The sequence below is a fragment of the Bradyrhizobium sp. AZCC 2176 genome (assembly GCF_036924645.1).
Taxonomy (GTDB): Bacteria; Pseudomonadota; Alphaproteobacteria; order Rhizobiales; family Xanthobacteraceae; genus Bradyrhizobium.
In genome coordinates, this window is record NZ_JAZHRX010000001.1 from 1486850 (window position 1) to 2404980 (window position 918131).

General features: G+C 62.1%; 839 protein-coding genes, 6 tRNA genes, 1 other RNA gene, 30 pseudogenes and 2 riboswitches (2 of these 878 running past the window's edge). Of the genes and pseudogenes, 403 read left to right on the top strand and 473 right to left on the bottom strand.

The window, feature by feature from the left end; all coding sequences use genetic code 11:
- From V1288_RS06700 to V1288_RS06710, 3 genes are all read right to left on the bottom strand, one after another.
- Positions 1-298, bottom strand: partial view of a PQQ-dependent dehydrogenase, methanol/ethanol family gene (locus V1288_RS06700; RefSeq protein WP_442893916.1) — the start only. It extends 1463 nt beyond the left edge of the window; 298 of the gene's 1761 nt are visible here — the first part of the coding sequence; the start codon lies at positions 296-298; its stop codon lies off the left edge, out of view.
- A 147-nt stretch (positions 299-445) separates the two neighbouring features.
- Positions 446-955, bottom strand: a complete 510-nt coding sequence (locus V1288_RS06705) for a copper chaperone PCu(A)C (RefSeq protein ID WP_334356317.1) — start codon at positions 953-955, stop codon at positions 446-448.
- Between the two features lie 262 nt (positions 956-1217).
- A complete protein-coding gene (locus tag V1288_RS06710; RefSeq protein ID WP_334356318.1) occupies positions 1218-1475 on the bottom strand; it encodes a DUF7662 domain-containing protein in 258 nt (85 codons plus the stop codon).
- Between the two features lie 230 nt (positions 1476-1705).
- On the opposite strand from V1288_RS06710, the gene V1288_RS06715 reads away from it, so the two are divergent.
- The gene (locus V1288_RS06715) at positions 1706-3151 is read left to right on the top strand and encodes a sensor domain-containing diguanylate cyclase (protein WP_334356319.1); all 1446 of its coding nucleotides are present in this window, start codon (positions 1706-1708) and stop codon (positions 3149-3151) included.
- Between the two features lie 106 nt (positions 3152-3257).
- On the opposite strand, the gene ltrA (V1288_RS06720) is transcribed toward V1288_RS06715, so the two are convergent.
- On the bottom strand, positions 3258-4634 hold the full coding sequence (gene ltrA, locus V1288_RS06720; RefSeq protein WP_334355225.1) for a group II intron reverse transcriptase/maturase: 1377 nt from the start codon (positions 4632-4634) through the stop codon (positions 3258-3260).
- Between the two features lie 557 nt (positions 4635-5191).
- Positions 5192-6073: a UTP--glucose-1-phosphate uridylyltransferase GalU gene (galU, locus tag V1288_RS06725; RefSeq protein ID WP_334356320.1), complete on the bottom strand. Its 882-nt coding sequence runs from the start codon at positions 6071-6073 to the stop codon at positions 5192-5194.
- Positions 6074-6314: 241 nt separating this feature from the next.
- On the opposite strand from galU, the gene V1288_RS06730 reads away from it, so the two are divergent.
- Together V1288_RS06730 and V1288_RS06735 are read left to right on the top strand one after the other, a co-directional pair.
- Positions 6315-7676 carry a lytic murein transglycosylase gene (locus V1288_RS06730; RefSeq protein WP_334356321.1) on the top strand — a complete coding sequence of 454 codons (1362 nt, stop codon included), beginning with the start codon at positions 6315-6317 and terminating at the stop codon, positions 7674-7676.
- 203 nt (positions 7677-7879) lie between these two features.
- Positions 7880-9665 (top strand): annotated as a pseudogene (locus V1288_RS06735) (SGNH/GDSL hydrolase family protein).
- An 88-nt stretch (positions 9666-9753) separates the two neighbouring features.
- Here V1288_RS06735 and V1288_RS06740 read toward each other — a convergent pair.
- From V1288_RS06740 to V1288_RS06750, 3 genes are all read right to left on the bottom strand, one after another.
- Entirely contained in the window at positions 9754-10128 is a 375-nt protein-coding gene (locus V1288_RS06740) for a CsbD family protein (protein WP_334356322.1), read from the bottom strand.
- Between the two features lie 100 nt (positions 10129-10228).
- Positions 10229-10963: an SDR family NAD(P)-dependent oxidoreductase gene (locus tag V1288_RS06745; RefSeq protein ID WP_334356323.1), complete on the bottom strand. Its 735-nt coding sequence runs from the start codon at positions 10961-10963 to the stop codon at positions 10229-10231.
- Positions 10964-10990: 27 nt separating this feature from the next.
- Positions 10991-11509 (bottom strand): GNAT family N-acetyltransferase, encoded by a 519-nt coding sequence (locus V1288_RS06750; RefSeq protein ID WP_334356324.1) that lies wholly within the window; start codon positions 11507-11509, stop codon positions 10991-10993.
- Positions 11510-11599: 90 nt separating this feature from the next.
- On the opposite strand from V1288_RS06750, the gene V1288_RS06755 reads away from it, so the two are divergent.
- Together V1288_RS06755 and V1288_RS06760 are read left to right on the top strand one after the other, a co-directional pair.
- The gene (locus V1288_RS06755) at positions 11600-12379 is read left to right on the top strand and encodes an SDR family NAD(P)-dependent oxidoreductase (protein WP_334356325.1); all 780 of its coding nucleotides are present in this window, start codon (positions 11600-11602) and stop codon (positions 12377-12379) included.
- A gap of 202 nt (positions 12380-12581) precedes the next feature.
- Positions 12582-13469: a TauD/TfdA dioxygenase family protein gene (locus V1288_RS06760; protein ID WP_334356326.1), complete on the top strand. Its 888-nt coding sequence runs from the start codon at positions 12582-12584 to the stop codon at positions 13467-13469.
- Between the two features lie 400 nt (positions 13470-13869).
- Here the strand turns inward: V1288_RS06760 and V1288_RS06765 are convergent, their stop codons facing one another.
- Entirely contained in the window at positions 13870-14520 is a 651-nt protein-coding gene (locus V1288_RS06765; protein WP_334356327.1) for a YqgE/AlgH family protein, read from the bottom strand.
- A 136-nt stretch (positions 14521-14656) separates the two neighbouring features.
- On the opposite strand from V1288_RS06765, the gene V1288_RS06770 reads away from it, so the two are divergent.
- On the top strand, positions 14657-15493 hold the full coding sequence (locus V1288_RS06770; RefSeq protein ID WP_334356328.1) for a protein-disulfide reductase DsbD domain-containing protein: 837 nt from the start codon (positions 14657-14659) through the stop codon (positions 15491-15493).
- 168 nt (positions 15494-15661) lie between these two features.
- Here the strand turns inward: V1288_RS06770 and V1288_RS06775 are convergent, their stop codons facing one another.
- Positions 15662-15916, bottom strand: coding sequence for a hypothetical protein (locus V1288_RS06775; RefSeq protein ID WP_334356329.1), 255 nt, complete (start codon positions 15914-15916; stop codon positions 15662-15664).
- 229 nt (positions 15917-16145) lie between these two features.
- On the opposite strand from V1288_RS06775, the gene V1288_RS06780 reads away from it, so the two are divergent.
- Together V1288_RS06780 and V1288_RS06785 are read left to right on the top strand one after the other, a co-directional pair.
- Entirely contained in the window at positions 16146-17504 is a 1359-nt protein-coding gene (locus tag V1288_RS06780) for an oligosaccharide flippase family protein (RefSeq protein WP_334356330.1), read from the top strand.
- A 285-nt stretch (positions 17505-17789) separates the two neighbouring features.
- On the top strand, positions 17790-18620 hold the full coding sequence (locus tag V1288_RS06785; protein WP_334356331.1) for a sulfite exporter TauE/SafE family protein: 831 nt from the start codon (positions 17790-17792) through the stop codon (positions 18618-18620).
- 26 nt (positions 18621-18646) lie between these two features.
- Here the strand turns inward: V1288_RS06785 and V1288_RS06790 are convergent, their stop codons facing one another.
- From V1288_RS06790 to cysG, 12 genes and pseudogenes are all read right to left on the bottom strand, one after another.
- Positions 18647-19435 (bottom strand): 3-hydroxybutyrate dehydrogenase, encoded by a 789-nt coding sequence (locus V1288_RS06790; RefSeq protein ID WP_334356332.1) that lies wholly within the window; start codon positions 19433-19435, stop codon positions 18647-18649.
- Between the two features lie 5 nt (positions 19436-19440).
- A complete protein-coding gene (locus tag V1288_RS06795; protein ID WP_334356333.1) occupies positions 19441-20616 on the bottom strand; it encodes a DUF3734 domain-containing protein in 1176 nt (391 codons plus the stop codon).
- Between the two features lie 136 nt (positions 20617-20752).
- Complete coding sequence (locus V1288_RS06800; protein WP_334361215.1) at positions 20753-21301, bottom strand: CAP domain-containing protein; 549 nt, start codon at positions 21299-21301, stop codon at positions 20753-20755.
- 164 nt (positions 21302-21465) lie between these two features.
- On the bottom strand, positions 21466-22509 hold the full coding sequence (locus tag V1288_RS06805; RefSeq protein ID WP_334356334.1) for a sulfate/molybdate ABC transporter ATP-binding protein: 1044 nt from the start codon (positions 22507-22509) through the stop codon (positions 21466-21468).
- On the bottom strand, positions 22499-23473 hold the full coding sequence (gene cysW, locus V1288_RS06810) for a sulfate ABC transporter permease subunit CysW (protein ID WP_334361216.1): 975 nt from the start codon (positions 23471-23473) through the stop codon (positions 22499-22501). Before cysW ends, V1288_RS06805 begins: the two co-directional genes overlap by 11 nt.
- Before the next feature lie 10 nt (positions 23474-23483).
- Positions 23484-24290 carry a sulfate ABC transporter permease subunit CysT gene (gene cysT, locus V1288_RS06815; protein WP_334361217.1) on the bottom strand — a complete coding sequence of 269 codons (807 nt, stop codon included), beginning with the start codon at positions 24288-24290 and terminating at the stop codon, positions 23484-23486.
- Between the two features lie 69 nt (positions 24291-24359).
- Positions 24360-25349, bottom strand: a complete 990-nt coding sequence (locus tag V1288_RS06820) for a sulfate ABC transporter substrate-binding protein (protein WP_334356335.1) — start codon at positions 25347-25349, stop codon at positions 24360-24362.
- A 137-nt stretch (positions 25350-25486) separates the two neighbouring features.
- A complete protein-coding gene (locus V1288_RS06825; protein ID WP_334361218.1) occupies positions 25487-26212 on the bottom strand; it encodes a phosphoadenylyl-sulfate reductase in 726 nt (241 codons plus the stop codon).
- A gap of 2 nt (positions 26213-26214) precedes the next feature.
- On the bottom strand, positions 26215-26730 hold the full coding sequence (locus V1288_RS06830; RefSeq protein WP_334356336.1) for a DUF934 domain-containing protein: 516 nt from the start codon (positions 26728-26730) through the stop codon (positions 26215-26217).
- Positions 26717-28373: pseudogene (locus V1288_RS06835) on the bottom strand (nitrite/sulfite reductase). The gene V1288_RS06830 and the pseudogene V1288_RS06835 overlap by 14 nt, the downstream one beginning before the upstream one ends.
- 12 nt (positions 28374-28385) lie before the next feature.
- Complete coding sequence (locus V1288_RS06840) at positions 28386-28697, bottom strand: DUF2849 domain-containing protein (RefSeq protein ID WP_334356337.1); 312 nt, start codon at positions 28695-28697, stop codon at positions 28386-28388.
- Positions 28694-30130 (bottom strand): siroheme synthase CysG, encoded by a 1437-nt coding sequence (cysG, locus tag V1288_RS06845; RefSeq protein WP_334356338.1) that lies wholly within the window; start codon positions 30128-30130, stop codon positions 28694-28696. Before cysG ends, V1288_RS06840 begins: the two co-directional genes overlap by 4 nt.
- 253 nt (positions 30131-30383) lie before the next feature.
- Between cysG and cysD the strand changes: the two genes are divergently transcribed.
- From cysD to V1288_RS06865, 4 genes are all read left to right on the top strand, one after another.
- Entirely contained in the window at positions 30384-31178 is a 795-nt protein-coding gene (gene cysD / locus V1288_RS06850; RefSeq protein WP_057854570.1) for a sulfate adenylyltransferase subunit CysD, read from the top strand.
- A 24-nt stretch (positions 31179-31202) separates the two neighbouring features.
- Complete coding sequence (cysC, locus tag V1288_RS06855; protein WP_334356339.1) at positions 31203-33119, top strand: adenylyl-sulfate kinase; 1917 nt, start codon at positions 31203-31205, stop codon at positions 33117-33119.
- Positions 33120-33250: 131 nt separating this feature from the next.
- Entirely contained in the window at positions 33251-35413 is a 2163-nt protein-coding gene (locus V1288_RS06860; RefSeq protein ID WP_334356340.1) for a malate synthase G, read from the top strand.
- 76 nt (positions 35414-35489) lie between these two features.
- Entirely contained in the window at positions 35490-35690 is a 201-nt protein-coding gene (locus tag V1288_RS06865; protein ID WP_334356341.1) for a CsbD family protein, read from the top strand.
- Between the two features lie 62 nt (positions 35691-35752).
- On the opposite strand, the gene V1288_RS06870 is transcribed toward V1288_RS06865, so the two are convergent.
- A complete protein-coding gene (locus V1288_RS06870; RefSeq protein ID WP_247519384.1) occupies positions 35753-35908 on the bottom strand; it encodes a Thivi_2564 family membrane protein in 156 nt (51 codons plus the stop codon).
- Between the two features lie 208 nt (positions 35909-36116).
- Between V1288_RS06870 and V1288_RS06875 the strand changes: the two genes are divergently transcribed.
- Positions 36117-38210 (top strand): methyl-accepting chemotaxis protein, encoded by a 2094-nt coding sequence (locus tag V1288_RS06875; RefSeq protein WP_334356342.1) that lies wholly within the window; start codon positions 36117-36119, stop codon positions 38208-38210.
- Positions 38211-38269: 59 nt separating this feature from the next.
- Here V1288_RS06875 and V1288_RS06880 read toward each other — a convergent pair whose 3' ends face one another.
- Together V1288_RS06880 and V1288_RS06885 are read right to left on the bottom strand one after the other, a co-directional pair.
- Entirely contained in the window at positions 38270-38908 is a 639-nt protein-coding gene (locus V1288_RS06880; protein ID WP_334356343.1) for a DUF2865 domain-containing protein, read from the bottom strand.
- 35 nt (positions 38909-38943) lie between these two features.
- Positions 38944-39714: a L,D-transpeptidase gene (locus tag V1288_RS06885; protein ID WP_334356344.1), complete on the bottom strand. Its 771-nt coding sequence runs from the start codon at positions 39712-39714 to the stop codon at positions 38944-38946.
- Positions 39715-39948: 234 nt separating this feature from the next.
- Between V1288_RS06885 and V1288_RS06890 the strand changes: the two genes are divergently transcribed.
- The 3 genes from V1288_RS06890 (at position 39949) to V1288_RS06900 (ending at position 42189) form a co-directional block, all read left to right on the top strand.
- A complete protein-coding gene (locus V1288_RS06890; RefSeq protein ID WP_442894013.1) occupies positions 39949-41109 on the top strand; it encodes an AI-2E family transporter in 1161 nt (386 codons plus the stop codon).
- 102 nt (positions 41110-41211) lie between these two features.
- The gene (locus V1288_RS06895; RefSeq protein ID WP_334356345.1) at positions 41212-41574 is read left to right on the top strand and encodes a DUF883 family protein; all 363 of its coding nucleotides are present in this window, start codon (positions 41212-41214) and stop codon (positions 41572-41574) included.
- Positions 41575-41742: 168 nt separating this feature from the next.
- Positions 41743-42189 (top strand): hypothetical protein, encoded by a 447-nt coding sequence (locus V1288_RS06900; RefSeq protein WP_334356346.1) that lies wholly within the window; start codon positions 41743-41745, stop codon positions 42187-42189.
- Positions 42190-42866: 677 nt separating this feature from the next.
- Here V1288_RS06900 and V1288_RS06905 read toward each other — a convergent pair.
- Entirely contained in the window at positions 42867-43406 is a 540-nt protein-coding gene (locus V1288_RS06905; RefSeq protein WP_334356347.1) for a disulfide bond formation protein B, read from the bottom strand.
- 170 nt (positions 43407-43576) lie between these two features.
- Here V1288_RS06905 and V1288_RS06910 point away from each other — a divergent pair.
- From V1288_RS06910 to V1288_RS06920, 3 genes are all read left to right on the top strand, one after another.
- Positions 43577-43661 (top strand) — tRNA-Leu (locus tag V1288_RS06910).
- A 130-nt stretch (positions 43662-43791) separates the two neighbouring features.
- Positions 43792-44175 carry a hypothetical protein gene (locus V1288_RS06915; protein WP_334356348.1) on the top strand — a complete coding sequence of 128 codons (384 nt, stop codon included), beginning with the start codon at positions 43792-43794 and terminating at the stop codon, positions 44173-44175.
- Positions 44176-44216: 41 nt separating this feature from the next.
- Positions 44217-44399: a hypothetical protein gene (locus V1288_RS06920; RefSeq protein WP_334356349.1), complete on the top strand. Its 183-nt coding sequence runs from the start codon at positions 44217-44219 to the stop codon at positions 44397-44399.
- A 328-nt stretch (positions 44400-44727) separates the two neighbouring features.
- Here the strand turns inward: V1288_RS06920 and V1288_RS06925 are convergent, their stop codons facing one another.
- Positions 44728-45072, bottom strand: coding sequence for a hypothetical protein (locus V1288_RS06925; protein ID WP_334356350.1), 345 nt, complete (start codon positions 45070-45072; stop codon positions 44728-44730).
- A 542-nt stretch (positions 45073-45614) separates the two neighbouring features.
- Here V1288_RS06925 and V1288_RS06930 point away from each other — a divergent pair.
- Positions 45615-46124: an adenylate/guanylate cyclase domain-containing protein gene (locus V1288_RS06930; RefSeq protein ID WP_334356351.1), complete on the top strand. Its 510-nt coding sequence runs from the start codon at positions 45615-45617 to the stop codon at positions 46122-46124.
- A 406-nt stretch (positions 46125-46530) separates the two neighbouring features.
- On the top strand, positions 46531-47508 hold the full coding sequence (galE, locus tag V1288_RS06935; RefSeq protein WP_334356352.1) for a UDP-glucose 4-epimerase GalE: 978 nt from the start codon (positions 46531-46533) through the stop codon (positions 47506-47508).
- Between the two features lie 165 nt (positions 47509-47673).
- On the opposite strand, the pseudogene V1288_RS06940 reads toward galE, so the two are convergent.
- Positions 47674-48069: pseudogene (locus V1288_RS06940) on the bottom strand (transposase); the annotation flags it as partial.
- A complete protein-coding gene (locus V1288_RS06945) occupies positions 48066-49316 on the bottom strand; it encodes a glycosyltransferase family 4 protein (RefSeq protein WP_334356353.1) in 1251 nt (416 codons plus the stop codon). The pseudogene V1288_RS06940 and the gene V1288_RS06945, both read right to left, overlap by 4 nt.
- A gap of 153 nt (positions 49317-49469) precedes the next feature.
- Here V1288_RS06945 and V1288_RS06950 point away from each other — a divergent pair, with 153 nt between their 5' ends.
- The 4 genes from V1288_RS06950 (at position 49470) to V1288_RS06965 (ending at position 56429) form a co-directional block, all read left to right on the top strand.
- Positions 49470-50846, top strand: coding sequence for a glycosyltransferase family 4 protein (locus tag V1288_RS06950; protein WP_334356354.1), 1377 nt, complete (start codon positions 49470-49472; stop codon positions 50844-50846).
- On the top strand, positions 50847-51980 hold the full coding sequence (locus V1288_RS06955; RefSeq protein WP_334356355.1) for a radical SAM protein: 1134 nt from the start codon (positions 50847-50849) through the stop codon (positions 51978-51980).
- A 245-nt stretch (positions 51981-52225) separates the two neighbouring features.
- Positions 52226-54355 carry a type I secretion system permease/ATPase gene (locus V1288_RS06960; RefSeq protein WP_334356356.1) on the top strand — a complete coding sequence of 710 codons (2130 nt, stop codon included), beginning with the start codon at positions 52226-52228 and terminating at the stop codon, positions 54353-54355.
- A gap of 58 nt (positions 54356-54413) precedes the next feature.
- Positions 54414-56429 (top strand): HlyD family type I secretion periplasmic adaptor subunit, encoded by a 2016-nt coding sequence (locus tag V1288_RS06965; RefSeq protein ID WP_334356357.1) that lies wholly within the window; start codon positions 54414-54416, stop codon positions 56427-56429.
- A 118-nt stretch (positions 56430-56547) separates the two neighbouring features.
- Here V1288_RS06965 and V1288_RS06970 read toward each other — a convergent pair whose 3' ends face one another.
- Both V1288_RS06970 and V1288_RS06975 read right to left on the bottom strand, forming a co-directional pair.
- Positions 56548-57909 carry a DUF4910 domain-containing protein gene (locus V1288_RS06970; RefSeq protein WP_334356358.1) on the bottom strand — a complete coding sequence of 454 codons (1362 nt, stop codon included), beginning with the start codon at positions 57907-57909 and terminating at the stop codon, positions 56548-56550.
- A gap of 42 nt (positions 57910-57951) precedes the next feature.
- A complete protein-coding gene (locus V1288_RS06975) occupies positions 57952-59247 on the bottom strand; it encodes a class I SAM-dependent methyltransferase (RefSeq protein ID WP_334356359.1) in 1296 nt (431 codons plus the stop codon).
- 173 nt (positions 59248-59420) lie between these two features.
- Between V1288_RS06975 and V1288_RS34045 the strand changes: the two genes are divergently transcribed.
- Both V1288_RS34045 and tnpB read left to right on the top strand, forming a co-directional pair.
- Positions 59421-59951, top strand: coding sequence for a transposase (locus V1288_RS34045; RefSeq protein ID WP_442893917.1), 531 nt, complete (start codon positions 59421-59423; stop codon positions 59949-59951).
- On the top strand, positions 59921-60043 hold the full coding sequence (gene tnpB / locus V1288_RS34050; RefSeq protein WP_442893918.1) for an IS66 family insertion sequence element accessory protein TnpB: 123 nt from the start codon (positions 59921-59923) through the stop codon (positions 60041-60043). The genes V1288_RS34045 and tnpB overlap by 31 nt, the downstream gene beginning before the upstream one ends.
- Positions 60044-60079: 36 nt before the next feature.
- Here tnpB and V1288_RS06985 read toward each other — a convergent pair whose 3' ends face one another.
- From V1288_RS06985 to rfbF, 6 genes are all read right to left on the bottom strand, one after another.
- A complete protein-coding gene (locus tag V1288_RS06985) occupies positions 60080-60661 on the bottom strand; it encodes a dTDP-4-dehydrorhamnose 3,5-epimerase family protein (RefSeq protein WP_334356360.1) in 582 nt (193 codons plus the stop codon).
- A gap of 1119 nt (positions 60662-61780) precedes the next feature.
- Positions 61781-63244, bottom strand: coding sequence for an undecaprenyl-phosphate glucose phosphotransferase (locus tag V1288_RS06990; RefSeq protein ID WP_334356361.1), 1464 nt, complete (start codon positions 63242-63244; stop codon positions 61781-61783).
- Positions 63245-63296: 52 nt separating this feature from the next.
- The gene (locus V1288_RS06995) at positions 63297-63953 is read right to left on the bottom strand and encodes a Crp/Fnr family transcriptional regulator (protein WP_334356362.1); all 657 of its coding nucleotides are present in this window, start codon (positions 63951-63953) and stop codon (positions 63297-63299) included.
- A gap of 401 nt (positions 63954-64354) precedes the next feature.
- Positions 64355-65095: a response regulator transcription factor gene (locus V1288_RS07000; protein ID WP_334356363.1), complete on the bottom strand. Its 741-nt coding sequence runs from the start codon at positions 65093-65095 to the stop codon at positions 64355-64357.
- 1033 nt (positions 65096-66128) lie between these two features.
- Positions 66129-67187, bottom strand: coding sequence for an NAD-dependent epimerase/dehydratase family protein (locus V1288_RS07005; RefSeq protein WP_334356364.1), 1059 nt, complete (start codon positions 67185-67187; stop codon positions 66129-66131).
- A gap of 21 nt (positions 67188-67208) precedes the next feature.
- Entirely contained in the window at positions 67209-68045 is an 837-nt protein-coding gene (rfbF, locus tag V1288_RS07010) for a glucose-1-phosphate cytidylyltransferase (RefSeq protein ID WP_334356365.1), read from the bottom strand.
- 145 nt (positions 68046-68190) lie between these two features.
- On the opposite strand from rfbF, the gene V1288_RS07015 reads away from it, so the two are divergent.
- The 5 genes and pseudogenes from V1288_RS07015 (at position 68191) to V1288_RS07035 (ending at position 74340) form a co-directional block, all read left to right on the top strand.
- Complete coding sequence (locus V1288_RS07015) at positions 68191-68415, top strand: hypothetical protein (RefSeq protein ID WP_334356366.1); 225 nt, start codon at positions 68191-68193, stop codon at positions 68413-68415.
- 408 nt (positions 68416-68823) lie between these two features.
- Positions 68824-69843, top strand: coding sequence for a glycosyltransferase family 2 protein (locus V1288_RS07020; protein WP_334356367.1), 1020 nt, complete (start codon positions 68824-68826; stop codon positions 69841-69843).
- A 697-nt stretch (positions 69844-70540) separates the two neighbouring features.
- Complete coding sequence (locus V1288_RS07025) at positions 70541-71839, top strand: lipopolysaccharide biosynthesis protein (protein ID WP_334356368.1); 1299 nt, start codon at positions 70541-70543, stop codon at positions 71837-71839.
- Positions 71840-71901: 62 nt separating this feature from the next.
- Entirely contained in the window at positions 71902-72834 is a 933-nt protein-coding gene (locus V1288_RS07030) for a glycosyltransferase family 2 protein (RefSeq protein ID WP_334356369.1), read from the top strand.
- Between the two features lie 507 nt (positions 72835-73341).
- A pseudogene (locus tag V1288_RS07035) lies at positions 73342-74340 on the top strand (GDP-mannose 4,6-dehydratase).
- A 185-nt stretch (positions 74341-74525) separates the two neighbouring features.
- Here the strand turns inward: V1288_RS07035 and V1288_RS07040 are convergent.
- Both V1288_RS07040 and V1288_RS07045 read right to left on the bottom strand, forming a co-directional pair.
- A complete protein-coding gene (locus V1288_RS07040) occupies positions 74526-75251 on the bottom strand; it encodes an FkbM family methyltransferase (RefSeq protein WP_334356370.1) in 726 nt (241 codons plus the stop codon).
- Positions 75248-76774, bottom strand: coding sequence for a hypothetical protein (locus V1288_RS07045; RefSeq protein ID WP_334356371.1), 1527 nt, complete (start codon positions 76772-76774; stop codon positions 75248-75250). Before V1288_RS07045 ends, V1288_RS07040 begins: the two co-directional genes overlap by 4 nt.
- A 204-nt stretch (positions 76775-76978) precedes the next feature.
- On the opposite strand from V1288_RS07045, the gene V1288_RS07050 reads away from it, so the two are divergent.
- The 4 genes from V1288_RS07050 (at position 76979) to V1288_RS07065 (ending at position 82683) form a co-directional block, all read left to right on the top strand.
- Positions 76979-78202 (top strand): O-antigen ligase family protein, encoded by a 1224-nt coding sequence (locus V1288_RS07050; protein WP_334356372.1) that lies wholly within the window; start codon positions 76979-76981, stop codon positions 78200-78202.
- A 38-nt stretch (positions 78203-78240) separates the two neighbouring features.
- Positions 78241-79560, top strand: coding sequence for an Ig-like domain-containing protein (locus tag V1288_RS07055; protein ID WP_334356373.1), 1320 nt, complete (start codon positions 78241-78243; stop codon positions 79558-79560).
- Positions 79561-80951: 1391 nt separating this feature from the next.
- Complete coding sequence (locus V1288_RS07060) at positions 80952-81206, top strand: hypothetical protein (RefSeq protein WP_334356374.1); 255 nt, start codon at positions 80952-80954, stop codon at positions 81204-81206.
- A gap of 757 nt (positions 81207-81963) precedes the next feature.
- Entirely contained in the window at positions 81964-82683 is a 720-nt protein-coding gene (locus V1288_RS07065) for a response regulator transcription factor (RefSeq protein WP_334356375.1), read from the top strand.
- A gap of 274 nt (positions 82684-82957) precedes the next feature.
- Here V1288_RS07065 and V1288_RS07070 read toward each other — a convergent pair whose 3' ends face one another.
- From V1288_RS07070 to V1288_RS07080, 3 genes are all read right to left on the bottom strand, one after another.
- Positions 82958-83377: a hypothetical protein gene (locus V1288_RS07070; protein WP_334356376.1), complete on the bottom strand. Its 420-nt coding sequence runs from the start codon at positions 83375-83377 to the stop codon at positions 82958-82960.
- A 684-nt stretch (positions 83378-84061) separates the two neighbouring features.
- Positions 84062-85036 carry a hypothetical protein gene (locus V1288_RS07075; RefSeq protein WP_334356377.1) on the bottom strand — a complete coding sequence of 325 codons (975 nt, stop codon included), beginning with the start codon at positions 85034-85036 and terminating at the stop codon, positions 84062-84064.
- 460 nt (positions 85037-85496) lie between these two features.
- Positions 85497-87206, bottom strand: coding sequence for an Ig-like domain-containing protein (locus V1288_RS07080; RefSeq protein ID WP_334356378.1), 1710 nt, complete (start codon positions 87204-87206; stop codon positions 85497-85499).
- 596 nt (positions 87207-87802) lie between these two features.
- Between V1288_RS07080 and V1288_RS07085 the strand changes: the two are divergent.
- Positions 87803-88471 (top strand): annotated as a pseudogene (locus V1288_RS07085) (transposase); the annotation flags it as partial.
- Positions 88472-88728: 257 nt separating this feature from the next.
- Here the strand turns inward: V1288_RS07085 and V1288_RS07090 are convergent.
- Positions 88729-88869 (bottom strand): hypothetical protein, encoded by a 141-nt coding sequence (locus tag V1288_RS07090; protein ID WP_334356379.1) that lies wholly within the window; start codon positions 88867-88869, stop codon positions 88729-88731.
- Positions 88870-89379: 510 nt separating this feature from the next.
- The gene (locus V1288_RS07095) at positions 89380-89553 is read right to left on the bottom strand and encodes a hypothetical protein (protein ID WP_334356380.1); all 174 of its coding nucleotides are present in this window, start codon (positions 89551-89553) and stop codon (positions 89380-89382) included.
- A 163-nt stretch (positions 89554-89716) separates the two neighbouring features.
- Here V1288_RS07095 and V1288_RS07100 point away from each other — a divergent pair, with 163 nt between their 5' ends.
- The 3 genes and pseudogenes from V1288_RS07100 to V1288_RS07110 all read left to right on the top strand — a co-directional run bounded on the left by V1288_RS07100 (position 89717) and on the right by V1288_RS07110 (position 93690).
- Positions 89717-92626 carry a hypothetical protein gene (locus V1288_RS07100; protein WP_334356381.1) on the top strand — a complete coding sequence of 970 codons (2910 nt, stop codon included), beginning with the start codon at positions 89717-89719 and terminating at the stop codon, positions 92624-92626.
- 34 nt (positions 92627-92660) lie between these two features.
- Positions 92661-93080 (top strand): annotated as a pseudogene (locus V1288_RS07105) (IS91 family transposase); the annotation flags it as partial.
- 400 nt (positions 93081-93480) lie between these two features.
- Entirely contained in the window at positions 93481-93690 is a 210-nt protein-coding gene (locus V1288_RS07110) for a hypothetical protein (RefSeq protein ID WP_334356382.1), read from the top strand.
- Between the two features lie 194 nt (positions 93691-93884).
- Here V1288_RS07110 and V1288_RS07115 read toward each other — a convergent pair whose 3' ends face one another.
- Both V1288_RS07115 and V1288_RS07120 read right to left on the bottom strand, forming a co-directional pair.
- Positions 93885-94037 (bottom strand): hypothetical protein, encoded by a 153-nt coding sequence (locus tag V1288_RS07115; protein WP_334356383.1) that lies wholly within the window; start codon positions 94035-94037, stop codon positions 93885-93887.
- 397 nt (positions 94038-94434) lie between these two features.
- Positions 94435-95319 (bottom strand): LysR substrate-binding domain-containing protein, encoded by an 885-nt coding sequence (locus tag V1288_RS07120; protein WP_334361220.1) that lies wholly within the window; start codon positions 95317-95319, stop codon positions 94435-94437.
- Positions 95320-95566: 247 nt separating this feature from the next.
- On the opposite strand from V1288_RS07120, the gene V1288_RS07125 reads away from it, so the two are divergent.
- The 3 genes from V1288_RS07125 (at position 95567) to V1288_RS07135 (ending at position 98402) form a co-directional block, all read left to right on the top strand.
- Positions 95567-96085: a nuclear transport factor 2 family protein gene (locus tag V1288_RS07125; protein WP_334356384.1), complete on the top strand. Its 519-nt coding sequence runs from the start codon at positions 95567-95569 to the stop codon at positions 96083-96085.
- Positions 96025-96969, top strand: coding sequence for an MBL fold metallo-hydrolase (locus V1288_RS07130; RefSeq protein WP_334356385.1), 945 nt, complete (start codon positions 96025-96027; stop codon positions 96967-96969). Before V1288_RS07125 ends, V1288_RS07130 begins: the two co-directional genes overlap by 61 nt.
- 266 nt (positions 96970-97235) lie before the next feature.
- Positions 97236-98402 carry a Kelch repeat-containing protein gene (locus tag V1288_RS07135; protein ID WP_334356386.1) on the top strand — a complete coding sequence of 389 codons (1167 nt, stop codon included), beginning with the start codon at positions 97236-97238 and terminating at the stop codon, positions 98400-98402.
- Positions 98403-98435: 33 nt separating this feature from the next.
- On the opposite strand, the gene V1288_RS07140 is transcribed toward V1288_RS07135, so the two are convergent.
- Positions 98436-99743 carry an MFS transporter gene (locus V1288_RS07140; RefSeq protein WP_334361221.1) on the bottom strand — a complete coding sequence of 436 codons (1308 nt, stop codon included), beginning with the start codon at positions 99741-99743 and terminating at the stop codon, positions 98436-98438.
- A gap of 337 nt (positions 99744-100080) precedes the next feature.
- On the opposite strand from V1288_RS07140, the gene V1288_RS07145 reads away from it, so the two are divergent.
- On the top strand, positions 100081-100899 hold the full coding sequence (locus tag V1288_RS07145) for a lytic transglycosylase domain-containing protein (protein ID WP_334356387.1): 819 nt from the start codon (positions 100081-100083) through the stop codon (positions 100897-100899).
- Positions 100900-101018: 119 nt separating this feature from the next.
- On the opposite strand, the gene V1288_RS07150 is transcribed toward V1288_RS07145, so the two are convergent.
- From V1288_RS07150 to V1288_RS07170, 5 genes are all read right to left on the bottom strand, one after another.
- The gene (locus tag V1288_RS07150; protein WP_334356388.1) at positions 101019-102809 is read right to left on the bottom strand and encodes a peptide ABC transporter substrate-binding protein; all 1791 of its coding nucleotides are present in this window, start codon (positions 102807-102809) and stop codon (positions 101019-101021) included.
- 241 nt (positions 102810-103050) lie between these two features.
- Positions 103051-103212, bottom strand: coding sequence for a hypothetical protein (locus tag V1288_RS07155; protein WP_334356389.1), 162 nt, complete (start codon positions 103210-103212; stop codon positions 103051-103053).
- 432 nt (positions 103213-103644) lie between these two features.
- Entirely contained in the window at positions 103645-104469 is an 825-nt protein-coding gene (locus V1288_RS07160; protein ID WP_334361222.1) for a substrate-binding domain-containing protein, read from the bottom strand.
- Between the two features lie 22 nt (positions 104470-104491).
- The gene (locus tag V1288_RS07165; protein WP_442893919.1) at positions 104492-105214 is read right to left on the bottom strand and encodes an energy-coupling factor ABC transporter ATP-binding protein; all 723 of its coding nucleotides are present in this window, start codon (positions 105212-105214) and stop codon (positions 104492-104494) included.
- 2 nt (positions 105215-105216) lie between these two features.
- Complete coding sequence (locus V1288_RS07170; RefSeq protein ID WP_334356391.1) at positions 105217-105909, bottom strand: ABC transporter permease; 693 nt, start codon at positions 105907-105909, stop codon at positions 105217-105219.
- An 88-nt stretch (positions 105910-105997) separates the two neighbouring features.
- Here V1288_RS07170 and V1288_RS07175 point away from each other — a divergent pair, with 88 nt between their 5' ends.
- Together V1288_RS07175 and V1288_RS07180 are read left to right on the top strand one after the other, a co-directional pair.
- The gene (locus V1288_RS07175; RefSeq protein ID WP_334356392.1) at positions 105998-106885 is read left to right on the top strand and encodes a helix-turn-helix transcriptional regulator; all 888 of its coding nucleotides are present in this window, start codon (positions 105998-106000) and stop codon (positions 106883-106885) included.
- 157 nt (positions 106886-107042) lie between these two features.
- On the top strand, positions 107043-107435 hold the full coding sequence (locus V1288_RS07180; protein WP_334356393.1) for a hypothetical protein: 393 nt from the start codon (positions 107043-107045) through the stop codon (positions 107433-107435).
- Positions 107436-107551: 116 nt separating this feature from the next.
- On the opposite strand, the gene V1288_RS07185 is transcribed toward V1288_RS07180, so the two are convergent.
- Positions 107552-108817 carry a threonine ammonia-lyase gene (locus tag V1288_RS07185; protein ID WP_334356394.1) on the bottom strand — a complete coding sequence of 422 codons (1266 nt, stop codon included), beginning with the start codon at positions 108815-108817 and terminating at the stop codon, positions 107552-107554.
- Positions 108818-108976: 159 nt separating this feature from the next.
- On the opposite strand from V1288_RS07185, the gene V1288_RS07190 reads away from it, so the two are divergent.
- On the top strand, positions 108977-109654 hold the full coding sequence (locus tag V1288_RS07190; RefSeq protein ID WP_334356395.1) for a response regulator transcription factor: 678 nt from the start codon (positions 108977-108979) through the stop codon (positions 109652-109654).
- Positions 109651-111600: a sensor histidine kinase gene (locus V1288_RS07195; protein WP_334356396.1), complete on the top strand. Its 1950-nt coding sequence runs from the start codon at positions 109651-109653 to the stop codon at positions 111598-111600. The genes V1288_RS07190 and V1288_RS07195 overlap by 4 nt, the downstream gene beginning before the upstream one ends.
- 15 nt (positions 111601-111615) lie before the next feature.
- On the opposite strand, the gene V1288_RS07200 is transcribed toward V1288_RS07195, so the two are convergent.
- On the bottom strand, positions 111616-111906 hold the full coding sequence (locus V1288_RS07200) for a hypothetical protein (RefSeq protein ID WP_334356397.1): 291 nt from the start codon (positions 111904-111906) through the stop codon (positions 111616-111618).
- A gap of 245 nt (positions 111907-112151) precedes the next feature.
- Between V1288_RS07200 and V1288_RS07205 the strand changes: the two genes are divergently transcribed.
- Complete coding sequence (locus V1288_RS07205; RefSeq protein ID WP_334356398.1) at positions 112152-112394, top strand: cysteine rich repeat-containing protein; 243 nt, start codon at positions 112152-112154, stop codon at positions 112392-112394.
- A gap of 153 nt (positions 112395-112547) precedes the next feature.
- On the opposite strand, the gene V1288_RS07210 is transcribed toward V1288_RS07205, so the two are convergent.
- From V1288_RS07210 to V1288_RS07220, 3 genes are all read right to left on the bottom strand, one after another.
- Positions 112548-113288, bottom strand: a complete 741-nt coding sequence (locus tag V1288_RS07210; protein WP_334356399.1) for a hypothetical protein — start codon at positions 113286-113288, stop codon at positions 112548-112550.
- A 108-nt stretch (positions 113289-113396) separates the two neighbouring features.
- Positions 113397-114110, bottom strand: coding sequence for a hypothetical protein (locus V1288_RS07215; RefSeq protein WP_334356400.1), 714 nt, complete (start codon positions 114108-114110; stop codon positions 113397-113399).
- A gap of 129 nt (positions 114111-114239) precedes the next feature.
- Positions 114240-114488, bottom strand: a complete 249-nt coding sequence (locus V1288_RS07220; protein ID WP_334356401.1) for a hypothetical protein — start codon at positions 114486-114488, stop codon at positions 114240-114242.
- Positions 114489-114635: 147 nt separating this feature from the next.
- On the opposite strand from V1288_RS07220, the gene V1288_RS07225 reads away from it, so the two are divergent.
- Entirely contained in the window at positions 114636-115289 is a 654-nt protein-coding gene (locus V1288_RS07225) for a hypothetical protein (protein WP_334356402.1), read from the top strand.
- Here V1288_RS07225 and V1288_RS07230 read toward each other — a convergent pair.
- Positions 115286-116209: a DMT family transporter gene (locus V1288_RS07230; RefSeq protein ID WP_334356403.1), complete on the bottom strand. Its 924-nt coding sequence runs from the start codon at positions 116207-116209 to the stop codon at positions 115286-115288. The genes V1288_RS07225 and V1288_RS07230 overlap by 4 nt on opposite strands.
- A gap of 95 nt (positions 116210-116304) precedes the next feature.
- On the opposite strand from V1288_RS07230, the gene pdxR reads away from it, so the two are divergent.
- A complete protein-coding gene (pdxR, locus tag V1288_RS07235; RefSeq protein WP_334356404.1) occupies positions 116305-117741 on the top strand; it encodes a MocR-like pyridoxine biosynthesis transcription factor PdxR in 1437 nt (478 codons plus the stop codon).
- Between the two features lie 156 nt (positions 117742-117897).
- Here the strand turns inward: pdxR and V1288_RS07240 are convergent, their stop codons facing one another.
- Both V1288_RS07240 and V1288_RS07245 read right to left on the bottom strand, forming a co-directional pair.
- Positions 117898-120234, bottom strand: coding sequence for a mechanosensitive ion channel domain-containing protein (locus tag V1288_RS07240; protein ID WP_334356405.1), 2337 nt, complete (start codon positions 120232-120234; stop codon positions 117898-117900).
- A 235-nt stretch (positions 120235-120469) separates the two neighbouring features.
- Positions 120470-121450 carry an NAD(P)H-dependent flavin oxidoreductase gene (locus tag V1288_RS07245; RefSeq protein WP_334356406.1) on the bottom strand — a complete coding sequence of 327 codons (981 nt, stop codon included), beginning with the start codon at positions 121448-121450 and terminating at the stop codon, positions 120470-120472.
- Between the two features lie 97 nt (positions 121451-121547).
- Here V1288_RS07245 and V1288_RS07250 point away from each other — a divergent pair, with 97 nt between their 5' ends.
- Both V1288_RS07250 and V1288_RS07255 read left to right on the top strand, forming a co-directional pair.
- The gene (locus V1288_RS07250; protein WP_334356407.1) at positions 121548-123110 is read left to right on the top strand and encodes an AMP-binding protein; all 1563 of its coding nucleotides are present in this window, start codon (positions 121548-121550) and stop codon (positions 123108-123110) included.
- A gap of 117 nt (positions 123111-123227) precedes the next feature.
- Entirely contained in the window at positions 123228-123368 is a 141-nt protein-coding gene (locus V1288_RS07255) for a hypothetical protein (RefSeq protein WP_334356408.1), read from the top strand.
- 81 nt (positions 123369-123449) lie between these two features.
- Here the strand turns inward: V1288_RS07255 and minE are convergent, their stop codons facing one another.
- Genes minE through minC form a run of 3 tightly spaced genes read right to left on the bottom strand, consistent with a single transcriptional unit; the run spans position 123450 to position 125279 of the window.
- Entirely contained in the window at positions 123450-123746 is a 297-nt protein-coding gene (gene minE, locus V1288_RS07260) for a cell division topological specificity factor MinE (RefSeq protein ID WP_334356409.1), read from the bottom strand.
- Positions 123743-124558 (bottom strand): septum site-determining protein MinD, encoded by an 816-nt coding sequence (gene minD, locus V1288_RS07265; RefSeq protein ID WP_334356410.1) that lies wholly within the window; start codon positions 124556-124558, stop codon positions 123743-123745. Before minD ends, minE begins: the two co-directional genes overlap by 4 nt.
- A gap of 19 nt (positions 124559-124577) precedes the next feature.
- Complete coding sequence (gene minC, locus V1288_RS07270; RefSeq protein WP_334356411.1) at positions 124578-125279, bottom strand: septum site-determining protein MinC; 702 nt, start codon at positions 125277-125279, stop codon at positions 124578-124580.
- A 640-nt stretch (positions 125280-125919) separates the two neighbouring features.
- Here minC and V1288_RS07275 point away from each other — a divergent pair.
- Positions 125920-126471, top strand: a complete 552-nt coding sequence (locus V1288_RS07275) for a hypothetical protein (protein WP_334356412.1) — start codon at positions 125920-125922, stop codon at positions 126469-126471.
- Positions 126472-126537: 66 nt separating this feature from the next.
- Positions 126538-128106, top strand: a complete 1569-nt coding sequence (locus V1288_RS07280; RefSeq protein ID WP_334356413.1) for an ABC transporter substrate-binding protein — start codon at positions 126538-126540, stop codon at positions 128104-128106.
- 54 nt (positions 128107-128160) lie between these two features.
- On the opposite strand, the gene V1288_RS07285 is transcribed toward V1288_RS07280, so the two are convergent.
- The 7 genes from V1288_RS07285 to V1288_RS07315 all read right to left on the bottom strand — a co-directional run bounded on the left by V1288_RS07285 (position 128161) and on the right by V1288_RS07315 (position 133317).
- Entirely contained in the window at positions 128161-128934 is a 774-nt protein-coding gene (locus V1288_RS07285; protein ID WP_334356414.1) for a thioesterase family protein, read from the bottom strand.
- 123 nt (positions 128935-129057) lie between these two features.
- Positions 129058-129792 (bottom strand): SDR family NAD(P)-dependent oxidoreductase, encoded by a 735-nt coding sequence (locus V1288_RS07290; RefSeq protein WP_334356415.1) that lies wholly within the window; start codon positions 129790-129792, stop codon positions 129058-129060.
- A gap of 48 nt (positions 129793-129840) precedes the next feature.
- A complete protein-coding gene (locus tag V1288_RS07295) occupies positions 129841-130809 on the bottom strand; it encodes an NAD(P)H-dependent flavin oxidoreductase (protein ID WP_334356416.1) in 969 nt (322 codons plus the stop codon).
- Positions 130810-131011: 202 nt separating this feature from the next.
- Positions 131012-131527 (bottom strand): hypothetical protein, encoded by a 516-nt coding sequence (locus V1288_RS07300; protein ID WP_334361223.1) that lies wholly within the window; start codon positions 131525-131527, stop codon positions 131012-131014.
- A gap of 112 nt (positions 131528-131639) precedes the next feature.
- Positions 131640-132221: a YqaA family protein gene (locus V1288_RS07305; protein ID WP_334361224.1), complete on the bottom strand. Its 582-nt coding sequence runs from the start codon at positions 132219-132221 to the stop codon at positions 131640-131642.
- A gap of 63 nt (positions 132222-132284) precedes the next feature.
- A complete protein-coding gene (gene hisE / locus V1288_RS07310; protein ID WP_334356417.1) occupies positions 132285-132767 on the bottom strand; it encodes a phosphoribosyl-ATP diphosphatase in 483 nt (160 codons plus the stop codon).
- 124 nt (positions 132768-132891) lie between these two features.
- Complete coding sequence (locus V1288_RS07315; RefSeq protein ID WP_334356418.1) at positions 132892-133317, bottom strand: hypothetical protein; 426 nt, start codon at positions 133315-133317, stop codon at positions 132892-132894.
- Positions 133318-133558: 241 nt separating this feature from the next.
- Between V1288_RS07315 and V1288_RS07320 the strand changes: the two genes are divergently transcribed.
- The 6 genes from V1288_RS07320 to V1288_RS07345 all read left to right on the top strand — a co-directional run bounded on the left by V1288_RS07320 (position 133559) and on the right by V1288_RS07345 (position 141240).
- Positions 133559-134647 (top strand): ABC transporter substrate-binding protein, encoded by a 1089-nt coding sequence (locus V1288_RS07320; RefSeq protein WP_442893920.1) that lies wholly within the window; start codon positions 133559-133561, stop codon positions 134645-134647.
- An 82-nt stretch (positions 134648-134729) separates the two neighbouring features.
- Positions 134730-136508 carry a glucan ABC transporter ATP-binding protein/ permease gene (locus tag V1288_RS07325; RefSeq protein ID WP_334356419.1) on the top strand — a complete coding sequence of 593 codons (1779 nt, stop codon included), beginning with the start codon at positions 134730-134732 and terminating at the stop codon, positions 136506-136508.
- 212 nt (positions 136509-136720) lie between these two features.
- On the top strand, positions 136721-138139 hold the full coding sequence (locus V1288_RS07330) for a D-alanyl-D-alanine carboxypeptidase family protein (RefSeq protein ID WP_334356420.1): 1419 nt from the start codon (positions 136721-136723) through the stop codon (positions 138137-138139).
- Positions 138140-138315: 176 nt separating this feature from the next.
- A complete protein-coding gene (locus V1288_RS07335; protein ID WP_334356421.1) occupies positions 138316-139998 on the top strand; it encodes a long-chain fatty acid--CoA ligase in 1683 nt (560 codons plus the stop codon).
- A gap of 18 nt (positions 139999-140016) precedes the next feature.
- Positions 140017-140568: a DUF924 family protein gene (locus tag V1288_RS07340; protein ID WP_334356422.1), complete on the top strand. Its 552-nt coding sequence runs from the start codon at positions 140017-140019 to the stop codon at positions 140566-140568.
- Between the two features lie 186 nt (positions 140569-140754).
- Positions 140755-141240 (top strand): peroxiredoxin, encoded by a 486-nt coding sequence (locus V1288_RS07345; protein ID WP_057854710.1) that lies wholly within the window; start codon positions 140755-140757, stop codon positions 141238-141240.
- A gap of 109 nt (positions 141241-141349) precedes the next feature.
- On the opposite strand, the gene rnhA is transcribed toward V1288_RS07345, so the two are convergent.
- From rnhA to ispH, 3 genes are read right to left on the bottom strand one after another with little or no spacing between them, the layout of a single operon-like run.
- Entirely contained in the window at positions 141350-141823 is a 474-nt protein-coding gene (gene rnhA / locus V1288_RS07350) for a ribonuclease HI (protein WP_334356423.1), read from the bottom strand.
- Positions 141811-142791, bottom strand: a complete 981-nt coding sequence (locus V1288_RS07355; RefSeq protein ID WP_334356424.1) for a homoserine kinase — start codon at positions 142789-142791, stop codon at positions 141811-141813. Before V1288_RS07355 ends, rnhA begins: the two co-directional genes overlap by 13 nt.
- A gap of 5 nt (positions 142792-142796) precedes the next feature.
- Positions 142797-143780: a 4-hydroxy-3-methylbut-2-enyl diphosphate reductase gene (gene ispH / locus V1288_RS07360; protein ID WP_334356425.1), complete on the bottom strand. Its 984-nt coding sequence runs from the start codon at positions 143778-143780 to the stop codon at positions 142797-142799.
- 220 nt (positions 143781-144000) lie between these two features.
- On the opposite strand from ispH, the gene V1288_RS07365 reads away from it, so the two are divergent.
- Positions 144001-144696 carry a DUF1013 domain-containing protein gene (locus tag V1288_RS07365; protein WP_334356426.1) on the top strand — a complete coding sequence of 232 codons (696 nt, stop codon included), beginning with the start codon at positions 144001-144003 and terminating at the stop codon, positions 144694-144696.
- Positions 144697-144786: 90 nt separating this feature from the next.
- Here the strand turns inward: V1288_RS07365 and V1288_RS07370 are convergent, their stop codons facing one another.
- The 6 genes from V1288_RS07370 to V1288_RS07395 all read right to left on the bottom strand — a co-directional run bounded on the left by V1288_RS07370 (position 144787) and on the right by V1288_RS07395 (position 149122).
- Complete coding sequence (locus V1288_RS07370; protein ID WP_334356427.1) at positions 144787-145047, bottom strand: SemiSWEET transporter; 261 nt, start codon at positions 145045-145047, stop codon at positions 144787-144789.
- Between the two features lie 63 nt (positions 145048-145110).
- The gene (locus V1288_RS07375) at positions 145111-145329 is read right to left on the bottom strand and encodes an alkylphosphonate utilization protein (protein ID WP_334356428.1); all 219 of its coding nucleotides are present in this window, start codon (positions 145327-145329) and stop codon (positions 145111-145113) included.
- Positions 145330-145542: 213 nt separating this feature from the next.
- On the bottom strand, positions 145543-145749 hold the full coding sequence (locus V1288_RS07380) for a DUF6494 family protein (RefSeq protein WP_334356429.1): 207 nt from the start codon (positions 145747-145749) through the stop codon (positions 145543-145545).
- Positions 145750-145762: 13 nt separating this feature from the next.
- Positions 145763-146023 carry a hypothetical protein gene (locus tag V1288_RS07385; protein WP_334361226.1) on the bottom strand — a complete coding sequence of 87 codons (261 nt, stop codon included), beginning with the start codon at positions 146021-146023 and terminating at the stop codon, positions 145763-145765.
- 138 nt (positions 146024-146161) lie between these two features.
- Entirely contained in the window at positions 146162-148072 is a 1911-nt protein-coding gene (locus V1288_RS07390; RefSeq protein WP_334356430.1) for a propionyl-CoA synthetase, read from the bottom strand.
- Positions 148073-148357: 285 nt separating this feature from the next.
- Complete coding sequence (locus tag V1288_RS07395) at positions 148358-149122, bottom strand: tetratricopeptide repeat protein (protein WP_442893921.1); 765 nt, start codon at positions 149120-149122, stop codon at positions 148358-148360.
- Positions 149123-149335: 213 nt separating this feature from the next.
- On the opposite strand from V1288_RS07395, the gene V1288_RS07400 reads away from it, so the two are divergent.
- Both V1288_RS07400 and V1288_RS07405 read left to right on the top strand, forming a co-directional pair.
- A complete protein-coding gene (locus V1288_RS07400; protein ID WP_334356431.1) occupies positions 149336-150106 on the top strand; it encodes a hypothetical protein in 771 nt (256 codons plus the stop codon).
- Between the two features lie 62 nt (positions 150107-150168).
- Positions 150169-151713, top strand: a complete 1545-nt coding sequence (locus V1288_RS07405; RefSeq protein ID WP_334356432.1) for a cation:proton antiporter — start codon at positions 150169-150171, stop codon at positions 151711-151713.
- Positions 151714-151728: 15 nt separating this feature from the next.
- Here the strand turns inward: V1288_RS07405 and V1288_RS07410 are convergent, their stop codons facing one another.
- Both V1288_RS07410 and V1288_RS07415 read right to left on the bottom strand, forming a co-directional pair.
- Positions 151729-152535 (bottom strand): SDR family NAD(P)-dependent oxidoreductase, encoded by an 807-nt coding sequence (locus tag V1288_RS07410; RefSeq protein WP_334356433.1) that lies wholly within the window; start codon positions 152533-152535, stop codon positions 151729-151731.
- 575 nt (positions 152536-153110) lie between these two features.
- On the bottom strand, positions 153111-154265 hold the full coding sequence (locus V1288_RS07415; protein WP_334356434.1) for an IS110 family transposase: 1155 nt from the start codon (positions 154263-154265) through the stop codon (positions 153111-153113).
- A 275-nt stretch (positions 154266-154540) separates the two neighbouring features.
- Between V1288_RS07415 and V1288_RS07420 the strand changes: the two genes are divergently transcribed.
- The 3 genes from V1288_RS07420 (at position 154541) to V1288_RS07430 (ending at position 159239) form a co-directional block, all read left to right on the top strand.
- Complete coding sequence (locus V1288_RS07420) at positions 154541-156568, top strand: TRAP transporter permease (protein WP_334356435.1); 2028 nt, start codon at positions 154541-154543, stop codon at positions 156566-156568.
- Between the two features lie 26 nt (positions 156569-156594).
- Complete coding sequence (locus V1288_RS07425) at positions 156595-157560, top strand: TAXI family TRAP transporter solute-binding subunit (RefSeq protein ID WP_334356436.1); 966 nt, start codon at positions 156595-156597, stop codon at positions 157558-157560.
- A gap of 461 nt (positions 157561-158021) precedes the next feature.
- Positions 158022-159239 (top strand): EAL domain-containing response regulator, encoded by a 1218-nt coding sequence (locus tag V1288_RS07430; RefSeq protein ID WP_334356437.1) that lies wholly within the window; start codon positions 158022-158024, stop codon positions 159237-159239.
- Between the two features lie 7 nt (positions 159240-159246).
- Here the strand turns inward: V1288_RS07430 and V1288_RS07435 are convergent, their stop codons facing one another.
- Positions 159247-159726, bottom strand: coding sequence for a hypothetical protein (locus V1288_RS07435; protein WP_334356438.1), 480 nt, complete (start codon positions 159724-159726; stop codon positions 159247-159249).
- 199 nt (positions 159727-159925) lie between these two features.
- Between V1288_RS07435 and V1288_RS07440 the strand changes: the two genes are divergently transcribed.
- The gene (locus tag V1288_RS07440; protein WP_334356439.1) at positions 159926-160231 is read left to right on the top strand and encodes a hypothetical protein; all 306 of its coding nucleotides are present in this window, start codon (positions 159926-159928) and stop codon (positions 160229-160231) included.
- Between the two features lie 44 nt (positions 160232-160275).
- On the opposite strand, the gene V1288_RS07445 is transcribed toward V1288_RS07440, so the two are convergent.
- From V1288_RS07445 to V1288_RS07455, 3 genes are all read right to left on the bottom strand, one after another.
- Positions 160276-161472: a hypothetical protein gene (locus tag V1288_RS07445; protein WP_334356440.1), complete on the bottom strand. Its 1197-nt coding sequence runs from the start codon at positions 161470-161472 to the stop codon at positions 160276-160278.
- Between the two features lie 89 nt (positions 161473-161561).
- Positions 161562-162542 (bottom strand): Bug family tripartite tricarboxylate transporter substrate binding protein, encoded by a 981-nt coding sequence (locus V1288_RS07450; protein WP_334356441.1) that lies wholly within the window; start codon positions 162540-162542, stop codon positions 161562-161564.
- Positions 162543-162683: 141 nt separating this feature from the next.
- Positions 162684-163310 carry an NUDIX hydrolase gene (locus V1288_RS07455; protein WP_334356442.1) on the bottom strand — a complete coding sequence of 209 codons (627 nt, stop codon included), beginning with the start codon at positions 163308-163310 and terminating at the stop codon, positions 162684-162686.
- Between the two features lie 79 nt (positions 163311-163389).
- Between V1288_RS07455 and V1288_RS07460 the strand changes: the two genes are divergently transcribed.
- From V1288_RS07460 to V1288_RS07470, 3 genes are all read left to right on the top strand, one after another.
- A complete protein-coding gene (locus V1288_RS07460) occupies positions 163390-163815 on the top strand; it encodes a PaaI family thioesterase (RefSeq protein ID WP_334356443.1) in 426 nt (141 codons plus the stop codon).
- A 127-nt stretch (positions 163816-163942) separates the two neighbouring features.
- Positions 163943-164965 (top strand): aldo/keto reductase, encoded by a 1023-nt coding sequence (locus V1288_RS07465; RefSeq protein WP_334356444.1) that lies wholly within the window; start codon positions 163943-163945, stop codon positions 164963-164965.
- A 112-nt stretch (positions 164966-165077) separates the two neighbouring features.
- Entirely contained in the window at positions 165078-165323 is a 246-nt protein-coding gene (locus V1288_RS07470; RefSeq protein WP_334356445.1) for a PilZ domain-containing protein, read from the top strand.
- Positions 165324-165412: 89 nt separating this feature from the next.
- On the opposite strand, the gene V1288_RS07475 is transcribed toward V1288_RS07470, so the two are convergent.
- Complete coding sequence (locus tag V1288_RS07475; protein WP_334356446.1) at positions 165413-165703, bottom strand: hypothetical protein; 291 nt, start codon at positions 165701-165703, stop codon at positions 165413-165415.
- A 317-nt stretch (positions 165704-166020) separates the two neighbouring features.
- A complete protein-coding gene (locus V1288_RS07480; RefSeq protein ID WP_334356447.1) occupies positions 166021-166209 on the bottom strand; it encodes a hypothetical protein in 189 nt (62 codons plus the stop codon).
- Between the two features lie 167 nt (positions 166210-166376).
- Between V1288_RS07480 and V1288_RS07485 the strand changes: the two genes are divergently transcribed.
- Complete coding sequence (locus tag V1288_RS07485) at positions 166377-166847, top strand: YciE/YciF ferroxidase family protein (protein ID WP_334356448.1); 471 nt, start codon at positions 166377-166379, stop codon at positions 166845-166847.
- A gap of 436 nt (positions 166848-167283) precedes the next feature.
- Here the strand turns inward: V1288_RS07485 and V1288_RS07490 are convergent, their stop codons facing one another.
- The 15 genes from V1288_RS07490 to V1288_RS07560 form a co-directional block, all read right to left on the bottom strand.
- Positions 167284-169935, bottom strand: a complete 2652-nt coding sequence (locus V1288_RS07490) for a bifunctional diguanylate cyclase/phosphodiesterase (RefSeq protein ID WP_334356449.1) — start codon at positions 169933-169935, stop codon at positions 167284-167286.
- A gap of 810 nt (positions 169936-170745) precedes the next feature.
- Entirely contained in the window at positions 170746-171168 is a 423-nt protein-coding gene (locus V1288_RS07495) for a DUF1810 domain-containing protein (RefSeq protein WP_334356450.1), read from the bottom strand.
- Positions 171165-171635: an NUDIX domain-containing protein gene (locus tag V1288_RS07500; RefSeq protein ID WP_334356451.1), complete on the bottom strand. Its 471-nt coding sequence runs from the start codon at positions 171633-171635 to the stop codon at positions 171165-171167. Before V1288_RS07500 ends, V1288_RS07495 begins: the two co-directional genes overlap by 4 nt.
- A 405-nt stretch (positions 171636-172040) precedes the next feature.
- Positions 172041-172116, bottom strand: a tRNA-Phe gene (locus tag V1288_RS07505).
- Between the two features lie 137 nt (positions 172117-172253).
- Positions 172254-172475 carry a DNA gyrase inhibitor YacG gene (gene yacG, locus V1288_RS07510; RefSeq protein ID WP_334356452.1) on the bottom strand — a complete coding sequence of 74 codons (222 nt, stop codon included), beginning with the start codon at positions 172473-172475 and terminating at the stop codon, positions 172254-172256.
- Positions 172465-173088, bottom strand: a complete 624-nt coding sequence (locus V1288_RS07515) for a Maf-like protein (protein WP_334356453.1) — start codon at positions 173086-173088, stop codon at positions 172465-172467. The genes yacG and V1288_RS07515 overlap by 11 nt, the downstream gene beginning before the upstream one ends.
- A gap of 215 nt (positions 173089-173303) precedes the next feature.
- Positions 173304-173768, bottom strand: a complete 465-nt coding sequence (locus tag V1288_RS07520) for an arsenate-mycothiol transferase ArsC (RefSeq protein WP_334356454.1) — start codon at positions 173766-173768, stop codon at positions 173304-173306.
- Positions 173769-173854: 86 nt separating this feature from the next.
- Positions 173855-174358: a UPF0262 family protein gene (locus tag V1288_RS07525; RefSeq protein ID WP_334356455.1), complete on the bottom strand. Its 504-nt coding sequence runs from the start codon at positions 174356-174358 to the stop codon at positions 173855-173857.
- A complete protein-coding gene (gene hisD / locus V1288_RS07530) occupies positions 174355-175650 on the bottom strand; it encodes a histidinol dehydrogenase (protein ID WP_334356456.1) in 1296 nt (431 codons plus the stop codon). Before hisD ends, V1288_RS07525 begins: the two co-directional genes overlap by 4 nt.
- A 190-nt stretch (positions 175651-175840) precedes the next feature.
- Positions 175841-176296: a DUF2948 family protein gene (locus V1288_RS07535; protein ID WP_334356457.1), complete on the bottom strand. Its 456-nt coding sequence runs from the start codon at positions 176294-176296 to the stop codon at positions 175841-175843.
- A 15-nt stretch (positions 176297-176311) separates the two neighbouring features.
- Positions 176312-177601 carry a UDP-N-acetylglucosamine 1-carboxyvinyltransferase gene (gene murA / locus V1288_RS07540; RefSeq protein WP_334356458.1) on the bottom strand — a complete coding sequence of 430 codons (1290 nt, stop codon included), beginning with the start codon at positions 177599-177601 and terminating at the stop codon, positions 176312-176314.
- 200 nt (positions 177602-177801) lie between these two features.
- Entirely contained in the window at positions 177802-178626 is an 825-nt protein-coding gene (locus V1288_RS07545) for an alpha/beta fold hydrolase (RefSeq protein WP_334356459.1), read from the bottom strand.
- A 92-nt stretch (positions 178627-178718) separates the two neighbouring features.
- The gene (locus tag V1288_RS07550; RefSeq protein ID WP_334356460.1) at positions 178719-179219 is read right to left on the bottom strand and encodes a hypothetical protein; all 501 of its coding nucleotides are present in this window, start codon (positions 179217-179219) and stop codon (positions 178719-178721) included.
- Positions 179220-179487: 268 nt separating this feature from the next.
- The gene (locus V1288_RS07555; RefSeq protein ID WP_334356461.1) at positions 179488-181194 is read right to left on the bottom strand and encodes an FAD-dependent oxidoreductase; all 1707 of its coding nucleotides are present in this window, start codon (positions 181192-181194) and stop codon (positions 179488-179490) included.
- 78 nt (positions 181195-181272) lie between these two features.
- On the bottom strand, positions 181273-181491 hold the full coding sequence (locus V1288_RS07560; RefSeq protein ID WP_442893922.1) for a hypothetical protein: 219 nt from the start codon (positions 181489-181491) through the stop codon (positions 181273-181275).
- Positions 181492-182074: 583 nt separating this feature from the next.
- On the opposite strand from V1288_RS07560, the gene V1288_RS07565 reads away from it, so the two are divergent.
- Positions 182075-182149, top strand: a tRNA-Thr gene (locus V1288_RS07565).
- A 135-nt stretch (positions 182150-182284) separates the two neighbouring features.
- On the opposite strand, the gene V1288_RS07570 is transcribed toward V1288_RS07565, so the two are convergent.
- Positions 182285-183049 carry a Crp/Fnr family transcriptional regulator gene (locus V1288_RS07570; RefSeq protein WP_334361229.1) on the bottom strand — a complete coding sequence of 255 codons (765 nt, stop codon included), beginning with the start codon at positions 183047-183049 and terminating at the stop codon, positions 182285-182287.
- A gap of 390 nt (positions 183050-183439) precedes the next feature.
- Positions 183440-184480, bottom strand: coding sequence for an HD-GYP domain-containing protein (locus V1288_RS07575; RefSeq protein ID WP_334356462.1), 1041 nt, complete (start codon positions 184478-184480; stop codon positions 183440-183442).
- 322 nt (positions 184481-184802) lie between these two features.
- Between V1288_RS07575 and V1288_RS07580 the strand changes: the two genes are divergently transcribed.
- The gene (locus V1288_RS07580) at positions 184803-185753 is read left to right on the top strand and encodes a glycoside hydrolase family 16 protein (protein ID WP_334361230.1); all 951 of its coding nucleotides are present in this window, start codon (positions 184803-184805) and stop codon (positions 185751-185753) included.
- 12 nt (positions 185754-185765) lie between these two features.
- Positions 185766-187229: a GH1 family beta-glucosidase gene (locus V1288_RS07585; RefSeq protein ID WP_334356463.1), complete on the top strand. Its 1464-nt coding sequence runs from the start codon at positions 185766-185768 to the stop codon at positions 187227-187229.
- Positions 187230-187234: 5 nt separating this feature from the next.
- Here V1288_RS07585 and V1288_RS07590 read toward each other — a convergent pair whose 3' ends face one another.
- On the bottom strand, positions 187235-187468 hold the full coding sequence (locus tag V1288_RS07590; RefSeq protein ID WP_334356464.1) for a hypothetical protein: 234 nt from the start codon (positions 187466-187468) through the stop codon (positions 187235-187237).
- Between the two features lie 101 nt (positions 187469-187569).
- On the opposite strand from V1288_RS07590, the gene V1288_RS07595 reads away from it, so the two are divergent.
- The 4 genes from V1288_RS07595 to V1288_RS07610 all read left to right on the top strand — a co-directional run bounded on the left by V1288_RS07595 (position 187570) and on the right by V1288_RS07610 (position 192393).
- Positions 187570-187890 carry a helix-turn-helix domain-containing protein gene (locus V1288_RS07595; RefSeq protein ID WP_334356465.1) on the top strand — a complete coding sequence of 107 codons (321 nt, stop codon included), beginning with the start codon at positions 187570-187572 and terminating at the stop codon, positions 187888-187890.
- A gap of 223 nt (positions 187891-188113) precedes the next feature.
- Positions 188114-188839, top strand: a complete 726-nt coding sequence (locus V1288_RS07600) for an outer membrane protein (RefSeq protein WP_334356466.1) — start codon at positions 188114-188116, stop codon at positions 188837-188839.
- Between the two features lie 224 nt (positions 188840-189063).
- The gene (locus tag V1288_RS07605) at positions 189064-191187 is read left to right on the top strand and encodes a methyl-accepting chemotaxis protein (protein ID WP_334356467.1); all 2124 of its coding nucleotides are present in this window, start codon (positions 189064-189066) and stop codon (positions 191185-191187) included.
- A 144-nt stretch (positions 191188-191331) separates the two neighbouring features.
- Entirely contained in the window at positions 191332-192393 is a 1062-nt protein-coding gene (locus tag V1288_RS07610; protein ID WP_334356468.1) for an MBL fold metallo-hydrolase, read from the top strand.
- A 67-nt stretch (positions 192394-192460) separates the two neighbouring features.
- On the opposite strand, the gene V1288_RS07615 is transcribed toward V1288_RS07610, so the two are convergent.
- On the bottom strand, positions 192461-193852 hold the full coding sequence (locus V1288_RS07615; protein ID WP_334356469.1) for a malonyl-CoA decarboxylase: 1392 nt from the start codon (positions 193850-193852) through the stop codon (positions 192461-192463).
- A 4-nt stretch (positions 193853-193856) separates the two neighbouring features.
- Positions 193857-195560: a malonate decarboxylase subunit alpha gene (mdcA, locus tag V1288_RS07620; RefSeq protein ID WP_442893923.1), complete on the bottom strand. Its 1704-nt coding sequence runs from the start codon at positions 195558-195560 to the stop codon at positions 193857-193859.
- Positions 195561-195668: 108 nt separating this feature from the next.
- Between mdcA and V1288_RS07625 the strand changes: the two genes are divergently transcribed.
- The 3 genes from V1288_RS07625 (at position 195669) to V1288_RS07635 (ending at position 201602) form a co-directional block, all read left to right on the top strand.
- Positions 195669-196547, top strand: a complete 879-nt coding sequence (locus V1288_RS07625; RefSeq protein ID WP_334356470.1) for a LysR substrate-binding domain-containing protein — start codon at positions 195669-195671, stop codon at positions 196545-196547.
- Positions 196548-196687: 140 nt separating this feature from the next.
- Positions 196688-197917: a 5-aminolevulinate synthase gene (gene hemA, locus V1288_RS07630; RefSeq protein ID WP_334356471.1), complete on the top strand. Its 1230-nt coding sequence runs from the start codon at positions 196688-196690 to the stop codon at positions 197915-197917.
- 172 nt (positions 197918-198089) lie between these two features.
- Positions 198090-201602 (top strand): hybrid sensor histidine kinase/response regulator, encoded by a 3513-nt coding sequence (locus V1288_RS07635; RefSeq protein ID WP_334356472.1) that lies wholly within the window; start codon positions 198090-198092, stop codon positions 201600-201602.
- A 135-nt stretch (positions 201603-201737) separates the two neighbouring features.
- Here the strand turns inward: V1288_RS07635 and V1288_RS07640 are convergent, their stop codons facing one another.
- The 3 genes from V1288_RS07640 to V1288_RS07650 form a co-directional block, all read right to left on the bottom strand.
- The gene (locus V1288_RS07640) at positions 201738-202412 is read right to left on the bottom strand and encodes a response regulator transcription factor (protein ID WP_334356473.1); all 675 of its coding nucleotides are present in this window, start codon (positions 202410-202412) and stop codon (positions 201738-201740) included.
- A 183-nt stretch (positions 202413-202595) separates the two neighbouring features.
- A complete protein-coding gene (locus V1288_RS07645; protein ID WP_334356474.1) occupies positions 202596-204728 on the bottom strand; it encodes a DUF294 nucleotidyltransferase-like domain-containing protein in 2133 nt (710 codons plus the stop codon).
- 63 nt (positions 204729-204791) lie between these two features.
- Entirely contained in the window at positions 204792-205400 is a 609-nt protein-coding gene (locus V1288_RS07650) for a hypothetical protein (protein WP_334356475.1), read from the bottom strand.
- A gap of 289 nt (positions 205401-205689) precedes the next feature.
- Between V1288_RS07650 and V1288_RS07655 the strand changes: the two genes are divergently transcribed.
- From V1288_RS07655 to V1288_RS07680, 6 genes are all read left to right on the top strand, one after another.
- Positions 205690-205968 carry a DUF4212 domain-containing protein gene (locus tag V1288_RS07655; RefSeq protein WP_334356476.1) on the top strand — a complete coding sequence of 93 codons (279 nt, stop codon included), beginning with the start codon at positions 205690-205692 and terminating at the stop codon, positions 205966-205968.
- Positions 205969-205981: 13 nt separating this feature from the next.
- Positions 205982-207961, top strand: a complete 1980-nt coding sequence (locus tag V1288_RS07660; protein ID WP_334356477.1) for a sodium:solute symporter family protein — start codon at positions 205982-205984, stop codon at positions 207959-207961.
- 89 nt (positions 207962-208050) lie between these two features.
- Positions 208051-208455, top strand: coding sequence for a hypothetical protein (locus V1288_RS07665; protein WP_334356478.1), 405 nt, complete (start codon positions 208051-208053; stop codon positions 208453-208455).
- Positions 208452-208775 carry a hypothetical protein gene (locus V1288_RS07670; protein WP_334356479.1) on the top strand — a complete coding sequence of 108 codons (324 nt, stop codon included), beginning with the start codon at positions 208452-208454 and terminating at the stop codon, positions 208773-208775. Before V1288_RS07665 ends, V1288_RS07670 begins: the two co-directional genes overlap by 4 nt.
- Before the next feature lie 83 nt (positions 208776-208858).
- Positions 208859-209227, top strand: a complete 369-nt coding sequence (locus V1288_RS07675) for a hypothetical protein (RefSeq protein WP_334356480.1) — start codon at positions 208859-208861, stop codon at positions 209225-209227.
- 227 nt (positions 209228-209454) lie between these two features.
- Positions 209455-211104: an MFS transporter gene (locus V1288_RS07680; RefSeq protein WP_442894015.1), complete on the top strand. Its 1650-nt coding sequence runs from the start codon at positions 209455-209457 to the stop codon at positions 211102-211104.
- A gap of 81 nt (positions 211105-211185) precedes the next feature.
- Here V1288_RS07680 and V1288_RS07685 read toward each other — a convergent pair whose 3' ends face one another.
- The 4 genes from V1288_RS07685 to V1288_RS07700 all read right to left on the bottom strand — a co-directional run bounded on the left by V1288_RS07685 (position 211186) and on the right by V1288_RS07700 (position 214291).
- A complete protein-coding gene (locus V1288_RS07685; protein ID WP_334356482.1) occupies positions 211186-211659 on the bottom strand; it encodes a secondary thiamine-phosphate synthase enzyme YjbQ in 474 nt (157 codons plus the stop codon).
- A 355-nt stretch (positions 211660-212014) separates the two neighbouring features.
- Positions 212015-213043 carry an IS110 family transposase gene (locus tag V1288_RS07690; protein WP_334356483.1) on the bottom strand — a complete coding sequence of 343 codons (1029 nt, stop codon included), beginning with the start codon at positions 213041-213043 and terminating at the stop codon, positions 212015-212017.
- Between the two features lie 187 nt (positions 213044-213230).
- On the bottom strand, positions 213231-213770 hold the full coding sequence (locus V1288_RS07695) for a hypothetical protein (RefSeq protein ID WP_334356484.1): 540 nt from the start codon (positions 213768-213770) through the stop codon (positions 213231-213233).
- Positions 213771-213982: 212 nt separating this feature from the next.
- Positions 213983-214291, bottom strand: a complete 309-nt coding sequence (locus V1288_RS07700) for a DsbA family protein (RefSeq protein ID WP_442893924.1) — start codon at positions 214289-214291, stop codon at positions 213983-213985.
- Between the two features lie 275 nt (positions 214292-214566).
- Here V1288_RS07700 and V1288_RS07705 point away from each other — a divergent pair, with 275 nt between their 5' ends.
- The 5 genes from V1288_RS07705 to V1288_RS07725 all read left to right on the top strand — a co-directional run bounded on the left by V1288_RS07705 (position 214567) and on the right by V1288_RS07725 (position 217150).
- Positions 214567-214938, top strand: a complete 372-nt coding sequence (locus tag V1288_RS07705; protein WP_334361232.1) for an AtpZ/AtpI family protein — start codon at positions 214567-214569, stop codon at positions 214936-214938.
- 69 nt (positions 214939-215007) lie between these two features.
- Positions 215008-215763 carry a F0F1 ATP synthase subunit A gene (locus V1288_RS07710; protein ID WP_334356485.1) on the top strand — a complete coding sequence of 252 codons (756 nt, stop codon included), beginning with the start codon at positions 215008-215010 and terminating at the stop codon, positions 215761-215763.
- Positions 215764-215817: 54 nt separating this feature from the next.
- Entirely contained in the window at positions 215818-216048 is a 231-nt protein-coding gene (locus V1288_RS07715; RefSeq protein ID WP_016847054.1) for a F0F1 ATP synthase subunit C, read from the top strand.
- Between the two features lie 59 nt (positions 216049-216107).
- Positions 216108-216656, top strand: a complete 549-nt coding sequence (locus V1288_RS07720) for a F0F1 ATP synthase subunit B family protein (protein ID WP_334356486.1) — start codon at positions 216108-216110, stop codon at positions 216654-216656.
- Positions 216657-216664: 8 nt separating this feature from the next.
- Complete coding sequence (locus tag V1288_RS07725) at positions 216665-217150, top strand: F0F1 ATP synthase subunit B family protein (RefSeq protein ID WP_334356487.1); 486 nt, start codon at positions 216665-216667, stop codon at positions 217148-217150.
- A gap of 51 nt (positions 217151-217201) precedes the next feature.
- Here V1288_RS07725 and V1288_RS07730 read toward each other — a convergent pair whose 3' ends face one another.
- The 5 genes from V1288_RS07730 to V1288_RS07750 form a co-directional block, all read right to left on the bottom strand.
- Complete coding sequence (locus tag V1288_RS07730; RefSeq protein ID WP_334361233.1) at positions 217202-217810, bottom strand: hypothetical protein; 609 nt, start codon at positions 217808-217810, stop codon at positions 217202-217204.
- Positions 217811-217941: 131 nt separating this feature from the next.
- Positions 217942-218529: a GNAT family N-acetyltransferase gene (locus V1288_RS07735; RefSeq protein ID WP_334356488.1), complete on the bottom strand. Its 588-nt coding sequence runs from the start codon at positions 218527-218529 to the stop codon at positions 217942-217944.
- A 65-nt stretch (positions 218530-218594) separates the two neighbouring features.
- Positions 218595-219884 (bottom strand): M16 family metallopeptidase, encoded by a 1290-nt coding sequence (locus V1288_RS07740; protein ID WP_334356489.1) that lies wholly within the window; start codon positions 219882-219884, stop codon positions 218595-218597.
- Positions 219881-221299, bottom strand: coding sequence for a threonine synthase (thrC, locus tag V1288_RS07745; protein ID WP_334356490.1), 1419 nt, complete (start codon positions 221297-221299; stop codon positions 219881-219883). Before thrC ends, V1288_RS07740 begins: the two co-directional genes overlap by 4 nt.
- A gap of 344 nt (positions 221300-221643) precedes the next feature.
- Entirely contained in the window at positions 221644-222915 is a 1272-nt protein-coding gene (locus V1288_RS07750) for a lipoprotein-releasing ABC transporter permease subunit (RefSeq protein ID WP_334356491.1), read from the bottom strand.
- Between the two features lie 467 nt (positions 222916-223382).
- On the opposite strand from V1288_RS07750, the gene V1288_RS07755 reads away from it, so the two are divergent.
- Positions 223383-224210, top strand: coding sequence for a Crp/Fnr family transcriptional regulator (locus V1288_RS07755; protein WP_334356492.1), 828 nt, complete (start codon positions 223383-223385; stop codon positions 224208-224210).
- 389 nt (positions 224211-224599) lie between these two features.
- Here the strand turns inward: V1288_RS07755 and V1288_RS07760 are convergent, their stop codons facing one another.
- The 4 genes from V1288_RS07760 to paoA all read right to left on the bottom strand — a co-directional run bounded on the left by V1288_RS07760 (position 224600) and on the right by paoA (position 228952).
- Positions 224600-224995 carry a (R)-mandelonitrile lyase gene (locus tag V1288_RS07760; protein WP_334361234.1) on the bottom strand — a complete coding sequence of 132 codons (396 nt, stop codon included), beginning with the start codon at positions 224993-224995 and terminating at the stop codon, positions 224600-224602.
- 151 nt (positions 224996-225146) lie between these two features.
- Positions 225147-227351, bottom strand: coding sequence for an aldehyde oxidoreductase molybdenum-binding subunit PaoC (gene paoC / locus V1288_RS07765; RefSeq protein WP_334356493.1), 2205 nt, complete (start codon positions 227349-227351; stop codon positions 225147-225149).
- A gap of 3 nt (positions 227352-227354) precedes the next feature.
- The gene (locus V1288_RS07770) at positions 227355-228305 is read right to left on the bottom strand and encodes an FAD binding domain-containing protein (protein ID WP_334356494.1); all 951 of its coding nucleotides are present in this window, start codon (positions 228303-228305) and stop codon (positions 227355-227357) included.
- The gene (gene paoA / locus V1288_RS07775; protein ID WP_334356495.1) at positions 228302-228952 is read right to left on the bottom strand and encodes an aldehyde dehydrogenase iron-sulfur subunit PaoA; all 651 of its coding nucleotides are present in this window, start codon (positions 228950-228952) and stop codon (positions 228302-228304) included. The genes V1288_RS07770 and paoA overlap by 4 nt, the downstream gene beginning before the upstream one ends.
- Before the next feature lie 226 nt (positions 228953-229178).
- Here paoA and V1288_RS07780 point away from each other — a divergent pair, with 226 nt between their 5' ends.
- Positions 229179-230072, top strand: a complete 894-nt coding sequence (locus V1288_RS07780; protein ID WP_334356496.1) for a LysR family transcriptional regulator — start codon at positions 229179-229181, stop codon at positions 230070-230072.
- A 194-nt stretch (positions 230073-230266) separates the two neighbouring features.
- On the opposite strand, the gene V1288_RS07785 is transcribed toward V1288_RS07780, so the two are convergent.
- On the bottom strand, positions 230267-230479 hold the full coding sequence (locus V1288_RS07785; protein WP_334356497.1) for a hypothetical protein: 213 nt from the start codon (positions 230477-230479) through the stop codon (positions 230267-230269).
- Positions 230480-230740: 261 nt separating this feature from the next.
- On the opposite strand from V1288_RS07785, the gene V1288_RS07790 reads away from it, so the two are divergent.
- Positions 230741-230971, top strand: a complete 231-nt coding sequence (locus V1288_RS07790; RefSeq protein WP_334356498.1) for a hypothetical protein — start codon at positions 230741-230743, stop codon at positions 230969-230971.
- Positions 230972-231101: 130 nt separating this feature from the next.
- On the opposite strand, the gene V1288_RS07795 is transcribed toward V1288_RS07790, so the two are convergent.
- Complete coding sequence (locus V1288_RS07795; protein ID WP_334361235.1) at positions 231102-231746, bottom strand: response regulator transcription factor; 645 nt, start codon at positions 231744-231746, stop codon at positions 231102-231104.
- Positions 231747-232316: 570 nt separating this feature from the next.
- Here V1288_RS07795 and V1288_RS07800 point away from each other — a divergent pair.
- Positions 232317-233129: pseudogene (locus V1288_RS07800) on the top strand (histidine kinase); the annotation flags it as partial.
- Between the two features lie 147 nt (positions 233130-233276).
- On the opposite strand, the gene V1288_RS07805 reads toward V1288_RS07800, so the two are convergent.
- The 9 genes from V1288_RS07805 to coxB all read right to left on the bottom strand — a co-directional run bounded on the left by V1288_RS07805 (position 233277) and on the right by coxB (position 240632).
- A complete protein-coding gene (locus V1288_RS07805) occupies positions 233277-233747 on the bottom strand; it encodes a nuclear transport factor 2 family protein (RefSeq protein WP_334361236.1) in 471 nt (156 codons plus the stop codon).
- A 96-nt stretch (positions 233748-233843) separates the two neighbouring features.
- A complete protein-coding gene (locus V1288_RS07810; RefSeq protein ID WP_334356499.1) occupies positions 233844-234611 on the bottom strand; it encodes an SURF1 family protein in 768 nt (255 codons plus the stop codon).
- Positions 234608-234994: a DUF983 domain-containing protein gene (locus V1288_RS07815; RefSeq protein WP_334356500.1), complete on the bottom strand. Its 387-nt coding sequence runs from the start codon at positions 234992-234994 to the stop codon at positions 234608-234610. The genes V1288_RS07810 and V1288_RS07815 overlap by 4 nt, the downstream gene beginning before the upstream one ends.
- Positions 234995-235217: 223 nt before the next feature.
- Positions 235218-236114 (bottom strand): cytochrome c oxidase subunit 3, encoded by an 897-nt coding sequence (locus tag V1288_RS07820; RefSeq protein WP_334356501.1) that lies wholly within the window; start codon positions 236112-236114, stop codon positions 235218-235220.
- 104 nt (positions 236115-236218) lie between these two features.
- Positions 236219-236845 (bottom strand): cytochrome c oxidase assembly protein, encoded by a 627-nt coding sequence (locus V1288_RS07825; protein ID WP_334356502.1) that lies wholly within the window; start codon positions 236843-236845, stop codon positions 236219-236221.
- 35 nt (positions 236846-236880) lie between these two features.
- Positions 236881-237045: a CoxF protein gene (locus V1288_RS07830; RefSeq protein WP_108522215.1), complete on the bottom strand. Its 165-nt coding sequence runs from the start codon at positions 237043-237045 to the stop codon at positions 236881-236883.
- A gap of 18 nt (positions 237046-237063) precedes the next feature.
- The gene (locus V1288_RS07835) at positions 237064-238044 is read right to left on the bottom strand and encodes a heme o synthase (protein ID WP_334356503.1); all 981 of its coding nucleotides are present in this window, start codon (positions 238042-238044) and stop codon (positions 237064-237066) included.
- A gap of 57 nt (positions 238045-238101) precedes the next feature.
- Positions 238102-239721: a cytochrome c oxidase subunit I gene (gene ctaD, locus V1288_RS07840; protein ID WP_334356504.1), complete on the bottom strand. Its 1620-nt coding sequence runs from the start codon at positions 239719-239721 to the stop codon at positions 238102-238104.
- 74 nt (positions 239722-239795) lie between these two features.
- Positions 239796-240632, bottom strand: a complete 837-nt coding sequence (gene coxB / locus V1288_RS07845) for a cytochrome c oxidase subunit II (RefSeq protein WP_334356505.1) — start codon at positions 240630-240632, stop codon at positions 239796-239798.
- A gap of 549 nt (positions 240633-241181) precedes the next feature.
- Between coxB and V1288_RS07850 the strand changes: the two genes are divergently transcribed.
- On the top strand, positions 241182-241706 hold the full coding sequence (locus tag V1288_RS07850; protein WP_334361237.1) for an invasion associated locus B family protein: 525 nt from the start codon (positions 241182-241184) through the stop codon (positions 241704-241706).
- A 24-nt stretch (positions 241707-241730) separates the two neighbouring features.
- Here the strand turns inward: V1288_RS07850 and V1288_RS07855 are convergent, their stop codons facing one another.
- From V1288_RS07855 to V1288_RS07865, 3 genes are all read right to left on the bottom strand, one after another.
- Positions 241731-242063: a DUF5615 family PIN-like protein gene (locus tag V1288_RS07855; protein ID WP_334356506.1), complete on the bottom strand. Its 333-nt coding sequence runs from the start codon at positions 242061-242063 to the stop codon at positions 241731-241733.
- The gene (locus V1288_RS07860; protein WP_334356507.1) at positions 242060-242284 is read right to left on the bottom strand and encodes a DUF433 domain-containing protein; all 225 of its coding nucleotides are present in this window, start codon (positions 242282-242284) and stop codon (positions 242060-242062) included. The genes V1288_RS07855 and V1288_RS07860 overlap by 4 nt, the downstream gene beginning before the upstream one ends.
- Before the next feature lie 161 nt (positions 242285-242445).
- Positions 242446-242940 (bottom strand): GNAT family N-acetyltransferase, encoded by a 495-nt coding sequence (locus V1288_RS07865; RefSeq protein ID WP_334361238.1) that lies wholly within the window; start codon positions 242938-242940, stop codon positions 242446-242448.
- Positions 242941-243028: 88 nt separating this feature from the next.
- On the opposite strand from V1288_RS07865, the gene tldD reads away from it, so the two are divergent.
- The 3 genes from tldD to V1288_RS07880 all read left to right on the top strand — a co-directional run bounded on the left by tldD (position 243029) and on the right by V1288_RS07880 (position 245938).
- Positions 243029-244453, top strand: coding sequence for a metalloprotease TldD (tldD, locus tag V1288_RS07870; protein ID WP_334356508.1), 1425 nt, complete (start codon positions 243029-243031; stop codon positions 244451-244453).
- Positions 244453-245241 carry a signal peptidase I gene (lepB, locus tag V1288_RS07875; RefSeq protein ID WP_442893925.1) on the top strand — a complete coding sequence of 263 codons (789 nt, stop codon included), beginning with the start codon at positions 244453-244455 and terminating at the stop codon, positions 245239-245241. The genes tldD and lepB overlap by 1 nt, the downstream gene beginning before the upstream one ends.
- 124 nt (positions 245242-245365) lie before the next feature.
- A complete protein-coding gene (locus V1288_RS07880; protein ID WP_334356509.1) occupies positions 245366-245938 on the top strand; it encodes a nucleotidyltransferase family protein in 573 nt (190 codons plus the stop codon).
- 36 nt (positions 245939-245974) lie between these two features.
- Here the strand turns inward: V1288_RS07880 and V1288_RS07885 are convergent, their stop codons facing one another.
- The 3 genes from V1288_RS07885 to V1288_RS07895 form a co-directional block, all read right to left on the bottom strand.
- On the bottom strand, positions 245975-246529 hold the full coding sequence (locus V1288_RS07885; RefSeq protein WP_334356510.1) for a PAN domain-containing protein: 555 nt from the start codon (positions 246527-246529) through the stop codon (positions 245975-245977).
- Between the two features lie 233 nt (positions 246530-246762).
- A complete protein-coding gene (locus V1288_RS07890) occupies positions 246763-248133 on the bottom strand; it encodes a glutamate--cysteine ligase (RefSeq protein ID WP_334356511.1) in 1371 nt (456 codons plus the stop codon).
- 96 nt (positions 248134-248229) lie between these two features.
- A complete protein-coding gene (locus V1288_RS07895) occupies positions 248230-248718 on the bottom strand; it encodes a MarR family winged helix-turn-helix transcriptional regulator (protein WP_334356512.1) in 489 nt (162 codons plus the stop codon).
- Between the two features lie 123 nt (positions 248719-248841).
- Between V1288_RS07895 and gstA the strand changes: the two genes are divergently transcribed.
- Entirely contained in the window at positions 248842-249456 is a 615-nt protein-coding gene (gene gstA / locus V1288_RS07900) for a glutathione transferase GstA (RefSeq protein WP_334356513.1), read from the top strand.
- Positions 249457-249649: 193 nt separating this feature from the next.
- On the opposite strand, the gene V1288_RS07905 is transcribed toward gstA, so the two are convergent.
- The 4 genes from V1288_RS07905 to V1288_RS07920 form a co-directional block, all read right to left on the bottom strand.
- Positions 249650-251863 carry an FAD-dependent oxidoreductase gene (locus tag V1288_RS07905; RefSeq protein ID WP_334356514.1) on the bottom strand — a complete coding sequence of 738 codons (2214 nt, stop codon included), beginning with the start codon at positions 251861-251863 and terminating at the stop codon, positions 249650-249652.
- Between the two features lie 159 nt (positions 251864-252022).
- Positions 252023-253231, bottom strand: coding sequence for an acetyl-CoA C-acetyltransferase (locus V1288_RS07910; RefSeq protein WP_334356515.1), 1209 nt, complete (start codon positions 253229-253231; stop codon positions 252023-252025).
- A gap of 64 nt (positions 253232-253295) precedes the next feature.
- The gene (locus V1288_RS07915; protein WP_334356516.1) at positions 253296-255086 is read right to left on the bottom strand and encodes an acyl-CoA dehydrogenase C-terminal domain-containing protein; all 1791 of its coding nucleotides are present in this window, start codon (positions 255084-255086) and stop codon (positions 253296-253298) included.
- Positions 255087-255263: 177 nt separating this feature from the next.
- Positions 255264-255650 carry a nuclear transport factor 2 family protein gene (locus V1288_RS07920; protein WP_334356517.1) on the bottom strand — a complete coding sequence of 129 codons (387 nt, stop codon included), beginning with the start codon at positions 255648-255650 and terminating at the stop codon, positions 255264-255266.
- A gap of 128 nt (positions 255651-255778) precedes the next feature.
- On the opposite strand from V1288_RS07920, the gene V1288_RS07925 reads away from it, so the two are divergent.
- The 5 genes from V1288_RS07925 (at position 255779) to V1288_RS07945 (ending at position 263054) form a co-directional block, all read left to right on the top strand.
- Positions 255779-256384: a PadR family transcriptional regulator gene (locus V1288_RS07925; protein WP_334356518.1), complete on the top strand. Its 606-nt coding sequence runs from the start codon at positions 255779-255781 to the stop codon at positions 256382-256384.
- Positions 256385-256674: 290 nt separating this feature from the next.
- A complete protein-coding gene (locus V1288_RS07930) occupies positions 256675-260022 on the top strand; it encodes a hypothetical protein (protein WP_334356519.1) in 3348 nt (1115 codons plus the stop codon).
- 234 nt (positions 260023-260256) lie between these two features.
- Complete coding sequence (locus tag V1288_RS07935) at positions 260257-261060, top strand: hypothetical protein (RefSeq protein WP_334356520.1); 804 nt, start codon at positions 260257-260259, stop codon at positions 261058-261060.
- Positions 261061-261348: 288 nt separating this feature from the next.
- Positions 261349-262275 (top strand): sulfite exporter TauE/SafE family protein, encoded by a 927-nt coding sequence (locus tag V1288_RS07940; protein ID WP_334356521.1) that lies wholly within the window; start codon positions 261349-261351, stop codon positions 262273-262275.
- The gene (locus V1288_RS07945) at positions 262272-263054 is read left to right on the top strand and encodes a TIGR02186 family protein (protein ID WP_442893926.1); all 783 of its coding nucleotides are present in this window, start codon (positions 262272-262274) and stop codon (positions 263052-263054) included. Before V1288_RS07940 ends, V1288_RS07945 begins: the two co-directional genes overlap by 4 nt.
- Positions 263055-263082: 28 nt before the next feature.
- On the opposite strand, the gene V1288_RS07950 is transcribed toward V1288_RS07945, so the two are convergent.
- The 3 genes from V1288_RS07950 to V1288_RS07960 form a co-directional block, all read right to left on the bottom strand.
- Entirely contained in the window at positions 263083-264441 is a 1359-nt protein-coding gene (locus V1288_RS07950) for an NRAMP family divalent metal transporter (protein ID WP_334356522.1), read from the bottom strand.
- Between the two features lie 99 nt (positions 264442-264540).
- Positions 264541-265323, bottom strand: a complete 783-nt coding sequence (locus tag V1288_RS07955) for an MBL fold metallo-hydrolase (protein ID WP_334356523.1) — start codon at positions 265321-265323, stop codon at positions 264541-264543.
- A gap of 15 nt (positions 265324-265338) precedes the next feature.
- The gene (locus V1288_RS07960) at positions 265339-266259 is read right to left on the bottom strand and encodes a DMT family transporter (RefSeq protein ID WP_334356524.1); all 921 of its coding nucleotides are present in this window, start codon (positions 266257-266259) and stop codon (positions 265339-265341) included.
- Between the two features lie 96 nt (positions 266260-266355).
- Between V1288_RS07960 and V1288_RS07965 the strand changes: the two genes are divergently transcribed.
- Positions 266356-267219: a LysR family transcriptional regulator gene (locus tag V1288_RS07965; protein WP_334356525.1), complete on the top strand. Its 864-nt coding sequence runs from the start codon at positions 266356-266358 to the stop codon at positions 267217-267219.
- A gap of 173 nt (positions 267220-267392) precedes the next feature.
- Here V1288_RS07965 and pdeM read toward each other — a convergent pair whose 3' ends face one another.
- The 4 genes from pdeM to V1288_RS07985 all read right to left on the bottom strand — a co-directional run bounded on the left by pdeM (position 267393) and on the right by V1288_RS07985 (position 273082).
- The gene (gene pdeM, locus V1288_RS07970; protein ID WP_334356526.1) at positions 267393-268064 is read right to left on the bottom strand and encodes a ligase-associated DNA damage response endonuclease PdeM; all 672 of its coding nucleotides are present in this window, start codon (positions 268062-268064) and stop codon (positions 267393-267395) included.
- A 42-nt stretch (positions 268065-268106) separates the two neighbouring features.
- Complete coding sequence (locus tag V1288_RS07975) at positions 268107-270686, bottom strand: ligase-associated DNA damage response DEXH box helicase (protein WP_334356527.1); 2580 nt, start codon at positions 270684-270686, stop codon at positions 268107-268109.
- Positions 270687-270818: 132 nt separating this feature from the next.
- The gene (locus V1288_RS07980) at positions 270819-272048 is read right to left on the bottom strand and encodes an ABC transporter substrate-binding protein (protein WP_334356528.1); all 1230 of its coding nucleotides are present in this window, start codon (positions 272046-272048) and stop codon (positions 270819-270821) included.
- A gap of 107 nt (positions 272049-272155) precedes the next feature.
- Entirely contained in the window at positions 272156-273082 is a 927-nt protein-coding gene (locus V1288_RS07985) for a class I SAM-dependent DNA methyltransferase (protein ID WP_334356529.1), read from the bottom strand.
- 146 nt (positions 273083-273228) lie between these two features.
- On the opposite strand from V1288_RS07985, the gene V1288_RS07990 reads away from it, so the two are divergent.
- The 5 genes from V1288_RS07990 (at position 273229) to V1288_RS08010 (ending at position 278416) form a co-directional block, all read left to right on the top strand.
- Positions 273229-274269 (top strand): ligase-associated DNA damage response exonuclease, encoded by a 1041-nt coding sequence (locus V1288_RS07990; RefSeq protein WP_334356530.1) that lies wholly within the window; start codon positions 273229-273231, stop codon positions 274267-274269.
- On the top strand, positions 274266-275918 hold the full coding sequence (locus V1288_RS07995) for an ATP-dependent DNA ligase (RefSeq protein ID WP_334356531.1): 1653 nt from the start codon (positions 274266-274268) through the stop codon (positions 275916-275918). Before V1288_RS07990 ends, V1288_RS07995 begins: the two co-directional genes overlap by 4 nt.
- Positions 275919-276019: 101 nt before the next feature.
- Entirely contained in the window at positions 276020-276322 is a 303-nt protein-coding gene (locus V1288_RS08000) for a DUF6460 domain-containing protein (protein ID WP_334356532.1), read from the top strand.
- Positions 276323-276344: 22 nt separating this feature from the next.
- The gene (locus V1288_RS08005; RefSeq protein WP_334356533.1) at positions 276345-277079 is read left to right on the top strand and encodes an MBL fold metallo-hydrolase; all 735 of its coding nucleotides are present in this window, start codon (positions 276345-276347) and stop codon (positions 277077-277079) included.
- A gap of 2 nt (positions 277080-277081) precedes the next feature.
- Positions 277082-278416: an MATE family efflux transporter gene (locus V1288_RS08010; RefSeq protein ID WP_334356534.1), complete on the top strand. Its 1335-nt coding sequence runs from the start codon at positions 277082-277084 to the stop codon at positions 278414-278416.
- On the opposite strand, the gene V1288_RS08015 is transcribed toward V1288_RS08010, so the two are convergent.
- Both V1288_RS08015 and V1288_RS08020 read right to left on the bottom strand, forming a co-directional pair.
- Entirely contained in the window at positions 278417-279514 is a 1098-nt protein-coding gene (locus tag V1288_RS08015) for a quinone-dependent dihydroorotate dehydrogenase (protein WP_334356535.1), read from the bottom strand. It lies immediately after the preceding gene.
- Positions 279511-279855 (bottom strand): DUF952 domain-containing protein, encoded by a 345-nt coding sequence (locus V1288_RS08020; protein ID WP_334356536.1) that lies wholly within the window; start codon positions 279853-279855, stop codon positions 279511-279513. The genes V1288_RS08015 and V1288_RS08020 overlap by 4 nt, the downstream gene beginning before the upstream one ends.
- Before the next feature lie 242 nt (positions 279856-280097).
- On the opposite strand from V1288_RS08020, the gene V1288_RS08025 reads away from it, so the two are divergent.
- Both V1288_RS08025 and V1288_RS08030 read left to right on the top strand, forming a co-directional pair.
- A complete protein-coding gene (locus V1288_RS08025) occupies positions 280098-280748 on the top strand; it encodes a helix-turn-helix transcriptional regulator (RefSeq protein WP_334356537.1) in 651 nt (216 codons plus the stop codon).
- Positions 280749-280769: 21 nt separating this feature from the next.
- On the top strand, positions 280770-281279 hold the full coding sequence (locus V1288_RS08030) for a mismatch-specific DNA-glycosylase (RefSeq protein WP_334356538.1): 510 nt from the start codon (positions 280770-280772) through the stop codon (positions 281277-281279).
- A 154-nt stretch (positions 281280-281433) separates the two neighbouring features.
- On the opposite strand, the gene V1288_RS08035 is transcribed toward V1288_RS08030, so the two are convergent.
- The gene (locus V1288_RS08035) at positions 281434-282216 is read right to left on the bottom strand and encodes a class II aldolase/adducin family protein (RefSeq protein ID WP_334356539.1); all 783 of its coding nucleotides are present in this window, start codon (positions 282214-282216) and stop codon (positions 281434-281436) included.
- A 200-nt stretch (positions 282217-282416) separates the two neighbouring features.
- On the opposite strand from V1288_RS08035, the gene V1288_RS08040 reads away from it, so the two are divergent.
- Positions 282417-283172 (top strand): carbonic anhydrase, encoded by a 756-nt coding sequence (locus tag V1288_RS08040; protein WP_334356540.1) that lies wholly within the window; start codon positions 282417-282419, stop codon positions 283170-283172.
- Between the two features lie 109 nt (positions 283173-283281).
- Here V1288_RS08040 and V1288_RS08045 read toward each other — a convergent pair whose 3' ends face one another.
- From V1288_RS08045 to V1288_RS08065, 5 genes are all read right to left on the bottom strand, one after another.
- Positions 283282-284925, bottom strand: a complete 1644-nt coding sequence (locus V1288_RS08045) for a lysine--tRNA ligase (protein WP_334356541.1) — start codon at positions 284923-284925, stop codon at positions 283282-283284.
- Positions 284926-285091: 166 nt separating this feature from the next.
- Positions 285092-286009: a transporter substrate-binding domain-containing protein gene (locus V1288_RS08050; protein WP_334361241.1), complete on the bottom strand. Its 918-nt coding sequence runs from the start codon at positions 286007-286009 to the stop codon at positions 285092-285094.
- Positions 286010-286101: 92 nt separating this feature from the next.
- Complete coding sequence (locus tag V1288_RS08055; protein WP_334356542.1) at positions 286102-286692, bottom strand: SCO family protein; 591 nt, start codon at positions 286690-286692, stop codon at positions 286102-286104.
- Between the two features lie 22 nt (positions 286693-286714).
- On the bottom strand, positions 286715-286966 hold the full coding sequence (locus V1288_RS08060; RefSeq protein WP_334356543.1) for a hypothetical protein: 252 nt from the start codon (positions 286964-286966) through the stop codon (positions 286715-286717).
- Between the two features lie 142 nt (positions 286967-287108).
- Entirely contained in the window at positions 287109-287579 is a 471-nt protein-coding gene (locus V1288_RS08065) for a hypothetical protein (protein WP_334356544.1), read from the bottom strand.
- 288 nt (positions 287580-287867) lie between these two features.
- Between V1288_RS08065 and V1288_RS08070 the strand changes: the two genes are divergently transcribed.
- Both V1288_RS08070 and V1288_RS08075 read left to right on the top strand, forming a co-directional pair.
- Positions 287868-289526: an FAD-binding dehydrogenase gene (locus V1288_RS08070; protein ID WP_334356545.1), complete on the top strand. Its 1659-nt coding sequence runs from the start codon at positions 287868-287870 to the stop codon at positions 289524-289526.
- Positions 289527-289737: 211 nt separating this feature from the next.
- On the top strand, positions 289738-290088 hold the full coding sequence (locus V1288_RS08075; RefSeq protein ID WP_334356546.1) for a RidA family protein: 351 nt from the start codon (positions 289738-289740) through the stop codon (positions 290086-290088).
- A 67-nt stretch (positions 290089-290155) separates the two neighbouring features.
- Here V1288_RS08075 and V1288_RS08080 read toward each other — a convergent pair whose 3' ends face one another.
- Together V1288_RS08080 and V1288_RS08085 are read right to left on the bottom strand one after the other, a co-directional pair.
- Entirely contained in the window at positions 290156-291298 is a 1143-nt protein-coding gene (locus V1288_RS08080) for an alpha/beta fold hydrolase (protein WP_334356547.1), read from the bottom strand.
- Between the two features lie 110 nt (positions 291299-291408).
- Positions 291409-292473, bottom strand: a complete 1065-nt coding sequence (locus V1288_RS08085; protein ID WP_334356548.1) for an aromatic ring-hydroxylating dioxygenase subunit alpha — start codon at positions 292471-292473, stop codon at positions 291409-291411.
- Positions 292474-292598: 125 nt separating this feature from the next.
- Between V1288_RS08085 and V1288_RS08090 the strand changes: the two genes are divergently transcribed.
- From V1288_RS08090 to V1288_RS08110, 5 genes are all read left to right on the top strand, one after another.
- Complete coding sequence (locus tag V1288_RS08090; RefSeq protein WP_334356549.1) at positions 292599-293519, top strand: LysR family transcriptional regulator; 921 nt, start codon at positions 292599-292601, stop codon at positions 293517-293519.
- An 81-nt stretch (positions 293520-293600) separates the two neighbouring features.
- The gene (locus V1288_RS08095) at positions 293601-293963 is read left to right on the top strand and encodes a nuclear transport factor 2 family protein (RefSeq protein WP_334356550.1); all 363 of its coding nucleotides are present in this window, start codon (positions 293601-293603) and stop codon (positions 293961-293963) included.
- A 116-nt stretch (positions 293964-294079) separates the two neighbouring features.
- Positions 294080-294766, top strand: a complete 687-nt coding sequence (locus V1288_RS08100) for an RNA polymerase sigma factor (protein ID WP_334356551.1) — start codon at positions 294080-294082, stop codon at positions 294764-294766.
- Between the two features lie 91 nt (positions 294767-294857).
- Positions 294858-295379, top strand: a complete 522-nt coding sequence (locus tag V1288_RS08105) for a DUF4142 domain-containing protein (protein WP_334356552.1) — start codon at positions 294858-294860, stop codon at positions 295377-295379.
- Positions 295380-295390: 11 nt separating this feature from the next.
- Entirely contained in the window at positions 295391-295711 is a 321-nt protein-coding gene (locus tag V1288_RS08110) for a cupredoxin domain-containing protein (protein WP_334356553.1), read from the top strand.
- Positions 295712-295739: 28 nt separating this feature from the next.
- On the opposite strand, the pseudogene V1288_RS08115 reads toward V1288_RS08110, so the two are convergent.
- From V1288_RS08115 to V1288_RS08135, 5 genes and pseudogenes are all read right to left on the bottom strand, one after another.
- Positions 295740-297814: pseudogene (locus tag V1288_RS08115) on the bottom strand (methyl-accepting chemotaxis protein).
- Between the two features lie 119 nt (positions 297815-297933).
- On the bottom strand, positions 297934-298494 hold the full coding sequence (locus tag V1288_RS08120) for a hypothetical protein (RefSeq protein ID WP_334356554.1): 561 nt from the start codon (positions 298492-298494) through the stop codon (positions 297934-297936).
- 104 nt (positions 298495-298598) lie between these two features.
- On the bottom strand, positions 298599-298841 hold the full coding sequence (locus tag V1288_RS08125) for a hypothetical protein (protein ID WP_334356555.1): 243 nt from the start codon (positions 298839-298841) through the stop codon (positions 298599-298601).
- Between the two features lie 97 nt (positions 298842-298938).
- Positions 298939-299299: a transfer-messenger RNA gene (gene ssrA / locus V1288_RS08130) on the bottom strand.
- A gap of 47 nt (positions 299300-299346) precedes the next feature.
- Entirely contained in the window at positions 299347-299712 is a 366-nt protein-coding gene (locus tag V1288_RS08135) for a hypothetical protein (protein ID WP_334356556.1), read from the bottom strand.
- 723 nt (positions 299713-300435) lie between these two features.
- On the opposite strand from V1288_RS08135, the gene V1288_RS08140 reads away from it, so the two are divergent.
- A complete protein-coding gene (locus V1288_RS08140; RefSeq protein WP_334361242.1) occupies positions 300436-301029 on the top strand; it encodes a DUF1579 family protein in 594 nt (197 codons plus the stop codon).
- Positions 301030-301128: 99 nt separating this feature from the next.
- Here the strand turns inward: V1288_RS08140 and V1288_RS08145 are convergent.
- Positions 301129-301202: transfer RNA gene (locus V1288_RS08145), tRNA-Gly, on the bottom strand.
- Positions 301203-301428: 226 nt separating this feature from the next.
- Here V1288_RS08145 and V1288_RS08150 point away from each other — a divergent pair.
- The 6 genes and pseudogenes from V1288_RS08150 (at position 301429) to V1288_RS08175 (ending at position 304921) form a co-directional block, all read left to right on the top strand.
- Positions 301429-302007 carry a methylated-DNA--[protein]-cysteine S-methyltransferase gene (locus V1288_RS08150; protein WP_334356557.1) on the top strand — a complete coding sequence of 193 codons (579 nt, stop codon included), beginning with the start codon at positions 301429-301431 and terminating at the stop codon, positions 302005-302007.
- A gap of 9 nt (positions 302008-302016) precedes the next feature.
- Positions 302017-302856, top strand: coding sequence for a helix-turn-helix transcriptional regulator (locus V1288_RS08155; protein ID WP_334356558.1), 840 nt, complete (start codon positions 302017-302019; stop codon positions 302854-302856).
- 52 nt (positions 302857-302908) lie between these two features.
- Positions 302909-303269 (top strand): annotated as a pseudogene (locus V1288_RS08160) (VOC family protein).
- A gap of 173 nt (positions 303270-303442) precedes the next feature.
- Positions 303443-303844 carry an SRPBCC family protein gene (locus tag V1288_RS08165; protein ID WP_334356559.1) on the top strand — a complete coding sequence of 134 codons (402 nt, stop codon included), beginning with the start codon at positions 303443-303445 and terminating at the stop codon, positions 303842-303844.
- Positions 303841-304371, top strand: a complete 531-nt coding sequence (locus V1288_RS08170; protein WP_334356560.1) for a hypothetical protein — start codon at positions 303841-303843, stop codon at positions 304369-304371. The genes V1288_RS08165 and V1288_RS08170 overlap by 4 nt, the downstream gene beginning before the upstream one ends.
- A 97-nt stretch (positions 304372-304468) precedes the next feature.
- Complete coding sequence (locus tag V1288_RS08175) at positions 304469-304921, top strand: hypothetical protein (protein WP_334356561.1); 453 nt, start codon at positions 304469-304471, stop codon at positions 304919-304921.
- Between the two features lie 165 nt (positions 304922-305086).
- Here the strand turns inward: V1288_RS08175 and V1288_RS08180 are convergent, their stop codons facing one another.
- Positions 305087-306526, bottom strand: a complete 1440-nt coding sequence (locus tag V1288_RS08180; RefSeq protein WP_334356562.1) for an MATE family efflux transporter — start codon at positions 306524-306526, stop codon at positions 305087-305089.
- Positions 306527-306736: 210 nt separating this feature from the next.
- On the opposite strand from V1288_RS08180, the gene V1288_RS08185 reads away from it, so the two are divergent.
- The 6 genes from V1288_RS08185 (at position 306737) to V1288_RS08210 (ending at position 312246) form a co-directional block, all read left to right on the top strand.
- Positions 306737-308077 carry a PQQ-dependent sugar dehydrogenase gene (locus V1288_RS08185; RefSeq protein WP_334356563.1) on the top strand — a complete coding sequence of 447 codons (1341 nt, stop codon included), beginning with the start codon at positions 306737-306739 and terminating at the stop codon, positions 308075-308077.
- Positions 308078-308232: 155 nt separating this feature from the next.
- A complete protein-coding gene (locus V1288_RS08190) occupies positions 308233-309456 on the top strand; it encodes an acyltransferase family protein (RefSeq protein WP_334356564.1) in 1224 nt (407 codons plus the stop codon).
- Between the two features lie 12 nt (positions 309457-309468).
- Positions 309469-309675: a hypothetical protein gene (locus tag V1288_RS08195; RefSeq protein WP_334356565.1), complete on the top strand. Its 207-nt coding sequence runs from the start codon at positions 309469-309471 to the stop codon at positions 309673-309675.
- A gap of 76 nt (positions 309676-309751) precedes the next feature.
- Positions 309752-310603 (top strand): ABC transporter permease, encoded by an 852-nt coding sequence (locus V1288_RS08200; RefSeq protein WP_334356566.1) that lies wholly within the window; start codon positions 309752-309754, stop codon positions 310601-310603.
- A complete protein-coding gene (locus tag V1288_RS08205; protein WP_334356567.1) occupies positions 310600-311334 on the top strand; it encodes an ABC transporter ATP-binding protein in 735 nt (244 codons plus the stop codon). The genes V1288_RS08200 and V1288_RS08205 overlap by 4 nt, the downstream gene beginning before the upstream one ends.
- A 15-nt stretch (positions 311335-311349) precedes the next feature.
- On the top strand, positions 311350-312246 hold the full coding sequence (locus V1288_RS08210) for an alpha/beta hydrolase (RefSeq protein WP_334356568.1): 897 nt from the start codon (positions 311350-311352) through the stop codon (positions 312244-312246).
- Positions 312247-312262: 16 nt separating this feature from the next.
- Here the strand turns inward: V1288_RS08210 and V1288_RS08215 are convergent, their stop codons facing one another.
- Positions 312263-313369: a 2'-deoxycytidine 5'-triphosphate deaminase gene (locus tag V1288_RS08215; RefSeq protein ID WP_334356569.1), complete on the bottom strand. Its 1107-nt coding sequence runs from the start codon at positions 313367-313369 to the stop codon at positions 312263-312265.
- A 109-nt stretch (positions 313370-313478) separates the two neighbouring features.
- A riboswitch (SAM riboswitch) is annotated at positions 313479-313558 on the top strand.
- Positions 313559-313628: 70 nt separating this feature from the next.
- Between V1288_RS08215 and V1288_RS08220 the strand changes: the two genes are divergently transcribed.
- Entirely contained in the window at positions 313629-314822 is a 1194-nt protein-coding gene (locus V1288_RS08220) for an O-succinylhomoserine sulfhydrylase (RefSeq protein ID WP_334356570.1), read from the top strand.
- Positions 314823-314888: 66 nt separating this feature from the next.
- Here the strand turns inward: V1288_RS08220 and V1288_RS08225 are convergent, their stop codons facing one another.
- Genes V1288_RS08225 through V1288_RS08235 form a run of 3 tightly spaced genes read right to left on the bottom strand, consistent with a single transcriptional unit; the run spans position 314889 to position 317914 of the window.
- Complete coding sequence (locus V1288_RS08225) at positions 314889-315902, bottom strand: SGNH/GDSL hydrolase family protein (RefSeq protein WP_334356571.1); 1014 nt, start codon at positions 315900-315902, stop codon at positions 314889-314891.
- Positions 315903-315914: 12 nt separating this feature from the next.
- Complete coding sequence (locus V1288_RS08230) at positions 315915-316676, bottom strand: SGNH/GDSL hydrolase family protein (RefSeq protein ID WP_334356572.1); 762 nt, start codon at positions 316674-316676, stop codon at positions 315915-315917.
- Positions 316673-317914: an OpgC domain-containing protein gene (locus V1288_RS08235; protein WP_334356573.1), complete on the bottom strand. Its 1242-nt coding sequence runs from the start codon at positions 317912-317914 to the stop codon at positions 316673-316675. The genes V1288_RS08230 and V1288_RS08235 overlap by 4 nt, the downstream gene beginning before the upstream one ends.
- 236 nt (positions 317915-318150) lie before the next feature.
- Here V1288_RS08235 and apaG point away from each other — a divergent pair, with 236 nt between their 5' ends.
- On the top strand, positions 318151-318543 hold the full coding sequence (apaG, locus tag V1288_RS08240) for a Co2+/Mg2+ efflux protein ApaG (RefSeq protein WP_334356574.1): 393 nt from the start codon (positions 318151-318153) through the stop codon (positions 318541-318543).
- Positions 318544-319233: 690 nt separating this feature from the next.
- Here the strand turns inward: apaG and V1288_RS08245 are convergent.
- From V1288_RS08245 to V1288_RS08255, 3 genes are all read right to left on the bottom strand, one after another.
- Positions 319234-320238: an Hsp33 family molecular chaperone gene (locus tag V1288_RS08245; protein ID WP_334356575.1), complete on the bottom strand. Its 1005-nt coding sequence runs from the start codon at positions 320236-320238 to the stop codon at positions 319234-319236.
- Between the two features lie 105 nt (positions 320239-320343).
- Positions 320344-321270 carry an ornithine carbamoyltransferase gene (gene argF, locus V1288_RS08250; RefSeq protein ID WP_334356576.1) on the bottom strand — a complete coding sequence of 309 codons (927 nt, stop codon included), beginning with the start codon at positions 321268-321270 and terminating at the stop codon, positions 320344-320346.
- Positions 321270-322478, bottom strand: a complete 1209-nt coding sequence (locus tag V1288_RS08255) for an aspartate aminotransferase family protein (protein ID WP_334356577.1) — start codon at positions 322476-322478, stop codon at positions 321270-321272. Before V1288_RS08255 ends, argF begins: the two co-directional genes overlap by 1 nt.
- 504 nt (positions 322479-322982) lie before the next feature.
- Between V1288_RS08255 and V1288_RS08260 the strand changes: the two genes are divergently transcribed.
- Positions 322983-323492 (top strand): GcrA family cell cycle regulator, encoded by a 510-nt coding sequence (locus V1288_RS08260; RefSeq protein WP_247832989.1) that lies wholly within the window; start codon positions 322983-322985, stop codon positions 323490-323492.
- 255 nt (positions 323493-323747) lie between these two features.
- On the opposite strand, the gene phoB is transcribed toward V1288_RS08260, so the two are convergent.
- The 6 genes from phoB to pstS all read right to left on the bottom strand — a co-directional run bounded on the left by phoB (position 323748) and on the right by pstS (position 329147).
- Positions 323748-324452: a phosphate regulon transcriptional regulator PhoB gene (phoB, locus tag V1288_RS08265; protein ID WP_057853529.1), complete on the bottom strand. Its 705-nt coding sequence runs from the start codon at positions 324450-324452 to the stop codon at positions 323748-323750.
- 10 nt (positions 324453-324462) lie between these two features.
- Complete coding sequence (gene phoU, locus V1288_RS08270) at positions 324463-325179, bottom strand: phosphate signaling complex protein PhoU (RefSeq protein WP_334356578.1); 717 nt, start codon at positions 325177-325179, stop codon at positions 324463-324465.
- 106 nt (positions 325180-325285) lie between these two features.
- Positions 325286-326107, bottom strand: a complete 822-nt coding sequence (gene pstB / locus V1288_RS08275) for a phosphate ABC transporter ATP-binding protein PstB (protein WP_334356579.1) — start codon at positions 326105-326107, stop codon at positions 325286-325288.
- Positions 326104-326949, bottom strand: a complete 846-nt coding sequence (gene pstA, locus V1288_RS08280) for a phosphate ABC transporter permease PstA (RefSeq protein WP_334356580.1) — start codon at positions 326947-326949, stop codon at positions 326104-326106. Before pstA ends, pstB begins: the two co-directional genes overlap by 4 nt.
- A gap of 1 nt (position 326950) precedes the next feature.
- Positions 326951-327949: a phosphate ABC transporter permease subunit PstC gene (pstC, locus tag V1288_RS08285; RefSeq protein ID WP_334356581.1), complete on the bottom strand. Its 999-nt coding sequence runs from the start codon at positions 327947-327949 to the stop codon at positions 326951-326953.
- Between the two features lie 187 nt (positions 327950-328136).
- Positions 328137-329147, bottom strand: coding sequence for a phosphate ABC transporter substrate-binding protein PstS (gene pstS / locus V1288_RS08290; RefSeq protein ID WP_334356582.1), 1011 nt, complete (start codon positions 329145-329147; stop codon positions 328137-328139).
- 306 nt (positions 329148-329453) lie between these two features.
- Between pstS and V1288_RS08295 the strand changes: the two genes are divergently transcribed.
- From V1288_RS08295 to V1288_RS08305, 3 genes are all read left to right on the top strand, one after another.
- A complete protein-coding gene (locus tag V1288_RS08295) occupies positions 329454-329780 on the top strand; it encodes an ArsR/SmtB family transcription factor (protein WP_334356583.1) in 327 nt (108 codons plus the stop codon).
- An 82-nt stretch (positions 329781-329862) separates the two neighbouring features.
- Positions 329863-331065 (top strand): MFS transporter, encoded by a 1203-nt coding sequence (locus V1288_RS08300; protein WP_334356584.1) that lies wholly within the window; start codon positions 329863-329865, stop codon positions 331063-331065.
- Positions 331062-331586, top strand: a complete 525-nt coding sequence (locus tag V1288_RS08305; protein ID WP_334356585.1) for a hypothetical protein — start codon at positions 331062-331064, stop codon at positions 331584-331586. The genes V1288_RS08300 and V1288_RS08305 overlap by 4 nt, the downstream gene beginning before the upstream one ends.
- 68 nt (positions 331587-331654) lie before the next feature.
- Here the strand turns inward: V1288_RS08305 and V1288_RS08310 are convergent, their stop codons facing one another.
- Entirely contained in the window at positions 331655-331978 is a 324-nt protein-coding gene (locus V1288_RS08310; RefSeq protein ID WP_334356586.1) for a YnfA family protein, read from the bottom strand.
- Positions 331979-332036: 58 nt separating this feature from the next.
- Complete coding sequence (locus V1288_RS08315; RefSeq protein ID WP_334356587.1) at positions 332037-332756, bottom strand: hypothetical protein; 720 nt, start codon at positions 332754-332756, stop codon at positions 332037-332039.
- Positions 332757-332857: 101 nt separating this feature from the next.
- Between V1288_RS08315 and V1288_RS08320 the strand changes: the two genes are divergently transcribed.
- Positions 332858-333301, top strand: a complete 444-nt coding sequence (locus V1288_RS08320) for a MerR family transcriptional regulator (protein ID WP_334356588.1) — start codon at positions 332858-332860, stop codon at positions 333299-333301.
- Positions 333302-333494: 193 nt separating this feature from the next.
- On the opposite strand, the gene V1288_RS08325 is transcribed toward V1288_RS08320, so the two are convergent.
- The 4 genes from V1288_RS08325 to V1288_RS08340 all read right to left on the bottom strand — a co-directional run bounded on the left by V1288_RS08325 (position 333495) and on the right by V1288_RS08340 (position 337879).
- Complete coding sequence (locus V1288_RS08325; protein ID WP_334356589.1) at positions 333495-334802, bottom strand: ATP-binding protein; 1308 nt, start codon at positions 334800-334802, stop codon at positions 333495-333497.
- Positions 334803-334842: 40 nt separating this feature from the next.
- Positions 334843-335907, bottom strand: coding sequence for a lysylphosphatidylglycerol synthase domain-containing protein (locus tag V1288_RS08330; protein WP_334356590.1), 1065 nt, complete (start codon positions 335905-335907; stop codon positions 334843-334845).
- 278 nt (positions 335908-336185) lie between these two features.
- Positions 336186-336482 (bottom strand): hypothetical protein, encoded by a 297-nt coding sequence (locus V1288_RS08335; protein WP_334356591.1) that lies wholly within the window; start codon positions 336480-336482, stop codon positions 336186-336188.
- Between the two features lie 2 nt (positions 336483-336484).
- On the bottom strand, positions 336485-337879 hold the full coding sequence (locus V1288_RS08340) for an OmpA family protein (protein ID WP_334356592.1): 1395 nt from the start codon (positions 337877-337879) through the stop codon (positions 336485-336487).
- Positions 337880-338047: 168 nt separating this feature from the next.
- On the opposite strand from V1288_RS08340, the gene V1288_RS08345 reads away from it, so the two are divergent.
- Positions 338048-339106: a polysaccharide deacetylase family protein gene (locus V1288_RS08345; protein ID WP_334356593.1), complete on the top strand. Its 1059-nt coding sequence runs from the start codon at positions 338048-338050 to the stop codon at positions 339104-339106.
- A gap of 104 nt (positions 339107-339210) precedes the next feature.
- On the top strand, positions 339211-340011 hold the full coding sequence (locus V1288_RS08350; protein ID WP_334356594.1) for an SDR family NAD(P)-dependent oxidoreductase: 801 nt from the start codon (positions 339211-339213) through the stop codon (positions 340009-340011).
- Between the two features lie 48 nt (positions 340012-340059).
- Here V1288_RS08350 and V1288_RS08355 read toward each other — a convergent pair whose 3' ends face one another.
- From V1288_RS08355 to V1288_RS08380, 6 genes are all read right to left on the bottom strand, one after another.
- Positions 340060-341310, bottom strand: coding sequence for an IS4 family transposase (locus V1288_RS08355; protein ID WP_334361243.1), 1251 nt, complete (start codon positions 341308-341310; stop codon positions 340060-340062).
- A gap of 350 nt (positions 341311-341660) precedes the next feature.
- Positions 341661-343097, bottom strand: coding sequence for a benzoyl-CoA 2,3-epoxidase subunit BoxB (gene boxB, locus V1288_RS08360; RefSeq protein ID WP_334361244.1), 1437 nt, complete (start codon positions 343095-343097; stop codon positions 341661-341663).
- 106 nt (positions 343098-343203) lie between these two features.
- Positions 343204-344892, bottom strand: coding sequence for a 2,3-epoxybenzoyl-CoA dihydrolase (boxC, locus tag V1288_RS08365; protein ID WP_334356595.1), 1689 nt, complete (start codon positions 344890-344892; stop codon positions 343204-343206).
- A gap of 106 nt (positions 344893-344998) precedes the next feature.
- On the bottom strand, positions 344999-345466 hold the full coding sequence (locus V1288_RS08370) for a DUF309 domain-containing protein (protein WP_334356596.1): 468 nt from the start codon (positions 345464-345466) through the stop codon (positions 344999-345001).
- Positions 345467-345548: 82 nt separating this feature from the next.
- Positions 345549-346367, bottom strand: coding sequence for an alpha/beta fold hydrolase (locus V1288_RS08375; RefSeq protein WP_334356597.1), 819 nt, complete (start codon positions 346365-346367; stop codon positions 345549-345551).
- A gap of 101 nt (positions 346368-346468) precedes the next feature.
- The gene (locus V1288_RS08380; RefSeq protein WP_334361245.1) at positions 346469-348004 is read right to left on the bottom strand and encodes a benzoate-CoA ligase family protein; all 1536 of its coding nucleotides are present in this window, start codon (positions 348002-348004) and stop codon (positions 346469-346471) included.
- A gap of 135 nt (positions 348005-348139) precedes the next feature.
- Here V1288_RS08380 and V1288_RS08385 point away from each other — a divergent pair, with 135 nt between their 5' ends.
- The gene (locus V1288_RS08385) at positions 348140-349045 is read left to right on the top strand and encodes a helix-turn-helix transcriptional regulator (protein ID WP_334356598.1); all 906 of its coding nucleotides are present in this window, start codon (positions 348140-348142) and stop codon (positions 349043-349045) included.
- Positions 349046-349173: 128 nt separating this feature from the next.
- On the top strand, positions 349174-349629 hold the full coding sequence (locus V1288_RS08390) for a hypothetical protein (RefSeq protein ID WP_334356599.1): 456 nt from the start codon (positions 349174-349176) through the stop codon (positions 349627-349629).
- Here the strand turns inward: V1288_RS08390 and V1288_RS08395 are convergent.
- Positions 349610-350401 carry an IclR family transcriptional regulator domain-containing protein gene (locus V1288_RS08395; RefSeq protein WP_334356600.1) on the bottom strand — a complete coding sequence of 264 codons (792 nt, stop codon included), beginning with the start codon at positions 350399-350401 and terminating at the stop codon, positions 349610-349612. The two genes, V1288_RS08390 and V1288_RS08395, sit on opposite strands and share 20 nt — an antisense overlap.
- A 96-nt stretch (positions 350402-350497) precedes the next feature.
- On the opposite strand from V1288_RS08395, the gene V1288_RS08400 reads away from it, so the two are divergent.
- Complete coding sequence (locus V1288_RS08400) at positions 350498-351856, top strand: aromatic ring-hydroxylating dioxygenase subunit alpha (protein ID WP_334356601.1); 1359 nt, start codon at positions 350498-350500, stop codon at positions 351854-351856.
- Between the two features lie 114 nt (positions 351857-351970).
- Positions 351971-353407, top strand: coding sequence for a glutamine synthetase family protein (locus tag V1288_RS08405; protein WP_334356602.1), 1437 nt, complete (start codon positions 351971-351973; stop codon positions 353405-353407).
- A 130-nt stretch (positions 353408-353537) separates the two neighbouring features.
- Here V1288_RS08405 and V1288_RS08410 read toward each other — a convergent pair whose 3' ends face one another.
- The 7 genes from V1288_RS08410 to V1288_RS08440 form a co-directional block, all read right to left on the bottom strand.
- On the bottom strand, positions 353538-354251 hold the full coding sequence (locus tag V1288_RS08410; protein ID WP_334356603.1) for an ABC transporter ATP-binding protein: 714 nt from the start codon (positions 354249-354251) through the stop codon (positions 353538-353540).
- On the bottom strand, positions 354244-354999 hold the full coding sequence (locus V1288_RS08415) for an ABC transporter ATP-binding protein (protein WP_334356604.1): 756 nt from the start codon (positions 354997-354999) through the stop codon (positions 354244-354246). Before V1288_RS08415 ends, V1288_RS08410 begins: the two co-directional genes overlap by 8 nt.
- Positions 355000-355027: 28 nt before the next feature.
- A complete protein-coding gene (locus V1288_RS08420; RefSeq protein ID WP_334356605.1) occupies positions 355028-355975 on the bottom strand; it encodes a branched-chain amino acid ABC transporter permease in 948 nt (315 codons plus the stop codon).
- Positions 355972-356889 carry a branched-chain amino acid ABC transporter permease gene (locus V1288_RS08425; RefSeq protein WP_247782881.1) on the bottom strand — a complete coding sequence of 306 codons (918 nt, stop codon included), beginning with the start codon at positions 356887-356889 and terminating at the stop codon, positions 355972-355974. Before V1288_RS08425 ends, V1288_RS08420 begins: the two co-directional genes overlap by 4 nt.
- Before the next feature lie 147 nt (positions 356890-357036).
- Positions 357037-358212 (bottom strand): ABC transporter substrate-binding protein, encoded by a 1176-nt coding sequence (locus tag V1288_RS08430; RefSeq protein WP_334356606.1) that lies wholly within the window; start codon positions 358210-358212, stop codon positions 357037-357039.
- A 253-nt stretch (positions 358213-358465) separates the two neighbouring features.
- Positions 358466-359353 (bottom strand): sigma-70 family RNA polymerase sigma factor, encoded by an 888-nt coding sequence (locus V1288_RS08435; protein WP_334356607.1) that lies wholly within the window; start codon positions 359351-359353, stop codon positions 358466-358468.
- A 19-nt stretch (positions 359354-359372) separates the two neighbouring features.
- On the bottom strand, positions 359373-359681 hold the full coding sequence (locus tag V1288_RS08440) for a hypothetical protein (RefSeq protein ID WP_334356608.1): 309 nt from the start codon (positions 359679-359681) through the stop codon (positions 359373-359375).
- 208 nt (positions 359682-359889) lie between these two features.
- Between V1288_RS08440 and V1288_RS08445 the strand changes: the two genes are divergently transcribed.
- Positions 359890-361164, top strand: coding sequence for an NAD(P)/FAD-dependent oxidoreductase (locus V1288_RS08445; protein ID WP_334356609.1), 1275 nt, complete (start codon positions 359890-359892; stop codon positions 361162-361164).
- 21 nt (positions 361165-361185) lie between these two features.
- Here the strand turns inward: V1288_RS08445 and V1288_RS08450 are convergent, their stop codons facing one another.
- The 4 genes from V1288_RS08450 to V1288_RS08465 all read right to left on the bottom strand — a co-directional run bounded on the left by V1288_RS08450 (position 361186) and on the right by V1288_RS08465 (position 365825).
- Positions 361186-362766 carry a tannase/feruloyl esterase family alpha/beta hydrolase gene (locus V1288_RS08450; RefSeq protein WP_334361246.1) on the bottom strand — a complete coding sequence of 527 codons (1581 nt, stop codon included), beginning with the start codon at positions 362764-362766 and terminating at the stop codon, positions 361186-361188.
- A gap of 191 nt (positions 362767-362957) precedes the next feature.
- Complete coding sequence (locus tag V1288_RS08455) at positions 362958-364172, bottom strand: ABC transporter substrate-binding protein (RefSeq protein ID WP_334356610.1); 1215 nt, start codon at positions 364170-364172, stop codon at positions 362958-362960.
- 83 nt (positions 364173-364255) lie between these two features.
- A complete protein-coding gene (locus V1288_RS08460) occupies positions 364256-364579 on the bottom strand; it encodes a 2Fe-2S iron-sulfur cluster-binding protein (protein WP_334356611.1) in 324 nt (107 codons plus the stop codon).
- A gap of 10 nt (positions 364580-364589) precedes the next feature.
- Entirely contained in the window at positions 364590-365825 is a 1236-nt protein-coding gene (locus tag V1288_RS08465; protein WP_442893927.1) for a cytochrome P450, read from the bottom strand.
- Positions 365826-365905: 80 nt separating this feature from the next.
- Here V1288_RS08465 and V1288_RS08470 point away from each other — a divergent pair, with 80 nt between their 5' ends.
- On the top strand, positions 365906-366436 hold the full coding sequence (locus V1288_RS08470; protein ID WP_334356612.1) for a MarR family winged helix-turn-helix transcriptional regulator: 531 nt from the start codon (positions 365906-365908) through the stop codon (positions 366434-366436).
- A gap of 255 nt (positions 366437-366691) precedes the next feature.
- Here the strand turns inward: V1288_RS08470 and V1288_RS08475 are convergent, their stop codons facing one another.
- Positions 366692-367912: an ABC transporter substrate-binding protein gene (locus V1288_RS08475; RefSeq protein WP_442893928.1), complete on the bottom strand. Its 1221-nt coding sequence runs from the start codon at positions 367910-367912 to the stop codon at positions 366692-366694.
- Between the two features lie 112 nt (positions 367913-368024).
- Between V1288_RS08475 and V1288_RS08480 the strand changes: the two genes are divergently transcribed.
- The gene (locus V1288_RS08480; protein WP_334356613.1) at positions 368025-368540 is read left to right on the top strand and encodes a MarR family winged helix-turn-helix transcriptional regulator; all 516 of its coding nucleotides are present in this window, start codon (positions 368025-368027) and stop codon (positions 368538-368540) included.
- Positions 368541-368552: 12 nt separating this feature from the next.
- On the opposite strand, the gene V1288_RS08485 is transcribed toward V1288_RS08480, so the two are convergent.
- Positions 368553-370415 (bottom strand): feruloyl-CoA synthase, encoded by a 1863-nt coding sequence (locus tag V1288_RS08485; RefSeq protein WP_334356614.1) that lies wholly within the window; start codon positions 370413-370415, stop codon positions 368553-368555.
- Positions 370416-370586: 171 nt separating this feature from the next.
- On the opposite strand from V1288_RS08485, the gene V1288_RS08490 reads away from it, so the two are divergent.
- Both V1288_RS08490 and atzF (V1288_RS08495) read left to right on the top strand, forming a co-directional pair.
- A complete protein-coding gene (locus V1288_RS08490) occupies positions 370587-371102 on the top strand; it encodes a MarR family winged helix-turn-helix transcriptional regulator (RefSeq protein ID WP_334356615.1) in 516 nt (171 codons plus the stop codon).
- Between the two features lie 210 nt (positions 371103-371312).
- Positions 371313-373121, top strand: a complete 1809-nt coding sequence (gene atzF, locus V1288_RS08495) for an allophanate hydrolase (protein WP_334356616.1) — start codon at positions 371313-371315, stop codon at positions 373119-373121.
- A gap of 124 nt (positions 373122-373245) precedes the next feature.
- On the opposite strand, the gene V1288_RS08500 is transcribed toward atzF (V1288_RS08495), so the two are convergent.
- The 10 genes from V1288_RS08500 to ugpB all read right to left on the bottom strand — a co-directional run bounded on the left by V1288_RS08500 (position 373246) and on the right by ugpB (position 384218).
- Positions 373246-373950 (bottom strand): GntR family transcriptional regulator, encoded by a 705-nt coding sequence (locus V1288_RS08500; protein ID WP_334356617.1) that lies wholly within the window; start codon positions 373948-373950, stop codon positions 373246-373248.
- Complete coding sequence (gene hpxZ / locus V1288_RS08505; protein WP_334356618.1) at positions 373947-374345, bottom strand: oxalurate catabolism protein HpxZ; 399 nt, start codon at positions 374343-374345, stop codon at positions 373947-373949. The genes V1288_RS08500 and hpxZ overlap by 4 nt, the downstream gene beginning before the upstream one ends.
- A 2-nt stretch (positions 374346-374347) precedes the next feature.
- Positions 374348-375724 carry an AtzE family amidohydrolase gene (locus V1288_RS08510; protein ID WP_442894016.1) on the bottom strand — a complete coding sequence of 459 codons (1377 nt, stop codon included), beginning with the start codon at positions 375722-375724 and terminating at the stop codon, positions 374348-374350.
- A gap of 34 nt (positions 375725-375758) precedes the next feature.
- Positions 375759-375941: a DUF4089 domain-containing protein gene (locus tag V1288_RS08515; RefSeq protein ID WP_334356620.1), complete on the bottom strand. Its 183-nt coding sequence runs from the start codon at positions 375939-375941 to the stop codon at positions 375759-375761.
- 18 nt (positions 375942-375959) lie between these two features.
- Entirely contained in the window at positions 375960-377759 is a 1800-nt protein-coding gene (locus V1288_RS08520; RefSeq protein ID WP_334356621.1) for an ABC transporter ATP-binding protein, read from the bottom strand.
- A gap of 109 nt (positions 377760-377868) precedes the next feature.
- Positions 377869-378768 (bottom strand): ABC transporter permease, encoded by a 900-nt coding sequence (locus V1288_RS08525; protein ID WP_334356622.1) that lies wholly within the window; start codon positions 378766-378768, stop codon positions 377869-377871.
- Between the two features lie 9 nt (positions 378769-378777).
- Positions 378778-379791, bottom strand: coding sequence for an ABC transporter permease (locus V1288_RS08530; RefSeq protein WP_334356623.1), 1014 nt, complete (start codon positions 379789-379791; stop codon positions 378778-378780).
- A 123-nt stretch (positions 379792-379914) separates the two neighbouring features.
- On the bottom strand, positions 379915-381534 hold the full coding sequence (locus tag V1288_RS08535; protein ID WP_334356624.1) for an ABC transporter substrate-binding protein: 1620 nt from the start codon (positions 381532-381534) through the stop codon (positions 379915-379917).
- A 239-nt stretch (positions 381535-381773) separates the two neighbouring features.
- Positions 381774-382727, bottom strand: coding sequence for an aminoglycoside phosphotransferase family protein (locus V1288_RS08540; protein ID WP_334356625.1), 954 nt, complete (start codon positions 382725-382727; stop codon positions 381774-381776).
- A gap of 114 nt (positions 382728-382841) precedes the next feature.
- Positions 382842-384218: a sn-glycerol-3-phosphate ABC transporter substrate-binding protein UgpB gene (gene ugpB, locus V1288_RS08545; protein ID WP_442893929.1), complete on the bottom strand. Its 1377-nt coding sequence runs from the start codon at positions 384216-384218 to the stop codon at positions 382842-382844.
- A 576-nt stretch (positions 384219-384794) separates the two neighbouring features.
- Between ugpB and V1288_RS08550 the strand changes: the two genes are divergently transcribed.
- The 13 genes from V1288_RS08550 (at position 384795) to V1288_RS08610 (ending at position 397702) form a co-directional block, all read left to right on the top strand.
- Positions 384795-386789, top strand: coding sequence for a sensor histidine kinase (locus tag V1288_RS08550; RefSeq protein ID WP_334361249.1), 1995 nt, complete (start codon positions 384795-384797; stop codon positions 386787-386789).
- Entirely contained in the window at positions 386759-388504 is a 1746-nt protein-coding gene (locus tag V1288_RS08555; RefSeq protein WP_334356627.1) for an ATP-binding response regulator, read from the top strand. Before V1288_RS08550 ends, V1288_RS08555 begins: the two co-directional genes overlap by 31 nt.
- A complete protein-coding gene (locus V1288_RS08560; RefSeq protein ID WP_334356628.1) occupies positions 388501-389241 on the top strand; it encodes a response regulator in 741 nt (246 codons plus the stop codon). The genes V1288_RS08555 and V1288_RS08560 overlap by 4 nt, the downstream gene beginning before the upstream one ends.
- Before the next feature lie 268 nt (positions 389242-389509).
- Positions 389510-390121 (top strand): sigma-70 family RNA polymerase sigma factor, encoded by a 612-nt coding sequence (locus V1288_RS08565; protein WP_334356629.1) that lies wholly within the window; start codon positions 389510-389512, stop codon positions 390119-390121.
- A 176-nt stretch (positions 390122-390297) separates the two neighbouring features.
- Positions 390298-390498, top strand: coding sequence for a hypothetical protein (locus V1288_RS08570; RefSeq protein ID WP_334356630.1), 201 nt, complete (start codon positions 390298-390300; stop codon positions 390496-390498).
- 233 nt (positions 390499-390731) lie between these two features.
- Entirely contained in the window at positions 390732-391421 is a 690-nt protein-coding gene (locus tag V1288_RS08575; protein ID WP_334361250.1) for a cytochrome c biogenesis CcdA family protein, read from the top strand.
- A gap of 16 nt (positions 391422-391437) precedes the next feature.
- Positions 391438-392004 (top strand): thioredoxin family protein, encoded by a 567-nt coding sequence (locus tag V1288_RS08580; protein WP_334356631.1) that lies wholly within the window; start codon positions 391438-391440, stop codon positions 392002-392004.
- Between the two features lie 85 nt (positions 392005-392089).
- A complete protein-coding gene (locus V1288_RS08585) occupies positions 392090-393058 on the top strand; it encodes a hypothetical protein (protein WP_334356632.1) in 969 nt (322 codons plus the stop codon).
- A 147-nt stretch (positions 393059-393205) separates the two neighbouring features.
- Positions 393206-394615 carry a cytochrome ubiquinol oxidase subunit I gene (locus V1288_RS08590; protein WP_334356633.1) on the top strand — a complete coding sequence of 470 codons (1410 nt, stop codon included), beginning with the start codon at positions 393206-393208 and terminating at the stop codon, positions 394613-394615.
- Positions 394612-395619: a cytochrome d ubiquinol oxidase subunit II gene (cydB, locus tag V1288_RS08595; RefSeq protein WP_334356634.1), complete on the top strand. Its 1008-nt coding sequence runs from the start codon at positions 394612-394614 to the stop codon at positions 395617-395619. Before V1288_RS08590 ends, cydB begins: the two co-directional genes overlap by 4 nt.
- Positions 395619-395747 carry a DUF2474 domain-containing protein gene (locus V1288_RS08600; protein ID WP_334356635.1) on the top strand — a complete coding sequence of 43 codons (129 nt, stop codon included), beginning with the start codon at positions 395619-395621 and terminating at the stop codon, positions 395745-395747. The genes cydB and V1288_RS08600 overlap by 1 nt, the downstream gene beginning before the upstream one ends.
- Positions 395748-396008: 261 nt before the next feature.
- A complete protein-coding gene (locus V1288_RS08605) occupies positions 396009-396608 on the top strand; it encodes a L,D-transpeptidase (protein ID WP_334356636.1) in 600 nt (199 codons plus the stop codon).
- Between the two features lie 53 nt (positions 396609-396661).
- The gene (locus V1288_RS08610) at positions 396662-397702 is read left to right on the top strand and encodes an amino acid ABC transporter substrate-binding protein (protein ID WP_334356637.1); all 1041 of its coding nucleotides are present in this window, start codon (positions 396662-396664) and stop codon (positions 397700-397702) included.
- Between the two features lie 101 nt (positions 397703-397803).
- Here V1288_RS08610 and V1288_RS08615 read toward each other — a convergent pair whose 3' ends face one another.
- A complete protein-coding gene (locus V1288_RS08615) occupies positions 397804-398943 on the bottom strand; it encodes an acyl-CoA dehydrogenase family protein (RefSeq protein WP_334356638.1) in 1140 nt (379 codons plus the stop codon).
- A 128-nt stretch (positions 398944-399071) separates the two neighbouring features.
- Positions 399072-400256, bottom strand: coding sequence for an acyl-CoA dehydrogenase family protein (locus tag V1288_RS08620; protein WP_334356639.1), 1185 nt, complete (start codon positions 400254-400256; stop codon positions 399072-399074).
- Between the two features lie 159 nt (positions 400257-400415).
- On the opposite strand from V1288_RS08620, the gene V1288_RS08625 reads away from it, so the two are divergent.
- Both V1288_RS08625 and V1288_RS08630 read left to right on the top strand, forming a co-directional pair.
- On the top strand, positions 400416-400961 hold the full coding sequence (locus V1288_RS08625) for a carboxymuconolactone decarboxylase family protein (protein WP_334356640.1): 546 nt from the start codon (positions 400416-400418) through the stop codon (positions 400959-400961).
- Positions 400962-401029: 68 nt separating this feature from the next.
- A complete protein-coding gene (locus V1288_RS08630) occupies positions 401030-401524 on the top strand; it encodes a VOC family protein (RefSeq protein ID WP_334356641.1) in 495 nt (164 codons plus the stop codon).
- Between the two features lie 12 nt (positions 401525-401536).
- Here V1288_RS08630 and V1288_RS08635 read toward each other — a convergent pair whose 3' ends face one another.
- Positions 401537-402001: a DUF2938 domain-containing protein gene (locus V1288_RS08635; protein ID WP_334361251.1), complete on the bottom strand. Its 465-nt coding sequence runs from the start codon at positions 401999-402001 to the stop codon at positions 401537-401539.
- 31 nt (positions 402002-402032) lie between these two features.
- Positions 402033-402914 (bottom strand): class I SAM-dependent methyltransferase, encoded by an 882-nt coding sequence (locus V1288_RS08640; RefSeq protein ID WP_334356642.1) that lies wholly within the window; start codon positions 402912-402914, stop codon positions 402033-402035.
- Positions 402915-402992: 78 nt separating this feature from the next.
- On the opposite strand from V1288_RS08640, the pseudogene V1288_RS08645 reads away from it, so the two are divergent.
- Positions 402993-403438, top strand: a pseudogene (locus V1288_RS08645) (helix-turn-helix domain-containing protein).
- A 32-nt stretch (positions 403439-403470) separates the two neighbouring features.
- Here the strand turns inward: V1288_RS08645 and V1288_RS08650 are convergent.
- From V1288_RS08650 to V1288_RS08665, 4 genes are all read right to left on the bottom strand, one after another.
- The gene (locus V1288_RS08650; RefSeq protein WP_334356643.1) at positions 403471-404691 is read right to left on the bottom strand and encodes an MFS transporter; all 1221 of its coding nucleotides are present in this window, start codon (positions 404689-404691) and stop codon (positions 403471-403473) included.
- Between the two features lie 181 nt (positions 404692-404872).
- Positions 404873-405235, bottom strand: coding sequence for a nuclear transport factor 2 family protein (locus tag V1288_RS08655; RefSeq protein ID WP_334356644.1), 363 nt, complete (start codon positions 405233-405235; stop codon positions 404873-404875).
- A gap of 125 nt (positions 405236-405360) precedes the next feature.
- Positions 405361-406605 carry an MFS transporter gene (locus V1288_RS08660; RefSeq protein WP_334356645.1) on the bottom strand — a complete coding sequence of 415 codons (1245 nt, stop codon included), beginning with the start codon at positions 406603-406605 and terminating at the stop codon, positions 405361-405363.
- A 228-nt stretch (positions 406606-406833) separates the two neighbouring features.
- Positions 406834-407328 carry a type II toxin-antitoxin system HicB family antitoxin gene (locus V1288_RS08665; RefSeq protein WP_334356646.1) on the bottom strand — a complete coding sequence of 165 codons (495 nt, stop codon included), beginning with the start codon at positions 407326-407328 and terminating at the stop codon, positions 406834-406836.
- Between the two features lie 92 nt (positions 407329-407420).
- Between V1288_RS08665 and V1288_RS08670 the strand changes: the two genes are divergently transcribed.
- Positions 407421-408290 (top strand): protein-L-isoaspartate O-methyltransferase family protein, encoded by an 870-nt coding sequence (locus tag V1288_RS08670; protein ID WP_334356647.1) that lies wholly within the window; start codon positions 407421-407423, stop codon positions 408288-408290.
- A 15-nt stretch (positions 408291-408305) separates the two neighbouring features.
- On the opposite strand, the gene V1288_RS08675 is transcribed toward V1288_RS08670, so the two are convergent.
- Together V1288_RS08675 and V1288_RS08680 are read right to left on the bottom strand one after the other, a co-directional pair.
- Entirely contained in the window at positions 408306-408992 is a 687-nt protein-coding gene (locus tag V1288_RS08675) for a DUF938 domain-containing protein (RefSeq protein WP_334356648.1), read from the bottom strand.
- 58 nt (positions 408993-409050) lie between these two features.
- Complete coding sequence (locus V1288_RS08680; RefSeq protein WP_334356649.1) at positions 409051-409416, bottom strand: ArsR/SmtB family transcription factor; 366 nt, start codon at positions 409414-409416, stop codon at positions 409051-409053.
- A gap of 131 nt (positions 409417-409547) precedes the next feature.
- Between V1288_RS08680 and soxC the strand changes: the two genes are divergently transcribed.
- The 10 genes from soxC to V1288_RS08730 all read left to right on the top strand — a co-directional run bounded on the left by soxC (position 409548) and on the right by V1288_RS08730 (position 417591).
- The gene (gene soxC, locus V1288_RS08685; RefSeq protein ID WP_442893930.1) at positions 409548-410879 is read left to right on the top strand and encodes a sulfite dehydrogenase; all 1332 of its coding nucleotides are present in this window, start codon (positions 409548-409550) and stop codon (positions 410877-410879) included.
- Positions 410863-411534, top strand: a complete 672-nt coding sequence (locus V1288_RS08690) for a c-type cytochrome (RefSeq protein ID WP_334356650.1) — start codon at positions 410863-410865, stop codon at positions 411532-411534. Before soxC ends, V1288_RS08690 begins: the two co-directional genes overlap by 17 nt.
- A gap of 65 nt (positions 411535-411599) precedes the next feature.
- On the top strand, positions 411600-411923 hold the full coding sequence (gene soxX / locus V1288_RS08695; RefSeq protein ID WP_334361253.1) for a sulfur oxidation c-type cytochrome SoxX: 324 nt from the start codon (positions 411600-411602) through the stop codon (positions 411921-411923).
- Positions 411924-411998: 75 nt separating this feature from the next.
- Entirely contained in the window at positions 411999-412487 is a 489-nt protein-coding gene (gene soxY / locus V1288_RS08700; RefSeq protein WP_334356651.1) for a thiosulfate oxidation carrier protein SoxY, read from the top strand.
- 12 nt (positions 412488-412499) lie between these two features.
- The gene (soxZ, locus tag V1288_RS08705) at positions 412500-412811 is read left to right on the top strand and encodes a thiosulfate oxidation carrier complex protein SoxZ (protein ID WP_334356652.1); all 312 of its coding nucleotides are present in this window, start codon (positions 412500-412502) and stop codon (positions 412809-412811) included.
- A complete protein-coding gene (soxA, locus tag V1288_RS08710) occupies positions 412808-413674 on the top strand; it encodes a sulfur oxidation c-type cytochrome SoxA (protein ID WP_334356653.1) in 867 nt (288 codons plus the stop codon). The genes soxZ and soxA overlap by 4 nt, the downstream gene beginning before the upstream one ends.
- Positions 413671-413988 carry a hypothetical protein gene (locus tag V1288_RS08715; protein ID WP_334356654.1) on the top strand — a complete coding sequence of 106 codons (318 nt, stop codon included), beginning with the start codon at positions 413671-413673 and terminating at the stop codon, positions 413986-413988. Before soxA ends, V1288_RS08715 begins: the two co-directional genes overlap by 4 nt.
- Before the next feature lie 84 nt (positions 413989-414072).
- Entirely contained in the window at positions 414073-415827 is a 1755-nt protein-coding gene (gene soxB, locus V1288_RS08720; protein ID WP_334356655.1) for a thiosulfohydrolase SoxB, read from the top strand.
- Positions 415824-416285: a DsrE family protein gene (locus V1288_RS08725; RefSeq protein ID WP_442893931.1), complete on the top strand. Its 462-nt coding sequence runs from the start codon at positions 415824-415826 to the stop codon at positions 416283-416285. The genes soxB and V1288_RS08725 overlap by 4 nt, the downstream gene beginning before the upstream one ends.
- A 265-nt stretch (positions 416286-416550) precedes the next feature.
- Entirely contained in the window at positions 416551-417591 is a 1041-nt protein-coding gene (locus tag V1288_RS08730; RefSeq protein WP_334356656.1) for an MBL fold metallo-hydrolase, read from the top strand.
- 110 nt (positions 417592-417701) lie between these two features.
- On the opposite strand, the gene V1288_RS08735 is transcribed toward V1288_RS08730, so the two are convergent.
- The 3 genes from V1288_RS08735 to V1288_RS08745 are packed head-to-tail and all read right to left on the bottom strand — an operon-like array spanning position 417702 to position 420360.
- A complete protein-coding gene (locus V1288_RS08735; protein ID WP_334356657.1) occupies positions 417702-418538 on the bottom strand; it encodes an ABC transporter substrate-binding protein in 837 nt (278 codons plus the stop codon).
- Positions 418538-419320, bottom strand: a complete 783-nt coding sequence (locus V1288_RS08740; protein ID WP_334356658.1) for an ABC transporter ATP-binding protein — start codon at positions 419318-419320, stop codon at positions 418538-418540. Before V1288_RS08740 ends, V1288_RS08735 begins: the two co-directional genes overlap by 1 nt.
- The gene (locus tag V1288_RS08745) at positions 419317-420360 is read right to left on the bottom strand and encodes a FecCD family ABC transporter permease (RefSeq protein ID WP_334356659.1); all 1044 of its coding nucleotides are present in this window, start codon (positions 420358-420360) and stop codon (positions 419317-419319) included. The genes V1288_RS08740 and V1288_RS08745 overlap by 4 nt, the downstream gene beginning before the upstream one ends.
- A gap of 145 nt (positions 420361-420505) precedes the next feature.
- A riboswitch (cobalamin riboswitch) is annotated at positions 420506-420704 on the top strand.
- 113 nt (positions 420705-420817) lie between these two features.
- On the opposite strand from V1288_RS08745, the gene V1288_RS08750 reads away from it, so the two are divergent.
- The 4 genes from V1288_RS08750 to V1288_RS08765 all read left to right on the top strand — a co-directional run bounded on the left by V1288_RS08750 (position 420818) and on the right by V1288_RS08765 (position 424017).
- Positions 420818-423091 (top strand): TonB-dependent receptor, encoded by a 2274-nt coding sequence (locus V1288_RS08750; protein ID WP_334356660.1) that lies wholly within the window; start codon positions 420818-420820, stop codon positions 423089-423091.
- A gap of 86 nt (positions 423092-423177) precedes the next feature.
- On the top strand, positions 423178-423366 hold the full coding sequence (locus tag V1288_RS08755; RefSeq protein WP_334356661.1) for a hypothetical protein: 189 nt from the start codon (positions 423178-423180) through the stop codon (positions 423364-423366).
- A gap of 114 nt (positions 423367-423480) precedes the next feature.
- On the top strand, positions 423481-423720 hold the full coding sequence (locus V1288_RS08760; RefSeq protein WP_334356662.1) for a transcriptional regulator: 240 nt from the start codon (positions 423481-423483) through the stop codon (positions 423718-423720).
- Positions 423721-423726: 6 nt separating this feature from the next.
- Positions 423727-424017 (top strand): hypothetical protein, encoded by a 291-nt coding sequence (locus V1288_RS08765; protein WP_334356663.1) that lies wholly within the window; start codon positions 423727-423729, stop codon positions 424015-424017.
- Positions 424018-424111: 94 nt separating this feature from the next.
- Here the strand turns inward: V1288_RS08765 and V1288_RS08770 are convergent, their stop codons facing one another.
- Complete coding sequence (locus V1288_RS08770) at positions 424112-424354, bottom strand: hypothetical protein (protein WP_247833125.1); 243 nt, start codon at positions 424352-424354, stop codon at positions 424112-424114.
- A 74-nt stretch (positions 424355-424428) separates the two neighbouring features.
- Here V1288_RS08770 and V1288_RS08775 point away from each other — a divergent pair, with 74 nt between their 5' ends.
- Positions 424429-424677, top strand: a complete 249-nt coding sequence (locus V1288_RS08775) for a hypothetical protein (protein ID WP_334361476.1) — start codon at positions 424429-424431, stop codon at positions 424675-424677.
- Between the two features lie 155 nt (positions 424678-424832).
- Here the strand turns inward: V1288_RS08775 and V1288_RS08780 are convergent, their stop codons facing one another.
- Positions 424833-426086: a hypothetical protein gene (locus tag V1288_RS08780; protein WP_334356664.1), complete on the bottom strand. Its 1254-nt coding sequence runs from the start codon at positions 426084-426086 to the stop codon at positions 424833-424835.
- A gap of 174 nt (positions 426087-426260) precedes the next feature.
- Here V1288_RS08780 and V1288_RS08785 point away from each other — a divergent pair, with 174 nt between their 5' ends.
- Positions 426261-427475, top strand: a complete 1215-nt coding sequence (locus V1288_RS08785) for an MFS transporter (protein ID WP_334356665.1) — start codon at positions 426261-426263, stop codon at positions 427473-427475.
- Between the two features lie 99 nt (positions 427476-427574).
- Positions 427575-429317 (top strand): N-acyl-D-amino-acid deacylase family protein, encoded by a 1743-nt coding sequence (locus V1288_RS08790; RefSeq protein ID WP_334356666.1) that lies wholly within the window; start codon positions 427575-427577, stop codon positions 429315-429317.
- Between the two features lie 145 nt (positions 429318-429462).
- Here V1288_RS08790 and V1288_RS08795 read toward each other — a convergent pair whose 3' ends face one another.
- Together V1288_RS08795 and V1288_RS08800 are read right to left on the bottom strand one after the other, a co-directional pair.
- Positions 429463-430122: a glutathione S-transferase family protein gene (locus tag V1288_RS08795; RefSeq protein ID WP_334356667.1), complete on the bottom strand. Its 660-nt coding sequence runs from the start codon at positions 430120-430122 to the stop codon at positions 429463-429465.
- A gap of 5 nt (positions 430123-430127) precedes the next feature.
- Entirely contained in the window at positions 430128-431426 is a 1299-nt protein-coding gene (locus V1288_RS08800) for an MFS transporter (RefSeq protein ID WP_334356668.1), read from the bottom strand.
- A gap of 262 nt (positions 431427-431688) precedes the next feature.
- Between V1288_RS08800 and V1288_RS08805 the strand changes: the two genes are divergently transcribed.
- From V1288_RS08805 to V1288_RS08820, 4 genes and pseudogenes are all read left to right on the top strand, one after another.
- Positions 431689-432363, top strand: coding sequence for an ABC transporter ATP-binding protein (locus tag V1288_RS08805; RefSeq protein WP_334361255.1), 675 nt, complete (start codon positions 431689-431691; stop codon positions 432361-432363).
- Positions 432360-434823, top strand: a pseudogene (locus V1288_RS08810) (FtsX-like permease family protein). Before V1288_RS08805 ends, V1288_RS08810 begins: the two are co-directional and overlap by 4 nt.
- On the top strand, positions 434813-436000 hold the full coding sequence (locus tag V1288_RS08815) for a lipocalin-like domain-containing protein (protein WP_334356669.1): 1188 nt from the start codon (positions 434813-434815) through the stop codon (positions 435998-436000). Before V1288_RS08810 ends, V1288_RS08815 begins: the two are co-directional and overlap by 11 nt.
- Positions 436001-436029: 29 nt before the next feature.
- A complete protein-coding gene (locus tag V1288_RS08820) occupies positions 436030-436422 on the top strand; it encodes an MAPEG family protein (protein ID WP_334356670.1) in 393 nt (130 codons plus the stop codon).
- A 198-nt stretch (positions 436423-436620) separates the two neighbouring features.
- On the opposite strand, the gene V1288_RS08825 is transcribed toward V1288_RS08820, so the two are convergent.
- The 3 genes and pseudogenes from V1288_RS08825 to V1288_RS08835 all read right to left on the bottom strand — a co-directional run bounded on the left by V1288_RS08825 (position 436621) and on the right by V1288_RS08835 (position 442347).
- Entirely contained in the window at positions 436621-437814 is a 1194-nt protein-coding gene (locus V1288_RS08825; protein ID WP_334356671.1) for an ABC transporter substrate-binding protein, read from the bottom strand.
- Between the two features lie 252 nt (positions 437815-438066).
- A pseudogene (locus V1288_RS08830) lies at positions 438067-441220 on the bottom strand (efflux RND transporter permease subunit).
- Positions 441217-442347 (bottom strand): efflux RND transporter periplasmic adaptor subunit, encoded by a 1131-nt coding sequence (locus tag V1288_RS08835; protein WP_442894017.1) that lies wholly within the window; start codon positions 442345-442347, stop codon positions 441217-441219. The pseudogene V1288_RS08830 and the gene V1288_RS08835 overlap by 4 nt, the downstream one beginning before the upstream one ends.
- Positions 442348-442890: 543 nt before the next feature.
- Here V1288_RS08835 and V1288_RS08840 point away from each other — a divergent pair.
- The 7 genes from V1288_RS08840 (at position 442891) to V1288_RS08870 (ending at position 451537) form a co-directional block, all read left to right on the top strand.
- A complete protein-coding gene (locus V1288_RS08840) occupies positions 442891-444045 on the top strand; it encodes an iron-containing alcohol dehydrogenase (protein WP_334356672.1) in 1155 nt (384 codons plus the stop codon).
- A 16-nt stretch (positions 444046-444061) separates the two neighbouring features.
- Entirely contained in the window at positions 444062-445612 is a 1551-nt protein-coding gene (locus V1288_RS08845; RefSeq protein WP_334356673.1) for an AMP-binding protein, read from the top strand.
- Positions 445613-445976: 364 nt separating this feature from the next.
- The gene (locus V1288_RS08850; protein WP_334356674.1) at positions 445977-447572 is read left to right on the top strand and encodes an ABC transporter substrate-binding protein; all 1596 of its coding nucleotides are present in this window, start codon (positions 445977-445979) and stop codon (positions 447570-447572) included.
- Positions 447573-447689: 117 nt separating this feature from the next.
- Positions 447690-448637 carry an ABC transporter permease gene (locus tag V1288_RS08855; RefSeq protein WP_334356675.1) on the top strand — a complete coding sequence of 316 codons (948 nt, stop codon included), beginning with the start codon at positions 447690-447692 and terminating at the stop codon, positions 448635-448637.
- A 4-nt stretch (positions 448638-448641) separates the two neighbouring features.
- A complete protein-coding gene (locus V1288_RS08860) occupies positions 448642-449535 on the top strand; it encodes an ABC transporter permease (RefSeq protein WP_334356676.1) in 894 nt (297 codons plus the stop codon).
- A complete protein-coding gene (locus V1288_RS08865) occupies positions 449535-450548 on the top strand; it encodes an ABC transporter ATP-binding protein (RefSeq protein ID WP_334356677.1) in 1014 nt (337 codons plus the stop codon). Before V1288_RS08860 ends, V1288_RS08865 begins: the two co-directional genes overlap by 1 nt.
- Positions 450545-451537, top strand: a complete 993-nt coding sequence (locus tag V1288_RS08870) for an ABC transporter ATP-binding protein (RefSeq protein WP_334356678.1) — start codon at positions 450545-450547, stop codon at positions 451535-451537. The genes V1288_RS08865 and V1288_RS08870 overlap by 4 nt, the downstream gene beginning before the upstream one ends.
- A 96-nt stretch (positions 451538-451633) precedes the next feature.
- On the opposite strand, the gene V1288_RS08875 is transcribed toward V1288_RS08870, so the two are convergent.
- From V1288_RS08875 to V1288_RS08905, 7 genes are all read right to left on the bottom strand, one after another.
- On the bottom strand, positions 451634-453589 hold the full coding sequence (locus V1288_RS08875; protein WP_334356679.1) for an acetyl/propionyl/methylcrotonyl-CoA carboxylase subunit alpha: 1956 nt from the start codon (positions 453587-453589) through the stop codon (positions 451634-451636).
- Between the two features lie 11 nt (positions 453590-453600).
- Positions 453601-455217: an acyl-CoA carboxylase subunit beta gene (locus V1288_RS08880; RefSeq protein WP_334356680.1), complete on the bottom strand. Its 1617-nt coding sequence runs from the start codon at positions 455215-455217 to the stop codon at positions 453601-453603.
- A 97-nt stretch (positions 455218-455314) separates the two neighbouring features.
- Complete coding sequence (locus V1288_RS08885; protein ID WP_334356681.1) at positions 455315-456181, bottom strand: 3-keto-5-aminohexanoate cleavage protein; 867 nt, start codon at positions 456179-456181, stop codon at positions 455315-455317.
- Between the two features lie 66 nt (positions 456182-456247).
- Positions 456248-457069, bottom strand: a complete 822-nt coding sequence (locus V1288_RS08890) for an AraC family transcriptional regulator (protein WP_334356682.1) — start codon at positions 457067-457069, stop codon at positions 456248-456250.
- Between the two features lie 171 nt (positions 457070-457240).
- Positions 457241-457897, bottom strand: coding sequence for a glutathione S-transferase family protein (locus tag V1288_RS08895; RefSeq protein ID WP_334356683.1), 657 nt, complete (start codon positions 457895-457897; stop codon positions 457241-457243).
- A gap of 35 nt (positions 457898-457932) precedes the next feature.
- Complete coding sequence (locus V1288_RS08900) at positions 457933-459084, bottom strand: acyl-CoA dehydrogenase family protein (RefSeq protein ID WP_334361257.1); 1152 nt, start codon at positions 459082-459084, stop codon at positions 457933-457935.
- A gap of 163 nt (positions 459085-459247) precedes the next feature.
- On the bottom strand, positions 459248-460402 hold the full coding sequence (locus tag V1288_RS08905; protein WP_334356684.1) for an acyl-CoA dehydrogenase family protein: 1155 nt from the start codon (positions 460400-460402) through the stop codon (positions 459248-459250).
- Positions 460403-460618: 216 nt separating this feature from the next.
- Between V1288_RS08905 and V1288_RS08910 the strand changes: the two are divergent.
- Positions 460619-461831, top strand: a pseudogene (locus V1288_RS08910) (ABC transporter substrate-binding protein).
- Between the two features lie 66 nt (positions 461832-461897).
- On the opposite strand, the gene V1288_RS08915 reads toward V1288_RS08910, so the two are convergent.
- Complete coding sequence (locus V1288_RS08915; protein ID WP_334356685.1) at positions 461898-462608, bottom strand: Bug family tripartite tricarboxylate transporter substrate binding protein; 711 nt, start codon at positions 462606-462608, stop codon at positions 461898-461900.
- Positions 462609-462624: 16 nt separating this feature from the next.
- A complete protein-coding gene (locus V1288_RS08920) occupies positions 462625-462879 on the bottom strand; it encodes a hypothetical protein (protein WP_334356686.1) in 255 nt (84 codons plus the stop codon).
- A 162-nt stretch (positions 462880-463041) separates the two neighbouring features.
- Between V1288_RS08920 and V1288_RS08925 the strand changes: the two genes are divergently transcribed.
- Both V1288_RS08925 and V1288_RS08930 read left to right on the top strand, forming a co-directional pair.
- Complete coding sequence (locus V1288_RS08925; protein WP_334356687.1) at positions 463042-464616, top strand: winged helix-turn-helix domain-containing tetratricopeptide repeat protein; 1575 nt, start codon at positions 463042-463044, stop codon at positions 464614-464616.
- Positions 464617-465216: 600 nt separating this feature from the next.
- Entirely contained in the window at positions 465217-466770 is a 1554-nt protein-coding gene (locus tag V1288_RS08930; RefSeq protein WP_334356688.1) for an acyl-CoA synthetase, read from the top strand.
- Positions 466771-466887: 117 nt separating this feature from the next.
- On the opposite strand, the gene V1288_RS08935 is transcribed toward V1288_RS08930, so the two are convergent.
- Both V1288_RS08935 and V1288_RS08940 read right to left on the bottom strand, forming a co-directional pair.
- Positions 466888-467097, bottom strand: coding sequence for a cold-shock protein (locus V1288_RS08935; protein WP_057841312.1), 210 nt, complete (start codon positions 467095-467097; stop codon positions 466888-466890).
- 178 nt (positions 467098-467275) lie between these two features.
- Positions 467276-468043, bottom strand: a complete 768-nt coding sequence (locus V1288_RS08940) for a helix-turn-helix domain-containing protein (protein WP_334356689.1) — start codon at positions 468041-468043, stop codon at positions 467276-467278.
- Positions 468044-468231: 188 nt separating this feature from the next.
- Here V1288_RS08940 and V1288_RS08945 point away from each other — a divergent pair, with 188 nt between their 5' ends.
- From V1288_RS08945 to V1288_RS08955, 3 genes are all read left to right on the top strand, one after another.
- Positions 468232-470505: a marine proteobacterial sortase target protein gene (locus V1288_RS08945; protein WP_334356690.1), complete on the top strand. Its 2274-nt coding sequence runs from the start codon at positions 468232-468234 to the stop codon at positions 470503-470505.
- 222 nt (positions 470506-470727) lie between these two features.
- Positions 470728-471306 carry a class GN sortase gene (locus V1288_RS08950; RefSeq protein WP_334356691.1) on the top strand — a complete coding sequence of 193 codons (579 nt, stop codon included), beginning with the start codon at positions 470728-470730 and terminating at the stop codon, positions 471304-471306.
- Between the two features lie 166 nt (positions 471307-471472).
- Complete coding sequence (locus V1288_RS08955) at positions 471473-473692, top strand: acetate--CoA ligase family protein (RefSeq protein ID WP_334356692.1); 2220 nt, start codon at positions 471473-471475, stop codon at positions 473690-473692.
- 85 nt (positions 473693-473777) lie between these two features.
- Here the strand turns inward: V1288_RS08955 and V1288_RS08960 are convergent, their stop codons facing one another.
- Positions 473778-474551 carry a S1 family peptidase gene (locus V1288_RS08960; protein ID WP_334356693.1) on the bottom strand — a complete coding sequence of 258 codons (774 nt, stop codon included), beginning with the start codon at positions 474549-474551 and terminating at the stop codon, positions 473778-473780.
- A 110-nt stretch (positions 474552-474661) separates the two neighbouring features.
- Here V1288_RS08960 and V1288_RS08965 point away from each other — a divergent pair, with 110 nt between their 5' ends.
- The 3 genes from V1288_RS08965 to V1288_RS08975 all read left to right on the top strand — a co-directional run bounded on the left by V1288_RS08965 (position 474662) and on the right by V1288_RS08975 (position 477732).
- Positions 474662-475294, top strand: a complete 633-nt coding sequence (locus V1288_RS08965) for an HAD-IA family hydrolase (RefSeq protein ID WP_334356694.1) — start codon at positions 474662-474664, stop codon at positions 475292-475294.
- A 107-nt stretch (positions 475295-475401) separates the two neighbouring features.
- Positions 475402-476349: an AAA family ATPase gene (locus V1288_RS08970; RefSeq protein WP_334356695.1), complete on the top strand. Its 948-nt coding sequence runs from the start codon at positions 475402-475404 to the stop codon at positions 476347-476349.
- Positions 476350-476355: 6 nt separating this feature from the next.
- Entirely contained in the window at positions 476356-477732 is a 1377-nt protein-coding gene (locus V1288_RS08975) for a vWA domain-containing protein (protein ID WP_334356696.1), read from the top strand.
- A gap of 6 nt (positions 477733-477738) precedes the next feature.
- Here the strand turns inward: V1288_RS08975 and V1288_RS08980 are convergent, their stop codons facing one another.
- Genes V1288_RS08980 through V1288_RS08990 form a run of 3 tightly spaced genes read right to left on the bottom strand, consistent with a single transcriptional unit; the run spans position 477739 to position 481858 of the window.
- Positions 477739-479973, bottom strand: coding sequence for a xanthine dehydrogenase family protein molybdopterin-binding subunit (locus V1288_RS08980; RefSeq protein ID WP_334356697.1), 2235 nt, complete (start codon positions 479971-479973; stop codon positions 477739-477741).
- On the bottom strand, positions 479970-480467 hold the full coding sequence (locus V1288_RS08985) for a (2Fe-2S)-binding protein (RefSeq protein ID WP_334356698.1): 498 nt from the start codon (positions 480465-480467) through the stop codon (positions 479970-479972). The genes V1288_RS08980 and V1288_RS08985 overlap by 4 nt, the downstream gene beginning before the upstream one ends.
- On the bottom strand, positions 480464-481858 hold the full coding sequence (locus V1288_RS08990) for a cytochrome c (protein WP_334356699.1): 1395 nt from the start codon (positions 481856-481858) through the stop codon (positions 480464-480466). Before V1288_RS08990 ends, V1288_RS08985 begins: the two co-directional genes overlap by 4 nt.
- A 239-nt stretch (positions 481859-482097) precedes the next feature.
- Here V1288_RS08990 and recQ point away from each other — a divergent pair, with 239 nt between their 5' ends.
- Positions 482098-483954, top strand: coding sequence for a DNA helicase RecQ (recQ, locus tag V1288_RS08995; protein WP_334356700.1), 1857 nt, complete (start codon positions 482098-482100; stop codon positions 483952-483954).
- Between the two features lie 4 nt (positions 483955-483958).
- Here the strand turns inward: recQ and V1288_RS09000 are convergent, their stop codons facing one another.
- On the bottom strand, positions 483959-484972 hold the full coding sequence (locus V1288_RS09000; protein ID WP_334356701.1) for a 1-aminocyclopropane-1-carboxylate deaminase: 1014 nt from the start codon (positions 484970-484972) through the stop codon (positions 483959-483961).
- 159 nt (positions 484973-485131) lie between these two features.
- Between V1288_RS09000 and V1288_RS09005 the strand changes: the two genes are divergently transcribed.
- Positions 485132-485596, top strand: a complete 465-nt coding sequence (locus V1288_RS09005) for an Lrp/AsnC family transcriptional regulator (RefSeq protein ID WP_334356702.1) — start codon at positions 485132-485134, stop codon at positions 485594-485596.
- Between the two features lie 7 nt (positions 485597-485603).
- Positions 485604-486272 (top strand): hypothetical protein, encoded by a 669-nt coding sequence (locus V1288_RS09010; RefSeq protein ID WP_334356703.1) that lies wholly within the window; start codon positions 485604-485606, stop codon positions 486270-486272.
- Positions 486273-486436: 164 nt separating this feature from the next.
- Here V1288_RS09010 and V1288_RS09015 read toward each other — a convergent pair whose 3' ends face one another.
- Positions 486437-486706 carry a hypothetical protein gene (locus V1288_RS09015; RefSeq protein ID WP_334356704.1) on the bottom strand — a complete coding sequence of 90 codons (270 nt, stop codon included), beginning with the start codon at positions 486704-486706 and terminating at the stop codon, positions 486437-486439.
- A 468-nt stretch (positions 486707-487174) separates the two neighbouring features.
- On the opposite strand from V1288_RS09015, the gene V1288_RS09020 reads away from it, so the two are divergent.
- Positions 487175-487477, top strand: coding sequence for a hypothetical protein (locus V1288_RS09020; RefSeq protein ID WP_334356705.1), 303 nt, complete (start codon positions 487175-487177; stop codon positions 487475-487477).
- Between the two features lie 121 nt (positions 487478-487598).
- On the opposite strand, the gene V1288_RS09025 is transcribed toward V1288_RS09020, so the two are convergent.
- Positions 487599-488816, bottom strand: a complete 1218-nt coding sequence (locus V1288_RS09025) for a S1C family serine protease (RefSeq protein WP_334356706.1) — start codon at positions 488814-488816, stop codon at positions 487599-487601.
- Between the two features lie 319 nt (positions 488817-489135).
- On the opposite strand from V1288_RS09025, the gene V1288_RS09030 reads away from it, so the two are divergent.
- Both V1288_RS09030 and V1288_RS09035 read left to right on the top strand, forming a co-directional pair.
- Positions 489136-490362, top strand: coding sequence for a glycosyltransferase family 87 protein (locus V1288_RS09030; RefSeq protein WP_334356707.1), 1227 nt, complete (start codon positions 489136-489138; stop codon positions 490360-490362).
- A 260-nt stretch (positions 490363-490622) separates the two neighbouring features.
- Positions 490623-491615: a Bug family tripartite tricarboxylate transporter substrate binding protein gene (locus tag V1288_RS09035; RefSeq protein WP_334356708.1), complete on the top strand. Its 993-nt coding sequence runs from the start codon at positions 490623-490625 to the stop codon at positions 491613-491615.
- 50 nt (positions 491616-491665) lie between these two features.
- Here V1288_RS09035 and V1288_RS09040 read toward each other — a convergent pair whose 3' ends face one another.
- The gene (locus tag V1288_RS09040) at positions 491666-492532 is read right to left on the bottom strand and encodes a tetratricopeptide repeat protein (protein WP_334356709.1); all 867 of its coding nucleotides are present in this window, start codon (positions 492530-492532) and stop codon (positions 491666-491668) included.
- Between the two features lie 119 nt (positions 492533-492651).
- Positions 492652-493302: a FecR family protein gene (locus tag V1288_RS09045; RefSeq protein WP_334356710.1), complete on the bottom strand. Its 651-nt coding sequence runs from the start codon at positions 493300-493302 to the stop codon at positions 492652-492654.
- Positions 493303-493786: 484 nt separating this feature from the next.
- Between V1288_RS09045 and V1288_RS09050 the strand changes: the two genes are divergently transcribed.
- On the top strand, positions 493787-496921 hold the full coding sequence (locus V1288_RS09050) for a VCBS domain-containing protein (protein ID WP_334356711.1): 3135 nt from the start codon (positions 493787-493789) through the stop codon (positions 496919-496921).
- A 49-nt stretch (positions 496922-496970) separates the two neighbouring features.
- Here V1288_RS09050 and V1288_RS09055 read toward each other — a convergent pair whose 3' ends face one another.
- Positions 496971-497963 (bottom strand): Bug family tripartite tricarboxylate transporter substrate binding protein, encoded by a 993-nt coding sequence (locus V1288_RS09055; protein ID WP_334356712.1) that lies wholly within the window; start codon positions 497961-497963, stop codon positions 496971-496973.
- Between the two features lie 221 nt (positions 497964-498184).
- Here V1288_RS09055 and V1288_RS09060 point away from each other — a divergent pair, with 221 nt between their 5' ends.
- The 7 genes and pseudogenes from V1288_RS09060 (at position 498185) to V1288_RS09090 (ending at position 504801) form a co-directional block, all read left to right on the top strand.
- Positions 498185-499099: a 2-dehydro-3-deoxygalactonokinase gene (locus V1288_RS09060; RefSeq protein WP_334356713.1), complete on the top strand. Its 915-nt coding sequence runs from the start codon at positions 498185-498187 to the stop codon at positions 499097-499099.
- 11 nt (positions 499100-499110) lie between these two features.
- Entirely contained in the window at positions 499111-499749 is a 639-nt protein-coding gene (locus V1288_RS09065; RefSeq protein ID WP_334356714.1) for a 2-dehydro-3-deoxy-6-phosphogalactonate aldolase, read from the top strand.
- A gap of 97 nt (positions 499750-499846) precedes the next feature.
- Positions 499847-500767 carry a PaaI family thioesterase gene (locus V1288_RS09070; RefSeq protein ID WP_334356715.1) on the top strand — a complete coding sequence of 307 codons (921 nt, stop codon included), beginning with the start codon at positions 499847-499849 and terminating at the stop codon, positions 500765-500767.
- A gap of 114 nt (positions 500768-500881) precedes the next feature.
- Positions 500882-501622, top strand: a pseudogene (locus V1288_RS09075) (aldehyde dehydrogenase family protein); the annotation flags it as partial.
- Positions 501623-501716: 94 nt separating this feature from the next.
- Positions 501717-502790: a sugar phosphate isomerase/epimerase family protein gene (locus V1288_RS09080; protein ID WP_334356716.1), complete on the top strand. Its 1074-nt coding sequence runs from the start codon at positions 501717-501719 to the stop codon at positions 502788-502790.
- Positions 502787-503926, top strand: coding sequence for a Gfo/Idh/MocA family protein (locus V1288_RS09085; protein WP_334356717.1), 1140 nt, complete (start codon positions 502787-502789; stop codon positions 503924-503926). The genes V1288_RS09080 and V1288_RS09085 overlap by 4 nt, the downstream gene beginning before the upstream one ends.
- Before the next feature lie 117 nt (positions 503927-504043).
- Positions 504044-504801: pseudogene (locus tag V1288_RS09090) on the top strand (SDR family NAD(P)-dependent oxidoreductase).
- 436 nt (positions 504802-505237) lie between these two features.
- On the opposite strand, the gene V1288_RS09095 reads toward V1288_RS09090, so the two are convergent.
- The gene (locus V1288_RS09095) at positions 505238-506224 is read right to left on the bottom strand and encodes a methyltransferase (protein WP_334356718.1); all 987 of its coding nucleotides are present in this window, start codon (positions 506222-506224) and stop codon (positions 505238-505240) included.
- Positions 506225-506628: 404 nt separating this feature from the next.
- On the opposite strand from V1288_RS09095, the gene V1288_RS09100 reads away from it, so the two are divergent.
- Positions 506629-506889 carry a hypothetical protein gene (locus V1288_RS09100; RefSeq protein ID WP_334356719.1) on the top strand — a complete coding sequence of 87 codons (261 nt, stop codon included), beginning with the start codon at positions 506629-506631 and terminating at the stop codon, positions 506887-506889.
- A gap of 1039 nt (positions 506890-507928) precedes the next feature.
- Here the strand turns inward: V1288_RS09100 and V1288_RS09105 are convergent.
- On the bottom strand, positions 507929-508189 hold the full coding sequence (locus V1288_RS09105) for a hypothetical protein (protein ID WP_334356720.1): 261 nt from the start codon (positions 508187-508189) through the stop codon (positions 507929-507931).
- An 80-nt stretch (positions 508190-508269) separates the two neighbouring features.
- Between V1288_RS09105 and V1288_RS09110 the strand changes: the two genes are divergently transcribed.
- Positions 508270-510360, top strand: coding sequence for an MASE1 domain-containing protein (locus V1288_RS09110; RefSeq protein WP_334356721.1), 2091 nt, complete (start codon positions 508270-508272; stop codon positions 510358-510360).
- A gap of 25 nt (positions 510361-510385) precedes the next feature.
- On the opposite strand, the gene V1288_RS09115 is transcribed toward V1288_RS09110, so the two are convergent.
- From V1288_RS09115 to V1288_RS09160, 10 genes are all read right to left on the bottom strand, one after another.
- Complete coding sequence (locus tag V1288_RS09115) at positions 510386-510766, bottom strand: response regulator (protein ID WP_334356722.1); 381 nt, start codon at positions 510764-510766, stop codon at positions 510386-510388.
- A gap of 146 nt (positions 510767-510912) precedes the next feature.
- On the bottom strand, positions 510913-511221 hold the full coding sequence (locus tag V1288_RS09120; RefSeq protein ID WP_334356723.1) for a hypothetical protein: 309 nt from the start codon (positions 511219-511221) through the stop codon (positions 510913-510915).
- A 295-nt stretch (positions 511222-511516) separates the two neighbouring features.
- The gene (locus tag V1288_RS09125; RefSeq protein WP_334356724.1) at positions 511517-513340 is read right to left on the bottom strand and encodes a sensor histidine kinase; all 1824 of its coding nucleotides are present in this window, start codon (positions 513338-513340) and stop codon (positions 511517-511519) included.
- A 111-nt stretch (positions 513341-513451) separates the two neighbouring features.
- Positions 513452-513805 carry a response regulator transcription factor gene (locus V1288_RS09130; RefSeq protein ID WP_334361258.1) on the bottom strand — a complete coding sequence of 118 codons (354 nt, stop codon included), beginning with the start codon at positions 513803-513805 and terminating at the stop codon, positions 513452-513454.
- 176 nt (positions 513806-513981) lie between these two features.
- On the bottom strand, positions 513982-514338 hold the full coding sequence (locus tag V1288_RS09135) for an HdeA/HdeB family chaperone (RefSeq protein WP_334361259.1): 357 nt from the start codon (positions 514336-514338) through the stop codon (positions 513982-513984).
- A gap of 312 nt (positions 514339-514650) precedes the next feature.
- Positions 514651-516156, bottom strand: a complete 1506-nt coding sequence (locus V1288_RS09140) for a DUF1254 domain-containing protein (protein WP_334361260.1) — start codon at positions 516154-516156, stop codon at positions 514651-514653.
- A 144-nt stretch (positions 516157-516300) separates the two neighbouring features.
- Positions 516301-517728, bottom strand: coding sequence for a DUF1254 domain-containing protein (locus V1288_RS09145; RefSeq protein ID WP_334356725.1), 1428 nt, complete (start codon positions 517726-517728; stop codon positions 516301-516303).
- A 56-nt stretch (positions 517729-517784) separates the two neighbouring features.
- Positions 517785-519224 carry a DUF1254 domain-containing protein gene (locus V1288_RS09150; protein ID WP_334356726.1) on the bottom strand — a complete coding sequence of 480 codons (1440 nt, stop codon included), beginning with the start codon at positions 519222-519224 and terminating at the stop codon, positions 517785-517787.
- A 50-nt stretch (positions 519225-519274) separates the two neighbouring features.
- Positions 519275-520888, bottom strand: a complete 1614-nt coding sequence (locus V1288_RS09155; RefSeq protein ID WP_334356727.1) for a DUF1254 domain-containing protein — start codon at positions 520886-520888, stop codon at positions 519275-519277.
- Complete coding sequence (locus V1288_RS09160; protein ID WP_442893932.1) at positions 520803-521483, bottom strand: hypothetical protein; 681 nt, start codon at positions 521481-521483, stop codon at positions 520803-520805. The genes V1288_RS09155 and V1288_RS09160 overlap by 86 nt, the downstream gene beginning before the upstream one ends.
- A gap of 359 nt (positions 521484-521842) precedes the next feature.
- Between V1288_RS09160 and V1288_RS09165 the strand changes: the two genes are divergently transcribed.
- The 4 genes from V1288_RS09165 to V1288_RS09180 all read left to right on the top strand — a co-directional run bounded on the left by V1288_RS09165 (position 521843) and on the right by V1288_RS09180 (position 525511).
- A complete protein-coding gene (locus V1288_RS09165; RefSeq protein WP_334356728.1) occupies positions 521843-522823 on the top strand; it encodes an HlyD family secretion protein in 981 nt (326 codons plus the stop codon).
- 204 nt (positions 522824-523027) lie between these two features.
- Positions 523028-523669 carry a response regulator transcription factor gene (locus tag V1288_RS09170; RefSeq protein WP_334361262.1) on the top strand — a complete coding sequence of 214 codons (642 nt, stop codon included), beginning with the start codon at positions 523028-523030 and terminating at the stop codon, positions 523667-523669.
- A gap of 146 nt (positions 523670-523815) precedes the next feature.
- Positions 523816-524259, top strand: coding sequence for a helix-turn-helix domain-containing protein (locus tag V1288_RS09175; RefSeq protein ID WP_334356729.1), 444 nt, complete (start codon positions 523816-523818; stop codon positions 524257-524259).
- A gap of 184 nt (positions 524260-524443) precedes the next feature.
- Positions 524444-525511 carry a SphA family protein gene (locus V1288_RS09180; RefSeq protein ID WP_334361263.1) on the top strand — a complete coding sequence of 356 codons (1068 nt, stop codon included), beginning with the start codon at positions 524444-524446 and terminating at the stop codon, positions 525509-525511.
- A 15-nt stretch (positions 525512-525526) separates the two neighbouring features.
- On the opposite strand, the gene V1288_RS09185 is transcribed toward V1288_RS09180, so the two are convergent.
- Both V1288_RS09185 and V1288_RS09190 read right to left on the bottom strand, forming a co-directional pair.
- On the bottom strand, positions 525527-526855 hold the full coding sequence (locus V1288_RS09185; protein ID WP_334356730.1) for a TAXI family TRAP transporter solute-binding subunit: 1329 nt from the start codon (positions 526853-526855) through the stop codon (positions 525527-525529).
- A gap of 5 nt (positions 526856-526860) precedes the next feature.
- Positions 526861-527352, bottom strand: a complete 492-nt coding sequence (locus V1288_RS09190) for a DUF992 domain-containing protein (RefSeq protein WP_334356731.1) — start codon at positions 527350-527352, stop codon at positions 526861-526863.
- Positions 527353-527631: 279 nt separating this feature from the next.
- Here V1288_RS09190 and V1288_RS09195 point away from each other — a divergent pair, with 279 nt between their 5' ends.
- Positions 527632-528066 (top strand): DUF2721 domain-containing protein, encoded by a 435-nt coding sequence (locus V1288_RS09195; protein ID WP_334356732.1) that lies wholly within the window; start codon positions 527632-527634, stop codon positions 528064-528066.
- A 4-nt stretch (positions 528067-528070) separates the two neighbouring features.
- On the opposite strand, the gene V1288_RS09200 is transcribed toward V1288_RS09195, so the two are convergent.
- Both V1288_RS09200 and V1288_RS09205 read right to left on the bottom strand, forming a co-directional pair.
- Complete coding sequence (locus tag V1288_RS09200; RefSeq protein ID WP_334356733.1) at positions 528071-528379, bottom strand: hypothetical protein; 309 nt, start codon at positions 528377-528379, stop codon at positions 528071-528073.
- 648 nt (positions 528380-529027) lie between these two features.
- Entirely contained in the window at positions 529028-529393 is a 366-nt protein-coding gene (locus V1288_RS09205; RefSeq protein ID WP_334356734.1) for a hypothetical protein, read from the bottom strand.
- A gap of 39 nt (positions 529394-529432) precedes the next feature.
- On the opposite strand from V1288_RS09205, the pseudogene V1288_RS09210 reads away from it, so the two are divergent.
- The 6 genes and pseudogenes from V1288_RS09210 to V1288_RS09235 form a co-directional block, all read left to right on the top strand.
- Positions 529433-529615 (top strand): annotated as a pseudogene (locus V1288_RS09210) (helix-turn-helix domain-containing protein); the annotation flags it as partial.
- A 193-nt stretch (positions 529616-529808) separates the two neighbouring features.
- Entirely contained in the window at positions 529809-530768 is a 960-nt protein-coding gene (locus V1288_RS09215; protein ID WP_334356735.1) for a fatty acid desaturase, read from the top strand.
- Positions 530769-531196: 428 nt separating this feature from the next.
- On the top strand, positions 531197-532105 hold the full coding sequence (locus V1288_RS09220) for an NrtA/SsuA/CpmA family ABC transporter substrate-binding protein (RefSeq protein WP_334356736.1): 909 nt from the start codon (positions 531197-531199) through the stop codon (positions 532103-532105).
- Between the two features lie 113 nt (positions 532106-532218).
- Positions 532219-532881: an ABC transporter permease gene (locus tag V1288_RS09225; RefSeq protein WP_334356737.1), complete on the top strand. Its 663-nt coding sequence runs from the start codon at positions 532219-532221 to the stop codon at positions 532879-532881.
- On the top strand, positions 532869-533744 hold the full coding sequence (locus V1288_RS09230) for an ABC transporter ATP-binding protein (protein ID WP_334356738.1): 876 nt from the start codon (positions 532869-532871) through the stop codon (positions 533742-533744). The genes V1288_RS09225 and V1288_RS09230 overlap by 13 nt, the downstream gene beginning before the upstream one ends.
- A 68-nt stretch (positions 533745-533812) precedes the next feature.
- Positions 533813-534538, top strand: a complete 726-nt coding sequence (locus V1288_RS09235) for a Crp/Fnr family transcriptional regulator (protein WP_334356739.1) — start codon at positions 533813-533815, stop codon at positions 534536-534538.
- On the opposite strand, the gene atzF (V1288_RS09240) is transcribed toward V1288_RS09235, so the two are convergent.
- Positions 534535-535917: an allophanate hydrolase gene (gene atzF, locus V1288_RS09240; RefSeq protein ID WP_334356740.1), complete on the bottom strand. Its 1383-nt coding sequence runs from the start codon at positions 535915-535917 to the stop codon at positions 534535-534537. The genes V1288_RS09235 and atzF (V1288_RS09240) overlap by 4 nt on opposite strands.
- A gap of 251 nt (positions 535918-536168) precedes the next feature.
- Here atzF (V1288_RS09240) and V1288_RS09245 point away from each other — a divergent pair, with 251 nt between their 5' ends.
- On the top strand, positions 536169-537203 hold the full coding sequence (locus V1288_RS09245; protein WP_334356741.1) for an Rv1681 family radical SAM protein: 1035 nt from the start codon (positions 536169-536171) through the stop codon (positions 537201-537203).
- A 47-nt stretch (positions 537204-537250) separates the two neighbouring features.
- On the opposite strand, the gene V1288_RS09250 is transcribed toward V1288_RS09245, so the two are convergent.
- Positions 537251-538096: a phosphate/phosphite/phosphonate ABC transporter substrate-binding protein gene (locus tag V1288_RS09250; RefSeq protein ID WP_334356742.1), complete on the bottom strand. Its 846-nt coding sequence runs from the start codon at positions 538094-538096 to the stop codon at positions 537251-537253.
- A 123-nt stretch (positions 538097-538219) separates the two neighbouring features.
- Positions 538220-539365 carry an acyl-CoA dehydrogenase family protein gene (locus tag V1288_RS09255; protein WP_334356743.1) on the bottom strand — a complete coding sequence of 382 codons (1146 nt, stop codon included), beginning with the start codon at positions 539363-539365 and terminating at the stop codon, positions 538220-538222.
- A gap of 317 nt (positions 539366-539682) precedes the next feature.
- Between V1288_RS09255 and V1288_RS09260 the strand changes: the two genes are divergently transcribed.
- The 5 genes from V1288_RS09260 (at position 539683) to V1288_RS09280 (ending at position 544410) form a co-directional block, all read left to right on the top strand.
- Positions 539683-540492 (top strand): nucleoside phosphorylase, encoded by an 810-nt coding sequence (locus V1288_RS09260; RefSeq protein ID WP_334356744.1) that lies wholly within the window; start codon positions 539683-539685, stop codon positions 540490-540492.
- Positions 540489-541193: a TIGR04282 family arsenosugar biosynthesis glycosyltransferase gene (locus V1288_RS09265; protein ID WP_334356745.1), complete on the top strand. Its 705-nt coding sequence runs from the start codon at positions 540489-540491 to the stop codon at positions 541191-541193. Before V1288_RS09260 ends, V1288_RS09265 begins: the two co-directional genes overlap by 4 nt.
- Positions 541194-541703: 510 nt before the next feature.
- Positions 541704-542564, top strand: a complete 861-nt coding sequence (locus V1288_RS09270) for a hypothetical protein (protein WP_334356746.1) — start codon at positions 541704-541706, stop codon at positions 542562-542564.
- Complete coding sequence (locus V1288_RS09275; RefSeq protein WP_334356747.1) at positions 542561-543640, top strand: radical SAM protein; 1080 nt, start codon at positions 542561-542563, stop codon at positions 543638-543640. Before V1288_RS09270 ends, V1288_RS09275 begins: the two co-directional genes overlap by 4 nt.
- A complete protein-coding gene (locus V1288_RS09280) occupies positions 543637-544410 on the top strand; it encodes a glycosyltransferase family 2 protein (protein ID WP_334356748.1) in 774 nt (257 codons plus the stop codon). The genes V1288_RS09275 and V1288_RS09280 overlap by 4 nt, the downstream gene beginning before the upstream one ends.
- Position 544411: 1 nt before the next feature.
- On the opposite strand, the gene V1288_RS09285 is transcribed toward V1288_RS09280, so the two are convergent.
- The 9 genes from V1288_RS09285 to V1288_RS09325 all read right to left on the bottom strand — a co-directional run bounded on the left by V1288_RS09285 (position 544412) and on the right by V1288_RS09325 (position 553057).
- A complete protein-coding gene (locus V1288_RS09285; RefSeq protein WP_334356749.1) occupies positions 544412-545158 on the bottom strand; it encodes a class I SAM-dependent methyltransferase in 747 nt (248 codons plus the stop codon).
- Positions 545159-545184: 26 nt separating this feature from the next.
- Positions 545185-545766: a DoxX family protein gene (locus V1288_RS09290; RefSeq protein ID WP_334356750.1), complete on the bottom strand. Its 582-nt coding sequence runs from the start codon at positions 545764-545766 to the stop codon at positions 545185-545187.
- A gap of 196 nt (positions 545767-545962) precedes the next feature.
- Positions 545963-546319, bottom strand: coding sequence for a hypothetical protein (locus tag V1288_RS09295; protein WP_334356751.1), 357 nt, complete (start codon positions 546317-546319; stop codon positions 545963-545965).
- A gap of 48 nt (positions 546320-546367) precedes the next feature.
- A complete protein-coding gene (locus tag V1288_RS09300) occupies positions 546368-547156 on the bottom strand; it encodes an ABC transporter permease (RefSeq protein ID WP_334356752.1) in 789 nt (262 codons plus the stop codon).
- Between the two features lie 28 nt (positions 547157-547184).
- Complete coding sequence (locus V1288_RS09305) at positions 547185-547994, bottom strand: ABC transporter ATP-binding protein (protein ID WP_334356753.1); 810 nt, start codon at positions 547992-547994, stop codon at positions 547185-547187.
- 17 nt (positions 547995-548011) lie between these two features.
- Positions 548012-549028, bottom strand: a complete 1017-nt coding sequence (locus tag V1288_RS09310; protein ID WP_334356754.1) for a taurine ABC transporter substrate-binding protein — start codon at positions 549026-549028, stop codon at positions 548012-548014.
- A gap of 38 nt (positions 549029-549066) precedes the next feature.
- Positions 549067-550377 (bottom strand): M20 family metallopeptidase, encoded by a 1311-nt coding sequence (locus V1288_RS09315; RefSeq protein ID WP_334356755.1) that lies wholly within the window; start codon positions 550375-550377, stop codon positions 549067-549069.
- A gap of 291 nt (positions 550378-550668) precedes the next feature.
- Positions 550669-552039: an allophanate hydrolase gene (atzF, locus tag V1288_RS09320; RefSeq protein WP_334356756.1), complete on the bottom strand. Its 1371-nt coding sequence runs from the start codon at positions 552037-552039 to the stop codon at positions 550669-550671.
- Positions 552040-552055: 16 nt separating this feature from the next.
- Positions 552056-553057 carry a taurine ABC transporter substrate-binding protein gene (locus V1288_RS09325; protein WP_334356757.1) on the bottom strand — a complete coding sequence of 334 codons (1002 nt, stop codon included), beginning with the start codon at positions 553055-553057 and terminating at the stop codon, positions 552056-552058.
- Positions 553058-553132: 75 nt separating this feature from the next.
- Here V1288_RS09325 and V1288_RS09330 point away from each other — a divergent pair, with 75 nt between their 5' ends.
- On the top strand, positions 553133-553774 hold the full coding sequence (locus V1288_RS09330) for a RidA family protein (protein ID WP_334356758.1): 642 nt from the start codon (positions 553133-553135) through the stop codon (positions 553772-553774).
- 50 nt (positions 553775-553824) lie between these two features.
- On the opposite strand, the gene V1288_RS09335 is transcribed toward V1288_RS09330, so the two are convergent.
- From V1288_RS09335 to V1288_RS09380, 10 genes are all read right to left on the bottom strand, one after another.
- Positions 553825-554676, bottom strand: coding sequence for a Crp/Fnr family transcriptional regulator (locus tag V1288_RS09335; protein ID WP_334356759.1), 852 nt, complete (start codon positions 554674-554676; stop codon positions 553825-553827).
- Between the two features lie 396 nt (positions 554677-555072).
- Complete coding sequence (locus V1288_RS09340; protein WP_334356760.1) at positions 555073-555414, bottom strand: TetR/AcrR family transcriptional regulator; 342 nt, start codon at positions 555412-555414, stop codon at positions 555073-555075.
- Positions 555415-555541: 127 nt separating this feature from the next.
- Entirely contained in the window at positions 555542-556003 is a 462-nt protein-coding gene (locus tag V1288_RS09345; RefSeq protein ID WP_334356761.1) for a VOC family protein, read from the bottom strand.
- 156 nt (positions 556004-556159) lie between these two features.
- On the bottom strand, positions 556160-556498 hold the full coding sequence (gene fdxA / locus V1288_RS09350; protein WP_334356762.1) for a ferredoxin FdxA: 339 nt from the start codon (positions 556496-556498) through the stop codon (positions 556160-556162).
- Between the two features lie 61 nt (positions 556499-556559).
- The gene (locus tag V1288_RS09355; RefSeq protein ID WP_334356763.1) at positions 556560-557537 is read right to left on the bottom strand and encodes a HEAT repeat domain-containing protein; all 978 of its coding nucleotides are present in this window, start codon (positions 557535-557537) and stop codon (positions 556560-556562) included.
- Positions 557538-557539: 2 nt separating this feature from the next.
- Entirely contained in the window at positions 557540-557773 is a 234-nt protein-coding gene (locus V1288_RS09360) for a 4Fe-4S dicluster domain-containing protein (protein WP_334356764.1), read from the bottom strand.
- A 33-nt stretch (positions 557774-557806) separates the two neighbouring features.
- Positions 557807-559549, bottom strand: coding sequence for a fumarate reductase/succinate dehydrogenase flavoprotein subunit (locus V1288_RS09365; protein WP_334356765.1), 1743 nt, complete (start codon positions 559547-559549; stop codon positions 557807-557809).
- Between the two features lie 162 nt (positions 559550-559711).
- Entirely contained in the window at positions 559712-560485 is a 774-nt protein-coding gene (locus tag V1288_RS09370; RefSeq protein ID WP_334356766.1) for a ferredoxin--NADP reductase, read from the bottom strand.
- 140 nt (positions 560486-560625) lie between these two features.
- Entirely contained in the window at positions 560626-561288 is a 663-nt protein-coding gene (locus V1288_RS09375; protein ID WP_334356767.1) for a YeiH family protein, read from the bottom strand.
- Complete coding sequence (locus V1288_RS09380) at positions 561185-561637, bottom strand: putative sulfate exporter family transporter (RefSeq protein WP_334361264.1); 453 nt, start codon at positions 561635-561637, stop codon at positions 561185-561187. The genes V1288_RS09375 and V1288_RS09380 overlap by 104 nt, the downstream gene beginning before the upstream one ends.
- Positions 561638-561791: 154 nt before the next feature.
- Between V1288_RS09380 and V1288_RS09385 the strand changes: the two genes are divergently transcribed.
- From V1288_RS09385 to V1288_RS09410, 6 genes are all read left to right on the top strand, one after another.
- Entirely contained in the window at positions 561792-562097 is a 306-nt protein-coding gene (locus tag V1288_RS09385) for a gamma-butyrobetaine hydroxylase-like domain-containing protein (RefSeq protein ID WP_442893933.1), read from the top strand.
- Positions 562098-562198: 101 nt separating this feature from the next.
- Positions 562199-562981: a Crp/Fnr family transcriptional regulator gene (locus V1288_RS09390; RefSeq protein ID WP_334356768.1), complete on the top strand. Its 783-nt coding sequence runs from the start codon at positions 562199-562201 to the stop codon at positions 562979-562981.
- A 163-nt stretch (positions 562982-563144) separates the two neighbouring features.
- Positions 563145-564566 carry an ABC transporter substrate-binding protein gene (locus V1288_RS09395; RefSeq protein WP_334356769.1) on the top strand — a complete coding sequence of 474 codons (1422 nt, stop codon included), beginning with the start codon at positions 563145-563147 and terminating at the stop codon, positions 564564-564566.
- Positions 564563-565468, top strand: a complete 906-nt coding sequence (locus V1288_RS09400; RefSeq protein WP_334356770.1) for an ABC transporter permease — start codon at positions 564563-564565, stop codon at positions 565466-565468. The genes V1288_RS09395 and V1288_RS09400 overlap by 4 nt, the downstream gene beginning before the upstream one ends.
- The gene (locus tag V1288_RS09405; RefSeq protein ID WP_334356771.1) at positions 565465-566337 is read left to right on the top strand and encodes an ABC transporter ATP-binding protein; all 873 of its coding nucleotides are present in this window, start codon (positions 565465-565467) and stop codon (positions 566335-566337) included. The genes V1288_RS09400 and V1288_RS09405 overlap by 4 nt, the downstream gene beginning before the upstream one ends.
- Before the next feature lie 79 nt (positions 566338-566416).
- A complete protein-coding gene (locus tag V1288_RS09410; protein ID WP_334356772.1) occupies positions 566417-566611 on the top strand; it encodes a hypothetical protein in 195 nt (64 codons plus the stop codon).
- A 180-nt stretch (positions 566612-566791) separates the two neighbouring features.
- Here V1288_RS09410 and V1288_RS09415 read toward each other — a convergent pair.
- Positions 566792-568271 (bottom strand): annotated as a pseudogene (locus tag V1288_RS09415) (SulP family inorganic anion transporter).
- A 69-nt stretch (positions 568272-568340) separates the two neighbouring features.
- Between V1288_RS09415 and V1288_RS09420 the strand changes: the two are divergent.
- A pseudogene (locus tag V1288_RS09420) lies at positions 568341-568487 on the top strand (DUF5681 domain-containing protein); the annotation flags it as partial.
- Between the two features lie 109 nt (positions 568488-568596).
- A complete protein-coding gene (locus V1288_RS09425; protein ID WP_334356773.1) occupies positions 568597-568851 on the top strand; it encodes a hypothetical protein in 255 nt (84 codons plus the stop codon).
- Between the two features lie 490 nt (positions 568852-569341).
- Here the strand turns inward: V1288_RS09425 and V1288_RS09430 are convergent, their stop codons facing one another.
- The 4 genes from V1288_RS09430 to V1288_RS09445 all read right to left on the bottom strand — a co-directional run bounded on the left by V1288_RS09430 (position 569342) and on the right by V1288_RS09445 (position 571327).
- Positions 569342-569722 carry a hypothetical protein gene (locus V1288_RS09430; protein WP_334356774.1) on the bottom strand — a complete coding sequence of 127 codons (381 nt, stop codon included), beginning with the start codon at positions 569720-569722 and terminating at the stop codon, positions 569342-569344.
- 96 nt (positions 569723-569818) lie between these two features.
- Positions 569819-570748, bottom strand: a complete 930-nt coding sequence (locus tag V1288_RS09435; protein WP_334356775.1) for a restriction endonuclease — start codon at positions 570746-570748, stop codon at positions 569819-569821.
- Between the two features lie 6 nt (positions 570749-570754).
- Positions 570755-571066 carry a hypothetical protein gene (locus tag V1288_RS09440; protein WP_334356776.1) on the bottom strand — a complete coding sequence of 104 codons (312 nt, stop codon included), beginning with the start codon at positions 571064-571066 and terminating at the stop codon, positions 570755-570757.
- A gap of 171 nt (positions 571067-571237) precedes the next feature.
- A tRNA-Ser gene (locus V1288_RS09445) sits at positions 571238-571327 on the bottom strand.
- Positions 571328-571524: 197 nt separating this feature from the next.
- Here V1288_RS09445 and V1288_RS09450 point away from each other — a divergent pair.
- A complete protein-coding gene (locus V1288_RS09450; protein ID WP_442893934.1) occupies positions 571525-571869 on the top strand; it encodes a hypothetical protein in 345 nt (114 codons plus the stop codon).
- Between the two features lie 160 nt (positions 571870-572029).
- On the opposite strand, the gene V1288_RS09455 is transcribed toward V1288_RS09450, so the two are convergent.
- The 3 genes from V1288_RS09455 to V1288_RS09465 form a co-directional block, all read right to left on the bottom strand.
- The gene (locus V1288_RS09455) at positions 572030-573490 is read right to left on the bottom strand and encodes a trehalose-6-phosphate synthase (RefSeq protein WP_334356777.1); all 1461 of its coding nucleotides are present in this window, start codon (positions 573488-573490) and stop codon (positions 572030-572032) included.
- A gap of 197 nt (positions 573491-573687) precedes the next feature.
- Positions 573688-574524 (bottom strand): trehalose-phosphatase, encoded by an 837-nt coding sequence (otsB, locus tag V1288_RS09460; RefSeq protein ID WP_334356778.1) that lies wholly within the window; start codon positions 574522-574524, stop codon positions 573688-573690.
- Positions 574525-574530: 6 nt separating this feature from the next.
- Positions 574531-576039 carry an MFS transporter gene (locus tag V1288_RS09465; RefSeq protein ID WP_334356779.1) on the bottom strand — a complete coding sequence of 503 codons (1509 nt, stop codon included), beginning with the start codon at positions 576037-576039 and terminating at the stop codon, positions 574531-574533.
- A 273-nt stretch (positions 576040-576312) separates the two neighbouring features.
- Here V1288_RS09465 and V1288_RS09470 point away from each other — a divergent pair, with 273 nt between their 5' ends.
- Complete coding sequence (locus V1288_RS09470) at positions 576313-576666, top strand: DUF3175 domain-containing protein (protein WP_334356780.1); 354 nt, start codon at positions 576313-576315, stop codon at positions 576664-576666.
- 70 nt (positions 576667-576736) lie between these two features.
- Here V1288_RS09470 and V1288_RS09475 read toward each other — a convergent pair.
- Positions 576737-578709, bottom strand: a pseudogene (locus V1288_RS09475) (methyl-accepting chemotaxis protein).
- A 537-nt stretch (positions 578710-579246) separates the two neighbouring features.
- Between V1288_RS09475 and V1288_RS09480 the strand changes: the two are divergent.
- The 5 genes from V1288_RS09480 (at position 579247) to V1288_RS09500 (ending at position 585757) form a co-directional block, all read left to right on the top strand.
- On the top strand, positions 579247-579732 hold the full coding sequence (locus V1288_RS09480; RefSeq protein ID WP_334356781.1) for a (2Fe-2S)-binding protein: 486 nt from the start codon (positions 579247-579249) through the stop codon (positions 579730-579732).
- A gap of 84 nt (positions 579733-579816) precedes the next feature.
- Positions 579817-582156 carry a xanthine dehydrogenase family protein molybdopterin-binding subunit gene (locus tag V1288_RS09485; RefSeq protein WP_334356782.1) on the top strand — a complete coding sequence of 780 codons (2340 nt, stop codon included), beginning with the start codon at positions 579817-579819 and terminating at the stop codon, positions 582154-582156.
- Between the two features lie 14 nt (positions 582157-582170).
- Positions 582171-582971 carry an FAD binding domain-containing protein gene (locus V1288_RS09490; protein WP_334356783.1) on the top strand — a complete coding sequence of 267 codons (801 nt, stop codon included), beginning with the start codon at positions 582171-582173 and terminating at the stop codon, positions 582969-582971.
- A gap of 160 nt (positions 582972-583131) precedes the next feature.
- Positions 583132-584244 (top strand): CaiB/BaiF CoA transferase family protein, encoded by a 1113-nt coding sequence (locus tag V1288_RS09495; protein WP_334356784.1) that lies wholly within the window; start codon positions 583132-583134, stop codon positions 584242-584244.
- A gap of 223 nt (positions 584245-584467) precedes the next feature.
- Positions 584468-585757, top strand: a complete 1290-nt coding sequence (locus V1288_RS09500) for an IS4 family transposase (protein WP_334356785.1) — start codon at positions 584468-584470, stop codon at positions 585755-585757.
- A gap of 129 nt (positions 585758-585886) precedes the next feature.
- Here V1288_RS09500 and hppD read toward each other — a convergent pair whose 3' ends face one another.
- Complete coding sequence (gene hppD, locus V1288_RS09505) at positions 585887-587005, bottom strand: 4-hydroxyphenylpyruvate dioxygenase (RefSeq protein ID WP_334356786.1); 1119 nt, start codon at positions 587003-587005, stop codon at positions 585887-585889.
- A gap of 122 nt (positions 587006-587127) precedes the next feature.
- Between hppD and V1288_RS09510 the strand changes: the two genes are divergently transcribed.
- Positions 587128-587595 carry an Lrp/AsnC family transcriptional regulator gene (locus tag V1288_RS09510; RefSeq protein ID WP_334356787.1) on the top strand — a complete coding sequence of 156 codons (468 nt, stop codon included), beginning with the start codon at positions 587128-587130 and terminating at the stop codon, positions 587593-587595.
- Positions 587596-587680: 85 nt separating this feature from the next.
- Positions 587681-587992 (top strand): DUF1272 domain-containing protein, encoded by a 312-nt coding sequence (locus V1288_RS09515; protein ID WP_334356788.1) that lies wholly within the window; start codon positions 587681-587683, stop codon positions 587990-587992.
- Positions 587993-588124: 132 nt separating this feature from the next.
- Here the strand turns inward: V1288_RS09515 and fahA (V1288_RS09520) are convergent, their stop codons facing one another.
- The 5 genes from fahA (V1288_RS09520) to V1288_RS09540 all read right to left on the bottom strand — a co-directional run bounded on the left by fahA (V1288_RS09520) (position 588125) and on the right by V1288_RS09540 (position 593751).
- Positions 588125-589396 (bottom strand): fumarylacetoacetase, encoded by a 1272-nt coding sequence (fahA, locus tag V1288_RS09520; RefSeq protein WP_334356789.1) that lies wholly within the window; start codon positions 589394-589396, stop codon positions 588125-588127.
- Positions 589397-589549: 153 nt separating this feature from the next.
- A complete protein-coding gene (gene hmgA / locus V1288_RS09525) occupies positions 589550-590896 on the bottom strand; it encodes a homogentisate 1,2-dioxygenase (protein WP_334356790.1) in 1347 nt (448 codons plus the stop codon).
- A 2-nt stretch (positions 590897-590898) separates the two neighbouring features.
- Complete coding sequence (locus tag V1288_RS09530; RefSeq protein WP_334356791.1) at positions 590899-591855, bottom strand: MBL fold metallo-hydrolase; 957 nt, start codon at positions 591853-591855, stop codon at positions 590899-590901.
- A 33-nt stretch (positions 591856-591888) separates the two neighbouring features.
- Positions 591889-592116 carry a DUF2783 domain-containing protein gene (locus tag V1288_RS09535; protein ID WP_334356792.1) on the bottom strand — a complete coding sequence of 76 codons (228 nt, stop codon included), beginning with the start codon at positions 592114-592116 and terminating at the stop codon, positions 591889-591891.
- A gap of 21 nt (positions 592117-592137) precedes the next feature.
- Positions 592138-593751 carry an FAD-dependent oxidoreductase gene (locus V1288_RS09540; RefSeq protein WP_334356793.1) on the bottom strand — a complete coding sequence of 538 codons (1614 nt, stop codon included), beginning with the start codon at positions 593749-593751 and terminating at the stop codon, positions 592138-592140.
- A 265-nt stretch (positions 593752-594016) separates the two neighbouring features.
- On the opposite strand from V1288_RS09540, the gene V1288_RS09545 reads away from it, so the two are divergent.
- A complete protein-coding gene (locus V1288_RS09545; protein WP_334356794.1) occupies positions 594017-594505 on the top strand; it encodes a MarR family winged helix-turn-helix transcriptional regulator in 489 nt (162 codons plus the stop codon).
- 5 nt (positions 594506-594510) lie between these two features.
- On the opposite strand, the gene V1288_RS09550 is transcribed toward V1288_RS09545, so the two are convergent.
- Genes V1288_RS09550 through V1288_RS09560 form a run of 3 tightly spaced genes read right to left on the bottom strand, consistent with a single transcriptional unit; the run spans position 594511 to position 596568 of the window.
- Positions 594511-594855, bottom strand: coding sequence for a RidA family protein (locus V1288_RS09550; protein WP_334356795.1), 345 nt, complete (start codon positions 594853-594855; stop codon positions 594511-594513).
- Positions 594856-594867: 12 nt separating this feature from the next.
- Entirely contained in the window at positions 594868-595749 is an 882-nt protein-coding gene (locus tag V1288_RS09555) for an NAD(P)-dependent oxidoreductase (RefSeq protein ID WP_334356796.1), read from the bottom strand.
- A gap of 12 nt (positions 595750-595761) precedes the next feature.
- Complete coding sequence (locus tag V1288_RS09560) at positions 595762-596568, bottom strand: N-acyl homoserine lactonase family protein (protein WP_334356797.1); 807 nt, start codon at positions 596566-596568, stop codon at positions 595762-595764.
- A gap of 483 nt (positions 596569-597051) precedes the next feature.
- Between V1288_RS09560 and V1288_RS09565 the strand changes: the two genes are divergently transcribed.
- The 4 genes from V1288_RS09565 (at position 597052) to V1288_RS09580 (ending at position 603587) form a co-directional block, all read left to right on the top strand.
- Positions 597052-598515, top strand: coding sequence for a caspase family protein (locus V1288_RS09565; protein ID WP_334356798.1), 1464 nt, complete (start codon positions 597052-597054; stop codon positions 598513-598515).
- A gap of 147 nt (positions 598516-598662) precedes the next feature.
- The gene (locus tag V1288_RS09570; RefSeq protein WP_334356799.1) at positions 598663-599331 is read left to right on the top strand and encodes an OmpA family protein; all 669 of its coding nucleotides are present in this window, start codon (positions 598663-598665) and stop codon (positions 599329-599331) included.
- A gap of 171 nt (positions 599332-599502) precedes the next feature.
- Positions 599503-600426, top strand: a complete 924-nt coding sequence (locus V1288_RS09575) for an efflux RND transporter periplasmic adaptor subunit (protein WP_334356800.1) — start codon at positions 599503-599505, stop codon at positions 600424-600426.
- Positions 600426-603587 carry an efflux RND transporter permease subunit gene (locus V1288_RS09580; protein WP_334356801.1) on the top strand — a complete coding sequence of 1054 codons (3162 nt, stop codon included), beginning with the start codon at positions 600426-600428 and terminating at the stop codon, positions 603585-603587. Before V1288_RS09575 ends, V1288_RS09580 begins: the two co-directional genes overlap by 1 nt.
- A 244-nt stretch (positions 603588-603831) precedes the next feature.
- Here the strand turns inward: V1288_RS09580 and V1288_RS09585 are convergent, their stop codons facing one another.
- Positions 603832-604506, bottom strand: a complete 675-nt coding sequence (locus V1288_RS09585) for a Crp/Fnr family transcriptional regulator (RefSeq protein WP_334356802.1) — start codon at positions 604504-604506, stop codon at positions 603832-603834.
- A gap of 219 nt (positions 604507-604725) precedes the next feature.
- Here V1288_RS09585 and V1288_RS09590 point away from each other — a divergent pair, with 219 nt between their 5' ends.
- A complete protein-coding gene (locus V1288_RS09590; protein ID WP_334356803.1) occupies positions 604726-606780 on the top strand; it encodes an AsmA family protein in 2055 nt (684 codons plus the stop codon).
- Between the two features lie 265 nt (positions 606781-607045).
- On the top strand, positions 607046-609517 hold the full coding sequence (locus V1288_RS09595; RefSeq protein ID WP_334356804.1) for an adenylate/guanylate cyclase domain-containing protein: 2472 nt from the start codon (positions 607046-607048) through the stop codon (positions 609515-609517).
- 803 nt (positions 609518-610320) lie between these two features.
- Here the strand turns inward: V1288_RS09595 and V1288_RS09600 are convergent.
- The 3 genes from V1288_RS09600 to V1288_RS09610 form a co-directional block, all read right to left on the bottom strand.
- Positions 610321-610587 (bottom strand): DUF1127 domain-containing protein, encoded by a 267-nt coding sequence (locus V1288_RS09600; protein WP_334356805.1) that lies wholly within the window; start codon positions 610585-610587, stop codon positions 610321-610323.
- Between the two features lie 215 nt (positions 610588-610802).
- Positions 610803-611030 carry a tautomerase family protein gene (locus V1288_RS09605; RefSeq protein ID WP_334356806.1) on the bottom strand — a complete coding sequence of 76 codons (228 nt, stop codon included), beginning with the start codon at positions 611028-611030 and terminating at the stop codon, positions 610803-610805.
- A gap of 124 nt (positions 611031-611154) precedes the next feature.
- Positions 611155-612735 carry a winged helix-turn-helix domain-containing tetratricopeptide repeat protein gene (locus V1288_RS09610; RefSeq protein ID WP_334356807.1) on the bottom strand — a complete coding sequence of 527 codons (1581 nt, stop codon included), beginning with the start codon at positions 612733-612735 and terminating at the stop codon, positions 611155-611157.
- 265 nt (positions 612736-613000) lie between these two features.
- Here V1288_RS09610 and V1288_RS09615 point away from each other — a divergent pair, with 265 nt between their 5' ends.
- The gene (locus tag V1288_RS09615; RefSeq protein WP_334356808.1) at positions 613001-613876 is read left to right on the top strand and encodes a class I SAM-dependent methyltransferase; all 876 of its coding nucleotides are present in this window, start codon (positions 613001-613003) and stop codon (positions 613874-613876) included.
- Positions 613877-614050: 174 nt separating this feature from the next.
- Positions 614051-614947 (top strand): efflux RND transporter periplasmic adaptor subunit, encoded by an 897-nt coding sequence (locus V1288_RS09620; protein WP_442893935.1) that lies wholly within the window; start codon positions 614051-614053, stop codon positions 614945-614947.
- Between the two features lie 178 nt (positions 614948-615125).
- Here the strand turns inward: V1288_RS09620 and V1288_RS09625 are convergent, their stop codons facing one another.
- A complete protein-coding gene (locus V1288_RS09625; protein WP_334356809.1) occupies positions 615126-615965 on the bottom strand; it encodes a caspase family protein in 840 nt (279 codons plus the stop codon).
- 374 nt (positions 615966-616339) lie between these two features.
- On the opposite strand from V1288_RS09625, the gene V1288_RS09630 reads away from it, so the two are divergent.
- From V1288_RS09630 to V1288_RS09665, 8 genes are all read left to right on the top strand, one after another.
- Positions 616340-618070 (top strand): hypothetical protein, encoded by a 1731-nt coding sequence (locus tag V1288_RS09630; RefSeq protein WP_334356810.1) that lies wholly within the window; start codon positions 616340-616342, stop codon positions 618068-618070.
- Positions 618071-618218: 148 nt separating this feature from the next.
- The gene (locus V1288_RS09635) at positions 618219-618950 is read left to right on the top strand and encodes a thermonuclease family protein (RefSeq protein ID WP_334356811.1); all 732 of its coding nucleotides are present in this window, start codon (positions 618219-618221) and stop codon (positions 618948-618950) included.
- 155 nt (positions 618951-619105) lie between these two features.
- The gene (locus V1288_RS09640) at positions 619106-619942 is read left to right on the top strand and encodes an LssY C-terminal domain-containing protein (RefSeq protein WP_334356812.1); all 837 of its coding nucleotides are present in this window, start codon (positions 619106-619108) and stop codon (positions 619940-619942) included.
- Between the two features lie 148 nt (positions 619943-620090).
- A complete protein-coding gene (locus V1288_RS09645; RefSeq protein ID WP_334356813.1) occupies positions 620091-621275 on the top strand; it encodes a pyridoxal-phosphate-dependent aminotransferase family protein in 1185 nt (394 codons plus the stop codon).
- Positions 621276-621570: 295 nt separating this feature from the next.
- A complete protein-coding gene (locus V1288_RS09650) occupies positions 621571-622641 on the top strand; it encodes an ABC transporter ATP-binding protein (RefSeq protein WP_334356814.1) in 1071 nt (356 codons plus the stop codon).
- Positions 622642-622664: 23 nt separating this feature from the next.
- The gene (locus V1288_RS09655; protein WP_334356815.1) at positions 622665-623732 is read left to right on the top strand and encodes an ABC transporter substrate-binding protein; all 1068 of its coding nucleotides are present in this window, start codon (positions 622665-622667) and stop codon (positions 623730-623732) included.
- Between the two features lie 142 nt (positions 623733-623874).
- Positions 623875-625593, top strand: a complete 1719-nt coding sequence (locus tag V1288_RS09660; protein WP_334356816.1) for an ABC transporter permease — start codon at positions 623875-623877, stop codon at positions 625591-625593.
- Between the two features lie 152 nt (positions 625594-625745).
- Complete coding sequence (locus V1288_RS09665; RefSeq protein WP_334356817.1) at positions 625746-627863, top strand: S9 family peptidase; 2118 nt, start codon at positions 625746-625748, stop codon at positions 627861-627863.
- A gap of 50 nt (positions 627864-627913) precedes the next feature.
- Here the strand turns inward: V1288_RS09665 and V1288_RS09670 are convergent, their stop codons facing one another.
- The 7 genes from V1288_RS09670 to V1288_RS09700 all read right to left on the bottom strand — a co-directional run bounded on the left by V1288_RS09670 (position 627914) and on the right by V1288_RS09700 (position 635864).
- Positions 627914-629356, bottom strand: a complete 1443-nt coding sequence (locus V1288_RS09670) for an aldehyde dehydrogenase family protein (protein WP_334356818.1) — start codon at positions 629354-629356, stop codon at positions 627914-627916.
- A 52-nt stretch (positions 629357-629408) separates the two neighbouring features.
- Positions 629409-630128 (bottom strand): ribonuclease activity regulator RraA, encoded by a 720-nt coding sequence (locus tag V1288_RS09675; protein ID WP_334356819.1) that lies wholly within the window; start codon positions 630126-630128, stop codon positions 629409-629411.
- Positions 630129-630239: 111 nt separating this feature from the next.
- Positions 630240-631331, bottom strand: coding sequence for an SMP-30/gluconolactonase/LRE family protein (locus V1288_RS09680; protein ID WP_334356820.1), 1092 nt, complete (start codon positions 631329-631331; stop codon positions 630240-630242).
- Between the two features lie 155 nt (positions 631332-631486).
- The gene (gene araD, locus V1288_RS09685; protein ID WP_334356821.1) at positions 631487-633223 is read right to left on the bottom strand and encodes an L-arabinonate dehydratase; all 1737 of its coding nucleotides are present in this window, start codon (positions 633221-633223) and stop codon (positions 631487-631489) included.
- Complete coding sequence (locus tag V1288_RS09690) at positions 633220-634083, bottom strand: ABC transporter permease (protein WP_334356822.1); 864 nt, start codon at positions 634081-634083, stop codon at positions 633220-633222. Before V1288_RS09690 ends, araD begins: the two co-directional genes overlap by 4 nt.
- 12 nt (positions 634084-634095) lie before the next feature.
- A complete protein-coding gene (locus tag V1288_RS09695) occupies positions 634096-634860 on the bottom strand; it encodes an ABC transporter ATP-binding protein (RefSeq protein ID WP_334361268.1) in 765 nt (254 codons plus the stop codon).
- A 5-nt stretch (positions 634861-634865) separates the two neighbouring features.
- Entirely contained in the window at positions 634866-635864 is a 999-nt protein-coding gene (locus V1288_RS09700; RefSeq protein ID WP_334361269.1) for an ABC transporter substrate-binding protein, read from the bottom strand.
- A 107-nt stretch (positions 635865-635971) separates the two neighbouring features.
- On the opposite strand from V1288_RS09700, the gene V1288_RS09705 reads away from it, so the two are divergent.
- The 3 genes from V1288_RS09705 to V1288_RS09715 all read left to right on the top strand — a co-directional run bounded on the left by V1288_RS09705 (position 635972) and on the right by V1288_RS09715 (position 640945).
- Positions 635972-636691, top strand: a complete 720-nt coding sequence (locus V1288_RS09705) for a GntR family transcriptional regulator (protein WP_334356823.1) — start codon at positions 635972-635974, stop codon at positions 636689-636691.
- Between the two features lie 254 nt (positions 636692-636945).
- The gene (locus V1288_RS09710) at positions 636946-637371 is read left to right on the top strand and encodes a response regulator (RefSeq protein WP_334356824.1); all 426 of its coding nucleotides are present in this window, start codon (positions 636946-636948) and stop codon (positions 637369-637371) included.
- Between the two features lie 67 nt (positions 637372-637438).
- Positions 637439-640945, top strand: a complete 3507-nt coding sequence (locus V1288_RS09715; protein WP_334356825.1) for a PAS domain S-box protein — start codon at positions 637439-637441, stop codon at positions 640943-640945.
- A 149-nt stretch (positions 640946-641094) separates the two neighbouring features.
- On the opposite strand, the gene V1288_RS09720 is transcribed toward V1288_RS09715, so the two are convergent.
- The gene (locus tag V1288_RS09720; protein ID WP_334356826.1) at positions 641095-641736 is read right to left on the bottom strand and encodes a response regulator transcription factor; all 642 of its coding nucleotides are present in this window, start codon (positions 641734-641736) and stop codon (positions 641095-641097) included.
- Positions 641737-641877: 141 nt separating this feature from the next.
- Here V1288_RS09720 and V1288_RS09725 point away from each other — a divergent pair, with 141 nt between their 5' ends.
- Entirely contained in the window at positions 641878-642120 is a 243-nt protein-coding gene (locus tag V1288_RS09725; RefSeq protein WP_334356827.1) for a hypothetical protein, read from the top strand.
- Positions 642121-642135: 15 nt separating this feature from the next.
- Here V1288_RS09725 and V1288_RS09730 read toward each other — a convergent pair whose 3' ends face one another.
- The 7 genes from V1288_RS09730 to V1288_RS09760 form a co-directional block, all read right to left on the bottom strand.
- Positions 642136-642456 carry a PilZ domain-containing protein gene (locus tag V1288_RS09730; protein ID WP_334356828.1) on the bottom strand — a complete coding sequence of 107 codons (321 nt, stop codon included), beginning with the start codon at positions 642454-642456 and terminating at the stop codon, positions 642136-642138.
- A gap of 3 nt (positions 642457-642459) precedes the next feature.
- On the bottom strand, positions 642460-643332 hold the full coding sequence (locus V1288_RS09735) for a CheR family methyltransferase (RefSeq protein WP_334356829.1): 873 nt from the start codon (positions 643330-643332) through the stop codon (positions 642460-642462).
- Between the two features lie 28 nt (positions 643333-643360).
- Complete coding sequence (locus V1288_RS09740) at positions 643361-643750, bottom strand: response regulator (protein ID WP_334356830.1); 390 nt, start codon at positions 643748-643750, stop codon at positions 643361-643363.
- Positions 643751-643779: 29 nt separating this feature from the next.
- Positions 643780-644253 (bottom strand): chemotaxis protein CheW, encoded by a 474-nt coding sequence (locus tag V1288_RS09745; RefSeq protein WP_334356831.1) that lies wholly within the window; start codon positions 644251-644253, stop codon positions 643780-643782.
- A 33-nt stretch (positions 644254-644286) separates the two neighbouring features.
- Positions 644287-647022 carry a hybrid sensor histidine kinase/response regulator gene (locus V1288_RS09750; protein ID WP_334356832.1) on the bottom strand — a complete coding sequence of 912 codons (2736 nt, stop codon included), beginning with the start codon at positions 647020-647022 and terminating at the stop codon, positions 644287-644289.
- Positions 647023-647223: 201 nt separating this feature from the next.
- On the bottom strand, positions 647224-647409 hold the full coding sequence (locus V1288_RS09755; protein WP_334356833.1) for a hypothetical protein: 186 nt from the start codon (positions 647407-647409) through the stop codon (positions 647224-647226).
- A gap of 230 nt (positions 647410-647639) precedes the next feature.
- Positions 647640-648056, bottom strand: a complete 417-nt coding sequence (locus V1288_RS09760) for a response regulator (protein WP_334356834.1) — start codon at positions 648054-648056, stop codon at positions 647640-647642.
- An 812-nt stretch (positions 648057-648868) separates the two neighbouring features.
- On the opposite strand from V1288_RS09760, the gene V1288_RS09765 reads away from it, so the two are divergent.
- The 3 genes from V1288_RS09765 to V1288_RS09775 all read left to right on the top strand — a co-directional run bounded on the left by V1288_RS09765 (position 648869) and on the right by V1288_RS09775 (position 650614).
- Positions 648869-649594 (top strand): Crp/Fnr family transcriptional regulator, encoded by a 726-nt coding sequence (locus V1288_RS09765; protein WP_334356835.1) that lies wholly within the window; start codon positions 648869-648871, stop codon positions 649592-649594.
- Between the two features lie 287 nt (positions 649595-649881).
- The gene (locus V1288_RS09770; RefSeq protein WP_057838002.1) at positions 649882-650274 is read left to right on the top strand and encodes a response regulator; all 393 of its coding nucleotides are present in this window, start codon (positions 649882-649884) and stop codon (positions 650272-650274) included.
- 94 nt (positions 650275-650368) lie between these two features.
- Positions 650369-650614: a hypothetical protein gene (locus tag V1288_RS09775; RefSeq protein ID WP_334356836.1), complete on the top strand. Its 246-nt coding sequence runs from the start codon at positions 650369-650371 to the stop codon at positions 650612-650614.
- A gap of 111 nt (positions 650615-650725) precedes the next feature.
- On the opposite strand, the gene V1288_RS09780 is transcribed toward V1288_RS09775, so the two are convergent.
- Positions 650726-651298 carry a response regulator transcription factor gene (locus V1288_RS09780; protein WP_442894018.1) on the bottom strand — a complete coding sequence of 191 codons (573 nt, stop codon included), beginning with the start codon at positions 651296-651298 and terminating at the stop codon, positions 650726-650728.
- A 457-nt stretch (positions 651299-651755) separates the two neighbouring features.
- Here V1288_RS09780 and V1288_RS09785 point away from each other — a divergent pair, with 457 nt between their 5' ends.
- A complete protein-coding gene (locus tag V1288_RS09785) occupies positions 651756-652193 on the top strand; it encodes a hypothetical protein (protein WP_334356838.1) in 438 nt (145 codons plus the stop codon).
- Between the two features lie 48 nt (positions 652194-652241).
- On the opposite strand, the gene V1288_RS09790 is transcribed toward V1288_RS09785, so the two are convergent.
- From V1288_RS09790 to V1288_RS09800, 3 genes are all read right to left on the bottom strand, one after another.
- Positions 652242-652448 carry a hypothetical protein gene (locus tag V1288_RS09790; protein ID WP_334356839.1) on the bottom strand — a complete coding sequence of 69 codons (207 nt, stop codon included), beginning with the start codon at positions 652446-652448 and terminating at the stop codon, positions 652242-652244.
- Between the two features lie 100 nt (positions 652449-652548).
- A complete protein-coding gene (locus V1288_RS09795) occupies positions 652549-653232 on the bottom strand; it encodes a glycoside hydrolase family 3 N-terminal domain-containing protein (protein ID WP_334356840.1) in 684 nt (227 codons plus the stop codon).
- Entirely contained in the window at positions 653183-653551 is a 369-nt protein-coding gene (locus V1288_RS09800; protein ID WP_334356841.1) for a hypothetical protein, read from the bottom strand. The genes V1288_RS09795 and V1288_RS09800 overlap by 50 nt, the downstream gene beginning before the upstream one ends.
- A gap of 338 nt (positions 653552-653889) precedes the next feature.
- Between V1288_RS09800 and V1288_RS09805 the strand changes: the two genes are divergently transcribed.
- From V1288_RS09805 to V1288_RS09820, 4 genes are read left to right on the top strand one after another with little or no spacing between them, the layout of a single operon-like run.
- Positions 653890-654639, top strand: a complete 750-nt coding sequence (locus V1288_RS09805; protein ID WP_334356842.1) for a tetratricopeptide repeat protein — start codon at positions 653890-653892, stop codon at positions 654637-654639.
- A 15-nt stretch (positions 654640-654654) separates the two neighbouring features.
- The gene (locus tag V1288_RS09810; protein WP_334356843.1) at positions 654655-655860 is read left to right on the top strand and encodes an efflux RND transporter periplasmic adaptor subunit; all 1206 of its coding nucleotides are present in this window, start codon (positions 654655-654657) and stop codon (positions 655858-655860) included.
- Between the two features lie 5 nt (positions 655861-655865).
- Entirely contained in the window at positions 655866-657104 is a 1239-nt protein-coding gene (locus V1288_RS09815) for an ABC transporter permease (protein WP_334356844.1), read from the top strand.
- A complete protein-coding gene (locus V1288_RS09820) occupies positions 657101-657820 on the top strand; it encodes an ABC transporter ATP-binding protein (RefSeq protein ID WP_334356845.1) in 720 nt (239 codons plus the stop codon). The genes V1288_RS09815 and V1288_RS09820 overlap by 4 nt, the downstream gene beginning before the upstream one ends.
- A gap of 51 nt (positions 657821-657871) precedes the next feature.
- Here the strand turns inward: V1288_RS09820 and V1288_RS09825 are convergent, their stop codons facing one another.
- Positions 657872-658258 carry a hypothetical protein gene (locus V1288_RS09825; RefSeq protein ID WP_334356846.1) on the bottom strand — a complete coding sequence of 129 codons (387 nt, stop codon included), beginning with the start codon at positions 658256-658258 and terminating at the stop codon, positions 657872-657874.
- A 194-nt stretch (positions 658259-658452) separates the two neighbouring features.
- Here V1288_RS09825 and V1288_RS09830 point away from each other — a divergent pair, with 194 nt between their 5' ends.
- Both V1288_RS09830 and V1288_RS09835 read left to right on the top strand, forming a co-directional pair.
- Positions 658453-659052 (top strand): TetR/AcrR family transcriptional regulator, encoded by a 600-nt coding sequence (locus V1288_RS09830; protein WP_334356847.1) that lies wholly within the window; start codon positions 658453-658455, stop codon positions 659050-659052.
- 85 nt (positions 659053-659137) lie between these two features.
- Positions 659138-659710 carry a DUF308 domain-containing protein gene (locus V1288_RS09835; protein WP_334356848.1) on the top strand — a complete coding sequence of 191 codons (573 nt, stop codon included), beginning with the start codon at positions 659138-659140 and terminating at the stop codon, positions 659708-659710.
- Positions 659711-660189: 479 nt separating this feature from the next.
- Here V1288_RS09835 and V1288_RS09840 read toward each other — a convergent pair.
- Both V1288_RS09840 and V1288_RS09845 read right to left on the bottom strand, forming a co-directional pair.
- Positions 660190-660537: pseudogene (locus tag V1288_RS09840) on the bottom strand (PIN domain-containing protein); the annotation flags it as partial.
- Positions 660526-660675 (bottom strand): annotated as a pseudogene (locus V1288_RS09845) (PLP-dependent aminotransferase family protein); the annotation flags it as partial. The pseudogenes V1288_RS09840 and V1288_RS09845, both read right to left, overlap by 12 nt.
- Before the next feature lie 141 nt (positions 660676-660816).
- Here V1288_RS09845 and V1288_RS09850 point away from each other — a divergent pair.
- On the top strand, positions 660817-661788 hold the full coding sequence (locus V1288_RS09850; RefSeq protein WP_334356849.1) for a Bug family tripartite tricarboxylate transporter substrate binding protein: 972 nt from the start codon (positions 660817-660819) through the stop codon (positions 661786-661788).
- 131 nt (positions 661789-661919) lie between these two features.
- Here the strand turns inward: V1288_RS09850 and V1288_RS09855 are convergent, their stop codons facing one another.
- The 10 genes from V1288_RS09855 to V1288_RS09900 all read right to left on the bottom strand — a co-directional run bounded on the left by V1288_RS09855 (position 661920) and on the right by V1288_RS09900 (position 674642).
- Positions 661920-663668, bottom strand: coding sequence for a peptidoglycan D,D-transpeptidase FtsI family protein (locus tag V1288_RS09855; RefSeq protein WP_334356850.1), 1749 nt, complete (start codon positions 663666-663668; stop codon positions 661920-661922).
- Between the two features lie 9 nt (positions 663669-663677).
- Positions 663678-663959 (bottom strand): hypothetical protein, encoded by a 282-nt coding sequence (locus tag V1288_RS09860; RefSeq protein ID WP_334356851.1) that lies wholly within the window; start codon positions 663957-663959, stop codon positions 663678-663680.
- 535 nt (positions 663960-664494) lie between these two features.
- Complete coding sequence (gene maiA / locus V1288_RS09865) at positions 664495-665130, bottom strand: maleylacetoacetate isomerase (RefSeq protein ID WP_334356852.1); 636 nt, start codon at positions 665128-665130, stop codon at positions 664495-664497.
- The gene (gene fahA / locus V1288_RS09870) at positions 665127-666437 is read right to left on the bottom strand and encodes a fumarylacetoacetase (protein WP_334356853.1); all 1311 of its coding nucleotides are present in this window, start codon (positions 666435-666437) and stop codon (positions 665127-665129) included. Before fahA (V1288_RS09870) ends, maiA begins: the two co-directional genes overlap by 4 nt.
- Positions 666437-667732 (bottom strand): homogentisate 1,2-dioxygenase, encoded by a 1296-nt coding sequence (gene hmgA / locus V1288_RS09875; protein WP_442894019.1) that lies wholly within the window; start codon positions 667730-667732, stop codon positions 666437-666439. Before hmgA (V1288_RS09875) ends, fahA (V1288_RS09870) begins: the two co-directional genes overlap by 1 nt.
- 71 nt (positions 667733-667803) lie before the next feature.
- Positions 667804-669168, bottom strand: a complete 1365-nt coding sequence (locus V1288_RS09880) for an MFS transporter (RefSeq protein WP_334356855.1) — start codon at positions 669166-669168, stop codon at positions 667804-667806.
- Positions 669169-669447: 279 nt separating this feature from the next.
- Positions 669448-671139 (bottom strand): thiamine pyrophosphate-dependent enzyme, encoded by a 1692-nt coding sequence (locus tag V1288_RS09885; RefSeq protein ID WP_334356856.1) that lies wholly within the window; start codon positions 671137-671139, stop codon positions 669448-669450.
- A 240-nt stretch (positions 671140-671379) separates the two neighbouring features.
- On the bottom strand, positions 671380-672813 hold the full coding sequence (locus tag V1288_RS09890) for an FAD-binding oxidoreductase (protein WP_334356857.1): 1434 nt from the start codon (positions 672811-672813) through the stop codon (positions 671380-671382).
- A 159-nt stretch (positions 672814-672972) separates the two neighbouring features.
- Entirely contained in the window at positions 672973-674415 is a 1443-nt protein-coding gene (locus V1288_RS09895; protein ID WP_334356858.1) for an aldehyde dehydrogenase family protein, read from the bottom strand.
- Positions 674412-674642 carry a hypothetical protein gene (locus V1288_RS09900; RefSeq protein ID WP_334356859.1) on the bottom strand — a complete coding sequence of 77 codons (231 nt, stop codon included), beginning with the start codon at positions 674640-674642 and terminating at the stop codon, positions 674412-674414. Before V1288_RS09900 ends, V1288_RS09895 begins: the two co-directional genes overlap by 4 nt.
- 233 nt (positions 674643-674875) lie before the next feature.
- Here V1288_RS09900 and V1288_RS09905 point away from each other — a divergent pair, with 233 nt between their 5' ends.
- The 3 genes from V1288_RS09905 to V1288_RS09915 all read left to right on the top strand — a co-directional run bounded on the left by V1288_RS09905 (position 674876) and on the right by V1288_RS09915 (position 677589).
- Positions 674876-675703 carry an IclR family transcriptional regulator gene (locus tag V1288_RS09905; protein WP_334356860.1) on the top strand — a complete coding sequence of 276 codons (828 nt, stop codon included), beginning with the start codon at positions 674876-674878 and terminating at the stop codon, positions 675701-675703.
- Between the two features lie 251 nt (positions 675704-675954).
- Positions 675955-677148, top strand: a complete 1194-nt coding sequence (locus V1288_RS09910) for an FAD-dependent monooxygenase (RefSeq protein WP_334356861.1) — start codon at positions 675955-675957, stop codon at positions 677146-677148.
- Positions 677149-677205: 57 nt separating this feature from the next.
- Positions 677206-677589: a hypothetical protein gene (locus V1288_RS09915; protein WP_334356862.1), complete on the top strand. Its 384-nt coding sequence runs from the start codon at positions 677206-677208 to the stop codon at positions 677587-677589.
- A gap of 54 nt (positions 677590-677643) precedes the next feature.
- Here the strand turns inward: V1288_RS09915 and V1288_RS09920 are convergent.
- The 3 genes and pseudogenes from V1288_RS09920 to V1288_RS09930 all read right to left on the bottom strand — a co-directional run.
- Positions 677644-677808: pseudogene (locus V1288_RS09920) on the bottom strand (DUF2130 domain-containing protein); the annotation flags it as partial.
- Positions 677786-678679 (bottom strand): LysR family transcriptional regulator, encoded by an 894-nt coding sequence (locus tag V1288_RS09925; RefSeq protein WP_334356863.1) that lies wholly within the window; start codon positions 678677-678679, stop codon positions 677786-677788. The gene V1288_RS09925 and the pseudogene V1288_RS09920, both read right to left, overlap by 23 nt.
- 178 nt (positions 678680-678857) lie before the next feature.
- Positions 678858-679499 (bottom strand): TetR/AcrR family transcriptional regulator, encoded by a 642-nt coding sequence (locus V1288_RS09930; protein ID WP_334356864.1) that lies wholly within the window; start codon positions 679497-679499, stop codon positions 678858-678860.
- A 418-nt stretch (positions 679500-679917) separates the two neighbouring features.
- Between V1288_RS09930 and V1288_RS09935 the strand changes: the two genes are divergently transcribed.
- The 3 genes and pseudogenes from V1288_RS09935 to V1288_RS09945 form a co-directional block, all read left to right on the top strand.
- Positions 679918-681591, top strand: a complete 1674-nt coding sequence (locus tag V1288_RS09935; protein WP_334356865.1) for an AMP-binding protein — start codon at positions 679918-679920, stop codon at positions 681589-681591.
- Position 681592: 1 nt separating this feature from the next.
- Complete coding sequence (locus tag V1288_RS09940) at positions 681593-682321, top strand: nitroreductase (RefSeq protein WP_334356866.1); 729 nt, start codon at positions 681593-681595, stop codon at positions 682319-682321.
- A 61-nt stretch (positions 682322-682382) separates the two neighbouring features.
- Positions 682383-682493 (top strand): annotated as a pseudogene (locus V1288_RS09945) (3-hydroxyacyl-CoA dehydrogenase); the annotation flags it as partial.
- Positions 682494-683431: 938 nt separating this feature from the next.
- Here the strand turns inward: V1288_RS09945 and V1288_RS09950 are convergent.
- Positions 683432-684343, bottom strand: a complete 912-nt coding sequence (locus tag V1288_RS09950) for a LysR family transcriptional regulator (RefSeq protein WP_334356867.1) — start codon at positions 684341-684343, stop codon at positions 683432-683434.
- Between the two features lie 116 nt (positions 684344-684459).
- On the opposite strand from V1288_RS09950, the gene V1288_RS09955 reads away from it, so the two are divergent.
- The 3 genes from V1288_RS09955 (at position 684460) to V1288_RS09965 (ending at position 687004) form a co-directional block, all read left to right on the top strand.
- Positions 684460-685392, top strand: coding sequence for a ring-cleaving dioxygenase (locus tag V1288_RS09955; RefSeq protein WP_334356868.1), 933 nt, complete (start codon positions 684460-684462; stop codon positions 685390-685392).
- Positions 685392-686057, top strand: coding sequence for an alpha/beta hydrolase (locus V1288_RS09960; protein ID WP_334356869.1), 666 nt, complete (start codon positions 685392-685394; stop codon positions 686055-686057). The genes V1288_RS09955 and V1288_RS09960 overlap by 1 nt, the downstream gene beginning before the upstream one ends.
- A gap of 308 nt (positions 686058-686365) precedes the next feature.
- Positions 686366-687004 carry a hydrolase gene (locus tag V1288_RS09965; protein WP_334356870.1) on the top strand — a complete coding sequence of 213 codons (639 nt, stop codon included), beginning with the start codon at positions 686366-686368 and terminating at the stop codon, positions 687002-687004.
- Positions 687005-687208: 204 nt separating this feature from the next.
- Here V1288_RS09965 and V1288_RS09970 read toward each other — a convergent pair whose 3' ends face one another.
- Complete coding sequence (locus V1288_RS09970; protein ID WP_334356871.1) at positions 687209-687439, bottom strand: DUF2798 domain-containing protein; 231 nt, start codon at positions 687437-687439, stop codon at positions 687209-687211.
- 425 nt (positions 687440-687864) lie between these two features.
- Between V1288_RS09970 and V1288_RS09975 the strand changes: the two genes are divergently transcribed.
- Positions 687865-688191 carry a tyrosine-type recombinase/integrase gene (locus tag V1288_RS09975; RefSeq protein WP_334356872.1) on the top strand — a complete coding sequence of 109 codons (327 nt, stop codon included), beginning with the start codon at positions 687865-687867 and terminating at the stop codon, positions 688189-688191.
- A gap of 250 nt (positions 688192-688441) precedes the next feature.
- The gene (locus V1288_RS09980; protein WP_334356873.1) at positions 688442-689815 is read left to right on the top strand and encodes a (Fe-S)-binding protein; all 1374 of its coding nucleotides are present in this window, start codon (positions 688442-688444) and stop codon (positions 689813-689815) included.
- A gap of 200 nt (positions 689816-690015) precedes the next feature.
- On the opposite strand, the gene V1288_RS09985 is transcribed toward V1288_RS09980, so the two are convergent.
- Positions 690016-690255, bottom strand: coding sequence for a DUF1127 domain-containing protein (locus V1288_RS09985; protein WP_334356874.1), 240 nt, complete (start codon positions 690253-690255; stop codon positions 690016-690018).
- A gap of 151 nt (positions 690256-690406) precedes the next feature.
- On the opposite strand from V1288_RS09985, the gene V1288_RS09990 reads away from it, so the two are divergent.
- Together V1288_RS09990 and V1288_RS09995 are read left to right on the top strand one after the other, a co-directional pair.
- Positions 690407-691042: a winged helix-turn-helix domain-containing protein gene (locus V1288_RS09990; RefSeq protein ID WP_334356875.1), complete on the top strand. Its 636-nt coding sequence runs from the start codon at positions 690407-690409 to the stop codon at positions 691040-691042.
- Complete coding sequence (locus tag V1288_RS09995; protein ID WP_334356876.1) at positions 690972-691904, top strand: tetratricopeptide repeat protein; 933 nt, start codon at positions 690972-690974, stop codon at positions 691902-691904. Before V1288_RS09990 ends, V1288_RS09995 begins: the two co-directional genes overlap by 71 nt.
- Positions 691905-692555: 651 nt before the next feature.
- Here V1288_RS09995 and V1288_RS10000 read toward each other — a convergent pair.
- The 13 genes from V1288_RS10000 to V1288_RS10060 all read right to left on the bottom strand — a co-directional run bounded on the left by V1288_RS10000 (position 692556) and on the right by V1288_RS10060 (position 707569).
- Positions 692556-693626 (bottom strand): IS110 family transposase, encoded by a 1071-nt coding sequence (locus tag V1288_RS10000; protein ID WP_334356877.1) that lies wholly within the window; start codon positions 693624-693626, stop codon positions 692556-692558.
- A gap of 86 nt (positions 693627-693712) precedes the next feature.
- Complete coding sequence (locus V1288_RS10005; RefSeq protein ID WP_334356878.1) at positions 693713-695290, bottom strand: winged helix-turn-helix domain-containing protein; 1578 nt, start codon at positions 695288-695290, stop codon at positions 693713-693715.
- Between the two features lie 721 nt (positions 695291-696011).
- Complete coding sequence (locus V1288_RS10010) at positions 696012-696950, bottom strand: aldo/keto reductase (protein ID WP_334356879.1); 939 nt, start codon at positions 696948-696950, stop codon at positions 696012-696014.
- A 59-nt stretch (positions 696951-697009) separates the two neighbouring features.
- Positions 697010-697492 (bottom strand): YybH family protein, encoded by a 483-nt coding sequence (locus V1288_RS10015; RefSeq protein ID WP_334356880.1) that lies wholly within the window; start codon positions 697490-697492, stop codon positions 697010-697012.
- A gap of 35 nt (positions 697493-697527) precedes the next feature.
- Positions 697528-697971: a cupin domain-containing protein gene (locus tag V1288_RS10020; protein WP_334356881.1), complete on the bottom strand. Its 444-nt coding sequence runs from the start codon at positions 697969-697971 to the stop codon at positions 697528-697530.
- A 22-nt stretch (positions 697972-697993) separates the two neighbouring features.
- Positions 697994-698419 (bottom strand): OsmC family protein, encoded by a 426-nt coding sequence (locus V1288_RS10025; RefSeq protein WP_334356882.1) that lies wholly within the window; start codon positions 698417-698419, stop codon positions 697994-697996.
- 70 nt (positions 698420-698489) lie between these two features.
- The gene (locus V1288_RS10030) at positions 698490-700667 is read right to left on the bottom strand and encodes a xanthine dehydrogenase family protein molybdopterin-binding subunit (RefSeq protein ID WP_334356883.1); all 2178 of its coding nucleotides are present in this window, start codon (positions 700665-700667) and stop codon (positions 698490-698492) included.
- Between the two features lies 1 nt (position 700668).
- Positions 700669-701139: a (2Fe-2S)-binding protein gene (locus tag V1288_RS10035; RefSeq protein WP_334356884.1), complete on the bottom strand. Its 471-nt coding sequence runs from the start codon at positions 701137-701139 to the stop codon at positions 700669-700671.
- Positions 701140-701206: 67 nt separating this feature from the next.
- The gene (locus tag V1288_RS10040) at positions 701207-702055 is read right to left on the bottom strand and encodes an enoyl-CoA hydratase/isomerase family protein (protein ID WP_334356885.1); all 849 of its coding nucleotides are present in this window, start codon (positions 702053-702055) and stop codon (positions 701207-701209) included.
- Between the two features lie 61 nt (positions 702056-702116).
- On the bottom strand, positions 702117-703430 hold the full coding sequence (locus V1288_RS10045; protein WP_334356886.1) for an epoxide hydrolase family protein: 1314 nt from the start codon (positions 703428-703430) through the stop codon (positions 702117-702119).
- A gap of 171 nt (positions 703431-703601) precedes the next feature.
- Positions 703602-703802, bottom strand: a complete 201-nt coding sequence (locus tag V1288_RS10050; RefSeq protein ID WP_334356887.1) for a hypothetical protein — start codon at positions 703800-703802, stop codon at positions 703602-703604.
- A gap of 34 nt (positions 703803-703836) precedes the next feature.
- On the bottom strand, positions 703837-704517 hold the full coding sequence (locus V1288_RS10055; RefSeq protein ID WP_442894020.1) for a VOC family protein: 681 nt from the start codon (positions 704515-704517) through the stop codon (positions 703837-703839).
- 199 nt (positions 704518-704716) lie between these two features.
- The gene (locus V1288_RS10060; RefSeq protein ID WP_334356889.1) at positions 704717-707569 is read right to left on the bottom strand and encodes an ATP-binding protein; all 2853 of its coding nucleotides are present in this window, start codon (positions 707567-707569) and stop codon (positions 704717-704719) included.
- A 353-nt stretch (positions 707570-707922) separates the two neighbouring features.
- Here V1288_RS10060 and V1288_RS10065 point away from each other — a divergent pair, with 353 nt between their 5' ends.
- The 8 genes and pseudogenes from V1288_RS10065 to V1288_RS10100 all read left to right on the top strand — a co-directional run bounded on the left by V1288_RS10065 (position 707923) and on the right by V1288_RS10100 (position 715307).
- On the top strand, positions 707923-708630 hold the full coding sequence (locus tag V1288_RS10065; protein WP_334356890.1) for a hypothetical protein: 708 nt from the start codon (positions 707923-707925) through the stop codon (positions 708628-708630).
- 204 nt (positions 708631-708834) lie between these two features.
- Entirely contained in the window at positions 708835-709533 is a 699-nt protein-coding gene (locus tag V1288_RS10070) for a type 1 glutamine amidotransferase domain-containing protein (RefSeq protein WP_334356891.1), read from the top strand.
- A gap of 285 nt (positions 709534-709818) precedes the next feature.
- A pseudogene (locus tag V1288_RS10075) lies at positions 709819-710190 on the top strand (GlcG/HbpS family heme-binding protein); the annotation flags it as partial.
- 42 nt (positions 710191-710232) lie between these two features.
- A complete protein-coding gene (locus V1288_RS10080; protein ID WP_334361270.1) occupies positions 710233-710829 on the top strand; it encodes a VOC family protein in 597 nt (198 codons plus the stop codon).
- Positions 710819-711874 carry an alpha/beta fold hydrolase gene (locus V1288_RS10085; protein WP_334356892.1) on the top strand — a complete coding sequence of 352 codons (1056 nt, stop codon included), beginning with the start codon at positions 710819-710821 and terminating at the stop codon, positions 711872-711874. The genes V1288_RS10080 and V1288_RS10085 overlap by 11 nt, the downstream gene beginning before the upstream one ends.
- A 175-nt stretch (positions 711875-712049) precedes the next feature.
- The gene (locus V1288_RS10090) at positions 712050-713810 is read left to right on the top strand and encodes an MOSC and FAD-binding oxidoreductase domain-containing protein (protein ID WP_334356893.1); all 1761 of its coding nucleotides are present in this window, start codon (positions 712050-712052) and stop codon (positions 713808-713810) included.
- A gap of 38 nt (positions 713811-713848) precedes the next feature.
- Positions 713849-714454 carry a redoxin domain-containing protein gene (locus V1288_RS10095; RefSeq protein WP_334356894.1) on the top strand — a complete coding sequence of 202 codons (606 nt, stop codon included), beginning with the start codon at positions 713849-713851 and terminating at the stop codon, positions 714452-714454.
- A gap of 115 nt (positions 714455-714569) precedes the next feature.
- On the top strand, positions 714570-715307 hold the full coding sequence (locus V1288_RS10100) for a hypothetical protein (protein WP_334356895.1): 738 nt from the start codon (positions 714570-714572) through the stop codon (positions 715305-715307).
- A gap of 7 nt (positions 715308-715314) precedes the next feature.
- On the opposite strand, the gene V1288_RS10105 is transcribed toward V1288_RS10100, so the two are convergent.
- Positions 715315-718209, bottom strand: coding sequence for an ATP-binding protein (locus tag V1288_RS10105; RefSeq protein WP_442893936.1), 2895 nt, complete (start codon positions 718207-718209; stop codon positions 715315-715317).
- 317 nt (positions 718210-718526) lie between these two features.
- On the opposite strand from V1288_RS10105, the gene V1288_RS10110 reads away from it, so the two are divergent.
- On the top strand, positions 718527-718775 hold the full coding sequence (locus V1288_RS10110) for a hypothetical protein (protein WP_334356897.1): 249 nt from the start codon (positions 718527-718529) through the stop codon (positions 718773-718775).
- A gap of 423 nt (positions 718776-719198) precedes the next feature.
- Positions 719199-719639: a hypothetical protein gene (locus tag V1288_RS10115; protein WP_334356898.1), complete on the top strand. Its 441-nt coding sequence runs from the start codon at positions 719199-719201 to the stop codon at positions 719637-719639.
- Positions 719640-719926: 287 nt separating this feature from the next.
- Here the strand turns inward: V1288_RS10115 and V1288_RS10120 are convergent, their stop codons facing one another.
- The 4 genes from V1288_RS10120 to V1288_RS10135 form a co-directional block, all read right to left on the bottom strand.
- Complete coding sequence (locus V1288_RS10120; protein WP_334356899.1) at positions 719927-720064, bottom strand: hypothetical protein; 138 nt, start codon at positions 720062-720064, stop codon at positions 719927-719929.
- Positions 720039-720761, bottom strand: a complete 723-nt coding sequence (locus V1288_RS10125) for a type IV toxin-antitoxin system AbiEi family antitoxin domain-containing protein (protein WP_334356900.1) — start codon at positions 720759-720761, stop codon at positions 720039-720041. The genes V1288_RS10120 and V1288_RS10125 overlap by 26 nt, the downstream gene beginning before the upstream one ends.
- Positions 720762-721382: 621 nt before the next feature.
- A complete protein-coding gene (locus tag V1288_RS10130; protein WP_334356901.1) occupies positions 721383-721604 on the bottom strand; it encodes a hypothetical protein in 222 nt (73 codons plus the stop codon).
- A gap of 96 nt (positions 721605-721700) precedes the next feature.
- A complete protein-coding gene (locus V1288_RS10135) occupies positions 721701-722024 on the bottom strand; it encodes a hypothetical protein (RefSeq protein ID WP_334356902.1) in 324 nt (107 codons plus the stop codon).
- A gap of 454 nt (positions 722025-722478) precedes the next feature.
- Between V1288_RS10135 and V1288_RS10140 the strand changes: the two genes are divergently transcribed.
- Together V1288_RS10140 and V1288_RS10145 are read left to right on the top strand one after the other, a co-directional pair.
- Positions 722479-722769 carry a hypothetical protein gene (locus V1288_RS10140; RefSeq protein ID WP_334356903.1) on the top strand — a complete coding sequence of 97 codons (291 nt, stop codon included), beginning with the start codon at positions 722479-722481 and terminating at the stop codon, positions 722767-722769.
- A 203-nt stretch (positions 722770-722972) separates the two neighbouring features.
- Entirely contained in the window at positions 722973-724991 is a 2019-nt protein-coding gene (locus V1288_RS10145; protein WP_334356904.1) for an AAA family ATPase, read from the top strand.
- Positions 724992-725048: 57 nt separating this feature from the next.
- On the opposite strand, the gene V1288_RS10150 is transcribed toward V1288_RS10145, so the two are convergent.
- From V1288_RS10150 to V1288_RS10175, 6 genes are all read right to left on the bottom strand, one after another.
- A complete protein-coding gene (locus V1288_RS10150; protein WP_334356905.1) occupies positions 725049-725954 on the bottom strand; it encodes an alpha/beta fold hydrolase in 906 nt (301 codons plus the stop codon).
- 39 nt (positions 725955-725993) lie between these two features.
- The gene (locus V1288_RS10155) at positions 725994-726293 is read right to left on the bottom strand and encodes an Ada metal-binding domain-containing protein (RefSeq protein WP_334356906.1); all 300 of its coding nucleotides are present in this window, start codon (positions 726291-726293) and stop codon (positions 725994-725996) included.
- Positions 726294-726297: 4 nt separating this feature from the next.
- Entirely contained in the window at positions 726298-727134 is an 837-nt protein-coding gene (locus tag V1288_RS10160; protein WP_334356907.1) for an alpha/beta fold hydrolase, read from the bottom strand.
- A 25-nt stretch (positions 727135-727159) separates the two neighbouring features.
- The gene (locus V1288_RS10165) at positions 727160-728008 is read right to left on the bottom strand and encodes an isocitrate lyase/PEP mutase family protein (protein WP_334356908.1); all 849 of its coding nucleotides are present in this window, start codon (positions 728006-728008) and stop codon (positions 727160-727162) included.
- 73 nt (positions 728009-728081) lie between these two features.
- On the bottom strand, positions 728082-728645 hold the full coding sequence (gene ogt / locus V1288_RS10170) for a methylated-DNA--[protein]-cysteine S-methyltransferase (RefSeq protein ID WP_334356909.1): 564 nt from the start codon (positions 728643-728645) through the stop codon (positions 728082-728084).
- 63 nt (positions 728646-728708) lie between these two features.
- Positions 728709-729461, bottom strand: coding sequence for a glucose 1-dehydrogenase (locus tag V1288_RS10175; RefSeq protein WP_334356910.1), 753 nt, complete (start codon positions 729459-729461; stop codon positions 728709-728711).
- A 148-nt stretch (positions 729462-729609) separates the two neighbouring features.
- On the opposite strand from V1288_RS10175, the pseudogene V1288_RS10180 reads away from it, so the two are divergent.
- Together V1288_RS10180 and V1288_RS10185 are read left to right on the top strand one after the other, a co-directional pair.
- Positions 729610-729810: pseudogene (locus V1288_RS10180) on the top strand (Ada metal-binding domain-containing protein); the annotation flags it as partial.
- A gap of 90 nt (positions 729811-729900) precedes the next feature.
- A complete protein-coding gene (locus tag V1288_RS10185) occupies positions 729901-731238 on the top strand; it encodes a DNA-3-methyladenine glycosylase 2 (protein WP_334361271.1) in 1338 nt (445 codons plus the stop codon).
- Here V1288_RS10185 and V1288_RS10190 read toward each other — a convergent pair.
- The 4 genes from V1288_RS10190 to V1288_RS10205 all read right to left on the bottom strand — a co-directional run bounded on the left by V1288_RS10190 (position 731217) and on the right by V1288_RS10205 (position 734960).
- Positions 731217-731465, bottom strand: coding sequence for an amidohydrolase family protein (locus V1288_RS10190; protein ID WP_334356911.1), 249 nt, complete (start codon positions 731463-731465; stop codon positions 731217-731219). The two genes, V1288_RS10185 and V1288_RS10190, sit on opposite strands and share 22 nt — an antisense overlap.
- Positions 731466-731528: 63 nt before the next feature.
- Positions 731529-732458 carry an amidase family protein gene (locus V1288_RS10195; protein ID WP_334356912.1) on the bottom strand — a complete coding sequence of 310 codons (930 nt, stop codon included), beginning with the start codon at positions 732456-732458 and terminating at the stop codon, positions 731529-731531.
- A gap of 343 nt (positions 732459-732801) precedes the next feature.
- A complete protein-coding gene (locus V1288_RS10200) occupies positions 732802-734193 on the bottom strand; it encodes an ATP-binding protein (RefSeq protein ID WP_334356913.1) in 1392 nt (463 codons plus the stop codon).
- Positions 734193-734960, bottom strand: a complete 768-nt coding sequence (locus V1288_RS10205) for a response regulator (protein WP_334356914.1) — start codon at positions 734958-734960, stop codon at positions 734193-734195. The genes V1288_RS10200 and V1288_RS10205 overlap by 1 nt, the downstream gene beginning before the upstream one ends.
- Positions 734961-735151: 191 nt before the next feature.
- Between V1288_RS10205 and V1288_RS10210 the strand changes: the two genes are divergently transcribed.
- The 4 genes from V1288_RS10210 to V1288_RS10225 are packed head-to-tail and all read left to right on the top strand — an operon-like array spanning position 735152 to position 738346.
- Positions 735152-735394: a hypothetical protein gene (locus V1288_RS10210; RefSeq protein ID WP_334356915.1), complete on the top strand. Its 243-nt coding sequence runs from the start codon at positions 735152-735154 to the stop codon at positions 735392-735394.
- 50 nt (positions 735395-735444) lie between these two features.
- Positions 735445-736602 (top strand): ABC transporter permease, encoded by a 1158-nt coding sequence (locus V1288_RS10215; RefSeq protein ID WP_334356916.1) that lies wholly within the window; start codon positions 735445-735447, stop codon positions 736600-736602.
- A complete protein-coding gene (locus V1288_RS10220; protein WP_334356917.1) occupies positions 736599-737342 on the top strand; it encodes an ABC transporter ATP-binding protein in 744 nt (247 codons plus the stop codon). The genes V1288_RS10215 and V1288_RS10220 overlap by 4 nt, the downstream gene beginning before the upstream one ends.
- On the top strand, positions 737342-738346 hold the full coding sequence (locus V1288_RS10225; RefSeq protein WP_334356918.1) for an efflux RND transporter periplasmic adaptor subunit: 1005 nt from the start codon (positions 737342-737344) through the stop codon (positions 738344-738346). The genes V1288_RS10220 and V1288_RS10225 overlap by 1 nt, the downstream gene beginning before the upstream one ends.
- Before the next feature lie 254 nt (positions 738347-738600).
- Here V1288_RS10225 and V1288_RS10230 read toward each other — a convergent pair whose 3' ends face one another.
- A complete protein-coding gene (locus V1288_RS10230; protein ID WP_334356919.1) occupies positions 738601-739002 on the bottom strand; it encodes a winged helix-turn-helix transcriptional regulator in 402 nt (133 codons plus the stop codon).
- A 109-nt stretch (positions 739003-739111) separates the two neighbouring features.
- Here V1288_RS10230 and V1288_RS10235 point away from each other — a divergent pair, with 109 nt between their 5' ends.
- Positions 739112-739510 carry a hypothetical protein gene (locus tag V1288_RS10235; RefSeq protein WP_334356920.1) on the top strand — a complete coding sequence of 133 codons (399 nt, stop codon included), beginning with the start codon at positions 739112-739114 and terminating at the stop codon, positions 739508-739510.
- 10 nt (positions 739511-739520) lie between these two features.
- The gene (locus V1288_RS10240; protein ID WP_334356921.1) at positions 739521-741173 is read left to right on the top strand and encodes an amidohydrolase; all 1653 of its coding nucleotides are present in this window, start codon (positions 739521-739523) and stop codon (positions 741171-741173) included.
- Between the two features lie 146 nt (positions 741174-741319).
- Here V1288_RS10240 and V1288_RS34055 read toward each other — a convergent pair.
- The 10 genes and pseudogenes from V1288_RS34055 to V1288_RS10290 form a co-directional block, all read right to left on the bottom strand.
- Positions 741320-741499, bottom strand: a pseudogene (locus tag V1288_RS34055) (amidase family protein); the annotation flags it as partial.
- Between the two features lie 229 nt (positions 741500-741728).
- Positions 741729-742412: a DUF2848 domain-containing protein gene (locus tag V1288_RS10250; protein WP_334356922.1), complete on the bottom strand. Its 684-nt coding sequence runs from the start codon at positions 742410-742412 to the stop codon at positions 741729-741731.
- Complete coding sequence (locus V1288_RS10255; RefSeq protein ID WP_334356923.1) at positions 742396-743088, bottom strand: ABC transporter ATP-binding protein; 693 nt, start codon at positions 743086-743088, stop codon at positions 742396-742398. The genes V1288_RS10250 and V1288_RS10255 overlap by 17 nt, the downstream gene beginning before the upstream one ends.
- On the bottom strand, positions 743088-743834 hold the full coding sequence (locus V1288_RS10260; protein WP_334356924.1) for an ABC transporter ATP-binding protein: 747 nt from the start codon (positions 743832-743834) through the stop codon (positions 743088-743090). Before V1288_RS10260 ends, V1288_RS10255 begins: the two co-directional genes overlap by 1 nt.
- Positions 743831-744754, bottom strand: coding sequence for a branched-chain amino acid ABC transporter permease (locus tag V1288_RS10265; protein WP_334356925.1), 924 nt, complete (start codon positions 744752-744754; stop codon positions 743831-743833). Before V1288_RS10265 ends, V1288_RS10260 begins: the two co-directional genes overlap by 4 nt.
- A complete protein-coding gene (locus tag V1288_RS10270) occupies positions 744754-745653 on the bottom strand; it encodes a branched-chain amino acid ABC transporter permease (protein WP_334356926.1) in 900 nt (299 codons plus the stop codon). Before V1288_RS10270 ends, V1288_RS10265 begins: the two co-directional genes overlap by 1 nt.
- A 47-nt stretch (positions 745654-745700) precedes the next feature.
- Positions 745701-746996 (bottom strand): ABC transporter substrate-binding protein, encoded by a 1296-nt coding sequence (locus V1288_RS10275; protein WP_334356927.1) that lies wholly within the window; start codon positions 746994-746996, stop codon positions 745701-745703.
- Positions 746997-747064: 68 nt separating this feature from the next.
- The gene (locus V1288_RS10280) at positions 747065-747445 is read right to left on the bottom strand and encodes a cupin (protein ID WP_334356928.1); all 381 of its coding nucleotides are present in this window, start codon (positions 747443-747445) and stop codon (positions 747065-747067) included.
- 16 nt (positions 747446-747461) lie between these two features.
- The gene (locus V1288_RS10285) at positions 747462-748931 is read right to left on the bottom strand and encodes a 4-hydroxyphenylacetate 3-hydroxylase family protein (RefSeq protein WP_334356929.1); all 1470 of its coding nucleotides are present in this window, start codon (positions 748929-748931) and stop codon (positions 747462-747464) included.
- Positions 748932-748952: 21 nt separating this feature from the next.
- Positions 748953-749471: a flavin reductase family protein gene (locus tag V1288_RS10290; RefSeq protein ID WP_334356930.1), complete on the bottom strand. Its 519-nt coding sequence runs from the start codon at positions 749469-749471 to the stop codon at positions 748953-748955.
- A 148-nt stretch (positions 749472-749619) separates the two neighbouring features.
- On the opposite strand from V1288_RS10290, the gene V1288_RS10295 reads away from it, so the two are divergent.
- Complete coding sequence (locus V1288_RS10295) at positions 749620-750225, top strand: MarR family winged helix-turn-helix transcriptional regulator (protein ID WP_334356931.1); 606 nt, start codon at positions 749620-749622, stop codon at positions 750223-750225.
- Between the two features lie 568 nt (positions 750226-750793).
- Here V1288_RS10295 and qatD read toward each other — a convergent pair.
- The 4 genes from qatD to V1288_RS10315 are packed head-to-tail and all read right to left on the bottom strand — an operon-like array spanning position 750794 to position 755571.
- Positions 750794-751651: a Qat anti-phage system TatD family nuclease QatD gene (gene qatD, locus V1288_RS10300; protein ID WP_334356932.1), complete on the bottom strand. Its 858-nt coding sequence runs from the start codon at positions 751649-751651 to the stop codon at positions 750794-750796.
- Complete coding sequence (gene qatC, locus V1288_RS10305; RefSeq protein ID WP_334356933.1) at positions 751555-752829, bottom strand: Qat anti-phage system QueC-like protein QatC; 1275 nt, start codon at positions 752827-752829, stop codon at positions 751555-751557. Before qatC ends, qatD begins: the two co-directional genes overlap by 97 nt.
- Positions 752826-753710 (bottom strand): Qat anti-phage system associated protein QatB, encoded by an 885-nt coding sequence (qatB, locus tag V1288_RS10310; protein ID WP_334356934.1) that lies wholly within the window; start codon positions 753708-753710, stop codon positions 752826-752828. Before qatB ends, qatC begins: the two co-directional genes overlap by 4 nt.
- Positions 753691-755571, bottom strand: a complete 1881-nt coding sequence (locus tag V1288_RS10315) for a KAP family P-loop NTPase fold protein (protein WP_334356935.1) — start codon at positions 755569-755571, stop codon at positions 753691-753693. The genes qatB and V1288_RS10315 overlap by 20 nt, the downstream gene beginning before the upstream one ends.
- Before the next feature lie 213 nt (positions 755572-755784).
- On the opposite strand from V1288_RS10315, the gene V1288_RS10320 reads away from it, so the two are divergent.
- Positions 755785-757548, top strand: a complete 1764-nt coding sequence (locus V1288_RS10320; protein WP_334356936.1) for a hypothetical protein — start codon at positions 755785-755787, stop codon at positions 757546-757548.
- Positions 757549-757668: 120 nt separating this feature from the next.
- Here the strand turns inward: V1288_RS10320 and V1288_RS10325 are convergent, their stop codons facing one another.
- From V1288_RS10325 to V1288_RS10340, 4 genes are read right to left on the bottom strand one after another with little or no spacing between them, the layout of a single operon-like run.
- Positions 757669-758874, bottom strand: coding sequence for a Wadjet anti-phage system protein JetD domain-containing protein (locus V1288_RS10325; RefSeq protein WP_334356937.1), 1206 nt, complete (start codon positions 758872-758874; stop codon positions 757669-757671).
- Complete coding sequence (locus tag V1288_RS10330) at positions 758871-762371, bottom strand: SbcC/MukB-like Walker B domain-containing protein (RefSeq protein WP_334356938.1); 3501 nt, start codon at positions 762369-762371, stop codon at positions 758871-758873. Before V1288_RS10330 ends, V1288_RS10325 begins: the two co-directional genes overlap by 4 nt.
- The gene (locus tag V1288_RS10335; protein WP_334356939.1) at positions 762368-763009 is read right to left on the bottom strand and encodes a DUF4194 domain-containing protein; all 642 of its coding nucleotides are present in this window, start codon (positions 763007-763009) and stop codon (positions 762368-762370) included. Before V1288_RS10335 ends, V1288_RS10330 begins: the two co-directional genes overlap by 4 nt.
- Positions 762999-764414, bottom strand: a complete 1416-nt coding sequence (locus tag V1288_RS10340; RefSeq protein WP_334356940.1) for a Wadjet anti-phage system protein JetA family protein — start codon at positions 764412-764414, stop codon at positions 762999-763001. Before V1288_RS10340 ends, V1288_RS10335 begins: the two co-directional genes overlap by 11 nt.
- A gap of 247 nt (positions 764415-764661) precedes the next feature.
- Between V1288_RS10340 and V1288_RS10345 the strand changes: the two genes are divergently transcribed.
- The 6 genes and pseudogenes from V1288_RS10345 (at position 764662) to V1288_RS10370 (ending at position 768795) form a co-directional block, all read left to right on the top strand.
- Positions 764662-765066, top strand: a complete 405-nt coding sequence (locus V1288_RS10345) for a hypothetical protein (protein ID WP_334356941.1) — start codon at positions 764662-764664, stop codon at positions 765064-765066.
- 34 nt (positions 765067-765100) lie between these two features.
- On the top strand, positions 765101-765550 hold the full coding sequence (locus tag V1288_RS10350; RefSeq protein ID WP_334356942.1) for a hypothetical protein: 450 nt from the start codon (positions 765101-765103) through the stop codon (positions 765548-765550).
- Between the two features lie 3 nt (positions 765551-765553).
- Positions 765554-766280: pseudogene (locus tag V1288_RS10355) on the top strand (SOS response-associated peptidase).
- A 126-nt stretch (positions 766281-766406) separates the two neighbouring features.
- On the top strand, positions 766407-766679 hold the full coding sequence (locus tag V1288_RS10360; RefSeq protein WP_334356943.1) for a hypothetical protein: 273 nt from the start codon (positions 766407-766409) through the stop codon (positions 766677-766679).
- 42 nt (positions 766680-766721) lie between these two features.
- A complete protein-coding gene (dinB, locus tag V1288_RS10365; RefSeq protein ID WP_334356944.1) occupies positions 766722-767828 on the top strand; it encodes a DNA polymerase IV in 1107 nt (368 codons plus the stop codon).
- A gap of 70 nt (positions 767829-767898) precedes the next feature.
- Positions 767899-768795: a 3'-5' exonuclease gene (locus V1288_RS10370; RefSeq protein WP_334356945.1), complete on the top strand. Its 897-nt coding sequence runs from the start codon at positions 767899-767901 to the stop codon at positions 768793-768795.
- Between the two features lie 128 nt (positions 768796-768923).
- On the opposite strand, the gene V1288_RS10375 is transcribed toward V1288_RS10370, so the two are convergent.
- From V1288_RS10375 to ku, 4 genes are all read right to left on the bottom strand, one after another.
- The gene (locus V1288_RS10375) at positions 768924-769109 is read right to left on the bottom strand and encodes a DUF3606 domain-containing protein (RefSeq protein WP_334356946.1); all 186 of its coding nucleotides are present in this window, start codon (positions 769107-769109) and stop codon (positions 768924-768926) included.
- A 65-nt stretch (positions 769110-769174) separates the two neighbouring features.
- Positions 769175-769657: an NUDIX domain-containing protein gene (locus V1288_RS10380; protein WP_334356947.1), complete on the bottom strand. Its 483-nt coding sequence runs from the start codon at positions 769655-769657 to the stop codon at positions 769175-769177.
- Between the two features lie 14 nt (positions 769658-769671).
- Positions 769672-770292 carry a cell envelope biogenesis protein TolA gene (locus V1288_RS10385; RefSeq protein ID WP_334356948.1) on the bottom strand — a complete coding sequence of 207 codons (621 nt, stop codon included), beginning with the start codon at positions 770290-770292 and terminating at the stop codon, positions 769672-769674.
- Between the two features lie 67 nt (positions 770293-770359).
- The gene (gene ku / locus V1288_RS10390; protein ID WP_334356949.1) at positions 770360-771292 is read right to left on the bottom strand and encodes a non-homologous end joining protein Ku; all 933 of its coding nucleotides are present in this window, start codon (positions 771290-771292) and stop codon (positions 770360-770362) included.
- Between the two features lie 576 nt (positions 771293-771868).
- Here ku and V1288_RS10395 point away from each other — a divergent pair.
- From V1288_RS10395 to V1288_RS10420, 6 genes and pseudogenes are all read left to right on the top strand, one after another.
- A pseudogene (locus V1288_RS10395) lies at positions 771869-772309 on the top strand (hypothetical protein); the annotation flags it as partial.
- A gap of 12 nt (positions 772310-772321) precedes the next feature.
- The gene (locus V1288_RS10400; protein ID WP_334361272.1) at positions 772322-773050 is read left to right on the top strand and encodes an SOS response-associated peptidase; all 729 of its coding nucleotides are present in this window, start codon (positions 772322-772324) and stop codon (positions 773048-773050) included.
- A 486-nt stretch (positions 773051-773536) separates the two neighbouring features.
- Positions 773537-775546, top strand: coding sequence for an anti-phage ZorAB system protein ZorA (zorA, locus tag V1288_RS10405; RefSeq protein ID WP_334356950.1), 2010 nt, complete (start codon positions 773537-773539; stop codon positions 775544-775546).
- A gap of 5 nt (positions 775547-775551) precedes the next feature.
- Positions 775552-776541: an OmpA/MotB family protein gene (locus tag V1288_RS10410; RefSeq protein WP_334356951.1), complete on the top strand. Its 990-nt coding sequence runs from the start codon at positions 775552-775554 to the stop codon at positions 776539-776541.
- Positions 776541-777938: an EH signature domain-containing protein gene (locus V1288_RS10415; protein ID WP_334356952.1), complete on the top strand. Its 1398-nt coding sequence runs from the start codon at positions 776541-776543 to the stop codon at positions 777936-777938. Before V1288_RS10410 ends, V1288_RS10415 begins: the two co-directional genes overlap by 1 nt.
- A 3-nt stretch (positions 777939-777941) precedes the next feature.
- Positions 777942-781283, top strand: a complete 3342-nt coding sequence (locus V1288_RS10420) for an SNF2-related protein (RefSeq protein WP_334356953.1) — start codon at positions 777942-777944, stop codon at positions 781281-781283.
- 60 nt (positions 781284-781343) lie between these two features.
- Here V1288_RS10420 and V1288_RS10425 read toward each other — a convergent pair whose 3' ends face one another.
- The gene (locus V1288_RS10425) at positions 781344-782597 is read right to left on the bottom strand and encodes a hypothetical protein (protein ID WP_334356954.1); all 1254 of its coding nucleotides are present in this window, start codon (positions 782595-782597) and stop codon (positions 781344-781346) included.
- Between the two features lie 3 nt (positions 782598-782600).
- Entirely contained in the window at positions 782601-782873 is a 273-nt protein-coding gene (locus tag V1288_RS10430) for a helix-turn-helix domain-containing protein (protein ID WP_334356955.1), read from the bottom strand.
- A 440-nt stretch (positions 782874-783313) separates the two neighbouring features.
- On the opposite strand from V1288_RS10430, the gene V1288_RS10435 reads away from it, so the two are divergent.
- The 5 genes from V1288_RS10435 (at position 783314) to V1288_RS10455 (ending at position 787358) form a co-directional block, all read left to right on the top strand.
- Positions 783314-783889, top strand: coding sequence for a hypothetical protein (locus V1288_RS10435; protein WP_334356956.1), 576 nt, complete (start codon positions 783314-783316; stop codon positions 783887-783889).
- 198 nt (positions 783890-784087) lie between these two features.
- Entirely contained in the window at positions 784088-784537 is a 450-nt protein-coding gene (locus V1288_RS10440; protein WP_334356957.1) for a hypothetical protein, read from the top strand.
- On the top strand, positions 784534-785313 hold the full coding sequence (locus V1288_RS10445) for a metallophosphoesterase (RefSeq protein ID WP_334356958.1): 780 nt from the start codon (positions 784534-784536) through the stop codon (positions 785311-785313). The genes V1288_RS10440 and V1288_RS10445 overlap by 4 nt, the downstream gene beginning before the upstream one ends.
- 96 nt (positions 785314-785409) lie before the next feature.
- Entirely contained in the window at positions 785410-785793 is a 384-nt protein-coding gene (locus V1288_RS10450) for a DUF6634 family protein (protein ID WP_334356959.1), read from the top strand.
- Complete coding sequence (locus V1288_RS10455; protein ID WP_334356960.1) at positions 785790-787358, top strand: AAA family ATPase; 1569 nt, start codon at positions 785790-785792, stop codon at positions 787356-787358. The genes V1288_RS10450 and V1288_RS10455 overlap by 4 nt, the downstream gene beginning before the upstream one ends.
- Positions 787359-788475: 1117 nt before the next feature.
- Here the strand turns inward: V1288_RS10455 and V1288_RS10460 are convergent.
- Together V1288_RS10460 and V1288_RS10465 are read right to left on the bottom strand one after the other, a co-directional pair.
- Positions 788476-791016: a hypothetical protein gene (locus tag V1288_RS10460; protein WP_334356961.1), complete on the bottom strand. Its 2541-nt coding sequence runs from the start codon at positions 791014-791016 to the stop codon at positions 788476-788478.
- Positions 791013-792641 carry a hypothetical protein gene (locus V1288_RS10465; RefSeq protein ID WP_334356962.1) on the bottom strand — a complete coding sequence of 543 codons (1629 nt, stop codon included), beginning with the start codon at positions 792639-792641 and terminating at the stop codon, positions 791013-791015. The genes V1288_RS10460 and V1288_RS10465 overlap by 4 nt, the downstream gene beginning before the upstream one ends.
- Positions 792642-792885: 244 nt before the next feature.
- Here V1288_RS10465 and V1288_RS10470 point away from each other — a divergent pair, with 244 nt between their 5' ends.
- The gene (locus V1288_RS10470) at positions 792886-793869 is read left to right on the top strand and encodes a hypothetical protein (protein ID WP_334356963.1); all 984 of its coding nucleotides are present in this window, start codon (positions 792886-792888) and stop codon (positions 793867-793869) included.
- Between the two features lie 38 nt (positions 793870-793907).
- On the opposite strand, the gene V1288_RS10475 is transcribed toward V1288_RS10470, so the two are convergent.
- The 8 genes from V1288_RS10475 to V1288_RS10510 all read right to left on the bottom strand — a co-directional run bounded on the left by V1288_RS10475 (position 793908) and on the right by V1288_RS10510 (position 809107).
- Complete coding sequence (locus tag V1288_RS10475; RefSeq protein WP_334356964.1) at positions 793908-795554, bottom strand: hypothetical protein; 1647 nt, start codon at positions 795552-795554, stop codon at positions 793908-793910.
- Positions 795555-795711: 157 nt separating this feature from the next.
- Positions 795712-797031, bottom strand: coding sequence for an exonuclease domain-containing protein (locus tag V1288_RS10480; RefSeq protein ID WP_334356965.1), 1320 nt, complete (start codon positions 797029-797031; stop codon positions 795712-795714).
- Between the two features lie 124 nt (positions 797032-797155).
- Entirely contained in the window at positions 797156-797926 is a 771-nt protein-coding gene (locus V1288_RS10485) for a TIGR02391 family protein (RefSeq protein ID WP_334356966.1), read from the bottom strand.
- Between the two features lie 80 nt (positions 797927-798006).
- Positions 798007-801045 (bottom strand): DEAD/DEAH box helicase family protein, encoded by a 3039-nt coding sequence (locus V1288_RS10490; protein ID WP_334356967.1) that lies wholly within the window; start codon positions 801043-801045, stop codon positions 798007-798009.
- A complete protein-coding gene (locus V1288_RS10495) occupies positions 801042-802847 on the bottom strand; it encodes a phospholipase D family protein (protein WP_334356968.1) in 1806 nt (601 codons plus the stop codon). The genes V1288_RS10490 and V1288_RS10495 overlap by 4 nt, the downstream gene beginning before the upstream one ends.
- Positions 802844-804079, bottom strand: a complete 1236-nt coding sequence (locus V1288_RS10500; RefSeq protein ID WP_334356969.1) for a DUF6361 family protein — start codon at positions 804077-804079, stop codon at positions 802844-802846. Before V1288_RS10500 ends, V1288_RS10495 begins: the two co-directional genes overlap by 4 nt.
- Positions 804080-804195: 116 nt before the next feature.
- Positions 804196-807594: a TM0106 family RecB-like putative nuclease gene (locus V1288_RS10505; protein WP_334356970.1), complete on the bottom strand. Its 3399-nt coding sequence runs from the start codon at positions 807592-807594 to the stop codon at positions 804196-804198.
- A 268-nt stretch (positions 807595-807862) separates the two neighbouring features.
- Positions 807863-809107 carry a DUF6538 domain-containing protein gene (locus tag V1288_RS10510; RefSeq protein ID WP_334356971.1) on the bottom strand — a complete coding sequence of 415 codons (1245 nt, stop codon included), beginning with the start codon at positions 809105-809107 and terminating at the stop codon, positions 807863-807865.
- A 254-nt stretch (positions 809108-809361) separates the two neighbouring features.
- On the opposite strand from V1288_RS10510, the gene V1288_RS10515 reads away from it, so the two are divergent.
- The 4 genes from V1288_RS10515 (at position 809362) to V1288_RS10530 (ending at position 812679) form a co-directional block, all read left to right on the top strand.
- Entirely contained in the window at positions 809362-810546 is a 1185-nt protein-coding gene (locus V1288_RS10515) for a tyrosine-type recombinase/integrase (protein WP_334356972.1), read from the top strand.
- 791 nt (positions 810547-811337) lie between these two features.
- The gene (locus V1288_RS10520; protein WP_334356973.1) at positions 811338-811532 is read left to right on the top strand and encodes a helix-turn-helix domain-containing protein; all 195 of its coding nucleotides are present in this window, start codon (positions 811338-811340) and stop codon (positions 811530-811532) included.
- A 72-nt stretch (positions 811533-811604) separates the two neighbouring features.
- Complete coding sequence (locus V1288_RS10525; RefSeq protein ID WP_334356974.1) at positions 811605-812378, top strand: hypothetical protein; 774 nt, start codon at positions 811605-811607, stop codon at positions 812376-812378.
- A gap of 13 nt (positions 812379-812391) precedes the next feature.
- Complete coding sequence (locus tag V1288_RS10530) at positions 812392-812679, top strand: hypothetical protein (RefSeq protein ID WP_334356975.1); 288 nt, start codon at positions 812392-812394, stop codon at positions 812677-812679.
- A gap of 134 nt (positions 812680-812813) precedes the next feature.
- On the opposite strand, the gene V1288_RS10535 is transcribed toward V1288_RS10530, so the two are convergent.
- The 7 genes from V1288_RS10535 to V1288_RS10565 form a co-directional block, all read right to left on the bottom strand.
- Positions 812814-813770: an MrcB family domain-containing protein gene (locus tag V1288_RS10535; protein ID WP_334356976.1), complete on the bottom strand. Its 957-nt coding sequence runs from the start codon at positions 813768-813770 to the stop codon at positions 812814-812816.
- Positions 813771-814196: 426 nt separating this feature from the next.
- Positions 814197-814928: a hypothetical protein gene (locus tag V1288_RS10540; RefSeq protein ID WP_334356977.1), complete on the bottom strand. Its 732-nt coding sequence runs from the start codon at positions 814926-814928 to the stop codon at positions 814197-814199.
- Entirely contained in the window at positions 814918-815793 is an 876-nt protein-coding gene (locus V1288_RS10545; RefSeq protein WP_334356978.1) for an HAD family hydrolase, read from the bottom strand. The genes V1288_RS10540 and V1288_RS10545 overlap by 11 nt, the downstream gene beginning before the upstream one ends.
- 624 nt (positions 815794-816417) lie before the next feature.
- Positions 816418-816657, bottom strand: coding sequence for a hypothetical protein (locus V1288_RS10550; protein ID WP_334356979.1), 240 nt, complete (start codon positions 816655-816657; stop codon positions 816418-816420).
- A 162-nt stretch (positions 816658-816819) separates the two neighbouring features.
- Complete coding sequence (locus V1288_RS10555) at positions 816820-817392, bottom strand: thermonuclease family protein (RefSeq protein ID WP_334356980.1); 573 nt, start codon at positions 817390-817392, stop codon at positions 816820-816822.
- Positions 817349-817735, bottom strand: a complete 387-nt coding sequence (locus V1288_RS10560) for a hypothetical protein (protein ID WP_334356981.1) — start codon at positions 817733-817735, stop codon at positions 817349-817351. Before V1288_RS10560 ends, V1288_RS10555 begins: the two co-directional genes overlap by 44 nt.
- A gap of 18 nt (positions 817736-817753) precedes the next feature.
- Positions 817754-818422, bottom strand: coding sequence for a hypothetical protein (locus V1288_RS10565; protein ID WP_334356982.1), 669 nt, complete (start codon positions 818420-818422; stop codon positions 817754-817756).
- 160 nt (positions 818423-818582) lie between these two features.
- On the opposite strand from V1288_RS10565, the gene V1288_RS10570 reads away from it, so the two are divergent.
- Positions 818583-818891 carry a hypothetical protein gene (locus V1288_RS10570; protein ID WP_334356983.1) on the top strand — a complete coding sequence of 103 codons (309 nt, stop codon included), beginning with the start codon at positions 818583-818585 and terminating at the stop codon, positions 818889-818891.
- Positions 818892-818982: 91 nt separating this feature from the next.
- Here the strand turns inward: V1288_RS10570 and V1288_RS10575 are convergent.
- Together V1288_RS10575 and V1288_RS10580 are read right to left on the bottom strand one after the other, a co-directional pair.
- A tRNA-Ser gene (locus V1288_RS10575) sits at positions 818983-819072 on the bottom strand.
- Positions 819073-819379: 307 nt separating this feature from the next.
- Positions 819380-820477, bottom strand: a complete 1098-nt coding sequence (locus V1288_RS10580; protein ID WP_334356984.1) for an ROK family protein — start codon at positions 820475-820477, stop codon at positions 819380-819382.
- Between the two features lie 414 nt (positions 820478-820891).
- Here V1288_RS10580 and rplU point away from each other — a divergent pair, with 414 nt between their 5' ends.
- From rplU to V1288_RS10595, 3 genes are all read left to right on the top strand, one after another.
- The gene (gene rplU / locus V1288_RS10585; protein ID WP_334356985.1) at positions 820892-821353 is read left to right on the top strand and encodes a 50S ribosomal protein L21; all 462 of its coding nucleotides are present in this window, start codon (positions 820892-820894) and stop codon (positions 821351-821353) included.
- Between the two features lie 124 nt (positions 821354-821477).
- The gene (rpmA, locus tag V1288_RS10590; RefSeq protein WP_028348532.1) at positions 821478-821747 is read left to right on the top strand and encodes a 50S ribosomal protein L27; all 270 of its coding nucleotides are present in this window, start codon (positions 821478-821480) and stop codon (positions 821745-821747) included.
- 127 nt (positions 821748-821874) lie between these two features.
- On the top strand, positions 821875-822471 hold the full coding sequence (locus tag V1288_RS10595) for a GNAT family N-acetyltransferase (RefSeq protein ID WP_334356986.1): 597 nt from the start codon (positions 821875-821877) through the stop codon (positions 822469-822471).
- 183 nt (positions 822472-822654) lie between these two features.
- Here V1288_RS10595 and V1288_RS10600 read toward each other — a convergent pair whose 3' ends face one another.
- Positions 822655-823569 (bottom strand): DMT family transporter, encoded by a 915-nt coding sequence (locus V1288_RS10600; protein WP_334356987.1) that lies wholly within the window; start codon positions 823567-823569, stop codon positions 822655-822657.
- A 222-nt stretch (positions 823570-823791) separates the two neighbouring features.
- Between V1288_RS10600 and V1288_RS10605 the strand changes: the two genes are divergently transcribed.
- The 15 genes from V1288_RS10605 (at position 823792) to V1288_RS10675 (ending at position 837608) form a co-directional block, all read left to right on the top strand.
- Positions 823792-824271, top strand: a complete 480-nt coding sequence (locus V1288_RS10605; RefSeq protein ID WP_334356988.1) for a MaoC family dehydratase — start codon at positions 823792-823794, stop codon at positions 824269-824271.
- Between the two features lie 113 nt (positions 824272-824384).
- Positions 824385-825437 (top strand): GTPase ObgE, encoded by a 1053-nt coding sequence (obgE, locus tag V1288_RS10610; protein WP_334356989.1) that lies wholly within the window; start codon positions 824385-824387, stop codon positions 825435-825437.
- A gap of 92 nt (positions 825438-825529) precedes the next feature.
- A complete protein-coding gene (gene proB, locus V1288_RS10615; protein WP_334356990.1) occupies positions 825530-826672 on the top strand; it encodes a glutamate 5-kinase in 1143 nt (380 codons plus the stop codon).
- Between the two features lie 114 nt (positions 826673-826786).
- Entirely contained in the window at positions 826787-828079 is a 1293-nt protein-coding gene (locus V1288_RS10620) for a glutamate-5-semialdehyde dehydrogenase (protein ID WP_334356991.1), read from the top strand.
- 31 nt (positions 828080-828110) lie between these two features.
- Complete coding sequence (locus V1288_RS10625) at positions 828111-828740, top strand: nicotinate-nucleotide adenylyltransferase (protein ID WP_334356992.1); 630 nt, start codon at positions 828111-828113, stop codon at positions 828738-828740.
- Between the two features lie 237 nt (positions 828741-828977).
- Positions 828978-829331, top strand: coding sequence for a ribosome silencing factor (gene rsfS / locus V1288_RS10630; protein ID WP_334356993.1), 354 nt, complete (start codon positions 828978-828980; stop codon positions 829329-829331).
- A gap of 107 nt (positions 829332-829438) precedes the next feature.
- Positions 829439-829921, top strand: a complete 483-nt coding sequence (rlmH, locus tag V1288_RS10635; RefSeq protein WP_334356994.1) for a 23S rRNA (pseudouridine(1915)-N(3))-methyltransferase RlmH — start codon at positions 829439-829441, stop codon at positions 829919-829921.
- A 39-nt stretch (positions 829922-829960) separates the two neighbouring features.
- The gene (locus V1288_RS10640; RefSeq protein ID WP_334356995.1) at positions 829961-831340 is read left to right on the top strand and encodes a murein hydrolase activator EnvC family protein; all 1380 of its coding nucleotides are present in this window, start codon (positions 829961-829963) and stop codon (positions 831338-831340) included.
- Positions 831337-832695, top strand: coding sequence for a S41 family peptidase (locus V1288_RS10645; protein WP_334356996.1), 1359 nt, complete (start codon positions 831337-831339; stop codon positions 832693-832695). Before V1288_RS10640 ends, V1288_RS10645 begins: the two co-directional genes overlap by 4 nt.
- Before the next feature lie 279 nt (positions 832696-832974).
- On the top strand, positions 832975-834171 hold the full coding sequence (locus V1288_RS10650) for a divergent polysaccharide deacetylase family protein (protein ID WP_334356997.1): 1197 nt from the start codon (positions 832975-832977) through the stop codon (positions 834169-834171).
- A 96-nt stretch (positions 834172-834267) separates the two neighbouring features.
- Positions 834268-834774, top strand: a complete 507-nt coding sequence (locus V1288_RS10655) for an RNA pyrophosphohydrolase (protein ID WP_334356998.1) — start codon at positions 834268-834270, stop codon at positions 834772-834774.
- Between the two features lie 54 nt (positions 834775-834828).
- Positions 834829-835326: an RNA pyrophosphohydrolase gene (locus V1288_RS10660; RefSeq protein ID WP_334356999.1), complete on the top strand. Its 498-nt coding sequence runs from the start codon at positions 834829-834831 to the stop codon at positions 835324-835326.
- 781 nt (positions 835327-836107) lie between these two features.
- Positions 836108-836560, top strand: coding sequence for an Hsp20 family protein (locus V1288_RS10665; protein ID WP_334357000.1), 453 nt, complete (start codon positions 836108-836110; stop codon positions 836558-836560).
- Positions 836561-836652: 92 nt separating this feature from the next.
- A complete protein-coding gene (locus V1288_RS10670) occupies positions 836653-837153 on the top strand; it encodes an Hsp20/alpha crystallin family protein (protein ID WP_334357001.1) in 501 nt (166 codons plus the stop codon).
- Between the two features lie 80 nt (positions 837154-837233).
- The gene (locus V1288_RS10675) at positions 837234-837608 is read left to right on the top strand and encodes a hypothetical protein (RefSeq protein WP_334357002.1); all 375 of its coding nucleotides are present in this window, start codon (positions 837234-837236) and stop codon (positions 837606-837608) included.
- On the opposite strand, the pseudogene V1288_RS10680 reads toward V1288_RS10675, so the two are convergent.
- From V1288_RS10680 to V1288_RS10705, 6 genes and pseudogenes are all read right to left on the bottom strand, one after another.
- Positions 837551-837778 (bottom strand): annotated as a pseudogene (locus V1288_RS10680) (trypsin-like peptidase domain-containing protein); the annotation flags it as partial. The gene V1288_RS10675 and the pseudogene V1288_RS10680 overlap by 58 nt on opposite strands.
- Positions 837779-838069: 291 nt before the next feature.
- Positions 838070-838477 carry a F0F1 ATP synthase subunit epsilon gene (locus tag V1288_RS10685; protein ID WP_334357003.1) on the bottom strand — a complete coding sequence of 136 codons (408 nt, stop codon included), beginning with the start codon at positions 838475-838477 and terminating at the stop codon, positions 838070-838072.
- A 137-nt stretch (positions 838478-838614) separates the two neighbouring features.
- The gene (atpD, locus tag V1288_RS10690) at positions 838615-840057 is read right to left on the bottom strand and encodes a F0F1 ATP synthase subunit beta (RefSeq protein WP_334357004.1); all 1443 of its coding nucleotides are present in this window, start codon (positions 840055-840057) and stop codon (positions 838615-838617) included.
- 51 nt (positions 840058-840108) lie between these two features.
- Positions 840109-840987 (bottom strand): F0F1 ATP synthase subunit gamma, encoded by an 879-nt coding sequence (locus V1288_RS10695; RefSeq protein ID WP_334357005.1) that lies wholly within the window; start codon positions 840985-840987, stop codon positions 840109-840111.
- A 145-nt stretch (positions 840988-841132) separates the two neighbouring features.
- On the bottom strand, positions 841133-842662 hold the full coding sequence (gene atpA / locus V1288_RS10700; protein ID WP_334357006.1) for a F0F1 ATP synthase subunit alpha: 1530 nt from the start codon (positions 842660-842662) through the stop codon (positions 841133-841135).
- Complete coding sequence (locus V1288_RS10705; protein ID WP_334357007.1) at positions 842662-843222, bottom strand: F0F1 ATP synthase subunit delta; 561 nt, start codon at positions 843220-843222, stop codon at positions 842662-842664. Before V1288_RS10705 ends, atpA begins: the two co-directional genes overlap by 1 nt.
- A 645-nt stretch (positions 843223-843867) precedes the next feature.
- Here V1288_RS10705 and V1288_RS10710 point away from each other — a divergent pair.
- Positions 843868-844356 (top strand): septal ring lytic transglycosylase RlpA family protein, encoded by a 489-nt coding sequence (locus V1288_RS10710; RefSeq protein WP_334357008.1) that lies wholly within the window; start codon positions 843868-843870, stop codon positions 844354-844356.
- A 222-nt stretch (positions 844357-844578) separates the two neighbouring features.
- Here the strand turns inward: V1288_RS10710 and V1288_RS10715 are convergent, their stop codons facing one another.
- Positions 844579-846789: a primosomal protein N' gene (locus tag V1288_RS10715; protein ID WP_334357009.1), complete on the bottom strand. Its 2211-nt coding sequence runs from the start codon at positions 846787-846789 to the stop codon at positions 844579-844581.
- Between the two features lie 155 nt (positions 846790-846944).
- Here V1288_RS10715 and V1288_RS10720 point away from each other — a divergent pair, with 155 nt between their 5' ends.
- On the top strand, positions 846945-847916 hold the full coding sequence (locus V1288_RS10720) for a tyrosine recombinase XerC (protein ID WP_334357010.1): 972 nt from the start codon (positions 846945-846947) through the stop codon (positions 847914-847916).
- 132 nt (positions 847917-848048) lie between these two features.
- On the opposite strand, the gene V1288_RS10725 is transcribed toward V1288_RS10720, so the two are convergent.
- From V1288_RS10725 to V1288_RS10750, 6 genes are all read right to left on the bottom strand, one after another.
- Positions 848049-848201, bottom strand: coding sequence for a hypothetical protein (locus V1288_RS10725; RefSeq protein ID WP_334357011.1), 153 nt, complete (start codon positions 848199-848201; stop codon positions 848049-848051).
- A gap of 200 nt (positions 848202-848401) precedes the next feature.
- Entirely contained in the window at positions 848402-849163 is a 762-nt protein-coding gene (locus V1288_RS10730; RefSeq protein ID WP_442893937.1) for an SDR family NAD(P)-dependent oxidoreductase, read from the bottom strand.
- 129 nt (positions 849164-849292) lie between these two features.
- Entirely contained in the window at positions 849293-850210 is a 918-nt protein-coding gene (locus V1288_RS10735; protein ID WP_334357013.1) for an MBL fold metallo-hydrolase, read from the bottom strand.
- Between the two features lie 109 nt (positions 850211-850319).
- The gene (locus V1288_RS10740; RefSeq protein ID WP_334357014.1) at positions 850320-851525 is read right to left on the bottom strand and encodes an NAD(P)/FAD-dependent oxidoreductase; all 1206 of its coding nucleotides are present in this window, start codon (positions 851523-851525) and stop codon (positions 850320-850322) included.
- A 106-nt stretch (positions 851526-851631) separates the two neighbouring features.
- Positions 851632-851919 (bottom strand): hypothetical protein, encoded by a 288-nt coding sequence (locus tag V1288_RS10745; RefSeq protein WP_334357015.1) that lies wholly within the window; start codon positions 851917-851919, stop codon positions 851632-851634.
- Positions 851920-851951: 32 nt separating this feature from the next.
- Positions 851952-852782 (bottom strand): alpha/beta fold hydrolase, encoded by an 831-nt coding sequence (locus V1288_RS10750; protein ID WP_334357016.1) that lies wholly within the window; start codon positions 852780-852782, stop codon positions 851952-851954.
- Between the two features lie 345 nt (positions 852783-853127).
- Here V1288_RS10750 and V1288_RS10755 point away from each other — a divergent pair, with 345 nt between their 5' ends.
- Both V1288_RS10755 and V1288_RS10760 read left to right on the top strand, forming a co-directional pair.
- Positions 853128-854078: a helix-turn-helix transcriptional regulator gene (locus V1288_RS10755; protein WP_334357017.1), complete on the top strand. Its 951-nt coding sequence runs from the start codon at positions 853128-853130 to the stop codon at positions 854076-854078.
- 245 nt (positions 854079-854323) lie between these two features.
- Positions 854324-854914, top strand: a complete 591-nt coding sequence (locus tag V1288_RS10760; protein WP_334357018.1) for a DUF4337 domain-containing protein — start codon at positions 854324-854326, stop codon at positions 854912-854914.
- Between the two features lie 136 nt (positions 854915-855050).
- Here V1288_RS10760 and V1288_RS10765 read toward each other — a convergent pair whose 3' ends face one another.
- The 12 genes from V1288_RS10765 to V1288_RS10820 form a co-directional block, all read right to left on the bottom strand.
- Positions 855051-855581, bottom strand: a complete 531-nt coding sequence (locus V1288_RS10765; RefSeq protein ID WP_334357019.1) for a hypothetical protein — start codon at positions 855579-855581, stop codon at positions 855051-855053.
- Between the two features lie 139 nt (positions 855582-855720).
- Positions 855721-857124 carry a dihydrolipoyl dehydrogenase gene (lpdA, locus tag V1288_RS10770; protein WP_334357020.1) on the bottom strand — a complete coding sequence of 468 codons (1404 nt, stop codon included), beginning with the start codon at positions 857122-857124 and terminating at the stop codon, positions 855721-855723.
- Positions 857125-857158: 34 nt separating this feature from the next.
- The gene (locus V1288_RS10775; protein WP_334357021.1) at positions 857159-857905 is read right to left on the bottom strand and encodes an SDR family oxidoreductase; all 747 of its coding nucleotides are present in this window, start codon (positions 857903-857905) and stop codon (positions 857159-857161) included.
- Positions 857906-857989: 84 nt separating this feature from the next.
- Positions 857990-859222, bottom strand: a complete 1233-nt coding sequence (gene odhB, locus V1288_RS10780) for a 2-oxoglutarate dehydrogenase complex dihydrolipoyllysine-residue succinyltransferase (RefSeq protein WP_334357022.1) — start codon at positions 859220-859222, stop codon at positions 857990-857992.
- A gap of 146 nt (positions 859223-859368) precedes the next feature.
- On the bottom strand, positions 859369-862326 hold the full coding sequence (locus tag V1288_RS10785; protein WP_334357023.1) for a 2-oxoglutarate dehydrogenase E1 component: 2958 nt from the start codon (positions 862324-862326) through the stop codon (positions 859369-859371).
- Positions 862327-862460: 134 nt separating this feature from the next.
- Positions 862461-863345 (bottom strand): succinate--CoA ligase subunit alpha, encoded by an 885-nt coding sequence (gene sucD / locus V1288_RS10790; protein WP_334357024.1) that lies wholly within the window; start codon positions 863343-863345, stop codon positions 862461-862463.
- Positions 863346-863391: 46 nt separating this feature from the next.
- Positions 863392-863868, bottom strand: coding sequence for a DUF1579 family protein (locus V1288_RS10795; RefSeq protein ID WP_334357025.1), 477 nt, complete (start codon positions 863866-863868; stop codon positions 863392-863394).
- A 2-nt stretch (positions 863869-863870) separates the two neighbouring features.
- Positions 863871-865067 (bottom strand): ADP-forming succinate--CoA ligase subunit beta, encoded by a 1197-nt coding sequence (sucC, locus tag V1288_RS10800; protein WP_334357026.1) that lies wholly within the window; start codon positions 865065-865067, stop codon positions 863871-863873.
- Positions 865068-865200: 133 nt separating this feature from the next.
- Entirely contained in the window at positions 865201-866169 is a 969-nt protein-coding gene (gene mdh, locus V1288_RS10805) for a malate dehydrogenase (protein ID WP_334357027.1), read from the bottom strand.
- Positions 866170-866430: 261 nt separating this feature from the next.
- The gene (zapE, locus tag V1288_RS10810; protein WP_334357028.1) at positions 866431-867615 is read right to left on the bottom strand and encodes a cell division protein ZapE; all 1185 of its coding nucleotides are present in this window, start codon (positions 867613-867615) and stop codon (positions 866431-866433) included.
- Between the two features lie 191 nt (positions 867616-867806).
- Complete coding sequence (gene thpR / locus V1288_RS10815) at positions 867807-868343, bottom strand: RNA 2',3'-cyclic phosphodiesterase (protein WP_057861536.1); 537 nt, start codon at positions 868341-868343, stop codon at positions 867807-867809.
- Positions 868344-868525: 182 nt separating this feature from the next.
- Positions 868526-869254 (bottom strand): arylesterase, encoded by a 729-nt coding sequence (locus V1288_RS10820; protein ID WP_334361273.1) that lies wholly within the window; start codon positions 869252-869254, stop codon positions 868526-868528.
- Here V1288_RS10820 and V1288_RS10825 point away from each other — a divergent pair.
- From V1288_RS10825 to V1288_RS10855, 7 genes are all read left to right on the top strand, one after another.
- Positions 869253-869966, top strand: coding sequence for an ABC transporter ATP-binding protein (locus V1288_RS10825; RefSeq protein WP_334357029.1), 714 nt, complete (start codon positions 869253-869255; stop codon positions 869964-869966). The genes V1288_RS10820 and V1288_RS10825 overlap by 2 nt on opposite strands.
- Positions 869963-872533: an ABC transporter permease gene (locus tag V1288_RS10830; RefSeq protein WP_334357030.1), complete on the top strand. Its 2571-nt coding sequence runs from the start codon at positions 869963-869965 to the stop codon at positions 872531-872533. Before V1288_RS10825 ends, V1288_RS10830 begins: the two co-directional genes overlap by 4 nt.
- Positions 872534-872775: 242 nt before the next feature.
- Positions 872776-873567, top strand: coding sequence for a Bax inhibitor-1/YccA family protein (locus V1288_RS10835; RefSeq protein ID WP_334357031.1), 792 nt, complete (start codon positions 872776-872778; stop codon positions 873565-873567).
- Between the two features lie 130 nt (positions 873568-873697).
- Positions 873698-874228 carry a GNAT family N-acetyltransferase gene (locus tag V1288_RS10840; RefSeq protein ID WP_334357032.1) on the top strand — a complete coding sequence of 177 codons (531 nt, stop codon included), beginning with the start codon at positions 873698-873700 and terminating at the stop codon, positions 874226-874228.
- A 250-nt stretch (positions 874229-874478) separates the two neighbouring features.
- Positions 874479-874751: a hypothetical protein gene (locus tag V1288_RS10845; protein ID WP_334357033.1), complete on the top strand. Its 273-nt coding sequence runs from the start codon at positions 874479-874481 to the stop codon at positions 874749-874751.
- Between the two features lie 8 nt (positions 874752-874759).
- Complete coding sequence (locus tag V1288_RS10850) at positions 874760-875086, top strand: nucleotidyltransferase family protein (protein ID WP_334357034.1); 327 nt, start codon at positions 874760-874762, stop codon at positions 875084-875086.
- A gap of 5 nt (positions 875087-875091) precedes the next feature.
- A complete protein-coding gene (locus V1288_RS10855; RefSeq protein ID WP_334357035.1) occupies positions 875092-875589 on the top strand; it encodes a hypothetical protein in 498 nt (165 codons plus the stop codon).
- A 240-nt stretch (positions 875590-875829) separates the two neighbouring features.
- Here V1288_RS10855 and V1288_RS10860 read toward each other — a convergent pair whose 3' ends face one another.
- The 4 genes from V1288_RS10860 to acnA form a co-directional block, all read right to left on the bottom strand.
- Positions 875830-876201: a DUF2794 domain-containing protein gene (locus tag V1288_RS10860; RefSeq protein ID WP_334357036.1), complete on the bottom strand. Its 372-nt coding sequence runs from the start codon at positions 876199-876201 to the stop codon at positions 875830-875832.
- Between the two features lie 539 nt (positions 876202-876740).
- A complete protein-coding gene (gene ltrA / locus V1288_RS10865; RefSeq protein ID WP_334355225.1) occupies positions 876741-878117 on the bottom strand; it encodes a group II intron reverse transcriptase/maturase in 1377 nt (458 codons plus the stop codon).
- 473 nt (positions 878118-878590) lie between these two features.
- Positions 878591-879352, bottom strand: a complete 762-nt coding sequence (locus V1288_RS10870; RefSeq protein WP_334357037.1) for a DUF1223 domain-containing protein — start codon at positions 879350-879352, stop codon at positions 878591-878593.
- A 159-nt stretch (positions 879353-879511) separates the two neighbouring features.
- Positions 879512-882232 (bottom strand): aconitate hydratase AcnA, encoded by a 2721-nt coding sequence (gene acnA, locus V1288_RS10875; protein ID WP_334357038.1) that lies wholly within the window; start codon positions 882230-882232, stop codon positions 879512-879514.
- 224 nt (positions 882233-882456) lie between these two features.
- Between acnA and ccmA the strand changes: the two genes are divergently transcribed.
- The 6 genes from ccmA (at position 882457) to V1288_RS10905 (ending at position 885772) form a co-directional block, all read left to right on the top strand.
- A complete protein-coding gene (gene ccmA, locus V1288_RS10880; protein ID WP_334357039.1) occupies positions 882457-883059 on the top strand; it encodes a heme ABC exporter ATP-binding protein CcmA in 603 nt (200 codons plus the stop codon).
- Positions 883056-883724: a heme exporter protein CcmB gene (gene ccmB / locus V1288_RS10885; protein ID WP_334357040.1), complete on the top strand. Its 669-nt coding sequence runs from the start codon at positions 883056-883058 to the stop codon at positions 883722-883724. Before ccmA ends, ccmB begins: the two co-directional genes overlap by 4 nt.
- 92 nt (positions 883725-883816) lie before the next feature.
- Positions 883817-884548, top strand: coding sequence for a heme ABC transporter permease (locus tag V1288_RS10890; protein ID WP_334357041.1), 732 nt, complete (start codon positions 883817-883819; stop codon positions 884546-884548).
- A gap of 4 nt (positions 884549-884552) precedes the next feature.
- Positions 884553-884729, top strand: coding sequence for a heme exporter protein CcmD (gene ccmD, locus V1288_RS10895; RefSeq protein WP_334357042.1), 177 nt, complete (start codon positions 884553-884555; stop codon positions 884727-884729).
- Positions 884729-885316: a DsbE family thiol:disulfide interchange protein gene (locus V1288_RS10900; protein WP_334357043.1), complete on the top strand. Its 588-nt coding sequence runs from the start codon at positions 884729-884731 to the stop codon at positions 885314-885316. Before ccmD ends, V1288_RS10900 begins: the two co-directional genes overlap by 1 nt.
- A gap of 102 nt (positions 885317-885418) precedes the next feature.
- The gene (locus V1288_RS10905; RefSeq protein ID WP_334357044.1) at positions 885419-885772 is read left to right on the top strand and encodes a ComEA family DNA-binding protein; all 354 of its coding nucleotides are present in this window, start codon (positions 885419-885421) and stop codon (positions 885770-885772) included.
- Positions 885773-885963: 191 nt separating this feature from the next.
- Here the strand turns inward: V1288_RS10905 and V1288_RS10910 are convergent, their stop codons facing one another.
- Complete coding sequence (locus V1288_RS10910) at positions 885964-886566, bottom strand: septation protein A (RefSeq protein WP_334357045.1); 603 nt, start codon at positions 886564-886566, stop codon at positions 885964-885966.
- A 1-nt stretch (position 886567) separates the two neighbouring features.
- Complete coding sequence (gene ftsY, locus V1288_RS10915) at positions 886568-887515, bottom strand: signal recognition particle-docking protein FtsY (RefSeq protein ID WP_334357046.1); 948 nt, start codon at positions 887513-887515, stop codon at positions 886568-886570.
- Positions 887516-887714: 199 nt separating this feature from the next.
- Between ftsY and V1288_RS10920 the strand changes: the two genes are divergently transcribed.
- Complete coding sequence (locus V1288_RS10920) at positions 887715-888350, top strand: RluA family pseudouridine synthase (RefSeq protein WP_334361274.1); 636 nt, start codon at positions 887715-887717, stop codon at positions 888348-888350.
- 38 nt (positions 888351-888388) lie between these two features.
- On the opposite strand, the gene mtaB is transcribed toward V1288_RS10920, so the two are convergent.
- Positions 888389-889654: a tRNA (N(6)-L-threonylcarbamoyladenosine(37)-C(2))-methylthiotransferase MtaB gene (gene mtaB / locus V1288_RS10925; protein WP_334357047.1), complete on the bottom strand. Its 1266-nt coding sequence runs from the start codon at positions 889652-889654 to the stop codon at positions 888389-888391.
- A gap of 4 nt (positions 889655-889658) precedes the next feature.
- On the bottom strand, positions 889659-890531 hold the full coding sequence (dapF, locus tag V1288_RS10930; RefSeq protein WP_334357048.1) for a diaminopimelate epimerase: 873 nt from the start codon (positions 890529-890531) through the stop codon (positions 889659-889661).
- 184 nt (positions 890532-890715) lie between these two features.
- Between dapF and V1288_RS10935 the strand changes: the two genes are divergently transcribed.
- A complete protein-coding gene (locus V1288_RS10935) occupies positions 890716-891414 on the top strand; it encodes a GyrI-like domain-containing protein (RefSeq protein ID WP_334357049.1) in 699 nt (232 codons plus the stop codon).
- Between the two features lie 5 nt (positions 891415-891419).
- Entirely contained in the window at positions 891420-892118 is a 699-nt protein-coding gene (locus V1288_RS10940) for an SIMPL domain-containing protein (protein ID WP_334357050.1), read from the top strand.
- Positions 892119-892132: 14 nt separating this feature from the next.
- Here V1288_RS10940 and V1288_RS10945 read toward each other — a convergent pair whose 3' ends face one another.
- From V1288_RS10945 to V1288_RS10955, 3 genes are read right to left on the bottom strand one after another with little or no spacing between them, the layout of a single operon-like run.
- Positions 892133-893584, bottom strand: a complete 1452-nt coding sequence (locus V1288_RS10945) for an HlyD family type I secretion periplasmic adaptor subunit (RefSeq protein ID WP_334357051.1) — start codon at positions 893582-893584, stop codon at positions 892133-892135.
- Entirely contained in the window at positions 893571-895712 is a 2142-nt protein-coding gene (locus tag V1288_RS10950; RefSeq protein ID WP_334357052.1) for a type I secretion system permease/ATPase, read from the bottom strand. Before V1288_RS10950 ends, V1288_RS10945 begins: the two co-directional genes overlap by 14 nt.
- Before the next feature lie 39 nt (positions 895713-895751).
- Positions 895752-898583, bottom strand: a complete 2832-nt coding sequence (locus V1288_RS10955; RefSeq protein ID WP_334357053.1) for a beta strand repeat-containing protein — start codon at positions 898581-898583, stop codon at positions 895752-895754.
- Between the two features lie 177 nt (positions 898584-898760).
- Here V1288_RS10955 and V1288_RS10960 point away from each other — a divergent pair, with 177 nt between their 5' ends.
- Positions 898761-900326: a winged helix-turn-helix domain-containing tetratricopeptide repeat protein gene (locus V1288_RS10960; protein ID WP_442894021.1), complete on the top strand. Its 1566-nt coding sequence runs from the start codon at positions 898761-898763 to the stop codon at positions 900324-900326.
- Between the two features lie 51 nt (positions 900327-900377).
- Here V1288_RS10960 and V1288_RS10965 read toward each other — a convergent pair whose 3' ends face one another.
- Positions 900378-901442 carry an MBL fold metallo-hydrolase gene (locus tag V1288_RS10965; RefSeq protein WP_334357055.1) on the bottom strand — a complete coding sequence of 355 codons (1065 nt, stop codon included), beginning with the start codon at positions 901440-901442 and terminating at the stop codon, positions 900378-900380.
- 378 nt (positions 901443-901820) lie between these two features.
- On the opposite strand from V1288_RS10965, the gene ffh reads away from it, so the two are divergent.
- From ffh to V1288_RS11005, 8 genes are all read left to right on the top strand, one after another.
- Positions 901821-903368, top strand: coding sequence for a signal recognition particle protein (ffh, locus tag V1288_RS10970; RefSeq protein WP_334357056.1), 1548 nt, complete (start codon positions 901821-901823; stop codon positions 903366-903368).
- A gap of 48 nt (positions 903369-903416) precedes the next feature.
- Positions 903417-903746, top strand: a complete 330-nt coding sequence (gene rpsP / locus V1288_RS10975) for a 30S ribosomal protein S16 (protein WP_334357057.1) — start codon at positions 903417-903419, stop codon at positions 903744-903746.
- 19 nt (positions 903747-903765) lie between these two features.
- Positions 903766-904284 (top strand): ribosome maturation factor RimM, encoded by a 519-nt coding sequence (rimM, locus tag V1288_RS10980; RefSeq protein WP_334357058.1) that lies wholly within the window; start codon positions 903766-903768, stop codon positions 904282-904284.
- 104 nt (positions 904285-904388) lie between these two features.
- Positions 904389-905120 carry a tRNA (guanosine(37)-N1)-methyltransferase TrmD gene (gene trmD / locus V1288_RS10985; protein WP_334357059.1) on the top strand — a complete coding sequence of 244 codons (732 nt, stop codon included), beginning with the start codon at positions 904389-904391 and terminating at the stop codon, positions 905118-905120.
- A gap of 108 nt (positions 905121-905228) precedes the next feature.
- Complete coding sequence (rplS, locus tag V1288_RS10990) at positions 905229-905609, top strand: 50S ribosomal protein L19 (RefSeq protein ID WP_334357060.1); 381 nt, start codon at positions 905229-905231, stop codon at positions 905607-905609.
- 245 nt (positions 905610-905854) lie between these two features.
- Positions 905855-905989, top strand: coding sequence for a hypothetical protein (locus V1288_RS10995; RefSeq protein WP_334357061.1), 135 nt, complete (start codon positions 905855-905857; stop codon positions 905987-905989).
- Positions 905990-906063: 74 nt separating this feature from the next.
- On the top strand, positions 906064-907470 hold the full coding sequence (gene leuC, locus V1288_RS11000; RefSeq protein WP_334357062.1) for a 3-isopropylmalate dehydratase large subunit: 1407 nt from the start codon (positions 906064-906066) through the stop codon (positions 907468-907470).
- A gap of 161 nt (positions 907471-907631) precedes the next feature.
- Complete coding sequence (locus V1288_RS11005; protein ID WP_334357063.1) at positions 907632-907841, top strand: hypothetical protein; 210 nt, start codon at positions 907632-907634, stop codon at positions 907839-907841.
- 73 nt (positions 907842-907914) lie between these two features.
- Here the strand turns inward: V1288_RS11005 and V1288_RS11010 are convergent, their stop codons facing one another.
- Both V1288_RS11010 and V1288_RS11015 read right to left on the bottom strand, forming a co-directional pair.
- Positions 907915-908544 (bottom strand): hypothetical protein, encoded by a 630-nt coding sequence (locus V1288_RS11010; RefSeq protein WP_334357064.1) that lies wholly within the window; start codon positions 908542-908544, stop codon positions 907915-907917.
- Positions 908545-908721: 177 nt separating this feature from the next.
- Positions 908722-909012: a hypothetical protein gene (locus V1288_RS11015; protein WP_334357065.1), complete on the bottom strand. Its 291-nt coding sequence runs from the start codon at positions 909010-909012 to the stop codon at positions 908722-908724.
- Between the two features lie 152 nt (positions 909013-909164).
- Between V1288_RS11015 and V1288_RS11020 the strand changes: the two genes are divergently transcribed.
- The 4 genes and pseudogenes from V1288_RS11020 to V1288_RS11040 all read left to right on the top strand — a co-directional run bounded on the left by V1288_RS11020 (position 909165) and on the right by V1288_RS11040 (position 912093).
- Entirely contained in the window at positions 909165-909488 is a 324-nt protein-coding gene (locus tag V1288_RS11020) for a hypothetical protein (protein ID WP_334361477.1), read from the top strand.
- 600 nt (positions 909489-910088) lie between these two features.
- On the top strand, positions 910089-910487 hold the full coding sequence (locus V1288_RS11030) for a metallopeptidase family protein (protein WP_334357066.1): 399 nt from the start codon (positions 910089-910091) through the stop codon (positions 910485-910487).
- A 137-nt stretch (positions 910488-910624) separates the two neighbouring features.
- On the top strand, positions 910625-911230 hold the full coding sequence (leuD, locus tag V1288_RS11035) for a 3-isopropylmalate dehydratase small subunit (RefSeq protein WP_334357067.1): 606 nt from the start codon (positions 910625-910627) through the stop codon (positions 911228-911230).
- A 72-nt stretch (positions 911231-911302) separates the two neighbouring features.
- Positions 911303-912093 (top strand): annotated as a pseudogene (locus tag V1288_RS11040) (hypothetical protein).
- A 60-nt stretch (positions 912094-912153) separates the two neighbouring features.
- On the opposite strand, the gene V1288_RS11045 reads toward V1288_RS11040, so the two are convergent.
- Entirely contained in the window at positions 912154-913032 is an 879-nt protein-coding gene (locus V1288_RS11045; protein WP_334357068.1) for an HpcH/HpaI aldolase/citrate lyase family protein, read from the bottom strand.
- Between the two features lie 115 nt (positions 913033-913147).
- On the opposite strand from V1288_RS11045, the gene V1288_RS11050 reads away from it, so the two are divergent.
- Positions 913148-913804, top strand: a complete 657-nt coding sequence (locus tag V1288_RS11050) for a carbonic anhydrase (protein ID WP_334357069.1) — start codon at positions 913148-913150, stop codon at positions 913802-913804.
- Positions 913805-913869: 65 nt separating this feature from the next.
- On the opposite strand, the gene V1288_RS11055 is transcribed toward V1288_RS11050, so the two are convergent.
- A complete protein-coding gene (locus V1288_RS11055) occupies positions 913870-914904 on the bottom strand; it encodes an aspartate-semialdehyde dehydrogenase (RefSeq protein ID WP_334357070.1) in 1035 nt (344 codons plus the stop codon).
- A 117-nt stretch (positions 914905-915021) separates the two neighbouring features.
- Here V1288_RS11055 and V1288_RS11060 point away from each other — a divergent pair, with 117 nt between their 5' ends.
- Both V1288_RS11060 and V1288_RS11065 read left to right on the top strand, forming a co-directional pair.
- Positions 915022-915816 (top strand): hypothetical protein, encoded by a 795-nt coding sequence (locus V1288_RS11060; RefSeq protein WP_334357071.1) that lies wholly within the window; start codon positions 915022-915024, stop codon positions 915814-915816.
- A 217-nt stretch (positions 915817-916033) separates the two neighbouring features.
- Positions 916034-916417 carry a hypothetical protein gene (locus V1288_RS11065; RefSeq protein ID WP_334357072.1) on the top strand — a complete coding sequence of 128 codons (384 nt, stop codon included), beginning with the start codon at positions 916034-916036 and terminating at the stop codon, positions 916415-916417.
- Between the two features lie 127 nt (positions 916418-916544).
- On the opposite strand, the gene V1288_RS11070 is transcribed toward V1288_RS11065, so the two are convergent.
- Together V1288_RS11070 and leuB are read right to left on the bottom strand one after the other, a co-directional pair.
- Entirely contained in the window at positions 916545-917189 is a 645-nt protein-coding gene (locus V1288_RS11070) for a DapH/DapD/GlmU-related protein (protein ID WP_334357073.1), read from the bottom strand.
- Between the two features lie 131 nt (positions 917190-917320).
- On the bottom strand, positions 917321-918131 hold the 3' portion of the coding sequence (leuB, locus tag V1288_RS11075) for a 3-isopropylmalate dehydrogenase (protein WP_334357074.1). The gene runs 302 nt beyond the window's last position; the window shows 811 of its 1113 coding nt (coding positions 303-1113); its start codon lies off the right edge, out of view — the gene reads right to left on this strand; its stop codon occupies positions 917321-917323.

Sequence of the window (918131 nt, forward strand, 5' to 3'; positions counted from 1 at the left end):
TCTCGGCAATGGGCGTGCCTTCCAGCCCGCCATGGCTCCAGATGCCGCCGCCTTCGATGCCGCCGAGGTGCATGGTCCAGGCGACCTTCAGGTTCTTCACGTTATCGCGGTTGACCTCCTTCAGGCTGGAGAACCGGTGAGCCGAGTAATTCTGATGATGATGAAGCCAGTTGCCCGGCTCCTTGTCGACGTTGAGCAGCCGTTCCTGATTGACCTGGTCCGCGGCGGAGACAGGAAGTGCGCCCATCACGCTTGCGGCAGCCACCGCTGCGGCAAGCCGACAGGCTCGCGTCAACATTTTTGTGTGACCTGAAGATCGCTCCATGAGTAATGCCTCCTTGCTGGCAAGTTCTTGTTCGCAGATCATGTTGGATCGAACGTCCGGCATATCCGGGCGTTCGCTGACGGGCCCCATTCAACGGGCTTCACCAGTCCGCTGTCGCGATCATGGCGTTCGTGAAACCTGCACCTCCGTTTCCTTGGTTCCGGCTTTCTGGAAAACGACGGCGCATGTGAACGTCTCGCCATCGACGAGCTTCTGCCGCGTCTGCAGCAGCATGACGTGATATCCGTCGTGCTTGAGTTCGATCGTCTTGCTCTCCGGGATCGGAATGGACTTGATCTCGCGCATGGCGGGCGCGCCTTCGCCGCGATCGACCGTATGCTTTACGACGAAATTCGCGAACGGACAGCGGACGCGCAGGATGGCATCGGCTTCGGCAGCATCGTTCCTGATCGTCATCAGCAGCGGGAGATCGATACCGACTTCGTCGGACGCCGGCACCCGGGCGTTCGTCAATTGCAGCGCATCGCCTGCGAAGCCGGGCGTCAGCCCAACTCCGGCAACAAGTTCGGCAAACAGTCCGAGCGCCAGAAGCCGGGATCTGCCGGGCAGCGCAGCCCACCCTGCCCGATCAAGAACACCATCAAGACTCGATGCCGCTATGGCGCTCATCGGCTATCGCCGCGGCCATCAGAGATTTGCAGGCGTGGGACGCCCAAACGACCATGTCGTCGGAACCATCGGCGCCATCCTCCCACGATCGATTTTTCTTCTTGTCTTATAAGTTGCGCCCCAAATTGAGGCGGCGGTAGGGCCGGTGTCTGTGGAAAATGATTCCAGCGGGAGACTCGCTTGGCGTATTCCATACCAATCGATATCCTGCACGGAAACGCGGCGCTGCATGCACCGATGATGACGGGTGAGCGGCACGCGCTCACCGCCTCGCGGGCATCTTCTTGAACTTCACGCTTTTCCCATCCGCCTGCCGCGTCGCGATGTAGCCGGCTTCCAGGCAGGCCTCGCGCTGTGGCATTTTCTCCTGCGGGCTGCGCAGCGTCTCCCACCAGGATGCGCGCTGCGCGGCGCGCGGCAGGGCGGCGTCGATGATCTCCTCGATCTGTTCGAAGCTCAGCACGAATTCGGCACGCTTCTGCGCCTTCAGATAGTCCCGCAAGGGATCGTAAACGTTCACGCGTGTCCTCAATGGTGATTTGCACAAAACCGTCGACGCCGGCAACCCGGCGTTAACTCTCTATCATATCGCCGTCGTCGTTTAAGGCCGCAACAACATATCCGGCCGCATATCCGAAGGCTTGGAGCGGACGATGCTATTCGGACGGCAAAGCGACGTGGCCGGGAAAGATCTGACCGGGAAAGGGCTGGTTCAGGAAAGCTTCCAACCGCCGGCCCTGGCGCTTGTCCGTGAAGCTGTTGATCGCGTCGTCGATCGCGACCGTGATCGGCTTTTCGGCGATTTGCGCCAGCGTGATGCTGGACATGCGCCGCGGCGAGGAAGAACTCGCCCGCCAGACTCTCGAAAATCTCGCAGCCGGCATCGATGCCGACATCAGCCGAAACATCGAACTCTATGACCTCTCGCTGCGCAACGTCGCCAGCAATCTGGTGATGCCGGAGATCAGCGCCGTCGGCAGGGAGATCCAGCACCTGATCCTGTTCGATCATGCCGCCACCGCCAGACATTTCGGCGTGATCCAGGTGTTCGACGCACAGGGCAAGCTGACGCACGACGCGGCAAGCCTCGATCCGGCGCCGGAGGATCGCAGCGACGAGGAGTATTTCCAGGTCCATCGCGCCAATCCCGATCTAGGCCTGTACATGAGCCGGCCGATGCTGCGCCGCGGCGCCTATTCGATCGTGCTGAGCCGGCGCATCAACGATACCGACGGTGGTTTTCTCGGCGTCGTGGTGGGTTCGATCCGTTTCACTTATTTCCATGACCTGTTCGGAAGGCTGACCCTCAACCCCGGCGATACGATCACGGTGCTGCGCCGGGACCGGACGATCATCATGCGGACGCCGTTCGACCTGGATGTGATCGGGAAGAACCTGGCGGAGCGGCCAAAATGGCGCGCGGACAATTTGAAGCAAGGCGCGGCCTATGCCGGCGTCGGACCGGTCGATCCGACGCCGCGGCTCTACGTTCGAAGCGGCAGCACGAATTTATTCTTTGTCGTGGTTGGAAAGCCGCTGGCGAGCATTCTGAATCTTTGGCACAGGGAAGTGATCCGGATCGGAGCGATCATGACGGTGCTGATCCTGTTCGTGGTCGGCACTGCGCTGTTCCTCGCGCGCGAGATCGGCCGCCGCGCGGAGGCCGAGGACAAGCTGGAAGAGCTGGCAACCACCGATGCGCTCACCGGCCTGAAGAACCGGCGCAAATTCGATACCGAGATCGATGCGGAATGGCGGCGGGCAGCGCGCAACAACACGCCGATCGCGGTCCTGATGATCGACGCCGACCATTTCAAATCCTACAACGACACTTATGGCCATCAGGCCGGCGACCAGGTGCTGGTCGGCATTGCGATCTGCATTTCGGACGCGGTGCGGAGGGCGGGCGACTGTTCGGCGCGCTACGGCGGCGAGGAATTCGCGGTGCTGCTGCCCGGCCTATCGGCGGTGGAAGCGTTCACCGTCGCCGAAACCATCCGCATCAAGGTCGAACAGTGGGCCGAGGACCCCAATGTCATGACGGTCAGCATCGGCGTGGCGAGCATGACACCCACGGCAGCCATTGATTGGCCCTATCTCGTCGAAGCGGCCGACAAGGCGCTCTACGCGGCCAAGGCCAGCGGCCGCAACCAGTCGGTGGTCGCCGCGATCCCGCAGCTCGCGCTGGTGGCGTGAGCATCTGCGCCAGCACCGTCATTGCGATCGGGATAGGGGGGAGCCTCTCGGCTCCTCCCCTCCCACACCACCGTACGTACGGGTCCGTATACGGCGGTTCGGTGGATTATGCATGTCGTAGTTCTGTGATGGAAGTCAGGCCGAGTGAACCGAAGAAAGCAATTGGCATTGCAGTGGTGAGCGCGGGGCTGCTTGCGAGCCGCCAAGGGCCACGCGGGCTTCCGGCGGTTCGCGCCGCCAGGTCCCGGCCGACGCCGCAGCGTCGCAGCTCGGCAAAGCGAGCAGGTCCACACTTCCATTGCTTCCAGGCGATGGCGCGCAACCGCCGCCTGATCCATTCCTCAAGCGCGCGCAACACCGACGGGGTTTGGCAGAAGCCGAAGTAACCCCGCCACCCGATGAGGTAGACCGACAGCTCCTTGACGATCTGCGCAAGGCTTCGTCCACGCGTGCGCCGCGTCAGCTCCCGAATTCTCGCCTTGAAGCGGGCGATGGCCTGCGGCGCAACGCGCCGTCGCGGCTTTCGTCCACTCGTGTAGCTGAAGCCCAGGAACTTGCGAACGCTCGGTTTGGCAACCGCACTCTTGGCTTTGTTGACCTTGAGCTTGAGGCGCTTCTCGATGAACCGCTCGATCCCGGCCAGCACCCGCTCGCCCGCCTTCTGACTGCGCACATAGATGTTGCAATCGTCGGCGTAGCGCACGAAGCGATGGCCGCGTTTCTCCAGTTCCTTGTCCAGCACATCCAGCATCAGGTTCGACAACAGCGGCGAGAGCGGCCCACCCTGCGGCGTGCCTTCCTCCGTCGGGCTGACAAGGCCTCCTTCCATCGCACCCGCGGTCAGAAAGCCGCGGATCAGCTTCAGGATGCGTTTGTCGGCAACCCGCTTGGCAACAAGCCCCATCAGGATATCGTGGTTGACCCGGTCGAAGAACTTCTCCAGGTCGATGTCCACGACGATGGCGTGTCCGGACGCAATATACGTCTGCGCCCGCTCTACCGCCTGATGCGCCGAGCGCTTCGGCCGGAAGCCGAAGCTCGTCTCGGAGAACGTTCCGTCCCAGTCGGCTTGCAGCACCTGCATCACCGCCTGCTGGATAAAGCGGTCGAGCACCGTCGGAATGCCGAGCAGCCGCATGCCACCCGACGGCTTCGGTATCTCGACGCGCCACACCGGCTGCGGCTTGTAGATGCCTTCAAGCAACTGGACCCGAACCGTAGGCCAGTGCTCCTTCAGGTAGGCCGACAAGTCATCGACATTCATACCGTCAATGCCTGCCGTACCTTTGTTGCGCTTCACTCGCGCCAACGCTTTCTTCAGGTTCTCACGCTCAACCACGTCTTCCATCGACGGTCCCGCAACCGCCGGGCGTTCGGGACAGGCTCTCGCCGGGCGCGCTTCGGGCTCTCGGGCGGCGGCGCTTCGGGCTTCACCCTCCGCTCCGGTGCCCAAGTTCAGCTCGACCTGGTTCTTCTGCCGCATGGCTCGCACGAGATCGCCGCTCTACTAACCGCTTCCACCGTTCAGGCCTTCGGCGGCGCGCTGCCGCCTACTACGCCCTCTGCTGACTTCTGCGCTGCGGTCAGGCCGCCTTGCGGCGGCCTCAGTCCCAAAGCTGGGACGCAGCGCAGACCTCCCGAGGTAAGACCGACCGCCTTCACCGCACGCCCGCCGGATCTACCACCCCGACCTTTGATAACCATGGACTTCGCGATTGGCTGCTCGCTCGTCCGGCCGGGCAGGCCTCGTTATCCGGTGTTTGTCCATCGGGCCGCGGCTTTGCTCCACGCTTTCTTCAGACCCCACCTCGCGGTGACGCCCTTGCGCTTCGCTAGTCCTTCGCCGTCATCAGGCTAGACAGAGGACTTCCACCTCCAAGCTGTCGTTCATACTCGGCACACAGCCAACGGGTCGCGCGAATGCGCGCCCGATGACAGGCTCCGCGAAGCAATCCATACGTCAGCGTATGCGGAGCGATGGATTGCTTCGTCGCTACGCTCCTCGCAATGACGGGGGAAAGGCCGCTACGCCTTCGCCCGTCACTTCTCCAGATACTTCTTCATCTCCGCGCGCAGGCCGTCGCGCAGATCGTCGCGCGCCATGCCGTAGGCGATGTTGGCGCGCAGGAAGCCGGATTTGGAGCCGCAATCGTGCCGCTCGCCTTCGAACTCCACGCCATAGAATCTTTGCGTCCTGGCGAGAGTTTTCATCGCATCGGTGAGCTGGATCTCGTTGCCCGCGCCGCGCTCCTGGGTCTCCAGGATCTTGAAGATTTCCGGCTGCAGGATGTAGCGCCCGGTGATCGAAAGGTTGGACGGCGCCGTGCCCTTCGGCGGTTTCTCCACCATGCCGTCGACCTCGAACATGTTTTTGGCGAGCCGCTTGCCGACGCCGCAGATGCCGTATTGATGGGTGAGATCGTCGGGCACCGCCTCGACCGCCAGCAGGTTGGACTTGCTGCCGAGCTTGCTGGCAGCCTCGACCATCTGCTTCAGGCAACCGGGGCTGTTCAGCACCAGCTCGTCCGGCAGCACCACCGCGAACGGCTCGTCGCCGACGATATCGCGCGCGCACCAGACCGCATGCCCGAGCCCGAGCGGCGCCTGCTGACGGGTGAAGCTGGTGGCGCCGGCTTTGGGCTGGTCGCGCGCCAAAATATCCTGCTCGGCCTTCTTGTTGCCGCGCGCAGCCAGCGTGGTGTCGAGCTCGAACATCCGGTCGAAATGATCCTCAATCACGCCCTTGTTGCGCCCGGTGACGAAGACGAAATGCTCGATGCCGGCCTCCTTGGCCTCGTCGACCACGTACTGGATCAGCGGCTTGTCGACGATCGTCAGCATTTCCTTCGGCATCGCCTTGGTGGCGGGCAGGACGCGGGTGCCGAGACCGGCGACCGGGAAGACGGCTTTACGGATTTTCATGGGTATCGCGAGCCTTGACATTGAGAAATTTGGAAATGAGGAAAGTGCTTTGATTGCACGTTGATAGCCGGTTTGCACCCCTGAACAAAGGCGGATCTATGGTGGCCATCTCGCCTCCCCTTGCGCACCCCGGCCGCGACAACAAAATCCCCTCTGTTAAACTATTGGAAACCGTGACAGGGCCTTCTGGCACGGGGTTGGCTGCGACGGACGGCACGGCATGGGTCTGATGGAACGAGTGATGAGCAATCGAACCGGCGCGATGCTAATCGCGGCCGCGCTGTTGTGTTCCAGCGGGCAATCGCAAGCCCAATCCTCCGGCAATGGGGTTTCGAACTTTTTCGGCAACATCTTTTCCGGGCAGAAAGCCGCGCCGCCTCAGGCCACGCCCGGCCCGGACGGCAATCCGCCGCCCTGGAGCGGCGAGGACGGCGCCTCCGGCCATCCGCTGATGACGGCTTCCGCGATCCGTGAGGCTGCCGCCAACTTTCAAAATTGCGTTGCCTCGATGTGGCCTGATGCTGCACGCCGCAACATCACCCAGCAGAATTTCGAGCGCTTCACCGCAGGGCTCGAGCCTGATTTGCGCATCATGGACCTGATGGATTCGCAGCCCGAATTCACCAAGGCGATCTGGGACTATCTCGACATCCTCGTGAACGACAACCGCCTGGCCAAGGGGCGCGAGATCCTCGCGACATACAAGCCGCAGTTCGATGCGGCGGAGAAAGCCTACGGCGTCGACCGCTACGCGATCGCCTCGATCTGGGGCATCGAGTCGAACTACTCGACGCAGATGGGCGACCGCAACGTGGTGCAGTCGACGGCGACGCTGGCCTGCGTCGGCCGCCGGCAGGCCTATTTCAAGGACGAATTCCTCACCGCACTGGAAATCCTCAACCGCGGCGATCTGCGTCCCGAACAGATGCGCGGCTCCTGGGCCGGCGCATTCGGGCCGACGCAGTTCATGCCGACCGCCTTCAAGCGCTACGCCGTCGACGGTGACGGCGACGGCCGCCGCGACGTCGTCGACAACGCCGCCGACCTGATCGCCTCCACCGCCAACAACCTCAAGAAGGACGGCTGGCAGACCGGGCGGAGCTGGGGCTACGAGGTGGTGCTGCCGGAAGGTTTCAATTTCATGCTGGCGGACAAGTCCAAGGCGATGACGATCGCGCAGTGGCAACAGCAGGGACTGAAGCGGGCCGACGGCAAGCCGTTCCCTGACACAACCGAGAAGGCCTATCTGCTGGCGCCTGCCGGCGCGCAGGGGCCCGGCTTCCTGATGCTGCAGAATTTCCGGGTGATCATGAAATACAACCCGGCGGAGGCCTATGCGCTGGCGATCGGCCATTTTGCCGACCGCCTGCGCGGCGGGGCGCCGTTCGTGCAGCCCTGGCCGCGGCAGGAACGGGTGCTGTCGCGGGCGGAGCGGCTGGAACTGCAGCAGCTCCTGGCCCAGCGCGGCTTCTACCGCGGCACGCCGGACGGTCAGTTCGGCGGCCAGACGCGGGAGGCGCTCCGCGGCTTCCAGGCCTCGATCGGGGCTCCTGCGGACGGATTTGCCTCTTCGGACGTGCTGGAGCGGCTGCGGGGGCGCTAAATCCCTTTGGTTTGACGCGTTTTCTTCGCGCGAACAGGTCCGATTTCGCTCGAAAACGCTATGAAAATAACCCTGAAAACCACGATTCGGCAGAAGCCTTGACGGTCAGGCCGGAACCCAGGTTCATGGGGAAAATCTGCCCGCTTGCGGCCCGATTCCAGTACTATGTTTGACACCTCACGATCCATTGCGACCCGAGCCGGATGCGAAAGCCAAAGTCCTTCTTGCGCGTTTTCACCGACACCGGCCCGCTGGTGGCGCTGGCGGTTGCGATCGCGCTTCTGGTCGGGATCGTCGGCCCTGCGTCGGCGCAATTCTTCAATTTCGGAGGGCCCTCCCGTCCTGCCCCGCGCACCGGCGGCGGCTGGTTCGGCGGCGATTTCTTTGCGCCGTTCCAGCAAACGCCTCAGCAGCAGGCGCCGCGCCAGGATTTTTCCCGCGCGCCGGGGCCTGCCAAGCGTGACACGGTGCCGGAACGTAATGTGCTGGTGCTGGGCGACGCCATGGCCGACTGGCTCGGCTATGGCCTGGAAGATGCCTATGCCGAGCAGCCCGACATGGGCGTGATCCGCAAGCACAAGACCGTCTCCGGCCTGATTAAGTATCAGCCGCGCGGCGAGCCCGCCGACTGGGCCGCGGCTGCCAAGGGCATCCTCGCCAGCGAAAAGCCTGATGCCATCGTCGTCATGCTCGGCCTCAATGACCGCGTGGCCATCCGCGAGGCAGCGCCTGAGAAGAAAAGCGACAAGAAAGACGACAAGAAGGACGCGCGCGCCAAGCCAGGCGATGCAAAGCCCAAGCCCGAAAGCTCGACTGATGCTGGCAAGGCTGATGGAACCAAGGCAGACACGGCTAAGGCAGATACTGCCAAGGCTGATACTGCCAAGGCAGATACCGCGAAGGCTGATACCGCGAAGGCTGATACCGCCAAGGCTGATACCGCGAAGGCTGACGATGCCGAGGACGATGATGCGCTGCAAACTCGCCGCCCCCGAGAAGAGCGCGCGCGCGGGCGGCGGGCTTTACGAGTTTCGCGACGAGCGCTGGGTCGAACTCTACGCCAAGAAGATCGAAGAGTTGATTGGCGTGCTGAAATCCAAGGGCGTGCCGGTGTTGTGGGTCGGCCTGCCTGCGATCCGCGGGCAGCGCGGAACGGCCGACATGCTGTTCCTCGATGCGCTGTATCGCGACGGCGCCGGCAAGGCCGGCATCACCTATGTCGATATCTGGGACGGCTTTGTCGATGAAGCCGGCCGCTTCCTGCAAAAAGGTCCCGACTTCGAAGGTCAGATCCGCCAGTTGCGCACGGCCGACGGCGTCTTCTTCACCAGGCCCGGCGCGCGCAAGCTCGCGCATTATGTCGAGCGCGAAGTGACGCGCCTGCTCGCTTCACGCTCGGGTCCGATCGCCGTGCCGATCGAGCCGGCAACCCCGGAGGCCAATGTAGCGCCCGGCCAGCCGGCGCCGCGTCCGCTTGCCGGACCGGTCATGCCGCTGGTGGCTTCGTCCGTCGGCACCGATCAGTTGCTCGGCGGTCCCGGCACGCGCCCGGCGGCGGTCGATGCGCTCGCTGCGCGCACGCTGGTGAAGGGTGAAGCGCTGGCAGCGCCGGCCGGCCGCGCCGACGATTACGCCTGGCCTCGCCGGGAAATCGGCCGCGAGCAGGCCAAGGGCGATACGCCGGTTGCGGCCGCCTCCCCGGGCGGAACGGTGACGGCAGTGCCCGGACAGAGGCAGCTTTTGCTTCCACCGCCGCAACAAACGTTACAACAACAGAAGAAGCAGCCGCCGCCGATGCAGATCCGACCCGCGCCAAACAACGGGCCGTCGCTGCGCGATTTCTTCGGCGGGTTCGGTGCGGCGCCGCGTCAGCCCGCGCCGCCCGCGGCCGCACCGCCGCGCGGCCCCGTAGCCCCGGGCGTTCCGCGCCCGCCGGGTAGTGTCGGACGATCGGCCGAGGTCCCGCCGGGCAATCTCACGCGATTCTGACGCCTTGCGGTGAGACGCGCGTTTTCGGACGACGCATCGCCGGGTCCGAACGATGCAGGCATCGCCCGGCAAACCAATGAGGACCGCTCTATCCGTAATAGCGCCAGCGCGGCGGCGGGCGGCGCGGCGGGCGCGTCATCAGCAGCGCCAACGCAAAACCAATTCCACCCGCGACCAGCAGCGCGCCGAGCGGATTTTCCTGCACGGTTTTCGCTACCGCTTTCTGGCCGCTGCGAACAGTGTCGCCGCTGTTCTCATAGGCGTCCTTGGCATAGTTGACGGCGGCATCGGTGGCGTCGCGGGCGGCATCCTTGGCCTGCCCGTAGAGATTTTGCACCGTGCCGGCCGCTTCACGCGCGCGGCCTTCGGCCTGCGTCTTCGCGTCGCCGGCGATGTCGCCGACAGTGCTTTCGACCTTACCCGCAAAATCCTTGGCCGAGCCGGCAATCCGATCCTTGTCCATCGGGTCACTCCTGTTTTCCCTGTGTTTTCTTGGGAGCTAACCGGCGAGGCCCGTTCGGGTTCCTGAAGCGCTGAAGACGCCTCGGTTCAGAATGCTTGGCTCAAAGTATAAGCCCGCCATCGACCACGATGGTCTGGCCGATGATGTAGGACGCCAGCGGCGAGGCCAGGAACAGCGCGGCACCAGCCATGTCGGCGGGCGTGCCGAGCCGCTTCAGCGGGATCCGCTCCAGCGCGCCTTCGAGCCGTTTCGGATTGGCAGTCGTCGCCTTGGTCATCTTGGTGTCAACCAGCCCTGGCGCGATGCCGTTGACGCGGATGCCGTTCTCGGCCCACGCCTCGCCGAGCGTGCGCGTCAATCCCACCGCACCGGTCTTCGAAGCGTTATAGGCCGGGTTGCCCATGGTGGAGTGATAGGCGGCAGTCGAACTGACGATGATCAGCGAATCCTTGCTAGCGCTCAGCATCGCCTGGAATTTGGTTGCGCACGCCATCAGACTCATCAAATTGACTTCCACCACCTTGCGAAAGCCATCCATCTCGAATTCGCCGCGGCGGTAGATCACTGCGCCTTGCGCCAATACCAGCGCGTCGAGCTTTTCGAACGGCGGCTTCAAGGCCTCGATCGCCTGCGCATTGCTGACGTCGAGCTGGAAATAATCGAGGCCTTCGAGATGCGACCCTTCGTCGGGCGAATAGTCAGCGGCGGCAGCGCGGGTGCCGCTGACGGCGACGCGCGCGCCCTTGGCGCGGAACGCCTGCGCAATGCCGTTACCGATGCCGCTGGAGCCGCCGACCACCAGCACCTGCTTGCCGCTGAAATCCAGTTCGTTCATCGCTCGCGATCCTTTTTTGATTGCGTTCTAACTCAAACCTTCGTCGAGGAATTTGACCATCAGAACCTCGTCGTAATATCGCCCGTCGTGCTTGAGAGCTCGCTTTTCGTAGCCGTACTCGACAAAGCCCATGGCGTCGTAAAGCCGGCGCGCAGCTCCGTTCTCGCTCACCACAGTCAGTTGAACCATCTCCGCGCGCTCGCGCGCATGGTCGAGAACTGCCTGAACAAGCCTTTTTCCAAGGCTCGCGTTTCGGCCCGCGGCTCGAACATACATGCCCCAAAGCCGCCCTTTATGCGCCTGCTTCGAACCTTCCGGCGCGGCATATCCGGCTATTCCGACGAGCGCCTCATCAAGGAATGCGCCGAAGACATCTGCGCGGGCCACGACCGCTTCGAACCACGATAGCGGTTGCGCATTTTCGCTCTCAAACGTGCTGCCGAGGGCCTCGGGATTTCCCTGCAGACCTTCCAGCCGGATCTCCCTGTACAGGGCAGCGTCCGCAGGCTCCAGACGGCGAATCCGTAGATCGCTAACCTTGGTCACGTTTGCACCTCGCTCGGCTGGTTTGACCTGTCTGCGGATCGGTGCCAGCCTTGTCAATCCTGCACCGCGCATCTCTGTCCGGATACCATCATGTCGGATTTCAAAGAGCTCAGCCGCTCGGTCAAAGGCCTGACCGTTCTCGTCACCGGCGCCGGCAGCGGCATGGGCCGCGCCACGGCGCTCGTATTCGCGGCCGAGGGCGCCAATGTCGCCGTCACCGATATCAGCGCCGAGACCACGCAGGCCGTCGCCGGCGAGATCGCCGCAACCGGCGGTTCTGCAAAGGCATGGACGCTCGACGTCGCAAAACCTGACGACATCATCAAGGTCGTCAACGACGTCGCCGCGCATTTCGGCTCCCTCGATATCGTCATCAACAATGCCGGCATCTCCGTGCGCGTCGCGATCGACGACGAGGGTTATGAAGCCGCCTGGGACAAGGCGCTTGCCGTGATGCTGACCGCGCATCCGCGCATCATCCGCGCCGCGTTGCCGCATCTGCGCCGGTCGAAGAGCCCGCGCATCGTCAACATCGCGTCGACCGAAGCGCTCGGCGCGACCGCATTGCACAGTCCCTATTCGGCGGCGAAAGCCGGCGTCACCGGCTTGACGCGTTCGCTCGCCGTTGAACTCGGCCGCGAGGGCATCACCGTGAACTGCATCTGCCCGGGCCCGATCCGCACCGCGATCACCGAGCGGATTTCCGAAGAGCACAAGACGATCTACGCCAAGCGCCGCACCGCACTCGGCCGCTACGGCGAGCCTGAGGAGGTGGCGCATATGACGCTGAGCCTGTGCCTGCCGGCGGCCTCCTTCCTGACCGGCGCGGTGATCCCCGTGGATGGTGGGCTGATGGCGCGGAATGCGTAACCTCTCGTCATTGCCGGGCTTGCCCCCGCAATCCATCCGGCTCGAAAACCCTTGTGAAGATTGATGGCCGCCCGGATCAAGTCCGGGCATGACAGCCGTGTGTGCCACACAGGCTCTGTCGCGTTGACACGGCGCGAGCAGGGAGTAATTTTTCTCACAAAGAGAGCGGGGCGAACCGCCCGCCGCATCCTGGAGAGACGCCATGACGGTCACGATCCGGCAGCTTCATCCGCATTTTTTCGGCGAGGTTTCGGGCGTTGATTTGCGACAGCCTCTGACGCCGCAGGAAGCGGCCGACATCGAAGCCGGCATGGACAAGTATGCCGTGCTGCTGTTTCGCAACCAGGACATCACGGACGAACAGCAACTGGCCTTTGCGCTGAATTTCGGCGAGCGCGAGAAGGCACGGGGCGGCACCATCACCAAGAAGGAAGACTACCGGCTGACCACGGGGCTGAACGACGTTTCCAACCTCGGCAAGGACGGCAAGCCGCTGCCGCGCGACAGCCGCACCCATCTGTTCAATCTCGGAAACTGCCTGTGGCATTCCGACAGCTCGTTCCGCCCGATCCCGGCAAAGTTTTCGCTGCTGTCGGCGCGGGTGGTGAACCCCAAGGGCGGCAACACCGAATTCGCCGACATGCGCGCGGCCTATGACGCGCTCGACGACGACACCAAGGCCGAGATCGAGGACATGATCTGCGAGCATTCGCTGATGTATTCGCGCGGCTCGCTCGGCTTCCTGGATTATAGCGACGAAGAGAAAGAGATGTTCAAGCCGGTGCTGCAGCGGCTGGTGCGGACCCATCCGGTGCACCGCCGCAAGTCGCTGTATTTGTCGTCGCATGCGGGAGCCATCAAGGGCATGAGCATGCCCGAAGCGCGGCTGTTGCTGCGCGATCTCACCGAGCACGCCACGCAGCCGGAATTCGTCCACGTCCACAAATGGACCGTGCATGACCTCGTGATGTGGGACAACCGCCAGACCATGCATCGCGTCCGCCGTTACGACCAGTCGCAACCCCGCGACATGCGCCGCGCAACAGTGGCGGGGACCGAGCCGACGGTGCAGCAGCAGGCGGCGGAGTAGTACTCTCCGTCGTCCCCACGAACGCAGGGACCTCCGCGTGAGCGCCCCGCGCTCATCGCGATACCGCGTGATCCATCAATGAGGTGCGGTCGTAGACGCGCTGCGTTAGCCGGTTGCTGTTGTGAGTTGTTGAAGCGAAGCCGTCGTCCAGTGTGCCCACTACGCAGGCCGCGGCGCATGGGTCCTTGCGTTTCGCAGAGACGACCGTGGGAAAGGCCAGAACACATCAGCTCGTCGCCCCTGCGGAACGCAGAGGCCCATACCCTGCAGCCGGGGTAATGGGCAGGAAGGGAGACGACTTTGCTTCAGCGATCTGCAGCGGTCGTTGGCAGAGCGTCAGCCACCGCGCTGCGTTCGCAGGGACGACGTTGTACTTGAGTGAATGCTCGCTAAAACACGCCTACGCGTGCCCGGCCTCGTTCGAGAGCATGCCGGGGTCGATGCCGATCTTGCGCAGCGCGCGCTGGTATTTTTCATCGACGTCATCGCCGAAGATCAGATCCGGATCGGCATCGCAATGCAGCCAGCCATTGTGCTGGATCTCGTTCTCGAGCTGGCCCGGCGCCCAGCCGGCATAGCCCAGCGCCAGGATCGCGTGCTTCGGTCCGGTGCCCTTGGCGATCGCCTTGAGGATGTCGACGGTTGCGGTCAGGCAGATACCCTCGTCGATATTGAGTGTCGCGTCCTGGATGAAGAAATCGCTCGAATGCAGCACGAAGCCGCGGCCGGTATCGACCGGACCGCCCTTCAGCACCTGCATGGTCTCGGCGTTTTCCGGCAACTTGATCTGGTCGGCCTTCTGGATGATGTCGAGCTGCACCAAGAGTCCGGGAAAATCGATGCTGCCGGCCGGACGGTTGACGATGATGCCCATCGCCCCTTCCGATGAATGCGCGCACATGTAGATGACGGAGCGCTCGAAGCGCGGATCGCCCATGACCGGCATGGCAATCAGCAGCCGGCCGTCCAAGTAACCGGCGCCGGACGAATTATCGCCAAAGCCGGCGGCTTTGCGGCGGACGGGCTTCGATGTCTTGCCTTCAGGGCTCATCCGCAAAGGCCTCTCTTGCTGAATTCATATCCTGATATCGGGTGCGGTTTCTGTCAATCAAGCTTCCGGCGGCATTCGGCGGCCGATCACACGCAATTCAATGGTTTGCGCCGAGACTTGCCTGTAAAGACGTCCCATGATCGTGATGGTTCCCCTGCGCGCCGCGCTCGGCGTCGCCGCCGTGTATGTCGCGTGTGCGACGTCGGAGGTTCGCGCCGAGGATGCCTCGCCGTGGCAACATGACGCGCATTCCGCGGTGCGGTTGCTGGCGGGATCGCGCAGCGGCGCGGTGCTGCTCGGCGGCGTCGCCATCCAGTTGCAGCCGGGATGGAAGACCTATTGGCGAACGCCCGGCGATTCCGGCGTTCCGCCGCGCTTCGATTTCTCCAAGTCGGACAATGTCGAAGCCGTGACCGTGTTGTGGCCGGCACCAAAGAAATTTGACGATGGCGCCGGCGGCACCGCGCTGGGATATAAGCAGCAGGTGGTGCTGCCGTTGCGGATCGTCGCCAAAAATGCCGACAAGCCGGTGACGCTGCGGGTCAATATCAGCTACGCGGTTTGCGACAAGATCTGCATTCCGGTCGAAGCCCATGCCGAACTCGCTTTTGCCAGCGTGGCAAGCACCGAGGACGGCAACCTGTCCGATGCGCTCAATACCGTGCCGAAGCCCGCCAATGTCGGCGACCCCAATCCGCTGACCATCCGCGACGTCAGGCGCGAGGGAAAGAATAATGTGCTGGTCGACGTGACCGCGCCGGAGGCCAAGGAGGTCAGCCTGTTCGTCGAGGGGCCGACGCCCGACTGGGCGCTGCCGGTTCCCAGGCTGGTCGAGCAAAGCCCGCCCGGCGTCAAACGCTTTACCTTCGAACTCGACGGTCTGCCGCCCGGCGCCAGCGCTGATGGCGCCGCACTCAAGCTGACGCTGGTCGGCGGCGACCGGGCCTACGAGTTCAATGTCAATCTGAATTGACCTGAATTGACGTCCGCCGGCGGTAGCGCAGCCGCCGACCATCGGCGCCAGCTTCCGCCAGCGCGCAGGAAGCACCTGCTCGCACCGGCGGGCTTTTCCGAGACAGTTCAGCGAATGCTTTCTAGCCGAGGAGAACCGGCTGCGCCGGCCCTCCTCGGGAACAATATCCTAACTTTTCTGCCCGCTCATCTGCTGGGCGCGCATATAGCTCTTGCAAGCCCCCCGCATATCGCCCTTCGCCATGGCGGCATTTGCCGCGCCCATCTCCTTCATCATCGCCGCTTTGCCAGGCGTGTCAGGCATGGTGTTACTGGACGTGACGAGCTTGGCCATGTTCTCGCTCGTGCAAGCCATCTTCGCCGCGAAAGCCGGGCTGAAAGCCATCGCAGTGGTGACTGTAATAGCGGTAACAAGCAGTTTCATATTTCTCCTCCCCGGCCGCACCATGCGGCCGGAACTAAAAGTTGGAAAAGGCCGAAAAAGTTCCAGCGAGCTCGATTGCGTAGGCGGGGCGATCTCGGCAACGAGTCGTTAGATGGCGGGTAACGGCGCCCCGGGACCCCAATCCAACCGAATCTTAACGAATGGTTGATACATCCGGCCATCGCCGCCGCCTCGCGGCACGTTTCGGGGATGTACCCTTGTGGCCGTGATGGATACGCAATCCGCAACCGCTCCGCCTGCCGGCGTGATCGCGCGCCTGCGTGCGTTGCTTGGCGGCTCCAATGAAGCCTCCGTCACCAGACGGCTGGCCGGCACGATCTTCATCATCCGGGTCTTCAGCGCAGCGCTCGCCTATTTCGCCCAGATCCTGCTGGCGCGCTGGATGGGCGGCTCGGATTACGGCGTCTATGTCTATGTCTGGACCTGGGTGCTGCTGCTCGGCAGCATGATGGATTTCGGCATCTCGGCATCCGCGCAGAAAATCATTCCGGAATATCGAACCCACGGCGAGCATGCCCTGCTGCGCGGCTTCCTCTCCGGCAGCCGCTGGATGACGTTCGCCGTCTCCTCGACCGTCTCGCTGCTGCTGGCGGGCGTGGTGACGGGAATGTCGCCCTGGATCGACGCCAACGCGATCGTTCCCCTCTATATCGGCTGCCTGACGCTACCGGCATTTGTCGTCGCCAACACCCAGGACGGCATCGCCCGCTCGCATGACTGGATGCAGCTCGGCCTGATGCCGCAATTCATCGTGCGGCAGTCGTTAATCATTGGCCTCACGGCCGGCGCCTTCGTGCTCGGCTTCAATCTCGGCGCCACCGCCGCAATGTGGGCCAGCGCCGCCGCGGTGTGGATCGCGATGATCGGCCAGATGATCGTGCTGAACCGCAGGCTGGGCGGCCACATCAAGGCTGGCCCCAAGGCCTATGATTTCCGCGGCTGGCTCGCGGTTTCGCTGCCGATCCTGCTGGTAGAAAGCTTTTATCTGCTGTTGTCCTACACCGACGTGCTGGTGCTGCAGCAGTTCCGCTCCTCCGAAGAGGTCGGTGTCTATTTCGCCGTGGTGAAGACGCTGGCGCTGGTCTCCTTCATTCACTATGCGATGGCGGCGACGACGGCGCATCGCTTTGCCGAGTATCACGCGCAGGGCGACACGCCGCGGCTGTCGGCCTATGTGGCGCACGCGATCCAGTGGACGTTCTGGCCGTCGCTGGCCGCCACCATCCTGCTGCTGGCGCTGGGCAAGCCGCTGCTGTGGCTGTTCGGACCGCAATTCGTGGTCGGCTACGACATCATGTTCATTGCCGCTGTTGGACTCGTGGTGCGATCCGCTATCGGCCCGGTCGAGCGGCTCTTGAACATGCTCGGCCATCAGCACATCTGCGCGCTGGCCTATGCACTTGCTTTCGTCATGAATGTCGTGCTGTGCGTGACGCTGGTGCCGCGCTTCGGCGGCCATGGTGCTGCGGCGGCGACCTCGATCTCGCTGGCGTTCGAGACCGTGCTGCTGTTCTGGATCGTGCGCCGGCGGCTCGGGCTGCACGTGCTGGCGTTCGGGAAACGCTGATCGCACACCAATAGGGCAGTAACTGCGCCACATCGCCCCCAACCGTTTCAGGTTGCGGACGGCTGTCGGCGCATTTCCCATGACCTCTCCCATGGCCTCGCGTTCCGTAATGCCCTGCGGCCGCCGCATTTGAGGCCTCAGAACGTCACCATCGTCGTATCGGCATAATGGAGAAAATCTCCGGCGATTCCGGCGCACACATAAAACGTTCTTGTTTCGCTCGATCAGGACGCCCATGCCGTCATTGCTATATAACTCTGTGGAATCAAAGATCTGATCTTGGAAATGATTGATCCTCTCTACGTTGCATCGGGATTCGGCGTCGGCCTGCTGGTCGGGATGACGGGCGTCGGCGGCGGCTCGCTGATGACGCCGTTGCTGATCCTGCTGTTCGGCGTCCATCCGTCGACCGCTGTCGGCACCGACCTGCTATATGCCGCGGCGACCAAGACCGGCGGCAGCCTGGTGCATGGCTGGTCGCAGAGCATTCACTGGCCGGCGGTGATGCGTCTCGCCAGCGGCAGCATTCCGGCGAGCGTCGTCACGCTGCTTGTGCTGTGGCAACTCGAACTCAACGGAGAGGCCGCGCGCAGCCTGGTCAATCTGGTGCTGTGCTTTGCGCTCATCCTCACGGCGACATCTCTGATCTTCCGCAAGGCGATCATGGATCGATACCGTCGGCGCATGGAACGGCTCGACATTTCGGCGACCGGCCGTGCGACCGTGGCGGTCGGCGTGGCGCTCGGTGTGCTGGTCTCGATTTCGTCCGTCGGCGCCGGCGCCGTCGGCGTTACCGCGCTGTTGTTGCTCTATCCGCGCCTGCCGATGGCGAGCATCGTCGGCTCCGACATTGCGCACGCCGTGCCGCTGACGCTGGTCGCCGGCATCGGCCACTGGGCGCTGGGTTCGGTCGATTGGGCGCTGATGGGCGTGCTGCTGATCGGCTCGCTGCCCGGTATCATTATCGGCAGCTATTGCGCGGTTCGCGTCCCGGAGACGGTGCTCAGGCTGCTACTGGCCACCGTTCTGATTCTGGTCGCCGGCAAGCTTGCCTTCAATGAGTTGCACCTGTCCACGGCGAGCATCGCGGCCATAACCGGGAGCGTCGCCCATTAGGCGCGCTCCCGGGCCGTTCGCAATTCCTACGCCGCGGTCCAACCGCCGTCGATCGATAGATTGGCGCCGGTGATCTGGGCGGCATCGTCACCGCACAGGAACAGCGCTAACGCTGCGACCTGTTCCGACGTGACGAACTCCTTGGTCGGCTGCGCCTCCAGCAACACGTCGTTGATGACCTGCTCCTTGGTCATGTTGCGCGCCTTCATGGTGTCGGGAATCTGCTTCTCCACCAGCGGCGTCCAGACATAGCCCGGGCTGATGCAGTTGCAGGTGATCTTGAAGGTCGCAAGCTCCAGCGCCACTGTTTTTGTCAACCCGGCGATGCCGTGCTTGGCGGAGACATAGGCTGCCTTGAACGGCGAAGCGACCAGCGAATGCGCGGATGCCGTGTTGATGATGCGGCCCCAGCCGCGCTTCTTCATGCCGGGCACCGCGGCCCGGATGCCGTAAAACGCCGACGACAGGTTGATGGCGATGATGGCTTCCCACTTCTCCGGCGGAAACTCCTCGATCGGCGACACGAACTGGATGCCGGCATTGTTGACGAGGATGTCGACCGAGCCGAAAGTCTTCTCGCCAAGCGCGATCATTTCGGCGATCTCGGCGGGCTTGGTCATGTCGGCGGGCGAGTGTACCGCGCGGACCTTGAAGTCGGTCTCGATACCGGAACGCTCCCGCTCGATATCGGCCGGCACGCCCATGCCGTTGAGGACGACATTGGCGCCGGCGGCGGCGAAAGCGCGCGCATAAGCCAATCCGATGCCGCTGGTCGAGCCGGTCACGACGGCGGTCTTGCCTTTTAATGTACCCATTCCATTCACTCCTGCTTGGCTCCGGGGGTCTTCGAAGCATCCCCCGTCATATCGTAGGCCATCATGGTCTGGCCGGATTGCGGACGCTCCAGCACATCCTTGTGACGCATCGACCGATGAACGTCGCGGACCCCCGCGTTCCAGTGCTCGACCATCGCGACATGCGAAAAATCGTAATCCTTCGACGATGATTCGTAGTTCTTGCTCTTGTAGATCAGGTGCACCACGGTGACGGTGTTTTCCCTGGCTGCGTTGCAGAGGACTTCCACCGACGGATCGTTCTTGAGATTGTCGGGTAATTTTCCGAGCAGTTCGCGCAGCGCCTTGCGCGTGTTGTGTAGCTGCTTGTTCTTGTCGGTACTCATGCGGGTGCGGCTGGAATAGCGGATGTCCTTTTCGCGCTCGGCGGCTTCCAGCAGCGACGTCGGCAAGTCGCCCCGCGCGCTGAACAGGTCGACCTGGAAGATCAGGAGATCGCGGTTGTTTTCCTCACCCAGCACGTAATCGAGCGGCGTGTTGGAGGCGATGCCGCCGTCCCAGTAATGCTCGCCTTCGATTTCCACGGAAGGAAATCCGGGCGGCAGCGCGCCGGACGCCATGATGTGCTCCGGTCCAATTTTCTTGCCTAGTTTCCTGAATTCGAAATTGTCGAAATATTTGAGATTGCCCGAGGCCACGCCGACTGCGCCGACGCTGAGCCGTGTCTTCAAATCGTTGATGCGATCGAAGTCGACCAGCCGCTCCAGCGTCTTCTTCAAGGGCGCGGTGTCGTAATAGCTCTGCGATTGCCGGCTGCCGGGCGGCCACAAGGGCGCAGGTGGAACGCGCGGCGTGAAGAATCCGGGCACGCCGAAAGTGGCGATCAGGGCAGCTGAGGTTTCGTTGAACAGCGAGCGGGCGCGGTCGCCCGGCGTCACCGGACTCCACGACACCGGAGACGACACCATCTCCCAGAATTCCTTGAGCCGATCGACGCGCGTTTCAGGACCATTGCCGGCAATGATCGCGGCGTTGATGGCCCCGATCGAAATGCCCGCAATCCATTCCGGCTCGAACCCCGCGCGGCACAGCGCCTGAAAGGCCCCTGCCTGATACGAACCGAGTGCGCCGCCGCCTTGCAGCACCAGCACACGCTGCGCTTTGGCGGGCGTGGTGGCTGGTGCAGAGGCGGAAAGATCCATCGTAACCGTCGGCTAGTAGACAATGACAGCGGCACCGTGGCGACAGTTCGCGACGGCGTCAATCAGCGAGATCGAAGCAAGGATCACGCCGAGTTTATCGCCTTGTGAGGCGCCGGAGCCCTTAACCGGACCTGCTTCAGGTTGATGCAAGGATGAGCGTCCAGAACACCTTGTATTTGGTGTTTGGAGCATAAGCCGCCGCGATGCCCAATTTTGTGACACCGTTTTTGAGCATATTGGCCTTGTGCGGCGGCGAGTCGCGCCAGCCGGAGAAGGCTTCGGCCAGGGTATGATATCCGGCCGAGACATTTTCAACCGCTAGCTTCGCCGGATAGCCGGAGGCTCCCAACCGCTTCTCCAGCGGGCCCTTCACATTGTGGTCCATCTTGTTGCGTGCGGCCATCGCCTGGGACTGCTGCTCGGCGAGCCTGGTCAGTTCGGGATCGACCACCACGGTGCCGAGGCCGTTGTTCTGGCGGTATTGCGAGATCATGATCGCCGCCGCGGCCGGATCGAGCGTGGCGCCGGGTTGGGCCATGTCGAGATACATGGCCGGCTGATCCGGGATTTTGACGTCTGCCGAGCAGCCGGCAAGCAGCAAAAGCCCGATAATCGCGGTAGTCGCCCGTTTCACTGAAAGAATCCCCCAAAGAATCCCCGAAGATTGGAACGGCCGTTGTTGCATACCAACCGTGGCTGAATGGTGAACGGGGGACGTTTTGATGTCATTCCGGGGGCGCGGTAGCCCGGATAGAGCGAAACACAATCCGGGAACGGTCCATCCGCGTCGCAAACAGCCCCGAATTGCGCTGGCGCTCCATCCGGGCTAACGGGTCACCGGATTCAATCCTACGCGGCAAAAATCCGGTAGCGACGGGGCTGCAGGCCGATGATCTCGCCGGCCTGAAGTTCCCGGTCCCGCGGGGCGTCGATCTCGATCACGGTCTTGCCCTCGCCGCTCGAGAGCGCGACCTCCGCCCGCTGGATCGGGCCGAACGAGCGGACATGGCGCACCGCGCCCTCCAGCGAGCCGGTTCCGGCCGGCCCGATCTGCATGTCGTGGCGCCGGACGAACAGTTTTGAGGCGCCGGAGGCCGCGCCGTCGGCCGCGATATTGAGCGGCTGGCCGCCGAGCCGCACCGAGCCGCCGGCAACCTCCACCGGCAGCACGATGGATTCGCCGATGAAGCCGTGGACGAAGGCGGTGGCGGGATTGTCATAGACATCGCCCGGCGTGCCGATCTGTTCGATGCGGCCCTTGTCCATCACCACCACGCGGTTGGCGACTTCGAGCGCCTCTTCCTGATCGTGGGTGACGAAGATCGAGGTGACGTGGATTTCGGAATGCAGCGAGCGCAGCCATTGCCGCAACTCTTTCCGCACCTTGGCATCGAGCGCGCCAAAGGGCTCGTCGAGCAGCAGGATGCGCGGCTCGATCGCGAGCGCGCGCGCCAGCGCGATGCGCTGCCGCTGGCCGCCGGACAACTGGCTGGGATAGCGGTTGGCCAGCCAGTCGAGTTGCACGAGATCAAGCAATTCCTTGACGCGGGCGCGGATGGTGGCCTCGTCCTTGCGGATCGCGCGCGGCTGTACGCGCAGGCCGAAGGCAACGTTTTCGAACACCGTCATGTGGCGGAACAGCGCGTAGTGCTGGAACACGAATCCGACATGGCGCTCGCTGGCGCCGTGTCCCAGCGCATCCTCGCCGTCGATCCGCACCTCGCCGGCGTCGGGCCAGTCGAGGCCTGCAATGATCCGCAACAATGTCGTCTTGCCCGAACCGGATGGACCAAGCAGCGCCAGCAATTCGCCCTTGCCGACCTTCAGATCGACATTATCGAGCGCGGCAAACGCGCCGAACTTCTTGACGATGTTTTTGACTTCAATGGTCACTTGGAAAGTCCCTTGGGGTTTGCCCTTCGTCCAGACGCTGTTCGAGAACGGTCTTCGCGACCAGCGTGATCAGGGCCAGCATCGCCAATAGCGAGGCAATCGCAAACGACGCCACGAATTGATACTCATTATAGAGAATTTCGACCAGGAGGGGCATGGTGTTGGTCTCGCCGCGGATGTGGCCCGACACGACGGACACCGCGCCGAACTCGCCCATGGCGCGCGCGTTGCACAGCAGTACGCCATACAACAGGCCCCATTTGATATTGGGCAGAGTGACGCGGAAGAAGGTCTGCAGGCCTGACGCTCCGAGCGAGATCGCGGCCTCCTCCTCCTGCGTGCCCTGCTCCTGCATCAGCGGGATCAGCGAACGGGCCACGAACGGAAACGTCACGAAGATGGTCGCGAGCGCAATACCGGGCACCGCGAACAGAATGTGGATGTTGTGCGCCTGCAGCCACGTGCCCCAATAGCCTTGCGCGCCAAACAGCAGCACGAAGACGAGGCCCGAAATGACCGGACTGACGGAGAACGGCAGGTCGATCAGCGTGATCAGGAAAGTCTTGCCGGTAAATTCGAACTTTGCGATCGCCCAGGCCGCGATCACGCCGAACACGAGGTTGAGACCGACCGAAATCGCCGCCACCAGCAAGGTCAGTTTGATCGCCGATAGCGCCTCCGGCTCGACCAGCGCGGCGGAATAGGCGCTGATGCCTTTCGAGAGGGCTGATGCGAACACCACGACCAGCGGCAGCACGACAAAGACGGTGAGGAAGGTCACGGCAAGCGCGATGATGACGACGCGGACGGGTGTGGGCTCGGTCCGCAGATCCTTCGGCGAAGCAACCGCGCGAGGCCGGTCGCCCGCCTCGCGGTGCGACGGCGGGGAGATCGCGAGGTCCGCCGTCGACGCGTACGCCCTTAGCGGCGCCGCCGGAGTCACAAAGCTCGTTTGCGTCGACATCATCAGGCCCTCAATGCGCGGGAATGCGGGTTTGCGCCCAGCGTTGCAGGCGATTGACGGCGAAGATGATCACGAAGGAGGCCAGCAGCATGACGACGGCAATCGCCGTCGCATCGGCGTAGCGAAATTCGGACAGCCTGATCACGATCAGGAGCGGCGCGATCTCCGACACGTTCGGCAGGTTGCCGGCGATGAAGATCACCGAGCCGTATTCACCGACCGCGCGTGCAAATGCCAGCGCAAAGCCGGTCAAGAGCGCCGGGATCAAGCTCGGCAGGATCACCCGGAACACCGTGTGCCAGCGGTTGGCTCCGAGGCTCGCGGCCGCCTCCTCGATTTCGGGATCGAGATCGATCAGGACGGGTTGAACCGTGCGCACCACGAAGGGGATGCCGATGAAGACCATCGCAATGAAAATTCCGATCGGCGTGAACGCGACCTTGATGCCGAGTTCGGCGAGCGGCGCGCCCAGCCATCCCTTCTGCGCGAACAATTGCGTCAGCGCCACGCCCGCGACCGCGGTCGGCAGCGCAAAGGGAATATCGACGATGGCATCGAATATCCGCCGGCCCGGAAAGCGGTAGCGCACCAGCGCCCACACGATGATGGTGCCCATCACCAGGTTGACACAGGCTGCGGCAAAGGAGAGACCGAACGAAATCCTCAGCGCATTCAGCGTGCGGCGGCTGGTGAGAATTTCCCAGAACTGTCCGGGCGAAAGCTCGAGCGTCTTGAGAAACAGGCCGGCGAGCGGGATGAGGATGATAACGGAGAGCCATGTCAGGGTCAGGCCCATGGTTAGCCCAAACCCCGGCAAGCTGCTGCGCCGCGCCACCGCTGTGTTCACAAATCCCCCTGCTTCCGCTACGGCCGGCGGTCGACCAGATCAGTTCTTGTAAATCTGGTCGAAAATGCCGCCTTCGCCGAAGTGATCTTTCTGCGCCTTGGTCCAACCACCAAAAACGTCGTCGATCGTGAAAAGTTCGACCTTGGCGAAGGATTTTTCGTATTCCTTCGCAATCTCCGAATCGCGCGGACGGTAGGAATTGCGTGCGGCAATTTCCTGCCCCTCCTTGGTATACCAATATTTCAGGTAGGCCTCGGCAACCGCGCGGGTGCCCTTTTTGTCGGCAACCTTGTCGACGACCGCAACCGGCGGCTCGGCGAGAATCGACAATGGCGGCGCCACGATCTCGAACTTGTCCTTGCCGAATTCGCGCTGCGCCAGGAATGCCTCGTTCTCCCACGCCAGCAGCACGTCGCCGACGCCGCGCTCGACGAATGTCACCGTCGAGCCACGCGCGCCGGTATCGAGCACCGGTACATTCTTGAAGAGATCGCCGACGAACTTCTTCGCCTTGTCGGCGGAGCCGAATTTCTTTTCCGCAAAGCCCCACGCCGCCAGATAGTTCCAGCGCGCGCCGCCAGATGTCTTCGGGTTCGGCGTAATCACCTGCACGCCGGGCTTGATCAGATCGTCCCAATCCTTGATCGCCTTGGGATTGCCCTTGCGCACCAGAAACACGATCGTCGACGTATAGGGCGACGCATTGAGCGACAGGCGCTTCTGCCAGTCGGGCGCCACCAGGCCCTTGGCGGCGATGGCGTCGATATCGTAGGCCAGCGCCAGCGTGACGATGTCCGCCTGCAGTCCGTCGATCACCGCGCGCGCCTGCGATCCCGAGCCGCCATGCGACTGCTTGATCTCGACGCTCTTGCCGGTTTCTTTTTGATAGGCCGCGACAAACGCCTTGTTGAAATCCGCGTAGAGTTCGCGCGTCGGATCGTAGGAGACGTTGAGCAGGGTATGATCGGCAGCGAAGGCCGAACTCGCCCAGAGCAATCCGGCGACGAGCGGCAGAATGCGACGGATCATCGTTGATCTCCATTCGGCTGGATGAAGCCTATCATCAAACACGAACGTATAAGTCGCGACGAAAGGCCGCTTCGTCAACGAAACCGCATTTCATTGTTTGCGGTTCCGCAGCCTCAATGTCCTATGAAGCCCGCCTTCTAGGAAGTTTTCATCGTGTGGATGCCGCATTCGGTCTTTTGCCTGCCGCGCCAGCGGCCGGCACGGGCGTCCTCGTCCGGCGCGGTCCGGCTCGAACACGGCATGCAGCCGACCGAAAGGTAGCCGGAGGCGACCAGCGGATGCGGCGGCAATTTGGCGAGCTTGTAGATCGCCTCGATCTCTTCGCGCGACACGTTGGCGAACGGATTGAATTTCAGCTTCTCGCCGTCGTCCTCGACCACGGGAATCTCGGCGCGCGCGCCGCCCTGAAAACGCTTGCGACCGTTGATCCAGCCCGAAAACGGCTTGAGCGCCCGCGCCAGCGGTTCCACCTTGCGGATACGGCAACAGGCGTCGGGATCGGAAAACCACAATTCGCGATCGGGATCCTGGCGTGAGAGCGCCTCTTCCAGCGGCTTGATCGAGCGGACGTCACGAAGGCCGAGGGCTGCGATCAGCGTGTCGCGATAGGCCAGCGTCTCCTCGAACAGCCACCCGGTATCGAGGAAGATGACGGGAATGGCGGGATCGACGTCCGACATCACCTTGAGCAGCGCCGCCGATTCCGTGCCGAACGACGATACCAGGGCAAGCCGTTCGCGGCCGATGGTCTTCAGCGCGGTTTCAATGACATGCGCCGGCGAAGCGTCACGCAAGGTATGGTCAAGCGTCTGCGCCGATTGAAGGTTCGCCGGGTCAGCGGCGAGGCCGTGCTGTACGATCATGCTCACTGGCCGGCACTCTCCGAATGACGCAACTGCATCCGCCGATGGAGTGCGGTGACGCGGCCATCGCCGGTCGGCTGGTAGAACACCGAATAGCGTTTCATGGTCTCGGCGAAGGCATCGGCGTCGGCGTCTTTCTTCACCTCGAAGGCGTCGAACCCTGCGCGAGACATGAACACGAACTGGTCACGCAGCACCTGGCCGGTGGCGCGCAATTCGCCGTCATAGCCGTGACGTTCGCGCAGCAGACGCGCCTGACTGTAGGCGCGGCCATCGCGGAAGCTCGGGAACACCAGCGCCACCGCGGCGAGACGATCGAGATATGGGACGAGATCGTCGAGATCGCGATTGTTCGGCCAGATCACGCCGACCTTGCCAGCGTGCTTCAGGACGGCTTCCGGATCCTCGAGGAAACGCGCCGCCGGAACGAGGATCGCTCCATCGCCCGGCAATTCGGCGCCTTCGGCAATATGGACGAACAGGTCGCTGGTAATTCTTCCGTTCTTAACGAGTGGCATAGACCCGCTCCTTGAAAGGCTCGACGCCCAGTCGCTTCACCGTATCGACGAACAGTTCTTCGGGACGGTCGCGCAGCGCGAGATAGGCTTCGACGATGTCTTCGATCACGTCGGCAACTTCCGCATAGGGAACGGCTGGACCGATCAGCGCACCCATTTGTGCGTTCTCGTCGGCGCGGCCGCCGATCGTGATCTGGTAGAATTCCTCACCGTTCTTCTCGACGCCGAGAATGCCGATGTGGCCGACATGGTGATGGCCGCAGGCGTTGATGCAGCCGGAGATGTTGATGTGCAGACGGCCGATCATCTCGGCTGTGTCGTGATTGGCGAAGCGCCGGGTCAACTCCTGCGCGATCGGAATCGAGCGCGCATTGGCCAGCGAGCAGTAATCCAGCCCCGGGCAGGCGATAATGTCGGTGACCAGGTTGACGTTCGGCGTAGCGAGCCCAAGGCGGTCGAGCGCCTTCCAAAGCTGCGGCAGGTCGCGCTTGGCGACATGCGGCAGCGCCAGGTTCTGCTCATGGCCGACGCGGATTTCGCCGAATGAATACTTGTCGGCGAGATCGGCAACCGCATCCATCTGGTCTGCCGTGGCGTCGCCTGGCGGACCGCCCACCGGCTTCAGCGACAGCGTTACGATCGAATAGCCCTGAACCTTGTGCGGGGCCACCGAGTTCTTGCGCCAGCGTTCAAACAACGGATCATGCGCCGCCTGCTTTAGCTCGTCCGGCATGTGCGGCAGCTTTTCGTAAGGAGGATAGAAAAAGCGCGAGCGTACCTCCTCGATGGCGGAATGATCGAGCGTCAGGGCGCTGTGCCCCATCTGCTTCCATTCCTCCTCGACTTCGCGGGCGAACTTCTCGATGCCGAGTTCGTGGACGAGGATCTTGATGCGAGCCTTGTAGATGTTGTCGCGGCGGCCGTACTGATTGTATACGCGCAGTATTGCCTCGACATAGCTCAGAATATCGCGGCCGTGCACAAACGGCTTGATGGTCTTGGCGATGAACGGCGTGCGGCCAAGGCCGCCGCCGACCAGCACCTCAAAGCCGGTTTCGCCGTCCGCATTCTTGTGCAGGCGCAAGCCGATGTCGTGAACCTTGATCGCGGCGCGGTCGTGCTCGGACGCCGTGATGGCGATCTTGAACTTGCGCGGCAGGAACGAGAATTCCGGATGCAGCGTGGTATGCTGGCGCAGGATTTCCGACCAGATGCGGGGATCCTCGATCTCACCCGGCGCGACGCCCGCCCACTGGTCCGAGGTGACGTTGCGCATGTTGTTGCCCGAGGTCTGCATGGCGTGAATGCCGACTTCGGCAAGATCGGCCAGCGCATCGGGCAGATCGGAGAGCTTGATCCAGTTGAACTGGATGTTCTGCCGCGTGGTGAAATGGCCGTAGCCGCGGTCGTAGCGGCGCGCGACATGGGGCAAGCCGCCGCAACTGCTTCGACGACAGCGTGCCGTAGGGGATGGCGACGCGGAACATATAGGCGTGCAGTTGCAGATAGACGCCGTTCTGCAGCCGCAGCATCTTGAATTCGTCCTCGGTGAGTTCGCCGGAGAGACGGCGCTTCACCTGGTCCCGAAATTCGGACACGCGTTCATTGATCAGCGTGCGATCGAGTTCGTCATATGCGTACATGATGGATCAGCCTTAAGCCGGAAGCAGGTCGATGGTGAGACCCTTCGACCGGATGCGTTCGCGCAAATTACCGGGTTTGATCTCCCCGCCATCCTTGAGCTCGACCGGCGCGATATAGGCGCCGACCGCGCCGACGTCGTCGGCATTGGCTTCGGCCAGCAGCGCCCGCGCCTCATCGGAGGTACGAACGATCGCGGCGTCCGACAAGCTCGCCGACCAGCCCTGCTGCGCGGTGCGATAGATCACGATGCCATCGGAAGTGCGATTGGCGGTAATCATCGAGGGACCGGTGATCTTGATTTTTTGTTGAAGCGGAGAGGTCATTCGGCAGCATCCAGCAGTTTGGAGATGACTTGATTGAGATTGGACTGACGCCACGGCGCGGAATGCGCGACGACGTCACCGATGATGAGGACGGCGGGACCGCCATCGATTTTTTCGACCAGCGCGGGCAGGTTTTCGAGCGTACCCACCACGGCCTGGGCATCCGGCCGCGTCACCCGTGCGAATATGCCGACGGGGGTTTGCGGCGACCGGCCCGCAGCCAACAGGCCTGCGCGGACCGACGGCGCCGCGGTCATGCCCATATAGACCACGATGGTCATCTTCTTGTCTGTCAGCACCGACCAGTCGACGGTTTCGGCATCCTTTGCCTTGTGCGCGGTCAGGAAGGTGATGCGTAGCGCCTCGTGCCTAAAGGTCAGCGGCGCCTCGAACTGCGCGGCGGCGCCGAGCCCAGCGGTAATGCCGGGCACCACTGAATAGGCGACGCCGGCTGTGCGCAGCACTTCGATCTCCTCGCCGCCGCGGCCGAAGATGAAGGGATCGCCGCCCTTCAGGCGCACCGCGCGCTGTCCGGCCTTTGCAGCATCAATCAGCAGCTTGTTGATCGCATCCTGGCCGATGCCGGGCTTGCCGACGCGGCGGCCGACCGGAATGCGCGAGGCGTCACGGCGGATGCGATCGAGAATTTCCGGCGACACCAGTTCGTCGTAGAAAACGACGTCGGCATCCTGCAGCGCGCGCAGCGCCTTGATGGTGAGCAGATCCGGATCGCCCGGCCCGGCGCCGACCAGCGTCACCCGGCCCTCGGCCTTGCCGTCCTTGCTCGCGCCAGCGAAGGCGGAGGGGTCGGCGATTTCGTTCAGCGCTTTTTCAGCCTCGTCCTTGCGGCCGGCGAGCACCAGCGCACCGATCGGGCCGTCGATCACGCGCTCCCAGAAGCGACGGCGCAGCGGGAATTCGGGAATGCGCGCATGCATCGATTTACGAAAGCAGCCGATGAAGGCGGCGAGATCGCCGATTCGCGCCGGCAGCACCGCTTCGATGCGCTCGCGCACGCGGCGCGCGACCACCGGCGACGCGCCACCGGTGCCGACGGCAACGACGACGTCGCCGCGGTCGACGATCGCGGGAAAGATGAAAGTGGAATGCGCGAGGTCGTCCATCACATTGACGGGCAGCCCGACCGCCTTCGCGCGCGCCGACATCGCAACGCCGATATCGGCGGCGCCGGCGCAAAGGATCGCAATCACACCGGAGAGATCGGCCGTGAGCGGATCGCCGGAGGCACGTTCGATCCTGCTGGCATCAGCCGCTTCGAGCCCGGAAACGTCATGACTGCCGTCGGTCGCATACCAGCGGATGTTGGCCCCGGCCGATGCCAGCAGGCGCAACTTCGCGCGCACGAGTTCGCCGGCTCCGACGAGCAGCACCACGCCGCTTTGCAGATCGAGAAACACGGGCAGAAATCGCATACGAAACTCGCTTCCCCCACTTCGGGGTTGACTGGAATTATTTTCTATATATGTCTCGTTCAACGCCCGCAAAGAGAAAATTCTTTCTTCTCTATTGCGTCGCAACTATAGAATTTTCGCCCCCGAAGGCCAAGGCCCAGAGATGCATCTTCTCAATCCCGACTCCGCCAAAGACCGCTTGCGTGGCGCCGACCTTCCGAACGGCTCCGCCGTCGAAAAAATTTTCGCCGATGGACGACTGCCGCCGCCCTCGATGGACCATCTCGACGAACTCGAGGCGCAGAGCATCTACATTCTGCGCGAGGCGTTCGCGCGGCTGAAAAAACTCGCGCTGCTCTGGTCGCTGGGCAAAGATTCCAACGTGATGATCTGGCTGGCGCGCAAGGCCTTCTTCGGCCGCGTGCCGTTCCCGGCGCTCCACGTCGATACCGGCAAGAAATTTCCGGAGATGTATGCGTTCCGCGATCGCTTCGGCAAGGAGTGGGATCTCGATCTCAAGATCGAGCCCTGCCCGCCGATCGACGCCGTCGATCCGACCTTGCCGCCGGCCGCGCGCTCTGCCGCGCGCAAGACCGAAGGACTGAAGTGGGCGCTGACCAAATATGGTTTCGACGGACTGATCGCCGGCATCCGCCGCGATGAAGAAGCCACCCGCGCCAAGGAGCGCGTGTTCTCGCCGCGCGGCCTCGAAGGCGGCTGGGACGTGCGCGATCAGCCCCCGGAATTCTGGGACCAGTTCAACGCCTCACCGCCGCCCGGCGCGCATCTGCGCATCCATCCGATCCTGCATTGGACCGAGGCCGACATCTGGGCTTACACCAAGCGTGAGAACATTCCGATCATCCCGCTCTATCTGTCGAAGGACGGCAAGCGCTATCGCTCGCTGGGCGATCAGGACATCACCAACCCGGTGGCTTCGACGGCGTCCAGCATCGACGAGATCCTGACCGAACTCGACGGCACCAAGGTGCCGGAGCGCGCCGGCCGCGCGCTGGATCACGAGACCGAAGACGCTTTCGAGCGGCTGCGTGTCGCCGGCTATCTCTGACGGACAATTGGTGTGAGCGTCGCTATGAACATGATCCTCCCTGCCAGCGTTTCGGCCACGCCGAACGGCACCACCCGCCCACAGGTCCGCATCGTCATCGTCGGCCATGTCGATCACGGCAAATCCACTTTGGTCGGCCGGTTGCTGCACGAGACCGGCAGCCTGCCCGAAGGCAAGCTTGAGATGCTGAAGGCGGTCAGCGCGCGCCGCGGCATGCCGTTCGAATGGTCGTTCCTGCTCGATGCGCTGCAGACCGAGCGCGACCAGGGCATCACCATCGACACCACGCAGATTCGCTTCCGCACCCGCTCGCGTGACGTGGTGCTGATCGACGCGCCCGGTCACGCCGAATTCCTCCGCAACATGATCACCGGCGCCTCGCAGGCCGACGGCGCGGTATTGATTATCGACGCGCTGGAAGGCGTGCGCGACCAGACAAGGCGTCACGGCTATCTGCTGCATCTGTTGGGAATCAAGCAGGTCGCGATCGTCGTCAACAAGATGGACCGCGTCGATTTCAGCGCCGATCGTTTCAAGGAAATCAGCGACGAGATTTCGGCGCACCTGATCGGCCTCGGCGTGACGCCGTCGGCGATCATTCCGATTTCGGCGCGTGACGGCGACGGTGTTGCCGAACACACGCCGCGGATCGGCTGGTACCAGGGACCGACCGTCGTCGAGGCGCTCGACGCGCTCGAACCGGCGCGGCCGCTGGAGCAACTGGCGCTGCGCCTGCCGGTGCAGGCGATCTACAAATTCGACGACCGCCGCATTGTGGCCGGCCGCATCGAGTCCGGTCATCTCTCGGCCGGCGACGAAATCGTCATCATGCCGGCCGGCAAGATCGCGAAGATCAAGACTGTCGAGAGCTGGCCGGTGACGCCGCTCGGCGGCAGCCATAGCGCTGGCCGTTCGGTCGGCATCACGCTCGACCGCGAATTGTTCATCGAACGCGGCGACGTCATCGCCCATGCCGGCGCGACCCCGCGCGATACGCGGCGAGTTCGCGCGCGCATTTTCTGGCTGCACGACAAGCCGCTGTCGAAGGGCGATCATATCCTGATCCGCCTCGGTACGCGGGAAAGCCGCGCCAGCGTGGTCGCGATCGAAAAGGCGGTCGATCCCGGCGAACTCTCCAACGAGGAAACCAAGGCGATCGCGCGCAATCATGTCGGCGAGATCGACATCTCGCTGGCGCAGCCGATCGCCGCCGACCCCTATCAGGACAATCCGCGCACCGGGCGGCTGGTGATCGAAGTGAATGGCCGCATCGCCGGCGGCGGCCTCGTGCTGTCGGTCGACGCCGGGCAGCGCGCTGTCCCGATCGACATCGTGCCGGTCGAATCCGCCTTGCGCCCTGAGGAACGCTCGGCGCGCTATCGCCACAACGGCGCGGTGATCTGGCTGACCGGCTTGCCGGGCTCCGGAAAATCGACGCTGGCGCGCGCGCTCGAACGGCGATTGTTCTCGCGCGGCGGCTCGCCGATCCTGCTGGATGGTGACACCTTGCGTGCTGGACTCAATGGCGACCTCGGTTTCTCGGCGCAGGACCGCACCGAAAACATCCGGCGCTTGGCGGAAGTCGCAACGCACCTGGCGCGCAACGGACACATCGCCGTTGTCGCCGCAGTTTCGCCCTCGGCAGAAGACCGCGCAGCGGCGCGTCGCATCGCCGACAATTCGTTCCGCGAAATTTACGTCGCGACGCCTGCGGAAGTCTGCGAGAGCCGCGACCCCAAGGGCCATTACGCCAAGGCGCGCGCCGGCACGCTGCAGGCGTTCACCGGAATCGGCAACGACTACCAGCCGCCGGCCCGAGCGGAGCTGAGCATCGACACCTCGGCTAAAACGGTTTCGGATGCCACCGACGAGATCGAGCGGATGCTGGCGGAGACCGGCATTCTGTTCGACGAATTGGTGGATCTGGCGGCCAATATCTAGGCCTTTTAGGCACTTCTCATCGACCCGGCTTTAGGGCTAAAAGGGCGGCCAACGCCGCCCCTTTGGCGCGTTTTTTGCTGCTTTTCGCTGAAAGCAGCCTGTAAGCGCCATTTCTTTTGAGAAAGCCCGTCATGAATCGTGTCGACGCCCACGGATTGAAGATCGCCCCTGTCCTGTTCGATTTCATCGCCAAGGAAGCGACCCCCAAGACCGGGATTTCCCCCGACGCGTTCTGGGCCGGTGTGGCGGCCATCATCAAAAAGCTGGGACCGAAGAATCGCGAGCTGCTCGCCTTCCGCGATGCGCTGCAGGTCAAGATCGATGGCTGGCATCGCGCCAACAAAGGCAAGGCGTTCGACATGAACGCATATACGGCATTCCTCAAGGAGATCGGCTATCTGCTGCCGGAGCCGGCGACGCAGAAGGTCGAGACCGCTGATGTCGACGAGGAAATCGGCAAGATTTGCGGACCGCAGCTCGTCGTTCCCCTGACCAATGCCCGCTACGCACTGAACGCGGCGAATGCGCGCTGGGGCTCACTCTACGACGCCTTCTACGGCACCGACGCAATCCCGCATGATCCGAGCGAGAGCGGAAAGGGCTACAACAAGGCGCGCGGCGACAAGGTGATCGCCAAGGCAAAGGCCTTCCTCGATGCCGCCGTGCCGCTCGCGACCGGCAGCCATACCGACGTGACGTCGTACAGCGTCATCGCCGGTCAACTCGCCGTGAAACTGAAGAGCGGCAACGCCACCGCGCTGAAGTCCGCATCGCAGTTCGCCGGATATCAGGGCGACGCCGCGTCACCGACCGCGATCCTGCTGGTCAACAACGGTATGCATGTCGAGGTGAAGATCGACCGCAGCCATGCGATCGGCAAGGACGATCCGGCCGGCGTCGCCGACATGATCCTGGAATCAGCGGTCTCGACCATTCTCGACATGGAAGACTCGGTCGCCGCCGTCGATGCCGAGGATAAGGTGCTGGTCTATCGCAACACGCTCGGCCTGATGAACGGCACGCTCTCTGCCGATTTCGAAAAAGGCGGCAAGACCCTGAAGCGCGCGCTCAACCCCGACCGCGTCTACAAGACGCCCGACGGCAAGCATCTCACGCTGCACGGCCGCAGCCTCTTGTTGATGCGCAATGTCGGCCACCACATGTTCACCGACGCCGTGCTCGACGAGAAGGGCGAGGAGATTCCGGAAGGCCTGCTCGATGCCGCAATCGCAGGTCTGCTCGCGATCCATGACCTCAAAGGCTCTTCGAAGACCAAAAACAGCCGCACCGGCTCCGTCTATATCGTCAAGCCGAAGATGCACGGCCCCGACGAGGTTGCGTTGACCTGCGAACTGTTCGGCGAGGTCGAGAAGCTGCTCGGCCTGCCCGAGAACACCATGAAGGTCGGCATCATGGACGAGGAGCGCCGTACCACGGTCAACCTCAAGGCCTGCATCCAGAACGCCTCGAAGCGCATCTGCTTCATCAACACCGGCTTCCTCGACCGCACCGGCGACGAGATCCATACCTCGATGGAAGCGGGGCCGATGATTCGCAAGAACGACATGAAGGCGCAGCCCTGGATCAAGTCCTATGAAGACTGGAACGTCGACATGGGCCTGATCGACGGCCTGCCCGGCCATGCCCAGATCGGCAAGGGCATGTGGGCGGCGCCGGACAAGATGGCGGACATGCTGACCCAGAAGCTCGGCCACCCGCAGGCCGGCGCGACCACCGCATGGGTGCCGTCGCCGACCGCCGCCACGCTGCACGCGCTGCATTATCACCAGGTCAACGTGGTCGCCCGCCAGCAGGAGCTCGCCAAGGGTGGCCAGCGCGCAAAACTCTCCGACATCCTCACCATTCCGGTGTCGCAGTCGAACTGGGCGCCCGATGACGTGAAGCAGGAGATCGACAACAACTGCCAGGGCATTCTCGGCTATGTCGTGCGCTGGATCGACCAGGGCGTCGGCTGCTCCAAGGTGCCCGACATCCATGACGTCGGCCTGATGGAAGACCGCGCCACCTTGCGCATCTCCAGCCAGCATCTGGCGAACTGGCTGGCGCATGGCGTCGTCAGCAAGGACCAGGTGATGGAATCGCTGAAGCGGATGGCGGTCGTGGTCGACAAGCAGAATGCCGGCGACCCGCTCTACAAGCCGATGGCGCCCTCGTTCGACGGCGTCGCCTTCCAGGCCGCGTGCGACCTCGTCTTCAAGGGCCGCGAGCAGCCGAACGGCTACACCGAATACATCCTCACCGCGCGCCGCCGCGAAGCGAAGGCGGCAGGCTGATCAGCGGTCACGATGCCGCAGGAACGCGTGCGATCTCCGTCCGTTGTTGGACATCCCAGCATGGAAGGAGACAGCGATGGATTGGAACAGGGTTGAAGGCAATTGGAAGCAGTTCAAGGGCTCGGCCAAGGAGAAGTGGGGCAAGCTCACCGATGACGATCTCAACGTCATCGAAGGCCGCCGCGAACAGCTCGAAGGCAAGCTGCAGCAGCGCTACGGTTTTGCCAAAGACCAGATCCACAAGGACGTGGACGACTGGTTCCGGACCTTGAAGTAGGTTACGCTCTGAGCATGAAAAGCCCCGGCAGTGCCGGGGCTTTTTCGTTCTGGTGATCGGCTCTAGATGACGGCGATGTATTTCAACAGCGAGATCACACCGAGGATGATCACGACGACGCGGGCAATCTGCTTGGCGCGGCCATCGAGCGGCAGCAGGTTGATGAGATAGAGAACGAGAATAACGACCAGGAACGTGATGAGTACACTGACGAGCATGCGGGGTCCCCCTCGGCATTTGCCGAAAAATGCGCTGGTAGTGTTTTGTTAACGTGAAGGGGCGCGTCGGGTTCCCGCTGGCGGAACCTCCAATCGCTCGGGAAGCCGCAATCATTTTCAATAATCCTAGTATTTATACGGCAACAGCGCTGTCCAACTATTTACCGTTTTCCCGCCAAATGGCCCACGAGCCTCTGGGGGGAGCATCATGTTGAACCGTCTGACTGTGTCGACGCTGCTGAAGACCGTCATCTTCGCCACGTCTTTCTGCCTGGTGATCGGATTTTCGCTCAATGCCTGGGATTCCTGGGGCCGCCTGCAGGCGGCGAGCCGCATTGCGGTGATCGCCGACGCCTCCGCAAACATGTTCAAGGCGATGCACAATCTGCGCACCGACCGCTCCACGACCAACCGGCTGCTGAATTCCGATGCGCCGATGGACGCTGATATCGAGAAGTATCTGCGCAACATCCGCGATACCGAAATGCCCGCGATGGGCAACGCGCTCGGCCTGCTCGCCGGCCTGGAATTCGCGCAGCACCAAACGCTCGTGCCCGAATTCGATCGCGTGTTCAAGACGATGACCACGCTGCAGAAGGAGTTCTGGGAAGCGGTGGCCAAGCCGAAGGCACAGCGCCGTCCCGAACTGGCCAAGGAATACATGGCTGCGGCGAATGCGATGCTGGAGGTGCTCGAAAAGCTTTCCGGAGCCCTTGCCGCCGCCGTCAATCACCAGGACGCGACCATCGACCAGTTGCTGGCGATCAAGCAGATCGCCTGGCTGCTGCGTAACACCGCCGGCGAAGCCTCGCTGATCGTCTCGACCGGACTGAGCTCCGGAAAGGTCTCGCCGGAGGGAAGGCTTGCCTACACGAAATATAGCGGCGGCATCGACGCTGCGTGGGGTGCCCTGGAGCTGACTGCGTCGGGCATGAAACTGCCTCCGGCGATTTCCAGCGCGACCGCCGCGACCAAGATCGCCTATTTCGAGCCGTCCTATCTCAGCCTGCGCGACCGGCTGCTGACGCAGATTGCGGCCGGCGAGAAGCCGGAATTGACCGCCAACCAGTGGACCCCGGTCACGGTCGGACGTCTCTCGGCAGCCGTCACCGTGGCTGAAGCCGCGCTCGACGCCGCCAAGGATCACGCCGCGCACCTGTACTCAACCGCCCGCGGCTCGCTGGCGCTGCAGCTCGCATTGCTTACCGGCGCGCTGGCGCTCGCGTTCGGCGCCATGACGATAGTCACCCGCCGCGTCATCAAGCCACTGCACAACATGCGCGACGCCATGCTGAAGGTCGCGGCCGGCGACCTCCACGTCGATACCGGTTACGCCGCGCGTCACGACGAAATCGGCGCGCTGGCCGGCGCGCTGGAGACCTTCAAGCAGCAGGCCGCCGACAAGGCCCGGATCGAGGCGCAGGAGCGCGAGCGCAACGCCGGCGCCACGGCGCGGCAGCAGGCGATCGAGAGCTATGTCGGCGAGTTCGAGAGCATGGTGCGCCAGACGCTCAACCAGCTCGGCGACGCTTCCGGCCAGATGCGGACCACCTCCGCCGGCCTGTCGACGATTTCGCGCCAGACCAACGAGCGCGTCCAGGTTGCCGAGAAGGCGTCGGGCGAGGCCTCGATGAGCGTCGAGACGGTCGCCGCCGCTTCCGAGGAGCTCAGCGCCTCGATCAACGACATCAGCCAGCAGGCAGCGCACGCCGCCGGCATCGCCAGCCGCGCCGTCGGCCAGGCGCGTGACACCGACGGCACCGTCCAGGGGCTCGCCCAATCGGCGGGGCGGATCGGCGAAGTCGTAGGCCTCATCAATACCATCGCCGCCCAGACCAACCTCCTTGCGCTCAACGCCACCATCGAGGCCGCGCGCGCCGGCGAGGCCGGCCGCGGCTTCGCGGTGGTCGCCTCCGAAGTCAAATCGCTGGCGAGCCAGACGGCGAAGGCGACCGAGGAAATTTCCGAGCAGATCTCCGATATCCAGCGGGTCGCCGGCGAAGCCATCGACGCCATCAAGGGCATCGGCAGCATCATCGGCGAGGTCAACGAGGTCGCGACCGCGATTGCCGCCGCCGTGCAGCAGCAGGGCGCCGCCACCCAGGAGATCACGCGCTCGACGCAATTTGCCGCGCAGGGCACCAAGAACGTGTCCGACAACATTACCGGCGTGAAGGCCGATGCAGACGCCGCCGCCGCTGCCGCCGAGGATGTGAAGCACGCTTCCCAGACGCTGGAGACGCAGAGCCAGCAACTGGGCAATCAGGTCACTCAATTCCTCGGCAAGATCCGCGCGGCGTAAGGACTCGTCATGCCCGGGCTTGTCCGGTCAAGCCCGGCCATGACAGCCGGCAATCACCTTCACTCCCTCGCCACGACGGGCACACGGCCGTACTTGGCGCGGACCTTGTCGGAGGCGGGCGAGAAATTCAGTTCCGCGCCGCGCCTGTCGCCGCTGCGGCCTGCGACCAGAAGGCCGTTCTCGCCGGCGACGATGTCGCCCTTGCGCAGCGTCGGGTCGTCCTCGATCTTGACCGGCGCGAGCCCAACCTGGTCCTTGCCGTTGCAGGTGCAGCCGCTGACGAGTTCGTTGCGATAGCGGAACGCGTTCGGCAGCTCCGAATAGGCCTTGCCGTTTTCGGCGGTCGCATGGTCGATGCTGCTGCCGTAGAACAATTTGGTCTCGCTCGCCGGGCAGAAGCTGTTGCAGGACGCCGCGCGGCTCGCATTGTCTGAGGCGGTGACCGGGAAATAGCGCCCGTCGCAGGTCCGCACGCAAAACGCCTGGCCTCCACCGCCGCCATAGCGCGAACGCCCCTCGCCCCGCTGGACAGCGCCGTCGTCATCGCCGAACGGCATCTGGACATAGGGCTGATGGCGCGGCCGGGCGAACCCGCCGAACAATTGCGAGAAGAAGTCCTGGGCCTGCGCGGCAGGCGCCAGCACCGAAGCGCACACCAGCGCGGCTGCCGCCCATGCCGCCAGTTTTCTCGATCTCATCAAGCTTCTCCGCTCATGCAACACAACGCGTCCATTCAGTTGAACCGTGGCGCCGTCAGGTTCATCGCCTGGTGGCCCGACGGCGCAGCCGCGACCGGGCGCAGATGCGCGCCGGCTGGACGGGCCGCGATGCCGGGCCTGCTATCGCCGCCGCGCGCCATCACCGGCGCGTTCTTCGGCAGCACCACGACTTTCGTTCCGACATCGACCCGGCTGAACAGATCCGTGATGTCCTCATTGGTCAGGCGGATGCAGCCCGACGAGACGAATTTTCCGATCGTCGAGGGATCGTTGGTGCCGTGAATGCGGTACTGGCTGGTGCCGAGATACATCGCGCGGGCACCGAGCGGATTGCCGGGACCGCCGGCCATGAAACGCGGCAGATAGGGCTGGCGCGCGATCATCTCGTGAGGCGGATACCAGTCCGGCCATTCCGCCTTGCGGCTGATGGTCTGCACGCCTGACCACGTAAAGCCGTCGCGCCCGACGCCGACACCGTACCGGATGGCCCGGCCCTGGCCGAGCACGTAATAGAGCGTGGTGTTGCTGGTATCGATGATGATGGTGCCCGGCGCCTCCGTCGTACCGAAAGCGACGACGGCGCGGCGAAGCCGCTCGGGCGTCGCGCCCTCGTCGGACGCGATCACCTCATCGGTGGGATACGCATTCGGCTGGGTCGAAGCGTAGCCGGGCGTCTGCGCATTCGCAGCGCTTGAAGCCATTAACGGCGTCAGCGTGACGACACTGACGAGGACGAGCGCGCCTGCCACGCACGACGAAAGCCGGCGATCGGAGAACTGTGTCATGGGACTGCCCCGCTGGAGGTGTGCATCGCTGGATGCTCTGGTCCAACAAACGCCGCCGCAGGCCGGCAGTTCCGTGCGGCCAACGCTGCGCTGCTTCACATCAAGTGCGCCACCGCTCACGCCCGCGCGATGGAACCCGCGGCTCCGCGCCGCGTTGTGATCGCTGTCCGGTTCACGACGTCGCTGTTGCCGTGTCATCGCCGTTTCGGGCGAGGGGAAACCATTGTGAGCGTCATTCCCGACAAGCCTTCGCCCACCAGGCCTTCGGCGAAATCCCCACCGGCAAAACCTTCGCCCAGCGCACGCCGGCTTGCCAACGCACGGGAAGGTGCGCCGGTCCCTGACAACAACAGCGAATTGCCGCCGGTCATCCGCCACGCGGAAGTGATGACCATCGCCCTCGTCGGCCTGCTGATCATCTGCGTCATTGCCGGCCTCTATCTCGCCAAGGCGTTCTTTCTGCCGATCACGATGGCCTTCATCGTCGGGACCATGCTGTCGCCGGCGGCAAGCTTCCTCGAACGCTACCGTATTCCGCGCGCGGTCGCCGCCGTGCTCATTGTGGCGGCCGCCAGCGCCGGGGTCGCTTTCATGGTCGGCCTGGTCGCCTCGCCCGCGGTGGAATGGAGCGCCAAGCTTCCGGAGTTGGGGGGACTGCTGAAGGAGAAGCTGCACGTGTTCGACCGACCGCTCGCGCTCTGGCAGGAACTGCAAAGCATGCTCGGCGGCCCCGACACGCTCACAACATTTCATCTGCCCAAGATCGAGTGGGTGCAGCCGACATTGGAATTCCTGTCGCCAACCTTTGCCGAATTCCTGCTGTTCATCGCAACGCTGATCCTGTTCATCGCGAGCTGGCGGGACCTGCGGCGGGCCTTGGTCATGAATTTCGGAAAGCGAGCGTGGCGGCTGCGGACGCTGCGGATCCTCAACGAGATCGAGGAGCATCTCGGCAATTACATCTTGATGTTGACCACGATCAATGTCGGCGTCGGCATCGCTACCGGCCTGATCTGCGCGCTCACGGGCATGCCCAATCCGGCCAGTCTCGGCGCGTTGGCCGCGATTCTCAATTTCATTCCGATCATCGGCCCGGTGGCGATGTTCGCCGTCCTGGTCGTGGTCGGTCTCGTCGCGCTCCCCACTATCGGTGCCGGTCTGCTGGCGTCGGCCATGTTTGCGGTGATGACCTTCCTGGAAGGTCACTTCCTGACGCCGATGATCGTCGGCCGCCGGCTGGCGCTGAACGCGCTCGCCGTGTTCATGGCGCTGGCGTTCTGGACCTGGCTGTGGGGCCCGATGGGCGCGTTCCTGTCGTCGCCGCTCCTGATCGTCGCGCTGATCGTGAAGGAGCATTTGATGCCGCCGGATTCGCCGCAACTGCCGCAGGATTAGGCCTGGAATTAGGCTTGGAAGTAAGCCTGCGACTACACCTTGGAACTTCCCATTCGACGGGACGTTTGTTCGACAGATGAATTCGGTATCCGGGAGCTTTCGATGTCGATGAACGAAGCCACGAAAAATCTGACGGACAAAGCAACCTACGAACGCCTGGAAAAGGATGTAATCGCCGTGAAAAACGATATCGCAGCCCTGACCGAGCAGATCACCGATGCGCTGAACAGCTTTGCCGGCACCGCCGGCAAGCAGGCGCGGCGTGGCTACAAGCAGGCGCGCGCCAATGCGGAGCAGGCGGTCGAGGACATGTCGGAGCGCAGCAGCGCGATGATGGACGCCGCTCACGACGCCGCCTCCTCGATCGAGGAGACGCTGGAAGACGCCATCACACAGCGCCCGTTGGCAACCGTCGCGCTGGCGCTGGGTATCGGTTTTCTGATCGGCGTGACCTGGCGAAGGTAGTTTTGGCGCAGGTAGTTCTGGCGCAGGTAGCTTTGGCGCACACGGTTGCGGCGCCGATCTTCTTCGATGGCGCGCGCCCGCGAGCCGGCCGCCGCGGCGCCATTGCGTATTGCGGCTTGTTTGGTTGACGTCGTTTTCGGATCGAGGCTTTCGGATCGAGGTTTGGCCATGTTTCAGCGACTGATCGATGACGTCAAGCAATCGACCGGCTCCGCGCTGCGGCTGACTTCGCTGGCGGCAGCGGCGGCCATGGCGTTGCTGGTCACGATCGCGTTTCTGTGCGCGGCGGCCTTCGTGTTCGTGCTGCAGAACTACGGTCCCGTGCAGGCCTGCCTGACTGGGGCTGCCATCTTCTTCGTCGTCACATTGATCGCGGCCGGCTGCTACATGGTGCGCAAGAAGCAGATCGAGGCGCGCGCCGAACAGGCGGCGAAGATGGCGAAGTCCACCGCGCAGACCGTGCTGTCCGATCCGGTGCTGGTCGCAGCCGGCATCCAGGTGATCCGCGCCATCGGCGTCAAGAAGCTGATCCCGATCCTTGCGGTCGGCGGACTGGCGCTGGGATTTCTCGCAAGCCGCGCCAGCACAAGCGGCGGTGAAGCCCCGGCGGAGTAGGCAAGGGCTGCGCGCCTTCCATAGTCACGCCTTCCGTAGCCCTACGACATGACTTCGCGTTCTCGCGGCGCATCTCGCCCGAGGTTTTGCATCTCCGTTTGCCCTCTTCGAAATTAGAGGGCGCAGGGAAGACCGGGTGCTTGCTGCACCCGCGGTCTCGCGTGCGATTTGCGCAAACAAAACTGCACACGAGCATACAGGGCAGCGGGAGCATTCCGGCCTTCCCTGCGCAATGGCTCTACGGCTTACTTCGTGCTCTTCCCGGAGAACGGCTCTGTTGCCTCCGTCGCTGCGCAAACAGTTTCACGCAACTTAACGCCAGCACCGCGGCGTCCGAACCACACGACTTCGCCGTACGCCTCCGGCGCGTACGTCTAGCGCGCCATCAGCGTCCATCGCATCTCACCGCGCGTTCGTGACGATGGCCAACGCCCCTCATCTGCCGCGAGACGGGCGGAGTTATGCGGCTGATTTGGGTGAGAACGAAAGCAGAATATTTTTGCGCGAAGGGCTGGACAGGTTTTTACTGATTTGCCCGACAAGTGGCTTTGTCGCGGTTCTTCCGCCGTCATTCCGGGGCGATGCGAAGCATTGAGCCCGGAATCCATCGGGCCACATACTCTGCGGTGAAATGGATTCCGGGCTCGCGCCGCGCGCGCCCCGGAATGACGGAGGAGCTACGCCCGCTTCGCCGACATCATGCCCCATGCGGCGATCGCCGCCATCAACAGCGAGATCAGCACGTTGTAGCCGGCGAGCGAGAGGCCGAGGAAGCGCCACTGCACCTCGTCGCAGCGGATCACTTTTACCGTGTCGAGGCGCTGCAGCAGCGTGCCGGCGCTGCCGAGATCGGCCACCGGGCCCGAGCAATCGGTCGGCCCCTGCCAGAATTGCCATTCGACGCCCGCGTGATAGCCGCCGAGCCCGGCATTGGCCAGCGCCGCGAGCGCGAGAATGGCGAGCCCGGCCAGCACCACCGGCCGCGGCGCCCCGCGCGCGGCCCCGAACGCGACCACGAGGCCGAGCGGGAGAGCCAGATAATAGGCGTAGCGCTGTTCGAGGCAGAGCGGACAGGGCCGGATATCCAGCACGAGCTGGAAGAACCAGGCGCCCGCCAGCGTCGCGGCAGCAATGCCGGCGACGGCCAGCGCCGCCATCAGCGCCGGATCGGTGGAATGGCGCGTCGGCGAGAAATGGGCGGCGGCATCTGATGTCACGGACGTTCTCCGGAGCACAATCCATGCTCAAACAGGCAACAGCGTCCTATCCCGCTGCCGCCGGCCTGTCGAGGCGGGCCACAATCACATCCGCGCGGGTTGACCCGCGCAGGCGGCCCGCTATATTCCCGCCCGCTTCGCCGCACCGGGCATCTACCCTGTGTCCGAAGGCCCCTGTGGCGGAACTGGTAGACGCGCTCGACTCAAAATCGAGTTCCGCAAGGAGTGCTGGTTCGATTCCGGCCAGGGGCACCAATTGGGCTGTCCAAGCCCGTTCCAAAAGCGTCCGCAACCGTCCGCGCAGTGCTCCGCGCCTCGCGTAACCGTCACGCGCGGGATGTCCTGAGTTCAACGTGTTGTCGGCCGCCGCATCGTGCTGGTCGCGATGCCGGAATTTTCCGCGTGGGTCGCCGCAGCCGATGCGATTGAACGGGCCTCGATCGGAGACAGCTTCTATCTCGCGCTGTTCACCGGGCAGCTCCAGACCGATCGTCTGACTATGCGCGACGAGAGCGACGTCGAGGGACGGCACGCGTTCCGGCAAAGCAAGACTGGCGAACTCGTCGACATCAAGGACGAGCCACAACTTAGCGCACGGCGAAACGCTTCTCGCGCACGGATAAAGGTGCTTAAGCTGCGGCTGCGGCTTCAGCTTGAGACGGCACCGCTCGAACTCGTTGTCAACGAGGACAATGGCGAGCCTTATGATGAGAGCACCTATCGCCATTGCGTGTCGACGCGCGCGCCGTCGCCGTGTTCGGCGTTCTAGCACGCGATACCGTGCGCCAGGCGATCGTTCGCGCTGAGCGATTGACCACCGAACTGATCAGAGCCGTCGACGGGCTGTTCGCGCCTTTCTCGCTCGATGAAGAGAACAAGGCGCAGCGCGCTCGCGCAGTCGATCAGCGCGCGCGTGTGCTAGCGGAATGGCTGGATGCGCAGGCGGCGCGCGACAGCAATGGCGAGGTACGCAAGGAAGGGATGAAGGGCTGAATCGTCTGACCGGCCGAATCTCAGTTCGGTGGCGGCTTGTAGCTAAGGTGCTTGGCGTAGTAGTATTCCGGGTGGATGACGAACGCCATCTTCTCGATCGCCGTGCCGAGGCCACCGACGGCTCGCAACGCGCCCTGAATCCGAGTTGGGCGCTGTGAGTGTAACTCCGCAGCCGACACTCAGCTTCAGCATCTCCTGGTCAAAGACACTCCGCTACGCGCGGCGCTCAATCTCCTTCCTGGCGATGATATTCCCTGCCTCCTGTCAGTCGACCAAACAAGCGGACGATCAACGATTAGTCGTGCACAAAGATTGCGTTCTTGCCGGATCAGGCCCGTTCGGGTCCGACCGCTACGACCATCACACCGTCGATCCCGATCAGGAAAGTCATTGTCGGTTCATCGCACTGTGGTGCCGCTTCGATCGCGTGCTTGAACACCTCTATTTCTGTTTGCATTGCCAGCCGGGTACTAATCCCTGACTCCGCGGAGCAAATCGAATGTCCGTTTGACCTAAGTCCCATCAAATCTGTCCTCAAGTCAGCATCGCCACAAATTTGAAGAGCTTCTGCAAAATCACGTGCTTCAAAGGCAAGTGTCGGCCTCCCGTCGATCTCGAGCACAAAAACCGCAACAACGCCGTCCGATCCCAACATGCGTTCTCGCTCGGACACGAGAATCTCCTTCAGAATTGATCCCAGTGATCTTGCTCCGGTTCTGCGGCAGTTCCTTCTCCAATCCCTGAGCGGCTTACCTTCGACATGAAACTTTATGCCCGGCATGTGTCAGATGATTTCTGATCTCGATGGCCGATTTACACCTCGCGCTAGGGAACGCTCACAGAAACGCCCTGTTCCTCGGAAGCTTCTTAATAACCCTCGCGGATCAACATTCACGCTTGGAGCGAGCCCTTGAGCTTGCTGCTCCCTGTAAGGAGCCGCGTATAGGAACCGCAGTCGTTCATAAGGTTTTACTATGCTTACTTTTCCCTGTTTAACCGAGGACCTCGCCAGGGAGAGCCGGGTACCCGACTTAGATTAAGCAGTAGAGAAGCAATTGTTCGCGCTACGGCGAGCACATTTTAGCGTTCCTACGATGAAGTGACTTGCGTAACCTCCGACGCCGAACCGCTGGAGTTGACCCTGGTCCAGCGCAGGGCTCGCCGGTCACGACCCTTCGTGGTTTGATCGCTACTCGCTTTGGTCCTGGGTAGCAGATGGCGCAGATTTCGAGTCACCGGCGCATGCCAACTATACTCGCAGCCGATGTTGCGGGCTTTTCTGCGCTCATGGAGCACGATGACGTAGGTACCTATGTGCAAGTTGCGCTCCTTCGGCGCGAAATTGTTGAGCCGATCGTGGCTGATAATCGTGGCAGCCTGATCGAATCTATGGAAGGTGGCTTTCTTGCGGAGTTCGGAAGTCCTCTCGAAGCGCTACGCTGTGGGATTTATATTCAGCGCACTCTTGCCGATGCAACCGACAGTATTCATTTTCGCGTCGGATTGAATTTGGGTGACGCAATAGCTGAAAATATCCATGTAGCGGCTCGCCTGGAGGCGCTCGCCGATCCAGGCGACATCTTGATTTCGCGCGACATTTACGACGAAGTTATTGGGAAGATTGATGCTCGATTTGAGGATCGTGGCGAACTACGATTAGAAAACACTTCGCAGGTCATCCGCGTGTACGCCGTGATTGCCAGAGCCAGAGGCTGTACGTTCTAACTTCACTGGCAGAAGCAGGTAAAAGGTGTGTATGCGGCGCAAGTCCAGGAGATCCACACCTGGAGCGAGGATAGAAACTGGCGCGCGCGAGCGTCTCACCTTTGCATTGCTGTTCTACGCGGGCAGCGCTGGTCTGCGCTGTTGATCGCATTCCGATTGGGATCGCAGCTGTCCGGTCCGAAGCCGTGTTCGCCAAGCACAATGTCGTAGGCACACTAGATTGCGGTTAACAAAGATTCAAACGCTTACCCGCAAAGACATGTGCGCGCCTCGGCCATACGACCGATTCCGCCAATGTAGCGGTGTGGATAGTTGACGGCCGTCAATATCAGGTTTGAGAGCTGATGTTGAATTGCGGGCTGACGACTTGACGATCTCATCTTACCAACCATGGAAAGCTAGCTAAATGGCCGTCCTAGTTACCGGTGGTGCCGGCTACATTGGTAGCCAAACAGTTCTGGAGCTTGTTGATGCGAGCGAGAACGTTGTCGTTCTGGACGACCTTTCTAATGGTTTTGAGGCGGCCGTTCCTTGTAGCGCCAAATTGGTCGTTGGCGACATCGGCGACACAACGTTGCTGGCTAGTATAATTGCCGAACATGAAGTTGATGCGATCATCCATTTTGCCGGCTCGGTAGTGGTTCCGGAATCGGTCGCGAACCCGCTGGACTACTACCACAATAATACCTGCAAGACACGGACACTGTTGGAATTGGCGGTTAAGGGACGTGTTCCGTATTTCATTTTCTCATCAACGGCGGCCGTGTATGGAGCTGGCGGGCTTGAACCGGTCAAAGAGAACAGTCTTCTGCGACCGCAGTCCCCTTACGGGCGATCCAAGTTGATGTCGGAATGGATGTTAGAGGATATCTCTAAGGCACATCCCCTCAGGTATACGGTTCTGAGATATTTCAATGTCGCGGGCGCAGACCCGCGGGGGCGAACTGGGCAGGCGGCTCGGGGCGCTACGCATTTGATAAAGGTGGCAAGCGAAGCTGCGTTGGGTATACGCAACTTCGTGGAAGTCTTCGGTACCGACTATCCCACGACGGACGGAACGTGCATTCGAGACTACATCCACGTCAAGGATTTGGCTGTTGCGCACAAACTTGCACTTAGCCGCCTCCGAGCAGGTGGACAAAGCGTCACGGCAAATTGCGGCTACAGCCACGGATATTCCGTCCTTGAGGTCTTGGAGGCAGTTCAGCGCGTCAATGGGAGGAAACTTGACATCCGATTTTCGAACCGACGGCCCGGAGATCCTGCCGCGGTACTGGCAGACTCCAGTTTCGCGCGATCTGAGTTTGGATGGATCCCACAGTTTGACAATCTCGATACGATCGTGAGCAGCGCGCTCAATTGGGAGCGAGCTCCCTTGTATTAGTTGGGCAGGCAATCGGTGCCGGCGCGGTGAGTGCCGTATATCGGCGCAGAGCCGCAACGGTCCTGGCTTGCCTATGCTGCGGGACGACACGTCGCCGTTCGCGCCACGCCCGGGATCGCCGATAAAGCTGGTTTGCGCCAAGCCACTAGTGGCTCTGCACAGTGATTATGACTCTTTGGAAGTCGCGGGATAGGCGCGGCCCATTTTGGCCCGGGCCTTGTCTGTTGTGAACATCCATTTGATGCGGGAGCGGGCAGCATTTCGCTTCCGTTCCCAAGCGGCGATTTCGCGGCGCAGTCGCTTGGGATTGTCGATCCTGCGATCCAGGCACTGGCCGCGCAGGACGCCGATCTCGATCTCGACCATGTTGAGCCAGCTTGCGTGCCTGGGGGTGTAGTGGAACTCGAGCCGTCGCAAAATCCGCCTGGCTTCGGCGGGCGAGAACGCCTGATACAGGGCACCGGCGGAGTGGGTCGATAGATTGTCTTGAACGACCCGGATGATCTCGGCGTCGGGATAATGGATGTCGACGAGGTCGTGCATGCATCGTTCGACGCTCAGGCGCCTTTGCCCCACCCCTGCGGGCGCTGGCGAGCAGGACCGAATGATCGCCGAAGCCTATCCCACATCGTGCTCCGTGGCCTGTCTTGCAGCGGGATCTGAACCGAGCGCGGGAGTGAAGTGGCCGGCGTGAAACCGGCGAGATCGTCGTATGCTGCGGACGTTTTCAGGGCGATCTCGGTCCAATCAAAGCGGCGGGCACAATCACGCCTGATGGCTTCGCGCTCTGGCGCTTCCAACTTCAGACCGCTCAAGGCACTGATCTTCGCGCTCAACTCCGCGATATCGCCCATTTTAAAAACCCGCGCTGCATCATCAACCACTTCCAGATTGGAAGGAATATCGCTGACCAGCACGGGCACTCCGTAACTCAGTGCCTCAAGGAGTACGATGGGTAATCCTTCATGCGAAGACGGTAACACAAACAGGCCCGCGTGAGCGTATAGCTGGCGCAGCCTTTCGCCGCTCTGGAAGCCGGCCATCACGACGTTATCTGCGAGAGCCGCTTCGGACGCGAGAAGGTCGGCGTATTTGTTCTTGTGATCGATACTACCAACGATTGCAAGTTTCCAATCACCGAGTTCCGCATCTGAAAAGGCCCGCAATAGATCCAATTGCCGCTTCTCGGGAACAAGCCGACCTACCGTCAAGACATATCGATGGGGTTCCAGGCCGAGTTCGACTACTTTGTCCGTCTGGGATGGCAGGTCCGGAAGCACGACTCCGTTGGGAATGACCTCGCAACGCTTGCCGTATTTGGTAGCGATCAGCTTTTCAATGCTGCGGCTGATGGCAATCCTTTTGTGCGCGAAGCGCATTCCTAGTGCCTCGCCGAAACGTAGCACACTGCGAGCCACCCAACCCCATTTCTCGCGGTTGTAGTCCTCGCCGTGATGAGTGACGATAACGCGCAGGCCGAGAAGGCGAAGCAAAGGCGTGACGAGCGCGGGACCGATGCCCTGAACATGCACAACCTGCGGCCTGCGAACTCCCGCCACCAGCGCGCAGATCAGCGAGTGTAGCAACGCCTCGAAATACGTGCTGCGTACCGTCCAAAGCCTAAGCAACCGAACTCCCTTCCATTCCACACCACTTTTCTTGTCAACGTACGGCGAACGTACGCACGCGGTTACGTTATGCCCCATCCTGACCAGTTGCGGGGCAAGTTTTTCGACATGGGTCTCGACACCGCCTTGCACATCCGGAAAACCTCGAAAACCGAAAATGTAGATCTCGCCATTAGCCATTGCGTGTACTCCTGCAAGCCCGCCTGCCAATCGCTATCCGGCTCAGAAACTGTGCAGCATCTTGTACGACGGACCTCCGCGCGACTTGACGATCGTCAATATCAACTTGCCAAGCCAAGATATGCTTCCTGAAGTCATCGATCGGATAAGCCGATGAGCGAACCATCGATAGGTCACAGCGTCGGCATAGTGGCTGGATTATCCGGTCTTCGCGGGCGCCGTCTGGAATGGAGTACCGATAGGTCCGACCAAGCCGGGCGCGACGCGCCAGGACGAGGTAATAGGCCTCAACAAGCGCCCTTGAAAATCTTGTTTGCCAACAAGTTCTTCTTTTTAAACGGCGGCTCTGAGGTCGTTATGTTCGACGAAATGGAGCTGATGAGAAAGTACGAGCTCGACGTTGTCGAGTTCTCCATGCAAGATCCGCGTAATTTTCGATCGAAGTACGAATCCTATTTCGTCTCGCATAAGGGTTACCGGTCGAACTCGCGAAATGGTCAAATCAAATCGGCGCTGTCGCTCATTCATTCGCGAGAAGCGGTGAAGCAGATTACCAATCTAATTCGCGATGAACGACCGGACATAACGCACTGCCATAACATCTACCACCAGCTGACGCCCTCCATTATCAACGCGGCCTCGCGGCTAAAGACCCCGGTCGTCCTCACTCTTCACGACTACAAGCCGGTGTGCCCGGTTTACACCCAGCTCTGGAAGGGTGGATTGTGCACGAAGTGCTCCAACGGCCGGTTCGAAGCGTTGCTCATGCAGCGCTGCGCCGATGGTTCAATCGGACGGAGCGCCCTGCTTTGGGCCGAGGCTCGTTATCACGCGGCTGCCCGCAGCTATCAAAGGGTAGATATGTTTATCGCCCCCAGCCGATTCATGCAAAATGCCGTTGTCCGTCGCTTCGGCGAAGACAAGGTAATCCATATACCGAACGGCATCGACACCTCCCGCATTGAGGTATCGGGGCAGGACGAACGGTTTGTTCTCTATCTCGGCCGTCTTTCGCCGGAAAAAGGAGTTGAGACCCTGCTGCGGGCGCATGCCTCGGACAATGCGGCTTGGCGGCTTGTCGTCGCAGGATCGGGTCCGCTGCTGGAAGATCTTCAGACGCGTTTCCCATTGGCAGAATTCACGGGCTACCTGACAGGAGACGCCCTCGAGACCAGACTGAGGGAAGCGTCTGTCGTCGTCGTGCCTTCCGAGTGGCACGAAAACAGTCCGCTTTCGATACTCGAAGCGATGGCACATGCAAAGCCGATTGTAGCGTCGCGCATAGGCGGAATACCAGAACTGGTCAGAGAGGGCGAAACCGGCTTGCTCTTCGAACCCAACGACTCGCAGCAACTCTCTAATTGCATCAGGACGCTGTTGAGAGATTCCGATCTGCGAAAGAAATTTGGTCGTCAGGCGCGACGGATTGCAGAAACGGAGTATTCACTCGAAAGGCATGGGGCCGCCCTGCTCTCGCTTTATCGAAGTTTGACTGCAAACCGCAAAATATCCAGCAAGGTTCGATCATAAATGGACATCACAGTCATTTCAACCTTCAGATGCAACTCAAAATGCCAGATGTGCTACATCTGGAAGAATCCGACCGAGCCGAAGGAAGAGATTTCCCTTGAGACGTTGTCGAAGCTGCCGAGAGGCTTCGATAACCTCAACGTGTCCGGCGGTGAACCAACCCTTCGCAAGGACCTCGGCGAGATCGCCGACCTTCTCCATCCAAAAGCCAGGGTCATGGAGATCTCTTCCAATGGACTGCATCCCGAACGGCTCGTTCCGATTATCAAGAAGTATCCCAATATCAAGGTTCGCTTTTCCCTGGAGGGCAACCAGGCAACAAACGACGCAATCCGCGGCGAAAAGGGCGGCTATGCAACCAAGGTCGCCGGACTGCGCATGCTGAAAGAGGCTGGCGGTACTGACCTTGGCTTTGCAATGGTTATCCAGGACGAGAACGTCGACCAGCTCGTCGGTGTCTACGAGTTTGCTCGAAAAGAGGGTTACGAACTTGCAACGTCAACGCTTCACAACGCCTGGCAGTTCTACAAGAACGATAATTACTTCTACGAACGCAAGGTCGTTGCCCGAAAGGTGGAAGGACTCATAGAAGCGATGCTGCGGAGCTCAAAGCCGAAGAACTGGTTTCGGGCCTATTTGAATCTCGGTCTTATCGAGAAGATTCTCGGACACGACCGTCTGATCCCCTGCAGCGCGGGAAAGGACTTCGCATTCATCGATCCATGGTCGGACGTTTGGGCCTGCAACGTGCGGTCTGACCTGCCGATGGGGAATCTCGCTCGACAATCTTGGGACGAGATCATCAATAGCGAGACCTCTCAACGGACTCGCCGGAAGGTCGCAGCCTGCGATCAGAATTGCTGGATGGTTACGACGGCTCGCACTGCGATGCGGTCGAACATAGTACCTCAGATGCCCAAGGCCAGGCCGCTCCTGTGGGTCCTGAAGAACAAGCTGAAGGTATCGCTCGGTAAAAAAATCTGTTTCGACAGTTACATCAATTATTCGGACGTGAGACCCTCGCCTATCGTGAAACGCGAGTCCTACCTGGAAAAGAAAGACAAAGCGCGATTGATCAAGGGGCGTTTGACGCCGGACGAGCATTATCCGCTGAAGACTTTCCTGAACAACTGAAGCAGACCGCTTGACAGGCAAGCTCCGTCAAAGTCTGGCCTTGTTCGGACTGAATGGTCGGTCATTAACGGACTGCATCATCACAGTACCAAGTTTGAGGTGATGAGGATCAGTGTGCACTGTTGCGGGCACACCCTCGGAACTCGTCACCAAGCAAATCCTCCCTTTGGCAGGTTCCATTTGGGTTGGGTTTCGGCGAACAACATTCATTTTGGTCGGGGAAGGGGCGTGCATGCGCACGACGTATGAACTTGTCACCAGCTGATCCGGGTCTCATCGCGCTGGTGATGATGCTTCGGTTTCAGGGTTTGGGAGTCGATCCCGAACAGATTCGTCACCAGTTTGGCAACGTCACGATCGGCCTGCCCGAGATGCTCCGCTGCGCGAAGGCATTTGGGTTGAAGGCCCGCGTCTCTGCGACAACATGGACTCGGCTTGCCAATACACCGATGCCTTCGCTGGCCACCCTTAAGGATGGCGGCTTTTTGCTGCTCGGCAAGGTCGCCGAGGACAAGCTCATCGTACTTGAGCCAGGTCGCCCGCAGCCGATCCAGATGGCGCAAGCCGAGTTCGAAGCCGTATGGGATGGCCGGCTTCTGATGATGACGAAGCGGGCCAGCCTCACTGACCTGTCGTCCCGGTTTGATATTACCTGGTTTCTTGGAGCGATTCATAAGTACAGGCGGATGCTCGGCGAAGTCCTGCTTGCCTCGTTCTTCCTTCAGCTCTTTGCCTTGGTCTCGCCGCTGTTTTTCCAGGTCGTTGTTGACAAGGTGCTCGTGCATCGCAGCTTGAGCACCCTGGAGGTTCTTGCGGTCGGTCTTGTTGCGATCGCCTTGTTCGAAACGATCCTTGGCATCCTTCGTACCTATCTGTTTTCCCATACGACCAATCGAATCGACGTTGAACTCGGCGCACGGCTGTTTCGGCATCTGCTCGGGTTGCCGATCGGATACTTCCAGGCAAGACGGGTCGGTGACTCGGTTGCCCGAGTGCGCGAACTGGAAAATATCCGCAATTTTCTGACCAGTTCGGGTCTCACCCTGGTGATCGACCTGTTCTTTACGAGCATCTTCATCGCAGTACTGTTCTACTATTCTCCGCTGTTAACCTGGATCGTCCTCGCCTCCTTTCCGTTCTATATCGGCATATCCACAGCCGCGACGCCGCTATTCCAGCGGCGCCTGGATGAGAAGTTCAAACGCGGCGCAGAAAATCAGGCTTTCCTGGTCGAAAGCGTAACCGGGATCGAGACGCTCAAGGCGATGGCGGTTGAGCCGCAGATGCAGCGGCGCTGGGAGGAACAACTGGCCGGCTATGTGGCTGCCAGCTTCCGGGTCACCAGCTTGGGAAATGTCGCGAGCGAAACCGTTCAGTTCGTAAGCAAGCTGGCTAGCGCCGCGATCCTGTTTTTCGGGGCGAAGCTCGTCATCGGCGGCGAGCTCTCGGTCGGCGAGCTCATCGCTTTCAATTTGCTGGCAGGCCGAGTAAGTACTCCGGTGCTACGGCTAGCGCAAACATGGCAGGATTTTCATCAGGCGCGCCTGTCGGTCGACCGCCTCGGCGATATTCTCAATACCGCGCCTGAGCCGGTCTACAACCCCGGCAAGATGGCGCTCGCTGCGATCCGCGGCGACATCAGGTTCGAGAACGTCAGCTTCCGCTATCGCATCGATGGCCAGAGAATTCTGCACGACATCAATCTCGAGATACCAGCCGGCCAAGTGATCGGAATCGTCGGCACTTCCGGATCGGGCAAGAGTACGCTGGCCAAACTTGTGCAGCGCCTTTACCTGCCCGAAAGCGGACGCGTGCTGGTTGATGGAGTCGATATAGCCCAGGTCGATCCGGCCCGTCTGCGCCGTCAGATAGGCGTCGTTCTCCAGGACAGCACGCTGTTCAATTGCTCGGTCCGAGACAACATCGCCCTCGTAGATCCTGCTATCCCGGCCGAAAACATCATGGCCGCCGCCAAGCTCGCAGGAGCCCACGATTTCATCCTCAAGCTTCCGGAGGGCTACGACACCATCGTCGGCGAGCGTGGTGGCACCCTGTCTGGCGGACAACGTCAACGCGTCGCTATTGCTCGCGCGCTCATCGCGGATCCCCGCATACTCATTTTCGACGAGGCGACGAGTGCGCTCGATTATGAAAGCGAGAGTATCGTGCAAAAGAATATGGCGCAGATGGCGCGCGGACGGACCGTGATCATCATCGCGCACCGTCTCTCGGCGCTTCGACTTGCAGATCGTGTAATCACCGTCGAGCGCGGTTGCCTGATCGAGGATGGCTCTCATCAGGAGCTAATGAAAGCCGGCGGTCGATACTCAAAGCTGCATCGCCTGCAGGGAGGCTTGCAGGAACAGTATTCCTAACGGCTGCAAAACCCCGCTTTGGGCCATGTCCACACCCGATGCATGAAGGCTAAGAGCAATGGAAGCAAATGCTAAGGCTCCGATCGAGGATCCGGGTTTATATATCCTGGATCTATTGCTTCGTCTGATCGGTGCTGGCGTCGAATCCGAGCATCTCCGCCGGAACATAGTTTCTCCCGTGGGCGTCAAGGAGATGGTCCGCTACGCCAGGACGGCCGGTCTTACGGCCCGCTGCTCGAAGTTGGCTTGGACGCGGCTGGCCGGCGGTCCGCTGCCAGCAATCGCTGTCCTTCGCAACGGAAGCTTCTTGTTGCTTGGAAAAGTGACGGGCGATACCGCCATCGTTCTGGCGCCGCATGCCGAGCGGCCAACCCTCATGACGCAGGGCCAGTTCGAGGCGGTATGGGACGGCCGGCTTGTCTCCGTGAAGAAGCGCGGAGCCCTGGCTACTCAGGTCGAGCAGTCCCGCGAGACCGCAGTCAGACAACTGCAACAGCTTTGGAAGACCTCACTCACACGCGCGAACGATATCTCGCGCAATCTCCTTGAAGGTGGCCGGAATATCATCAAGCCTGACGCAGAGAAGGAAACGCCGTCGAGCGCATCGATGGCCGGCGCCGGGATCATCATATTTGCCGATCATGCCCGTAAGCTCGGGCGGGCAGTCGCACGTATCAGGCCCGAAGAGGAGCGCCGGCGGCACGACGAACTTGCCTTTCTGCCGGCCGCCCTCGAGATCGTTGAGACTCCGCCCTCCCCGCTTGGACGCGCAACAGCGTTCAGCATCATTGCCGTCTTCGCTGTTGCGGTCGCCTGGGCATCTCTGGGCACCGTCGATATCGTCGCGATTGCCCCGGGCAAGCTTGTTCCGAGCGGCCGCACCAAGACAATCCAGCCGTTCGAAACCGGGGTCGTGCGCTCGATCAAGGTTCATGACGGGCAAGCCGTCAAGAGCGGCGACGTGCTGATCGAACTCGATACAACGATAACCGCGGCTGAGCTCAGCCATTTGAAAGGCGACCTGGTGGCGGCTCAACTCGACGCCGCCCGGACGAAGGCGGCATTGGCCGGAAACGAAGACCCGCTAGCGGCCTTCAAACCGCCCGCGGACGCAACCCCCACCCAGATCGAGATGCACCGCCGCTTCCTGGTCAGCCAGACCGCTGAGCAAAATGCCAAACTGGCCGCTATCGACCAGCAGGTGAAGCAAAAGGAGGCTGAACGCGCTACGTTCGAGGCCTCGATGGAGAAGATCAAGGCTACTCTCGCGCCGTTGCAACAGCGCGTCGAAATTCGCCAACAGCTGTTTCAGAAGGAATTGGGATCCAAGCTCACATACCTGACCGAATACCAGGAGTATGTTGCTCAGCAGCAGGACATTTCTGTCCAGCAACGCCGATCCAGCGAAGCTGATGCTGCTATCTCTGTCTTGATGGAAACTCGGGCGAAGGCGGTGGCCGAGTACGAGCGCGGCCTGTTCGAAAGCCTGGCCAAGGCCGAGGAGAAGGCGGCTGGGCTGACCCAGGATGTCATCAAGGCCGAGCAGCGGACCAGCCTGCAAAAGCTGACGGCGCCCATCGATGGCACGGTTCAGCAGCTCGCGATCCATACCATAGGCGGCGTCGTGACGCCGGCGCAGATGCTCATGCTCGTCGTTCCAACCGAAAGCCGGCTTGAGATCGAAGCTATGGTCTCGAACCGCGATATCGGATTCGTGGAGCCAGGCCAGGATGCGGCGATCAAGATCGATACGTTCAACTTTACCAGGTACGGCCTGCTGCAAGGCAAGGTTCTCAGCGTTTCCCAAGATGCCATTACGCGCAACAAGCCTCAGGACAAAGGGAACGAAGCCATAGGTGCGGAAACAACCAGCAGTGAGCCGAAAGGCCAGGAATTGGTTTATGCCGCGCGTATTTCAATCGACCGCAGCCAGATGGAGATCGAGAACAAGCGCGTCAATCTCTCGCCGGGCATGGCCGTAACCGTTGAAATCAAGAACGGCTCCCGTCGTATCATCAGTTACCTGCTATCCCCGCTCGCTCGCTACAAGCAGGAGAGTTTGCGCGAACGATGAGTGTGATCGGAGAACAGCACAGCGCGATGCGCCCCCGGTCTCACTCAGAGAAGCACCCGCTGTCGCACCGCGTGCGGCGGCGGCCGCCGGGAAGTTTCCGCGCCCCACTTGCGTTGACCTAGGTCAACTCCTCGACCGGCTTGAGCAAACCTGCCTCGCCTAAAGCCCGTACGGCTTCCTTGATTGTTTTCCAAGGAAGATTGCAGCGCGCAGCAATATCAAGCAGGGAGTTCGTGCCATCAGACATATTGAGCAGCCATAGAACGGCCATTTGGAAGTCGCCGGCCGAGCGTCCTCCGATTGAACTGTACAGACCATAGTCGCCCAGCTTCGGCTCGCAGAACGGCTTCTGATTGAGGTATTTGCGATTCTGCTCGATGACGTCGATCGTCGTCAGCGCCTTCGTGACGGAGTCGCTTAACGAAGCCGGGTTCACAAAATTAGGGTCATCGGCAGAGGTATGATACTCTGGGAATTGGCCGTGCGGGGTACGCATGAAACATCCAACCGGAAGATTAAGTCCCGGAGAACAGTATTGCCGCTCATCGTAACCGAATGGCGAAAACGGCAGAATATCGAAGGCGCTTCCGCTCTGTTTCAAGACATACGTCCACGCTCGATCGATTTCAGCATCGCCGCGTCGGCTCGTCTTATAGCTCGGAGAGCCCTTATCACCCACGCAGGTCAATACGAAACCGTGTTTGATGTGGTTCAAATGGGATCGACGGATTGCGGCCCACGTAATTGAGCCGATGGTGCCGGGGATAAACAAGAAGCGGTACGAGTACCGCAGATTCATGCGACTGAGGTGCTGTGCGAGCGCACAAGCCACAGCGATACCAGACAGATTATCGTTGCAGAGCGACGGGTGGCATATGTGGCAGGATACAAGCACCTCATCCGGCGATCGGCCACGCAGGACAAGTTCACCATAAGTCAGGTGACCGGGTTCGAGCGTGGATTCGATACACACCTCATACTCGTCTTCCGGCAATGCCAGCAGCTGCCGGTGCGGCAGACAAAACCCCCATGCCGGCTCGTAATATGACGTGCGATACGGAATCCAATCCGGGTGCTGTGGATCAGAAAACAGATGTTCCCTGAGTTCGGAAAGACCGATACGCTTGTGAACGGGAACGCTGTAGCCAACGACATGCAGATTGGACGCCCGGAAATCGACAATGCGTTCGCCGGCGCTGTTCTTAATGTACGCGTCTCGAATGTTCCATTCGGGTGGAACAGTCCAATCAAAGACCTGCAAGCCGGAGGGCACTTCGCAGATGGTGAGCGGTATGTGGTCCAGTATCCGATTGAGCGTCTTTCGAACCCCGTCGCCGGTAATACTTCGACAAATCGGGTAGAGCTCTGATATGAAGCGGTGCATCGATCCGCCGCCATCGTCAGCAGACAGATCCATGGACACTGGGCGCCAGTCGGGCTCCTCCTCCTCCAACGTCAGGTTCTCGATCGCGCCGTGCATCGCACTATCGCCCTCAGATTGCGTTGATGGGCCGTGAGCAGTTCATTGAACGATGCGGGCCTCCGGGATCGGCACCACGAACTGCGCGCCCCAAGTCCGAGCAAATGATAGCTGACCGATGATCTCATCCTGGAGATTCCACGGAAGGATGAGAATGTAGTCGGGTTTTGTAGCGTTGATTCGTTCCGGCTCATAGATCGGAATGTGAGTCCCCGGCAGAAATCGCCCTTGTTTGTGCGGACTGCGGTCTACCGTATATTCAACGAGATCACTGGTAATGCCGCAATAGTTCAGCAGCGTATTCCCTTTGGCCGGCGCGCCATATCCAACGACGCGCTTTCCTGCCTGCTTGGCAGTGACCAGAAACTCGATGAGCTTCTCTCGCAGTTGCACGGCGCGCTTTTCAAATGCAAGGTATCCGGAAAGATCTGCGTATCCAGCCTTTATCTCTCGCTTCCGAAGCTCCTCGACACGCTTCGAGATTGGCTGGCGGCCCCCGCTGCTGTGCTGCGCAAAGATGCGTAGCGATCCTCCGTGCGTCGGCAATTCCTCAACGTCAAACAACATCAGTCCATGGGCAGCGAAAATCTTCTCCACCGCTAAGAATGAGAAATAGGAAAAATGTTCATGATAGATGGTATCGATCTGACAGTCTGCGCACAGACTCATCAAAAGGGGAAATTCCATTGTGATAATCCCCTGCTCGGCCAGCACGATCTTCATCCCCGTAACGAAGTCGTTTAAATCGGGGACATGGGCGAGTACGTTGTTCCCAATCAGGAGATCGGCGCGTAAACCCTCTTTGCGCAAATTTCGTGCGGTGGTCTCGCCGAAGAAATCCACACGGGTAGGAATTCCTCTGCTCCGAGCTACCTCAGCAACGTTTCGCGCAGGTTCTATTCCGAGCACAGGAACTCCGCGCTCAACGAAAAACTGCAGCAGATAGCCATCATTGCTTGCGATTTCGACCACTTTACTATCCGGGCCGAAGCCGAACCGCTCCATCATTCTTCCAACATATGTTTTCGCATGACGGAGCCAAGATTCGCTATATGAGGAGAAGTAGGCATAGTCTCCAAAAATATTCTCCGGACTTTCCCATTCTTCCAGCTGAACCAGGAGGCACTCGTTGCAGACATAAACCCGCAGCGGAAACCGCTTCTCCTCATGCTGCAAGTCTTCCTCCTTCAGATAAGTGTTCGCCAGCGGCGACAGCCCGAGATCAAGGAAAACGTGCTGCAGTTCCGAGCCGCAAAACCGGCAGCTACTATGTCGGTCGTACTGGGCGTTCACTGCCGCAGTATTAAGTGAACGGAGCTGAAATTGGTGATTCAACATCAAGTGGCTCCCGTTGTGCAGCGAAGGCTCGTACAGCGAAGGCTTCAAGGACTCTGATTTACGCTCCGGCGAGTACGGCCACTTGACGACCGTCAAGTCGCTCGCGTCTTACACGGTAATCCTCCGGTGAAGACCGCCTTCCGGACGGCTACCTTGGCTGCGAAGTTTGCGGATTGATTTGCCAGCGACTGAACAAACGTGAGCAAGGTTGCGGTTCTATCCGGTCCGGAGCGACAGCGGCGGCGGACGACGCCGAGAAGCGTCGGATGGTTGAGGAGAGCCTGGGGCCAGGGGCAAGCGTCATCGAGGTGGCGCGGCGGCATGATGTGCATCCGCATTTGCTGACCGGCGGCGGCGGGCGCGAACAGGCGCCTTCGGGCCCGCACCGGCATTGCGGCGGGAGGACGAGGTGCAAGTTGCGGCAGTCTCAGTTACGCCGGAGCTGCCGGCCTGGACGGCTCATGTTGGAACTGGTGGGACGATCGAGATCGCGTTTGCAAACGGAATGCAGCTTCGGATCACAGGCGCAGTCGATCCCGCGACTTAGAGGGCGGCGGTGGCTTCGCTGTCAAGTGGACGGGCCCGATGATCCCGTTGCCGACAGGGGTGCGGGTGTGGCTTGCCACGGGCCATACCGATATGGGGGAAAGGCTTCGCGAGCCCGGCATTACTGGTGCAAGAGGTACTACGACGGGATCCGCTGAGCGGCCATCTGTTCTCCTTCCGGGGCCGGCGCGGCGATCTGTTGAAGGTGATCTGGCATGACGGCCAGGGCGCCTGCCATAAGTCTCCGTAAGCGCCCTCTTCGATCGGGTCTGGGCACCGCCTAGCACTAATTGTATGTGACAGCCTCAAGACTCATGCGCATCCTTAACTCGTCTTCAACCTGGGAAATCAATCTCCATGCGGTGTCGCGTTGCGAGATAACCCGCGCCGAAAGCGGCCAATCCACTCCTAGCATCGGATCGTCATACCGCAGGCCCCCCTCGGCATTCGTTGTATGGGATTCGCCAATGAGGTAACTCACCTCGGTGTCGTCTTCGAGCGTAATAAAACCGTGCGCGAAACGTTCCGGAATATATAGTCCGCGACCGTTCTTTGCCGACAGAACGACAGAAAAATGCTCCAGATAGTTGGGCGACTCCGGACGCAGATCTACTATCGCGTCAAAGATAGCACCGCTCGTGCAGCGAACGTACTTCGTTTGCACCGCGGGGGGATATTGGAAGTGCAAGCCGCGCAATGTTCCGCGCTTCGCGTTGAAGCTGACACTTGCCTGTGCGACCGTTGGTTTCAATCCGTGCTCGGAAAACTCGTCTGCGCAGAACACACGAGCGAAGTGCCCGCGGTTATCTTCTCGACGGTCAAGGTCAACCAGATATGCACCCGCAAGCTTGATCTCTGAGAATATCATTTCTCAGAGTCCGAAGTAGCGAGAGATCCCGGTCTAACGATCACATCGTCATCCCCGAACTAACCATGCAGTCCTTTCCAAGGACGATCCCTAAACTAGGGCTCTGGCATCAAGTTGAGATTCGTCAAGTTAGCGAGCCGCGCCAACATGAGTATTACCCGTGTTTACGTGAGGACAATCTGAAACACGCGCACAAGCGCCCACACCAAGAGCGAGATCCAGGCTAGCGTGCAGCCTAAGGCCAATGTGACCACGAGAACGGCCCAATCCAAGCTCTTCCTGCCGATGCCCTTTGTGATCGTGCCGTCGATTGGGTGCTGGTAGTTGGATCCCAGTTCATCTGCGTGCGACATTGGCTGAGTCCTAGCCAGCGAAGGGCTAGCAACATAGCCGCTGTTCAATTGCACCAATCTGAGATTCCTCAATAACGGCGCGAGGACGTGAAAGGATTCCGAGGCCCATCGATCGGACCGGTCCGAGGTGCACGGTATCTGCCGCCGGCTTCCGCTGCGAGCCGGGCAAAGCTTCGCGCGCAGACGACCTAGTATTCTCGAAGTTGGATTCTGGATCGCTAAAAGTGTGGGGTGGTAACCTGTGGGGCTTCGACGCCAGTCGCCGGGTCCCGGTCCTCCGGGTCTGCAAAGCAGCGTATTCTCCGCCATTCCTTTTCCAGCAGCACCGCAGCCCAAAGCATATGGGCCAAGATCCATATCGCAAAGAAGTGTTGCAACCAGGGCATACTTGCCAATCCTGAAAAGGCACGGGAGTCTGGTTACTTTCACAGGAAGGCGGTTCGACCGCCCATGCATATGCTGTTCTGGCTAGTCCACCGACCACGCCACCATAATCTCGTCCTATGGGTATGTGCCGCCTGCTCAGCCACGCCGGGAAGCATCGCCATACAAACCAGTTCGACTTCCCTGTCAACCCGAGCAGGTTGAACAATCACGCATTTCTCGGGAACTGCCTGAAGCTCTCGTTTTCTGTGCTATGCAAAGTTTCGAGAGTTATCTTCTCTTAACGCCGGGATCAGCGCCCTTGTAAGTCGTGTCGACCAAGGCTGGACCAGGCGCAAGCGAGCGCACTCGCGATAGAAACAAACGGATCAATCCGGCCGCATCAATAGACGTTATTCGGTTTCAAAACCCGCACGATAGTTAGCAGCAAAATGCGGATATCGAGCCACAGCGACCAGTACTCGATATACCAGAGGTCGCTCTCAACGCGCTGTTTCATCATCCCTAATTCCGGCGTCTCGCCTCGGAATCCATTGACCTGCGCCCAACCGGTGATACCGGGCTTCATCTTGTGCCGAATAGCGTAGGTCGCAATAAGCAGATCATATTCATTGTCATGGGCAAGAGCATGCGGCCGCGGACCGACCAACGACATCTCGCCCCGCAAGACATTGAGCAGTTGCGGGACTTCATCAATGCTAAGCATCCGCAATAACCTGCCAAGATGGGTGACGCGCCTGTCGTTCCTCGTGGCCTGAGCAATGACCGGGCCGTTGTCGAGCGTAGACATCGTCCTGAACTTGAAAATCCTGAACGCCCGCCCGTTGAACCCAACACGAGTCTGAAGAAAAAACGCAGGTCCCGACGACTCGAGCCGTATCGCTGCAGAGATCACCGCGAAGAAGGGCATCAGAGCAATCAAGGACATGGCCGCAAGAATTCGGTCCATGCCCTGCTTTAAACTACGCTGCGCCGCGCTGAGCGGTGCGCGCTGAAGTTGTACCGCCTTTGTAGGACCTAGTTCGAGCACCGGGCGATTTAGCATACGGCACGTCATTGCATCCGGAACAAGCTTGACTGGAACCGGAAGCACTCGTAGCCCGCTTTCAACTTCGCTTATCAGATCCGCTGAACTCCACGGAATGGCTACGATTATTTCGTCGATGCTCTTTTCCCGGACGTAGTGAATTATTTCCCGCAATCGGGTCTTCAATGTCTCTTGGTCGCAGATCCCGTCCTGGATCGGTAGAGGAAAGGCATGTTCTACGACGTATCCATATTTTTCCAAGACGGTTAGCGCCTCATTGCCAGTAAGCTGGTCCACCGACCCGACTAGGATTATCTGGTTGGGCTTTAGTACTCCGGACGAGATGACCAGAGCACAGACATGCGCAACGGCAAGGCGCATCACCGCGGTGAGAATAACCCCGCTGGAAAAGAACACGAGCATCTCACCACGCGAGAATGCGGCTCCGGTCTTCAGCAAGAATGCAAGGGTCGCGAGAAATACAAATGTCATCAGCCAAGTGACCGTGGAGCGTCGAACCTGCCATCTAACTCGAAGGAGGTTCGGCGCACGATAGAGTTGAGCCGCATGACCAAATGCGGAATAGAGTATGGCAACAGCGATGCCCGAACCGACATAATTTTGTACCGCCCCCTGACTCTCACGGACCGCGGCGTCGTACAGGACCCCTGCCGCAATTCCCAACAGTACTATCCAGGTCAGGTCAAAGATCGCAACGAGCGGTGACATGACATTAAGGGAACTGGGAACGGCCGGTTGGTCGCGAGTATTTGAAAGACTGAGATCGGCCAGGATGCTGTTATCGCGCGCTAGAGACATTCGACACCTCTCGACCGCGGGAATGGCTAAATGGACAGATAGCTGTCGCGGGCTAGTCGCCGGCTATTCGCGAGAGCCCCGGCAAGTTGACGAATCGAATTGTCTTGCGGTTCGGCAAGTCAATGAGCCCCTTCATCTTGAACTCGGCCAGAGTACGGCAAACGGTTTCGAGCGACGTACCCAGATGATCCGCGATATCGGCTCTCGGAAGCAGGAGTGTAAGCGCGAACGGGCGTGTCGGGTCCGCAGGCAAGTGACTTCGAATGCGTAAGAGGAAGCTCGCAATGCGGGCCATGCTGGTTTTCTGGCTCATGGTAACGAGAAGAGACAATGTCTCAGCAAGGACCTGATGAGCGCCGCAGGGTTCGTCCTGTTGGCAGATGCCGGAAGCGAGGGTACGCTGCACCCGACAATTGGTTACGGCTTCAGCCGTTATCCGCTGACATGATGATTGAGTGGGCATGACCACGTCGCCGGGCCAATAAAACACCACAATCTGACGGTTACCGTTTTCGAGCAGTCGAACAGCCCGGACAACGCCCTCGACGATTGTGATTTTCTGAGCTTGATGCTCGCCCTCCCAAAAGAGCGCGCGTCCACGCGGTATAAGCGATGTTGTGGATTGGCGACGTTGCTCGACGCATTCTGCTCGTCGCAAGCCGTATGGAAATGGCGTAGCGCGCCCAGTACCGATCGGTTGAATACTCATTTCGCCCAACCCTCATTGCGCAATACGCATCGGAAGGTTGCACATAGATATATTTAAGAAAATTCGACTACATGCACTAGACATTCGGCGGTGCCTGCTTAGGCCATCTGGCTTAGACCCAAAAGGTGGAAAAATTGCGTGTGGTCAGCCTTCATGCTGTCGATGATCTCTGGTTGGGCATTCCGGGGCATCTCTGGCTGAAATTTTGAGCGCAACGGAGATGTGCCCAATCGCGGTTTTGGGACCACGCGCTTCGATCATCTTAACCGTTGCGGCTCTTGCCGGATCATGCCGCGCCGGCGCCGCGATCGCCTTCATCTCTTCAGCAATGCCATTTTGGCGATACCAGCTTCTGTTCTGCCGCTCAGCTGCCGAAGCGAAATCCAGTCAACGACTGTAGCTTATCGAGCGCCGTGCCGCAGCGATCTGTCAAAAACCGAGCTCCACCCCTTGTTGGACGTGCTCAAATCCTTCACGAGCTTTTTTTGCTTGACTCGAACCTCAGCGCGAACCGTCGATCCGACCAATTTCGCAGCCATGAAAGCTGCTTCTGTTCGGTTTCGGGCACCGAGGGCACGCAGCAGCGCAGCTGTGTGACTTTTAGTTGTCGCTTCGGCTATGCCCAACTGAACCGCAATTTCCTTGGTAGACATTCCTTGCGCGATCATCGGCAGAATCTCCTTTTGCCGAGGCGTTAGCTGAGGCATTTGCATCCGCGGGTTAACTGACGAGGGAATCTCAGGTGTGTCACCATCACCATCGGCGATCCACCCTGGAACGTATATTCGCCCGGACAGCAAATCTTTGATCGCCGAGAGAAATCCTTCGTCCGACTGAAGCTTGTAGATGAAGCCATGAAAGCCGACGGAAAGACAGTTCAATACGTCAGCTCTCGTGTTCGAGGCCGACATGACCGCAAAGCGCGTCCCCGGATAAAGTTCGTGTGCTTCCTTCAGCAAATCAAGCAAGTGATGGCTGAGGGATCCCGAGTCGATCAGAACCAGGTCAGGGTACTGGCTCTCTGCCAACAATTCGAGTCCCGTGGCCTCGAGCACCTGTGTATGCTGAATTCTCGCCTCGAGTAATTCCCGGACACCATTCCGGTAAACGCTGTGCTCGTCGATCACCAGGATCACAGACACAGTTACGATCCTTCAAGTAGAAAATGCCCGCTCTCGAATGTGCCCCCCGTCCCACAATTAATTATGCAAGTTCTTTGGACGCGTCTCAAGGATATTTATCGCCGCCCCTGGTCGCGTCTCGGCTGAAACGTCCGCTATCCGACTCACGCAGCAACCCTGCCGGTGGAACTCCAAAAATAGGCAAAGCTCGACACCTTCTTCATCGGCGGAGAAGTAGTCCCCTCTCGGATATCAGTCACTTAGCAAAAGCTAGGCACCACTGAAATCGTTGCTCGAAGACTCATGACGCGTTGTTCGATACCGGACATTAGATCGAACCAGGTCACTGTCTGAAGCAGTGGCGCGCGAAAAGCCGGCCCCAGCGGGGACCGGCTGGGGCCGTAAAGGGCTGTGCGCCTGTGCCGAGGAACAAACTGGCTTCGGCACATCCATTTGATAGCCTCATATTGTTGAGCGAAATTGACGCCTATCAATTCCTGCTCGAAGACAAGCGCCCTTCTTAAAGAATAGGGACCCCGTAGCGTGAACCCGCGGGCCGTGTCATATCCACATGGCATTGGCATTGCAGTCTAGTAGATTACTGGAATTTGGACCCCAGCTTGATACAGGGCGCTGCCGGGGCAGCATATTGCGACCCCCGGCCACATATTGCGAACCCGGCAACGTATCTTTTTGAGACTTATCCGCAAACGTGAACCGGTGGACTCTTTTCATTCCTTACCAGATGATTTTTGCGTGGGTGTATCAGGAACCCGTTTGGCAACGGGAGACACGGCGGCTTCAAACCCCGTGGAAAGATTATCCAGGACAACGGTTTCCCGGCCTCAATCAACTCGAGGACTGTGTGACTGCCGATGTCGCCCGCACCACCTGGTGACCAAGACGGGCATGCGTCGCTTTCCATTGCTCGTTAGGCAGACCGCCGGATCCAAGCAATCGCAGTCTGATGAGTTCTACCGTTCGCCATCTCCGACTCGTTCCGTAGCAGCACCAGACGCGCGCACTCGACGCCACAAAGATCGAGCCTCAACTCTCAATAGTTTGCCGCGGCGGGAAGCTGTTCCTCGATCGGCGTCCACAGAAGTCGTGGATCGAGCTGCTCCGTATGTCGGAGGTGACGCAATTCAGACAAGCGTGTGAACGGCGCGGAGTTGAACATCGCCTCATCGAGCTGAATCCGCTGGAAAACCGTCCTCAATTGCAACGCTCCCCTCTCCGCGCTCCACTGACATTTGAACTTCGGCAGTCGCTCCTTGATCTTCGCGAACGATACCCGATAGCTGCGGTTGTCCGGACCGCTTGGGCCATATGTAACCGCGCAGCCTGGAAACGTGTTACGGACGATTTCCGCAATCTCGCGCACAGTGTAGTTTTGTGTTTCGGTGCCGACGTTGAATGCTTCGCTGCATACGGCCTCTCTCGGGGCTTCGAGCGCGCACAGGATCGCCTGGCAAATGTCGTCGACGTGGACCAGTGGACGGCATGGTGACCCGTCGCTCATCACGCGAACCATACCCGTCGTAAACGCAAACCCCGCCAGATTGTTGAGGACAAGGTCAAAGCGCTGCCGCGGCGACGCTCCGAACGCAGTCGCGTTGCGTAGGAAGACCGGCGTGAAGCGTGTGTCCGCCATTGAGGTCAGTTCGCGCTCGACCAGCACCTTGCAGTGCGCATAGGCGGTCTGCGGATCGACCGTAGAGGTTTCGGATTTTAGTTCGGAGCCGGCCGCTCCATAGATACTGCAGGACGAGGCGTACACAAACCGGGCAACGCCGGCGGCTTTGCATTTTTTTGCAAACTCGACTGACCCACGATGATTGATTTCCATTGTAATTTCGGGATCGTTTTCTCCCAGGGGGTCGTTCGAAAGCTCGGCGAGATGAACTACCGCGTCCAGTCCCGCGAGTTCCGGCTGCGATATTTGACGGACGTCTTTGGAGATGACCATTGGCCGGGTACGGCCATCATCAAACAACCAACCGCGCCTATAGAGCCCGGTATCGATGCCCGTTGCCTCATGACCACGATCGAGCAACTTGGGACCCAGGACTGCGCCGATATAACCGTCAGCTCCCGTATAAAGAACGCGCATGAGTGTTCCTTCGTACGTGGCCTAAGCAGCCGTCAGAGGTTGGGGAGCATGGGAATTGTCTTTCGGAGAGATCGCTGGTTCGTTGTCCCATACGCGCCAGGGTGGCTTTCCGCTGTCCCACTGCTCCTGCAGGACCGTTTTGTCCCGAAGCGTGTCCATGTTCTGCCAGTAACCGTGATGCCGATAGACCGCCAATTGATCTCGCTCACTCAACCGATTGAGCGGCTCGTTCTCCCAACTCGTGCTATCATCATCGATGAGATCGAGCGCCTCTGGTTCCACAACGAAGAAGCCGCCATTGATCACCTGTCCGTCCCGCGCATCCTTTTCGCGGAAGCGGGAGGCCCGCGGGCGATCGGAAGACAGGTTGATCGCGCCGAAGCGGCCTGGTAGCTGGACGGCTGTGACCGTCGCAAGCGCGCCTTGCAGATGATGAAAACTGATCAGCTCTCGGATGTTAACATCGCTCACCCCGTCGCCATAGGTGAGGCAAAACGTCGAGTTCCCAAGATAGTCCCTAACCCGCTTGATCCTTCCGCCGGTCATCGTCTTTTCGCCGGTATCAACCAGCGTGACCTTCCAAGGCTCGGCTCCGTTTCGGTGAGTCTCAATCCGGTTGCGTTGGAGATCGACCGTAAAGTCGCCTTGGTGAGCCATGTAATCAAGAAAGTAGTCTTTGATGATCGCGCCCTTGTAACCGCAGCAAATAACGAATTCGTTGAGACCGTGATGTGAATAGAGCCGCATAATGTGCCAGAGGATCGGCCGGCCGCCGATCTCAACCAATGGCTTCGGGACTACAGACGTATGTTCGCTAAGCCGCGTTCCATAGCCTCCGGCAAGAATGACTACCTTCATCCGGTTCTCCTGCCTGTTCGTTGTTGGTTTGGCGTTGACCCGGATTGCTGCTGGCCGACGCTTCGGAGGAAGGTCTAGGCGAAGCCGCGAAAAACCGACTTGATAACCGTCAACTCCAAGCCCAGTGGCCCGACGTGTCGAGCCCTTGATCTTCAACCGTGGACAAATCGGCTTGCCGCTCTTCATTGCGCTCGCGTTCCCGACTGCCAAAAGAACGGCAGGAGTAAGCTCGCCGTTTCGGCATGTACAAGTAACGGAACCGAAAGGCTCGAACGGAGCCAATGCCGGCGAGACCTGCGGCGGTCTTGACCAGAAAATCAGCCAAATGAGCGTGACGCTGGAGAACCTCAGTTTGGCCGAGTTCGCATAAACCCACCGCGCCAACCACAGCAGGGGCAGCAGAAGCGAGCGGTGCCGTTCTCCACGAATCTGGTATCTGTGCGACTCTTTTTGGGTTGAGATCTTCCGTGAAGACCGGGAATTGGCGGCAGACTACCGAAGTTTAACCTCGCGATTGGGAGCGGCGAGAGGGGAAGTTGACAACCGTCAACTCGGGCGCGCGCGAAGTTCGCATTACTTGCACACGTGGCGCCTTGAATGACGCTGTCCGTCATCCAGACTTCGCACCTCGGAGGATTGACAGTGGAATGGAGAATGGTCGTGCAAGTCAGCAGGTCTAGCTACGATCACATACTCACTGGTAATCTGCCGATCATTTGGCGCCGGCGGGGATTAATGTTGCATTGCGTGCGGCATTCCCTGACCCATGGGTGATGCAATGACCGATTCAGCCCGGGCCGACCCCTCCTATCCGTTCATCACGATCGCCATTCCGACGTTTAACCGGGCGGCGCTCTTGAAGGGGTGCGTCGCTGCAGCGCTCTCGCAAACCTATCGGCATTTTGAAGTCGTCGTGTCGAACAACGCCTCGCCGGACGATACCAGAAACGTCCTGAGCCGATTCAGCGACGCCAGATTGCGCGTCATCAATCAGGACGCGAATATCGGCATGATCCCGAACTGGAACGCTTGCCTTGCGAATGCGAAAGGCGACTACATCGTCTTTCTGTCCGACGACGACAGGATCGCGCCAGAGATGCTCAGGCGATGCGCTCACCTCATCAGGCAGCAGCCGCAACTTTCGACCGTCATTGCGCTCAGCAACATTCATGCAGCCTCGCTCGGACGAACGAAGCCAGCGCACGCCAGCCGATTCCACGACACCGGCATCTGGGACGGCACCGAGATCCTGATGGACTACTTGACCGATCAGATCACGGTGACGATGTGCAGCGTCTTGATGCGGACCGAACTCTTGCGCGCGCACGGCGGTCTCCCGCTCAACCCGGGGAACACCGCCGATGTCGCCGCCTGGGCGCCGCTGCTGTTGCTCGGCAAGTCGGGCTTAGTCAACGAGGCCTGCGCGACGTACACATGTCACCACGATTCCGCGACGGCACGATCGGGCGTCGAACAGCTTCTGCACGATGGACGGAAGGTGCGCGACCTCATCGCGCACGCGGCGGAGATCCACGTCACTGACCCGCAGCAGCGCAAGGCGATCCAGATCGAGGCCCAGCGCCATTTCGCGCGCCGAGGGCTTATCGTCTTGTCCGACTTTCGCAGGGGCGGCGGTGAGGTTCAGGTGCTGTTGAACGTCCTGTGGCGGTTCCGCCACGACTTGCACAGTGCCAATTTGAAGGCCATCTTGCGCTCTACCGCCGTTGCCTTTTGTCCGCACCCGCTCGCCGCGCGGCTGCGCCAGTTCAGGTATAGTATATCGGAGCGCATAGCCTGACGACGCATCGCCCCTGCGGGCGTACCGCCCCCGCACGGGGCGCATGCGTAGAGCTGCGATTGCATGGTTGATCTTACGAGTTCATATTCAATTTCGTGCCGGCTGAACAGCGTGGTCAGCGGCGGCGCATGATCCTTCTAGACGGATTTCAGCGCGTCGCCACCGAGCTGATTACCGGCCCGCTTCTGCGGGCCGCCCGGCAGATTACCGGGTAGGCGTCGACCTCGCCGATGGCTGTGGCGACCCGAAGTCAGGGCCTGTGTGACGTTCATGCCCAGCGGTACCGAACTGTCGGAACGGGACCGGTTCGCATGCGCAGTTTGTATTTGATCTACGACGAAGTACGCCCGTAGCTTTGAGAGGCCGGATTGCTCAACGGCGGCGGACTTGGGGCGCGGTTGAACGTCTGATACTAGTTCCGCCTCGACCTGTGCGGCGTCAGTACGGCGGTCCTGCGCTTCATGGCGGTCATCTTGTTCCGCAAACGCTCGCCGCCCAGCTGCGCCAGCATCCGTTCCGCTTCTGACCCTTGCTCTTATTGATAACCATCAACTCGCCCGCAAGCCGTATCCGTATAGCTTCAGTTGCGGGAGCGATTGCATGGTCTTCGGCTCATACGAGTTCATCTTCAATCTGTCACTAACTGAACAGGGTGGACGGTTCGGAGGCGTAATCGCACGACGAGATTGGAACATGCATGCGCTTCGCTCACTCTGATTCGTCGACGCCCGCTTCGGTTAGCAAGCTCCTCGTCCTTTTGATGACCATGGCCATGCGGGCCAGCGTAATGGGTTCAAGGTTTGCCCTTGCCATCTTCATTGCACGCTATCTCGATTTATCATCACTGGGCGTATACGGGCTCGCCACCGGCGCGATCGCAATTCTGCCGGTGGCGGTCAATCTCGGGATGAACCACCTGCTGATGCGCGATGCGGTCACTGCCTCCACCGCTGAGTTGACCTATAGCTTGCGCCACTATTGGACCTTCGTAGCGACGACTTACATCATCCTGCTGACGCTTTCTGTTTTGCTCACGATTTTGTTCGAAACCCCCGCTCTATGGATCCTTATCGTCGCCGTCATGTGGTTTGAGCATGTCGGCAACGATGTTTTCTATCTTCTCTCCAGCATAAAGCACCACCTTTCGGCGAATACGAACGCCTTCCTTCGCGGCGCGGCATGGATTCTCGTTTATGTCCCGCTCGCCATCTGGGAGCCAAACCTCAGAACGCTTCAGCACCTATTCGGTTTCTGGCTGGTGGGAGGGGTGCTCTCGTTTGTGCTTTTCGTCTGCATGAGCTGGTCGTGGCCGTGGAGGGCATCCCTTACCCTCCCATTCAAGCTGTCCATGATTACAACGACTGCCCGGCAATCCTTTCATCTTTGCGTCAGCGACGTAAGCTTTTTTGCGAGCCAGTACCTCGATCGCTACCTTGTAACATTGTTTCTAGGGATAAAAGCCGCTGGCATTTACTTTCTTTTCTGGACTGTGGCGAGCGCGGCGGGCAACTTCCTCGCATTGGTCGTCCAGCAGCAGCAGCGCCCTCACCTCATCCACGCTCATAGGGTCGGAGGGTTGTCCGCGCACTGTCAGCTCGCCTGGCGTTTTATGCAGACAACGGCCTTGACCACCGCGGCGCTCAGCATTGCGGTTGGTTTTGCTTTCCAAATTTGCTCGCCCTGGCTGGGTCAGCCCGCACTTGCTGACCATTTGCCAGCGTTCTGGTTGATAGTTGCCGGAATGGCCGTCCGCTGCTTGGCGGATTTTGCGGCGATGGGCCTGTTTACTGCAAACCGCGATCGCATCATGGCTCTGACCAACGTAGTATCGGTAGGTGTATTGGCCATTGCCCAGATATTACTCCTGCCGTTAGCGGGACTTTACGGTGCTGGTGGCGCGATCCTGATCACGTTTCTCGGAGCAATGCTTTGGCGTTACCGACTGTTGTTCGGTTTCTCACTCGCGAGCCCCGAGCCGCGGCAAGTCGGAGCCTAGTGGGGGAGGTTACCGGCGATCCGTTCTACCTCGAGCTCGCCACAAACAAGTGAAATGGCGTCATGAAGATACTCAGCATTTGTTGCGTTCGGGACGAGGATGACATTGTTGGGGAGACGCTGGAGGATGCTCTAGGCTGGAGCGACAGAATATTCGTGTTTGACAATGGCAGCGTCGATGGAACGTGGGAGACGGTACAAGACGTTGCGAGAAGCAATTCGAAGATCGAGATCGTCGGCCACGATGACCGCACTTTCACCGACGAGCTGCTCGGGGAAATATTCGAATCCTATAGGAGCGTAGCGTCTCCTGGAGACTGGTGGTGCAGACTCGACTCTGACGAAATATATATTGATGACCCTGCGCGCTTTCTTGCGGGCGTTCCCGACAAATACGGCCTTGTGCTCTCCGCTTCATTTAACTTCTATTTCACTGACATTGATCTTCGGAGCTATGAACAGAGCCCGTCGGAATGGCTCGCGCGACCAGTTCGCGAAAGGCTCAGGTTCTATCAAAACAACTGGAGCGAGCCCCGATTTGTCCGCCATCGGAACGACCTCCTTTGGGCCGGCCTGGTTTGGCCCGACAACCGCGGCCGGACGTTTCCTTCCCGGATTCGGCTCAAGCACTTTCCGTACCGATCCCCAGCGCAAATAGCCAGCCGACTTGCGTTACGCCAGAGGCAACCGGCACTGTTCAAACATGAGGCCAATCGATCCCTTGCGGTGCCAAAATTCATGCGGCCGGATTGGTCGGACCAATATCTCAAGACGGCCGCGTTTGAAGCAGCTTCCTGGCGAGATCGAGTGAGGAAAGCTGATGAATGCGATGTAGATCTTGGAGATGGTGCTCTTATCACTCGCAACGAGCTGATGCCGCCGCTCCCGTCGCCAGCCGTCGACCTGGTTAAAGCCAGCTTGCGGGAAACTCATATTGGGCGAGCCATATTGTCACCTATTATAAAATTGCGTCGAAACCAACAAAGTCGCCAGTGATCAAAAGGTCAGAGAGCTCCCGAGGAGACGTCCGCACTTCGCTCGCCCGCGCACACCCAACAGCCGAGCCGCGCCATCATCGTGGAGTCTTTCGGCGCCATCAAGCGCGAGCCGGCTTGTAGAGCTGGGGCTGGCCTAACGGCAGTGACGCCCTTTTTGGCGATCCTGTTAGTTGTTGTTTGCTAGGCCTCACGTGTTTCTTCTTCCCGCCCGTCTCATTCCACGCCGTAAAGGCCACCGTTTTCAAACTCCTGTTGTGGACCAAACTTGACGATCCTCAAAAACGCCAAGCGTGACCCGGGCTCAACTGCGCCCCCACGCAAGCAGGACTCACCGCGTGGCCTCTAAGCTTTATAGGCCCCTCAGCCTGGTGCAACCTGGCGGCGCTCCGGTGGTGTTTACCCTGATAATAGAACCGACTGCAGAAGTTGCGTAAATTTCCAACGCCCGATGCAAGACGCGCACTTCCTGTCCATTTGAAAGCGTCGAGGGAGTATGCAAATGAGTATGTTCTGGCAAGACAAGTCGGTTTTGGTGACTGGCGCCACTGGTTTTCTGGGCGGCTGGCTTATTCATCATCTGCTTGAACACGGTGCCAACGTCACGGCGCTCGTGCGGCGCAATAGACCGGACTCTCAGTTGTTCCTTTCTGGGCTTGCCCAGCGGGCTAAGCTTATTAACGGCAATGTATGGGACAGGGAACTGCTCGAGCACACCCTCAATCACTATGACATCGACGTGATCTTTCATACCGCCATGGCAAGTGGACGAGTGCAGGCAACACTCGCTGATCCGATTGGATGTCTGCGCTCGACCGTCGAGAGCACATGGCATCTGCTCGACATAATCCGGCAACATCGTCCGGAGTGAGCAATGGTCGTGTCCTCATCCGACAACGCTTACGGCGCCCAACAACTGCCCTACCGCGAGACTCAACCGCTTATGCCTCGGCATCCTCAGGAGGTAGCCAAAGCCTCGCAGGATATGCTGACCCAAAGCTTCGGCAAGATCTATGGTTTGAATGTTGCGGTAACACGCTGCGGAAATTTTTTCAGCCCCTACGATTTCAATTTTGCCCGCATTATTCCATATGTGGCAAAATGCTGTGCCTTTGGAGTACAACCGGAACTACGTTCCGACGGGCGGTTCGTGCGAGATTTTCTGGCTGTCGAAGAGGCCGCGCATGCGCACCTCATGCTGGCGGTGCAGCTTTCAAGCGGGCCGGAACTGCGGGGTGAGGTTTTCAATTTCTCTCATGAGGTTCGAATGTCAGTCATCGACCTCGTTGACAACATTCTTGAAATCGCACGGTCCAACCAAACGCCTACGATCGTCAACACCGTCACCCACGAGATACCATCTATGTCGCTGTCTTGCGACAAGGCCCGGAAGATCCTGGGTTGGGAGCCTCAACGGAGCTTTGAAAGCAAACTAGCTGATACTGTGAACTGGTATTTGCAATGGTTCCGCGCGGCCGGGCGTGGATGTCAAGCAGGTGCGAGTTGATCCGGCCCATGACCGCCTGGGTGAGAAAATGCAGGCGATGTGCTTGACGAATATGATCCAATAGTGTGCCCTGTTCACGATCGCCTCGACTGGAAGCCACTGCAGCCAACGAAGCGACAATGCTGCCAACAACTAGATACTGGCGGGACTGAACGTCACAACGGCTTGCAGCCTTTGACCGGAGGTCAAAGAGACTTGCTGCCATCGGCATAATCGGTTCGCCTGAATACGCAATCGACTTCGAGCAGGGATACCGGATCCTCCGAATAGTAAGTCACCGGGCGCATCTGGCTTAACGTAAATCCGGCTTCCCGCATGAAGCGCAGCGCCTCATCGAAGTTCCAGGTCTCCTGATAGAGATGGACAAGAGGCAATTCCAGTTGCACGCCAAGCAGACGCGGAACGGAGTTCCTGCCGCCCTTGAGTACATTCTGCTCGAAACCTTGCGTATCGACCTTCAAGAACACACGGTTGTCGGTGAACTCCGAGAATATGGTGTCAAGCGTCACAATCTGAACCGTGTCAATACGGATCACATCGGTCTCATAGATACTGTTTCGGCCAATGTCTGTCTGATCGGCAATCGAACTCATTGCCGTGTTCTTGCTGACGTTGATTTCTATGGTGCCGGTGAAATCGCCAAGTGCCATGTTTCGGCAATGCCAATTTTTGTCCGATGCGCAATTCTGTTGAAGCCGACCGAAGACCTCAGCGACGGGTTCGAAGGATACGATCTTCCCCTTGTAGCCGCGCAACCTGAGTTCTTGTGCGAACTGGCCCTCGTTGGCGCCAACGTCCAGAACGAGATTAACAGAACGAGATTTGAGGAACTGCATCAGGTCCGGGTGCCGGTGACGAATTTCGTAGCCAGTCGACCTGACAATGTACTTTAGCCGCTCTTTCACTGTCATATCGCTGCTCTAGTGTTTCCCTCACCCAACGTACCTGCGGTCGACATCTCGGCGGATTGGGGATCCTTCGATCCTCCCCGTTTTCGCCGGGCGACCAAAAGGTCCACGAGGTCATCGGTCCCGACGTCAAGTCCGGCGTTCCGGTAGGCGTGGGCGTGCGTCGCCCCTCTCGCGAGCTCCGGCCCAACGATGAGCGCAAAGCCAAGCAAAATGCCACCGGCTAACGCCAAGCCAATGAGATGCGGGAACTGCGGAAACACAGGCCGCGTTGGAGTAACCGCCTTCTGAACGACTCTTAGGCTTGAGAGTTGGCTCTTCTTGGCGACCTCGGAACTGATCTCTTCCTCGAGGATCCGAGTTGCATAGTGCGCGGCGGCTGCCGATGCTGTCGTTAGGTTACGCTTCAACCTGCCATATTCTGCCTCGTTCGCAGAGAGCAACGCCAGCTCCTTGTTCACCTGATCGAGCTCCGTGCCGAGCCCCTTCAACAGCTCCGTAGACCCATTGAGATCAGCGTTGACCTTCATGAGTGCAGCCATGTTGTCCTGATAGACCTTCACCAGAAGCAAAGGAGGAATTTCGTCAGCCTGTTCCTGCTCCTTCGCGGCGCTTTCCGCAGCTTTTCGGGGATCCTGCCCTCCGAGCGTCTTCACCATCCGGCTTACAGTTTTCGACTGCGTAACCGGCCGCAGCACCTGCAATTGCTCCACGATCGACTGTTTCTGCCCCTTTTTGTCTTCGACTGTTGCGCGCGTCGTGGAGATGGACGTGGCCAGGTCATTCGCCCGCTTGAGCAGAAGCGCCCGCTGCTCGTCAACCGAATAGATCGATGCGTTGACGGAGAAGCTCTTTAGGTTAGCAGCCGCCGCCTGGGCCTCTTCCTCAAGGCGTGTCGTCTGTTGCTGGAAAAATTCTTGCGCTCCCGGCATTTGAACCTCAGTACCCTGAACAGCGACCAGTGCGTTTGCAAGCTCGTTCAGGTAACTTGCCGCGATCGCCGCATCCCTGTGACGGAAGGTTACTCTCAACAGGTCTGATCTGCCTTCTTGCTTCGCAGCGACACGGTCCCGCAAGCCGAGAATGCGCGCCTCATTGCGCTCTATTTCGTCCTCCGGCTCAAGCCCTTGCGTTGCTGGCTCGCCAACGAAAGCGTGCGCAAGGTTGATTTCCTTCGCCCACGCCCAAAACCTGTTCATGAGCGTCGGGTTCGTATTAGCGGATAATCGATCGTACCCAACCGCCCTTCCCGCCTCTAGAACTACCTGATCGATTTTAGCAATGCGCGACAGCGACTCCATCCGGCTTTGAAGATCAAGGCCTTCCCCAAGAGGCGCGCTTGAATTGCCTGAACGCTCCTTAATGCCCTGCCCCGCGCGCAAGATAGTATACGCCTCGTAGCGGTCCCCGACCGCTGCGTAATATAGGAAGGCCACGCCGGACGTCAGAAGCAGGCACAGATACAGGATCCATTGGCGGCGCCAGAAAAAACGGAAGGAGAATATTGCACTTATGCTGCGTTCCACTGTGGACTCGCTTGTTCCTGTACCTACCCGCTATAGCCTCTACGCGAAGCGCCCGGAACGATATTGACAACCGTCAACTCGGATTTTGACCGTGCATCTATATGCTTGTCACGGCTGCTACTCTTGGCACCAGATCTACCAGGTTACTGAGATATCCCGGCCTAGGCAGGAACCTGCGACTACGAGAGGTGGGGTTACTTCGTTGTGCAAAGTCTGACTGTAAGCAGAGAAAGACCGCCATACATCCTTCCCGCGTCGGTGGCGATCACGAACCAGTTTTTCCTGGTGACCTGCCTGGGCCTCGTGTTGCTCAATTTTCTGACGTTCGCTTATCACCTTACTGGCTCGACTCTATTCAACGCGCTTAGCAACGCCGTGAGCCTGTTGCTTATTTCGTGTTCAGTCTATGTTGCGCTTGTAGGCAGGGAAGAAGCCGGTTTTTACAAGATCTTTTTGGTACTGGCCTGTGTTTTCGTCGGCGCGAGCTATTTGGCCAACTATGGGAGTTTCGAGATAGCAGATGCCCTGAAGTTCTTGTCGCTCTACACATTCTATATAGCTGGCCGAAGCGCGCCGGGGCATTGGCGGCCAGCTGAGAAGTGGTGCATCTACGCGCTCGCCGCGTTGCCTTTGATCTTCAAGTTGGCCGGCGACACAAAAGTCTACGTGGGCGCCGAGTTTCCTGACGTGTTCGCCTACTTTCCCAATACAAATACCGCGGCGCTGTATTTTGCTGCTTTGTGCTTTTCCCTATCGCATTGGTTCGGAAACAAGATGCTGGTAGTGCAGTTCATCAATGCCGCGGTGATGAATAGAGTCGGCGCAGCATTGGCCACCATTCTTGCCATCGTCATGTGGTCTTTCTTTCCACTGAGACCACAAGTATTAGTCGCTTTCTTTATAGGGGGGATAGCTGGCTGTATTGCCTACGCTTTTGGAGCAATGGATCGGTTGCTGACGGGTCTTGATAGCATGGCTTTGATTTGGAGCTTGAACCCCGGCACGGTCGCACGCATGACCTACAAGCAACTGATCGACTTGACGGGCACGACCGACCTGTCAGCATTTTTTCGCATCATCCATTGGACAAACATATTTGAATACTATTCGACGCAAGGCCTCGGCGTGATCTTGTTTGGTTACGGCGCAGGTCAGAGCGGCATCATAGCGGTCATGCCCATGCCGCCGCACAACGATTACCTTCGTGTCCTGGCGGAATATGGATTGCTCAACTTCCTGGTATTTGCCTTTTTTGTCGTCAGCATCCTGCTTTCGCTGAAGCTGCAGGCGGCGAAGATTCTCTTCACTGTGCTGCTCATATATTTCTTCTCCGAAAATCTGCTGGACAACTTTACATCGATGGCACTGTTTTTCTCGTTTGCTGGCAGGCTTACATCCCAGCAGTCGTCTGGCAGCAGTCACGCGTAGCTGGCGTATCGCCGGCTGGTTGAACACGGGATCAACCGATGGACTTCTCGATTTCCGAAGCAATCAGACAGAACACGCTTGGACGAAGCGAAGGATTTCCCGCCGGAGTGCCTAAGAGCTACGATTGGTACAAAGGCTGGAACGACGATGGGTTGCATACGCCGCCAGCAAATTTCACCGCCCTCACGGGTTGGGGCCAAGTCTATCAGAAGGTGGGGGCTCCCGCGTCCTCGAATGCAGCTGCAGATGTCGAAGTTGCCAACGCGAAGACCTATGTCCGTCTCAGGGAAACGGGCCAATGGGTCTTGGCCCAAGATCAGTCAAGAACCCCAATAGTGGGGGGGCATTTCGTCACTGACTTCGCTGGAAATGCAGGATACCCGATGGTCGTGACCCCTCTGGCGGGCGGGGGCACGTCTTTCAGTGCCCCTTCGGCCGGGCATAATGATCATTTTTGGCACAAGGCGCGAGGCACCTACGCGGCTGGAACGGTCGACGCCGTCTATGTCCAGATGGATATGAGGGTTACGGATCCGAACTTGAAGCTGGTCGCCATGGTGGGCGCCGACTGGTGGCGCGACGCAGACGCCCCTTTTCTTGCAGACCACAGCAACAATCCGGGCATCGGCGGCAGCAACTGGATTGAACTTTCGACGCAATGGAGGACGATTGCCTACTACTCCCTGAGCACCGCGGAGTTTCAGAGCAATCTGCCGCCTCCGTTCCGCGGAACTGTCGACACGGCCCCGGTCACCAATCCGGACATCACGCCTCCCGCCGCGCCCACGATTGCCTCGTTCACGCCGGACACCGGCACCATTGGCGACCAGATCACGGGCGCGAGCGTTCTGACATTGTCTGGCACGGCAGAGGCCGCCAGCATCGTCAAGCTGTTCGATGGGGCAACGCAGATCGGTACGGCAAGTGCGAATTCGAGTGGCGCCTGGAGTACCGAGACCAGCCAATTGGCGGCGGGCACACACAACTTTACGGCGACGGCCACGGACGCGGCCGGCAACACCAGTTCGGCATCATCGCTGTTGAATGTAATGGTGGACGCGGCGGGAGCATCCCCGCCGGCGGCGTCACCAAGGGCGACGCCGAGTGGCGAAAACCTCTTGGAGATGTTTGACGCAACGTCCGTGGGAGTAGACGAGTGGGCGGGCCTCACCGACAATGACGGATCCTATCGGACCCTGCAGACCGTTGCACGGCAGGGCCACAACCTATCCCTTGATGCGCGTTCCCTTCCTGGATTCACCGACACGACCACAACGATCGAGGCCTTGTCGAATGATTCGTTCATTTTGATCGCCTTGCTTTTCGCGACCATAGTCAAGATTGGTCGAAATAGCTGATCGACCGCAGGATGCGAGATCTTCTCAAGCCAAAGGGAACGTTGTTCCTGGAGTATCCCAACGCGTGGGGCTCTTCCAGATGTCCAAATCGATCTTCATGCCCCGATTCGTCTACAGATCGCTGCGATCCGCCAATCATTGCTCAAAGGCTCACCTCATCGCCCCGCCGACTACGAATTTCCTACAAGCGTGTGGCGTGTGATGACAATCCTTCGCGAGCTGGGTTTTGAGAACATAAAATGCTATCCGCACACACGGCATATCCGACAATCAGTGAGCGCAAGCATCGGATTTACTGCTCGCTGAGCGGCTCCAAATACGCAAATATCACGACTATCATTATATGCTAAGCGCCGTGCGGGCCTGAAATACCCTACACCGGAGCGCTTCGAGAAAGCGGCACTTACCACGTTCAGCACGTGACTGGCGATCAACGTTCGCCCTCGGGCTGCAAGGGGCGCGCAATCTCCGGCCTGTATTTGTCGCGAGATGGAACGTCAGGAATATCCTCCGTTACAGCGAGGAGAAACGACGCCTGATATCAGGGCTCTTGGAAGCGGAAATCTGGCTGCGCGCCTCGATCCAGCACCCGTGGCGGCCGCCTACAAGGCTTTTCGACCTGGCTTAGGAGAATGAAGGCCAATCATTCTAGCTTTGGTCGCAACTAGTCGGTCCAACTGCGATCCCCACACTCGCATTTGAACATATGGATGACATCCCCGTTTTCGGAATCTATGACTGTTCGGACTAGTTCTAGCTTTTTCTTGCAGAAACGACACCTTCGGTCGGATGCATCTGGCAGATGTGCAATCGTCTTGGCCTTCAACAGATCCATTGTTCACCCTCCGCGAGAGGCAATACAGATAGACCGTTGGGCGGTCGGGACACGGCCTCAGCACGGGAGAGCATCGAGCCGATATTATCGGCTAAAGCTGGGAGCTCTGTAGCCGAGCTTAGCTAGGTGCATGTGGCTGCCGGTCCCTAGGAAAACACCAAGTATCCAGCCTGTATTGACGACCGTCAACTTACGGTGCCTAAACGAAGTTTCGCATCAGCTCCTGCGTTCGAACGGCAGAACGCAAGAACAGTTCGCTCTACTCGATCTTGCAGTATCTCATTACGGCTCTGGTGACTGGCCAGAATGAAGCGCGCCGGTTTGCTGATAGCCAGTGGCGGCATTGGCGACGAGTAGCATCCAGCCGGCGTAGCTGCGGCTGATGTGTGGCCGACGCTTCTCTGACGATTCAATTATTGACGGCCGTCAATTCAATGACGAGCAACACATTTATTCTACAGGCGGGCGAGGCCTTTCCGCGGCGTGAAACTGCCGTCAAAGAGTCGGCCCCACGAATGAGGAAAGAGCGGCACTTGTTTCAAGAGGAGAGCGTGTTTTGCAATCCGACGCTTACATCCTCGATAAGTATCGGCGGCGGGTTCTTGCCGGTCTGACGCCGGAGGAAACGAGTGAGTTCGAAATTCTAGACGCACAGCTTCCGTTCGATGGAAAGCCAGTCTCGACTCCCACCCCATCACCTCTTTCTCCAAAAGAGCAGCGATGGCTGGAACTGCACGAAAAGATGGAAACAGCTCGCGAGAATAATCTTGCGCGTGGATACTGGCGTTGTCTGACGAAGGTTGGCGGATGAGATATATCGAATGATATATCGCCGAACTTGGATGGGCATAATGCCCGCGCCGGCTCGAAACCTGTTCTCTGGTCAATCGAAGGAGCGAGGGAGAGATAGTTCCGAATCTCATTCTTGCGATGGAACTACCATTTGCGGCAAGGACCGCCATCTCGCGCCTGCTCGGGCGTGGGCGCATGTAAGGTCAAATGCCGGCGCCTGGAATCGTTCACGGCGGAACCGACGGCGGAGGCATTCGTGATCAGGCCGCGATCTGCAGCCGGCGCGTCTATGAAGGAAGCCGACTGAATGCGGAGCGCGACGGAGCAAGCAAACCTTTGCGGTTGGCTCATTGCGACTGAGCGCATTGGAAAAAAGACATGCCAGGTCAAACTCAGCGATGTGGACCAACGTTGCGATGCAAATCGCAGCAGTAGCGAGTGCGATCAATCGGCACGTTTTTTGCTCATCCTGGTCATCTGATGCGCTCCTTCGAGGCCGGCCTACCTTTTTAGGGGTGCCGGTCAAGAGCTGCCCGCGACCCTTCACGCTGGCGGTCAACTGGGGCAGCGACGGCTGTAGGTGCCTTTATGCATGGTACTGGGTGGATGGGGCTGCACGATCATTGAGGAACTAAGTGATCGGATCAGAATTGAAAACTGCTTGTGAAAACGCTGGATAACACGGTGTGCGGCTTACCATCAAACTGAAACGTCCGCCTGGATCCAGCGAAAGGGAGTGTTGAGACTGCGAGTGGTATCCGTAGAGGACGAGTGCCGTGTCAGTAATTCTCGTGGTCGACGAACACAGCATCTATCGAAGTGGACTCAGGAAGGTCATAGAAACGCGTTTTCCGCATTTTCGTGTCGTTGAGGCGTCAAGGCTCCCCCACTCAGACATCAGCGAAGCTTTCAACTTGATTCTGATCGATTCCGGCAGCCTGAGCTACGGCACCATGGAGCTGCTAGCTGAATGGCATGAGGTGAGGCCGAAGGCACGTATTGCCGTTCTTTCTGGAGCCAAGAGCAGGGTCGAAGCACTGCACTATCTTTCAGTTGGCTTTCACGGCTTTTTGCACAAGCTTCAGTCAGAGGAGGAGTTGCTTGACGCCATCCACGATTTGCTCTCGGGTCGCATTTACATTCCGATCTGGGTTGTCGAAGGCGATGCGGACGACGATGATGACATTTCATTTCGCGAAGATGTTGAGCAGGAAACCCTAAAATTGACGCGCCGCCAGAATGAAGTCCTGACCCTGCTTGCTCGGGGGATGTCCAATAAGGAGATCGCGCGAGAACTAAATATTGCCGAAGGCACGAGCAAGATTCATACTGCCGCGCTACTGCGCGTCCTTGGCGCACGAAATCGGACCGAAGCGGCTTTCAAGGCAGCGAAGATCGTAAGATCAAGAGGGCATGACAAGAGCCTCCAGAACGGGACCCCTGCAATCCACAGGTCGTGGCTTGATTGGGGAAAAGCTCGCAAATTCTCCGCCTAATCGAGAAGCCACGGGAATCGCTCAAGACCGAATGCGGGACCGGTCCGGCCTCCGCGTTGTCGCCGAGGCTTGCGTCCCGATTATCCATTAACTGACAATCCCTGCCGCGGCGATCCGACAGCCCTTCTCTCGTTGTTCGATAACCACCCCTGCCTCAACGAGCGGCTCGAGGTGGCATTTCGGGATCGAAGGTCGAGTAAGGGTTGTTTTGCCGGCATCGGCGCTCTGAGGTGAAACCGGTATGGCCGCAAAATTCCCGCCGGTTTCATTGTCCTCAAGCAGATTCCTGAAGTCCTGCAATTAACTGGCGGATCCGGGCCACCACCGCTTTCGCAGAGGCTTCGCCTTCAGTTACTTCGTAGGAGTGCTCGGCGAACAAGCTAACAGCCTGAGCTTGGTCGAGTTCGAAGAAAGTCTTCACTGCACTCCAACCTTCCAGATCACGGAACGTCGGAGTGAGTTCGCCATTTTGCTTGCCCACCTCCCATGACAAACCATCTTCTGCGAAGATGCCTGAGCAGCACGCAAGACCAATAGCGCACGCCGCTGTGTTGCACGACCGCTCGCCAAGCCAGAGAAATCCGCCTCGTTGAATCTTGGATTTGCCCCAACCTTGAAGGTTGAAGCGAGGGGAGTTACCGTCGCGGTAGTCCTCCAAGAGTGCCGCCAGGCGTGTCAGGCGTTCGCGGTTCATTTTCCGTCCGTAGCCTCTTTCCGGAATCGAAGCAATTCGCTAGCTAAAAATGCGCTGGCGGTGTCCACACCGTATCGTCATGATCGTGCGGCTCCTCGCCCGCTACCAGATCAAGCGCGCAACTCTAGAATTTCAAGCCTTGGTCGATCGATGTATCAACGCAAGGGATGTCACATTGATACATGCCGCCGCGCATCCGATCAATCCATGACTGCGCCGAACCCTTCCTTGTCAGCTCAGCGCGGTCTCATGGGCGAGAATGTTCCTCCTACAGCACCATGCCGTATTTGATGCCATGTTCCTCCAACTGGACCAGGAACGATTGGAACCGCTCGGGCGGGCGGCGATGACCATCTCGTTGACCGCTAGTGTCCTAGAGCCTCCGCCTTCTGGCGAACCAAGATTTGTTCGCTGGCCCGCTTCAACATCTGCATGCGCTGATGCGGCTGCTCTGTTCGCGTGACAGGCCGGAGACGCTCGAAATGCTGTCGCGTAGCCCTTCCAGTACGATGCGGATCTTCTCTTTGGCCGAGTACTGCCGACATGTCTGGCGCCGAATGTCCTTCAGCACTTTGTTCTGCCGGTGCTTTATCCTTTATCCGGGCCGGATTTCTGTTTCATCTTCGCTCCTTGCGGCTACGATGATCTAGGAATTCCTCCCTCCGTGAAGCCCCTCAGTTTATCTCATGGGCGCTGACGGGGAACAGGGCGCAGGCAAGGTGATGGCATGTTCGCAGTGCGTCGCGCGCTGGTCGGCTTTACGGAATTGGCAGCTTCGGCAAGTGGCGGAGGCGGATCTGCCCGAAGCTCCGAAGGGTCGCCGGAAAAGAAGATTAGGATGGACCAATCCGTCGATAGCTCAAGCCAGTTGCTGTTGCCGGCTCCTTGATTGCTACCTGAGCCTGGCTCAACTGCGGCGTCCGGGTCGCGCCACCAGACCGCTCCAACGTTGGCTACGAGTCTCAGTTTCGGATCGGTCGTTTTCATGTCCATTTGGACGTACACGGCGTCCACGCTTCCGGCTGCATAGGCGCCTCGCTTCGCTATCCATAACACTCGATTGCGGCCAGGCGAGGGGGTGTCGATGACGATTACCCCGTTCGGTTGGGTCTCAATTTTCATTTCGGTGGCAGTATTTCTGGCACTGGTAGCGGCGAACTGGGCTCCCGTGATTTCGTCTTGGCTCTGGTCCTGTACTAGGTTCCATTCCTTGCTGCCGCGGAGGTGCACGTACGTTTTTGCGTTTGCGACAATGATTTTTGCATCGGGGCTGGAATAGGCGGGCGCACCAAACATTGGATAGATCGTTCCCAAAGCTGTAACGGCCGTAAAATTCGAAGGCGGGGCACTGCCTTGGGGTGGCTTGTACGCGCCGCTGCACCAGGAGTAGGTGCTGGGCACTCCAGCGGGAAATGCTTCACTGCCGCCCGGGGTGTTTTGCGCGATGGCATCCAGCGTAGGTGCGGTCTCTGTAGCTCCGCTCGAAGGCCTCATCGGTTCGTTTGCCGAAACGGGGCCCCTCGCCGCAACACCAAGAATCACCGCCACTCCGACCCGCAAGAACAAGGTCGGCAGCTTCCGCAGGAAGCGGACGGCGCCATCTCCAAACATTGCAAGCCGCGAGAGCAAAGAGGCAAATTCACTAGAATTGGACAGCATGAGAATGATCCTTCACGCTGGATAGGCCACTTTGCATATAGGTTAGGCACAGGATCAGTAGCCCCGACTTGACCAATCTCAAAAGCAGCTGGTTTTGTTCGCGTAAGTCCATGCGGACAGCTGAGTGCTCTCCTTGCTATGGCCAGCTGGACGACCCGGTCGGACGGGCACATGGGCCGAAGGATGCCCGCTACCCGAAAGAAAGGCACATCGGACGGACGTATACCCCGCAAAGGGGCTGTGCGGTCGTGTCCCGGTCCGCTCTTAATTGATCATGGCTGATCGCTCAGGGGCAAGCGTGAGACATCCGGGTGGGATGCAACACCGTCACTTCCGCTACTCAACCCAGCGAAAGAATGGAGGAATTTCGATTGTGATCTGGACTTGGCAGCGTGTCCTCCCGCCAGCGAAGCCGAACCGTGGCCGTGCTGACGGGAGAAACGGTACGCTACCGGTTCGGCTAGCTCGCTTTAGCCAATGTCTGAGCCAATGTTGCCGACAAGTCGGTCCGATTTAACCCTCCGCTGAGACCAGCTCCAGTGTCGGCAAAACTTGTCGCCGCAAACTGGTTCACCAAATTCATCGGCTGTAGGCTGATGGCACTTTGCTGGACTGCGCTGGGTTTGCTGACCAGGCTGACGTTGTCATAGAGCGCGCCGTGGCCGTCGGCACCTTGGCCTGCGGCCTCGCGGAAGGTGAGGCGGTCTTGACCGCCGGTGCCGGTCACCGAGAAGTGGTGGGTTTGCCAGTTGCTGCCGGGCGGGACAGTGGCGACTACCTTATCGTTCCACAAAACTTCGATCGTGTTGGTGCTCAGGCCGGAGTCGGACCGCGACCGCGCATCGAAAGAGAGATCGTAGCTCTGCCCCGCAGTGGTCTTCACGGCTTGGTAGAGACCGTCACGAGCGCCTTGATAATCGAGTTCCCCAAAGTTCGACCCGTTGGTGGCCTTGACGTTGTTGAGATTGTTCCACAACTCGATCGTCCCGCCGCTTATCGCCGTCCAGCCCGGTATCGAACTGAATCCGGCCCAGCGGCCCGCAGCCAGGGATGAGGCTTCGAAGGATCCGTTCACCAGGAGGTTCTCGCCACTTGGCGCTGGCGTCTGCGTTGGGGGTGTTGGCGACGACGGAGATGAAGGAGCTCCCGCGCCGTCCACCTTCACACTTAACAGCGACGACGCCGAACTGGTGTTGCCGGCTGTGTCAGTGGCCTTCGCAGTAAAGTTGTGCGAGCCGGTCGCCAAGTTGCTCGTCGCGACGCTCCAGGTGCCGCTCGCGTTCGCCTTTGCCGTGCCGATCTGCGTCGACCCATCGAACAGTTTGACGGTGCTGCCGGCCTCTGCCGTGCCAGATAACGTCAGAACGCTCGCGGTTGTGATCTTATCCCCGACCGCGCCGGTATCCGGCGTAAACGCTGCAATCTTGGGCGCTGCGGGAGCCGTGGTGTCCGGATTGGTTGTGACCGGAGGCGTGTTCACAGCTCCGCGCAACGGAGGAGGCAGATTGCCCTGAAACTCCGCTGTGGTCGTGGAATAGTAGCCAAGCGTCTTCCATTGCGTCGAGAGCTCAACCCAGTTGGTGCCACCGATGCCTGGATTGTTGCTGTGGTCCTGAAGATAAGGGGCGTTCGCGTCGCGCCACCAGTCGGCGCCCACCATGGCAACCAGGTTTGCGTTCGCATCCGTTGTCCTCATGTCCATTTGGACATAGACGGCGTCAATCGTTCCGGCCTGGTAGGTGCCTCGCGACTGAAACCAGAAGTGATCATTGTACCCGTTCGGCGGGGCATCGAAAGATGCGCCTCCGCCCGACAGGGGGCTCACGTTCATCGCGTATCCACCGTTATTAGTGAAGTCGGTGACGAAATGACCGCCGGTTATTGGAAGTTTTGACTGGTCCTGGACCAAGACCCATTCGCCCGTTTGTTTGATGCGGACATAGGTCTTCGAATTGGCAACCTCGACGTTTGCGTTTGGATTTGTGAGGGGTTGTCCCTCCTGGTGATAGACCTGTCCCCACCCTTCAACTGCGGTGAAGCCTGCGGGCGGCGTATGCAGCCCGTCGTCGTTCCAGCCTTTGTACCAGTTCCAGCTGTGCGGTACGCCCTGTGGAAAGCCTTCGCTCATGTTGAGCGTGTTTTGCGTGACGATGTCCGATAGTGATGCCATTTAGAAATATTCCCTTGTTATTTTGCATTCCCCCAAGTTCTGAGCATTGCCTGCACATTGTTCATGTGTGCAGCGAAAGCGGCCGGACGCTGGCAACACAATTTGTCGCGAATGTGTTGGATATCTCATACACGTGTATAGCCGAAAATGCAGGCAGCGCGCCTCGCCAATATCCTTTGAGTTCAAAGCATGTTGCATTGGCCGCGGCAAAACGTCCGTAGCGGTTTTCAAACCCGAGACAGCGCTCACCGCGGTCAAGCGAGAATGGGTATTTGCAGATTTTTGGGCCGGTCCGCGCAGCGAGCCATAACGACGGCGATAGTTGGGCCAATATTAGCCACTCTGTGTTGGCGAGAGGCCTCAATCATGATCGTTTGCGGCGAGTCGGAGGCATCTCATTCCGGATGGATCATCATCCGACGTAACGCCTGAAGGGGGCGATGAGTGCCGTCGGCGCCGATGCACCGCTTCGTCGCAGCGACGAGGATGACGCTTCGGATTCAATTTTCATGTGTTGACGGCCCCGGCGGATCAAGATGTTTTTGACGGTTTGAAAGTGAGGGGACGGTAGCGGTCATGTGTCCGGCCGCCGCCGTACCAAGCACCATCTGATTGTGACGCATGAGGTGACGAACAGCGGCTCACATCGGGCTCAACCGGCCAATATGGCCAAGCAGGCCAAGGCTGTTCTCAAGACCGAGACGCTCGATGCCGTGGCCGATCGCGGCTACTTCAGCAGCCTGGAGATCCTCGGGTGTCACGAGGCCGGCATCACAGTGACTCTGCCCAAGCCGATGACGTCGGGTGCCAAATCGGAGGGGCGCTTCGGCAAGCAGGACTTTGCCGATTTGCGAGAGGAGGACGCCTATCGCTGTCCAGCCGGAGAGCAACTGCCATATCGCTTTACGAGCGAGGAGGACGGCAAGCGGCTACGGCGCTACTGGACCACAGCTTGTCAAGTTTGTTCGCTCAAATCGCAGTGCACGACAGGGCCAGAGCGGCGGATTCCGCGATGGGAGCATGAGCATCTGCTCGAAGCTGTGCAGCAGCGCCTCAATGCAAACCCACAAGCCATGCGCCAGCGTCGCGAGACGGTCGAGCATCCGTTCGGCACGATGAAGGCCCGCATGGGAGCGACACACTTCCTCACCAAAACGCTTCCAAAAGTAGCCGCCGAGATGGCTCTCTCGGTCCTCGCCTATAACCTGACACAAGTGATGAACATCGTCGGGACCAGGCCGCTAATAGCTGCAATCGTGGCCTGAGACCGAACCGGTCTTGGCTTCTCACCGACTCCCTGGAAAAGGTGTTTTTACACGGCCAAGACCCATCTCCGACATCACCCCGCCCGCAGGCCCTCACAGAACCGCTCCTGCCCTTTGGTGGCGCCGCGGGTTTTGGTTCGGGCTGCGCAAAGCACTCCTTTGCAAGACGAGAAACGGCAGACGCGCTTCAAGACCATGAGTTACGACGTCAGGGGTGGTGTTGAGGGTGACGCAAAACTTTCGGTGATGACAGGCCTTTAACCGCCATACTTCAAAATCATGCCCATAATGCCGACGAGCAGCAAAGGCACGACGAGCCACAGCGGCTCGCTTCTCAACTTCGCGATTGGGCCAAACACCACAATACAGACGGCCAGGCTGATCCAAAACAACGCCATTCCTGGGAACCTTTTTTCGCTCCGAAGGGTCCTTAACCAGCTCTCACCTTCGCAGCAATCACCATTTGCCCCGTTGGAAAATCACTGCACCGAAAACCCGCCGCGCAGGATGCTGTGCTGCTTCAGCCAGTCGATTCCTCGGCGGTCGAGCTCGTGACCAAAAACGGAAAGCCACAGCGCTCGAGGTGGTCGCGCATCGCTTCCTGCGACGACGACAACCGGCCAGAGCCGCGCCGTTTCAATTCGAGGAAAACCATCTGCCGCCCAGGTCCGGCAAATTGCAAGTCAGGCCAGCCGGCGACGACGCCGAGCCGCCTGCACCGGTTCGCCTTCACCGGTATTGCCGCTGGTGGTATGGATGCACCGCAAGCGCGGACTAAGCTAGCGGCGGGTCACGTCGAGCAAAAACGCATGGCTCTGGAATTCGGTCGGGTGCCGGCGCGATCCGGCCGCGCTGCCGTTTGCCATGAAACAGGTGCAATTGCCGCGCTGGCGCCGCCGTCACGACGCTCACCCGATGATCGCCCGCAGCCTGGCCGGCGTTGATGCCGCCGCCGCCGCACTGCTGCGCTCGGCCAGCCGGCCGCGAAGCTCGGCAAGTTCGAGCCGGAGCGCATCGACCTCGGCCCGCAGTTGCTCTCGTGCCTGCCGCTCCTCGCCAATGAGGGTACCGGCCGCCGACATGGCCGCTTTCAGGCTTGTCGTGAACGATGAACACCATCTCCCCCACAACCGCGAATGCCTCCAACGGTGCGCAATTCTTATATTGACGAGCATCAAGTCAGAGGCGCCGCTCCCAGCGGAGTATCCAGCTCCGTGCTACTCGCAGAATAGGCGTCTTTTTACCATGCGCCACGCGATTGAGACCGCACCGAGAGATGGGAAAGTCGTCATTCTCGAAGATGACGCGAGGGAGAACTGCTGCGTCGCCTACTGGTCGCTTGAGGCGGGTGAATGGGTCGGGGGAGACGGCAAAACCAGCAAGATCACGCCGACCCATTGGCATCCAATACCGCGCGACAATGGATCGAGCACCTTCTTTCAGGTCGGGCCATCGACGCGGCGCCGTCTTAACTACTTCGTCGCGGCCATGGCGGCGGCGGTCATCGGCCTGTTTCTCTCTGCGACCTTGGACACCCGTCAGCCGGGTATCATTAGGATCAGCGCAATCGAGCAGGTCGTCGCGCAAGGCAGCCAATTGCCGAGCCAGAACCCGAAGATTGCGCTCCCGGCGTCTGACCCCATCGAGGCCGATCACGCCAACGCGTCCGAGAAAACGCAGCAGGTCTGGCAAGTTTCAGTTGGGGCCGAACCGGAAGCCGAACAATCCTTAAAGCGGGATCCTGCCAAAGCCTTGGCGCAAGAGCTGACCGAAGCCCGGCGTATCATCGAGGAACGCGATGCGCAGCTGCGGGCGGAAACCGCGAAGAGCGCACAATTGCTCGAACAGGAGCGAGAGAAAACGACAGCTCTCGCGCAGGAGGCCGCGGTCGCGCGACAAAAGCTGACCACAAGCACAGCGCAACATCAACGAGCGCTCGCCGAGGCACGGCGCGAAATTGACATGCAAGCGGCGCAATTGCGCAAGGCAAGCGAACTCGCCGCGGCGCGGGAACAAATTGAGATGCAGGCGTCGCAATTGCGCAAAGCGAGCGAACTCGCCGCGGCGCGGCGCGAAATTGAGATGCAGAAACAATCGGTGCAATTGCGCCAGGCGAGCGAAACCGTGCAGCTCAAGCAGGCAGAAGCCACAGAGAGCGCAACATTGCTCAAACAGGAGCGCGAGAAAACGGCGGCCCTCGCGCAGGAAGTCGCAGTCGCACGCCAAGAGCTGACCACGAGCACGGCGAAACAGCATCAAGCGTTGGATGAGGAACGCCAGCGCCGCGCCGCACTATGGAGCGAACTCGCTGCGGCAGAGCGCAAAGTTGAGACGCAGTCGGCGCAATTGCGCCAGGCGAGCGAAACCGTGCAGCTCAAGCAGGCAGAAGCCACAGAGAGCGCAACATTGCTCGAACAGGAGCGCGAGAAAACGGCGGCCCTCGCGCAGGAAGTCGCGGTCGTGCGGCAAGAGCTGACCACGAGCACGGCGAAACAGCATCAAGCGTTGGATGAGGAACGCCAGCGCCGCGCCGCACTATGGAGCGAACTCGCTGCGGCAGGGCGCGAAGTTGAGACGCAGTCGGCGCAATTGCGCCAGGCGAGCGAAACCGTGCAGCTCAAGCAGGCAGAAGCCACAGAGAGCGCAACATTGCTCAAACAGGAGCGCGAGAAAACGGCGGCCCTCGCGCAGGAAGTCGCAGTCGCACGCCAAGAGCTGACCACGAGCACGGCGAAACAGCATCAAGCGTTGGATGAGGAACGCCAGCGCCGCGCCGCACTATGGAGCGAACTCGCTGCGGCAGAGCGCAAAGTTGAGACGCAGTCGGCGCAATTGCGCCAGGCGAGCGAAACCGTGCAGCTCAAGCAGGCAGAAGCCACAGAGAGCGCAACATTGCTCAAACAGGAGCGCGAAAAAACGGCGGCCCTCGCGCAGGAAGTCGCGGTCGTGCGACAAGAGCTGACCACGAGCACGGCGAAACAGCATCAAGCGTTGGATGAGGAACGCCAGCGCCGCGCCGCAGCGGCGAGCGAACTCGCGACCGCGCAGCGCGAAATTGAGATGCAAGCGACGCAGTTGCGCAAGGCAAGCGAGGAAACAGGGCAGCCCGAGCAGGCAGAAGCCACAGAAAGCGCAACATTGCTCAAACAGGGACGCGAGAAAACGGCGGCCCGCGCGCAGGAAGTCGCGGTCGCGCGGCAAGAGCTGACCACGAGCACGGCGAAACAGCATCAAGCGTGGGATGAGGAACGCCAGCGCCGCGCCGCACTATGGAGCGAACTCGCTGCGGCGCAGCGGGACGTTGAGACGCAATCGGCGCAATTGCGCCAGGCGAGCGAAACCGTGCAGCTCAAGCAGGCAGAAGCCACAGAGAGCGCAACATTGCTCAAACAGGAGCGCGAGAAAACGGCGGCCCTCGCGCACGAAGTCGCAGTCGCACGCCAAGAGCTGACCACGAGCACGGCGAAACAGCAACGAGAGCTCGCCGAGGCACGGCGCGAAATTGAAATGCAAGCGGCGCAATTGGGCAAGGCGAGCGAAACCGTGCAGTTCAAGCAAGCGGAAGCCACGGAGAGCGCAACATTGCTCAAACAGGAGCGCGAGAAAACGGCGGCCCTCGCGCAGGAAGTCGCAGTCGCACGCCAAGAGCTGACCACAAGCACGGCGCAACAGCAACGAGCGCTCGCCGAGGCACGGCGCGAAATTGACATGCAAGCGGCGCAATTGCGCAAGGCGAGCGAACTCGCCGCGGCGCGGAAACAAATTGAGATGCAGGCGACGCAATTGCGCAAGGCAAGCGAGGAAACAGGGCAGCCCGAGCAGGCAGAAGCCGCGGAAAGCGCACGATTGCTCGAAGAGGAGCGCGAGAAAACGGCGGCCTTCGCGCAGGAAGTCGCGGTCGCGCGACAAAAGCTGACCACGAGCACGGCGAAACAGCATCAAGCGTTGGATGAGGAACGTGCGCGCCGTCCCGCAGTGGGGAGCGAGCTTGCGACGCAGCGCTCGTCCCCAATCCCAAGAAAGCCGCCAAGGCTCAATAGAGGACACAACGCAAGACAAAGCTGGGGGCCAGTGCTCTGGCTATGGGGCCTTGATCCTGGCGCTGCCTCCCGGTGGCAAAGAACAACCCGCTCGAGACGGCAGCCGGCTGGCTAACCGCCGACGTGACGCGGGCGACCGAAGTCGACTTCGGATCAATGCGGTCCACAACGCCGGCCACCCGAAGTTCTTCGGCGATCATGCCGCTCTCGCCGACGCGCAGGCGTTCGCGGCCTATCTGGCACCGCTACGCTGAGCCGAATGGGTGGTCTATGCCAAGCGCCCGTTCGGCGGGCCACAGGCCGTGCTGGCCTATCTGGCGCGCTATACCCATCGCGTCGCCATCGCCAACAGCCGACTGATCGCCTGCGATCGCACCAGTGTCACCTTCCGGTGGAAAGACGATCGTGCCGATGGTCGCGATCGCCAGAAGCTCATGACACTCTCAACCGGCGAGTTTATCCGCCGCTTCCTCATCCACATCCTGCCGCACGGCTTCCACCGCATCCGCCACTATGGCCTGTTGGCCAGCGGCACGCGCGTCGACAACATCGCCCGAGCCCGCCGCTTGAATAGTCTGCTAATGTCGGCAGCAAATTCCCCAAGCGTGCGATGGCGCTGATACACCGCAAGTTGCCCAACGGGGCCAAGTGAGCGCGGGGGCGGCAGGCTACGAGCTTGACAACAGCGCTTCGGTCCGTTCGATTTGCACGCTACAGCGCGCAGGAGTTAGCGGCGGCATCAGAGAGCCTTTTATTTGGCACCGTAGGCGATATAGATCACGGATCTCCGGCAAATGAGCTACGCGTAGGTGGCGTCGAACAAGTTAGCAGGAGCCTCGTCAGCTACCACTAAGGCAGCGCCTCCTTGTAAGCCCGCGTCGACGGCAACGTCGCGGCATGAAATGCCCATCTCGCTCAGCGGAGCTTGATTCGATCGTGGGGGGTTCATCGAAGCACATGCAGAATCCCATGGTTGACAATGATAACAACAAACGGCGCCGGCTCGTCGAGTTCAAGGACGGTTGCCGCTATGGTAAATTCGGAAGGACTAAGGCTTATGAGTTGATCGCCCACGAGAGGATCAGGGCCTACAAGATGGGAGGCAAGACGATGATCGACCTCGATAGCGTTGATGAATATCACACTTCGCTGCCCAGGGTCGAAACGAAGGCAAGCTAGGCCGCCGATCTGCGCAGCGAGACGGCGGTGCGCAGGCTATCGAGGCGATCAGACTAATGCTGCATTAAACGCACGCGTTCGGCCCAAAAGGGCACGGCTATAGATGCCGGGATCTTGTTCTTGTCGCCCTTGCCAAGCTGACGCCGTACCATCTCGTCGCGCCGCGGCGTTTTTTTCTCCGTTTCGTGGGCGAGTTAGGCTTCCACTACATCGTCGTTGAACGCGCCTACTCGTTGAGCGAGGTCGACGCGGTCGAGCGGAAGCCGTGCGCGCAGTCGTCGCCGCCAGGGGCTATCGCAGCCCATGATCCCCAGCGCCTTGTTCAGCGTGTTGTCGGACATTGGCATGCCATTTTCTTTGGACGTCCAGCAGATCGCGGATCAGCGGCGCGCGATCGGCGCTTTCGGCGCCGGCGTTGCGTGCGCATGACAAAGACCCGCCCTTGACCTCGCAATATCATGTTAGGTCGATCCCGCCTGGATTTCGAGTCAGAGCCGGGTTCGATTCCGGTCGGGGCGATTGTGCAGACCGGATCGGCATGGAGCGTGACTGCTGCCGTGGCGGCCTCCCATTTTATTTTTTGCCAGCTAATGGCGCGCGTCATCTTGTTGGTATTTCTGTTGGTATCGGCAGCCATCGACGATGAAAATTACTGCAAATTCAGATTGTTATGGTATTAGGCAATTGCCGGCCAGGGGCACCAAGCGGGCATCCGCCCTCATCCGCCAACGTTCATTTTCATTGTTAAGAGGCTCGCAGCGCGTTCGTCAGTGCAGACAGCGCAGCCGGCTGATGCTGACGACTTGGGTAATACATGAAGAATCCGGGAATTGGTGGCGTCCAGTCTTCCAGCACACGAATAAGGCGACGCTTGGCAACATACTCTGAGACCTGCTCTTCGAATGCGAGCCCCAGGCCGGCGCCAGCGAGTGCCGCCTGAATCACCAGATGGGTATCATCGATGATAAGCGGGCCATTCACGCCGACCGTGACCGCCTTTCGTCCTTTCTCGAATTCCCACCGATATGGACCGCCCGGAAGACGCAGGCCTATGCATCGATGGTCATTTAGATCCTTGGGCTTCCGAGGAATGTTTCGTGATGAAAAATAGCTGGGCGATCCGACCACCGCCAATCGCAGCTCCTGGGTGACCCGCACTGCGATCATGTCCTTTTGAATGTACTCACCGAGTTGAATACCGGCGTCGAACTCGCCCGCAACGAGGTCTACAGGGCCAGTGACAGTAACAACGTCAAGAACGATGTCAGGGTAGGCCTCCGCGAATGCGGTGAGCCGCGGCAACAATACCATCACAGCAGCCGACCGGGACATTACAATTCGAAGGCGTCCTGCAGGTCGGTGCCGAACGTTTCGGGCTTCATTGATAGCACGAGCAATTTGCTCAAGTGCCGGAGCCAATTCTTTCAAGAGAGCTGCCCCTGCAGCTGTTGGTGCGACGCTCTTGGTTGTTCGAGCAAGAAGCTGCAGCTCAAGCCGCTGCTCAAGTCCCCGGATCGTGTGGCTCAGGGCAGACTGAGACACACCAATCTTTGCCGCCGCCCGCGTAAAGCTTCGTTCTCTGGCGACGATTGCAAACGTAGCGAGTTCGTTCAGTTCGTTTCTCATGATTTATGAATATCATTCATAACCCCATGTTGTCCAACGCGGCTAGTTTCATAAGCTACTTTGTCCTAGGTTTGGGCAACAAGGAGACTTGAGGCAACTTTCCGCGCGTTTTGGCCGGCTTGGCGCTCGGCACAGGTAGCTGGGGCTATGAGCTGTTCGTTGTAACAACTTGGGACGGATATACCCGGCAATTTCAGCCTTTATCTGAAGAACGCAACTTAAGTTCACGGGGACTTTTTGGAAAAGCAAAATGGATCGACGAGCATTTTTGAGCCGATCTGCCAGCGTGACTTTTGGAGCTACGCTCGTCAGCGCTCCTGGTTTGATGCTTGGAGACCGGACTTTCAGCCATGCGCAGTCTCCTCCCGTTCCAAACAACAACCTCATGGATAGCAAGCTTATGGATACCGATGCTCGTGCCTTGCGCTCTTTAGCGCAGACCTATTTCGACGGTGCCTACGAAATGGATGCTGACAAGTTTGCGTCCATATTTCACCCCTCGAGTTCCGTGACCAAGGTCGGCGACGACGGCAACGTGAGCGTGACGCCAATTGCGACGTGGCTAGCAGCCGTCCGCAACTTGAAAGCTCCGAAACAACAGGGCCTGGAGCGCCACGATCAGGTCCTATCGATAGACGTTGAAGGAGAGCTCGCGCTTGTGAAGTTGAAATTGCAGATTCCGCCGCGTTACTTCACGGACATGTTGTCATGCTTGAAGGTCAACGGAACCTGGAAGATCGCTCAGAAAGTGATGACTTCGAAAACCTAACGGTTCAGTGCTACTTTACAAAATTTCATCACACGCTTGGCAGGTTGTCCGTGGAATTTCTGTCACAAGGCGCCAATACCTTCGGCTGCGCTTCGGGATCGTGGAAGATTTGGTCACTCTCTGACGGATATGTCGACCTGCCCGCAGAATCTCTCAGGCATCCCAACAACAAAATGTGCAAGCCGGCCGAATCGCCACAGCAGGACGATTCGCTGGTTCGATTGTCGGTCAACTGCTTCCTATTCGATCGCTCTGGCATCGACCGCGTATTGATTGATTGTGGAGCGGGTGGGAGTTGGGACCCGTCCATGGGTCACCTCGTGGAGGCGATGGCGGAGGCAGGCGTCGAAACGTCATCGATCACTGTGATCGCCCTCACTCATGCTCATGGCGACCACATCAATGGTCTCCTAATGCCTGACGGTCGACGAGCATTTAACAGCCTGAGGAAGATTATGATAGGGCAAGACGCCGTTGAGGAGTTTCTTGCCGAGCCAAAGCTAGAGGAGTTTCGTCCTCTCCTTGCCCCCATTAACGGAGGAGACCGGCTGGCCGATCATTTACTGGCGGTGGCAATACCTGGCCATGCTCCGGGCCATATGGGTTATCTCCTCAGCGCTGGCGACGACGATATCTTATTCTGCGGCGACCTGATCCACGTTCCTGCTGCACAGTTTGCCCGTCCCGAGCTTACTTGGGCCCATGACGATGACGAGTCCATAGCGAGGGCTAACCGGATCAAGTTGCTTCAAGGTGCAGCGGATACACATATTTGGCTAGCCGGCGCTCACCTAGGTCGACCAGGTATCGGTAGAGTAGTTGAAGAGGGGGAAGGATTTGCGTTTATTCCGGCCGCGAAGCCGCCGACTACCGAATTATCTTGATACTGGTGCGTTTGCGCAGCCGCGCGATCGTCAAGACGGTGGCGACGGGCTATCTTCTGATGTGCGAAATTCCTTGCCGATTTCCTGCCATCGCTTCGATCCCTTGGCGCGGCTGCGATCGCCGCCAGCGCCGAAGCTGAAAGCCAGGCCGTAACTTCACCTGCAATTGAGTGCATCGGCGCGGCAGTTCCCGCCGTTGTCGTCTTGACCGCGATCGCCTTTGTTACGACCATTGATGATCCAGCCACGCCAGCTCAGGAGTTCTCATGTCGTCGACTTCCGATCTGCCGCGTCTGAACAGGAGGGCTTTCGTTGCCGGCGCTGCGAGCGCAACCATCTGCTGCACGCCGGCACTGGCTCAGCATTCCGGCCATGGCACGCCGCCAGGCGCGGCGCTACCTGAAGCAGCACCCGCGTCCGACCCATTCGCCAGACTGCAGGGAGGCACGCCGCATCACCTCACGACCGAGCAGATGGCTCAGCGAAAGATCGAAAGCCCCGCGCCGAAGGGCCCGCCGGGACACTGGATGCCCAAGGCGGCGTTGCCGCTGCCGCGAAGTGAAATGGCCTGGGCCACAGCCTGGGCGGGGCGGATGCATATTGTCGGCGGCTATGGCGAAGGACGCGTCGACCGCGCCTATCATCATGTTTACGATCCCCGTGATGACCGATGGTTCAACGCCGCGCCATTGCCGCGCGGCGCCAACCACGTCGCTGTCGTGGCGGATGCCGGCCGGGTCTACGCGCTTGGCGGCTTCATCGAACAGAATCGCAATCCGGATCCGAATGCGTATGCCTACGATGTGGCTGCCGACAAGTGGACGACCATCGCGCCCCTCTCGCGTTCGCGCGGCGCTGCCGCAGCGCTCGCGCTTGACGGAAAGATACATCTGATCGGCGGCGCCGGGGCTCCCACCAATGAGCGAGCGAGCGTCGGTTGGCATGAGGTCTATGATCCGCAAGCCGACAAGTGGGAAATCCGAAAAGCGCTGCCGGCGGCGCGCGACCATGTCGGAGCCGTTGCTTACAACGGCATGATCCATATCATCGGCGGCCGCTTCAACACCTTTGAATACAACACCGATCTTCACCACGCTTACCTGCCGTCACTCGACACATGGAAGGAGCGCGCGCCGCTACCTACGGCGCGTTCCGGCCACGGCCTCGTTGTCTACCGCGACCGCTTCTTCGCGATGGGCGGCGAATACGGCGTGCAGGACAGAGGTCAGATTACGCAAGCCGCCGTATTCGGGCAGATGGAGAGTTACGATCCCCAGACGAACACCTGGCAGTCTCATGCACCGATGACGACGCCGAGGCATGCGGTGGGCGCTACCACCATTGGCGATGCGATCTACGTTGCCGGCGGCGGAGCGGTGACAGGCGGCTCGGTCCAGTCGTCCGTGCACGAAGCTTTTACGCTGGCGGCTTGACTGCGGCCGGACCGCGTTGACTTAAGGCAACCGTCATCGAGTTGCGGTCGTATCGCGGCGGCGCAAGGGTGCTGGTTCCCGCGCGTCGGTAAAGCCAAACCAGACAAGCGGCACGGCGATGCCGCAGAGAATGGCCATCACGACGAAGGCCCCGCCACCATAGCTGGCATAGAAAAAACCTGAAAACAGCGTCAGGGCCGCGGTCACCGCGCCTGCCCCAAAGGCGTAAAGCGCCTGTGCCGTCGCAGCCAGGTGAGTGGGAACGAGCGCGGCCATCATGCGCATGCAGGCGAGATGGAGCAGCGCGAAGGTCAATCCGTGCAGCGGCTGCAGAAGCGCGAGCACCGTGACCGAATTCGTTACGCCGGCGATCGACCAACGCAAGATTCCGGCCGCGGCGGCGAGCGCAGCCGCATTACGCGCCCCGAACCGCCTGAGCAACGCCGGACCGGCCAGAAAGAACACGATGACTTCTGCGGCAACCGCTTCCGACCACAACAAGCTGATGACGGACGTGTCTATTCCAGCATTGCTCCACCGGATCACGGCAAATGCATCATGCGTGGCGTGGCTGCCATAGATCAGCGCCGAGACGAGAAGCAGAATTCGAAACCGCGCGATCGCAACAAGCCCGCGAACCGCGCGCGCAATCTGCGATGTACCGCCATGCCGCGCCAGTTGATTGGGGACCTTGGGAACCAACGCGGTTGCGCCGGCGGCGGCGATCAGCAGCGCAGCGTTCAGCCAGATCACCCGCGTGAGGTCGGTTGGGCTTATGAGCTGCCCGACGAGCAGCGTGCCGCAAACGAAAGCCGCGGACGCCGAACCGCGAATCCAGCCGTATTCAAACGGCCTCCCCGCCCTCTGTGGCCTGGCTGCGTTGACCGACAACGCGTCGGCGATCGATGTCGTCGGCGCCAGCGCTGCTGCTTGAACCAACGCCACCAGAAGCAACAGCCAGAAGCCATCGGCCCACAGCAATGCAACGGCTGTTGCGGCCGCTAAGCCAATGCAGGATGCGAGCACAAGGCGCAACGATTGCACGACATCGGCGAAGATTCCGACAAGGGGACCGGCGACAAGCCGCATCAACAATGCAGCCGCCAGGATGATGCCGATCTGCTCAGGCGCCAGCGCTCTGGTCTCGAAAAATTTCGGCCAGAACGGCGAGGCCACGCCAAACGCACCATACAGCGCCGCGTAAAGAGCGATGTAGGCAATCGGCCCACGAGAACCTGTTCCGTTCCGATTACATCGGAACGGGTCTCTCGATTCTTGATTTAACGCGTTTTCTTTACGCGAACCGGCTTCCACTTCGCTTGAAAACGCTCTCACGCGCATTGCCAAGTTCCCTCGGTAGAATTACGGGCACGAAAGCCATCGCTCTGCCGCAGTTCATCCGCGAAATGTCCACATCCAACTTCTATCCGGCCGGCCATCACCCACCATGGATGGAAAGTTGATGCGATATCTTTTCGCCGCTGTGATTGCTGCGTTTGCAGTCGCCGCGGATTTTGAAAGTTCCAATATCAAGTCAGTATGGACGGAACCATCTTTCGTCGTCGCCGAAGCGGAACCCGCCGCACCATCGAACTCCCAAGCCGGAACTGTGACTGCGTCGGCTGAATCTTCGCAAGGAGAGAAGCCAACAAGTGTTGCCGCGTCATCCGAGACGATGATGGCGGCCGATGCCGCAGTTCATGCCGCTGCGTCGATCAACGAGGAACCCGCGCCATCGAATGTGATCTGCGAAGCGGTCAGGACTGCCGCTGAGGAAAACGAGATCCCGATCGGATTTCTCGTGCGCTTGCTGTGGCAGGAAAGCAGGTTTCGTTCCGAAGAAGTCAGTCATGCAGGCGCGCAGGGCATTGCGCAATTCATGCCGCAAACGGCGGTCGAAATGGGCTTGAAAAACCCGTTCGATCCGCTGCAGGCGATTCCTGCATCGGCAAAATTTCTTCGCAAGCTTTACAATCAGTTCGGAAATCTTGGGCTTGCGGCGGCCGCCTACAATGCGGGCGGCGGCAGGATCGAGAGGTGGCTTTCGCGACGCGGCGCGCTCCCGAAGGAAACGCGCGCTTACGTCAAGATCATCACCGGCCACAAGGCCGAAGCCTGGACCGACGAAGAGAGCACCGTCCACATGCCGACCGATCTGCCGCAGAAGGCGCCATGCGAGGGCGTCGGCGGCCTGTCACGACAGGACCAGATCGCGGCTGTGAATGTCGACCTGACGCCTTCCGCCAGCGCGCTGTTGCGCAAGGCAGAGGCTGACGAGGCCGAGGAGAAGAGGAACGCGGCTGCGAGGAAGCTGCGCGTTGCCGCTAGTTCGGCGGCCGGACGTGGCGGCGTGGCATCCCGAAAGACAAATGCCCGCGCGGTCCTGCTGGCGGCCAAGGCATCGGCGCGCAAGCCGGGAAAACAAGCCGTGCGTCTCGCGTCGGCTTCTTCTACCGCTGGCCGCACGAAGTCATCGAGGGCCGCGCGGGAATTGTAGCTATCGATCTATCGCCAAATGAAAAGAAGCCCGCGTCGCCCGCGGGCTTCTTTTTGTGGACTTGCGGTGACGGTGCACGCGATCGACACGTGACGCCCGCCACATCCGAAGGCCTGATCTCACGCGTCCCGGTACCAGCTCGCGAGCTGCCACAGATCGTTGTCCCAGCCCGAGATATGCGCGGTCAGCTTGGCGCCGAGCGCAGCGACCCGGGTGCGGGAGATGATGGGCTGGATGTAATTGTCTGTTACGACGAGGTCGTTGAGCTTGATGAACAAAGCCGCGCGCTTCACCGCGTCGAGCTCCCGTTCGACCTGCTTGTAGATCTCGTCGTATTCCTTGCTTTGCCAGCGCGAGACATTGCGCCCCTGCCACTTGTTTTCCTTATTCGCCACCTGCCACGACACATACTGGTTCATGAAGAACTGCGGATCGGCCTGCGGCATGGTGGTGTTGTACATCTGCGCGTCGCAATAGAAATGCGTGTAGGTGTCGGGATTGGCAGTATCGGAGGAGAAGAACACCGATCCCACCACCGACTTCAGTTCGACGTCGATGCCCGCTTTCTGGCACGCCTGCTTGAAGATGGCCTGGGTCTTCTGCCTGGGCGCATTGATCGAGGTCTGGAACACGAACTTCAGCGGCTTGCCGTCCTTGGCGCGAATGCCGTCGCCGCCCTTTTTCCAGCCGGCGGCCTCGAGGATCTGGTTGGCCTTCTCGATGTTGAATTCGAACTTGGTGTTTTTCGATCGGAAGCGCTCCGGATTGTTGAGGAAGTTGGCGGTGGCCAGGGCCGTTCTGCCATAGATGAATTTCTCGATCGAGGCGCGATCGATCAGGAGATTGATGGCCTGGCGCACGGCCGGATCGCTGAACAGCGGATGTTTGGTCTTGATGCTGGCGCGCTCGCCGTCGACTTCGACCGCAGGATCGGTCGAGTTGAGCGACATGAATTCGACATTGCCTGACGGCGTGATGCTCACCTTGCCCTTGCCGACGGCTTCCAGCTTCTGCAGGATCTCGTCTTCGACCAGCATATTCCAGGCATAGTCATATTCGCCGGTCTGCAGCACCGCGCGCGCCGCCGACACCGCGTCGCCGCCGCCCTTGACCTCCACCTCATCGAAATGCGGCCGGTTGGCGACGTGGTAGTTGGGATTGATCTTGCCGCGGAGCATGTCGCCCGGCTTGAAATCCACGAACATATAAGGGCCGGTACCGACCGGCTTCAGATTGTGCGGCGCCTCGCGCGACCTGGCGCCGACGTAATCCTTGAACAGGTGTTTCGGGATGATCATGCCGTAGTTGCCGACAAAGGCATCGGCCCAGAACGGCGTCGGCTTGGCAAAAATCAGGCGGACGGTGAAGTCGTCGATCTTCTCGACCGTGATGTCCTTGTAGTTGGCGATCGAGACCGCCGCGGTCTCCGGCGTTCTGGCATATTCCCAGTTGAAGACGACATCATCTGATGTGAACGGCATGCCGTCATGCCATTTGACGCCGCGTTTCAGCTTCCAGATCACCGAGCGACCGTCCTCGGCCAATCCGTCATTCTCCTTGCTCGGTATCTCGGCAGCGAGCATCGGAACCAGATTGCCGTCGCCATCCCATCCCGCCAGCGGCTCGTAAAAGAGCCGGCAGCCTTCCTGGTCCTTGGTGCCGACGGCGAAGTGCGGATTGAGCAGGGTCACGGCCTGCCAATACATCAGTTTCAAGACGCCGCCGCCGCCGGCCTTGGTCGGCTTGTAGGGCAGTGCGGTCGCAGCCATCGCGACCCCGGACTGGCTCAGCATCATCCCGGCCATCGGCGCCGAAAGGCCTACGGCAATCATTCGCTGGACAAAGGCCCGCCGCGACAACCGGCCGGTCTTGACGTCTGCAATCAGGTCTCGAAGTTCCCGCTCTTTCATGGGGCCGGCTCCCTCACTGGTGGTGACTGCCTGGGTCACGCTCGACGATGGAAATGGATCAGGTCAGCGCGAACCTGTCAAAGCAGGATACGGGCCATCCCGTCACGTCAGGTCGATTTTTCCAAGTCGATTTTTGCCAGATCCGACCGAGGCAAGATGACGCGGCGTCAGCCGGCAATGGGGAGCGCCCATAAAAAAGCCCGCGTAGCTCGCGGGCTTTTTGTTTGACCTCCTGGTCTTCTTACCAGCCGCGATAGCCGCCGCCGAAGCTGAAGGTGACACCGGGGCCGCCGCCGTAGTAGCGGGGACCGTAATAGCCGTACCGGCGCGGGGCATAGTAGTTGTACGCTCCCGTAGTACGGCCGGTAATGATGGTGGCGCCAGTGGTGATGGTGATGGCCATGCCAATGGCGATAGCGGTATTGCGCGCTGATGTCGGTCGAGGATTGCCGGGATTGCGCCGTATCCGTCGAGGGCTTCGACTTCACCGCGTTGTCGGCAGCGTAGGCGGAGCCTCCCATCACGGCGGCAGCACCAACGGCAAACACGATAGCTAGCTTCTTCATCATCGAACTCCAGTGAACGTGTCGTGGCTAACCGGCCGGCACGCGTGACGTTCCGGCGTGCGACATAAAGCCCGAGACTGCTTGCTTAAACGGATGTTCATGTAGATTAACGCGAGAGCGTCTGCGACGAGAGTGCCGACCTATCGACCGTGCAGAGCGGTGATTGCAACGCTATCGCGCCGGAGCGAGCGAGCGTGACCGCGATGGTGTCCGGCGCCACGCCGCTCACCTGCAGCACGACCGGGCTCGCGTCGAAATCCGCATCGCCATCACGCGCCGGAATCGCCGGCGTTGGGATAGAACAACTGCTCACCGTTGACCTTGTAGTCGGCGATCGCCTTCTGGCCCTCCGCCGATACCAGCCAGTCGATGAACTGCTGGCCGAGATCCTTGTTGACGCTCGGATGTTTTTCCGGGTTCACCAGCATGACGCCATACTGGTTGAACAGGCGCTTGTCGCCTGCGACCGCGATTGCGAGGTCGCCGCGGTTCTTGAACGACAGCCAGCTGCCGCGATCGGCGAGCACATAGGCGTTGGAGGCGGAGGCTGTATTCAGCGCCGCGCCCATGCCCTGCCCGATCTCCTTGTACCAGGGACCCTTGTCCTTGGCGATGTCGATGCCGGCGACCTTCCAGAGGTTGAGCTCGGCCTGATGGGTGCCGGACTTGTCGCCGCGTGAGATGAAGTCGGCGCCCTTGGCCTTGATCGCGGTGAGCGCTGCAACGATGTCCTTCGTTCCCTTGAGGCCGGCCGGATCGCTCTTCGGGCCGACCAGGATGAAGTCGTTGTACATCACGGGGTGGCGCTTGACGCCAAAACTCTCGGCGACGAATTTTTCTTCGGCCGGTTTGGCGTGGACGAACACGACATCGGCATCGCCGCGGCGCGCGGTATCGAGCGCCTGTCCGGTGCCCTGCGCCACCACCTTGACGTCGATGCCGGTCTTGGCCTTGAACATCGGAAGTAAGTGGCCGAACAGGCCGGAATCCTGCGTCGAGGTGGTGGAGGCCACCACGATCGATTTATCCTGTGCGAAGGCGTGGCCTGCGAATACGAGGGCGGCCGCTGCGATCACCAGACGGCGGGTGAGCATCTTCATGGGTATCTTCCTTCCATCAAACCAGTAGCTCGCCTGCGAGGAACGTTTTGGCCTCGGCGGTTTGCGGCCTATCGAAGAACGGCGCGCCGGCGCCGGTCTCCACGATGCGGCCGCGGTGAAGCATGACGATGTCGCCGGCGAGCCTGCGCGCCTCGCCGAGATCATGGGTCGCCATCACGACCTTGATGTTACGTTCGCTCACAGTGCGGATGATGTCCTCCACCGCCTTGGTGGCTACCGGATCGAGGCTGGCGGTCGGCTCATCGAGAAACAGCACGGCGGGATCGCGCGCGAGCGCCCGCGCCAGCGCCAGCCGCTGCTGCTCGCCGCCGGATAGCCTTCGCGCGGCGCGGTCGGCCAGGTGTCCGAGGCCGACCAGTTCGAGCAGTTCACTGACGCGGCGCGCATGCTCCGCGCGCGGCACACCGGCGGCGCGCAGCGCAAAGCGGATGTTGGCGGCGGCGCTGCGCCGGAGCATCGCCGGGCGCTGAAACACGATCGCGCGCTTGAGCGGCGGGACATGTTCCAGGCCGCCCCAGGTGATGCGGCCGCGCGAAGGCGCGAGTAGCCCCATCGCGACGCGCAGCAGCGTGGATTTGCCCGAGCCGTTGGGACCGATCAGCATGGTGGGTGGGCCCGGCAGCAGCGTCAGCGCGATATCGTCGAGGATGGTAACGGGACCTGCCGCAACCGTGACGCCATCGAATTCAATCGGCAGTTCGCTCGAAGGTGCGCGCATGGTCATCCCGCCAGTCGTTCGCCGGCGCGGCGGGCAGTCCAGGCCAGCGCGTTGACGGCGATCACGATCGCGATCAGCACGAGGCCGAGGCCGACCGCGAGCGGCAGGTCGCCCTTGGACGTTTCCAGCGCAATCGCCGTCGTCATGGTGCGGGTAAAGCCTTCGATATTGCCGCCGACGATGATGATGGCGCCGACTTCCGCCGCCGCACGGCCGAAGCCGGCGAGCAGCGCGGTGACCAGGCTGAAGCGCGCGTCCCAGATCAGTGCCGTGACGCGGCCCACGGGACCGAGATTCATCGCGGTGAGTTCGTCGCGGTATTCGATCCAGAGATCCTCGATGGTCTGCCGCGTCAGCGCGGCGATGATCGGCGTGACCAGCACGGTCTGCGCGATGATCATCGCGCCCGCCGTGAACAGCAGGCCGAACGCGCCGAGCGGCCCGGAGCGCGACAGCGCCAGATAGACCGCGAGACCGACGACGACCGGCGGCAGGCCCATCAAGGCGTTGAGCAGGACGATGACGCCCTGGCGCCCGGGAAATCGCGTCAGCGCGATCCAGGCGCCCAGGGGAATGCCGATCAGCGCGGCCAGTACCACCGCGGACAGGCTCACGTAGAGCGACAGCCGCACGATGGCAAACAGCGCGGGATCGCCGCTGAGCACGAGTTGAATAGCAGAAACATCGTTGGGCATGGAAACTCCGTTCGGCGGGCATCTTGCGCAGATGGTACTGATATGGTCAATTTTCGTATCACCTGCATTCATATGCATACAGGTTCCTATGCCGGAATTGTTCACCACGGACGAAGCGGCCGAGTATTTGCGGCTCTCCGAGCGCAAGCTCTACGAGCTGGTGGCGAACCGCGCCGTGCCCTGCAGCAAGGTGACCGGGCGCTGGCTATTTCCGCGCACCGCGCTGGACCGCTGGGTGTCCGCCGGCCTGCTCGCGCCCGCCGCGCTGGCGCAGGTCGCAGCACCCCCGATCATCGGCGGCAGCCACGATCCGCTGCTGGAATGGGCGCTGCGCGAAAGCAATTCCGGCCTCGCCAGCCTGCCCGAAGGCAGCGAGGAAGGCCTGCGGCGGCTGACGCGTGGTGAGGTGATGGTCGCGGCGATCCATCTGCATCGCCTGGATGGCGACGACGAAACGGCCAATCTCGACGCGGTCGCCGATGCGGCGGGATTGCACGACGCCGTGGTGCTGAGTTTTGCACGGCGCGAACAGGGCATTCTCGTTGCGCCGGGCAATCCGCTGGACTTGAGCGACATGGCCTCGATCGCGACAACGCGCGTGCGCATGGCGCAGCGCCCCGCCGGCGCCGGCGCGCAATTGCTGTTGCTCGCGCTATTGGCGCGCGCCGGCATCAGCCTCGACGATTTGAAACTGGCAAAACCCGCCTTTCCGACCGGCCCCGACATCGCCCAGGCGATCCGGGCCGGTCGCATCGATTGCGGCATCGCCACGCGATCGGTCGCGCGTTCGGCCGGGCTCGATTTCCTGCCGCTCGCCTGGGAGCGCTTTGATCTGGTGCTGCGGCAGCGCGACTACTTCATGAAGGGACCGCAGGCACTGTTCGACTTCATGCGCCAGCCGAGCTTCCGCGATCGCGCCGCCGAGCTCGGCGGCTACGATGTCAGCGACACAGGCGCGGTGCGGCTGGTGAATTAGGGCGTGGCATTCTTAGTGCGCATATGACAGTCGAAGTTTAACCGGGGTAGACCGGAAACTCGAGCCTGACCATGGATCGCCACCGCCACGCCACCAAATCGCCTAACGACTCAACGACGACTATTGCAGCGGGCCGGGGGCACGAAGGGAGAAGCTGATGGATACCCCAACGTCTGCCGCACCCGACGAGAAAACGCCTCCGCCGGAGGAGACGCTGGCGACACAACCCGGCAAAGAGAAATCGAATCCCGCTGGTCCGTTGGAGATCAGCACCGAGCGATTCAACTCGTCCGTCGCCCGGTTGACCTCAAATTCGATAGACGAACTTCACAAGCTGGCTTCCGAACTCCAGAAAATGCAGGAATTCCTGAAGTCCGAGGTCGACAGCGTGCAGCGCCAGATCGAAAGCGCGGTGGCCGGAATTAATATCATCGTCGAAACGATTGGTCCGTGGAAAAGCTTCGCGGGCTCACAAGCCCATCCATCAGGCACTCGCAACGTGCGCGCGGGGGGACCGGCCGCCAACATCGAGCAACGCATTCGCGGATAGCAAGGCGCCGCAGTCACTGTTCGGCTTCATGCGCCAGGCAGGTTTCCGCGATCGCGCCGCCGAGCTTGGTGACTATGAAGTCAGCAACACTTGCGGTGCGACTCGTAAACTGAGGACTATCGCCGCCCCGGCAACCACGCGATAAATCCGGCCTCTTCGAGCCGTTTCATCACCTCGTCGAGATGCACCCGATCCCTCGTTTCGATCACGACTTCGAGCAGGGTGCCCTTGGCGGGAAGATCCGAGAACGTGCGCTGATGCGAGACCTCGATGATGTTGGCGCCGGCTTCGGCGAGTAACGCCGAAACGGCGGCGAGCTGTCCGGGCCGGTCGACGATGTCGATCGCGATCTGCGTCAGCCGTCCCTCGCGCGCGAGTTCGCGGGTCAGCACCGAGGCGATCAGCCGGGTATCGATGTTGCCGCCGGTCAGGACGAGGCCGACGTTGCGCCCTGCAAAACGCTCCGGCGCTGCAAGGATCGCGGCAAGGCCGGCCGCGCCGGCACCCTCGACCACGGTCTTCTCGATCGCGATCAGCATCGCCACCGCGCGCTCGATCTGGTCTTCGGTGACGAGAACGATGTCGTCGACGAGACGGCGGATGATCTCGGTGGTGATCCGGCCCGGCGTCTTGACGGCGATGCCTTCGGCGAGCGTATCGCCGCGCATCGGCAGGCGCTCGTCCTTGATGGCATTGTACATCGAAGGATAGAGCTCGGCCTGCACGCCTATGATCTGCAACTCCGGCTTCAGCGATTTGGCGGCGACCGCCATGCCGGAGATCAGCCCGCCGCCGCCGATCGGAACCACCAGCGTATCGAGCTGCGGCACGGAAGCGAGCATTTCGAGCGCGATGGTGCCCTGCCCCGCGATGATCAGGGGATCGTCATAGGGGTGGATCATGGTGAGGTTCTGCGCCTTGCCATGCGCGCGCGCAAATTCCGCGGCCTCTTCCAGCGTCTTGCCGGAAATGATCGTCTCCGCGCCGTGGCGCCTGGTGTTCTCGATCTTCACCATCGGCGTCCCGACCGGCATCACGATCGCGGCGGGAATGCCGAGCCGGTGCGCATGATAGGCCACGCCCTGCGCGTGATTGCCGGCCGACATCGCGATCACGCCGCCCCGCCGCTCGTCCGGCGACAGCGCCAGCAGCCGATTGAGCGCGCCCCGCTCCTTGAAGGTCGAGGTGAACTGCAGGTTCTCGAATTTGAGCCAGAGATTGCAGCCGCAGATCTCGCCCAGCGTCCGGCTCTGGTCGCATTCGGTGACCATGACCGAACCGCGGATCGCGGCCGCCGCGGCTGTGACGTCGCTGGGCGTGACGGCAAGGCCGGGCTGTGAAGCGTGCGGGTCCGGCGGGGCGTTCTTGGGGGCTTTCGGCATTTCGGGGGCCTCGTTGGGAGGCAATCGTATAAGCCTTTTCTGCCGGACGCGCCTCCTCCGAATCTCGTAAAATCCCGCCCCATGAACATGGGTGTCGCAAAAAGCCGCCGCGGCGTTACACTTGCGCGGGCTGCAGGGACAGGCGGCCGGAGTCTTCAGATGAATTCATTGAGCGATGGACCGAAGGCGGAGGCTATTACGGTCGTGCTGGTCGAGGACGACGCGCCGACGCTTTGGCGGCTGCAGGACGCGCTGGCCAAGGCCGGGTATCAGGTCAGGGCCGCCGGCACACTCACCGAAGCCCGCGCCTGTCTCGCGCAAGGCGCACCAAAAGTTCTGCTGACCGACCTTCAACTGCCGGACGGCCATGGCGTCGACCTGATCCGCGAAACCCGGCAGCGCTTTCCCGACACCGAGATCATGGTGATTTCGATTCTCGGCGACGAGGAAAGCGTGATCTCGGCGATCACCGTCGGCGCGACAGGTTATCTGCTCAAGGACGCCTTCCCGACCGATATCGCCGCCACCGTGCGCGACCTCGTCGCCGGGCACTCGCCGATCTCGGCCTCGATCGCGCGCTTCATCGTGCGGCGGACCCAGACCACGCCCGAGCCGCCGCCCGGTCCCGCGCTCAACACCGCCAAGCTGACGCCGCGCGAAATCGACATCCTCTGGGGCATCGCCAAGGGTTTCAGCTATGCCGAGATCGCCAGCCATCTCGGCCTGTCGCGCCAGACGGTGCCCGGGCATATCAAGAACATCTACCGCAAGCTCGAGGTCCACACCCGGGGCGAAGCGGTGTTCGAGGCGGTCCAGCAAGGCCTGATAAAGTTGTGAACGACCACGACGAGGACGCGACGGCGGAACAACTGCCCGTCCGCGAACGGCGGCGGCTGCAGACGTCCCGCCTCGTCCAATACCTGTTGCTGCAGGCGCTGATCGTGGCCGCATGCATTTTCGCGTTGCGACAGTCGCTGCCGCAGCCTCCGGCCGAATATCTCGTCGCAACGTTTGGGCTCTCCGAGCGCGGCGCCGAGCGCGCGGTGACGCTTCCGCATTTTTCTTCCCTGCGCCATGCCATGGACGACCCGCCGCGCTTCACCGCACAATTCAACCGGCCGGCCGGCGAAGCCGGGCGCGCCTGGTCGGTGTTTCTGCCGCGCTTCACCAATGGCGTCGAGGTTGCCGTCAACGGCGCCGTGATCCTCGACAGCCGGCGCAATCCCACCGCCAACCGGCCCGACCGCAACACGCCGGAGATCGCGGTGATCCCGGCGTCGGTGCTGCGCGACGGCACCAACACGGTTTCGATCCGGTTGTTCATCTGGGGCCCAATCACCGGCTTCCTCGACCGTGTCTGGGTCGGCCCCGACGAATTGCTGCGCCCGAGCTACGATCTGAGAACATTGATCTTCGTCACGCTGCCGGTGGTATTCTCGTCGTGGCAGGCGATCCTCGCGGTCATTCTCGGTATCATGTGGGTGATGCGGCGCCATGAGCCGGCCTATGGCGTTCTGGCCGCGGCAATGGCGGTGGGTGTCGGCCAGGCGTTCCTGCAAACGCCGATGGGCGAGACGCCATTTTCCCGGCTCAACGTAATCCTGATTTCCTCCGCACCGATCGAAAGCGCGCTGGTGCTGACATTCGCGTTGTTGTTCGCGGGCTGGAAGTGGCAGCGCTATGGCTGGATCCTTTTCATTCCCGGCGTGCTGCTGGCGCTGGCCGGCGTGTTCGGAAATCAGGCGATGGTGCGTGCGCTGTTCCTGATTCTCGCCGTTCCGATGGTTGGCATCTCGCTGGTCATCATGGCGATCGTGACCGCACGCTCGGTTCTGAAACGGCAGAATGTCGCGAGCCTCCTGCTCGGATGCGCGGTCACGATCATGCTGACCTGCTGGATTGCCGACCTGCTCTCGGTATTCCAGATGACGCCGAACCGCATCTTCACCGCGCGGCTGTCCTATTCGGTGATGCTCGTGGCAATCGGCGCGGGGCTGACCTGGCGGTTCGCACGCGCGCTGAACGAGGTTGACGGCTTTGCCGGCCGCCTGGTTACCCAGGTGCGCGAGGCGGAGGAAAAGCTGAAGGCCAGCTTCGTGCGCGAGGAGGAACGCGCCCGCGCCGCGGCGCTGGCGCGGGAACGCACGCGGCTGATGCGCGACCTGCATGACGGGCTCGGCGGCCAGCTCGTCAGCATCGTGGCCTTGAGCGAGCGCGGCAACGGCAGCGCGGGAATCGGCGATGCGGCGCGCGCGGCGCTGAAGGATCTGCGTCTCGTCATCGATTCCATGGACGACATCGGCGGCGATCTGATGCTTGCGCTCGGCTCGTGGCGCGAACGCGCCATGGCGCAGTTGCGTCCGCACGACATCGCGCTCGACTGGCGCGCGGGCACGGCGCAGGGCCTGCCGGTGCATCCCGAACTGCGGCCATGGCACGTCATCCAGATCGTTCGGCTGCTGGATGAAGCCGTGACCAATGCCGTCAAGCATGCCAATGCGCGGCGTATCACGGTGAGGATAGAAACGCTCGCAGGCGCCGACGGCTTCGATCGCGGCTGCATCACCGTCGAGGACGACGGCAAGGGCTTTGAGATCACGTCGGATGGCGCGGCGGCAGGCGCGATAAAAGCGGCACGCGGCTTGCGCAACATGCGAAGCCGCGCTGCGCGCTGTGGCGCGGAGCTGGAACTGAGCTCCTGCGCCCAAGGGACGGACCAAGGGACTCACGTCAGACTAACATTGCCCCATCGCTTTCCCGACAGCGACGGCGCTGCCGGTTGACCTGCGCGTTGCGCCTCAGCGGCGGCCGACGCGATTGACCGGGCCACCGCGGTTCATGGGGGTGCCGGCACGAACACCGACGCCGGGAGCGCCGACGCCGACACGGGCGACGCCGACGGCCGGTGTAGCGACCACCGCTGCCGCGACTGGCGTCGGTCGCGCCACGCAGCCCTTCGGCACGCCGACCGTCTTGCAGTAAACCACCGCGGCCTGGGCCGAACCCACACCGCCCACCGCAAACGAAGCCACGGCCGAGAACGCCGCAAGCGCCAGACCAGCGCTCAGCCAACCTGTCTTCTTCAACATCTGTCATCTCTCCCGAATTGGGCGTGCAGCTCCTTGCGATGTGCCGATTGGTCACCGCAGCCGACGCGAGATGTACATGGTCCATTGAGGGGCGCGGCAACATCCCATGAAAATGGTGTGACGCGCGCGCTGGCGATTGGAGCGCCGATTTCCGACGCCATGAACATGGCATGGACCAGGAGCGCAACCTCGACGAGCTTCCGCGCGCTTTCAACCCTCACATTCCCATCGAAAGGTGATCCACGATGAAATCGATCCACGTCCCGGCCGCAGCAGTCGCCGCGCTGATCCTGTCGCTCGCCGCCGGCTCGCTGGCTCAGGCGCAATCCGGACCCTCCCCGCAGGAGCAGATGGCCTGCCGTTCGGATGCCGGAAAATTCTGCGCCGAACATATTGGCAAACCGCCGCAGATGAATGCCTGCCTGAAGGCGAACAAGGCGAAGCTGTCGGATGGCTGCCGCAAGGTGGTGGAATCGCGCGGCGGCTAACGCCTCATCCGATAAGTCGTTACCGGCTTTCTCTCGGGACAACACGAAGCGGCTGCCCGGAGATCATGCTCAAACAGAAGGAGCGCGATGACGTTTCAAAGTCATCACGCTCCAATATGCCGGGCCCAAGATGCCGGCGCGATCGCCGAAAAATCAATCATCCTGATCGAACAACCTGATCCGGGGCATTTCGCCTCTCGCCGGCTCGGCGAACATGTCCCTTCTCCTGGGCTCGACGAACACGTCCCTCGGCTCGCCTTCTTCCCGGATTCTAATTCGCCGTGGCTCGGTCACTTCCCGGACTCTCTCTTCGACCGCCTCGAGCTCCTGATCACGGGGCTGCTTCAATCGGCGCTTGTCGACCCATTGCTGCCGCCGTTCCGCGCGCCGTTTTTCGGCGTCCGCCCGTTTGATGTCGGCGTCGCGGGCCCTGGCGAAGGCATCGCGCGGCGCGGCGGCCTTTTCCTCGGCCTGCTCGGGAGGCTTTGAAGATTGCGGTGGTGGCTGCACGGGCTGCGCGGCCGCTACGTTGCTGATGGGCTTTTCTTCGGCGCGGGCAGAATTGGCGGACGGAGCCGTCGCCCCTGTTTGCGGCTGTGGCTGCTGCTGCGTGTTCGGCTGCTGCTGGTTTTGTGTTTGCGGCTGTTGCTGCGTTTGTGGCTGTTGCTGGGTCTGCTCCTGGGCAGCGGGATTCGTCGCGGCCATATGCGGCACCGGCTCCGCTGGTGCTGTCGAGACAGTTATCGGTTCCGCCGACATTCTGCGTTCCAGCTTGGAAACCGTCTGCGAGGGCGGGCTGGTAATGTTCGCAGCCAGATAGCCACCGCCAAGACCGGCGCCGAGCGCCACGACCACGGTTCCCACCCCTGCAAAATAAGCCGTCGATGTCCGCATGATTCGGCTCCATCATCCACGCGGGAAACGCGTGGCATGGGCCGATGTTCCGGCGGGCCATGGTGAGGGAATCGGAACCGGCGGCGCTGCAATCGCAGCGCGCGCCGCTCAAATCATCGCGGCGACTTTTTCCAGGCCGATGATGCGCGCGAGCGAACGGACCTCGCTCTTCTGGTCTTCACGCAACTGGAACAACAGCGGCATCGCAGCCGATTTCAACTGCTGGACTTCTGCGGATTCGGGATCGATCGGCACGCCTGAAGCGTTCGGGTTGGCCTGCCGGCCCGCATGAATCTTGCGGGCGACGGCGCGCAGTGCGGTTTCCACCGGCGGCCAGTAGGACTCCTGCGACGCCGACAGTTTCAGGCGGTCCTTGATTCCGGCGATCTGGACGTCGCTCAGCAGCGCGTAGTTTTTCTGCGGCTGCGGCTGCGGCTTGGCGACGGCCTTGGGCTTCGGTGGCGCGACAGGCGATGATGCGGCGGGCGCCATCGGCGCGGTAGGCGCAACTTCCTTCGGCAGCCCGATATCGGCGGGCGCGGTCGAGGCATAGGCCTGGCGCAACGGCTCGCTCAGCGCCGCGGTGGTCTGCGGCGGCTCATAGGCCGCCAGCGCGTAGCTCACGACGGCAAGCCGGTCCTTCTTGCTTTCCTTGTTCGACACCGGCGTCTGGACAGAAGCGGGCGTTTGAACGGTAGCAACGGACGCAGAAGCCAGTTGGGGCAGCGCCGCAGGTATGCTGTCCCGGCCGAGAATGGCGGTGGCGGCGGCGCCGACCACGAGAAAGCAGATCAGCGCGACGATTGTCAGGGTTTTGGTCAAAAAGGTCTCCATTCCCGCCGATGTGTGGCCCTTTTGCCGAAAACTGGACGACAATTGAGGCTTTACGATGCCAACGGGAGGCCTAACGCGATCGAAAAGCTGGGGAAATCGTCCCGAAACAGCCGGAAATCAGGCCGCCGCGGCCAGTTCGTAGGCGTCCTGGATATCGGCCACGATATCGGACGCCTCCCACAGGGCGTCGGGAGCGACCGACTGCAGGGTGACGGTCCAGTTGCTCTTGCGGCTGCGGGGCAGGCTGACGACCTCGAATTCGATGCCGCGGCACAGCGGATGCCGATCGAGCGCAAACATCACCCGCCGCGTGATCTCGTGGAGGGTCGCCGGGGTTTTGGCGGTAAGATATTGATCGAGATCCATTCCTTTACCCCTTCGATTTGCCGTCCGTCGCGCCGTGGCGGCGGACCATCCTCTGGGGCTATTGTTGGGGCTGATATGGTTAACGGCGCGTTAAGGGCGACAGGGCAAGGGCTGCCGCAGCAGACGGCGGAAGCGGAACACGGGGCGATGGCGGGACCGACACCAGCGACGACGATGACCGCGGACGGCCCGCCGGTCCGCGCCCCGCTGGTGGCGGCCGCGCTGGTCTCGGCGGTCACGCTGTCGGTCGCGACCTTCGAACTGGCGATGGCGGACTGGCCTTCCGGCTTCGTGCTGCTCGTGGTCATGCCGCTGATGGCGCTGATCTACTGCGGCTGCGCGCTGTGGTCGGCGACGCTGCTGCTCCGTATCCGAAAAGGCGGGCTGAAATTCGCCCTGCCCTTCCTGATCTGCGCGCTGACGCTCGCCGTCCTCGTTTATGCGCCGCTGCACCAGATCGCCCTGCAGCAGAATTTCCACTGGCACCGGCAGGCTCGCGAGCGGATCGTGGCGCGGGTCGAGGCCGGCGAACTCAAGCCGAACGTCAGCCACAACGAAAACCTGATCGCGCTCGGCGACCGCGAGCCCAACGTTTCCGCTGCTGGTAACGACATCGTGGTCGATCAGGCTGACGAAGGCACCTATGTGCTGTTTTTGACTTCGCGCGGCCTAAAACACCATTTCACCGGCTTCCTGCACGTGCCGCCGGGCGGCGACCCCAACAAATTCTTCGAGTTCGAGGACAAGCCACCAAGCCAGCTCGTCCGCTACGACAAGGACTGGTATTTCGTGGCGAATTAGGATGACGGCTTGACGAGCATCGCCGCTCGCGGCCATCCGCCCGCGACGGTGCCGAGCGCGATCCCGCCGATGATCAACGTCATCGCCAGAAACAGCGACGGCTCCAGCGGCTCGTTCAGCATCAAGGTCGCGCTGATGATCCCGAGCAGCGGCGTCGCAAGCAGGCACAGCGACGTGGTGACGGCGGGCAGGCTCCGGTTCACCATCGTCATCGCCCAGTTGGCGAACGCCGTGCAGATGATTCCGCCATAGAGCATCAAAGCCGCAAGACGCGCCGTCCACACAATATGCGGCGCGCCTTCGGTAATCCAGGCGATGGCCGAGAGCAGCGTGGCCGCCAGCAAGACCTGCCAGAATACCAGTTGGAAGGGCGTCGAAATCCATTTGTGCGCCCTGACATAGACGATGTTGCCGGCCCAGCAGAATGCTGCGAGCAGAATCAGGCCGCTGCCGAACAGCGCGTTGCGGTCACCCCAGTTCAGCGTCTGCGGATTGAAGATCACCGCAAGCCCCGCCAGGCCGCAGCCGATCCCGATCGCCCGCCTTCGCGTGATGGGCTCCGACAGCAACATGGCGGCTCCCATCGCGACCCATAGCGGCGTGGTGTAGCCGAGCACGATCGCCCTGCCCGCCGGCACGAATTGCAGCCCGGCCGCGACGAGCGCCGAAAACGCCACCAGATGCAGAATCGACGTGCAGAACACGACCGGCAGGTCGCCACGCTTCGGGACGATGAAAGTCCGTTGCGCCCACAACATCGGCGCCAGCGTCGCGGCGGCGATCATGCAGCGCAGTGCCGTCGCCCACAGCGGCGGCACGTCCTGCACGATCATCTTCGTCACCGGCCAGTTGGTCCCCCACGCCAGCACGACGCCCGCGAGGAGCACCGCCGCGCTGCGGGTTGAAAGTCCACTGGCCATCTCGAACGTGTCCTGTCATGAGCCGATCCGCATTGCCTAGCCTTCCAACTGGCTCTAATGAAAGAACCAGTCTTGGCAAATTTGCGGTGCCAGTTATGGACGACCTGTTGCCCGGAATGCTCGGCCTCGCCCGTGACGGCGGCGAAACGCTGACGCGCCAACTGACCGATCAGTTGCGAGAGCTCATCGCCAGGGGACGCCTTGCGCCCGGCCAGCGCCTGCCGTCGAGCCGGCAGCTCGCCCAATCGCTCGATGTGTCGCGGAACACCGTTTCGTTTGCGATCGAGCAATTGGCCGCGGAAGGTTACCTCGCCCTTTCCGCCGGACGCCGTCCAGAAGTGGCTGCAGGCCTGTCGCTCGATCGCCGCAGGATTTCACCGCGAAGCACCCGCGCCGGGCTCGTGCAGATAAGCCTGTCGGCCTGGGCAGGCAGCCTGCACCGGGCAGGCTGGCCGCCCGTTCATGACGGACGGCCGCGGCCGTTTCAGCCCGGGCTCGCGGATGAACGCGAGTTTCCGCACGACGTCTGGAGCCGTTGCCTGCGGCGCGCGGCGCGAAATGCGCCGCTGCGCCGCGACCGGCCGATCAACCATCCAGCACTGCAGGAAGCCCTCCTCAGGCATCTCGTGGTTCATCGCGGGATCAAGGCCAAAGCCGGCCAGATCCTGATCCTCCCGACGGCACAAGCCGGCCTGACGCTGGCCGCCAATGCGCTGCTCGCGCGCGGCGATCATGCCTGGATCGAAAGCCCGGGCTATGGCGGCGCCAACGTCGCATTGCATGCCGCCGGCGCCATCGTTTCCGCGATAGCGCTCGACGCGCAAGGCATCGCCATCGCCTCGGCCAAGGATACGCCACGGCTGATCTTCGTCACCCCCTCGCATCAGTATCCGACCGGGCGATTGATGCCGATCGGCCGCCGCCTCGAACTGCTTCGCTTTGCCGAAGCGGCGGGCGCCTGCATCATCGAGGACGACTATGACGGCGAATTCCACTATGAGGCGCGTCCGGTGGCCGCGCTGCAGGGGCTCGCGGCGTCACCGCGCGTGTTCTATCTCGGCACCTTCTCGAAATCGACCTATGCGGACATCCGCATCGGCTACCTCGTGGTGCCCGAGGCGCTGATCGACGTTTTCGAAGTCGCGCAGCGCCACATGGGAATGTTGACGTCGATCACGATGCAGGATGCGCTGGCCGATTTCATCAGCTCAGGCGCCTATCTCGGCCACATCAGAAGGATGACGCGGCTCTACAAGGGCCGCCGCGACCGCATGCTGCGGGCGCTTGCCGCTGAGGCCGGCGACAAGCTCGGCATCGAAGCGCCGGCCGGCGGGATGCAATTGCTGGCAAAGTGCCAGGCTAACGACCGGCAATTGTCGGCGCGGCTGCTCGAGGCCGGCGTCGTCAGCCGGCCGCTGTCGGGCATGCTGTATCACAAGACCGGTGAGCAGGGCCTGTTTCTCGGCTTCGCGGCGTGGAATGAAAAGGAGATCGACCGCGCCGCGCGCATCCTCGGCCGGATTGTCCACTGAGATTCGCGGATGGCATTTCGTGGCGAACTAGAGCGGGATGACGTTTCTTCGAATCGTCATCCCGCTCTATCTCTTTGACTTGAGCATGATTTCCGCGCAAACGCGTTTCGCGTTTGTCGCGAGGGAAAGCCGGTATCCACTTTTCCGGATCATGCTCTAGCTGGCCGCGCGCCTCGGCGTTGCATTCTCGGTCATTTCGGCGGGCGCAGGAACCTGCATCAGAATGGTTTGGGCTGCGGGTGCGATTTCCATGCCGCATTCCTGGAATCGCCGCTTCATGCGGCGGTTGAATTCCCGCTGCACCGGCCAGCGGCCGGCATCACTGCAGCGGATCTGGCCGACGATCGAGGCCATCGAGCCGTCCACCTTGTCGACGCCCCACAATTCGAGGTCGCCGCGGATCAGGTGCTGGAATTCCGGCTCGCGGCGCATCTCGGCGACGATGTCCTTGAGGATCTGGCCGGCGCGGTCGGTATCTTCCTTGTAGGACACGTTGACGCTGACGGCCGCATTGCCGGCGCCGCGGCTTGAATTGGTGATCGTCGTCACCGCGCTGAACGGCACGATGTGCACCGAGCCGTCGCCGGAGCGCAGGCGAAGGGTGCGAATCGAGACGTTTTCCACCACGCCTGACAGGCCTGATAGCGTGACGTTGTCGCCCACCTGGACGGTATTTTCGAGCAACAGAAACAGCCCGGTGATGAGGTCCTGCACCAGCTTCTGCGAGCCGAAGCCGATGGCGATGCCGACGATGCCGGCGCCGGCGAGCAATGGCGCGACGTTGACGCCGATTTCGCTCAGCGCGGTGAGGCCAACGACGATGACGATCACGCACAACAGCGCCGTTCGCAGCATCGGCTGAAAGGTGCGCAGCCGCGCCGCGCGCGCGTAATGGCCCTCGCGCGAAAGCGTATTGATCTTGCGATCCAGCAGCGCGTTGCTGATTTCCCAGATCGCCGCCGCAGCCAGAGCGGCAATGCCGACGGTCACCACCGCCGACAGCAACCGGCTGCCGATCTGGCCGCCATAGAACCAGACGATGGCGTCGACGCCCCAGACCTCCAGCAACGCAACAAAGCCGATGAAGGCGATCACCGCCGAGACGATGTTGCGCAACAACGGCAGATAGCGGTTGGCGCGGGTCTCCAGGCCGGGGAAGCGGCGCAAGAGATCCGGGCTGATACGAAAGCCGCGGTCGATCAGGCTCAATACCACGATGGTGGCGAGACGCATGATCAGCGCAACCGCGATGGTGCCGACGAAATACTGCAGCAGCAGCGCGTAGCCGTTGCGGATGTTCAGGGCCCATACCGCCCACAAGGCGAGATCGAGTGCGATAGCCAAATAGTGCCAGAGGCCGGCGACGCGATTGCGTATCCTGGCCGCGGCACCGTCGCGACCGGCCGGCGCGCGAATGGTGTCGGCGACGGGCCTTCGGCACTGCAGGATGACGACGACGACAAAGAGATGCACGACCAGCATCACCAGGCGAAGCAACGCGGCGTAGCCGGCGCGATGCAGGCCCAGCAGCAACGCCACATTGGCGAAGGCGATGCCTGAGACGGCGACGGTGACGATGCGCCGCGCCCATATCTCGATATAGGCGGCGGTCTCGGCGCGAACGCGAAACAGGCCGAACGGCCCGGCCAGCGCGCGCACGACGCAGATCAGCGCACGCGACAGCGCATAGGCATTGACGACCGCAAGGATCACGAGCCGGGTGGTTGAGAGATCGCCGATCCCGGTGCCCAGCAACATCGTGGCGACCCCGATGAAGACAAGCACCGGAAGCAGTTCGAGCGCGAGACGTCCGAGGACGAAGGGCAGCCTGACCAGGGACTGCCAGGTGCGCGCCAGGCTGAGTCGCCGCTGCTGCAGCTTGGGTTCCGCGACGACATCAGCCGCCGACGATGGCGGATCGGCCACGGCCAGCGTCTGCACCGGGGCGCGCGCGGTTTGCGGAAGCCGCGCTTCCAATAGCGCCACCGGCCGCTTGATGAGGCGGAACACCAGCCACTCGGCAGCGAAGGCGCAGAGGAACACCAGCGCCAGTTTCCACGCAATATCGAACAACTGATGATAGGCGGACGGATCGTTGGCGGTCCGCACGAACCAATAATAAAACGCCCGAAAATGCGTCAGTGTCCGCACGACGTCCGCGACCTCGCGCGAGATCTCGCCGACCTGCTCGGACACCGTCAGCAGGAGCTGCGCGCCAAGGCTGTCCGCCGTGAGCGGGATTGCAGATTTCGTCTCCGGCGCGGCGCCTTGCGGTGGCTGTGAGGCGTTGGAGATCGCGCGCAGCGTCTCGATGACCTGCGCGCGCTTCTTGTCGTCGGAAAGCGTATCAAGCGCCCGCTTCGCCTGATCGGGCGAAAGCACGTCAGCCTTGTCGGCGGCAGGGGCAACCGGCGCCGCGCCGGGCTGAGCGAAAGCCGGAAGAATGAATAAGGCGCTGGCGAAGAGGATCGACGGCAGGAGTCTGAGCGACACGAAGACCTCTTTGAAAAAATGCACCCCGACGGCGAAACCGGGATCGGCCTCGCCCTCGTGCGTGTGTCATGTCGGATTGCCTGTTTTCGCCGTCATCCTGTGTCGGAAGTTTGCCATAGCGACGGTTTTCTTTTGGCATTTCGCCTTGGCATACCGCATCACAAAAATGCCGCAGCGCTTAATCGCCGGGAACTTTTGCAATCGCCACAAAATGCGGGGACGAGAGCGCAGCGCCTTAATCAGGCCTGACGCGTGCGGCGGCGTCGCGATATTCCGCAAGCGTGCGCGCCACCAGCTCGTCGACCGAAAGCACTTCCGTCACACCCGAAACGGAATGCCCCGCACTCCAGATATCCTTCCAGCGCTTGGGGCGGTTTTCGCGCGCGCCGATGTCGATGTCCTTGCCGATATCGATTGCGCCGCGCAGCGGCAAATTATCCGGATCAAGGCCGGCCGCCTCGATCGACGGCCGGAGCATGTTGGTCTGCAATCCCGTGAATGCGGTGGTCAGCAGAATATCGTCGGCGCTACTCATGACCAGCAACTTCTTATAGCGCACATCCGCCGTGCTCTCGCGCGTGGCGATGAATTTTGTGCCCATATACGCGAGGTCGCAGCCCAACGCCTGCGCGGCGCGAAGGGCGTGGCCGTCGACGATACCGCCCGCCAGGACCAATGGCCCATCGAAGAAGGCCCGCACCGCGCGCACGAACACGAAGGGGTTGAGCCAGCCGGTCTGGCCACCGGCGCCGGCCGTCAACAGCACCAGCCCGTCGGCGCCCGCAGCAACGGCCCGCTCGGCGTGGCGGATCGAGGCAACGTCGGCAAACACCAGCGCGCCGGCCTGATGCAGCGGCCCGATCACCGGCGCCGGCGATCCGACCGAGGTGATCACCATTTCGGGGCTGTGCCGCAGCAGCACCTGCAAATCCTGCTCCAGCCGCGCATTGGAGCGATGCACGATCAGGTTGGCGCAGACCGGCGCTGACGGTTTGCCGCTGGCATCCGCATGCGCCTTCAACCTGATATCGATATCCCTCAGCCATTCGTCCAGTTGTTCGGAGCCGCGGCAATTCACCGTGGGAAACGAACCGATCACGCCGTTGCGGCAGGCGGCCACCACCAGTTCAACACCCGAGACGAGAAACATCGGCGCCGCGATCAGCGGCAAATTGAGGCGATCGCGAAAGCGCGAGAGGAGGTCGATTGTTGGCAAAGTGTTTCTTCCCGGCTTGAGCAGACTTCTTGTTGTGCTAGCGTTACCGGAATATTGGCACGGGCGAATGCCAATTACAAAACAGCGGGAGAAAAGAATGAGCAATCCGCTCTATGCGTTTCCGGCGGTATGCGAGCAGACCTTGCGGGCGCTGGCACGCTACCCTGAGCGCACGGCGTTCAGTTGGCCGGGCGGATCGCTCACCTACCGCGGCGCGACCGACCTGATCGGACGCATGCAAAGCGTCTTCATGCAACTGGGCTTTGCGCCCGGCACCCGCGTCGCGTTTCTCACCGCCAACCGCGCCGACGCCTGGTGCGCCGGCTGCGCCGCGCAATTGTCGCGGTTTGCGATCACCTGGCTGCATCCATTGGGTTCGCTGGACGATCAACTGTTTCAACTGGAAGATTCCGAAGCGCAGATGCTGGTGGTCGACGGTGTCACCTTCCGCGATCGTGGCGGCGAACTCGCGGCGCGTGCCACCGGTTTGAGAACCGTTTTCACGCTCGGTCCCGCCGGTTACGGCGCCGATCTGCTGCGGGCGATCGAAGCGGCCGGCAGCGCCACGGCGCGCAGCTTTGCCGGACCCGACGATATCGCCGCGCTCAATTACACCGGCGGCACGACCGGCAAATCCAAGGGCGCGCTGCGGCACCACCGCGAATATGGCGGCTTTGCCAACGCGATCCTCGCCGATTTCGAAATTCCGGAAACGCCGCGTTATCTCACCGTCGCGCCGATCAGCCACGTCGCGGGAACAAAAGTACTGCCGACGCTGATGCGCGGCGGCACCGTGCACATGCTGAAAGGCTTTGACCCCGAAGCGGTGTTCAAGACCATCGAACGCGAGCGTATCAATTTTACCCTGTTCGTGCCGACCATGATCTACGTGATGCTGGATCATCCATCACTCGACAAAACCGACCTCTCCTCGCTCGAACTTCTGCTGTATGGCGCGTCCGCGATGTCGCCGAGCCGGCTGGTCGAGGGCATCGAGCGGATCGGGCCGGTGTTCTCGCAGCTCTACGGCCAGACCGAATGCTATCCGATATCGGTGCTGCGCAAGAAAGACCACGATTCCAGGACGCCGGAACTGTTTTTATCCTGCGGATTCCCGATCGCCGCGTGTCGGGTCGAAATTCTCGACAATGACGACCAGGAAGTCGCCACCGGCGAGGCCGGCGAGATCTGCGTGCGCGCAAGCCACGTGATGGCCGGATACTGGCAGCGGCCGGACACCACGGCGGAGACGCTGAGGAGCGGCTGGCTGCACACCGGCGACATCGCGCGCGCCGATGAGCGCGGCTACATGTTCATCCTCGACCGCAAGAACGACATGATCGTCTCCGGCGGCTTCAACATTTTTCCGCGCGAGATCGAGGATGTGTTGTCGCAGCATGCCGACGTCGCGATGGTCGCCGTGGTCGGCGTGCCCGACGACAAATGGGGCGAGGCCGTCACCGCCGTTATCGTGGCGCGCGAAGGCGCCAAGCCGAACGAGGACGAGCTGATCAACCTGGTGAAGGCCAAGAAGGGCTCGGCGCACGCGCCAAAACACATCAAGTTCGTTACCGAGCTGCCGATGACCGGCGTCGGCAAGGTCGACAAGAAGGTGCTGAAGGCCGGCTTCTGGACCGGCCGCGACCGGATGGTGGGGTAGACACAGTTTCGTGTCCCGGACGCGGTGCAGCGCGCCATCAGCGCGTTTACGCGCGTCTTCGACGTGCTAAGGCTGCTCCGCAGAGCCGGGATCTATACCCACGACCGAGCTGCTTGCTTGGTCGCGACCAGCGGCGCATCACGCCGTAAGAACGGCGTGCTGCGCAGCGTCCGGGACACCGGCGAAGTGCAAACCGACCTGTTCAGCGCAAACGCGCCGCCGGACGCCGCCTGGCAATCCGTACAATTGCAGATGTAGCCCGGGGCGAGACGATCTTGGAGCGGATCGCGATACGAACGTCCATCCGTCGTGGAAGCACGGGCGGGACAGCGTCCACGATCAGCCCGCCATGCGCCTTTCGGCCTGCGCTTTCGCCTTGTCGAAGTTGTTGGGCACTTCGATGTCGACTTCCAGCGTCGAGACGGTCTTGCCCCGCTCCAGCTTGACGATGACCTTGTCGGGATCGAGCACCACGTGTTTCGCCACCACGGCGAGAATTTCCTCCCGCAGGGTGGCCAGCAAGTCGGACTGGCCGAGCAGCCCGCGCTCGTGCGACAGCAGAATCTGCAGCCGCTCCCGCGCAACCGGGGCGGATGCGTTGCGGCTGCCGAACAGCCGCAGCAGGTTCATGCTCATGCAGCTCTCCGTCCCAACAGCCGGTTCATGAAGCCCTTGCGCTCCAACGGCACGACCATGGCGACTTCCTCGCCCATCAGGCGGCGCGAGGCATCGATATAGGCGCGCGCTGGCGCGCTCTCGGCATTGTTGAGCGTCACTGGCGTGCCGACGTTTGACGCTTTCAGCACTTCCTGGCTTTCGGGAATGATGCCGAGCAGCGGAGTTGCGAGGATTTCGAGGATGTCGTCGATCGTGAGCATCTCGCCGCGCGCGGCGCGCGCCGGATCGTAACGGCTGATCAGCACGTGCTTTTCCACGCGTTCGCCGCGTTCCGCCCTCACCGTCTTCGAATCGAGCATGCCGATGATGCGGTCGGAATCGCGCACCGAGGAAACTTCGGGATTGGTGACGATGACGGCCTCGTCGGCGTAGCGCATGGCGAGCGTCGCGCCGCGCTCGATACCGGCGGGGCTGTCGCACAGGATCCAGTCGAACCGGCTCTTGAGCTCGGCGATAACGCGGCCGACGCCCTCGTCGGTGAGCGCATCCTTGTCCCTCGTCTGGGAGGCCGGCAGCAGCCAGAGATTTTCGAGGCGCTTGTCGCGGATCAAGGCCTGCGGCAGCTTGGCGACGCCTTGCACCACGTTGATGAGGTCGAACACCACGCGGCGTTCGGCGCCCATCACGAGGTCGAGGTTGCGCAGCCCGACGTCGAAATCCACCACCACGACGCTTTGCCCGCTTTGCGCAAGCGCCGCGCCGAGCGCGGCCGTCGAGGTGGTCTTTCCAACGCCTCCCTTGCCTGAGGTAACGACCAGGACCTTGGCCATACGTGATCTCCTTAGCCGGTTAATTCAGCGGGGTAATTTTCATGGTATCGCCTTCCAGCCAGGCCTGCGCCGGGCGGTTGCGAAGCGAGACGTCGATTTCTTCTGCAGTCTGGTAGTAGCCGTCGATCGCAAGCAACTCGGCCTCGATTTTCTGGCAGTAGATCCGCGCATTGGAATTGCCGTTGACGCCCGCCATCGCGCGGCCGCGCAGCGTCCCGTAGATGTGAATCGATCCGCCGGCGACGATCTCCGCACCGGAGCCAACCGAGCCAAGCACGGTGACATCGCCCTCCATGAAGACGATCGACTGCCCCGAACGCACCGGGCTTTCGAGCAACAGCGAGGTCGGCTTCGGCTTGGCTTCCGGTTCGGATTTCTGCACCGGCTCGTTTCGCGTGATCACGCAGGCGCGGCCGCCGGTCAGCAAGGGCGGCATGTTCGCCGCGAGGCGCTCTTCGTCCACGCCCTCGATGCCGAGAACGCGAATGCTGCGCTCGTTGAGGCTGCAGACGAGATGAGCGATGGCAGCGCTGGAAAGGTCGACGGCCGCGAGATCGAGCACGATCGGCTTGCCGACGAAGTAGCCCGGCGAGCGCGCGAGCGTAGCGTCGATCTCGGCGAGCCATTCCACGATCGGCACGACAGGGCTGAATACGAACGCGACATAGGAACGGCCGCGCAGCCGGACCAGTTGACGCGTGGGATCCGCTCGGACGTCCATGATGTTCGACTCGCCTTTCTTATTGAATGGTTAACAATCGGCGAACTTGGTTAACGAGTAATTAATGCGACAACGCGCGCTGCGCGCAGAAAAGCGCGCAACGGACGGCAAATCCGGCGCATTTGTGGCCGATTCTTGCTGCGGAGCGCGGGCAATGCGCTGCAAAGCCTTTGCAAACAAGGGTCTCGCGAGTTGTAGTTAACAAGAGCTCAACTTACTTTCGTCACGTTTCCGACCTAAATTAGTCCTCGCGCGGATCCAACAAACTTATGTGTGGCTGACGGGCTCCCTGAGTCTGGCGGCTCATTCCGTCGGGCAGACGGACATTTGCCGGCAGGGGACTAAGGCAGTGGAAGCCGTGGGGATGGTGTGGTCGCGAGACAGTATCTCGCAGACAGGTGTCGTCGAACGCACGGACGACGCCGAACATTTTGATTCAAATTTTCTAACCAAACTTAGCGGTGGGTGGAGAGCGGACGTGGATTCCTCCGCACACCTCCTGCATGAGCTGGAGCTCCTGTCCGATACGCCCGAAGCCGTTTCGCCGCCAACCAATCCGCCGGGTAATCCGTCAAGTACCAACCCGCCAAGTGCTAATTCGCCGAATGCTAATCCGCCAAGTGTCATGAGGAGTAAGCGTATGAGTAGTGTGAGTGAGCAGGAGCATCTCAATCCCCGCGATCCGCTGTACTACGCGCCGCGCTGGCTACGTGAACGGTCGGCTCTGCGCGGCGCGGGCCCCGAGACGCCGTTTTCTCCGGCGTCGTTCGACTCCCAACTCGAGAGCGCAGTATCCGACGCGCTGCGCCATCCCCTCGATCCCGAGGTGATGCACGAACCCGACCTGGAGTCGAAGAAGGCATTGTGGACCGTTGCGGCACGCTTCGCCGGCGCCATCGGCGTCGCCGCCCTCGTGGCGCTGTTCTTCGTCGTCGCCGTGCCCGGCTCGCGGCAGAGCGACGGCGAGCCGTCGACGTCGACGTTCTCCAACGTCGCGCAGTCGATCAAGACCACTTTGTTCCAGTCCAGCGAGGCTTCGCCAAAGGCTGCGATCAACGAATTCCAAGCCCTGCTCGCCTCCACGCCGCCGAGCGCTCCGGCGGCGTCCGAGCAGGACAGCCAATTGCTCAAGCAGTTCATGCAGTGGCGCGAGAGGCCGGATCCGGCCACGCCGCAACGTACCAACCCATAATCCAGACGGAGGGCTGACCATGCCCGAGAACCGACTTACGGCGATCTTGTTCTCAAGGAGTCTGCCATGACCTCGCACCGGATGACCTTGCTGGTCGGGGCTGTGCTCATCGGCATTGCAGGCAGCGCCCAGGCTGCCGGCGACATTGGGATCGTGCGCGACCTTGCAGGCCGCGTCGGCCCCGTAATCGGTTCGGCGCAGGCCTGCCGCGACATTGCGCGTCCCCGCATCCAGACCATCGCCGACAAATTTTCGCAGGTGATCCGGGAAGCTTCGTCGAACGAGGCAGAGCGTTCCGATCTCACGCAGGTGTTCGATCGCAGCGTGGCTGAGGGACGTACCGCCGTTACCTCAGGCAAGATCGACTGCATCCGGGCCGACCGCCAGTTGGCCGATCTCGAACGCTCGATCTCCGGACCGAGCCTCTCCAGCGTGATCGGCCCGTCGCCAGCGGCCGCCGCGACCGCAGCGAATGCCGCAACCGCGCCGACGGCCAATGTGCCGGCAGGCCCGCTGCCGCGCGGCATCGGCGAAAAGGAAATCCGCTTCGGCATCGCCGCCCCCTTCTCCGGCTCGGCCCGCGAGTTGGGCCGGCAGATGAAGCTCGGTATCGAGACCGCCTTCAACCGGATCAACGATTCCGGCGGCGTCGACGGGCGAATGCTCAAATTGTTCGCTGCGGACGACGGCTACGAGCCATCGCGTACCGGCGAAGCCATGAAGCAGCTCTATGAAAAGGACCAGGTGTTCGGCATCGTCGGCAATGTCGGCACGCCGACAGCGGCGGTGGCGATCCCCTATGCGCTCGAACGCCGGATGCTGTTCTTCGGGGCCTTCACCGGCTCCAACATCCTGCGCAACGATCCGCCGGACCGCTACGTCTTCAATTATCGCGCCAGCTACGCCGAAGAAACCGACTCTGTCGTCCGCTATCTCGTCAAGATTCGCCGGCTGCAGCCCCGGCAAATCGCGGTCTTCGCGCAGCAGGATTCGTACGGCGATGCCGGATTTGCCGGGGTCGCCAAGGCGTTTCGCGCGATGGGCGTCAACGACAGTGCCATCGTCCGCCTCAACTACGCGCGAAACACCGTCGACGTCGACGATGCGATCAACCAGTTGAAGCTCGCCAAGCCGCCGATCAAGGCGGTTGTCATGGTTGCCACCTACCGGGCCGCGGCGCGGTTCATCGAGAAGACGCGCGACCTCTATCCCGGCATGATCTACTCCAACGTTTCATTCGTCGGCTCCACCGCGCTTGCCGAAGAACTGAAGCTCCTGGGACCGCGTTACACCAACGGCATCATCGTGACGCAGGTGGTGCCGGCGGTGTCGGGCTACTCGTCGGCGGTGCTCGAATACAAGAACGCGCTCGCCAAATATTTCCCTGGCGAGGCGCCGGACTACGTGTCGCTCGAGGGCTACGTCGCCGCCAACGTCCTGATCCAGGGCATCAAGCGGGCCGGGCCGCAACTCGACACCGAGCGGCTGATCGACACGCTGGAGACCATGCGCAACCTCGACCTCGGTCTCGGGACCTCGCTCGGGTTTGGCCGCTCCGAGCACCAGGCCTCGCACAAGATCTGGGGCACGGCGCTCGACGAAAGCGGGCGCTACCAGCCGCTCGATCTCGAATGATTGGCGAAGCCGCGATCCCCGTGATCGCGGCTTCTCCAAGCTGTCTGGGCACAGTCAGCGCCTCTCGATCACCAGACTCTGGATGGCGCGGCCGAAATGGCCGCGCGCATCGGCGAGCCGCGCCATGGCCAGCCCCGCACCGTCGGGGCCGATCCAGGATTCGGCATCGAGCAGGATCCAGTCGCCGACCGGCTCCCGCGAAAAATTCACGGTGAGATCGGCGTTGAGAAACGTCCACTCGCGAAAATCCAGCACCGCCGAAGTACCGTTGCAGAAATCCGCCGCCGCCATCGCGCGCATCGCCTGCGATACCGACGATCCCGCCACGATCGGCCGGTCGACGCGGTACCAGATCGCGCCGGGACCGGGCGAGCCGAACCGGCCGCGGGCGGCACGCAGCGACATGCCGGTCACGAAAGGACTGGAGGAAAAATCCGCGGGCTCGACCCGCGATTGATCCGGCCCCGGAAGCTCGACCGGCAGGATCGTGGCCTCGGGGGGCAATTTGTGGGCCTGCACCTTGATCTTCAGCACGGTCGCACTGACCACGACCACGCCCCTGGCGAGCAGCCTGACGGCGCAAAGCTGGATCTTGCGCCCCTCGCGCAACACCTCGCTTTCGATCGTCAGCGGCGCCACCGGCACGGGGCGCATCAGGTCGACGGTCACGCGGGCGACCCGCATCGCGACCGGCGCGGGAATCCGCTCCGCCGCCCACACGACCAGCGCCGCCGGCGGCGAACCGTGCTGCATGCTCGGGTCCCACGGTCCCGCAGCAAACGGGCTGGTGACGACGTCGTTGCCGTCAACGCGAAAGATGGCATCCATGAATGAGAGATCCTGCCGATCAAAGGAAGCCACTTCTTGCCTGCTTCGACCGAACGAGTCGAGGCCGCGACAGGCGGAGCGCCGCGCGCCGTTCGCAGGAGATGGCGAGCAAGGCAGCGCGCGTCAAATGAAGGCCATGCCGCCATTGAGGACGATGGTCTGTCCGGTCATGTAGCTGTTGCCGAGCACCATCGCGACGGCCTGCGCCACTTCCTCGGCCTGGCCCATGCGGCCGAGCGGGATGTTACGGGCCAGATCAGTCCGGCCGCCCATCATGTCGGTTGCGATCAGCGACGGCGCCACCGCGTTGACGGTGATGCCTTCCTTGACGAGCCGCGCCGCATAGCCGCGCGTCAGCCCCTCCATGCCGGCCTTGGAGGCGTTGTAGTGCACGCCGATGGCGCCGGCGCCGCGCGCCGCACCCGACGAGATGTTGACGATCCGGCCCCATTGGCGCGCGCGCATCGCGGGCAGCACCGCCTGCGTGCAGAGGAACGCCGATTTCAGGTTCACCGCGATGGTGCGGTCGAAATCATCCTCAGTGAGGTCGTCGACGCCGCGAACGATCGCGACGCCGGCATTGTTGACGAGAATGTCGATCGGGCCGAGCGCGTTGGTGACCTGCTCGACCAGACCGGCAACGGAAACGGCCTGCGCGACGTCGGCCGCAACCGCAATGGCGCGGCCGCCGCCGGCCTTGATCCGGGCGACGATCGTCTCGGCATCATCGACGCGCTCGCGGTAGTTGACTGCGACCGCGGCGCCTGATTCCGCAAGCGTCAGCGCAACCGCCGCGCCGATGCCGCGGGATGCGCCCGTCACCAGCGCGACATGCGCGCTCAGATCCTGTACGGCCATGCTCGATCCTCCGTCGTAGTTGCGACGGCGCGCCCCGCGCAGGACGCATCACAATGCGGGGTCGACCGCCTCATCATATTCTTGTCTGAACCGCGCGATCAATTCAGCGGCCGGCAAAACCTCGGCGACGCTGCCGACGCCCTGGCCGGAGCCCCAGATTTCCTTCCAGGCTTTCGGCTTGGCGCGCTCGCCGGAAGCATCAGTGCCGAAGCTCATTTTCGACGGATCAGAGGTCGGGAGGTTGTCGGGATCCATGCCGGCCGCGACGATCGACGGTTTCAGATAATTGCCGTGCACGCCGGTGAACAGGTTGGAATAGACGATATCTTCCGCAGTCGAGGTCGTGATCATCTGCTTGTAGCCCTCGACGGCGTTGGCCTCCCTGGTGGCGATGAAGGCGGAGCCGATATAGGCGAAGTCCGCGCCCAATATCCGCGCCGCGCGGATGGCACGGCCGTTGGCAATCGCCCCCGACAACGCGATCGGACCGTCGAACCAGGCGCGCGTCTCCGCCACGAAGGCCAGCGGCGAAATCTCGCCGGCATGTCCGCCGGCGCCAGCCGACACCAAAATCAATCCATCGGCGCCCTTCTCGACCGCCTTGTGCGCGAACTTCTGGTTGATCACGTCGTGAAAGACGATGCATCCCCAGCCATGCGCCGCCTGATTGAGTTCCTCGCGCGCGCCGAGCGAGGTGATCATCATCGGCACCTTGTGCTTCTCGCAGAGCGCCAGATCCTGATCGAGCCGGTTGTTCGACTTGTGCACGATTTGGTTGACCGCAAACGGCGCCGACGGCCGCTCGGGGTGCGCCTTGTCGTAAGCGGCGAGTTCTTCCTTGATCCGCGCCAGCCACTCGTCGAGCAGCGCCGGCGGGCGCGCGTTGAGCGCCGGGAACGAGCCGACCACACCCGCCTTGCATTGCGCAATCACGAGATCCGGCACGGAAATGATGAAGAGCGGCGCACCGATCACGGGTAGCGACAAACGGCCCTTGAACAAGGCAGGCATGGACATTCGAAACGATCCTTCAGTTTATTCCGGAGAGCAAGGCACGGTCCCAGGGATGCCAAACATCATACCAACAAGGCAATCTTTCCAGTGTCAAGTATTGCGTTTTCACGCTGGCGTGCGACGGCTTTTCCTCGAACTTCCACCCCAAGGTTTGTTTGAGCACGATCTTTTCCGGAAGCCGGTCCCGCGTCCGAAAGATGACGCGCTACTGGCAGAGCGCCCTCGTTACGTAATTTTCGGTCTTGCAGTCGCCCGGCTGGCGCTTGTAGCCCGGCAGGTACACTTTCGGCGAGCATTTCTCGGCCGCGTCGGTGTCGAGGCTCTTGCCTTCCTTGTAGCCATTGCTCTGGCACAGCCGGTCGGCGCCGGCTTTGCAGTCCGGCGCGCCGTTGGCCGCCACGAGACACGCTGCCCGCCCGCTCACCATGGCCGACGGCTTGGCGATATTCGACAGGCTCTGGCCGGCATCCCTGGTGCGCGCGTTGAAATCCTCGAAGGTCTCGCTCGGGCCCTTCAGCGGCGGCAGCAGCGCTTTGGATTTCTCGAACAGCTTTTCGATTTCGTTGATCAGTCCCGGATTTTCCTCGCGTCGCGGCGGCGCCGGTTCGATCTGCTGCGGCTCGGGCTGAGCCGGCGCCGGTTGCTGGGCCGGCGACTGCACGCCGAGCGAGGGCTGGGGCGCGGCCTGCGGCCAGGCAATTTCGGGAGCGATCGCCAGCATGGATGCAACGAGGCCCACGGTCGCGCGTTGCGTCCCGAATAGCTTGAATAAACGGCCGGTTCGATCGGACATGAGCAGAACGTAGCCTTAAGCCGGCATGCCGGCAAAGCGGCTAGACCAGCTTGAACGCGATGTAGAAGCCGAGCACCAGCACAACCGCGCCGATGGCCACCCACAGGCCGAGCCGCTTTTCCAGCTCGCTCCGGATCAGGTCGCCATAGCGGTTGAGCAGGACGGCGACCACGAAGAAGCGCCCGCCCCGCGCCACGATGGAGCACAGGATAAACAGCCAGATGTTATAGCCTGCGAAGCCCGAGGTGATGGTCACGAGCTTGTAGGGGATCGGCGTCAGGCCCTTCAGCAGGATGATCACCGCGCCCCATTCGGCATAGGAGGCCCGGAAGGTCTCGACCTTGTCACTGAGACCGTAGATGGTGATGAGCCAGTGCCCGATCGAATCGTAGAGCAGCGCGCCGATCGCGTATCCGACCACGCCGCCGGCCACGGAAGAGATCGTGCAGACGGTCGCGAACCACCATGCCTTCTTCGGCCGTGCCAGCGACATCGGCAGCAGCATGATGTCGGGCGGAATCGGGAAGAACGAGCTTTCCGCGAAGGATACGGCCGCCAGAATCCAGAGCGCATAGGGCTTGTCGGCGGCGTCGATGCACCAGTCGTAGGTCCGTTTGAGCATGCGCGCATGAACCATCATGCGGCAGATTTGTCCATGCCGGAAAAGGACGGAATTCGGGAAGAATTAGTGCCGTTTACGCGAGGAGCGGCCTTCCAGCGCGACAATTCGCCGCCGGACCGCAGGGGACGCCGTCGCCTTCGGCAAACTCTTGGGCAAAGTCTTGGGCAACGCCTTGGCAGGTAGCGCCTTGCTCGCCGGGGCCTTGGACATTAGGGCTTTGGGCATTTTGACCGCCGACTTCGGCAGCTTCTCGGCGATGCCGAGCAGATCCTCGCGGCGCTCCATTTCGCGCCAGACGTCCTCCGGCTTCACGCCGGCCGAAGCCCACAGGACGGTCAGGTTGTAAAGCAGGTCGGCGCTCTCGCGGACCACCGCCTCGGTCTTGCCGTTGACGGCGTCGATGACGACCTCGATGGCTTCCTCGGCGAGCTTCTTGGCCATCTTGGAGGGGCCGCGCTGAAACAGCCGGGCCGTTCGCGACGTGGCCGGATCGAGATCCCTGGCCGCGATGACAGCCTGATAAAGCCGCTCGAGCGAATCACTCATCCTGCAAACCTAATGCAAAGCCGTGGCAAGCGTGTTAACGGCCAGGCCTGCAACCAGAAAAAAATCCACCGGCCGAAGCGACCGGTGGATTCATCTTTAACGCCTGCTTTAACGGCGGTCACAATTACCAGTCGGCGAGAGGATGCCCGCGATAGTGGGGCACGCTCGATCGATAGTAACCGCCGCCATAGTAGGGGCCGCCTCCGTAATAGACCGGTCCGCCATAATACGCCGGCACCCCACCGTAGTAGCCGTAGCTGTCATAATAATAGTCGCGCCGGTTCTGGGCGGCCGCGATCGCAAGCCCCGTGCCGACGATGCCGGCAAAGGCCGCCGCTGCCGCGGCACCACCGCCGCCGCGATAATATCTGCGGCGCGCGCTGATATCGGTCGCGTCGCTGGTCCCGGCCGACGCCGCGACGCCCTTGCCTGAAGTCGCGGAGTCGGCGAAGGCCATCGACGGCTGGACAGCCGTCAGCGCCACCGCTGCGATCGTCGCCACCGCGCCGGCGCGGCCGATCGATGAAAACAAACCCTTTCGCGCAAACATCTCGACATCCTCCGTGGGAGCTGGCCCGACAGGCCTCAAATAGCTAACCACTGGGCGGATACTAGGTTCCCCAATCCGAACGGCGGCTGAACGATCTCTGGCAAAATCGTGGCAGTCATCGCCCGTTCAGGTTAGACGCTGCAGAATGGCTCGCCCAAGGGCGATTCATGCCGTTGGCGATGTCACGAAACAGTCATCGCCGGCGCGGCAACTTGTCCTACCTCGTGCTGATGTAACCTCGATGCGTGCTATCAGGACCAACGGCATCCGCTCCCGCCTGAGCGCTCTCTCGAGCGCTCTCTTGGCTTCCCTTGCCGGGCTGTGCGCGATTGCGGGCTTGATGGCGAGCAATGTGGTGGCCGCGGATGAGCCCCGGCCGCCGCTCGCGATCCAGTTTTCGCTCGATCGTCCGATCGATGCCGCAGCCGCGCCGTTCGTGATGGCCGCAGCCGGCGGCCTGTTCAGCGCGGAAGCGCTTGCGGTCACGATCAACATCGCCAGCGGATCGTCGGATGCGATTGCGCGCGTCGCGGCAGGCACCAGCGATTTCGCCCTCGTCGACATCAACGCTCTTATGCGGTTTCGCGACAAGGACAAGCAGGGCGGCCCCAGGATCAAGGCGGTGTTCATGCTCTCCAACAAGGCGCCCTATGCCATCATCGCCCGCAGGAGCCGCGGCGTCCGCGCGCTGACCGACATCGAGGGCAAGAATCTCGGCGTCGCCGAAGGCGACCTGTCGGTGCGGCTGTGGCCGGCGGTGGCACATCTGAACGGCATCAAGATCAAGAGCGTGAAACAGAGCAGCATCAGCGCCGCGGTGCGCGAGCCGATGCTGTCGGCAGGCCAGATCGATGCCGCGACCGGATTCTCCTATCTGTCCGCGATCAATCTGCGGGACCGCGGCGTGCCTGCCGATGATCTGGCGGTGCTGAAATTCGCCGACTATGGCTGCGAGGCCTATGGCTTCGCTGTTATCGTCAATCCGGCGCTGGCGGCCGCCAAGCCCGAGGCGGTGAAGGGCTTCGTGCGGGCCGTGATCGGCGGCCTGCATCAGACCATAAAGGACCCCGCGGGCGCCGCGGCCGAAGTCGCCAATCGCATGGACGGCGGCTCAAGGGACCTCGAACTCGAGCGCCTGCAAGCCATCCTGCGCGACAACATCCTGACCAGCGAGGTGAAACGCAACGGCATCGGCGCGATCGATCCGGCGCGCTTCGAGCGCTCGATCGACCAGGTCGCGGAAGATTTCAAGTTTCAGAAGCGCCCGCAGGCCTCCGACATCTTCGACGACCAGTTCCTGCCGCCGCTCAACGACCGTTTGATTAATTGATCCCGCTCTGGTTCTGAACCGCGATCCCTGATTAGAATGCGTCTCTGATCGCTTCCCCATTGCTGCCGAGTCGCTAAACCTGATGTCCATGCTGCGCCTTTACACTCGCGTCCTCGAGCTGCTCGGCAAGGAGGCGCGGCTGGGCTGGATTCTCGCCATCGCCAACCTGCTGCTGGCCGGCGCGCAATTCGCCGAGCCGGTGCTGTTCGGCAAGATCGTCGACGTGCTCTCGGGCAGGCCGCAGACCGGGCCGCTGGCTTCGAACTCGGCCTGGCCGCTGCTGGCGGCCTGGGTGGCGTTCGGCCTGTTCACCATCGGCTGCAGCGCCATTGTCGCGCTCCACGCCGACAAGCTGGCGCATCGCCAGCGTCAGGCGGTGCTGACGGATTACTTCGAACACATCATGCAGTTGCCGCTGACCTTCCACACCGGCACCCATTCCGGCCGGCTGATGAAGGTGATGCTGAACGGCACCGACTCGCTGTGGCGGCTTTGGCTCGCCTTCTTCCGCGAGCACTTTGCCGCCATCCTGTCGCTGGTGGTGCTGCTGCCGCTGGCGCTTTATATCAACTGGCGGCTGGCGATCCTGTTGTTCGTGCTGTGCGTGGTGTTCACCGTGCTGACGACGCTGGTGGTGCGCAAGACCTACGGCATGCAGAGCGAGGTCGAGGCGCAGTACAGCGATCTGTCCGCGCGCGCCTCCGACGCGCTCGGCAATGTCGCGCTGGTGCAGAGCTTCGTGCGGATCGACGCCGAAGTTCAGGGGTTGCGCTTCGTCGCCGACAAGCTGCTCGCCGCGCAGATGCCGGTGCTGGGCTGGTGGGCGCTAGTCACCGTCATCACCCGCGCCTCTACCACCATCACTGTGCTCGCGATCTTCACCGTCGGCATCTACCTGCACGCACAGGGACAGACGACGGTCGGCGAGATCGTGATGTTCGTGAGCTTCGCGACCATGCTGATCCAGAAGCTCGAACAGGTGGTGAGCTTCATCAACAGCGTGTTCATGGAGGCGCCGCGCTTGCAGGAATTCTTCGACGTGCTGGACGCAGTACCCGCGGTACGCGACCGGCCGGGCGCCATGGATACCGGGCGGCTTTCCGGCCTCGTCGAATTCCACGACGTCTCGTTTTCCTATGACGGCAAGCGGCCCGCGGTCGAAGACGTTTCGTTTACCGCTTTGCCCGGCCAGACCATCGCCCTGGTCGGCCCGACCGGCGCCGGCAAATCCACCGCAATCGCGCTGTTGCACCGCGCCTTCGATCCGCAATCCGGCATCATCAAGATTGACGGCATGGATATCCGCGGCCTGAAGCTGACCGCGCTGCGGCGGAACATCGGCGTCGTGTTCCAGGAGGCGCTGCTGTTCAACCGTTCGATCGCCGAGAACCTGCAGGTCGGCAAGCCGGACGCGACCGACGAGGAAATGCGCATTGCCGCGAGCCGCGCGCAGGCGCTCGAATTCATCGAACGCAGCGACAAGAAATTCGAGACCCATGCCGGCGAGCGCGGCCGCATGCTGTCCGGCGGCGAACGGCAACGGCTGTCGATCGCGCGCGCGCTGTTGAAAGACCCGCCGATCCTGATCCTCGACGAGGCGACCAGTGCGCTCGACGCCGTCACCGAGGCCAAGGTCAATGCGGCCCTCGACGAGGTCATGAAGGGCCGCACCACCTTTGTGATCGCGCACCGCCTTTCAACCATTCGCAACGCCACCCGTATCCTGGTGTTCGACAATGGCCGCGTGATCGAAAGCGGAACTTTTGATGAACTGGTGACCAAGGGCGGACGCTTTGCGGAACTCGCGAAGGCCCAGTTCATGGTGCAGGAGAATGCGCGCGCCGGAATCGAGGCCAAATAGGGCCTGCGTGAGCGCGATCACGGTTTGGGCATCGCCGAATTTGCGACGATTTCGTTCACCATTTAATCGCCCGGGCTCTGTTCTGGCCCGCCAAGCCGGTATAGGTTTGCGCCTGCCGCAAAGCGACGGCACCGGACACGCTTGAAACCCGATCGTTAGCTTCTCAAGGACCTCCTTTTCGAAGGCGGGTCTCAAAGGACCGGAACGGAAAAGTGCATTTTCTTCGCCTGCTGCCTCGCCATTCGTCGTTGAACTGGATCTTCCTCGTGGCGGCACTTGCCGTCGTGACGCCGCGCGCCGTGCACGCCGAAGCGTTGCTGGTCGTCGAAGCCGATACCGGCAAGGTCCTGCAGGCCGACAACGCCACCATGCCCTGGTATCCGGCATCGGTGACCAAGATCATGACGGCCTACGTCACGCTGAAGGCAGTGAAGGAAGGGCGTCTGTCGCTCGACACGCTGCTGACGGTGTCGCCGGTCGCAGCCTCGCAGTCGCCGTCCAAGATGGGTTTTCGTCCGGGCATTCAGGTCACCGTCGACAACGCGCTGAAGATGATGATGGTGAAATCGGCCAACGACATGGCCGTGGTGCTCGCCGAGGGCGTCGGCGGATCGGTCGACGGTTTCTCGGCGATGATGAACCAGACCGCCTCGAGGCTCGGCATGACGCAGACGAGCTACGTCAATCCGAACGGCCTGCCGGCGGACGGACAGATCACCTCCGCGCGCGATCTCGCGATCCTGGCGCGCGCCGTCATTCGCGACCTGCCGGAATACGAATACTTCATGCACATCCCCTCGATTCGCTACGGCCGCAGGGTGACGCCGAACTTCAACAAGCTGATCGGACGCTATCCGGGCGCCGACGGTTTCAAGACCGGCTTCATATGCGCTTCCGGCTACAATCTGGTCGCTTCCGCCACGCGCAACGGCAAGCGGCTGATTGCCGTCGTGCTCGGCGCTTCCTCGGGACAGGCGCGCGCGGTTCGCGCGGCGCAATTGCTGGAGCGTGGCTTCGGCGGCAACGGGCTGGGCTGGCTGAAGCCCGCGCTCGGCACCGTCGACAATCTGGTCCCGATCGATGCGACGCCGCCGAACCTGCGCGAGGAGATGTGCAACGGCAAGCGCAAGCGACCGGCCACCGACGAGGATGCCGACGTCGTCGCCGCCAATGGCAGCGCGTCGAGCGGCGAGACCGCGGTCACGTTCTTCACCGCCGGGCTGCAGCCGCCGATTGGCAAGCCCTCGGAATTGCTGGCTGCCGCGGCGGAGCCGTCCGAGCCTGTTCCGGTCTACACCGGCCCGACCAAGACCGGCCCTGCCTTGATCGCGGCCATTGCGGCTGAGGCCGAGAAGCAGACGCCGGCCAAGCGCGCCAAGAAATCGAAGATTGCAGCGAAGAAGCCTGACGCCGCGGCGCCCCAGGCTGAAGCCAGCGCGAAGCCGGCAGCCAAGCCTGCTGCGGTCAGGCATGCGAACGCCAGACCGGACGCTGCCGCCAAACCGGCTGCCTCGGCCGAAAAGAAGCCGGCCGCCGCCAAGCCGGTCGCCGCCGGAGACAAGCCCGCGCCGAAGCCGGCCAAGCCGAAGGCCGCCGCTAAACCCAAGGGCGAAACCAAGCCGGCTGGTTAACGGCCTGCGAAGCCCCTTAATCAGGCAGTTTTTCTACCGTTCGGCCGAACTATTCGAGATCGCTGAAATGCGTCGATAGCACGCAGCCGCTTGCCATCGGCGGCGGCATTCACAATACTGCCCAAAACAAGGCGTGCCCGGCCAAGAAACAGGGAAGCAACCAGAGGGGAGATACCATGGAGCGGATCTGGCTCAAGCAATATCCGGCCGGCGTGCCAGCCGATATCGACGTTACCCAATATTCGTCGCTGGTCGAGCTGTTGGAAGAAAGCTTTGCGAAGTTTGCCGACCGCAAGGCGTTCATCTGCATGGACAAGTCGATCAGCTACCGCGATCTCGACGATATGTCGGCCGCACTCGGCGCCTATCTGCAGAGCAAGGGCCTGCAAAAAGGCGCCCGCGTCGCGCTGATGATGCCGAACGTGCTGCAATATCCGGTCTCGACAGCGGCCGTGCTGCGTGCCGGCTATGCGGTGGTGAACGTCAACCCGCTCTACACCCCGCGCGAGCTCGAGCACCAGCTCAAGGATTCCGGTGCGGAAGCGATCGTCGTTCTGGAGAATTTCGCCACCACGGTGCAGCAGGTGATCGCGAAGACCGCGGTCAAGCATGTGATCGTCGGCAGCATGGGCGATCTCTTGGGCTTCAAGGGTGTGATCGTCAATCTGGTCGTGCGCAAGGTGAAGAAGATGGTGCCGGCCTGGTCGATCCCGGGTGCAGTCCCGTTCAACGAGGCGCTCGCCGCCGGCCGCAGCCTGAAACTGAACAAGCCGCAGCTCAACCGCGACGACGTCGCCTTCCTGCAATATACCGGCGGCACCACCGGCGTCTCGAAGGGCGCCACGCTGCTGCACAAGAACATCCTGGCCAACGTGCTGCAGAATGACGCCTGGCTGCAGCCGGCGCTGAAAAAACCGCCGATTGTCGACCAGATGGTCATCGTCTGCGCGCTGCCGCTTTATCACATCTTTGCACTGACCGCGTGCTACCTGCTGGGCGTGCGGGCCGGCGGCACTAATCTGCTGATTCCCAACCCCCGCGACATGGCTGGCTTCGTCAAGGAGTTGATGAAACACCAGGTCAGCTTTTTCCCGGCCGTCAACACGCTCTACAATGGCCTGTTAAACACGCCGGGCTTCGACAAGCTCGATTTCTCCAAGCTGAAGGTCTCCAACGGCGGCGGCATGGCGGTGCAAAGACCGGTCGCCGAGAAGTGGCTGAAGGTAACAGGCTGCCCGCTGGCGGAAGGCTATGGCCTGTCGGAAACCTCGCCGGCGCTGACCTGCAACCCCGCCGATACCGACAAGTTCTCCGGCTCGATCGGGATTCCCGTGCCCTCGACCTATATCTCGATCCGCGACGACGACGGCAAGGAAGTGCCGCTCGGCGAAGCCGGCGAGATCTGCGCCAAGGGCCCGCAGGTGATGGCCGGCTACTGGAATCGGCCGGAAGAGACCGCGAACGTGATGACCGCGGACGGCTTCTTCCGCACCGGCGACATCGGCGTGATGGACGAGCGCGGCTACACCAAGATCGTCGACCGCAAGAAGGACATGATCCTGGTCTCCGGCTTCAACGTCTATCCGAACGAGATCGAGGAAGTGATCGCGAGCCATCCGGGCGTGCTGGAATGCGCCGTGATCGGCGTCGCCGACTCGAAATCGGGCGAGGCGGTGAAAGCCTTCATCGTCAAGAAGGACCAAAACCTTTCGGCCGACGAAGTCATCAAGTATTGCGGCACCCAGCTCACCGCCTACAAGGTCCCCAAGCAGATCGAATTCAGGACCGACCTGCCCAAGACCAATGTCGGCAAGATCCTGCGCCGCGAACTGCGCGACGAAAAGAAGGCCGCGGCCTGAGGGGCATACGGGCCCCTCATGGTTGAAGCTTCCGTCACGCCGGCCGGGATTCTGACGTTCTGGCGTGACGCCGGCCCCGAGCGCTGGTACAGCCGCGACCACGCGTTCGATGCGGAGGTGCGCCGGCGCTTTTTCGGCCTGTGGCAGCGCGCGGCCGCCGGCGAGCTATCCTCATGGGAAGCCAGCGATGACGGTGCGGTGGCGCTGGTCATCGTGCTCGACCAGTTTCCCCGCAACATGTTCCGCGGCGACATCAGGACCTATGCCAGCGATGCCGAGGCGCGTGAGGCGGCGCATCGCGCCATCGATCGCGGCGTGGACGCGCGGATCGATCCCGCTTTACGTGAATTCCTCTATCTGCCGTTCATGCATTCGGAGCATCTCGCCGACCAGTTGCGCTGCATCGAATTGCAGCGCGCGGCCGGCCATACCGAAAGCCTGAAATGGGCCGAGCATCACGCCGAGATCATCCGGCGCTTCGGCCGCTTCCCTCACCGCAACCGCCTCCTGGGCCGCGCGACCACGCCAGAGGAGCAGGCCTTTCTGGACGAAGGCGGCTTTTCGCCGTGATGACGCAAGCGTGAACGGCCTTCACCGTTGCCGTTTCGAGCCTGACGAATATTGTGCCGGTCACCTGCCCGGTCTAGAGCATTCGCTCTAGATTCTTGTTCTGACGCGTTTTCTTCACGCGAACCGGTATCCACTTCGCTCGAAAACGCTATAAGACACCACCCGCTCATTGAGGGAGAACTGACGATGACGATCCAAGTTGGCGACAAGCTGCCGGAAGCCAAGTTTCGCGTGATGACGGCGGAAGGGCCGCAGGTCAAAACCACCGACGATATTTTCAAGGGCAAGAAGGTGGCGCTGTTCGCGGTGCCCGGCGCCTATACCGGCACCTGCCACAAGATGCACCTGCCCAGCATCTTCCTCAACGCCTATGCCATCAAGGACAAGGGCGTGAACACCATCGCCATCGTCTCCGTCAACGACGCCTTCGTCATGAACGCCTGGAAGCGCGACACCGACCAGCGCGACGAGGCGGTGTTCCTCGCCGACGGCAATGCCGATTTCACCAAGGCGATCGGCATGGAGCTCGACGCCTCCGGCAACGGGCTCGGCATCCGCTCCAAGCGCTACTCGATGCTGGTCGACGACGGCGTGGTGAAGAAGCTCAACCTCGAGCCCGCGCCCGGCAAGGTCGAGGTCTCCGGCGGCGACACGCTGCTGGGGCAGCTTTAAGAGTAAGCGCCTTCGCCTCAGGGAATTCGTCATGGCCGGGCTTGTCCCGGCCATGACGGCGAGATGGTGGGTTTCGCCGCGGCTCTCTATCCACCCTACGAATCCAGCCCTACTTCCCCACCCTCTCCTGCAGCCGCGCCATCGCGATACCGTCGCGTGCGAGTTGATCGGCGCGCTCGTTTTCAGCGTGGCCGGCGTGGCCCCTGATCCAGTGCCAGCGCACCTGGTGCGGCTTCAGCGCGGCGTCGAGACGCTGCCAGAGATCGACGTTCTTGACCGGCTTCTTGTCTGCGGTGCGCCAGCCGTTTTTCTTCCAGCCATGAATCCAGCCGGTGATGCCCTGGCGGACGTACTGGCTGTCGGTGGTGAGATCGACCACGCATGATTTCTTCAGCGCTTCCAGCGCCGAGATCGCCGCCATCAGTTCCATGCGGTTATTGGTGGTGTGCGTCTCGCCGCCCTTCAATTCCTTTTCGGTCTCGCCGAATTTCAGGATGGCGCCCCAGCCGCCGGGGCCGGGATTGCCCGAGCAGGCGCCGTCGGTGAAGACCGTCACGTGGGGCAGTTCGCTCAAGCGGCGCATCCTGATTGAGTCAAGCCGTAATCGCGCACGCTTCCGACGTTCTGGTGGAAGCGCAGCTTGCGGACGTATTCGAGCGGGTCCTTTGGCTTAACCAGCGCGCCCGGCGGCACGTTGAGAAAATCGACCAGCCGCGTCAGCAGGAAACGCAGCGCCGCGCCGCGCGCCAGCAGCGGCAACGCCTCCTGCTCGGCATCAGACAATTGGCGCTCGCGGCCATAGGCGTTGAGCAGTGCGCGGGCCTTGGTGACGTTGAAGGAATGATCCGCCTCGAAGCACCACGCGTTCAGGCAGATCGCGACGTCGTAGGCCAGCATGTCGTTGCAGGAAAACGGGAAGTCGATCAGTCCCGACAGTCTGTCGCCGAGGAAGAACACGTTGTCGGGAAACAGATCGGCATGGATGATGCCGGGAGGCAGATCTTTCGGCCAGCACGCTTCAAGGTGATCGAGCTCGCGCGCGATGAAGTCCTGCAAGCCGGGCGCGACGCTATCGGCACGCGGGGCTGCGAGATCGAACATTGGCCGCCAGCCCTCGACCGACAGCGGGTTCTTGCGGAACATCGGGAAGTCGCGCCCCGCCAGATGCATTTTGGCGAGCGCCTCGCCGACGCCGGCGCAGTGCGCGGCATTGGGCCGCCGCGGCCACATGCCTTCGAGAAAGTTGATGATCGCCGCGGGACGGCCCGCAAGCTCGCTATAGACTTCGCCCTTGCGATTGCGCGCCGGCTGCGGGCAGCGCACGCCGCGCTCGGCCAGATGCGCCATCAGCGACAGGAAATACGGCAAATCGTCTACTGCCACGCGCTTTTCATAGAGCGTGAGGATGAACGCGCCCTTGCTGGCATGCAGCAGGAAGTTGGAATTCTCGACGCCCTCGGCAATGCCCTTGTAGGAGAGCAAGTCGCCGATGTCGTAGCCTTTCAGGAACTCCGCGAGGTCTTCGGCGGCGACGTCGGTGTAAACCGCCATCGCGACTACTCGGCGGCAGCTTCGGGCCGCAGCGAACGCGGCAGCGGGAAGAACTCGTTCTCCTCCGCGGCCGACACCGTCTCCACATGCAATTCGAAGCGCTCGGCGAAGGCGCCCATGATTTCCTCGACGATCACTTCCGGCGCGGACGCGCCCGCCGTGATGCCGAGGCTCTTGATGCCCTCGAAGCGCGACCAGTCGAGATCCGAGGCACGCTGCGCCAGCACCGAGACCGGGCAGCCCTCGCGCTCGGCGACTTCGCGCAGGCGCTGCGAGTTCGACGAGTTCGGCGCGCCGACCACGATCAGCGCATCGACCACCGGCGCCACCTTCTTGACCGCGAGCTGGCGGTTGGTGGTGGCGTAGCAGATGTCTTCCTTGTGCGGCCCGTTGATGTTCGGAAAACGCTCCTTGAGCAGCGCAACGATCTCCGCGGTGTCGTCGATCGACAGCGTCGTCTGGGTCACGAAAGCGAGGTTGTTGGGATCCTTCGGCGTGAACGTCTTGGCGTCTTCCGCGGTCTCGATCAACGTCACTGCGCCGGCCGGCAACTGGCCGAGCGTGCCGACCACCTCGGGGTGGTGGGAATGCCCGATCAGCAGGATTTCGCGGCCGCGCTTGAAATGGATCGCCGCCTCGCGGTGCACCTTCGTGACCAGCGGGCAGGTCGCATCCAGCGAGAAGAAATTGCGGGCACGGGCATCGGCCGGAACCGATTTGGGAACCCCATGGGCCGAGAACACCACGGGGGCGTTGGTATTGTCGGGGATTTCGGCGAGTTCCTCGACGAAGATCGCGCCCTTGGTCTTCAGGCTGTCGACCACGTAGCGGTTATGCACGATTTCGTGACGGACATAGACCGGGGCCCCGTAGATGGCGAGCGCCCGCTCCACGGTGTCGATGGCCCGCACCACCCCGGCGCAAAAGCCCCGGGGGGAACAAAGCACGATTCTGAGGTCCGGTTTCGCTGGCGTCGACACAGAGGGCATGGGGCTATCTCGGGGACCGAATCACCCCTAGCCGGCGGGCTGGGAACGGCCAATTCGTATAAGGACTTGGGACTGCTTTCAGGCTCTGTCAAGGCACTTTAGCAGACCATTGCGCCAAAGGGGTTGGAAGGCGTATATAGCCCCCTAATTCCCGTCATCACCGATGACCACAGGCTTCGCCTCCAAAAAAGGGGTGGGCGAGGCACAAAGGAGATTTGCCATGAGCAATGCACCGCTGATGCCCAAGGCGACGGCCGTGTGGCTGGTTGATAACACCGCGCTGACCTTCGACCAGGTGGCTGATTTCACCAAAATGCACCCCCTCGAGGTCCGCGCCATCGCCGACGGCGATGCCGCCCAGGGCATCAAGGGCATGGACCCGATTTCGACCGGCCAATTGACCCGTGACGAGATCGAAAAGGGTGAAAAAGACCCGAATTACCGTCTCAAGCTCGGCGAGAGCAAGGTTGTGCTGCCGCCGGCCGCCAAGAAGAAGGGCCCGCGCTATACCCCGGTGTCGCGCCGCCACGAGCGGCCGAGCGCGATCCTGTGGCTGGTCCGCAACCACCCGGAGCTGAAGGACGCGCAGATCATGCGCCTGGTCGGCACCACCAAGACCACCATCGCAAGCGTCCGCGACCGCACCCATTGGAACGCCTCGACGCTGACCCCGATGGACCCGGTGACGCTCGGCCTGTGCTCGCAGATCGAGCTCGATTTCGAGGTGCAGCGCGCAGCCAAGGAAAAGCCGGTGCCAGCGGCCTACGGCGGCGCCACCCTGCTGCCGGCCTCCGAAACCACCAAGAAGGAGCCGGAATTCGAGCCGAGCGAGAGGAAGGAAGACGATCTCAATGTCGACGCCGTGTTCGCCAAACTCAAGACGATCGGCGGCAAGAAGCAGGACGACGAGGAGTAAGGTTATCGGCTACGGCTGATGCCGAACGCGGCGGGGCAACCTGCCGCGTTTTTGTTTGCGGGGTGAACACGGCGGGCCGGCAAACGCGCCTCAACCGTACTTCAGCTTCATGAACAGGATTCCGCCGGCCAGGACGATCGTAACCGCATTCGCGACGATCAGCGGCGCATCTCCGGAAAGCAGGCCGTACAACAGCCACAGCAGGATGCCGAGCACCATGACGAGGAACATTCCAAGCGAAATGTCGTCGGTGGAGCGGGTTCTCCAGACTTTCACGAACTGCGGTGCGTAAGCGAGGGTCGTGCACGTTGCGGCCGCAAACCCCAGCAACTTGATGGCAAGTTGTTCCATGGCGGTCTTATAGCATCGATTCGAAGGTGGATTGCGAGGGACAACGGTGTGAGCTGCTACGACTCACGCCTTCTTCAAAAACTCGGTGCGCAGCACCAGGCCCTTGACCTTGTCGGTGCGGCCTTCGATCTCGTCGGGATCGTCGGTGAGATGGATGTTCTTGATCACGGTGCCGCGCTTGAGCACGGTGGACGAGCCCTTCAGCTTCAAATCCTTGATCAACGTAACGGTGTCGCCCTCGGCGAGCAGTGCGCCGTTGGAATCCCTGACCTTGATATCCATGTGATGCTTTCTTCTGCAATGTTCGCAAGACGCTCGCTTCTTCCTTCTCGCCTTGTGGGAGAAGGTGCTCATCGCGGGAGCGAAGGCGGATGAGTCTCTACCCGCGGAGACAGATCCCTCCCGTCTCAATCGCGCTTCCGGCGCGATTGATCCACCCCAAGAGCGAGCTTCGCCCGTCTCGCACCCACAAGGGGAGAGGGGACGAGACCCTCCTTAGCCCAATTCGATCTCGTCGTCGATCTCATGCGAGAGGCCAACGCCGCCGATGGTCAGAACCATCTTGGCCTGCAGCTTCTCATGGCCCTTCAGCGTGCCGGCCTCGATGGCGTCGCGCACGGCTTTTTCGATCTCGCGCTGCGAGGTGATGCCGACCTTTTTCAGAAACTTGCGCAGGCTGGCGTTGAAGACATCTTCATTCATGATGGCCTCCTCGTTACGGCCTGGTCGGATTATTCAGCATTTGCTCGGCGAGGTTTCGCTGGGCGCGGTCGGCCCGGGCGTTGGCATTGCCGCGCTGCACGTCGCGGTTCTTGCGGCAAATGACGTAATCATTCGAGCCCACCGCGACATTGTTGGCGCGGCAGAACGCATCGTCGTCGGCGCTGGTATCGGCCATGGTCGGCTGGCCGCGTTCGAGGCAACCGGTGAGAAGCGGCGCGATGAGGAGGAATGCGAGTCGCAAGTTACGTCGCATGCTCTGTCCCTTCCAGTTTTCGTCATTGCCGAGAGCCTGTCCCTGACCTGATCGGGGATGACCCGGCAATCCATCGAAAAGATGGCAGCCTGCTTTGACGAGGATGGATGCCCGGGTCAAGGCCGGCATGAGGAACAATCATATCCTGCCTTTCAGCGCGTCGCCGATTTCATCGAGCACCTTCGGGTCCTCGATGGTCGCCGGCATGCTCCAGCTCTCGCCGTCGGCGATCTTCTTGATGGTGCCGCGCAGGATTTTCCCGGAACGCGTCTTCGGCAATCGGCCGACGGTGATCGCGAGCTTGAAAGCCGCGACGGGGCCGAGCTTGTCGCGCACCAGCGCCACGATCTCCCTTTCGATCTCGGCCGGCTGGCGCGAGACGCCGGCCTTCAGCACCAGGAAGCCGCAGGGCACTTCGCCCTTGATGGCGTCCTTGATCCCGAGGACGGCGCATTCGGCGACGTCGGGATGCGAGGCCAGAATTTCCTCCATGCCGCCAGTGGAGAGCCGATGACCGGCGACGTTGATGATGTCGTCGGTGCGGCCCATCACCCAGACATAGCCGTCGTCATCCTTGTAGCCGGCGTCCGAGGTCTTGTAGTAGCCGGGAAACTCGGTGAGGTAGGCTTCCTTGAAGCGCGCTTCCTGTTGCCACAGCGTCGGCAGGCAGGCCGGCGGCATCGGCAACTTGATCACGATCGAGCCCATGGTGCCCGCGGGCACCGGCCTGGATGCCTCGTCGACGACGTCGACCTGATAGCCCGGCATCGGCACCGTCGGCGAACCGTGCTTGACCGGCAGCATGCCCAGCCCCACCGGATTGCCGGCGATGCACCAGCCGGTTTCGGTCTGCCACCAGTGATCGATTACCGGCACCTTCAACTGCGCTTCCGCCCAGTCCACCGTCGGCGGATCGGCGCGTTCGCCGGCCAGGAACAGCGTGCGGAATTTCGACAGATCGTATTTCCGGATGAATGCGCCGTCGGGATCTTCCTTGCGGATGGCGCGGAAAGCGGTCGGCGCGGTGAACAGGGCGACCGCCTCGTGCTCTGATATCACGCGCCAGAACGCGCCGGCATCCGGCGTGCCGATCGGCTTGCCCTCATACATGATCGAAGTGGCGCCGTGAATCAGCGGGCCGTAAACGATATAGCTGTGGCCGACCACCCAGCCGATGTCGGAGCCGCACCACCAGACCTCGCCGGGCCTGACGCCGTAGAGGTTGAACATCGACCATTTCAGCGCGACCAGATGCCCGCCATTGTCACGCACCACGCCCTTCGGGATGCCCGTCGTGCCGGATGTGTAGAGAATATAGAGCGGATCGGTTGCCAGCACCGGCGTGCACGGCGCGGACTTGCCGGCCGCGAGCGCCGCGCTGCGCAACGCGGCCCAGTCGTGATCGCGGCCGGGCGTGAGTTCGCAAGCCCGCTGCGGCCGTTGCAGGATGATGCAGCCTTCCGGCTTCACACTTGAAAGCTTGATCGCCTCGTCGAGCAGCGGCTTGTATTGCACGATGCGGCCGGGCTCGATGCCGCAGCTCGCCGAAAAAATCAGCTTCGGCTTGGCGTCCTCGATCCGTGTCGCGAGCTCTTTCGCGGCAAAACCGCCGAACACCACCGAATGCACCGCGCCGATCCGCGCGCAGGCCAGCATGGCAAACACCGCTTCAGGCACCAGCGGCATATAGAGGATGACGCGGTCGCCCTTGGCGACGCCGAAATCGGCCATCACGGCGGCGAGCGTCTGCACCTCCTTGAGCATCTCGGCATAGGTGAATTTCGAGATTGAATCGGTAAGCGGCGAATCGTGGATCAGCGCCACCTGCTCGGCGCGTCCGCCCGCGACATGGCGGTCGAGCGCGTTGTAGCAGGTGTTGACGACGGCACCGGCAAACCAGCGGCCATACGCGCCCATCGCGGGATCGAATATCTTTTTCGCCGGTTCGATCCAGTCGATCTCGCGCGCGGCCTCGGCCCAAAACCCTTCCGGATCGGCCAGCGACCGGGCATGGACCTCGTGATAGCGGCTTTTGTCTCGGATGTTCATGGCGCACTCCCCGCTAGCCTGCCTGTGTCGTCATGCCTGGCTTGTCCCGGGCATCCACGTCCTTGCTTCACCTCGAAACTGGCGAGGCGTGGATGGCCGGGACAAGCCTGGCCATGACGGCTGGGCAAGCATTTATTTCAGGCATTGTCACGGGAAGTTGCGCCAGATCAAGCCGGGAATGACTTGACCGTTCGATTAAGCTCTACTGCCGAGCGATGGTATTGAACTTCTCACCGACAGCCATCGCGCCGCGCTGGCGTATCCCCTCATCGGGCCGAAAACGGCCTAGTATCCATCGATTCCGTTAATCTGTTGCAGGCGGTCGCGCATCGCTTTTTTCAGATCGTAGCCGGGCCGGCCGTATTCCGCATTGCGCCGGGCAAGGTAGTCCTGCTGCTCTCGGCGCAGCTTGCGCGCCTGTTGCGGGGTCCTCTTCTCGGCGGCCGCCCGGACAAACGAGCCTTGGACCTCCCGATCGAGGTCGGCAAGTTCGGGATCGGCGCAAATCGCCTTCTCCACTTTGCGGCGCGCGGTCGCGCAATTGAAGCTCGGCTTGCCGGCGACCGCCTTCAGCACGCCCTGCCGCTCCGCCTCCTGCGCTAGCGCCCGGTGGTTGGCTCTGGCGGTGACGTGGTCGGGGTTCAGCTTGATCGCCGCGGCAAAATCCGCCACCGCCTTGGGCAGGTCGCCCTTCCTGCGCCAGAGTTCGCCGCGCGCGTTATGAACATCGGCGAGCGCCGGATCGAGCCGTAACACGCCGTCGTAGTCGGCGATGGCGCGGTCGATCATGTCCTTGCGCTCGTAGGCGGTGGCGCGCGCGATCAGCGCCTTGATGCGGTCGGCCTTTTCGGTCTTTGCATTGTCGATCAGCGCGCCGCAGGTACTCACCGTCCTGTCGTGATCTTGCGCAAGGGCGGCGGCAAGACAGGGCGCAGGATCGACCCGCAAATCCTTTGCTAGCTCGGTCCCGGTCGCCGACGCATCATGCGCAAACGCCATCCACAGCAGAGAGGCCGCGACCAGGCTGCGGATATCGGGATTGCCTCGCATCAATTGATCCGGAAAAGCGCTATCGATTGCTACGCGATCCTAGCAAGCGACCTGCGTTTTCGACAAGCCGCCTGCAAATTTCCTGTTCGCACGAGAACGGATTTTGGCCGAAACGTGACCTGCGGGAAACGTAATCCTCTTCACAGACGGAAGAATACGATCCGTGAGAAAATCTGCTGTGAACCTTTTGCAGTTCTCGCGGACTCAACAACCATGACCACATTAACCGACTTCAATCCGCCGCGCGCCATCGCGCAATCCCAAACCGGCTACTTTTACTTCTACATGGCGCTGGCCTGCACGGCCGTTGCCTTTCTCGGCTTCGCGCCGACCTACTGGCTGCCGCTGGCGAAGCGGTCGTTTTCGGCTTCGCCGGTCGTGCATTTTCACGGGCTGCTGTTTTTCGCCTGGTTGCTCTATTTCGCATTCCAGAGCTGGCTGGCCGCGTCAGGCAAGGTCGCCCGGCACCGCACCATCGGCATGATCGGCGTCTCGCTGGCTACCGCGATGACGATCTTCGGCTTCCTGGTCGCGGTCAACGCGATGAAGCGCTCGGCGGCGGCGGGACTGACCGACGACGGAATCGCGTTTGCGATTGTTCCGCTCAGCGGAATTCTGTTCTTTGCCGTGGTTTTTGCGCTCGCCATTGCGGCCATCCGCAAGCCTGAAACGCACAAGCGGCTGATGCTGCTGGCCAGCATCTCGCTGTTGGACGCCGCGGTCGCGCGCTGGTTTCTCACCTTCCTGGCGCCTCCCGGACCGCTTGGTCCGCCCCCGGTGCCGGTGACCATCCCGCCCGCCTTTGTCGCCTATCTCCTGCTGGTCGCCGCCATGGTTTTCGACTGGCGCACACGCGGCCGGCCGCATCCGGTCTATGTCTACGGCGGCATTGCGCTGATCGCGGTCAAGCTCCTGAACTGGCCGATCAGTGCCACGCCGCTCTGGCATTCCTTCGCGGGCGGCATATTGGCGATGGCGCAGTAGACTTGCCGGTTTTGGTGCTAGATTGATGGCGACATCGATCTCGGCTGGCAGGAAGCCCGGATTTGCTGACATTCGAATGGATCATCGGGCTGCTGCTTGGCGCGGTGCTGCTGTCCGCGCTGGCGCGGCGGCTCAAGGTGCCGTATCCGACATTTCTTGCGATCGGCGGCATGTTACTGGCGTTCGTGCCGTCGGGTCCATCGTGGACGCTGCAGCCTGATCTGGCACTGGCGCTGTTCGTGGCGCCGATATTGCTGGATGCGGCTTTCGATACCTCGCTGCGCGACCTCCGGAACAACTGGCTGCCGGTCTCGACGCTGGTGCTGGTCGCGGTTGGGGTCACGACTGCCGCCGTCGCGGCGGTCGCGCACTGGCTTCGCCCGGACATGCCATGGGCGGTCGCGATCGCGCTCGGCGCCATCGTGGCACCGCCCGACGCCGCGGCGGCCACCGCGATCCTGCGTCAGGTCAACCTGCCCTACCGTATCCAGAAGATCCTCGAGGGCGAAAGCCTGCTCAACGATGCCAGCGCACTCCTGATCTACCGCGTCGCGGTCGGCCTGGTTGCCGCCGAGCACATGAAGGTGCGCGAGTTCGTGCCGTCCGTTGCGCTGGCGCTGTTCGGAAGCCTCATTGCCGGCTTCCTGTTCGCGCGGGTCTGGACGCAGATCACGCGCCGCATCACCGAGGCGCCGAGCGCAATCATCACGCAGTTCGCCGGCACGTTCATGGTGTGGATCGTCGCCGAGCATATCGGGCTGTCCGGCATTCTCACCATCGTCGCCTATGCGATCACGATCGCCCGCACCGCGCCCGAGCGTACCCCGGCGCGGCTGCGCGTGGCCTCCTATGCGGTGTGGGAAACCGTCGTGTTCGTGCTCAACGTGCTGGCGTTCATTCTGATCGGCATGCAGCTCAATCCGATCTGGTCCGGGCTCAACGACGAAGTGCGGTTCAGGTATTGCAGCTTTGCCGCCGCGATCCTCGCCGTCGTGATCCTCGCCCGCATCGCCTGGGTGATGCCCTATGGCGCCTTCCTGCGCGCCTTGAACGCCTACGGCCTGCTTCCGCCGCATGTATCTTCCGCCGTACCGACGGTAGAACGCGGCATCATCGTGTCGTGGTGCGGGATGCGCGGCATCGTCACACTGGCGGCCGCGTTCGCGTTGCCCGAGAGCTTCCCGTATCGCGATCTCATCCTGCTGACGGCCTTTGCCGTGGTGCTGGGGTCGCTCTTGATCCAGGGCCTGACGCTGCGGCCGGTGATCCTCGCGCTGAAATTCGAGGAGGACGATCCGGTCGCGCGCGAGGCCGCTCATGCCCGCTGCATCGCCTATCGCGCCGCACTCAAGGCGATCGACTCCGATCCATCCGAGGAGGCCGAGATCCTGCGGCTCGAATACCGCGCCGTGCTACTGCGTGCCGAGAGCGAACCCGACGTCGGCATCGCGACCAGCGAACTGCCGGCCGATCCGCTGCGCCGCCGCGCCATCGGCGCGGCGCGAGAGGCGCTGTTGAGGATGCGTCATTTCGACGAGATCGGCGACGACGCCTTCCACCAGGTGGAAGAAGAGCTCGACCGCGCCGAACTGAGTGCACAGGCATAACGGGGCAATCGCGCGTCAAGCGCCCGACTTGCTCGTGATACCGCCATCGACCACGAGCTCGATGCCGGTGACATATTTCGATTCATCGGACGCCAGAAACAGCGCCGCATTGGCGACGTCCCAGGCATCGCCCATGTGCCCCATCGGCACCTGCGCGTCGCGCGCGCGCCACATCGCCTCGATGTCGCCCGCCGAATAGCTGGCTGCGAGCCCGGCGGAGTGCTCGACCATCGGCGTCTTCATCAGGCCCGGCAGAATGCAGTTGACCCGGACATGGTCGCGCGCGAATTGCACGGCGGTCGTCTTCGTCATCTGGTTCATCGCCGCCTTCGAGGCGCCATAGGTCACATAGGAAATGCCAAGGTGACGGATCGAGGCGATCGATGAGATGTTGATGATCGAGCCGCCGCCCTGCTTCTGCATCACGGGAATGACGTGCTTCATCGCAAAATAGGCGCTCTTGAGATTGACCGCGAAGACGTGATCCCAGCTCGCCTCGTTGACCTCGACGACATTTCCCATCTCGGCAATGCCGACATTGTTGTCGAGCACGTCGATACGGCCATAGGCCTTGAGGCACGCCGCCACCATCGCCTCCACCTCGGCTTCGCGCGAGACGTCGGCGGTAAAGGCGGCCGCCTTGCCGCCCTCGCCGCTGATGATCTCCACGGTTTCCTTTGCTGCCGCCGCGTTGCGGTCGACGCAAAATACCTGCGCGCCCTCGCGCGCGAAGGTGACGGCGGCCGCTTTGCCGTTGCCCCAGCCGGGGCCGATCGATCCCGCACCCACCACCATCGCCGTCTTGCCCTTGAGCCGTTCCATCGACTTCTTCTCCCTTTCAAACTGTTTTCGTGTAGCCCGGGTGAAGCGAAGCGAAACCCGGGAGTCTCGTTCGGCTTTTCCTTGGATTGCGCTTCGCTCCACCCAGGCTTGTATGGGGTAGTAGTTGTCAAGGGGATTGATCGATCAGGGCATGGCTTTGCCTTTGGCATGTTCGGTGGAGGGCGATGCGCCCTTTGATCCCGATGGATAGCCGCTGCGCCGGACGCAGCCACCGTCAAGGTTGGCCGCAGGCCACCGCCGGAGGCGGCGCGGAGCGGCCTTGACGGTGGCGAGGCCGGAGCAAAGCTTTCGGATCGGGACGTTTCGAGGCGCGCGATTGACGGCTTGACGTGATGTCCGGGACTGGGCCGTGACGTCGTTATGCGGCCAACACCGCATCAACTTGTATCCGGTCGGGTGTGGTGGCCCGAACCCTGATCTTTCATGCACGGGTGAAGGTAAGGCCCAGAAGAGACGGGACCCATCTACGAAAGCGGAATCCGAAGACCCAAGCCCGGGTTCGGTCACACGTCTGTCCTGGGTCACGTCGGTCGTCATTGGCGCACCGGCGTTGCTTAAAAGCTCGGACGCATGACGGCGCCGCTCGGCACGAGGCCGGTCTCCAGATAGCGCCAGAGGGCCACCATCAGCTTGCGCGCCAGCGCCACGATGGCGATCTTGCGGATGCGGCCCTTGAGGTTACCAACCCGCTCGCGGAACCAGCGGCTCAGCTCGGTGTCGGGCTGATGCCTCAGCCACAGCCAGGCGAGCTCGATTGCGGTGGTTCGCGCACGGCGGTTGCCAGCTTTGCTGATGCCCTGTTGTCGACGGCGGGCGCCGCTGTCGTAGGGCACGTCGGTTAGTCCGACGCAGCTGCCGAGCTGACGGCGGTTCTTAAAGTCACGGTAGAAGACCTCGTTGGCCAGGAGCTGGGCGATGTGCGGGCCAATCGCCTTGAGTTGGGCAAGCTGAACCGCCTTCGCCTCTGCCGAGTCCTTTGCCGGGGTCCGATGCGCGGCCGCATTCGCTGCCTCGAGCCCCTTGATCTGCTTGTGTACCAATACCAGCCGCTCATGCTCGCGACGGATCTCGTCCTTCAGCCGTGGCGGCAGAACGCGGCCATCGCCGGTACGCATCGCATCCAGACTCGCCAAGAAGCCCGGCTTCAGGGGCATGACATCGCGGATGCCCTGGCCATGCAGCAGCCCCTTGATCCGGTTGCTGTGCCCGGTGCGCTCCTGCAGCAGCCGCTCGCGCTCGCGCGTACGCCGCTTGCGATCCTCGTCCTCAGGCGTGGGAACCCGAACCATGCTGCAAACCCGCGGTTCGCCGCGCAGGTAAGCCAGAAACGAGCGCATCAACTGCGCCAAGTCGATCCGATCGGTCTTGGCCCGCCGTGCCCGCCGGTTCACCTCGATGCTCGACGCATCGATCTCGTGATTGAGCACCTCGTTGTCGGCCAGCCAGCGGTGCAGCCAATGACCGTCGAGACCGGCTTCATAGCACGACAGAATACGAACCAGCTTCCCCGTCTGCTCCGCCTTCGATCGAGCCTTGACCAGCAAAGCTGCCAACGCCGCCAAGTCGCCACCGTCAATCCGGTAACGGCTCATCTTCTCGGTACCGGGCAGCATGATGCCTAGCTGCCATTTCGCCTTGCTCAGTTCGAAAGCAACGTAAACTGTGGCATACTTGCAGCCGGCGGGTGTGTCAGCGTGATCTGTGCACATCGTGGATCCTCTGGGTGAGTGGGTGGTCGCAAACTCAACTTACCCCCTGACCACCTGCCACCCCATAGGATCTACGGATTGTTCTCGCCTGAGAAATTGGCCGGGAAATTGGACGGACGAGGATCTCGGGTCAACCGGTCCGATAGATTAAAAAAGATGCCCGGACATAGGCCGAAAAGCCCCTTGCCACGGCTACTCAAATTGGACTGAATGCGCCCCGCGAAAGACCCGGGGGACACCGGGTCTAAAGAGTTAACGGGGTCCCCGGGGAAAGCATGGCTGCAGACAAGACAACGCCGCCCAATGACGAGATCGTCGCGGTATCCGACGAAGCCCTCCAGAAGGCAGAATCCTTCGTCGAGGCAGAAGAAGGCGCGGCCAATCGCCTGATGGGATGGGCGGGCAGGATATCGACCACGATTGCGGTGGTCATGAGCCTGTTTCACCTCTACGCGGCCTACGCCATCGTTCCGACCCAGGAACTGCGCTACACCCATGTCGCCTTCACGCTGGTCCTGAGCTTCCTGCTGTTTCCGCTGGCGACACGCTTTCGCAACCGCGTGCGCTGGTGGGACATTGTCCCCGGGATCGTCGCGGTCGCCACCATCGTCTATGCGCTGTGGGGCGGCGAGGATTTCACCGACCGCGCCACCATGCCCGACCGCTGGGACGTGATCGTCGGCATCGTCTTCATCGTGCTGCTGCTGGAGGCGACGCGGCGCACCACCGGCGCGATCATGCCCGTGGTGTCGCTGCTGTTCATCGCTTACGCCATGCTCGGTCCGTATCTGCCGGCGCCATGGACCCATCGCGGCTACGACCTGGCCCGGCTGGTCGGTCATCTCTTCATCACGCTGGAGGGCATTTTCGGCGTCGCCGTCGACGTATCGGCGACGCTGATCATCCTGTTCACCATCTATGGCGCGTTCCTGCAGCATTCCGGCGCCGGCAAGTTCTTCATCGATTTCTCGCTGGCCCTGATGGGCGGAAAGCCCAACAGCGCCGGACGCACCGTGGTACTGTCGTCATTCCTGCTCGGCGGCCCTTCCGGATCGGGCGTAGCCACGACAGTCATGATCGGCACCGTGGCCTATCCGATGATGGCCAAGGCCGGCTTCGAGAAGAACGCGGCGGGCGGATTGCTGGCCGCCGGCGGGCTGGGCGCGATCCTGTCGCCGCCGGTGCTGGGGGCGGCAGCGTTCCTGATCGCCGAGTTTCTCAAGATCAGCTATCTCGACGTGATCTGGATGGCGACCATCCCGACCTGTCTCTATTACATGTCGCTCTTGTTCATGGTCGAACTGGACGCCAAGAAATTCGGCGCGAAGGATGTCACCTTCAAGCCGGAGCTAACGCTGGGCGAGATGACGAAGCGTTACGGCTTTCACTTCATTTCGCTGCTCGCCGTCGTCGTCTTCATGGTGATCGGCTACTCGCCGACACTGTCGGTGTTCTATGCCATTGTCGTTACCTTCGCGCTGAGCTTCCTGCGCCGGGAAACCGCGCTGGTGCCGACCAAGCTGGTGAAGGCGCTGGCCGACGGCTCGATCGGCGCGCTCAATGCCGCGGCCACCTGCGCCTGTGCCGGCATCGTCGTCGGCGTCGTGACGCTGACGGGTCTTGGCCTGAAATTCTCGGCGATCGTCATCAGCTATGCCGGCGGCAGCCTGTTGCTGACCGCGATCTACACCTCGCTGATCGTCTGGATCATCGGCCTCGCGGTGCCGGTAACCGCCTCCTACATCATCTGCGCGGTCATCGCGGCGCCCGCGCTGATTAAGCTCGGCGTGCCCGATTACGCCGCGCACATGTTCATTTTCTATTATGCCGTGTTGTCCGAGGTGTCGCCGCCGACCGCGCTTTCGCCATTCGCGGCCGCCGCCATCACCGGCGGCGATCCCTACAAGACCACGCTGCAATCCTGGAAATACACGCTGCCGGCGTTCCTGGTGCCGTTCGTGTTCGTGCTCGACCCGCAGGGCCCTGGCCTTTTGCTGTCGATCCCGAAGGGCGGGTCATGGGTCGATATTGTCGAGATCACGATCAAGACGACCTTCGGCCTGTTGGCGCTGGCGGCATTTGCCCAGAACTGGGCGCTGCGACAAAATACGCCGGTGGAGCGCGGGCTGCTTCTGCTATCCGGGTTGCTGCTGGTGTTTCCAAGCCTGATCGAGGCGATCGTCGAATGGATCATCGGCCGCGATATCAGCTACACCTATGTGCCGGGCCTGATCATCGGTCTCGGCGTGGTGCTGTGGCAGGCCAGAACGCGGTCGCCAACGCGACCGGCGCTCACAACTTAGTCAGGAAGCGATTGAGGATGAAAACAATGAAGAAGACCGTAGCCATACTGGCCATGACGATTTCTGCTGGTCTCGCCTTGGCGGGCGCAGCCCACGCCCAGCAGAAGACCATGTCGATCGGGACCGGCGGCACCGGCGGCGTCTATTACCCGCTCGGCGGCGCGGTTGCCAACGTGCTCTCGAAGAACCTTCCCAACATGCAGGCCACCGCCGAGGTCACCGGCGGCTCCGTCGACAATCTCAAGCTGATCGGCGCCGGCAAGAGCGAGCTTGGCTTCACCATGGCCGATGCCGCGCTCGATGCGCTCAAGGGCGAGGACAAGTTCAAGAGCGGCAAGCTGCCCTTGCAGGCGCTGCTCGTGGTCTATCCGAACCGGATGCATGTGGTGACGGTGGAAGGCACGGGCATCCAGACCATGGCAGACCTGAAGGGCAAGCGCGTTTCGACGGGATCGCCCGGCAGCGCCACCGAAGTGATGGCGTTCCGCGTTATCGAGGCCGCCGGTCTCGATAAGGACAAGGACATGAAGCGCGAGCGGCTTGGCGTTGCGGAATCCGTCAACGCCGTCAAGGACCGCAAGATCGACGCGTTCTTCTGGGTCGGCGGCATCCCGACCGCCGCCGTGACCGATCTCGCGGCGACGCCCGGCATCAAGATGAAGTTGATCGACCATGGCGACCTGGCCGAGAAGATGAACGCCAAATACGGCAAGCTCTATTCGCCGAGCAAGATCAAGGCGGGCTCGTATCCCGGCTACGACAAGGACAATTCCATCACCGAGGTCTGGAACCTGATCGTCACCGGAGACAAGATGAGCAATGAGGACGCCTACAGCATCGTCAAGACGCTGGTGGAGAAGAAGGCCGATATCGTCGCCGTGCACAAGGAAGCCGAGAGTTTTTCGCTCGACAACCAGGTGCAGGAGCGTTCGCCGATCCCGTTCCATCCCGGCGCGCTGAAATACTTCAAGGAAAAGGGTGTCGGCGGCTAGACGTCAGTCTTCACCGCCCGACGGCGGGAAGCGCTGTCCGGATGCGGGCTTTAGTGACCGCGGCCTGCCAAGGGCCGCGGTCTTTTTTTGCTGAAGGAAAGTTGTGCATCGCGTCATTGCTGCTCCTGCGAAGAAGCACGAAGGCTTACGACGGAGGTGATCTCAAATCGCGAACATCGCGGCGCCGACAAGCGACCACAGGCGTTAACACGCGGCGCTGATCAAATGTTGCCCAGCTCGACGCCACTTCATTGAAGCGGCCCGTCGCCTCCACGAAATCGACGAATGCGCTTGTCTGGCCTGGCGGCGCGCCACCATGGCGGGGGCAATTTCGCTAAAATTTTATTCGTGTCGGCGGCTTTAACCCTACTGAAGTAATCATGTGGCCTCCCGCAAAATTCCATCATTGCGACCTCAACGCGGATGTACCACTGGCGCGGGGTATCTGTCGGGAGGCGACCATGGAGCAGATCAATTTTAACGAGCATTCACGCGCAGCACACTTCGGGCATCGGAAGCTGACGCCCAGGGCCTGCGTCGTCGACAGCAAAAAGCACCTCCGGTTGTTCCTTTCCGACGCTCTCGAGGATCTTGGATTCGTGACCTGCGAATGCGGTCAGGCCGGCGATCTGGCAGGCGTATTGCAGGCGGAGCAGCCGGACCTGATTGTGCTCAGCGTGTGTGTCGACGGGATCAATGTCGGCGAAATTCTCGAAGTCATTGTCCGGAAAAATTTCGGCGGCAAGGTTCTCGTCATCGGTCAACCGGACTCGATCATGGTTAAGGCCGTCAGGCAAATTGGCGAGGAATACAATATTGCCATGCTGCCCTCGTTGCAGACGCCTTTCGGCGCGGCGAGCCTGCGCGCCAGCGTCGCGACGCTGCTGCCGGCCGAGCCGGCGCCAAGTCCCGCCGTCGATGTCGCCGAGGCATTGAAGGCCGGCTGGCTCGAATTGTGGTATCAGCGGAAGATCAACACCCGCACGCTGGTGCCCAGCGGCGCTGAGGCGCTGGTGCGGATGCGGCATCCTGCCTGGGGCGTAGTGCCACCGGCCTATTTCATTCCCGACGACAAGGACCCGCATTTTCGCAGCCTGTCCGAATTCGTGGTCGGCCGCGCCATCGAGGACTGGCGCTATCTGCTGGAGAGCCAGGGTCCGGTCGACCTTTCGATCAACCTGCCGGTATCGTTCTTCGGCAATGCGCCGGCGGTGCGCGATCTGTGCCGCGCCATGCCCGCCCACCCGGCCTTCGGCGGACTGTTAATCGAAATCAACAGCAGCGAGGTGGTCGAGCATCCGGACCTGGCGGTGGACGCTGCAAGGCGTCTGCGCCTGCACAATATCGCGATCGCCATCGACAATGTCGGCGCGGAATGGCCGTCTCTGCTGGAGCTCCGCAGCTTCCCTTTCGTCGAGCTGAAAGTCGACCAGCAATACGTCAACGGCTGCGCCGACGACCGGCTGAAGCAGACGATCTGCCGGCGCATTATCGAGCTGGCCCGGGACAACGGCGCCCGCGCCGTCGCCCAGGGCATCGAAAGCCGCGCCGACTACCTCGCCGCGCACGATATGGGGTTCGATCAGGTCCAGGGCTACCTGTTCGGCAAGCCGGTGGCGGTGCGGAAGTTTGCTCGCTCCCGCCCCCAGCTCGCGACCGGCGCCGACAAGATGCCCTGAGCGGGGCTTACTCGAACTTCATGTCGATGCATTTCGAGATATCGGAGCCGAGGCCGGACGAGATGATGATGCAGCCGCGCACCTTCAGATTATTGTTGTCGCTGGCCCACACCGCATAGCCGCCGGGACCGAAGAACGAATTGGTATTCGGCGGCTCGGTTTCGGTGGCATCGAACGAATAGCTCGAATCGGTATCGAAGATCCGCGGCTTCTTGGTGCAGCCGCCGTCGGCCTGCACGTTGATGACCTCCTTGTTGTCCCGCGTCAGAGCCAGCGAGACCTGGCAGCGGAAATATTCCGAGGTCTTGATGTTGAACACGTAAGCATAGGACTTGCAGGTCGAGGTGTTGAGCTTGCCCGCGCTCAATCCCCGGCTGCAGGCAATCCGCTGGTTGTTGCTGAGCTTGAAATTGTCGGCCTCTGCCGCGGAAGCCAGCGTCATGAACGACAGCGCAACACCCAGACCGATCTTCATGACGTAGTTCATCCTGACCATCCCTATGACGTTTTTCGCAATGCATGCTTGTAGCTGGAAAGGCGAACATAGTCGCGAAGTCGAACGCGGGAAATCACAAAGTCTCAAGGGCGGTGTGATGCGTCGAAGGTGCCAATTGACGGCGCAATACCGTTCGTGATTTGTTCAAAGCGTGGGGTAAGAGGCCGAAGGCTCATGGGGAGAATGGATGATGACGAGTGTTTCAACGAAGACGATTGTGGCGGTAGCCGTCCTGGCGGGGTTTTCGACTTCCGCATTTGCGCAAGGCGCTGCGCCGACACCGTGGGAGCTGAAGTCTGACATGGGCTATGCCTACGGCAAGGACGGCAAGACGCTTTCCTACAAGATGGGCACCAACAATGCAGGCCTGCTGCTCAAGGGCGCCAAGAAGGTGCCGAAGGGCACCTTGTTTTTCATCGGCCAGAACGGACAGCTCTATATGCGCTCCGGCCCCTATCTGGAGAGCGACGGCAAGTTCATGTTCGGGAGCGAATGAGCTTTCTCCCCTTCTCCCTTGTGGGAGAAGGGAAGAGAGGAAACCTAAAACGCCGCCGCCAATTCCTTCGCGCCGGGCTTGGCACTGTTGAAATCCATGCGCTCGTCGGTCACCGCGAGCAGCTTCGCCACGGTGTTGTGGCGGATCGCGACGGGGTTGCGCTCGTAGCCGCCGCGCTGGAAGAAATTCGAGGTCGGCACCCGCTCGCGCATCGCCTGCGGCATGGTCACCATGTCGAGACCGGTGCCGTCGCCGGTCAGGTTCATCATTTCGAGCTCGGCGGCCGAGAGCGCGCGATTGTAGCCCTTGGCGCGCGCGAAGATCACCGATGTCAGCAGCTTGTGGGTCTGCAGCATCGGCCCGACGTCGATATCGAGCACCATGGCGTGCACCGCCCAGCCCTGCGGGGTGTTGGCGAGTTTCTCATGCTCGGACCATGTGTCCGGCACGGTGCGCGTAAAGGCCACCATCTTTTTCAGCACGGCAAGCTTGTGGTCCATCGCCCTGCGCGGCGCGCCCGACAAATTCGCAGCCCTCGCCGTCAATTCCCGAATGAATTCGTGGCCCTGTTCGGCCAGCAATTCGACGCTGTTGGTGGTGAGCAACTGATTGTAGCCGATCGCGGTCGAGATCGCGCGGGAGCCCGGCCGCGAGGCGCTCAAACCCGACTGCATGTCGTAATCGCCGTTGCCACCGGTCTCGAACGAATAGACCCGCACCACCTGCTCGCGCGTCAGGCCCGCGGCCAGCGCGTAGCGGGCATAGGCGCGCTTGAAGGTGACTTCGGATGACGGCCGCTGCGGCACGAACTCGAAATGGTCGGCGGCCGCTTTCAGGAAATCGGCGACCACCGGCAGCGGCTTGCGCTCGCGCGGCGGCTTCTCTTCTTCCGGCTCCGGACTAACCGGCCGGTTCGGACCGGTGTAGACCGGCGGCTGCGTCAACACGTAATCGTCCAGCGCGATGCTCTGGCGTTCGCGCCGCTTGGCGTTGCGGCCCTTTCGTTTCTCGGAGATCGACGACCAATAGGCTCCGGCCTCCTCCTCAAACGCGGCGCGCGCTTCCTGGTATTCCCTGAGCTTCCGGCGATATTCGGCAATCGCCTGCGGCGAGGCCGCTTGCGCCATCGCGTCGGCGGTTGAGGGTGAGGGTGTGCCGGCATCCATCGCCATTGCAGGCGCGCCCGCGACCAGCGCGAGCGCGACGAATCCGGAACCCAAGCGAATCAACGGCAGGCGCATCGGCCCCTTGTAGCAAGCGCGCCCGCGATGTCAGCCCCGAAACGGCCCGACTTTTCTTGCCTTCTCTCTTGTGGGAGAAAGTGGCTGTCCTACTCCTGCTCGACGCCGCTGGCTTTCACGAGCTGCGACCATTTCTTCTCATCCTTGTCGATGAAGGCGGCATAGTCTTCCGGCGTGCCGGGCGTGATCTCGGTGCCGTCATTGCCCAATTGCTTCTTCACCTCGTCGGAGGCGAGCGCGTCGCGCAGCGCCTTGTTGAGCTTGTCGATGATCGGCCGAGGCGTGCCGGCGGGCGCGACGAGGCCGTAATAGAGCGAGGCGTCGAAACCGGACAGGCCCGCTTCGATCATCGTCGGCACCTCAGGCAGCAGGCCCGATCGGGTGACGCTGGTCACCGCGAGCGCGCGCAGCTTGCCGGCGGAGACATTGGCATGCGAGGCCGGGATCGGAGCGAACGCCATCGGGATGTGGCCGCCCAACAGATCGGTCAGCGCCGGACCGGTGCCCTTGTAGGGGATGTGCACCAGCTTGATGCCGGCGGCGCGCGCGAAATATTCGCCGGTGATGTGGCTGGCGGTGCCGGCGCCGGCCGAGCCGAAATTGACCTTGTCGGGATTGGCCTTCGCATAGGCGACCAGTTCGGCGACGGACTTGGCCGGGAATGACGGATGCACGACGAGCGAATTCGGCGCATTGCCGATCATGCCGATCGGCGCAAAATCCTTGCGCGGATCGTAGCCGGGATTCTTGTAGAGCGAGGGACCGATTGCGAGCGTGCCGGTGTAGCCCAGCAGCAGCGTGTAGCCATCGGGATCGCTTTTGGCAACCGCCTTGGTGCCGACCGTGCCGCCGGCGCCGGGGCGGTTGTCGACCACGACCTTCTCGCCGAGCAGTTCGCTCATCTTGTCGGCAATGGCGCGGCCGACGATCGAGGTGCTGCCGCCGGGCGCGAATGGAATGACCAGCGTGATGGCGCGGGCGGGATAATTTTGTGCTCGCGCTGAATCGAAGGCTACGCTCACACCGAGCAGTGCGACGACGACATAAATGCGTTTGATCCACGTGGACATGATGAGCGCGCTCCCAAGACTGTTCTTATTGTTGGCGCGGCCATCGTCGCTGAAACAACTGGCATTCGCAAGTTGACTTCCGAATGAGGCGCTCACGTCGTCACCGCATCGCATCTCGCATGGTGAGATGGATGCGCGATCCTACCTCCACGCGAATACCGGCTGCTCCAGCTCGGCCACGCGGGTGTCACGGCCCGCCAGCACTTCGGCAAATTGATAGATCAGCGCCGCCGTCGGCGCGTGGATGTGCTGGCCGGCATGACGGAAGCGGATCACGCGCCGCGTGCTTTCAGGGATCGTGGTGAAGCTGAAGGCGTCGCTTCGCTCGATGTCGGCAAGCGCTATGCGATGCACCGACGCGACCTCCGCGGGGTTGAGCACGAAATCGGCGCTGTTGCTCACCCAGACCACCACAGGCGTAATGAGATAGCCTGATCGCGTCGGGTAATCGTCGAGCAGGCCGAGCACATCGGCCTCGGCGAGACCAACGCCAAGCTCTTCGTGAAGCTCGCGCAGCGCGGCCTGCGCCTGCGTCTCGCCATGGTCGCAGCGCCCGCCCGGCAACGCCCATTGGGCGGCGTGCGAACGCAAGGTCGCGGCGCGGCGGGTCAGTAGAAACGTCGTCCCCGCGCCGGCCTCGGCTTCCGTCAGCGCAATCGCCACCGCGGCCCGCTTCAGCTCAGGCGAGGCCCCGGACGGTGCCCGCGTGAACGCTGCGCAGAGCTCTGCGATATTCCGCCTTGTGGTATCGTCAAATGACCGGGCCATCCCGCTTGACTACAACACCAGCGCATCAGATGAAATGACCCGGACCGCATGACAACCCGCAGGAAACGGAACACACGACATGACAGCCAAGGCCGCGGACAAACTGAAATCCGACGGCTGGAAGATCGCCGAAACCACCGGCTTCCTGCACCTGATCGGGCCGCTATGGCAGCGCGTGGTCGACGGCACGCACGAATACGCGCTTGCTACCGAGGACAAGCACCACAACCGCCGCGGCCTGGTGCAAGGCGGCGTGATCATGACTTTTGCGGATCGGACTTGCGGCATGACCGCCCGCTTCGTCTCGGGCAGGCCGACGCTGGCGACCGTGCAGCTCGATACGCACTTCGTCGAAGCCGGCAAGATCGGCGAGGTTTTGGTGTCGAAGCCGCATGTGGTACGCTCGACCCGCAGCCTCATCTTCATCACGACGGAAGTAACAGTCGACAAGCGCTGTATCGCGATGGCGAGCGGTGTGTTCAAGATATTGAAGAATGAGGGTTGAGACACACCGTCATTCCGGGATGGTCCGAAGGACCAGACCTCAGATGCGCAATTGCGCATCGGGGAATCTCGAGATTCCGGGTTCGATGCTACGCATCGCCCCGGAATGACGAAATCATGGAGGACCCATGCAATACCGCCAACTCGGCCGCAGCGGCCTGAAGATTTCGCCGATCTGCCTGGGCACCATGATGTTCGGCGGGCCGACCGACGAGGCGACGTCGTCGCGCATCATTGCGAAAGCGCGCGAGGCCGGCATCAACTTCATCGACTCTGCCGACGCCTATAATGGCGGCCAGTCCGAGCAGGTGGTCGGCCGAGGCATCTCCAACAACAGGCACAACTGGATTTTGGCGACCAAACTCGCCAACCAGGTCGGCGATGATCCCAATCGCGGCGGGCTGTCGCGGCGCTGGGTGCTGCAGGCGGCGGAAGAAAGTCTGAAACGGCTCGGCACCGACTTCATCGATATCTACTATTTGCACAAGGAGGACCACGCGACGCCGCTGGAGGAGACAGTGCGCGCGATCGGCGACCTGATGCGCCAGGGCAAGATCCGCTATTTCGGCGTTTCGAACTATCGCGCCTGGCGCGTCGCCGAGATCTGCAACATCTGCGACCAGAACGGCATCGACCGCCCAATCGTCAGCCAGCCCTATTACAACGCCATGAACCGCATGCCCGAGGTCGAGCACTTCCCGGCCTGCGGCTATTACGGCCTCGGCATCGTGCCCTATAGCCCCTTGGCGCGCGGTGTGCTGACCGGCAAGTACAGACCGGACGCCGCGCCCGACAAGGAGACACGCGCCGGCCGCGCCGACAAGCGCATGATGCAGACCGAATGGCGGCCGGAATCCCTGCAGCTCGCCCAGCAGATCAAGCGGCACGCCGAAGCGCGCGGCATCACCGCCGGGCAGTTCGCGGTGTCATGGGTGCTGAATTCGTCGTTTGTCTCGGCGGTGATCGCGGGCCCGCGCACCGAGGAACAATGGGACGACTACCTGAAGGCGCTCGACTATCGCTTCACGGCCGAAGACGAGGCGCTGATCGACCGCCTGGTGGTGAGCGGCCACCCCTCGACGCCGGGGTTCAATGACCCGGCCTATCCGATCGAGGGGCGGCGGGCGCGGACGGATGGCCAAGCCCGATAGGCTGATAGAACCGCCCTCTGGCAGCCCACCATTGTATCGTGGCTTGGATGAACGGTAACGGGATAGTAACCTCGACCGACGAAACTTCCCCATTCAGGTGGAGGTCCAAGTGGTGGACGAGCACAGAACAGCACCACGGCGACGGTTTTTGAAGGCGGGCAAGATTTCGTTTGGCGGCGGCGCGGCCATCGATTGCACGATCCGCAATCTTTCCGAAACCGGCGCCGCACTCGAGGTGATCTCCCCCGTCGGCATTCCCGAACGCTTTACGCTGGTGATCGAAGCCGACCACCTCCATCTGCCGTGTCGCGTGGTCTGGCGAAAAGAGAAGCGGATCGGGGTTCATTTCGAAGCCTGACCGGCGCCGGCGCCATTGGCACAATCGCGGCGGATCCGGCCGCGTGACCGGACCCGCCGCGAAAGAATCGCTTCTCACAGAAGCAGCGCTCAGTGTCTGGATTCGAGGCTGACGATCACGCCAGTGGGCTCGGGCTCGTGCGGCGACAGTTTCGTCAGCGTCTCATCGCTCCAATAAGCAAGGTTGACAATCATGCCGACCGGCGTATCCGGCTCGGAAGCCTCGGTCGGTTCCAGGACATTGAGCCCGCCGCTGTCGATAAAGAACGTGTGATCGCCAAACATGCTGGCCAGTTGCGGGACCACCGGATGATCGTCGGGAAGCGCCTGGGCTTCGAATTGCATCAAGGCGCGTTCCACCTGTGCCGAGTTCAATTTCATGCACGACTCCTTAACATGGCTTCTGGTTGATTGAGGGCCGCGCAACGGCTTGACCGCACACGGCTGCTTCCTGCGGAGGATACGAAAAGCGTCAAGCGTGTTGGATCCTGATCGCTCGTCCCCGCCAGCGCAGCGCGCTGGTCCGCAAGTTCTCTTTTCAATCCGCGCGCACCGCGAATTGAACCCGGGACAGTGGTGCCTGTTTCCGCCCGTTCAACCCGGCAACGAAATTAAATTGGCAATGTTCCGCAGAAAGGTTGTTTCCTGCGGCTGTCGCGTGGAACCGCGCGGAACGCCACGGCTACGCCGACAGCTTGCTATCTTGCGTCGGGAATCGGATGCCGCCTTGCCAGTTCGTCGAGCGGCAGATGCGCTTCCTCGTCGCTCAGCGCGAAACGAACGATGACGTCCTGACGGCCGACCTGCCCCCAAAGCCCGTCCGATGACCATTTCTGCGGCATCGGCCCGCGCAGGCCTTCGACCCAGACAAAGTACCATTCCGTCATCAAACACCTCTCCGGCTCCCCGAGGGCGGAACCAGATGCGCCGCGGCCCCGTTGAAAGGACATCGCGAGGCCTCGAACGCGACGCCGACCGGTTCGCTGCCGGTTCTTTCCCGAACAAGGGATGCCATCATAAGGATCTCGCCATGGAAATCAGCACTTTCAAGGACATGTATCTCGCCGAATTGCAGGAGCTGGTGAGCGTCGAGGAGCAGCTTGCGGAAGCGCTGCTGCGCATGGCGGCCGCCGCGTCGCACCCGGCATTGAAGGACGCCCTGGTGGACCATCATGCGGAAACCATCGCGCAGAAGGAGCGCCTTGTGGCCATCCTTCGCACGCATGGCGCCGACCCGGCGGCGCATGTCGATCAGGCCATGCAGGCCCTGATCCGTGAAACCCGCAAGATGCTCAGCATCGTTGAGGGCGACGATCTTCGCGATGCGGGCCTGATCGCATCCGCGCAGAAACTCGAGCACTACGAGATTGCCGCTTACGGCTCGGCCGCAGCGCTAGCCGGCCAACTCGACCTGCGTGATGAGCAGAGGATGTTGCACGACAGCCTGCTGGAAGAGAAAGAAGCCGACGCCGTTCTCACCGACATCGCCAAGGGCGAAGTCAATCCGGACGCGCTGGCGGCGTGAGGGCGGCAGACGGACCGCACCCGCAAACATCTCGTTTACGACAGTGGCTTGAACCTTCGGGCGACGACACGCACCCTCGTCATGGATCATTGTTCGGATTCAACTGTCAAACAGCGAGAGGGTACGCGTCCGCGTTCTCGCGGCATAAAGCGCCCGAGCTTTGCATCACTTTCGCCCTTAACCGAAGCAAAGGGCGCAGGGAAAGCCGGGTGCACGCTGCACCCGCGGTCTCGTGTGCAATGCGCAGAAGCAATGGCGCACACGAGCATACAGGTCCAGCGGAGGCATCCCGGCTTTCCCTGCGCGATGGGTTACGGCTTACTTCGTGCTCTTCCCGGTGAACGGCTTTCTTGCCACCGTCGACATGCGGGATCGGCGCAGCCAAAACCCGGATGTCGCTTCGCTCATCCGGGCTACACTTACTTTGTTGAACCTGCTAGGCGACGGCTTGCCGCTCGCGCTCGGAGAGGACTTGTAGCAACAATTCGCCGAACGGCACGGGCTTGCTGAAGACGTAACCCTGGCCCAAGGCAATTCCGAGCGAGCGAATCTTTTCGATCTGCTCGTATGTCTCGACGCCTTCAGCGACGATCGAGAGGTTCAACGTCTTCGCAAGCTGGACGATCGATCCGAGGACGGCAACGGTCTCGGAGCGACCGATCCGGTCGATGAAGGACTTGTCGATCTTGACCTTGTTGAACGGAAAAGCGGTCAGATAAGACAGCGATGAATAGCCGACGCCGAAATCGTCGAGCGCAATGGAAACGCCAAGCCTCTTCAGGCGTTCGAGCGTCTTGAGATTTTCCTGGCTGTCAGCCAGAAAGACGCTCTCGGTGATCTCGAGCTCCAGCCGTGTTTCCGCAAGTCCGCTGTCTGCCAACGCGTCCATCACGAAATCGACAAGATTGCCGCCCGCAAATTGCAGAGCGGACAGGTTGACCGCAACCTGGATATCATCGGGTAGCATCACGGCATGGCGACACGCCTTGGCGAGCACCAGATTGCCGAGCTCGCCGATCAGCCCACTCTCTTCCGCAAGCGGAATGAATTCAGCGGGAGGGATCAAGCCTCTGGTCTTGTGGCGCCAGCGCGCCAGCGCCTCAACCGACGTTGCGCGGCCCGTAGAGAGCTCGAACACGGGCTGATAGAAGACCTCAATCTCTTCGCGCCAGATCGCCTCGCGAAACTCGATTTCAAGGATGTCGCGCTGGTCGGCTTCGGCCTTGAGCTCCGGCGAGTAGAGATTGAAACAATTTCGACCGGCATTCTTCGACTTGTAGAGCGCAAGGTCGGCATTGCGAAGAATTTCATCGGTGCGCGTGCCATGCTCCGGTACCAGGGCGACGCCGATGCTGCATCCGATCCCGACCGGGTGGCCGTCTATTTCATAGGGTTCGGCAATTGCCTGGACCAACCGCGCGGCCAGTGTTGCGGCGCCGTCCTGCAGCGCGGACGGCCCCGGCGCCACGATCAGCGCAAACTCGTCACCGCCGATCCGCGCCGCCGTATCGACGTCCCGGGCCTGCGCCTTGATTCGACCAGCGACTTGCTTGAGAAGCGCATCGCCGCATTGGTGGCCGAGCGCGTCGTTGACGGACTTGAACTTATCGAGATCCAGGAGGAGCACTGCGAACGGCGCATTGTGCAGAAGATACTTGTCCAGCGCTTCGTCAAGGGACCCCTTGAACAGGTTACGGTTCGCAAGGCCGGTCAGGCTGTCGTAGTGAGCCAGCCGCTCGATCCGGTCTTCGGAAGCCTTGCGTTCGGTGATGTCTTCATGCGTCGCAACCCAGCCGCCGCTCTCGCGACGTCCATAGGAAATATAGATGACGCGTCCGTCCGGAAACTGCAGCGTGTTCGAGGTGTTTTCCGATTTGGCGAGCCGGTCCTTCAGGTCAGCCAGATAGGCGTCGAGATCGCGCACGGCGTCCTGGTTTGCAAACACCTCCCGGAAATTCATGCCGATCCGGACGTTGTCAGGCGAAAGCTCATAGGCGTCGAGCCATTGTCGATTGAACGCGATCAGGCGATCGTTGCCATCGAACATGCTCAGCCCTTGCGGCAGGTTTCGCAGAGCGTCCTCGAATTTGCTCACGGAGTCGCGCAATTCGCGCTGTGCGCCGTCGAGAGCCTTCTGTCTTCGCCAGTGGAGCGCGGTCGCCACCAGGATGATGAAAGTGAGCAGAAGCGCTCCGCCGAGATAGATTTTCTGCCTGGCTTGAGCGCGCGAATAGATCGCCTGCTCCGAAATGCCGGCTGTAAAGATCAGCGGAAAAGCGCGCGATCTGCGCGCGGTGATCAATCTGTTGCTCCGATTCGGCCGACCTTCGCGCCCGCTCCAATTCCAATATTGGCTATAGGAGCCGTCCTGTAACTCGCCTCCAACGTGGCCGGGACTGCGCCGTCCCAGCACCGAGCCTTGGTCTATTCCCCGCGCGGCGAGCACGATGTAGTCGGCATTCCTGAGAACAAGGGTTCCTCCGACACCGAGCTTTGCGGTGTCGTAGAACCTGCCGACCACGTCCACACTGATCGAGCCGACGACGACGCCCGCCGGATTTTTTCCGCGGTCGAACAGCTTTCTTGCGAGCTGGATGGTCCATTTGTTCGACGCCCGCCCGAGCACCGGCTTTGCGACATAGAGCCGATCTTCGGCCAGCTCCATCGCCTTGATGAAGTGCTCCCGGTCTCCGAGATAGAGCGGCGGGCCGGAGTAGCCGGTCGTCGTATCGAGCAAATAGCCGTCCGGTCCGATCAGCGCGAACTGAACCACGTCGCCGGTCGCCATCTGCGCTTTGTCGGCCCAAAATTTCAGGCTGAAGGCGGCCGGATCCTGTGCGTAGAGCGAGCGTGCAACCCGCAGTGACTGATCTACCCGTTCGAATATCCGCTCGGTATTTTCCTCGAACAATTCAGCGACACTATTTCCGTGCGCCCGCGCTTGTTGCAGCGCTTCCTCCCGTTCCGAAGACGTGATCGCAAAGTAGCCGATCCACACAAGCGGCAAGAAGAACAGCGCGATTTGCAGCGGGGCATTTCGCAGGATTGCTTTTGCAGCTTTGCGGACCAATCTGCGGGCGTGAATCACGGCGCGTGATTCCGCACGAACCGGAACCGGACAGTTACGCGCTCTAAGCTTGGCAACGCCGTCAAATATGACATCGACTATCTTTGCCTGAAGCGCCCGAGGTCCGCATGGCCGCGGCCGGGCACTGCCGAGATCTTGCAATCCAGGGAAGGTAGGGTCAGCAGCCTTAAGTTTTGGTTTCGCGCAGGCGCAAGGTTTATGTTTAAAGCCCCGTAAGACCACGGAGATAGCTGCAATCCGGCGCCCTGGCTGATCTCTATATTGCCGACCAGCGCGTTTGGGCGCGGAGCCTACAAAACGACACAGCGAGTAGCCCGCATGAGCGAAGTGACATGCGGGACGGTGCCCCCCGCGGCAGCAGGGATTGAATGGGAGCAGCCGCCCGTCGATCGTCCTTGGTATCTCGTTAGGATACTAAAGCATTGCAATACGTATCGCTGCGTTCTGGATGAACATCCAGGCGCGCTACGATCTCGAAGCAGCCGAAGACGTGCTCGCGCCGGAGATCAAGAAGATCGCGTCTTACAAGGCGGCGTGAGAGGCGTCGCTCAAATTACAATTACGATGACAGTGCACTTTAGCGGAAATGTTTAGATTCAGACTTCTATTGTTTACTCTTTATGGTTGCGTCAGTATGCGAGCATGAACCGGGGGAAGAATCACCGTGATCGACATTGCAGACGCCGACGCGAACTTGCTTTTTAAATCAGTCGGCAGCAAGTAGCCCGCATGAGCGAAGCAACATGCGGGGATCGGTACTACCTCAACCTGGATATCGCTTTGCTCATCGGGGCTACGTTTGCTTAGGCCCTAACCGCCAAGTAGCTCCAGCGTTCGGCAATCGGCCACACCGCCATAGTATTTGGCGATCGCGGCAGGAAACGCGGGATCGGAAGATACCGCGGCGAACAAGGTCATCGACGAGCGAAACTTCAGATCGTCAGGGCTGCCGAGAATCTCCCGGATGGTCTTGCCTTCAACGGCGTTGACGAGAGCGGTGCATTCGAGAAGCCGAGGCCCCAGGATATCGTGCTTGAGATAGGCGATCGCCTCGTCGCGCGAGACGATCGCATAGCGCTGCGCCATTTCGCTAAAGCCGAGACCGGCGAGCTGAGGGAAGATGAACCACATCCAGTGGCTTTGCTTGCGGCCACGGCTCAACTCGGCCACGACGCGCTGGTAAACCGGCGCTTGCGCATCGACAAAGCGCTTCAGATCAAACGGACCATTCATGGCGGCGTTCCTGATTGGCCGACAAGCTCGGCAAGGCGATCGAGCAGCGGCCGCTGGCCTTCGAGAATCTTCGCCCGTGCCGCAGCCAGGTCAAACCATTCCGCGCGATCGATCTCCGGGAATGTCTGCATCTTGCCGCTTCTCGGCGGCCATTCGATCTCAAACGTATTGCTCCGGATGGCGTGAACATCGAGATCGCCTTCGACGGCGAAGGCGATCACCCGCTTTCCAGCACGCTGGCGAATTTCGCCCAGTGGTTCGAGTGGCTGACCCGCAAGCACCGCGCCAGTCTCCTCGGCGAATTCACGCCTCGCAACGGCGCTGGCATCCTCCTCTCCGTCCACCTCTCCCTTCGGGATCGACCATGCGACCTCGTCCTTGCGTCGCCAGTAAGGTCCGCCCGGATGCACGAGGAGGACTTCCAGCCCCGTCCCGCTGCAACGGTACATCAGGATGCCCGCGCTCAAGTGTGATCGACGTGCCGCCTTCAATGATCCTTGCTCCAGCAAGTAGCCCGCATGAGCAAAGCGATAGCGGGTATCGGTACAACCAAAACCTGGATGTCGGTTCAATCATCCGGGCTGTGCTCGCTGTCGAGCCGCTGGCTAAACCGCTCCGCCAAGCTTGGCATGTGGGCCAGGTATCGAACAACCGCTCGGTCTCACAGGATTTTTCGGTCCTACCCATGATTGATCGCGCTGCAGCGCACCGTGGCAGCGTGCTACGTAATTCAGATTGATTGGTAATGGAACCAAGGGAACGGTGCGTAGGGACGAAAAGTCCATCTTCGCTTTCGCTCACGCGTCGCCGGACACGCTTCGCCATTGTGATCTTACGTCGCCACGCCACGCGGAGCCCGGGCGGGCGAAGCATGGTGCCCAGGGGCGGGATCGAACCACCGACACTGCGATTTTCAGTCGCATGCTCTACCAACTGAGCTACCTGGGCTTACTCGAAGGCCCAAAGGCCGGGCGAGCGGGCGGTTTATAGAGAGGTCGGGCGGTCATGTCCACCCAGCTTCGCCTTCGGCTTCGCTGGGCGCGGCCCGGTTTCGGAGCTCTCCCCAAGTTATTGGGGGATATCCCTTATTCGGCGTCTTCGGGGTCGGTGTCGCGGCCGGGGATGACGTAGCGGCCGGACAGCCAGCGGTTCAGGTCGACGTCGCGGCAGCGGCTGGAACAGAACGGCAGCGTGTCTGGATGGGCCGGCTTGCCGCAGACCGGGCAGGGTTTTGGCGGCGGCCTTCCGCCGGCATCCCCGCCGGCGTCCCTGGGCCCTCCGGCATCTTTGGGCGGCTCAGGTGGCATTCAACCAGCCGAAGCGGATCGGAAAGCCCTCGCCGCCCAATAGCGTGACCGATTCGTAGAGCGGCAGGCCGACGACGTTGCTGTAGGAGCCGACCATCTTGACCACGAACGATCCGGCGATGCCCTGCACGGCGTAGCCGCCGGCTTTGCCGCGCCATTCGCCGGAGCCGATATAGGCCTGGATGTCCTCTTCACTGAGCCGCTTGAAGCGCACGCGGGTTTCGATCAGCCGCTGGCGAAACGCCTCCTTCGGCGTCACCAGGCAGATCGCGGTGTAGACGCGGTGATTGCGCCCCGAGAGCAGCCGCAGGCACTGCGCGGCCTCATCCACCAGATTGGCCTTCGGGAGAATGCGGCGGCCGACCGCGACCACTGTATCGGCGGCCAGGATGAAGGAGCCGCGCAGTTCGTCGTCGAGCTGCACCGATTTCAGCGCCGCGTCAGCCTTGGCGCGGGCGAGACGATTGGCGCAGGCGCGCGGCAACTCGCCCCGCTTCGGGGTCTCGTCGACATCGGCCGGACGCAGCGCGTCGGGCTCGATGCCGGCCTGGTTGAGCAGGCTGAGCCGTCGCGGCGAACCGGAAGCGAGAACGATTTTGGGGCGGCCAAGCATGCGGGATGTGTCGGGGATTTGGATTCGAGGGGTGCGCGCGCGGAACCTATCGGATGGCACTCCATTCCACAACCGGGGAACAAGTGATTGTTGAAGCTCTACTATCTCTGTCGCCCCTGCGGACGCAGGGGCCCATAACCACAGGCCGTTGTCATGGGAATAGCAAGACGACTGGCACTTCCTGAAATCGCACGGCCGCGGCGTATGGGTCCCTGCTACCCACTCGCCGCGCCAGCCTTGGCAAACCGGCGGCGGATGCGCATCGACAGGCCGTCGCAGACCTCGCGATAGGCGGCGAGCTTCTGCTCGCGGTTGCCTTCCATGCCGGTCGGATCAGGCGTCGGCCAGTATTCGACATCGGCGGCCATGGTGCGCGTCAGCTCCAGCGCCTTGTGATGGGCTTCCGGCGACAGCGTGATGATGAGGTCGAAATTGAGCCCTTCCCAGTCCTCGAGTTCCTCGAACGTCGTGGGCTTGTGGCCGGAAATATCCTGGCCGAGTTCGGCCATCACAGCGACCGCGAACGGATCGAGCTCGCCCTTCTTGACGCCGGCGGATTTTACGTAGAGCGCCTGCGGGAACATCTGCTGCAACAGGCTCGCCGCCATCGGCGAACGCACGCTGTTCAGCCCGCATGCAAACAGCACGGCCTGCGGATTGCGCGCGCGGGGCGCATCCATGCGTCACGAAATCCTTGCGGCAAGGGGCGTCATGCCGTCCTTTTTGCGCATGACGTGATCCGAAAACCGCTTCGCACTTTTCGGCGTCATGCGTCCTGCCCCTTCCAGTGCAGGACGCAGATCAGCGTGAACAGGCGGCGCGCGGTTTCGAAATCGACCCGGACCTTGCCCTTCAGCCGCTCCTGCAACGTGCGCGAGCCTTCGTCGTGGATGCCGCGGCGGCCCATGTCGATCGCCTCGATCTTGTCGGTCGTGGCGGTGCGGATCGCCTGGTAGTAGCTGTCGCAGATCATGAAATAATCCTTCACGATCCGCCGGAATGGCGTCAGCGACAGCAAATGCGCCACTACCGGCGCGCCATCCTCGCGGCGAATGTCGAACACCAGCCGGTTGCCCGTAATGGCGATGTGCAGCGTGAACGGTCCCTGCGCATCGCCTTCCGGCGCGAACAGGTTCTGCTCGATCAGGTCGTAGATCGCAATCGCCCGCTCATGCTCGATGTCGGGCCCGGAACGTCCGATCGATTCCTCGTCGAGCGTCACCGCGACGATGCGGTTGTGCTGGTCATCGTCTGGTGGCGGCTTGTTCATGGCAAATTGAGGCGCAATCCGACGGAGCGTGAGTGGGCATCCAAACCCTCGGCCTTGCCCAAGGTCATCGCTGCAGGCCCCAGCGCGCGCAACTGGTCCGGCCCGCATTTGAGAATCGAGGTGCGCTTCATGAAGTCTAGCACGCCGAGCCCGGACGAAAACCGCGCCGAACGCGCCGTCGGCAGCACGTGGTTGGAGCCGCCGACATAGTCGCCGATCGCCTCCGGCGTATGGGACCCGAGAAAGATCGCGCCGGCGTTGCGGACTTTTGCAGACAAGCCTTCCGCATCCGCGGTCATGATTTCCAGATGTTCGGCCGCGATCGCATTCGCAAGCTCGACCGCCTCGTCGAGTTGCCTCACCATGATGATGGCGCCGAAATCGTTCCACGAGGCCCGCGCGATGTCGGCCCGCGGCAGCGTGGCGAGTTGCGATTCCACTGCGCGCTCGACCTCAGTGGCCAAGCCTGCGCTGTCCGTGATCAGGATCGACTGCGCGCTCGCATCATGCTCGGCCTGCGCCAACAGATCGGCGGCGATCCAGCCGGCGTTGCCGGTGTCGTCTGATATCACGAGCACTTCCGAGGGGCCGGCGATCATGTCGATGCCGACCTTGCCGAACACCTGCCGCTTGGCAGCGGCGACATAGGCATTGCCGGGGCCAACGATTTTCGCCACCGGCGCGATCGTCGCCGTGCCGTAGGCGAGTGCGGCCACCGCCTGCGCACCGCCGACGCGGTAGATCTCGGACACGCCGCCAAGGTGGGCCGCCGCCAGCACCAGCGGATTAAGCTTGCCGTCGGGCGACGGCACCACCATGACCACTCGCGGCACGCCGGCGACCATGGCCGGCACCGCATTCATCAGCACCGAGGACGGATAGGCGGCGGTGCCGCCGGGCACGTAAAGGCCGACCGCATCGACCGCGCTCCAGCGCCAGCCGAGTTCGACGCCCAGCGCATCGGTGAAGCGCTCGTCCTTCGGCAGTTGCCGCCGGTGAAATGCCTCGATCCGGTCACGGGCGAATTTCAGGGCATCGACGGTCGCGGAGTCGCAGGCCCCGACCGCGGCATCGACCTCGGCCGCGGTGACGCGCAGGCCGGATGCCGTAAGCTCGAGCCGGTCGAATTTTCTGGTCGCCTCGATCAGCGCGGCGTCGCCGCGCGCGGCCACGTCATCGACAACGGCGCGGGTGGCGCGCTCGACATCGGCCGAAACCTCGCGCTTGGCGGCGAGGAATTGCTTGAAGCGTGGGTCGAAATCGGCGCTGCTGGTATCCAGGCGAACGGGCATGGTGGCTTTCTGAGAGACAGCGAAGGCCCCTGCTCAATGGCGCGGCGGCCCATGGCCGTCAACCCTTCGGGCGCAGGATTGGACTGGGCGTGGTCTGGATACGCCGTCATTCCGGGGCGATGCGCAGCATCGAACTCGGAATCTCGAGATTCCGGGTTCGGGCTTCGCCCGCCCCGGAATGACGGGTCCCTCACCCCTCCGGCCCTGCGGGCGCGATGGCGAGTTCGCTGGTGCCGAGATCGTCGGTACGAAGGTCGGTCAGCTCGCATTCCAGGCATTCGACGTCCAGCCGCAGCGCCTCGCCATGGCTGAACAGCAAAAGCGCGCTGCCGCCGGGGGCTTCGCCGGGATGGAATTCGATTCCGACCAGTTCCAGCACCGCCCTGGGCTGCGCCAGATCGATGTTGCGCGACTTGCAGGCCAGAACGCGGTCGAAGCGCAGCGCCGCGATCGACCGGCGCGGCTCGGTTCCGCCTGATAGCGTCTGCTCCCAGTCCAGCCGGTTCATGCCGACCACCAGCCGCTTTTCGTCCTGCCGCCAGACGATGTCGGAGGCCTGCACGCGGGCGTCCTGCACATGGGCGGATATGACAGCGAGATCGTCGGCATCAAGCGCAATCAGTTTGAGCGGATCGGGCGCCGGCATTCTCTGGAGGTTCCTCTAGTCGCTGATGCGCTGGATCGACGCGCCGCAGGCCGAAAGCTTTTCCTCGAGCCGCTCAAAGCCGCGGTCGAGGTGGTAGATGCGGTTGACCATGGTTTCACCCTCGGCGGCAAGCCCCGCGATGACCAGCGATACCGAGGCGCGCAGATCCGTCGCCATCACGGGCGCGCCGCGCAGCCGGGCGATGCCGTCGATGGTCGCGGTCTCGCCATCGAGTGATATACGCGCGCCGAACCGCGCCAGTTCCTGGACGTGCATGAAACGGTTCTCAAAGATCGTCTCGGTGATCTGCGAGGAACCGTCGGCGCAGGCCATCAGCGCCATCAATTGCGCCTGCAGGTCGGTCGGGAAACCCGGGAACGGCGCGGTCGACACCGTCACCGGCCGGATTTCGGCGCCGTTCCTGGCCACCCGGATGCCGTCATTGTTGACGCTGATGTCGGCGCCGGCCTGCGCCAGCACGTCGAGCGCCGACTGCAGCAGCTCGGGTCGCGCGCCGGAAAGCTGCACGTCGCCGCCGGTCATGGCGACCGCCATCGCATAAGTGCCGGCCTCGATCCGGTCAGGCAGCACGGTATGCCGCGCGCCGTGCAGTTTTGCGACGCCCTCGACCGTGATCCGCGGCGTGCCCGCGCCCGCGATGCGCGCCCCCATCTTGTTCAGGCAATCGGCGACGTCGGCGATTTCAGGTTCGCAGGCCGCGTTGGTGATGATGGTCGTGCCCTTGGCAAGCGTGGCCGCCATCAGGGCTACATGGGTGCCGCTCACCGTGACCTTGGGGAAATCGATTCCCGCGCCGCGCAGGCCGCCGGGCGCCTTCGCCACCACATAGCCGCCGTCGATGGTGAGCTCGGCGCCGAGTTTTTCGAGCGCCATAATGAGAAGGTCAACCGGCCGCGTGCCGATCGCGCAGCCGCCCGGCAGCGAGACCTTTGCCTCGTGCATCCGCGCCAACAGCGGCGCGATCACCCAGAAGCTGGCGCGCATCCGCGACACCAATTCATAAGGTGCCGTGGTGTCGATGATGTTGGCGGCCGAAATATGCAGGGTCTGGCCCTGATATTCGCCATCGCCCGGCCGCTTGCCTGCCGACATGATGTCGACGCCGTGGTTGCCGAGGATGCGCTGCAACTGCGCGACGTCGGCAAGCCGTGGAACATTATCGAGGATGAGCGTGTCCTCGGTCAGCAGGGCCGCGATCATCAGCGGCAGCGCGGCGTTCTTCGCGCCCGAAATGGCAATGGTGCCGTTGAGCGGGCTGCCGCCGATAATACGAATGCGGTCCATGCCACCCTCCCTTTTGCGATGCGCGCATTTATGAACAGTGCGACACGGCAGAAGCCGCGATGTTTGCGGCGATTTGATGGGGTGTGCCGTAACCACCGGCCGTCATTCCGGGGCGCTCACGAAGTGAGCGAACCCGGAATCTCGAGCTGATAATCTCGAACTTCCGGGTTCAGCCCTGCGGGCTGCCCCGGAATGACGCCTCAGGCTTTGATGAACGCGAGCAGATCCGCATTGATCGTGGCGGCTTCGGTAGTCGGCATGCCGTGCGGAAAGCCCTTGTAGGTCTTCAGCGTGCCGTTCTTCAACAGCTTCGCCGACAACGGCGCGGAGTCTTCGTAGGGAACGATCTGGTCGTCGTCGCCATGCATCACCAGCACTGGCACGGTGATCTTCTTGAGGTCTTCGGTGAAGTCGGTCTGCGAGAAGGCGACGATGCCGTCATAATGCGCCTTGGCGCCGCCCATCATGCCCTGACGCCACCAGTTCTGGATGATCGCTTCCGAGGGCTTGGCGCCCGGCCGGTTGTAGCCATAGAACGGACCCGACGGCAGCGCGCGATAGAATTCCGAGCGGTTGGCGGCAAGCTGCGCCTGCAGGTCGTCGAACACCGATTTGGGCAAGCCGCCGGGATTGGCCGCTGTCTGGACCATCAGCGGCGGCACGGCGGAAAGGATCGCCGCCTTCGCCACCCGGCTCTCGCCGTGGCGGGCGATATAATGCACCACCTCGCCGCCGCCGGTGGAATGACCGACATGAACGGCATTCTTCAGGTCGAGATGCGCCGTCACGGCCGCGAGATCATCCGCATAATGATCCATGTCGTGGCCGTCGCTGGTCTGGCTGGACCGGCCATGGCCGCGGCGGTCGTGCGCGATGACGCGGAAGCCGTTGTTGACGAAGAAGAGCATCTGCGTGTCCCAGTCATCTGATGACAGCGGCCAGCCATGGCTGAACACGATGGGCTGACCCTTGCCCCAATCCTTGTAAAAGATCTCGACGCCGTCTTTGGTGGTGATGGTGGGCATGGGAATTCTCCTCTTGCTTGGTTGCAGTCAACGGAACACGGCTCGGCGAACGGGCGTTCGCCGGACGGCAGGCGATACTCGGTGGAGTCCGGTCACGCGGGGCGGAAGCGCCGCCACACGCCGATGATCATGACGGCGAAAAACACCAGCACGATGCCCTGGGCCACCGCGAACACCGGTCCTGAGGGCGGATTGCCCGGCGCCAGCGCCGTCAGCGCGGGTATCTTGAGGAAGCTCTGAACCACCAGCACGAACACGTTGAGATAAAGCGAGGCCAAGGCAGTGACTACATAGATCCAACGCCACGCGCCGGCGAGTTTCATGCCATACAGCGCGATGCAGGCGATCGCGAGCAGGATGAAGGAGAGGATGCCGAACAGGTGCGACGGCAGCAGCTTGTCGAACAACAGAGGCGGAATCACAAAGCCTGTGGCGCTGGTCAAAATGGTGAACAGCAGGAAGGTCGCAGTCAATCCCGACATCCGGTTTGAGCCGAGCATGCCGAACATCACGATCAAGCCAGCGACGATGGCAATCAGGCTGATGACCACATGGACCATCACGAATGTCGCCACACTCATACCCAGTATCATGATGCGCCCCCTTCGTTGGAAACCTTCTAAAGGTTACGACGCGGCGCGGAGAATTTCCACACGCATCGCGTGCGGCGGCAGCATTACAGGCATGTGCATGCATGAATGACGCATCAACCAAAATAGAATGATGCTCGAAATATTTGCACACTTATCATAAATGCCAGCAGCGACGGCGAAGAATTGAATCTAATGATAGCGCGGGACTGGACCGTTGTGCGGCGCCTTGCGGTTCGACAGATCGAACAGCACCCGCCACTACGCCGCATCATAGCGACGGTTTCGCGGCGTCGCCGAGATAGCCGTGCAGCGCGGCCACCACCTGCGCGCCCTCGCCGATCGCGCCGCCGACGCGCTTGACCGAGCCGGCGCGCACGTCGCCGACCGCGAACACGCCGGGCACCGAAGTTTCCAGCGTCGGCACCGGGCGGCCGAGATTCTGCTCGGACTGCGCTCCCGTCACCACAAAACCCGCGCGATCGAGCGTCACGCCGCAGCCGTTCAGCCAATGCGTTGCCGGGTCGGCGCCGACGAACAGAAACAGGTTCCGGACATCGAAATGGTGCTGTTCAGGCGCCAGCCGGCTCTTCCAGCGCACGCGTTCGAGCGAACCATCCTCGCTGCCCTCGACCGCAACCACCTCGGCGTTGAAGACCAGTTCGATATTGGGGGCCGCCTCGATGCGCTCGATCAGATAGCGCGACATGCTGGCCCCCAGCCCGCCGCCGCGGATGATCATGTAGACCTTGCGCGCGTGGCCGGACAGAAACACCGCGGCCTGGCCTGCCGAATTGCCGCCGCCGACCAATACGACGTCCTGGCCCACGCACAACTTGGCCTCGATCGGCGAGGCCCAGTACCAGACGCCGCGGCCTTCGAACTTCCCGAGATTTTCGATTTCCGGCCGCCGGTAACGCGCCCCGCTCGCCACCACGATGGATTTCGCGCGCAACGACTGCCCGCATTCGGTCGCCAGCGCAAACACGCCGTCGCGCTGCGAACAATCCAGCGACCTGACACAAACCGGGATCAGCATGTCCGCGCCGAATTTTTGCGCCTGGGTGTAGGCGCGGCCGGTGAGCGCCTGCCCGGAAATGCCGGTCGGAAATCCCAGATAATTTTCAATGCGCGCGCTGGCGCCGGCCTGGCCGCCGAACGCCCGCGCATCGAACACCGCGACCGACAATCCTTCGGACGCGGCATAGACCGCGGTGGCGAGACCAGCGGGACCGCTCCCGACGACAGCCACGTCGTAGAGCTTCTCATGCGCCTGGTTGGCGATCATCCCGACCGCCAGCGCCAGCGAGGTCTCCGACGGATTGCGCAGCACGGTGCCGTCGGGGCACACCACCAGCGGCAGATCGGCGCGCGAAGGCGAGTAGCGCGCGACCAGATCGGCGGCGTCCTTGTCGGTTGCGGGATCGAGCACATGGTGCGGCTGGCCGTTGCGCACCAGGAAATTCTGCAGCCGCGCCGTGTCGCCGAGCGAACTGGGCCCGATCAGCACCGGACCGCCGACGCCGCCCTGGATCAGGCTGACCCGGCGCAGGATCAGCGCGCGCATGATGCGCTCGCCGAGTTCGGCTTCTGCGACCAGAAGCGCCCGCAACTGATCCGGCGGGATCAAGAGCGTTTCGACATCGCCCTCGGCATGGCCATCGACCAGCGCGACGCGGCCGGAAAGCTGGCCGATCTCGGCCAGAAACTGCCCCTCGCCCTGCTCGATGACCGGGGTGACATGGCCAAGGCCGTCGCGCTGGGTGATCGCGACGTGGCCCGACAGCACCACGAACATGCCGGGGCCTGGCTTGCCGGTTTCGAACAGCGCTTCGCCTGACTTGTAGCTTCGCAGCTCCCCGAACCGACGCATGCGCTCGATTTCGTGATGCGTCAGCGTCGGGAACGTCTGCTCGTGACGTGGAAACGCGTAAGCATTGGCACCGGTCGCCGGACCGGCCGTGGTGTCTGCACTCATTGTCGCCGCCTAAAAAAGAAACAGAACTGTGCAGAGCGTGCTGTGCCACCCGGCGAGCGGTCGGGATTTCCCTCTGCGCTATCGGCTCGGCTTTTCTCCGCTGGCGTCATCTAGGGAGGCATCGGCGGTTTCGGAAGGTGCACCGACATCGCTGCGCCCGCGGGCCTGCGACTTCCGCCGCTTGAGATTTTCGCGCAACGCCAGCTTCAGCCGGTCGCGGCGTGAATCCTTCACATCCGCGCCAGTCTTTCCCGCAGCCCTGTCTCGATTGTCCTTCATCGTCAGCCCGTCGAACACGCCTTGATCGAAACGACGTCAGGGGACGCCATCGCCGGAAGATGATGGGGTTCGATCATCCATACTGCAATCGTGCGCCCGGCACATCGGGCGGATGGCCGAACAGCCCTTTCACCGAGGCCGGATCGAGCTGATCGATGCCCTCGAATTCCTCGGAATGCGGTGGTAGGTGCATCGCTGCACCGGACTCAAAATTGCGAAAACAACCCCATGCAAAGTAGGAATGGGCCTTACGTCATCCGAAAACGCAAGACCTGGTAGGGCGTGGACTCATGAGAGGGCAGCATACCCGGGATTGGGCCGGGCATCACGAGAATTGGAGCGAGTTGGAGACCAGGCGGCTTACGCCACAAATATTCGACAGGCCTCCGCGACCCGCAGTCCGGCCGCTCAGGACGAGATCGGGAACCAGAGTAAGGCCCAAACTTGCCGAATTGCCTGATGTAGCGATCCTCAGCGCCGGTTTTTCACGATTTTGAGCCCTTTCCGGCCTGCCCGCATGCTTGCGCCAGAGGGGCCCTTGTGGCAAGAACCGGCCGCCTAGTGGGCGGCCGTTTGGGTCGATTCCCCCAATACCGGGCATGCTGCCGTAGCTCAGTGGTAGAGCACTCCATTGGTAATGGAGAGGTCGACAGTTCAATCCTGTCTGGCAGCACCAGCTTTTCCTCTGAACCATCAGCCACAAGGCCCCGGCGCGTCGGGTTGCGGTGGTCATTCGCTTCCCTCGAAAACATTGCGATTTCTTGAGCGTCGTCGTGGTCGTCTGCAGGAGCTTATGTAAGCTTGAAAACGATCATGCACGGTGGAGTTTGTCGGCGGACGCAAAATGCGGATGCGATCCCACGGCTTCGTGCGGGACGATCCGGTCGGTTGCACAACGTATGATGTCGTAGCATTCACAGGTAGCTTCCTCGAGCCGCGCCCTGTCGATTTCAACCATGCCCCGGCGAGCGGATCTGATGGCACCTAAGGCGCGGAGTTTGGCAATCACCTGCGTCACGGTCGTTCGTCGCACCCCGAGCAGCTGCGAAAGTGTCCCCTGCGTTAATGATAGGATGTTGTTGCCCTCGGTTCGATCGTGCAGGTGAAGCAGCCACCGGGCCATGCGGGCCTCGACCGAGTGCAGTCCGTTGCAGGCTGAGACGTGCTGGAACTGCATGAGTATCGACCTCGTGTGCGCCTCGACCACATGTCTGATGGCGCCGCTCTCCATATAGGCTGCATGAAAGCGCGACACGGAGATTTGCGATGCGGTGCCGCCGACCCGCACGACCGCGGTCACGGACGACAAGAAAGAGGGTCCCAGCACCGATAATGCCCCGATCGCTCCCTCGCGCCCGATTACCGCGGTCGCGATCGTTTCTCCGTTCGGAAGGCCGAGCATGAAGGAGATGGCCCCGCTATGGGGAAAGTAAACGTGGTGGCGTCGATCTCCCGCTCGTATCACCACGGCGTCCTGTTCGAGCGACACCTTCTGGAGATGAGGGGCGAGCAGCGCGAGATCTGTCGGCGGCAACGCGGTGAGAAGACGATTACCGGCGCTCGCCGGACCTCCCATCACGAGAGACTTGCTCCCTCAGAAGAACACGGAGTTCTCCTGGAATGCCTTTGGCAGGAATGTTTTCTGCGCTGCGCCGACACTAACTCCACTTTCATCGTGCATCGTTCCGGCTTTGAGCTGCCTTCTTGGATACGATACTTGCTGAGTACCTTACGGCGACGCGCCGGTAAAGGTACGGCGAGTCCTTGGGTGATCGGGCGGAACCGCTCGACACCAGCCTCAGGACGGCTGGCGAGGCGAAAAAGCTCAATAAATTCAGTTGGCGGGGTGTTTCTCGCGACATTCCTGTCTGGCAGCAACGTCCCCTTCCAATAAGATGGCCGACCTCAATCGAGAAATCAGCCCGGGATCGCGATCATTTCCGCATAGATTGTCAGCCGGCGCTGCTCACGCTCCCAGCGCCACTTTCCGGAACGCCCTGACCAGCGCCCCTTCCAGCTTGCCCTCCATGCCGCAGAGGATCTGGTAGGCGTCCTGCCGCGACATCGGCGGCCGGTAGGGCCGGGACTCGACCAGCGCGGCGAAGATATCCGAGATCGTCAGCAATCTGACAAGATCGGAAATCTGCGAGGCCGCCAGTCCATCCGGATAGCCGGAGCCATCAAGGTATTCGTGATGATGCCTCACGCCATCCAGAATTTCCGGGCTGACGCCCGACACGCCCTTCAACAGGTCATATCCGATCACGGGATGGCGCTTGATAATCTCCTCCTCCTCGGGGTCGAGACGTCCCGGTTTATCCAGGATCGATAGCGGAATGCGCGCCTTGCCGATGTCATGGAGCGTCGCCGCGATTCCAAGCCGCGAGACGTCCCCGCCGGAGAATCCGACATCGAGGCCAAAGGCGACCGCCACACCGGTCACCAGCAGGCAGTGCTGAAACGTGCCCTCATGATAGCGACGCACCTCGTCGAGCCACGTCGAAAGCCCGTCCTGCCCGACGCGGGTGATGATCTTCGACGTCGCACGCTTCGCATCGACAAGCTTCAGTGGCCTGCCATGGCGCACATTCGAAAACATCGAGGCGAAGGCAGCCACGCCTTCGTCCATCGCCGGTGTCGGATCGGCTGCGTTGTTTTCCTCGGCGGCTTCCGCCGCTTCGATCTGCGCGACCTTGAGAATTGCTTCCTTGGGGCGTGAAATGATCGCGGTCGCGCCGAGTGCATAGGCCTGCGCCATCATCGAACGGGAGAGATTGTGAACGACGAACAGCTTCTCGGGAATTCTCGCAAGCTCTTGCAATATGAACCTGAGCTGCTCGACGCGAGCCATCTGCCGCAGGTCGATGTCGACCATCAGCACGCCGTGCGACCTCAGCCCGGTGCCGTCGCCGCCCAGCACCCAGGGCACCACGGCGTGTTGCGGCTCGAGCATCGCGCGAATCGCCGGCAACTTCGTGGGTTCATCCGTGACAAAATAGACGAGCATTCCAAAACTTCCATGCGCCGTCGTAGCGAGTTAGCTGCCCTTTAAAATTGAAGCACTGAAAAGAAAATGAACTCTTTTGCTAATGGTGGACAACCGAGCCCCGCACTCGGCGCCATCGGCATCTCAAGCATTTTAATCAACCTCAAACTTGGCTACCTTGCCGTTAAGCATCCACCTCGTATAACTACGTACCTCAAACAGGTGAGCACGTCGGTCGGGCTCCGAAGGAACCAGCAGATCGAGGGCATCGTCAGTGAATGATCTCCTGTCGTCCCGAAGCGACCCGGGGACCGAGAGCTTGACGCTGCGCGCTTTGATCTCGATGGTCTGCCTGTTCGCCGGCCCGGCGTTCGCGCAGGCCGATCTCGCCGGCGCGACAACCAAGCTTACGCTGCAGGTCGCGACCGCCATGCTCGGCGAAAAATGCCGCCGCATTGAGGCGCCGGATTCCGCGTCGCTTGCTTCGGTATCACTGCACCGAACCTTCCACGATGACTTCGACAGCCATCCCCTGCTGAACCAAAGGTGGGCGCCGTATTACGCCGGCGGCGCCGCCTGGCCGGAGGCGCGCTATTGGGGCGGCGACGGCTCCGACTTCAGGCGCAAGAGCAGCTATAATGGCGAGCAGCAGATCTATGTCGATCCGCGTTATGGCGGGCGGGAAACAACGCCGCTCGGCCTCGATCCGTTCAAGGTCAACGACGGCATTCTCTCGATCATAGCCAGCCGCATCCCGCCGGCGCTGAAGACCGTGCTGTTCAACAATGAGTATATTTCGGGCATCCTGACGACGCAGAGCCGGTTTTCCCAGAAGTACGGATATTTCGAAATCCGCGCCAAGATACCGGTCGGCGTCGGCGTGTGGCCGGCGTTCTGGATGCTCGCCGATGACGGCGGCTGGCCGCCGGAAGTCGACATCATGGAAGGCCGCGGGCAACGACCGGGCGACATCGTGATGACGACGCATTGGCGGATACCGGCCACGCAGCGCGTGGAACGCTGCGGGTTTGACTTCCGGGTACCGGACGCCCCGACCGCATTTCACGACTACGGCGTGCTGTGGCAGCCGGATCGCATCACGTACTTCATCGACCGCCAGCCGGTCTCCGAGATCAAGGTCCCCATCGGCTTCGGCGAGCCCATGTACATGATCGTGAACCTCGCGATGGGCTCGAAGACTCTCGAGGGCGTGGGATTCGTCGACGGCGAATCGCCCGCGACCGTCGCCTTCGAGATCGACAGGATATCCGCCTACCAGATCGACGAACGCTGACCGGAGATGACGATGTTCGGAAAATTCTCGCGCCGGCATTTTGCCAAGCTTGCAGGCTTGTCCGCGCTCGGAATGGCGCCGCGATCCTCTGACGCCATGGCGCAGCCGGCAGCCGAACGGCCTCTGCCTGCGAGTTTTCCGAAGGATTTTGTGTGGGGCACCGCCACGTCGGCCTATCAGATCGAAGGCGCGGTGAACGAGGACGGCCGCGGCCGCTCGATCTGGGATACGTTCGCGCACACGCCGGGCAAGATCGAGGACGGCACCTCCGGCGACCGCGCCAACGAACACTACCACCGCTACAAGGAAGACATCGGCCTGATCAGGGAGTTGGGCGCCAAGGCCTACCGGTTTTCGATCGCGTGGCCGCGGGTGTTTCCGGAAGGAACGGGCAAGCCGAACCCCAAGGGCCTCGACTTCTACGATCGCCTCATCGACGAAATGCTCAAGCAGGGCATCGAGCCGTATGCGACGCTGTATCACTGGGATCTGCCGCAGGCGCTCGAAGACAAAGTGGGCGGCTGGCGATCCAGCGAAACGTCGAAAGCATTCGGGGATTATGCCGGCCACGTGGCGGCGCGCATCACTGATCGCGTCAGGTCGATCTTCACGGTCAATGAAGCCGGAAGGTTCGTGAATTTCGGCTATGGATGGGGCATCGACGCTCCCGGCCTCAAATTGCCGGATGCGGATGTCAACCAGGTCCGCCACCATGTGACGTTGGCGCATGGTCTCGCGGTACAGGCGATCCGCGCGCATGGACGTTCAGGTACCAAGGTGGGCCCGGCCGAAAACATCGCGGCCTGCGTGCCGGCGTTCGACACGCCGGAAAACGTTCGCGCCGCCGAGATCGCCACGCGCGAATTGAACTCGGGCTTTCTCGGCGTCATCCTGGAGGGCAAATACACCGACGGATTTCTTCGGTTCGCCGGCCCGAACGCGCCGAAATTCACCGATGCCGAATTGAAAATCATTTCGCAGCGAAACGATTTCGTCGGCCTCAATATCTACGCGCCGCAATTCTACATCGCCGCCTCCGACAAGGCGCCGGGCTGGAGCGTGTTGCCATTCCCGGCCTCGTTCCCGCACATGAATTCGGAATGGCTGCGCGTGGGGCCTGAGACGATCTACTGGGCGCCACGGCTGGCGGCAAAGGTCTGGAACATCGAGACGATCTATATCAGCGAGAACGGCACCTCGTCGGAGGACAAGCTTCGCGCCGACGGCCAGGTCTACGACCTCGATCGCATCATGTACCTGCGCAACTATCTCAGGCAGTTGCAGCGTGCGACGTCAGAGGGCGTGCCGGTCCGCGGCTATTTCCTCTGGAGCCTGATGGACAATTTCGAATGGATCTACGGCTTCGAAAAGCGCTTCGGGCTCTACCACGTCGACTTCGAGACGCAGCGCCGGACGCCGAAGTTAAGTGTCGCCTTCTATCGCGACGTGGTGGCGCGGAATGCTATCGGCGTCTGAATACTTCAATACCGCGCGGCTTGCCGCATGGACGCCGGGGTCTCGGTGATGGAGCGCTGCTTGCCGTCGATTGCCACAGTCGTGGCGGGTTCATGCGCCAGCTTGCGCGATGATTCGTGACCGACGAATACACCTGCCGCGGCGAGCAGCAGCACGACATAAAGTGCGAACATGCCGCCGACCCATTTCCAATAAATCTGGCGGGCCTGTGGGGTAAGGCTTTCAAGTAATCGGCGCATGGTTACCTCCTCATCAGGAAACCTAATGGGCTGCGTATAGCCCCCACGCCCGATGCGGTGTGTGACGCACTTCACAGAAGTAGATTTGTAATGGAGAACCCGTGACCGGAGCGGAACTGAAGAAACTTCGCGAACATCTCGGTGAGGCCATCGGCCAGCCGCTGTCGGTGGCCGACATGGCCAAACTCTGCGGGCTGCCGCCGTCCGATGGCGCCGACACCATCCGCCGATGGGAGGTCACCGGCCCGACCGGGCCCGTGGCGGAGTTGCTGCGCATCCTGGCGATGGCCAGCGACCACTATCCGATCCTTGAAATGTTCAACGTGTTCGACCGCCACGACGTCCCGGTGAAAGACCGCCCTGCCCGCCGGCAGGCCTTCCGCGAACAGATGCGCGGCGACGTGCGGCGCCGCATTGGTTAAGCAAAGCTTGCTGAAAGGCTTCGGGGGCTTCGAAAATTAAGCCTTTGCTTACCTTTGATTAGGCCTTCATTAAGTACAAAAAACGTTTGTCCGCCAATAGGTTGGGTTAGCATTCGCTGTCACCTCCAGGTGACAGCATTTTAGTCAAATGCCGTCTATGTGCGTGGTCATGGATGGCGCCCCGCACGAGGGTGTCGCCGAACGGTTTTCGGAGACCAGCACAATGAAGAAGATCCTCGCAGCCCTCGTGGCGTTCGCAGCCCTCACCGCCGCCGCGCCCGCCACCGGCGCCGATCTCGGCGCGCGCCCCTACTACAACAAGGCACCTGTCTATGCGGCGCCGCTCTACAACTGGACCGGCTTCTATATCGGCGGCCATCTTGGCGGCGCCTTCAGCGGCAGCAACGACTTCAATGGCGCGGTGCTGAGCGATTCCAGCGCCCGCCTGCTCGGCGGCGTTCAGGCCGGCATCGACTGGCAGTTCGCGCCGAACTGGGTGCTCGGCACCGAGGGCCAGTATTCCTGGCTCGGCAAGAACAACCTCACCGCCACCTTCCCCGGCGGCTACGTTTACACCAACGATCAGCGCGGCCTCGGCTCGATCACCGCCCGCATCGGCTACACCTGGGGTCCGGGTCTGGTCTATGTCAAAGGCGGCTATGCCTATTCCGACAACCGCGAAACGCTGACCCTGGTCGGCGTTCCGACCGCCTTCCTGCTCGATGGCAACCACAGCCACGGCTGGACCGTCGGCACCGGCGTCGAATACATGTTCGCCCCGAACTGGGCGGTCAAAGGCGAGTACATGTATTACGACTTCGGCAGCAGCCGCTTCGTGACCCCTGCCGCGCTGGCGCCGTTTGGAAACTTCCACACCGACGACCACACGCTGAAGCTCGGCGTCAATTATCGCTTCAACTTCGCAAGCCCGGTGGTGGCGCGCTACTGAGCGATTTCAACTGCGAATCGCAGAAGGCCGGCTTTCACGCCGGCCTTTTTATTTTTTGGGCTTTCGCTCGCGTTTTCCGGCTCGCGAAAAATCCAATGCGGCAGCGTCCTGCAACTAAAATTATGGCGAAAAAGGTTCCGGTTTTCCAAACTTGTTAACCGGGTATCGCGATACTGCCGCGCGAGGAAACATCCCAAGGTAGCGTAGACGGGGCAGCGGGGCAGATGGCACGACAGAAATTGCAACACAAAGGTTTCCGCTTCGGCGTCAGAGGCAGCCTGTTTGCCGCCTTCGCCGTCATCGCCGGCATGGCGATCGTCATCTCTGCCGGCGCCGGCCTGATGCTCGGGCGGCTCGGCGGGACCATGGTCGATCTGAGCGGACGCGACATTCCCCGTCTCGCCGCCAGCCTGCAACTGTCGGCGCAGAGCGCGAGCCTCGCCAGCCAGGGGCCGGCACTGCTGGCTGCGCGCAGCGAAGAGGCGCTGAACGATCGAACCAGGAAAATGAAGGAAACCCAGGCGGTCGCGCTGCAGAAGCTCGGCGAGATCGTCGAGCTCGGTGCCGACAAGGCGGTCGTTGCAGCGCTCACCGAGAACATGAAGAACATCGATGAGGTGATCAAGAGCCTCGGCTCGGCCGCGCGCGAGCGGCTCGAACTGGCCGCCCAGCACGAAAAGCTCTACGACGCGGTGCGCAAGGCGCAGCGGCGCTTCGTGGCCGCCGCCGGCCCTGCGGCAATCGACGCGCAGACCGAGCTCTACAGCATCTACGCTGCCCCCAACTTCTCGCAGGCCGAAGCCATCCGGGCACACAAAACCGCCGACCAGCTCGCCGACATCGCCGCCAGCGGCAATCTCATGGCGTTCGACATGATCGCGGCGCTTTCGACCAACAGCGGCGACGTACTCGAAGCCACCGCCAGGGACTTCCGCACCGCGCAGGCGCGCGTGAAGTCGAATCTCGAAGCGCTGCCCAAGACCACGGCAATGCGCTCCGTTCAAAACACCACCTTGAGCCTGCTGGCGCTTGCCGACGGCAAGACCGGCATCTTCAAGGTCCGCCAGCAGGAACTGGATGCGGACGATTACGGCCAGACCATTCTGGAGGAAACCCGCAAGCTCAATGTCGGCCTCGGCATCAGCGTGCAGCAACTGGTCGACGGCGTGCAGAAGGAAACCGACGCCGCGGCTTGGCAGGCGCGACAGGAAATCTCGTTCGGGACCATGGTCATGGCTGCCCTCGGCATCATGACGCTGGTCGGTTCAATCCTGTTCGTCTGGCTCTATGTCGGCCGCAACATCCTGCGGCGCATCAGCAACCTGCAGCGCTCGATGCAATTGCTGTCCAGCGGCGACCTCGAGACGGAGGTCTATCAGACCCACCACCAGGACGAGATCGGCGTGATGGCGGATTCGCTGCATGTGTTCCGCGAAAGCATGATCCAGAGCCGCGCGCTCTCCTCCGAGCAGGACAAGGACCGCATCGCCAAGGCCGAGCGCGCCAACCGCATGGAAGCCCGCATCGTCGAGTTCGAGAGCACCGTTCGCGCCGCGCTCGACAGCCTGCAGACCGCCGCAGGTTCGATGCAATCGACCGCGCAAAGCATGTCGGCGACCGCCGATCAATCGAGCGCACTGGTGACCGCGGTGGCGACGGCTGCCGAGCAGACTTCGGCCAACGTGCAGACGGTGTCGTCGGGTACCGAGGAATTGTCCTCTTCGATCGAGGAGATCGGCCGTCAGGTCATCACCTCGGCGGAAATCGCCCGCAAGGCGGTCGACGACGCCGGCGCGACCGACGCCACCATGCAGGGGCTCGCGGATAACGCCGCCCGCATCAGCGTGGTGGTCGATCTGATCCAGACCATCGCCTCGCAGACCAACCTCTTGGCGCTGAACGCCACCATCGAGGCGGCACGCGCCGGCGACGCCGGCCGCGGCTTCGCCGTGGTCGCCTCCGAGGTGAAGAGCCTCGCCAACCAGACCGCAAAGGCGACCGACGAGATCCGCCAGCAGATCGTCAGCATGCAGACGGTGACGACATCGGCCGTCAGCGCGATCCGGAACATCAGCAACACGATCAGCGAGATCAACGAGGTGACCACCGCGATCGCGGCGGCGGTCGAGGAGCAGGGTGCGGCGACGCGCGAGATCGCGCGCAACATCCAGCACGCCGCCGGCGGCACCAGCGAAGTTTCCACCAACATCGTCGGTGTCTCCAGCGCCTCGTCGCAGGCCGGAACCGCCGCCGGCCAGGTGCTGACCGCCTCCGGCGCACTGCGCCGCGAGGCCGATGTGCTGCGCGAGGAGATCGACGCGTTCCTGTCGAATATCCGGGCGGCGTAGTCACCCCGCACTCGTCATTCCGGGGCTATGCGAAGCATAGAACCCGGAATCTCGAGATTCCGGGTTCGTCCTTCGGACGCCCCGGAATGACGGCCAACACTTTTTCGGCTAGCGCGGCGCCGCCTCTACCGCTAAGCCGGTAGCATGCATTCGAAAACCGACACGGTGCAGTCCTCGGCCGAGGCACTGCGATACCCCTTCGAAAACCACCCCGGCCACGATCAGGTCGTCGAGGTGGTGCCCGGCGTGCTTTGGGTCCGCCTGAAGCTGCCGTTCCGGCTCAATCACGTGAACATCTATCTGCTCGCCGACGGCGACGGCTGGGCGATGATCGATTCCGGCTTCGGCAATGAGGAATCCATTGCGGCCTGGACCACGCTGTTCGAGGGGCCGCTTCGGCATGTGAAGATCACGCGGCTGATCGTCACCCATTCACATCCCGATCACGTCGGCCTTGCCGGCTGGATCACGGAGCGCTTCGACTGCCCGCTGCAGATGTCGCAGGTCGAATATCTGCAATCGGTCTATCACCAGAACCGCGGCACCGAGGAACGGCGCAACGCGCAGCGGCTGTTCTTTCGCCGGCACGGCATGGACGAGGGCCTGACCGACAGATTGCTCGGCCGCGGCCAGGACTATTTGAAGCGGGTATCGGTGCTGCCGCCGTCCTATCGCCGCATCTCGCATGGCGACGAGGTCGTGATCGGCACCCGCCGCTTCAAGGTGATCACCGGCGGCGGACATGCGCTCGACCAGGTGATGCTGTATTGCGCCGCCGACAAATTGTTCCTCTCCGCCGACCAGGTGCTGAGCAAGATTTCGCCCAATGTCAGCGTCTGGGCGGTCGAGCCCGACCAGAACTCGCTCGGCGAATATCTGGCCTCGCTGGCCAGCCTCACCACCACGCTGCCTTACGACGTGATGGTACTGCCCGGCCACGGCGTGCCGTTCTACGGGCTGAAGACCCGCATCAAGCAGCTCGCCGACCATCACGAGGACCGCTGCCGCCTGATCGCGGAAGCCTGCCGGGAAGTGCCGCAGACCTCGAAGGATCTGGTGCCGGTCGTATTCCACAAGCACGTGCTGGATGAGCACCAGATGGGCTTTGCCGCCGGCGAACTGGTCGCGCATGTCAACTACATGCTGGTCGAGGGCCGCCTGACGTCCGAGGTCAGCGACGGCGTGCTGCGGTTCCGCACCACCTGAGCAGCCTGCGCTGCCGCCTTGCGCAAGCCGGCCTGGCGGACGCAGGCTTCCCCAAACGGACGATGCGTCACCGGGCATCTACAGCCGGCGATTCGCGGCGTTGCCGGGCCATGATCAGCGTGTCGACGTCCGACGACCGTACCACCGTCCCGTCATGGGCGAAGGTCTCGTGGTTGGCCTCGATCGTCCCGGGGTCGTAGAGGTAATTGACCATGATGCCGAAGGATTCCTCGATGCCGCGCGGCGCGGCATTGCCGAGCCAGTTGATGCGCTCCAGCCGCGCGCCATTGCCGAGATGGAAGCGCGCGACCGGATCGATCGGCGGCTTCGATGCGACCGGTCGCGTCAGATAGCTCGCACAATGGCGCATCAGCCAGGGACGCAGCGCCTCGCTCCGCGACGCGTCGCGCCACCAACCGTCGGTCTTCAGTTCAGCCAATGCCGCAGCGTCGACCTCGCTCGCATCCGCCAGCGTGGCCGCCAGCCAGCGTCGAAAGCCCGGCACCGGCGACAGGGTGGAGAAACGGGTCAAATGCGGCAGCTCGGCCTTCAACTCCTCCACTACCTGCTTGATCAGGAAATTGCCGAACGAAACGCCGCGCAGGCCATCCTGGCAGTTCGAAATCGAATAGAAGATCGCAGTGTCCGCGCGCCGCGCCCGCTGCCGCGCGGCATCGTCGTCGCCGTCCTGGACCAGCAGCGGCTGCACCGCTCCGGCGAGCCCCTGCACCAGCGCGACTTCAACAAAGATCAGGGGTTCGCCCGGCAGTGCCGGATGAAAGAAGGCAAAGCAGCGCCGGTCGGGCGCCAGGCGGCGGCGCAGATCATCCCAGCCCTGAATCTCGTGCACCGCCTCATAGGCGATCAGCTTGTCGAGCAGCGCCGCCGGCGACTGCCAGTCGATCCGCCGCAGTTCGAGAAAGCCGCGGTTGAACCAGGATGCGAACAGATGCTTGAGATCGCCATCCAGCGACTTCAGGGCCGGCTCGTCGCGCAGATGCGCCGTCAGCTCCTTGCGCATGGCGACGAGCGCGCTGGTGCCGCCGCTTGCCATGTTCATTCGCCGCAACAGCTCCTGCCGCGGCGGATCGGCGGCTTGCGCAAGCCGCGCTGCGTTCTCGGCCGTGGCGCCGGCAAGATAGGCTTGCGCGGCCGTCCGCAACGCGGCGGCGTCGGGCAGGAAGTTGGTGGCGAGATGGCGGTGGAAGCGGCGGCGATCGTCGGCATCGAGGCCCCGCAGGACGTCGTGCAGCTCGCGCGCGACCATCGCGCCGGAGGCTTCGCCGCGTTCGGACAGCAACGCTGCCGCGAGCCGCTTCGCCTGATCGAGCGGCGCGATCACATCGTGCGCCGATCCGGCGTCGGCGCTGCTGCGCAGGCCGAGCGAAATCCGAAGCCGCTCCAACCAGGACGACCCCGGCCGCGCGTCGCGAAGACTGCTGGTTCGGGCGTTCTTCATCACACTATCCTTCTGCGGAATCGAGCGCCGGCGTCGCCTGGGCGTCGGCCGTTGCGGGCTTCGCGATTGCCGGCCGAAGGAATTTCGCCGGCGGCGCATAAAGTCCGCCGGAGCAGACGACGAGATCGCCGAGCGTCTGCGCGGCGAGCAGATCGCGCGTTGCCGTCGTGGCATCGATGCCGAGATCGGACGGCCGCATCACGATGCCGCGCCTGCGCAGCTCCTCGGTCACGCCGGCCGACCGCGCGCGTCCGAATTCGGTATCACCGGCAACGGCCCGCAGCGCTGCCGCGCGTTCCTCCACGGAGCGGCAAAGCAGGAGATTTGCGACGCCTTCCTCGGTGATCACATGCGTGACGTCATCGCCGTAGATCATCACCGGCGGCAATGCGAAGCCCGCGGCCGTCGCCAGGTCGAACGCATCCAGCCGTTCGACAAAGCTCGGCGCGCCATTGGGCTGCCGGGTCTGGACCATCTGCACGACAAGCTTGCGCCCGCGGATGGTTTCGCCGGCCTCCCTACCCGCGCGCAACCAGGCCGGACTGTCATGCCGTCGTCCGCGCGCATCGGCGCCCATATTCGGCGCGCCGCCGAAACCGGTGATCCGGTCCTTCGTCGCCGTGGAGCTGTTGCCCTCAGCGTCGATCTGCAGGGTGCCGCCGACGAAGAGGTCGCAGGCATATTGCCCGGCGACCTGGGCCAGCGCGCGGTTCGAGCGCAAATTCCCGTCATTGCCCACCGGAAACACATCGGCACGCGCCGACATGTATCGCTCCATGCCGAGCTCGGAGCCGAAGCAATAGACGTTGTCGACGAAGCCGGCCTCGATCGCGGGGATCAGCGTCGGATGCGGATTGAGCACGAAGTGTCTTGCGACCTTCCCCTTTAATCCGCGCATCGCGGCGAAGGTCGGAAGGATCAATTCGATCGCCGCCGTGGCGTAACCGATGCCGTGATTGAGCCGCTGTACTTGGTAGGGCTCATAGACGGCGGCAATCGCCATCATCGCCATCAGGATATTCTGGTCGCGAACTTTTGCGGGATCCCGCGTGAACAGCGGCTCGATGAGGTATGGCTTTGGGCCCGGGACGACGAAGTCGACCCAATCGCCGGGAATGTCGACCCGCGGCAAGCGATCGACGATCTCATTGACCTGTGCCACCACGATCCCGCCACGGAAGGCGGTCGCCTCCGTGATGACCGGCGTGTCCTCGGTGTTCGGACCCGTGTAGAGGTTGCCGTCGCGGTCGGCCTTGTCGGCCACGATCAACGCAACGCGCGGCGTCAGGTCGACCAGCATCCGCGCGTAAAGTTCGAGATAGGTGTGAATCGCGCCGATCTTCAGCGAACCCGTCGCGACCAGGTCGGCGAGCTTGCGGCTTTGCGGGCCGGCGAAGGCAAAGTCGAGCCGGCCGGCGATGCCGCGCTCAAACACCGCGAGGTGATCGGGCAAGGCCAGCACCGACTGCACCATGTGCAGATCATGCAGCCGCGCAGGATCGGCTTTGGCGAGTGCGGCAGAGAGAAAATCGGCCTGCTTCTGATTATCGCCTTCGACCGCGACACGGTCGAAGGGCTCGATGACGGCCTCAAGCAGTGCCGTGGCGCGATCGGGCGGACAGATTTTTCCGCCGCCGCAGACCGATTGAGCCCTGCGCAAACGATCGCCGCGGTTTGTCGATCTCGGGGTTGGCTGTTGTGACATCATGAGCCCTTCCGTGGTCCGGGGTACCGACGACGAAAGTTAGGGGCGGGGCATTGATTATAGAAACGATATTTTATAATATAATTGATTGCTAAACCTGATCAGTTGGCCATGCTCGAATTCGACCTCCTCCGCACCTTCGTCGCCGTGGCCGATTGCGGCGGCTTCCATCGTGCGGCCGAACAGCTCCACCTCACGCAGTCGGCGGTAAGCCAAAAGATCAAGCGCCTCGAACTCGAAACCAAGCGGCCGCTATTCCGTCGCACCACGCGGACGGTCGCGTTGACCGACGACGGCGAGATGCTGCTGGATGACGCGCGGCGGCTCCTGCAGCTTGAAGAAGCGGCGCGGCGCCGCCTCAACGCCCCGCAACTATCCGGCATGGTGCGCCTGGGCGCGGTCGAGGAAGTCGCCAGCGGTTCGCTGCCGCCCGCGCTCGGCCGTTTCGCCAAATTGCATCCGCATGTGAAGCTCGAGGTGCAGATCGGCGTCAGTTCCGAACTGATCGGAGAGCTCGACGCCGGACGGCTCGACGTGGTGCTGGCCAAGCGTCCGCTCGGCACATCACGCGGGCGTCTTGCATGGCGCGAGCCGCTGTTATGGACCGCCGCAGACACCTTCGAGCTCGCTCCCGGGGCCCCGTTGCCGCTGGCACTGTACCGCGAGCATTCGGTGTCGCGTGAGGCCGCCCTTCAGGCGCTGCGCACCAGCGATCTTTCCTGGGAGATCGTCTACACCAGCCCCAGCCTGACCGGTGTCCGCGCCGCGGGCCTCGCCGGCCTTGCCGTCACGCCCCTGCCGGTGAGCGCCATCGTCGGCGGCTTACGCGTGCTCGGCGCCGCGGAGGGCCTGCCGCGGCTTCCCGATCTCGAATTCGCGATCTTTGAGCGGGATCGGCCCGCGGCCGCAGCGGCGGCGCTGGCTGCAACGCTCGCGTCACTTGCGCCGGCTGCAGAACACCCCGTTCGCAGGGCCAGGAAGCGCAACTAGCGCCTTGATCCCGATCAACATTTGCTCCGCCTGGGTAGCATCCCGGAGCCGCGCCAAAATGTGGGGATTCGCATAGACATCAAAGCTGGAAAGGCTCTAAAAAGGCGCGAAGCCAATCCGGCCGGTTCCAGGTCCTTGTGATGGATTACAGCAAATTCTTCAGTGCCGCCCTCAACCGCCTGCATGACGAGCGGCGCTACCGGGTGTTCGCCGACCTCGAGCGGATCGCGGGCCGCTTCCCGCATGCGGTGTGGCACTCGCCAAAAGGCCCGCGCAATGTCGTGATCTGGTGCTCCAACGACTATCTCGGCATGGGCCAGCACCCCAAGGTGGTCGGCGCCATGGTCGAGACCGCCACAAGGGTTGGCACCGGCGCCGGCGGCACCCGCAACATCGCCGGCACCCATCACCCGCTGGTGCAGCTCGAGCAGGAACTGGCCGATCTGCACGGCAAGGAAGCCTCGCTGCTGTTCACCTCGGGCTACGTCTCGAACCAGACCGGCATCTCGACGATCGCCAAACTCATTCCGAACTGCCTCATTCTCTCTGACGCGCTGAACCACAATTCGATGATCGAAGGCGTCCGTCAGGCCGGCTGCGAGCGGCAGATCTTCCGCCACAACGACCTCGCCCATCTCGAGGAACTCTTGATCGCGGCAGGTCCCGAGCGGCCCAAGCTGATCGCCTGCGAGAGCCTTTATTCGATGGATGGCGACGTCGCGCCGCTTTCGAAAATCTGCGATCTCGCCGAGAAATACGGCGCCATGACCTATGTCGACGAGGTCCATGCGGTCGGCATGTACGGCCCCCGCGGCGGCGGCATTGCCGAGCGTGACGGCGTCATGCACAGGATCGACGTGCTCGAAGGCACGCTGGCCAAGGCGTTCGGCTGCCTCGGTGGCTATATTGCGGCTAAGGCCGAGATCATCGACGCGGTCCGCTCCTACGCGCCGGGCTTCATCTTCACGACCGCGCTGCCGCCGGCGATCTGCTCGGCCGCGACCGCGGCGATCCGGCATCTGAAGACCTCGAACTGGGAACGTGAGCGCCACCAGGACCGCGCCGCCCGGGTCAAGGCGATCCTCAATGCCGCCGGCCTGCCTGTGATGTCGAACGACACCCATATCGTGCCGCTGTTCGTCGGCGACCCCGAGAAGTGCAAGCAGGCGTCCGATATCCTGCTGGAGGAACACGGCATCTACATCCAGCCGATCAACTATCCGACGGTGGCCAAGGGCACCGAGCGGCTGCGGATCACGCCCTCGCCCTACCACGACGACGGGCTGATCGATCGGCTCGCGGACGCGCTGCTGCAGGTCTGGGACCGCCTCGGCCTGCCCGTGAAGCAGAAATCGCTGGCGGCCGAGTAACCCTACCCCTCCCAATCCTTCCGAATTGGGCCGGTAGCGCGGTGCGCTGGCGGCCCAAAGCGTTTATACTGCTCTCTTCCGGCCATTTGTCCGGCTATGGCGCTTGCGCGCTTCCGGCCGGCGTGGAGACAGCACGTCCGCATCAAGTGCCGGGAGAGGGAGACCCGCAGCGATGCTGCACGACTGGGGCGTAATCGCCGCCGCGTTCGCCTATATCGGCTTGCTGTTCGTCGTCGCCAGCTATGGCGACCGCCTGTCGCCGAGCCAGCGCGGCCGCGCCAGCATGCTGATCTATCCGCTGTCGCTGGCGATCTACTGCACCTCCTGGACCTTCTTCGGCTCGGTCGGCTTCGCCACCCGCACCAGCATCGACTTCCTCGCGATCTATGTCGGCCCGATCCTGATGATCGGGCTTTGCACGCCGCTACTGCGGCGCGTGATCCAGCTCGCCAAGTCGCAGAACATCACCTCGATCGCCGACTTCATCGCCGCGCGTTACGGCAAGAGCCAGGCGGTCGCCGCCACCGTGGCCATGATCGCGATCGTAGGCTCGGTGCCCTACATCGCGCTGCAGCTCAAGGCGGTGGCGTCCTCGCTGGAGACGATCCTGACTGAGGACAAGCTGTTCTCCTCGATTCCGCTGATCGGCGACATCGCGCTGGTCGTGACCCTGGCGATGGCGGCATTCGCCGTGCTGTTCGGCACCCGCCAGACCGACGCCACCGAGCACCAGCACGGCCTGATGCTGGCGATCGCCACCGAATCCATCGTCAAGCTGGTGGCCTTTATCGCCGCCGGCGCCTTCGTCACCTTCTGGATGTTCACGCCCGTTGAGCTGATCGAGCGCGCGATAAAGACGCCGGAGGCGGTGCGCGCGATCAGCTATGTGCCGTCGATCGGCAATTTCCTCACCATGACGCTGCTGTCGTTTTGCGCGATCATGCTGCTGCCGCGGCAGTTCCACGTCAGCGTGGTCGAGAATTCCAGCCTCGAGGAGGTCCGCCGCGCGCGCTGGCTGTTCCCGCTCTATCTGGTCGCCATCAACCTGTTCGTGATTCCAATCGCGATCGCCGGCCTCGTCACCTTCCCGTTCGGCGCCGTCGACAGCGACATGTATGTGCTGGCGCTGCCGATCGAGGCCAATTCCGCCCTCCTCAGCATTGCCGTATTCGTCGGCGGCCTGTCGGCCGCGACCGCGATGGTGATCGTGGAATGCGTCGCGCTCTCCATCATGGTCTCCAACGATATCGTGTTGCCGATGGTGCTGCAGGGAAGCCCCGGGGCGCGCGACGGCAGCAAGGATTTCGGTGACTTCCTGCTCAAGATCCGGCGCTTTGCGATCTTCGCCATCATGGTGATGGCGTATTTCTACTATCGCGCGCTCGGCAACACCCAGTTGGCGGCGATCGGCCTGCTGTCATTCGCAGCGCTTGCGCAACTGGCACCGGCCTTCTTCGGCGGCCTGCTGTGGCGGCAGGGAACCGCGCGCGGGGCGATGGGCGGCATGCTGCTGGGCATCGCGGTGTGGGTCTACACGCTGTTCCTGCCGAGTTTTCTGGAAGGCAGTCCCGCCGGTCTGCTGCTGTTGCAGCAAGGCCCGTTCGGCATCACGGCGCTGCGTCCGCAAGCGCTGCTCGGCACCGATCTGCCGCCGCTGATGCACGGCGTGTTCTGGTCGCTTTCGCTCAACATCCTGACCTATGTCGTGATGTCGCTCGCGCGCCAGCCCTCCTCGATCGAACGGCTGCAGGCGGACCTGTTCGTGCCGAACACGCTGACGCCGACCGCCCCGACCTTCCGGCGCTGGCGCACCACGGTGACCGTGCAGGACATCCAGAGCACGGTGGCGCAATATCTCGGCCCCGAGCGCGCTGCCCAGGCCTTCGAGACCTTTGCCGCCAATCATCCCGGCAATCTCGATCCGGCCGCTCCGGCCGATTTCGAGTTGCTGCAATACGCCGAACGCCTGATCGCCTCCTCGATCGGGGCGGCGTCCTCGCGCCTGGTGATGTCGCTTCTGCTGCGCAAGCGCACCGTCTCCGCCAAGGCCGCGCTGAAGCTGCTCGACGATTCCCACGCCGCGCTGCATTTCAACCGCGAGATCCTGCAGACTGCGCTCAACCATGTGCGCCAGGGCATCGCAGTGTTCGACGCCGATCTGCAACTGATCTGCTCGAACCACCAGTTCGGCGAAATTCTCGCGCTGCCGCCGCATTTGGTTCAACTCGGCATTCCCTTGCAGGAAATCCTGGAATTCATGGGCGCAGTCAGCGCCTCAGGCGCCGGCGATCTCGATACGCTGCTGGAGCGGCGGCTGGCCGCCTACACCACCGAGGGCGAGCCCTATCTGGAGCGCCTGCCCGACCGGCACATGGTGATCGAGGTCCGCTCCAACCGGATGCCGGGCGGCGGCTTCGTCATCACCTTCTCCGACGTCACGCCGAGCTTCGAGGCCGCCGAAGCGCTGGAACGCGCCAATGCGACGCTGGAAAAGCGCGTGCGCGACCGCACCGAGGAACTCACCCGCCTGAATTCCGAACTGGCGCAGGCCAAGAGCACCGCCGAGGACGCCAATATCTCGAAGACCCGGTTCCTGGCGGCCGCCAGCCACGACATCCTGCAGCCGCTCAACGCGGCGCGGCTTTACGTGACCAGCCTGGTCGAACGACAGAACGGCGGCGAGGATTCGCGCCTGGTCGAGAACATCGACGACTCGCTGGAGGCGATCGAGGAGATCCTCGGCGCGCTGCTGGACATCTCGCGGCTCGATGCGGGGGCGATGACGACCTCGATCTCAAGCTTCAAGATGGCTGACCTGATGCGCTCGCTCGAGATTGAGTTCGCGCCGATCGCCCGCGCCAAGGGGCTGGAACTGGCCTTCGTGCCCTGCTCGCTGCCGGTGCAATCCGACCGCTCGCTGCTGCGCCGGCTGCTGCAGAATTTCATCTCCAACGCCATCAAATACACCCCGCGCGGGCGCGTGCTGGTCGGTTGCCGCCGCCACGGACAGTCGCTGCGGATCGGCGTCTACGACACCGGCGTGGGTATTCCCGTGACGAAACGCGGCGAGATCTTCAAGGAGTTTCACCGCCTCGAACAGGGCGCGCGGATCGCCCGCGGCCTCGGTCTTGGCTTGTCGATCGTCGAGCGGCTGGCGCGCGTGCTCAACCACGGCATCGCGATCGACGCTAACGTCAGTGGCGGCTCGGTGTTTTCGGTGACGGTGCCGATCGCCAAGGCGATCGACCACACCGCCGCGGTCACCAGCGCCACGCCGCTCTCCAGAACGCCGATAAGCGGCGCGCTGGTCGTCTGCATCGAGAACGACCCGGCGATCCTCGACGGTATGAAGACGCTGCTGACGGCGTGGGACGCCGAGGTGATCGCGGTCACCGACCCCGACGCCGCGATCGCGGCGGTCGAAGCCTCCGGCAGCAGCGTGACCGGCCTTCTGGTCGATTATCATCTCGACCGCGGCAACGGCGTCGCCGCGATCCGCGAGATCCGCCGCCGCTTCGGCGAAAATATTCCGGCCATCCTGATCACGGCGGATCGCAGCCCGAACGTCCGAGCCGCCGCGCGCGAGGAAAACATCGCGATCCTCAACAAGCCGGTGAAGCCAGCTTCACTTCGCGCCCTGCTCGGCCAGTGGCGGGCGCAACAGATGGTGGCGGCGGCGGAGTAGCTCCGTCATTTGCGGGATGGTCCGAAGGACCAGACCTCAGGGGTGCAATTTCAATTCGGGGAATCTCGAGATTCTCAGGTGCGCAATCGCGCACCATAGTTCGATGCTGCGCATCGCCCCGGAACGACACTGACATCACCCCGTCGGCGTGCCCTGGCGCCACTGGCCGCCGGAGATTTTCGCGGCCGCAATCACGGCCTGCGTCCGGCTTTCGACGCCGAGCTTCTGCAGGATCGCCGAAACATGCGCCTTGATCGTCGCTTCCGACACGCCGAGCTCATAGGCGATCTGCTTGTTGAGCAGGCCCTCCGACAGCATCATCAGCACGCGCACCTGCTGCGGGGTCAGCGTGACGAGACGATCGCGCAGCCGCGCCATGTCGGGATCGTCGGCCGACGAAAGGTCGGTGTCCGGCGGGACCCAGACGTCGCCCTCCATCACCTTCATGATGGCGTCGCGCAGCGTTTCGACGCCGAAGCGCTTGGGGATGAAGCCCGAGGCGCCGAAGTCGAGCGACCTTCGGATCGTGCCGGCATCGTCGCTCGCGGACACGATGATCACCGGGATCGCGGGAAACTGTGCGCGCAGGTAGATCAAGCCGGAGAATCCCGAGATCCCCGGCATGGTGAGATCGAGCAGGATCAAATCGACGTCGGAATCCCGTTCCAGCAGCGCGGTGAGATCATCGAACGACCCCGCCTCGCTGATGACGGCCGACGCCACGACACTGCCAACCGCCTGCCGCAAGGCGTCGCGGAATAGCGGGTGGTCATCGGCGATGACGAGGTGGGTATTGGCAGCAGCAGTCATCTACTTCTTGCGAAAAGCGTTGCGGCAAACCGGTGACCATTTTTCCGCAGGCCTGCCAAGCGGTTTGGCAATTGTCCCCTGCCCGGCTGTCGCATGCAAGCGCCCAATTCTCTCACGCGGTAAAGCAGTTAACCGCCCGATTTGTGCACCGCAACAAGGTGACGGGATTCCGTGCGTCCTTAATCAATCCCCGAACAGCAGATCGCGGGTCAGCTTGTCGACGGCGCGGACCGCCTGGAGCGCCACACGCAAACGGTCGTAATCGCGGGCCGGCAATTGCTTGACCGAGACGGTGTTGGCAGGCGGTGTCCCGTGAGCGATATCCTCAATCTGCTGCGACAGGATGAGATCGAGAAATATGCCCTGAGCCTCGACCAGCGTATCGAGATCGGTCTCGCTCACGTGAACAAGCGCCTTCACGCCAGCGAGCCGCGCCGGCGTCGATCGGTCGGTCACATGGTAACGGATCGCCATGGCCCGCGCCGCGGCGACAATGCCGAACAGCCCGGCTGCCTTGAGGTCGATGCGGCCGCCTTCGGTACGGATGCCGCCGAAGAATTTCAGGCTCACGGGAACGCTGACACTTTCGACCAGGAGCTTGGCGAACGCGGCCTGGCCTTCGGCCGCGGCGAAGGCCGCCTGCCTCACGGCCACGGCCAAGCCGCCTTCGCCGTGAACCGCCCGCAGGTCGAAGAAGATATCGACGGACAGCAGATCGCTGGGGTTAGAGCGCATGATCCAGTGGTCGATCCGATTCCGCCACGTTGCGACGGAACCACGCCACGGCGCGTTCTTCGCCATCACGCCGCCCTTGCAATACGGCACGCCGGCCTCGTGCAGGATGTCCGCGACATGCGTGCCGAGCGCCGCGAACCAGCGATCCTCCTCGCTATCAGGTTCGCCGCGCTCGAAAATCACGGCATTGTCCTGGTCCATCGCCAGCATGCTTTCGCCGCGGCCGGCCGAGCCGAGCACGACCACGGCATAGCCGCACGGGGGCCCGCCCTGGCCGCGCTCCCGCATGATCCGCTCGGCGATCACGGCGGCCTGACCGGTGAGCGCGCCGAGTTCGCGGGAAATCACTTCCGCGATATCGCGACCGGAAAGTCCTTCCGCCATCAGAGATTCCGCGACCCGCGGCAGCTTGGCCCAGGCAAGCGCCAAGGCGTGCGCGTCCGCGGCATCGTCAATCTCTTCGCCGAGCGAAATGGCCTCCCCGGCGCGTAACCGCAGCAGGTCTCGCGCGGACAATGCCCCGATCACGCGGCCGGCTTCGTCGATGACACCGAGATGGCGGGTCTTGAGACGGTTCATGCGGCCGATGGCGCGATAGACAAAGGCGTCCGCGGAAACCGCTGCCAGCGGATGGCTCATGATCTGCCTGACCGGCAATTCGAGCGCGGCGGCGCCGAAGCGGGCGATCGCGCGCAGCACGTCGTGTTCCGTGACAATCCCTGCCTCCGCGGCCTTCACGTCGCCGGAAGCGGCGTTGGGCGCCACATACAGCGCCGACGTTCTCTCGCTCGCCAGCCGCGCGAGGACCTCGTGGACCGAAATGCCGGATGCCACAAAGACCGGAGGCATCCGCATGATATCGCGATTGCGGTGCCGATAGGCGTAGCTGTCGAAACGTTTCAGCGTTCGTTCCGCGTCGGCGCGTTCCGGAGCTTCGACGGCCTGGATCCAGCCGGCCCGCGCCTCATCGTCGAGTACGGAAGTAAGGGCGAGGCACGCCCGTTCGGCCTCGGCAATGGTACGGATGCCGTGGTCGCGCAACTTCGGCACCAGCGCCACAAACACCCGCGCCGCCGTTATGGCGTCGCCGAGCGCGGAATGCCGGTCGACGACGTCGACACCCATCCAGGCGGCGAGTTCGTCGAGCGAATAGCCAGCCAGTTCGGGTGCGGCGATCTGCGCCAACTGCCGCGTGTCGAGCGTGCGTGGCCGTATCCAGGGCAGGCCGGCGAGATCGCATTCGCGCTTCAGCACCGCAAGGTCGAACCCTACCGCGTGCCCGATCACCGGTGCCTGGCCGAGAAACGAACGGAAGCCCGGCCAGACATCGGCAAACAACGGCGAGCCGGCGACCATGGCGTCGTCGATGCCGTGAATGCGCGTCGTTTCGACCGGGATCGATTGACCGGCCGGCCGCAGCAATTGACGGAAGGATTCGCCGGCAACCAGCTTTCCGGCCGACAGTCGCACTCCGGCAAGCTCGATCACCCGCGCCTTGCGCGGATCGAGGCCAGTGGTCTCGGTATCGATGACAACGGCGTCGAGCGACAAAAGCGGGGCGCCGCCAATCGTCCTGTCCATCGCCCCTCCCTTTCGCGCGGCGGCCGCGCGATCGGCCCGGCGCCGGGACGGCCGAATGCCGTCCTACTTCTGCAGCGCGGCAGTCAATGCGGATGCATCGATCCGGTCGACCAGTTCATCATGGATGTTGCACAGGCTGACACGAAGGTAGTTGCGCGTGGTCTGAAAATCCCGCCCGCGCAGCTTTTCGTGGATCGGCATCATGGCAAAGTAGTCCTCCGCCAGCGGTTCGGGAATGTCCATCACCCGCTTCGGCGCGTGTCCCCCCACCAGGTCGAGCCGGTGCTCGAGCTCGCGCCGCGCTTCCTGCCAGCCGGCCTCGCCGATCGACGGCGGCACCGGATAACGGTCGAAAACCGAAAGCACGACTGCGATGATCCGGTCGAGCACCACCCGGCGATTCTCGCCGGCGTGCGGGCGCAAAACCACGTCGACCGTCTCGCCCACCATCGAAAGACCGAGCGGAAACGCCCGCCAGCGCGCATGTTCGACCGATTTGGCGAACCCTTCCTCGGCAAACAGCACCTTGGCGTAGTGGCCCGCGCGGGCACGGGAATATTCGTAGATTCCCTTCTGCACGATGAAAGCCGACTGCGCATTGATGAAGTCGGCAAGCGCCTCACGGTCGCGAATTGGCGGGCGCGGGCGAAAGAACTTTTCGAACAGCTTCATCGCGGGCCTTCCTGCCAGATGGACCAAGTTAGTTCGCCAGCATTTCCGGCATTTGCCAAGCTCGCATCCTGAAGGGGCGCATCACTCTTAGCAGTTGCAGCAACTTTATTCCCCCAAAGTACTATTAAGGTGGAACCGACCCAGGTGTTAACCTTCGTTGACTCCAAACCGGCACCAGACCGGTTGGAGGGGTGGCACGGGGGGCGCCGCGCTGACGGGATTTCATTCCCCTCGATCATTCAACCCCGGCTCGTTTGCTGGCCGGCGTTTTGAGGAGGAATTGTAGCCCATGCCCGACTCGACAAGCCTGAAAGCGAAAGAAGAAGCCCACTGGGCGAGGACATCGCGGCTGATGTTCACGCATCTCGCGGTCTGGTTCTTCTTTGGCTTCATCATCCACATGTTCGTGAAGCCGCTCAACGCCATCATCATTCCGATCCTCGGTTTCCCGCTCGGCTTCTACATGGCCGCGCAGGGGTCGCTCATCGTGTTCGTGGTCATGCTGTTCATGTTCGCAAAACAGCAGGACAAGATTGATCGCGAATACGGCTTTGCCGAGGAAGATTGAGGGGGAATCGATCATGGCTACACAAGGCGCTGCCAGCACCACGGATTTCATCAAGAACCTGGGGAAGATGTACGGTACGTATACCGGCGGCTTCATCGGATTCATCCTCTTCCTCGCGGTTCTCGAGCAAGTCGGCGTTCCGAACAAGATCCTTGGCTATCTGTTCGTGTTCTTCACGCTCGCGGTTTACGCGATCATCGGGGTGATGACGCGAACGGCGGAAGTCTCCGAGTATTATGTCGCCGGACGGCGTGTCCCGGCTTTCTACAACGGCATGGCGACCGGTGCCGACTGGATGTCGGCGGCATCTTTCGTCGGCATGGCCGGCACTCTGTTCCTGCTCGGCTATGACGGCCTGGCCTGGGTGCTCGGATGGACCGGCGGCTTCGTGCTGGTATCGATCCTGATCGGACCATACCTGCGCAAGTTTGGCGCCTACACGGTGCCCGACTTCCTGTCGTTCCGGTACGGTGGCAATTTCGCTCGTTCTCTAGGCGTGATTGTGCTGGTCGCCTGCTCCTTTACCTATGTGACGGCGCAAATCTACGGCACCGGGATTATCGCCTCACGATTCCTTGGAATGCAGTTCGAGATCGCGGTGTTTGCAGGCCTTGTCGGCATCCTGCTCTGCGCGATGCTGGGCGGGATGCGGGCGGTGACCTGGACGCAGATCGCACAATACATCGTGCTGATCATCGCCTATCTGACCCCGATCGTTATCCTGTCCACCAAGAAGTATGGAATTCCGATCCCCGAACTCACTTACGGACAGGCGATTGCGGATATTACCGCGCGCGAGCAACAAATGCTGGCGACGGGTCTGACGACAGCCGCAGCGCTGAAGCCGCACATCCAGCCCTTTATCAACTACAGCCCGCTCAACTTCTTTGCGATCATCATGTGCATGATGGTCGGTACTGCATCGTTGCCACATATTCTGATGCGTTACTTCACCACCCCGTCGGTGCGTGAGGCGCGTCAGTCCGTCGCCTGGTCGCTGCTGTTCATCTTCCTGCTGTATTTCTCCGCGCCGGCCTACGCGGCATTCTCGAAACTGGAGGTGTACACCAACATCATCGGGCGGGATCTGTCCGCCATTCGCCCCTGGCTGTTCAGCTGGGGTGAACTCGGTCTGATCCAGATCTGCGGCAAGAATGCCGCCAGCATCGACGCCATCGTGGCGGCGTGCAAGGCGATCGCAGGACATCCCGGCGTCGTGAGACTGCAGGACTTCGTCATCAATACGGACGTGATCGTGCTTTCCACGCCAGAAATCGCGGGACTTCCGTATGTGATCTCGGGTCTGGTGGCAGCGGGCGGTCTGGCCGCTGCGCTGTCGACGGCGGACGGGCTGCTGCTCGCCATCGCAAACGCCCTCTCGCACGACGTCTATTACAAGATGATCGACCCCAACGCCCCGACGATGCGTCGGCTCACCGTGGCGCGCGCTCTTCTTGTGGTCGTTGCCGTGATCGCAGCCGCGACCGCCGCAACCAAACCCGGGGATATCCTGGCCATGGTCGGCTGGGCGTTCTCGCTGGCGATGGCGGGTAACTTCCCGGCGCTCGTGATGGGCGTCTGGTGGAAGCGGACAACGGCGACGGGGGCGGTCTGCGGTATTATCGCCGGCTTCGGACTGTGCCTGTTCTACCTCGTCACGACCCGGTACTTCCCGGGCGCGGGCGTGAAGTATTTCGGCATGACGTCGCTGACCAACCCGCTGACTGGGGCGCCGCTGGTCGATATCGCCAAAGCCATGACGTTGCCCAATGCCATGGAAAGCTTCCCGACCCTCGCCCACCCGATGGCGAACAAGGTTGGTTGGTTCGACCTGACCAACATCGCCTGCGGGTTGTTGGGAACGCCGCTGGGCTTCGCGGTCATCTACATCGTCAGCAAGCTCGGCAAGGAGCCATCGGCGGAAATGCAAGCCTATGTCGACGACATCCGGAAGCCGCGAGGCAGGACGGTGCTCGAGGAGAGGACCATTTAAGAAGCGACCGATAGATATCGGCAAGCGGGGCCCCTCGGGGCCCCGCTTTGTTTTCGAGGAAGCCATGACATCGCTTGCCGGGAAAGTCGTTGCTTGCCATTGTTGGGCTCAATCGTGGTGTCGTCACCCATCCCGGTTCGTCGACTACTGAAGCGCTGCGGGAGCACCGGACTTTGGATACTGCAACTTCATTTGCCGGCTATTGGTATTTCCATCTGCCGAACTTCATCCTGGCGGCGTTGATGTACACGATGCTCGGACGGTTCCTGCTCGGCCTGATGGTCGACGCGGATTCGCCGAACTATATCTGGCGATTCTTTTGCCGGATCACCGATCCCGCGATCGGCGTCATCTCGATCGTAACCCCGAAGATCACCCCTCCCGCCGTGCTTTGGCTGTTCGGCTTCGTCTGGCTGTTCTGGCTGCGCGTGGTGTTTCACTACACGTTGCTGGTGTTGAATCTCGCGCCCCGGCTCGGCGGAGCGGCATCATGAACCGCAATTTCTATTTCATCGGAATTGCGTTTTTCGGAATGATCAACGGCATCTTCAACCAGCTCGCGCTGATTTTCACGTTGCTGTACGTCCAACTACTCGCCGGGCCGCTGCTGTTTGGCAGCCTGTCCCTTACGCTGATGTTCGCGTCGCTGATGGTCTCGACCGCGACCGTCATTCTCGGCGGAATTCCGGCGGCGATTTACGAGCGCGTCACCGGCGCCTCGGAGTCGAACAACGCGTCGCTCTGGATCTGGCTTGCCGGAACGGCGCTTCTGGCGCTGCCAGCCGCCGGCAATTTTCTTAAAATCGGCCTTTAGCGCATCGGTTCCGGAGGTTGAGGCCGGACGGCCCAGCGGTTACGCTGGGCCTTCATTGGCTGCTGACGACGGAGTAGCGGATCATGGATGAGATGAGCCGTATTGCCTATGAAACGGTGCTGCGTGCCTGCGGCTTCGCATCGCTTGCCATATTCTGCATCATGATCGGCCTGTCTTTTCTTCCGCGATCTGCTTTCCAGGCCGGCGGCTTTCTCAGCATGATGATGACGCTCGTGCTCATTTTCAAGGCACGCGAAGCAAGGACCAAGGACCATCGGCGGACCGAGATGTGGCTCTATCTGCCCAAGGAGAGTCGGCCGCCGCAGGCTTTGGCCCAAAAGATGATTTCAAGCGTCATGCGGGAGACATATTTGTCGTTCGCGCGCTGGACTGCCATCATCTCGATTGTGATGTGGACCATCGCACTTATTTTCTCGGCCATTGGACTTTAGTCAGGGCCGCGCTCCACACGGGCAGATTCATTCAACAATTGCCGCGGCTTGATCGACGCAAAGCGGTGTTACGCCCCACCGAAAGTACTATTGGGCCATTACTCCCAAACATGTAGTGAGGCCTGCAATTACGCGTCGACTGACGCAACGCACATTTGCGCGATCATAAAAAGGGGAGCGAATCGGAAATGTCCACAATGACTGCCACGTCCGGCAAGGCCGCCGGGATGACGAAGGACGAACGTTTCGTCATTCTCGCGTCTTCGCTCGGTACCGTCTTCGAATGGTATGACTTCTACCTGTTCGGTTCGCTTGCCAGCATCATCGGCGCGCAGTTCTTCGGCGTCATCGATCCCGCAACAAATCAGCCGATGTTCAACCAGGCCACGCGCGACATCTTCGCGCTGCTGGCGTTCGCCGCGGGCTTTATCGTTCGCCCGTTCGGCGCCATCGTGTTCGGTCGCGTCGGCGACATCGTCGGCCGCAAATACACCTTCCTCGTCACCATCCTGATCATGGGCCTGTCGACCTTCATCGTCGGCATATTGCCCAACGCGGCGACCATCGGCATTGCGGCACCGATCATCCTGATCGCATTGCGCCTGCTGCAGGGCCTCGCGCTCGGCGGTGAGTACGGCGGTGCGGCGACGTACGTGGCGGAGCATGCCCCGATGGGCAAGCGCGGCTACTACACCTCGTTCATCCAGACCACGGCGACGCTCGGCCTGTTCCTGTCGCTGCTGGTGATCCTGTTCACCCGTTCTGCACTCGGCGAAACCGATTTCGCGAAATGGGGCTGGCGCATTCCGTTCCTGGTCTCGGTGTTGCTGCTCGGCATCTCGGTCTGGATCCGGCTGCGGTTGAATGAATCGCCGGTATTCCAGAAGATGAAGGACGAGGGCAAGGGCTCCAAGGCGCCGCTGACCGAAGCCTTCGCCAACTGGAGCAACGCCAAGATCGTCATCCTGGCGCTGATCGGCGGCGTGATGGGCCAGGGCGTGGTCTGGTACACGGGCCAGTTCTACGCGCTGTTCTTCATGCAATCGATCCTCAAGGTCGACGGCTATACCGCGAACCTGCTGATCGCCTGGTCGCTATTGTTCGGCACCGGCTTCTTCGTCGTGTTCGGCGCACTGTCCGACAGGATCGGCCGCAAGCCGATCATTCTGGCGGGCTGCCTGATCGCGGCGCTGACCTTCTTCCCGATCTTCAGGATGATCACCACCAACGCCAACCCGGCGCTGGAGAAAGCCATCGAGTCAGTCAAGGTGGAAGTGGTCGCAGACAAGGCAGGCTGCGGCGATCTGTTCAACCCGGTCGGCACCCGCGTCTTCACGGCACCCTGTGACACCGCCCGTGCCTACCTCGCGCAGCAGTCGGTCAAGTATTCGACCAGCTACGGTGCGGCAGGCTCCGGCGTGAAGGTCGTCGTCAACGGCAAGGATGTGCCGTACACGGCAGCGGCGGCTTCCAACCCGCAAGTGCTGGCGGCGGTGCAGGGCGCAGGCTATCCGAAAGCAGGCGACGCCCAGATTGTGAAGATGTCGCATCCGTTCGATATCTTCCAACCGCGGATCGCGGCTGTGATCGGGCTGCTGTTCATCCTGGTGGTCTACGTCACCATGGTGTACGGGCCGATCGCGGCGATGCTGGTCGAACTGTTCCCAACCAAGATCCGCTACACCTCGATGTCGCTGCCCTATCACATCGGCAACGGCTGGTTCGGCGGATTGCTGCCGGCGACCTCGTTCGCGATCGTGGCCTCGACCGGCGATATCTACGCGGGTCTCTGGTATCCGATCATCTTCGCTTCGATTACCGCGGTGGTCGGCTTCTTCTTCCTGCCGGAAACCAAGGACGTCGACATCACGAAGTAAACGACCCCATCCGGCGGCGGCCGGACGGAAACACGAACCGGCCGCGGAGCGATCCGCGGCCAGTTTGCTTTTGTGGGAGCCTCAATTTGTGGCGCCGATGAACTGCAGCACGATCTCGCGCCGGTGCGGCCGCGCGCGGTGCTCGACCAGGTAGATCGCCTGCCACGTGCCCAGCGCGGGCGCGCCCTGCAGCACCGGGACGTGCAGCGAGGTCGCGGTCAGCATGGTCTTGATGTGCGCCGGCATGTCGTCCGGTCCCTCGGTGTCGTGGCGCCAGCCGGCGTTTTCGGGCGCGAGCCGGTTCAGCGCCGTCGTCAAATCGACGAGCACGGTCGGATCGGCATTTTCCTGGATCGTCAGCGACGCCGAGGTGTGGCGGATGAACAGCGTCACAGCGCCTTCGCGCGCCCGGGCGTCGCGCACGAATTTCGCGACCTCGGCGGTGAGGTCGGTAAAGCCTGCGCCTGAGGTCTGCACGGTCAGCAGCGAGGACACAATGGTGTTGGCGGCGACGGCGGAGGGCGTGGTGCGGGAAACAGATTTTGGTGAGGTCATCTCAGCGATCTTCGTAGATGGTGGGCAAAGGCGCACTTCGCGCCGTGCCCACCAGTTTCTTGCTCGATAAAATTGGTGGGCACGCTTCGCTTTGCCCACCCTTCTGTAACGGGCCTCGATTAGTCAATCCCTTTTGCGTTGTCCGCTCGCCGGGGTCTCGCTTCTGTACGGGGTCGGCGCAGGGCCGCCACCTGATGGGGTTGGAAGAGGATAGGTCGACCAATCTACGTTGAGCGTGCTCACGAGGGCAACCTGGTGGGCAACGGCCTGACCTGATCCATCGTCCCGGCGAAGGGACTTCGCTTCGAGAAGGCCTGGTGTCGTGACCCGCCCGAAAACGGTTGCGTCTCTCCTGTCAGGCTGCCGTCGCAGCGGCGTTAAAGGGGGTTCCGTCGGCGAGCATGCGATGCATGATCACCGCGAGCCGGCGCGCCAGCGCCACCTTGGCTTTGCTCATGCCGGCGCGCTTTTTGATCCGCATGGCCCAGCTCTTCAATTGCGAACAGCCTTTGACCGGCTTGGTCAGCATGACGTTGGCGGCCTCGTAAAGCGCCGTGCGCACCGAGGCGTCACCGATCTTGCTGATCCGGCCGGTGTAGTTGGTCTCGCCGGATTGGTGCTTCTTCGGGGTCAACCCGAAATGGGCTCCTGCCTGCTTCGACGATTTGAACCGGGTTGGATCGTCGATGGCGCTGGCATAGGTCAGCGCCACGATCGGGCCGACCGCCGGGACCGACGTCAGCAGCCGCGCCTGCATGTCAGACCGCACCATCCTGCAGGTCTGTTTCTCGAAAGCTGCGAACTCGGTCCGCAGCACCGCCCGCACCGCCAGCAGCGCCTTGGCGATCATCTGCAGGTGCGGGTGGCCGTCCACGAGTTCCTCGATCCGTCCCGCGAACTTCTGCCCGGTCGTCTTGCCAACCTTCAGGCCAAAACCGCGCAGGATCCCGCGCAGGCTGTTCTCCACGTCGAGAAGCTTCGATTGCACCAGCTTGCGCGCCGTCAGCAGCGATCGGGTCTCTTGCGCACTGATCGATTTGCAGTGGACCGGTCGGAACCAGCCCAGCCGCATCAGTTGCGCAATCCCTCGCGCGTCGTTGCGATCCGACTTGACCGGCATCGCCTCAAACGCCTTCCGCACGTGCCGCGTCTCCAGCAGCTCAACGGCGAGGCCGGCGGCCTTCATCCCCGCAAACAGCCATTGCGACAGCGGCCCGGCCTCCAGCCCGATCCGCTCAAACTCAAAGCCAGACGACCGGAACCAGGCGATCAGCGCCTCCGGCTCGCTGGCCACCCTGGCCTCGCGCAAAATCTTGCCGCTTGCGTCAACAACACACACGCTCGAGCATTCCAATGACACGTCGATTCCGGCATAGTAGTTCATGGTCGTCTCTCCTCGATGTTTGGAGCGAGGCTCATCCCTCGACTCCGTCACACCATCAATGTGAGGGACGACCGCCCGCCCTCCAAGCAAGCCGCGCGCAGCGCGCCATCAAATAGCGCCGTAGCAAGCGCGGCTTGCTTGGAGGGCAGACCCGGGCCCGTTACCCCATCTACAAATTCAATGGCTGTCAAATCTTGCCGTTGACGTCCCGCTGCACCCGGTTGGCCATCTCGATCAGGCGCCGCCAGGCCCGCTCCAGGAACGACATCACGCGGTCCATGTCGCGGTCGCTCGGCAGCGGGATTTCAATCTTGCGCTCGCTCTCCGTGACCTTCGGCTCGCCCTTCTTCAGCGAGTCCGATTTCGGCAGCGGCTCCTCGATCTTGCCGGGCACGGTGGGCTCGCGCGAGGCGAGCTCTGCCTTGAACCTTTCATTCTCGGCCTGCAGCCGGACAATGTCGGCCTGCAGACGGCCGATTTCCGCGTCCATCGCCGCGCGCTCGTCGGGCACGGCATAGCAGGCCCAGCCTGTACCTGAATTGTTACAGGTCGAGACTGCGCCGGTGCGGGTGTCGAGACGGAGTACGCCATCGCCCGCCGGCGACAGTGCGTAACGGCCGTTTTCGGTCTCCGGCATCGCGCCCGCCAGCGCGTGACCGCAACCACCGAGGCAACCCGCCAGTATGATGGCGACCGATAATTTCGAGGACGATTTCGCTGTGCGCATGGCCTTGCTCCCGCCTCAAGGAGTTACCGGTTTCCTCGACCGCCGAGGCGCTTTCAAGGCGCCCCTGGACTGTAGAGCTATAGGGCGCACGCCCGGACTTCAACGCATCCTCAAGCAATTCGAGACGGTCCTGCCCCCAGAACACGTCGCCTTCCAGCGCATAGACCGGCGAGCCGAACACGTCGGCCGCCAGCGCATCCGGCCGGTTCTGCTCATAGGCCGCGCTGATTTCCTTCGAACCGGAGCGCTCCATCAGTTGCTTGCCGGGTAGCCGGCTGCAGATGAAATTTCAGTCCGCGCTTGTCGCGCCAGCGCTGCAATTCGACCATCCGGCAGCGCTGCCGTACCGGTGGCCCTTCATCAAGGGCAAGCCGCCGGTTTCCGAAAAATAGATCGACCAGCACTGCCGGCTTGTGATTAAGCTTGAGATCGTAAGTACTTATCAGGTCGCGAAAGGACTGATGGCCGATGTAGGCCCAGGGCGATTGGAGCGAGAAATAGGAATCGACCTGACGCGGCATGCGGGCTCCGGGGAGGAGGATTGTCGTTTCACGCGGAGCATCCCTGAAGACCGCCCAGCTGGGCGCAAGATCGATCCGCGCGGGAATAGCTGCTGCACTGCGATGACGGTCCACAGCGTCGCAGGCGACACCTGAATAAACCCAATTAAATCAACGAACTAATTGGTTACGGCCTAATCTTGACTTGATTAGACGCGGTAAGTATGGTCCGCGCGGCTTTCAAGGGTGACGGGCGTAATTTCCATCAACCGTTGGCATCGTTTAATGTCTTGGGCATGGCCCAAGACAAGAACGACAACGCAAGTGGAAATCGCGATCAGCCGTCTTCCGACGAAGCTGCGCTTTCCGCAAGGCTCGGAAGTCTGGATCAACGGTTGTCCGAAATTCGCGACAGCCGGAAACCCAGGACTGATCAACCCGGAACTGAAAGCGGAGATTCGGCTGCCAGAGCATCTGCGATGGCGCTGGGTTTCCGGCTTTCCTCGGAGTTGGTCGCGGGCGTTGTCGTCGGAGCGGCGATTGGCTGGGGGTTCGACCGTTTATTGTCGACATCGCCGTTCGGTTTCATCGTGTTTCTTCTGCTCGGCTTCGTCGCCGGCGTGGTCAACGTGGTGAGAACTGCAGGCGCAGGTCCAGGCAGGCGCTGAGCGTCGTCGGGAAGTCACGACATTTGAAATTCGAGTGCCGGCCAGGCCGGTGGATAAAGAGCCGCGCGGATGAAAATCGACCCGATCCACCAGTTCAATATCGAACCCCTCTTCACGATCGGCCATATCGGCAACCACACGATCGCCTTCACCAACTCTTCGCTCTACATGTTCCTGTCGGTAGCGGTGATCTCGCTATTGATGATCGGCGGCATGGCGGGACGGCAACTGGTTCCCGGGCGGCTGCAGTCGATCGCCGAAATCTCCTACGAGTTCGTCGCCTCGACGATCCGCTCTACCGCCGGCGCGGAAGGCATGAAGTTCTTCCCGCTGATCTTCTCGCTGTTCATGTTCATCTGCATCTCGAACCTGATCGGCATCATCCCCTACACGTTCACGGTTTCGAGCCACATCATCGTCACCGCGGCGCTGGCCTTCCTGGTTTTCTTCACCGTCCTGATCTACGGGCTCTACAAGAACGGCTTCAAGTTCTTCAAGATTTTCGTGCCCTCCGGCGTGCCGATCTACATCCTGCCGCTGGTCATGTTCATCGAAATCCTGTCGTTCTTCCTGCGGCCGGTCTCACACAGCGTGCGTTTGTTCGCCAACATGCTGGCCGGCCACATCGCGCTGAAGGTGTTCGCGGGCTTCGTTGCCATGCTCGGCGTCTCGCTTGGCGCGCTCGGCTGGGCCGGCGGCATGCTGCCGCTGGCGCTCACGGTGGCGCTGACCGCGCTCGAACTGCTGGTCGCATTCCTGCAGGCCTATGTGTTCGCGATCCTGACCTGCATCTACCTCAACGACGCCATTCATCCGGGACACTAAGCGGTCCGGGGAATTTCCACCCACACTTTGTCTTATCCTCAAGGAGCTCTAGAAATGGAACCGGCAGCAGCTAAACTTATCGGCGCGGGCATCGCATGCATCGGCATGGGCGGCGCGGGCGTCGGCGTGGGCATCATCTTCGGCAACTACCTTGCCGCTGCCGTGCGCAATCCTTCCGCAGCACAGGGCCAGTTCGGCAACCTGATCTTCGGCTTCGCCGTGACCGAAGCGCTCGGCATCTTCTCGCTGCTGATCGCGCTGCTGCTGCTGTTCGTTCCGCTCTGAGCTGCACCCTATCGCGCCGCCCGGTCCGGGCGGCGCGCTGACAGCAACAGGAGAACCCCGTGGCTGAGAAAAGTCATGGTACCGGCGCCCACACCGAGGCAGACGGCGGACACGGCGGAGGATTTCCTCCGTTCGAGTCGAGCACGTTTGCTTCGCAACTGGTGTCGCTCGTTATCGCGTTCGTCGCGCTCTATGTGATCGTGTCCCGCTTTGCGCTGCCGCGCGTCGAAAGCGTGATCGACGCACGTCAGAACGCGATCGAGGGCGATCTGGCGGCCGCGCAGAAGCTGAAGGACGAGTCGGATGCTGCGCTGAAGGCGTATGAGACCGAACTCGCTTCCGCTCGCTCCCGCGCGCAAGCCATCGGCAGCGAGACCCGCGAGAAGCTGAACGCGGCCGCGGAAGCCGAGCGCAAGAAGCTGGAAGACCAGCTCGCCACCAAGCTTGCCGCCGCCGAGAAGCAGATTGCGGCGACCCGCGAGACCGCGATGAGCAATGTCCGCGGCATCGCCGCGGATGCCGCCGGCGCGATCGTGCAGCGGCTCACCGGCGTGCTGCCCGACGGCAAGACGGTGAGCAAGGCCGTCGATGCCACGTTGAAGGGATAGACAGACCGATGTTCACCGAACCGGAAACCTGGGTCGCGATCGCTTTCGTCATCCTCATGGTGCTGTTTGCCTATCTCGGCATCCACAAGACGGTGCTGACGGCGCTCGATCATCGCGCCCAGCGCATCAAGGCCGAACTTGACGACGCCCGCCGTCTCAAGGAGGAGGCCGCCAAGCTGCTCGGCGAATACAAGACCCGCCGTGCCAGCGCCGAGCGCGAGGCCGAGGAAATCATCGCCAACGCCAAGGCCGAAGCCGAGCGCATCGCGATCGAGGCCAAAGCCAAGATGGAAGACTTCGTCGCCCGCCGCACCAAGACCGCCGAGGGCAAGATCGCCCTCGCCGAAGCCCAGGCGCTGGCCGATGTCCGCGCCGCCGCCGCCAACGCCGCAGTCGAAGCCGCCTCGACCATCCTGTCGCAGTCGGTCAAGGGCTCGGTCGCCGACGACCTGCTCGCCAAGGGCATCGCCGAAGTTCGCGCCAAGCTGAACTGAGCGCTTTCAACCACCAATCAAAGCCGGCGCGAGGCGATCGCGCCGGCTTTTTTATTGCTTCTTCTTTTTCGGCGCCGGGCGTTCGGGCTTCAGCGCCTGCGGGTCGAACCCGATATAGAAGATGTAGCTGTCGCCGTCGGCGCCGGGAGGGGCGGGATAGGTGAGATCTTCGGCCACCAACGTGAACGGCTCGCTGCCGCCTTCCGTCATAGTGACGGTGGTCTGATAGGCCTTGGTGGCGATGGTCTTCTCAGAGATGCCGCCGTGCACCACTGCGACGCGAATCGGGACCTGGACCGAGGGCGGTGCGCCGGCCGGGCCGGCAATGACGCGGCCCTGAATGCCGATCCGCGCCGTGATCACGCCGCCATTGACGCTGCATTCGCGGGCCATTTTGGAGATCGTCGCCTGAAAGCGCAGGTCGTTGCCGACCGGCTGCTTGCCGGGCGCCGCCACGGCATAGGTGGCCGCCCCGGCCCTGACCGTGACCGGCGGACAGGTCAGATCGCCGGTGTCCTGGGGCACCGCCGGCGCATTGGTGGCCGGCTCCTCGTCCGACTTACCGCCAAACAGGCTCTTGAAACGATCGGTGAGCGATTGCGCCGATGCCGGCGCCGCCGTCAGGCAGGCCAGCCCGCCCGCAACCGCCGCCGCGGCCATCACCTTGGCCAAACGAATTTTACCCATGCGACGTCCCCGAATCCCATCGTCCACGTCATTGTTCCCGGCGGCGTTATAGCAGCCCAATGGCGGCGAACCCAAGGCACCTAAAAGGCTTAGAAATCAACGGTTCAGCCGCGGAAATCCTCATGCAGCAGGCCGAACAGCAGATGGTCCTGCCAGACGCCGTTGATGCAGAGATAGCGCCGCGCCAACCCCTCGCGGGTGAAGCCGCATTTCTCCAGCACCCGGATCGAGGGCGAATTGGAGGGAATGCAGGCGGCCTCGATGCGGTGCAAATTGAGCTCACCGAACAGCGTCGGCAGCAGCACCCGAAGCGCCGCGGTCATGTAGCCGCGATGGGCGTAGGGCTCGCCGACCCAATAGCCGATGGTGCCGGCCTGCACGATGCCGCGGCGGACATTGGCCAGCGTGATGCCGCCGATCATGGCGCCGTCGGACTCGCGGAAGATGATGAACGGATAGGAGCGGTCGGCGGCGATATCCTCGGCGTAGCGGCGCAACCTTCGGCGAAAGCCGGCGCGGGTCAGATCGTCCGACGGCCAGATCGGCTCCCACGGCGTCAGGTAAGCGCGGCTTTGTTCGCGCAATTGCGCCCATTGCAGGAAATCCGCCATTTGCGGGGCGCGCAGCAGGAGACCGTGACCGCGCGGCACGAGCGCGGCTGGTCCGCTGGTTGGCAAACGAAACAGGGCCATGCCCGTTACTCTCCCGCCCGTACTACCTCTCCCTTGCCCCGCTCTTGCCGGGAGAGGTTGAAGCGCTAATGCAGCAGCGTCTTCGCCTTCGACTTCGTCAATCCTTCCGCAAAAGACACCGCCGTGTCCAGACCCCTGCCGCTGCCAAGCGCGACAACCGCCGGCCGGCTGCGGGACAACAACGCGTGCGCCGCATTGCGGGTCGATTCGACGCTGACCGCGTCGATCCGCGCCACCAGCTCTTCCACCGTCTGGGGCCGGCCATAGGCCAGCACGTGCCGCGCGAGCTGCTCAGCCCGGGAGGAGCAGCTTTCCAGCGCCATCAGCAGCCCCGCCTTCATCTGCGCCTTGGCGCGGGCAATCTCGGCCTCGGTGAGGGTCTCGACGGCGTCATTGATGACGTCGACGATGACCTCCATCATTTCGGGCGCGTCGCCGGGATCGGTGCCGGTGTAGAGGCCGAAAAAGCCGGTGTCGGAATACGGCGCGTGGAAGGTATAGATCGAATAGCACAAGCCGCGCTTTTCGCGCACTTCCTGGAACAGCCGCGACGACATTCCGCCGCCGAGCGTGTTGGTGAAGACCTGCAGCGAGAACAGCGACAGATCGGTCTGCGGCACGCCTTCGAGCGCCAGCGTCAGATGCGCCTGCTCGAGGTCGCGGTGCACCACCCGCGAGCCGCCCTTGCCGAACAGCGCCGGCACCGGCTTCGGCGCGGGTGTGGCGTCGAAGCTGGCAAATCTTTTCGCCACGTCCTCGACCACGCGCTTGTGGTCGACCGCACCCGCGGCGGCCACCACCATGTCGGGGCCGCGGTAATGCGTCGAGAGATAGCCGCGCAGCATGTCGCGATCGAAATTCTTCAGCGTCTTCGCGGTGCCGAGCAGCGAACGGCCCATCGGCTGCTCTGGAAAGCAGAGTTCGTTGAGGTGTTCGAACACGACGTCATCAGGCGTATCCTGCGCCGCGCCGATTTCCTGCACGATGACGCTCTTCTCGCGCTCGAGTTCATCCGGCACGAAGGACGGATTGGCCAGGATGTCGGAGAGCACGTCGAGCGCGAGCGGCACGTCGGCCTTCATCACCCGCGCATAATAGGCGGTGGTCTCCGTCGAGGTTCCCGCATTGAGGTCGCCGCCGACCGCCTCGATTTCCTCGACGATCTCGCGCGAGGAGCGCCGCGTCGTGCCCTTGAAGGCCATGTGTTCCAGAAGATGCGAGATGCCGTGCTCGTTCGGCTTTTCGTCGCGGCCGCCGACGCCGGCCCAGACGCCGAGCGCGGCCGTTTCCAGATGCGGCATGGTGTCGGTGACGACGGTCAGACCGGACGGCAGCTTGGTCACGTCAACGCTCATCCGGCAACTCCCTGCTTCGCGGCACGGCTCACCGAGCGCACGAATCGCTCCACTTCTGCTGAATCGTTTTTCATCACCGTGATGTGTTCGGACTTGGTCATGAGACCGTCGAGCCATGCCGGCAGTTGCGGCCGCACGCCGCAGGCGGCTTCCACCGCATCGGGGAACTTGGCCGGATGCGCGGTCGACAGTACGATGTTGGGTATTCTCGAATCCGAGGTATCGCGATCGGCCACCGCCAACGCCACCGCGGTATGGGGATCGACGAGGTCGCCGGCCTCACGCCAGGCGGCGCGGATCGCGGCGGCCGTCTCGGTCTCGTCGGCGCGGCCGGCGTCAAATTCCTCGCGGATCGCAGCCAGCATGGCATCCGGCAGCACAAAACGTCCGGATTGTTTCAGCGAGCCCATCAGCCGGCGAACGCTGTCGGCATCGCGGCGGCTCGCCTCGAACAGCAGCCGCTCGAAATTCGAGGAGACCTGGATGTCCATCGAGGGCGAGGCGGAGGCGTGGACCTCGCGTACCTCATAGATGCCGGTCTTGAGCGTGCGCGGCAGGATGTCGTTGACGTTGGAGGCGATGCGCAGCCAGCGGACCGGCAGGCCCATTTTCTTCGCGACATAGCCCGCAAAAATGTCGCCGAAATTGCCGGTCGGCACCGTGAAATCGACCGTGCGCGCGGGCGCGCCGAGAGCTGTGGCAGAAGTGAAATAATACACCACCTGCGCGACGATCCGCGCCCAGTTGATCGAGTTGACGCCCGACAGCGAGACCGCATCGCGAAAACCGTGATGGTTGAACATCGCCTTCACGATCGCCTGACAGTCGTCGAAGGTGCCTTCGATCGCCAGCGCATGCACGTTGGACGCGCCCGTCGTCGTCATCATCCGCCGCTGCACGTCGGAGATGCGCCCGTTCGGGAACAGCACGACCAGATCCACATTGTCGAGACCCGCGAACGCATCGACCGCGGCGCCGCCGGTATCGCCTGAGGTTGCGACCACGATGGTGGTGCGCTGGTTGCGTTTGGCCAGCACGTGATCCATCAGCCGCGAGATCAACTGCATCGCGACGTCCTTGAACGCCAGCGTCGGGCCGTGGAACAGCTCCAGCACGAATTGATTGGGCCCGACCTGGTTGAGCGGCACGACGGCCGGATGGCGGAAGGTGGCGTAGGCCTCGTTCGCCATGCGGCCGAGATCGGCGTCGGAGATTTCCCCCGCAGTAAACGGCTTGATCACGTCGACGGCGACTTCCCAATAGGGCCGGCCGAAAAATCCGGCGATAGTCTCATGCGAGAGTTGCGGCCAGACCTCAGGCACGTAGAGGCCGCCGTCGCGTGCAAGCCCGGTCAGCATCACATCGCAGAAACCCAGGACGGGGGCCTCCCCCCGTGTCGAAATATAGCGCGTCAAACCACCCTCCAAAGGCGCAAGCCCTATGCCAAGCCTTTGATATTGATCATGAATTCAATTTCGCCAAATGCGAAGCGAGCGGCACCATAAAGCGTTTTTGCGCGAAGGGGAAATGGCATGAGGGTGAAAAGACAGGGGTGGGGTCTCGCCAAGCAACTGCTGTCGTCCCTGCGGAAAGCAGGGACCCATACTCAGCGGCGGAAATTATTGGGTGCGCTGGTCGACGGTTTTCTTCAACAACGCAAGCCGGTGGTTATCGGTCCCTGCGCCCGTGCGCAATTGCGCACTAGGCAGGGACGACGATGGACCGTCGTTCCAGGGCAACGCTGAGGCCGCGCGTTCAACTACCCATAGCGAAGCGCGTCGACCGGATCGAGCCGCGCGGCGCGCCAGGATGGATAGAGCGTCGCGAGGAAGGACAGCGTCAGCGCCATGACCACGACGCCGGCGGTTTCGCCAAAATCGACCTCCGCCGGCAGCTTCGACAGAAAGTAGAGTTTTGGTGGAAACAATTCAGTGTTGGTGAGCCAGGACAGGAATTGCCGGATCGATTCGATGTTCAGGCAAACCAGCATGCCGACGAGCAATCCGGTCAGCGTGCCGATCACGCCGATCGCAGCGCCTGCGATCAGGAACACCCGCATGATCGCCCCGCGCGATGCGCCTATCGTACGCAGAATGGCGATATCGCTGCCCTTGTCCTTCACGAGCATGATCAGACCCGAGACGATGTTCAGCGCGGCGACCAGCACGATCAAGGTCAGGATCAGAAACATGACGTTGCGTTCGACCTGAAGCGCTGCGAAAAACGCCGAGGTGCGCCGGCGCCAGTCGACAAGGAACACCGGCCGCCCGGCGGCGTCTGCCACCGGCCTTCGGAATTCGTCGACCCTGTCGGGACTGGCGTCGATGAATATTTCGATGGCACTCACATCATCGGCGCGCTTGAAATAAGCCTGCGCCTCGGCGAGCGGCAGAAAAACCATCACGGAATCATATTCCGACATGTCGAGGCTGAACACCGCCGCGACCTTGTACGGCTTGATACGAGGCGCCGCACCCTTCGACGTCACGGCGCCGTCTGGCGCAACCAGCGTGATGTTGTCGCCGACACGCAGCGACAATTGATCAGCAAGCCTGCGCCCGATGGCGACCCCCTGTCCCTGCTCAAATGCGTCCAGCGAGCCCTGCTGGATGTTGCTGGTGATCGAGGCAAGCTGGTTGAGATCATCGGGGCGAATGCCGCGAATCAGTACGCCTGAGGCATTCTGCGCCGACGATGCCAGCGCCGGACCATCCACCACGGGAGCGGCCAGCCGTATGCCAGGAACCTGACGGATGCGTTCAGTGACGTCCTTCCAGTCGGTCAGCGACGATTCGAGCGGTTGCACCACAAGATGGCCATTGAGGCCGACGATCTTGTCGATCAATTCCTTGCGAAAACCGTTCATGACGGCCATCACGATAATCAGCGTCGCAACGCCGAGCATGATGCCGAGGAAGGAGAAACCGGCAATGACGGAGATGAAGCCTTCCTTGCGGCGCGCCCGCAGGTAGCGCCCGGACACCAGCCATTCGAATGCTGAGAAAGGCAATGGGCGCGGGGGATTTTCCATGGCGCCACTTTAGCGCGTTTTTGGTACGATTCGAGCGGCTCGCTTCGATGAACAATCCTCATCCACCGCCATATTCCCGCCATGCCGGACCGGGCGCGGCGAACACGCGGGCGTGGAATGAAGCCGGTGACGAGAATGATCGACCGCGCTGCGGCCGGCATGAAGCACGGCGTCGATGGCGACGTGGGCTTACGGTCTCAGAACGATCGCGCCGGCCGACCTTCGTGTTCGAGAATTATGACATCTTCGGCATAGAAGGAAACCGAGCCTGGGATGTCGCCTGGTGGGCCATAACCGGACATCGGAGATGCCTTCGAGACTACGCGCCAGGCTCTAGAATTCAGGGTCGATGAGCGGGAAAAATGCTGAAAAAGTTGACGATTTTCCCAATAGTTCTGCCAAATATTGGCGTTTCGACTTCGAGGTTTACCCGACGAATTCCGACGGCTTTGCGGGGGGAGTATCTGATGAACTCGAGCAGCAACGCAGATTTTTCGACAATACTAAACCGCATTCTTGATACGGCGGCGGACAATCTCAGGATCGCAAAGATTCTGGTTCAAATGGGTCTCGATCCCAACAACATCACCTACGATGCCCTACTCAACCGGCTGCTAGAAATTGTGCTGGCCAACATCACGCTTGCCAATATGTTCGCTGTGATTGGTGCCACCTTTCTTGTAGCTACGTTGCTGATGCATACAATGGTGCCGCTGCGCATCGCGAACATGGTCGGCTGTACATTCTTCGTCGTCTTTGGCGCGCTCTCCGGAAGCGTCGGGACTTTTATCCTGTATCTGCTTTTCCTGCCGATCAATGCAATTCGCCTCCGCCAAATGCTCAAACTGATCAAGAGGGCACGCATAGCCACAGAGGGCGATACCTCATTGGAATGGCTCAAACCTTTCATGACCCAGCGCAAATATCGCAAGGGCGACAAATTGTGCAGCAAGGGCGATGCAGCCAACGAAATGTTTTTGATCATCACCGGAAAATTCCTGGTCACCGAATTCAGCGTAGAGCTTCCGCCTGGAAGTCTGATGGGCGAGCTTGGCTTCCTGACGCCGAAAAATCGACGGACGGCGACGATCGAGTGCATCGAGGGCGGTCATGTGCTGACAATTGAGTATGATAAGTTGCTGGAGATCTACTTTCAAAATCCGGAATTTGGTTATTACTTCCTCATCCTCACCAGTCACCGCCTGCTGGAGAATAATGCAAAGCTTGAAGAAATCATCGCACAGAACAAAATCGCACCGCCGATTGCAGTCGCGAGCGGTACGGTTGAACTTTAGAGGATGCTGAGCGAACAAGCCGATGTCCGCTAATCTGATGGTCCGGCCGTGCTCCTGCCCCGCCCGCGATACGCTTTGCAGCGGCGGCCAAATACTCTCGATGTCGCAAATGGGGTCACTAACAGACATCGGCGCTCATGGCCGTGGTTGTCTGCTTTACCTCCGTGAGCAGGCATCGTCGGCTTCGCCGCCATGTCTGAGAAGTGGCACTCAACGGAGATCTTGAGCGTAACCGCCGACGTCCGTTTACACGGGTGAACCGGACATGCCGGGCCTATGCCGCAATCTCCGCCAATGACATTTCAGTGCGATGCGGAATTTGATCGCGAGCGAGGCATAGCGGACATCCCATCACCGCGCTGATCAAACCTCAAGACAACCGCGTTCATTCAAGCCCGGTATTGCTCGTCACTGACCTTCTCCATCCAGTCGACTGTCTTGCCGTCGAGCCGCTCCTGGACGGCGATGTGCGTCATGGCCGTGGTCGGCGTCGCACCATGCCAGTGCTTTTCGCCTGGCGGAAACCAGACGACGTCGCCCGGGTGAATTTTCTCGACGCGCCCGCCCCAGACCTGCACCCAGCCGCGGCCGGATGTGACGATCAGGGTCTGTCCCAGGGGATGGGTATGCCATGCGGTCCGCGCGCCGGGCTCGAAGGTGACACTGGCGCCGGCGACGCGCGCGGGATCTGGAGCCTGGAACAGCGGATCGACGCGCACGCTGCCGGTGAAATATTCGGCGGGCCCTTTGCCGGATGGTCGCGAGCCGCTTCGCTTGATTTCCATTGTTCCGTTCCTTGGCTTGGCCGTGACAGCCGGCATGGTACCCGCTGCCAACACCGCGAGGCCGGTGGTGGCGAGCAGGCGTCTTCGCGTGAACATGGTGTGCTTCCCCTAACGTGCTTGCTTGGAGATACGTGGCCGCGCGAACCCGCGTTCAACCCACGTCCGGCATTTGCTCCAGCAGCTTGTCGAGCGTGATCGGATAATCCCGGACGCGCACGCCGGTAGCGTTGTAGACCGCGTTGGCAACCGCTGCCGCCACGCCGCAGATGCCGAGCTCGGCGACGCCCTTGGCCTTCATCGGCGACGACATCGGATCGGTCTCGTCGAGGAAGAACATTTCCTGATGTGGAATGTCGGCGTGGACCGGCACCTCGTAAGCAGCGAGATCATGATTGACGAAGAAGCCGGCGCGCTTGTCGACCACGAGTTCTTCCATCAGCGCCGCGCCGACCCCCATGGTCATCGCCCCGATCACCTGGCTGCGGGCGGTCTTGGGATTGAGGATGCGGCCGGCGGCGCACACCGCGAGCATCCGCCGCACGCGGATCTCGGCGGTCGCGGCATCGACGCCGACTTCAACGAAGTGCGCGCCGAAGGTCGATTGCTGGTACTTCCTGGCGAGGTCGCCGTACTCGATTTCGTCTTCGGCCGTGATGCCGCCATCGGCCGCGGCCTGCGCCAGCGGCACGCTGCGATTGCCCGCGCGCACCTCGCCATCGACGAACGCCGTTTCGGTGGAGTTGAATCCGAGTTTCTGCGCGATCGCCTCGCGCAGCTTGACGCAGGCGGCATAAACGCCGGCGGTGGAGTTGTTGCCGCCCCACTGCCCGCCGGAACCTGATGACACCGGGAAGGCCGAGTCGCCGAGGCGCACCTTCACCTTCTCGAGCGGCACGCCCATCATCTCGGCCGCGGTCTGCGCGATGATGGTGTAGCTGCCGGTGCCGATGTCAGTCATGTCGGTCTCGACGGTGACGACACCTTTGTTATCGAGCCGAACCCGCGCCGCCGACTTCGTCAGCAGATTGTTGCGGAAAGCCGCGGCTGCGCCAATGCCGACTCGCCAGCGTCCGTCGCGGACCCTGCCCGGCTGCGGGTTGCGCTTGCTCCAGCCGAAGCGCTCGGCGCCGGTACGCAGGCACTCGACGAGCTGACGCTGCGAGAACGGCCGCTCCGGCTTTTCCGGATCGACCTGGGTGTCATTGAGGATGCGAAACTCGATCGGATCCATGCCGAGCTTCTCGGCCATTTCGTCGACGGCGATTTCCAGCGCCATCATGCCCGTCGCCTCGCCCGGCGCGCGCATGGCATTGCCTTCAGCCAGATCGAGCGTCGCGAGCCGCGTGGCGGTCATGCGGTGGGCGCCGGCATAGAGCAGCCGCGTCTGGCTCACCGCGCCGTCCGCCTTGCCGCCTGGCAGATCGCCCGACCAGCTTTCATGACCGATCGCCGTGATCTTGCCGTCCCGCGTCGCGCCGATGCGGATGCGCTGGATCGTTGCCGGCCGATGCGTGGTGTTGTTGAACATCAGGGGACGCTGCAGCGCGACCTTCACCGGCCGTTTCGCGGCGCGGGCACCGAGCGCGGCCAGCAGCGCGTCAGCGCGCGGGAACAGCTTGCCGCCAAATCCACCGCCGATGAACGGCGAATCGAGGCGAACGTTCGCCGCCTGCATGCCCAGGATCTTGGCCATCTCGGCCTTGTTCCAGGCGATCATCTGGTTGGAGGTCCATAGTGTGAGCTTGTCGCCCTCCCATGCGGCGATCGTCGCATGCGGCTCCATCATGGCATGCGCTTCATCGGGCGTTGAGTAGCGCGCATCGAGCCGGACTGGTGCTGCCGCAAACGCAGCGGCGAAGTCGCCGACCGCGGTATCGGCAGGACCGTTCGTGATCGGATTGGGCTTTGCCGTGTTCAGCAACGAGGCGAGATCGAAGGCGCCCTTTTCGGGGGCGTAGTCGACGCGGATCAGTTGCGCGGCGGCGCGCGCCTGTTCAAAGGTTTCGGCGACGACGACCGCGATGGCCTGATGATAATGCTGGATCTCCGGACCGCCGAGCAGCACCGCCGTGTTGAGCCTGCTCTTGTCGAGCTTGCCGGCGTTATCGGCCGTGACGATGGCCAGCACACCAGGCGCGGCCTTGGCCTTGCTCAGATCCATCCCGGCAATTCGGCCCTTCGCGATCGCCGAGCCGACCACGTAGCCATAGGCCGGGTTCGAAACGACGTCGTGGCGCTCGTAGGCATAGGGCGCCGTGCCGGTCGTCTTGAGCGGGCCATCGATGCGGCTGAAGGCTTTGCCGACGACCTTCATCTGGTCGATCGGATTGGTCGTCGCTGATGTCTCGAACTTCATGGGTCAGCCCTTCGCTTCGGTCAGCACCGCGCCGAGCGTGCGCTCGGCCAGCGACAGCTTGAATGCGTTCTCGCGCGTCGGCTTCGCGTCGGCGAGCAATTGCGCGGCGACGGCCTTGGCGCCGCGCGGCATCTGGGCCTCCGCCGCCTCGATGCGCCACGGCTTGTGGGCAACGCCGCCGAGCGCGACACGCCCGGTGCCGTCGCGCTGCACGATCGCGGCGACCGAGACCAGCGCGAAGGCGTAAGAGGCGCGATCGCGCACCTTGCGATAGGCCTGCCTGCCGCCGATGGGCCTTGGCAGCGTCACCGCGGTGATCAACTCGCCCGCCTGCAGCGTCGTCTCGATATGCGGCGTATCGCCCGGCAGGCGGTGGAATTCGGCGATCGGGATCGTTCGCGTGGCGCCGTCCGGCCGCACGGTTTCCACCACAGCATCAAGCGCGCGCATCGCCACCGCCATGTCGCTCGGATGGGTGGCGATGCAGGCTTCGCTGGCGCCTACCACGGCGTGCTGGCGGCTGAACCCGCCGATCGCCGCGCAGCCGCTGCCGGGCCGGCGTTTGTTGCAGGGCTGGTTGGTGTCATAGAAATAAGGACAGCGCGTCCGCTGCAGCAGATTGCCGGCCGTGGTCGCCTTGTTGCGCAACTGGCCCGAGGCGCCCGCAAGCAGCGCGCGCGACAGCACGGCGTAGTCGCGCCGCACGCGGCTATCAGCGGCGAGATCGGTATTGCGCACCAGCGCGCCGATCCGCAATCCGCCCTCTTGCGTCGGCTCGATTCTGTCAAGCGCGAGGCCGTTGACGTCGATCAGATGCGCCGGCGTCTCGATCTCGAGCTTCATCAGGTCGAGCAGATTGGTGCCACCGGCAATGAATTTGGCGTCCGGCTTGCGTAGGGCGGAGGCAGCAGCCTCAGCGGGGTTGCGGGCGCGCTCGTAGCTGAATGATTTCATGCCTGTCTCCCGGCAACTTCTGTGATCGCCTCGGCGATGTTGGAATAGGCGCCGCAGCGGCAGATATTGCCGCTCATGCGCTCGCGAAGCTCGGCATTGGTCAGTTGCGCCGGCGCGTTGAGGTCGGCGCTGACATGGCTCGGAATGCCGGCCTTGATCTCGTCCAGCACGGCAACCGCCGAACAGATCTGCCCCGGCGTGCAATAGCCGCACTGGTAGCCATCATGCTTCACGAAGGCGGCCTGCATCGGATGCAGGTTTTCCGGCGTGCCGAGCCCTTCGATCGTCCTGATCTCGTCGCCCTCGTGCATGACCGCCAGCGTCAGGCACGAATTGATCCGCCGTCCGCCAACGATGACTGTGCAGGCGCCGCATTGGCCGTGATCGCATCCCTTCTTGGAGCCGGTGAGGTGCAGGTGCTCGCGCAACGCGTCGAGCAGCGTCGTCCGCGTGTCGAGCGCGATTTCGTGCGGCTTGCCGTTCACGCTGAAGGAGACTTTCGACATCGAGACAGCTTCGGAAGCCTGCGCAGGAACCGCGGCTGTTTGCGCATTGGCCATCGGGGGCGCTGCGCTGAAAGCCACTGATGCGGCGGTTCCCAGCAACAGTTTCCGCCGCGATAGATCGAAGTCGCTCGGACCTTGCATGTCGTGTTCCCATTTTGATGTCATTCGATGATGTTCGGCGCGACCGCGTCGGCCTCCGCATCAAGAGTCCGTAACTGCGCCACCGTTGCGGCTGTTCCTCCCCGGCGTTCACGTTTGAAAGAGCGATGCGGGAGGACTGCGCCGGCCGGCCCGCAACAAGCTAACGGCTGCCCAGGGCTTCGATTAGATGGTATAATCAGCTTGCACTTATGAAATGGATTCATGAATGGCGCGCCAGAACATCAACGATCTGCTCGCCTTCCTGGTGGTGGCGCGGGAGAGAAGTTTTACCCGAGCGGCGGCGCAGCTCGATGTTTCCCAATCAGCGCTCAGCCATACGATCCGCGGGCTGGAGGAGCGGCTCGGCCTGCGGCTGCTGACCCGCACCACCCGCAGCGTCGCGCCGACCGAGGCGGGCGAGCGCCTGCTGCGGACGGTGGCGCCGAAGCTGGAAGAGATCGACGCCGAGCTTTCCGCCCTGACCGAACTGCGCGACAAGCCGGCCGGCACCATCCGCATCACCGCAGCCGAGCATGCGGCGGCAACGATCCTCTGGCCTGCGCTGGCAAAGCTGCTGCCCCGATATCCCGACATCAAGGTGGAAGTGAATATCGACTACGGTTTCACCGACATCGTCGCGGAGCGCTACGATGCCGGTGTTCGCCTCGGCGAGCAGGTGGCCAAGGACATGATTGCGGTGCGCATCGGCCCTGATTTCCGCATGGCGGTGGTCGGCACATCAGGCTATTTCGCTGTTCACCCCAAGCCCGCCAGGCCGCAGGACCTCGTGGCCCATAGCTGTATCAACATCCGATTGCCGACCTATGGCGGGATCTACGCCTGGGAGTTCGAGAAGCGCGGACGCGGACTGAAGGTCCGGGTCGACGGCCAGTTGGTATTCAACAACATGGCGCTGCGGATGAACGCGGTGCTGGCCGGGCTCGGCCTCGCCTATCTGCCGGAGGACCAGGTGCAGGCGCACCTTGCGGACGGACGGCTGGTTCGCGTGCTGGCGGACTGGTGTCCGCCCTTCTCGGGCTATCACCTCTACTACCCGAGCCGCCGCCAGGTGACGCCGGCATTCACGTTACTGATCGCGGCGCTGCGTTACCGCGGCTGATGCGCACCAAACGGAAAAAGGCCGCAAGCTGAACTCGCGGCCCTCTCTCCTGGAAGCGTTCCGATCATCAGAAATTTCTTCAAGGCGCCCTCCTCCAGCTTCCTGAAGCTTCCTGATGATGCAGCCGGCAACGCGCAGGGGGAACGATTGTTCCGTTTTTTCCCGACAATGTTCCGTTCGCCGTCCGGCGTGACCTAATCCATCGACGATCCCTCCAGACTCTTGAGATATTTGAGGCCCTCAACCGCCAGAAGCTCGGCCTCGCCGTTACCGGCTTCCCATCGCTGCCGAAGGAAGCGCTTCAGTGAAGCACGCCGCGCGTCATTCTCATCGATGCCTCTGTTGATCATGCGGTAGACACTCCACGCCCGGGCGACGGCAGTCTCCACGATTTCCGGCTCAGCCATTCGCACGCCTCCGATCGCCCCAGCGGGTTCGCATTTTGCCAAGTTTTCCCGTCAATGACCATGACGACGCCACGAACGGCATCCTCTGCGGGAGCCGTGCGGAACACGCCGCGTGCCCGCGGTCGCGCGGCGGATCAGTCCAGGATGAAAAGGAAAGGCGGCTCGAATACCCATTGTCATGTACTTCATGCGCGCCGGAACAAAACGTTCCACAGGGAACTTGTGCCTGACGTCGCAATCACGCGAACCGGAGGACACTGGATGAGACGCATCGTTCTGATTGGTGCTGCACTGCTTGCCTCGCTTGCCATGACCGTATCCGCTTCCGCCAGACTGGGCATGGCGCCGATGGCCGCGACGGACGGCGGAGTCATCGAGGTCAAGCATGGACGCGGCCACGGTCACGGACACAAGCACCGGGGACGCGGGCATCATTACGGATGGTACAGGGGCCGCGGTCACCACAAATGGCGCCATCATCGCCGCTGGTAGGCTCTCGCTGCCTTCGCTTTCGTCATTCCCATTGCCCTGACGATACGCGAATGACAGCGATGCGAACGGTCGCGCCGCCGAGGGCGCGGCCGTTCGGTGATTATAAAGAAGGACTGATTCAACCGGCGGGTCAGCCGAGCCCCATCTCCACCGCGATCCGGATCAGGTCCGAATGATTCTTGGCGCCGAGCTTCTGCTTGAGCAGCGAGGTGGTGTTGGCCACCGTCTTGTAGGAAATCTCCAGCGCATTGGCGACTTCGACGATCTTGTCGCCGCGGCCCAGCAGCCGCAGGATTTCCAGCTCGCGCGCCGTCATTTGCGACGCCGGATTGGCCTTGATCGAAGCGCCTGAAAAAGTCACCGCCTCCGCCAGTTGCGGTGAAATGAAATTGTCGCCAGCGGCCACTTTGCGGACGGCCTTCACCAGCATCCTTGGATCGTCGCCCTTCGAGACATAGCCCTGCGCGCCCATCTCGATGGCGCGAACCACGAACGCCGGATCGTCATTCATGCTGAACATGATGATCCGCGCGTCCGGATCATCCTTGCGGATGCGGCGCATCAGTTCGAAACCGGAAACATCGGGAAGCTTGATATCGATCACCGTGACGTCGGGCTTCCTGGCGAGGTAGGCGCGATGGCCGGACTTGGCGTCAGTAGCCTCCTCGATCTTCACGGTGTTGTCCGACGCAAACAGCGACCGGCAACCCGACAGCACCACCGGATGGTCGTCGACGATCAGGACCTTCGTTGCCGATTTGGCGGAATTCTGCATCATCCAACCCCTTTCGGGAATAAATAGGCGGTTGGCGACATTTGGAAAGAGAAATCTTGAGTTGCGGGGATTAGAATATTCAATATGTGGGAAAGACTTTCTCTTCGAACGCGGCTGTTGCTGCCGCTTGGCCTGATGTTCGTGGCGGCCCTGCTGGCCGGAGGCGTTTCGCTGCAGATTTTCTCCTCGGCGCAACTTATGGAAGAAACCGAGCCGGCGGCTCGCTCGGCCGGAGCGGTTGCAGCCGCGCTCAACGGCGCGCTTCAGACATCTGCCAATCCGCAGGCGACGCTGGAAGCGTTCGTGCAATCGCTGGGCGCCTCCGAGGCCATCCGGTTTCGGCGCCTCGGGACCGACCTCGACGTGCATCCGCCCGAGATGCAGACCCCGTTGGGAGCGGTGCCCGACTGGTTCGTCCGCCTCCTCGCCATCCCCGAATTCAAGGCGGCCTTCCCCGTGATGATCGAGGGAAAGCAGGTCGGCGACATCGTCTTTGCCCCCGACCTGTCCGCGGACGTCTACGAAAAGTGGATCGGACTTCTGGCGATCGCTTGCTCCGGAATTATCTTGATGCTGTTGACGGGGCTCATTGCCCACTTCACCTCGCGTTCTGCGTTGCGTCCGCTGCAAAATCTGGGCGAGGGCCTGACTCGCATGCGAACGGGCGATTACGAGCAACGGATTGCTCCCGCCGGTCCGCCCGAAATACGCAAGAGCGCGCAGGAAGCCAATGAACTTGCCCGCACCCTCAACCGCCTCAGCCAGGATAATCGCAGCCTGCTGCGCCGGATCGTGTCGCTGCAGGACGACGAGCGGCAGGACATGGCGCGCGAGCTTCATGACGAGCTCGGGCCGCTGCTGTTCGGGATCCGCGCCAACACGGTGGCGCTGCTGGAATCGATTCCGACCGGCGAGGCGGAGTTGATGGGCGCCGCCGAGGGCATCCTGCAATCGGTCGAAACGTTGCAACAGGCGAACCGCCGTATCCTCGACCGGCTGCGGCCGCTCTATATCCAGGAGCTCGGCCTGGAGAGGAGCATCCAGACGCTGCTGCAGAACGTGAAGGCGCAGGCCCCTGATCTCAAGGTGACGTCGCAGATCGACACGACGCTGAACAAGGTCGATGGCTTGCTGTCGCAGACAATCTATCGCGTGATCCAGGAAGCGGTGACAAACGTGCTTCGGCACGCCAAGGCGCGCGCGATGCGCGTCGCGGCTGATATCGATGGCCGCGATGTGCTCGTGGAAGTATCCGACGACGGTATCGGCTTTCCGGCGGATCGGCGGTTCGGCCGGGGATTGACCGGAATGCTGGAGCGCGCTCGGGCGCTGAGCGGGACGCTTGAACTGCTGCGCGAAGAAGGCCGCACCTGCGTTCGTTGCCGGCTTCCGGCGGGAGACTCCGCGCGCGGATGTGCGAGGCGAAAGACGCGAGCCCTAGATTCTGGTTTGACGCGTTTTCTTCACGCGAACCGGTATCCACCCCGGATCAAGTCCGGGGCAGGCTTTCGCTCGAAAACGCTACGACGGTCAGCCAGCCTCATCCGCAACGCCGGCAACTTCCCGGCGCAATGCTTGCTCCACCGTAAGGCAAGCGGTGCGCTGGACCTTGCCGTCACGCGAAAAGGCGAACGCGATACGCACCGGCTCGCCTTCGTGGCTCAAATAATCGAGCACGACGCCCTCGGCGGTCGGCGTGATTTCCTCCAGCCCGAAGGCGGTGGGCGCGAGCCCATCGAGGCGCGGTCGCCAGTAGGATTCGAGCCCGGCGCGGCCTTCACTGACCTTGGCCTCGCCGCAACGGCATTCGAGCGTGGCGTCGTCGGCATAGAGGTCGAGCAATGTCGCCAGGTCGCGATTGCGGCACGCGTCCAGCCAGTCGACCACCAATGCGATCTGATCGAAATTGTCCGTCAAGTCTGCGATCCCATCCACGCCAACATGCCTTGTCTCGGGCGCTGACGTGGGTGACGGAATATGGCGATCGTCGTGAATGGACACTGAACGGCCTATCGTCCTGTACGCACCGTGGAACTGAAAACGATTGTGCGGAACAAAGGTTCCTGCGCGCTAGTCCGGTTGAATACGGGGAGGAACTCAGCCGCGGCGCTGGGCGCGCCACCAGACGCCGAAGGCGATGATCACCGCAAACGCCAGCGTGAACCAGGTGATGGCGTACTGCAGGTGATCGTCCTTGAAACGCACGGAGAGCGGGCCGGGTTTTGGAATGCCGCTTTCGGGCACAGGCGTTTCCAGATCGACATAGAACGGCGCGACGGCCTTGCCGCCCTCGACCCAGCCGAGCGCGCGCGCCATCGCGAGATGGTCGCGGGTGAACCAGAGCCGCTTGGCCACGCTCTCCGGTGGCGTCAGCGTGCCCGCGCTTTCGGGAAACCGGATATAGCCGCTGAACTGCACCGGATCACCGGTGATGAGCCGTCTCACGGCGCGATCCTGCTGGGCGCGGTCCTGCATCGTGTTCTGCACGAAGCCGGTATTGACCACGATGGTGTTGCCATCGACGAGGCGGGCCGGCAGGAAGGCCCAGGTGCCGGGGCCGGAGACATCGTCGCGGACCGCGGAACCCGCGCTATAGACCATCGCGTCCGGCAATGGCGCGTAGGTGGCGGTAAAGCTGACGCGGCGGAATTCGTCCCTGGCCGCCGTCAGCGCATTCCACTGCGCTTGCGCCGGCAGTGCCTCGGGCGCAGCGGCGAGTCGCTCGTTCAGCATTGCGATCAGCGCGTGCTTTTCGACCCGGCGCTGCAATTGCCAGATCCCGAGGCCCGTGAAGGCCGCCACCATCAGCAGCGTGAAAATGGCAAAGCCGGCAACCGCCGGCCGCCGTGACAGGGGGCCGGTCATTTCGGCTCGCGGTCGATCAGCCGGCCCGGCGCCGCCTTGTGATGGAATTGCAGCGCGATCAGAAGCGACTTCATCGAGCGCAGCGGCAGCAGCGTGGTCGCGATGATCAGCGGCAGCCACAGCGCCGCGTGCAGCCAGAACGGTGGCTGATACTTGATTTCAACGATCAGGGCCGCGGTGACGACGATGGCGCCCGCCAACATGATGATGAAGATCGCAGGCCCATCGCCGGCATCGATGAAGGCGTAGTCGAGCCCGCACGCTTCGCAATTCGGGCGCAGGTTGAGAAAACCCGCATAGAGCTTGCCCTTGCCGCAACGCGGGCAGCGGCAGGCGATGCCGCGGAGTGCGCTCTGGGTGAGGGTAGGTGGCGTGTTATCCATCAGCTTTTCCTTCCCCTCTCCCCTTGTGGGATCGAGACGAGCGAAGCTCGCTCTTAGGGTGGCGCCTCACGAAGTGAGGCGACGGGTGGGGGGTTCTCTCGGTGGAGACAGACCCCTCATCCGCCTTCGCTTCGCGAAGGCACCTTCTCCCACAAGGGGAGAAGGGAAGAAAGAAAAAGGGGCGGTGCTTCCGACCGCCCCTTTTATCACGTTAGGTCTGCGATCAGTGCGCGGCCTGCGCCACGGATTCCCCGCCGCGGAACCAGACGTAGATGCAGATGAACAGGAACAGCCAGACCACGTCGACGAAGTGCCAGTACCAGGCGGCGAATTCGAAGCCGAGATGCTGCTTCGACGTGAAGTGGCCGGCATAGGCGCGGATCAGGCACACCAGCAGGAACACGGTGCCGACCAGCACATGGAAACCGTGGAAGCCGGTCGCCATGAAGAACGTCGCGCCGTAGACGTTGCCGGAGAAGCCGAACGTGGCGTGGGCGTATTCATAGGCCTGCACACAGGTGAAGGCGGCCCCCAGCAGCACGGTGAGGATCAGTCCGTATTTCAGGCCCTGACGGTCGTCCTCGAGCAGCGCGTGATGCGCCCAGGTGACCGTGGTGCCCGAGGTCAGCAGCAACAGCGTGTTGAGCAGCGGCAAATGCCAGGGGTCGAAGGTCTCGATCCCCTTCGGCGGCCAGGTGCCCGGCACGCTGCAGGCGCCCATTGCCGTACCCGGGCCGCAGCCGAACACCGCGTCGCGGGTGGCGTGGACCGCGTCGGCGGGGAACAGCGCGGAGTTGAAGAAGGCCCAGAACCAGGCGACGAAGAACATCACCTCGGAGGCGATGAACAGAATCATGCCGTAGCGGTGGCTGATCTGCACCACGCGGGTGTGGTCGCCCTTGTACTGGGCTTCGCGGATCACGTCGCCCCACCAGCTCGCCATGGTGTAGAGCACGCCGATGGTGCCTGCACCGAAGATGACCGGCGCTGCGGCGAACATGTGATGCATCCAGGCAATCGCGCCCACCGCCATGATGAAGGCCGAGATCGAGCCGACGACCGGCCACGGGCTCGGATCGACGAGGTGGTAGTCATGGTGCTTCGCGTGCGCCGTAGCCATTGCGGTCTCTCCGTTGGATGCGCCGTTCCCTTCGGCACATATTCGTCTCAAATTTCAAATCCGAAATCCCGTTAGATACGGAATTCGTGGTTCACAAGTTTCTGTCACAGATTTCCCTTGCGCTTGTCGCCTTCGCCGGCCGCCAAGGGCTTCGGCGCCGGGTCGCGCACGGGATAGAAGGTGTAGGATAGCGTGATGGTCTTCAGTCCGTCGTTCTCGCTGTCCTTCGCAAGCGCCGGATCGACGTAAAACACCACGGGCATTTCGCGCTTCTCGCCCGGGCCCATGGCCTGTTCGGTGAAGCAGAAGCAGTTGATCTTCTGGAAATAGGCGCCGACCGTCAGCGGTGCGACATTGTAAGCCGCAACGCCAACCGTGGCGCGCGCGGCCTGGTTGGTCACGGTATAGAATACGGTGACGACCTCGCCGATCCGGACCTCGATCTCGTTCTGCTCGGGCTCGAATTTCCAGGGCAGGCCGGGGCCGACATTGGCGTCGAACCGTACCGCGATCTTGCGCTGAAGCGGCGCATCCGAAGGCGCCGAGGTCGCAACCTGGGTGGTGCCGTTGAAGCCGGTGGCGCGGCAGAACCAGTTGTAGAAGGGCACGGCGGCATAGGACGCGCCGACCATGAACACCACGACCAGGCCGCAGATCGAGGCCACGACCGCATCGCGCGTGAGCGTACGGCGCGCAGCGGTCTTGCCGCTCCCCGTCACTCCCTGGCGCATCTGCGGCTCGTTTTCCATCTCAGCTACATTCAAGACTACATGGGCCGCACGAGGACGGCCGGCCCCTTGACCATGGTGACGGCGAAGAACAGCACGACGAGGACGCCGAGCGCGAGCGCAATCGCGATCGAGCGCTGGCGGCGGCTTCTTTTCTGCGCCTCGGTGAGGACGATTCCATCTGGCTTCCGATTGTCGTCCATGCGTTCGCCATGCGCCCCCTACCCGAACGCTGGCGCGACGGCGCGGATCGCCGGTGCGACGGCGCGGATCGCTGGCGCGACCGCGTGGACCACGACCTCAAGCAGCAGCGTCGCAAACAGCGCGAACAGATACAGGATCGAGAAAGCAAACAGCCGGCGCGTCGCGCGGAGTCCTTCCTTGCCCTCGCGGTGGCGATAGACCTCGATCGCAAGCCACATCATGCCGGCGCCGAGCACCAGCGAGGTGACGCCGTAGACCGCGTCGAAATAGCCGAGCGGCCAGGGCGCCGCCGCAATCGCGACCAGCACGATCGTGTACAGCAGGATCTGCAGCCGCGTTGCATCGGGCCCGGCGACCACGGGCAGCATCGGAATGCCGGCGCGGGCATAGTCGTCGCTGCGGAACAGCGCCAGTGCCCAGAAATGCGGTGGGGTCCAGAAGAAGATGATGAGGAACAGCAGCAGTGGCTCCATCGACAGCGAGCCGGTGGCCGCGGCCCATGCCACGACGGGCGGCAGCGCGCCCGCGGCGCCGCCGATCACGATGTTCTGCGCGGTCCAGCGCTTCAGCCACATGGTGTAGACCACCACATAGAAGAAGATCGTGAACGCCAGCAGCGCGCCGGCCAGCCAGTTGACGAGGATGCCGAGCGTCAGCACCGAGAAGAACGACAGGATCAGGCCGAACGCCATGGCTTCGCCCGGCGTGATGCGTCCGCGCGGGATCGGCCGGTTGGCGGTGCGCGACATCAACGCGTCGATGTCGCCCTCATAGGCCATGTTCATCGCGCCGGAGGCGCCCGCCCCGACCGCGATGCAGAGGATCGCGGTGAACGCCAGCACCGGATGAACGTGGCCGGGCGCGATCATGAGACCGACCAGGGCGGTGAAGATCACGAGCGACATCACCCGCGGCTTCAGCAGCGCGAAGTAATCACCGACTTCCGCCTCGGAAATCCGAGGGAGAACATCGATGGCGTTGTGATCGACTACCGACAAGATCTATCTCGCTTCATCAAAGCCGCGGCGCGCGAACGAAGCGCGCCGCGAACGACATTACTGTACGCGCGGCAGCACTTCGAACTGGTGGAAGGGCGGCGGCGACGTCAGCGTCCATTCCAGCGTGGTGGCGCCTGCGCCCCACGGGTTGGCTTCGGCCGCCTGCTTGCGCATGAAGGCGTCGACCACGCCATAGATGAAGATCAGGACGCCGAAGCCCGAGATGTAGGAGCCGAGCGAGGACACCAGGTTCCAGCCCGCGAACGCATCCGGATAGTCGACGTAGCGGCGCGGCATGCCCGACAGGCCGAGGAAGTGCTGCGGGAAGAACACCAGATTCACGCCGATGAAGGTGAACCAGAAGTGCAGCTTGCCGATGGTTTCCGAGTACATGTAGCCCGACATTTTCGGGAACCAGTAGTACCAGCCGGCGAAGATCGCGAACACCGCGCCGAGCGACAGCACGTAATGGAAGTGCGCGACCACGTAGTAGGTATCCTGCAGCACGCGGTCGACGCCGGCATTGGCCAGCACGACGCCGGTGACGCCGCCGAGCGTGAACAGGAAGATGAAGCCGATCGCCCACAGCATCGGCGTCTTGAACTCGATCGAGCCGCCCCACATCGTGGCGATCCACGAGAAGATCTTCACGCCGGTCGGCACCGCGATCACCATGGTGGCGGCGACGAAATAGGCCTGCGTCGCCGACGACATGCCGACGGTGTACATGTGGTGCGCCCACACCACGAAGCCGATGCCGCCGATCGCGACCATGGCGTAGGCCATGCCGAGGTAGCCGAACACGGACTTGCGCGAGAAGGTCGAGACGATCTGGCTGATCATGCCGAAGCCCGGCAGGATCAGGATGTACACTTCGGGGTGGCCGAAGAACCAGAACAGATGCTGGAACAGCACCGGATCGCCGCCGCCGTCGGCGGAGAAGAAGGTGGTGCCGAAATTACGGTCGGTGAGCAGCATGGTGATGGCGCCGGCGAGCACCGGCAGCGACAACAGCAGCAGGAACACCGTCACCAGGATCGACCACACGAACAGCGGCATCTTGTGCAGGGTCATGCCCGGCGCGCGCATGTTGAAGATCGTGGTGATGAAGTTGATGGCGCCGAGGATCGACGAGGCGCCGGCCAGATGCAGCGACAGGATCGCGAAATCCACCGCCGGTCCCGGATGGCCCGAGGTCGACAGCGGCGCGTAGATCGTCCAGCCCGCGCCGACACCGTTGGCGCCCGGTTCACCCTCGACGAAGGTCGACATCAACAGCAGCGCGAAGGAGGCCGGCAGCAGCCAGAACGAGATGTTGTTCATGCGCGGGAACGCCATGTCGGGCGCGCCGATCATCAGCGGCACGAACCAGTTGCCGAAGCCGCCGATCATCGCCGGCATCACCATGAAGAAGATCATGATCAGGCCGTGCGAGGTCACGAACACATTATAGGTGTGGGATTCGTGGAAGAACTGGACGCCGGGATACATCAACTCGATGCGGATCGCGATCGACATCGCAGCCCCGATGACGCCCGCGCAGATCGCGAAGATAAGGTACATCGTGCCGATGTCCTTATGGTTCGTCGAATAGACCCAGCGCCGCCATCCGGTCGGATTGGCATGGGCGTGGTCATCATGGGCGTGATCGTGGTGTGTCGCTGCGGTCGTTGCCATTTTGAAATCCTGCCTTGCAGTCCCGTTTCGGACCTTTTCAGGTCCCGTCGCCCTTGTCCCTTGCTAGCCGCGCCTTACTGCGCGGCCTGACCACCAGCCGAAGCGAAGGTGTTCGCCGGGTTGGTCGCATATTTCTTTTTCGCCGCCTCAACCCAGGCCGCGAATTCCTGATCGGACACCACCTTCACCGCGATCGGCATGAAGGCGTGGTCCTTGCCGCACAGTTCCGAGCACTGGCCGTAATACATGCCGGTCTTGGTGGCCTTGAACCAGGTCTCGTTCAGGCGGCCCGGGATCGAGTCGATCTTGATGCCGAACGACGGCACCGCGAACGCGTGAATGACGTCGGCGCCGGTGGTCTGGACCCGGATCACCTTGTTGACCGGCACCACCATCTCGTTGTCGACGCCGAGCAGACGCGGCTGCTTGTCCTGCGCCATCAGCGAATCGAATTCGAACTTGCCGTTGTCGGGATAGGCGTAGCTCCAGTACCACTGCTTGCCGGTGACCTTCACCGTCAGGTCGGCCTTGGGAACGTCGAGTTGCTGAAACAGGAGGCGGAACGACGGCACCGCGATGGCGACCAGGATCAGCACCGGGATCAGCGTCCAGGCCACCTCGATCAGCGTGTGGTGGGTGGTCCTGGAGGGAACCGGATTGGCCTTGGCGTTGAACTTCACCACCACGATGACCAAAAGCGCCAGCACGAACAGGGTGATCACCGTAATGATCACCAGCAGCAAGTTATGGAAGCTGATGATGTTTTCCATCACGGGAGTCGCGGCTTCCTGCAGCGTGATTTCCCACGGCCTGGGCTGATCCCCAAAAGCCGCCCCGCCGGCGGCGAGCGCCATGCCCGCTACCGTCAACCCCAGCAACCGCCGGCCCATCTGGCCACTCGACATCTTCATGCCGCTCGCGCTCCCTTGAATAAGTCCCCAAAGCACCCCCGCCGAATGGCCGGGAATGCCGCACGATCCGCCCTCACAAACGGCCTACCGGAGGTACTTTTGGAAGTACACCTTCAAAAGTACCTGCAACAGTATTGCTACAGTACCTCGGGCCAGATCGTTAGAACGCGTCGAAATCCAGCTTCTCAAACCATAATTCCAAGGCTCTCGCAATGCAGTAGTGGGGCGCAAGGCCATGCGTCACCTGCTATTCGCCGGATGTCGGATTTTCCTGACAAATCAGCAAAAACCCGCCGTTTTGCAAGCCAGCGCAGCTTGACAGCCCGGTTGCCGGATGTAGGCACAGTCACGGCGCTTCTGAGCGACGTGATTCGCCGCGGCCCGACGGCGCGGATCGGCTGCCGGCCCGCCTTCAAGGCGCCGTCATTGCGTATCAGTCCGGTAAGCCCAGTCACAATGTGGTGCCGGCTTGGGCCGGAAATGTCGCCGGCGCTGCCGGAAAGATTAAGAGGATCGACCCGGATGGGGCGTTCGAAACAACAGGCGGGAATGCCTCAGACGGGATTTGGCCTGGAACCGGCCCGCTGGCTTGCTGGCCTGCTCGCCGCCGCACTCCTGCTCGGCCTGACCCAGGCGGCGAGCGCGCAAGGCGCGGTGCGCTCGGTCCATGGCGACTGGCAGATCCGCTGTGACACCCCGCCGGGCGCGCAGGGCGAACAGTGTGCCCTGATCCAGAGCGTGGTGGCCGAAGATCGCTCCAATGCCGGCCTCACCGTGATCGTGCTCAAGACGGCCGACCAGAAGAGCAAGCTGATGCGGGTGGTGGCCCCGTTGGGCGTCCTGCTGCCGTCCGGGCTCGGACTAAAACTCGACAACCAGGACGTCGGCCGCGCCGGGTTCGTCCGCTGCCTGCCGAATGGCTGCGTGGCCGAAGTGGTGATGGACGAGAAGCTGCTCGGGCAGCTCCGGTCGGCCAAGACGGCGACCTTTATTATTTTTGAGACGCCCGAAGAGGGAATTGGCTTTCCGCTCAGCCTGAACGGGCTGGGTGAGGGATATGACAAGCTGCCGTGAGCGGGCCGGCTATACTTGCTTGGACTAGTAGATTTCCAGACAAGCTGCGCCGTCGTCATTCCCGAACGCCAGTATCAATTCGGCATGGTGCCGCAACTTGGTTGCAATGGCCGCGGTCGATTGGTTGCCACCCCGCAACCAGATCACTTTCGGCGGCGTGCCCAACAGGGTCACCATTTCGGCGAAATCGGCATCCTGAGAAACGATCGCAAAACCGTTGGCTTTGGCGTAGTCCCAAGCATCGTGATCGCCGGCTTCCGACAACCCCGATCGCCCAACATGATCCGATTCCGGGAACAGGTCGGCGACAGACTGGCATAGCTTGAAGCTGAGGTTCTGGTCGAACAGCAGCTTCATGTCGAAGCTGTCACAAGCCGCCTTTCACGGTCGGCGGCATAGGCCAAGCAAGCCCGGATGTCGTCCTCGGTCAATTCAGGGAAGTCGTCGAGTATTTGCTCATGGGTCCGGCCTGCGGCGAGCCAACCGAGCACATCCGCAACCGCAATCCGCATATGCCGAATGCACGGACGGCCGCCCCGCTTGCCCGGCTCGATGGAAATGATGTGCTGGTAGTTCATGGCGGAAGTCTAGCATCATTCCAGGCTCGACGCAGCAATGTTTCGCGGGGGCATTTCGGCCATCGCGAAACATTGTCCACGTTGCGCCCGATAAGGCATCGGCTTCCCGCTCAGCGTGAACGGGCTCGGCGAAGGGTATGACAAGCTGCCGTGAGGGGGCGCTAAAACAGTATCCCCATGAGGACGTGGTTTTCGAAGGCGCCATCGACCAGAATGCGGTGGCGCTGCAGTCCTTCGGTTGCAAAGCCGAATTTTCTGTAGAGATCGATCGCGACCGCGTTGTTTTCCCGAACCGTCAGCTCGACTCGGCGCAGTCCAAAATCCCGCACCGCATCGAGCGTCTGCCGGATCAAACGCCCGCCTATTCCCTGTCGGCGGAATTCCGGCAGCAGGCCCATGCCGAGAACGCCGACATGGGCGCGAACCGGCCTTTGGTTGGGCATGACGTCGCACCAGCCAACAACCTCTCCAGCCGACACCGCGACCAGTTGCGGATAACCCTGCTTGATATTGTTGAGAATGAAGTCCCGTATCGATTCGAGCGGCGGGGCTTCCAGAAACGCGAGATAGCGACGCTCCCGTGCGACGGAGTCGAGGGACCGATGATAGCTTTCGATATGGTCTTGCGTTATCGGAACAATTTCGACTGAAGCCATCGTCTCGGCAACGTGTTGATCCCGCCCCTCGCGGAATGGCCGGGAAACAACTATCTTGGATGCGCCCCTCCGACAACGGACTGATTTGATGACCAATCCCGCCACGACCTCCCTTCTCGACCGTGCCAATCTCGACCGTGATGCTGTCCGACGCGAGATCGCGCGGGGACTCGAAGGGGCCGACGATGGCGAGCTGTTTCTGGAATATGGCCAGACCGAAGCGCTCGGTTTTGACAATGGCCGGCTGAAGCAGGCGACCTACGACACCAGCCAGGGGTTTGGGCTGCGCGCGGTCAAGGATGATGCGGTGGGCTATGCGCACTCCTCCGACGTCTCGCTGCCGGCGCTGATCCGTGCCGCCGACGCCGTGGCTGCCGTGCGCGGCGGCTACAGCGGCAATTTCGCTGCTGCGCCGGCGCATACCAATGTGCGGCTCTATGGCGATGAGAATCCGCTGGATGCGCCGGGGTTTGAAGCCAAGGTAAAGCTGCTGGCCGAGATCGACGCCTATGTGCGCGACAAGGACCCGCGGGTGCGGCAGGCTTCCATCAGCCTGGGCGCCACCTGGCAAGTGGTCGAAATACTGCGCCCCGACGGCGAGAGCTATCGCGACATCCGCCCGCTGGTGCGGGTCAATATTTCGGTGGTCGCAGGGCAAGGCGACCGGCAGGAAAGCGGCAGCAAGGGCTATGGCGGCCGTGAGGGTTATGCGCGCTTCATCGAGACCAAGGCGTGGCGCGAGGCGGCTGACGGCGCGATCCGCGAGGCGCTGGTCAACCTGGAATCGGTCCCCGCCCCCGCCGGCGAGATGGACGTGGTGCTGGGCGCCGGCTGGCCCGGCGTGATGCTGCATGAGGCGGTCGGTCATGGCCTGGAAGGCGACTTCAACCGCAAGCAGACCTCGGCCTTTGCGGGATTGATGGGCAAGCAGGTCGCGGCCAAGGGCGTCACCGTCGTCGACGACGGCACCATGGCCTCGCGGCGCGGCTCGCTCTCAATCGACGACGAGGGCACGCCGACCAACCGCACCGTGCTGATCGAGGACGGCATTCTGGTCGGCTACATGCAGGACCGGCAGAACGCGCGGCTGATGAACATGAAGCCGACCGGCAACGGCCGCCGCCAGAGCTACGCCCACGTGCCGATGCCGCGCATGACCAACACTTACATGCTGGCGGGCGAGCGCGATCCGGCTGAGATCTTGGCTTCGGTGAAGAACGGCGTCTATGCCGCGAATTTCGGCGGCGGCCAGGTCGACATCACCTCCGGCAAATATGTGTTCCAGTGCACCGAGGCCTACAAGATCGAGAACGGCAAGCTCGGCGCGCCGCTGAAGGGCGCGATGCTGATCGGCAACGGGCCGACCGACCTGCATCGGATCACCATGGTCGGCAACGATCTGGCGCTTGATACCGGCATCGGCACCTGCGGCAAGAACGGCCAGGGCGTGCCGGTCGGCGTCGGCCAGCCGACGCTGCGGATGGAAAAGATCACGGTCGGAGGAACGGGTTAGTGAGCGACGAAAAGGTGGTGAGCGAAGAGGAGCAACTGCCCGCGGCCAAGCCGGTGAGCTGGCGCGGCCAGGCCGTCCAGCTCGCGGCCATCGTGGCCGTCGTACTCGTCGCCAAGGGCGCGATCGCCGAGCCGTTTTATGTTCCGTCCGGTTCGATGGAGCCGACGCTTCTGATCGGCGACGCGCTGGTGGCCTCGAAATTTCCCTATGGTTACGGCGCGGCGTCGCTGCCGATCCAGATCACGCTGCCGGAAATCGGCCGCGTTTTCGGCGAGACGCCCAAGCGCGGCGACGTCGTCGTGTTCCGCTGGCCGGGCGACCGCTCGCAGGCCTGGGTCAAGCGCGTGGTGGGATTGCCGGGTGACCGCATCCAGTTGCGGCAGGGCCAGCTCTTCATCAACGATCACGCGGCGGCGTTGAAGCCGGATGGCACAGGCGAGGCCGAAGACGACCGCGGCAACACCGAACGGGCCTATCGCTTCGTCGAGACGCTGCCGAACGGCGTCAGCCACGCGATCTTCAAGATGCGCGACAATGGAAGGCTCGACAACACGCCCGAGGTGACAGTGCCGCCGGGCCAACTGTTCGTGCTCGGCGACAACAGGGACAATTCCGCCGACAGCCGCGTCCCGGTGCGCGACGGCGGCGTCGGATTGCTGCCGATCGACAATCTCATCGGCCGCGCTGATGCCGTGGTCGGCTCGTGGGATCTCGGCATGCGCAGCCAGCCGGTATGGACCTGGCTGTCGGGCTTTCGGCTAGCGCGGTTTTTCACCTCGGTGCATTGAGGCGCAATGTTCTCTCCGTCGGAATTCGATCTCGGAGTGTAGGTGGGCAAAGGCGCGTTTGCGCCGTGCCCACCATGTTTCCACGATCGTGAGAGACGTGGTGGGCACGTGCCACAGCAGTACAATGAATCAAGTCGAATTCCTGACCGCCGCCTTGCAAAATCCCGCTAACGAGATCGTTGCCGAAGAACTGTTCCGGCTGGCGCTGCCGGATGCGTGGCTGGTTTCCGGATGCCTGGTGCAGACGGCGTGGAACGTGCTGACCAAGCGCGCGGTCGATTACGGCATCAACGATTACGACGTGTTCTATTTCGATCCGGATACGTCGTGGGGGGCGGAAGACCAGGTCATCCGCGCGCTCTCAGAGCGGCTTGCAGGCCGCGGCATCGCGGTCGAGGCGCGCAACCAGGCGCGCGTTCATCTCTGGTACCCGGAAAAGCATGGCCTGCCCTATCCGGAGCTGCGGTGTTCGACGCAAGGCATCGACCGATTTTTGACCAAGAATACGCAAATCGGAATCCGGCGCACGCAGGATGGCTACGAGGTTTATGCGCCGAACGGCTACGACGATGTCGCCGCACTGATCGTGCGTCCCAATCCGGGGCCGAATTTTTCCGCGGCGAATTACGAAGCGAAGGCTGCGCGATGGAAGACGCTGTGGCCGGAGATCACGGTGCTGCCGGCGGCGATGTCGTAACAATCATCGTCGTCCCTGCGAACGCAGTATGCCGCCCTACCGCACCACGCCCGAGGTAAACCCCGCCTTGCGCCGCGGCGGCTTGATGTCCTTCTTCAGGAAGCAGTGCGCTTCCTTGCCGGCATAGCCGGGCCGCGCATAGGTCCAGGCGCGGCATTTATTGTCGGCGGCGCAGGCGGCCTTGCAGGCGTCGTCACCGTCGCTGCTCTTGAGATCAAAACTCTTGTAGTCGCCGCCGAAGCGGTCGATCGAGGTTTCGATGGTGTCGTTGCGCCGCTCGACCACGCCGGCGCCGCGCACGCCGGAGACACAGCAATCGCTCTGCACCCGCGCCGGCACGTTGCTCTTGAGCCAGCACACCGCGCGGTTGGTCAGGTCGGTCGGATAGTTGAAGCTCCAGGCCCGGCAGCGGCGGTCGCGCTCGCACACCAGCGCGCATTCGGCCGGATCGCCCGAGATCACGGGCGCATTGAGATAATCGCTGCCGGGGCGGTCGAAATTGGCCTGCGCCAGCGCCGGGCGCGCAGCCACGGCCGCCGCCAAAAAGGCGAGCGTCACCACACACGCCCTGAGCAGGCGAACAGTCCCCATTCGCAGGTGCTTTCGAGTACGCGTTTTCCAGCGCGGGATGACTTTTTCTTCGAAAGTCGTCCCGCCCCAGCCCTTTGATTCGAGCATGATTTCTTTGGAAAACCGGCGCCGGCCTTCGCTCGCGACAAACGCGAAACGCGTTGGCGCGGAGATCATGCTCCATCCGGCCGTCATTTGAGCGCCATCAACCTGTACGGTGGATGAACGGCCCAAAACCAAGGCAACCCTTTTAATTAAAACGCGTATTCCTGATAGGCGGGCTCCACGGAACCGCCCCACTCGCCGTTGAATTTGTCCAGCATCTCTTCCGCCGGCGTGCGGCCCGATTCGAGGATCCGTTCCAGCGGTTCGAGGTAACGGCTCTCGTCGCGGCCGGAATGATCGACGCGGTTGCGCCGCCGCAGCCCCGCATACGACAGCTTCAGGCATTCCTTCGCGATCTCGAACAGATAACGGTCCTTGATCCTGGCCTTGAAGCCGAAGCGCGGCACGTCATCGCGCAACGCCTGGCGCTCCTGGGCGGTCCAGTGCCTGACCAGATCCCAGGCCGCGTTCAGGCTTTCGTCGTCATACAACAGCCCGACCCAGAATGCCGGCAACGCCGGCAGCCGGCCCCACGGTACGCCATCGGCGCCGCGCATTTCCAGATAACGCTTGAGGCGGACTTCCGGGAAAATCGTCGACAGATGGTTGGCCCAGTCCGACAAGGTCGGACGCTCGCCGGGAAGCGAATTGTTGCGGCCCTCGAAGAAGGCGCGGAACGAGGAACCTGCGACGTCGATATAGGTGTCGCCGCGCTTGACGAAGTACATGGGCACGTCGAGCGCATAGTCGACCCAGCGCTCGAACCCCATTCCGTCCTCGAACACCCAGGGCAGCATGCCGGAGCGCGCATTATCCGTGTCGCGCCAGATCTCGGAGCGGAACGACAGGAAGCCGTTCGGCTTGCCTTCGGTGAACGGCGAATTGGCGAACAGCGCGGTCGCCACCGGCTGCAGCGCGATCGACACGCGCAGCTTCTTGACCATGTCGGCTTCGGAGGAGAAGTCGAGATTGGTCTGCACCGTACAGGTCCGGTACATCATGTCGATGCCATACTGGCCGACCTTCGGCATGTAGTTGGTCATGATCTTGTAGCGGCCCTTGGGCATCACCGGAATCTGCTCCCGAGACCAGGACGGCGTCATGCCGAGCCCGAGAAAGCCAATGCCCAACGGCGTCGCGATCTCGCGGACCTGCGCCAGATGCGCCATCAGCTCGGACTGGGTCTGGTGCACGTTTTCGACCGGCGCCCCCGACAATTCGAACTGCCCGCCCGGCTCCAGCGAAATCGCGCCGCCTCCGGTGACGTCGTAGAGGCCGATGATCTTGCCGTGCTCCATGATCGGCTCCCAGCCGAGCAGAAGCTGCATGCCTTCGAGCAGCGCCCCTATACCGCGCGCGCCTTCGTATGGCACGGGCTGACGGCCCTCCAGCGTGAACGGGGTCTTCTCGTGCTCGGTGCCGATGCGGAACTCGGACGGCGGCTTGGTGCCGGCCTCGAACCACGCGACGAGCTCGTCACGCGATTGCAGCGGCGTCATATCGATCTGGTCACGCGCCATGAAAAAATCCGGATAACTGGCGATTCGACCGAACGCGCCGTGTGGCCAAGGGAATGCGGACGGCGTCGCCCGCATCAACGAAACGTATCAGGGCAGTCATCGCGCCGGCACGCCGTCGCGGGCAGTGGCCGCCTTGACGTCGGAGCAGGAGCAGCCCAGCCGGTCGAGCAGACCGCAAAGCTTCATGGCGTCGGCATCGGACAGTTTGGAGCCGACATGCTTTTCGATCGCCGCCGAATAGGCGCTCCACATTTTCTTCTGCAGCTCGCGCCCGGCCTCGGTGATCTCCACGAACTGGCCGCGCTTGTCGATCTTGCATTCGCGCCGCGCCGCCAGGCCCTCGTCGACCAGGCGGTCGATCAGCCGCGAGGTGGAATATTGCGGGATCAGCATCTGCTTTTCCAGCTCTACCGGGCGCATCTCGCCGGAGGGAGCGCGCGACAGTTCCAATAGCGCGTCATACCACGCCAGCGGCGGAAAGCCCGCTTTCTTCAAATCCTGCTCGACGGCATCAAGTACCCGGCTCTGCACCCGCATCAAGCGGATCCAGGCGGCCGTCGCCTCGGTCGATGGTTTGCGTTTCATCATCCAGTCCGTATCTGTCACAGATCAGTGTACCGCACTAAATGCAGCTGCATCAATCTTGACTATTCCATGCAAATGCATTTAGTCACTCCACCCAATAATATCGAGGGAAGGGAAAAGCCGATGAAACTGTATTATACGCCAGGCGCCTGCTCGCTATCCCCCCATATCGCGCTTCTCGAGGCCGGTCTGCCCTATGACCTGGTCAAGGTCGACCTGCGCGCCAAGAAGCTGGAGAACGGTGACGACTTTTTGAAGGTCAACCCGAAGGGCCAGGTGCCGGTGCTGGCGCTCGATTCGGGCGAGCTGGTCACCGAGGGCCCGGTGATTGTCCAGATGATCGCCGACAAGGCCGCGGCCAAGAACCTCGCGCCCGCCCGCGACAGCGCCGACCGCTACAAGCTGCTGGAGTGGCTCAACTTCATCACCACGGAACTGCACAAGAGTTTCGGCCCGATGTTCTCGCCGCTGCTGGCCGACGACGCCAAGGCGTTCTTCAAGGATCGGGTGATGGGCAAGTTCAAGTATGTCGACAGCCAGCTTGCGGGGCGCGACTACCTGATGGGCAGCCAGTTCACCATCGCCGACGGCTATCTGTTCACGATGCTGACCTGGGCGGACCGGATGAAGTTCGATCTTTCCGAGATGCCGAACCTTCTGGCCTACAAGGCCCGCATCGCCGCCCGCCCGAAGGTGCAGGAAGCGCTGACCAAGGAAGGCCTGATGAAGGCGGCGTGAGTTCTTGCGCATAGCGAATGCGAAAAGGGCCGGATCGATGATCCGGCCCTTTTTCTTCGTAGATGGGGTAACGGGCCGCGGTCTGCCCTCCAAGCCAGCCGCGCTTGCTACGGCGCTATTGGGTTGCGCGCTTCGCGCGGCTGGCTTGGAGGGCGGGCCGGGCCCGTTACCCCATCTACAAGTTTGCACCGCCTTACGCCGCCTGCTTCTTCGGCGGGAAGCGGCCGTAGAAGGTCTCGCCGCTGGCGGCCATGTCTTCCAAAAGTTTCGGCGGGGTGAAGCGCGAGCCGTATTTGGCCTCCAACTTGTGGCAGAGCTCGACGAACTTCCGCGTACCCATGAAGTCGATATAGGACAGCGTGCCGCCGGTGAACGGCGCAAAGCCGAAGCCGAGGATCGAGCCGACATCGGCCTCGCGCGGATCGGTGATGACGTGATCCTCGACCGTGCGCGCGGCTTCGACCGCCTGCACCACCAGGAAACGCTGCTTCAATTCCTCGATGTCGAGCGTATCGGGATCGAGCTGCTTGGGCTGCAGCGCCGACAGGCCCGGCCACAGGCTCTTCTGGCCCTTGCCCTTCTCGGGATAGTCGTAAAAGCCCTTGCTGTTCTTGCGGCCGAGACGGCCCTGCTTTTCCACCAGCTCCACCATCAGCTTCTTCTGATCCGGATTGATGGCGTTCGGACCAAGATCCGTCTCGGTCGCCTTGATGACCTTGAGGCCGAGATCGAGGGCGACTTCATCCGACAGCGACAGCGGACCGACCGGCATGCCCGCCATCTTGGCGCAGTTCTCGATCATCGCCGGCGGCACGCCTTCCAGGAACATCTCGTTGCCTTCGGCGATGTAGCGGCCGACGCAGCGATTGGCGTAGAAGCCGCGGGAGTCATTGACGACGATCGGCGTCTTGCCGATCACCCGCACATAGTCGAGCGCGGCGGCGAGCGCGACGTCACCGGTATTCTTGCCGAGGATGATTTCGACCAGCATCATCTTCTCGACCGGCGAGAAGAAGTGGATGCCGATGAACTTGCCTTGCTCCTTGAAACCTTCGGCCAGCGAGGTGATCGGCAGCGTCGAGGTGTTGGACGCGAAGATCGCGTCCGGCTTGAGGTACTGCTGCGCCTTGGCAAAGGTCTCTGCCTTGACCTTGCGGTCCTCGAACACGGCCTCGATGACGAGGTCGCAATCTCCGAGCGTAGCGTAATCAGCGGTTGGCGTAATGCGGGCCAGCAGCGCATCACGATCTGTGGCCTTGGCGCGGCCCTTGGCGACCTGCACGTCGATTACCTTCTGTGCATGCGCCTTGCCCTTGTCGGCGCTTTCCTGGTCGCGGTCGATCAGCACGACGTCGAGGCCGGCGCGGGCCGAGACGTAGCCGACGCTGGCGCCCATGAAGCCGGCGCCGATCACGGCGATCTTCTTGATCTTGGTCGGCGGCACGTCCTGCGGACGCCGCGCGCCCTTGTTCAGTTCCTGCATCGACAGGAACAGGCTGCGGATCATCGCCGCGGCTTCCTTGGAGCGCAGGACTTGCGTGAAGTAACGCGACTCGACGCGCAACGCGGCGTCGATGGGCAACTGCAGGCCCTCATAGACGCAGCTCATGATGGCGCGCGCCGCCGGATAATTGTCGTAGGTCTCGCGGCGATAGATCGCGTTGCCGGCCGGGAACATCATCATGCCGTTCTTGGAGAACACCGGGCCGCCGGGCAGCTTGAAGCCCTTCTCGTCCCATGGCGCGACCGCCTTGCCGCCGCCCTTGATCCAGTCCTTCGCCGCCCTGACCAGATCGGAGGCCGGCACGATGGCGTGGATCAAATTGAGCGCCTTGGCCTTGTCGATCGTGACCGGATCGCCCTTGAGCAGGATCGTCATCGCATCCTGCGGCGGCACCAGGCGCGGCACGCGCTGGGTGCCGCCGGCGCCCGGGAACAGGCCGACCTTGACCTCGGGCAGGCCGAGGCGAGTTTTGGGATTCTCGGCCGCGACGCGATAATGGCAGGACAGCGTCACCTCGAAACCGCCGCCGAGCGCCAGCCCGTTGATCGCGGCCGCCCACGGCTTGCCGCAGGTTTCGATGCCGCGCAGCACCAGCGAGAAACGGCGGCTCTGGTCGAACAGCATCTGGTTGGCCGCGACCTCGCCCTTTTCCTTGAAGACCTTGGCGTACTCCTTGTTCATGCCTTCGAGCATGGAAAGGTCGGCGCCGGCGCAGAATGCGTCCTTGCTCGAGGTGATGACGACGCCCTTCACGGCGGCATCTGCTGTGGTCTGCTTCAATATCTCTTCGAGCTCCGTGGTCGAGGTCTCGTCCAGCACGTTCATCGAACGGCCGGGGATGTCCCAGGTGACGAGCGCAATGCCGTCGGCGTCGGTCTCTAGCTTGAAATTCTTGAAGGCCATATTGGTGCTCCCTCGATGCCGGCAGCCGATGTCAGGCGCGGCGGTTGGATGTGATTTCGTAGGTCTTGTAGGGTGGGCAAAGCGCAGCGTGCCCACCCTTCCCGGCGGAGTTCGTGATGGTGGGCACGGCGCAAGAGCGCCTTTGCCCACCCTACGGGCTCAGACTCTTTCAATGATCGTAGCTGTCCCCATGCCGCCGCCGATGCACAGCGTCACCAGCGCGGTGGACTTGTTGGTGCGCTCCAGCTCGTCGAGCACGGTGCCGAGGATCATGGCTCCCGTGGCGCCGAGCGGATGGCCGAGCGCGATCGCGCCGCCGTTGACATTGATCTTTGCATTGTCGATCTCGAACGCCTGGATGTAGCGCAGCACCACCGAGGCAAAAGCCTCGTTGAGCTCGAACAAATCGATGTCCGACTTCTTCATGCCGGAACGCTCGAACAGCTTTTCGGTGACGTCGACCGGACCGGTCAGCATCATCGCGGGCTCCGAGCCGATATTGGCAAAGGCGCGGATCTTTGCACGCGGTTTCAGGCCATGTTTCGCGCCCGCTTCCTTGCTGCCGAGCAGCACCGCGCCGGCGCCATCGACGATGCCGGAAGAGTTGCCGGCGTGGTGCACGTAGTTGACGCGCTCGATTTCCGGATGCGACTGGATCGCCACCGCATCGAAACCGCCCATCTGGCCAACCACGGTGAACGCCGGCTGCAGTTGCGCCAGCGACTGCATGGTCGTGGTCGGGCGCATGTGCTCATCCTTGGCGAGAATGGTCAGGCCATTGACGTCCTTGACCGGCACTACCGACTTGTTGAAGCGCCCCTCGTCCCAGGCCTTTGCGGCGCGCTGCTGGCTCTGCACGGCATAAGCATCAACGTCGTCGCGCGAGAAACCGTATTTGGTCGCAATCAGGTCGGCAGAGACGCCCTGCGGCATGAAATAGGCCGGCACCGCCATCGAGGGATCCATCGGCCACGCGCCGCCGGAGGCGCCGATGCCGACGCGGCTCATCGATTCGGCACCGCCGCCGATCACGAGTTCATGCTGGCCGGCCATGATCTGGGCGGCGGCGAAATTCACGGCGTCGAGGCCGGAGGCGCAGAAGCGGCTGATCTGCACGCCGGGAACGGATTCGCCGAGACCTGCCTTCAGCGCCGCGAAACGCGCGATGTCGGAGCCGGCCTCGCCGACCGGATCGACCACGCCAAGGATCACGTCATCGACCACGTCTTCGGCCAGGTTGTTGCGTTCCTTCAGCGCCTGCAGCGGCACGGTGGCGAGCGCCAGCGCGGTGACCTCGTGGAGCGCGCCATCGGACTTGCCGCGGCCGCGCGGGGTGCGAACGTGATCGTAGATATATGCCTCAGGCATGACGCCCTCCTGGTATGAGGATCATAATATTATAGGCGAAAGGACAGCGCGGTGGCGGATAATTTCAGAACGCTTCCGCCGCCAATTCCATGGTGGTCGCGCATCCGGTCTGGATGCGCGCAAGATGGACATGGGTTTCCGGCAGCATCCGCTCCATGAAGAAGCGGCCGGTCACCAGCTTGGTGGAGAGATAGGGCGTGGCGCCGGAGGCCGCAATCTTGTCCTGAGCCACCTTCGCCATCCGCGCCCACATATAGGCGAAGGTGACGAGGCCGAACAATTGCATGTAGTCGGTGGCGGCGGCGCCGGCATTGTCGGGTTTTGTGAGTGCATTCTGCATCAGCCAGCCGGTGGCCTGCTGTAGATGGCCCAGCGCTGCCGAAAGCGGGGTGACGAACGGCTTCATCGCCTCGTCGCCGCCATGCTCCTTGGCGAAGGCGCCGACTTCGGCAAAGAACGCCATCACCGCACGGCCGCCGTCGCGCGGCAGCTTGCGGCCGACAAGATCGAGCGCCTGAATGCCGTTGGCGCCCTCATAGAGCATGGCGATGCGCGCATCGCGCACGAACTGCTCCATGCCGTGTTCGGCGATATAGCCGTGGCCGCCATACATCTGCTGCGCCAGCACCGCGTTGGAGAAGCCGACATCGGTCATCACGCCCTTCATGACCGGCGTCATCAGGCCCATGTGGTCGTCGGCCTCCTGGCGGTCCTTGGGATCGGAGGAGCGGTGGGCGACGTCGCTCTTTAGCGCCGTCCACACCACCATGGCGCGCGCCGCTTCGTTGAAGGCGCGGATGGTGAGCAGCACGCGGCGCACGTCAGGATGCACGATGATCGGGTCGGCCGGCTTGTCTGCCGCCTTTGCGCCGGTCAGGGAGCGGCCCTGCAGGCGCTCGCGCGCGTAGTTGACGGCGTTCTGATAGGCGACCTCGGACTGCGCGAGACCCTGGACGGCGACGCCGAGGCGGGCCTCGTTCATCATCACGAACATGCCCTGCATGCCCTTGTTCTCTTCGCCGATCAGCCAGCCGGTGGCGTTGTCGTAGTTCATCACGCAGGTGGAATTGCCGTGGATGCCCATCTTGTGCTCGATCGAGCCGCAGGACACGCCGTTGCGCTGCCCCAGCGAGCCGTCGGCATTGACCAGGATCTTCGGCACCACGAACAGCGACACGCCCTTGATGCCGGCCGGTGCGCCTTCGATCCGCGCCAGCACCAGGTGGATGATGTTTTCGGCAAGGTCGTGCTCGCCGGCGGAGATGAAGATCTTGGTGCCCGATATCTTGTAGCTGCCGTCGGGCTGCTTGACCGCCTTGGTGCGCAGCAGGCCGAGATCCGTGCCGCATTGCGGCTCGGTGAGGTTCATGGTGCCGGTCCACTCGCCCGCCACCATCTTCGGCACGAACATCTTCTTCTGCTCGGGCTTGCCATGCACCAGCAGCGCCGCGGTCGCGCCCATGGTGAGGCCGCCATACATCGAGAACGCCATGTTGGCCGCGCTCTGGAATTCGGTGACGACCTGGCTCAGCGTCACCGGCAGCCCCTGCCCGCCATATTCCGCCGGCGCCGACAGGCCGAGCCAGCCGCCTTCGGCGACCTGCTTGAAGGCTTCCTTAAAGCCCTTCGGCGTCGTCACCGAAGCGTCGTCGTGCCGCTTGCAGCCTTCGAGATCGCCTGTGCGGTTGAGCGGCTGCAGCACCTCTTCGGAGAGCTTTGCGGCTTCGCCGATGATCGCTTCGCGCACATCGGCGGAGGCATCGGTGAAGCCGGGCAGATTGTCGTAGCGATCGATCTGGAACACGTCGTTGAGCAGGAAGGTGACGTCTTCCACGGGGGCTTTGTAGATCGGCATGATGTTCTCCCGGCAGCGGCGAAAGTGGCGAAGGCGCTTGAAATGAAATTCGTAGTGGCGATCCGGAACGAGACCTTATCCGGTTCCGGGGATTCGAGGGAGTGAGCGGGCCGGCAAAATATCTCGTCAGCCATTGCGACATAAACGGCGCCGAAGATGGTCGCGCGCTTTGCTCCCTCACCCCTTGGCGAGTTGCTCCCCCATCAAGCGGTGCAGCAGATTGATTCCCTTCAGCGGACGCACCATCACCTTGAAATGCGTGATCTTACCGTCATCGCTGAAGGTGATGATGTCGACGCCGTTGATCTTGATGCCCTCGATCTCGTTTTCGAATTCGAGGACCGCGCCATCAGCGCTGCGCCATTCGCCGACATATTTGAAGCCGGGGCCGCCCAGCACCTTTTCGGCGCTCGCGAGATATTTGAAGGTGATGTCGCGCCCGCGCTGCGGCGTGTGGACGACGGGGCTTTCGAACACCGCGTCGGGGTGCAGCAGGTCCCACAACGCCGCCGTGTCATGGGACTTCATGTAGCCGTACCACTTGTCGAGGCCGCTCATGGTCATCATGTCTCCTCTGGCGGGCGATGACGGGCTGGCGCCGGGGAACGGATCTCCCCGGAGCTTATGCGCGTTGACGCATATGCAACTTTATGCATAATGTCAATCAATCCTGAAAGCCGGAGGCCGGCGTCTTGGCGCTTGGTGACGCGATCCTTGCCTGCCTGACCGAACGTCCGATGACGGGCTACGAGCTCGCCAAGACGTTCGACAACTCCATTGGATTCTTCTGGAAGGCCGACCACCAGCAGATTTATCGCGAGCTCACCAAACTTCGCGACCGCGGCCATATCCAGGGCCGCGAGGTGGTCCAATCAGGCAAGCCGAACAAGCTGGTCTACACGCTCACGCCGGAAGGACGGGCCGCGCTCAGGCATTGGGCCGCGCGGCCGAGCGTTCCGGCCTCGATCAAGGACGACCTTTTGGTGCGGCTCTACGCGCTCGACGATGTCGATATCGAACCGTTGCGCACCGACCTGATGGCGCGGCTGGAACATCACCGCGACCGCTTTGCCCGCTACGAGCGCCTGCTCAACAAACGCTTTCCCCAAGGTACGGCGCCGCCGGCCGATGTCGGCAAACTGCTCGGGCTTCGCATCGGCCTCGCCCACGAGCGCGCCGTGGCGGAGTGGTGCGAGGAGGCGATCGAGGCGTTGTCGGCGCTGTCTTCCAGCGCGGAGCGGACCAATGTCGTACCCCTCGAGGACGGCCCGCGCGAAAATCGCGAAAATAGCGGTTAGAGCTTTTCCGTTCCGGTGGAATCGGAACGGAGCTCTAGATTTTTTGTTTGACGCGTTTTCTTGACGCGAACCGGTCCCCACTTCGCTGGAAAACGCTCTGAAGCCGGCCGATTTGGCGCCCGGTAACTTTTGCGGCCGTCCGTCCAATTCCTTAACCCGTTATTTACCGTAAGGAACAAAAGTCAGGTTCTGAGGCAGACGACCTGCGCGAAATTCGATTGTCTCCTCACGGGGACGCGCGGGGAGGCTGATGGCGCAGGTGGAGCGCCGGAGCGGAACCGGACGAGAGCATGAATTCGCGCGTATCGTGGAGTGTTGACGGCATCGATCCATCCGTCCGCGAAAGGGCGGAGGCCGCCGCGCGGCGCGCCGGCATGACGCTGAACGACTGGCTCAATTCCACCATCGGCGAACCGGCCCCGCCCAGCTTCAGCGCGCCTTCCAATCAGCGGCCGGCGATGCATGGCCGGCAAGGCCCCGACGTTGCCGACATTCACCAGCGGCTCGATTCGATCACCCGGCAGATCGAGCAGATCTCGCGGCCTGCGCCACGCGGCGACGCTTCGCGTGGCGAGGTAGCCCGCGGCGAGCCGACGGTGGCCCGCCAGCTCAACGACGCGATTTCGCGCCTCGACGCGCGGCTGTCGCAGATTTCCAACCCCGCGCCGACCCGGCAGGCCCAGATGCACGAAAAGCAGCGTCAGACCGAGCTGGTCGAGCGTGCCGCAGCCCAGGTCTACCGCCCCGCGCCGCCGCTCAGCCCGGCCTCGATGGATTTTGCGATCGCCGAAATCGCCGCGCGCCAGAACGAGCTCGACAGCCCGCCGCCGCGCCAGATGCCGCCGCGCAACGGCGCGCCGACAGCTTCTCCTGCCCAGCCCATGATGCAGGAAGCGCCGGCCGGCCCGGACTTTTCGTCGCTCGAGCGGCACCTGATCAAGATCACGAGCCAGATCGAGTCGCTGCAGCGTCCCGATCACGTCGAGCAGTCGATTGCCGCCTTCCGCAGCGAACTCGCCGAAATCCGCCACGCCATTACCGAGGCAGTGCCGCGCCGGGAGATCGAATCGCTCGAGAACGAAATCCGCTCGCTGTCCCGCCGCATCGACGACAGCCGCCAGCACGGCACCGACGGCCAGACGCTGGCCGGCATCGAACGCGCGCTCGGCGAAATCCGCGAGGCGTTGCGCTCGCTGACGCCGGCCGAGCAGCTCACCGGCTACGACGAGGCGATCCGCAATCTCGGCGCCAAGCTCGATCTGATCCTGCGCTCGAACGACGATCCGTCGACCGTGCAGCAGCTTGAAGGCGCGATCGCGGCGCTGCGCGGCATCGTCTCCAACGTCGCCTCCAACGACGCGCTGGCCCGGCTCGCCGAAGACGTGCACACGCTGTCGGCCAAGGTCGACCAGCTTTCCCGCTTTGACGGCAACAGCGATGCCTTCGGCATGCTCGAGCAGCGCCTCGCCGCGCTGACCTCGACGCTGGAAACACGGCAGCCGCCGGCCGCGAGCGACAATTCGGAATATCTCGAAAACGCGCTGCGCTCGCTGTCGGAGCGGCTCGACCGTATCCCGGCCGGCAACGACAATGCGTCGGCGTTCGCCCATCTCGAACAGCGCGTGTCCTATCTGCTGGAGCGCCTGGAAGCGTCCAACGACAGTTCCGCCGCGCCTGCCATCGATCTCGGGCGGGTCGAGGAAGGGCTGCACGATATTCTGCGTTCGCTCGAACGCCAGCACGCCAGCCTGGTCGCGCTCGCCGAGTCCAACCGCAATTCCGGCGACGCAGTGCAGCCGATGGACTCCGGTATCGTCGATCTGGTCAAGCGCGAACTGTCCGACATCCGCTTCAGCCAGTCGGAAACCGATCGCCGCACGCAAGATTCGCTGGAGACGGTTCACAACACGCTCGGCCACGTGGTCGATCGCCTGTCGACGATCGAAGGCGATCTGCGCACGGTTCGGGCCGCACCGCCGGCGGCGCCCCAAGCTTCCCCGCCGCCGATTGAAATGCGCGAGGAAGCGCCCCGCATAACCACGCCGCTGCAGACCTATCTGCAGCAATCGAAGCCCGAGTTGCCGAACCCCGCCGCGCTGCAAGCGAGCCCTCAAGAACATTTTGCCGCCGCGCCGCGTGAATTCCACGCGGTCCAGCCGGCAACGCCGGTGGCCCCGCCATTGCCGCCGCGCGCGATCAGCGAAATCCTGGAGCCGCATGCCGCCGCCCCGCGTACTGCGATCGCGCCGGAATTGCCGCCGGATCATCCGCTCGAGCCGGGCACCCGGCCGACCGCGCGCATGTCCTCGCCGTCGGAACGGATCGCGGCTTCCGAGAACGCGATCAGCGAGATCGCTTCCGGACCGAAGGAGCCCGTGAGTTCGTCGAGCTTCATTGCCGCCGCGCGCCGCGCCGCGCAAGCCGCGGCCGCCGCGCCGCCTCCCGAGAAAGCGGGACGTTCGGCAAAGGCCGCGCCCAAGGACAAGGGCGGCGACAGGCCGAAGGGCGGTGACGACAAGAGCGCTTTGAACATTTCCTCCAAGATCCGCTCGCTGCTGGTCGGCGCGAGCGTGGTCGTGATCGTGCTCGGCACTTTCAAGATGGCGATGACGCTGCTCGACACCGGCAGCGGGCTGCAACTGCCGATGATGGAGTCCAACCAGCCGGCCGCACCAGTGCATGCCCCTGCACCATCGGAGAGCAGCGCCAGGCCCGCAATGCCCGCAGCACCCGGGCCCTTGATGATCTCGCCGACGCCGGTCGAAAAACAGTCGAACAATTCTTCCGCACCGAACACGCTGGATAGCGCGCGGATCGCGGTCCCGCCCCAGGCCGCGCCAGCGCCGGCTGCCGCCAGCGACATCACCGGCGCAATCACGACAATGCCCGCCACCGGCGGCAAGCTGGCCATGATCGCGGTGCCATCGACCGAGCGGCTGCCTGACGGCATTGGCGGCCCGGTATTGCGCGCCGCCGCGCTGAAGGGCGACCCGGCCGCGGCCTACGAGATCGCCACGCGCTTTGCCGAAGGCAAGGGCGTTGCCCCGGATCTCGACCAGGCCGCCAGATGGTACGATCGCGCGGCGCAGGCCGGCGTGGTGCCCGCAATCTTCCGGCTCGGGACCTTCTACGAGAAGGGCCTCAGCGTGAAAAAGGACGTCGATATCGCGCGGCGTTATTATGCGCAGGCGGCCGAGCGCGGCAGCGCCAAGGCGATGCACAATCTAGCTGTGCTCGACGCCGATGGCGGCGGCAAGGGCGCCAATTACAAGACCGCGTCGATCTGGTTCCGCAAAGCCGCCGATCGCGGCGTCGCCGACAGCCAGTTCAACCTCGGCATCCTCTATGCCCGCGGCATCGGCGTCGAACAGAACCTCGCGGAATCCTTCAAGTGGTTCAGCCTCGCCGCGGCCCAGGGTGACGCCGACGCCGGCCGCAAGCGCGACGATATCGCCAAGCGCCTCGACGTCCAGTCGCTGGCGGCCGCGAGACTCGCGATCCAGACCTTTACGCCGGAGCCGCAACCCGACGATGCCGTCAACGTGGCCGCCCCGGCTGGCGGCTGGGATTCGGCGCCGGCCACGACCAAGCCAGCCGCCAAGCCGGCCGCGACCAAGCGCACTGTCGCCTTCCAGTAAGACAGGCCGCGATGCCGCCGGCGTCGCCGCCATACCCTCGGCCACAAATTTGTATAATGGTTCGGGCGAGAGCCTTTTCGGTTCTGATTAGATCAGAATCGGGCTCTAGATTCTTGTATTGACGTTTTCTTGACGCGAACCGGCGCCCACCCACGGATCAAGTCCGAGGGCATGCTTCGTTCGAAAATGCTATAAGTCCGATCCTGAAACGGGTCGGCGCGCAACGAGGACCAATTGTCGACCGAAGACCACCAGAGCGGGGAAAATCGCTTCCGTAGATCGCCGACAGGTCCTGCGGTCACGCCGCCGCGCCTACCACCCGGTCAGGGCCCGACACCGCCGGTCCAGCTACCCCGGTACAAGCGGCATTACTGGTCGATCGCCATCTTCATCCTGCTGGTCGCCGGGGTCTGCATTCGCGCCTACCGGGACCTGTCACAGCCGGAGGCCTGGCACTACTGGAAGGACCAGTACGTCTCGCCAAGCCTGACAGCCCAGGTGATCGATACGCTCACTCTCGATGGTTCGAGCAAGGGCCAGCGAGCGCTGTTCGTCAGCGGGACGATCGGCCCTGCCGCCGCGAACTGGTTTCGCGGCAGGCTGGACCAGGCCAATCTCGCGGCGGGCGACATCGTGCTGCTGGCCTCCCCCGGCGGCGATTTGAACCAGGCCGCAATCATGGGCGAGATCATCCGGCAACGCTCGCTCGCGACCGCGGTCGGCAGCGCCGACGCCTCCGGCCGCGTCAAGCCCGCCTATTGCGCCAGCGCCTGCGTGCTGGTCTATGCCGGGGGGAAGACCCGCTTCGGCGTCTTGGGCTCAGCACTGGGCGTTCATCGGTTTGTCACAACCAGGCCCGTGGACGACCCCGTCGCGGAAGCCCAGCGGATCGCCGGCGCCGTGCTGGGCTATATGACCAAGATGGGGGTGTCGTCCTCCATCGTGGAAGCGATGTCCGAAACCCGGGAGATTCGCTGGCTCAGCCCGAAACAGGCGCTGGCGATGAACCTCGTCACCGACCCGCTCGGAAAGCCCTGAGCCGGCCGGGCCGCCAGGCTCCACGAACCGAACTGCGCCCCGCTGATTTGTAACGGCGTTTCAATGTCCTGAGGGACGGGCGGGCATGTACGGCAAAAATTTGCCTTCCCGGGCATTTTTAGTCCCTCATCCTCCCGAATTCAGTTATGCAAAGGCGCGGGAACCGGCCCTGCGCACGCAAAGGTGCATGCGCGAACCGGATTCCACTGCCGGCAAATACAACAGAAACCATGCCCTGAGCGGCCGCCCGGCCGTCTCTGGCGGCAAAGCCACAAAAAGCAGACGCGCGTGCAGCTCTACCTTCCGATCGCCGACATTCCGGTCAATGTTTTCCTCATCCTGGCGATGGGCGCGGCGGTTGGGTTCGTCTCCGGCATGTTCGGGATCGGCGGCGGCTTCCTGATGACGCCGCTGTTGATCTTCGTCGGCATTGCGCCGGCGGTCGCGGTCGCCTCCGTCGCCAGCCATATCGCCGCCTCCTCGTTTTCCGGCGCGCTCTCCTATTGGCGACGGCGCGCCATCGATCCGCTGCTGGCGGCAGTGCTGTTGACCGGCGGCACTTTGGGCACCGCGCTCGGGGTCTGGACCTTCACGCTGCTGCGCTCGCTGGGTCAGCTCGATCTCATGATCGCGATGTCCTACGTGATCCTGCTGACCACCGTCGGCAGCCTGATGTTTTGGGAGGGTCTGCGGGCGCTGTTGCGGGCCCGACGCGGCGGGCCGATCACCACGCGCCGCCCGGGCAGCCATGTCTGGATCCATGGATTGCCGCTGAAGATGCGCTTCAAGCGCTCGAAAATCTATCTGTCCGTCATCCCCGTCGTCGTGATCGGCCTGATCATCGGCTTCATCGGCGCCGTGATGGGAATCGGCGGCGGCTTCATCCTGGTGCCGCTGCTGATCTACGTGCTGCGGGTGCCGACCTCGACAGTGATCGGCACCTCGATGGTACTGACCCTCGTCACGATGGTGTTCGCCACCATGCTGCACGCGGTCACCAACCATCTGGTCGATGCCGTGCTGGCGCTGATCCTGATGGTCGGCGGCGTCACCGGCGCGCAGTTCGGCGCACGGGCCGGGCAGAAGATCCGCGGCGAGCATTTGCGGCTGCTGCTCGGGCTCCTGGTGCTCGCCGTCGGCGTCCGGTTTGCCGTCGAGCTGGTGATCCGGCCCGAGGACCTCTTCACCATCCGCGAAACCGGGGTGACGGGATGATCGCGCGCCTCATCCTCATGCTCGGATGGCTTGCGCTGGGCTTAGCGCTCGCGGCCTCGCCCGCGCAGGCCGAACGGCTGATCGTGTCGGTGTCGAACCACCGCGTCACCGTGACGCCGAATTATTCCGGCGAGGAGCTGGTGCTGTTCGGCTCGGTGGAAAAGGACGCCGCCACGCCGGCCAACCGCACTTACGATCTGGTGGTGACGGTCGCCGGCCCGCGCGCCGACATGGTCACCCGCCGCAAGGAGCGCCGGTTCGGGATCTGGATCAACACCGACTCCCGGCAGTTCCTCAAAGTGCCGTCCTACCTGGCGCTGTTCTCCAACCGGCCGTTCGACGCCATCGCCTCGCCCGAGGTGCAACGGCGGCAGCAGCTCGGGCTGAACAACGTCTTGCTGACCCAGCGTGTCGGTGGCGATTACGCCGACGTGGTGCCGGACGACGCGTTCCGCAGCGCCTTCGTACGGCTGCGCCGGCAGCACGGCCTCTATCGCGAGGAAACCTCGGCGGTGACGTTCCTGACGCCGACGCTGTTCCGCACCGGAATTCCGCTGCCGGCCGAGGTGCCGATCGGTCTCTATAACGTCGAGATCAAGCTGTTCGCCGACGGCGCGCTGGTGGCCAAGACCGACACCGCGTTCGAAATCGTCAAGGTCGGCTTCGAGCAATTCGTTGCCACCACCGCGCAGCAGCACGGTTTTGTCTATGGGCTCGTCACCGCCTTCATGGCGCTGATGACGGGATGGATGGCGTCCATCGTGTTCCGAAAGGATTGAGGCGAACCCCATCGCGCCCGGGACACGATCACGACTTCCCGACAAAAAGCCCGATTCCCATCGCCACCACGCTGAGCACCATCGCGGCCGTCGACAGCCAGCCCAGCCAATAGAGCCGGCCCCCGACGACGAAGGTGCCCATCACGTCCCTGCGCCGCGCCATGAACATCAATAGCACCATCACGGGCACGGCGAGGACGCCGTTGATGACGGCGCTCCAGTACAGCGCCGAGATCGGGTTGATCGACGTGAAGTTCAGCGCGATGCCGATACCCGCCGACAGCGTCAGCACGGCGTAGAAGGCCGCGGCTTCCTTCGGCTTGCGCGCGAGGCCGACCTGCCATCGCCGTCCCTCGCCGACGGCATACGCCGTGGCACCGGCGAGGACTGGAATCGCCAGCAAGCCGGTGCCGACGATGCCGAGCGCAAAGATCACTTCCGCGAACGCGCCGGCAATCGGACGCAGCGCTTCGGCCGCCTCCGCCGAGCTCTGGATATCGGTCTTGCCGACCGCATGCAGCGTCGCCGCCGCGGTGACGATGATCGACAGCGCGATCAAATTGGAAAACGCCATGCCGATGATGGTGTCGGCGCGGATGCGACTAAATTCTCGCCGCGCGCCGTAGTGCTTTTCGATCAGCGGCCGCTTGGTGGTGTCGACACGCTGATCCTCGGCTTCCTGCGAGGCCTGCCAGAAGAACAGATAAGGCGAGATCGTGGTGCCGAGGATCGCGACGATGGTCGTGAAATAGTCGAGGCTCCAGTCAGGGCGCGGAACGAGAATGCCGACGAGGGCCTCGCCCCACGATACTTTTGCAAACGCCAGCGCCGCCACATAGGCGAACAGGCTGAGCGTCAGCCATTTCAGCACCGCGACGTAGCGCTTGTAGTCGAGGAATATCTGGGCCGCCACCGACGTCATGCCGAACAGCAGCACGTAAACGATGCTGTGGCCGCCGATCAGAAGTTTGCTGACGTCGGCCATGGCGCCGAGATCGGCGGCGATATTGATGGTGTTGGCGATGAACAGCAGCGTCACCACGACCTGGAGCAGCCACGCCGGATAATGCCGGCAGGCGTTGCCCGCAATGCCATGGCCGGTGACGCGGCCGACCCGCGCGGAAATTTCCTGGATCGCCGCCATCAGCGGAAACGTCAGCAGCATGGTCCAGCCGATGCCGTAGCCGAGCTGCGCGCCGGCCTGGCTATAGGTGCCGATCCCCGACGGATCGTCATCGGACGCGCCGGTGATCAGGCCGGGGCCGAGCGCCTTCAGCGCATCGGCGAAACGAAACGGCCGCGCGGGCTTGGCCCCCGCGGCCGGCCTCTCACTTCCGGCATGCTTGTTCGCGTGACGCTTCCGATCCGATTTGCTGTGCTCTGCCATGCCGGGTCCAGCCGCAGCGACAACGAACCTGACGTGAGCAGGTTCCAGACCGCGACCTTGCCCGAGGACACCTTGACAGACAAGCAGCCATCGATGCCGTCACGCGGCGCGCGACGGCTCGATGATAGTCGCAACCCCGGGCTCCAGAATCCGCAATCGCGATCCAAAACCCAGCGTATCGAAGGTGGCGCGCAAATCCTGCGCGCTCTGGCGGAAATGTTTCCATCCCTCTGTATGAACGGGGACGATCACCGCGTCCGGAAACGCGCGCGCGGTCTCGATCGTGTCGTTGGTGTCCATCGTGATGTGGAAGGGCCCGCGGGTTTGCGCGGCGCCGGCGAAGGGCAGCACGATTCCCGCCTTGAAGCGCTTGGCTACGTCCGCCACGCCGTCGTACCAGACGGTGTCGCCGCTGATATAGATCGGACGACTGCCGGGCTTGTTTGAGGCGACCACGAAGCCGATGACATCGCCCGCCAGCGGTTCGATACCGGCCGGGCCGTGGCGCGCGGGCGTCGCGGTAATCGTGAGCGAGTGCCCGTTTTTGCCGGTCAGTTCGGTGGCCTGCCACGGCGCAAAGCCTTCTGCATGGCCGCCAAGCCGCTTCGCGCCGACTTCCGTTGTCAGCACGCGCTTGGCTGATTTAAGAAAGTCGCGGCCGGAATTGTCAAGATTATCCGAATGCTGGTCATGGCTGAGCAGCACGGCATCGACGATGCCGATCGCATTCGCGCTCAGCGCGGGGCCGACCAGCTTTTCGAGCTTCACATGCGGGAGTTGATAGGCGCCGGGCTCGTCGAAGGTCGGATCGGTGAGCAGGCGGAAGCCGTCGATTTCGATCAGCGCGGTGGGGCCGCCGATCAGGGTGATGGTAACTGTCATGACTTGCTCCTTTTATCAAGATTGATCGGTAGCCGCGGCGGGGCGGGTCACTAGATAAATGCCGAGAGCCACCGGAACGATCCCGAGCAGATCGCGAAACTCGACGTGTTCGCCGAGCACGAGAAACGCGAACAGCATGCCGAGCGGCGGCATCAGGAAGTGATAGGCGCTCGCGGCCGTCGCGCCGCACACCTTCAAAAGGTGAAACCAGAGCAGATAGGCGAGGATCGAGCCGCCGAGGACGAGGAAAGCGAACGCACCCAACAGCCGCGCGCTCGGGACAATGTCGCCGACGCTGGACAGCGTGAATGCGAAAGGCAGCAGAACGATGCCGGCCGCAAGATTTTGCACGCCGTTGCCGACCCAGAGGCTGCCCTTCGGTGCCAGCACCTTGAACAGGATGGTGCCGGCCACGATCGAGGCCAGCGATGCCAGCGTGAACAGGATGCCGTGAAAACTGTCTGTCCCGACCGACATGCGGTGCCAGACGATGAAGCCGACGCCGATGATCCCGAGCAAGAGGCCCATCACCTTGCGCCAGGTGAGCGCGTCACCGAGAAAGGCTGCCGCGAGCACGGCGGTGAACACCGGATTGGCGCTGACGATCAGGCCGCCGAGGCCGGCGGATACGGTCTGCAGCCCGGTATAGCCAAGGCCGAGATAGAGCGCGTTGTTGGCGACGCCGAGAATCGCGAAAACGGCGGCATCGCGCCAGGTGAGCGAAGACCACGCTTCACCGCGCAGCGCGGTGACGCCGAGAATCAGGATGCCGGCCAGCGAAAATCGCGCGGTGAGCAGGATCAACGGCGGACAATCGGTGACGCCGATCTTGCCGGCGACGAAAGCGAAGCTCCAGAGCAGGCAGAACAGGCCGATATAGAGCGGGAGCGGATTGAAGGTGGCGCGGGGAACCGCGACCGAGGGCGCGAGCGACATGGGAAGTCTCCTTTCCCATTCAGGTAGACCCTCGCCTTGATATTTGGAAATTAAATGATAAACTGGCGTCCAGTGGATTTACGAATGGAGCATTGCATGCTCGATCTGGAGCTCCTGCGCAGTTTCGTCAGTGTCGTCGATGCCGGCGGCTTCACCCGCGCCGGCGAACGCGTCCACCGCACCCAATCGACCGTCAGCCAGCAGATCAAGCGGCTGGAGGACGATGTCGGCCAGCCGCTGCTGAACCGTAACGGCAAGGATGTGACGCCGACCGAAGCCGGCGAGCGGCTGTTGTCCTACGCGCGGCGCCTGCTGGCGCTGGCGGAAGAGGCGCGCGATGTGGTGGCGCGCCCCGAGAGCGAGGGCGCGGTGCGGCTCGGCATCCCCGAGGATTTCGCCGCCTACCGCCTTGCCAAGCTGCTGGCAACGTTTTCGCGCTCCCGTCCGGGATTGCGGCTCGATGTCCGCGCCGACCAGAGCACGTATCTGCGGCGCGACATCGAACGCGGCGATCTCGATCTCGCGCTGCTCAAGCGTGACGCCGGCGAGAAAGGCGGGATCGCGGTGTGGCCGGAGCAAGTGCACTGGGTCACCAGCAAGACCCATCCGATCGATATCGTCGCCGGCTCGGTACCGCTGATCGGCTTTCCCGCCGGCTGTCTTTATCGGGCGCGCGCCATCCATGCGCTCGAAAGCGCCGGGCGTTCGTGGCACATGGCCTATACGAGTTCAGGCCTCGCCGGCATTCAGGCCGCGGTCGCCGCGGGCCTGGGTTTGAGCATTCTGTCCGACATCGCCATCCAGCCCGGGCACCGCGTGCTCACGGCGAAGGATGGCTTTGCGCCGATCGACAAGACGGAAGTGGCGCTGATGGCTTCCCCTGATGCAAGCCCGGCGACGTTGCGGCTCGCGGATCGTCTGGCCGAATTCTGCGACAGCGTGGAAGCGAAGGCGGCGTAGCGGCACGAAGAATCGTAGGGTGGGCAAAGGCGCTCTTGCGCCGTGCCCGCCATCCAGCGCACTGCTCGCGATGGTGGGCACGCGGAGCCTGTCATCGGGCGCGCATTCGCGCGACCCGTTGGCTTTGCCCACCCTACGCTGCTGTGGCTCGGTGCCGGCGCGCAGCGAAATTCTCAATAACACCGCGAGGCAGCAATGCTGTGCACGCGGTTGTCGCCGAGCACATGCGCCATGAAGCCGGGCGCACCAAAGATTTTCGCAAACGCCACATCACGAATGCTCAAGCCGCCAGTGTAAGCGCCGAACGCCGGCATCACGGCGCGCTCGCCATCGGAGGCAAAGCATCGCCGCTCCATCGATCGTCCCCTTGTGGCGACGCGCGCCTTGGGATGCAGGTGGCCGGCGATTTCGCCCGCCGCCCCTGTCGGCTCGTGGCGGAACGCAATCGGGCCGATCGCGACTTCGCTCGCCACCACGCCGCCGAGATCGGACGGCAGGGCCGGATCGTGATTGCCCGAAATCCAGATCCAGTCGCGCCGCGCCTGCATCGCCGAGAGCGCGTCCCGATCAGGCGCCGACAGCCGTTGATGCGCGGCGCGGTCGTGAAAACTGTCGCCGAGCGCAATCACCATGCGCGGGTCATGCCGCGCGATGACGGCGGCAAGACGGCCGAGCGTCGCCACCGTGTCATAGGGTGGCAGCAGCACGCCGCGCGCAGCAAAACTGGAGCCCTTTTCCAGATGCAGGTCGGAGACGACGAGCAGGCGCTGCTCCTGCCAGAACAGCGCGCCGGAGAGGTCGGCAACGAACGTGACGTCGGCAACCATGACCTTCGAGGCGCGCATCTCTTGATCGTCTCCCGAAGATTGCGCCCCTGCCGTCACGTCCTACCCCATCGCCTCTTTGATGAGTTCATCGGCGGCTTCCGCCAGCAACTCATCCGATGCTTCGCCATAAACTGACTCGCGACCGATTTCCAGCATCACGGGAACGGCGAGCGGCGAAACATGTTCGAGTTCCCGATGGGTGATTCGCCCCTGAATGCGCGAGAGCATATCACCCAGACGCTTGAGATCGAGCAGGCCGGCGGCGGCGTCCGCGCGCGCGGCGCGGAGCAGCACGTGGTCGGCCTGATGCTTGCGCAAGACATCATAGACGAGGTCGGTCGAGAACAGTACCTGGCGGCGGCTTTTCTCCTCGCCGGTGAAGCGGCGCGGGATCAGGCCCGAGATCAGCGCGCAATTGCGGAAGGTCCGCTTCATCAGCGCGGATTCCGCCAGCCACGCCTCGAGATCGTCGCCAAGCATGTCGGGCGCGAACAGCGCAGCGAAATCGAGCTTGCCGTGGCGAACCATGAAGGAGATGTCGCCAAGCCCCCAGATCGCCAGCGCATATTCGTTGGCGACGAAGCCGAGCGGCCGGGCGCGGGCGCGCTCCAGCCGGCGCGTCAGCAGCATACCGAGCGTCTGGTGCGCAAGACGGCCCTCGAACGGATAGCACACCATGTAATGCTTGCCGCCGCGTGGGAACGTTTCGATCAGAAGCTCGCGCACGCCGGGCACGCGGGAAAAATCCCGCTGCAGCGATAGCCAGTCGCGCACCTGTTCCGGCAGCGCATTCCATTGCCGCCGGTCGTCCAGCAGTTTCCGCACGCGTTCGGCCAGATAGGTCGACAGCGGAAACTTGCCGCCCATATAGGACGGCACCTTGGCGTCTTTGTCGTTGGCGCGGGAGACATAAACCTGGTCTTCGACCAGCGCCTCGTAACGCACGATCTCGCCGCCGAACACAAAAGTGTCGCCGGCGACCAGCCCCTCGATAAAGTATTCCTCGATCTCGCCCAGCATCCTGCCGCCGCGGCCGATCATGCCGGTGGAGCCAGCCCCGCCGCCACGCCCGCGCACCAGCTTTACCTTCAGCATCGCCTCTTCGACGATGGTGCCGACATTGAGACGATAACTCTGCCGCACCTTTGGATTGGCGACGCGCCAGCGGCCCTGCTTGTCCTGCTTGATGCGGGCGAAACGCTCGTAGGTCTTCAGCGCATAGCCGCCGGTGGCAACGAAATCGACCACGTCGTCGAAATCGATTCGGGTCAGCGACGCGTATGGCGCCGATGTCAGAACTTCCGCGTAGAGCTCGTCTGACAGAAACGGCTCGCCGCAGGCGCAGCCGAGCACGTGCTGCGCCAGCACGTCGAGCGCGCCGGTGCGCAATGGCGGCGTGTCCTGCGCATTCTCCGCAATCGCATCGATCGCGACGCGGCATTCCAGCACTTCGAAGCGATTGGCCGGAATCAACACCGCGCGCGAAGGCTCGTCGAGCCGGTGGTTGGCGCGGCCGATTCGCTGCATCAGGCGCGAGGCGCCCTTGGGCGCGCCGACATTGACGACGAGATCGATGTCGCCCCAGTCGATGCCGAGGTCGAGCGAGGACGTACAGACCACGCCGCGCAGCTTTCCGGCCGCCATCGCGTCCTCGACCTTGCGGCGTTGGGCAACGTCGAGCGAGCCGTGATGCAGCGCGATCGCAAGGCCGTCGTCGTTCATGCGCCAGAAGTCCTGGAACAGCATTTCGGCCTGGCTGCGGGTGTTGACGAAGATCAGCGTGGTCTTGTTGCGCCTGATCAGCTCATACATCTCGCCGAGCGCATGGCGCGCGGTATGGCCGGCCCACGGCAGGCGCTCTTTGGTATCGAGCATCTCGACGACCGGTGCCGCCGCGCCGCCCGCCACGACGATATCGGCGGAGATTTCCTTGCCGCCTTGCTGCGGCACCAGAAAGCGCGCCAGCGATTCCGGCTCGGCCACCGTTGCCGACAGCCCGATCGCGCGCATTTCGGGCGCCAGCCGCCAGAGTCGCGCCAACCCGAGCGACAAGAGATCGCCGCGTTTGGAGGTAACGAGGGCATGCAATTCGTCGAGCACAATGCGCTTGAGGGAAGAGAACAGGAACGGCGCGTCGTCGGATGACAGCAGCAGCGCCAGTTGCTCAGGCGTGGTGAGCAGAATATCCGGCGGATAGCGCCGCTGCCGCTGCCGCCGCGACACCGGCGTATCGCCGGTGCGGGTCTCAACCTTGATCGGCAGGCCCATCTCGGCAATCGGCGTTTCCAGATTGCGCGCGATGTCGACCGCGAGCGCCTTCAGCGGCGAGATGTAGAGAGTGTGGAGGCCGCCGGTGCGCTTCACGGCGCGGCCGGTGGAGATGAGGCTTTTTGCGCCTTGGCCCTTTGAAGCCGTGGAAGTAGACAGCTCCACCAGCGTCGGCAGAAAACCGGCCAGCGTCTTGCCGGCACCGGTCGGCGCAATCAGCAGCGCCGAAGCGTCATCGCTGGCTTTGGCGAGCAGCGCCAGTTGGTGCTCGCGCGGCGACCAGCCGCGCGCCGCGAACCAACGGCGGAAGCGGTCGGGCAAGAGCGCAGCCGTTTCAAGCGGCGTGAAGGGCAAGGGATCGGGCGACGGCACGGAGAAGAGGTAAGCCGTCAGAGAGGGTTCGTCGAGGTGGCTTGCGCGTCATTCCGGGGCGATGCGCAGCATCGAACCCGGAATCTCGAAGTTCCGGGCTCGCGCTTTCGCGCGCCCCGGAACGACGGCTTCCTACTCCGTCACCGGCTTGTCGGAAATATCCCAATCCTTGCCGTTGAAGATCGAGATGTAGAGCGTTTTCATCGGCGTGTAGTCCTCGGGTGTGTAGCTGAAATTGACGCCGTCGAGGAAATAGGGCGAGTGGAATCCCGCCAGCGTCGTCGCCTGCTTCAGCACGTTGGCGCGGGTGAGCTCGTCGCCGCAACGGCGCAGGATTTCCGCCATGCTCGCGACCTGGCCATAGCCGGCAAAGGCGATGGTATTATCGGGATCGACATTGGGCAGGTATTTCTTGCGCAACTCCTCGAACGCCATCACGTCGGGGTCCTTCTCGAAGCGCGGCACGCCGACTTCCTTGGCGTAGCGGATGGCGACGATGCCGGTGGCATTCTCGAGGCCGGCAGCCGCGAGAATCGAGCGGCCGGTCGAGCCCGCCGACAACAGATGCAGCGGCTTCCAGCCGAGTTCGGCGACCTTCCGGATCGACTGTGACGATGCCTTGCCGGTCGAGATATTGTAGAAAACATCGGCGCCGGATTTCGAGAGATTGATGAGCTGCGAGTCGATCGTCGGATCGGTGAGATCGTAGGTCTGCTCCAGGATCACCTTGGCAGCGCCGCCGGCATCCGCCAGCACCTTCTTGAAGGGCGCGAGAAAGTCGCGGCCGAAATCGTCGTTCTGGTAGAGGATGCCGATCTTGGCGTCCGGCTTCACGCTCACGACATGCCGGGCGAGAATGCGCGCTTCGGTCGGATAAAGCGGCAGGCCCGCCATGGTCCATTTGAAGTTCTTCGGATCGTTCCATTTCGACGCGCCGGTATTGAGCAGGAGCTGCGGCACGCCCTTCGCGTTGAGATATTTATGCACGGCGGTCTGCGGCGCGGTGCCGAGCGAGCCGTACAACGCCAGCACCTCTTCCTGCTCGACCAGCCGCCGCGTCGCCTCGACGCATTTCGGCGCGCTGTAGGCGTCGTCCAGGGTGAGGAACTTCACCTTGCGTCCGTTGATGCCGCCCTTTTCGTTCAGCATCTGGAAGTAGGCCTCGCCAACGCGCCCCAGCACGCCGTAGAGCGAGCCGGGGCCGGAATGTGGCACGGTCTGTCCAAGCTTGATTTCGGTGTCGCTGGCGCCGGGGTCGTATTTCTTCTCCGCCGCCCAGACAAAGGGGGCAGGCGTCGCGGATGCGAGAACGGTGGCAAGCGCGGTGGCGCCGAATTCGCGCCGGGTCTGTTTGTTCTTCATTGTTGTTTCTCCCTTGTGGGAGCCTTGATCAGGCATTCCGGCATCACTGGCAATAGCTGACATGTCGCACGCAATGCCGCCATTCGCGGCGTGCGTAGCGTCTAGACTCAAGTTTTCGCGGCGACGGCGACGAGGCCGGGAACAGGAGTGCCGTCCTCGTTGCGGGCGGAGCGATCTTCCAGCAGGGACAATGTGAGGCCGGCGGATTCGACCACGGCGCGCAAATAGGCTGCAGAGTGGGCGTAGCGCAGCCCTTGACCGATGATGACGCCTTCGCCGTCATGGGTTTCGGCGGTGAAGGCGAGCAGCCCGCCGGGGGCCAGTACGCGAGCGGCTTCCTTCAGCACTGGCGCGAGTTCGGCGACGTACACCATGGCATCCGCGGCGAGAATGAGATCGGCGCCGGCATCCACCCTCGCCCGCAGACCCTGCAGCATGTCGGCGACATCAAGATCGGCATAGAGGCCGGTGGCGCGCGCCCGCTCGATCATGCGCGGCGACAGATCGACGCCGATGAAATGATCGACCCCCCGGGCGAAGGCCGATGCCGCCAGCCCGGTGCCGCAGCCGAGATCGATCGCGCGCTTGAAGAACGCCGGCTTGCGGGCGGCCGCGCGCACCGACAGCACCGCCTTGAATAATAGCGCCGGGCCGCGATAGCCGAGATCATCGACCAGCGAGGATTCGAACCGCGGCGCATATTGATCGAACAGCGTTTGCACATAGGCCTGCGGCATGCCGGCCAATGGCTCGGCACCGAGCCGCATCAATCGCAAGCCTGCGCCGTGGCGATCATCGGAATCGCTGGCCTGGGCCTGGCGAAACGCCGAAATCGCGGTGTCACGTTCGCCGAGTTCTTCGCGGATTTGGCCCAGCGTGAACCAGGCGGACGTGAAACCCGGCGCCAGCTCGATCGCCTGCAGCAGGAGATCGGCGGCGGCGGGCAGATCGCCCTTCAATTGCAGATCGCGAGCAAATTCGAACCGGCGGTCGGCCATCAGATCGCCGGAGGAGAGAAAAAGGCGGGCAGGCATTTCAGGAACCAGTTGTCGCCGGGCGTGACCCGGCCGTCTATCAAAAACAGAAGATTCTCAAAAGATGGATGCGCGGGTCAAGCCCGCGCATGACGGCTAAACATCGCACCGCTAAACATCGCTGCCGGACCGCCTATATAGAAGGCATGCGCCCGCAAGACATCCTGATGCCCGTCCCCGCCGGCCTCTGCTGCAAGCCCGGCGGCGGCTTCCATATCGACCCGGTCCGCCCGGTCGAGCGCGCGGTGATTACCCACGGCCATTCCGATCATGCCCGGCCCGGCCATGGCGCCGTGCTCGCCACACAGGAAACGCTCGACATGATGCGGCTGCGCTATGGCGACAATTTCGCTGCGTCCACGCAGGCGGTGCGCTATGGCGAAGCAATCCGGCTCGCCGACGTCACGATCAAATTCCATCCCGCGGGTCACGTGCTCGGCTCGGCGCAGATCGCCGTAACCTGCAAGGATACCTGCATCATCGCCTCCGGCGACTACAAGGACGCCGTCGATCCGACCTGCACGCCGTTCGAGGTGGTGCCCTGCGACGTCTTCATCACCGAGGCGACGTTCGGCCTGCCGGTCTTTCGCCATGGCGATGCGGCCGATGAGGTGAAGAAGCTGCTGGCATCGGTGGCGCTGTTTCCGGAGCGTGCGCATCTGGTCGGGGCCTATTCGCTTGGCAAGGCGCAGCGCGTGATCGCGCTGCTGCGTGAGCAGGGCTACGACGCGCCGATCTATCTGCACGGCGCGATGGAAGACATCACCCGCTACTATGAGAGCCGTGGCATCGCCCTCGGCGAACTTCGCGCGGTCAAGGGCGTCAGGAAGGCCGATCTCGCCGGCACCATAGCGCTGGCGCCGCCGTCGGCCACCTCGGACATCTGGACGCGACGCTTCCCCGATCCGGTCACGGCATTCGCCTCGGGCTGGATGCGCGTGCGGGCGCGCGCCCGCCAGCGCGGCGTCGAGTTGCCACTGGTGATCTCGGATCATGCCGACTGGGACGGCCTGACCGCGACCATCGCGGCCACCGGCGCCGGCGAGATCTGGGTCACCCACGGGCAGGAAGATGCGCTGGTGCATTGGTGCAAGGCGCGCGGGCTTGCCGCGCGGCCGCTTGATCTCGTCGGCTATGGCGACGAGGAGGAGCACGAGGTCGTTGCGGCCGTCGAGGCCGAAGCATGAACCGCTTCGCCGAACTGCTGGATCGCCTCGCCTACGAGCCCGGCCGCAACAACAAGCTGCGGCTGATCACGGCGTATTTCCGCGACACGCCCGATCCCGACCGCGGCTACGCGCTGGCAGCGCTGACCGGCGCGCTGTCGTTCAAGCACGCCAAGTCCGGACTGATCCGCGATCTGATCGCCGATCGCACCGATCCGGTGCTGTTCGGATTGTCGTATGATTATGTCGGCGATCTATCCGAGACGGTCGCGCTGATGTGGCCGAAGACCCAGCCGCCCGGCCACAACAAGCCGCCTCCCCCGACCCTCGCCGAGGTCGTCACCACCCTTCGCACGCTCGGCAAGACCGAGCTGCCTGCACAACTCGCGCGCTGGCTCGACGAACTGGACGAGACCGGCCGCTGGGCGCTGCTAAAGCTCGTTACCGGCGCGATGCGGATCGGGATTTCGGCGCGGCTGGCGAAGACCGCTGCGGCCGCGCTCGGCGACAAGGATCCGCACGAGATCGAACTGATCTGGCCGGGGCTGTCGCCGCCCTATCTCGAGCTGTACGCCTGGCTGGAGGGCCGCGGCGACAAGCCCGTCAATCGCGATCCCGCGCCGTTCCGCCCGGTGATGCTGGCGCACGCGATCGAGGATACGGATTTCGCCAGTCTCGATCCTGCGGACTTCATTGCGGAATGGAAATGGGACGGCATTCGCGTGCAGGCAGTCTCGGGCCGCGACGAGCGCGGCTACATGCAGGCGCGGCTTTATTCGCGCACCGGCGAAGACATCACCAAAAGCTTTCCCGACCTCTTGCCGTCGCTGCATCTGCCCGGCGCCGTTGACGGCGAGCTATTGGTGCTGCGCGAAGGCCGCGTGCAGACGTTCAATGTATTGCAGCAGCGGCTGAACCGAAAAGTCGTTTCGCCGAAATTGATCAAGGATTTTCCCATTCACTTACGCGCCTACGACCTGCTCGGCGACGATGAGAACGATCTGCGCGAGCTGCCGTTCGTCGAACGCCGCGCGCATCTCGAGGCATTCGTCAGGAAGCTCAACGACCCGCGCATCGATTTGTCGCCGACGGTTGCCTTCGAAAGCTGGGAGGCGCTGATGGCCGCACGCGCCGATCCCTCAAGCGCTGGCGCGGGTGAGGATGCCGAGGCGGTTGAAGGCGTGATGCTGAAGCGGCGCGACGCGCCATATCTGCCCGGCCGTCCCAAGGGCCAGTGGTGGAAATGGAAGCGCGACCCGCACATCATCGATGCCGTCTTGATGTATGCGCAGCGCGGCCACGGCAAGCGCTCGTCCTATTATTCGGACTACACCTTCGGCGTCTGGACCGCGGGCGAGGACGGCGAGCAACTGGTGCCGGTCGGAAAAGCCTATTTCGGCTTCACCGACGAGGAACTCCTGCAGATCGACCGTTTCGTCCGCCGCAACACCACGGAAAAATTCGGCCCCGTGCGGCACGTCGTGCACGAGCCGGACCAGGGCTTGGTGCTGGAGGTCGCCTTCGAGGGGCTGGCACGCTCGCCGCGGCACAAATCCGGCGTCGCAATGCGGTTTCCGCGCATCAGCCGGCTGCGCTGGGACAAGCCGCCGCGTGAAGCGGACCGGTTGGAGACACTGGAACGGATGCTGAAGGAGGTGACGGCAAATTAACATTCCGAGGATGCATGGCGGCCATTGACTGACACGAGCGGGTTCCCCATCTGCCCCGCCGTGTCCTATACTGTTGCGGGGACCTTTCGCGGGAGAAACCGATGCCCAACGACGTCAGAGACCTGCCGGCCAGCAATGACGGCCTGTACCGCTTCCTCGGCGGCTCGCCGCTGTCGGTCGCGTTCCGGCTGATCCTGCTGTCGATCCTGGTCGGCGTGGTGCTCGCCGCCATCGGCTTCGATCCCTGGAATATCTTGCACAGCATCCAGACCCTGTTCCGGCGGCTGTGGGAGCTCGGCTTCGACGCGGTCAACTGGCTGTGGCGCTACTTCCTGCTCGGCGCTGTTATCGTAATCCCGATCTGGCTGCTGTCGCGGCTGTTCGGTAGTCCCCGCGGCAGATAATCACCCACAGGCGGAGCAGCCGATGCAATTGCGATTTGTCGGCTGCGGCGACGCGCTCGGTTCCGGCGGCAGGTTCACCACCTGCTTTCATGTCACGGGCGCCCGCGCCAATTTCCTGATCGATTGCGGCGCGTCGTCGCTGCCCGCGCTGAAGCGTCTCGGGATCGCGCGCAACGACATCGACCTGATTCTGATCACGCATTTCCACGGCGACCATTTTGGCGGCCTGCCGTTCCTGCTGCTGGACGCGCAGTTCACGCGGCGTGCCCGCCCGCTCGTGATCGCCGGGCCGCAGGGCATCGAGACCAAGCTCGCCAACCTGATGGAAGCGCTGTTCGAGCATTCCTCGAAAACGCAGCAGCGCTTTGATCTCTCGGTCGTGGCGCTCCAACCGGAGCAGGGCCGGACGTTTGGCGAGGTCAAGGTAACGCCCTATCCGGTGGTCCACGGCGAATCCGGCGGACCATTCCTGGCCTACCGCATCGAGGCCGAGGGCCGCATCATCGCCTACAGTGCCGATACCGAATGGACGGATACCCTGATCCCGGCGGGACGCGACGCCGACTTGTTCATCGCCGAAGCCTATTACTACGACAAGATCGTCAAGAATCATCTCAGCCTGAAGACGCTGGCAGCACAGCTCCCCGTGATCAATCCGAAACGGCTGGTGCTGACGCATATGAGCGACGACATGCTCGGCCGGTTGGCCGAACTGCCCTACAAGGCCGCCCATGATGGCATGGTCGTCGAGCTCTAGGCATGCATTCGCCCGTAGTTCCGTCGAAGGTCACAACGGCACGGGTATTTGCGATCGCCGGTCCCGCGATGGTCGCGAACCTGACCACGCCGCTGATCGGCATCGTCTCGACCACGGCGATCGGCCGGCTCGGCGACGCCACGCTGCTCGGCGGCGTGGCGATGGCATCCGTGCTATTCGACTGCATCTTCTGGCTGTTCGGATTCCTGCGCATGAGCACCGTCGCCTTTACGGCGCAGTCGCTCGGATCAGGCGACACCTCTGAATTGCGCGCGATCCTGCTGCGCGGGCTGATCGTCGCCGCACTGGTTGGAGCTGTTCTCATCGCCCTGCAGGTACCGCTTGCTGCGATCCTGCTGGGCGCGATGGGTGGCAGCGAAGGTGTCACCCGCGCGGCCAAAATCTACTTCACGATCCGGATCTGGTCGGCGCCGCTGGCGCTCGGCAATTATGTCGTACTGGGATGGCTGATCGGACAGGCCCGCGCCAGACTGGCCCTCGGCACGCAGATCACTATCAACCTGATCAACATGGCGACAACGATGCTGCTGGTGCTGGTGCTCGACTTCGGCATTGCCGGGGCTGCGATCGCGGCCGTGATCGCGGAAGCGGCCGGGCTCCTGTTGGGCATTTTGATCGCGCAGCGTCTGTCCGGCGGCCAATCGGCCATCTCGCACGCGACCCTGTTCGACCGCACAAAGCTGATGCGGATGCTGACCGTCAATCGCGACATCCTGATTCGTACCGCGGCGCTGATCATAGCCTTCCTGTTCTTCAACGCGCAGGGCGCCCGTGCCGGCGATGTGACGCTCGCGGCCAATGCGGTTTTGAACAATTTTCTGATGATCAGCGGCTTCTTCCTCGATGGCCTGGCGAACGCGGCCGAGCAGCTCTGTGGCCGGGCCTATGGCGCGCGTGACAAGAATGCTTTCGCCGGTGCGGTCAAGCTCGTCGTCATCTGGGGCTTTGGCTTCGCGCTCGCGGTGGCCGCCTGTTTCCTGCTGTTCGGGCCAGCGCTGATCGACATGATCACTGCGAGCGTGGACGTACGCCGCATCGCGCGCGACTATTTGCCGTTCGTGATCTTCGCGCCCCTGCTCGGCGTGTTCGCCTTCGCCTTTGATGGCGTCTATATCGGCGCGACCTGGGCGCGCGACATGCGCAACCTGATGGTGCTGGCGCTTCTAATCTTTTTCGCTGCGTGGTTTGCGCTGCGTTCGTTCGGAAATGCCGGGCTGTGGGCCGCGTTCCTGGTGCACTACGCCGCCCGCGGCGGGCTGGAGGCGCTGCGGTATCCGGCGCTGCTGAGGAAGTCGTTCGGTCCGCAGCATCAGTAACTACCTCGCCGGCCAGTCCTCGGCGGTGATCGTCGCCGCATCGGCGCCGACGATTTCCGACAGCGAGTCGCGCCCCGTCCGCAGCAACGTCGAGGCCAGATCGTTCTTGATATCGTCGACCAGCCCGAGGCCCTTGTAGACCAGCGACGAGTAGAGCTGGATCAGGCTGGCGCCGGCGCGGATTTTCGTCAGCGCCGCACCGCCGGTATCGATGCCGCCGACGCCGATCAGCGGAAACGCGCCCTCGGTGCGGACATAGGTCTCCGCCACCATGCGCGTCGACAACCGGAACAGCGGCCGTCCGGATAACCCGCCCTGCTCTTGCGCGCGCGCCTGCTCGCGCAACGTCGAGGGCCGCGCCAGCGTGGTGTTGGCGACGATCATACCGTCGACCCGGCGCGAGCGCGCGATGTGCACGACATCGTCGAGTTCGGTCAAACTCAGATCCGGCGCGATCTTCAGCAGCACCGGGGAATCGCCGGCATTCCTGCGCACCCTCTCGCGCGCATCGATCACCTTGGCGAGCAGTTCGTCGAGCGCTGCCGATTGCTGCAGGTTGCGCAGGCCGGGCGTGTTCGGCGAGGAGACGTTGACGGTGAAATAGCTAGCGACCGGCGCGAACGTCTCGATCAGCTTGACATAGTCGGCGACGCGGTCGGACGAATCCTTGTTGGCCCCGACATTGACGCCGACGATGCCGCCATGGTGGGCGCGCGCCGCAAGCCGGCGCAGCGCGGCCTCGGCGCCGTCATTGTTGAAGCCCATGCGGTTGATCACGGCTTCATCCCGTTCCAGCCGAAACAGCCGCGGCCGCGGATTGCCGCCCTGCGGCTTCGGCGTCACCGTGCCGATCTCGACGAAGCCGAAACCGAGCCGCAACAGCGCGTCGGGCACCTCCGCGCTCTTGTCGAAGCCCGCGGCCATGCCGATCGGATTGGGAAAATTCAGGCCGAAGGCGCGCACCGCCAGCTTGTGGTCGTCGGCGCGCGGCTTGATCGGCGGCAGCAGCCGCAGGCCGTGGATCGCCATGCGATGCGCGTCTTCCGGATCGAACCAGCGCAGCAGCGGCAGCGAAAAGGCGTCGAAGGCGCGGATCACGAGGTAAGCTCCGGAATGTCGTGCGTGCCGTCGGACCGCGCGCGCATGTCGAGGATGGCGGTCACCGCGCCGAGATCGAGTTCGCCGTACAGATGCGGGAACAGTTCATCGTTGCGCGAAGGCTCCCAGCGCAGCGCATCGCCGAGCGCGTCCGCGTCGACCGCAACCAGGAACAGGCCGGTCTGGCCGAAATAATGCTTTCGCGCCGTCTCGGCGACCTGGGAGGCCGTGGAGAAATGAATGTAGCCGTCGCGCAGATCGTCCGAACTGCCCCGGTAAACGCCCTGCCGTTCGGCCTCGCGCCAGGCCGAGGCGGGAGTGATTTTATAAATGGTCGGCACGGCCTTTCCCGGGCTTGTCGTTGAGTCTCTTGGGATTTTCCCGGAAATGGCCGGGTGGCGGCAGACCGTAAAGGCCGCAGGCCGGTAACTCAAGCGCTGCGCAACAGGGCGCGGCGCTGATTTCTTGTTTTGACGCGTTTTCTTCGCGCAAACCGGTAGCCACTTCGCTGGAAAACGCTACGCACGATTTGCGCAAACGGGCCGAATGAGGCAATAATTCCTAGGCGATTCCAGGATTTTCGATGGCCAGGCACTCCAAGGCACAGCGCATTTTGACCCACAGCCAGGTCTGGACCGCGCTCGACCGGCTAGCCGAACGGGCCGGCATGTCGCCCTCAGGCCTCGCCAAACGGTCCGGTCTCGACCCCACCACCTTCAACAAATCCAAGCGCATCACCGCCGACGGCCGCGAGCGCTGGCCTTCGACCGAATCGGTGTCCAAGGCGCTAGCCGCGACCAATTCGTCGATCGACACCTTTGTGCAGTTGATCGGCGACGGCGCGCGCGGTCTGCAATCGGTGCCGCTGCTCGCCCTGGCGCAGGCTGGCACCGGCCATTTCGATGAGCGCGGCTTTCCCACCGGCCGTGGCTGGGACGAAGTGGCGTTGCCACAGGCCTCGGACGAGCATGCCTACGCGCTGGAGATCTCAGGCGATTCGATGAAGCCGACCTATCGCGACGGCGACATCATCGTGGTGTCGCCGGGCACGCCGATCCGGCGCGGCGACCGCGTGGTGCTCAAGACGTCGGACGGCGAAGTGATGGTCAAGGAATTGAAGCGCCGCACCACCAAGACGCTGGAACTGCAATCGCTGAACCTGGCCCAGGCCGACCGCACGCTCGACGCCGACGCTGTGGCGTGGATCGCAAGGATCGTATGGGCGAGCCAGTAGGATTGCCGCGCCGTGACGGATGTGCTGAGCGACCTGCTGCGACATTCCCTTCGCATCGTGTTGTGCGGGACCGCCGCGGGGACGACGTCCGCCGCAGAGAGGGCCTACTACGCGCACCGGCAAAACAAGTTCTGGAGGATTTTGCACGAGACGAGGCTCACGTCCGAGCCGCTGCTGCCGCATCAATATCGCAGCCTGCTGCAGCATGGGATCGGCCTGACCGATCTGGTGAAAGCAGGCGCGGGGATGGACCGCGCCACGCTTCCGAAACTGACGGCCGCGGATCGCGCCCGGCTGAGCAAGACAATCGCGACGTTTCGTCCGCAGTTCCTCGCCTTCACCAGCAAGACGGCGGGGCAGAAATTCTTCGATGGCAAGCGAGACTATGGCGCGCAGGTGGAGCTGATCGGCGATACCAGGGTGTGGATATTGCCGTCGACCTCGGGGGCGGCCAATGGAAGCTGGCGCCCGGAAATCTGGCACCGGTTTGCGGATGAGGTCAGAGCGGCGGGCGCGCGGGTGAGCTACTAACTCCACCACAGCGTCGCCCCTGCGAACTCAGGGGCCCATAACCACAAATGTTGGTGGTGGAGGATGACGTCTCCCCGCCTGCCCTTTCCGCCGGTCGCGGCGTATGAGCCCCTGGTTTCGCAGGGACGACGGAAAGACTGCGGGCGACGGAAAACTACGTCGCGTAATCAGGCTCTTTGCGGTCGAGCATCCGCTTCAGCGCATCAAAGTGCCGCTGGGCCGGGGTCGGTCCCTTGTAGAGATGCTCGTCCTTGTAATCGCGCTTGGTTTTCTCCACCACAGGCGCCGGAAGCTGTTTCAGTTTCTGCCCGGTCCACATCGCATAGATCTGCACCTGGGCGGCGCGCTCGACGTAATACAGCATGTCATAAGCTTCCGCGACCGTCGCGCCGACGGTGGAGATGCCGTGGTTGGCCATGAACAGCACGGTCTTGTCGCCGATGACCTTTGCGAGCCGCGCGCCTTCGGCCGGATCGAGCGCCGGGCCGGTATACTCGTCGTCATAGGCGATGGCGCCTGACAGCCCGACCTCGGTCTGGCCGATTTCCTTGATGCGCGGGTCTTCCAGTCGCGTCAGCGCGCTGGCGTGCGGCATGTGGGTGTGAAACACCGCCTTGGCCTGCGGCAGCGCCTTGTGGATCGGCGCGTGGATACAATAGCAGGAGCGCTCGACCTCGCCTTCGCCGCGCTTGACCTCGCCGTCGTCGATGCCGACTTCCATGAAGCAGGAAGCCGTGACTTCGGACCAATGGGTGCCGAACGGAATCTGATAGTAACGATCCGGGCTGCCCGGCACCACGAAGGTCAGATGGTTGAAGATGCCTTCGGAAAATCCCTGGATGAAGGCCAGCCGATGCGCGGCCGCGAGGTCGACCCGCGCCTGCCATTGCTCGGCGCTACACTCGCTGAGCGTCTTCGGCGAAACCCTGAACTGCATGAGCTTTCTCCCTGATCCGCTATGTTGCCCGCGCCTCGGCGGAGGCTTTGACGGCTGTTATGTCAGGCATTGTACCCCAATCCGGCGCGTGCTGCGGCTGAAATTGCGGCGGGCCTGCCATCCCACTTTGTGGGCGTTGCCCATCGATCCGTAGCCCGGAATCAGATACTGCACAGCTTTCATCCAGGCAGGGGAATCACATGAATCGTCGAAATCTTTTGAAGGCGCTCGCCGGGCTCGCGGCTTGCCCGGTCTGCACGACCGCGGGATTTGCCGCCGAAGGCGCCCATTGGAGTTACGAGGGCGCGGGCGCCCCTGCCAAATGGGGCGACCTTGACGCCGCCAACAAGGCTTGCTCGCTCGGCGCGCAGCAATCGCCGATCAATATCGCAGCTCCCATCAAGTCGCAGCTCCCAGCGCTGAAGCTGTCATGGGGCAAGAGCGCCGATACGATCGTCAACAACGGCCACACCATCCAGCTCAATTTCGCCGAGGGCTCGACGCTGAAGCTCGGCGATACCACCTACAAACTCCTGCAGGTGCACTTTCACCGGCCGAGCGAACATCTGATCGGCGGCAAAAGTTTTCCGATGGAAGCGCATTTCGTGCACCGCGCCGATTCAGGTGCGCTCGCCGTGGTCGGCGTGATGTTCTCGGAAGGAAAGCCGAATGCGACCTTCAGCAAGATCGTCGCCATCATGCCGGCCAAGGAAGGGTCGGCCGTGAAGGCGGAGGGCGGCATCAATCCGAACGGGCTGTTGCCGGCGAAGCTCGGCTATTACCGGTATCCAGGCTCGCTGACGACGCCACCCTGCGCGGAAGTCGTCGAATGGCTGGTGCTGACCGATCCGATCCAGGTCGCAGCAAGCGACGTCGCCGGTTTCGCAAAGCTCTATCCGATGAACGCCCGCCCGGCGCAGCGGGACAACCGCCGCTATGTGCTGCAGTCGGTTTGAGTGGACCGTCATTGCCGGGCTTGACCCGGCAATCCATCAAAAAAAGACTCTTGCGAAGCAAGATGGATGCGCGAGTCAAGCCCGCGCATGACGACTTTTGGTGTGGCGCCTACGCGCTCCTTGCCAGCGCGCCATCGATCATCGCGACCGCATTGGTCACGCCGTACACCGCGACGAACGAGCCGAAGCGCGGGCCCTTCTCCTGACCGAGCAGCACCTGGTAGAGCATGTTGAACCAGTCGAGCGAGACGCCGGGCCGGCCGTCCTTGCCCTTCTTCACGGGATCCAGAAACGGCTCGCGGCGGCCGATTTCATAGACGACGTTCTGGATGTCTTCGGCGCTCGCTCCTACCGGCAATTGCGACAGCGCATCGCGCAGGTCCTGCAGCGCGGCGCGCTCGTTGTCGGTCGGCTCGCGGAACTGCTTCGTCGGCGCCACGAAGTCGCGATAGTAGTTGATGGCGTAGCCGACCATCGCGTCGAGCTTCGGATGCGTCTGCGGCGTCACGCCGGCGCGATAGCGGCCGATAAAACCCCATAGCGTTTCGGCGTTCTCCGCGTTCGACGACGACACCAGCGTCAGCAGAAGCTGGAAGGTGACCGGCATGTCGGCCTTCGGCGGCTTGCCGGAATGGATGTGCCAGACAGGATTTTGCAACTGCTGCTTCGCGTCCTGCCGCGTGAAGCCATCGAGGAACTGCTGATAGTCGTCGACGTTGCGCGGGATGACGTCGAAGTACAGCCGCTTCGCCGCCTTCGGCTCGCGGTACATGAACAGCGACAGCGATTCCGGCGAGGCATAACGCAGCCATTCGTCGATGGTGAGGCCGTTGCCCTTCGACTTCGAAATCTTCTGGCCCTTCTCGTCGAGGAACAGCTCGTAATTGAATCCCTCGGGCGGCGTGCCGCCGAGCGCCGCACAGATCTTGCCCGACAGCTTTACGGAATCGATCAGGTCCTTGCCGGCCATTTCATAGTCGACGCCGAGCGCGAACCAGCGCATCGCCCAGTCCGGCTTCCATTGCAGCTTGCAATGGCCGCCGGTCACGGGGACCGTGACGCGCTCCTTGGTCTCGGGATCGTCATAGGAGACCGTGCCAGCCTTCACATCATGTTCGACGATCGGCACATACAGCACCATGCCGGTGCGCGGGCAGATCGGGAGAAACGGCGAATAAGTCGCGGCGCGTTCTTCGCGCAAGCTGGGCAGCATGATCTTCATGACCGCGTCGAGCCGTTCCAGCATGCGCAACAGCGCGGCGTCGAACCTGCCCGACGTGTAGTAATCGGTCGAGCTGGCGAATTCGTAGTCGAAGCCGAAGGTATCTAGGAACGCGCGCAGCCGCGCATTGTTGTGCGCGCCGAATGAAGGATACTCGTTCGAAAACGGATCCGGAATTCGCGAAAGCGGCTTGCCGAGATAGGCGGTAAGCATCTCTTTGTTCGGCACGTTATCGGGCACCTTGCGCAGGCCGTCCATGTCGTCGGAAAACGCCAGCAGCCGCGTCCTGATCTTGTCCTCGGTGAGCACGCGGAAGGCATGGCGCACCATGGTGGTGCGCGCGACCTCGCCGAAGGTGCCGATATGCGGCAGCCCCGATGGGCCGTAGCCGGTCGAGAACAGCACCTCGTCCTTCGGGCTTTTCTTCAGCCGCGCGACAATCGCCTTGGCCTGCTCGAACGGCCAGGCGTTGGATTGTTCGGCGAGCGCACGCAAATCGCTCGGGCTAGCGGCAAGGTCGATGACGGACATTTAAGAGGCTCTCCAAGAGGCGCGGAAACTAGCGCTTCCGCGCAAAAATGCAAAATGGCGGCCGGGAATCGTAGGGTGGGCAAAGCGAAGCGTGCCCACCATTGCATTCCGAGCAGGACGTGGTGGGCACGGCGCAAGCGCCTTTGCCCACCCTGCGAAGCAACTCCTAGAACGGACTAATAGAAAAATACCGCAGCCACAGATCGGTGAAGCGGCCTTTTTCCCAGAGCCGGAACAGCGCCCAGTTCAGCGAGGTCCGCAACAGATCGTTGCCTTTGCGAACGGCGATGCCGATGCCCTCGCCGAAATAGCGGCTTTCGACAAAGGGGCCACCCGAGAACGCGCAGCATTCGGCCGAGTCGGTGCCGTTGATCCAGAACGCCAGCGAGATCGCGTCGCCGAAGATGAAATCGACCTCGCTGCGCCGCAAGGCCAGCCGCAGCGCATCGTCGTTCGGATAGGACTTGATCTCGGCGTCGGTGAACATTGCCTTCAAATAGGCCTCGTGCGAGGTGCCAGCGATGACGCCGACCTTCTTGCCTTCGAGATATTCCGGGCGAACCTCCGGCATCACGGCGTCACGCCGCGACACGAAGCGCGCCGGCGCGCGGTAATAGGGGTCGGTGAAATCGAGCCTTGCGCGCAGGGCCGGCGTCACCGCCATCGAGGCGATGATGGCGTCACCGCGATTGCTCGATATCGCATCGACCAGCGTCTCGAAGCGGCGCATCTGGATGGTGCAGCTAATCTTGATCTCGTCGCACAGCGCGCGCGCCAGATCGACATTGAAGCCAGCGGGATTGCCATCGGCACCGGTGAAGTTGAACGGCGGGTAGTCGGTCTCGGTCAGGAAGCGGATCACGGTGAGGCGCGACATGTCCGGCCGGTCCGGACGCCGCCGCGGGTCCCAGAAGCCGGGCACCGCCTGCGGGGCGGCCTCGACCGCCGGGCGGGGCTGGGTTTGCGCCTGCACCGCGACACCGCCAACAGCCGTCAATGCGAACACGATCGGCAACCCGGCCAGCCAGGCGCGGACAGTTCGATGCAGTTTTGCATTGGTTAACGGGGCGTTAAGGTATGGCATCTTCGGCAATATGTTGCGGAATTTCACGGCCTTATAGACCATCCGGCCCGCGATGCGAGGGCCGTTTTGCAGCTTTTGGCCGGCCTTGCCGCTCAGAGATAGCGCTTTAGATCCTTGGCGGCTTCCTCAGGCGACCGTTTCAGGTTGAACGGCGCTACGAAATTGCCGTCGCGATCCATCAGATAGACCAACGCGGTATGATCCATGGTGTAGTCGCCGTCCTTGAGCGGGACCTTCCTGGCATAGACCCGGTAGGCCGAAATCACCTTGGCTACCGCCTGTGGCTCGCCGGTCAGCCCCTTCAAATGCGGATCGAAGCTGGAGAGATAATCCTTCATCGCGGCCGCCGTGTCGCGCTCGGGATCGACGGATACGAACCAGGCGTTGATCTTGTCGGCGTCCGTGCCCATCGCCTTCAAGACCTCGGAAATCTCGAACAGCGAGGTCGGGCACACGTCAGGGCAATGGGTGAAGCCGAAGAAGATCAATGTCGGCTTCCCCTTCAAATTCTGCTCGGTGACGGCCTGGCCGGCCTGGTCGGTCAGTTGAAAAGGCCCGCCGATCGCCGCCGGCGCGGTCACGGTGCGCAGGCCGCCCATCGCCCACAGCATGATCACCAGCCCGACCACAAGGCTCGTGGCGAAGGCAGCGATAATCACCAGCGGGCGGATCGTCCGGTCCATCGTCGATTTCCTTTTCGCCGTATCAGAAGCAGGCCGAGATGCCGGCGGCGATCATCTCAAAAAACACCGCGGTGCCGTAATGGAACCACAATGCCGCCGCGCCAAGCACGCCCAGCGCACTGATGCCGGCAGCGCTCCAAACGATCAAGGACGCCACCCTGCCCTGCGACCGAGCGGCCGCCGTCAGGCCTTGGTGGGTGGAAATCGGCTGAGCCATGCGTTTCAGATAGGGCCAGTTCCCGGGACAGGCAAGCGGAATGGCCGCGCCCGACATCACGTCATGCGGAGGGGCAAGCCAAGGAGGAGGCACGGGAGGAGGTTCACAAAAAGTAAATGGCCGAGACATCTGCGCGAAGACGCGCTTCGCGCTTTTGCCCGGCCACGACGTCGCTTTCCGGCAAAACGGCGGCGCTTAATCAGCGCGAGGCCGGCTTGTTGGAGGAGGCTTGCGCGTCGAGATAGCAGGGCTTGTACATCGCCTGCAGTTGCTTGCCGCGCAGGAAGATCATGTTCCGGGTCAGACCGCCGCGCGCCGCAATCCACTTCCGGACCGGCGGCGGATACATCGAATACAGCATCTGGGTGGCTTCGGCGTTGGTGACGGCGCGGCCGTTGGCGCCGAAATCCCAGGCGGCATGAAAGCCGAGATTGGCATGCGAGGTCACGCAGATCCGGTCATGGGGAACCGCGCCGAGCACGATGGTGCAGGCAGAGGCGCACAGGCCATCGATGATGACGGTTTCGCCCGAGGTGCGCAGGCCCTGGTATCTGTCGACGTAGGTGCCGATCCGGCCGCCGCGATCATCGGCTATCCGCACCACCGCTTGGCTCGCCCCTACCCCCGCCAGCAGCAGTACCGCCGCAAGCAACCCCGTCACCAGCTTCATATCCCAGCCCCAGTCGAAGAAATGTCGAAACCGAATCTGATCGTCTTTGTGATGCAAGACGGAATGTAGCGTCGTTTGAGATCGCGTTTTTGTCTAGGCAGCGAAGGCCGCTCAAAACAAATTCAAATTAAGTGTTGCCGGGCCGCTGCACCCTCCGCGCGAAAAGGTCCCAAACTGGAACACGCCACGTTGCCGACGTGACGACGCGGTCACAGACAGGAACCCATTTGCCGTTGACCGCGCGCGAAGACGCAGGCTTGAATCAAAAATGGCACGGGGGAGGAAACGATGGCTGAAGATGCAGACGTAATCGTGGTCGGCGCAGGCTTGGCCGGGCTGGTCGCGGCAACCGAAATCGCAGATGCCGGCAAGCGCGTCGTCGTCGTCGACCAGGAAGGCGAGCAAAGCCTTGGCGGACAAGCCTTTTGGTCGTTCGGCGGACTCTTCCTGGTGGACTCTCCCGAGCAGCGCCGGCTCGGCATCAAGGACTCCTACGATCTCGCGCTGCAAGACTGGATGGGGACCGCGGGCTTCGACCGCGACGACGACCTTTGGCCGAAGCGATGGGCGGAAGCCTATGTCGCGTTCGCGGCCGGCGAAAAGCGCGACTGGCTGCGGGCGATGGGCCACCGTATTTTTCCGGTAGTCGGCTGGGCCGAGCGCGGCGGCTATGACGCGATGGGTCACGGCAATTCGGTGCCGCGCTTTCACGTCACCTGGGGCACCGGCCCGGGCATCGTCGAGCCGTTCGAACGCCGCGCGCGCGAAGCGGAGAAGAGCGGCCGGCTAATGTTCAAGTTCCGCCACCGCGTCGACACACTTGTGATGACGAACGGCGCAATCGAGGGCGTCGGCGGCTCAATTCTCGATCCTGATTCCGTCGAACGCGGCAAGAGCTCCTCGCGCAAGGTGGTCGGCGACTTCAGCTTGCGTGCGCCGGCGGTGATTGTCGCTTCCGGCGGTATCGGCGGCAATCATGAGATGGTCCGGCAGAACTGGCCGAAGCGGCTGGGCGAGCCGCCGAAATTCATGATCTCCGGCGTGCCCGAACATGTCGACGGCCGCATGATCGGCATCACGGAAGCCGCCGGCGCGCGGCTGATCAACCGCGATCGGATGTGGCACTACGTCGAGGGCATCCGAAACTGGAATCCGATCTGGCCGCGCCACGGCATCCGCATCCTGCCCGGCCCGTCCTCCATGTGGTTCGACGCGGCAGGCAAGCGGCTGCCCGCGCCGCTGTTTCCCGGCTCCGATACGCTCGGCCAACTGCACTACATCATGTCGACCGGCTACGATTATTCCTGGTTCATCCTGACCCAGAGCATCATCAAGAAAGAGTTTGCGCTCTCCGGCTCCGAGCAAAACCCCGACCTCACGGGAAAAAGCTGGCGCCTGACCATCAAGCGCGCCACCAACAAGGGGGCACCCGCGCCGGTAGAGGCGTTCAAGCAGAACGGCGCCGACTTCATCGTGCGCGACAATCTCGCCGACCTGGTCAGCGCGATGAACGCGCTCGCCGGCAGCGATCTGCTCAAGCTCGAACACATCAAGGCGCAGATCGAGGCGCGCGACCGCGAAATCACCAACCCTTACGTCAAGGACGCGCAGGTAATGAACCTGCACAACGCGCGCCGTTATATCGGCGACAAACTGATCCGCACGGCCAAACCGCATCGCATCCTCGATCCCGGCCACGGCCCGCTGATCGCGGTCAAGCTCAACATCCTGACGCGGAAGACGCTGGGCGGATTCGAGACCGATCTCGACTCGCGCGTGTTCGGCAACAATGGCGAGATCATCAAGGGGCTCTACGCGGCCGGCGAAGCCGCCGGCTTCGGTGGCGGCGGCGTGCACGGCTACCGTTCGCTGGAAGGCACCTTCCTCGGCGGCTGCCTGTTCTCAGGCAGGAATGCGGGACGCGCGGCGGCGAAAGCGGCATCTTAATTCGCTTTGTCGTCGTGGCCGGGCATAGCCGTCTGAAGGACGGCGTCGCTTCCGCTCGCCTATGCCCGGCCATCCACGTCCTGCCTGCTTACCTCGAGCAAGACGTGGATGCCCGGGCATGACAACTCCCTCCAGGTTCAATGCAAATAACGCAGTAGCCCTCAAGACGCGAGCGCGCTAAGAAGCCGCCGCCCCTCATCAGGAGAACAACATGACCATCCAGCGCTTCGAAACCGGACCTCGCATGAGCCAGGTCGTCGTCCACGGCAACACCGTCTATCTGGCGGGCGTTGTCGCTGGCAAGGCCGCCGGCAAGGGCGTGACCGAGCAGACGCAGGACATCCTTTCGATCATCGACGGCCATCTCGCCAAGGCAGGCACCGACAAGTCGAAGCTGCTGTCGGCCACGATCTACATCACCGACATGAAGACGTTCCCCGAAATGAACGCGGTGTGGGACGGCTGGGTGTCGGCGGGCAACACGCCGGCGCGCGCCACCGTCGAGGCCAAGCTCGCCGCGCCGCAGTACAATGTCGAGATCATGGTGATCGCGGCGAAGTAAGGCCATCCACCGCGAAGAGTCTCGCCCCGGATTGCGGACGCGATCCGGGGCGTTTTCATTTTGGATCTCACGCGCGGATTTTTGCGCCGGCGACATCGCCGATGTCGGTCTGAAGCCACCGGGCGATCCGGCGCCAGGAATGGCCGAGCGCCTTGCGCCCCATGAAAAGGCTGAGGTGTCCGCACGGCTCGCAGGCCCGTTCCAGCCACGCCGGCCGCGTGCCCAACAGCCCTGCGGTGGCGAACGCCTGATCGCGCGGAACGACGATGTCATCCGCTCCGGCCAGCAGGAAGACGGGCACACGTACTTCAGTGAGATCGATTCTGCGGCCGAGCGCGACGAAGCGGCCTCTAGCGATCAGGTTCTGCCGGAAAACCCGCTCGGTCACCTCGAGATAGTAGGCCCCCGGCAGATCCAGCGTCGCGCGATCCCAGCGCTCGAAACGATCCAGCAGCATCTGCGCCTCGTCCGATCCATCGCCGAGGTCTCGTTGCAGCACGGCTTCCACGTCATGCTGGCTGAACGGAATGTTCCAGAACCTGAGCATGTGCTCGCCGCTGACGAGGCCGTCCCCCTGCTGCACCATCTGCTCGAAAGCCTGATGCGGAAGTGCGGCCACCATCTTCGAGAGCTCTGATGGCGTGGAGATATCGACGGGCGCACCGGCGAGCACGAGCCGCCGCACCTTGCCGGGAAAACGCGCGGCATAGACCAGCGACAGCCATCCGCCCTGACACAGGCCGACCAGATCGACCGGCGCGCCGATCTCATCGACCGCCACATTGAGATCGGCCAAATAATTGTCGATCGACAGATAGCGCATGTCCGGCACAGCCGAGCGCCAGTCGGGAACATAGATCCGGTTCACGCCGTCTTTTTGCAGCGCCTCGACCAGACTATGGCCAGGCGCGAAATCCGCGATCAGCGTGCCGTGCAGCGCATAGGGCGCGCAGACGACAACCGGCTGACCAGTGTTCCCTCGCGAAAACTCCCGCAACCGCATCGACGGAAGCTGCAGCGCAACCTCGTTCGGCGTGGTCCAGGCCAGCGGCATCTGGTCCGGCGCGGGGGAAGGCGCGGGCTTCGGGTCGGTGAACCATTGCGCGTAAGCGTGCAGCGCCAACCGCGTGGCTTCCAGCGGCCACAGCCAGACCTGCTGCGCCCAGTCGGCGCCCGCGCGCTGCTCCGGCGTCTTGGGTTTCTCTGCCACCGAATGATCGTCCCATATGATGACGAGGTCGAGATCAGCTTTTTACGCCAGATCCGGCGCAGGCCCCAGCGCGATCAATGGTCACACTTCCCGCGGCTGCGGCGCGGCCGCTATGCCGCCCGCGCCGCGCTCCCCTCCGCCTCGATCCGCCGCGCCAGCAGCCAGCGGAAATAGGTCAGCGCCGCATCCGCACCGATCGCCAGCAACTGATAGTTCGGATCGGCGTCGAACACCTTCTGCTGCGCCTCGATGATCGCCAGATCCTCGTGAAAAGCCTCTTCGAGGCTGTTGCGCAGCGACAGCGCGATGTTGGGGTTGTCGAGATCAAAATCGTGCAGATAGTTCCAGAAGAAATGCGTGGTGCTGCGCGTTTCCGGCGTCATGAATTGCGCGTTGCGGTATTGCCTTGTGCCCGGCACCGGCACGCCCTTTTCTGCGCCCTGGCCGGCTGGCGCGAACATGGTGTCGAGCAGGAATATGCCGGGAACGATCATGCGGCCGATATTGCGGCGATCGATCTTGTCGGTCTTGTTCGCGATCACCTTGCAATGATAGGGCGGCGGATCGGCGCTCATGTGCCAACGCTCGACGCGAAAGCCGTCGTCGAGTTTCTCGATCGCCACCGGCTTGGTCTTGTAGGCATATTCCTCCGAGCCGCCGAGCGTGTGCGTGTGGACGAAGGCGAGATGGGCGAAATCGCTCAGATTGTCGACGATCAAGAGCCAGTTCGCCTTGTAGTGCATGTAACCGGGCAGGCCCCGCCACTTGGGATCGGCGAGCGGCGGATAGTCCACGATCAGGTTGGGATCGGCCTTTTCGATATCGCCCATCCAGATCCAGATCAGGTTGTAGCGCTCGACCAAGGGATAGCTGCGCACGCCGAGCTTTGGCGGGATCATGTCCTGGCCCGGAATCTGGATGCACTTGCCGCCCGGCTCGAATTTCATGCCGTGATACATGCAGCGAATGTCGTCGCCTTCGATCCGGCCCATCGAGAGCGGCGCCGCGCGATGGCAACAGCGGTCGTCGAGGGCGACAACCCTGCCGCTCGTGCCGCGATAGATCACGATGGGCCGTTCGAGAATGGTGCGGGCGAGCTTTCGGCCGTCGATCAACTCATGATTCCAGGCCGCGACGTACCAGGAATTGCGCAGAAAGATCCCGTCATCCGACATGCCGTTTCTCCCTCTGGGTGTTTTGCGAACCGCGCGGCTGCTATGTCATCTTCTACGGGATCGGCGGTTTGCCTTGTATCCGGATTTTCTGGACACACCGTCCCGTCACATGGACGATGGCCCCGATGGACTGGCGCGATTGGGAGCTGTTTTGCGAGGTGGTGCAGCATGGCGGCTTTAGCGCCGCCGCGCGCGTGCTCGGCCATCCCAAATCGAGCCTCAGTGCTGCAGTGCAGCGGCTGGAAGCCAATCTCGGCCTGCGGCTGATCGAGCGGACCACGCGCCATTTGCGCCTGACGGACGCCGGCGACACCATCTATCAGCGGGTGCGGCCGCTGTTCATTGCGCTGCACGATACCCATGGCGAGGCGCTGGCGATGAGCAGCGCTGTCGCAGGCACGCTGCGCATCAAGTCGCCCTACGAGTTCGGCGCGCACCACGCCGGACCGGTCGCCATCGAACTGATGGACCGCTATCCGGATCTCGTGATCCGGATTGACGTCGAGCACGAGATCGTCAGCCCCGTGGCCGAAAATTACGACATCGTGTTTGCAATGCTGGACTCACCGCTGCCATCGACCGGAATCGTGATCCGCAGAGTTTCCTCGCTGGAACGCGGCCTGTATGCCGCGCCTGCGCTGTTGGAAAAATTCGGCGAGCCGCGCACGCTGGAAGAGCTCGCTCGCCTTCCGATGCTGACCGGTCCGAACGACGCGCCCTGGGCGCTGAGGACTCCGGCCGGCGTCACCGAACATCTGACCGCGCAGAAGGCACGGTTGATCAGTTCGAACGCCGACATCCGGCTACAAGCGGCGCTGGCCGGACTCGGCGTGTTGCGGGTGACGGCGAGCTTTACCAATGCCGCGATCGAGGCGGGAGTGCTGCGGCGGATCCTCACCGATCACATCTGCGAACCGCTCAATATTCACGCGCTGCTGCCGGCTCGCCAGTTCGTTCCGGCCAAGGTACGCTGTTTCCTCGATGCGCTGGACGCCCATGGCCGCAGCACCAGCGCGACGGAAGACCCGCAAAATCGAAATCCTTGACCTCTGAGGTAATCGATTGGCGCGTGCGATTTTTCGATAGTCGGTCAGCCGATCAATCCGGCGTAACCGAAGGAGAGCACGATGACCGACGTCAACAAGATCGCCCGCAACTACATCGATTTGTGGAACGAGCGGACCCCAAGCCGCCGGCGCGAAATCCTTAGCCAGAACTGGGCCAGCGATGCCCGATATGTCGACCCGCTGATGTCGGGCGACGGCCATGACGGCGTCGACGCACTCGTCGCCGGGGTGCAGCAGCGCTTTCCGGATTTCCGGTTCAGGCTGATCGGCGAGCCCAACGGGTTTGGCGACCACGTCCGCTTCTCCTGGGGGCTCGGGCCCGATGGCGGCGAAAGCCCGATCAAGGGCACGGATTTCGCCGTGCTCAGCGACGGCCGCATCCGCAGCATCACCGGGTTCCTGGATCAGGTGCCGGCGGCGTGACGGGTATGTAGATGGGGTAACGGGCCCCGGTCTGCCCTCCAAGCAAGCCGGATTTTTTCGGGAACCTGTTTCTCCCTGGCGCATCCAACTCCAATACCCTGCTATTGGTGAACATCATGCGCCAGGCCCAGATACCGCAAATCGCGCCCGTCGAATCCGGCGACACCGAGCTGGTGCGGCGGGCGCTGGCCCGCGACGAAACCGCGGTTCGCGCCATCATGCAGGCGAACAACCGCAGGCTCTATCGCCTCGCCCGCGGCATCCTGCGCGACGACGGCGAAGCCGAGGACGTCGTGCAGGAAGCCTACGTCCGCGCCTTCACGCATCTGGAAAGTTTTCGCGGCGATTCCAGCCTGTCGACATGGCTGTCGCGGATCGCCCTGAACGAGGCGCTGGGCCGGCTGCGCCGCCAGCGGCCCTCCGTCGAATTGAACTCATTGCCGCAAGGTGTGCTCGAAGCCCAAATCATTCAATTTCCCCTCGCCGCCGGCGACGATCCGGAAAAATCCATGGCCCAGCGTGAAATCCAGCATGTCGTCGAGCATGCCATTGACGAATTGCCGGAAGCGTTCCGTCTCGTCTTCATCACCCGCGTCATCGAAGGCATGAATGTGGAAGAGACCGCCGAGATTCTCTCACTCAAGCCGGAGACGGTGAAGACCCGGCTGCACCGCGCCCGCACGATGCTGCGCGACAACGTCGAGAGGAAGATCGGCCCCGTGGTGATGGAAGCGTTTCCCTTCGCTGGCAAGCGCTGCGAACGGCTGACCGACGCCGTGCTGAAGCGGCTGGGTTTCGATTAATTTTTTCCGGGAACCTCTGCGCGTTGCCGCCATCCAACTCCTGTGCATCAACAACGCGCGGCCTGCGTGCCGCGCCACAGGAGTGTCAGACATGTTCGTTCGACTGAGCGCGGCGATCGCCGCATTGAGCATCCTGGGCAGCGCCGCGCTGGCGCAAGGTGCGAAGCCCACCGATCCCCAGATCGCGCATATCGCCTACACCGCAGGGGTCATCGACATCGCCGCCGCCAAGCAGGCGATCGAGAAGGCCGGCAACAAAGACGTCAAGGCGTTCGCGCAAGACATGGTGCGCGACCACGAGGCCGTGAACAAGCAGGCGCTCGACCTCGTCAAGAAGCTGAAGGTGACGCCGGAAGACAACGACACCAGCAAGACGCTGTCGAAGCAAGCCACTGAGAAGCTCGCCGAACTCGCCAGGCTGAAAGGCGCCGAATACGACAAGGCCTATGTCGCCAACGAGGTCGCCTACCACAAGGCCGTCAACGGCGCGCTGGAGACGCAGCTGATTCCGTCGGCCAGCAATGCCGAGCTGAAGAGCCTGCTGCAGACCGGCCTGAAGATTTTTCAGGGCCACCAGCAGCACGCCGAACAAGTCGCCGCCAAGCTGAAATAGGAGTGCCCGCCATGCATCCGGGACGCTATCTGCCTGTGATGGCCGCTCTGATGTTCGGCATGATAGCCGTCCCGGCGCAGGCGGCAACGATCCAGATCACGGTCGACAATCTGGTGTTCGCGCCGGCCGAAGTTTCGGCCAAGGTCGGCGACACCATCGAATGGATCAACAAGGATGTGCTCGCGCACACCGCGACCGCCCGCAACGGCGATTTCGACGTGACCACGCCGCCGAAAAAGACGGTGACGTCGGTTCTCAGGAAGGCCGGCACCTTCGAATATTATTGCCGGTACCATCCAAACATGAAGGCGGTGCTGACGATTGCGCCCTAGCAACGTCCGCTTTTGCGATGGCGACGGCTCAGGCCGCCCGCACCGAGGTGAGGAATTTGCCGACCTCGCGCTTGAGCCGGTCGCTCTCGCCGGACAATGACTTTGCCGCCGTCAGCACCTGAGCGGAGGCGGACCCGGTTTCGCTGGCGCCACGCTGCACGTCGGTGATGTTCGAGGAAACCTGCTGCGTGCCGTGCGCGGCCTGCTGCACGTTGCGGGAAATTTCCTGGGTCGCCGCGCCCTGCTCCTCGACCGCGGCAGCGATCGTAGAGGCGATCTCCGACATCCGTCCGATGGTGTCGCCGATCTCCTTGATGGCGCCGACCGATTCCTGCGTCGCCGCCTGGATGCCCGATATCTGCTGGCTGATCTCGCCGGTCGCTTTGGCCGTCTGCTCGGCCAGCGCCTTCACCTCGGACGCGACCACCGCGAAACCGCGTCCGGCTTCGCCGGCCCGCGCCGCCTCGATGGTGGCATTGAGCGCCAACAGGTTGGTCTGGCCGGCGATGGTGTTGATCAGCTCCACCACGTCGCCGATGCGGGCGGCCGCCTTGGCGAGTTCGGCGACGCGGGCGTTGGTCTTCTGCGCCTGCTCCACCGCCTCACCGGCGATCCGCGCCGAGCCCTGGACCTGACGGCTGATCTCGTTGACCGAGGAGGCCATTTCTTCGGTGGCGGATGCCACCGATTGCACATTGGTGGAGGCTTCCTCGGATGCCGCCGCAACCGTGGTGGCGAGCTCCTCTGAACGCTCCGCGGTCGCCGTCAGCGTGCCGGCGGAGGCTTCCAGTTCGGTCGAGGCCGACGACACGATTTCGACGATCTCTCCGATCATCGCTTCGAAGTCGCTGGTGATCTGGTCGACGCGCTGCCCGCGCCGGATCTTGGCATCCGCTTCGACCGCGGCCGCCGCATCGGCGGCCTCTTGGCGATGAGGGCGTCCTTGAAGACCTGCAGCGAGCCGGCCATGGCGCCGATTTCATCGGCACGCTCGACGGTCGGGATCGTGACGTCATGCCGGCCGGCGGCGAGATCGCCGACCACGCCCGTCAGCGTCGCCAGCGGGGTAATCACGCGTCGGCGCAGCATCATGGTGACGCCGGCAAGTACGCCGAGCAGCGCCATGACGGCAAGGCCGGCCAGCGCGAGCATGGTCAGGGCAGTGTCGCGCGCGGCGCCCGCGCGTTCTCCGGCCTCGGCCAGCGCGGCATCGCGCACGGCGAAGAAGGCCTGCACCGCCGGCACGATCGTGCTGGCGAGTTGATTGGAGTCGATGGCGAATTTGCCATCATTGCGGCCGGCCGCCAGTTCCTTTTCAAGCCATGGCGCGGCCTTTGCGAAATAGGCCTCGATCGCGTCGTTCATCGCTTTCGCAAGGCGCGGCGGGCTGCCGATCTGATCCACACCGGCCTCGATCCGCTCGCGGTCGAGATCGACGCGGCCCTGGGCGCGGTCCATGCTGGATATTTCAGCCGCCGTCAGCGGACGGCGGGTGCTGATCGCAAGCGAAACCGTGGCAGCGCGGCCGCCGGCCGAGATCCGCAGATCCTGCGACGTGCGGGCGACATTCAACAGCGCCGTCAACGATGCGTCTGCCATCGCGACCTGATTTTCAAGCTGGTTCAACAGCGGTTCGAGAATCCCGACAACCGCGGCAATGCCCGGCAGGAAGCCCTTGATCGCCGCAGAATCGCGCGCGCTCATCGGCAAGCCCATCGCGCGATCGCTCGCGGTGCGAACCTCGGCCAGCTTGGCCGCCGCCTGGTTGAGGCCCTGGACGATGACAGCGCCATCGCTGAGCGCGCCGACGGCGGTCCGCGCCTTCGCGAACGCGGCATCTGCCGTCTGCACGGCCTTCGCCGCCACCTCGAGTTGGGCTGGCGTCGCGGCGCCTTCCTGAAACAACGGACCGACGTAAGGTGCGCGGTAGCCGGCGACCTGCTGGCCAACCGCCAGCACCGTGCCATAGGCCTCCACCGCCTTGATCGCCTCAGTCTTGCCGGCAAAGGTCCGGTATTGCGGGATCAGGACCCCGGCACCAAGGATGGCCGCGAGGACCGTCACCGAAAGCATCGATACCGCAAAGAGACGACCGATCCGCATGTTGTGATTCCGCTGGGTAAAGGGAGCGGTCAACGTAGGCGGAACCCGGCTAAGGCAGCCTTAATGCAGGCTTTAATGCAGGCCGGTAGAACTACGGTGCTGCACGCGGCGCCGTGCCGTCAGGACCGCAGCGCCATCACCAGCCGCACCGCGACTGCCGCCTGCCAGACCGGATAGAGAAACGAGGTCTGATCGAGGCCGAGCGCATTGTCGAGCGCGAGCAGCGTGCCGGTGAGCGTCCCCGTGATTAGCATCGGCCACCATGCGGTGGCCGCACGTGGCCCTGCCGGCAGCAGCCCGATTCCTAGCGCCATCACGGCAGAACCGACGAGACCGCCCGTCAAACCGGCGAGCAGATAGCGCATGACCGCGACAGCCCCCGCGGTCTGTCCCTCGATAAAGATCGCCGCGTTCACCGCGCAGACAAAAGCGACCATGGTGACGATCGCGGCAAGTAACGCCGCCCACCATGGATTGGCGCTGAAGCGCCGCACCTGAATGAAGACGAGCACGGCGAACGGCACCGCGATCAGCGAAATGCGAAGCTGGCCGGGCAAGCCGAGGATATGGTCGATCAGTGTAGGCAGCAGCGGCGTGAGAACGCCGGAGACGATGCCGCCGGCGGCAACTATCAGCAGAATGTTGCGGGAGCTGTCAGGGGAAGCAATCGCCTGGGTCAACGCTCAACTCCATTTGTGACGTCTCTTTACGCTGGCCTACCCGTTCTCGCCATCCTGCCGCTTCGGCGTAATAGTCCCAATGATGGTCAATATCGGCGAGAACCTCAGGCGACCAAACAATCGCCGGCCTTTGCTCTGCCATGTCGCGAATTCTTTTCGCGAAGGAAAGCTTCCATATCGAGGGCGCGGCCCTCGCCCGCATCGAGCGACCGCATGCCCTTGTCCAACTCGGCGCGAAGCGCCTTGAGCCTGTCGACATGCTCGAGCAGTTTTCGGCCGATCTGTTCCTGATCGGCGTCCGGGAGCCGGGAAATCTGCGCGATGGCTTGTTCGAGTGTTCTAACCATGAACCCGGACTAGCACATCAGACATGGAAATTGAAGGCGACGCGCGAGGAGTGAGTCGGGCCGCAAATAAAAGCCGCGCCAACCCGAGGGTTGACGCGGCGATGGCCGTTCTGTTGCTAGGTGGACCAACCCCGAACGGTTACGCCGCGAGGCGCACTTCGTTCAATGCAACGTTATCGTTTGCATTTAGGTTTTTGACCCGATAACGGCGGTATCATGCCGAGCACAATTCAGAGCTTCTTTGCGACCATCGATCCTGGTTCGCCCCCGCCCTAGCAGCCCTGGGATTCGGCCTTTCGGCAGAATCGATCTCACCGAGATGAGACCTTTAAGCTCAAGCTGCTAAGGTGGAGGCGCCGGGTACTGCCCCCGGGTCTGCCCGCAGTCCACTCTAAGGTTCAGCGCCATCGTCTTGCGACGAAGCGACCCTACGCGTGATCGCCGGTGAAAGATAGGCCTGTGTTGCTCAAAGTCGATGGGTCGAACTGGCGACAGGCCTAAAGCGTCACAGTCCACCCTTCGGCACGAAGAAGCAGAGCTCGTCGCCGGTGCGCTTGTTTATGAACAGCACGGGCAAATGATCTGGCGTGTCTTCAGACTTGATGATGTCGGGTGGGATGACTTTCCATTGGCCGTCTTTGAGGTATTGCCATTGGTCCGAATGGTCGTCTGCAACGCGAAAGCGTGTTTTGAATACGTCGCCGTTGTCGCAACACGATTTCCATGGAACACCGAGCCGGTGTTGGGCGGCTGGGTTCATTTCCTGTCTGTTGAACCACTCGTGGTGCGGCATCGACGCATCGTGAGCGTCAGCACGAAAAGACACCAGAAGAATACCGAACATCGTTAGTACGCGACCGAACGCTTTCATGGCAGCCTCCATTGTGGACTGTCATTAATTCGCGAATCACACGAACTCTCCGGCAACTAAGGAGGCCAGATTCCTGAGAAAATGGGAGCCCATTTTCTGAGCGATTAGCTTTTTAGACAAGACTGTTGCTCTCCTGTTCGTGCGGGAAGTCGAAGGTCCAGCGAGTGCAGCGAAAAAGCTCTCGGCGTTCTTCGTCAGCGCACCGCTTTACCATCAAGCGAACTGCCCAACCGTAGTAACACGGGGGGAGCTGAAGTGCGGACAGCACTCGTCGTGGCAATCACGCTTGCATTTACGATTGGCGCACAGGCGCGAACGAGGGCCGACCGGTTCCCATCGGGCGGATCTGTGCAGGCGGCCTACAAAGGGCGCATTGAAGCACAGGCACAGTGTGAGGCGCGGCTGCAGCAGATGCGCGACCCTGTTTCCGGCATCCGTATTCAGGCGGGGTGATGCGGCGCGGTTCTGTAACAGACAACGGCCGAGGCGATGAACCCGATGCGGGGATAGGGATGCATCCTGAAGTGGAGCGGGCGAAGCGAATCGAACCCTCCTATGCAGCCTGGGAAGCTGCCGTTCTACCATGGAACTACGCGCGCACGCCCTGTCGGTTACCGCAAACGAGGGCAGCTCCGTCGCCGCACCAAAAGTATCGTGCGCCATGGGAACGCCGTTGTCGACGGCGACTTATTCCGCATGCGGAACGCTCTCACCTTGCTGGTAATGGTTCTGCTCGCGGTCGCAGCGATGCTCGGTGGTGTAGATAGGGCGGCGGCGGAGCAGAATGCGCCGTCTGCAATCGCTCGGATGATGGTGCCTGGTCCGGAGTATGACCTGATCCGCGCACTGGAAGGCGACTGGAGTGTGCAGCAGCGGGTATGGCCCGGGCCGGGGGCAGAGCCCATTGCCTTGGCTCCCATGGTTGCGGAGCGACGGCTGATCGGCGGGGCCTTTCTTCAGGAGATCATGAAACCGGCGCCTGGCAGCGAGCAGGAGCCATTCGCCCGCCACGCCTACCTGTCATTCAACAATGTCGATCGGCGCTATGAGTATGTGAGCCTCGATACTCGCTATCCCAGGACGATGTATGAAACGAGCTTCGACGGCGAGCGCCCGCATCGCGACCGCATCATTGAGGTATTCATCGAAGCGTTTACCCACCCCGGTTGGGGAACGGAGTTCGTCGGACAGGCCATGAAACAACGGCGCGAGATCATCGTCGAGAGCGATCGTCGCAACGTCGTACGTCAATTCTGGACGCCGCCAGGCGGCAGCGAGTTCCTTGCCATCGAGTATGTTTATGTCAAGCGGCAGTAAGCGCGCAGCCGTGACCGTAGCCGGCCGTTCCGTCGATCCCGGACCACGGCCTACGGGAACGCCGTCGCGAAACCAGCTTCCCCACGCGGCGATGAGTATTGGAGCGGGCGAAGGGAATCGAACCCTCGTATGCAGCTTGGGAAGCTGCCGTTCTACCATTGAACTACGCCCGCGGGTCGCTCTTTTGCTTCGAGCATGATCTCCGCGCAAACGCTACCGCGTTTGTCGCGAGGGAAAACCGGCAACCACTTTTCCGGATCATGCTGCCATGATTAGCCGACATCGCGCGATCCGCCAAGCTGTTCCGTTCGTCGTCTCGCCTTACTGTTAACTTCCGCAAAAATTCCAGATGCGCTCTCTCAAGCCGGTGCTATGATCCGTTCAGGGGCTTGGTGGCGTATGACGGGGCGTAGCTACACTATTTTCGATTCGGGGATCGGCCGGTGCGGCATCGCGTGGGGGCCGTCGGGCATCATCGGCGTGCAGCTTCCTGAAGTGCGCGAGATCGATACGCGGCGGCGGCTCTATCAGCTCTATCCGGATGCGCGCGAACTTCGCCCTCCCAAAAATGTCCAGGTCGCAATCGAAGGCATCACCGCCCTGCTGCGCGGGGCTAAGTGCGATTTCGCCGAGGTCGCGCTGGATATGACCGGCATTCCTGCCTTCAGCCAGCGCGTCTACGCCTATACGCGCGCGATCCCGCGCGGGGAGACCCGGACCTACGCGGAAATAGCGTCGGCCTTGCGCGCGTCCGGCGCGGTCCATTCGGTGGCGCAGGCGATCGGCCGCAACCCCTTCATGGTCATCGTGCCCTGCCATCGCGTGCTGGAAGCGGGCAATTATGCCGACAAGATTTCGCCGCACGGCGGGGCGATCTCCAAGCGGCGGCTCCTCTCGATCGAGGGCGCCAGCCCGACCACCAGTAAGACGCTGTTCGATGTGCTGCTGCCGGTTGCACCGCCGCGTGCGCATACTTAAGTCTGCGGGATGACGGCGAGCTCGCTTCTCGAACGCAAATCCATTTCCGTTTCCGATTACCGCTGCACTGCAGCGCCCGGCGACAAGCCGTTTGCGGAGCAGCATAGCCGTCATTCGATTTCCTATGTGCGCAAGGGCAGTTTCGGCCTGCATTGCCGCGGCAAGTTCAGCGAGTTGGTGGCGGGATCGGTGCTGATCGGCCATCCCGGCGACGAATATATCTGCACCCACGAGCATGTCTGCGGCGACGAATGCCTGTCGTTCTTCCTCGCGCCCGAGCTGGTGGATGCGATCGGCGACAGCCAGGCCCCCTGGCAGATCGGCTCCGCGCCGCCATTGCCGGAACTGGTGGTGCTGGGCGAACTGGCGCAAGCGGCAGCAGATGGCAGCAGCGACATCGGCCTCGACGAGATCGGCCAGGTGCTGGCGAGCCGCTTTGTCGAGGTGGTTTCCGGCAAGCCGCGCAGATCCGGCCCGGATGCTGCGCGCGACCGCCGCCGCGCGGTGGAGACCGCGCTGTGGATCGACGCCAACTCGCACCAGCAGATCAACCTGGAGGATGCCGCCGCCCAAGCCGGGATCAGCCCGTTCCACTTCCTGCGGCTGTTCTCGGAAGTGCTCGGCGTTACCCCCCACCAATATCTGGTGCGCTCGCGGCTGCGCCATGCCGCCCGACGTCTGGCCGATGACGACAGCCCGATCACCGATATCGCCTATGATGTCGGCTTTGCGGACTTGTCCAATTTTGTGCGCACGTTTGGCCGAGCCGCCGGCGCCTCGCCGCTGAAGTTCCGCCAGGCCTCACGGGGCAAGCGCAAGATTTTCCAAGAACGGCTGGCCCTCCATTGACTAGGCTTTCTCCACGACGCGCGCATTCGCGCGCTAATGACTGGAGAGACTCATGTACGACCACATCGGTTTACGCGTCGGCGACCTCGACGCCAGCGTTCGCTTCTATACGGCAGCGCTCGCCCCGCTCGGTTTCGTGCTGTGCTCGCGTGACGATTCCGGCGCGGGCTTTGGCCCGAAGGGCGAACCGGCGCTTTGGCTGCATCTGCAAAAGGGATCGGCCGGCTCGGCCGCGCATGTCGCGTTCCGCGCCAAGGATCATGCCGCGATCAAGCAATTCCATGCCGAAGGCCTGAAATGCCGGCGGTCGCGACAATGGCGGCGCCGGGCCGCGCGCGGATTACAGCCCGACCTATTACGCGGCGTTCCTGATCGACCCTGATGGCAACAATGTCGAGGCCGTGTGCACGTAGCATAGATCACGCCTCACCCACGGCCTCATCCTGAGGAGACCGCGAAGCGGTCGTCTCGAAGGATAGCCGCAAACACCGAACCAGTCATCCTTCGAGGCTCGCAAGAGCTCGCACCTCCAGCAACAACGGCAAAGCCGTTGTGCAGGGATAACGAGACGCAAAGGAAAATCACCATGGCCTCCATCCAGAAAGACATCATCATCGACGCATCCCCCGCCGACGTCTGGGACGCGCTGCGCGATTTCGGCGCGCTGCATACGCGGCTGGCGCCCGGCTTCGTGACCGACACCAAGCTCGACGGCGACACGCGCATCGTGACGTTTTCAAACGGCACGGTGGCGCGCGAAATCCTGGTCGATTGCGACGACACCAAGCGGCGGCTGGTCTATGCCGTCGTCAGCGAACGCATCAGACAGCACAGCGCTTCGGCGCAGGTTTTTGCCGAAAGCGACGGCCGCACCCGCTTCGTGTGGATTGCGGATGTGCTGCCGAACGAGATCGCGCCCTATATCGACGCGCAAATGGATTTGGGCATCCAGGCCATACAGAAGGCCTTGGGACGCAACGCGGCATGACATCAACATTTCTCGACGCCCTCGGCGCGGACGGTCCCTCGGCCGACCGCGCCGGCAGGATGGATCTCTACGGCCGCTTCGTCGGCTCCTGGGATCTCGATGTCAGGCAGTTTTCCGAAGACGGCACGGAGCGCCGCCGCGCCGGCGAATGGCACTTCGGCTGGGCGCTGGAGGGGCGCGCGATCCAGGATGTCTGGATCGTGCCGCCACGCGGCGAACTGCGGCACGGCGATGCCGCGACCAGTTTCAACTCCTACGGCACCACGCTGCGGGTCTACGATCCCGATATCGACGCCTGGCGGATTCAGTGGAGTGACCCGGTGACGCGAAATTTCCTGCAGATGATCGGTCGCGCGGAAGGCCGCGACATCGTGCAGCTCGGCACGCGCCCGGATGGCCAACTGGCCCGCTGGAGTTTTCTCGACATCGCCGCCGATTCATTCCTCTGGCGCGGCGAAGTCTCGGCGGATGCGGGCGCAACATGGCGCGTCGTCACCGAGTTCACCGCCCGCCGCAGGAAAGCGTGATCTTTCTCACAGATCAGCCCACGCCCCACTCCTAGCCTCAGCGGGTGCGTCCGAATGGCGCCGCGCCCGCGGTCGCCCGCGCATGAGGAACAGAACCATGACGGGAGCTGACAAGTTCGTCTGCCACGCAGCCACGCTGCTTTTGCTGTTCACCCTGACTTCGATGCCGGCCAAGGCGCAGTTCGTCGGCTTTGGTGGCGGCGGAGGCGGCGGCCAAGACATGATGACGCAGATGGCGCCGATGCTGGAGATGATGAAGGCCAGGATGGGCAAGCGCCGCTTCGCCATGATGATGCAGACCATGGGCCCGATGATGAGCCGCATGATGGAAGGCGGCGGCGGAATCCCCGGCGAATTTGGCGGCGGCTATGTACCCGAGGGTTACGGCGTGAACGCTGGCGGCATGAATTTCGGCAGCATGGGCGGCGGAGATTTCATGGGCATGCTCGACAGCGGTGGTGGCGGTGAGCTGATGAGCATGGTCCCGCAATTGATGCGCATGGCCAGTACCGGCGGCAGCCGTCACGGCCGACGTCACCGGCGGCGCTGACCGTTTCAGTCGACGCGGTTCTCTCGGACCGCCACCCTGAAGAGCGCTCTCGCGCGCGTCTCGAAGGGCGACGGCCACAACTCGAGCCGTTCATCCTTCGAGACGCGCTTCGCGCTCCTCCAGCGACACCGGCGAAGCCGTTGCGCGGGGATGACGGGTGAAGGGTCACGACAGCGCCGGCTTCACCACGGGCACGCGCGGCTTCGGCCCCCAGCGAGTCAACATCACGCTGACGCACGACAGCACGCCGAGCAACACCATGGAAGCCGCCGCCAGTTTGAAGAAGTCCTGTGCGGTCGCATCATGCGTTGACAGCCACCAACCGCCGGCGCCGATAAACAGCAACCGCACGGTCTGCGCCAGCACCGGGCCGATCACCTTGGCCGCGCCTTGCGATGAAAAATAGCACGTCGTGGCAAGGCCGAGGAAAGCATACATCGGTGCCGCCGTCGACAAATACTGCCGGCTGGCGGCGCGCACGCTCGCATCATCGGTGAAGAGATTGACCCAGATGTCAGGGAAGATCGCAATGACACTCGCAACCGTACCGACCGATACGAATGCGACGACCCCTGCGATCCAGCAGATCCTGCGGGCCCGCGCGATGCGTTGCGCGCCGACCGCCATGCCGACCATCGGCACCGAGGCGATGCCAACCGCAAATGAGATCGACGTCAGCATGAATTCGAGTCGCGCGCCGATGCCGTAGCCGGCGAGGATTTCGGTGCCGAAACTCGCCAGCATGTGGGTGAAGATGCTGATGGTGAGCACCGACTGCAACGGCGAGAAGCAGGCGATGGCGCCGACCTTCAGGATGTCGATGAAGATCGGCATCCGAATGTGAAGGCCGCGGATCTTTGGAATGACGCGCGCGCGGCCGGAGAACAGGTACCAGGACATCACGGAGATGCTGATGAGATAGGCGATCAGCGAGCCCGCGGCGACGCCGCGCATGCCGAATTGCGGGATCGGGCCGAGGCCTAAGCCAAGCGTCCCGCCGAGAATGATCTGGCAGACGGCGGATGACAGCATCATGAGCGACGGCAGCTTCATGTTGCCGGTGCCGCGCAAGATACCGGACATCGTGTTCATCAGCCACGGCACCACCGCGCCGCCGAAGAAAATCTGCGTATAGGCGACCGCCTGCGTCAGTACGTTGCCGCGACCGCCGAGCAATTCCAGCAGCGCGGGGCCGAAGATCAGCATGCCCAGCATGAATACAAGCCCGAAGCAGAGGCCGATCAGGAGCGCATGCGCGGCCAGCGTCGAGGCACGGTCGGTATCGCCGGCGCCGAGCGCACGCGCGATAGCCGAGGCCACGCCGCCGCCCATGGCCCCGCCCGACATGGTCATGGTCAGGATCACGATCGGAAACACCAGCGCCATCGCAGCCAACGATTCCACGCCAAGCCGGCCGATATAGGAGGTCTCCGCGATCACGACGCAGGTGCCAGCGGTCAGCGCGATCACGTTCGGCCAGGCCAGCCACAGCAGCGTGCGCAGGATCGAGCCGTCGAGCAGCGCGTTCTTCAACGGCGCTTTCGGCGCCGGAAGCGGGCGCTCCTTCTCGTCGACAGGAATTTCGGCAGCGCCGAGGTCGGACATTTCTGCTCCCCGCGCGCGGGCTTGGGTGGCCGCGGCGCGCGCCTTCCTAGCATGGCGAGGGGTGATTCCACGTGCGAAAGGCGCAATGGGGGCCTGCGGGATTGCAGGCGGGGCGTCGCCGGCCGCCCATTTCACGCGAAATTCATGCCGGATCACACGAACGTTCAGGCGAGCGCCGCATTGACCGGTCAACCTCCCGAGGAACCCGCCATGCGCAACAACCGCGTTCTTCAGGCAATGTGCGTCGGCGCGCTGGCGCTGCCGCTGGCCGCCTGCAACGATCCCAAGGACACCGCGACCGTGACGCAAAGCTACGGTCCTTCGCCCAACCTGCCGCCGCCGGAACATTCGTGGATCCCGACGGTAGATATCGCCTCGGTCAACCGCTGGCCCGACGGCGCCAAGCCGATCGCCGCCAATGGCATGACGGTCAATGCCTTCGCGAGCGGGCTGGACCATCCGCGCTCGGTCCATGTGCTGCCGAACGGCGACGTGCTGGTCGCCGAGAGCAATGCGCCGCCGAAACCGGACGACGGCAAGGGCATCAAGGGTTTTGTCTACAAGCAGGCGCAGAAATGGGCGGGTGCGGGAGTGCCGAGCGCCAACCGTATCACGTTGCTGCGCGATGCCGACGGCGATGGCGTCGCCGAAACGCGCAGCACTTTCCTCAGCGGGTTGAATTCGCCGTTCGGCATGGTGCTGGTCGGTGAAGATTTCTATGTCGCCAATTCCGACGCGATCATGAAATTCCCCTATTCGACCGGCGACACCAAAATCAGCGCGCCCGGCGTCAAGCTTGCGGACCTGCCGGCCGGCACGCTCAATCATCACTGGACCAAGGACCTCACCGCCAGCCGCGACGGCAGCAAACTTTACGCAACCGTCGGCTCCAACAGCAATGTCGGCGAAAACGGCATGGAGGCGGAGAAGGATCGCGCCGCAGTTCTGGAAGTCGATCGCGCCAGCGGCCAGTTGCGGCTGTTCGCCTCGGGCTTGCGCAATCCGAACGGTCCGGCATGGAATCCGCAAACCGGCGAGCTCTGGGTCGTCGTCAACGAGCGCGACGAACTCGGCAACGATCTCGTCCCCGATTACATGACCTCGGTGAAGGACGGCGCGTTCTACGGCTGGCCGTACAGCTATTTCGGCGATCACGTCGACACCCGCGTCGAGCCGCGGCGGCCCGACCTGGTGCAGAAGGCGATGGCTCCCGATTATGCGCTCGGCGCGCATACGGCCTCGCTTGGGCTCGCCTTCAACACCGGCAATCTGTTTCCGCCCGAGATGAAGGACGGCGCTTTCATCGGCCAGCACGGCTCGTGGAATCGCAAGCCCCGCGCCGGCTACAAGGTGATCTTCGTTCCATTCAAGGACGGCAAACCTTCAGGCCCGCCGCAGGACGTGCTGACCGGCTTCCTTAATGACAAGGGCGAAGCGCAGGGCCGCCCCGTCGGCGTGCGGCTCGACAATCAGGGCGCGCTGCTGGTTGCGGACGACGTCGGCAACACGATCTGGCGTGTGACGCCAGCGGCGAAATCGGCATCGCGCTGACGCGAAGCGCCGCCTCAGTCGGGTAACCGACATGGAGCGGCGTCCGCGCCGACCAAACGATATAAGTTCTGTCGGTTAACGGGAACAGGCGAGACGGCTCCACGTTGAACCCTGCGGGTTCCGGTCGGTTCCGGTGCAGCGCGGGACAAATAGCCGTGTCATCACAGGTTAACGTGCCCCTCAGCAACTTGCGCGCGGTCACCATTGTTATCGTGGTCGCGTTCCATTCCGTACTGCCATATCTCGCGTCACAACCATCCCATCCCTTTCAATTCGACGCGCCGCCCTATCGCTGGATTGCATTTCCGATCCTTGACCGGGAGCGCTGGTTCGGCTTCGACCTGTTTTGCGCGTGGCAGGACGTCAGCCTGATGTCGCTGATGTTCTTCCTGGCTGGCTTGTTGACGCCGCCCAGCCTGGGTCGTAAGGGGCCGCGCACCTACATCTTGGAGCGTTCGTGGCGGATCGGCCTGCCGTTCGTCTTCGCCGTCGGCATTCTCAGTCCTCTCGCCTACTTCGCGTCCTATCGGCTGACGGCGGCCGATTCCTCCATCACTGCTTTCTGGCAACATTGGCAGGCGCTCCCGATGTGGCCTGCCGGGCCGCAATGGTTCTTGTGGCAAATTTTCCTTCTGGGCGCGGTTGCGGCCGCGCTCCACGCGCTCGCCCCACATTGGCTCAAGGCATTGAGCGTGCTGGTGGCCCGCCTTGCCGACGATCCGCTGAGGTTTTTCATCGGGCTCACAATGCTCTCCGCGTTGGCCTATGTGCCACTGGCGATGGCCTTCACGCCGTGGGAATGGACCTTCCTTGGCCCATTTTCATTTCAACTCAGCCGGCCATTGCACTATGTCGTCTATTTCTTCGCGGGATTTGCGATTGGTAGCCATCGACCCGAACACAGCATATTGCGTCCCGATGGTCCGCTTGCACGTCATTGGCTGGCCTGGCTTACCGCGGCCGTGGCCAGCATGTCCCTATGGGGCGGGCTCACATCGCTGACCATGCCAGACTGGCAGGCAAGCGCGCCGATTTCTCGCGTGGCTTCGGCGCTCGCGTTTCCGGTTGCTTCCGCGGCCGCCGCGCTGTGTCTGGTCGCGATCTGCCTTCGGTTGTTGCGGTCGCGCCATCGCGTGCTCGACGGCCTCTCGAGCCATGCCTACAGCATCTATCTGGTGCATTACGTCATTGTGGTGTGGCTGCAATACGCGCTGCTCGACGCCGACCTCGCTGCCATTGGCAAGGCCACTATCGTATTTGCCGCTGCGCTCAGCCTCAGCTTGGCTGCAAGTGCCGGTGTGAAGATCGGAGTTAAGGCGCTCGTTTTGCGCTATTCCGAGCTGCGAGGCGAGCACGCCATGGCCGATCAATCGCAATAGACGGGGGCCGACATGTCGCTGGTACTGACACTTGCGTCCCGCAACCTGTTTCACGATCGGCTTCGCTTCGTCGCGACCCTCGTCGGAATCGTCTTCTCGGTGGTCCTTGTCATGATCCAGATGGGCCTGTTTCTCGGATTCGGCCGAATGGTCACCACGATGGTTGACAACGCCTCGGCTGATTTCTGGATCCTGCCCAAAGGGGGCCAAATGCTTTGAGGATCCTTCGCTCCTCGACGTCAAGCTGCGTGACCGCGTTGCAACGGTTGAGGGCGTAAGTTCGGCGGTCCCGCTGGTGATCGGGTTCTCGGACTGGCGCCTGGAAAGCGGCGAAGTGACGCCGGTGTTCATAGTGGGATCCGACCTGCGCGACGGCAGCTTGCAGCCTTTCAATGTCGTGGACGGCAACGTACAGACGTTAACGCAGGGCGCGAACGTTGCGGTCGATCGCTCCTATTTTGACAGGCTCGGCGTAAGCGGCGTCGGCTCGACCGCGGAAATCCGCGGCCGCAAGGTGCGCGTAGTCGCCATCACGGACGGAATTCGCTCGTTCGCCACGACGCCTTACGTGTTTGTCGACCAGAAGAACGTGCGCAATTACACCGGGACGCCGCGCGATCGCGCCAGCAGTATTCTTGTTCGGCTGAAAAGCGATGCCGATCGGGAGAAGGCTCTCAGCGCCATCCGCGCGCAGGCCGGCGAGGCGGAAGTTCTTACTTCAGACGATTTCCGCAGCCGCAGCCGGTCATTCTGGCTGTTCGGCACCGGCGCCGGAGCCGCGCTGTTTGCCGGTGCATTGCTTGGGGTGATCGTCGGCACCGTGATCGTCGCGCAAACGCTCTACTCCAGCACCAAGGACCATTTGAGCGAATTCGCCACGTTGCGTGCGATGGGTTCCTCGAACGCCTATATCTACGGTGTGATCATCTATCAGGCGCTCATCAATGCCGTGATCGGCTTCTGCGTCGCCGCGGGGATCGGCTCGCTCGTCGTCCAGATGACCGCAAAAAGCGCATTGCCGATCGTGATCACGCCATGGCTGATGGCGGCGCTGTTCGTCCTGACTGTCGTGATGTGCGTAGCGTCGGGCATCGGGGCGATCGTCCGTGTGGTGCGCATCGATCCGGCCACGGTGTTCATGCGATGAATGATTACGTAATTGAAGCCAAGTCGGTCGAGAAGACGCTGGGTCGCGGCGCCGGCGAGGTGCAGGCGCTGCGCGGCATTGATCTCGCGCTGCGCCGGGGCGAGCTGACATTGCTGATGGGCCCGTCGGGGAGCGGCAAGACCACGCTGCTGCTGGTTCTTGGATGCATGCTGACGCCGAACTCGGGCAGCGTCACCGTATGCGGTACGCCGACGTCCAACGCCGACAAGGAAGCACTCGCCAGGATTCGGCGCGAGCATGTTGGTTTCGTGTTCCAGTCCTATCATCTGTTCCCGACACTGACCGCGGCGCAGAACGTGCAACTGGCGCTGGATATCCGCGGCGAGCACGGAAGGAGAGCCGCGCAGAAGTCGCGAGAGGCTCTTGCAATGGTTGGGCTCGAGCAGAAGACGGATAGTTTGCCGGGTGGGCTCAGCGGCGGCGAGCAGCAAAGGGTCGCCATAGCGCGCGCGCTCGTCGCAGACCCTTCTGTCGTCCTGGCCGACGAGCCGACCGGTGCGCTGGACGGAAAGAACGGTCAGAGCATCATGCGCATTCTCGCCGATACCGCCCATGAGCGCGAGCGAGCGGTGCTCGTTGTCACCCACGATCCGCGGGTCGTCCCGTTTGCGGATCGCATCGTCGAGATCGAGGACGGTCTGATCGTGACAGAGCGACCTGGCGAGACGGCCCGCCCGCGTTTGCCCAGGGCCGCGCCGTTCAGGGCTTGAGGGCAAGGACGAGCCATGAGCCTGCGGGCGGAAATTCTGCGCGTCGGTATTCGGATGTTTCTCAAGCGGCGCAGCGGAGCACTCGACGTCGAGCAGTGGCGGAAAGAGATGCGCGCGATCGAGCGGTTTCTGCCGCGCCCGCCTGCCAGGAGCGAAACCATCACGGTCGAGGCCGGCCGGCTTACGCTGCACCGGGTAAAAACTTCGGCATCCCGGCCGGAGCGCAACGTGCTTTACCTCCACGGCGGTGCCTACGTTTCCGGCGCGCCGGTCTATTACCGACATTTCCTGTGGCGGATTGCCGACGCCTTGCAAGCGCGCGTCTGGGCGCTCCAATACCGCCTGGCTCCCGAACACGCCTTTCCGGCGGCGCTTGATGACGCCGTCGAGGGCTATCATTGGCTTGCCGATCACACACCGGATATTCGCCAGTTGTTCGTGGTGGGAGATTCCGCGGGCGGAGGTCTCGCGCTGGGCCTGCTGCTGAAACTTCGTGACGACCGCAAAGCTCTTCCCGCCGCGGCTGTCGTCCTGTCGCCCTGGACCGATCTGGCCCTGACCGGTCCCTCCTTGAAGTCGAATGCAGCGGCCGATCCGATGCTGAATGTCGATGATCTCCCTGACCTGGCGCGGCTCTATCTCGCCGGCACCGATCCACGTACGCCCTACGCTTCGCCGCTCTACGGCGATCCCGCCGGGCTGCCTCCGGTCCTCATTCAAGTTGGCAGCGATGAAATTCTCCGAGACGACGCTGTCCGAATGGCGGCGCTGCTGTGGTCAGAGAATCCGCGCAGCAAGCTCGAGGTCTGGCGCCGCATGCCGCATACTTGGCAACTGTTTGTGCCGGTGCTGCCTGAAGCTCATCAGGCGATTGCGCGGATCGGGGAGTTTATCTCGAAGGTCGGCAGCTAAGCCGACCTGTTCGCGGTCACACCCGGAAATGCTTGCTTAGCTTCAACCCCTGCGCCTGGTAGTTCGAGCCGATGCGCTGGCCGTACATCGCGTCGGGCCGCGACAGCATTTTCTCGTAGACCAGACGGCCTACGATCTGGCCGTGCTCGAGGATGAACGGCACCTCGCGCGAGCGCACTTCGAGCACGGCGCGCGCGCCCTGCCCGCCGGCGCCGGCATAGCCGAAGCCGGGATCGAAGAATCCCGCATAGTGCACGCGGAATTCGCCGACCAGCGGATCGAACGGCACCATTTCGGCGGCGTAATCCGGCGGCACCTGCACGGCCTCCTTGGAGGCCAGGATGTAGAACTCACCGGGATCGAGAATGAGGCTGCCGTCTGGACGCGCCGGGATCGGCTCCCAGAATTCGTCGACGGCGTAGCCGCCGCGACGGTCGATATCGACCACCCCCGTGTGGCGCTTGGCGCGATAGCCGACGAAGCCTGATGTGTTCTCACCGGAGAGATCGACCGAGAGCGCCACGCCATTGGCCAAATCTGCATCGTCGATATCGACCAGCCGCTCGGCGCCATGCAGCGCATCGAGTTCGTCGGCATTGAGGATGGCGTCACCGGCGCGGAAGCGCACCTGAGAGAGCCGCGAGCCCTCGCGCAGCAGCACCGGAAACGTCTTCGGGCTGATCTCGGCATAGAGCGGGCCGTGATAGCCGGCGCCGATCATGTCGAAGCGGCGGGTGCCGTCGGCGATCACGCGGGTGAAGACATCGAGCCGCCCGGTCGAACTCTTCGGGTTGGCGGCCGCCACGATCTCCCGCGGCAGAGCGAGGCTTTCCAGCAGCGGCACGATGTAGACGCAGTTGGTCTCCAGCACCGCGCCATCGGAGAGGTCGATTTCGTGCAGCTTCAGCTCGTCGATGCGCTCGGCAACCGTGGCGCCGGGACCGGGCAGAAAGCTCGCGCGCACCCGGTAGGCGATGTCGCCCAGCCGCAAATCGAGGCTCGCCGGCTGGATCTGGCTTTCGACAAAGGGATATTCCGGCAGGATCAGGCCCGCATCCGCCATCGCCGCGATCATGCGGTCGGGCAGAATTCCGTTGGCGTCGGGCGGAAGCGTGAACGGCACGGCGCGATCCTCAATACGGCCCAATTGTCATCCAAACCTCGTAAATATGGGCTTTTAGGGGTTATCCGATGGCCGCCTTGACGGGAAGGGCGCGAGGTAATATCAGCATGACTTATCCCGTGGTGATTTGAGCCGGCCGGCTTGCAGCCACGTTAAATAAATCGCTAAACAGGCCGGGGACACGTGTGATCCCGGCCTGTGGAAATTTTTCCAGGCCGGTTTTTTGTGACCATTTTCCGGTGGTCACGGCGGAGGTCACATGTCTGAGACTGGTTCTACCAAGCGCTATCGTCCCGAAACCAAGCTGGTGCATGCCGGCGCCCTGCGCTCGCAATTCGGCGAGACGTCCGAGGCGCTGTTCCTGACGCAGGGCTTCATCTACGACACCGCCGAGCAGTGCGAGGCGCGGTTCAAGGGCGAGGATCCCGGCTTTCTCTATTCGCGCTTTTCCAATCCCAACATCTCGATGTTCGAGCGGCGCATGATCGAGCTCGAAGGCGCCGAAGCCGCGCGGGCGACCGCGACCGGCATGGCGGCGGTGACGACTGCGATCCTCGCCCCGCTGAAGGCCGGCGACCACGTGGTGGCGGCGAAGGCGATGTTCGGCTCTTGCCGCTATGTGGTGGAAGATTTGCTGCCGCGCTACGGCATCCAGTCCACCCTCGTCGACGGCCTCGACCTCGACCAGTGGAAGCGCGCGATGCAGCCGAACACCAGGACGTGCTTCCTGGAGAGCCCGACCAATCCGACGCTCGACGTGCTGGATATCCAGTCGATCGCCGAGATCGCGCACAAGGGCGGCGCGCGGCTGATCGTCGACAATGTGTTCGCCACCCCGATCTGGCAGAGCCCGCTGTCGCTCGGCGCCGACGTCGTGATCTATTCCGCGACCAAGCACATCGACGGCCAGGGCCGCTGCCTCGGCGGCATCATCCTGTCCTCGGAAGCGTTCATCGCCGAGCACATCCACAATTTCATGCGCCAGACCGGTCCGTCGATGTCGCCGTTCAACGCCTGGGTGCTGCTGAAGGGGCTGGAGACGCTCGGCGTCCGCGTGCGCGCGCAGACCGAGACGGCGGCGAAGGTCGCGGACAGCCTTGCCAAGCATCCGAAGATCTCGCGGCTGATCTATCCCGGCCGCGCGGATCATCCGCAGGCTGCACTGGTGAAGCGGCAGATGCGTGCCGGCTCGACCCTGATCGGCTTCGAGGTCAAGGGCGGCAAGCAGGCCGCGTTCCGCTGCCTCAACGCGCTGCAGATCTCGCGCATCTCCAACAATCTCGGCGATGCCAAGAGCCTCGTCACCCATCCTGCGACCACGACGCATCAACGGCTGACGCCGGAGGCGCGCGCCGAACTCGGCATCAGCGAGGGTTTCATTCGCTTCTCGGCCGGGCTCGAACATGCCGATGATCTGATCGAGGATTTTGCGGCGGCGCTGGAGAAGGCGTGAGGGCGAATGGCGAATAGCGAATGGAATTCATCCCATTCGCTATTCGCTACTCACTATTCGCCTCTCTCACATCGGCCGGTACGCGCGCACGTTCGCGGGCACGTTGACGCCGAGCTTGATCTGGCCGACCGACTTGATGATGTCGTCGCCGAGCAGTTGGGCGAAGCAGGCGTAGCCCCAGTCGCTCATATGCAGGCCGTCGGCGATCACGAAATTCTCGATCGGAATCGCCTGCTTTTCGTGCCAGTCCTTCATCACCGCAAACCGCGGGAAGACGCCGACCTTGCGAAGCTCGGCGACCTTGTTGAGCAGGCGCATCATCTTGCCGGCGCTTTCCGCATGCTCGTTGACCCGTGGCGAATATTGCGGATCGATCAGCACAACGTCGGCGCCAACCATCTGAATGCGCGAGATGCCTTCCTCGACGAGCTTTGCCGTCTCACCCGGATCGAGGTTGCGCAGCACCGCGTTGGTGCCGACCTGCCAGATCACCAGATCCGGATGCAGGTCGATGACGGCCGTCTGCAGCCGCTTCATCATTTCCGGCGCATCCTCGCCGCCCTTGCCGGCATTGATGACGGAGATATCGGCCGTCGGATATTGCCGGCGCAATTGCGCGGCGAGCCGGTTGGGATAGTTGAAATCCGGCGAAGTCGCGCCAAAACCAGCGGTCGACGACGATCCGAACGCGACGATCACCACCGGCTGCCCCGCAACCAGCTTGCTCGCGACGCGCGGCAGCGACCCCATCGATTTGGAGGCGCCCTTTGGCGGCAGGCACGGAACACGGCTGAAGATGTCGCCGGCCGATTTCGCGACTTCCCTCACCTTGTCGATGGCCTTGCCAGTGATGCCCTTCTGCGCCGCCGCATTGGCGGCGGCCGGGGGCGCTGCCTGCGGTGGGGCGCTCTCGGCCTTGTTGTCGGTCTTGTTGCTATCGGACAGCGCCGCCTGCTGGCCGCTCTGCTGCGGAGCCGTCTGCGCGTGCAGCGGCAGCACCGAGGCAGGCATCAATAGCGCCAGGCTCGCGGCAAAGATGGTCGGCAATGTCGACAAACGAAAAGGGTAGTGAGAACTCATTAACGCTGGTCCCTAATTCTGCTGCGCCTGGTCGAGGCGGGCCGCATCGAGCACAAATTTCGACAGCGCGCGGCCGAGGCAGCCATGAACCCGTTTGGCCATGTCGGTGCCATGAAAAGTACTGAACAGATCGAAATCTCCGGCGTCGTTCCAGTGACGCATGATGGCAAACCGGTCGAACAGCGGAACATTATGCTGCTGCGCCACCACGCGCATATTATCTAGGTATGGCGGCGCAGAAATCATCGTTTCCGTCCGCGGGCTGTATTGCAGATTGACCAGAACCACATCGGCTCCCGCATTTTGCAGCGCAACAATTCCTTCGTCGATGGCACCGCGAAAATCGTCGGGATCGACGGATCGCATAGCATCGACGGTTCCCGTCTGCCAGATGACCAAAGTAGGTCTTTTTGCTTCCACCAGCTTAACGAGGTTGGCGTCCACCTCCTCGGCCGTCTTCCCGTTCTGTAGTTCTACGGAGAGGTTGACGGTGATCGAAGGCAGCTTCTCCTTCAGGGCCGCCTGCAGCTTGGCCGGATAGGCGCTGGCTTCGGAGGACAGGATGGTCGACGACCGGCTCCCCACCACCAGGACGGTCAGCGGCCGGGCGTTCTTGACCGCCTCGGCCACCTTCGGAAGCGTGCTCTCGGTGGAGAGGAGATGGCCCGGGACTTCGCAGGTCTGAGGGGCGGCGTCCTCGGCACGAGCAAAACCAGCGGCTGCAAGACCGGCAAACAGCGTCAGAACCAGCACAGCTCGAGAGCCGGACCTCATACGCTTCCTCCCGCCATGTCGGCATTGCCACCGGTGATTTTCGTTTTCGAGGCTCCTTTGTCGGCCGTATGCTTGTACCACGAAATCACCCACGCCACGCCCCACATGATGAGGATTCCGGCAACGCTGACCAAGGCGTGCGTGACGGCACCGCCGCCAACTTCGGCCAGCACGAAGTGCCCGGCAAAGGCCAGGAAGACGCCGAGGCAGAATATCTCAAGCGAATGCTGGCCGCACAGGATCAATGGTCGCAGCCAGCGCGATTTGAGCCCCGACCAATCCTTGGGCAGGAAGCGCACGGTGAGCGCCGCAAGCGCCAGGAAATGGGCAAAGCGCAGCACGTCCAGATCGGTCTTGGTGATCGGATACATCCACTGCTCGAGCCGCTTCGGCATCAGGAAGCTGAGCTGCGGCAGGTGCCAGGTCAGCGTGACGAAGAACGAGAAAAGCAAATAGCCGGCGCAGATCCACAGCGTCACCGGCGACGACAGGACCCGCGACATCCGCGCGGCGCCGCCCAGTGCGCACCAGGCGCCGAATACGAACAGCAATTGCCAGCAGAACGGATTGAAGATCCAGAAGCCGCTCGGATAGGCGGTCAGATACCAGTCGAAATGCCAGGTCAGCACGTACAGCAGCACCGAGAGCGCCAGCGCGACGTCGGCCCGCCATTTCATCAGCCACAGGATGATGGGCAGAAACAGCATCAGCACGATGTAGAGCGGCAGCACGTCCATGTTGACGGGCCGGAATCTCAGGAGCAGCGCCTGAATGATGGTGACATCAGGTTGCTTGAGAAAATCCATGATGCCCATTTCTTCGCTGTAGAGCGGGTTCTCGAAACGGGTGGCGACATAGGAAATTTCGGCGAGGAAGATCGTGAACAGGAACACATGCGCGACGTAGATCTGCCAGACCCGGCGCATGATCCGCGCGGTCGCCACCACGAAGCCGGCGTCCAGCATCGCCCGGCCGTAGACGAAGGCCGCGGTGTATCCGGAGATGAAGATGAAGATCTCGGCGGCGTCGGAAAATCCATAGTTGCGGATGGTGAACCAGGTCAGGATATTGGTCGGCAGATGGTCGATGAAGATCAGCCACAGCGCCATTCCGCGAAACAGGTCGAGCCGCAATTCGCGCTCTCCGGCAACGGGTAGCGTGATCGCCGGCGCGGAAGCCACCGCGGCCTTGGTATCGCTGAGAGGCCTTCCGGCAACTGGATCGGCAATGGACGACATCTGGCACCGTTGGTTGAGCTTTTACGCGTGCACCGTCCGGGAAAGATAATATCGGCCCGCAGCTTGCACACAAGGATACGCAAACAGGTACGGGGCCGGACCGCGCGCGGCTGCGCTCTAGAACGGAACTATGTTGAAACCGCGATGAAACAAGCGGCAACCCCGGCGGAGCGGAGATTGTTCCCCCGGCATTCTTGGCTATGATACGAAACAGGGTTTTCCGGAAGCTTTTTCCCATGTACCGCGCCGTCACCCGCCAGATCGAAGTCACTGTCGAACCGAACTTCCTCCCCGGGCGCTCGTCGGTCGACAAGGGCCAGTATTTCTGGTCCTACACGATCGTCATCACCAATACCGGCGCCGAGACCGTGCAGCTCCGTACCCGGCACTGGATCATCACCGACGCCACCGGCCGCAAGCAGGAAGTCCGCGGCGAAGGCGTGGTCGGCGAGCAGCCCGTGCTGGCGCCGGGCGAGCGCTTCAAATACACCAGCGGCGTGCCGCTGCCGACCGCGTCGGGGTTCATGACCGGGCGCTATCAGATGGTCAGCGAAAGCGGCGAGCGGTTCGAGATCGACGTGCCGACGTTCTCGCTCGACAGCCCGGATAACAAGCGGGTGTTGAACTAGGGCATTGCGCGCTCTCTGTAGCCCGGATTCTCTTCGCTCGTCATTCCCCGGTGCGCAATTGCGCACCTGGGGATGCGCCTCTTGGCGCAGACCCGGAATCCATTTCACCATTCGGTTTGCGGCTCAATGGATTCCGGGCTCGCGCTTCGCGCGCCCCGGAATGACGACTGAGTATGACTTCGCGATCTCGCGGCGCATTGCGCCCGAGGTTTGATCTTCGTTGTCCCTCTTCGAAATAGAGGGCGCAGGGAAGACCGGGTGCTTGCTGCACCCGCGGTCTCGCGTGCGATTTGCGCAAACAAAACTGCACACGAGCATACAGGGCAGCGGGAGCATTCCGGCCTTCCCTGCGCAATGGCTTTACGGCTTACTTCGTGCTCTTCCCGGAGAACGGCTCTGTTGCCTCCGTCGCTGCGCAAACGGTTTCACGCAACTTAGCGCCAGCACCGCGGCGCCCGAACCACACGACTTCACCGTACGCGTCACGCACCTTCGTCTTTGCGCGCTTCGCGTCCATCGCATCTCACCGCGCGTTCGTGACGATGGCCAACGCCCCTCATCTGCCGCGAGACGGGCGGAGTTATGTCGCTGATTTGGGTGAGAACGAAAGCAGAATATTTTTGCGCGAAGGGCTGGACAGGTTTTTACTGATTTGCCCGACAAGTGAAATGGCCGCGAATTGTAGTGCCCCTACTCCTCCACGCCGGCTTCGTGCGGCGTGAACTCATACACCGATGAGCAGAACTCGCAGGTCACCACCACCTTGTCGTCTTTCACCATCTCGGCGCGATCTTTCGGCGCAAAGCTCTTCAGCATGGCCGAGACCGCATCGCGCGAACAAGAGCATTGCGCGCGCAGCGGCAGCGGCGTGAACACGCGCACGCCGCGTTCGTGAAACAACCGGTACAGCAGCCGCTCGCCCGACAGATCGGGATCGATCAGTTCGACATCCTCGACGGTGCCGATCAGCGACTGGCCCTCGACCCAGGCATCGTCCTCGGCAACGGAATGCGGCACCGCGCCGTCAGGCGCATCGCCGGGATGCAGGTCGGCCTGCCGCGCCCGCTCGGGCGCCTTCGGCAGGAACTGCAGCAGCATGCCGCCGGCGCGCCAGCGATGTTTTCCGCCGTCGCCGCCGCGCCATTCCTCGCCGACCGCGAGCCGCACGCGGGTGGGGATCTGCTCGGAGCGCAGGAAATATTCATGCGCGGCATCTTCCAGGCTGCCGCCGTCGAGCGCCACCAGGCCCTGGTAGCGGCTCATGTCCGCCCCCTGGTCGATGGTCATCGCGAGATGACCCTTGCCGAGCAGCGCGCCGGAATCCTGGCCGTCCTTCAGCCGCCTGGCATCATAGCGCGCATAGGCGCGCAGGCGATCGGGTGCCTGGAAATCGACGATCAGGAACGACACCGGGCCGTCGGTCTGCGTCTGCATGATGAAGCGGCCGTCGAATTTCAGCGCCGAGCCGAGCAGCGTCGCCAGCACGATCGCCTCACCGAGCAGCTTACCGACGGCGGGCGGATAATCGTGCTTGGTCAGGATGTCATCGAGCGCGGGGCCGAGCCGGGTCAGCCGTCCGCGCAGATCGAGCGCTGCGACCTCGAACGGCAGCACCGCGTCGTCAACGGGAACGGACGACGGCGCGCGAACGGGCGCCTCGGTCGTGATTTTGATGTCGGGGGATTGTGAGATCATGGCGCTCTATCTGGGGTCTGAAGGTGCGAAACGGAAGGGGCTGAAGGCGGCGAAACGATCTCCGCACGTCGTCCCTGCGTTCGCCTGCGTTCGCAGGGACGACAATCACGCCACTTCGTTAAAGCACCAGGCCAGAATGCCCTTTTGCGCGTGCAGGCGATTTTCGGCCTCATCGAACACGACCGATTGCGGGCCGTCGATCACCTCGTCGGTGACTTCCTCGCCGCGATGCGCGGGCAGGCAGTGCATGAAGATCGCATCCTTGCTGGCCAGCGACATCAGCTTCTCGTTGACCTGATAAGGCTTCAGCACGTTGTGGCGGTGCTCGCCGTCCTTGTCGCCCATCGACACCCACGTGTCCGTGACGACGCAATCGGCGCCGCGGACCGCGGCCTCGGGATCGTTGCCGAGCACGATCGGGGCTTGCGTTGCCTTGATCCAATCCTTCATCGCCTTGTTCGGCGCGAGTTGCGGCGGGGTCGCGACATTGAGCTTGAACTTGAAACGCTCGGCTGCATGCGCCCACGACGCCAGCACGTTGTTGTCGTCGCCGGTCCAGGCGACCGTCCTGCCCTCGATCGGTCCGCGATGTTCCTCGAAGGTCATCAGATCGGCCATCACCTGGCAGGGATGCGAGCGCCGCGTCAGGCCATTGATCACGGGCACGGTGGCGTGCGCCGCCAATTCCAGCAGCGCGTCGTGATTGAGGATGCGGATCATGATCGCATCGACATAGCGCGACAGCACGCGCGCGGTGTCGGCGATGGTCTCGCCGCGGCCGAGTTGCATTTCCGCGCCGGTCAGCATGATGGACTCGCCGCCGAGTTGGCGCATGCCGACGTCGAACGACACCCGCGTGCGGGTCGACGGGCGTTCGAAGATCATCGCCAGCGTCTTGCCTTCGAGCGGCTTCCCGGCCTTTTCATGCGCCTTCAGCTTCGCCTTCATGTCGGCGCTGGCGGCCAGCATGTTGCGCAATTCGGCGAGCGGCAGTTCGCTGATGTCGAGGAAGTGACGGACGGACTTGCTCATCATCCCGCCGCCTTCTTCAACTGATTGCCTGATAGCGCGACGCAGGCGCGCTCGAGCATCTGGACGGACTCGTCGATCTCAGCCTCGGTCACGATCAACGGCGCCAGGAACCGCACCACATTGTCGCCGGCGCCGACGGTGAGCAATCTCTCGCCGCGCAATGCATTGACGAGATCGCCCGATGGCACCACAGCCTTGACGCCGACCAGCAGCCCCTCACCGCGCACTTCCGAAAGCACGGCGGGATAGCGATCGACCACGGAAGCCAGTTTCTGTTTCAACAGCAGCGACATCTTCTGTACGTGGTCGAAGAAGCCGGGCTTCAGCATCACGTCGAGCACAGCGTTGGCGGAAGCGATCGCCAGCGGATTGCCGCCGAAGGTCGAGCCGTGCGAGCCGGGCGTCATGCCGGAAGCAGCTTCCGCGGTCGCCAGCACCGCGCCGATCGGAAAACCGCCGCCGAGCGCCTTTGCCAGCGACATCACATCCGGCGTCACGCCGACGCGCTTGTAGGCGAAGAGATCGCCGGTGCGGCCCATGCCGGTCTGCACCTCGTCGAACGCCAGCAACAGGCCATGCTCGTCGCAGAGCTGGCGCAGCGCCTTGAAGAAAGATTGCGGCGCGGAGCGCACACCGCCCTCGCCCTGCACCGGCTCGATCAGGATGCCCGCGGTGTGCGGCCCGATCGCTTTCTTCACCGCTTCGAGATCGCCATGCGGCACCTGGTCAAAACCGTCCATCGGCGGCCCAAAGCCTTCGAGATATTTGGCGGAGCCGGTCGCGGCGAGCGTGCCGAGTGTGCGGCCGTGGAACGCGCCCTCGAAGGTGATGAGCCGATAGCGTTCGGGATGTCCCTTGGAGAATTGATAGCGGCGCACGACCTTGATCACGCCTTCCATCGCTTCCGCACCCGAATTGCAGAAGAACACAAGGTCGGCAAAGCTCTGCTCACAGAGCCGCGCGGCGAGCTTCTCGCCATCCGGGCTCCTGAACAGGTTCGACATGTGCCAGAGCTTTGTCGACTGTTCCTGCAGCGCCTTGATCAGATGCGGATGGCAGTGACCCAGCGCATTGACCGCGACGCCCGAGGTGAAGTCGAGATAGCGCTCGCCATTGGTTGCCGTAAGCCAGCAGCCTTCGCCGCTTTCGAAGCCGAGATCGACCCTGGCGAAGACGGGGAGCAGATGCGACGTGGCGCTATTGGTCATGGCAATTCACTGAAGGTTTGAGACCTGCTTTTGAACCTGCCGCGGAGCACACGCGTGCATTGGCGCGAAGGCGGCAACAGCCGGTCTTGCGAAAACGAAACGTGCCGCCTCTTAAGGGCGGCACGGGAGAGGTATTCTATGTGGGCGGGGGGCGCTGTCAACACACCACGAAGCTGCCTTTCCTGCACCGCAAGATAAGGAAATCCGTACGATTGCGGTGTGGTGGAAAACACGCAGTGCAATGCCTAGATGTCGGAACATGTGGACGCGCAGGCCCGGACTCTTGCGCCCGAGTCCCGCCATATTGTAGCTTTTGGGCCGTCGGGTACGACATCTCGTGCGGCAGTTCTGATCCCTGGAGTCCATTTTGTACGGCGTAAACGTTCGGGCGCGGTTTTCGCGCCCGGCGAGGGCTAAGGGATTCTGACCGCAGGGATTTTTGAGACGAATGACGTCGCCAGCGCTGCCCCTGATTGGCCGGCGCGATGCGAAGGGAAGAATACGATGACGGTATTGACCTGGTCAGACGATCGCGTCGAGCAGCTTAAGAAGCTCTGGGAAGCCGGATTATCGGCGAGCCAGATCGCGGCGGAACTCGGAAATGTGACGCGAAACGCCGTGATCGGCAAAGTGCACCGGCTGGGCCTGTCCGGCCGTGCCAAGAGCCCCTCCTCGGCCGCCCCGCGGCAGCGCAAGGCACGCCCGGCCCAGCAGATGATGCGGGTGTCGCGGCCGGTCTCGCGCGGCAACACCGCGCTCGCGCACGCCTTCGAGGTCGAGATGGAGCCTGATCCGATCGCCTTCGACAATGTGGTGCCGATGAGCCAGCGGCTGTCGCTGCTCGAACTGAACGAGGCGACCTGCCACTGGCCGGTCGGCGATCCCTCGAGCCCGGAATTCTTCTTCTGCGGCGGCAAGGCGCTTTCGGGACTGCCCTACTGCGCGCATCACTCGCGGATTGCGTATCAGCCGGCTGCCGACCGGCGGAGGCAGCAGCCGAAGCCGACAAGGTAAGCCACGGTTTGTCGTAGATCCTATGGGGTGGCAGGTGGTCAGGGGGTAAGTTGAGTTTGCGACCACCCACTCACCCAGAGGATCTACGAACTAAATCGTTCGTCGTCCCTGCGAACCGCAGGGACCCATAACCACGGATGTCAGTGGTTATGCTTCGCTGGAGCTCCAGCGCGTTTCAACAATCGAGATTTGTGGTTATGGGTCCCCGCGTTCGCGGGGACGACGCCGGAGTTTGCTGAGACAACCAGCAGAGCGTTACGGCTCCACCTTCGCAAACCGGTCGTCCAGTGCATAACCCGCGCCGCGCACAGTGCGGATGGGATCCTGTTCTCGGCCCGGATTGAGCAGCTTGCGCAGGCGGCCGATATGGACGTCGACGGTGCGCTCGTCGATATAGATGTCGCGGCCCCAGACGCTGTCGAGCAACTGCTCGCGGCTGAAGACGCGGCCGGGATGTTCGAGGAAAAATTCCAATAGCCGATACTCGGTCGGGCCGAGATCGATCTGGCGGCCGGAACGCGCAACGCGCCTTTTCTCACGATCCAGTTCGATATCGCCATAGGTCAGCACCGTGGCGAGCCGCTCGGGGCTTGCCCGCCGCAACAGGCCCTTCACCCGCGCCAAAAGCTCCGGCACCGAGAACGGCTTGACGATGTAATCGTCGGCGCCGGTCGCCAGCCCCCGCACCCGCTCGCTCTCCTCGCCGCGTGCCGTGAGCATGATGATCGGCAACTGCTTGGTCTCCGGCCGGGCGCGCAGTCGGCGGCACAGCTCGATGCCGGACAGTCCCGGCAGCATCCAGTCGAGCACGACGAGATCGGGCACGCGCTCCTTCAGCCGCGTATCCGCATCGTCGCCGCGGGCGACGGTTTCGACATCATAACCTTCTGCGTCGAGGTTGTAGCGCAACAGCGTGGTCAGCGCTTCCTCGTCCTCGACCACCATAATGCGCGCGCTCATTCTGCTTTCCTCAAGTATTAGGCAGGGTCGTGGCGAACGTCGTCATGTCGCCCTTCGGGCGCTTGTCGAGCATCTGCTGTCCCTCGATCATGTAGAACACGGTTTCGGCGATGTTGGTGGCGTGGTCGCCGATCCGCTCGATGTTCTTGGCGCAGAACATCAAATGAATACAGAACGAGATGTTGCGCGGATCCTCCATCATATAGGTCAGGAGCTCGCGGAACAGCGAGGTGCAGATGGCGTCGACTTCCTCGTCGCCCTTCCACACCGCCATCGCCGCCGGCAGATCGTGCGCCGCATAGGCGTCCAGCACCGACTTGACCTGCGACAGCACCAGATCGGTCATGTGTTCCAGGCCGCGCATCAGCTTGAGCGGCTGGAAATCGTTCTCCAGCGCCGCGACCCGCTTGCCCATGTTCTTGGCGAGGTCGCCGATCCGCTCCAGATCGGTGGCGACCCGCATGGCGCCGACGATTTCGCGCAGGTCGATCGCCATCGGCTGGCGCCGCGCAATCGTCAGCACCGCGCGCTCCTCGATCAGATGCTGCAGCCGGTCGATCTCGACGTCGGCTGCGACGACGCGCTTGCCGAGGGCGACGTCGCGGCGGACCAGCGCGTCGACGGATTCGGTGATCATGCGTTCAGACAGGCCACCCATCTCGGCGACGAGACGGGTCAGTTCCTGAAGGTCGCTGTCGAACGCCTTGGCGGTGTGCTCGGATGCCATCTCTTATCTCCTCAAATCATGGTCCGATTCTAATCGGATCATGATTTTATTTCCTCGTTTGAGCATGATCTCTTCGGAAAACCGGTTCCCACTTTTCCGGATCATGCTAGCCAAACCGGCCGGTGATGTAGTCCTGGGTGCGTCGATCGCTCGGCGAGGTGAAAATCTTGTTGGTGTCGTCGAACTCGATCAGCTCGCCGAGATACATGAAGGCGGTCTTGTCGGAGACGCGCGCCGCCTGCTGCATGTTATGGGTGACGATGGCGATGGTGTAGTCCTCCGCCAGCTCCTGGATCAGTTCCTCGATCTTGGCGGTCGAGATCGGGTCGAGCGCCGAACAGGGCTCGTCGAACAGGATCACCTCGGGCCGCACCGCGACGGTGCGGGCGATGCAGAGCCGCTGCTGCTGGCCGCCGGACAGCGACAGGCCCGAGGCATTCAGCTTGTCCTTGACCTCGTTCCACAGCGCGCCGCCGCGCAGCGCCTTTTCGACGCGGCCGTCCATCTCGGACTTGGAGATCTTTTCATACAGGCGGATGCCGAAGGCGATGTTTTCATAGATCGTCATCGGGAACGGCGTCGGCTTCTGGAACACCATGCCGACGCGGGCGCGCAGCAGATTGAGGTCGAGCTTGGGGTCGAGGATGTTGGTCTGGTCGAGCATCAACTGGCCGGTCGCCTTCTGGCCGGGATAGAGGTCGTACATCCGGTTGAAGATCCGCAGCAGGGTCGACTTGCCGCAGCCGGACGGGCCGATGAAGGCGGTGACGCGGTGGGTGCCGAGCGTCAGGTTGATGTTCTTCAGCGCATGGTGCTCGCCATAGTAAAAGTTCAGGCCGCGGGCGGTCACCTTGGGCGCGGCCTCGGGCAGCGCCACCTGCGGAACGGGTCCCGTCGCTGAGCTCACGGATACGGAGAGATCGGTCATTTGGATGTCCTCTCGGCGCCAAGAATGCGCGCGCCAATATTCAAGGCAAGTACGGTGAGCGTGATCAACAGGGCGCCGGCCCAGGCGAGTTGCTTCCAGTAGGCATAGGGGCTCTGGACGAAGTTGTTGATGGTGACCGGGAGGTTGGCCATCGTCTTGGTCAGGTCGAGACTGAAGAACTGGTTCGACAGCGCGGTGAACAACAGCGGCGCGGTTTCGCCGGCAACGCGGGCGGTGGCGAGCAGGACGCCGGTGATCAGGCCGGACCGGGCAGCGCGATAGGCGATCCGCCGGATCACCAGCGAGCGCGGCAGCCCGAGCGCGGATGCCGCCTCGCGCAAGGGATTGGGCACCAGCCCCAGCATGTCCTCGGTGGTGCGAACCACCACGGGGATCACGATCACGGCCAGCGCCAGGCAGCCGGCGATCGCCGAGAAGCCGCGCATCGGCACGACGACCGCGCCATAGATGAACAGGCCGATGATGATCGAGGGCGCGCTCAACAGGATGTCGTTGATAAAGCGGATCACCGAGGTGAGCCTGTCGTGCTTGCCATATTCGGCGAGATACGTGCCGGCGAACAGGCCGAGCGGCGCGCCGATGCCGACCCCGATCACGGTCATCATGATCGAGCCGATGATGGCGTTGCGCAGGCCGCCATCGGTCGATCCCGGCGGCGGCGTATCCTGGGCGAAGACGGCGAGGTTGATGCCGGAAAGGCCGTTGTAGAACAGCGTGAACAGGATCAGCGCCAGCCAGGTCACACCGAACAGCGCGGCGCCGACGCAGAGCGTGCGGATGATGATGTCGTTGCGGCGGCGGGCGGCGTAGATCGGGTTCATGTCAGTTCCCCGCCTTCTTTTCCAGCCGCATCAGCATCAGCCGCGCGGCAGCGAGAACGAAGAACGTCAGAATGAACAGCAGCAGGCCGAGCAGGATCAGGCCCGACTGGTGCAGCCCGTCGCTCTCGGCGAATTCGGATGCGATCGCCGCCGAGATCGTGGTGCCCGGCGCGAAGATCGAGGACTGGATCTTGAACGAATTACCGATGATGAAGGTCACCGCCATGGTCTCGCCGAGCGCCCGGCCGAGCGCCAGCATGATGCCGCCGATCACGCCGACCCGGGTGTAGGGAATGACGACGTTGCGGACGACTTCCCAGGTGGTGCAGCCGACGCCATAGGCCGCTTCCTTCAGCACCGGCGGCACCGTCTTGAACACATCGACCGAGATCGCGGTGATGAAGGGCAGCACCATGATCGCGAGAATGAGCGCAGCGTTGAACAGGCTGAGATAGGAGGGAGGACCTGCGAAGATCGTTCCCAGCACGGGGATGCCGTCGAACACGCTGATCATGAATGGCTGGAACGTGTTGGCCAGGAATGGCCCCAGCACGAAGAAGCCCCACATGCCGTAGATGATCGAAGGAATGCCGGCGAGCAGCTCGACGGCAAGGCCGATCGGACGGCGCAGCCAGATCGGGCAGATTTCGGTGAGGAACACCGCAATGCCGAGGCCGACCGGAATGGCGATCATCATCGCGATCACGGAGGTAACCAGCGTGCCGTAGATCGGGCCGAGCGCACCGAGTACCGGCGGATCGGCCGACGGCGCCCAGCGCTGCGTCCACAGGAAGGCCGCGCCATATTCACGGATCGCGGGCCACGCGCCGACGATCAGCGAGATGATGATGCCGCCGAGGATGAGGAGAACCGAGATCGCGCAGGCGCGCGTGATCCAGTAGAAGGTGATATCGCCGAGCTTGAACGCGCTGAGGGCCCGTGCGCGATCGTAGGGTCCGGCAGCTTCCATTACGTCGCTTTCAACCGCCATTTCTGCCACGCCAATCCCCTGTACTTTTACTCGATCCGGTTCGATCCGTCTCGTGCCCCCGATGCGGTGCAGCGCTTGCGGTGCGCCGCTATTCCGGAGCCTATTTTCTTCTTGATTGGTCGCCCAATGGGTCCCGGCTCTGCGGTGCATCGTCAAGAGACGCTGCACCGCGTCCGGGACACAGAGTACTTGGACCTCAGCTCTTGATCTCTGACGACCAGGTCTTTTCGATCAGCTTGACCACCGATTCCGGCATCGGGATGTAGTCGAGTTCTTCGGCCATCTTGGCGCCCTTCTCGAACGACCATTTGAAGAACTTGATGGCTTCCTGGGACGCCGCCTTGTCGGTCGCATCCTTGTGCATCAGGATGAAGGTCGCCGCCGTGATCGGCCAGGAGGCTTCGCCGGGCTGGTCGGTCAGGATCACGTAATAGCCGGGCGCCTTGGCCCAGTCGGCGTTGGAGGCGGCCGCCTGGAACGCTGCGATGGTCGGCTGCACGGTCTTGCCGGCCTTGTTGATCATCGCCGCATAGGTCAGCTTGTTCTGCTTGGCGTAGGCATATTCGACGTAGCCGATCGCGTTCTTGGTCTGGCCGACATTGCCGGCAACGCCTTCATTGCCCTTGGCGCCAACGCCGGCCGGCCATTCGACCGCGGTGCCGGAGCCGACCTTGGCTTTCCAATCGGCGCTCGACTTCGAGAGATAGTCGGTGAAGTTGAAGGTGGTGCCCGAACCGTCGGAGCGGCGCACCACGGTGATGGCGTCAGCCGGCAGCTTCAGCTTCGGATTGAGCTTTGCAATCGCGGCATCGTCCCACTTCTTGATCTTGCCGAGATAGATGTCGCCAAGCACTTCGCCCGAGAGCACGAGTTCGCCCGGCTTGATGCCTTCGAGGTTCACGACCGGCACGATCGCGCCCATCACCATCGGCCACTGCACCAGGCCGTCCTTCTCGAGCGTCTCATGCTTGAGCGGCGCGTCGGTGGCGCCGAAGGTCACGGTCTTGGCCTGGATCTGCTTGATGCCGGCGCCGGAGCCGATCGACTGGTAGTTCAGACCGTTGCCGGTCTCCTTCTTGTAGGCGTCGGCCCACTTCGAATAAATCGGGAAGGGGAACGTGGCGCCCGCGCCGGTGATGTCGGCAGCGAAGGCCGACGTCGAAGCGGCGACCATGCCGGCAGCGACGATTGTCCTGAGGAAATTCATGGTTGGTCTCCATCTGGTGAGCGAAGCGCCTGTTGCGCCCGATCGCGCTCACACCCCGCTCGTCTAGGAGCGGTCGATAGAGCTTTTACGAAGGTTCGATGACAGTTGGATGACACAATCAAGCGCTTGAAATCGCTTAAATTTATTGCGCTGACGGGGCCTTGAACTGGGGAAAACAGGGGTAAAGACCGCGCGGTTCCCTACCCCCAATTTCCGATAAAAGTCCGCAGCGACGGCTCAGATTGTATATAACCATAAAACTAGTATTATGGTTGTCAACTCCATGCCGTTGCGTTATGAAGCACCATGGACCGAGAGCTCGCCGCACGCTGCCTCGCCGAACTGGGCAACCTGACTCGCCTGGACATCTATCGGCTTCTCGTTCGCGCCGGCCCGCCGGGGCTCAACATCAGCGAAATACAGACCCGTCTCGACCTGGCGGCATCGACCTTGGCCTTTCATCTGCGAGGCCTGGTTAGCGCAGGCCTTGTCGCGCAGGAAAAGATCGGGCGGGAGGTAATTTGCCGCGCCCAGTACCATCGCATCGACTCGATTATCGGGTTCCTGCGCGAGCATTGTTGCGAAGGGTTTGCGGACGATTTGCCGGCAGAGGCCGGGCGCCGGGCGGGTTGACCTACCGCAGCCGGTTAGCGCGAAGTTGCCGACCATTCACTACGGTTGGGTCATATTGGGGGCGGGCACATTCGGCTCCTTCATGACGCTGCCCGGCCAGACGGCGGGCGTCTCCGTTTTCTTCGATCCGATCACCGCCGAACTCGGCATCTCACGCACGTCGGCGTCGATCGCTTATGCAGCCGGCACGCTCGCAGGGATTCTGCCGGCGCCAGTGATCGGCCGCTGGATCGACCGGCTTGGACCACGGGCCACCGCCACCATCATCGCCGCTGGACTTGCTTTGGCCTGCGCGTTCATGGCGAGCGTTCAGTCCGCCCTCATGCTGTTGATCGGCTTTGCGCTCCTGCGTGGCGCTGCCATTGGCGGCCTCAGCCTCGTGAGCCAGCAAGTCGTCAATCTGTGGTTTGTGCGACGGCGCGGGATCGCCGCAGCCGCGGCCAGCCTCGGGCTCGCGGCCGGATCAATGATTTTTCCGCAAGTAATCGATTTCCTCATTTCGCTGTTCGGTTGGAGAGGCGCCTACCTTGCGCTTGCCGGATTTGTCGCGCTGACCATTCTGCCGGTCGCCGCTCTGCTATTCCGGGATCGCCCGGAGAAATTCGGTCTCAGCCCGGACGCCGGGCTTGCGCTGACAGCGAAAGACCCGCGGCCGGAGCCGTCATTTTCGCGACAGCAGGCGCTGCGCACGGGCGTGTTTTGGTTGCTGTGTGCCGCCGGCTTCCTGACCAATGCGGTCGGCACGGCACTCTTGCTCAATCACTTCTCGATCATGCAGACCGCCGGAGTAGCTTACGTGGATGCGCTGACGCTGCTGGCGATTGCTGGCGGCGTTCAGGCTGCCGCTACCCTCGGCACGGGACTCCTGGTGGATCGCTATGAACCACGACGTCTGGTTCCGCTGGCGATGGGCATGCTTGCGCTCGCCTCGGCCCTTCCGGTGTTCGGTGGCGGCGTTGCCGTGAGCTGGCTCTACGCGTTGAGCCTGGGCGCCGCTTACGGTTCGCAGCAAGCGATCAACGCCGCCGGCTTCGCACAGTATTTTGGCCGCGATCATCTCGGCGCAATCAGGGGAACTTCGTTCGTATTCGGTGTTGCGGGCGCTGCGTTAGGGCCGCTTCCGTTCGCTGCAAGCATCGACTGGACGGAAAGCTACGGAGCCGTGCTGACAGTCTGCTGCGGGCTTTCCCTCATGTGCGGGGCGGCAGCTTTCGTCGTGTGTTGCCCGTCAGCGGCGGCAAATACAACGGCGATTCCGTCTCCGATGACGGAGCGAACGTCATGACGGCAGGGGAAACAACCGTTGTGGCGGGCATCGAGATTCCCTCGACCGATCCTGTCTTTCTGACAGTCATTTTCGGATTGCATATTCCCCTTGGCCTTGCGTGCGTTGGCATTGGCGCGATCGCGATGTTGAGCGAGAAGCATCGCGGCCGGCATTCGAAGTTGGGGACGATCTATTTCTGGTGTCTGCTGGCACTGTTCGCGTCTGCGACGTTCCTGTCGCTGATGCGCTGGGACGAAAATTATCACTTGTTCATTCTTGGAGCGATGTCGTTCGCCTCCGCTTGGAGCGGGCGCATGGCGCTCAGGCGGCGGTGGAAAGACTGGGTTAGGCTCCACATCATGGGGATGGGTCTGTCGTATATCCTGATGCTTATTGCCTTCTACGTCGATAACGGAAAGCAACTGCCGATCTGGAAAGAATTGCCACATTTCATGTATTGGGCGATACCTCTCGCATTCGGCATACCGCTCATCGTACGCGCGCTTCTTTGGCATCCGCTGGCGCGAGCGCGCACCTAAGTTCCCAGTTAATGCGGCAAGATGCGACATGCGTTTGCCAAGAGCCGCGGCGCGAGCCCTTCCATTCTTCAGCCGCGCGGTCCCGCTAAGATGATGGCCGCACCAAACAGACAGATTGCAGCGCCCGTGACATCCCAACGATCCGGCCGGACGCCCTCAATGCTCCACAGCCAAAGCAACGAGGAAACGATGTAAATGCCGCCATACGCGGCGTAAGCCCTGCCTGCGGCCTCGGTTTCGACCAGCGTCAGCAGGTACGCGAATACGATCAGGGAAACGACACCCGGAATCAGCCACCAAGTCGGCTTGCCGAGGCGCAACCAGCCCCAGAAAGCAAAGCAACCTGCGATCTCGGCAATGGCGGCCCCAATATAGACAACAGTCGTCTGCATCCCTGATCGTTTCACACCTTCCGCTGCTAAGTTCAATGCTCCAGAACCGAGCCTCCTGTTATGCCCTCAGGACGCGGGCAAGCTGATGCTCGATAAGTGGCCAGAGCACCGCGACACTCAACAAGACGGTGGCTACGGCCATCATGTAAAGAGTCGACGCGGCTGGCCACCGTCGTGCTCGCATTGACTGCCAAACAATCCAACTCCAGGCGCCGACGACAGCGAGCACCGCCAAGCCCGTCACCCAAACGTGCGCGCTGGCCACGAATGCGAGTATGCTCCCTGTTCCTGCGGCTGCCACCGCAGGCAAGGCAAATGGGAGCACGCAACACGCGCCGCATGCCACTGCTCCAGTAGCGAGGGTGACGGCGGTCAATCCGGCGGCTTTCTCGCCGGGCCGCTGCTCGGCAATCAGGGGCGTCGTATTCGATGGTGCTGCGCACCCGCATCCCGATGGGGCTTGCGCTCCCGCAAGGAACTGCTCAAACAGCGGGTCGACAGCGTCGCGGGACGATTCCGGCGCTGTGATCGAAAGGCGGATTTCTTCCGTTGCGGACCGGACATCGAAGGTTAGAAATGCGCAACACACTTGCTCCTTTCGAACCATCTCGCTGACGCGCTCGGCGGCTTCCAGGGCGTAATAAAGATCTAGAACCAAGCCCCGTCGCTCGTGGCGACGCAGCGCATCACGGGTCAAGGCACGGATCGATGCCAATCGATCCTTATATTCACCAGCGGTTAACGTGCAGGCGATCGGCGGGGCTTCAATCGTAGTCATTTCTTGCAGTCTCCTCTCGGCCTCCTGACGAGGTCCTTGCCTGTAGGCTACTTCCTCAAGTAACTTGAGGTTCAAGAGGAAAAACCGCAGTGAGCCCAGGAATGTCGAATTTGAAGATTGGAGCCCTTGCGAGGCGGACGGGCACCAACGTGCCGACTATTCGTTACTACGAAGAGATTGGCTTGCTTCGTCCAGCGGACCGGCAGGCCGGCGGTCAGCGCGTGTATGACGATGCTGACGTGAAGCGGCTGACATTCATTCGCCGCTGCCGAGATTTCGGGTTCCCGATCGAACAAGTTCGCTCACTCGTCGAGCTAGTGCAGGACCCGCAAAGCTCTTGCATGCATGCGCGCAATATGGCGGAAGCGCATCTCGCGACCGTACGCGCGAAGCTCGCTGAGTTGAAGGCGCTTGAGCGCAGCATCGCCGCATTCGTTGTGAACTGCGATTCTTCCTGCGCCGGCGGGCCGGGACCCGACTGCGTGATCCTTGATGATCTCGCAAGCGGCCCTTGCAAGACCTCTGTTATGCAGCGGGGCTGTTAGGCAGGAAGACACGCGAACTGCGGCGCGGCTCAGCGACAACAAGCGCCCTTACCGTTCTCTTGGATCGGCGTGCACGGCACGGTCCTGCAGGAGAAGACGCAGCAGTGGCCCGGCCTAATCATTTCCTGCTAAACGCAGCACGATAGCCAGCTGAAGAGCGACCTTCGAGGGACCAGATTTCAAAACTGAGACACTACTCCTGGCTTACGGAGGACGTCTTGGCCTGGGGAAAACAGGCGGTAAAGACCGCGCCGTTTTTCGGCACGCTTTCGATCAAAAGCCGGCCGCGATGACGGTTAAGAATATGTTTCACCAGCGATAACCCGAGCCCGGTTCCACCCTGCGCCCGGCTGTCGCCGACGTCGACCCGGTAGAAGCGTTCGGTCAGCCGCGGCAGGTGTTCCGGCGCGATCCCGGGGCCGAAATCCCGCACCATGATACGGACTTCCGGCGCGCCCTCGCCCGAGGCTACCTCGGTCAGGGAAACGATCACGCGCCCGCCGGATGCGCCATATTTGAGCGCGTTCTCGATCAGGTTTTCGAACAGCCGCAGCAGTTCCTCGCGATCGCCCGCGATCGTCACCGGCACGGTGGGCAGATCGATCTCGATTTCGACCTGGCGCTCCCGGGCGAGCGGCTCCAGCCCGTCGGCGACCTGGCGGATGATCGGCACGATATCGACGCAGGCATCGGGCCGGACATGGGCCGACAATTCGACCCGTGAGAGCGACAGGAGATCGTCGATCAGCCGCGCCATCCGGGTCGCCTGCGTATGCATGATCGACAGAAAGCGCTCGCGCGCCTTGGCGTCGTCCTTGGCAGGCCCCTGCAGCGTGTCGATGAAGCCCGACAACGCCGCAAGCGGCGTCCGCAGTTCGTGGCTGGCATTGGCGACGAAATCGGCGCGCATTTCCTCGACCCGCCGCAGCGGCGTCTGGTCGTGGAAGGTCATCAGCATGCACTTCTCGGTGCCGCCGAACAGCGTCGGCACCGGCACCGGCGTGATGATCAGTTCCATCCAGCGGTCGACCGGCACCTGGTCGAGATAGGTCGCCCGGCGCGGTTCGGTGGTCGCGATCGCCTCGCGCAATGCGGTGATGATCTCGGGCGAGCGCAGCGCAAACTGCGCGAGCTCATTCTTGCGGAGCGCAGGCGCGAGCTGGGCGGCCGCCGCGTTGAGATGCAGGACGCGGCCGGCGCGGTCGAGCAGCACGGCCGGATCCGGCATGCCGGCAACGACGGCGCTGACGGCGGCGGACTCGACCGGACTGACGGCGCGGACATCGTCACGGGAGGCCGTCACATGGTGCAGCCGCCACGGCACCAGCGCCGCGGCGGCGATACAAATGAAAACCGCCATGGCACGCGCCAGCGACAGATCGGCCAGCACCACGAGCGCGCAAAGCGCGAGGCCGGCGGCCAGCAGGATGATGGCCGAATGCCGCAACCGGTCCGGCCACGGCGCGAAAATCGAGGAACTGCTGGAATCGTCTATCGCCATGGCGCAGGCTTTTTTCCTCTATTCGCGAGGCCCCGCCGCGTCATCCGGTGCCCGTGTCGCCACGCTCGCGCACATAGACGGCGGCCTCATGCCTCGTCGGCTCGGCGTCGGCGCCCGCTGCCAACTGGCGCAGGCGCTTCGATCGCGCGCCGATGATAATCTCCCGAAGCGTCAGCAAGATTACAGATATGACAAATGGCCCGATATAATAGAGGACGCGGAACAGCAGCATGCCGGCGAGCAGTTCCTCCCGGTCCATTTGCCAGAGGCCGACCAGCATGGCGGCATCGAAAACGCCGAGCCCACCCGGCGAATGGCTGGCGAACCCCAGCAGCGTGGCCGAGACGAAGATGACAGCCACGACAACGAAACCCAGATTGGGCTCGTCCGGCACCAGCACATACATCGCCAGCGCGCAGAAACCGAGATCGATAATGCCGATGGCGATCTGCAGCAGCGTCAGTGGCCCGCCCGGCAGCGTGACCGTCCACGGCCCGCGGCCGACGCTGCGCGGCTGGGCCCAGACCCAGACCACATATCCGATCAGCGCGATGATGATGCCGAACGCCGCGACGCGGTTGAGCCAGACCGGCAACTGATCGATCGAGGCGGCGGCTTCCGGGTGATAGGCGATGCCCAGTCCCAGCACCGCTGCATTGCCGAGCCAGAAGGTCAGCCCGGCGAGGAAACAGATCTTGGCGACGTCGATCGCGTTCAGCCCCCAGGCCGAATAGATCCGGTAGCGCACCGCGCCGCCGGTGAAGACGCTGGCGCCGACATTGTGCCCGATCGAATAGGAGGTGAAGGCGGCCAGCGCGTTGACGCGGTAGGGAATGCGGCGGTGGCCGATCGCGCGGACGGCAAACCAGTCATAGAAGGTCAGCGTGAAATAGCCCGCCGCCACGAACAGGGCCGCCAGCGCAATCTGGCGCGGCTCGGTGCTCTTGATGGCCTCGATCACCTCATTGGAGTCGATGCCCCGGAGCATGTGATAGAGCACGTAGCACGCAACGGCGATGACCGTGATGCTGATCAAAACCCCGAGCTTGTGCAGGACCTGCTTCTGGCGCAGAAACGAGATCGCCCTGCGTATTGCTTCCAGCATCTACACCTCGAATTGCGCTTCTGCGACGACAGTAACGGCGTAAACCCTGCCGGCGCTACGCTGCTCCCTTGCTCCTCTGGTAGCGCGTTTTGAGCCGGAGTGGAATTCGTCTGACGACAATAAAACACGCTTCTTCAACATATTAGGCGCCAGTTGACGACGGTAGAAGTACGGTTTTGCAGCAATCCTGCCGCCCGACGGCGATTCGTGACCATAGCCGGGGCCGGTCAACAACACGTGACAATGACAGCGGTGGAGCTGGCGGGTTCATGGTGCGGTCAGGCCGACGGCGCGCTGCGCGAGACCACCCAATCGCGCAACCATGAGCCGACCGCACAGAAGCAGAGATAGAGCGCGAACATGATCAGGCCGAGATCGAGCCAGTAGCCGAAGCGCCCGGGCACGACACGCGCGAACGCGGCGGCGACCAGCGCCGCGACCAAAGCCGAAAGCGCCCACCGCAGCTTCCGCGGGACACCCTCGCCATGCTGAACCACGGATATCCAGCCCATGGCGAAGCCGAGCAGCGCCGATCCCAGCAGCCAGCCCCAGTAGAATGTGGTCAGATAGGCCATGCTCACTTCACCACGAAATCGATGCGGCGGTTCTGCGCCTTGCCCTGGTCGGTATCGTTGCCCGCAATCGGCTGGGTCGAACCATAGCCGACGGCGCTGAAGCGGTTGGCCGGCAACCCTGCCTTGACCAAATAGTCGGAGACCGCCTGCGCACGTTTCTCGGACAGCGCCTGGTTGCCCGCCTCGTCGCCGTCGGCATCGGTATGTCCTGATATCTCGATATTGGCGGTCGGACAGCGCAACGCGGTTTCGATCAGGCGGTCGAGCAGGCCGGCGGAATCCGCGACGATATCGGCCTTGCCGGCCTCGAAGCGAATCCGGGCCTTGCCCAGTAACTCCGCGAATAATTGCTGGCAGACCGTCGCATCCACCGGCGCCGCGGCCGGCTTGACCGAGATTTCCGGCTTGAACTGCCAGCCCTGCGGAAAGTCCTTGCCGAGGCCGGCGCGGATCTGGCCGGCGGCGGCTTCATAAAACGCGTCGCCCGACAGCTTGACCTCCCGGTCGGACACGACGAGCGTGCCGGTCGACAGCCGCGACAGCGCGCCGAGCGCCGGCACCACCGCGTTGGCAAAACCTACAGGGGCGCCGATGCTCGCCTTGAGGTTGTCGACGACCTTTTCGCTGAAGAACTTGCGTCCCGCCGCCGCCACCAGCGCGGCATGGACGTTGTTGTCGGGCACGTTGCCGGTCAGTGTCAGCGTCACCGCGACCGGATCCTTGTAGGCCTGGAAGATGTAAGGCGGCGCCTTGACCTCGTTGGCTGAAACTGAAAAGCCCTCGGGCAGATTTTTCAGCGCGGCGGCGATGGCTTCCCGGCCGCCGAGCTCGCGCGCCATGCCGGACAGGCTGACCTTGGTGTCCGACAGCGTGATCTTGCCGTCCTTCAGCTTGCCGACCTGGTCGAGCAGCAACAGCGCGGCATTGTCGAAACGCGGCGGCGCCCCGCGCGACAGATTCATCCGGTCGACCACTTCGACGCCGCCGAGATTGGCGCGGGCCGCTTCCATCAACCGGCCCTTGCTCGCCGGCAGGGGCGAACTGCCCGACAGCGTCACCCGAAGGACGTCGCGTTCGGCCGACCAGACAAACGGCTTGGCTTCGGGAACGAGCCGGGTGTCATCGTTAACCAACCGCACACCCGGCACCGCCTCCACCGAGGCCACCGCACTCTGCCGGCCGTCTTCCGAGAAAGCGTCCGCCGCAAGCGTCACATCGCGGCCTGCGACCGAGATTCGCCTCTTGTCGAGGACGGTGTCCTTGAGGGCTACGGTCGAACGCTGCGCCAGGTCGGCTTCAAGCAGTTCGGTGCTCGTCCAGGCCGCGATAGCCCAAAACATGACCAAAGGAATGATGCCCGGCCACCATTTGCCACTCCACCTGAAAAGTCCGTGCATTCGAGTTCCTGCCGGGGTCCGGAACGGAGAGAAAACAAACCCTTGCGAGGCTGTCAAACCCGAAATGTCGCAGGAGCCGAAACGCTCTGAAATTGGTCAGGCTAACTGTTTCTTCAGCGGTCTTTCGCTAATTTTGCTCCGTAAATAACCGGGCGGCCCTGCATCTCGATGAAACTGCTTCGCAACACCGTCATCCGCGCCGGACTGGAAGCGCTGTACTTCTCCGGGGCGCATTACCTGCTGCGACCAATCTTCGCAGGTGTCGGCGTCATTTTCATGCTGCATCACGTCCGCCCGAGGCGCGACGGCGAGTTTCAGCCCAATCATCATCTCGAGGTCGAGCCGGAATTCCTGCGGGCAATGCTGGCGCATCTTCGCACGCTCGATGTCGACATCCTCACCATGGACGAGGTGCATCAGCGACTCCAGGCGCGCAATTTCGCGCGGCGCTTCGCCTGCTTCACCCTCGACGACGGCTATCGCGACAACCGCGATTTCGCCCTGCCGGTAATGCGTGAATTTGACGCGCCCCTCACCGTCTATGTGACGAGCGATTTCGCGGAAGGCACCGGGAAGTTGTGGTGGGTCGCGCTCGAGCGGGCGATCGCCAAGGCGTCCTCGATCGAAGTCCCGATCGGCGGCGTAAAGACCCGCCTCGACGCCTCGACGCCGGCGGCGAAGCAAGCGGCCTTCGCCCGCATGCACGACTGGCTGCGCGCGCTGCCGACCGAACATGATATGCAGCGCGAAATCTCCGCGCTGTGCACGCGATATGACGTCGACGAGACGCCGATCGCCCGCGAGCTCTGCATGTCCTGGCAAGAACTGAAGGCATTCGCCGATGATCCGCTGGTGACGATCGGCGCGCATACCATCACGCATTGCAATCTGGCGCGGCAGAGCGAGGAGACCGCGTCGCTCGAACTGGCCACCAGCCGCGCGCGGATCGAAGCGGCGTTGCAGCGGCCGGTGCTTCATCTCGCCTATCCCTATGGCGACCGGATCGCGGCGGGCCGGCGCGAATTCAAACTGGCGAAAATGGCAGGATTCAAGACGGCGGTGACGACGCGGCCGGGCATGATCTTTCCGGAAAGCGCCGAGCACATGACCGCGCTGCCGCGGGTTTCGCTCAACGGCAATTACCAGGATGCGCGCATCATCCCCGTGCTGACCTCCGGCGCCGCCACCGCCATGTGGAACGGCTTTCGCCGCATCGACGCGGCGTAGTTCTTACTTCCCTTCTCCCACAAGGGGAGAAGGAAGAACAGCGCCTTCCTTGACTCACCGCCCTCCCCCGCCCAAAACCGGTGGCAAAGCAAATGGAGGCACGCATGTTCAAGGATCTGTTCTCGCTAAACGGCCGCGTCGCGCTGGTGACGGGTGGCTCGCGCGGCATCGGCAAGATGATCGCGGCCGGTTTTCTCGCGCAGGGCGCGGCAAAGGTCTACATCACGGCACGCAAGGCGGGCCCCTGCGAGGCGACCGCGAAGGAGCTGTCCGCCGCCTATGACGGCGAATGCATCGCACTGCCGATCGACATCTCGACGGTCGCGGGCTGCGACAAGCTCGCCGCTGAGATCATCAAGCTGGAGCCGAAGCTCGACATCCTCGTCAACAATGCCGGCGCGGCGTGGGGCGCCGAATTCGACGAATTCCCCGAAAGCGGCTGGGACAAGGTCATGGACCTCAACGTCAAGTCGCTATTCTTCCTGACCAAGGCGCTGGCGAAACCGCTGCGCGCGGCGGCTTCGCACGAACGACCTGCCAAAGTCATCAACATCGCCTCCGTCGACGGCATTTTCGTCAACCCCAGCGAGACCTATTCCTACGCCGCGAGCAAGGCCGCCGTGATTCATCTGACGCGGCGCATGGCGACGAAACTGGTCAAGGACAACATCAATGTCACCGCGATCGCGCCGGGCGCATTCAAGTCGGATATGAATCGCGCCGCGCGCGACCACTCGGACGAAGTCGCAAGGCGCATTCCGGCGCGGCGTATCGGAACCGATGAGGACATGGCGGGAATCGCGATCTATCTCGCCTCGCGCGCAGGCGATTACGTGGTCGGTAATACCATCGCAGTCGATGGCGGCGTGGTCTACGCCAATGCGGGGCTCGAGATCGCGGGGTAAAACCCAGCCCGTGATGCCAATGTCGTCCCTGCGAATGCACTAGGGTTTCTACACATTTTCGAGGGCTCTGCCAGCGACGATGATTTGGAAGCGAGCCATTCCATTGTGGAAGGTGATTGGTCCGGGTGGCCGATGCGAGGCGTAGCCGGTCCATCCGCCGAGCTTGGCGATGATCCATGCCGCCCATTGAAGAGTATAGGGGTGATGAGGGTTCTTCTGAAGCTCGGTCCTGCCTTTCATGGTTTTGTTGATGGCGGCAAGTGCCTCGATTTCTTCCGGCGTGAAGGCGCATTTGACCGACAATTGTTCACCACCATTGCGGGCCTGAACGAGCTGAATGACGATACATGCCGCTTTTGTGGCGATCGTCACGAGCTTGATCAGAGCCTCGGCGCTTTCGAGCTGACTGTCCTCGATACGCAGACCTTGGTTCTTCAGCGAGCGAAAGAGCTGTTCGATGATCCAGCGCTGCTTGTACCAGGAGACGATCCGCCAGGCATCGGCCGTATTGGCGATCGAATGAGTGGTCAAGAGCAGCCAATGAACGGGCTCAGCCCCCTTCGGGGGATGCAACTCGACGACTTCCACGAAGCTGACTTTGACACCCTCCGGCAGGTCCTTCACGCCGGGTCGCGCCGGCCGCTTGAGCACGACGGTTCCGAAGCGCAGCGAGAGATGGGCTTGGCGACCGCGGCGATCCATCCGCTGCGGCAGATCGAGCACCGCCTTGTCGCCGAAGCGGGCTCGCTCCACCGCTTGATAAAGTGTTTTGCCGTTGGTCAGCGCATGATCATGCATGGCCCGCGTCAGCAGGTGGACGTTGTCGCCGGGCGTCAACGCCCAGTGCGCAAAGAACTCCCCCTCACGGTCATTGATTACGGTGATCATGCGCGCCGCAGCCAGAACCTCGCAGCCCTGATCGGCCGTGGTAACCCAGCGCGCCGACTCTTTGTTGGCCAACTCCCGCTCGTCGTGAGGGGTCTTAACCTTGCCCCTGCGCGTCCACACCTTGCCGCCGGTGAGGCCGAGACAGGCCCCGCTGTCGGCATCGACCGCCATCATGGCATGCAGCAACACGCCGCGGGCATTGCCTTTGCCGACTTTGCCCAGTTCACGCCGACGTCCTTGCCGCGTCTGGAACTTGACCTCGCTGGTGTCCTGGATCGCCAGCACATGGCGCCCGTTGACCACAGTCGCCGTCTGCCTGCTCCAGCCTTCAATCAGTTGATCGGTCGTGACTTGCGGGTTGTTCACGAACCGCCAGTAGGCCATGTACGCGGCCCAGTCACCCTGCGCCATCTGGCGCAAGCAGACGCTGCGCGTGCAAAGCATAGCCCGCACAAACGCCGCCCCCTTTTATCGAGGCGAACGTCGCCAAACTCACCCAGTGACAAATCCGGCTCTCGCTGCATCTCCGACGCTCCTTCGAATCAAAGCGTCAGAAACAGAATCATACAAACCGCAAAAGCGGCATAACATCATGACACACCGAGTCAATCTGTCGCGCCAGACGTGTAGAAACCCTAGTGCGAATGCAGGGACCCATACCGCGTGATGCATCAGTTATCGCACGATGGCAGATGCCGTGCCAGAACAACGGCGTCCGGTGGCTATGGGCCCCGGCTCAAGGCCGGGGCGACGTCGAGAGATCACGTTTCGATTTTCACGTACTCGAAATCGCCGGGCTTGTTGTCGATGCCGACTTTCGGCGGCGAAATCCAGTTGGCGTAGACGCCGACTTCGGTTACCGGCTTCATCAGCGAGGCGATAAAGTCGCCGTCCTGGGTCGAAGGCAACCATTCGCCCTTGCGTTGATTCCAGGTGGCGTCATCGATCAGGATGCCTTCCGGCGTGGCGTTGATATCCTTGAACTCGCCGATGTTGCGATGGAACGCGACGTTCGGCAGCGTCAGCTTGTACTGATAACCCGCGGTCGAAATCACCTTGTTCCAGCGCAGCATGCCCTTGACGCAGTCCTGCGTGTAATCGTCGCGCAGCCGCATGTTGAGCGCGGTCAGCGCCGGCTCGTCGACGCGCTTGATCACGCCGTCGACCAGCTTGAGCACCGGATAGGTGGCGCTCTTGAGCTGATGGTCGTCGTCGATCTGGGTTTCCTTGTAGCGGCCCTTGATGCCGGCGTTGAAGGCATTCGCCGCGTTGGTCGAGACTTCCGAGCCGAACAGGTCGAGCGACAGCGAGTAATGCAGGTTCAGCTTCTTCTGGATGGTCGGCAGGTCGATGACGCCGAGCGCGCGGACTTTGGCGACGTCGGTGGGATCGGTGATGCCGGCTTCCTTCATCGCCTCGCAGGTGCGCTGCACGACGCGGCTGATGCCGGTCTCGCCGACGAACATGTGATGGGCTTCTTCGGTCAGCATGAAGCGGCAGGTGCGCGACAGCGGATCGAAGCCGGACTGCGCGAGCGAGTGCAATTGCATCTTGCCGTCGCGGTCGGTGAAATAGGTGAACATGAAGAACGACAGCCAGTCCGGCGTCGCCTCGTTGAAGGCGCCGAGCATGCGCGGGCTGTCAGCATCGCCGGAGCGGCGGCGCAACAAATCATCCGCCTCCTCGCGGCCGTCGCGGCCGAAATATTTCTGCAAGAGATAGACCATCGCCCAGAGATGGCGGCCTTCCTCGACATTGACCTGGAACAGGTTGCGCAAATCATAGAGCGAGGGTGCGGTCTTGCCGAGATGGCGCTGCTGCTCGACCGAAGCGGGCTCGGTGTCGCCCTGGATCACGATCAGGCGGCGCAGCGTCGCACGGTGCTCACCGGGGACTTCCTGCCAGGCCGGCTTGCCGTAATTCTCACCGAAGGGAATGACGCGGTTCTCTTCCTGCGGCGCCAGCAAAATGCCCCAGCGGTATTCCGGCATCTTGACGTAATCGAACTTGGCCCAGCCGCGCGGATCGACCGAATAGGCGGTGCGCAGGTAGACCAGCGACTGCTGAAAACCCTCCGGCCCCATGTCGCCCCACCAGTCCATGTAACCGGGATGCCAGCCCTCGAGCGCTTTCAGGACCTGGCGATCCTCGCTGAGATTCACGTTGTTGGGGATTTTGGTCGAATAGTCGACGTTCATGTAATTCATTGGGGCCTCCCGTGCCGGGGTGTTTGGCGAATGGCGAATGGCGAGTAGCGAATGGAAGAAGCGCAACTATTCGCCACTTCCTGTTCGCTATTCCCCCTTAGACTCTCGTCATGTCGAATTGCGCCTTCTGGCCGGTGCCGTAGCGGCGCAGCGCGCCGTCTTCGCCGACCGCGTTGGGGCGCTGGAAGATCCAGTTCTGCCACGCCGTGAGGCGCGAGAAGATTTTCGATTCCATGGTCTCGGGCCCGACGAAGCGCAAATTGGCTTCCATGCCGGTGAGGCCGTCGGGCGAGAACGACGTGCGCTCCTCCAGGAACACCCGCACCTCGTCGTCCCAGTCGATGTCGTCGAGCGCGAAGGTGACGAGGCCGAGTTCTTCGGCCTCTTCGGCGTCGAGTGTCGTACCGATGGTGGCTTCCGCGCGCTCCAGATCGGACGGATCGGCCTGGAAGCGCGATTGCAGCCGGGTCAGGCCGTGGCACATCGGATAGGGACCGAAATTCATGGCGGTGAGCTGGATCGCCGGGGGCTGGCGGTTGTCGCCCTGCCGCGAGCCGATCAGCATGTAGGATCGGTCGGCAGCGAACACGAGTTCGGCGAGCGTGCCGGCGAAACAGGAGCCGGGCTCCACCAGCGTCACCAGCGTGCGCGAGGTGACGTCGATACGCTTCAACACCCGCTTCCAGTAGTGCCTGATCTCGTTGACCAGCCAATGCGCCTTGTTGGCTTCGAGGAAAGCGTCGCAGGCCGCCACATTGGCGGCATCGCCATGTGACTTGAACACCAGCATCGCGATTTCGAGTTCGTTGATGCGCAAGTGAAGAATCGCGTCATCGAGCTCGCGCGCCACCTGCAGCGGCCAGAACGACGCGCCTTGCGCGATCAGACCGTCGATGTCGGCCGGCGGGGTCGACTCAGGCGCCTTGATCGAGATGGTGGCGATCCGCGCCGCGCGGTCGATGTCGGCGCTGACAAAGCCGTAGCGGATGCCGCTGTCGTCGATGGTGCGATCGAGCGGGGTCAGCGTAATGCCCTTGCCGTTGCCGTCGCGCTTCGAGGCGGCGGCAAATTCTTTTGCCCGATCGGCGACCTTGGCCTCCAGCTTGCTGTTGGGCACGATCTCATCGACCAGCCGCCATGCGACGGCCCGCTTGCCTTTGATGCCTTCCTCGATGGTGCAGAAGAAGTCGGCATGGTCGCGGCGCACCTTGCGCTTGTCGACCACGCGGGTCAGGCCGCCGGTGCCCGGCAGCACCGCGAGCAGCGGCACTTCCGGCAGCGACACGGCGGCGGCGCCGTCGTCGGCCATGATGATGTGGTCGGTGGCGAGGGCCAGTTCGTAGCCGCCGCCGGCCGCGGTGCCGTTGACGACGGTGATGAAGCGCTGTCCGGAATTCTCCGATGAATCTTCCAGGCCGTTACGGGTCTCGTTGGTGAATTTGCAGAAGTTGACCTTGTGGGCGTGGGTGGCGCCCGCCAGCATGCGGATATTGGCGCCGGCGCAGAACACGCGGTTCTTAGCCGATCGCATCACCACGGCCTTCACCTCGGGATGCTCGAAGCGCAGTCGCTGCACGGCGTCGGCGAGTTCGATGTCGACGCCGAGATCGTAGGAGTTCAGCTTGAGCTGATAGCCCTCGAACAGGCCGCCATTCTCGTCGACGTCCATGGTGAGCGTCGCGACGTCGCCTTCGACGCCCAGCTTCCAGTGCCGGTAGCGCGACGGATCAGTTTGAAAATCGATGTATTTCGCGCCGCCTGCGAGGACGCGATCTTCACCGGCCATGAGCCACCCTCTGTCGTTTTCTCAGAATTTGCTTGGTTCGTTAGATGCACAATAGTGCATGTTTTTGCTCAAGTCTAGCTCAAACCGCCGGAACATGCATTTTGTTTCATGTTCGGGCGGCCGCTCCGAATGCCACCCAATCGGCCTTGGTGAGCATCGGCAGGGCCAATTTGGCCTTGATCCGCGCTGCCAGCGCCGCGACCGGAAAGCTGTCGGCAAACCCGTCGCCGCCGGCACTGCGCATGCCTAACGCTTCGAACTCGCCGAGCGCTTCGCCGAACAGGCGCGTCGCCACGTGCGCCTTCTGCATGCGCAGCCGCAAATTCGCGGTCGCGATCAGGATACAGGCGCGCAGCAGGATCCGCTCGCGGCCGCCCTGCGGCGCAGCCGCCCACACCGCCTCCAGGATCTCCTGCGCCTCCCAGAAGTAGCCGCGATCGTTGAGCGCGAGGCCGTAGCGCAGCGCCGGATTGCGCGCCGCGCACGTAGCCGCCGAAGCGCGGCGGCACCAGAGCTGTGATCTGCGCCAGCGTTTCGTAATCGGCGCTGGATTTCTCGGATTCGCCGGGCACATAGGCCCATCGCGGCAGCGGCAGATTACCTGCGGCTGGCGGCGGCGTGGTCATCGGGGCGCGGCCCCGGAAAAAAGAAAAGCGTTACGCGGCCGGTCCCTGCGAACCGTCATCGGCGTGCAACACCGCGTTTGCGAATTCCGAAATCGCATCGAGCGTCAGCCCCGGCGCTTCGCGATGCGGCTGATGTCCCGCTCCCGGGATGACGGTCACATCGACCGGACAATAGCACTCTTGCTGCGCGATCTCGACCTGCCGCATGGTCCCATACTGGTCGTCCACACCTTGCAGGATCGCCACCGGTACGCGGATATAGGCGAGGTATTCGGAAATATCCCATTTGCGGAAATCAGGATCGAGCCAGGCGCCATTCCAGCCATAGAAGGCGTTGTCGACATCCCTGTGCCAGCGCGACAGCTTCCCCTTCAGGTTCGTGGTCTCGTAGGCGTTCCTGATCTGCGCAATCGAGGCGACGGAAACGTCCTCGACGATGAAATGCGGGGCGATCAGCGCAAGGCCCTGCACGCGGTGATCCTGATGCGAGCCTGTATAGATCGCCGCGATCGAGGCGCCATCGGAATGCCCGAGCAGGAGACCGCGGCGAAAGCCGATCTTGTCGAGCAGCTTTGGCAGCACGTCGAGCGCCTCGACATGCATGTAGTCGAGCGGCCGCGGCAGTTTCACCGGCGTCGATCCGCCGTAGCCCGCGCGTGAATAGACGAACACGCCCACGCCGGTCGCGGCCTGAAGCTGATCCGGAAAGTCGCCCCACAGCTTGGTCGATCCAAGGCCTTCATGCAGCATCACGATAACAGGCGCGCTCTCGGGCGACGGGCCGATCATGCGGTATTCGAGATGCGAGGCGCCGACGGTAAGGAAGCCCGAGGGGGAAAGGGTAGTCATGTCCTGATCTCACTCCGTCATTCCGGACAGATCGCGAAGCGAGCTGATCCGGAATCTCGAGATTCCGGGTTCGCGCTGTCGCGCGCCCCGGAATGACGACGTCAATTATGTTCCCGCAGCTTGAACCGCTGAATCTTACCCGTCGCCGTCTTCGGCAGATTATCCACCACGTCGATCCAGCGCGGATATTTCCACGGGCCGATCTTCTGCTTGACGTGCTCCTTCAGCGCCTCATGCAGGTCATCGGTCCTGGCGCCGGCGCGCAGCACGACGAAGGCTTTCGGCTTCAACAGCCCTTCGGGGTCGGCTTCGGGCACGACGGCGGCCTCCAGCACCGCGGGGTGGGTGATCAGCGCGCTCTCGACCTCGAACGGCGAGACCCAGATGCCGGAGACCTTGAACATATCGTCGCTGCGGCCGCAGAAGGTGTAACGGCCGTCGGCGTCGCGGATATATTTGTCGCCGGTGCGGGTCCAGTGGCCTTCGAAGGTCGAACGGCTCTTGGCGCGCTGATTCCAGTAGCCTTCGCCGGCCGAGGGCGCGTCTACCAGCAATTCGCCGACCTCGCCGTCGGGTACGTCAGCGCCGGCCTCATTGACCAGCCGCACCTTGTAGCCCGGCACCGGACGGCCGGAGCAGCCGTATTTGATGTCGCCGGGCGCGTTGGAAAGGAAGATGTGCAACAACTCGGTGGAGCCGACGCCGTCGAGAATGTCGACGCCGAAGCGCGCCTTCCAGGCGTTGCCGACCGATTCCGGCAGCGCCTCGCCCGCCGAGGTGCAGATGCGCAAACGATTGCCGGCGCGGGCATCCTTCACCGTCTCATCGTTGAGCATCGCGGCGAACAGCGTCGGCACGCCGTAGAAGATGGTCGGGTTATACTTGTTCATCAGCGCGAACATCGCCGCCGGCGTCGGCCGCTCGCTGTGCAGGACCGTGGTAGCGCCGACCGACATCGGAAACGTCAGCGCATTGCCGAGGCCATAGGCGAAGAACAGCTTTGCCGCCGAAAGGCAGACATCGCTTTCGCGAATACCGAGCACCTGTCTGGCGTAGGTATCCGCCGTCGCCGCGAGATTGGAATGCAGATGGCGCACGCCCTTAGGGCTCCCGGTCGAGCCGGATGAATAGAGCCAGAACGCAGGCTCATCGGGATGCGTCGCGGCGGTCGCGAATGTCTCGCTCTCGCGCGCCAACTCGTCGGAAAGTTTCTTGTGACCGTGCGCGTCCTTGCCCGACACGACGACATGCTCGAGATCGGGCAGCCGCCCGACCACGTCCTTCACCACAGGCAGCAGCGCCTCGGAAACGAACAGCACGCGCGCGCGGCAATCTGCCAGCACATAGGCGTATTGCTCCGAGGTCAGCAGCGTGTTGAGCGGCACCGGCACGATGCCGGCCCGGATCGCGCCGAGAAACACGGCAGGAAAGTCGACGGTGTCGAGCATGATCATCGCCACGCGCTCTTCGCGGCGAGCGCCGAGACGGCGCAGCATGTTGGCCACCCGGCGGCTTTGCCGCTGCAGATCGCCGTAGGTAAGTTCAGCGACGGTATCGGTGAAGGCGAGCTTGGCCCCGCGGCCCTCGTCGACATTGCGATCGAGCAGCCAGGTCACCGCATTGTACGAACCGGACATGCCGCCCACGACGCTTCTCCCCTGAGTTTTAAGAATTATAATTCATACAAAGACACCAGCGCCGCTTGCTGTCAATCCTCATCGGCATTATGTTTCCGAAATCCGTTCACCAGCAAATAAAGCCGAACGAGGGAAATGACCGAGGCCAGCGACCCCGAAACCGGCTTTCTCGAGCAGCTCGGCCAGCGTGTGCGCACCATGCGCGCCCTTCGTGGCATGTCGCGCAAAGTGCTCGCGAAAGTGTCGGGAATTTCCGAGCGCTATATCGCGCAACTCGAAAGCGGCAAGGGCAATGTCTCGATCGTGCTGCTGCGGCGCGTGTCGAACGCAATGGGTGCGCATCTCGAAGACCTGATTCCTTCCGCCGAGCCGGCGCCCGATTGGGCGGTCATCCGCGATCTCCTGCGCAAGGCGACGCCGGCCCAGATCGCGCAGGCCAAGGAGGCGCTCGCCGGCGGCGGCATGTCGGCACAGCGGCGGATCTCGTTCGCCGGCATCGCCCTGATCGGCCTGCGCGGCGCCGGCAAATCCACCCTCGGCAGGATGCTGGCGAAGAAGATCGGCTGGAAGTTCGTCGAGCTCAACAAGGAGGTCGAGGCGCAGAACGGATTATCCGTCGCCGAGATCATCGCGCTCTACGGCCAGGAAGGCTTTCGCCGCATGGAGCAGGCGGCGCTTTCGCAGTTGCTGGCGCGGAAGGAGCTGATGGTGCTGGCGACCGGCGGCGGCATCGTCTCCGAGCCGTTGACGTTCGACCTGATCCTGTCGTCGTTCTACACCATCTGGCTCAAGGCCGAGCCGGAAGAACACATGGCGCGCGTCCGCAGCCAGGGCGATTTGCGCCCGATGGCGGATGATCGCTCCGCGATGGCCGAGCTGCGCAACATCCTGGTCAGCCGCGAGCCGCTTTATGCGCGGGCTTCCGCCGTGGTCGATACCGCAGGGCTTTCCGTCGACGCCGCGGCGGCGCGGCTGAGCGATGCCGTGGCGCCGGTGCTGCACGACAAGCACGCATTCGGCCTGCGTACCGCGGTGTCGTAATCGCACTCGAACTCCCCCGCTCTTCGCGATACAGAGCATGCATGAAACTGCTTTTTCTCCATGGTTCGCCCGCGGTCGGCAAGCTGACGGTTGCAAAAGCGCTGCTCCGGATCGTACCGGGGCGGCTGATGGACAATCACGCCGTCATCGATCTGGCGCTCACGGTCTTCGAGTTCGGCGCGCCCGGATTCTGGGAGCTCGTCCATGACGTCAGATGTTCGGCCATCGACGCCGCTGCCGCGAACGGCGTCCCGCTGCTGGTCACAACCTTCTGTTACGCCGAGCCTGACGACCGTGAGCAGTTCGGCAAGTTTGAGGAAATCATGCACCGACACGGTGGCGAATTGCTTCCGGTCTTCCTGCACTGTTCGCGCGAGGAAGCCTTGCGCAGGGTGGGCAATCCCGACCGGGTGGCGCGGCGCAAGATAAGTTCAGGGGAACACCTGATCCGGGAGCTCGACCGCTACGACCTCACCGCCGTGCCGCGGCCCGATTGCCTCAAGCTGGATACCGCGATGATTCCGGCTGATATGACCGCACAGAGCATCGTCAATCATTTCGGACTCACACCAGCATTGATTTGACCGAGGCCGCCGCCTCGCGCAATTGCGGCAGGAAGCGTTCGACCATTTCGGCTGATGACACGCGGTCGACATGCGCGCCCATGTTGATGGCGGCGACGATTCCGCCGTCATAGCGGCGGACCGGCACGGAGATCGAGCGGAAACCCGGCTCGGCTTCGCGATCGACCAGCGAATAGCCTTGGGCGCGATCGGCGATGATCGTCTTCAGCAGCCGCTTTTTGTCGGTCACGGTGAACGGCGTCAGTGGCGCGAGGTCCATTTTATCGAGCGCCGCGGCCAGTTCGTCGTCGGGCAGCCGCGACAGCAGGACACGGCCGACCGAGGTGCAGAACGCCGGCAGACGGTAGCCGATATCGATCCCTGCGGAAAATATCCGCGTCGGGCTGGCGCGGGCGATGAAGACGACGTCGTTGCCGTCGAGGATCGCCATCGACGAAATTTCCTGTGCCTCGCCTGACAGCCGGTCGAGCGCGGGCTGCAGCACCGAGACGACATGGTTGGAAGCGAGATAGCTCGAGGCCAGCACCAGCACGCGCGGCATCAGCCGGAACAGCTTGCCGTCGGTAGCGACGAAGCCGGCGCGTTCGAGCGTGAAGAGAATCCGCCGCGCGGTCGCGCGCGGCAACTCGGCGGCCTTGGCAAGGTCGCTCAACGTCATGGGCTGCCGGCTGCCGCCGAACACCTCCAGCACGCGCAATCCGCGATCGAGGCTTTCGATGAAATCGGTCGCGCCGCGGTTGTCTGCGTCCCCCACGCGCTTAAGCTTCGGCATCGCTGCCTCCATAATCCGCTTGCCTAACGCTAAGCTTACGCTAAAATCGCACAAACGTTCAATAGGCGAACAAATGGATATGCGGAGATCCTCGCCATGATGAGCCAGGAAGCGAACGACCTGATTACCCGCACCGGCCGCAAGGACCCCTGCGGCAAGCTGATGCGGATGTATTGGCAGCCGGCGGCGCTGGTCGACGAGTTGCAGGGATCTCGCGCGGTTCGACCGGTGAAACTGCTCGGCGAGAACCTCGTGCTGTTTCGCGACGAGGAAGGCCGCTACGGCCTGATCGACCGCCACTGCGCCCATCGCGGCGCCGACCTCGCCTTCGGCCGTCTCGAGAATGGCGGGCTGCGTTGCGCCTTCCATGGCTGGCTGTTCGATGTATCAGGCCAATGCCTGGAAACGCCCGCGGAGCCGAAGGACTCAAAACTGTGCCAGGGCATCAAGCAGCGCGCCTATCCCGTGGTCGAGAAGAGCGGCATCCTCTGGGCATATCTGGGCGAAGGCGAGCCGCCGGCATTTCCGGAAATCGACTGTTTCGTCGCCCCCGACAGCCATACGTTTGCTTTCAAGGGCCACATCAATTGCAATTGGCTGCAGGCGCTCGAGGTCGGCATCGATCCGGCGCACGCCTCCTTCCTGCATCGCTTCTTCGAGGATGAGGATACCTCGACCGCCTATGGCAAGCAGTTCCGCGGTGCTTCCGCCGGAAGCGACATGCCGATGACCAGGATTTTGCGCGAATACGACAACCCGATCATCAATGTCGAGCACACCGAATACGGGCTGCGCCTCATTGCGCTGCGCGAGATCGACGAGGAGCGCACCCATGTGCGCGTCACCAACCAGCTCTTCCCGCACGGCTTCGTCATCCCGATGAGCCAGGAGATGACGATCACGCAGTGGCATGTGCCGGTCGATGACGAGAACTGCTACTGGTACGCGATCTTCACCAGCTACACGGCGCCGGTCGACAAGAAGAAGATGCGCGACCAGCGCCTCGAATTGTACGAGCTGCCGGACTACAAATCGCGCAAGAACAAGAGCAACGATTACGGTTTCGATCCGCACGAACAGGCGACCGAGACCTATACCGGCATGGGCAACGACATCAACGTCCACGACCAGTGGGCGGTGGAATCGATGGGTGCGATCCAGGACCGCACCAACGAGCATCTCGGCACCTCGGACAAAGCGATCGTGCAGTATCGCCGCCTGCTGCGGCAGGAGATCGAAAAGGTTGTCGGCGGCGAGAAGCCGTTCATGTTCCTGGACGCCGCGCATGCCCGCAGCATCCAGGGCCCGGCGACCATGGACGGCATCGGGCCAACGCGCGGCTGGGAAATCTACTGGATGGAAGTCGACGTCAAGCGCCGCCGCGGGGCACCGTGGGCGGCGCCGGTGCCGGGCGAGATCGCCGGCAAGGTTACGCACCTGACGGCGGCGGAGTGAAGTTTGTGGCACCGTCATTCCGGGGCGATGCGCCAGCATCGAACCCGGAATCTCGAGGTTCCGGGTCTGGTCCTTCGGACCATCCCGGAACGACGGCCAGCAGGGAGCAACGCGTTGAGTTTCGTCGCACGTCACGGTCTTTGGTCGAAGGAACAGCAGGAAGCCGCCAGCCGCCTTCGCAAGATCGTCGAAGAGAAAAATCTCGAAGTCATCAGGCTGTCGTTTCCCGATCAGCACGGCATTTTGCGCGGCAAGACGCTGGTGGCCGGCGAAGCGATCGCCTCGCTGGAAAGCGGCTGCTCCATCACTACCACGATGCTCGCCAAGGACACCTCGCACAAGACGGTGTTTCCGGTGTTCACGGCCGGCGGCGGCTTTGGCATGAAGGAGATGGAGGGCGCTGCCGACGTGTTGATGGTGGCGGATCCAACCACCTTTCGCGTGCTGCCCTGGGCGCCGACCACGGGATGGCTGCTGTGCGACCTCCATTTCAGCGACGGCCGCCCGGTGCCGTTCGCCACGCGCCATCTCTATCGCAAGGTGCTCGGTCAACTGGAAAGCCGCGGTTACGATTTCGTCGCGGGGCTCGAAGTCGAATTCCACCTCTTCAAGCTCGAAGACGAGCATATGGCCCCTGAAGATGCCGGCCAGCCCGGGCGGCCTCCGTCCGTCAGCCTGCTGTCGCACGGCTATCAGTACCTGACCGAGCAGCGCTACGACCAGATGGAGCCGGCGCTCGAAATCATCCGCCGCGACGTGCTGGCGCTCGGCTTGCCGCTGCGGTCGGTCGAGGTCGAGTTCGGCCCGAGCCAGTGCGAATTCACTTTCCAGCCCAGCAAAGGTCTCGCCCCTGCTGACAACATGGTGCTGTTTCGCTCGGCCGTAAAACAGATCGCCCGCCGCCACGGCTATCACGCCACCTTCATGTGCCGGCCGAAACTGCCGAATGTATTCGCCTCCGGCTGGCACCTGCATCAATCGCTGGTGTCGCGCGCAAGCGGCACGAATGCCTTCATGACGAAAGCGGCCGGCGAAGCGCTGAGCGAGTTCGGGCAAGCCTATCTCGCCGGGCTGCTGGAGCACGCCCGCGCGTCGACCGTGTTCACGACGCCGACCATCAACGGCTACAAGCGCTACCGCTCCTACTCGCTGGCGCCGGACCGCGCGATCTGGGGCCGCGACAACCGCGGCGTCATGATCCGCGTGCTCGGCGGCCCGGGCGATGCCGCCACCCGACTGGAAAACAGGATCGGCGAGCCGGCGGCCAATCCCTACCTCTACATGGCCTCGCAGATTCTCTCAGGGCTGGATGGCGTCGATCGCAAGCTCGATCCGGGGCCATCGGCCGATACGCCTTACGAGACCAAGGCGGCGCCATTGCCGAAGAGCCTGCGCGAGGCGGTGTTTGCGCTGCAGGATGATCCGTTCTTCCGGCAGGCGCTGGGCGCAGAGTTCGTGGACTACTACGTCCACATCAAGAACGCCGAGATCGAGCGGTTTCAGGCCGAGGTGTCGGACTGGGAGCACCGCGAATATTTCGAGATGTTTTGAGGCTTCCCTCTCGACTCGTCATTGCGAGGAGCGAAGCGACGAAGCAATCCATGCCTCAGCAAGCGGAAGGATGGATTGCTTCGCTGCGCTCGCAATGACGGCGGAAGGACCGCCGGTCGATCGCCTCCCCTCAAATCCCCAAATACCTATGCTGCAGGTCCGGCTCTGCGATCAACTGCTCGCTGGTGCCCGTCCATACCGTCCGCCCGCGCTCGATGATGTAGTGGCGGTCGGCGATGCGGGAGAGGTTGGCGACGTTCTTGTCGATGACGAGCACGGATTGGCCACGGCCCTTCAGCATCGACAGGCAGTTCCAGATTTCCTCGCGGATCAAGGGCGCAAGGCCTTCGGTGGCTTCGTCGAGGATCAGGAGTTTCGGATTGGTCATCAGCGCGCGGCCGATCGCCAGCATCTGCTGCTCGCCGCCGGACAGGGTGACACCCATGTTGTTGCCGCGCTCGGCGAGCCGCGGAAACAGCGCGTGGATTTTTTCGATGGTCCAGGGATCGGGATTGCCGGCGCGGTTGCCCGAGGCCGCCACCAGGTTTTCGTACACCGTCAGATTCGGAAAGATCTGGCGGCCTTCCGGCACCAGGCCAATGCCGAGCTTTGCAATCTTGTAGGACGGCAGGCTGCGCACTTCCTCGCCGGCGAAGCGGACCTTGCCCGCGCGGGCCGGCGTCATGCCCATGATGGAGCGGATGGTCGTGGTCTTGCCCATGCCGTTGCGGCCCATAAGGGCGACCATCTCGCCCGACTGGACCTTCAACGAAAGCCCGAACAGCACCTGGCTGAGGCCGTAGCAGGTTTCGATGCCGTCGATTTCCAGCAGGGTTTCAGCCATGACCGACCACCACATGCTGGTCGCCGAGATAGGCGCGCTTCACTTCCTCATTGCTCCGGATCGCGTCGGGATTGCCGGAGGCGATGACGCGGCCATAAACCAGCACCGTGATGCGGTCGGCGAGTGCGAACACCGCTTCCATGTCGTGCTCGACCAGCACGATCGTCACTTCCTTCCGCAGCTCCTTCAACAGCGCCACCATGCGCGCGGATTCGGTGACGCCGAGGCCGGCCATCGGCTCGTCGAGCAGCAGCAGTTGCGGTTTTGTCGCGAGCGCTACCGCGAGCTCCAGTTCGCGCTGCTCGCCGTGGCTCAGCTCGGACACCGGCACGTCGGCGCGTTTTGCGAGCCCGACCCGCGTCAGCGCCGCCTGTGCCGCGTCGCGCAGATGCCTCTCCTTGCGCGCCGCGCCCCAGAAGCGGAACGAGTGGCCGTCATGGGCTTGCGCGGCGAGCGCGACATTATCCGCCGCGGTGAAATCCGGCAGCAGGCAGGTGATCTGGAACGAGCGCGCCAGGCCGAGCCGGCTGCGCTGATAGGACGGCAGCCACGTGACGTCGCGGCCGGCGAAATGAATGGCGCCGGAATTCGGCATCAACTGCCCGGTCAACTGGCTGATCAGCGTGGTCTTGCCGGCGCCGTTCGGGCCGATGATGGCGTGCAGTTCGCCCGGGGCAACGTCGAGCGAAAGATTGTCAGTGGCTTTGATGCCACCAAAGCTGCGGACCAGGTTTTCAACGCGGAGCAAGGGATCACCTGAGGAATCAGCCAAAGAATCAACCACGGCTAAACCTCCCGAGTACGCCCATGATGCCGCCACGCGCGAACAGCACGATCAGCAGCAACAGCGGGCCCATGATCAGCGCCCAGTATTCGGTGAATTGCGACAGGACTTCTTCCAGCAGGAGGAATACGATGGTGCCCAGGACAGGGCCGAACAGCGAGCCCATGCCGCCGAAGACCACCATCACCATGAGTTCGCCAGAGCGGGTCCAGTACATCCCGGCCGGGCTGATGAAGTCGGTATTGTTGGCGAGCAGTGCGCCGGCGAGGCCGCAGATCGTGCCGGAGATGACGAAACAGACGAGACGATATCTGTTGGCATGAAAGCCGATCGCCTGCATGCGCTGCTCGTTGGAACGGACACCCTGCACCACCATGCCGAAGCGCGAATTGATGATACGCCAGATCAAATAGACGCCGCCGAACAGGCAGGCGAGGCAAAGGTAGTAGAACTGCACGCGGTTCGACAGGTCGATCAGGCCGCCGAAAGTGCTGCGCTTGTAGATCGTGAGGCCGTCGTCACCGCCATAGCGCGACAACCCCGAGGTGACGTAGTAGGCCATCTGCGCGAAGGCGAGCGTGATCATGATGAAATAGACGCCGCGGGTGCGGAGCGACAGCGCGCCGATCACGAGCGCATACAGCGCCGACGCCGCCAGCGCCACCGGCCACTGGATGAAGCCGGAGCCGATGCCTTCATAGGCCAGGATGCCCACCGCATAGCCGCCGATGCCGAGATAGGCGGCATGACCAAAACTCATCATGCCGCCATAGCCCATGATGAGGTTGAGGCTGGCGGCGGCGAGCGCAAAGATGACGATGCGGGTGAACAGCGTCAGGATAAAGATGTTGCCGGTCAGCGCGGAATAGACCGGCAGCAGCGTGAGGCCAAGTGCGACGAGCGCCACGACGACGTTGCGGACGTTGAGCTGAGATTTCATCGCTTGGCGGCCGGAAACAGCCCCTCCGGCCGCACCACGAGAACGATGGCCATCAGGAGATAGATCAGCATCGACGACAGGGCGGGTGCGGCGGTCGAAGCGGCGGCGGAACTCAGCACCATGCGCAGCAGATCGGGCAGGAAGGCGCGGCCAAGCGTATCGATCATGCCGACAAAGATCGCTGCCAGGAACGCGCCGCGGATCGAGCCGATGCCGCCGATGACGATGATGACGAAGGCGAGAATCAGGATGTTCTCGCCCATGCCGATCTGCACCGTGAGGATCGGTGCCTGCATCAGCCCGGCGAGGCCCGCAAGCGCCGCGCCAAGCCCGAACACCAGCGTGAACAGCAGCTTGATGTTGATGCCGAGCGCGCCGATCATTTCGCGATTGGAGGCGCCGGCGCGGATCAGCATGCCGATGCGGGTGCGCATGACGACGACATAAAGCAATGCCGCGACCGCCAGCGCGACCACGATGATCGACAGCCGATAGGCCGGATAGAACACGCCGGGGACGATCTGCACCGGCACGGTCAGCCAGGCCGGCAGCGGCAGCGACAGGCCGGCCGGGCCCCAGATCAGCCGCACGGCGTCATTGAAAAACAAAATCAGCCCGAAGGTCGCCAGCACCTGATCGAGATGGTCGCGGCCGTAAAGATGCCGGAGCGCGATGAATTCGAGCGCGATGCCGAGCAGCAACGTGGCACCGAGCGCCAGCAGGATGCCGAGCACAAAACTGTTCGTCCACGCCACGAAGGTGGCGGCGAAATAGGCGCCCATCATGTAGAGCGAGCCGTGCGCCAGATTGACGAAATCCATGATGCCGAACACCAGCGTCAGGCCGGCCGCCAGCAAAAACAGCAGCAGGCCGAACTGCAGGCCGTTCAGCGATTGTTCTACGAGGACGAGCATGAATCCTAAACTCTAGGCCTAACAAAACAGCGGCAGCACATCTGCGCCGCCGCCATTTTTCTTGTTGGGCGGATGATCTGTCGCAAACCGCCTCCGGGTCAAGCCCGGGGGCGTGTCCGCGAGATCATGCACCGGCCATGCCAACCATCACTTCTTCATCGGACATTTGTCGGCGAAGCGGTCCTGGTCGTCCTTGACGATGGTCGCCACCGTCTTGAGGGCGAGCTGGCCGTCGGCGTCCTTGACCACGTCCTGGAGATAGAAATTCTGGATCGGGATGTGGTTGTTGCCGTATTTGAACGGACCGCGCACCGACTTGAAGTTGGCCTTCTCCATCTCGGCCTTCATCTCGTCCTTCTTCGAGGTGTCGCCCTTCGCGGCGATAACCGCGCTGTTGATCAGGTTGGCGGCATCATAGGACTGCGCGCCGTAGAAGGTCGGGCGCAGGCCGGTGTACTTTTTGCGGTAATCTTCGACGAACTTCTTGTTCTCGGGGAACGGCAAATCGTTGACCCATTGCTGCGCGCCGGGCACGCCGATTGCGTTTTCCTTTTGCAGCGGCAGCGACAATTCGTCGATGGTGAACGCCGTATAGAGCGGGATCTGCCCCTTGAGGCCGGCCTGGGCGTATTGATTGAGGAACTGCACGCCGGCAGCGCCCGGATAGAACACGAAGATCGACTCGGCCTTGGAGTTCTTGGCCTTGGTGAGCTCGGCGGAGAAGTCGAGCTGGCTCGGCCACACCGTGTATTCCTCGCCCACGACCTGGCCCTTGAACGTGCTCTTCACGCCGGCCAGCATGTCCTTGCCGGCGGCGTAGTTCGGACCGATCAGGAATACCGACTTGACGCCCTTCTGGTTCATGTAGGTGCCGACCGCCTGCGGGGTCTGGTCATTCTGCCAGGAGGTGGAGAAGACGTAAGGCGAGCAGAGTTCGCCGGCGAGCTGCGAGGGTCCGGCATTGGCCGAGATCAGGAAGGTTTTTGAATCGACCGCGGTCTTCAGCGAAGCCAGCAGCACGTTCGACCAGATATAGCCGGCGATGAAATCGACCTTGTCGGACTGGATCAGCTTTTCGGTCTTCTGCTTGCCGACATCGGGCTTCTGGCCGTCGTCCTCGTAGATCACCTCGACCGGCTTGCCGCCCATCTTGCGGCCGAGATGGTCGAGCGCCAGTTCGAATGAATTGCGCATGTCGTTGCCGATCACAGCGGTCGGGCCGCTGAAGGTCGAAACGAAGCCGATTTTGATGGTGTCGCCCGCGGACGCGGGCTGCGCCAGCGCCAGAAAAGCCGCGCCCGCCAGCCAGAATGCCTTTTTCATAATATCACTCCCCTCCTCGTTATCGTACCAGACCCGGTCGACCGGGCGACCGCGCTTGTCCCGCACGCCTCATTATCAGGTGAGGTATTTTGTGCGCGAAATCGCCGGTCTGCGGCAAGCATGAACCGCTGGCCCGGCTTTGGACCTTCGGCTCATCCTCCCGATGGCCTGCACCATAATTCGTGGATGGCGAGGATGGCAAGAACTATAGTGCCGGTTGCCAAGGCAACAATTGTCGCACCCTGGGGCTGGGTTAGACCAGATATTCCGCGCCGTCGATTACGTACGCCGCATGGCGGAAATCACGGATGGTCGCGACTTGGCCGGCCGCCCAGCCCAGCAGCATGAAATATTTCGGCCCTTGGTCAGGCGCGTTCGGATCAAACACCAGGATGGCGGGATGTCCCTCCACCAGGCCCGGCACCAGATGCCAGTCGCTTACCTTGGCGTAATTGCCGAAATAGCGGGACACTTCGGCCTTGCCGTTCAGGCGGGACTTGCTGACGAGATCAAGCCTGACGTCGTCCGAGATCATGGCGCGGATCGCGTCGAAATCGCGGGCGTTGAAATGGGCGACATAGGCGCCCAGGCGCGCGCGATCGGCATCCGATAATCGCTGCTGCGGCGTGTCCTCCGGCTCATCGGCGATTTCCCGCAACTGCGCGCGTCCGCGATGCAGCGCGGCCTTGGCCGCCGGCAGGCTGCAATCCATCACTTCGCAGATCTCCTTGAGCGAGCAGCCGAGCACGTCCATCAGGATCACGCTTGAGCGCTGCGCCACCGGCAGGCGCATGAAGGTGCGCAAGGAGGTGGCGGCGATCTGGCGGCTCTCCACGGCATCGAGTTGGTCAACGATCATGTCCACCTCCGCTGGTCCCCGCAGCGCCTCCTGACGGTTGCGCCGGCGCAGGAAATCCAGCGCGGTGTTGTGCGCGATCCGGAACAGCCAGCCTTCGGGATTGCCGACCTCGCCGGCACCAGCCTGCGCCTCCACCGCTTTGATCAGCGCATCCTGCAGCACGTCCTCGCCGTCGATGACCGAGCCGACCATGCGCGCGCAATAGCGATGCAGCCTTGGCCGCATCGCCACCAGCAGGCGTTCGATGTCAAAGACGGCGGACGTCTCGGGCACCCCTGTCATTCGACCTCCGGCAGGCGGTTCAGTTCTCGCCCAGCATGCGATAATTGCCGACGATGGTGGCGCCTTTAGGCAGCGGCGGTTCGGCGCAGCGCTCCCGAATGCCGTTCTGGAATGCCGCGAACGCCGGCAGCTTCGGCAACGGGCTCGAGCCATCATCGGCCGCGGTCTCGACGACGTGGATGAAGGTGTCGTCCTCCAGCCGCAGCGACATATAGCGCAGGCCTTCCGGCTGCGCCGCCTTCAGTTCCGCAAACACCGCCGCGACCAGTTCGGCGTTCCTGTCGGCCATTTCCGGCTTTGCCTTGTATCTTACCACGGTCCGTCGCATGGGCTTCTCCTCGTTGGCGGCTGCAAAGGCAGCGCTTCGACCCCAAGGACGTTTGGAGCCAGCCAAAGGATGCGGGCCCGGAAAAATGTTTTTGGGGCCTGCGCGATACGCTTTCGCTATCGACCGATTAGCAAACGCGCCTTGGACCGGAGCCGCAAATGGCTACATAATCCAATATGTTGAAACATCTGAAACCGGGCCGCATCCGATGACGACAACTCCGAAACAGCCCCATCACGTGGTGATCGTTGGCGCCGGTTTCGGCGGGCTGGAAGCGGCCTTTGGTCTCGCCGGTGCGCCGGTCAGGATCACGCTGATCGATCGCCGCAATCATCATCTGTTCCAGCCGCTGCTCTACCAGGTCGCGACCGCTTCGCTGGCGACCTCGGAAATCGCCTGGCCGATCCGCTATCTCCTGCGCGGACGCAAGGAGGTGACGACGCTTTTCGCAAATGTCAGTGGCGTCGATGCTGCGGGCAAGCGTGTGCTGCTCGAAGACGGCGATGCGATCGCCTATGACACGCTGATACTCGCCACCGGCGCCCGCCACGCCTATTTCGGCCATGACGAATGGGAGCCGTTCGCGCCCGGCCTGAAGACACTGGAGGATGCCACGACGCTGCGGCGGCGCATCCTCGTCGCCTTCGAGCGCGCCGAGCGCGAGACCGATCCGGCGCGGCGCGCGGCGCTGTTGACCTTCGTCATCATCGGCGCCGGCCCGACCGGCGTCGAAATGGCTGGAACCATCGCCGATCTCGCCAGGGACACGCTGCCGCCGGACTTTCGCAACATCGACACCCACAAGACCCGCGTGGTGCTGGTCGAGGCCGGCCCGCGCGTGCTGGCTGGCTTTCCCGAGGACCTCTCGGCCTACGCGCAGCGCTCGCTGGAGCAGATCGGCGTCGAGGTGGTGCTGGGGCAGCCCGTCACCGAATGCGCCATCGATGGCGTGGTCTATGGCGGCAACAAGCTGGAAGCCAGAACCATCGTCTGGGCCGCTGGCGTGCGCGCCTCGCGCGCGGCGGAATGGCTGAACGCGCCGGCCGACCGCGCCTACCGTTTGAAGGTCGAGCCCGACCTCACCGTGCCCGGCCATTCCGACATCTTCGCCGTCGGCGACACCGTGACCATTGCCGGCCCCGACGGCAATCCGGTGCCGGGCATCGCGCCGGCGGCCAAGCAGCAGGGGCGCTACGTGGCGGCGCTGATCAAGGCGCGCCTGAACGGCGGCACGCTGCCGGCGTTCCGCTACAAGCACGCCGGCAGTCTCGCGCAGATCGGCAAGAAAAAGGCGGTGATCGACTTCGGCCGCATCAAGCTGCGCGGCAATCTCGCCTGGTGGATCTGGGGCATCGCTCACATCTACTTCCTGATCGGCCTGCGCAACCGCCTCAGCGTCGCCCTCAGCTGGCTGTGGATCCACGCCCGCGACCAGCGCGCCGCACGGCTGATCACGCAGGGCTCGAGCAAGGTCACGGGCTAGGTTTCCGGAACGAAAGACACCTCACGGCGCGCAGAAAAAGCTGGCCGCCCGATCGACCGGCCCCGATTTGTAGTGCGGCCATGCCGGCCACTGGCACAATGGCAGCGCGCGCGTCACTTCGAACGCCGGTGCCTCGACCTTCTGCTCGGTCACCGCGATATCGCCGGGCGCCTTGCCATTCTCGACCCAGTCGACCAGCACGGCCAACATGTCGACATTGGCGGGCGCGCCGGAGCCGACATGATCGACGCCGGGCGCCGTGTAGAGCCGCACGAACTCCGCCGTCTTTTCCTTGCCCAACGCGCGCTGCACGTTTTCGAAGTAGCGGATTCCCGCATAAGGGCTCTGGGCGTAGTCGGCCATGTGCTCGAGGATCACGAGCTTGCCTCCGCGCGCGGCAAAGCGGCTGAGGTCCGGATTGGTCGAATCCATCAGCTTGGATACCTGAAGCAGGCGCTCCTTGTGATCTTCGGGCTTGTATTTTGTGACATCGAGCTGAGGGTCGCGCGCAAAGACATACTGGATGCCGCCCGCGCCGTAGATCCAGGCGATGCCGTTGGCCGGCACCGGCGGCTGCGCCGGTGGTGCCTTGCCGAGCCACCAGGAGCTCCAGCCGCCGGTCGGACCGAACGCGGGAATATTTTCGCCCGACACCCCCCAGCCCGGATAATCATCGAGGCCATTCTCCAATGCGAACGGAAATTTGTAAGTCGAATGCAGCGTCTTGATCGCCGTGATCTGGGCGGCGCTCAGGCACTGGTCGCTGCTTTGGCCCTCCGGGCATCGCAACGACTCGGGCCGGAATTTGGCCTTGCAGCCGACCGGATCCTGAACCAACTGGTCGTCCGAGCCGTCGGCCGTGTCGCACGCCTGCAGTACCGCTTTCGCCACAAGTTCGACTTGCGCAGGACGGATCCAGCCCTCGCCCATCGTCGCTAGCCCCGACCGCGTCCCGGCGTGCTGCAGTCCAACCCAGTTGATCACAGGGACGCGCGCGAAGAGGCCGTCAAAGTCATCGGGATAGCGCTGCGCCATGGTGAGCGCCTCGCGGCCGCCTTCCGACGATCCCATGAAGTACAGCTTGGCCGGCGGATTGCCGTAGGCGCGCACCATCAGGGCCACGGCGGCGTCCCGCACCCGCTTGTAGGATCGATGCGCAAAATTCTCGAAAGCCTCGTCGTTGAGCGCGAACACCTGCGGCGGCTCGCCCGCCTTGGTCTCATGGCCGGAATCCGTGCCATAGGTGACAAAGCCGCGCGCCAGCGGCGACGGCGCGCCGAACGGATAGGCCGGCGGCAGAGCGAGGCCGGTGATCAGCACGCCGTTGAAGCCGCCGCCGCCATATTGCAGCGAGCGGCCGTTCCACTCGACCGGGAGATTCACCTGGAATTTGATCGGCGGCGCATTGGGATCTGATGGCGCGATCTGGCCGAGCACCTTGCAGAATTCCGGATTGGCCGGCGTGACGCGCGCCGCCGGCGTCGGTCCTCTTTCGGCGACCGTGAGTGGTGTAGGCGCGACGATGGAGGCGGAGTCGACCCGGACGGCATTATCGGTCGGCCGGATAAGGTCGCCGCAGGTCGCAGCCGGATCGCCGGCCATCTTCGCGGCTATCGCATCCGCACTGCAGAGCGGAGCAGCCGCGAGCAGCGAAGCGAACTGAACCCACGCGCGCATATCTAACTTGAGGCGTTGCATTGTTTCCCCCCTCGCTATCGTCTTGCAGCCACATTTTGGGCCGGCCGTCAGGCCTACAATGATTTGCGACGCGCGGACGTCAATCGAAATAAGCCTCACTTCACCAGCGAGCAACCGCCTTCGGCAAGCGGACGGAAGGCCTGATCGGCCGGAATCGTCGAAACCAGCTTGTAGTAATCGTAGGGATATTTCGACTCTTCCGGCTTCTTCACTTCGAACAGGTACATCGGGTGAATGACGCGGCCGTCCTGGCGGATGGTGACGTCGCCGAACAGCTTGTCCTTGCCCTTGAACTTCTTCATCTGCGGCACCGCGTCCTTGGCATGATCGCTGCCGGTCGCCGCGACCGCGTTGAGATAGGCCAGCGTGGAAGCATAGACGCCGGCCTGGTTGCCGCTCGGCATCTTGCCGTTCACGCCCGGCCGCGCCGCGAAACGTTTGGCGAAGGCGCGGGTGTCGTCGTCCTTGTCCCAGTAGAACGCCTCGAACAATTGCAGGCCCTGGCCGACCTTCAAGCCCATGCCATGGACGTCGTTGATGAACAGCAGGAACGCCACCATGGTCTGGCCGCTTTGCTGAAGACCGAACTCGGCAGCTTGCTTCACGGCATTGACGGTATCGCCGCCGGCATTGGCAAGCCCGATCACCTTGGCCTTGGAATTCTGCGCCTGCAGCAGAAGCGAGGCAAAATCCGGCGTGTTGAGCGGATGCTTGGCCGAGCCCAGCACCTTGCCGCCGTGCTTTTCGATGTAGTTGGTGGCCTCGGCCTCGATGCCCTGGCCGAGCGCAAAATTCACCGTGATGAAGTACCATTCCTTGCCGCCGCGCGCCATCATCGCCGCTGCCGTGGAATTGCCGGTCGCCCAGGCATCGTTGACCCACTGGATGGTGTTGGGCGAGCAGGCCTTGCCGGTCAGGTCGGAACTCGCGGTCGACGACGCGAGAAACGTCATGCGGCTGTCGCGCAGCAGCGAATTGATGGTGAGACCGACCGCCGAATTCGGCACGTCAACCACGGCATCGACGCCGTCGACATCGAGCCATTTGCGCACGATCGCCGATCCCACATCGGCCTTGTTCTGGTGGTCGGCATAGACGATTTCGACCTTGATGTTCTTGCCGCCACCGTTGAAATCTTCCGCCGCCATCCGCGCGGCCTCTACCGAACCCATGCCGTTGGTGTCCTGGAAGATGCCGGAGATGTCGTTGAGCACGCCGACGCGGACAACGTTATCTGATATCTCCGCACGCGCGGCGCCCCACGTCGCGCACGATAAGGCAAGCGCCAGACCGAATCTGCAAACCTTCATTTGTTTCTCCCTTGAATTTGATTCTGGGTTTCCCGGACTTCGCCGGGTTTGACTTCGCTGTGCGATATCGGGCGATGCCGCCGTTACAATTGCCGGTCCGGCAGGCTAAGGACCAAACCATCGAGATCGGCCGCGAGCTTGATCTGGCAGGACAGGCGGCTGTTGGCCTGCCGCTCGGCGGCCGCGCCATCCAGCAGCGCGTCCTCGTCGCCGCCCATGGCCGGCAGACGGGCGAGCCAATCCTCGTCGACATAGACATGACAGGTGGCGCACATGGCGTTGCCACCGCATTCCGCCAGGATTCCGTTGATATCGTTGCGCGTCGCGGCCTGCATGACGCTTTCGCCCACGCTCGCCTCGGTGTGCTGCCGGCGGCCGTCGGGATGGATAAAGATGATGCTTGGCATAAGCGGTCCGTCAGGCCGGAGAAATCGTGATGGGGAGACTTTCGAGGCCGCGCAGCGTGTTGTTGTAGCGGCGCTTCACTGGACCGGTGATCTCGATGCTCGCGACCTTGCGCGCGATCGCCGCCAGCATCACCTCGCCTTCGAGGCGCGCCAGAAGCTGGCCGACGCACATATGGATGCCCGAGCCGAATCCGACATGGCCCGAGGTCCGACGGGTCACGTCGTAACTATCCGGGTTTTCCCAACGCCGCGGATCGCGGTTGGCAGCGCCGAGGAACATCAGAACCTTCTCGCCTTCGCCAATGCGATGGCCTGCGAGTTCGACCTCCCGCGTCGTGGTACGGAAGAAGGTCTGCACCGGACTTTCGAAACGGATCGCCTCCTCGAATGCGTTGCGCGCCAGCGTTGGATCGCCGCGCAGCCGCGCAAGCTGATCAGGGAAGCGCGCAAGACAATAGAGCGCGGCGCCGATGCCGTTGACGGTGGTATCGAGCCCCGCGGAAAGCAGCGAACGCACCAATATCTGTGCTTCTTCCGCCGTGATGTCGCCCGCATCGGCACGGGCATGGACGCAGGCGCCGAAGCCGCCGGGCGCGAGATTTTCACGCTTGCACTGCGCAGCGACATAGGCCTGGTGCGGCGCTGAGCGCTCTATCGCCTCCTGCCGCAACTGGTTCGGCGGCCCGAAGGCGTTGAACACCAGGCTCGCATAGGGAAGAAGATTCTCCCGGCCTTCCTGCTTCAGGCCCACCGCATCGGGGAACACCGACAGCGGGTAGGCTTCCGCGAGATCAGCAATCGCATCGAAACTGCGGCACGCCAGCAGTTCGTCGACCTTGGCGGCGGCCATCGCCGTAAATTGTTCTCGGACCCCTTTCATTGCGGTTGGCGACAGCACGTTGCTGAGCACGGCGCGGGTCCTGGTATGGGCCGGCGGGTCGGCCTCGAGGATGATGCTTGGCGGCCGCCACGGCTTTTCCTTGGCGAAATCGCTCAGTCCCACACCGCGGCTCGAACAGAACGTCAGGGGATCGTTGAGGACAGCGTGAACCTCGGCATAGCGCGCCACGCCATAGACGCTCCATTTGTCGAGCCAGACCACCGGCCCGGCCTCGCGGAGGACTTCGTGAATCGGGTACGGCTCCTCGAAGAATTCGGTCGAGAACGGGTCCACGTCCAGCCTCAGTACGCCCGCCGGCGGGCGCTGCGTTGAGGTTGCTTGGTCCATCGGGGCGTTCGCGCTCATGTGGGCCTCCTGCATAATGTTCTTGCAGAGCGGTGTGCGCTGTCTCTATGTCTGGGGCGCTGAAGCAGCTTTGGAAGAGCATGAGCAGGAACAGACAGGCGCGGCCCCCTCGCGCGGGCGCGGCAGGCAAGAGCGGACGGGCCGAACAGGTGCTCGACCTCGACCGTTACGTTCCGGCGCTCATCACCTTCATCGCCAACAAATTGTCGCGCAGCGCGACCGTGGTTTATCAGAAGCGCTTTGGGGTCAACGTCACGGAATGGCGGATCCTGTCGTTGCTTGCGATCGAGCCGGAAATTTCCGCGGCGCGCATCTGCCATGTGATCGGTTTCGACAAGGGGCCGGTCAGCCGGACCTTGGCAGGAATGGAAGAGCGCGGGCTGATCAGCATCAGGGCCGACCGACAGGACGGACGCACCCATTCGATCTCGCTGACCGCGAAGGGCTATACCATCCACGACCAGGTCATTGCGGTCGCGCTTGAACGCGAACGCCGCCTGCTTTCCTGCCTGAGCAAGCCGGAACGCGAGACCCTGATCGCCCTGCTGTTGCGGGTGCATGGCAATCTCGATGCCGTGAAAGGCGCTGGCGAAGTCGACGAGCGCGCCTGAACGGAACGCACTGGCCGCAGCGCTCTCAGGCGCGGCCGCAGAACCGACGCGCGCGCATCGATGCATTACGTCGTGACGATCTGACCGTCCGGACATCCGTTTCTCCCCCGCACGGCCCGGCAATCTCTGTGCTCTTCGATCGGCCGCTTGTTCCAAAACAGGCTCGCACAAATTAGTTGCCTTGGCAACATAAATAGCGGACCACGGCAGATGAATTCCGCGAACGGCCCCGGGCCATTCGCGGGTTCAGGTTACTTACTTGACCAGCGGGCAGTTGCCCTCGCTCTCGGGACGAAACGCCTGATCGCCTGGAATGGTTGCGACGACTTTCAGAAGATCCCATTTCGACGTGGATTCGTCGGGTTTCTTGACCTCGAGCAGATAGAGCGGGTGAATCTTGCGGCCGTCGCTGCGGATGGTTCCCTTGCCGAACAGCGGATCGTCGGTCGGCATCGCCTTCATCGCCGCGACTACGGCCTTGCCATCGGCAGCGCCGCCGACCTTGTCGACGGCCTTCAGATAATGCAGCACGGACGCGTAGACGCCGGCCTGCATGTCGTTCGGATAATTCTTCTGCGGATGGCGTTCGGCGAACCGCTTGGCAAAGGCGCGCGTACCATCGTTCAAATCCCAGTAGAACGGATTCATGATCTGCGCGCCCTGCGCCGCCTTCAGGCCGAGCGCGGGAATGCCGTTCATGCCGAGGATCAGGCCGACCAGTTTCTGTTTCTGCGTCAGCCCGAATTCCGCCGCCTGCTTGATCGAGGTGATGGTGTCGTCGCCCGCATTGGCCACGCCGACGATATCGGCGCCCGAGGCCTGCGCCTGCAGCAGGAAGGAGGCGTAATCGGCGGTGCCGAGCGGGTGGCGCACAGCGCCGAGCACTTCGCCGCCGGAGGCCTTGACGCCTTCGACAGCCTGCTTCTCCAGATCGTGGCCGAAGGCATAATCGGCGGTGAGGAAGAACCATTTCTTGCCGCCCTGCGCGACCACGGCTTTGCCGAGGCCGCGGCCATAGGCATAGGTATCGTAGGTCCAGTGCACGGTATTCGGCGTGCACCTTTCGCCGGTGAGCAGCGCGGTGCCGGCGCCGGAGCCGATGAAGACCTTGTTCTTCTGCTCGCTCATATTGGCGACCGCGAGCGCGATCGCCGAGTTCGGCAAGTCGAAGATGGCATCGATGTTTTCGGTGTCATACCAGCGCCGCGCGATGCCGACGCCTGTGTCGGTCTTGTTCTGGTGATCGGCGGTGATGACGTCGACGGGCTTGCCGGCGGCCTTGCCGCCGTAATCCTCCACCGCCATTTGCGCGGCAATGACCGAACCTACGCCCTGGTAGGTCGAAAATACGCCTGACTGGTCGTTAAGCACGCCGATCCGGACGCGATCCTGGCCATAGGCTTGGCCTTGGGCGGTGCCGACGAATATGCCGCCGAGCGCGGCAACGAGCATTCCCGTACGAAAAAGCTGTCGCATGCATTCCCTCCTGGATGGAAAAGGCGGCCTTCGCGACCACTCCGAAATTACTTATAACTTATAAGTATTTTGAGGATTGTCAATTCACGTGGTGCCGTGCGAGCTATTGCCCATGGGAAGAATCGCCAAAGCTTCGACGCGCAGGGGCAACGGGGCCGCCAGACCTGCCGAGCCGGGCGCGGGCCGAGAGCTCGATCTCACCGCGCTACAGCAGACCCCGGGATTCATGATCCGGATCCTGCAATTGCAGAATTTCGAGGCGTTCTATCCGTATTTCGAATCGCTAAAGCTCTCGCCGCTCGAATACGCCATCCTCGTCACCGTCCGCGACAACAAGACGGTGACGCAGAGCGAGTTGGCCGGCGTGCTGAAAATGCAACTGCCCAACCTGGTAAAAATTCTGTCGCGGATGGAAGAGACCGGCGTCTTGAAGCGCAAGCGGTCCACGCGGGACAAGCGGGCGGTCGAGCTCAGCCTCAGTGCGACGGGCGAGAGGCGCGCCGACGAGGCCAGCCGGCTCGGCGAAAGTTTCAACGCGCAGACGCTTTCCGCGCTGAGCAAACCCGAGCAGGCAGCCTTTCTCCAGATGCTGGTGCGGCTGGTCGAAGCGCACAAAAACGGGCTTTGAGACGCCTGCGTCTCAGCCGTCGCAGCCGATCCATTCGGCCGACGAATCATCGTCCAGTGCTGCCACCGCGATCGCGCGCCGCGTCAGCACCGCGCGCTGGTTGATGTAGCCCTTGTCGGTGATCTCGCCGCCGTCGACCGAGGGCGGCTCCGCCAGCAGCAGCGCCCGCGTGGCGTGACCGGACGAGTTGCCGCTCTGGGCCTTCAGCTTTGCAAGACCCTGCGCGATCGCGCTGCGAACCTTGTCGTGGCCGATCACGTCTTTCACATCGGCATCCTCTGACAGGCCGGCATGCGCCCGGCAGGCCGCGACGTTCGGAAATACCAGAAAACGGACCTCATCGCCGCCGTGACCGGTCACCACGATATCCTGCGCCAGCGGCGCCAGCGCGGCGATGCCGGCGACGCGCAGGGTGCCGACGCTGACCCAGGTGCCGGAATTGAGCTTGAAATCTTCCGCGACGCGGCCGTCGAAAAACAGTCCAAGTTCGGGGCGCGCCGGATCGGCAAAGGTGGCGGCGTCGCCGATCAGGTAAAAGCCTTCCGCATCGAACGCCTGCGCAGTCAGTTCCGGTGCCTTCCAGTAGCCGGGCGTGACGTTCGGGCCGCGCACGCGCACCTCCAGCTTGTCGCCCGACGGCACCAGCTTCAATTCGGTGCCGGGGATCGGCACGCCGATATTGCCGGAACGTTTCGCCTGAAAATGGCAGTCGGTCGCGAGCGGCGAGGTCTCGGTCGAACCCCAGGCCGACACCATCGGCATCGCGCGGCCGACGGTCTTGATCGAAAGTTCTTCCAGAGCGTCCCAGAGATTCTGCGGCAGCGCAGCGCCCGCGTAGAAGGCGAACTTCACCTCGCGGAAGAATTTCTTGCGCAACGCCTCATCGCTTCGCAGCGCCGCGATCAGCATGTCAAAGCCGCGCGGCACGTTGAAATAGACCGTCGGCATCACGCTGCGCAGATTGGCCAGCGAGGTCGCAAACAGCCCGGGCGCCGGCTTGCCGCCGTCGACATAGAGCGTGCCGCCGTTGCGCAGCACCAGATTGAAATTGTGGTTGGCGCCGAAGGTATGGCTCCAGGGCAGCCAGTCGAGGATGACGAGATCCTCGCCGCTATCCGCAAGGAACGTCCAGGTCTGCGCCTTGGCCTGCTGGCTCGAGGTCAGCATGCGCTGGGTGTTGATGACGGCCTTTGGCGTGCCGGTCGAACCCGAGGTGAACAGAAATTTTGCGATCGTATCGGGCGTGATCGCGCCGAAGGCCTTCTCGACGTCAGGCATTTCCGGCGTGGCCGCGATACTGCGGAAGGAGATCGCGTCGGTATCGGCGGCGCTGCCGCTGACGATCGTAGCCGAATGGTGCGGCTTGATCGCCGCCAGCGCCGCCGCAAACGGTTTCATGCTGGAAACATAGATCGCGCCGGGCCCAAGCAGCCTGACCATGCTCTTGAGCTTGTCGAAATCCTTGGACATCAGCGAATAGGCCGGCGAGATCGCAGCCGATGGCACGCCGACATGCTGGGCCGCGAGCGCGAACAGCGCATGCTCGACGCTGTTGTCGGACAGGATCACCAGCGGACGCTCGATGCTCAGGCCTTGCGCGAGTATCCACGCGGCCGCCGCGCGCACCTGCTTCAACGCATCCTTGTAGGTGACTATCGACCACGGCACATCGACACTGGCGCGATCGGCGAGAAAAACCCGCTCCGGCGCCTGCCGCGCCCAATGCTCCAGCCAGTCGCCGATGCAGCGAGCCGCTGGCTGAAGTGGTGTGGTCGACTTCACCAGAATGCTGCCGTCGGCGCGGCGATCGGCGACAATTGCGGGTGCCGCGAACAGACTGCGGGAATTGTCACCGCTTGCGGCGGCGATGGTCATGGTTTCCTCCTGTCCCGAATGGTTACGGGATTGCCGCGCATCGTGCCGGCGTGCAGCTCGAAGGGCTGCTTGACCCTAATGTTGAGCACAACAATTGTTGTCGTCAACAACAATCTTCCCCTGAAGCCCGCGAAGCGCTAGAAAAAGGAAACGATGGCGGGGAACGGTCTAATGCCCAGAACGGCCAAATCGCGCGCGAGCACGCGGCCGCGTCCCGGCCGGACGCGGCATGAAGCCGGCAACGCGCAACGCGACGCCGGGGAAGACGAGATTGGCCTCGACGCGCTGGCCGGCCACGCCGGTTATGCGGTGCGGCGCTTCCAGATCTGGATTTTTCAGGATTTTATCCGCACGCTCGCCGCCGTCGATATCCGCCCGACGCAGTATTCGGTGATGACGGTGATCGGTGCCAATCCCGGGCTGAGCCAGATGGCGGTCGCCAAGCGGCTCGGGATCGAGCGCGCCAGGCTGGTGCATCTGTTGGACAGTCTCGAACATCGCGACCTCGTCAGCCGCGTCAGATCCGCGACCGACCGGCGCTCCCACGCCCTGCACCTGACCGCGCGCGGCAGGACGGCGCTGACGCAGTTCAGGCGGCTCGCCGCCGAACATGAGCGCCATGTGGCCGATAAAATCGGCAAGGAAAACCGCGAGCGGTTGCTGCAAATCCTTTCCGCCTTCACCTGAGCGCGGCCGTAGCCTCGCCGTGGGTCCGTTCGCCTAAATATTGGGCAACCACTCGACCGCACCAGACTCGCAAACCGCGCCCGCCAATATCTTAAATACTTGATATTACGTACCTATCCCTTACGGTCGGTACCATTCCGCCATTGTACACAATGGCACATCGCTTGCTTCATTCCCGGTAAAGCCTTGCTCGCTGGAGTTTTGCTCGCCATGGGGTCTGACGTGCCTGAAACCGTTGCCGCCATCGTCGCCGCGCACCGCGCCGCGACCATGACCCCGGCGCAAACCGTCGCGCGCAGTTATCAGCGCATCCGCGCCTATAACGATCCGGCCGTGTTCATCAGCCTGCGCGACGAGAAGGAGGCGCTGGCGGAGGCCGAAGCGCTGGGCGCAAAGGACGCCGCGGCGCTTCCGCTTTTCGGCGTCCCGGTCGCGGTGAAAGACAATATCGACGCGCAGGGCATGCCGACCACGGCGGCCTGCCCGGCCTTCTCGTATTCGCCTGCGCAGGATTCGACGGCAGTGGCAAAATTGCGGGCGGCCGGCGCCATCATCATCGGCAAGACCAATCTCGACCAGTTCGCGACCGGTCTGGTCGGCGTCCGGTCCCCCTACGGCATCCCCGTCAATCCGATCCGCGCCGATTTGATTCCGGGCGGATCGAGCTCGGGATCGGCGGTCGCGGTTTCCGCAGGGCTGGTGCCGCTGGCCCTCGGCACCGATACCGCGGGTTCGGGGCGCGTGCCGGCGATGCTCAACAACATCGTCGGGCTGAAGCCAAGTCTCGGGCTGATCTCCAACGCCGGCCTGGTGCCGGCATGCCGGACGCTGGACTGCATTTCGGTGTTCTCGCTCACCGTCGACGATGCGATGGCCGCGCTGGCGGCGATGGCGGGACCGGACGGCGCCGATCCGTTTTCGCGCGACCGGCCGCTGGAGAAAATGTCCGCGTTTCCAAGCCAATTGCGACTGGGCGTGCCGCGCAACGGCCAATTGATCTTCTTCGGCGACCGCGCCGCGGAGAAGGCCTATGGCGAGGCGCTTGCGCGCTGGACATCGCTCGGCGCCACGCTGGTCGAATTCGACCTGGAGCCGTTCTACGAGACCGCGCGGCTGCTCTATGAGGGCCCGTGGGTCGCCGAGCGATACCTTGTCATCCGCGACCTCTTGGCGTCCGCGCCGGATTCGATCCATCCGGTGACGCGCGAGATTACGGCCGCCGGCGCGCGGCTGACCGCCGCGGACACCTTTGCCTCGCTCTATCGGCTGCAGGCGCTGCGCCGCGTGGCCGGGCGTGCTTTCGCCAATTTCGACGCGATGGTGCTGCCGACGGCGCCGACCGCCTATTCGACTGCGCAAGTGCTGGCCAATCCGGTCGAACTCAACTCAAGGCTCGGCACCTACACCAATTTTGTGAATCTGCTCGACCTCTGCGGGCTGGCGCTACCGGCCGCGATGCGCGCGGATGGCATTCCGTTCGGCATCACGCTGCTGGCGCCTGCAGGCCACGACGCCAAGCTCGCCAGTATCGGCCGCGTATTCCATGCCGACACCAAATTGAAGATGGGAGCCAGGGGCCTGACGCAGCCCGCGCTCGCGCCATGGCCGGAGGACGCCTCCGGCGACGAGATCACCATCGCTGTGGTCGGCGCGCATCTCTCCGGTATGGCACTCAACGGCGAACTGCAGGCGCTCGGCGCGCGCCTGATCGAGGCGGCCACGACCGCGCCGGATTACAAACTCTATGCGCTCGACACCACGCCGCCGAAGCCCGGCATGCTGCGCGTCGACGCCGGCGCGGGAAGCGCGATCAGGCTGGAGCTATGGGCGTTGTCGGCAGCGGCGTTCGGCAAATTCGTCGCCGCGATCCCGCCGCCGCTCGGAATCGGCACGATCCGGCTGGCGAATGGAAGAGGCGTGAAAGGTTTTCTGGTCGAGCCCGCCGCGATCGATGGCGCGCGCGATATTTCCGCATTCGGCGGCTGGCGCGCGTTCATGGCGGAGAAGGCGGGGGTTTAGCCGTCGTTTCGTAGGGTGGGCAAAGCGAAGCGTGCCCACCATCAAATGCAGCGGCGGAAAGATGGTGGGCACGGCGCAAGTGCGCTTTTGCCCATCCTACGATCTTGCGCAAGCGGCGAACGTCTTACACCGACACCGCGTAGAGTTCGTACTCCCCGCGCACCAGCTCGATATGGGCGCGCATCGCGGCCGCAGCACCCGACTTGTCGCCGCGCATGATCGCGACCACGACGCGGTCGTGTTCGGCGTGGGATTTCGCCAGCCGTCCGAGGTTGCGGAACTGGGCGCGGCGGAACGGCTGGACGCGCACCCGCGTCGCCAAGGTCATCTCGGCGATGTAGCCGTTCTGCGAGCCGGCATAGATCGCGTTGTGGAAGCGCTCATTGACCTCGTGAAAGCGCTCGGGATTGCCGGCGTGGCTCAGCACCCGCAATTCCTCGTGAATCCCTTCCAGCTTCTGGCGATCGGCCGGCGGCATCCGCTCGGCGGCGAGGCCGGCGCACAGCGCTTCCAGCTCCGCCATCGCCTCGAACATTTCAGTCAAGCGATCCAGCGAGGGCTGCGCGACGACGGCGCCGCGATGGGCGCGGGCTTCGACTAGGCCGCTCGCCACCAATTGCCGCAGCGCCTCGCGGACCGGCGTGCGCGACACGGAGAAGCGCCGCGCAATATCCGTCTCGTCGAGCGCCGAACCCGGCCGCAGCACGCCGCGCACGATCTCGTCGGCCAACTGCAGCCGCAGTTCTTCCGCGCGCGTGACCTTGTCGCGTTGCAATGACGGCCGATCGACGCGGCGAACCGTGGTTTCCGGGAGATCCTCCAGGCTCATGTCGCTTGACCCTGTGCTTCGTTGATGATGCTGACATGGGCGGCGACGACCTTCCAGCCATCGGCAAAGCGCACCCAGGTCTGCATCTGCCGTCCTACCTTGCCGGGTAAGGATTCGGGATAGAACAGCGTCGAGGCGACGGCAGTGTCGCGGCCATAGGTCGTGATCACGGTCTTGTCGGTCCTGCGGCCGAGCCCGACCGGCGAGCGCGCCGCGCGAAACGCCATGATCTCCTCGTAGCCATAGAGATTTTCACCGACGCCGTAGCGCAGCGTGCGGGGATCGTTGCGGAACAATTCGTCGAGCACCGCAATGTCATTCGACACCAGCGCCTTTTCATAGCGCGCGAATTGCGCGGTGACTTCGGCCAGCACGTCGGGAAGATCGATCTCCATCGCTACAATCCTCTCGGCGGCGGCGCAGCGGCAACGCCCATCTGTTCCAGCGCGTGCGCGACGCGCAGCGCAATATCCTCCCGCCACGGCGCAGCAATGATCTGCACGCCGATCGGCATCGGCTCCAGCGGCACCGGCACTGCAACCACGGGCAGGCCGATGAACGAGATCGGCTGGGTATGGATGCCGATATTGGCGCGCACCGGCAGTTCGACGCCGTCGAGCACGAAGTTTACCTGCCCGAGCTTCGGCGCGATGCAGGGCGTGGCCGGCGCGATGATCACGTCGACCGATCTGAACAGCTCCAGTACCTTTGCGCGATACCAGCGGCGGAATTTTTGCGCGCGATCGACCAGTGGCGCCGGAACCATCGCCCCCGCAATCAGGCGGTCGCGCACCGCCGGATCGAAATCGTTCGGACGCTTGCGCAGGCGGTCGAGATGCAGCGAGGCACCCTCGGTCGTGGTGATCACGTAAGCCGCAGCGCGGGCGCGCGCGGCCTCGGGAATTTCAATCGTTTGCGCGGCATTCAGCGCCTTGGCGACGCGTGCGACAGCCTCGACCGCTTCCGGGAAAACATTCTTCTGGAAATAACCGCCGGCCACCGCGACCCGCAAGCCGTCGATGCCCTGGGCCAGCCGCGAGGCGACCGGCTCAACCGGTCGCGTCGTGCAGGCCGCGTCATCGGCGTCAGGACCCTGCATGGCGTCATAGGCCAGCGCGAGATCGCCGACGCTGCGCGCGAACGGGCCGAGATGATCGAGGCTCGCGACAAAGGGAAACGAGCGCGCGCGCGACAGCCGGCCGTAGGTCGGCTTCAGGCCAAAGATGCCGCAGAACGACGACGGCACCCGGATCGAGCCGTTGGTATCGGACCCCAGGGCGATCGGAACGAGCGCACCGCCGACTGCACTGCCCGAGCCACCCGAAGAGCCGCCGGTCATCCGCGTCGGATCGTGCGGATTGCGCGACGGGCCGTCATGCACATTCTCGCCCGTAAAATCGTAGGCGTATTCGCCCATGTTGAGCGCGCCGACCAAAACGGCGCCTTGAGCCTCCATGCCCTCGATCAGCGTGGCATCGCGCGGCGAGGCTGCGAGATCGCGGTTGATCTTCGAGCCGGCGCGGGTAGCGAGCCCCTTGACGTCAAAAAGATTCTTCACCGCGAACGGCACGCCGGCGAGCGGACCGATCTTCTGACCGGCGGCGACCTTGGCATCGATTGCTTTGGCCGTGGCACGCGCGCGATCCGCGGTGACATCGGTAAAGGAGTTCAGCACAGTATCGTGTTTGGCGATCCGCGCCAGTGCGGCTTCCGTCGCATCGAGCGCGGAAAGCTTGCGATCCGTTACGGCTTGCGCGATCTGTTGCGCCGACATTCCATCTGATTTCACGGTCACGGTCATGGCGCCATCACGCAATGTAGACGCTGGCCGGCTCGGTTTCATCCGGCAGCGGAAACTCGTCGACCAGCCGCGCCAGCCTCAGCGACACTTCGAGGTTCGCGCGTATGGCGGGACGCCAGGCTTCCTCGACCGGCAGCGCGAGCGCTTTCGCAACAGCGTCGATGTAATTATTCAGGGGGTCGGCAGCCATTTCGCTCCCACTCGATTTCTAGTGAACCGGCAACGGCGGATGCGGGATCGCCGTCAGCAATTCCTTCGTATAGGCATCCTGCGGATCGCCGAGCACGCGCTCGGATGTGCCCTGCTCCACGATTCGTCCCGCGCGCATCACGATGACACGATCGCACAGCAAACGCACCACATTCAGATCATGCGACACGAACAAATAGCTCATGCCCATCGATTGCTTGAGATCCTGCAGCAGATTGAGCACCACCGCCTGAACCGAGACGTCGAGCGCCGCCGTCGGCTCGTCGAGGATCACGAGCTTGGGATGCAGCGCAATCGCGCGCGCGATGCCGACGCGGGCCTTCTGGCCGCCGGACAATTGGTGCGGAAAGCGATCGAGCAGGTTGACCGGCAGGCCGACCAGCCCGGCAAGCTCCTCGCAGCGGGCGCGCAAGGCGTCGCGGCCTTTGACATCGCCAAGCTGCAGAAGCGGATCGGCGATGGCTCGCACAGCGGTGAAGCGCGGGTTGAGGCTGTCGGTCGGGTCCTGGAACACCATCTGGATACTCTTGCGCAGCGGCAGCCGCGCAAATGCCTGCGGCAGGATGGCGCCGATCTCTTCGCCGTCGAACAGGATGCGGCCGGAGGTCTGGTCGAGCAGACGCATCACCATCATCGAGGTCGTCGACTTGCCGCAGCCGGATTCGCCGACCAGGCCGACGCTCTCGCCATGGCCGACGGTGAAGCCGATGCCGTCAACCGCGCGGAATATCGCGGCTTCGACCGGCGGCTTGCGGGAGAACAGTTTTGACAACACCGCGCTGGCGCCCTGGCGCGGATATTCCTTCACCAGCTTTTCGACGAGGAGGAGGGGCTTGGTGATGTCGTCACCCCCGGGCTTGACCCGGGGGTCCATCACTGAAGAAGAGCCTTCTGAAGAGTGATGGATGGCCGGGCATTGGCGAGCGGAAGCGACGCCGTTCTTCGGACGGCTATGCCCGGCCATGACAGGAGTCTCGTCCTCCGGCAGCAGATCCCGCAACGACACCCCGATCCTCGGCGTCGCGCGCATCAGTTTCTTGGTATAGGCGTGCTCGGGCCTGGCAAAAATATCCGCCGACTTCGCCGTCTCCACCACCCGGCCCTTTTCCATCACCACCACGCGGTCGCAATAGGCGGCGGCGAGCCCGAGATCATGCGTGATCAGGATCGTCGACATGTGCCGGCGCTTCGTTAGTTCCACGATCAGATCCATCACCGCCTTCTGCGTGGTGACGTCGAGCCCCGTGGTCGGCTCGTCCGCGATCAGGAGCTGCGGATTGCAGGCCAGCGCCAGCGCGATCACCACGCGCTGGCACATGCCGCCGGAGAGTTCGAACGGGTAGGCATGGTAGCGCTCGCGCGGGCGCGCGATCTTGACCTGCTCCAGCGCCTCGATCGCCTTTTCGCCGCGGTCGCTGGCCGCGCTCTGCACGTGCTGGCGCAGCACATCCTCGATCTGATCGCCCACTTTCCGGATCGGATTGAGTGCGGCGCGCGGGTTCTGAAAAATCATCGAGATTTCGCGGCCGCGCAGATCGCGCATCTCGTTTTCACTCGCGGCCTTGACGTCGATGCCGGAGAACATCACCGAACCGTCGGCGATCCTGCCGGCACGGTCGAGAATCCGCATCACGGCATACGACGTCACCGACTTGCCGGAGCCGGATTCGCCGACGATGCCGAGCGTCTCGCCCTTGGCCACGGAAATGTTGACGTGCTGCACGGCTTTCACGATGCCGCGTCGCGTGGTGAATTCGACGGTGAGATCGCTGACGTCGAGCAAAGGCTGGGCGGTCATGACGACCTCCGCAAAAATATCGAAAACAACCCCATGCAAAGTAGAACGGTCAGGACCCCTGTCGCATTCCCCTTGCGGGGGCCGAGACGAGCAAAGCTTGAGTCAACCATCACGTCCTCCGCTGCGGATCGACGATGTCGCGCAGGCCGTCGCCGAGCAAATTGAAGCAGAACACCGCGATCATCAGCGCAAGCCCGGGGAACAGCGCGATCCACCATTCGCCCGAAACCATGAAGCCTGCGCCCTCCGCGACCATGATGCCCCATTCCGCCGTCGGCGGCCGCACGCCGAGCCCGATGAAGGAGAGCCCGGCGGCGTTGAGGATCGCATAGCCCATGGTCAGCGACATCTGCACGATCATGATCGGCATGATGTTGGGCAGGATGTGCACCAGCAGAATCCGCATTTCGCCGTTGCCCGACAACCGCGCCGCCTGCACGAAGCCGGCATCGCGGCGCACGTTCGCTTCGGCCCGCGCGACGCGCGCGTAGAGCGGAAAGTTCACGATCGCGGTCGCGATGATGATGTTCTGTACGGTATTGCCGAGCGCCGCCACGATGCCCATTGCCAGCACGAACAGCGGAAACGCCATGATGGTGTCGGCGATGCGGCCGACGATGCGGTCGGTCCAGCCGCCGAAATAGCCGGCGGCGATGCCGGCAAGGCCCCCCATCAGGAACACCAGCGCCACGGAGGCAACCGCGATGAACGTATCGAGCCGCGTGGCGACGACGACGCGACTGAAAATGTCGCGGCCCAACTGGTCGGTGCCGAACCAGTGCGCCGCCGACGGCGGCTTCAGGGCTGACGCGGTATCGCTGGCGAGCGGATCGTAGGGCACGATGGTGGGGCCGAAGATCGCCGCGAACAGGATGATGATCAACAGGCCGAAAGCGAACGCCGTGACGCGGTTTTCGCCGAGCACGTAGCGGGTATGTTCGAAGACCGCAGCCAATCCCGAGGTACGTGCGGGACCGGCGGGTTCAACGGCAGGCGCAACGCTACTCATGTTCCAACCTCACCCTTCCAGCCGCACGCGCGGATCGATTACGCCGTAGAGAATGTCGATGATCAGATTGAGCAGCACGTACATGACCGCCATGGTCAGCACGAAACCCTGCACCGGCGCGAAGTCCGATGAGATCAACGCTTCCACCGCGTAGGAGCCGATACCGGGCCAGGCGAAGACTTTTTCGACCAGCACGTTGGCGCCCAGCAGGAACGAGAACACCATGCTGAGCGTGGTGATCACCGGCAGCATGGCGTTGCGAAACGCGTAGGTTACGATCACGGTCGACGGCGACAGCCCGCTGGCGCGCGCGGTGCGGACGAAGTCGGACGCCAGCACCGCCAGCATCGAGGCCCGCGTCATGCGCGCGATCGGCGCCAGCGAGAAGATCGCCAGCGTCGCCGCCGGCAGGATCATCTGGCTCAGCGCCGAGCGAAACGTCTCGAATTCGCGCGCAATCAGCGCGTCGATCAGATAGAGGCCGGTCACGGCCGGTGGCGCGCTGTAGAACACGTCGAGCCGGCCGAGCGGCGCCGGCGACCAGCCGAGCCTGAAATAGAAGACATAGACCAGCACGAGGCCTGTAAAGAACACCGGCAGCGATACGCCGGCCGTCGTGGTGACGCGGCAGAGATGGTCGATCCAGGAGCCCGGCCGGGTGGCGGCGAGCATGCCGAGCGGAATCGCGATCGCGATCGAAACGACGAGGCCGAGCAGCGTCAGTTCGGCGGAAGCCGGCAGGCGGTTGCGGATTTCGGTCGCGACCGGCTGGCCCGTGGTCAATGAGTTGCCGAAATCGCCATGCGCGAGATCGTTGGTGTAGCGCAGGAATTGCTCGATCAGCGGCTTGTCGAAGCCGAGTTTCTTGCGGATCTGCTCGATCGCTTCCTTGCTCGCCGCGGGCCCGGCGAAATAAGCGGCCGGGTCACCCGGCAGCGCGCGCGTCAGGAGGAATGTCACGATCACGACCCCGATCAGCGACGGGATCGCGAACATCAGCCGCTTGCCGATCATGGTCAGCATGGGGTGCGCTCCTTGCTCCGCAAGGAGCGCGCGAATAGCGAATGGCGAATGGCGAATAGATATCCGCGGCCGTTCGTCACCATTCGCTGCTCCCTATTCGCTGGCCACTCGCCATTCGCCCGCTCACGCCTTTACCAGCGCGCGATAATCCAGACGCCGGTGGAACCAGTATTGATAGCCCGACACATTCTTCTGCATCGCGACGTTGACGTAGGGCTGATACAGCGGAATGCGCGGGATGTCCTTGAAGGCGAGATCGACAAAACCTTTTACATCGGTGTCGTATTTGCTGGTGTTGCCGGTGGCCGCGGCGTCGACGGCGCCGCTGATGAATTCGTCCATCGCCTTCGACTGGTAGCTCATGGTGTTGAAGATCGAATTCTTGCCGTCGTAGCACCAGATGAAGAAATATTCGGGGTAGTCGAGCCAGCCGGAGAACACGTTGGTGTAGAGCGGCAGCACCTTCTTGTTGAGTTCGGTGCGCCAGTTGGCGCCGGGGATCTTGTTGATGGTGGTCTTGATGCCGATCTGGGCGAGGCTCTCCTGCACCAGCACGCAGAGTGGTTCGTTGACGCCGGCAAAGCCGAGATCGAACGACAGCGTTGTCTCGAAACCGTTGGGATGACCGGCCTCCGCCAGCAGCGCCTTGGCCCTGGCGATATCGGTGACGTATTTGGTCGGCTGCGGCCACGCTACTTCGGTCGCCTTGTCGGCAGCGGCGCCGAACATTGGCTTGGCGAGACCGAACAGCACCGCATCCATGATCTTCTGGTAGGGGATCGCGCAGGCGACGGCTTCGCGAACCTTGGGGTTGTCGAACGGCGGGATCTTGACGTTCATGCCGATATACTGGACGCCGTTGGAATACGGCACCGAGACGATGTTGAGCTTGCCGTTGTCCTTCAGCTCGACGAAATCCTTGTTCGGCAGATCGTAGGAGATGTCGGCATCGCCGCGCTCCAGGAGCGCGCGCCGGTTGCCGGCCTGCGGTACCATGCGCCAGATCACGCGCTTGACTTTCGGCATTGGGCCGCCAACCCAGGCGTCATTGCGCTCCATGATGACTTCGGTACCGGCGGTCCACTTTGTCACCTTGTAGGCGCCGGAGCCCGCGGTCTGCTGCTTGGTGTATTCGAGTCCCCAGGGATCCTTCTCGGCGGCGTTCTTCTTCACCAGTTCCGAGTTGACGACGCAGGGCACGATGACCGCAAGGTCAGGAATCGTGAGACGGTCCTTCTTGGCGAAATCGACCCGCACGGTGTTGTCGTCGACGACGACGAACTGGTCGGTCTTGGTCAGAGAGCCTGCGCCCATCTGGAACGTCGGGAAACCACCGACGCTCACCGCGCGATCGAGCGACCACTTGACGTCCTTGGCCGTGACCGGCGTGCCGTCGTGGAACGTGGCTTTCTTCTTCAGCTTGAAGGTGACCGACATGTCGCCGACGTTCATGTCCTCGGCGAGTTCGGGCTTGAACTTGTCGCGATCGTAATACGGCACGCCGCCCGGACCGCTCTTCATCTCGTGGCTGATCAGGCGGTCGTAGCAATTCCACGACACTTCATAGCCGGGCACGTTGGTGCCGACGCCATGAATGTCGAGATTGTTGGGGCCGCTTTCCGAGACGATCAATAGCGTCTCAGACCGCGCATCAGCCTTGGCCGCGGACCAGATCGCCGGCGCGGGCACCATCGCGCCCGCGGCAACTCCGGTGACGGATTTCAGGAAATCGCGACGCTTCATGGGTGATGCTCCAAACGCCTGAGGAAAATGGCTTTGGAACTGGAATCGCAAGGTTTGTGCCAATCCTTAAAGGAAAGCTAACCCTCACCTAAGATACTGATCTATCTAACGGATCGGCGATTCTCCGGAATTTCTCGGCAGTCGATTCGGACCTGGATTGCATACAAAGAAGCATATTTGCCTATTTTTCTTGCAGCTATTTGACCCGCTCCTTTGCTGTGCGGCCTCCGGCGCTCCCTTCAAATCGGCCAAAGCAAATCCTGCAATTCGAGGAGGTCAGCGGCCTTCTCTTGCCATCCCTCGATACAGACGTGCCTGACGGGATCGCTCGCCCGATGGAGCAGCATCAGCGCCATCAGCCGCCGCTTCAGGTCGGAATTGATCTCCGCGGCTGAATATCCGTACCCCACAAAAAGACTTCGCACGCGACGCGGCATGCCGGCGGTCATGAAGGCGCTCGGGCCAAGCAGGTCATATTCGCCCCACCCGGTCATCACGTCGCCGAAATCGAACAGGCCCGCGAGGTGCCAGCGGTCGCCATCGCGCCTCAACAGGAAATTCTCCGGAATATATTCGCCGATCAGAATCACCGGCGGCTTGTCGAACGGAATGAGCGCCGCCGCATCGCGCAGCAATTCGTCCAGCCCATCCAGGAATTTCTGCGGCAATCCGAGGCGCTCGTGCCGGGCGCGGCATCCCGCGATTTGCCCTCGCATGAAACCGCCCCAGTCCGGCTCGATCCGGGCCAACGCGCCGATCGGGGCGCGCTGCACCTCGGCAACGGTCTCGCCGATTTCCGCCAGCACACGCTCCTTTTCCTGTTCCGGCAGAGACGGCCACGCTTGCGCGCCCAGGATGCCCGGCAGCCGCGTGATGACGAGATAGGGCCATCCGTCGCGCTCGCCTTCGGCGACGATTTCGGGGATCGCGATCCGAAGCCGTCCGCGAAGCTGCGCGAGCGAGCCGCGTTCCGAGACGCATTGGGAACGAAGAAAGGGCGGGAAAATCTTCAGGATGAGTTTCTCGTCAAGCGCCATGACGACGTTGGTGCCGGTGGCGAAGACATGCGGTGCCGCGCACGCCAGGCCGTGGCTGCGGGCGATGTCGAGCGCGATCGGCACCCATTGCGCCGGCTCTTCGCGCCAGGCCCGGAAGGGCTCGTAATCTGTGAATGCCGGCAGTGATGCAGTCATGGTGGCCTGACTTCGTTTGTCGTCATTGCGAGGAGCGAAGCGACGAAGCAATCCATGTCTCCGCAAGTGGCGCCATGGATTGCTTCGCTTCGCTCGCAATGACGGAGAGGATGGCTATCTATCCGGGTTCGCCCGCTCGAACTGGCGCAGCAGGCGGTTGCCGCGCTCGACGGCGAGATCAAGCGCTGCCTGCGCGGACTGCTTGCCGCTGAAAACCTGCTCGAGTTCTTCGTCGATCACGCCGCGGATCAGCACAAAGGACCCAAGCCGGATTCCCTTCGAGTTCTCGGTCGGCGGCTTCAAGGTCAGTTGCTCGATACCGATCGCCGCGCCGGGATCGCGATCGTAAAAGCCCTGTGCGCGGGTGAGGTCGAAGGCGGCGCGGGTGATCGGCAGATAACCGGTGTTCTGATGCCAGGCGGCCTGGACTTCCGGCTTCGAGAGATAGGCGAAGAATCGCGCGACGCCGGTGTATTCGGTACGCGGCCGGTCGCGCAGCACCCATAGGGTGGCGCCGCCGATGATGGAGTTTTGCGGGGCACCGGCGATTTCGGGCCGGTACGGGACCATGCCGTAACCGACCTCGAATTTGGAATTGGCCTTGATGTCCGCGCGCGTCCCGGACGAGCCGATGAAGATCGCACATTCGCCTTTTTGAAAGCGCGGCTCGGCAGATTGCCCGCGGCCGCCATAGTAGAAAACTTTCGTCGCCTGCCATTCTGCAAGCTGCGCGATGTGCCGCACCACGTCCTGGTTATTGAAAGTCAGCTCCGCATCGAGCCCGCCAAAGCCATTGGCCCGGGTCGCCAGCGGCAGATTGTGGAATGCGGAAAAATTCTCGACATGGACCCAGGAGGGCCAGGAGGTGGTGAGCCCGCAGGGCGAACCGGCCGCGCGCAGGCGCTTCGCCGCAGCGCCGACCTCGGCCCAGGTCTTCGGCGCCACCTCCGGATCGAGACCGGCGGCACGGAACAGATCCTTATTGTAATAAAGGATCGGCGTCGAGACATTGAACGGGAACGACAGCATGTTGCCGGCGACGTCGGAATAATAGCCGGTCACGGCCGGCAGATACGCCTCCGGCGCGAACGGCTCCGACTGGTCGCGCATCAATTCGTATACCGGATAGATCGCGCCCTTTGCCGCCATCATGGTCGCGGTCGCGATCTCGTTGACCTGAACGATGGCGGGCTGGCTTCGCGAACGGAATGCAAAGATCGCCGCTGTCACCGTCTCGGTGTAGTTGCCCTTGTAGGTCGGCACGATCCGGTAGTCGGCCTGCGACGCATTGAAATCGGCCGCCAGCTTTTCGAGCTGCTTGCCGAGTTCCCCCGACATCGCGTGCCACCACATGATCTCGGTGGCGGCCTGCGCCGGAGACGCAAGCGCGGTGGCGGCGAGCGCTGCGAATTGCAAGAATCTCAAGACCAATTTCACGGTGACTATCCTGCTCTGCCGCGCCGGCGATGTACCTGCTCGCCGCACCCTCATAAATCCCTCAGACCGCGGCTTCAATCCGCTCGGCATCACCGCAGCGCACAACACAATTTAAGATTGCAGCGAGATTATCAGTATTACCCACCGCATATCCCCCGCCAGCCCAGCCTTCAATAGCCAAACATCGGTAAATTCTGCTAAAAATGCGTTGAACCTTTTCTCCCCGCCGCAGACTCCATCTCTAAGGGGATTGTCGCCTGTGTATCGCCGCGCCGACCTTTCGCGGACCGTCGTGCTTGTTGTCGCGCTGTTGCTTACGGCGGTTTCAACGAGGGTTTTTGCGCGCGAGTTTCGTATCCCAGATCCCCAGAGCGAGAGGCATCCGATCGATGCGTTCCATTCCCGCCGGTCCGGCGCGGAACAGGAAGCCCGAGAACATATCAGGACCGGCGCAGCCGACCTCAACCGTACCATCGTTGCATTGATCGGGGGGACGACGCCGGTATTGATCGCGCATCTTCGTGGAGTGGAGTGAATTTGACCGGCGCACCGCAACAACAGCGAGCAGCGGAACGGCCGGCGAGTTTCGCCGCGCGCGGCCGGTTTCGCGTCGTGCAGTGGCTGCGCGCGGTGCCGATCCGCTGGCGCATCCTGTCGATCGCGGCATTGAACTCCGCCGTCGTCGTGGTGCTCGCCGTATTGATCTGGAACGGCGCCAAGGTGCTGGATTCGGCCTGGGACGACGTCCGGCAGGTCCGGGAGTCCGACAAGATCCTGGCGCTGCTGGAAAGCGAAACCAGCCGGCTGCAGAACCTGATCCACCGCTACATCAACCAGCCGAGCCCGGAGCTGTTCGCCGAGATCCTGCTGCTGCGCGAAGCGGTGCTCGGCACCCTCACCACGCGCGCCGCCAACGACCCGATGCTGTCAGGATCGGTCGCGCGGCTCGAGCACGTCACCGACCGTTTCCTCAACGGCTTTGGCGAATTGCGCGCCGTGCAGGCCACCATCACCAAGACCTATGAGCAGCAGGTGCTGGGCCCCGCGCGCGAAATGGCCGGGCTGTATTCGATCATCGAGGGCGCCACCGGCCATCGCGACGCGCAGATCTGGCCGTCGCTCGGAAGATCCCGTGAAGCGTTCACGGCCATGCTGGTCGCCGCCAACGCCTATTATCTGTCGCCCGCCTCGGCCTCCGCTGAGGACGCCCGCAGAAATACCGAGACGATCGAGAAGACCATCCCCGTGATGACCGACCTCGCCGACAACGACCTGCAGCGCATGGCGCTGACGCGGCTGCAGGCGCGCACCGTGGCGCTGCGCGAGGGGATGGCCAAGCTGACCGAGCAACTCGCGATCCGGACCGAACTGCTGCGCAACACCATCGACGCCAGCCAGGCCGAGGCCATCGGCGTCATCGACGAGTTGTCGGGCAAGATGCGCCAGCGCGAGCAGAAGGCGCAGGAGACATTCGACAGGACGCTGTCGGCCATCTCGCGCCGGGTGCTGTCGATCGCCGTGATGTTCCTCGGCGTCATCCTGTCCGCCGGCGTTCTGATCGCGCTCTCGATCCGTCTGCCGCTGCAGCAGATCCTGGCGGCGATGCATGCGATCACCTCCGGCAACTACGATCGCCGCGTCCAGGGCACCACCGCCAGGGACGAGGTCGGCGCCATGGCGCGCGCGGTGGACGTGTTCCGCGAAAACGCCATCGCCAAGCGCAAGACCGAGGACGAGCTGCGCGCCTCGAAGGAACGGGCCGAAAGCGCGCTGCTCGAACTCAACACCGCGCAGCAGAACCTGATCGACGCCGAACGGCTGGCGGCACTCGGCGGGCTGGTCGCCGGCGTCGCCCATGAGGTCAACAACCCGATCGGCATCAGCCTGACGGTGGCCTCGAGCTTCGCGCGCCGGGCTGAGACGTTCGAGCAGGAATTGCGCACCGAGCCGCTGCGCCGCTCCAAGCTCGACGAATTCGTCAAGAGCTCGCGCGATGCAGCAGGGCAACTGGTGGCGAACCTGCACCGCGCTGGCGAGCTGATCCAGTCGTTCAAGCAGGTGGCGGTGGACCGCTCGCATGCCGAGCGCCGGCAATTCAACCTGAGCGAGGCCACCGACCAGATCGTCGCCAGCCTGAAGCCGGTGCTGAAGAAGGCGGCGATCACGCTGTCGGTGGACGTGCCGGAAGGGCTTTTCATCGACGGCTATCCCGGCTCCTACGGCCAGATATTAACCAATCTCTTCCTCAACGCCGCCAATCATGCCTTTACCGACGGCCGTTCCGGGGCGATCTCGATCTCGGCACGGGGGCGCGGCAGCGACGATGTCGAGATCATTTTTGCCGACAACGGGGCCGGAATGACGCCGGACGTGCAGCGGCAGGCGTTCGACCCCTTCTTTACGACGCGCCGCAACGAAGGCGGTACCGGGCTGGGCTTGCATATCGTCTATAATCTTGTCACTCAACAGCTCGGCGGCCGGATGATGCTGGAGTCAAGGCTGGGACAAGGCACCACCTTCCGCATTATCATGCCGAAAGTCGCCAAGGGCGGATCCACGAGTACAGACCAGACAGCAGCCGACGGAACTTCTCAATGGCCGAACAGGACGATGTCCTCCACCTGATCGACGATACCGGAGTAGCTCCGGAGGACTCGTCCGCCCGCAAGTGGAAGATCGCCGTCATCGACGACGATGCCGCGGTGCACGAGGGCACCCGCTTTGCGCTGAGCGACTACAATTTGCACGGCGCGACGCTGGAAATCCTCTCCGCCTATTCCGCGGCCGAAGGCCGCACCTTGATGCGCGACAATCCTGATGTCGCGGCCGTGCTGCTCGATGTCATCATGGAAACCGACGTCGCGGGGCTGGAGCTCGTCGAATACATCCGCAACGAGATCAAGAACGAAACCGTCCGCATCATTCTGCGCACCGGCCAGCCGGGACAAGCGCCCGAGCGCCGCGTCATCGTCCAGTACGACATCAACGACTACAAGGCCAAGACCGAGCTGACGGCCGACAAGCTGTTCACCTCGCTCACCGCGGCGCTGCGCAGCTACCAGCAGCTCGAGCGCATGGTGCAGACCAGGCGCGGGCTTGAAATCATCATCGACGCCGCCTCGACGCTCTACGACTTCAAATCGATGCAGCGGCTTGCGGAGGGCGTGTTGACGCAGCTCGCCTCGCTGCTCAATGTCGACTGCGCCGGCATCCTGGTGCTGCGCGACGACGGCGCCTCGGGGAGCGAATTCTCGGTCCTCGCAGGCTCGGGCTGCTACAGCCGCTTTATCGGCACCACGAGTTCGAAGGCGCTCGATCCGGATCTGCGGGTGATGGTGGAAGCCGCCTTCCAGCGCCGCAAAAACGAGTTCGCCGACCACCGCAGCGTGCTCTATTTGCGCACCGGAAGCGGTCGCGAAGTGGTGGTGCTGCTGCAGGCCGAGCGCCAGCTCTCCGACACCGATCGCGCGCTGGTCGAGATTTTCTCCAGCCGGCTGTCGATCGCATTCGACAACGTCATCCTCTACCGGCAACTGCACGAGGCCAATACCCAGCTCGAGGACCGCGTCGCCCAGCGCACCCGCGCGCTGATGCAGGCCAACCGAAGACTCTCGGCGCAGTGGCTGCGGCTGCAGCGCGCCAACGGCTTCAAGAACGAAATTCTCGGCACCGTCGCCCACGATTTGAAGAATCCGCTCGGCGTGATCCTCGGCCGCACCGAAATGCTGACCGAGCTGATCGGCGCCGGCTCGCCCAAGGAGAACGTCACCGCCCAGGTCGAGCATATCCGGGACGCCACCAAGCGCCTGACCTCGATGGTCGATCACCTGATTTCGGATGCGATGGCGGATGCCTTCGACATCACCATCCGTCGCGAACCGGTCGATATCGCAGCGCTCGTGACCGAGGTCGCCGATTCCAACCTGCCCTCGGCGGTCAACAAGCAACAGGCCATCACCGTATCCGCCCCGCCGAATATCGTCACCATGTGCGATGCCGACCGGATCCGCGAGGCGATCGACAACCTCGTCAGCAACGCCATCAAATACTCGCCGATCGGCGGCAAGATCACGGTGGCCGTTGCCCATGAGGGCGGCGACACGGTGATCCGAATCGCCGACCAGGGCGCCGGCCTTTCGCCGGAGGATCTCGGCCGGCTGTTCGGCCGCTTCCAGCGGCTCTCGGCCAAGCCGACGGCCGGAGAAAGTTCGACCGGCCTGGGACTGTCGATCGTCAAACGTATCATCGACATGCATGGCGGCCATGTCACCGCCGATAGTGCCGGCCCCGGACAGGGATCGACGTTTACCGTTACACTGCCTGCGACAGAAACGACATGACCAAGAGCCCGCACATCATCATTGTCGATGACGAGGCACCGGCCCGCGAGATGGTCGGTGATTACCTCAAGATGCACGGCTTTGGCGTTACGCTGTGCGACGGCGGCAAAAGCCTGCGCGCCGTAATCGAGACCAACGTGCCCGACCTCGTGGTGCTCGACCTCAACATGCCCGAGGAAGACGGGCTGTCGATCATCCGCGACCTCAAGAGCCGCATCAACGTTCCCGTCATCATGCTGACGGCCACCGCAAGCCCGATCGACCGCGTCGTTGGCCTCGAACTCGGTGCCGACGACTACATCGCAAAGCCCTGCGAGCTGCGCGAACTGATGGCGCGCATCCGCTCGGTACTTCGCCGCAGCACGCCCGCCAGGGCCGCGGCTGCGCCTGAGGCTGCGGCTGCAAAGGCGGAGAAGGAACAGCTAGTGCGGTTCGGCACCAAATGGCTCGACCTCGAAGCCCAGGCGTTGCGCGACGACGAAGGCAACGAGCATCCGCTGACGGCGTCCGAATTCGGCCTGCTGAAAGTGTTCGCCGCAAATCCGAAGCGCGTGCTGTCGCGCGAGCGGCTGCTGGAATTGGCCAATGCGCGCGATGCCGAAGCCTTCGACCGCGCCGTCGACCTGCGCATCATGCGCATCCGGCGCAAGATCGAAATCGACCCGACCAAGCCCGCCGTAATCCGCACGATCAGAGGCGGCGGCTATCTGTTCTCGCCGACGGGCGAGAAGGGCTAGGTCTTTCTCCGTCGTCCCTGCGAACGCATGCGTTCGCAGGGACGACGATCGCCTGCTCGGAACTAATCCGCATCTGAAATCCTCCAATTTTCCGCATATTGAAATTACTGGCATTTTCGCCCCGAATGTTTCGTCGCAGGCCCCGCGACGAAACAATTCTCTCCTGCACGAAACCATTTTTCCCTTTTGGTGCAGACGTCCCGAAACCGAGCCTAATTAACAATCCTCCCAACGAAACGCCGCCCGGCGTCGGAATTGGGAGCCTGTCATGTCGAACGTCATCGCCATCAACGCCGCAGCCAAGAAGTCGATTGCCGCCGCCCGTGCGACATCCGACGAAATGCTGCTGCAGAGTATTGCCAAGGGCGACCGCACGGCGATGCATGTGCTTTATTCCCGTCATAACGTCCGGGTTTACCGCTTCGTGCTGCGCATGGTGCGCGACACCACGATGGCGGAAGACCTCGTCAGCCAGGTGTTCCTCGACGTGTGGCGGACCGCCAGCCAGTTCGAGGGCCGCTCGCAGGTTTCGACCTGGCTGCTGTCGATTGCCCGTTTCAAGGCGCTGACCGCGCTGCGCCAGCGCAAGCATGAGGACATCGAGCAGGAAGACGTGCTCGAGATCGCCGATGGGGCCGACACGCCGGAGGCCTCGCTCGACCGCAGCAACACCAGCGCGATCCTGCGCGCCTGCGTCGCCAAGCTGTCGCCGGCCCATCGCGAGATCATCAATCTGGTGTACTACCATGAGAAGTCGGTGGAAGAGGCCGGCGCGATCATCGGGATTCCCCAGAGCACGGTGAAGACCCGGATGTTCTATGCCCGCAAACAATTGGCCGAGTTGCTTAAGGGCGCCGGCGTGGACAGCCTCGCTGCATAAAGCGACGCTGTTTCAATAGGTTGACACAGCATTGGGAGCGAAAAACGGGTCGATTTCGGCGGACAAAGCTTACCTCCGACGAAACAAATGAAACAATCGGCGACATCACCCGGAAAAACTCGGCCCCTATACCTTTCACCAACACCGCAACACCAACGCCGAACAGGAGAGCGAACGTGCTGAAGCCGTCCTTCCGCCTTTTCATCGTCCCGCTCGGCGCCGTCGCGACCCTCGCCACCCTCTCGGCCCAGAACGTCCAGCCCCGCGCCCAGCGCGACAGTGGTTCGACGTTCGTGCGTGAACAGGTGGTGGACTGCGGCACCAAGAGTCCCAAGGAGATCTGCGTGATTTCCTACGACAGCGAGACCCCCCGCTGAATTTCTAGCCTCCCAAGCTCTGGACCTCCCAAGTAACCTCCAACGACCCGGCCGGGATGCCCCCCAGCCGGGTCGCTCTGTTTTTGGCGCCTGATTTCGTGTGCGTCGCGCGAAAAAGTCTCACAGAGACGTGACGCCGCCCAGGCCGTCGCGCACGTAACGCCCTGCCCCATCACCGCGAATTTCATCAAGCACCCGGCAATGTCGCGCCGGGACCGGTGATGGACTTTTCGATGCTCAATCTCGTTCTCGCGCTGCTCGCAGGTGTCGTCACCGTGGCTGCCCCTTGCACGCTCCCGATGCTGCCTATCCTCCTCGGGGCATCGGTCGGCCAGTCCGGCAAGGTACGGCCGGCGATGATCGCACTCGGCTTTGTGATGTCATTCTCGATGGTGGCATTGCTGCTGAGTGCGATCACGCGCGTGTTCGATTTCGACCCCAATCATCTGCGAAACGCTGCGGCGGTCGTTCTGGTCGGCTTCGGTTTGCTGATGATCTGGCCGGCACCGTTCGAATGGCTCTCGGTCCGGATCGGCGCCTTCAGCGCCCATTCGGCCGCGTCCCGTCAGGGCGTGATTGGCGGCTTCGTTCTGGGCACCACGCTCGGCCTGGTCTGGACGCCTTGCGCCGGCCCGGTGCTGGGTTCGATCCTGACCGTCATCGCGACATCGAAAGACACTGCCTGGGCGAGCCTGTTGCTCGTCGTCTATGCGATCGGCGCGGCGCTGCCGATGCTCGCGATCGCCTATGGCGGGCAGGCCGTCACCACCCGCGTTCGCAGCGTCGCGCGGATCGCGCCGCGACTGCAGCAAGGGTTCGGCGTCGTCGTGATCGCCTTCGCGCTTCTCTCCTACTTCCAGTACGACACGCTGATCGTGGCGTGGCTGACCGGATTTTACCCCAATGGCCAGATCGGCCTCTGATCCAATGGAGACCACTATGACCCTACCCTCACTCGCCGCATCCGCTGTGATCGCCATGCTTTCTCTCGCGGGCTCGGTAGTACCTGCCTTCTGCGGTGATGCGGCACACGCGACGGAAACGCCGTTCGCCGTCGCCGCAACGCAGGCCACCGCGCCCGATTTCGTCGGCCTCGGCAACTGGTTCAATTCCGCGCCGCTCAAACTGGCCGATCTCCGCGGCAAGGTGGTGCTGGTGAATTTCTGGACCTATGGCTGCGTCAACTGCGTGAACACGCTGCCGCACGTCACCAAGCTCTACGCCAAATACAGGGATCGCGGCTTCGTTGTTATCGGCATCCATACCCCGGAGTTTCCGTTCGAACGTTCGGCGTCCAATGTCCAGACCGCGCTGAAGCGGCACGGCATCACCTATCCGGTGGCGCAGGACAACGATTCGCAGACCTGGAACGCCTACCGTAACCGCTATTGGCCGGCGCAATATATCGTCGACCAGAACGGCAAGATCGTGTTCCAGCACGATGGCGAAGGCCAATACGAGGAGATCGACCGCACCGTGGCGCGGTTGTTAAACGCTGCGAGCTGAGATCACGCAACTCAGGCTGTCACATTACGGCCGCACACTTTGCCGCTTGACGCGGCCACGCCGGCCGTGATGTTTGCCGCCAACGATGGATACCGCGGCAAGCGAGAATGAAGTCAGGCTGCGCAAGGGCACGTCGCTCAATGAGCGGCTCATCCTCGCGGGCGTTGCCGTACTCATGTGTTTGATTGCCTTGCCTGGCCTTAGTCACCTGGCGGACGAATATTGGCTTGGCATCGCCGCCCTGTTTGCGCTGCTGTTCGGATGCGTCCTGCTGGGCGCAGCCTTGCTTGATCGCAACGTCGTCTGGATCATTACGCCAGGCGAAATCCTGATCGGCGAACAACGTCCGTTCGGAAAGTTGCACCGAAGATTGATCAGGGATGATGAAATATCGGGGATGCGTCTTCGAAGGAGCAGCGGCAAATCAATCGAGTTCAGCCTCCTATTCGAGACTGAATCGGGCGATTTGCTTGCCTCGCCCCCGTTGCCGGACATCACGCAGGTGCACCAAACCACTGTCCGAATTGCCCGGCTGCTGCGGCTTCCTAATCCCGCGCCGATCGAGAATCCGCTCGACGCCGCAAATGCCGGGATTCAGCTAGGCAAGCCGGTCAACCCCAAACGGGTGCGAGCATACAGGCTTCTCATCGTGCTGCTTGCCTGCATGCTGAGCATTCCGTTTATCCATGCGCTCTGGAACGACACATTGTCCGCCTTTGGGATCGCCGTCTGGTCGCTCGGCGCGATCGTCGTCTTCGTACTGCTCAGATCCCTCAATCGGATGGCTGCATGCTGGACCGTCCGCGATGGCGCCATCAGGATTGAACGACTGTCGTGGAATGGCACGATGGAAGTGGAAACGATCGGCGGTGACGACGTCGCGACCGTCGACGTCGAGAGCGGCGGTCGCAAGGATAGCCTCTACGTGATCGCAATCCGGCTTCGCACGGGGAAGAAAATCCGAAGCCCGGCGCTGGCCGGCAAGGATCAGACCCGCGCCGTGCAAGCCGAGATCATCCGGCGACTGGGACTGAATCCATCGGCTGCCGGATAGGCTTGCACGCCTGTTCCGCGCGGCACGCAGGTATAATCGTCGCATCGAGCATGGTAAGGTACACGCCTGGTTCGGACGCAATTTTCGAAAACTCCAGTTCGGTTTTTCGAGATCGCGCCTGACGAAACTTGCGACAGGTGGTTGCCGATGTTCGAAGGCTGGGATGCGGTCGTATTGGCCCGGGCGCAGTTTGCATTCACGATGTCGTTCCACATCATATTCCCTGCCTTCTCGATCGGGCTCGCCAGCTATCTCGCCGTGCTCGAAGCGCTGTGGCTTTGGACCGGGCGCGAAGTCTTCATCAACCTGTTCAACTACTGGCTAAAAATCTTTGCCGTCGCCTTCGGCATGGGCGTGGTATCGGGCATCGTGATGTCCTACCAGTTCGGCACCAACTGGTCGGCCTTTTCCGACAAGACCGGCCCGGTGATCGGGCCGCTGATGGCCTATGAGGTTTTGACGGCGTTCTTCCTCGAAGCCGGCTTCCTCGGCGTGATGCTGTTCGGCCTTAAGCGTGTCGGGCCAAGACTGCATTTTCTGGCGACGCTGATGGTCGCGATCGGCACGCTGATTTCGGCGTTCTGGATTCTGTCCGCCAATTCCTGGATGCAGACGCCGGCCGGCCATGCCGTCAATGCCGACGGGCAGTTCATCGCCGCCGACTGGCTGAAGGTGATCTTCAACCCGTCATTTCCCTACCGCCTCGTGCACATGGTGCTGGCGGCGTATCTGACCACCGCGCTGGTGGTCGGCGCGGTCGGCGCCTGGCATCTGCTGCGCGACCGCCATCTCGCGGGCCCGCGCGTGATGTTTTCGATGGCGATGTGGATGGCGACGCTGGTGGCGCCGATCCAGATCCTCGCCGGCGATCAGCACGGGCTCAACACGCTGGAGCATCAGCCGGTGAAGATCATGGCGATGGAGGGGCATTTCCAGAGCCACAAGGACGGTGCGCCCCTGGTCCTGTTCGGCCTGCCCAACCAGAGTGCCGGCAGGGTCGACTACGCGATCGAGGTGCCGAAGCTGGGATCGGTGATCCTCAAGCATTCGCCTGATGCGCCGATGGCCGGCCTCGACACCGTGCCGCGCGAAAACTGGCCGCCGGTGCCGATCACGTTCTGGTCGTTCCGCATCATGGTCGGCATGGGACTGCTCATGCTGGCGCTCGGCCTGTTCAGCCTGTTGATGCGCATGCAGGGCAAGCTCTACGATTCCCGGTTGCTGCACATGTTTGCGGTCGCGATGGCTCCCGCAGGCTTCATCGCCGTGCTGGCGGGCTGGATCACCACCGAGACCGGGCGGCAGCCCTACACGGTGTACGGATTATTGCGGACGCTTGAATCGGCGTCGCCGCTGGCGGCGCCCGCGGTCGCCTCGTCGCTGATCGCCTTCATTATCGTCTATTTCGCCGTGTTCACGGCCGGCGTAATCTATTTGCTGCGCCTGATGGCGGCCCCGCCGCATCCCGGCGAAGAGGGACCGTCGCACGACGTTCCGATCCGCTCGGCCGGCATCACGCCTGCCGCAGGCGCGGCAACCGAGGGGGCCGCCCGATGATCCCGATCGACCTTCCGACCATCTGGGCCTTCATCATCGCTTTTGCGGTGTTCGTCTACGTCGTGATGGACGGCTTCGACCTCGGCCTCGGCATCCTGTTTCCGCTGTTTCCGGAGAAGCGGGATCGCGACGTCGTCATGAACAGTGTCGCGCCGGTCTGGGACGGCAACGAAACCTGGCTGGTGCTCGGCGGCGGCGGCCTGATGGCGGCCTTCCCGCTGGCCTATGCCGTGCTGATGCCGGCGCTCTATACGCCGATGATTGCCATGCTGCTCGGCCTGGTGTTCCGCGGCGTCGCCTTCGAATTCCGCTGGCGCACGACAAGGGAGCGAAACAGGTGGGACATCGCCTTTTTCGGCGGCTCGTTGCTGGCGACGCTGGCGCAGGGCATCGCGCTCGGCGCCATCCTGCAGGGCGTGCATGTCGAGGGGCGGTACTATGCCGGCGGCTGGTGGGACTGGCTGACGCCGTTCAGCATTTTGACCGGCGTGTCGCTGGTGATCGGCTATGCGCTATTAGGGGCGACATGGCTGGTCATGAAGACCGAAGGCGCATTGCGCGACCGCGCCTATCATCTGAGCTGGGTCCTGTTGCTGGCGATGCTGGGCGCCATCGGCGCGGTGAGTATCGCAACCCCGTTCCTTCATGTGCAGTACACGCACCGCTGGTTCGCCTGGCCGAACATCCTCTTTACCGCGCCGGTACCGATCGCAGTCGCCGCGGTCACCGTCCTGTTGCTGCGCAGCCTCGCCAACAAATACGACTACCAGCCGTTCTTCCTGGCGCTGGCGCTGTTCGCGCTGTCCTATGCCGGGCTCGGCATCAGCATGTATCCCTATATCGTACCGCAGAGCATCACGATCTGGCAGGCGGCGGCGCCGGCGAACAGCCAGCTTTTCATGCTGTTCGGCGTCGCCGCGCTGATCCCGCTGATCCTCGGCTATACCGCCTGGGCCTATTGGGTGTTTCGCGGCAAGGTCAAACCCGAGAGCGGATATCATTGATGCCGACAGAGCCAAACCCGCGCCCGCTGACACAGCGCCTGCTGTGGTTCGTCGCGCTGTGGCTTGGCGGCGTCGGCACCGTGGCGCTGATTTCGTTTTGCCTGCGGCTGTGGATCGCGCCGAAATAAGGCAGCGGGGACCTCCCATGAATTGGGCAGTTGACGGAAACAGAAGACATTTCAACTACCTATTCGCCCCACTCGCCCTAAACTTGCCATCAAGCCGGCCCTGAGATTTGATGGTTCCCGAGCGCGATCAGCAAAAGTGGGAACCGGTTTTGCGTCCGATCGCGCTCTGACCTAAAAATGGCGCATGATCTTGTCGCCAAACCGCTCACACTTTGGCGGATCATGCGCATTTGGCCAGCGCGCCACGAGGAGAGTTCTTCGATGACTAAATTTCGGCACGTGATCTGGATGGTGATCGCTGCAAGCGGTCTGGTCCTTTCGGCCCCGCAGAGCCAGGCGCAGATGCGACAGCCCGACGTCGGCGACCAGCCGGGGCTTATCCCTGACGAGTCGATCGAACTCGATCCGCAGTTCAAAAAGACCGCGGTACTCTATCGCACCAACGAAGCGCCGGGCACCATCATCGTCGTCACGGCCGAACGTCATCTCTATCTCATTCAGGGCAACGGCCGTGCGCTGCGCTATGGCATCGGCGTCGGCCGCGAGGGATTCCAGTGGCAGGGCCTGGTCAACATCACGCGCAAGGCGGAATGGCCGGACTGGACGCCGCCGCCGGAGATGATCGCGCGCCAGCCCTACCTGCCGCGCTTCATGGCCGGCGGTCCCGGCAATCCGCTCGGGGCGCGCGCGATGTATCTCGGCACCACCGTCTACCGCATCCACGGCACCAACCGGCCTGACACGATCGGTACCGCCGTCTCCTCCGGCTGCTTCCGGCTGGTCAACGCCGACGTTGCCGACCTCTACGAGCGTGTGCCGGTCGGCACCAAGGTCATCATCCGGCAAAAGCCGGAATTGTAATTGCGACACGGCCTCTCCTGCGGATCCATTCCCTGAAATTAGTGAGTTAAAAAATGCTACGGACATTTCGAGGCGGCCTCCTGATCGGGCTGGCGGTCGCAGTCGCGATCGCGGCTATCGCAATCACCTATGAGCGTTACGACACCAAGACGCTGAAGCGGACTATCCGCCGCGGCGACGTGCTGTGCGGCGTCAACAAGGGCCTGCCCGGCTTCTCAATCCCTGACGACAAAGGCGACTGGACCGGCTTCGACGTCGACTTCTGCCGCGCGGTGGCCGCGGCGATCTTCGACGACCCCAAGAAGGCGAAGTTCATCCCGCTCGACGCCAATGAGCGTTTCAAGGAACTGCAGAGCCGCAAGGTCGACATCCTTTCCCGCAACACGACCTGGAGCATGTCGCGCGAGAGCAACTACGCGCTCTATTTCCCGGCCGTCGCCTATTACGACGGCCAGGGCTTCATGCTGCCACGCTCGCGCAACATCGATTCGGCGCTGGACCTCAACAACAGCAAGGTTTGCGTGCAGGAGGGGACGACGACGGTACTCAACGTCGCCGACCATTTCCGCGCCAACAACATGAAATACACCGAGGTCAAATTTCCCAAGCTGGAAGACGTACTCAAGGCCTATGAATCCGGCAAGTGCGACACCTTCACCGCCGACGTCTCTCAGCTCTACGCGCTCCGCTTGAACCTTATCCAGCCGAGCGACCATGTCATCCTGCCAGACGTCATCTCCAAGGAGCCGCTCGCGCCCGTGGTGCGCCAGCGCGACGACGACTGGATGATGCTCGTGAAGTGGACGCTGTATGCGATGATCAACGCCGAGGAACTCGGCATCACCTCGAAGAACATCGACGAGGCGCTGAAGTCGAAGAAACCCGACGTGATGCGGCTGGTCGGCACCGAGGGCAGCTATGGCGAGGACCTCGGGCTGCCCAAGGATTGGGCCGCCCGCATCATTCGCCACGTCGGCAATTACGGCGAGGTCTACGAGCGCAATGTCGGCGAAGGATCGAAGCTGAAGATCCCGCGCGGGCTGAATTCGCTCTGGAGCAACGGCGGCATCCAGTACGCTCCGCCGATACGGTGACGGCCGCGAGGCCGTCATTCCGGGGCGCGCTTAGCGCGAACCCGGAATCTCGAGATTCCGGGTCTGGTCCTTCGGACCATCCCGGAATGACCGGGTAGCCTTCAATACCCCTTCATCCGCGCCAGTTGATCCGCGTGGTAGTTGCTGTCCCCGAACAATTCCTGGCAGACCCGCGCGCGCTTCATGAAGAAGCCGATGTCGAACTGGTCGGTCATGCCCATGCCGCCATGCATCTGCACGCCCTCCTGCACCGCCAGCGTCGCGGTGGTGCCGGCGCGTGCCTTGGCAACTGCGACCACGGCACCCGCGTGATCGAAATCGCCGTCCAGCGTTTGCAGCGCCCTCAGGACGGCCGCGCGGGTGATCTCGATATCGATATAAAGCTGAGCCGCGCGGTGCTGCAGCGCCTGGAATTCGCCGATCAGTTTGCCGAACTGCTTGCGTTCCTTGAGATAGGTGACGGTGCGGCCGAACACCTCCTCGCTCAGGCCCACCATTTCGGAGGCCACCGCACCGCGGCCGATATTGAGCACGCCGTCCAGCAGCGCCCCGCCCTGATCGACCTCGCCGAGCACATGATCAGCATCGACCTCGACATTGGCGAATTCGATTCTGGCGGCGTTATGCACATCGACCATCACGGTGCGTTCGATGGCGACTCCCCTGGCCTTGGGATCGACCAGAAACAGCGTCAGCCCGTTGCGCTCGCCGGCCGCGCCGCCGGTGCGGCCGGCAACGATCAGAAGATCGGCGGCGTGGCCATCGACCACGAGGGCCTTGGCGCCGTTCAGTTTGAACCCGTTGCCGGAACGCACCGCCTGCAACCTTGTCTGCAGCGGACGATGTTTTGCGCCTTCGTCGATCGCGAGCGCAGCCAGCAGCGAGCCGTCGGCGATCTTCGGCAGATGCGCCGATTTCTGCGCCTCGCTGCCGCCGCGCGACAATGCCGAGGCCGCCAGGATCGCCGTCGACAAGAACGGCGACGGCATCAGGGTGCGGCCGATTTCCTCCATCACCACGCCGGCCTCGACACAGCCGAGCCCGCTGCCGCCGAAATTTTCGGGCACCAGCAATCCGGAAAAGCCCATCTCGGCAAACGCCTTCCAGAGGTCGCGGGAAAAGCCCGTGGCGTCTTTGCTGTCGCGCAAGCTGCGCAGATGCGACACCGGCGCCTTGTCGCTGATGAGACCGCGCGCGCTGTCGCGCAGCATGGATTGTTCTTCGGTGAGGACGAGGGGCATTGGCTGTTCCAGTTCAAAAGTAGCGCGTGAATTTTGAGGCGTCATTCCGGGGCGATGCGCAGCATCGAACCCGGAATCTCGAGGTTCCGGGTTCACGCTCCGCGTGCCCCGGAACGACGGAAAGAGCCTCACGCCCCCGGCAGATCGAGGATGCGCTTGGCGACAATGCCGAGCATCACCTCGCTAGTACCGCCTTCGATCGAGTTGGCCTTGGTGCGCAGCCAGGCGCGCGGACGGGCGCCGCCCCTGGAGCGCCCGCTTTCCCATTCCAGCGCATCGATGCCGCCGGCCGACATCAGGATTTCGTGGCGGCGCTTGTTGAGCTCGGTGCCGTAATACTTCATCGCCGAGGAAAACGCCGGATGCGACTGCCCGGCCTTGGCGAGATCAACGGCGCGCTCGGCCACGGCCGCAAACGCCGCCTCGTCGATGTCGAACGCGGCGATCTGGCCACGCAGCATGGCATCATCGAGCCGGCCGGAATCATCGCTACCGACGGAGTCAGCGGCGACCTGCCCAAGCGGACGGCCAATACCGCGCTCGCCAGTGCCCGAGATCATCGCGCGCTCATGCTGCAGCAAATATTTCGCGACATCCCAGCCGCGGTTGACTTGGCCTACCACATGCGACTTCGGCACGCGGACATTGTCGAAGAAGGTTTCGCAGAACGGCGAATAGCCCGATATCAACAGGATGGGCTTGGTTGAAACGCCCTTCGAGGCCATGTCGAACAGGATAAAACTGATGCCGTCGTGCTTCTTCGCCGCGGGATCGGTCCGCACCAGGCAGAAGATCCAGTCGGCGTAGTTCGCGTATGATGTCCAGATCTTCTGACCATTGATGATGTAATCGTCGCCGTCGCTCTCGGCACGGGTCTGCAGCGAGGCGAGGTCCGATCCGGCGTTCGGCTCGGAATAGCCCTGGCACCAGCGGATCAGGCCCGCGGCGATTTTTGGCAGATGCTCCTTCTTCTGCGCCTCGTTACCGTACTTCAGCAGTGCCGGCCCGAGCATCCAGATGCCGAAACTCGACAGCGGCGACCGCGCGCCCATTGCCGCCATCTCCTCGCGCAGCACCTTGTGCTCGGCGCGATCGAGCCCTCCGCCGCCATATTCCTTCGGCCAATCCGGCACGGTCCAGCCCTTGTCGCGCATCCGCTCGAACCAGACGCGCTGCGGCTCGGACGAGAATTTTGCGTTACGTCCGCCCCAATAGGTATCGTTCTCCGAGGTCATCGGACGCCGCATCTCCGGCGGGCAATTGGCCTCCAGCCAGGCGCGGGTTTCACGGCGGAATGTTTCCAGATCGGACATGATGGCGTTTCCATGTGGGATGTTGAGGTGACCTTAGCCCTCGCGTTGCGGAATTCAATATATGTCTGACGTCAGCCCATGCCGCGCCGACGGTAGTCATGACGCCCGATCGGGTGTATGCGCAAAGCCGTAACGATTGAAAAACAACAGGAAACCGGCATGCGCCTGAAATTGCTTTCGCCTGGCGAAATGAGCGCCGACCAGAAAGAAACCTACGACGAAGCGATATCAGGCAAGCGCGGCGCCCCGCCGGCGCCGATGATGGCCTGGCTCAACAGTCCCGAGATGGCGCGGCATGCCACAAGGCTCGGCGAGCAACTTCGGTTCAACACGATGTTTCCGGCAAAGCTTTCCGAGATCGCGATCCTCGTCACCGCGCGGCACTGGACCTCGCACTACGAATGGTTCGCGCACAAGCGCCTGGCGTTGAAGGGCGGTATGGATCCCAAGATCATCGAGGACATCCGCGACCGCCGCACGCCGACCTTCGACGATCCCAAGGGCCAGATGATCTACGACGTCGCCAAGTCGCTGCATGAGGGCAAAGGCGTGTCGCAGCCGCTGTATGACGAGGCCGTGAAGGTGCTCACCGAACGCGGGATCGTCGAGGTGATCGGGCTGTGCGGCTATTACACCATGGTATCGATGACGCTGAACACGTTTGAGTTCGGACTGCCTGACGGAGAGGTGTCAGATCTTGCGTGAGCGCGTACGGTGCGTAACTCTCCCTCTCCCGCAAGCGGGCGAGGTTGAGATCAACAAGCGGAGACAACATGCCCGAGAACCCACCCATCATTGCCGGCACCCGGATCGGGCATGTCCACCTCAAGGTCGCTGACCTCGAGCGCGCGCTCGGCTTCTATTGCGGCGTGCTTGGCTTCGAGGTGATGCAGCGGATGGGCGCCAGCGCGGCATTCATTTCGGCCGGCGGCTATCATCATCACATCGGCCTCAACACCTGGGAAAGCAAAGGCGGCCATCCGCCGCCGCCGGGCACCACCGGGCTGTTTCACACCGCCATTCTCTATCCGACGCGCCCCGCGCTGGCGGATGCGCTGTATCGCGTGATCGAGGCCGGCATCGAGCTCGATGGCGCCAGCGACCACGGCGTCAGCGAGGCGCTTTATTTGCGCGATCCCGACCAGAACGGCGTCGAGCTCTACCGCGACCGGCCGCAGGAAGAATGGCCTCGCGCACCGGATGGATCGCTCGCGATGTTCACGAAAAGGCTGGATCTGGAGGATCTGTTGCGGCAGCGGGAGGCATAAGACGGCACATCGTCAAAGCATATTCAACAAACTTGCGAGCCAACCGGATACATAGAGACCGAGACCGAAGATCGCGTGCGTGAGGAGGCTATGCAGGCGAGCGGCCATCGGGCGCGACGTGCGGCTGGCGGCGACGCCGAGGCCCATTCCGGGCTGCATCAGCAGAAACGGGAAGGTCACGCTGCCGACGCCGACAACCAGCGGAGGGCCGATGGTTGGATGGTGGACCCAGTCGAGGCCCCAGATCGCAAGCAGCATGGCCGCGAGCACGATGCCGATCAGATAGTGGGCACCCCACCCGATCAGGCGTTCGCCCTCTACCGGCGGAGAGACGGCGATTTGATCGTGGCGAAAGCGCCCGCGCAGCAGATGGCCGATCCAGCGGCCCACCAAACCATAGTCCAATGGGGCAATGCCGAGCAGCCGCTTCCGCAGCGCGGTCCAGCCGTCCATGATCGCCGTCGCACCTGATCCCATCAAGACCGCGTCTATGAGATAGTTCGTTGCCTCAACCACGCGCCGTCTCCGCCGCCGCGTCCGATGCAGCCCCTGCTCGAGCGCGCACCATCCAGCAGGCGGCTGTAAAGCGAACCTCTGCTTCGTGCACAAAAGGAGAAAAGGCGGCGCGAACCGTCTCGATGACCTGCGCACGGACCCGGCTGTCCGTCTCCTGCAGGATCAGGCCGACGGGACCAAGCTGCGACAAGTAACGGACCAGTTCCTTCTCGGATAACGTGCAGGTGACATCGATGGGCCGGATATCGATTTCGGCCCAGCCGCTCTCTTGAAGGATGGCGTTGACCCGGTAGCGGTCGGCGAAGGCGAACTGTCCCGGTGCTCCCGGCCGGCGGGCGGGTAGATTTGGCAGCAGCGGTGCCGCGGCACGTTCGGCTGTTGTCATGAACGTATTTTCCGCGGGCTCCCGCCAGGCAACGAATCGCATCTCGGCGTCATTCTTGGCGGCGCGCCGCAGGTTCGAGAAGGCGCGAACCGGATTTCCAACGAACATCACGCCGAAGCGCGAGATGATCGTATCGAATCTGTCGGGCTGGAACGCATACGTCTCTGCGCTGGCGCAAACGAAGCTCGCCGGCACGCGCTCCGACTCGGCGCAGGCTCGGGCGGCCGCGATCATCGGCTCCGAAATGTCGATGCCGGTGCAGCTTCCCTTTGTTGCGAGCCGCCGCGCGACCGCGAGCGTTGTGCCGCCCGCGCCACAGCCGACGTCGAGCACGCAGGCACCGGATCGGGAGGCAACCGCTTCGACGAGGATTTCCTTGAACGGTTTGAATATCCGTTCGATCACATCCTGAGTTCCAAGCCAGGCGCGTCCCGCGGGACCGTTCCAAAGTCTCATTTGTTCGTCATCGCTCAGGTGCGCTGCATCCATGATCCGTCTTCCTTGTTGCTTGCCTTCACCGAAGGGAAGGCTCCATGATGCCAGTTCAAGTCAACTTGAGGTCAAGAGATGGATGGCATTGATATCGCGGAGGTGGCGCAGCGTTCCGGCGTTCCCGCCTCGACGCTGCGGTTCTACGAGGAAAAGCGGCTGATCGCCTCGATCGGGAGGCGTGGTCTGCGCCGCTTGTTCGATGCGACCGTGCTGGAGCGGTTGGCGCTGATAGCGGTGGGGGGCGCGCCGCCGGATTTTCGCTCGACGAGATTGCGCGGATGTTCGCGCCCGACGGACGGCCGCGTATCGATCGGAAGATGCTCGTGGCGAAGGCGGAGGAGCTAGACAGGACAATTCGCAGACTGAACGCCATGCGGGACGGCCTGCGCCATGCTGCGGCGTGCCCCGCGCCAAGCCACATGGAATGCCCGACCTTCCGTCGCATTCTGCGGGCCGCCGCGTCAGGTGCTATTGGTCGACGGGAGAGGGCTCGGCGGCCATCGCGGGCACTAGTCCGGTAACGGCAATCGTCACCGTTCAGCCGAAAGCCTCTTCACTTGGACGTTCCGCGAATCATGACCAGCACCGCCGCCGTCAGCTCCACCGCGACGCAGCCGTAGAACGGCAGCGTATAGCTGCCGGACAGATCGCGCAGCAGGCCGACCACGCCGGGACCGAACGCGTAAGTGATCTGGTTGACTGCCGTGATCAGGCTGACCAGCACGCCGAACGAACGCGGATCGAACTCGCGCTGCACGATCAGCGCCGGCAGCGTGATCAGATTGCCGACCGAAAAGCCGAACAGCGCACAGGCCGCGATCAGCGCGTAATCATGATGCACGTTGATGATGATCAGCAGCGCGATCGCCTGGCTGACGAACGAAAGCGACGACGCCAGCCGCTGATTCATCCGGTCGATCACGAACGAAAACAGCACGCGGCCGACCACCGCCATCGCGGTCAATAGCGCCACCGCAATCGCCGCCTGCTGCCGCCCGATCACCGAATCCAGAAACGAGATCAAATGCACGATGAAGCCGACCTGTGCGAACAGCACCAGCGCGAACGCCGCTGACACCGAGAGGAAGCCGATATCGCGAAAGGCGCGTGCGCGAATTTGCGTCGGCGACGGCGCGTCCGCGGCCTCGACATCGCCTGCGCTCGAATGGGCCGGCGGCCGTCCGACGGCCAGCAGGATCACCGGCACCATCACCGCGACCATCACCACCGCGGACGCGGTCATCGCGCGGGAAAAACCGAAATGGCCGATCGCCATGACCAGCAAGGGGACGCCGGCGATGCCGCCAAAGCTCGCGCCGTTCAGCGCCAGGCTGATCGCCATGCCGCGCTTCTTGTCGAACCAGAGGCCCAGCACGTTGGTGATGATGCCGAGGCTGGTGCCGGCCCAGCCGAAGGCGAGCACGGCATTGGCAAGGTAAAGCTGCCAAGGCTCGCGCACCTGCCCGATCGAGATCGCGGCGGCGGCCATCGCGAACGTTCCCGCGATCAGGCAATTGCGCGGGCCGAACGCCTTGATGGCTTCGCTGACGAACGCCACCAGCGCGGCGCCGAACAGATAGAAGAACGTGGTGCCGGACGAGATCAGCGACGCCGGCCAGCCGTGCAACCGCTGCAGTTCGGCGACATAGACGCTCTGGCCATAGAAGCCGAGCCCCCAGCCGAACGTCGCCAGCAGGAAACAGACGACGACGATGCGCCAGCCGTCGTAGCGGATCGAGGTCTCGTCGCGAGCGGTGTAGTTGAGAGCGTCCAAGAGAGGCCTCTTCGTTTCTGTCGCGTCATTGCCGCGCTTGCCGGGCACATGTCGGCAACAGCGAACAAAGCTGCAAGGGCGATCAATTCGACGGACACCGAACTGTCAGCAGATGGCAACAATAGCGTTTTCGAGCGAAGTGGATCCCGGTTCGCGTAAAGAAAACGCGTCAAACAAAAAGCTAGCCTGCCGGCTTCGACGGATCGTAGAAGAACCGTTCGCGGAAAACCCTGTCGCCGCGCCATTCCTGCAGCGCAACTTCGTCGAACCGGCCGGTCTTGCCGGAATGGTAGACGAACTCGAACACCCAGTTGATCGCGACGCGATCGCCCTCGACGATCGACGTCACGCAAGTCGACGTGACGCTCTTCACGCGTTCCAGCACCGCGCGCTCATGCGCCACCAGAACATCGCGGCCGACCCGCGGCGTCGCCGCGTTCTCCTGCATGCTGGCGTCCTCGGTATAGAAACGCTCGATCGCCCCGGCGTGATCGCCAGAGACGACGGCTGCAATGAACTCATCGAGCCGGGCGCGCGTCGGCATGGGACCTCCAGCAATTGACGTGAGAATTATAGCGTTTTCGAGCGAAGTGGGCACCGGTTCGCGCGAAGAAAACGCGTCAAACATGAATCTGCAGCTTCGGTTCTGATTCAATCAGAACCGAAGCTCTAAATACTCAGATCGGGAATCTCGTCGACCGCCCGCAATTTTGCGCGCTGCTTGGCGAATGACGCAAGCGACAAAACCGCAAGACCCAGCAGCACCGGCGGAAACACCACCATGTTGACCATCGACCAGCCGTAATGCGCCAGCAACTGGCCGGACGAGAACGAGCCCAGCGCCATCATCCCGAACACCAGGAAATCGTTGAAGGCCTGCACCTTGTTGCGTTCCTGCGGCCAATGCGTCTCCAGCACCAGTGCCGACGCGCCGATAAATGCAAAGTTCCACCCCACCCCGAGCACGATCAGCGTCGCCCAGAAATGCATCGCGGTGATGCCGGCAAGGCCGATTCCCGCCGCAGCCGCTTCCAGCAGCAGGCCGAGCGCCACGATCCTTGGCGCGCCGAAGCGTGCGATCAGCGAGCCCGTGAAGAAGCTCGGCCCGTACATCGCCACGATGTGCCACTGAATGCCGAAATTGGAATCGCTGACCGTCAGGCCGCACATCTTCATGGCGAGCGGCGCCGAGGTCATCACCAGATTCATCATGGGGTAGGCAATCACCCCGCACATCGCGGCCGCAATGAAGCGCGGCTGCCGCGCGATCGTCCACAGCGGCCGGCCGCCATGCATATCCGACGGCGCCGGCTTCGGTGCATCGACACCCCACAGCACCGCCATAGCCACCAGCGCGACAAAGGCCTGCACCACGAAGCTGCAGGCAAACAGATAAGGCGGCCAGATATCCATGGTCCACTGCACGAGCTGCGGACCGAGCACGCCGGCGAATACGCCGCCCGCCATCACCCAGGACAATGCCTTGGGACGGAATGCGGCACTGGCGCCGTCGGCGGCGGCAAAGCGATAGGATTGCGCCACCGCGCCGTAGAAACCGCCGAGGAACGTCGCGCCGCAGAACAGCCAGAACGAAGCGTACAGGACGGCGACGGCGGCGAACGCGCCGGTCAGCACGCCGCAGAACGTACCGATGATGAAAGCTGCGCGGCGGCCATAGGCGCGCGAGATCGCGCCAGTGGGCAGCGTGCCGGCGGCGAGCCCGAGCACATACATCGAGAGCGGCACGGTGGCGAACGTGATGCTCGGCGCCAGTGTCGCGCCGACGATCGAGCCGGTGGCGAAGATGACCGCCGAATTGGCGCCGGTCAGCGCCTGCGCCGCGGCAAGCCTCAGCACATTGGCGCGCGCGCGTGCGTCGTTAGTTACCTCTACGGTAGCAGTCGTATCCAGCATCGGCCTTCCCGCCCGGCAGGCCCCGGGCAGGGAGCCTTATCGATTCATTGCGGGCCACTATGAAGACGTGAGGAGGCGCGATCAACCGGCGCAAACGGGCGCAGGCCATGCGAAGCGCGCACCCGCTCGTCGCGGAAAATGCGTCCTCGGGCCGAAGGGCAGACCAGCGCCGCGCACCCGCTCGCGCGAGCGAGCGGACAGCAGACTACGTTACGCGAAAGCGTCCTTTCACGGCCGCTTCTTGCCCGGTTTCCTTTCGGCTCGCACCGCACCGGTCTTGTGGACTTTTGAGCGAGGATCGGCCACGCCGGGGCGCGGGAAACCTGGATTCCAATCAAGCGTAATCGTGGCGGCGAAGCCGAAGAAGCTGGAGCGGCTCATGCCGAGCTCTGTGGCGCGCTTGTCGACCCGCGTAATCAGGCTCTTCGGCAAATAGACGTTCACCCGCTCGGACGGATCGGGCGGATCGACCCCGACAATAAAATAGGCGACGACGTCGGCGCCCTTGGGCAACGCGATCTGCTCGATCGGCGTCGGCTCCGGCAGCGGCCTGCCCTGCTCTGCCATTCCGTCCACCGCTCGCGCCAGCGCGCCCTCCGCTTTCTCGATCGCCTCTTCCTGCGAACGCCCGCCGGCCACGCAGCCCGGAAAATCGGGAAACCATGCGCCGAGCGCACCGCGCGGACCGCGCTCCAGCACTGCCGGATAATGCCGCTTCTTCAATCTGGCCTCCTCGCGAGTGGTATGCTATTTAACACACACGGGGTGTGTCAAATCACACAATGATGATAGCATGGGCCAGGATGGCGGGCAAAATGGACACGCAGGCTGAACTCCGCATTATCCGTGCGGCCTACGCCAAACAGGTGCTTGCCGCCGCAAACGTGACCGATGCGCGCGTAGCCCAAGCGTTTGCGACCATTCCGCGCGAGGATTTTCTCGGCCCGGGTCCGTGGCTGGTAAGACGGTGGATGCGCGACTATGTGTCGACGCCCGACGCCGATCCCGTCTATCTCTATACCGACGATCTGGTCGCGCTGGTGCCCGAGCGTGGCGTCAATAACGGGCAACCGTCGCTGCACGCCCATCTCATCCATCAGGCCTTGCCCGCGGTCGGCGGGCACGTGGTGCATGTTGGGACTGGCACGGGCTATTACACCGCCATCCTCGCACATCTCGTCGGGCCGTCCGGGCGGGTAACGGGAATCGAATATGATGGGAGCCTTGCCGCGCGTGCCGGAGCCAACCTGGCACCCTATCCGAATGTCGCGGTTATTGAAGGCGACGGCACGCAGGTGCCGTTCGATGCCGCCGACGTGATCTATGTCAATGCCGGCTGCACGCGACCGGCGACATGCTGGCTCGATGGCCTTGCCGATGGCGGCCGCCTGATCATGCCGATGACGTCGGATCGGGGATTTGGCGGCGTTACGCCGGAGCGCATGGCGAGTGCCGGCGCCGTGTTCCGAATTGAGCGAAGAGCGGCGGACTATTTTGCATATTGGGTCTCGCCCGTTGCGATCTTTCCCTGCGCCGGCAGCCGCGACGAGGCGTCCGAACGGGCGCTGGCCGAAGCCTTTGCCCGTGGCGGCTTGCAAAAGGTGACGCGGCTGTACCGCGACCAGGACGTTTCCGACGAGCGCTGCTGGCTTCGCGGGCCGGGCTGGTGCCTCGCCTTCAATTGACGCGCCAAAGGGCGACTACGCTGACAGGTCCGATCGCTGAAAAGCCAGGATCATATTGTTGGCGGGCATTTGCACGGTTTCGATCAATGCAAGGCCAACGTCTGCCGCGAGCTTCTCGACATCGGCGACGTCGCGCACGCCCCATTCGGCGTCCTGCTGGCGAAGGCTGGTGTCGAACACGGCGTTACTCATCGCGGTGTGCTTGCCGTCGCGCTTGAACGGGCCGTACAGAAACAACCGACCGTCAGCGCGCAGATATCGTCCCGCGCCGGCGAACAGGCCCTCGGCGACGCGCCAGGGCGCGATGTGGATCACGTTGGCGCAGAACACCGCCAGCAATTCCGCCGGACCGCCGCCGTCTCGCATCGCCGAAGACCAGACGGGATCGGTGAGATCAATGCGGTGCGGCGGACGAATGTTGGGCATGCCGGCATAGGCGCGCCACGCTTCGATGCTCTTCAGGTGCCGCTCGTTGAGATCGCTCGGCCACCAGGTGATGTCGGGGGTGTGTTTTGCAAAATGCACCACATGCTGGCCGGTGCCGCTGCCGGCCTCCAGCACGTCACCGGATTTGCCGGCGAGAAATTTCTGCAGCACCGCCCAGATCGGCACATGATTGCGGTGGAATGCCGCCGCATCGAGCCGGCCGTCCGGTTCGACCGGCCGGCCATCCTTGCCGAATTCCACGACATATTCGGCCATTACCGCCTCGCCCGAAAATCGTTGCAGAAATCGTTACACGCCTGAAACGCGGGAAGCGTCACTTCAGTTCGCCGCAATAAATCTCTTTCAGCACCTGCAGCAGGCGCAATGCACGCTCGTCGGCCACCCGATAATGCAGCGTCTGCGACGTCCGCCGGAATTCGACCAGACCATCGGCGCGCAATTTCGCCAGATGCTGCGACAATGCGGACTGGCTCAGCTTGACGATGCCGACGAGTTCCCCGACCGTCATCTCGCCGCGCACGGCAAGAAAACAGAGGATCAGCAAACGCTTTTCGTTGGCCAGCATTTTCAGGAGTTGGGCGGCTTCGCCGGCCTGCTTCGCCAGTTTCTTCAGCGCCGCCGCCTCGTCGGCGCCAGGGGCGATTTGCGTCTCTTTGGCTGCCGCCGCGGCTGCTCTCATAGCGTCAAATCCGGGATGGTTTTCCGTGCCTGCGAAGCACAGATAACATATTAGCGTCTCATCCTTTCTTTAGCATTGACTAAATTAGCAAATGTCGATACCGGTTCAAAAAAGCAAGAAATGATGCGGCGATGTGGCCGCGAGGGGAAGAAAACGTGCGGCCTGACCCGTTACGCAGCAAAGCTATTCCCTCTGGTTTCGCCGGCACGGACGCGCCTTTGGGACGACGCGGCTTTCTCACGCTAGGCGCGGCGCTGACCGGCGGCCTCGCCCTTGGCGGCAAACCCGTCATCGCCGCCCCCGCGCAGGAGGCTCCGCCCGCCGACGCCCCCTGGTCGCAATCGATCGGCGCGGGCGTGGTCGACCGGCCCTACGGCCGGCCCGCGGATACCGAAGCCTCCGTGATCCGGCGCAACGTCCCCTGGCTCACCGCCAGCGCGGAATCTTCGGTGAGCTTTTCGCCGTTGCAGGACCTTCACGGCATCATCACCCCGAACGGACTGTTCTTCGAGCGCCACCATGCGGGACGGCCCGATGTCGATCCGGCGCAGCACAAGCTGATGATCCACGGGCTGGTCGAGCGCCCGCTGCTGCTCACCATGAAGGACATCCTGCGCTTCCCGTCCATATCGCGCATCCATTTCATCGAATGCCCGGCCAATGGCGGCATGAACTGGCGCGCCGCGCAGATGAACTCGCTGCAATTCAGCCACGGCATGGTCAGTTGCGCCGAATGGACCGGCGTCAGGCTGTCGACGCTGCTGGAGGAAGTGGGCGTCAAGAAAGAGGCGAATTGGGCGATGGTCGAAGGCGCCGACGGCGCGCATATGAACCGAAGCCTGCCGCTCGAGAAATGTCTGGACGATTGTCTCGTGGTCTACGCGCAGAACGGCGAGGCGCTGCGGCCCGAACAGGGCTATCCGCTGCGGCTGGTGGTGCCGGGCTGGGAAGGCAACGTCAACATCAAATGGCTGCGCAGGATCAAGCTCGGCGACAAGCCATGGCATTCGCGCGAGGAAACCTCGAAATACACCGACCTGATGCCCGACGGCACCTCGCGCGGCTTCACCTGGCTGATCGACGCCAAATCCGTCATTACTTTTCCCTGCCCGGAAAAGCCGCTCGACCGGCCCGGCCTCTATGAGATCAGGGGACTGGCCTGGACCGGTAACGGCAAGGTCAAGCGTGTCGACGTCTCGATGGACGGCGGCGTCAACTGGCAGAGCGCGCGGCTGCACGAGCCGGTGCTATCGAAGGCACTCACAAAGTTCACCCTGCCCTGGCGCTGGGACGGCCGTCCGGCGCTGGTCGCATCCCGCGTCATCGACGAAACCGGTTACGTGCAACCGACAATTGCGGAGCTGCGAAAGCAGCGCGGCTCGAACTCGGTCTATCACAACAATTCGATCCAGACCTGGCAGGTCAAATCAGACGGAAGCGTCTTCAATGTACAGCTCGCGTAAGATTTGCCTGCCGATCGTGGCCATCGTGCTTGCGGCCGGAAACCTCGCCGGCGCGGCCGAGCCCGGCTCGTTCGGTTACGGCACCGTGGCGAGCCCGGCGCAGATCGCGGGATGGGACATTGACGTGCGCGGCGAGGACGGTGCAGGCCTGCCGCCGGGCAAAGGCACGGTCGACAGGGGCGCCGACGTCTACGCCGAGCAATGCGCCGCCTGCCATGGAACCTTCGGCGAAGGCGAAGGCCGCTTCCCCAAGCTGGTGGGCGGCGTCGGATCGCTCCGGGACGAGCGCCCGGAGCCGACGGTCGGCAGCTACTGGCCGTTTGCCCCGACCCTATGGGACTATATTAACCGCGCCATGCCGATGCCCGCGCCGCACACATTGTCAGCGGATGACGTTTATGCTTTGACCGCCTATATTCTGAGCTTGAACGACCTCGTTCCCCATGAATTCGTTGCCGATCGCAACAGCTTGCCGAAAGTCAAAATGCGCAATCGCGACAATTTCATCTGGACCGACCCGCGCCCCGATACGATGGCAAAACCCTGCATGAACGCTTGCGTCAACGCCGCCGATGTCAGGATATCGTCGACGGCCGAAGGCAGGGACCTGACACCGCGCACGACCGGCCCGCTCGACACGATGCAACCGAAATAGAGACTACGGAAACGCCTGTGACCGATCATTTCAAGACGAAATCCGCAAAGCTCCCGGCGTTCACGCTGGCACTGGCGATCGGCGCTTTCGCTTCCACTGGCACCGCGCACGCCCAGTCCGCGGTGGACGAAGGCCGCAAGCTCGCCTTCGACCGCAGCAAGGGCAACTGCCTGACCTGTCATGTCATCAAGGGCGGCAATCTGCCCGGCACGATCGGGCCCGAGCTGATCGACATCAAGAGCAAATATCCCAAGCGCGAGGATCTCGTCGCCATTCTCAACGACGAAACCCTGCGTAATCCGCTGACCGTGATGCCTCCGTTCGGACGCAACCGGATCCTGACCGAAAAGGAAATCAACGCAGTGGTGGATTTCCTGCAGACGCTGTGACGCAAGACCAAGAGATTCAAGACCAAGAGATTTAAGGCTGTGACGTGCGCGCGCACGCTTTAGGAGACGATAGACATGACTGACGTCGGATTTTCGGCCACGCGGCGGCTGATCTTGCAGGGTGCAGGCGCGGTCGCGCTGTTCGGCCTCGGCAATCCACTCTTCGGCCTGACACCGGCGCTCGCCGCGGCCAACGACAAATATCCCGAGGATGCCTTCAAGGCGAAGAGCGAAGCCGATGCGATCAAGGCGCTCTACGGCAAGACGGCGGAGCCTTCAGACAAGGTCAAGATGGACGCGCCCGAAATCGCGGAGAACGGCGCAGTGGTTCCGATTTCGGTGACGACGACGCTTGCGGACGTGACCTCGATCTCGTTCCTGGTCAGCGAAAATCCGGTCGCGCTGGTGGCATCCTACAAGATTCCGGCAGGCACGCTTCCAAACGTTGCCAACCGCATCAAGATGGCGAGAACCAGCAACGTCATCGTGGTCGTGGAAGCCGGCGGCAAGCTCTACAGCGCCACCAAGGAAGTCAAGGTCACCGTCGGCGGTTGCGGCGGTTAAGGGAGAATTCAGATGGCATCGACCATTCGTGTGCGCGCCACTTCGAGCGGCGAGACCACCGAGGTGCAGGCACTGATCCAGCACCCGATGGATTCCGGCTTCGTCAAGGACGCCAAGGGTGAGATCATTCCGGCGCATTTCATCCAGCAACTCACCTTCGAACATGACGGCAAGAACGTGTTCGCCGCGGACTGGGGCGGCGGCGTCTCCAAGGACCCCTATGTCAAGTTCGCCTTCAAGGGGGCCAAGAAGGGCGACGAGCTGAAGATCAGTTGGGTCGACAACAAGGGCGCGACCGACACCGCCACGGCGAAGATCCAATGAAGCTGCGATCCGCGATCTATCTGGCGTCCGCAGCCGTTGCGCTCGCGGCGTTGACGCTTGTAAGCACGCTGCCCTCGGGCGCCGCCGACAAGGTCGATCCCGTCGCCGACGCCAAGGCGTTCCAGAAATTCTTCACCGACAAATTTCCCAAGGTCAAGTTCGAGGATTTCGTCAACGGCCCCTATTCGATGAACGAGGACCTGCACCGGCAGTGGCAGGAGAAGGAACAATTCCCGCCCTACGAGTTTTCGCTCGAAATGGGCAAGGAAATGTTTTCCAAGCCGTTCAAGAACGGCAAGACCTATGCGGATTGCTTCCCGAACGGCGGCATCGGCATCCGCCAGAACTACCCTTACTTCGACGAGAAGGAAGGCAAGGTCATTACGCTTGAACTGGCGCTGAACCGCTGCCGTGAGGCCAATGGCGAGCCGCCGTATTCCTATGTGAAGGACGAAATGGCGGCCTTGACTGCCTATATGGCCTTTACCTCGCGCGGCAAGCCGATGGACATCAAGATCCCGAACGATCCCCGCGCGCTGGAAGCCTACCAGAACGGCAAGGAATATTTCTACACGCGGCGCGGCCAGCTCAATTTCTCCTGCGCCACCTGCCATGTGCAAAGCCCGGGCGAGCGCATCCGTGCCGAAATCCTGGCGCCCGCGCTCGGCATCGTCAACGCGATGCCGATCTATCGCTCCGAGTGGAGCGGCATGGGCACCACCAGCCGGCGATTCACCACCTGCAACAGCCAGATCCGCGGCGTGCCGCTCAGCCCGCAGGACGATGAGTACCGCAACGTGGAATATTACTTGTCCTATGTCAGCAACGGGCTGCCGATATCGGGTCCGGGAGCGCGGCCATGAGGAACACGACGCTCACCTCCGCATTGATTCTGGGGCTGCTGGCGGCAGGCGCAACGACCGCGCTCGCCGCAGGATCCGAGGACGAATTCAAGGCCGCCTACGCCGCGGCCGAAACCGCCAACAAGGAAGCCGGCAAGCTGCGCAACCAGTGGACCACCACGGCGAACACGCTGGCGGCGGCGAAGAAGGCGGCCGAGGTCGGCGATTTCGATAAAGCTACCGCGTCCGCCAAGGAAGCCGAGGCCCTGGCCAAGGCTTCGATCTTCCAGGCCACCAGCGAGAAGACCCGCTGGAAGGACATGGAAATTCGCTAGAGCATGGTCCCGAAAAGTGGAAACCGGTTTTCTGCCAAGATCATGCTCAACAATTAAGAGTCTTTACGACGCGCGGAGACCCGCATGACCATCCGCCGCCGCGATTTCCTGACGTTAGCGGGCGCCGCCACCCTGTCCGGCAGCCTGCCGCGGCTCAGTGCGCATGCCGCCGATAACAATGCAGGCGTTTACGATCTCGAACGCTTCGGCAACGCGCGCATCCTGCACATCACCGATACCCATGCGCAGCTTCGGCCGGTGTTCTTCCGCGAGCCGAGCGTCAATCTCGGCGTCGGACCGATGCGGGGCAATCCGCCGCATCTGGTCGGACGCGCCTTCCTCGATCGCTTCGGCATCCGGCCCGACAGTGCCGACGCCTACGCTTTCACCTGCATCGAATTCGAGAAAGCTGCCGGGAGATTCGGCAAGCTCGGCGGCTTCGCGCATCTGAAGACATTGATCGACCGGATGCGCAGCGAGGCTGGATCGGGACGTTCGCTGCTGCTCGACGGCGGCGACCTATGGCAGGGTTCCGGCCTTTCCAACACGCTGCAGGGCGCCGACATGGTGGACGCGGCGAACCTGCTCGGCATCGAAGCCATGACCGGCCATTGGGAGTTCACCTACGGCGAAAAGGCGTTGCGCGCCAACCTCGAACGCTTCAAGGGCGAATTCCTGGCGCAGAACGTTTTTCTCACCGAGGAAGCCGCCTTCAACGATGCCAAGGCGTTCGATCCGGCGTCGGGACGCGTGTTCAAGCCGTCCGTCATCAAGGAGATCGGCGGGCACCGCATCGCCGTGATCGGTCAGGCGTTCCCTTACGTGCCGATCGCGCACCCCAAGCGCTTCACACCCGATTGGAAATTCGGCATTCGCGACGAGGAACTGCAAAAGCTCGTCGATACCCATCGCAACACCGACAAGGTCGATGCCGTCATTCTGCTGTCGCATAACGGCATGGATGTCGACCTCAAGCTCGCCAGCCGCGTCACCGGCATCGATGTCATTCTCGGCGGCCATACCCACGACGCCGTGCCGCAGCCGATTGCCGTAAACAATCCGGGCGGCGTCACGCTCGTCACCAATGCCGGCTCGAACGGCAAGTTTCTGGCGGTGCTCGATCTCGACATCGGCAAGGGCAAGGTCAGCAATGTGCGCTACCGGCTGCTGCCAGTGTTTTCGGAGTTGCTGAAGCCCGATCCGGCGATGCAGGCGCTGATCGACAAGGCCCGCGAGCCGCATGCGGCTGCCCTGAGCGAGAAGGTTGGGTCTGCCGATCGCCTGCTCTATCGCCGCGGCAATTTCAGCGGCAGCATGGACCAGTTGATCTGCGATGCGCTACGCGACGAACTGAACGCCGAGATCGCGCTGTCGCCGGGATTTCGCTGGGGCACCACCGCACTGGCAGGCCAGCCGCTGACGATGGAGGACGTGATGGCGCAGACCGCCGTCACTTATCCCGAGACCTACATCCAGACCATGACCGGCGGCCAGATCAAGGACGTGCTGGAAGACATCTGCGACAATCTCTTCAACACCGATCCCTATTACCAACAGGGCGGCGACATGGTCCGCGTCGGCGGCCTCGCCTACACCTGCACGCCGGCCGAATCCGTGGGCAAGCGGATTTCCGATCTGAAGCTCGACAGCGGCCACGCGCTGCAAGCCGGCAAGCGCTACAAGGTGGCGGGCTGGGCCTCGGTCAACGAACAGAGCGGCGCGCCGGTCTGGGATGTCGTCGCCAGACATCTGCAGTCGGGCAAGCCGCCCAACAGGGCCGCGCCGGGCGTCACGCTGAAAGGCGTTGAAGATAATCCGGGCATTGCAGGACAGGGATGAACGGTTTTTCGACCATCATTCGCGCCATGCTGGCGGCAGCGCTGATCGCAGTCGCCACGTCCGATGCTCGCACCCAGCAGGTGCCGCTGCAGGACAAGCCGTTTGCCGAGCACAAGATCGTGCTGCAGCTCTCCGACAATGACCCGCGGAAACAGGGCCTCGTGCTCAGCGTCGCCAGCAACCTGATGAAGCATTACGATCCCGACAAGGTCGCGATCGAGGTCGTGGCGTTCGGTCCCGGCATCGATCTGCTGCGCCCGGAAAACCCCAACCGCAAGATGGTCGAGAGCCTGGCGGCGCAGGGCGCGCGTTTCGATATCTGCCTCAACACCGTCGATACGCTCGAACGTGAAGCGGGCAAGCGGCCGGAGTTCATCGCCGCGGCAACGCCGGTGCAGGTCGGCGTGGCGCAGATTCTGTTTCTGACCGAGAACGGGTATACGCTGGTGCGACCGTGAGGACGCGGGATTTCAATTCTGCCTGATGCCACCATCGTACCGTCAGGCGTGGTACAATCGATGGGAATTGCAGGAGCAGGGCCGGAGCAACGTCCGGCCCCAGGGTCATTTCCGATCCGTCATCTCAGGAATAAGCGCAATTGCGCTTATTCCGAAGGCGCTCGCGTAGCGAGCCCCGAAGGATAGACGGCCGGGCTGTCGCCCTTCGAGACGGTCGCGTTGCGGTCTCTTCAGGGTGACGGGAGCTAGTCTAGGGAAATCAGCCATGATCTTTCGTCAACTCTTCGACAGCGTTTCAGGCACCTATAGCTATCTGCTGGCCAGTCGCGCCGGCGGCGAGGCGTTGATCCTCGACCCCGTGCTGGAGAAAGCCGACCGCTACTGCCAGCTCCTGCGCGAACTCGATCTGCGGCTGGTGAAGGCGGTCGACACCCATCTGCACGCCGACCACGTCACCGGCCTCGGTGAACTGCGCGACCGCACCCAGTGCATCACCATCATGGGCGAGCAGAGCAAGGCCGACGTGGTGTCGATGCGGGTCTCCGATGGCGACAAGGTGATGGTCGAGGGCCTGAGCCTCGACGTCATGTACACGCCTGGCCACACCGATGACTCCTACTCTTATCTGATGGGCGACCGCGTCTTCACAGGCGATACGCTGCTGATCCGCGGCACCGGCCGCACCGATTTCCAGAACGGCTCTTCGCGCGCGCAGTACGAATCGATCTTCAACCGGCTGCTGAAACTGCCGGATGAAACCATGGTATTCCCCGCCCACGACTACAAGGGCGACACGGTTTCCACCATCGGCGAGGAGCGGCGTTACAATCCGCGGCTGCAGGTGCGCTCGGTCGATGAATATATCGAGCTGATGGCCAATCTGAAGCTGCCGAACCCGAAGATGATGGACGTCGCGGTGCCCGCCAACATGCATGTCGGCCTGCACCAGGAAGAGCTTGCCAAACAGGGGCTCGCGCTCTCCGCGCGCGACGCCATCAACAGCCTCGGCCGGCCCGACATCCTGCTGGTCGATCTGCGCGAAACCAGCGAGCGCGCCAAGCACGGCACGATCTCGGGCGCGCTGCATGCGCCCTACCCCGGTATCGCCGAGAGCCTCAAGCCGGGCGGCATGCTGCGCGAAGTCGCCGCCGCCACCGGCCGCCGCGTGGTGTTCTTCTGCGCCTTCGGCGAACGTTCCGCGATGGCGGTGACCGCCGCGAAGCGCGCAGGGCTAGCCAACACCGCGCACATCGAAGGCGGTATCGATGCGTGGAAGAAGGTCGGCGGACCGGTGGTGATGGGGTGAGAAGTCCGTAGGGTGGGCAAAGGCGCGCTTGCGCCGTGCCCACCATCTATCAACACATTCGCTCTGGATGGTGGGCACGCTTCGCTTTGCCACCCTACGAAACTACGAATTTACTTCCCCACCCGCTTCACTTCCGCCGCCAGCGCATCCAGCGCATCCGCCAGCATGACGCCGCCGCACTCGGTCAGCCGTTCCGGAATCACGATGCGCTTTTCCGGCGGATAGAAGCGCTCCAACGCCGGGTGCAACAGAAATGCCTGGCCGTCGTCCTTCGCAGTGTCGCCGGCCTGCGAAACCACGATGAAGTCCGGCCGCAAGTTGACAATCGCCTCCAGCGAGGCGAATCCACCGAACGCAAAACCGAGATCGCCGGCCGCGCTGCGCAAGCCAATTTCGCCGAGCAGCGAACCGACAAAACTGTCGCTGCCCGCCACCCAACCACGCCGCGACAATGGCAGCACGCGATAGTGCTGTTCCGAGACCGCGCGGCGGGCGCGCGCCAGCGCCGCATCAAGCCGCGCGATTTCCGCGGCTGCGCGATCGGGATGTCCGGTGATATCGCCGGCCTCGCGGATCTGCTGCCGCGCTTCGTCGAGGGTTCGCGGCACGGCAAGCTCGGCAAGATGAAGTCCCTTGGCCTTCAACAGCTCCCGCGTCGATCGCTTGTCGAACGCACTTGCGACGACAATGTCGGGTCTGATCAGCAGAACGTCCTCGGCACCTCCGGACAAAACCGGATACCGGCTGATGTCGGCCGCCTGCGATTGCCACCCGTCCCGCGAAAACCGACTCAATCCCAGAATCTGTTCGGGATCGGCCAGCGTCAGCAGCAATTGGTCGGTGCAGACATTCATCGATACCAGGCGCGGCAGATTGGTTGCAAGCGCAGCGCCGCCCGGCAATGCGAGCGTCATCATCGCGACCAGAAATGCCAGCCGTCGTCGCATCAGATATCCGCCCAGGGGACGATGACGGCCTCGCGCTGGAATTCCGCGCGATAGGCCGAGATCCGGAACACATCGGCCATCACCTGCTCGGACAGCGCCACGGCCGGCGCGCCCTGCGACACCAGCCGGCCTTCGCGCAGCACCAGCACATGGTCGGCGAACCGCGCTGCGAGTCCCAGATCATGCGTCACGACAATGACGAGCACGCCCTTGTCGGCGGTCGCGCGCAAATTCTTCATGACGTCGATCTGGTGCCGAGGGTCGAGCGAGGCGGTCGGCTCGTCGGCCAGGATGACCGGCGCCTCCACCGCCAGCGCGCGGGCCAGCGCGACGCGGCTGCGCTCGCCGCCGGACAATTCCGTGACGCGGCGATCGCTGAACGCCATCACATCGACCGCCTGCATCGCGCGCAAAACCGCCTCCGCATCCCGAGGCGACAGCCGCGCCGGATCGGTGGCGCCGTGCGGGTAGCGGCCGAGCGCCACGATATCGCGGGCCGGTAGCGGCCAGTGCACGACATGGCCTTGCGGCAAATAGCCGAAGCGTTTTGCGCGCTCGCGCAGCGGCAGCGAAGCCAGCGCCTGGCTGCCGATTTCGATCTCGCCCTCGGACGGGATCAATCCCGCCAGCGCCCGCAACAGCGTGGTCTTGCCGGCGCCGTTCGGCCCGACCAGCGCCACCAGATGTCCCGGCGAGAGCGTCAGCGAAACGTCTTTCAGCACGACGCGACCGGCGAGCCGCACGCAGAGTCCCGTTGCGGTCAGCAGCGCCGCATCGCTCATGCGACACCTCCGCCGAGCGCGCGGCGTTCGCGCATGATCAGGTAGAGGAAGAACGGCACGCCGATGATCGAGGTCAGCACGCCGACCTTGATGTCGGAGGTCGAGGGAATGATGCGCACCGCGATGTCGGCCGCCAGCAGCAGCGCCGAGCCGGCGAGCGCGCTTGGCACCAATAGCCGACCCGGATCATGCCCGATCAGCGGCCGCATCAGATGCGGCGCGACCAGGCCTATGAACCCGATGGTGCCGGTGACGGCGACCGCGCCACCGACACCGAGCGCCACGCCCGAAATCACGAACAGCCGCAAACGTCCGACATCGACGCCGAGGCTTTGCGCGGTTTCTTCGCCGAGACTCAGCGCGCGAAACGCATGGCGCTGGCTGAACAGCATGATCGCGCCGGCGATGATGAACGGCAGCGCCAGCATCACGTGCTGAAAGCTGCGGTCCTCCAGCGAGCCGAGCAGCCAGAACGCGATCTCCAGGACCACAAAGGGGTTGCTAGAGAGGTTCATCACCAGCGCGGTGGCAGCCCCGGCAAAACTCGAAATCGCCAAGCCCGACAGGATGAGGATCAGCAGCCCGGCATTGCGGCCAGCGATGGTCAGCAGCACGAATACTGAAGCGAACGCCGCGATGATCGCCGCCACCGGCAGGGCATAGGAGCGCACATCGGCCAGCCCCAGCGCGATCACCAGCACCGCGCCGAACGCGGCGGATTGCGGCGCACCGAACAGCGAGGGCGAAGCCAGTGGGTTGCGCAGCAGGCCCTGCAGCGACGCGCCCGACAGCCCGAGAATGGCGCCGATCGCCAGCGCCAGCAGCGTCCGCGGCAGGCGGATCTCCCGCACAATCACCTGTGCCACGTCGCTGCCGCCGCCGAACAGCGCTTCCGCCGCCGCAAGCGGCGACAGCCGCACCGGGCCAATACCCAGCGAGATCAGCACCAGCAGCACAACGAGGGCGGCAAGCATTGTGGTCACGCCGATCCTCCGGCGCGCGGCATCCTCGTTGGTCACGGCAACGGTCTCAACACTCATCGATCGTCCTAAAGCAGTTTTACCCGCCCCGGTACAGGAGTTCAGGCAAGGAGCAGGCAGCGTGCTCATGCGGCAAAAATAGCGCACTCGTCCAGTGAGGAATGCTGTGGGCGCCCAAGGCGGATTGACTCGGACTTTGACAAACTTCTACCATAGTTCCGACGGTTCCCGCTTTGGGGATCAAAAGGGAATGCGGTGCGGGGAATCTCCCCAATTCCGCGGCTGCCCCCGCAACTGTAAGCGGCGAATCCTTCGTCATAGGCCACTGGGAATCTCGGTCCTGGGAAGGCGACGAAGGGTAACGACCCGCGAGCCAGGAGACCTGCCGTCAGCCGTGGTCACACGCGAAGATGTCGGTCGGGGAGTACAGGCATTAGCTTCACCTAAGCTGCTCAAAGCACATGGTGAGACTTGGTTCGCTGTGACGTGCCACTGACGTCATACCGAGGCTCTAACTATGTCTTCCACGCTAGCCACAACCATACAGCGGCGTCGCGCCATTCTGTTGGCTTCGACTTTTCTCATACCGGCTCTCTTGCTGGGCGTCTCTGCAGCGCATGCACAGCAAACCACATCGTCGGATGAGTTGCCGCCGATCGAGGTCAATCCGCCCGGCGACGCGAACCGGACCCGAGCCAAACCCGCCACCGACCAGACCTCGACCTCGCGCCGCATCGTGCCTCGCACATCTTCGAGGCCCGACCCCAACGCTGTTCCAGCGCCCGGCCCGGCGGCGGACTCGTTCTCGACCGGCGTAGGCGCTGTCCGGCAATTCAACGGCATCGTCGGCGCATCGACCGCGGTCATAACAGCGCAGGATATCGCGCGTTCGCCGGCCTACACCGTACAGGAAATCATCGCTCAGACACCGGGCGTGCAGCTAACGACCCTGTTTGGCGGCGTTAATGGCGCAAGGACCAGTGTCGACCTCCGTGGCTTCGGTGCGTTCGCCTCCTCCAATACCCTGCTCCTCATCAATGGACGCAGGGTCAATGACGTCGATATGCAAGGCGTGGATTTCTCGACCATTCCGCGCGATTCGATCGAGCGCATCGAAATCACCCGCGGCAACAGCGGCGCGGTACTGTACGGCGACAACGCCATCGGCGGCGTCATCAACATCGTCCTGAAGAACGGCGTCGGCGGCCCGCCCGTCGCGATCCGCGCCGAAGCCGGCGTCGGATCGTTCAACCAGCGGCAGGCCTCTGTTTCGGCCGCGACCAATTACGGACCGTGGTCGACGTCGTTCTACGGCAACGGCATCAAGTCCGACGGCTATCGGGTCAACAACGCCCTCGACCAGCGCAACGGCGTCGGCAATTTGAATTACACCACGCCCGGTCTCACCGCGTTCCTGACGCTCTCGGGCGACGATCAGAAGCTGGGTCTTCCCGGCGGCCGCACGGTTGATCCGGCGACCGGCCTGAACCAGCTCGTCACCGACCGCCGCGGCACCAATACCCCGTTCGACTACGCCAACCAGCAAGGCGCCAACGCCACTGCCGGCTTCACCAAGACCCTGACGAACGGCGTTGACCTCATCGTCGATGGCGGCGTGCGGGACAAGAAGCAGCAGGCCGGATTCTTCGGCCTGTTGCCAACGATCCCGTTCAACTATGTCGACAGCCATCTGCAGACGTGGTCGATCACGCCGCGCTTGAGCATCAAGAACGTGATCTTCGGAATGCCTTCGACCATCCTGACCGGCGTTGATTATTATGACGCGACCTATCACTCAGAGCGTCCGGTCGCCAAAGGCATGATTCCCATTCACACCTACGATTTGTCGCAGCAAACGCTCGCCGGGTACTTTCAGCAAACCATCGGACTGTTACCGACGACAGATTTTTCATACGGCGGCCGCCTTCAACGGACCACCCTGAAAGCCCGGGACATCCTTCAGAACGATCCGAACTGCGCGATTTTCTTCACGTGCAGCGCCCAGAACCTCCCGCTTGACAGCGAGGAAGGCCAATACGCACTGCATATCGGCGTCGAGCATCGCTTCAACAACGTCTTTTCGGTATTCGGTCGCGCCGCGCGCGCGTTCCGCACGCCGAACGTCGATGAAAGGCTCTCCTCGGGTCCCGCCTTCGATCCCTTCTTCAACGCGCTTCCCGGTGACTTCAGGCTGAAGACCCAGACCTCTCATGACATCGAGGGCGGCGTTCGCATCAAGTCTGGACCGCTCGAAGTTCAATCGAGCATCTACAACATGGACCTTGAGAACGAACTTCATTTCAACCCGGTACAGCGCTTCAACGTCAATCTCGACCCGACCCGCCGCTATGGCTCGGAAACCAGCGCGTCGTTTCGTGTCAGCGATACCGTGCAGTTGCGCGGCGGCATGGCCTATACCCGTGCGGTGTTCCGCGAAGGCCCGTTTGCCGGCAACGACGTTCCGCTGGTGTCCCGCTACACCGGCAGCGCCGGCGTCAGTTGGAACATCTGGCAGAACTATCTCGTCGCCGACGCCACCGTGCGTGCCTGGAGCGAGCGCTTCATGGACAACGACCAGGCCAATATTCAACGCTTGATTCCAGCGAGTGCAACGGTCGATTTCAAGCTGAGCGGCGCGTACGAGCGCTTCTTCTGGTCAATCTCCGTCAACAATATTCTCAATGCGCAGTACTACGACTACGCCGTCGAGAGCCTGTTCACGCCCGGCCGCTTCTCGGCCTATCCGCTGCCCGGACGGACCTACATGGTGAAGGCCGGCGCGACGTTCTGACCGCAATAGCCGGCTCGGCGCCACGGCGCACCGGCTTGTCCTGACCTGACGAGACGGTATTCTCCTTCGGGCGATTGCCCGGGAGAATGCTTTTTCATGCTGAACCGCTTCCGTTCCGCGCCAACCGCCATGGCCGGATCAGCGTCCGCATTGCGTTGCGGCAGATGAAGGCCGAAGGACATGCGTCAGCGGCGCTGGGCGCCTGGCTTGCCAGCTTCGATCAAGCCAGCCCCGAGCTGGACGAGGATGACGCGGCCTTTCATCCTGATGGCTGATTTCGCAAGAAAGTGCGCCTTTTTCGACCGAAAATAACGTCCTCTGCGCCCCGATCCGTGGTAAACCGGCCACAGACCGCCCGACGATATCAGTCGTGATTTCAGAGGTATAAGATGGACGATGAGCCGAAGAGCGCTGCCGAGCTGAAGGAAATTCGGCTAAAGCGTAAGCGCGACCAGGAAGTCGAGGGCATCAAGGCGATGGCCGAGATCGCGGCCGCCGATATCGCGATCCGGAAGCGGACAGAGAAGCTGCGCGCGCTCCGTCTGGCGAAGGAAGCGGCCGACCGCGAAAACCCGCCGGAACCTGTGGCCAGAAGCAAGACCAAGACCAGGACCGCGAAAAGAGGCTGACCTGACATGACGAAAGAGGATCGCGATCGGGCCCAGGCGCGTATCGACAAGGCGACAAAGGCGGCCCAGGACGCAAGGTCCGGCAAGGCCGAACGCGACGCCGCGGCCAAGGCCGTGCTCGACAATATGGCGAAGCTGAAGGCGTTGCGGCTCGCGCGCGAGGCAGCCGAGCCACAACGTGCGCCGGCCGCAAGGGCCGCAAAGAAGGCGCCCGCCGGCACCAAACGGCCAGCCGAGAAATCGGTGGCCCTGTCCGAGTGGCTGGCTAGCCAGCAGAACGGCGGACGGCGAACCTGAGGCCGGATTTACCGGTGTCATCATGCCCGGCAAAAGCGCGAAGCGCGTCTTCGCGCTAAACGACCCGGGAAAGTTAAGTCAGATATCCGCAGCGTTATGCCGGACCTGGCCAGTCGATCAGCGACCGCGTCTTGTTCTCGGCGTCGTAGACCTGCACCTGAAGCATCTGGAATCGATTCTTCAGGGCCATGCCGGCCTCTTCGGCCGCCTCGACCGTCTCGTGATGCGATTTGAAATGACCGTCCACCACCAGCGAGTAACCGGTGGTCGGCGCCTTGTCGGCTCGGATCATTTTTCGCGGCTGCGGTTCGTCCGCCGCGATGCGGGGCTTCTTCATGCTTACTCCGTGTGAACGCCCCTTGGACTGAACGCCGCAAAAAGGGCAGGAAAATTGGTGTGGCCAGCGTTAAGATGCCGGCCAAGCGCAACAGGATTGAGGTCATGCCGTTACTCCGAATCGGCATGCAGAGCAAACGCCGATTCAGCCGGCGAAAAAGGCATCACATGGGCGGAACTGGCAGAAAGAGCGAGCCTCCGAAAAAACCCGACGACAAATCGAAAAAGCCGGAACGTGCGCCGGTCGAGGATGACGACTACGAGGACGGCGATATCGCCACGCCGAAGCGCGACCGCCACGGCAATGACGACGAGCCGTTGTAGCGCGGCAAGCAAAGGTGTCATCGCCCGCCAACGGGTCGCGCGAATGCGCGCCCGATGACGGGCTCCGGCGGTCGATCCAGTACGCCGAGGCCTTTCCGTACAACATCGGCACCGCGGAATACTGGATCGCCCGGTCAAGGCCGGGCGATGACGATCTATGTTTGGCCAAACCCCTCCTCCTCAATCGTCCGGATACTCCCGAGATCGAGCAGATGCGCACCAAAGCCGCCACGCGCGAGTTTGACCGCTGATTTCGGCGAGGCCAGCAGCCATGCCGCCGTCACCGCAAGCGGAACGGCGCAGATCCAGTCCGACCGCACCGGCGTGAGTTCTTCGGTGCTCCCGGCATAAGGTCCGCTGTGCGCAAACAGGCGCACGCATTCCCTGGCGATGTCGCGCCGCGTACCACAGCGCGCGCTGCATCCGAGCAGCGCCTGCATCGCCAGGTGCGTGAGCACGCCCTCGCGTCCCTCGGGCGATGCTGCCGGCGCCTCGCCCAGCGATATCAGAAGCAGGAGCCCGACCAGATCGACGCCGGCACGATATGCGTTGACGGGCTCGACCAGGCGCGGATTGCAATCGATCAGCAGTGGCGCGCCGCCGCCATCGGGCATGATGTAGTCGATCGACAGCGCACCGTGCCAATCGAGCGCTTGTCCGACCTTTTCGAGATGAGCGCGAACGGCAGGCCGCCTCACGCTCTGCTTGATCGCCTCGCCGCCGCCCACGCCAGGCATGACCTGCCGATAGGCATGAAAGCCGACCATTCGGCCACGGCAAAACACCGACTGCGCCTTCTCGGTCGTACCGGCGATAAGGTCCTGCACCAGCACCTCACCAGCGAACGCGTCGCCGGCGCCGAGATCGTGCAGCGCGCCTTCGAGATCGGCGGCATTGCGAATGAACCAGATGCCGCGGCTCGCGGTGCCGATCGACGTCTTGATGACAGAGGGAAAGCGCACAGCTTCACGCAATGGCTGCGACGATCTCACAATCTGCGTCAGCGGTTGCGGCAGTCGCAGCCGGTCGAGCAGCCGGCTGAAGCCGGCCTTGCTGTGCGCCGTGCGATAGCTCGCAAAACTCGGCAGCGCGATACCGGCACGGCCTTCGATGCGCTGCTTCGCCCGGGCAAACAAAAATCCCTGCTCATGCGTCGGCAGCAGCACGTCGAATTTCGCCTCAGCCAATCGCTGCTCGATGAAGGCCAGATAACCGGTGGGGTCATCACGCAGTCCAGGGCAGCGATGAAATTTTCGGACGAAGCCCGAGAACCGCGAAAGGCACCATGGCGAGGGATCGCAGACTTCGATCTCATGACCCGAAAGACCCAGAATCGTAATCGCCTCCCGGGCCGAGGTGGAGGAACCTTCGGAGACGAGCACCCGGAGCGGTTTTGCGGGATCAGGCATGTCGGATCATTGCCGAGCCGGACCGCCTTTGTCTCCCGATTTTATGATGCCTTTGGCGTGTCCCTGCCCTCCGCCGGGGCAGCCATGCAGCGGCATTCATGGACAAATAACGGCTGGACGATAATTTCACCACCGCCCTGCCGGGCCGTAAATGACACGGGATTTTGAACTGACATGGTCGACATTCTGGCCGCACCGCAACAAGCCAAAGCGGACACTTCGCTGCGTACGCTGGCTGCGATTTCGGCCGCCCATTGGGTCAGCCACTTCCATCTCTTCGTGCTGCCGATGCTGTTTCCGTTCCTTAAGGAACAGCTCGGCGTCGGTTATATCGAGCTCGGTTTCGCGTTGACCGTGTTCGGCGTCGTCTCGGGCCTGACGCAAGCCCCGATCGGCTATCTCGCCGACCATATCGGCGCGCGAAAAGTGCTGCTGATCGGCCTCACCGCAGGCGGCCTCGCGCTGATCATGCTCGGCCTGCATTTGAGCTACGCCTCGCTGATCGTCTGCGCCGCGCTGCTCGGGCTCGCCAACAGCGTCTATCATCCGTGCGACTATGCGATCCTGTCGACGCATATGGACGAAGCGCGGATGGGCCGCGCGTTTTCGGTCCACACTTTTGCGGGCTTCCTCGGCGGCGCGGTGGCACCCGCGATCATGGCTGCACTGGTGGCAACTGTCGGCGGTCTCGGCGCGCTGATCGTGGCCGGCGCCGTCGGCCCTGCTGTGGCGCTGCTGTTGATCGCGGTCAGAATTCCGGATGCGAGTTCGGCCGATCGCAAGACCGATGGCGCGCCGGTACCGCAGCAGAGCATCGTGACGCCTGCCATCATCGTGCTGACGATTTTCTTCATGCTGCTCGGCCTGTCGAATGCCGGCATCAGCAATTTCGGTGTCGTCGCGCTGATGAGCGGCTATGGCGTGACATTCTCGGCCGCCAATATCGCGCTGACCGCCTTTCTCGGCGCCAGCGCGGCCGGCGTGCTGGCCGGCGGCTATCTCGCCGACCGCACGAAACGCCACGGCAACGTCGCCGCCGCATGCTTTGCGATCAACGCCGTTATCATATCAATCATTGCGACGATCAACCTGCCGTCGGCCGTGCTGACCGCCGCGATGGGGCTGGCCGGATTCCTCGGCGGCGTCATCGCGCCGTCGCGCGACATGCTGGTGCGCAACGCCGCACCGGCAGGCGCGGCCGGCCGCGCGTTCGGCATCGTCTCGACCGGCTTCAATTTCAGCGGCATTCTCAGCCCGCTATTGTTCGGCTGGATCATGGACCAGAGCCTGCCGCATTGGGTGTTCGGCGCATCCGTTGCCTTCATGGTGCTGACGGTCCTGCTGGCGCTGGTGACCGACCGCAAGCCGGCGGAACCCGCTCGGGCCTAACTACCTGCCGATGCATTCCTGAGCCTCATCCCCGGCGGTTGACTGTGCGGGGGCACGTTGGATGATGCGCCAACAAAAACCAGAACCGGGATGGAAGCCATGACCTCGACCCCCGACCTCGTGATCCGTGGCGGCACCGTTGCCGATGGCAAGGGCGGCGAATTGTTCGAAGCCGATGTGGCGATCTCCGGCGGTCGCATCACCGAAGTCGGCAAGGTGGCAGCAAAGGGCAACGAAGAGATCGACGCCAAAGGCAAACTGGTCGCGCCCGGCTTTGTCGACGTCCACACCCATTATGATGGCCAGGTCACCTGGAGCCAGGATATCACGCCTTCGTCGCAGAACGGCGTCACGACAGCGATCATGGGTAATTGCGGCGTCGGCTTCGCGCCCTGCCGTCCGGCCGACCATGTCCGGCTGATCCAGTTGATGGAAGGCGTCGAGGACATCTCCGAGCCGGTACTGAGCGCCGGCATTCCCTGGGCCTGGGAAAGCTTTCCGGATTACATGGAGTGGCTGTCGAAGCGAAGCTTTGACATGGATATCGGCGCGCAACTGCCGCACGCAGCACTGCGCGTCTATGTGATGGGCGAACGCGGCGCGCGGCGTGATCCGTCGACACCAGAAGACAACAAGGCGATGGCGGCACTGGCTGCCGATGCGGTGCGATCCGGCGCGCTCGGCTTTTCGACGTCGCGCACATTGAATCATCGCACATCGACCGGCGATTTCACGCCGACTCTAAAGGCCGGCGAGGACGAACTGACCGCGATCGCGGCAGCGATGCACGCGCAAGGCCGCAGCGTCTTTCAGTTCGTGCTCGATCTCTCCGGCATCGACGAAGACCTGCCGATGATGCTGCGGGTGGCGGAAAACACCAATATCCCGGTATCGTTCTCGATCACGCAGAACGACAAGGCGCCGCAGCGCTGGCGCCAGACGCTGGATACGATCCGCGACGCTTCGGCGCGTGGCCTGTCGATCACCGCGCAGATCGCCGCCCGCCCGGTCGGGCTGATGCTCGGTCTGGAATTGTCACGCAATCCGTTCCAGACCCATCCGAGCTACCAGGCGATCGCGCATCTGCCGCTCACCGAGCGGCTCGCGCGGCTGCGCCGGCCGGAAGTGCGTAAAGCCATTCTGAGCGAGCATGCCACCGCGACCGACGACCCACTGTTCTTCCGGCCGAATTACGACAAGATGTACCTGCTCGGAAACCCGCCGGATTACGAACAGCCGCCGGAAAACACGCTCGGCGCGCAGGCCCGCCGCCAGGGCAAACAGCCGGAAGAACTCGCCTATGATGCGATGCTGACGGACGAAGGCCGCGGCATGCTCTACGTGCCGTTCCTCAATTATGCCGACGGCAATCTCGATGCGACGCGCGAGATGCTGCGTGATCCCAATGCCGTGCCGGGCCTCTCCGACGGCGGCGCGCATTGCGGCATCATCTGCGACGCCAGCTTCCCGACCTATCTCCTGACGCACTGGACGCGCGACCGCAGCCGCGGCGAAAAATTGTCGATCCCGTTCGTGGTGGCGGCGCAGTCGCGCAAGACCGCGCTCTCGGTCGGCCTCTACGACCGCGGCGTCATCGCCCCAGGCTTCAAGGCCGACGTCAACGTCATCGACTATGACCGGCTGCATCTGCATCCGCCGAAGGTTCACTACGACCTGCCGGTCGGCGGCCGCCGCCTGATGCAGCAGGTCGACGGCTACGAGGCCACCATCGTCTCCGGCGTGGTGACGCAGCGCGGCGGCAAGGCCACCGCTGCACGCCCAGGCAGACTGGTGCGCGGCGCGCAGGGGACCAAGCCGCAATTCGACGCGGCGGCGAGTTAAGGGAGCGCGAAAGTAGCCCGGGTGCAGCGAAGCGTAACCCGGGAATCTTGCAGGCGGATCGACCGCCCCGGATTGCGCGGAGCCTGTCATCGGGCGCGCATTCGCGCGACCCGTTGGCTCCATCGGGCTACGAAACTCTGCAGGTTTATGCGGGTCGGAGCATCGAGAGCCGCAGATCCGATCCCACCGGCATCAGCTCGTAGGGCGGTTTCCAGCCCGGCAACGCCGCGAGGCGCTCGCGCCAGGCATGGAGCGCCGGAAAATCCGCCGTGATGTCGAAGCCGGTCTCCTCCTTGGGGTAATAGACATATCCCGCCAGGGAAAAATCCACGATGGTGGGCTTGTCGCCGAGCATGAAGGCGCGATCGGCGAGGTGCTTTTCAGCGATCGCAAAGCTCGCCTCGGTACGCGAGCGCAGGAACGACAGGATGGCCGGATGCACCGGCTCGGGCATGAATGACCTCTGAAACCGGTGCATCGCATGGTTGTTCGTGAACTTGTGATTATCGAACATGATCCAGCGCAAGGCCTCGTATCGCTGGTCGGTGCTGGGCGCAAACTTGCCGGTAGTTTCCGCGAGCCAGATCAGGATCGCGCCCGACTGCGACATAAGCTGCCCGTCGACTTCGAGCACCGGGACCTCGCCCATGGCGTTCGTAGTTGCCCGCCAGCCCGGATCGCGGGTCTGGCCGCCAGCAAAATCCACCCCTACCGGCTCCCAGTCGAGGCCGGCGCAATTCATATAGAGCGCCAGCTTGTAGGAGTTTCCGGAGGCGCCAATGCAATGGAGCTTGTATCGGGCCATTCCGCTCACGCGAACTTCGGCTGCACGGTCGCCTGGGCCATCAGCCTCTTGCGCTCCGTGTTCGGCCAGAGCAGCAACAGCCCGAGCAGGCCCGACGCCGCCATGATCACGGCGTTGATGGTGAAGCCGGTCATGTAACCGTCGAGCGGCACCACGGCGTTCTGGATCACGACGCCCATCACGGAAGGGGCAATCATGCCCGCCAGCGTATAGATCGCCCCATAGATCGCGAGCACAGCGCCACGCTGCTGTACCGGCGTGAATTCGCCGAGCATCGGCGGGCAGACCACATAGATCGAGCCGCAGAGCCCGGAGCCGACCACGAGGAACGCGATCTGCAGCCCGGCGCCGTCGACATGCGGCATCACCGTGAGGATCAGCCCGCCGATGATCAGCGGCACCGAACCGAGCACGCCGCGCGCACCCCGCGTCGTGAAGCCGCGCGCCAGCATCACCTGCGAGATCCATCCCGTCAGCAGCACGATGGTGGCGCCGAACACCCAGGGCAGCACCGAAACCCAGCCCGCATCCTTTTGCGAAAAGCCGAGCCCCTTGACGATGAACGGCGTGAACCAGGTCAACCCGAGCGACAGCGCCCAATAGGCGCCGAAAGTCGCCGCACAGCAGCCGATGAACGTTCGCGAGGTCAGAAGCTGCAAATAGGGTACGCGCGGGTCGGCTGCTGCCGCCGCGACCGTCTGCACCAGCGGCCCTTCCTTGCCCATCACCAGCCACGCCACCGCCCACATCAGGCCGACCAGGCCGAGTGCACCGAAGGCGTAGTGCCAGCTATGATTGACGATGATCCAGTTCAGCGCCGGCACCGCGAGGATCACGCCGAATGCGGAGCCCTGCGAAAGAATGGCGGTGGGCAGCGTTCGCTTCTCGTCGGGAAACCATTTGTAGACTGCATGCGCCGCCACCGCAAACGCCGGCCCCTCGCCGGCGCCGAGGATGATGCGGCAGATCACGAGCGTGGTGAAACCGACGGTGCCGACCATCGGAAACTGCGCCACCGACCAGATCACCGCCATCGCCAGCAGCACCCAGCGGGTGTCGACGCGGTTGACGATGAAGCCGACGACGATGGCCGAGATCGAAAACAGGATGAAGAACGAAGAGCCGAGGAAGCCGAACTGTTCCGGCGAGAGCTTCAGCTCGTCCATGATCGGGGCGCCGGCGAGGCCGACCACGATCTTGTCGGCAAAGTTCACCAGCATGAACAGGAACAGTAGGAAAGTGACTTTCCATGCGCCCTTGGGCGTCGCCTTGAACGTCCCCTCGGGCGTCTGTTGCGCGGTCATGGCTGGTTTCCCCGTTTAATCTTTGCAGGCTCTGTAAGATCGGCCGGTTCCGATGGTACAAGGGGGATCGCGCGCAAGGCAACCCGGATTTTTCCGCAGATGCCCGCTCCGCAACTGCCGGCTGCTGTGGCAGGCGTGTGCCACAACCGGATCACGATCACGTCGCGGCGCGATTGAGGCCGTGATCCGGGGCGCCCGCCCTGATATGTTGCATGCCATCACGTCAGGGGATTTTCATGGTCAGATCGGTCCATCGTCGCGCATGACCAACGGCAATCCCAACGTGCTTCATGTGGCGGGCCTGACCAAGAGCTACCGTACGGCCGGCGAGGAAGTCGCGGTGCTGCGCGGGGTGAACCTGACGGTCGCCGCGGGCGAGAGTGTCGCGCTGACGGGTGAATCCGGTAGCGGCAAGAGCACGCTGTTACACCTGATCGCAGGCCTCGATGCGGCCGATGGGGGCGAGATCAGGCTGGCCGATGCACAGGTCTCCGAACTTAACGATGCTGCCCGGGCGGAATTGCGCCGCGACCGGCTCGGCCTGGTGTTTCAGCAATACAACCTGATCCCGAGTCTCACGGTGGAGCACAACCTCGTCTTCCAGTCGCGCATCGCCGGCCGCCACGACGCGGCCTGGCACCGCGAACTGGTGGAGCGGCTGGGACTCGGCCGTTTCCTGAAACGCTATCCCGAGCAATTGTCCGGCGGCCAGCAACAACGCGTCGCGATCGGCCGGGCGCTAGCCGTAAAACCGCTGCTGCTGCTGGCGGATGAGCCGACCGGCAATCTCGACGAGGACACCGCGGACGAGGTGCTGGCGCTGGCGCGCGATCTGGTGACGCGCAGCGGCTGCGGTTTTCTCATGGTGACCCACAGCGAACGGCTCGCCGCCACGCTCGACCGCCAGGTCAACCTCCATGCCGGGGTGATCGCGTGAAGCGCGCGCTGTGGACGCTGGCCGTATTGCTGAGCCATTGGCGGCGGCATCCGATGCAGCTTGCTACCTTGCTGATCGGATTGATCTCGGCAACCGCGCTGTGGAGCGGCGTGCAGGCGCTCAATCAGCAGGCGCGCAACTCCTACGATCGCGCCGCCGCCACGTTTGGCGGCACGCGCACCGCCATGCTGGTCGCCCGCAGCGGCGCAAGTTTTCCGCAACAACTCTTCGTCGATTTGCGCCGCGCCGGCTGGCCTGTCTCGCCGGTACTCGAAGGCCGGATCCAGATCGAGCGGACGCTCGTTCCGCCTACTGGGCATCGAACCGGTGACGCTGCCCGCGGAAGTCGGCAATGCGCCTACGATCGGCAGAGCCGATCTGCTGTCCTTCATGACACCGCCGGGCGCGACGCTGGTGGCACCGGAGACGCTTTCCGACCTCAAGCTCGCGGAGGGCGCCCGCCCAGAGGCCAATGGCAGCGCGTTGCTGCCGCCGCTTCGCGTGCAGCCGAATCTCGCGCCCGGCGTATTGGTCGTCGACATCGGCATCGCGCAGAGCCTTTTGAAAATGCCGGATCAGCTCTCGCGCCTGCTGATCGGCAAGACGGCGGGCAAGCGCGCATCTCTTGAAAGCATTGCCGGCGACAGGCTTCGCCAGATCGAACCCGATGCGGAGACCGACCTTGAGCGCCTCACCGACAGTTTTCACCTGAATTTGACCGCGTTCGGGTTGCTGTCGTTCTTTGTCGGACTCTTTATCGTCAATTCCGCGATCGGGCTCGCCTTCGAGCAACGCCTGCCGGTGTTGCGCACCTTGCGCGCCTGCGGCGTCTCGGCGCGGATGCTCAACGGCGTGCTGGTGCTTGAGCTGGTGTCGCTGGCGCTGATCGCGGGGCTGATTGGTCTGGTGTGCGGCTACTTTATCGCCGGTGCGCTGCTGCCCGACGTCGCCGCATCGCTGCGCGGACTTTATGGCGCGCAAATTCCGGGGCACCTGACGCTCAAGCCGCAATGGTGGTTTGCGGGCATCGCCATCAGCATTCTCGGCGCGCTCGCCGCCGCTGCCGCCAGCCTGACCAAGGCGCTGCGGTTGCCGTTGCTTGCCACCGCCCAGCCTTTCGCCTGGCAACAGGCGCAGCGGCGCTGGCTGACCTATCAGAGCGCGCTGGCGCTCGCGGCATTCGCCGCTGCGGCATGCTTTCTCTTGTTCGGCGATTCCCTGATTTCGGGCTTTGCCGTGCTCGCTGCATTGATGCTGGGCGCGGCGCTGATCCTGCCGATGTTCCTGGAATTCATGCTGTCGCTGGGTCAGCGCTATGCGCGAGCCCCGGTCAGCATCTGGTTCTGGGCCGATAGCCGTCAGCAACTATCCGGGCTGTCGCTCGCCCTGATGGCGCTGTTGCTTGCACTTGCCGTCAATGTCGGCGTCTCCACCATGGTCGAGAGTTTCAGCCGCACGTTCCTGGTCTGGCTCGACGGGCGGCTGGCGGCGGATGTCTATGTCAGCGCGGTCAACGACGCACAGGCGAGCGAGATCAGGGCGTGGCTGCGCGAGCGTCCGGAGGTCGAGGCGGTCCTCCCCGGCGGCCGCGCCGATACGCAATTGGCGGGCGCGCCGATCGAGGTGCTGGGCCTGCCCGATCACGCCATCTATCGCGACAACTGGCCGCTGCTGCAGTCTGCCGACAATGCCTGGGTCAGGCTCCGTCCCGGCAATGCGGCCCTTGTCAGCGAACAACTGGCGCGGCGGCTGAAGCTTTCCGTCGGCGACCGCATCGAAGTGCCCGCGTCAGGCGGAAACTGGACGCTCGACGTGGCCGGCATCTATGCCGATTACGGCAACCCCAAGGGCCAGATCGCGGTGAACTTCGCCGCGCTGACGCGGCGCTTTCCGGAAGTCCCGCTGACGCGCATGGGATTGCGGGTCACCTCACCAAAGATACCGGCACTGATCTCGGCACTGCAGGAAAAATTCGCGCTCGACGACCGCAATGTCGCCGACCAGGCGACGATGAAGGCGGAATCGACGCGGATTTTCAACCGCACTTTTGCGGTAACCGCCGCGCTGAATGCCTTCACGCTTGGGGTGGCCGGCATCGCGCTGTTGACGAGCCTGCTGACGCTTGCCAATTCCCGGCTGCCGCAACTGGCGCCGCTATGGGCGATCGGCATCACGCGGCGGCGGCTCGCGGTGATCGAACTTCTGAAGACGATGTCGGTGGCGCTGATCACCACCATCTTCGCGCTTCCGCTCGGTCTGCTGGTCGCGTGGTGTCTGCTTGCGATCGTCAACGTCAAGGCATTCGGCTGGCGGTTGCCGTTCCATCTCTTTCCGCTGCAACTGCTGTGGCTCACGGGCGTCGCGATGGCGGCCGCGCTCGCCGCGTCTGCGCTTCCCGTCATCAGGCTGGCGCGCATGCAGCCGGCCAGCCTGATCAGGATTTTTGCCAATGAACGGTAGAGCGTTTTCGAGCGAAGTGGGAACCGGTTCGTGTCAAGAAAACGCGTCAAATCAAGAATCTAGAGCCCCGTTTCGATTCCATCGAAGCGGAAAAGGCTCTAGCGGCCCGATCACCCGGCGCGGCTTCGTCGGCGGCGCACTCCTCGCGGCGCTCAGTGGCAAGGCACTCGCGCAGGGCTTCGCGGGGTTGGGTGAAAGCGCGGAGGGATTTGCGTCGGTCGTGCCCGGCAGGACATTCGCATTTCCCGCCGACCACGGACCACATCCAGAATTCCGCATCGAGTGGTGGTACGTGACGGCCAATCTCGCCGACGCGCATGGGGCGGCCTACGGCGCCCAATGGACGCTGTTTCGACAGGCTATCGCTGCCGGCGGGCCGCCGGAGGGCTGGGCCAACCAGCAGATATGGATGGGCCATGCCGCCGTCACGCGCGCCGATACCCATCGCTTCAGCCAGGCGTTCGCGCGCGGCGGGGTCGGCCAGGCCGGTGTCGACGCAAAACCATTTCACGCCTGGATCGATGCCTGGGAGATGCGTGGGCTCGATCCGGCGACTGACGAAAATATTGCGCCGTGTGAGCTGAAAGCGTCGGGCTCGGACTTCAGCTATACGCTGCGCCTCGGTGCGGAGCGTCCGCTGGTGCTGCAGGGCGACGGCGGCTACAGCCGCAAATCGCTGCGCGAACAGGCCTCCTACTATTACAGCCAGCCGCATTATACGGCGGCGGGCATCCTGACCATCGACGACAGGCCTGTCGATGTCACCGGCATGGCCTGGCTCGATCGCGAGTGGAGCAGCCAGCCGCTGGCCTCGGATCAAAGCGGATGGGACTGGCTCTCGTTGCATTTCAACGCCGGCCACAAGCTGATGCTGTACCGGATGCGCCAGACCGACGGCCAGCATTACGGCTCCGGCAAATGGATCGCGCCCGACGGCAGCACCGAACAGCTCGCCTCCGCCGACATCACGATGACGCCGCTGACCTTTACCGAGATCGAGAAGCGAAAGATCCCGACGATTTGGCGTATCGCTATCCCGAGGATGGCGGTTTCGATTGAATGCAGGCCGCTCAACGCCAGAAGCTGGATGGGGACGAGCTTTCCCTATTGGGAAGGCCCGATCAGTTTCAGCGGCAGCCATTCGGGACTGGGTTATCTGGAAATGACCGGCTATTAAGCCGTCGCACGAACAGGGAAAATTCTGCGATGTATCACTTTACCGCGCTCATCACCTTGCTGGCGATCCTGGTCTACTTCTACTCGTCCATTCTGGTATCGCGGGCGCGCGGCAAGTTCGGCGTCAAGCTGCCGGCGATTTCGGGCAATCCGGATTTCGAGCGCGTGTTTCGCGCGCAAATGAATACGCTGGAGTGGCTGCCGATCTTCCTGCCGTCGCTGTGGCTGTTCGCGATCTATGTCGGCGACGGCATCGCGGCCGCACTCGGGCTGGTCTGGGTGATCGGCCGGATTCTCTACGTGTTCGGCTATGCCAGGGCGGTCAAGGACCGCAGTACGGGCTTTGCTATCCAGGCGCTGGCCACGATCGCGCTATGGCTGGGAGCCTTTGGCGCCATCGTATGGCGGCTGGTGCAGGTGTGAGAAGAACGCAAGCCCCATCCCCGTCGCCCCTGCGAACGCAGGGGCCCATACGCCGCGGACGGCGTATGGGCACATTGGAAGAGAGCTTCGCTTCAGCAACTCGCTGCGGCAATTGGCCAACGCAAAGCATCAGCTACCGCGCGTCATCGATAGATCACGCGGTATGGCTCCGTGCTTTCGCAGGGACGACGGAGAGAGCTACTTCACCAGCGGGCAGCCGGAATCCTTCGCCGCCGGAAACGCCTTGTCGCCGGGAACGACCGCAAGCTGCTTGTAGTAATCCCACGGCTTCTTCGATTCCGACGGCTTCTTGACCTCGAACAGATAGAGGTCGTGCACCATGCGGCCGTTCTCCAGCACCTTGCCGCCTTGCGCGAAGTCGTCGTCCACCGGAAGCTCCTTTAATTTCTTCGCCACCGCCTCGGTGTCCTTGGTGCCGGCCGCCTTGACCGCCTTCAGATATTGCAGCGTCGCCGAATAGGTGCCGGCCTGGATCATGTTCGGCATACGGCCGGTGCGCTTGAAGAAGCGTTCGGCGAGGTTGCGGCTCTTGGCGTCGCGGTCCCAGTAGTAGCCTTCCGTCAGCACCAGGCCTTGCGCGGCCTCGAGCCCGAGGCCGTGGACTTCGGCGAGCGTCAGCAGCAGGCCGGCGAGCTTCTGGCCGCTCTTGACGATGCCGAATTCCGCCGCCTGCTTGATCGAGTTTGTCGTGTCGAGGCCGGCATTGGCGAGACCGATGATCTTGGCTTTCGAGCTCTGCGCCTGCAGCAGGAACGACGAGAAGTCCGACGAGTTCAGGGGAATGCGGACCGCGCCCAATACCTTGCCGCCCTTGGCCTTGACGAAATCACCGGTGTCCTTTTCCAGCGCATGGCCGAACGCATAGTCCGCGGTCATGAAGAACCAGCTATCGCCGCCGGATTCCACCAGCGCGCCGCCGGTGCCGTAAGCGAGCGCGTGGGTATCGTAGGCCCAGTGGAATCCGTAAGGCTGGCAGGCATCGCCGGTCAGGCGCGATGTCGCGGCACCCACGACGATGTCGATCTTCTTCATCTGCTTGGAGAGATCGTGGATCGCGAGTGCGACCGAGGACGTCGTCAGTTCCGTGATCATGTCGACGCCTTCGACCTCATACCAGCGCCGCGCGATGGCAGTGCCGAGATCTGGCTTGTTCTGGTGATCGGCGGAGACGACTTCGATCTTCTGGCCCAGCACCTCGCCGCCGAAATCCTCGACCGCCATCTTGGCGGCCTCGAAGGACCACTTGCCGCCGTAATCGGCATAGACGCCGGATTGATCGTTGAGAATACCGATCTTGACGCCCTGCGCCGAGGCCGGCCCGGCGAGCAAAAGGCCACCCACCGCCACGGCGGCTAACAATCCCGACTTCATTCTTTTCTCCCGGAATTTTTTGTCAGAGGAACTTTGTCAGAGGAACTTGGCAACACTATTCAATAACCCCGCACCTGCCCATCCATTTCGGATCGGCCAAAAGTATGGGGAACTCTATCCGTCATTCCGGGGCGCGACGAAGTCGCGAACCCGGAATCCATTGGGCCGCATCATGTGCCGTAAAATGGATTCCGGGCTCGCGCTTCGCGCGCCCCGGAATGACGGCAGGGGCCAATCGTCCGATCCGCCAACTCACGCTTCAGCCGGCTTCTTGCCCTTACCGTCCGCCAGATTTCGCACGATCACATAAAAGATCGGCGTGAAGATCAGGCCGAACAGCGTCCACCCCGAGCATGCCGAAGAACACCGCGACGCCGACCGCCTGACGCATCTCCGAGCCTGAGCCCGACGAGATCACCAGCGGCAGCACGCCGAGGATGAAGGCGAACGACGTCATCAGGATCGGCCGCAATCTCAATCGGCAGGCTTCGATCACCGCATCCAGCCGCGACTTGCCTTCCAGCTCGATATCGCGCGCGAACTCGACGATCAGGATGGCGTTCTTGGCCGCCAGCCCCACCAGCACCACGAAACCGATCTGGGTCAGGATGTTGACGTCCTGCCCCATGATCCGCACGCCGATGGTGGCAGCGAGCAGGCACATCGGCACGATCAGAATGACCGCAAACGGCAGGCTCCACGAGCCGTATTGCGCCGCCAGCACCAGGAACACGAACAGCACGCAGATCGGAAACACGTAAAGGCCGGTGTTGCCGCCGGTGACCTGCTGATACGAGAGGTCCGTCCACTCGAACGAGAAGCCGCTCGGCAACGTCTCCTCGGCCAGCTTCTTCATGGTGTCGATCGCGGTCGCCGAACTGGTGCCCGGCAGCGTGTCACCCTGCAACTCGGATGCGGGGTACAAATTGTAACGCGCGACGCGGTCGGGGCCGGAGATGTCGCTGAAACTCACGACGCTGCCAAGCATCACCATGTCGCCAGCGGCGTTGCGGGTACGCAGTCGCGCGAGATCGGACGTCTCCTTCCGGAACGGCAGGTCGGCCTGCGCCGTGACGTGGTAGGTGCGGCCGAACAAATTGAAGTCGTTGACATAGGACGAGCCGAAATAGGTCTGGATCGTGTCGGTGATATTGGCGATCGGCACGCCAAGCTTTTGCGCCTTGACGCGGTCGATGTCGACGAACAGTTGCGGCGTGTTGGCGGCGAACGTCGAGAACACCTGGGTCAGTCCGGGCGCCTTGCGCGCGGCGCCGATCAGCTCGTCGGTTGCCGCCGCCAGCATTTCCGAGCCGCGACCCTGGCGGTCCTGGATCCGCATCGTGAAGCCGCCGCCGGTGCCGATGCCGGGCACCGCGGGCGGCGGGATGACGATGATGAAGGCTCCCTTGATGCTCGCCAGCCGACCGCGCAGGTTGTTCGCGATCACGCCTGCGGAAAGTCCCTTCTTGTGGCGCGCTTCTGGATCTTCGAATACCGGGAATAGTGCCGCAGCATTGCTCGCCTGCGTTCGGGTCGCGCCCGAGAAGCCGGCAAACGCTGCGACACGGACGATGCCCGGCGTATCGAGCGCGATGCGCTCGATCTCGCGCACGACCTCGGTTGTGCGCGCCAGCGACGCCGCGCCCGGCAACTGCACCGAGACGATGACGTAACCGCGGTCCTGCGCCGGAATGAAACCTTGCGGCGTGGTCATCAACAGCCAGCCTGCGCTGCCGATCAGCGCCGCATAGAGCACCAGCATCACCACCGCGTGCCGGATCACGAAATCGGCGGCGCTGGCATAGCCATGCGCCAGCCGGTCGAAGCCGCGGTTGAAAACGCCGGTAAAAGCGTCCCAGCCGCGCGCGATGAAATTCCATCTCGCCGGCGGCCGCTTGTCCTCATGCGGCTGCAGGATCAGCGAGGCCAGCGCCGGCGAAAGCGTCAGCGAACAGAAGCAGGAAATCGCGGTCGCGACCGCAATGGTCACGGCGAACTGCTGGAAGAACTGCCCGGAGATGCCGCCGAGGAACGCCGTCGGGACGAACACCGCGCACAACACCAGCGCGATCGACACCAGCGCGCTGCCGACCTCCTCCATGGTGCGCAATGCCGCATCGCGGCGGCTCATGCCGTGTTCGAGATGGCGCTCGACATTCTCGACCACCACGATCGCGTCGTCGACCACGATACCGACCGCCAGCACGAGGCCGAACAGCGTGAGGTTGTTGATCGAAAATCCCAGCGCCGCCATCACCGCAAAGGTGCCGACCAGCGACACCGGGATCGCGATGATCGGAATGATGGCCGGCCGCCAGCCCTGCAAAAACACCAGCACCACGATCACGACCAGCGCCATCGCCTCGTAGATCGTCTTGATCAGCTCGCTGACGGACTGTGCGATGAATTCGGTCGGATTGTAGCCGATATTGTAGTCGAGCCCTTTCGGGAAACTCGCCTTCAACCGCTCCATCGTGTTCGAAATGCTCTTGGCGGTCGCGAGCGCATTGGAGCCGGGCCGCTGCGTCACCAGCATGGCGACCGCGGATTTCCGCAGCAGGAAGCTGTTGGTCGAATAGGCCAGCGCGCCAAGTTCGATCCGCGCGACGTCGCGCAGCTTGACCGTGCGCCCGTCGGCGCCGGCCTTGACCACGATCTCTTCAAACTGCTTTGGGTCCTTCAGACGGCCGGTAAAGGTGAGATTCGGCGAGAAGGCGCGGTCGGCAATCGGCGGCTCCGCGATCTGCCCGCCTGCGATCTGCACGTTTTGCGAGCGGATCGCCGCCACCACCTCGCCGGCCGTCAGGCCCAGCGTGGAGATCTTGTCGGGATCGAGCCACAGCCGCATCGAATAGTCGCGCGCGCCGAAAATCTGGATGTCGCCGACGCCGTCGAGCCTGAGCAACTGGTCGCGGACCTGCAGCAGCGCATAGTTGGAGATATAGAGCTGGTCGAATGTGTCGTCCGGCGACAGCATGAACACGACCATCAGAATGTCGGGGCTGTTCTTGCGGGTGATGACGCCGTTGCGCTGCACCTCTTCGGGCAGCCGCGGCTGCGCGATCGCGACGCGGTTCTGGACCAGCACCTGGGCCTTGTCGAGATCGGTGCCGAGCTTGAACGTCACCGTGATCGTCAACTGCCCGTTCGAGGTGGCCTGGCTGTAGAGATACAGCATGTCCTCGACGCCGTTGATTTCCTGCTCGATCGGAGCCGCAACCGTATCGGACACGGTTTGCGCCGACGCACCAGGATACTGCGTGGTGACCACCACCGTCGGCGGCACCACTTGCGGATATTCCGAGACCGGCAGCGTCGTATAGGCGATCGCGCCGACGATCAGCAGCACGATCGACAGCACCATCGCCAAAATGGGCTGGTTGATGGAGAGCCGGCCGAGATTCATGTCTTGCCACCGGCCGGCTTGACCTCAGCCGTCTGCGGGGTGACTTTCGCGCCGACGCGCGCCCGCTGCAAGCCGTCAACTATCACCCGGTCTTCAGGCTTAAGGCCCTCGCGGATCACGCGCAGCCCCTCGTCGAGCGGCCCAAGCGTTACGGGCCTGGCCTCGACCGTATTGTCGTCCTTGACCACAAAGACGATCTTGCGCGACTGGTCGGTCGCGACAGCCGTGTCCGGCAGCAGCAGCGCCTCATACGGCGCACTGCCGATGATGCGCACCCGGCCGAACTGGCCGGGCAGAATCGAGAGATCCTTGTTCGGGATCACGGCGCGGCTGCGCAGCGTCCCGGTGGAGACGTCCAGGCGGTTGTCGAGGAAATCCATCTTGCCCTCATGCGAGGGCTTGGTCTCGCCGGTCAGCATCACCTGCACCGGGTTCGGCGTGTCGCGCGAACTCGGGCGCTTGCCTTCGAACCAGAGCCGGCTATTCCGCTGGTAGGTCGCCTCGTCGACATCGAAATAGATGTAGATCGGATCGAGCGAGACGATCGAGGTGAGCAGCGTCGCGCCGCCCTCGCTGCCCTGCACGAGGTTGCCGGGCGTGACCAGATGGCGGCTGACGCGGCCGGTGATCGGCGCCATCACATGGGTGAACTCGATATTGAGCTTGGCGGCCTTGAGCGCGCCTTCGGCCTGCATTTCCGCGGCGCGCGCCGCCTGCAAAGTCTGACGGCGTTGGTCGACGATGGAATCGGACACGGCTTGCGTCTGGTTCAGCGTCAGCGCGCGGTCGAGTTCGCGCCTGGCGAGTTCTGCCTTCGCGCGGGCGTCCGACAACTGGCCGTCGGCCTGCTCGGCGACTGCCTCGAACGGACGGGCGTCAATCACGTAAAGCAGATCGCCCGACCGCACGATCGCGCCATCGCGGAATTCGACACTGGTGACGAAACCGCCGACGCGGGCGCGAACCTGCACTTCCTGAATTGCCTCGAACCGTCCGGTGAATTCATCCCAATCCGTGACGGTGCGCTTCACCGGCTGCGCGACGGTGACCGGTGGCGCCGCGGGAGCCGCCTGCTGCGGCGGTTTGTTGTCACAAGCCGACAGCGCCAGCGCAAGCAGCGGGGTCAACCATCTGAGGCTACGAGGTGAGCGAATGTCGGCCCCCGCCGGCAAGGCCGGACGTTTCAATTGCTCAGTTGCAGTCAAACCCCATCTCCCCTCTCGACATCCCTGATGGATGAAAGCCGCCGTGGAACTTATGGCGGAGGCCACAGATGTGATCAGTTCCCAGTCTCGTCAAGAACCCGACGGGATCAAGCACAATCGTTATGCATCCGCGCAGGCAACGCTCTGCACCATCCGGATCTCATGCTTTCCGCACTGCGACGAAGGTGGAACCGGCAGCAACGAACGATCAGCTAATCGTCGACTGATGACGAAAACGTGACATCGCAAAGGCCTACTGCCGCGCAGTTGTAGGACGGGTGGAGCGAAGCGATAGCCCCTCAACTACCGGTGCACATGGCGATGGGTATCGCGGAGCCTGTCATAAGGCCTGACGGCCTTTGCGCACACCATCACCATCTTCGGACATGACGCCGGGAATTTCCTCCGCTAACCTTGCCGCCAAGGCCCGCAACAAGGGCCAAAAAATGTCCGGGGAGGACAAGCGTGCACAAAGGGCGTGTCGTTTTCGGCGCCATGGATGAGGTCGTGTTCGGCCGGCCGGCATCCGAGGCGCTCGTCGAGCAGTTGAACCGGCTCGGCACCACCCGCGCCTTCCTGATGGTCAGCGGCACGCTGAACCGCGAAACCGATGAGATCGAGATCATCCGCCGCGCGCTGGGGTCGCGCTGCGCCGGCGCCTTCGGCGCGATGCCGCCGCACACGCCACGAGCCGCCGTCATCGCTGCCAGCGAACAGGCCCGCGCCGCGAAAGCCGATCTCATCGTCACGATCGGCGGCGGCTCGATCACCGACGGCGCAAAAGCAGTGCAGCTTTGCCTCGCCAACGACATCCGCAACACCGATGACATCGACAGGATCAGGGCCGGTCGCGGCGCCCCGCCGCAGCTCACCGCGCCGACGGTGCGCCAGATCAGCGTGCCGACGACAATCGCCGGCGGCGAATTCTCCGCCACGGCGGGGGTCACCAACGAGAAGACCAAGGTCAAGGAAGCGCTACGCCATCCGCTGTTGATGCCGCGCGCAGTGATCCTCGATCCCTGGCTGAGCCAGCACACGCCGGAATGGCTGTGGCTCTCGACCGGCATCCGCGCCGTCGATCATTGCGTCGAGGGCATCTGCGCGCGCGAGGCTCATCCTTACGGCGACGCGCAGGCGCTGAAAGGGCTGTCGATGCTGGCGCAGGCGCTGCCGCGGGTGAAGGCCGATGCCGGCGACCTCGACGCACGGATGGATTGCCAGATCGGGACCTGGCTTTCGACCGGACCGCTGGCTTCCGGCGTGCCGATGGGGGCGAGCCACGGCATCGGCTACGTACTCGGCGCGGAGTTCGGCGTGCCGCACGGCTACACCTCCTGCGTAATGCTGCCGTCGGTGATGCGTTGGAACAAGTCTGTCAACGCCGAGCGGCAGGCGCAGATCGCAGCCGCGATGGGGCATCCGAACGAGGACGCCGGCGACGTGCTCGCCGCCTTCATTCGCGGCCTCGGCATGCCGCGCAGCCTGCGCGAGGTCAACGTCGAGCCTGAGCATTTCGACCGCATCGCGCAAGCCGCGATGGCAACGCCCTGGGTGCCGCGCAATCCACGCAAGATCGAGGGGCCTGCGCAGGTTCGCGAAATTCTGGATATGGCCGCGTAAGGAGACCAGAGCCAACATGTACACCGGCAAGCATGCTCATCTTCGACCGCTTCAGCCCGCCTTCATTATGGCAAGCACAGGCGAAGCCGTCACCTATCGCGAGCTGGACGCGCGCTCCAACCGGCTGGCGCATCTGTTTCGCAGCCGTGGCCTCAAGCGGCTTGATCACTATTCGATCTTCATGGAGAACAACAGCCGCTACTTCGAAGCCTGTGCCGCGGGTGAACGGAGCGGACTTTATTATACCTGCGTGAATTCATACCTGACGGCGGGCGAACTCGCCTACATCCTCACCAACAGCCAGTCGCGCATCCTCATCACCTCGCAAGCGAAGCTCGATGTCGCGCGCGCGGCGCTGAAGGAATGCCCCAAGGTCGAGCTTTGCATCGTCGCCGACGGCGACGGCGAAAGCGACCGCGTCGTCGGCCTGCAACAGGCAACGTCGGAGCTGCCGAAAACCCCGATATCGGACGAAAGCGTCGGCACCGCGATGCTCTATTCGTCGGGTACCACCGGTCGGCCGAAAGGCATTCTGCGGCCGCTGCCGGAGCAGCCGCCGGTGCAAAACCTGCCGATCTTCGATTTCCTGCACGCCATCTGGCAGTACCGCGAAGGCATGATCTATCTCTCACCTGCCCCGCTCTATCATTCGGCGCCGCAGGCGGCCGTCAACCTGACCATCCGTGCGGGCGGCACCGTCATCATCATGGAAAGTTTTGATCCGGAAAAATATCTGGAACTGGTCCCGAAATGGGGCGTCACGCACACCCAGCTTGTGCCCACGATGTTCTCGCGCATGCTGAAACTGCCGGAACAGGTGCGAACGCGTTACGACCTGTCATCCCTCGAAATCGCGATCCACGCCGCTGCGCCCTGCCCTGCGGCCGTAAAGGATGACATCATTAAATGGTGGGGGCCGATCATCCATGAATATTATGGCGCCACCGAAGGGCTCGGCTTCACCGCCTGCAACAGCGAGGAATGGCTGGCCCATCGCGGCACCGTCGGCCGGGTGCTGCTCGGCGACCTCCATATTCTCGATGAAAACATGCAGCCCTGCCCGGTCGGCACATCAGGCACGGTGTGGTTCAAGACCGCGACCCCGTTCGAATATTTCAACGATCCGGCCAAGACCAAGGAGGCCCGTTCGGCCGACGGCAGCATGAGCACGGTCGGCGACGTCGGCTATGTCGACGATGACGGATTTCTCTATCTGACCGATCGCGCCACGTTCATGATCATCTCCGGCGGCGTCAACATCTATCCGCAGGAATGCGAGAACCTCTTGATCACCCATCCGAAGATCGCGGACGCGGCGGTGTTTGGCGTGCCAAATCCGGATCTCGGCGAAGAGGTGAAGGCCGTGGTGCAGCCGATGCCAGGCGTTTCGGTAGGCCAGGAACTGGCCGACGAACTGATCGCCTTCTGCAGCCAATCGCTGTCCCGCCAGAAAGTGCCCCGCTCGATCGATTTCGAAGCGGAATTACCGCGGCTGCCGACCGGCAAGCTCTACAAGCGCCTGTTGCGCGATCGTTACTGGGGCAACAAGACCTCGCGGATCGTCTAGAGCACGATCCGGAAAAGTGGGTACCGGTTTTCCCTCGCGACAAACGCGTGACGCGTTTGCGCGGAGCTCATGCTCAAATCAAGGAGATAGAGCGAGATGACGATTCGAAGAAAGGTCATCTCGCTCTAGCGAGATGGGTCATCTTCAGACGAAGCCATGTAGCGAGTTGCGATGCAACGACCGCGCTGCAACGAAGCGGCAGAACTCCGGCAACAGCCGGCAAATCGTCGCAAGTTCCGCTACGCGGATTTCGCTTAGTCCGAATTGCCAATCCTCGCATCGGCTTGGCCGGTTGCCCCAACGCTGCGCCGTGGTATCGTCGATACCAATCGGCCAGTTGAGACCGAAAAATGTGGAGGGGATCATGCGGAGCGTGCAAGCGCTTGCCGTTACGGCATTGTTGTTGCTGCCGGCTTTTGATGTTGCGTCGGCGGGCGAGCCGAAGCAGGGCGGCGTCCTCAGGGTCTATCATCGTGACAGCCCGGGCAGCGCCTCGATCCACGAGGGCGCGACCTACTCGATCAACATTCCCTTCATGCCGGTTTTCAACAACCTCGTCGTGTTCAAGCAGGACGTGGCGCAAAACAGCGTGGATTCGATCGTCCCCGATCTCGCGGAGAGCTGGGCGTGGAGCAGTGACAACAAGAAGTTGACCTTCAAGCTGCGGCAGGGTGTCAAATGGCATGACGGCAAGCCGTTCACGTCGGCCGACGTCAAATGCACCTTCGACATGCTGATGGGAAAGTCGCAGCAGAAGTTCCGCCAGAACCCGCGCAAATCCTGGTACGATCAGGTCAGCGAAGTGACCGTCAACGGCGATTTCGAAGCGTCATTCGAACTAAAGCGACCGCAACCGGCTTTGCTGTCGCTGCTCGCCTCGGGCTACACGCCGGTTTACCCCTGCCACGTCTCCCCGGCCGAGATGCGCACCAAGCCGATCGGCACCGGGCCGTTCAAGTTCGTCGAGTTCAAGGCCAACGAATCGATCAAGCTGACCAAAAATCCCGACTACTTCAAGAAAGGCCTGCCGCATCTCGACGGCATCGAATTCACCATCATTACCAACCGATCGACGGCGATTCTCGGATTTGTATCCGGAAAATTCGACATGACCTTCCCGACCGAAGTGTCGATCCCGCTGCTCAAGGAGGTCAAGTCGCAGGCGCCGAACGCGGTCTGCGTGGTTGAGCCGATCAACGTCTCGACCAACATCATCGTCAATTCGTCCTCCCCGCCGTTCGACAATATCGACATTCGCCGGGCACTGGCGCTGGCGCTGGACCGCAAGGCGTTCGTGCAGATCCTGTTCGAGGGACAGGCCGATATCGGCGGCACCATGCTGCCGGCGCCGGGCGGATTGTGGGCGATGCCGAAGGAAATGCTGGAATCGATCCCGGGCTACGGCCCCGACATCAACGCCAACCGGGAAGCGGCGCGCAAATTGATGCAGAAGGCGGGTTACGGCCCGGACAAGCGTCTCGCCGTCAGGGTCTCGACGCGCAATATTCCGGTCTACCGCGATCCCGCGGTCATCCTGATCGATCAGATCAAGAGCATCTATATCGACGCCGAACTCGACGTCGTCGATACCGCACAATGGTTCCCGAAGGTCGCGCGCAAGGATTACTCGCTCGGCCTCAATCTTACCGGCAACGCGGTCGACGATCCCGACCAGTCGTTCTACGAAAACTATTCCTGCGGCTCGGAGCGGAACTACACCAACTACTGCAACAAGGAAATCGAAAAACTGTTCGACCAGCAATCCGCCGAGACCGACGTCGCCAAGCGCAAGAAGCTTGTCTGGGAGATCGACAAGAAACTGCAGGAGGACGTGGCGCGCCCGATCATCTTCCACGCCCGCCAGGGCTCGTGCTGGCAGCCTTACGTCAAGGGCATCACCATCATGGTGAACAGCTCCTATAACGGCTATCGTTACGAAGACGTCTGGATGGACAAGTAAGCCGAGTCGCGGGTTAGTTCGCCAGCCGGGGTCTATTAACTTGCGTAACTTGCGCGTATTCCGATCGCAAAACCGGTACCCACTTTTGCGGAACACGCTAACGGGAGAACCGCCTAGGTGTTTGCTTATATCGTGCGACGCCTTGCCTTGATGCTCGTGACCCTGGTCGGGATCTCGATCATCATCTTCGTGCTGTTGCGCGTTGTTCCCGGCAACATCGTCGACATCCTGTTCGACGCTGCCGGCTTCGTCGATCCCACCGACAAGGCCAATCTTGAAAAGGAGCTTGGCCTCAATCTGCCGATCTACCAGCAATATCTGAACTGGATTGGCGGGCTGCTGCATGGCGACCTCGGCTATTCCTACGTCTCGGAAAAGCCGGCGCTGCAGGAGATCCTGCCCCGCATTCCGATCACCGCGCGGCTCGCGGCGCTGGCGCTGCTGTTCTCCGCCTCCATCGGCATTCCCTTGGGCGTGCTGAGCGCGGTGCATCAGGGCTCGCGCCTCGACTATACCTTGCGCGTCGTCAGCCTGAGCGGCCTGTCGCTACCTTCCTTCTGGCTCGGCCTATTGATCCTGATGGCGTCGGTTTCCCTGTTTGGCAGCATGCCGATCTACAATCCGAATCCAAAAACCTGGACCGAAGCCTTCGCGATCTATGCGGTGCCTGCGATGGCGGTCGGCTTTCGCAGTGCCGCGCTGACCATGCGCATCACGCGTTCCTCGATGCTGGAAATCCTGCGGCAGGACTACATCCGCACCGCGCGCGCCAAGGGTGCGTCCGAGGCGTCGGTGAATTATCGCCACGCGCTGAAGAACGCCATTCTCCCGGTCATTACCGTAATCGGCATCGAGGCGGCGTTCCTGATCGGCGGGCTGATCGTCACCGAAACCGTGTTCAATATCCCCGGCGTCGCCCGCTTCCTGGTCGAGGCGCTGCGCTGGCGCGACTACCCGATCGTTCAGAACCTGGTGATGCTGATCGCCGTGGTCGTGGTGGTCGCAAATTTCACCGTCGACATGCTTTACGCCGCGATCGACCCGCGCATCCGGTATGGAGATTAGCCGCTTGGCCACGATCAATTTCGATAGCGAACTGAGACGAGCGGGCGCCTATTCGAACCGTGGCTGGCGCCGACTGCTGTTTCTGGCGCAGCGCTATCTGCTCGGTACATTCGGCCTCTTCATCATGGTGCTGTTTGTGTGGGTCGCGATATCCGCCGACCTGATCTGCCGCTTCGATCCGCTCAGCGTCGATTCCGCACATCGGCTGGCTTCGCCGAGCGCCCAGCACTGGATGGGAACCGATTCATTCGGCCGCGACGTCTGGAGCCGGATCGTCCATGGCGCACGGGTCTCGCTGGCCGTCGGCATCGGCGCCACGATGCTGGGATCGTCAATCGGCGTCATCGTCGGCCTCGCATCGGGCTACCTGTCAGGCTGGGTCGACCTCCTGTTCCAGCGCATCACCGACATTCTGCAGGCCCTGCCCCTGCTGGTGCTGGCGCTGGTAATGACGGCGGCACTCGGGCCGTCGCTGCCGAACGTGATCATCGCGATTGCGATCCCGCTGATCCCAACGGTCGCCCGTGTGATCCGCGCCAACACGCTGGCGCTGCGAGAACTGCCGTTCGTCGAGGCCGCCAAATCGATCGGCATGAGCGAGACGCGCATCGCGCTCCGCCACGTGCTGCCCAACACGCTGGCGCCCCTGATCGTACTGGCGACCGCGCAGCTCGGCTCCACCATCCTCACCGAGGCCTCGCTGTCGTTTCTCGGCCTGGGGATTCCCGAGCCCTATCCGTCCTGGGGACGCATGCTGTCGGAATCAGCGGCGGAATATGTCCGCACCGCGCCGTGGCTGGTGATCTTCCCCGGCGTCGCCATCAGCCTTGCGGTGTTCGGCACCAATCTGTTCGGCGACGCCTTGCGCGACATCCTCGACCCTAGGCAGCGCGGCTGATGACGGAGACGAAGAAGGCAGAAACGGTTCTCGATGTGAAGAACCTGCAGACGGTGTTCTTCACCAATTCGGGACTGTTCCGCGCGGTCGACGACGTCTCGTTCACCGTACGCCGCGGCGAGACACTGGCGATCGTCGGCGAGTCCGGCTGCGGCAAGAGCGTGACCGCGCTGTCGGTGATGCGGCTGGTGCCGGACCCGCCCGGCCGGGTGGTCGGCGGCTCGGTAACGCTGGAAGGGACCGACCTTCTCGGCCTCGACGAGGCCGAGATGCGCCAGATCCGCGGCAACCGGATCTCGATGATTTTTCAGGAGCCGATGACCTCGCTCAATCCGGTGATGCGGATCGGCGACCAGATCACCGAAGTGCTGCGCCTGCACCGGGAAATGACGTCCAAAGAGACGTGGGCGAAGGCCGTCGAGATGCTGCGCCTGGTCCGCATTCCCGAGCCGGAACGCCGCGCGCTGGAATATCCGCATCAGCTTTCCGGCGGGATGCGGCAACGCGCGATGATCGCGATGGCCCTGGCGTGCCGGCCGGCTTTGTTGATCGCGGACGAGCCGACGACCGCGCTCGACGTGACGATCCAGGCGCAGATCCTGGCGCTGATCGTCGATCTGCAGAAGACGCTCGGGACTGGATTGATCCTGATCACGCACGATCTCGGCGTGGTGGCGCAGACCGCCCAGCGCGTCATCGTGATGTATGCCGGCAAGAAGGTCGAGGAAGCGACTGTGGAAGACTTGTTCGCAAATCCGAAGCACCCGTATACGCGCGGGCTGATGGCCTCGATGCCGGCGGTGATTTCGTTTGGTGCCAAGACCGACGCGCGGCTGAACGAAATTCCCGGCATGGTGCCGTCACTGACCAACCTGCCGCCGGGCTGCGCCTTTGCGCCGCGCTGCAGCCTCGCCATCGATCGCTGCCGCGCAGAATACCCGCCGCTGCAGGAAGTCGACGGCGATCACTTCGCGGCGTGCTGGCGGGCGGCTGAATTGGTGGGCGTGCCATGACCGATCAACGCCCGTTGCTGGAGGTTACCGACCTCGTCAAGCACTACCCGGTGCGCGGCGGCGTGCTGCGACGTCGCGTCGGCACCGTGCATGCCGTCGATGGCGTCAGCTTTTCCGTCGGCAAGGGCGAGACGCTCGGCTTGGTCGGCGAATCCGGCTGCGGCAAATCGACGGTCGCGCGCAGCGTGTTGCGGCTGGTGGAACCATCCAGCGGCGCCATCAAGCTCAACGGCACCGACATCACGGGCTTAAGCAAGGCCGAGATGCGGCCGCATCGACGCTCGATGCAGATCGTGTTCCAGGATCCATTCGCCTCGCTCAATCCACGCATGACGGCAGGCGATATCGTCGGCGAGCCACTCAGCGTGCACGGGCTCGCCACCGGTCGGGCGCAACAGGAGCGCGTTGCCGAACTGTTCGCGCAGGTGGGCTTGCGGCCCGACCAGATGAAGAACTATCCGCATCAGTTCTCCGGCGGACAACGGCAGCGCATCTGCATTGCCCGCGCATTGTCGCTCGGGCCGAGTCTCATTGTGTGCGACGAGCCGGTCTCCGCGCTCGACGTCTCGATCCAGGCGCAGGTGATCAACCTGTTGATCGACCTGCAGCGGAAGAATGATTTCTCGTACCTGTTCATCGCCCACGACCTCGCCGTCGTCGCCCATATCAGCCACCGCGTCGCGGTGATGTATCTCGGGCGCATTGTCGAGATCGCGGACAAAAGCGAATTGTTTGCCAACCCGCGCCATCCCTATACGCAGGCGCTGCTGGCCTCGGTCCCGATCGCCGATCCCAAGGCAAAGCGCCTTGCGCCCATGGTCGACGGCGACGTCCCGAGCCCGATCAATCCACCGTCCGGCTGCGCCTTCCACACCCGCTGCCGCTACGCAATGGACCGTTGCAAGCTGGAGCGGCCGGCGCTGCTGGAGGCCGGTGCAGGACATCAGGTGGCATGCTGGCTCAATGACGGCACAGGACGGCCGGAGTAGAATCCGTAGGGTGGGCAAAGCGCAGCGTGCCCACCGTCTCTCGCACGGCACGAATGGTGGACACGGCGCAAGCGCGCCTTTGCCCACCCTACGCAGCTAAGCCGCCGCAATCTCCACAACGATCCTGCCCGTCGTCACCTGCTCGCCTTCGGCTACATCGATGGCCGACACCGTGCCGGCGACGCCAGCCGTATGCACATGCTCCATCTTCATCGCCTCCAGCGTCATCACCGGCTGCCCAGCGGCAACCTGCTCGCCCGGCTTGACCAGCACCGCCACCACGCGGCCGTTCATTGCCGCTCGCACCTTGCCGTCGCCGGCCGCCGCAGCCGACACCGGCGCAGCAAGGGTAAAGTCGCGGACGGCAATCGTGGCGCCGCGATGCAGGATGTGGAGCCGGTCGCCGTCGCGCAGGAATCTTGCCGATTCCATCATGCCGTTGGTGCGGAAGCGGATCGCATCGCGGCCGAGTTCGTCAATCTCGAAACGCTGTTCGCCACCATCAAGGTTTGCCAGATAACTCCCATCGCGCTCCCGCACGATATCCACCTCGTGCACACCATGGCCAAGATCAATTCGTGTCGTCAGCGGAAACGTCGCAGCCAAACTGCGTCCGCCGCGCCACCGCGGCGCATGTCGATTGGTGACGTACAGCAGCAACGCCGCCAGCGCGGCGTCTGCCTTGTCGTTCGCGCGAGCCAACAGTTCATCGCGATGATTGTCGATGAAAGCCGTCGTCGCTTCGCCCCTGGCAAAGGCGGAATGACGCAGACAGGAAATCAAAAATCCCTGATTGGTGGGGACGCCGAACGCAGCCGTCTGCTCCAGCCCACAAATCAGCCGGCCCCGCGCCTCGCTGCGGTCGGCGCCATGGCTGATGATCTTGGCGATCATGGAATCATAGAACGGCGGGATTTCGGAGCCGGATTGTAGCGCGTGCTCGACGCGGACGCCGTCCGGCATCTGCCACAGCGCCATCCGACCCGACTGCGGCATGAAGTCATGGCCGGCATCTTCTGAACACAGCCGCACCTCGATGGCATGGCCGGAGAATTTGACATCCTCCTGCTTGAGCCCCAGCGGCTCGCCCGCGGCGATGCGCAACTGCAGTTCGACCAAGTCCAGGCCGGTGATTGCCTCGGTGACGGGATGCTCGACCTGCAGCCGCGTGTTCATTTCCATGAAATAGAACTCGCCGCCTGGATCGAGCAGGAATTCCAGCGTGCCGGCCCCCTCATAACGAAGCGACTTGGCCGCTGCGACGGCGACCGCGCCCATCCGCGCCCGCAATTCCGGCGTCACTCTTGGCGACGGCGCTTCCTCGATCACCTTCTGGTGCCGGCGCTGTACGGAGCAATCGCGCTCGCCGAGATGAATGGCGTTGCCGTAGCGGTCGCCGAACACCTGGATCTCGATATGGCGGGGATCGACGATGGCGCGTTCGAGGATGACGGTGGGATCGCCGAACGCACCCTGTGCCTCCGACCTCGCGCTGCGCAGCGCATCCGGAAATGCCGCGGCGTCCGTGACCAGCCGCATGCCGCGCCCGCCGCCGCCCGCGACCGCCTTGACCATGACGGGGAAGCCGATCTTTCGGGCCTCCGCCAGCATCGCGGCGTCGCTCTGGTCCGCGCCCTGATAGCCGGGCACGGTAGGCACGCCCGCCTTCTGCATGATGTCCTTGGCACCGGCCTTGTTGCCCATCGCCCGGATCGCCTCCGGCGACGGACCGATGAACACCAGTCCGGCATCGCGGCAGGCCTGCGCAAAATCCTCGTTCTCGGCGAGGAAGCCATAGCCTGGATGCACCGCGCCGGCGCCGCTGGCTTTGGCGGCAGCGATGATCGCATCGATCTTGAGATAAGATTGAGCTGGCAGCGCTTCGCCAATTCTTACCGCCTGGTCCGCCTCACGCACATGCTGCGCATCATGATCGGCATCCGAATAGACCGCGACGACGCCATAGCCGAGACGTCGTGACGTCCGCATGATCCGCAGCGCGATCTCGCCCCGATTGGCGACAAGAATCTTGAAGAACGGCGTTCGCCTCATGGCCAGCCCGCTCATGGCCGCGCGACCGAAAATTGCATACGCTGAGGCGTGCGGGCCTCGGCCTCGCGGCAGATCGCCAGCACCTCGGAAAGCACGCCGCGGGTATCGCGCGGGTCGATCACGCCGTCGTCGAGCACGCGCGCACTGGTCGAGAACACATCCATCTGGCCGTCGAACACGCCGGTGATCTGCGCCTTCATCGCATCCAGCTTTTCCTTCTCGATCGGCTTGCCGCGCCGGGCCGCGGCAGCCTCGGTCACGATCGCCATGGTTTCGGCGGCCTGCTCGCCACCCATCACGGCGGTCTTGGCATTCGGCCAGGAGAAGCAGAAGCGCGGGTGGAAGCCGCGGCCGCACATACCGTAATTGCCGGCGCCGAACGACGCGCCGCAATAGATCGTGATCTGCGGCACCGTCGCCGAGGTCACCGCCTGGATCATCTTGGAGCCGTGCTTGATCATGCCGGCCTCCTCGTAGGCCTTGCCGACCATGTAGCCTGTGGTGTTGTTCATATAGAGGATCGGCGTGCGCGACTGGCAGCAGGCCTGGATGAAATGCGTCGCCTTGTTGGCGCCGGGCACATCGAGCGGGCCGTTGTTGGTGATGATGCCGATTGCCTGCCCCTCGATGCGGGCGTGGCCGCATACGGTTGCGGGACCGTAATTGGCGCCGAACTCCGTGAAGTCGGAACCGTCGACAAAGCGCGCAATCGCCTGCCGCATGTCGACGGGACGCTTGTGGTCCATCGGCATGATGCCGAGCAGTTCCTCGGCGTCATAGCACGGCGGCTTGAAGGTGGCCCCCGCCGGCCTCAGTCGATCCCATTCCAGATTGGCCATGATGTCGCGCGCGATGCGGAGCGCGTCGCGATCGTCTTCGGCCAGATAATCGCCGAGACCTGAGATGGAGGTGTGCATCTCGGCACCGCCGAGTTCTTCCTCGGTCGCAATCTCGCCCGTCGCGGCTTTCAACAGCGGCGGCCCGGCGAGAAATGCCCGGGTGCGGCCACGCACCATCACGATGTAATCCGAGAGGCCCGTTTGGTAAGCGCCGCCCGCGGTCGACGAACCATGCGTCACGGTCACGACGGGCAGCCCCGCCGCCGACAGCCGCGCCAGATTGCGAAAAATGTTGCCGCCGCGGATAAAATCCTCGACGCGGTAGCGCAGCAGGTTGGCGCCGGCGCTTTCGACCAGTTGCACGTAAGGCAGCTTGTTTTCCAGCGCCAGCTCCTGCACCCGCAACGTCTTGTCGAGGCCGTACGGTTGCAGAGCGCCGGCATCGATGCCGGAATCATTGGCGCTGACCATGCAGCGGATACCTGAGACAAAACCAATGCCCGCGATCACACCGCCGCCGGGCACGCTCTTCTCCGCATCCGGCACGTCGAACATGTAGCCGGCGAGCGTCGACAGTTCGATGAAGGGCGAGCCGGGATCGAGCACCAGCGCCACGCGCTCGCGCGGCAGCAACTGTCCGCGCTTGTGGAAGCGGTCCCTGGCCGCGGCCGACGCGGCGCGCGTGCGATCTTCCAGCGAACGCATCCGCGCGATCAGCGCCAGCATGCCGTCACGGTTGGCCTTGAAGGCGGCGCTGGAGGGAACGATCGTTGATTCGAGGATAGCCATAAACTAATTCACTCCGTCATTCCGGGATGGTGCGCAGCACCAGACCCGGAATCTCGAGATTCCGGGTTCACGCTTCGCGTGCCCCGGAATGACGACCTCAATGCCTGGTCCCAAAGATCTGCCGGGCCTCCGCAGGGCTCGCGATCTCGCGGCCCGCGCGCCGCGCGCAAGTGGCAATCGCTTCGATCAACTGCCCGTTCGAGGTCACCTTGGTGCCGTCGGCGAGATAGAAAGTATCTTCCAATCCGGTGCGCAGGTGTCCACCGAGATCGGCGCAGCGCTGGTGCAGCGGCCAGATTTCGGCGCGGCCGATCGCGGTCACCTGCCAATGCGCTTCCGGCAATTTCAGCTTCAACAGGATCGGCAGCAGCTCCGGATCGGCCGGCATGCCGGACGCCACGCCCATCACGAAGTTATATTCGAGCGGCCCGGAATACATCCCGGTCTGCCGGTACATGCCGACGCAGCGCACGATGCCGACGTCAAAGCATTCGAACTCCGGAATCGTGCCGGCTTCCTTCATCACATCGAGATAGTCCTGCACCTTCTCGACCGCGTTATCGAACATCATCGGCGGCCACGCCCAGGTGTTGTCGGACTTCACCTTGAGATAATTCAGCGATCCTGCATTGCAGGCGGCGATCTCAGGCATGGTCTCGCGCACGCAATCCAGCGCGCCCTGATATTTGGGCCCCGAGGTGCCCGTGGTGTGGTTGATGATGACGCCGGGGCAGGCCTCGCGAATCGCCTGCTGGATTTCCTTGCTGACGCTGACGTCCCAGGACGGCAGATGCCCCTTGTTCGGCTCCTGCTGGCGCAGATGGATATGCATGATGCTGGCGCCGGCATTGAACGCGGCCTTCGCCTCGCGCGCCATCTGCTCCGGTGTAACCGGCACATTGTGCTGCTTCGGATCGGTCAGCACGCCGTTCAACGCGCAGGTAATGACGGCCTTGTCGCCCATGGATCAGCCTTCGATTGCGGGACGCGAGGAGCCGCGAACATATCCGGCGCGATCATGCGTCCCGCATCAGCCGGCTTCTTGCGTCCACCCGCTATTGTCGGCGGTGACACGGCGGTGGCTGTAGATCGCCAGATCGCGCGAACCCGAAAAAATCGCGCGCGGCTTCAAGCCATAGAAGCGGCGGATCGAGTGGCTGAAATGCGTGGAGTCGGGATAGCCGATATCCTGCGCCAGATGCGCAAGATTGATGTCCTGGTTGGCGAAATGCAGCAGATGCCGCGCGCGCTTCCAGGCGCGGAACGAACGGAAAGATATTCCGGTCTCTTCCTTGAACAAATGCAGGAAGCGCGATGGGGACAGACCAGCCTCCGCGGCGCAGCTCGCCGCCGTCACCGGCTCGCCGGAGAATTTCCCGATCTGCAGAATCGCGCGCGCCACGCGCGGATCGAGCCCGCGCTGTGGCAGGGCCTCGCCAAGACATAGAAGATCGAATTCGGCGCTGGAAAAATCGTTGCCGGCGTGATGCTCGCGCAATTCGCGATAGGCGGCGCGAATGCGGCTGGCGAAAGCCGTGCCTTCAGAGCCCGAGAGGCGCCTGGCGAAATCTTCAAGCGCACCCGGGCAAACACTCTCAGGCTCGATCACGATGCTCAGCACCGAGCGATAATCGCTGGCGATGGTGTGCCTGACGTTTGGCAACAGGGCGACCATTTCGCCGTGGGTTTCCCGGCCATCGGCGGTGGTGAGCCAGAGACCGCCCTCAAGCGCGACATAGATGTTGAACCCGCCCGAGCAGCGTTGGCGGGGCCTACCGAGCAGGCCGGCGTAGAACACGCGCTCCGGGGTGATCAGCATCAGATGGCCGGATTTGTGGCCGGTGTCGTCCATGGCTCGTCCTCCTCGCGCGGCTCTCTGGCCACTGCGACGGGGTCAACCATAGCGGAAAATCGGGGACTGACCAGACGACGCTGCTGTCATTCCGGGGCGCGAAGCGAACCCGGAATCTCGAGATTCCGGGTTCGATGCTACGCATCGCCCCGGAATGACGGAGGTTTCCCTTCAAGCCCGTATCCGCGGCGCCACGTTCTGCTCGATGCCGGCCTTGCGTTCCGCCGCAACTGCCCGCTGGTAGCCGTCGCGTTCCTGCAACCGCGCCCAATAGGCCGCGACATTGGGGCCGAAATCCTTGGCCAAGCCGATGTTGCCGGCCAGCCGCAACGCATAGCCGTTGACGATGTCGGCGGCGGTGAACCGGCCGGCGCACAAGGTTTCGGCATTTGCCGTGGCTGCCTCGACCGCGCGCAGCCGGCCGAGGAACCATTTGGCGTAATCGCCGGCCACCTGCGGGTTCCGTCGTTCTTCCGGTTCGAGCTGGCTGTATCTCAGCACCAGCGTCTGCGGAAAGGTGAGCGTGGCGTCGCTGAAATACATCCAGTTCAGGAAGGCGCCGTAGGCGGGGTCATCCAGCCCGACCACCAGCGACGTCGGCCCATATTTGGTGCCGAGATAATAGCAAATGCCGGAGGACTCGGTCATTTTGGTCTCGCCATCGACCATGAACGGAATGGTGCCGAGCGGATTGATCGCAAGATATTCCTTGGCGAACACGCGTGGCGGGAACGGCAGCATCTTCAACTCATACGGCAAGCCCATCTCTTCCAGCATCCAGAGCGGACGGAACGAGCGTGCACCGTCGCAGTGATAGAGCGTGATCATCAGGCATTCCCCTGTCGTTACCCTGATTGTTCTTATTAGCTTTTCGGCAGCGTGCCCATCATCTTGCACAGCACGGTCAGCATCACCTCGTCGGCGCCGCCGCCGATCGAGGTCAGGCGGCTGTCGCGATAGGCCCGGCTGACCGGTGTCTCGTTCATAAAGCCCATGCCGCCCCAGAATTGCAGGCAGGCATCGGTGAGTTCGCGGCCCAGACGCCCGGCCTTCAGCTTGGCCATGGTCGCGAGCCGCGTCACGTCCTCGCCCGCGATCAGCGCCTCGGCGGCGCGGTAGACCAGTGCGCGCAACAGCTCGACCTCGGTCTGCATCTCGGCCAGCTTGAAATGAACCGTCTGGTTATCGAGGATCGACTTCCCGAACGCCTTGCGGTTACGGGTATATTCGATCGTCTCGGCAATGATGAATTCATGCGCCTTGAGGCAGGCCGCCGCGCCCCACAGCCGCTCCTCCTGGAACTGCACCATCTGGTAGGTAAAGCCCTTGCCCTCCTCGCCGATCCGGTTGCGCTTCGGCACCCGAACATTGTCGAAGAAAATCTGCGCGGTGTCGGACGAGCGCATGCCCATCTTGTCGAGTTTGCGCGCGACCTGCACGCCCTTGCTCTTCATCGGCACGCAGATCAGCGACTTGTTGCGGTGGACCTGGTCGTCGCTGGTATTGGCGAGCAGGCAGATCCAGTCGGCCTGCACGCCGTTAGTGATCCACATCTTGCCGCCATTGATGACGTAATCGTCGCCATCGGCGCGCGCCTGCGTCTTGATCGAGGCGACGTCGGAGCCGGCCCCGGGCTCAGAGACGCCGACGCAGGCCACCGCATCTCCCGCAATCGCGGGGCTCAGAAACTCGCGGCGTACTTCATCAGAACCGAACCGCGCCAGCGCGGGAGTAGCCATATCGGTCTGCACGCCGATCGCCATCGGCACACCGCCGCATTTGATGGCACCGAGTTCTTCGGCCATCATCAGCGCATAGGAGTAATCGAGTCCCTGGCCGCCGAACTCGACCGGCTTGTTGAGGCCGAGAAAGCCGAGATCGCCGAGCTTCTTGAACAGCTCGTGCGCCGGGAAAATGTCGTTGCTCTCCCATTCGTCGACGAAAGGATTGATTTCGGCAGCGATGAATTTTTGCAGGATACGGCGGGGTTCGTCGTGGTCGGCGGTGAAGAGCATCGTCTCATTCATCCTTCGTCATTCCGGGGCAGCCCAAAGGGCTGAACCCGGAATCCATTTCGCTATAGTACTTGCTGCCCAATGGATTCTCTGATGTGCATTGCACATCATAGCTCGCTCGCTTCGCTCCCGCCCCGGAATGACGCGGAGCTAAGAGAAATCATCACAGCCCCATCTGCCTCGACGCGAGATCCTTCATGATCTCCTCGGTGCCGCCGCCGATGGCGTTGACCTTGACCTCGCGGTAGATGCGCTCGACCTTGACGCCGCGCATGAAGCCGGCGCCGCCGAAAATCTGCACCGCCTCGGAGGCGCAGAATGCCATGGTCTGGGTGGCCTGGTTCTTCATCATGCAGATTTCGGCGATCGGGCTTTCGCCCTGCCCGAGCCGCCATGCCAGCATTTCCAGCATCGCCTGCGATGCCGCGACCTTCTGCGCCATGTCGACGATCTTGTGCCGGATCACCTGGTGCTGCGCAATCGGCTTGCCGAAGGTCTTGCGTTCCTTGGCATACGCCATCGCCTCCTCGACGCAGACACGGGCATAGGCCGTGCAGCTCGCCGCCATGCCCATGCGCTCGCTGTTGAAATTGTGCATGATGATCTTGAAGCCCTGCCCCTCCTCGCCGATCAGGTTTTCGACAGGCACCCGGCATTCATCGAAGTGCAGCGTGGCAGTATCCGACGCCCACCACCCCATCTTCTTCAGTTTCGTCCGCGACAGGCCCGGCGTGTTGCCCTCGATCAGCAACAGACTGACGCCACCCGGCCCCTCGCCGCCGGTGCGCACGGCAACCGTCAGATAATCGGCCCGCATGCCTGAGGTGATGAAAGTCTTCTCGCCGCTGACGACATAATGGTCACCGTCACGCCGCGCCTTGGTGTGGAGATTGGCGACGTCGGAACCGCCACTCGGCTCAGTGATCGCGAGCGCGGAAATTTTCTCGCCCGACAGCACCTGCGGCAGCACCCTCGCCTTGACCTCGGGCCTCGCGGCGCGCGCGATCGGCGGCGAGCCGATGGTGTGGCTCATCAGGCTCGAACTGACCCCACCGGCGCCGGCGCGCGCCAGTTCCTGCGACGCCACGATCTTCATGAACTGGTCGGCGGGCACGCCGCCATGTTCCTCCGCGAAGCCAAGCCCGAGCAGTCCGATTTCGGACGCTTTCCGATAAAGCTCGCGCGGAAACTCGCCGGCCTCATCCCATTCATGGGCGTAGGGCTCGATCTCGCGCGCCACGAAGCGGCGCATCACGTCGCGGAAGGCCTCGTGTTCGGCCGTATAGAACGGGCTTTGCACTTTCGTTCGCTCCAGCATGGCTTCCTCCCGAGAGATCACGATGCCCCGATTTGGCCCGCGCAAACTTGCGTTGAGCGGCTGGCATTATCGTGCAGACGCGGCCATTGGCGCCGGTCGCTTTCCGGCGCATCACGCGTCCAGCAACTGAACGCAAGACCGGTTGCCCGAGCATGCCCTAGCCTTGGTTCAAAACCAATAACAACATTGCCGGCCATTCGCCGGGGAGGATGAAGCATGATCCGATCGAGCAAGTTCGTCCCGGCCTTCTTTTCAGCGTTGCTCTCCCTCACTGCTGCGACGACAGTCTCAGCTCAGCAACCCGGCATTACCGACACCGAGATCAAGTTCGGCAACATCATGCCGTATAGCGGCCCGGCGTCGGCGCTCAGTGTCACCGGCAAGGCGTTTGCGGCCTATTTCGACCTGGTCAACGAGAAGGGCGGCGTCAACGGGCGCAAGCTCAACATGATCTCGCTCGACGACGGTTTTTCGCCGCCGAAGACGGTCGAGGCGACGCGCCGATTGGTCGAGAATGACGGCGTCGCGTTCATGTTCGGAACCATGGGCACCGCGCCGAGTTCGGCAACCGCAAAGTATCTCAACGGCGCCAAGGTGCCGCATCTGTTCCTGATCAGCTCCGCATCGAAATGGAACGATCCGGCCAATCAGCCCTGGCTGATGGCGCTGCCCTGGGCACCCAACTATGTCGAGGAAGCCGGCATCGAGGTGCGCTTCGCCCGCTCCAGGAATCCCAATGCGCGCTTTGCGATCCTTTATCAGAACGACGACGCCGGAAAGGATTATCTGCGCGGCGTCAAGGAAGCGCTGGGAACGGACGCCGACAAGGTGATCGCCATGGCGGCGAGTTTCGAAGTCGCCGATCCCACGGTGGATTCGCAGATCCTCACGCTCGCCAACACCAGGGCCGACGTCTTCCTGATCTACAGCGTGACACCGCGTGCGTGTGCGCAAGCGATCCGAAAGGCGCACGAAACCGGCTGGCGTCCGATGCGTTTCATTTCCTCAGGCTGCGCCAACAAGGAAACGGTGATGGTGCCGGCCGGGCTCGAAGCCGCGACCGGCATCATGTCGGTCGGGGCGCTAAAGCCCTACTCGGCTGACTCAAAAGATGCCGACCTCGTCGACTACCGCGACTTCATGAAGGCGCGGCTGCCCAATATCGATCCGGCCAACATGGCGGCGGGATATGGCTACATGGTTGCCCAGGCGCTGGTCGTGGTGCTCACCCAGTGCAAGAACGATCTCAGCCGCGAAAAACATCATGGCGCAGGCGGCCAGCCTCAAGGGCGTAGCGCTGCCGATGCTGATGCCCGGGGTCAAGCTCAACACCTCGCCGACGGACTACCGTCCGATCAAGGACGGCTATATGGTCGAGTTTCGCGACAACCAGTTCAACGTGATCAGCGAATTGCTGCGCGGCTCGTGAACTGACGACTTGTTCCGGTTGTGGCGCGCTTTTCGAACAGGATGAAAGCCCTTCGCCACCGGACCTTCAATTGGTCGGCGTGAATCCGGTTGCTTGCACGATCGCTTTCCACCGTTCCGATTGGGATGCGATCAGCCGGGCAAAGTCTCCCATAGAGATTGCGTCGAGCTCAACTGCCAGTCTTGCCATGCCGGACCTTACCTCGTCGGTACGCAGGGCCGCTTGGATGGCACTATTGAGCCTTTCGACGATATTCGCTGGCGTCTTCGCCGGAACAAAAAATCCGTACCAAGTGAGGTCCTCAAGCGAGGGATAACCGGCTTCCGCCACCGTCGGCACAGCGGGAAGAAACGAGCTGCGGCGCGGCCCGGTGGTAACGAGCGCGCGAAGATCTCCGGATTGGACGAGGCCCAGGGAACTGCCGATTGGCATAACGGCGGATGCGATTTCGCCTTTGAGCAGATCCTGGATCGAGCCGTTGCCTTGATAGGGCACGTGAAGGAATTCGAAGCCGGCTGTGTGTCCCAGCATCGCACCGAGGAAATGCAGCGTGGTCCCGACACCCGCCGTGCCGTAGGCGGCTTGCTTTGGGTTGGCGCGGCACCAGGCGACGAAATCTGCAAGGGTCCTCACGTCACCCGGCACCTTCGGACCTACCGTCAGCAATGTCGGGGTTGAGGCGACGGTCGACACCGGGGTAAAATCCCGCGGCTCGTATCTGAGCGTCTTGTAGACGTGCGGAAAGAGCATCATGAATCCAAGCGGCGCGAGCAGCATCACCGATCCGTCGGCGTCAGCGGCCTTCACCGCCTCCACCGCGACACGACCGCGCCGCACCCGGCCGGGTCTCGACGACGATCGTCTCGGCATAATCTTTCATCTGGCCGGCGACGAGCCTTGCCAGAGCGTCCTGCAGCCCGGGCGTGAAGCCCGTCAGTATATGCGCGGTTCTTGCGAGCGGTTGTGCGACGGCCCGCGGCACGCGACCGGCGGCGCATAACGCGACACTGGCCGCCGACACGGCCAACAAATCACGACGTGTGATCATCAACTGTCTCCCTGACTAATTTGTCCGCGCGGGGCTCTACCTTTGGATGTACCACGGCAACGATCGATATGCTTGGTCTCCAGCTTACTTTTTCCTTACCGTCAGCTTATTCTTGCGCTTAGGCATAGGGATTTCGACGATTGACCGCCGCGGGGAAGTGGCTTGCGCTATCTCTTTGAAAATTATTCATTCGATACCGACCGGCGCGAGCTGCGTCGCGGGACGGATGTGATCGCTATCGCGCCCCAAGTGTTCGACTTGCTTAACTACCTGATCGGCAACCGGGAACGCGTCGTTAGCAAGGACGACCTCACAAGAGCCATTTGGGAAGGCCGCGTTGTCTCGGATGTGGCTCTGACGACCCGTCTGAATGCAGCGCGGAAGGCAATTGGTGATTCCGGAGATGAGCAACGTCTCATCAAAACCCTTCCGCGCAAGGGCTTTCGTTTCATCGGCACGGTGCACGAAACACCCGGGCCGGCCAGTGCGACCGTCACGAGCGGCTCGCCGAGCCCAGCCTTTGTTGCCGTCTCTGACAAACCCTCGCTTATCGTTCTGCCGTTCGCGAATCTGAGCCCTGATCCCGAGCAGGAATTTTTCGTCGATGGCGTGACCGAGAGCCTGACCACAGATTTGTCGCGCGTAGTCGGCGTCTTCGTGATCGGTCGCAACACTGCTTTCACTTACAAGAGAAAGCATGTCGATTTGAGGCAGATCGGTCGAGAACTCGGCGTTCGCTATGTCCTTGAGGGCGCCATGCAGCGTGGTGGAAGCCGCATGCGCATCAACGTCCAGCTCATCGATGCCGAAACCGGCAATCATCTATGGGCCGAACGATTCGACAAACCGATCGCCGATCTCTTCGACATGCAGGATGAAATTGGCGCGCGTCTCGCCAACGAGTTGGGAACGGAACTGGTCACGGCCGAGGCGCGGCGAGCGGCGCGGGCGCCGCATCCAGATTCGATGGACCTGTATTTCCAGGGCATGGCGAGTGTGCACCGGGGATCGGACCCCGCAAACCTATCGCAAGCGCGTAAGTTCTTCGAACAGGCCCTCTGCCTGGACGCCGGCAACGTTGAAGCGATGGTTGGCATGGCGTTCGTCGATGCCATGCGGGGAACTTCCATGCAGACCGGCGATCGGACTGCACGCCTCCTGGCGGCCGAAATGTCTTTGGCCAAGGTGCTTGCGTACCTGCCAAACCACGCCATGGCGCATTGCCTCCTTGGCGTCGTCCAGATTTTTACCAAACGTGCCGCTCAGGGCATCGCCGAATGTGAGCGCGCGCTGGCGCTAGATCGAAATCTAGCCACCGCTTACGCTTGGATTGGGCTTGGCAAATGCTATCTGGGTCGAGCCGAGGAAACCGAAGCCTACATCATGCAGGCATTTCGGCTTTCTCCCCGCGACAACAGGGCGTTCACTTGGGCGATTAATGCCGGCGTCGCGCAGTCATATCTTGCGGCCGATGAAGCTGCTGTCTACTGGTTCAAGCGGGCCATCGAGACCAATCCGAATGTCGCCGCGTTCGTTCACGTCTACCTTGCCGCGGCATTGGCTCATCTCGGCCGGATCGAGGAAGCGCGGGCTTCGATACAGACAGGACTGGCCATCGATCCCAATTTCACTCTCTCCCACTTCTATGCCAGCACGCCAACGGACAATTCGACCTGTCTCGCACAGCGTGCGCGGATTGGCGAGGGCATGCGCAAAGCAGGGCTGCCGGAAGGGTGAATCGGGGAGGATGGAGTTCGGACAAATTTCTGTTTTTCCGAAATTTCGTTTGACGACGGACCCAAATCAGCAATATATCGATTTCGTCCCGTCCCGATACGAGGGGCGTTTCGCGATCGTCACAAGCGCGGGATGGGATGCGGTGGACGCGGATGTGCCTTTGACGAATGGTGCGGATGCGTACGGTGAAGTCGTGTGGTCCTGACGCCCCGATGCTGGCGTCAAGTCGGTGGAAGCAATTCCTCCGGCGACGGTGACAACGAGCCCGGCCCGACCGGGGAGAGCACGATATAAGCCGTAAAGCCATTGCGCAGGGAATGTCGGATGCCTCCGCTGCCCTGCATGCTCGTGTGCGCCTCTATCTACCTATTGCACACGAGACCGCGGGTGCAGCGTGCACCCGGCATTCCCTGCGCCCTCTGACTTGAGGGTCGAGGAAATTCGATAGCAAGCCTCGGGCAAATCAGGCCGCGAGATCGTGAAGCCGTGTCATCTCCCAGCCACTCCACGCAAGACAACATCCCATATGACCCCTCATCTGCCAGACAGAATGCCATCAAGCAAAACAGGCGGCGCAAGACCGCTGGACGTGGAGGAAGCATGCCCTCAGTACGTTATTACGACTGGATCGCGCATTTCGGCCGCCGCACGCCGAACAAGATCGCGGCGATCGATCTCGCGAGTGACCGTCGCCTCTCCTACGCGCAGTTCGACGCGCGCATCTCACGGCTTGCCACTCACCTGCGCGACAAACTCGGTGTCACGCGCGGCGACCGCGTCGCGGTGCTGGCGCTGAATACGACCGATACGCTCGAAGTGCAGTTCGCCTGCGGCCGCATCGGCGCCGTGTTCCTGCCGCTGAATACGCGGCTTACGGTTCCCGAATTGCAGTTCATCGTCGGCGATTCCTCGCCGAAGGTGATGATCCACGACACGGATCTCGCCGAAGTCGCGCTGACGGTCACAAAGCTCTGCAACGTCTCTTCCGCGCTGCTGCTCGGCGCCGGCGGCTCCTACGAAGCGGCGATCGAAGCGTCCAGGCCGATCGACCGGTTCGAGGACGTCACGCTCGATGACATCTCGACCATCATGTACACCTCCGGCACGACGGGCCAGCCGAAGGGCGCGATCATCACCCACGGCATGACGTTCTGGAATTGCGTCAACCTCGGCGGCCCCGCCTACGTCTCGCCATCGACAGTGTTGCTTACCGTGCTGCCGCTGTTCCATACCGGCGGGCTGAATTGCTACACCAACCCGGTGCTGCATGCCGGCGGCACCGTCCTGATCATGCGCACATTCGATCCCGGCGTGGCGCTGCAACTGATCAGCGACGCATCCTACGGCATTACCCAATTCTTCGGCGTGCCGGCAATCTACCAGTTCATGGCGCAGCATCCATCGTTCGCGACGTCCGATTTCAGCCGCCTCGTGATCGGCGGCGTCGGCGGCGCACCGATGCCGGTGCCGCTCCTGAAGGTGTGGGAAGAACGCGGCGTCGCCCTGCAGCAAGGTTACGGCATGACCGAGACGTCTCCGGCGGTGCTGGCGCTCGACCGCGAGGACGCCGCGCGCAAGGCCGGCTCGTCCGGCAAGCCGGTGCTGCATACGGAAGTGCGGATCGTTCGTCCTGACGGGACGGACGCGGATGTCGGCGAACTCGGCGAGCTCTGGGTCCGGGGACCGAACGTCACGCCCGGCTACTGGAACAGGCCGGAGGCCAACCAGTCGTCCTTCACCGACGGCTGGCTGCATACCGGCGATGCCACCCGCGTCGACGAGGAAGGCTTTTACTACATCGTCGACCGCTGGAAAGACATGTACATTTCCGGCGGCGAGAACGTCTATCCGGCCGAAGTCGAGAGCGTGCTGCATCAGCTCACGGCAATCGCCGAGGCTGCCGTGATCGGCATTCCCAACGAGCAATGGGGCGAGGTCGGCATGGCGATCGTCGCCGTGAAGCCCGGCCACACGCTGACGCCTGCCGAGATTCATGCGCATTGCGCGGCCAATCTGGCGCGGTTCAAATGCCCGCGGCTGATCGAGTTCGTCGACGCCCTGCCGCGCAACGCCACGGGGAAAATCCACAAGCCGACGTTGCGACAGAATTTCAGCGCGCCGAAGCCGACCGACAAAGCGGCCATTGCTTCATGATCGTGCGCCGGCATGCGACAAGCGAAAAGCCCGCCGGTTCATCACCGGCGGGCTCTTGTATCGGAGGCCAATTAGAGGATCCCAGTACATCCGTGGAAATCCTTAAATCGGCAACCTTTAATCGACGCGAAGGTTCTCGGCGCTGGTCTTGCCGCGCATCGGGTCCTTCTTTGCTTCGAACGAGATCTTCTGACCTTCGTTGAGCGAGCTCAGACCTGCGCGTTCGACGGCGCTGATGTGGACGAAAACGTCGGTGCTGCCATCATCGGGCTGAATGAAGCCAAAACCCTTGGTCGCGTTGAACCACTTAACTGTTCCGGTAGCCATGTAACTATCTCCAAGATGCGCGAAAGCGCTTTGCCCGCACGACCTCCGCGCAGGCTTGATCCGATTTCAACGATGTCTTGGGGATTGGAGCCGGTTCGGCGTAGTCAACAAGGCAGAGCGATAAGTTCGAATAAGAGCCATATAGTCTGTTTCGCCGGGAATGCAAGGCTGCAGAGCGCTATCTCGGCAGGAACAGCGCGAACGATTCATCAGTCGTCCGCCGCAAATGCTGGCGGTACAGCGAATAATTGGGATCGTCGGACGAAACCCTGCCAAAGGTCGGATGAGCTACCATCTTGATCGGCAAATAGGCGATTGGTGCCGCGATCGGCGTCAGCAACGAGCCGCGACCCGCGAGCAGCGTCGTGATGATCCCGTACATCTCGCCCGAAATCGCCAGATGCGCCACTGTGATCAGGCGATGCTGGCCGTGCCGGTTGGTGACGAGATAGATATGTCTCGACTGGTTCGGCACCGCCACCTCGCCGAACTGGGTGAAGGCCGCGTCCTGCCGCTCGCTTTCATGAAACACCAGCGACGAGGCCGCATTGTCCCAGGTGATCTCAGTGCGGTAGACGAAGATCGCGTCCTTGTCGCCGAACGAGGGGCGCACCGTGACATAGGTTCCTTCGATCCACGCCACCGCGCGGCGCGAGTAGGCACCCAGTCCATCCGGCGCAACCTCGCCGTTGATGGCGGCGGCAGGCGCCGGCGGCGCCTCCGTTGTCTTGCGCAGGGAGACGCCGAGCGCCTGCTCCAACCGCACCGTGGTCGCCAGCGTGAACGGGCGGCGGCCACCCAGCACCTTCTCCAGGGTCGAGAGGCTGAGTTTGGCGAGTTCGGCCAGCGATTGCCGGGAGATGCGGCGGCGGGCGATCTCCTCGCGAATGGTGTCGGCGATCTGCCGGCTTTGCTCGGCGGAAAGCTGCTTGTCCGGCGTCGGCATCGTCACCTCTGGCTAATCCACGCCAGTCTAGCAGACGCACAATCCATCACAAACCCGCACAAGGCCGCCGTGGCGGTGGCGTGCCGCGCTGGCCGGCGGCTGAACAAGGCCGATCATTCCGCTCGCGCCAAATTGCTGAAATCCGCACCCTTCCAGGCGGCGAAAATCGCCGTTCGGGAGTGAGCAACATGACGACATGCGACGAAATTGAGGCCGACAAACGCAGCGAACGCCCCAGCCTGGTCAGGCTGCTGCTGTTCTTTGTGATGCAGGGCATTGCCGCAATCCTGGTCGGGTTTGCGGCATTATTTTTGAGCTTTGAGCCGGTGTGGTCGGCCGAACGTCTGTCGGCGGCCTTCCTCAAGCCCGGCGACGCGCGCTCCGGCTCGCTGCTCCTGAAGACCGAAGAAGGCTATGCCGATGCGTCGCGTCTCGGCATCGATGTCGATCTCACCGTATCGGGTCCCACGGTCCGCGCCCGCGTTACCCAGATTTTCCGCAACCCGACCCAAGACTGGGTCGAGGCGGTCTATGTCTATCCGCTGCCGTCGGGCGGCGCGGTCGATACGCTGAAGATGGTGATCGGCGATCGCGTCGTGGTCGGCAACATCAAGGAGCGGCAGCAGGCCAAGATCATCTACGAACAGGCGAAGCAGAACGGACAGAAAGCGGCGCTGACCGAACAGGAGCGGCCGAACATCTTCACCAACTCGGTCGCCAATATCGGCCCCGGCGAAACCGTGCTGGTGCAGATCGAGTATCAGGAGCCCGTCGCACAATCCGGCAACGAGTTCTCGCTGCGGGTGCCGATGGTGGTGGCTCCGCGCTACAATCCTGTGCCGGTCGTCCAAAGCGTCGACTTCCGGCCCGATGGTGGCGGCTGGGGTTCGGTCAAATCCGACCCCGTGCCGGATCGCGACCGCATCTCGCCCGAAGTGCTCGACCCCACGACGAACGCGCCGGTCAATCCGACCCGCATCACGGTGCGGCTACAGGCCGGCTTCCCCCTCGGCGAGGTCAAGAGCCACCATCATGCGATCAAGACCGAAGAACCCGACGCCGACACCAGCATTATCCGCCTTGCCGAAGGCCCGGTAGCGGCAGATCGCGATTTCGAGCTGACCTGGAAGCCGGCCGCGGAGAAAGCGCCCTCGGTAGGACTATTCCGCGAGCGCGTCGGCGACAGCGATTACCTGCTCGCCTTCGTCACGCCGCCGTCGGTCGAACAGGCGCAGCAAAAACCGCCGCCGCGTGAGGTGATTTTCGTGATCGACAATTCCGGCTCGATGGGCGGCGTCTCGATTATCCAGGCCAAGGCCAGCCTCTCTTACGCCCTCGGCCGCCTGCAGCCGAACGATCGCTTCAACGTGATCCGGTTCGACCACACCATGGACGTGTTGTTTCCGGCGGCCGTGCCCGCTGACCGGGAGCATATCGGCCGAGCCACCGCCTTCGTCGACGCGCTGCAGGCCAATGGCGGCACCGAAATGGTGCCGGCGATGCGCGCAGCGCTGTCCGACAACGCCGGCGATGCGAACTACATCCGGCAGGTCGTATTCCTGACCGACGGCGCCATCGGCAACGAGCAGCAATTGTTCGAAGCCATCAATGCGCTGCGCGGCCGCTCGCGCATCTTCATGGTTGGCATCGGCTCGGCCCCGAATACCTACCTGATGACGCGCGCCGCCGAACTCGGGCGCGGCGCCTTCACCCACATCGGGTCAGTCGAGCAGGTCGAGGAGCGTATGCGCGGGCTGTTCGCCAAGCTGGAGAATCCCGCGGTGACCAATCTCACCGCAAAATTCTCCGACAGCCACGCCGACATGACGCCGGCTGCAATCCCCGACGTCTATCGCGACGAGCCGCTGGTTCTGGCAGCCAAGCTCGACAAGCTTACAGGCTCGGTCGAGATCAAGGGCCGCATCGGCGACCGTCCCTGGGCCGTGACACTTCCGCTGACGAATGCCGCCGAAGGCAAGGGACTCTCCAAACTTTGGGCGCGGCGCAAGATCGCGGATGCGGAAGTTGCACGCACCACGCGGCAGGCGAGCCCGGAAGATGCCGACAAGACCATTCTGGCGCTGGCGCTCGAGCATCAGTTCGTCACGCGGCTGACCAGCCTGGTCGCGGTTGACAAGACCCCGAGCCGTCCCCAGGGCGAGCCGCTCAAGGTTTCGGAACTGCCGATCAACCTGCCGGCAGGCTGGGATTTTGAAAAGGTGTTCGGAACGCGGCCACGCCTTCCCGCAACACCGACGGAACGTCGCGCGGCTACGGAGGAGGCGCGGGTTCAGATCGCGGCGCTGAAACGGGCGCAGCCTGTCGTTACCCAGACACCCAGCACAGTCACGCTGCCGAGGACCGCGACTGATGCCGAACTGAAGATGATTGCGGGTGTGATCTTCCTCACAGTCAGCCTGATCCTGCTCGTGTTCAATCGACGTCAGATGTCACACCGTTGACGTCGGCTGAAAAGAGGAGACCTCCCCACCCTCCTCTTTCCAGAGCGCGCGCGGCTCCACCCGTCCCCCAAGGCCGCGCGCGCCGTTTTTCCAAAGCCGTCATTGCGAGCGAAGCGAAGCAATCCATGCCTTCTTTTCGCGGTGAGACGGATTGCTTCGTCGCTTCGCTCCCTTGCGCAAACGCTTCGCGTTTGTCGCAGGCAATGATAGAGAGAGTGTCCAGTGCCCCGCTTCGTACTCCCGCTCCTCCTCGCTCTCATCGGCCTGATCCTGTTCGGCCAGGGCGCCTACATCCACGCCAAGGCGCGGCTCGCGCAAGTCTTGCTGGAGCGGGCCTTTGAGAAAACCATTACCACCGGGCGCGAGATAAAGCCGTGGTCATGGGCAGATACATGGCCTGTCGCTCGTATCGAGGTGAAGCGGATCCATGCCAGCGCGATCGCACTCGTCGGCAGCAGCGGCCAGGCACTCGCCTTCGGCCCGGGCCATGTCGAACGAACGCCCAATGCCGGCGAACGCGGCGTCGCCGTGTATTCGGCGCATCGCGATACCCATTTTGCTTTCCTGAAGAACGTCGTCGTCGGTGACGAGATCGAGGTGACGCGAAGTGACGGCAAACACTTCCGCTACCGTGTGGACGCCGCCTCCGTCGTGCACTTCGATGCCTCCGGCATCGATCCGCTCGCGGACGGATATCAACTGGTGCTGTCGACCTGTTGGCCGCTCGACGCGCTGACCCAGGGACCGGAGCGCTATCTTGTGCACGCCACCATGATTGGGCTCGTTCCGGATCCGCACTGAATTCTCCGCGAGCCGGGATATCGCGCGCGGAGCGAATGGCGCTGCTCGTGCAACGCGTGTTGCCACCCTGGCCAAGTCCCAATAGAAAGGCCTCAATCACAAGAAAATCATGGCGCGGTGATCATTCTCGTCGCGCCACAGGAAGCTATGGAGTTAAGAGGCGTCCATGGATCAGATCAACACCGCATCGCATCAAGCCGAAAAATGGTCGCCTCCGTCTGACGCCAGCGAGATCGTCAAGCGTATCCATGCGATGCTGCACCCGCGCAACATCGTTCTGGTCGGCGCCACCGACAAGCCCGGCAACTATGCCGAGCGCATCTGGAACAATCTGATCAAGTACAAGTACGAAGGTGGGCTGTTTCCGGTCAACGCCAGGCGCGAAACGATCTGGGGCGTGCCCTGCTACAAGGATTTCGCCAGCCTGCCGGAAACGCCCGATCATGTACTGGTGCTGGTGCCGGCGCGTTTCGCGGTGCAGGTGATCCGTGACGCCGCAGCGGCCGGCGCGCGTTCTGCCACCATCGTCACCTCGGGCTTCAGCGAGTTGCAGGACGAGGAAAGCCAGCGGCTGGCGGTCGAACTGAAGCAAGCCGTGAAGGAGACTGGCCTTGCCGTCACCGGCCCGAACTGCCTCGGCAATCTGAGCGCGGGCGAAAAGCTGTTCACCAATATCGACGACCGCATCGTCACCATGGAAGCAGGTCCGGTGGCGATTGCCGGGCAATCCGGCGCGATCGTGATGGCGATCCGCCAGACGCTGGAAGATCGCGGCGTCGGCGTTGGCTACATGGTCACGACCGGCAACGAGACCGGCCTCGAGACGCCCGACCTGATGGCCTATTTCGCGGCCGATCCGTCGATCCGCGTCATCGTGGTCTATCTCGAAGGCGTCCGGAATACGAAGGTGTTTCGCGAAGCCTGCAAGGCCGCGCGTGCCGCCGGCAAGCCGGTGATCGCGCTCAAACTCGGCGCTTCCGAGGGCGGCCGCGCCGCCGCGATGGCGCATACCGGTGCGCTCGCCGGCTCGATCGAAACGTTCGATGCGATCTCGACCCGCGAAGGCGTGATCCGCGTCCGCGGCCTCGACGAATTGATCGAGACCACCGAATGCTTCGTTCATGCCGAGCCACCCAAGGGCAACCGGCTCGCCGCCGTGTCGCTATCCGGCGGCAAGCGCGGCCTCCTGATCGACGCGTTCTATTCGGCCGGCTTGAATTTTGCCTCGCTCAGCCCGAATGTGACCGAGCAACTGGCAAGGATGCTCGGTCCCGGCAGCATTGTCGGCAATCCGCTCGACGCCGGCTTTGCCGCGGTCGTTGATCCCTCGGTCTACATGAGCTCGATCAAGATCATGATCGACGATCCCGACACCGACATCGTCATCATCGACGCCGAACTGCCGAAAGCGCCGCATGAAATGCGCGAGCGCAACTTGCGGATCGTCAACGAGATGGCGGGCGCCGCCAGCAAGCCCGTGGTCTACATCAGCGCGATGTCGATCGGGTTTACCGAGTTCACCAAGGCCTTACGCAAATCGCTGCCGAACATCGCGGTCATGCAGGGGCTCGACCGTGCGGTCGGCGCGATAAAGTCGTTGATCGAGTATGCGTCCCTGCGCAAGGAGGTGCCCGATATCGTGTCGAGCTCGAAAGCTTCCGCGCGCGCGGTGTTGGAAAAGACGCTCAAGGCGGCCAACGGCGCCGCCGCACTCGATGAGGTCGCATCGAAGAAACTGCTGAAGGCCTACGGCATCCCGGTTTCAAAAGAGGAAATCGCGCAGACCGCATCTGAAGCGGTGAAAATCGCGAAGAAGATCGGCTTCCCCGTGGTCGCCAAGGTCGTCAGCGCCGACATCCTGCACAAGTCAGACATTGGCGGCGTAGTGCTGAACCTCAACAACACTGCCGAGGTGAAAAAGGCATTTAACGACATCACGGCGCGGGTGAAGAAGATCAAGAGCAAGCCGAAACTCGAAGGCATCTTGATCGCGCAGCAGGTCAAGGCCGACCTCGAACTGGTGGTCGGCGCCTCGCTCGACGCCGAGATGGGGCCGGTGGTGCTGTTCGGCACCGGCGGCGTTGATATCGAACTGATGAAGGACGTAGCCCTCGCCGGCGCCCCGTTGGACGAGGCCGAGGCGAAGCAGTTGATCGCCAAGACGAAGGCCGGCGTGAAGATGAAGGGCTATCGCGGCAAGCCGGCGCTGCACGAACCCTCCGCCGTGAAGGCGCTGGTCGGCCTCTCCAATCTGATGGCCGATGCCGGCAGTCGCATCGCGTCGATCGACGTCAATCCGTTCCTGATCAACAGCAGGGTCGGCGTCGCCGTCGACGGCCTGATCGTGCTCAACAACGCCGCCGCGAACAAGGCGGCGAAGCATTAGGCGGGCCGGTTCAAGTGGTCATTGTCGTCCCTGCGAACGCATGCGTTCGCAGGGACCACGAAGGATTGCGGGACGACGGATGTGGCTACAACCCCACACCCCACTTCTGCGCGGTCTGCAAAATCCAGTCGCGATAAAGCGTCAGCGGCGTGACGCCGGTCATGCCGCCGCAGCCGGCGCTTCCGTTCGGCCCGGTCGACCAGCTCACCACTCCGACGATCATGGGGCCGCCCTGCTTGTCCTCGAAAACAGGCGCGCCGGAATCCCCCGTGCAGGCGCCAAGTCCCTCACGCGAGCCCTGCCCCGCGGGATCGACCAGCCTGATCTGCAACGTCCCCGGCCTGCCGGTCGCGACCAGGCCGGCGAGGCGGATGGTGCCGCCGCTCTTGCCGTCGCCGCGCACGGTCACGCCGATGCCCGCAACGGTGAAACGGCTGCCGACATTGATCGGGATATCAGGCAATCCGAGCGCGGCCGGCGTCTTTGCCTTAGGCGGCGCCGTCAGTTGCAGCAGCGCGACGTCCGCTGTCGCGCGATGTCCCGACATCGCCTGCATGTTGAAACCGGGATGAATGGCAACCGCTTTGACGTCCTGCAGCGACGGCTGCCGGTCCGCGCCGTATTCGACGATCTTGTAGTCCGCGCCGGGCTGCACGCAATGCGCAGCCGTCAGCACCAGTTTCGGCGCGATCAACGCGCCGGTGCAGAAATTACCGCGCGAGCCGACGATGGTGATGACCGAGCGGGCGACGCCTTCCGTCGACGGCGCACCGCCGCCGACAATGGCGTGCGCGGGAACGGATAGCAGCAGGGCAAGGTTGGCAACAAGGCCGGCAATCAGGCGAGGCAGGATGTTCATCGGCGCAGCAATAACCCGCGCTGCGCATGTCGCCAAGCACCCGATCGCACTGGTTCCAGCCGGCAATTCGTGTTAGCCGCTCGCCAACCCATTTGTTTCAGGCAGGGCATATGATCGAGGCAGTGATCTGGGATTTCGGCGGCGTTCTGACCACCTCGCCGTTCGAGGCGTTTACGCGGTATGAGACCGAGCGCGGGCTGCCCGCCGATATCATCCGGCGCACCAATGCGGCCAATCATCTGGAAAATGCCTGGGCCAAATTCGAACGCGCCGAGGTCGACATCGAGGCCTTCGACGAATTGTTCGCGGCCGAGTCGCTGGCACTGGGCGCGGCGGTTCGCGGCAAGGACGTGCTGCCGCTGCTGTCAGGCGACCTCCGGCCCGAAATGGTCGAGGCGCTCAAGCGCGTGAAGGCAAAGTTCAAGACCGGCTGCATCACCAACAACCTGCCCGCCAACGCCATCCGCACCCACAGCGGCCGCACGCTCTATATCGCCGAGGTGATGGCGCTGTTCGACCACGTCATCGAATCCGCGAAGATCGGCCTGCGGAAGCCCGACCCGCGCATCTACCGCATGATGGTCGAAACATTGAAGGTCGATCCCAAAAACTGCGTCTATCTCGACGACCTCGGCGTCAACCTGAAGCCGGCGCGCGAGATGGGCATGACCACGATCAAGGTAGTCAACGCCGCGCAGGCGATTAACGAACTGGAAGCAGCGACCGGGCTGGCATTGCGCTAGGCGGAAATAGCGGAAAACTGCAGCCTCCCATGACTAAACGGCGCTTGTCCTTTGCCGGGAACGCAGGCAGAACATTCTGAAATCTATCGAATTCGGAGTTGAAACCCGTGGCTGATATCAGGCCGTCGGCCTCGATCGAGGCAGTGGAAAGCGGTCTTGCGGCGCAAGGCTATATTGCGAGCCGCCAGATCGCGACCGCGGTCTATCTGGCGCAACAGATCGAAAAACCCATCCTGGTCGAAGGCCCCGCCGGCGTCGGCAAGACCGAGCTTGCGAAAGCGATCGCGGCGTGGCGCGGCATGAAGATGATCCGCCTGCAATGCTACGAGGGACTCGACGAGGCCAAGGCGCTCTACGAGTGGAAATACGCCAAACAGCTTCTGTACACGCAAATCCTCAAGGACAAGCTCGGCGAAGTGCTCGGCGGCGCCCCCACGCTGGAGGCGGCGCTCAATCAGCTTCACGATTTCGGCGACGTGTTCTTCTCCAAGGAATTCGTCGAGCCGCGGCCGCTGCTGCAGGCGCTGGAGCAGCCCGCGGGCTGCGTGCTGCTGATCGACGAAATCGACAAGTCGGACGCCGAATTCGAATCGCTCCTGCTGGAAATTCTCAGTGATTTCCAGGTGACGATCCCGGAGCTCGGCACGGTGGTCGCGGTCGCGCCGCCGACCGTGATCCTGACCTCGAACAGCGAGCGCGATCTCGGCGATGCGCTGAAGCGGCGTTGCCTGCATCTTCACATCGGCTTCCCCGAGCAGAAGCTGGAAGAGCGGATCGTCGAAAGCCGCGTGCCCGGTATTTCGCAAACGCTACGCAGACAGATGGTGAGCTTCATCCACGAGGTTCGCACACTCGATCTGAAGAAGCTGCCGTCGGTCAGCGAAAGCATCGACTGGGCGCGCGTGCTGGTGCTGCTGCAGGCGCGCGAACTTGGCCATGAGGTGGTCAAGGATACGCTGAACGTTCTTCTGAAATACGAGGCGGATATCGAGGCCACGACGCCTCAGGTCTCAACCTTCGTCGCCAAGGCCTCGCGTCAAAACGTCTTCGGGTGACGGCCAATGCGAGAGAACCTGCATCGCTTCTTTCGTGCGGCGCGGGGCGCAGGTGTGAGGCTCTCGCCGGCCGAAAGCATCGACGCGATGCGGGCCGTCTCCAAGGTCGGCTTTACCGACCGCACCATCCTTCGTGACACTTTTCTGCTGACGCTCGCCAAGACGCAGGACGAGAAGAAGGCGCTCGGCGATTGTTTCGATCTGTTCTTCGATCAGCCCGAGCCGCAGTCACCACCCGAGGACGGCGAGGCCGACGGGCAGCACGCAGAAGAATCCAACGCGGCGTCCGATTCACCCGGTGACGCCAGCGACGGCGGCGAGCAGACCGAGCGGCTCGGACAGCTCGCGCAGATGCTGCTGGCGCAGGACCGCAACCAGATTTCGGCGGCGATCGCCAACGCCGCGGGCGCGGCCTCGCTGTCCGACATCCGCTATTTCACGCAGCGCGGCATCTTCTCCGGCCGCATCCTCGACCAGATGGGCATCGAGCGCCTGCGCGACGATCTCGACAGTCTCGCCGCCACCAACCCGGCGCTGGCGGAACGGCTGACCAACGCGCTGGACGGCTTGCGCGGCACAGTCCGCGAAACCGTCTCCCAGGCGCTGATGCTATACGGGCGCGAGGAAGCGGAAAACCTGCGTAACGAAATTTTGCGCAACGCGCCGTTGTCGCGGATCGAGCCGCGGCAGGTCGAGCAGATGCGGCATCTGATCCGACAGATCGCCCGCCGCCTGCGCGAGCGCTACTCCAAGCCGCGCAAGCGTCAGCGCCGCGGCCATCTCGACGTGCGCCGCACCATCCGCCGCAACGCCGCCTGGGGCGGCGTGCCGTTTCTCACTGCCTGGAAACGCCGGCACCGCGACAAGCCGAAGATTATCGCGCTCTGCGACGTCTCAGGTTCGGTGGCGCGGGTATCGGATTTCTTCCTGCTGCTGATTCACAGCCTGCACGAGGTTGTGGACGACGTCCGCTCGTTTGCGTTCTCCGGACACCTGATCGAGGTCAGCGACATCCTGGAATCCAAGTCGCCGGAAGAGGCGATGGCCGAGATCATGTCGAAGGTCGGCTTCGGCTCGTCCGATTACGGCAGTTCGCTCGACGATTTCGAACACGGCTGGATGAGCGCGATCACGCCGCAAACCACGGTGATCGTGCTCGGCGACGCCCGCAGCAACAACCTCGATCCCCGCGCCGACATCCTTCGCCGTATCGCCGAGCGATCGAAGCGGCTGGTGTGGCTCAATCCGGAGGGCCGCATGGCCTGGGGCTGGGGCGACTCCGAAATGCCGCGCTATTCGACCTTCTGCACCGTGGTCCGCCAATGCGCGACCGCCAAGCAGCTCGAACGCGCGGTGTCGGATATCGTGGCGAGCTATCAATAGGCGCCTTCACGCATCGATCGCCTCCTTGATGCGCTTGCGCGTCAACGGCAAATTCCGCAGCCGCTTTCCCGTGGCGTTGGCAATGGCGTTTGCAATCGATGCTGCCGCCGGCCCTTGCCCGGTTTCGCCACTGCCGAGGAACGGCTGCCCCGGCCGGTCGATGATGTGAACCTCGATGCTTTCCGGCACGGCATCGAAACGCAGGATCGGATAGGTCTGCCAGTCGATACTGGTTATCCTGGTATCGTCGAAGGTAACGCTTTCGTACAATGTCCAGCTCATTGACTGCACGATTGCGCCTTCGATCTGGTTGATCAACCCATCCGGATTGACCACCTGCCCGCTATCAACGGCTGCCACCGCGCGGACCAGACGTGGACGGCCGGTCTCCCGATTTACCTCAACCTCGGAAGCAATAGCGCAATAGGCCGCCAGATTCTTGTAACGCGCAAAGGCAAAGCCGAAGCCGCGATCCTGCGGCGCTTTCTGGCCGCTCTTCCATCCGAAGCTCAGGGCCGCCTTTTCGATCACGGCACGGCCACGCTGATCCTCAAGATGTCTCAAACGGAATTCGACGGGGTCGACCTCGGCGAGGCTTGCGAGTTCGTCCATAAAGCTCTCAATCGAGTACACGTTGTGATAGGCGCCCAGCGCGCGCATCGCCGAAATCCGCAGCGGCATCGCCGGAATGAAGTGGTGCACCACCTGCGCGTTGGGAAACGCGTAAATCGGGATCGCATTGCGGTCACCGCCGCCTTCCGGTAGCGGCAACGGCCTGGGAGCAGGCACCGCAAAAGGCTGCGCCATGTGCTGCGCCGCCAGCATCGCTCCGGCGCCGCCCGGCCGCATCGAGTGCGTGTTGCTCCAGACATCGAAATGCCAGTCGGCGATCTTGCCATTGCTGTCGAGCGAGGCCTTGAGTTTCGTCACCATCGCCGGGCCGAACGGCTCCCAGGCATGTTCCTGTTCGCGCATCCATTGCACGCGAACGGGGCGGCCGGGCAATGCACGGGCGATCAGCGCAGCGTCGGCCGCGGCATCGTCGGCGCCATTATGGCCATAGCAGCCAGAGCCTTCGACATGGATCACGCGAACACTGGCCGGAGGCATGCGCAGCATTTCCGCGATGCCCTGGCGATCAGGATAGACACCTTGCGTATGCGTCCATACCGTCATCGCGCCATCGATCAATTGTGCCACGGCACACGACGGACCGATTGATCCGTGCGCCTGATAGGGTCGCGTATAGGTCGCTTCGATGGTGTTCTGGCCGGTGACCGCGGGATTGCTGCGCTCAAAGATGGTCGTGTTCTGCGAAGGCAGGCCGGTCAAGACGCGAGGTAGATCATCCTGCTTCGGCAAGCTTGCGGTTTCCTGCCACTTCGCGGCGGCGGCAAGCGCATTCATCGCCTTGATCGACTGGAACTCCTTTTCCGCGACCACCGCAAGGAAATTGCCGTCGCGCACCACCTTGACGACGCCGGGCAACTTTTCGACAGCGGCGGTATCGCATTCGGTCAGTTGCGCGCCGTAGCTCGGCGGCCGCACGACCCGGGCGTGCACCATCCCGGGCAGCCGCATGTCCTGGACATAGGCCGCACCGCCAGTGACCTTGGCGGGGATATCGACGCGCGGCACAGGCCGGCCAATGACCTTGAATGTCGCCGGGTCCTTCAGTTTCGACTTCGGCTGCGCCTGGACATGCAGCATGTCGTCCCGAACGAGTTCACCATACGGCAGGCGTTTGCCGTCCGGTGCGATCACCGCACCGTCTGCTGTCCGCAGATTTTCGACCGCCAGACCAAACCGCCCTGCTGCTTCTGCCATCAGCAGTTCGCGCGCCTGGGCCGCGGCATTCTGGATCGCGGTGCCGCTGTCCTTCATGGAGTTGCTGCCTGCCGTATAGCCCTCGTTCGCGGTCAGGCGCGTGTCTGCGGTCGTCACCTTGAGGGATTCGAAGGCCACGTCGAGCTCCTCAGCCGCGATCTGCTGAAACGCCGTCTTGAAGCCCTGGCCGAGTTCGGCTTTGCCCGTGAACACCTCTATACTGCCATTGGCGTCGATGCGGATCCACGCGTCGAGATAGGGCGAATTTTTCAAGCTGCCGGGCGGGCTCGGTGCTGGAGCCGGGGCAGGCGCGTCCTGTTGCTGCGCCAAAGCGCCTGACAACGAGAAGCTGACAATCAGCGCGCCGCCACCTGCCAGCAAGCGACGGCGATCGATCATCGCCGCGGCGCTCATCGGGCTCTCCCGTTGGCCGTCGATGACGCATCCGCGCTGTCCATCAGCCTCGCAGCACGATGCACCGCCCGCAGGATGCGCATGTGGGTGCCGCAACGACACAGATGAGGCTCAAGCTCGGAACGGATCTGCTCATCGGTCGGCCTGGAATTTCTCTGCAGAAGCGCCAGCGCCCGAATCATGATTCCGGCGATGCAGTAACCGCATTGTGCGGCCTGCTCTTCCATAAAGGCGCGTTGGATCGGCGCGGGCTCCGAGGCCGTGCCGAGGCCTTCGAGCGTCGTTACCTGCTTGCCTTCCAGCAAAATCATCGGCGTCACGCAAGAGAGCACGGCCTTGCCGTCGACGATCACCGTGCATGCGCCGCATTGGCCTAGTCCGCAGCCGAATTTGGCGGCGTTGAGCTTGATGTCTTCGCGCAGCACATAGAGCAGCGGCGTATCCGGATCGGCGTCCACCTGGTGCTCCCGACCGTTGACCTTCAATGTCATCATGGCTTTTCTCGCTGCTGAGGACCGGCAGGTTCGTTACGCGGCGCGGACGATGTCAGAAGAAATACGGTCTGCGCGCGGCGTGCGTCTTGAACCGTCTTTTCAACGCCAGACCATGGCGGCTGGTTGCTGAACCGTGCGCGCAGATAGCGCAACAAGGCCGAAACCTGCGCATCGGTCATGCTGGCGGCAAATCCGGGCATGATCGGGCTGCGTTCGCCTTCGATGGCCTGGACGCCGGACAGCACGATATTGGCGAGATTGCGCGGATCAGGGCTGGCGATCGCGGTACTGAGAGCCAGGTTGACCCCGCCATAAGGCAGTGGCCGTCCGCTCGCATGGCACGACGCGCAGGCAGCAGCGTAGATCGACGCACCGGCCGCGTTGGCTTGGGAAGCAGGGATTGAAGATGGCTCGACTGAAGACGACTCGACTGAAGATGATTTGGCTTGTTCCAGCGCAGCCTCGCCCTGACGTTTGCGCTCCGGCGTCGGCGTTCCCGATATACCGGCCATGTAGACCGCGATCGCGCGGACGTCGCTTGACGGGACCGAGGACAGATTACTGACCACCTCCGCCATCGGTCCGCGCGCCGTGCCGTGGTCGGGGTGCCAGCCGTCGCGCAAATAGGCGAACAAGGCATCAGCATCCCAGGGCACCGGCGCGTGGGACTGATCGTTGAGTGCATAGGCGCGCCAGTTGTCGACATCGCCGCCGGCAAACTGTGCGCTGCCCCGTTCAGCACCCAGCGCATTGCGTGGCGTGTGGCAGGCGCCGCAATGCGCCAGCCCTTCGGCCAGATAGGCGCCGCGGTTCCATTCGGCGCTTTGCTTCGGATCGGGCTGATAGGTGTCGTGACGAAGGAAGAGCAGTTTCCATCCGGCAATGGCGAACCGCTGGTTGAACGGGAAGGAAAGCTGGTTTTCGCGCGCCGACGCGCGGACGGGCTGCCGCGTCATCAGGAAGGCATAGAGCGCCCGGTCATCCTCGTCGCTGACATTGGTGAAGTGATCGTATGGAAATGTCGGATAAAGGTGCTGGCCTGCACGATTGACGCCGGAGCGCATCGCACGCCGAAATGCTGCTTCCGACCATCGCCCGATTCCCGTCTCCGCATCCGGCGTGATGTTCGAAGAGAAGATCGTGCCGAACGGGGTCGGCACCGGCAGACCGCCGGCAAAGTTATTAGCCCCGCGCACGGTATGGCAATTGCCGCAATTGCCGATCGCTGCCAGGTCGCGACCTCGTTTGACGAGGGTGGCATCGAAGGCCAGCGGCCCGGGAGGCTCGACCGCCGCAATCGCCGGGCGCCATACGATTGCAAAGGCCGCCGCCGCGCCACCAAGCAGCACGATGGCAACGATGCTGGCGACAATTCGGGACGGTGCCGTCATGCGGTCCCTTGCGCTCCCTTTGCGTTTATTGCTGTTGGGTTGTATTTAAACACAGTTCACCCGCTATCGTTCAGCCGCGAAAGCATCAATTACCGCAAGTCTGCCCTGCAGAGAGCTCGCACGGCCGCTCACCGGTGGGAGTGTCGAATCTGGACTGGACGTGCCATGATCAATGTTAATCTCAACTTCCCGTCTCAAGAGCGCCTGCGCGCAAACCCCGATCGGACGACATGATCGCCATGCCTGCTCCCGCCGCCCTTCACCGCGACGATGTTCCCGACGCGCTGTCCGTGCTGAACTCGGTGTTCGGCCTGCCGGCCTTTCGCGGCGCGCAGGAGGAAATCGTCCGGCACGTGACTGATGGCGGCAACTGCCTGGTGCTGATGCCGACCGGCGGCGGCAAGTCGCTGTGTTACCAGTTGCCATCCTTGCTGCGCGAAGGCTGCGGCATCGTGGTGTCACCGCTGATCGCGCTGATGCGCGACCAGGTCGCGGGACTGCTGGAAGCCGGCGTCAACGCGGCGGTGTTGAATTCCACGCTGTCGTTTGATGAAGCCTCGGAAGTCGAGCGGCGGCTGCTGGCCGGCGACCTCGACCTGCTCTACGTCGCGCCCGAGCGGCTTCTGACGCCGCGCTGCCTGTCCTTGCTCGGTCAAGCCGATATCGCACTGTTTGCGATCGACGAGGCGCATTGCGTATCGCAATGGGGACACGATTTCCGCCCTGAGTATATCGGCCTGTCCACGCTCGCCGAACGCTTTCCCAACGTGCCGCGCATTGCACTGACCGCGACCGCCGACGAGATGACGCGCAAGGAGATCGTGACCCGGCTCGGGCTCGCCGGCGCGCCGAGCTTCATCTCGAGTTTCGACCGCCCGAATATCCGCTACGAAATCGTCGAAAAGCAAAATGCGCCGGCCCAGCTCAAGGCCTTTATCAGCGAGCGTCACGCCGGCGATGCCGGCATCGTCTACTGCCTGTCGCGCGCCAAGGTCGAGGACACCGCGGAAGCGCTGACCAGCGCCGGGATCCCCGCCCTGCCCTATCACGCCGGCCTCGACGCCGGCGTTCGTGCCCGCAACCAGGATCGCTTCATCAACGAGGACGGCGTCGTGATCGTCGCCACCATCGCGTTCGGCATGGGCATCGACAAGCCGGACGTGCGCTTCGTAGCGCATCTCGACCTGCCGAAGAGTATCGAGGCCTATTACCAGGAGACCGGGCGTGCCGGGCGCGACGGCAAGCCGTCCAGCGCCTGGATGGCCTATGGCCTGTCCGACATCGTGCAGCAGCGCCGCATGATCGACGAATCCACCGGCTCCGACGCCTTCAAGCGCGTATCGATCGGCAAGCTCGACGCGCTGGTGGCGCTGGCCGAAACCGCGGGCTGCCGGCGCAGCCGCCTTCTCGGCTATTTCGGCGAGGAAGCGACCTCCAACAATTGCGGCAATTGCGACAACTGCCTGTCGCCGCCGCAGCTTCGCGACGGCAAGGTCGCCGCGCAAAAGCTCTTGTCCTGCGCCTACCGCACCGGGCAACGTTTTGGTGCCATGCACCTGATCGACGTGCTGGTCGGCCGCCTGACCGAGCGCGTCACGCAGTTCGGCCATGACAAGCTGTCCGTGTTCGGCATCGGCACTGATCACAACGAAAAGCAATGGCGCGCCGTGATCCGCCAGTTGGTCGCCATGGGCCATCTCAAGGCAGACAGCGAGGCCTTTGGCGCGCTGAAGCTGACGGAAAGCGCACGTGGCGTCCTGAAAGGCGAGACCGAGGTGATGCTGCGCGAAGCGGCGCCCGGCACGCGCATCCGCGCCGGCCGCGCCAAATCAAGGCGCGGCGATCTGGCGCCGCGCGCTGAGACGAAGCCGGCCGATGCCGGCCTGCAGGCGGCGCTACGCGCCTGGCGTGCCGACATCGCGCGCCAGCGCAGCGTGCCGGCCTATGTCGTGCTGCATGATTCGACCATCGACGGGATCGCTGCGGCACGGCCTTCGACGCTCAACGAGCTCCGCAACATCCCGGGCATCGGCGACAAGAAGCTCGAGCATTACGGCGACGAGCTGCTCGCACTGGTGCGGGCGGCCGACGCTTGAGCCGTCATCCGTTACGGAAGGTGTAAGCGTATCCGTTGATGGCGGGCGCACCGCCGAGATGGGCGTAGAGGACCTTCGAGCCCGCCGGGAAATAGCCCTTGTTCACGAGGTCGATCATGCCCTGCATGGATTTGCCCTCGTAGACCGGATCGGTGATCATGCCTTCGAGGCGCGCGCACAGCCGAATGGCTTCCTTGGTCTCCTCGGAGGGAACGCCATAGGCCGGATAGGCGTAGTCCTCGATCAGCACGCAATCGTCGTCGACGATCTCGCGGCCGAGCTCGACGAGGCCTGCGGTGCTACGCGCGATGTCAAGCACCTGGGCCTTGGTCTGGGCCGGCGTAAAGGAAGCGTCGATGCCGATCACCTTGCGCGCGCGGCCGTCCTTGGCAAATCCCACCAGCATGCCGGCATGGGTCGAGCCGGTAACCGTGCAGACCACGACGTAGTCGAAGGCAAAGCCGAGCTCTTTCTCCTGCGCCCGGACCTCTTCGGCGAAACCGACATAGCCGAGCCCGCCATATTTATGCACGGAGGCGCCCGCCGGGATCGCATAGGGCTTGCCGCCCTTGGCCTTCACATCCGCAATCGCCTCTTCCCAGCTTTGGCGAATGCCGATGTCGAAACCTTCGTCCACCAGGCGCACGTCGGCACCCATCACGCGGCTGAGCAGGATGTTGCCGACGCGGTCGTAGACGGCGTCCTCATGCGGCACCCAGCTTTCCTGCACCAGGCGGCACTTCATGCCGATCTTGGCTGCAACCGCTGCGACCATGCGGGTGTGGTTGGACTGCACGCCGCCGATCGAAACCAGCGTGTCCGCATTGGAAGCGATCGCATCGGGAATGATGTATTCGAGCTTGCGCAGCTTGTTGCCGCCGAAGGCAAGCCCCGAATTGCAGTCCTCGCGCTTGGCGTAGAGCTCGACCTTGCCGCCGAGATGCTGTGACAACCGCTCCAGCTTTTCGATATGGGTGGGCCCGAAAGTGAGTGGATAGCGTTCGAATTTTTCCAGCATCGTCGTCCCCTTTGATGGTCTGAGATCCGGGAACGCCCTACCACCAAGCTTCGGAAAGGTGTTCTCAAAGTTGAGGCCGGTTTTATGCTGATATTGCACTTTGCCCCTATAGCATTATCTTCTCATCCGAAATTCTGCGTTATCTCGAGAGATCCTTTCATGAGCGGCAGGCTCGACCGCACAGACCTTAAGATATTGCGTTTGCTGCAAAATAACGGCCGGCTGACCAATGCCGAGCTGGCCGAAACGGCCGGCGTCAGCGCCGCAACCTGTCACCGCCGCACCCAGCGGCTGTTCGACGAAGGCTATATCGCCCAGGTCAGGGCGATGGTGGCGCCGCGCAAGGTCGGCAAGGGGGCCCTCGTCATGGTCGGCGTGGTGCTCGACCGCTCCACGCCGGAGAGCTTTGCCGCCTTTGAGCGGGCGATCGCGCAACTGAGATTCGTGCTGGATTGCCATCTGGTCGCCGGCGATTTCGACTATTTCCTCAAGATCCGCGTCGGCGACATGGAGGATTTCAACCGCATCCATGGCGAACAACTGATCGCGCTGCCGGGCGTCCGCCAGACCCGGACCTTCTTCGTCATGAAGGAAGTGGTCGACAACGCGCCGCTCGATTTCTGATTGCCGTTTGGCGCCGCAAAACAGGGCTATCTTACCTCGGTACTCTACCGAACCCTGCGAGACTCTGGTCACACAGCGCTTGATGGCCTATCAACCGGGCATGACCATGAAGCTTTGCCGGCAGGCTTTCGCCCTTGCCATCATTTTCATCGCATTGCCGGCCCGTGCTTCTGACGAACTTCAGCGGCAAGAGCCCGATACCATCATCTTCGCCATGATGTCCGGAAAGTGCAGCACGCTCAACGTTGCGGGGCGGGATTTTGCCTGCCGGGCCGTTGCCTTCTTCCAGACCGAGGAAGGCCGGGCGAATTTTACCGTCGCGCTCGATGACCCCGGCGACGACAGCCACATCATCACGTTTTCCGGCGACAACGGGCGAAGGCCGGAAGCCAATCTGTACGAATTGCCGATCGACCGGATGCTGCTGAAGTCCAAGGACCGGCCAAAGGCCGATGGCCTGCCGGTGCCATCGGTCGAATCTAGTGCCGGCCTGTGCAAACAGGTTGGAAACTTCGTGACGCTCGAACTTTCCAGCATTACCTGCACGGCGATTGACAAGAACGGCAAGACATACGAACTGCAGTACCAGTCCGATGGCACGCCGATGGCGGTGCGCCGCATCAAGCGGATGCGCGTCGGCAGCCCCGCGGTGTCACCGTTCGACGACGTGAAATAGAGCGTGGGCGTAAAATGAAAGGCCGCCGGCGGAAACCCGACGGCGGCCAGTGTCGATCCGCGCATGGCTCGCGACTGCGCGGACAAGCTCATGCTAACCTAAAAGTCCTCCCAGGGAGTGGAGGCCATCCATCAAAGTCGAGCGATTGCCTTCACTCGGGCGCTTTACCTTGCGCCGCCTCGCTCCCGCCCGCTCCTCGTCGGCAGGATGGAGCTCGCGATATCAAATGCGATCGCCCATCTCGGCTTCTCTTCTTCGGCACCGGGCACGTTGATCTGAACGCCGCCGCCGTCGCCGATGGTATAGGACGCGGCCAGTGCGGCGGCTTCGAGGGCGGCGCCCCGTGAATCGTAGACGCCGCCGATCTTGACATTATCGGCAAATACCGACCAACCCAGCGGCGCCTTCACGATTTCGAATACCGATCGTTCCATCAGATCACCCTGTATCGCTTCACCTGTATCGCTTCCGCCCCTCGCCCACGCGGCGAATCCTGGCGAAGGTAGCGTGGCGTCGGGACGTTGGCTTGTCGGCGGCGGCCTTTCGCTCGCCGAAAGCCCGCAAGCCACTCAACGAATGCACCGCCGGTGCATGCGCGATTTCCTTCCGCACGGCATCGACAATTCGTTCGAACTCAACTTCGCTCATCGCACGCTCCATTGCGCCGGGCCGGCATTCTGCCGCCAGGATGATAAGAGGGACCGCGCTGAGCACAGATCGCCATGCAAGTTTGTTGTTTGAAGGCTCGCCCGCGGTCGCTTCGATGGCAAAAAAGGGCCGAAATCGGGAACGGCCGGACCGTCCCTCGCGAAACCCAGTGGGCCCCGATGGCCCGCCGGCGTCCCCCTTGGCCCAACTTGCCTCATGCGTGCTAGATTCGGCCACGAATCAGGAGGGTTTGCATGCCGGTAGACAGTGACAGCGCCATTGCGTGGCACCGCGCCCAGCTCAAGAAGCTTCGCGAGACCTTGAAGAACATCGAGACCGCGAGGTTCATGGTGGGCGAGCCCGCCCTAGCGAACAGGACCGGCAAGACGCAGAAGACGATTGCCGAACTCGAGCAGAAAATCCGGCAGTCGCAGCACATTATCGCTGCCTATGAACGGCAGACCCGGCGGCCGCTTGCAACCGACCAGCGAAGCCTCGCCAGCGTGAGTTGGAGTAGCTGGAATGCCCAAACAGCGCATGGCCGCAATTCGCGGTAAGCGTTGAATGGCCTGAAGACCGCCGGCCTTCAGGCGGGTCCTGCGCCCAGGCTCCGAGCTAGCGGATCGTCATGTTGGCGCGCTGCGAATGCGTTCGCGGCTGAGCGCCGTCAGGCGCGCTCTAGTTCTTTGCGGTCTCTTTTTCTTTCGCCTTGGCCTTGCAGGAAATCAGGAAGGTAAACGCCCGCGCATTGCGCGCGATGTCCGCCGTCTTCAATTCGGCCTTGGCGTCGGAGATCTGATACGGCACCACGCTGTTATCGAGAAAATCTCGCAGGGCCCCGGTCTTGATGGCGAAATTGATATTCTCGGGAATGTTGCCCGTTGCCCTCACGAATTTCAACGCATTCAGTTTGGCCGCAACCACGCCGACCACGTCGCCACTCGAGGCCAATAGCGGCCCGCCGCTGTTGCCGGGTTGAACGGCCGCGCTGATCTGCAGGAAGCGCGTGTCGTTCAGGATGCCGCTGAGCGAGCTCACGATCCCGGTCGTCACGGTGAAATCGGACGTCAGCAGTCCATGAAAGGGATAACCGATCGCCACCACGCTGTCGCCGGACTGGATCGCCTTGTCCCTGATCCTGGCAACATCCTTGAACGAGCCGGTCACCTGCAGCAGCGCAAGATCGTTGGTCTCATCGCTCGACACCAGCCGCAATTTGGCGGGTGCCTCGCCCGACAGATTGCCCTGGATGTCGCCGACACAGCCCTGCACGACATGCGCATTGGTCACAAGGTGCCCGTTCGTGCTCACCAGGAAGCCCGTGCCGGTCTGGTCGAACAACCTGTCTGGCTTGGCCGGCGCGGAATCCGGCGCCGCCGCGGCGACCGGCTTGGCTGCGGGAAGAACCGAGAAATCGCCGGCGTTGGCTACACCGGATTGCTTGGTCTTGGCGACGCAGTTCGCCAAGACCGGCAATAGCTGCCCGCTCTGGTCGAGGTTGAACTGGAAGAGCTGTCCCTGCGTATAGGCGGTCATGGCCTTCGCCCGCCGGAACTGGCTGATGAGCGCGGAATTGCTCGGCATCGGCACGCGGACCAGCTTGTCGGCGATCGGGACGCCGTGAACATTGAACGGCTGCTGGCCATCGAAGGTCAGGGTCAGCGGAAACGCCTCCCCCGTCCTCAGCCGCCATTGTTCATGCATGAAGCCGAGGCTCCACCCGCCACCACCGTCGATCATCACGACAAAATAAACACCGCTGGCGTATTGGGCGCCCGCTGCACAATGCGAGAAAGATCCGGCCTGGTCGTTGGTGTAGGCCCCGCCCTTCCAGTTGCCGACGCTGATCGAGCCGTAGGGCCCGCGCGCCGCCGCATTCGAATTGGCAAAAATCATACACAATAGAGCTGCGACCGCAGCAGCACGGCATTTCATAAGCGTCTTCCCCACACCCAAGGTGAGCATATTGGTCTTTGCAACCGGAGTCTATTTGGACCAGGCGGGGAGGTCTGAAATTTCCGACCGTTGGAGCGGAAAAATCAGCTCGGGATCGGTTGATGCCCGCGGGCAACCTAACTGCCGCAGCCCTTTCGTTAAGGTCTTTGCCCGATCATTCGGCACATCGTCCCGGTCGTCGTGAGATTGATGCCGATTCGCATCAGCCCGCAGCAGGACAGCTCATCGTTTGGCGGGAAAACTGACAGGACTACGATACATGGACGTGGCACACGGCGGAGGCAATTTTCAGCAGAGGGACGTGCTCCGGCCGCCCGCGGTCGTGCTGATCCCGGGCCTTGTGATGTCATTTTACGTGTGGCTGAATCTGCTCACGACCATTCCATATCCGGGCAGGATCGGGCTCGACTACAATACGCTCGGTACCGACTGGATGGTCTTCTACGGCGCGATCCGCTCGGTCCTCGACGGCAACGCGCCGTTGATCTTCGACGGCGATCGTTTCACCGACTTCCTCAACACGAATTTTGCAGGCTGGCTCTCCAAGCCGCTGGAATTTCGGCCATGGGCCTACCCGCCGAGCTTTCTGCTGATGCTGCTGCCGTTCGCGCCGTTGGGGTTCTTTGGCTCCTACGTGGCGTTTCAGATCGTGACCGGCGCGTTGCTGGCACTCGCGCTGCGATCGAGTACGCCAGCCGCTCTGACGTCGTGCGCCCTGCTCGTTGCCGCGCTGATTTGCCCGGCATCGGCCATCAATGCGATTGACGGTCAGGCCGTCTTTCTGGTCGCAGCCTTGATCGTCGGCGGGTTTGGCCTGCTCGAACAGCGTCCCTTTCTCGGTGGACTGGTGCTGGGACTACTGACGTTCAAACCCCAGTTCTGCATCCTGGTCCCGATCGCCTTGATCGCGGCCGGGCAGTGGCGCGCACTTTTGGCGTCGGGCCTGTCCGCGCTCGCCATGATGATCGCGAGCGGATTGATTTTCGGATGGGACCTGTGGCTGCGCTGGTTTCCACTCATCCTCGAGAATCTCGTCAGCCCGAGCGAGAAGTGGATCGAGTTCGGTCGCATGTGGGGCCATAGCGTCTACACCTGCGCGGTTCTGCTCGGCGCGCCGCAATGGCTGGCGTCGTGGATTCAACTGCTCGCCACGCTCGGCGCCGCGGCATCCGTCGTCATTGCGTTCCGATCGCGGTTGGGGACGCGGGAGAAGACGGCGGTCTTCCTGGCCGCCACGGTCCTCGCGGCCCCGCATTCCGGACCCTATGATGTGACGCTGCTGGTGATCGCGGCGGGATTCTGGTTGATGGCGCGCAGCGCTCCGCTGCCGCTGTGGTGCTGGACCTTGGCGTTCATGATCTGGCTGATGCCGCTGCTGAGCCCGCCCTTGCTGTTTCCCCTGGCCAGAATCGCCCCGCTCTTGCCTGTGCTGCTGATCGTGCTCCTGCTCCGCCCCGGAGTCCCGGTCTCCGTACGCGCCCGATAAGAGCGTACGCCCGCCCCCTTCCCGGATATTTTGGCAGAACCGTGCCGGAAACGGGCGGCTCGGATGACCGAGGGAGCGACCAAACGTCCCGGTGCCTGCCCGCGTCCGACCGATCATTTTAATGGATCACGTGTGGCATCTTGCATACGGTGGGGCCCGTCGCCTGCCCATTTCCGGATTTAAACCGGAACCAGGGAGCAAAAACGACGACCGCGCCGCTGACCGCGGACGCCAACCTGCAATATCCGGAGGAAAATGCTGTGAAACCAAGAGTTGTCCGGTACGCCCTGTTTACGCTTCTGGCGATCGTTTCCGCCGTGGCCGCCCCGGCCCAAACCCCAGCCAAAGCCCAAACATGGCCGGACAAGCCGATCACGTTCATCGTGCCGTTCGCGGCCGGCGGCGGCACCGATGCTTTTGCCCGTCCGCTGGCGGCCCAGCTCGATGCGCAGCTCGGCAAGCGCGTGCTGATCGAAAACCGCGCGGGCGCCGGCGGCACGGTCGGCGCATCGGCGGCATCGAAGGCAGCTCCCGACGGCTACACCTTCTTCATGGGCGCGGCGCATCACGCTATCGCCCCTTCGCTCTATCCCAACCTCGATTACAATTTCGAGAAGGATTTTATTGCGGTGGCGCTGATCGCGCGGCCGCCGCAGGTGGTGGTCGTCAATCCGGACAAGGTTGCCGCCAAGACGCTCGCCGAGTTCATCGCCTACGCCAAAGCCAATCCGGGCAAATTGAACTACGGCTCGGCCGGCGCCGGCACCACGCATCACCTCGCGGGCGAGCTGTTCAAGATCCTGACCAAGACCAACATCCAGCACGTCCCCTATCGCGGGGCCGGCCCTGCAATGCAGGATCTGATCGCCGGCCACGTGCCTGTTGTCTTCGACGGGCTCGGCTCGTCGGCAGCCCCCGTCAGGGCCGGACAGTTGCGCGCGCTTGCCGTGGCCGCGCCGAAACGTGTGCCGGCCTTCCCCGACCTTCCGACCGCTGCAGAAGCCGGCCTGGCCGGATATGAAGTATCGACCTGGTACGGCCTGTTCGCACCGAAGAATACGCCTCCGGCGATCGTCGATCGGATGGTCAAGGAATTGCAGAAGGCCATGCAGACGCCTGCCATCAAGGAAGCCTGGGAACGCAACGGCTCCGATGTCCCCGACGTCACGGGTCCCGCGTTCGCCAAAATGGTGTCCGCGGAAATCGAGCGCTGGCGCAAGGTCGTGACGGAAGCAAACGTAAAGCTGGATTAGCCTGGCAGTGCAGGCGCGGCGGCCGCTTTTCGTCGCGCCGACCCCACTGATCAGTTGCTGGCGCTCACGCCATAGCGCATGAAGTCGTCATCGATTCCGGCCTGGATCGTCTTTGCCGCGGAAATATCGGCATCGCCGCCAGCCTTGTCGCCGTTCTTGAGCCTGGCGAGCCCGCGCCCATAGAGCGCGCTCGCCAGCTTCGGATCGACTCGAAGCGCGGAACTGAAATCGTCGATCGCCGCGTCAGCCTGTCCCATCTTCAGGTGGATCAGTCCACGCGAGTCATAGGTGGCGGCATCGTTCGGTTTCGACTGAAGTGACTTGTTGCAGTCCTCAAGCGCGGCCTGCAGCGAACCGAGCAGGGCTCGGGTCCAACAGCGTCCACTCCATGCAGCTTCCAGACTAGCCCCCAGACGAATGGCCTCGTCGTAGTCTCGCGCCGCGCGCTCATATTCGTTCTTTTTCAGGTAAGCTCCGGCACGGTTGACGAAAGCCCTGCCGTAGTTCGGATTCAGCTTGATCGCCTCATCGAGAGATTTGAGAGCGAGGTCGTATTCGCCCTTCCGCAGGTAAGCCGCGCCGCGGTTGTTGAAAGGCTTGGCGTTAGTTGGATCCAGCTTGATCGATTGATCGAAATCAGGGATGGCGCGGTCAAAGTCTGCGTTTGCGGTATAGGCATTGCCACGATTGTTATACGCAATAGCCAAGGCCGTCGTGCCTTGACTGGAATCGATCAGCGCTGTGCAACCATTGATCCGGGCTGCAAGCGATATGCGATCGGAACCGTTGCACAGATCAACATTGCTGAGATAGTCACCCTTCTTGGGGGTCTGCGCCGCAGCTTGCGATCCGAGCAGCAGCAAGACAAGAATAGGCGCTGCGCCGTGAATGAGGGATCCGCTCGCATGAAATTTCATACCGGGCTTTCCGATTCTGGTACCACTAAAGGAGCGGCCGATGACCTGGACGCTCCACGCCCGGAAGTCGTTTGGCTGAACAGTTGCCTGCACCGGGAACGGCTTGCGCCTCACAACGGCTAGCACCCTCGACAGATGTTTAGGTTCGACTTCGGAAGAGTCCTTTGATCGGGTTGCTGCACTGCCGGTGCCTTTCTCGTGACCCGGCTCTTGCCCTCTTCAATGAGCGTAGAAAATCTGACTGTCCCATCATCAGAAATTTCGACGCGTGGCGTAGTACCTCGAACGCCCATGGTCGCGACAGGCGTGTCGACCTTCATATCGCCGGTCTTCGCGACTTTGCCTGCGACGAAGGTGAAGGTTCCCTTGGTTAGATTGAACAGGCTGGCGTTGGACGTACTATTTGGATCGTACACGAACTCGTTCAAAACCATGCGCGCGTTGTTCGACAGATTGAAGGAAGTGCCATCGGTAAAGTTGATACCGACCCGGCCGTCAGCGCCGGTTGCGACGGCATCGCCCTGGTAGACGAGATCGCCTACCTTCGCCTGACCCGCCTGGCCCGCGGTACTCGCCTGAATGACCACCGCGCTTGCACGTTCAAGCGTGACCGAACCCGTGGCGACAACAACTTTTCCAATTGGTTTTGGTGCGAGATCCTGAACGGCGGGCTTGGCGATATCGCGTTGCGCGTGAGCCGGTCCGGCGAAAAGCCCGCCCGCCGCCAGAACGAATCCTGCCACCAATACGGCAATCGCATGCGTGCGCATGATCCCTCTCTTCCGAGAAGATCTTGTCCGAGAAACCGCTCGCCGACGCTTTGAACCGTCGGCCAAGGTGACATTGTACCCCAACATTAGACCCGATGTCGGGAGAAGGCATCATCTGTCATCGGCTCAAAAGGATTACTCCTTTTGAGCCTAAAGCCTAGCGCCCAGGGATTGGGTAGCGTGGATCAGGAGGTTTCGGCGGCCAGCCTTCGGCTGACGGCGCCGGGGTATTTTGACCTCATGGCCTGGGCAAAGCCAGGCCGCGAAGAATTGCACGAGGTAAGTGGCAGGCAGGGTTGGAGCCATGCTCGTCGGGTCCCACGCCGAGACTGGGGGCGAACGGAAGGCCGCTGCGGCCCCGCTTCCTCAAATCGGCAACGATCAGGCCGCGGCCGGTTCCGGCACCCTCAGGCGTGCGACCTGCACGGCCGCTCAGGCTACAGTGGGCGATTCCCGAAGCCGGGCTCGTGCCGGTGGGTTCGGCATGCTGTGGCTTACAGCACTGACCTTCTCGCTTGTGAAGAAGGTCCAGGCTGCCGACCCGAACATCACATTTCTGGACGACGGCAACATCACCTACAAGGACCTCGAACATGGCGCCTTCGAGCTGGTCACCAAGGAGGTGATCCCTCGACACTTCCTCGTTGAAGATCCTGGACAGACCGTCGTTCTGCGTTCGCAGGGGTCCTCGATCAGCGTTGCGCAGATCACGAACTCGGCGGCGCGAATGGCCGAGTTACAGGCGGCACAGCAGGACGCGCTCGCCACCTTCGAGAAAGGGCTGGGGTCGACCGGGTCGAGCACACCTCCGCCCCTGGAACGGCTGCCGGTGCAACCGATCAATTTCATTCAGATTGATCGTCCTCCCCCGGCGCAGGACTTGCCTGCTCTGCCCCCATCGATCTTCGCCTCGGTCCCGGAGACCATTTTCGGACAGCTGCCGCCTCCGCAGCCATCGCCGCCGACGCTGACTGCGGTGTTGGGGCCGACTGAAACCGACACCGTGGTCTTTGACGTCTTCGCTGCGACAAGCGGCACTTTCCTTGCCAGCAGTCCCAATAGCGGCGCCACATTGACCTTCGGCATCGATGGCGGAATCGCCGGCAGCACTGTCATCGACGGGGTGACGTACGATGTATCAAGGGTTGGTCCCTACGGGACGCTCTACGTGGATAGCACGACCGGCGCCTATACATTCGTTCCGGATAGTAACGCGATCAATGCGCTAACGGCGCCCACGACCACGGACTTCACCATCACCGTATCCGACGGTACGCTCTCGGCCGATCAAACCTTCACGATCGCCATCAACGGCACCAATGACGCGGCCATCATTTCCGGCACCACATCCGGCGCGGTTATCGAGGCCAGTGGCGCCGCCAACACCGCGCTCGGCACGCCAAGCGCCACCGGCACGCTTACCAACACCGACGTCGACGATGCGCCCAATACTTTCACGCCGGTGAGCGCACCGACCGCGAGCGCAAGGGGCTTCGGCACCTTCACGATGACGGCGAATGGCGTGTGGGCCTACACCATCGACCAGGCCAACAGCGCGGTGCAGGCACTCAATGTCGGTGATACGCTGACCGACACCTTCACGGTGACCACGATCGACGGCACCGCGCAGATGGTGACAGTCACCATCCACGGCGCCAACGACGCGGCAGTGATTTCCGGCGCCACGACCGGCTCGGTGACCGAGGACAGCGGCGCCAACTGCGACAAGCCGACCGCGACCGGCACGCTCACCGATACGGACGTCGACAACACGCCCAACCGCTTTACGGCGGTGAGTTGCCCGACGGCCAGCGATGGCGGCTATGGCACCTTCACGATGACGGCAGATGGCGTGTGGACCTACAAGCTCGACGACGCCAACTGCGTGGTGCAAGCGCTCGACGTTGGCGACACGCTGACCGACACCTTCACGGTGACCACCATCGACGGCACCGCGCAGGTGGTGACCATCACCATCCACGGCGCCAGCGACGCAGACCCGAACGATTTCGACTACCTGGCGACAGGGAACGCCGTGATATGCGATCCGCCCTATGTCTACGGGACCCCCAGAGGCGACAGCATCGCGGGTGGCGGTGACCGCGGCCAAATCATCTATGGCGGCGCCGGTAATGACACCATCAATGGCACCGGCAAGAGCGATCTGATCTACGCCGGCTCGGGCGATGACACGGTCAAGGGCAATGACGGGGATGACAAGATCTACGGCGGCTCGGGAAGCGATACAATCAACGGCAATAATGGCTGCGATACCATCATCGGTGGATATGGCGCGGACAATCTCAGGGGCGGCAACGGGGACGATCGTTTCGTTTATTTGTCCGCCGCAGATTCCAACGCGGCCCGGTTCGACGTTATCACCGATTTCAGATCGGGGTCCGACAGGATCGATTTGACGGCTCTTGCCGCTCTTGCCTTCTTGGCGCTGACGTCCGCAAGCACATCCGTCCCGGCGCATACGGTCGCCTGGTTCTATGACGGCACGACGAATCAAACCATTCTGTTTGTCAATCCGACAGCTCAAGTCCTCGATATCGGCGATTCCGCGCTGCTCGAAGTTCATCTGGAAGGACTTGTAACCGTTCAGGCTTCGGATTTCGTCCCCGAACCGAAGGCGGCGCCGGTCGTGGTCGCGGCCGAGCCTATCAGTCCCGAGCTGGCCGCGACGGCGGAAACCGACGACGCTGTCACAACGGTCGCCGCAGACGCTTCGCTTGATGGGCCCGACGGCGACGGCGCGCATGTCAACGGCGGAAGCTGGGCGTTGCGAACAGCGTGGAACGGCGACCACTTCGACTTTTCCCGCTTTGACGAAGCACGGACGCAACCAACCGAATCCACCCATGATGACGGAGCTGTTACTCTAACAAGCGGACCATCGCTCGAACCACAGCGTATTCACCTTACGGCACCGGCGGACAGTGACCTCGCGCTGGATCAGACTTCGACGCACGATGCCGTCGTTCACACCACGTCCAGCGCCATGCTGGACGACGATAGAGACGCGCCGCGGCGGATCGCGCATGACCGAACGCCGGATAGCGATGACTGGCTCGCGCGATCTTCCGACGATTGGTCGTTGAATTCTGTGGTGCACTCCAGCATCCGATGGAACAACGAAGATCATGGACGATGGGACGATTACAGGCCACCGACCATGGAAGACGCTGATGATGCTCATGTCGATGGACACGGTCACCATTGGGGCTCAAGCGCACTGAACAGGCATAGCACCGCGTCCCAGCATGGAGCCCATGATTTCGAGCCAACAATTGCCGATGCGGCATTTGGCTCAGCGACTCTCCGCGCGCATGGGCATGGCGACTCATTCCACTTCAAGGACAAGATTTCCGTTCTGGACGTTTCGAGTGTCGCAGACGTGGATCATGCCTCGGCGTCGGTCGGTCACGGCGGATACATTGCAAAAGCCGACGAACCACCAGCCATTTCAGAACCAGCACAAGCGATTGAGATGGCTTCATCAAGCCATCACGCGCCCGACAGTTCGGAACATCACTGGTTTGATAACATCAGCAGCGGCCCGAACCATGCGTGGAGTGGCGCCAGCAGCCATGCGCCGCACGATCTGATGGTGTGATGGAGCCGACCGATTTCGGCCCTGCCCTTCCCGCATCGCGCGAGCCGCCCTACTTCGCTTCGCTCGCCTTGATCCCCGAGCTTTCAACGAGCTTGGCCACCCGTGGCAGGTCGCTGGCGAACAGGCGCGCGTGCGCCTCGGGCGTCAGCTCGTTTTCGGGGAATGGCAGGGTTCCGAGCTGCTTCAGCTTCTCCAGCAGGACCGGCTCGGCCAGCGCCGCGCGGAGCGCGGAATTCAGTGCAGCAATGGTTTCCTTGGGCGTGCCCTTCGCCACGTAGAGCCCATGCCACATCGAGTAGCTGACCTCGGGCATGCCGAGCTCGGCGGTGGTCGGCACATCCTTCAACTGTTCCAGACGTTGCGGCGACGTAATGGCGATGCCGTGAAGGGTCCCGGCCTGAATTTGCGGCAGTGCGTTGGTTACCTGATCCCACAGCAGGTCGATCTGCCCTGCCAGCAGATCGGAAATTGCCGGAGCCGAGCCGCGATAGGCGGCGACCGTCGGCTTGAAGCCGAGCACATTGCCCATCATCACGGCGCACAAATGACTGTTGGTCCCGAGACCGCCATGCGCGAAGTTCGCCTTGTCGCCCTGCGCCTTGATCCAGTCCACAAAATCCTTCGGTCCCGCGCCGGGAATCGACTTGCGGCCGATCAGGACCATCGGCGCGTTGTTGACGAGGCCGACCGGCTCAAACGCCGTTTTGGTATCGTAGCGCAGATTGATGAACAGGCTGGGCGCCGCAAGCAGCGCGACGTGGTTGATCAGGACCGTCGAGCCGTCGGGTGCCGATCGGGCAACACGGTCATTGGCCAGCGTGCTGCCGCCGCCGACCACATTCTCGATGATGATGGTCTGGCCGAGCGTGCGCGACATCCGCTCGCCGATCAGACGCGCGACGGTATCCGTGCCGCCGCCGGCCGCGAACGGGACCACCAGCGTCACGGTCTTCGGGGTCGATTGCGCATGGGCCTGCGGCACAAGCGCCGCAATCAGCAGACCAAGACCCGTGACGGCGCTTCTAAAGGGAAGATTGATCACGATGGCGTCCTCCAAAGTCTTTGTTTTTTGTTGTTATGCCGCATTGTTGCGGACGTGCGCTCGTTGGCGAAGCCACACCGCCAAAAACAGCATAGCACCGCATGACTTCGATCATGCTGATTGCGGCCCCGCAAATCAATTGTAAAGCAAGCGTAGCTCGCCGGCGGACTGGCGTGATACTATGGCCCCCGCGATGCGAATGACACTGGGACGGATTTGAAATGAGCGAGGCTGCATACGTCGCGGTCGATTGGGGCACAAGCAGTTTTCGGCTTTGGCTCGTCGATCGGGCCGGCAATGTCCTGGGAGAACGACGCAGCCACGAGGGCATGCTGGCGGCAGCCAAGCTTGGCTTCGCGGCCGTGCTGCAATCGCATCTGGATGCCGTCGGCGCCGCGCCCGGGTTGCCCATTGTCGTCTGCGGCATGGCCGGCGCCCGGGGCGGGTGGATTGAAGCCGGTTATGTCGACACGCCGGCGCGGCTCGCATCGATCCTGAAGCAGGCCGTCGCGGTGCCGGGACAGGACCGTGACATCCGCATCCTCCCGGGAATCGCGCAGCGAGACCGCCAGGCGCCGGATGTGATGCGCGGCGAAGAAACCCAGTTGCTCGGTGCCTTGGGCATGGACGCGGCGGACGATGCGGTCGTCTGCATGCCCGGCACCCATTCGAAGTGGGTCAGGGTCAGCGGCGGGACCGTCGAACGCTTCGCGACGTTCATGACGGGAGAGCTGTTCGACGTCGTGTCGCGCGAAACGATTCTGTCCCATGCGGTGACCGGCGCCGATGACGCGGAAGACATCGAGACATTCAAGTCGGCGGTCATCGCCGCGTTTGGGACGCCTGCGTTCGCCGCCAATCTGCTATTCCAGGTGCGATCGGGTCAGCTTCTCTACGGCGGCACGCCATCGTCGGCCCGGGAAAAAATATCGGGGACCCTGATCGGTCTCGAACTGGCGGCGGGCCTCGCCGGAGAGATACCGAAGACCGGCATCACATTGGTGGCGTCAGGCAGGCTTCAGATGCTTTATCAGTTGGCGTTTGAAGCGGTTTCCGTTCCTGTCCGGTCAATCGGAGCCGAGGATGCGGTTCGTCGCGGCCTTTCGATGGCCGCGCAATCGATTTGGAACGTATGAAGGATCAGGCGATGAGCGTTATCCCATTCCCCCCGATGAAGCGTCCGCTGGTCGCGATCCTGCGCGGCGTGAGGCCCGAGGAAGCGGAGGATATCGTCAGCGTGCTGATCGACAACGGCATGACGGCGGTCGAGATCCCGCTCAACTCGCCGGATCCCTTCCGCTCTATCGAGATCGCCGTGAAGAAGTCTCCTGCCGGAATCCTGGTTGGCGCCGGCACCGTGTTGACGCTGGAAGCTGTCGAGCGGCTCCATGACGTTGGTGGACGGCTTCTGGTGACTCCCAACGTCGATCCCGAAATCATTGCCAGCGCCCGGGCACGCGGCATGGTCACGATGCCCGGCGTCTTTACCCCGACGGAGGCGCTGCTGGCCGCCAAGGCGGGCGCATCGAGCCTAAAATTCTTTCCGGCGAGCGTGCTTGGCGCCGCGGGGATCACCGCCATTCGTGCCGTTCTTCCCGCAGACCTGACGATCGCCGCCGTGGGCGGCGTCTCCGACAAGAACTTCGCGGACTACACCAAGGCCGGTATTCTTGCGTTCGGCCTCGGCAGCAGCCTCTACAAGCCGGGCATGACGGCGAAGGAAGTCGCCGTACGCGCCAAGGCGACGATCGACGCGTACGATATGGCCATTCAACAGGCGGGGTAGCGCGACGGCACTCTGCCTTGCCTGAGGCCCAGAACCGCCATGGGCTGTCCGCGCCGGCGCCTTTGCCCACGCCGCAGCGTTGGTCTAGAACGTCCGCATGACCAAATCAGTGAATGCGCCCCTGCCGTTTGACCAACTTGCCAAGGCCATCGAAGCGCGCCGTTCTGTCTATGGATACATCAGCGGACTTCGGCTTGACCGCGCCGCCCCTGGAGAGGCCTGGTCAAGCCTGCCCTACCGTCCCGTCTTCGTCGGTGACACCGAGACAGGCGTTCTTCACGGCGGCGTCGTCACGGCCATGCTCGACGAGAGCTGCGGCATGGCCGTCCAGCTTGCCCTCGATGGGACGCGATCGATTGCCACGCTGGACCTGCGCATCGACTATCAGAAACCTGCGACACCGGGCCTCGACATCAAGGCGCATTCGTTCTGCTATCGCGTCACCCGCTCGATCGCCTTCGTACGCTCAGCCGCCTACCAGGAATCCGAGGATGATCCGGTCGCCACCGCGACGGCCTGCTTCATGATTGGTGCGAACCGGACCAACATGTTGACCGACAGGCCGATACACGATGGCGCGCCACCGGCGCTCGAAGTCCCGGAGGATCCGACAAGCCCATTTGCCAACAGCCCCTTCGCGCGCTGTCTTGGTATCCGCTTCGGCGAGAATGACACGCTTGTCATGCCTTTCTCGCCAAAGATCATCGGCAACCCGGTGCTGCCCGCCATCCACGGTGGCATGACCGGCGCCTTTCTGGAAACGACCGCGATCGTGGGTGTGACGCGCGAGCTCGGCGTACTGGCACCGCCCAAGCCGATCGGTCTGACCATTAATTACTTGCGTTCCGGCCGCGCGCTGGACAGCTACGCCAAAGTTTCGATCGTCAAGCAGGGCCTGCGCATCGTCGCCTTCGAAGCGCAGGCATGGCAAGACGACCCGACCAAGCCTATCGCTTCGGCGTTCGGGCATTTCATGCTGAGGAGACGCCAGACGCAAGTTGACGCGACATCGAAATAATCGCATCCGCGGTCTCTGCCGGCTGCAGCGTAGGATGCAAATGCGTGCCTTGCAGTTTTGTAACCGGCCAGCCGCGTCGCTGTGCTTCTGTGAATGCGTGATCATGACCGGAGTGGCCGCCACCTCCTCGCCGAAGCAGCCAAGCACGTCATCTCGTGCTCGATGGAGCTCGGCGGCAACGCGCCGTTCATCGTCTTCGACGATGCCGATCTCGAGGCTGCGCTCGACGGCGCGATGGTAGCGAAAATGCGCAACGCCGGCGAAGCCTGCACCGCCGCAAACCGCATCTATGTGCAATCCGGCATCCACGACGCCTTCGCCGAAGGGCTTCGAAAGCGCATGACGGCGCTAAAAGTGGGCGCGGGCGTCGAAGCCGCCACCGAATGCGGTCCGATGATCACGAAAAAGGCCGTCGATAAGATCGATCGGCTGGTTCAGAACGCCGTCGCGGGTGGCGCGCGCGTTCTGTGCGGGGGCTCGGTCGGGAGCGGGACGGGATTTTACTATCCTCCGACAGTCCTCTGCGACGTGCCGGCCGACGCCGCGATGGCGCAGGAGGAAATCTTCGGTCTTGTGGCGCCGATCTCGCGCTTCGAACGGGAGAGCGAGGCGATCGAGCGGGCGAACGACACGGAATACGGGCTCGCTGCTTACATCTATACCCGCGATCTTGCCCGCGGCATGCGTGTAGCCGCGAAGATTGAAACGGGTATGATCGCGCTCAATCGCGGCCTCATGTCGGATCCGGCCGCCCCGTTCGGCGGCGTCAAGCAGAGCGGCATTGGACGCGAAGGCGGGCACGGGCACGGCATCGCCGAGTTCATGGAAGCGAAATATCTCGCCGTCACCATGTAGACGGGTGCAGCGCGATCCCTTCAACCGTGACCATGGGTCCGGGCCGTCAGGCTAAGGCCCTTCGAAGACAAGAGAGAGAGAGAGGAGATTAATTGTGCGCACCATCAAGGGACCGGCAATATTCCTGGCTCAGTTCGCCGCCGAAGCTGCTCCGTTTGATACCTTGGATAACATATGCGCCTGGGCAGCGGGTCTTGGATACAAGGGCGTGCAGATACCTAGCTGGGTTTCCAGCTTTATTGACCTGGAAAAGGCTGCGACGTCGAAAACATATGCGGATGAACTGCGTGGCACAGTCAATCGTCATGGACTCGAGATTTCTGAATTGTCGACGCACCTTCAGGGGCAACTGGTGGCAGTGCATCCGGCCTACTCCAGTGCTTTTGATGGTTTCGCGCCTGTTGCGGTCCATGACAATTCCTCCGCTCGGACGGCGTGGGCAATTCAACAATTGAAATGGGCCGCAAGGGCTTCGAGCAACCTTGGCCTGAACGCCCATGCAACTTTTCCGGGTGCGTTCGCGTGGCCCTTTATCTACCCTTGGCCCCAACGCCCACATGGCCTGGTCGACGATGCCTTTAGTGAGCTTGGCCGCCGATGGTTACCGATTCTGGATGAGTTCGATCGCAACGGCGTAGACGTTTGCTACGAGTTACATCCCGGCGAGGATCTGCATGACGGGGCGACTTTCGAAATGTTCCTCGATCAAGTGAAGAACCACGCTCGCGCCAATATTCTTTACGACCCAAGTCATTTTGTGCTGCAGCAACTCAAGTATCTCGATTTCATCGATATCTATCACCAGCGCATCAAGGCGTTCCACGTCAAGGATGCCGAATTCAATCCAACCGGCAGGCAGGGGGTCTATGGAGGATTTCAGTCGTGGGTTAACCGCGCCGGACGTTTCCGATCGATTGGAGACGGTCAGGTTGATTTTCGATCGATCTTTTCGAAGCTCACGGCCTACGATTACGCGGGGTGGGCCGTGCTGGAGTGGGAATGCGCACTAAAGCATCCGGAGGATGGCGCTCGGGAAGGAGCCCGGTTGATCTCCGATTACATCATACGGGTAACCGAGCGAGCTTTCGATGACTTTGCAAGCTCCGGCATAGACAGGGAAGCAAATCTGAAAATGCTTGGTCTGCAGTCAGATGAGGGCACGCCATGAGAGACGGCGAGACGTCGCGCATCCGATTGGGAATGGTCGGTGGTGGGATCGGCGCCTTCATCGGCTACGTGCACCGAATTGCATCGCGAATTGACGACGATTATGAATTGGTTGCAGGAGCGCTGTCCTCCGACCCTGCCCTGGCTCAAGAATCTGGTAGAAGCCTTGGGCTGGCCGAAGACCGGATATATACAAGCTTCGCCGAGATGGCGGCGAAAGAGTCTGCCCGCGAAGATGGCATTCAGGCCGTCTCAATCGTTACACCCAATCACCTGCATTTTGCGCCGGCCAAGGCATTTCTTGAAGCCGGAATTCATGTGATTTGCGACAAGCCTCTCACGTCAACGCTCGATGAGGCTCGTGCGCTGGCCAAGATCAAGCCCAAGAATGGCGCGAAGTTTTTGTTGACGCACAATTACACGGGTTATCCTCTGGTACGACAGGCGCGTGCCATGGTGGCGAATGGTGACTTGGGCAAGATTCGGGTCGTTCAAGTCGAGTATCCGCAAGATTGGCTAACTCGCCCACTTTCAAACAAGCAGGCGGATTGGCGCACGGATCCTGCTCGTTCAGGATTAGGCGGTGCCATCGGAGATATCGGTACGCACGCTTACAACCTTGCACGATTTGTGACGGGTCTAAAAACGGCGGCGGTAAGTGCGGACCTGTCGACTTTCGTGGAGGGCAGACGGCTCGACGATAACGTGCATATACTGCTGCGTTTTGAAGGCAATGCACGCGGGATGCTGTGGGCCAGCCAAGTTGCCGTAGGCTGCGAAAACGGTCTGCAGCTTCGCGTCTACGGCGAAAAAGCCGGGCTTGAGTGGCGCCAGGAGAATCCAAACCAGATGTGGTTCACCGGATTTGGCAGGCCCAAGCAACTTCTTACGCGAGGCGGCGCGATTTCCGGCGACGCTCCTCCGATTCAGGTTCGACTGCCGAGCGGGCATCCCGAAGGTTATCTCGAGGCGTTCGCCACACTTTACAGTCAGTTTGCTCAGCTGATCCGCTCTGGAGATGCTGCCTGTCCCGACCTGCCATCGCTCGCTGACGGACTTGAAGGAATGGAATTCATCGCTGCCGCGGTCCGATCGAGTAACAATCAGAGCATGTGGACGAGCCTCAGCGACGTGTAAGGCGCGCGGCTAGATCCAACGCCAAAAGAACTCACGACGCGCATCCTGGTGCATCGCGGCCTGCATGATCGCCGAAACCCCGCCTTCAGCCACACGCGCACCGCTTGGGAGGAAGCCATGGTCGCCATCTATCCCGATCTCGCCGGCAAGGTCGTGCTGGTCACCGGTGGTGCATCCGGCATCGGGGAAGCGATCGCGCGCGGCTTCGCGCACCAGAAATCGACCGTCATCTTCTTCGATATCGCGGACGGGGCAGGCATCAGTCTCGCGCGGGACCTTTCCGGCCAAGGACTTGCTGCCCACTTTGCGCATGTCGACGTCACGGATATCCCCGCGCTGCGCGCAGGCATCGCGGAAGCCTGCAAGGTCCACGGGCCGATCACGATTCTCATCAACAACGCGGCGCATGACGAACGGCACGCGGCCGAACAGGTGACGCCGGAATATTGGGACGACCGGATCGCAGTGAATCTCAAGCATCAATTCTTCGCGGCACAAGCCGTGCTGCCGGGCATGAAGGCCGCCCGGCAAGGCGTCATCATCAATTTCGGGCTCGACCTCCTGGATGGCAACGCAAGGCGGCATGGCGGCCTACACGGCGAGCAAATCCGGTGTCATCGGATTGACGCGCTCGCTCGCACGCGACTACGACCCCTCCAATATCCGCGTGAACGCGATCGCCCCGCTGGATCATGACCGAGCGCCAGCTCGAAAAATGGCTGACTCCGGAAAGCGAGGCCGAGCTCATGCGCCGGCAATGCCTGAAGCGGAAGCTCATGCCGGACGAGATCGCGAGATTCACCGTCTTCCTGGCATCCGACGAAGCATCGGCCTGCACCGCGCAGCATTACGTGGTGGACGGTGGCTGGGTGTGAATGCGCAGAGAAAGCAAGTGCGGTGGTCCCCCGTTCGAAGAGCGAGAGCCTCGTGCCGGTTCGTCAGGGCGTTGCATCTGACCGGCCGACTTCAGACCGGCCAGCGTCATGGTCGACGGCCGCGCCACCGGCTGCCGACGCAGGGCGGGCGGCGAGGGCGGCCGGCCCGAATCCACAGTCATCGTCTCCTGCGCGGGAGCGCCAAGCGGTTCCAGGTTTTCAAGCAGGCCGAGCCGCCGCAGGCAGGACACATCGGCAGGCTGTATGAAGCGGCCCGACATCGTGTCGCTCGGAAAGGTCGTGCGGTCGATGGCGAGTAGGTTCAGTCCGTCGCAGCGCGCCGATGATCACGACGTCGTACATTTTGGAGATCCTTTGGAGTCGGTTATTCTCGGAATTTGAACTGCAGGGCGCCTATTCCACTCCGCTTTGCGCCTTACGGCTTGCGGCCGATCACGGCGCCGTTCGCGGCGGGTGCGTCGAACCAGACCGTCTCGATGTCCCGGAATCCGGCTTCCTCGAGCCACGCCGAATATTCGGCCGGCGTGTAGTTTCGCCCTTCCGTCTCGATCAGCATGTTGAGGCTCATCAGCGCAGCCGGCGCCGGCCCGGTCTTTTCGTCATTGACGAGAAGCTCGCTGATCACGACTGCGCCGCCGCTCGGCAAAGCCTCGAAGGACCGGCGCAGCAGGGCGCGGTTCTTCGCCTCGTCCCAATCGTGCAGGATCATCGACAGGAGATGCACGTCGTGATCCCCGGGAAGCTGTTCGAAGAAGTTGCCGCCAGCGGTCTCGATGCGGTTGGTCAAGCCGGCCTCGGTAATTTTTCCCGCGGCGATCGCGGCCACGTGCGGCAGATCAAACGCGGTCGCGCGCAGCTCCCCATACTGTTTGCAAAGCTCGATGTCGTACGCGCCCGATCCGCCGCCGATGTCCAGAAGGCGGCGGAAATGACTGAGATCCACGGCTTCGCCGAGCTTGCGCGCGGTCATAGTGGAGACCGAATGCATCGCCTCCCAGAAGAGTGCCAGCATCGTCGGATCCTCGCCGTCGAACATCGAGGATTGCACTGCCGGGTCCCACGTGGTTGGCCGGTTCGTGCGCAGCGCCTCTGTAAGCCTCCCCCAGCCCGCGTAGAGCCGCTTGTCGGCCATCTGCACGAAGCCACCGAAGTAATACGGTTTCCCGCGCACGAGATAGGCTTCGCTTAACGGCGTATTGCGATAACGGCCGTCCGTTTTCTCCAGAAGCCCGAGTGCAGCGCAGCCGGTCAACAGCATCTCGGCCGGGCGTGGATGCAGGCCGAGGGCTTCCGCCAGCCCGGCAACCGTGATGCCGGCGCCGCCCGCAAGGCGGCTGAAGAGGTCCAACTCGTGCGCAGCGGCCAGAGTCTTGAAGGCCCAGAAACCGGTCGAAAGCGCCATCAGCGGGACGGCGGAAGGAAGCTCCGGCGTGGCGGCAGGAGTTTTTGTTCGAGGCATTTCGGCCTCCCATGTTCCAGACTACGACCGTGGCTTGCATGACCGTGTTGGCGAACATTGCCATCGTAGTATCGTAAGAAATTGCAGGACTGGTAGAAGTGCCAATTCATGGATTCTCGGCCAGTCCAATTCTCGTTTGGCATCGCTACGCCTTCAGGAGCGACGGAAGAAAGCTCGGGCGTGGCGGCAATCGGCTGGACGTTTGCATGCTTGGCCGGAGGCGCTGTCCGCGAAAGCTGACTGCCCATAATCACCTCTTTCAGAGCGAGTCACAGCCGCGACCGGCTGGCTTGTGGCCATCCACTCGGCGAGCTGTGGCTACCGTCTGCTGAGGTGCGAATCTGGCGGTGCGAAGTTACGCTACGATTTCAGAAGGAGCAAAATTCGCCCGCGCCATCCATACGCTCCAGGCGACCGGCGACGTCGGGCGGGTGGCGCTCTGGCTTGGTCATAGCAGTGTCGTCAGCACTGAAATCTATCTGCGCATCGATCCAGCCGAAAAGCTCGAAATCCCTGATGCCGGCGCGCCACCGCTGATCAAGAAGGGTACTTTCACTGGGGTGTCCGACCGGCTGGCGGCGATGCTCGCGACTGCGCGGGCCTCATAGTTATGTAAAGCGAGCTGGCCCTTTGACCCTCAACGGTCAGGGACCGGATGGCCGTCGCAACATAACTTCTCGCTCGACATAGTTCGGGTTATGTCGAGTTCGACATAAGCCAAACAGAGTCCAAGTTTCAGTAGCGCGAAGCAACTCCGTCGATTTTGGGGGCTTATCTGGGACCAACGCGAAATTCGATCTAAAATTTGAAATATTATCAACGACATAGCTTGATAAAGTGGCGGAGAGAGTGTCAGTCAACCCCCATTGAAAGATAATGCATTTTCGACCTTCCTGGGCCAAAATCCACCATTTGAGCTACGGCCGGAAAATGGGGTTTCGCCATAGCGCAGTTTCGCAAGGCAACCTGACACGGAGTAAGGAGGCGCGCTTTGGCACGTTGCGCGGGCGCCAGCTTTTCTTTATTTTGCAACGCGATATGCGCGCCCGAACCGAAACTCCAGTTCTGTCTCATTCGAGCGAGTAAGCAACCTGGAGAAAATCGTCGCCGAGTGCAGATAGCTTGGCAACTGACGATGTCGGCCAGAAGCTCAAAAAACAATTGCTTCCATAGGTCGTAGGATTGGCGCTGGCAGGCCGCCGCGAGACCAGCTGGGCACGCGGCGGCACGCATGCGCTGGGCGCCGCCAGATGCGCGGCGGGCTTCTGAGAGCTGACCTTAGCCAGCGGTCCGGTCCAGGCCAGGCGGCCTCGAACAGAACGGAATTGATCCGCCGATCATTCATGTGCTGCCGGGCACGCGCCTGACGTGCGGTTGAGCGCGGTTCAGCTTGAGGCGTTGCGGTCGCGCTGGGCCGATGCGGGTGAAGCTATGAGCCCAATTAGCCCCACTCCCAATGCCGCAGTTCTGAGGTAGCCAATTTTGCAATCGCTCATCGCTTTCATGACCTCTCCCCGACATCGATCAGCATCGCATATTATGCATTTCGCAGGGCAGTAAATCGCTTGCTGGTAGTAGCTTAGCAGCCTCAACCGCTGACGCCAGAAGCCAGAAGCCTCCCGCGAGGTTGCAGCGCCCAATTCAGTTTCAGCGCCTCCCGACACGATTAACCGGACCCCCGCGATTCATCGGTGTCCCAGGCCGTACTCCAACTCCGGCAGCACCGACGCCGGGAGTGACCACGGCTCGCGCGACCGGCCGCGGCCGCAGCACCACGCCGGGCCGTGCGACGCATCCCACCGGATACGCAACATATTGGCAATACACTACCGCCCCGGCCGGTTCAGTGCTTGCCGTGATGAACCCAGCCATCAGCAACGCAGATAGCGCGATCGAAAGCTTCTTCATCGTTACCTCCGCCCTTCTGACTAAACGGTTCATTGAACAATCCGCGCTGACATACGCCGCGCGACATCGCAGGCGATAAGGTGAACCTTCTTCATACCGGTGACTATGCAAAATCGGACAGTTTCTGGGGCGGCCTGAGCGGTTCAGCTTTCGGCATTACCGACTTCGGTTGCGCGCTGGCAATAGGGCTTAATATCGCTTGCGTCGCACGTTTTGTGCTACATGCGGGGTTCGAGAGAGGCTGCCGCGTGCTTCAGGATCTACGAAATCAGGTCCAGCGCCGAGTGCTCCCTGTCGCTGATCCGACGCGGCGATGGGTCAGCGTGATCGGGCTCGCTGTGGCGGTCGGCATCGCCTATTTCCTGGCGGCGCGACTGAGTCTTTCTCTACTGACAAAACCTGACGGCGTAGCCGTGTTCTGGCCGGCCTCCGGTGTTGCCGCCGGCGTCCTGATAGCGGTGGGCCGGAGTGCACGATGGCCGGTGGCAATCGGTACGATGGCGGCAACGATCGTAGCCAATCTGTTGGGAGACCGAACCTTCGCCGGCGCTATCACCTTCGCCTTATGCAATGCTGGAGAAGCGATCCTCACGGCTGTCCTTGTCGAGCGCCAATTTGGTTCGGATTTCGGCCTCGACCGGCTGCGCCACGTCCTGGGATTACTTTCGGCAGCGGTCTTCGCGGCGGCCGTCTCCGGGATCGGTGGGGCTCTGGGGTTCAAACTGTTCCACGGCTCGACGGCACCGATCCTGACCATTTGGCAGCATTGGTTTGCGGCCGACGCCCTCGGCATCGTCACGGTTGCACCGGTGTTGGTCGGAGTTGCCGCGGCCGTGCGCAACCCGCCGCCGCAGAGCGAGGCCATCGAAGGTGCCATGGCGCTCGTGGCGATAACCGCGACAAGCGCGATTAATATCTTTCTACCCCGCGAATCATGGGCGACTTTGGTGCCGCTCGCCTTGCTGTTCCCACTGTTGCTGTGGCTTGCCGCCCGCTGCCGGCCGGCGTTCGCCGCGGCGGCCGCGTTCATCGTTGCACTGACAATAGTATGGACGACTACCTTCGGCATCGGGTATTTCGGCGACCCCGATCTCCCGATCGCCGACCGCATCCTGGGTGCCCAAGCCGGCATCCTGACGACGTCGCTCTGCACGTTCGTTCTTGCCGCGCTGTTCGCAGAGCGGCGTCTGCACGAGGCAGCGCTCAGTGAGGGCGCGGCGCGGCTGCAGGAGGCGTTGACGGCCGGGGCGGTGACGGCTTTCGAATGGGATGTCCGCACCGGTTCGTCGCACCGCAGCGATAACGCGGCAAAGATTCTGGGATACGACCCGCAAGCGCCCTTTACCGGGACCGATTTTCTTGCGTCGATTCATCCGGCGGACCGCGCGCACTTCAAAGCGCACGTGAGGAATGTCCGCCCCGACAGCCCTTCGTATGCGGTCACCTTCCGTGTGATGCGTCCTGACGGCCAGGAAATGTGGCTTGAGGAAACAGCGACGGCCGAGTTCGACGCAGCCGGCCACTGTGTGCGCATCAAGGGCCTGACCCGCGACATTACCGAGCGCAAGCGGGCTGACGAGCACCAACGCTTGCTGATCGCGGAGCTTGACCACCGCGTCAAGAACGTGCTCGCGCGCGTTGCCGTGGTCGCCATGTATACGCGGCAGGCCAGCAGTACGATGGACGAGTTTATCCAAGCACTCGATCGCCGCATCCAAGGCATGGCAGTCGCTCATGAGCTACTGAGCCAAGGTCACTGGCAGGGCGTTCGCCTCGCGGATATTGTCCGCCGCCAGCTAGCTCCCTACGCGACGGACGCAAATACGACGACTGGCGGCCCCGACATCACACTCACCGCCGCGGCATCCGAGGCGCTTGGGATGGTGCTGCAAGAGCTTGTGACGAACGCCTCCAAATACGGCGCGCTGTCGATTCCGGATGGCCGGGTGTCGGTAAGCTGGGAGTGCGGCAACAGCGACGATACGGCGGCAAGTGCGACGATCGTGTGGCGTGAGACGGGAGGCCCGCCGGTATCGGCTCCCATTCAATACGGGTACGGAACCAGCCTCATTTGCGATCTCATCCCTCATGAGCTCGGCGGTACGGTCGACCTCGCGTTTTCGTCCGAGGGCGTGTGCTGCACAATCGAGATACCCCTCAAGCGCAGATGAGCGACCATCGCACGGGAGAACCCCTTCATCGATCCACCTTCCTGGCAATGATCGGGCGCAAGTTCGCAAGAAGCTGTTCCTTGCTGACGGGTTTCTGCAGAATGGCCTCGGCCTTTCCTGGGGCTAGAGAAACTACCGCGTAGCCAGTGAGCACGATAACTGGAATGCCTTGTTCATGCAGCCGATCGATCAAGCCGTCGGCCCGCTCTCCTTCTCGGAGATTAATGTCGACGATGGCTACATCCGGGGTGCGCTCGGCAACCAGGCGCTCGGCGTCCGCCGTGGTGGCGGCTGGTCCGGCCACGTCCGCTCCCAATACATGAAGCAAGGTCTTCAAGGCTTTGCCGATGTACCAGGAATCCTCGACCAACAGGATAAACACGCCCTGCAGTTCCAAATTTTCCATCCGGTCTTCCGTCAAAAGCACCCCATAATCGGAATTTTACCAATCAAAGCACACCCGGCCGCTGGCGGGCTAGTGAGCATGATGGGTTGGAGTTGAATCGACTAGCTGTAAGCGCGACGCACAGTACGAAAGGCCAGACTGAGCAATCATCGGGCCCATTGGTCCAGTTGAAGGCAAGTCAACAGGCTGACGTAGCTCGGCGTGCCGCCAACGCTTTCGTTCACGGTACAGTTTGCTCTGTTGGCCGCGGGAAACTTCGACCACCGGCTGGCCAGCTGCCGGCGGGCTTGCTGTTCATCCCTTATGCAGCTTTTTAACGATTGATCGACGGAGAGCCCGGCGGTAGCGGCAACATCGAGCTTGCAATTTCGGGCAATATCGAACTTTGGCACATTGTCAGCCACTGCAACAACCAACTGAGAACTCACGACAATCATCGAGATCGAGATAGGCATTGTGGCCTCCAGCTCGCAGTGGCTTCACGGCATTCTAAGAAACGTGCCCTCAGTCAGCTCTTCGTTCGATTTCTATGCAAGTCGGGCGCGCGTCGTCTATGCGAAAACGGATAGGCGTCCATAGAAGTCCATGTCTGATTTTTGCATAGCCGGATGCGCCCGCTTCGATAATCTTTGACTTCATCAGCGGTGAGGCGGTTCTAGTACGTAACGCATCGCCCGCGTGCCAGCGATGGACAGATGAAATCATCACGGCAGGTCATATGGGCGCAACGAATGTGACCGCTCATTTTGCCTAAGCGCTGGCCACCGGAAGCCTAAAGGAGAACACCGCGCCCCCGGTGCGGTTCTCGGCCCACAGCTCGCCGCCGTAGCTTTCGAGTATCGTTCGTGCAATTGGGAGTCCCAGCCCCGTCCCTTGCGGCTTCGTTGTGACAAACGCATTGAAAATGCTGACCAGTTTATCGTTGGGGATACCCGGGCCGGAGTCGGATATTCGGGCCTCGACCCAGTCGGTATCAGCCAGGTTTGTTCGGATCGTCAGATTATGCGGGTTGGCCACCTCTTCCATCGCGTCCACGCCGTTCATCACGAGATTGATGATGACTTGCTGCAGATGAATCGGATCGCAGCGCACCCGTAGTGGCTGCGGCGCAAGAATGGTACGTAAAATCACTCCCCGCCTCGTCACTTCAGGAGACACAATCTTGACGACGTCGCGCACGGTGTCGTTCAAATCGAGCGTCTGCAGATCGGCTTCCGTTCTGTTGTTGAGCAAATTCCGCAGGCCGCTGATGATCTCGCTCGCACGTTGCTCATCCCGGACGATATCGGAAAGGATTTCGCCAAGCTGAGCCACGTCGAGTGGATGAGCCTTGAGCAACATCTGCGCGGCCTCGGTATTGCTCAAGATAGCTCCGAGCGGCTGATTGAGTTCATGAGCGATCGAGGACGACAGAACGCTTGCGGTCGTGACCCGATTCAGACGGACGACCTCCTGACGGCGACTGGTCGCCTCCGCTTGGGCGACAAGGCGTCGCCGCCGCTCGACGAGCAGCAATGCAATGATGCCCGCCTGCAGCAGGATGGCCGCCATAACAGCCGTCAGTTGCGGGCGATATTGCTCCCAGAGGCTGGGCACGCGAAAAACAACTTCGCTGCCCGGCGGCAATTGGCTTTCACTGATGTTCCAGCGCTTCAGCTCCCTCCAGTCGTATCTGGGCGATGCCGCTGGAATCGGAGGCGTCTTGATGCTGCCCGGCGACTCTCCGCCGAGAATGCGCACGGCAACTGCGGCGGTCTGGCGGCTGACGTCGGATATGTTCGTCATCCGGCCGCCGACGATCCCTCGGCCGAAGAACGTGTCCTGTTCTGAAAAGATTGGCGCATTTGCGACCGCGTGAATCCGGTCTATGGCTCGACCGCCTTCGTGCACGACGCCGGCGGCGTCCACCAACATCTGCGCGTAGACGATGATGGTCCGGGGTGGCAGGACAGCCACCTGCTTGAGGATCTCTTCCAGCGACAGTTCATTGGAATAAGTGATCTCGACCCGGCTTGTCAGCGGTTGGAACAGCTTGCGCATCTCCTCCAGCCATCGCTTCTCGATCGGAGAACTCCCGTGCACGACGAAGACCTTGGTCGTCTCCGGAACCAACTTCAGTATCTGTTCGAGAGTGCCTAATACGTCGATAGATACGGAGACCATCGCATCGGTCGCCGGCGCATCCGGAGAAATCCGCTGCTCGAGGGCCGCGTACAAGGTTGGGACCGAAGGAAAAATCCGCTGACGGTTTTGCTGAAAGAATCGTGCCGCGGGGCCGCCGATCGTCATGATCAGGTCGAGTTTGCGCTCGGAAAACACCGCATTCAAATAGCTGACAAAGGCATCTTCGTTCCCGTCGGGGAAGCGGGCCGTCGACAGGGAGGCCTCGAAGATATCGATGGGATCTTTCGACTGAAGCCTCAACTCCTCCCGGATCTTTCTTGCGTAGTCATCCCACGGCGAGAAATCGCGGCCGACGGAATGGACAATCAGCACCCGCTTTGGCTGGGAAAAAGCCGCACCGGTCATCGCCAGGAGCAGAACGATCGAACTGAGAAATATTCGAATTATCATGCGATAAGGCGGTCCGTTTACGCGGGATGTCACGATATGACCCGGAACCCAATCCTACTCGACTTGCCCAGTACCTATTCCTGCAATCGTTAAGGAATTGGGCTCCCTTCCTCAGGGAATCCTGCCGACGGCATCGATCAGCAGCTTTGACAGAAATGGCTTCTTCAAATACGCAATGCAGCCCGCGTCGAATGCCTCCTGCCGGGTGACCTCACTATCGATGGCCGTCATGATAATGACCGGCAATTCCCTACCTGACGCGATCAACTGCCGTTGCAGGTCGATGCCGGAGATTCCGCCAAGGTGAATGTCCAGCAGCAAACAATCCGCTTCGCACTCGGCCTGGGCCTCCAAAAACGACTCTGCCGATGCAAACGTCCGGACGCGGTAGCCATGGGCCGACAAAAGGCGGTTTAGACCTTGCAGCATGCTGGGATTGTCATCGACGACAGCTATGGTGCGCATGACGAAACGATCATTGGCTGTTTGCAGTTTCGGCAAGAAAAGCAATTCCCAGTTACGGATCGCGATCAGGACTGGTTCCAGCGCGCCGCTTGCTATAGCAATCTGCCTCGGCCCTCCCTAGGACGCTATGCACAATCCGCTCCTTGCGCAGGGTCGCCGAGATCGTTGTGAAACCGCTAGGGCTTCATTTCAATCCCCAGCTTCGCCCGCATGTCCTTGAACACGACGGCGACCGCCTCAATGATCAATTGACCGGGGTTCGCCTTGCAATAGACAATGATTTCGTGCTCGGCCTCCTTTGATTTGACGATATCCATATAGTGCTTGCGAGCAAGTCCGTTGTACCAGCCGCTATACCAGGCTGTCAGGCGGTCGGCATCGCCTTGCCAGGTCCCGGCGAGTTGAGCGCATGTCAATTTCTGGACATTCAAGAACCCGTTGGCGTCGGCATAGGTGCTGAGATCGACCTGGGCGCGGGCAACCGGAATCGCCGTCGCAGACAGTATCGTTGCGAAAATCTGGGCCCTGTACATCTTGCGCTCCATTCCATTCTCCTGCTGAGCTCGTCGCCTGGTCGCTGAATTGAAGCGGGAGAAGTCAGCATCTCCCCCGCTTCCTCTCAGTAGAACGCGGATAGCGGTAGTAGCCGCACACAGGCAGCACGTACGCTCCCAACGGTCTAGGCCATCAAGGCCTGGTACGACGGTGCGATGAAGAGTTCATCCGCACGGCGAACGAGGCCGCTCCACTGGCCGCGAAAGAAGAGAAGAAGTAACCCGCAAGAGACGACATCCTCCGCACCGATGCGGAGCGGCAAGCGCCTAGCCTGCCGCTCCGTTACCGCATCACTGCACGAGCTCGATCTCGCCCGGCTTCCATGTCTTGTTGAACCACGGTTCCAGCGGACCGTAGAGGCGAAGGATCATGAACCAGCCCTTGCCCGGAATCGTCTGCACCCAGTTGCTCTCCATTCCCCCCGGGGCCTTGGGTCCGAAGTAGACATCCACCGAGCCGTCCGTATTGACCTTGACACCCTTGTTCTGGCTACTGACGCTCGGGGCTTGCTGGTCGGTTTGCACCATCGAGCGGGTCTGGTTGTCGTAGACGATGACCGACCAGAAATCCTTGACCGGGATATTTGGCGGCAGGCGCAGCTTGTAAGTGTTGCCGCCATCAAAGGGATTGCCCTTCGCATCCTGAACCGACCAGGGATATTGCGAGCCCCGGCCCACCATCTTTTCCTCCATCGCCGGCGTCACGGCGATGGCAAAGTAATAGTAGAAGACTGCACCGTCCAGGTTGCTGACACCGGGCGCCACCTCGAACTTGTAGCCGCCGAAAAACGGCAGGCGCCACGTACTGTCCGGATAGAAATACGCATCCTTCGCGCGAACCTTGAAGGCGATCGTCCGCGCCGTCACGGCGCCAATATTGGCGGCGTCGATGAGGATCTTCTTCATCCGCTCATCGGGATTGAAGGGCTGGCCCTTGACGATGCCGATCGAGGCGAACAGGCCCAGGGTGGTGGGATCGGAACCGTTGGCCGGCTCTTCCTGGATGACCTGGTTCAACAAACTCCAGAACGAGTAGTCACCCGGCGAGACGAAGTTCGAGGGAATGCCGGAAGCATTGACGAATTTCATCGGCGGCGGGTTGGCGGCCTCGGCCAAGGGATAGATCCGCAGGTTCTTCTTGACCGAATCGACCGCAGGCTGAGTGGAGCGGTCCACAACGAAGGCGCGAAATACGAGGTAGCTGCCGAAAGTGCTCGGCCGCACGACGTGATACCCCGGTGGTATGTCGCCCTTGAATCCAGGCGGCAACAGGAGGTATTTGCCGCCCTCACCCTTGTCGGCCCCGGTGATGCCGATGTCGCCCACCCACTTGTACCAGAAGTCGTCGATCATCCCCAGCACCTTGGGCGGAATCTCGGCCACCAACGGTCCCTTGCTGGTGTCGACCCACATGAAGTTGTAGATCGTGTTGTCGTTGCCAGTCAGGGCGACCGTCTTCGAATCCATCAGATTTTCCCAGATCACATTGGTCTGGTTATCGGGTCCGAACTTGCGCAGCGAGTCGCGCATGCCGGCCTGATTGACGATCGGAATCGCCAGCAGATAAGCCTGGAGCGCGCGCGAACGGTCCAGGTTGTCGTAGATCTTGTCGACCGTATCGGCCGACGGGTAGCCGTGATTGAGATTCAGCGTCCCGATCGAGGACTCGATCTTGTCCGGCACGGCGACGCCCGGCGCGATAGGCGTCGTCATCTTGTAGGTCTGTGCGGAAGCGGCGCCCAAGCCCATCAGTACCACTGCAACGGTGGCGCAAAGCAGTCTCGTCGTACGCATCACAGCTCTCTCCTCGTCGACAGCCACTGCAAGAGTAGCGCTGGCCAATCTCAGGTAGCGTTTCATGGTGCTTCGTCCCTTGTTGCAGTCCGGGCTGCGCGGCGCCTCATCCGGCGGCACCGTGCATCGGCGGGTCGGAGATAATTACTACGCGGCAATGATACCGGGTGGCTGCCATGTCCCTTTGCCGACCGGCAGAATTGAAGGCGCTTCTGTTTTCGGCCAGTAGAGCCGCATCACGAGGTAGATCGGACCGTCCGGCGCCGGCAGCCAGTTCGATTCCTTGTCCGCGCCCGGCGATTTGTGCTGGATGTAGAGCGTCAGCGACCCGTCCGCGTTCTTCTTCAAGGACGAGAGCATCGGCGAATTGATCAGGTAGCGGTTGATCGGATTCTCGATCAGCAGTTGGGTCTTGCCATCGTACATCGTCACCGACCAGAAGGCGTTGACCGGCGGCAATTGACCGGCCGGGAAGGTGAGCGTGTAGTTGTGCTTGGCGCCGTCGAGCGTCTTGCCCTCGGCGTCGACGCGCGTGAGCGGATAGACCGCCTCGACCGAATCGTTGCCGTAGATGCCCGCCTTGGCGCCCGTGGCGCGTTTCAGCCAGTCGCCGTTGTAGAACGCGGCATTGCCAAAGAAGGAGTGGACCTGCCATCCGTTGAGCGATACGCCGCCCTTTGCGACGGCCTCGTCGACTTTTCGTTCGCCTTGCTTCATTCCGACGAGAATCTCCGCCTTATGCTCAAGCGGGAGATCCTTGAAGCTGAAGGTCTTTCCCGGCCCCACGCCGATGCGCGCAAGCTTCGCGCGGATATCCTTCTCGCTCTCGAGCGCCGGCGCGAACTGCAGGCAGAAATCGAGATACTCGAAGAAGTTCGTTTTCGCGAGTTCCTTGTCGATCTTCGGAAAATTCACGGGCGAAGCGGGCGGCGCCAGCTGCTTCAGATAGGCGGAAAGCGGCTGCGCCTTATAGCCGGCTTGCACCTTCATCACGTTGTCGATGTCGCCCGGATCAAAAAGCTGGGTGCGGAAGAGAACGAACGAAAACTGCGTGGTCGACTGGAACACGTTCTTGACTCCGGCGGGAGTTGCTCCCTTCCACTCCGGTCCGACGACCATGTAGTCGCCAGCCTCGCTTCCAGTGGCGCGGCTGCCGATATAGCCGTAGTTGAATGTGTTGCCGTCGATCAGCTGGACAGCGTAGTAGCGCTTCGGGTCCACCGCCGGGACCGAAACCACCATCGGCTCCGCCCTCAGGTCCACCCACAAAATCGAATAGGGCGTGTCGCTGTTCGGCGTAATGACGGCGGTGTCCTTATAAGTAGCGACGTGGGATAAGTTGTTGATCTGATTGAACGGCGCCTTGAACTGCCCCGAATTCCGATCAACGGCAAATTCGTACATGGTGCCGTAGTTCATCACGATCGGCAGGCCGTAGATGAAGCCGGCCTCGGCGATGTCCTTGGCCTCGATGATACCGGGATAGCTTTGCGCCATCAGCAGGCTTGGCCTGGCAATCGCGGCGCCGGCGGCGATCGCCACAGTGGAACGAAGTAAATCTCGCTTCGTCAACATTTGCACTACTCCTTAACTCGATTGAATTGTCGAATCGATCTGCATTCGGACGTCTGTCAAACCCGCTTGACGCCGGGCGGCTGCCAGGTGCCTTCGCCGGCCGGCAGGATGGACGGCGCTTCCGTCTTCGGCCAGTACAAGCGCATCACGAGATAGATCGTGTCATTGGGCGCAGGCAGCCAATTTGCTTCCTTGTCCGCGCCGGGGCTGTCCTTCTGGACGTAGAGGGTGAGCGAGCCATCCTCATTCTTCTTCATGCCGGGCAACATCGGCGAGTTAATGAGGTAGCGGTTGATCGGGTTCTTGATCAGGAGCTGGCTCTTGCCGTCATACATCGTCACCGACCAGAAGGAGTTCACCGGCGGCAGTTGTCCCGCCGGGAAGGTCAGTGTGTAATTGTGCTTGCTGCCGTCGAGCGTCTGGCCGTCGCTGTCAACGCGCGTGAACGGATAGGTCGCTTCCGCCGGGTCATTGCCATAAATGCCGGCCTGAGCGGCGACGGCACGCTTCAACCAGTCGCCATTGTAGTGGGCGCTATCGCCCGGAAGACCGCTAACCCGCCAGCCATTGATCGCCTTGCCGGCATTTGCGACGGCCTCGTCGACCTTCCGCTGGCCCTCCTTCATGCCGAGGCCAAGCTCCAGCTTATGCTCCAGTGGCAGGTCCTTGAAGTTGAGGGTCTTGCCCGGCCCGACGCCGATGCGTGCCAGCTTGGCGCGTATCTCCTTCTCATTCCCCTGTTCCGGCGCGAATTGCAGCGCGAAGTCGAGATAATCGAAGAAGTTGGTCTTCACGAGTTCCTTGTCGATCTTGGGGAAGTCGATGGTTGGCGCGGCCGGCGGCGGCGTCTGCTTCAGATAGGTCGAGAGCATCTGCACCTTGTAGCCAGCTTGCACCTTCTTGACGTTGTCGAGGTCATCCGGGCCGAAAAGCTGGGTGCGATAGCCCGCGAGGGAAAACTGTGTGCTCGAACGAAACACCTGTTTGATGCCCGCCGGGGTGTCGCCCTTCCAGTCGGGCCCGACCACCATGTAGTCGCCGGCCTCGCTCCCTGTGGCTCGGGTGCCGATATACCCGTAATTGTAGGTATTGCCGTCGCAGAGCATGACCGAGTAGTAGCGCTTCGGGTCGATTGCCGGCACCGAGAGCACCACCGGCTCCGCCCGCAAATCCAGCCACACGAAGGAATAGGGCGTGTCGCTGTTTGGCGTGACGATTGCCGTGTCCTTGTAGGTGTAGACGTTGGGTTCGTTCTTGATCTGGTTGAACGGCGCCTTGAACTGCCCCGAATTGCGATCGACCGCGTACTCGTACATGATGGCATAGTTCATCACGATTGGCAGGCCGTAGATGAACCCTGCCTCGGCGATGTCCTTGGCCTCTAACGGCCTGGGCCAATCGGCTTTGTTCTGCGCAATTGCCGGGGTGGACTTCGCCGTTGTGACGGCGAGCGCAGTCATCGCAGCGGAACGAAGCAGATCGCGTTTCGTCAACATGGTGTCGGCTCCTTGTTTGTTGATTTGTGCAGTTGTTGTTCGCGGCTGGTTCAACTCTCCTTCTTCACCGCCGGAGGTTTCCACGAGCCGTTCAGGATCGAAGGCCCGCTGTCCTTCGGCCAGTACATCCGTATCATCGGAAGGAAGTCGCCCTTCGGAGCCGGGAGCCAATTGGCTTCCTTGTCCGCGCCCGGCGACTCGTTCTGGAAGTAGAGCGTCAGCGAGCCATCGGCATTGGGCTTCGGATTGTTGCGCATGCTGACGGTGAACTTGTTCAGCGGGTTGGGAACAAACCACCAGCCCTGGTCGATCATGTACATGGTGATCGACCAGAAGCCGTTGACCGGCGGCGTCGCGTCCTTGGCGAAGGTCAGCGTGTACTTGTTTGCGCCGTTCAGTTTCTGCCCGGCGGAGTCGACCTCGGTGTAGGGATAGACCGCGTCCTTCTCCTGGTTGGCGGGCCAGCCGAAGGCCGCCACCGTGGCGCGCTTCAGGTAGTCTGCGGGGCCATAGGTGCCGAGCCCCTTCGACACGATCCAGCCGTTGACGATCTCGCCCATGCTGTCCTTGTTGGCTTCGATCTTCTTCAGCGCGGTCTGCGGAAGGTCTTTCAGCGCTGCCTGCACGGCGGGATCGAGCTTGCTCAGCTCGAACGGCTTGCCGGGCACGATGCCGAGTTTCGCCATGCGCGCGAGCATCGGCGCATCTTCCGTCGCGGGTGGCGCGGCACCGCCCATCAGCTTGGCCATCAGGTTGAAATAACCCTCCGTTCCCATCCCAAGAATGACGGTCTGCGGCTTGTCGGTCATGCTGAAGCCGGGATTGGGATTCACCGGCGGTGTCACCGGGGTATAGGGCTTGCCCCAGGACGAGAGCGGCGTGATCTTGTACTGCGCTTGCAGCGCGTTGACGGCTTTGTAGTCCTGTTCGGTGCCGTCGGCGTAGGTCCGGCCGAGGATGACCATGTAGCGTGTCGCGACCGGGAAGTGCTTCATCCCTGCCGGTACTTCGCCCTTCCAGCCCGGGTCGGAAAACAAATAGTTTGCGGCCTTCCCGTCGGCCGTGCGTTTGCTGGGCGATTCCTGCGAGTCCGACATCCACAGGTCCGTCACCTCGAACAAATAGAACCGGTCCCCCATGTCGGGATGGCTGAACACCTGCGGTTCGCTAAGATCGAGCCATGTCACCGAATACAGCGTATCTGCATTGGGCGCGGAAACGCCGCGGTAGTCCGCCGGTGGGTACTTGGGCACGTTGACGAACTGTGCGGTCGGGCTGCTGAATTCCCCGACCTTTGGCACATTGCTCATCTGGACGCGCGTGACCTCGGTTGTGATGAGCGAATAGCCGTACACGTAGGCGTCGGTGGCAATCTGCTGCGCTTCTGCAGGCGTTAACGCCTGGGCTTTCGCAGGTAAACTCAAAGCGAAGCAGGATGCTGCAGCCAAACTGCTTGCAAGAGCTGCGCGAACAAAAAATCGTCTGCTGGATTGCATGATGAAAACTCCCGATTGCGCATTGAAGCCGAACCAGTCGATGGAACACGGGGAAGCGCGCCTCCCAGTGTCGTCATCCGTTTCAGTAACAAGGCGGATATGGGTAATAGCCGCAGGCCGGACGGGGGTACGCGTATGCGTACGGGTGGTAATACGCAGCCGCGCCATACGCTGCCGCCCCGACGGCGCCGGCATACATCGCGCCCCTGAACGCCGTGCGGCGGGCAACGCCGGCAAACGACAGCGGCGTGAACGGCCGGCCAATGATGTCGATGAAGAGCGCGGCCGCGCCGTCGGCGCCGGCCAGATCGCCTTCAAGGACCTGGACGTTGAAGGTGAGCTTGTCGCCCTCGAGCTTCGGGTTCTTCAGCACCACAACGGCGTCCTTTACCGAGCCGTCCCTGCCGAGTACCGACACGGTCGCGTTCGGCGGGTTCTTGGCAAAGCTGTCGTCACCAGATCCCCATTCCGCGATCACGTCCGCGGTTGGCTGGTGACCCGCGGCGCGCACCGGACGGTCCGCGAAGATGATCGAGCTCGGTGTCACGCCGGTCAGGGTCAGCGCGTCGCCCTGCAGGGTAGCACCGCGCGAATTAAGCACGAACAGCGACGGCACGAGCTCGGACTTGGCTTGCCCTGAAGCTGCACCGATTGTTTTCATGTTGTGGGGCACCGGGGCCGTCTGTCCGAAGGCCGCCCCCGGGCCAATCAACGCCGAAACCACGAGCAGTCCCGCAATCTGTGCCTGCCTTGCGCGCTTCATGTCTGCCTCTCCTGTTGTGAATGGGATTGACCACGTCTCGCATGGTCACGCTCGTCCACGACTATGAGAAGGCTTCGCGCGATCGACTATGCAAAAACCGGCGACGCAAAGAATTTGCTGAGATGATCTGAAAATAAAGAGTTCTCGCCGCGAGCCGATTTTGCATAGCGCGTTCCGGCGCACATCCGGCAAATGAGCGGTTGGCGCCGCGAAACGAGAGGGGGCCGCCCGTGGTTATTATCCTGTGCCTTTATGTGCTCGCGATGTGGGCGATATTTTCCAGGCTCAAGCTGGTCCGCTGGGGCTGGTTGTCGGGAACGATTTCGACACTGATCGGCGTGTTCATTCTCGCGACCTTCATGGCGCTGTTCAATTATCTCACGCCATCCGGCAACGTCACAGTTACCGGCCGCGTCGTCGAGGTGACACCCAATGTGTCCGGACAGATCGTCGCTATTCCCGTCAAGCCGAACGTGCCTGTGAAAACGGGAGACATCCTTTTCCAAATCGATCCAGCCCCCTTTCACTACAAGGTCGCGCAATTAAAGGCGTCGCTCGCCGCGGCACAGCAACAGACCGAGATACTGAAATCGAACTACGAACAGGCCACCGCGAACGTTGCCGGGCTGGAGGCGCAACAGAAATACAATGCGAAGCGCCTTGATGACATCCAGCGGCTCTATGCCAGCGGCGCCAACACCGAGTTCAAGGAACAGGATACGCAAGTTCAGTACGAAACGATTTCAGCTCAACTCAACGCCGCCAGGGCCACCCAGCACAGCGCGAAGCTGGCGCTGGATTCCGAAATAGGCGGTATCAACACAACTGTGGCGCAAATCCAGGCGCAGCTCGAGAATTCCAATTGGGAGTTGTCACAAACTGCCGTGCGCGCCCCTGCCGACGGCTACGTGACCGTCGTAGCGCTTACTGTCGGCGATCGCGCCTTGCAGGCCCGCTCGGCGATGTCGTTCATCGTCGAAAATGAGATTACAATTGTCGGGATGTTTTCGCAGAACGGCTTCCAGACCATCAAGGTCGGGGCACCCGTCGACATAGTCTTCAACAATGCACCGGGGCGGATCTATCATGCCAAGGTTACAGCCATTCCCAAAGGTATCGGCCAAGGCCAGATTGCTGTCTCCGGGACGCTTGCCCGCACCACGGCGCTTGGCGGCACATCATCCTTCCCTGCAGAGATTTCCGTTCCGGATGGGATGAGCCGCGACTCGCTTCGGCTCGGCATGTCCGGCGGCGCCACGGTATTTGCCTCGAATGCAGGCGTGATCGGACTTCTTGCTTCCATCCTGGTCTGGGTCAGCTCCTACACGGCCTATCTGTAACCGGAAAACCCGATCTGTGCCTTCTTTACCACAGATTGCTTGGTGCGCCGCGTAACCGCGGCCAATACCCTCGTCGTTGACTGATATCGCACGTCAAAGCTATTCTCCCTAATCTGATTTTTTCCGAATTGCTGCAAGGGTTTGGCATTCCGGTGAATGCTGCGCGACGCGCCCTTTGCGAAAAGTAAAAGATTGCGTGCTGCCATGACAGGAGCGCCTGTAATTCATATCGTGGACGACGACGCATCCTTTCGCGGTGCGCTATCCCGTTTATTGAGCGTATCGGGCTACGAGGTCGCGGATTATGATTCTGCGGCCACTTTCTTGCGGGGCCTCGCCGACGCCAGACCGGGCTGCGTGCTGCTAGACGTCGAAATGCCGTCTTTCAACGGATTGCAATTACAAGAAGAACTCGCAAAATCGGCCCATGACTGGCCTATTATTTTCATGACCGGCCACGGCGATATTCCCACCAGCGTCCGCGCCATCAAGGCCGGCGCGGAAGACTTTCTCGCCAAGCCGCTTTCCAGGGCGACGCTGCTGGATGCGATCGAACGCGCGCAAGCTCGCTACGCCAAGGCAAGAAAAGGCCTGAACGAGCTTAACTTCTTCAAGACCCTGATCGCATCGCTTACTCCCCGCGAGAACGAGGTGTTCCTGTTGATGGTGCGCGGCAAACTCAACAAGCAGATTGCCCATTTGCTGGGTACGTCCGAGCGGACGGTGAAGGCTCACCGGCACATGGTGATGCAGAAGCTGCAGGTTCAATCATTCGCAGAGGCGGTATCCATTGCAGAGCGCCTGGGGCTGTTGACGCCGCTGCTCTCGCCCGGCTCCTCCGCCTAGCAGCAACGACCAGCCCTTCTCATTGCGTGCGCAATTGAGGGTAGTGAAACGGCTGTCCGACTTCCCCAAAGGACAATATCGCCCGGCCGCTCTCCGTGATGAGGTCAGCCCTGTCGAGCCATTCTACCGAGTTCATGGGGCGTCCAATGACCATCCATCGCCAGATCTCAGGTGTGGCGGATTCGTTCGTCACCCCGACGTGCAGAGCCTACTACGATCTCGTCGAACAGGCCGAATCACTTGCCCTTACTGGTTCTGATCAGTCGCTTCACATTTCGGCCCTCTGTCGCACTCTCGGCGTCAGCGAACGAACGCTTCGGAAGGCATTTCACCAAATCCACGGTGTGCCGCCGTGCCGGCAGCTTCGAATGTTGCGGTTGTCCCGGGCGAGACATGCGCTCTTATCGGCGGATGTTGGCTCCGCCACGGTCACGGAGATTGCGATATCGTTCGGTTTTGTGGAGCTAGGCCGATTTTCGGTGGAATACCGCGAAGCTTTCGGAGAAAGCCCGTCGCAAACCCTTCAGCGTGCTGGCCGGACGGAAATCCTGCGATCGGTGGTTCCGGCCGCGGCGGCAGCTCTTGTTTGAGCGCTTGAAGCCGGAATCGCAACTGCCCGCTACAGCGCATAGGCCGGTGTTCAAGTGGCATCGACGCAACATCTGCGACGAATTTTCGATGCGGACCGATTCTGCATAGTGAACGCCGACAGCACTGCATCAATCTATGCGAACCTGTAGTTGACGGACGGAAATTTGCGATAGGGGCATGCAGATGACACGCAACGAACGAACATCGAATCCTCCGCTTATTCGTTCGGGCGCCTGCCTCGCGATTGCGGTACTGGCTTGCCTTCCGAGCGTGTCCCGCGCCGACGAAGGCGGCGTTTCGTACTGGCTGCCTGGCCGGTTTGGCAGCCTCGCGGCCGTCCCCGCCGTGCCGGGCTGGTCGATGGCTGCAGTCTACTATCATACCACCGTGGAAGCGTCCGGCGCGGTGGCCGCAGCCAGGCAGATTCAGATCGGCAGGATCCCCGCCAACGTCGCTGTCAGCCTGGACGCAAGTCTGAGTGCGCAAGGCGATCTCATTCTGCTCAATCCTACCTATACATTCGCAACGCCGGTGCTCGGCGGACAACTGGCGATCGGCGTCACCGGCCTGTTCGGGCGTTCGAGCGCCAGTGTCGACGGCACGCTGACGGCAGCCCTCGGTCCGCTGGCGGTGACCCGAACCGGCTTCATCCAGGATTCAATCACGTCGGTGGGCGACCTGTACCCGCAGGCAACGCTGAAGTGGAATGCCGGCGTGCACAATTTCATGACCTATGTAACCGGCGACATCCCCGTCGGCGCCTACAGCTCAACCCGCCTTGCCAATCTCGGCATCGGCCATGCCGCCATCGATGGCGGCGGTGGCTATACCTATTTCAACCCGGCGGCGGGCCAAGAGTTTTCGGCCGTTGCGGGACTTACCTACAATTTCAAGAATCACGACACCAACTACCAGAACGGAATCGACTTCCATGTCGACTGGGGAATGTCGCAATTCCTCTCCAAGCAGTTTTTCGTCGGTTTCGTCGGGTATGGCTACCAGCAGATCACCGACGATTTCGGCCAGCACCCGATCCTCGGAGGTTTTCGCTCGCGCGTGTTCGGCATCGGCCCCCAGGCCGGCTTCCTGTTTCCCGTCGGCGACATGCAGGGATACGTCAACCTGAAAGCCTATGGTGAGTTCGCGGCGGAGAACCGACCGTCGGGATGGAATGCCTGGCTGACGTTCTCGATCTCGCCGATGGCGCCGACCAGCACCGTGACACCGACGAAGCATCGAATTGTGAAGTAATCCGGTAGGCGGATTCTACTGTCGGGAGGCCGCTGTCGAACGGACCAGCATCCGGCGATGGCTCATCAGATACTGTAGCCTGTGGGCCGCGAGGCCTAGCGCGGCCATCTCGGCACTGTCGGCGCTCTCGCTCGCGCTCCTGGCAAGCTCGTTCTTCAGGATATCGTCAATCCGCTTTTCGATATCCTCAAGTTCGGCTTCGCTTTTCGCATTCCTGATTTCGTTGCCGAGTTCGTAGAGCGGCGCCAGCATGCTCTCGGGCCCGGTGCCGGATCGGGCGAAGCGCCAGGCTGCCGCGAGGACGGAGATCAGCGTGCCCAGCAGCAGCGAGGCGTAATAGAGCTTGTCATCATACCTATCGAGAAAGCTCTGCTGGTTGCCATTGTAATAGGTCGCGGCCCCCGGATGGATCGGGATCAGCGCGTCCGCGTCCGTGCTTGGTGCTGCGGCCTGGCCCAGTATCGGAAATTGCGACAGCAGGTCCCGCTTCGCATCGACCAGCGACTGCGTCAGGTCGGTAATGGCGTCGGCGTTGACTGACTTGTTGGCGACGAGAAAGTACGAAACGCGCAGCGACGTCAGGTCATCGGAGGGGACCGGCGGTGCGCCCCGCAAGGTTCCCTTCGGAATGTCATAGCTCTCGTAGTACTGCGCGACATCGGCGACCGCGCCGGCCGATTCGATCTCGATCAGCTTTGGCGCCGATCCCTTGGCGCGTTCCTGCTGAAAGAATTGCCTGACCTTCACGAGATATTTTTCCGTCAGCGGAATGACGGCCAGCAAAGCGTGAACTTTTCCCGATGCGAGCACTGCTGCGGCATCGTTGACGGTAACATCCTGAAAACTGACCCTGGCGCGGTCGAATTGATACACCTGCTTCAGTGCCTCGACTGCCGGCTGGTTGATCGCTCCGCCGATGACGCCGATCGTCGTATTGCGGAGATCGCCCAGACTGTCGGCGCTTGCAGCCGATGGGGTCATGATCAAGACCACGCCGTGGGTAAGGAGCAACACGCTCCTGGCATCGGCCAGACCGCCTGTGTCGCCGCGGACAACGGCGAGGTCCACCTTGTGCGCGGCCAACATTTCGGCAGCCTTTGCCGATGTACCGGCATCGCTGACCTTCAACCGGACATGCGAGTTCGATGCCGTCAGGCGCGCTGATATCGCCGAGATCAGCGCCAGCGCCTCGCCATCCGCCGACCCGGCGGCCACCGTAAGCACAACGGGCTTGGCGAAGTAGCGATACGCGAACCATCCGCCGCCGACCGCCGCGGCTGTCGCTGCTCCAACAATCGATATCCTGAGCCATCGCGGCCACAGGTTGATCGCTGGACTTGCCATCGGGTTCAGGGCGCCAAAGCCAGCGTGAGGCCCGACACGCCCAGCGATACGTTCAAACCCGCCTGCCCCTCGACCGATAATGGTTGCAGGGCAATCGTCCGGTTTGAGCCGCCAAACAGGACATTGGCTCCGACCCCTACCCCGACCGCAACGTCGCCACTGGCGCCCACATACTCGCCGGCCAACGCCCCGATCGGGGCTCCGTGACTAGGAGCAAACACGCCCCATGCCATCACTCCACCTGCGCTGATCCCGAGCTCGAGCCCGACGGTATTCATCACCCCATTATAGTCCTGAGGCGGATAGGCCCCGTTGGGTGCATACCTGCAACTCATGCGCTGCCTCTCGGCGACAATCAGACCGATGCTCGGAGCAAGGTTACAGGTCAGCATGCCGGCCTGGACGCCCGGAGGCGGCTGCTGGGCCGAAGCAAACGCGGGAGCCAGAAGCATCGTCGCGGCCAGGCTTATTACCCGAACAAAATGATAGCTGGGCATGATCGATCACTCCCCGCGAGGCTCACACCGCTCGCTGTTATAGATGAGCCCACTCGGGCTGATGTGCGGGAGTAGTTATACGAACCGGCGTAGCCGCCTGCCTATGCAAGATCGGACCGCGATCGACGCGCACGCTGATTATCTGTCCCAATGAATCGACGGCTCAATGCAGACGACGCCGATTTTGCATAGTCGATCCATCGGATGATGCGTTACGTGCGACGAACAAGTCGGGCGGCCCAAAAGACGCGGCCTGATCGTGAACCGGAAGCCCGCTCAATGTTGACAGATACGCCATCCGTAACTCAGCTATCTCACGTTATCTCGCAGTCAGCGGCCCCCGCCTTCCTGCTGGGCGCACTGGGCGCCTTCATCGCTATCCTGATCTCCCGCCTGAACCGGATCGTTGACCGGACGGTGATCCTGAACGGGATCCCCGATGACGATACGGTCCGATGCCGGCTGAAGGCCGATCTGCCGCGTCTGATGCAGCGCGCGGCGATGATGAACCGGGCGATCTTCTGGGCAGTGATCGCAAGTATCTCGGTGACGCTTCTCGTGATCGTCGCTTTTGTAACGGCGTTCTTTCAGATACAGCATGAACGCGGAGTCGCCGTCTTCTTCATGATTTCGCTCGGCGCGTTCACCATCTCGCTGGTTGATTTTGCCCGTGAAGTCCGGATTGCGCTGAGCGAATATGATCACTACGGCTGAGCTGCTACCGCGCCCACTGTCCCATTTGGAGGCAGGTCTGTAAACTGACGTAACTCGGCGTGCCGCCAATGCTCTCTTGCGAGACACAGCTCACCCGGCTTGGCGCAGGAAATTTCGACCATCGGCTGGCGAGTTGTTGCTTGGCTTTCTGTTCGTCATTGATGCAGCTCTTTAGGGACTGATCAACGGAGAGGCCAACGGTGGCAGCGACATCGAGCTTGCAACTCCGCGCGATATCGAATTTCGGCACACTGTCAGCCACCGGCATGACCAACTGCGAGCTCAGAACGATCATTGAAATCGAGATGGGCATCTCTTCTCCTCATTCGTGTTTGGCTCAACGGCCACGACGAGACCGCTTTCGCCAATCATGTCTGTCCAGGCATGGCCTCGTCTATGCAAAATCCGACCACAGGATGACGACTCCCACGATATCGAAAAGAAGGCTGGGAGCCCTATCAGATCGGAATTTGGTTTCTCTCATCCGAATAATTTGACCTCCGCGACCTGCCGATTTTGCATAGCGGGCGACGTAACATCTTGAAATTTGGCTGAACTACAAGGCCCCGCCATGACCAAGGTGATCAGCAATGCCGCTTCCGAAATCCTTTCGCTCGGTGGACGAGGCAGCCCACGCACAGCCGGCGAAGAGCGGCCGGTTTGAGCCGCCTGGTTCTTGACTGTGAATAAGCACCCGAGAGTGACCCCTCCACCGCAAATTGGATCAATAGCTTAACGTGCCGACCGGCGTCGGGACCCCGCGCCGATTCACATCTTGGTGTTGAGTACCTTGTCACCGGGAGAGGCAGAGGAAGACAGAGCTTCCTCGCTAAACATCAGCCCGCATAGAGGCTGGAAGGATCAGACTTGCCGGTGCAGCCTGAAGGGGTTGCATCGGTATTTTTCGGATCGGAGCGAAGGCAGCACGTGATTAGCGCACTGCCTTTGCCCGAACGGCACACTAACCGGCCGCGCTGCGGCGCTTTCGGGCCTTCGGAGCCTTCCTGCCCTTCGGGCGGGCTATTTGCTTGCGGTAGGTGCTGTGGACCTCGAAGAAGGGCACGCCAAACCTGTCCGCCATCTTCTCCAATGACCCGCCGACTTCATTGGCGAGAGCGTCAAGGTCCTGACTGAGCTTGCTAGCGGCCTGCATCAGCCCCAAAAGCGTTGCGAGGTCAGCAAGCTGGTGCTTGCCATCGGGAGGGCGGGTGTGGTCTTCGGGTGTGGTTTTACGATTTGCCATTTTCGAGAAGTCCTTCTGCCGCAGGGGTTTCTTGGACTTCTTTGAGCGGCCCGAGACATAGGTGACATTTCGTACCGGACACATGGGTTACACTTTTTCGCTTTTTGCAAGCGGGAGGTGTGGATGCCGTGGAAAGCGAGTTCGGTGATGGAAGAACGGCTTCGCTTTGTTGCCCGCCTGCTGGACGGGGAGGCCATGACGGATGTGTGCCGGGAATTCGGCGTCTCCCGCAAGACCGGCTACAAGATTTTCGATCGCTACAAGGCGCACGGGCTTGAGGCGCTGAGCGATCGCTCGAGGCGGCCGGCGACGATTCGTCGCCGGCCGATGCGGTGGAGCGAGGGCCGAAAATCTCGGGATGCCCGGCGGCCAACGCCCGTGAAATTAATTGCTTCTGCATTTGCGGCGTCGCTCCCTAAGATCGGTCTGCGCTTGACGAATTCCAACGTCCGCAAGAGCACGGTCAAGCGTGTGATCCCGGAAAGAGGCGACTACGATCATGAGCAATGCCATCACTGCCACCGGAGAGAAGCCGCTGGTTCCGGCCATGCTGCGCGAGTTGTCGATGCGGTGCAATTGGAGAGGTCTGGTCCGTGCGGCCAGCCACTACGGCGTCATCGTCGTTGTCGGCGCGCTGATCTGGCTGGTCTCGTCGCGATACGGAATCGTGTGGGCGTTGCCGCTGGTCGTCGTCCAAGGTTACTTCGTCGCATTCCTGTTCATGGTGGTACACGAGACCGCCCACAAGACGGCGTTTCGCAGCCGCGCTCTCAATCTCGCCTTCGGTCATCTCTCCTCGTTCGCGGTCGGCTTGCCTTACGAATATTACTGCCTGTTCCACTGGGATCATCATCGGTATACGCAGGATCCAAAGAGGGACCCAGAACTGCTGTCGGTTCCGATCCCGACCTCGGACGCGCAACTGGTGATCGTCTACAGCGGCTTGCGGCAGGTTGCCTTCCGGGCGCGGCTGATGCTTCGCCATGCGTTGACCGGCAATGCCACGTCACCCTGGATTCCGGAAAGCAAGCGCCACGTTGTCGTGAGGGAAGCGCGCCTCTATCTGGCAGGCTACGTCGCGCTGCTGCTGCCATCGGTCGCGCTGCACACCTTGTTCCTGTTGTGGGTCTGGGTCGTCCCCGTGATCGTCGGTCAATTGTTTCTGCGTCCGTATCTCCTTGCCGAACATACCGGTTGCGATCGCACGCGCAGCGCCTTCCAGAATACCCGCACCACCTATACCGCCATGTTCGTGCGCTGGTTTGCATGGAACATGCCCTATCATGTCGAGCACCATGCCTATCCTTCGATTCCGTTCCATGCGCTGCCGAAACTGAACGGGATCGTCGCCGATCAGATCGTCTACCGGGGCCCGGGCTATATCGCAGTGACGCGGCAGACGTGGGCTTGGTTTCGCCGCGCACGCAACGGCATCGAAAGTCCGATCGGTTCTGATTGAATCGGGATCAGGGCTTGATCAAAGCCAGCAGGGTGCAGTTACTGCAGCCGGCGGCGCCTAGATGCCGCCCGCGCTGCGAACGCGGGTCGCACCAGGCGCCTTCTCCGTTTCTCAGGAGGCGGTTCCGGGCCCGAACAGATCAGCCTCGGCTACGATGCGCCCAAGGTGTGGGCAGCTTGATGAATTTTATTGCCCCGGTCACAGTCGGAAGCTGGTCTGCTTGCGGAAAAATTGGACAGCGTCGAGCCTTGTCGATTAATTGCTTCACGGTCTCCCGTCTTCAGACGACCCTCTCGTCACGGTGATCACTCCGATCGCCGGCATCACAGGGGTTTGGCATGCGATCGACAACCGCTCTTCGCTCTGCCGCGTTCGTCCTATCTGCGTCCTTCCTGTTTGCGACGCCCGAGCGCGCGACAGCCGAAGAATTGCTGAAGGCGCGGCTCGCCCAGAATCTTGGGCCGATCTCGGGACTGACGATCGTCGCCAATGCGAAGGGCATTTTCGCCAAGCAGGGGCTCGACATCTCGGTCTCCAATTTCACCAGCGGGAAGCAGTGCCTCGATACCGTGCTTGGGGGAGGGGCGGATATCGCGACAACCGCCGAGGCGCCGGTCACGGCGGCCGCGATGGCGCAACAGCCGATCGCCTTCGTGGCGGGGATGGAATATTCGGATCTCAAGACCATGACCGCGGCTTCTGCTGGGATCAAGACGACGGCCGATCTGCGTGGAAAGCGAATCGCCTTTACGGCCGGAACCGGCAGCGAAGTTTACACGTCGGTTCTGTTGAAAGCGGCGGGCCTGACGTCGAAGGACGTGACGCTCGTCAACCTGCGACCTCAGGAGATGCTTCCCGCCATGGCGGCCGGCAGCATCGACGCGTTCGATACCTGGGAGCCGCACGTCGCGAATGCGAAGAAGGCTCTTGGCGAAGGCGCGATCCCACTTGAGACCAAAGGTCTCTACTCGGAGACCTTCAATATTGTCGTTACGCAGTCTTACCTCGCGGCCAACCCGGCGATCGTCAGTAAGTTCCTGGCGTCCCTCATCGAAGCCGAGGGCTGGCTCAAGGCGCATCCGGATGAAGCGATAGACGTCATCGCCGCAGCGACCGGGATGAAACGCGACGAATTGGCTGCGATCTGGCCGGACTATGTTTACCATGTGCGCCTCGACGACAAGCTTCTCGCGACTCTGAAAACCCATGCCACCTGGCGGCTCGAGACCGGCAATCATCCCCCTGGAGCGAGCATGCCCGATTTCTCGAAAGTCTTGGTGACGGCGCCGCTGAAGGCGCTCGATCCAGCTCGCGTCACACTGGAGCCGCGCCCGTGAGCGTCGGGGGATGCAGCAGCGCGAGCGCGACCGCACGGCTGAGCGTACTGGTCGCCGTTCTCTCCGTGCCCGCCTTCACAGGCGTGTGGGAACTGGTTGCGCGCTCCGGCATCGTGAACGCCGTGCTGTTTCCGCCGCCAACGACCGTCGCTGTCGCCGTTCTCGAATGGATCCGCAGTGGACAGTTTTTCGGCGACCTGATGGCGAGCCTCTCGCGCGTGGCCGCGGGATTTGCGATCGGGGCCGCGGGCGGGATCGTGCTCGGCGTCCTGACTGGCCGGTTCCGGCTGGTGTCCAGCCTGCTTTCACCCTTGTTTCACATCCTTCGTCCAATTCCTCCCATCGCCTTCGTGCCGATCGTCATCCTTTGGTTTGGCCTCTCGGAGACAGGCAAGCTCTTCCTGGTCGTTTGGGGCGTGTTCTTCACGGTATGGCTCGCGACCCACATAGGGGTGCAGAAAGTCGACCGCGGACTTATCCGTGCCGCCCAGATGCTCGGCACGCCGCAACCGCAGATGCTGTGGGAGATCGTCCTTCTTGGCGCGCTGCCCTATGTCACAGTCGGTCTTCGGACCGCGGTGAGTATCTCTTTCTACACGCTGGTTGCCGCGGAGTTGGCGGGAGCGTTCGCCGGTATCGTCTACCGTATCGAAATTGCGCAACAGAACATGCAAACGGGTCAGGTTATGGGCGGGTTGGCGGCTCTCGGGCTGCTTTCCTTCGTCGCCGACCGTTCCTTCGCGATTCTTGCCGAACGAGCCGTGTGGTGGCGATGACCCCGAGCCTGCTTCGTCCAGAACAGCCGCTCAGGCTCGTGGATACGTACTCGCCTTCCGCCCCGGCGCGTCAGGCGATCATCCGGGTCGAGGACTTGAGCATCGTCTTCGATGCGCCGAGCGGACAGGTCATCGCGGTCGACCGCGTATCCTTGGCGGTAGCCCAGGGGGAATTCGTCTCGATCGTCGGTCCATCCGGCTGTGGCAAGTCCACGCTCCTGAATGCGATGGCCGGCCTCGAGCGGCCATTCGAAGGCCAAGTCCTCATAGCCGGCGAAGCAATGCTCGCGCCACGGCCCGAGATCGGGATGGTCTTCCAGCAGCCACATCTGTTTCCGTGGAAATCGGTGCGCCGGAACATCGCGCACGGGCCGCGGGCCCTCGGCAAGCCGAAAGCGGAGGCGCTGCGGACTGCCGACGACCTCATCGAGATGATCGGACTGACCAAATTTGCGTCGGCATATCCGCACACGCTATCGGGAGGCATGCAGCAGCGGGTTGCGATTGCCCGTGCCCTCGCCAATCAGCCGCGCGTGCTGTTGATGGACGAGCCTTTCGGAGCGCTGGATGCGCAGACCCGGGCGGTCATGCAGGACAATCTGCTCGAACTCCGCGAGCGGATCAACGCAACAATCGTCTTCGTCACACACGACATCGATGAAGCGATCCTTCTCTCTGACCGCGTGCTGATCATGAGCGCCGGACCAGGCCGCATCCTCAAAGATCTTCAGGTGAGCCTGCCGCGACCGCGCTCCAGCGCCATCGTTGCGGAGGCTGCCTATCTCGCCCTCAAGCGGGATTGCCTTGACCTGATCCGCTCGGAAGGCCGCAGGGCCTTCGAGCAACTGGAAATCAGGACGTAGGCGCCTGACGACATCGTTTGGCATGGCTCTTGAATGGTTTTCCTTGCGGCGGCAAGGGGAGCGAGCAGATGTCAGCGGCAAGTCTCAGGAATACGACCAGCATCATGCTGGCGGGGTCGGATGCTCTGGTCGGGTCGCTGCCCGGCTTGTTGGATCCGTTGTGTGAGGCTGACCGGCGTCGTATCCTCGCCATCGGTCGCGAGGAGGTCCTGCAGGCAGGCAAGCATATCTGGCGGCAGGGCGACCTGCAGAACGGCATTTATCTGATCGAAGAGGGGCGTATTCGCAGCTACTACGCGGCTCCTTCCGGACGTGAGGTGACGCTGGCCTACTGGTTCGCTGGCAATTTCGTCGGCGGCCCGGATCTGTTCGGTACCGGTGCCCACGTATGGTCTTCGGTTGCGGTGGAGCGGAGCCAGGTGACGTTTTTGCCCGGCCCAGCCCTGCGCGCGCTAGCGCTTCAATCGGCCAGCATCGCGGTCGCGCTCCTGGATGCACTCGCGTTCAAGGCAAGGTGCTACTCGGCCATGGCGCAAATGCTGGGGACCCGCTCGGTTACCGAGCGGTTGCACCGTCTGTTGGTGTTTCTCTCGAATATCTACGGCTCGCAGCAAGGTCGTGAGATCGTGATCGGGATCCCGTTCACGCATGGTGATCTCGCCAATCTGATCGGCTCAACCCGCCAATGGGTTACGGTGCAGCTTTCCCGCCTGCAGGCAAGGGGCGTCATCCGTTACCACCGAGGCTTGATTGTGATCCTCAATCTACGCGCTCTCGATCTCGAAGTCGTCTAAGGCGCGGCCTTCGGATAAACTTTTGGATCGAACAGTGCTGCCTTCGCATCGGGCAGCCATCGCTCGGCAAGGTCGAGAAGAGCATGGTCACGCCACGCAGGCGCTAGCAAAGTGATGCCCATTGGCATGCCGTTGCCGAGCGTTGCGTTGGGAACTGCCACCGCGCACAAGTCCACGAGATTGGCAAAATAGGAGTAAAAACCGAGGCGACTATTGAGCGTGATAGGATCTTCCATCATCTCCGAGATCGTGAAGGGGCGTGGCGCGGTAGGTACCACCAAGACATCGATCTCCTCGAAAAGCGATTGGATCTGGCGTCGCAGCTTCAAGAGCCGATGTTGCGCGGCGAACGCATCTATGGCGGAAAACGGGGCAGCTGCGCTCAGCACGTTGCGGGTGACTTCAAGCAGTTCTCCATGATCGAAGTCCAAGAGCTTACTGATCGCCGCATAACGTTCAGCAATCCAAGGCCCTGAGAAGAGCATTTCACCGGCTTCGGCGAAGGGGGTGAAGTCAATCTGTCTGGCTTGACCTCCCAGTCCCGAAAGCCTCGCGCAGGCCTGCCTGTAGAGGTCATTACATTCCGGCATACCGAATGAATTCAAATGACCGACAGAGACCTGGCCGAACCGGAATTTGCGAGGAAGTGGGGAGGACGAGGCAATCCGTGGGCGGCTAAAAGGATCGGTGTTGTCGAATCCTTCGATCAACCCGAGCAGAATTCGACCTTCGGCAATGGAATTGCAGAAGATCGAGGGACAATCGAGCGTCGGACAGTTCGGCACAAGCCCCAGGGATGAGACGAGGCCGACGGTTGGCTTGATCCCAATGATCCCATTGAAGCCCGCGGGAATCCGGCCCGAGCCGCCGGTATCTGTGCCGAGAGCGAAGGCAATATGGCCGGATGCTACAGCAGCAGCCGAACCGGAACTCGAACCGCCGGAAATATACAGATCGTTGGCAGCGCTGGAACAGGCGCCATAAGGGGAGCGGGTGCCGGACAGTCCGGTTGCGAATTGATCTAGGTTGGTTTTGCCAAGACAGATCGCACCCGCGGCCGTCAATCTCTCGACGCATCTGGCCGATTGCGCAGCCACATATTCGAATGACGGACAGGCTGCTGTCGTTGGCATGTCCTCAACGTCAATATTGTCCTTGACGCCGAATGGCACGCCAAGGAGCGGCAGGACTTCACCCTCCTCCGCTCGCCGCACAAGGGCATCAGCCTCCGCGAGCGCTTCTTCCATGGGCCGCACATAGATCCAGCAGTTGCGGCGCCGGTCCCGTTCGATGCGCTCATAGACGGTTGTGATGATGGAGGCTAACTCGGCAGGCGAACGTAGAGGCCGGCTCTGCGCGGATAAGATAGCTTGCGGCACGGAATAAAACTCCTGAGGGGCATGACCCCATAAATAATGAAGCCGCTGCCCAGCAATGAAAGCAACTAAGCGCCTCTGTCGCACCGGCGGGACTCGAACCTGCAACCAAACCGTTATGAGCGGGAGGAACAAGCACGCGATCGTTGATTTTGCTGCATTTTCGTAGGAAATTGATGGTGTTCGTTGCGCTCTAGTGAGATTGTTTCTGGAGCGAAGCTGGTGCGGTAGATTGGAGGACCGAGGATTTATGCATGAGGACGAACGCGAACGTTGAACTCGACGCCGGCAGCAAGACATTTGCCTCCGGTCTGTTGCCGGATTTGATAGCTGCATTACGCCATAGCCGTAAGGGCGATATGGTAGCCGTGATCAGCGGCGATCCAAGTATCGGCCCCGAGCTCGAGGCATGGTGTCGCTTCACCCGCAACAGTTTGGTCGACACAGCAGTCGAAGACGGCCGCACGCGATGGGTGCTTCGGTACGGAGAGGCTCCCGAGAATGTCGGAGAAGATCGGCTTGTCGGCTCTCGTCTGTGGCTTTATACCAACTTCGACTGCAACCTGAGCTGCGACTATTGTTGTGTACGCTCGTCACCCAAAGCTCCGCGGCGGGCTCTCGGTATCGAGCGGGTGCGACAGATCGCTACCGAGGCAGCGGAACTCGGCGTAGGTGAAATCTTTGTGACCGGCGGCGAGCCATTCATGCTGCCGAATATTGGCGAGATCCTTGCCGCGTGCGCTGCGGCGGCGCCGACGACAGTTCTCACCAACGGCATGCTGTTTGCCGGAAGTCGGCTCGCAACGCTGCGCTCGCTGCCGCGCGAGCGCGTAACCTTCCAGATTAGCCTCGATAGTCCCACGCCGGAGCGCCACGACAGCCATCGTGGAAGGGGGACATGGGCACGCGCCTGGAAGGGAATCGAACGGGCCCGCGCTGAAGGATTCCGGGTGCGTTTGGCGGCTACAGTGTCGACTGACGCAGAGGCCGATGAGTTCCGCAGCTTCCTTGACGCTCATCATATTAGCGAGGAGAACCGGGTGATCAGGCGGATTGCGCTGCGAGGCTCGGCCACGCAGGGCATCGCTTTGGCAAGGGCGGATCTGGTTCCCGAGATAACGATTACGGCGGAGGGCGTGTTTTGGCACCCGGTTGGAGCCGAGGATGACGACCTGCTGGTCAGCCGTGAAATCTTTCCGCTCGCCGAATCGTTCGCAGCCGTGCGCCGCGCCTTCGATCGCGAATCCGAGCATCAGCGCAGGTTGGCGATGATTTTCAATTGCGCCTGACGAAGGCGCGGCGCGCTCAACGCCGGATCGGGGCTTTGGCTCGGCTGCTAGGCCAAAGGCCGCGTTAGGAAACCTTGCTGCGTCGACGCTTCCCGTAACTGCGCATACGCATCAAGCTGCGGTGCTATCCATTGGCGCAACCCTTCCGCTTCTAGCACAGGACGATGGGCCGGGTTATCGTAGCTCATCCCAAATAATGCTTTGGCAAACTGCTGCTCCAACGTGGGGTCCAGATCGGACCGAGCAGTGAACATGCAGTGGTTATAGGGCTGCGAGGTCCAGATCTCGGTCAGCGCACCTTGCGGCACTAGACGCTCGGTACGCACCGCGTTCAAGAATGGGCTGCCGATTGCGCCGGCATCGGCCCGGCCGTCGAGAACCGCGCGAACGACCTCGGACTCGCTTGTACCCGTGTCACCGTGCTTGCCAAGGTCGGTGTTGAAGCGCAGCGTTTGGTAGTCCTTCCCCTCAACCAGTCCCTCGCGGTGCAGAAAATAAACCGGGAGGATTGCCGCATGGCCGCTGTCGCGGCTGCCGAGAGCGAGGGTGCGGCTCTTAAGATCGGCAAGCGCAGCGACCGGCCCCCCGGTTACCGCAACGATCTTGGTCATCCAGCCCACATCCGTATCGCGCATCGCGATCGGTCGGCAGCGATGGTCGCTCCAGGCATCGGCCTGGATATAGGCGAGGTTCGTATTCCATCCGATGTCGATGCGCGGCAGCCGTTCGCTCGGCGAGGCCAGGAGGGCAGCGACCTGCGTCTCGTAACTTTGAAACAGCACCACCTCGACGGCGAGACCCGCTTCCTCGTGAAAGTAGTGTCGCATGCCTTCCCAGATACCAACCACCTTCGGGTCATATGCGACGGCGCCTACCCAGATCGTCGGGCTCATGATTGCATCTCGCTTCCCGAGCTCAATATTCCAAATGCGATCACTATAGTTTGCCAGTGGTCCTTTGATCCTAACGCTCGCAAACGTGGTTCCGAATGGAATGCGAATGTTAGGATCGGACCACTAGAACAGCGGTATTCCCAAAACGGCTTTGCCGATGAACTCGCGCAGCACATCGCCCGTCGGCGCCATGACGGCGCCTGCATGTGCGTCGCGGAACAATCGCTCGATGGCCAGATGCTTGGAAAACGCAGCGCCTCCGCACGCCCGCATCGCCGCCGAGGTGACGGCGATAGCAACATCACCCGCCGCCGCCTTGCTCTCCAGCACGCGCAGCATAGTGGTGTCTCGGGGGCGCTCAAGATGATCAACGAGATCGTCGATGCGCGCTGCAAGCCCATCGGTGTCGATCTGCATCGTTGCAAGCTGTGCGCGAAGCGTCGGCAGGCTCTCGCCGAGCGTCTGGCCCAAATGCTCGAAGCGAGCGCCGTTGAGATGTGCTGCCGTCCCCGACACCGCAGCCCGGCAAAGACCAAGCGCGACCGCCGATGTTCCGAGGTTGAATAGCGGAAGCACGACCTCCAGCATCGCCTTGAACCCGGCGCCGTCGTCCGTGAGTTGGCGATCGGCTTCAATCTTGCAATCATCGAGGATCATCGGCGCGGAAGCGTTGGCGCGCATCCCGAGACCATCCCATGGGCCGGCGACCGACAGTCCGGCCGTGTCACTGGCGACAAGATAAATGGTCGAATCCGTTGGGCTCTTGCCTTCAGGCGCGAGCGCCGAGACGACATAGCTTTGCGCGTGACCGGCGCTTGTCACCCAGGATTTCTTGGCCGTGAGATGCACGTTGACGGCGTTGCGCTTCGCTCGCGAAACGGGCGCCCAGAAGTGGCTGCGCGATCCGGCTTCGCTGAATGCCAGGGTAGTTAGATGTTTTCCGGCTGAAATATCCTTTAGCGTCTGCGCAACCGTGGCACCCGGACGGGCCGCCGCAATCGTTGCGGTAGCGCTCATGTGCATCAAATAAACCATCGCGGCGGACGCGTCCGCTTCTGCGAGCGCCGCAACGACGGCAGCGAACGTCCGCGGTCCCAGGGCCGAGCCGCCGACCTCGGCGGGCAGCATCACCCCCAGCAATCCGGCCGAACCGAGCGCCGCGATTGCCTCGGACGAAAATCGAGCTTCCTTGTCGTTTTGCCTGGCCGCCGGTGCGAGAATGCGATCGGCGATTTCTTTGGCATTCGAAACTGCGGTCTCGTGATTCATGGCGACCCTCGACGCTTAGGTGTTGCGTACCAAAGTTCGAAAATCTCGCATCCGCTACCTTTGCGACCAATGCTACGCCACGCGCACCATCGGATCAACACGACTGGCTTAGGGCATGGCAAGCCCTTGCCATGCCAGCAGCGAGTACGGGCCGCGGTTATTACGTTCTTCAAGGCCATCTTGTTACACCACCTGAAATCTTTTTTTTGACGTCGCCGAAACCTTGGCGGCGCTTGCCCGCTGTTGCGGAGAGCTTGCCCGTTGCCGGAGAGAAAGCTACCAATGACCGGCAACCGGGTGACGAGGCTTGTCTGGTGATGGCAGTCAATGAGGGCGGGGTCCCGCCCATCCTCGCGCAAAAGCACTATGCGCAGCCGTCCGCCTTCACGCCGGAAAATCTGCTGCGCGAAGCGCGCAGGCAAAAGCGGATTACGGACGCCGGCATCCCGAACATCTGCATCCTCGATCCGGACGGCGACATCGTGCGCAGCCTGCTCGCCCGTGGCGAGGCCCGGCTTGAAGCGGGATGGGCCTGCTATCACACGCAGCTCTACAGCTTCAGTCGCGACGGGATTGAGTTCGGAATTGTCGGCTGCGCCGTCGGCGCCTCGTACGCGGTGCTGATCGCCGAGGAATTGTTCGCATCGGGCTGCAAGCTCCTGATCAGCGTCACGTCCTCGGGGCAGATCGTGCCGATGCGCCCGCCGCCTTATTTCATCATCATCGAACGCGCGCTGCGCGACGAAGGCACCAGCTATCACTACATGGCGCCGTCCGACTATTCGGATGCGGATGCCGGATTGATCGCGGCGCTCAACGGCGCATTCGGTGGATTTCCCGTGCCGGTGCTCACAGGCGCGACCTGGACAACCGACGCGCCGTTCCGCGAGACCCAGCCGGCGATCGACGCCATGGTCAAAAGGAATCTGATGGCAGTCGAAATGGAAGCAGCCGCGCTCTATGCGTTCGCACAAGTCAGGCAAAAGCCCGTCCTGTGCTTTGCACATGTGACAAATCAAATGGGGCGCGTCGACGGCGATTTTGAAAAGGGCGAAGCAGACGGCAGCCATGACGCGCTGCAGTTGATCGCGATCGCCGCTGATCGCCTGCTGTCACGGCTGCCATGAGCGTCGCGGCGATCGGGATTGTATGCAAGGCGCCGCTGCCCGGCCGCTCAAAGACGCGACTTGCGACGGTCATTGGCGACGTTGCAGCATCAGAACTGTCCGCCTGCTTTCTGCGCGACGTGGCCGCGGCAATCGAAGCGGTCCCTGAGGCACTCGGCAGGCGCGGCTATGGCGTCTACGCGCCGGCGGGCACCGAAGACGTCATGCGGCAACTGCTTCCGGCAGGGTTCGGACTGCTACTGCAGCCTGGCGATGACCTGGGACAGGTGCTGCTTGGCGCGACACGCGCTCTCCTGGACGCCGGACATGACTGTGTCCTGCTTGTCAATGGCGACAGCCCGACGCTGCCGATCCATTTGCTGGTACAGGCTATTGAAGCCATGCGCGAGTCCGGAGATCGGATGGTCCTTGGGCCAGCAAGCGACGGTGGCTACTATCTCATCGGCTTGAAGCATCCGCACAAGCACCTGTTTACGCAGATCGCGTGGGGAACTGAAACCGTAGCTCGCAGGACGCGCGAGCGCGCTGCCGAAATCGGGCTTGCTACGATCCTGCTACCGGAATGGTACGATGTCGACGATATCGAAACCTTGCGCTGGCTGCAGGACGAACTGGCCGGGCATTCGACCCGCTTTCGCGGCGGCGGATTTGCCGCGGCGAGCCGGGCCTTTTTGAAGGACGCGCCGCAGGTAAGCCAATGAAGCCCTTGCCAGGAGCGATCGCTGGTCAATTCGGTCGACTGGTGCGTTCCGACCACAAGATATCCCCACTTTGCCTGTTGGCCGGCATCGGTGTTGTCCTGAGCGGTCTTACCCTGGTGACTCCTTATGCCTTCGAGGCTGCCGGCGACAATGCCTTCATTGCTCTGGGCATACTTGCAGGTTTGCTGACGATCGTGGCGACAAGTCTGGCGGAACGTTCGCCAACTGGTCGCGCACTATGGCTTATCGTTGGACTTGGGATCGTGCTGAGAGCTTATGTGCTGCTGTTCGATCCACTTCTGTCCAGCGACGTCTATCGCTACGTCTGGGATGGCAGGGTTCAGGCCGCAGGAATCAATCCTTATCGCTTCATGCCGGCCGATGAGTCGCTGGCGTTTCTGCGCGACAGGATGGTCTTTCCTCAAATCAACCGCGCTGATACGGCCGTAACCATCTATCCTCCCGTGGGCGCAATTCTTCTTCCTCATTGTCACGCGGATCGGCGAAAGCGTGACGACGATGCGTCTCGCGCTGCTGGGGTGCGAGTCCGTCACAGTGATACTGATCGTGGTCCTGTTGCGGCGTTTGGATCGCCCGGTGACGCGCATAGTTGCCTATCTCTGGCATCCGCTGCCTGTGTGGGAGATTGCCAACAACGGCCACATCGACGCGCTGATGGTTGCGCTGATGCTGCTGGGCATGTGGATCGCCCTGACCGGCCGTGCTCTCCGCGGAGCCGTGGTGATCACTCTTTCAGTGCTGGTCAAGCCCTATGCGGCGCCGGTGCTGGCCGGGATCTGGCGCCCCTGGGACGTCAAGATGCCGCTCGTCGTGATCGCTACCGTCGCGCTTTGTTATCTTCCCTATCTGTCGGTCGGCTCGGGAGTTTTCGGATTCCTGACCAAAGGCTATCTGACAGAACAGGGCATCAGTGGCGGCAACGATCTCTGGCTGTTGTCACTTTGGCGCCTTGTGTTTGGCTATCATGAAGGTGATGTTGCCGCCTACGTCGCACTGGCCGCGCTGGTTCTTTGGTTCACAGGGCTCTCCGTGGCCCGCAGCGCTCATCACAGCATCGCATCCCGTCTTGCCGACATCAACATGCTGTTACTTCTGGCGCTCCTGTTGTTGTCGCCCAACTATCCCTGGCATTTTCTAGTTATAATGCCGTTTGTCGCCCTGTGTGGATCCGCGCCTACGTGGGCCGTTTCGATCGGAGCGCTGTTGCTGTCCGAACAGCTCGACTGGGATTTCTACATTCCGCGAATTGTGAGCAAATCAATTCTGTTCGGAGGTCTTTTCCTGGCTTGCGCCTTTACGGCGTGGAGAGCCCGCATGCAGCGAATTGCAGATTCCGGGGCATCGCAATGAACGTTTCCGGCGAAGTGCAGGGCACTCGCGCGGCGTTCGATCCGCGCCGCTATCACGAGACGGTCACGGGCGAGCGCGCCGAGGTCGCCCAGCGTCCGCCGGTCTGCGCTTATCTGGAAGTGACCAACCGCTGCAATCTGCTGTGCACGACCTGTCCTCGCACCTACGAGGAGCTCGAGCCGCCGGCAGACATGAGCTGGGGTTTGTTCACGTCGATTGTCGACCAGCTTCCCGATCTGGCGCGCGTGGTTCTGCACGGCGTTGGCGAGCCGATGCTGGTCCCGAACCTGCCGCGAATGGTCAAATACCTGAAAGAGCGCGGCGTTTACGTCTTGTTCAACACCAATGGAACGGTCCTCAGTGAGCGCAACGGCCGTGCGCTGATCGACGCCGGGCTTGATGAGCTGCGTGTATCGCTCGACGCGTCAAATCGCGAGAGCTTCAAGGCGATTCGTGGTAGGGACTATTTCGGTCGGATCGTCCGCAATGTTCGTACATTTCGCGAGCTACAGGAGCGGGAGGGGCACGCAAGGCCGCAAGTTTCCGTTTGGCTCACCGGTCTGAAAGAGACTGCCGAGCAACTGCCTGCATTTGTGAAAGTTGCGGCGGAGATCGGTGTCAAAGAGGTTTATCTGCAACGGCTCGTATTCTTCACTGAATCCGCCATTGGCATGGCGCGACCGGATCAGGCCCTGTTCGAGCGCCTGACGCAGGCAGAAGCGGCCTACTTGAAAGAGGCGGAGGATCTGGCGCATTCGCTCGGCGTGACCTTCAGCGCGTCGGGCGCGGCGAGCGAGCCGGGACTAAGCCTAAAGGGCAGTGGTGACGGTTCGCCGTGGTCACTCTGCCGACGGCCGTGGTCGTTGATGTATTTCACGGCCAATGGCCGTGCCTTGCCATGCTGCATCGCGCCATTTTCGCAACATGGCTACGAGAACTACACGCTTGGCCATGCAGGGCAGCAGTCCTTACACGACATCTGGAACGGGTCCGCGTATCGGGAGTTTCGTGCGGCCCTGCTATCGGACAAACCACCTAAGTGCTGCGCCAATTGCGGCCTACGCTGGAGCTTATGAACGAGGTGACCCACGGGACCGGTTGGAAGCGGCCCGTGTTTTGCCAACCGCCGGTCGTTTCGGCGATCATTCCATGCCTTGACGAGGAAACGGCAATCGGCCAGGTCGTAGCTGCAGTGCTGGCACAGAACGTGAGTGAGGTCGTCGTTGTCGACGGCGGTTCGCGGGACCGCACGGCCGAGCGGGCACGGGCTGCCGGAGCTCGCGTGATTGTCGAGCCGCGACGTGGCTACGGTCGCGCCATCCAGGCAGGCATCGCCGCTGCGCGCGGTGACGCCGACATTCTGGTCTTTCTCGACGGCGACGGCAGTGATCCTGCAGAGCGCATCTCTGATCTTGTATCGCCGATTGTGGCTGGGCGGGCCATCTTCGTTGTCGGCTCGCGCGTTCGCGGTTCACGCGAATCCGGCAGCCTGTCGCCGCAGCAGCTCCTCGCGGCCCATGTCGCCAGGCTGCTCCTGCGCCTCGTCTATGGCGCAGGCTTCACCGACCTGTCGCCGTTTCGCGCCATCCGGCGGGATGAGCTCAGACATCTCGGTATGAAGGAGGAGACATATGGCTGGAACCTGGAAATGCTGATGCGGGTTGCAGCCGCTCGCTTGCCGGCACTCGAGATCGCCGTGGGGCAGCGGCGCCGGATCGGTGGGGTATCGAAGGTCTCCGGCAATCTCATTGCCGGCATCAAGGCAGCTTGGTCGATTTCGACGACATTTGTTCGCCTCGCGATTAAGCTGCGACACCAAAGGGGTCCGGGAGAGAGGCGTGGCTAGATCAGCGAGTGCCGGCACCCCGACAAGCAACGATGTCCCGGGGGGCTTTTCGATCCCGTGGCTCCGGTGGCGAAAACACCGCCAGGTATCCGCCGTCGCCTGCGAGCTGATGTGTGGCGACCTCGCGATAGCCAATGGCGGTGAGTTCGCAACGCAACAGCTCGATTGGCGTGCCATGCTCCGACGTCTGACGCTCGAGGTCGACAATTCCGACCCGCGCGCCCGACCTAAAGGCGGGCGCCAGATTGTAGAGGAAGGCGTAGGGCTGAGCTATTTCGTGATACATGTGCACGAGGATGGCAGCGTCGAGCGAGGAGCCGGGAAGGCGCGGGTCGTGTGGTTTGCCCAGCGCGAATGTGACATTTGTCAGCCTCAGGCGTTGCGTTCGCCTGGCGAGCGCGATGAGATATTTCCGCGTGACGTCCTGGGCGATGACGGAGCCGGTGGGACCGACGAGACGGGAGAGACGCACCGTGTGGTAGCCGCTGCCTGCACCAATGTCGCCGACGGTCATGCCTGGCTTGAGTTCAAGAAGGCGGGCGATCTCACCGGCCTCATTCAGGGAATCGCGGTGCTCCTCGGAGGCACGGCCTGGGCTGACGATCTGCGCAACCGGGCGCTGAGGCGCGGGAAACTCCTTTGCAGGGACACCCGGCGGAGCCAGATAGCCAATGTCAGCGGCGTGTCCGCAACTTGCGCCTAGGCCTAGGCCCACAAGAAGCGTCACCGCGCGGGCCAGTGCTATCATGCTCGTCTCCCGTAGAACGACAACGACTAACCGGCGATGTTGAAGAACCGGCCAACAGGTCCCTTCCCATCGCGCACGGCCGGGATTTTGCGGCGCAACCAGGCATCAAGGCCGAGACTGCGGCCGGCGCCCTCGAGCACAAACAGGAACATCAGCATGGCCAGGAACATGTACGTCCACGGCCACTCGGCCGGATCGCCCGGCCGATAGATGCCAAGCCAAAGTTGCAGCGTATAGGCGATGGCCAGCACGCCCACGAACCGTACCGCAAGCCCGAGGATCATCGACGCGGCAAACACGAGCTCGGCAAGAAAAACAATTGGCCCAAAGACGCTCATGTAGGGCAACACAACATCCTTCACGAAGGTGCCGTGAAACTCGAACGCTGCGCGGGTCGTTTCCTGTTCGGTCCAGTATTGCAGACCGCCGGACACGGGTAGCGGGAGTTTCCACAACATGCCTTCGAACCACATGCAGCCGATCAGGACCCGAACCAGCCAGATTCCAAGATGTCGCCCGCTACGTTGCGCCGAATCCTCCCGCCAATTCTGGAAGGCCACTGCAATGCCGGCGAGCAGCAGCGCCCAGAACAGCGCCAGGATCAGCAAGCGCCAGTTTCCGAGCTGAAGATAGTCGCCGGTAGTCGCGGTCAGGAACTGCCAGACGTCGGTAAATGGATTCTTGGGCATAGGCGCGTGCTCCAATGAATTGAATAGTTGCTCTACCTATCGGCCAGTTGGTGCACCGCCGCGTGGGCGATCGAAGGACACCTACCAGGTCATTACGCAGTAGAACGCGTGGTTATTACGCTGGAAGGGGCGCCGGCATCAAAAGCTTTATCCGCGGGGTGCGGCAGCTCTGGTTTGATCGGTTGCGGCGATTGCCGTTTGCCATATTGAGCTCCGGAGCGGTATTCATGTCGATATTCCTGGCACGCGCGTCGGAAGCGCGCGCGGCACGCCGCTGCAGCCCTTTGGCACGAGCAATGGCTTCCTCGGCCGGCACAAGTGCGGTGAAAATGCAGTCCTCTGCGGCGGCACGGGCGCGCCGGCACGCTTCAGCGATCAGATCACCCGCCCGCGCGCCAGCGCGGCCAGCCTCGCGAACGGACGCCAGGGTCAACGGGTTATCGAAAGATTCGACATGGCTGTCGCGGAACATGTCACAGCGTGTTTCCCTTAGAATGGAGGCCAGATCGGGAACGCCAGATCAGCTCTTGCCTTCCCAATGCACGATGCGGCGCGCGAGATAGGCAATGCCCCGGTCACTGATAAGACCGATCAGGCCGATCAGAATGATGCCCGCAAAAACATAGGTGGTGCGGAAGAAACTGCTGGCATCCAGGATCACAAAGCCAAGCCCGCGGTCACCGCCGAGCAGTTCGGAGGCAACGAGGATCGTCAGCCCCGCGCCCATGGAGATGCGAAGGCCGGTCATGATCTGCGGAAACGCCGATGGCAGCACGACAAAGCGGAACGTCTGCCAGCGGCTGGCGCCCATCGATTGCGCCGCCCTGAGCGCGTCGAGCGCGCAGGAGCGCGAGCCGGCCTGCGCGTTGACCATCATGATCAGGAAGACCGAAAGGAAGATCAGCAGGATCTTCGACAATTCGCCGATGCCGAACCACAGGATAAAAAGCGGAATGAGGCCGAGTGGCGGGATCGGCCGCACCAACTCGGACGGCACGATGAAAAGCGCGTCGATCGCCGGAACGCGGCCGCGCAACAGTCCCAACGCAATACCGAGCACCGAGCCGGCCACGAACGCGATACCGACCCGCCAAAGGCTGGCGCCGATATGGGTCCAGATTCCGACACCGGAATAACCTCGCTGAATCATGTCCAGGAAACTGGTCGCTACCGCTCCCGGCGACGGCAGAATCGTCGCCGGCACCGCTCCCTGCATCGTCACGAACGTCCAGAGCAGGAAAATCGTGAGCGGCGAGAGGATTGCCAGCGCCACATACTGCCGCCTTGCCTTGATCGCGGTGGAATTCATGCGAAGCCCTCACGGCAAATGAAAATGGTCAATGGCGCATCTTCCGGTAGATCATCTCGCGCAGGCGAATGAACGCCGGATGCAAGCGGTTTTCGCCGGTATCGCGCGGAGACGGCAGATCGACCGCCAACTCGTCGAATGAACCGTCCTTCAGATCGGTGAGCAGAAAAATCCGGTCGCCGAGGAATACCGCCTCGTCGATACTGTGGGTGACGAAGAGGATCGTGCAGCCGGTGCGCTCGCGAATGCGCAGCACCTCCTCCTGCAATACCTCCCGGGTCTGCACGTCGAGGGCGGAGAACGGTTCGTCCATCAGCATGACTTTGGGTTTCGCGGCGAGTACGCGGGCAAGGCCGACCCGCTGCCGCATGCCGCCGGACAGCTGGTACGGATAGGCGTTCTCGAAGCCCGAGAGCCCGACCAGCGCCGCCATCTCCTCCGCGACCTGCTGCCGCTCCGCCTTCGGGCGGCCTGCGCAGCGCAGGCTGAACGAAATGTTGTCCGCGACGGTCATCCAGTTGAATAGCGCGGCCGCCTGAAATACGACGCCGCGATCCGGACCCGGCCCGGCGATCTCGCGGTTGTCGATGAACGCGACGCCCTCGGTCGGCTGGATAAATCCGGCGACCAAATTGAGTATCGTGGTCTTGCCGCAGCCAGATGGTCCGAGCAGCGCGACGAGTTCACCGGGGCGGACGGCGAAGGAGACGTTGCGCATGATCGAGCGGCCGTCATACTCAAAGCCGACCCGTTCGAACTTGAGCATCGGCTTGGCCGGCGCGGGTGCGCCGGTTTCGTCCACCGTCAATTCCACGGTCTTGTCAGGTACGATGCTCAAGACGCGGGCGCCCGGGTTCATTTGAGGCCCGCAACGTAGGCCTGAACCGGCTTGGTATAAAGCAGTCCCGACCAGTCGGCGGGAGCGGCCTGGATACGCTTCTCCTCGACAAGGAAGGCCGCAATGCCCTGCAGATGCTTGCCGAGCCGCGAATTCGCCTCCTGGCCGGGAGGTCCGATGAAATCGGCGGTCAAAATCTGCTCGAAAGTCGGATGGGCTGCACCCTGCCCCTCGATGAGTTTGTCGAACTGCTCCGGGGCCACGTCTACCCGCTTGGCTTCATACTGGCGCACCTCGGCGGGCTTGGCCTTGTAGTCCTTTTGAGCCTGGTCCCAGATCTTTAGGAAAAGCTGCAACGTCGCAGGGCTGCCGTCCGTGAACGCCTTCCGCGCGGCCCATACGCCACCGGTGATCATGCCGAGACTCTTCGTCGTCGCGATCGGCTTTGCCCCGGCGCGTTCGATGGCGCCGACGTTCGGTTCCCAGACAAAGGCGGCATCGATCTGCCCCGCCACATAGGCCGGCGGCATGTTCGCCGGCGTGAGGTTGATGAGGGTGACGTCGGTTGCTTTGAGGCCGGCTTTCTCGAGCGCCCGCAGCAGATGGTAATGGCTCGTCGATCCCGTGGCGACGCCGATGCGTTTGCCCTTGAGGTCGCTCAACTCCTTGATGCCCGCCGCTGGGTTGGCCGCAAGGCGCACATTGGTTGCGTCGATCCGCTCCATGAAAATGATCTGGATCGGAAGACCGTTGGAATAGCCGGTGACGGCCGGAAATTCACCCATCCAGGCAAGATCAACCTCGCCTGCAGCTATTGCCGGAAGCATGGCCGGGCCGGCCGGAAATTGGGCGGTCTTCACATCGAGGCCATTTGCCTTGAACAGACCGGAGCCCAGTGCATAGGAAAGGATGACGTTAATCTCACCGGTCTGGAATCCGATTCTGATCGGCTTCATATCCTGGGCCGACGCGGCGTGAAGCGGTGCAAGGGCAAGACTGGCGACAAACAACAGCGATCGGGCGAAGCGGATCATGGGCCGTCTCCTGAACAAAGAGAGGAATGCGTGGTCCGTCATGCGACTGGACCGACGAGGTCGAGAACCGTGAGCGCGAGGATTTTCGTTGCCGCGACCGACTTGCCGATGTGGATGTATTCGTTGATGGGCGGCCAACCGTCCTCGCCGGGGCCGAAGGTGATGGCGGCACGCCCCCGCTCCGCGAACCGGATGGTGTCGTTGAAGGCGTTCTTGCGGTAGATCGCCGGCGCTTCGCCGTAGATCCGCTTGTAGGCGCGCCCGAGCGAGGCGGTGGGATTCATATTCTCGTCCTGCTCCAGCGTGCCATCGACGAACAGCGCACCGGGATAAGGCCGCGCCGTCGCCTTCAGCTCCGGATCCCTCGCCGTCTCGGTATCGATCAGGGCCTGCACGTCCGCCATTACGCTGTCGGGCGTCATACCAGGCAGGATGCCGACGACTGCGATCACCGCACGGGCCACGTCGGGCGTGAACTGCATCTCCCGTTTGACGCCGCCATGCACCCGGACCAGCGCCGTCATCGGCCGCGTACCACCCGCAATTCTCGCGGGCGTATGGCTGAATGTCATGGTCTCCAGCGCCGTGAGCAGCCGCGCCATCTTGGCGACGGCGTTGACCCCGGTGTCAGGGCGCCAGATATGGGTCTTGACGCCGCTTGTTTCGATCTCGACCAGGAAGTTTCCGCCGTTGGCGACCGCAATGCCCATGCCCGATCGGCCGTCAGGCCTGGTCCAGCCGGTCGGCTCGCAGACGATGGTGTAATCGGCATCGAGCCCGCATTCGTCCAGCAGGAAGATCGACCCGTCAGGTCCGTTCTTTTCTTCATCCGCGGTGTAGACGCATTTGAGCGTGCCGCGCAGTTTGACGCCGGCTTCGCGGATGGCGCGCGCGGCCAGCAGCGTGCATGCAAGATTGCCCCGCGTGTCGGACGTGCCTCGCGCGTAAAGCCTGTCGCCATGGCGGGTCGGACGAAACGGATGACCGCCGGTCATCGTCCAGGCGTTCCAGTCGCCTGCCGGGTAGGTGTCGAGATGATCGTTGAGGATCAGGGACGGACCGTCGCCGGCACCTTCAAGGATTCCAACGACGTTCGGTCGGCCCTCGCGCTTGGTCGGGAACGAGACCGCAAATCCCATCTCCTGCAGCTTGCCCGCGATGAAGATGGCAGCGCCCTCTTCCCGCGCGGGCGCCTCGTCCGGATCGAGCGGGTTCTCGGCTTCCGGCTGGCCCGCGGGAACCAGTTCGCAGGTCAGATCGAGCCAGGCTTTTTCGGTGACGCGCTCCAGCACCCGCCGCTCGATCTCGGAAAGGCCGTCCTGCTCCATCACATCTGCCGTCGTCTGCATGGCTCTCCCCTGGCTGCTTCACCAGATCTAAGAGCAAGGCATATGCCAGCGGCGCCGTTGCAGCATGCGAAGCGCCGGGCGGACGGTAGCCCTCTATGATTCCAGCATAAAATGGCTCCGGGGCACCGTCTGCCCCTTGTGTCAGAAAATTTCATACAGGCTTCCGATGCGGGCCTGGTGGGCAGCGGGAGCGTCAGGTGATGTAGGATGTCGCTGAAGGTAGATTGAGGCGAAGCGAACGGTGCCGGTCGTCAAAGCAGGCACAGGGACCCTAGGCGACCATGCAGACCCTCAGGATGAAGGTACGCCGTCATGAATCATGCGGGAGGCAAAACGTTGTGCGAACATCGCAAGCTTTCGATCGTGCCAGGCAGGGGCGACAAATGTCACGCCAGTTGGCATCCCATTCGGAAGAAAGCCATTCGGCACGCTGATCGCACAGAGATCCAGCAGGTTGACGAAATATGAATAATAGCCGACTTCGATATTTCGCTCGATCGGCGACGCCCGAACTTCTTCAACCGTAAAGGGACGCGGCGCAGTAGGAACGAGCAGAAAATCGATGTGTTTGAATATCCCCTCCGCCTGACGTCGTAGCGACATCAATCGATACGTCCATTCAAAGACGTCTACTGCCGACCACTGATCGGCGCGCTCGAAAATTTTTCGGACGACGTCCAGCAATGCATCGGAATGCTTCTCGAAAAATTCGCTTATCCCGGCTTTTCGTTCGGCCACCCACGGACCATTCAGCATCATATCGCCGGCCTCGCGAAACAAGGAATAGTCGATCTCGCTCTTTTGCCCGCCCAGATCGACCAACCGCTTAATGCCTGCGGCGAACGATCTAGCCGAGTGTTCATTGCCATACCATTCGCATAGGTCCGACGCCGGCGTCGCGAAACGGAATCGGTCAGCCCCTCCATGAGGGACTGAAATGGCGCTAGCCTCGCGCTTGGAGAATGGATCGCTCTCATCAAAACCGCAAACCACATCAAAGATTTCTGCGGCATCGGAACTCTTGAGCGCGAAGATCGACGGACAGTCAAAGCAGCGCGAATTCGGTACCATGCCGCTCAACGACACGGCCCCGATCGTTGGTTTCAGCCCGACGACGTTGTTGAATCCAGCGGGGATGCGTCCGGAACCACCGGAGTCGGTCCCCAAGGAAAAGCTTACCAATCCCTTCGCGACGGCGACGGCCGACCCCGAACTCGAGCCCCCTCCGATATAGCGGCCGTCGTACGCAGACGTACATATTCCATACGGGGAACGCATACCTGTGAGGCCCGTGGCGAACTGATCCATATTTGTCTTACCAAGGCAAACGGCCCCGAGTTGAAGAAGCCGATCGACGATCGTCGCCGATTTCTCGGGATGATACGCGAATTCTGCGCAGGCGGCCGTGGTCGGCATCCCCGCGACGTCGATATTGTCTTTGACTGCAAAGGGCAGCCCGAATAGCGGGAGCCTCTCCCCGCTCCTCCTTCGTGCAAATTGCTTTTCGACGCTGGCCAGAATTTCATTGGAAGGTGCGCGATAGATCCAGACCGACTGAGTTGAGTCCTTTTCCAACAGAGCCAGAATCGCGCGGAAGACGTCCCGAACTGACTGATCATCGCGGCGATACGCTTCGCGCAACGTCGAGAAGCACAGGTTCATCGGCCGATCCTTCAGGCTACTTTCCCTTGCTCTGTACGAAAGTGGCCACCGGCGCTTGATTGATCAACGGGGCGAACTCCGGCAGTTGATTGATTCGCTGGATATTGAGCAAGAACCGGCCGATACCGCTGACGTGAGCCAGCAGGCGAGAATCCGACGGAGTATCCTTCGAGCCCAAATAGTCCGGAGACAATTGTTGCTCTACCGGCGGGAAGATCGCGCCTTGCCGCGCGATCAAGCTCGACAGCTCGCCAACCGTCTGGTTCAAACGCTTGGCTTCATAGGCCAGCACGGCGTTCGGATCCCTGGAATAGTCGGACAGCGCGATCGACCAGCCCAGCAGAAACTTCTGGAACTCGGCGGAATTGCCGGACAGGTAGTTCGTATTGATGACGCCAAACAAGCCGGTCATCGACCCCAGGCTCTTGGTTGTTGCCAGCAGCTGACCGCCTTGCTTCTCGAGTTCACCGCTGCCGGGCTCCCAGGTGAACGCTGCATCGATCTGACCCGCTGTATAGGCCGGAACCATTGCTGCCGGCGCCAAGTTGACGAGCGTTACGTCCGTTTCGCTCAGCCCCGCGGATGCAAGTGCCAGCAGCACATGGTTGTGACTTGTCGATCCGATCGTCACGCCGATCTTTTTGCCCTTCAAATCCTTGAGGTCTACTATTTTGGCTGCCGGATTGGCGACAAGGCGGACATCTGTCGGCAAGATGCTTTGTGTAAGCACAATTTGAATTGGCAGGCCGTTGGCGAATCCGGCCGTTGCAGGGAATTCGCCCATCCAGCCGAAGTCGATCTCGCGTGCCGCGAGCGCCGGCAGCATCGCGGGTCCGGCAGCAAACGGCTTCAACTGGACCTTGACACCCTGCTGTTCGAATTTTTTCGTCTCTACCGCGTATGTCAGGATGGCATTGACGACACCGGTTTGCCATCCGACGTTTACGTCCGCCCTAGCGGACGTGGACAGCACGATTGCCGCGCCGATCAACACCGTAAATATAGCTGGTTGAAACATGCTGCTCTCCTATATGAGAGCACATCTAGGCAATACCTGTGCCAATGAGCCCTCCAAGGAGTTACGCGGCTGAAGATGCGTGATTTGGCGAATCGCCGGTTCATTAATGAACGACATTCGCCGCTGCATCGAACGTTCGAAGCAAAATCGCGAAGCGATTTGGCCGGCCGCGAGGCGCCGACGGCTGCAATGTCAGATAATTTCCTCGGGACTCGAGAATGGCGCGTTAAGCGCCAAGCTGCACAAAGTCGCAACTTGATCGCACCAACGGCTTCTACAAGATATTACCTCCAATCGCGTTCATCGCACTCCGTGGAGGCTCTTTGGAAAATGGAGAAAATTGTCGCACACGTTCCAGAACTGGAGCGGAGTCTTGAGGGTTGGTATTCGCCCGGTATCCGTGTTGGAAACCTCGTATTTCTGAGCGGCCTCGCGGGGAAAGACCGGAGCACCGGACACATTCTCCCATCCGTGGAAGACCAGATTCGACAGATCTTCGAGGACATGTCGGCAATTCTGACCGCTCACGGAGCGACGCTTTCTAACGTTGTCAAAATGACGATGTATTTTACCAACCGGAAGCGGGACTGGCCAATATTCGACCGGATCAGGCGAGAGCTCTTCCCGGTCAATCCACCATGCTCAATCGGTGTTGGCGTCACCGAAATCGCGTTGGACGCCGCAATAGCGATCGATGCAATCGCGGTCGTCAGCTAGGTCTACGTTGCAAATTCGAGCAAGCTCGGCATCGAGTAGGCGCAATCGGACTACTCGTCGGCGGCGGATGCGGCCGCTGAAAGCAGATCAAGGCGCCGGATGACGAGCATGCCCCGCTTCTGGCGAAGGACACCCTCCTTCTGCATGCGGTTGAGGCTGATCGTCACCCATTGCCGCGTCGCACCGATGAGATTCGCTATCTCGGCGTGGGTAAAGGCGGCAGCTATCACAATGCCGCCGTCGCCGGCTTCCGCGTCGAACCCATAGGTATTCGCGAGGTGCAGCAAGACCTGCGCCAGGCGTTGGGACAGCGAGCGCGTGCCGAGCATCTGAGCCAGCGAGGAATAGCAGCGCGCCTTGAAGCTGAGGGCATCAATGATCTCAAGCGCAAGGTCCGGCACTTCGCGGGCCAGATCGCGTAACCCTGCGCCGGGAAGATGCGAGACCGTGCTATTCTTCGCTGCAACGGCGGACCAGACCTGAACCCCGCCGTCAAAGATTTCCGGCCCGCCGACGAAATTCCCGGGCAGCCAGTAGGCCAGGGTAATCTCCCTTCCCGAAGGCGCGGTGTAGTAGCTGCGGATGAGGCCGCTTTCGATGATCACGATCCCATCATGCGGATCGCCTTGAAGGAACAGCGTCTCGCCACGCTGATAGGATTGCTTTCTGCCATGGCGTTCGACCCGATCGCGCGCGGCCTGCGGAAGGCGGCCGATCAGGCTCTGTTGGCGGGTGACGGCGGCGTCGGCCTCGGTGAGCAGAATGCCAGCCGTCTTGTCTCCGATGTCCGACATCGCATCCTCTGCACCAGGACTGTCGTCCGCCCCGCAGTCTAACATAGCGGCTTCCGGCTGGTTGCGGACAAGATTGTTCGAACGGCGCGATCTCGGATCGTCCAACATGGAGACGCTCGACTGCGCCGGTCGAACACTATCATCTTCTCGACCCGCATTGAGACAGCGGCACATCAACGGCCGCTTTACGCCAGAACCGTTCCTTGCGGCTTGATTCCAAGCGGGGACATGGCCTTCCGCCGGCCGCTGGGTTCAAGAAGCTCTCTCGAGTAGCACCCGAATTTCGCGAAGCCATTTCTTGAGGCGCTTAACCTCACCTTCAATGAAAGACGAATCATTCTGCGCATAAGCCAGAAGTATTGAGCCGTGATAGCCGGCCATCAAGGCGCAGGAGTTTTCCTTAGCAACTCCCATCGACATACCTGCAAGCCTGAGTTGCTGCGTGAGCCACCGAAACTGTACCGAATATATCTTCGCAACATCAGCTTTAAGCGCATCGCTTTCCTAGCGGAGATCACGGGTCAATCCCGCCAGCGGACAACCCAGCGTGACATACGACTCGCTCAAGATGTGGGCCTGTTCGACGAAGGCGTGGAGACGCCGCCGGGGGTCGTCGGTCTGCTCCTCAAGGACGGCGAGATATCGGGCGAGCCGGGCGCACCATTCGTCAATCACGGCTCTGGCCAGATCGTCCTTTGCCTTGAAGTAATAGAAGACATTTCCGGCCGACAGGTCCGCGGCCTTTGCTACGTCGACGAGAGAGGTCCGTGCGTAGCCATTCTGGTGAAATTGTTCAATCGCCGAGAATACGAGTCTTTCGCGCTTGTCGCTGGCTGGACGGCCCATAGTATGCGGCGCCCCTGAATAGTGAGTTGACCAACAAACTATCATTCGACTGGGGGTACGGCCACCGTTAAGCTTGATGGTCGCGGACATGCCAATATTAACGCAATTGCCCAGAATCCGACCTCGCCTACGGGTTAGAGTGAGGTTCGTAAACCACCTCGAGTTTCACCCCATCGGGATCGGCGTAGAATGCCGCATAGTATCTCTGGCCGTATCCGGGCTGGCCTGAATAGTCTGCAGGAGCGTCCAAGACTTCTGCGCCAGCCGCGAGCATGGCGGCGTGGACCTGATCCACTTTTTCAATGGTTTCGGCGTGGAAGGCCATATGGTGCGGACCTGGTTTGTATCGATCATAGCGGAGATCGCGGTCCTCTAGACGGGAGGGCCGAACCTCGATTCCGAACGTAACGCCCCCACTAGTTTCAAGTCGCGAGCCGGCGCGCGTCGGGTTCGCGCTGGTGAACTCGGACGTGAACCCCTCGGTTCGATGAAATCCAAGAGCCGTGAGCAATGCATCATAGAAGGCAATTGATCGCACAGGATAGCCTACTGAAATGTCGAGGTGGCTAAGCGGTCCAGTGACAGGCATCACAAGCCTTCCTACTTGCTAGGACAAGCGACGACAGCAAATGTAACTCGCAACAATCGCTACAGACAACAAGTTCTGTGATTCTGAGCGGAGCCAATAGCTATTGTGATGCAGAGTTTGTCAGTTGGACGACCTACTGGCACATGCAACGTTGAATCAGTTTCCTGGACAGGGAGACTCGCTGAAGAATTTACCGAATTTACCCTCGGCGCCCTGGTATTCTTCAGCGTCGACAGGCGGCTCCTTCTTGTCAGAGGTGTTGGGCCAAACCGCAGCAAGCTTGGCATTCAGCACTAGCCATTTATCCAGGCCCGGCTCGGTGTCAGCCTTGATGGCGTCAGCGGGACACTCGGGCTCGCAGACGCCGCAATCGATGCATTCGTCGGGGTGGATAACGAGCATATTATCCCCTTCGTAGAAGCAATCGACGGGGCACACCTCAACGCAGTCGGTGTATTTGCACTTGATGCATGCTTCGGTGACGACATACGTCATCTGAGGCTCCGAACTATCGCCAATTTTACTCGTTACCCAGATTATCCCGCGGTTTGGAACGCTAAGAACTTGTCTTCGCTTTCCTGGCAGCGATCTGCTGCAACGCCCAGCGCGAATTTTTCCTGACCTCCGGATCGGGATCATTTGCGACAAGGACGAGAAACGGTTCTGCGGCGGGATCGGCAATTTCTCCCAACGCCGCCGCAGCTTCCTTGCGCAGATTTGCCTGCTCGTGCGTGATACACTTTCCGATCGGACGAACCGCCCGGTCGATTTTCATCTTGCCAAGGCTTCTGATCGCCTTGAGCCGCACTTGCCAGAAATCATCCGTCAATGCGGCAATCAACTGATCCGCCGCGACCATGCCATTGGCGTTCTGGCCCAGCGTCTCCGCCGCCATCTCGCGGACCATCCAGTCTTCGTCCCCGAGCGTACGGGTGATCGATTCAGCCGCAGGCTTCATCTGCGAAAATGCCAGCGCACTAACCGCCGCTCGCCTGACATGGGCATCCGGATCGCCCGTGGATGCAGTGAGCGCGGGTATCGATTCCTCAAGCTTCAAGAAGCCGATCACCCCTATCGCCTGTACGCGGACGGCGGCATCGCTGTCCCTGAGCGCCTCCAGGGCCGGCTTGAGCGTGTCCTTGCGCCGTAATTCCTTCAGCGCACGGAGCGCGCCCATGCGGACAAACGCGTGTCCGTGCTTGACCAGAGGAAGAATCGCGTCGGCGCATGCCGGGTCTTTGAATTCAGCCATGCTGTCAGCCGCGGCGGAAGCGACCGCCGGCTCGGGATCTACGAGCAGTTTCGCCAGGGCCGCGGCCGACTCCGGGCCGTCGAATTCCCCTAGCGCCATCGCCACTTGCTGACGTACGCCAATATCAGGATCGGCGACCATGCCGCTAAGATGCCCAACGGCCGCCGGATCCCCGGAATGTCCAAGCGCTATGATCGCGACCCGGCGCTCGCCCGGATCGGCGGCCCCGAGCCGCTCGTCGGCGTCTTCGAGATCGTCGTAGGATTCGAAAGGACCCGACATGATTACCTCAGGAGGTAGGGAATGTTGACGCTAACGGCGCCGGTCGGGCAATCGGCTTCGCATGGCATGCAATACCAACACTCGTCGTAGGCCATGAAGGCCTTTCCGGTCATGTCACTTATGCGAAGCACGTCGAGCGGACAAACATCGACACACACGGTGCACCCCTTGTCTGCGATACACTTGGCATCGTCAACGACGACCGGCACGGAGGTTTGATAACTGGCGAGAGGCATTGCTAAATCTCCTGTTGCTTCGTGGCTAGGCCGTTACGCGCTGGCACGGATACGTTGCTTGTCGTAGAGATCCTTCTCTTCGTCGGCGATCGGAACGACGTACGGCTCCACATCCCGCTTCTCGCTGGTCATCTTGCCGTCCTTCTTGCTTAGAAGCGTGTGGCAGAACCAGTTCTCGTTGTCCTTCTCCGGGAAATCGGTGCGAAGGTGATACAGGCCCCAGCGGCTTTCCTCACGGTAAAGCGAGGCGTACGCGGCCATGTCGGCACAGTCCAGTATCGACTGGGTCTCGAGCGCGCGCAGTAGTTCGTGCGAATTCCGCGCGATCATCTGCTGTTCCATATCCTCTCGAACCTCCGCCAACCGACGCTGACCGAGTTCGAACTTGCGCGTGACCTTCGGCGGCTGCAGATAATCGTTCACAAGGCGACGGGCCTTGTATTCGATCTGGTTCGGCGGAATGCCGTCTTCCCGCTTGGTCGGCGCCATCACCCGGTCGCGCTCCTTGGCGACATCGGCGGTATCGAACGCGGCGAAGTCATGGTTGTCCGCAAACTCCATCGCGTCGGTGCCCGCGACCGAGCCGTTTGTAAACGCGCCGAGCATGTAGTTGTGAGGTACGCTGGCCATATCGCCGGCGGCATAGAGGCCAGGCACGGTCGTGCGCGCAAAATCATCGACAAACACACCGGACGCGCTATGTCCTGAACAGAACCCGATCTCGGAGATGTGCATCTCAATCGATTCGGTCCGATAGTCGGTACCCCGTCCTTTCTGGAACAGCCCGCGCGTCGGGCGCTCGACCTTGTGGAGCGTGGACTCGATCTCCTCGATCGTCTTCTCGTGAAGATGCGAGAGCTGAAGAAACACCGGTCCCTTGCCCGACGACAATTCGTTGTAGAACTCGAGCATCATCTGGCCAGACCAGTAATCACATTCGATGAAGCGCGATCCTTCATTGTTGGCGGTGAACGCACCGAAGGGACCGGCGACATAGGCGCAGGCCGGTCCGTTGTAATCCTTGATCAGCGGATTGATCTGGAAGCATTCGAGGTTCGCGAGTGCCGCGCCGGCATGATAGGCCATCGCATAGCCGTCGCCTGAATTGGCGGCATTCTCGTAGGTACCGAACATGTAGCCGGAGGTCGGAAGGCCGAGGCGTCCCGCCGCACCCATGCAGAGGATGACAGCTTTGGCCTTGATGACCAACATCTCCGCTGTGCGCGCATTGACGCTGATGGCCCCCGCCACACGTCCGTCGCTCGACGTCAGCAGGCGCGTCGCCATATACCGATTCGAGATCAGGATTCTCGCGCGCCGGAGTTGCCGGTAGATCGCCTTCTTCACCGTCTCGCCGTTCGGCATCGGCAGCACATAGGTGCCGATATGATGTACCTTCTTGACCGCGTAATCGCCGTTTTCGTTCTTCAGAAATCGGATGCCGAAGCTGTCGAGTTCCTCGATGATCTTATAGCAATTCTGCGCGTACTTATAGACAGCCTTCTGGTCGACAATGCCGTCGTTCGCGATGGTTATTTCCTTGGTGTATTGCTCCGGCGTCGCGTAACCGGGAATGACGGCGTTGTTCAGCCCGTCCATCCCCATTGAGATCGCACCCGACCGCTTGACGTTCGCCTTTTCAAGCAGAACGACATTAGCCTTCGGATTTTTCAGCTTGGCCTTGAGTGCAGCCATCGGACCGGCCGTACCGCCGCCGATAACGAGCACATCGCAGGAAACTTCCGAAAGCCCGTCGATGATCTCATCCATTGCCATCACTTGCTCCTGTTCGGCGTGTTCGCCGTCTTAGCGCTTAGGTTTGTTCGGTTGGCCCTTCGACGATAGCAATTAGTTGTCGCCGGTGAGAGAAACCCAATGTTTGGGCCTGCTGCCGAAATCGAAGTCAGCCCTTGAACAACAAATAGGCAGGCGCGGCCATTATCGTTCAACAAAGGCTTTCTCGACCACGAAATGCCCCGGCTCGCTGTGATTGCCTTCGACAAAGCCGCGCTCCATGAACATCACACGGAGTTCCTCCAGCATGCCGGGGCTGCCGCACAACATGACGCGGTCGGCTTCCCGGTCCAGCACGGGTAGCCCGACATCGTTGAAGAGTTGACCCGATTCGATCAAGTCGGTGATGCGGCCACGGTTGCGAAACGGCTCGCGGGTCACGGTCGGATAGTAGATGAGCTTGTCGGCGAGCAGCGGCCCGAACAGTTCGTCCTGTCGAAGCTTCTCCACCAGGCGTTCGCCATAGGCCAATTCGGAGACCTGGCGGCAGCCATGAGCGACAATGATCGTCTCATAGGACTCATAGACGTCGGGATCCTTGATGAGGCTGGCGAAGGGCGCGATTCCGGTACCGGTCGAAAGCAGCAGCAGGCGCTTTCCCGGTATGAGGTTTGCGGTGATGAGCGTACCGGTCGGCTTGCGGCCAACGAGAATGATGTCGCCCTCCTTGATCTTCTGCAGGCGCGAGGTCAGCGGTCCATCGGCAACCTTGATGCTGAAGAATTCGAGGGCGTCCTCGTGATTGGCGCTGGCCATACTATAGGCACGGACAAGCGGACGCCCTTCGACCTCCAGCCCGATCATCGCGAACTGTCCATTCTGAAAGCGAAAACCCGGATCGCGCGTGGCTGTAAAGCTGAACAGGGAATCGGTCCAGTGTTTCACTGAGAGAACCGTTTCCTTCTGAAAAGCGCTCATCGTCCTTCTCCTCCTTCGATCGCTTGATCGCCACAACGCGCATGAGAGCGCGATGATGGAACGTTGGGTGAGAAGCGAAAATGCCGCAACGACAGACTTGAGTTCTTGGTCGATTAGTTTCTAATTTTTCGCCGACTTCATCAGAACGAACGATATTTAACGTAAGTTAACGACAATCCGATCAGGATCGCAGAAAGAATAAGCAGAAGTATGATGGGTCTTAAGCCGAAGGCGCGGATGCTTCTCCAGGGTAACGTCAATCCGATTGCCGCCATCGACGTGACGAGACAGAAACGCGAAAGCGGCGTGGTCACCTGAGATAGTTCGTGCGGGACAAGCCCCGAAGCATTGAGCAACGCCGCCACGACAAAGCCGATCAAAAAGACTGGCGGCAACGGCAAAAGGGGCTTTTGCGAAACTTCCCCACCCGTTGCGATGAAGGATACAGCGATGCACGCTGGTGCAAGGAGCGCCACACGTAGAAGCTTTGCCACCGTGGCCATATCGCCGGTCTCGGGATTGACGCTGTAGCCGGCGGCAATCGCGTGGGCCACTTCGTGAACACTCCCACCGAGAAAGATGCCGCCTGCAGCCGAGCCCAGTCCGGCCATGTGAACCAGGAGCGGATATAGGATCATCGCCACGGACGAAATGATGCTGACAGCGCCAATAGTGCAGGCAACATCTCTGTTAGCCGAATCATTGCGCATGACGACACAGGCAACCGCGGCGGCGGCCGAGGCGCCGCAAATGGCGACGGAAGCGGCGGCGACCAGTGACAACTCCCTTGTGATTCCGAGCATCGGGCCTGAACCAGCCTATCGCCAGAACGATCGCTACGTTGATCGCGAGGGCAGCGACATCAGCCACGTCCAGAATCTGAAGGGTCGCGAGCGAGATTTGAAATCCAAGCAGCGCGACGCCGATGCGCATCACCTGTCTTGCAGCAAACGAAATACCCGTTTGAAACAGTGCCGGGGGCGACCAGATCGCGGCGAGAACGAGACCGAGGATCAAGCCCCAGATGACGGCCGACCCGGCCAGAAGCGCCATCCAGGTCGCAGCGCAGGCGATAAGCGCGCAGAGGACGATACCCGGGATATCTCTCCAAAGCCAGTTCGGTTCAATGACCCCTCCCGACCGGTGCAACATTGTCCTACCCCGCGCGATGTTCGCGAAGTGGTGCTCGCGATACTGACGCGGAACAAGCAAGTAATTTCCAGAACCGGCATTCGGCGCCCGCCGGCAATTAGTTGCTATCTGTGCGATCGCTCGGAAAGTAGCCTGCCCCAGGATGGATTCGCCGATGTTGATGTCACCACCGATTGCCGTAGAAGGACCGAGTTGCGAGGTAAGCGCCGATCTCGCCTCAATATCTGTGATCGCAAACGGCGGATTGTGGGTGACCGTTACGGCGGAGAAGCTTCGGCTATCCTGCAAATGCGCGCATTGCACTCGCGCGCGCTTCGACGAACGCTTCCCCGAACGTTTCCCCGGCATCGCCATCGTGGAGGTCGCGGACCTCGGCTACGGGCTGAATATTTCGTTCTCGGATGGACACAATCGGGGCATCTACCCCAAAAGCTATTTGGCCAACTTGGCTGAGCCTTGATTTTATTTGGGTTTTTCGCCCGCGTCTTTGACGGCAAAGACCAATCTGGCACGAAGATTGCTGCTTTTTAGATCAGTTCTCAAATGATCTGGAGACCGGCAATGTTGCTGCAGGCTGGAAATGGGGTGCGCGGAAGCTCGCCTTCGACCGCGGCTGCCGCGGCGAAGCCAACCTCATCCCTGCTTCTCACCGAGAACCAGCAATTGATCGGCGGACCGCCGTCCCTGATGGAGAAACTGACGATACGCGAGCGGGAGATCGTCCTGAAGCAGGGGCGCCGCAAGGTCCTCAGTCGGGGGCAGACTATCTTCAGTCAGGGCGCGAAGCATGACGGTATTTTCCTGATTGAAAGCGGCCGAATCCGCGTATTTTATTCCTCACCGCTCGGGCGCGAAATCACCCTCGCCTATTGGCATGCCGGCAATTTTGTGGGCGGGCCAGAGGTTTTCGATACCGGCATTCATCAATGGTCCGGCGTCGCCTCCAGCAATTGCAGCATCGTGCAGCTTCCCGGGAAAGAACTGCGCGCGCTCGCCGTCGAAATTCCCAATCTTGCGATCGGGCTGATTGAGGGGCTCGCGTTCAAGGGCAAATGCTATTCGGCGCTTGCGCAGATGCTGGGTACACGATCGATCACGCAGCGGCTCGCGCACCTTCTGTTGCACCTGATGGATCTATACGGCGTCGAGGATGCCGACGGTGTCGTTATCGCCGCAGCTTTCACGCACGCCGACCTGGCGCACATGGTAGGCGCGACCCGGCAATGGGTGACGATCAGCCTCAAGCGAATGCAAAAAAAGCGGATTGTGCTGACGAAGCGGTCGCAGATCGTCGTCTGCCTGCCAAATATTCTGGAAGAAATGCGCGGACAGGCGTCGGATTGAGTTTAGATGCACACGTAAGCGGCTTTGCACAGCAGAACTGCCCAACGAGTATGCAAACGGCCTTTAACGGCAACTAATCTACTCCGATGGCAAGTCCGCATTTGCCTGGAACGGTGGCCCAACCAATCATGGGTGCAGTGCTTCCAACCGAATGAGGATGAACATGGTCCGCCAAGTCAACTCACTCTCGATAGCGATATCCGTAGCGTCCGTGGCTTTGGCTCTCGCGCAGCCAGCCAGAGGCGAAACGGTCACAATCGGCATCGGCACCCAGGACACTACGACCAATACCGTAACGACCGGTATCGTCATCCGCCAATTGCGCCTCCTGGAGAAGTACCTTCCGACGGACGGCAAGTATGCCAACATCAAGTTCGAACTCGAATGGCAGAACTTCACCTCGGGTCCTCCGGTCACCAACGGCATGATGGCCAACAAGCTGCAATTCGGTGCGATGGGAGACTATCCTCTCGTCGTCAACGGGTTCACGTTCGAGAAGAATCCTGAAAGCAAGAGCCGCCTGATCGCGGTCGCGGCTTACAGCATGTCCGGCTCCGGCAATGGTCTCGTCGTCCATAAGGACTCGCCGTATTACGAGTTCGCGGACCTCAAGGGTAAGCTGGTCAGCGTCCCTTTTGGGTCGGCCGCCCATGGCATGATGCTGAAGGCGATGCAGGACCGGGGCTATCCGGCGGATTTCTTCCAGTTGGTCAGTCAAAGTCCCGAGGTCGGCTCGACGAACCTTCAGGAGAAGAAGATCGACGCCCACGCTGACTTTGTCCCGTTCGCAGAGCTGCTGCCGTTCCGCGGATTTGCCCGCAAGATCTTCGACGGCGTGGAAACGAACCTGCCGACCTGGCACGGCGTCGTAGTCCGTACCGACTTCGCCGAGAAGTATCCCGAGGTCGTCGTCGCCTACATGAAAGCGATCATCGCCGCCAACCAGTGGCTCCGCGCCGATCCCAAACTGGCGGCGGAAAAAATTGCGGAATGGACCGGCATCAGCAAGGAAGTCGTCTACATCTTCCTCGGTCCGAGCGGCAACATGACTACCGATCCCACCATCAAGCCAGCCTTGATCGACGCGGCAGAAGTCGATGTCAAGGTGCTGCAGAACCTTGGACGAATGAAGGAATTCGATCCGATGAAATGGGTTGACGACTCTTTCATCCGCAAGGCCTATGCCGACATGAAACTGGACTACAACGCCCAGCTCGCCAGTACCAAGAACTACGAGATTTCCGGCGACGACAAGTTCTGCAAGAAGCCGATCTCCGATCCCCGCAAGTCCGGTGAAGTCTGGGTCGATGACACCGGCATTCTTCCGTTCAGCAGCGCCACCTGCACGCTCGGCGCCTACGCGGATTTCAAGGCCAAGGGAAAGAAGATCAACGTCACGTACGTCTTCGATACTGCGCGCGGCATCAAATTATTTGCCGACCAGGCCTTCTTTGCGGTCGCGGGCGGCGATATCGCACCGTTCCTGCTGAAGAAGGACGCCGAAGCTTACGCCGCAAAGAACAACGGCAAGGTCCTCGGCTTCGAGGAGGCGGTGAAGTCGGCCGTTGGCGGGGGCAAGACATGAGCAGCAGCCCTGCGCGTACGCTGCATCCGACGGTACGCGAAACACCCGCGCTCGCGGCCGAACCGGCTCTCAGCGCGGAGCCAGCCCACAAGGCCGTCACGGTCGGCGCGTTCGCCGCGCGCTGGTTCCGGCTCAACAAGGGCCGTCTACGCGCCACGCTGATCGGCGCGCTTTCCCTGGTCGCATTTCTGATCGTCTGGCACCTCCTTACGAAATATCGCGTCGTGTTCTTTGTGCGATTCACCAACGTACCCTCGCCGCTCGCCGTCTACGACAGCTTCACAAAAGCAATGCACGACCCAAAATTCCTGATGCATGTCCTGCTGAGCTGTCGCAGAATTATATTCGGTTTTTCGTTGGCAGCACTTGTCGCGGTGCCGCTCGGTCTGGTCATGGGCCGTTTCAAGCTAATCCACGAAGTAGTGTTCCCGGTTTCCGAAGTCCTTCGTCCAATCCCTGCTATCGCCTGGGTGCCGATGGCGATCATGCTCTGGCCGACTAACGAACAGAGCATCGTCTTCATCACTTTCCTTGGTTCGTTCTTTCCAATCCTGGTGAATACACTGCACGGCATGGTTCTGGTCGATCCGGTTCTGGTTCGGGCCGCGCGATGCCTCGGAGCCAGGGAAACCTCGATCTTTCGCGAGGTCTATTTTCCGGCTTCACTTCCGCACATCTTCACCGGGCTCACCGTCGGGATGGGCGTGGCGTGGGTTTCGCTGATCGCAGCCGAGATGATCTCCGGCCAGTACGGAATCGGCTATTTCACTTGGGAAGCCTATTCGCTGGTCCAGTACGCCGACATCGCACTCGGCATGATCGCAATCGGCGTGCTCGGCCTGACGTCCAGTGTGTTGATCCGGTCTGCTGGAAGGCTCGCAATGCCTTGGGGGCGCACATGAGTCTAATCGAGGCAAAGGCGGGCGAAGGCCATATCGAGGTCAAGAATTTCGCGCTGAGCTATGAGACGATCGACGGGTCCGTTGCCGCCGTTACGAACACGCAGATCCACGTGAAGCCTGGTGAATTTGTTTCCATCGTCGGCCCATCAGGTTGTGGCAAATCTACCCTCTTGAATGCGGTCGCAGGCTTCCTGAAGCCGACCGCGGGAACGGTCACGGTCGACGGCGAAGAGGTAAAGGGTCCAAGCGCCGAACGCGGGATGGTCTTCCAACAGTATTCACTTTTCCCCTGGAAAACCGTGCAGGAAAACGTCGAATTCGGACTGAAGATGCGCGGAATGGATCGTTCCCGTCGTGATAGGGCTGCCCGCACCCTGCTCGGGCTGGCCGGACTTGAAGCGTTCGGAAAGCAATACCCCGACCGCCTTTCTGGCGGCATGAAGCAACGGGTTGGTATCGTGCGAGCCTTGGCGACAGGACCGAAAGTTCTTCTTATGGATGAGCCATTCGGCGCTCTGGATGCCCAGACGCGAGTCATCATGCAGCAAATCCTCAATAACATGTGGCAACGCCTGAAAATCTCAGTCCTGTTCGTGACCCACGACATCGACGAAGCGATCTTCCTTTCCGACCGCGTCTATTGCATGACGGCTCGCCCCGGCTCAATCAAGGCGGAAATTCCCATTCCGCTGGAACGGCCGCGTCAGCAGTCGATGATGATGTCGTCGGAATTCCTCGCGTTGAAACGTGGCCTGATGTCGTTGATTCGCGAGGAAAGCCTGAAAGCAATGGGAGGCGAAATCAGCGACCAAGGTTTGCAGGGGCTGAATATAGACTTGCACGGGCAGTCGTTGGCTGACGTACTTTGAATAGCCGTTCCTGGAGAGAACCGTTCAGCGACCGAAATTTCGGCCGCTCGCTCAACGGCTTGTGTCCGGTGAGGATGCCATGACATTCGCCATTCACGCATCACGAGACGGACAAAGCGCCGTCACCATTCGCATCAACCCTGTTGCTGCTGTCGACAAGGCTCGTCTGCTCGAACGCCTTGGTTGGCGGGTTCATATTACAGACTCGGCTGGGCACCAGTTCGACACATCTGACTTTTGTCTGCTGCTTATGGTTGATCGAGAGACGGCTTAAGCGCCGATAGCTCGCTACCCTCGTATGCTTAATTCCCGAAAGCGGAGAGTTCGCGCGAGAACAGCGACGTCCCATGAGCGCCCAAAAGGCGACGGTCGGGTTTTGGTGACCGCCAACCTCCCATCTGGTTTGCTCGCTGGGGGTCAAGAGTCTGGGGGTCAAGTCCCCTCCCGACCATCGTCAGTGCGCCAACTTCTGCCGCGCATTTGGCTTGTGGTGAGTGCCGAATCGCTCGACCATAGTTGCACTCGCCTCGTTCAGGCCGATCACCTCAACATGCGCTCCGTGGCGACGAAGCTTCAGAACTATATCGTCTAGCGCTCCGATTGCGGTGATGTCCCAGAAATGCGCGTCACTCACGTCAATGCAGACGCGCTCGGGGACGTCCTGGTAATCAAATGCATCGACAAGGCTATTGGAGGACGCGAAAAACACCTGCCCGGTTACAAGATAGGTGATCTCGACCGTCTTCCGACAGCTCGGTGACGATCCCGAGCAACCGGGCAACTTTTGCGGCAAAGAAGACACCGCTCAGGACGACCCCGGTGAGAACACCCATCGAAAGGTCGCCTGTGGCCACCACGACCACGACGGTTGCCAACATCACCACGCTTGAACTCAATGGGTGCGACCGCAAGTTGGTGACGGACGACCAGTTGAAGGTGCTGATCGAGACCATGATCATAACAGCAACCAGCGCCGCCATCGGGATTTGCTTGACCCAATCGCCCAGAACAACGATCAGGAACAGCAGGAATGCACCGGCGAAGAATGTCGAAAGTCTCGTCCGGGCACCAGCGGTGACATTGATCACCGATTGGCCGATCATCGCACACCCGCCCATCGCGCCCAGGAAGCCCGTGACGAAGTTGGCGACACCCTGGCCGACGCATTCCCTGTTCTTGTTGCTGCCCGTGTCGGTCATGTCATCCACGATCGAGGCGGTCAGAAGGCTCTCCAGCAATCCCACCGCAGCCATCGTCAACGAATAAGGCAGGATGATCTTCAGCGTCTCCAGATTGAGCGGGACCTGAGGCACCGCGAAGAAGGGAAGGGTTGACGGCAATTCACCCATATCTCCGACAGTGCGCAGCTTGATGCCGGAATAGATCGTGAAGCCAGTCAGGACGACGATGCTGACAAGCGCCGACGGCACCCGCTTTGTGACGTACGGGAAAAGATAGATGATCGCGAGGCCGACGCCAACCATCGCGTAGGCTTCCCAACCGACGTGCATCAGCTGCGGCAACTGGGCCAGGAAGATCAGGATGGCAAGAGCATTGACGAAGCCAGTCATCACCGAGCGCGATACAAACTTCATCAGCAGACCGAGGCGCAAGGCTCCGGCCACTATCTGGATCGCACCCATGAGGACCGTGGCTGCGAACAGGTATTGCAGGCCGTGGTCTCGCACCAGCGTGATCATGAGAACGGCTGTAGAGGCGGTTGCCGCCGAGATCATGGCCGGTCGGCCACCTACGATGGCGGTTACGCAGGCAATCGAGAAGGAGGCGTAGAGGCCGACCTTGGGATCAACGCCGGCAACAATCGAGAACCCGATTGCCTCTGGGATAAGCGCCAGTGCGACGAGCGCGCCTGACAGCAGTTCGGTCGGGATGTTCGTCAGCCACTCGCGGCGCAACGATTGGAGGAACTTCATTCTTAGAACCAAAATGACCAGCGCGGCGACGGGCAATGCCCTGTCGGCCTTGATCAGGCGCGTGAAAATATAGGCCGACAACAGGCGGGCCGGTTTCAGAAAGGCAGAAGCGGCAATCCACGGGGCCGCCCCAAGGGTGCGCGCAACGCCGCCACCATCGCATGCGAACGGCTGCTTGACGGTCAGGCGGCGGCGTTGACACAGAAAGCCATCCAGATGGCGCTATCAGGGGACAATGTAGCGCTTCGGCTCTGCCTCGACCGAATTTGCCCGCCGCGCAAAGATAGACCGACGATGTTCCACTTGCCGCCGATCACTAGTGCCCGTGCTGCTGCCGATCTCATGGCCGCCGTCACGGAAGCGGTGGCGGCCGGTCATATCACGCCGGGTGGAAGCTGGCGAAATTGGCAAGCTGATCGATGTCTACGTGAAGGCGTATCAAACCGCCGAACTGGACGACCGTATCGCGCGTGTTGAGCAGTTGAGCGACGCCGAACTGATGCACATCGCCGCAGGCGGGTTGACGGACGCCGTGTCTACGCAGCGACCTCAGAAACTAATGCTTCTCAATTCGCGCTGATAAGGCTGGGTGTGCCCTGCCAATGGTAGGCAATTCAACGCGCCTTCGTCTTGGGATAATTATCCCTCCTTCTCGACGCAAGCGGCCGTCGCGCCCCCACTCATCATGCAGTTCCGCCAATCGATGTCCTATCTGAACGGTGGTGTCGATGGCGCCCCGCGAGTAAATGAACGAAATTGGCGGCCGGAACGTCTTGTTGGCTCTTTCCGCGATGGGTGACCCGAAGCGGAACTTGCCATAAACGTCAGGGATTTCATCGGCGAATTGAGACAACGAACAGATTAGAGCGATCCGCCCGAACACTCCGCTCATGGTCAATGCGTTTTCACTTGGCGGCGTGTCCAATCCCATGGGCCAGTCTTTATGGTCTGGATCGTTGTTGCGTATCAGCGCAACTGCCAACACCATGTCATTGCGCACTTCGTTAAAGGCCTCAGACGTGACCACTCGCTCACGGAGCGTGTAGCGGCGTGTGTAAACACCTTCCGGCTTATTGGTTCTTGCCGTCCATTGAAGGTCCCTCAAACTTCCACAGCCAGCGCACGAGAAGTTCAGCGTCATCCTCGCTGATGGCTGCTTCCCGATCCAGTTCGCGGAATATCTCAGCCACCCGACCTTCTAGGGCATTCCCAAAACCTTCGTTGCATTCCTGGCAGAGCGGAATGGTTGCCTTGTCCGGGTCAATGGTTTGCTCGTCGAGCCACGTAATGCCCTCGTGGTGAACTTCGGCGTGTTCAATCAGCCATTTTGGAAAAAAGTGTTCTTTGGTCATCCTTAGACCAACCCGGTCGCAGCCAGAGCAACGTAGTCTCAGCAGTCGCAGCGATTTACGCTCGACCGCCTGTGCCTTGCGGCGCTCATGTCGGTTCATTTGGCTCCCAGCTGCCTCCCCTCGGGCAGGAAAATATTCGAATTGGAACGCAGTATTCATTCAGCAAGGACAACGTATATCTGGGCCCACAAGGCCTCATTCCTCTGGGAAGAATTCGTCATCAATTTTTTTGTAGTGCAACGTCTCGACAATGCGAACACCAACTGAATGATGGATCATCAGCCGCGCAAGCATATCGCCGTTGATTAAGACGACCTTATATTCATGGCGCTTCGCAAAATCTTCTGCGGGTCGCGTGAAATATGACGTCGTCACGAAAACGCCTTTCGAAGCCTTGTTTGCGCCAAGGCTTCCGCAGAAATTTCGGACTTCGGGTTCGCTGACTGCCGTGTTGGCGTCGTATTTTTTTGCCTGGATGTAGATGCGGTCAAGCCCAAGCTGATCTTGATCGATTACTCCGTCAATTCCCCCGTCACCTGTTTTACCAATTGCTCGGCCCGCTTCTACGCGTGAACCGCCGTAGCCCATCTTCAACAGCAATTCGACCACGAGCCTTTCAAAGAAGGCTGGCGATGCTGCGCATATGCGTTCAATTAATTCGCTCGCAAGTGCGCTCTCGACTTCCTTGATGGTGGAGCGCAGCAATTCGTCGGGCGTGCTCTTAATTAAGACTTCCTCTCCAGATGGAGAAGCGACGGGGGATGCCGAAGGGGCGCCATTATTCCCGCCAACAAATGCATTGAATTCGTCGAACCGCCTCAAAAATTTAGCGTCAATACGTTCAACGTTCTCGGCAAGCACGCCACGCCCTCGATCCGTGATCTTGAAAAAGCCCCGCCTAGTCCTCGCCAGCAATTTTGCTTGGGAAAGATAGGTCTTCGCCCAATGAACCCTATTGTTGAAAACTGGTTGCTTGCCGCTGGGCAGTAGTTCATCGCGCTCCGAATTGGTGAGCCTAAATTGCGCTGCTAATGCGCTGACCACCTCGGAAACGCGATGTTCATTGTCGTCGCTTGCCAGTTTTAGCACTGGCAACATCAGCGATTGATAATCGGGGATTGGCACGGGCGTCTAACCTGCTGCTGCGCGTTCGCGGATCAGCGCCAGCGCGGCGTTGATTGTCTCGGCTGCTGCTTCGAGAGCAATGATTGCTGCATGGGCGTCGCGACCCGCGATGTAAGGTCCGGGCGGAGGCAGTTTGTCGTCGGGCGCTGCGACAATTTCCCGGAATTTCGCCCCGGTTGCAATGTCGTTGATCCGTCCGGGATTTACACCGAACCACGCCGCTATGTCGTGCTGCCGATCGCCCCTTGCTATCATGCCCTTCGCAATTGCTGCGTCGATCGCCGTTAGCGAAATGCCGCTCGGCTCTGCCCTTGCCATTCCGTGCCCCCACTACCTCCGATGGAACCGCACATTATTGGCTCAGCGGCCGGAAGCGCCGCAAGGCAAAAAGGGCTTTCTGGGGACAATTGCGATTGGGGACCTGATTGGGGACTGCCTCACCAGTTCGGAATAAAAATCCAATTATATCAATAGCTAACCGATCGCCTCTGGCGGAGAGAGTGGGATTCGAACCCACGGTACGGTTTCCCGCACACACGCTTTCCAAGCGTGCGCCTTAAGCCACTCGGCCATCTCTCCGGAGGCCTCCTCTTGAAGGGACAGGACTGATTTTGCAAGGGACGCCGGGCGCGGTCGCCAAAATTTCTCCAATTCATTGAATTTATTTGATAATTTTGATCGCTCGCCATCGGATGAATGGCGCCTTGTCGGACCTTGAACCGGAATCCGGCCACGATCGACGACGATAAGTGGCAACTGTTTCGGCGGAGGACGGCATGATGATCGCGCGCGCGCTTCAATTCTCCATCCTGGCATCGGCACTTGCGCTAGGCGCCGCCGGCCCGGCGATGGCGCAGTCCTGTACCCGCCAGGGCGTGGACGTGACCTGCGACGACGGCAGGCGCGGAATATTCGCGGGCGAAACGATCATCTGGGCGGACGGCACGCGATCGAACCTGGCCTCGCCGCATCCGAGCGTCATCATCGGCAACAAGTCGTCCGTCGTCATCGGTCCCGGCGTGTTCGTCGGCAAGGGCAATGGTTACGTGCCGATGGAAAATCCGAGCGCGCCGAACAAGGCGCGCTGCCCGGTGCTGGATGGCGTGTCGTATTGTCATTGAGATGAGTGCTTGGACTCCCCCATGGTGAGAAGCGCGTAGCGCGTCTCCGGACGATGCTGCGCATCGACGGGAGCACCATGAGGCCACAGACGGGCCTTCATCCTTCGAGGCGCGGGCGTCGGCGCCGCCCCTCAGGATGAGAGGAGATAGCTTGCCAATTCTAGTGATACCGCGCGCCGTTATGGGTGCCGGAGCGCAACGGCCACAGCGCGGGCTCGGTCACCACGGGCGCCAGTTCTTCCCGGTCCAGCTGGCTTTCGCGCAGCGCGTCAGTGAAGTCGGCGAACCATTGCTGGATCGTATGGCCGCGCAGCTTCGCCATCATCGCTTCCCAGCGCATCCGCCGTTCGGTCAGCGGCATCGACAGCGCGATCGCAATGGTGCGCGCCATGCCGTCGATATCGTGCGGATTGACCAGCAGCGCAGTATCGAGCTCGTTGGCGGCGCCGGCGAATTTCGACAGCACCAGCACGCCGGGGTCGACCGGGTTTTGCGCGGCGACATATTCCTTGGCGACCAGATTCATGCCGTCCTGCAGCGGCGTCACCACGCCGACCTGCGCGGTGCGATAGAGACCCGCCAGCACGGCCTGGCCGTAACCCTTGTTGAGATAGCGGATCGGCGTCCAGTCGACCTCGCCATGCATGCCGTTGACGTCGCTGACGAGCTTGGCGACCTCGCTCTGCAGGTTGCCATAGGCCTCGATCGCGCCGCGCGAGGGCGTTGCGATCTGCAGCAGCGACGCCGTGCGCGCCAGCGACGGATGTAGCGTCCACATCCGGTCGAACGCCTTGATGCGGTTGATCAGGCCCTTGGAATAATCCAGCCGGTCGACGCCGATCGCGAGCTTCTCGCCGTTCAGGCTGCGCCGCAGCCGCGAGACGTCCGGATGGGTCGACGCCCTCGTCGCCAACTGGGCGAATTGCTGCGGATCGATGCCGATCGGAAATACCGCGGCGCGCGTCCGGCCGTGGCGCGAAATGATGACGCCGTCATGCACGACGAGGCCGAGGTCGGCCTGCGCGTAAGACAGGAAGTTCTCGCAATCTTCCTCGGTCTGAAATCCAATAAGATCATAGGCCAGCATCGCCTCGATCAACTCGCGATGATGCGGCACGCCTGATATCACCGAGCGCGACGGCCACGGTGTATGCAGGAAGAAGCCGATCGGCTGCGTGACGCCGAGATCGCGCAACTCAGCGCCAAGCGCGAGGAAATGGTAGTCCTGAATCCAGAACCCGGAATCTGGTTTTCGGAATCGCAACAGCGCACGCGCCATGAAGGCGTTCACTTCGCGATAGCTGAGATAGTCCTCCTGCGAGGCGCGGATCAGATCGGCGCGCGAATGCAACGCCGGCCACAACGCGGAATTCGCAAAGCCTTCGTAATAGCCGCCGTAATGCGCGGCCGGCAGATCCAGCATCGCCAGTGCGCCGGCGCCAAGCGCCTCGATTTCAGCGAAAGGTTCCTTCTGGTTCCCATCGCGGACCCGTCCGCTGGAACCGACCCAGATCGCGCCCGACTTCTCGACGATCGGCAACAATGCCGCCGCGAGTCCCCCCGTCATGGGTTCATTGGGTTTTCCGCGCGAAACGCGGTTTGAGACGACGACGAGGTTCACCAAGTCCCCTCCTGTTGGTTCGCTCGCGTTAACAACCGTTCATCAATATGGTTCCTGATCACCCTTTCAACGAATTGAAACCAAATTCGGGCTGCGGCGTGCAGGAACTCACCGGAACTCACGAAAAATAAAATTTACCGCGAACCTCGGCATCAAGCGTGAGAATCTGTGTTCGAAAGCCGTCGAGACGAAAAACATTATGGCAGTGATGCGTCCCTTTCGTCATCAAGCAGGTGTGCAAGGAATTCCCTGACATCGCTAGGCGCATCGAAGTGTCCGGCAACGCCCTTGGCGCGGCGGCCGACGGAGAAAGCGAGGCCATCGAGATCCGGCATGATCGCAAAAACGGTCTCGTCGGTGACATCGTCGCCGATGAAGAACGGCCGGCGGCCCTTGAAAGGCTCGCGCGTCATCAACTCGCGCACGCCGCTCGCCTTGGTGAAGCCGGAATGCTTGATCTCGCAAACGCATTTGCCGGGCAGCACCTCGATCGGCGCGTTGGGCAGATCGGCCCTGATCAGCGATACCGCGGCATAGATCGCCTTCTCGGCGTGCGGCGCGAGGCGATAATGCAGCGCCAGCGAGTAGCCCTTGTCTTCCAGCAATATTCCGGGGCTGAGCTTTGCGATCGCCGCCAGCCGGCGCTTCAGCTCCTTGTCCATCGGCGGGGCGTGGGCTGCCACCGACTCGCTGTCGGCTTCGATCCGCATTTCGGCGCCATGGCCGCCGACGGCCGGAAACTGATCGGGCGCAAAAATCAAATCGATATCATTGAGCGAGCGTCCACTGACCAGTGCCAGCGCGCCGCTGGTTCGCACCAGCAGGCGATTCAAGGTCTTCGCCAGGCCCGGCGGCACCCAGACTTCGCGCGGCGTCGGCATCAGATCGAGCAGCGTGCCGTCGATGTCGAGCAGGATCGCGGTTTCGCTCAAGTGCGGCACCAGCGAGCTCGGCACCGGAACGGTCTCCGGCGCGGCGTCGTCTTCGCGGACGATATCTTCTTCCAATGGCATTTCCAACAGATCCTCATTCATCTCATCCTACTCCACAAATGCGAGCGGCCGTGCGACAGATTCGAGCGACTTGCGCTCGGCCGCGATGGCGTATTTCCAGGCCACGATGGCGGCCACGATCATCAATGTCGACCCGAACAGGTAACCGGCGAAGACACTGTTGCGCGATCCGGTATCGACCAGCGCACCGAATAGCGCAGGCCCCGCCACGCCGCCGATGCCCGTTCCGATCGCGTAGAACAGTGCAATTGCCAGCGCGCGCACCTCCAGCGGAAACGTCTCGCTGACGGTGAGATAGGCGGCACTCGCCGCCGGCGAGGCAAAGAAGAAGATCACCATCCAGGCGATGGTCTGGGTCTGCGCGCTCAGGACACCGATCGAGAACAGATAGCCCGACAGCGCGAGCAGGACACCCGATACGCCATAGGTGGTCGCGATCATCGCGCGCCGGCCCAGCGTGTCGAACAGGCGGCCAAGCAGCAGCGGTCCGAGGAAATTGCCCGCCGCAAAGGGCAGGATGTACCAGCCGACATCATTTGACGGGATACCGAAGAAGTCGGTCAACACCAGCGCGAAGGTAAAGAAGATGGCGTTATAGAAGAACGCCTGCGACGCCATCAGCACCAAGCCCACCAGCGAACGCTGCCGGTACCTCGTGAACAATGTATGCGCCACTTCTCCAAGCGGCGTGTGGCTGCGCATCTTCAGCCTGATCTTCGGGAAGACCTCGTCGGCCGGATGATCCGAATGTCTTGTCGATGCCCTCTCGATATCGTCGACGATCGCGTGCGCCTCCTCGGGACGGCCGTGGATCATCAGCCAGCGCGGGCTTTCCGGAATCCACATCCGCATCACGAAGACGATCAGGCCCAGCGCTGCACCGATGAAATAGGCCAGCCGCCAGCCGAGATCCGGTGCCAGCACCTTGGGATCGAGCAGCACGATGGCGGCGACCGCGCCGATCGCGGCGCCAATCCAGAAGCTGCCGTTGATCACCAGATCAGTCCAGCCGCGATAGCGCGCCGGCACCAGTTCCTGGATCGTCGAATTGATCGCGGTATATTCGCCGCCGATCCCCGCGCCGGTCAGGAAGCGAAACAGCGCGTAACTCGCCACGTTCCACGACAGCGCGGTGGCTGCTGTTGCAGTGAGATAGAGCGCGAGCGTGATGAAGAATAGTTTCTTGCGCCCGATCCGGTCCGTCAGCCAGCCGAAACCAAGCGCGCCGAGCACGGCGCCCGCGAGATAGGCGCTGTTGGCGAGGCCAACATCGAAATTCGAAAATTGCAGCGTCGGGCTTTCCTTCAGCGCGCCCGACAAGGCGCCGGCCAGCGTCACTTCCAGCCCATCCAGAATCCATGTGATGCCGAGCGCGGCGACGACACGGGTATGAAAGCCGCCCCAGCGCAAGCAATCGAGCCGCGCAGGGATGCTGGTCTCGACGACGCCGTGGTCATCCTGCCGCAGAGAAGTGGAAGCACTTTCACCCACTGCAGCACCCTGCCGTATTGCTGTCACATCCATCGGATTGGACATCAGATTGGACCAATGAAAAACACCCCGGAACGCCCCAGCCCCAGGGTTTTCACGTCAAATTGCGGCAAACTTGATGCCCGCCACCAAGATAACACCCTCGCGGGATGGGGGTTCCGCGGGCATTCGCATAGCTAAATTGCATAGCTGTCGCAGTGAGCAGGCACTCGCAATGACGTGGCGATTAGTGACATTGCGAAGAACGACAAGGGAACCGAACGATCGGACGTCTGTTTTCGGCAAAACAAGAAATCAAAACAAGAAATGGAGCCGAACATGGCCGAACGCAGCAAGACCACACGCCCGCGGAAGACCGCGGCCCGCAAAAGCAGCCGCACGATAACCGCGAAGAAATCATCGCCAAAGCGATGGTCGCAACGGGTAACACAGGAAAGCGACGCACTCGATCTTAAACGCGGCGTCTTCAAGCTGACCAGCGCAAAGAAAATCGCGGCATCGCTCAAGCGATCCGCCAAACATAGTTCGCGCCGCAAGGCCGGCGCCTATCGTTCGGCGCTGTCGATGCTGACCTTCTATATCAACCGCGCCGGCAAGACTTTGCCCAAGACGCAGCGTGCGCGGCTGGAGCGCGCGAAGGTGGAGTTGAAGCAACAGTTCGGGAAAGACTAGTTTCGACGCTGTCCCTGCCTAGTGCGCAATTGCGCACGGGCGCAGGGGCGACGACAGAGTGCAAACGTCCTCACGCCGCCCTGATATTTGCCATGAAGCGGTCGAGCTCTTCGCGCAGGCGGGTGCTTTCGCTCGACAGCGTGCGCGCCGAATTCAGCACTTCCTCAGACGCCGAGCCGGTTTCGGTCGCGCCGCGATTGACGTGCATGACGTTGGCGGCGGCCTCCTGCGTGCCTTGCGCGACATTCTGAACGTTGCGCGCAATTTCCTGCGTCGCCGAGCTCTGCTGCTCGACGGCGCTGGCGATCGTCGAGGCGATGTCGGAAATTTTTCCGATGGTGCCGCCGATCTCCTTGATCGCGGCGACCGATTCCTGCGTCGCGCCCTGCATGCCCGAGATGTGATTGGAAATTTCGTCAGTTGCTTTCGCCGTCTGGCTGGCAAGCGATTTGACTTCCGATGCCACCACGGCAAAGCCGCGGCCGGCATCGCCCGCACGCGCGCCGCCTCGATGGTAGCATTCAGCGCCAACAGGTTGGTCTGCTCGGCGATCGCCGTGATCAGCTTGACGACGTCGCCGATCTCCTGCGCAGCGCGCGAAAGTTTGCCGATCCGCCCGTCGGTCTGTTCGGCCTGACGGACGGCGGATTCCGCAATCTGGCTGCTTTCCTTGACGCGCCGCCCGATCTCGTCGACGGACGCCGACAATTCCTCGGTCGCTGACGCTACCGACTGCATGTTGGTGGAGGCTTCCTCCGAGGCGCCGGCGACCTGGCTCGACAGGCTTTGGGTGGTTTCAGCGGTGCGCGTCAGTGTGCCTGCCGCGGCTTCGAGCTGCACGGCTGACGAAGAAACGTTGGCGACGATGGCGCCGACCGCTTCTTCGAACTCGTCGGCGAAACGAATGAGTTCGGCGCGGCGCGCGGCGCTCGCGGCCTTGTTCTGCGTTTCCTGGGTGGCGGCGTCGCGCTCGGCGCGGGCGATGGCCTGCACCTTGAACTCCTCGACCGCGCTCGCCATCTCGCCGAGCTCGTCCTTGCGGCCGAGGCCGGGCAGCACGACTTCGAAATTGCCGGCCGCGAGTTTGCGCATCGCGTTGCACATCGCCGTCATCGGACGGGAAATGCCCTTGCCGAGCAAGAAAGCCCAGACACAGCCGAGCAGGAAGCCGCCGGCGGCGAGGATTGCGATCAGCCGTTCGGTCTCGCCGATGGCCGTATCCGATTCGGCTTCGAGCCGTTTCTGATCGGCCAAGAGGTCCGACTTCATCGCGCCCGAGCCCTTGTTGATGGCCGCGGCCGACTCCGTCATCTCCAGCGTCAGCTCATCGATCTCCTTGGCATTATCGACCAGCTTCGTCAGCGCTTTCTGATATTCTTCGAGCAGACTCGAGATGTCCTGAACTCCTTGGCGAATCTTGTCATTGTTCGCCGGGATCGCCTTCAACGAGTTGCCGAGAAATTTCAACCGCGCGAGTGCGCTGGATGCGACTGTCTTGTCCGAATTGATGACGAACGTATTGGCCAGCCCGACCACGGCCTGAAACTCATCAGCCACTTTTTTAGCGCTGAAGGTGACCGCCTGAAGCTCGGATTCATCGGCGTCACTGGGCAGATCGTCGAGCTTGTAGTAGAGCGACTGGCCGCTGCGCATGAGTTGGTTCTGCGCGATCCGCGCGCTCTCGTCCTTGACCTTGAGGATGTCGGCGAAAATCTTGGTGAAGGCGCGGAACTCCCGCTCCAGTTTCGCGACCTGCTCGAGCCGCGTCGGATTGGTGGTGCTCTTCATCGAGGCGATGATCGCTTCCTTCAGATTGGCTTCGGCCGCCAGCGCGGCCTTGCCGTCCTCGTCCTTCCCCGTCGCCACGAAATAGCGAGCAAGCGACCGGTAGGAGATCAGCTCGCGATCGATGTCGCGCGCCAGATCGGCTTCCTGCACGCTGCGCCGGTAGGAATCCACCCCGGCCGAAACACGCTCGAATCCAAGATAGGCAAAACCCATGCTGGCGGCCGAAATCGCCAGCACGACGGCAAAGCCGAGCATGATCTTGGCGCGGAACCGCAGGGTTGGGAGCCTGAAAGACGAACCGCCACGTTTCAGAAATCGCACGTCATCCCCCCGTTTTCGTTCTGAAAAACAGGCATCGGGAGGCCCACCCCCCAATCCGGTGCGCAAACTTAAGGCAGAATGGATAAGGGTGCGTAAATCTGGGCAAAAGTTGCAGGGGGCCTCGGACGATCGTCCCAGGCTCACCCTCGCCTGGAGGGGTCCGAGACGAGCGAAGCTCGCTCGAGGGTAGGCTCACATTGAGCAAAGCGAAATGTGAGACGGGGTGGGGTGATCTCTCCACTCGGACACTGTTGGATGTGGAGAGACCGTCACCCCACCCTGGCGCGCATCTGGCGATGCGTGCCGACCCTCCCCCTTCAGGGGAGGGCAGGAAATTCGTCGAGAGTTTTCCTCACGCCCGCGCGCGGCGAATGTCATCACAATGACGGGCCCCATCAAAATCTTGGTTGCAAGTTCCGGCTCCGCTGTTTCTAATTGGAATAATTATAAAACATTGGGGAGGTACCACGCGTGTCTACAGTCAAGCTGACGGTAAACGGCAAGGCCGTCTCGGCCGAGGTCGAGGACCGGACCCTTCTTGTCCATCTCCTGCGCGACCATCTGAACCTGACCGGCACCCATGTCGGCTGCGATACCAGCCAGTGCGGCGCCTGCGTCGTCCATATCGATGGCCGGGCGGTAAAGTCCTGCACCGTGCTGGCCGGCCAGGCGGCCGGCTCGAACGTCACCACTATCGAAGGCATCGCAAAAGGCGACGAACTGCACCCCATGCAGGCGGCGTTCCGCGACAATCACGGCCTGCAGTGCGGCTACTGCACCCCGGGCATGATCATGTCGGCGATCGATATTGTGCACCGCCATAGCGGCAAGCTCGACGAGGCGACCGTCCGGCACGAATTGGAAGGCAATATCTGCCGCTGCACCGGCTACCACAACATCGTCAAGGCGGTGCTCGATGCGGCCGGGCGCATGAAGGTCGCGCAGGCGGCGGAATAAAGCCGCCGGCCAGCAATTTTTCGAATTCAACACCGCGTTTCGATGGAATCGCGGGAACAATAACTCCGGTTGGGAGGACAGGACATGGGCGTTGAAGGCATTGGCGCAAGCGTCGTGCGCAAGGAAGATCGCCGTTTCATTACCGGCAAGGGCCGCTACGTCGACGATATCAAGCTGGTGGGGATGACCCACGCACACTTCATCCGCAGCCCGCATGCGCATGCCAAAATAAAGAGCATCGACACCTCGGCGGCAATGAATATGCCGGGCGTGGTCGGGGTGCTGACCGGCCAGCAACTCGTGGACGACAAGATCGGCAATCTGATCTGCGGCTGGGCCATTACCTCCAAGGACGGCACCGGCATGAAGATGGGCGCATGGCCGGCGATGGCGCCGGAAACCGTGCGCTTCGTCGGCCAGGCGGTTGCGGTCGTGGTCGCCGAGACCAAGAACCAGGCCAAGGATGCGGCCGAAGCCGTGGTCGTCAACTACGAAGAGTTGCCCGCCGTTCCGGACATTCGCGCCGCGATCGCGCCGGGCGCACCGCAGTTGCACCCGGAAGCCCCGGGCAATGTAATCTACGACTGGACCATCGGCGACGAAGGAGCAACGGACGCTGCCTTCAAGTCAGCGGCCAATGTCGTGTCGCTCGACATCACCAACAACCGGCTGGTGCCGAACGCGATGGAGCCGCGTGCGGCGATCGCGGAATATAACGAGCCGGAAGAGCATTTCACGCTCTACACGACCTCGCAGAATCCGCATGTCGCCCGCCTGGTGCTGTCGGCATTCTACAACATCGCGCAGGAGCACAAGCTTCGCGTGGTGGCCCCCGACGTCGGCGGCGGCTTCGGCTCAAAAATCTTCATCTACCCTGAGGAGATGGTAGCGCTATGGGCCTCCAAGAAGGTCGGCCGTCCGGTGAAGTGGACAGGCGATCGCAGCGAAGCCTTCCTCACCGACGCCCACGGGCGCGATCACCTGACCAAGGCGGAGATGGCGTTCGACAAGGACAACAAGGTCACCGGGCTGCGGGTGAAGACCTACGCCAACCTCGGCGCCTATATGTCGCTGTTCTCGTCGTCAGTGCCGACCTATCTCTATGCGACGCTGCTGTCAGGCCAGTACAACATCCCGAACATCTTCGCCGAAGTGATCAGCGTCTACACCAACACCGTGCCGGTCGATGCCTATCGCGGTGCGGGCCGCCCCGAGGCAAGTTTTGTGGTGGAACGGCTGATGGAAACCGCGGCGCGGCAGTTGAAGGTCGATCCGGCCGAACTGCGCCGCAAGAACTTCATCACGCAGTTCCCGCATCAGACGCCGGTGATCATGGCCTATGACATCGGCGATTTCGGCGCTTCGCTCGATGCGGCGATGAAGGCGATCGACTACGCCGGCTTTCCGATCCGCAAGGCGACGGCCAAATCCGAGGGCAAGCTGCGCGGCATCGGCATCTCCTGCTATATCGAGGCCTGTGGCATCGCGCCGTCAAAGGCGGTCGGCAGCTTAGGGGCCGGCGTCGGCCTGTGGGAATCTGCGGAAGTGCGCGTCAATCCGGTTGGCACCATCGAGATCCTGACGGGCTCGCACAGCCACGGTCAGGGCCACGAGACGACGTTCTGCCAGCTCGTTGCCGAACGCCTCGGTGTTCCGATCAGCCAGGTGCAGATCGTGCACGGCGACACCGATAAGGTGCAGTTCGGCATGGGCACCTATGGCTCGCGCTCCGCGGCCGTCGGCCTCACCGCGATCCTGAAGGCGATGGAGAAAGTCGAATCGAAGGCCAAGAAGATCGCAGCCCATCAACTCGAGGCATCCGAAAACGACATCGTCATCGAGAACGGCGAGTTCAAGGTCACCGGCACCGACAAGTCGATTGCGCTGCCGATGGTCGCGCTCGCCGCCTACACCGCGCATAACCTGCCTGACGGCATGGAGCCGGGCCTGAAGGAGGGTGCGTTCTACGACCCCACCAACTTCACCTTCCCGGCCGGCGCCTATATCTGCGAACTGGAAGTCGATGCCGCCACCGGCAAAACTTCCTTCGTCAACTTCGTGGCGGCGGACGATTTCGGGCGGCTGATCAACCCGATGATCGTCGAAGGCCAGGTCCATGGCGGCCTTGCCCAGGGCATCGGCCAGGCGCTGCTGGAGGGCGCGGTGTATGACGCTTCCGGCCAGCTCGTGACCGCATCGTTCATGGATTACACCATGCCGCGGGCTGACGATCTGCCGTCCTTCAAGCTGTCGCACACGACCACGCTGTGTCCGGGCAATCCGCTCGGCGTCAAGGGCTGCGGCGAAGCCGGCGCGATCGGCGCTTCGGCTGCCGTCATCAACGCGATCACGGATGCAATCGGCAACAACAAGCTCGAAATGCCGGCGACGCCCGATCGCGTCTGGCATGCGATTCACGGCTAAGAGGAGCAAGCATCATGTATCAGACAACCTATCACCGCCCCTCTTCGGTCGACGAAGCAGCAAGCCTGTTCGCCAAGGGCGCGGACGCGAAATACCTGGCCGGCGGCCACACGCTGATCCCTGTCATGAAGCAGCGGCTGGCCTCGCCATCAGACGTCATCGATCTCGGCAAGATCACGGAGCTTGTCGGCATCGAGCCGACCGGTGACGGAATCATGATCAAGGCGGCGACGACCCATTCCGACGTGGCCACGAGCGATACCGTGCAAAAGGCGATTCCCGCGCTGGCCTACCTCGCCTCGCTGATCGGCGATCCGGCCGTGCGGCATCGCGGCACCATCGGCGGCTCGCTCGCCAACAACGATCCCGCGGCCGACTATCCGGCGGCGGTGCTGGCGCTCGGTGCCACCGTGAAGACCAACAAGCGTTCGATATCGGCGGATGATTTCTTCAAGGGCCTGTTCTCCACGGCGCTTGAGGATGGCGAAATCATCACCGCCGTGTCGTTCCCGGTTCAGGCCAAAGCGGGCTACGCAAAGTTCAACCATCCCGCGTCGCGCTTCGCCCTGACCGGCGTGTTCGTGGCCAGGACTCCGGCAGGTGACGTCCGCGTCGCAGCCACCGGCGCCTCGCAAAGCGGGGTGATGCGGGTACCGGCGATCGAGGCGGCGCTGAAGTCGAACTGGTCGGCGGGCGCGCTTGACAACGTCAAGATTTCCGCTGACGGCTTGATGAGCGATATCCATGGAACATCGGACTATCGCGCCAACCTGATCAAGGTGATGGCGCAGCGTGCGGTGACCGCTGCGGGCTGACAGCACCTCAACACAACATTTTGGGCGAGCGGCGCGCAGCAATGCGCGCCGCTTTCTCATTTGGTTCGATTCTCGGCAAAAGATACTTGCCACACTCTCGCTTCGGCGTGACAATTTAGCTAATCAACTAATTAAGACGGCCCCTTGGGAGAGAAAACAAGTGCTCGACAAACCAGCCACCCAATCCGCTACCCGCACGTCCGGCCCGCTCGCCGGCTTCCGCATCGTCGAATTCGCCGGCATCGGCCCGGGTCCGTTCGCCTGCATGATGCTGGCCGACATGGGCGCGGAGGTCGTCACGCTCGATCGCGTCGGCGCGAAGAAGAATTTGAAGTCGGTCGCCGGGCGCGGCCGCAAGGTGGTCGAGCTGGATTTGAAGGATAAGGCCGCTATCGCGCAGGTGCTCGACCTTCTCGCTGGCGCCGATGCGTTGATCGAAGGTTTTCGCCCCGGCGTGATGGAACGGCTCGGCCTCGGACCCGATGTCGTGATGGCGCGCAATCCGCGGCTGGTGTTCGGCCGCATGACCGGCTGGGGCCAGGAAGGCCCGCTGGCGCACGCGGCCGGCCATGACATCAACTACATCTCGGTGACCGGCGCGCTTGCCGCGATCGGAACGAAGGAAAAGCCGGTGCCACCGCTCAACCTCGTCGGCGATTTCGGCGGCGGCGCGCTTTATCTCGTGGTCGGCGTGCTGGCCGCGCTGCTGGAGGCCTCGAAATCCGGCAAGGGCCAGGTGGTCGACGCCGCGATGTGCGACGGCGCGGCGTCGCTGATGTCGATGTTCTTCGACATGACCGCGATCGGCCGCTGGGTCGAAGGGCGCGAGCAGAATTTCCTCGACGGCGGCGCGCACTTCTACGGCATCTATGAATGCTCCTGCGGCAATTTCATTTCGATCGGCTCGATCGAACCGCAGTTCTACGCGCTGTTGCGCCAGCATGCCGGCCTCAGCGACGCCGATTTCGACGCCCAGATGGACCGCGAGGCCTGGCCGGCGCTGAAGGACAAGCTGACCAAGGTGTTCAAGAGCAAGACTCGCGAGGACTGGTGCAGGATCATGGAAGGCACCGACATCTGCTTCGCGCCGATCCTGACCATGGCGGAGGCGCCGAAGCACCCACACAACGCCGCACGCAATATCTTCGTCGAGCGTCACGGCGTGACCCAGCCGGCGCCCGCGCCGCGGTTTTCACGCACGCCATCGGCGATCAGGGATGCGGAGAAGGCCGATATCGGCGAACTGACAAACGCGTGGAAGGCGGGGAGATAAATTCTCCGTCGTCGTCCCCGCACACGCGCTAGTTGATGCACACATCGTGGCTGCGACTGAATGACTCGGCCTTTTGATTTGGCCTTCCGTAGGGAGAAGTTAGTGTGATTCTATGTCTGGCACTTCGATTCTGTTGAGGTGCCAAGATGTTGAACGAACAATTCAGGCTTGGTCGGTTCGGGGACGGTCGTCTCGATAAAGGGGGGCGGCCCTGCTCGAAGGAATGGTCACGCGCGCCAGTTCGTGCTTGCGGCGAGTGGCGGAGGGTGATCGGGCCAAGATCGTCCAATTCGGCCGATTTCTCGCCAATGAGAACGTGACCCTGGAAGCGCTGCTCGCAGGCTGGGGGGAACAAACGGCCGTTGCAGTGGCTGGCCGGCACGTGCTGGCGATCCAGGATACAAGCGAGATCAACTTTAGAACCAAGCCCGAGCGCCGGCGCGGGCTGGGTGAGATCGGCAAAGGGACCGGCCACGGTTTGCTGTTGCATGCAATGGCCGCGGTGGATGCCGACAGCGACGCATGTCTGGGTCTGGTTGCCGGCAAGATCTGGACGCGCCAGGGCCGGGTAACGGTGCCGCATGACAAGCGGCCGCTGGAGCAGAAGGAATCGGAGCGTTGGATCAGCACGGCCAATCGGGCCAAGCAGGTATTGTCTGCGGCCGCGAGGGTCACGGTGATCGACGATCGCGAGGGCGATATCTATGCCAAATGGGCGAGCGTATCGGCCTCAAACTTCCATCTGCTGACGCGGAGCATGCATGATCGCCTGCTGGCGGACCGGGCGAGCATGTATGCCACCACCGCCAGCTGGCCCATCATCGACACCGCGACCATTGATGTTGTGGCGCGTGCCGATCGACCCGCCCGGCAAGCCAAACTCGTGCTGCGTTTCGGTCGGGTCACCCTCAAAAGGCCGCAGAACGCATCGTTCGATTTACCCAAGACAGTCGAGCTTACTCTGGTCGAGGTCGCTGAAGTCGATCCGCCAGCAGGCGTCGAGCCGCTGCATTGGTACCTGCTGACGACCCATGACGTGAGCGATGTCGCGTCCGCCTGGCAGATCGTCAATTGGTACAAAAGGCGCTGGATTATCGAACAGCTGTTTCGCCTGATCAAAACTCAGGGTCTCCAGCTCGAGGACAGCCGGATCGAAACGGCCGATCGGCTGCTCAAGCTCACCGCGATTGCCGCCAAAGCTGCCGTCATGATCCTGCAGCTCGTTCAAGCGCGCGACGGACGCAGCACCGAGCCAGCCAGCAACGTGTTCAATGAAGAGCAGATCAAACTCCTCGCCGCGCTTGCCACCAAATACGAGGGCAGGACCGCACTCCAAAGCAATCCACATCCCCCGCAAAGCCTGGCTTGGGCCTCATGGATCATCGCTCGCCTCGGCGGATGGGACGGTTACCCACGCACCAAACCGGGACCCATCACCATGCGGCACGGCCTCCAATACTTCTTGGGCGTGGCGGCGGCGTGGGAGACCCTCAAAGATGTGCGAATCAACTAGCGCACACGCGGGGACCCATAACCACCGGATTTGGTTGTTGGACGAAAGCCGTCGAGCGACCGCTCTCAATACAAGCAACACGGCGTATGAGCACCGGCTCGCGCTTCGCCTGGCCGGGACGACAACGGCCTACGCCGCATTCCCTACCTTCAACACGCCTCTTCGAATCTGATCCTCTTCGATCGATTCGAACAGCGCCTTGAAATTGCCCTCGCCAAATCCATCATCGCCCTTGCGCTGGATGAATTCGAAGAAGATCAGCCCGATCGCATTCGCCGAGAAAATCTGCAGCAGGACTTTTGTGTGGTCGCCGTCGACGACGCCCTCGCCGTCGATGAGAATGCCGTCGCGCTGAAGCCGCGCGACGTCCTCGCCATGCTGCGGCAGCCGCGCGTCGATCCTCTCGAAATAGGTATCGGGCGGCGACGGCATGAACGGCAATCCTGCTTCGCGGAGCGACTCGACGGTAGCGTAGATGTCCCGCGCGCCGCAGGCGATGTGCTGGATGCCCTCGCCGCAATAGATGTTGAGGTACTCCTCGATCTGTCCGGAATCGCCGGCGTCCTCGTTGATCGGAATCCGGATCTTGCCGTCCGGGCTGGTCAGCGCGCGGGAGAACAGGCCGGAGGCGCGGCCCTCGATGTCGAAGAAGCGAATCTGGCGGAAGTTGAACAGTTTTTCATAGAATCCAGTCCAGACATCCATGCGGCCGCGATGGACGTTGTGGGTGAGGTGATCGATGTAATAGAGCCCCGCGCCCGTGGGACGCGGATCCCTCGCGCCGAGCCATTCGAACTCGATGTCATAGGCCGAGCCCTTGGCGCCGTAGCGGTCGACGAAATAAAGCACGCTGCCGCCGATGCCCTTGATGGCGGGAACATCGAGCGTCTTCTGCGCGGAAGAGACATCAGCCGCCTCCGCACCGAGCGCGAGCGCCCGCTCATAGGCCTTTCTCGCATCGACCACGCGAAACGCCATCGACGGCGCGCAAGGACCATGCGCGGCGACGAAGCCATGGCCATGGGTGCCCGGCTCCTCGTTGACCAGATAGTTGATGTCGCCCTGGCGATAGACCGTGATCTTCTTGGTCTTGTGGCGGGCAACCGGCACATAGCCCATCAGCTCGAACAGCGCGTGCAGCTCTTCAGGCTTCGGGTGGGCATACTCGACGAACTCAAAGCCGTCGGTGCCCATCGGGTTGTCGGCGCTGATGGTGGCGGCCGGTGCATCGTGCGGAAACGGACCCATGGCGAATCTCCCGAAAATTGATCTGGATCAATATCGATCGAAACCGACGCAAAGTGCATGCAAACGGGCTCGCGCTAGGCTAGGATGGCGCACATTTCGTGCACAAAACAGGTAATTTACGCATGACACCTGTAGACGCCTTCGACCTCAGAATGCTGGCCGCGCTGCAGGACGATGGCCGGCTGACCAACCAGCAGCTCGCCGACCTCGTCGGCCTGTCGGCCTCGCAATGCTCGCGGCGGCGGATGCGGCTGGAGGAAGAGAAGGTGATCGTGGGCTACCACGCCGACCTCGCCGGCGAAGCCCTCGGCTTCAACCTGATCGCCTTCATCCACGTCACGCTGGCGACGCATTCGCCCGACAACTCCAAGAAATTCCGCGCGCTGGTGGGCCGCGTCGACGACATCCAGGAGGCCTACTCGCTGACCGGCGACGCCGACTACGTGCTCAAGGTCGTGCTGCGCGACCTCAAGGACCTCTCCGGCCTCGTCAATGACGTGCTGATGCCGCACCAGAGCGTCGCGCATGTGCGCTCATCGATCGTGTTAGACCGGCTGAAGGAGAGCGCGAGGCTGCCGTTGAAGTCCTAACGTGGCGCGATTCGAGGGAAATTTGTCATTCGCGTTTTCCCTCCGATTTGCGATGATCCCCTGCGATTCACATCACGAGACCTCCATGGCGCTGCAACTCCGGCCGAACTGCGAATATTGCGACAAGGACCTGCCGCCAAATGCGATGGACGCGCGGATATGCTCCTACGAGTGCACGTTCTGCGCGGATTGCGTGGAGAACAAGCTGCACAATGTCTGCCCGAACTGCGGCGGCGGTTTTGTGCCGCGGCCAATCCGGCCCGCCACCGAGCGGCGGCCCGGCGTGTGCGTCACCAAGCAGTTGCCCTCGGACAAGCGCGTGCATTTGAAATACAGCGTAGAGGACATCGCCGCGCATTCGGCGAAGCTGCGGGATATACCGCCGCAGGAGCGGTGAACGCGGTCGCGTAGGGTGGGCAAAGGCGCCCTTTGCGCCGTGCCCACCACTCCCATCTCGATACATTGCTTGAAATGGTGGGCACGCTTCGCTTTGCCCACCCTACGACTCTTCGCAATGACGGAGAGAGTGTCACTCCGCCGCCAAAATCGTCCCTTCGACCTCGCCAAATCCGACGCGGTAGCCGTTGCCCTGGCACCAGCCGCGCAGCACGAGCGAGTCGCCATCCTCCAGGAACGAGCGCTTCACGCCCTCGGTCAGTTCGACCGGCTCGGTGCCGTTCCAGCTTATCTCCAACAGACTGCCGCGCTGGTCCTTCTCCGGACCGGAGATGGTGCCGGACCCCAAGAGATCTCCGACGTTCATGGCGCAGCCGCACGCAGCATGGTGCACGAGCTGCTGCACCGACGACCAGTACATGTATTTGAAATTGGTGCGGCTGATATTTTTCGGCGCATTCATCGGCGCCGCGCGCAAGTCCACCTCTAGCGCCATATCGTAATTGTTGGGCTGCGCCTGCTGCAGATAGGCCAGCGGCTTCGGGTCCTGCGCAGGGCCGTACAGGCGAAACGGCTCCAGCGCCTCGCGCGTCACCACCCACGGGCTGATCGAGGTCGCGAATACTTTTGCCTGGAACGGCCCGAGCGGTACATACTCCCACTGCTGGATGTCGCGCGCGCTCCAGTCGTTCAGGATCACGAAGCCGAAGATCATTTCCTCGGCCTGCTTTTCGGTGAGCATTTCGCCCATCACCGACGGCTGGCCGACCACCGCGCCCATTTCCAGCTCGAAATCGAGCCGCTTGCAAGGCCCAAAACTGGGCAGATCAGCGGTCGGCGGCTTCAATTGCCCACGCGGACGGCGCACCGGCGTGCCGCTGACGACGACGGTCGAGGCCCGGCCGTTGTAGCCGATCGGCATATGCAGCCAGTTCGGCTGCAGCGCATTGTCCTTGCCGCGGAACATCACACCGACGTTGGTGGCATGCTCCTTTGACGAATAGAAGTCGGTGTAGCCGGAGACCGCGAATGGCAGATGCAGCTTGACGTCGGCCATCGGTACCATCGCCCGCTTGCGCAGCTTCTCATTGTCACGGAGTTCGGGATGATCATCCCGCAGAAGCTCGCTGATCCGCGCACGCGTGCTCGACCACGCCCTGGGCCCCAGCGCCATGAACGGGTTGAGCTGCTGCGCGGCGAACACCGCGGGTTCGACGACGTCGAACCGGCAATCCTGCGCGAGCTGCCAGAGATCGAGCACGTAATCGCCGATCGCGACGCCTATGCGTGGAGCAAGGCCGTCCTTCGCGGAGAACACGCCGTAAGGGAGATTCTGGATCGGAAAATGGGAATCGGGCGCGACTTCGATGAAGGAGCGGAGTTTGGGGTCGTTGGGATGGGGCATGGTTTCCTGCCGAGTTTCTGACACGCTCTATCCGCCGCCATTCCGGGATGCGCCGAAGGCGCAGGCCCGGAATCCATTGGGCCGCGGAAGCCGCCGGAGAAATGGATTCCGGGCTCGCGCTTCGCGCGCCCCGGAATGACAACGAGTGTTACCTCACGGCTTGTTCGGATCGAACCGCTTCTCCAGGCCCTTCCAGCAATCGGCATAGTCATCCTGCAACGTCGCCGACGTCGCCGCATGCTGAGTAACGCGCTGCGGGAAACGCGTTTCGAACATGAACGCCATAGTGCCGGTCAATTTCACCGGCTTCAATTCGCCGTTGCTGGCGTGATCGAAGGCCTGGCGATCCGGACCATGTGGCAGCATCATGTTGTGCAACGAAATGCCGCCGGGGACAAAACCTTCCGGCTTGGCGTCGTAGACGCCGTAGATCAGCCCCATGAACTCCGACATGATATTCATGTGATACCAGGGCGGACGGAACGTGTTTTCCGCCACCGCCCAGCGTTCCGGGAAGATGACAAAATCGATATTCGCGGTGCCCGCGGTTTCCGATGGCGAGGTCAGCACCGTGAAGATCGAGGGATCGGGATGGTCGAAGCCGATGGCGCCGACCGGCGAGAAGGTGCGCAGATCGTATTTGTAGGGCGCGTAGTTGCCGTGCCACGCCACCACGTCGATCGGCGAATGCGGCAAGATGGCCTTGAACAGCGAACCGCCCCACTTCACGTAGAGTTCGGTCGGCGCATCCTTGTCCTCGTACGCCGCTACGGGGGTAAGAAAGTCGCGCGAATTGGCTAGGCAGTTGGCGCCGATCGGCCCGCGCTCCGGCAGCGTGAAGGCGCCGCCGTAGTTTTCGCAGAGATAGCCGCGCGCGGGCCCTGACGGAATCTCGACGCGGAATTTCACGCCGCGCGGGATCACGGCGATCTCGCCCGGCTCGATATCGATACGACCGAACTCGGTGACGAGGCACAGATTGCCCTGCTGAGCCACGAACATCATCTCGCCGTCGGCATTGTAGAAGTGCTGATCGACCATCGACTTGGTGATGAGATAAACATGCGCCGCCATGCCCGCCTGGGTGTTGGCGTCACCTGCGGTGGTCATGGTCTGCACGCCCTGCAGGAAGGTCACGTCTTCCTTCGGAATCGGCGCCGGATCCCAACGCAGTTGCGCGATCGGCAGATCATATTCGTGGCACGGCGCGGTGCGCCACAGCCCGGCGTCGGCTTTCGCAAACCGGCCAGAATGCTTCACCGACGGGCGGATGCGATAGAGCCAGGAGCGCTCGTTGCTGCCGCGTGGCGCGGTGAAGGGCGAGCCTGAAAGCTGCTCGGCATAGAGCCCGTAGGCGCAGCGCTGCGGCGAGTTGCGCCCCATCGGTAGCGCGCCGGGCAGCGCTTCGGTCTCAAAGCTGTTGCCGAAGCCGGACATGTAGCCCGGCGTCAGTTGCGCCGAGCTTCGAACGATCTGATTGGGCGAGGTGTTGATATTCATGGTCATCCTCCTCCTTGCAGGGCGGCCCACATTTCCTGGTCGCGCTTGTCGGTCCAGATTACGGGATCGTCGATCCCGGACGCCTCGTCGAACGCGCGCGAGACGTTGAACGGCAGGCAGTGTTCGTAAATGGCAAAGCTGGAAAACTTCGGATCCATTACCTCGCGCGTCGTGGCAAAGGTCTCCTTCAGCGTGCGGCCCTTGGCGACCGAGCTCTCCGCCGCGCCGTAAAGCGAGGTGACGAAATCGCGCGTCATCGCGATCGCGTCGCGCCCGGTTGAAAGTCCCTTCAGCGCATCGCCACGGCCCGGCGCGATCGCTTTGGGATTGAAGGCGCGGATTTCATTCAGCGTGGCCGGCCATTCGCGCAAATGCGCGTCGCCGCAATAGCAGGCCGAGTGATATTCAATGAGGTCGCCGGAGAACATCACTTCGGCATCCGGCACCCAGGCCACGATATCGCCCGACGTGTGCCCGGCGCCTAGCTGCATCAGCCGCACCTCGCGTTTTCCCAGATAGATCGACATCTCGCCTTCAAAGGTCAGCGTCGGCCAGGTCAGGCCGGGAATGCTCTGCGCATCCTGGAACAGGCGCGGGAAGCGGCCATACTCGGAATCCCAATCCTGCTGGCCGCGCTCCCCGATCAGCCGGTGGGTTTCGGCCGAGGCCACGATGCCCTGTGCCTTGTAGGCAGAGGCGCCCAGCACGCGCACGGCGTGATAATGCGACAGCACGACATATTTGATAGGCTTGTCGGTAACGGTGCGAACGCGCTCGATCACTTTATTCGCCATCGCCGGCGTCGACTGCGCGTCGAACACCAGGCAGCCGTCGTCGCCGACGATGATCGCGGAGTTCGGATCGCCCTCGGCGGTGAACGCGTAGAGGTCAGTGCCGATTTCGGAGAAGGTGATCTTCTTCTCCGCCAGATCCGTGGTGGACGCGAAACCTTTGGCCATCAATTCGATTCCTGACTTCGTTCGAGACTTGAATTATTGCTGCTGTTGTTGCTGCTGCTGGCTCGCATCGAGCATCCGCCGCTTGGCGAGCGCGATGGCCTCGTTCAGCACATCGAGATCGCCGATGTGATTGGCGAGCACGAGCACCAGCGCCGCGTCGAGATCGGCGCTCTGCTCGTCGTTCAGCCCGCGGTGCGCCTCGACGATGGCGCGGAACGCATCATCGGGTTTGGCAAAATTCGAAGCGGTCGACAGCGCCATGAGAAACCTCAGTTCGAAACCTCAGTTGATGCCGGCAGCACGCGCCAGCGCAGCGTCGAGCCCCTCGCGGGTTGGATGCCGGAACCGCGCTGCGACATAGCCGTCGGGCCGCAACAGATAGGCGGTGCCGGGTTCGGCGTCGTAGCGCGTGGCGGCGAGGCCTGCAGAATCGGTCAGGCCATCTGTGCCGCCAATCCTGATCGCGCCCAGTCCTTCGGGCAGTTCCGGCGCGGCGCCATTATTAAACTCCAGCAGCGTGAACCGCGTTCCGGCGCCGATGAAGGCATCGGTGAGGAACATCGGTTCGCCGCGCCGGGCTGCCACCGGCGCGTCCGGCATCGAGGCGCCGGGACGCGGGCCGCCGCGCCAGGAATCGCCGTCGGCGGTCGAGAGCGGCGTCGCATAGACCGACGGCGTGGAGAGACGCCCGCCGTTCACCATGCGTTTGCCGAACTCGGTTTCCCTGGCGAGCGACAGCACCGCCTTGCGCAGCCGCGCTTCCTGGTGCGAGTTGGGCGCCATGAAGTCGGTCGAGCGGGTCGATTCGCGGATGTTCTCGTCCGCCGCCGCGCTGCGCTCGGTGTGGTAGCTCTCCAGCAGCGCCTCGGGCGACGTGCCCCGCAGCACGCGATCGAGCTTCCACGCCAGATTCTCGGCGTCCTCGAGCCCGGAATTGGCGCCGCGGGCGCCGAATGGCGAGACCTGATGCGCGGCATCGCCGGCAAAGATCACCCGGCCATGGATGAACTTGTTCATCCGCCGGCACTGGAATTTGTACAGCGAGATCCATTCGAAATCGAACTTGTCATGCCCGAGCATGCGGGCGATGCGCGGCCGCACGTTCTCCGGCTGCTTTTCGACTGCCGGATCGGCAGAGCGATCGAGCTGCAGGTCAATCCGCCAGATGTCGTCGGGCTGCTTGTGCAGCAGTGCGGAGCGTCCGGCATGGAACGGCGGATCGAACCAGAACCAGCGCTCAGTCGGGAACGCCGCCGTCATCCTGACGTCGGCGATCAGGAACTGGTCCTCGAACATCTGGCCTGCGAATTCCGCGCCCACCATTTGCCGCACCGAGGACCGGGCACCATCGCAGGCGATGACGTATTGCGCGGCCAGCCGGTAGGCACCATCCGGCGTCTGGACCGTCAAAGCCACGTGGTCGTTGCGCGGCTCAAGCGCCGTCACCTTGTTACGCCAGCGCAGGTCGACAGCAGGCAGTTCTCCAACGCGATCGACCAGATAGGCTTCGGCGTAGAATTGCTGCAGGTTGATGAAGGCTGGCCGCTTGTGGCCCTCCTCCGGCAGCAGATTGAACTGGTAGAGCTGCTGCTCGCCGTGAAAGATCTTGCCGACGCTCCACACCACGCCCTTGTCGACCATGCGTTGGCCGATGCCGAGCCGGTCCCAGAATTCGAGCGAGCGTTTTGAGAAGCAGATCGCTCGCGAGCCCTCGCCGATCCGGTCGGCGTCGTCGAGCAGCACCACGGATTGCCCGCGCTGCGCCAGATCAATTGCCAGCGACAGCCCCACCGGGCCTGCGCCGACCACGACGATCGGGTGTTCGGCGATATCAGTGCCGGCCCGATCCTGATCGGGATGGCGGCGATAGCCGAATTGGGTCTTAGTCAGCGCCATGCGGGCTCAACCCCGTGACTAGAGCTTATCGGTTCTGATTGAATCAGAACCGATAAGCTTAGATTCCTGTTTTGACGCGTTTTCTTGACGCGAACCGGTATCCACTTCGCTCGAAAACGCTGGCTAGTGGCGTGCGACCCTGCTAAATTAGTCGCACCTGCAACTATCTTAAATCCCGAGCCGACCCCGGCGTCAACTCAAATTGAGGCGATCCTTGCCAAAAGCGATTTCAGGCGAAGTAGCCGCCGGCCAGCGCGAAGGAGGCGTGTCCAAGCGAAGTCCCAGGCTGGACCTGTTCGGATTCGTGCCGTTCCGCCTGAACCGGCTGGCCGCCGAAGTCAGTTCGGCGCTCTCGGTCGAATATGCCACGCGCTACGGGCTCGATATTCCGGAATGGCGTGTGCTGGCGACGCTCGGCTTCCGCCACGATGCCTGCAGCGCGCAATACATTGCCCACTGCACCCGCACGCATAAGTCCACCATCAGCCGCGCGGTCACGTCGCTGATGAAGCGGCAGATCATCGAGCGCGTCGAGAACGAGGACGACCGCCGCGAATTCCGCCTGCGCCTGACGCACAAGGGCGCGGCGCTCTACGAGGAACTGATCCCGCGCCTGTTGCGCAAGGAGCAGGAAATCCTGTCAGGCCTCTCCGCGCAGGAGCGGCGCGATTTCGCGCGGCTGCTCGGCAAGATCGAGCAGAGCCTCGATCTGGTGCAGACCAGCGAGGAGGTGGACGCGAAGGAAGCCTACTAAATCACTCACTTCACTGCCGTCACCACAATCTCCACGATGTGCGGCGGCTCGAGATCGACACCGAGGCAAGCGCGCATCGGCGGGTTCTTGGTATCGACCCATTCATCCCAGGCGCGGTTCATCTCGCCCTTGCGCGTGATGTCGGTGACATAGACGATGGCCGACAGGATCTTGCTCTTGTCCGTGCCACACAGCGCGAGGCTTTCGTCGATCCGGGCGAGCGCCTTTGCGCTCTGCTCATACATAGAGGAACTGACCGGATCGGGCGCGACGGCTACCGTGAAAACCAGGTCGTCGTGAGCGACGGCGCGGCTGCGGGTGGGTGTGAGCCCGGCAAAGCGATGGATCATGAGAATCTCCGGTTAGCGGCCTGCAATATGCTTCGCGATGACAGGGAAATAATTTGCCCCTGAACCGGCATCGATGGCTTCCTGCAACACATTGGCCATCAGTTCCGCGCCGCGAATCCTGATGCCGGCGTCGGACGCCAGCTCCAGCGCGTAGGACAAATCCTTCAGCGCATATTCGGTCGAGAATGCACGCTCCGGAAAATCACCCGGCACGATCGCCTTCATGCCGTGATTGCGCAGCGCAAAACTGTCGGCCGAGCCCTTCGAAAGCGTATCGAGCAGCAGCTTGGGATCGACGCCATTATGGCTGGCGACCGCAACCGCTTCGGCCAGCGCATTGACGGTTTCGAACAGCACCATGTTGTTGAGGATCTTCGTCACCTGCCCGGCACCGACATCGCCACAGAGCGTGACATCGGTGGAAAAGCACCGGATCAGCGGCTCGATATCGGCGTAAAGCGCAGACGCCGCTCCAACCATCACGCTGAGCGTGCCGTCCTGCGCCGCCTGTCGCGTCCGCGCAATCGGCGCATCGGCCCAGGACGCGCCCTTGGCCTGCAACTGCTTGGCAAAATCGCGGGTCTGGTTGACCGAGGACGTGCCGAGATCGACGACGATCTGCCCGCTCCGGATGTTCTTGAGAATGCCGTCGCCCTCGAATACCGCGCGGACATGTTTGGCGCTCGGCAGGCAGAGGAACAGCAGTTCGCTTTGCTTGATGACATCAGCAACGGAGGCCGCGACGACGGCGCCGCCGGCATGCAACCGCTCCAAAGGCTCGGGCGACAGGTCAAATGCGAGCACCCGCCTGCCGCTCTTCTTCACGAGATTGCGGCAGATCGGCTCGCCCATCACGCCGAGGCCGATGAAACCGATCGTCTTGTACGTTGACATCACAACCATCAGCTATTTTGCGAACGAGCGTGATGGCGCAAGGTGCAGCGCGAACGCATCGACCTTATCGCTGGCGCGCGGATAGATCTCGCTCACGATCGGATCATGGCCGGGGATGAAACGGTCGGGATGGCCGGCCAGCCGCTCGACGATTTCCCAGCCCAGCGCCATGTCGCCGACATTGTAGACGATCGGAAACGGGCTGCGCTTGTGCAGATTGGCGTAGTAATGCGAGGCGTCCGACGCCAGCACCACCGGCCCGCGCGCGGTCTCGACGCGGACCACCTGCAGGCCATCGGAATGGCCGCCGACGCGATGCACCGTCACGCCGGGCGCGATCTCGCCGTCACCGGAATGGAAGGTGACGCGCTCGCCATAGACATGGCGCACCATCGTGGTGACGTGTTCGACCGAAAACGGATGCCGCAGCATGCCGTTGCACATGCAGCGCCCGGTCGCGTAGCTCATCTCGCGGTCCTGCAGATGAAACCGCGCGTTCGGGAAGCGATCGAGATTGCCGGCGTGGTCGTAATGCAAATGGGTGACGATCACATCGCGAATCGTGTCGGCGGCGACGCCGAAATTCGCCAGCGCGTCGACCGGATTGAGCGTCAGCTTACGGGCGCGCGCCTTCGCCTCGTCGGCATTGAAGCCGGTGTCGACCAGGATGTCGCGGCCACCCCCTCGGATCAGCCAGACGAAATAATCCAGATCCTGCGCCGTGGTCTCGTGCGGATCGGGGATCAGAAAATTCAAATGGGGGGTGCGCGGCGACATCGTCGCATAGCGCAACGCATAGATTTCGTAGGCATTTCCCATCGGTGTCACCTTCTTCTTGAATGTTTCTTGGATGCGTGGATGTTGGCCGATCCCGGCAACAAGCCATTGTCATCCGCAAAGGTCAAACCGGGACGCCGATGACGGCCGTGACAACGCAGCGCGCTGTGTGAGAGGGATCACATTACCATCGACGGAATCGCGCGCGCGGCGGACATGATCCCCGCCAAAGCCCGTCGTCGGGCTCGCCTAACAGCGAAGCCCAATGGCAGGGCATAACGGCCAAGCAGGAACTCTGAAGAAAGCCTCACGATCTGTGGCCGACCGTTGCCGGGGCGCCACTTACTCCCTTCATCCGCGATGGCGTGTCGCGGTTAATTGTCGCAATTAGTGACGACATCGCAAGCGGTTGACGGGCTGCGGGCGCGGTTTGATAATGCCGATAGCGTAGAGTAAGGTCGCCGCGGCGCGAGCTGGCATCGGCGCTATTTTGGCTGGACTGCCGTGATCTGGACTGCCGTCATTATGAAAATCCGCCTCGTATTGCTCCTCACATTGCTTTTGTCAGTCGCGTCGGTAGCCCCGTCGTTGGCCGCCGGTGAACGCTATGCGCTGGTGATTGGCAACGCGAAATATCCGGACGCCGAGGCGCCGCTGAAGGAGCCGATCAACGATGCCCGCGACATCGCCGAAGAACTCAAGCGCGACGGCTTCAATGTCGATATCGGCGAGAACCTGACCGGCGAGCAGATGCGCCGCGCCTTCGAGCGCCTGTACGGCAAGATCAAGCCGGGCTCCGTCGCGCTGATTTTCTTCTCCGGCTTTGGCGTGCAATCGAGCCGCCAGAGCTACATGATCCCGGTCGATGCGCAGATCTGGACCGAGCCGGACGTTCGCCGCGACGGTTTCAGCCTCGAAACTGTGCTGGGCGAGATCAACAGCCGCGGCGCCGGCGTCAAGATCGCGCTGATCGATGCCTCCAGGCGCAATCCGTTCGAGCGCCGCTTTCGCAGCTTTTCGGCCGGCCTTGCGCCGGTGATTGCGCCGAACGGCACATTGGTGATGTATTCGGCCGCGCTCTCGTCCGTCGTTTCCGACAATGGCAGCGACCGCAGCCTGTTCGTGAAAGAACTGCTGAAGGAAATCCGCACCCCCGATCTGATGGCGGAGGAAACGCTAAATCGCACCCGTGTCGGCGTGACCCGCGCCTCGCGCCAGGAACAGGTGCCGTGGATTTCGTCGTCGCTCGCCGAGGATTTCTCCTTCATTCCCAGCGGCTCAGGCCCGCGGCCGGCGAGCCCGCCGTCGACTCCGGTGGCCACGGCGCCTGCAACGCCACCTGCTCCCGCGCCTGCGCCTCCTGCACCTCCCCCGGTGGCCGCACCGGCACCGCCGCCTCCTCCAGCGCCAGCGAAACCGGCTGAAGCGATTCCGCCGCCTCCACCACCGGCCAAGCCGGCCGAAAGCCCAAGCCCGACCGCGGTCGCACTTAACGACGACCCGACCATCAAGAGCCTGACCGCCAAGCTCAACGATAATCCGGACGATGCGGCCGCGCTGTACCGGCGCGGGCAGGTCTATGCAAGCAAGGGCGCCTACGAACTCGCCATCAAGGACTTCAACAATTCGCTGCGGCTGAACCCGAAGGACGTGGAAGCCTTCAATAACCGCTGCTGGGCGCGCACGGTGATCGGCGACCTGCAGGCGGCCCTGAAGGATTGCAACGAGGCGTTGCGGCTACGCCCGAATTTCGTCGACGCGCTCGACAGCCGCGGCCTCGTCAACCTGAAGAGCGGCCAGAACAAGAATGCAATTGCTGATTTCGATGCCGCCCTCAAGATCAACCCGAGATTGACCTCGTCGCTGTACGGTCGCGGCCTTGCCAAGAAACGCAACGGCTCGATTCCGGAAGGCGACCTGGACATCAACAATGCGAAGGCGATGGACCCCAATATCGTCAAGGAATTTGCCGATTACGGGGTGCAGTGACGATTTTTTTTAGATGAAGGCTGACGCCCCCTCGAACCCTGTGGCGGGCGTCCAGACTAAATTAAAGCAGCCGGCCGCAACCTTAAGGTCCGGCGGCTCATTTGAATGATTGGAACCGCGCGGGAAGCCCGCAGGAGGGGACTGGCAATGGCAACTATCTCAGCAGCGAGAACCTTTACCGCAATCGTCTCGGTTGCGGCGCTCGGCGCCGCAATTTCCTTTGGTGCGGGAACCGCCCTGGCCCAGAATGTCACCGAGGATCAGATCGTCCGTGCGCTGGCACCCGAAAAAAAGCCGCTGACCCGCGGCCTTTCTACCGGTCCGCAGACCGTCGCCGACCCGGCCGTAGCCGCCGCCGAGGGCAAGTTCGTCCAGAAGATCCGCGGCCGCTCCACGCGTTCGCTTTCGATCGCCGAACGCGAAGAGATCGCCGCCATCGTCAAGGACAAGCCGAAGATCGATCTGGAGATCAACTTCGACTACAACTCGGCCGATATCAGCGCGAAGTCGATGCCGTCGGTTCAGGCGCTCGGCCGCGCACTCACCAACAATGATCTCAAAGGCTCGACCTTCGTGGTCGCGGGCCATACCGATGCGGCCGGCGGCGAAGCCTATAACCAGGACCTCTCCGAGCGCCGCGCCGACGCGATCAAGCGCTATCTCGTCGACAAATACGGCATCAACGGCACCGATCTCGTCACCGTCGGATACGGCAAGAGCAAGCTCAAGGATCCGAGCCAGCCGATGGCGGAAGTGAACCGCCGCGTCCAGGTCGTGAACATGGAAAACAAGGCCACGGCGAACGCGTCCAAGTAAGAATTGCAAGTAAGGGATTGCAAGTTAAGGGCGTGGCGTCGACCAATAGTTTCCGGCTACAATACGTCCCGCAGCCATGCGGGACGTATTCGTTTTTGGGCGCCATTGCAGGTCTTCGGCCAGCCAAATGCGCCCTGTTTGATTTGACTTCCAGTCTGGATTGATCCGGCGATGAAATTCTCCGAATACCTCAAACCTGCGCTCGGAGTGGCTTTCGTTGCCGCTCTGGCCGTCGGCTATTACTGGTTCGAACACCGTCCGCGCGCCGAAGAAAAAGACACGCCGGGCCAGGCGCTGGTGATCGTGACCAAGTCTACCAATGCCTGCTTCTCCGACATGGTGCGGGTCACCGGCTTCATCGTGCCGCGCCGCGAGGCCCAGGTCGGTGTCGACCAGGAAGGCTCACGGGTGACCGACCTGTTCGTCCGCGAAGGCGACATGGTCACCGAAAATCAGGAACTGGCGCGCCTCACCGCTCCGCCGCAGCAGCCGGGAGCCCCCGGCGGCCGAACCGGGCCGATCTCGCTGCGCGCGCCTGCGGCCGGGCTCGTCACCGAAGCCAGGACCGCGGTCGGCGCTCCCGCCTCGCCGCAGGCAGGCCCGATGTTCCGCATTTCCGTGAACAATGAAATCGAACTCGAGGCCGAAGTGCCGAGCGTTCATCTGCTCAAGCTCAATCCGGGTGCTACGGTGCGCATCAGCCGTGACGACGCACCCGACGTTGTCGGCAAGGTCCGGCAGATATCGCCGCAGATCGACCGCACGACCCAGCTCGGCAAGGTCCGGATTTCGCTGAACAACAATCCATCCCTCAAGGTCGGCATGTTTGCCCGCGCCAATATCGACGCCAAGCGTTCCTGCGGCGTCGCCGTGCCGCGCACCGCCATCGACCGCCTGACCTTGCAGGTCGTGAAAGGCAACACCATCGAGACGCGACGAGTGCGCGTCGGCCTGACCTCCGAAACCTCCACCGAAATTCTTGAAGGCCTCGACGTCGGCGAAATCGTCGTGGCCGATGCTGGTACCTCGCTGCATGACGGCGACCAGATCAAGATCATGTTCGCCGACGAACTCGAGCGCACGCGGGCACGCTAATGGCTTTGAATATCTCGGCATGGTCGATCCGGAACCCGCTGCCTTCGATCGTCTTTTCGATCATTCTCCTGGTGCTGGGCTGGGTCAGCTTCACCAAGCTCGCGGTGACGCGGTTGCCGAGCGCCGACATCCCCGTGATTTCGGTCGCTGTCGCGCAATTCGGCGCCGCGCCATCGGAGCTGGAATCGCAGGTCACCAAGACCATCGAGGACGGCGTATCCGGCGTCGAGGGCGTGCGGCATATTTCGTCGTCGATCACCGACGGCTTGTCCGTGACCACGATCCAGTTCGCGCTGGAAACCAACACCGATCGCGCACTCAATGACGTCAAGGATGCCGTCACCCGCGTTCGCGCCAACCTGCCGCAAAACGTCAACGAACCGCTGATCCAGCGTGTCGACGTGATCGGCCTGCCGATCGTCACCTATGCCGCGATCTCGCCCGGCAAGACACCCGAACAGCTTTCCTATTTCGTCGACGACGTCGTCAAGCGCGCATTGCAGGGCGTGCGCGGCGTGGCGCAAGTCGAGCGCATCGGCGGTGTCGAGCGCGAGATTCTCGTCTCGCTCGATCCCGACCGGCTGCAGGCCGCAGGCCTCACCGCCGTCAATGTCAGCCAGATCCTGCGCGGCACCAATGTCGACGTCGCCGGCGGCCGCGCCCAGATCGGCAAGAACGACCAGGCGATCCGTACGCTCGCTGGCGCCAAGACACTGAACGAACTTGCCGGCACCATGATCCCGCTGTTCGGCGGCGGCGAGGTGCGCCTCGACGACCTCGGCACCGTCACCGACACCATCGCCGATCGCAGCACCTTTGCCCGGTTCAACGGCGAACCCGTGGTCGCACTCGGCATCAAGCGCTCCAAGGGCGCCAGCGACGTGGTGGTGGCCGCCGCCGTGCAGAAGCGTATCGATGCGCTGAAGGTCGCCTATCCCGACGTCGACCTCAAACTTATCGATACCTCGGTCAACTTCACCAAGGGCAATTACGATGCAGCGATCTCGACCTTGTTCGAGGGCGCGATCCTCGCGGTGGTTGTCGTGCTGTTGTTCCTGCGCGACATCCGCGCCACCATCATCGCCGCGATCTCGCTGCCGCTGTCGATCTTCCCGGCGTTCTGGGCGATGGACCTGCTCGGCTTCTCGCTGAACCTGGTCTCCTTCCTCGCCATAACGCTATCGACGGGTATTCTGGTCGACGACGCCATCGTCGAGATCGAGAACATCGTGCGCCATATGCGCATGGGCAAGTCGCCCTATCGCGCAGCGCTCGAAGCCGCCGACGAAATCGGCCTCGCGGTGATCGCGATTTCGCTGACGATCATCGCGATCTTTGCCCCCGCCAGCTTCATGTCCGGGATCGCCGGGCAGTTCTTCAAGCAGTTCGGCATTACGGTGTCGGTGCAGGTGTTCTTCTCGCTGCTCGCCGCCCGATTTGTGACGCCGGTGCTGGCCGCTTACTTCCTGAAGGATCACCCGCACGAGGATCCGCCGCCCGGGCGCATTCTGCAATCCTACACCAGGCTCGTGACCTGGTCGGTGAGGCACTATTTCATCACCGTGCTGATCGGCTTCGGCATCTTCGCGGCCTCGATCTGGAGCATCACGCTGCTGCCGCAAGGCTTCCTGCCGGCACAGGACACTGCGCGCTCGCTGCTGGCGATGGAGCTGCCGCCGGGCTCGCAGCTCGCCTACACCGAGAAGGTGACGGAGGAAATCGTCGCCCGCCTGCGCAAACGGCCCGAGGTGAAGAGCATCTTCGTCGATGGCGGAAGGGTGCCGCCGGGAACGCAGGAAGTCCGCCGCGCCGCGCTGATCATCAATTACACGCCGAAGGCCGATCGCAAGATCACGCAGCGGCAGCTCGAACTCGAGATCGGCCAGGAGCTCGAGAACGTTCCCGACATTCGCTTCTGGTTCCTCGACGAGAATGGCCTGCGCGCGATTTCGCTCGTCGTGACCGGCGTCGACAGCAACATCGTCAACAACGTCGCCAGCGAGCTGGCGACGCAGATGAAGCGGATTCCGATTATCGCCAACGTGATTTCGGAAACCTCGCTCGACCGGCCTGAGCTGCGCATCCGGCCGCGAGCCGAACTCGCGGCGCGGCTCGGCGTCTCCACCGAAAGCCTGTCACAGACCATCCGTGTCGCCACCATCGGCGATGTCGGCCCGGCGTTGGCAAAATTCGACGCCGGCGACCGTCAGGTGCCGATCCGCGTCCAGCTCGAGGACAGCGCGCGCAGCGATCTGCAGATGCTGCAGCAGTTGCGGGTGCCGCTCGGACAGCGCGGCGAACGCGGTGGCGTGCCGCTGTCGGTTGTCGCCGACATCCAGCTCGATCAGGGCCCGACCAGCATCAACCGCTACGACCGCGAACGGCAGGCGACGGTGGCCGCCGACCTTGTCGGCACCGCGGCGCTGGGCGACGCCACCAAGAAGATCTACGACCTTCCGGTCATGAAGAGCCTGCCGAAGGGCGTGAGGGTGAGCCCGTCGGGCGACGCCGAGAGCCTCAACGAATTGTCGGAAGGCTTTGCCACTGCGATCACCGCCGGCCTGATGATGGTCTATGCGGTGCTGGTGCTGCTGTTCGGCACCTTCCTGCAGCCGATCACCATCCTGTTCTCGCTGCCGCTGTCGATCGGCGGCGCGATCGCGGCGCTGCTGCTGACCGGCAAGCAGCTCACCACGCCGGTGTGGATCGGCATTTTGATGCTGATGGGCATCGTGACCAAGAACGCGATCATGCTGGTGGAATTCGCGGTGGAAGCAATCCGCGAAGGCAAGAAGCGCGACGAAGCCATCATCGACGCCGGCATGAAGCGGGCGCGCCCGATCGTGATGACGACGATCGCGATGGCCGCGGGCATGATGCCGTCAGCACTCGCGTTCGGCGCCGGTGGCGAATTCCGCTCGCCGATGGCGCTCGCCGTGATCGGCGGCCTGATCTTCTCCACCATCCTGTCGCTGGTGTTCGTGCCGGCGATGTTCATGGTGATGGACGATCTCGGTGCTCTGTGCTGGCGCTTCGGCCAGAAGCTGCTGGTTTCCAGCGGCGAGCCAGAGCCCGCCGGTCATGGACCGGATCATCACAACGAGCCGCCAGCCAAGGGCCCCCCATCCGCACCGCCGGCGATGTCACCCGCGGCGAAGTAGGTAACTTGTCTGCGATGGCCGGCGAGAGAGACCTCTACAGACCATCGATAGATGATAGATTCTGCCTCAGGATTCCGGCGCTCGGAATGTCAACTGACGATCCCGAAATTCGTCAGGTCGTAATCTGATCCGCTTCGGCGCATCAGGCTACATCGTACGTTACGTCGTTCTTCCTGAGACGGCTGATGTTCTCGTCACGAGGATCTGGCATGGCCGCGAAGCGCGCACGTAACGGCTCGCGGTCCTACTCGTTCCTAGCCACCGCCGTCAGCTTGGTCATGTTCTGCAGCAAGATACGTCCGCGCTGCAGGTCCAGAATGCCGTCCTTGCGCCAGAGCTGCAGTTGACGGTTGACGCTTTCGCGGGCGGCGCCGACGAAGACGCCGAGCTGCTCCTGCGAGATGTGCACCTCGGAACCGAAATCGGAGGCGAGTGCGCAGAGCCGCCGCGCCAGGCGGACCGGCAGCGGCTGCAGCACGGATTCTTCCATCCGCTCGCTCTGCCAGCGGATGCGCTGGCACAACAGCATCATGATCTTGATCGCGACCTTGGGCTCGCGTTCGAGGAAGGCGAGGAAGTCCTCGCGCCGCAGCACGAACAGCTCCGACGGCTCGCCGGCGGTGGCGTCCGCGGTGCGGCTTTGGCCGTCAAGCACGGCGACCTCGCCGAACAGATCGCCGGGGCCCATGAAATTCAGCGTCAGGCGGCTGCCGTCGGAGGCGCCGGTCTCGATCCTGATCTGGCCGCGGCGGACCCCGTAGAGGGCATTGCCCGCATCGCCCTTCTGGAACAACATTTCGCCAACGCTGAGCTGCTCGGTGTGGCAAAGGCCGGAGATGCGCTGCAACTCGTCGGCGCCCAGATCCGCAAACATCGGGTTCATTTTCAGAATGACCGCAAATTCGGCCTGTTTGCTCATTGTATTACCTTCCAAATCGGCCCGGACCCGCCCCTCAAGGCCGTTAGCAAGATTCTCATGCCAACGAGTGTGTCATAAGTCACATAACTTTGCAGTAGCCTCGGAATATTTTTGGCTTCTTTGGGCCCCACCCCTTTCCGGGATAAGCTCGCCTGACCGGTTGCGCCCGCGTATCGCGCCACCGAAATAAGTGCCGTTTGCGCGGTCTGGAATGTCGATATGAAAGCACTGAAAATTGCCGGCGCCGCCATTGGCGCCGTGGTCGTCGTCATCGTGCTGCTGCTGGTGATCGGCATCCCGTCCAGCTTCCTGACGGCGCAAATCCAGGAGCGGGTCGAGCGCGAGACCGGCTACACGCTCGCCATCAATGGCGGGGCGAAGATCGGCCTGTGGCCATCGCTCAACATCACGCTGAACGATGTCACGCTGCAGGATCCGAAGGACCGCGACATCAACCACCGCTTCACGGCCTCGAGCATCGAGGCGGACGTCACGCTTGCGAGCCTGTGGGCCGGCCGGCCGCACATCACCGAACTCGTCGTCATCCGCCCGGTGGTGAACTTGCCGCTGAAACGCGAGCGCGTGAGAGAGGTCAGCCCTCCTTCGAAGCCCGCTGCCGGCAAGGCGACTGACAAGGCGACCGATGCCCTTTCGATCGAGCATATCAGCGTCACCGGCGGCACCATCGTGTTCGCCAACCTGCGCGACCGCGTCGAGAACAGGATCGAGACCGTCAACGCCGACGTCACCATCGATGCCGACCGCAAGGTCGTGCTGACCGGCAGCGCCCGCAGCAGCGGCAATCCGCTGAAATTCGAGATCAAGGCGGCACCGCCCGCGGCTCCGGTCGAGCGGCAGAATATCCCGGCCGAGATCAAGATCGATGCGCCCGGCCTGTTGCGCGCCCCGCTCGCGGCCAAGGCCGAAGTCCGGCTCAACGGCTCGGTCGTGATGATCAACGGCGTCACCGGCGCGCTCGGCGACGGCGCGTTCAACGGCTGGGCCTCGGTCGATCTGTCGAGCAAGCCGCTGGTGAAGCTCGACCTCGATTTCCAGAAGCTCGCGGTCGCGATGTCGCGCAGCACCGACAGTTCCGCGGGCCAGCCCTGGAGCAGTGCCACGATCGACGTCAACGGCCTCAACTATGTCGACTTCCAGGCACGCATTTCCGCGGCCGAGCTCAATGTCGGCGACGCGCGCTTCACCCCCGCCGCGATCGACGCCACGCTCACCAGCGGCGTGCTGAAGGCGCAGGTTTCCAACCTCGGCGCCTATGAGGGCAACGCCAATGGCGATCTGACCGTCGACGTCTCCGCGGCCAATCCCACCTACACGATGCGGGCCGACCTCACCAGCGTGCGCGCGCTTCCGCTGCTGCATGGCCTCGCCGACTTCGACCGGATCGACGGCCGGATGCAGGCGAAGATCAGCGTGCGCTCCACCGGCACCAGCCAGCGCGCGATCATGTCGAATGTGGCCGGCACCGCCTTCGTCGTATTCCAGGACGGCGCCATCAAGGGCCTCAATATCGCGCAGATGATCCGCTCGCTGACGGCGAGCACCTTGTCCGGCTGGCAGGAGAGCGAGGAGAAGGCGACGGATCTTTCGCAATTGTCGGCGTCGTTCAGGATCGACAAGGGCCAGGCGCAGACCACCGATCTCAATCTCGTCGGCCCGCTGGTCAAGCTGACCGGCGCAGGCACCATTGATCTCGGCACCAAGCAGATCGGATTCCGCGTCGAGCCGAAGCTCGTGATGACCACCGAAGGCCAGGGCCGCGCCACCGACCCGCTCGGGCTCGGCATTCCCGTGATGATCGAGGGCCCGTGGGGGAGCCCACGGATCTATCCGGAGATGCAGGGCATTCTCGACAATCCCGACGCGGCCTATGCCAAGCTGAAGGAGATGGGCAAGGGCCTGTTCGGCCAGAACGGCGCCGGGCTTGGCGCTGCGATCGGCAATCTGCTCGGCGGAAGGCCCGGGGCGACCGACGGACAGCAAGGCGGCGCCGGCGGCCAGCAGCCGGGCAATCCGCTCGGCGGCCAGCTCGGCGAGACCATCGGCAATCTGTTGCAGCAGGGCCTGGGCGGATTGAATCAAGGCGGCGCGCGGCCGGGCGGCCAGCGCAGCATCCCGAGCCCCGCCTCGCCCGCACAGGCGCCGACCGAGGCCGCCCCGGCCGAGCCCGCGCCCTCCGCGGTGCCGAGCGATACGACCGCCCAGCAGGACAGTCAGCCAATGAACGAGGTCTTGCGGCAGTTGTTCAACCGGTGAGCTTCCTTCTCCGTCACGGCCGGGCTTGTCCCGGCCATCCACGTCTTTGCTGAGGCGATCGAAGAGCGTGGATGCCCGGGACAAGCCCGGGCATGACGATTCCTCCAGGGATTCCTGCCCATAATTGGGGCTAACCATGTCGGCGGGCTCACAGCCCAGCCCGCCAATTCGTGCTAAAGAGCCCCTCATGCCGGGCTGCCGAGACAGACCGGCGCCAGTGACAAACGGATGCGCGCGCCCCGCGTGGGCCGGCACGAGGGTCCGGATGGACGAGGTCAAGGACAGAGTAAACTTCCTGCGCGAAGGCCTGTTCGCCAAATACGTCGTCGCGCTGGTCGGCCTCGTCGTGTTCGTGCTGGCGGTCAACGGCGCGATGGAAATCTGGATCACCTACCGCGGCATCAGGAGCTCGCTCAACGACGGCATGAGCGAGAAGGCGGAGGCGACCGCCAAGCGGATCCAGCAATCCTTGTCCGACCTCGAGCGGCAGATCTCCTGGGTGACGCGCGCCAGCGCCACCAAGATCACCGAAGCCGCAACGCTGGAGCAGCACCGCGAAGACTATGCGCAACTGCTGCGCCAGGTGCCGCAAGTCAGCCAGCTCTCGTTCCTCAACGCCCAGGGCCGCGAGCAACTCCGCCACACCCGCCAGACCGTCACGCTCGGCAGCGACGCCGATTTTTCCCGCGATGTCAGGTTCATCGAGACCGTCAGGCGCGGCACCAGCTTTGCGCCGGCCTACTTCCGCGACCAGCGGCCGTTGATGTCGATCACGCTGCCGCATGCCGATGGCAGCGTCACCGTGGCCGAGATCGACCTCGGCTTCCTGGCCGACTTTTTTGACGATGCGCAGGTCGGCAAGTTGGCGTACGCCTATGTCATCGATCCCAAGGGCGAGGTGCTGGCGAGCTCCGCGAAGGGCCCTGAAACCGGCAAGACTCTCTCGGCGCTGCCGCAGGTCGCCGCCGTCATCGCGCCCGGCGGCAAGGCGCCGGCGTCCGGCACTGATATTCGCGGCGATGCGGTGCTGACGACGGCCGCCAGGGTGCCGAAGCTCGGCTGGCATGTATTCTTCGAACAGCCGACCGCGCAGGCGCTGACGCCGATCCGGGATCAACTGGTGCGGATCGCGCTTTTGATCGCGCTCGGCCTCGTGGTCGCGCTCATCGCCGGCACCATCATGGCCCGCCGCATGCTGGTGCCGATCACGGCGCTGCAGGCCGGCGCCAGGCGTCTCGGCGCCGGCGATTTCGGCCACCGTATCGAGGTGAAGACATCCGACGAGCTGGAGGAGCTGGCCAACCAGTTCAACGGCATGGCGGGCCAGCTCGCCGCGACCTATTCCGACCTCGAAGACAAGGTGAACGAGCGGACGCGGGATCTGGCGCAATCGATCAACGAACTCAAGGTGCTCGAGGAAGTCGGCCGCGCGGTCGCCTCCTCGCTCGATCTCAATGCGGTGCTGCCGACCGTCGCCGCGCGTGCGCTGGAGATCACGCATGCCGACGCGGTGCTGATCTATGGCTATGACGCCGGCAATTACCAGTTCAGCCTCGCCGAATCCATCGGCATCGACAAGGCGGCCGAAGGCGTCCACCGCGCCATCGACGCCGACAACTCCCCGCTCGGCGAGGCCGCAACGCAGGGCGAGCCGATCACGATTCCCGATCTCGACGCCACGCCGGCGCATCCGCTGCGCGATCTCGCCGTCGAGGCCGGCTTTCATTCGGTGCTGGTGGTGCCGCTGGTCGACCAGACCGGCATTCTGGGATCGCTGGTGGTGCTGCGGCGGAACGCCGGCGAATTTTCACCGAACCTGACCGGGCTGATGAAGACGTTTGCGCACCAGGCGGTGCTGGCGATGCGCAATGCGCGGCTGTTCACCGAAGTCGACTACAAGAGCCGCGAACTCGAGACTGCGCACTCCACGGTGCGCCAGCAGGCCGACAAGCTGCAGGAACAGACCGACCAACTCAAGGATTGGAACCGCTCGCTGGAGGAGCGCGTGGAAACCCAGCTCGGCGAGATCGAGCGCATCCGCAGGCTGGAGCGCTTCCTCGCGCCGCAGGTGGCACAACTGATCGCCTCTTCCGACGGCCATGAAGGCCTGCTCGACAGCCACCGCCGCGAAGTCACCGTCGTGTTCTGCGACCTGCGCGGTTTTACGAGTTTCACCGAGACCACCGAGCCGGAAGAGGCGATGAACGTGCTGCGCGAATATCACGCCGCGCTGGGCGAATTGATCTTCAAGTACGAAGGCACGCTCGACCGCTATGCCGGCGACGGCGTGATGATCCTGTTCAACGCGCCGATCCAGTTCGAAGATCACACCGCGCGCGCCGTCCGCATGGCGGTGGAGATGCGCGACACCATCGGGCAACTCACCGAAAAATGGCGCAACCGCGGCCACAATCTCGGCTTTGGCATCGGCATCGCGCTCGGCTACGCCACGCTCGGCCAGATCGGCTTCGAGCAGCGGCTGGAATACGCCGCGATCGGCAGCGTCACCAACCTTGCGTCCAGGCTGTGCGACGAGGCCAAGGCCAACCAGATCGTGGTGTCGAGGCGCGTCTACGGCATGGTCGAACAGTGGGTGGAAGGACGGCCGATCGACGATTTGAATCTGAAGGGGTTCAATCATCCTATCCTGGCGGCGGAGATTTTGGCGTGGCGCGAGGCGGTCGACAATGTGGTGGATGCGGCTGCAGCGGCGGCACGAAGGAAGAAGATGCAGTAGTTTCTGTCGTCCCTGCCTCCGTGCGCAATTGCGCACTAGGCAGGGACGACGCGGAGTGTTAGGCGCGCGCTCGCTCTGCATTTCAAACAGCAGCAAATCTCCCGCGGCGCCACGCGCCCGAGGATTTGCAATTTCGTTTCGCCCTCGAAAAGCGAGAGGGCGCAGGGAAAGCCGGGTGCCCTCAGCACCCGCGATCGTGCGCACAAAATGCACACGGGTGACCGCAAGGTGCGCCGGAACACCCGGCCTTCCCTGCGCAATGGTGTTACGGCTTATAGCGCGCTCTTCCCGGCGACGAATTCCTCTTGCCACCGTCGCTGACGGATTGGCGATCCGCCGAAGCCCGGTTGGGCCCGACAAATCTCCATCAGCTTGACACCAGCCACGGGTGCCAGAACCACACGCCTTTGCCGTCCGCGGCTTCCTCTGCCAAAACGCCTCGACCGGCTCATGTGCTGCCGATCGAAATCCTGGCGAAGGCGTTTAAGCGCCGGTCGTCTGCGCGCCGGCCGATCGCTCACAAGCCGAAGCCCGCCCTGCGACCCCTTGCGCGCCCGACGCTGCCGCGTCCATCGCATCCCGCACCCAACGTCCGTGACGATCGCGATACGCCCCTCTCATGGGTGCGGGATGCGCGGAGTTGTAAGGGTGATTTGGATCAATCGGGAAGCGAATTATTTTCGAGGGCGAGACTGGACGGGGCAAATCACGTTGAAACCGTTGGAAAAATTTGCTCGACAGCGCAAGCGCCGCTGCAACCGTTGCGGCCGACAGACAACAAGCGGCGACGCCGTACCCGCCGGTCAGTGCCAACCGGGCTGCTGCATTCGCGCGCGGGTCTGCGCCAGTTCTTCGAGACTGTTATCGATCTGCTCGCGGTACATGCCGATATCCTCGAGATGGCGATCGTCGAGCATGCGCAGGGCCTCACGCGCGGCGTGACGCTCGTGGCGCGCGATCACCGCTGCGAGGAAGCGGTTGATGTGACGGCGCAGGCGCGCCAGCCAAACCGCGGTGCGCCAGGCAAATGGCCTGGTGGCGGAGGTCGGAATGGTGGTCAGCATAGTCATGGCTATTTCTTTCAAACAGTAGCCGGAATCCGGTGAGCTTGCCGGGTCCCCTTTTCTATCGAAGGCCTGCTGCCAGCATAGTGTTAGCAGCGTTCGGCGCGCACGCCTAAAGGCGCGACGAGCACCGGGCACGGCTGGATCGAGGATCCAAACGCGGAAACGATGAGCCGCACCGCCGGCAGGGCCAGCCCGCCGCCGATGCAAGGCGAGGCTCGTCAGGCCACCTTTCGGCCGGCCGCGAGATCCTTGACGGCTTCGGTGGTCAGCGGCTGGCCGCCGACGCCCCAATCGCCGCTCGCGACCTCGGAAATCTTGACCCAGGTAACGCCGCGCATGTTCTCGCCTTCGATCGACACCATGGCGTCCGTGAGCTTCCGGATCATCTGGCTCTTCTGCTCGGAACTGAACACGTTCTCGATGACGTGAACCTCTATCAATGGCATGCAGTTCTCCTTGATGCTTTCCTCGCAAAACCGAGGGCAGCGTCAACATGCCTGTGACAGCGGACCGAGACTTTGAGACAGCTATGATTTGCGGTCCAGACCCGCTTGAGATGTCGCCGCGCAGCTATTGCAGGCCGGCGCGCTGAAACCCCTCCAGATAATGCGCCTTGTCCGCCTCGTGCTCGAACGGCAGTCCGCTGGCGAGCCAGGCGAGCGAGATGTTGGGCTGGGCGCGGCGGAGGCCGTCGAGGGCTGCCTTGGCGGCATCGCGGCCGCCGGCCATGCCGAGGGAGGCGGTCAGCACGCGGTGGGCGCCGACAAAGTCGGCGCGCTGCCGCAGCGCTTCACGCGACAGGCGGATCGCCTCCGCGTAATTTTTGCCGACATACTGGCAATAGGCGGCGACGCCGCAATAGATCGCGGCAAAGGGATCGCGCGGTGAGAGTTTCAGCGCCTCGCGCGCGGCGCGATCGCCGTCCTCCCAGCGCCCGCGATAGGACAGCGCGACGCCATAGAGGCCGCGCGCGGGCGAAAAATTCGGATTGAGCCGCAACGCGAGCTCGAATTCGGCGATGCAATCATCGAAGCGCCGGTTGAACAGATAGACGCTGGCCAGCGCATAGTGCGCCCACGCATCCTCGCTGTCGGCCCGGATCGCCGCCAGCGCCGCGCGCTCCGCTGTCGGCACGGCGCTCGACATTTCCTGCCAGCCCATATGGGCAGAGAACATGTGGCAGGCAGCCAGCAGGCTGAGCGCCTGGCCGTAGGAAGGATCGACACTGATCGCCTTTTCCAGAAGCGCCTGCGCGACCAGATTGTCCTGCCGCGTGACGCGCCAATAGTGCGACAGCGCGCGCATCACCAGGTCCCACGCATCCATGTTGTCAGGCGTCTTGCGCCGGGCCCGGAAATCCTCCGCCGCATAGAGTTGCGGCTCGATCGCCGCGACGACGGCCTGGGTGATTTCGTCCTGCACCGCGAACACGTCGGCGAGATCGCGGTCGTAACGCTCCGCCCAGAGGTGACTGCCGGTGGCCACATCGACGAGCTGGGCCGTGATGCGCACATGGTCGCCGTCCTTGCGCACGCTGCCCTCGACGACGTAGCCGACACCGAGCTCCTCGCCGATCTGCTGGTGATGGACGGATTTTCCCCGGTAGCTGAACGAGGAATTCCGCGCGATCACATAGAACCAGCGCAGCTTCGACAGCGCGGTGATGATGTCCTCGCTGATGCCTTCCGAAAAATATTCCTGCTCCGGCTCGCCGCTAAGATTGACAAACGGTAGCACCGCGATCGCGGTGCGATCGAGCACCGGGAGCTGCGGGTGCAACGGTTCGCCGGTGAGGTCGAGCGGCTGGGGCGCACCGGCGCGCACTGCGCCGCCGTTCGCGGCTTTCGGCTGCACGTCGCCGACGAAGCGAAAGCCTTTTCGCGCCAGGGTGCGGATCATGATCTGATCCTTGCCGCTGTCGCCGACCGCCTTGCGCGCGGCGTTGATCCGGCTCGTCAACGTGGATTCGGAGACAATGCGGCCATCCCACACCGTCTCGATCAGATCGTCCTTGGTGACGACATGGTCGCGGTTTTCGATCAGGTGAACCAAGAGATCGAACACCTGCGGCTCGACCGCCACGCTCTCGCCGCCGCGGGTCAGCTCGCGAAGGTCGACATCAAGCACATGGTTGGAAAAATGAAATTGCACGGCTTCATCCCGGTTAGAACATCATAAGTCTTTTCAGACCGGCAGGTAATTTCCGGTCACTTTCGTCCCGCACGCGAGGAAGGTAGAGCGAATTTACCTTCGCGAATGTGTGCGAAATCTCACAGAAAAAGAAATCTCACTGAAAAATCAGGATGGTCTCAAGGCAAAATCAGCCCGGCATCACAGTCTTTAGGTCCTGACAGGGCCATGTTTGGTTCATCGCGGCCCCTTCCGTGGCCGCATGATCCCGATCAAGGAGACCCCGATGACCGGCCAGACCGCGACCGCAGCGACCCAGATCCAAGCCGATTCTGCCCAAACCAATTCTGCCCAACCTGCTCCCGACCTTGCCGCCCTCAAGACGCGTCAACAGGCCGCATGGTCGTCGGGCGATTACGCCATTGTCGGCGCGACGCTGCAGATCGTCGGCGAGGAACTCTGCGAGGCGCTCGATCTCAAGGCCGGCTCGAAGGTGCTCGATGTCGCCGCCGGCAACGGCATGGCGAGCCTCGCCGCGGCACGGCGGTGGTGCGACGTCACCTCGACCGACTACGTGCCGGCGTTGCTGGAGCGCGGCCGGGCGCGCGCCGCCGCTGAAGGCATGGCAATCGAATTCAGGGAAGCCGACGCGGAAAACCTGCCGTTCGACGACAACAGGTTTGACACCGTGCTCTCCACCTTCGGCGTCATGTTCACGCCGAACCAGGACCGCGCGGCGGCCGAGCTGATGCGGGTCTGCAAGCCCAAGGGCAAGATCGGCCTGGCGAACTGGACACCGGACGGTTTTATCGGACAGGTCTTCAAGACGCTCGGCAAATATCTGCCGCCGCCCGCCGGGACCAAATCGCCGGCGCTGTGGGGAACGAGCGCGCGGCTGACCGAAATGTTCGACGCTGACGCACGCTCGATCAGGGCGGAATCGCGCCTGTTCAAGTTTCGCTATCGCTCGCCAGCGCACTTCCTCGACATCTTCAAGACGTACTACGGCCCGGTGCTGAAAGCGTTCGCAGCCCTCGAGCCCGCGAAACAGGAAGAGTTGCATAACGATCTGCATGCCCTGATCGTTCGCATGAACCGCTCCGGCGACGGCACGATGGTCGTGCCCAGCGAGTATCTCGAGGTCGTCATCACCAAGCGGTGAAGCCGAACGCCGGCAAGATCGGCGGAGCCATTGGCGTGGCTCCGCTGGTGGCGGGTGCGCGGGCCTGACGCTGATCGAGCCGATGCTGCGGGCGGAGGGGTGACATTCTTGGCGCTTGGCTTTCCCGTCGGCCTTCTGGTATCGGTTAAGACCGAAACCGGGAACAAAACGCAGATGACCACCTTCCGCGCGCGCGGCCTTTCACTGACGCTGCCCCCCCTGATTGCCGTCGGCATGATCTGCTTTTCCAGCCACCCCCTGCTCGCCGCCGACGATGAAGCCCCGGCGAAGGGCGCCGCCGTCACCGTGCTCAAAGCCGCAAAGTCCTGCTTCGCCAATATCGTCGAGGTCTCCGGCACCGTCATTCCGCGCGAGGAGAACCAGGTGCGCCCCGAACGGATGGGCCTGAAAGTGGCCGAGGTGATGGTGGATGCGGGCGACAGCGTTACCGCAGGCCAGGTGCTGGCGAAGCTGAGCCTGCCCGAGGGCGGGCAGATCACGGTGCAGGCGCCGGTGGGCGGGGTGATCTCGGCCTCCACCGCGTCGGTCGGTGCGATGGCCTCGGGCAAGGGCGAGGCGCTATTCTCGATCATCGCGCGCGGCGAGTTCGACCTGGTCGGCATGGTGCCGACGCGCGACATCCAGAAGCTTCAGGTCAACCAGACCGCGCGGATCAAGGTGATCGGCGCCGGCGAGGTCGATGGAAAAGTGCGGCGGCTGTCGACCACGGTCGAGCCGAACAGCCAGCTCGCGCAGGTGTTCGTCGGCGTCACCACCAACCGGCGGCTCCTGGTCAATTCCAGCGGCCGCGCGCAGATCAAGACCGGGCAGAGCTGCGGCGTCTCGGTGCCGCTCACCGCGATCCTCTACGGCTCCGCCGGCACCGTGGTGCAGGTGGTGCGGCGCGCGCGCGTCGAAACCCGGCGGGTGGAGACCGGGCTGATGGCGGCCGGCCAGGTCGAGATCACCTCGGGCCTGCAGGAAGGCGACATCGTGGTGGCGCGCGCCGGTGCGCTGCTGCGCGAAGGCGATCCGGTGCGGCCGGTGACCGCGAGCGCGGATGTGAAATAGGTATCGCCGTCATGCCCGGGCAGAAGCGCGAAGCGCGTCTTCGCGCTAGATGTCCCGGGCATCCACGTTCTACACTTCGGCGGATGCAAAGACGTGGATGGCCGGGACAAGCCCGGCCATGACGAAGAGAGCGATGTCTTGATGATGCGCGGGTCAAGCCCGCGCATGACAGCCTGAATTACCCGCCGATGCGGACGTCTTCCAGCAGGGACGACGACACCTGCGGCACCTGCTCGCCGTCGGAGGCGCGGGAGACGGAGATGCGGGTCTTGTTGAAGGCGCTGGCTGCGCCGGACTGCGAATTCAAATTGTTGAGCAGCTCGGTCACCAGCACGCTGTACTGGCCCTTGCCGTCATCGGCGACCTTGCCCGGGGTCGCCGAGGTCAGGATCAGCGCGTTCTCCGGCGCCGAGATCGGGGCGAGGCCATGGGAGTAGGAACGGAAGCGGCGCTCATAGGGGTTACGGCGGGAGGCGTCGACGACGACGAGCTTGGCCTTGGCGCCCTTTTCGGTCATCGCGTCCAGCACCTGTTCGATCGAGACGCCGTCGCGGCGGACGTCAGCTTCCTTCCAGATCGCGGCATCGACCGGAATCATGAAGCTCTCGCGGCCTACCTGCACGCCATAACCGCCGAAGAACAGCATCGCCACGGTGTCCTGCTTGATCTTGGCCTTGAGCCGGACGATGGCGCGGGCCATGTCGTCCTTGGTGGCGTCCTCGACCACGTCGACGTCAAAACCCTTGGCGCGCAAGGCGGCGGTGAGGCCGCGGGCATCGTTGATGGGCTGGGCGAGCGGGGCTGAGGCATCCGGGTAATGGCCGTTGCCGATCACGAGCGCAACCCGGCTGGCAGACGTGCCGATCGAGCCGGTCTGTTCGGTTCCGATCGCCTTGGCGGCGTCGAGCGAGCGCTTGTTCAACGCCGCATGGGCGCCGATAGCCAGCGACACCAGGCCGACAAACGCAACGGCAATGGTGAGGCTGCGGCGGGAGATGCGGAGCTGACCGAGGTTCATCGCGTTACCATCCCAAGTTTGTCCAAAGGCACCAAGCAAGACCGGCGCCAGTTAGTCGCGTGAGGACCGTTCAGGTTTGAAGGGGTTGCCGGGTGTGTGCCGTCCAATTGCGCTCAATTTGCGGCACCGCAACAGGCGGGCTTTTAGCCTGCTGGGCCCTCCCGAACAACCTCATTTGGTGCATGGAGCCAATTGCCGTCGACTATGGCGGAGTGTTAGTTCCCGTTAAGTGACCTACATCACATTTGTGTTTTTCGTCGATTTATATAGTTTTCAAGGGCTTGCGGGCCCGATCCGGCCGGCGGTGGCCGCCTTAAGTAATATGCCATGCTTAATGGGGCCCTTCCTTCACCGTTCCGGCGGAAAGAAATTGCATGGGCTTCCACACCATCGCCGGCGCCGCATTTCGGGCGCTGACCGCGCGGAAAGACGGCCCCTCGCTGTACGACGTCTGCGATCCCGTGCTGCTGAAATACCGCGACGGCGACCCCCATCTCGGCAAGTTCTATCGGACGGCGCTCGGCAATCCGGCGCTGCGGCCGCTGTTGCGGCGGACCGGGCTGCCCGCGCTGCGGGACGAGAAGCGGCTTGGCGCCCTGCAGGAGGCGCTGCGGCAGGCGCGCGACGAGGCCGAGCCGGACTGGGCCGCGGTCGGCGCCCCGATCGCCGAGCTGATGGCCGATATCGGAGTGCGCCACCCCTCCCCGCAGCCGGTGGCGGCCGCTGGCCGGGCGCCCGACGGAAGCGAGATCGACCGGGTGATCCGCCGCTGCGGCGCGCATCTGCTGGGCTCGTTCGCCAAAAACGGCTTCATCCCGACCTATGCGGCATTCAACCTGATCGGCGACCCCGACATGGGCGGGCGCGAGATGCTGATGGCGCTGACCGGGCTGAACTCGCGCGGCTACAAGAACTCGACGCTGCTGTTCAGCCTGGCGCGGATCTTCATCGCGCATTCACCGGCCCGCGCCCTGATCAACCCGCCGTGGACGGGGATCGCCGAGCCGATGTGGGAGCCGATGCAGATCCGCCACCGCTCGGCCTATTACGACGCCTTCTTCACCGAGGCGCTGCTGAGCTATGTCGAGACCGGCCTGGCCTCATCAGATGAGGCTGCGGCGTCGCGGCGCGCGATTTCGGAGATGGTCGATTTCTGCCTGAAGACCTCGGCCGAGCAAGTGGCCTCGCATGACGGCTCGACGGTGCGTGTGGTCACCGCGCTGGCGCCGCTGCCGCATCCGCGCTTCTCGCGCTTCTTCGCTCAGATCAAGCAGGATTTGGGCTTCGGCATCTACGTGCCGGACTGCGACACCACCGCCTGCTCGTTCTCGGCGGCGACCCAGGCTGGCTCCGCCGATCCGATCCTCGACCAGCCGCTGCTGGATTTCTACCGCGGTTATCAGGTGCGCGAGGGCGCCAACGAGCCGCGCGTCACCGTGCCCTTGAACGACAATATCGATTACGAGGGCGGCGTCGTCACCTGGATCGACAATCTCGCGGGCGACCGGCCCTACGGCAACGACCTCGATCCGACCCTCAATCTCGACATTCTCGAAGTCTCGTTCCGGAATCTAAAGCGCTGGAAGATTCTGGTGACGCCGCAGCGACTGGAGACGGTGCATCGCATCCTGGGCTTCCAGCGGCGGCTGGTGGAAAGCGGCGCCTTCGCCAATCCGCGCTCGCACATCTATTATCTGCCGGAACTCTACTCCGCCTATTTCGGCCGCTGCCATGCCGCGTTCATGGCGTTGCCTGAAGCCGCGCGACAGGCGATCGATCCGGACGGCACCTTCGAAGTTATCCGCGGACGCGTGCTGGCCTATGTCGAGGGGGAATTGATCGCGCGCGAGATGAACGTGTTCGACGCCGCGCTGGCGCTGATGGCGCTGGCGCATCTCGGCGCCGACGTCTCGACCTTCGCGCCGGCGCTGAATTGTATTACGGCCCATTTCGGCGAAGGCGGCAGGCACGGGCCCTACAAGGCCTATGAGTGGAACAAGATGAAGACGCCGACGCGGATCCTGGTCGGCGGCCCCGAGGTGACGTCGGCGTTTGTATTGATGGGCTTGGCGCTGGCGCGAAGAAAGTTGGCGAGTAGCGAATAGCGAGTGGCGAGTAGCTTTCCATTCGCCATTCGCTACTCGCCATTCGCTCCTTCAATGACGGGAAGTTGAAAGCGATGCGACGCTGCGGCTCTGGCAAGACGGCCCCATTGTCCGCACTATCCGCATCATTACGCTGCTGGGACCGTCGATGAATTTACGGAAATTGCTGTTCGCCGTTTTGCTGCTGTCTTTCCCCGCCATGGCGCAGGCGGCCGACATCACCGGCGTCCCGAAAATCCGCGAAGGCGATCAGCTCCAGATCGGCACCCACCGCATTCGCCTGGGTGGCATCGACGCGCCGGCGGTCGATCAGCTCTGCCTCAACACCAAGGGCGAGCGCTGGACCTGCGGCGCGGCTGCGCGCGACGAACTGATCAAACGCTTCGGCGGCAAGAGCTGGACCTGTCATACCAGGCCCGTCACCGACCGCCGCGGCCGCACGGTGGCGCGCTGCGATGCCGACGGCGAGGACATCCAGAAATGGCTGGTGTCGAACGGCTGGGCGCTGGCGCTGACGCGCATCTCGCGGGACTACGAGGCCGACGAGAAGGCCGCGCGCGAGGCCAAGGCCGGGATGTGGCAGGGCGCGTTCATCGCGCCATGGGACTGGCGCATCCGCAACAAGAAGACCGCCGTTCTCGGCGCCATCAAGCCGCCGGAGAACGCCAAGGCGATCCTGCTGGCATCGGCATCCGGATCGGTCGCGCCCTCGCCCGATTGCACCATCAAGGGCAACGTCAACCGCTCTGGCGAATGCATCTATCATCAACCGACGAGCCGCTGGTATGCGAAGATCGAGATGAAGATCTCAAAGGGCACCCGCTGGTTCTGCTCGGTCGAGGAGGCCGAAGCGGCTGGCTGTAGAGAGACGCGGCGCTAGATCTTTTCTTAACCTCGCCCCGCTTGCGGGGAGAGGTCGGATCGCCCTTCGCGATCCGGGGTACCGGTCCATCCATCGGCATCAGAATTTGCGGAGAGAGCCCCTTACCCCGACCCTCTCCCCGCGAAGAGCGGGGAGAGGGAGAAGCAGCTACGGTGACTAATTCTCAATCGGATCGACGATTGCCGCGGCGCAAGCGCGGCGGGTTGCGGCGCGCCCTTACGCTCACGTTCGTCATCCTCGGCGGCTACGGCCTGCTCGCCTATCTGGTGCTGCCGGGGTTCTGGACGCATTACGAGCATCAGCGCGGGCTTGCCGAGATGCCGATGGTGACGCGCACCGCGCAGGGTATTCCCGGCGATCCCATGAATGTCGGGCTGATCGGCGACATCGGCGACGTGGTCTGTGCGATGCACGCGGCCGGCTGGTATCCGGCCGACCGGATCACGCTGAAATCCTCGATCGAGATCGTCGGCAGCGTGCTGCTGGACCGTCCCTACAAGGACGCGCCGGTGAGCAATCTCTATTATCTCGGCCGCCGCGAGGATCTCGCCTATGAAAAGCCGATCGGGACCAGTGCCGACCAGCGCAACCATGTGCGCTATTGGAAGGTGCTGGAGAGCGGCGCGGAGAAGCGGCCGGTCTGGCTTGGGGCTGCGACGCAGGATCGCGGCGTCGGCGTCAGCAAATACACCGCTGAAGTCACGCACCACATCGGCCCCGATCTCGACGCCGAGCGCGCGCTGCTTGCAGCCGATCTGGAAAACGCCGGCATGGTCGAGGCGAAATATCAGGTCACCGGCATCGGGCCGACGATTGCGGGCCATAATGGCGGCGGCGACCTCTATTACACCGACGGCGAAATCTGGGTGCTGCGGCTGGTCGAAGCCTGCAAGAAGCGCGAGGGGCCTGCGGTGACGATCCCGAGCCCGCCGGCGACCGAATTGAAGGACCAGATCTGGCGCGCCATCGCCAATGCGGTGGGGAAATAGCCCGCGCTGTCACGGTCAGGGGCGGAGCAATGAGTGCAATCAACTCTTTTTGCGGCTCTGGATTGCTGCAGTGCGCTCGCAATGGCGGCGTCAATCGCCTATTGTGACGCCGAGCTTTGAATCTCCTGCCGACAAGGAAAACCAACAAATGACCGTTCGCGCGGGCCGGGAATTTCTGGCCATCCCGGGACCCACCACCATGCCCGACGAGGTGCTGCAGGCGATGCATCGCCCGGCGCTCGATATCTATTCCGAACAGATGCTGGAACTGACCGACAGCCTGCTCGCCGACCTGTCGAAACTGTTCGCCACCAAGGGCCAATCCTACATCTACATCGCCAACGGCCATGGCGCCTGGGAAGCAACGCTTTCCAACGTGCTGTCGCGCGGCGACAAGCTGCTGGTGCTGGAAAGCGGACGCTTTGCGATCGGCTGGGGCCAGGCCGCCGCCGCCATGGGCGCCGAAGTCGAGGTACTGAAAGGCGACTGGCGCCGGGCGATCCGTCCTGCCGAAGTCGAGGCGCGGCTCCGGCAAGACAAGGATCACACCATCAAGGCGATCGTCGCGGTGCAGGTCGATACCGCCTCGGGCGCCTATAACGACGTCGAAGCCATCGGCAAGGCGATCAAATCGACCGGGCATCCGGCGCTGTTCATGGTCGACACGGTCGCTTCGCTCGGCTGCATGCCGTTCGAGATGGACAAATGGGGCATCGATGTCGCGATGTCCGGCTCACAGAAGGGCCTGATGACGCCGCCGGGCCTGGGCTTCGTCGCCGCCAACGAGCGCGCCCGCGAAGTACACAGACGCGCCAACCTGCGCACGCCCTATTGGGACTGGACCGAACGTGAAGGAGCTGAGCACTACCGCAAATATGCCGGCACCGCGCCGGTGCATTTGCTGTTCGCGCTGCGCAAGGCGATCGATATGCTGCATGCCGAGGGGCTGGAGAACGCGCATCTGCGCCACCGGCTACTCGCCGAAGCGGTGCGCCGCGCGGTCGCCGTCTGGAGCGAGGGTCAGGTGATCGGCTTCAACATCGCGGAAGCCAATGAGCGCTCCAACACGGTGACGACGGTGACGATGAACGGCTTCGATCCGGCCGCGCTGCAGCGCTACTGCAAGGAAAAATGCGGCGTGGTGCTCGGCACCGGCATCGGTGATTTGTCCGGCCAGGCTTTTCGCATCGCCCATATGGGCCATGTGAATGCGCCGATGATCTTGGGCACGCTCGGCGTCGTCGAGGTCGGCCTCAACGCGCTCAATATTCCCCACGGCAAGGGCGGAACCGAAGCCGCGATCGAATATCTCGGCGAGAACGTCGGGGCGTAAGCTCGACTATCGCCGGCTCGCGTACCGCTAGCGGTCGTCCCTGCGAAAGCAAGGGACCCATACCGCGTGATCCATCGATGAAGCGCCATGGCTGACGCTTTGCGTTGGCCAGCTAGCGCTCTGAGTTCTTGGGGCAGAGCCGTCTCCCGCTGTGCCACTTTCGCGGACAGCGGCGTCCGCAGGGACGACAAAGTCGTTAGTTCGTTTCCGAACTCAACTCCCTTTCCCATCCCGTTTTTGTCCGTATACTGGCATACCAAGCCGGGCGCTGATCCGTGCACGAACAAGAGTGGGAGTGAGGCGATTGGCGTCCGTTGATTTGCGCGGCCTGACCAAGCGATTTGGCTCGCTTGCGGTGGTCGATAACGTCTCATTGAAAATCGACCATGGACAACTGGTCTGCCTGCTTGGGCCCTCCGGCTGCGGCAAGACCACCACACTGCGGCTGATCGCCGGTTTCCTGGAACCCTCCGACGGCGAGATCCATGTCGGCGACCGGCTGGTGTCGTCGAAGGCGCGCACGCTGCCGCCCGAGCAGCGCAACATGTCGATGATTTTTCAGAGCTACGCGCTGTGGCCGCACATGACGGTGACGGAAAACATCGTCTACGGCCTGCGCCTGCGCAAGCTCGACCGCGATACGATTGCAAAGAAGCTCGCGGCGATCCTTGCTACCACCAAGCTCGAAGCGCTGGCGCAGCGCTATCCCGGCGAACTCTCCGGCGGACAGCAGCAGCGCGTGGCGCTGGCACGCGCGCTGATCGTCGAACCGCAGACGCTGCTGCTCGACGAGCCGCTCTCCAACCTCGATGCCAATTTGCGCGAGGAGATGCGGTTCGAAATCCGCCGCCTGCATGATGAATATCGCTACACCACCGTCTATGTTACCCATGACCAGTCCGAGGCCATGACCACGGCCGACCTGATCGCGGTCATGAATGGCGGGCGGATCGACCAGCTCGGCACACCCGAAGACATCTATGCCCGCCCGGAATCCGAATTCGTCGCCCGCTTCATCGGCGCCAGCAACGTCATCAAGGGCACCGCGCGCGATGCCAACCATGTTGCCTTTGCGGACGCGACGCTGAAGGTGGTCGGCGCACCGCTCACGGCTGGTGAGGGCGCCGTGGTCGCGATCCGCCAGCACGACATCGGGCTATCGACGCAGACGCCGGCTTCGCCTGAAAATGCGATCAAGGCGGTCGTCACGCGCCAGGTCTATCTCGGCGCTGCGCGCGACTACATGGTCGAGGTGGCCGACGGCACCAGTTTGCGCGCCACCACGCCGACCGAAACCAATGTGCCAAAGGGCAGCGAGGTCTGGCTGACACTGCCACCCGAGCGCTGCCGGGCGCTCAGCCGATAAACAAGAAACGACGGAAGGACGCGATGAACGGACGAAAACTTTCGCGGCGCGACATCCTGCAAGGCTCAGTGGCGCTGGCGGCCGGAACCGTGTTCGCCTCTCCCGTTCGCGCGCAGGCGCCGGAACCGGTCGCGATCACGCCGGCGCTGGTCGAGGCCGCGAAGAAGGAAGGCAAGCTGATCTTCTATTCATCGATGGACCTGCCGGTCGGTGAAAAACTCGGCAAGGCGTTCGAGGCCGCCTATCCCGGCATCACCATTCAGATCGAGCGTTCCGGCTCCGAGCGGTTGTTCCAGCGGATCGACCAGGAATTTGCCAGCAACATTCGCGCCGCCGACATCGTCAACTCCTCCGACGCCTCGCACTTCATCGTCTGGAAGAAGAACGGCTGGCTGATGCCGTTCGTGCCCGAGGACGTCGCCAAGCATTTTCCGGAAAGCTATCGCGACCCCGACGGCATGTTCACGACCTCGCGCGTCTGGCTGTCGTCGATTGCCTATAACACCAACCTGGTCAAGCCCGAGGATGCGCCGAAGAGCTTTGCCGACCTGCTCGATCCCAAATGGGCGGGCAAGATGGTGAAGGGGCATCCCGCCTATAGCGGCACCATCATGACCGCGACGTTCCAGACGGTGCGCGAGCTCGGCTGGGAGTACATGGAAAAGCTCGCAAAACAGCGCGTGATGCAGGTCCAGTCATCGACCGACCCGCCGAAAAAGCTGTCGCTCGGCGAGCGCGCGGTGATGGCCGACGGCAACGAATACGGCATCGTGCTGTTGAAGGAAGCCGGACAGCCGGTCGAACCGGTCTACCCGACCGAAGGCACGCCGACGATTTCCGGACCAACCGGCATCTTCAAGACCGCCCAGCATCCCAATGCCGCAAAACTGTTCCAGGCCTGGCTGCATACCCGCGAGACGCAGCAGTTCTTCATCGACTTCACCGCGCAGTATTCGGTGCACGCGCAGGTGCAATCGAAGCCGGGGCGACGGAAGATTTCGGACATCAAGCTGATGAAGGAAGATGCGGAGGGCGTGGAGAAGATGACCGAAGAGATCAAGACGCGCTATGCGCGGCTGTTCAGGGTTTGAGGATGGTGTTCGCCACACATACCGCTGTCATTCCGGGATGGTCCGAAGGACCAGACCTCAGATGCGCACTGCGCATCGGGGAATCTCGAGATTCCGGGTTCGATGCTTTGCATCGCCCCGGAATGACGGAGAGAAAATTCGCATGACGGCAATCATCACCACCGCCGACACCCCAAAATCCCGCATCGACCTCACCCGCCCGGTCCTGTGGCTGTTTGCCGCCTTCATGATCGTGCTGATCGTGCTGCCACTATCGTGGCTGGCGGTGTTCGCGTTCACCGACAAGGCGCGGCATCCGACGCTGCAGAATTTCGTCACGCTGTTCACCGACCCGGCGTTCCTCGATCCCCTGCTGACGACTGCGATCATCGCCACCACCTCGGCGGTGGTCTGCTGCCTTGTCGCCGCTCCGATCGGCTGGCTGGTGTCGCGCACCGATATGCCGGGGCGGCAGATCATCCGCGCGCTGGTGACGGCGTCCTTTGTCACGCCGCCCTTCCTCGGCGCGGTCGCCTGGGAATTGCTGGCGGCGCCCAACAGCGGACTGCTGAACCAGCTCTATCGCTATCTCACCGACGCAGAGGATCCGCTGTTCGACATCTATTCGCTGACCGGGCTGATCTTCGTGATCTCCTGCTACACGTTTCCGTTTGTGTTCGTGCTGGTCGCCAATGCGCTCGACAACATGCCGGGCGAGCTGGAAGACGCCTCCGCCATTCTCGGCGGCAAGGCCTGGACCACCGCGCGGCGCGTCACGATACCCTTAGCGCTGCCCGCGCTGGTCGCCGGCGCGCTGATCGCATTCCTGCAGGCGATGACGCTATTCGGATCGCCTGCGATCCTGGCGCTGCCGGCCGGCTTCCACACCATGACGACGAAAATCTGGAGCCTGTTCCAGTATCCGCCAAAACTCGAACTCGCCGCCGCCGCCGCCGTGCCGCTGTTGCTGCTCACGATATTGCTGCTGCAGGGCCAAAAATTCCTGCTCGGCCGCCGCGGCTTTTCCGTGGTCGGCGGCAAATATGGCGCGCCGCGTCCGATCGAGATGAGGGGATGGCGCTGGGCGGCGCTGGTGTTCTGCCTCATCGTGCTGCTCAATCCGGTGTTCCTGCCCTATTTCGCGCTGCTCAACGCGGCGTTTTCGCCGAACGCCACCACGCTGGTGACGCCGTCGACGGCGACGCTGCACAACATCGTGTTCGTCTTCACCGAACTGTCGTCGACCCAGCTCGCACTCAAGAACACCGTGATCCTGGGCGCATCGACGGCGACCATCGGCACGATCCTGGCGCTCGTCGTTGCCTATGTCACGACGCGCCGCGTGATCGCGAGCCACCGCGTGCTCGGCTTTCTCGCGACCGCACCGGTTGCTGTGCCCGGCATCGTGCTCGGCGTCGGGCTGTTCCTGAGCTACACGCGCCCGCCCTTCGTGCTGTACGGCACGCTGTGGATCCTGCTGCTGGCATTCCTCACCATCAATTTACCGTCGGCCTACCAGCAATTGCAGGCGGCGTTCGCGACGATTCATCCCGAGCTGGAAGACGCCAGTCGCATCCTCGGCGCGACGCGGCTGCAGGCGTTGCGCCAGATCACCGCACCCTTGCTGCGCACCGGCGTGATCGCGACCTGGTGCTTCATCTTCATCGGCGTGATGCGCGAACTGTCGGCTGCGATCGTGCTGTTCACCTCGCAGACCAAGGTGCTGTCGGTTTTGATCTACGACCTCAACGAAAGCGGTGACCTCGCGGCGATTTCGGTGCTGGGTATCGCGATGCTGGTGATTACGTTCGCGGTGGTGCTCGCGGTGAACCGGATCCCGGTGTTCGGCGGCGGCGCCGCCGCGAGGTTAAGGAATAGTTGAACCGTAGGGTGGGCAAAGCGCAGCGTGCCCACCATTCGGCGATAGATGGTGGGCACGCTTCGCGCTTTGCCCACCCTACAGGTCAGCACATCTGGTAATCCGCCCCATTCGCCCCGATATAAGGCACGATCACTGAACCCAATGAGGACCGCGTGACCCAAGCCGCCGCCAAAAAGCCTGTCCTGTCGCCGCCGATCGCGCCGCGCCGCCCGCATTCCTTCACCACGCACGGCATCACGGTGACGGATGATTACGCATGGCTGAAGGACGCCAGATGGCAGGAAGTGCTGCGCGATCCCTCGATCCTGGACCCGGATATCCGAAAGTATCTGGAAGCCGAGAACGACTACACCGAAAGCCTGCTCGGCCATACCGCGCCGCTACAGAAGAAGCTGGTGGCGGAAATGCGCGGGCGGATCAAGGAAGACGATTCCAGCGTGCCGGCGGCGGATGGTCCGTTTGCCTATTTGCGGAAATTCCGCGAGGGCGGGCAGCATGAGTTGTTCGGCCGCACACCGCGCGACGGCGGCGACGTGCAAATCGTGCTCGATGGCGACGCGCTGGCCGCCAACCAGGAATACTTCAAGTTCGGCGGCGCACGGCATTCGCCGGATCACAAACTGCAGGCATGGAGCGCCGACACCAAGGGCTCGGAGTATTTCTCGATCCGGGTGCGCGACTGGCAGACAGGGACCGATCGCGACGACCTCGTCGAAGAGACCGATGGCGGCATCGTCTGGAGCAAGGATTGCAACAGCTTCTTTTACGTCAAGCTCGACGACAACCATCGACCGATGCAGGTCTGGCGCCACCGGCTCGGCACCAAACAGGTAGACGACACGCTGGTCTATGAAGAAAAAGACTCCGGCTGGTTCACCCATCTGCATGAGAGCTCTTCCGGGCGCTTCTGCGTGATCGCCGGCGGCGACCACGAAACATCAGAGCAACGGCTGATCGACCTCGAACATCCCGAAGCGCCGCCGCGGCTTGTCGCGACGCGCGAGGAAGGCGTGCAATATTCGCTCGCCGACCGCGGCGACGAGCTGTTCATTCTCACCAACGCGGATGGCGCGATCGACTTCAAGGTCGTCACCGCACCCCTCGCCGCGCCCGAACGCGCCAACTGGCAAGATCTCATTCCGTATCGGGAAGGCGTCTATGTGCTGGATGTCGAGCTCTATGCCAATCACATGGTGCGTCTGGAGCGCGCCAACGCGCTGCCCGCGATCATCATTCGTGATCTCACGAGCGGCGAAGAGCACGCCATCGCCTTCGACGAGGCCGCCTATTCGCTCGACACCATGGGCGGCTACGAGTTCGAAACCACGAATTTGCGATTCTCCTACTCGTCGATGACGACGCCGGCGGAAGTCTATGACTACGACATGGCGACGCGGGCACGGGTGTTGCGCAAGCGGCAGGAGATTCCGTCCGGCCACAACCCGGCCGACTACGTCACCACGCGCATCATGGCCACGTCGCATGACGGCGCGCTGGTGCCGGTCTCGATCCTGCACCGCAGGGACCTGGTGCGCGACGGCAAAGCGCCGCTGCTGCTCTACGGCTACGGCTCCTACGGCATGGCGATGCCGGCGTCCTTTGCCGCCAACCGGCTGTCGCTGGTCGATCGCGGCTTTGTCTACGCCATCGCACATATCAGAGGGGGCGCCGACAAGGGCTGGGGCTGGTATCTCGACGGCAAGCGCGAGAAGAAAACGAACTCGTTCGATGATTTCGCGGCGGCCGGACGCGCGCTGATCGAGGCGAAGTACAGCAGCGCAAAACGCATCGTCGGCCATGGCGGCAGCGCCGGCGGCATGCTGATGGGTGCGGTCGCCAACCGCTCAGGCGAACTGTTCGCCGGCATCGTCGCCGAGGTGCCGTTCGTCGATGTGCTCAACACAATGCTCGACGACACGCTGCCGCTGACGCCGCCGGAATGGCCGGAATGGGGCAACCCGATCGAAAGCGAAAAGGATTTTCGCACCATTTTGTCGTACTCGCCCTACGACAACCTCGCCGCCAAGGACTACCCGGCGATCCTCGCGATGGGCGGACTGACCGATCCGCGCGTCACCTATTGGGAGCCCGCGAAATGGATCGCGCGGCTGCGCGCGACCATGAGCGGCGGCGGCCCGGTATTGCTGCGCACCAACATGGGCGCCGGCCACGGCGGCGCGTCGGGGCGGTTCAACCGGCTGGATGAAGTGGCGATCGCGTATGCGTTCGCGCTGTGGGCGGTGGGGCTGGCGGAGAAGGGTGGGGTTTAGTTGCTCCCTCACCCGGCGCTACGCGCCGAGCGAGGTAATCCGGCAACTCATTACGGCATCGTATAGGCCGTCTTGACTGTCGTATAGAACTCGGCAGCGTAGCGGCCCTGTTCACGGGCGCCGAAGCTGGAGCCCTTTCGGCCGCCGAACGGCACGTGGTAATCGACGCCGGCGATCGGCAGGTTCACCATCACCATGCCGGCTTCGGAATTGCGCTTGAAGTCGCTGGCGTACTTCAGACTGGTGGTGCAGATGCCGGATGACAGGCCAAAATCGGTGTCATTCGCGGTCGCCAGCGCTTCGGCATAATCCTTTACCCTGATGACCGCGGCCACCGGCCCGAATATTTCCTCGCGCGCGATCCGCATCGTGTTGGCCACGCCGGTGAACAATGCCGGTTGCAGATAGAAGCCGGGCGCCGCGCGATTGAGACGCTCGCCACCGAAGGCAAGGTTGGCGCCTTCGTCCTTGCCGATGCTGATATATTTGAGATCCTGATCGAGCTGGCTCTGATCGACCACCGGGCCGATATCCGTGCCGGCCTTGACGGCGTCATCGACCTTCAGGCCGCGCATTCGCTCGGTGAGGGCCTCCACGAATTTGTCGTGGATGCCGGCGGTGACGATCAGCCGCGAGGCGGCGGTGCAACGCTGCCCCGTGGAAAAGAACGCGCTATTGGTGGCACATTCCACCGCGACCTTCAGATCCGCGTCATCCAGAACGACCAGCGGATTCTTGCCGCCCATCTCCAGCTGAAACTTCTTCATCGGCCGCGAAGCAATGCAGGCCGCCGCGATCTTCTGGCCGGTGGCCACCGATCCCGTGAAACTGATGGCCGCCACATCGGGATGCTCCAGCAACACCGCGCCGACTTCAGAGCCGCGTCCGATCACGAGGTTGAGCACGCCCTTGGGCAGGCCCGCCCGGTGTAGAATATCGACCAGCGCCCAGGTCGAGCCCGGGACGAGATCGGCTGGCTTGATCACGACAGTGTTGCCATAGGCCAGCGCTGGCGCGATCTTCCAGGCCGGAATCGCGATCGGGAAGTTCCATGGCGTGATCAGGCCGACAACGCCCAGCGCTTCGCGCGTGATCTCGATGTCGATGCCGGGGCGCACGGAAGCGAGTTTCTCGCCCGCCATCCGCAGGCATTCGCCGGCAAAGAACGCAAAGATCTGGCCGGCGCGCGCGACTTCGCCGATGCCTTCCGGCAGCGTCTTTCCTTCTTCGCGCGACAACAGCCGGCCCAGCTCGTCCTTACGCGCTAGGATTTCGTCCGAAGCCTTCTTCAGGACGTCGTAGCGCAGTTGCGGCGTGGATCGCGACCACGTCGGAAATGCGGTCTTTGCAGCGGTAATCGCAGCCTCCGCTTGCGCGCGCGTGCCGCGCACCGCTTGACCTACGATGTCCTTGGTATCGGATGGATTGACGTTCGGTGCGCGCGCGCCATCGGACAACCATTCGCCGTCGATCAGATTGTTGAACATCAGCATGATGTGGACTCACTGTTGGAGAAAAAGCGTTCGGCGCCGGTCAGCGGACATTTTATCGCCCATTCGCCTTCCGCCAAGCTGCAAAATCCCTTGACGTCTGCTCGTCGGTTGCGGGATAGAGGCCAAGGATCGAGCGGCCCTTGCGGACTTCCTCCGTGACAAAATCCTCGAACGCGGTCATCTCGACTGCCTCGTCGGCGATCTCGTCGGCGAGGTGCGCGGGGATCACGATGACGCCGTCGGCGTCGCCGAGGATGACGTCGCCGGGAAACACGGGCGCATCGCCGCAGCCGATCGGGACGTTGATCTCGATCGCCTGATGCAGCGTCAGATTGGTCGGCGCACTCGGGCGATGGTGATAGGCGGGGAAGCCGAGATCCGCGATTTCGGCGGAATCGCGAAAGCCGCCGTCGGTGATCACGCCGGCGCAGCCGCGCTGCATCAGCCGCGTCACCAGGATGGCGCCGGCGGATGCGGCACGGGCATCCTTGCGGCTGTCCATGACCAGCACGGCGCCGGGCGGGCAATCCTCAATCGCCTTGCGCTGCGGGTGCGCGCGATCACGAAACACGTCGATCTTGTTGAGATCCTCGCGCGCCGGCATGTAGCGCAGCGTAAAGGCCTCGCCGACCAGCACCGGCTGATCGGGACCGAGCGGATGCACGTCCTGGATCATCTGGATGCGAAAGCCGCGCTTGAACAGCGCGGTGGCGACGGTGGCGGTGGAAACCGTCTTCAGCTTGTTGCGGGTGGCGTCGCTTAGTTTTGTCATGGTTCTCGCATTCCTTTCATCCGTCATTCCGGAGCGCTCGCGACAGCGAGCGAATCCGGAATCTCGAGATTCCGGGTCTGGTCCTTCGGACCATCCCGGAATGACGATTGCTCACACCGCCCCATGCGACTCCACATAGAGCGCGTAGACCGAGTGGCAGCTCGTCATGTAGAGGCGGCTGTTCTTCGGGCCGCCGAAGGCGAGATTGGCGCAGCGCTCCGGCAAGCGGATGTGGGCGAGCGGCTTGCCGGCGGGGCTGAACACCATGACGCCGTCGAGATCCTCCGGCTTGCCCTTGAGCTGGTACACCCTGCGGCCGCCGACATCCGTGGCCTCGGATTGCAGCGCGCCGTTGGATCCCCAGCCGCACCACAGATTGCCGTCACGGTCGACGCGGAAGCCGTCGAGCGCGCCCTGGTCCGCGGCATCGATCAGCTTGGTCTTGCCGCCGACCGTGCCGTCGGCATTGACGTCAAAGCTCCAGATGCTGCGGTTCGGCGTGCCCTTCCACTCCACGACATAGAGCTTCTTTTCGTCCGGCGAGAACGCGAGCCCGTTGGGATTGACGATGTCGGTAATGACGGCGGTAAGCTTGCCGTCCTTGGTCAGGCGGTAGACGTTGGTGGTGGCCTGCTCGGGCTTTTCCTTCTTGCCTTCCCACTCGCCATTGATGCCGAACAGCGGATCAGTGAACCAGATGGTGTCGTCGGATTTGACCACGATGTCGTTCGGCGCATTCAGCCGCTTGCCCTCGAATTTGTCGGCCAGCACCGTGATCTTGCCGTCCTTCTCGGTGCGCGTGATGCGGCGGGTGACCGAGTGCTCGCAGGTGACGAGCCGGCCCTGACGGTCGCGCGCGTTGCCGTTGGCGTAATTGGCATTGGCGCGGAAGACGCTGGTCTGGTTGGTCTTCTCGTCGAACTTCATGATGCGGTTGTTGGGGATGTCGGAGAACAGGAGATAGCCGCCTTCAGGGAAGTAGGCCGGGCCTTCGGCCCAGCGCATGCCGGTCGCGACCTGTTCGACAGTCGAGGAATAGATCCGGTATTTGGCGAAGCTCGGATCAAGAATCTGCACCGCCGGATCCGGATAGCGCTGGTTCGGCGTGAACGGGAACGATTGCGCGCCGGCAGCGCGGCCGAGAAGCGTCGAAGCGGCGGCGGCGCCTGCCCCTGCGAGCAGATTGCGTCGTGACATGTTCATTGGTTGGTCCTCCCCTGGGATATTTTCTGTTTTGTTCGGCTCTCTGACCTCATTGCGAGGAGCGAAGCGACGAAGCAATCCATTCTTCCCTTGTGCCGTGAGATGGACTGCTTCGCTGCGCTCGCAATGACGTATTACCGCTAGTCGGATTACGGCTAGTAAATCGAAGGCTCCTCCACCGGGGCGCCAAATCCGGTCTCCAGAAAATCGAAATCGCAGCCTTCATTGGCCTGCTTGATATGCCTGGTGAACATCCAGCCATAGCCGCGCTCGTAACGCGGCTCCGGCGCCTTCCATGCGGCGCGGCGTTTTGCCAGTTCGGCCTCAGGCACATCGAGGTTGATGGTGCGTGCGTTGACATCAAGCGTGATCTTGTCGCCGGTTCGCACCAGCGCCAGCGGCCCGCCGATATAGGATTCCGGCGAGACGTGCAGGATGCAGGCGCCGTAACTGGTGCCGCTCATGCGCGCGTCCGACAGCCGCACCATGTCGCGCACGCCCTGTTTCACGAGTTTTGTGGGAATCGGCAGCATGCCCCATTCCGGCATGCCCGGCCCACCCTGCGGACCGGCATTGCGCAGGATCAGCACATGGTCGGCGGTCACATCCAGATTCGGATCGTCGATCGCCTTCTTCATGGAGGGATAATCGTCGAACACCAGCGCCGGGCCGGTATGCTTGAGGAAACGCAGCTCGCAGGCACTGGGCTTGATGACGCAGCCGTCGGGGGCGAGATTGCCCTTGAGCACGGCGAGCGCGCCCTCGGCGTAGATCGGATCCTTGACGGTGCGGATGACGTCGTCGTTGTAGACTTCCGCGCGCGCGATATTCTCGCCGAGAGTCTGGCCGGTCACCGTCATGACGTCGAGATGCAGATGCTCCCGGATGCGGCTCATCAGGCCCGGCAGGCCGCCGGCATAGAAGAAATCCTCCATCAGATATTTGTCGCCGCTCGGCCGCACATTGGCGATCACGGGCACCTTGCGGCTGGCCTTTTCGAAATCGTCGAGCCCGATGTCCTGGCCGGCGCGGCGCGCCTGGGCGATCAGATGGATGATCGCATTGGTCGAACAGCCCATCGCCATCGCGACCGTGATGGCATTCTCGAACGCCTCGCGGGTCTGGATCTTGTCCGGCGTCAGATCTTCCCACACCATTTCGACGATGCGGCGACCGCATTCCGACGCCATGCGGATATGACCGGCGTCGGCGGCGGGGATCGAGGACGCGCCTGGCAAGGTCATGCCGAGCGATTCCGCGATTGCCGTCATGGTCGACGCCGTGCCCATGGTCATGCAGGTGCCGTAGCTGCGGGCGATACCGGCTTCGACATCAACCCAGTCCTTGTCGGAGATTTTCCCCGCCCGCCGCTCGTCCCAGTATTTCCAGGCGTCCGAGCCCGAACCCAGCGTCTTGCCCTTCCAGTTGCCGCGCAGCATCGGGCCCGCGGGCAGATAGATCGTCGGCAGGCCCATGCTGGTAGCGCCGAGCAGGAGGCCCGGCGTGGTCTTGTCGCAGCCCCCCATCAGCACGACACCATCGACGGGATGGCCGCGAAGCAATTCCTCGGCGTCCATCGCCAGCATGTTGCGGTAGAGCATGGTGGTCGGCTTCAAAAACGATTCCGACAGCGACAGCGCCGGCAGCTCCATTGGAAAGCCGCCCGCCATCAGGATGCCGCGCTTGACGTCGTCGACGCGCGATTTGAAATGCATGTGGCAGGGCTGCGCGTCGGACCAGGTGTTGAGGATTGCAATGACCGGCCGGCCCTTCCATTCCTCCGGCGCGTAGCCCATCTGCATCGCGCGCGAGCGATGACCGAAGGCGCGGAGATCGTCGGGCGCGAACCAGCGCGCGCTGCGGAGTTCGGCGGGGTTCTTTTTGTTGCTCATGATTGTGTGCCCCATTTCTGGACGGTGTTGCGCTCGATCGTGCGGAAGATCAGGTTCTCCACGATCAGGCCAATGACGATCACGGTCAACAGGCCGGCGAACACGGCAGGTATATCCAGGAGGTTGCGGTTCTCGAAGATGAACCAGCCGAGCCCGCCCTGCCCCGACGACACGCCGAACACCAGTTCGGCGGCGATCAGCGTGCGCCAGGCAAACGCCCAGCCGATCTTAAGTCCGGTCAGGATCGAGCCGAACGCCGCCGGAATGAGAATGCGCGCGACATAAGGCAAACCGCGCAGGCCGTAGTTGCGGCCGACCATGCGCAGGGTGTTCGACACGCTCTTGAAGCCGGAATGGGTGTTGAGCGCGACCGGCCACAGCACCGAATGGATCAGCACGAACACGAGGCTGCCGTTGCCGAGGCCGAACCAGATCAGCGCCAATGGCAGCAGCGCAATCGCCGGCAGCGGGTTGAACATCGCCGTGATGGTTTCGAGAAAATCCGTGCCGATCCGGGTCGAGATCGCAAGGACAGTGAAGATCGCCGCGAGCACGATGCCGGCAGCATAGCCCATGAACAGCACCTTTAGCGACGCCCAGGCGCGCAAGGGAATGGTGCCGTCGCGCACCCGGTCGAACATCGTCAGGATCGTGTCGTGGAAGGTCGGAAACAGCAGCGGATTGTCGAGAACGGTGCCGTAGAGTTCCCACGCCAGGGCGAGGAAGATGATGATCACGGATTTGCGGACGAAGCCGTCGTTCCACAACAGCTCCGGCACCGTCAGCCTGCGCTCGACTTCGGCCGGAATGACCGCCGCCAAATCAGCGGCATCGCGCAGCAGGATTTTTGCCTCGCCCATCGCGCGCTCCCCTCAATGTGCCGTGACAGCGTCGGCGAACAGGAGATCGTGGATCTGTTTCTCCAGCCGTGCAGCGCTGCCGTCCTCGCCGGATACCCGATCGACGTCGATGACCTCGGCCTTGACCCGGCCGGGATGCGGTGACAGCAGCAGGATGCGGTTGCCGATCTTGATCGCTTCCGCGATCGAATGGGTGACGAACAGGACGGTGAATTTGGTTTCCGCCCAGAGCTGCAGCAACTCGTCCTGGCAGGTGCGCCGCGTCAGCGCGTCGAGGGCAGCGAACGGCTCGTCCATAAGCAAAATGTCCGGCTCCATCGCCATGCCGCGCGCGATCGCCACGCGCTGCTTCATGCCGCCGGACAGCGTGTGCGGATAGGCATCGACAACACGGGTGAGGCTGACCTTCTCGATATAGGCGCGCGCCCGCATCTCGGCGTCCTTGCGCGGCAGGCGGCGCGTCATCAGCAGCGGAAACATCACGTTTTCCAGCACCGTCTTCCACGGCAGCAACTGGTCGAACTCCTGGAAGATCATCATCCGATCGGCGCCGGGCTCTGAAATCTCCCGGCCTGAAATCTGCATCTTGCCTTCGCTTGGCTTCATGTAGCCGCCGACCGCTTTCAGCAGCGTCGACTTGCCGCAGCCGGAAGGGCCGAGCAGCACGAAGCGATCGGAACGATCGACCGTGAAGCTGACCCGCTCGGTCGCGGTCACCACCGCGCTCGAAGTCTTGTAGCGCAGCGTTACGTCACTGACATCGAGAAGCGCGGCCATGTCGATCAATTGCCCTTCAGGTCGTGCGCGACCGGCAGATAGTAATCGGTGAAGGCTTTGGGCATGGTCTTCAGCGTGCCGACCTTGAACAGATGGGCGGCAAATTTCATGGTGCCCTGCGGCTGCAGGTTCCACTCCATCATGCCGGGCTCCTTGAGCCATGCCAGGAGATCGTCGACGCTGGTCTTGTCGCCGGTGACCTCCTTGTAGATCTCGACAGCAGCCTTGGTGTCGCTGCGGATCAGGTCCTGCGCCTCCTTGGTGGCGTCACGCACCGCCTGCACGATCTTCGGGTTGGCGTCGGCAAATTTCGTCGTGGTGAAGAACTGCGCCTGGCTGAGCGGACCACCCATCACGTCGGGTGACGACAGCACCACATGTGCGCCGGGGACGTTCTTCAGTTCGAGGAACGTGAACGGCGGGATCGAGAAATGATTGCGCACTTCGTGCTGCGTGTTGGTCAACGCCACATAGGCGTCGGGATGGCCGAGCTGCACGGTACTGGAATCGAGCTTGGACCATTGGTCGGCGCCGAAGGTTTCGGCCGCCGCGATCTGCAGCACGATCGCCTGCGTCGAGACCTTGACGGTGGGCACCGCGATCTTGTCGTTCGGGCCGAAATCCTTGATCGACTTGATATTCGGATCGCGACTGATCAGCGTCATTGGCTGCGCCGAGGTGGCGACGATGCCCTTGACGCCGCCGCGGGTGCGATCCCACAGCAGCAGGAGATTACCGGTCCCGGTGTTGAGGATGTCGACGCTGCCGGCGAGCAATGCATCGGTCTGCGCGCCGCCCCCACTCAAGTTGATCCATTTGGTGGTGACGCCGGGAACGCCGAGGGAAGCCGCATGCTTCTCGATCAGCTTGTTCTTTTCCATGATGTGCGAGGGCATGTAGAAAATGCCAGGCTGCCGCGACAACGTGACCTCCGACTTCTGCTGGGCCGATGCCTGAGAGCCCGGCAGCAACATCAGCATCGCAACGGCGCCCGCGCTCCACATCCTGCTTTTCATTGTGCATCTCCTCCGGTGTCTCGTTGACGCTTCTGGGGAGATGCACTAATGTATTAGTGCATCTGAAGCAAGTCCCCTAACCGGCCGGTCGCCTGATGGCTCCCCCGCAAATCGTCTCCCGCCGCACGACGGCGCGGTCCGTCGACCGGCTTGATCGCGATCGCCAGGCAGCGCCACAAGTGTTCGAGCGCCTGCGCAGCATGATTATTTCGCTGGAACTGCCGCCGGGATCGCCATTGTCGCGCGCAGCCTTGGCCGGCCAGTTCGGCGTCAGCTCGACGCCGATCCGCGATGCGCTGATGCGGCTCGAGGAGGAAGGCCTCGTCGAGGTGTTCCCGCAATATGCAACTGTGGTCAGCCGGGTCGACGTGCGGCTGGCGCAGCAGGCGCATTTCCTGCGGCAGGCGGTCGAACTCGAAATCGTGCGCGGGCTTGCGATCCAGCACGATGGGACGCTCGTCGCCGAGCTTCACGCGACGATTGCCCGCCAGCAGCAATATGCAAAAGCCGGCGACTTCGAAAAATTCATGGCCGCCGACAACGAGTTCCACAGCCAGCTCTATACGGCCGCCGACAAGCAGGACATCTGGGGGCTGGTGCGCAGCCGCAGCGGGCATATCGACCGGCTGCGCCGGATGCATCTGCCCTCGCCCGGCAAGGCGCAGGATATCGTGCGGCATCACAGACTGATCGTGAAGGCAATCGATGCCGGCGAGCCTGACGAGGCGCAGAAGCATCTGCGCACGCATTTGTCGGGCACGCTCAGCGAGCTCGCCCGGATTCGGGCGCGTTACCCGGAATATCTCAGCAACTGATCCTTGCTTATTCCCTGCCGCGCCTTGCGGCCTCGCTGCATGCGCAGGCCTCACACGGGCGAATCACGCTGCCCACGCAGCGCTTCATATTTGTCCGCCCGGCAAGATGCGGATAACTGCGTTTTTATCCCGGCTTTTTGACGGCCGGCCGGAACGTTCCTGCCGGCGAAGCAGTTGCGACAGGGCGAGAATTCGGCAAAACTCGCAACCTGCCGTTGACTTGACCCCAGCGGGGGCGCGGAGAACTTTTTACTTTGGCAAGAATACTGGTCGTGGATGACGATGTGGCGGTCCAGATGACCATCCGCCTGTTGCTGGAACGCGCAGGCCATAGCGTGGTCACTGCCGGTGACGGGCGAAAGGGCCTGGCATTGTGTCAGACCGGAGATTTCGACCTGTTGTTCCTCGACATTTTCATGCCGGGAATGGACGGATTTGAAACCATGCGGATGGTTCGCCTGCAGCAGCCGGAGATTCCGATCATCGTCATTTCCGGGCGGCCGGTCTCTTCGGAAGCAGACTCGGCGCCGGACTTCCTGACCATGGCGACCAAACTCGGAGCGGTCTCCAGCCTGCAGAAGCCGTTCCGGCCAGCCGACCTCCTGGCAGCCGTCACGGGCTCCCTGGAAGCCGCCGGGCGCGGTTCGCCATCGCGCGGCGGTGTTGCTTCCTCCCCGTAATGCGCCATAGCATCCGATTCGTCCGGCGGCTCGCCGGGCCGGAGCGGGAGGGCGAGCGAACAGCGACATGACGCTCACAACCAGGCTTGCCATCGCTATGGTTGCGCTGGTCGCGATCGCGGTTACCGCGGTCGGATGGCTGAGCTATCGCAACCTCGAACAGGCGCTGCTGCAGCGGGCCCGCGACCGCATCGAGACGCATTCGCGGCAGGTCGCGACCGATCTCGAATACTACGCGGCCAGCGCGACCGGAGATGTTGCGGGCTTTCGTTCGGCGGTGGCGCTAAATGGACTGGTCCGCGCCCGCCAGGCGGGCGGCATCGATCCGATCGACGGCGTCTCCGAAAAAACCTGGCGCGACCGGATCGCATCGCGTTTCGCGGCGGAACTCGAAGCCAAGCCCACCTACGCGATGTTTCGGATCATCGGCCTCGACGACGGCGGCCGCGAGTTGGTCCGCGTCGACCGCAATGGACCGAACGGCACGGTGCGCATCGTTTCCGAAGCCGCCTTGCAGAAGCGAGCCGACCGCGTCTACTTCCAGGAAACGATCCGGCTCGGTCCCAACCAAATCTACGTCTCGCCGCTGGATCTCGGTCGCTTCAATGGACTGATCGAGGAGGTGCACCGGCCGACAATTCGCGTCGCGACGCCGATCTTCGCGAACGACGGCAAACTGTTCGGCATTTTCATGGTCAATGTCGACATGCGGCGCGCGTTCGACCGTGTCAGATCATCGGTGTTGCCCGGCGAGACGATCTATGTCGTCAACCAGTCAGGCGACTATCTCATTCATCCGGATCGCTCGCGGGAATTCGGCGCGCTGCTCGGCAAGCCGAATGATTGGAAAGCAGACTTCCCTCATCTGGCGTCGCGGGCAGGAGCAAAGCAAGGCAGTGCCGAGATCGTACCGGACCATACCGCCCGATCCAACGGGATCGCGTTTGCACCCGCCATCCTAGCCGGTTCCGAATGGGCTGCGGTGATCGAGACCACCCCTAACGCCGTGATCATGGCGCCGGCTGCGAGCATCAGGAACACCTCCCTTCTGGTCGGCGCGATCGCGGTGTTGTCAGCTGCCATGCTGGCGCTGCTGATCGCGAGGTCGCTGACCCGGCCGATCGTCCGGCTGACCGAAGCCGTTCAGGGGGTGGCCCGCAAGGGGAAGGTCGCCATTCCGGTCGACGCAGGCGGCGAGACCGGCGTGCTCGCGCGCGCGTTTGCGCAAGCGATCGAGGAAGTGAATGCGAAAACGGTTGCGCTCGAACAGGAGGTCCAGGAGCATCGTCGCACCGTAGCGGCGCGCGACCATCATGCCGAGCGGGAACGGCTGTTCAGCGCGGCGGTCGAGTCCTCCAACGACGCCATCATCACGATGTCGCTCGACGGCACCATCACCGGCTGGAACTCGGCGGCGGAGCGGCTGTTCGGATACAGCGCGGCGGAAGCCGCGGGCAACAACATCACGCTGCTCGTGCCCGAAGATCGGCTGCCGGAGCTGCAGGATGCGCTGCGCCGGATCGGCTGGGGCGAAAGCATCGAGCACAGTGAAACGGAGCGGATGCGAAAAGGCGGCCAGCGGATCGAAGTCTCGCTCAGCATCTCCCCGATCAAGTCGCCCTCAGGCGCGACCATCGGCATCTCGAAGGTGGCGCGCGACATCACCGAAATCAACAAGACCAGGCAGGTGCTGCGGCAGCAGACCGAAGAGCTTCGCCGCATCTTCGAGACCTCGCAGGATCTGATCATGGTGATGGATTGCCGCGGATTCCTGGTTCAGATCAGCCCGAGCTGCGAGGCCATATTGGGTTATCGGCCGGCGGAAATGATCGGCCGCAGTGGCGAGGATTTCATTCATCCCGACCATCTTGAGACCTCCCGCCAGGAAATGCGCGCGGCACGGCGCGGGCAGCGCCCGAAGATTTCCGATACGCGCTGCATCCACAAGGACGGGCGGGAGGTGTGGCTGTCATGGCTCGGAACATGGTCCGAGCCGGCCAAGCGCTTCTTCTTCGTCGGCCGCGACATGACCGAGAGCCGGCTGGCGCAGGAGGCGCTGCGCGAAAGCGAACGACTGGCGCGCGGCATCGTCAACACGGCGCTCGATGCCTTCGTCCAGATCGACGAGCAGGGCTTCATCCGGGAATGGAATGCACAGGCCGAAAATATCTTTGGATGGTCGCGCGATGAAGCGCTCGGGAAGAACGTGTTCGAACTGATGGGCCAGCCGGACGGGCAAGGCCCTCTCAAGAAAGCCCTGCAATCCTTCCTGCTTTCCGGCAACGAGGTGGTCCGTCAGCCCCGCCGCGAACTCGAGATAAGGCGACGGGACGGAAAGAAAATCACCGCGGAGCTGAGCATCGCCGCGCTGAGGACGCGCGGTGGCTTCGTCTTCAACGGATTCGTCCGCGATCTCACCGACAGGATCGCGGCCGAGGAGCGGATCAGACAGGCCGAGAAAATGGAGGCGATGGGCCAGCTCACCGGCGGCATCGCGCACGACTTCAACAATATCCTGACCGTGATCACGGGAACGATCGAAATCCTGGCCGATGCCGTCAAGGGCGAACCGCAGCTTGCCGCCATCACGCGAATGATCGACGAGGCCGCCTCGCGCGGCGCCGACCTCACCCAGCACCTGCTCGCGTTCGCGCGCAAGCAGCCGCTCGAACCGAAGGTAACCGACGTCAACACGCTGATCATCGACACCGCGAAACTGCTGCAGCGGACGCTCGGCGAGCATGTCGAGATCGAATCCGTGTTCGATGAAGAGGCCTGTCCGGCGATCGTCGATCCCAATCAGCTCGCCACCGCGATCCTCAATCTGGCCCTCAACGCCCGCGACGCGATGCCTGACGGCGGCAAGCTGATCATCGAGACCGGCTTCGTCGTGCTCGATGACAATTATGCGCGGATGCACAGCGACGTCCGGCCCGGCCGCTACGCGATGATCGCGGTGAGCGACACCGGGAACGGCATCCCGGCCGCGATGCTCGACAAGGTATTCAATCCGTTCTTCACGTCGAAGGGTCCCGGCAAGGGCACCGGCCTTGGGCTGAGCATGGTATACGGCTTCATCAAGCAATCGGCCGGCCACATCATGATCTACAGCGAGGAAGGCCACGGCACGACGATCAGGATGTATCTGCCGCCGGCCACGGGCGCATTGCCGGCGGCCGAACTGTCACTGGCGCCGGCCGTCGAGGGCGGCCACGAAACGATTCTGGTGGTGGAGGACGACAAGCTGGTGCGCGACTACGTTTTGGCGCAACTGCATTCGCTCGGTTACGTCACGCTGGATGCGGCGAACGCGACCGAGGCGCTTGCGCTGGTCCACGCCGGGCATGCGTTCGACCTGCTGTTCACCGACGTGATCATGCCCGGCATGAACGGCCGCCAGCTCGCCGACGAAATATTGAAGGTCAAGCCCGGCCTGAGCGTGTTGTTCACCTCGGGCTATACCGAGAATGCCATCATTCATCACGGCCGGCTCGACGAAGGCGTATTGCTGCTCGCCAAGCCCTACCGGAAATCGGATATGGCGATCATGATCCGCAAAGCGCTCGCCGATTGATGACGGCGCCGCCGCGTCCGGCGCAGACTTGATCCGACACGCGCTTGATCCGACGCAGAGATGATCCGACACACCGAGATGATCCGACGCATTGCGTTGGATCAGGCTTGCCTGCGATCAGGCCTGTGTGCCTGCAATCAAAGCTCCAATCAAACCTGACCCTGACGCTGGGTAGTCATCACGATCCGGACCAGGTCGGCGGCATTTCGCGCGCCGAGCTTCTTCATGATATTGGCGCGGTGATCCTCGATCGTGCGCGGGCTGATCCCGAGATGCCGCCCCGCTTCCTTGTTGGAAGCGCCGGCGGTGAACTGTTCCAGCACCTCGCGTTCGCGCCGCGTGAGCGGTTCGCGTCCGGGAAAATGCAGGGTTGCAATCCGCGATGGCGCGTTTTGCGCCTGCCGGCGCACGTAAGCCTCGATCGCCTCATCGAGCCGCGCCACGATTTCGCTGCCGCGAAACGGTTTTTCGATGAAGTCCAGCGCGCCGCTCTTGATGGCGCTGACCGCCATGGCGATGTCGCCCTGCCCCGAGATCATGAAGATCGGCGCGGGGTAATCCTCACCATGAAGCTCTTTCAGGATATCGAGGCCGGACTTCCCGGGGATATGCACATCGAGCAGGATGCAGGATGGCGTCCGGGTTCGCGCAACCGCCAGCAGCGCGGCGCCGTCGGCGAAACAGATGACCTGATAGCCACCTGCCGTCAGGACCATCGACAGCGTGTCGCGAACGGCAGGGTCGTCATCAACTACAAAGATCTCCCCACGGGAGGGGGCTTTTTCAGCCATGTTCCATCGTCCATGCGTGGTTGAATGTGACGCACACTCGGATAACGGTATTCAACTCCATACCGGACCGTATTTGTACGGGACCACAGCTTAACGCACAAGTAGCAACGCGCCCCTAGAAAATGACTGAGGAGTGCACCCATGCAGAATGGAGCAGGCGACGGCGTCGCACAGGCGCCCTACGACCAGAATGACGGCTACCGCGCCGTGGTTTCGGACCTCGTTAGCCTGGTCGAGCACGTCCAGAACAGCCTGCGGCTGATCGAACAGATGATCGCAAAGGAAACCTCACTGGAAACTTCACCGGAAACTTCGCCTGGCAGTTCCGAAAGTTCCACCAACTTTTCAATTCCGATGGGATCGAAACGGGCTCTGGATTTCTAAGCGGCACAATCGACCTCAGTGCATCGCCTCTTCGGCCTTCGAAGCACCCGGCCGCTTCTTGGCGTGCTTGCCCCTCAGGAAGCGGATGTCCATTTCCGTGCCGTTGACGCGAACGAGCTCGCACCGGCGATAGGCGAGGCCGGTTGACGACAGCAGCAGGAAGAACTCCTTGAGATTGAGGCCCTGAATGGAGCCTTCCACGGTCAGCGTGGCGTCGGTGTCCGAGATCGCGTTGAGTTGGCAGTCTCTGCGCCAGGTTCCGTCGATCGCCATGATGCAGACATCATAGCCCCGGCTGAATGTAACCCGCTCCGCGCCTTTGCTGTCCTCCGTCATCGCTCACCGTCCCGCCATCGCCGCGATTTTTGGCATCGACACTGCGGCCAGCGGAGACGCGGCACGCGCGCCGCTCGGCCGATAGAGACCGCGCTTGTCCGGGAACGGCTTGAAGACATCCGTCAGGCCGACGACGGTTTCCGCCGCGCCCAGCACCAGGAAGCCATCGCCTTCCATCGCCTTGGCGAGACGGCCGAAGATACTGATCTTGGTGTCCTGATCGAAATAGATCAGGACGTTCCGGCAGAAGATGACGTCGAAGACGCCGAGCTGGGAGAAATCGTGCAGCAGGTTCAGTTGCCGGTGCTGAACCATGGCGCGCAGCTCCGGGCCGATCTGCCAGAGCTCGCCGTTCTGCCTGAAATACTTGACCAGCAGTTGAATCGGAAGGCCGCGCTGCACCTCGAACTGGCTGTAGACGCCCGACTTCGATTTCTCGAGCACTTCCGTGGACAGGTCGGTCGCGATGATTTCGATGCGCCATCCGGCAAGCACCGCGCCCATTTCCTTCAGCGACATGGCAAGCGAATACGGCTCCTGGCCGGTCGAGCCGGCAGCGCACCATATCCTGATGCTCTTGCGGTTGGCGCGCGCCTTTAACATCTCCGGCATGATCGTATCGCGAAAGTGTTCGAACGGCACCTTGTCGCGGAAGAAGAAGGTTTCATTGGTGGTCATGGCTTCGACCACCTGGGCAATGATCGACGACGACCCGGCCTTCATCTTCTGCACGAGTTCGCCGATACCAGGCACACCGCATTTGCGCGATAGCGGCAGCAGACGGCTTTCGATCAGATATTGCTTGTCTGCCGACAGGTCGAGGCCGGAATGATCCTTCAGGAGCTTACGCAGATACTCATAGTCTGGCGGGGTCACGGGGGCCTCTCAGGGCAAGCGGATAAGATTAAACCGGGCTCTGTTCCGTGAACTCGATCAGGCCGACTTCCAGAAACTTCGCCGCGACGATGTCCCGGTCGAACGGCTTCATGATGTATTCGTTCGCACCGGCATCCAGCGCGCGCGAAATATGATCCATGCCGTTTTCGGTGGTGCAGAACACCACCTTGGGCACATCGCCGCCGGGCAGGCGGCGCAGATGGCCGAGGAATTCGTAGCCGTCCATGACAGGCATGTTCCAGTCGAGCAGGACGGCTGTAGGCATGGCGCTCCTGCAGGCCTCGAGCGCCTGCTCACCGTCCTCGGCCTCGGTGATCTGAAAATCCATTTCTTCCAGGATGCGGCGTGCGATCTTTCGCACGACGCTGGAGTCATCGACCACGAGACAGGTTTTCATTTTGAGGCCTCCTTGCTTGACGAGCGGCGCTACGCTGCGAGGGTTGTTTTCGGCACGATTTCGAGAACGCGATCGACGTCGAGGACGACCATGAGCTGGCCGTCGAGACGGTGGACGCCGCCGGCGAGCTTGGCCATGCGGGGATCGAGGTTGACGGGGTTTTCCTCGCGGCCGTTATCGTGGAGTTTCAGGACCTCGCCGATCTGGTCGATCAGGAGGCCGTAGGACTCGCCGCGCAGATCGACGCCGACCGCCATCGGCGGCTTGCCGTCGTCGTTCCTGGGCAGGCCGAGGCGGGCGCGCATGTTGACCACGGTGACGATGCGGCCGCGCAGGTTGAGCACGCCGGCGATCTCGGCGGAGGACAGCGGCACCCGGGTCAGCCGTTCCGGCATGAACACGTCCTGCACCCGCGAGATCGGCAGGCCGAACAATTGCCCGCCGATCACGGCGGTGACGTATTCGGCCACGGTGCCCTCGATGGTCTCGGTCTTGGTTGTCATGGTCTTGCTTCCTTATGCCCCGGCCAAGCCCGCTTACGCCGCGTGCCGGGTCTCGGCGGTCTGTTCCTTCAGCGCCGCGATCAGGCCGGGACGGTCGAACTTGGCGACGTAGTCGTGGAAGCCGGCCTGCCGCCCGCGCTCGATCGCCGCCGGCGACACCAGCGAGGACAGCGCGATGATCGGCATCGTGCTCAGATTGTTGTCGGCGCGGATCACTTCGGCGAACTCGAAGCCGTTCATGTCCGGCATCTCGATGTCGGTCAGCACCACGTCGAAGCTGTGGCCGGAGCGCAGCGCCGACAGCCCCTCCTGCGCGTTGACCGCGACCCGCACCTTGTAGCCGGCCGCCTTCAAGACCGGGGCCAGCATGTTGCGGAAGAAGGCACTGTCGTCGACCAAGAGCACCGACTGCGCCGTCGATGACGCCCGCATCTCCTTGCGCGAGAACCAGTCGGCAAACGCCATCGGCAGGAAATGGCCGACGTCGATCACCTCGGTAGCCTGGCCCTTGATCACCGCGGAACCCAGGATGCCGTCCTGCTGGCCGGCGACCTCGATGTGCAGCCGCTCCTCGACGATGTCGATGATCTCGTCGACCACGAGCCCCATCGAGCGGCCATCGTCGGCGAACACCAGGATCGGCTGCGAGCCCTGGGTCTGGACGGTGACCCCGTTCATCTGCACCAGCGGCATCAATTGCTCGCGGTACTGCACCATGTAGCGGCCGTTACTGAGCTCGATCTTGTCGGTGGCGATCTCCTCCAGCCGAGTGACGAGGCCGAGCGGCACCGCCTTGGGCTGCGCGGAACCGGCGCGGAACACCAACAGCGAGGTGAGCTGTTCGCCGGACATCGCATGCGCGGCGGAGGCTTCATCGGCCATCTCATGGGCCGAGGAACCGGAGGCGCCGAGCGCCTTGGCAATGCCGTTGGGGTCGATGATCATGATGACCGCGCCATCGCCCAGAATGGTGTTGCCGGAGAACATGTCGATGTGCCGCAGCTTGGTCGACATCGGCTTGACCACGATTTCTTCGGTGTGGAACACGCCGTCGACCACGATGCCGAAGGTCTGGCTGCCGACCTGCGTCACCACGATAAAGCCGTTCTCGGGGTCGCTCGAGGAGCCGTCGTCGATCTTCAGGAGCTTCTTCAGGTGCATCAGCGGCAGCAGCTTGTTGCGCAGCCGCAGGACCGCGGTGTCCTTGATGCGCTCGATGCGGTGTTCGGAGTTGGCGCGGGCGCGCACCAGCTCGACCACCGACAATTGCGGGATCGCAAAGCGGTCGCCGGCGGCTTCCACGATCAGCGCCGAGACGATCGCCAGGGTCAGCGGGATCTTGATGGTGACGGAGGAACCCTCGCCCGCCACGCTCTTGATGTCGATGGTGCCGCCGATCTGGTCGATATTGGTGCGCACCACGTCCATGCCGACGCCGCGGCCGGAGACCGAGGTGACGGTGGCCGCGGTGGAGAAGCCCGGCGCGAAGATGAACTTGTGGATCTGGGCCTCGGTCATCTTCTCCAGCTCGGCCTCGCTGACGAGACCGTTCTGCAGCGCCTTGGCCTTGATCCGCTCGGTGTTGAGCCCGCGGCCATTATCGGCGATGCAGATGATGATGTGGCCGCCCTCGTGATAGGCCGACAGGCGGATGGTGCCCTGCTCGCCCTTGCCGCTGGCCAGCCGCTCGGCCGGGGTCTCCAGGCCATGGTCGGCGGAGTTGCGCACCATGTGGGTCAGCGGATCCTTGATCAGGTCGAGCACCTGGCGGTCGAGCTCGGTGTCGGCGCCGTGCATCTCCAGATCGATCTGCTTGCCGAGTTCGCCGGAGAGGTCACGCACGATCCTGGGCAGCTTCTGCCAGGCATTGCCGATCGGCTGCATCCGCGTCTTCATGACGCCTTCCTGCAGTTCGGCGGTGACGTTGGAGAGCCGCTGCAGCGGCACCTTGAACTCGGTGTCCTCGTTGCGGCGGGAGATCTCCAGCAGCTGGTTGCGGGTCAGCACCAGCTCGGAGACCATCGTCATCAGATGTTCGAGCGTGTCGACGTTGACGCGGATCGACTGGTTGGCGATCTTGTCGGCGACCTCGCCGTCGGCATCGGTGGCCGCGGCGCGCTTGGCCGGCTTGGGCTTGACGATTTCTTTGGCGACTTCCTTGGCGCCTTCCTTGACTTCCGGCTCGGGCTGTTGCGCAACCGGCGCGGGCTTCGGCGCGACGTCGGTTTCGGTCTCGCGGAAGGCGCGCTCGAGGTCGTCGAGCGAGACTTCGCCGGGACGTAAGGGGCGTTCCAGCACCTGGTCGACCAGCGTGCCTGCCGTCACCGCGGGCGGAGCCGGCGGCGCGACGGGGACGGGCGCGGGGGCGGCCTCAGCCACGGCTTCGGCATGCCGGGCGCCTTCGGCCATCGCATGCAGCTTCTCGATCAGGTCTTCGTCGGTGCCTTCGGGCTCGGTCTCGGTGGCCTCCAGCCCGGCGAGGATTTCCTTGATGCGGTCGATCGAGGACAGGATCAGCGTCACGGCCTCGGCCTTGACCGGCATGCCGTCGCGGAATTTGCCCATCAAGGTCTCGCCGGCATGGGCGAGCGCTTCGAGCCGCGGCAGGCCTAGAAAGCCGCAGGTGCCCTTGATGGTGTGGACCAGCCGGAAGATGTTATCGAGAATCTTCGCGTCGCTCGGGTCCTGCTCGAACCGCACCAACTGATTGTCGACCGTATCCAGGCTCTCATTGGTCTCCGTCAGGAACTCCCGCAACAGATCATCCATATGAGCACGCCTTCCAAAGATTCAGAAACTGGTCGCCTCTCAGGCATAACCTTTCGGGTTTCACAGCCACGTTAATTTCACTGTCCGTGCTAATACGGATAGGGTGAATAATGTCGTTACGAGCTGGCGCACCGGCGTGCTCGGGGCGCCGACCGGGACGTGGCAACGACAGCTGAGAGCCTCCACGATAAACGGGTGACGTCACCGGCTGGCGGTTTTATGGAAGAGCGCGCGGCGAAGATCGAAGCCGTCAGGCCGCGAGGTCAAGGTTTTGCCGGAGAGGCGGCCGGGGGCCGCAGTGCGGTTGGCGGTGAAGCTGGTGCCGGCTCCGGGGTTACCGGTGAGTCCGAGCGACGAGAGCGCGCTGCCGGTACCGATGATCGACATGCCGCTCCGTACAAATACGCGAGACCAAGAAAACCTTAGCCAATTTCATTTATGATAAACAGAATCTTACCGACGCAGGCCGCGGTTTCATTGCAGGCCTTCCGACTGCGGATACGGCATCGTCGATCAATCGCGAGAGGCACCGATGACTGCACGACGTTCGATCGAACACTCGATCGCATCGAAGAGATTGCCAACGCGCATCGCGATGACGCTGGACCAGCTGGCAGCTAGCCCGACTGAACGACACCCGGGAAATGGGACCGAGCTTCGGCAAGACATTCGTTAACGACCGCCAGCAGCGCCCCGGGCGTGAACGGCTTGCGCAGGCAGCGCGCGGCACCGAGTTCGATCGCCATGCGCAGGAAGTCCGGCGCCGGGGAGTCGAGGTTGGCAAAGGCGTATCCCGACATCGCAATCAGGGGAACCGTCGGCGCGCGCTCGTGGAATATCCTGATCGATTCGAAGCCGCGCATGTGCGGCATGAAGATGTCGACGAGCATCAGGTCGAAGCACGAGTCTTCCAGCGCACGAAGCCCGGCTTCGCCGCCGTCGGCTATCGTCACGTCAAAGCCGTGACGCTCGAGATAGATCTCGATGGCCGCGCAGACCATGGGGTCGTCATCGACGACCAAGATGCGGCGCATTGGCCCCCTCCCTCCCAGCGTCGGACGCGCCGTGTCGGCGATCCCCACCAGGGACAGCCCTTCACTCAATCGCACTGCGGTTTGCGAATCAGTACACATTTCCGCCCCAATCGACCCGACCTGTCTGCCCTCCACAGTGTATAAGGCCGGTTCCACAACCTGATCCTCGCATGCTGAGAACTCATACCTAGCTCGGCATACCAAACGCCGTGCCGTGATTGATGCGAGACGTTCGAGCTCCCCGCCTTCGATGCGAACGGGAATCGCGCCCTCCCCCATCGATTGCTGAAGGTCCTGTGTTGCAGGTCCTGTGTTGCACGTCTCGTCGGCGGCGGAGTTCGCGTCGCCCTATCTCGAATCAGCGGCGGACTGCCGCTGACCAATGCGAGCGTCGTGACGCCGGGCACGACCCCGTCGCCGACGTCGCGGATTTTCGTATCGAGCGCGGCAGCGCACTTCGAAAGCAACTCGCCCCTGTAGCTGCAGGCCCGGCAATCTGCTCCACGCCATGCGTCACCGGCCAAATCGCACGCGTCACGCCCGTCATTGCATGCGCGGGAATCATGCGACAGCGAGGCGCTGTTGCCGACCCGGGAAATTGCCCGCGCCAATGATCGGCGAATAGCTGCCGCCCGGGCACCTGCTCAACGATGCTCGCATCCTGGAAAGGCCGATGCAGCGATGACCACGTGCGTCCATTTTGCTAATTTTTCTTGCCAATGAAATGTGCAAGGATCATCCTGCATTTCGGATCGTACGCAGCAGGCGCCAGACGCCAGCGACCGGCTTAGCCCGTAAGGCAGGAGACTGCTTTGGATTCAGCCCCTCGTTCTCCGAATGGATTTTTGTCCTCGCTGACCGCGGACGACTTCGAGTTGATTCGCCCGCATCTGCGCAGCGCCGATCTCAGCCCCGATATGGTGCTGGTCGAAGTCGACGAAACGCTCAAGCGTGCGTACCTCCCGCACAAGGGCGTCATTTCGCTGGTCGTGAAGCTCGCGCGCGGCGAGCACGTCCAGATCGCGATGATCGGCCGCGACAGCATCTTCGGCGCGTTCTCCGCGCTCGGCGACCCCGTTGCGCTGAACACCGCGGAGGTGCTGGTGCCCGGCGCCGCCTCGACCATCGATCTCGACCAGCTTCGTATTGCCGCCGACCAGAGCGCAACGTTGCGTACCGCGCTGACGCGCCATGGCCTCGCCGTCTATGCGCAAATCCAGCAGACTGCCGGCTGCAACGCCTCGCACACGGTAGAGTCGCGGCTGGCGCGGTGCCTGTTGCATACGCGCGACCTCTCCGGCAGCGACAAGCTCGTGCTGACCCAGGAAGCGATGGCGCAGATGATCGGCGCCCGCCGCAACAGCGTTTCGCTGGTAGCCAACACGCTGCAGCAGGCCAATTTCATCCACTACAGCCGCGGGCATATCGAAATCACCAACGTGGACGGCCTGATCAAGACATCCTGCGAGTGCTACGCGACGGTCAAGGCGCAGTACACGCGGCTGCTGCATCCGCGCGTCCACAGCGCGGCCGCTTGACCGCTTGCGGCGATCAGCGGCGGCCGCAGCCCGATCTGTGATACGCATCGCACCGTCGCTGCGCGCGAGGATTGCGAAATCCCCCGACACCCCACCGTATTAATACGGCCAATCGCAACTCCTGCAGCGTTTCGGCCGGCATCGAGTTAACGCGCTGTTCAACGAGCCCTGATACTTGTCGCGGTGCTGACGGGTGCGGGTTCGAGAAAAGGCAATCGAGACTCTTTTCGCGTGCGACGCGCATTCACCTGTGTTCGGCGGCTTGCTGTTTGCGCGGAGTTAAGGACATGGCTTTTGATTTGTCGATGCCGATCCTGGTGGTCGATGACTACAGCACCATGATCCGCATCATCCGCAACCTTCTCAAGCAACTCGGATTCGAGAACGTCGACGAAGCCAGCGACGGATCGGCCGCGCTCGCCAAGATGCAGACCAAGCGCTACGGCCTCGTGATCTCCGACTGGAACATGGAGCCGATGACCGGCTACGATCTGCTCAAGGAAGTCCGCGCCAGCCCGGAATTCTCCAAGACGCCTTTCATCATGATCACGGCTGAATCCAAGACCGAAAACGTCATCGCGGCGAAGAAGGCCGGCGTCAACAATTACATCGTCAAGCCGTTCAATGCCGCAACGCTGAAGACCAAGATGGAAGCAGTGTTCCCCGACGCTGCCGGCTGACATCGCGCCGACTAACCGTACTTCTACGGCTTGGGATTTTCACCTCCGGATAACGTTGACTGAGGATAGTTGCGTGGACCAAGGGAGTGCCCTCATGTTCACGTTTGAAACGAGCGATCAGAAAGAAGTGCGGCGTTTCCGTATCGCCCAGTTCAATGGCAGGACCGCAACCGCGCGTTCGGCCGGATCGGCAGTCACCGGCCACGTTCGATCGATCGTGGAAAACAAGTCGAGCGTTCCGGCAGCGTGGACCATCACGATCATCCCGGAAGAGCCCAGGCCGACGCTCGCGTTGCGGCCCGCACCGCGCCCCCGCTCCTTCATGGAAGACTTCTGCTGAACGGCAGAACGCGCGATCCCCAAAGTCCTGCCCGGCTTGCCCGCTTCCGGCACATCGATAGCTCGAAGCCGCGCGCAAGGCCGCGCATCGCAGGCATCATTTCGGGAAAAATCAGGCAGGCTGCAGCAGCGCCTTGCGGACCAAATCCGCAGTGTTGCGGGCGCCCAGCTTGCGCATGGCCTCGGCGCGGTGGCTTTCGAATGTCCTTGGGCTGATATTCATCCGCAAGGCGCCTTGCTTGTTGGAGCACCCTTCGCTGATCAGGCTCAGCACCTCGCGCTCGCGCCGGGTCAGCGGCTTCTGGCCGGACCCCGGCGCCAAAGTCAGATTCGGCTTGCGGGCGCCATCCGCGGAGCGGCGGGACTGGCCCTCGCCGGCCTGCTTGCAGACGACATCGGAAGCCGGCGCCGGGTGATTGTCCGACATCTGCTTCACCAGCGCGCAGACGCGTTCGGTTTGCTGAAGCGCGTTCTCGACCACCTGCTGCAGGTAGAGCCGGTTGCCGGGTGCCTGCGAAAACTGGTGGCTGTGCTGCTTGATCTCATTCATGTAGAGCAGCAGCGCCGTCAGGGGTCCGTTCAACTGCCGGGCAATCGCAGCGCTCGCCTCTGCCGCGGCACGCGAGCGCGCGGCGGACAGTTGGACGATCTCAGGATTCTCTTCGAGAGGTGTGATGCTTTCCATCCACTTCGTGAAGTGCGAATCAGCGGCGTGATGGTCTTGTCCTGACATATAACCGTTTTATCGGCTTCACCCTCGTTCATGGTTAATTTGCCCACCAGTAAGACTACGGAGAACTTCATCCGCGCGCCCTGTTGGCAGGCGTAAATCGGCTAAAAACCCCTCGAATCGGGTCAGTATCGGCCGTTTTTGGGCGCAAATTCATGATCCAAACGTGAATACCGTAGCTCGCTACTCCCGCATTTTTACGGTGGATCCATTTACTTTGTTAATGGATCACAACCGTTCTCAGTCGGCTTTCCGAGTCCTTCGGCACACGTGCGTATGATGTGCTAGCCGGCCGCGACAACGCGGGGGCGAAGTCGCCATTTTTTGCCGATTTCCGATTTACAGGCCTCGGCAGCCTCGCAATGATCGGGGCCCAAAACCATCCCGCAACGAATCCAAAAAGGAGACGGCGATGTCGCAGGCAAAGGGATCATGGATGACGATGGCGGCGCTGGCCGGCGTCCTGGCATTCAGTTCGGGCGTGGCGGCACAAACCGCGCCGCCACCAACTGCATCGCCACCGGCGGAGAACGCGGCGCCAACGGCCGACAACGCCGTGATGCTGACCGTATTCCTGAAACACGACCAGTCGCGCCCCCTGAGCGAACTCAACGCGCAGCTTCAGCGCCAGGGCTATTACAAGGCCTTCCCGCCTGAAGGCGTCGAAGTCGTGAGCTGGTATGTGATGATGGGAATCGGGCAGGTGGTGACGCTGCGGCTGCCGGCATCGCGGCTGCGCGAAGTCAACCGCATCCTCGAGAACACCGCCTGGGGCAGCTACCGCACCGAGTTCTATCCGACCTATGATTACAAGGCGATCGGCACCGCGGCTCACGAAAAGGCGCAGTAGGGCGGCGCTGAACAGTTCCGACCGGAATGAGGCAACGATTCCGAGGAATCAGCCAAGCCTGGAGATCTGTTCCTCGGTTACGACCCGCTCGATGTTCTCGGTCTTGCTCTTGATACGATAGCGCGGGCGGCCGTCGGCCTCGATCGGCAGGCAGGTGACGATGGTGTAGACGCTGCGCTCCTTCGCCATGGCGCGGCCCTGCGGGCCCTGCTGCTGGTGATGAACGTCGTCATTGATCGCGAAGTTATGGGCCATCGTCGGTCTTTCTGTTGAAAAAAGGCTTGTAATCTCAACAGCCTCGCAAGGCAACAGGTCGTTCGGCGGATTTTGACAAGACGATCTCGGGTTCCGCCCGTCAGGCCACCAAGAGCGCCTTTCGCCTGCCAATCCGCGCGATCGATTTCTCTATGGCCGACCCGGACAAGCTCTTACCGCGCAGGCTCCGTTCGACGTATTCGGCGATACCGGCTATCTCCTGTTCCTGATCGAACAGGTTGTTGCCGATGCAGAGCATGTCCATGCCTGCCTGCAGCGACTGCAGGCTGGCCTCCCTGGTGCCCAGCGCCTTCTGTAATCCCTGCATCTGCATGTCATCGGTAATCAAGAGCGTGTCCGGAAGGCGCTTGCGCAAACGGCCAATTGCCGCCGCGGACAGCGTTATCGGGCGATCCCTGTCCCATTGCCTCACGATGGCATGGCTGACCAGCACCGCATCGCCGAACATCTTTGGCGCGAGCGAATAGAACAGCTCTTCCTGCTCATCCCGAAGCGCATCTGAGATATCCATGAACTCCTGATGCGAATCGACGAGCGCGCCGCCGATGCCAGGGAAATGCTTCAGGCACAGGCCGACGCGCTGCATCCGTGCCACCTCGCTTGCCAGCAACGCGTTGGCTTCCACTTCCGCAATGTCGGCGGAGTAGGAACGCTTGATCTTTCCAATATTCGGATTGTCGGGGTTGTAATCGACGTCGATGACCGGCGCGAAATCATAGTGGATGCCGAGCCGGCGCATCTCGGCAAAGCTCGCGGCGAGCATCGCGCTTCTGATCCGGCGCGAGATGATTGAATTCCTTTGCGCTCGGCAGGGGCGCAAAGCCGCAGGCCTCCTTCAGCCGCCGCACCAGGCCGCCCTCCTGATCGATGAACACCATCGGCGCGGAAGGCAGCGCGGCAATCTCCGCGCAGAGGCGCTGCACCTGCTCCGGCGATTCAATGTTGTTGTCGTAGGCTCGCGTCTGGCAGGAATAGTCGAACAGGATCACGCCGCCGAGACCGTAGCGGCCAGCGAACTCCTTCAGCCATTCCGGAACGATTTTGCCGAAGAAGCCGAGGATGAAGAGTTCGCCGATGGGCATGGTGGCAGTTCCAGGCAGCAATCCTGCGACGCGCATCGGCGCCAGGCAAGATGGCGGAGGGTTTCGGAGAAGGCCTGCACCAACCCGCCCGGCCGCGGCAAGCCAGATATGTGACGCGACGCACATTTGTCCGCGCGCAGGTGGGCTAGGCTTCAGTTCGCGAGAGGTGCTGTGGGGGAGACTCAGCCCGCGTCAACCGCTCGAACTCACATGAGATGTGGTGCCTGCGTAACAAGCAGGCGATCGTCAAAGCTGAAAGCGTACGAGCAATGCGGCACATCAACCCAATCTCAAACCGATCGTTGCGGCGGGGATTTCGCTGCGCGATTTCGCAGACCATGAAGCAGGCAGTTGTCATCCTGGCTTGCGGCTTCGCTCTGCTGAGTGGCCTCCGCCCTGCCCTTGCCGACGCCGCATCCGACCGGGACATGGCCAATCGCTACGAGCAGGCCGCGCAAGCGGGCGATGATGATGCCCAGTTCTACCTTGGGGCACTTCATTCAGCAGGCGTCGGCCGTTCGCGCAGCGACGCGGAGGCATTTCGCTGGTTCTCGCGCGCCGCCGATCAGGGACATGCCCACGCCATGTTGATCGTTGCCGGCCTCTATGCGAGCGGGCGCGGCATAACCAAGGACAATGTGAAGGCCTATAGCTGGGCCTACATCGTCGCTTCGGCGAGCAAAGCCGACGAGGATCGCAACGGTGCGCGGCAATTGATGTCGCTGCTCATGAAGAAGATGACGAGCGATGAAATCGGCCGCGCCGTGGTGGCCGCAAGAGCCTGGCGCGCCGTTCGGGCTGCCGGCGCGGGCAAGGCTCCGAGTATCGAAAAAGCTGTGGAGTCGGACCAGCCCGCGCCCGCCGCGCCCCCATCAGCACCCGCGGTCGTACAGCCGGCGCCCGCAGCCCCGTCGTCTTCCGCGGTCACGCCACCAGCGGTCTCGCAGCCGGCGCCATCCAACGTCACGGTATTGCCGGCATCTCCCAAGGTCACATCGGCGGCTCCGGTGAAGAATGCAAGGCGAGACGATGCTCGTGATCTGCTCGACCAGGTTCCACCGGGCCTGCGCAAGCGGTTTGGTTTTTGATTAAGGGGACGCACCATGAGATTGCAGCATCTCGTCACAACCGGAATTCTGGCTATCGCCGCAGCAGGAGCCGGCTATTACGGCTATTCCCACTTGCTTCGTCCGCCGCTGGTGACCACCAGCATTGCGGGCCTCGCGCCGGTTTCCGAAGCGGTTTACGGAACGGGCACCGTCGAGCCCGAGCGCTGGGCCAAGGTGGTGCCGCTGCAGCGCCGCCGGCTGGTCGAGCTTTGCCGGTGCGAGGGACAGGTGGTCAAGAGCGGTCAGATCCTCGCCCGCCAGGACGACGCCGAGGAGCGCAGCGCGCTGGATCAGATGGAAATCAATCGAGGCCAGCTCGAACGCGATCTGGCGCGCGCCGAGAAGGATCGCGACAAGAACGATGCCACGCGCACCGAGTACGAGCAGCGCTGGACCAAGCTTGAGGAAGCAAAATCGAAGATCGCCGCGCAGAAGGTGCGGCTGGACTCGCTGCTGCTGAGAGCGCCGCTCGACGGCATGGTACTGCGGCGCGACAGCGAGGTCGGCGAGATCGCCGGTCCCACCGATGTCCTGTTCTGGGTGGGACCGCCTGCTCCGATGCAGGTCGTTGCCGAAATCAACGAGGAGGAGATCAACCGCATCGCGGCCGGCCAGAAGGCTCTTCTGCGAAGCGAGGCTTTCCCCGGAAGGGCCCTGCGCGCCACGGTCGCCCAGATCACGCCCAAGGGCGATCCGACCCGAAAAACCTTCCGCGTCTATCTGCGGCTGCCGCAGGATACGCCGCTGCGGATTGGCATGTCAGTCGAGACCAATATCATCTTCCGCGAGAAGCAGGCGGCCGTCGTCGTACCGGCAGAGGCCGTCGCAGGCGAGTCGGTCCAGATGGTTGATGACGGCCGGGTCAGACGCGTGGCCGTGAAAGTCGGCATCCGCGGCAGCCGCAACATCGAGATCATCGGCGACGTATCCAAGGGCACCCCTGTGCTTTCGCCCGCACGCATCGATCTCGCTGACGGCGCCAGGATTCGCATCGACAACAGCCTGACCAGGGCTGTGGAACCGGCGGCAGCGAGTGAACCGACCGATCAGCCAGCCGCAACACCCGAAGCCACCGTGGTAGCCTCGGCCACCACAGCTCCATCGGATCCCGATGATGCGGTGATTTCGGCAGCCATGACCGCCCACATCGATTCCGTCGTCAATGACGCCCGTCGCAACATGATCAGCAACAGCCGGTAGCCGCCGTGAAGCTTCTGTTCAACATCGCATGGACTCACGTCAGCACCCGGGTGCGGCAAACCCTTGTGGGCATGGCCGGCGTGTCCATGGGGGTCGGCTTCACCATCATGATGGCGGGCCTGATGCAGGGTTCGCAGCTCGACTTCCTGCGGCAGCTCGTCGACACCATGCCGCATATCACGGTCGAGGACGAGCGGCGCTCCGTGCCGACGCAACCCGCAGAGCAGGAATATGCGGCGGTCCAGATGTCCGACATCGCCAATGTCGGCAAACGTCCCGGAATCAAATATTCGGAATCGGTGATGAGCTCGCTGCGCTCCTGGATACCCGGCGACGTGGCTCCCTCGGCGAAGACCACCGCGATCATCAATCACGGCGGCGCGCGCATCGGCATCACCCTGACCGGCATCGACCCCCGCCGTGAGGTTCAGGTCTCGAAACTCGCCACTCAAATGCGTGAGGGAAAGCTCGACGACCTTTCACGCGCGCCGAACGGCATCATCATGGGCGAGGCCCTGGCCGAAAAACTCGGCGTGAAAACCGGCCACACCGTCCTGCTGATCGGCGGCCAGGGCGTCCAACTGAATTCGACGGTCGCTGGGCTCTATCTCTCCGGCCTGAAGCGCGTCGATGAGAGCCAGATCTATTCGCTGATGGGGCCGGCGCAGGTCATGATGGGGCAAAGCGGGGTCGTCAACCAGCTCCGACTGCGGTTGAACGATCCCATGCTGGCGCAAAAGGTCGCCGCCCAGGTCGAAGCGCAGACCGGCTACAAGTCGGTATCCTGGCAGGAAGCCAATGCCGACTTGCTGTCGTCCTTTACCGTGCGCGATTTCATCGTGCTCACCGTGATGGGCGCGATGTTGCTGACATCGTCCTTTGCGACCTACAACATCATCTCGACGATCACGCACGAGAAGCGCCAGGACATCGCGATCATGAAATCGCTCGGCATGCGCGAGTATGCGGTGCGACGGATCTTCATCATCGAAGCCGCCATCATCGGCGTGGTCGGCATCCTGTTCGGGTGGATCCTCGGTTACCTGCTCTGCTACGGCTGGTCGAAGATCACGATCTTCAATCCGCTAACGGGCACGACCGTTCCGCTGCAGATCTATTACTCGCTGACGCACTATTTGATCGCCGGCGGCATATCTCTTGTTTGCTGCGCAGGGGCGGCCTACTTCCCGGCGCGCAAGGCAACCTGCGTGCATCCAGTTGAAATCATCCGGGGGGCATCATGACCGAGGTCGCTTTGCAGGCGGTTGAACTGGTTCGCCGCATCGAGGGCGCGGTGTCGCATACCCTCGTCAACGGCATTGACCTTGCGGTGAACAAGGGCGAATTCGTCGCCATCACCGGGCCGTCGGGATCGGGCAAATCGTCGCTGCTCTATCTCCTGGGCCTGCTCGATGCGCCCAGCGAAGGCGAAGTCATGATCTGCGGGCAGCCCACCTCGAAACTATCGGAGTCAGACCGGGCCGATGTCCGCCTCACCAAATGCGGCTTCGTGTTCCAGTTCCATTTCCTGCTGCCGGAGTTCACCTCGCTCGACAATGTGCTGCTGCCGATGCGCGCCGCGGGCAAGATGACTGAAGGCGAGATGCGCGAGCGCGGCCTTGCTCTCTTGGGCTCGCTCGGGCTTGGCGAGCACGCCAACAAGCGCCCCAACCAGCTCTCCGGCGGCCAGCGCCAGCGGGTCGCCATTGCGCGTGCGCTAGCCAACCGCCCCGAGATCATCGTCGCTGATGAGCCGACCGGCGCACTCGATACGGCATCGACGGAGCAGGTGTTTTCGATCCTTCGCGACATCGCGGACCAGGGCCAAACCGTGGTCGTGGTGACCCACGATCCAGCGCTCGCCGCCCGCGCCGACCGCCGCATCCATATCGTCGACGGCAAGATCGCGGAGGTTACGGGGCGGGGTGGAGGCGAGCTGGTTTGCGCGGCGGGAAGTTAATCAGGGGTGGCGGAGAGGGAGGGTTTCTGGGTTCCTCTCCGAGGAGCACCGTCAACCCTGATCCAATTCCCCGGTGAAGCGGTCTCGTCCCTTCCAATACGGGCATTGGGGACAAGACTCGCCCATCGGATAATCGATCCCTTCTTCGTGAGGACAGCCCATGATCCCATCCACCATCGCCACCGACCGCGCCGAATGCTGGCGCAGATACGCGGCGATCTCGACCAGAATGGTCTTGTCTGTCCGCACGTCGCCGGCTTCCGAAAACCACCGGTGCAACTTGGGCTCGGCTCCCTCACATGGAATCACAGACACGGCAACTTTCGAAGCGCGCTGGTTATCAGGACCATAGAAGGCGATCGTGCCGACGGGATAGCCGCGCATTCCTTGCTTGGCTTTCTTTCTGAGCCATTTGTCAGGCTGCGGTCCAATCTTCATTTTCGCTCCTTGCACTCATTGGCATGACAGCTTGGACGATTTCTTGGAAAGATGCAGCATGCTGGCGGGCCACGAAAAGATGGGCATTATGTCTTCCACGCCATAGCTACCTAACTCCACGCTGCCGCTCTTTCTGTTTGTCGCTCCGTTACAAACGGGCTTAACGATCATCCTACCAGAAGGTAGATTAAGATATGAGCAGCTTGTCTACCACCGCTGACGACATCCTGGCTTGTGCGCGTTCACTGATCGTCGCTGGCGGCTACAACGGTTTCAGTTATGCCGACATCGCTGATGTGGTCGGGATTCGCAAGGCGAGCATCCATCACCATTTCCCAGGCAAGGTCGATCTGGTCCGAACGCTGGTTGCGCGGTATCGGGAAGAAGCTGAAGCGGGGATGGCGAATCTCGAACGTCGGGTATCCGATCCGCTCGAACAGCCTCGGTTCTACGCTGGGTATTGGGAGGCCTGCATCGCGGATGCCAGCGCTCCGTTTTGTGTCTGCGCGCTGTTGGCAAGCCAGCTCCCCGTTCTGCCCGACGAAGTTGGCCTTGAGGTCCGGGCGCATTTCCGTTCCCTGTCAGCGTGGCTGACATCCGTGCTGGAGCGCGGCGCGCGGCACGGCCAACTTCAACTGATGAGTAGCCCTCGTGCCGAGGCTGAAGCGTTCATGGCGACGGTTCACGGTGCGATGCTTTCGGCGCGGGCCTATGGCGATCCGAAGATATTCGGCGCCGTGACAGGCCCGCTCTTGCTGCGACTCGCTGCGCGTCCCCTCCAGAGCGGGTCCTAGATCTCAAATAACCATCACCGTGGTCGCTCGGCGAAGTTCGTCGACAGACGTCTCTACCTACTAGTCGAAAGGAATATCGATCAAAATGACGGTTCACAGTTGCGATCTTTCTCGCGCCAGCCAGGAACAATGGCTCAAGCTCTATTACTTCGCTCGGACAGCGTTCTCGGCTGTCTGGGTGGCGGCTGCCTTTACGGTGGGACAGCATTCCTGGGTGATCGCGGCGGCTTTACTCGTGGCTTATCCTGCATGGGATGCCCTCGCCAATCTTGTCGACGCATCGCGCAGCGGAGGATTGGGACAGAATCGCACGCAGACCATCAACGTCGTCGTCAGTGCGGCGACAACGCTCGCGGTTGTTGTCGCGCTGGAGATCAGCATGAACTGGGTGCTCGCGGCATTCGGCGTATGGGCGATTCTGTCTGGCCTGCTTCAATTCTGCACCGCAGTCCGCCGTTGGAAGAGCTATGGCGCGCAGTGGGCGATGATCCTGAGCGGAGGGCAATCAGCGCTGGCAGGCACGTTTTTCATCGTGCAGGCGCGGATGCCGATGCCGCCATCCATCACCAACGTGGCTGGCTATGCCGCAGTAGGCGCCTTCTACTTCCTGGTTTCGGCGGTGTGGCTGAGCGTGAGCCAATTGCGGAAGGCTGCATAGAGGGTCGAGGACAAGGAGGTCCGCATCGTGTGGTCAAGAGCAGCCCGCTCCGAATCTTGGTGGCGATCTTTAGCTCAGGCGTGAAATCGGATACCCTGGGCGTGCCCAGTTTTGTTCCGAAGTGGCGGAGAGGGAGGGATTCTCAGCCACTCTCCGGATCATATCGAAAACTGCATAAATATCAGCGTTTTCCAGACAACCCGCCGGGATGTGTGTACCAAGAGTTTGTACCGAATCATCGTTCACAGCACAAGCGTGGGGACTAGTTCTATCGCAAGCCGACGCCGAGACCACGTGGTAGGTCCTCGCGCGCGTAGTGCCGGCATCGTTATGCTGAGACCGCCCGGCTCGAGATCGACGCTCTCACCGATCGGTGCCGCGCCGGCTGGGGCCCGGGATATCCGGACAAGATTGATCCGGAGGTTCCGCAGCGAACACTCCGGCGCGCCCGGTTCGGCGTCGACCTGCTCCGCTATCCGGACGACGACGAGTTCTACAGCCTTGGCATGGCCGCCGATCTGCATGTCGTGCGGACCACTGGGCGTTCCCGCGCGCTCGAGTTCTGCCCGGCCCTGACCATAGTGCGCAGCCGCTTTCTCGGCAAACGGCAGCACATCGAGACGCGCTACGAAATTCTCGATTGCCGTTAGGTTATGAGCGCGGCGTGCGGACTTCTCCGCGGCATAGTGCAACTCGCCGAGCGCGATGCCGGAGATGCAGAGCTGTTCAGCCAGCGCATTGAACTTTTCACGTAGCTCAAGCGGATAGTTCTGCTCGCCCTTGGGGGACCTGCGGAGGTAGCCGCAAGAAGTCTGAGCCGAGCGCAGCGCGGCCGCGAACGGCCATGCCGAACGGGTATCAGGCACCACAACATATGCCGCGCGAAGCCCGGCGCCGATGCATTTGGCTAGGCCGGCGACGTGCCAGGTAAGATCCGGTGCGATCGCCGCGAAAGGAGCGTGCCCGCCCGGCATTTCATCATTGTACAATTCGATTTGACATTATGAATGCTTCAATGTGGTACGACCGAAAAGGCGCTCGGGCGCTGCTGCAAGACGTGCGGCCCGCCCCACCAAAAACGCTCGATACGCAGGAGGAACACCACGATGATCGATCGACGTTCACTGTTGCTTGGCGGCGCGCTTGCTTCAATCGCGCGTCCGGCGCTCAGCCAGACGAAGTACCCCAACCGCACCGTCACGATGGTGTCTCCATTTGCTGCGGGAGGCCAATTGGAGCCAATCGGCCGTATCATCAGCAAGCACATGCAGTCAGTGCTCGGACAAGCTTTCGTCATTGAGAATAGGCCCGGCGCGGGCGGGACTATTGGCGCTCAGTATGTGACACGCTCGGCGCCGGACGGGAGCACTCTTTTGCTCGGAACGACAAGTACCTTCGTGATTGCTCCGTACATCTTCAAACCGCAGCCCTACGATCCCCTCGTCAGTCTAGCGCCGATCATCGCCTTAACCGAAAACGCCACCGTCTTGATCGCTAGCGAAAAGAGCGGGTTCAAAAGCCTCAAGGACCTTTTGGAAGCCGCCAAGCAGAAGCCCGCCAACGTGACCGTCGCCTCGGCAGGCAACGGAAGCTTCCCGCACGTGTTCTCCGAACTATTCTCCTCGCTCACCGACGTTAAGCTAACTCATATCCCGTACCGCGGCGGCGCGCCTGCGATGAACGACCTGATCGGTGGACAAGTCGACATCTTCTTCGAAGTCGTGCCGAGCGCGATCCCTCAGATCCAGTCCAAGCAGGCTTTTCCTCTTCTCGTCAGCGGCAACAAGCGCGTGCCGCTGCTTGCCGACGTGCCCACCGCAGCGGAAATGGGCTATCCGGATCTCAATCTCACGTCTTGGAATGGGCTTGCCGCACCTGCCGGTACGCCAGCGTCGGTTATAGAAATACTAAACAAAGAATCAAATGAAGCGCTTCGATCCGAAGAGATGACGGTTTACCTCGACCGTTTGGGAATTTCGGCGATTGGCGGATCTCCCAAGGACATGGCCGCGCGCATGGCGCAGGAATCCGCGATCTACAAGCGACTCATCGAGAGTAGAGGGATCACTGTCCAGTGACGAAGTCGCGCGGATCGCGACCATCGTGACAAGGCAGGCCGCGTTTCATTGCCTTCCAGAGACATGCCGAGCCGAAGAGCCGCACCGTCGGATAATCCGAGCCAGGCAGCAGTTACGGCCCAGCTGGTTGATTAGTGGGTCGTCTTGGATACTTCAAGAATAAGGCGGTCGGACCGGGGCAGGTCGAATCGGGGCTCGATGCCCAGCAGCGGCGCGATCCGCTCGATCACCTTGCCGCCGGTGGGCACCGCGTTCCAGCCCGAGGTGATGAAACCATGGGTTTCCGGCAGCGCCTGCGGCTCGTCCAGCATGATCAGGATCTGATATTTCGGATCGTCGCAGGGCATGATTGCGGTGAACGAGTTCAGAACGCGCTTTTTGGCATAGCGGCCGTTGATGACCTTCTCGGACGTGCCGGTCTTGCCCCCGATGTAGTAGCCCTTGACGTCCGCCTGGCGCGCCGACCCGACCTCCGCATTGAGCCGCATCAGATACCGCATCTTGTCGCTGGTCTCCGGCTTGATGACGCGCTTGGCCATCGCCGCCGCTTCGGATTCGCTGCGCTTCATGAATGTCGGCGGAATCAGATAGCCGCCGTTCATCAACGCGTTGATGCCCATCACCGCCTGGAGCGGCGCCACCGACAGGCCCTGGCCGAACGCGATGGTGACCGTGTTCAGCTCCCCCCAGCGTCGCGGCACCAGCGGCGCCGCGCTCTCCGGCAACTCGGTGCGCAGCCGCGTCAACTGGCCCATCTTGGCCAGGAACGCCTTGTGCGCCTCGACGCCCTGGCTGAGCGCGATCCGCGCCGCACCGATATTGGACGAATAGGTGAACACTTCCTTGGTGTTGATGAACCGTCCGAGCGAGTGGCTGTCGTGGATCGTGAACTTGCCGTAGTGCAGATTTCCCCGCGCATCCCACGACGAATTCAGGTTGATCTTGCCGGAATCGAGCGCCATTGCCAGCGTGAACGCCTTGAAGGTCGAGCCCATCTCGTAGAGGCCGGTGGTCAGGCGGTTGATGCGGTCGGGATCGTGCGCTTCCATCGGATTGTTGGGATCGAAGTCCGGCAAGGAGACCATCGCGACGATCTCGCCGGTCTTGACGTTGGAGACGATGCCGGAGGCGGCCTTGGCGTGAAACTTGTCCTTGGCCTTCAGCAGTTCGTCGCGCAGCGCATGCTCGACGCGCAGATCCACCGACAGCTCGATCGGCTTCTGCAGCCGGTCGGTGGCAAAGCCGGCGCGGTGGAGATCGGCAAGTCCTTGGTTGTCGAGCCACTTCTCCAGGCCGGCGATGCCCTGATTGTCGATGTTGACGAGACCGATGAGATGGGCGACCTCGTTGCCGGTCGGGTAGACGCGCTTGTTCTCGCGCAGGAAGCCGATGCCGGGAATACCGAGCCTGTGGATGTCCTGCTGCTGCTTCGCCGTAATCTCGCGCTTCAGCCACACGAAACCCTTGCGCGACGACAGGCGCTCGCGCACCTCGGCTCCGTCGAGATCGGGCACGGTCGCGGTCAGAAGCTCGATCGCCTCGTCCTTGTCGATGATGCGGCGCGGCTCGCCAAACATGCTGGCCGCCTTGACGTCGGTCGCGAGGATCGCGCCGTTGCGGTCGACGATATCGGGACGCGCGGTCGCAACCACTTCCTGCGAGGCGACGCGACGCGCGCTGTGCGCGTCGGCGCCGATCGCAAACATCACGAGCCGGCCGCCGATCAGGGCGTAGACCAAGGCAAAGACGAGCATCGCAAGGCCGACACGCGCCCGCGCCTTTGCGGCGCGATCGACGTTCCGCCCGTAGAGCAGACTGCGGATCAGCCGCTGCCGCCAGGGCTCGGTTGGCGTGGACTTGGCCGGCGTCGGAGCGCTCATTTCTTGTCCTCAGGTTGCGCCACGCTCGCGGCTTTGATGGGCTTGAGCCCCAATGGGCTCTGGCTTGCCAGGTCCGAACTTCCGCGGCGGACGCTCCGGCCCGTTCTTCAGCGGGTGACATTGCGCTCGGTTGACCGCTTTCAGCGACAGATGCCGCTCGGCAAGGCCTTGCAGGCGCAACGCCGCATCGAGCTTGGGCCATCGGGAGCGCAGCGATGCGATCGCATCGCGTTGCTCGCGGAATTCCGCGTGCAGCCGCAGCCCCTTCTCGGCGCGGGTGCTGGCGTCCATTTTGATCCAGCAGAGATACTCCGCCGAAGAGACTATCCCGCGATGACCAGGAATTGGATGATGCGCATGCGCTAACCAAATCGTATGGGAGCTGGGGTTCTCCCTCTCCCGGTCGGCGGCGCTTCCGGGCGTGGTCCGCACCGATCGGCACTCGGGCCGAGGTGGTGCTGCAAGGCCACGTACGCCGTCGTACCGCCGTGCTGAAGGCGGAAGGTCGGTGCTCGGACGATAGGGGTCGGCCGCTCCTACGTCTGCGGCGTCGCCGCGGCCGGAGAGCAAGGACCAAGCGGCATCCTTTAGAACTTCCGTACGGGGATTGGAGGCCTAGCATTGACCGGCTACGCAGCGTTCCCCGAGTTGGACCAAGCATGGGTCCTGATCGGCAGGCGGCGGGAGATCCAGAATTCTTTGTATCGGACTCACCGCTGTGGACCACCGCGAAGCATCGGCTAACAGGCTCGAATTTACAGAATTGCTGCACTGACTTTGAGGACAGTCTCTTTAGGCCCCGCTTGGAGATCATGACATCGAAAGCTTATTCAGCGTCTGATTGACGTGACGGATGTGCCGTTTGGAAGGCCGGATGAGCCGTTGCTGAAGACACGACACGATTGATTCGCGGGAAGTTGGAGAGCGATACGCCGAAGCGCTGGGCGGCGTAGACCTGCGGAATCAGGTAAACATCCGCGAGGCCGGGCGCTGGACCGAAGCAGTAATCTTTGCCGATAATCAGCGACTCGACCGCAGAGAAGCCTTCGCCGATCCAGCGCGCGATCCAGGCGCCAACCTCCTCCTCCGAGCGGCCAAAGTTCCGACGCAGGTGGTTTAGAGGGCCGATATTGTGCAGCGGATGGACGTCGCAGCCGATGATCGCCGCAACGGCTCTAACTCGGGCTCGCGCTACCGGATCCTGCGGCAAAAGCGGCGGATCTGGAAAGACCTCCTCCAGATATTCAATGATGGCAGGCGACTGGATCAGCACGCGTTCGCTGTCGAGCGCCAGACAGGGGACTCGTTGCTGCGGGTTAATCTGGCGATACGTCTCGGTCCGATGCTCTCCGCCGTTGCGCACGAGGTGGATTGGCACCTGCTCCGGTGCCAAGCCTTTGAGGGCCAGCACTATGCGAAGCCGGTAAGACGATGTCGAGCGCCAGTAGCCGTAGAGTTTCACCCGACAGCTTCCCGGATGACTGCTCGGCATTCGCCAAAACCGATAGTGACGAAACCCTCGCGCACCCCGCGGGCTCGCAGGATGATCTCGTCGCCATCCTCCAAAAATCGCCGCTCCTCTCCAGAGGCAAGGCGGATCGGTTGTTGGCCCCCGACGGTGGCCTCGACGAGGCTGCCGCAAGACTGCAGGTCTGGGCCCGATATCGTGCCAGTCCCTAGTAAGTCGCCTGGCTGCAGGTTGCAGCCGCCGCAGGTATGATGAGCGATCATCTGCGCAACCGTCCAATACATGTGGCGCGTGTTAGAAGCCGAGACCCGGTGGGGAGCCAAACCAGCCTTGCTCATCCCCGGCGTCAGCATCAGCACGTCAAGCTGGATGTCGAAGCCGCCTTCGCGCTGGTCCGTGTCATCGATAAGGTAGGCCAGTGGTCGCGGATCGCCCTTCGGCCTGGGAGGAAGAGCGATACGGAATGGCGCGAGCGCTTCGGGCGTGATGATCCAGGGCGAGATCGTCGTAGCAAAATTCTTGGCCAAAAAGGGTCCTAGCGGCTGGTACTCCCAAGCCTGAATGTCCCGGGCTGACCAATCGTTCAGGAGGCAGCATCCGGCAACGTGCGCGGCAGCCTCGCCGACCGGGATTGGTTCTCCGAGCGCGTTGCCGGGGCCGATCCAGACTCCAAGTTCAAGTTCGAAATCGAGCCGGCGAGAGGGACCGAACGCAGGCTCGGTCGCACCCGGCGCGTTGGATTGCCCATGCGGGCGGCGCACAGCGGTGCCGGACGGGCGGATTGACGAAGCGCGGCCGTGATAGCCGATTGGCAAGTGCTTATAGTTCGGCAAGAGCGGATTATCCGGGCGAAACTGCTTGCCGATGTTCTCCGCATGGCGGATGCCGACATAGAAGTCGGTGTAGTCGCCGATTGCGGCTGGCAATTGCAGTGTGCAGGCCGATGCTTCGTACAAGAGAGGCGCGATCGTCCCGCGTTCGGGCTGCCCTTCTGCGAGCAGCTCAGAGAGGCGGGCCCGCAAAGCTCGGCGCGCCCCACCCCCGAGCGCAAGGAGGCGGTTGAGCGACGTGCCCGCCGCAGCTTCAACTGCTGCTGCTGCTTCGCCGGACAGGAGGTTGGCTGCTAGCACGGCCGGCAGGTCGAGGATGGCCTCGCCAATCGCGATGCCCGCTCGCGGAGTCTCCCCTCGCGGCGAAAATACGCCGAGCGGCAAGTTCTGGATCGGGAAGTCCCGATGCCCGTTGGCGGTGGGCACCCAAGAGCGCAGGCCCGCATCGTGGGTGCGGTCGAGTTCCGTCATCAACGGGCCTCCGACAGCCGCGGATCGAACTTTCTTTTGAGCTTGCGACCATACTCGCCGTACTGCTTCTGCAAAGCCTGGTGCTCGGCCGCAAAGCGGCTGACCTTCTGTGGAAAGCGCGTCTCAAACATGAAGGCGAGCGTACCCTCAAGCTTGTGGGGCTTGAGCTCAGCATCAGAGGCCTTCTCGAAGGTATCCGCATCTGGGCCGTGCGGCAGCAAAGTGTTGTGAAGGGAGGCTCCCCCGGGCTGGAAACCACCTTCAGTCTTGGCGTCATAGACCCCGTAGACCAATCCCATGAATTCACTCATGACGTTGAGATGGTACCAAGGCGGCCTGAAGGTGTTCTCCGCTACGAGCCAGCGGTCAGAGAAGATCACGAAGTCGACATTAGCGGTGCCGGGTGTTTCGGAGGCTGAGGTGAGCACCGTGAAAATCGACGGATCGGCATGGTCAAATAGAATAGGCCCGACCGGAGAGAACTTGCGTAAATCGTACTTGTAGGGTGCGTAGTTGCCATGCCAAGCGACCACATCGAGAGGTGAGTGGTCGATCGCCGTCGCCCAGATGTTGCCGCCCCACTTTACCAGCAGGGTACCGGGCTCATCGCGATCCTCGTAAGCGGCCACCGGTGTGAGAAAGTCGCGCTGATTGGCGAGGCAATTAGCTCCGATCGGCCCGCGCTCTGGTAAGGTGAACGCTCCACCGTAATTCTCGCAGATGTACCCCCGGGCGGGGCCACCTTGCAGGTCAACTGCAAACTTTACTCCCCGCGGTATCACACAGATCTCGCCGGGTTCGACTTCGATGATGCCGAATTCAGTGCGGAAGAGGAGCCGCCCCTCCTGCGGCACAATCAGCATCTCGCCATCGGCATTGTAGAAGTATTCGTCTGGCATCGAGCGGTTGACAAAATAGAGGTGTGCGCCCATGCCCGCTTGTGCGCCCGCGTCTCCCGCCGTCGTCATCGTGCGAATGCCCTCGACGAAGGAGAGCGGCATGGATGGCATCGGGACAGGATCCCAGCGCAAAGGCGCAATCGGAGTCTCCGCCTCCTGGGCGGGCGCTGTACGCCACAGACCAATCTCCGCCTTTTTGAACGCGCCCCAGTGCATGACGGTTGGACGAATTCGGTAAAGCCAGGAGCGCTCGTTCACAGTGCGCGGCGCGGTAAAGGCCGAGCCCGAAAGTTGCTCGGCATAAAGGCCGTAGGGACATTTTTGCGGCGAGTTGCGGCCAATCGGAAGCGCGCCGGGGAGCGCCTCGGTCTCGAAGCCGTTGCCAAAGCCGGACATGTAGCCGGGCGTGATACCCGAGCCACTCGCAAGCTTTCCATGGGCGGATGGCGTCTGTGCGTTCATGTTGGCTACCCTTCCTGTTGATGTCTGCGAACGGCCGCGTTCGCGAAAGGTGTGACAGCGATCAATGTTGCACCAAGGATCAGGAGCACCGCTGCGAACAGAAGGCCCGCCGCAAAGTTTCCTGTGAGATCGCGCAATACTCCAATGACATATGGACTGACGATCGATCCCATGATTCCGGCCATGGTGATCAGCGCCAAACCCGCGGGTTTTGCCGCAGCACTTAGGTGGCTCGCGGGGATGGCCCAAAACACGCCCAGAGCTCCGTAAGCGCCTGCCGTGGTCAGGATCAGCCCAAGGAAGCGGAAGATCGGATCCGAACCAAATCCCGCCATCAGCCATCCTAGCGCTGCGAACAGCATTGGCAGAACCGTGTACATGCGCCGGGTGCCGGCGCGGTCGGACATGCGGCTGAGCCAGAGCATGACGAAGCACGCGCATACGGCAGGAATGCTGGCTAGAAGAGTGGCTGCCGTCGGCGTCCAACCACTTGAAACGTCCTTTACGATCTGTGGAAGCCATGTCGAGATTGCGTTAAGGGACGTGACGAGACAGAAGTAGATCAGGGCAAGCGTCGCAATCACGGGTCTCCAGAGCGCCTGGACAACCGCGCGGGTGCTCTTGTCGCCGCCTGTTCTGGAGCCTCCCTCCTCATCCGAGATCGCTCGCTCCAGAACCTCGGCCTCGCGTTGGGTGAGCCAGGATGCCTTGGAAGGCCTATCGCTGAGCACGAACCAAGCCGTCACCCCCAGGATGACCGAGGGCGCGCCCTCGATGATGAACAACCATTGCCAACCCTTGAGGCCGGCGGTGCCGTCGAGCTGCAAGATCAGCCCCGAGATCAGCGAGCCGGTAGCAATCGTGAAGGGCTGCCCCACGAGGAACAGGGCGGTCGCACGTGCCCGTCGATGCGCCGGCACCCAATAAGTCAGATAGAGAAGCACGCCAGGCATGAGCCCCGCCTCGGCGATGCCGACGATAAAGCGCAGTGCGTAGAGACTATGAGGGCCGACTGCGAGACACGTCAGGCAAGCAGCGATGCCCCACGTCACCATGATTCTCGGGATCCAGATCCGCGCGCCGTACTTTGCCAAAGCCAGATTGCTGGGCAGCTCGAAAGCGACGTAGCCGATATAGAAAAGCGAGTTTGCCATTCCGAACTGGCTGGCAGTCAGGCCGAGATCGCGGTTCATCGTCAGCGCAGCGAAACCGATATTGATTCGATCGATAAAGCCGACAACGAAAACAATGAACAGGAAAAATATCAGCCTGCGATCAACCTTGCGCAGTATGGTCTCGATCTCGTCATCAGGGGGAGCCCAACTAGCCAAACTTGAATCGCGATATGCGTGGTTCATCGCCGTCGTCATGCAATTCCTCCCAATCGTTTTTCAATTCGTTAGTTGTTTTGGCATTGCCTTTCTCGACGACTTCCCAGGGCAGCCGTTTCGCACGCGGGCCGGCAATCTGTCGAAGGGCAAGGACTCCCTATCCGCCACAATCGCTCGTAGGAGGTCCTGACCGCGAGGGCACATTCGGCTCCTAAGGAAATCGCAAACGCAATCTCAGCACTGCTTTGGCCTACGGCGCCTGACGGCATACCGGATGCGACGTACCGCGCCGCCGTTACCTCTGCTCCTGAAGGTGTGTCATCGCTCAATCGGAGCCCGAACCGGAGGATCGCCCAGCGGATTCGGCGGCGCCGGCCGGGGCGCCTTGGCGAAGGGCGGCTGTTGGAGACGCATGAGATGCCAGGGACTGGGCATCTCTCCGACAGAAACCTCGATGACACTCGGGCCTCCCGCCGCGAAGGCCGATCTGAGGAGCGCTGTGAGACGGCCAGGCGATTCAGCTCGCTCGTATGGAATCGAGAAAGCCTTAGCGAGAACCGAAAAGTCGGGATTGCACAGATCGACGCCGAACTCGGCCCCAAACAGATCCTTTTGCATCGTCCTGACGTTTCCGAAATGACCATCGTTGAAGATCACGGCGGCAACGTTCAAGTTGTATTTCCGGGCCGTTGCCAATTCCTGCATGTTCCAACCGAAGCCCCCATCGCCGTTGAGGCTGATGACGGGTCGGCCCGGATTTCCGACCGCCACGCCGAGCGCCGTCGGGTAACCGAATCCCAGCGTCCCCTGGTAGCCCGGTGTGATGAAGGTGTTGGGTCCGTAGACCGGGAAATGAAAGCGCCCGAGATAGCCAACTTGAGTCAGATCATTCACAAAGAAACCGTCGTCCGGAAGCGCCTCTCGGAGCGCATGCAGCCATGAGGCCTGCGGCTGAATGAGGTTTGCTTGTTCATCGGACCAGGCGCGGACCCGGCCAAGGTCAGCCGCGATCACTGAGGGACGCCGCGCGACTGCAGCAGCGAGCGCCTTCAGTCCGAGGGCCGCATCAGCCACAATAGCCACATCGGCGCGGCGGGGCGGCTTCCAGGCAGAGCGATCGAGGTTGATGTAGATATACCGCGCTCGATCTGATGGCCAGGCGGGCTTTCCAACCTGCGTGTCGACGAAACGGCTTCCGACCACGACGACCACGTCGGCATGAGGAAATACGGCGCGTCCGCCAAGTGCGTTCAGCGCAAGCGAATGCCGGTCTGAGACCGCACCCCGACCGTTTTCACCCATAACGATCGGCGCATCGAGGCGTTCGGCCAATTCGGCCAGCGGTCCGGAAGCCTTCGCCGCCAATGCGCCGCCGCCAACGTAGATAACGGGAAAAGATGCCTCGTTGAGTAGCTGCGCGGCTTTCTCTATCGCGAGTGTTTCGGGCTCGTCGAAGCTAGATACCAGCGGAGTGTCAACGAGCGGGATGTCATCCTCCACGTTGAGCAGGTCCTGCGCAACCTCGAACGCGACTGGCCGAGGTTGGCCGGAGGAGGCTTGCTGCAACGCTTCATGAAGAACAGCTGGGATTTCGACCGTCGCGCTGGGGCGCCCCTGCCACTTTGTTACCTTTGCCAAGATTTCGGTTTGGCCATTGACCTCATGCAGCAGCCCAACCCCCTTGCCGCGCCCTCCAAAGTTGATGTCACCCGCTATGCAAACGACTCGTGAATTGCAGGCGTACGCTGTCGCGAGGCCCGCCATAGCATTGAGGACACCCGGACCAGGAACGACCATGCACGCACCGATGCGCCCGGTGGACCGAGCATAGCCGTCGGCCATGTAAGACGTCGCCTGTTCGTGACGTGGGACAATGACGCGGATATTGTCGCGGCATTGCCTCAGGCCCTCAAAGGCCCAATCCAGCTGAATACCTGGGATGGCAAAAACATCCCTGACGCCCTCAAGCGCGAGCTGTCTTGCAAGGGCCGTCCCACCAGTCTGTCTCATTCCACACCCTTCGTTGGCTCGCGCTTTGACAAGGAGGTACTAATGCGGTTGACGTACAATGTCAAATATAATTCATAATAATCAAATCACACGCGAGGCCGGCAAACTTGCCAACCCTTGCGAGGCCGTAGGGCAGACTTCCACACTGGGCCGCGTTCTTGCCGATAGTGGATCGAGAGCGGCGAGTAACCGCGCCTCGCCTACCAGATCACTAATTAAACAATGTGATAAGCTATTTGATTAGATACTAGTTGCTATTGTGAGCTTTTGTGGAGGCAGCGATGACGGCTCAGAACCGATTTTGCCGGGATTCATTATTCCGCGCGGATCGAGCGCACTTTTGATGAGGTGCATTGCGTCGAGTGCCGCCTCGCCGTGCTCTTCCAAGAGATATGGCAGCTTCGCGATACCGATCCCCTGTTCGCCACTTACCGTGCCTCCGTACGCGATGGCCCGGTGGTTCAAGCGCTCGATCATCGCGCGGACCGCTTCCCTCTGGCTCGGCAACTCCGGGTCGACGAGGTAGGCAACGTGAAAGTTGCCGTCGCCGACATGACCAAGGATCTTGCCATCGATCCCGGAAGCTTCGATCTCTGACTGCGCGGCCGCGATGTTATCCGCCAAACGCGAAATCGGGACGCAAACATCCGTGCGCCAGACTTCTGCACCCGGCTTCCAAGCACTCGTTGCATAGAGCGACTCATGCCGAGCCTGCCAAAGCCTGCTCCGTTCGGCAGGGTCTCGCGACCAAGCAAAGTCGAGTGCCCCGCACGTCGCCGCGATCTCGCCGAATGCGCGCGCCTGCTGATCCACATGATCAGGCGCACCGACGAACTCAACGAACAGGGTGGGCGCCACCGGTAATCCAAGCTTCGAGTAGCTGTTCGCCATCCTGATGGACAGCGAATCCATAAATTCAATGCGCGCGACATCGAGCCCCATGTGCATCGCGTCGACCACTGAAGCGATTGCACCCGCGGTCGCTCCAAACGGGCAAGCTCCAACACACACCGCTTCCGGGATCGGGTGCAGGCGAACGGTAAGTTCCGTGAAGATGCCGAGTGTGCCCTCCGATCCGACGAAGAGCCTGACCAAATCGTAGCCACTTGAAGATTTCCGCGCGCGCGACCCCACTCGTGTCACCCGCCCGCCGGCCAATACAACGCGGGCGGCGGTCACGGTTTCGCGCATCGTGCCATAGCGCACCGCATTGGTGCCGGACGCGCGCGTCGAAGCCATCCCGCCGATGGTAGCGTCCGCACCAGGATCGATTGCGAAGAACAGGCCCTTGTCGCGCAGATGCTGATTGAGTTGCTTGCGCGTCACGCCAGGCTGCACCACCGCATCAAAGTCGTCCTCATTCACAGCCAAGACCTGGTTCATGCGCGTCAGGTTCAAAGCTATTCCGCCTCGGACGGCCAGGATGTGCCCTTCAAGCGAGCTCTGATTGCCGTGCGCGACGATCGGCACGCCGAACTCGTGGCAAGCCTCAAGCACCCGGCAGACGTCGTCCTCGCTCTCAGCGAACACGACTGCATCCGGTAGAGCGGGCGGCAGTCGGGACCAATCTTTGCCGTGTTGTTCGCGCACCGAGCCGCCGGTGGCTAAGCGCTCCCCGAGAGATGCCCGCAGGCGTTCGAGACATGAGGTCAAGCCTGTATTGTGAAGTGTCATGCTTTTGATAACCTTGCTCGAGGCCGTCGTGATCGATTCAGCGGTCAGAACGGCGCGGGTTGACGCGGATACAGCGGTTCTAGCCGGTCATGCGCAGTCGCAGAGCGCACTTTCGCAATCTTCAGCATTAAAGATCTTTAGCCGCATGCGTTTAGGGCCCTACAGCGGCAAGCCAGGTGGCGTCTGGACCCCATGCACCGCTTTGTACTGGAGAAAGCTCTCGATGCCATAGCGACCATTCTCGCGCCCGAAACCGGACCAGCCGCAGCCACCAAAGGGCGTGGCGTAGTTTTGCGGGGCGCCGTTGATCGAAACTTGCCCAGTCCTCAGACGTCTAGCGACTTCAACACCGCGTTCCCGGTTCGAAGTCCAAATTCCGCCCGAGAGTCCGAACCTCGTCGCGTTGGCGAGTTCGACTGCCTCGTCGAGACTGCTGTAGTGCAGCAGGCTGAGGACAGGCCCGAACGCCTCCTCTCGCACGACCTCCATGCCGGCCGTCAAATCTGTTAGAACAGTCGGGTACATGTAGTAGCCGCGCGTGAGCCCCTCCGGTGCACCAGGGCCGCCGATGATCGCGCGAGCTCCCTGCGAAAGCGCTTCCGTAATCATTCGCCGGACGCGATCGCGCCCCGCTCCGCTTGCCAGTGGCCCGATACGGGTTTCCGGCGCGAGAGGATGTCCCATGACCCAATCTGCACCCAACGATTGACAGAGAGCCTCGATTTCAGTTCTGGCCTCCATCGGTACGATCAGACGGGTCTGGGCAACACAGACCTGCCCACTGTTGCTGAAACAGGACCGCAGCACGCCAGCTACTGCCGCTTCGAGGTCGGCGTCGTCCAGTATGACGGCTGCAGATTTGCCACCAAGTTCGAGCTTGACCTGCTTGATATGCTCCCCCGCCAAGGCGGCTACTTTACGTCCGGCCCTCACAGAGCCCGTGAAGCTCACGAGATCGATCTCGGGATGCTCCACCAGAGCGCGGCCAGTCTCGCCGTCTCCGAAAACCACATTCACGACCCCGGCCGGAACACCAACCTCATCGAGCACTTCCACAAGGGCCCGTGCTGTCGACGGGGCTAGCTCGCTCGGCTTCACGATGACAGTGCATCCCGCGGCGATAGCTGCGCCGACCTTTGCGATTATCTGATGCAGCGGCGCATTCCATGGCGTGATAGCGGCTATTACGCCGACTGGTTCGCGCCATACGACTGAGCTCGCGGCGTTCTCCTCGAACGCAATCGCCTGAAGCGCCTCCACCATCGCAGCAAGGTTCCGGATCGGCATCGGGACCTGAAATTGCCTGCCGAACCACAACGGGCTTCCAATCTCACGTGCAAGGGTCTCGGCGAAAAGCTCGGTTCGGGCTTCGAGCCTCTGGGCAATGTGAAGAAGCAATGCAGCCCTGTTCTCCAGACTGGAGCCGCGCCAGACGGCAAGTGCACGCCGCGCAGAGCTGACTGCTGCGTCCACTTCAGCCGGCGACGCGCAGCTCACCTCAGTCAGGATCTGCTCTGTGCTGGGATCGATGACCGGGAGCATGCGGCTGGAGGTCCCACGGTGCCAGCCCCCATCTATCCAATGCGCATCGACAGGTCTCACGGGCGCACCTCGTCCGGAGCATTGAAGCGTGCGAACAGGGCCGGCAATGCGCAGCGCAAGGTCGTGACGAACGTCGACAGACGCATCGAGTGCCTTGCCCCTTGCACCTGCCCGAGCAGCACCTCGAGCTTGTTCGGCTCGCGTGTGCCCGGCAACAAGCGCTGGAATTCAGAAGGGTGACGGAGACCAGGGGCCATGTTCCGAGCGGCCGAGTCCAGCATGCTCATGCAGGTCTCAAGACCAATTGAGCTGACGTACACGTCTGCCCCAACCCGGAACGCCCTAGCGACCGCTCGGCCCATGGTACCCTCCTCGTTCATCGAATGCGGTTCTGTGGATCGCTACTATGATCCGAGGATTTTGTCAAATTTGATTATACTATTACAAATAATGCGGTTTGCTATGCGCTTTGACCGCGCGAAGTGTTAAATGTTGTGCCAGAGGGTGGGACGAGGTGAACATGAAGACGGTCGAGAAGGAACAGCGCCATATCCAATCGATCGAGGTCGGCTTTCGTCTGATCGGGGTTCTTGAGGCGGCGCGGGCCAAGCTTCCTCTGAAGACAATTGCCGAGCGTGCCGGCATGCCGGCCAGCAAGGCTCACCTTTACATGGTGAGCTTTCTACGGCTCGGCCTGGTGGCGCAGGATCCTGCCACAATGCGCTACGGCCTTGGGCCTTATGCCGTTCAACTCGGCCTTGCGGGATTGCGGCAACTGGATGTTGTCGATCTCGCCCGAGGGCCAATGGAGGAGTTGCAGCAAAGCGTCGGACTGTCGGTCCACTTATCCATCTGGGGAAACATGGGACCGACGATAGTCGCGAAGTCCGATGGTGAACTCGACGTCCCGATGATTATCAAGGTCGGCCATGTACTTCCGTTGCTCACGTCGGCTACGGGACGGGTCTTCCTGTCACTGCTGCCCGCAGCGTCGTTGGCGCCGATACTTCACCGTGTTCCCACGCCCTCGGCGGCGGCCCGCGCGGTGATCGAAGAGGCAAAGCGAGAGATGGGTCGTAACGGCGTGACCACGTCGGACAGCCGCGTGCACGAGGGATTTGCCGCCGTCTCTGGCCCCATATTCGACCATTCCGGCGCTCTCGCCGCGAGCATGACGCTCATTGGGCAACGCTCGCACGTGCCGCTCGACGGGCGCGGCTCAATTGTCGAGAAGCTGAAGGCCGCCTGCGACCTAGTTACGCGCGCGATGGGGCGGGAAGCCGCTGCTTCCGATGCCTTACAGGAGGACCCTGGTCCCAGACGGACGGCTAGATCGACGCGCGCCTGACTCTGACAAATGGGCACCATCCAAGTGCTGCACTGTCACTTCAGCCGCCTGCAGCGCGAGCCGTCATTTGACATTGACTAATTGAATTCGTTAATATACGACGGCTTTCCAGCCGCTATCAGGTGCGCATGACGCTCCAGTAAGGACGCATCCGGCAGGCCTCGCGAAGCGCGCGGGCGCTCGGATCACCGAGCACCCCATCATGTCGTTCGTGAACGCGCACGGTCGCGCCAATTAATTGGGAGAATGCGATGAAGCAGCAAAGAATCACTGTTATCGGCGCCGGCATCGGCGGGCTGGCCGCCTCATGTGCGCTCTTGCAGAGAGGGTTCGATGTCGAGGTTTACGAGCAAGCAGAGGTTCTCGGCGAGGTCGGCGCAGGGGTGCAGATCTCGGCGAACGGCGCAAAGGCGCTAATAGATCTGGGACTGCGCGACAAGATCAGCGCGGTCGCTTGCGAAGCCTCTTCGAAAGCCGTTCGCATTTGGAATACCGGAAAGGAGTGGAAGCTGTTCGACCTTGGCGTCGACTCGATAGAAAGATTTGGCGCTCCGTATTGGAGCCTCCATCGCGCAGACCTGCACGGCGTTCTCCTCGATGCAGTCCGTGCAAGGAAAGCCGACGCCATTCACACGGGAAAGAAGTGCGTCGAAATCAAGAGCGAACCGGGCAAGGTCCATGTTCGCTTTGCTGATGGTTCGTCCGCAACTTGCGATGCGCTGGTCGGCGCTGACGGTGTCCATTCGCAGATTCGACAATCGCTATTAGGCCCCTCCAAGGCACAGTTCACTGGCCTTATGGCTTGGCGCGGAACCATACCTATGGAGCGCTTGTCAAAAGAACTTCGAAGACCGATTGGCCTTAACTGGATCGGTCCTGGAGCGCATGTCATCACATACCCGATCCGAAGCGGAGAGCTTCTAAACTTTGTTGGCATCGTCGAGCGACCGGAATGGCAGGTTGAATCATGGTCGACGCGCGGCACAAAAGAGGAATGTGCGGCAGATTTCGAAGGCTGGCACCCGCTCGTTCTAGAAATTATCAGCCAATTGGGCACTCCATACAAATGGGCACTTTGTGGTCGCGAACCGCTGCAGCAATATGCCTATGGGAACATCTGCTTGATTGGGGATGCGGCGCATCCGACTCTTCCATTCCTTGCTCAGGGCGCTGTAATGGCCCTTGAAGATGCCATAGTGCTTGGCCGGTGCTTCGTGAAATACCCCTCGCCCGAGCACGCATTTAAAAGATTTGAAGAACTCCGCGTTGAGCGCACATCTTCCATGGTCCGCGGAGCATCGGAAAATGCTTCGCGCTTCCATAGCGCCGATCTGGCGGATCCCAAATTGGCAGAGAATTACGTTGCAAGAGAGTGGCAGCCGGAACGCGTGAAGAAGCGTTATGATTGGCTCTTCGAATACGATGTAAACACAGTCACCGTTTAGTGCTCGGCATGAGCGCAGCCCCCTTCCAAGGGGGGTCGAGTCGCCTCGACCAAAGCAATGTCAACAAAGAAGCCCCAGAATCAGAAATATGTACCGTCCCTCGTGACGCTCACAGGGCTGGTTGGCGAAGAGCTTGCCTTCAGCAACGCACAGCGTTTGACCTGCAAAGTCTACATGAGCAGCGCCTCATCCTCAAAAATTGCCAGACCATGTTCTGATCAAGAAGCTGCACCAAAACACCTGAGCCTTCCGACGCGCCCGATCGCCGGCACGGGATCAGCCGTCGTCCGGATGATCGAGGGATGGCTATCGATGCGAGCCAAGTCATGCAGCGATGGCATTTCCGTTCGTAACGAATTCGTCATCAAAGACTTCGGGCTGGCTCGACTGCTCGTCGCGAAAGCTAAATCGACAGCACCGGACAGATCTCGCCTCTCATAGCCACAGTCGGTCCGTTCGGTTGGCGATGAACCTTAAATCGTGAACGCGATTACACGATTTCATGTCCTTCAAGCGCTCGATCGCGTCGTCGCGATCCTTGATCTGCGTTTCGTACTCGTCCTTGAGCGATTGCTCGGAGAGCTGCTTTTCAAGCTGCACCTGCTTGATCCCGTTCTTCAGCTCATCGCGCTCCTTTTCAATGGCGCCAACCGCTTCGGTCTGCTCCTTGAGAGAAGAGCAAGATATGCCCGCCGCAATCCTGTGGTCTTGAATTCACAGAAAAATTTGAGCCGTTCGCACGCTCGGCCATTTCGCCACCTATCGGAGTCAATCGACTGATCAGCGCTGCCTGCGTAGTCAAGACTGCCGTAACCGCCCCGGTCGGGCCCGGCTTCCAGCAATGCATGCTGTCGCCCGATCGGAGCGAGCCGCGGGCGACGACCGTCTCCTTTTCGGCCCCGTCCGACAATCGCCATTTAGGAAAGGTCGTCAGCCTCGGAAATTCAAGGCAATTGTGCCGCTCCAGATCGCGCGGCCGGGCCGGCTTTCCGTGGCGCTCGAGGTAGCTGGGTGATGCGCATACAATGCGCTGATGGTCGCCCAGCTTGCGCGCGACGAGCCGGTTGTCGCTCAGGGTGCCGATACGTACGGCGGCGTCGAAGCCATCTCCGACCAGATCCAGAAATCGCTCGCTGTAGTCCACCTCGACGTGGACGGCGGGATATCGGGACAGAAACTCCGGAAGCAGCGGCGCGAGCCACATGCGTCCCATGGCCGCCGGAAACGCGAGACGTAGCCTGCCGTGTCTCTCAGTAGCGCCGGGGGATGCCTCCGTTTCCACTTCCCTGATCAGGTCGCCCGCGGCTTGGAGCTTCTCGCACAAACGTCGTCCCGCCTCCGTTATCCGGACCTGACGGGTCGTGCGTTCGACGAGACGCACTCCAAGACGCGCCTCCATCGCCTGTATCCGCTTCGAAACGGTCGTCGGATGACGCTGCAGCGCACGGCCCGCCAGGATGAACGAACCGGTGTCCACCACCGCGAGCAATGCCGCGAGCTCCTCTGCGTGAGCCCTCTGCGATTGGTTCACCGATTATCCGGCCGCCGAATGGTCAGAGCCCATCCTTATGAGTGAAAAAACCTGAAGAGTGCAAGAGCCAGTGGACCTCTCCAAAATGGTAGCAGATATTCCGGCAGAAGCGGCAGCCGTTCCACTGTCCAAGAGCGAATGTCCAATTGCCTCCGCCGTAGCGGTTGAGGCGCCGCCCCTAATCTCGTCGAGGTTTCCACATTTCCCCGCTCGCTCCACGCACGCAGAAGGCGACGATTGCTTTGGCTTGGCGCTGACGCTCAACAGTAGTGAGACTGTCCCGGGCCAGAGGACCTACGAGACCTTCGAATAGCGATCCGACGATGCATGCGGCGGAGGCTTCCACGTCCTGATCGGGGAATTCTCCGTCACGAATTCCCTGCCCGATAATTCCCTCGAACACCCGCGCAAGTTTCCTCCGATATTTGAGGCGCGCCGACTCGATTTCCGGCTCAACCGGCTCGGCAACGAGTGCATGTGCGAGTTTGCGGCCCAGGAGCGCGCGGCTCGCGAAGACCCACGCGGAGGCCGAAAGGCGTTCAGAGGCCGTACCATCCTGCTCGGCGACCGTCGCGACGGCATCCACCTCACGCTGGGCCACGTTGGCGACGACCTCGACCATGAGTTCGGCCTTCGACGGGAAATTGCGGTAGAGCGTGCCCAGCGCAACGCCGGCGGTCTCGGCGACCGCATTCATCTGGGTGTCCCGGAATCCGACGGCGGTGACCAACACCCGAGCCGCACGCAGAATGGATGCGCGTTTGTCCGGAGACGGAGTTCTGGTCCGTACCCTGCGCGCCGCCTTGCTTGCACCTGACATGTCGCTGATCCGGTAGGGTTTCGGGCTGGGCTCAAGATAGACTGTCTTTGCCGTCCGAATGCAAGTCTGGTTCTAGCTGAAGCGACGCGCGACGGCATAGGCGGCGCGAGACGTGTGCGTTGCGCTGCTTTTCCCGCGATTTTGGCTGTACCACCGCCCCCGGATTCTGCTTGACAAACTAGAATTAGAATTCTAATTTCATGTTCGGAAATTTGATTGACTTGCCTGCTTCAAGCTGTCGGCAGAACAGCGGCGATAGGAAATTCAGGTTCTAGCTTCCGCAGACATGCACCGCGAGGATGCCGAAGAAGGTTGGCGGCGCGTTCGCCCTTTCACGAATTCTCTCGATGCGATGCTTTTGCCGCGGCGGACGGACCGATCGACGTGCAGCAAGCCAGCTCACACGGAGGAAGCCATCTTGTCGTCTCATCAGCACGCAGCCGCGCTATCCCGGATCGAAGAACTTGTGTCGCTCTACAGCGATCCGAAAGCGTGCGCCGCCGAACTTCTATGCGACCGGTACGCGCGCGACGCGCTGGCCTACCGGATTGTCGGAGCGGATCTCGAAGCGACCGACATCACCTACGGGCGCCTGCGCGAGGAGTCCGAGAAGTTTGCCGCTGCGCTCGCTGACCTCGGAGTCGGGCCGGGGGACCGCGTCGCCACGCTGATGGGAAAGAGCCTGGAATATCTCGTTGCCCTCGTCGGCATCTGGCGACTTGGCGCGGTGCATGTGCCGATCTTCACGGCCTTCGCTCCCGCAGGCGTCTCTTTTCGACTGATCCGCAGCCAGGCGAAGGTCGTCGTCTGCGACGAAAGCCAGCAGAAGAAATTGCTGCCCGGTGATGACATGCCCGCCGACGGAGGCTGGAAGATCGTGACCACGGCCAGCGAACGGGCCGGCATTCCCGGCTCGCTGCGATTCTCCGAATTGATGGCCGCTCACGCGCGTGGCCGGACAGCGGCGCGCTTGGGAGGCGATGCGCCGATCATTCAGATCTACACCTCCGGAACCACGGGAACACCAAAGGGAGTTCTGGTGCCCACGAAGGCGCTTGCCGGTTTCCGGGCTTATGCCGAGTTCGGACTGGGGCTCCGCCCCGACGATCTCTACTGGTGTGCGGCCGACCCGGGCTGGGCTTACGGCCTGTACTTCGGAATCCTGGGCTCGCTCACCACCGGTACGCCTAGCCTGCTTCTGACCGCAGGTTTCGACGCGGCAAGCACGTTCGAAGTCCTGTCGCGATACAGCGTGACGAATTTTGCCGCAGCCCCGACCGTGTACCGGGCGATGCGTGCATTCGAAGGGCCGCGGTCGAAGATCACAAAGCTGCGCCACGCGTCGAGCGCGGGCGAACCTCTCACTCCGGAGGTCAATCTCTGGGCCGGCGATGCCTTGGGCGTCGCCGTCCACGATCACTACGGTCAGACGGAGGCCGGCATGCTGATCAACAACCATCATCATCCCGACCTCGTCGCCCCCCTGAAGCCGGGGTCCATGGGCGTTCCGCTGCCCGGCTGGTCAGCGCTGGTGCTCAAGGAAACGGAAGATGCTCCCGCTCCCGACGGGGAGCTCGGTCGAGTGGCGATCGAGCTGAAGGATAGTCCTCTCGCTTGGTTCAGCGGCTACATCGACGACGCGCAGAAGAGCGCAGAAAAGTTTTCCGGAAACGGCCGATGGTATCTCACCGGGGACGCGGGCTGGCGCGATGACGAGGGCTACTACCATTTCTCCTCCCGCGACGACGATGTCATCATCATGGCGGGATATCGGATCGGCCCCTTCGAGATTGAATCGATCGTTGTGACGCATCCCGCCGTCAGCGAATGCGCCGTCATTGCGGTGCCAGACACCACGCGCGGCGAAGTACTGGAATGCTTCGTCGTCCTGCGATCAGGCGAAAAGCCATCCGCACAGACGGTCAAGAGCATCCAGGACTGGGTGAAAACCCGCTACGCCGCGCACGCCTATCCCAGACAGGTGCATTTCGTCGACAGCCTTCCAAAAACGCCGAGCGGAAAGGTCCAGCGCTTCGTGCTGCGCCAGAGGCGGCGTGAAGAATTGGGGACTCTCGCGACGGAAACGCGCTGACATGGACGCCGATGCCTCGCTCCCGCCTTCCCCGCCGCGCATTCACCGATCAGAACCATACCTGGTTTCGCCGGTGATCGAAGCGGTCGTTAACCGGCGCTCCGTGCGCAGTTTCTTGCCTACTCCGGTGCCGTTGCGCGTGGTGAAGGAGATCCTTTCGGCTGCCTCGCGCGCCCCGTCAGGCACGAACTTCCAGCCTTGGAAGGTCCACGTGACGACCGGAGCAACGCTAGCCCGGCTCTGCCGGGCGGTCACGCAGGCCGCAATGGCGGGAGAGCGGTCCGACGAATATTTCTATGCTCCGGCCCCTTTGATGGAGCCCTACCTCTCGCGTCGACGCAAGGTCGGATACGACCTTTACGAGCTGTACGGTATCGCACGTGACGACTACCCGGCGCGCAAGCAGGCAATGTTGCGCAATTTCGAATTCTTCGGCGCACCGGTCGGTCTGTTCTTCACCATGGACCGGCGGCTATTGGTCGGCTCCTGGCTCGACTGCGGCATGTTCATGCAGAATGTGATGATTGTGGCGAGAGCGTTCGGACTGGGGACCTGCGCGCAGCAGGCCTGGTGCGAGTACGGCGGCGTCGTGCACGAACAGCTCGGCATTCCCGCCAGCCAGATCATTCTGTCGGGAATGGCGCTGGGGCATCCAGATCCCGACTCGCGCGCGAACACTCTAGTCAGCGATCGCGTCGGCGTCGACGATTTCACCGTCGTCCACGAATAAGTGGCGAGGCGCCGCCGCAGCTACCAGCCCACTATCCGCCACCGATCCGGGATCTTCCAAAGTGCAAATCGAACAGCGTGTATTTCTCGTAACTGGCGCCGGCTCGGGACTGGGCGCCGCCGTCGCCCGACGTCTCACGGCGGCAGGCGGCTTCGTCGTCATTGCCGATGTGAAGGAGGGATTCTCAGCTCCTCTCCGGAGACCACCGAAAACGGCAGTAAAAACAGCGTTCTCCAGACAACCTCGGCAGGTTGTGTGTACCGACAGTATGTACCGGAACCGATGTCCAGCTCAAGTGGATCGAGCAGATGGTAAACGATTTCCATCATCCCGAACATCGATCGCAAATCACACCGGGCCTGCTCGCGGACACAGCTGCCTCGCATCAATCCAGCGCGAGGGCTGCGCGTTGGGGTTAACTCATGCGCGAAATCCGCGTAAGCACTGCGTAAGCAGTAAGCACCCGTAGCTCAGCTGGATAGAGCGTCGCCCTCCGAAGGCTTCGGAGGGCAGCTCTTCGGCACTTAGCTGACATGAAGGTCTCGGCGAACGTCCGCTTCGCGCCAGAAGAGGTCGTTCGCCAGAGGGCAGCTTATGACCCACACCGAGGCGTTTGACAGTTCAGGTCGGATCCTGTTGGGCGACTGGTACTTCGCTTCAAATTGCCGCCGCTAAGGCGCCCGCGGCTATGTGGAAGATGGTGGCTGACTGTGAAGTACTTTATATCCCTGTGTTCTCGGCCCAGGCTAAGATTGGGTAAGGCTTCTTACTTTGAAGGAGGCATCCGATGCTCGCGACAATCAAATGGAACTCCCGATACAACGTTCGCGAATGGATGATGATGGCTGGAGCTCTCGTCGTCCAACTCAGCGCACTGAATGCATTACGACAGAGGGGTGAAAGCAAACCAAGGCGGCCACTCTGGAAACACTTCGACGACACCCATCATTGGGACTCAAACGCGGAGGAATGGGTGCCCAACGTTGATCAGTGATCGTGCAAGGTGTTAGGCGTCCCGAAGGCCAGATTCCAAGACTTCAAGATCCTCTCGCTGACGGGCCAGTCGAGGGCTGCCGTCGCGTACCTAGGCTCGTTCGATCGGATGATGGATCATGGTTCTACTAGATCCCCTGGTGGCTGGCTCGCGAAGCGTTCGACCAGAAAATCGATGAAAAGTCGCACCTTGACTGCCAAGTGCCGCGTCGGTGGATAGATCGCGTAAAGGTGCAGTGGCGGTGCCTGATATCCTTCGAGGAATCTCTGTAGCGCGCCTTCGCGCAGGGCATCGCCGGCGATGAAGGTCGGCAGCAACGCAACGCCCCTGCCCGCGATCGCGGCGTCGCGCAGCACCTCGGCGTTGTTTGCGCACAGCGTCCATTCCGGCTGAACCCAGTGGTCCCCATCGGGGCCAGTCAATTTCCACTGATTGCCGGTCAGCAGAAAGCCATAGGTCAGCAGCGCGTGACTCCGCAATTCGTTGGGATGTTTCGGCGTGCCATACTGCTCAAGATAATCCGGCGCCGCGCAGATTGCCCGATCGATCGCCAGGATCTTGCGCGCAATCAGGCTCGACGATTCAAGATCAGCGATGCGCAAGGTGACGTCATAACCACCCTGCACCGGATCGATCTGCTCGTCGCTGAGCACAAGGTGAATACGGAGCTCCGGATACAGCGCCATGAAATCCGCGACGGCCGGGCCGAGCTGGAGCGTGCCGAAGGACATCGGCGCATTGACGCGCAACAGGCCGCGCGGCGTCGCCTGCGCCTGCGCGACGGCGTGATCGGCTGCGTCGAGGTCGGCAAGAATCACGAGTGCGCGCTCGAAATAGGCCTGGCCGTTTTCGTTCGGGCTGGCGTGCCGGGTGGTGCGGTTCAGGAGTTGTACGCCGAGGTCCTGCTCAAGATCGCTGACATACTTGCTGATCGCTGAGCGCGAGAGCCTGAGTTGCCGGCCGGCTTCCGAGAAGCTGCCGAGTTCGACCACTTTGACGAAGGCGCGGAGGCTGCTGAGCTTATCCATGATTGTCATCAAATCATAGACAGTCATGTCATGAAAGACCGGATTGTCCTTGAGTTAGCCTATGCCAATTATCCCTGACAACGGAGGCCGGGCGCCTCGTAATCTAGGAGAAGACCATGTCAGGCATCCATCATGTCACCGCCATCGCAGGTAACGCCCTGCGAAACTTCGACTTTTACACCCGTTCGCTCGGTCTCCGCTTCGTCAAGAAGACCGTCAATTTCGACGACCCCGGTACCTATCACTTCTATTACGGCGACGAGACCGGCCATCCCGGCACAATCCTCACCTTCTTCCCGTGGGAAGGCGCAGCGGCAGGCCGCGGCGGTGTCGGCCAGACCCAGCAGACCGCGTTCCGCGTGCCGGCTCGCTCGCTCGGCTATTGGACGCACCGTTTCATTGAAAAGGGCATCGCCCACGAGGCACTGGAGAAGCGCTTTGGCGAAGCCGTGCTGCCCTTCACCGATCCGGACGGCATGAGCCTCGCACTGGTCGGCGTCCCCGGCGCCGAGAACGAGGCCGGCTGGAGCAACGGTGACGTGCCGGGGGAACATGCGATCCGCGGTTTTCATGGAGTCACGCTGCTGCTTGAGAATGCCGCCAAGACCAGTTCGATCCTGACCGACGTGTTCGGCTTCAAGGAAACCGCCCGCGAAGGCTCAATCATCCGTCTCACGGCGGACAATGCCGCCGGTGGCATCGTTGACATCTATGAGGCCAAGGGTTTCCTGCCCGGACGCCAGGGCACCGGCTCGGTGCATCACGTCGCCTTCCGCGCCGTCGACGACGCCGACCAGGCCGAGATGTCGCGCAAGCTCGTGGAAACCCACGGCCAGCATCCGACTGAACAGAAGGACCGCAACTACTTCCGTTCGGTCTATTTCCGCGAACCCGGCGGCATTCTGTTCGAAATTGCCACCGACATCCCCGGCTTTGCCGTCGACGAGCCTGTCGATTCGCTCGGCGAACATCTCAAGCTGCCGGCGTTCCTCGAGCCGCACCGCAAGGACATCGAAGGAGTGTTACCGCCATTGGAAAGGGCTGCGTAATGAGCAAGGACCTCTCCTTCATTCATCGCGTCGAGCCGGGCAACCGGCTCGAAGCACCGCCTCTCCTGCTGCTGCACGGAACCGGCGGCGATGAGAACGATCTGCTCCCGCTTGGCGAGGCCATTGCGCCCGGTGCGCCGCTGCTGTCAGTGCGCGGTCAGGTTCTGGAGCACGGCATGCCGCGCTTCTTCCGCCGGCTGGCCGAAGGCGTGTTCGACGAAGACGACGTGCGCCGCCGCGCCAACGAACTGGCGGATTTCGTTGTCGCCGCGCGTAGTCGCTACGGCCTCGCGGCGCCGATCGCACTCGGCTACTCCAATGGCGCCAACATCGCCGCCGCGGTCCTGCTGCTGCGCCCAGACGTGCTCGCGGGCGCCATCCTGCTCCGGGCAATGGTGCCGCTGCGCCAAGCGCCGACGCCAGATCTCGCCGGCAAGCCTGTACTGATCGTGTCGGGGAAATCGGATCCGATCATTCCGCGCGACAACTCGGCACGTCTCGCCACAATGCTGCAGCAGACAGGTGCCGAGGTACAGCACAGTACGCTGCCAGTCGGACATCAGCTTTCGCAGGCTGATCTCACCCTGGCAAAGACATGGGTACAAGGTCTACGGCACTTCTCCATCCAGCGGGATCCTGAAAAGCCTGTTGCGGTGTCCGGTTAGGAAAGTCGATGACTCCGATGTCCAACCGACGCCGATATGGGACGCTGCTGCGCACTGAACGACGCTCCGCTGCTTGTCACATTGTTCGTCGCTTCACACTCGCAAGAAATCCGCCTAACCACCGCGTAAGCAAAAAGATGCAGGTAGCTCAGCTCGATAAAGCGCCACCCTCGGAATGCGGAGGTCAGGTTCGAATCGTGTCGGGTACGGTGGAGAGGATGAAACTGGGAACCGCCATGTGATTGTGTCTGATATAGGTTTAAATCATCAATGACGACCGCTTCACTACGACTCGAAGGAGGAACAACATGACCAAGACCCAGCCCGAGCCCGTCCGCGACCCCAAGGCCGATCATCTACTGACCCCGCAAAACTGCGTTCTGGTCCTGATCGACTACCAGCCCGAGCAATATTCGACCGTGACCTCATCCTCCCGTGAGGAGATCACCCTCAATGTGGTTGCGCTGTGCAAACTCGCTCAAGCCTACAATATCCCCGTGGTGCTCTCGACGGTCGCAGTGGACATGGGCGTGAACGAAGGCACGATTCCGGCGATCCGCGAGGCTCTGCCGGGAGTGGAAGAGATCGACCGCACGGGCGTCAATGCCTGGGAGGACGAGGACTTCCGCAAGGCCGTCCAAGGCACGGGGCGACGCAAGGTGGTCATCGCTGCGCTTTGGACCGAGGTCTGCCTGGCCTTTCCGACCCTCGACATGCTGGCCGAAGGCTACGAGGTCTATCCGGTTGCCGACGCTGTGGGCGGCATCTCGCCCACCGCACACGAGCGCGCGTTTGACCGAATGATTCAGGCGGGGGCCAAACCCATCACTGCGATCTCCTTCGGCTGCGAGATCATGCGCAACTGGGCGCGCGGAGATTCCGACAATCTGCGACACGTCATGCGGTGGTATTTCCCCGAGCATCGCCGTCTGCACAAATCAGCTTGAGGGATGCGGAGGTTGTGCCGCGGGCATATGGAAAAGGTGGCGCTCCGCAGGGAATCGAACCCCTATTTCGGCCGGATGGCATGAAAACGGACGATGCATATCCAAGGACGGCATGAAAAAGCACGACTCCATGTCGAAGGACAGCATGAAGAAGTAGGCGCAGTAGTTAGAGAGAGGCAGGCTCGGCCGTATGAAGCGAGCCTGCTACTCTTCCGTAGTCACGGCATGGGCCAAGCGTCGGATGGCGGGCGCTGCCAACAGCACGACCGGTAGCATCAGAAGCCAAGAGAACAGCCATGCTTGCAGCCAATGCAGAACGAAATTACCAGACGCCATGAGCGGAAAACTGGCGATCGCCGCCGCGATCCCACAGGTCAATCCCGACTGAATAAATCCATAGACAAAGTGGCTGTAGCTGCGCGGGATTCTGAACATGCGACCCTCGACAAGGACTGTTCCTTGTGAGGAAAGCAAAAGGCATGCCCAACATCGAGGTCCGTTTCGGGGAATGGATTACTAAATCCGGCCAAGGCGACCCGACGCGAGAACTTGAACTGAAGTAAGCGGCTTCGCTATTGAGCAGGTCGGGGGCGGCTGTTTGCGTACGAACGGCCGCTTTTGCGCCAAAACCTGTCGTCCTGAAATCGTAGCTGGTGATATCAAGACGCACTCGTCGCTATAATACCGTGCTCGCTATTGAGCGACGCGGCCGGGCGGGTTGGCGGAGAACCCGCCATGCATGTTCGTCCTGTTTGCAAAAGCCGTCCAATACCATGGAATAAGGGGTTGCTCGTCGGCCAGAAAAAGCCTCTTCAGCCAAGCACGTTTGGTCGATTCGCGTTCGATTGGAGGTCGCCCAGATGTGGCGAGATCTTTCCCTGTTCAATCTGGCGATCGATAGCAAACTTCGCGCGTGTGATTTGGTCAAACTGCGTGTCGACGAAATATGTTCTGGCGCTAGGGTCCGAGTTCGAGCGACGGTCGTTCAAAAGAAGACAGGCCGACCCGTACAATTCGAGATTACGGAGCAGACAAGGACTTCCTTGGAGATCTGGTTACGATCGATCCGGACGACCGGCTCTCGATATCTCTTCCCCAGCAGACTGCATGCAAACCCTTACCTATCCACCCGACAATATTCTCGACTGGTGCACCGCTGGGTTGATAGCATCGGTTTGGAATCATGACCGCAGTTGGCACGTTTCGGACCTGATGCTCTCGCCCAGCGATGTCTGTGCGTCTGGGCAAGCGGACGTCGCTCAGGACCGCGCCCAAGTCCAAAAATGACCCTGGCTGTGTGGCAGGACCCATAGGAGACATCCCCGCGAACTTGCCGGGTTGCCGTTTTCTATTTTCCGCCTCAGCGCTTGTGAGCTACGTTCCGACGGTCATCACGTGCCGTGCGTACCTTATTCGTCCGCAAGCAGAGAGCTGGACATGCAGCCGATGAACGACATCTCTTTCGAGACAGCGCTGGGCGAGCGCGTCGAGCACATGCTCGACGCCTGCACTCGGTGCGGCAAATGTGTCGAGGTCTGTCCGAGCGTTAAACCTGCCGGCATCGCGGCCGCGAGTTCCGACGACATCATCAGTGGTGTGCTTGACATCGTGCGCAGCGGCGAGGGCCCAGAGGCGTCGCGCAAATGGGCAGGGTCCTGCATGCGAAGCGGCGAGTGCATCAAGGCGTGCGACTACGGTGTCAATCCGCGCTTCCTGCTTGCCATGGCACGCCTCGCTATGGCGAAGGCCGAGAGCGAACTGCCCGACCGGCGTCGCCTGGGCGTGCAAAGGTACCGTGATCTCAGCCGCGATGTGACGGTGCTCTCGCGTTTGCAGCTCGATGGCGAGGTGCTAGAGCGGCTCGGCCAGAAATCAGCGTCAGTGTCGACACCCGTCGAGGCGCCCGACTTCGTGTTTTACACCGGCTGCAATGTGCTCAAGACGCCGCACATCGCGTTGCTTGCCCTCGATATCATGGATGCGCTCGGCATCACTTTCCAGGTGATGGGCGGGCCAAGCCATTGTTGCGGCATCATGCAGCTAGGCCCCGGCGACATTGAGATGTCTGGACGTATGGGCTCGAACACAATGGAGAAATTGTCGCACTCCAAGTCCGGCCAGGTGATCACCTGGTGTCCTAGCTGCTACGTCCAGTTCACAGAATTGACACTGCCGACGATTGAACGACAGCGCGGCTCGCGGCCGTTCGAGATGACGCCGTTCATGCAATTTCTCGACGGCCGGCTTGCTCAGTTGAAGCCGCACTTGCAGCGACGGATCGAAATGCGGGTCGCGCTGCACCGACATCCCGGCGTAGCAGGCGTCATGGAAGCCGCCGCTGAAATCTTGGGGGCAATCCCCGGCGTTGAACTCGTTGACCTGAAGCAACCGGCAGTCGGCTTGCAGAGCGTCAATGTCGGCGTGCTTCCCGCGTTCAAACGCGAGTTGCAGCTTAACGAGCTCCAAGCGGCGTGCGACGCGGGCGTTGATGCACTGGTTGCGGTCTATCATTCCGATCATCGCGAACTGTGCGCTCACGAACGCGACTGGCCATTCCGTATAATTAACATCCTCGAAGTGGTCGGCGAGAGTATGGGGCTCAATCAGCACGATCGTTACAAGCAGCTCAAGATCATGCAGGATGCTGACCAGATCGTGTCCGAATGCAGCGACCTGATCGCGCAGCATGCGCTAGACGTCGGAAAGGCTCGCGACGTCGTTGTTAAAGCGATGCTCGGCGACCAACCTCTTCCCCTGAATCGTGGGTCACGCCCGGTGGAGCAAGGCGCGAGCGACGTGGCGTCGACGTAGCTGCCTGACGTCGTCTATTGGCACATCGCGTCATTTCGCTGCAATGCGTAATTTGGTCGCCATCCGGGCATAGCGGACATGGCCGGGCTTGCTGGAGGCCCGACCCCGTCGCGAACGATCCATATCGGAAGTCAGCATCTGCGCCACGACGCGTCTGGTAGTGACCGTTCCGACCCTCCATCGCTGCCAGATATCGACATTCATTTACCGGATAGGATGCCTCGCGGATCGCAATCTTGGTGCGAGGCGACGTAGTCGATTTCGCCGCGCGTAATACCGATATCCATAAGCTCCCTGTCACTTAAGTCGCACAAGTTGGCCAGTAATTTCCGGCGTTTGCGCCACTCCTGAAATGCATTCCAATATGCTTCGAGAGGACTGTAGACCTGCCGCCTTGCGGTTACCTGTCCCAGCTCGGTGGTCCCGTGGATCGTGCTCATCGAGGTGTGTCCTGTCTGGACTATTCACTAGGCGGAAGTTGCCGCAAGATGTGCCGCCGCGCTTAACTGGTGACTTACATTTCCCTTACCGGCGGCTTATTCTTCGTGCGCTAGGGGTGCTACAGAGGCGTTCCCGAGAAGGAATGGCAGCTTGCGCTATCTTTTCGAGGATTACGTATTCGACACCGACCGGCGCGACCTGCATCGGGAGACCGATGCGGTGTCGATCACACCGCAGGTTTTTGACCTGCTCGATTACCTGATCCGCAACAGGGAACGGGTTGTCAGCAAGGACGACCTCATCAAGGCCATTTGGAATGGGCGCAGTGTATCTGACGCGGCGCTGACAACCCGCCTGAATGCCGCCCGGGGCGCAATTGGCGATTCCGGCGAGGAACAGCGCTTCATCAAAACACTACCGCGCAAGGGCTTCCGCTTCGTCGGACAGGTGCGGGAGGCGCGCCAAGTTGCGGACTCAACTCCGGGCGATGCGGCCGAGAGCGCTCCTGCAGTTCCCGACAAGCCCTCCATCGCCGTGCTGCCGTTCGCGAACATGTCTGGCGATCCCGAGCAGGAGTACTTCGCGGACGGGATGGTGGAGGAGATCACTACCGCGCTTTCGCGGTTCACATGGTTGTTCGTGATCTCTCGAAATTCGAGCTTCACCTTCAAGGGCAAAGCCGCCGACATCAAAGATGTCGGGGCGCAGGCTTGGCGTGCGCTATGTCCTTCAGGGGGCGGTGCGCAAGGCGTCGGGCAAAGTTCGCATCACGGGCCAGTTGATTGAAGCGGCCACGGGCGCGCACATTTGGGCGGACAAGTTCGAGCGTGACATGACGGACATTTTCGCTTTGCAGGACGAAGTCACGCTCGCCGTTGTCGCAGCTATTCAGCCAAAGTTGTTTCGAGCAGAAATTGCATTGACGACGCGGCGGCGACCGGAAGACCTCACTGCGTATGATCTTCATCTCCGGGCTATACAGCAAGCCGTCCGATCGACCCGCGAAGGTTTGGCCGAGGCACTTCGACTCCTCCACCGCGCCTTGGAGCTTGACCCTGGGTTTGCTGCTGCGGCAGCTTTGGCAGGTGCCTGTCATATGGAAAACGTGCTTAGGAGCTATGCGATCGACCCACAATTCGAACGCAAGGAAGCCGTTCGGCTTATGCGCTTGGCATTGAGCCTCCACGATGGTGATCCAGACACGTTAGCAACCGCAGCATTAATCTCGGCTTTGTTGGTCGGCGATTGTGAGGCTGAGATTGAGATGGCCGATCGGGCGGTCGCGCTCAACCCAAACTCATATTACGCATGGAACCGCAGAGGTTGGGTCTACAAGATTGCGGGGCAGCCGGAGGAAGCGATCCGGAGCTTTGAACGCGCCATGCGAATGAGCCCGGTGGACCCGCAACAATTCACAACGTTAACCGGGATGGGATTTGCCTTTATTGAGCTTCGTCGCTTTGACGAGGCCATCGTTGCAGGGAGGAAAGCCCTGCGTCAGAAACCTTCCTATACAGTACCGCTGCCTCGCCCGCTTTCGCCCATCTCGGACGCGACGCTGAGGCCCGTGAGGCGGCGGCTCGTGTGCTTGAGTTCGACCCCGCTTTCACAATATCGGCGTGGATCGCTCGGAGCAGACTATCAATAAATGCGAAGTTGATGATTGAGGGTTTTCGCAAAGCGGGGTTGCCCGAGTAGCTCTCCAATGTCCACGAGGTGATCGAATAGCGACACTCTTCTGCGGCGCATGAGTCCGGAGTTGGCACCTTTGAGACATGCCCGCCTGGCCTAAGAATGTCCGTTCACCGGGGTAGACCGGAAGTCGCCGGTATCCGGCCAAACCGGCGCGATTGACCCAACTGTATGGTCCGGCCGTGCGGTGCAAGAGATTTCGTCGACCTGGTTGATGCGGTCTTGCATTACTGTATCCGGCCTCTGATTGGAGCATCTGCTCCGGGCCATCATGGATATCAGCGCGCATCCGATCTGATTCTCGGATAAGCCTCGAATGGGCTAGTTGGGTCACCAGTGTTCGCACGCGCCGGGAAGACCGATTACTCCATCGTCGTCTCATCCTCTCGCAGACCTCGGCGGGTAACTCTCGCGAAGCTAGGTCATCGATAATCTCCTTGCTTCATGCTGTTCCTTTGTTCGTGCCTGGCGGCCGTTCCTTCGTCCCGACCTGCGGGCTAAGGCGCGCCGCGCGCAAGGGCGGTCAAGGCTGGCCGTCGCGATGACGTTGCGGCTTGCGCTAGTGTTTCCAGGCCACGCCTTGACGGGCCTGAGCACGGCGCGAGGATCAAGCAGATCGGGATGCTGTTGCATTGGTCTTGACGTACTCGAAGGTGCGCCCGTTATGAAGAACCGCCCAGGCGATGCGGGCGAGTTTGTTGGCGAGCGCAATCGCCAGCACGTTGTGGTGCAGCCGTTTTTTTGCTGCCTCGATCCATGACTTGAGGCCATAGCGTTCCCATTGCTTGGGCCCGACCTTGACCAACACGACCCAGGCTGCCTGAACAAACAGCGTGCGTAGATACCGATTGCCGCGCCTCGATATGCTACCGAGGATCGTTCGGTCGCCAGTCGACATCTGTTTTGGCACCAGTCCGAGCCAGGCGCCGAAGTCGCGGCCTTTCGAAAATGGATCGCCGGTGCCGATCGCCGCCACGATCGCACTCGAGATGAGCGGGCCGATGCCGGGTATGCTCATCAGTCGCGCGCAGCCCTGGTCTTGCCGGGCCAGTGCTTCGATCTCGCTGGAGAGGCCCTCGATGCGCTCATCCAGCCGGCGCCAGTCTCCGGAAAGGTCCTCGATGATGCGCAACATGCGAGGCGAGAGCACGTCGGTGCGCTTGGCCAGGATGTCTGGCAACTCAGCACGCAGGAAGCGCAGCCCTTGGCGCACCGCAATCTCGCGCTCCAACAGGAACGCGCGGATCTGATTGATGATGCCGGTGCGCTGACTGACCAATCGCTCGCGCACCCGATGCAGGGCTTGCAGATCAAGCTGGTCGGCCGTCTTCGTCGCGACAAATTTCATCGTCGGGCGCTGCACTGCTTCGGCGATCGCTTCTGCATCGCGATAGTCATTCTTGTCGCCTTTGCAATACGGCCGCACGTATTTCGCCGGCATCAGCCGGGCGTCGTGGCCAAGCGCCTGAAGTTTGCGACTGAGATGATGCGCCCCGGTGCAGGCCTCCATGCCAATCAGACACGGCGGCAGGTTGGCAAGCCGCGCTTCCACTTGGCCACGCGACCACTTCTGGCGCAGCACCAGGGCTCCACGCCGATCTTGGCCGACGATGTGGAACGAATTCTTGCCGATATCGATGCCGATCACGGCGATTTTGCTGTTGAGTTTCTCGGACATGGCGTGCTCCTTTGTCTTCGGTGCCCCTTGCCAGTTTGGCTCGCTGGCAGGGCTGGAGCACGGCCGGACCATCCCATTCTCGGACATTATCCTTCCGGGACCCCGGCCATGCGCAAGCCCTTAGCAACGCGCTCGCGCCTGGCGCGGTAGGTTGGGTCATCGCTTTGTGGGTTGAGGCGGTATCGACGAATCGTGAAGGTCGGATCGAGCGCAAGTCCAGCTTTGGTGGCGGCCCGCGCCTCTTCCCGCGCGCCGAGCAGCGCCAGTGCTGCGCCGAGCGCGAAATGCGCGAGGGGATAGTTTCGGTTGGCCTCGAGACTCCGACGGAACCAGCCGACCGCTTCGGCATCCGCCATGACCTGCAATTTTGCGAACCCGATCATCATGAGCCAATCGAAGGCAAACATGTCTCGTGGCGAGAGGCGAAACGCATCGTTCATGTGCGGCTCGATCTCGGCTCCGCGTCCAATATAAAACTTGCCCATTCCGATTTGCGCGTGCGCCTCGGCCAAATTGCGATCCAACTCCAGCGCTCTCTCGCACTCCGCGATGCCTAGAGCGACGCGGTTCGAAGCCATAAGCGCGGTGGCCATGTACAAATGGGCCACCGCATGGTTCGGAGCGATGGACAGCACCTTTATCAGCGTCGCCTCGGCAGTCGCAACAAGTACGGCCTTGTCGTCACTCATGTGTGCAACGCCAACTAGTAGATCCACTGCAGCGGTCCAGATCGTCGCCTCGAGATTGTCCGGATCGAGGGTAACCGCTCGCTCAAAAAGCCCGCGAGCCCTTGCCGCGTATTGCGGCGTCCACCCCTTGTACAACCAAGTCTTGCCCTGGAAATACAAGTCCATCGAACTGGGGTGCGGGGATCGTTCCGAACGTCTTGCCTCCTGCTCAGTGAGTTCGGCATGCAAAGTGTTGGCAAGCCGTGAAACGATCTCGTCCTGCATGTCGAAGAGATCGGCGACAGTGTTGTCAAAACGGTCAGCCCACAGGTGCGCGCCGATTTTCGCATCCACGAGCTGAACATTCACCCGAAGGCGATTCCCGCTTCGTTGAACAGATCCTTCGAGCACATATCGCACACCCAGTTCTTGTCCGATCTGCTTGAGATTCGTCGGCTTCCCCTTGTAGGTGAACGCAGTGTGCCGGCCGATCACAAACGAGCCACGAATGCGGGACAGGTCCGTGGTTAGACTCTCGGTTATGCCATCGGCGAAGTAGTCCTGCGCGGGATCGTCGCTGAGGTTGGCAAAGGGCAGCACAACGATGGAAAGATGAGGCGATGAGGCTGAGATGGGTGAGTTGCGGCCTTGCTCGCGCTCGGCACCGGTGGGAGCTGCGGGCCCCTCCGTCTCCCGCACCGAACCAATAAAGCGGAAGCCTTTGCGCGGCAGCGTCTTGATCAGACGCTGTTCCTCGCCGCAATCGCCAATGACGGTCCGAGCCGCATTCAGGCGGGTCGTTACCGCAGCATCGGAAACGATGCGTCCATTCCAGATCCACGCCACCAGATTGTCCTTGCTGACGACACGGTCCCTGTTTCGGATCAGATAGCCGAGCAAGTCGAAGACCTGGGGAGTCGTCCGGATCACTTCGGGCCCGCGTCGTAGCTCGCGCAGATCGGTGTCGAAAGAGCAATCCTCGAAGAAATAGCGCAAGGTCCACTCCCCGTTTGTCTCCCTGACCATCTCGGGTGGCTCCGCGCCATGAGAATAAACCGCCGGTTTCTAAAATGTAAGCCGCATGGCTGCTTGTGGCACGTTTGAGACATCCGACAGACCCTGAGCATGTCTGTTTATGGGGGTAGACCGGAAGTGGCTGACCGACTGCCAAAACGGCGCTTTTGACCCTTTTCAGACTTACGGGCGTGCCGAATGTCCGCTTCGCGCGAAGAGCTGTCCTCCGAAGGCAAAGGTCACACGTTCGAATCGTGTCGGGTGCGCCAGATCCTCCTTACTTTACAGCGCGATATGCGAGTCTTGACCAAGACTCCAGCTTTGTCGCATTCGAGCGAGTAAGCAATCTGGAGAAAATCGTCGCCCCGTGCAAATTGCGTGGCAACCTGATGTGTCGGTTGGAAGCTCGCTATTCTGAAAACAGCGATCGTTTCTACAAGCGGTCGGATTGGCGCTATCAGTGCTGGTTGGTCCAGTCCAAAAGGAAGTTCGGACTGGTTCCAGTTTACGGGAGCTAGCGATATCTATTCCACACCTCAACGACCGCCTTGCGCCAGAAGCGGTCCCCTCGGGCAAAGCCCGTCCTTGACCGTTAAGATCACGATGCGCAGACGTCGCGAATTCATAACGTTGGTCTATGAGGCGCCGCCTGAGAAGTTCGCGGAATGTGTTGCAACGATCGGTTGAACTCGCCAACGTCAGTTTATCGGCTACCGGGAATAAATCCGGGCACGCCGGTCGTCACCACGGAGTTGAACCTGACGCTGGTGGTAATGCGGTCCCGAATCTCCCGAATGGCGTCTTCGGGCAGGGCCGAAATGTCAAAGCTCTCCTGGATACGCTGGGGTTTGGTCGAGGTGGTCAGGAAAGCGGTGCCGCGCTGTACGGCCCAGGCAAGCGCGACTTGAGCCGGTGTCTTGTGCAGACGCTCTGCGATGGCTGTAATCACCGGGTCGGCCAATAAGTTTGGCTCCATGGCATGTCCCAGCGCCGCAAACGCCTGCAGTACAATCCCGTGCTCCCGACAGAAGTCGAGCAACTCCCATTCGGGAAGATACGGATGCGATTCGACCTGCACCATGGCAGGCCTGATCCGCGCGGCCGCAACGATCTCCCGCAGCTTCACCAAGGTAATGTCCGATAGACCGATCGACCTGCAATGACCATCGTCCACAAGGCGCTCCATCGCCCGCCACGTCTCGACAAGCGTGACACCTGGATCATAGATCACCCGGCCGCGCTCGTCCCTCGGGTCCTGTTCGTCGCCGGGTCGAAAGGCAAAGGGCGTATGGATGATGTAACAGTCGATATAGTCGAGTTGCAGTCGCCGGCGACTGGCATCGAAGGCTGGCCTCACCCGCTCTGAACGATGGTTGGTGTTCCATAGCTTGGTGGTAACGAACAGGTCCTGGCGCAGTAGCGTCCCCGCCGTAAAGGCTTCCTGAATCGCCTCGCCAACTGCCGCTTCGTTGCGGTACCGCTCCGCACAATCGAGATGTCGAAATCCTGCCTCCAGTGCGGCCCTGGTTGCCTGTTTGGTTGCGAGAGGATCCGGAATGAGCGTGCCAAACCCCGCAGCGGGAATCGGGCCAGATCCGTGGGTGGGAATCCTCGCATAACGAAGCATATCGGGCGTTGTCATGGTCTTACTCCCTTGTATTAGGCGCCCACGCCCGTGCCGCTCAGTCGCGCTTCAGCAAGTCATGCAATTTGGCCCAACGCCGCTCCAAAAATTGTCTTCTGGTAGGCGGCGAGCAGCCCGGGCTCTTCGATTGAGCCATGGTGGTGCAACTGACGCCAGGTACCGCCACGCCGTGTAAACCAGCGCGTCGTACGGAATCGAACCTCCATCTTCGCCTCGAGGGTGACACACGTGCCTTTTTCCCGACCGACGAACAGATGCCAATCGTCGCCGCCCTGGCTGGTGAAGTCGTGGAAGGTCACCTGGACTATCGCGGGCCCGTCGAACAATTTCATATAGCCCTCACTGATGGCCTGCCAACCACGCCGGATACCGCCCATCGGGTTGTCCATGCTGGGTGCGTTCCCCTGTTCCCAGTTGGCCGCGAGCCCATCAAGGTCCCGCGCGTTGAAGGCTTTGTAGAACCCGATCAGGGCATCTAGTGCATCGCCGCGACCGCTTTGCGTTTCGCGTCCCGTAATCTCGGTCAATGTTGCCGTCATGATGTTTCTCCGTCCGCAATAGAGCCGCACTTCAATCACACCCGCAGCGCTTGCGCTGGCTGCCCACGTGGGTCGTCGTGCACGTCATGATATTCGAGGCCGAGCGGACCGATTGCGGAGACCTGGGTGACGTATTCACCGGACTTCGCCCAGTGGAAATGCCAGGTTTCGCCAGGCAGCACGATGACACTGCCCGGTGGATAAGCCGTCACCTTGTCGCCATCAAATTTCTCCCCAAGGCCGATGTAGAACACGCCCGACATCACCGTGTAGATGCGGTCCTCCGGATGCTTGTGCGGCATCAGCCTGGTGCCACCGGGCACCTTGACGCGGACCACATAGGGTCCCGGCTCCGCCGGATGGCCGACCATCACGGCCAGGCGCGCACCTGAAGGAAACGCAGGGAACCGTTTCCACGCGATGTCCTCGGGAAGTACCGCCCTGAATGTCGACTGATCCGGTTGATGGTTGCGGGCCATGACGTCATCTCCTTCTTGATGGTTACTGGACGAGCTTCGCGTCCAGCATGATCGTGGCGTTGAGCACCTTCGATACCGGGCAGTTCTTCTCGGCCTCTCCCGCGATGCGGGCAAAGCCGGCGTCGTCGAGGTTGGGCACCTTGCCACGCAAGGTGAGAACCGACTTGCTGATCTTGAATCCCTGACCGTCCGGATCCAACGTCACCGCAGCCTCGGTGGAGAGTTCTGTCGGGTTGAACCCGGCAGCCTGCAAACCGAACGCCAATGCCATTGTGAAGCAGCCGGCATGGGCCGCCGCGATCAGCTCTTCCGGATTGGTGCCCTTCTCGTTCTCGAAGCGGGTCTTGAAGGAATACGGGGTGGCGTCGAGTACGCCTGACTCGCTGGTCAGCTGGCCGTCCCCTGCGCGCCCCGTACCGTGCCAAACTGCTCTTGCCTTGCGGATCATTGCCGTTCTCCCCGCTAATTCTGCCAGCAGCCCCACACGGAATTGTGCGAGACCGCTTCATTGTCGTTAATCAGGCCGGTTGCTTCAGCACATTGCTATCGACCGGCATCTTGCGCAGCCGCTTGCCGGTGGCGGCGAAGATCGCGTTGGCGATCGCCGGAACGATCAATGACGTTCCCGTCTCACCCATTCCGCCGGGCAACTCCGCACTTTTCACGATGTGCACGTCAATCGCCGGCGCTTCGTTCATGCGCAGCATCTGGTAGGTATCGAAATTGGCTTGTTCGACGCGCCCGTTCTTCAGCGTAATCTCGCCATACAGCGCTGCGGTCGTGCCGAAGATGACACCGCTCTGCAGCTGCGCTTGCACCGTGTCGGGATTGACGACCGTGCCGCAGTCCATGGCGCAGACGACCCGATGAACCCGGACATTTCCATCTTTGGAAACCTCGACCTCGGCCACCTGCGCCATGTAGCTGCCGAATACGAATTGCAGCGCAACCCCGCGGCCTCTGCCCTTGGGCATGGCCTGTCCCCAGCCCGACTTTTCTGCGGCGAGATCGAGCACGGCCCTGGCGCGCGGCGACTTGCCGAGCAACGCTCGACGATAAGCCACGGCATCCTGCTTTGCCGTTGCTGCAAGCTCGTCGACAAAACTTTCGGTGACGAACACATTGTGCGATGGCCCGACGCTGCGCCAGAAGCCGGTCGGGATCCCCGGCGGTTCCACGCGCGTAAACTGCACATGGAAATTCGGCAGGTCATAGACCAGATCGATCGCACCTTCCGTCGAGTCGGGATCGAGGCCGTCCTTGAAACCCGGCGGCAGCCATCGCGCGATCACCGAAGGGCCCGCAAAACGGTTCTTCCAGGCCACCGGCCTGCCCTGCCCGTCCAGCCCCGCTGAAATGCGGTCGAACCAATAGGGCCGGTACATGTCGTGCTGGATGTCCTCCTCACGGGTCCACACCACCTTCACGGGACCTTCAACATGTCTGGCGATCTGGACCGCGCGAACCGCGCAGTCAGCCTCCAGCCGCCGGCCAAAGCCGCCGCCGAGCAAATGATTGTGGACGATGACCTTCGCAGGCGGCAGGCCGGCAGCCTCCGCGGCCATCGTCTGGACTCGCGCGATCGCCTGGGTCCCGATCCAGATTTCGCACTCATCGTTGCGAAAGTGCACCGTGCAGTTCATCGGCTCCATTGTGGCGTGGGCGAGGAATGGAAGGTGGTACGCCGCCTCAACCTTGATGACGGCTTCTGCGATGGCCTTGTCCGCGTCACCGATGTTTTGCGCCACCGCGCCCGACCCCAGGGTTGCTTGCTCCAGTTCGCGCGCGACCGCCTCCGAGGAAAGGCCGGCATGCGGACCGTCATCCCATTCAATCTTGAGCGCTGCCAAACCTTTCTTGGCCGCGCCCATATGATCGGCCACGACCGCAACGGCATCATCGAGCCGGACGATCTGGCGCACACCCTTGACAGCCTTGGCCGCAGTATCATCGAGGCTCTTGACCCGGCCGCCGAATGCCGGCGATTGCGCCAATGTTGCAATCTTCACACCGGGCGGGCGCGCATCGATGCCATAGCGGGCCGTGCCATTCACCTTGCCGGATACGTCGAGGCGCCTTGCCGGCGTGCCAATCAGCTTGAAATCCTCAGGCCGCTTCAACGTGACGCTTTCGGGCACCGCCATCTGCGCCGCGTCGGCAGCCAGCTCGCCGTATTTCAGATGCCGCCCAGACGCGTCATGGATCACCTCGCCATCCTGTGCGCGGCAGGATTTCGGATCCACGTTCCAGCGCCGAGCGGCGGTGGCGACCAACATTGTCCGCGCAGTCGCACCTGCCTCGCGCAGCGGCTTCCACCCTCCGCGCATCGCGTTTGAATTGCCGGTCGCCTGCACGCCGAGCAGCGGATTGGCGTAGAGTTTCTCGTTCGGCGGCGCGTGCTCAAGGCGCACCTGTTTCAGGTTCACTTCGAGTTCTTCAGCGATCAGCATCGGGATCGAGGTGTAGGTACCCTGCCCCATCTCGACATAGGGCATGGCCAGGACAACCTGTCCGTCGCTACCGATACGGATGAAGGCGTTCGGTGCGAAGTCCCCGGGAGCCCCGGCCTCGCTTTGACCGAATGGCAGGTTCAAGCTTAACACCAGGCCTCCACCAAGCGCAGCAGCGCTCGCCAGGAAACCACGCCGCGACAAATTGGTATCATCGGAACACGAGGCGATGCGATCAGCCGTCATGTCAGCCTCCCTTTGCGTTCGCTTGCGCGGCAAGCTTGATCGCTTCGCGGATGCGCACATAAGTCCCGCAGCGGCAGATATTCCCGCTCATGGCGTCATCGATATCCGCATCGGTGGGATGCGGATTGCCCGCGAGCAGCGCCGACGCAGACATGATCTGTCCGGACTGACAGTAGCCGCACTGCACGACTTCATGTTCGAGCCACGCCTTCTGGATTTTTGCGCCAGACGCCGTAGCGCCGATCGCTTCAATTGTCGTGACCATGGACTTATCGATGCTGTCGATTGGCGTGACACATGATCGCGTCGCGACGCCATCGATATGCACCGTGCAGGCGCCGCACAGCGCCGCGCCACAGCCGAATTTCGTGCCAGTCATGCCGAGGACGTCGCGCAGCACCCATAGCAGCGGCGTATCGCCATCGACGTCGATGCTATGCGGGTTTCCGTTAATATTTATGGTGAAAGCCATCTATTCTCTCCTTTCGCTCCTGATCGGGGCCTGCACCACGCTGCAGGCCACGCTGTTTCAGACCAGCTCAACTGCCCAATTGTCCGACGTGATATCCTAGCCGATTTTCGACATCGCCGACGCGGTGGAAACCGCGTTCCAGCAGTTTTTGGATCCGGTTCTGGCTGGCGGGCCGCTGCACGGAAGCGAGGAACGCATCCCACTCCGGAGCGATCTCAGCATCCGACGGCAGGCTTGCCGCGTTGACGAGGCGCTTGGTCTCCGCGATCGCCTGTTTGTCGAACGAGGCGATCCGCATCGCCAGCGCGTCCACAAAGCCATCGAGTTCGGCATCCGGCAGGCTGCGGTTGACGTAGCCATAGCGCTCGGCGAGTTCGCCGTTGATGTCATCGGCGCCGAGCAACACTTCCAATGCGCGACCGCGACCGATCAGGCGCGGCAGCCGGGCCATCGGTCCGCCGCCCGGCACCAGGCCAGCGCCGACTTCCCATTGCGACAGGATTGCCTTCTCACGGCTCGCGAAGCGCATGTCGCTCGCCAGTGCGAGTTCGCTTCCCACTCCGGTCGCCCGGCCGCGGATCGACGCGATCGAGGCAACCGGGGCGCGGCTGAGACGGGCGAGCATATCCGGAAGTGCCTGCAGGCCGGTCGGCCCGACCGGAATGCGCGTTGATTCTACCAGCGGCGCAAAGAAATCGTAGTGCGTCAGGAAAAAGCCTTCGACTGCGCTGTCGAAGACGACAACTTTCACCTGCTCATCGGTTTCGATCGCCGTGATGATCTCGTTGAGCTGCGGGATCGTTTCCGGCCCAAAGATATTGAGCGGCGGATGGTCGAAGGTGACGCGCCAATATGACGGCAGCCGCTGTTCAAGGTGTATCTGTGCGGTGGTAAATGTCTTCTGAGGGCGGTTCATGGGAGCACTCCATTGATTTGGGGGAATGGGACGCGCACCGGGAGTGCGCTTCCCCTGCACTTCAGCTCGATTGACGCAGCGACTTGAACGCGGCGCGCATCTCGGCACTGAACGACGCCGGTTGCTCCCAGGCAGCGAAGTGACCGCCCTTGTCGAGCCTGTTGTAGTGAATGAGCTTGGGATAGGCCTTTTCCGCCCAGCTCTGCGGCGCCTGATACAGCTCATCCGGATAGGCGCTCACAGCGACCGGAAGGGTGATGCCCTTCGGTGCAAAAAAGGCGAGCTTGCTCTCCCAATAAAGGCGAGCCGAAGAAACGGCGGTGTTCGTCAACCAATAGAGCGTGATGTTGTCGACGATGTCTTCGCGCGTCAGGCCCTCGGCTTTGCCGTCAAACACACGCGCGATAAGCGCGTAACTGCGCTCGTCGTGGTCGATCATCCATGCGGCAAGGCCGATCGGCGAGTCCTCGATGCCGTAAAGCGTCTGCGGCCGGGCTGCCATCTCCTGGGCATAGCCCAGGCCTGTCTTGTAGAAATGACTGAGCTGGCCATACGCCTGCTTCTCGTCGGCCGAGAGGCCTGACGGCGCTGGCGCGTTGGCGAAGGCCAGCTTGTCGATATCGGCCGGTACGGTCGCAGGCATGTTGGTGTGAATGGCGACCAATCCCGCAGGTTGCTGCAGGGCCAACTGCTCGGTGACCGCATTTCCCCAATCACCGCCTTGGGCTACATAGCGCGTGTATCCCAGGCGTTGCATCAGCACGCCCCAAGTGCGGGCGATGCGGATTGGATCCCAACCCGTTGTGGTCGGCTTGCCCGAAAAGCCATAGCCGGGGAGTGACGGGATCACCAGATGGAAGGCGTCCGAGGCGCTCGCGCCGTGCGCCGTGGGGTTGGTCAGCGGATCGACGATCTTCAGTTGCTCGATGATCGAACCCGGCCATCCGTGCGTGACGATCATCGGCAAAGCGTTCTCGTGCTTCGAGCGAACATGAATGAAATGTATGTCGAGGCCATCGATCTCGGTGACGAACTGCGGCAGGGCATTCAGTTTGGCCTCGATCTTGCGCCAATCGTAATCGGTCGCCCAGTACCGTGCCAGCTTCCGCATGGTTGCGAGTTGCACGCCCTGCGTTGCATCCTTGACGATTTCCTGGCTCGGCCACTTCGTCGCGTTGACCCGCTTGCGCAGATCGACCAGCTCCGCTTCCGGAAAATGGACGCGGAACGGGCGAATCTCGGCACTTGGCGCTGCATTCGATTTGAACGTCGGAAAGATGCTAGCGGCACCCGCCGCGGCAATTCCCATCGCTGCGTTGCTCAGAAGCTGACGGCGGTCCTGATCGATGACTTCGGATACTGACTTCGTGGACATGTTGGATCTCCCTGTTTCGATGAATGTCCGGGCTGCGCTGGGCGTTGCACTTGCTGCGAATTGATACTGTCTCAAGGTCTTCGAGATTGCTCGTTATGGGTTGTTATGCGGCGTTAGCCGTTGCGAGTGATGCCTGGTGTCGACGTCTCGCACTACACGCGCGAGACCCGGTCACCTCATCAACGTTAAGAACTCCCTGCCGCTTTCGACGATGTAATCCGCAACTTCGTCGCCGACGCTGTCGCTGAGCTGCAGGCCGGCATACCTGTGTTGCGGCTGCTGTTCGCGCGCGACGTGCTGAACGAATATGCTTCCGACGACCAGCGTCGCCGATATCGCGGTTCGAAAAATCGTCAGCAGTATTTTCTTCATGTCGACCTCCCCCTTGAGCGCTGGATCCGTAACTCTATGAAAGTGGTGGCTTGCCGGCCTGCTCGCGGACGATGTATCCGGCGTACCAGTCGGGCCAGTTTTCATCGTGCTGGCCACCGGAACGTTTTTCATGTTCGCCATGCGCAATCGCCGCACGCCGCAGCGCGCTCGCGAGATCAGCTGCGGAAGTGAAAGTCGTGTCGCCCTCGACCCGCCCCGGCAATCGCGCCGTGATCTCCTGGAACAGCCAGCCGTTGCCGTCCGGATCATTGAACGAGGCGAACGAACGGTAACTACTATGCTTGGGATCCGGGCCAGGGACCCGAATCCGGCCAAACAAATACGGCTCGTCGGGTCCGGCATAGGCATCAGCAGCGCCGTGAAACGCTTCGCTGACCTGGACACCGCGACGAACCAGTTCGTTGCGAGCGGCCTCAATGTCGGACACGATCAGATACAGTCCCTGTGCGGAGCCCGGTGCCGCCGCGGTTACGTTCCGGCCGAAGATCACCGAGCACCCGGAGCCGGGTGGCGTGAACTGGATCACGCGGTAGTCGTCATCCGCGGTAAAGTCGGCGTCGAGCCTCCATCCGAGGCTCGCATAAAACGTCTTCGCGCGATCGACGTCCGAAACCGGGATCACAACGATCTCAAGCTTCATGTCGATCGCCCGCGCAGGAATCCTGACCGCGGCTTCGCTGCGCTCTTCAGTCATCGTCATAACAACCTCCTCCGTGCTGCTGTTGCGGCGACCGGGTCCGAAACCCGGCTGATTGGTGCGCCGTCACACTCGCGCAGCGGCCGCGAAATAGCTCGTTATGGGTTGTTAGGGGGCGTTAGCCGTTGCGAGCGGCGAAAATGTCCGGTTGCGATGAACAACGCACCGGCCCGTGTTGCCTTTTCAGGCCGCGCAATCAGAATTGCCGAAGGATTTCACGGACATGGCGCAGATCGGCGGTGTCGAGTCCTTCTTCGAAACGCGCGTAGATGCGTTTCAGATCGGAGACGGCGGCGGCCTTTGCCTTCGGCTCGGTCGCAAGACGCAAGCGGCTCGCGGCAATTCGCAGACTCCATGACAAGGCGGACTGCTGTCCCGCCAACGCCATCGCGACGCCGAAATCCTGTTCTGCGCCGGGCTGGTCGCCGCTCCGCGCGCGAAGCTCCCCGCGAACGCGGAGGAGCTCCGGCATTTCCCAGCTATCGCCCTGGTCAGCGACGGATCTGATTTCGGTTTGTATCGCGTCGAGCGCATCATCCAGCCGCTGCCGAATTGCCAGACCTTCGACCAATGCGACGGCGGCGGCTCCACTGTAGAGTTCGAGGCGATCGGCAATCATCCGGGGCAAGGATTGCTGAAGCAATTCAAGCCCTTCATCTACCGCGCCTGTTGTGACCTGCAGCTCTCCCTTGAGCGCGAGCGAGACATTGTGAAATGGTCCGAAGCCGTGCTTGCGCGCATGGTCGGCCAGTCGGACAGCGGCCTCTTCCAGCGCGTTGGTATCGCCTACCCAGCGGTAGACCCGGGCCGCAAAACACAATCCCGCGCAATACATCGCAAGATCGGGGTTCGATCCGATATCCATGAGGCCATTTGCCACCGATACGGCCTGATCGGGCAATCCGAGAAGCCAGAGGTTGGTGCACGACATGATATGTGTGCCGCGCGGGCTTGCAAAATGGTCAACCGGCAAGGCGGGAATTGCAGCGTCACCGGCTTCGCCTGCCTGCAGCCTCTCCCGGGCGAGCCGCTGATCGCCGCTCAAATGGTGGGCAACCCCGAGATAGGTGTGCGCACGGGCCAGCGCCGCAGGATGTCCGATCTTGGTCGCGACCGCGTCAGCAAGCTGGGCTACCTCCAGCAATTTCCTTCGCTCGTACGTACGGCGGTACAACGCATGCAGACGGCTCAGCAAGCGAAACTGGTTCTCGAGGTCGCCGACTTCCTGCGCCAATGCCAAACCACGCCTGAGCGCTGCTTCACATTCCTCGCTGTTTCGTTCTGTAAACATGGCTGCGTGGCCGAATGCCCACAGCAGCTCTACTCTCGCTTTCTGATTGCCGGGCTCAATTTCCGGCAGGGCGAGCGCACGCATGGCCCAAAGCCGGCATTCCTCGAGCAGATTACGCTCCACGAACAGCCGTGCGCAGGCGGCCGCAAGAGGAAACCGCAAATCGGTATCGCCCGCGTCGGAATAGACCCAAACAAGCGCAGCCCTAGCATCGCTCAGAAGATCGCCGCGATGGGCCCAGCCGCCCGGACGCTCTCCTCCCGGCTCATAGGATCGCGGTTTCAGGGCCTGCAATACGTAGCTTGCATGCTTCGAGGCCGCTGCGTGGGATGCTCCCGAGGCGGTAAGTTTTTCGATCGCATAAGCCCGTGTTGTCTCCAGCAGGCGGAACGAGGTCTGTGCACTTCTGGGACTGCTCGCGACCAGGGATTTGGTGACGAGTTGTTCGAGACGAATGAGGACGGCGTCCGGATCATCAAGATCGCCTGCCAGCGCGCGGGCGCCCTGCAGCGTGAACGGACCGGGAAAGATGCTCAGATACTCCAGAAGGGTTCGCTCTTCCGGCGCGATTAGCTCATAGCTCCAATCCAGCGCAGCACTCAGCGATTGATGACGCGGCAGCGCGGTGCGGCGCCCGCGCCACGCCAACCGGAGCCTTCCGCCAATAAGCTCATCGATCTCGAGCAGCCCGTGCGCCGAGAGCCGGCTGGCAACCAGTTCGATCGCCAGCGGCATCCCATCGAGCTTGCGGCAGATTCGGACTATGACCTCGGCGTCGGCATTAGTGATGTCTGCGCTATACCCTGCCGCAACGGCGCACTCCATGAAGAGGCGCGTGGACGAGTATTTGCCGAGTTCGGCTTCGCTCGCGACATTGTCCGGCGGAAGCCCGAGTGAGGCCAGCTCAAACACCGACTCGCCTTCCGCATCGAGGGATTCGCGGCTTGTCGCCAGAAGCGAGACGCCGGGAGCGTGCTGGTAGATTTGCTCGGCGAGGCGCGAGACGGCCTCAATGACGTGCTCGCAACTGTCCAACACCAACAGCATCTGCTGGTCGCGCAGCGATTCAATGAGCCGCGGCGTCGGATCGCCAACGGGAATAAGCAGGCCAAGCGCCGATGCCACGGCGATCGCAACGAGGTTCGGTTCCTTGAGGCTGCCGAGGTCGAGGAATCGCGCCCCATCCGGGAAGCGGCCTGCCATCCTATAGGCAAGGTCGATCGCGAGCGTCGTCTTGCCGATGCCACCAGGCCCACGAAGCGTCACAAAACGACGGCCGACGAGATGATCCGCTACCGCCAGGACATCCTTTTCCCGTCCGATGATCCGTGTAGGTCGCGGAGGAAGGTTGGGGTGGGGTGTTTCATCGACGGAGTCGGCGCGCTTTGCCGGCGATGCCGTGCGATTCACCGGGGCGACGAAGCAGTAGCCCCGCCCAGCGACATTCGTGACATAGGATTCGCCGCCCTCGCCGTCACCCAGTACCCGCCGCAACTGAGCGATGTGGAATCGCAGGCTGCTGTCTTCCACGGTGAGGCCGGACCAGGCCCTTTCCATGAGCTCGGCCTTGCTGACGACCTCACCCTGGCGGCTGATCAAGATGCACAGAATGTCGAATGCGCGGCCACCGAGCTGGGTCCGCGTGCCCTCACGTTCCAGCCGGCGAGCGTGCGGAAAAACGCAGAATGGCCCGAAGGAAAATGCCTCCGGGATCCCCTCGGCCGCAATCGATGGCCCTGATCCGCCGCGGTTCGCCACAGGTCACACGTTTCTTCTTTTGTTGCGGGCCGTTGATACATCAGAATCTCGAAGGAAACGACCGGGAACCATGCCCTAAATGCGGGCAGCAACTACAATTGAGTTGCGGCTATCCGCCCGGTCCGCCGCCGTTTTCTTTCACCGGGATGCACCAGCATTGGTTGCGATCAAGGGACTCAACACGAAGCGACCCCCTCTTGCCCGGGGTTGAAATTTCTCGACTAGTCAATTTCTTTGCTTTTTCAATAAGATGCGGCATCAGAAAGGCTCTCGCAAGTCCTAACAACATCTAACGCGCCAAGCCGCAGATATCCCGTCATGGTCAAAGCACCACATGAGGGATTTGAGAGAGCATGGCACTCGTTGACGACGCAATTGAAGCCAGCGGAGGCTTAGCGCGCTGGAACAAATTGGAGCGATTCACCCTGCACCTGTCGATCAAGGGAACGCTGTTTTCGCGCCTCGGGCGGGCTCGTCAGTTCAAGGACCTGATTGCTGAAGGCTCCACGCAGGCCCAGTCGGTACGCTTTACGGGTCTGACGCGCGGTGAGAAGAGCGGCACGTATCAACCGGATACGGTGACGATCGAAAGTCTGGATGGCCAGGTTCTCAGAACATGGCTGAACCCACGCCTTGAATTCCTGGATCATACCGACGATCCGCTCGCCGACGATCTGCATCTGATCTTCTTCTGCGGCTTCTCGATCTGGAATTACTTGACAACGCCCTTTCTTCTCGCGCGCCCGGACGTGACAGTGGAAGAACTGTCCCCCTGGAAGGAGCACGACCAGACGTGGAGCCGCCTTCGCGCGTTCTTTCCTCAGGATATCGTCACTTCATCTCCGGAACAGATCATTTATTTCGATGAAAACTGCCTGCAGAGGCGGGTTGACTACGATCTTCTCGGCACACGGGTCGCACACTACTCCTGGGCGCATCAGGCATTCTGCGACATCGTTGTTCCAACGCTCCGCCGCTCGCTCGCGGTACGGCCCGACGGAACCACAGCTCCCAAACCGATCCTGCTCGACGTCGAAGTGTTCGACGCCGCGTTCGAATAGCGAAGCTCTGCCCTCCCCTCACTCGATCCTAGCGTTCACTTGCAACGCCTAACAACGCCTAACGAGCCAACGGCGGCGTTTGGGTACAGGGTGTGTTCACGGCCAACGGCGGAACGCACGTGCTCGAACGGGATTGCGCCGACAATACTCAACAAGGATCAGGATCGGCGTTTCATTCGACGAACGCAAACAAAGGAGACGATCATGAAGGTGCTGATGGTTATCACTTCCCATGACCAACTGGGTAACACCGGACGGAAGACCGGCTTCTGGCTCGAAGAGCTCGCGGCTCCCTACTACGTCTTCAAGGACTCCGGCGTTGATATCACGCTGGCTTCCCCTAAAGGCGGCCGCCCGCCGCTCGACCCGAAGAGCAACGAGCCAGAATCCCGCACCGAGCTCACCCTTCGGTTCGAAGCCGACGAAGAAGCGGAAGCGCAACTCGACAAGACCGTGCGCCTCGACAGCGTCAAACAGGAAGACTACGACACGGTTTTCTATCCCGGCGGTCATGGCCCGATGTGGGATCTCGCAGAGGACAAAGACTCGGTCAAATTGATCGAATCCTTCCTTGCCGCCGGCAAGACGATCGCTGTCGTGTGTCATTCGACCGGTGCGCTCCGCCACGTCAAGACGCCCGACGGGAAGCCCCTGGTGCAAGGCAAGGAAGTCACCGGCTTCACCAACGGCGAAGAAGAAGATGTCGGCCTCACCAAGGTAGTCCCGTTCCTTGTCGAAGACGAGATGCTGAAGCTCGGCGCCGTCTTTTCGAAAACGGCAAACTGGGGAGTCCATGTCGTCAGCGACGGCTTGCTGATCACCGGTCAAAATCCGCACTCGTCGGGTCCGGCTGCGCACACCCTGCTCGCCGCTGTGAAACAGCGCGTCAGGCCGGCCGCCTGAGCGCCAAGATCGAGCGGCCCTTGCAGCCGCAGCCGAAATCGCTGGAGAGGTGCGTGCAACCGGCGCCTCTCCGCCCAAACGTAAATTCAGAATCATCACAATGGAGGCGCCCGGCGGCGCAAGCGAGAATCAAGGCGCTGTACGAACAAGGCTTCCACAAGCCTGGCGATGCCGAAGGCAAGCGTCGATCCTATCTGGAGCGACTTGGCCAGAGCGGTTGAGGCGATCGAACCGCGCGAACCCATCTCTCTTCAAATCGGACAATTTTCGGAAAGGAAACATCTCATGGACTTGCTCACTTACGCAAAAGACATCTCAAGCCGCATCGAAGCGCAGGCGGCGCGCGTCAATGTCCCGGTTGCCGTCTCGATTATCGACGTCCACGGCAACATCATCCTCAAGCATCGCATGAACGGCGCACCGGTGTTCGCTGCCGATCTGTCGGAGCGCAAGGCCTATACGTCCGCGCTGGTCGGAATTCGAACTGCTGACATGTCGCCGCTGGTCCAACCCGGGCAACCCCTGTTCCCGATGATGTCGGTATCCGGCGGAAAGTATTTTTCGATGGGCGGCGGCTCACCGCTCAAGGTCGACGGCCAATTGGTGGCGGGCGTCGGCGTCAGCGGGGGCACGGTCGACCAGGATGTCGAGATACTGGAAGCGGGGCTCCGCGAGCCCGCAGCCGCGCGCATTCCGGACATGAAACTCGAAGTCGTCGTGATCCCGGTCTCCGACGTCGATCGCGCCAAGCGATTCTACGGCGGCCTTGGTTGGAGGCTCGATATCGATTATGCGACGGGTGACGACTATCGGGTGATTCAGTTCACGCCGCCCGGATCCGGCTGCTCGATCATCTTCGGCACCAACGTCACCACGGAGGCGGCGGGCTCGGCGACGGGCCTGCATCTGATCGTGTCCGACATCGAGGCCACCCGTCGCGACCTGCTCCGCCGAGGCGTCCCGATCAGCGAACTATTCCATGACGCCGGCGGTATATTCCATCATGCCGTTTCGAAAGACCTGCGCGGCGGCCCAAACCCGGAGCGGAAGAGCTACGCTTCCTACGCCTCGTTCAGCGATCCCGACGGCAATGCCTGGGTATTCCAGGAGGTCACCGCACGACTGACCGGACACATCGCACCAGGCGATACAAGCTTTACCCCGGAACTGACGAATGTGGTCCGGGGGGCGTCCGCCCTCAAACCCGGCATCGAAACCACGGAAGGCTTGAGCGACCTGCCCGGCGCCGCCGCTTTGCTTCAGCCCAAAATCGCAGGAGAAACCTATGTCCAATGAAATCAACCACGATCGCCGCCGCCTGGTCGGCGCTGCAGCCTTGACCTTCGTCACCAGCCAGTTCGCGCTCAGCGGCGCAGCCGAAGCCCAACTATCAAAAGCGAAGCCGGCGAACCTGGGGCCGGTCAAGCCGGGCACGCACACGTCGTTCGCGCCACTGAAGCAGATCGACGCCGGCGTGCTCAGTGTCGGCTATGCCGAAGCCGGCCCGGCGCAAGGACCTGTGGTGATCCTGCTGCATGGATGGCCGTATGACATCTATAGCTTCGTCGACGTCGCTCCGCTGCTCGCAGCGGAAGGCTACCGCGTCATCATTCCCTTCCTGCGCGGCCACGGCACCACCAACTTTCTTTCCGATGCTACTCTTCGTAACGGACAACCACTGGCGATCGCAACCGACATCATCGCGCTGATGGATGCCCTCAATATCCAGAGGGCGACCCTTGCCGGATTCGATTGGGGCGCCCGAACCGCCGACATCATGGCGGCGCTTTGGCCGCAGCGATGCCAGGCGCTGGTCTCGGTGAGCGGATATCTGATCGGCAGCCAGGAGGCCGGCAAGAAGCCGCTGCCGCCGAAAGCCGAACTGCAATGGTGGTATCAGTTCTATTTCGCGACCGAGCGTGGCCGGGCCGGCTACGAGATGTATCGCCGCGAGTTTTCCAAACTGATCTGGCAGCTCGCTTCACCGAAATGGAATTTTGACGACGCCACTTTCGAGCGCACCGCAAAAGCCTTCGACAATCCGAATCATGTCGCGATCGTGATTCACAATTATCGCTGGCGGCAAGGCCTTGCCGAAGGGGAAGCAAAATACGACGCGCTTGAGAAGCAACTTGCCGAGGCTCCGGTCATCGGTGTTCCCACCATCACCATGGAGGGCGACGCCAACGGCGCACCGCATCCCGAGCCCGCGGCCTACGCCAAGAAGTTCACCGGCAAGTACGCGCATCGGACCATCAAGGGCGGCATCGGGCACAACCTGCCGCAAGAAGCGCCCGGCGCGTTCGCGGAGGCTATCATCGACGTCGTCGCCGACAGCTGACGGGACGCCAGAGCGGGACCTGCGGGCTGGCCAGTTGCGGCCCGCGGGTTGCCTCGCTCCAGCAACGGAGAACGAGAATGCGCAGGGCAGTCACAATCGCGGCATTGGTTACGATCGTTCTGGTCACGCTGATCCAGTTTGCGCCATCTTTCTTGTTTGGATAGGACCGCCTGCGATGGCACGATTGGTTTCAGTCAATGTTGGTCTGCCGCGCGACATCGTTTGGCAGGGCAAAACGGTGCACACCGGCATTTGGAAAACGCCCGTCGAAGGGCCGCGGATGGCACGCCGTCTCAACATCGACGGTGACGGCCAGGGTGACTTGAATGGTCATGGCGGTGAACGTCGAGCGGTGTTTGTCTATCAGCTGGATTCCTATCGGTATTGGCAAAGCCATCTCGGACGAGATGACTTCGTTTACGGGCAATTCGGTGAGAATTTTACGGTCGATGGCCTGCCGGATGCGGAAGTTTGCATTGGCGATCGTTACCGGATCGGCGGCGCGCTATTCGAGGTGACGCAACCGCGCGTCACCTGCTACCGCCTCGGCATCCGCATGAACGAGCCCGAGATGGCCGGGCTTGTGGTCAAGCACGGCAGACCCGGCTTCTATTTCCGTGTGCTGGAGGAAGGGCAAGTACAGGCTGGCAACGAGATCATTCAGGTCGCTTCCGGCCCCGAGCGCATGAGCGTGTCCGAGATCGATGCACTGCTATACAAGCCGGGTCACCCCCGCGACCGGCTGGAGCGTGCGCTACGCATCCCGATGCTGAGCGTCGGATGGCGTCGGTCGCTCGAAGCGTTGCTCACACAGGCGCGCGACGGCGGTACGACGACCGGAAATGCGGGGCTCAACGCAGCAGCCGGACCACCGCCGGCCTGGCGTGGATTCCGCCCCTTCCGTGTCTCGCGCAAGGTGCGCGAGAGCGGCAACGTGATCTCGCTGCTGCTCGAACCCGTGGACGGACAGCCCATCGCGAGCGCCCTCCCCGGGCAGTTCGTCGTGCTGCGACTCGAGCCAGCGTTTGCGCCTGCGCTGATGCGCAGCTATTCACTGTCGGGTGAACCCGTTGCCTCGCACTATCGCGTCAGCATCAAGCGGGAAGCGCATGGTGCGGCCGGTGCCTTCATCGACGACAAGCTGCAGATCGGCGAGATCGTTCAGGTAAGCGCGGCGCGCGGCGACTTCACCCTGCGCCCCGGCGACACGCCTGTTGTCTTGCTGAGTGCCGGGATCGGCGTGACGCCGGTACTCGCGATGCTGCATGCACTGGTGGCCGAGGCGTCGACGCGGGAAGTCTGGTGGCTGCACGGAACGCGTAACGGCCGCGAGCATCCCTTCTCCGAAGAGACGCGTGAGCTGCTCAATTCGCTTCCTCACCACCATAGCTATGTTTGTTACAGCTCGCCCGCCCCAAACGATCGACCTGGTGTCGATTTCGACGCTGCGGGGCGCCTCAACATCCAGGCATTCCAGAAACTTGACCTGCCGCGCAATGCTGATTTTTACATTTGCGGCCCGTCGATGTTCATGAGCGACTTGACTGCCGGCCTTGCCGCACTGGGCATCGCACCGGATCGCATCCACACCGAGCTTTTCGGCGCCGGTCCATCAATTACGCCAGGAATTGCGGCCGCGCCGCGGCGGCAGCCACATCTGCCGGCAGGGCCCGCCGCAACGGGACCGATGATTTCGTTTGCCCGTAGCGGCCTCGATGTGCGCTGGGGGTCATCGTTCCAGAGCCTGCTCGAGCTGGCCGAGGCTTGCGACGTGCCCGTGCGGTTTGCGTGTCGAACCGGCGTTTGCCACACCTGCGAGAGTGGACTTGTGGCGGGAACGGTCGGTTATCGGCCGGACCCGGTCGATGCGCCGGCAGAGGGCAACGTGCTGATTTGCTGTGCTCAGCCGACAGGCGACGTTGTAATCGATTTGTGAACGTGCTGCGTGAGTTTGCCAATCCCGGAGAAGATCAAATGCGATCCGACATGATCCAAGGCGCTGTCTTTCCCGACTACGAGCTCAGCGACCACACCGGAAAGCATCGCAAGCTCTCCGAACTGCAGGAGCAGGATCCGATGGTGGTCGTGCTTGGTCGCGGCGGCTTCTGTCCCAAGGACCGCCGTCAGGCCGAAGGTTTGCTCGAACTCCATCGCGAGATGGAGGTCGGCTATTGCCGGCTGGTCACGATCACGACCGACAACATCATCCAGACGAACGAATACCGGAGCGGCGTGGGCGCGCACTGGACCTTTCTCTCCGACTCCCGGCGCATCGTTCAGAAGGATCTCGACATCGCCGAATACACCGATCCCGTTCACGACCCGATGATCCCGCATGTGGTCGTGCTAGAACCCGGCCTCGTCATTCACAAGATCTACAAAGGCTACTGGTTCTTCGGTCGTCCGACCGTCGAGGAACTCCGGCAGGACCTGCGCGCCGTCACCAGGAAATGCCGGCCGGACTGGGACATCACGACAGCCGAGCTGAAGGCGGCGTGGCAGCAGGGCCGCAAAGAGCGGTTCTATCCGTACGGCAAGACGTACGCTCAAACCCTCCGCGACGAGCGTCGAGGCGGATAAAGACGGCGTTTTGCCCGTGTTTCTACGGACTTAGCTGGCAAATACAACAGCGGATAACAACGCTTAACGAGCGAATGCCGTCATTTGAGCTTACCTCAGTGGGCGAAGGCAACCCATGCATAAGGTAAAGCCGATGATTCCATTATTGGCAGATGCGATCGAGGCCCATGGCGGGCTGCACCAATGGAAGACGCACAACCATCTCTCGGCGACGATCAGGTGCGGAGGTGATTTGTGGGCGCTGAAGGAAATCGAGCAGGATCAAACGCCGCGAACGATCCGGATTGATTTGCATCGTGAGTCGGCATCCATCGCACCGTTCGGACGACCCGGTCAGCGCATGGATTTCACGCCGGGACACATCGCCCTCGTCACCGAAGACGAGCGCGTCATCGCGGAAAGAAACAGCCCGCGCGCGTCATTTGTACAGCATGATATGCGCACGCATTGGGATCCGCTGCATCGCGGCTATTTCAACGGCTACGCGCTGTGGACCTGCCTGACCACGCCCTTTCTGCTGGCGATGAAAGGATTTCAGATCCGGGAGATTGAACCGTGGCGCGAAGGCTCGGAGATCTGGCGCGGCCTCCGGGCGACCTTTCCTGCCGCGATCGCAAGCCATAGCACTGAGCAGGATTTCTATTTCGGACCAGACATGCTCATTCGCCGGCATGATTACCACGTGGAAATCGCTGGGAACTTTTCGGCTGCCCAATACATCTCTGAATTGGTGAGTATCGACGGCATCAAGATTCCGACCAGGCGGAGAGTTTATCTGCGCGACGAGAACCTGATGCCGATGCTCGATACTTTGATGGTCTCGATCGACCTCTCCGGCTTTCGCTTCGGCTGAGCCGCCGCTATTGCGAACGCGTCTCACCCAGCATGGTGCGTGCAGCTTTCAGATCGGCGGTTTCAAAGCCTTCGGAGAACCGGGCATAGGTTTCAGCTACACCAGCCAGCGGATCCACGAGACCCTGCTGATGTCGAAGCCGCGCAAGCGACATCTCCGTTCGTAGCCGCCAGGACAGCGCCCCCTGCCGTTCGGCCAGCGCGACAGATACTGCAAAGCTTGCTTCCGCAGTTGCAAGGTCGTCGCTGCGCGCCTCGAGCTCACCACGCAAGCGCAGCAGCTCCGGCATGTCGAAGGCCGCCCCCTCCGGCTCCACACGCGCGATTGTCTCGTTCAGCACCTTGAGAGCCTCCGGCAACCGGCCCAATGCCGCGAGTCCCTGCGACAACTCTGCAACGAAAGCGGACGCGTAGAGTTCGTAGCGGTCGGCATGCAGGCGCGGCAGCGAAGACTGCAACAGCTCGATGCCGGCCTTCAGTTCTCCGCGGGCAATCATGATCTGTCCGCGGAACCCCACGGCGACGGCCTGATAGGGCGTCAGTCCGTGGATGCCGGCATGCGCGGACAGCCGGCCGGCAAGGGATTCGACCGCCTCCCAGTCGCCGATCCATCCGTACAGAGACGCCGACCAGCACAGCGCGATGCTGTGCATCACGACGTCGCGCGGTGCCGCTGTGCCCGTCAGCGGTCGAACGCATTCGACTGCCCGGTCTGGAAAGCCACGCAACCACAGCACCCGTGCGAGCGGAATCTGTGGCGTTCTGGCATAGGCAAAATGCCCCGGCAGGGCGCTGCGCAGCGCCGCATCGCCCTGCACGCCTACATCCAAATGGACCTGCGCTTCGGTCTGGTCACCGACCAGATGGTAGGAGACTCCGACGAGGGCCTTGGCGCCAGCGAGCCCAGCAGGGTCGCCGATCGCCCGCGCAACCTTCTCGGCCTCGAGAGCCACCGGCAACAGGTGCTGATACTCGCCGGTCCGGCGATAGAACATGTTGAGCCGTGCCAGCAGTCTGAACTTGTGGGACAGGTCATCGAGGCCTTCCGCAATCTCGAGACCGCGGCGGAGCGCTCCCTCGGCCTGCTCGCTGTTGCGCTCGGTGAACATGAAGGCATGACCCAGCGTCGACTGGAGTTCTAGCTCCCATGCGGTTCCGCGACTGCTGTCATCGAGGTCCGCGAGCGCGCGACTGCACCAGATACGTCCCTCGTTCAGCAGATTGAGTTCGACAAACAGCCTGGCGCAAGCGCCCGCCAGCGGCACGCGGAGGTCCGCGCCGTCGTCATTGGCATAGACCCAGCTCAACGCGGCCCGGGCGTCGGCGAGCAGACTTGCGCGCTCCTGCGCACGAGATGCCTGGCCGCCTCCGCTCGCTTCGGCCATGGTTGCCTCAAGCACCTGCTGAACGTAGCCGGCATGCCGGCGAAGCGTGTCCGGCGCCTCGCCGCAATCGACCAGCTTCTGCATGGCATAAGCCTTGGTAGTGTCGAGCAGGCGATAGCGCGTAGAGCCACCATCCGGCCGCGCCGAGACCAGCGACTTGGCGACGAGTTGGCCGAGCGCATCGACGACTTGATCGGCCGGCGCGCGCCCATCGCTCGCCACGGTGAGCGCGCCTTGCAGCGTGAACTGGCCGGCGAAAACAGCCAGACGCCGCAGTGCCGTCCGCTCGCTCTCGTCGATCAGACCATAGCTCCAATCCAGCGTGGCCCCGAGCGTCTGATGCCGCGGCGGCGCGGTTCGCCTTCCACGCCATTCCAGCTTCAGGCGGCCGTCGAGCAGCGTTGCGACCTCGCGCAATCCGTGAACACCGACGCGGACCGCGGCCAGTTCGATCGCCAGCGCAATGCCATCGAGCTTGCCGCAAATTTCCGCCAACACATCCGCATCGTCATCGGTAAGGTCGGCACGATGACCTGCGGCTGTAGCCCGCTCCATGAACAGCCGTACGGCCGGATAGCTCAGTGCCTCGCTGACACTCAGCCCAGTTCCCTGAGGCGGCGCTTGCAGCGGAACAAGCTCGAAAATCTGCTCACCCTGCACCAACAGCGACTCCCGGCTGGTCGCAAGGATGCTGACGTTGGGTGCCCGCTGGTGGATGTTTTCCGCAAGCCCTGCGACGACGTCGATGACATGCTCGCAGCCGTCGAGTACCAGCAGGAGACGACGATCGCGCAGAAAGGCGATGATGCTGTCGGTCGGGTCGGCGTGATGCACCACAAGGCCGAGCGACGCAGCGACGCTGCTCGCCACGAGCGTCGCGTCCTTTAGGGGACCGAGGTCAAGAAAATAGACATGGCCTTCGAACGCGTCCAGCATGTCATGGGCCAGCGCGACGGCGACGGTCGTCTTGCCAATTCCGCCTGGACCTCTCAGCGTGACGAAGCGATCGCTCAGCAGCCGCGCCGACAAACCCTTGAGGGTATCCTCCCTGCCGACCATCCGCTCCAATCGGTGCGGCAGCGAAACCGGCCCGGACTTCTCTGAGGCTGTGTTCGCCGATGGCCTGGGCAACGGCGCCGGTGCTGGCATCGGCACGCTGCGCTGTACGGGAGCGACGAAGCAATATCCCCGACTGGGAACGTTGGTAATGTAGCGTGCGCCGTCCTTGCCATCACCGAGCGCCTTGCGCAGCTCGGCAATATGAACCCGCAGGCTGATTTCCTCGACGACAAGGCCCGACCAGGCAAAGGCTAGAATTTCTTCCTTTGGAATTACCTCTCCCGCGCGGCTCAGCAGCAGCCGCAAGATATCCGTTGCCCGACCGCCCAGCTTGACAGGCACGCCGTTCTTCTCGAGCAGCCGCGTCCTGAGTGAGAATGGGCCAAACGAGGCGACCTCTGGTTCGTGGTTTGTCGCTGCGCGAGCGCTGGCTGGATGCCTGCTATCCGTACCCGACATCCACGACCTGCGGCTCTTTGCGGAAAAGCTATTCCGAGAAATTCGCTTTACAGATTAATCGCTTAGGGAATGGTTGGCAACCGTCGCCGCCGATCTTATCGACGAGTCCGCAGCATTGCTCGCGGATTGCCGCCATAACAGGATCTTCCATCGCCTAACACGCCCCGGCCGAAGCCTCTTTCAGCTTGCTCATCACGACCACGCAAGAGCGAACGATCCATAACGAGGCATAACGAGAGAAAGGATGGCAGCGCCGTGGAATGCTCTCAGGCCCGCCGGGCTGGGCGGTTTGCCACGACACCGCGCGAGAGCCCCAAATGTTTCTCGGTCACCTCCACAGCGACGACGTGCGGCTTCTGAGGCACGAATTCGGCCTGCACAGCCTAGAGTCCTTCGGTCATCAGGTCGCGTTCAAGGATTCGATCGCCGGCCAGACTCTGAAGCAGATCATGCTCCATGATCCGGTCCGCGCGGCGCTTTTCCGGAAGGCCGACGCGTCCCTGGATAATTGGGCCGAGCAGGTTGTTTCTGAGGAGCCGGCGCGACCCTGTCGACTGGCGATATGAGATGGGGCGCTCTCAGCTTGAGATGGAAGGCTGCTCGTGCTGAGGACCAGGGCATATTCACAAGTTTCGACCTGGCTTCTCACGCCAATTTTGGAGGTTTCCGCCTTACAACGCGGGGACAATTCGCGGAGCTCGGCCCCTTCGTTGAACCGAAGTTCTTGATTGCCTGGCTGGAAGAAATGATGCTCCGACTCGGTCCGACGGCGGTAATGTACGCCAGCTCCCAAATGCGGGCCCCAACCTCACAGAATACTTCCAAGAGGTCGGAACGAAGTTGGTGCAAGGTTATATGCGTCGAAAGGATTAGTAGCGGGCAACGCCGAAAAGCCAGCTCAGGAGCGCGTTCGTAAGCACTCGTCAACCCGCACCCTTGCATTTGTGTTCGGGCCGAACTATCCGGCAACAAACGGTGAAGGAGCTCTAATGCCGGTTTTGCCTAATTCCCAAGGTCGTCGCGGCGGTTCCACCGCCAATCGATGGTACGAGACGTTCAAAAACATCAAGTGCGGACCGTCGAGCGGCGTACTTCAACTATCGTTCAATATCGGTGGGAACAATAACGGTATTACTCAAATCGAGGTTGATATTGACCCAAATGACTTCGCCGATTTGGTCGACATGATGTATTCGGCAAATGCCCATGCAACAGTGGCGGTCATGTCGGCAAAGATTGCCCAACATATTTCACGCGAACCTACACGCAATGAAGGCGTAGTGCGTTGGGCGCGAGGTGAGTTGAGCGATCTTGCCCATAGAAAGGCGCTCGATGCTTGGAGTAACGACGAAGCAGACAAGTTCGCAGCATCGGTAGACGCGCTTATCCAGGAACTTGCAGAAAAGGAAAAAGCAGAAGCGGAGGAATAAGCTTCTGCTTCCCTGATTTAGAAGCCTGCGGACCAGCGTCCGAGTTTGATCTTACGAATGAGACCGTAAGCGACCTGTGCCGAAGCGATCGCGGACAAAAGCCAGAACGTAATGTTGGCGAGGGATTCCGCGAACTGGGTTATGTCGCCATCACTCCACCTACCCGAAGAGGAGCATTGCGAGCGGAGCGAGCGCCAGCAGAAAGCCCTTAACCTTCCATACGTGGGTGCGCAGCCGTCCGATAACCCGATTTATGGCCCACCTCGCCACGTTGATTGGGCGGCGCCTCAAAGCTTCGTCGAGATTTTCCAGTCCTTCGGTGTTTCAGTCTTGGGCTGGGCTGGGGTGATATCGATTTCGACTTTCTCGATATCCCGCGCGCCGGACTGGGCCGCGACCTTACGGATTTGCTCGGTCGTCAGCATTCGTCCTGCCCTTTTTCCTGATGCGCGGCACTTCCGAAAGCAATTCGTCCTTGCGCGCGTGAACGTGAAGTTCCCACTCTGGCACGTACCCGATATCGCCTTCCCTGCGCGCGCGCGCGCCAAACGCCGAGCGCGTTTTTTTTGGGATGGCGGCGCGAAGCTGCTGCCGTAATTCGTCCTTGAGCGGCCTTTCGACAAGGTCACTCAGGAAGCCAAGACGCTGCAGCAGCGCTTTTGTTTTCATCTGCAATGCCGCCGTCATCAGTTTTTCCTGATCGATTTCCGCCATGGCGGCATGAACGATGCGCGTTAGTTCCGCTGGGCCTCCGGCAAGATCGGGCCTGTCGATGCAATCGACCAGCGTTTTCTCGGGATCGGAAATCCGCGTGCCGCGCCCGTACACATTGTAGGAGTTGAAGCCGAAGAACTTGCGGGCGGAGGCGGTTACAAAGCGGATTTCCGCGCCCTCTATTGTGCGCGGCGCCATCTGCTTGCGAACCGCGACAAAGACCGTCGTCGGCTTTTGCGTCGTGAAGCCATGAAAGGATGCCGCAGACCACCAGCCTATGTACGACTCGTCCACGACGGCCGCGGCGACGGCAAGTGGATTGTTTTCGCCGATGTTCTCGGCCCCGCGCTCGGGCGGCAGCAGCATGTAGCGCCCGCCGACGAGGCGGGTGAGCCAGCCCTTGCGCACGAGGTTTCGGATGACCTTGCGGCCCGTCTTCTCGGACTCAAGCAGGCTTATGATATCGTCCGCCTCGACGATATCCCTTCCCTGCTCGCGGAATGACAGGACGACGCGGGCTTCCGCCGGCCCGAGCGTCCTTGGAGTGGTTTCCATGGCGTTTTAGCCCTCTGGGGGCAAATCCTCCATATAAACTACTCCCAATGGGAGACTGTCAAGCTGAAGGGAGTGATATGTATAGAAAATTAGCCCTGCGGAAGGTAATTTATATACAGACTACTCTCCAGGCTCCCGGGCGCGGTCTGCCTGGCCCCCCCCCCCCCCCCCCCCCCCCGCATCATCGGCAGCAGCAACCATCCCCTGCCGCGCCTTCGGCGGCGGCTGAAGATGATGATGCTGCTGATCATGATGCCGATGATGCCGCCGATCATCGGCAAGATGTCCGAAACGGGCAGCAGCATCACCATGGGCCTCATGACCGGCATTTAGATGATGACGATCGAGCGGAATAGTGTCTAGGCGCCGTCTGGACGCTTCGCAAGAAAAGCGCAGATAGCGCAGGCGACGCTCACGACAAGCTCCGCATCATCGTCGCTGACATTCTTGCCTTTGCGCAAATGCCGCGCGCGGTCAGAAGCGAACCCCCACAGCATCGCGCGCGGTGCATTCAAGCGCTGCGACAGCGTGCTGGATGGCGGCAGGATTCGTCGCGAGCCTCTTCATGCGCTTCGACCAGCCGAAGAACAATTTCATGGCCGCGACGTACCCGTCCTTCACCGTGACCGGCGACAGCTTCGACGCGAGCAGCGCGTCGCGCCAGTCGAGCAGGTGCTGCTCGGTTACGCGGGCCATGTCACGGCTTCCGATCCGTCGCATGAGCTGCTCGAAGTAGGGCTCCCATTTTTTCCGGGTCGCCGGCGAAGTATTCTTGGCCTCGCAGAACTTCGGCTAGAGGCTGCCGAATTGCCGCTCGGGATTCGGCGAGACGAATTTTGGATAGCGCGCGGCTTCCTCGTCGGGCTTGTAGTCGCCTTCGGCGTTTCGGAACAGGGTTCGCGACGCGTGCGTCTTGGCGGCGAGGAAGGCTTTGAAGAAGGCATCGTACTTCTCGCCGAGCAGGCGGATGCCGCGCCGTAGAAACGCGCGCGCGTCCCCACCGACCTCCAGCCATGCAGCGGTAGGCAGTATCCGCCTCGACTTCACTTCGGCGATCGCGTGCAGGCTGTCCTGCAATACGGAAGGGCGGCCCTCCGCGACGATACCCCGCACCAACGTGCTAGGACTTATCCGCTCAGGATTTTGTACGATTGTTGTACGAAGCGCTCCAGCGAACAACGACGTCGCCGCCCAGAAATCGCAGAACCGCTTGTCGGCTTCGCCAACATTGTATGACGCGCTACAAATTTGAACTCGTGCCCTCCAAGCTGGACTGAGCGGCACGTACGTCTGACGGAGTTAACGTCGTCTCCGTTCCGCAGCTTCAATGCTTAGAACTGGCCGCTCATAACTATCTGATTCCAGATTCGAATCCAGGCGACCTCATGCGGTAAGCGGACTGTTGTGCGGACACTGAAAGAACGACTCGATCTCATTTCTAAGAACGACTCGATTTTGAACCGTGGATGGCTCCACGAAATTCCTTCACGGCGTGGAGGATTTTGCCGCCACCTCAGCATCGCTGCCCCTACCAACGATGACGACTACGACACAGCCATGGGGATAAAACGTGCCGCATAGCAAAGCCGCGCAGATGAAGGAGCTGGAGCAACTTGCTTCCTCCAACATCGCTACGGCCGATACGCTGGAGGCCAACGGCGCAGATCGGGAGTTCACCCAGGAACTACGCGACCGAGCGGCGCTCTGGCTAAGCGCGGCAGAAAACCTGAAGAGAAGCACAATGCGTGAGAAAAAACCCAAAGCACCTCGCCCGCATCCGGCAAATGCCGTGCAGTGTGTGCGGCAAGTGTCCGCCGAGAACCCCACCACCCTCGGGGTGCCTAGTGGGGCACAGGGATAGGATTAAAGGCCCCGGACGATACAGTCAGTCATCCCCCTCTGCCACCACCACCATGAATCTCACCGGATCGGCGTAAAGAGCTGGGAAGCCAAATACGGCAGCCACGAGAACCATTTGGGGAAGACCCGCAACCGGCTGTAATACCCCCTTGAGGTCACACTACCGCAACGGGTAGAAATGTCCCGGGCACGAAGGGGGAACTATTGAAACTCACCAATTTCTCCGTCGAGAATTTCCGTTCAGTCGAGAATAGCGGCGACATTCCTATTGAACAGCTCACCGCCCTTGTTGGACGCAATGAAAGCGGCAAGTCCAACCTCTTGCTCGCACTGGAAACCGTCAATCCTATCGGCGGCCGGAAGGACATCGACCCTGTTAAGAACTTCCCCCGGGGTCGGCACCTCAACCAGTGCAAGCCGAATACCGTCGTGGCGAGGACGACCTGGGAGCTTTCAGACAGGCAGAGGACAGAGCTGGCCGGGATCATCAAAGACCAGACCATCTCAAAGGTCGTTATCGCTCGCACGTATCACGCAGCCCAAACCTCCGTGGAACTGGTCGGCCTCAAGGCACCCGTTCTCGATCCCAAGAAGGTGACCGGGCAGTTGAGACGGCTCACGCCTGTGCTGGATGGCGTTGTCAACGGACTCTCAGAGCCCCACCTCGACCCCTCCGAGAAAGCACTCCAGGCGCTGACGGACGCCGCCAACAAGCCGGATGACCCGAAGGCGTGGGGAGCAAACGTGGTCAAGACGTCGAAGGCGTTCCGCGCTGCCATGGGCGCAGCCGGGATTGCCTTGAACGAAAATGCCGACGAGTTGCTTGCCGGATTGGAAGAATTAGCCTCCGACATCTCCACTTTTGACGAAGCCCACGGCAAGGCCAGGGCTAAGGTTCTGGAGTGGGTGCCGCCGTTCATCTATATCGCTGAATTTCCGGAGCTGGATGGTCACCAGAATCTGGCGAAGATGCAGAAACGCCGCTCCGAGAACCAACTCACGGAAGAGGACAAGAACTTTGAAAAGTTGGCGCAGGTCGCCGGCTTCGACCCTGACGAAATTCACTCCCTCCAAAGCGACCACGAGAAACGTCAGACGCTCCTCAGCCGAGCAAGCGCGCTCATCACCAAGGAAATGCGCCGCCTCTGGAAGGATAAGAAGCTGACGGTCCGGCTTTCGCCTGACGGACCTAACCTCGACACCCTGATCTACGACGAGAATGTTGAATACCCTGTCGAAGTGAACTTGGATGAGCGGAGCCGTGGCTTCCGCTGGTTCTTCTCGTTTTACATTGCATTCTCGGCCGACACCCAAGGTGGTGACGCAACTGACGCAATTCTCTTGCTTGACGAGCCTGGACTGTATCTGCACGCAAGATCACAAGAGGATTTGCTGCACCATCTGCGCGACGACTACGGAAACCAGATTATCTACACCACGCACTCACCCTTCATGATTCCTCCGGATCTTATCGAAGTTGTTCGCACGGTGAACATCACGGAGAAAGGCACGCAAGTAACGAAGGACCCGAGCGGCGACGCGCGCACGCTTTTCCCGATACAAGCTGCCCTGGGCTACAATCTCTCGCAAACGTTGTTTGTCGGCTCTGCGAATCTGGTCGTTGAAGGCGTAACCGACTTTTGGATTCTCTCTTCGGTCAACGATTACTTCGCCGAGACAGGCAAGACCCGCTTGGTCGAAAAGATGGTGCTCACGCCCGCGGGTGGTGCTGGAAAGGTCAGCTACATGACTTCCCTGCTCGCCTCGCAGGAGCTCGACGTGATCGTTTTGTTGGATGACGACAAAGCCGGCCGAGATCAACGCGAGGAGCTGATCAAGTCAAAGGTGCTGCGCGATACGTCGATTGTCTTCACCGCCGCAGCCTTCGACCCTTCGCCAGCAGAGTCGGACATTGAGGACATAATCGACCCGGCCATTTACACCGACCTCGTCAACAAAACATACGCCAAGGAGCTGAAGGGAAAGACACTCAGTCTCAATTCCAAAATCCCTCGCATCGTGAAGCGGTACGAAGAAGCATTTGAAGCGATCGGCATGGAATTTTTCAAAACCCGGCCCGCACGTGAGTTCATGGTGCAGATGGGCAAGGACCCGACCAAGGTCTTAACCGGAACCAGCATTGAGCAATTCGAGCGCCTTATTCAGGAAATCAACTCACGCTATCAGAAGCACAAGGCTGCGGGGCGCAGCGCATTTCAATGACGCCGTCAATGTCGCTGTGATGGCTTCTCAACGAGGACCTAGCTCACGTCAGGCTCCTCAATCGTGTTGCGCTGACGCGCTTTCCAAAAACGCGCGAATATAGCGATTGATGAGCGCCGGATGCTCATCCAAGATCCAGTGGCTTCCGCCCTCGATGCGGTGGATCGTCAAGTGGGGAACATACTTGTCGAGTCCATCATAATTTTGGGGTACAAGGAACTTGTCCCGGTCGCCATAGATGACGAGAGTCGGCATGGTAATGATTTGCGGAGATATCTCGTGGACATAGTTGCCATGGGCCGGTGACAATCCCTCGGCAGGCCCCCACCCTTCCGCATGATACCAGGCAACCATTCCTTCAATAGCACCTGGCTGACGCCATGCAGCGAGGTAGGCTTCAAGATCATCCTTCGTGAAGAAGGAATGCTCAGCAAATGTCCGCTTCAACGCCTCGAAATCGTTTGCTGCAATTTTTGCCGCGCTATCCGGCCGGCGCAGCCTTAGCCAATGCTTGCCACCGACTATCTGGCTCTCGTTGCAGTGAAGCTCGCGGTCGAAAGTTGCAGGGTGCGAACCGGACATGACCACCAGGCGGTCGAGCATCTCGCGATGGTGCAGGGCGAACGAATATCCGACGGCTGTCCCCCAATCATGACCAACCATGATGCAGGTCGAGAAGCCCAGATGCTGGACCAGACACTTCATGTCATCTGCCGCAACCCAGACCCCATTGTCCCGGAGATTTTTTGGTCGCGACGACAGATTCACGCCGCGCAGATCGACTGCCACAACCGTGTGGTCCTTGGCAAACTCGGCGAGCTGATGGCGGAAGGCATACCAATGCTGTGGAAATCCGTGCACGAACAACATGAGCGGGCCGGAGCCAGCAATGACGTAGTGCAGGCGCGCCCCTTCCACATCCACAAACTGGTGTCGAAGCTCGGTCGCTGCGGTGGTGCTCATGGGAGACTCCTTGCAAGAAGCTGGAAGTTCGGCTGCGGGCTAAGTACCCGGGCTTTGCGGGGCCGCCAAGCTGGTCTTCGCCCACTGGGCGCGGTCTTTACGCCAAAGAGCGTAGCGGTCAGGAAGACATCGCGCGCAAGGTCGGTAGCCGGCGGCGATAGCGGTCGTTTCATCGGCGAAGAACACGCGATGGCGCGTGTAATGCCCGCGCGCGATCCATTGCCGGGCGCTCCGACAATCGAGCCTTCCATAGCCTTTGAGCCGCCGATGCCCTCCGAGCAAGCCAGGCATATCACTAAGATACGAGCGGCCATCGGCGCCAACCAGCTTGTACGGCATGGCGTTATCTCCGCGTCACGGCTCCCGCCGAGACCGATGAGCCCTCTTCGATTTCGTCGAGAAATGCCAAGACCGCGTCGGCGAAATCATCGGCCCTGTCGATCATGGGGCAATGGCCGCTTCCGAAGATGCAGGCCTGCTTTGCCCCAGGTATCCCTGCGGCTAACTGTTCGGCGTGCAACTTCTGGAAATCTCGGTCTTCATCACCCCAAACGACGAGTGTAGGAGAGCAAATCGCGCCGAGGCGGCCGAGTGTGTCGGCCTTCCTGGCGGCTGCGATTTGCCGCCGGACCGCCTCTCGCGGCGGCCGCGGGCCAGAGGCGAGAAAGACTTCGACGATCTTGGCAATCGGCGTCTTGCGAAAGAATGAGGGCCCGAAATTGAAGTAGATGCTCTGAGTAGCAAAGGCCTCATCCGATAGTTCTCGGCTGAAGGCTTCACGTATGGTCAGTAAAGCATCCAGCTCGCCATCGCCCTTCGACCACGTATTGGCGAGGATGAGGCCATTAACGCGGTCTGGCGCGCTCAGGGCGAGCTCCTGCGCGATTTGTCCGCCCAGCGAGTGTCCCATCACGTGGGCCTTCTTGAGCCCGAGATGGTCGAACAAGGCCAGGACATCGCCGGCCATGTCAGCAGGACCGTAGCTTGGCGCCTCGCAAACGCTGCTCCTGCCCGCATCCCGATTGTCGAACGAGATGACCCTGTGCGTGGCGGAGAGCTTCGGTAGAACGCGCCGCCATAGCCGCTCGTCGCCTGTTACCCCGGGAATCAGAACTAGCGGTTCGCCCGCTCCTTCCTCTGTGTACCAGAAGGTCAAATCGCTGTGCTTGAATGTTGCCATGGCAGGCTCCTTGGAAGAATAACGGCTATCGGCCGGCGGGAAAAAGCGCTTCCGCTTCGGCAAACCCATAGAAGCGGTCGGCAATTGCGTCCCACGTACCGGATGAGCGGATCTCCGATGCGATGTCGCGAAGATGTGCGAGGACCGAAAGCATGGCTGTTTGCCCAATGCTGACCCGGCTCGCGCCCGCCTCGAAGAGCGCCTTTGCGCTGGGCGCTCCAGGCATCGCCATGAGGCTAATGGGCCCACCGATGGCTCCCGAAAGATTTCGGATCGTGTCAGGATCCGTCAGCAAAGGGATAAAAACGATGTCGGCCCCGGCTTTCAGATAAGCGGCTCCGCGCTGAGCCGTGATTGCTGCGCGCTCGGCCGCATCTGCCCCGACGCCGGCAAGGAAAGTGTCAATGCGGGCGTTGATGACGAGGGGTACACGGCTGTCGTTCGCGGCTGAACGCGCAGCTGCGATCCGGTCCTCCTGCGCTGCGATTTCGAACAATGGGGATGCGCCATTCTCATGCCTGCTATCCTCGAGATTGACGCCCGCAATACCCAGGTCGAGAACACCTCTCACGGTCCTTTCGACGTCGTAGGGTGATGCCCCATAGCCAGCTTCAATGTCCGCATTGACCGGCACCGATACCGCCGCGACGATCGATGCAAACTCGTGCATCATCGACCCGCGAACGAGCTTCTGGCCGTCCCTGCGGCCACGTGCGTACGCTATTCCCGCGCTCGTTGTGCCGACCGCTGGAAAGCCTGCTTCCTCAAAGATTCTGGCGCTCGCCGCATCCCACGCGTTCGGCAAGATGAGGCTGCCGGCGCGGTTTAACTCCAGAAACTTGGTCGCACGATCGAGGTGAGCATCGAATTTCATTGACGTTTCTTTCTCGGCTGGTCGCAGAGCATCTGCCTCAATCGCGCGCACATCTCCGTAATAAGCACCAGGATCAAGGCGCGGCCGATCGGGTTGGCAGGAGCACGCCTTCATGCTCGAGCAGCCAGCGCTTGCGCTCGAGCCCGCCGCCGTATCCCGTCAGCGACGAGTCCTTACCGATGACGCGATGGCAGGGAACGACAATGCCAACGGGGTTTGAACCATTTGCCATGCCGACGGCGCGAATGGCGTTCGGGCGGTCGATCTCGGTGGCAAGCAATCCATAGCTTGTCGTCTTCCCGGCAGGGATCTTGCGCAGAGCCGACCAGACTTCTCGCTGAAACGGTGTGCCGCCCGTCTCGACAGAGATTTCATCGATGGCTCTGACATCTCCCGCAAAGTACTTCTCCAAGCTCTGGCGCGCGGCAGATTGGTCAGCCGCTTGAACAAGACGATAGCCACCGACGCCATAATGCAATCGCAGAAGGCGGTGCATGCGATCCTCGAAATTGAGCCAATCGAGGGCTCGCAGGGCGTCACGCTCGTCGGTCACAACGAGCATGTCATCCAGAACTGTCGACACCCGCTCAAGGCGGAGGACGAGGACGTTCGAACCGTTTCTTGCATTCCTAGCCAACGGACTCCCCCTCTCCTTTCCCGTGATACCTACGCTTCCTGTTTCGCGCTCGGATCGGTTCGGCTATTGAGCGACGAAGCCGCCGTCGATGACAAACGGATGGCCGGAAACATAGGATGCAGCTTCGCTCGACAGGAAGAGCACGGTCCTCGCGACTTCGTCCGGCTCTGCGATGCGGCCCGCGGGCATCGCGCCAGTCACGCGTTCTTCAACGCCAGGCATCGAAAACCACCGCTTGACCATTTCCGTGCGCGTTGCGGCCGGACAAATTGCATTCACACGAATGCCCTTCTTTGCGTATTCGAGCGCAGCGGCCTTTGTCAGGCCGAGAAGGCCATGCTTGCTCGCGATGTAAGCCGATTGTCCAGGGCTTGCCACAAGACCGCTGACGGAGGCGGTGTTGATGATCGACCCTCCGCCATTGGCGAGCATCGCCGGGATTTCATATTTCATCGACAGGAAGGCGCCGAGAAGATTGGTCGCGAGCACGTTAACGAAGCCAGCTTCTTCTTCGTCGGCGATCAGCTTGCCCGCACGACCGATGCCGGCGTTGTTGAAGGCGATGTCGAGCCGGCCAAATGTTTCGACCGTGCGCGACACCATGGCGCGGCAGTCATCTTCCTTGGACACATCGGCCTTGATGAACGCAGCCGTGCCGCCCGCATCCTTGATTGCGGCGGCTACTGCCTCGCCCTCCTTTTCCCGGCGGCCAACGATCATTACTTTCGCGCCTTCCCGCGCAAAAAGCTGAGCCGTTGACTGCCCGATGCCGGTGTTGCCACCGGTGACGAGCGCTACTTTGCCTTCCAGAATCATGCTCTCTCTCCAAAAATGAGCCTGCTGCATCGCAAATTGCAGGCTGATTTTCTCGCAGGAATCGGACCTGGTCGTCGAAAACACCCGGGAGAGGTGATAGAGTCCGGAAACTGCCAGACCTCACTGGAGCGATATGAGATTGAGTCTCATGGATCTTAACCATGACGCCTGTTACCGAGCGATCTCGACCCGGGATGTTCGGTTCGATGGCCGGCTCTTTATCGGCGTTAAGACGACCGGCATCTATTGTCGGCCGATCTGTCCGGCGCGCGTTCCAAAAAAGGAAAACGTAACATTCTATTCGACGGCGGCGTCCGCTCACGAGGCGGGATTTCGTCCGTGCCTTCGATGCCGGCCCGAGGCCGCTCCCGACCTTGCCGCCTGGCAAGGAACATCCAGCACAGTGTCGCGCGCCCTCTCTCTCATCGAGGGAGGGGCTATGGACGATGGAGACGTCGTAGCCCTTGCCGATCGCTTGGGCGTTGGCGAGCGTCAGCTGCGTCGCCTGTTCCGCCGGCATTTGGGGGCATCGCCCATAACCGTAGCCCAAACGCGCCGCGTGCTATTGGCGAAGCAACTGATCCACGAAACCAGCCTCCCGATGACCGAAGTGGCGCTCGCCTCTGGTTTTGGCAGTGTGCGCCGGTTCAATCAGACGTTCCAACAATTGTACGGCCGCGCGCCAAGCGCTTTGCGTCGATGCAGGGCCCCTGACGTATCCTTGGACGCTGCTGGCAGCGTGACGATCCGCCTGCGTTATCGTCCGCCCTATGACTGGTCGGCCATGCTGGGGTTTCTGCGGCTCCGCAGCATTCCCGGGATTGAGACGGTCGCTGGAGACGCCTATGCCCGCGCCATCGAACTCGACGGAGCGCAAGGGATCATCGTGGTTCGGCCCACCGGCGAGAATGCGCTTGAGGCCATGGTCAGGTTTCCGAAACTGTCAGCGCTTCCCGCTATCATCGCGCGCTTGCGGCGCGTGTTCGATTTGGCTGCTGATCCCGCGGCGATCGAGTCGCATCTCACCAAGGACCCCGCGCTCGCGGCCATGATTAAGGCGCGGCCGGGGCTGCGTGTGCCAGGCGCTTGGGACGGCTTTGAGCTTGCGGTGCGGGCCCTGCTCGGCCAACAAGTTACCGTGACTGCCGGAATCACGCTTGCGGGCAAGCTGGTTGCCGCTCACGGTAAGCCGCTGAAGACGAGGCATGCCGACCTTCCCGAACTGACCCATGTGTTCCCGCGTCCGAAGCGGATTGCGGAATCGGATCTTTCGCATCTTGGAATGCCAAGGAAGCGGATTGCCGCGCTGGCGGCCCTCGCCAATGCCGTTGTCGCCGACCCCAAGATCTTTGGTGCGCGTCGAAGTCTCGACGAAGCGATCGTGCAGCTTCGATCCCTCGCTGGTGTCGGCGAATGGACGGCCCAGTACATCGCGATGCGTGAGCTTCGTGAACCGGATGCCTTTCCGGCAGCAGATATCGGCCTGATGCGCGCGATGGAGGACTCGACGGGGCGGCGCCCAACTCCAACAGAGTTGCTAACGCGCGCGGAGGCTTGGCGGCCATGGCGCGCCTATGCCGCACAGCATCTATGGTCGTCTTGGGCTGATCGAGCCGCCCAGGAACGTAAACCGAAAGGAGGCTCAAGAAAAACGCATGCAAAGGAACTTGTAAGCGAGCTTGAGCCTAGTATCCAATCCGCTGGCGCGATCTTGTCGCCCGAATTTAGCGATGAGGTCCGAAAAGCGCGAGGCGATCAATCCAGTTCCGCGACGTAGAGCGCCTCCTCGTCCATCGCGGCCATCATCGGCATCAGGAGATCGAGCCACTCGAGGAGGCGGCGTTCCGGACCGATCGTGCGGCCGAACACCATGCAGAGATGCGTATGGGCATTGACAAGCCCTGGGAGCACGATCCTGCCGGTGGCATCGACGACGAGATCACAATTCGGCACGGGATCAGCGGTACAACGCTCAACGGCGACGATGTCGCGGCCACGCTCCACCTGCGATCTTGCTAGGGTCTTTCCACTCGATCGTGGATTCGGCGGCCCATTCGCGCGAAAAGCTTAAACAGCATGCGAATAGCCTCGCAGCAGCGTCTCCACACTAGACGCAATCTCCAGCAAGCGCCGGTCTGCGTTCCTGCGGCCGATCAGCATCAACCCGGCGGAAAGACCGTCGAGCGATAACGGCAACGAGATCGACGGACAATCGAGCATGTTGGCGACGCGTGGATTGCGAAGTACCAGTCCATTGAACTCATGGAACGCGCTGTCCTCCTCCACCGATGACAGAAACGGCGCACGGATTGGCGTCGTCGGCAGAATGAAAACTTCATTCTCGGTGAAAGACTGTTCAAAGGAACGGATGGCAGCGTGCCGGAGCCGCGCCATGCGCACATAGTCAACAGCGAGGATGCTGGCGCCCGCTTCGATGCGAACGCGGGTTTTCGGATCGACCCCATCGAGGGTCGATATCCCGAGACTACGCAGCGTCGCACCGACCTTGATGGACGGAAACGTGCCGATCTTGTCGATCCCTGCGACATTATCGAGAGCAGCCTCGATCGATCCATCGTCGATCTGCAAGCCATATGATCGAAGCCGCTCTACGGTACTCTCAAACGCGTTGAGCACTTCGGGCTCGCAGCGATGAAACAGGCGACCGCGGGCCACAATGAGACGGAAGGTGTTGGGAGAGGCTACCCGCGGTCGCGACGGCACGCCTTCCCCCAAAAGCACCTGATCCGCCACGAAGCAGTCCGCGACCCCCAGGGCGATCGGACCGATCGTATCGAGGCTCGTCGACAGCGAGAACTGTCTGGAGACAATATAGTTCTTCTTAAACAATATAGTCCTTCCTAAACAATAATGCTCTTTCAGGCGTCTGAGATCAGGAATCTGTTTGTCTGATGTCTCACCAAGTTTTGGCAGGACAATTGAGTTTTGGCCGAAAAGGGTCTGCAGCGCAGCCTTGGCGGGACGCCTGTGATTCAAGCTCCCAAACTGGGAGCCAGCCGCATCAGCGCGGAGCGTGCGTCAACGGAACAGTAGGCAGTACGGTCACGGGCAGGTTGACCAGTAAAGATTCAAGCGCTGGTTTATACCAACGGCCTGCCGATCCGGTTCGCGGTGACGCCCGGTGAGGCCCACGGCTTGCCGGCAAACTCTTGTGTCGTCTGGTCAGATCGACTAGGCGCTCCGCTTTACTTCGGCGGCGACATGGTCTTCGGCAATACGCTGACCGGAGCACCGCGCACAGCGAAGAAATTCCCGGCGAGGGTCGATCGCTCACCTTACAGCAACTCGGCGGGCAAGACCCGCTATTGGCCGGCTGCTCCTACGCTGCTCCTCGTTGTGGGCAATCACTCTGGGCATTGAGGACACTTCGCTCGCGCGCAGGTTCGTTCTCATCTGCTCGCGGGATCTGGATTCGAACTATCAAGCCAGTCGGAAGCCGCTGGAGCAGGCTGATCTCACCGCGGTGCCCGCTCACGGCATCGCGCGCAATAGAAAGCCCAAGACCGAAACCATCCCCCGCGAGTGCGCGCGCGTCATCACCCTTGAAAAAAGGTTCGAAGACCTTGGTTCGGAGAGCGGCCGGGATGCCAGGTCCGTCGTCAGATATGTCTATTTCTGCTGTCCCATCGTCACAGGTTCTCAGGTTCACAGTGACGAACGAGCCGTGCTTCACACCGTTCGCAACGATATTGCTGATCGCGCGCGTGAGAGTGGCCGGTCTACACGTCCAAGTGAGCCGACCCGGTCCCTCATAGGAAACGTTATGGCCCACATCGGCGAAATCGGCACAGACAGTTTGCAGAAGGCTGGGCAGATCGACGCGTGACATTACCTCGGATCTTGCGTCATGGCGGAGATAATCCAACGTCTCGTTCAGCATGTAGCTGATTTGCTCGATCTCGCGCAGCATGCTTTCGCGCAAGCTTTGATCGGCAATCCTTTCCGCTCGCAGCCTCAGACGCGTGAGAGGCGTTCTGAGGTCATGACTGATGGCGGCGAGCATGCGCGTCCGATCATCAAGAAGGTTGCGGATACGGATCTGCATCTCATTGAGCGCGTCTGCGACCTGGGCGATCTCACGAGGAGCGGGGCGGTTGACCGCGTGATTGCTATCAGGAGAACGTCCAAATGACTGCGCTGCCGCGACGACGGCGGAGAGCGGCGCAATGATCCACCGGACGGCATAGATTGAAAGGAACAGGACGAAGACCAGAACGGTCGTTAGCGTCAAAGTGGTCGGCGCCAGAAGGAAGCTGTATGCGCTTGTCCCTGGAGATGCTGCAAAGATCAGGGCGGCGCGATCGTCCATTTTCACGACCAGTTGATAAGCGGGACCGGCCGGATATCGGGAGTCGGCGATAACCTCGATATTCTGACTAGATTCCAATTGGTGTGCGATTAGTCCAGACAGCACAGGCAGCTTGGCGTTGGGAGGCGATGCCTCCAGATCGGCCAGAGCCACGTATCTCACGTCGATGCCAGAACGCTGGGTGGCGGCTATGATGACGCCCACCTCAGTTGGACTGGCTGCAGAACGCACAAGCCGGGTAATGTTGGCAATCCGTCCGGCTACAGCCGACGGGCCATCTCTGATGCCAAAGAACAGCAACATGGTGACGGTGAGCACGACCCCGAGCATCACGGAAACTGCGACAATGCTGGTGATTTGCGTTGTGATGCTGCGAGGGATCAGCCGATCCGGAAATTGCATCAGGTTTCCTCTACGTCCGGCGTGAACAGGTAGCCGCCTAGGCGTACCGTCTTGATCAGCATCGGATCTCGCGGATCGACCTCAATCTTCTGGCGAATACGGCTGACGTGAACATCGATGCTCCGTTCGATCGGTCCTGCCAGGCCGCCATGAACCAATTCTAGCAGGCGCTCGCGCGAGAGAACGCGGCCGGGATTTCTACAGAAAGCCAGGAGCAGGTCGAACTCTACGCTAGTCATCGCGATCCTAACCCCTTCGGGGTCTTGTAACTGCCGCGTCGTGGGATTGATCCGCCATCCGGCGAACGCCAACTGTCGCGCGCGGAGGCGCGCAGTCTCGCGCCCGTCTTGCGCGCGGCGCAGGAGCGCGCGGATGCGCGCCACCAACTCCCGCGAATTGAACGGCTTGGCAACATAGTCGTCAGCACCGATTTCCAGGCCGACGATTCGATCGACGTCCTCGCCCCGCGCTGTCACGATGATGATCGGTATTGCGGACGCCGCCCTGAGCCTTCGGCAGATGCTGAGGCCGTCTTCACCTGGCAGCATCACATCCAGTACGACTAGATCGACCGTTTCTCGTGCAAGGAGCGCATCCATCTCCACGGCCGAACCGACGGACAAGGCAACGAACCCGCTCTCCGATAGCACGTCCGTTAGCATCCGCGAGATCTCCGGGTCATCCTCCACGAGCAGGATGTGGGGCCTTGCAGCCGGGTGAGCGGTGTAGGCGGGTGGCACGACTTCGCCGCACTCAAATATCGACATTTCAGCAGACTCCGCAGATAGCCCCATTATCCCAGCGACAATCTCCGACGTCACGGGCTCAAGTATTTATTTTTATTACGGCATCGACGCAAAGAGGCCCCACGGCAACATCTATTAACATGACTTAAACCTGGACGCCTCCGATAGCGCCTATGTGTGCATCGCAACGTTACGCACGGAGGTTGCCGATCATGAGACGAATTCCACTCGTCCTCGCCACAATTGCTGTCGTTCTACCCAATACTGCTGAGGCTCAACCGAAGCAAAGCCCGCAAGCTGAGATGAGCCAAGACGTCAGACAGATGTGCCGGCAGGAAATCCAAAAAATCTGCCGACCGGGATTTGTGCCGAACCGGGCTGCGATCCAGCGCTGCATCAGTGAAAACAAGGACAAGCTCCCCAAGCAATGCGTGCCGATGCTCCAGGGCAATTGATGCCCACCGCAGCAGCGCCCTCTTCGCGAGCGACTGAGCAGCGAAAGGCTATGGTCTTAGTCGCAATCAAGATGCTCACTGGAGATCAAGGAAAGTACCTGGGTATGGTGCTGGGGCTTGTTTTTACGACCTTCATCATGACTCAGCAGCCGGCGATGTTCTTCGGGCTCGTGAAGAGGAGTTACGGCTTCGTCTCGGACGCGGCACTTGCCGACATCTGGGTGATGGACCCGATGGTGCGCTATATCGACGACGTCAAACCGCTATCGGACACGACCGTCGCGCGCGTACGCGGCGTTGAGGGTGTTGTCTGGGCCGTGCCGATCTATAAGGGCACAACACGGGTCCGTCTCGCCGACGGCAATTTCCAGAATTCCGTCCTGATCGGCCTCGACGATACGACATTGATCGGTGGGCCGCCCATCATACTGTCCGGCAAACTCGCTGACCTTCGGCGAGCAGACGGAGTGATCGTGAGCGCTGACGGGGCGAACAACCGCTTTGCTCGCCCAAGTCCACGCTCCAACGAACCGCCGATTCCACTCATGATCGGTGATGTCATTGAGATGAACGAGCGTCGGGCGGTGGTCGTCGGCATCAGCGAAGCCACCACAACCAACATGGGCGTGCCAACCATCTACACGACTTATTCTCGTGCCAAGTCTTACGTACCGAGCGAGAGGAAAACGCTGTCCTTCGTTTTGGTTAAGGCGAAGGCTGGAACTGAAGTGGGCCCAGTGATCTCCAACATTCGCCGTTGGACGGGGCTTGCCGCCGTTACCAGGGAGCAATTCGAGCAGATGACGCTCTGGTACGTCATCCAAAACACGCCCGCGTTCACTCTCTTCGGACTCTCCGCCATCATCGGCTTTGGTGTCGGCGGCCTAATTGCCGGCCAGACCTTCTACAACTTCACACTTGAGAATCTACGTTATTTCGGCGTCATGAAGGCAATGGGTGCGACGAATCGAACGCTCCTCACGATGATCATGGCGCAGGCGCTCGTTGCTGGCGCGATCGGTTACGGTCTCGGCGTGGGTCTCATTTCGCTGTTCAGCCTTGTGATCGGACCCCGATTTCCGTTCGAACTGAGTTGGTCGCTGTTTCTCGTCAGCGCCTGCGGAATCGTTCTTCTATGCGTGATCGCTTCGGGCCTGAGCATACGCAAAGTCATCCGTCTAGATCCGGCCTCCGTGTTCAAGACATGATCGCTGCAGCTGCAAGACAACATCTCAATGCTGGAGCAAGCGTCGTCTGCACCCGCCTCATCAAAGTTTATGGGCACGGCGCGCAGCAGGTGACCGCGCTACGCGGTGTCGATCTGGAAGTCCCCCGGGGCGAGCTCATCATGCTGGTCGGCCCATCCGGCTGCGGAAAGACGACATTGATCTCGATTATTGCCGGCCTTCTCGATCATGACGGCGGGCGATGCGTCGTGCTCGGCGAGGATGTTGAACGCATGGATCAAACGACCAAGGCCGCATTCAGACGGCAGTCGCTTGGCTTTGTGTTCCAGGCTTTCAACCTGATTCCTCAACTGACGTCCGCTGAGAACGTCATGATTCCGCTCCTTCTGAACGGGATGAATGAAAGCGACGGCATTGCTAAAGCGCGTCAGGCGTTGGAGCGGGTCGGGCTCGCAGAACGTTCCGAACACTTTCCTTCTCAGCTGTCTGGTGGTCAGCAGCAAAGGGTAGCGATCGCTCGTGCTCTGGTCCACGAGCCGGAACTGATCGTCTGTGACGAGCCGACCAGCGCGCTCGATCATGCGACCGGGCAACACGTGCTCGAGATCCTGCGCGGCATCGCCACAGGTGAAGGCCGCACTCTCATCGTCGTCACTCACGATCAGCGCATCCTCAGCTTTGCCGACCGGATCGCGCATATGGATGACGGCCGCATTACCCATTTCGAGAGGCCACGGAACGCAGCGGGAGCGACGTCTTGATGAAAAGCCGGCTCACCCTCCCGGTTCTAGCTGTGCTCGGCATTCTGGGCGGCCTCTGGCTTGTCCTCCAGGCAGGTACACCGCGCCCGGTGGCTCAGCCGATTGTGCAGCCGGCAGCAGCACCGTATCAAAGCTATGTTGCCGGCGGCGGCATGATCGAGGCTCGCACCCGCAACGTCGCTATCAGCACACCAACCAGCGGGGTGATTGCGAAAGTCAATGTGAAGGTCGGCGACCGCGTGGAGCAGGGCCAGGCGCTATTTCACATCAATGGGCGTGATCTCGAAACCCAGCTTATCACACGCCAGGCCGCTACGACGCTCGCAAAGATGCAGGTTCGAGAGGCCGAATTGTTGCTCGCTAATGCGCGTCGCCGGTTGGATCAAGCCAAGCCTCTTCACGACAGAAACGTGATTAGCCCGGATGAATTCGCCGGCCGCGGACACGAGGCAGCGCTTGCGGACGCCAGACTCGCCTCTGCACGAGCCAATGCGGATCTAGCGGCCGCTCAACTGCAGGAAGCCGAAGCGGCGGTCGAGCGCCTCACGGTGCGTGCTCCCGTTGCCGGAGATATCCTTCAGGTGAACGTCGCCCCAGGAGAATATGCCCAGACCGGCACACTCTCCAAACCTCTCATCTTGATGGGAGACACGCAGACGCTCCATGTCCGGATTGATATCGACGAAAATGATGCATGGCGCTTTATTCAGGGCACGCCAGCCAAGGGTTTCCTTCGGGGCAATAGCGCGATCAGCTTCGATTTGCGCTTCGCCTACGTCGAGCCCTTTGTCGTGCCAAAAACTTCCCTAACGGGGCTCAGCGCAGAGCGCGTCGACACGCGCGTACTCCAGGTCATCTACAGCGTCAATAGAGGGGATCTCCCGCTCTATGCTGGCCAACAGGTCGATGTCTACGTCAAAGCCGACGGCCGTGCCGTCGCGCCCAAGCGGGCAGATCCACAATCGGTCGAACATCGCCATCGGCCGACCGTGACCGTTCGATGAGGCAGGTCGGAAGGGAAATACCTTTTTGCCAGCTTCGATCATCCCGTTGATATGGCCGAGTCCTATCGCCCTGGCTGGATTCCGCGTGTAGATCTTTATGGCAGTTCCGAGATCGAGTGCCTGCTCGGCCGAGAGTGCGCCTGAACAACCACCCTTGGGATTACGTCGCGCGCAGGCACCCCCTCGGCGCGATCCTGGCTCGCGCGTGAGAAGATCGGATAGTGATCTTACAACGGGATAATCGGTGATACTGGTCACCGCGCCGTTTCAGACGTGCCACCAGAGCTCCATGATTTGCGGCGGATGCGGGGCGCGCGCCACAACTCTCCCTTTTCGGCGAGAAGCCCGTTGCCCCAATCGGACAAGGGCAGCAGCAGCTGGACGAGTTCGCGCCCACGTTCTGTTAGTGCATAACGCGTTTCTTTTGCATTGCAATCGTCCGCGCGTCGCACAATCCCGCTGGCCCTCATTTCGGAGAGAACGGTCGCAAGCACCTGCTGGCGAATATTGCCAACCGAAGCACGAACTTCGCCGAAGGTGAGATCGTCGAGGGACAGAAGATAGAGCACGCGCGCCTTCCACTTGCCGGCAACCATCGCGAGCACGGCTTCCACGGGACAGGGGTCGAGCGCCGGACGTTTTCGATGATAGACCATCGGAGCCTCCTAGTCATAATTTTATGTGTCTAGCTCGCCTCAAGTCTATATGTAACCATTCCCTGCCAAAATGAGAGTACCGCCGCCCGCAGGCGGTGAAGGGGACTCGATGGCGGACAAGATTCTCGGCGGATTGCTGTGGGCCGGCGTGGCCTATTTCTGTTGCATGGCGGCGGCGCATTTCGTCGGCTTCAAGATGCCGCTCCTATTCATCTACTATGATGCGCCCTTCTACGCCTATCAGGACAAGATCATCGCTTTCGCGGTCGTGGCCTATATCTGCCTTTTTTATTCCGCCGCGCGCATACCGGACGTCGTGCCTGCGGCGCTCGCGGCCCTCTGGATCACGGTGATCGGCCTCTGCCTCGTCAATCTGTCAGACGCGCTGCGCATCGTTCTTGCAGGCAAGGGCACGACCGCCTATTGGCTGCAGACGGCGCTACTCGGCGTCTACACACTGACACTAACCCTTTGCTGGCGACGGGCGAAATCGCAGCCTGCGACCTGAGTCCGTGACAATGCAAGCCGCAGCCGATCTTATTCTCGAAAACGCGAAGATCTACACGGTCGACAAGGGCAATCCCTGGGCCGAAGAAGTCGCGGTCCGCAAAGGTAAGATCATCTATGTGGGGTCGGCTGGCGGCGCGCACGCGCTCCGCAACGCCCAAGCACGGGTTATCGACGCAAAGGGCCGCATGGTCCTGCCGGGCCTGGGCGACGTACACAATCACCATACGCGCGGCGGCCAGCTTGACCTGTTCGAACTCTCGTTTCCCGCGAGCGCGACTTTCGACCAGATCATCGCGCTCGTTGGCGAACGCGCGGAGCGGCTCGGCTCGGACGAGTGGATTTGCGGCGGCATCTGGAGCAGCGAACTCATTCCGCGCCTGCGTACCTCCGAGGCGCGTGCCGCGCTCGATGCGGCGAGCGGCGGGCGTCCGGTGATGCTGCGCGACGATAGCCTGCACAATCGTTGGGTGAACAGCCGCGCGATCGAACTAATGGGTTTGACAGCCGCTACACCTGATCCGGAACTCGGACGTATCGAACGCGATCCCAAGAACGGCGCTCCAGTGGGTCTGCTTCTGGAAAAGTCGTCTGCGCTGGCGGAACGGGCTGCCCTTGTGTCAATCGCTGATCCGATCGCCCGAGAAACAGCCTCGACGAAGCGGGCAGTCGAAATCCTCAACGGATACGGCGTCACCGCCTATCAGGACGCTAATACCACGCTCACCATGTTGCAGGCACTGGCCGGACTCGACCGGCGCGGCGAACTCAACGCTTGGTGCGTTGGATCGCTGCCGGTTTTCGACACTCTGACCGGCACGGAATTTTTCGGCGAGGCGTTGATCTCGCGAAGCGAGCAATATCGCACGCCGCATGTGCGGCCGGATTTTCTCAAGCTGTTCATGGACGGCGTGCCGATGACGCGCACTGCCGCCATGCTCGAAGCCTATCTGCCCGACGAGCATGGTCGCGCAACGGTCTGCCATTCCTTTCTGCGCCTGCCCGATGTTGTGCACTGGCTCGTACGCGCCGAGACGCTCGGGAAAGGAGTGAAGGTCCATTGCGCGGGCGACGCCGCCGTGCGCGACATTCTCGACGCCGTCGAAATCGTGCGGCGGATGCGTGGCCCGGGACCCGTGCACCATATCGCTCATGCGAGCTTCATCGATCCCGCCGATATTTCGCGATTCGCGGAACTGAATGTTGTTGCCGACCTCTGCCCCGCGATTTGGTTTCCTTGCGCCATCACGGTCGCCAATGCGGCGGTGATCGACGCCGGCCGAGCCGAACGCTACTGGCCAAACCGCGATCTGCACGCGACGGGCGCCTTGCTGGCAGCGGGCTCCGACTGGCCGGTTGTGGGTCTGCCCGACCCTTGGTTCGGTCTCGAGGGCCTGGTCACGCGGTGCAATCCGAAGCGACTGCATCCCGGCGCGCTCTGGCCGGAACAGGCGCTCGATCTCGAAACCGCGCTGGAAGTCTATACGCGCAATCCGGCGCGTGCGATGGGTCTCGGCCATGTAACCGGCTCGATCGAAATTGGTAAGTCCGCCGACCTGGTTGTCCTGGAACGCAATCTCTTCGAGATTGAACCCGGTCGCATTTCAAAAACGCGCGTGCTCGCAACCTTCTTCGAAGGACGCCTCGTCCACGGCGAGATCTGAGGGCGGCTTGAGCAACAGCTCAGGCAGTTAAACCGGGAAATCGAACGACCGGCGGATGCGATTGCAAAAGGACATGGCGATCCATCCGATGACGAGCCTCCCGGAGCGCGCCTGCGGTCTCGGGGGTTGCCCGGCGTGCCGTCGTGGGGATTCGTACCGAGCGCGGAAAAGGCAAACTCGGTCATCTGTGTCTTGCCGACGATGATAGCACCTGCCTCGCGCAACCGCCTGACAACTTCAGCGTCCTCAACGGCGGGCGGCAGACGGCGCAGCACGGCGGAGCCCGAGCTCGTCACCGTTCCAGCGACATCGAACAGTGCTTTCACCGAAACGATACGGCCATCAAGCGGGCCGCGCGTCGCACCGGCGGCGGCACGCGATCCGCAGCCTCAGCCTCGCACCGGGCGCTTTCCGCGAACACGGCGGTGAAGGCCTTTTCAGCCTCCGGCGAACGAATTCGCGTCAGCGCCGCTTCCAGCCGCGCAACGGCCGACGGCTGTGATCTGTCAGATGAGGCTGTCATTTGGTGCCGAAACCGGTTCCGCGGACTGATGATCAGGAAACGACAGGCAGCACGTCGATGTCGTAGCCGTGGGTCAGCGCGCGGGCGAGGACCGGATCATATAACTCCATGTCAAAACGCGTCCCCGGCCGAATGCCGCCGATCGCACCGGGCGTGCCGCAAAACATCAGCGTGCCGGCCGGTAGCGTGTCCGAGCCAGTGTGACGGCGAATGAGATCGCGCGGCGTCCTTAGCGACGAAACCGGGCTCTCCTGGTAGAGAACCCGCTTACCGTCGATCGTGGCCCACGAGCGAAGGACCAGTTCATCCCAATGCCCTTCGACATCAGCGTAAGACCAGAGCCGCGAGCCGACCGGCTTGCCGCAAAGCTGCTTCGAAAGGGCGATGCCTGACGCTTCCGCCTTGCGGTCGGTATGGTCAGATCCGATGCCGATCCAGAGCCCGTCAGCCATGGCGACAATGACGGGCTCGACCTCGCCAGAACTATCCGGGCCGAGCACGGTCAGGCGGCTTGCCTGAGTCAACGTTTGTGCTGCGACGCGGTAGTAGAGCGGTGTCGTCGAGGGGCGCGGAATGCCGAGCGCAGCGAGCTCCTCGATGTGGTGCTCGATCGCCGCGGCATCCCTGCCGGCCCACCCCGCGATGACGAGAGAGTTGATCTCGACCCCGACACGGTCGGTCCGGTCTTCGGCGATGCGGTCAAATTGCAGCAACATGGGATTCCCTATCCTTGGTCGATGTGGCGAGGATTTCGCCGCGCTCGATCTGCAGTGTCCTGTCGGCGATCCGGTCGAGCAGCGCCGGCGACGATTCGGTGATCAACAGCGAAAGCTCCGGTCGCCGCTTGCGCAACTCGCCGAGCGTGCGCGCATAGTTGAGCGCAAGCGCCGGCGCAAGACCCTGGAAGGGTTCATCGAGCAATAGCACCTTGCGTGCCACCGTGAGCGCGCGGCCGAGCGCAACCATCTTGCCCTGCCCGCCGGAGACGCCACCTGCCGGCCTTGCCCGCATGACATGCAGCTCGGGCAGCAAGCTGTAGACCTCATCGAGCCTTCGCTCGATCTCCGCCTTCTCGAGCTTCAACGCCAGCGCCGGAAGGCGAATGTTCTCGTCCACGCTCAATTCCGAGATCAGCCGGCGATCCTCCGGCGCATAGCCGATTCCGGCGCGTGCGCGGTGATGGGCCGGCATACGGCCGAGGTCGTCGGCGTCGAGACGGATGTTGCCGCCATCAAGGCCAAGCAGCCCCATGATCGCGCGCAGCGTCGTCGTCTTACCAGCGCCGTTGCGCCCGATCAGCACCGTCGTCTTGCGCTCGACGATGTCGCAGCTCACCTCGCGCAACACGCGAACGCCTTCGATCGAGACACAGACCTTGTCGAGGCTGAGCATCACGCCACCCCCACGACGCGTTCGCGGACCTGCGCGTTCTTGAATACCTCGTCGGGTCGCCCTTCGGCCATGATGTTGCCGGCGTTCCAGACCAGGACACGGCTCGCGTAGCGGGCAACCACGTCCATGTCGTGCTCCACGAACAGCGCCGTGATGCGGCGCTGGCGGAGCGCACCCATCAGCGCCTCCATGAGCTGAAAGCGCTCGAGCGCGCTGACGCCGCTGGTCGGCTCGTCCAGCAGCAGAAGGCGCGGCTTGAGAGCCAGCGCAACCGCGATGTCCAAGAGCTTGCGATGCCCTTCGGGCAAGGTGCTGCTGATCCGCTCACTGTCGTCGGCGAGCCCAACCAGGTCGAGCAGCGCCTCCGCCTCCTCGCGTCGCGCCGCGGTCTCGAGCGGGCGGCCCGCGCTCCACAATCCATCCGTTGCCGCCAGCGCCAGCATCATGTTGTCGATGGTGCGTTGCGCGGAGAACAGCTGCGGAATCTGAAAGGCGCGAGCGACGCCGCGGCGCGCGATGGCGCGCGGCGACAGGCGGGTGATGTCGTAACCATCAAGCTGCACGCCGCCGGATTTCGGCCGGATGTAGCCGGTGCAGATATTGAGCAGGGTCGTCTTCCCCGACCCGTTCGGTCCAATGATTGCGAGGAATTCGCCGTCGTGAATCGCGATGCTCACACCGTCGGCAGCCTTGATCCCGTTGAACGCGACATGAAGGTCCTTGGCCTCGAGAATGGGACGCGTCATAGGCTCGACGCCTCCTTGCGCGAGAACAGTCCATAAAACCCTTGCGGCATAAACATGATCACGGCGATCAGGGCCACGCCCACGATCAGATTCCAGGCGTCGGTCACGGTGACGGCGGCACTGTGGAGCAACTCCAGGAACAGCGCTCCGAGGAAGGCGCCGGGCACGCCGCCGATCCCGCCGAGCACGGCGATCAGCACGAGATGGCCGGACGCGGTCCAAAAGGCGAATTCAGGCACCACTCGACCGATCGCGAAGCCGGCGATCGCGCCACCAAGCCCCGCCAGCGCCGCCGAAATGGCGTAGGCAATCAGGAGGATCGCCCAGACGGGTATTCCGAGATACTCAAGCCGGATCTCGTTGGTGTGGACCGCCGAGAGCGCATGGCCTAACGGACTGTTCAGGTAGCGCTGGACGGCAAAGCCGACCAGCACCATCAGCGTCAGGCTAAGATAGAAGAGCACGCTCTTGAAGACAGGCTCGGTCACCACGATGCCGAAGATGCCGGGAATGGGAACGGGCAAGCCGTCGGTCCCACCGGTGACTCCATAAAGCTTGGAGCACAATGCGTAGAAGACCATGGAGACCGCGAGGTTCAGCATCGCGAAGAAGATCGCGCGGTATCGGACAAGGAACGATCCCGCAATGGCGCCGACCAGCGCGGCGGACAGCACCGAGAGGATCAGGAGCAGGCCGAAATCATTGATGCCGGCACGCGCCAGGAATGCGACACCATAGGCGCTGGCGGCAAAGAACATGGCATGACCGATCGAGATCAGCCCGGCGCGGAGCAGAATCGCAACGCCCAGCGCCGCAAAGCCCTTGGCGATCGCAAGCGTCAGCACGAATTGCAGCCAGGGTGCGGCGACCGGCAGCACGGCAAGTGTGAGCATCGCGGCGGCGGCAAAGATCGCTCGCATCATATCCTCCGCGCCGTCACCGATCCGAACAGGCCGTAGGGACGGATCAGGAGGACGACAAGCATCGCCGCATAGGGCGCAACGGCATCCAGCGACGGCGCCAGATAGATCGCGAGCACGCGCGCCAGTCCGACGATTAGCGATGCCACCGCGGCCCCTTCGATCTGTCCGAGGCCCCCGATCGCCGCCACCGCAAAGGCGAGCACCGTGGTGTCGGCCCCGAGCCCCGGGGCGATGCCGGACGTCGGCGTCGCCAGGGCCCCTCCCAGCGCCGCTAGGAACACGCCGAGCGAGAACGCCAGGATGAAAATCCGGTTGGTGTCGATGCCGATCGCCTGCGCCATCTCACGGTCGGTCACGACAGCCGTGATCAGGCGCCCAAGCCGGGTATGGTTGATCAACAGCCGCAGACCGATGACTACGAGAAGCGCCATCCCGATCAAGAGGATCTGGTAGTTGAGATAGACGACCCCGCCGATGCTCGACGTGCCGAGCAATCGCATAGGCGCATCCTCGTAAAAGGAATTCACGCCGAAGATCACGCGCTGCAGGTCCTCCAGGATGAGGAACAGCCCGAACGTGATCAGGATCTGGACGGCTTCCGACTTGCCGTAAGTCCAACGGACCAGACCGCGCTCGATCAGCGGACCGAATATCGCCGCAACGAGGACGGCGCTGAACAGCAACGCCACGAACGACAGATATGGGTTGAGTTGGCGGCTCGCAATGAACAGGCAGATCGATGCCGCGACATAGCCGCCGATCGAATAGAGGCTGCCATGGGCCACGTTGAGGACGCGCAGCACGCTGAAGACCAGCGTCAGGCCAACCGCCGCAAAGAATATCAATGCTGCGCTGGCCAGACTGTCCAGCAGCAAGGGGATGATTGCATTTGACATCGGCCTATGCCTTGCGTGATTGGAGACAAATCGCGGCTACCGGCCGCCTATTTGTAGCTTCCCGGCTTCGGCAGGCTCTTCGCGAACTCCGGCTTCAGCGTCGAAATCCAGGCCAGCGGGTCCTGCCCGGCCTGTGGCATCAGGCTGTCGCCCTTGTAGCGGACCATGTCACCGATCACGGGGAACTGCTGCGCCGCTGTCTTCACGGTGACGCCGACGACCTGGTCGACGAGGCCGTCATTGTCGGCGCGCGTCTGCGCGGTGCCGGTCAGGGTCGCGACCTTGCTGCCCTTCATGGCGTCCGCCAGTTCGGCGCGCGTCGGCCACTTGCCACCATTCTTCTGCATCGCAGCCTTGTAGGCAGCTTTTACGTAGATCAGCGCGTTGGCCATCTTGATGGACGGGAACACCGGATATTCGCCGAAACGGGCCTTGTATGCCTCGGCAAACTTCGCCGTCTCGGGATTGGCTTTGGCGTCCGGCGACATCCACCAGCCGTCGCCCAGAACCCCGACTATCACGCCGTCGGGTAACGGCACACGCTGCAGCACGGTCTCGCCGAGCGCAAGGACCACTTGACTGGACGTGAATAGCCCACGCGGCGCGGCCTGACGAACGAAATTTTCGAGGTCGGCGCCCCAGAGGTTTGAGAAGACCACATCTGGACGCGCGGTGGTGAGGCGCGAAATCTCGGTCTGGTAGTTTGGCGAGCCGAGCTTCGGATAGAGCTCGGCGACGATGTCGACGTCTGGCTTCAACGCCTTCAGCGCTGCGGTGAAGATCTTGGCTGCATCATGACCGAACGCGTAGTCGGGATTGATGATCGCGACGGTCTTCACGTTCGGCTTACGCTCCAGAAGATAGATCGCGTAGGCGATGAATTCAGGCACGGTGTTGCCGTTGGGGCGGAATACGTATTTGCTTTTGCCGTCGATCAGAAGCTGATGGGTGTCGCAATTCCACCCTACCGTCGGGACCTCAATCTGCTCCGCGATCGGTGCCAGCGCGAGGCAGTTGGCGCTCGACAAGGCCGCGACCATCACCTGGTTCTTGGCGTCACTTGCGAGGCGGCGATACTCCGCGATGACGCCCTGCGCGCCTTGTGCTTCATCGACATAGGTCGCACTAACAGGCACACCCTCGATGCCACCCTTGGCGTTGATCTCGTCAATCATCAGGTCAGCCGCGTTCTTGCCGGGCATCCCGTAGGCTGCCGCAGGACCCGAGGTAAACGTGAAGATTCCGAGCCCCAATGAGGCAGGCTTTTGCTCCGCGGCGGCTGACGCCGCCGACGCAAGACCAATGACAAGCGAAACCGCAGACAAGCCGCTTCTCAGCTTCATGATTCTCCCCTCTCGTCAGATTGTTTTGGTGTTTTTGATCGAATGCGATGGTGACGCCGCTGTTGGCGTCACACCGGATCGAAGTAGTGCATTTCCAGCAGCAGGCAGCCGTTGACGGATTTGAACGGCCCATGCGGTGCATGCGGCGGCCGGCAGGCGTAGGTGTTTGGCGGGAAACTCTTGCCGCCCTCGCCTTTTTCGTCATTGCCGACGACCAGGTCGCCCGAGACCAGATAGACCTCTTCCCAGTACTCGTGCGAAAACGGCGCGGTCGTATAGACGCCTGGCGCGAAGCGAAGCAACCGGGTGCGCGTGCCGCGCCGATTCGTCTCGTCGAGACCGCCCGCAATGATCTTCTGCTGGATGCCCGGCGGATACCCCACCGGGACTTCCCAGCCGGTATTCATGTCGAGCGTGTAGAATTCGTCGTGCTTCTTGTTGACAGGCATGGGTTGTCTCCTTGGTTCAGGCGGCCTTGCTGGAAGAAGAGACGCCGTTGAGGTCGTAGGAATCGAGCATGCTCTGGACCAGCCGATCGGCGCCGGCCCAATCATAGGTGCGATAGGAGTGCCCCTTGGTGACGAAAGTCGCGCCGGCGTAGAACATCTCGTACTGCTGATGGCGCGAGCCGAACTCGGAGCCGACGGCATCCCAAGCGAGCTTGTAGAACTTCACGCGATCATGCGAGTTCGCCTTCGGGGACTGCTGGGTCTTGCCGATCAACGCCGCGATCTCGGGATTGGCGAAGTCGGCGACTGACGAAGGCAGCATGATCATGCCGCCGCCGGCGAGTTCGCGCAGCGAGCTGAGGATGTGCGAATAAAGCTGCTGCGTCAGCACCTGCGCGGAATAGAGCGTGTGACGGTCCGGGACGAAATAGGGACCGATCTGCTTGCCCTTCACCTCCATGGCCGCAACCAGCGCGTCGACCATACCGGTCTCGGCTGCAAGCTGGCCGAGCATCTCACGCACCTGCGGAAACTGGGTGACTCCATTCATCTCGGCGATCCGATGAGCAAGACCCGTCAGGAACTTGAGCTTCACGCTCAATCGGACCATCGCCTGGTAGTTCTGGTACACATGACAGGGTGTGGCGTGAAACTGCTTCTGGCACATCTCGACATTGCTTTCGACGAACACTCGGTCCCACGGCACCTTGACGTCGTCGAAATAGAGAACGGAGTCGTTCTCGTCGAACCGGCTGGACAGAGGATTGTCGAACACGGCGCCCGCCGCGTTCTCATAGGATTTGCGCGACAGCAGCTTCAGGCCCTTCGTACTCATCGGAATCGCAAAGGACATCGCATAGCGCTCCTCACCCGGGCGCATCGGCTGGATCGTCGTGACAAAGACCTCGTCGGCCACGACGCCGCCGGTGGCCAGCATCTTGGCGCCACGGATCGTAATGCCCTCAGCATCGCGATCGACGACGCTGGCGGTGAGAAACGGATCCGCCTGGTCGGCCGCACCCTTCGAACGGTCCGCCTGCGGATTGATGATGACGTAAGTGAGGTAGAGATCCTTGTCGCGCGCGTAACGGTAGTAGCTCTCGAGCGCCCCGGCGCGGGCCGGATCATGCTCCTTGAAGACGTCGAGCCCCATGTAGAGGCCGGAAATGCAGGACGCCACGTGGTCCGGGGCGCGGCCCATGAACCCCGCATGCAACGCGGCCCAGGCCTCAAGCGCCTTCCGCCGCTTCACGAGCTCGGCATAGGAGGCCGGAAGCTGCCAGATACGGTTGGCGCGGCCTGCGCCTGTGTCGAACGTCATCAGATCCGCATTCTCGGGCGCGCTCGCAAAGCCGAACAACCCCGCCATCGAGCCAGCGAGATTGCGGAAGGCATGGTGCGCCGTTACATCGCCGACTGAGGCGCCGTCGATGTAGATGGTCCGGCCATCCTTCAAGCCTGACAAATATTCCTTTGCGCTACGCATCGCGGTTTCTCCAGTTCGAAGCTAGTAGTGAATGGGAAGCGGCCAGGTCGGCTCGCGTTCGGCTTCGTCCACGAGATCTCGGTAACGACCGCGAAAGAAGACCAATGGTGCGGCCGCCTCAGAGCGGGTCGTGTGACGGACGACGCGCACGACAAAGATGACGTGGTCCCCGCCGTCATAGTTCGCGTAGGGCGCGCATTCGAAATGCGCCATCGCGCCCGAGATCAGCGGGGCCTCGGCATGGCCGACCGAGGTCTTGACCTGGTCCCATTTGTTGGAGAGGGCTCGCGCAAATTGATTGGAGATGTGCTCCTGGTCGCGCGCAAGGATATTCACGGCGAAGCCGTTCGCTTCGAGCATCGCAGATAGGCTGCGCGCCTTGCGGTCGACGCTGAAAAGAACGAGCGGCGGATCAAGTGAGACGGAGTTGAATGAACTCATGGTCACACCGATGAGCTCTTCGCCCTTGCCGCGCGCGGTCACTACCGCAACACCGGTCGCGAACTCCCCGAGAGCACGCCTGAATGCACGGTCTTCCATTGGTACACGCGCCTCGATTTCCTATCCCTGAAATATAATTCCTAGATAGCTTTCTGACAAAGCTATTTCGAGATGTCAAGCCCTCTTGCTGAGCAGGCCCACGCATGGTTTCTAGGCAAGACCCATGGAATCGCCGGGAGAATGACCTTTGATCGATGCGCTTTTGACAGCGTCCAAGCCCGAGCTGCTCGATAAAGATGGAGACCGCACACTTCGCGGCCTCCTCTACGACTATTTCGCTTTCGGGCGCAGCCTGGAAGCCGCCCGTGAGACGTTCGCGAGCTTTGTCGGTCTATCGCCTACCCAGTATCTGATATTGATCGCGATCAAGAATTCGACGGCGGAAGAGCCCATGGGGGTCAACCAGGTCGCCGAACGCTTGTATCTAAGCGGCGCCTTCGTCACCAACGAGATCAACAAGCTGGTGTCTGACGGGCTGATCGAGAAGACCCCCCATCCCTGCGACGGACGCCGGGTGCAACTTACCCTCACCCAGCACGGAGTGAGCCGACTGATCCGCCTTGCGGCCTTGCAACGCCCGGTCAATGACGCATTGTTCGGAATGCTGACGCGCGAGGATTTCAAAGTGTTGTCCCAGCTGCTGTCTCGTCTTGCTTCGAACGCCGATAGCGCGTTGAAGCTCGCCGAACATGTTCAAGCGACGCTCAAGTTTCAGGAGAATCAGCGGGCTTCAGCGGCCAATTTGCCGGAGTCCCGCAAGAAGCGGCGTGCGAGGCCCCGCGACGGTCGGTAACGCCAATAGGGCAGCTATCGTTTGCCACATCGCTCATGTCACCTCTGAGCGGACCGTCGCCTGTCTCAATTCAAAGACGGAAGTCACGACGCGCAGAAGGTGAGAGCTCAGACTTGCCGAGGCCGTCCAAAATCTGCGGTGCCCCAATTCGCCGATGGCCAGCAATTGGACCTACGACATTTAGCAGGCGATGAGACGTTCAAAGTACAAGATCGTGTGCATTTGCCAAATCGACTCACGAATTTTGGCTTTGGGCGAAAATCGACTCACGAATCTTTGGTTTTTCGACTCGCGAATTTTTGGCGACGAACGAGAAATCAATAACTTAGTCGACTCGCATTTGATTGGTCCCGACACGCTTTGTGCGGACACTTTGAGAGCGACTCGATTCCCGCTTCGATTTCGTTTTGAGAACGACTCGATTTTCCATCCCACTGACACCGCTAACGAATTTCGCCTCGATTTTTTCGCCGATTTTTAAGTGCGAAAAAACCGAGGGGGGTCTTTCGGCAACCGTGTCGGTGTGCGGACTACGAAAGTGTGACTCGAATACCGTATATTCCGGTGGCTACGGCTTCGATGTGGACCGGTCATTTTCTGGAGCGATCTGTGTCGTCAGCCGCTTGAGGTTCGACATCAGTTGGTCACGAACCTCGTCCTCCCTGATGCTCCACAGGTCGGCGAGCACCGGTTCGGTTCTCGCCACGTCCCAAGGAAAGAGGGGGCGCCCCTCTAACTGCGCGAAAGGCCCATCCGATTCGGTCAACATTCGCTCGCGCGGCATCAGTGCGGCCAACCCGCGGCCTCGTTCGCCGTTGAGCATCGCCGGACCGACGCTGAACCAGCAGCCTTGGTCGATCGCGCGTTGCAGTTCGCGGCGCGAACCCGAAAACCAATGGAGCACGGGGATGCCGGCATCGGGCCGCGAGGCGAGCGCATCGAGGACGGGTCCTGCTGCGCGGCGGCTGTGTATCGTCATGATGCGACCGCCGGCCGATCCGCACATCCGCAGGATATTGTCGAACACCCGACGCTGCGTGTCCCAGGTTGCCTTCAGTTCAGGGCCGCCATCGAGGCCGATCTCGCCGACGTATCTCGTTCGCGGCAACAAATCTTCGAACAGCGCGAGTTCGCTCCGGCGTTCGTGAGCAAGCTGGGGATGCAGGCCGAGCGCGGTGCGGATTCGAGCGGCCCCTTCCGCGAGCGCGGCCGTCCCGGTCCAGGCCGACGGCGTGGTCGTCACGGACAGGACGAACAGATTGCGCTCGACGCATTCCTCCGTCGTCGCTTGAGGATCCGGATAGAGGTCGAGATGCGAATGTAGATCGATCACTTCACACCGTATTTCGCATGCAGGTGCCCGAGTTCGGCAAGCGCCCGGCGTAGCATATCCCGCAGTACCTTGCGATCGTCGATCCGCGGCCATGACAGCGCGCTCCCGAGCCACTCGTCGAACCCTCCGTCATGGACGGCGGCCAAGGCCATGCCGACCGAACGGACGTCGTCGAAGCCCGCGTGCTGCGCGTCGTCACGACCGAGATGTTCGAACACGTAGTTGGTCGGATCCGGTTGTACCCAGGCGACGAAGGCGGCTCTCCGAACTTGGCAGGGGACGCATCGTCCGCAGTGGCGGTACTTGAATTTCTGGAATCGACCGCAACTCGCCGATCGCGCGGCCAAGGCGCGCAGCAGCGGCTGATCGGCGCATTCCTTCAGCATCTCGCCCTTCGTCTTGTGGGCGTAGGGTGTGCGGATCGTCACTCGAATTTCCGCGGCGTCAAGCAGGTCCTGAAACAACGCCAGGAACTGGGGATGCGCCGTGCGCGTGCTCAAGCTGCCGACCCGGCTCCCAGTCAGCGGCGGATTTATCGCGATGAATCCGTTCTCGCAGGCGTATAGAGGAACGGTCGCTCCGGCTTGATAGGGCGCGAGCGCCGACGCGACGAGAACTCCGAACGCGAGAAAGATGATCGACCGAGCGCGCTGCGAAGTGTCCTTCGGCTTCGGCACGACCCCGTTGTCGTTGAGCTGTACGTGCCTCAGGCCACCCGCGATCGCGCGCGCGAATTCCTCCTGCTTTTCCGAGTCCCCGCGGACGATCTTGCTGACGACGAGGGGGCGAGTGCCCGCAGCAGCGAGGTCGATCGTTCCGATGAGACTGTCGAGCCCCCCGGACAGCAGCGCTACGCAATCCTGCGGCGGCCGGACCACACGCGCTGGCTCAGGCGCTGCCGCTCCGCCCGGAATAAACCGCATCTGCCACCTGTCGGTCGTCAGAAACGCCAGCGCGTCGGCGATCAACGGCGCCACTCCGTTCCAGAAGGCCGGTTCGGTCACGGCGATCTCCAGATCGAATTCGCGAGTCCACCCATCCGGACTTTGGGTGCGCAGCCCCGCGGCATCCGCCACCATGACCGAGTTGGCGATGGAAAGGAGATCCCATGCGCGCCTCTCCGGAACCAAGCGCTCCCTCCGGACATCGCTGCGTACCGCGGCGCCCGCGCTCGCCCGGCCGCGTGCGCCGGCCTGGCCGTACAGGACAACCCTGAGCGTACCGGCTTCGTCGAGCCGGCCTAATTCGGCAGGTGCGCACAGTAGCCTCATTCCTCGAATCCTTCGAAGACTTCGAACGTATCGCGAAGCGCCGCTTGCACGACGCGGGCGACGCGTCCCGACGTGAGGATGCTGCCTTGGTCCCTCAACTTGCGGAAAGAGGCGGCGACGGTCTCGGCGATGTACGCACGCATCTGCTTCAATCGGGACATCGCCACCGTCGCGGTCGGGGCTCGCTCGAGCAGGTGCTTGCCGACGTCGAGTTCGAAGCGCCGGGCGACGTCGATGGCGGTGAACTTCTCGATGACGAATTCGCGCTCGACGTCCGACAGATTGAGCAGGTCCGCTTCCGGAAACTCCGTCAGCAGTTCCGACATCGCGTCGTGCATCGAGGCACGCTCCACTTCGGCGTCCTGCGTGCCGTCGGCTTGCCTGACCGCCTCGATGATCGCGGTCGCGATCTCCTCCGTCGACCGTCCGGCGAGTGCGGCGGCGTCGATCGGTGCGTCGGCGGCACCCGAAGCGGTCGAATACAGCGCGTATCCGAGCGAACCGGCGGTCTGGGCCGTGCCGCCGAACCGCTGGGTCGCGATGTTCGAACCGCCGTACCCGCTGCGAACGTAGTGACCGAGCCCGCGTCTCAGATCGCGGCCGTCACCCGATCGCGCGAAGTTTCCGAGACTGGTACGGGCGCCGCCGAACCGCTTCTCGGGAGCGATGGGCGAAGGCTGCAGCCCGGGCGGTGGCGCGGCCGGCGGCGCAGCGGGGACCAGAGGCCGTTCGTCGGCGGGCAAGCCGTCGGGCGGCATGGCGGGCGGTTCGTCCGGGGGCTCCGGGCGAGGTGGTACCGGATCCTGGGGCGCGGCTGGCGTCCATGGCGGCACCATCGGCACGCCCGGACCCGGACCATCGCTAGACTGCGACGTTCCCATTCGCCCTCGTCTTGTTGATCGCGTTCTTCACGGGCTTCGAGACGTCGCCCGAGGAACTCCATGCATCGAGAAGCGATGCCGCCCACGGGCGGTCGCCAATCTTCGGCACGATGCTTGGCTGAATCTGCTGGTGAGGGCGCGCTTCAAGGAACGCCGCTAACCGCGGCCCCTGGACGGGGTCCGCATCGGCGAGCGCGATGCAGGCGGTGAGTATGTGCGGCGCGCCCCATTCCTGTTCCTTGCGGGCACGCTCCAGCAGCCGGTCCATGATCACCGTGGTTTCGATGCGCGGAATGCGGACTAGGCGATCCTTCAATCGGGCCGACATTTCCGGATGCTCGACCATCGCCGCGAGAAGTTCGGCCCCGTCGGACGACAGGCGGTCTTCGGGAGTGATCAGCGGCGCGTGCTCGCGGCTGACGTAGAGGGCGCCGCGGAGATCGACGTCGTGCAGCGGCGGCGACAGAGCCAGCCATTCGCGCACGAAGTCGCCGGTCCACGGATCCTTCATCTCCAGGTCTCGACCGGCGGCCGCCGCCTCCTCCCAGTCCTTCAGGAACGCGGGCTTTCCTTCCCCGTCCGTCGTCACGTTCTTGACGAGCTCGGCATACGCCTTGGCGTCGCCGATGCGCTCGAACAGAAGGAGCTTGGCGAGGACCGCCTCGTCGACGCCGACACCCTGCGCCTTGGAAATGGTCATGCGGATCGAGAGCGCGTTCAGGAAGCGCTTGATCAGCCGCGGATTGCCGACGATCCCGGACGCCGTCGTCATGAGCGAGGCCAGCCGCTCGGCTGTGTCGAGTTGTCCGACCAACATTCCCGGCAAGCCGATGCCGAGCGAGTTGACGAAGGCGCGGTCCACCTTCTTGCCCTGCCAGGTGCTCTTCAGTTGGCGGATCACGGCTGCTCGGATCTTCTCCTTGTCCGGCTCGGGTAGGTCGCTGTTCTCTACGAACAACAACATCATGTATGCGCGCACTTCCTGCGTGCCGAGTTGCGGCACGCGGATCGGGACCTGGATCAGCTTGTCGAAGTAGTTCGTGACCATCAGGTCGTTTTCGACGCCCGCGAAGTGCTTGCGCACCGCATGCTTGATCATGTCGTTGTCCGCGGCGATGACGAATGCGGTGTTTTTGAGGAACAGGAAGAGGCGGATCGCCTCCAGCGTCGAGATCGTCGTCTCGGGCAGGCAGCGATCAAGGTCATCAATCAGCACGACGAGCGTGATGCCGAGTTCTTCGAGGGTCTGCTCGAGCGTATCGCGCAGCGCCTGGATTTCCTTCGGCGGAGACGTCTCCTCCTTGGGGTTCAGAAGCTCCCCGCCTTCCTTGGCGGCATCGCCGGCGGCCTTCTTGGCCGCATCGGCATCGCCCTTGCCGAAGCCCTCGTTCCACACCTTCTTGCCGAGCTCGAAGAACTCTCCGGCGGCCCCAACTGGCGGAATGCCGAAATAGATCGACGCCGCCGACGTCGTCGCGAGCTTCGCCACCCGCAGCCACTTCACCCGCTTGGCGAGGGAGGCGACCTTGTCGAGGGCCGTGGCGCGGCTTTCGGCCTCCTTCGCGAGCTTGTCGGTGATGACGTCCATCAGGGCGGCGCGCGCGTCGTCGTAGCCCTGGTAGAGCCACGCGTTGAATTCGACGAAGACATACTTGTCGGGGCCCTTCTTCCCGCCGTTGTCCTCGCGGGCGGCCACGGCGGACCGGGTGAGCTTGATCATCGACGACTTGCCGATGCCCCAAGCACCGGACACGCCGATGGAGATCGGCCGGCCCTTCGCCTGAACGATGATCTCGGCCACGGTTTCTGCGACGCCGGAGAAGTTCAGGAAGTCGCGTTCGGTCTCGTTATCGGCCCACATGGTTGCCCCGCACGCATCTTGCCGGTTGCAAATTGCCGGTTCCAGACGCCTCAAATTTTAGTCATCATCCACATGTAGTGGCATTGCGCGGCCGTTTCCAGCACATGTTGCGTTTTCTCGCTGCAACCATATGTAGAGGAATTGAGGCCCCGTGTGCTGGAAGCGGCTCGCCGGGAGGGAAACGCAGTGATTTCAATTTGCTAGGGCGTGCAAATGGCTGACGAGCTGCTCAATGATACGAAAACCTATCCCCGCATGGCGCATTGGTTCGATCCGGTGCTGCTGTTCCAGCTGCTGAACAACGTGGTTGTGTCGTCGACGTTCGGGCAATACGCGGACAGGCGATTGATGATCGCGGCGCTCGACACCGTGCCGCCCGAGGAGCATGCAAGGCGGGCGGAGGAATTCCGATCTCGCCTCAAGACGGACGAACATGGCGGCGTTTGGATCGACTGGGTCGCCGATCTCGGCGACGGCTTCGACAGCACCTACGCGGTAGCGAGTCTGCTCGCACGGAAGGAACTGAAGGTCGGCGACGTTCATCTGCCGCGCGGCCAGGCGCTCATCATGGGCGGCGACGAAGTCTATCCCAAGGCTACCCGGCAGGCCTACGAGAACCAGCTGAGGCAGCCCTACGCATGGGCGGCTCCCGACCCCGACAAGAAGAATGACGAGGGTAGGCCGCTGCTCGCAATCCCGGGCAACCACGACTGGTACGACGGTCTCGTCCTCTTCCTCGCGCTCTTCTGCAAGGAGAAGCCGTGGCATGTCGGCGCGTGGCGGTCCTACCAGCGACGCAGCTACTTCGCCGTCCGCCTGACCGAGACCTGGTGGCTGTGGGCGACCGACGTCCAGCTCGCCGACGACATGGACGGGCCGCAGGCCGACTACTTCAAGCACATAGCCGCCAGCATGCCGGCGAATTCCAGGATCATCCTGTGCAGCGCCGAGCCCGGCTGGCTGTACACGGACAGCAACCGCAAGTCCTGGGAGATCATGGAATATGCCGCAGGCATCGCGATGAACGCCGGCCGCGGACACACGATTCCGGTGCTGCTGTCCGGCGACACGCACCACTACAGTAGGTACGTCGGCAAGGACGGTCGTCAGTACGTCACGTCGGGCGGCGGAGGAGCCTTCCTCCATCCGACGCATCAGCTCGAACAGGAAGCCTCGGTGAATTTCGTCCATCATCGCGAGGGCCTGAAGCTCGGCACCATACCGGATCCTAAGGATCCGAAGAAGACGACAGCAGCGGCGTACCCGTCGTTCTCGACGAGCAGGTCACTGGCGCTGCGGAACGTGCTGTTTGCGTTCACCAACTGGGACTTCTCGCTGCTGATGGGCGGGATCTACTTCCTGTTCGCGTCGCTGATCTCGCTGCGGGATCGCCCCGATGTCTACGCTCTGATTGCCGCTGTCTTCGGCGCGTCGCTGATCGGCTACACCATCAAGCAGGAAGTCTCCAGGAAATTTAAGATCTGGAGTTCGGCCGCCGTGCACGCAGCCGCCCACGTCCTCGTTCTGATCTGCGCCGCACGCTATGCGATCGCGTTCAACAACGCGCATTTCGCATGGAGCGGCGAATGGTGGGAGGTCTGGAAATGGTTCGGCCTTCTGGCCATCGAGATGGTGCCCGTCGGCTTCCTCGCCGGGAGCACGCTGTTCGGGCTGAACATGCTGATCACGTGTCTGCTGTTCAGGATGAACCGCAATGACGCCTTCAGTTCGCTCCGGATCGGCGCCTACAACAACTTCCTGCGCTTCCGACTGACCGAGGACGGCTTCGACATGTACGTGGTGGGGCTGGAGCGCGTTCCGCGCCGTGAAGACTGGATTGCCAACAAGAAGCACGACAAGAGCCGGCCGGATCCGGAGATTCCGGTCTTCGTTCCGACGCACGATTTCGAGCCCCATCTCGTCGAGAAAGTTTCGATCAGATTCGCACCGAAGGAGGCGAATGCCGCCGCCGTTTGAGAAAAGGCCAGAACAGAGCCGCCTGAAGCCTTTTCGCAGCGACTGTATGCTCCTGATGGACACGTTGGATTGACGCGCCGGATCGTCCCAGGACACGTTTGATTCTTTGGCCACGCCGAGTCAGGACAGGCAACCGGCAAGAGAGAGCGGTGCCGGATCTAGCGCCTCCTGCTCCAGGTGGCGCACGTTCGATCCGAATGCCAACCACTCCGCCAGCTCGCGAACCGCGCTATCGGATCTCGCGATCGAGGCCAAACCAGAATCCGCATCTGCCGGCTGGCCGTAATTCTCGGCCAATTCCTTTGTCATGAGGTGCGGTCGCGGACCGCGGGGTAGGCTTTCCTCGAGATACCGGAAAATGCGCACGCCGCCGGCATCCACGTCGCCCCAGTGAAGGAATGGCACGTCGGCCGGCAAGGTCGTTAGAACTTTAGTTAGAAGCTCGATGACGCCCACCGCCGGAAATCCGCCGGTGTAAACGACCAGGCTGCCGTCCTCAATCTCGCGGACCTGTCGATTGAAGCTCGCGTAGTTCTCGATCGTCAGGACGGCCGTCGGCCGCACCAAGACCGATAGCTGCGAGAGCATCTCTGGATGAATTGAGGCGAACGGCTTGGCGCGACCATCGATCAGGCGGCCGCCGGAACCTTCCACGGTGACCGGCCCCCTGAGGTGGACCGGATGGCTAAAGCGCTCCAGCCCGATGTGCGCCCAGACTACGTCCGCCGCTGCGCCGGGCTGCCCGATCTGGACGCCGAGAACGGCGGCGAGCCGCGAAGCATGCCGATCGAACGCCTTGGTATCGTTCGCGGCCTTTTGGGAGAAGGTTCGCGCGTCCAGGCCCCTAGCCTCCTGCCGCGAGATGGACGCCAACAGCGTGAAAAACTCCTTGGCGGCATCGGTCTGGCCTGCTGTCAAGCGATAGGCGGCCTCGCCGCGCTCCCACCTGGCTGTCATCTCGTCTAATAGGATCGCGACCCACGGTTCTCCGGCCACTGCGACCGGAAGCAATTCCTGTCTGACGCGCTGCGCGGTCGCCGGTGCAGTCGGACGTCCGAGATGTCTGGCGAGCAGCTCAGCGTGGCGAACACGGACCCGCTCGATCAGGTGGCTCCGGTCCCTCTTGCCCCATTGCACCTCGACGGCGCCGAACCGCTCCGCCGCGGCCATCTGATCGTGAAACCGGCTGACCTGCTGCGCGGTCGAAAGCCTCTCGTAATCCGGAGCCGCGGAAGCCGGCCGGGAGCGGTCGGGGTTGCGCTCGCTCCGCTCCAACATCCGCTCCAGGAACTCGATGCCGACATCCGCTGTACGAACGTCGGTCATTCCGCAGCCTGGTCCTGCGGCGCCGCCTCAGCCTTCTCGGCGGCGATTAGCTCCGATTTGAACACGTCGAAGCCCTTGCGGTACGGATCGATCGCAACGATCGCGTCGCGGGCCTTCTCCGTCAGGAACTCGGTGTCGATCATGACCTGATTGCCCAGCCGGTTCACGTTCACGACGGTGTCGACCACCTCCATGAACACGTGGCGCTTTTCGTCGGGGGTCGCCAACATGACCTGCAGCCCGAGATCCCGCATGAATTCCGAACACTGACCGATCGCCTTCGTGTCCAATCGATTGAAGGCCTCGTCGAAGATCGCGAGGGACAGCCCGCTCTCGCCGGTACGACGGTTCTGATACGTGGCGGCGAGCGAGGCTCCGATGGCGATGTAGAAGGGCAGCTGCCCTTCGCCGCCGGATCCCGTGCCCGCACGGCTCGTCAACGACGAGCGGATCTTGCCCTCGGCATCCTGGATGTAGAGCTCGAAGTTGAAATACTTGCGCGGATCCTCGATTTCCTCCGTCCGCGCCTCCGGATTCGACAGGATCTCCTCGATCTGGCGCACGGCGCGCATCATGGGGGAGTTCGTGTCCTCGCTGTGATCCCCGAAGAGCGGCAGATTGAATTCCGGTTTCCGGGATTCCTCGACTAGCTCGATCATGTCGACGTGGGTCGGGGCCTCCAGCGCCTTGAACGAGTAGTAGTCCCGCCCGTGGAACTGACGATCCTTCAGGTGGCGGTTGAGTTCGTTCAGGGTGGACTTGATGCCGGTGAAGGCATCGTCAAGGCGATGAAGGAGATCGTCGCGAAACGCCGATGTCATCTCGGTCGCGGCATTCCGGCACTGCTCCTCGTACTGGACCAGCTCGTGCGCATCGAGGCGCTCCTTTTCGGCCGCCGCCCACTGCTCAACCGCAGCCGGCGTCGCTTCCTCGGCGGTGAACGGCGGCACGACATGGAAGTCCTGCCCGTGCTTGTTCATCGCGTTGGTCATTTCGCGCATGAGCGTGGAGCGGCGGGTCGTGGATCGGGTCTCCCTGTCCGCCGTAAGGCCCGCGATGCGGTCCGGTATCGATTCAGTGGCCAATCCCGCCACCTCCGGCCGGTAGTCGCGCAAGGCCGTCGATTGCGGGTAGCCTTCTCGCATCTGACGCGCACGGTCGCGTCGGGCCTCGCACGCGGCATCGCGGTTCTTTTGCATGTAGTCGTCGTACGCACCCTCGGCCCGGTCTCTGGCACTTTGGGCACGGGTCGACGCGTCCTGCTTTTCGGTCTTGAGCCGATTGGCCGTCTTGGCCTCCGCAGCGAGACGCTCAAGCTCGGCGATGAGCTTGGGATCGCGATTCCGCCTGGCGTCCTCGATGTTCTTCCCGATCTCGTCCAGTTTCCGATCGAAGACAACCAGGGCCGCCCCATTTTCGAGACAGGTCAGGTGGGCGTCCCGCATCGCCCGGAACTGCGCGAACATACCTTCGAACAAACGAGCTTCTTCTTCCGCGCGTCGGACGCCGCCCGCCGATTCAGCAAGCTGCTGCAGCAGTTGCTGTCGTTCGGCTTGGAGCTGTTGGCGCATCTGATCCTGCGTGGCGCGACCGAGCTTCAGATATCGCGGCTTCTGCAGCCGCCGGACCGTGCGCCCTCCCTGCATCATCAGGTCGGGAGTGATGGCGTTCTCCGCAGCGACCATCCTGTCCATGGTCTCGACCAACATGAGGCGACCGATGCGATAGTCGAGGAATGCCCTGGCGTGACGATTTTCGGTGCTGATGATCTGCGCCAGAGAGCCCTTGTCGGCCGGTCGGGTACTGTCCGTCTTCGTCGTATTGATGACCTCCGCGTCGCTGAAGGAATGCTCGCCACCATCGCGGAAGATTTCGAGGGCGCGCACCGCTCTCGATGGCTCGACGATCAGGGCTTCCCGGGAGCGACCCAGAACGGCCTCAGCCGCCATCCGCCATTTGTCGTCCCGAATCTCGACCATTTCGCACAGCGGCGTCGCTTCGATGCCGTGCGAGGCGAGTTGCCTGATGAGATCCCGGGTGCCGCCCTCGATCGGGCTCAACCCCTGCTCCATCCGCTTGAGGTTGCTGTCGATCAGCTCAATGCGGTCCTGCAGGCCCTTGGTCGCAACTCGCGCATGGAAATGAGCGTCCGAAAACGTCTTTCGGGCCGCCTCAAGCCGCTCCTGATCGACAGCGACAAGCGCGGCATCCAGGTGCGAGGCGCTGTCCTTCCAGTCGTCAGGTAGCGGCTTGTCCCAGTCGGAGAGTGGTGCTCTGCTTCGAGCGATCACGACCGCGCTCAGTAGCGCATGCAGGAAGTCGTCGCGGCGGACCAGCAGATTCAGCTCGACGGCCTTCTTGATCGAAGTGATGAGGCCATCGATCTCCTTGACCGGCGCCATGGCGTTGGCGCGCTGCCCCAAGGTGAGGTTCCTGTCCGACTCGTACATCTGGGCAAGCTGCTCGCCGTCGCTGGTCTTGATCGAGAGTTCGACGGTCTTGTGCTCGGCATCGAGCGTGGCGTGTCTGGCCGCGGCCGCGGTCGCGTCGATCTCGGCGTTGCTCGCGGCTCTTCGGAGCTGGACGAGAGCTTCTTCCTGTCGCCTGGCCTCTCGCCGGAACTTCTCCCACTCGAGGCGGGCGATCTGCCAACCAGTGACCGCGATGACCCGCTCGTTTTCCACGGCGCGACCGACGATGCGAAGAATCCCGGCAAGGCTTGCGCTCTGCGCCTTCAATTCCTCGATCCGGCGGGTCAACGAACGCCAATGTTCGATCCCGCGCCGAAGCCTGTCGACCTGCAGAGGCTGAACATCGAGAACGTAATTCCGGACGAAGTCCGTGGGATTGTCCACCGGCTTCAGCAGCAGCGCGTTCCGGAAGGCCTTCTGGAAACGCCTCGGGTCGAGCGGGAAGCCCGTCGGCGACAAGGCTCGGAGCGATTCCGCTACGAAGTCGGTCGCACTCGAGAACGCGTCGTCGACTTCGATGTTCCGGGCGCGCAGAGCGGTGCGCACGGCATGCCACTGCAACGTCTCGACCTCATCGTCGCCGACCGCAGCGAGGATGTCGTCCTTGGTCAGCGCGCCCCTGGCGATGAAGCGCGCCTCGCAGGACTCGTCACTTCTCGATGCCGACGCCGAAAAGGCCACACCCAGGCTCACCGCCGACCCGTCGTCCACATCCTCGAAGACCAGGATGATGTAGGTGTAGGCATGCTGCCGCGTCGGCTCCGACCGCTCGCCCTTCTCGTCGAGCGAGACCACGCCGAGGCAGTAGTCGCGCAGCGTCCGCTTGCTCCTGACGTTGCTTTGGGCGCTCGGGTTGAAACGGATGCTGGCCATGCTGGCGCCGGACAGGACGGTCTGCACGGCGTCGATGATCGCTGACTTGCCCGCGCCGTTCGGGCCGATGATGGCGGTCATGCCGCGCATGTCGACCTGCTGGGCCCGAAACAGGTACCAGTCGACCACGATGATGCGTCGGAGTTCGATCACGCCTGCACCTCGCTCCCGGCGTCCGTCCTTGCCGTCGCCGCGGTGGAGCGTGAGACGAACTCTTCAAGGGATCCGAGCGTGTCCTTGGAGACCACGATCGGCAAGGCGGGCCGCAGGAACAAGGTGAAGTTCCGGTCGTCCCGATCCTCGATCCGCACGAGGCCGCGCTGCCTGAAGCCGGCCAGAATTTCTTTGAGCCGTCCAAAGTTCGGCCGCTCCCGATGGGTCCGATCTTCGTAGATCTGCAGGATCTGTTCGCTCTCGACCTCGACCTCGCCGAATTCCTTGGCCTCGAACCGCGTGAACGCCTCCTCGTAGTAGAGCCGCAGCACCAGCAAGAGCAGGCTCTCGTCGAGTTTCATGCTCTGACGGGGAGGCAGTTCGTTCGCCACCAGACCGACGTATCCGTCGTTCGGCCTGCCCACGATCCGGTAGCCGAGCGCGTCGAACAGATTCTCGAAGTACCCCATATAACGGCGGAGCACCTCATAGGAGGTCTTCATGCCCCAGTCGTTCTCGTAGATGAACTGGGCGCGCCAGAGCGACTGCGCGGCCTGGCGTAGCTCCTTCTGCAGCCGGTCGCCGTCGCCGCCCTCGGAGTCCTCGTCATCGATCAGTTTGGAAAGATCACGCAGCATCGGCCGTGGTCCTCGCTCTCTCGATCCGGAAGGCGGTCACGTCGATCCAGTCGTTGGCGGTGCGCTCCTCCTCGAGCGTGATCGTGAATTCGCCCAGCCGCACGGAGCGACCGACCGCCGCCAGGTTCGGCAGGGCCCGGTAGGCGAATAGATCCGGAATGCTCTCGATCTCAATCTCCGCGGATGACACGGCATCGCGGCCTTGCATCTGGCGGCGAGCGAACTCGAGCAGCTTCTGGTCGGACACGCGCACCATCCGGTCGAACTCGGTCGTGGCCTGGACATAGGCACGCAGATAGGGATCCTGCTTCGGCACCTTGAAGCGGGTGCGCTCGGGCGGAGCCTTCGGCGGCGGCGGGGTGTACAGCGCCAGCGACGTGATCGGCAGACCGACATCCGGCGACCTCAAACGGATCTCGACCTCGTCGCTGCCGATCTTCGAGAGCTGCTCGATCAACTGGACGATCCGCTCGGCGGAGCCTTCTCCCATGACGTCCATGTAGTGGACGGTGGTGCGGATGCGGCGTTCGAGCCGATCCCGGAAGTCCTCGATCTTGTCCATGAACGGTCCGACGTCCTCGAACACGCTCTTGATCTTCTCGAGCTCGGCAATGACGCGTTCCTCGGCCGTGGCAATCGTGGCGCCCGCGGCCATGACACCCTGCTCGATGTAGGCGCGCGCGATCTTGCCGAGGCACTGGGCATCCGCGAGCATGTCGCCCGCGAGAGAAGCGATCGTACGGCGATGACGGTACGGGTTGTTGGACGTCTTGAGCTGCTTGTAGTCGGCGATCAGCAGCCCATCGACGAAGTCCTGGAAGAACGTGCGGAGGATGGCCGCCGCGTTCGGATTGCCCAGGATGCGATCCTCGATCTCGCGCATGCCGGCGAGGATGCGCCGCATGCTGCGAGCGAAGCGCAGCGCGGTGTCGTGCGCGTTAGCGAGGCCTTGGGCCATCGTCTCCGGCTCGCGGAATGCGGCCTCCAGATTATTCTTGACGTCGACCACGGCGCCGGCGACGCGCACGCGGCTGTTGCCAAAGTCGGCGATTGCGCCGAGGACCATGAACGCGTCCGGGTTCATGTCGACGTAGGTGCGCCATTTTTCGGTCTCTTCCGTGAGCCAGCCGGTATCGCGCAAGCGATAGTAGGCGAGGTAATGGGCCTGGCTCGTGGTCTGATCCTCATCGGGATCGCCCTCAGAAAGTTCACCCATCGATCCGATGCCGAACTCGGAGAGCCCGATCTCAATCTGCTTTACGACCTCTTCCCTGAGCGGCGTTTCCAAAATCCGGGCCGAATAGATCCTCTCATAGAGACGCATCATCAGGCGCGCGTAGACGTGCTTCTTCGGCCCCGACAGAGGCTTGAAAAGGGTCTCCGGGAGATAGCCAAACAGCTTCATCTATCGGTCCTTCAGCCGAGAGATTGAACCGTCACGCCCGCTCAACCGCAAGAATAAACGTAGGAGTTTCAGAGCGTTTTCCTTGGTTTCCTCCGGCTCAAAGTCCCTCTCGCGGCTTACTCATCACGTATCGCCACCGCTTGAGGTTCGGGATGACGTTCGGATGCATGCAGGCCCTAATGCTCCAACGCGTAGAATTCGCGTCTTTTGACTCGCCTTTTTGTTCCTATTATGTTCTAATTTGGTTATGACCGACCGCCCCGCCAGTTGGCGCATGCCGACGACAAGCCAGATGCAGAAGCTGGCCGCCGCCCCTGCCGTCGGCCGAAACGGGCCTGTAACGCCTGCGCCCGGTCCGGCCGATGCGACGCCTCCCCAATATTGGGATTCCATTCTGAATGACCCTCGCGCCGACGCCCGTCCCGCCGCCAAACCGATCCAGATGCGGAAGTTGACCGAGATCGCTCGGCACGCGCTTCGGGTCACCTGTCGGCGCTGCGGCCGCATCGTCGAGATCCAGAAGGCAGACGCTACGCGCCTCTACGGTTCGGACGCCGTGTGGAAGGACGTCGGGCAGCGCCTGCTCGACAACACCTGCCAGCAACGCACTGGTCGTCACGAGGAAGACGGTTGCTGGCCATCGTTCGAGTAGGCGCGCCGACGCTGCCTGAAACCAAGGTATCCGTGTGGCACCTCGCTATCACCCGACGCCCCTGTCTGGAGGGGACCGCAAGGCTTTGAGGAAGGAACTCGACCGGGCGCGCGCCATGACGAGCGTACTTGCACGCCAGGCGGACGAGCTCAGGGCGAAAGGCGATGCCTTGATCCGACAGGCTGACAAGCTGCTTGCAGAAAGCTGGAACGAGAAGGTGTGGGCAGACGGCGGGCCAATCGACCCGTCACCGACGATCGACCAGGCCATCAACGGGGGTTATGCGTGGCTTCAGATCGAGTGCTCGCGTTGCAAGGCGGCGCGGGACGTCGATCTGGCGGCCCTGCCCCACCCAACGACGACAGCCGTGCATGACCTGGCCGGTCGGCTTCGCTGCAGCAAATGTGCTAAGGCCGGCCGCAGACCGACCGCCACGCTGTTGCAACTAGCACAGCGTCCAAGCCACGCGCCGCCTAAGAACTAAAGCATGTGCAATCTTTACTCGATGACGAAGAACGTCGACGCGATCCGCCGACTGTTCGCTGCCTTGAACAGCCGCGTCGGAAATCTGCCCATTATGCCCGGCGTCTTCCCTGACTATCCGGCGCCGATCGTTCGCAACGCGTCCGACGGACGCGAAATCGTCATGGCGCGTTGGGGCATGCCGTCCTCGTCAAAGGCGCTCATGGACGCGACGAAGAAGCGAGCGGAGAAGTTGGAAGCGAAAGGCAAGCCCGTCAACTTCAAGAAGCTGCTGCGCATGGAGCCGGATTCCGGGACCACAGACATCCGCAACGTCAACAGCGCGCACTGGAAGCGCTGGCTCAGCCCGGAGCATCGTTGCCTGGTGCCGTTCACATCGTTCTCCGAGTACGACACGGTCGAAGGCAAGAACATGCCGGTGTGGTTCGCTCCCGACGAGAGCCGGCCGTTGCTCGCTTTTGCCGGACTCTGGACTAATTGGACCAGCGTGCGCAAGGCGAAGGAAGGCGAAGTGACCGCCGACATCTTCGGCTTCCTAACCTGCGATGCCAACGCCGAGGTCAAGCGCGTGCATCCGAAGGCAATGCCAGTGATCCTGACAACAACCGAAGAATTTGATGCTTGGCTCCGCGCCCCTTGGGACGAGGCTAAGGCGCTGCAGCGGCCCCTGCCCGACGGCGCGCAAGATCGTCGCCACTGGCGAGAAGGAAGATCCCTTCCCGGCTGCCTAGCCCTGTACACAGGTGCGCGGAACACGTGGAAAAGCGGCAGACCCTGCAATCGGGAATCCCTGCCCTGTGCTAACCGGCCGGAACAGATGTGAGCCGGGCGGATTCGTTCCGGCAGGAAAGATCTCGATGCTGATGTCGAAGGAACGGCGGCCCGCAATCCGGACGCTGCGCGGCTGGGCCATCTCGGTGCTCAACGAAGCCGGCGCCATCCGTGAATGCGAGGAGCACGGTTGGATGCAGTATCGCGGCGACCCGCACGCCCGCGACCGCGCGTTCGATATCGCCCGCCGGGATCCGCCGGTGGGAGTTTCTCCACAGGCCGCCGCGGTCGCCATCGCCGAGGTGCTGGACTCGATAGGCGACATCTGCCCTGAATGCCCGCTGGCGGATTGCGGCTGACTTCGCCGCGACTTGGCTTGCGGACCCCTGTACAATCCACGCATGGTCACTCCCGATCCGGAACACGGCGTCTCAACGGCGCCTCACCGCAAGATCATCCATATCGACATGGACGCCTTCTACGCGTCGGTCGAGCAGCGCGATAATCCGGACCTACGCGGCAAGCCGGTAGCGGTGGGTGGTTCGGCAGAGCGCGGCGTCGTGGCCGCGGCGAGCTACGAAGCCCGCAAATTCGGCGTTCGCTCCGCGATGGCATCAGTTACGGCGAAGAGACAGTGCCCCGAATTGATCTTCGTCAAGCCGCGATTCGAGGTCTACAAAGCGATCAGCGCGCAGATCCGCGAGATCTTCGCCGAGCATACGCCGGTTATCGAGCCCCTATCGCTCGACGAAGCATACCTCGACGTCACCGAGAACCTGCAAGGCATCCCTCTAGCCAGAGAAGTCGCCCTCCAAATCCGCGAAAAGATCAAAACGGAGACGAATTTGAATGCCTCGGCTGGCATCTCCTATAACAAGTTCCTGGCGAAGCTCGCCTCCGATTATCGCAAACCTAATGGTCAGTACGTCATCTCACCCGAAATGGGAGCGGCATTTGTCGAGACGTTGCCGGTCGGGAAGTTTCATGGCATCGGGCCAGCGACCGAAGCCAAGTTCAATGCCTTCGGGATCCGAACCGGCCTCGATATCCGCAACCAGTCCCTCACTTTCCTGCAAGAGAACTTCGGCAAGTCAGGCACGTATTACTATTGGATATCGCGTGGCGTCGACGATCGTCCCGTACGCGCCGACCGCATTCGCAAATCGGTCGGAGCCGAGAATACGTTCTCGATCGATCTTACAGACTTCAACACCATGACTTCCGAGCTCCAGCCGCTGATAGACAAGGTCTGGCGGCACTGCGAAACGTCGGGCACGCGTGGACGAACGGCGACGCTCAAAGTGAAGTTTGCTGACTTCGAGATGATAACGCGCAGCCGCTCCACTTCTTCGCCCGTTGCGAATCGCGATGAGCTTGCGCACCTGGCCATCGGACTTCTGGAGGACAACTTTCCTCTTCCAAAAGCGGTACGCCTCCTTGGAATTTCGCTGTCCGCGCTGCAAGGCGGTGACGATGCGGAACCGCCACAACTGGATTTCGGGATTTGAAGCAGATTAGAGTTTGTAGCTCACCCAGTCTTAATGCGCCGCAGCCCTTCCGGAGGATCGTAACAATCCGATGCTTGAAAGCGATCTAACTCTGGCCGCAATGGCTGAGGCCTTGGCCAAATCCGCCGATTACCGCGTTTTGCGGCGCCTGGTTCCCCGGACCGCTTTTACGCCCTCCGACGGTCAAAGCACCAAAACCGCCATCTTGCTCGACGTCGAAACGACCGGTCTCGACCAACGGAAGGACGAGGTCATTGAGCTAGGCATGGTCAAGTTCGACTATCTACCTGATGGTCGAATAGCGCGCATAAGGGATGTTTTCTCCTCGTTTAACGAGCCAGCACAGCCGATCCCGCCCGAGGTAACTGCCCTCACCGGCATCACGAATGAGATGGTCTCAAGGCACCAAATCGACGAGGCGGTCGTGTCAGCGTTTGTGGACGAAGCCGTCATCGTCATTGCTCATAACGCTGGCTTTGATCGCAAATTTGCGGAACGCTACTGGCCGATATTTCAGCGGAAAGCTTGGGGATGCTCTGCGACCGAGATCGAGTGGCGTAAGCACGGCTTCGAAGGTTCGCGCTTGGGCTATCTCTTGAACGGTACCGGCTTTTTCCACCACGCCCACAGGGCGATTGATGATTGCCATGCTCTGCTCGAAATTCTGGCGTTCGAATTGCCGACCGCTGCTGGGTCGGCACTTGCCGTACTGCTCGAGCAGGCTCGTAAGAAGACAGTGCGAGTATGGGCTGAGCAATCGCCCTTCGATCTCAAGGACTTCCTCAAACGGCGCGGCTACCGTTGGAGTGACGGAAGCGACGGCCGGGCGCGGTCCTGGTACGTCGACATCGATGAAAGCAAACTGGACGACGAAATCTCTTTCCTCAAGACTCATATCTACCTCAGCGACGCAGAGCCCCGCTTGCAGGTCTTGACGGCGTTCGATCGCTTTTCGGTCCGAGCCTGAAGTCGCGGTCTTAATCGTGATCATCACGAAAATGACCTCGAATCGAAACACAAGCGCACCCGAAATGTCCGCCTGAGCCAAAATGCTTTTGCGGCCGCCACGACAAAATGGCCGGCCACTCGCTGTCCTCATTTGCGGCCGAGACGTTTCTCCACCCGCTTGCGCGGATTGCCCACTTTCTTGACGGCCTTTTTCACAGCCGAAGCTGATCGTCCCGTCTTCTTGGATTCGTACTGCACTTCGTGTTTCTGCCCACCGGCCACGCGTGCCCGGTCCTGCTTGCGCCCGCGCGCTGTCTTCTTCGATGCCGCCATCGGCTCCTCCTCTTTAAAATGGCAAAGCACAAAAATCGAAGGAATCGTGGGTTCCGCAAGTGTTCTCAACACTCACCGAGCACTTCCAGCAGACGACCGAGAAAAATTGCCTGACCCTTGAGAATCTTGGACCGGGCCACCGGAATGCCGAACCATTCCGCCCGATCAATTTCTCGAAACGTCTGATGTCTGCCGGAGCGCGGAGGCCATTCCATTTCGAATAGGTTGCTGCGAATGTTCTCCGCATCCAGGTCGTCTTCAACAGCCCACACGTGAACGACCTTGCCACCCGGTTGCTTTGCTTCGCCGAGCGGAATGAATTCGCCACGAGGATGATGTCCGGTTTCCTCGCCGAATTCACGTTTTGCGGCCGAAAGCAGAGCCTCGCCCGTAGATGCAAGGCCTTTCGGAATACTCCAGGCTCCTTCGTCCTTGCGCCGCCAGAACGGCCCCCCGGGATGACCGAGGAGAACCTGCAAATCGCCATCGCGACGGTGAAATAGCAGAAGGCCCGCGCTCTGCCGTTTAAGTGAGGGCCTTTCCGGCATGGGCGCTTGCCAAACTATCGTTCACGAACGCGGCGTAAGGCTGCCTCTAGCCTCCGTCTTTGCGTTTCCCAGCGCGCTTCTTCAGCTCGGACCTCTTCCTCGACTGCTTCTAACCGGGCTTTCAAAAGTACGGCCTTCTGTTCGTGCTTTCGGCGGGCTTCGTCGAACTCGCGCTGTGCCTTATCGATGACTTGCTGCCGACGTTCCTGCTCTCTTTGCCTGGCGGCCTCTTCCTTCGCGCGTTCGCGTTTTCGGCGTTCCTGCTCCTTCTGAAAGGCCAGTGCGGCCTTGCGGTCCGTCGCGCGGCCGTCACTATGCGATTGGTGCTTTTGCCGCGCCCGGCTTGCCGGCTTACGGCTCGCCTGTTTCGGTCCATCGCCGCCGCCAATGCTGGTAGGCAGGTCGGCATGGGTCTTGAAGGGTCCGTTGGAGCCTACTGGACGCTTCAGAACGACGCCAGGGGCAGCCATTGTGGCAGCGATGACGTCGCGATCGTCGCTTTCTCTCGCCGCGCCTTGATGGAAAAGATTGCTATCAGCACCCCACGCCTCCAAGGCCGCCTTCATCGAGGGCGCTGCTATGGCCAGATCGAAGAAGCCAAGCGAGGTTTCGTAGCTCTTTAACTTCCGGGCCACCAGCGCCTCTCATCACGCTCGCTGTCGGTTGTTTTAACACGCCGCCAGCGGCGCGAACATCATCGCGTCAGGCTGACTTGCGCTGCGACCTGGCCGCAGGCTTCTTCGCTGCGGCTTCTTTCTCCTGCTTCTTGCCGGCGATCGGCATCAGCATTTCTTTCTGGCCGGCTGTGGCCCTGCGTGGCTTCTTGACTTGCTTCTTCGGTGCCGCGTTCGCAGCCGTCGCGCCTCCTGCGAGGCTCTTGCGCAGCGCATCCATCAGGTCGACCACGTTCTCGCCTCGAGGACGCTCCTTCGCAACAATGGGTTTGCCGGCGCGCTTCTGATTGATGAGCTCGATGAGGGCGGTTTCGTACTGATCTTCGAACTTGTTCGGCTCGAAGTGCCCCGCCTTTTGATTGACGATGTGCCTGGCGAGATCGAGCATGTCCTTGGTGACTTTGACGTCTTGGATGTCGTCGAAATACTCCTTTTCGGAGCGAACTTCGTAGGGGTAGCGCAGCAGCGTTCCCATGAGGCCCTTGTCCAGCGGATCGAGCGCGATGATGTGCTCGCGATTTGTCAGCACCACACGTCCGATTGCGACCTTGTTCATCTCGCGGATGGTCTCGCGGATGACCGCGAATGCGTCGTGACCGACTTTCCCGTCCGGCACCAGATAGTAGGGACGGATCAGATACCTCGGATCGATCTCGCTGCGGTCGACGAACTCGTCGATCTCAATGGTTCGCGTCGATTCCAGCGCGACGTTCTCGAGTTCCTCCTTCGTCACCTCGATGAAGGTGTCGGTGTCGACCTTGTAGCCCTTGACGATGTCCTCGTTGGCGACCTCCTCGCCGGTATCGGCGTCCACCTTGGCGTACTTAATGCGGTGGCCCGTCTTCCGGTTGAGCTGGTTGAACGAGACCTTTTCGGATTCCGACGTGGCCGGATAGAGCGCGACCGGACAGGTGACCAGGGAAAGACGCAAGAAGCCTTTCCAGTTGGCGCGAGGGGCCATGGACGCGGTGCTCCGAAAACGTGGCAACTGAGTCTAAGACGAACTACAGGCCATGGTTCCGACAGGCTCGTCCTGCGGACGACGGCATTTTTTCAACGGGCCAGACTCGACGTTATGTTCTTATTATGTTCTAATAGCCGGCATGACCAATCATCCCGCGAGCTGGCGGATGCCACTCCAACAACATATTGAGAAGATTGAGAAAATAGTCACAGCGAATAAATCCAGCCACGCTGCAGCATCCGCAGTTGGGCCGGCAGACGACCTGCCTCCCGAATACTGGGACGCCGTCCTGAGGGACGCTCGGACTGACGTAGGGCAAGCCTAGCGTTCGGTCCGGAAGCAACTTTCCGAAATACCGCAGCATATTCTGCGGGTCTCCTGCAGCCGCTGCGACCGCATCGTCGAGATCCAGAAGGTGGACGCAGTCCGGCTATACGGTGCGGACGCGGTCTGGAAGGATGTCGGTCGCAGAATGCTAGACAACACTTGCCAACAGCGCACGGGCCGCCACGAGGAGGACGGTTGCTGGCCGTCCTATGACGTACGCTAGTCGCCAGTAACCGGGCTGCGCCGGTGGCACCCAAACATCACCCGACACTATTGTCCGGGGGCGATCGAAAGGCCCTTCAGAAGGAGCTTGGCAAAGCGCGCGCCATGACGACGTTGCTTGCTACTCAGTCCCAAGAGGTTCGGGCCAAGGGCACAGCCCCGATCCGCCAGGCCGATCGGCTGCTGTGTGAAAGTTGGAACGAACGCATGTGGGCGGATGGTGAGCCTATCGACCCATCGCCATGCGTAGATCAGGCGATCAACGGTGGCTACCCGTGGCTTGAGATCGAATGCTCGCGCTGCAAGACGCGCCGGGACGTCGACTTGGTTGCGCTACACCACCCTCCGACGATGTTCGTCCACGACCTCGCCAGTCGGCTTCGCTGCAGCAAATGTGCTAAGGCCGGTCGACGCCCGTCCGCGACGCTATTGCAGCTAGCTAGCACAGCGCGCGCGTCACGCTCCGGAGACCTGATCGTGTGTAATCTCTATTCGATGACCAAAAACGTCGATGCGATCCGTCGGCTGTTCGGAGCGCTCAACAGCCGCGTCGGCAACCTTCCATCCATGCCGGGAATCTACCCCGATTATCCGGCGCCGATCATCCGCAACGCGTCCGATGGGCGTGAGGTCGTCATGGCGCGATGGGGCATGCCGTCATCGCAGCGCGCGCTGATGGACGCCACCAAGAAGCGGGCGCAGAAGCTGGAAGCCAAGGGCAAGCCTGTCGATTTCAAGGAGTTGTTCCGGATGGAGCCTGACAGCGGCACCACTAACATTCGCAATGTGAATAGTGCGCATTGGAAGCGATGGTTGGGGCCGGAGCACCGCTGCTTGGTTCCGTTCACATCGTTTTCCGAGTACGACACGATCGACGGCAAGAAGGTTCCGGTCTGGTTTGCCAGCAACGAGTCTCGGCCCCTTCTCGCTTTCGCCGGCCTCTGGACGAACTGGACATCTGTACGCAAGGCGAAGGAAGGCGAGATAACTGCTGACATCTTTGCGTTCCTCACGTGTGAGCCGAACCTCGAAGTGGGACGAGTCCATCCGAAAGCGATGCCAGTCATCCTCACGGCATCGGAAGAGTATGACGCATGGCTTCGCGGCCCATGGGATGAGGCTAAGGCACTGCAACGACCGCTGTCCGATGGCGCGCTGAAGGTCGTGGCCACTGGCGAGAAGGAAGATCCCGATGCGGCGACTTAGGCTTCTGAAAACGCGCGGAATGTACGAAGAATCTACCCCGCTTGTGCGCACCGGGACAAGCGAAGTCACCTTTGGTGGTCCACTAGTTTGCGCTGCACCCACCGGGGTGCCACATGCTCCTCCCGCAAAAATACGGGCACCAACCCTAGTCCCGATATGAGGCCGCTAGAGCAGGTCTAAATCATTGCCCTGTGGACAGATTTAGCTGTGGGACTATGGTCTAACTCGTCACTACCAGCCGAATTCACGTATAGGCTGCGCAGGTTGAAACGGCCCCCAAAATTGGCTGTCTCGACCTGCGAACCAGGGGCGGCCTTAGTTGCGCTAATCGACTTGCAGTTGCAGCAGGAACTGCCAAGATTATCGTGCGGGGGGCGACGCGCGCTGTTGGTGGAGCAGTTAATCGGCTCCCGACGCACGTTTCTTTGCGTGCGACGACTGCATGTCCGAGCCAATAGACCCAGGACATAGCACAACAGGAACGCAATGCCATTTTTCGAGCATTTCTCAAGCTTTCTGGAATTGGGCGCATGGACCTCTCAGCATGTCCGGCCGCTTTTCGATTTGTTTCGAGACGAAAACGTCGCGCCTGCCCTCGCACTTTCCATCCTTGTGAGCGCAATGATTTTTTGCATTGCGTTCTTACTCGACTCCACCTTGATACGCATTCGAGTAGGACGCCGAATACGGTTTGTACGAGGGATCAAAGACCGAGTTTCGTTCGCAGAACGACTGCCCGAAGTCGAGAAACTGATGCTCGGTTATCGATATCTTCGCCATTCGTGGCAAGAATTTCGTGAAACACTCATTGAACCGGATGCCGAAGAGGACACCCCGCAAGTAGTCCTTAACACGGACCGGCCACAGAACTACTTCAACACAGCGGAGGTAGGTCTACGATTTCCACTCTACCGCACCATGCCGAATCTTTTCGTCGGCGTTGGTTTATTGCTGACATTCTTCGGATTGGTCACAGCCCTCTTCTTCACGACAGACGCCATACGAGGTGCCGCTGATCTTACCGCAAGCCAGAATGCCCTCCGCGATTTGCTCTATGCGGCGTCATTCAAATTTTACACGTCCATAGCTGGACTGGCCGGCTCGATTCTCCTGACACTTGTCATAAGATACGGCATATCTGCCATTGAAAGAAGCTTTGATCGTCTCGCCTCCGCTCTCGAGGCAAAACTCGTTTTCGTAACCCCCGAATCCATCGCATTCAAACAATATCGGGAAACCTGCGAGCAAACGAAGACACTAAAACTTTTCAGTACCGAGGTCGCCATTAGCATCGGGAAGCGGATTGAAGAAGCTCTTGCAGCAACTTTGCCTGCCTATTTGGCCCAAGCCATGGCACCTATTGGGAAGAGCCTCGATGAGGTAGCAAGCAAGCTAACATCAATGAATGAGGGCGCCATTGGTGAGATGGCAGGTAACTTTGCTAACAGGCTGCAAGGCGCGACTGGCGATCACCTACAAGGCCTGGCCGGCACGCTGTCGGATCTGCGCGCTTCGCTCGAAGAGATGAACAGGAACATGAGGGAGAGCGGCGCTACGATGGTGGCTAGCGTTTCTCAGTCCTCACAGGAGATGCGGTCAATTGTGGAGACGATGATTTCCAGTCTCGATAGCGCCGCAAGTCGAATGTCAGCTAGCTCTGAGACGGCCAACACCCGCTTCAGCTCCGAGTTGACCGCAGCCAGCACGATTTTTGAACGAGCATCAACCCGCTTAGCCGCACAAATCGAAGAGACGGTGAACTCGATCAGCCGCGAACTCACGAGCCGTACTGCGTCAATCGGCGAACACGTCGCCGACGTTGCAATTAAGGCTGGTGAGGCTTCACGAGAGAAGCTCTCTAAGGCAGGTGACGAATTAACTAGTGTTCTGTCAGATGCCGCCAGCCGTCTGGCCGACGCAGTCAATCGCATGGAGCGCTCCTTCACTGGCACGGTCGATGAGATGTCAAAGATCGAGAGTGCTATTGGTCGGCACGTCCAATCTCTGAGCCAACTGACGACGGCCGCTCAAGCAACTGAGAGCGCAATGAGCAATAGCGCGAGGTCGATCGCCGAGGCCGGCGAGCCGCTTGCCGAAGGTTCGAGGCTAATTGCGGCCGCCTCCCAACAAATTCGTGACGCCACGGCCGGCTCTGAACGCAGCATATCTAGCGCCCAAGAAGAGATCCGAAAAATCAGCGATCTCTTACAGGTAACCCTTCGTACGACCACTGAGCAATGGGAAGGCTACGAGCGGCGTTTTAAAGGCGTCGACGACAGCTTGGGACTAATACTCGATAGAATAATCCGATCCGTACAAGAGAATCTAGAAGCGTTGCGGGGATTCGTCGAGAAGGTCGACGAAAAGTTGTCGGGAGCAGTCGATCGATTGGGAGGCGGAATCGATGAACTTGGTGAGTTCGCGCAGTCGATGGAGCATCTAACGGCAAATCTAAATAGCGCTCGCAACGCCCAAGACGGCACAGTGAGGAACTAAGGAAAATGGCAAACCGCCATTATGCCGATCACGCCGAGGAAGAGAGCTACTTTGCTTCAATGACCGACGTCTTCATCGGTCTTCTCTTCATTTTTATAATCATGCTCATGTTCTTCGCGATGAGATTTCAAGAGGCTACTCAGGAGCAGAAGGAGGTCAATCAAACCTTAGCCGATGCGACTGAGAAGCAGAAGGAAGTCACCAAGCAGCAAAAGGAGCTGATCGACGACCTGACCGCCTCGGAGGCTGCTCGAGATGAGCTTCTGCAGAATATCGGCAGCTTCCTTCAAAGCCGCGGTCTCAACGTCACGATCATCAAGGACGAAGGCATTCTGCGATTGCCGGAGGAAATGCTGTTTGCGAAATCGAACTGGGAACTGAGCGCCAAAGGGGTCGACGCGTCGAGAGTCGTTCGGAGCCTAGCCGAAGCCCTGGATCAGGTTCTTCCCTGCTATACGTCCGGCACCCGCTCCCGTGATGAAAGCTGTCCGAAGACACGATCGAAGATTGAGGCCATTTACATTGAGGGCCACGCGGATGCTGATGCCTACAGCGCCCGACGCCGGCCGGTCAATCCTCCAGGCCCAGTAACCAATGGTTCTCCGCCGACGCCAGGCGTCTTTTCGATCTTTCGACGCGATGCCCCTCCGGCTCCCGTCCCCGCAGCGCCTGCGGAAAGTCGTCCCTCCGCTGCTCTGCTGTCTGCTCCTCCAAGGGACAATTTGGATTTGTCTACCCTTAGAGCGACGAGCACGTTCAGAGAACTGATGAGAGTAAAACGAGAGCTAGGCCTCTACTTAAATCCGACCGGAAAGCCAGTGCTTAGCGTTTCCGGTTACGGAGAATATCGTCCGGTTACAGCTGAACCTGGGGAGAGCGCCGAAACCTTCAAGCAGCGGAATCGCCGTATTGATCTTCGAATTCTAATGGCGAGCCCCAGATCAGAAGACGCAAAACAGATCGAGCAACACCTCAATCACATTGAAAATAAATGATGAGCTTAAGTCAGCGAGTGGAGGAGCTTAAGGGAAATCGAACCATCGTTCGAGCCCCCCGTCTACCGGCACGCGCCCGCATTGAGAAAATTTATGAGCAATTATGCGATCGATACGCACAGGTGAGTCCACTCGATGGCGTCGATTATGTTGCTTTAATTGAAAGACTTCGATTAGCGGCGCACGCAAACGATCTATCGTCTCTCAGCTTACGGGACATGCGCCTTTCCGGCAGCTGCCTATTCGATGGCGACCCTAGGCTTGCAGATAATGCAAAATTCCTCGATCTGTATCTAGGTGCTCTACGGTCGATAAAGAGCCGGATCTCCATTAGGCGCCTAATCAATACTTATTGCGTACATTTCGATGAACGCCATCCGGGAATCCATCAGATTGGCGCCTTTCTGCGCGAGATGATTGCCACCATACCCGCAAGCGAAGGCTGGCCGTGGGTCGAACGGCATCGTCAGTACGGGCTCTTTAGTCCACTTCAGGCGTCTGCGCGTCTTTGCGAAGCAACAATGGACAGTCAGGATCCGCGCAAGGAATTGGAATTGGCGGGCCTTACTGGGCCATTGTCGTCCGGTGGCCTTGCCTCTTCCGCCTTTCTCCGTGCGCTCGCGATTACAGAGCGTCGACTTGCAAGCAATCCGTCATTACAGGAAGTCGCTCGTATTATTAGATGGGCAAAGGGCGACTCGAGCAGCTTACACTATTCCGCGCATAGAGGCGCAATTGCGAACGCTCTTCTCACGCCTTGGGAAGGTGGCGACCCCGAACCGTCGATCAAAGAGGCAATTCAAAGCTTCTTGATCGAAGGCTTGAGCGATCCCAGGATCGACAGAGGGGCGTGGCTCGGGGTCAATCAAGCGGCGCGGGACATAATTATCAGATGGCTGGCGCAGGCCACTTTGGAGCAATTCCTTAAGGTGGTTGATCGAGTTGCCGAGCGCCATCAGTGGGATTTCAGACGCTCCTTCTGGAGCGCCTACATCGAAAGAGGATACGTTGCCAATGCATGGGTTGCCTTCGGCAGCAACGGCGCACACGTCGCGCGGAAGATATCCGAGACAACAGCAGACCCGCTAATGAAGCGCTTTGCGACCCTAGCCGGCGCCGGACCCGACCAAGCAGTTCTGCTGCTGAGCATCGGAGAACTGATCGTAGCTGATTGGAGCCACAATGGTCGGCTCCGGATTTGGAAGCGCGGCAACGGCGCCGCTCCGCAGTTCAATGCACCGTCTTATATTGCAGTTGAGCTTCGGAAGGACTCTGACTTTGACATCGTTCACAATCCGCCGGACGGATGGCAGGGCAAGGCTGAGGGATATATCAGAAGGCACACTGGAATTAGGCTAGCTGAGCACGAATACCTACCACGCCGAAGGACGAGATGATTCATGGGACGTTTAGCGTTCCTATACGAGATCACGCACGTAGGGGGCATCGAACTTCGTTTACAAGAGAAGCCCTGGATCGGTCGTGGCGAGTTTGTACCCGTTGATGCTTGGGCCGATCGAATGGCCCATGAGTCATTTTCGGGGTTGTCTCGCGTGCTTGCGCTGGCTGATGACGCTGAAAGCCCGGTTGAGCGTCGCGGAGAAGCTCTCTTTCTGGACGACGAAACGATCGCATCCCTATCAGAACCGCAGGCTCTTGGTTTGGGGTTGCCCCCGTCATCTCGTCACGTACTGCAAGTCAACACACGCAATCTAATTACCGATATGGACTTCTCGGTCACTTACAGATGGGTCGATGAGACGAACAGACCTTGCCGAGCAGAGCGTCAGGGCGCATTCATTTCTGTCAGCAACGCACGCTATAGGTTGCCGCAACCTCTATTTTCTCTTCTCAAGTCCATCGACAACTTCGCAACAGCGGATACTCGCGATGATAGCATCCGCATGGAACGTCTCGCCGAACTGCAATCCTTATTGCCGCACGAGGCCGCCGATCAGCTAACTATAGACAGATATTTTTCAAGCTTTCGTATTGCTCATGCCTCAGCATTCTCGCTTAGCTTGAATGCCTCTAGGGGAGCGTTCAATTTTGATCCAATTCTATTCGGGCGACGAATACTTGATCGTACAGGACCCGAGGGGAGCCCGGCTTCGCCCGTAAGTGAGACGGAAAGTGTCCTTACCGAAAATCAGCAAGCGATTTTTGCCAAGGAACGCTTTCGATCAACCAGTGCTGTGAAGCCATCCTACTTGATAGAGCGCGGCGTCTTTCTCTACCTGGATCCCATGCTGCAAAGTGCGATGACTGTCGTCAGACGAATGCAGCAAGGGGACGCCGAAACTCGAAAGCGCTTCGTTCAAGCTCCTCAGCTATATCTCAAGGAGGCTCTCGCGAGCACGCTCGCCGAAGACGAGATAGAGCGCATCTTCGTCGAGACGGAGCAATATTCAGCTCGTATTACGGGAATAGGAGTTTGGACGCCGCCTGTGATTCCATGGATCAAGCGCGAGCCTAACTCCTGGCTTCCGGAGCGTTTTGGCCTTCAGGTCGGCGGGGTGTACTTAGAGCTTAAGCCGGACGACGTAGCGCCCCTCCGGGACGCGATCACGACTGCGAAGCAAAAAGGCGAAGAGTACGTAGAATTCGGCGAGCAGAAGATCCGCGTCCCCACAAGCGAGGAGACTGAAAGATCACTGGCCGAACTCATGGGAGCCATCAGTCCCTCACCAGCACTCACGCCAATCGCTTCACCCACTACGCCCGAACCAAACGAACCCCTCCGCGAGGATAGACATGTCCTTCTCGTCGAAGAGAACTTCGATAGTCTTGGATTTACCAAGAAGGCAACACCGCGAGGCGGCCCTGCTCTAGGAACGCCGACCGCGCTGCGTCCAAGCTTGATGAAGCATCAGAGTATCGGCCTTCAGTGGATCCAGCAGAATTGGCTCAACGGACGCGCAGGCGTACTACTTGCCGACGATATGGGCTTGGGGAAGACGCTCCAAGCTCTGTCTTTTCTTTCATGGTTGAAGGAGAGCCGGCAACGCTCGGGGCTAAAGCGCCCAGTCATCATTGTCGCACCCACTGGTCTCTTAGCAAACTGGGGAAAGGAGCACGATCAACACTTGCATGAACCCGGTCTCGGAGAAATCTGCCGAGCTTACGGACGACATCTTCAAGTCTTGAAAATTCCGAGCGAACGCGAGGTGGACCGAGGAGGGCCGGCTCTTGACCATCGCCGCATGCAGCAAGCTGACTGGGTCTTGACAACTTATGAAACGTTGCGGGACCATCACCTCAGCTTTGCTTCAATTCCCTTTGCTTGTGCGGTCTTCGACGAGATGCAGAAGGTCAAATCACCTTCGTCTTTGTTGACACGAGCGGCGAAAACGCTGAATGCGGACTTTATCCTCGGCCTGACTGGAACGCCTATCGAGAACGAGCTCTCGGACCTCTGGTGCATTGTAGATATCATAACCCCGGGCTTTCTCGGCGACTTGAAGGAATTCAGTAAGAAATACTTGGCTGACGACGATGCTGCTATGGTGGCGCTCCACAACGCGCTCTTATCCGGCCAGCCTGGCGCGCCGTCCGCAATGTTGAGACGTCTAAAGTCCGAGGAATTGGACGGTCTTCCCACGAAGCAAATTCATATTAGGCGGCGCAACATGCCTTCGGATCAGGCACGCATTTATGCGAACCTTGTGAGTCGCGCTAAGGATCCGGCTTCAGGACCAATGCTGGAGACACTTCACATGCTTCGAGGCGTCTCTTTGCACCCCATCTGGCCGCCAGCGGGTGAGATCAAGGACCCACGAGCCTTCATTGAACAGTCTGCCAGATTGACCGAGACATTCGCGATCCTCGATGAGATCGCGTCGCGAAAGGAGAAAGCTCTTATTTTTTTAGAGAGTCTCGATCTTCAGGAGCATTTGGCTCTCATGATAAAGACCCGGTACGGTCTCCAAAAGCGACCAATGCAGATCAACGGCGAAGTCGCTGGTGACAAGCGACAAGCGCTGGTCGATCAATTCCAACAACATCGTGGCGCATTTGATGTGATGATCCTATCGCCTCGAGCTGGTGGTGTTGGATTAACCCTAACCTCGGCCAATCACGTAATTCACTTGTCGCGCTGGTGGAACCCAGCGGTTGAGGATCAGTGTACCGACCGGGTCTATCGGATCGGCCAAGATAGAACGGTGCACGTCTATTATCCCATGGCGATCCATCCCGCTTATGGCGAGAGCAGTTTTGATGCACTGCTAAACACGTTGCTTATAAGGAAGCGCGACCTGTCGGCGCGCATGTTTGTTCCACCCGTAAATGCCAAGCGTGATCAAGATTGGTTTGCGGAGAACCTTGGCCGGATGTCCCCCAATATCGATCTCAGTCCTATAGATATAGACGAAGTCGATTCCATGGAGCCCATCGCATTCGAACGGTGGGTGCTAGCTCGTTGCATCTCACTCGGGTGGGAGGCATCTCGCACACCGAAATCGTACGATGGAGGAGCAGACGGCGTTCTGGTGCATAGGGCCTCCGGTGCCCGTGCGATCGTTCAATGCAAGCACACACAGGTACAGAACGCCCCGAGCGGCTCAGAAGCGATTGACGATCTCTTGCGGTCACGCGCACACTATCCGGGAGACGCGCGGCTGTTCGTTGTGTCAAACGCCGCTCGCTTTTCACGCTCGACTATCGAACGTGCGGAGAGATTCAAAATTGAGCTGGTGGGGCGGACGGAACTTCTCGAATGGCCACGACAACTGCTCTCCTAACGAGCTTGATGTGCATCGCCATGTTTTGCCCTGCGGGGAGACCGCCTTTCAGGGAATAAGCTATGTTATCAGCTCCGAATATTCTTGAACGAGAGTACCCTGCGCATTTGCTGATGACTCCTCGAAGGCTCGCGTGACCTTTTGCATCTCATCGATCATAAAATCGATGAGCTTGGCATCATGAATGCCCAGGTCACGCAGGCGAAACAGGATCTGTAGAGATTTCTGAACCCAGAGTAGCGCTAGCATGATGGTAGTTCGCTTGCGGCCGTCCTTGCTCGCGACCTTCGTCGGACCGAGTCCGACAACATACTTCATGCAAAGCACATATAGCCTCACCATCAAGTCTGCGTCAGAGTTTGCGGCTGCGCGACCGAACTTGAGCCGCTTCCTCGGATTGGAAAAGTACTTGAATTCACCCTCAGCATTCGAAATGAGCTGAGTTTGAAAGACTCGATTGAGGTGAGTGGGTTTGCTGAGGCGAGGAATATGTCTTAGTCGTCCGATTGTTCTCTGGTTCAAATATGTTTCCCAACGTCCATCAAAGAGGGAAGCTTCTCCAGGCCAGAACGCCGCTTGGGCTATTATCGTCGCGCCAGAAACATTGAATTCGCCCCAGTCCTGGCTGAGTTGGTAGTTTCCACCGCGGACATCGGCGAGCACTGTGTTGAAATCGCCCTCGGCAAAGTACAGTTCATCGGCATAGGGCATGCCTGCAAAGCGGGAGATAAACACATCGAACGACATCGAGATGATGCGGACGTTGTTCACTCGAAGATACATGCCGAACTGACTTGTCCGGAATACATTGTTGTCCAAACCGCCAAACCCGAAACCCTTAGTATTGTCTTTGGGGTCTACGCTAATGATTGCAATGCGATCCTTGCTGCCAAGACGCTGATCAATTCGAAATTTGGGTTGGAAGAACTCCTTGTGGAGGGTGTTGAATGCGAGCCATAGCCCGATTCGGATTTTGTCGAGCCAGTCCAGCAGATGATAGCATTGCGATACTTGGAGCGATCTTCCGCCGAAGAGAGCGTCCATGGCAGTCTTGGCTCTAGCCTCCAGCTTCGTGCCATACGATTCGTTGCAGGGCCTGCACGCTGGGAAGTGAAAGGTAGATGCCGGGCGAATGATATCGATGCCGGAAGTCGGGTCAGTCTCGATCTTGATGAGCCTGTTTGGGTCGCCTGTCGCCCTGAGCATCCACATTGGCAGGACATGCTCTTTTGATCGATCCGCTTTTCCCGAGGGCTTGCCGCAGAACACGCAATTCGACCAGCCCGGATCGCTTCCCCATGATTTTCGCGTCATAGTCTAATCGGCTTTTCTTCTTCTCACGCCCTCCCCCGTTGCTTCGCCAGGGAAAATGAATTCGACACCTTCCGCTTCAAATGTCTCTTGAAGAGTGTCCAGAACCCGGAGGCGGCGAGGGTCGCGGGAAGAGCCAGCATCTTCTTCCACTTTCGACACCGTCCGCTGGTTCAGCTTCGCTTTCTCTGCGAGATCCGCCTGGCTGAGACCCAATAGACCTCGCGCGGCCCGGATCATGGCCGGCGAAATTAGGTCGCGCTCTGGCGTATCGGTCAAAGTGGCCCATGCCTTGGGATGATTCCACGTTAACCATACACCAACTTCGTTCCGATTTTAGCACAAAGCTGTGGAAAACTTCGGCACTTCGTGCTATTTTATGATCGAAGTGTATCGGAGTGTTAATTGAGTTACCGAGCTTACATTGCGAGTAATGCGTGGCGAAACAATCCCGCACGCCTGAAGGTGCTCGCAGACGCTGACGGCCATTGCCGTCTTTGCCACGCGAAGTCCACGCTGGAAGTCCATCACTCGAACTACGAGCGCCTTGGCTGTGAGCGGGAAACCGACCTGATCGCCTTGTGCAGGCCATGCCATCGCGAAGTGACGAACTTCCTGCGAGCCCGGCGCTATGCCGCCACGACGCCGCGGCGCGCAGATGTCCAGCGATTGCGCGACCCTCGCACTCCTCAAACCGATCCGACGACGGGAGCATCGTGATGAATCGCGAAAGCATGCGTCTCCGCATCACTGGCACCAAAAGGTTGATCATGCACAGTGGGCGTTTGGCGGATCCGCTCGACCCGATCACGCAGGACCTGGCGCGATTGACCGCAAAGAGGCCCAAGACCATTGCGGACCACAAGCAGATTAGCAAAGTTGAATGGTTTGGTGGCCTTTGGTTGCACAACGGTGCGCCATGTATTCCAGCAGAAGCCCTTGCAGCAGCCTTCGTCGGCGGTGCCAAAGCTCTCAAACGCGGTCCGCAGGCTGCGGCCGGCATTGCCGTCGAGCACGATGGTGTTCTTTCCTATGACGGCCCCACCGACGTCGATCAGCTCTGGGAGACTGGCAGGTTCGTTTTCCGATGCGCCGTGAAGGTGGGGATCAATGCCAAAACGATGCGCACGCGCCCGTGCTTCAACGAGTGGCAAGCGGATCTCACGGTCAACTATTTCCCTTCAATCATTGACGGCGAGCACGTGATCCAAGCCCTCGCCATGGCCGGCATCCGTCGTGGACTCGGGGATTGGCGCCCTCAGAACGGCACCTTCGAAGTGAAGAAGCTCGAGTAATATTACCGATTGGGCGGGGCGTGGTCCGGCGAGGCATCGCGTGGCCCGGCGTGGCAAGGGTGAAACGACGGCGTGAGCCGCGTTTCCAGATTGTGGGGATGTCGGCGTAGCCGATGTCTCCACTCCAAATCAATCAGAGGAGCACAGCGTGCGGAGACGCTTCCACGCGAACGGTAGAACATTGCCGTAGGAGTACCAATGGCGAGAAAGCCGAAGACCAAGATCAGGCATGGACGCCCAATGACGACGCCAATCCCTCTGCCGTCGCATCCCTTGGAATGGTGGCGCACCGAGCATGCCGAATTTTTCAACGGCGCAGCTGTGGTGGCTATGCGTAATGCCCTGGCAACGGTCGTCGTTCTTGGCGAATCGGGGTGGCGAGCGGCGGCTGCCGGAGACGCACCGGCCGCCATTGGTCTCGCCTTACGGTTGAACCCTCAGCGCTCGACCGGGAACGCATACGATCTCATCATGACGGCGCTGGCCGCATGCGCGGCAGACGGAAGCGACGGAGCTGCGCTCGTGCTCTCGCATCTGATGCGCAAGATGCCGAACGCGAGCAACACCCACGGGGCGATTGCAACGAGCTGGTTGCTGCGTTCCTTCGCGCAAGTTACCCGCCGTAGTGATCTGGGAGAACCTCTGTGAGGCTCCAGATCATGTCGGACCTCCACACCGGCCGCCCAAGAAATCGGCCGCCGCCGCCTCTTGTGGATGGCGTCGATGTGGTCGTTGTAGCAGGCGACACCCGGGAGGGCCTGGTGGAGTCAGTCGAGTTGCTGCGCGAAGCCTATCCCAGCCCCGTCACACTCGTCGTAGTGGCGGGCAATCATGAATTTTACTCGCGTGTCTATCGCACCGAGCTTGCAGCAGGACGCAAGCGTGCGAACGAACTCGGCGTTCATCTGCTTGAGAACGATAGCGTTCAGATCGGCGCGGCCCGGTTCGTGGGCGCGACGCTGTGGACCGACTACGAGCTCTTTGGGCCGGGACTTCGCCAGCCTGCGATGCGCGCTGCCTATGACACCAAGCGCGATCACAAGAAAATTAAATGGAATCGCGACCCATGGCAGAGGTTTCGCCCTCAGGAGGCGAGCCTGCTTCATCAACGTTCCCGACAGTTCATCAACCGTGAGCTATGTCAGCATCATGCAGGCGTCACAGTCCTTGTCACGCATCATCCGACCATCATGGAGGCGATAGATCCTCGGGACGAGCGCAGTCTTCTCGCCGCGGCTTACGCATCGAACTTCTCGACGACTTGGCCGATCGATCTGGCTCCCGATGTTGCCATTTCAGGACACACACATCACGCGATCGATTTTCGCCGTGGCAAGACGCGCTTCATCAGCAATCCACGCGGATATCCGGGAGAAGCCGCGCATTTCAATCCCGCGTTCACTCTGGATTTGCCGAATGACTGACGAATACGATCCATCCCGCATGGCCGGGGGACCCAACGGCTACGAGCCTGAGCCAGCTTTCGCCCAGGCAGTATTCTTTTCTCATTCGGTGCATTCATGCTGACGCGTTCGTTTCCCTTTCTCGATCCAGCCGACATCTCGCTCGATCTCTCCCGCCGGTTTCACCTCCTCGCCGACGACTGCGAGCGGCTGCGGCTCAACCGGAACGTTTCGGCGAGACTTCTGGACAGGGCTCCGCTCCTGCGGGACTGGGTGCCCGTCGCAACGCCGGCAGGCTTGCACTTGGTCGGGCGCGTGGTGGGGCACCCGGTTCTCGGTGATCGCAGGGTGATGACGTCACCGCTCTGGTGGGCGGATCCTGATGGCGAATGGGTTCGCACATTGTCGCGGTTTTACCGGCTGGGATCTCCGGCGGATGCGAACGACATTGGCCGCCTGTTCGATTCGTCTGAAGCCGCCGGTTCGGAGGACGAGGCATGACCGCTACGGGTGACACCGATGATATCGACCTCCCCGCTGCCGAGGACGATGCGGCATCGACCGGTGCTGCCGCCGACTCGTCCGATCTGGACAAGCGCCTGCAGGCGCTGCCCCGCCTGCTGCGCTATGCGATGCTCGTTAATCGAGGCGCGCCGCATATCGAGGAGCGGCTGGTTGCCGAAATCAGCCAGCTCTGCCCCGGCCTGCCGCAGACAGTAGCTTGGGCGGTAACATGGAGCGCTGACAACGGGCTTCTACTCGCGGCTGAGCTCGACCGGCGAGCCGTCAGCCAGGACGAGCCCGTCCTGCGCAGCCTCTCGGATTGCGTTCGACTGCTGTGCCTTCCTTTACCACATAGCGCGGACTTGTTTGACGACTATCGCCGGGTCGGGAAGGCGCTGGTCGAAGCGTTCCGAAATGTCTACCGCGAGACTGAGGAAGAGCTGCGCTGCGATCTCGAAGAATTCACCTATGGCTGGGCGGCCTTGCCCGCCTGCAGCGATCTCGTTTCAAAACATGTCGGCGCTGCTGAAAACGCAACGAGACTCGGTACCCTCATGGCAGAGCTCCGGGTCGCTGCCGCCAAGGCGGCGATACGCCGCAAGCTGAAGGAAGAGGAGGCGGAGCGCCGGAAGCTGCAGGAAGCCGAGACCGCGGCCACAACCCAGCAGCAGGAGCTTCCTGCGGAGCCCGCTCCGGACCATGGCGTCGTCGTGGCGCGCCTCCCGGCGGAGGAGATGAAGAACAGCAAGCTCAAGGACATCCTCGGACCGTTGAAGTCCGTCATCAACGTCGCCTTGCCACTTATCGAGGCGCCGCCGCTGCACGAGGTGCGCAATGCGCTTCTGTTTGAATTCCCATACGCTCTTGACGTCACCGATTTCGCTCTCGCCGATCTCGTCGGCCGGACCACCGTTCATCTGCGGCCGCTGCTGCTCGTCGGCGATCCCGGCGGTGGGAAGAGTCGATTCGCTCGGCGCCTGGGCGAGCTGCTCCGCGTCAACGTCTGGCGCACCGATGCGAGCCGCTCTGATGGCGCGGTGTTCGGCGGCACCGACCGCCGCTGGTACTCGGCCGAGCCTTGCCACGCGTTTCTGGCGGTGGCCCAAGGCAAGATCGCCAATCCGCTGATTTTGCTTGATGAACTGGAGAAGGCCCCGACCCGGTCCGACTACGGACGCCTCTGGGACTGTTTGCTCGGCTTCCTCGAGCCGGAGACCAACGCGCGCTATCCGGATCCGGCGCTGCAGACCAATCTGGACCTTTCCCATGTCAGTTACGTCGCGACCGCGAATAGTTTGGATCCCCTGCCCCTGCAGATCCGCGACAGGTTTCGCATCGTGAGGTTTCCGAAGCCGAAGCCGGACGATCTCGACGCTCTCTTGCCAGGCGTGATCGCCGACCTTACCCGCGAACGGAGCGTCAACGAACGATGGGTGCAGCCGCTCGACGGCGTCGAGCGCCGGATGATTGCCGAGCATTGGCAAGGCGGGTCTGTGCGTCAATTGCGACGCGTCGTTGAGGCTATCCTTAGGGAGAGAGAAATCCGTTCGATCAGGCACTGATGTGCCGAGGCCAATTAACCATCTTCGACGTGCAAAACTGAGTATGCCTCGATCGCTATTCTGACGGGTGCCGAGGAACTGCCATGACGAGAAAAACGCCGGTGCAAAGCGCGCGCGTGGAAGCCCGTCCCACCCCCGAATCCTGGGACATGGACGAACTCATGACTCTCAAGGAGGCCGTGGATCTCCACTGGCCTCAGGGGCCGATCACTGTCGCGACGCTACGCACCGCCATCCGGGACGGTCAACTTGCGGTTTGCGCGATAGCCGGGAAGTTCTTCCTGACGCGCCGCCTACTGCTCGGCCTGTCCACCGGCCGCGTTTTACCTCGCTCGCGGGAGGCGAGAGCGTCAGATCGGCTTCAAGGCGGCATGACGGAGAACGAGGCCCGGGCCGTCGCTGGACTGCCACCGCGGTAAAGCTGCCGGCACAGCAGCGCTCCCATCCAAAGAGAAGAAACCCGCCGAGACGGTTCAACGACTCGTCCGGCCGGCGAACAACAGCCCTCCGCCTCGCAGTCTCCATCATCGAAACGGTCGCTCGCCTCTCCGGACGGTAATTACTGCCGTCGACACATTCTCGGGACCTGTTTGGTTGGACCATCACCGAAGAAGGCGGCCAGTCGCCTCAATCTACGAGACCGACGCGACGGCGCCTCGCGAACGCGAGGCGTATCCCTTGGCTCGACAGAGGTCGAACACTATCGGTCCATTTCTATGCGGACTCATTCGGCGCTGTGCGCGTGAATTAGTCGGCAATTGATCGGAAAGCCGTCGGCCAAAAAGCCAGCAATACATTGACACGACTGAAAAAAGGTCCAACCCAAATTTGCTCAAGCTCTCCTCGCTGAAATACGGTCCTATTGATTCCAATGCATTTTCATGCGGCCGTATGTGGTCTCAGCAAGCCCTAAACCGGCAAATATCGCCCAAATTGTCGGAAATTGATTGGCTCGAAAAAAATTCGAGTAGTATCAGGATACTACCTGTAAGTCGTTTTCAGGATGTCCGACTAGCCTATTCCTCCATCCCTTCGCCGCGAGAGGCAACACCATATACGTCGGCTTAGGTCATCCGCACGCGCGATCACTTGGCCGTTGGTCGGCAAGGCCGCGGCCTCAGCGGGACGAGCCCGAGGACCGTTTGGGGCTTTGCGGCACGATGCCGCGGCTCTTCAAGAATGATCGCAACGTCTGCGCCGGCATCGCGATGCCGAGCTCGTTCTTTAACCATGCAAGCGTGTCGCCGAATGCGGCGTTGGGATTGGCCTCAATCCAGGTCAGCAGCGCCGGCCCGTAAGATGCCTTAGGCCCTCCCTTACTGCGTCGCAGTTTGATGCCGCGGCGCTGCAAGAACGTTCGCAGTGCCTCCGGATTCGGAGCGGCCGTCCCCAGTTCTCCCGCCAGCCACGCAATCACCTGGTCGAATTGAGCATCAGGATTCTCGCCTATCCACGCCAACAGCTTGGTCTCGTACGAAACCTTGGGCCCGGGCCTGCGAGCACGTAGCTTTAGGCCGTTTCTCCTCGCGAACGCCCACAGCGTATTGGGCTCCACCGACATGCCGAGTTTGTCCTTCAGCCACGTGAGAGCCTCGTCTATCTCGGCATCGGGATTCCGCTCGGCCCAAGCCAGCAATGCCGCCCCGTAGGGCGCCTTAATGTTACTCTTGCTGGAACGCAGCGTAATACCGTGCCTCTTCAGGAAGGAACGCAGCGTCATGGCGGGCATCGCGACGCCGAGCTCGTCCTTGAGCCAAGCGAGCCCGTCACCGAAACTGGCGTTGGGATTGACCTCAATCCAGGTCAGCAATGCCGGCCCGTACGAAGCCTTGGGCCCTCCCTTATCAGGACACAACCTAATACTGCGATTTCTCAGAAACGAACCCAGGGTCTTGCGATTCAGCGCGATGCCGAGTTCATCCTTCAACCACGCGAGCGCCTCTACATTCGTGGCGCCAGGATTCGCCTCGATCCAAGCCAGCAACTCCCGCTCATATGGCGCCTTGGGCCCTTGTTTGCCCGGACGCAGCCTAATGCTGCGACTCCTCAGGAACGCCCGTAAAGTCTCTGGAGCCACCGACATGCCGGCATCGCCGTTCAACCAAGCGAGTGCCTCACCGAATTCTGCGTCGGGGTTCGCCTTGATCCAGGCGAGCACTTGCCGCTCGTATGGCGCCGGTTTTCCCTTTGGCCGGTTGCGAACCTTGAGGCTTCGTCTGCGCAGAAAGCCGCGCACCGCCTCGATGTCGACGGCCATCTTCAACTCACGCTCGATCCAGACGACCACCTCGGCGATGTCGGCATCGGGATTTGCGCGTATGTACGCCTCCAGGCGCTCGGCTTTTTCCCCCACGAGTTTGAAGAGCGTGGCGAAGCGCAATCCACGGCTCCTGGCGAAGCTATAGAGTACGCCCCTTGAAAGGTCGCGCCGGAGGGTGTTTTTCGCCCAGGACTGGGCGTCGACGATAGTCTGCTCCGGATGGTTGCGGATGTGGGCCTCGACCCGCTTCGGATCGCGACCGTTGCGCAGCGCGCCTATCGGATGCGCGAGCTTGACCCCTTTGCGGCGTGCAATGTCGGTCAGACGATTATTGTTCGTCCGGACGCCCAGGCGCGCAGCCATCCAAGATACGTGTTCGGAGGCGGTCTTGTGCGGATGGCGGCGCGCATGCGCGACAAAGGCAGCCTGATACGTTCGCGGCCCCATCCCGAGGCGTTGGCTGCTGTAGCCAGCGCGACGCGCCTTCAACAGTCTGCCCACCGACGTGACGGGAATTCCGTAATGGGCGGCGATCTCGAACTCGTGGCGTCCGGCCGCCGTCGCCGCGAAGACGGCTTCAGCTAGTTCCGGCGGGTAGCAACACTTGCCCCGCCCCCCTTTGGCCGCTTCAATTTCGGCGAGGGTTTCCGGACGAAGCTTCCGGAATGCGCGATCCGGATAGGCGCGCTCAAGCGGCCGTACATGCTGAAGGATGTCCCGCGTGAGCCGTGCCAGTGGATGACCAGCGCGTTCGACCGCTTTGCGCATTTGCGCCAGGGTTGGCTCGCCCACGCCGCCGAGTGCACGGGCCCGCCGCATCTCGGCGAGGCGGCGCGCCAGAAAGGCCTCGGCCAGCGGGTCGCCGCATTTCGATGCGCAGTCCTCGAAGAAGAACAGTATCTGCGTGGTCAGCTGGCCGCTGCCCAAGCCGACTCTACCGCTGAGGTTCTTGAACCTCGACAGCACATCCTTCCCGTTCATGGGCGTTCCATCCCTGCGCACGAACAGACGGTTGCACCCGGGGGCCGGCGCGATGCGGCCCACGACGCGCGCGAGGACCATCCTGGCTACTTCCGGCACCCAGACACGTCGGCGGTAGTCGCCGCGGCCGAGCCAGATGCCGTTATCGGCCGGAAGGGCGGGATCGAGGTTAGCGCCCGGCGGCACATTCTTAACTGCGATGTCCGCGGTCTCGATGAGCGGTATCTCCTCGGGCCAAGCGCCGCAGCAGACGATAAGGGCGGCGATGCCAGCGAACTGGAGCTCGTAGGGGTCGTCCGGCCAGCGCGTTCGATAAATCCGCTCGTCGAAGAGATCGAGCAGATCGCCTGCGCCGGGCCCACTGCCGTCCCGCAGGCCGGTCGCCGCCGGCCCGTAGAACGGGATCCGACGCGTCATGGCGTCGCCGCGAACTTCGCGGCGACGTCGTCGAACGGTGCCGACGCGTAAGCAATGCTGCCGGCGTCGGCAGCGGGTACCTCGGCGAGATCGTCCATCCGCAGACGGTGGGCCGCCAAGCCCCTGTTGGCCGCGCGCAACGCGGCGAGCGCCTCCTCGGCCTCGGCCATGGCGTCGGCCGGCGCCTCGGCACACTCTTCCTGCAGACGTTTGGCCTTCAGACGCGCGATCGCGCGGGCGTAGAACCGCACGCGGTCGCTGTCTTCTGGCATAGTGTATTCAACATCCCGGAGTGCCCGCGCTTTCTGCTTCGAGTTCGCCTCGCGCAACGCCTGCGCCTCGCTTCTGGCGGCGCGCTCGTTCCAGTCAGTGTAGGACTTCAACAGGATTTCGGCTGTCATGCCGATCATGTGCGTCGCCGTCGCCAACGACCAGCACTGGAGATGCGCCTCCTCTACCGCAGTCCGGCGCAGCGAATGCTCGGTGTAATTCGCCGGCAGCCCCGCGTCCTTGACCACGCTCGCGAGCGAGAGCGACGAATAATGCTTGTCATTCTTCTTCCGGATGAGATAGCGCTGCTTCTTCCGCACGGTGCCGTTCTCCCGGTCGCGCTGGGTGACGCGCTTGGACTGGCCGTCCTCCTTCTTCCAGATGCGGAGCAGGCATCGCAGCCGGTCTGGAACGAGGCTAGACGGACGCGACTTGTTGGTCTCGACCTCCTCAGTGCCGCGCCGGTGGAACATGCCCGCGCCGTCGTCGTCGACCTCCACACACGTCGTGTGGGGAGCCAAGCCCCACACCACACCCAACAGATCCTGCTCGCGAGCACCGGTGCGCACGCCGAGCCGGATGAAGCGCGATTTGCCCTTGCGCGCGGCGATGATCCATGCCGGACGAACGACGCGCGTCGTCCGCGTGACGCCGTTCGCGTCGACGTACGTCCGGGTCTTCCACTTGCCCGTCTTGCGGTCCTTGACCCAGCCGCGGCACGCCAGCAGCAGCGCGGCCTGCTCCGAACGCCGGAAGAACGGGCCCGGCGGGATCTGCTCGCCCTCTGGAATCTTGATGTCCGGATACCAGCCCATGTTCTCGTCGCGGGCGAAGTCCTGGGTGAAGCTCTTAAGCGCGCGCAGCAGCACGTTGGCGCCGTTCGCGGCCGATCCGCGACGATCGGGATTCCGAAGGTAGGCGGCCGACCGACAGCCGACGTACCAAGTCTGAAACTCGTCCGAGTCGCCGGGACGGTAATCGATCAGCTTCATTTTGCCGAAGTGCTGCAGCCACCAGACCGATTGCCTCTGCGCCGTGGCGAAGGCGGCCAGCTTCCGCGGCGTATTCGCGTTACGCTTCAGGCGGGCCAAGCCGCTTGCGATTATCTCCGCAAACGTGATCTGCCCTGGAGCCTCCCGCGCCTTGCGGCCGAGCCGGACGTCGCGGCAGAACTCCTGATACTTGTCGTCCGCCTCCTCCTTTTGGTCCTGATTGCAGCCGGTCGAGTAGTCCTTTTTGTAATGGTAGATGTAGTACGTGCCGTACGGCGCGTCCTTGGGCCAACCCTTCGGCGCCTTCGCCTTCTTGAGATACAGACGCGGCTTGCGGACTTTGGGGCCGCGCGGCTCGCGCACGAAGCCGTCGAGCAGCTTCGGCGCCTGCTTACCCCTCCTCCGTCCTCCCTTCCAATATTGATTATTCGACATCGAACCTAACCTCGCCCGCGCCCATTGCTGCGATGGCTTGGCGATCGCCGCTGAACTCGAGGTCACAGCACTTAAAGGTTGACGCCCATTCACACGCGCGAATATGGTCTATCTCATGCATCGAATGCATTTATGCATCGCATGCATGAGGTGACAAGCCCGGAAAGTGGCGATGGCAAAAAAAGGGTTAACAGGTCGTTACACCGCGGATGGACTGCGCGACATGCTGCGAGGAATCCCGCGAGCGCCTTGGCATGTGACGGCCGGGCTCATGCGTCAGGCGCTGGCTCCAGGAAAGCTTGATTCCGAGACCGTCAGGCGAATTGCCAGCGAGGCCACCGGGTTGAGCTGGGGTCTGCTCACGAGATACCTCAATGTACTTGGGAGAATCGAAACCGCAGCCTCATCTGCGGGCGTGCCCCCGGACGACCTGATTTCCCCCGGCTTCAACGGCGTGGAAATCGCCATACGCCTGTATGATCGCTCGTCCGAACTTGGGCTCGCCGCCCTGCGCGGATTGCACGACGGCACCACGTCCCTCGCTGAAGTTCGCAATCGGCTGGCGAGCGCTCCGGCTGGATCGGCGGACGCCGACGTCGTTTCCCGTAGCCGCCTTCTGCGCAGAAATGCCACCGAAATCCAGGCAGTGGAGGACGCGGTGGAAGCGGCACGCGGAGCGTTATTTCCCAAGGATTCGATTATTAGAAGAAGGCGCGGCCTGCTCTACTTCCGGCGGGTCGGCATAGAAATCATCGCATCAAACGGCGCGCCGCTTTGCGGCTTGGACATCGTTACAGATTCAGCACAGGGCCGCGATTCCTTGGACGCCGGCTTGGCCCAGTCGGTGCTGCTCTCAACATATTTTCCGAGATTCCATCTCGTCTTTTCGCCAAGCGCGGATGCTTCGACGATCGACGAGGCCGTCTCGGCACTCGAGCTGCTCACCGTCCCCTGGATAGGAATAATACAAGTCTTAGAGACCGGACGTCTCGAAATCATACGCAAACCGTCCGTATCTCCATTGCCTGATCGCAGCGCACAGTATTCGAAGCTTGTTTCCAAACTAGCCGTCGGCAGGACGACCGCACTGCCGGCAGATCGAAAGCGTGTCGATCAACAGACGTCCAATCAGAATCGGCGCCGCAAGGATGATTAAGGGATCTGACGCGCGCAAATGGCCAAGATCCGGACAGACTACGCGGCTCTCGTTTGCGCTGACACGGATCGCTCGCGTTGCAGGAGCGCGACAGCTCTCGCCAGAACGTCATCGCCTGCGGCGCGATCCATCCTGAGGCAGCTTTCACTGACGTCATATCGCGGAAACAAGTTCATCCAGGCGGCCGTAACGTCGACAGGGAAGAAGCCATAGTTGCCGCCTTCTGTTGGAAACGCGTGCCCTTGGATGTAGAGCCTGACGTCCGGATCCATTGCAATTCGACGGCACTCCGTCTTGAACCGGTGCCGCCAACCATGGTTCGGGGCCACCGACTTAGGAGCGATGCCGGCAACAGTACGCGCCCATTCTGCCAACCCTTCTGCACGTGTCTTGTGGATGGTAAGCTTTGGTTGCTTCAGCTTCTCGCCTTCAAAAAAAAGGGGCTGGCCAGACCGACGATCGACAAACTGTAGAAATCCTTGCTCGATTAGATCGCGGTGTATCGGCACAAGCCGCGGCCGCCCATTCTTGCTTTCCTGGATGTCGATTGCGAACACACCCGCTTCCTGAATGATGTGCTTCGATTCAAGGCGAGTTATCTCTGCAACCCTAGCGCCCGTATAGGCGAGAAGCCAAGGAACCCATCGTCGAGCATTGGCGACATCCTCGCTGACATCCTCTTGGGGTTCGAGGCTTGCTTTCAGTATCGAAAACACCTCTCCGTCCCTGAGATCCTTCTCACGGGTGCGTGCGAGCGGCCGCCCATCCACGGAAATCGCCTCGCATGGATTGACCTCGATAAGGCCGCGCTTACGGGCTGAATTGAAAATAGTCTTGAGCGCAGCGAGATATCCATCCCTTATCCGAACATCGCTCAGCTTTTCCCGTTCCTTCAGATGAGTGAGCCAGCTCAAGACATCGGAGCGGGTGAGCCGAGCCACTTCGTCGTGACCAACGAATGCGACGAACTTGTCGATACACGCCTTGAAACCAGCGTGGGTATCCGGCTTAGCTTCGGGTCTTGCACGCTTCCACGAAGCACAAAGCCCCGAAAGTGTTGTGGTTTCCGGGTTGGGCCACGCCGGATAACGATCCTCATCCTGGTCAGGTCGGAGGTCACCCTCCCACCGCCGTAAGGAAACGCGACAAGCGTGCTTGGCCGCACGTTGCGCTGCCAGAATGAGATGCCAGCGTTCCCACGCGGGAAGTATCAAACCTCGCGCGGCCAGCACGGCATCCACGTGGCGCCCTTGAAAGCTCTCGAGAGCTTCATAGTCGTCTTCCGGCTTCGTAATTTTCCGTGGCAGTTCCCCATCGATCTCCTGCATGAGACCGAGCATCCCCGCCGCACTCACTGGTGTGTGAAAATACTCTGGAGGATAGCCTCGCAGCCAACGGCGATAGACCTCGCCGGTCAAAGCCTCGCGCTGGACAATCGTCAATCCTTCGACGGCGCCTTTACGCAGTTGAGCCCATCGCGCTTCGACATCATGGTCGTACTTGGCCCAGGCGGCATGCGCTCTCGTCCGGTCCTTGCCGAGGCGCTTCTTTTCTTCGCGCTTGTGCTGTCGCGGACTTCCGGCAGTCGCAACGGCATCCAGATCGCGCAGAATTTGCCGCACGTCCTCCGGAATCCGCCGTCGGTAGTGATAAACTCCCGCCCGATCGCGGATCGGACCCTTCATGCGACGCGCCCCATTTTGCGGGCACTGGAATAGCAATTACCGGTAACCAGTCCGGCTCAGCTTTCCGTCAAATACTGAGGGCGTCAGTAATACTTCCGAAATCAAGCGTTGACGTACGGGCCAACGACGAAAGCCAGCCGCCGATTGACCGCCGCTGTTATGGTTGACGGGCCATCCGCTCAAAGTCACTCTCGCCCAAGATCCTGATCGACTGCCCGGACGAGATCAGTGCCTCTGCTTTTCGCTGCTTGGAGCTCTTCTCGTAACCTTTGGTCGCGCGCAGATCTTGGTCGCCAACGACCAGCAAGGTTGTCCTTTGGGTCACGCTTTCAGCAACATCGCAACCGGCTTCCGCGGCCAAGGCTGCGGCTGCTGATCGTGTGATGTTAAGGCGTCCCGTAAAGACCACAACTTCTCCTGCCAACGGGCCCGTCTTGTTCCCAGACTGCGCGACTGCAGCTTCGGCAATCGGTTGTTCGACCCGTCTCAGCCAGTCGACTATCCCAAGGTCACTATCAATTTGGGCCCGCTGGAGAAGCAGACCAGCCGCCCGAGCGTCCTCGGCCGCATCGTGATGCCTGAACTCGATGCCAAATGTAGACGCCAATCGCTTCAAACCATACCCACCACCATCCTCGACGAACTCAGGCCATGCCCTCCGAGCTACACGAAGCGTGTCAAGCCAGATACACGGCAACGGTTCTGTGCCGTACTTCTCCGCCGCTCGCGTAAGCGCCGTCTTATCAAAATGAGAGTGATGAACGACAACCACGTCTTGGAGTGCGGCCGCAATGACGGGAAACACCGTCCTCATGTCTGGTTTCCCTTGCACCATCTCCGGAGTGATTCCGTGGATCGATATATTCATCGGGTCGAATTCATCTCTTGGGTCCACTAGGATCGTAAGCGATTTGAATATCTCCCCACGACGAAAGTGAACTAATCCAATGGAGCAAATGCTCGCTGAGTCAGCGTTCGCGGTCTCTACATCCAAGGCGATAAAATCAGTAATGGCCTCCTGATTTGGATCCAGAATAATAGCTGGCGTCTTTCGCTTGCTTGCGGGCTTGTCGTCGAAGGCAGGTTTCGGCGCGTTCACGCCAGCTTGCTTTAGCGCTTGCCAACGAGCCATCTCCAGGCGCTGAAGCAGCTTCGGAGGCTTGACGCCAGGCGCGTGCGGTTGAGCGGCGTATCGTTTCAGGACCGCGATCTCATCATCAAAGCGATCCAGCTTACGATAGATGATTGCAGCCTGTTCGTAGTACCATGGAGCAACGCCGCCAAGTCCGGCAGCGCAATCTCGCTCCTGAAGATCCATTTCGTCGTTCAGTAAAGCGAGCGCGTCGGCATATCGCTGGTGACGCTTAAGTTCTTTCACTTGCTCGACAAGGTTCTCGATTCTACCCGTCTCGCGCTCATAAGAGCGCCCCATCTTGGCGCTGCGATCAGCGAAAATGTCCGCCGGAGTAATATCCAATGCTCCGATTGAAGTTTCCGGGACCGTTACCGAAAGAGCACTATCGCAATGATCGTGTTTGTTTCGAAACCATCCGGCCGGCTTTCCGCAGACGACGCAATCCCCCACGACGTGAGCCCTCCCTCTAAGAAGCCGGTTTAGGTCTCCGCGCGTCCACAATGCGCAAGAGGTGCGAAGCCAAGAGGAGCCGATCCTTCGCGTCGTCCAGATCAATTGCCAGTTTCCGGTGGGAGACTGGATTTCGGTAGGCATTCATCGCGCCGATGAAGAGTGTTTGCAAACCCAAGCGCTCCTTCTGAGGCTTGGTCGTATCCCGATCGCCCAATGGGCCATTGTCGGGATCGAAGGCCTTCTTCATCAAGGCGTCTCCATAATCCTTCGCGTCATAGCCACCTGCCAGGCGCACGGCATCCTCCACGGTCACGAACGCATCCCGCACGGCATCGGCAAGGTCGCCTTGCGAGGTGGTGTTCGTGCTGCGCACGATTGCGTTCCATGCTTTCTCGCGGATGTCTGGATGCAGAAGGGATTTTGGGAACGCCGCCGCGTCCAGCAAACGCTGCATGTCTTGACCTTCGGCGACCCCTAACCCCTTTGGAGTGAAGTCGCGCCAACCGTGCACGCCGTTTATGCCGGCGGAGCGCTCTATGAGGCCTTCTCGCTCCAGCCAATTCCAGGCGGAGTTGACGTGACGCTTGACCTGATCACTCGCCGGATACGGATAATCCTTCCCATTAATCACCTCCGACGCGTCCGGTTGGGTTACGCTCTCTGGGACAAAACCAGCCGCTTGCCGCTGATCGAGCGCCATCTTCAAGAGGACCGGCCCCAAAACCTCTGGAGCAAGTTTCAGCACATAATCGGGGTTTGGAAACTTTGAAAAGAGCGACGGCATTGGGTCAAAACCTCAAGAAAGAAATCAAATCTCACCAGCAGCGGATGTCGCGGGTCAACTCTAAATTCGCAGATGAGAGGTTACTGAACCTCCCGCCTAACGCTGAGCGACTCTGTCATTGATGGAGAAAGGTTCAGCGCAAGCCCCCGGGCTATGTCCGGACTGGCATCGATATGTTTTAGGAAGTTTATGAACGCCTCCGGATCTGGCTGGCCGATGCCAAGACGATAAAACATCAAATCATCTTGCAATCTCTTCAGGCGCCGCGCACGAACACTGAAATCCATATTGAAGGTAATACTGGTCGGCTTCTCTGAGGCGGGCGTCCACCACTTTTGTAGCCCTATCCCGTCATCGGGCGCCAAATGTGCCCTCTCAAATAGCTCGATGAACGGACTATTCCTAGAGGCAGCTTTGTAAACTGATGGCGAGTGCTGCGCGACAAAGGCACGACGTACCGTCAAGCTTGAGTAGCGAGATACCCTCCCTTCCCGCTGCTCAAACTCGACCGGTCCGACTGGAAGATCCCAATGAACAATCATGTCACACCAATAGTGGAAATCTAGTCCTTCCTGCCCAATAGACGTCGTTGAGAGTACATGCGGCCAAAATGGCGAGTTAAACGCTCGACGTAGCGTGTCCGATCGCAATTTCTCATCCTTGCGATCGTGCCCTCCACCCCTTCGTTCTCCTCCAGAGAACGGAGCGGCAGCGTGAACGCGCACAGGAGAATCCGATCCGCGACGACGAAGCCGGACCAACCCTGGTCGATCCAACAAGCCATTGCCCAATTCAACAATGAGCTCGCTCCCCTTCTTGTCACCGAGAGTCCGCAGCAATGCGAGCTGCTCATCGAGAACCGCCTCGAAACCTCCCTTCGTAAGCGCCATCATAAGAGACTGCGGATAGCGCTTCCTTGACCTACCCACCACCGCGCGCTCAAAATAGCGCTGTCCCAAGTAGGTCCTCAATTTCGTCCAGCAAAAATCAAACGCTTTCTGAACAATCTTTTCGTCGAGGTTCTCGCGTACTTTCAGTGCGACGCCATGTCGTGCTAACGAACGAGCCACGATGGGACCGGGCGCCGACAGCAAGAATTCTGCCAAACGTTCAATTTCAATTGTCGAAATTTGAGTGATCTGTGGTGTCTTAGACCACACGTCAAGTGTGCTTAGTAGCGCCGGAATGCGAAGCGACCTTGTCAATTCCCGCGCTATCTGGCTGTTCCCACCAATTTCCAAAGCCACCGCTACCTTCCACGTCGGACGGGAAGGACCATTCTTGATCTCGATCCCTCGTTGCTCGATCCACACTCTGAGTTGCTTTGCCGCGTCGCGGACAATAGAGGATATTCCGAGGGCCGGGTCCTTCTTCGGCTCTATAGCCGCCGATAGCGATGGCCAAGGTGCGAACATCGCCAGTAACCCATGATTGAGTCCGACATTCGGACGCAGATACGACTGCGTCTTGACCTTAACACCTCGCAACTTGGAGCCGATGGATGCTTCGTCGATTGGCAGACTAAGAAGAGCGCTGACCGCTGTTGGCACCGCTCGAAATTTGCTGAACAAGAGCACCTTGCCGCAGTTTCTGCTTTGATTTTCTGCCCAGGCTCCTTCCAGCGTCCACCATGGCAACGAGGGTTTCAACCACGGCAACTGCAATAGTTTAGCGTCGACAACAGAGTTGCTCAGCTGCCGAAACTGCGGATGTGCCGGCCGGGCCCTACTGTTCTCAATTGTTATCCGAGGTCGCCGCCTTGCTCTTAGAAGAGCCTTCCACACTCCGTAACCATGCAAGGTTTGCGCTGGATAGGGTACGGAGGACCACAATGGAGTAGTCCACGAGCGCAAGCGGTCATTCTTAACAGCAGCCACTGAGGTAGCGAGATGTCTGAAGACCTCGATATCCGCTGACTCGATGGAAGTTGGAAGCGCGCATCTGACAAATTGATCGTCCGTTAGTGCGAGAGCTCGCTCAGTCCGCGCGATCACAGGTTTGAATATGGCTTCCAGTTGCCGTTTAGCCAGAAGAATGCGTTGCTTGGCCTGGTCGACCTCCTCCCTGCTCGCGAGCGCTCTGTGATATGCGCTTATGGATTCTGTTACCCTTCTCGCAAGGCTGTCGCCTTCTGGTCCATAGAGAAACTTTACGAGCTCTATCAGAGACCCGTAGCGCTGCCCTGGATTAATTTGTGATCCGTCAAGGCGGCTGAGTTTGTAGGGAGTCGCCGAAAGCAGAAGGACAGCTGGAGAACGCCCGCCATTTCCATTTAACAAAGCGTCAATAAGAATCTTATGGACCCGCTGTCGATCCGCCAGGATTTTGCCAGCGCGCTGCTGCTCAATCGACGCCGACTTTTTAGACAAGTTACCGCGGCTCGGTACGATGAGATCGGCGTAGCGGTGAAATTCATCTAGGATCAACAGATCGGGAGAGGTCCTCTTTCGGCTAAGCGCGGCAAGAACCAGCGCACTCCGGCATCGCGCCACGAACTCCAACGGATCCTTTGTCCACTCGAGCCACGATCGCATTTCGGGCTCGAGATGCCCTCCGTCACAATTGAATATCGCTCGTAAAGCCTGATCAAAAGAAGAAGCAAGCGGAGAGACATCGTCGCTTGATGCCTCAAACAGTGGCGTCTTAGCACCTCGGTTGCTCTCCAACATTCGAAGGTCGCGAACAAGGTCGGGATAGCCACGCCTGATCAGGTTCCAAATAAGCGACCGTTCCTGCTTCCTTCCAGTTCTTGCGCCCGGCTTCCAGCAGGGCAAGCTTGTCTCTGGGGTCAACGAAAGGACACGAAACCCGTTTCCACTCGGTGGCGGACTCCAAAGAGAAAGCGAGAGCCGATCTGCTCCCGCGGACTGCTCTGTCCTGGTCAGGCCGGTAAGGGCCGCAAACTTGTCGCGATTCTGCGCGGCAATTTCCAAACTCGGACAAAGATAGAAGATGTTTAGAGAATGACCCGATGGCTTGAGGCGTTCGGCGACCGCCCGAGCCACGATGGTTTTTCCCAAGCCAACTTCGTCCGCAACGAGAAACCGGCGCGATCCCGTTGAGAGCGCGCTCACTGCGGCGTCGACGGTTGCCCGCTGGAATAACTGAAGCCTAGTCATAACGTCTCGGCTGATAGCGCTTCGGTTACGGCCGCCCAGAATTTCTCAATTTCCGCGAGCTCCCTGCTCGCTGTCTCCCGCTCTGCGCCTGGGGGACCCGACTCAATTTCTTCTCTGAACGCCACAATCATCGAGCTTACATCTGGTACGCGACGTTCAAATTCCTGGGGATTTCGAGCCCAGCGCGTCAACACATGCTCGAGGGAAAAACCACTATCGAAAGCACTTGCGGGACGACTGCCAGTGTTTGGATTTGGCTCTCCAGTCCATCTCTCGGCCTCGGCAGGAACAACACCTTCTAGGGTTGCACGGAACCAATCCTTGAATCTGCCAACCCCGACGTATGCCGCGATGGCGGCTCTATCGCGGATCTCAGGCTCAAACCCTGAACACGCGACCAGTTGCGTCCAGAGTCGACTTACGCTGGGGTCCGACCTCGACGTCGCTTCGAATACCACAAATGACGTTCGACTCTTGATCGGTAACTCGCTCTGGCAAATCACCAGTGCGCGCGAATTGGACGGCCAGTGCACCTTGGTAGCAGGCAGCGAGAATAGCTCAACAGTAAGCAGGTTACGGGAAAGAAATTCATCGAGATCGCCATTAACGTTTAGAACAGCGCTCGACTGGCCGATGTCCAATCGGAATTCCAAGTTGGCCAAATCACTAACATCCTCATCGAGGGCCCTCTGCGCAGGGTCGTGACCCGGTTCTTCGGTATCTTGCAAGCTTGCCCGCGACTGGCATGCGAAGTAGTTGACAAGCGCTTCTTGGATTTTGGGGTCACTTAGTTCAAGTTCGGCTGTCACTTCCGCATTCGGTCCGTTCAAACCACGCCGAGTTAAATTTGCGCTCCCGATGAATAAAACCGCCTTCGTTCCTCGCGATTGTAGGATGAGCTTCGCATGAAGGCCTCGTGCCGGCACGAAATCCTCAAATTCAGCCTGAGCCGTTTCTACCGGTGTTTCGCTGGAATCGAGCCCTAACGGCTCCGGAGGCGCCATGACCCGAATGTCCATTTCATCGGGGTATGTAAGCTTACTAGCTGACTCCTCCGTCGTCAGAATCCCAATCGAGTCGCCTCCGGCGAACGCCAACGCTTGGGAAATTCCCTCTCTGTCTACGAAAGGACTTATGGCAATCGTCCTGCGTTTGCGAGACGCCTCGGAAAGAAACGGCCTTACTGTACCTGCCTGACGCCAATGGATCCTGACAACCTTTACGCCCCTCGGCGCTTGCCACCGTACTTCTTTCAATTCCTCGATCACCGCGCCAGGCATGTCGTCCGGCGTCAGCAGTCCATCGATCAAGTCTGCCATGCCTGCCATTTGGCCACCCCGGCCACCATCAAGCCTACCTATCAGCAGCAAGCCCGCTTCGAGATCCCGAGACCCCGTCAAGTTCCTACTACCGATCCAAAATCGCCAAGTAACCTTGCCCTCCTTCAAGTATCTCACGAAAGCAAACTTTGGATGCCAAGATGCCATTCTTTGGTTTGTAGAAATTTGTCGTATCATTCCGTCGAGGACGATCAGGATTGCATGATGTCTCTTCGGAACGACAATCCGGCTCTTTTGACAAAGCACCTTGAGTCGACCCGACATCTTTCGAAAGGCATCGATCAATCCGACTGGTCCTGTTTCGAACTCTTCGTCGGCCTTTCCTCCAAGTGCTAGGACTAGTCCTAGGAGGGTTACTAAATCGAGCGAGTAGGTCGCCACAGCAGCATTCGTGACCACCGCGTCAACGTCAGGCTTTAGTACATCAAACAACGAATACGAACTCTCCTGATCAAAACTCATGCCGACAGGTCTTTCAGGAACGTACTTACAATTGGCCAACGATAATTGAGCGGTTGAGCAGGGTCGCTAACTGTCCAAAGCTCCCGCCTTTTTGCCGCCGCCGGTGCGAGCATTGCTCGCGAATTCTTCAGGCTGATCTCGCGTTGCAAAAATAGCGGCTTGAGCTGATCGAAGCCTCCCCCGACGTAGGACCATTCTTGGACTTCTCGGAGCAAGTCGATGAGCTGTTTGTCAATTTGCTGTAGTCGGTCCGCTTGACGTAGGTCAAATTCCAGCTCCTTAAGATCGAGGGATAGGGCATGCGTCCGGTGCTCGAGCCGCAGCTTTTCAAGGAAGTCCATGTGGATCTTGGAGCTTTGGCTTCCTCTTACATCCGCATTTTTTAGTTCTTCGATCATTGCAGCATAGAGCGCTCGCCCAATGCAGACCAAAGAAGCTGCCTTTCGGGCCCGCTCCAACGCCTCCTTGTCGTCAGCCGAGGCCAAGCCGGACACTCTTGCACTCCACATGCTCTTTGGCACGATGCCAGCGCGGGCGATCTTCGACATCAGAGGTTCTGACGCCGCCGACACTTCGATCGCAGACCTCCATCTGTCCTTGATGAGCTTTGATTCTTGGGACGTGAGCTGGAACGACAACTGGGAGTTTCCCTTAGTCCACCCGTCGGGCTGCGGAGGCAGGTCAACGAAGATGGGCTCATGATCTTCATGGGCGAGCTCATCCTTTCGCTTTGCGCTTGACCAATCTATCCAGTGCGCATGCAGCTCTGCCTGACCAGGCGCCTGCGTCGTATTTTCCCGACGACGAAGCAGACCCCAAAGCTTCAGGGCGCTCCAGTAAATGCCGCTCGGCATCAAGACAGGTTCAGCACCCACTTTGAACCGCGTCCATCCAATTATGCCGGAGCGGTAGGGATTGTTGAAATTGAGTAAAAGCTTCTTGCCAGTCCGAACTTCTATTTTGCGAAGTGCCTCAACAGGAAAGGCTTGCGACCGGTGAGACCGCAGAAGCTCATCGTAAGCCCAGCAAATAAACCAAATGTATCGGAGTCGAGTTTGCTGAACCGACGTTCCGGGGAAGAATCGATTCGCGTAGGCAAAGTGTATTGGCCCAAACCCCAACTCATCACGCGTTCCTTCAGCGGCGCTGGCAGAGAGCCTCCGTTCGGCGACGGCACGATCAGCCTCCGAGAGAACGACCCATCCGAGATTCGGTACGACCAAACGAGCCATGAAAACTGTTCCCCAACAATGAATTTCCTTTTACAGCCTTGCCTCAAGAAGCGTTAATTGCGCTGTTCGCTTTCAAGACAGATATCACGCTGACAATTTTGTTCGCATGGACCGCACTAGAGCGGATCCGCCAATTCCAAATATCGGCAAAACGCGTTCGCCAGTTGCATTTGGCGCGGCGTTCGGCAGTCGACTTCAAATAGCCGCGGACAGGCAACCATGATGCAAAGGCATTTTGCGCGCGAAGTGGCCACGTTCAGACGGTTCGCGCTATAGAGAAACTCCATCCCGCGCGGTGCGTCGTTATGACTCGATGTTGCCATCGAATAGATAGCGATTGGCGCCTCCTGTCCTTGAAACTTGTCGACGGTGCCGATGCGTGCGCCCGGCAATCGCTCTTGAAGTTCGAAGACCTGCGCGTTGTAGGGAGCGATGATTAGGATATCCTGCAGCCCAATGGCAGCCTCCTTCCCCGCGCCATCAACCCAGCTTGCCTTGCTGCTGAGGATTTCATCGACAAGCTCTTTGATCTCGTCCGCCTCTTCGGGAGAGGAATTCTGGTTACCCTCGTGCTGTACGGCAAGATAACGAAGGCCGGCGCCGTTTACGCGACTCGAAGACCTTATCTCCTGCCGCTCCAATCCAGCGCGCGAGCGAAGTCGAGCCTCATAGAAGAGTTCAGACGTGAAGGCGCAGATGTCGGGGTGCAAGCGCCAGGTCTCCTCAAGAAAGAGTCCGCGACTTGTGTCGATGGTTGCGTGCTCGCCTAGGACGTGGTCAAGCGCCGACACTGCTACGCCATCCGGATGACTTCCCTGTATCGGCTGCTCAAGCTGCCTTGGATCCCCTAGAAGGGCGATACTTTCGGCCGCTTGCGACACGGCCAGTACATTCGCAAGTGACATTTGCGCCGCTTCGTCCACGAACAAAACATCCACGGTGCCTGCAGCGTCTGGACGTGCCCAAAACCAGCTGGTCGCGCCGCCCACTTGGCTGCCATTCCCGAGCCCGTCAATGAATTCCGAATTTTTAGTCGTCAGTTGAAGCCGCGGCAAAGAGGCGGGCTCGTCCGAGACCTTTTGTATGCACTGAATAGCCAATTGCTCTTCGGCGGCCGCTTCCAGGGATTTGTTGAGCAGATGGCGAATGACCTTGTGACTGTTAGCTGTGATACCAACCGTCCGCTTGTCGCGCACAAGCGCACAGATCATACGCGCACCTGCATGGGTTTTGCCAGCTCCCGGCGGCCCCTGTACCGGAAATGCGCTCTGATCAAGTGAGAGCGCCGCGCGCATCGCAGTTGTCAGCGATGGCTCGCCAGCTTGCTGCAACGCCTGACCGCGAAGGCGTGGAGCGACTTTGAGCAGCAAGTCCCGAGCGGCACGATAGGCGCCCGGCCCAATGATCCCGTGATTCGCCACATGCTCGCCGATCCGGAACACGGATTCGGCAAGAACCTGATTGTTGACGAGCTTGTGCGCGAACACGGCCTCGGGATGAAGATTCGCGGTGTCCTGGCGCTTTTTCACGTCGACGGTTCTGTCGTCATTGGAAATCGCGACGACGCTGCCAAACTTGTCCCCCCCAACAGATTTCAAATCATCATCGGCACGAACATCGGTTTCTTGGATCGTGAATCTGTACCGGTGGATTGGGGCCTTCACCGTTCCACCAACTCCGCCGAGAAAGGCCAGCCCTCCCAAGCCCGCGCGCTCATGCAATAGATCCTCGGCCGACAAGTCGCTCAGCCGGAAGTACTCCCACCAAACCGCCTTGTTCTCGCGGCCGAAGAAATCGAGCAAATGAGCCAGTAACCAGCGCGCTTGCTGCTCCGTGCTGCGTTCAGTCACGTCGTCGGGGACGTCGCTGGTCAACCGCGCCGCAAGTCCGGCAACCCTGCGTTTCCAAGCACTGAGATCTTCGCCAATTTCAGCCGCTTTCGGATGCGGCCGATCGATCATCTTGCCTTGAGCGATCAGCCCGTCCCGCAATCCCTCAAGCCAGTCCCGCAAGGCGCGCGTCGAGGCACAGTCGTCGCGGTTGTAGCCGGTAATGGCCGCCTGGTCGCCCGGGTCAATTCCATCGGCGTCGAGCAATTCGAGGCAGGCCTGCACCCGTGCCATGGCACCGCCGACATCGATCAGCGGGACCGTGCGATCAAATTGGTACAGCGGCTCCAGTTTCTTGATCGAATAACTCTCGACGCTCGCGCGGACGCTCTGCCGGACAATGGCGTACAAGTCCACGAACACGCCCGCCCGAAGCAGGTTATCGACCTCGTCCTCTCGCGTGGCGTACCGCCCCATCAGACGCTTCAACGCGGCCGGCTCATAGGGCGCGAAGTGATAGATGTGCAAGCCGGGGTGCTTGGCCCGCCGCTCCGTGACGAAGTCGATGAAGCGCTCAAACGCGGCGCGTTCGTGTTGTCGTGTAGTAACCCAGTCGCCGACATAAGCGTCCGAGCCGTCGTCCTTGGCATAGAGATAGCCGAACAGGAACTCGAGCCCACCGCCGTCCACGAACGGATCGCCCTCGAAATCGAAAAAGATGTCGCCGGGCGACGGCTCAGGCAGCCGAAACAAGCCAAATTCCGCGACTAGCGGCAGCGCCTCGTGAAGCAGCTGGCCCGCGCTGCGCCCCTCGACCTGGAGTCTCGCCTGCTCGCGCACCCTCTCGTAGCTTGGCGCAGTCCCCCGATCAGGCCGCCATTGCAGTGGGATAGGCAGTCTGGCCAGGGCGGCCATTGTGCCCACACCTCGCCGGACCAGTTCCTCAATCTGGGTCTTGGCTATCCCTGCGACAAGCGACAGGTGATCGTCGGCGCGCCGCCTCGAAGCACAGGGCTCGCGCCATCGACAGACCTCGCAGTGCTCGATCGGGTCGGGATAGAGGCTGTCATGCGGGGGCACAGCCGCAAAGGTCTCCAAGCTTCGCCTGATGCGCCGGTAGAACGCCGCAAAATCGGCCACGCGATAGGCCTCCGGCAGGTACTCCGTCCCGGGCGTCACGACATGGGCCGACTCCGGGACCTTCTGCTGCATGGTCGCCAATAGGTCCGAGTAGAGGCTGAGCTGCAGGACCGTGTTACCCTTGGTCTCGCGGGCCAACTTGGCGTCGGTAACCTCGTATGACCAGGCGCCCAAACCGCTTGGTGTCTCGATCCGCCGTAACACGTCGGCGCGACCGCTCCAAAGCCCATCCCGTAACGCCGCCTGAACGATCACCGCGTCGCCGCGCACCATCGCCTGCCGCGTTTGGGCCACCGAGGCGTGATCGATGCCAACGCCGGCAATGACGGTGACGGTCCCGCCCTGCTTGGTGAGATGGTCGACAAAACCCTGCTCATGGGTTTTGCCGCGCTCCACCAGGGCATCGAGGGTCGGGTCATGGCGGAGCTTTGGCTTGGCCAGTTCGCCTTGGGCGACCTTGAGGTCGAGATGTGTGAGGTAACGACAATTCAGATGCCCAACCAGGTCGCCAGCGCTGAAGACGATTGCCGCGCCGTTCTCTTGCATCCATCCCCCGAAGCTGCTGCCGGGCCCTCGGGACTCGGCTCCCGCAACAACGATACCGGCCTTCAAGCAAACGCGAAAGAGCAAAGCGAGACACGCAAGGCGCGAACGGACCGCATCCAGGCTCTATCCCTTCGAAGACAGAGCCGCTCCGACGAGAGTCGGCGCCGCATCCGCCGGGGCACCGTACCCAGACGTCACAATCGCGCGCCGCCTTGACACTTGGCCTTGCACCAAGGCGCGTCATTGGGCTCGGCCAAGCCATTGGCTACTACACTACGTACCTTGGCAATTTCTCGATCTCGCGAAGGGCAACAAGGGGCCATGTTTCGCCGTAGCGATCGCTGACCTTTGCGCCCGCATGGCCCTGCAGAATATTTCGTACATCCTCGGGTATCGATAGAACACGAGCGAGCGATGAAAATCGATGCCGCCAGCCATGGTTCGGCGCCACACGCTCGTCGATCCCCAGTGAACGCACCCATTCAGCGAGCCGTTCGCCCACCTTCTTGTAGTGAGGGTTCGCATGGCTGCCGCCACGGCTGCGGCGCGGATCATAAAACAGAGGCCGCGCTCCCCTCGACTTCGCGAACTTAAGCAAGCCTTGATCAACCAAGTGGCTATATAGCGGCACTTCGCGGAACTTCCGCGTCTTGTTGGTTTCGGCTCGTATGCGCAGCATTGGGATGCCGTCCCGCTGCAGAAAATCACGTCCAGTGAGGGGCGTAATTTCGTTCACCCTCGCCCCCGTGTAGGCGCAGATCCACGGGACCCACCGACGCGCGGCAGCCATCTCGACGCTGATCTTATCGGAGGGCGGCCGCAGCGTCGCGGCCAGGATTATCCTTGCTTCTTCGCCACTGAAGCCTTTGTCTCGTTCGTGCAGAGTGTCCTTGACGCGCACGCGAATGCCAGCGGCTGGATTTTCGCTCAGCATATCTTGGTCGACTGCGAATTGCAGGGTCGCCTTTATGGCCGCGAGATAGACATCTCGAATGGTAACGTTTGACATGTCTTCGACTAGAAGAGCGTTCTTCCATGCGACGATATCGGCTCGCGAGATGCTCGTCGCCTCATCGTGGCCGAGATGAGTAATCAAGCGTTCCACGACAGGCGTCCAGCGCTTCACGGTAGCGGGAGCAAGCTGAGCTTCGGCGGCGTAGGACTTGAATATTGAGCGGACCGACAATCCTGCCTTCGACGCGACCGGCTCTGCCGACGAGATCAAGGATGAAGATGTGATGTCGACGATTGGTTCAACAGCGAGGGCTTGTACCGGGATGGGCGTGCACACCGTTGCTGTATCGATGAGTGGATTAGTAAGCCGGACCCAATCACGCTCGATCTGTAACGCAGCTTCGAGATACCGAATGCGTGCAATGCCAAGGTCTCGCGTCCTCAACGAGTGTTTGATCTCGCTCTTTCCAACCACTTCCCTCAACCGATCGGGAACACGTTTCCTGAACCAGAAAATTCCGCTTTCAGGGTGCCGTTTCGGGGTGCCTAATGAGGTCATGTGTACCATCGTTGTGTACCAACGGTGGTCCGGAAAACCCTTTGATTTCAAAAGGCCCGCTATTTTCTAGGCTGTTTTCGACAGGGTGGCGGAGAGGGAGACCGCCGAACTACTCACCGCCGTCGTTCGCAGCCGTTCGTTTGCAATTGAAATTATGCCGATAGTATAGGGTTTTCCTTCATTCTCGTTTTTCATCGTTCGTTGCCGCCCGTCCCAAGCCATGTTAATTTTGGGGACTGACTTGGGGACTGACGATGGCAGGTAATCTGACGGCTCGGAAGGTGCAAACGGCAACGCCGGGCAAATACAGCGACGGCGGCAATTTGTATTTGATCGTCTCCCCGAATGGGTCCCGCAAATGGGTCCTCCGCTTCACATGGCGGGGGAGAGCAAGGGAAATGGGATTGGGAAGCGCTGCTGCGGTGCCCCTCGCCGACGCCCGTGAGAAAGCCGCCAGCGCGCGCCGGAAGATCGCCCGAGGCCTGAACCCCATCGATGAGCGGAAACGCACCAATGGCGTCCCCACGTTCGGCGAAATGGCTGATCAGGTGCGCGAAGCGCTGTCCGTCGGTTTCCGGAACGAGAAACACAAGGCTCAGTGGAAATCGACGCTGACCACCGACGCCGCGACGTTGCGAGACAAGCCGGTGGACACCATCACCACCGATGACGTGTTGGCGGTTCTGAAACCTATCTGGACGACCAAGCCCGAAACCGCTTCGCGGCTGCGGGGCCGGATTGAAAAGGTGCTGGACGCTGCCAAGGCCAAAGGGTTCCGAGACGGCGAGAACCCCGCGCGGTGGCGCGGCCACCTGGACCACCTGCTGCCACGGCCATCGAAGCTTGCTCGCGGACACCACGCCGCGATGCCCTACGACGAACTGGCGGCGTTTGTAGCGGACCTTCGGGGGCGCGAGGCTCTCGCCGCGTTGGCACTGGAACTGTGCATCCTCACAGCCGCTCGATCCGGTGAAATCCTTGGCATGCGCTGGGATGAAATCGATCTGGACAAGAAAATCTGGACCGTGCCCGCGCATCGAATGAAGGCGGGGCGCGAGCACCGGATACCGTTGTCTCAACGCGCCACCGACATTCTTGTTAGACTTAGCGAGGGCCGTTCGGGCGAATTCGTTTTTCCGGGCCAGCGCCGCGACAAACCGCTGTCGAACATGGCGATGGAAATGATGCTGCGGCGCATGAAAATCGAGAACGCCACCGTGCACGGTTTCCGATCCAGTTTCCGCGATTGGGCTGGCAACGAAACCAGCTATCCGCGCGAATTGATCGAAACCGCCTTGGCGCACGTCATCGGCGACAAGGCCGAACAGGCTTACCGCCGCAGCGATGCGCTGGAAAAACGCCGCAATCTAATGGAGGCATGGGCGGACTACTGCGAACCCAAGCGGACGACAAACGTTGTGAGGATGCGGCAGGCGTAGCTGTATCCCGCGCCGCCCTTGCACCAAGGGGCCGGCGATGCCACAGCGCAAACGCAGATTGCCGATTTCATCCAGCGGTCAACCTGCGCCAAAATTCGAGCCGAATGCAGTGTTCTGGGGACGATGTGAAACCGCATACGGCCGAGCCATTTCACGTGAAATACGCGAAGAGGTAGTCACGGCTACGAACAATTTCCTCTGGATCGCCAGCATGGAGGCGGAGGCAGAGGACCTCAATGCGGCCGTCGAGCGCATCGGCCGATACAGGAAGGCAGCAGGCGCTCTGTTGAATGAACAGGGCGAACCGGGATCAACCGCCTCCATTTTTTACGCCGAGTATCTAATTCAAAGCGAATTTCCCGACACAACGCTCGACCAACTCCATGATCTACTGATGTCATACCATGGAGCGTGCGCAAGAGCACAAGGGCGAGCCGCTTCTGAAAACGAGCCGGAATTCCGGCAAGGCGCGTCATGGGACACTTGGATCAGGAATATCACGGCGATTTGCAAGCGACACCAGTTGCCAATCGGTTCCCGCAAGGACGACGACAAAATGCGCCAGCACTCCCCGTTCGTGCGCCTAGTCTATGAACTTCAAAGCGGGTTCGACCACAGGTACCTCCGCGGAGCGCATTCCCGTACAGCCGTAGCAAAGGCAATCGGAGACGCGCGAAGGTCGGGACGGAAAACGGCCGCAAGCGCCCCGCAATAAGTCCCGCATCTGTTGCGATTGATCGGCTACGACCTTCATGACCCGCCCGGTTCGGGCATAACGATGAAGGCGTCCCATGAACACCCACGTTTCAATTGAACCGGAGGCCCTGTCCGTTCCGCAGGCGTGCGCCCTCGCCGGTATCGGACGAACAAAGTTGTACGAAGCAATAACCGCCGGCAGCTTGAAAGCGCGCAAATTGGGGAAGCGGACCCTGATACTTCGGGATGACCTGCGCCAGTTTCTCGCGGCACTTCCGACCGCGGCTTAATCAATTCACAAAAGTTGCCCGGCCGTATCGACGACACCGGGCATGGCCTCACCGCTAGTCCGCAGGCGCAAAATGTACCGTTGGTTTCGCCTTTACAACGACGCGATCAACGATCCGAAACTGTTACGGCTTTCGGACCACTTGCATCGATTGTGGATCGGGCTTTTGTGCATCGCCTCCAAGAATGAAGGCGCGCTTCGCTCGATAGAGGACATGGCCATCATGCTGCGCACGACACCGGCCGTGTTGGAGCGCGACATCAGCAGGCTAATAGCCGCACGGCTCATTGATAATCATGAAGGCAGGCTTACACCGCACAATTGGGAAAAGTGGCAGCCCAAATCGGACGGCATCGATCCTACCGCGTCCGCGCGTATGCGGCGTTACAGGGAGCGTCAGCGTAACGACCGTAACGCCACCGTAACGGTGATACGACCAGACACAGACACAGACACAGACACAGATACAGACACAGAAATAAATTCCGTGGCTATCGCCACGGACGCTTCGGCGTCGATTGATCCATCGGCTGCCGAGCGCGAATTGTTTGCAAGGGGAAGGGAAATTCTCGGCAAGAGCGCAGGCGGCCTGATTGCCAACCTGCTGAAAGCTAAGGGCCACAACATAGCGTTGGCGCGCGCGGCACTAGAAACGGCTTCGCAAAAGGAAAACCCGGCCGAGTACGTTGCGGCCGCGTCTCGCGGTCCGCCTACTGCTAAGCCGCTCACTGAACATCAACGCAAGCAGCGCGAAGCAGTGGAGTTAGTCAATGTTCTCAAACAGAAATCAAGCGACAGCGGCAGCGGCGACGATATTGGGCTGCTACGACACGATCACGGCGAGTGATCCGAAGGTGTTCGTGGCGGCACTCGTCGAAATGTTGGCAATGTACCCGTCCGCCGTCATAGCCCGAGCCGCCGATCCGGTGCGCGGCCTACCTGCCCTCGTCAAATTTCCGAACCTGGCCAGCTTCCGCGAGCAACTCGAACGAATGCTCGACGAGCATGACCGAGACGTGCGGAGGGAACGGCATCGACAAGAGCGCGAAAAACAGAACCAATTATCGGCACGGCCGCAACTCAATGATCGAGCCAAGGCACGAGTTGTTGAGGGGTTTCAGAAATTGAAGGCAAGGCTAGGCGGGTAATTGGCAAGGTAGATGCCCCAATGCCCGCCTCCCCGGGGGGAGGGAAAAACGAACACATAAAAGCATGCTTATTGGAAATGGGGCCGTCAACACGGCGGCATTCGGGGTTGGTTTGCCCCGAATGGCGCATCGCGCTAACACTTCAAGCGCGCGCGAAATGCGATGAGGTCGCTCGGGTCGTCCGTACGGTGGATCATACGGTGACAGTTCGCGCAAAGAACCGCAAAATCCTTGGCGACATCGTACTGGACCGCAACACCCTCGGCTAAGGTGCTGATCGGCGTGAGATGGTGGGCCTCTATAAAACCTTCTCCGATGTCACCATAGCGAGCGGAAAACTCCAAACTGCATGCTTGGCAGACCGTGCCATGATGCTTTTTCGCCGCCTTTGCCGCCGTGCCATTTCTTTCAATCTTCTTGTGCAGAACGTACTTTCTCTTTTCGGTTATAGTTGCGTTGTCGGGCACGTTGAAGTCGGAGACCTCCGTATCCGCATCGCCATCTGCATCCAAACCACCTCGAAATGTCAGCGCTCGATAGGCGCGGATCAGTAATTGCAGATCGTCTCGCAGCGTCGCTTCGCTCGGCAACTCGGTAAGGCTGTATCTGAAACCCAAACTATGACCCGCGGCGTAGTCGCCGGGAAGGCGAGCATCCGATCCTGTCTCAATTTGGATTAGTGGGGCTGCCGAGACGAATTCTGGCAGGCGTTTCCTTATGAAATGAGCGCGGTCGCTTAGAACATCACGCGTTTTCGAACCGAATTCCTGTCGGGTAGATGTCGTACCTTGGTTTAGCGAAAGGAAGGCGACTGGCTCCGTCGCGTGAAATAAGTAAACCGCATAATAGCCGCGTACAGCACTCGTGGTGACGACTGGATCAAAAACAGCAATCCATGGAATAGCTGCCCAGTTTCCTTGTCCCGGACTGCCTTGAATATGAAGGCCTCCGCCCCGATCGCCGAGACCATCGGCAATTGCTTGTTCGGCATCAGTCCTTATGAAGCGCGCCAACGGATGGGCTTCTAACGGTTGTTTCCGGGCCTCGGGAAATTCGCTGATGATGCGATGCAGAGTTTCTCGTAAGGGCATTGTAGGCTTTCTTGATCCCAAAACGGGCATACTTACGGATTTCGCCGAACGATCCGAGTTGTGTAGTAGGCATTTCTCAATCTATTGTTGGCCGAATACTGTCAATGGATTTTCGAGCCCCGGGTGGTTCTGATGTCTGATACGCGAAAACAGCCGATCAGTTACGTCACTTGGGCAATTTTGGCATTCCTAGCTTTTGGAATTTATCAGGTGTTTTTTGTCGGGTCGCCTGCGAACAAGAAGTTTTTGGATGATTGCCACGCTCGCGGTACCGCTCACCTCACGAGTAATTCGCCAGACGAGGAATACCGGCGCGTAATTGTCGATTGTCAGAGCAAACTGCGCGAGTTCAAGCGGTCAAATTAGGCCGTGTCGAACTCGGCGAGCGAGTTGTGCTTGGAAGAGGCACGCCACCTTTGAGCCGGATCACTCCTTAGCATCCTTTGGAGCCGCTGCCGGTCCCGGCGGGATGACGGCTGGAGGTGTCGCGATGGGAGCTGGCGTAATGGGAGCCATTTGAGGAAGAGCCGGTACAGTGACAGTCGCTTTATCGACGCTTTGGTTTTTCTTTGTCGGCGTCGGCGCGTCTTTTTTGTCGAAGGTAATGCCCCCAAAGACCGCGACAAGAATTGAAATTCCGAATAGAGCAAAAATCATAGACTTGTAGAATATTTCAAGCTTGCCGTCCGAATGGAGCTGACCCTTTTCGCGAAATTTGTCGTGGCTAACAAAACATTTCGCAGCGAGCCACAACAGGCCTTTTGGAACAAAAAAACTTTCTTTCCCGATTTCATCGGACAACGACAGTTCTGGAATTGTGACCTTATACTTTTTTTCGATCTGAATTGCATGGTTCACCGCCCCCTTGAGCAACCGGTGAAACCAGTACCTGTCCATGAGATAGAAAAGCAACGTGCCAAACACGCCAAATATCGGAACCAAAACGGCAAATTGAATATCTATACGCCAAAGTTGCAGTGCCCATCCTTTGTCCAAGAGGAAACCGATAGACGCCAACAGTGCCAGCAAGATCGTGATGAACAGTCCGCGGATACGCATGCCGATTTCGTTAAAGTGCATTTGCACGCCAACGACGGTCTTCCAAACGTCTATTACCTGCTTTGCGCGTTCATCGCGCAGTTTTCGATTATTCTGCATGGAAATCGCCGAAATCAAACAGCCCTAAGATTTCCGAGAAACTTTCTTCGAGCGTGAAGTTCGGATTAACATGCTCGCGCTCTTTGATTTTCTGTTCCCGTTCGACCTCGTCGGCCGTCCAGTGCGTAACATCCTGGAGCAGCTTATATTCGGGTCGTTTGTGTGCTTGTCCGTACTTTGCCCACACAGCATCGACCCCGCAATCGACCGCCATCGCGACATCTTTCATGAGATTGTCTCCGACGTATACGCAGTCGCTTTTTGACAGTTCCAGATCAGCCATGATCGCGTTCAAAACTGCGGCATCCGGTTTCTTTGATCCTTTAGGTGTAAATTCTTGCTTTGTGAGTTTGAGACCGTAATGGGAGGCCGGATAGTGACGCAGGTCATCGGCTGACAATCCGGCTGGTAGCCTGTGATCTTCGGGACAGAAGACGTAATCGAGTACGCCGTCTAACCCCAAGCGGCGCACGCGATAATTTGAGTAGAAGGCCATGCTCTCGGTGTAGCCGACGATGCGTGTGCCTCGCCCTTTGATCTTGAGCAAGCTTTCGGCCACGGTTGGATAGAGACGAAGGTGCTCGCGGCGCTTTGACCGGTAAATCTGAATGGATTTTGCGAAGACCTCGGTTGCGGGACGACCTTTCAGGACCGATTGTAGCGACGGGATTTCCTCGATGAGAAACGAATATTCCGACGTACCATGTTTCTGATGGACGGCGGCGATCTCGGGAAGAAGCTTGGCCTTTTCGACACCGCTGATTTCAACAATGCTATCCAACATTGAAGAAAAGCAATTGAGCCACAACTCGACCCAATCGAAGAGGGTATTGTCCAAATCGGTTATTAGGGCAGTTTTCTTCATGCGAAACTTCGTCGGTGGAGCAGTGATTGTCGTTTGATCAATGATTGCATCAGACCTACGATACTAACCGAGCGAGCGCGATCAGATCGGCAACGTATCCACCGCTTAATTCGGTGATGGTCGGGGCAAAAAATTATCATAGTTCCGTCTTGCAAACTGGTCGAAAGCGGAGGCGGGCGACTTACAGGCAATCAAGCAGATCGGAGACCAATTGGACGGCAAGGCCGCGCAAGCCGTCGAGCATGGCGATGTCTCGGTCACTAATTTGACCGACCCCCAAGCTTTATGAGATCGCGGCGGATGGATCGAGTGAAAAGTATCGAGAGCCGAAGGCCTTGCCAGCCCCGCACCGCAGTCCTGAAACCACGCCCAAACGAAAAGGACCACCGGAGCGACCGATGGTCCCCAAAGCCTACCGGCTTTGCCTTGTTATTTGCCAGTTAGCTGCGGACAGACTGGCGGCTGCCGCAGGGTTGATGCTCGCTTTACGCTGGCCGTTTGGACACTGGCCTTTGGACCGTTAGCCGTTGAAACGTCGGTCCCGTCGGACGCCTGTCACCCTTGGCTTTGGTCTTTATCGGCGCTCGTCACTGTTGGCGCGGGATGGTGCGAGAAACCACTCGATCAACCGAACGATCCAACGCTCGACAAAAGCGCCGGTTCCAGCATGCAGAGGCAAATGAAGGGCGGGAAGGCCAAGTCTGCGTTAGCAGCCGCGAGCAAGAGGCCGATTTGGGCGATCCAAGCATTGCGTTGTAGCGGAACGAGGTCATGCGGATGATGTTCGGCTAAATGCCCTAGAACCGCCTGCACGGGTTTGGTTAGGAAATCGGCGACGGTCGAGGTGTAGTAGGCTTGCTGCATTGCGGACAATCATCCATGAGTGGACCAACGGCAATAAGGGGCCATTACCGATGCGCTCTCGTGTCTTCAAGCGCCTTGGTATTGTTATGCGCAAACAACCTGGCCCGGTATGGCTGCGTGCGTCGGCATTTGGTAAGAAGCTTCCTCCCTGGGGGCACACTTTCACTGCGCCTCATCTGAGCACGCCGTTGGCCGTCTGCCGGATCGCACGCATGAGCGAAACCGCCACGGCTCGACATAGCTGCCAGCCCCCACCCCGCGTTCATTGCGCCTTGCTTCATCTTGCGCGGCAGCATAGCCACCCTTGCTATATCGCGGCCAATCGAGCGCTAGACCATTGCGAACAAGCCAGTCCGCAAGATCAACCCCATCTACCGAACAGACTGCGACAACGCGCTTGTACTGGTCACGATCAACTTCAATGCACGCGACGGGGCGCTTGGCTATGACGTCATAGAGCGCATTTGCAGCTTGCTGGCTGCAACGGTACGGGCCGCTGTCAGCATCGCGGCAAAGCTGATTGCTTTCCGGGGCGTCGATGCCAGACAGCCGAATGCGAACACCGTCCAGGTCCAGCGTGTCGCCGTCGATGATGCTGGCGCGGCCGGTCAAATCGGACGCTGCCGCAACGGTCGCGATCAATGCCAGCGCGAGGCCGGGCAGCCATTTTATCCGGCCGACGCCTTGGCGTTCAGTACAATGCTTCACATGTCCCACTAAAGAAATTGAAGCCATTGGACATAAGCACGAACGTCACAGGCTTTTTGAAAAACCTAAGTCGAATGCTATCGGAAGGCGCTAGCAGACCCGGCATGGCAACAAAATCATTGTTAGCGCCTCCCTTTTGAACGATTTTCCAATCAGCAGCTTTTTGATCTCCAATTTTGATTGCGCCTGATCTTGTATCGACAACCAATTGGCCAACCGCGCCTAGCCAGAAATCTGATTTCTTGCTCCTCGCAAACCGACCAGCCTCTACGTCAAACACATCCAACGTCGTGCAAACGTAGGTTTGTTCGGCCCGTGCATGTCCGCCAATCAGAATTAGTACGATGACGAGAACGAACCGAATGTTCATTTGCCGGTTGCCCGCCATTCACTTTGACTTATTCAGTCGATCACGTTCAGCGTCAATCAGGTCCGACGCGCATTTCATAAAGCTGGTTGCTGACTTATCAGAGCGAACTTTTGCACCTTCCTTGTTCGTATCTTCGACGCTGAGGTCGATGGGCACTTGCATATCAGCGCCGCCTTTCCTGCGAGCGAACGCTATCGTGACAGTACCTTCCCTTATGCTTTGGACCAGCATGGGGAACGTTTTCGCGTCATAGATTGCGATGATCGCGCCGGGTGTATCTGTTTCCCTATCTTGCTTGATTAGGAAAGGTCGGCTGGTCGCGTTGCCGGAAACAAAAAAAGCGGTGACCGGTGCATTCGGAATAATCTTGTACGACTGCGGATCGAGGTCATTCACAACTATTTTGAGCAGAATGCCTATACTATTGTTTGCGGTCATCAGATTGAACGAGCCGTCAACTCGAACGAAGTTTCCAGCTTTGTACGTGAAGTCCTTGATGAGCGATGCAAACTCCACCCCACAGCCCGTTAGAACTCCGTCTGTGAACTTTGGCGCTGCGACGGTGTAGCCAGTTCCAAGGCGACTTGCGAGCACCTGTTCGATGACGGCGTTGTTCGGCCCGACGGGTTGCGCGATTGCAGGGGCCACCATCAGACATGCCGCCGCAATTGCGGCGATTGGTTTCATTGTGTTTCACAGTGTTGGGGGAATTTCACAGCGCCATTATCATGGCACAGGTACAACCACGTTTGGCATCAGGAATAATACGGGGACCGTGGGACCCCGCACGCAACCATAGTTCCGTCACCGATTTGCTTTAAGCTTCAACGTCTAGACGGTGAAGAACATGGGCAGGCCGATCGGGTCCGTGAACAAGGAAAAGCCATTCGCAGATGCGCTCCGGATAGCGCTTCGGAGCGGCAATCCCCATCGGCTGCGAGCCATCGCTGAAAAGCTGATCGAAAAAGCAGAACAAGGCGACTTGCACGCCATCCGTGAGGTCGCGGATAGGATGGACGGAAAAGCGGTGCAGGGTATCGAGCGCGCCGATGTCCCGGTCCAAATGTTGAGTGACGCTGAACTCCTAAGGATCGCGGCTGGTGGATTGCCAGAACCGGTCGATGATCCCGACAGGCCGTCAGGTTTGCCGCATTAGGCGAATTGGAGCGATTTGGGGTCTGATTTGGGGACCAGCCTAGCTTCTCAGGCAAGAACCTTCACGAAATCAAAGACTTGGTTACATCTAGTGGCGGAGAGGGAGGGATTCGAACCCCCGATAGGCTTGCACCTATGCCGCATTTCGAGTGCGGTGCATTCGACCACTCTGCCACCTCTCCAGGCGCCATGACGGGCCGGATTCGGCCCTGCAGTCGGGGCGTGTTCTAGGCGAGGAAGACGGGGCAGACAAGGCGCGGGGCGGAGAAATTCGCGCCAAAACGGGCCGGACGGCTTTCGAAAAAAATGGTGGGACCGCCAGACGCGACAAAACACTGACGGTCCCGTGCCGCTGCTTTGAAATTCTGGCCGGGAAGTGCGGCTTCACCGGTCAGCGGAGCGACGAGACGACGGTAGCAACCGGAGCGGAAACGGCAACGCGAACCCGATTTTAACCTAACCAGTCAACCTTACCGCCCGCGCGGAACGCTAATCCCGCCCCTTCCTGGCCTTTTTCTCGTCCTTGCCGTTGTCCTTGCGCCGGTTGGTGAAGCGGGCATTGCCAAGGCCGGTGCCGATGGTCAATACGCCCCAGCGCTCGACGTCCTGCATGAAGGGAACTTCGGAGAGGCCCTGCACCACGCCGTCATTGTGCATCAGTACAGCGGTGTCGTGATCGCCGATCTGCGGGATCGCCTCGACCAGGCTTGCCGGCAGGTTGAACTTGCTGCTCTCCCAATTGCCCGGCAGGTTCTGCGCGCCCTTTTCGATCGAGCCATCCTCGTTGATCACTCCGGGACAGGCGATGCCGATGAAGGGCGCGAGCTTCAGGCCCTCGGCCTCGGTGGCAGTGATCAGATCCTTTAGCATCTTGACCAGCCGCTTGACCGCGCCTTCGCGCGTCGGCTCATCGTCGGCGTGCCGCCACAGCTCGGACTTCCAGACGTCAGCCTTGGAAAGATCAGGCGCCTTCTTCCAGCGGGTCTCCACCACGCCGCAGCGGATGTTGGTGCCGCCGATATCCACCGCAAGGATGCTGTCATGGCCCTCGAAAATCCATGACGGCGCCAGGTGCAGCGTGCCGAGCAGGCCGGCGTCGTCGGGATCAAACCGGATCGGCACCAGATCGACGTCGAAGTCATCGGCCTTGAGGATGATATCGGTGCGGGCGATGGCGATCTCTCCGACCCGGCTCTGCCGAAAACCGCCACCGACCACGATGCGCTCGGTATCGGCCCACGCCTTGGTCTTGAGGAACCGCCGCGTCACATAGGCCAGCTCCTGGGCAAATTCCTCGATTGCCCCGTGCACCAGCGCTGCGGCGCCGACATCGGCGCCGACCAGCACCTCGTCGAGTTCACCCTTTGGAATCTCGCCGGCCGACTTTTTGCCCAGTGGATCGTCGCCGTTTTTCTTCAGCGGCTTGCGTAAGCCGTCGAGGATCTTGCGGAAGGCCCCCTTGCTGGCGCGGTCGCCGAGAAAGCCTTCCTCGTCCTTCAGTTCGACGTTGAAACTGTCGACCTCGACCGACGGCAGGCGGGTGGCGCCGTGGCGGGCGATGCCCGTGGTCGTTACGGTGTCTGCCATGCGCCCAGGCCCCTGCCGGATCTCGCTGGCAACAACGGGCGGGGAACCGATTGGTTTCAAAAGAGGGCGAATAGCGAGTAGCGAATAGCGAGTGGAAGGTGGCTGATGAGCCTCCCCATTCGCTATTCGCCACTCGCCATTCGCCTTTTCGGCCAAAATCCTTCATTTTTGGCCGGTTTTAGACCCTGTTTGCCTTGACTCGCGGCGTTCTGCGGCTATAAGTCCCCGCATCCGGCGCGGGATTTCTCGCGCCGCTTGTTTTTGCGCGAAATCTTACGGGGTTTGCTCTTGTTCTATGGGGCTCGCCCTTGGCCGCGCGAAAATCGTACCCATAACGACTGACCAAAAAGCCGACCCGGGCAGCCCTGTTGGGAATATGTCCGAGGCCGGGATCGAACACGAAGGAAAAAAACGATGTTCGCAGTCATCAAAACCGGCGGCCGGCAATACCGCGTCGTTCCGGATGATGTGCTCGAGATAGGCAAGATCGCCGGCGAAGTCGGCACGATCGTGCAGCTTGGTGAAGTTCTGGTGGTCGGCGGTGACACGCCGGTGCTGGGCACGCCGACGGTGGCAGGTGCTTCCGTTGCAGCCGAAGTGCTGGACCACAAGCGCGGCCCGAAGGTGATCGCGTTCAAGAAGCGTCGCCGCAAGAATTCGCGCCGCAAGCGCGGCTATCGCGACGAGATCACGGTGCTTCGCGTCACCGAGATCCTGACCGACAACGCCAAGCCTTCGATCGGCCCGCGGCCGAAGCGGGAAAAGGTGGTGGCGCCCGCCGCCGAGGACGACGAGGCGCCGAAGGCCGCCAAGAAGAAGGCGCCCGCGAAAAAGGCTGCGGCAAAACCCGCCGCAAAGAAAGCCCCGGCCAAGTAGGCCGCCGCGAAGGGGCAAGAGCGACAAGAAGTGATGTGCTTCGACGAAAAGTTGAAGCGCGACAAAAAGTGAAATGATTCCGTCAAGGAATTGATCTAAAACTTAGCGAAGTCGGAGACGAGCCATGGCTCACAAAAAAGCAGGCGGTTCATCGCGAAACGGTCGCGATTCAGCGGGCAAGCGCCTGGGCATCAAGGCCTATGGCGGCGAGCACGTGATTCCCGGCAACATTATCGCGCGTCAGCGCGGCACCACCTGGCATCCCGGCCTTAATGTCGGCATGGGCACCGACCATACTCTCTTTGCCAAGGTCGAAGGTCATGTCGAGTTCCGTGCAAAAGCCAATGGTCGCACTTTCGTATCGGTAGTCCCGATGACGGAGGCGGCCGAATAGACGGTGGACACATCTGAGTCCGCCGGGTCCTGTTGAACCGGCGGAGTCGAAAAGGGCTCCGAGGGGAGGCGGGAAACCGGCCTCCCCTTTTCATTTTGTTGCGCATTTTCGCAATCAGGAGCCCGACATGTTGCAGGACATTCCGATCCCAACGCCGACACTACGCGAAACGAGTAGCTGCGTCCTCGAGACCGAACGGCTGACGTTGCGCCGGCCGACGCTCGCGGACGTAAAAGCGATTGCGCATCTCGCCAATGATCGCCGCATTGCAGAAAATACCCGCCGCCTGCCATATCCCTATCTGCAGGACCACGCGGTCGAATTCGTGCGCGCTACATCCACCGATAACAGCGAGACCGTGTTTCTGATCGAACAGAACTATTCGCCGATCGGCATGGTCGGCATCGACCGCAGCGCGCCCGACGCGCCGGAACTCGGCTACTGGCTCGGCGTCGCACATTGGGGCCAGGGTTTCGGCACCGAAGCGGCGCGCGCGGTGATCGATTTCTTCTTCGAGGAATTCGATGCCGAGCACCTGATTTCAGGTGCCCGCGTCGCCAACCCGGCGTCACGCAACATCCTGGAGAAATGCGGTTTCCAGTGGAGCGGCGTCGAACTGCACCGCTTTGAGGCGCTGGGATGCTCGACCCCGGTCGACCGCTTCCGCCTGACGCGCGGCGTGTGGTCGTCGCTGAAGAACTGGGGAAGCTCGACGCGGCGATGAGCGGGAAGCACGCTCGACAACACCGTCGTCCCTGCGAAAGCAAGGGACCCATAACCACAGGACCATGTTGTTGGTCCAAGCTGCTGCCCCAGCTCTTTTCAACAACTGACGACGGTGGTTATGGGTCCTGGCTCCTGATGCGCAATTGCGCATAAGGGCTGGGACGACAGCTATGCAAGTTGCTCACGCCGGCGGATTGACCACCGCTTCCTCGCGCCCGAGCTGCTGCTCACGCAGGAAGATGTAGAAACCTGCGCCGATGATGATGGCCGCGCCGATCAGGGTCGAGATCGACGGCACGTCACCCCACACGACGAAACCGAAGATCACCGCCCACACGATCATCGAATATTGATAGGGCACCACGACGCTGGCGGGCGCCAGTTTCAGCGAACGGTTGATGCATAGCAGCGCGACGACCGAGGTAACTCCCGCCGCGGCAAACAGGCCGAGGCTGCCGATGGTCGGCGTCACCCAGCCGATCGGTGACATCAGCGCGCCGAGCAGAAACGTGCCGCCGAATTGCGAGGTCGTCAGCACGATATCCGGCGTCGCCCGCAGCGAGCGCGTGATCAGCATCAGGAACGCAAACGACAGGCTGCCGCCAAGTGCGATCATCGCAGGCCAGCTTACGGTCTGCGTCGATGGGCGCAGCGCGATCAGCACGCCGCAGAAGCCGATCAGGATCGCGGTCCAGCGCCGCCACCCGACGCGCTCGCCGAGCACGATGCCCGACAATGCGGTGACGAAGATCGGCGAGGCCAGATAATAGGTGATGACGTCGGCGAGCGGCAGATAGACGGTGGCGAGGAAGAAGGCCGCGACTTCGAGCGTCGACAGCGTTACGCGCAGCAACTGCAGCCACGGCCGTTCGATACGGGAAAATTCGGCGCGCTGCCTCCAGATGATCGGCGACAGCACCAATAGCGCCGCACAGGCGCGCAGCCACAGCAACTGCCCGACCGAATAGGTCGCGACCATGAACTTTCCGAGCGCATCGCCGAACGAGAACATGAAGATCGACAGCAGCATCAATCCGATGCCTGCCAGCCGCGCGGAACGCTCGTCATAGGTGGAGATTTTGGCGAACAGGCTCATGGGGATGCGACGCTTCCTGCCGTTTCTTCGTCATGGCCCGACTTGTTCCGGCCATCCACGCCTTTTGTGCAGCACGTTGTAAAGACGTGGATGCCCGGGACATCTAGCGCGAAGACGCGCTTCGCGCTATCGCCCGGACATGACGAATTGAACCAATTGTCGCATCGCGGCCTCTGCGATACCGGTACACTCCACCGCCACCAGGCACGGCAGGAAACCGACATGACCGACTTCGACCCCGCTCAGCATCGCATGGTGCGCGAACAGCGCTGGTTCGATGATTTCGTGCTTGGCGAGCGCTTTGTGATCCCGAGCCGGACCCAGACTTCGGCGGTGTTCGCAGCGTTCCAGACCGCCAGCGGCGACACCCATCCGATCCACTACGACATCGAATATTGCCGCGCCCGCGGCATGCCGGACCTGCTCGCGCATGGCTTCCAGACCCTGGTCCACACCGCGCCGGGCGCCGGCCTGTTTCCCTATCTCGTTGAGGAATCGCTGGTCGGATTCCTCGAACAGTCGAGCAAGTTCCTCAAGCCCGTCTATGCCGGCGACACCATCTATCCCGCGCTCGAAGTGACTGAGCTTGTGTCCGGCCGTTCGACCGGCGTGGTGACGCTGCGCTCGACCATATTCAACCAGCGCAAGGAGCTCGTGCTGGAAGGGATGCAGAAATTCCTGATCCGAAGGCGGCCTGCATAAGCGCGCAGCCCACGCCCTTGGCCCTAAAAAGGCTCGAAAATTAAGGCTTTTCGCCAATGTTGCGGGCCTTGAGGGTTGCCGCACGCGGCCCCCTGCCCTAACTAGTACAAATCATGAAATTCCTTGACGAGGCAAAGGTCTATATTCGCTCCGGCGACGGCGGTAACGGCTGCGTGGCGTTCCGGCGCGAGAAGTTCATCGAATTCGGCGGGCCCTCTGGCGGCAATGGCGGGCGCGGCGGCGACGTCATCGTCGAGGTGGTCGACGGGCTGAACACGCTGATCGACTATCGCTACCAGCAGCACTTCAAGGCGCCGAAGGGCACCAATGGCATGGGCAAGGACCGCCATGGCGCCAACGGCAAATCGATCGTGTTGAAAGTGCCGGTCGGCACGCAAATTTTCGATGAGGATCGCGAAACGCTGATCCATGACTTCACCGAGCTCGGCGAAAAATTCGTGCTGGCCGAAGGCGGCAATGGCGGCTTCGGCAATGCGCATTTCAAATCCTCGACCAACCGCGCGCCGCGCAACGCCAATCCGGGCCAGGAAGGCGAAGAGCGCTGGATCTGGCTGCGGCTGAAACTGATCGCGGATGCCGGCCTCGTTGGCCTGCCCAATGCTGGCAAATCGACCTTCCTCTCCGTCGTCAGCGCAGCCAAGCCGAAGATCGCCGATTATCCCTTCACCACGCTGCATCCGCAGCTCGGCGTCGTGAACGCGCAGGGCCGCGAATTCGTGCTCGCCGACATTCCCGGCCTGATCGAGGGCGCGCATGAAGGTGCGGGCCTCGGCGACCGCTTTCTCGGCCATGTCGAGCGCTGCCGCGTGCTGCTGCATTTGATCGATGCCACCTGCGAACATGCCGGCAAGGCGTACAAGACGGTGCGAACCGAACTCGAGGCCTATGAGGGGCATCTCGCCGACAAGATCGAGATCGTCGCGCTGAACAAGATCGATGCGGTTGCGCCGGATGAGTTGAAGAAGCAGCGCGATCGCCTGAAGCGCGCCGCGAAAAAGACGCCGCTGTTGCTTTCCGCCGCCACCGGCGAAGGCATGCCCGAAGCGCTCAAGGCGCTGGTCGAGGTGATCGGCGAGGCCCCGGTGTCGCTCAAGGCCAAAGGCGGCCAGGACCCGTGGACGCCAGCGACGCCGCCGCAGGGCTGATGCAAACTTGAGCCTCCGCCGGCCGCGCCACTTCCAAATCCGGGAACTGGCGCGTATTGCTTCCTGACCATCCGCATCATTCGACCGCATCCATGAAACGCCCCGCGCTCAAAAACTTTCGTCGCATCGTCGTCAAGGTCGGCTCCTCGCTCCTGATCGACTCCCATGCGGGCGAGGTGCGCTCGGCGTGGCTGGCGGCGCTGGCGGCCGATATCGCCAAGCTGCATGGCGAGGGCCGCGACGTCCTGGTGGTCTCATCAGGGTCGATCGCGCTCGGGCGCAGCCGTTTGAAATTGCCGCGCGGCCCGCTGAAGCTCGAAGAAAGCCAGGGCGCCGCCGCGGTGGGACAGATCGCGCTGGCACGAATCTGGTCGGAAGTGCTTGGAGCTCACGGCATCGGCGCCGGACAGATCCTGGTGACGCTGCAGGACACTGAAGAACGCCGCCGCTATCTCAACGCGCGCTCGACCATCGCCAAGCTTTTGGAATGGCGCGCGGTGCCCGTGATCAACGAGAACGACACGGTGGCCACCAACGAGATCCGTTATGGCGACAATGATCGGCTCGCCGCGCGCGTCGCCACCATGGCGAGCGCCGATCTGCTGATCCTGCTGTCCGACATCGACGGCTTGTATGACGCGCCGCCCGGCGCCAACCCCAACGCAAAATTGATTCCGATCGTTGAGTCCGTCACCTCCGAGATCGAGGGCATGGCGGGCGCGGCCGAATCCGAATTGTCGCGCGGCGGCATGTTCACCAAGATCGAGGCAGCGAAAATCGCGACCACGTCCGGCACGCACATGCTGATCGCCTCAGGCAAGATCGAGCATCCGCTGCAGGCGATCGCGGACGGCGGGCGCTGCACCTGGTTCCTGACGCCGGCCAACCCCGTCACTGCACGCAAGCGCTGGATCGCGGGCTCGCTGGAGCCCAAGGGCACGCTGACCATCGATGCCGGCGCGGTGGCAGCGCTGCGCGCCGGCAAAAGCCTGCTGCCGGCCGGCGTCATCCGGATCGACGGCCAGTTCGCCCGCGGCGACGCTGTCGTGGTGCGCGGCCCCGATACCCACGAGATCGGCCGCGGTCTCGTCGCCTACGACGCCGAGGATGCGGAGAAGATCAAAGGCCGCTCCTCGCCGGACGCGATGGCGATCCTCGGTATCTCAGGCCGGGCGGAGATGATCCACCGGGACGACCTGGTGGTGGGCCCGGCAGGCACAATTCCCGCGAAATAGGCCACTGGCCGAGCTGCCATTGCCGCTGCCGCCAACCAGCCATGCCGGTTCCGGAACTCGCAAAAGCAGGATTTCCGTGCTAGCACATGACCTTAATCAAGCTACGAGCCTCCCATGACTGCCCCCCTGAAGGCCATCGACGGCAACGCCGATCTGCCCGCTTTGATGACCGACCTCGCCACCCAGGCGCGCGCCGCCGCGCGGGTATTGGCGTTGGCGCCGCCGGAGCAGAAGGATCGCGCCCTGGAGGCCGTCCAGCGGGCGATCCGCGTCAACGCGGCAAAGATTCTTGCAGCCAATGCCGAGGATGTCACCGAGGTTCGCGCCGGCGGGGCGACATCGGCCTTCATCGATCGCCTGACGCTGACGCCTGCGCGCATTGAGGCAATGGCCGACGGCGTAGCCACCGTGCGCGCCATTCCCGACCCGGTCGGCACCGTTACCGAGAGCTGGCAGCGGCCGAACGGCATGACCATCGAGCGCGTGCGCGTGCCGCTCGGCGTGATCGGCGTGATCTTCGAGAGCCGTCCCAATGTCGCGGCCGATGCCGGCGTGCTCTGCCTGAAGTCCGGCAACGCCGTGATCCTGCGCGGCGGCTCCGACAGCTTCCGCTCCTGCCGCGCGATCCATGACTGCCTGGTGCAGGGCCTGCGCGAGGCGGGCCTGCCGGAAGCCGCGATCACGCTGGTGCCGACGCGCGACCGCGCCGCGGTCGGGCTGATGCTCTCAGGATTGAATGGCGGCATCGACGTGATCGTGCCCCGCGGCGGCAAGAGCCTGGTCGCGCGCGTCGAGGCGGAAGCGCGCGTACCGGTGTTTGCGCATCTCGAAGGCGTCAACCACGTCTATGTCGATCGATCCGCCAAGCTCGACATGGCCAAGTCGATCGTGCTGAACGCCAAGATGCGCCGTACCGGCGTCTGCGGAGCGGCCGAGACCTTGCTGGTCGATCGCGCGGCCGCAGCGACCAATCTGAAGCCGCTGGTCGAGATGTTGATCGATGCCGGTTGCGAAGTGCGCGGCGACGACGCCGTGCAGAAGATCGACGCGCGGGTGAAGCCGGCGACCGACGACGATTGGAACACCGAGTACCTCGACGCGATTATCGCCGCACGTGTTGTCGATGGTGTCGACGGGGCGATTACGCATATCCAGAACCATGGCTCGCGCCACACCGATGCGATCGTGGCCGAGGACGCCAGGACCGCCGAGAAATTCCTCAGCGAGGTCGATTCGGCAATCGTGCTGCACAACGCTTCGACCCAGTTCGCCGACGGCGGTGAGTTCGGCTTCGGCGCGGAGATCGGGATTGCCACCGGCAAATTCCACGCCCGCGGCCCGGTCGGTGCCGAGCAACTGACGACCTTCAAATATCGTGTTCACGGCACCGGGCAGACGCGGCCGTGAATACCAACCCGCGCCCGCGGTGACCCGGCGGATGAAACTGCCATCGGCCGCACCAGCCATCCCCTTCCATACCAACGGCATGCGCGTCGGCCTGCTCGGCGGCTCGTTCAATCCGCCGCACGCGGCGCATCGCGCGATCAGCCTGTTTGCGCTCAAGCGGCTGAAGCTTGACCGCGTCTGGTGGCTGCTGACGCCGGGCAATCCGCTCAAGGATAACGGCCGGCTGCACGACCTTGCCGAACGCGCCGATGCCGCGCTTGATGTCGCCGACGATCCGCGCATCGACATCAGTTGTCTCGAAGCTGTCATCGGCACCCGATACACTGTCGACACGATCATCCATTTGCGCCGCCGCGTTTCGGGCGTGCACTTCGTCTGGATCATGGGCGCTGACAATCTCGCGCAATTTCATCGTTGGCAAAACTGGCGGCGCATCGCCGCGGAGGTGCCGATTGCGGTGATCGATCGTCCGCCGCAGAGTTTTCGGGCGCTTGCCGCGCCGGCCGCACAGGCCTTGGCGCGCTATCGGCTGCCTGAGAATCAGGCGGCCCGGCTGGCAGATCAGCATGCTCCCGCCTGGGCTTTCCTGACCGGCCTGAAACTGGACATGTCGTCCACCGGCTTGCGGAACCCGGACGGGAGCTGGAAGGCAAAGAAGTGACAATCTGGTTCGAACCGGCAGGCGGGCTCACTGGAATATTGAAACCATTAACCCCACATGCCTAATATAGTCCGTGTACGCCGGGATTCGGCGTTCGCGATACAGTGAAAGGAATGGTCCCTGGCCACATCTGTATTGTCCAAGTCTGTTTTACCCAAGGCGACTGGTAGCAAGTCTAGCAAGACTCCTGGCAAGTCTGCCAAAACCGCGCGTAAAACATCGACGCAAGCTGCGGCCTTGAAGGCGCAACCCGACGCCGACAAGACGCTGAATATGATCCTCTCCCGCCTCGACGATATGAAGGCGGAAGAAACGGTCACCATCGACCTTCGCGGCAAATCCGCCTTTTCCGACTACATGATCGTCACCACGGGCCGGGCCAATCGGCACGTCGGCGCGATCGCGGAAAACGTCACGAAAGCCCTGAAGGAAAACGGCATCAGCAACATCCATGTCGAGGGCTTGCCCAATTGCGACTGGGTGCTGATCGATTCCGGCGATGTGGTCGTGCACGTGTTCAGACCCGAGGTGCGCGAATTCTACAATCTCGAAAGGTTGTGGACGCAAAACCCGGCGGCGGCAGCGATCTGAACGCTCCGCCGATGCGAATCGGCTGAGGCGCGTGTAGTCTGCCTAGCGCGCGCGGAAAAGCGCGCGGGCCGGAAATTGCACGACGGAACACGCCAGAAACAGCATTCATGCGCCTTGTCGTGGTCTCAATCGGCCGGCTGAAGCAGGGCCCGGAACAGGAACTGGCCGAACGCTATCGCGAGCGCTTCGAGGACATCGGCCGCAAGCTCGGCTTTCGCGGCCTTGCGATCCATGAAATTCCGGAAAGCCGCGCCCGCGACACCGCGACGCGGATCTCGGAGGAAGCCGCAGCGATGATGGCGGCGATACCGGAGAAATCCGTGCTGGTGGCGCTGGACGAGCACGGCAAGAGCATCGATAGCGCGACATTCGCCCGGCAACTCGGCCAGTGGCGCGACGAGGGGATCGCCAACACTATTTTCGCGATCGGCGGCGCGGACGGACTTTCGCCCGATTTGCAGCGCAAGGCTAAACTACGCATTGCGTTCGGCTCGGCGACCTGGCCGCATCAAATGGTCCGCGTCATGCTTCTTGAACAGATTTACCGGGCCGCGACCATTTTGGCCGGCCACCCCTACCATCGTGCCTAGGCACGGTGACGTGAATACAGAGGACGCTGAACAGGCCGGATGCATTCAACGCGGGACATTCACCCATACCTCGGCACCACTGGCCGCGGCACGCCGCTGACGTCAGCCGTCTCGCTTCCCCTGCTGCTGCTTGCCGCGAGCTTCGCTGCCGCATCGCTTTCACCAGCGGTAGCGCAGCCCGCCGCCGCGCAGCAAGCGACGGCCGTTTCCCCCGATGCCATCAAGCAGCGCGCGGAGGAACTGGAGGCCACGCGCGAGCAGCAGCGCAAGGCGGCCGAACTGCAACAAAAATTAAAGGCCGATATCGCGGCGATCGGACAGGACCGCTCCAAGCTCAACCAGCAACTGATCGACATCGCAACCCAGGTGCGCAGCGTCGAGACCAGCATCGCCGAAACCGAGGGGGAGCTGCGCCCGCTCGACAGCCGCGAGCAGCAGGTCCGCGCTTCGCTCGATTCACGCCGCACCGAAATCGTCGAGGTGCTGGCGGCCTTGCAGCGTGCCGGGCGGCGCACGCCACCGGCGCTTTTTGTCCGGCCCGAAGACGCGCTGGAATCGCTGCGCACCGCCATGCTGCTCGGATCGGTCGTTCCCGAACTGCGCGGACGCGCGGAGAAACTTGCCACCGATCTCGGCGAGCTGGTGAATTTGCGCAGGAAGATCGCCACCAAACGCGACGTGCTGGCGCGGGACCGCGACAGGCTGAAGGACGATTCTGTCAGGCTGGCTGCGCTGGTGGAAGAGCGGCAGCGCAAGCAGAGCGCGATCGAAAAGGACATGGAGGCCGAAGGCGCCCGCGCCATCAACCTGTCCAGGCAGGTGGACGGCCTGCAGGGCCTGATCACGAAAATGGAACAGGATTTGAAGAGCGCCGCCAAGGCGGCCGCCACCGCCAGCCTGCAAGGCGCCCCGGCTGCCCCGGGCGGCAAGTCCAATCTGGGGGCGCTGAAGGATCCCGCCCGATTGAGCCCAGCGATCGCCTTTGCCTCCGCCAAGGGGCTGTTCGCCTTTCCGGTCAATGGCCGCAAGATTCGCGACTTTGGCGGTTCCGACGGCGCGGGCGGCGTGGAAAAAGGCATTTCTTTGGCAAGCAGGCCCGGGGCCCAGGTCACAACACCGTGTGACGGCTGGGTAGTTTACGCCGGACCCTTCCGCAGCTACGGACAACTCTTGATCCTCAATGCCGGTGGCGGGTATCATGTCCTGATCGCCGGGATGGAGCGCATTTCGGTAAACATCGGCCAGTTTGTACTTACCGGGGAGCCGGTCGCGACCATGGGATCGACGTCCCAGGTTGCATCCGTTCTCGCGACGACCGCGAGCCAGCCGGTGCTCTATGTCGAGTTCCGTAAGGACGGCACTCCAATCGACTCAGGCCCATGGTGGGCCGCTAACGAAGGCGAAAAGGTTCGCGGATGATGCGCAAGACTTCTGTAATTCTTCTTAGCGCCGCCACCGGTGCGGCTTTGACGCTCTTCGTTACGCAGCCTCGTTCCGTGTTGATGGGATCGAGTGCGCGCGCTGCGACCTCGGACACCTATCGCCAGCTCAATCTGTTCGGCGACGTGTTCGAGCGCGTGCGCAGCGACTATGTCGAGAAGCCCGACGACGGCAAGCTGGTCGAATCCGCGATCTCGGGCATGCTGGCTGGTCTCGATCCACATTCCAGCTACATGGACGCCAAGAGCTTCCGCGACATGCAGGTGCAGACCCGCGGTGAGTTCGGCGGGCTCGGCATCGAGGTCACGATGGAAGACGGGCTGATCAAGGTCGTGTCGCCGATCGACGATACACCGGCGTCGAAGGCCGGCATCATGGCCAACGACATCATCACCAATCTCGACGACGAAGCCGTGCAGGGTCTCACCCTCAATCAGGCGGTCGAGAAGATGCGCGGACCGGTCAACACCAAGATCCGACTCAAGATCATCCGCAAGGGCCAGGACAATCCGATCGAAGTCACGCTGGTGCGCGACAATATTCGTGTCCGCTCGGTGCGCGCGCGCGTCGAACAGGACGACATCGCCTATATCCGCGTCACCACCTTCAACGAGCAGACCACCGAAGGCCTGAAGCGCGAGGTCAGCAACCTCTCGAACCAGATTGGCGACAAGCTGAAGGGCTACATCATCGACCTCCGGAATAATCCCGGCGGCTTGCTGGAGGAAGCGGTCACCGTTTCCGACACCTTCCTCGACAAAGGCGAGATCGTTTCGACCCGCGGCCGCAATGCCGAGGAAACCCAGCGCCGCGCCGCGCATACGGGCGATCTGACCAAGGGCAAGCCGATCATCGTGCTGGTCAATGGCGGCTCGGCCTCGGCCTCGGAAATCGTCGCCGGCGCGTTGCAGGACCACAAGCGGGCCACACTGGTCGGCACGCGCTCGTTCGGCAAGGGCTCGGTGCAGACCATCATCCCGCTCGGCAGCGGCAACGGCGCGCTGCGGCTCACCACCGCGCGCTACTACACGCCGTCGGGCAAATCGATCCAGGCCAAGGGCATCGTGCCCGACATCGAGGTGCTGCAGGATGTGCCGGATGAGCTGAAGTCGCGCACCGACACCAAGGGCGAAGCCTCGCTGCGCGGCCATCTGAAAAACGACGGCGATGAGAAGACCGGCTCGCAATCCTACGTGCCGCCGGACGCCAAGGACGACAAGGCGCTGAAGACGGCGGCCGACCTGCTGCATGGCATCAAGTCGACCGCGACCGCCGCACCGGCCACCGGTGACAAGGCGGCGGTCGAAAAGCCGGCCACCAAGGCCGCGAACTGATCGGCTCCACCGGTCAGCATTCGAATAAGGGCGGCCTTCGGGTCGCCCTTTTTGCTGTGCGGGCGATTTCGGCCAACACAAGGTGCGGGGAGCTAGAGCCTTTTTCCGTTCCGATGGAATCGGAACGGGGCTCTAGATTTTTTGTTCTGACGCGTTTTCTTGACGCGAACCGTCTCCATCCCGGATCAAGTCCGGGGCAGGTTTTCGCTGGAAAACGCTCTAGCTGCCGTGGCGCTGCCCCGCCGTGGTATCGTCGGCCCCGGTGATTCGGGGAGGTCCATGACGGAAATGACCGACGATCTGAGCACGCCGCTCGGACAGAAGACGGAGCGCAAGAAGCGCTGGTACCGGCTGCCCTTCACCGCGATGCAGGCGCTGGCTGTGCTGCTTGGCCTGTTCCTGGTCGCCTTCCTGACCGTCGCCCTCTTCACTGACAACCCGCTCGGCGGCGAGCCGGTTGCCCGTATCGCGCTGCGCAAGCCGGCGGACGAAAAGCATCCTGCGCCCGCCTCCAGCCACCCCGAACAGGCGGCGAAATCTACCCAGCCGGCTCCGACCGGCGACAACAAGACCGTCACGATCATCGACGGCTCCAGCGGCAAGCGCCAGGATGTCGTGATCGGCGGCGATGCCGCCGACAAGGCCGGCGCGGAGTCTGCGCCGGCGATGGCCATGGCCGGCATCGACCAGCGGTTGTTGGAAAAATCGCGCTACGGCATGATCCCGGTGGTTGCCGACGGCCTGAAACCCTTCACGGTCTATGCGGCGGACGCCGACCGCACCAAGGCCGCCAAGATGCCTGTCGTCGCCGTCGTGGTCGGCGGGCTGGGTGTCGGCGCCGCCAAGACGGCCGATGCCATCATGAAGCTGCCGCCGGCCGTCACGCTGGCCTTCACCCCTTACGGGGCCGACCCCGCCAAGCTCACCGAGCGGGCCCGTGCGCAGCGCCACGAGATCCTGTTGCAGATTCCGATGGAGCCGTTCGACTATCCGGACAACGACCCCGGTCCCCAGACCCTGCTCACGACACTGACGCCTGAGCAGAATATCGACCGGCTGTACTGGCACCTCAGCCGGTTCCAGGGCTATGCGGGGATCGCCAATTTCATGGGTGCGCGCTTCACGGCCACCGACACTGTGATGCAGCCGGTCATCCGCGAGGCGGCCAAGCGTGGCCTCGGCTATCTCGATGACGGCTCCTCGCCGCGCAGCACAGCACCCTCCCTGACGACGGCCCAATCGATGCCCTTCGCCAAGGCCGATTTCACCATCGATGCCGTGCCGACCTCGGCCGAGATCGATCGGACGCTGCTCAAGCTGGAGACGCTCGCCAAGGAGCGCGGGCTGGCCGTGGGCGTTGCCTCGGCGCTCCCGATTTCGATCGAGCGGCTTGCCGCATGGATCAAGACGCTCGACAGCCGCGGCATCATGCTTGTGCCATTGACAACGGCGATGCTGAAATCAAAATCAGGCTAGAGATCAAGCTGATGACGGCGGTCCGGGCTCTCCCGGACTACGCCGGACCGACCGATTGCGGATGGATTTGATGCAAGTAAAGGAATTATGAGGGACATGGCGCGCTACGAGGACCTGCCTTACCGGACCTGCGTCGGCATGATGCTGATCAACACGGCCGGGCTGGTCTTCATTGGCCGGCGCGCCGGCGGCATCGAACATGTCGATGAAACCCACGTCTGGCAGATGCCGCAGGGCGGGGTCGATCCCGGCGAGGACACCTGGGCGGCCGCCAAGCGCGAGCTTTACGAGGAAACCAGCGTCCGCTCGGTGGAGAAGCTCGGCGAAGTCCCGGATTGGCTGATCTACGACATTCCACGCACGGTGGCCGGACGCGCCTGGAAGGGCCGCTATCGCGGGCAACGGCAGAAATGGTATGCAGTGCGCTTCACCGGCAAGGACGCCGAGATCAATGTCGCCAGTCCTGGCGGCGGCGGCCACAAGGCCGAATTCGTGAGCTGGCGCTGGGAGCCGATGAAAAATCTCCCGAACCTGATCGTTCCGTTCAAGCGGCCGGTCTATGAACGCGTCGTCAAGGAATTCTCCAGTCTCGCGGGCGGCTAGCTGTTTTCATTTTGACGCGCTGTCGCGGCGCACCCCGGTATCCTCTCAAACGCCATGTCCGACAAACCCTACCGGCCCAATGTGGGTATTGCGCTGTTCAACACCTCGGGCCAGGTGCTGATCGGCCGCCGCTTCCGCGACGACGGCCCGGAAATTATTCTTCCCGGCCTCGAATGGCAGATGCCGCAGGGCGGCATCGACGCCGACGAGGATCCGCGCGACGCCGTCATGCGCGAACTCTGGGAGGAGACCGGGGCGGTCAGCGCTGAAATTCTCGGGGAGACCGATTGGATAAAATATGACTTTCCGCCCTATGACGGACCACCCACGCACCGCCTCGCCCAATTCCGCGGTCAGCGGCAGAAATGGTTCGCGCTGCGCTTCACCGGCAGCGACGACGAGATCGATCCGCTGACGCCGCGCAACGGCCAGCCGGCCGAATTCGATTCCTGGCGCTGGGAACGGCTCGACCACGTCGCCGACCTCGTGGTGCCATTCCGGCGCGACGTGTATCGGATGGTGGCGCGGGCGTTTGTGGAATTCACCCGGTAGACCGAGATGACTTTTCTTCGAATCGTCATCTCGCGCTATCTCTTTGATTTGAGCAGATCTCCGCGCAAACGCGTTCCGCGTTTGTCGCGAGGGAAAACCGGTACCCACTTTTCCGGACCATGCTCTAGAATCGCATGATCTCGCCGCGGTCGCTGCACGAGACTCTTGACGGCGTCTCGTCGCTCAATATTTTTCGGCCGGCCGAGCTCGCAGAAGGCTCCGGATGCCGCCGATGGTGGCGTCAGCGAACCTTTTTGTATCGACCGCAGACTAACGGGCTCAGCTTTGAAATAACCCGCACCGGTTTCTTGCCTCCATGATGGAAGTGACTGTAGCCAAGCGCCGCCGGAGTTGGGAATGGCGGGTGCACGATCACAATGGCACGTTGATCATGCACGGGCGCGAACGTACCCGTCCGGCGGCCCGCTACCAGGGCTATCGGACCCTCTTCATGATGCTGGCCGTGGTTCGCAGGCCGGTCGAACCGCGGGCGTCCAGGGTTCGCCCGGAGCCGGAAACCGGCCGCAAAACCGCGGCCGATCTGGCGCACCTTCGGCGCTCGGCTCGCCCGTTAACTCCGGATTGAGCCCGCCGAAGCCGCGAACGGCGCGCATCGAATAATTTTGAATGCGGCCCCTTGAAACTTTTCCGCGTTTTCCTAATTCGATTTGTGCCGCTGACAGCGGTGCCGGATGCCAGATCGGGTCCGGCGAGTTTGAGCGGGCGCCGGACGGTGTCCGACGCTGCTTCGTATCCATCTTGCTCTTAGGAGGACTTGGCTATGAGGACTTTTGACTTCTCGCCCCTGTGGCGCTCCACGATCGGTTTCGATCATCTGGCTGAGTTGCTGGACAGCAGCTTGCAACAATCCGCCGACGACAATTATCCGCCCTACAATGTCGAACGTTGCGGCGAAGACGCCTACCGGATTTCGCTCGCGGTCGCCGGCTTCGGCGTCGACGACATCACCGTGACTGCCGAGCAGGACACGCTCGTCATCGAGGGCAAGAAGCCCGACGCCGAGCAACGCGAATACCTGTACCACGGCATCGCGGCCCGGCCGTTCCGCCGGGTGTTCAACCTCGCCGACTATGTGCAGGTCAAGCAGGCCTCGTTCAAGGACGGCCTGTTGATCGTCGATCTGGTTCGCGAAGTGCCCGACTCGATGAAGCCGCGGCGTATTCCGATCAGCAACGCCGATGCTTCCCGCCAGATCGAACACAAGGCGGCCTAGCGCCACCTCGGCAAGAAAGGCTTGGCGCGCGGACTACCGACCGCGCACGAGTTGTGTAGCAAGCAACATGCAGAATCGATGAGGAGGACACTATGGCTTTTCGTGATCTGATCCCATGGTCGAGAAATCAGGAGCTTGCGCCGACGCGCGACAGCTTCGACCCGTTCTTCACCCTGCACCGGGAGATGAATCGGCTGTTCGACGATGTCTTCCGCGGATTTGGGACGCCGGCCCGTTTCGGCAGCCCGCTGATGGAAGGTCGCTTCGGATGGCCGAGCATCGAGCTCAAGGAAAACGACAAGGAGCTGACCGTGTCGGCTGAGCTGCCCGGGCTGACGGAAAAGGACGTTCAGGTTGAGATCGCCAACGGCGTTCTAACCCTGCGCGGCGAGAAGAAGTCGGAGCGAACCGATAATGGCGGCAGATACTTCTCCGAGCGCTATTACGGTTCGTTCGAGCGGCAGATTCCGCTCGACGGAGTCGAGGAAGACAAGGCCGAAGCCAAATTCCACGACGGCGTCCTGACGATCACGCTGCCGAAATCCGAACAGGCTCGTTCGGCCGTCAAGCGCATCGAGATCAGCAAGCAGTAACGATGATGGCGGCGGCGCCCAATGCCGCCGCCCAATCCCACCGACGTTTCGCTGGAAAGGAGAGTTAAGGAAACCGTTCGATGAGCAAGGCCGATCTCAACGCACCTGAGTTCGCACTATTTCATCCCGCCGCACATTACGATTCCCCTGCCGAAGTGCTTGATGACCTGCAGCTTTCCGATTCTGAGAAGCGCGTCATCCTGTCGTCCTGGGCCTCCGATATGTTTGCGATCGAATCCTGTCCCGGCCTGCGAGACATTCCGGGCATGGGCCACACTATCCGGCTCGCCGACATTCTTTCGGCGTTGCGCCAACTCGACGGTAACGACGATCGTCCGCCGCCCGCAGAAATGATGGCCGAGTTGATGCCGATCAATTCTCCCTTGAGGTTGACCAGCGCGCCGCCCGAATTGCCGGGGTTGATCGCCGCGTCGGTCTGGATGAAATCCTCATAGCCCTGCTTGCCAAGCCCGGTCCGGCTGAGCGCGCTGACAAGGCCGGAGGTCACCGTCTGGCCGAGGCCGAAGGGGTTGCCGATGGCGATGACAAAGTCGCCGACTTCGAGCGCGGCACTGTCGCCGAACGCGATCGCCTTCAGCGCGGACGGCGACCGAATCCGCAACACCGCAATGTCGGTTCCCGGATCGCGCCCGACAACCTTGGCCGAAGAAGGAAATCAACGCAACCGACCGATCGGAGCTCCAATCAACGACGGTAGCGCTGCGAACAGAGATCCGTTCACGCACTGCATTCTGATGCGGCCTGGTTCGGCCCGACCGGTGCAACGACAGCGTTCAAGCCGGCGTCGAGAGCGAGTTCGCAGAAGTGCCGCCACCAAACGCTCAGCGCCCGTCACCGGGTGACGAGCGCTGGCGTTATCAGACCTTCAATATGCCCCGGAGCGGTGCCCCGGGGCTTAGTGCATAGCGGTGGCGTTTAGCTCGATCTGGATGCTCTTGAAGTGGTCCAGCCGCTCGATGGCGTGATCGAGCTCGGTGCCTTCCTTCTCGGCGAGCTTGGCTTCCATCTCGGCGATGGTCTCGGCGAACTGCGCCCGATCGACATCGGCGATCGAAGTTGCGACGTCGGCCAGCACCGTGACGCGGTTATCCGACACTTCGGCAAGGCCGCCGAGCACAATGATCTTCTCATGCCTGCCATCGGCGGTGATGGTCAGGATACCCGGGCGAACCGCCGCGACGACCGGCGCATGTCCGGAGAGAACGCCGAAATCGCCCTCCACGCCGGGAACGTCAACCTGATCGACTTCGCCGGAGAAGGCGAGCTTTTCGGGGGAGACAAGATCGAAATGAAAGGTAGCCATTGGTCTTCCCGTTCTTTCCGCTGTCACCCGCGGGTTTGACCCGCGAGTCCATCAAGAGAAATCTTTCTGGCAATGGATTGCCGGGTCGATCTGTACGAAGACGCGCTTCGCGCTTTGCCCGGCAATGACGAGGTAACTTAGGCTGCTTCAGCCGCGAGCTTCTTGCCCTTCTCGACGGCTTCTTCGATGGTGCCGACCATGTAGAAGGCCGCTTCCGGCAGGTGATCGTACTTGCCTTCGCAAATCGCACGGAAGCCCTTGATGGTGTCGGCAAGGTCGACGAACTTGCCGGGCGAGCCGGTGAAGACTTCAGCGACGTGGAACGGCTGCGACAGGAAGCGCTCGATCTTGCGGGCGCGCGCCACCGCGATCTTGTCCTCTTCGGACAGTTCGTCCATGCCGAGAATGGCGATGATGTCCTGCAGCGACTTGTACTTCTGCAGCACCTGCTGAACCATGCGCGCGGTGTTGTAGTGATCCTCGCCGACGACCAGCGGGGAGAGCATGCGCGAGGTCGAGTCGAGCGGGTCCACCGCCGGATAGATGCCCTTTTCCGAGATCGCGCGGTTCAGCACCGTGGTCGCGTCCAGATGGGCGAACGAGGTTGCGGGCGCCGGGTCGGTCAAGTCGTCGGCCGGCACGTAGATCGCCTGCACCGAGGTGATCGAACCCTTGTGCGTCGTGGTGATGCGCTCCTGCAGCGCACCCATGTCGGTGGCAAGCGTCGGCTGATAGCCCACGGCCGAAGGAATACGGCCCAAGAGCGCCGACACTTCGGAGCCGGCCTGCGTGAAGCGGAAGATGTTGTCGACGAAGAACAGCACGTCCTGGCCCTGGTCGCGGAAGTGCTCGGCGACCGTTAGCCCGGTGAGGCCGACGCGGGCGCGGGCGCCCGGGGGCTCGTTCATCTGGCCGAACACCAGCGCGCATTTCGACTTGACGCTCGGATCGGGATTCTTCGGGTCGGCGTTGACCTTGGATTCGATGAACTCGTGATAAAGGTCGTTGCCTTCACGGGTACGCTCGCCGACGCCGGCGAACACCGAGTAACCGCCGTGCGCCTTGGCGACGTTGTTGATCAGCTCCTGAATCAGCACGGTCTTGCCAACGCCGGCGCCGCCGAACAGGCCGATCTTGCCGCCCTTGGCGTAGGGCGCCAGCAAGTCGACGACCTTGATGCCGGTGACGAGAATTTCAGCTTCGGTGGACTGGTCGGTATAGGTCGGCGCCTCCTGGTGGATGGCGCGCCTGTCTTCGGCGGTGACGGGGCCTGCTTCGTCGATCGGCTCGCCGATCACGTTCATGATGCGGCCGAGCGTGCCGGCGCCGACCGGGACGCGGATCGGCGCGCCGGTGTCGGTGACTTCCTGACCGCGGACCAGACCCTCGGTGGTGTCCATCGCAATGGTGCGCACCGTGGATTCGCCGAGATGCTGCGCCACTTCGAGCACCAGACGATTGCCGCCGTTCTTGGTCTCGATCGCGTTCAGAATGGCGGGCAGATATCCCTCGAACTGCACGTCGACAACGGCGCCCATGACCTGGGTGACGCGACCGATCTGGTTAGCTGCTGTGACCATGAATTGCTCTCCTTCGAAATTCTATACTTGAACGACCGTCGGGTTGGCGCGCTAGACCGCCTCGGCACCGGAGATGATCTCAATCAGCTCCTTGGTGATCTGGGCTTGACGGGTTCGGTTGTAGACCAGGGTTTGCTTGCGGATCATGTCGCCGGCGTTGCGGGTGGCGTTGTCCATCGCGCTCATCTGCGCGCCGTAGAACGAGGCGTTGTTTTCGAGCAGCGCGCGGAAGAGCTGCACCGCGAGGTTGCGCGGCAGCAGGCGCGTCAGGATCTCGTCTTCTTCCGGTTCGTACTCGTAGGACGTCGGCGGGCCGGCATTGGCGGCAGGCGCCTCCACCACCAGCGGAATAATCTGCTGGGCGGTCGGGATCTGCGAGATCACGGATTTGAAGCGCGAATAGAACAGCGTGCAGACATCGAACTCGCCGGCATCGAAGCGCGCCAGAACCTTTTTGGCAATGTCTTCGGCATTGACGAAGCCGAGCTGGCGAACCGAGCGCAGGTCGACATGCTCGACGATGTTCTTCTCGAAGGTGCGGCGGAGCTGCTCGTAGCCCTTGCGGCCAACGCAAAAAATCTTGACCTCTTTGCCCTGGCCAATCAGCGACAGCGCACGCTCGCGCGCCAGGCGCACGATCGAGGAATTGAAGGCGCCGGACAGGCCGCGTTCGCCCGTACAGACCAGCAGCAGATGCACCTGGTCCCTGCCGGTGCCGGCCAGCAGCGCCGGCGCGCCGGGCGAACCGGCTGCGGCGCTGGCGATATTGGAAATCACCGCGTCCATCTTCTCGGCATAGGGCCGAGCCGCTTCGGCAGCGCTCTGCGCACGGCGCAGCTTTGACGCCGCCACCATCTGCATCGCCTTGGTGATCTTCTGCGTCGCCTTGGTCGAGGCGATGCGGACCCGCATGTCTTTAAGTGAAGCCATTCTCAGTTCACCCTAGCGACCTGTTTTCCAACCCGGTCGCGAACTCCTCGTTCGTCATGCCCGGCGTTGTGCCGGGCATCCACGTCTTATCTTTCCGCCATATCAAAGGACGTGGCCGGGCCAAGCCCGGCCGTGACGGAATCAATCAAGCAAACGTCTTGGAGAAACCTTCGACCACGCTCTTCAGCTTGCCGGCGAGGTCGTCGGAGAGATCGCGGCTGTCACGAATGCCGTCGAGAATCTCGACGTTCTTGCCGCGCAGCAGCGACAGCAGGCCGTCCTCGAACGCACGGACCTTGCCGAGCGGCAGCGCGTCGAGATAGCCGTTGGTACCGGCCCAGATCACGCAAACCTGCTCTTCCATCTTCAGCGGCGAGAACTGCGGCTGCTTCAGGAGTTCGGTCAGGCGCGAGCCGCGGTTCAGGAGACGCTGCGTCGAGGCGTCGAGGTCGGAGCCGAACTGCGCGAATGCCGCCATTTCACGGTACTGCGCCAGCTCACCCTTGATCTTGCCGGCGACCTTCTTCATCGCCTTGGTCTGCGCTGATGATCCGACGCGCGACACCGACAGACCGACGTTCACCGCCGGGCGGATGCCCTGGAAGAACAGGTCGGTTTCCAGGAAGATCTGGCCGTCGGTAATCGAAATCACGTTGGTCGGGATGTAGGCCGACACGTCATTGGCTTGGGTTTCGATCACCGGCAGTGCGGTGAGCGAGCCCGAACCATGATCCTTGCTGAGCTTCGCCGCGCGTTCGAGCAGGCGGGAATGCAGATAGAACACGTCGCCCGGATAGGCTTCGCGGCCCGGCGGGCGGCGCAGCAGGAGCGACATCTGGCGATAAGCCACGGCCTGTTTGGACAAATCGTCATAGATGATGACGGCGTGCATGCCGTTGTCGCGGAAGTACTCGCCCATGGTGCAGCCGGTGAACGGCGCGATGTACTGCATCGGGGCCGGATCGGACGCGGTGGCGGCAACGATGATCGAATATTCCAGCGCGCCCTGCTCTTCCAGCACCTTGACGAACTGGGCAACGGTCGAACGCTTCTGGCCGATCGCGACGTAGACGCAATACAGCTTGATGTTCTCGTCGGGCTGCGCGTTGAGCGGCTTCTGGTTCAGGATGGTGTCGAGCGCGATCGCGGTCTTGCCGGTCTGGCGGTCGCCGATGATCAGCTCGCGCTGGCCGCGGCCGACCGGGATCAGCGCATCGATCGCCTTGAGACCGGTCGCCATCGGCTCGTTCACCGACTTGCGCGGAATGATGCCGGGCGCCTTGACGTCGACGCGCATACGCTTGTCGGCCTGGATCGGGCCCTTGCCGTCGATGGGATTGCCGAGCGCGTCGACCACGCGGCCGAGCAGGCCCTTGCCGACCGGCGTATCAACGATAGCGCGGGTGCGCTTGACGGTCTGGCCTTCCTTGATCTCGCGGTCGGCGCCGAAGATCACGATACCGACGTTGTCGGTTTCGAGGTTCAGCGCCATGCCGCGGGTGCCGTTCTCGAACTCGACCATTTCACCGGCCTGGACGTTGTCCAGACCATAGACGCGGGCAATGCCGTCACCGACGGACAGCACCTGTCCGACTTCGGTAACTTCAGCCTCCTGGCCGAAATTCTTGATCTGGTCCTTGAGGATCGCGGAAATTTCCGCGGCGCGGATGTCCATCAGCCTGCCTCTTTCATCGCGTGCTTAATCGAATTGAGTTTGGTGCGAAGCGAACTATCCACCATGCGGCTGCCGAGCTTGACCACAAGGCCGCCGATGATGGAGGGATCGACTTTCACGTTGAGCGCGACGTCCTTGCCCGTCACCGATTTCAGTGCGGTCTTCAGCGCGTCGAGATTCTTTTCATTGAGCTGCTCGGCGACGGTGACGTCGGCGGTCGCCTCGCCCTTGAACTTCGCCACCAGCGCGCGGAAGGCGCGGATCACATCGGCGACTGCGAACAGCCGGCGGTTGGCGGTCAACACTTTAAGGAATTTGGCGGAGGTGCCGGTAATCCCGGCCTTGTCGAGCACGGCATTGAGCGCCTTTGCCTGCGCATCTGCCGAGAAAACCGGGCTGCGGACGAGGCGCCTGAGATCGGCGCTTTCGTTCAGCATGGCCTCGAATCTGTCGAGGTCGGCCTTGACCGCATCGACGGATTTCTCCTCGCGCGCCAACTCGAACAAGGCCGTAGCATAACGGCCGGACACTCCCGAAACGGACGGATCTTCAGCAGCCACAGAGACGCTCTTTTTTAGCTGTCAAACTCGCAAGGGAAAAACCGTCGCCACAAGCAGCGGCGCCTAGCGATCCAAGCCCTTGGAATTCAAGCGGGACTTCGATTTTCGACCGGCACGAGAGGTGCCGGGACCGTTAAAATCGCGGCTTTGCTAACATAGCGAGCGCGCAGGTGCAACATGACGGCGCATGCGGGCGATGCCTCGTCGCGCTTCAATTTTCAGGCCCGGCCGAATGCAGCTTGATGGGGATCGGCGCGCCGGAATTTTGGCTCCGGTGGTTGCAGGCGATCTGGGCGGTCCCCGACCAGCCGATTCGTTCCACCCGTATTTGCATGGCCGCTATGACCGCTAGCGTTCGGAACGAATCGGCCGGCTCGTCTCCATTTGATCATTACTTGCGCAAATCTTTACTCGATGTGTGATGACTGTATTTTTGAGTAATAACTAGTATTGAATTGGTTAAAAATCTATTAACGTGCAAGATTACGGAATATCGTTCGACGGTAACAAGATATGTCAGCACGATACGTTCCCGATTTACTGCCCAATTCATGCCTCATTGCCTCATCAAACGGCCACCCTGAAGTTGGGACGGGGGTTCCATTTGTCACGTATGTGGCAAATACTATCTGAGGGACTAGTTTAATGTTGCATACCAATAAAGCGGCGCCGGGAACTCTAACCCGGTCGCGTACGGCGCTCGCGTTGATCGCCGCAACTCTCCTGGTCGGAGGCACCGTCTCCGAGGCTTCCGCCAAATCCAGGCATCACCGCCACCATTCCCATCACGCCCACAAGGCCAAGAGCAATTGGATGGACGCCAATGCCTCCATCGGCTCGTCCGGCTCCGGGCACGGCTTCTCGGGAAAGGCTTCTTTTTACGGCAATGAATCCGGCAGCAGAACCGCCTCCGGTCAGCGCTTCAATCAGAACGCCATGACCGCGGCCCACCGCTCGCTGCCGTTCGGCACCAAGCTCCGGGTGACCCATCGTGGCCAGAGCGTCGTGGTGACAATCAACGACCGTGGCCCCTTCATCAAGGGCCGCGTTCTCGACCTCTCCACGGGCGCTGCCCGTGCCATCGGCCTGACCGGTGCCGGCGTCGGCCACGTCACCGCCGAGGTCGTCTCTTAACGCGCGCGCCTCTCGCGCCGTTTTCCGGTCCATCAGATCGAGTAAGCGTTGCGTTGCGTAACCGTCGCGGAACTTCCCGCGGCAACAAAAGCCTGCCGTCGCAAATGACGGCAGGCTTTTTCACTTCTCGCTCCGTCATTCCGGGACGACGCGCAGCGTCGAACCCGGAATCTCGAGGTTCCGGGTCTGGTCCTGCGGACCATCCCGGAATGACGAACGGATTCACAAAAAGCTCTGCGGGTCGACGTCGACTTCGAGCTTCAGGTTGCCCTTGGTCTTCGGCCCGGCGGTCAGCCATTCGCGCAAATATTCCGACAGGTCGACATTGCGCAGCGACTTCACCAAAAGCCGGAACCGGTAGCGGCCCTTGATGACCGCAAGCGGCGCTTCGGCAGGCCCCAACACCTGAATGCGCTCGTCGATCGGCGCCACCGCGGCAAGCTTTCGCGCAAAGCCTTCCGCGGTCGGGCGGTCGCCGGCGGAGATGATCAGGCTGGCGAGCCGGCCGAACGGTGGATAGCCGGCGCGATCGCGCGCCTCGATCTCGCTGGCATAGAACGCTTCGCGGTCGCTCGCGACCAGGGCCTTCATCACGGGATGTTCGGGCTGATGGGTCTGCAGGTAGCCGACGCCGCGGCCCTGCTCGCGCCCGGCACGGCCAATCACCTGGTTGAGCAATTGGAAAGTGCGCTCGGCGGCGCGCGGATCGCCATTGCCGAGGCCCAAATCGGCATCGACGACGCCGACCAGATTGAGCCGCGGAAAGTTATGCCCCTTCGCCACCAGTTGGGTACCAATGATGATGTCGACGCGGCCTTCGGCGATTTCATTGAGTTCGCTGCGCATGGTCTCGATCGAGGTGATCAGATCGCTCGACAGCACCATGGTGCGCGCGTTCGGAAACAGCGACGCCGCCTCTTCCTGCAGCCGCTCGACGCCGGGGCCGACCGCGACCAGCGATTGCTCGGCCTGGCAATGCGGGCAGATGTTCGGGCGCGGCATCGAGAAGCCGCAATGGTGGCAGATCAGCCGCTGACGAAAACGATGATCCACCAGCCAGGCGTCGCAGATCGTGCAGGCAAACCGATGCCCGCAGGCGCGGCACAGTGTCAACGGCGCGTAGCCGCGGCGGTTGAGGAACAATAGCGCCTGCTCGCGCTTCTCGATCGCGAACTGAATCTGTTCGGCGAGCGGCGGCGAAACGAAGCGGCCGCGCGGCGGCGGTGCACGGCGCAGATCGATCGCCTCGATATGCGGCATGTGCTGGCCGCCGAAGCGCGACGGCAGCGCGACGCGCTGATAACGCCCCTTGCGCGCGTTGACCTCGGTTTCGACCGACGGCGTCGCGGACGCCAGCACGATCGGAATTTTGGCGATATGCGCGCGCACCACTGCCATGTCGCGGGCGTGGTAGTGCGCGCCGTCATCCTGCTTGTAGGCCTGGTCGTGCTCCTCATCGACGATGATCAGGCCCAAATCGGCATAGGGCAGAAACAGCGCCGAGCGCGCGCCGACCACGACCGGCGCTTCGCCCGCCGATATCGCCGCCCAATTGCGCTGCCGCGTGCGCGGCGTCAATTCGGAGTGCCATTCCAGCGGACGCACGCCGAAGCGCTGGGCGAAACGATCGAGGAATTGGCCGGTCAGCGCGATCTCCGGCATCAGGATCAGCGTCTGTTTGCCGCGCCGGATAATTTCCGCAATCGCCTCGAAATAGACTTCGGTCTTGCCCGAGCCGGTGACGCCGTCGAGCAACGCGACGTGAAAGCTGCCATTGGCAGCAAGCGCGCGCATCGCATCGACCGCCGTGCGTTGCTGCGGAGAAAACTCCGGCTGCGCGAAGGACGGATCGGGCGCGGGCGGCGCCAGCGGCGGCGGCATCGCCTCGACGGCAAGCGTGCCCTCGTCGACCAGGCCATCGACCACGCCGCCGCTGACCCCGGCTTCCCGCGCCGCTTCGGATTTGCCATGCAGCAGGCCGTCCGACAGCACCTCGATCACGCGCCGCCGGGCCGGCGTCAGACGCCGAGGCGGTTCGCCCACCAGCCGCACGCCGAGGCGCATCCGCTCGGGGCCGAGATTTTCGCCCATCCGCAACGCCATGCGCAGCACCATGCCGCGCGCGGACAGCGTGTAATTGGCGACCCAATCGACGAGGCCGCGCAGTTCCTCTTTCAGCGGCGGCACATCGAGCTTTTCGCCGACATCCTTCAGGCGGTTGTGCAGGCGCGGATCGGGATTGGCATTCTGCGCCCACACCACCGCCACCACTTCGCGCGGACCGAGCGGCACACAGACGACGTCGCCGGGCTTGAGCTCCATGCCGCGCGGCACGCGGTAGGAATAATTCTGATTGAGCGCGACCGGCACTAGCACGTCGACGACGCGGATCGCCGATGCGGATAAGGTGCTGCTGCGAGTGGTGTGGTCCATCGGGGAATCAGGCTGGAGGTGTCCGGGGCAAGGCTAGCGCCACGCCGCCAAGTTAGCGAACGGTAAACGAAAGAGGTGCGATATAATGCGTTGAATTACCGTCTCCAAGAGAGGCTTCAAGAGAAGCTTCAAGGCAAGCTTCAAAGGCAGGGATGATGGCCAGGGAAGTTCCGGCACTCCAATCGATCGAACTCGAATGCGCCGACGAGGGCCTCGCGCTGGAGATGGCGCGCTGGCTGACGCATCTGCGCGCCGAGCGGCGGCTGTCGCCAAAGACGCTCGAAGCCTACGCCCGTGACCTCCGCCAATGCCTCATTTTCCTCAGCCAGCACTGGGGCAGGAGGGTCACGCTGAAGGGGTTCGCGGCGCTGGAGGCCACCGACGTCAGGGCGTTCATGGCGATGCGACGCGCCGACGACATTGCCGGGCGTTCGCTGATGCGGGCGCTGGCGGGCTTGCGTTCATTCGGGCGCTATCTCGAACGCGAAGGCAAAGGCAAGGTCGGAGCCCTGTCCGCCATCCGCGCGCCCAAGGTTGCCAAGAGCCTGCCGAAGCCGATCCAGATGGCCACCGCCAAGCGTTTTGCCGATGCCGACGAGCGCGCCGGCGAGGGGCGCGATCCCTGGATCCTGGCGCGCGACGCTGCTGTGATGGCGCTGCTCTATGGATCAGGCCTGCGCATCTCCGAGGCGCTGGGACTGAAACGGCGCGACGTGCCCAAACCGGGCGAAGGCGACGTCCTCATCGTCACCGGCAAGGGCAACAAGACCCGGATGGTGCCGGTGCTGCAGAACGTGCTGGCGCTGATCGCCGACTACGTTGCGATGTGCCCGCATTCTTTGCCTCCCGCCGGACCTATTTTCGTCGGCGCGCGCGGCGGACCGCTTTCCCCGCGGATCATCCAGCTCACCATGGAGCGGCTGCGCGGCGCGCTCGGCCTGCCCGACAGCGCCACCCCGCACGCGCTGCGGCATTCCTTCGCGACCCACCTGCTCAGCCGCGGCGGCGATTTGCGCGCGATCCAGGAACTGCTCGGCCACGCCTCGCTCTCGACCACGCAGATCTACACCGGCATCGACAGCGAGCGGCTGCTGCAAGTGTACAAGAGCGCGCACCCGCGAGGGTAACGCGGGCCAGACACAAAATATCGAAAACAACCCCATGCAAAGTAGAATGGACCCGGTTCGCAGCACTCAGGCCGCTTGCGTCCAGAGCACGAGATAGCCCGTCGTCACGGCGCGGCCTGATCTCATCCCGCTCTAATTGGCTAGATACTCAATCCGGTACACATAGTCCGATCCGCGGCCGACCTCCACGCGGACGACTGGCAAGAATTTCAGCCGATCATAGACGGGCGTCGTCACCTTAACGGTGCGGCCGGCGATGTCGGCGACGTATTTGGTGTTGCTCACCGCAGCTTTGGGCGCCCAGACTAGAGCCTTTTCCGTCCCGATTGAATCGGAACGGGGCTCTAGATTCTTGTTTTGACGCGTTTTCTTGACGCAAACCGGTTTCCACTTCGCTGGGAAACGCTCTAACTCACCCGAACTATCGCCCCTTAATCGGAAAGAGAAGTAAATTAGTTCGGGACCGCAATGAGCCGCGCGGAAACCTAAGCCAGTCCCAAGCCGCCATCGACGGCGAGAACCTGGCCCGTCAGCCATTGCGAGGCGGGACCCGCAAGCTGGACAATCCATTCCGCGATGTCGTCGGGAACGCCGCGCCGACCGAGCGGAATCCGTGCGCGCTCGTCTTCCCTGACGGCTTCTGCCTGTTCCGCAGATAGCCCCATCATCCCGGTCAAGGCGCCGGATTCCGTGGGCCCGGCCGCGACCGCATTCACCCTTATTCGGAGCGGCGCGAGTTCGAGCGCCCAGCAGCGGGTCAAGTGTTCCAGCGCCGCCTTGCTGGCGGCGTAGTGGGATAGTCCCGCCGCCGGCCGGTGACCGAAGGTCGAGGAGATGTTGATGATGGTGCCCTGCGTCGCCTTCAGGTGAGGAAGGGCGGCGCGGGCCAGCAGGCTCGGACCGAGCACATTGACGGAAAAGATGTCTATGATCCGATCGGCTGTCGCATCCGATAACGGAAGGATGGCGCCCGCGCCGGCGTTGTTGACGAGCGCATCCACTCGGCCCCAGTTGTCGACCGCCGTGGCGATGGTCCGCTTGGCGTCTTCAGCAGAGGCGGTATTCGCAACGATGCCCGCGATATTCTTGTGCTCCGCCACCGTTTGCTCGACGGGGCCGGCGCGGCGGCCGGTGATGAGCACCTTGTCGCCCTGGTTGGCGAAACGGAGCGCGGCCGCCCGACCGATGCCGGAGCTGCCGCCCGTTATGATCATGACTCTTTCGTTCTGCATGTTCGTTCGACTCATCTGTAAAGTTCGAAGTTGGTCAAAGCGGGCATAAACGACCGCTTCGGTTTCAGCGGCTCAGTGGTTGCGAGGTATTGAACCAGGGCGCGAATTCATACGCGCCCTGGTTCGGCCTTGCCCAACGAGCGGTCAGTAGTCCCAGAAGACCGGTACGAAACGGAAGACGTCGCCGTCGGCCGCCACCCGGCCGATGGACGGGAACGGCAGGTGAGTGGCCACCAGCATCTCGCCGCTCTTGGCCAGCTCCCGCAAAAGACGGACCCGAACGCGCGCCGCCTCTTCGGGGTCGTGTTCGAAACCGTTGTGCCAGTCAGGCTGCTCGAACCCGACAGTAAACACTGCGTCGCCGGCGAACGTCAGCCCGTCGCCGCCGGACGCCACGCGGACCACGCTGTGCCCGGGGGTGTGACCGCCGGTGCGACGGGCGACCACGCCTGGCGCAATCTCGTGCTCCTCATCGAACGTCCGCAGGTTGCTCCCGTACTCGCTCACGAACCGCTTGGCGGCCGACCGAAGCGCATCCGGGAAACCCTGCGGCATGGAGGTGTGGGAGAAATCGGGCGACTCCCAGAACTTGACCTCGGCGGCCGCCACGTGGATCCGCAGGTCTTTACGCAGTCGCTCCTTCACCCCCTCGACGAGCAGCCCGCCAATGTGGTCCATGTGCATGTGGGTCAGCACCAGGTCGGTCACGGACCCAAGATCGATGCCGGCGGCCTCCAGTCGCTTGATCAACTGGCCGGCCCGCGGCAAGTTCAAGTCCGGATCGGACCCTAGTCCAGCGTCAATGAGGATGGTCTTGCCGCCGCTACGCACCACGACCACGTTCAGCGCCCAGTCGAACGCGTCCTGCGGCAGGAACATGTCTTTCAGCCAGGCCGCGCGGTCGGCCGGGTCGGCGTTGTGTCCCAACATTTGGGTTGGGAGCGGCAGCACGCCATCGCTGACCACCAGCACGTCAATGTCGCCAACCTTCAGCGCGTAGCGCGACGGAACGAGCTCTTCGGGTCCCGATGTAACGGGGTATGAGGTGTTATGCAGGTTCATGTTCGTCTCCTGTTTCATGGTAAAGGCGCCTGGTTGGTCTTGGTTCTGGCTGGTCTTGGTTGAGCAGGCCGCGCAGCCAGGGGAGCGCGGCCGCCATCGCTTGGGGTGTCTAGAGGTTGGTCACGCGCTCCGGATCGGCCGACGCGAGCGCCGCGGCGCGCTCGGCGCGGGGCGGGTAGATCCAGACAGTATTGATCTCCTGCTTGGTCTTCTTGGCGACGTCGCCGACCATCTCGATCTTGCGCTCCCAGCCGCGCGTGAACAGAGCGCCGGCTTCGCCGAGGTCGAGGCAGGTGACGTAGGCCTTCTGGTGATACGGCCTGGTCGGAACGCCCAGGAGCTCGGCAGCGGCATTGTTGCCGGCAAAGGCGCCCATCCGCGTGGCGTGCTGGCACGACATCAGCGCGTAGTTGCCTTCGTCGTCGCATGCGGCCCGCGCAGCATCGCCGGTGGCGAAGACGCCGGCGACACCCGGCACGCGCAGATCGCGATCCACCAGCAGGCGGCCGAAATTGTCGCGCTCGGTGGGAATCTGCGCCGTCAACGGCGCGGCGCGAATGCCGGCCGCCCAGACCACTGTCTCGGTTTCGATGCGTTCGCCGGTCGACAGGGTGACGCCGGATTTGTCGAGCGAGGCGACGCCAGCCCCGAGCCGGGTCTCTACGCCGAGCTTGCGCAACGCTTCCTCGATCACCGGGCGAGGGCCTTCGCCCATGTCGGGAGCGATCGCACTGTTGCGGTCGACGATGATCACGCGGGTCTTGGCGTCGTTGCCAAGGATTTCGCGCAAGCGCGCGGGCAGCTCGGTTGCTGCCTCGATGCCGGTGAAGCCGCCGCCGGCGACGACGACGGTATCCCGCCCGTTGATGGCCGGCCGGTCGGCCAGGCTGTGTAGATGCTTGTCGAGCGCGATTGCGTCATCGAGCGAGTCAACACTGAAGCCGTGCTCGGCAAGGCCCGGAATGTTGGGGCGGAAGAGGCGGCTGCCGGTGGCCACCACGAGACGGTCGTAGGACAGAGTCTTTCGCGGGCCCTTTGGAGTCGTGATCTGCACCGTTCGAGCATCGGTGTTGATCGTCTCGGCGCTGCCCTGGATGTAGTCGACGTCGATCGCCTTGAGGACGTCAAGCAGCGGCGCGGTCAGGGTTTCCGGCCTCGGCTCATAGAGCCTTGGGCGGACCACCAGCGTCGGCTCCGGTGCGATCAGTGCGATTTCGAGATCGTCAGGCGAAACGCCGTGAATGTCGCGCAGGCGGGCGGAGGAAAGGGCGGCGTACATGCCGGCGAAGCCGGCGCCGATAATGGCTAGTCGCATGGGTTTGCTCCTTGGTTTGCACTTGTCGAAAGTCTGCGCGCTACCGCCGCTGCTCCGTTGAGGGCAGCGTTCGGCGGCGCTACGAGAGGTGAAGTGAATGCTGGTCTTAAGGCGCGATGCAGCGTGACAGCGAACTCAGCGGCCAGCCGTCTCGAAAAGCAGCCGGCGCAGACCCCTTCGGACTCCAGTCCTGGTAGGGAAGACCGGACCCAGCCTTGGTCATCATCGAAACCAGCGGGCGCGGCGTTTGCATGACGTGCGGCGCGACTTCCACCTCCTCGCCCGCCGCGGAAGTGAAGCGAACGGCCAGAGAGAGGCCGTAGAAGACGGCAGGGGCAACGACCCTACGTCGCGATTTGATTGCAAGTGGGCTGGCGAGGCTCTTCCAGGTCATATTTGTCTCCCGCTGTTGCTGATCGGCGCCGACTAGGCCGAGATGAAGGAGAGAATGTCGGCGTTGATGAAGTCGGCATGTGTCGTGCACAGGCCGTGTGGCAGAAGATCGTAGATTTTTAGTGTGCTGTGCTTCAGTAGCTTCGCCGACAGGGGCGCGGAGTCGTCGACGGGTACGATCTGGTCGTCACCGCCATGCAGGACGAGCGTGGGCTGGGTGATGCTTTTCAGGTCCTCGCTGAAGTCCGTTTCCGAGAAAGCCTTGATGCCATCATAGTGGGCCTTGGCGCTGCCCATCATGCTTTGGCGCCACCAATTCCAGATGACGGCCTGCGATGCTTCTGCGCCCGGGCGGTTATAGCCATAGAATGGACCGCTCGCGAAGTCTCTGTAGAACTGCGCCCTGTTGGCAGAGAGCTGCTGGCGTAGGCCGTCGAACACTTCGATGGGCAAGCCACCCGGATTGGCCTCTGTCTTCAACATCAGCGGCGGCACCGCACCGATCAGGACCAGCTTCGCCACGCGATTTCTGCCATGGCGTGCAACGTAACGCGTGGCCTCGCCGCCGCCCGTGGAATGACCGATGTGAATGGCATTCCGAAGATCGAGGTGCTCTACGACGGCCGCGACATCGGCTGCGTAGTGATCCATATCGTGGCCGTCACTCACCTGCATCGAACGGCCATGACCCCGGCGATCATGGGCGATGACACGGTAGCCCTTGCTGACGAAGAAGAGCATCTGGTTATCCCAGTCGTCGGCGGTCAGTGGCCAGCCGTGGTGAAAAACGATCGGCTGGGCGGATTTCGGCCCCCAGTCCTTATAGAAAATCTGGACGCCATCGTTGGTGGTGACGGAGATCATAGGATCGGTCCCTTGAGTTCGTGTGTCGCTCTCTCAGCGTGAGCACGACGATCTCTAGCGAACCTGGCGTGCCGCTGCCCCAGAGCGATTGCCGTCGCTATAGAGCGATTGCTGCTATCGCCTGCGCCTCCGCCAATCGCCCGGGGTTTCGCAGGTTCTGCGGATAGCTCGGCCAATTATGTGTTCTTCCGCTACACCGTAGCGGATAGATCACACTATCCGTCAGCTAGTTTACGTGAGGAGTTTGCTGAGGTAAGTTCCGCCATCAGGTCAGCGACCGCCCCACCTACTTGCTCGCGCCATCGCGGCGAGGGCTCCATCGCCACCGCAACTTGGTATTGGATCATGAATAAGCCGATCCTGCGCGATCCTTCGGAAGATCCGCCGGCCAAGTCTGGGGCGCGCCAGAGCAACTCGCCGATTACCGATGGGCGTCCTGCCGATGTGGAGATGGCACGCGTGCTCAAGACCGCGCCACTTCGCATGGCTTCCGATCCGTCCAGTGGCGCGATCGCCTATTGGAAGCATGATCCCCTGCACGACGTCGTGGAGCCAATGGCTGATCACGTCATTATGACTTACCCTGCCGGCTCACAGCGGCTGGAGCGGCGCACCGGTAAATCAGCAGCGATTACGACGGCGCGTCCCGGGGTTGTGACGGTCATCCCAGCCGGCTCGACCTCCCGGTGGGACATTCACCAGCCCATGCATGTCGTTCAACTCTATCTTCCGCACAGAACGCTTGAGCGCGTTGCCCGCGAGGCCGATACGGCCACACCGATCGATCTCCTGGAGCGAACGGCGCATCCCGACCCCATTACATCCCGATTGCTCTTGAGCGCGGCCGATGCGCTGGAGGGCAATGGGGCCCTGGAAACGCTGTTCAGGCAGCAGCTGACGGACCTCCTGGCCACACGCCTCCTGGCTGCGCACACTGGCTTGCCAACGCCGTCCCAGCCGACCATGGGTGGGCTGTCGCCGAAGGTCCTGCTCCGCGCCATCGAACGCCTGCGCTCGGACAGCGAAGCGGACGTCTCGCTCGCCGCTCTCGCTTCAGAGGCCGGCCTGTCGCGCTTCCACTTCTGTCGTGCCTTCAAGGAGAGCACCGGGCTTTCGCCGCATGCCTGGCTGCGCCAGCACCGCCTCGAGCAGGCCATGAACATGCTGCGCGACACCGACGAGTCGGTCGTCTCGGTCGCCGCGGCGCTTGGCTATGCCTCCCAGACGGCCTTCGCCGCGGCGTTCAGGAAGCTGACCGGAGAAACGCCGAGCGATTGGCGACGGCGCATACGTTAACAGCAATGCTCCGCGCAGGGCGTCATGCTGAACCGACGTCACCACTTGGCATATGCGTTATTGCGCGACTTCCGTTTGTGGCCCATCGCGTCGCTCGCTGCAAGGAAATCAGCAGTTGTCATATTGAAGGCGTAAAAGGACTGACAAAAAAATCCCTCAAAGCAACAGTTCAAATAGCGGCTTGACGCTTGCTTTGAACAGGCCGTTCGGCAATCGTGAGCTGGATTTCACTGGAGAGGGACAACATGGGCGCACATGAAAGCATGGAGCATGCGGAGCATGCCGAGCACGCTTCGGGCTCGAACAAGAAGATCGCGTTGCTGATCGCCGTGATCGCCTTGTTTCTAGCGCTGTCGGAAACGCTGGGCAAGGGCGCGCAGACCGAGGCCATCAGCAAGAACGTCGAGGCGTCGAACCTGTGGGCGTTCTTTCAGGCCAAGAGCATCCGCCGCACCGTGGTGCAGGCCACCGCCGAGCACGCCAAGCTCAGCCTTGGAACGGTCGGTGACGATGCGGCAAAGGCGGCGCTGCAGAAACAGATCGACGACTGGAACAAGACCGCGCAGCGTTACCGTTCGGAGCCGGAAACCGGCGAAGGTTCGGAAGAACTCGCCAAGCGCGCCAAGCACGCCGAGCACGAGCGCGATGAGGCGACCGCGAAGTATCACCACTACGAAATCGCCTCGGCCGCCTTTCAGATCGGCATCGTGCTGGCTTCCGCCACCATCATCACCGGCATGATCGTGCTGGCCTGGGTGTCAGGCGCATTGGCGCTCGCGGGCATCGCGATTACCGGCCTCGGCCTCTACGCGCCGCATCTCTTGCATTTGCATTGAGCGGGCTAATTCCGTCGTCGTCACCCGCGAAAGCGGGTGATCCAGTTCGCCGCGGCTTCTCGGCTTCAAACACTACTGTCTCTGGGTTGAATCCGCCCTGGGTCGCCCGGTCAAGCGGGCGACGACAGCAAGGGAACTACCGCGCTTCGTGCACGCTCTTCCTGAAACGCGCGATCAGCCGCAGCGTGCGCGATGACCAGCTATCGCCGTCGCCACGCAGGATTTCCCGGAGGCGCTGCCTGATCGGCTGGACCAGGGCGGCCGCCTTGGCGCGCATCGCCATGATGAATTCATAGGTCTTGTTGAACCACGCCATCTGCAGGAGCTTTGTGCGCGTCACATCGAAGATGAAGGCAGTGACGCCGACGCCGACGAATTTCCCGAACACGATGACGATGGCGGCGCTGAGCCAATATTCATGCGCCAGCAGCCAGAGGCCGACCAGCTTGAGCGGAAACAGCGGAATCACCGGTACGGCAAACACGATCAGCGTCATCGCCGGCGACAGCGTATCGACGCGATCAGACAGCCATTGCTTGAAGGCGCGAAGCGGAATCAGCGCAACGATGCGCTCGACGATCGGCTCGAGATGATCCCACAGCCAGGCTTCGATCAGGAAGATGACCGCAAGCAGGACCCAGAACGGCTGTAACAGGCGGCGCATCATCAGTCGGAATCTCTAGAGCGGAATGACGTCCATTGATTGGTCGCTCCGCTCTATTTCTTTGTTTAAAGCACGATCTTTTCGAGAAAACGGATACCTGCTTCTGTGACCACGCTCCTACCCGGTATGTACCGGATATCGATCACATATGGATGGCGCGTTTGCCGATCGCAAGCGCGGCTTCCTTGATGGCTTCCGAGCGGGTCGGATGGGCATGGCACGTGCGCGCCAGATCTTCGGCAGAGCCGCCGAACTCCATCAGAACACAGGCTTCGTGGATCATTTCGCCGGCTTCGCGGCCGACGATGTGCACTCCAAGTACGCGATCGGTCTTCGCATCTGCGAGAATCTTCACGAAACCGTCAGTGGTCTGGTTGACCTTGGAGCGGCCATTGGCGGTGAACGGAAACTTGCCCGACGTGTAGGCGACGCCCGCCTGCTTCAGCTCTTCCTCAGTCTTGCCGACCGACGACACTTCCGGCGTGGTATACACGACGCCTGGGATAACATCGTAGTTCACGTGGCCCGCCTGCCCTGCAATGATCTCGGCGCAGGCAACGCCCTCGTCCTCGGCCTTGTGCGCGAGCATCGGCCCCGCCACCACGTCGCCGATCGCATAGACGCCCTTCACGCTGGTCGAGAAATGCGCATCGATCTGCACGCGACCGCGATTGTCGAGCGCGATGCCGGCCTCCTTGCAGCCGAGCCCGTCGGTGTAGGGCACGCGGCCGATGCAAACCAGAACCACATCGGTTTCGAACGTCTCTGCCGGTCCGCCGACTGCTGGTTCGACACTGACCTTCAACGTCTTGCCCGACGTATCGACGCCGGTGACCTTGGCGCCGAGCCTGAATGCAAAACCCTGCTTTTCGAGGATGCGCTGGAATTGCTTTGCCACTTCGCCATCCATGCCGGGCAGGATGCGATCGAGGAATTCGACCACCATGACCTCGGCGCCGAGCCGTTTCCAGACCGAGCCAAGCTCGAGCCCGATCACGCCCGCGCCGATGATCAGGAGCTTCTCCGGCACTTTCTCCAGCGACAGCGCACCGGTCGACGACACGACGCGCTTCTCGTCGATCTCGATGCCCTTCAGCCGCGCAATATCGGAGCCGGTGGCGATGACGATGTTTTTGGTCTCGACCGTCTGCGCCTTGCCGTCGCTGCCCGTGACCTCGACCTTGCCGGCACCGAGGATCTTGCCCTTGCCGCTGATGACGTCGATCTTGTTCTTCTTCATCAGGAACTCGACGCCTTTGACGTTGCCGTCGATGCCCTGCTGCTTGAAGTTCATCATCGAGGGCAGGTCGAGTTTCGGCGCGGAAACGCTGACGCCCATCTTGGCAAAGGAGTGCGCGGCCTCTTCGAACATTTCGGAGGCATGCAGCAGCGCCTTCGACGGCATGCAGCCGACATTGAGGCAGGTGCCGCCGAGCGTTGCGTTCTTCTCGACCACGGCAACCTTCATGCCGAGTTGCGCCGCGCGCACCGCGCAGACATATCCTCCCGGGCCGGTGCCAATGACGACGAGATCGTAGGAAGCCATGATGAAGTCCTGTAGCTGAGAAACGTGTCAGGTATTACCGCCCACCCGAGACATCAAGGATGGCGCTGGTGACGTAGGAAGCCTCGTCCGAGATCAGCCAGACGATGGCGTTGGCGATTTCATCCGCGGTGCCGACCCGCTGCATCGGCACCATATGCGCGAGCCGGTGCGCGCGATCGGGCTCGCCGCCGCTCGCGTGAATCTCGGTGTCGATCAGCCCTGGGCGGATCGCAGCGACTCTAATCCCCTCGCCGGCGACTTCATGGCCGAGGCCGACGGTGAAGGAATCCACCGCGCCCTTGGAGGCCGCATAATCGACATACGTATTGGGAGAGCCGAGTTTCGCCGCGACCGAGGAAAGGTTGACGATGACGCCGCCCTCGCCGCCCTTGCGGGTCGACATCCGCTTCACCGCCTCGCGCGCGCACAGGATGCTGCCGGTGACGTTGACCGCCATCATGCGCTGGATGCGCTCGGCCGACATGTCCTCGACGCGTGCCGAGGGCCCCACGATGCCGGCATTGTTGACGAGCGCGCCGAGCGTTCCGAATTCGTCGGCGGCTTTGAACAGCGCGAGAATGTCCGCCTCGCTGCCGACATCGCATTTCACCGCGATCGCCTTGCCGTTCTTGCGCTCGATCTGCGAGACGACTTCTTTCGCCGCGGCCTCATTGCTGGCGTAACCGACCACGACGCGGAAGCCGCGCGCGGCGGCAGCGAGCGCGGTAGCGCGGCCGATGCCGCGGCTGCCGCCGGTGATCACAACAACCTTGTCCGTCACATCAGCCCCCCACAAGTCAGCGCGCATCGATCCATGGCTTGCAGCGCCGGGCCTTTCGCACCGGCGCTGGCAAAGCCGGTGGCGTTAGAGATCCAGCACCAGCCGCGCCGGATCTTCCAGGCTTTCCTTGACACGGACCAGGAAGGTCACCGCCTCCTTGCCGTCGATCACGCGGTGATCGTAGGATAGTGCCAGGTACATCATCGGGCGCACCTCGATCTTGCCGGCGACCACCATCGGCCGCTCCTGGATCTTGTGCATGCCGAGGATGCCGGACTGCGGGGCGTTGAGGATCGGCGTCGACATCAGCGAACCGTAGATGCCGCCATTGGTGATGGTGAAGGTGCCGCCCTGCATCTCGTCGATCTTGAGCTGGCCATCGCGGGCGCGGCGGCCGAAATCGGCGATCGATTTTTCGATGTCGGAGATCGACTTGTGGTCGCAGTCGCGCACCACGGGCACGACCAGGCCCTTGTCGGTGCCGACGGCGACGCCGATGTGGTAGTAGTTCTTGTAGATCAGGTCGGTGCCGTCGATCTCGGCATTGACGGCCGGGATGTCCTTTAGCGCCTGCACGACGGCCTTGGTGAAGAAGCCCATGAAGCCGAGCTTCGAGCCATGCTTCTTCTCGAATACGTCCTTGTATTGTGTGCGCATCGCCATGATGTGCGTCATGTCGACCTCGTTGAAGGTCGTCAGCATCGCGGCGGTGTTCTGCACGTCCTTCAGCCGCCGCGCGATGGTCTGGCGCAGCCGCGTCATCTTCACGCGCTCCTCGCGCGCGGCGTCGTCAGCCGGAGACGGCGCGCGCACCTGCACGGACGCCGCCGGCTGATTGACCGGCGTCGGCGCGGAAGCCGCCTTCTCGATCGCGGCAAGCATGTCGCCCTTGGTGACGCGGCCGTCCTTGCCGGAGCCTGGAACGGTTGCGGCATCGATGCCGCTTTCAGCCGAGAGTTTTCGAACCGACGGCGCCAGCGGCGCATCGGATGCCACTGCCTTCGGAGCCGCAGCGGCAGGCGCTGCCGCCGGGGCGGCGGCCTTGGGCGGCGCGGCTGCCGCCGGTTTGGCGCCGCCGGCCGCGCCGTCATTGATCTGCCCGAGCAGCGCGCCGACGGCGACCGTCTCACCGTCCTTGGCCGCGATCTCGCCGAGCACGCCGGCTGATGGCGCCGGGACCTCGATGGTGACCTTGTCGGTCTCAAGCTCGACCAACGGCTCGTCCACCGCGACGGCGTCGCCGGCTTTCTTGAACCAGCGGCCGATGGTGGCTTCCGTCACGGACTCCCCGAGCGTCGGAACACGAATTTCAGTCATGGTATAGTTTCCTCTTTGCGTCATGGCCGTCCCGGCCATCCACGCCTCAAAACGATCTCGAACAAAAGGCCGCTCATGCCCGGGACATTTGGGGCGAAGACGGCGCTTCGCGCCTTTTGCCCGGGCATGACGACCAAAGAAATTTGTTAGTTCAGCGCCTCGTCCAGCATCGCCTTGAGCTGCGCCTGGTGCTTCGACATCAAACCGGTGGCGGTTGCCGCCGACGCCGCGCGGCCCGCGTAACGCGGCCGCCGGTTCGGCGCGTGGATCTGGTTCAGCACCCATTCGAGATAGGGCTCGATGAAGTGCCATGCCCCCATGTTGCGCGGCTCTTCCTGGCACCAGACCACTTCGGCGTTCTTGAAGCGACCAAGCTCCTGCACCAGCGCCTTCAGCGGCACCGGATAGAGCTGCTCGACGCGCAGGATGTAGATGTCGTCGATACCGCGCTTTTCGCGCTCCTCGTACAGATCGTAGTAGACCTTGCCCGAGCACAGCACGACGCGGCGGATCTTGTCGTCCGGCGCCAGCCTGATCTTCTCGTCGGGCAGCATCTGCGCGTCATCGTACAGGATGCGGTGGAAGGTGGTGTCCGCGCCCAGTTCGTCGAGCCGCGAGACCGCGCGCTTGTGCCGCAACAGCGACTTCGGCGTCATCACGATCAGTGGCTTGCGGATTTCGCGATGCAACTGGCGGCGCAGCACGTGGAAGTAGTTCGCAGGCGTCGTGGGATACACCACCTGCATGTTGTCTTCGGCGCACATCTGCAGGAAACGCTCGAGCCGGGCCGAGGAATGCTCCGGCCCCTGCCCTTCATAGCCATGCGGCAGCAGGCAGACGAGGCCGGACATGCGCAGCCATTTGCGCTCGCCCGACGAGATGAACTGGTCGAACAGCACCTGGGCGCCGTTGGCGAAGTCGCCGAACTGCGCTTCCCACATCGCCAGCGCCTTCGGCTCGGCCAGCGAATAGCCGTACTCGAAGCCGAGCACCGCCTCTTCGGACAACAGCGAGTTGATGACCTCGTAATGGCCTTGATCGTGGCCGAGATGGTTGAACGGCGTGTAGCGGCTCTCGTCCTCCTGGTCGATCAGCACCGAATGGCGCTGCGAGAAGGTGCCACGCTCGGAGTCCTGCCCCGACAGCCGGACATGATGGCCTTCCTGCATAAGCGTGCAGAAGGCCAGCGCCTCGCCGGTCGCCCAGTCGATGCCGACGCCGTTGTCGATCGCCTTCGCACGGTTTTCCAGAAAGCGCTGGATGGTGCGGTGAACCCGGAAGCCGTCCGGCACCTTGGTGATCTTGCGGCCGATATCCTTGAGGATATTGACGTCGACGCCGGTGACGCCGCGCCGCGCATCCTCTTCCTGGTCGGCGGATTTGAAGCCGGCCCACTTGCCGTCGAGCCAATCGGCCTTGTTGGGCTTGTAGCCGGAGCCTGCCTCAAGCTCGGCATCGAGCCGCGCGCGCCAGTCGGCCTTGGCCTTCTCGACCTCGCCTTCGGTCATCACGCCGTCGGCAATCAGCCGCTTGGCGTAAATCTCCAGCGTCGACGGATGCGAGCCGATGCGCTTGTACATCACCGGCTGGGTGAATGCCGGCTCGTCGCCCTCGTTGTGGCCATGGCGGCGATAGCAGAACATGTCGATCACGACCGGCTTGTGGAACTTCTGCCGGAATTCGATCGCGACCTTGGCTGCGAACACCACCGCTTCCGGATCGTCGCCGTTCACGTGGAAGATTGGCGCGTCGATCATCTTCGCCACGTCGGACGGATAGGGCGAGGAGCGCGAGTAGCGCGGATAGGTGGTGAAGCCGATCTGGTTGTTGACGATGAAATGCAGCGAGCCGCCGGTGCGGTAGCCCTTCAGGTCGGACAGGCTGAAACACTCCGCCACGACGCCTTGGCCGGCGAACGCCGCGTCGCCATGCATCAGCATCGGCAGCACGGAAATGCGCATGTCCGGCGGATCGCCATGCTGGTCCTGCTTGGCGCGCACCTTGCCGAGCACGACGGGATCGACGATTTCGAGATGCGACGGGTTGGCGGTCAGCGACAGATGGATCTTGTTGCCGTCGAACTCGCGGTCGGACGACGCACCGAGATGGTATTTGACGTCGCCGGAGCCTTCGACTGCATCCGGGTTGGCGGAGCCGCCCTTGAATTCATGAAACAGCGCGCGGTGCGGCTTGCCCATCACCTGGGTCAGCACGTTGAGCCGGCCGCGATGCGGCATGCCGAGCACGATCTCCTTCACGCCGAGATTGCCGCCGCGCTTGATGATCTGCTCGAGCGCCGGGATCAGCGATTCAGCGCCGTCGAGGCCGAAGCGCTTGGTGCCGGTGAACTTGAGATCGCAGAACTTCTCAAAGCCCTCGGCTTCGACCAGCTTGTTCAGGATCGCGCGCCGTCCCTCGCGGGTGAAACTGATCTCCTTGTCCGGCCCCTCGATGCGCTCCTGGATCCAGGCCTTCTGCGCCGGGTTGGTGATGTGCATGAACTCGACGCCGAGCGTCTGGCAGTAGGTGCGCTCGCAGATCGCGACGATCTCGCGCAGCGTGCCGTATTCGAGGCCGAGCACGTGGTCGAGGAAGATCTTGCGGTCGAAATCGGCGTCGGTGAAGCCATAGGTGCGCGGATCGAGTTCTTCGCGGTCGCGCGGCGCCTCGATCCCGAGCGGATCGAGCTTGGCGTAGAAATGACCGCGGATGCGATAGGCGCGGATCAGCATCAGGGCGCGGACCGAATCGCGCGTCGCCTGGTTGACGTCGGCGGCCGACAGTTCAGCGCCCCTGACCTGCGCCTTGGCGGCAAGCTTGGTGCCGACCGCCTTCTCGACGGTGACCCAGTTGCCGTCCAGCGCCGAGGTCAGTTCGTCGCGCGGCGTGAGCGGCCAGTTGTCGCGGCTCCAGGAGGCGCCGTCGGCGTTCTTCTGGACGTCGGCCGGGGTGTCTTTCAGGCTTTTGAAGAATTCCTGCCAGTCGCTCTCGACGGACGCGGGGTCCTGCTCGTAGCGGGCGTAGAGGTCGTCGATGTAGGTGGCGTTGGTGCCCTGCAAAAACGAAGAGAGGGCAAATGCTGCATTCGCGTCCTGGCGAGACATGGTGGCGTCCTGGTGATTTTCGGTTTGCGCGTGGAAGACGGCGCATCGCCGATCCGGAAACCGGATCAGCGGGATAAAGTACCCTTTACCCTATCTAATGCGAAACTTCGCCCCGAAAAGAACCAAGAATTGAATTAAGACTTCAACTTTTCGGCCAAGGTATGTCCGAGCCGTGCCGGCGACGGCGAAACCGTGATTCCGGCGGCTTCCATGGCCGCCGTCTTGGACCCGGCGTCGCCCTTGCCGCCGGAGATGATGGCGCCGGCATGGCCCATGCGGCGGCCGGGAGGGGCGGTGACGCCGGCGATGAAGCCGACCATCGGCTTCTTCCGGCCGCGCTTGGCTTCGTCCTTGATGAACTGGGCCGCGTCTTCCTCGGCGGACCCGCCGATTTCACCGATCATGATGATCGAGGTGGTCTTGGGGTCGGCGAGGAACATTTCCAGCACATCGATGAATTCGGTGCCCTTGACCGGATCGCCGCCAATGCCGACCGCGGTGGTCTGGCCGAGGCCCTCCTGGGTGGTCTGGAACACCGCTTCGTAGGTCAACGTGCCCGAACGGGAAACGATCCCGACGCTGCCGGGCTTGAAGATGTTGGCCGGCATGATGCCGATCTTGCACTCGCCCGCCGTCATCACGCCCGGGCAGTTCGGCCCGATCAGGCGCGATTTCGATCCGCTCAACGATCTTTTGACGCGCACCATGTCAAGCACCGGAATGCCCTCCGTGATGCAGACGATCAGCGGAATTTCCGCATCGATCGCCTCGCAGATCGCATCCGCCGCGCCCGGCGGCGGAACGTAGATCACGGAAGCATCCGCACCGGTCTTTTCGCGCGCTTCGGCGACGGTGTCGAACACGGGCAGGTCCAGATGCTTCGAACCGCCCTTGCCCGGCGAGGTGCCGCCGACCATCTGGGTGCCGTAAGCGATCGCGGCTTCCGAATGGAACGTGCCGTTCTTGCCGGTAAAACCCTGGCAGATGACTTTGGTATTCTTGTCGATCAGAACGGACATGGTTGCGAACGCTTTCGTAGGTGACCGGGAACGATGAACGATGAACTTAGTGAATCCGCCGGTAGACGCCGGTGAGCACGTCGGCCCATCCTTCGGCATCAGGCGAGAACTGGATCTTCATGGAGTAGTTGTCGTTGTCGACGACCTCGTAGACATGGCGCGCGTTGCCGCGCAGCGAGCCGCGCACGAGGATCAGCGACTTGCCGGCCCAGCCGCCGGAGGCCGGCGCCGGCGAATAGTAGCCGAGCGAATCGTGCCAGAACAATTTGTAGGTCCGGTCCTCGCGGTCGTAGGTGAACACGCCGTGGGTGGCGAAGGTCTCCTTGCCGTCGCGCATCTGGCGGGTGTCCTGGATCAAATAGAAGCCATTGAGATCCACGCGCGCGACCACATGCGAGGTCGCAGGTCCGCCCGCGGTCCAGCGCGACGGATAAACCATTTCTTCGCCGGCCCATTCGCCCGCAAACACCTCAAGCTTGCGGTGTTCTTCCAGCGGTGTCGGTGCGGCGAGATGGTCAGCCATCGCTAGCCTCCCTTGACGGCTTTCACGATTTTCTGTGCGGCGTCATCGAGATTGTCGGCCGACACCACGTTGAGGCCGGACTGGCTGATGATCTTCTTGCCGGCACCGACATTGGTGCCTTCGAGGCGGACCACCAGCGGCACTTTCAGGCCGACTTCCTTGACGGCCGCGACAACGCCTTCGGCAATGATATCGCATTTCATGATGCCGCCGAAGATGTTGACCAGGATACCCTTCACGTTGGGATCGGCGGTGATGATCTTGAACGCTGCGGCGACCTTCTCCTTGCTGGCGCCGCCGCCGACGTCGAGGAAGTTGGCGGGCTCCATGCCATAGAGCTTGATGATGTCCATCGTCGCCATGGCAAGGCCGGCGCCATTGACCATGCAGCCGATGGTGCCGTCGAGCGCCACGTAATTGAGATCGTATTTCGACGCCTCGATTTCCTTGGCGTCTTCCTCGGTCTCGTCGCGCAAGGCGGCTACTTCGGGATGGCGGAACATGGCGTTGTCGTCGAACGACACTTTCGCATCGAGCACGCGGAGCTGGCCCTGCTTGGTGACAACAAGCGGATTGATTTCCAGCATCGCCATGTCCTTGGCGGTGAAGGCGTTGTAGAGCTGCACCACCAGCTTTTCGGCCTGCTTGGCGATATCGCCGGAGAGATTGAGCGCTTTTGCGACCGTGCGACCGTGATGGCCCATGATGCCGGTCGCCGGATCGACCGAGAAGGTCACGATCTTCTCGGGGTTGTTGTGCGCGACTTCCTCGATGTTGACGCCGCCTTCGGTCGAGACGACGAACGAGACTTCCGAGGTTTCGCGGTCGACCAGGATCGAGAGATAGAACTCTTTGTCGATGTCGGAGCCTTCCTCGATGTAGAGGCGGTTGACCTGCTTGCCGTGCGCGCCGGTCTGGATCGTGACCAAGGTCGCGCCCAGCATCTGCTTGGCGAATTCGTTGACCTCGCTGACCGACTTGGCGATGCGCACGCCACCCTTGTCGCCGGCGGAAGCTTCCTTGAACTTGCCCTTGCCGCGGCCGCCGGCATGGATCTGGCTCTTCACCACCCAGATCGGGCCGGGGAGCTGCTTGGCGGCAGCATCAGAATCCGAGGCCTTCAACACAGGCACGCCGCGCGAAATCGGCACGCCGAATTCATGCAGCAACGCCTTGGCCTGGTATTCATGGATATTCATCTGGACGCTCCCCAAAACCCTTAGCGGCGAGTTCTACAGTTCACCGGCATTGGTAGTTGGCATACCATATACCAACAGAACTGCAACCCTGAAAAACGCCTCCGCCCCGCGAAGGGGCGAAAGCCGAACAAAATCAACGACCCAACAGATCGGGCGCGATCTTCTTGCAGGCATCGACCAAGCCTTGAACGGCACCGACCGACTTGTCGAAGGCCTCGCGGTCCTTGCCGGCCAGCTCGATCTCGACAATACGCTCGACGCCCTTCGAGCCGATGACAACGGGAACGCCGACATACATGTCCTTCACGCCGTATTCGCCGTTGAGATAGGCGGCGCAGGGCAGCACGCGCTTCTTGTCCTTCAGGTAGCTCTCCGCCATCGCGATCGCAGACGCCGCGGGCGCGTAGAAGGCCGAGCCGGTCTTGAGGAGGTTGACGATTTCGGCGCCGCCATTGCGGGTGCGGTCGACGATCTCGTCGATGCGCGTCTGCGAGGTCCAGCCCATCTTGACCAGATCAGGCAGCGGAATGCCGGCGACGGTGGAGTAGCGCGTCAGCGGCACCATGGTGTCGCCGTGTCCGCCGAGCACGAAGGCGGTGACGTCTTCGACCGAGACGTTGAATTCATCGGCCAGGAAATAGCGGAACCGCGCGGAATCGAGCACGCCGGCCATGCCGACCACCTTCTTGTGCGGCATGCCGGAAGCCTTCTGCAGCGCCCACACCATCGCATCCAACGGGTTGGTGATGCAGATGACGAACGCGTCCGGGGCATACTTCTTGATGCCGGCGCCGACCTGTTCCATGACCTTGAGATTGATGCTCAGGAGATCGTCGCGGCTCATGCCGGGCTTGCGCGGCACGCCGGCGGTGACGATGCAGACCTTGGCGCCATCAAGCGCCTCGTAGGAATTGGCGCCGGTGAGGTTGGCGTCGAAACCGTCGACCGGCGAAGACTGCGCGATGTCGAGCGCCTTGCCCTGGGGAACGCCCTCCGCGATGTCGAACATCACGACGTCGCCGAGCTCCTTCAGGCCAACGAGGTGAGCCAGCGTTCCGCCGATCTGACCGGAGCCAATCAAAGCAATCTTGTCGCGCGCCATGGGAAATTTGTCCTTCTGAGACGAAGATGAGGGTGGACGAGGAAGTTGGGTGGCTGGTTATCCCTTTCGAATGACCGGTTCAAGCCGGAGCGTGCCCAATTCTAAGGCCCCGCCTGGATTTCGGTCCGGTATGCCACGAAGCACTGTCATTCCGGGGCGATGCGCAGTATCGAACCCGGAATCTCGCGCCACAACTTCTGGATTTCCCGGTGCGCAATCGCGGACCTGAGGTTCGCGCTTCGCGCGCCTCGGAATGACGGATCAGGTCTCCACCAGCCCCGTGCTCGACCCGCTTGCCGCAGAGTCCTTCCGGCCGTGCGGGAGCGCCAGGTAGGATTCCGAGCTCATCTCAATCAACCGCGACGAGGTCCGCTTGAACTCGTTGGCCTCGATACCCTCGGTCGCCAGATACAGCGACACCGGATCGGCCTCGGCCGAGGCCATCAGCTTCACGGCGTTGTCGTAAAGCGTATCGATCAGCGAAATGAAACGCTTGGCGGCGTTGCGATCGGGGTAATCCATGACCGGAATGCGGTCGATCAGGATGGTGTGATAGTCGTGCGCCAGCCGCAGGTAATCCGATGCGGCCAGCGGCTTTTCGCAGATATCGGCAAAGGAAAAACGCGCGATGCCGTGCGCCGAACAGGGCACGCGCAGAATACGGCCCTTGATCGTGATGTCGCGCGGCTTGCACGGCGCATTGCCGGTCATCTTGCGCCAGGCACGGTCGAGTGCGGCGCCCGCTTCATCGTCCGGCGGCACCAGCCACATCTTCACGCCTGCGAGCTTTTCCAGCCGGAAATCGGTGCGCGCATCGAGCCGCAGCACGTCCATGCGGTCTTCGATCTGCCTGATGAAAGGCAGGAACAGCGCGCGGTTGAGGCCGCCCTTGTAGAGGTCCTCGGGCGCGACGTTCGAGGTCGCCACCACCACGGTGCCAAGCTCGAACAGTTTTGAGAACAGCCGCCCCAGGATCATGGCATCGGCGATGTCGGTGACGTGGAATTCGTCGAAGCACAACAACCACGCTTCGTCGAAGATCGCATTCGCCGTCAGCTCGATCACGTCGCCGTCTGCGATTTCTCCGCGCGCGATGTTCTGGCGATAAGCGTAGATCTTCTCATGCGCCTCGGCCATGAATTCGTGGAAATGGGCGCGGCGCTTGTGCTGGACCGGTGAGTGCTGAAAGAACAGGTCCATCAGCATGGTCTTGCCGCGGCCGACCTCACCATGAATGTAAAGCCCGCGCGGCGGCGGCTCGCCCTTGTCGCCAAACAACCGGCCAAGCAGACTTAGCTTGCGCGCCGGCTTGTAGCTCGACAGCCGTTCCTCAAGCGCGGCAAACGCCTCGGCGGCATCGGCCTGCGCGGGATCGGCCTCGATCGCTCCGGAGGAAACCAGCACCTGATACTGTGCGCGGAACGAGGTGGGGTCTGTCGACAGCATGGCCCCTTTCGGCCCCAAGCGCGCGGAAATTGCAAGCCGTGAATTGGTGCTGGGGGTATGCAAACACTACTTACCGCGAAGGCGGGTATCCAGTACGCCGCAGCTCCTCGGCTCTATCGCAGGAATCTCTGGTATACTGGATCATCCGCTTTCGCGATGATGACGGCGGTGGACGCGACGCGCACCAAGCCTCACGCACTCAGCGCGTAGGAATCCTCGACCACATAGGGGCCGCCGCCGGTGGAGGCGCGCGACGAGAACAGCACGAAGCGCGAGGCCATAAACGTCCGGCTCGGAAAGTAGCCGCGCACCGAGAGATAATCGGCAACGTCCTGGCTCGACGCATCATGCAGCCGCGCCAGCGTCACGTGCGGCGTGAATTTGCGGCCCTCGGGATCGAGCCCGATCCGCTGCATCAGCCGTTCGAGCTCGGCCTGCAGTTCGATCAGCGGCCGGCTCGGCTCGACGGAAGCGACCACGGCGCGCGGTTTCTTGCCGCCAAAGCTCTGCAGGCCCTGCACCTTGACCTCGAACGGCTTGCGGTTGACCCGAAACAGCATCGAGGCGATTTCATTCGCCGACATGCCGTCGATATCGCCGATGAAGCGCAAGGTGACGTGATAATTTTCGGGATCGATCCAGCGTGCGCCGGGAAGGCCGCCACGCAAATTGGAAAGGCTCTGGCCGATCTCGGCCGGGATTTCCAGTCCAGCAAACAAACGCGGCATCGCATGACTCCCGATGCTTGGGCATGACCTTGAAAAGGACCATGTCCTGTAACAGCGCCCGGTGACGAATCACCGATTACTAATTCCTACCCGACTTATATGACTCTGCGAAGCACGTGGGGCCGGGCAAACCGGAAAGCTACGGGGAAAACCACTGGTAACGTTTTTCGTTTGCATCCTTTTCAACTCCTCTGCCCGGAGATCGTGCCGAGAAATGCCTCCACCATAGGCAGAATATTTTTGACGATGACATCGATGCCCTCTGCGGTCGGATGCAGGCCGTCCGCCTGGTTGAGTTTGGCATCTGCGGCAACCCCTTCCAGGAAGAACGGGTAGAGTGGAACGCCGAAGGATTTGGAAAGCTCCGGATAGATCGCGTTGAAACGCGCGGCGTATTCGCTGCCGTAATTGGGCGGCGCCAACATTCCGCACAGCAGAACGGCAATCTTGCGCGCCTTCAGCCGCGCCAGGATATCGGTCAATGCAGCACGGGTAACGGCGGGATCGATCCCGCGTAGCGCGTCGTTGGCGCCGAGTTCAACAATCACCGCCTCGGTTCCCTCGGGAATCGACCAGTCCAGCCGATCGCGGCCGCCGGACGTGGTGTCGCCGGACACCCCGGCATTGGTCATATCGACCTTTATCCCCTTGTCGCCCAACGCCTTTTGCAGGCGGGCGGGAAATGCCGCCGTGGCCTGCAGGCCGAGGCCGGCGCTCAAGGAATCGCCAAGGACGACCATTTTGACCGGTTTGGCCGACGCGGTTGGCAAGCCTTGAGCTGGGACTTGAGCCTGGGCGTGGACCAAAACCGGGCCTGCCATCATCAAAGCCACAATCAACACGCGTATGTGCGCAAACATCCGTTTCAAGCCCTCGACCCGAGTGGTGGAAGTGCCATATGACCGAGCCATGGACAGTCGCATCGAACCCTCTTCACTGACCGGCCTCGAGCCGGACACCATTTCCATCTCCAACGTCAACCTCTCGCTCGGCACAGGCGCCGCCCGCGTTCATATCCTGAAAGATATCAGCCTTCGTGTGGCATCGGGCGAGGCGATCGGCCTGATCGGACCCTCAGGCTCGGGCAAATCGACCTTGCTGATGGTGATGGCGGGGTTGGAACGTCCTGACAGCGGAGAGGTGGTGGTCAACGGCACGCCGTTCAATGCCCTCGATGAGGACGCGCTGGCCCGCTTCCGCGGCCGTCAGGTCGGCATCGTGTTCCAGTCGTTTCATCTGATCCCGACCATGACGGCGCTGGAAAACGTCGCGGTGCCGCTGGAGCTCGCCGGCAATCCCGACGCGGCCGAGCGGGCGGCGCGGGAATTGACGTCCGTCGGGCTCGGCGACCGCCTGCATCATTATCCGACGCAATTGTCTGGCGGTGAGCAGCAGCGCGTGGCGCTTGCCCGGGCGCTGGCGCCCGATCCCGCAATACTCGTAGCGGACGAGCCGACCGGCAATCTCGACGAAGCCACCGGCAAGCAGATCGTCGACATGCTGTTCACCAAGCACGCCGAGCGCGGCATGACCTTGGTGCTGGTGACGCACGACACCTCGCTGGCGCAGCGCTGCGACCGCGTGGTGCGGCTGCGCTCGGGCCGGATCGACGGACATTCATGAGCGTCATTTCCGAACCCGCTTACCGCAGCCGCGCGTCATCCCTTGCCCTGCGCTACGCGCTTCGCGAACTGCGAAGCGGCCTGCGCGGCTTTTACGTCTTCGTCGCCTGCATCGCGCTCGGCGTGATGGCGATTGCCGGCGTCGGCTCGGTCGCAGCCAGCCTCAGCGAGGGCTTGACGCGCGAGGGCCGTACGCTGCTCGGCGGCGATGTGGCGTTCTCGCTGATCCAGCGCGAAGCCAAGCCGGAGGAAGCAGCCTTCCTGCGCGCGCGCGGCCAGGTTTCGGTCGCGGCGGCGCTGCGCGTGATGGCCCGCAGCCATGACGGCAAGCTGGCGCTGGTCGAACTCAAGGCGGTGGACGGCAACTACCCGATGCTCGGGGAAGTGACACTCGATCCCAAAATGCCGATGGCTGGTCTGCTGGCCGAGCGCGACGGCGCGTTCGGCGCGGCGGTCGATTCGACCTTGCTGGCGCGGCTCGACCTGAAGCTCGGCGACCGCATCACCATCGGCAACGCCAGCTTCCAGATCCGCAGTGTCGTCGGCGCCGAGCCGGACAAGCTCGCCGGCAATGTCGGATTGGGCCCGCGCGTTCTGGTCAGCGAGCAGAGCCTGCGCGCCACCGGTCTGTTGCAGCCCGGCAGTCTGGTGCGCTGGATCTACCGCGTGAAGCTGCCGGACAACGCCGCCGACGATCGCGCCGCCACCCAGTTGATCGAGAGCGCGCGCAGCGCCCTGCCGGAAGCCGGCTGGTGGATCCGCAGCAGCAGCAATGCGTCGCCACAGCTCGAACGAACCATCAATCGCTTCACCCAGTTCCTGACGCTGGTCGGCCTCGCGGCCCTTCTGGTCGGCGGCGTCGGCGTCGCCAACGCCGTCAAGAGCCATATCGACCGCCGCCGCGACGTCATCGCCTCATTCAAGGCGCTCGGCGCCACCGGTCGCGACGTCTTCACGATCTATTTGACGCAGGTGATCCTGCTCGCCGCGGTCGGCTCGGTGATCGGGCTAGCCGTCGGCGCGGCCTTGCCGTTCGTCATTGTCGGCGTGTTCGGCAAGCTGCTGCCGCTGCCCGTGATACCCGCCCTGCATCCGGACGAACTGGCACTGTCGTTCATCTACGGCCTGCTCACGGCGCTCGCCTTCGGATTATGGCCGCTCGGCCGGGTGCATGACGTGCCGGTTGCGGCGCTGTTTCGCGAAGAGGTCGCCCGCGAATGGCACCGCCCGCGCTGGGCCTATCTCGCGCTGATGGCCGTGGTGATCGCGCTGCTGGTCGCCGTCGCCATCGGGCTTGCCTATGACAAGCGGGTCGCAGCCGTGTTCGTCGTCTCCTCGGTCGCGGTGTTTGCGCTGCTGCGTGGCGTCGCCGCCGGGCTGATGGCGCTGGCACGCCGCACGCCACGCAGCCGCATCACGATGCTGCGGCTGGCGATTGCCAACATCTACCGGCCCGGCGCGCTGACGCCCTCGGTCGTGATGTCGCTCGGCCTCGGGCTCGCGGTCCTGGTCACCATTACCCAGATCGACGGCAATTTGCGCCGGCAATTCCTGGCCGCTTTGCCGGAGCGCGCCCCCTCGTTCTACTTCATCGATATTCCGACCGCCGACGCCGACCGCTTCGGTGCCTTCCTCAAGCAGGTCGCGCCGCAATCGACTGTTGAGGACGTGCCGATGCTGCGCGGGCGCATCGTTGCCGCCCGCGGCGTCAAGGCCGACGAACTCAAGCCGTCGCAGGATTCCGAATGGGTGCTGCAGAGCGACCGTGGCCTGACCTATACCGGCGATGTTCCGAAAGGCTCGAAGGTCGTCGAGGGCGAATGGTGGCGCGCGGACTATAGCGGCCCGCCGCTGGTCTCCCTGGAGAAGAAAATCGCCGACGGCTTGAAGCTCAAAATCGGCGACGAAATCGTCGTCAACGTGCTCGGCCGCGACATTCCGGCCAAAATCAGCAACCTGCGCAACGTCGACTGGCAGGGGCTCGGCATCAATTTCGTGCTGGTATTCTCGCCCAACGCCTTCAAGGGCGCGCCGCACAGCCATGTCGCGACCCTGTCCGAGGTCCATCCGGACCCGGCGGGCGATGCCCGGATCATCAAGCAGGTGGCGGATGCTTTTCCGATGGTGACCAGCGTCCGGGTTCGCGAGGCGCTGGAAACCGTCGGGACCGTCATCACCAACCTCGTGCTCGCCATCCGCGGCGCCAGCGCGGTGACGCTGATCTCGGCGATACTGGTGCTGGGCGGCGCGCTGGCCGCCGGCCACCGCCACCGCGTCTACGACGCGGTCATCCTGAAAACGCTGGGTGCAACCCGGGCGCGGCTGCTTGGCGCCTACGCGCTGGAATACCTGATGATCGGCCTCGCCACCGCGGTGTTCGGCGTGATCGCGGGCTCGATTGCGGCCTGGCTGATCGTCACGCGGCTGATGACGCTGAGCTTCATCTGGCAGGCCGGCAGTGCCGCCGGCGTGGTCGCCGCTGCTCTGGTTGTCACGGTAGGGCTCGGGCTCGCCGGGACGTTGCTGGCCCTGAACCAGAAGCCGGCCAGCGTGTTACGGAATTTGTGACAATTTGTAGCGGCAAAAGGCACTGTTAACGCTGCTTTTACGCGGAATTGGCCGGTAGAAGCGACATTCAGCCGCGCGTGGAAGCTTGCGTCGAATGTGTTAGTTTCCCACATACCAGCCAAGATCAGTGGGCCGGCTTGATGACGTGGAATTAATGTCAGCAAATCGGGACATCTGAGATAGAAATCTAACCGGCGCCGCAAACCCTTGCGTACCGCCGGGCAACCAACGGGAATTCGACCATGTCGGACCTAGACCGTAACTACGTATCTCCTTTCGGCCGGGCTGCCGGACGCGTTGACGCCGCGGCCGTCGATGCCGGTCTGCGCGCCTACATGCTGCGCATCTACAACTACATGAGCATCGGCCTGGCGATCACCGGCCTTGCCGCGCTCGGCGTCTACATGGCCGCGGTGACCACCGATCAGGCCGGCGCCGTCGCCAGGTTCGGCAACGCCTACCTGACGCAGTTCGGCTATGCGATGTTCGTCAGCCCGCTGAAGTGGCTGTTCATCCTCGCGCCGCTGGCCATGGTGTTCGCGATCTCGGCCGGCATCAACCGGCTGCGGCCGGCGACCGCCCAGATGCTGTTCTGGGTGTTCTCGGCGCTGATGGGCATTTCGCTGTCGTCGATCTTCCTGGTGTATACGCACACCTCGATCGTGCGGGTGTTCTTCATCACCGCAGCGACCTTCGGCGCGCTGAGCCTCTACGGTTACACCACCAAGCGTGACATGAGCGGCATGGGGTCGTTCCTGTTCATGGGCCTGATCGGCGTCATCATCGCGAGCCTGGTCAACCTGTTCCTGGCGAGCTCGATGCTGCAGTTCATCGTGTCCGTGGTCGGCGTACTGGTGTTCGCGGGCCTCACCGCCTGGGATACCCAGCGGCTGAAGAACGAGTACATCTATGGCTATGCTTCGGGAGGCGCTGACGTTGAGGAGCGTGCGGCGATCACCGGCGCACTGTCGCTCTACCTGAACTTCATCAACCTGTTCACGCTGCTCCTGCAGCTCCTCGGCCAGCGCGACTAGCCGCTACCGACCAGGCACGAGTTAAGCCCCGGCCTCGCGGCCGGGGCTTTTCTTTTGGCGCTTCCTGCTTCCACAACGGAGAAGGAGGAAACCCACTTCCCTTCTGCGCGAAAAAATCTAATCTTGCGCCATGTCCGCCGCTGAAATCCGGCCCGCCACCGAGGCCGACCTCCCCGCCATCACTGAAATCTACGAGCATGCCGTGCGCTACGGCACCGCGACGTTCGAGATTGTCCCGCCGGATCTGGCCGAGATGACCCGGCGGTTCAGTGTCCTGATGGACGGCGGCTTCCCCTATTTCGCGGCCTCGGTCGAAGGCGATGTGATCGGCTATGCGTATGCCGGCCCTTATCGGCCGCGCCCGGCCTATCGTTTCACGGTGGAGAACTCGGTCTATCTAAAGCCCTCGACCCACCGCCGGGGCATCGGCTTGCAACTGATGCAGCGGCTGATCGCCGAATGCGAGGCGCGGGGCTACCGGCAGATGATCGCCGTGATCGGCGATTCCGCCAATGCCGGTTCGATCGGGGTTCACGCCAAGACTGGCTTCCAGATGATCGGAACCCATCCGAGCGTCGGCTTCAAATTCGGACGCTGGCTGGACACGGTCATGATGCAGCGTGCGCTCGGCGAAGGCAGCACGACGGTCCCCACTTCGTAGTCTGGATAAGGCATAGCGCCTCTTGACGGTACACCGCAGGGCCCAGACTCAAAATCGCGAAAACAACCCCATGCAAAGTAGCGTCGTAGATGGGGTAACGGCCCCCCGGATGGAGCGAGCATTCGCCGTCCGACTAGCCGGGACGGGCCTACGCGGTCCGATCCAGCTCGAAAGCCGGGGATAGTTTCGCTCGCCGGTTGCTCGCCACTTGCGCCACCCCTTAAATGCGGCAGGCATCGGGGGCTTCAGCATGAGCGACGAGCACTGGATGATCTTTGTCATCATCGGCGTGCTGACGGCGATGATCATGGCTCGCCTGGACCGCTTGGGAAAGCAGATCGAGGCCGTGTCGGTAATGATCCGCTCCGACCTTGCGCGCAGCGGCGAGCAGCGCGACGAAATTATTCAGGAATGGAAGGACAACAAGCAGCAGGCGGCAAAAGATGCGCGGCAGTTCTGGGCCTTCTGGGGCATCGTCGGCGCGGCTGCGCTGGGCTGGTACCTCTTCGCGCACTATCGGTGATCATTGCGATGGATATGCAGGATGAATGGCTGCGCGACCTTCGCTCGTGGGCAAGCAACAACGGCAGCGTTCGCGAACTTTGGCTGTTCGGCAGCCGCGCCACCGGGCAGTCAAGACCAGGTAGCGATGTCGATCTTGCCCTTGCGCTGATGCCCGCGACGGACGGGACCGACTGGGCGCTGGGAAACTTTTTCGCGCTTGACGGCAACTGGAGACGGGAACTTGAAGCAATTGTGGGGCACCACGTCAGCCTTGAAGCCATTGTGCCAAACACTCCCGAGGATGAAGCGGTGCGGCGCTGCGGCACCCTTCTTTGGTCAGCAGATGCTGGTTGACGGCGATGGAAGATGAGAACGATGACCTCGCCGAATTGGTCGAATATTTTCACGCCCAAAACCTTGCTCTCGCGACCCACGAGGCTGGCCATGCTGTCGTCGCGCGCGCGCTCGGCGCGGATGTCGCATTCGTCGAGATCGACTTGGCGACCGGCAACGGCGGATCGAATAGCCGCACCTTCGACGATGACACCAAGAATATCGCGGTCTGCGTTGCGGGCTGCAGGGCCGAGCACGCTTTCAGCGCGCCTTCGCCGCGATCGACGAAGATGGGCGACTTCAGAGCGATGCGGAAGTTTCTGGCGCGCATCCCCGAGGCCCAGCGCCGCACGGCGCGCACGGAGGGCTACCGGCTGGCCGATGAGGCCCTGAGAGCGAACGCGGACGTTGTGCGCAGGATCGCCGACGCGTTGCTGACGCGGCGGTTCAGCGGCGCGGATGCCATGGCGCGCCTCGAAGGCGCGGAGCTGGCGGCGCTGCTTGCAGGCGCTGGTCCGCCTTAGCCCTGCCACCGCCCGCTTTCATGGGGGATAGGTCGGGGACAGCCCGCTCTCAGGCAAAATATATTATATAATTCAAAGCCGTAACCCGGATGGAGCGACGCGCAATCCGGGATGGTCTCGCAAGCGGGTGTAGTCTTCCCAGACTTCGCGGAGCCTGTCATCACTGCGCGAGCGCAATTGCGCTCGTCGTCGGGCGCGCATTCGCGCGACCCGTTGGCTCCTCCGGGCTACGGGATCCGGCTAAACCAGCGCCAGCTTGCGGTCGATCACCAGCAGCACGCGCTCGAGTTCGTGGCCGCGGCGCAGGATCAGGCCGGTCGCCGAGATCACGCTGTACATGCCCTGCTTGCGCGCGAGCCGCGGATCCTTCTCGATCCGGTAAATCGGGACTTCGGAGGCGCGGCGGAACACCGAAAACACCGCACGGTCCTTCAGAAAGTCGATAGCGTAGTCGCGCCATTCGCCGTCGGCGACCATGCGGCCATACAGATTGAGGATGCGGTTGAGTTCGAGACGATTGAACGTGACACGATTTGGCAGCGGGACTGCAGTGGCGGGGCGCGCCACTGCGCGGCTTTCGCTTGGTTCGGTATCCTCCGATATCGAGCTCATGGAGCGCCTCCTGTCATGCGATTGATATGATCGCGCTAACCGCAGGACGCCGCAAGGGGTGCAAATACGAAGGAAACCGCGCTGGAACCACCGACATCAACGGAAACATCGATTCACGGGATCGTTAGCGGAATCTTATTGCTGCCCCACTTCCGCCAACCGCCCGCCCCGCTAGGTTGCGACAAGAAAATCCTGCGTTGGCCCGGTCCTTTCGGTTCCGGATTCCTCAGCCCCCAGCCCCCCGGGGCCGTCGGGATCGGGCCTGTTCGCAGAGGGAGTTAATCCCGATACTGGGCCAACGAAAGTTGGTCCTTTTTCGTTTGCGGTAGCGGCTCCAGCGACATCAGCCGCCGTTCCAGGCCGCGTGAAACACGAGCACTGACGTGCAACCACCGCTCATCAAAAATATGACTGGCTGATCAGCGCCGCATTCGTAGACGGGGTAACGGGCCCGGATGGATCGGGATAGGGGGGAGCCTCTCGGCTCCTCCCCTCCCACACCACCGTACGTACGGGTCCGTATACGGCGGTTCGGTGGATTATGCATGTCGTAGTTCTGTGATGGAAGTCAGGCCGAGTGAACCGAAGAAAGCAATTGGCATTGCAGTGGTGAGCGCGGGGCTGCTTGCGAGCCGCCAAGGGCCACGCGGGCTTCCGGCGGTTCGCGCCGCCAGGTCCCGGCCGACGCCGCAGCGTCGCAGCTCGGCAAAGCGAGCAGGTCCACACTTCCATTGCTTCCAGGCGATGGCGCGCAACCGCCGCCTGATCCATTCCTCAAGCGCGCGCAACACCGACGGGGTTTGGCAGAAGCCGAAGTAACCCCGCCACCCGATGAGGTAGACCGACAGCTCCTTGACGATCTGCGCAAGGCTTCGTCCACGCGTGCGCCGCGTCAGCTCCCGAATTCTCGCCTTGAAGCGGGCGATGGCCTGCGGCGCAACGCGCCGTCGCGGCTTTCGTCCACTCGTGTAGCTGAAGCCCAGGAACTTGCGAACGCTCGGTTTGGCAACCGCACTCTTGGCTTTGTTGACCTTGAGCTTGAGGCGCTTCTCGATGAACCGCTCGATCCCGGCCAGCACCCGCTCGCCCGCCTTCTGACTGCGCACATAGATGTTGCAATCGTCGGCGTAGCGCACGAAGCGATGGCCGCGTTTCTCCAGTTCCTTGTCCAGCACATCCAGCATCAGGTTCGACAACAGCGGCGAGAGCGGCCCACCCTGCGGCGTGCCTTCCTCCGTCGGGCTGACAAGGCCTCCTTCCATCGCACCCGCGGTCAGAAAGCCGCGGATCAGCTTCAGGATGCGTTTGTCGGCAACCCGCTTGGCAACAAGCCCCATCAGGATATCGTGGTTGACCCGGTCGAAGAACTTCTCCAGGTCGATGTCCACGACGATGGCGTGTCCGGACGCAATATACGTCTGCGCCCGCTCTACCGCCTGATGCGCCGAGCGCTTCGGCCGGAAGCCGAAGCTCGTCTCGGAGAACGTTCCGTCCCAGTCGGCTTGCAGCACCTGCATCACCGCCTGCTGGATAAAGCGGTCGAGCACCGTCGGAATGCCGAGCAGCCGCATGCCACCCGACGGCTTCGGTATCTCGACGCGCCACACCGGCTGCGGCTTGTAGATGCCTTCAAGCAACTGGACCCGAACCGTAGGCCAGTGCTCCTTCAGGTAGGCCGACAAGTCATCGACATTCATACCGTCAATGCCTGCCGTACCTTTGTTGCGCTTCACTCGCGCCAACGCTTTCTTCAGGTTCTCACGCTCAACCACGTCTTCCATCGACGGTCCCGCAACCGCCGGGCGTTCGGGACAGGCTCTCGCCGGGCGCGCTTCGGGCTCTCGGGCGGCGGCGCTTCGGGCTTCACCCTCCGCTCCGGTGCCCAAGTTCAGCTCGACCTGGTTCTTCTGCCGCATGGCTCGCACGAGATCGCCGCTCTACTAACCGCTTCCACCGTTCAGGCCTTCGGCGGCGCGCTGCCGCCTACTACGCCCTCTGCTGACTTCTGCGCTGCGGTCAGGCCGCCTTGCGGCGGCCTCAGTCCCAAAGCTGGGACGCAGCGCAGACCTCCCGAGGTAAGACCGACCGCCTTCACCGCACGCCCGCCGGATCTACCACCCCGACCTTTGATGACCATGGACTTCGCGATTGGCTGCTCGCTCGTCCGGCCGGGCAGGCCTCGTTATCCGGTGTTTGTCCATCGGGCCGCGGCTTTGCTCCACGCTTTCTTCAGACCCCACCTCGCGGTGACGCCCTTGCGCTTCGCTAGTCCTTCGCCGTCATCAGGCTAGACAGAGGACTTCCACCTCCAAGCTGTCGTTCATACTCGGCACACAGCCAACGGGTCGCGCAAATGCGCGCCTGACGGCGAGCGCAAGTGCTAATCAGCTCAGTGGAGCGCGGTGAAGGCAGCGCCGAGCATCGGGCCCGGCTTTTCGCGGTTGCCGTCCTGGAGATAGACGACCGCGGCATCGACGCCGTCGCGGGAGATATTTTCAAGCGGAATGCTCCAGCTTCCCGCACCGCCGTTCCAGTCACCGACCTTCACGAGATTGCGCACCACATTGTAGTAGGTGACTTGTTGGCCGCGATTCTCGCCGCGCCCGATCGAAATCGGCACCGCCCTGGAGACCGAGCAAAGCCAGACTTCGCCACGACCCGTCGCCGACACCTTGCTCGCCTCGACCGAGACGTTGATCAGTTTGCCCGACAACGTCATCGTCACCGGCACCGACATCACGCCCTCGGCCTTGCTCGTGTTCTTGATGGCGCTGTCGATGGCGGCACGATCGCTGCCGATCACCTGCGTCGAGCCGTTGACAACCATCTGTGGCGTGTAGAGGTTGCGGTCGCCGCGCACATGCGAATAGGCTTTCTGACGCGCGCTGAAACGCGAGTCCGCCAGCGTGTCCTTCCAGCCAAGATAATCCCAGTAGTCGATCGGCATGCTCAGCGCGATGACGGATGGATCCTTGGCGAGTTCGCCGACGATCTGGTCGGCCGGCGGACACGACGAACAGCCCTGCGAGGTGAAAAGCTCGACCACGGCGCGGGGATCGGCATGAGCCGGCCGGATGACGGCGATGATCGCGCAGACACCGAGCGCACCGGACCATCGCGATATGCAGTTGTAGGCCATCATCGCTGTCATAGGTCGAACCGGTGGTAGCGTTTTCCGTCCGTATTTTTACGGGGCATGATTTGACATCCTGAAAGCGTGCCCCAGACGCGCGAAGGCGGCCTTTTCATAGGCCGCCTTCTTCCTGCTCGCTACTCACTTCGCAGTGAGGCACTGATCACAAATCCGCGTTTAAGCCGCCAGTTTGCGCAGCACATAATGCAGAATGCCGCCGTTTCGATAGTACTCGAGCTCGTCGAGAGTATCGATGCGGCAAAGCAGCGGCACGCGCTGCAGCGCGCCGTCGCCGGAGACGATCTCGGCCGTCAGCGTCTGGCGCGGCTTCAAATCACCCTGCAGCCCCCGGATCGTCACCTTTTCGTCGCCCTTCAGGCCGAGCGATGTCCACGATGTGCCGTCCTCGAAGGTGAGCGGCAACACACCCATGCCGACCAGGTTGGAGCGATGGATGCGCTCAAAGCTCTGGCAGATCACGGCGCGGACGCCGAGCAGGCGGGTGCCCTTCGCGGCCCAGTCGCGCGACGAACCGTTGCCGTATTCGGCGCCGGCGAACACGACGAGCGGCACGCTCTCCTGCTGGTACTGCATCGCCGCGTCGTAGATCGACATCTGTTCGCCGTCGGGCCAGTGCCTGGTCAGCCCGCCTTCCGGAATATTGCCGTCGGCGCCCTTCAGCATGAAGTTCTTGATGCGGATGTTGGCGAAGGTGCCGCGCATCATGATCTCATGGTTGCCGCGGCGCGTGCCGTACTGGTTGAAGTCGGCGGGGCGCACCTGGTGCTCTGAGAGGAATTTTCCGGCCGGTGAGGTCAGCTTGATCGAGCCGGCCGGCGAGATGTGGTCGGTGGTGATCTTGTCGCCGAACATCGCCAGAATACGCGCATCGACCACGTCAGAGATCGGATCGGGCTGCTTCTTCATGCCCTCGAAATAGGGCGGGTTCTGCACATAGGTCGAGCTCATGTTCCAGCGGTAGGTTTCGCTCTCGACCGTCTTGATCTTGCGCCAGTTGGTGTCGCCCTTGAACACGTCGGCATAGCGCTTCTTGAATATCGTGGCTGTGACGAACTTCTTCATGAAGGCGTTGATCTCCTTCGTGGTCGGCCAGATGTCCTTCAGGTAGACCGGCTTGCCGTCCTTGCCGGTGCCGATCGGCTCGACGGCGAGATCCTTGGTCACCGTGCCCGCCAGCGCGTAGGCCACGACCAGCGGCGGCGACGCCAGATAGTTCGCCTGCACGTCCGGCGAGACGCGGCCTTCAAAGTTGCGGTTACCCGACAGCACCGCCGCGGCAACGATGCCGTTGTCGTTGATCGACTTCGAAATCTCCTCCGGCAGCGGACCTGAGTTGCCGATGCAGGTGGTGCAACCGAAGCCGACCAGATTGAAGCCGACCTTGTCGAGGTCTTTCTGCAGGCCGGAATTGGCAAGGTATTCCGCGACCACCTGGCTTCCGGGAGCGAGCGAGGTCTTCACCCACGGCTTGGCCGTCAGCCCCTTGGCGGCGGCGTTGCGCGCCAGCAGGCCCGCGCCGATCAGCACGCTCGGGTTGGAAGTGTTGGTGCAGGAGGTGATCGCGGCGATCACCACATCGCCATGGCCGAGATCGAAATCGCGGTTCTCGACCGAATAACGGTTCTCGGCACCTTCCGGCTTCTTGTATTCGCCTGATAGCGCGGTGGCGAAGCCGGTGGAAACCGCAGGGAGAGCGACGCGGCCTTCGGGACGCTTCGGGCCGGCCATCGACGGCACGACATCCTTGAGATCGAGCGTCAGGGTTTCCGTGAACACCGGATCGGTTGATTTCGCGGTGCGGAACAAGCCCTGCGCCTTGGCGTAAGCGGCAACGAGAGCGACGCGGTCAGCCTTGCGGCCCGAGGTCTTGAGATAATCGATGGTCGCGGCGTCGACCGGGAAGAAGCCGCAGGTCGCGCCATATTCCGGTGCCATGTTGCCGATGGTCGCCTTGTCGGCGACCGAGAGGAAATCGAGCCCGGGGCCGAAGAATTCGACGAACTTGCCGACCACGCCCTGCTTGCGCAGCATCTGCGTGACCGTCAGCACGAGGTCGGTCGCGGTGACGCCTTCCTTGAGCTGGCCTTTCAGCTTGAAGCCGACCACTTCCGGCAACAGCATCGACAGCGGCTGGCCGAGCATGCAGGCTTCCGCCTCGATGCCGCCGACGCCCCAGCCGAGCACGGCGAGGCCGTTGACCATGGTGGTGTGCGAGTCGGTGCCGACGAGCGAGTCGGGATAGGCGACTTCAAAGGTGCCGGTCTTCTTGCCGACCGTCATCTTCTCCTTCCTGGTCCACACCGTCTGCGCGAGATATTCGAGGTTGACCTGGTGGCAGATGCCGGTGCCGGGCGGCACCACGGAGAAATTCGAGAACGCCTTCTGGCCCCACTTCAGGAACTCGTAACGTTCCTGGTTCTGCTTGTATTCCTCGACCACGTTCTTGCCGAACGCCTTGTTGTCGCCGAAGAAGTTGACGATGACCGAGTGGTCGATGACGAGATCGACCGGCACCAGCGGGTTGATCTTCTCGGCGTCGCCGCCGAGCGCCTGCATCGCGTTGCGCATCGCGGCGAGGTCGACCACCGCCGGTACGCCGGTGAAATCCTGCATCAACACGCGCGCCGGACGGAATGCGACTTCATGCTCGAGCTTGCGTTTCCTGAGCCACTTCGAGACCGCGACGATGTCGGCCTTCTTGACCGTGCGATCGTCCTCGTTGCGCAGCAGGTTTTCCAACAGCACCTTCATCGAATAGGGCAGCTTGGAAATTCCCTTCAGACCGTTCTTCTCGGCGGCGGGCAGGCTGTAATACACGTAGGTCTTGCTGCCGACCTTGAGGGTCTTGCGGCATTTGAAGCTGTCGAGCGAGGTCATGTCAGGAAATCCCAAATTCTAGTTATACCCGGCAAGGGTATTTAAACACAGTCGGCGTAGGGCTGGCTCTTGGCTTGCAGCCGCCGATTGTGTGCTGCATCAAGTTCCGGGCTTATAGAATCTTTCTAGAAGCGCCGCCACACCGACAAACGTGCTGCAGCAATGCGGTACCCACAAATTCTGACGCGGTACCCATCAATTTCAGAGGGCTGTGACGAAACAAAATGCGGCTCTCGGGGCGCCAAATCGACTGTATCAGGGGCGGCCGCGGGGTGTTCGCCGGCCTCGATTTCGAAGCCGCTTCCGGCGAGGTTTTGGCCGTGGTCGGCCCGAACGGCTCCGGCAAGACCTCGCTGTTGCGCCTGATCGCGGGCCTCCTGGTGCCGGCAGGCGGGTCGGTCGACCTGGAGGGCGGCGACGCCGAGCTGACGTTGCCGGAACAGTCCCATTATCTCGGCCATCGCGACGCGCTGAAGCCTGCACTGAGCGTGCATGAGAACCTCGCGTTCTGGCGGGATTTTCTGGGCGGCGCGGCCGGCGACCTCAACCAATGCCTCACCGCCGTCGGCCTCGGCCATGCCACGCATCTTCCGGCGGCCTACCTGTCGGCCGGCCAGCGGCGGCGGCTTTCGATCGCCCGCCTCCTCGTGGTGCGCCGGCCGGTCTGGCTCCTGGACGAGCCGACCTCGGCGCTCGATACCGCCGGGCAGGACCTTTTTGTCGGCGTCATGCGCGATCATCTCGCCAGCGGCGGCATCATCATCGCCGCGACCCATACCCCGCTCGGAATCGCGGCCAGGGAGCTGCGAATGGGAGGCGTCGCATGACCGCCCTCGCCGCGCTGATTCGCCGGGACATCAAGATCGCGCTACGCGTCGGCGGTGGCGCGCTGATCGGCGTGCTGTTTTTCCTCACCGTCACGGTGCTGATGCCGTTCGCGATCGGGCCGGATCTGGCACTGCTGACGCGGCTCGGACCGGCGATCCTCTGGCTCGGCGCGCTGCTGGCGAGCCTGCTCACGCTCGACCGCCTGTTCACGGCCGACCACGAGGACGGTTCGCTCGACCTGGTCGTGATGGGCCGGACGCCGCTGGAACTGGCCTGCGCGGCAAAAGCGCTGGCGCACTGGCTCGCAGCCGGACTGCCGCTGATCGTGGCGACGCCCGCGCTCGGGCTGATGCTCAACCTCGATGCCACGGCGACCTCGGCGGTGGCGCTGACGCTGCTGGCGGGAACGCCGGCGCTGACGTTCACCGGGATGATCGGCGCGGCGCTGGCCGTGACGTTACACCGCGGCGGGCTGTTGCTGGCGGTGCTGGTGCTGCCGCTGTCGGTCCCGATCCTGATCTTCGGCGTCGCCGCGTCGCAGGCGGCCATCGCGGGTCCGCTGGCATTTGGAACACCGTTTTCGATACTCTGCGCCCTTTCGCTGGTCAGTTTCGTGATCGGACCGTTTGCCGCCGCCGCCTGTCTGCGGCACGGTCTGGACTGAGCACGCTTTGACGCCGATCAACTCTCGCGGAGGCGATATGAAACAAACCAAGCCGCATTGCCTGCTTCGCCGCTGACGACTATCAGGATGCCATGACGCTGATCGACCTCGCCAACCCCACGAAATTCCTGTCGCTGACGGCGCGCGTGCTGCCGTGGCTGGCGGGCGCGACCACGATCCTGCTGCTGGTCGGGTTCTACCAGGCGGCGATGGCGCCCGACGACTATCAGCAGGGCGCCACCGTCAAGATCATGTTCGTCCACGTACCGAATGCGTGGCTGTCGATGTTCGTCTGGGGCGTGATGAGCCTTGCCGCGCTCGGCACGCTGGTATGGCGGCATCCGCTTGCCGATGTCGCAGCGAAAGCCGCAGCCCCGATCGGCGCGGCCTTTACCTTTTTGGCGCTGGTGACGGGCTCGCTGTGGGGACGGCCGATGTGGGGCACCTATTGGCAATGGGATGCGCGGCTGACCTCGGTATTGATCCTGTTCCTGATGTATCTCGGCCTGATGGCGCTGTGGCGCGCGGTCGAAGATCCGTCGCGGGCGGCGCGGGCCGCCGCCGTCCTGACGCTGGTCGGCGCCCTCAATCTGCCGATCATCAAATTCTCGGTCGACTGGTGGAACACGCTGCATCAGCCGGCATCTGTGCTGCGGATGGGCGGACCGGCGCTCGACCGCGCCTTCCTGATTCCGTTGCTGGTGATGGCGATCGGATTTTCGCTGCTGTTCGTCACGCTGCATCTGGCGGCGATGCGCAACGAGATCCTGCGCCGCCGCGTGCGCAGCTTGCAGATGATGCAAGCCAGCCAGCAGGCGGCGTGACGCGATGTCGCTCGGACCCTACGCCTCCTTCATCGTGACCTCCTACGCGCTGGTGGCGGCGGTCGTGCTGCTTCTGATCGCCGCGATCGCGCTCGATTATCGCCGGCAGAAGGAGCGCCTGCGCGAACTCGAGGCCGGCGGCATCACCCGGCGCTCCGGCCGCCAGGCGACGGAGATCTGATGAGCGCGCCCGCAACACCGGAGCAGCCGCGCCGCCGGCATTGGCTGGTAGCACTGCCGCTGATCGGCTTCATCGCCGTCGCCGCGCTGTTCCTGCTGCGGCTGTATGGCGGCGATCCCGCAAAAATCCCCTCCGCCCTGATCGGCCGCCCGGCGCCGCAAACCACGCTTCCGGCGCTGGAGGGCCTCGCCCATAACGGGATCCCGGTGCCCGGGCTCGACCCCGCGGCGTTCAAGGGCAAGGTCTCCATCGTCAATGTCTGGGCGTCCTGGTGCGTGCCGTGCCACGAGGAGGCGCCGCTGCTGACCGCGCTGGCCAGCGATACGCGGCTGCAGATCGTCGGCATCAACTACAAGGATTCCCCCGACAACGCCCGCCGCTTCCTCGGCCGCTACGGCAACCCGTTCACTATCATTGGCGTCGACGGCAACGGCCGCGGCTCGATCGAATGGGGCGTCTATGGCGTGCCCGAAACCTTCGTGGTCGGCCGCGACGGCACCATCCGCTACAAGCTGGTCGGACCGGTGACGCCGGCCAATCTCGACAGCGTGCTGGGGGTCGAGATCGAGAAGGCGTTGAGCAAATAATCTTTGACTTTTATCTATCGTTCATTTTGCAGCCATGGCGCCGCCACGAATTCGCAGCTAGCTTTAGGGCGTTACTTGAACCGTCCTTGGAGGGACACCCATATGCGTCATTTCACGCTCGCTTCTCTTCTCGCCACCGCGCTCACTCTCGGCTTGATGACGGCGACGCCGTCGATGGCCCAGGGCACGCAGCCCGCGGCCAAGTCCGACAGCAAGATGGCTCCCGCGCCGAAGGAGTCGAAGATGGCGCCGGCGCCAAAGGCCGAGCTGCTCGACATCAATTCCGCGACCGCCGATCAGCTCGACGCGCTGCCGGGCGTCGGCAAGGCCTACTCCGCCAAAATCATCGCGGGCCGCCCGTACAAGGGCAAGGACGAACTGGTGCAGAAGAGCATCGTTCCGCAGGCGACCTACGACAAGATCAAGGACAAGATCATCGCCAAGCAGAAGAGCTGAGGTCGCTCGTCTTAACCTCTCTCCGCGCTTTGCGGGGAGAGGTCGAAATTCGCGCGAAGCAGGAATTTCCGGTGAGGGGCCGGGCAGGCGCTCTCCTCAACTGAAATTCCCGACGACGAGAGACCCCTCACCCCAACCCTCCAAGCTTCGCTTGCCTCGACCCTGCGAAGAGCGCCGCGAGGGAGAAGAACTCACCCCTTGCTTACATCGCCCGCTTCGGCCTCGCTCGCCTCGAGCGTGGCCGGCTCCAGATGGTAGCGCTTGATCACCGGCATCTGGGCGATTGCAAACACCATCGTGATCGGAACCGCGCCGAACGCCTTGAAGGCGACCCAGAAGTCGGTCGATTGCGTGCGCCAGATGACTTCGTTCAAGGCCGCCATCCCCAGAAAGAACAGCGCCCAGCGCATGGTCAGGATGCGCCATCCCTTCGGCGTCAGGTTGAACATCTGATTGAACAGGATCGCGATGAACGAGCGGCCGAACAACAGACCGCCGCCGAGGATTGCGGCGAACAGGCCGTAGATGATGGTCGGCTTGACCTTGATGAAGGTTTCGTCGTGCAGCACCAGCGTCAGCGTGCCGAACACCAGCACGATGACGGCGGTGACGATCGCCATCATGGGCACGTGCCGCACCACCACATAGGAGGCGATCATCGCGGCCACGATCGCCACCATGAAGGCGCCGGTCGCGACGAACAGGTTGAACTTCGCGTTGGCGACGAAGAACACGATGAGCGGACCGAGTTCGGTCGCGAGCTTGAACACCGGATGCGGCTGGGTCTTGTCCATGTCAGCTTTCAATTCCTGCGATCGCGTTGGCAAAGTCCCGCGCGGTGAACGGCGCGAGATCGTCGACGCCTTCACCGACGCCGATGAAGTGCACCGGCAGTTTGAATCTCTCCGCCAGCGCCACCAGGATGCCGCCGCGCGCAGTACCGTCGAGCTTCGTCATCACGAGGCCCGTGACGCCAGCGGTACGATGAAATGCCTCGACCTGCGACAGCGCATTTTGTCCCACCGTGGCGTCGAGCACCAGCAGCACCGCATGCGGGGCTGACGCATCGACCTTCTTGATGACGCGAACGACCTTCTCGAGTTCGTTCATCAGCTCGGCCTTGTTCTGCAGCCGCCCGGCGGTGTCAACCAGCAGCACGTCGATATTCTGGTCCTTCGCTGCAGTCAGCGCATTGAAGGCAAGGCTCGCCGAATCCGACCCCTGCGCTCCGGCAATGACCGGCGACCTGGTGCGCTCGCCCCAGACCTTGAGCTGCTCGATCGCCGCGGCGCGAAACGTATCGCCGGCCGCCAGCATCACCTTGCGGCCTTCGGCGCTGAGCTTTGCGGCCAGCTTGCCGATGGTGGTGGTCTTGCCGGAACCATTGACGCCGACCACGAGGATGACGAACGGCTTCTGCGCGGCGTCGATCTCCAGCGGCTTCGCCACCGGCGCCAGCACCTTTTCGACTTCGCTCGCCACGACCGTCTTCACTTCATCGGCCGAGATCGCCTTGTCGTAGCGGCCAGCACCGACCGCGTCCGCGATCCGGACCGCCACGGCCGTGCCCAGATCGGCGCGCAGCAGCACATCCTCGATATCGTCGAGCATGGCGCGGTCGAGCTTGCGCTTGGTGACGAGGTCGGCAACGGCGGAGCCCAGCGAACTCGAGGTCCGCTTCAGGCCGCTCGACAGCCGTCGCCACCAGCTCAGTTTGGGGGTTTCGGGAGTGGTATCGCTCATGTCGGGGACGTGTTAGCGGTTTCGCACCATGAGCGGAAGTCACAACAGGTCCATCAATGTTCCCGGGGCATCCTTTGATGTGCCCGGGCCATCCCTCGATGTGCCCGGGCCATCCTTTGATGTTCCCCGGACCTCGCTTGATGTCCGTGGATTAACGGCAGATGAAATCCAGGCCCGCGTGCTTCACCGCGACGGGCTGATGCTGGTCATCGACAAGCCGGCCGGCCTGCCGGTGCATCGCGGCCCCAAGGGCGGCGCCAATCTGGAAGCCTCCTTCGACGGCCTGCGATTCGGCCTGCCGCGACCGCCGGTGCTGGCCCACCGGCTCGACAAGGATACTTCCGGCTGTCTCGTGCTGGGACGCCATCGCAAGGCCACCGCCTCGCTCGGCCTGCTGTTCAAGCACGGCAAGGTCGGGAAGACCTATTGGGCCGTGGTCGAGGGCGGGCCTGCCGAGGACGAAGGCACCATCGACATGCCGCTGGGACGGCTGAACGCCGAGCGCGGCTGGTGGCAGAAGCCGGACCCGGAGGGTCAGAAAGCCATCACCACCTGGAAAGTGCGCGGCCGCGGCGACGGCCTCGTCTGGCTGGCGCTGGAGCCGGTCACCGGCCGCACCCATCAACTGCGCGTGCATACGTCTGCGATGGGATGGCCGATCGTCGGCGACAACATTTATGGCAACGGCCCGCGCTTCGGCGAGCCGATCCTGCATCTGCATTCCCGCGAGATCGTGATTCCGATTTCGAGGAACAAGGAACCGGTGCGCGTGGCGGCGGCCGCGCCGGACCACATGCGGGAGCGGCTCAGGGCCTGTGGGTGGAACGGGGAGTGACTTCTTCTTCCCTTCTCCCACAAGGGGAGAAGGAAGAATCACACCGTCAATCGCGCGCCATCGTGGCCGCTGATCGCGAGTGCCATCACCGCGCCCGGTCTTTCACCTGATACCGCAACCGGCAAGAAATGCTCCGTGCGTCCCTGCGTCGCGCTTTCGATCAGCACCTGACGCGTCGCTTTGACTTCTGACGCCAGCCGCCGTTGCAACGCCGCCTCACCCGCCGCCCGCAATCGCTTCGCACGCGCCTTGATCTCGCCGCCCGAAACCTGCGGCATCCGCGCGGCCGGTGTGCCCGGTCGCTTCGAATACGGAAACACGTGCAGGAAGGTGAGATCGCATTCCGCGACCAGATCCTCCGAGCGCGCGAACATGTCTTCCGTCTCGGTCGGAAAGCCGGCAATGATATCGGCGCCGAACGTAATGTCCGGGCGCAATCGACGCACCTGCGCGCAGAACTCGATCGCGTCTTTGCGCGAATGCCGGCGCTTCATCCGCTTCAAAATCATGTCGTCGCCGGACTGCAGCGACAGATGCAGATGCGGCATCAGGCGCTCATCACTGGCGATGACGTCAAGCAGATCGCGATCGGCTTCGATGGAATCGATCGACGAAATCCGTAAGCGCCGCAGTTCCGGCACGTGTCGCAAAATCTGCTTTGTCAGTTGCCCGAGCCTGGGCGTGCCCGGCAGATCGGCGCCGTAACTCGTGAGGTCCACGCCGGTCAGGACGATCTCGGCGTGCCCGCGCTCGGCGAGCGCGCGAACCTGCTCGACGACCGCGCCCATCGGCACCGAGCGCGAATTGCCGCGGCCGTAAGGAATGATGCAGAACGTGCAGCGGTGGTCGCAGCCGTTCTGCACCTGGACGAACGCGCGCGGCAGGCCGGCCTTGAAGCCATCGAGCAGATGTGGCGCCATCTCGCGCACTGCCATGATGTCTGCGACGGCGATCTTCTCGCTGGCTGCGATGCCAAAACCGGAGTCGAACGCTGCGCGTGCTCCGCGCCAGGCTTCGCTTCGCATCTTGTCGTCATTGCCGACGACGCGATCGACCTCGGCCATTTCGGCAAACATTTCCGGCTGGGTCTGCGCCGCGCAGCCGGTGACGACGATGCGCAAATTCGGCCGCTCGCGCTTCAGCCGCCGGATCGACTGCCGCGCCTGCGCCACCGCCTCGTTGGTGACCGCGCAGCTATTGATGACGAGCGTATCGGAAAGTCCGGCGCGCTCCGCCTCGCGGGCGATCACCTCGGATTCGAAGGCGTTGAGGCGGCAGCCGAAGGTGAGAACGTCGACGCTCATTATCTTAGGCGACGCTGGCGAACAGCGCCGGATCGAACACGCCCTCATATTCGAAATCGGCGGTGCCGGTCATCAGCACATGGGCGTCGCGCTCGCGCCATTCGATCGCAAGCTTGCCGCCGGGCAGCGTGATTTCGACCGACCGGTCGGCGCGCTTCAACCGCGCCGCCGCCACCGCGGTCGCGCAGGCGGCCGAGCCGCAGGCCCTGGTCAATCCGACGCCGCGTTCCCAGGTGCGGATCGTGATGTGGTCGCGATCGACGATATGGGCGAGCGTGATGTTGGCGCGCTCGGGGAAGATCGGATGGTTTTCCAGCAGCGGCCCGAAACGTTCCAGGTCATAGGCGTTGACATCGTCGACCCAGAAGATCGCGTGCGGATTGCCCATCGAAACCACCGACGGCGAATGCAGCACCGGCGCATCGATCGGCCCGACCTGCAATTCGATGTAGCGGGTATCGCGGAACTCCTCCGCCAGCGGAATATCCTGCCAGGCAAATTTGGGCGCGCCCATGTCGACGGTATAGAGATCGGGCGCCGGGCCCTGCCAGCAATTCAGCAACCCGGCGCGGGTCTCGAACGTCACGGCGGTCTGGCCGGTCGTCTCGAACAGACGGCGCACCACGCAGCGCATGCCGTTGCCGCAGGCGCCGGCCTCCGAGCCGTCATTGTTGTAGATGCGGATGAAGGCTTCGGTGCCCTGTAGCCGCGGCGGCTGCAATACCATCAACTGGTCATAAGGCACGCCCGCCGGCGAGGCGACCGCACGCGCGTCTTCCGGCGTTACCACCAACTTGGAGTCGCGCAGGTCCACCACGACAATCTCGTTGCCGATGCCGTTCATCTTGGCAAATGCATGGTTGGCCAGCGCGCTCATGGAATTTCCCAATTTATGCCTGCCTTATATGGCGAATGATGGCGGGTTGCCTAGTACGCGGGGGCATATGACGCATCTGTCATGGGACGAAATCGGACTTTGCGTGTTAGGACAATGGCACCATTCTGGCGGGTGCGGACCGGGGACATCCGCCGCCGGGTGGGCTGGATGGAGAATACCTCAAATGAACCGTATCAGCACTTTCCGTGCGGCCATGGTCGCGCTCGCCATGGTTGCGTTTGGCGGGGCCGCGCCGGCGCAATCGCCGGCACCCTCAGCCTCGCCGTCGGCGGTGCCCAACCCCGCACCATCGGCGGCGCCGGTCCCGCCGCCGGCTGAAACCAAGTCGCCGGCGGATGCCCCCACGGCGGAAAAAGCCCCGACGCCCGTGCCCCCTCCTCCCGCCGCCAGCGTCCAGACCGCCGACCCCTTCGGCGAGGAGTTCGCGCTCGAGCCCAAGAAAGTGGTTGTCATGAAGGGCACCGCGAATTGGGATGCGGCGTTCGACACCCTGATCGAAGCGTTCAAGGCGCTGACCGCCCTGCTCGACAAGCAGGGCATCAAGGCCGCGGGCAATTCGATGATCGTCTATACCTCGACCGACGATACCGGTTTTACGTTCCAGGCCCAGATTCCGGTCGATCAGGACGTCAAGAACCTGACCAAGGACATGACTATGGGCAAGTCGCCCGAGGGCAAGGCGCTGAAATTCGTCCATCGCGGCTCCTACGACAACATGGACAACACCTATGAGGCGATCACCAACCACCTCGACGACAAGAAACTGGAGGCCAAAGACACCTTCATCGAGGAATACATCACCGATCCCCTGAAGACGGCGGAGGACAAGCTGGTGATCAATGTCTATGTGCCGTTGCGGTGATCGGCATGAGACGTCCGTTCGGCCTTGCCGTCGCCGCCACGCTGCTCGCCGCACCCGCGCTGGCGCAGACAATGCCACCGCCTGCGATTTCCGTGACCGGCGAAGCGAACGTGTCGGTGGCGCCCGACCAGGCCCAGATCGACGGCGGCGTGACGTCGGACGCCAAGACCGCGCGCGAGGCCTCGGAGGCCAACAACGCGGCGATGGGCAAGGTGCTGCTGGCGCTCAAGGGTGCCGGCATCGATGAGAAGGACTACCAGACCTCGCGGCTGTCGCTGCAGCCGCAATTTGCAACGTCGTCCAAAGTTTCGGAGCGCCCAGGCATCGTGAGCTTCCGCGCCAGCAACCGCGTCACGGTCAAGATCCGCGATGTGACCAAGGTCGCGAACCTGATCGACGTGATGGCGGGCGCCGGCGCCAACGACATCGGCGGCATCAACTTCAGCGTTTCACAGGCGTCAAAGCATCTCGATGAGGCCCGCGAGAAGGCGATTGCCGACGCGCGCCGCAAGGCGGAGATCTACGCCAAGGCCGCCGGCGTCACGCTCGGCGAGCCGATCAGCATTTCCGAGGAAGGCGCGCCCGTGCCGCTACATCGCGGCAAGATGGCAGCCCCGATGGCCGCCGGCGCTCCGGTCGCGCACGGCGAGGAGACGCTTTCGGTGACGGTCGGCGTTTCCTGGGCGATCAAGCCGAAGGAATAGTTGTTTCAACGTCCTCACCGTTCGCGCAGAACATCCTGCTGATAGCGAAGCAGCGGTGACAGCAGATAGCTCAGGATGGTGCGCGATCCCGTCTTGATTTCCACCGTGACTGCCATGCCCGGCGACAAATCGACCATTCGGTCGTCGACCTGCATTTTGGCACGGTCGAGCGATATGCGCGCGCTGTAGTTCAGCTCCTGCCCCTTCGGTTCGCTGGTGTCGTTCTGCGCTCCTACCCGTCGATCGCCGGGGCGGTCCTGTGGCTGGTCGCGGATGATGGCGTCCTGCGAAACGCCGAGAACCTCGCCGCGCAGCAGGCCGTAGCGGGTGAAATTGAAGGTATCGATCTTGATCTCGGCCGGCTGTCCGGGATGGACAAAGCCGATGTCGCGGTTCGACACCATCGCCTCGATTTCGAGCCGGCTACCGCTCGGAACGATCACCAGCAGGGCCTGCGCGGGCGTGACGACGCCGCCCACCGTGTGGATCGCGAGTTGCTGCACCACGCCATCAACCGGCGAGGCAAGCTGCTGAAGGCCGGTTCTCCGTTCGGCCTTGATCAGGTCCTGGGCAAGCCCGCTTGCCTTTTGCTCGGCCTTTGCGAGTTCGTCTGATAATGTGCGCCGGTACTCCGCCACCGCCTGGCCGCGTGTCTCGCGAATAGCCGCCACGGCGGCCTCGGCCTCTTGCAGACGGCTTTTCTGAACGCTGAGTTCCTCCTGCTGTTCGACCAGCAACTGTAAAATCTCGAAATACGTGATCTTCGAACTCAGCTCCTTTTCCATCAAGGTCTTGCGAATATCGACGCGCTGCTGGACCACCGGGATCATGGCCTCGAGCTTGTGGATGGTGGCCCCGGCGGTGGCCTGTTCAGCCTCCTTCTGCGCCTGTTGCCGCGCCAGCCCGGCGATCTTGGCACGATGCTCCGTCACCTGGTTGAGCAAGAGTTGGCGCTGCGCGCTGACCAGTATCGGGTCCGCTCCGGCAGGCGGCGTGAAGGCGGCCTCGCGATCGTCCACGGCCGCAAGCGCCGCGCGCAGCCGCGCGGTGTTGAGTTTTTCCGCGAGGAGGTCGTTGTGCAGATGGTCGCGCTCGGCCGCGTTGACGGTCGGATCAAGCTCGATCAGCACCTCGCCGGCTCTGACAGCCTGCCCGTCCTGCACCCGAATGGCGCGGACCACCCCGGTCTCGAACGGCTGGATCACCTTGGTGCGGCCGCTCGGCACGATTTTTCCGGTCGCGGACGCCACGATGTCGATCGTTCCCCACCAGGACCAGATCACCGCCGCGCCGAACAGCAAAATGATGACTGCTACGGTCAAACGGCCGACCGGCGACGGCGGCGTCTCCATGATTTCCAACGCAGCCGGCAGGAACGCGAGTTCGTCACCGCGCCGCTCCTGCACGCGCTTGAACGGAACGACGCGCGTCTGCTTGACGGGCAAGGCGCGGCTAGCCGACTTCATAGATTCCTCCCTGCATCCGATGCAGCGCCGCATAACGGCCGCCGGTCTTGACCAGAGCGTCATGGGTGCCGTCCTCGACCAGGCGCCCGCGTTCCAGCGTGACGATGCGATCCGCTGATCGCACGGTGGAGAGCCGATGCGCGATGATCAAAACGGTTCGTCCCCTGGCGATCTCTTTCATGTTCTGCTGAATGATGCGCTCGCTCTCGTAGTCGAGCGCACTCGTGGCCTCGTCGAAGATCAGGATGCGCGGATCGGCGATCAGCGCGCGGGCTATCGCAATACGCTGGCGCTGGCCGCCGGACAGGGTCGAGCCCCGCTCACCGACAACGGTATCGTAGCCTTCAGGCAGTTCGAGGATGAATTCGTGCGCCCCCGCCAGCGTTGCCGCGGCGATGACGCGCTCCATCGGCATGGCCGGATCGGTGAGCGCGATATTCTCGCGAACCGAGCGGTTGAACAGCACGTTTTCCTGCAAGACGACGCCTATCTGGCGGCGCAGCCCGGCGGGGTCGGCCATCGCGAGATCCATGCCGTCAATCAGGACGCGCCCGCTTTCCGGCACGTAGAGCCGCTGCACCAGCTTCGCGAACGTGCTCTTGCCGGATCCTGAAGGCCCAACGATGCCGACCATTTGCCCGGCCGGCACATCGAAGCTGACGTCATGCAGCACCTGCTGTCCGTCGACGCGATAGCGGAATGCCACGTGGTCGAAGGAGATGTTGCCGCGGATCGCGGGCAACTGGGTGCGCCCTGCCGAATAGGTCGGTTCAGCCGTCGTGTTGAGGATGTCGCCCAGTCTGAGGACCGACAGCCGCGCCTGGTGAAAATCCTGCCAAATCTGCGCGAGACGCAGTACCGGCGCGCTGACCCGCCCGGACAGGATGTTGAAGGCCACGAGTTCACCGACCGACAGGCCGCCGTCGATCACCTGCCTGGCACCGAAATAAAGAATACCCGCGCTGGCGACCTTGCTGACGAACTGTACCATCTGACTGGCGGTATTGCCGAGACTCAAGACTCGGAAGCTCGCCGCGACATAACCGGCAAGCTGTTCTTCCCAGTGCCGCTGCATCTGCGGCTCGACCGCCATCGCCTTGAGCGTTTCGATCCCGGTCACGCTCTCGACCAGAAAAGCCTGATTCTCGGCGCCGCGCCGAAATTTCTCGTCGAGCCTCCGCCTGAACAGCGGCGTCACGCCGGCCGAGATCGCGATGTAAAACGGGAACGAGCCGAGCACGATCCAAGTCAGCAGCGGCGAATAGGCGAACATGACCGCCAGAAATACAAAGGTGAACAGCAGGTCGATCGCCAGCGTCAGGGCCGAACTGGTGAGGAAATTGCGGATGTTCTCAAGTTCGCGCACCCGCGCCACCGAATCGCCGACGCGCCGCGCCTGGAAATAGGCCATCGGCAGGGCCAGCAGATGATTGAACAGGCGCGCCCCAAGTTCGACGTCGATGCGGTTGGCGGTATGTGAGAACAGATAGGTTCGCAGGATGCCCAGCACGGTCTCGAACGTCGAGATCGCCACCAGGCCGATGATCAGCACGTCGAGGGTGCTCAGCGAGCGATGCACCAACACCTTGTCGATGACCACCTGGAAGAACAGCGGCGATACCAGCGCGAACGTCTGCAAGAAGAAAGATGCGACCAGCACTTCGCCGAGGAGGTGCCGGTATTTGCGGATCGCACCGAGAAACCAGGTGATGTCGAAACGTCGGGTGATATCGGACAATCCGGCGCGGCGCGTCATCAGGGTCAAGCCGCCGTCCCAGATGGCGAGAAGCTCGGCCTTCGTCATCAAGACGGGCCTGGATTCCGTCGGCGACTGAACCAGAACTTTCTCGTCGTCGGCCTTGGCAATCACCATGAAGCCGCCGTCGCGCAAGCTCGCGATCGCGGGCAAGGGTATCCTGGCAAGCCGCGACCAATCGGTGCGGCAGGCGCGGGCCTTCAATCCGAGAGCCTTGGCGCACCGGAGAATCTCCGATGCGCCAATCTTGTCCGTTCCCAGCCGATGCCTGATCTGCTGGCGATCGGCCGCGACGCCCTGGAAATGCAACAACGTCACGAGGGCTTCGAGTCCCGGGTCGACTTGTCGCGTGCTGGCGGTTTCAACACTCATCACCATTCTCCAGGGCGGCTCTCCAAGGCAGCGTCGTGCTTACGCGTGCAGCGGCATTGCCAATACCGGCTGCTGACCGGCTTGCGGATCGGCAATCGGCATCTCACCATGGCCCTCGCCCGCCGTGACGAAGCTCGATGCCATGAACTGCCCGAGCAGAGCGGCACTCGCGGCATCCGACATCGAAGCGCTCTCCGTCGGAGCGGCCGGAGGCAGGAAGCTGAAACCGCTATCCTGAATGACGATATTGTCGCCAGGCCCGCCGTCGAGCACGTCCTGCCCGGCGCCGCCAAGCAGGACATCATCGCCCGCGCCACCTGTCAAAATGTCATTGCCGGGACCGCCAACCAGGATGTCATCGCCATCGCCACCATTGGCGGTGAGCAATATGCCCGTTCCCATTTCCGACGCGTCGATGATATCGTCGCCGCCGAGGCCATTGATCACGATGCGATCGTCGGCGCCGAACCCCTTGATCGTCACGTCTTCCGCGAGACCCGACACCATGATGACACCATTATTGTTGGTGACTGTGATCACATCGTCGCCATTGGTTGCGTTGATGACGACCGTGTCCGCCGCCCCATCATTGCCGCCCAGATCGAGATTGACCTGGTTGACACTGGTTCCAGCCAGATCGTTGACCGTGATGTTGTCGGCGCCGCCCAGGGCGTTGACCTGGATGTTCTCCACCCCGTTGAGGTCCATGACGATGCCGGCGACGTTACGTGTCAACCGCGCGCGGCTGCCATTGGCGGAGATATCAATGTTCTCGCTAATGTTCGCGCCGTTGAACAGGAGCGTATCCATACCGGCCTGACCCTCGACGGTATCGTTGCCGTCGCCTGGATTCCAGACGAAGGTGTCGTTGCCGGCGCCCAGCAACGCCGTGTCGTTGCCGCTACCGCCGAACACGAGGTCATCGCCGGCGCCGCCCTTGATGACATCATCGCCGGCGCCGCCGTTGAGCGTGAGCTTGACCGCGCCGGCCGCGATCGTGGAGGCATCGATAGTATCGTTGCCCTGGCCGCCGTTGATCGCCAGCGCGTCGCCGGCTTCGGCGTTCGCGATCGTTACCTGCTCGGCCAGGCCATTCACAACCAACGATCCGCCGCTCTTGACGACGCTGATGGCGTTGTTGCCGACGGTGCCGTTGACGACCACGGTGTCCGGCTGACTGTCACCACCCTGGGCACCGGGCGTGGCGCCGAGGTCGATCGCCACCTGCGTGACGCCGGTGCCGGCCAGATCGTTGACCGTGATGGTGTCGGCGCTTCCCAGGGCGTTGAGCTGGATTTTCTCGACGGCATTGAGATCCATGACGATGCCGCCGACGTCGCGAGTAAGCCGCGTCCGGCCGCCATTGGCCGAGATGTCCATCAGCTCGCCGGCGTTGGAGCCGTTGAACACCAGCGTGTCCGTACCCGTTCCGCCTTCGACGACATCGCTGCCCTCGCCGGGATTCCAGATAACGGTGTCGTTGCCGGTGCCGCCGATCAAAGTGTCGGCGCCTCGGCCGCCGGTGATGGTGTCGTTGCCGGCACCGCCGTCGATGACGAGCTTGATGGATGCGGTCTGGGCATTGATGACGTCGTTGCCGGCGCCGGCGTTGACCGTCAGCACGTCGTTGACGCTTTCCGTGCCGGTGATGGAAACCTGCGCCGCCAATCCGCTGACCGTCACGGAACTGCCGGCACCGACCACCTGGATCTGGTCGTTGCCGCCGGTGCCGGTGACCGTCACCTGATCGGCCGCACCGTCGCCGGTGCCGCTGCCGAGCGTCGCGCTCAGGTCGAGCGCAACCTGCTTGATGCCAGTATTGCTCAGATCGCCGACCGTGATGTTGTCGGCGCCGCCGAGAGCCGCGAAGTTGACGCGCTCGACGCCGTTGGTGTCCATCGTGATATTGGCGACGTCGCGGGTGAAGCGGCCGCGGGTGCCATTGGCCGTGATGTTGATATTCTCGGCGATGTTGGCGCCGTTGAACTGCAGCGTATCGGTGCCGTCCTGGCCCTCGACGGTGTCGTTGCCATCGCCGGGATTCCAGACGAACGTGTCGTCGCCGGAACCAAGCACGGCCGTGTCATTACCGCGACCGCCAATGATAAGGTCATTGCCATCGCCGCCGATCAGCATATCCGCGCCGTCGCTGCCGGTGATGGTGTCGTTGCCCGCGCCGCCGTCCAGGGTCAGCTTGACGTGGGCGGCGAGACCGTTGCCGGCCGTGATGACGTCGTCGCCGCCATTGGCGTTGACCACGATGTTCTCGGTGGTGCCGATATCGAGGAAGAAGGGCGCGGGGGTGATGCGATCGAAGCGCACGCGGGTACCGTTGGCGGTGATCGTGAACGTTTCGGCGCCGTTGCCGCCATTGACCTCGGCAGTATCGGTGCCGTCGCCGCCTTCGAGCAGGTCGCTGTCGTCGCCCGGATTCCAGATCATGCGATCGTCGCCGGCACCGCCGAATATCTGGTCGTCTGCGTCGCCGCCGGTGAGCGTATCGTTGCCGGCGCCGCCGAGCAGCAGGTCGCTGCCGCCCTTGCCGAGCAGGATGTCGTTGCCATTCTGGCCGAACAGCTGGTCGTTGCCCGAGCCGCCGGTGAGCGTGTCGTTGCCAGCGCCACCGAACATCTCGGCAGCAGGCATTGCGCCGTTGGCTTCGTCGATCGTGAGCGTGTCGTTGCCGTCGAGACCGAACACCTGGATTTTGATGGTGTTGGCGACGGTTGCTTTACCTCCCGTGATCGGGACAGCACCGCCGTTGACGAGAATGTTACCTGCCGCATCGCGACTTAATTTAACGCTGTTGGTGGCTACGTCGCCGAAGACCGAGAGAAAGCCGTTGGGAGAAAATGACGCCTTGATAGCCATGCTAAAAAATTCCTTCCGAAGAGATAAGCCCCTCAGCGTCACGCTTAGCCGCAGCTCGCGTGCCAGACTTGAAGCTGCGCTTCAGGCGGTCTTGAATTGTGGTCCAGATTTTCTGATTGTTTTCCCAAATGTGATATGGTTCACGACCCGGTGACCACCGCCGGCTGGGGCACCAACGTGCGATTCATTCTTGTCGATCACATCCTCGATACTGATCTTCGCGAATTGCGCCGCGGACCGGAATCGGTTGAGGTCGAACCGCAAGTGCTCGATCTGTTAATTTACCTGATCCAGAATCGCGATCGTGTCGTCACCAAGGATGACCTCATCGCATCTGTCTGGCGCGGACGCAGCGCATCGGACACGACGCTGACAAGCCGCATTTACGCGGCGCGAAGAGCAATCGGCGACAACGGCCGCGATCAGAAGCTGATCCGCACCATCGCGCGCAAGGGTCTCCGCTTCACTGGCGAGGTAAGCACACAGTCAGACGAAGCGCCCCACGCAATCGATTCGCCTCCGGATGCAGCGGGCAAGCAACCCGCTCCGCCGCTGCCCGATCGTCCTGCCATCGCCGTGCTGCCCTTCAGCAACATGAGCGGTGATCCGGAGCAGGATTATTTTTCCGACGGCATCAGTGAAGATATCATCGCCGCGCTATCGAAGCTGCGCTGGTTCCTCGTCATCGCGCGCAACTCTTCGTTCATCTACAAGGGCAAGGCCGTCCATTTGAAGCAGGTGGGCAAGGAGCTCGGCGTCGGCTATGTGCTCGAAGGCAGCGTGCGCAAAAGCGGCAGGCGCGTACGTATTACCGCGCAGCTCAACGACGTCGCCAACGGAAGCCACGTTTGGGCGGAACGTTACGACCGCGACGTCGCCGATATATTCGCTGTGCAGGACGAGATCACCGAGGCGATCGTCGCCGCGATCGGGCCGCAGCTCTACGCAGCCGAGAATTTTCGTGCCCGGCGCAAGCCGCCCGGCAACCTCGACGCCTGGGACCTGGTGATGCGGGGGCTTTCTTATTACTGGCGCGTGACGCGGCAGGATCACGCCATCGCGCAAGATCTGTTGCAGAAGGCGATTGGCATCGATCCCAATAACGGGCAGGCGCTCGGCGTGCTCGGCGCCAGTTATACATTCGGCGCCCACATGGGATGGGTCGAATTGGAGGACATCGAGCCAATCGCCGAAAGTACGGCGCTGGCGGCGATCCGGGCCGACAGTGAGGACGCATGGGCGCATTTTGCGCTCGGCGCGGTCTATCTGATCACGCGACGCTTCGACGACTCGCTTGCTGAATTCGAACTGGCGCTGCGCCTCAATCCAAATTTTTCGCAGGTCCAAAACTATTATGCCGCCGCATTGGGATTTTGCGGCCGCTGGCAAGAAGGCGTCGAGGCGGCCCGCCGCGCGATCCGGCTCAGCCCGCGCGATCCGTTCCTGGCGCTTTACTACGGCTCTGCCTGCATGGCCCAATATATCGGACGCAATTACGACGAGGCGTTGCAGATGGCGCAGACCGCCGTCCGCCTTCGCAGCGATTACGCCGCCGCCCACCGTGTGCTGACCGCCGCCGCCGGCATGACCGCATCTCCGGAGATCGCCATTGCTGCGCTCCAGGAATTGCGTCGCGCGCAGCCCAGTGTTTCGCTCGCCTGGGTCAGGGATCGCGTGCCGATCCGGCACGCGGCCGACCTCGAACATTATCTGGAAGGTCTTCGGCGGGCCGGTCTGGACTAGGAATTTGTTTGACGCGCTTTCCTCGCGAACCCGCTTCGCCTGAACACGGCTTTAGATCTCCACCACCTGCCCCGGCTTCAGCGCGGCAAACCGCTCGGGCGCGATCTTCGCTTCCTTGAGCGCTTCGGCCAGCGCATTGACCGGCGCGTCGATCGCTTCATCCGTCAGTTGGAACGTGCCGTGGTGATGCGCCAGCGCTTCTTGCGCGCCGCAATCGGCGAATGCCTTCACCGCATCGGACGGATTCATGTGCTGGTCCTTCATGAACCAGCGCGGCTCATAGGCGCCGATCGGGAGAATCGCCAGCCGCAACGGGCCGTGCTTCTCGGCGACGCGCCGAAAATGCTTGCCCTCGCCGTAGCCGGAATCGCAGACGATGTAGAGCTTGCCCGCCGGCGTCTCCAGGACAAAGCTCGCCCACAGCGCCTTGTTGCGGTCGGACAGCCCGCGCGCCGACCAGTGCCGCGTCGGCACCAGCGTCACCGCGATGCCATTGCCGAGCTCGACCCGATCCTGCCAGTCGAACCCTTCGGCTTTGATCGCCGCATCCGTATCGCGCATGGTGACGTCGTTGCCGAGCGGCGTGATTACGCGCGGCGAAAACTTCTCCGTCAGCTTCGACAGCGTCGCGATGTCGAGATGGTCGTAATGGCCATGCGACACCAGCACGACATCGATCTTCGGCAGCGCATCGAAAGGGATGCCAGGATCGTTGTGCCGCTTCGGCCCGGCGAAGGAGACGGGCGAGGCTCGCATCGACCATACGGGATCGATCAGGATGTTGAGATCCGCCGTCTGGATCAGCCAGGTGACATGGCCAACGAAGGACAGCCGCACCTTGTCGCCGGAAACGCGCGGCGGCGGCGTATCGCTGTGCGCATTCGCCACCCAATCCGGCCAGCTCGCGCGCTTGCGGTCGGTGCCGAACTGCCAGCGCAACACCTCCGCCAGCGATTTTGGCGGCACGCCGTCGGGATCGAAGAAACGCGTGCCGTCGAAATGGTCGGAGACGGGGCCGTCATAGGTTTTCATGTTGCTGATCCAGATCGACGAAATGCCGACGGCCGCGGCGGCGCCGGCGAGTACTGCAAAAATATCGCGTCGGGTGATGGGCACGGAAGATCACGAAGGGCGGGAGAGAGCTGACGACATGGGGCGTTATATGGCGTGCGCAGGCCGAACTTGGAACCTGCGGCAAAAAGGAAGTCGACCCGTCGGCCGCTTGGATCTAAAAAACAAAACATATCAAAGCCTTACGCCTCCACCGCAGAGCATTATGCTCTAGTTTCTCCTTGACTTTCGCTCCCTCCGGGCGTTTAACCCGCCCACTTCTCGGAAAGATTTTCTTTTCGACCCGCCGCCCGGCCCACGAGACCGGAGGCCAACGCCCGACAGCGCGGTGCGCCCTCGGGCGCGAAAGTGTTTGGAATGCCCTTATCCTGAGAAGCCGCGACGCGGCGTCTCGAAGGATGGGACAGAAACGGGACAACGGCATTGTTCGACAATCTGTCGGAAAAGCTTGGTGGGATACTCGATCGGCTGACGGGCCGCGGTTCGCTGTCGGAGGCCGATGTCGACGCCGCGATGCGCGAGGTGCGCCGCGCGCTGCTGGAAGCCGACGTTGCGCTCGAGGTCGTCAGAGGTTTTACCGATCGCGTCCGTGAGCAGGCGGTCGGCGCCACCGTCGTCAAGTCGGTCACCCCCGGCCAGATGGTGGTCAAGATCGTCCATGACGAACTGGTCGCCACGCTTGGCGCCGACGGCCAGACCATCGATCTCAACGCCGTGCCGCCGGTCGCCATCATGATGGTCGGCCTGCAGGGTTCCGGCAAAACCACCACAACGGCAAAACTCGCCCGCCGCATGACCCAGCGCGACAAGCGCAAGGTGCTGATGGCCTCGCTCGACATCTACCGCCCGGCGGCGATGGAGCAGTTGGCCGTGCTGGGGCGCGACCTCGACATCCCGACGCTGCCGATCGTGGCCGGCCAGAAGCCGGCGCAGATTGCGAAGCGCGCGTTGGAGGCCGGCAAGCTCGGCGGTTACGACGTGGTGCTGCTCGACACCGCCGGCCGCACCACGCTCGACGAAGAAATGATGAGCGAGGCGGCCGAGATCAAAGCCACGGCCAACCCGCATGAAGTGCTGCTGGTCGCGGATTCGCTGACCGGCCAGGACGCGGTCAATCTCGCGCGCGCCTTCGACCAGCGCGTCGGCCTCACCGGCATCGTGCTGACGCGCGTCGACGGCGATGGCCGCGGCGGTGCGGCGCTGTCGATGCGCGCGGTCACGGGAAAACCGATCAAGCTGATCGGCACCGGTGAAAAGACCGACGCGCTGGAAGATTTTCACCCGAGCCGGATCGCCGGCCGCATCCTCGGCATGGGCGACGTGGTGTCGCTGGTCGAGCGCGCGGCGGCGAATATCGACGCGGAAAAGGCCGCGCGTACCGCCGAGCGGATGCGCAAGGGCCAGTTCGACCTCACCGACATGCGCGAGCAGTTGCTGCAGATGGCGAACATGGGCGGCATCAGCGGGTTGATGGGCATGATGCCCGGCGTTGCCAAGATGAAGAATCAGATTGCCGCGGCCGGGATCGACGACAAGATCATCAAGCGCCAGGTCGCCATCATCGATTCGATGACGCGCGCTGAACGCAAGAACCCCGACATCCTGAAAGCCAGCCGCAAGAAGCGCATCGCCGCCGGCGCCGGCCAGAATGTCGAGCAGGTCAACAAGCTCTTAAAGATGCACCGGAACATGGCCGACATGATGAAGGCCATGGGCTCGGGCAAGCGCGGCCCGCTCGCCGGCATCGCCCAGGCGATGGGCTTTGGCGGCGGCATGAAGCCGCCTTCGCCGGAAGAGATGAAGGCGCTCGCGGACAAGATGCAGGGCGGCGCCGGAGGCGGCCTGCCGAATTTGCCGAAGGATCTTCCCGCCGGCCTGCGTCAGGGATTGCCGAATCTGCCGGGTCTTACCGGCCTGAGCGGCAAGCCGAACCTGCCCGGCCTCGGCGGCTTTCCGGGGAAGAAGAAATAATCGCGACCAATTCACCAATACGAACCAACTCACACTCAGGAGAACCAAATGTCAGTCGTTATCCGCCTTGCTCGCGCAGGCACCAAGAAGCGCCCGGTCTATCACGTCGTCGTCGCCGACTCGCGCTTTCCCCGCGACGGCCGCTTCATCGAGCGTCTTGGCCATTTCAATCCGCTGCTGCCGAAGGACAACGAGTCGCGGCTGAAGCTCGACATGGACAAGGTCAAGGCATGGCTCGCCAAGGGCGCGCAGCCGTCGGACCGCGTGACGCGCTTCCTGGATGCCGCCGGTATCGTCAAGCGCACCGCGCGCAACAACCCGGAAAAGGCCGTGCCGCGCAAGGAGCGCAAGGCCGCCGAAGCCGCCGCGAAGGCGTAAGGCGCAGCGGCGCACGACGGTGAAAACACCGATTTGCGTCGCTCGTATCGGCGCCGCGCATGGCGTGCGCGGCGCAGTGAAGCTGTGGACGTTCACCGAAGATCCGCTGGCCGTAAAGCATTACGGCCCGCTGATGACGAAGGACGGCACGCGCCAGTTCGAGGTCACGCATGTCCGCGAGGCCAGGGATCATCTGGTGGCGACGCTGAAAGGCATCGCCACCCGCGAGGACGCCGAACGGCTCAACGGCCTCGAACTCTACGTCGCGCGCGAAAGACTGCCCGAGACCGACGACGACGAATATTACCACGCCGACCTGATCGGACTTGCCGCGGTCAATGCCGCGGATGAGCCGCTCGGCCGCGTGATTGCGATCCATAATTTCGGCGCCGGCGACATCATCGAGATCGCGCCCGCGAAAGGCCCGACCATGCTATTGCCGTTCACCAATGCGGTGGTGCCGACGGTCGATCTCACAGGCGGCCGCGTGGTGATCGAACTGCCGCAGGAAATCGAAGGCGACGAAGCCCGCCCCTGACTCGTCATCGCCGGGCTTGACCCGGCGATCCATACTTCGAAGAAGGTGGATACGCGGGTCAAGCCCGCGTATGACGGCCTGAGTTCAACCGCGATCCCTTGACCATGACCTGGCGCGCTACCGTCCTCACGCTCTTCCCCGAGATGTTTCCCGGGCCGCTCGGCGTCAGCCTGGCCGGCAAGGCGCTGACATCGGGCGTGTGGGCGCTGGAGGCGCGCGACATAAGAGACTCCGCCACCGATCGCCACCGCAGCGTCGATGATACCCCGGCCGCCGGCGGCCCGGGCATGGTGCTGCGGGCCGACGTGCTGGCGGCGGCGATCGACGCCGCGAATACCGGCCAAGGCAACAGCAAAGATCGCCCGCGCCTCTTGATGAGCCCGCGGGGTCGGCCATTGACCCAGTCGCAGGTTAAGGAGCTGGCCGCCGGGCCCGGCCCCCTGATCGTCTGCGGCCGGTTCGAGGGGGTCGATCAGCGGGTGATCGAGGCGCGGAACCTCGAAGAGGTCTCGATCGGCGACTATGTGCTGTCGGGCGGCGAGATCGCCGCGATGGTGTTGATCGACGCCTGTGTGCGGCTTTTGCCGGGCGTGATGGGCAAGCAGGCCTCGGGCGAGGACGAAAGCTTTTCCGAAGGACTACTGGAATACCCCCAATATACCCGCCCCCAGGAGTTCGAGGGCCGCGGCATCCCCGAAATCCTGATCTCCGGCGACCATGCCAAGGTGGCGGCCTGGCGCCGGGCCGAGGCCGAAGCCCTGACCCGGGCGCGGCGGCCGGACTTGTGGGCCGCGAGGGGCGGCCAAAAAGGCACAAAAAGCACGACAGACGGGTGACAAGCGCGGCCCGATGCCTTATACGGGCGCCAAATCCGCACACGCGCAGGATAGATGGACGTTTGCGCAGCCCCCGAAAGGCTGGGCGCGCCGCCGATGGAGATTTCAATGAACCTCATTCAGCAGCTCGAAAAAGAGCAATTCGAAAAACTGTCGGCGACCAAGTCGATCCCGGAATTCGGTCCCGGCGATACCGTGATCGTCAACGTCAAGGTGGTCGAAGGCGAGCGCACCCGCGTGCAGGCCTATGAAGGCGTCTGCATCGGCCGTTCCGGCGGCGGGCTCAATGAGAGTTTTACCGTCCGCAAGATTTCCTACGGCGAAGGCGTCGAGCGCGTGTTCCCGGTGATGTCGCCGATGATCGATTCGATCAAGGTGGTGCGCCGCGGCAAGGTTCGCCGCGCCAAGCTGTATTACCTGCGCCAACTGCGCGGCAAGTCGGCCCGCATCGTCGAGAAGCAGGACCGTCCGACCGCCGTCGGCGAGTAATTTTTCCCGAAAGGGATGTGACGAAAAGCGCGGGGTTTTGCCCCGCGCTTTTTTGTTGCCGGGTACCTATGTAGGGCTCGCGGCTCGTTCCTCGGTCGTCATGCGCGGGCTTGACCCGCGCATCCATCAGGAAGGAAGCGTTCTTGCCCGGAAGGATGGATTGCCGGGTCAAGCCCGGCAATGACAGACCGGCCCCACCCATCGATCGATTGTCGCGATGGCGGAGCCTGTGTTAGAAATTCAGAATGGTTCTAGATCGTACCAGCGCCGCCTTCGGCACCGCCCAGCTCGTCGTGATCGACGATCGCTCGCGGCTGCCCGGCCGCTTCTTCGGACGGTTCGCGACGTCGGCGACGTCGGAACTTGCGCGCGCAGCTTGACGCTGCGCTGACGTCCGTTGCTTGCGCGTTTCGCGCTTGACCGCTCACACAGAATTCTTTTGGAGCTGACGCTCATGTCCAAACCGACCACGCTGTACGACAAGATCTGGAACGACCATCTGGTGCACGAAGCCGAGGACGGCACCTGCCTGCTCTATATCGACCGCCATCTGGTGCATGAGGTGACCTCACCGCAGGCGTTCGAAGGCCTGCGCGCGACGGGGCGCAAGGTTCACGCGCCGGAGAAGACGCTGGCCGTCGTCGATCACAACATCCCGACCACCGACCGCTCGAAACCCAATCCCGATCCGGAAAGCATCGAGCAGATGCGCGTGATGGCGGAAAACGCCAGGGAATTCGGTATCGAATATTACAACGAGCACGACAAGCGCCAAGGCATCGTGCACGTGATCGGCCCCGAGCAGGGCTTTACGCTGCCGGGCACCACCATCGTGTGCGGTGACAGCCACACCTCCACCCATGGCGCGTTCGGCGCGCTGGCGCACGGCATCGGCACGTCAGAAGTCGAGCACGTGCTGGCGACGCAGACGCTGATCCAGAAGAAGGCCAAGAACATGCGCGCCGTGGTCGACGGCAAATTGCCCGACGGCGTCACCGGCAAGGACATTATCCTCGCCATCATAGGCGAGATCGGCACCGCCGGCGGCACCGGCTATGTGCTGGAATATGCCGGCGACGCGATCCGCGCGCTCACCATGGAAGGCCGCATGACGGTCTGCAACATGTCGATCGAGGGCGGCGCCCGTGCCGGCCTGATCGCGCCGGACGAGAAAGCATTCGAGTTCCTGAAGGGCCGCCCGAAATCGCCGAAGGGCGCCGACTGGGACGCCGCGATGCGCTATTGGGAAAAGCTGCGCTCCGACGACGGCGCACATTTCGATCACGAGATCCGGCTGGACGCGGCAAAGCTGCCGCCGATCGTGACCTGGGGCACCTCGCCCGAGGACGTGGTGTCGATCACAGGCTTCGTGCCCGATCCCGACAAGATCGCGGACGAGGCCAAGCGGCTGTCGAAGCACCGCGCGCTGAAATATATGGGCCTCGCGGCGGGAACGAAGATCACCGACATCAAGCTCGATCGCGTCTTCATCGGCTCCTGCACCAACGGCCGCATTGAGGATCTGCGGGCGGCCGCAAAGGTCGCCGAGGGCAAGACCGTCAACGCCCACGTCAACGCGATGATCGTGCCGGGCTCGGGCATCGTGAAGGAGCAGGCGGAAGCCGAAGGCCTCGACAAGATCTTCATCAAGGCCGGCTTCGAATGGCGCGAGCCGGGCTGCTCGATGTGCCTCGCCATGAACCCCGACAAGCTGGCGCCGGAAGAGCGCTGCGCCTCGACCTCGAACCGCAATTTCGAGGGCCGGCAAGGCTTCAAGGGCCGCACCCATCTGGTATCACCCGCGATGGCGGCGGCCGCTGCGATCGCCGGGCACTTTGTCGACATCAGGGAGTGGCGCTAACGTGTTTTCAAGCGAACCGGGCGCCGGTTCGCGTGAAGAAAACGCGTCAAAACAAAAAGTCCCCCTCCTTTGCCTAGATAGCGAAGCGTTCTGGCAACGCGGCGTTAACAGGCAGAGCGCAGAGTGGTCCCTTGCGAAGCGCTTTCGCGAGGGACCTGGCCGTGACGGACAAGCCTGAATTCGTCGATATGATCAGCGAGCTGACGCGCCAGTCGCGCCGCCGCGTCATGCCGCGCGTCGTCGATCTCCCAACATCGCCCAAGGATACCTCGCGCCTCAGTCACTGGCCGCCGGAACATTGGGCACAGTGGCGAATGGAAAAGCTGACGCCGTGGAAGATCAAGCCTTGGGAAGGCAAGGATTGGGATTGAGCAAGGCCGTATTTCTCTTGCTGCCAAACAAAACAGGCGCCCATCCGGGCGCCTGTTTTGTTTCAACCTGATCTTACCAATACCGGTAACCGTAATAGCGGTGGCGCCACCACGGACGATATTTGCAGATCTTGCGCGGCCCGTAGTAGGTCCAGATCACGCGGCAGTAGCGATGCCGGTAGCCATAATAGTAAGGATAGCTGTAATAGGCCGGCGCGTAATAGAAGCGCCGGTGGAAGTGACGCCGGTGGTGATAGAAATGAGGCCGGTGATAGGCGTGGCGGTATGCGTAGCGATAGCCGCTGCCATGAAAGGCCGGCGCCGCGCGAAAACCGCCACCTCGGAACACCGGCGCTGCGCGAAAGCCACCGCCGTGGATCGCACCGCCTCTGAACCCGCCACCATGAAATGCCGCGCCGCCGCCGCGGAAGCCTCCACCATGAAACGCGGCGCCGCCGCCCCTAAAACCTCCGCCGTGAAACCCGCCGCCGCCACCACCACGGAAACCACCGCCGCCACGGCCGCCATGTTGAACCTCGGTCGCCAGACCGTCGGTTGCATATTTTACTGACGGAGCCGCGCCGGGACTTGCAAGCGAGAGCGCCTCGGCGCGCTGTTGTGAAGCCGCCGCGAGCGCCACTACCGCCGCAGCCGTAATGCCCAGACAGCGGACCAAGCCGCGTCCGGGATCCGATATCGACATGGATGAATCCTCCCTAACCGACGACGGCGCGCCCTTGAGCCGCTCTGCGGCTGGTCCCCGTCGCGTTTCCTTTGCGGTCGCTCCCAACATGACATTAGAGACAGGCACCTGAACCCGCCATGAATGCGCTGTGCATCAAGATGAACGAACGCACCGCTGAACACTCGTTCTGGCGCTTCACCAGAACGGCCCAAACCCGATGCCGAAGGTGAATGGCGCCGGCTCGTAATAGGGATACGGCCGATAGTAGACCGGCCGGTTGTAATAGTAGGGACGATAATACGGCCGATAATAGCCATAGTGCCGATAGTAGCGCCTGACGTAGCGGCGTGCGCTGAAATCGGTTGCACCAGAAGTGCCGGCGGTTTGCGCCTTCGTCTGCGGCGCTGCAGCGGCCGGATTGATCGCTGCCGGTCCGGCAACCACGAGCGCACCTGCGACAACGGCTGCCCCGATCAGGCTCTTCATGACGGACTCCTCTTGCTGATCACGATGCAGAGATATCGGACAGCAATGTCGCCAGTTTCAAGGCAACGCCAAAAATCGAAACAGGCCCGCAATGAACGGGCCTGCTCGATCGCTGCGCCAAACTGTCGCTGTTACCAGCGATGCCAGTGACGATGATGGTGATGATGATGGTGGTGATGCCAGCGATGCCACCGATGATGGTGATGGTGCCGCCAATGCACTTCCGTGGTCGCCAGCCTGGCGTCCTCCTGAACCGCCGCGGCGGCGCCGGGATTGCTGAGCGACAGCGCATTGGCGCGCTCGGCCGGAGCTGCGAGCGCAAGCAACGCGCCAACGGCGGCGAGCGCAAAAACTTTCGTGACAAGAACTTTGAACTGCATGAATGGTCTCCTTGGGTCGGGGTGTCACGTCTGCGCCGAATCGCATCGCCGCAACGCTGCGCGCAATCTGACGCAAGTGAATTGAATGAGTTCTGAATGAATGCGCCACGAAGATGAACGGATGACGGCCGCGGTTGGCCGCAATCCTTGCGCACGAAATCGGCGCAGAACGCCGTCGCAGCTTCAGCGTGGAGTATCCGCAGAGTCGGACCCGACCCGCGTCGACGAAATGCGCGATAAAAAAATGTCGAGGATAAGGATCTAGCCCGGTGCGCCAGTAGCAGTTCATGCGCGGGGTGATCACCGTGCCGCTCGGCCGATACTCCTGCACGTAGTGCGCGGTGCAGTCGCGCACGGCATTGGGGCCGGGGTTGTAGCGCGGGTAGACGTCGGGCGCCCATTCCTGCCGATAGATCGGCACGCGCCGCAACGGCCGCCGCCGCTGTGCCGACAAATCCGTGACAACCGTCTTCGGCGCCGTCGCGACCCGCTGCTGCGGCGATGCCGTCTGCGCCTTCGCCATCGTCCCGGGGAGCAGGAGGCCGGCAAAAGCAGCCCAAATCGCGACCGTCACAATCCGCTTCATCTCAAGTCCACCCACGCCTGATATCCCCGTACGGTCCCCGATTGGCGCGCCGAGGTCAACTCCGCAAAACCAGTATGCGCCCGGGCACAACACACGCTAAATACGTCCTGATGTGGACCGAAGCAAAAGCCCCCTCGCTGGCCGAAATGGAAGCCATGGCGCATGAGGTGTTCGAGCGCCTGCCCAAGACGTTTCGAACCCTGTGCCAGGGCGTGATCATCCGCGTCGACGATTTTCCGACCGACGAGGTCCTGGACGAGATGCAGGCGCAAAGCGAGTTCGACCTGCTCGGCCTGTTCCAGGGCATCGGCCTGCCGCAGCAGAGCAACGACGACGTCGCCCGCCTGCCCAACATGGTCTGGCTCTACCGGCGGCCGATCCTCGATTACTGGGCCGAACATGAGGAAACGCTGGGCCATATCGTCCGTCACGTCCTGATCCACGAGATCGGGCATCATTTCGGGCTGTCGGACGCCGATATGGAGGCGATCGAGGCCAGCGCGGACTAAAGCGTTTCGGGCGAACCAGGGCCGTTCGCCCAAATCGCGCCAGAACAGGCGGCCTATGCGCAAATTGGCCTTTTGCGGGGGCCATATTCGCGATAAATCACTGGCCTTGCCCCCATTTCAACCGGGAAGTGCGATCGATGGAAAAGTTCACCACACTGGAAGGCGTCGCGGCGCCCCTGAAGATCATCAATGTCGACACCGACATGATCATCCCGAAACAGTATTTGAAGACCATCAAGCGCACCGGCCTCGGCAAGGGGCTCTTTTCCGAGCAGCGATACAAGGATGACGGCAGCGAGAACCCGGACTTCGTGCTCAACCAGCCGGCCTATCGCAATGCCAAGGTGCTGGTCGCCGGCGACAATTTCGGCTGCGGTTCCAGCCGCGAGCACGCGCCGTGGGCGCTGCTGGATTTCGGCATCCGCTGCGTGATCTCGACCTCGTTCGGCGACATCTTCTACAACAACTGCTTCAAGAACGGCATTCTGCCGATCCGCGTCACCCAGGAAGACCTCGACAAGCTGTTCGATGACGCCGAGCGCGGCGCCAACGCGACGCTGACCATCGATCTCGCCAACCAGGAGATCCGCGGCCCCGACGGCGGCAAGGTGAAGTTCGAGATCGATCCGTTCCGCAAGCACTGCCTGATGAACGGCCTCGACGACATCGGCCTGACCATGGAAAAGAAATCGTCGATCGACGATTACGAGGCGAAGGTGAAGAAAGAGCGCGCCTGGACCTGACCGGTGCTATCCGACCGTGTTACGAGAGCCCCGATCACATCGGGGCTCTTTTGTTGAGCGGAGGGGACGCGGATGCGGCCTGACGTCGTCACCTTCTGGCACGGCCCGCTCGATGGGCTCCGGCTGACCTGCCTGCGGTCGCAAGTCGCCGCAGGCCACAAGGTCACCGTCTACAGCTTCGATCCATTGCCGGGCCTGCCCGATGGCGTCGGCAATGCCGAGGCCGAGGCGATCCTGCCGCATTCGTTTTCCGAGCGGCTGCGCCCGCCCGAGCCGGACGGAAGCTGGCGCGACTGGACCATTTTGCAGTTCAGCGATTTCTTCCGGATGCGGCTGATGGCCGAGCGCGCCGGTTTGTGGCTCGACGCCGACGTGCTCTTGCTGAAGCCGATCGAGATCGATCCGGCCAAACCCTATTTCGCCTGGGAACGGCCGCGCGCCAGCTCGGCAATTCGGTGCTGTATCTGCCGTCGGACGATCCGATCGTGCTGGCGTTCGCGGATCTGATGGAGCAGGAGGATCTGACACCGGACTGGCTGGCGCTGCGTCATCGCCTCACCTTCATGCTGCGCCAGTTACGACGCCGATCGAGCCGTCTCTCCGATATCCGCGTCGCCATCTACGGCCCTGCCGCGCTGACCGCGCTCGCGCGCCGCTCGGGTGAATTGCAGCACGCGCTGCCGAAGCAGTCCTTTTATGCGGTTCACGCCGAACCAAAGCGGTTCTTCGAGCCAGCGGATTTTTCAGACCTGCTCGCCGATCCCGACATCGTCGGACTGCACATTTCGCCAAAAGGCCGCGGCGGCGAAAAACCCCTTCCGGGCAGCCTTTATGCCTGGGCGGCGGAGAAGTTCGACAAATAGCCGCGGCGAGCCACCTTCTCCCGCAAGGGGGGAGAAGGGAGGAAACGTCGAGCGTCGGCTTTAATGTCCCATCGCCGCGATCGCGTCGGCAATCGCGATCGTCCGCCGCGCCATGTCGGCGTGCAGCCGTTCCACCATCCGTCCGTCGAGCTGGATGGCGCCGCGTGAGGCGTTTTCCGGCTTTTCGAATGCCGCGATGATCTTGCGCGCCTGATCGACTTCCTCGGCCGGCGGCGTGAAGATCGCGTTGCAGGCATCGATGTGGCTCGGATGAATCAGCGTCTTGCCGTCGAAGCCGAGATCGCGGCCCTGCGCGCATTCGGTCGCAAAGCCGTCGATATTGCTGATGTCGCTGTAGGGCCCGTCGAGAATTTCGAGCCCGTGCGCGCGCGTCGCCAGGATGCAGTGCGTGATCATCGGGATCATCGCCGCGCGGCCCGGCTGCATGCGGATCCGCGTTTCGCGCGAGATATCATTGGGCCCGAACACGAAGCCCGCGAGCCGGGTTTCGGAATCCCGTGATGCCGCCGCGAGCTTGTCGGCATCCAGCACCGCGCGCGCGGTCTCGATCATGGCCCAGACCCGGATCGACATGTCGGCGTTGATGTCGCTCAGGCGGTTGGCGATGGCGTTGAGATCGGCCACGGTAGAAATCTTGGGAACCAGGATCCCGTCGGGACGGGCCTTGCCGGCCATGGTGACGTCATCGACCCACCAGGGCGTGTCGAGGCTGTTGACGCGGATCAGCACCTCGCGCTTGCCGAATCCGCCGGCCGCAATTGCCTTGGCGATCTGGTCGCGCGCGAGAGCCTTGGCGTCCGGCGCCACCGAATCCTCGAGGTCGAGAATGATGCCGTCGGCCGGCAGATTGCGGGCCTTTTCCAGCGCCCGCGTGTTCGATCCCGGCATGAACAACAGGCTGCGGCGCGGACGGATCATGGACTGTTCCTCGAGGCGTTTTGGGTTCCTCGCCCTAACATTTCAAACCGGGGTCCGAAAGCCTTGTTCCTGTCATCGGCTTATGGTTAGCCATGCTCGATACAGACAGGACACCATGGCTCCATTCCCGCAACATCTGCTCGACGGCTACCGGGCCTTTGCCTCGCAGCGGCTGCCGACCGAACAGACGCGCTACCGGGAACTTTCTGAACGCGGCCAGTCGCCCGCCGTCATGGTGATCGGCTGCTGCGATTCGCGCGTCTCGCCGGAAGTGATCTTCGACGCCGGCCCCGGCGAACTCTTCGTGGTGCGCAACGTCGCCAATCTGGTGCCGGTCTTTCAGCCGGACGGCGGCGCCCATGGCGTCTCGGCGGCACTCGAATATGCGGTGCAGGTGCTGCGCATCAGACACATCGTGGTGCTCGGCCACGCGCAATGCGGCGGCATCCGCGCCTTCATCGACGATATCGACCCGCTGTCGCCGGGCGATTTCATCGGCCGCTGGATGGCGATGTTCATCAAGCCGGGCGAAAAGGTCGGCCAGCGCGAGCATGAGACAAGGCAGGATTTCACGACGCGGATCGAGAAGGCCGCGGTGTTCCGCTCACTCGAAAACCTGATGACGTTTCCGTTCGTGCGCAGCCGCGTCGAGCGCGGCGAGATGGAATTGCACGGCGCCTATTTCGGCGTCGCCGAGGGCTCGCTGTTCGTGCTCGACCCGGAGGCGAAGGAATTTCGCAGTGTGGGGGAAGTGCAGTCAGCGGGCGAATAGCGAATGGCGAGTAGCGAATAAGGAAAAATTCCACTCGCCATTCGCTACTTCCCATTCGCCGAGGCTTACGCCGCCTTCTTCTTCGCGGTGATCAGCTTGCGGTTGATCAGGCATTCGGCGATCTGCACGGCATTCAGCGCGGCGCCCTTGCGCAAATTGTCGGAGACGCACCACAGCTCCAGGCCGTTCTCGACGGTGTTGTCCTCTCGGATGCGGCTGATATAGGTCGCGTCCTCGCCCGCCGCCTCGTAGGGCGTGACGTAGCCGCCGGGCTCGTGCTTGTCGATGACGAGGCATCCCGGCGCATTGCGCAAGATGTTGCGCGCTTCATCGGCGGTGATCGGGTTCTCGAATTCGATGTTGACGGCTTCCGAATGGCCGACGAACACGGGCACCCGCACGCAGGTGGCGGTCAGCCTGATTTTGGGATCAAGAATCTTCTTGGTCTCCATCATCATCTTCCACTCTTCCTTGGTGTAGCCGTCCTCCATGAAAACATCGATATGGGGAATGACGTTGAAGGCGATGCGCTTGGGGAATTTCTTGTTGATCAGCTCGCTGTTGGTGTAGACGGCCTTGGTCTGCGAGAACAATTCGTCCATCGCATCCTTGCCCGCACCCGAGACCGACTGATAGGTCGCGACCACGACGCGCTTGATGGTGGCCTTGTCGTGCAGTGGCTTCAGCGCGACCACGAGCTGCGCAGTCGAGCAGTTCGGGTTGGCGATGATGTTCTTCTTCGTGAAACCGCCGACCGCGTCCGCGTTCACTTCCGGCACGATCAGCGGCACGTCCGGGTCCATGCGCCAGGCCGAGGAATTGTCGATCACGACCGCGCCGGCGGCGCCGATCTTCGGCGACCATTCCTTCGACACCGAGCCGCCCGCCGACATCAGGCAGATGTCGACGTCGGAGAAATCGTAGTGCTCGAGCGCTTTGACCTTCAGGGTGCGGTCGCCATAGGATACTTCGACGCCGACGCTGCGGCGCGAGGCCAGCACCACGACCTCGTCGGCGGGGAATTTGCGCTCGTCGAGAATGTTGAGCATTTCGCGCCCGACATTGCCGGTCGCACCGACGACAGCGACTTTGTAACCCATCGTTCACTCTCCGAGGAAAAATGCCGCCCCGCCGCGTCAAGCGGAAAGGGGGAAGGCAGCGCTTCTATGCGAGAAACGCCGATATGACAACGTTTGACGGTTGCGTTTGGGCGTTTGATGCATGCGTTTCCGGCCGGTTCGGCCAGTTCCCACTATACGCTGAGAATCCGGCCGGCGCTGGCAAGCTTCGTGGACGAGGTCTGCGGCACGCTGGCACGGCTCTGCGCCTACCTGATGACGCTGGCGCTGATGGCCATTTGCGGTATCGCGCTATGGCAGCATTTGCCCGATTTGTCAGATGCCATGGCGATAGAGACGTCGCCCAAAGACGGCTGGAGCCTGGCCGCGCGGCCGGTGCCGGCGTTTGCCGTCAGTCAGTTTGTTTTTCCAGGTAAAACAGAGATTTACGAGATTTTTCGGCATCCTGAGGGCGGCCGCAAGGACATCTTCCACTGGAGCGGCGCTGCCGGCATGCCGGTCGCCCAACTCGAGATCTATCGGCCGGGCGGCGAAATCGACCAGGTCGGGCCCCAGATGGGTCCGAATGATACGCGCGAGCTGGAAGCCGCAGGAATCGTCGATAGCAAGTTCGGCACCGTATTCCTGTTCCGTTCAACCGGCGGCACTGAGACCGCCCGCGTCTGCCCCCGATTTTTCAAACGCATTGACGATTCCGGTTTGAAAATCTCCGGCTGGTCATGCCTTGGCGAGGATTTGCCGGCACGACGCACCGCGATCTCCTGCATGCTGAACCGGCTGGTCCTGCTTTCGGCCGGCAACGATACGAAACTGGCGCAATTGTTTGCCCATGCCGAGATCAGGCGTAGCGATTGCGCCGCCTCCGGTGCGCCGGCGCTGTCGGCCGATTGGCTGACCGGCGCCGATAACCCGCACCTGCGCGGCGCCCAGTAATCCCCGGTTGAGGGGCGGGCTTCCTGCCTGCCCCTCACGATTGTGGCAACAACCAGCCAAGACACTGGTTTTCATGAAACTTCTTCGCTTCGCACCGCATTATTCCGCTGCGGTGTGGCGCAATTGACCTAGCGACGATGGTGCTGCCATGGCTACAATGCCTGCAATCAGATTTGGCGATCCGCCAGCCGTGAGGGCGGACAATGACGAGGATGCAATGACCCGAAAATTCCCTGCTGCGAGCAAGCTCGCGATGTCGCTTGCCGCGGCCGCCCTCGTCGCGGTCAGCGCGACCTCCGCCAGCGCCCAAACCAAGCAGCAGCGATATGACCGGGATGGCCGCCCCTATTACGGGGCGAGCGGTCCGAACCGGGTCTACCAGCAGGGCCCGCGCACCCGCGTCTACGTCACCACGCGCTCCTGGCTCGATGCCGGCACGGAAGTGTTGCCGGGCGACCGCAAGTTCCAGGACTACGCCTTCCCGCCGGATCTTGGCTATCCGACATTTGCCCGCGAAAACCTCAATCGGCCGATCGACCGCCAGCCGCTCAACCCGCCGTCGGACATGGGCGGCTATCCGCAGCGCTTCCCGCTGTATTGATTTCGATCGAATAGCGACGCGTCGTCCCTGCGGAAAGCAGGGACCCATACGCTGCGGCTTCTCGATTCAGCGGCGAAGCCCGGATGGAGCGAAGCGCAATCCGGGCTACGCCCCTTCCGCCTTCGTTCTACCGGCCGGACGCAAGCGCCGGGTCGTAGCGCTCGCAAAACTGCTCGATCGCTTCAGAACGGAAATCGCCGAGGCGTTCGAAGATGATCTCGTCCGGCCAGTTCCACCAAGCGATGCGGCCCAGGCTTTCCGCGACCGAATCGGGAAAGCGCTGGCGGATCGGGTGCGCCGGAACGCCGCCGACGATCGTATAGGGCGGCACATTGCGACTGACGACGGCGCCCGCGGCAATCACCGCACCGTCGCCGACCGTCACGCCCGGCAGCAGGATGGCGGCATGCCCGATCCAGCAATCATTGCCGACGATCACCCGGTCGCTGTGACGCTCGGAAAAGAAATCGCGGTCGCGCGTCGCCGTCGCCTCGTAATACTCCGGGCAATAGGTGAAGCGATGCTGCGACGGACGCCCCATCGGATGGTTCGGCGCGCCGATCCGGACCGAATTGGCGATCGCCGTGAATTTTCCGATCACGGCGTCCGCGACCTCGCAATTCTCCCCGAGATAGGAGTAATCGCCGAGCGAGGCATATTCGATGCGCGTGTTGCACAGGACTTCGCAACGCCGGCCGATCTGCGCCTCGCGCAGCCGCACCGTTTCATGAATGATCGTTTCCGCGATCTTGGGTCGATGCGATGCGTCCATGAGACGATCCCGATGATGTCGTCAGCAGACGACGTAGTAGCCCGGATGGAGCGAAGCGCAATCCGGGTCTATCTCGCAAGTGGTTGGACTCCCGGATTTCGCTTCGCTCCATCCGGGCTGCGATACTACGTCTACGCGTGCAGCTTCTGCAATTCCTTGAGGATCGCCTCGCCCATCTGCGTGGTTGAGGCAGCCGTCGTACCCTCGGACTTGATGTCCGCAGTGCGCAGACCGCTGGCGAGCACGGCAGCAATCGCCGCATCGACCTTGTCGGCCAGCGCGCCCATGTCGAAGGAATAACGCAGCGCCATGGCGAACGAGGAGATCATCGCGATCGGATTGGCGAGGCCCTTGCCCGCGATGTCAGGCGCCGAGCCATGCACCGGCTCGAACAGCGAGCGGCGCTTTTTGGTCTTGGCATCGACTTCGCCGAGCGAGGCCGAGGGCAGCATGCCGAGCGAGCCTGTCAGCATCGCCGCGATGTCCGACAGCATGTCGCCGAACAGATTATCGGTCACGATGACGTCGAACTGTTTTGGCGCCTTCACCAGCATCATGCCGCCGGAATCGGCGAGCTGATGCTCCAGCGTCACGTCCTTGTATTCGCGCGCATGCACCTGGGTCATGACCTCGTTCCAGAGCACGCCGGATTTCATGACGTTGCGCTTTTCCATCGACGTCACCTTGTTGCGCCGCTTGCGCGCCAGGTCGAAGGCGACGCGGCCGATGCGCTCGATTTCATAGGTGTCGTAAACTTGGGTATCGATGGCGCGCTTCTGGCCGTTGCCGAGATCGGTAATGGTCTTCGGCTCGCCGAAATAGACGCCGCCGGTCAACTCGCGAACGATCATGACGTCGAGGCCTTCGACCGCCTCGCGCTTCAGACTGGAAGCATCCGCCAGCGCCGGATAGCACACGGCGGGGCGTAGATTGGCGAACAGG

Coding starts and splice junctions, on each gene's coding strand:
- V1288_RS08320 (WP_334356588.1), top strand. CDS start 332,858: ATGTCGAATTTGAAGATTGGAGCCCTTGCGAGGCGGACGGGCACCAAC.
- V1288_RS07525 (WP_334356455.1), bottom strand. CDS start 174,358: ATGAACAAGCCGCCACCAGACGATGACCAGCACAACCGCATCGTCGCG.
- V1288_RS06780 (WP_334356330.1), top strand. CDS start 16,146: ATGGATACGCAATCCGCAACCGCTCCGCCTGCCGGCGTGATCGCGCGC.
- V1288_RS08245 (WP_334356575.1), bottom strand. CDS start 320,238: ATGATCTCACAATCCCCCGACATCAAAATCACGACCGAGGCGCCCGTT.
- soxC (WP_442893930.1), top strand. CDS start 409,548: ATGTGGCCGCGAGGGGAAGAAAACGTGCGGCCTGACCCGTTACGCAGC.
- V1288_RS10360 (WP_334356943.1), top strand. CDS start 766,407: ATGCTGATGTCGAAGGAACGGCGGCCCGCAATCCGGACGCTGCGCGGC.
- V1288_RS09490 (WP_334356783.1), top strand. CDS start 582,171: ATGTATCAGACAACCTATCACCGCCCCTCTTCGGTCGACGAAGCAGCA.
- V1288_RS07130 (WP_334356385.1), top strand. CDS start 96,025: ATGCTTGAAGGTCAACGGAACCTGGAAGATCGCTCAGAAAGTGATGAC.
- V1288_RS09620 (WP_442893935.1), top strand. CDS start 614,051: ATGACCACCTTCCGCGCGCGCGGCCTTTCACTGACGCTGCCCCCCCTG.
- V1288_RS08525 (WP_334356622.1), bottom strand. CDS start 378,768: ATGAGTAGCGTTGCGCCTGCCGTTGAACCCGCCGGTCCCGCACGTACC.
- V1288_RS08040 (WP_334356540.1), top strand. CDS start 282,417: ATGAATCGTCGAAATCTTTTGAAGGCGCTCGCCGGGCTCGCGGCTTGC.
- V1288_RS09585 (WP_334356802.1), bottom strand. CDS start 604,506: ATGAGCAAACAGGCCGAATTTGCGGTCATTCTGAAAATGAACCCGATG.
- V1288_RS10205 (WP_334356914.1), bottom strand. CDS start 734,960: ATGTCGATATTTGAGTGCGGCGAAGTCGTGCCACCCGCCTACACCGCT.
- V1288_RS07380 (WP_334356429.1), bottom strand. CDS start 145,749: ATGAATGAAGATGTCTTCAACGCCAGCCTGCGCAAGTTTCTGAAAAAG.
- V1288_RS09430 (WP_334356774.1), bottom strand. CDS start 569,722: ATGAACCGACATGAGCGCCGCAAGGCACAGGCGGTCGAGCGTAAATCG.
- V1288_RS07815 (WP_334356500.1), bottom strand. CDS start 234,994: ATGGATAACACGCCACCTACCCTCACCCAGAGCGCACTCCGCGGCATC.
- V1288_RS10910 (WP_334357045.1), bottom strand. CDS start 886,566: ATGGACAAGACCCAGCCGCATCCGGTGTTCAAGCTCGCGACCGAACTC.
- V1288_RS07890 (WP_334356511.1), bottom strand. CDS start 248,133: ATGGCGCGTGACCAGATCGATATGACGCCGCTGCAATCGCGTGACGAG.
- V1288_RS07175 (WP_334356392.1), top strand. CDS start 105,998: ATGCCGGAATTGTTCACCACGGACGAAGCGGCCGAGTATTTGCGGCTC.
- V1288_RS06970 (WP_334356358.1), bottom strand. CDS start 57,909: ATGCACGGCGCGATCGAGAACCTGACGTTGGAGGAGGAGGAGCCCGAC.
- V1288_RS10070 (WP_334356891.1), top strand. CDS start 708,835: ATGAAGGTGCTGATGGTTATCACTTCCCATGACCAACTGGGTAACACC.
- V1288_RS09245 (WP_334356741.1), top strand. CDS start 536,169: ATGAGGACGAACGCGAACGTTGAACTCGACGCCGGCAGCAAGACATTT.
- V1288_RS07995 (WP_334356531.1), top strand. CDS start 274,266: ATGAACCGCTTCGCCGAACTGCTGGATCGCCTCGCCTACGAGCCCGGC.
- V1288_RS08940 (WP_334356689.1), bottom strand. CDS start 468,043: ATGCCGACGCCGGACAAGCAGCTTTCCGCCGAGCAAAGCCGGCAGATC.
- V1288_RS10710 (WP_334357008.1), top strand. CDS start 843,868: ATGTTGCATACCAATAAAGCGGCGCCGGGAACTCTAACCCGGTCGCGT.
- acnA (WP_334357038.1), bottom strand. CDS start 882,232: ATGACCTCGCTCGACAGCTTCAAATGCCGCAAGACCCTCAAGGTCGGC.
- V1288_RS07555 (WP_334356461.1), bottom strand. CDS start 181,194: ATGAGTGCAGACACCACGGCCGGTCCGGCGACCGGTGCCAATGCTTAC.
- V1288_RS10765 (WP_334357019.1), bottom strand. CDS start 855,581: ATGATGCGCCGCCTGTTACAGCCGTTCTGGGTCCTGCTTGCGGTCATC.
- V1288_RS10435 (WP_334356956.1), top strand. CDS start 783,314: ATGAATCGCGAAAGCATGCGTCTCCGCATCACTGGCACCAAAAGGTTG.
- V1288_RS08325 (WP_334356589.1), bottom strand. CDS start 334,802: ATGGCGATAGACGATTCCAGCAGTTCCTCGATTTTCGCGCCGTGGCCG.
- V1288_RS10225 (WP_334356918.1), top strand. CDS start 737,342: ATGAAAAGCCGGCTCACCCTCCCGGTTCTAGCTGTGCTCGGCATTCTG.
- V1288_RS07030 (WP_334356369.1), top strand. CDS start 71,902: ATGAAGATACTCAGCATTTGTTGCGTTCGGGACGAGGATGACATTGTT.
- dapF (WP_334357048.1), bottom strand. CDS start 890,531: ATGAGCGCGCTGGCCAACCATGCATTTGCCAAGATGAACGGCATCGGC.
- V1288_RS07475 (WP_334356446.1), bottom strand. CDS start 165,703: ATGAAATTGAACTCGGCACAGGTGGAACGCGCCTTGATGCAATTCGAA.
- V1288_RS08395 (WP_334356600.1), bottom strand. CDS start 350,401: ATGCCGAAGCTTAAGCGCGTGGGGGACGCAGACAACCGCGGCGCGACC.
- V1288_RS09825 (WP_334356846.1), bottom strand. CDS start 658,258: ATGAAGATTGGACCGCAGCCTGACAAATGGCTCAGAAAGAAAGCCAAG.
- V1288_RS06990 (WP_334356361.1), bottom strand. CDS start 63,244: ATGTCTCTAGCGCGCGATAACAGCATCCTGGCCGATCTCAGTCTTTCA.
- V1288_RS08460 (WP_334356611.1), bottom strand. CDS start 364,579: ATGCCAAGCATCATCTTTATCCATCCCGACGGCCGCCGGCAGCACACC.
- V1288_RS09955 (WP_334356868.1), top strand. CDS start 684,460: ATGTCAGGCATCCATCATGTCACCGCCATCGCAGGTAACGCCCTGCGA.
- rpsP (WP_334357057.1), top strand. CDS start 903,417: ATGTCAGTCGTTATCCGCCTTGCTCGCGCAGGCACCAAGAAGCGCCCG.
- mdcA (WP_442893923.1), bottom strand. CDS start 195,560: ATGATGTCACAACAGCCAACCCCGAGATCGACAAACCGCGGCGATCGT.
- V1288_RS07180 (WP_334356393.1), top strand. CDS start 107,043: ATGGATACCCCAACGTCTGCCGCACCCGACGAGAAAACGCCTCCGCCG.
- V1288_RS08880 (WP_334356680.1), bottom strand. CDS start 455,217: ATGGCTATCCTCGAATCAACGATCGTTCCCTCCAGCGCCGCCTTCAAG.
- V1288_RS08375 (WP_334356597.1), bottom strand. CDS start 346,367: ATGACTACCCTTTCCCCCTCGGGCTTCCTTACCGTCGGCGCCTCGCAT.
- V1288_RS08715 (WP_334356654.1), top strand. CDS start 413,671: ATGAGGAACACGACGCTCACCTCCGCATTGATTCTGGGGCTGCTGGCG.
- V1288_RS07570 (WP_334361229.1), bottom strand. CDS start 183,049: ATGGGAGGTCCGGCGAGCGCCGGTAATCGTCTTCTCACCGCGTTGCCG.
- V1288_RS08140 (WP_334361242.1), top strand. CDS start 300,436: ATGGTTCTGCTCGCGGTCGCAGCGATGCTCGGTGGTGTAGATAGGGCG.
- V1288_RS06770 (WP_334356328.1), top strand. CDS start 14,657: ATGATCGTGATGGTTCCCCTGCGCGCCGCGCTCGGCGTCGCCGCCGTG.
- V1288_RS08560 (WP_334356628.1), top strand. CDS start 388,501: ATGACCAAGAGCCCGCACATCATCATTGTCGATGACGAGGCACCGGCC.
- V1288_RS07660 (WP_334356477.1), top strand. CDS start 205,982: ATGGCTACACAAGGCGCTGCCAGCACCACGGATTTCATCAAGAACCTG.
- V1288_RS09125 (WP_334356724.1), bottom strand. CDS start 513,340: ATGATAATTCGAATATTTCTCAGTTCGATCGTTCTGCTCCTGGCGATG.
- V1288_RS10485 (WP_334356966.1), bottom strand. CDS start 797,926: ATGCCGTCGCTCTTTTCAAAGTTTCCAAACCCCGATTATGTGCTGAAA.
- V1288_RS08725 (WP_442893931.1), top strand. CDS start 415,824: ATGAACGGTTTTTCGACCATCATTCGCGCCATGCTGGCGGCAGCGCTG.
- V1288_RS10795 (WP_334357025.1), bottom strand. CDS start 863,868: ATGGCTGACCATCTCGCCGCACCGACACCGCTGGAAGAACACCGCAAG.
- V1288_RS10945 (WP_334357051.1), bottom strand. CDS start 893,584: ATGAAGTCGGCTAGCCGCGCCTTGCCCGTCAAGCAGACGCGCGTCGTT.
- V1288_RS09500 (WP_334356785.1), top strand. CDS start 584,468: ATGGTCACGCGCGCCAGTTCGTGCTTGCGGCGAGTGGCGGAGGGTGAT.
- V1288_RS09910 (WP_334356861.1), top strand. CDS start 675,955: ATGAAGCAGCAAAGAATCACTGTTATCGGCGCCGGCATCGGCGGGCTG.
- V1288_RS06755 (WP_334356325.1), top strand. CDS start 11,600: ATGTCGGATTTCAAAGAGCTCAGCCGCTCGGTCAAAGGCCTGACCGTT.
- V1288_RS10900 (WP_334357043.1), top strand. CDS start 884,729: ATGAGCGCGCCCGCAACACCGGAGCAGCCGCGCCGCCGGCATTGGCTG.
- V1288_RS09190 (WP_334356731.1), bottom strand. CDS start 527,352: ATGCCCAGCTATCATTTTGTTCGGGTAATAAGCCTGGCCGCGACGATG.
- V1288_RS09600 (WP_334356805.1), bottom strand. CDS start 610,587: ATGACTATGCTGACCACCATTCCGACCTCCGCCACCAGGCCATTTGCC.
- V1288_RS07750 (WP_334356491.1), bottom strand. CDS start 222,915: ATGGAAAATCCCCCGCGCCCATTGCCTTTCTCAGCATTCGAATGGCTG.
- V1288_RS07645 (WP_334356474.1), bottom strand. CDS start 204,728: ATGGACAGGACGATTGGCGGCGCCCCGCTTTTGTCGCTCGACGCCGTT.
- V1288_RS07455 (WP_334356442.1), bottom strand. CDS start 163,310: ATGGCCCGGTCATTTGACGATACCACAAGGCGGAATATCGCAGAGCTC.
- gstA (WP_334356513.1), top strand. CDS start 248,842: ATGAAACTGTATTATACGCCAGGCGCCTGCTCGCTATCCCCCCATATC.
- soxY (WP_334356651.1), top strand. CDS start 411,999: ATGACTGACGTCGGATTTTCGGCCACGCGGCGGCTGATCTTGCAGGGT.
- cysW (WP_334361216.1), bottom strand. CDS start 23,473: ATGTCGACGCAAACGAGCTTTGTGACTCCGGCGGCGCCGCTAAGGGCG.
- V1288_RS08510 (WP_442894016.1), bottom strand. CDS start 375,724: ATGTCGGCGCAACAGATCGCGCAAGCCGTAACGGATCGCAAGCTTTCC.
- qatC (WP_334356933.1), bottom strand. CDS start 752,829: ATGAGGCTACTGTGCGCACCTGCCGAATTAGGCCGGCTCGACGAAGCC.
- V1288_RS08500 (WP_334356617.1), bottom strand. CDS start 373,950: ATGAGCCTGGAGGATCTCCCGGAAACCACGGTTCGCCGCGTCGATCGG.
- V1288_RS09120 (WP_334356723.1), bottom strand. CDS start 511,221: ATGCCTATCTCGATCTCGATGATTGTCGTGAGTTCTCAGTTGGTTGTT.
- V1288_RS09680 (WP_334356820.1), bottom strand. CDS start 631,331: ATGAACATGTCACGACGCAATCTGCTCGCAGGGGCAGGCGCCGCCGCC.
- V1288_RS06930 (WP_334356351.1), top strand. CDS start 45,615: ATGGCGCAGATTTCGAGTCACCGGCGCATGCCAACTATACTCGCAGCC.
- V1288_RS08355 (WP_334361243.1), bottom strand. CDS start 341,310: ATGGCGCAGGGTGACTGGGCCGCGTACATGGCCTACTGGCGGTTCGTG.
- V1288_RS10685 (WP_334357003.1), bottom strand. CDS start 838,477: ATGGCTACCTTTCATTTCGATCTTGTCTCCCCCGAAAAGCTCGCCTTC.
- V1288_RS07275 (WP_334356412.1), top strand. CDS start 125,920: ATGAGTAGTGTGAGTGAGCAGGAGCATCTCAATCCCCGCGATCCGCTG.
- V1288_RS07370 (WP_334356427.1), bottom strand. CDS start 145,047: ATGGAACAACTTGCCATCAAGTTGCTGGGGTTTGCGGCCGCAACGTGC.
- V1288_RS08095 (WP_334356550.1), top strand. CDS start 293,601: ATGACCGACGTCAACAAGATCGCCCGCAACTACATCGATTTGTGGAAC.
- V1288_RS09660 (WP_334356816.1), top strand. CDS start 623,875: ATGACGGCAATCATCACCACCGCCGACACCCCAAAATCCCGCATCGAC.
- V1288_RS09745 (WP_334356831.1), bottom strand. CDS start 644,253: ATGACAACCAAGACCGAGACCATCGAGGGCACCGTGGCCGAATACGTC.
- cysG (WP_334356338.1), bottom strand. CDS start 30,130: ATGCGATTTCTGCCCGTGTTTCTCGATCTGCAAAGCGGCGTGGTGCTG.
- V1288_RS10250 (WP_334356922.1), bottom strand. CDS start 742,412: ATGTTGCTGCAATTTGACCGCATCGCCGAAGACCGGACCGACCGTGTC.
- V1288_RS09025 (WP_334356706.1), bottom strand. CDS start 488,816: ATGATTTTTGCCAATTCGAATGCGGCGGCGCGCGGGCCCTACGGCTCG.
- V1288_RS06995 (WP_334356362.1), bottom strand. CDS start 63,953: ATGAGTATTCAACCGATCGGTACTGGGCGCGCTACGCCATTTCCATAC.
- V1288_RS08755 (WP_334356661.1), top strand. CDS start 423,178: ATGCTTTTTCATGCTGAACCGCTTCCGTTCCGCGCCAACCGCCATGGC.
- hemA (WP_334356471.1), top strand. CDS start 196,688: ATGGATTACAGCAAATTCTTCAGTGCCGCCCTCAACCGCCTGCATGAC.
- pdxR (WP_334356404.1), top strand. CDS start 116,305: ATGGACGACCTGTTGCCCGGAATGCTCGGCCTCGCCCGTGACGGCGGC.
- V1288_RS09150 (WP_334356726.1), bottom strand. CDS start 519,224: ATGTTGACGAAACGCGATCTGCTTCGTTCCGCTGCGATGACTGCGCTC.
- ltrA (WP_334355225.1), bottom strand. CDS start 878,117: ATGCGGCAGAAGAACCAGGTCGAGCTGAACTTGGGCACCGGAGCGGAG.
- V1288_RS07610 (WP_334356468.1), top strand. CDS start 191,332: ATGCATTCGAAAACCGACACGGTGCAGTCCTCGGCCGAGGCACTGCGA.
- ispH (WP_334356425.1), bottom strand. CDS start 143,780: ATGCCCTCTGTGTCGACGCCAGCGAAACCGGACCTCAGAATCGTGCTT.
- V1288_RS07670 (WP_334356479.1), top strand. CDS start 208,452: ATGAACCGCAATTTCTATTTCATCGGAATTGCGTTTTTCGGAATGATC.
- V1288_RS07810 (WP_334356499.1), bottom strand. CDS start 234,611: ATGACCGGCCCCCTGTCACGGCGGCCGGCGGTTGCCGGCTTTGCCATT.
- rlmH (WP_334356994.1), top strand. CDS start 829,439: ATGCGCCTTGTCGTGGTCTCAATCGGCCGGCTGAAGCAGGGCCCGGAA.
- V1288_RS09860 (WP_334356851.1), bottom strand. CDS start 663,959: ATGGACGCCAGCACCCGCGCCGAGAAGGGGCTGCGGCTGCACGCGGAA.
- V1288_RS07305 (WP_334361224.1), bottom strand. CDS start 132,221: ATGCTCAAACGGACCTACGACTGGTGCATCGACGCCGCCGACAAGCCC.
- V1288_RS11055 (WP_334357070.1), bottom strand. CDS start 914,904: ATGGGTTACAAAGTCGCTGTCGTCGGTGCGACCGGCAATGTCGGGCGC.
- odhB (WP_334357022.1), bottom strand. CDS start 859,222: ATGACTGAAATTCGTGTTCCGACGCTCGGGGAGTCCGTGACGGAAGCC.
- V1288_RS09160 (WP_442893932.1), bottom strand. CDS start 521,483: ATGAAGCGCGCAAGGCAGGCACAGATTGCGGGACTGCTCGTGGTTTCG.
- V1288_RS08580 (WP_334356631.1), top strand. CDS start 391,438: ATGACCCTACCCTCACTCGCCGCATCCGCTGTGATCGCCATGCTTTCT.
- V1288_RS06705 (WP_334356317.1), bottom strand. CDS start 955: ATGAGCGCCATAGCGGCATCGAGTCTTGATGGTGTTCTTGATCGGGCA.
- V1288_RS07650 (WP_334356475.1), bottom strand. CDS start 205,400: ATGAAGCTGTTCGAAAAGTTCTTTCGCCCGCGCCCGCCAATTCGCGAC.
- V1288_RS10340 (WP_334356940.1), bottom strand. CDS start 764,414: ATGAAGCTGTTTGGCTATCTCCCGGAGACCCTTTTCAAGCCTCTGTCG.
- V1288_RS08195 (WP_334356565.1), top strand. CDS start 309,469: ATGTCGCTGGTACTGACACTTGCGTCCCGCAACCTGTTTCACGATCGG.
- V1288_RS09635 (WP_334356811.1), top strand. CDS start 618,219: ATGAATTTACGGAAATTGCTGTTCGCCGTTTTGCTGCTGTCTTTCCCC.
- V1288_RS09690 (WP_334356822.1), bottom strand. CDS start 634,083: ATGGGCGAGGCAAAAATCCTGCTGCGCGATGCCGCTGATTTGGCGGCG.
- V1288_RS08300 (WP_334356584.1), top strand. CDS start 329,863: ATGACGCTGCCCGGCCAGACGGCGGGCGTCTCCGTTTTCTTCGATCCG.
- V1288_RS10560 (WP_334356981.1), bottom strand. CDS start 817,735: ATGAACATTCGGTTCGTTCTCGTCATCGTACTAATTCTGATTGGCGGA.
- V1288_RS07735 (WP_334356488.1), bottom strand. CDS start 218,529: ATGGCCCTGTTTCGTTTGCCAACCAGCGGACCAGCCGCGCTCGTGCCG.
- V1288_RS08490 (WP_334356615.1), top strand. CDS start 370,587: ATGCCCAGAACGGCCAAATCGCGCGCGAGCACGCGGCCGCGTCCCGGC.
- V1288_RS07710 (WP_334356485.1), top strand. CDS start 215,008: ATGAAAATCGACCCGATCCACCAGTTCAATATCGAACCCCTCTTCACG.
- V1288_RS08565 (WP_334356629.1), top strand. CDS start 389,510: ATGTCGAACGTCATCGCCATCAACGCCGCAGCCAAGAAGTCGATTGCC.
- V1288_RS10620 (WP_334356991.1), top strand. CDS start 826,787: ATGACTGCCCCCCTGAAGGCCATCGACGGCAACGCCGATCTGCCCGCT.
- V1288_RS09915 (WP_334356862.1), top strand. CDS start 677,206: ATGTCAACAAAGAAGCCCCAGAATCAGAAATATGTACCGTCCCTCGTG.
- V1288_RS09360 (WP_334356764.1), bottom strand. CDS start 557,773: ATGCCTCTCGCCAGTTATCAAACCTCCGTGCCGGTCGTCGTTGACGAT.
- V1288_RS10645 (WP_334356996.1), top strand. CDS start 831,337: ATGATGCGCAAGACTTCTGTAATTCTTCTTAGCGCCGCCACCGGTGCG.
- V1288_RS08260 (WP_247832989.1), top strand. CDS start 322,983: ATGACGGTATTGACCTGGTCAGACGATCGCGTCGAGCAGCTTAAGAAG.
- V1288_RS07080 (WP_334356378.1), bottom strand. CDS start 87,206: ATGGCATCACTATCGGACATCGTCACGCAAAACACGCTCAACATGAGC.
- V1288_RS08845 (WP_334356673.1), top strand. CDS start 444,062: ATGTACACCGGCAAGCATGCTCATCTTCGACCGCTTCAGCCCGCCTTC.
- pstB (WP_334356579.1), bottom strand. CDS start 326,107: ATGACCGATCTCTCCGTATCCGTGAGCTCAGCGACGGGACCCGTTCCG.
- V1288_RS08435 (WP_334356607.1), bottom strand. CDS start 359,353: ATGACAGGGGTGCCCGAGACGTCCGCCGTCTTTGACATCGAACGCCTG.
- V1288_RS07680 (WP_442894015.1), top strand. CDS start 209,455: ATGACGAAGGACGAACGTTTCGTCATTCTCGCGTCTTCGCTCGGTACC.
- V1288_RS08875 (WP_334356679.1), bottom strand. CDS start 453,589: ATGAGGCGAACGCCGTTCTTCAAGATTCTTGTCGCCAATCGGGGCGAG.
- V1288_RS07825 (WP_334356502.1), bottom strand. CDS start 236,845: ATGCGCCAGGGAGTGACGGGGAGCGGCAAGACCGCTGCGCGCCGTACG.
- V1288_RS10055 (WP_442894020.1), bottom strand. CDS start 704,517: ATGACTGAAGAGCGCAGCGAAGCCGCGGTCAGGATTCCTGCGCGGGCG.
- V1288_RS10730 (WP_442893937.1), bottom strand. CDS start 849,163: ATGAGTCGAACGAACATGCAGAACGAAAGAGTCATGATCATAACGGGC.
- V1288_RS09900 (WP_334356859.1), bottom strand. CDS start 674,642: ATGAGCATGCTGGACTCGGCCGCTCGGAACATGGCCCCTGGTCTCCGT.
- V1288_RS06965 (WP_334356357.1), top strand. CDS start 54,414: ATGGAAGCAAATGCTAAGGCTCCGATCGAGGATCCGGGTTTATATATC.
- V1288_RS07300 (WP_334361223.1), bottom strand. CDS start 131,527: ATGCTGGCGATCGCTCCCGAAATTGCCTGGCCGCAGGCCGCGCCCCAG.
- V1288_RS09450 (WP_442893934.1), top strand. CDS start 571,525: ATGATGATCGCGCGCGCGCTTCAATTCTCCATCCTGGCATCGGCACTT.
- V1288_RS08770 (WP_247833125.1), bottom strand. CDS start 424,354: ATGAAGAAGCCCCGCATCGCGGCGGACGAACCGCAGCCGCGAAAAATG.
- V1288_RS09440 (WP_334356776.1), bottom strand. CDS start 571,066: ATGGCAAGGGCAGAGCCGAGCGGCATTTCGCTAACGGCGATCGACGCA.
- V1288_RS10120 (WP_334356899.1), bottom strand. CDS start 720,064: ATGCTGACGACCGAGCAAATCCGTAAGGTCGCGGCCCAGTCCGGCGCG.
- V1288_RS10000 (WP_334356877.1), bottom strand. CDS start 693,626: ATGTCCGAGAAACTCAACAGCAAAATCGCCGTGATCGGCATCGATATC.
- V1288_RS07465 (WP_334356444.1), top strand. CDS start 163,943: ATGCAATACCGCCAACTCGGCCGCAGCGGCCTGAAGATTTCGCCGATC.
- V1288_RS09800 (WP_334356841.1), bottom strand. CDS start 653,551: ATGCCCATCGGCGAACTCTTCATCCTCGGCTTCTTCGGCAAAATCGTT.
- V1288_RS07770 (WP_334356494.1), bottom strand. CDS start 228,305: ATGAAATCATTCAGCTACGAGCGCGCCCGCAACCCCGCTGAGGCTGCT.
- V1288_RS07250 (WP_334356407.1), top strand. CDS start 121,548: ATGAGCAATCCGCTCTATGCGTTTCCGGCGGTATGCGAGCAGACCTTG.
- V1288_RS09255 (WP_334356743.1), bottom strand. CDS start 539,365: ATGAATCACGAGACCGCAGTTTCGAATGCCAAAGAAATCGCCGATCGC.
- V1288_RS10955 (WP_334357053.1), bottom strand. CDS start 898,583: ATGGCTATCAAGGCGTCATTTTCTCCCAACGGCTTTCTCTCGGTCTTC.
- V1288_RS07070 (WP_334356376.1), bottom strand. CDS start 83,377: ATGAACCGCGAACGCCTGACACGCCTGGCGGCACTCTTGGAGGACTAC.
- V1288_RS09750 (WP_334356832.1), bottom strand. CDS start 647,022: ATGGATGATCTGTTGCGGGAGTTCCTGACGGAGACCAATGAGAGCCTG.
- V1288_RS08060 (WP_334356543.1), bottom strand. CDS start 286,966: ATGTCGGGCGCGGCCATTCCGCTTGCCTGTCCCGGGAACTGGCCCTAT.
- V1288_RS07905 (WP_334356514.1), bottom strand. CDS start 251,863: ATGGCCTTCAAGAATTTCAAGCTAGAGACCGACGCCGACGGCATTGCG.
- V1288_RS10080 (WP_334361270.1), top strand. CDS start 710,233: ATGAAACTCGAAGTCGTCGTGATCCCGGTCTCCGACGTCGATCGCGCC.
- V1288_RS10285 (WP_334356929.1), bottom strand. CDS start 748,931: ATGCGTAGCGCAAAGGAATATTTGTCAGGCTTGAAGGATGGCCGGACC.
- V1288_RS09850 (WP_334356849.1), top strand. CDS start 660,817: ATGATCGATCGACGTTCACTGTTGCTTGGCGGCGCGCTTGCTTCAATC.
- V1288_RS06820 (WP_334356335.1), bottom strand. CDS start 25,349: ATGATCCGTCGCATTCTGCCGCTCGTCGCCGGATTGCTCTGGGCGAGT.
- V1288_RS08730 (WP_334356656.1), top strand. CDS start 416,551: ATGATCTTTCGTCAACTCTTCGACAGCGTTTCAGGCACCTATAGCTAT.
- tldD (WP_334356508.1), top strand. CDS start 243,029: ATGACCAATCCCGCCACGACCTCCCTTCTCGACCGTGCCAATCTCGAC.
- V1288_RS08000 (WP_334356532.1), top strand. CDS start 276,020: ATGCCCAACGACGTCAGAGACCTGCCGGCCAGCAATGACGGCCTGTAC.
- V1288_RS10215 (WP_334356916.1), top strand. CDS start 735,445: ATGGTCTTAGTCGCAATCAAGATGCTCACTGGAGATCAAGGAAAGTAC.
- V1288_RS09655 (WP_334356815.1), top strand. CDS start 622,665: ATGAACGGACGAAAACTTTCGCGGCGCGACATCCTGCAAGGCTCAGTG.
- V1288_RS09385 (WP_442893933.1), top strand. CDS start 561,792: ATGTTGATGTCACCACCGATTGCCGTAGAAGGACCGAGTTGCGAGGTA.
- V1288_RS08820 (WP_334356670.1), top strand. CDS start 436,030: ATGTATCACTTTACCGCGCTCATCACCTTGCTGGCGATCCTGGTCTAC.
- V1288_RS07200 (WP_334356397.1), bottom strand. CDS start 111,906: ATGTTGAAGAAGACAGGTTGGCTGAGCGCTGGTCTGGCGCTTGCGGCG.
- V1288_RS07780 (WP_334356496.1), top strand. CDS start 229,179: ATGGCGCGCCAGAACATCAACGATCTGCTCGCCTTCCTGGTGGTGGCG.
- V1288_RS10820 (WP_334361273.1), bottom strand. CDS start 869,254: ATGGCTCGGTCATATGGCACTTCCACCACTCGGGTCGAGGGCTTGAAA.
- V1288_RS07055 (WP_334356373.1), top strand. CDS start 78,241: ATGGACTTCTCGATTTCCGAAGCAATCAGACAGAACACGCTTGGACGA.
- V1288_RS08330 (WP_334356590.1), bottom strand. CDS start 335,907: ATGCTGGAAGCAATACGCAGGGCGATCTCGTTTCTGCGCCAGAAGCAG.
- sucD (WP_334357024.1), bottom strand. CDS start 863,345: ATGTCCGTTCTGATCGACAAGAATACCAAAGTCATCTGCCAGGGTTTT.
- V1288_RS08865 (WP_334356677.1), top strand. CDS start 449,535: ATGACGGAGACGAAGAAGGCAGAAACGGTTCTCGATGTGAAGAACCTG.
- V1288_RS09405 (WP_334356771.1), top strand. CDS start 565,465: ATGAGTCTAATCGAGGCAAAGGCGGGCGAAGGCCATATCGAGGTCAAG.
- V1288_RS10370 (WP_334356945.1), top strand. CDS start 767,899: ATGCTTGAAAGCGATCTAACTCTGGCCGCAATGGCTGAGGCCTTGGCC.
- V1288_RS10720 (WP_334357010.1), top strand. CDS start 846,945: ATGGCCAGGGAAGTTCCGGCACTCCAATCGATCGAACTCGAATGCGCC.
- V1288_RS09580 (WP_334356801.1), top strand. CDS start 600,426: ATGGCTTTGAATATCTCGGCATGGTCGATCCGGAACCCGCTGCCTTCG.
- ugpB (WP_442893929.1), bottom strand. CDS start 384,218: ATGAGGGTGCGGCGAGCAGGTACATCGCCGGCGCGGCAGAGCAGGATA.
- paoC (WP_334356493.1), bottom strand. CDS start 227,351: ATGAAGTTCGAGACATCAGCGACGACCAATCCGATCGACCAGATGAAG.
- rfbF (WP_334356365.1), bottom strand. CDS start 68,045: ATGAAGGTAGTCATTCTTGCCGGAGGCTATGGAACGCGGCTTAGCGAA.
- V1288_RS10595 (WP_334356986.1), top strand. CDS start 821,875: ATGTTGCAGGACATTCCGATCCCAACGCCGACACTACGCGAAACGAGT.
- V1288_RS09855 (WP_334356850.1), bottom strand. CDS start 663,668: ATGAGCGCTCCGACGCCGGCCAAGTCCACGCCAACCGAGCCCTGGCGG.
- V1288_RS07715 (WP_016847054.1), top strand. CDS start 215,818: ATGGAACCGGCAGCAGCTAAACTTATCGGCGCGGGCATCGCATGCATC.
- V1288_RS08070 (WP_334356545.1), top strand. CDS start 287,868: ATGGCTGAAGATGCAGACGTAATCGTGGTCGGCGCAGGCTTGGCCGGG.
- V1288_RS09625 (WP_334356809.1), bottom strand. CDS start 615,965: ATGAACCTCGGTCAGCTCCGCATCTCCCGCCGCAGCCTCACCATTGCC.
- V1288_RS08430 (WP_334356606.1), bottom strand. CDS start 358,212: ATGAAAAAGGCATTCTGGCTGGCGGGCGCGGCTTTTCTGGCGCTGGCG.
- V1288_RS07880 (WP_334356509.1), top strand. CDS start 245,366: ATGAATCAAGTCGAATTCCTGACCGCCGCCTTGCAAAATCCCGCTAAC.
- V1288_RS09250 (WP_334356742.1), bottom strand. CDS start 538,096: ATGAGCCCGACGATCTGGGTAGGCGCCGTCGCATATGACCCGAAGGTG.
- paoA (WP_334356495.1), bottom strand. CDS start 228,952: ATGCAAGGTCCGAGCGACTTCGATCTATCGCGGCGGAAACTGTTGCTG.
- fdxA (WP_334356762.1), bottom strand. CDS start 556,498: ATGACGTATGTCGTCACCGAAGCATGCATCAAGTGCAAATACACCGAC.
- galE (WP_334356352.1), top strand. CDS start 46,531: ATGGCCGTCCTAGTTACCGGTGGTGCCGGCTACATTGGTAGCCAAACA.
- V1288_RS09555 (WP_334356796.1), bottom strand. CDS start 595,749: ATGTCAACGTACAAGACGATCGGTTTCATCGGCCTCGGCGTGATGGGC.
- V1288_RS08885 (WP_334356681.1), bottom strand. CDS start 456,181: ATGGGCGACAAGGCCGTCATTACCTGCGCGTTGAACGGCGTGCTGACC.
- V1288_RS10220 (WP_334356917.1), top strand. CDS start 736,599: ATGATCGCTGCAGCTGCAAGACAACATCTCAATGCTGGAGCAAGCGTC.
- V1288_RS08890 (WP_334356682.1), bottom strand. CDS start 457,069: ATGGACGACACCGGCCACAAATCCGGCCATCTGATGCTGATCACCCCG.
- V1288_RS07020 (WP_334356367.1), top strand. CDS start 68,824: ATGACCGATTCAGCCCGGGCCGACCCCTCCTATCCGTTCATCACGATC.
- V1288_RS09130 (WP_334361258.1), bottom strand. CDS start 513,805: ATGCGCACCATAGCTGTCGTCGATGACAATCCCAGCATGCTGCAAGGT.
- V1288_RS10740 (WP_334357014.1), bottom strand. CDS start 851,525: ATGCGACTAGCCATTATCGGCGCCGGCTTCGCCGGCATGTACGCCGCC.
- V1288_RS07695 (WP_334356484.1), bottom strand. CDS start 213,770: ATGCGCACAGCGAAATCGTCCTCGAAATTATCGGTCGCCATCATACTG.
- minE (WP_334356409.1), bottom strand. CDS start 123,746: ATGAGCATGAACCTGCTGCGGCTGTTCGGCAGCCGCAACGCATCCGCC.
- V1288_RS09790 (WP_334356839.1), bottom strand. CDS start 652,448: ATGGCCCATAACTTCGCGATCAATGACGACGTTCATCACCAGCAGCAG.
- V1288_RS08670 (WP_334356647.1), top strand. CDS start 407,421: ATGGACACGCAGGCTGAACTCCGCATTATCCGTGCGGCCTACGCCAAA.
- V1288_RS10660 (WP_334356999.1), top strand. CDS start 834,829: ATGTCCGACAAACCCTACCGGCCCAATGTGGGTATTGCGCTGTTCAAC.
- V1288_RS10555 (WP_334356980.1), bottom strand. CDS start 817,392: ATGGCTTCAATTTCTTTAGTGGGACATGTGAAGCATTGTACTGAACGC.
- V1288_RS06840 (WP_334356337.1), bottom strand. CDS start 28,697: ATGACCTCTCCGCTTCAACAAAAAATCAAGATCACCGGTCCCTCGATG.
- V1288_RS09590 (WP_334356803.1), top strand. CDS start 604,726: ATGAAAGCACTGAAAATTGCCGGCGCCGCCATTGGCGCCGTGGTCGTC.
- V1288_RS09535 (WP_334356792.1), bottom strand. CDS start 592,116: ATGGCGCTGTCGACCGCTTCGAATTTTGCCAAACCCGATGATGCGTTC.
- V1288_RS07740 (WP_334356489.1), bottom strand. CDS start 219,884: ATGAGCGTTGACGTGACCAAGCTGCCGTCCGGTCTGACCGTCGTCACC.
- V1288_RS07615 (WP_334356469.1), bottom strand. CDS start 193,852: ATGAAGAACGCCCGAACCAGCAGTCTTCGCGACGCGCGGCCGGGGTCG.
- V1288_RS10320 (WP_334356936.1), top strand. CDS start 755,785: ATGGCTGACGAGCTGCTCAATGATACGAAAACCTATCCCCGCATGGCG.
- V1288_RS09510 (WP_334356787.1), top strand. CDS start 587,128: ATGACACCTGTAGACGCCTTCGACCTCAGAATGCTGGCCGCGCTGCAG.
- V1288_RS09730 (WP_334356828.1), bottom strand. CDS start 642,456: ATGACGGAGGACAGCAAAGGCGCGGAGCGGGTTACATTCAGCCGGGGC.
- V1288_RS07945 (WP_442893926.1), top strand. CDS start 262,272: ATGATCGCGCGCCTCATCCTCATGCTCGGATGGCTTGCGCTGGGCTTA.
- V1288_RS09820 (WP_334356845.1), top strand. CDS start 657,101: ATGACCGAGGTCGCTTTGCAGGCGGTTGAACTGGTTCGCCGCATCGAG.
- V1288_RS06790 (WP_334356332.1), bottom strand. CDS start 19,435: ATGGGTACATTAAAAGGCAAGACCGCCGTCGTGACCGGCTCGACCAGC.
- V1288_RS08255 (WP_334356577.1), bottom strand. CDS start 322,478: ATGACCAATAGCGCCACGTCGCATCTGCTCCCCGTCTTCGCCAGGGTC.
- V1288_RS09085 (WP_334356717.1), top strand. CDS start 502,787: ATGAGAGACGGCGAGACGTCGCGCATCCGATTGGGAATGGTCGGTGGT.
- V1288_RS10535 (WP_334356976.1), bottom strand. CDS start 813,770: ATGCCCTTACGAGAAACTCTGCATCGCATCATCAGCGAATTTCCCGAG.
- V1288_RS08600 (WP_334356635.1), top strand. CDS start 395,619: ATGCCGACAGAGCCAAACCCGCGCCCGCTGACACAGCGCCTGCTGTGG.
- trmD (WP_334357059.1), top strand. CDS start 904,389: ATGACCTGGCGCGCTACCGTCCTCACGCTCTTCCCCGAGATGTTTCCC.
- minD (WP_334356410.1), bottom strand. CDS start 124,558: ATGGCCAAGGTCCTGGTCGTTACCTCAGGCAAGGGAGGCGTTGGAAAG.
- V1288_RS07295 (WP_334356416.1), bottom strand. CDS start 130,809: ATGTCCATGCCTGCCTTGTTCAAGGGCCGTTTGTCGCTACCCGTGATC.
- V1288_RS10565 (WP_334356982.1), bottom strand. CDS start 818,422: ATGAAACCAATCGCCGCAATTGCGGCGGCATGTCTGATGGTGGCCCCT.
- V1288_RS07125 (WP_334356384.1), top strand. CDS start 95,567: ATGGATCGACGAGCATTTTTGAGCCGATCTGCCAGCGTGACTTTTGGA.
- V1288_RS08210 (WP_334356568.1), top strand. CDS start 311,350: ATGAGCCTGCGGGCGGAAATTCTGCGCGTCGGTATTCGGATGTTTCTC.
- V1288_RS09315 (WP_334356755.1), bottom strand. CDS start 550,377: ATGCAGACGACGGCAGATGTGATGGAGCAGGACGGCCTTTCCGAGATC.
- V1288_RS10995 (WP_334357061.1), top strand. CDS start 905,855: ATGGTTCTAGATCGTACCAGCGCCGCCTTCGGCACCGCCCAGCTCGTC.
- V1288_RS07520 (WP_334356454.1), bottom strand. CDS start 173,768: ATGGATGCGCCCCGCGCGCGCAATCCGCAGGCCGTGCTGTTTGCATGC.
- V1288_RS08445 (WP_334356609.1), top strand. CDS start 359,890: ATGACGACAACTCCGAAACAGCCCCATCACGTGGTGATCGTTGGCGCC.
- V1288_RS08055 (WP_334356542.1), bottom strand. CDS start 286,692: ATGGACCGGACGATCCGCCCGCTGGTGATTATCGCTGCCTTCGCCACG.
- V1288_RS10835 (WP_334357031.1), top strand. CDS start 872,776: ATGTCGGACCTAGACCGTAACTACGTATCTCCTTTCGGCCGGGCTGCC.
- mtaB (WP_334357047.1), bottom strand. CDS start 889,654: ATGAGCGTCGACGTTCTCACCTTCGGCTGCCGCCTCAACGCCTTCGAA.
- V1288_RS08135 (WP_334356556.1), bottom strand. CDS start 299,712: ATGAAAGCGTTCGGTCGCGTACTAACGATGTTCGGTATTCTTCTGGTG.
- V1288_RS09780 (WP_442894018.1), bottom strand. CDS start 651,298: ATGGAAAGCATCACACCTCTCGAAGAGAATCCTGAGATCGTCCAACTG.
- V1288_RS09000 (WP_334356701.1), bottom strand. CDS start 484,972: ATGCTGGAAAAATTCGAACGCTATCCACTCACTTTCGGGCCCACCCAT.
- V1288_RS08590 (WP_334356633.1), top strand. CDS start 393,206: ATGTTCGAAGGCTGGGATGCGGTCGTATTGGCCCGGGCGCAGTTTGCA.
- V1288_RS09805 (WP_334356842.1), top strand. CDS start 653,890: ATGAAGCAGGCAGTTGTCATCCTGGCTTGCGGCTTCGCTCTGCTGAGT.
- V1288_RS06915 (WP_334356348.1), top strand. CDS start 43,792: ATGCCGGAATTTTCCGCGTGGGTCGCCGCAGCCGATGCGATTGAACGG.
- V1288_RS08795 (WP_334356667.1), bottom strand. CDS start 430,122: ATGGCCCGATACAAGCTCCATTGCATTGGCGCCTCCGGAAACTCCTAC.
- V1288_RS08935 (WP_057841312.1), bottom strand. CDS start 467,097: ATGGCTACCGGAACAGTTAAGTGGTTCAACGCGACCAAGGGTTTTGGC.
- atzF (WP_334356616.1), top strand. CDS start 371,313: ATGGGGTCTGACGTGCCTGAAACCGTTGCCGCCATCGTCGCCGCGCAC.
- V1288_RS10335 (WP_334356939.1), bottom strand. CDS start 763,009: ATGCTGCGTGATCTTTCCAAACTGATCGATGACGAGGACTCCGAGGGC.
- soxB (WP_334356655.1), top strand. CDS start 414,073: ATGACCATCCGCCGCCGCGATTTCCTGACGTTAGCGGGCGCCGCCACC.
- V1288_RS10110 (WP_334356897.1), top strand. CDS start 718,527: ATGTTTCTCGGTCACCTCCACAGCGACGACGTGCGGCTTCTGAGGCAC.
- V1288_RS07535 (WP_334356457.1), bottom strand. CDS start 176,296: ATGCCGGCGCCCGATCCGCTCAAACTGATTGCGCTTGATGCCGACGAT.
- V1288_RS09785 (WP_334356838.1), top strand. CDS start 651,756: ATGTCGCAGGCAAAGGGATCATGGATGACGATGGCGGCGCTGGCCGGC.
- V1288_RS09030 (WP_334356707.1), top strand. CDS start 489,136: ATGGACGTGGCACACGGCGGAGGCAATTTTCAGCAGAGGGACGTGCTC.
- qatD (WP_334356932.1), bottom strand. CDS start 751,651: ATGGCCGCGGATCGACGATCGCAAGGTACTGCGGGATATGCTACGCCG.
- V1288_RS09175 (WP_334356729.1), top strand. CDS start 523,816: ATGACCATCCATCGCCAGATCTCAGGTGTGGCGGATTCGTTCGTCACC.
- V1288_RS08815 (WP_334356669.1), top strand. CDS start 434,813: ATGAACGGTAGAGCGTTTTCGAGCGAAGTGGGAACCGGTTCGTGTCAA.
- V1288_RS07625 (WP_334356470.1), top strand. CDS start 195,669: ATGCTCGAATTCGACCTCCTCCGCACCTTCGTCGCCGTGGCCGATTGC.
- V1288_RS10695 (WP_334357005.1), bottom strand. CDS start 840,987: ATGGCTTCACTTAAAGACATGCGGGTCCGCATCGCCTCGACCAAGGCG.
- V1288_RS08825 (WP_334356671.1), bottom strand. CDS start 437,814: ATGAAGTCGGGATTGTTAGCCGCCGTGGCGGTGGGTGGCCTTTTGCTC.
- V1288_RS07865 (WP_334361238.1), bottom strand. CDS start 242,940: ATGGCTTCAGTCGAAATTGTTCCGATAACGCAAGACCATATCGAAAGC.
- murA (WP_334356458.1), bottom strand. CDS start 177,601: ATGGACCGCATTCGTATTATCGGCGGCAGCCCGCTCAACGGCACCATT.
- V1288_RS09560 (WP_334356797.1), bottom strand. CDS start 596,568: ATGGGAAATGCCTACGAAATCTATGCGTTGCGCTATGCGACGATGTCG.
- V1288_RS10280 (WP_334356928.1), bottom strand. CDS start 747,445: ATGCCTGTCAACAAGAAGCACGACGAATTCTACACGCTCGACATGAAT.
- V1288_RS07515 (WP_334356453.1), bottom strand. CDS start 173,088: ATGCTTGGCCGCCCCAAAATCGTTCTCGCTTCCGGTTCGCCGCGACGG.
- V1288_RS08585 (WP_334356632.1), top strand. CDS start 392,090: ATGGATACCGCGGCAAGCGAGAATGAAGTCAGGCTGCGCAAGGGCACG.
- V1288_RS06870 (WP_247519384.1), bottom strand. CDS start 35,908: ATGCTCGTCAGTGTACTCATCACGTTCCTGGTCGTTATTCTCGTTCTC.
- hmgA (WP_442894019.1), bottom strand. CDS start 667,732: ATGTCCGGCTTTGGCAACGGCTTCGAGACCGAGGCGCTCCCCGGCGCG.
- V1288_RS09810 (WP_334356843.1), top strand. CDS start 654,655: ATGAGATTGCAGCATCTCGTCACAACCGGAATTCTGGCTATCGCCGCA.
- V1288_RS10375 (WP_334356946.1), bottom strand. CDS start 769,109: ATGGCGGCATCGAAGAAGACAGCGCGCGGGCGCAAGCAGGACCGGGCA.
- V1288_RS10715 (WP_334357009.1), bottom strand. CDS start 846,789: ATGGACCACACCACTCGCAGCAGCACCTTATCCGCATCGGCGATCCGC.
- V1288_RS09300 (WP_334356752.1), bottom strand. CDS start 547,156: ATGAATTCCACCGCGATCAAGGCAAGGCGGCAGTATGTGGCGCTGGCA.
- V1288_RS09330 (WP_334356758.1), top strand. CDS start 553,133: ATGCGTGATTTGGCGAATCGCCGGTTCATTAATGAACGACATTCGCCG.
- V1288_RS10855 (WP_334357035.1), top strand. CDS start 875,092: ATGGAAGATGAGAACGATGACCTCGCCGAATTGGTCGAATATTTTCAC.
- V1288_RS08945 (WP_334356690.1), top strand. CDS start 468,232: ATGACGACATGCGACGAAATTGAGGCCGACAAACGCAGCGAACGCCCC.
- rplU (WP_334356985.1), top strand. CDS start 820,892: ATGTTCGCAGTCATCAAAACCGGCGGCCGGCAATACCGCGTCGTTCCG.
- V1288_RS07095 (WP_334356380.1), bottom strand. CDS start 89,553: ATGTCGGCGGCCGGTACCCTCATTGGCGAGGAGCGGCAGGCACGAGAG.
- minC (WP_334356411.1), bottom strand. CDS start 125,279: ATGGACGTCCGAGCGGATCCCACGCGTCAACTGGTCCGGCTGCGCGGC.
- V1288_RS08025 (WP_334356537.1), top strand. CDS start 280,098: ATGGCCAGGCACTCCAAGGCACAGCGCATTTTGACCCACAGCCAGGTC.
- V1288_RS09345 (WP_334356761.1), bottom strand. CDS start 556,003: ATGCCTGTCACTGGACCGCTTAGCCACCTCGACATTTCAGTAGGCTAT.
- V1288_RS08920 (WP_334356686.1), bottom strand. CDS start 462,879: ATGATCACACGTCGTGATTTGTTGGCCGTGTCGGCGGCCAGTGTCGCG.
- V1288_RS09395 (WP_334356769.1), top strand. CDS start 563,145: ATGGTCCGCCAAGTCAACTCACTCTCGATAGCGATATCCGTAGCGTCC.
- V1288_RS08455 (WP_334356610.1), bottom strand. CDS start 364,172: ATGAAGGTTTGCAGATTCGGTCTGGCGCTTGCCTTATCGTGCGCGACG.
- atzF (WP_334356756.1), bottom strand. CDS start 552,039: ATGAACCTGTGCTTCTCGACGTTGCGCGAAGCGTATCGCCGCGATGAT.
- V1288_RS10270 (WP_334356926.1), bottom strand. CDS start 745,653: ATGTCAAATGCAATCATCCCCTTGCTGCTGGACAGTCTGGCCAGCGCA.
- V1288_RS06985 (WP_334356360.1), bottom strand. CDS start 60,661: ATGATATTCTCAGAGATCAAGCTTGCGGGTGCATATCTGGTTGACCTT.
- V1288_RS10095 (WP_334356894.1), top strand. CDS start 713,849: ATGCGATCCGACATGATCCAAGGCGCTGTCTTTCCCGACTACGAGCTC.
- V1288_RS10670 (WP_334357001.1), top strand. CDS start 836,653: ATGGCTTTTCGTGATCTGATCCCATGGTCGAGAAATCAGGAGCTTGCG.
- V1288_RS07090 (WP_334356379.1), bottom strand. CDS start 88,869: ATGGCGTTGTTTTGGATCAGCCTGGCCGTCTGTATTGTGGTGTTTGGC.
- rplS (WP_334357060.1), top strand. CDS start 905,229: ATGAACCTCATTCAGCAGCTCGAAAAAGAGCAATTCGAAAAACTGTCG.
- V1288_RS07075 (WP_334356377.1), bottom strand. CDS start 85,036: ATGCTGTCCAATTCTAGTGAATTTGCCTCTTTGCTCTCGCGGCTTGCA.
- V1288_RS10160 (WP_334356907.1), bottom strand. CDS start 727,134: ATGGCAACATTCAAGCACAGCGATTTGACCTTCTGGTACACAGAGGAA.
- V1288_RS08315 (WP_334356587.1), bottom strand. CDS start 332,756: ATGACTACGATTGAAGCCCCGCCGATCGCCTGCACGTTAACCGCTGGT.
- ltrA (WP_334355225.1), bottom strand. CDS start 4,634: ATGCGGCAGAAGAACCAGGTCGAGCTGAACTTGGGCACCGGAGCGGAG.
- V1288_RS08125 (WP_334356555.1), bottom strand. CDS start 298,841: ATGGTTAGAACACTCGAACAAGCCATCGCGCAGATTTCCCGGCTCCCG.
- V1288_RS07375 (WP_334356428.1), bottom strand. CDS start 145,329: ATGGATATCAAGGTCAGGGATTCCAACGGCGCACTGCTCGCCGAGGGC.
- V1288_RS10015 (WP_334356880.1), bottom strand. CDS start 697,492: ATGACGGCAACATTGACCGAGATTACGGGACGCGAAACGCAAAGCGGT.
- V1288_RS10210 (WP_334356915.1), top strand. CDS start 735,152: ATGAGACGAATTCCACTCGTCCTCGCCACAATTGCTGTCGTTCTACCC.
- V1288_RS07640 (WP_334356473.1), bottom strand. CDS start 202,412: ATGACTGCTGCTGCCAATACCCACCTCGTCATCGCCGATGACCACCCG.
- V1288_RS09880 (WP_334356855.1), bottom strand. CDS start 669,168: ATGACGACGGCGATGAACCACGCATATCGCGATTCAAGTTTGGCTAGT.
- V1288_RS07675 (WP_334356480.1), top strand. CDS start 208,859: ATGGATGAGATGAGCCGTATTGCCTATGAAACGGTGCTGCGTGCCTGC.
- V1288_RS09235 (WP_334356739.1), top strand. CDS start 533,813: ATGTCAGCGGCAAGTCTCAGGAATACGACCAGCATCATGCTGGCGGGG.
- V1288_RS10505 (WP_334356970.1), bottom strand. CDS start 807,594: ATGCAAGAGAACGGCGCGGCAATCGTCTTCAGCGCTGGCGACCTGGTT.
- V1288_RS08230 (WP_334356572.1), bottom strand. CDS start 316,676: ATGAGGTCCGGCTCTCGAGCTGTGCTGGTTCTGACGCTGTTTGCCGGT.
- V1288_RS08170 (WP_334356560.1), top strand. CDS start 303,841: ATGACATCAACATTTCTCGACGCCCTCGGCGCGGACGGTCCCTCGGCC.
- V1288_RS10040 (WP_334356885.1), bottom strand. CDS start 702,055: ATGAACCGCCCTCAGAAGACATTTACCACCGCACAGATACACCTTGAA.
- V1288_RS10890 (WP_334357041.1), top strand. CDS start 883,817: ATGACGCTGATCGACCTCGCCAACCCCACGAAATTCCTGTCGCTGACG.
- V1288_RS08100 (WP_334356551.1), top strand. CDS start 294,080: ATGCGCCAGGCCCAGATACCGCAAATCGCGCCCGTCGAATCCGGCGAC.
- V1288_RS08480 (WP_334356613.1), top strand. CDS start 368,025: ATGGGAAGAATCGCCAAAGCTTCGACGCGCAGGGGCAACGGGGCCGCC.
- V1288_RS10235 (WP_334356920.1), top strand. CDS start 739,112: ATGGCGGACAAGATTCTCGGCGGATTGCTGTGGGCCGGCGTGGCCTAT.
- V1288_RS10625 (WP_334356992.1), top strand. CDS start 828,111: ATGAAACTGCCATCGGCCGCACCAGCCATCCCCTTCCATACCAACGGC.
- ccmB (WP_334357040.1), top strand. CDS start 883,056: ATGACCGCCCTCGCCGCGCTGATTCGCCGGGACATCAAGATCGCGCTA.
- V1288_RS10255 (WP_334356923.1), bottom strand. CDS start 743,088: ATGCTCAGCCTCGACAAGGTCTGTGTCTCGATCGAAGGCGTTCGCGTG.
- V1288_RS08075 (WP_334356546.1), top strand. CDS start 289,738: ATGACCATCCAGCGCTTCGAAACCGGACCTCGCATGAGCCAGGTCGTC.
- zapE (WP_334357028.1), bottom strand. CDS start 867,615: ATGCTGTCGACAGACCCCACCTCGTTCCGCGCACAGTATCAGGTGCTG.
- V1288_RS08630 (WP_334356641.1), top strand. CDS start 401,030: ATGCCCGAGAACCCACCCATCATTGCCGGCACCCGGATCGGGCATGTC.
- V1288_RS06950 (WP_334356354.1), top strand. CDS start 49,470: ATGAGCGAACCATCGATAGGTCACAGCGTCGGCATAGTGGCTGGATTA.
- V1288_RS07930 (WP_334356519.1), top strand. CDS start 256,675: ATGAATTCGCGCGTATCGTGGAGTGTTGACGGCATCGATCCATCCGTC.
- V1288_RS09355 (WP_334356763.1), bottom strand. CDS start 557,537: ATGTCGGGTCCTTTCGAATCCTACGACGATCTCGAAGACGCCGACGAG.
- hisD (WP_334356456.1), bottom strand. CDS start 175,650: ATGCCCGTTCGCCTGGATACCAGCAGCGCCGATTTCGACCCACGCTTC.
- V1288_RS10515 (WP_334356972.1), top strand. CDS start 809,362: ATGGCAGGTAATCTGACGGCTCGGAAGGTGCAAACGGCAACGCCGGGC.
- V1288_RS07450 (WP_334356441.1), bottom strand. CDS start 162,542: ATGTCCACGTGGATCAAACGCATTTATGTCGTCGTCGCACTGCTCGGT.
- V1288_RS08620 (WP_334356639.1), bottom strand. CDS start 400,256: ATGTCCGATCTGGAAACATTCCGCCGTGAAACCCGCGCCTGGCTGGAG.
- V1288_RS08180 (WP_334356562.1), bottom strand. CDS start 306,526: ATGTCCGACCTCGGCGCTGCCGAAATTCCTGTCGACGAGAAGGAGCGC.
- V1288_RS09015 (WP_334356704.1), bottom strand. CDS start 486,706: ATGGAACGATCGGTATTCGAAATCGTGAAGGCGCCGCTGGGTTGGTCG.
- V1288_RS09375 (WP_334356767.1), bottom strand. CDS start 561,288: ATGCTCGGAATCACAAGGGAGTTGTCACTGGTCGCCGCCGCTTCCGTC.
- V1288_RS08745 (WP_334356659.1), bottom strand. CDS start 420,360: ATGAGTGTTGAGACCGTTGCCGTGACCAACGAGGATGCCGCGCGCCGG.
- V1288_RS09550 (WP_334356795.1), bottom strand. CDS start 594,855: ATGATCCATCGCTTTGCCGGGCTCACACCCACCCGCAGCCGCGCCGTC.
- V1288_RS10265 (WP_334356925.1), bottom strand. CDS start 744,754: ATGCGAGCGATCTTTGCCGCCGCCGCGATGCTCACACTTGCCGTGCTG.
- V1288_RS08575 (WP_334361250.1), top strand. CDS start 390,732: ATGCTCAATCTCGTTCTCGCGCTGCTCGCAGGTGTCGTCACCGTGGCT.
- V1288_RS07725 (WP_334356487.1), top strand. CDS start 216,665: ATGTTCACCGAACCGGAAACCTGGGTCGCGATCGCTTTCGTCATCCTC.
- V1288_RS08310 (WP_334356586.1), bottom strand. CDS start 331,978: ATGCAGACGACTGTTGTCTATATTGGGGCCGCCATTGCCGAGATCGCA.
- V1288_RS08900 (WP_334361257.1), bottom strand. CDS start 459,084: ATGCTCTTCACCGCCGACCACGACGAACCCCGCCGTATCCTGCAAAAA.
- V1288_RS08915 (WP_334356685.1), bottom strand. CDS start 462,608: ATGCTGCTCGCGCCGCTTGGATTCATGATGCTCTTTCCGCACGTCTAC.
- V1288_RS10840 (WP_334357032.1), top strand. CDS start 873,698: ATGTCCGCCGCTGAAATCCGGCCCGCCACCGAGGCCGACCTCCCCGCC.
- V1288_RS08475 (WP_442893928.1), bottom strand. CDS start 367,912: ATGCGACAGCTTTTTCGTACGGGAATGCTCGTTGCCGCGCTCGGCGGC.
- V1288_RS10500 (WP_334356969.1), bottom strand. CDS start 804,079: ATGGCTCGTTTGGTCGTACCGAATCTCGGATGGGTCGTTCTCTCGGAG.
- V1288_RS08850 (WP_334356674.1), top strand. CDS start 445,977: ATGCGGAGCGTGCAAGCGCTTGCCGTTACGGCATTGTTGTTGCTGCCG.
- V1288_RS07185 (WP_334356394.1), bottom strand. CDS start 108,817: ATGCCGAAAGCCCCCAAGAACGCCCCGCCGGACCCGCACGCTTCACAG.
- V1288_RS07860 (WP_334356507.1), bottom strand. CDS start 242,284: ATGAACTACCAGCACATCATTTCCATCGAGCCGGGCAAGCGGGGCGGC.
- V1288_RS08605 (WP_334356636.1), top strand. CDS start 396,009: ATGACTAAATTTCGGCACGTGATCTGGATGGTGATCGCTGCAAGCGGT.
- V1288_RS07445 (WP_334356440.1), bottom strand. CDS start 161,472: ATGCGCCTGCCGTTGATTCGCTTGGGTTCCGGATTCGTCGCGCTCGCG.
- V1288_RS09295 (WP_334356751.1), bottom strand. CDS start 546,319: ATGTTCCGCGACAGCCATGTCGAATCTTTCGATAACCCGTTGACCCTG.
- V1288_RS07910 (WP_334356515.1), bottom strand. CDS start 253,231: ATGCCTGAGGCATATATCTACGATCACGTTCGCACCCCGCGCGGCCGC.
- V1288_RS07440 (WP_334356439.1), top strand. CDS start 159,926: ATGACGAGTGTTTCAACGAAGACGATTGTGGCGGTAGCCGTCCTGGCG.
- argF (WP_334356576.1), bottom strand. CDS start 321,270: ATGAGCAAGTCCGTCCGTCACTTCCTCGACATCAGCGAACTGCCGCTC.
- V1288_RS07280 (WP_334356413.1), top strand. CDS start 126,538: ATGACCTCGCACCGGATGACCTTGCTGGTCGGGGCTGTGCTCATCGGC.
- V1288_RS07400 (WP_334356431.1), top strand. CDS start 149,336: ATGACCACATTAACCGACTTCAATCCGCCGCGCGCCATCGCGCAATCC.
- V1288_RS08760 (WP_334356662.1), top strand. CDS start 423,481: ATGGACGATGAGCCGAAGAGCGCTGCCGAGCTGAAGGAAATTCGGCTA.
- V1288_RS07100 (WP_334356381.1), top strand. CDS start 89,717: ATGCGCCACGCGATTGAGACCGCACCGAGAGATGGGAAAGTCGTCATT.
- V1288_RS08790 (WP_334356666.1), top strand. CDS start 427,575: ATGACCTCGACCCCCGACCTCGTGATCCGTGGCGGCACCGTTGCCGAT.
- V1288_RS07960 (WP_334356524.1), bottom strand. CDS start 266,259: ATGTCGCTCGCGCCCTCGGTCGCGGTTCCCCGCGCCACCTTCAATCCG.
- V1288_RS07395 (WP_442893921.1), bottom strand. CDS start 149,122: ATGCGAGGCAATCCCGATATCCGCAGCCTGGTCGCGGCCTCTCTGCTG.
- V1288_RS07345 (WP_057854710.1), top strand. CDS start 140,755: ATGACGATCCAAGTTGGCGACAAGCTGCCGGAAGCCAAGTTTCGCGTG.
- V1288_RS07460 (WP_334356443.1), top strand. CDS start 163,390: ATGACAGCCAAGGCCGCGGACAAACTGAAATCCGACGGCTGGAAGATC.
- V1288_RS11010 (WP_334357064.1), bottom strand. CDS start 908,544: ATGTCGATATCGGATCCCGGACGCGGCTTGGTCCGCTGTCTGGGCATT.
- V1288_RS08520 (WP_334356621.1), bottom strand. CDS start 377,759: ATGACCGCCCAGCCTTTGCTCGACGTCAGCGATCTCACCGTCGAATTC.
- V1288_RS08340 (WP_334356592.1), bottom strand. CDS start 337,879: ATGCACGGACTTTTCAGGTGGAGTGGCAAATGGTGGCCGGGCATCATT.
- V1288_RS07965 (WP_334356525.1), top strand. CDS start 266,356: ATGCTCGATCTGGAGCTCCTGCGCAGTTTCGTCAGTGTCGTCGATGCC.
- V1288_RS08295 (WP_334356583.1), top strand. CDS start 329,454: ATGGACCGAGAGCTCGCCGCACGCTGCCTCGCCGAACTGGGCAACCTG.
- V1288_RS10030 (WP_334356883.1), bottom strand. CDS start 700,667: ATGACGGCTGATCGCATCGCCTCGTGTTCCGATGATACCAATTTGTCG.
- V1288_RS07385 (WP_334361226.1), bottom strand. CDS start 146,023: ATGCGACGTAACTTGCGACTCGCATTCCTCCTCATCGCGCCGCTTCTC.
- V1288_RS09530 (WP_334356791.1), bottom strand. CDS start 591,855: ATGGCCAAAGGTTTCGCGTCCACCACGGATCTGGCGGAGAAGAAGATC.
- rnhA (WP_334356423.1), bottom strand. CDS start 141,823: ATGCGCCGCTTGAGCGAACTGCCCCACGTGACGGTCTTCACCGACGGC.
- V1288_RS09725 (WP_334356827.1), top strand. CDS start 641,878: ATGCAGAATGGAGCAGGCGACGGCGTCGCACAGGCGCCCTACGACCAG.
- V1288_RS07340 (WP_334356422.1), top strand. CDS start 140,017: ATGGTTGAAGCTTCCGTCACGCCGGCCGGGATTCTGACGTTCTGGCGT.
- V1288_RS10010 (WP_334356879.1), bottom strand. CDS start 696,950: ATGACAACGCCCGATATGCTTCGTTATGCGAGGATTCCCACCCACGGA.
- V1288_RS09145 (WP_334356725.1), bottom strand. CDS start 517,728: ATGTTGACGAAGCGAGATTTACTTCGTTCCACTGTGGCGATCGCCGCC.
- V1288_RS10825 (WP_334357029.1), top strand. CDS start 869,253: ATGGACAGTCGCATCGAACCCTCTTCACTGACCGGCCTCGAGCCGGAC.
- V1288_RS07705 (WP_334361232.1), top strand. CDS start 214,567: ATGGCCCAAGACAAGAACGACAACGCAAGTGGAAATCGCGATCAGCCG.
- V1288_RS09155 (WP_334356727.1), bottom strand. CDS start 520,888: ATGGCGCGGCTGCGTATTACCACCCGTACGCATACGCGTACCCCCGTC.
- V1288_RS07225 (WP_334356402.1), top strand. CDS start 114,636: ATGGCGGGACCGACACCAGCGACGACGATGACCGCGGACGGCCCGCCG.
- V1288_RS10935 (WP_334357049.1), top strand. CDS start 890,716: ATGAACCGTATCAGCACTTTCCGTGCGGCCATGGTCGCGCTCGCCATG.
- V1288_RS08740 (WP_334356658.1), bottom strand. CDS start 419,320: ATGAGCGATGCGGCGCTGCTGACCGCAACGGGACTCTGCGTGCGGCTC.
- V1288_RS07600 (WP_334356466.1), top strand. CDS start 188,114: ATGAAGAAGATCCTCGCAGCCCTCGTGGCGTTCGCAGCCCTCACCGCC.
- boxC (WP_334356595.1), bottom strand. CDS start 344,892: ATGGCCGGTGAAGATCGCGTCCTCGCAGGCGGCGCGAAATACATCGAT.
- V1288_RS07315 (WP_334356418.1), bottom strand. CDS start 133,317: ATGTTTGCGCGAAAGGGTTTGTTTTCATCGATCGGCCGCGCCGGCGCG.
- V1288_RS09970 (WP_334356871.1), bottom strand. CDS start 687,439: ATGTTCAGAATCCCGCGCAGCTACAGCCACTTTGTCTATGGATTTATT.
- V1288_RS07390 (WP_334356430.1), bottom strand. CDS start 148,072: ATGAACATCCGAGACAAAAGCCGCTATCACGAGGTCCATGCCCGGTCG.
- V1288_RS10785 (WP_334357023.1), bottom strand. CDS start 862,326: ATGTCTCGCCAGGACGCGAATGCAGCATTTGCCCTCTCTTCGTTTTTG.
- V1288_RS10175 (WP_334356910.1), bottom strand. CDS start 729,461: ATGATTCTGGAAGGCAAAGTAGCGCTCGTCACCGGTGGCAACACCGGC.
- V1288_RS09960 (WP_334356869.1), top strand. CDS start 685,392: ATGAGCAAGGACCTCTCCTTCATTCATCGCGTCGAGCCGGGCAACCGG.
- hppD (WP_334356786.1), bottom strand. CDS start 587,005: ATGGGTCCGTTTCCGCACGATGCACCGGCCGCCACCATCAGCGCCGAC.
- V1288_RS07425 (WP_334356436.1), top strand. CDS start 156,595: ATGAAGAAGACCGTAGCCATACTGGCCATGACGATTTCTGCTGGTCTC.
- V1288_RS07355 (WP_334356424.1), bottom strand. CDS start 142,791: ATGGCGGTTTACACCGACGTCGCCGCCGAAGACCTCGCGGAGTTCCTG.
- V1288_RS08775 (WP_334361476.1), top strand. CDS start 424,429: ATGCCGGCCAAGCGCAACAGGATTGAGGTCATGCCGTTACTCCGAATC.
- galU (WP_334356320.1), bottom strand. CDS start 6,073: ATGAAAATCCGTAAAGCCGTCTTCCCGGTCGCCGGTCTCGGCACCCGC.
- V1288_RS10185 (WP_334361271.1), top strand. CDS start 729,901: ATGGACGATGGAGACGTCGTAGCCCTTGCCGATCGCTTGGGCGTTGGC.
- V1288_RS10420 (WP_334356953.1), top strand. CDS start 777,942: ATGGGACGTTTAGCGTTCCTATACGAGATCACGCACGTAGGGGGCATC.
- V1288_RS09410 (WP_334356772.1), top strand. CDS start 566,417: ATGACATTCGCCATTCACGCATCACGAGACGGACAAAGCGCCGTCACC.
- hpxZ (WP_334356618.1), bottom strand. CDS start 374,345: ATGGAGATCGATCTTCCCGACGTGCTGGCCGAAGTCACCGCGCAATTC.
- V1288_RS09985 (WP_334356874.1), bottom strand. CDS start 690,255: ATGAGCACGATCCACGGGACCACCGAGCTGGGACAGGTAACCGCAAGG.
- V1288_RS06760 (WP_334356326.1), top strand. CDS start 12,582: ATGACGGTCACGATCCGGCAGCTTCATCCGCATTTTTTCGGCGAGGTT.
- V1288_RS07190 (WP_334356395.1), top strand. CDS start 108,977: ATGAATTCATTGAGCGATGGACCGAAGGCGGAGGCTATTACGGTCGTG.
- V1288_RS08225 (WP_334356571.1), bottom strand. CDS start 315,902: ATGAGTTCTCACTACCCTTTTCGTTTGTCGACATTGCCGACCATCTTT.
- V1288_RS09595 (WP_334356804.1), top strand. CDS start 607,046: ATGGACGAGGTCAAGGACAGAGTAAACTTCCTGCGCGAAGGCCTGTTC.
- V1288_RS11050 (WP_334357069.1), top strand. CDS start 913,148: ATGGCTCCATTCCCGCAACATCTGCTCGACGGCTACCGGGCCTTTGCC.
- V1288_RS10540 (WP_334356977.1), bottom strand. CDS start 814,928: ATGCAGAATAATCGAAAACTGCGCGATGAACGCGCAAAGCAGGTAATA.
- V1288_RS09715 (WP_334356825.1), top strand. CDS start 637,439: ATGACGCTCACAACCAGGCTTGCCATCGCTATGGTTGCGCTGGTCGCG.
- V1288_RS09370 (WP_334356766.1), bottom strand. CDS start 560,485: ATGAGCGCTTTTCAGAAGGAAACGGTTCTCTCAGTGAAACACTGGACC.
- qatB (WP_334356934.1), bottom strand. CDS start 753,710: ATGGGAACGTCGCAGTCTAGCGATGGTCCGGGTCCGGGCGTGCCGATG.
- V1288_RS10275 (WP_334356927.1), bottom strand. CDS start 746,996: ATGAAGCTGAGAAGCGGCTTGTCTGCGGTTTCGCTTGTCATTGGTCTT.
- V1288_RS08150 (WP_334356557.1), top strand. CDS start 301,429: ATGACGGGGCGTAGCTACACTATTTTCGATTCGGGGATCGGCCGGTGC.
- V1288_RS07165 (WP_442893919.1), bottom strand. CDS start 105,214: ATGCGCGCACCTTCGAGCGAACTGCCGATTGAATTCGATGGCGTCACG.
- V1288_RS08420 (WP_334356605.1), bottom strand. CDS start 355,975: ATGAAATCTCAGCTCAACGTCCGCAACGTCGTCGTGGCGCTCGTCGCA.
- V1288_RS08780 (WP_334356664.1), bottom strand. CDS start 426,086: ATGCCTGATCCCGCAAAACCGCTCCGGGTGCTCGTCTCCGAAGGTTCC.
- V1288_RS08205 (WP_334356567.1), top strand. CDS start 310,600: ATGAATGATTACGTAATTGAAGCCAAGTCGGTCGAGAAGACGCTGGGT.
- araD (WP_334356821.1), bottom strand. CDS start 633,223: ATGAGCAACAAAAAGAACCCCGCCGAACTCCGCAGCGCGCGCTGGTTC.
- V1288_RS10345 (WP_334356941.1), top strand. CDS start 764,662: ATGACCGACCGCCCCGCCAGTTGGCGCATGCCGACGACAAGCCAGATG.
- V1288_RS10675 (WP_334357002.1), top strand. CDS start 837,234: ATGAGCAAGGCCGATCTCAACGCACCTGAGTTCGCACTATTTCATCCC.
- V1288_RS09325 (WP_334356757.1), bottom strand. CDS start 553,057: ATGTTTCAACCAGCTATATTTACGGTGTTGATCGGCGCGGCAATCGTG.
- V1288_RS07580 (WP_334361230.1), top strand. CDS start 184,803: ATGGTCTGCCTGTTCGCCGGCCCGGCGTTCGCGCAGGCCGATCTCGCC.
- V1288_RS09570 (WP_334356799.1), top strand. CDS start 598,663: ATGGCAACTATCTCAGCAGCGAGAACCTTTACCGCAATCGTCTCGGTT.
- V1288_RS09770 (WP_057838002.1), top strand. CDS start 649,882: ATGGCTTTTGATTTGTCGATGCCGATCCTGGTGGTCGATGACTACAGC.
- pstA (WP_334356580.1), bottom strand. CDS start 326,949: ATGAACCCGATCTACGCCGCCCGCCGCCGCAACGACATCATCATCCGC.
- V1288_RS10750 (WP_334357016.1), bottom strand. CDS start 852,782: ATGATCTCCGTCACCACCAACGATGGCGTCCAGATTTTCTATAAGGAC.
- V1288_RS07820 (WP_334356501.1), bottom strand. CDS start 236,114: ATGGCTACGGCGCACGCGAAGCACCATGACTACCACCTCGTCGATCCG.
- V1288_RS09180 (WP_334361263.1), top strand. CDS start 524,444: ATGACACGCAACGAACGAACATCGAATCCTCCGCTTATTCGTTCGGGC.
- lpdA (WP_334357020.1), bottom strand. CDS start 857,124: ATGGCTTCCTACGATCTCGTCGTCATTGGCACCGGCCCGGGAGGATAT.
- V1288_RS08800 (WP_334356668.1), bottom strand. CDS start 431,426: ATGACCGCGCAACAGACGCCCGAGGGGACGTTCAAGGCGACGCCCAAG.
- V1288_RS08625 (WP_334356640.1), top strand. CDS start 400,416: ATGCGCCTGAAATTGCTTTCGCCTGGCGAAATGAGCGCCGACCAGAAA.
- V1288_RS10550 (WP_334356979.1), bottom strand. CDS start 816,657: ATGCAGCAAGCCTACTACACCTCGACCGTCGCCGATTTCCTAACCAAA.
- V1288_RS09045 (WP_334356710.1), bottom strand. CDS start 493,302: ATGCGCACGCATGCGATTGCCGTATTGGTGGCAGGATTCGTTCTGGCG.
- V1288_RS10240 (WP_334356921.1), top strand. CDS start 739,521: ATGCAAGCCGCAGCCGATCTTATTCTCGAAAACGCGAAGATCTACACG.
- V1288_RS07690 (WP_334356483.1), bottom strand. CDS start 213,043: ATGAACTACTATGCCGGAATCGACGTGTCATTGGAATGCTCGAGCGTG.
- V1288_RS09065 (WP_334356714.1), top strand. CDS start 499,111: ATGAGCGTTATCCCATTCCCCCCGATGAAGCGTCCGCTGGTCGCGATC.
- V1288_RS07110 (WP_334356382.1), top strand. CDS start 93,481: ATGGTTGACAATGATAACAACAAACGGCGCCGGCTCGTCGAGTTCAAG.
- fahA (WP_334356789.1), bottom strand. CDS start 589,396: ATGCCCCATCCCAACGACCCCAAACTCCGCTCCTTCATCGAAGTCGCG.
- V1288_RS10490 (WP_334356967.1), bottom strand. CDS start 801,045: ATGACTAGGCTTCAGTTATTCCAGCGGGCAACCGTCGACGCCGCAGTG.
- V1288_RS08555 (WP_334356627.1), top strand. CDS start 386,759: ATGGCCGAACAGGACGATGTCCTCCACCTGATCGACGATACCGGAGTA.
- V1288_RS08105 (WP_334356552.1), top strand. CDS start 294,858: ATGTTCGTTCGACTGAGCGCGGCGATCGCCGCATTGAGCATCCTGGGC.
- V1288_RS06860 (WP_334356340.1), top strand. CDS start 33,251: ATGAATCGTGTCGACGCCCACGGATTGAAGATCGCCCCTGTCCTGTTC.
- V1288_RS10410 (WP_334356951.1), top strand. CDS start 775,552: ATGGCAAACCGCCATTATGCCGATCACGCCGAGGAAGAGAGCTACTTT.
- dinB (WP_334356944.1), top strand. CDS start 766,722: ATGGTCACTCCCGATCCGGAACACGGCGTCTCAACGGCGCCTCACCGC.
- V1288_RS09890 (WP_334356857.1), bottom strand. CDS start 672,813: ATGACACTTCACAATACAGGCTTGACCTCATGTCTCGAACGCCTGCGG.
- V1288_RS09695 (WP_334361268.1), bottom strand. CDS start 634,860: ATGGCCGCGCTTCTCGATGTCAGTGACGTAACGCTGCGCTACAAGACT.
- V1288_RS07210 (WP_334356399.1), bottom strand. CDS start 113,288: ATGCGGACATCGACGGCTTATTTTGCAGGGGTGGGAACCGTGGTCGTG.
- V1288_RS08640 (WP_334356642.1), bottom strand. CDS start 402,914: ATGGATGCAGCGCACCTGAGCGATGACGAACAAATGAGACTTTGGAAC.
- V1288_RS11070 (WP_334357073.1), bottom strand. CDS start 917,189: ATGGACGCATCGCATCGACCCAAGATCGCGGAAACGATCATTCATGAA.
- V1288_RS11045 (WP_334357068.1), bottom strand. CDS start 913,032: ATGATCCGTCCGCGCCGCAGCCTGTTGTTCATGCCGGGATCGAACACG.
- V1288_RS10845 (WP_334357033.1), top strand. CDS start 874,479: ATGAGCGACGAGCACTGGATGATCTTTGTCATCATCGGCGTGCTGACG.
- V1288_RS09050 (WP_334356711.1), top strand. CDS start 493,787: ATGCTGTGGCTTACAGCACTGACCTTCTCGCTTGTGAAGAAGGTCCAG.
- V1288_RS08035 (WP_334356539.1), bottom strand. CDS start 282,216: ATGCAGTTCAGGGTTTCGCCGAAGACGCTCAGCGAGTGTAGCGCCGAG.
- V1288_RS09335 (WP_334356759.1), bottom strand. CDS start 554,676: ATGTTGGACGATCCGAGATCGCGCCGTTCGAACAATCTTGTCCGCAAC.
- V1288_RS09265 (WP_334356745.1), top strand. CDS start 540,489: ATGAGCGTCGCGGCGATCGGGATTGTATGCAAGGCGCCGCTGCCCGGC.
- V1288_RS08610 (WP_334356637.1), top strand. CDS start 396,662: ATGCTACGGACATTTCGAGGCGGCCTCCTGATCGGGCTGGCGGTCGCA.
- V1288_RS10230 (WP_334356919.1), bottom strand. CDS start 739,002: ATGGTCTATCATCGAAAACGTCCGGCGCTCGACCCCTGTCCCGTGGAA.
- V1288_RS08805 (WP_334361255.1), top strand. CDS start 431,689: ATGACCAACGGCAATCCCAACGTGCTTCATGTGGCGGGCCTGACCAAG.
- V1288_RS10545 (WP_334356978.1), bottom strand. CDS start 815,793: ATGAAGAAAACTGCCCTAATAACCGATTTGGACAATACCCTCTTCGAT.
- hisE (WP_334356417.1), bottom strand. CDS start 132,767: ATGAGTGATTCGCTCGAGCGGCTTTATCAGGCTGTCATCGCGGCCAGG.
- V1288_RS10100 (WP_334356895.1), top strand. CDS start 714,570: ATGCATAAGGTAAAGCCGATGATTCCATTATTGGCAGATGCGATCGAG.
- V1288_RS08155 (WP_334356558.1), top strand. CDS start 302,017: ATGACGGCGAGCTCGCTTCTCGAACGCAAATCCATTTCCGTTTCCGAT.
- V1288_RS07415 (WP_334356434.1), bottom strand. CDS start 154,265: ATGTGCACAGATCACGCTGACACACCCGCCGGCTGCAAGTATGCCACA.
- thpR (WP_057861536.1), bottom strand. CDS start 868,343: ATGCCGCGTTTGTTTGCTGGACTGGAAATCCCGGCCGAGATCGGCCAG.
- hmgA (WP_334356790.1), bottom strand. CDS start 590,896: ATGAATATCAACACCTCGCCCAATCAGATCGTTCGAAGCTCGGCGCAA.
- V1288_RS09720 (WP_334356826.1), bottom strand. CDS start 641,736: ATGGCTGAAAAAGCCCCCTCCCGTGGGGAGATCTTTGTAGTTGATGAC.
- V1288_RS07115 (WP_334356383.1), bottom strand. CDS start 94,037: ATGCCAATGTCCGACAACACGCTGAACAAGGCGCTGGGGATCATGGGC.
- V1288_RS08235 (WP_334356573.1), bottom strand. CDS start 317,914: ATGTCGTCCATTGCCGATCCAGTTGCCGGAAGGCCTCTCAGCGATACC.
- V1288_RS07140 (WP_334361221.1), bottom strand. CDS start 99,743: ATGCGCGTGAGAGCGTTTTCAAGCGAAGTGGAAGCCGGTTCGCGTAAA.
- V1288_RS10745 (WP_334357015.1), bottom strand. CDS start 851,919: ATGACCTGGAAGAGCCTCGCCAGCCCACTTGCAATCAAATCGCGACGT.
- V1288_RS08410 (WP_334356603.1), bottom strand. CDS start 354,251: ATGGCTGAAACCCTGCTGGAAATCGACGGCATCGAAACCTGCTACGGC.
- V1288_RS10830 (WP_334357030.1), top strand. CDS start 869,963: ATGAGCGTCATTTCCGAACCCGCTTACCGCAGCCGCGCGTCATCCCTT.
- V1288_RS07155 (WP_334356389.1), bottom strand. CDS start 103,212: ATGGCCATCACCATCACCACTGGCGCCACCATCATTACCGGCCGTACT.
- V1288_RS10850 (WP_334357034.1), top strand. CDS start 874,760: ATGGATATGCAGGATGAATGGCTGCGCGACCTTCGCTCGTGGGCAAGC.
- V1288_RS07290 (WP_334356415.1), bottom strand. CDS start 129,792: ATGGCCGTACAGGATCTGAGCGCGCATGTCGCGCTGGTGACGGGCGCA.
- V1288_RS10425 (WP_334356954.1), bottom strand. CDS start 782,597: ATGACGCGAAAATCATGGGGAAGCGATCCGGGCTGGTCGAATTGCGTG.
- zorA (WP_334356950.1), top strand. CDS start 773,537: ATGCCATTTTTCGAGCATTTCTCAAGCTTTCTGGAATTGGGCGCATGG.
- V1288_RS09755 (WP_334356833.1), bottom strand. CDS start 647,409: ATGTCGATCATCGGTACCGGCAGCGCGCTCTCGTCGCTCGGACTCACC.
- V1288_RS11030 (WP_334357066.1), top strand. CDS start 910,089: ATGTGGACCGAAGCAAAAGCCCCCTCGCTGGCCGAAATGGAAGCCATG.
- V1288_RS09485 (WP_334356782.1), top strand. CDS start 579,817: ATGGGCGTTGAAGGCATTGGCGCAAGCGTCGTGCGCAAGGAAGATCGC.
- V1288_RS10495 (WP_334356968.1), bottom strand. CDS start 802,847: ATGAGTTTTGATCAGGAGAGTTCGTATTCGTTGTTTGATGTACTAAAG.
- V1288_RS10600 (WP_334356987.1), bottom strand. CDS start 823,569: ATGAGCCTGTTCGCCAAAATCTCCACCTATGACGAGCGTTCCGCGCGG.
- V1288_RS08370 (WP_334356596.1), bottom strand. CDS start 345,466: ATGTGCCCGGCGAATCCGAGAAATCCAGCGCCGATTACGAAACGCTGG.
- V1288_RS09565 (WP_334356798.1), top strand. CDS start 597,052: ATGAAAATCCGCCTCGTATTGCTCCTCACATTGCTTTTGTCAGTCGCG.
- V1288_RS09980 (WP_334356873.1), top strand. CDS start 688,442: ATGCAGCCGATGAACGACATCTCTTTCGAGACAGCGCTGGGCGAGCGC.
- V1288_RS07230 (WP_334356403.1), bottom strand. CDS start 116,209: ATGGCCAGTGGACTTTCAACCCGCAGCGCGGCGGTGCTCCTCGCGGGC.
- V1288_RS08675 (WP_334356648.1), bottom strand. CDS start 408,992: ATGGCCGAATATGTCGTGGAATTCGGCAAGGATGGCCGGCCGGTCGAA.
- V1288_RS10640 (WP_334356995.1), top strand. CDS start 829,961: ATGCATTCAACGCGGGACATTCACCCATACCTCGGCACCACTGGCCGC.
- V1288_RS09830 (WP_334356847.1), top strand. CDS start 658,453: ATGAGCAGCTTGTCTACCACCGCTGACGACATCCTGGCTTGTGCGCGT.
- V1288_RS07950 (WP_334356522.1), bottom strand. CDS start 264,441: ATGGCAGAGCACAGCAAATCGGATCGGAAGCGTCACGCGAACAAGCAT.
- V1288_RS07730 (WP_334361233.1), bottom strand. CDS start 217,810: ATGGCCGCGGCGGCGGTTGCGGGCGGGCTGGCCTGCCTGACGGCGGCG.
- V1288_RS07755 (WP_334356492.1), top strand. CDS start 223,383: ATGAACTCGAGCAGCAACGCAGATTTTTCGACAATACTAAACCGCATT.
- V1288_RS11015 (WP_334357065.1), bottom strand. CDS start 909,012: ATGAAGAGCCTGATCGGGGCAGCCGTTGTCGCAGGTGCGCTCGTGGTT.
- leuC (WP_334357062.1), top strand. CDS start 906,064: ATGTCCAAACCGACCACGCTGTACGACAAGATCTGGAACGACCATCTG.
- V1288_RS08635 (WP_334361251.1), bottom strand. CDS start 402,001: ATGGGATCAGGTGCGACGGCGATCATGGACGGCTGGACCGCGCTGCGG.
- V1288_RS06795 (WP_334356333.1), bottom strand. CDS start 20,616: ATGGATCTTTCCGCCTCTGCACCAGCCACCACGCCCGCCAAAGCGCAG.
- pdeM (WP_334356526.1), bottom strand. CDS start 268,064: ATGCGCGCCTCGAAGGTCATGGTTGCCGACGTCACGTTCGTTGCCGAC.
- V1288_RS09705 (WP_334356823.1), top strand. CDS start 635,972: ATGGCTCCCCCGCAAATCGTCTCCCGCCGCACGACGGCGCGGTCCGTC.
- V1288_RS09515 (WP_334356788.1), top strand. CDS start 587,681: ATGGCGCTGCAACTCCGGCCGAACTGCGAATATTGCGACAAGGACCTG.
- V1288_RS09205 (WP_334356734.1), bottom strand. CDS start 529,393: ATGTGTCCGGTACGAAATGTCACCTATGTCTCGGGCCGCTCAAAGAAG.
- ftsY (WP_334357046.1), bottom strand. CDS start 887,515: ATGAGCGATACCACTCCCGAAACCCCCAAACTGAGCTGGTGGCGACGG.
- V1288_RS08345 (WP_334356593.1), top strand. CDS start 338,048: ATGAAACTGCTTCGCAACACCGTCATCCGCGCCGGACTGGAAGCGCTG.
- V1288_RS07585 (WP_334356463.1), top strand. CDS start 185,766: ATGTTCGGAAAATTCTCGCGCCGGCATTTTGCCAAGCTTGCAGGCTTG.
- V1288_RS08735 (WP_334356657.1), bottom strand. CDS start 418,538: ATGCGACGACGGCTGGCATTTCTGGTCGCGATGATGACGCTCGCATTG.
- V1288_RS08960 (WP_334356693.1), bottom strand. CDS start 474,551: ATGAACATCCTGCCTCGCCTGATTGCCGGCCTTGTTGCCAACCTTGCC.
- V1288_RS09775 (WP_334356836.1), top strand. CDS start 650,369: ATGTTCACGTTTGAAACGAGCGATCAGAAAGAAGTGCGGCGTTTCCGT.
- V1288_RS08165 (WP_334356559.1), top strand. CDS start 303,443: ATGGCCTCCATCCAGAAAGACATCATCATCGACGCATCCCCCGCCGAC.
- V1288_RS07785 (WP_334356497.1), bottom strand. CDS start 230,479: ATGGCTGAGCCGGAAATCGTGGAGACTGCCGTCGCCCGGGCGTGGAGT.
- V1288_RS06865 (WP_334356341.1), top strand. CDS start 35,490: ATGGATTGGAACAGGGTTGAAGGCAATTGGAAGCAGTTCAAGGGCTCG.
- V1288_RS08110 (WP_334356553.1), top strand. CDS start 295,391: ATGCATCCGGGACGCTATCTGCCTGTGATGGCCGCTCTGATGTTCGGC.
- V1288_RS09070 (WP_334356715.1), top strand. CDS start 499,847: ATGACCAAATCAGTGAATGCGCCCCTGCCGTTTGACCAACTTGCCAAG.
- V1288_RS06945 (WP_334356353.1), bottom strand. CDS start 49,316: ATGGCTAATGGCGAGATCTACATTTTCGGTTTTCGAGGTTTTCCGGAT.
- V1288_RS10905 (WP_334357044.1), top strand. CDS start 885,419: ATGCGTCATTTCACGCTCGCTTCTCTTCTCGCCACCGCGCTCACTCTC.
- V1288_RS07795 (WP_334361235.1), bottom strand. CDS start 231,746: ATGCAGAATTCCGCCAAATCGGCAACGAAGGTCCTGATCGTCGACGAC.
- V1288_RS09020 (WP_334356705.1), top strand. CDS start 487,175: ATGCCGGTAGACAGTGACAGCGCCATTGCGTGGCACCGCGCCCAGCTC.
- soxA (WP_334356653.1), top strand. CDS start 412,808: ATGAAGCTGCGATCCGCGATCTATCTGGCGTCCGCAGCCGTTGCGCTC.
- coxB (WP_334356505.1), bottom strand. CDS start 240,632: ATGAAGATGTCGAGTGGCCAGATGGGCCGGCGGTTGCTGGGGTTGACG.
- V1288_RS09835 (WP_334356848.1), top strand. CDS start 659,138: ATGACGGTTCACAGTTGCGATCTTTCTCGCGCCAGCCAGGAACAATGG.
- V1288_RS09095 (WP_334356718.1), bottom strand. CDS start 506,224: ATGGCGCTTTCGACCGGTTTCTGGGCCTTCAAGACTCTGGCCGCTGCG.
- V1288_RS08380 (WP_334361245.1), bottom strand. CDS start 348,004: ATGTCCGGTTCGTACAATGCGGTGACCTGGCTGCTCGATCGCAATGTC.
- V1288_RS06975 (WP_334356359.1), bottom strand. CDS start 59,247: ATGTTGAATCACCAATTTCAGCTCCGTTCACTTAATACTGCGGCAGTG.
- atpA (WP_334357006.1), bottom strand. CDS start 842,662: ATGGACATCCGCGCCGCGGAAATTTCCGCGATCCTCAAGGACCAGATC.
- V1288_RS06745 (WP_334356323.1), bottom strand. CDS start 10,963: ATGAACGAACTGGATTTCAGCGGCAAGCAGGTGCTGGTGGTCGGCGGC.
- V1288_RS07040 (WP_334356370.1), bottom strand. CDS start 75,251: ATGACAGTGAAAGAGCGGCTAAAGTACATTGTCAGGTCGACTGGCTAC.
- V1288_RS09115 (WP_334356722.1), bottom strand. CDS start 510,766: ATGGAAAATTTGGAACTGCAGGGCGTGTTTATCCTGTTGGTCGAGGAT.
- V1288_RS07435 (WP_334356438.1), bottom strand. CDS start 159,726: ATGAACTACGTCATGAAGATCGGTCTGGGTGTTGCGCTGTCGTTCATG.
- V1288_RS10755 (WP_334357017.1), top strand. CDS start 853,128: ATGAATAAGCCGATCCTGCGCGATCCTTCGGAAGATCCGCCGGCCAAG.
- V1288_RS10020 (WP_334356881.1), bottom strand. CDS start 697,971: ATGGCCCGCAACCATCAACCGGATCAGTCGACATTCAGGGCGGTACTT.
- V1288_RS10570 (WP_334356983.1), top strand. CDS start 818,583: ATGGGCAGGCCGATCGGGTCCGTGAACAAGGAAAAGCCATTCGCAGAT.
- V1288_RS09040 (WP_334356709.1), bottom strand. CDS start 492,532: ATGAAATTTCATGCGAGCGGATCCCTCATTCACGGCGCAGCGCCTATT.
- V1288_RS10920 (WP_334361274.1), top strand. CDS start 887,715: ATGCTGGTCATCGACAAGCCGGCCGGCCTGCCGGTGCATCGCGGCCCC.
- V1288_RS08870 (WP_334356678.1), top strand. CDS start 450,545: ATGACCGATCAACGCCCGTTGCTGGAGGTTACCGACCTCGTCAAGCAC.
- V1288_RS09390 (WP_334356768.1), top strand. CDS start 562,199: ATGTTGCTGCAGGCTGGAAATGGGGTGCGCGGAAGCTCGCCTTCGACC.
- V1288_RS10130 (WP_334356901.1), bottom strand. CDS start 721,604: ATGGCCCGCGTAACCGAGCAGCACCTGCTCGACTGGCGCGACGCGCTG.
- V1288_RS07590 (WP_334356464.1), bottom strand. CDS start 187,468: ATGCGCCGATTACTTGAAAGCCTTACCCCACAGGCCCGCCAGATTTAT.
- V1288_RS09575 (WP_334356800.1), top strand. CDS start 599,503: ATGAAATTCTCCGAATACCTCAAACCTGCGCTCGGAGTGGCTTTCGTT.
- V1288_RS07025 (WP_334356368.1), top strand. CDS start 70,541: ATGCGCTTCGCTCACTCTGATTCGTCGACGCCCGCTTCGGTTAGCAAG.
- V1288_RS10525 (WP_334356974.1), top strand. CDS start 811,605: ATGTACCGTTGGTTTCGCCTTTACAACGACGCGATCAACGATCCGAAA.
- V1288_RS10940 (WP_334357050.1), top strand. CDS start 891,420: ATGAGACGTCCGTTCGGCCTTGCCGTCGCCGCCACGCTGCTCGCCGCA.
- V1288_RS07700 (WP_442893924.1), bottom strand. CDS start 214,291: ATGCCGCGTCAGGTCGATTCCTATTTCTCGCTCCAATCGCCCTGGGCC.
- V1288_RS07430 (WP_334356437.1), top strand. CDS start 158,022: ATGGAGCAGATCAATTTTAACGAGCATTCACGCGCAGCACACTTCGGG.
- V1288_RS06740 (WP_334356322.1), bottom strand. CDS start 10,128: ATGGACAAGGATCGGATTGCCGGCTCGGCCAAGGATTTTGCGGGTAAG.
- V1288_RS10105 (WP_442893936.1), bottom strand. CDS start 718,209: ATGTCGGGTACGGATAGCAGGCATCCAGCCAGCGCTCGCGCAGCGACA.
- V1288_RS08750 (WP_334356660.1), top strand. CDS start 420,818: ATGTCTTCCACGCTAGCCACAACCATACAGCGGCGTCGCGCCATTCTG.
- V1288_RS09470 (WP_334356780.1), top strand. CDS start 576,313: ATGGCCGAACGCAGCAAGACCACACGCCCGCGGAAGACCGCGGCCCGC.
- V1288_RS06900 (WP_334356346.1), top strand. CDS start 41,743: ATGTTTCAGCGACTGATCGATGACGTCAAGCAATCGACCGGCTCCGCG.
- V1288_RS09675 (WP_334356819.1), bottom strand. CDS start 630,128: ATGACAAAACTAAGCGACGCCACCCGCAACAAGCTGAAGACGGTTTCC.
- V1288_RS07420 (WP_334356435.1), top strand. CDS start 154,541: ATGGCTGCAGACAAGACAACGCCGCCCAATGACGAGATCGTCGCGGTA.
- V1288_RS09615 (WP_334356808.1), top strand. CDS start 613,001: ATGACCGGCCAGACCGCGACCGCAGCGACCCAGATCCAAGCCGATTCT.
- V1288_RS08085 (WP_334356548.1), bottom strand. CDS start 292,473: ATGTCGGATGACGGGATCTTTCTGCGCAATTCCTGGTACGTCGCGGCC.
- V1288_RS07980 (WP_334356528.1), bottom strand. CDS start 272,048: ATGAAGAACAAACAGACCCGGCGCGAATTCGGCGCCACCGCGCTTGCC.
- V1288_RS08465 (WP_442893927.1), bottom strand. CDS start 365,825: ATGAGCGCGAACGCCCCGATGGACCAAGCAACCTCAACGCAGCGCCCG.
- V1288_RS08905 (WP_334356684.1), bottom strand. CDS start 460,402: ATGCTGGAGCGAACGAAAGTGCAAAGCCCGTTCTATACGGCCGAACAC.
- V1288_RS09950 (WP_334356867.1), bottom strand. CDS start 684,343: ATGGATAAGCTCAGCAGCCTCCGCGCCTTCGTCAAAGTGGTCGAACTC.
- V1288_RS07790 (WP_334356498.1), top strand. CDS start 230,741: ATGAGACGCATCGTTCTGATTGGTGCTGCACTGCTTGCCTCGCTTGCC.
- V1288_RS08450 (WP_334361246.1), bottom strand. CDS start 362,766: ATGGCCGGCGATCCGGCTGCGACCTGCGGCGACCTTATCCGGCCGACC.
- V1288_RS09060 (WP_334356713.1), top strand. CDS start 498,185: ATGAGCGAGGCTGCATACGTCGCGGTCGATTGGGGCACAAGCAGTTTT.
- V1288_RS08175 (WP_334356561.1), top strand. CDS start 304,469: ATGACGGGAGCTGACAAGTTCGTCTGCCACGCAGCCACGCTGCTTTTG.
- V1288_RS08985 (WP_334356698.1), bottom strand. CDS start 480,467: ATGATGACATTGAAGGTCAACGGTCGGGAGCACCAGGTGGACGCCGAT.
- V1288_RS10580 (WP_334356984.1), bottom strand. CDS start 820,477: ATGGCAGACACCGTAACGACCACGGGCATCGCCCGCCACGGCGCCACC.
- V1288_RS08385 (WP_334356598.1), top strand. CDS start 348,140: ATGACCGAGGCCAGCGACCCCGAAACCGGCTTTCTCGAGCAGCTCGGC.
- V1288_RS08185 (WP_334356563.1), top strand. CDS start 306,737: ATGCGCAACAACCGCGTTCTTCAGGCAATGTGCGTCGGCGCGCTGGCG.
- V1288_RS09365 (WP_334356765.1), bottom strand. CDS start 559,549: ATGGCAATGGATGAGATCATCGACGGGCTTTCGGAAGTTTCCTGCGAT.
- V1288_RS10665 (WP_334357000.1), top strand. CDS start 836,108: ATGAGGACTTTTGACTTCTCGCCCCTGTGGCGCTCCACGATCGGTTTC.
- proB (WP_334356990.1), top strand. CDS start 825,530: ATGAAACGCCCCGCGCTCAAAAACTTTCGTCGCATCGTCGTCAAGGTC.
- V1288_RS08980 (WP_334356697.1), bottom strand. CDS start 479,973: ATGAGCGCCGCGGCGATGATCGATCGCCGTCGCTTGCTGGCAGGTGGC.
- V1288_RS09195 (WP_334356732.1), top strand. CDS start 527,632: ATGTTGACAGATACGCCATCCGTAACTCAGCTATCTCACGTTATCTCG.
- V1288_RS07410 (WP_334356433.1), bottom strand. CDS start 152,535: ATGGAACGGCTCAAGGGCAAGACGGCGATGGTGGTGGGTGCGGGATCG.
- cysC (WP_334356339.1), top strand. CDS start 31,203: ATGAACATGATCCTCCCTGCCAGCGTTTCGGCCACGCCGAACGGCACC.
- recQ (WP_334356700.1), top strand. CDS start 482,098: ATGCCTGCTCCCGCCGCCCTTCACCGCGACGATGTTCCCGACGCGCTG.
- V1288_RS07205 (WP_334356398.1), top strand. CDS start 112,152: ATGAAATCGATCCACGTCCCGGCCGCAGCAGTCGCCGCGCTGATCCTG.
- V1288_RS09340 (WP_334356760.1), bottom strand. CDS start 555,414: ATGGGCCGTCCAGCCAGCGACAAGCGCGAAAGACTCGTATTCTCGGCG.
- V1288_RS08535 (WP_334356624.1), bottom strand. CDS start 381,534: ATGAAGCGTCGCGATTTCCTGAAATCCGTCACCGGAGTTGCCGCGGGC.
- V1288_RS09465 (WP_334356779.1), bottom strand. CDS start 576,039: ATGTCCAATCCGATGGATGTGACAGCAATACGGCAGGGTGCTGCAGTG.
- V1288_RS10870 (WP_334357037.1), bottom strand. CDS start 879,352: ATGACAGCGATGATGGCCTACAACTGCATATCGCGATGGTCCGGTGCG.
- V1288_RS07285 (WP_334356414.1), bottom strand. CDS start 128,934: ATGGATGCCATCTTTCGCGTTGACGGCAACGACGTCGTCACCAGCCCG.
- V1288_RS07985 (WP_334356529.1), bottom strand. CDS start 273,082: ATGCCTGCCCGCCTTTTTCTCTCCTCCGGCGATCTGATGGCCGACCGC.
- V1288_RS10090 (WP_334356893.1), top strand. CDS start 712,050: ATGGCACGATTGGTTTCAGTCAATGTTGGTCTGCCGCGCGACATCGTT.
- pstS (WP_334356582.1), bottom strand. CDS start 329,147: ATGAATTTCCTCAGGACAATCGTCGCTGCCGGCATGGTCGCCGCTTCG.
- V1288_RS07335 (WP_334356421.1), top strand. CDS start 138,316: ATGGAGCGGATCTGGCTCAAGCAATATCCGGCCGGCGTGCCAGCCGAT.
- leuD (WP_334357067.1), top strand. CDS start 910,625: ATGGAAAAGTTCACCACACTGGAAGGCGTCGCGGCGCCCCTGAAGATC.
- V1288_RS07830 (WP_108522215.1), bottom strand. CDS start 237,045: ATGGACGACAATCGGAAGCCAGATGGAATCGTCCTCACCGAGGCGCAG.
- mdh (WP_334357027.1), bottom strand. CDS start 866,169: ATGGCGCGCGACAAGATTGCTTTGATTGGCTCCGGTCAGATCGGCGGA.
- V1288_RS08895 (WP_334356683.1), bottom strand. CDS start 457,897: ATGATCACGCTCTATCACTGCGACGGTGCACGCTCGTTCCGTCCGCTC.
- V1288_RS07135 (WP_334356386.1), top strand. CDS start 97,236: ATGTCGTCGACTTCCGATCTGCCGCGTCTGAACAGGAGGGCTTTCGTT.
- V1288_RS09200 (WP_334356733.1), bottom strand. CDS start 528,379: ATGCCCATCTCGATTTCAATGATCGTTCTGAGCTCGCAGTTGGTCATG.
- V1288_RS08975 (WP_334356696.1), top strand. CDS start 476,356: ATGCGAGAGAACCTGCATCGCTTCTTTCGTGCGGCGCGGGGCGCAGGT.
- V1288_RS10475 (WP_334356964.1), bottom strand. CDS start 795,554: ATGAAGGGTCCGATCCGCGATCGGGCGGGAGTTTATCACTACCGACGG.
- V1288_RS06885 (WP_334356344.1), bottom strand. CDS start 39,714: ATGACACAGTTCTCCGATCGCCGGCTTTCGTCGTGCGTGGCAGGCGCG.
- V1288_RS09310 (WP_334356754.1), bottom strand. CDS start 549,028: ATGATCCGCTTCGCCCGATCGCTGTTGTTTGTCGCCAGTCTTGCCCTT.
- V1288_RS08045 (WP_334356541.1), bottom strand. CDS start 284,925: ATGTCCGTCATCGACCTTGCCGCTAGCCCGAGCGATTTGCGTGCGCTC.
- V1288_RS07545 (WP_334356459.1), bottom strand. CDS start 178,626: ATGCCCACCATCACCACCAAAGACGGCGTCGAGATCTTTTACAAGGAT.
- V1288_RS10460 (WP_334356961.1), bottom strand. CDS start 791,016: ATGACGCGTCGGATCCCGTTCTACGGGCCGGCGGCGACCGGCCTGCGG.
- V1288_RS08335 (WP_334356591.1), bottom strand. CDS start 336,482: ATGGCCTATCTGACCACATTCTACTGGGGCTGGCTGCTGGGATCGGCG.
- V1288_RS08010 (WP_334356534.1), top strand. CDS start 277,082: ATGCATTCGCCCGTAGTTCCGTCGAAGGTCACAACGGCACGGGTATTT.
- V1288_RS10760 (WP_334357018.1), top strand. CDS start 854,324: ATGGGCGCACATGAAAGCATGGAGCATGCGGAGCATGCCGAGCACGCT.
- obgE (WP_334356989.1), top strand. CDS start 824,385: ATGAAATTCCTTGACGAGGCAAAGGTCTATATTCGCTCCGGCGACGGC.
- V1288_RS09670 (WP_334356818.1), bottom strand. CDS start 629,356: ATGCTGATGTTCAACAATCTGATCGACGGCGAATGGTTGTCCGATGGC.
- V1288_RS10050 (WP_334356887.1), bottom strand. CDS start 703,802: ATGAAGAAAATACTGCTGACGATTTTTCGAACCGCGATATCGGCGACG.
- V1288_RS06880 (WP_334356343.1), bottom strand. CDS start 38,908: ATGAGATCGAGAAAACTGGCGGCATGGGCGGCAGCCGCGCTGGTGTGC.
- V1288_RS08050 (WP_334361241.1), bottom strand. CDS start 286,009: ATGCCATACCTTAACGCCCCGTTAACCAATGCAAAACTGCATCGAACT.
- V1288_RS10860 (WP_334357036.1), bottom strand. CDS start 876,201: ATGAGCTCGATATCGGAGGATACCGAACCAAGCGAAAGCCGCGCAGTG.
- V1288_RS10035 (WP_334356884.1), bottom strand. CDS start 701,139: ATGGCTTTCACCATAAATATTAACGGAAACCCGCATAGCATCGACGTC.
- V1288_RS06960 (WP_334356356.1), top strand. CDS start 52,226: ATGAACTTGTCACCAGCTGATCCGGGTCTCATCGCGCTGGTGATGATG.
- V1288_RS07655 (WP_334356476.1), top strand. CDS start 205,690: ATGCCCGACTCGACAAGCCTGAAAGCGAAAGAAGAAGCCCACTGGGCG.
- V1288_RS10155 (WP_334356906.1), bottom strand. CDS start 726,293: ATGCCGTACAAGCTGGTTGGCGCCGATGGCCGCTCGTATCTTAGTGAT.
- V1288_RS10470 (WP_334356963.1), top strand. CDS start 792,886: ATGGCAAAAAAAGGGTTAACAGGTCGTTACACCGCGGATGGACTGCGC.
- V1288_RS09185 (WP_334356730.1), bottom strand. CDS start 526,855: ATGGCAAGTCCAGCGATCAACCTGTGGCCGCGATGGCTCAGGATATCG.
- phoU (WP_334356578.1), bottom strand. CDS start 325,179: ATGGCATCCGAGCACACCGCCAAGGCGTTCGACAGCGACCTTCAGGAA.
- V1288_RS07920 (WP_334356517.1), bottom strand. CDS start 255,650: ATGACCATGAGCGGCCTCGACAAGTGGTACGGCTACATGAAGTCCCAT.
- V1288_RS06875 (WP_334356342.1), top strand. CDS start 36,117: ATGTTGAACCGTCTGACTGTGTCGACGCTGCTGAAGACCGTCATCTTC.
- V1288_RS10440 (WP_334356957.1), top strand. CDS start 784,088: ATGGCGAGAAAGCCGAAGACCAAGATCAGGCATGGACGCCCAATGACG.
- fahA (WP_334356853.1), bottom strand. CDS start 666,437: ATGACGGAACTCGACCGCACCCACGATGCGGGCCTGCGCTCTTGGGTG.
- phoB (WP_057853529.1), bottom strand. CDS start 324,452: ATGAGCGCGCGCATTATGGTGGTCGAGGACGAGGAAGCGCTGACCACG.
- V1288_RS10380 (WP_334356947.1), bottom strand. CDS start 769,657: ATGCCGGAAAGGCCCTCACTTAAACGGCAGAGCGCGGGCCTTCTGCTA.
- V1288_RS10520 (WP_334356973.1), top strand. CDS start 811,338: ATGAACACCCACGTTTCAATTGAACCGGAGGCCCTGTCCGTTCCGCAG.
- V1288_RS10450 (WP_334356959.1), top strand. CDS start 785,410: ATGCTGACGCGTTCGTTTCCCTTTCTCGATCCAGCCGACATCTCGCTC.
- otsB (WP_334356778.1), bottom strand. CDS start 574,524: ATGAATGAGGATCTGTTGGAAATGCCATTGGAAGAAGATATCGTCCGC.
- V1288_RS10025 (WP_334356882.1), bottom strand. CDS start 698,419: ATGATCCGCAAGGCAAGAGCAGTTTGGCACGGTACGGGGCGCGCAGGG.
- V1288_RS11065 (WP_334357072.1), top strand. CDS start 916,034: ATGACCCGAAAATTCCCTGCTGCGAGCAAGCTCGCGATGTCGCTTGCC.
- V1288_RS07160 (WP_334361222.1), bottom strand. CDS start 104,469: ATGCTCACCCGCCGTCTGGTGATCGCAGCGGCCGCCCTCGTATTCGCA.
- V1288_RS09975 (WP_334356872.1), top strand. CDS start 687,865: ATGTGGCGAGATCTTTCCCTGTTCAATCTGGCGATCGATAGCAAACTT.
- V1288_RS10260 (WP_334356924.1), bottom strand. CDS start 743,834: ATGACGCGTCCCATTCTCGAGGCCAAGGACCTTCATGTCGCGTTCAAC.
- V1288_RS08530 (WP_334356623.1), bottom strand. CDS start 379,791: ATGCTGACCATGATCGGCAAGCGGCTGATGTTCGCGATCCCGTCGCTG.
- V1288_RS09005 (WP_334356702.1), top strand. CDS start 485,132: ATGAGCGGCAGGCTCGACCGCACAGACCTTAAGATATTGCGTTTGCTG.
- V1288_RS09400 (WP_334356770.1), top strand. CDS start 564,563: ATGAGCAGCAGCCCTGCGCGTACGCTGCATCCGACGGTACGCGAAACA.
- V1288_RS10455 (WP_334356960.1), top strand. CDS start 785,790: ATGACCGCTACGGGTGACACCGATGATATCGACCTCCCCGCTGCCGAG.
- V1288_RS09930 (WP_334356864.1), bottom strand. CDS start 679,499: ATGTCAGGTGCAAGCAAGGCGGCGCGCAGGGTACGGACCAGAACTCCG.
- V1288_RS09885 (WP_334356856.1), bottom strand. CDS start 671,139: ATGAGACAGACTGGTGGGACGGCCCTTGCAAGACAGCTCGCGCTTGAG.
- ctaD (WP_334356504.1), bottom strand. CDS start 239,721: ATGGCAACGACCGCAGCGACACACCACGATCACGCCCATGATGACCAC.
- V1288_RS07635 (WP_334356472.1), top strand. CDS start 198,090: ATGCTGCACGACTGGGGCGTAATCGCCGCCGCGTTCGCCTATATCGGC.
- V1288_RS07760 (WP_334361234.1), bottom strand. CDS start 224,995: ATGGAAATCAAGCGAAGCGGCTCGCGACCATCCGGCAAAGGGCCCGCC.
- V1288_RS09965 (WP_334356870.1), top strand. CDS start 686,366: ATGACCAAGACCCAGCCCGAGCCCGTCCGCGACCCCAAGGCCGATCAT.
- V1288_RS09795 (WP_334356840.1), bottom strand. CDS start 653,232: ATGCTCGCCGCGAGCTTTGCCGAGATGCGCCGGCTCGGCATCCACTAT.
- V1288_RS08090 (WP_334356549.1), top strand. CDS start 292,599: ATGGACTGGCGCGATTGGGAGCTGTTTTGCGAGGTGGTGCAGCATGGC.
- V1288_RS10065 (WP_334356890.1), top strand. CDS start 707,923: ATGGCACTCGTTGACGACGCAATTGAAGCCAGCGGAGGCTTAGCGCGC.
- V1288_RS07605 (WP_334356467.1), top strand. CDS start 189,064: ATGGCACGACAGAAATTGCAACACAAAGGTTTCCGCTTCGGCGTCAGA.
- V1288_RS07170 (WP_334356391.1), bottom strand. CDS start 105,909: ATGCCCAACGATGTTTCTGCTATTCAACTCGTGCTCAGCGGCGATCCC.
- V1288_RS07320 (WP_442893920.1), top strand. CDS start 133,559: ATGCGTGCTATCAGGACCAACGGCATCCGCTCCCGCCTGAGCGCTCTC.
- V1288_RS10045 (WP_334356886.1), bottom strand. CDS start 703,430: ATGTCCACGAAGTCAGTATCCGAAGTCATCGATCAGGACCGCCGTCAG.
- V1288_RS08540 (WP_334356625.1), bottom strand. CDS start 382,727: ATGACTGCATCACTGCCGGCATTCACAGATTACGAGCCCTTCCGGGCC.
- V1288_RS07150 (WP_334356388.1), bottom strand. CDS start 102,809: ATGAAAGAGCGGGAACTTCGAGACCTGATTGCAGACGTCAAGACCGGC.
- V1288_RS08390 (WP_334356599.1), top strand. CDS start 349,174: ATGGACAATCACGCCGTCATCGATCTGGCGCTCACGGTCTTCGAGTTC.
- V1288_RS06730 (WP_334356321.1), top strand. CDS start 6,315: ATGAGCAATCGAACCGGCGCGATGCTAATCGCGGCCGCGCTGTTGTGT.
- V1288_RS07915 (WP_334356516.1), bottom strand. CDS start 255,086: ATGCCGATCTACAAAGCCCCCGTGGAAGACGTCACCTTCCTGCTCAAC.
- cydB (WP_334356634.1), top strand. CDS start 394,612: ATGATCCCGATCGACCTTCCGACCATCTGGGCCTTCATCATCGCTTTT.
- V1288_RS10115 (WP_334356898.1), top strand. CDS start 719,199: ATGCCGGTTTTGCCTAATTCCCAAGGTCGTCGCGGCGGTTCCACCGCC.
- V1288_RS10735 (WP_334357013.1), bottom strand. CDS start 850,210: ATGAACCTGCATAACACCTCATACCCCGTTACATCGGGACCCGAAGAG.
- V1288_RS09215 (WP_334356735.1), top strand. CDS start 529,809: ATGAGCAATGCCATCACTGCCACCGGAGAGAAGCCGCTGGTTCCGGCC.
- V1288_RS10325 (WP_334356937.1), bottom strand. CDS start 758,874: ATGACCGACGTTCGTACAGCGGATGTCGGCATCGAGTTCCTGGAGCGG.
- V1288_RS07575 (WP_334356462.1), bottom strand. CDS start 184,480: ATGCTCGTCTATTTTGTCACGGATGAACCCACGAAGTTGCCGGCGATT.
- V1288_RS10085 (WP_334356892.1), top strand. CDS start 710,819: ATGTCCAATGAAATCAACCACGATCGCCGCCGCCTGGTCGGCGCTGCA.
- V1288_RS09645 (WP_334356813.1), top strand. CDS start 620,091: ATGACCGTTCGCGCGGGCCGGGAATTTCTGGCCATCCCGGGACCCACC.
- V1288_RS07220 (WP_334356401.1), bottom strand. CDS start 114,488: ATGGATCTCGATCAATATCTTACCGCCAAAACCCCGGCGACCCTCCAC.
- V1288_RS09165 (WP_334356728.1), top strand. CDS start 521,843: ATGGCGCTGTTCAATTATCTCACGCCATCCGGCAACGTCACAGTTACC.
- V1288_RS09260 (WP_334356744.1), top strand. CDS start 539,683: ATGGCAGTCAATGAGGGCGGGGTCCCGCCCATCCTCGCGCAAAAGCAC.
- V1288_RS08930 (WP_334356688.1), top strand. CDS start 465,217: ATGCCCTCAGTACGTTATTACGACTGGATCGCGCATTTCGGCCGCCGC.
- V1288_RS06800 (WP_334361215.1), bottom strand. CDS start 21,301: ATGCAACAACGGCCGTTCCAATCTTCGGGGATTCTTTGGGGGATTCTT.
- V1288_RS11060 (WP_334357071.1), top strand. CDS start 915,022: ATGCATGCGTTTCCGGCCGGTTCGGCCAGTTCCCACTATACGCTGAGA.
- V1288_RS08965 (WP_334356694.1), top strand. CDS start 474,662: ATGATCGAGGCAGTGATCTGGGATTTCGGCGGCGTTCTGACCACCTCG.
- V1288_RS10415 (WP_334356952.1), top strand. CDS start 776,541: ATGAGCTTAAGTCAGCGAGTGGAGGAGCTTAAGGGAAATCGAACCATC.
- V1288_RS08425 (WP_247782881.1), bottom strand. CDS start 356,889: ATGCTCGTCCTCGTAGAACAATCGCTGAACGGCCTGCAGTTCGGCCTG.
- V1288_RS09275 (WP_334356747.1), top strand. CDS start 542,561: ATGAACGTTTCCGGCGAAGTGCAGGGCACTCGCGCGGCGTTCGATCCG.
- V1288_RS07885 (WP_334356510.1), bottom strand. CDS start 246,529: ATGGGGACTGTTCGCCTGCTCAGGGCGTGTGTGGTGACGCTCGCCTTT.
- V1288_RS07855 (WP_334356506.1), bottom strand. CDS start 242,063: ATGAAGCTGCTGTTCGACCAGAACCTCAGCTTCAAGCTATGCCAGTCT.
- V1288_RS08350 (WP_334356594.1), top strand. CDS start 339,211: ATGTTCAAGGATCTGTTCTCGCTAAACGGCCGCGTCGCGCTGGTGACG.
- soxZ (WP_334356652.1), top strand. CDS start 412,500: ATGGCATCGACCATTCGTGTGCGCGCCACTTCGAGCGGCGAGACCACC.
- V1288_RS11020 (WP_334361477.1), top strand. CDS start 909,165: ATGATGGTGATGATGATGGTGGTGATGCCAGCGATGCCACCGATGATG.
- ccmA (WP_334357039.1), top strand. CDS start 882,457: ATGCGGCTCTCGGGGCGCCAAATCGACTGTATCAGGGGCGGCCGCGGG.
- V1288_RS08680 (WP_334356649.1), bottom strand. CDS start 409,416: ATGAGAGCAGCCGCGGCGGCAGCCAAAGAGACGCAAATCGCCCCTGGC.
- V1288_RS10290 (WP_334356930.1), bottom strand. CDS start 749,471: ATGGAAGACCGTGCATTCAGGCGTGCTCTCGGGGAGTTCGCGACCGGT.
- V1288_RS08615 (WP_334356638.1), bottom strand. CDS start 398,943: ATGCCCCTCGTCCTCACCGAAGAACAATCCATGCTGCGCGACAGCGCG.
- ccmD (WP_334357042.1), top strand. CDS start 884,553: ATGTCGCTCGGACCCTACGCCTCCTTCATCGTGACCTCCTACGCGCTG.
- V1288_RS08955 (WP_334356692.1), top strand. CDS start 471,473: ATGGATCAGATCAACACCGCATCGCATCAAGCCGAAAAATGGTCGCCT.
- V1288_RS07895 (WP_334356512.1), bottom strand. CDS start 248,718: ATGAAACGCAAACCATCGACCGAGGCGACGGCCGCCTGGATCCGCTTG.
- V1288_RS06825 (WP_334361218.1), bottom strand. CDS start 26,212: ATGATCGTACAGCACGGCCTCGCCGCTGACCCGGCGAACCTTCAATCG.
- V1288_RS08990 (WP_334356699.1), bottom strand. CDS start 481,858: ATGACGGCACCGTCCCGAATTGTCGCCAGCATCGTTGCCATCGTGCTG.
- V1288_RS10150 (WP_334356905.1), bottom strand. CDS start 725,954: ATGAGCACCACCGCAGCGACCGAGCTTCGACACCAGTTTGTGGATGTG.
- V1288_RS08065 (WP_334356544.1), bottom strand. CDS start 287,579: ATGAAGCTGGTGACGGGGTTGCTTGCGGCGGTACTGCTGCTGGCGGGG.
- rpmA (WP_028348532.1), top strand. CDS start 821,478: ATGGCTCACAAAAAAGCAGGCGGTTCATCGCGAAACGGTCGCGATTCA.
- V1288_RS06775 (WP_334356329.1), bottom strand. CDS start 15,916: ATGAAACTGCTTGTTACCGCTATTACAGTCACCACTGCGATGGCTTTC.
- ku (WP_334356949.1), bottom strand. CDS start 771,292: ATGGCCCCTCGCGCCAACTGGAAAGGCTTCTTGCGTCTTTCCCTGGTC.
- V1288_RS07480 (WP_334356447.1), bottom strand. CDS start 166,209: ATGACGGAATGGTACTTTGTCTGGGTCGAAGGCCTGCGCGGGCCGATG.
- V1288_RS10315 (WP_334356935.1), bottom strand. CDS start 755,571: ATGTGGGCCGATAACGAGACCGAACGCGACTTCCTGAACTTCTCCGGC.
- V1288_RS09740 (WP_334356830.1), bottom strand. CDS start 643,750: ATGAAAACCTGTCTCGTGGTCGATGACTCCAGCGTCGTGCGAAAGATC.
- V1288_RS07365 (WP_334356426.1), top strand. CDS start 144,001: ATGAGCAATGCACCGCTGATGCCCAAGGCGACGGCCGTGTGGCTGGTT.
- V1288_RS07485 (WP_334356448.1), top strand. CDS start 166,377: ATGTATCTCGCCGAATTGCAGGAGCTGGTGAGCGTCGAGGAGCAGCTT.
- cysD (WP_057854570.1), top strand. CDS start 30,384: ATGGACCATCTCGACGAACTCGAGGCGCAGAGCATCTACATTCTGCGC.
- V1288_RS08005 (WP_334356533.1), top strand. CDS start 276,345: ATGCAATTGCGATTTGTCGGCTGCGGCGACGCGCTCGGTTCCGGCGGC.
- V1288_RS10605 (WP_334356988.1), top strand. CDS start 823,792: ATGACCGACTTCGACCCCGCTCAGCATCGCATGGTGCGCGAACAGCGC.
- V1288_RS07005 (WP_334356364.1), bottom strand. CDS start 67,187: ATGCGCGTTCTTTATACGGGAGCTGACGGTTATATCGGCGCAGTCCTG.
- V1288_RS08690 (WP_334356650.1), top strand. CDS start 410,863: ATGTACAGCTCGCGTAAGATTTGCCTGCCGATCGTGGCCATCGTGCTT.
- V1288_RS07850 (WP_334361237.1), top strand. CDS start 241,182: ATGCCTCAGACGGGATTTGGCCTGGAACCGGCCCGCTGGCTTGCTGGC.
- V1288_RS07955 (WP_334356523.1), bottom strand. CDS start 265,323: ATGACAGTTACCATCACCCTGATCGGCGGCCCCACCGCGCTGATCGAA.
- sucC (WP_334357026.1), bottom strand. CDS start 865,067: ATGAATATCCATGAATACCAGGCCAAGGCGTTGCTGCATGAATTCGGC.
- V1288_RS09135 (WP_334361259.1), bottom strand. CDS start 514,338: ATGTACAGGGCCCAGATTTTCGCAACGATACTGTCTGCGACGGCGATT.
- V1288_RS07550 (WP_334356460.1), bottom strand. CDS start 179,219: ATGATACTGGGTATGAGTGTGGCGACATTCGTGATGGTCCATGTGGTC.
- boxB (WP_334361244.1), bottom strand. CDS start 343,097: ATGAACGTCGACTATTCGACCAAAATCCCCAACAACGTGAATCTCAGC.
- V1288_RS09700 (WP_334361269.1), bottom strand. CDS start 635,864: ATGTGGAGCGCGGGCGCCGTTGCGATGCTGATGTTGCTGCCGGGCTCT.
- V1288_RS09630 (WP_334356810.1), top strand. CDS start 616,340: ATGGGCTTCCACACCATCGCCGGCGCCGCATTTCGGGCGCTGACCGCG.
- V1288_RS08660 (WP_334356645.1), bottom strand. CDS start 406,605: ATGCTGGATACGACTGCTACCGTAGAGGTAACTAACGACGCACGCGCG.
- V1288_RS09605 (WP_334356806.1), bottom strand. CDS start 611,030: ATGCCATTGATAGAGGTTCACGTCATCGAGAACGTGTTCAGTTCCGAG.
- V1288_RS08400 (WP_334356601.1), top strand. CDS start 350,498: ATGATGAGCCAGGAAGCGAACGACCTGATTACCCGCACCGGCCGCAAG.
- V1288_RS08655 (WP_334356644.1), bottom strand. CDS start 405,235: ATGCCGACGCGCGCCCGGCTCGATGAGTTCATTGCAGCCGTCGTCTCT.
- V1288_RS08470 (WP_334356612.1), top strand. CDS start 365,906: ATGAGCAGGAACAGACAGGCGCGGCCCCCTCGCGCGGGCGCGGCAGGC.
- V1288_RS09760 (WP_334356834.1), bottom strand. CDS start 648,056: ATGCGCCGCATCTTGGTCGTCGATGACGACCCCATGGTCTGCGCGGCC.
- V1288_RS07990 (WP_334356530.1), top strand. CDS start 273,229: ATGCGCCCGCAAGACATCCTGATGCCCGTCCCCGCCGGCCTCTGCTGC.
- V1288_RS06955 (WP_334356355.1), top strand. CDS start 50,847: ATGGACATCACAGTCATTTCAACCTTCAGATGCAACTCAAAATGCCAG.
- atpD (WP_334357004.1), bottom strand. CDS start 840,057: ATGGTCACAGCAGCTAACCAGATCGGTCGCGTCACCCAGGTCATGGGC.
- V1288_RS08220 (WP_334356570.1), top strand. CDS start 313,629: ATGTCTGAGACTGGTTCTACCAAGCGCTATCGTCCCGAAACCAAGCTG.
- V1288_RS09170 (WP_334361262.1), top strand. CDS start 523,028: ATGACAGGAGCGCCTGTAATTCATATCGTGGACGACGACGCATCCTTT.
- V1288_RS10165 (WP_334356908.1), bottom strand. CDS start 728,008: ATGAAATTCGATGCTCACCTCGATCGTGCGACCAAGTTTCTGGAGTTA.
- V1288_RS08785 (WP_334356665.1), top strand. CDS start 426,261: ATGGTCGACATTCTGGCCGCACCGCAACAAGCCAAAGCGGACACTTCG.
- apaG (WP_334356574.1), top strand. CDS start 318,151: ATGTACCGCGCCGTCACCCGCCAGATCGAAGTCACTGTCGAACCGAAC.
- V1288_RS08305 (WP_334356585.1), top strand. CDS start 331,062: ATGACGGCAGGGGAAACAACCGTTGTGGCGGGCATCGAGATTCCCTCG.
- V1288_RS10510 (WP_334356971.1), bottom strand. CDS start 809,107: ATGACCTCATTAGGCACCCCGAAACGGCACCCTGAAAGCGGAATTTTC.
- V1288_RS09940 (WP_334356866.1), top strand. CDS start 681,593: ATGGACGCCGATGCCTCGCTCCCGCCTTCCCCGCCGCGCATTCACCGA.
- V1288_RS08765 (WP_334356663.1), top strand. CDS start 423,727: ATGACGAAAGAGGATCGCGATCGGGCCCAGGCGCGTATCGACAAGGCG.
- V1288_RS07495 (WP_334356450.1), bottom strand. CDS start 171,168: ATGAATGGTCCGTTTGATCTGAAGCGCTTTGTCGATGCGCAAGCGCCG.
- V1288_RS09380 (WP_334361264.1), bottom strand. CDS start 561,637: ATGTTGCACCGGTCGGGAGGGGTCATTGAACCGAACTGGCTTTGGAGA.
- V1288_RS07145 (WP_334356387.1), top strand. CDS start 100,081: ATGGCGGCCGATGCCGCAGTTCATGCCGCTGCGTCGATCAACGAGGAA.
- V1288_RS08485 (WP_334356614.1), bottom strand. CDS start 370,415: ATGACCATCGCCGCCGCAAGCGGTGACAATTCCCGCAGTCTGTTCGCG.
- yacG (WP_334356452.1), bottom strand. CDS start 172,475: ATGCCACCTGAGCCGCCCAAAGATGCCGGAGGGCCCAGGGACGCCGGC.
- V1288_RS07685 (WP_334356482.1), bottom strand. CDS start 211,659: ATGACCTCACCAAAATCTGTTTCCCGCACCACGCCCTCCGCCGTCGCC.
- V1288_RS07325 (WP_334356419.1), top strand. CDS start 134,730: ATGTCCATGCTGCGCCTTTACACTCGCGTCCTCGAGCTGCTCGGCAAG.
- V1288_RS06895 (WP_334356345.1), top strand. CDS start 41,212: ATGTCGATGAACGAAGCCACGAAAAATCTGACGGACAAAGCAACCTAC.
- V1288_RS06785 (WP_334356331.1), top strand. CDS start 17,790: ATGATTGATCCTCTCTACGTTGCATCGGGATTCGGCGTCGGCCTGCTG.
- V1288_RS10950 (WP_334357052.1), bottom strand. CDS start 895,712: ATGAGTGTTGAAACCGCCAGCACGCGACAAGTCGACCCGGGACTCGAA.
- V1288_RS09105 (WP_334356720.1), bottom strand. CDS start 508,189: ATGAAGAAGCTTTCGATCGCGCTATCTGCGTTGCTGATGGCTGGGTTC.
- V1288_RS10650 (WP_334356997.1), top strand. CDS start 832,975: ATGACGGAAATGACCGACGATCTGAGCACGCCGCTCGGACAGAAGACG.
- V1288_RS10655 (WP_334356998.1), top strand. CDS start 834,268: ATGGCGCGCTACGAGGACCTGCCTTACCGGACCTGCGTCGGCATGATG.
- V1288_RS08515 (WP_334356620.1), bottom strand. CDS start 375,941: ATGGCTGCCGACCCCCTGAATAATTACATCGACGCTGTTGCGAAAGCG.
- V1288_RS10200 (WP_334356913.1), bottom strand. CDS start 734,193: ATGCAATTTCCGGATCGGCTGATCCCTCGCAGCATCACAACGCAAATC.
- V1288_RS09280 (WP_334356748.1), top strand. CDS start 543,637: ATGAACGAGGTGACCCACGGGACCGGTTGGAAGCGGCCCGTGTTTTGC.
- V1288_RS09905 (WP_334356860.1), top strand. CDS start 674,876: ATGAAGACGGTCGAGAAGGAACAGCGCCATATCCAATCGATCGAGGTC.
- V1288_RS08440 (WP_334356608.1), bottom strand. CDS start 359,681: ATGCGACGGACCGTGGTAAGATACAAGGCAAAGCCGGAAATGGCCGAC.
- V1288_RS09285 (WP_334356749.1), bottom strand. CDS start 545,158: ATGATAGCACTGGCCCGCGCGGTGACGCTTCTTGTGGGCCTAGGCCTA.
- V1288_RS06765 (WP_334356327.1), bottom strand. CDS start 14,520: ATGAGCCCTGAAGGCAAGACATCGAAGCCCGTCCGCCGCAAAGCCGCC.
- V1288_RS06830 (WP_334356336.1), bottom strand. CDS start 26,730: ATGCCACTCGTTAAGAACGGAAGAATTACCAGCGACCTGTTCGTCCAT.
- V1288_RS09540 (WP_334356793.1), bottom strand. CDS start 593,751: ATGGCGCTGACTAAGACCCAATTCGGCTATCGCCGCCATCCCGATCAG.